Source organism: Niabella sp. ZPM-14, assembly GCF_055693045.2.
Window position 1 is genome coordinate 2070947 of the sequence record NZ_CM181148.1, and the last position, 922746, is coordinate 2993692.

The following is a 922746-nucleotide window of genomic DNA, read 5'->3' on the forward strand; positions in this document are numbered from 1 at the left end:
ACGCTCCGAATGGCCGGTCCGTATCGCGTGTATCCGAAAATCCCCCTACAATTAGTCCTGCAAGGTGCTCCAGCTTATTACTTCTTTTTAGCTGCACCATCATCCGATCTATCGCATATTTCTGCTCGCCGATGTCTTCAATAAAAAGAAGGCGGCCCTTCGTTTTGATCTCAGAAGGCGTACCAATACCGTGTACTAATAAGGCCAGGTTACCGCCTACCAATGCACCACTGGCCGTTCCTGTTCTGTTCAACTCATGGGCATCGCAGGTGTAGCTGGCAGGTTTTCCCTCTAATGCGTCTTTCAGGGAAAGGACATAGCTATTGGAGTATCCCTCATCATTGAACGCTGCAGCCATTGGCGCATGAAGGGAAGAAATAGAATAGTTTGAATGCAAATGCGTATGGAAAATGGTAATATCGCTGAACCCGATCACCCATTTAGGTTTCTTGCGAAACTTTTTAAAATTGAGCTCGTCAATGATGCGGCCCATTCCATAACCACCCCTGGCACAGAGCACTGCCTGAACGGTATCATCATCTAACATCTCCTGCAGATCCCTGAGCCGCTCTTCGTCCGTCCCGGAAAAGTAGGTCGGTGAAGAACCTCCCACCGTCGCTCCGATCTTTACTTTGTAGCCCCATACTTCTTCCAGCACCCGCACACACTCAGCCACTTTTTGAAAGTCCATGTAGCCGGCAGGGCATATCAGTCCTATAGTATCTCCGGGCTTTAGATAAGGTGGAATTTTAACAGACATAGGAATAGAAAAAATTAAAGCGATTCTTTTAAAGAAACCCCTGAGCTATTAACGACTAGCTCATGCCGGACGCCGCATTTCACCGCGAAATTATCGATCTGGTGTCCAACAGGAAAGTTAAAACAAACGGGATAGTTATACTCCCTGACTTTATTGAGCACGATATCATATACCGATTGTCCGAAGTATTCACCGGGGTCATCTTGCTTCACTTTCATTCCCCCAACGATCAGCCCTGCGAGCCTGGACAGTTTGGCGGTGCGCTTCAGGTTCCAAAACATCCGGTCGATACTATAAAGATATTCACCGGTGTCTTCGACGAAAAGCAGCTTTCCATCTGTGTTGATATCAGACGCCGATCCTGCAAGGCTCTCAAGCGTTTTCAGATTGCCCCCTATCAGTGGGGCAGTGGCACTGCCCATGCGGTTTTGAGCGTCGGCTATTGCCGTATATTGCATGCGCTGGCCGGTAAGCGCCTGGTGTATAGATTCAATCGTTTGCTTTTGCAAAGGATCTGCCGTTTCCCAAGCGTCCGGAAAGCTGTTACACATTTTGGAATGAATGGTAGCAACTCCCAGTGTTTTTTGAATATGGGAATGCAGCACCGTGATGTCGCTGAAGCCAATCACCCATTTCGGATGGCTTTTGAACTTGTCCCATCTCAGGCGGTCTACAATGCGCACGCTGCCATAACCGCCGCGGGCACACATGATCGCCTTTATCTGCGGATCGTCAAGCATCATCTGCAAGTCCTGCAACCGTTCGTCGTCAGTGCCGCCGAAAGTATGATCGCGCTTGCCTATGGTATACCCTACACGAATTTTAAAGCCCCATTGCTGGAGCAATGTGGCGGCAGGGATAATACCCTCACGGGTAATATATCCGGCGGGAGAAGTGATCCCGATCATATCACCGGGCTTTAAATAAGGAGGGATACTTTCCTTTTCCTCATCCGCTGGAAACATGCTGTCTGCCTTAGCTGATAAAAAGGGGCTAACGGCAAAAGCCGTTGTTGAAGCGATAAACTTCTTACGGTTCATGAGCGCTAAGATAAGCCAGGAACTTGTAAAAGATGTTAAGCACCGTTGAATATAAAGTTGCCATGCATACATATTGCCGCCACAGCGAATGCGACTTTTAGAAAAACAGTCAGGTAACGGATACCGGTAAAAGGATCATAAACTTAAGGGAAAAATTGACCAGTATCACTATTTTTGCATCTTATGGATATACCTGGTTATATTCCCTTACCGGAATGGTTTGTAAATGCCGACCGGTGGTTGTTTGAACTCATTAATATAAAGATGGCTAACACGCAGCTTGACAGTGTTTTGCCGTTTATGCGTAATTCTTTTGCCTGGGGACCTTTGTACTTGTTTATCGTAGCCTTTACAGTCATTAACTTTAAGAAGAACGGATGGTGGTGGTTTGCGTTGGTGTTAGCCACAACGGCCTGCACCGATCTGGTCGGCGCAAGGGTCTTTAAAGAAGGCTTTGAACGGCTCCGCCCTTGTTCTGATCCGGAAATGTTTGGTCATGTGAGAATGTTGCTGGGAAGATGCAGCGGCGGGTTTAGCTTTGTTTCCAATCATGCCATTAATCATTTTGGCATTTCGGCATTCTTCTTTATTACTTTTAAAAACATTTTCAGGTATTCATGGTTGCTATTTGTATGGGCCGCGATCATTGGGTTCGCACAAATATATGTAGGAGTCCACTATCCCTTTGATGTGCTGGCCGGCGCTTTGCTTGGCACGGGCATCGGTTTGTTTACCGGTAATATATTCAACAGAAAATTCGGATTTCCTATCTTCGATAAGCATTCAATAATAATTTAATGGAATTACTCATTATAGCCTTACTGATTTTACTGAACGGCCTCTTCTCTATGGCGGAAATCGCGTTGGTGTCTGCCAGAAAAGCGAGATTAGAGGCACAGGCAAATAAAGGGGATAAAAAAGCGAAAGATGCCTTGGCGCTGGCTAATCATCCGGATCATTTTCTTTCAACCGTACAAATCGGCATAACGCTGATAGGTATATTAACAGGTCTTTATTCAGGCGATAAAATTACGGGCGACATCGTTGCTTTTGTAGAGCGGTTTCCCGCGCTGGCGCCGTACAGCAAAGGAATTGCTACGACCGCTGTAGTAATACTAATCACGTATTTCTCTCTGGTGTTTGGTGAGTTGATCCCTAAACGTATCGGCTTGTCCTCTCCTGAGCGCATCGCTAAATTTGTAGCGGCGCCTATGCGGATTGTAAGCTGGATCACTTTCCCTTTCATTTGGTTATTGACAAAATCGACCGGTTTGATCACAAGATTATTTAAGATCAAAACCGATGATTCACAGGTTACCGAGGAAGAAATCAAGGCGATCATCAACGAGGGTACAGAACAAGGGACGCTCGAAGAAACCGAGCAGGAGATCATCGAACGGGTGTTTCATCTGAGCGACAGGAATATTACTTCACTGATGACGCACCGCAGCGATATCGTTTGGTTCAGCACAACCGACACTGAGGAAATGATCAAGGAGAAGATTTTGAAAGAGCCCCACTCTATATACCCCATTTGTGAAGGCGAGATCGATAATATTAAAGGGGTTATTTCGCTTAAAGATCTTTACACCAACCGGGATACCATCTTGTTCAAAGACCTGATGCGGCCGGCACTCTTCGTGCCTGAAAATAACACAGCTTTTAAGGTGATGGAAAAGTTCAAGGAATCACAGCTACACTCTTGTTTCATTGTGGATGAATATGGAAGCGTGTTGGGCATGATCACCATAAAAGACATACTGGAAGCGATTATAGGCGATATGCCTCAGCATGACGACGACGAGTACGAGGTAATACAAAGAGAAGATGGCAGCTTCCTGGTAGACGGGCAATTACCTTTTTATGACTTCCTTTCTTATTTCGACAAAGCAGATTGGATGAATGAAGGAGAACAGGAATTTGATACGATAGCCGGTTTTATCTTGCACAAGTTAAAACGTATACCAACCGCCTCTGAAAAATTAGAATGGAACGGCTTTGATTTTGAGATAATGGATATGGATGGTCACCGTATAGATAAGGTTTTGGTGAACATCAGCGATGCTATTAGAGAAGAAATGGATGACTAAATGTTTTAAAAGATTTACAACAGGTAAAGTTCTAGCTTAAATCGCATGGCAAGCCTTCGTGTGGCCAATGAAACATCAATATCCGCTACTAAAACACCAGACTTCCCATAAGGCTGGAAAGCAATGCAATTACCCTCTGGTCCAATCACTGACGACGCCGATTCCTGATATTTCACCGCATAATTGACACTCACGAAAAAGACTGTGTTTTCAGCCGCCCGCATAATCATCGCTTTTTCGTAATAAGGATTTGACGCAGCACCCCAGTCAGTAAGTGTATTTCCTTTTGCGTTACTACCCGTGAAATGCGGATGGAAAACAACGGATGCTCCCGAACAGCGGCCCACCTAACCGTTTCGGGATAGCGAAAACCTTCGTGGCAGATAGCAATGCCAATTTTGACACCGTCTAGCTCAAAAACGGCTCTGCTGTCTCCAGCATCCCATATACCATCTTCAGTGGGGTCTAGCTGGCATTTCGGTTGATAGTCCAACACAACACCTGCTCTGGATATCACAAAAGCGACATTCAAAAATCTGGCATCTTCATACCAGTCCATGGGTAAAATGGTAGCAACATTATTTTCTTTAGCCATCTTTACAACGCCTGCTAATGCATCTTGCAGGTTTTTTTGCTTACACGCGACGGCAATGAGTACCTTTTAGATGGATAGCCCGGCAAAACGACTCGGGAAAACAAATCACAGAAGCACCTTTAGCAGCAGCTTCCGAAGCATACATTTCAACCTGCTGCAAAGCATGCTGTATAGACTGAGGATATAAAGGAGAAGCTAAAGCGATTTTCACAGATTTATTTTTTTTATAATAAAAAAAGAGCCCTCCTCAAAGAGAAGGGCTCTGTATTTGTTATAGCAAAAAGTTATTAGTTTTTGCGAAGATTTGGATGTGGAGGAGCTACAGTGTTTGGACCATCTTCTCCTGGAGCAGCAGCACGGATGTCTACTACATCACAATCACCACCTTCCTGGCCAGAGCTGAAGATAAATCTGTCGCTGCTAACGCCTTCTTTTTCTACTAAGTGAGAAATCACTTTGTTAACGTGATCCCAGCTTAATTGCTGCTGACGTTTAGTTGCTGCGCAATATCCTACAACCACTACTTTACAGTTTGGATTAGCTTTCAATTTAGAAGCTACAGTTGATAAAGTAGCTGCTGCGTCATCAGAAAGATTGTTAGAGTTTGCAGCAAAGTGGATGCTTGGTAATGCTCCTAAAGAAGCAGCGCAATCACCTGCAACTGGACCGCAACCTTCTGGGCAAGGACATTTACCTACACCATCAGCGTCAACTGGCTGGCAGTATGTTGGAGTAACCAGTTCTTTATCTTTACAATCAGGCACACCGTCACCATCAGTATCGCGGCTAACACCGTGAGTATCAACTGGGCAACCAGCAGGAGTTTGTTCTTGGTCGAACTGATCAGTTACACCGTCACCATCAGCATCTGGAAGAATAATCTCAGGAACCCTGCGAAGTTCACCATATGCATAGTTAAGTGGGTTTAACCAGTAAAGAGGCTCAACTCTTTTAGATTTGCTACCCAGGTTGAAGTTAAGACCTAAGGTCAGGTAGTTAAACAGATCTTTATCAGGGCTTAATGTACGGCTTTCGTCAAAACGTACACCATCTAACATATCAGAACCAGTAAAGATAACGCGGTCTTCTAAAGCAAGGTTTACTCGAGAAGAAAGACGGAAAGCGATACCAGCACCAACTGTTGCAGAAGGAGTAATATAACCTGCGAAAGTTTTGCTCCATTTTTTAGAAGGATCAACTTCCGCCGAACTTTCGTAAGAATCATCTAAAAGGTCTTTCAGGTTGTCTAACATATCCCTGCGATTGTCATAAGTAGCATCACCGGAAGGGAAACTATACATAGAACCACCGTTCATAGCATTAACACTTGTTTTGAAAGTATTAACACCTAAACCAGCTAATGCATAAATAGTAGCACCAGTTTGGCCTTTATAGAAGCGGATATTACCTAAGTTAAATAAAGTTTGTAAAGACAGCTCCTGTGACTTTGTTTTGTAGTTATAATAAACCGGGCTTTCACCGTAGGCCGCCCATGGATTATCAGGTCCCTGAGCTACATGGCCTGTAGAAGCTCTCCAGTTTAAACCTTGTGCAACACCATATAAATATTCAAGTCTTAAAGACATTACATGTCCTAAAGATTTACGAACGTGTCCACCAAAACCGAAAGAATTAAACAATCTTGGATCAACATCACCAACAGGTACGGTGAAAGAACCACCTTTAATACCCAATTCCCACATATCTTTTGGTTTAGCGGGGTAGTCATAGTTACCAACCATGAACTCGTTGTGTTGAGCTAATTGTTTGTTGTTGTAGTAATTAGAATCTGTAACGGAAACTGTTCCATAAACCGGATGTGGTGCGGTGTATGGATGCGACGGACTCACTTGTGCGAAGCCTGTCGACGCAACCAGGCAACTAAGGCCTGCTAGTAATTGGTACTTTTTGCTTGTCATAACTAAGGATTAAGATTTAAAATGATTTTCTTAATAAGTTCAGCAAATTTAGAGCCATTTGTTAAAAAAACAAATTTTAACCTAAAAAATAATTAAAAATGCTGGTCATTCTAGGTAACAAATACTGTGCAAAAAATTAAATAATCGCAGAGATTTACCGTATTTTGCTTGATTATTATTATGAGTTTACCCGTTTTTTTAATAAAAAGTGAATTAGAAAGTTTTGAGGAGCGTTTTAAAACCGCCGTTAAGGGGCAAACCCCTCTTTTAAACAGCATTTTGCGGTACATTGTAAAAAGGAAGGGCAAACAATTGCGGCCGATGTTTGTTTTCCTCTCCGCTAAGCTGTTTGGAACACCTACCGAAGCTACTTATCGGGCCGCGTCACTGGTAGAAATTCTTCACACAGCTACGCTCGTGCACGACGACGTAGTCGACGACTCCCTGGAACGAAGAGGCTTTTTTTCCGTGTATGCGCTCTGGAAGAATAAAGCATCCGTGCTTGTAGGAGACTACCTTCTCGCAAAGGGCTTAATGTTATCACTTGAAAATCATGATTATCGCATTCTCCACATTCTGACTGATGCAGTTAAGAAGATGAGTGAGGGAGAGCTGCTCCAGCTGGAGAAAGCCAGAAGCCTCAACCTGAAGGAAGAGATCTATTATGAAATAATACAAAATAAAACTGCTTCGCTTCTCGCATCTGCCTGCAGCGCGGGCGCATGGTCTGCTTCTGAAAAAGATGACGATGCAGAGAAAATGAGGCTTTTTGGTGAAAAAACGGGCATTGCCTTTCAAATCAAGGATGATCTTTTCGATTATGCCAACGAAGACGTCGGGAAGCCGACGGGCAATGACATCAAAGAAAAGAAAATGACGCTTCCGTTGATATATACATTAAATAATACAGACAGGTCCACCAGACAGAAGGTCATCAATATCGTTAAGAACAATAATAACGATAAAAAGAAGGTTGCCTGGGTACTCGACGTAGTGAAGGCTACCGGCGGTATAACCTATGCCACCGAGAAAATGTATGCTTATAAAAAAGAAGCGCTGGACATTTTAATGCAATGTCCCGACAACGAGTACCGCAAGGGGCTCCAGGATCTCGTGGAATACGTCACGGAACGTAAATATTAAACAATTACCATTTTAGCGGGCGGGCCGATATTATTCTGGTCAGTCCTTTACCTGAGCTGCAGACTTTGCTTGTCACACATATTTTATGTAGCTCCTCCTTAAACATGAAACTTTGATCAGGCGCTGGAATATTTTAAAGACGGACACGGAAAAGATCTCGACGCTGCAGGCGGCGCTTAAAATCAATAGAGCGCTCTGCACTGTCTTAGTTCAGCGCGGCATTGAAACCTTCGATCAGGCCCGCGATTTTTTTCGCCCGCAACTTAGCCAACTGCATAGTCCCTGGTTAATGAAGGATATGGACAAAGCGGTTGACCGCATCACTGCTGCTTTTCAGCGTCAGGAAAAAATTTTGGTATTCGGAGACTATGACGTAGATGGCACGACGGCGGTAGCCAGTATGTATGCATTCCTTAAAACACTGCACCTCAACCTGGGCTTTTACATTCCGAACCGCTACCGGGAGGGCTACGGAGTCAGCAAGGCAGGAATCGACTTTGCAAAAGAAAACGGGTACACCTTAATTATTGCGTTGGATTGTGGTATAAAATCCGTGGCACTTGTGGATTATGCCAACGATTTGGGTATCGACTTTATTATCTGCGACCATCACCTTCCAGATGAAAAAATTCCGGCAGCAGTAGCTATTTTAAATGCGAAACAACAAGATTGCCCCTATCCTTTCAAAGAGTTGTGTGGCTGCAGTGTGGGATTCAAATTGATGTGCGCGCTTTGCGAGAAGCTGGGCCTTCCGATAGAGCACGCTTATAAACACCTCGATCTTGTGGCCACCGCCATTGCGGCAGATATCGTTCCCATCGTCGGTGAGAACCGGATCCTTGCCTTTTATGGACTGAAAAGAGCCAATGAACATCCGAATGCAGGCATTAAGGCGCTGGCTACCCTGAGCGGGGCGAAAATGCCTTTACATATCAACAATCTTGTATTCATGATCGCCCCGCGCGTCAACGCGGCAGGCCGGATGGATGACGCGGCCAAGGCTGTACAGTTATTTATTGCCGAAACCGATGAACAGGCACTTCACTATGCCGAGCTCCTACATAGTGACAATACAGACCGCAAAGAAGCTGATACCGGTATAACCGCCGAAGCGCTGGAATTAATCGCACAGAATCAACATTGGATCGAACGGACTTCGACGGTGGTGTATCAACCTCACTGGCATAAGGGCGTTGTAGGCATTGTCGCTTCCCGGCTGATCGAACATCATTACCGCCCTACGGTAGTGCTGACACAAAGCGGAGACTATGTAGCCGGAAGCGCCAGAAGTGTGCCCGGGTTTAATCTGTACGAGGCGATCCATGCCTGCAGAGAGTACCTGGTGGCTTATGGCGGGCATTTTGCCGCTGCTGGCCTGACGCTGGAAACGCACAATGTCGATATATTCAGGACCAAGTTTGAAGAAGTCGTATCCGCTTCCATAACAAAGGAGTTGCTGATACCTGAGATCATTATCGATGCGGAGATCTCGTTCAAAGACATCACGCCTTCGTTCTATAACATCTTACAGCAAATGGAGCCTTTTGGTCCGCAAAACATGGCTCCGGTTTTTCTCGTGCGTCGTGTTACTGACACCGGCTTCAGCAAAATCGTGAAGGAACAACATGTACGCCTGGTGGTTACTCAAGACCAGATTACATTCACAGGTATCGGATTTAACATGGCAGAAAAACTGGCCATCGTACAGCAACGCCGGCCATTCGACCTGGTTTTCAGAATTGAAGAGAACGAGTGGAACGGACAAAAATCACTACAACTGAAAGTACTGGATATGCGGCCTTCAGAGCCAACAGTGGCAGAACCATGACTGCGTACGGCCCGGTGTACACTTCCTGGCTAAGCCCCACACGCGATAAAGAAAGCAATAGTGCGGGCTAAGACTATTCGACTCTTCTCAGCTTAAGGTCCGTAACCGGAGCCACTACCAACGGGAACTTTTCCACGGTAACATTTGCCAGATCCAGTCCAAAATTCTTTTCTTCAGACAGAGAGATGTGCTTGATAATAAAGTGCAGCTTCATGATCATCTTCTCCATAAACGGCAGATCATTGTCCTGGCTCAGGTATTTTTCCATCACCATGAATTGGAAGTCGCCCACCGTATTACTGCTGGCCAAACTTTCATAACGGCTGATGATATTTACCTCTTTATTCTGCACCAGGTCTTCTACCACTTTCTTGAACAGAAGGTTGATGCGGGGCTGCATTCTGAAACCTAATCTGAAATCAATCCGGATAATATCATTGGGTATGATGTGGTCTACTTTGTATTCGCAGGTATAGGGATCGTCTACCGTATCCACATGAACGAACCAATAAATGTCTGCTCTTTTCGGCTTCCGGTTTAATATCGAGTAAATGATCTTATGCTCGATTTCTTTCGGATTATCCGCACTTGTCAGGTAAATAAGATGAGTTGCATATTTGGCTACAGTCTTATCATGGCTCAGCTCCTGGATCTTGGAAATATAGTTTTCCATGCGCACAAACTCCACGTACCGGTTTTTGATCTTTCTGGCACGGTACCAAACGTACATGACGAGGAACATGATACCACCGATCATCAAAGTAATATAACCGCCATGAGGGAATTTCTCCAACAGTGCGATCAAGTACGCAGTTTCGACGGTAAAGAACACCGCAAGGAAAAGATAGATATACACCTTTTTAATCCTTCTCAGCACCATATAATTAGCAAAAAGTATAGTGGTAGAGATCATCGTGACGATAATAGCCAAGCCATATGCAGCCTCCATGCGCGAAGACTTCTGAAAATACAATACGACAAACACGCAGCCTGTAAACAGGATCGTATTCACTGCCGGAATAAACAGTTGACCTTTGGCTTCTGACGGATAGTTAATGCGCAGTTTGGGCCATAAGTTCAGGCGGATCGCTTCGCTGATCAACGTGTAAGCACCGGATACCATGGCCTGGCTCGCAATAATAGCCGCAGTTGTTGCAATGATAACCCCCGGCACGATAAACCATTCCGGCATCAGGTTAAAGAACGCATTGATGCCGATGAATTCTTTCACGTCATCGGTCACCGTCAGTTTATTGTAGTGTGACAACAGGAAAGCGCCCTGTCCGAAATAGTTCAGCAACAGACATACTTTAACATACATCCATGAGTACCGGATATTCTCGCGGCCACAATGCCCAAGATCGCTATATAAAGCTTCCGCACCCGTGGTACAAAGGAACACAGCGCCTAACAGCCAAAATCCATGTGGGTAAGTAATCAGGAAGTCAATAGCATAGTGTGGGCTCAAAGCACGGAAGATCCTCAGATCATCCGTCAGGTGCAAGGCGCCAAACACAGCCAGCATGGTAAACCAGATAAGCATAACCGGCCCGAATACCTTACCGATCGAGGCGGTTCCAAACTGCTGTAGGAAAAAGAAAGCACTCAGGATACCTAACACGATCCACACAATGGTAGATGTTGGCATCTCTTTAAGAGCCGGAAGGATCTTCAAACCTTCAATTGCAGAAGTAATGGTCATTGGTGGTGTGATGATCCCGTCTGCGATCAGCGCCGCACCTCCTATCATTGCCGGAATCACCAGCCATCGCCTTCGTCGCCGGACCAATGCATACAAAGCAAACGTACCCCCTTCTCCCTTATTATCTGCTTTCAGAATCAGGATCACATATTTGATCGTCGTCTGCAATGTGAGCGTCCAGATAATACAAGACAACGAACCAACTATCAGTTGCTCCGTAATTTGCCGGTTGCCAATAATAGCATTGAATACATACAGGGGAGATGTACCGATATCACCGTAGATGATACCTAAAGCAATCAGCAGACCTGCGGCCGTTGCTTTATTAGTGTGAAATTTCACTAGTTGAGACCTGATTAATTAAAAAAATAAAATGCAAAGTTTATATAAAACAACGCAATAGCAAAAATCTTTATTTTTTATTTTTTTGTTATGTCATTTTGAAAAGAAAAGTTATATTTTGCGCGCCTCCCTCCCATTTTTAGCTGATACTCATCGTATTCGTAACTTTATAGCAGAAACCGGTTTAATTATGAAACGCTTACTTTTATCCGTATTCGCCTTTTCGCTTTTTGCCACTGGCTTGCTGGCACAAAACATCACCTATGCCGATGTCAATAAAAATGACGTGGAGCGCATGAATTTTGAGATCCTGGGGAAATCAGCCGACAACTATCTGGTTTATAAAGAAGTGAAAGGCAATCACCGAATTTCTGTCTATGACTATTCGATGGACCTCCGTGAAGAGATTCCCATCACGATGCTTCCTAAGCGAAATGACTTATTAGACATCACGTTTTTTAACACGGCCAATCACGATTATTTATTGTACCAATACCAGGAAGGAAACATAGTCTATCTCAAAGCGCTGACTATTGAAGCAAACGGAAGGATTTTGAGCGAACCGATGCTCCTGGATACCACGATGATTGCCTATAAGACAGACAATAAGATCTACAGCATTATCACCAGTAACGATGAAAGCAAACTCCTCGCATTTAAGATTAACAAAAAAGACAGGAGTCTTTTCCGCTTCACAACAAAATTGTTTGACGCGGAGCTTCAACCTCTTGGCGAGTCCCGCTTTGCGCTTCCCATGGAATATAAAGGGGATTATCTGACAGGATATTGTTTAGCGAATGATGGCAGCTACGCGTTTGTAAAATATCATCGTCATACCAATGGCAACATCGTTGAAGCATCTTTTATTGAGAAGCCCTCTTCATCCGACGAATACCGGCAACTGTCGCTGAAGACGGACGACCTGTTCCTCGACGATATTAAACTGATGGTAGATGAAATGAGCGGGCGTTACCTGCTGTCCTCTTTCTACAGCACGCAAAAACGCGGCAACATTGAAGGGTTATACGTTGCAGGAATTTCCAAAAATTCAGGCGCCATGGAGTTCGAAAAAACATCCGCTTTCAGTGACGACCTGAAGAAAAGAGCTAAAACCCGCGGCAATGCTAAAAGTGCGTTTGACAATTTTTTCATCAACAATATCATCGTTCATAGCAACGGCAGCTTCACCATCGGATCGGAGGCTTTATTCAATACCGATAACTGGGACCGGTGGGGCGCCTGGGGTGGTCCCTATTGGGGCGGCGGATTTGGATGGGGCGGGCCCGGATTCTGGGGCGGATGGGGTCCCGGATGGGGCTGGGGATGGGGCCGTTGGGGCGGTGGCTGGTGGCCATACTCTTATTATTCCCCCTTCTTTTACCGTAGCTACTGGTGGGGTGCCTGGGGACCCGGCTGGGGCGGGCCCGGATGGGGCGGCGGATCTCCACAGTTTAATGCGGGTAATGTAGCCGTTATTTCTTTTGATAGCGAAGGCAACAAGACCTGGGACAATGTGATCGTTAAATCGCAGCGGGAAAACAACACGGACGGAAGTATCTCCTATCAGGTCGTGCCCGGCGCAGGCGGCATGCAGTTTATGATCAACAATTCCGGAAAAATCTCAGAGCTGGAGATCATCCGTATCAATGATGACGGCACGATGCAAAAAAGCCAACCCATAAAGGCAAAGGACAAGAGGATTGATTTTATGCCCAAGTACGGAAAACAAACCGGTGAAAGAGAGATCATTATCCCTTATTCGTACAGGAGCAATATTTCCTTTGCCAAAGTGGAGCTTTAAGGGCAATAAAAAATAAATAAAGAAACAGGCACAAGTTTAACTTTGTGCCTGTTTTGTATTGGTGCTGATAGCCCTGTGATAACTGTTTACCAAAACCTGGAATAAGTCTTTACCCTAAACAAGTTAATCGGATTGAAAACCTTTCAATCGAACCCTTTTAACTATGAGGAAGTATTTACATGTAGCGCTTGCCGCAACCTTTATCACTGCCGCCCTCAATCTGGATGCTGCAGAGAATCCTCCTGCAAAAAATTTCAACCAGATCACGCGATTGCCGAAAGACCAACACATCAAAGAAGTGATTGATCTGCTTTATGCTCGCTATTATTTTACGGATGCTTTTGATAAGCAAATGGACCGCGATCTTGATTCTTTACAATCGCTGCAAACAGAGGAAACTGCTTCGCTCAGTTATTTAGCTCAATCGTTGGTCGTTCGCCGCAAGCAACAATTTTTCGAAGCAGAAAAATTATTGTTGAAAGCCATTGCATCGGTTCGGAAAGGAGCTGAACGCGGCTACCTACTGGCATCCCTTTATACTACACTGGCTTATGCTCAGACCGGAGGTGGAAATTCGCTCGGTGCTATTCATAGCTACCGCCTGGCTGCCCTCGAAGCCGAAACGCTAAAAGACAAACGGCGATTAATTATTGCCGAAATAGGGATCGCCGACATTTACAGAACACTTCAATTGTATAATCATGCATTACTCTATCTGAACCAGGCAGCCACCCGCTGCATGGAAGACACGAGCCGTTACTCGAAACTAATTGTTGCAATTTTAAATAACAAGATTGATGTATTCTTCGCTATGAAAAATGCAGACTCGGTTCGATATTATCATGACCAGGTCTACAAAAAGGGCATTGCCGCCCACGCGTCTCCTAAAGAGCTGATGCGGCAGCAATACTATATCCTGATGTTATCGGGCAGGTACAAAGAAGCAACTTCACTGATCCGCAAGATCATCGATCCGAACATAAAATACTTTCGTCATGTAGACCGACTGAATCTTGCAGATTGCTACTTCCAGCTAAACCAGCCGGATTCTGCAATAGCCATTATCCAACAGGTGATCACGGATTCGGTGCACACATATTCTTATATAAAAATACATTCCTACACCTTGCTGGCAGATATTGCCATTTCCAAGGGTGACTACCGCAATGCATTGGCCTATCAATCCCGTGCGCTGAAGGAATCAGACCAGAGCATACGCGAAATGACCCGCGTGAGTGATCTTACATCCCAGATCCGTGTCGACCAGATCGAAATTGCCTCCAAGACACAGGCGGCTATCTATAAAAAAGAACGGATCATTCTAATATTCGGACTTTTAGCAACCGCTTTGGGCGCCATCATTATTGGCTTGTTTTATAAAAACATCCGGCACCGGAGCAAGTATACAAAGCTGCTTTCGGACAGCAGGGACCGGGAATTGACCTTTGTAAACTCGCATAAAACCAGGAAACACCTGGCCAATGTGTTAGGCTTTTGTCACGTGGTCAAAGAAAGCAATCCCGACAAAGCTGAGCTGGTGAATTATTTTCAGCATGTAGAAAATGCAGCAATAGAGATGGACCAGTGGCTACAGGAAGTAGATAAGAAACTGGAGATCAAAAGCACCTGGGATCCGGCGCTGTCCTGAAAAAAATCACTTTAAAAACGGGATACTTACCTGTAGAGAATAAAGTTATTTTTGTAAAAAATACTGCTAATGACAGGTATATTCAGACAGAAAACACCCGGCAACATTATCCTGTTGCTACTGCTGGGCATTTTTTTAAAGCTACCTGCATTCTTTCATAGTTCGGGGCTGATCCTCAAGGATAGTGACGGCGATCTTTTCATCGAGCTCGTTACCTTCCTTAAAGGTCATTTCAATGCCGGCGCATTTTTCTTTGCCACACTCGCTTTTATACTCAACCTGATCATCACGTCGGTCCTGACCGGGATGGCCAACTCAGAAAGGCTGGTGCACAAACCCAATTTTCTTTCGGGTATGTCTTATATGCTGATCACGTCTTTTTTGCCTTCGTTCAACTTATTTTCTTCCATCCTGGTAGCATCGACATTGTTACTGGGCGCTTTTTCGCTTCTGCTTAAATCTTATCACACAAGAAACAATATTTTTAATGCGGCCCTCCTTATCGGGCTCGCTTCCCTGTTCTTTCTTCCTGCACTTTGCTTTGTGGTGCTGGCATTTTTATCATTAGCTGTACTGCGGCCTTTCAGACTGGCAGAATGGGCGGCGCTTATCTTGGGTGTTACGAGCCCGTACTATTTTTATGCCGCCTATCTGTTCCTGACAAATCAATGGGATATTCCCCATTATTTGTACGCCCAGTCGGTCTTTAATTCACAAGTCAGGTACTCGTTGTGGCATGCCGGCGCGTTATTTTTATTACTGGCACCGCTACTGGCCGGTATTTACTACATGCAGGCTAATGCCGGTAAAATGCTCTCCCATGTCAAAAAGGGGTGGTATCTTCTTTTTGCCTACCTCGTTGTGGCGATTGGCATTTCCTTTTTTAATGCCGGAGACTCCGCTGAAAATATGTTGATTACGCTGGTTCCCGTGGCGGCCTTTCATGGTTATGGTTATTTAAATGCGGAGTTGAGGCCCTATCCCAAAATTGCTTTTTGGGTGACGGTCATTTTTATCATTTCCAACCAGCTTTACGGCAACCTGTGGTAATTGAGTTAAATTATAAGGCGCCGTTATAGGATTTGTTGCTGATCTACCAAATCAGGATTACCTTTGTGCCTCGATTTAAAACAAAAAATATAATATTCGGATGAAATTTGGAGTAGTTGTTTTTCCCGGATCAAATTGTGACAGGGACATGCAGGATGCATTGGCAGACGACCTGGGCCAGGAAGTGGTGATGCTTTGGCATAAAAGTGAAGACCTGAGCGCATTTACGAAAGAAGACTGCATCGTATTACCCGGCGGTTTTTCTTACGGAGATTATCTCAGATGCGGGGCGATCGCTCGGTTTAGCCCGATAATGAAACAAATTATAGAATTTGCCAATACTGGCGGAAAGGTATTCGGTGTCTGCAACGGGTTCCAGGTGCTTTGCGAGTCCGGCCTGCTGCCTGGGGCGCTGTTACGCAATGACAGGCAAAAATTTGTTTGTAAAAACCTGTACCTCAAGCCTGAAGGCCTTTATAAAGACCAGATAAAAGACGAAGCGTCGGTTTACCAGGAGCGTTATAAAATACCGATCGCCCACGGCGAAGGAAGATATTATGCTGATGAGGCATTATTGAACCAACTGGAGAGCAATGGCCAGATCCTTTTCCGCTATTGCGACGCCAACGGGGAAGTCGTGGACGCAGCTAACCCTAACGGCTCTGTCAGGAATATTGCGGGAATCTGCAACGAAACACGCAATGTATTCGGCATGATGCCACATCCGGAAAGGGCCTGCAATCCGGTATTGGGAAACACAGACGGAAAGAAGATCCTGACCTCCCTTTTAATGGCCGTACAACCAGTTGGCTAAAAAATACATCTAAGTAACACGATCTGACTCATTAAAGCATATCGTTTTTATTTATTCAATGTAACATCATTATCATGAAGAAATTATTACTAGCATTGGTTTGCATATGTGCGTTCGGCTTGGCCCAGGCGCAAGTCAATCCTGTAAGCTGGAAATTTACCAGCAAAAAAATAGCGGAAAAAGTTTACGAAATCCACATGACGGCCGTAATATCCAATGGCTGGCATTTGTACTCACAATCACAGCCGGCAGACGCGATCGCCATTCCGACCAAGTTTTCTTTTGTGAACAACCCCTTGGTAAAGATCGACGGAAAAGTGGCCGAGAACGGGAAAATGGAAAAATTTCATGATGCCAGTGTAGACGTGAGCGCCAACCAATATTCCAAAACAGTGACTTTTGTTCAAAAAGTGACGCTGAAGGCGGCTGCAAAAACCAATATTTCCGGAACGGTAACCTATCAGGCCTGTAACGACCGGGAATGTCTGCCTCCAAAAAAGGTTCCTTTCAAAGTAAATTTAGGCTAATAAACAGGCTTAAAATAAAGTAACGAATTTAAAGAGCAAGATGTACTACGTTTTGCTCTTTTTCTTTTCGGCGTATTCCACCCCTATCACTGATCACCACCCCACCTGAAACTTTTAATATCAAACCCTGCCAGATCCAGGATCCTGTCTGTCACGGTGCCGACCAGCTCCTCAATAGTTTTGGGAACGCTGTAAAACGAAGGAGTCGCGGGGCAAATGATTCCACCTGCCAACGTGATCTGTTCCATATTTTTCAAATGCACCAGGTTGTAGGGCGTTTCGCGCGCTACGCAGATGAGCCTGCGACGCTCCTTTAGCACCACATCCGCCGCACGTGTGATCAGATCATTGGAAATACCATTGGCGATCCGTCCCAGGGCTCCCATGGAGCAGGGCGCGATGATCATGGTATCGTACTTTCCGCTGCCTGAAGCAAAAGGTGCGGAAAAGTCATTTTTATTATAATAGGTAATACCTTCTTTCTTTTCGAAGGGCGCCTCCATCTCCACGCGCCACACTTCCATCGCATTGTCGGTGGCCACAACAGACAAAGCCTCCCACTGATCTTTCATACGCAGCAGCTTTTCGATCAGCTGTGCAGGGTAAACCGACCCGCTCGCCCCGGTAATTGCAATAACCACTCTTTTACTCATACTTCTGTTTTTAACTCTCTACAACACCACCTGTGACAGTGTACTTCATCGCATCACCGGCCGTGAGATTTTCAATACTTCGCACCCGGTCCTTTGGTAAGATGTAAAGCTGTCCCGCGAAATTGTAGGCCTGAGGCACGTATACACCCACCATATCATGCCCCATATTAAACTTATCCATTTCCTCGTCCGTTAAAAAACCAACGATCCACACATCATTATTGAAGACGTTGGCCAGGACCGCTTTGGTAAATTTTTTCTTATCGCCGGCAAAGGCCTGAAAAAAGTCTTTGATGGATTTATAGATCAGTTTGATCCCCGGCGTTCGTTCCAGCCAGTGATCAAAAAAATTGATCATACTTTCCATAATAAAATAACTACTCAGCCACCCGATGAAAATGATAAAGGCGATGATCAGTATAAAACCCACTCCCGGTGTCACAAAAACCGGTCTCAGAAATCCATCGATCCAGCTGAACACCGCATACAGGATGTAGGCCGTGATAGCGATGGGCGCCAGGATGATGACGCCTTGTACAAAATACCTGAAAAGGGACTTCAATCCCGTTTGTTTGGGAGCCTGTGGAAGATATTTAGCCATTTGTACGCAAGATAATATATCTTTAAATCAAATGCCAAAAAGGACTCTTTGCAGTTCACCGTGAAAAATGTGCGGCTTGCCTAAAAAAATTTCTTGTCGATTTAAGGTATTTTAATTTTACGCCCGTTTACCCATGCAGGCGAAAAAATATTTTCGTCAGGAAACTCTCGGTCCGTGAAAAGTTTCCTTAGTTTCGCACTTCAAATGGTAATGATTGTAGATAACAAAGTTAGAATACGTGAAAAGGCCAGGGAGCTGTTTATGGAACTTGGCATGAGGCGGGTGAGTATGGACGACATAGCCAACTCGATCGGAATGAGTAAAAAAACGCTCTACCAGTACTACACGGATAAAGAGACACTGGTGGCCGACACGATCGAGCTGATGCTGGAACTCAACCGCGCGAATTGTGAAAATTGCCGGCAGCAGGCCAGGAACGCCATTGATGAAGGCTTTTTGGCGACTGCCTCGGTTTCGGAAATGATGAGGCGGATGAACCCGGTGTTGTTGTTTGATATGCAGAAATATTATCCGGCCGCCTACCGGAAGTTCTTAAAATTCAAGGAAGACTTTTTGTACAACTTTATCCGTTACAGCCTGGAATGGGGCGTTAAGGACGGCCTGTTCCGCGAGGATATAGATGTCAATTTTGTAAGCCGGCTCCGTTTGGAAAGCATTAACCTGCCGTTTCAGCGGGACTTTTATGACGCCATGGGCACTGACCTTGGCACACTTCAGAAAGAGATCTTCATTCTTTTTTTATATGGCATAGCCACGCCAAAAGGAACGAGGATGATCAATAAATACAGAAAAGAAAAAACCATTTACTGATGATAACAAATAGAATAGCAATAGTAGCGCTGCTGCTTGTTGCTTTTGCAAAACCAAACTTCGCTCAGCAAACACACCAGTTTTCTTTGCAACAGACATTGGAGTATGCTCAGAAAAATAACATGCAGGTTAAGAATGCCTTACTGGACATCCAGCTGCAAGAACAGGTAAACCGGGAGGTAACCGGTAGCGCGTACCCACAAATTAATGCCAGCGGTGAAATAGTAGACAACCTGAAACTTCCTATTTCAATTATTCCTGCGGGAACCGAGTTTGTTCCAGGCACACCTCCCACTACCGAAGATACGAGACTTGCCTTCGGTGTAAAATGGAGTAGCATGGGCGGCGTATCCTTAAACCAGATACTTTTTGACGGGCAGGTATTTACCGGCTTACAGGCGAGAAAGACATTGATCGACTACAAGGAAAAAGCTGCGGAAGTTACTGCTGAACAAATAAGAGCAACGGTCGCGAAAGTGTATTATCAACTTGTTTTGGGTAAAACCCGGTTAGCACTGATCGATTCCAACATGGCACTTTTGAGAAAGAATCAGCACGATACCAAAATCATGTATGATAACGGTTTCGTCGAAAAGCTGGAACTGGATAAACTGGAAGTGCAGGTAGCAAATACCCAGTCGCAAAGAATACAGGCAGTCAATTCTATTAACAATGGATACCTTGGCTTGAAGGTGCTTATCGGCATGCCGGTGCGGGACGAACTGATTCTAACCGATCAATTAACGGACGAGCAAATCAGAGACGGTGTCCTCGAAGAGTCGGCCAGCTTTGATTATACACAGCGCCGGGATTTCCAGGCAGCTGCATTGGGTCTTAAGTTAAACGAATATGATGTGCAGCGCTATAAAAGAAGTAAGCTTCCCACCTTGTCTTTAAATGGATATTGGAACCAGATGACCCAGGCCAACCGGTTCGCTAATATGTATAATTCTAACTCTTACTGGTTCCCAGTAAGTGCACTGACATTAAGGTTAAATATTCCAATATTCAACGGTTTCGCTACCAATTCCAGAATTCAACAGGCACGAATAAAATTACAACAAACCGAGAACCAGGTGGAGGCACTTAAGCTTTCAATTGATCAGCAAAGAGACTCCTCGGTCAATACCTTTAAAACAGCCATTGCTGATATGGATTATCAAAAAAGAAACATGACACTGGCGGAAAGTGTGTATCAGCAAACAAAGAAGAAGTATGAAGTAGGTACTGGCAGTCAACTCGAAATTGAGAATGCGCGCGTACAATTACAAAGTGCGCAGACTAATTATTTCAATTCGCTTTATAACGCTGTTATCGCTAAAATCGACTTCCTGAAAGCATCGGGAAAACTATAAACCATCAACCCCAAACTATAAATCAATTTATATGCAGTATATAATAAAACTAACCTCAATAGTAGCGTTTACGGCTATTCTGGCTTCTTGCGGCGAAGGCAAGAAAGAAAAAAACAGCGCGCTGAACGATAAAAAGGTGCAGCTGGAAAAATTGAAAACAGAACAGAAGAAAATTTCAGATCAGATCAACAAATTGAATGACGAGATCGCGGCCCTGGATCCGTCGTTTGTAAAAGCCAAGCTGGTGAGCGTAGAAAAGATCGGCAGCGGCTCTTTTGATCACTATATAGATCTCCAGGGAAAGATTGATGCGCGTAAGAATGCGTACGTAGCGCCAAGGAATGGCCAGGGCGGCATCGTGCGGGCTATTTATATAAAACAAGGCGACCGCGTTCGCAAGGGGCAAACCCTTTTGAAACTGGATGATGCGGTACCTCGTCAGCAATTAGCAGCAGCTCAACAGCAAGTTGCAAGCGTAAAAGCGCAGCTGGAGCTGGCAAAGACCACTTATCAGCGCCAGAAAAATCTGTGGGATGAAAATATCGGCACTGAAATGCAGGTGATACAGGCCAAAGCCAATGTAGAACAATTAACCGCCCAGTTGCGTGCCGCTGAAGCCAATGCAGGCACTGCCCGGGAGCAGGTGAACTTTTCTAACGTTACGGCAGATATCGACGGGACGATCGATCAGTTAAATGTACGAGTGGGCGAGGCTTTCACTGGTGTAACCGCAACCGGCCCTCAAATTTCAATCGTTAATACTTCTGCATTAAAATTGCTGGTGAACGTTCCCGAAAATTACCTGGATCGTGTTGACGTAGGAACGCCGATCACAGTGACTTTGCCTGAAGCGAATAACAAAGAGATCAAAACAAAAGCGTCAGTCGTGAGCAAGTTGATTGATCCGTCAACCAGGAGCTTCTATGTAGAGGCCAATGTTCCTTCCGATCCGGATATCCGCGCGAACCAGATCGCAAGAGTACAAATTGAAGATTACTCCAAACCTGAGGCGATCACGATTCCCGTGAACACTTTACAAACCGATCAGCAAGGCAAATTTGTATTGGTAGCGGTAAACGAAAACAATAAGCTCGTAGCACGTAAAAAGCGCGTGATTCCCGGCGAATTATATAATGACCGCCTGGAGATCAAATCGGGCCTGGCAGGGGGCGACCAATTGATCACTGAAGGTTTCCAAAGTGTCTACGACGGTCAGGTAATTACTACTACACCAGTGAAATAAGTTGACAGTTTTGAGATGACAGTTGACAGGAAAATCGCGTCAACCGTCATCTGTCAACCATCATTTGTCAACTTAAATACGAATCTTTAAACTCAAACTTATGAGTGCTTTAGAAAATTTTAATGCAAAATTCAAACAGTTTAAGCCTACTACCTGGTCGGTTAAGAACCGAACCACGGTGTACCTGCTTATTCTGTTTGTATCGATATTCGGGGTAACCACCTTTGTTACCCTTCCCAAAGAAAGCTTCCCGGATGTAGTAATACCCACTGTATATGTTTCGACGATCTACGTGGGTAACTCTCCCAAGGACATGGAGAACCTCGTTACCCAGCCGATTGAAAAGCAGATCAAAGGCATTACGGGCGTAAAGGTGTCGAAGGTGACGAGCACTTCAGTACAGGACTATTCTGCCATCCAGGTAGAGTTTGGAACGGATGTGAAAGTAGACGTGGCCGTGCAAAAGGTGAAGGACGCGATAGACAAGGCCAAGCAGGACCTTCCGACCGATCTGACCCAGGAGCCAACAGCGCTGGAGGTCAGCCTTTCGGAAATGCCGATCATGTATGTGAACCTGAGCGGAGATTATGATGGTGTGCGCCTGAAAGAATATGCCGACAAAATGCAGGACCGCCTGGAAGAGCTGCCCCAGATCACCAGGGTAGACATGGTGGGCGCCCCCGAGCGTGAGTTCCAGGTGAATGTTGACAACGCCCGCATGCAGGCAGCCGGCATTACTTTCGACGACATTTCGAATGCCATCAAATACGAGAATATGGACATCAGTGGAGGTTTGCTCGAAGTAGGCAACATGAAGCGCAACCTGCAATTGAAAGGCCAGTTTAAAACCGCTTATGATATTGAAAAAGTAATTCTCCGTAATAGCAGTGGCAACCCTGTTTACCTGAAGGATATTGCATCGATCAAGGATACGGTTAAAGAGACGGAAAGCTATGCGCGTTTGGATGGCAAGAACGTAGTTACGCTCAACATCGTGAAACGCTCCGGTGAAAACCTCATCGAAACAAGCGATGCGGTTAAAGCGATTGCGGCCGAGATGAAAACCAACGAGCTTCCGAAAGACCTGAACGTGGTGATCACGGGAGATCAGAGTATCTCTACCAGGACTTCTTTTAATGACCTCGTGAACTCTATCGTGATCGGGTTTATCCTGGTATTGATCATCCTGATGTTCTTTATGGGATTGACGAATGCCTTCTTCGTAGCGCTAAGTGTACCGCTGAGTATGTTCGTGGCCTTTATGTTTATTCCGCTTGGCGAGATCATCATCGGAGGAAGCATCACGCTGAACTTCATGGTGCTATTCGCCCTGCTCTTCGGCCTGGGTATTATCGTGGATGATGCGATCGTGGTAATTGAAAATACGCACCGCATCTTCGTTGAAGGGCGCGGAAAAATCAATTCGCAGAAAGCCGCTATGATGGCTGCGGGCGAAGTGTTTGTTCCCGTATTAGCCGGAACGTTAACGACGCTGGCGCCGTTCTTCCCGCTTCTTTTCTGGCCGGGGATCATCGGTAAATTCATGGTGTACCTGCCGCTGATGCTGATCTTCACACTGGCAGCGTCGCTGTTGGTAGCGTTTATCATGAACCCCGTGTTTGCGGTGGACTTCATGAACCATGAAGAAGATCATCACGAAAAAAGGAAATCAGATGTATTCAGATCACGGGCTTTCCTGGCGATGATCGTCATCGGTGTCCTGTTCAACATCTTTGGCTTTATGGCTAAAGCACCCGTGGCCACACCAGAAGAATTGTCGGTGGGTATCGAGCCTGGAACCGGGGCTAAAAGCCTGTTCCACTTCATCGGTAACCTGTCGCTTTGCATGGCCTTGTTGACCGTACTAAATACTTATTTCTTCTCAGGATGGATACACGGCTTCCAGAACAGGGTGTTGCCCTGGATCATGAGCCACTATGAGTCTTTATTGAAATGGGCGGTAGCAGGTTGGAGACCGGTGTGGTTATTGGTTAGTGCGTTTGGCTTATTGGTCGTTTCTGTTATCCTGTTTGGTATCTCTTCCGCTGCCGGCAGAACACAAGTAGTATTCTTCCCCAGCTCTGACCCCAACTTTATCTATGTTTATTTAAAACTTCCTACAGGTACCGATGTGGAATACACCGACTCGGTGACGAAATACCTGGAGACCAGGGTGAACCAGGCGTTGAACCACCATCCCCTGAAAGGCAAAAAGAATCCGATTGTAGAAAGTGTGATCGCCAACGTAGCAGTAGGTGCCGCCGACCCTAACAGTGGCGACAGAAGTACCAGAAGTGAATTAGGACGTGTGCAGGTATCATTCGTAGAATATGAAAAGCGACATGGAGAAGAAACGGGTCCTTACCTGGATAAGATCCGCGCGGCGATCAAAAATATTCCTGGTGCAGAAGTGTCTGTAGAGCAGGAACAAAACGGTCCGCCCACAGACCCTCCTGTCAATATTGAAGTGGCCAGTGAGCAGTTTGACGACATGATCAAAACCGCAGTAGATCTGAAGAACTTCCTGGATAGTGTGCAAGTACCCGGCGTAGAAGAGTTGAAGATGAACGTGGACCTGGCCAGCCCGGAGATTGCACTCACCGTCAATCGCGAACGTGCATTGAGAGAAGGTGTGTCTTCGGCCCAGATAGGGCAACAGTTACGCACATCACTGTTTGGTAATGAAGCCAGCAAAATAAAGGATGGAGAAGACGAGTATAAGATCTATGTGCGTAGCAGCGAATTACAACGCAAGAGCCTCACGGACCTCCTGAATATGAATATTCGCTTCAGAGATATGGCTACCGGGCAGGTAAAAAGTGTTCCGATCAGCTCGTTGGTAACGGTGGACTATTCCAATACACTCGGAAGTGTACAACGCAAAAATCAAAAGCGTGTGATCACTTTGAGAAGTAACGTGCTGTCCGGGTATACGCCAACAGCTGTAAACGCCGAGATCAAGAATGCGCTGGGCAGCTTCCGGAAGACCGGGGACGATGTGACGATCAAGCAAACGGGTGAAGGAGAGCAGCAAGCAGAGACCGGAGCTTTCTTAGGAAATGCGTTGGTGATCGCACTGGGACTGATCTTGTTGATATTGGTAGCCCAGTTTAACTCCATGAGTAAATCCATTATCATCCTAACTGAGATCGTATTCAGTATAATTGGTGTGTTGTTGGGCTTTACCCTGACGGGTATGACTGTTTCAGTAGTAATGACGGGTGTAGGTATCCTGGGTCTGGCGGGTATCGTAATCAAGAACGGTATCCTGGTGATCGAGTTCGCGGACGAGCTGAGATCGCGCGGCATGAAAACAAGAGAGGCTGTAATTGAAGCTGGTAAGACCCGTATTATTCCGGTACTGCTTACCGCGTTGGCGGCGATCCTTGCGCTGATTCCTCTGGCAGTGGGCTTTAATATCAACTTCGTAACATTGTTCGCTGAATTAAATCCGAGGATCTTCTTTGGTGGTGACAACGTTACTTTCTGGAAGCCGCTTTCATGGACCATCATCTTCGGTTTGTTATTCGCTTTCTTCATGACCCTGTTCATGGTACCAAGTATGTACCTGATTGCAGAAAGGCTGAAGCGCCCGATGCAGAAACAATATGGCGGTAAATGGGTATCATTTATGGGAATCCCACCAGCGATCTTCCTGTTCATCCCGCTGATGTTTATTACGATGTTCAGGCACAAGAGAAAAGTAGCAAGAAGAAGAAGAAGGCTCCAGGGCGATGCCTATAAAACCAATGAAGCCTTTGTCGGCAGCTGGTTATAATGACTACCATAAACCTTAGCATACTAAAGAGACCGCGATTGTGCGGTCTCTTTTTAGTTATGATCCTATCACCGCTTTGGGTTTACCCGTCAACGCTTTTGATTTTAACCACCGGGCAGGGTCATGTATCCATGTCGGAATATCCGTGCCTTGCGATGCGCTTCCACATTGAGGATATAATGATAAACGCTTTCTATTGATGAATGGGCATAAGAGCATGCACCATATCCTTCCCGCCAGGCTTTCCGTAACAGGCATTATCGTTCCCCGACCGCAAATACATACTGAATACAGACCTGCGGAAAAGTGCTGGTCATAGATGATGATAGCTGAGGCAATAATGTCCTAAGATAATTCTAATGCTTAATGCTTTTCCCAATCACCAGCAGTGAGATCCCCAAAGCCATCAGGTCTTTCAAAATGAAAAACTGTGTAGTAAGCACCCCATCAACCACTTTAAAAGAATCGGGTGTGGTAAACAGAAAGCTAAGCGTGCCCAGGAAGGTGACGCAGGACAATACACCGCCGAAGACGCCTGCTTTCGCCCACCAAAAATGAAGCAAGAGCAACACTCCGGTCACCACTTCCACTGCTCCGATAATATTCGACACGGTTTGTATCCCGGCCACAGCATACATCCAGCTCATCAAAAAGCTATTGCTTACCAAAGGCTCTATAGCCTTTGCCTCTGTAGGTGTAAACTTAAAAATCCCGATCCAAAGCAAGATAATGGCCACGCCGATAACGCTGATAACATACCCCAGACGTTCAATTGTTGATTTTCTCATGTCAGTCTTTTTGCGGCTTCCGGATGTCTTGAAGACAGTTCCAGCCTGGTTAAGAATTGTAGCAGTCAATCATTCAGACATTATTAAAAATAATAACTTTTATTTCAACATGACAGCGTGAACATAAAAATGCCCCGCTTCCGCGAGGCTTAAAAAATCAGTTTAGCCGACATCGTTTGACTTAGACACTGCAAATTCCGGAGATATATCATAATCCCAAACCTCTTCCTTTCCTTGGTGCTCAATGATAACAATTTTGTCCCAAACGATTTCTCCCAATGTTCCGATCCGCGCCTTTTGAAAGACACTTTGATCGAGCAGGCGATCCACGCCTTTTAAATGTTTATGTTGCTCTATTAATGGTTTAACATCAAGTATTTTCACTCGACCATCATTAACAGTAAACTGTATTTTATACGGTTCAATATGTAGTATCTTATTTACTCTCAACATTATTGCAAAGGTTTTACTTTATGAAACCTCTTGGTGTTCCACATTTCAAGAAGCTCATCTTTGTGAATTTCTGCCCAGGCTTGAACCAGTTTCAACTTGCTTATGGGTAGGTCACCATTCAGCAAAATCCCGCTCTCGATGATAACATTCGCCTCGAACTCCCCATATGTCACTTTAAAATGCGGCGGATTATGATCGTTGAAAAACATATAAATAATTATCCATAAAACCTGCTAATCTCTGGCATAATATAATTTATAACAAAAGTAACAAAAAAATGCCCCGCTTCCGCGAGGCATTAATCTTATCAAATCAGGAAAAGCATTAAGCTTGCTCTTTACCTTCTTCTTTTGTCTCTTCTGCAGCGGGAGCTGCTGCTTTAGTCTCTTCCACTGCAGGTGCAGCTTCTTCGACTTTAGCTTCTGTTGCAGCCGGAGATGTTGCTTCTGCAGTCTCTTCTGCTTTTTTCTTACCGCTTCCACCACGACGGCGTGTACGCTTGCCAGCAGCTTTTTCTTCACCAGCTACTTTACCGTAGATCTCGTTGTAATCTACCAGCTCGATCATTGCTTTTTCAGCGTTGTCACCAGGACGTGCGCCTAATTTAATGATACGGGTATAACCACCTGGGCGGCCGCCGATTTTACCAGCTACGTTATCAAATAATTCTTTGATAGCTTCTTTGTCTTGTAAATGGCTGAAAACAATACGACGCTGGTGCGTGGTATTCTCTTTGCTTTTAGTGATCAGTGGCTCAACATACACACGTAAAGCTTTAGCTTTAGCCAAAGTAGTTACAATACGCTTGTGCTGGATCAGTTGGCAGGATAAGTTAGCCAGTAACGCCTCTCTGTGCGCTTTTGTGCGGCTTAAATTTTTGATTTTGTCTCCGTGACGCATGACATTTGATTTGAAGATTTGATATCTGATGATTGCAGATTCAAACCGGTTAAAAAATTCGGCTATACCGTGTCAGGAATTATAGCCTACTGTTAGAAAGTAAATTAGTTAATCAGCTATGAAAGTTCGCAGCTGATTAACTAATAAAATTTTAATAATCGTCTTTATCGATACCCAATTTCTGAAGATCCATTCCGAAGCCAAGGCCTCTTTCGTTCAAAACCTGCTCGATTTCAGAAAGAGATTTCTGACCGAAGTTTCTGAACTTCATCAGGTCTTCCTGCTCGTACTGTACCAGCTCGCTCAAAGAATTGATCTTAGCCGCTTTCAGGCAGTTGAACGCACGTACGGAAAGATCCAGATCTTCTAATGGAGTTTTTAATACTTTACGTAATTGTAAAGTGTTCTCATCCACCAGGTCTTCTTTCTTCTCTTCTTTGTTATCGAAAGTGATGTTCTCGTCTGTGATGATCATCAGGTGTTGGATCAGGATGCGGCTGGCTTGTTTAACCGCATCTTCCGGATGGATCGTTCCGTCGGTAACAACTTCCATAACTAATTTTTCGTAGTCAGTGCGTTGTTCCACACGCGTATTTTCGATGCTGTATTTTACATTCTTGATCGGAGTGTAAATAGAATCGATAGGAATTAAACCAACCGGTGCATCTTTTACTGCATTTTCTTCAGCAGGCACATAACCGCGTCCTTTACCGATCGTTAATTCAATATCCAATTTGGCAGAAGCATCTAACGTACAGATCACCAGCTCTGGATTCATGATCTGGAAAGACTGCGTTCCATCTGCGATCATGCCGGCAGTGAATTGTGTATGATTCTTAACTGACAATGAAATTTTTTCGTTGGCCACTTCGTGATCAACAGTTTTCTTAAAGCGAACCTGCTTTAAGTTAAGGATGATCTCTACCAGGTCTTCGCTGATACCTTTGATGGTAGCGAATTCATGGTCAACACCATCTATTTTAATAGCCGAAATAGCGTATCCTTCCAAAGAGCTTAATAAAACCCTGCGAAGTGCGTTACCGATGGTAACACCGTAACCCGGCTCCAAAGGCGCAAATTCAAACTGGGCTTCAAAATCAGATGCTTTTTGTAAGATGATTTTGTCCGGCTGTTGAAAATTTAAGATTGCCATATTTATTTTAGGTTTTTTTATTGAAAGATGACAGTTGATAGTTGACGGATGACAGTAATTGGATCTGTCAACGGTCATCTGTCCGTCTGTCAACTAATTTCAAATTACTTGTTGTACAACTCAACAATCAACTGCATGTTGATGTTTTCAGGAACATTTTCCCTTTCAGGATAAGTAATGAAAGTACCTGTGAAAGTTGTCTCGTTAAAATCCACCCACGAGAATTTAGGATTCTTGGGGCTCACCACGCTAGTGATAGACGTGCGGGCTTTGCTTCCTTCTTTAATAGTGATAATGTCACCGGCTTTCAGTAAGTAGCTGGGAATGTTCACTATCTCGCCGTTTACTTCGATGTGCTTGTGGCTCACGAGCTGGCGGGCTGCAGGGCGGCTTGGAGCAATACCCATGCGGAATACAGTGTTGTCTAAACGAGATTCGAGTAATTTGATAAGGTTATCACCGGTAACACCTTTACGACGGTTAGCTTCTTCGTATGTTTTGCGGAATTGTTTCTCTAAAACACCGTAAGTATATTTAGCCTTTTGTTTTTCGCGCAACTGCAATGCGTATTCACCTAAAGTTTTACGCTTGCGTTTTTCACCATGTTGACCGGGAGGGTTACTGTTTTTACCCAACCATTTACCATTACCTAAAATAGGCTCTCCGAAAATACGGGAGATCTTGGTCTTAGGACCATTGTAACGTGCCATAATTATACTTTCATTTAAGCTTTTTTTGAAACCGGTACAGCAATCAGTAAAAAGCTTTGGAAAAAATGAATTGTGTACCCTTTTTAAAAATGAAGACCTCTCCAACCCTTCCTAAAAGAGGGGTTTGCTGAGACCATTTAATTTGGCGATAGAATCATTTGTTAAAGAATGTTGATTCTATTTTATGTAAAGAACTTTTGACAACTAAGTCCCCTTCAGGGGATTCAGGGGGTTAAACTCTTCTCTTTTTGGGAGGGCGGCATCCGTTGTGTGGAAGCGGCGTAACGTCTTTGATCGTAACGATCTCGATACCTGATTGAGACAGAGAGCGGATAGCACCTTCTCTTCCTGATCCGGGACCTTTTACGTAAACATCTACTCTTTTCAATCCTGCCTCTAATGCCACTTTCGCAGCGTCAGCAGCTGCCATCTGGGCCGCGTAAGGCGTGTTCTTTTTAGAACCACGGAAGCCCATTTTACCAGCACTGCTCCAGGAAATTACCTGGCCGGTTTTGTTGGTAAGACTGATGATAATGTTGTTGAACGTTGCTGAAATGTGCGCATCGCCGAAGGCATCAACTTTTACGATCCTTTTTTTTGCGGCGGCTTTTGCGCTTAATTGTGCTTTTGCCATGAGAAAACTGAGGTAATCTTTAAATTAAATAATAAAATTCTGCCTGTGGCAGAACCCCAAACCTATCCTCCTGCGGGCTTCATGCGCTATCCGGAACAAGTTCAGTATGATCAGAAGCCTTTGTTATGTTAAAAAGCCAATAAGTTGAAAAGTTTACAAGGCAGGGCTGGCCGACCTTATTAACCTGTCAACTTATTAACTTATTAATTACTTCTTAGCGGCTTTTTTCTTACCGGCAACAGTTTTACGTTTTCCTTTACGTGTGCGGCTATTGGTTTTAGTACGCTGACCACGAACAGGTAAACCTTTTCTGTGACGAAGACCACGGTAGCAAGCGATATCCAGTAAACGTTTGATGTTCATCTGAGTTTCGCTACGCAGTTGTCCTTCTACCTTTAACTCTTCAGTAATCGTAGAACGGATCGCGTTCAGATCTTCATCGTTCCAATCGTTTACTTTCTTGTTACGGTCGATATTATTCTTGTCCAGAATATATTTAGCCGTAGAAGGGCCAATACCGTAGATATAGGTCAAACCTATTTCGCCCCTTTTATTTTTTGGTAAGTCAACACCGGCAATACGAGCCATAGTTTAATTTTAAATTCTAAATTTTTAAATTCTGATTACAATTAACCCTGTCTTTGCTTAAAGCGAGGATTCTTTTTGTTAATGATGTACAGCTTTCCTTTACGGCGTACAATTTTGCAATCCGCGCTGCGCTTTTTTATTGATGCTCTAACTCTCATCTCTTTTGTTTTTAAGATTTGAAGCTTAATTTTTATACCTAAAATTGATGCGCCCGCGGGTTAAATCGTAAGGCGACATTTCTAATCCTACTTTGTCACCAGGTAAAATACGAATGTAATGCATCCTCATTTTTCCTGAAATGGTCGCTAAAATTTCATGCCCATTGTCCAGTTTTACCCTGAACATTGCGTTGGACAAGGCTTCCAAAATGACTCCGTCTTGCTTTATTAAGGGTTGTTTAGCCATAAAAATTTTAGGGGTGCAAAGATAGGGAGATTCTGTTAATAAAAAAAGTGTTCCCTTAAAATAGTCCGCAAAGATAAAAGTTGGCCAGCCAATAACAAAATGTTACCGGCTGGCCAACTTTACCTGTTTTATGATTTGCTAAGCCTTCTTTATGCCTCCAAAGGCACTTTAGTCATATCTAAATGAATATTTTGCAGGTGATGCACGGTGATCGAATGATCAAAAAACCTGCGATCTTCCCTGTACCAGGCTTCTACTTCGGAAAAATTGGTTTCGGATGGTACATGAACCCTGAAAGCTCCTTTTCCGTACTTGGCTCCGCCATCAGACTCGAGCTTCTCAAACCCCAGGTCAAGGAGGTGCTTTTCCGCCAATGGCAATGGCTTGATATTTTCTAACTCATACCAGAATTCCTGTATCCCGTTATTCACACACACTTTATTGTCTTCGTTGCTTACCCGCAAAACCGTTCCTTCCCGCTCTACCCCATTGTCATCCAATAGCACCCAGTCTCCGGGTTTTAGTTCAGATAGTTTCATAATCGATTAATTTTAAATTGAATTTAAATGACTTAACCTTGATAAGGTATTTAAATTTATGCCAAATAGTTAATCCGGGCAAACATTTTTTGTGCTGATCCGATCATTCAACCGGGCTTCACAACGTCCCCCAATGTTTCAATCCCTTCATATACTTGCCTGACAAATTGGATCAACCAACGCCATCACGAATCATTTACTAAACTTCTGCAAATTAACAATTTAGTCCGCGCCTCCTCGGACTTGTTCCCGGTAATTTGCATTTTTTAATATTAAAACAACGTTTATGAGAAAATTTCTGACAGCTATTGCAGCGCTATTTTTCGCGACCTTTGTCAACGCTCAAACCGGCACCGTATTGGTCGGCGGCAGCCTGGGCTTTAACAATTCTAAAAATACCGGGGTCGTGATCAATGACCGGTTTTACCCAAATAAGAAAAGGACCAGCTTTGAACTTAATCCTTTTGTTGGTTACCAGTTTGACAACCATTGGACTGCGGGAGTAACAGCATTTTTAAGCACCTCTAAGGAGAAATCTCTTTCAGATTACACCTCCAGATACACAGCCTATGGCGCCGGTCCTTTTCTTCGTTACACGCATCGGCTTTCTGATCTGTTCTCCTTGTTCGGGCAATTGCAAAGCCAATACAAGACCCTTGATGCCAGCGACCTGCGTGAATTTGACACTAAGCTATTCCCGGCGGTGTTTATTAACGTTAAAAACGGGTTTGGTTTAAATTTTGACTTCGGGGGAATCCAATATCAAACTTCGAATGATAAAGGAGCTCCGTCCAATCTTCGTGCGAGCAGCTTTGATATCAGTTTCGGCAAGACGATCAATATCGGAATTTCGAAAAACTTTTAATACCCTTTTCTTAACCTGGTCGGACCGGAGACGCCCGCCTGACGAAACGGCGAAGTCGGACCAGGTTAAGAAATCTTACTCCATGCTGTCTTTCCTTTTTGAGACTGGAGGAATATCTTCAGCGGTTCATTTTCGGGTTTGACAAGTTCGGGGTCGTCTGTCAGAATTTCTTCTGTGACCTTTTTGGCTACATCGACCATCGCCCGGTCGTTTACAATGTTTGCCAGTTTAAAATTAAGCACGCCGCTCTGGCGGGTGCCTTCGATATCGCCCGGTCCGCGTAGTTCCAGATCCTTTTCGGCTATCACAAAGCCATTATTGGTGGCCGTCATGATTTTCATTCGCTCGCGCGCTTCGTTTCCGAGTTTTCGACCGGTCAGTAAAATACAATAACTCTTTTCAGCGCCCCGGCCCACCCTTCCGCGCAACTGGTGCAATTGGGAAAGTCCAAACTTCTCGGCGCTTTCGATCACCATCACCGATGCGTTGGGCACGTTGACGCCCACCTCGATCACTGTCGTGGAAACCATGATCTGTGTATCATGCATCACGAAACGCTGCATGTTCAGCTCCTTCTGAGCGGCTGGTTGTTTACCATGCACCATGCTGATCCAATATTGCGGCTCGGGGAAATAAGTTTTAATCTCATCGTATCCCCGCATCAGGTTTTCATAATCCAGCTTATCGCTTTCTTCGATCAAAGGAAAAATAACGTAAACCTGCCGGCCCAGCGCTATTTCAGCTTTTAAAAAGTCCATCACCTGGCTTCGCTCATTCTCAAACCGGTGAACCGTCTTGATGGGCTGGCGGCCGGGCGGCAGTTCATCAATCACACTGTAATCGAGATCGCCGTAGGCCGTCATTGCCAGGGTCCGGGGAATGGGCGTGGCGGTCATCACCAACACATGTGGCGGAACGGTATTCTTTTCCCACAGCTTGGCGCGCTGGGCCACACCAAACCGGTGTTGCTCATCCACAATCACCAGCCCTAGATTATCAAATTGCACCGCATCTTCAATGACGGCATGTGTGCCGATCAACAAGTGAATCGTACCGTCGGCAACGCCCTGTAAAATACTTTTGCGCTCTTTGCCCTTTACCGAACCGGTGAGCAGCGCCACGCCGAGGTCCATTTGCTTTAACAATTCAGAGATGCCCTGAAAATGCTGGCGCGCCAGAATTTCAGTGGGCGCCATCAACACGGACTGATACCCGTTGTCTGCCGCAAGGAGCATGCACAAGAGCGCCACAATGGTTTTACCGCTGCCCACATCGCCCTGCAGCAGGCGATTCATTTGGCGTCCACGCGCTGTATCGTTGCGAATCTCTTTTAACACCCGCTTCTGCGCGCCTGTCAGCTCGAAAGGCAGGTATTGATTATAAAACGTATTGAAGTGTTCTCCTACCGTGTCAAATATGACTCCTTTGGAAAACCGGTGGCGCTGCGAGCGCAGCAGGTTCATGCGCATCTGGGCGAGGAAGATCTCTTCAAACTTCAATCGCCTTACCGCCGCCTCGTAATGCCTTGGCGTTTGGGGAAAATGAATCTGCTGGAAAGCGTCAAAACGTGACATTAACTTTAGGTCATCGAGCAATTTTTGCGGAAAGTTTTCCGGCAGGTCCTGCCGCCGCACATGTGGCAGCAGTATTTTGGTGAGCTTCCCGATTTGCCTGCCACCGAGATTTTTCGCTTTTAATTTTTCAGTGGACGGATAAACCGGTTCCAGGTAGGCCTTCCCCTCCAGCTTTTCGGGCGACCAGGCTTCTATTTCGGGGTGCACGATCTGCGGTTTGCTCAGGAACCAGGACAGCTTACCATAAACGATGTATGCTTGCCCGGGTTGTAACATTTTTTGCATCAGGCTGATGGCGCTGAACCAAACCAGCTCAACGGCACCGGTCTTGTCCCGCAGCTGCGCGACGAGGCGCCGGCCACGCCGTTCACCGATCATCTGGAATGGTTCCAGTACGCCCGCAAATTGAATATACTCTTCGTCCGGACTGGCATCGGCGATGGGCGTAATCCTGGTCTTATCTACATGCCGAAACGGGAAATGATGCAGCAGGTCGTTAAACGTAAAAATGCCCAGCTCTTTTTGCAAAAGCTCGGCGCGCTGCGGCCCCACGCCTTTTAAGTAGGCGATAGGACTGGAAAGTATTTCTGATGCCGGATGAATGATTGATGATTTGGTCAGACGTAAAGAAACGCAAAAAAAGACTAATATTTTTAGTTTTTGAGGTAAAAAGTTGATGTTAATGCTTGTCCATTGATTTTCCTGTCAGAAATTCGCCAGATGTTGTTAAACATAAAGCTGAAAGTAAAAGTCAGCATGAAAGTCACCCTCGACAAGAAAACCGCCGATGACACAGCCCGTGCCGGGCGGACAACAGTCTCGTTTATAACGTAGACGCCTCCGCTTCGCTCCGTTCGCAATGACGATGCTTTTCATCATCTTGCACTCCATTGAGTGCAGCAGCAGTTTTTAACTCCGGTATGACAGCTTCTGCATTGACCATTAAACACAAAGGCCTAAAACTTATATCAGAAAAACAACCTTGCGAATAGCGCAAAAAAAATCCCGCCTTTCGGGCGGGACTAAATGATTTTATTTAATACCTGTTGATCTGTTCTTTCAGAAGCTTCCGCGCAAAGTGTATGCGGCTTTTAATGGTCCCTAAAGGCTCGTTCAGGTATTCAGAAATCTCCTGGTATTTATACCCTTCAAAATATAGTTTGAAAGGCACTTTGAAGGTTTCAGGCAGTGCCTCTACCGCCGCTTCAATCTCTTTTTGTCGTAAGCTGCTTTCGGCCGCATTGGACACAGAGACCTGGCGCAAATTGATCAGGTAATCTTCAGGCGTACTATCAAACACCGTTCTGCGCTTTGCATTACGACGGTAGTCGTTAATGAATATGTTACGCATGATGGTGAACAACCACGCTTTAATATTCGTGCCCGAATTATATTTTTCTTTATTGGCCAGGGCCTTGTACAAGGTCTCCTGGTAAAGATCATTTGCCGTTTCGTTATTCTTTGTAAGATTGACTGCAAAAGGTTTGAGAAAGCCTGCGTTGTCAACCAGTAAATCGCTGAACTCTTTTTCTTTTTCCATGCTGCCCGGGGTTGTTTCTGTGAGAAAATGTGGTCAAAATTAACGCTTAAACATCAATCGTGGCCGATTGCGGAAAATATTACAAAAATTTTACCGATTGCAATAACCTGCCAATACTACATAATAAAGAAAAAATCCTGCCCTTTTTGGCAAGATTTCAATCTTTTTCTGACAAGGTATCCTGTGTTATTTGGAAGAAGCGAACTCTTTAGGCTGCTTGAACCACTCTTCCGGCGGCAACGATTTAAAGTATTCATACGTGGCGGCCAGGCCTTCATTTCTGCTGACCTTTGGCTCCCAGTTCAATAGCGCTTTTGCCTTAGTTATATCCGGTTTGCGTTGCTTGGGATCGTCGACAGGCAAAGGCTTGTAGATGATCTTTACGGTATTGCCTGTTAAAGACAACACTTCCTCCGCAAAATCTTTCAATGAAATTTCATCAGGGTTACCGATGTTGACCGGATGCACATAATCGCTTAATAATAAACGGTAAATACCTTCTATCAGATCATTGACGTAACAAAAACTGCGCGTTTGTGAGCCATCTCCGAACACGGTGATGTTTTCTCCACGAAGCGCCTGCCCGATGAATGCCGGCAATGCCCGTCCGTCATTGAGCCTCATACGTGGCCCATAGGTGTTGAAAATGCGCACAATGCGCGTCTCCACCTTATGAAATGTATGGTAAGCCATGGTAATAGACTCCATATATCTTTTGGCTTCGTCGTACACGCCGCGGGGACCCACAGGGTTTACATTGCCCCAATATTCCTCAGTTTGTGGATGAACCAGCGGATCTCCATACACCTCGCTGGTAGAGGCCACCAGGATGCGGGCGCCTTTAGCCTTGGCCAACCCCAGGCAATTGTGCGTACCCATCGCTCCCACCTTTAAGGTCTGAATAGGGATTTTCAGGTAATCGATGGGGCTTGCCGGGGAGGCGAAGTGCAGGATATAGTCTAAATTACCAGGGACATGAATATATTTGGTTACATCATGATGATAAAATTCGAACTCCGGGTTGGGGAACAAATGTTCCAGGTTTTTCAGGTCGCCTGTGATCAGGTTGTCCATCGCAATCACGTGATATTCTTCCTTAATGAACCTGTCGCAAAGATGGGAACCCAGAAAGCCTGCCGCACCGGTTATTAAAACTCGTTTCATTCGTTTATTTTTTGTTTACAGCTTTGCTGCGTTTTATTGATTGTTGTTGATGATTTTCCGACCGATGCTGTTGTAGTAGAACCCCAGCTCTTCCATTTTCTCGAGGCTGTAAACATTTCGGCCGTCAAATACTACCTTGTTTTTGAGATCATCGACCATGCGCTCAAAATCAGGATTTCTGAATTCGCTCCATTCTGTAACGATCAGCAAAGCGTCTGCATCCTTGAGACCCTCATACTGATCTTTTGCATAACTGATCTTATCGCCGAGCAGGTTCCGCACATTTTCCATGGCTTCAGGATCAAAGACTGTCACTTTGGCGCCGGCTTCCAGCAATTCATTGATCAGGTCCAGCGCCGGCGCGTCGCGAATGTCATCCGTTTCGGGTTTAAAAGCAAGTCCCCAAACGGCAAACTTCTTACCTTTCAGTCCATTTTTATAGTAACGTTTGATTTTCTTGAACAATACTGTTTTCTGCAGCTTGTTCACTTTCATCACCGTATCCAGTAACCTGAAATCGTATTTGTTTTGTTTTGATGTATGGTGAAGCGCCAGGACGTCCTTCGGAAAACAGCTACCACCATATCCAATACCAGGAAACAGGAAGCGCTTTCCGATACGGCTGTCGCTACCGATTCCAATTCGTACCAGGTCCACATTGGCCCCGGTCAGCTCACATAAATTGGCGACCTCATTCATATAAGAAATTCTCATCGCCAGGTAGGAATTCGCTACGTATTTGGTCATTTCCGAGCTGCGCTCATCCATGAAGTAGATCGGGTTGCCCTGTCGTACAAAAGGCTGGTAAAGCTCATTCATCATATCGCGCGCACGGTCAGAAGAAGTACCGATGACCACCCGATCAGGCTTCAGAAAATCGTCGACAGCAATCCCCTCCCGCAGGAACTCCGGATTGGATACCACGTCGAACAGGTCCTTGTCCAGCTTTTTAGCCAGAACCGCCGCTACTTTTTCGGCCGTTCCCACGGGCACGGTGCTTTTGTTTACGATCACGCGGTATTCGGTGATCAGGCCCGCCAGGTCTTCGGCTACCTGCAAGATGTACTTCAGATCTGCCGAACCGTCCTCTCCGGGAGGTGTCGGTAAGGCCAGGAAGATGATGTCTGATTTCTTTACTGCAGTTTTAAGATCGGTGCTGAAAACGATTCGCTTTTCTTTGATATTCCGCTGCAGCAGCACATCGAGGCCTGGTTCATAGATTGGACATTTGCCTTTCTTCAGCTTGGCTATTTTTTCTTGGTTGACGTCCACACAATGAACGATGTTCCCGGTTTCCGCAAAACAGGTTCCGGTAACCAAGCCTACGTAACCGGTACCAACTACAGCAATTTTCATTCGTAAAAGTTTTATTGATTTTTTTAGTCCAATGTATCCGTCATAATTCATCTGCACGGGCGAACCCCAAGGTGCTGATTATGTCGGTCTCATTCGTAATAGTTTATGCCACTCGCGATAAAATACCGGTCGGGCAGTTTTTTAATGGTCTATCTGGTGACTGATATGTTGACGCACCGTTAACCGCTTCTTTCTTTTCACCACATCATTTCCCTTTGTACCAGGTTCGTCGGCATCAGTTGTTCAAAAAGTAATAAAAAGGGCCAGAATTGAAATTTGGTTTGAATGTACGCAAATGTAGATAAACAACACAGATTTTGTGCTATTTGTCAGTGAAACCGAAGTAAATGGGACACCGGGCCTTCAACGATTCATCTTTACGGTTCGAAACGCCCGTTATCAGATACCTACAGCTTTTTCAGATAAGCGCCGTAGCCGCTTTTTATCAGTTCTTCTCCCAACGCATGCAGCTGCTCCTTGCTGATAAATCCATTGCGCCAGGCAATCTCTTCAATGCATCCTATTTTGGTACCCTGCCTTTTTTCTATCACACGCACAAACTCTGCAGCGTCTGTAAGCGAATCGAATGTACCCGTATCCAACCAGGCGGTACCCCTGTCCAGTACGGCGACGTGTAGCTTCTCCTGCTTCAAATAGATCTTGTTGACATCAGTTATCTCATATTCACCACGGGCAGAAGGCTCCAGCTGACGAGCAATATCTACCACACTATTGTCATAAAAATAAAGTCCGGGAACGGCGTAGCTGGACTTAGGATTTTCGGGCTTTTCCTCTATGGAAATGGCTTTCATCTCTTCATCAAATTCTACCACCCCATATCTTTCGGGATCACTTACCTGGTAGGCAAACACGTATCCACCGTCCACGTCTGTAAGCTTTTTCAGTTGAGTTCCGAGGCCGGTTCCATAAAAGATGTTATCGCCCAGTACCAGTGCCACTTTATCGTTGCCAATGAATTCCGCACCGATAACGAATGCCTGCGCCAGACCATTGGGCACTTCCTGAACGGCATATTCGAACCTGCAGCCTACACGTGATCCATCGCCCAACAGCCTTTTAAATCCTTCACTATCTTCGGGAGTGGTGATGATCAGCACTTCATTAATGCCCGCCATCATGAGCACCGACAAAGGATAATAGATCATCGGTTTGTCATAAATAGGCATCAACTGCTTACTTATTGCCTTTGTAATGGGATATAAACGTGTGCCGGAACCGCCGGCGAGGATAATACCTTTCATTTTTATTCTGATTTTGCCAATTATTGCGAATGATGCGAATTAATGTCGCTGATATGTGGGTTTAAAATTCGTTTATAAGCAAGTGATTTCTCACCAAAGTTTACCAATAACCCTAATTTCTTATCAGATGCTCTAAGATAATTTAATAGCTGCCGCTCAAAATCTTTTATCAGGAACCCTACTGCTTTGATCTCAAGTAAAATCTCCCCATAACAAACGAAATCGATCTTAAAATATTTGTCTAACCACATGTCGCCAAAAAGGACGCGCAGTTTCTTTTCTTTTTCAAACACAATGCCCGAACGTTCCAACTCCTTTCCTAAGGCCTCTGCATAAACCGATTCTAAGAATCCGGAGCCTAATGTTGAATGAACACGCATGCAGGCCCCGATTATAGCATAACTTTCTTCTTTATATATAATCTCAGAAGCCATTGGTGCAATTCGTTTAATTCGTTCTAATTCGCCTTAATTCGCGTATTGAGTCTCATAATACTTCTGGTAATCGCCGCTAGTCACATTATCCAGCCACTCTTTATTTTCTAAAAACCAATCAATCGTCTTTGAAAGGCCTTCTTCAAAGGTTACGGAAGGGGACCAACCCAGCTCTTTATTGATTTTAGTGGCATCGATAGCATAGCGCAGATCATGGCCCGGGCGATCTTTTACAAATGTGATCAGCTGCTCGCTGGTACCGCTTTCCCGACCGAGCTTTTCGTCCATTTGCTTACAGAGCAACTTTACCAGGTCAATATTCTTCCATTCATTGAAACCGCCTACATTATACTTTTCGGAATTTTTACCTTCATGAAAAACCAGGTCAATAGCTCGTGCATGATCAATAACGTATAACCAGTCGCGCGTGTATTTACCGTCTCCATACACAGGCAGCGGTTTATTATTGATGATATTGTGGATCATCAATGGAATGAGCTTTTCAGGAAAATGGTTCGGGCCATAGTTGTTGGAACAATTGGTCAAAACAACAGGCAATCCATAAGTGTCAGCATAAGCATACACAAAATGATCCGAAGACGCTTTTGATGCCGAATAAGGTGAGTGCGGATCATAAGCGGTTTCTTCAGTGAAAAAGCCAGTGTCCCCCAGCGCGCCATACACCTCGTCAGTGGACACATGATGAAATCTCTTGCCTTCATAGTTACCTTTCCATTGCTCTTTGGCAGCATTTAACAAATTCACTGTGCCTATCACATTGGTGTAAACAAAGTCCAGCGGGGAAGTGATGGACCGGTCAACGTGGCTTTCAGCCGCCAGGTGAATAACACCATCGGGCTGATGCTTGTTAAATACAGCTTTTACCGCATCGGCATCCACGATATTCACCTTTTCAAAAACATAATTGGGCTGATTTTCAATGTCTTTCAAATTCTCGAGGTTGCCTGCGTAGGTCAGTGCATCGAGGTTGACAATAGTGTAATCAGGATATTTGTTGACAAAAAGGCGAACGACATGGGAGCCGATAAACCCGGCGCCACCGGTGACGATGATGGTCTTTGTAGGCATGATCTAAAATGGTTTAGGTGCAAATATAATTGTATGCTACTGAACTGAAAATTCATATCACGATAAGGGTATCACGGTTTTTTAATTTTTTATGCCTTTTAACAAGGCTGCGCAAAGAATACACAAGTAAGGGAAGAAAAATATTATGCATCATACGATAACGTCAAACCTTATTATTGCGAATCTTGGTATATTTATACATCATCTTCCCGGAAAAGGAGCCCTTATAACCACTGCAAATGAAGTGATACTGGTGTGCGATTGATGAACCCTGATACCCGAGGATGAAATGCCCATGTAATTTTTTTCACAAGCGGGAATGAATGCAGGCGTTCGACCCGACAAAAGAATCGCAGCAAAGCTGCAAACAAAAAATATACGGATGAAAGTAAGATACCGGTCTTTGGATATATTCAGAGGTGCTACCGTGTGCCTGATGATTCTGGTGAATAACCCGGGGAGCTGGGGCCATATATTCGGCCCCTTAAAGCACGCGTCCTGGCATGGCCTCACCCCTACAGACCTGGTATTCCCGTTTTTCCTGTTTGCCGTAGGCAACGCCATGGCATTTGTTATACCCAAACTGAAAGAGGCCGGCGACGGCTTTTTCTGGAGGAAGGTGATTAAAAGAACGGTGTTGATTTTCGGGATCGGCCTTTTTCTCAATTGGTATCCTTTTGTCCGGTGGCACGAAGATGGGCTACAGTTCATTCACTGGGTCAACCAGCAAGATGCCGACAAAGGAGTACGTATTTTTGGCGTATTGCAGCGGATTGCCGTCTGCTACTTCTTCGCCTCCCTTATCGTTTATTTTCTCAAACCCCGAACGGCCTGGTTCTTTTCATTGCTCCTTCTTTTGTTGTATTGGGTGATCTGCGTCCTGGGTAACCCGGCTGACCCTTACAGCCTCAATGGGTTTATCGGAACTGACATAGACAAATTGATCCTGCACGTTCCACATATGTATAAAGGCGAAGGGGTGCCTTTTGACCCCGAAGGCCTTTTGAGTACGATTCCCGCAATTGTAGAGGTGGTCCTGGGCTACTTTGTCGGGACCTACATCAAGCATCATTCATTGATCACCGAACCGAATGCCATTTTCAAGCTGCTTACAGGTCTGTTTGTAACGGGTGTTACGCTCCTCATTGCAGGTCTCTGCTGGGACCTGGTCTTCCCGATCAATAAGAAGATCTGGACTAGTTCTTACACTATCTATACTGTTGGTCTCGCGATAATAACGCTGGGGATCATGATCTACGCGGTGGAAGTAAAAAACTATGGCGGTTTTCCCATGCGGTTTTTCGAGGTATTTGGTAAAAATCCTTTGTTCATCTTTGCGCTGAGCGCCTTTTTACCTAAAACCGCTGCACTATTCACTTCGAACGATGGCGTAAATTTCTGGAATTGGTTTTACAAGAAGGTTTACATCCATATTCCGGGAGACCCCCGCCTGGGTTCTTTAGCTTTTGCTTTCACCGTCATTGTTTTTATGTGGGCTATTTGCTGGTGGATGGACAAAAAGAAGATCTACATTAAAGTGTAGGTCATCACAAAGGAATCAGCATATTTTGAAACTCCAGCCGCTTCAGGATCTGCCAGCTACTAAAACCTTCTAATCTTTTCAGCAGCAACATTTCGCTGGTCACAAAAGTGGCAGAAAAGGATCGGGACTCATAGTTTTTCCAGCTTCTAACAAACTGGAATGGCTGCAGCCGCCTGGCAATGGTCACCCTGGGCAAAGGGTTAAAGACCGCTTCTCTTATGGGTGGTATATGCTCTCTCAACTGCGTTGTCAACTTCTGCAATATTGCCTGCTCTTCAACATGGATAAAGATTTCCCTTCCATCCAGCTGCCCAAAATTTTTAAGGTGCATTTTAAAAGGCATAAAACCCAGTGCGATCTTATACAGCGCATCTAGCGTACCGGTTTCTGCTGACTCTGTTTGGGCAAAGGATGCCAGGTATACAAAAGGCAATCCGCCTGCTACGACCATCCCTTTGTAATCTTCATCAAATTCGGTCTTGACGGCAGCCACCTTTTCTTTTACTACCTGAGGCAGATCAATGATCAGGCGGTAATCATTCAATGTATCCTGATGTTCGAAGAGATCGGTCATAGACGGCTTATATAAGACTGTCTAACAATACGTGTGCCACACCGCCGTTAAAAATTAGTAAAAACCATTCCTAAACCATTGGCAGGCTTATTTTTGCAGTATATATGTCCAATAAGAACAACAATTATGCAGCCGGCACCGGCGCTACTCTGGAATCTTCTGATCCATCCGCACGCCATTCTTATCAGAAACGAAATCGCGGGTATCGTCACTTGCTAGCCGTGACAATCGTTATAGCAGGCTTCGCGTCCTGTACCCAAAACAATGTAAAAGAAGATGACAGTCCGAAAAAATACTTCGACGAGCATCATCTGAATGGCTGTTTTGCACTTTACAATAATGGCACCGGCGTGTTCACCGTTTATAATCTGAAACGTTACCGGGACAGCGCCTACCTTCCGGCTTCGACCTTTAAGATCGTCAATTCGCTGATCGGTTTGCAAACCGGGAAAATTTCCAGTGACAGCATGGTAATCCCATGGGACGGCGTAAAGCGCTCTGTAGAAGCCTGGAATAAGGACCTCAACATGTACGAAGCCTTCCGCGTTTCAGCGGTTCCTTATTACCAGGAAGTGGCGAGGAGAATCGGCAAAGACACGATGCAGGTTTGGCTGGACTCGCTGAAATACGGTACCGATAAAAATAAAAAAGCTTATAAAATTTCAAGGATCGATAGTTTTTGGCTCGATAATTCTTTGAAGATAACACCGGATCAGAACCTCGGCGTTGTGAAGCAATTGTATTTTGATGAGCTGCCATTTTTTAAGGTGTACCAGCAAAAAGTGAAACATGCGATGCTTTTTGAAAATAATTCGAATTATAAACTGGCTTACAAAACCGGATGGGGATATACGGATAAAGGACATAGCCTCGGGTGGATCGTTGGATGGATTGAAGAAAACAAACACCCGTATTTCTTTGTGCTGAACGTAGAATCACCTGACCGGAACTATGACATGACGGATGTCCGGTTGAAGATGTTAAAGGACATTCTGAAAGAATACGGATTTTTTGAAGGCCGGATGTAATCAAGATCATCGTCAATAGTCCATGGTCTATGGATTAATAAATGTCCATCGATTAGAAACCTTCCGCTATGAATAATCTGCAATTTCAATACTCGTTTTTTATATGGCTGTTAGCAGCCATGATCCTTTTCGTGTTGCTGTTTCTGGGCATCAGAAGGTGGAAAAAGCGTGTTGCGAAAAGGATCGGCAATCCTTCGCTGGTGAAAGCCATGCTCCATCGATATAGCCCGCGACGGTTCACGTTGAAGTTTGTGTTGATCTGCCTGGCGTTCATCATGGGCGTACTCGCGGTCATGAACCTGCGTAAGCCCGGCGGGAGTGACGGCATCACGAGGGAAGGCATCGACGTAGTGTTTGCCCTTGACGTAAGCAGGAGCATGCTGGCGGAAGATATTGTCCCCAATCGCCTGGAACGGGCCAAACAACTGATCAGTAAATTAATGGACGCGCTGCCGGACAGCCGCGTAGGTCTTATCTTATTTGCAGGAAAGGCTTATGTGCAGATGCCACTCAGCGCGGACCACGGTGCTGCGCAAATGTTTGTCAACGAAGCCTCTCCCGATGCGGTTCCCATGAAAGGCACCGTCATCAGTGATGCATTGCAGGAAAGCCTCACCGCCTTCGGTGAGCGTGATACAAAATACCGGGCCGTGGTGTTGATTTCGGACGGAGAAGATCATGATGAGGAAGCGCTCGATCTGTCGAAAGAACTGGCGCAGCGCGGATTGATGGTCAACACGGTAGGAATCGGATCGCCTGCGGGAAGCTTTATTCCGGATGATTCTACGAGCGGACATAAGATCGACCAGGAAACAGGCGTGGAGATCATCTCTAAGTTAAATGAGCAGGAATTAAAACAGATTGCCTCTAATACCAACGGAGTATACATCCGGCTGGAAAACAGCGATGATGCGGTGAAACGGATCACTGCCAATCTTGCACAGATCGACAAGAAGGTCACGGGAGACAGCAGCCTCATGAGCTTTTCTTATTATTTCTGGGTGTTTGTAGCGATCATGATCATCCTGCTCGCGATCGAGCAGATCTTACCTGAGGGAAAAAGAACAGCGCCAAAGGCAACAGTGGCGGTGGGAAGATAATCGCGCTATCGGCTCATAAATCGAATACTTTATGCAAAGACTTTTACTTTTATGGATAGTCATAACCGGCGCCGCACCATTAATGGCGCAGGACCAGGAAACTTTTATTAAAGAAGGCAACGAATTCTTTAAAAAAGGCCAGCTGGCGCAAGCTGTTGCCAGCTATGATAAAGTAACCGACGAGTCATTGAAATATACCGCCTACATGAATAAAGGCACAGCGCTTTATAAACAAAAAAAGCTGGATGAAGCGCTGAAGGCATACCAACAGGTAAGCGCCGCACCTGATGCCGGCAAGCTACTGAAATCCGGCGCTTATTATAATGCCGGCGTCGTATTCAGCAATCAGGATAAAATAGCAGAAAGTATTGAAGCCTACAAAGCCGCACTGCGCCTGAATCCCGGCGATAATAATGCACGCGAAAACTTACAGAAGGCCTTATCTGAATTAAAAAGAAGCGGTGGCGGTGGTGGCGACAATAAGCCCCAACCATCGCAGTCATCCAAATTGAATAAAAACCAGGCAAGACAACAACTGGACCGGCTGGAAGAAAAAGAGAAAAGTACTCAAAATAAAGTAGCGAACAAAAAGACGCAATTCGGTGGGAGTGTTGGTAAAGACTGGTAGCCAACTATTCCCGAAGCCGCTTCGTCCATCCCTTTAAATCACTATAATGAAAACACAAGGCATTTGCTTGCGGGCATTATCATTCTCATTTTTGCTGATCTTATGTTCCTGCGCAAAAGAACGGTCCGATTTTCATGACCAACCTGGCCGCGATAGAGAAGAGACGGAAAACAACCCGGAAGTCAAAGACACTATCTATACCATCACCGACATCCGGTTTGACACCTTAGCCGGGTTTGAAGAAGAAGAGATCATAGAACCCCGACAAAGCCTGGTGTTTACCAATAAAACGAGCTTACCACAGAAAGTGATCATCCATCCAGACCCCTTTTTGGAAAGCACTCAGTTTGACACACCCGACGGCAGCTATAAGATCCGGCAGGACAGCCTGCTGTTTCGTGTTCCGCAATTTATTCAGGGAAAAAATATCTCGCTGGGAGAAAAGAAATGGATCTACTCGAACAGCCAGGTGAGTTCCCCTTCGGCCCTAAGCCTGAGAGATTCTTTGTATGTGCAGCCGGATAGGGAATTATCGATACGCTTGTCTGTTGTTTACCGGAAGATCCGGGCCAGGTATATCATGGACCTGCAGGACAAGACAACGAAGCATTCCCTGCAAGTAAAGGGGACTTGGACAGGCATTTATCCATCCAGGTCCATTGTGCAATCTGAAGAAAAAGATATTTAACCAAAAAAGCTACGAGCTGCTTCTAAGGCGGCTTACTGCGCCGGAGGCTTCATTGCCTGACGGGCCAGTAATACCCAGTTCTTACTCTGCTTTTGCCAAACCGTCATTACTTTCAGCGTTACATGGCCGGGCTTGTTGTTATCGTTGGTATCCGCATCAAACAGGTGACGGACAATCGCGGTGTTCCCGGTAACGTCGACCGTTTGATCGGTAATATGGATCTTAACGAAGTCCGACGCACCTGTTTCAAATGTTTTCAGGAACTGCTCTTTGTTCTCGATTTTCCCGCTGGAATGGCCATACGTCAGGCTGGATGCCGCGAGGCTATTTAACTTTTTAAGATCACTGCCTTCCAGTGCTTTTATGAATTCAGTTACGGTTTGCTCCACCTGTGCAGTTGCGCCCTGCTGTGCATGTAAGGCAATGCCTGTAAACAGGGCAATCATTAGCATGAAGTATTTCATCTTATCGTTTTTATTGACTGTTTGATCAGCTCGGCAGTGATTACCAATGCGCAATTTCTGTAATACCCCCTACCGCGATATCACCTATCTTCACTTTGATAGCGGCATTTAAAGGCAGCAGCAGGTCCACACGTGAGCCAAACTTGATAAATCCCATTTCACCCGCCTGGGTCGCCTGATCACCCACTGATAAATAATTGACGATCCGTTTGGCCAGGGCGCCCGCAATCTGCTTGGTCAACACTTCTTTCTCCCCCACCCTGTACACATTGGTATGACGTTCATTCTCGGTGGATGACTTGGGGTGCCAGGCCACCAGGTATTTACCTTTATGGTACTGACTATATACCACTTCACCGCTTACCGGGTTCCTGTTCACGTGTACATTTAACGGGCTCATGAAGATAGACACTTGTATGCGCCTGTCTTTAAAATACTCATCGGCCTCCACTTCTTCGATCACTACCACCTTGCCGTCACAGGGAGCAACGACCGCCTGGGGATTATTGGTATAGTTCCTGGCTGGTATCCGGAAAAAAGAAATAACCAGACCCAGGGTGACCAGGGTCACGATCAATACAAAATAAAAAATGATGGGGTATGATGGATATAAAAACTGGTAAGTAACAATATTGATCAGCAGGAATATAATAACTGCTATCATGATAGATCCTTTCCCTTCCCGGTGCAACGTCATGTATTAATTTTTTTGTGGTGCAAAATTACGACAATGCGGCGAATACGTGATTGGACTTTCATAATTGAGCATATAACATTTTCATGCTGCGCATGCTTTGTGAACAAACCGCTGCGCACTTTGCTGTAAAACTCAGCAAAAGAAAAATATTATGGCCCCTCACCCTACGCGTCGGGATCGACGGGAAGCGATATTATAATTATACGAGGCGAAGATTGCCTCGTATAACTGTTGTCTGCAAGCGTTCTACTCTACCACCCGGAAAGTGATCGGCTGCCTACGGTAAGCAGTTACTTTTTCCCCGTTCTGAATGGCGGGATCCCATCTACCTGATCGTTTGATAACGCGCATAGCTTCTTCTTCCATACCAAAGCCTTTGCTGGTTAGTGGTTTAATATTGCTGACATTACCCTGTTGATCAACAATGAAGTTGATCACAACCGTGTAAGTACCGGGAGGCGCTCCGTTGTCCACGGCCACCTCGCCGGAAAGATTCCGCTCCAGGAAGCGTTTCCAGTCGCCCCGATACGATGCTTCAATTTCTACTCTAGTGAAGGGAAGGTTTTCATCTACCTTTGTTTTCGTTGCCGTTACAAGGCCCCGTTTGTCGTCCAAAGATTCCGGAGGGACTACTATTCCCAGGTCCTTAACACCCTCTTGCGTAACATTGCTGATACGAGTGTCGATAAGCTCTGATTGAGTAGGCGGTGGGTCTACCACCGGCTCGCTGGTAACAACCGGTGTTACAAACTCAATCGTCTTCACCTTAGGCACTTCGACTTTGGCGGCTGGAGGCGGAGGTGGTGGCGGCGGAACTTCTTCTGCCGGCGGCTCAATGTCAACGATAGTCACCCCGTCAATAATTCTCATTTTGTCTATCGCCGCTTCTTTTCCAAAAACACTTTTCAGCCAGGCGCCCCCACCGATTGTCAGACAAATACCTGCTGTGATCAGCATGGCTTTTGTCATGCGCTGCCGATAATGTCTTCGAAGCTCGTAAGCGCCGTAGCTTTTGTTCTTTCCTTCGAACAGGATGTCGAGCACATCCGATTGTAAAATTGTTGCTGCTTCCATGATGGTTTCATTTAAATTTTGAGATTGATTGTTTCATTACTTTTTTGATTGAAGGATTGTTGTTTTATGGTGAGATTAACTATCACTATTTTCACCACCAGACATACCACTCCCACTACCCTCGCGGATCTGTTTTTTTGAACCATACATCTTGAGTGTTATTATATGCCGGGTCTACTTCAACTTATCCAGCGCGTCCAGGTCTGCAGGGTCCGGTTCCAATAAGGCATACCTGGCAATGCGGTTGATGGTCATTTCGTCGAGCAAAGCAACGATCGTCTTGTAATCCGCGCCGGACGTAGGTTTTATGAGGATCATCAGGTTTTTTTGCCGGCAATCGTTTACCTCCAGCTTGTTAGCAACGGCTTTTGCTTCGCAGGCCGGATCGGGTTGATACCGCGAGATAACTTCCTGCTTTTTCTTTATAATAATATTTCTTATGTCAGACATGGAGCTGGACTTTATATTGTCACCATTGGATGAAAGCTGTCCTTCATAATAATAGATAGATCCGGGCTTCCCTGCAATGATGGTTAGGGCTCCGGAGTTGGCCACCGGCATCAAAGCTCCATCCGTTTCCGGCATCAGGAGATCCATGGCCTTTGGCTCATTCATGGTTGAAGTAAAAATGAAAAAGGTGATCAGTAAAAATCCAAGATCGACCATAGGTGTCATGTCTATTCGCGTAGCTAACATTTTTCTCCTGGTCGAAAAGCCGCGATGCGAGCGGCCTGCAGTTGGGTTTATATCTATGCTTGCCATAGTTGTTTATTTGTTATTAAGAAGCAAAAAGAAGATTTTTCCACAAACGACTCATCTGTAGGTACATAAAAAAACCTGCCTCGATGTTAAGCTCAACACATGAGGCAGGTTTTGATTATTAAGTTGCCAAAAGATTATTTTACTATCATCCTACAAATCTTTCATTTCGTTTGATAGGTGATCCCCATTATTTGGTCCATACGTTATTCACGCGGTTCCAGTCGGGAAGTGCGTTATCCGGATCGATCTTCACTTCTTTGATCACGCTGGTAGAAGGTACGGTGAATGTGTAAACGCCGCCGCGCTGCCATATTTCAACAGGCAGTGTCACGCGTTGCTCTTTACCATTCGCTTCTTTAATAGCCACGGTCACAGGCATCGGCATTTGCTCTACGTTTTCAATCGTGATTGCCGCGCCATTAGCAGGCAGGTTATCTTTATAAGACACGCCTTTGACCGCCTGATCGATCTTCCAGGTGTTCAGCACCCATCCTCTCCAGAACCAGGCCAGGTCTTCGCCTCCTACATTTTCCATGGTACGGAAAAAGTCCCACGGAGAAGGATGTTTGAAGGCCCAGCGATTGATATATTCTTTGAAAGCAACGTCAAAACGTTCGGTGCCCAATACATTATTTCTTAAAGCATGCAACATTTGCGATGGCTTAAAATAAGCCGTTATGCCTAAGCTTCTTTGCTGTACCGCATCGGGAACAGTGTACAAGCCGTCTACTTTTTCACTGAAAGAGAACTTGCCGGCGTCAGGCCCTTCATTTTCGGAATAAAATTCTCCTTTGTTAAACGCTTTTGTAGAAAGATCATTGATGAAAGTGTTGAACCCTTCATCCATCCAGGCATACTTTCTTTCATTACTGCCCACGATCATGGGAAACCAGGTATGTCCAAACTCATGATCGGTCACGCCCCACAGGCCGCGGCCTTTGGCTTTGTATCCGCAAAACACGATGCCGGGATATTCCATACCACCTACAATACCCGCAACGTTGGTAGCGGCGGGGTAAGGAAACTCAAACCATTTGGAAGAATAATGCTCAATAGACGCCTTGGTAAATTCTGTGCTGCGCTCCCATCCGTCGGAACCAATCGATTCGACCGGGTAAGCACTTAAAGCCACACATTTTTTGCCGCTGGGTAAATTGATCTTTGCGCCGTCAAATACAAAAGCCTTGGAAGCAGCCCATGCCGCGTCGCGCGTATTTTGGATGCGGAACTTCCAGGTGTTGGTGGCTTTATTGGTTTTGATCTTGCCGTTTACATCTGCCTCGCTGCGAATCGTTACGGTCTTTTCGCTGTTCTTAGCCTCTGCATATTTTTTTGCCTCGGCCGGAGATAAACACTCCGTTGGATTCAACAATTCACCGGAGCCTACCACGATCATATCAGCAGGCGCCGTCACAGTGAAATCAATATCTCCGTATTCAAGATAAAACTCGCCCTGGCCTACATAGGGTAATACATTCCATCCCTGCAGATCATCATACACACACATGCGGGGGAACCATTGCGCGATTTCATACACCCACCCATTTTTCGTTTGCAGACGGCCCATCCGGTCTGTGCCGTATTCGGGCACGGTGAAAGACCATTCAATCATTATTTTGGCTTTGCCGGCATTCTTAAGCGCCTCCTGCAGCCAGACCTGCATGCGGGTATCGGTCACCGTATATTTCGGCGTGTATTTCTTTCCGTTCACTTCGATGGAAACAGACTTGATCACACTACCTTCGGTAAAACCCGTGTTAGCCCAGCGTCCGCCGGCAGCAGTTGTAGTGGCCGATCCGCGCGAATCCTTGCGGTAGATATTCTGATCCAGCTGCAGCCAGAGGAATTTGAGGTTGTCCGGGCTGTTATTGGTGTAGGTCAATTCTTCTGTGCCCGTCACAAGGTGATTAGCCGTGTCAATGGAACAGGCAATCTTATAATCGGCCCGGTTCTGCCAGTATTTAGGCCCGGGCTCGCCGGAAGCACTTCTGTATTCCGAGCCGGGGTAAGGATAAAACTGGGGATCGAATGCTTCCTTAGCGTTGTACTTTGAATCTGTAGTTTGTGCGAATGATGACAGTGCGAAAGCCATCAGCAACATTGAAAAGAGCGTTTTTTGCGTCATGTAAAAAATTTAAAGCGCTGAATTTACATCAAAAATTGAAACTGAATCGTTAACGCATCTAAAATGGCAGAGCAGATGGATTAAAATAATGCAGATTCGTCCCATTCAGATTTGAAAAAAGACTTGTTTTTAATAAGATTTGAGGCAGCAGATATTTCGCCGGAAACTCAAGCTTATTTTTGAATTAATTAATTGGATACCCCCAAGTTAAACCATAAAACGTCAGGGCGCGTGCACTTTTTCCAACTCTGGTACAAAAAGACCAGCATTGATAACATTCTAATTTTATTGCGTTTATCCAGGGTTGGAACGGCACGCTCTCATATCAATAAAAAAAATTTGTTATATTTGTCCTGACATAACCTATATTTTTACACCACTAAAAACACCCTTTTTTGCGAGGGCGCGCTATTGGCAATTCCACGATTTATCATAAGGTTTTATGTTAGCCGAAAGCTGTCTACCTGAAATAAAGCCCGCCTGTCCATCCCTTTTTAGTAAAAAAGTCTCTAACTTATGAAAAAACTAGTAATAGCCCTGCTGTTTTTCCCTGTTACATCATTTGCCCAGGTGCGCCCTGGTAACGTTGGTACCAACCTTCAACTTTGGCTTAAAGCTAATGACGGACCAACGTCATCGATCGACGGAGAATCGGTAAGTACATGGTCTGATCGATCGGGTGCCCGAACCAACGATCCCGTATCACGCTCAAGTGCTGCTTCACCTACTTACAGAAATCATGCTTCAGAAAATATTAATTATAACCCGGCAGTCGCCTTTGACGGCACTGATGACGGCCTCGATCTCGGAAATGATTTTATCTATTCGGCCGGCTCGGCGTCTGGTGAAAATGGGATGACCTGGTTGGCAGTGCTTCGGCCAGATGCCGCATCTACAAATAAAACGCGCCAATTTATATTTGATCTTGGTGAATACGCCCCAGCCGGTTACGGCATGCAATACGGGGCCAGCCATTATGGGATGTATACACCGGAACAGAACAACGATGACATTCCTCACTCTTTCGGTACAGCGCCCGTCATGACAAATTTTACTATTAATTTTGACCAGGCAAGCCAGACCTTTTCCGTGAACAGTGGAAACCCCTTGACTATAGGCGCTATAAGCGCTGCAAGTTTAACAGATTCCACCATTAATCAAAACGAAACCGACAGGCCCTTTCGTATCGGCCGCCAATCAAAAGCGACCGATCTGAATCAGGAAGGCGGTCGTCTTTTTGACGGCAGTATAGCCGAGTTGATTGGTTATAATAAAGTATTAACAGGGAGTGAGCTAAGAAGAGTCACATCTTACCTGGCATTAAAATACGGAATCACAAAAAGCAGCGCCGGGGGAGGCACCAATGGTGATTATTTTGCGTCTAATGACATCCCCGTTTGGGACGCAGACGATGGCAGCGCCTATCATAACCAGGTAATCGGTATCGCCCGCGATGCTAATAGTGGCCTGGTCCAAAAACAGTCCCATACTTTGGACGATACTACGCGCATTTACATCGGCAGCCTGGCAGCTACCAACGCAGCAAATACGGCCGGGGACTTTACAAGGGCCCGCTCTTATGTTTTAAGTGGAAATAACGGCGGAGCTATGATCGGCACCCAGGCAGCAGAGCAACCTTCGGGCATTGACAGCCGCATCGATCGTGAGTGGAAGGTGTCTAACGTGAATTATTCGGGCCGGTTTTCAATGGATTTTAAAATGAACCTTCAGAACACTCCTTCCTCGTTTTCAGCCTCTGACCTCCGGTTGCTCGTGGATGAAGATGGAGATTTCTCCAATGCAAGTATTCATCCAAACGGGTCTGATGGCATTACCATCAGCTATGATGATGCCAATAAAATCGTGACTGTATCTGGATTGGGTAGCGCGGTAATACCCGTTGGCGGATTCGCTCCGGCAACCAGATATATAACTATTGCATCTGCTTCCTCCAACACACCACTGCCTGATACGTTCCTGGATGTAGCCGCCTTCTTAAAATCCGGAACATTAACCGTAAACTGGACAACGGCCTGTGAAAACAACAATCAGTATTTTATTATAGAAGCTTCGAAAGACGCTAAACATTTCTTTAAAATCGGCGACGTGAAAAGCAAAGCTACCGAAGGCTGTGCTTCATCGCCCACCCGTTCTGACTTTACCACGGGTGTAGCCGGATCAGCCATGATGGGCATTACCTTGTTTGCAATCGCTTTGGGAGGCTTTCTCAAGGGCAGAAGACGCCTCGCTCTTCTTTGCAGTGCCTGCGCTATAGCAGCCACGTTTTACGCCTGCAACAAATCCGCCGATGCTTTGTCGGTTGCTGAAAATGAAGCGCTTTTTATAAGAATCGTACAAGTGGATAAAGACGGAAATAAAACTTACTCTAAAACTATAAAAGCGATTCTACAATAAGCTTTTGTGATACTCTTTAAAAATGCATTCCCGTCCGAAAGGACGCTCAGATAGCGAAAGGCCAATTACAAGAATAGCAGTAGCAGATCATAGTTTTTCATCTCAGATGAAAGCTATTGAGACGCTGCTGCTATAGGAGCCGGACCTGTTGCGCAGAATAAGTTGAAACAACGCGAAACACAACGCTATCACTGCATAGAGCACAACAACAGTGTTGTCTAAAACGACACCTGCACTTCCTTTTTGGGATATACGAGTTTGTTGCTCTGCCGTTTTCCGTTGTATAGAAAGTGAATAATGTTGACAAAATTCGTATATTTGAATAGTATAACCTATTTTATAACACAACGCTAAAAAACCTCTTAAGAAAGGCGATTATTGTAAACCAATAATACTTCAAGCTTTCTTGCTGCTCTAACCTAGTACAATCAGCCTGAAACAGACCCGCCTCTCCTATTTTTTAGCTGTAAAATTCCACAACTTATGAAAAGACTAGTAATGGCCTTATTATTATGTCCTGCTCTTTCTTATGCGCAGGTACTCCCCGGAGGCGTTGGCTCCCAAATTCAGCTTTGGCTGAAGGCCAATGACGGGCCAACATCATCCAACAACGGGGAACCGGTAACTGTATGGGAAGACCGGTCGGGCGTCAGAACCAATGATGCGGTATCTACCTCGGCTGAGACTTCCCCTGTCCACAGAAACAGTCCTTCAGAAAATATTAATTATAATCCCGCAGTCGGATTTGATGGCGTAAATGACGGCCTGAATTTTGGCGATGACCACATCTTTTCCCGCGGCGCTGCAGCCGGCCAAAATGGGATGACCTGGCTGGCAGTGCTCAAGCCGGATCCTGCACCTGCTACCAAACGACGTCAGTTTATATTTGATTTTGGTGAATATGGCCATTCCGGTTATGGAATGAAATACGGGTCAGAGATACATGCGATTTACACGCCGGGTCCTCAAAGAAGTCCCGATGCTACCCATTCCTTCGGCACCCAGCCTGTACTAACCAATTTCACCATCATGTTTGAACAAGGAACCCAGACCATGGCCATCAATAGTGGTGACCCTACTATAACACACCCTGTAACAGCGACAAGCCTGACGGAAACCAACATCACCGAATCATCCCCCTTCCGTGTTGGCCGGCAATCGAAAGAGGCTGCCCTGGCAAATGATGGCGGTCGTCTTTATGACGGCAGTATAGCCGAGCTAATTGGTTTTAGTACGGTTCTGACACCCGAAGAGCTTAACCGGGTAGAGTCGTACCTGGCAGTTAAATACGGTACGACACTGGATAATGTAGGAGGAGGCGTCAGTGGCGATTATGTCAACTCTAACAACGAGCTTGTCTGGGACGCAGACCAGGGCAGCGAATATCATAACCAGGTAATTGGTATAGCGCGAGATGATGCCAGTGGTCTGATGCAAAGGCAATCGCATACTCTGGACGATTCCACACGCATTTATATTGGTAACCTGGGGGCGGACAATGTCGCTAACACGGCTTCCTTCAGCAACCCTAATTCCTATGTATTAACCGGAAACAATGGTGAACCATTGATAGGCACCCGTAACACGGAGCGGCCTGCGGGCATCGACAGCCGCATCGATCGTGAGTGGAAGGTTTCAAATTTGAACTTTCCCGATACTTACTCCATGGATTTCGTGTTGAACCTCGACGACGTGCCATCCTCGTTCTCTACTTCTGACCTTCGGTTATTGGTGGATGAAGACGGTGATTTTTCTAATGCCACGGCTTATGCCGACGGTACGGACGGTATCAATATTAATTATGACGATGCTACTAAAACGGTGACGGTCTCAGGACTGAACAGCGCTTTGATCCCTGTTGGCCAAACAGCCCCCGAAACAAGATATCTTACCATCGCGTCCACCTCGGGCAATACACTGCTGCCGGTTACTTTTCTGGACTTGGCTGCGTTTCTAAAATCAGGCATGTTAACCGTAAACTGGACAACGGCCTGTGAAAACAACAATCAGTATTTTATTATAGAAGCTTCGAAAGACGCTAAACATTTCTTTAAAATCGGCGACGTGAAAAGCAAAGCTACCGAAGGCTGTGCTTCATCGCCCACCCGTTATGACTTTACCACGGGTGTAGCCGGATCAGCCATGATGGGCATTACCTTGTTTGCAATCGCTTTGGGAGGCTTTCTCAAGGGCAGAAGACGCCTCGCTCTTCTTTGCAGTGCCTGCGCTATAGCAGCTACGTTTTACGCCTGCAACAAATCCGCCGATGCTTTGTCGGTTGCTGAAAATGAAGCGCTTTTTATAAGAATCGTACAAGTGGATAAAGACGGAAATAAAACTTATTCTAAAACTATAAAAGCGATTCTACAATAAGCTTTTGTGATACTCTTTAAAAATGCATTCCCGTCCGAAAGGACGCTCAGATAGCGAGAGGCCAATTACAAGAATAGCAGTAGCAGATCATAGTTTTTCATCTCAGATGAAAGCTATTGAGACGCTGCTGCTGTTTTATAGGAGCCGGACCTGTCGCGCAGAATAAGCTGAAACAACGCGAAACACAACGCTATCACTGCATAGAGCACAATAACAGCGTTGTCTAGAACGATACCCGCACTTCCTTTTTGGGATATACGAGTTTGTTGCTCTGCCGTTTTCCGTTGTATAGAAAGTGAATAATGTTCACCTGGTCATCGAACAAATCGTACAAGACCGTCTTTTGAACGGCAATTTTATGCGGATCGAAAGAAGCCGCAGCAGCAACGGTATATACATAAACCGCTTCATGATCTATTTCCCAGCCGTACAACTGGAGCGGCAACTTTTTGCCGGCCGTGGTAATGCTCAGGTGGGTCGCTAAATATTTGCTGATCAGCTGTGTCATTTCAGGGCGAAGCTTTGGACTGGACAAATCGACCTTACGGCGATATAACTTGACCAGCACATTTTCAAAATCGTCTGTGAATATTTTGGTGCTGATCTCCACGCGTTTGGCGCGCGCATCGTATTCCATCTCTGTCGCACTTACGTGATAGGGATGTACATTTGATGCCAATAGCAACAAGTGAAGGAACCATTTATTGATCAATAATACCAGTGACATATTTTGCGAAAATACTATTATGACAAAATAGTAGCTTTATTCGTTGCGTGACGGATCCTTTTTCAACTTGTAAACATTTCAACCTGTCGACTTATCATGACCGATTTTAATTTTTATTTCATTGAGGGCTGGAAACATATTATCAGCAGCGATGCCCTGGATCACCAACTTTTTATTCTTGCGCTGGCGGTGGTGTATAGCTTCACCGACTGGAAAAAGGTACTGATCCTGGTGACTGCTTTTACCATCGGGCACTCATTGACACTGGCTTTAAGCGTATTGGACGTCATCAGAGTATCGTCCGACTGGGTGGAATTCCTCATCCCGGTTACCATCGCGCTTACCTGTTTGTGGAACATGATCAACGGCAAACCGGTGAAAAATGTCAATGCCAACTATTTCATGGCGCTGTTTTTCGGGTTGATTCACGGACTGGGCTTCGCTAACTCCATCCGGATGATGCTGGCGAGCGATCAGTCGCTGGGCTGGGGACTGTTTGGCTTCAATGTCGGTTTAGAAGCCGGTCAGATCGTGGTCGTGCTGATCATACTGCTGATCGGGAAATTATTGATCGATGTGGTTAAGATTCCTCAAAGAATTTATATTTTCGTGGTATCGCTGGCAGTATTTGCTTTTGCTGCGATGATGGCGATAGAGAGAATTCCGGGATAATCCGTTACTATTTTTTTAAGACTATCAGGTTGTACCAGGCCCGGACCGCTGTACTTTATTGAAAGGTGGCCGCAAGCGGCCGGTTCCTTTTTTTACTATTCTGAATTGAAAGAAATATAATAATACATATGTCAAAATTATCACTGTTGATTGCATGCTTAGGCATCACCGCTGTTTCCGTGGCGCAGGACATTCAAAACAATCCGACCAGTAACCACGGCAATAAGTTTGAGCAGTTGGCCACCATTCTGCCGACGCCCAATGAATACCGTACGGCAAGCGGTGCGCCCGGGCCCAAATACTGGCAACAACGCTGCGACTACAACATTCAGTGTCAGTTGGATGAAAAAAACAATGTACTGACCGGCTCAGAGACCCTGAATTATTTCAATAATTCTCCGGATGTGCTGACCTATATCTGGTTTCAGCTGGACGAGAATGAGCATAGCAATCTGAACAACGCTAATTACCAGAGCTCGTCAACCATGCCGCAGGGCCTTACTGACAACATGCTCGATAACCTGAAACAAGAGGCCAGCGGCCTGGATAACGGCAACGGCGTCAGGATCAAAAAACTGACAGACGCTAACGGAACTCCGTTGAAATATACCATCAACAAAACGATGATGCGGGTGGATCTGCCAACTCCCTTGAAACCCGGACAAAAATATATTCTGAAGATCGACTGGTCTTATCAGATCACCGACCGCATGACATTTGGCGGACGTGGCGGTTACGAACACTTCGAGGAGGATGGTAATAACTTATACACCATGGCCCAGTGGTATCCGCGCGTGTGCGTATACAGTGACTTCCAGGGCTGGCAGAATCACCAGTTTACCGGACGTGGTGAGTTTGCTTTAACCTTTGGGGATTTCGAAGTGGCGATGACCGTTCCGGCTGATCATATTGTAGGCGCCACCGGCGAATGTCAAAACTACGCACAGGTATTGAGCGCAGCCCAGATGAGCCGTTACAATGAGGCGAAGAACGCGAAAGAACCCGTTGAAATCGTAACCCTGGCCGAAGCGAAAGCCGCTGAAAAAAGCAAATCCACGAAAACAAAAACCTGGATTTTTAAAGCAGACAACGTGCGCGATTTTGCATGGACCTCATCAAGAAAGTTTGTCTGGGACGGTATGCCGCAGCTTATCAACGGAAAAAAGATCATGTGCATGAGCTTTTACGGCAAAGAGGCTTACGCGTTGTACAGGAAGTTTTCTACCCGCGCTGTAGCCCACACGATCAAAACCTATTCTGACTTCACTTTCCCTTACCCTTATCCTGTTGCTCAAAGTGTAGAGGCAGCCAACGGTATGGAATACCCCATGATCTGCTTCAACTATGGCAGAACGGAGAAAGACGGCACTTACAGCGAAAGCGTGAAGAACGGGATGCTGGGCGTAGTGATCCACGAAGTAGGTCACAACTTCTTCCCCATGATCGTGAACAGCGATGAGCGCCAGTGGACCTGGATGGACGAGGGGCTGAACAGCTTTGTAGAATACCTTACGGAAGAGTTGTGGGATAATAAATTCCCCACCAAAAAAGGATGGGCCGGCGCCATCGTTGATTATATGAAATTGCCTAAAGAGCAGCTGGAACCGGTGATGAGCAACTCTGAAAATATTATTGGTTTTGGCCCTAATGCCTACACCAAACCTGCTACAGCGTTGAACATCCTGCGCGAAACGATCATGGGACGTGAGTTGTTTGACTTCTCCTTTAAAGAATATGCCCGCCGCTGGGCTTTTAAACATCCGACACCGGCTGACCTTTTCCGCACAATGGAAGATGCAAGCGGTGAAGACCTGGATTGGTTCTGGAGAGGCTGGTTTTATGGTATACAGCCGGTTGATATCTCTCTGGATACAGTGAAGTATGCAAGGGCCGACCTGAACAGCGAACTTCCTAAGCCAAGAAAGATAGAAAGGAAAGTAGACGCCCCGGCTCAGAACCCTTACGACGATATTTCCAAGATCCGGAACAGGCAGGATAAAACGATTCATTTCTACACAGATGAACATCCTGAGGCAAGAGATTTTTACTGGAAATATGCGCGCAACCAGGTGAAGGTGGACACCACGAAATCCCTCACCATCGAAATGCCGATGACTATCACTGCGCTCACTCCAGAAGCAAAAGACAAATTTGCCAACAGCTATTTTTACGAGTTAAGCTTCAGTAACAAGGGGGGACTGGTGATGCCGATCATCATTGAATGGACCTTTAAAGATGGTTCAAAACAAACAGACCGCATTCCGGCCCAGATATGGAGATACAACGAGAACAAGGTGACGAAATTTTTTGTAAAAGATAAAGAAGTGGCATCTATCCAGTTGGACCCACTTCAGGAGACGGCGGACATCGACGTAACCAACAACAGCTGGGGAACGATAGCGGCACCGACCCGGTTCAAAGCGTTCTCTCAAAATAAAGAGGGCGGTCCCAGAAGAGGTCAAAGCGTTGGTAAAAATCCGATGCAAATGGCGAACTAGCGGATAAAGATCTACATTGAAAAGTTTATAGGTTGACAAGTTGAATCCCTTCAACAATGGATCAATCTATAAACTTTTTTCTTTTGTATACGGATAAAAAATTCAATAATCAACCGCCTCATGGAATAAAAATGGAACCCCTGCAAACATATAAATCACAAATTGATGAGCTGGGCTTTTCGGTACTACCGCCGATTTATGCAGCTGCTGAGATGGAAGAGATGATCGATCATATTGATCAGGCTGCAATGTCGGATAAAAACACTTTTCGAAAGTCGTCAGATCTGTTTGCAATCAGGCGGTTTCTGATAGAAGTGCCGCAGGTACAAGCCCTTGTTTTTAATGACCGCCTGAAGAAGATCATCAAAGCGCTTTTCGGAGCGGATCTTTTTGTTGTAAAAAGCATCTATTTTGATAAGCCGGAAACATCTAACTGGTACGTTTCTTATCACCAGGACCTGACCATCTCGGTAAATGAAAAAATAGAGACAAAAGGTTTCGGACCCTGGACCACCAGGCAAAACCAATTCGCGGTTCAACCTCCGATCAATATCTTAGAAAACAATTTCACGATCAGGATCCACCTGGATGATACGGACGAAAACAACGGGGCATTAAAGGTCATTCCTGGATCTCACCGGAAGGGGATCTACCGGCCGGAAACGATAGATTGGTCGGTGGAAACAGAAAACATCTGCGAGGTGCAAAGAGGAGGGGTGATGCTGATGAAACCATTGATATTGCACGGATCCAACCGGACGGTGAACCAACAGCGCCGCAGGGTCATTCATATCGAGTGCTCCAACGCGGAATTGCCGGGGGCGTTGAGATGGTCGGAAAGATTAGATTGGAACAACTGCTGAATAGCTGCCTTACTCAGGAAACATAGCCTCCGCGACGGCGACACTTTCAGGCTTGCCCACATCTACCCACCGGTCACTGCCATGTTCAAACCCCATAATCTTCTGCGTTTTGGCAAGATCCAGATACAGATCGATCAGGGAAAATTTACCACTCAACCGGATCAGGTCCAACACTTCATACTCAAAGACCACTACCGTGTCATACGCTTTCGCAACGGGATGCTGGCGGGGCACCGCAATGCGCTCTTCCCCCGTCGCGTTGTTGCGCCATCCGCAGAGCCGGTTGTTTTCATCAAACAACAGATTACGCGAGGTGCTCCTGTTACTAACGGTTAACGAAATGAGCGCCTGCTCCCGTTCATGAAACGCCAACAGCTGATTGATATCAAGGTCCGTCAATATATCCGCGTTGCAGGTAAGGAACCGCTGCCCGGGCTTAAACAAATGCCGGGCGTGGAGCAGGCCGCCGCCCGTTTCGAGGACTGCCTCCCGTTCGTCACTGATGGTCACGTTGCTCCCCCAGCCATTATTGTCGCGAATCGCTGTTTCGATCTGGTCTGCAAAATGATGCACATTGACGATAATATCCCGGATACCAAACTGCTGCAGGTACTCGATATTTCGCTGCAGCAACGGCTTCCCGTTTATTGGCGCCAGCGCCTTGGGATGCGCCTCTGTCCAGGGTTTGAAACGAGTACCCAGCCCGGCACAGAAGATGAGGCAAGACACACCCCCTGCCCCTAAAGGGGAGAGCTCTGCTGCCGTCTGGACTTCAAGTGAAGACTTCTCTGTATTTGTCATTATGTTATTCAGTATATATTTTTCAATTTCACCGATTACGTCTTCAAGTCGCTTCTCTACCGGAGTATTAGTAAATCGCAACACCTTTAAACCATCTGCTTCAAGCATTTTCTGTCGCATCAAATCATTTGCCTTAACATCCTCTCTTAAATGTACACTTCCATCTACTTCAATGACCAGCTTTAAAGCATGACAATAAAAATCGAGAATGTAAAGCGAATAAGGATGCTGTCTGCGAAACTTTACTCCGAAAGGTTTTGCTTTCAGGTAGCCCCAAAGTATTTGTTCTGCGTGAGTTTCCCGGTTACGCAATTCTCTGGCTCTTTGATACAACAGCCTGCTTGCTCCCGCATGCATTCTTTGTTTCATTGCTGTAATTATTCAATTAGTGAGACGTGCGCTGGTCTCCCCTTCAGGGGCCTGGGGGTGGGCGTTGTTCCAATTCTTCGCGTCCTGCACACAATGTTGCAGCTCGACCTTCACCTTGAATTTGTTCCGGAGGTGCCTGGCCAGGGCGTCGGCGGCGTAAACGCTGCGGTGCTGGCCGCCGGTGCAGCCGAAGCTGACGTATAAGCTGGTAAAACCGCGCTTGATGTAATCTTCCACACTGATGTCTACCACATCAAAAACACTATGCAGGAACACGGGCATCTTCGTTTGCTGCTCGAGATATTGAATCACTTCTTTATCACGCCCGGTCTGGCATTTCATACTTTCAACCCGTCCCGGGTTAAGTATGCCGCGACAGTCAAACACAAATCCGCCGCCGTTATCTTCATCCACGACAGGCAGGCCTTGTTTAAAAGAAAAGCTACAGATCTTTACGACTAAAGGCGTGTCTTCTGTCGCCTGTATAGGAGTGAACTGGGCTACAATCTCGTCGTCCACGCAAATGCGGAGTACTTTTTCGAATTCCGGCAATGCAATGCCCATGGGATGCGTTGCTACAAAAGCTCTCAAATTCTTCAGCGCCAGTGGTATGCTGGTGAGGAAGTGCGCTTTTCGCTCAAATAATCCCCGAAAGCCATAAGCGCCCAGCACCTGTAACAAACGGATCAGCACATACCCGTTGTACTGGCTGGAAAAACTGAGCCTGTTGAGAGGCTTGTCCAGCAAGGGTTCCAGGGCCATCATATAATCAGCCAGTAGTTGGTTCTTCCAGTCATCAGGCAATGCCGCACGCGCCTGCCATAGTAACGACGCTACATCGTATTGAGGCGCTCCGTTCATTCCGCCCTGGTAGTCTATAAAATGTACCGACCCATCCTTCATGACCTGTATATTCCGGCTCTGGAAATCGCGGAACATGAAGAACTTATGATCTGTATGCGTAAGGTAAGTGCTTAGTGCTTCGAAGTCATCGATCAGCTTTTGCTTGTCATATGGTTTACGAAGGGCATCCAGGAAATAGTACTTAAAATAGAGCAGATCCGCCATAATGGCTTGTTTGCCGAACTCACTGTTGGTAAGACATTTACTATAATCTAACCCTTTATGTCCTTCCACCTGCAGGCGGGCCAGCTCTTCGAGGCTTCGCTTATACAGGTTGTATACTTCAGGGGTATAGCCTTCCGCTTCAAGCCGGTTGATCAGCGACACATCGCCGAAGTCTTCCTGCAGATAATATTGGCGATCGTCGCTTATAGCGTATATACGAGCAGTGGGCAACTGCTTTTCTAAAAAATGTTCTGAAAAGTATAGAAAGGAGTTGTTCTCCGGTATATTGGCCCCGTAGGTTCCGATGACCGAACTGCCGTCGCGATCCCAGATCCTGAAATAGCGGCGCTCGCTGCCAGCTTGTTGTAGTACGTCGACCGAGGCGGGCTCTTTTCCGCTCCATTTTTTATATAATGCTTCGATAGCATCAATTTTTTCCTGCATCGGACAAATGTAATTAAATGTACGAATTGCAATGTAGGATCTATGGGTCAGGATTTACAAAATGTGTGTTAATATGGCAACCGAGGTTTGCAGATGTGCAGCCGGGTGCATAACATTTTTATCCCGGGCGCTGTTTAAACTTTTTTCATTCTGCGAAAGGGACGGAGCCGGATCATGTGTGCCAATAAGAGCGCTATTTCATGCCGGTCTTTGTGGCTTCAGCGGCCCCGCACTAATTCGTGGCGCTAGTAACGCTTTCTGATCCGATGATTTGCTTGGGGCTTGCGTATAGAAACGGTCAGACGGAGACCGTCAGACCGGGTTAGGTGGGATTTCTTCCCGTCCGTCCCGGCACGGGCGGGCGCTTCGGTTCGCTTTGAATGAGGATATTATTTTTAAATGTTCTGCTGAAAAATATTCAAAAGGTTAAACAACTTCCTACTCTGCGTGCTCTGCGAACAAATCTTTGCGCGCTTCGCGGTAAAAAATCACATAAAAAGAAAAAATGTTATGCACCCTGATAGCCGAAGTGACCTTTTGGCTGCTTTCGGTATCTTAGCCCAAACAATTCATCATGCCAGTAATATTACCTGTTGAAGGAAAAGAGCCGCAAATGGGGGCCGATTGTTTCATTGCACCCAATGCCACTATCGTTGGCGATGTGATCATGGGCGATCAGTGCAGCGTATGGTTCAACGCCGTGCTGCGCGGTGATGTGAATTCGATCCGGATGGGAAACAAGGTGAACGTCCAGGATGGCGCCTGTATTCATTGTACGTACCAGGGAGCGGCTACGGTCATCGGAAATAATGTATCCATCGGCCATAATGCCATCGTTCATGGCAGCACCCTTCATGATAATGTACTGGTCGGCATGGGGGCAATCGTTATGGACCATGCGGTGGTGAATAGCAACACTATCATTGCCGCCGGGGCGGTGGTACTGGAAAATACGATCTGCGAAGCTAACAGTATTTATGCAGGCGTGCCTGCGAAAAAAGTGAAAAGCATTTCTCCCGAACTGGTGAGCGGCCAGATTAACCGGATTGCTGATAATTACGTCAAATACAGCAGCTGGTTCAAATAGTACTATGTAACCTTTTTCAAGGCCTGCGCTTTGTGCACGGCCGTGCTGTCGCTTTTATCACTTTTAACTTCGTAATGCGGATCGTCTGCAGTAGCGCGATAGGTTTGACCCTTGAAGTCAAAGTCGCGTTTATGCACTTTAATGATCTTGCCTGACACGCTTCCCGACTGGTAATTCCAGCTAACGTGATCGCCTATTTTATATGTAGTAGCCATATGCGGCCCTACTGCAAATATTAATCCAGTCCCATCAGCGGTACATCAGCACTTCGATTTTTCCGTCGGCGGTGACCGCGCCGCGATACATCCCTTCTGTATTAAAAGGCATGTCCATCCGGCCGTTTTTATCCAGGATGATCAGGCCGCCGCTACCTCCCATTTTCGCAACTTTATCAAGTACGATTTTGCAAGCTTTATTGATCGACAAGCCCTGGTACTCAATAAGATCGCACACCGTTTTCGCTACCACGGTTCTCATGAAGAATTCGCCCCAGCCGGTGCAGGAGATGCCGGCTGTATTATTATCACAATAAATGCCTGAGCCGATGATGGGCGAATCCCCTACCCTTCCGTATTTTTTATTGGTCATGCCGCCGGTAGAAGTGCCGGCCGCCAGGTTACCGTCTTTGTCGAGCGCTACGCATCCGACGGTGCCAAACTTTTCATCCGCTTTTTTTGCTGCCTTCTTTTTGGGTGTTGGATCCGAATGATCCAATGCTGCCCGCGTGCTGTCGGCTGCCAGCGCCTTTTTCAATCCGTCCCACCGTGCCTCCGTCCGGAAGTAGGCCGGATCCACGATGGTCAGGCCTGACTCTTTGGCGAAACGCTCGGCGCCCTGGCCTATCATCATTACATGTTCTGATTGTTCCATAACGGCGCGCGCGGCACTAATGGGATTCCGGATAGTCGTGACACCGGCTACCGCACCCGCTTTCAAGGTCTTCCCTTCCATGATAGATGCATCCAGCTCGATGCGTCCGTCGTGTGTAAAAACGGCGCCTTTCCCGGCGTTGAACAAGGGGTTATCTTCCAGCACCCGGATGGTTGCCTCCACCGCATCGAGACTGGCGCCGCCTTTTTGAAGCACGCGGTAGCCCTCCTGCAAGGCCTGGGTCAACGCATCCGTGTAGGCTTTCTCCTTTTCGGGAGACATATTCTTCCGGAGAATGGTACCGGCACCGCCATGAACCACTAAAACGTATTTTTTGTTCTGGGCAATACTACTCATGGTGAGAAAGGTAAGCGCCGCGAAGAGCGTGTGTTTCAATAATGTTGACATAGCGGAACTAACGAATGGACTAAAAAATATCGGCTAATAAGTTTTATTTTCAATGCTATCCAGGATATTCACATAACTCACATACCGGTCTTCATAGATTTCCTGGTCGATGACTGCCTGCTTCACGGCACAGTCAGGTTCGTTAACATGCATGCAATTGTTGTATCGGCAATTATTGAGCCTTTCCCGCATTTCGGGGAAATAATGAGATAATTCTTCTTTTTCCAGGCCGGCCACCGCGAGCTCCCGTATGCCCGGGGTGTCGATGATCCTGCCGCCTTGCGGCAAGTCGTACATAGTAGCAAATGTGGTGGTATGCATACCCTTCCCGCTCCAACCACTTACATCCTGCGTTTTAATATCCTGGCCGGGCAACAGGTAGTTTACAAAAGTGGATTTGCCTACACCACTGTGGCCGCTCACCAATGTGGTCTTATCCTGCAGCAAACCTGCCAGTTCTTCCATTCCCACCTGGCCTTCAACACTAACCGCGTAGACACCGTAGCCGAGCGCCTGGTACATCTCTAAAAGCTCCTCCAGCCGCGCTACTTCTTTCTTTCGGTAAATATCGGTTTTATTGAAAATGATCTTAGCCGGCACATGATACATCTCGCAAACAACCAGGAAGCGGTCGATAAACCCCTGCGAGGTGCGCGGATCTTTGAGCGTAGCAATTAAAAGTGACTGATCAAGGTTGGCAGCAATAATATGCTGATGGTGTTTAACTCTCGGCGATTGCCGGTTGATATGATTCCTCCGGGGAAAAATTTCCGTGATCGTGGCAGTGGTTTCTACCTCGTTTTCCACTTCGATCTCGACTTCATCACCGACTGCAATCGGGTTGGTGCTGGTGATGTCATCCATCTTAAACACGCCCTTCATGCGCGCGTTGTGCACTTTGCCGGATTCGTCTTTAACGACATACCAGCTACCAGTGGATCTATATACAAGCGCTTTCAAATAGTCAATAATTAATGGTTAATAGTTCATAGTGTTGACAGTTCTGCGCCTCCAGCCATGAACTATCAACCATTTGCCAGAAACGGCTTTATACTGCTACATTGAAATCCCTTAACGCGTCGTTCAGGCTGGTTTTGAGATCGGTACTGGCTTTACGCTTCCCGATGATCAATGCGCAAGGCACCTGGTATTCGCCGGCAGGGAATTTTTTCGAATAAGTTCCGGGAATCACCACGCTGCGGGCGGGGATACGACCCTTGGTTTCAATAGCTACTTCTTTGCTCACATCAATGATGCGGGTGCTTTTGGTCAATACCACATTCGCGCCCAGCACAGCTTCTTTCTCTACCACCACTCCCTCTACGACGATCGAACGGCTGCCTAAAAAACATCCGTCTTCAATGATCACCGGGTTGGCCTGCAATGGCTCCAGCACACCTCCGATTCCAACGCCTCCGCTCAGATGAACTCCTTTACCGATCTGGGCACAGCTGCCTACGGTAGCCCAGGTATCGACCATGGTTCCTTCGTCTACATAGGCCCCGATATTGACGTAAGAAGGCATCAATACCACATTTCTGGCCAGGAACGCGCCGTAACGGGCAACCGCATGCGGCACCGCACGAACACCTTGTTTCTCATAATCTTTTTTCAACAACATCTTGTCATAAAACTCAAAGGGAGCTACATCCCAGGTTTGCATCGGCTGGATCGCGAAATACATTAAAATAGCCTGTTTCACCCACTCGTTCACTTCCCACTTCACTTCTTTCTTTTCGGCCACGCGTAACCTGCCTTTGTCTACCGCTTCAATTACTTCGCGAACGGCATCACTGTATTTCTTTTCTTTGAGAAGTTCCCTGTTTCCCCAGGCTTCTATGATCAAATCTTGCATAAAAAAATTTTGTGTCGGCAAAGATAGTGTTGAATGATGAATAGGCAATAGTTGATCGTGCTAACCGGCCGGCTTCTGAATTTTACGCTTGTAATAGCAGGACAACGACTGACAGTATTGGAGGTATAACGTGAGACGACGGTCTGTGGACCATGATCTGTGAACAAATGAACTAATAGCTATCTTTGCCGCATGAACATCGGTCTTGACGCGAAACGTGCTTACCATAACAGTACGGGATTGGGCTTTTTCAGTCGCGTCCTCATCAAATTGCTGGCTACTTATTTTCCACAGCACGAATATTACCTGTTCAACCCGAAACCCGGAACGTTATTTACGCCGCCCGCATCTCACGTAAAAGAAATATTACCGCAACATTTGGCCCATCAGCTATTCAGCAGCCTTTGGCGCAGCAAATGGGTGGTCAAAGACCTGAAGAAACTGAAGATCGATCTGTACCATGGCCCCAGCCAGGAAATCCCGGTGGGCTTGCCTCAGACCGGTATTGCGTCGGTCGTGACGATTCATGACCTTTTCCCTGAGCTTTATCCCGGTGATTTTAAACCGGTCGATGTAAAAATTTATCGGACGAAACTGCGCTATGCCTGTAAGCAGGCCAATAAGATCATGACGATCAGTGAAGAAACAAAGCGCCATATCATTGAACGATACCAAACCGATCCGGCTAAAATCGATGTCGCCTATCAAAGCTGCGATCCGATCTTTAACGTGATCGAGTCAGAAGCAACGAAAGAGCGGGTGCGTCACAAGTATGATCTTCCGCCCGAATTCTTTTTGCATGTCGGAACGATCATTGAAAGAAAGAACCTGCTGAATATCTGCCGGGCGATGAAACTGATCTCCAAAGAAATCCGCGTGCCGCTTGTGGTGGTAGGCAAAGGCGGCGCTTACAAGGAAAAGGTCCAACAATATCTTGCTGATCACGACATCACAGACCGGGTGATCTTTCTGTCTGACCGGTTAGCCGCATCTGGCAAAAAACCTTTCGTGGAAACGGAAGACTTTCCGGCGTTGTACCAGCTTTCTACGGCCATGATCTATCCCTCCTTTTACGAGGGGTTCGGCATGCCTTTGATAGAAGCCATGTCTGGCGGGGTTCCCGTCATCACTTCAAACACGTCCTGTCTGCCCGAAATAGGCGGAGACGCAGCCTTTTATGTAGACCCTGACAGCCCGGAGCAGATGGCCGAAGGGTTTCGCCGTTACTATGAAGATGCACCCTTTCGCGCGGATGCGCGTGCCAGGGGACTACTGAATGCACAGCGCTTTCGCCCCGAAGCTTATATCCAATCGGTAATGAATATTTACACATCAGCTTTTTAAATTATGATGAATTTTGAGGAGGATATCAAAAAATGTGTCGAAGTGCTGAACGCAGGCGGCACAATCCTTTACCCTACAGACACAGTTTGGGGTATCGGCTGTGATGCGACGAACGCCGCAGCTGTACAGAAAGTGTATGCCTTGAAGAAACGAGACGACAGTAAAGCGCTCATCGTGCTGGTAGCATCGGAACGCGATGTGATGCAATATACGGCAGCGCTGGATCTGAGCCTGTTCGATTACCTGGACACCGTAACCAAACCGACAACGGTCATTTATGAAAATGCCCTCGGCTTTGCCGATAATTTATTGGCGGCCGATGGCAGCATTGCTATCCGGATCTGCGATGAAGATTTTTGTAAGGCATTGATCAAAAGATTTGGAAAGCCGATTGTTTCAACCTCCGCCAATATTTCGGGAGCGCCTGCCGCACCTCAGTTTGCCGCGATCAGCGATGAAATACGGCAGGGTGTAGACTACGCTGTTCAGTACCGTCAAAACGATAACACACCCGCGCAGCCTTCTTCTATCATCAGGTGGAAGGACGGCCAGGTGGAGATCATCAGGCCCTGATGAAACCCTGTAACCCGATGCCTCCGAGCCGGCTGAGACGCCGTGTATCGCAGTAGGAACGGGTGCCTCGCAGGTCATTCGCAAACCCAAACTAATATATCTTTGTCCCGCATGGATATTGAATTAAACGAGCAGGAACAATATATCGTGGAGCGCATTGCGCGCGCCGCACAGGAACTGGAAGTGGAAAGCTACCTGGTGGGAGGCTTTGTGCGGGACAAGTTTTTGGACCGTCCTTCCAAGGACGCAGATATTGTTTGTGTGGGCGATGGTATCGAACTGGCCCACGCAGTGGCGCGGCAGTTTCATCCGCAGCCACAGGTGAATTTCTTTAAGAACTTTGGAACGGCTCATATCCATGTGACCCTACCCGATCACCAAAGCTCCTTTGATATTGAGTTTGTCGGCGCGCGTAAAGAGAGTTATCAGCGCGACAGCCGGAAACCCAAAGTGGAACCGGGAACATTGAAAGACGATCAGAAACGACGCGATTTTACCATCAACGCGCTGGCCATTTCTCTCAATCAGAACGATTATGGAAAACTGGTAGATCCTTTTGAGGGCGTGCGGCACCTGGAAGAAAAGATCATCATCACACCGCTGGAGCCGGAGCAAACTTTCAGCGACGACCCGCTTCGCATGATGCGTGCGATCCGCTTTGCCACACAGCTTCATTTCACGATCACACCGCCCACGCTGCTGGCGATCGCTGAACAGGCCGACCGCATCAGGATCATATCGCAGGAAAGAATTACGGATGAACTGAACAAGATCATCTTGTCGCCCAAACCTTCAATCGGCTTTGACCTGCTGTATAAAACCGGTCTACTGAAGCTTATATTTCCGAAAATGGTGGCGCTTGCAGGTGCTGAATACGTGGATGGATACGGGCATAAAGACAACTTTTATCATACGTTGCAGGTGCTCGATAATGTGGCGCAGCACTCAACAGACCTGTGGCTGCGGTGGGCCGCCATCCTGCACGATATCGCCAAACCCGCTACCAAAAAATTCGAAGAGGGACATGGCTGGACCTTTCACGGCCACGAAGTAGTGGGCGGCCGCATGGTTCCGAAAATTTTCAATGAACTGAAATTACCGTCGAATGAAAAAATGCGGTTTGTCAAAAAACTGGTGGAACTGCATTTGCGTCCGATCAGTCTGACCAAAGAAAACATTACGGATTCTGCCATCCGCCGCCTGCTGTTTGACGCGGGCGAGGACCTCGAATCTCTGATGACCTTATGCGAAGCGGATATCACCAGCAAGAACCGGCAGAAAGTACGACGCTACCTCGAAAACTTTAAGCTCGTTCGGGAACGCTGCAAGGAAGTGGAAGAAAAAGACCAGATCCGTACCTGGCAACCGCCCGTGGATGGCCTTGAGATCATGCAGCTGTTCAACCTCAGTCCATCAAAGGCCGTTGGCATACTGAAAGATAGCCTCAAAGATGCCATACTGGACGGCGAGGTGGACAATAACCGCGAGGCGGCTCTCATATTCCTCCAGGCCAAGGCTAAAGAAATCGGTGTAGCTTAGTGATCTGCGCCCAGCTTCTTGTGGCCCGACAGCTCCGCCATGTAATCATGTTTCAGGTAGTCATAAAATGAATGACGGTTGATGATGCGCGCAGCAATATTCGCGACAATCGCAGCCAGCATCAGGTGCAGGATGAGGCTATGCCTGTCCGTCATCTCCAACACGAGTATTGCGGAGGTGAAAGGCGCTCTGGTGATGCCTGTCAGAAAGGCCACCATGCCCGCCAGGATCATCACGTTGGTTTCCGTGGGTGTGAACCCAAACCAACCCGAGAACAGGCTGCCAATAGAAGCTCCGCCACTCAGGGCGGGAGCGAAAATACCACCCGCACCCCCGCTTGCAAAAGATAAAGCCGGGCCAATCATCCTGAGCACGGGGTCGTACCACTTGGCATGTTTTTGAGACGTAAACAGGTATTGTTCCATCAGCTCCTTTCCGGAACCTAAAACGTGCTCGCTTACAAAGAAGGCCAGCGTCGCAATGATCCATGCGCTGAATACCAGGAAAAGCAAATGCTTCCAGGTAGCGTTAAAACCGTTGCGCCAGCGTTGCAGCAACAAAATAATCTTACTCAGATAAGATGCCGCCGCACCAGCCAGAAGACCGAGCAACACAATAGCAGCCAACGCGCTGAAGGACACGGCAGTCGTTTTGGGGAAACCAAGATATAAATAGGTCCCGGCCAGTTGCTGAGCGGTGAGACCCGCGATGATCACCGCCGTGAACACCGCCGTCTTGAAATGGTTGAAGTGAATCTTGGTGAGTTCTTCAACTGCGAATACCACCCCACCCAAAGGTGTATTAAAGGCTGCTGATAAACCCGCTGCAGCGCCGGTCACGATCATACTTTTCCTGGAGATCCTCGGCCACCAACCCGGTAATATCTCATAGATCTTGTTGAAGATAGAACCGGATATCTGGATGGTAGGCCCCTCACGCCCGATGGCGCCCCCGCCCAGGACCAGGATAAAACTGGAAATCACTTTATAGATAATAATCTTGACGCTGAGCAACCGCTTTACCTTGTCGTAATCTTTGGGATTGGCAAATTCGATAGCCGCCATTACCTGCGGAATACCGCTGCCGCGCGAATACGGCGAGAAGCGTTTGACAATCCACCAGGCGGCCACGAATGCAACGGGCATGATGATGAACAGCAACCAGAGCCGGCCGTGAATCATTTTGATCAACAGGTTTTCTCCCAACAGGAACAATTGAGCATAAAACACAGCCACACAGCCTACTATCACAGATCCAACCCAGAAAGGGATGGCTGTAAGCAAATTGTTGCGCACGCGATCACTCTTGATATTGTCGAATATGCGCTTGCCTAATCGCCTGAAATAATCGAAAAAACCAGATTGAAAAATCTTCATTGTTGCCGAGTTAGCCGTTTGTACAGATGCTTCAAAGTAACAGCTTTTACGCAGGAAATGCAAAACTATTCACATACAAATAAATAAACATATGGCAAGACTCCCGTCTGGCATGGGTTTCAGGCCGTCATGCTCCCGACACCTTACCTGCCTGGTAGCTAAAATGATTGAGCAGTATCCTTATTTCATTATAATCGTAATGATCCGGCAGCGCATTTTTCCATGCTGTGACGGTTTTAAACTGAAACAAAAGATGATCAGATAAAGCAAATTTCCTATCCTAAAAAGTTTAGAAGGCACACTGAAACGGGAGTACTATTTATCCACATGGCATTTTTTAAAAATCAATTACTGGTTATCGCGAACAAGCACAAGGCGAGAAAAGCTGACCGCCATGCCGAGCCTATTGTTTTCACGTCTTTCCTATATTAAATATTTATTAGTATAAAGTGTACATAAACAAAAAGTAGCCGAATAAACTATCTTTGATGACCTCACTCGCATATCTTTTTGTTCTATGCAGCATATTGATAACTGGTATTGCAATTATAAAGGACGATTGTTGGCGATAGCCTGCCAGAAAGGGTATGGCTATGAAGAAGCGAAAGATGTAGTGCAGCAGTTTTTCCTGGAATTGCTGCAAAAAGATCTGAGTGATATCAGAAACCCTGAAGCTTTTTTACTAAAGGCATTTAAAAATAAGCTGATTGATTTACATCGGGTTAATAAAAATGCGCCCGTTGTTGAAGGCGACTATTTCGTTCCTTCAACGCTGGAGATTTTAGAAGAGTTAGAAACGAATAAAGAAAAAACAGCCAGAATATTTGAAGCCTATAAAAAATTGCCTGCCAGATACCGGCGAACTATTTATTTGAAATTCTATGTGGGTTTATCTACGGAGCAGATTATAGAAGAAACCGGCTTCACGCCTCAAACCATTTATAATAATGTGTCAAAAGGAATCAAGCTATTGAAACTGCACCTTGAAAAAAGACACCCTCTCTCTAAGATTGCAGGTATTTTTTTCTCCATTCTGCCCTAAAAAATAATCTTAAAAACCGATTAGGTTTCAAGAAGCCATTCGTCTATATATAAAAACAGGCTTTCTGATGGCTTATACGGTTGCTGAATTAATTGCTAATGATTCGTTTGTTGCGTATTGTACACAACAGGATTCTGAGCATATTGCCATTTGGGATAACTACTTATACAATCACCCGGAAGAGTTGGGCACCGTAGAAGAAGCGAGACACCTTTTACTGAGCCTGAAGTATATGCTTAAAGAAAAGCAGGAAGAACTGTCCGCGAGTGAAAGCTTTTTTAAAAAAGAGCTCTATGTCGTACCGAAGCAAACAGGAAAATTAGTTACCAGAAAAAATACATGGCGCTGGGTTGCAGCATCTGTTTTGATCGTTTTATTAAGTGTTTTGGCTTCGCGGACTTTGCTTAAACAAGCCTCTGAAGATAACCCGATAGCTCAGCTACAACCGCTCGGTTATAGTGAATCTGTAATATCCGGTAAAGGACAGATGAAAATAATCTGGTTACCGGATAGTACTAAAGTTACACTAAATGCGGGTTCTCACCTGGATGTGGCGGATGGATTTAACACGAAAAACCGAACTGTACGGCTCTCTGGTGAAGCATTGTTTGAAGTCGCTCATGCCCAACTGCCTTTTATTGTAGATGTATTAAGCTATAAGATAAAAGCCATCGGCACTAAGTTTAATGTAAAAGCATATCACAACGAAAAAGTCAGCGAAACAGCTTTGATTGAAGGGAAAGTGCAGATCCTTATGCCCAAAGGATTGCAGGACGATATCGTTAAAACTTTGGAAGTGAATCAGAAGTTTATACTAAAGAATTTTGAAGATATTGATTCTATCAGTTTGTCTAAAGAAGTTATCGTAGAGCCATTAAAAGCTACAGAACTGCCGGTACCAATAGAAACTGCATGGATAGATAACTACCTGGTTTTTGAGGACCAACCCCTTAGTGAAATAAAAAATGCCCTGGAGAGAAAATACGATGTGAACATTTCCATTACCGATCCTGACGTCGGCCGGTATAGATATACCGCCAATTTCCAAAATGAACCCATAGAAAAGGTTTTACGAGCATTACAAATCTCCTTTCCTTTTTCATTTACCAAAAACGGAAACTCAATTGTCATCAAAAAATAGCCATATGTAATTAGTACAAATTCCAGAAAAACGATTAAAAAAAGGAGAAATGGGATTGCGGCCCACTTCCCCTTAGAATGTACGGAAGCCTTACCGGCCTCCATTCTTTTAACTAACAACAAGAAAATTATGAAAAAAAACGCTTTCCAAAATGCGTCGTGGAAGGAATTTCTTAAAAAACTGCTCTTTATGAAATTAGGAATTGCTTTATTGTTTCTTAGTGCTACGCAGGTTGCAGCCACGCCACTAAAATCGCAGGAGACAATCAAAATTGATGTAAAGCATGCCAAACTCTCAACTGTCCTTCGATCGATTGAAAAAGAATCCAATTATCGCTTTGTATTTAGTAACGAAATCATTGGTAACAACACCATTGTCAGTTTAAGGGCTGAAAATGCGCGGATATCGGATTTACTACCAAAGGTATTGAAGGGTACAGGTTTAGAGTTCGAAAAACTGGACGAGCGACTGATTGTAATAAGAAAAAGCATCAATAAAAACCTGTTGGTAAAAGGAACCGTAACAGACAGCAACGGGGAAAAAATTATCGGCGCCACCGTACTTTCCAGCAAAGGGGGGTCAACTATAACAAACGATGAGGGAAACTACAGTATTGAAGTAGAAGAAGGTGCTTCTCTTACATTTAGCTACGTGGGTTATCAATCGCAAACCATTGAAGTTAATGGACAAACCGTTATCAATGTCGTTTTGCAAGACGCAGACAGAGCGATGGAAGAAGTAGTGGTGACGGCCTTAGGTATTAAGCGACAGGAGAAAGCCCTGGGCTACGCCACGCAGAAAGTAAGCGGGCAAACTTTGCAAACGGTGAAGGGGGTTGACCTTGGAACTTCACTCACAGGAAAGGTGGCCGGTCTTGTCGTGAAGAACTCCACTGAGTTTAACGGACGCCCCAGTCTTGAGATGCGCGGTGAATCGCCATTGATCATTATAGATGGAGTGCAGTATTCCAACGTCACCTTACGCGATATTCCGACTGACGATATCGAAAGCATAGATTTCCTGAAAGGCCCTACAGCCGCAGCTTTATATGGCGCAGGCGGAAAAAATGGCGCGGTAATGATTACGACTAAAAAAGGAAAAGGGAAAGGCGTTTCGGTAGAATTTAATACGAATAACATGTTTACCCTAGGTTATCTCGCTATACCAAAAGTACAAACATCTTATGGCCATGGAGAGAATGGCAAAATAACAGACGATTATGTATGGGGGCCTAAACTGGATATCGGGGACAGCGCTGTTCAATGGAACCCCATTACCAAGCAGGAAGAACTGATGCCCTTACTTTCAAGAGGAAAAAACAACCTGCGGAATTTCATGGAAATGGGCTTTGTCACCAATAATAATATTAGTGTTACACAAACTGGTGATAATGGTTATTTCCGCGCAGGTGTAAATCACATTTACAACAAAGGCCAGTTTCCTAATCAGAAATTAAATATCACCAATTTTACATTAGGCGGTGAAATGCACGTGGGTAGCAGGTTTTCTTTAGAAGCGCATATGGGATACACCCGAAAAGAGTCTCCCAATATTTGGGGTTCCGGTTATGGGGATCAGGGATATTTATACCAGATCCTGATGTGGACGGGACCGGAATATGATCTGACTCAATACAGGGACTACTGGCTTGTTAAGGATCAAAAACAAAACTGGCTATATAAAACATGGTATGACAACCCGTATTTCATGGCTTATGAAAAGCTCAAAGGATTCAATCAAAATTTGCTGAATGCGAGCTTTGTGGCCAATTACAAATTCACGCCTGATTTGAAGTTAATGCTTCGCAGCGGTTATGACTTCTATAAAAATGAAGACATACTAAGAAATTCAATCGGAGCTATTTCTACAAGAGGCGGATTTAACGCAAAAGGCGCTTATGGGCAAACTCAGACATGGGGTTTTACAACAACCAATGATGCGATATTGAGCTATCAAAAAACTTTAGGAAGGTTTGGCGTAGATGTATTAGCAGGCGGGTCTATTCGATATTTGGAAGATCGCACACAAGGCTCTCAAACAAGAAACGGATTAAGTGTACCCGGATGGTATTCTTTAGCTAATGCAATTCCATCGACAGTGGTTGGCCAGGATGCTATCATTACAAGCTATGGTTACAATCGCTCACAGGTGAATAGTTTATATGGTAAAGCAACCTTGTCATGGGACAATGCCATTTTTATTGATGTTACGGGCCGAAATGACTGGTTCTCCACGCAGCCGGAATCTCAGCGTTCTTACTTCTATCCGTCAGTAGCAGGTAGCTTCATTCTTTCAGAATACCTGAATTTGCCGCGTTGGGTGAACATGTGGAAAATGAGAGGTTCATGGACACTTTCAAAATATGCCGCAAGCATGTATGAAATTAACAGAACTTATTCAACAGGTTCTGTGATGGGTAATGTTTCTGCGTCTTACCCCAATAATTTATACCCACTCGATCTGCTACCTTCAGCCGAAAGGACATGGGAAATTGGCACGGCTGCATACATGCTGGGTCAGCGCCTGCGTTTAGACGTAGCTTACTTCAACAAACTGTATTTTGACAGGAAAATATCGCAGACCATTTCATCGGCTTCAGGTTTTGGAACGACCTTGATCAATACGCAGGAACAAATTGTTCGCAGAGGTATGGAAATTACACTGGATGGAACGGTGATCAAAACGCCCGACCTTACCTGGAACGCGCTTATCAACTGGTCTTTCCAGCACCGTTACTATAAAAAACTAGATCCTGTTTATTCTGCTGATGATGCATTCACAAAAGTGGGCAACCGGTTAGATATTTATAAAAGGGATATCCTGCTTAAAGATCCGAATGGCAATATCATTCATCAGAATGGTTATCCTCTGGAAAGCGACTATCAGTATCAAATTGGTTATGGCGATCCGGATTATTCATTTGGCTTCTCCAATACCGTGAATTGGAAAAACATCATTTTCGGTATTTCAATCGATGGGCGTATCGGAGGATTGATGTATAACTACATTTGGGATAAAATGTTTGATACGGGCGCTCATCCGGACACCGACAACCAATATCGCTATGATGAAGTCGTAAACGGACTCTCCAATTATATTGGCAAAGGTGTCAAAACCGTATCCGGAACAGTTGAATATGACAAGTATGGAAATATCACCAGCGACACACGCCAATATGCACCTAATGACGTCGCAGTCGGTTATCAGGGATATATACAGGATCTGTCGGGTAAAGGCGAACATGGCGTAATGAGTGAAAGCTTCGCAAAATTGAGAGAGATTTCTATTGGTTACCAATTACCAAAATCTTTTCTGGGCAATTCTAAAATAAAAAATGCTTCTATTTCTTTAACAGCACAAAACGTTGTGTTATTAACCGGGTTCAAATTTTCAGATCCGGACAGAGATACAGAAGATCTCAACGCCCCATCACAACGAATGGTAGGTTTTAATATCAAATTAGGACTTTAAACCACTTTAACTGAACTTAAAATAATAGATTATGTACGTTTTATCATATAAAAGGGTATTGTTGTGCTGCCTTGTGGCAGTGGCATTTACAGGGTGCAGTAAGTTTGATCAGATTAATACTAACCCGGACGCCACGAGCTCCTCCCGCTCTGAATGGCTGGCGACCAGTATGCTTGGATCGATCACTGTCAGCGATATTTCTACACAAAAATCTTTTGCGCAGCCATTTCTGCTGGGAAAATATACCATTTGGAAGGAAGGCGGACCGGAATCAATGCAATACAACCGGTTCGGCAGAATTGACTTTAACCGGCTGACCGTTTTGCGAAACGTTGATCCGATGATCCGCAACGCATCATCAGAAGATTTAAAAAAATCTTATACCGCTTTGGGGCATTTTATCCGGGCATGGCAATTTTTTCAAACCACGATGCGGGTTGGCGATATTCCTTATTCTGAAGCGATACAGGGCGAAGGCTCTGGGAATATCAAACCTAAATACGATGCGCAAAAAGATGTCTTCCTTGGTATTCTAAACGAATTGGACCAGGCGGATGAACTGTTTACAACCGGCGCTGATTTCGCAGGGGATTTTATTTACGGCGGCAAAACAGCCAAATGGAGAAAGCTGGTGAATTCTTTTCAATTGCACGTGCTTATTAATTTGTACAAAAAAGCAGATGACGCTGATCTAAATGTGAAGGGGCGGTTTCAGAAAATTGTTGCTGAGCGCCCTTTAATGGAAAGCTACGCGGACAACTTTGCGGTAACCTATCAAAATGCAGCCGGCAGCGCCTATCCCTGGTCAAATACAGCGCTTCAGACCAATCCGTTTATTATTTACTCTGCGCTTACAACAACTTTTATCAATCCGCTAAAAGCCAACCAGGACAGAAGATTGTTTTATGTGGCAGAGCCTGCAGCCAGTAAACTGAGTGCCAATATCCCTGCTACAAGCTTTGATGCTTACGTTGGCATCGAACCTTCAAATAAGATTGCAGATATTGTTACTGCCTATAATGCAGGAAACTTTTCAGGCTTTAATAAAAGATATATGGAACTGTTTAACGCCGAGCCTGTAGGATTGCTGTGCGCATGGGATGTAAAGTTTCTATTGGCGGAAGCCACTGTAAGAGGATGGATATCCGGCACTCCTGCGCAAACCTATTATGCTGCCGGTATTCAGGAGTCGATGAAGTTCCTGGCCAATTATACGCCGGACAATTATAACCACGGTGTTGCTATGGATAATAATTACATCAATAGTTATCCTTCAACACAAGGTATCGCGCTATCCGGAAGCGCCGAAAACCAAATTAAACAGATCATTACTCAGAAGTATTTAGCTGGATTTTTACAAAATTGTGATTACAACGCCTGGTATGAAAACCGCCGAACAGGCTATCCGGAATTTGTATTGAATCCTAATACCAACCTGAACACACCTACAGATCGATTCCCGTTAAGATGGCTGTACCCGTCTACTGAACTTACTAACAATAGCGACAACCTGGAAGCAGCGATTGAGCGCCAGTTTGGTGGCAACGACAACGTGAATGAGGTCATGTGGCTGCTGAAGTAAAAAACCAGCAAAAGGCAATGTCTCTAATGCTGTCTTTATCAAACGGCGATGGTCTTTAAGTATTCTGAATGGTTTCAGACCACTTCAACGCTGTAATAAAAAGCCTTACATTAATAAACTCAAATCATGTCGATTGATTTTTCAAGAAGAGATTTTATAAAAAATACAAGTTTGTTGGCTGGGGGCGCGGGAGTTTTTTCCGCGCTTCCGGCTTCTATTCGCAAAGCGCTTGCTATCAACCCTGCCAAAGGATCTACTTTTGAAGATGCAGAGCATATTGTATTACTAATGCAGGAAAACAGGTCGTTTGATCACTGCTTTGGTGCGCTCAAAGGGGTAAGAGGGTTCAATGACCGAAACATTTTAAGGCTGCCAAACGGCAATCCCGTATGGCTGCAAACAGACGAACATGGTAAATCTTACTTGCCTTTTCGTTTGGATATGCACAATACCAAAATCACATGGATGGGCGGTTTGCCACACTCATGGAAAGACCAGGTCGATGCACATAACAATGGCTCGTATGATAAATGGCTCATTGCAAAAAAAACCGGTTATAAAGGTTTTGAAATGCAGCCCATGACGTTGGGATATTATCATCGCAGTGATCTTTCATTTAACTATGCGCTTGCTGATGCATTTACAATTTGCGATCAACACTTCTGCTCGTCGCTAACAGGAACCACGCCCAATCGGTTATATTTTTGGTCGGGAGCGTTAAGAAAAGACGGATTGGCGAAAAACCCGGCATTGGTTCGAAATCATGAAGCAGATTATAGCGCAGAAGTAGACTGGAAAACGCTTCCTGAACTATTGCAGGAAAATGATATCACATGGAAAGTATATCAAAATGAGATCAGCCTTCCTTCAGGACTTGAAAGCGAAGACGATCCCTGGCTGGGAAATTTCACAGACAATGATCTGGAATGGTTTACTCAGTTTAAAGTACGCCGGTCAAAAAAATATGAAGCCTGGCTATTAAATAAATTACAAGAGTATGATAAAAGCCTTGGTGACCTGGAAGAAAAGACTGCGAAAGATCCGGACGACGAAAAATTAAAACGAGTGTTGAACGGACTACGGGACCGCAAAAAATATTATGTAAAAGAGCTCGACCGCTGTCGCAAAGAGTTGAATGAAAAATTGAGCGATTATGAGCAGCAGCTGCATGACCGTGCCTTTGTGACAAATGAATTTGATCCGGATTATCACAGTACAGAAGAGATCGAATACAGCGATCAGGGTGTGAAAAGAAAAATGCGTGTTCCCAAATCCGATGTTCTGGCCAATTTCAGAAAAGATGTCCGCGATGGGAATTTGCCCGCCGTTTCATGGCTTGTTGCGCCGCAATATTTCTCTGACCATCCTTCAGCTCCATGGTTTGGCGCCTGGTATGTGTCTGAAGTGCTGAATATTCTTACACATAACGAAGATGTTTGGAAGAAGACCATCTTCATTTTAACCTATGATGAAAACGATGGTTATTTTGATCATGTTCCGCCTTTTACAGCTCCGGATTGGCGCGATAAAAATACAGGAGCAGTTTCCGAAAGTATTAAAAACCTGGATAAGGAGTTTGTGACGATGGAAGATGAAGTGGAGCAAAAAGGTGTCACTCCGGCCAACGCCCGAGAACACGCGATCGGACTCGGTTATCGTGTTCCTTTCATTGTTGCCAGCCCCTGGTCACGCGGCGGATATGTCAATTCACAGGTTTTCGATCACACATCTGTGGTGCAGCTGATTGAAAATTTCGCTTCCCGAAAAACGGGCAAGAAATTGCAATCAAATAATATTTCAGAGTGGCGCCGGGCTGTTTGCGGCGATCTTTCATCTGTCTTTCGGCCCTACAACGGAGAGAAAATAACAAAGCCCGCTTTTCTTGAACGAGACGAATATATCAGAAGTATAGACGAAGCGCGGTACATGCCCATGCCGGGTATGGTAAGCCCTTTGTCTGAAAATATAATACAATCAATACAATCCGATTTTTCAAAAACGAAAGATTTTTTCACGCAGGAAAAAGGTGTGAAACCGGCAACGCCTTTACCTTACGAAATATATGCAGACGGGAATATGCTGGATGATAAAAAAACAATGCGGTTTCATTTTGAAGCATCAAAAAAACGCTTTAAAGAAAAATCAGCAGGATGTCCGTTTCTTGTTTATAGTTATCAACCTCATATCGGAGCAGATAGCAAAAGTATGAAGAACCGGAACTGGTCTTTCGCAGTTGCTGCAGGTGAACAATTGGAATATGATATTCCTTTAGATAATGCTGAATCGGAACAATATCATTTCGCCTTATTTGGCCCTAATGGATTTTACCGGGAATTAAAAGGCTCCGGCGCAACTGATGATTGGCGTATTGAATGTAGATATACAGAAGCAGCTTCCAAAGAGCGGCAACAATTGAAAGTCCGGTTATTCAACAAATCTTCCAGGCCAAAAACAGTTATCATAAAAGATAATGCTTATGGTCAAAAAACCATAAACAAAAGCATGGCCGCCAATACCGAAGCTTCAATATTGCTGAACGTGGACAAAAATTATGGCTGGTATGACTTTTCTGTTTTAGATCCCGAAAACGATTCTTTTGAAAGAAGGTATGCGGGAAAGATGGAGAATGGTGGCCGGTCGTTTACCGATCCTGCTATGGCATAAGCCGGTAGGTTTTTGAAATATCAATCGGAAACTAATTTGAAATACGTCAGTATGTCTGAGCGAAACATTATAGCCAGCAATTTTGAAAGTTAATTGACATGAGCTTTTTCTCTTTTAAAGTGGCCCCTGGTTTACTTTACCGCTTGGTAATTAAAATGATTGAGCAGTATCCGTATTTCATTATAATCGTAATGATCCGGCAACGCATTTTTCCACTCCGTAACGCTTTTAAACTGGTGTTTCCGGAACCGGTCTTCAAACAACCGGATATACTCTTCGGTAAACAACCGCCTGATATCAAGCACTCCGGCGGAAGCTATTTTTGCAAGATGTCCCAACACGGTTCCGACGGTAATGCCTCTCATTTCCGCGATCTCAGCGGGAGATTTTCCGTCCTCGAAAAGTTGATAGGTTGTGACATGGGTCGGTATCCTGGACACGGCTGCTGTCACCGGCGTAGCCGGTCCGTCATAGAGCGCGGTGTCCAGCAGTTTCGTCTGCTGTAAAGAAGTGAGATAGGCGGCGGTAGCATCAACCGCGTTCTTCAGCACCTCGTTATATCCTTTTAACCCTTTTTTACCTTTGGTTTCCGCGTAGCATTCCTTAACAACGGTGAAGACCTGGTCATTCACTTTCTGGAAAAAGAAGTTAACCGCCCCGCGGCTCTTATCAACTATTGGTTGCCATGCTTCCTGCTGCTGGGTGTATTGTTTCAGTTTAAATAGCAAGAACCCGGAAAACTTGTCAAATACTTCATGGAGTTCCTGTACCTGCTTCAAAGCTGCGGCGACGTTTTGCGTGACCTCATCCTTATCCAGCACAGCGCTTGCTTCCACCGCATCCTGCCAATCCTCCAGTTCGCCTAACAGCGCCTGTACACCCAGCTGCTGCAACAGCCTGTTGCCCGCGAAGTAGTATTGCTCTTCGGCCAGTATTGCCGATATCTGATCACCCGCATCCGTTTCCTGTTGAAACCGGTGAATGCGCTCATCGTTGATGATTGCATGTGCCGGTATTCTTGATTTCAGGATAATACCTTCCAAAGTGCGGCATCGGCTGAGCGCTACGTATACCTGACCGCTGGTGAAAGACCTGCCCGCGTCGATGATCACCCTGTCAAAAGTCAATCCCTGGCTTTTATGGATGGTCACGGCCCAGGCCAGCCTGAACGGGAACTGTTCATAACTGCCGATGACATCTTCAGCGACCTGGTTTTCCGTGTCGATATAATATTTCTTGTTTTCCCAGGTTTCCCGCCCGATCGTCAATTCGCGGGTTTCATCCTGTGGCAACACTTTTATTTCGTCGTCCTTCAGTTCAGTGATAGTGGCCAGCTTCCCGTTGTAGAATCGCTTTGTCTCGTCTTTATCGTTGCGGATGAACATGATCTGCGCGCCCTCTTTGAGCTCCAGCTCTTCCTCATTGGGGAATAAGTGGGGCTTGAAGTCTCCCTGGATATGAGCTTTATAATAATGGCTCTTGCCGGGGAGCGCCTTTAGCTGTCGCTTATTGATCGTGTCGGCCATGTGATTGTGCGACACCAAGTGCACATAAAACGATTTGGCCTCAAACTCAGTCTGGTAGCGGCTGTGGAGCAGATCAAAATCAATCCCGGCAACATCATTGTCGCGAATCGCGTTGAGCAGCTGCAAAAAGACCGGGTCTGTCTGGCGGTATACCTTACTAAGTGCAACGGTCAGAAGCGACAGATCGGTCAATGCTTTTGCTTCAAAGAAGAAGGGGGAATTGTAATAGTTGTAAAGCAGCGACTCATTCTCCGATTTGACTACGGGTGGTAACTGGTGCAGGTCCCCGATGAAAAGCAGCTGGAGCCCCCCAAAGCGTTGGGGTGATTTTCTCGCCGTTCTTAAAGCGAGATCCATCATGTCCAGTACGTCGCACCGCAACATGGACACCTCGTCAATGATCAGGATCTCAAGGGTCCTTAACAGCTTGAGTTTATCACGACGGTATTTGAAATGAGGCAACAGGTTCGGAATATTGATCGCTTCGTTACGGTCAATAAATTCGGCCGTGGGAACGAAAGTCGTGAGCGGCAGCCCAAACATAGAATGGATGGTAACGCCTCCCGCATTGATCGCAGCAATACCGGTGGGCGCAACGATAGCAAATTTCTTCGCTGTTTTCTGCACAAAGTTTTGCAGGAAAGTCGTCTTCCCCGTGCCCGCCCTGCCTGTGAGAAATATGCTCCTGTTGGTATACTCAATTAATTCGAAAAGATGCTGCAAGAGATCATTTTATGCGTAAAAAGAAAATGGGTTAGCCTTCCCTTAGCTGTTTCCAGCATTCGCAAAGGTGATAAAAAAAGGCCGATTTTCAATTACTTTAATCAGGCAGCCACATAAATGATAAAATGGATGACAAGCGGGTCAGAATTACGGACTTTCCGCGCTGTTACGCTTTCATTCACACAAAGGCAGTCTTATCGCCCCGGCAGTCGCAAAAATATACGCCATGATTGACACACATGAGGCACACTTTTACACTGCGCCAAAGCAAGGCTCCGCGTGCAGGCGAACCGTGGTTTTTTACTCGTGACGACGCCTTATTTTAAAACAGGGACCAACCGGCAATCTGCCTTGGCATATACGGGACCCGTGTATTGTACCTTGTCTTTCTCGGGCACATAGGCGGAATCACCTTTCATTTGTTCTTCTGCAATACCGGTGGTCAGCTCATCACCTTCTTTTTTGAAGAACAATTCCCGCACGCTGTGCATGCCTTCAGACTGGAAGCTGTACCATAAATGAACAATGTTTCCCTCTACTTCGCCTTCTACAAGTCCGTGGCTGCTATCTTTCTCATAATTTTTGTAAACAGCGGTACCTTTTACGGATTTGTCTACAAAATTGAGCTTGAGGGCATAGGTATCTTTAGCAGCGATAAACAAATAACATTGGTCTCCGGTGATAGCCTGGGGTTTGGCGCTTACATTTTCGAGCTTGGGCTCATTTTCTGCATCTTCCGGAGCCGGAGTGTTGCAGGAAATAATAGCGATCGATAAAAGGACTAATAATTGTCGCATGCTTGTAGGGTTTTCGTATAGTTGCGCAAATGCCTTGCCAAGAAAGTTAAGGGCAAAAAGAAGCCGCCTCAAAAAGAGACGGCTTTCTTGTATTTGTTATAGCAAAAAGTGACTAGTTTTTGCGAAGGTTGGGGTGCGGAGGAGCAACGGTGTTCGGACCGTCTTCTCCTGCAGCCGCAGCGCGGATGTCTACTACATCGCAATCGCCACCTTCCTGGCCTGAGCTGAAAATAAACCTGTCGCTGCCTACACCTTCTTTTTCTACCAGGTGAGCAATCACCTTATTAACGTGATCCCAGCTTAATTGCTGTTGACGTTTGGTGGCAGCGCAATAACCTACTACCACTACTTTACAGCTGGGATTGGCTTTCATTTTAGAAGCTACAATAGCCAAAGCTGCTGCCGCATCATCAGAAAGCTTGTTGGAGTTGGATGCAAAATGAATGCTTGGTAAAGCACCCAGTGCTGCAGCACATTCGCCAACTACGCCTTTGCAGCCATCAGGACAAGGACATTTGCCAACGCCATCGGTATCTACCGGCTGACAATAAGTAGGAGTTACCAGCTCTTTGTCTCTGCAATCAGGCACGCCGTCGCCATCTGTATCGAGGCTCACACCATGTGTGTCAACCGGGCAGCCTGCAGGTGTTTGTTCCTGGTCAAACTGGTCGGTTACGCCATCGCCGTCGGTATCGCGCACTAACACTTCAGGAGCCCTGCGAAGTTCTCCGTATGCATAGTTCATCGCGTTCAACCAGTAAAGAGGTTCCACCCTTCTGGCCTTGTTGCCGATATTGAAGTTCAGACCTACTGTGAGGTAGTTCATAAAATCTTTGTCAGGAGATAAAGTTCCTTTGTTATCCCAGCGCTGGCCATCTAACAGATCGGACCCTGTATAGATGATGCGATCTTCAATAGCCAGGTTGACCCTTGAACCCAGGCGAAACGCCAGGCCAAGACCTCCGGATACAGAAGGAGAGATCGCCCCTGCAAACATGTTAGACCACGGTCTGCTGCCGTCGCGTTCAATCGGCGTATCATATTCTTCGTTCTGAAGATCCTTTAATTGCTTCAGGACATCTTTGCGATTGGCATACACACCGTCGCTTTTGATCTTGCTGTAATCATATGCCGCGCTTTCCGCATCTCCGTCTACCTCATGCATCGCATCAACACGTCCCTTCCAGGTAGTAACGCCCAGGCCGGCTATACCATACAGGGTCACACCGGTTTGAGCCTTATAGAAGCGGATATTGTGGATATTAGCGATCAACTGTAAGCTCAAATCCTGCACTTCAGTTTTATAATTATAATATACGTTCGGATAATCGATAGGATTCCACACATCGCCACCAGGCAATACACTGTTTCTCGTGTAGCGGTAGAACCAGGGGTTGTCAGAACCTGCATATTTATATCCGATAGAAGGTTTCCAGTCCTGTCCACGTGCAATTCCATACATATATTCTAAACGAAGAGACAGCGTATGTCCTAAAGATTTGCGGATGTGCGCTCCAAAACCTTCACTCAACAACACGGAGGCGACATCGCCATTTACGGCAAATAATCCGCCTTTGATCCCTACTTCCCACATGTCTTTTGGCTTTGCGGGATGGTCATAGTTGCCCACCATGAATTCATGGTGTTGAGCGAGTTGCTTCTTATTGTAATAGGCGTCGTCAGTCACAGAAAAGGAACCATAGATCGGATGCGAAGCGGTATAAGGATGCGAGGTGCTCACCTGCGCATGCGCGGCCCCGACGCCCATAGATAGTCCCAGGATAAGGTTAATTGATTTTGAAATTTTCATGATAATTATATTTTGGTCTGTTACAACACCTGTTCTGTCTGATCAGAACACGAACACATAACAATCAGCAAATATATAATTTTATCATAAAATTAAGGTGGCGAACAAGGTCTTAAGACCGCCTTTTCGTCCTTCAAAATCAACTTTTTAGCCTCACTTTGGTGCTCTTAATGTAGTACTCGATTCCTTCCCAGATACCGGCCGAAAGAGGTTGCCGGGCAAAATAAATACTCCGCTTTCCTTTCAACACATCCAGCTCTTTACTGTAGTTGGCCACCACAATTCCTTTGGCCTGGCCCTGCAGCATGTCGATATCATTTCCTCCGTTGCCGGCCGTTATAAACTGCTCCACCGGCAACTTCCATTTGTAGCTCAGGTATCGTACCACATTGCCTTTACCCGCGCGGCGGGGTATGATGTCCAGATATTTGTTGTCCGTCAAAAGCACTTTTGCCGGCAGCTTATTGTCGTACAATCTTTTATTGATATTCGCCAGGTCATCGCTGGAAAAATCCTCGGTTGTGTAGTAGCTGATCTTGAAAGGCCACTGAGCACTGTCCTGCTGCGGCGTCACCTTGTTTACAGAGGACATCGCGTTGACAATTGCCTGGCGCTTCCATTGGTGGTTGATATGTTTTTCCCATCCCGTATCGGGTATAAAATTGCGGGTATAATACAGTTCGGTTCCCGCGGAACAGATCACGATGTCGGGGTCTACGAACGGATACTTTTCCAGCGCCTGTGTGAGCAACTCTTTGTTTCTTCCGCTCGAGATACCAAATACCACATTGGGATGCGACCTCAGCCAATCCATCAGGTGTTCCAGACCATTCGTATCGTCCCCTTCCACCAGTGTGCCGTCCAGGTCGCTGATGAAGAAAAGATCGGCGTCGGCGAGCTTGCGGCCAAAAGAAGACCGGCTCTTCAATGTTTTGGATTTTTCCTCGAAGATCTGATCCACTATTTCCATATAAGTTTCCGCATGCTTATTCCACGCATAATCCTCTGCACCCGCTCTGATCCCGTTGGTCGAATACTGATCCCACAGAGAACGGTTGGCGATGATCTTTTTAAGCGCCTCAGCGATGGCTTTCGTGTCTTCCACATCCACCAGCAGGCCGTTCTGCGCGTTGCCTACGATTTCTTTAGGTCCGCCGGTGGGTGAAGCGACGATCGGCAGTCCACAGGCCGCCGCTTCCACGATGGTCAACCCGAAATTTTCTCCGGGCGTGGCATTTACGAACACCCCTTTCTTCCTTGCCGCAATCCGGTAGATCTCGGGCACTTCTACGCCCGGATCATTCTTTTTGGGCAGAGCCATCTTTCCGTACAGATCATACTTGTCCATCAGCAAAAGCAGGTTGGTCAGTATCTCCTTTTCATCGTCGGGCATTTGCGAAATATCTTTGCGCACGCCGGCAAAGATGGCCAGGTTGGCCATGGCCTGCAGCTCCTCGTCCTGGCCATAACAGTTAATGATCGCTTCGAAATTTTTCCGCTTATCGGCGCGCCCTATTGAAAGGATCAGCGGCTTGTCGGCGTTGAACAGGAACCGCTCAATTTCAGAATTGATCTTGTACAGCGCCTGCTCCTGCTCGATCGTCATAGCGAAAGAAGGCATCTCGAGCCGGTAGTAAGGATAAAAAACTTCATTGTTGATACCGGGCGGAATAACCTTGAAGTTGGCTTTTGACAGATTCTCGTATCCGTCATACTGCGTCGCGATTTCATGTTTCGTACTAACGATCACCACGTCTGCATTGGCAATCACTCTCTCTTCTTCATCGATACGCCTTTGCATATTGAAGCGGTCATTCAGCCTCTTTTCATCCATGCCCTGGTTGAGCAACATGGTTTTTTTATTGCGGCCCAATGAGTGGCCGGTTGCTATGAAGGGCAGCGCAAAGATCTTACTCAGTTCGCATGCGATATAGTTGCCGTCGGCGTAGTGGCCGTGCAGGATGTCCGGATAATCATCTTCTTCCTCGTTGAAACGTATGGTGTTGTTGATAAATTCATCAAGGTGGTCCCACAACTGCTCCTTCTCTTTATACGATTGTCCGCCACAATCCACCCGGACGATCCGGGCTTTTTCATTCACGATTTCCAGGGGCTGGCTGTAAGAATCTGATACGCGCTTATCTGTAATGCGCCGGGTGAACAGATCCACTTTTCTGACCTGCGGGTGGTTGGCCAGTGCTTCCAGGAGTTCCAGGACGTATTTTACCTGTCCTCCCGTGTCTTTATCCCTCCCTATCTCCGCATTTTTAAATCTGATTAGTCCGTGCGGGCTAAACAACTGGATATAATACTTTTTCATTTTCAAGGCTTGGTTTTTGAGATATGCGAAATATAAGTATTTTTAGCGAGATGCAAACTTTACAAAGAAGATTCTACTCCGGTTCCGGCTTTAGCGACTGGGAGATAGGCGACGTAACTATTATATTACACAAGGGGATATATCACCTGTTCCACCTGATCATCCCTAACCATGATTATATCGCCCATGCAGTGTCAAAGGACTGTATTTCATGGAAGCGTGTTAAGAATGCCCTGTTTGTGGGCGATCCGGGAGAATGGGATGACGATATGTTGTGGACCATGCACGTCTGCAAAGTGGGTGACCGGTTCGAGATGTACTATACGGGCCTGCAGCGTAAACTGCGAGGCACTAACTCCCTGATCGGCCTCGCCGTTTCCTATGACCTCTACAGTTGGGAAAAAAAGAACGAATCCATATTTCCCATCGAGTCGAAAGGACCTTTCTATGAAAGCATGGAGGACAGTCCCCGAAAATGGCTCAGCTTCCGGGACCCTTTCCGCATTGATAAGGGAGATGATACCTATTATCTAATATGTGCACGGTCTGCCAGCGGGCCTGTATCGCGGCGAGGTTGCATCGGCCTGCTGAAACAGGAAAATGAAACGATCACTTATCTGCCACCGCTCCATTACCCAATGGTGTACGATGACCTCGAATGCCCCTGCGCGTTTGAGCTCAATGGCCGCCATTATACCATTGCTTCGATTCGTGAGGATGTGAAAGTGCGGTATTGGTTCAGCGATACGTTCCTGGGCGAGTACCACGCGTTTCATGCAAACGTGCTGCTGCCCCAGGGCAACTATGCCGCACGCGTGGTGGAGGGCACGAATGGCAAGCTGTTGATCTATGCGTTTTTCTACACATCAGGGCTGATCAATTCCCATCGCGTGTTTTTGCCCCCCAAGCAGCTGGACACGGATGACAAAGGCCGATTGTTGCTTAAAAGTTTTGACCACTGGGAAGAGGTAGCTTACGACCCCGTTGTACAAAATGACTTCAACCAGGTCCGGGGCCTGTTCAACAACCCTACGGCAAACCTGGAAATAGAAGACAATCGCTGGGTGATGAGCTCAAGGAGCGGATATGAGATGTTTTTGTTTGAAAAGCCGGCCGATGATTTCATCTGGGAAGGCGTACTGTCAGTCGAAGGCATGGGCAAACTGGGGCTTGTGACCGATATGGACGAAGAAGGGTCGGGCTATTATTATTCTTTCGACGTGGTGAACGGGCATGTGGAAGTGCGTGCCTGGGGCTTTAATGAGGCCGATACCCGCTCCAACTTTAAGTTTACCGTTCTGCAGGATAATATCTTCGCGATCAGCAAAGAATATAAATATCACTTTAAACTGATCCGCTTTGGTAACTATATTGAGCTGGCGATTGATGGCCTGGTTAAACTGACCCTTATTGATTATAGCTACAATAATAAATGGATCGGAATCTATTCTTCATCATCGGTAGTTTCTCTAAACAATAGCTTTATCAAAAAATTACCACCGCTGGAGGATGAATATTTCACAGAAGAAATGCAGCAATAAGTCCTCCATACAGCATTTTTAATAGATTATAACGACGTTTTAATCCCGTTCTAATGAGTTGAACGTCTTTTCGTCCTTTTAGGTCGGAAAACAGGCTCTTTTTGGCCTTTTTCTTGCCTATAATTTAAAAAAATGTTAAAGCGACCGTTTAACCGCATTTTCCGGTTTCATACGGCGTCAAACAGTTTAGAAGTACAATAACAAGTTTTTCTCATAAGCAGTTAGTTTTGGTTTAATCCCCACGTTTCCACGCGGGGATTTTTTATTTTCGGTGGTGATGATCAAAACATTGTCGATCCGGAGGTAATTTAGACCCCCGATTGCGGCTATCAAACGAAATATAACGGAGATGAAAATAACGACGCCCATGGCGCAAAACGTACTTTTCCTGGCTCTTTTCAGCCTGATCCTGAACAGCCTTGCTGCCCAAAACAATCGCGCTACCAAAGAATCGGACTGGAAAGGATTCAAGCGCATCCATTTTCAATTTCAAGACCGGGAGGCCCGGATCGTTATTCCCCAAAAAGCCGCCGCCGGCAATCCCTGGTTATGGCGGGCGCGCTTCCCGGACTGGCATACGGAAGCAGACAGCATCCTGGTCGCCCGTGGCTTCCACCTGGTATACATCAATACAGATGAGTTGCTGGGCAGTCCCGAAGCAATGAAAGTGTGGGATGCTTTTTATGATCAGATGCGTTCTCAATATGGACTCCATCCCAAAGTGTCATTGGCCGGGGTCAGTCGCGGCGGCCTGTACGTCTATAGTTGGGCGAAACTTCATCCGGACCGCGTAGCTTCTATTTACGGCGAAGCACCGGTCTGTGATATCAAAAGCTGGCCCGGTGGTTTGGGAAAAGGCCGCGGCAGCGAAGAGCAATGGACGCTCCTGAAAAAAGTCTACGGTTTTAAAAACGATGCTGCAGCGCGGCAATATGAAAACAATCCTATTGACCAGCTGGCACCCCTGGCTCAGGCGAAAGTTCCGATCCTGCATATGATAGGCTTGCAGGACAGCATCGTGCCTTATGCGGAGAACACCAAGGTATTAGTGGAACGATATGTGCAGCTCGGTGGCCCGGCCACGGTGGTGCCTTGTAATCAATATATACCGGGCCGCGGCGGGCATCATTTTGCCATCGAAACGCCGGAGCTGGTTGCCGACTTTATTACTTACCATGCTACTGATCGCAGCCAGCTTCCGTCCGAGCCATTTCACGTATTACGAGGTGATTTGAAAAATGCGCAAATCCAATTTCTCCGCAAGAAAACAGGCAACATCGCCTTCCTGGGCGGTTCGATCACTTTTAACCCCGGCTGGCGTGATAGCCTGATGCATTATTTCCGCAAGCGCTTTCCGGACACGCAATTTCAATTTATCAATGCCGGCATCCCGTCCATGGGAAGCACGCCAGGCGCCTTCCGGCTTGAGCAAGACCTGCTGTCGAAAGGCCCTATCGACCTGCTTTTCGTGGAGGCGGCGGTGAACGATGCGGTAAACGGCTTTGCCGATGTCGAGCAGATTCGCGGGATGGAAGGTATTATCCGTCATTTCAAACGAGCCAATCCTGAGGGAAACGTCGTGATGATGCACTTTGCAGACCCCGAGAAACTGGCTGACTATAATGCAGGCAAAATTCCGGCAGTCATCAGGAATCATAATGTAGTAGCCGAACGGTATCAGGTGTCTGTCATCGATCTTGCCAGGGAGGTGACGGAACGGATCGGACACGGCGAGTTTTCCTGGGAAAAAGATTTTGAAAACCTGCACCCGTCTCCTTTCGGACAAGGCATCTATGCCCGGTCCATGATCCGGTTTCTCGACCATGCGTTTTTACAATCAATTAACGACGACGATAAGACGGAGACCGGAACACTGCCTCAAATGATTGATCCGGCATCTTATGATCGGGGCTATCAGCTGGCCGTCACACCCCGGTCTGCCGTCAACCAGTGGATATATCAACCCTCCTGGCAACCCACAGACGGCGCTGGCACCCGACCCGATTATGCAGGTGTACCCATGCTGACTAGCTCCTACCCAGGCAGCCTGTTAACCTTCCCTTTTTCGGGCACCGCAGTGGGTATCGCGGTAGCTTCCGGACCGGATGCAGGTATCATTGAATACCGCATTGACGGGGGATCCTGGAGCCGGCTCAATTTATATACGAAGTGGAGCAACGCCCTCCATCTCCCCTGGTATTTTACATTGGCAGGGGATCTGGCAAAAGGCAAGCATCTGCTTGAAGTAAAAATGGCGGCGGACAAAGACCCAAGAAGCAAGGGCACTGCCTGCCGCATCCGCTATTTTTTTGTGAATGGTGAACGGCCATAGTTTATTGCTCCCACTTACAAAGGGTCTTATCTCTTTGTGCCACGTCTAGCGTGGTTTCTACGATACGGAAATTACAGTTGCTCAGCCCGCGGCAATCCTTGCTGAGGTGGTAGCGGACGGCGGCAGGACTGTCGCACACATACACGACCTGGTCTTCGCAAGAGACCTGGGACAGTAACAGGAATACCAATATCAGGAGACGCATATCAGCCGGTCCTTTTAGAGTTTAAAATAAGTTTTGGGTAGCAGGCATTTCCTTCTTACAGACGGAGATAGAAATCACGCTGCACGATCATTAAAGCTCGCAACAAAATTAAACATTGAAACAGGGCCTCTTTACGGAATTCCGTAAAGCAACCAACACCCTCAAGGCTCCGCATGCACGCGCCGGAAACATTATTTTAGGAAGACATTTATCGATCGGCCTTAAAATTTATTTTTTCATCCTGTTTATATATCGTAATATTGCGATATTAAAATAATGAAATGGGCGCATCAAAGACCGATCATTTTACACGGCAACAAAACCAGATAGCCGCTATTGCCAAGGCGCTGGGCCATCCGGCAAGAATAGCCATCATCGAATACCTTTTGAAGGTCAATGAATGTATCTGCGGAGATATCGTGGACAAGCTTCCTTTGGCCCAGCCTACCGTGTCGCAACATTTAAAGGAACTCAAGAACGCGGGCCTGATCAAAGGCAATATCGAAGGAAACTCCGTGTGCTACTGCATCGACGAAAAGATGTTTGGCGTTCTGAAAAATTATTTTGAAAAAGTAATTGATTCCGTCACCCGGAACCGATGCTGCCCGGAATAACGACGGGCCGCAACAGCGATATATTGCAATCCACCTTTACATCATTTTTATTATGAAATTATCAGCATTAAAAGAATTGTTACCTGCCTTGAACACCATTACGTTCCGGTTAGAGGACGGCAGTTTTGTACCGCCTCACTTCCACGTGACAGAAGTAGGGCAGGTTGAAAAACATTTTATCGACTGCGGCGGCGTGGTGCGAAAGGAAAGCGCCGTGAATTTCCAGTTGTGGAATGCAGACGATGAGGATCATCAGCTAAAGCCGGGCAAGCTGCTCAATATCATCCGGCTGTCAGAAAATAAATTGGGCCTCCGCGATGAAGAGATAGAAGTGGAATACCAGTCGGACACGATCGGAAGATATGACCTGGATTTTGATGGCACTACCTTTCTCCTAAAGAACAAACGCACGGCCTGCCTCGCCCAGGATGCCTGTGGTATCCCCGCGCAGCAAACCCAGGCTGAATCCGCACAGCAGACTACGGCTTCTTGCTGCTGCGCACCCGGTTCGAATGGCTGTTAATATAAAAAAAAACCATGTACGCTACACTTACCGATACTATCCGGCAATTATCATTGCAGTCTATCAGCTCCGACCGGCAAGGGGTTCTGCAGCCCCTGATCGACTTTGTGAAAAGGAAAGTGGCCGCAGGGCAACCTGTGAATATCAACTTTATCTGCACCCATAACTCGAGGCGTAGCCATTTGTCGCAGGTATGGGCACAGGCGGCCGCAGCTTACTATAATGTTCCCAATGTCTATTGCTATTCCGGCGGAACAGAAGTTACCGCCCTGTTTTCCAAAGTGGCCGCGACACTTTCTGATCAGGGTTTCCAGGTCTTTAAGATCCAGGAGGGTGTTAACCCGGTGTATGCGATCAAATGGGATGATAACACAATGCCCATCGCCGGGTTTTCTAAAAAATATGACAGCCCCTACAATCCCTCTTCTTTCGCAGCCGTGATGACCTGTTCGCAGGCAGACGAAGGCTGCCCGGTCATTGCCGGGGCAGAACAGCGTATTCCACTGAACTTTGAAGACCCGAAGAGCTCGGACGGAACGCCGCAGCAAACACAAGTGTATGCAGAGAGAAGTCTGCAAATCGCTGCAGAGCTGGTATACGTCTTTGCAACGGTGGCCGGCCGCTAAAACAGATCCGGTAGCCGTTATTAAAACTCTTTTTCTCCCATTTCGCTTTGCGGCAAGTTGATCTTCCGGTTTTTGCGAAGCAGGTTGAACCCGATGGAGAGTTGCAGCTGGTCAGGCTCGTAGATATAGTTTGTGGTAGTATAAAAATCACTGCCCCAGGTGGTGATCCGCTGCCGGTTCGAGATCTTCATTCCCGCATCAATATTCAGCCATTGCAATTGTACAAACCAGCGTTTATCGCGCGTCATTTTCTTCACCGTAAAATGAGGTGTAAAGAAAGCGCCATCCTCTCCTTGTGCGGTGGCGCGGAGCGACAGGTAATTGGCGCTTAGCTGCAACAACCAGTTGCGCGGCAGGTTGAAAGATTGTGTAGTATTCAGGCTGTAGACCCAGCTTTGATTACTGATGGGGATGTCGCCATTGAAAATACTGCCTTTGATGGCATATTTATAAACGTTCCCGCCAACGATGGACTGCCACACTTTGCTGACCTGAAGGTTGAGGTTGGTTTCTACACCCGTCTGCGTGGCGCGACCCGCATTGGTAAATACGCGGTTCAGGATCGTGTCAGCAAATACCTTATTCACTCGCTGAATAGGGTTTTGAATACGCTGGTGATAAAGGGTCACAAAGAAATTACCGCCTTTAAAGCCTTGCTCAATACCTGCTTCAAACGTGCCTGTCAGCTCCGGCAACAAATTAGGATCTCCCTGCTCCAGGGTCTCAGAGTGTTCTCTTTCCGGAAAAGGATTCAGCTCAAAATTGTTCGTCCGTTTGATCCGCCGGTTGTATCCGGCCTTGATGGTGCCTTTATCCCAGGCGGCATACCGCAGCATCACCGAAGGAAACAGGTTGGTCAGGCGTAACCGGCTCTCCGTAGTTTCCCCTGAAAATTGCACATCGCGATCGGAATGTTCCAATCGCAAGCCGGCCGCATAGGACAGCCTGGCGGCGCTTCCATTCCACTGCACATAACCCGCATGTATATAGTTGTTCACCTTCACCCCGCTGGAAAAGAGCGGATCGGTCTCAAAAGTTTCCGTGCCGTTGATCTTTACGAGATAGAGAAAATTCCCGTTTTGAATATCGTAGCGATATTGATACCCCGCCTGCAGCTCGCCGGCTCCCCACTTTTTAGAGTAGTCGGCCTTAGCCCGGTAAGCGTGTAGTGGATTGGTACTGGGGTTGCGGGTATACTGGATCGTGTCAGTCGTGTTAGGGTAATAGAGGTTCCTGTTTTGTGTCAGGCCCGACAAATCGGCTTTTTCGTACAAGCCAGATAACATGATGCGGGATTCATCGTGGAATCGATGGGTGTAATCAATATTGAATAAGGTGAACACGCCTTCCTTATCCTGGGTATTGGCATTGTAATAGATGAATTCAGATTGCTCACCGGTGGTCAGATCCTCACGCGAGTTGTTGTAAAGCAGATCCGCCTCACGACTCTGAAATTTTTTCCCGATATAAAACCCGGTATTAATTGAATTGGCCGCGTCAGGCTGATACCCGACGGACAACCTTGCCCCGTAATTGTAGCGTTTGAAACTCCTTTCACCAACAGAAGGGAAAGATGTTTTCACGTTGTCGATGATCGTATACACATCACCCTCGCGATAACCGGCTATATCATTTCTGAGGTAGTTGACACCCGTGTTGATGCTCCACTTGTTTTTATTATACCCCGCCGACAGGTCTGCACCATAGCGCTGGGGGTTGCTATACGTTTTATTGTCAAAATCGTTGATAGGCGGTGCGCCTCCCATAGCACTGGCCTGGATCATCCAACCGTCTTCCACCGCTGTCTTGGTAACAATATTAATCACGCCGCTTTTGCCATCAGCGTCGTAGGCCGCAGAAGGGCTGGTGATCACCTCGATATTCTCGATGGAGCTGGCAGACAACTGGCCCAGCACGAAGGCCGGATCTCCCTGGGTGGGCTTCCCGTTTAAAAGTACAAGGAAACTATTGGATCCCCGGAAAGAAATAGCACCCTGTCCGTCCACAGAAATGGAAGGCAGGTTGCGGATGGCGTCGATAGCGGTTCCGTTGGCGGCATTGCCAAACTGGGCGGCGTTATACACTTGCTTGTCGATCTTGAAAGACACAGGCGCCTTTTTGCCTTCCACCACAACGGCGGCTAAAGAGTAGCCGGCCGGCTGGAGCCCGATGCTCAGGACATTCCGTCCGGCGGCACTTTTATCGGACAGTCTGATCTCCTTCGGCAGATACCCCACATGGCTGATTTTCAGGATAGACAACGTATCATTTGTCGCAGCGAAAGTGAAATTGCCTCCGGCATCAGTCAGCCCCCTCTTCGCCAGTCTACCGGCGCCGCTCCATAGCTCCACACTTGCGCCCGGAAGCGCCTTCTGACTGACACTGTCGAATACCGTTCCTTTTACAGACAAATTTTGAGCGACAACCCATTGACCGGTCATCGCAATAACTGCCACCAGGGCCCAACGTAATATCATATGAATCGATTAATGAAAAATAGTCTTAGCTAATGCCGTGCAAAAATTGACTTTTTTATGATACCCAACATGGTATATTTGAAAAATTGATGGTATTCATCCATCTTTCCTGATGGACGAAGGCATAGCGCCTGTATGCCGTTTGAAATACTTGGTAAAATGAGAAGCATCCTTAAAGCCCAGCTGGTAAGCAATTCCCGATACCGGCAGCCGGGTATAACGCAGCAAACGCGACGCTTCAGATGTGATATGCCTGGCCAGTAAGGCCGAAGCCGCATCACCTGACTCGGCTTTGCAGGCGGCGTTGAGGTTCTGCGGCGTAGTATGCAGCAGCCGGGCGTAGTGAGACACGCTGTTGACCAGCTTTTCGGACGTTGACAACAGCTCGATCAACTTCACATACAAGCTGTTCTTTCCGGCAGTTTCAGGTTGATCATGGATGAGCAGTTTTGCAGCCAGTGCTTTCAGCAGGCTCAGCAAGATGATACCCGGCTTTTCGGAAGATTTTACTTCCCGGATCAACAGATCGAAAAGGATGTTGATCGCAGCCACCTGATCGGGCAAAAGGTCAAGCTTTGCAAGGGAGTTGATCCGGGCAAACAAGAACCTCAGTTCGTGATCAAAATAAGAATCGACAAATGATCTTTTCAGGATCAGCACATATCCTTCCGGTTCGGACCGGATGTCCCAGAAATGCAATTGGTTTTCCTTCACTACGAACAAGACCGGCGGCCGGATCGCAAAGGTCTGCATGTCGATCGTGTGCTCGCCCGTTCCGCCTGTCAGCAGGATCAGCTCGAGGTAGCTGTTATGCTTATGAGGATTGGTCTTCCTGACGTGCTTCCGGAAAGCATCTACCTTGATGCCGCTTGTATGCGCGGCCTTATCTTTTATTTCGATCTGTGCATGCATCGTTGAAGGGAGCTATGAATTTAAGGTGCAAAAGTAGTGCGCGGGAGCATAAGACAGGCCATGTTTTAGCGAGTGCATTCTTAATACGCGTGAGCAGGTCACTTTGCAATGTCAAGTTACAGGTATAAATCGGGTATCAACTATATCGTGATTGTGCTGTCTTGCTTAAAACATAGGATCAATCTATTGCAATATTACAAACCGGCGATTGATGCTGCTGCAAATCCACAATTTGAGTGCACCTGGTCATAATTTTAAGATAATTCCTAAAATTGCCGCGATTAATATAATTAAAGGTTCTGGTATTTTCTTCACATAAATCAGCGTCAGGATGGTGGCGACCGCAATTAAAGCAGTGGCAACGTCTAAAATACTTCTGGTTGCAATTACCGCGACGGCACCTACCAGCGCTCCGATTACAGCGGCGGTAATTCCATCGACGAACGATTTCACCGATCGGTTTTTTGCTATCCTGCTAAAATATGGAGCAGGAATTACGGTAAACAGATAGCAAGGTAAAAATGTTGCCAATGCTGCTACGCATGCTCCGGGGAAACCCGCAATCAAATAACCAATAAATCCAACGGTAATAACGACCGGACCAGGCGTGATCATTGCCACGGCTACTGCATCGACAAATTGTTGCTCTGTAAGCCAGTGATTTTCTTCTACCACACCCGCATGCAAGAAAGGTACGATTGCCAACCCGCTGCCAAAAACAAACGCTCCAGCCTTTGCAAAAAAAACGGCAATCTTCGGGAGGACGGGACCCTCGCCGGCAGCCAGACCGATTTGTAATAATACTAACGTATTTGTAGCCGATCTGCGGGTTGTCTTAGGCGGCGCTTTCACGAACATATATAAAACCCCTGCGGCCACCAATAAGAATATGTTCTCTTGCTTAGTGATGAAAGTTATAGTTGCGGCGATTATAAAAAATATCCATAATAACCAATTTTGTTTTGCAGACCGGGAATCGAACTTCCCTATCGATTTTGTTGTGAGTTTATACGAGCTCAGTGTGATGATGCCGATAACAGCCGCTCCCACACCATAAAACATTGCCTGCATCCAGGGAAGACCTCCATACAGCTGGTATGTTATGCCTAATAACACGACCATAACAAATGACGGCATAACAAAAGCAAGTCCCGCTAATGTAGCGCCTGTTATACGATAGTGTACGAAGCCCAGATAAATACCTAATTGGGCCGCCAAAGGCCCGGGGGCTAACTGCGCCAATGCCAAACCTTCTTTATATTCTTCTTCTGATATCCATTTTCGCTTCTCTACCAGGTCCTGGTACATGTATCCAACAAGCGCCACAGGCCCGCCAAATCCCGTGGTGCCTAACTTTAAAAAATATGTTACCAGTTGGGGGAGTGTATAAGTTGCTGTTTTATTCATAAAAACTAGAATGAGATGCCGATTTGAAGCCCGGCAGAAAAAGATGAGCGTTGATTATTACCAAACCTCAGGGGCATCGGCATGGCTATATAAAAAGCAGACGCTTTGTTCTTCCGGATCACCTTACTGAACACAGGTGTAATCCCGTATCTTCCTGATGTTTCGAACGCCAGCCTTCCTGCAAACCCGAAACCTTTTCCGAGAGCGATCAATACGCCCGGATGAATAAGCAGGTTGTTCACTTTACTGATTCCTTCCTCAGCTCTGATGCCGGGCGCCAACTCTATCGAAAAGCCCATCTTTTTTGACTTCCAGATATTGATACCGAATGGAAAAAAGACCTGGTAAAATCCGTCAAAATTCGTTGTTGTATTATCTTTATTGATAATCACAATGGGATGCAGGATGCTGGCATATCCTGTAATTTTAGGATAGGTTTCTGCGGATTGGGATAAAGCCTGATGCGACAATAGCATCAACAGAATGACCCCGATTCCGACCAGGTAGTTATTTATTTGCATGATGATACAAACCTAAACATCCTGCACGGCCATAAATAGAAGGCTATTTACCTTTTGGAATGCTGTTTACTTTTTTCAGATTTTTCCTGAATTGAGAAGGACTCTCTCCTGTAAATTTTTTGAAAATCCGGGTAAAATGACTTTGATCTGAGAATCCGGTTAGATAGGCTATTTCGGTAAGCGAGATTTTCGGATTCTTCATAAAATCTATGGCCTTTTCAATCCGCTTTTTTCTGACGTAATCGCCGAAATTCAGATCATCAAAATACTTGGAAAACTCCCGTGACAAATAGGATGGATTCAATTCTAATTCGGAAGACAGCTTTTTGATGTCTATGCTCATTTGTGCATCCACCTGGTCCTGTATCATTGCTCTTAATTCCATTACCCAATGAGGTTGCCGGGCGGCACTTTTGGATTTGAGGAATTTGAGATATACCTCATGTAAAAGGTTTTCGAACGGACTATTCTGCAAGTGTTTCTGGTTATATAAATGCGCTGCCCAGCTGTACAATGCGTCGTAGATCCTGAAACCCGTTTCGAGCAATTCATAGTCATCTGTGATGTTATAGGCCAACCCCGATGAAATGGCCGAAAGTCCGGCAGCTTCTTTCGCGATGTTATGACGATCGGTATCAGCTCCACGAACTATATCAGCTATTATATTTACGGCAGGATCCAGGATTTTGTGCTTCTTAATAATATAATCAAACGTGCATTGATCGCCGTAGTGTGTGTATTCTACATCTGGTATATCAAAAGGGATAGCATCCTGTTCTTGCGCGATGCGCAAAACCTCTTTAAACGGCGCATATATAAATTGAGCATCTGCATCTACGAATTTATGTATGAGCCAGGGGCAGGCTAATCTATCAATTTTAGGACGTTCCCTTGTTATCCATTTCATAGATTAAAGATAACTACGATGCCGTTGCAAAATACTGAGTGTCCCTGTCGAACTCTTTAACGACCGATACTACCAAACCTCTTTATGAAACTAAATTTGAGTAGGAGGTAATGACCCTTGGGCTTGAACGTTATTGAATCGCAATATGATCATTCAGTTAGGCTGTTTCCCGATGTTATAATATTTAATTGCAAAATATTCAGAAGCAATCTTGTATTTTTTGAAATCTGCTATCGGTCAATAAAAAAAGGCCAACCTTAGTTGACCTTTCCGCTCCCCCTGCTGGACTTGAACCAGCGACCCTCTGATTAACAGTCAGATGCTCTAACCAACTGAGCTAAGGAGGAATGTTTTTTCCTTGCGGAGCGCAAAAATAAGGGATTTACTTTTTTATTTCAAAGGGTTTGCAATTTTTTTTTAGCGATGGTCGGAATATTTATTTGCCGGGATCGTTTGCCTGACGGCTTCGCCGACCTGGTGGGTGTCTTTGAGGCGATACGCTGCCAACACACCTCCCAGCTGGGCAGCCGTACGGAAACCTATCACGGCACTGGCTACAGCAGGTTGATCCAAAACAAATTGCAGCGCCAGCGCACTATGGCCGGTTGCTCCCTGCCCCTCCTGGTCCAGCTCATCGGTAAGGGACTGTACCTCAGCCGCACTGTAACCCAGATACGCTTTTGCAGGCTTGTCCACCAGAAGCCCCTGCGCCAGCACACCCCGCGCCAGTACACTTTTACTATGTTCCTGCAAATAGGCGGTCATCTCTTCCTCCGGTCTCCGGTCCAGCAAGCTGTATTGCATCATAACACTCTGGATCGCCGAAGCACCCACAAATCGGCGGATAACATTGGGCCGGATACTGGAGATACCGTAGTACCGGATCTTGCCTTGATCCACCAGTTGCTCAAAAGCCGCAATCGTTTCCTCAAACGGATCTTCGATGGTACCACCATGAAGCTGGTACAGGTCGATATAATCCGTATTCAGCCGGCGCAGACTGTCTTCCACCGCCTGGATGATGTATTTCTTGGTCGGGTTCCAGTCCCAGCCACTGCCGTCTTCGCGCCATTGGTTGCCGACCTTGGTAGCGAGCACCACCCTGCTTCTAACCTGCTTTAGTAAGCCTCCCACCAGCGTTTCGTTGGCCCCTTTGTCGTACAGATCGGCAGTGTCAAAATAGTTGATGCCGGCATCCAAAGCAGCGTCTATAGCCCTTCCGGCCTCCTCTGAGGTTGATTTTGATAGCGACATGCAGCCGAAGCCAATTTCTGACACCCGCAGGGTCGATGTCCCAATGTTCCTGTAGTTCATTTGTTAAATTTAACAATCATTTTTTAGTGAGCCATTTAGCTGTTATTTTCGCTGATCATTTGATATGTAAAAATATAGATATATTTACCTGAAATGCAGTGCCTATGACCATTGAGGAAGAAATTAAGCAGCGCAAATTTTCTAATGCCCATCAGAAAATGGCCCTTAATTTAATTTATACGACACGCTGGCTGGAGGCTCATCTGAAGAAACGTTTTATGGCGTATGACCTCACCATGCAGCAATATAACATTCTGCGGATATTGAAAGGTAGCCAGCCGAAACCGTTGTCTACCCTACAGATCAGGGAACGCATGATCGACAAGATGAGCGATACCAGCCGCATTGTGGACCGGCTGATTGTAAAAAAACTGGTGACCAAAAAGACCAACATCGCTGATCAACGCATGGTAGAAGTGCGCATCACGGACAAGGGATTGGACCTGCTCATCCAACTCGAAGACACGGACGAGGAAATCGCCCGTTTTTTAAGTAATCTCACAAAAGACGAAGCAACGCTGGTGAGCGATCTGCTGGATAAATTGCATTCGCGGGACGACCATTAGTCCAAGTTGGCTATTTTTGCGCCTATGCGAAAATTAAAGCCCCTTTTTTTTGTTATCTGTTATTTATTAGTTACTACCACCTTCTTGCGTGCGCAGCCGCAGTATGAGTTTCGTGGTGTGTGGATCGCTACCGTAATGAATATTGACTGGCCACCGCAGAACGCCAGTGTGGAAGCGCAGAAAATGGACTTTATTCGCCAGCTGGACCTGCATCAGAGAAACGGGTTAAACGCCGTGATCGTGCAGGTGCGTCCTGCGGGAGACGCTTTTTATCCGTCGCCCTACGAGCCCTGGAGCCAGTGGCTGACGGGCGTGCAGGGTCGGGCTCCCAGCCCCTTCTACGATCCCCTTGCCTTTATGATCGCTGAAGCGCACAAACGCGGCATGGAATTTCACGCCTGGCTGAACCCCTACCGCGCAGAATTCACTGTAGGAAGATCTTCCATCGCGCCGGACCATATTATGCGCAAACATCCCGACTGGTTCCTGACCTACGGCACTACCAAATATTTTAACCCCTCCAATGTACAGGTGCAGGAGTTTGTTGTCAATGTTATTAAAGATATCGTGAGGCGTTATGATGTAGACGCCATTCATATGGATGATTATTTCTATCCTTATCCTATCGCGGGGAAAGTGTTCCCTGATGATTATGCCTACCAACGGTCCGGCACCTCCCTGAGCAAGGAAGACTGGCGGCGCAGCAATGTGGATTCGATCATTAAGAACATCAACATCGCGATCAAAGAAACCAAGCCTTACGTAAAATTCGGGATCAGCCCGTTCAGCGTTTGGCGCAATGGAAAGGATGACACACAGGGAAGTGATTCCAAAGCAGGACTTACCAATTATGATCATCTTTATGCTGATATTCTTTTATGGCTGCGCAAGGGCTGGATCGATTACGTAACGCCGCAGCTGTATCGTGAGATCAATGACCACCTCATTCCTTATGAAAGAATGGTGAGCTGGTGGGCCGCGCATAGCTTCGGTCGCCACGTTTATATTGGTCACGGCATCTACCGGGCATTGGAGAACAGTGCCAACTGGAAGAAGCCAACGCAGTTACCTGACCAGATCAAGATTGCACGGTTCACGCCCGGCATTGAAGGCAGCGTTTATTATAGCAGCCGCGTATTCAAAAGCAACCCTAATGGCTGGAACGATTCCTTAAGAAATAACTATTATCGCGTACCTGCGAAAGTGCCGGTAATGCCCTGGCTGCCGAAGCGCCCGGCCTGGAATTAGATCGGATCTATATAACTCATTGAAGCCGTCTTCCGTATTTATTAAAAGATAAGGAGGACGGTTTTTTATGGTGCCATACACCATTCATGCTTTTTCCAGCCGTCTTCAAATAAGACGGATGCAGTCTCTGTATATGTTTAGCCTTTCAAATTATCGCATCCGCAACCCTGAACAGATCCGCATCGAAGGCCATTTGCTTTAACAAGATCAATCCGCATTTTCCCTATGCAGACTTTTTATCGTATAACTACCCCATCAATTCTTTCATCAGCTTATCAAAGTCCGCTTTGAGCGCGGCCAGTTCCTGCTCCACAATGCTCAGGCGTTGTTCCAGCTCGCTATTGGATTGCGGCGCCGATGGAGCGGTGCTTTGATCAGTGCCATAGGTTTCGAGTATATTCTCATCGCCAAACAAATGCATATAACGGGCTTCTTTTTGTCCCGGCTGGCGCTCCAATTGCCGCACAAACGGCTGCTCCGCACCTGCCAGCTTTTCGAGCACCGTCTGCACTTCTGCCAGATCATCAAACTCATACAACCGTCCCGAGTTGCTGTTGATCTCGCCCGGCGTGAGCGGCCCTCTTAAGAAAAGCAGGCATAATACCGCCAGCTCATCGGGTGTCAGCTTGTAGTTGAGCGCGATGTTATGTTTGTACTTAACGACCCGGCTGCTGCCGCCGGTCACTGTGGCCGCGAGTCCGCGGCGCTTGAGCCTGTCCAGGCAAAGCGTCACCGTTTGCTCATCATAATTTACGACCGGGTGTCGCGAGGTCTTTTGATTACAGGCTGCGGTCAGTCCGTTTAAGGTCATGGGATAATATTCGGGTGTCGTTTTCGACTTTTCCATTAACGCACCCAATACGCGCAGTTCTTCGCTATCCAGCACCGGCAATGGCTTTTGTTCAGTTGATTCGGTATTCATATGTAGTCGTAAAAAATCTTGTTTAAAATCCTTAAATAGTACAAATAGACGGGATGATTGATTTCATGATCTATGATCGCGGTTCATCATACACTTCCGCATTTACCACCGTAGGTAAGCGTTCCCCGCGTAAACCTGCCATCACATTCTTTGCAGCCATGATGGCCATTCCGTTACGCGCCTCCTGCGTGGCAGAGCCGATATGCGGCAGCACACAAACATTGGGCATGAACAGCAGCGGATCGTTGGCGCTCATGGGTTCCGGGTTCGTCACATCCAGTCCGGCGCCCCAGATGACACCGCTTTCCAAAGCTTCCTTCAAAGCTTCTTCATCATGCAGTCCGCCCCGGCCGGTATTGATAAAAATGGCATTGGGCTTCATTTTGGAGAAGGCACCGGCATTGAAAATGCCTTTAGTCTCATCCGTAAGATTCGCATGAAGCGTTAACACATCACTTTCCGCAAGCAGCTCATCGAAGCTGACATAAGTGGCGTCTAAAGCGGCGGCCGTTTCCGGGTGTGGCTTTCGGTTGTGATAGATGATCCGCATATCGAATGCAGCCTTGCATTTTTTGGCCATTTCAAAGCCGATCTTACCGAGCCCAAAAACGCCAAGGGTCCTGCCATACAGCTCTTGCCCCAGATCGGCCACCGGCTCGAAACCCTGCCATTTGCCATCCAGTATTTTTCTGTAATTGAAAAATGCTTTGCGGCTCACGGCCAACATGAGCAGGAAGGCAATGTCTGAAGTGGCGCGGCTCAACACGTCCGGCGTATTGCCCACCGGTATCCCCGCCTTTGTCGCTGCATCCAGGTCGACGCTATCATAGCCCACAGAAAACAGCGAAACCACTTTGAGCTGCCTGCATGATTGGAAGAAATGATCATCGATCTTATTGAACCCGGCGCTCAATAACGCATCGTGTTGCTGACATTGTGCAATCAGCTCTTCCTGGGGCAACGGTTGAGTTTCGTCGTGAAGGGTCACTTCAAAACCCGCTTCGCGGATCATATCGACCCCGATCTGCGGGATCTGTCTGGTTACAAATACTTTCATGACTATCTTTTTATCCTGCAATGCCGCGGAGGTAAGTAAAACCGGGCGACGCAGGGCCTTAAAAGTAACGATTTACACCGGGGTAATGAAGACAACGGTAAACCGATTATTATACCTAAAATGTCGTAAAGGTCGGCCTCACCGGATGACACAGAAAATGATTCGAAACAGATTTGCAGACATCTATGTATCTCTTACGCGGATAGGAATCAGAGGAGAAATATCATAAGCTCAAAATGACGACAGCGCTTCGCCAAAAAATTGCCGTATATTTGCGGCTCACAAAAGCAATTATTATTTCCATGTAATACCGCATTTCTTTCTGATTGAATCATCACCGGCACTTGAACGCCGGTTGTATTGTTTAACCATTTAAAGAAAGAAATGATGCTTATTCTCCAAAACATTTCTTATACTCATCCTGATAAGGAAACCCTTTTTGACAATCTTCGTCTTACGGTCGACAGGCAGCAAAAAATCGCGTTGATCGGCAATAACGGCGCGGGGAAGTCCACTTTATTAAAACTCATTGCAGGCGAATTAATGCCTTCCGGCGGAACCATCGTCACCAGCTCCGGGCCTTACTACGTCCCCCAGGTTTTCGGGCAATACAATGATTTGTCGGTTGCCGAAGCACTGGGCATAGCGCCTAAGCTGAATGCCTTGCAAAATATCCTGAACGGTGACGTGAGCGAACAACATATGGACACATTGAACGATGACTGGACCATCGAGGAGCGCAGCATCGAAGCGCTGGCGCATTGGGGACTCTCGGGCATTGATCTTCGCCATCCGATGGCATCGCTCAGTGGAGGACAAAAAATGAAGGTCTTCCTGGCCGGTATCCAGGTGCATCAACCAGAGCTGATCCTGCTGGACGAGCCGGGCAATCACCTGGATGTGGACGGCCGTCATCAGTTATATGATTTTGTCAGTAACACCACCAGCACTTTGCTCGTCGTGAGCCACGACAGGACGCTATTGAATCTACTGGATACGGTGGCAGAGCTCAGCGGCAATGGCATCACTTTGTATGGCGGCAATTATGACTTTTACAAAGAGCAAAAGCAAATAGAACTAGGCGCCTTGCAGGATCATTTGCAAAGCAAGGAAAAGGCGCTGAGAAAGGCGAGGGAAAAAGAACGCGAGACCCTGGAACGCCAGCAGCGCCTGGACGCCCGCGGCAAAGCAAAACAGGAAAAAGCAGGTGTGGCCCGGATCATGATGAACACCTTGCGCAACAAAGCTGAGAACAGCACGTCTAAACTGAAAACAGCTCATTCAGAAAAGATCACCGGGTTGGCGCAGGAGCTGCAGGAGCTACGCACGGCACTGCCCGGCATTGATAAAATGAAGCTGGCCTTTGACCGTCCGGATCTGCATCATGGTAAGATACTTTTCAACGCTACAGCCATTAATTTCCGGTACGACAATCAATGGCTGTGGAAAGACCCCTTGAAGTTTGTCATGACCAGTGGTGAGCGGCTGGTCCTGAAGGGACGCAACGGGTCGGGCAAAACATCGCTGATCAAAATGATCCTCGGCGAGTTAGAACCGCAAACAGGAACATTGCGCCGGGCAGATTGCCGGTCCATGTATATCGACCAGGAATACTCGCTGCTCGATGGCGCACTTACCGTGTACGAACAGGCACAGCAGTATAACACAGGAGCGCTGGAAGAGCATGAAATAAAAATAAGGCTGACCTGGTTCTTGTTCGATAAGGATGACTGGAATAAGCCTTGCCGCGCCTTGAGCGGGGGTGAACGCATGCGTCTGCTGCTTTGTTGTCTCACGATCAGCGACAGTCCGCCAGACCTGATGGTGCTGGACGAACCCACGAATAACCTGGACATCATCAATACGGAAATATTAACTACGGCGGTAAACCAGTACCGCGGCACCCTCATCGTGGTATCGCACGACCAGCACTTCCTGAAGGCGATTGAGCCGCATCGGAGTATTGAGCTAGGATGAAAGCGGGTATTTTATCACGCGTTAGCCGGTGTAGTGTTCGATAGTTTGGTGATCTAAAGACGGCTTCATTTTTTGTTCACTCCGTTTACCGTTCGTTTTCCGTCATTCACCGACATTTTAATGCCACGCACAGTACTTTGTATTGCCCACTACCTACAAGTGCCTATATCTTTGTATTCCATTAACAACATAATGAATATCGAGAATACACAAAGCCAGATGCGGAAAGGAATATTGGAGTTTTGCATCCTTTCCATCATCAAACGCGGAGAAGCTTATCCCAGCGATATTGCAGAAGAAATGAAGGGCGCGGGTATGCAGATCCTCGAAGGAACGCTTTATCCCCTGTTGACGAGATTGAAGAACGCGGAAATGATCACGTACCGCTGGGAAGAAAGCACAGGCGGCCCTCCACGCAAATATTTTTCCCTGACTGAAAAAGGGAAACAGTTTTACCGGGAACTTCAGCAAACATGGGAAGAACTCTCCGGCGCTGTCAATACATTAACCGTCACCCCTAACTAAATCCAACTACCAACAAACTCAGATACATGAAACAGATCATCAACATAACACTCGGCGGCAGAAATATTGCGATTGAAGATACTGCTTACGAAAAAGTACAGGCATATATCAAAAGCCTTCAAGAGTATTTTCAAAATGAAGAAGGCCGCGACGAGATCGTTGCAGACATCGAAGCACGCTTTGCAGAACTGATGCATGATAAGATCCGAAAAGGCGCGGCGCATATCACAGAAGCAGACGTGGAAGATATGATCGCCACGATGGGACGCACAGAAGATTTTGCCGCACAGGACAGCACTACTAACCCGGGATACCAGCCAAACTTCACGATCAATGAAAAGCGCCGCTTGTATCGCGACGCAAATAATAAGATGCTGGGTGGTGTGTGTAGCGGTATCGCCAACTGGCTGAATATCGATCCGACAGTAGTGCGCGTGCTGTTTGCAATTGTGAGTTTTGGCGGCTTCGGAACGGGTATCCTGATCTACATCGCATTATGGATCTTCCTGCCGGCCCGGAATATTGAGTCTTACAAAGGCAAAAGAATGTTTCGTGATCCCGAAAACAAATGGTTTGGCGGTGTCGCCGGCGGCATCAGCGCTTATTTCAACTTTAATGTGAATACCATCCGGGGAATTATGGCCTTGCCGCTGATCATCAGCCTGCTAAGAGGCATCGATTTGTTTGGCGACGCACATTTTGGCTTTTTCCCGAACCTGATATTCAGCGGCCTTACCGGAACCTTTATATTCATCTACATTGTCCTGTGGATCGTATTACCCGAGGCGTTGACACCTTACCAGAAAATGGAAATGCGCGGACAAAACATCGATGTTAATACGATCAAACAGAACGTGCAGAACTCCATGGGTGATATCAATGAGCGCCTGCAAAACTGGGGGAAAGAGGTGAAAGAATCTGCAGAAAACCTGAGCAAAAAAGCAGGCGAGTGGAGCAAATCCAAAGGCAACATGGGAAGGCAGTTTACTTATGTTCCTCCCCGTCCGAGCCGCGGCCTGGGCTATGTCATCGCCATGATCTTTAAAGCCATCTTTGTGATCATCGGGGGTATCATTGCCGTATCGCTTTTAGCGGTGTTCATCACTTTCCTTTTCAGCGGATTTGCCTTTGCACCCGTCAATAATTTTTTATGGACCAGCGAAACACAACAGATGCTGGGTTGGGGCACATTGATTCTCTTCATTGGCGCTCCGATCGTGGGACTGGTAGTGTGGCTGGTAAGAAGAATTCTGAATGTACGCACGCCGGGCAATTACCTGAACTGGACCTTTGGCGGGTTATGGGCCATTGGATGGATCTGCCTGATGTTCTTCCTTGCCAGCTTATCCAACGATTTTAAAAGATATGAATCGGTTGAAGAACCGGCTGCAATACAACAACCATCCCAGGACAAAATGATCATCAGGGTAAGCGAACCCGAATTGATGTATGAAGGAAATTTCGGATGGATGAAAGATAACGACAATGATATGGATGGCTTCAACCTGACAGACGACACCCTCAAGCTTTCAGCCGTTACGCTGGACTTTGCAAAAAGCGCCGACAGCCTGTATCATGTGACAGTCATCAAACAATCAATGGGTAAAACGGACAGTGAGGCCCTGGCGCGTGCGAAGAAGATCGCGTACACCGTAAGTGCAATGGACAGCGTACTGGATCTGCCTGCGGGCTTCTCCGTAGACAAGAACAGTAAATACCGCGCCCAGAATGTACTGGTCCTGATCGAAGTGCCCGTGGGTAAAAAGATCAATATTGATCAAACAGTGTTCGAAAAGCTGAGTGATTTCAGTGTAGAATTTAACAATGGCGGTAGAAGAGTAAGAAATTCGCGGTCGGTTCATCACGACATCAACCGGTATAACTCAAACACTGATTACATCATGCAAAGCGACGGCAGCCTCGAAAGCGAAGACAGCGGCAAATCGATCGCTCCAGCCACTTCGGGCAACAGTGATTACCGGTGGAACGGGGATAGCAGCCAATCATTGAAAGCCGGCGTGCCTGCTCCTCCTCTGCCTCCGCTTCCGGCCGCTCCGGGCACCGGCGACTCTTCTGAAGTGTATCGCTACAACGAAAGTCCCTCTCAAAACAAAAGCAAGGCTGAAATAGCCAGAGAGCTGGAGCAAAAGCAAAAAGAGATTGAAGCATTGAAAAAGAAGTTGGAGCAGTAACAGCTGCTTCACACAACGGCACAACAAATATCAGGTTAACAAGGATTAAAGCGAAAACATCATCAGTAATGAAAAAAATAATTTTTGGTTTGATATCGCTGATTTCCTTTTCGCTTCAAGCACAGGAAGATCCATCTTCTGAACTTTTTCGAATTTTAAAAAACAGAGATAGTCTTCTATTCAATATTGGATTTAACGAATGTAACATGAGTCCTTATGATACGCTAATTAGTGAGGACCTGGAATTTTATCATGACAGAGGCGGCATTGAGAATGGGAAAGCAGTATTTATTGAAAGTGTAAAAACTAATATATGTGGGCTAAATGATAAAATGACGCGAGAGCTTGTAGATAGTACCGTACAGGTCTTTCCTATGTATAATAATGGCGTATTGTATGGTGCCATACAACAAGGCACACATAATTTTTATGTAAAAGAAAAAACGGCCGATCATAAGCACGTAGGCTCTGCCAGATTCATCCATCTTTGGACTATAGAAAAAAATCATTGGCAATTGAAAAGAGTTTTGAGCTTCGATCACCATTAATCGCATGCCTCGGAGAGTTAATACCCCCTTTGCTAACTGAAGTTAGCAACTAAAAACTTCCTGTGTCAAATATAAATGCCGCGAATACACGAATCGGAGCGATCCTGCTCCCATGCTTTCATGTATTCGCGGCATCTACATATGCGGAAGTTTGAGGCATATTGAGTTTTATTCCAGGAGGTAATAATTGTTGTCCGGATATTCACTAAAACCTGTAAGCCAGTCCCACACCGTTCCTGGCCGGCTGAACCAGTACACGTCCACTACCATATTTCCTCATCTTGTTGCTACCGATCACCCACATAGTGACGCCACCTCCGGTGGCCAGCGCGCCGAACACGATTCCTATTGCGCCTGCAACAATCTTGCCTTCGTCGCTGGTGACAGGATCATCATAATAATCGTAGGAAAAATCCTGGTTATGGGATCCATCATTACCGTCAGCCACCAGAAGCACACCGCCAGTGATCATGCCCGCGCCAATTGCGGTGAGTACAATCCCCGCTGTTCTCATTGTCTTAAACCGCCGGTATTTCCTATCATTATAGTTAATAGCGGTTTCCGGAGTGTTAAAAATTCCCGAAGGAATATCTTTCGCATCCGTGCGTGCAAAGTCGCGCTGGAACTGTGTTGTGTGGGATACGTTGTTGGCCGTCTGAGCTTGAGCCATGCAAGCCCATAAAATACCTGCAGCGAGCAAGAACAGTTGTTTTGTTTTCATTGATGTAATTTTTAATGTTAGTTGGATGCGTCAAAAATATTGGATTATATTGAAAGGTCACGCTGAACATCCTCATGTAAATGTAAAAATGAATCGCGCCTGCAGCACCTGATTAACAAATCGGATATTTTTAACTGTATCGCCGCACGGTTTGACACCACATGCGCACCTGCCGTTATTACCATCTAAATTGTTCTGCCCTGAAGGTTGCAGATGATCATTGATTTTGCGCATACGATTGTGCAGATTGATCACCTCCGCTACTCCATTGCCTACTTTTGCAGCTCCACGCTCATCAATGATTCTTTACTATGTTACATAACAGTTTTTCCAAAGCCCTTTGCTTGCTGCTTGCAGGAACATTGCCTTTACTATCTTTTGCGCAGGTATCTGCAAGAATCACATCAGCGAAAACGATCAATAACCATGTCGTTGAATTGACGCTAAGCGACAATAAGCATATGCTTATTGATTTTTATAGTGAGTCCATCTTCCGTTTATTGATAGACAGCACCCATAAGGGATTCCACGATCCGGAAGCGAAGCCTGAGGCACAGATCCTGGTCGATCAGCCGCGAAAACCGGTGGCTGCCATTACGCTTAAAGAAACCGCCGACAGCTGCCGGATCAGTTCTCAACAGGTTGAATTCGTTATCAGCAAATCCAACGGCCTGTTTCGCGTGCGCGATCGCAACAGCGGGAAAGTCGTTATAGAAGCTATGGAGCCGGCCCGGCTGGAAAAAGGCAAAACGGCTCTTACTTTGAAAGAAGCTGCGGATGAATACTTCTTCGGCGGCGGCGTCCAGAATGGCCGTTTCTCTCACAAGGGAAAGATGATCGCCATAGAAAACCAGAATAGCTGGACGGATGGCGGCGTTGCATCACCCAATCCATTTTATTGGAGCACTCATGGCTACGGTATGATGTGGTACACGTTTAAAAAGGGTAAATATGATTTTGGCGCTTCGCAAAAAGGCGAAGTGCGGCTGCTTCATGAGACGGATCATGCAGATCTCTTTTTCATGATCGATGAGGGTATGGTTGCATTGCTGAATGATTTCTATCAGCTAACCGGCCATCCAGTCCTATTGCCCAAGTTTGCGTTTTACCAGGGCCATCTGAACGCCTACAACCGTGATTACTGGAAGGAAGATACAAGCGGACATCTTTTTGAAGATGGAAAAAAATACAAAGAAAGCCAGAAGGACAATGGCGGTATTAAGGAATCGCTGAATGGCGAGCTTGCGAACAACTACGCTTTTTCAGCAAGAGCGGTAATTGACCGGTACAGCAACGTCGATATGCCCCTGGGATGGATATTACCTAATGATGGATACGGCGCAGGGTACGGACAAACCGGAACCCTGGACAGTAACGTGCTCAACCTGAAAAACTTTGGAGACTATGCCCGCAAGAAAGGCGTTGAAATCGGGCTATGGACACAAAGCGACCTCCACCCGAAAGAAGGCATTAGCCCTTTACTGCAGCGGGATATTGTGAAAGAGGTGCGCGACGCTGGTGTGCGGGTATTAAAAACCGACGTGGCCTGGGTGGGCGCGGGTTATTCATTTGGCTTGAACGGCGTGGCCGATGTCGCTAAGATCACCTCGAAATACGGCAATAACGCCAGACCCTTTATTATCTCCCTCGACGGATGGGCCGGAACGCAACGCTATGCGACGATCTGGACCGGCGACCAGACGGGCGGACAGTGGGAATATATTCGCTTTCATATTCCTACTTACATCGGCTCTGGACTTGGTGGTCAGCCTAATATCACGTCGGATATGGACGGCATCTTCGGCGGCAAAAATCTGCCGGTGAACATCCGCGACTTTCAATGGAAAACCTTCTCGCCAATGCAACTGAATATGGATGGATGGGGCTCGAACCCCAAGTATCCCCAAGCACTGGGCGAGCCGGCCACATCAATCAATCGTCATTATTTAAAACTGAAATCAGAGCTGCTGCCTTATTCCTACAGCATAGCGAAAACCGCAGTGGACGGGCTCCCTATGATCCGCGCCATGTTCCTCGCAACGCCGAATGCCTACACGTTAGGCACGGCCACTAAATATCAGTACATGTACGGGCCGTATTTCCTGGTGGCGCCGGTTTATCAAAATACAAAAGCAGATGATGCCGGCAATGATATCCGCAACAACATTTATTTGCCTCCGGGGCAATGGATCGATTATTTTACCGGTGCAACTTATGAAGGCGGCCGCATCCTTAATTATTTTGATGCACCTATCTGGAAACTACCTGTATTTGTGAAGCCAGGGGCCATCGTCCCCATGGTGAGCCCCAATAATAACGTGTCGCAGATCCGGAACAACCAACGGATCTATGAGCTATACCCTTCAGGGCAGTCTGAATTTATCGCTTATGACGATGATGGGGTAACAGAAAAGTATAAGACCGGCCAGGGAGCTCACACAAAGATCACATCATCAGTCGATCGGAAACAGCGCGTGCAGATCACCATCGCACCAACACAGGGTGGATTTGATGGTTTTGAAAAAGACAAAGCGACCATTTTAAAGATCAATGTTTCTCAACCGGCCGGAAAGATCACTGCACGAATTGGTGGCAAAAAAGTGAAGCTAGCTGAAGCGACATCTAAGGACGAATGGGAGAAGCAAAGCAATGTCTGGTATTATGATGCCCGTCCTGACCTGAATCGCTTTGCGACAGCAGAAAGCAGCTTTGCTCAACAAGCAATTCTAAAGAACCCGCAACTGCTCGTAAAATTAGCTTCCACCGATATCACTCGAAATGAGGTAACGGTGCTGGTAAAAGGATTCCAATTCAGCATTGCCAACCCGTATCTGCAAACGCAGGGCAACCTGATTGCGCCGGGTAACGCTACCGTGGCTGACACTAACGCTAAAGCGTTTACATTGACGCCGTCCTGGCAAAAGGTGGCCGGAGCAGACTTCTACGAGATCGAGTTCAACGATATGCTGTATACGCATATAAAAGACACTGCATTTTTGTTTGACGAATTGCAACCTGAAAAAGAATACGACTTCAAGCTAAGAGCGGCCAACAAGAGCGGCGTTTCGGACTGGGTCGCTATCCACGGGAAGACCAGCATTAATCCATTACAATTCGCGATCAAAGGTATCGTCGGCCGCACTACCGTTGCCTCACAAGGCGGAGAAGGCATCAAAAAATTATTTGACTTTGACGAGACGAACAACTGGCACACCCAATACGGCGTGAATGCCATTCCATTTGAATTGGTGCTGGATCTTAAAAGCGTGAATCAACTCGACAAGTTGCAATACGTGCCACGAAATAGTGGCAAAAACGGCATCTTCACCAAAGGCGAAGTGGCTTATAGTATGGACCAAAAAACCTGGACCACCGCAGGTAGCATTGACTGGAAAAATGATAATGATATCAAGGAACTGGTATTTACCGGCAAACCGGTAGCTAAATATATCAGGCTGAAGATCACGGCGGGCACCGGCAATTTCGGATCGGGCCGGGAAATGTATGTCTTTAAAGTGCCGGGCAGTTCGAGCTACATTCCCGGAGATATTAATAACGACGGGAAAATTGATGATAATGACCTTACTTCTTACACGAACTACACCGGCCTGAGAAAGGGAGATGGTGACTTTGAAGGTTATATCAGTAATGGAGATATCAATAAAAATAACCTGATCGACGCTTATGATATTTCCAACGTCACAACACAGCTGGACGGCGGGGTGCGCGAAGATTCGACAACGGCCCTTAGCGGGCAGTTGACCATCACGCCTGGCAAAACATCTTATAAAGCCGGCGAGACCATCGAAATAACTGTGAAAGGAAAGAGCCTGCAAAGTGTGAATGCGCTGAGCTTTGGCCTGCCCTATGACGCACAGGAATATGAATACCTGGGCGTTACACCGGTTCATATGCAGCAAATGGAAAACCTGACGTATGACAGGCTTCATACAGATGGGTCAAAAGTGTTGTATCCCACTTTCGTCAACACGGGTCATAAAGATGTACTGAACGGCGATCAGACTTTATTTATGATCCGCTTCAAAGCAAAAAAAGATGTAAAGTTCGCCCTTACGCCAACCAACGGACTACTGGTGGACAGACAACTGAATACTTTGACATTCTGATTTCTATTGTTTTGATTATTAAAGGCCGACACACTCAGATGCCGGCTTTTATTTTTCATGAGCCGAATATATTTTGTATTCGACTCAAAAAATGCGTAAATTTGAGCCGAATAAATTCATTAATCGGCTCACCATCATGTACAACTGGCAATATAAAAACTGGCCTTTTTTTATTTATAAGGAGGATATAATCGCCCGACAGGCATTACAATTTGCAGAGTTGGCCGGCGTTATGGAAGGTGCTATCAACAGCCTGAATGATGCAGCGCACCAGGAAACTTTGTTGAAATTAATGATTGAAGAGGCCTTAAAAACATCAGCCATCGAAGGTGAACTGTTTGACCCGAACGACGTGATGTCGTCTCTGAAAAACAAGCTGGGGCTGAATCAACGCCCTGAATTGGTTAAAGATAAAAAGGCCCAGGCAGTAGCCAACCTGATGATTGAGGTAAGAAAAAATTGGAATAAAAAGCTTACGACAGGATTAATAAAAGATTGGCATCAGGTGCTATTCAACAATGCCAGACACATCAATGTTGCAAAATGGCGTCGCGGGAAAGTGGCCATGCAAGTGGTGTCGGGAAGTATCGGAAGAGAAAGTGTTCACTTTGAAGCTCCGCCGTCCGGTCGTGTGCCTGGAGAAATGAGAGCCTTTGTGCAATGGTATAATGATTATAACACCGAAGGGAATATTCACCAGGCCATGCTCAAAACAGCCATTGCGCACCTTTACTTTGAAACCATCCATCCCTTTGAAGATGGTAATGGCAGGATCGGCCGGGCCATCGCCGAAAAGTGTTTGTCAGAGTCTCTAAAGCGGCCGGTCATGATGAGCCTTTCTTTTGCTATAGAAAAAGAACGTAAGGCCTATTACCAATCCCTGAAAGAAGCGCAGAGCAGCTTACATATCAATAATTGGTTGACCTATTTCGCTGACACGCTGGTCACTGCTCAACGATATGCTATCAGCATGGTTAACCTCACTATAAAAAAGTCTAAAATTTTGTCCCAACATCAGGCGGACCTGAATGACCGGCATTTAAAAGCATTACACAAAATGTTTGATACCGGAACGGAAGGATTTAAGGGAGGAATGACGGCAAAAAAATACGTTTCGATCACCAGGGCTTCGAAGGCCACGGCCACGCGTGACCTTCAGCACCTGACAGCCTTAGGTATTCTCACCGCAACAGGCGGCGGAAGAAGCGTCCGGTATGATCTGGCAAATTAACATTGTTATCATGCCAGGAATGCCTTTAGATCTAATGCATTCCAGGCGGCTTATACGACAGAAAAGATCTTTATACACGCGTCAGACCGGTACGGTCAGACGCGTGTATAAAGCTACAGAATGCACAAATAGCCACTAAATATCCTGCACCGGAAGTACATGGCCAATGCACCACAGAAACGTTGTTTGTATATGTAAGGGGCTGTAAATGCGTCAGACACTGTCCGTACCGGCACGGGCGGGCGGGGTCCGACGCGTTAATAAAGCCATAGGATGTACAAATAGCTAATAAATTTCCTGGTCCGAAAGCACATGGCCAATGCACTAAAAAAACATCATTTGTATAGGCAAGGCGCTGTAAATGCGTCAGACCGGGACGGTCAGACGCATTTACAGCTATTCCAGTCTTCGTTTCTTCGCCTTTGTTGTTGTTGCAACCCCGACGGGCAGGCTTGAAACAACTTTCTTGCAAAGCATTATTTATGCATTTGCGGCATTGTCCGATTTATCGCTTCACTTCAAAACTATAGCTCCCGGAACCCACATCCAGAATTACATATCCATCTTCACGACCGGAGATCCTGATGTCTTTTGAAGCGCTCAGCGCCTTCCCTGCTTCTTTTATTCTGGCTGCATCGGTAGCCGGAACATAGATCGTGGCCCTTGTGTTAGCAGGCACTTCGGTCTGCATTTTGAAACTGGTACTGTCCATCTGCCAGCCATTACTTACCGTACCATAATAGGTAGTAAGACCGGCCTTAGCATGAGCAAAACCGCCACCGGGATGAGGTTTTATCAGGATATGCTTGTAGCCCGGACCGTCTTCGTGGGTATCAACTCCAACCATTTTCCGATACATCCAGTCCCCGATGGCCCCGTAGGCATAATGGTTGAAAGAGTTCATGCCCGGCGTTTGAAAGGTGCTATCCGGCCTCATGCCATCCCATCTTTCCCAGATCGTGGTGGCGCCCATTTTTACCGGGTAGAGCCACGACGGATACGACTCCTGCAGCAACAGTTTATAGGCCAGGTCATTGTATCCGTAACGTGTCAGCACATGACACAGGTAAGGCGTGCCCAAAAATCCCGTGGTCAGATGATGGCCATAGCTTTTTACATTTTCTGCCAGCCTTTCTGCGGCTTGTTTGCGTAAAGACTCCGGTAACATGTCGAATTGCAGGGCCAATACATACGCGGTTTGCGTACCCGATACCAGGCGACCGGTACCGGTGACATACTCTTTATTAAATGCGGTCTTTATTTTTTCCAGAAGACCGGTATAGTGCTGCACATCCGCCTGGTTGCCCAGCACCCTGGCCGTATGGATCAGCAGATCTACGGAGTGCGCATAGAAACACTGTGCGATCAGGTGTTTATCGGTTACGGCACTGCGACCATCGTTATCATCGAACGGACGATAGAAGAGCCAGTCGCCGAAGTGTCCGCCAGTGTTCCATAAATCGTTTTTAGTCGTCCGGCAAACGCTTTCTACAAAAGCTTTCATGCTGCTGTACTGCGTACGCAATAGGTGCTTGTCGCCATAGGCCAGATACATGTTCCAGGGTACAATCGTGGCTACATCTGCCCAGCCGGCGCTGTTCCCGTCTTTACCCAATACATTTGGAATTACGTGAGGCACCAATCCCTCGAGCTGATCCGCTTCTACATCACGCATCCATTTAGCGAAGAAACTGTTCACATTCATGTTGAAGGAAGCGGTTCGGGAAAAAGCCTGTGCATCGCCCGTCCAGCCCAGTCTTTCATCGCGTTGCGGACAATCGGTAGGCACATCTAAAAAGTTTCCTTTCTGGCCCCATTCAATGTTGTGTTGTAATTGATTGATCAGCTCATTAGAAGTAGTAAAAGTTCCTGTCTCAGGCATGGCTGAATATAAAGCTACCGCTTCGAAGTTATCTGCTGTCAACGTGCCGGGGTATCCTTCCACTTTCACATACCTGAATCCCTGCCAGGTGAAATGAGGATGGAAGGTCTCTTCACCTGACCCCTTCAGGATATAGGTATTTTGTGCCTTAGCCGCGCGGAGATTTTCCGTATAAAAATTACCCTGCTTGTCTAATACTTCCGCATGCGATAACATAACCGAATCTCCGGCCTGCCCTTTGATTTTGACCTGTACCCATCCCACCAGGTTTTGACCGAAATCAATCACTTGTTCCCCAGCAGGCGTTTTGAATATTTTCACCGGTTTGAACGTTTCATGCTTTTTTACCAGCTCGTTGACAGTGGCTACTATATTATCGAGCGGATAACTTTTCACCACTACCGCAGTCCACGATGCATCATCATAGGCATTGTCTGCCCAGCCTTGCTTTTCTTTCCTGGCATCGATCACCTCTCCGTTGTAAATCTGCGAGTAGACGATAGAGCCTGTTTCCGACTTCCAGCTTCCGTCTGTGGCAATGATATCTTCTGTTCCATCCGTATAGGTTACATGCAGCTGCATGAGTAATCCCAATGTCTTCCCGTAGATATTGCCGTTGTTTTGCCAGCCCAGCACACTCCGGTACCACCCATTGCCCAGTTCAGCGCCAAGTGTATTCTTACCGTTACGGATCAGTGGCGTCACATCATAAGCCTGGTACTGTAAGCGCTTGTTGTAAGATGTCCATCCCGGCGTCAGCCAGGCCTCGCCTATACGCTTACCGTTGAGGTAGGCTTCATACATGCCATGCGCTGTGATATAGGCCGTTGCGGATGCTATTTTTTTAGAAGTATTGAATGTTTTCCTGAATAGCTGGCTGGGCCGGTACTGCTCCTCTTCCTGGATTCCCGATTCGATCCATGTTGCCTTCCAATCGTCCTGATTGAGTAATCCTGTCTGAAAGGATGCCGGTGCGCTCCAGGCGGAGGTTTTGCCATGATTGTCCCAAATCCTTACCTGCCATTGATACTTTTGATTACTGGATAAGGGACTGCCCTTGTACACTACATGAACCGAAGAGTCGCCGGACACTTTCCCGGAATTCCAGGCAATATTCTTCCCGTTGGTTACCTTGATCTCGTAGGCAGTCTGAAGCGTGCTGCGCTGTGCGTTTCGGATCTGCCAGCTGAAACGAGGCTGAGCGACCCCTAAGCCAATCGGATCGGGTCTGTTTTCGACGAGCAACGCCTGCACGGAGGATTGGGCATAGGCACAGGATAACACAGTCGTTAAGACAAATAATAAAACTATTTGCTTCATTGAATACTTTTTAGATGTTTATAATAAAGACTGGCTCTTCGGCAAAGAGGGAAGACAAGCAAACCTAAAGCACTAAGTTAATTTCATTTATGATTGAACTGTCCTGTACTGTCATGTAGTTATAGTTACATGGCCAGGAGGCTTCCTTGTCGTTGCAGATGAGATGGTTCCCCCACAAAATGCATCGACCTCACAGGTTTTAAAAACCTGTGGGGTCGATGTTACATATCTGATTGCAATAAGATGAAAATTACGCCTCGTCTTCCTTTGTATTAAGGGCTTTCCAAAGCGCATCTTTCAATTCGAGCAGGCCTTTTTGTGCCACTGAAGAAATAAAGTAATGAGGGATGTTGGATGGCATTTCTGCACTGATGGCCTGTTTCAGCTCATCGTCGAGCATATCGCTCTTGCTGATAGCGATCAGCATTTCCTTGTGCAGCAACTCTTCATTGTATTGTTCGAGCTCGTTTAATAATATATCGAATTCTTTTTTATGATCATTACTGTCGGCAGGGATCAGGAAGAGCAATACGGGGTTGCGCTCAATATGTCTCAGAAAACGATGTCCCAGCCCACGCCCTTCGGCTGCGCCCTCAATGATACCGGGCAGATCGGCGATACAAAAGCTTCGTCCGTCGCGGTAGGCGACAATACCGAGGTTGGGGGTAATAGTAGTGAAGGCATAATCAGCGATTTTTGGCTTTGCGGCGGTGATCACAGACAGCAAGGTCGACTTGCCCGCGTTGGGAAAGCCCACCAATCCTACATCGGCAAGCACTTTCAGCTCCAGCACTTTCCAACCTTCTACGCCCGGCAGTCCCGGCTGCGCATATTCAGGTGCCTGGTTGGTGGGTGTTGCGAAGTTATGATTGCCTAAGCCGCCCCTTCCGCCAGGCAGCCAAACTACTTCCTGTCCGTCTTCGAGAATTTCAGCTTCTATGGTTCCGGTTTCTTCATCCATCGCTACCGTTCCCAACGGCACTTCGAGGATAATATCCTTCCCGCTGCGGCCGGTACATTTGTTATGCCCGCCGCTTTCACCGTCTTCGGCTAACACATTTTTATGATAACGCAGGTGCAGCAGGGTCCAGAGGTTGCGGTTGCCTTTCAAAATGATATGCGCGCCACGACCTCCGTCACCGCCATCGGGTCCACCTTTGGCTGTGAACTTATCCCTTAAAAAATGCTTGATACCGGCACCGCCATGACCACTTCTGCAAAAAACACGTATCTGGTCTACAAAATTGCTTTTCTCCACGTTCTATAAAATTGATATGCTGCAAAGATAAGCCTAAGCCATAAAGAGGCGGATAAAAGGTGGAAGGCCATAGGGCGAATGCATAAGTGGTTATGCCACGAATACACAAATAGCTATTAATTTTCCTGATCCCAGGATGCATTGCCAGATGCAACAAAGAATCATTTTCCGTGCAGTCTCATTCATTTAGGGTGTAGGGCTTCGTCTGCGCCACACAAACGGCAACCGGATGCGGTTTGAACATATGGCAACTTTCTACAAGCTCGGATAGCTGATATGGAGCTGGGCAGATACCCGCCCGCGTCATCAACACCAGCATTCAGCACCAGGCCTATTTCTTTTCTGCAGCGTCCAGCTTGATATTGTCTCTGACCTGCTTCCAGTAGTCACGTCCGTAAGACACGAGTATTTCACTGCCCGCGGCAATATTGGTCTTCGCTCTCAGATACACCCGGTTATCTTCTTCGAAATATTCGGTATTGTTCTTCAGCCCGGGCACTTTTGTGAGGCCTGATGCATCGTTGGCATAGCGGCCATAAGACTTCAGGTCCCTGGAAGCATCAATGACGTGATCATCATCGATATAATAAATGTAGGGATTGTCTGCATCGTTTTCTACTTCCGGCCAGGTGGCTCGTCGGCCCACGTATTCGGTTATAATGGATCCCTTGGGAACATCAACTGTTACAAATAATCCCTTTCCGGATTGTGGGATGGTAGAGGTTTTGACCTTCAAATGTTTTGCTGGTAGACTCATGCAGCGATCTAATTTGGATGCGAATATATTGTAATTGCTATTCGCCGTAAAAAATAAGTTTATAGGGTTATAATGGAAAGCCGGAACATCGTATAGTGTTGTACGAACTGACCGACTTTTCAACTTTACAACGTACTTTTAAACCATGCATGCACAATTGATTATCACCCGCATCGAAACACATAAAATATCGGTTCCACTGAAAGAGCCGTTTGTCATATCCCTGGGTCCGATTTATAGCGCCGATAATGTGGTGGTGGTGATCCACACCGATCAGGGGCTTACCGGCTGGGGAGAGTGCAGCCCGTTCATGAGCATCAACGGCGAGACGGCAGACACCGGCCTGGTGGTAGCCAACTATTTTAAAGCCGCGTGGCAGGGAAAGGATGCCCTGCAAATCGAGGAACGTTTGAAAGAGCTGGATCAGCTGATCTACGGCAATAACAGCATTAAAAGCGCCTTTGATATGGCGCTGTATGACCTGGCCTCTCAACAAGCGGGCTTACCATTATACCAATACCTGGGCGGGAAAAAGAATAAGACCATCGCGACCGACTATACGGTAAGCGTAGGCGATGCAACAAAGATGGCGGCTGATGCGTTACAAATTAAAGAAAAGGGATTCCCTGTCATCAAAGTAAAGATCGGCAAAAACGGGGCGGAGGATGTTGCACGTATTGAAGCGATCAGAAAGGCGGTAGGGAAGGACATTCCTATCCGGGTGGACGCTAACCAGGGCTGGCAGTTTGACGAAGCGCTGGAAACGTTGAAGGCACTGGCGCCTTTGGGCATACAGCACTGCGAAGAGCCCTTACCCCGCTGGGCGTTCATGCAATTGCCGGAGATCAGGAAGCAAAGTCCGATCCCGATCATGAGTGACGAAACCTGCTGCGATCATCATGATGTCGAACGCCTGATCGACTTGCAGGCCTGCGACCTGATCAATATTAAATTGGGTAAGAGCGGCGGCATCTTCAAAGCGCTGAAGATGATCCGGCTTGCAGAGGCCGCAGGTATGAATATCCAGATCGGTGCTTTCCTGGAATCGCGTTTGGCGATGACCGCTTTTGCACACCTGGCTTTGTGCAGCGATCGTATTATTTACTTTGACTTTGATACGGCCCTGATGTTTAGTGAAGACCCCGTTGAAGGGGGCATTGCATACAAAGCCAACGGTGTCATTGAGGTGCCGGAAGTACCGGGCATAGGAGCGCGCTTGAAGGAGGTTGAATAGTTGTTGAATCATGGCTGAATATAGGTCAGTGGTTGTTGAATTAGTGTCAAGCCATCAACATTGTTAAACAACATTCAACCGGCTTAAACCAGTATTAGTTGTTGAATCATGGCTGAACATAGGTCATAGTTGTTGAATATGTACGCAACCCTTCAACATTGTTAAACCCTATTCAACCAGCTTAAACCAGTATTAGTTGTTGAATCATGGCTGAATATGGATTAATGGTTGTTGAATTAGTGTCAAGCCATCAACATTGTTAAACAACATTCAACCAGCTTAAACCAGTATTAGTGTTGAATCATGGCTGAATATGGGTTAATGGTTGTTGAATTAGTGTCAAGCCATCAACATTGTTAAACAACATTCAACCAGCTTAAACCAGTATTAGTTGTTGAATCATGGCTGAATATGGGTTAATGGCTGTTGAATTAGTGTCAAGCCATCAACATTGTTAAACAACATTCAACCAGCTTAAACCAAGCACAGTGGACTACATCAGAGAATATAAAAAATTTGTAAACAGTTATTATTTCAATGAGGCGATACGCATCACTATTGGAATTACCTTACCTGCTATTGCCTTCAGTTATTTTGACAAACTGGAAACAGGACTGATCCTGTCGATCGGCGCCATGGCTGTCAGCACTTCTGATATTCCGGGGCCTATTCATCAGCGGCGCAATGGCATGTTGGTATCCACGTTACTGATATTCCTGGTTTCCGTTATTACCGGCTTTATCAACCACCATGTGTTGCTGCTGGGAATCGGCATTGGCGTGTTCTGCTTTGCATTGAGCTTTATAGGAGCCTATGGCGCGCGTGTCAATTCTATTGGGTTTGCGGGCATACTGATCATGATACTAACCCTGGATATGCAGGGCGATGGCTGGAACGTACTTACGCATGGCGTATTCCTACTGATCGGTGGTTTGTGGTATATGACCCTCAGCCTGGCACTCTTCGGGGTGCGGCCATATAAGATTATTCAGCAGGCCCTGGGTGACAACATCATTGCTATTGCAGACTATTTTAATACCCGCGCCTTATTTTATAACAAGGGCGCTGATTATGACAAGATCTATAAGATGCTGATGGAGCAACAGCAGCAGATCCAGGATAAACAAACCCTGCTGCGTGAAATGTTGTTTAAAAGCCGCAATATTGTTAAAGAATCCACTGTTACCGGGCGAACGCTGCTGATCATCTTTGTAGAGTCGATTGACCTGTTTGAAAAGTCTTCTGCAACTTTTTACAACTATGAGTCAATGCACAAGCGCTTTGACGAAAGCGGCATCCTGTCTGCGTTTCAGCGCATGATCTATGTGATCGTGGATGAGCTGCACCAGATCGGATTATCGGTACAAAGCGGCCGTCCGCCCCGCGCTTCCCGGAAGCTGAATAACGAATTGAAAATACTGCAGACTGCGTACGAGGATTTTGTGAAAAAATACCGCACGCCGGAGACCTTTGATGCACTGGCTAATATGCGCAAGCTGCTGCAATCGGTAGAAGAGATCACCCTGAGGATTTATACGCTGCACCACTACACCCGCTATGACCGGAAGAAGGTTAAAGCTTATAAGTTGTCCGGAGACTATGAACGTTTTGTCACGAAAACGGACCTGGATATCGATATTCTGAAAGAAAACTTTTCGCTTAAATCGAATAGCTTCCGGCACGCACTGCGGGTAACACTGGCCTGTGTGCTAGGCTACACGATCGCGCACCTGCTGCAACTACAATACAGTTATTGGGTATTACTGACGATTATTGTGATCCTAAAACCTACTTACAGCATCACGCGGCAACGCAATTATCAAAGGTTGATCGGGACCTTTGTGGGCGCCCTGATCGGACTCGCGCTCCTGTTTTTGATCCCGACGCAAAACGGAAAATTTGTAGCGCTGATCTTGTTAATGATCATTACGTATAGTTTCATGCGCACCAAGTACCTGGTAAGTGTGATTTTCATGACGGCTTATATCATGATCTTTTTCTACCTGCTGAATAGTCATTCTTTTTACGAGATCTTTAAAAGCCGGCTGATTGATACCACGGTGGGCTCGATTATCGCGTTCGTGGCGGCCTATGTACTGGTTCCCTCCTGGGAAAAGACGCAGCTGAATACCTACATCACCAACGCGCTGAAAGCGTCGAAGCAATACTTTGAAACTGTAGCCACCACTTTCGCTACGCAAACGCTGAACGACCTTCAGTATAAACTGAGCCGCAAGGATGCTTTTATTGAACAGGCTAATTTGTCGGGCGGCTTTACGCGGATGATGAATGAACCAAAGAGTAAGCAAGGCGATATCAAGAAGATCCACCAGATGGTGGTACTGATCTATACGCTTAACTCGCACATTGTATCGCTGGCAGGGTTTGCCCGAAATTTCACAAACAAATATGGAGATGAAGACTTCCATGCCATCAAGGAAGACATTATCGGGGAACTGGAGGAAGCATTATTGCTGATCGCACACAAAGAGGTGACAGAAGTGACTCATCATGCGCCGATGGAACTGAAGGATGAGCTGAACGAACTGGTTTCAAAAAGACGGCACGAGCTGCAGCAGGGCCTTGTGGACACGGAAACACGGAATATGCTGGTGGAATTTAAACCGATCGTTGATCAGTTTCTCTTTATCAGTCGCATTGCCGGCGACATTAAAAAGCTGGCAAAGGACTTTTAAACCCTGGCGGTTGGATTTGGCGCTCCAGGCGAGTTTCAAGAAGAAAAAACAAACTTTCTGAAAGTGTGGAGATGGCTCAACTCCGCTTCGCTGCATTTGCAATGACGATATTTTAATGATGTCACCAATTAACTGGTATAGCAAGGCGCAAACCAACACGTCGTAATGGAGGCTCCCATTGAGCATTCAATGCCAAATTCAAAACCTAAGTTATCACTAATCCAATGTCAGCAAGCCGTGCTGGCTGGCGGTGAAGATATCCCGGAATACCCGGTTGATCTCAGAATGCTTACCCGTGGCGGCTAAACCACAGTAAGGATACAGGCTTGCCACTGCTGACCTGCAATCCCGGACCAACTGTCTGCTGATCTTCGCGATCTGCCGGGTGCTTTTCGCGGTCAGCTTTCCCTTAGCTACTAATTCATTCCAGGACACGGCTGTATGATCATATAGTGCCTGCGATAGCCGGTCGGTTTGGTCCTGTCGTGCCTTCAGTTCTTCACGGATGGCCTCATAGTTGCCATCTCCCAGCTTCGGCCGCCGGTCTTCCAGGATGCTGTCCATCAGTTCATAAAAGTGCCGGGTCATCCCGAGCGTATTGACCGCGATGGTTGCTTCTGCAAACGGCATGAAAGGATACTTATAAATATCAAGGTCTAATGTCGGATGTTGCTCGTCAATTATAAAACTGCGATCACGCTCCACCTCAAGATCCTTCACGCTGAAACTATGACCGGCAGTGGCTTTCAGGCCCATGGTGTCCCAATCCTCGTGAATGGTCACCTCTTCCTTTTTGAAGAAGAACGATCTGACCACGGGAGTTCCATCAGCATCGACGACAGGAACGCCGTTTTTTTCGATGCGGCAATTGGCTGTAAAATGGGTAAGATGAGGCGCCCCGGTGGCATATCTCCAATGGCCGGTCACCCGATAGCCCCTTTCAGTTTCCCGCGCAATGCCACTTACGGCGCCGCTTCCGCCAAAACAAACCTTCCGGGAAGAAAAGATCCTGGCACCTTTCTGCGCATTAATATATCCTGCAAAAAGATTGGCGCCTGCACACAGCGTTACTGTCCAACCCAGACTGCCGTCAATATACGCCAGCTCTTCCTCATATTTCAGCGCTTCGGGAAGATTAAGCCCGAGCCCACCCCAATCACGAGGCAGGAATAACTTAAACCATTTCTCGCGATATACTGTTTCGAGTAGCGCAGGAGTCAATGAGCCTCGTTGCTCAGATAATGAGCAACGCTTTCTGAACTCCTGTACCTGTTGCTTATTCAAAACTAAAGTCACTTATTGCTGTTTTTTGCTTAACAATTTTATTCCATTGGATATATCCCATTACAGCTATGATGAACAGGAATAAGGTCAGTATGGCATATAAAGGCAATCCTTTATAGATCAGCAGCGGGATCGCAAAGGCGTTGCTGACATTGAGGAGGATCCAATTCTCTATTTTTCTTTTGGCAAGCAGCCACATGCCTGCCCAGGCGGTGGCGCTTACCCAGGAATCAAACACGGGTACTGTTGAATCGGTAAAATTGACGAGGACGCCGTATAAAATGGTAAATGCGACAACGACAATACCAATCGTTTTCAGCCAGTCTGACCGGCTGGCGCGTGTGATCTCCGGCACTTCGTGATTTTTTCGCCTTTCCCACCACCACCATCCATAGATACTCATCACGAAATAATAAAGATTGAGCGCGCTTTCTGCATACAGCCCTGATTGAAAGAAGATATAGGTGGAGATAGTAACAGCAATGATCCCGCAGGGATACAACCAGATCTTATTGGCCTTTGCTAACAGCACTTCAGCTACCCCAAATCCAACGCCCAGCCACTCGAGAAGGGGTACAGCTTTCAACTGATTGATAAATGTCTGGGTCCACTCGCTCCAATTCATAATCGATACGTTTGATGAAGACCCACGGAGATGCAAAAAGTATTTGTCTGTTCCCTACGCCGGCATTACCCGGATCAGGTTATTGGGTATGATCTCAGCCTGTAATATTAAGGCACCCCATGAGTGAAGGCAAAGATAGCGTATTAAAATTTTCAGCCGGTATTTTTGCCTTTTAGCTATTTTCAACAACTATCACTACTGTGAAAATGCACGACACACCTGAACATATAAAAAAGCTACAGTTGAAAATATGGCTGCAAAAGCCGCCCGGAGAACGCTTGTACCAGGCGCTGAAAAGCAACGAGGAGATATTTTGGCCTGGAAGAAAGCGAAGGAGCAACGGCCGCCCAACTCAATGAACGAAAACGAAAAAGAGATTTAACATGCTAAGATCCGGATCATCCGTTGATTGGCACCTGGAAAATGTATGACATGAGAAGTAACAGAGGCGTTGCTGATCCCGCAGGATATTTCTTTTTACGGTTTAACGCTGACCGTTCCCGCTGCGGTCGACACCACATGGACGTACTACCGCAAAGTGAAGTAACAGGGGTTCAGACAATTCGCCTGCCGGTTTTCACGGCTACTTCGGAGCCTTCCGCAAGGATAACGGATACCGGGCTAGCTTCATTTAAAAACGAAAAGCGGTCACCATACAACAAGTTGAAATCAACGTCGATCGTATAGTTGAGTACATCATAGGCCATCCACCTGGGATGTTGCACTTCGTATGCTCCTGTCCTGGTTTTTCCTTTTTGTGTATATCCCCAGTAATGTTCGGTGATGAATTCGGCTTCGCTACCTGGTAATATCTGGGCGGCATTGGCTTCGGTTAATAATTCAATCCGGTGCCATCGGTTTTTCTTCCAGCTGTAAGAAACGCTTAAGCGCCCGTCTTCCGTGTCCAGCGAGTGTTTCATTGGTAATCTTTCATAGTGTTCACCATAAAAAGTATTGGCTACCCAGGCCAGCGCTGTCCTGGGCACCATCTCCCTGATAAAAACAACGCCGCGCTTCCATTCTGCACCATCTTTGTATTTCACGTAAAATCTCAGGTTGACCTCTTCAAAATTGACGTGTCCCGGAACCTTTATACCTGCCAGCCTGGTATTCAGAAACAGGAACCCCACCAGGCTCACATAGCAGGTATCTTCCCATATATCTAATTCGGTTTTGTATGGAAGATAGTCCTTCAATATTTCCGGATCTACAGCATAATTAGCCATCGCGAGCTTCCGCCATTCGGCGGTTAAAAAGGTAGACATAGATCTTTAAGTTTCTCTTTATCGCAATCAGCGCTTCCTGAGTGTGTTCATCGATCACTTCATGCCTTCCAGCTCTTTCTGCAGCCGGAACATTTCGTCACGCAGCCGGGCAGCTTCCATGAAATCCAGGTCACGCGCGGCTTTTTCCATCTCCTTTTTTGTCCTGGCGATAGCTTTTTCCATTTGAGGGATGGTCTTGTAAACCACCTCCTCTTCGGCTGCAACGGTCACCAGGTCCTCATCAAACCCGATTGCCAAAGGTTCTTTCTCATCAAAACCTTTAATATCTAAAACACTGGTCTGCTTGAATACATCTTCCTTGGATTTAGTCACCGTACGCGGCGTAATGCCATGTTCTATGTTATAGGCGATTTGTTTCTCGCGGCGTCGATTGGTTTCATCAATCGTACGCTGCATGCTGCCGGTCATCGTATCCGCATAAAATATCACCAGGCCATCGACATTCCGGGCTGCACGGCCCGCCGTCTGCGTCAGCGATTTTTCATTCCTTAAAAAGCCTTCTTTATCAGCATCAAGGATCGCTACCAGGCTCACTTCGGGCAGATCCAGGCCTTCCCTTAATAAGTTCACGCCTACCAACACATCGATCTCGCCTAACCGAAGCTGCCGCAGTATTTCTACACGCTCCAAGGTATCCACTTCGCTATGAATATACTTTGATTTGATATTGATGCGATGCAGGTATTTATCCATTTCTTCAGCCATACGTTTGGTCAGCGTAGTCACCAACACGCGATCACCTTTTTTGACACGTTTATCGATTTCGTCCAAAAGATCATCGATCTGGTTGATGCTGGGCCGCACTTCAATGGGCGGATCGAGCAGGCCTGTAGGCCTCACCACCTGTTCGGCAATTACGCCACCGGTTTTCTCCAGCTCGTAGGTGTCCGGTGTTGCCGACACATAAATGACCTGGTTTTGCAGGCTTTCAAATTCATGAAAATTCAGCGGGCGGTTGTCCAACGCAGAAGGAATGCGAAATCCATAATCTACCAGTATCAACTTACGGCTGCGGTCACCACCATACATCCCGCTGATCTGCGGCATTGTCTGGTGACTCTCATCAACGATCATCAAATAATCTTTAGGAAAATAATCTAACAGGCAGAATGGTCGCGTGCCGGGGCTTCTGCGGTCGAAGAACCTCGAGTAGTTCTCGATGCCGTTGCAATAGCCCAGCTCTTTGATCATTTCGATGTCATATTCCACCCGCTCTTTGATGCGCTGCGCCTCGATCAATTTACCCGTGCTGCTAAAGTATTCTACCTGCGCTGCCATCTCATCCTGGATCTCATAGATCACCTGTTGTATCATGTCCTTTGGCGCTACATACAGGTTAGCCGGGAAGATAGCAGCATTTTCAATCTTGCTGATCCGCTTGCCACTCGCTATTTCTATGTTTTCGATCTCTTCGATCTCATCTCCGAAAAAGGTAACCCGGTATCCGTGGTCTACATAAGGGAGATTGATATCTACCGTATCTCCTTTCACCCGGAAGGTGCCCCGGTTGAATTCAATGGTGGTCCGGGTGTACAGGGAATTGACCAATCCATGTAAAAAAGCCTGCCTGGAGATGGTCTGACCGCGATGGATGCGGATAATGCTGTTTTCGTAATCCGCCGGATTTCCCGCACCATAGATACAACTCACTGAAGCAACAACGATGATATCACGACGCCCGCTTAATAAACTGGTGATGGCACGTAACCTCAGCTTGTCCAGCTCTTCATTGATGGCCAGGTCCTTTTCTATGTACGTGTCACTAACCGGCAGGTAGGCTTCTGGCTGATAATAATCATAATAAGAAACAAAATATTCTACCGCATTATCGGGGAAAAACTGCCTGAACTCACCGTATAGCTGGGCCACCAGCGTTTTATTGTGTGTAATAATCAGGGTCGGCCTTTGCGTATTCTGGATCACATTGGCCATAGTAAAGGTTTTACCACTTCCGGTAACCCCTAACAAGGTCTGGTATTTTTCCCCGCCAAGCACCCCTTCGGTCAATTGCGCAATCGCTGTCGGCTGATCGCCGGCAGGAGCAAACGGAGTATGTAGTTTGAAAGGCATTTATTGTAAAATGAGTATTAAAAGGACAAATTAAAGAAAATAAATTTAGCGGGTCTACACGCAGCATCTTTATCACTTCTGCACAAGCAAACGTTCTAATCCGCCTTTTAATATTTCATTAAGAAAAAAATGACATCCGTTTGATTATCAACGTTGTTTTTAATGCGCTTTTAATCCGGAGCCCATTTTTTCTAATCTGATTCTAATTTGAGCTTTATACCGTTCTAATACCCCCGAGGTAGTTTTGCATTGTCACTGACCGTACTTTTTTTAAGTGACAAAAAAGGAGAATAACAATGAAAAATGTAATTATTATTATAGCCGTGGTGTTTGCGGTGTTAGGGTGCTTATCATTCACCATCAAGTCGTATCACAACCCGGAGGAAGCGATCCTTGGGAACTGGAAAGAAATCCATTGGGAATATGAGCGTGTTTATTATAGTGAACACGTGGGTCGTGCGAACGCTTCGACGCCGAATAAGATCAGGAAAATGTCTACGGCAGATTTGGGTATCGTAGAAGCTGAAAACTGGATCTTCCATCCCGACGGGACGTTAACGCTGAGCAGCAACAACGATAAAAAAGTGGCTAACTGGAAAATCAAGGGTCGCGGAAATATCCTGACCGTTACTTATCCTGATAACCGCGTAGAGCAGTATAATATTTCAAGGTTGACGGAAAACACACTGGAGTTAAATTTTGATACTGATAAAGGCATTCGTGGTATTGCCAAGGTGAGTTGTGTAAAAATCTAAAAACATGTTACGTAAATATAGCAATAGCAGATCTTTGGCAGACAATGTGAAACTGGGTGTTCTGACCGCATTGGTGGCGGGTATGGTGAACGTGGCGTCTCTTCTATTATTTCTTTCGTTTTCATCGAACGTTACCGGGTATTATGCCATTTTCGCTTCGGAACTGGCAGCGGGAAACCTGTACCAGATCGCACTCGTGGGTTCGTGGATCTTCCTTTATTTCTTCGGATGTTTTGTATCTAATTTCATCGTGATCAATCTTTCTGAAAAGAACAAGTACCTGGCGCATGCGATTCCTCTTTTGCTGGAATTGGGCTGCATCTTAGCCGTGGGAGTGTACGGTGATTATTGGTACAAAGGCACGTTGCAGGAGTCTGAGCTGATGCTGTCCTTCCTGTTGTTCGCAATGGGCTTACAGAACGGTCTTACAGCCAGCATCTCCAACTTTGCGGTAAAGACGACGCACCTTACCGGGGCTACTACGGACCTGGGCATATTGGCGGCGATGTTTACCAGCAGAAAATTCAGAAGGAAAAAAGAGATGCGCGATAAAGCGACGTTGATCGGTTCAATCGCTATCTCTTATGTGATCGGAGGTGTGGTGTTCGCCCTCTTTTACAAGACGCTTCACTTTAAGATGTTTTTTATTATCAGCGCTTTTCTGCTGGTGGTAATCCTCTATGATTCTTATAAACTTTGGATCGTTAAATTCAAGCGCTTCCGTATCAACAGGCGGCAGAACAAAGTATGGGCTCCTTCTTATACGAAGACGAGGTAATAAGAAACGGTATTCAGTGATCCATATTTCAAGAACGCTAATGCCCTGCACAATCTATTGTGCAGAAGTATAAAAAAAAATGCGCATTCAGATGTGCAATATCTCTTTTTGTCTAATACAATCCTACATACCACCCATCTTCCCGTTCCTCTACCGGGTAGGTTTTTAAAAAGTATCCTTCACCGCTGACGTTCCGGCCATTCTCGAGGCTGAACTTATATCTATGTAAAGGGCACACGATCTGGTGCTGAACATTCACATAACCACCAGATAATGGCACCGCAGCATGAGGACATTGAGCGGCACAGGCAAAGACCCGGTCATTGGCCCGGGAGATGCACAGCTTTTTGCCCGCTACTTTTATCTCCGCAAGCGCTTCGGCGTTGAATGGAAGTTCGTTAAGATGTAAGGCAAATAAATGCCAGGTGAGTTCTCTGTTCATGGGAAATTGACACCCGCCCGAACGTGCCCTTTCGGTACGGGCGGGGATGATAGGTAAAGGTAAATCAATGAAGCACCAACCGCGAACCGCCAGCGCTAATAAAACATGGTCTTATAAGGATAGCGTATCGAATACAATTCTTTCACTTTTTTCAAGATCGTCTCTCTCAAACCCTCTACGTTCATGCGCTCGGTGGCAGATACAAAGACTACATTCCCCTGGAGCTCATTTTGCCAGCGACTGTACAAGTCCCGCAGGATCTCTTCCTTGGTCTCATCAGACAGCCATTCATCAAAAGTTTGAGACTCGTACAGATCCATCTTGTTAAAAATGGTAACGGTCGGCTTTTCAAAGGCCTTTAACTCCTGCAGCGTTTTATTGACCACCGCCAGCTGATCTTCATAATTGGGATGGGAAATGTCTACCACATGTAATAGAATATCTGCCTCGCGCACCTCATCCAGCGTGCTTTTAAAGCTCTCTACGAGGTGATGCGGCAATTTGCGGATAAATCCAACCGTATCACTCAGCAGGAAGGGTGTGTTTTCAAACACTACCTTGCTTGTGGTTGTGTCCAGTGTGGCGAACAGTTTATTCTCGGCAAACACATCGCGCTTGCTCAGCAAATTCATGATGGTACTCTTGCCCACGTTGGTGTAACCCACCAGCGCGACGCGGATAAACTCACCCCGGTCTTTGCGCTGGGTGAATGATTGCTTATCGATCTCCGCCAGTTTCTTTCGCAGGAGCGTGATCTTGTCCCGCACGATACGGCGGTCCGTTTCGATTTCCGTTTCACCGGGTCCCCTGGAACCGATTCCACCACCCTGTCTTTCCAGGTGACTCCACATACCGCGAAGCCTCGGCAGGATGTATTGGTACTGCGCCAGCTCCACCTGGGTCCGCGCCTGCGCTGTCTTAGCGCGGCGGGCAAAAATGTCCAGGATCAGATCCGAGCGATCGATTACTTTGATCTTGATCTCTTTCTGGATATTGTTGATCTGCGCGCCACTCAGTTCGTCATCAAAAATGACCAGTTGAATATTGTTGCTGACCGCATATTGGCGGATCTCTTCCAGTTTGCCTTTTCCTACAAATGTACGTGAATCGGGATGCTGGAGCTTCTGGATGAAGCGCTTTTTGGTCTCCGCACCGGCTGTTTCTGCCAGGAAAGCCAATTCGTCCAGGTAGTCCTTTACCTGCTGTTCCGTCTGGTCTTTCTGCACGACACCGACGATAATGGCGGTTTCTTTGTCCTGTATAATATTTTTATTTTCTAACATATCTCTATACAAAGTTAGCAAAAATGCTGCCCGGTTAAAGGTTTCTGACAAACTGTACGTCATCTATATATCCGTTTCAGGCATCTTGATTTGCACCGTTCGGCCAGAAAGCAGCGAAATGATAAAGCTTTCCGCCTCTTTGTCATCGGTCAATTAGTAAATGGTTACCTTTGTGGGCTTTAAAATTTGAAATCAATTGAAAAAATTCAGGAGAATATTTAAGTATATCGGTTTGTACAAAGGCAAGATCGTCCTTTATGTTTCAATGACGGTATTGGCTTCTTCGCTATCGGTTATATCACTTGGTATGCTCGGACCACTAATGTCGATCATTTTTAAGGTGGAAGGGTTCGGTGGACAAAGCCTGTTGAATAAACTTCCGGGTGGTCAGTTCCTGGGCGCCGAACTTACAAGACTTGTTGGCAATGGTCAGCAAATGCAGGCTGTGGTGTTGTGCTGCTTGCTGGTGATTGGTTCTATTTTTTTAAAAAACCTGCTGCTTTATCTTTCATCGCTGGTATCCGTACCGGTAAGGAGTTCTATCATCATTCATCTGAAAAATGATATGTACTCCAAGGTGCTTTCGCTGCCGGTGGGTTACTTCTCCGAACAAAAAAAGGGAGATATCATGAGCCGGATGACTAACGACGCGGCTCTTATTGAAAGCTCGATCATCAACACGATGGAGGGCATGATCAAGGATCCTATCATGGTTATTAGTTACCTGGTAGCCATGGTGGCGTTAAGTCCTAGTCTTTCCATGTTCCTGCTGATTCTTTTGCCGGCTACCGCCTTTATTATCGGACGCATCAGCCGCACGTTAAAGAAACAAAGTAATGCCGCGGCTATGAGGGTGGGCGACACACTTTCGATCCTGGATGAAACTTTAAGCGGCATCAGGATTATAAAGGCATTCGGAGCAGAGAAGATCTTAAGAAATCGTTTTGTGACGCTGAATAATACTCTTTTAGGCATACACAAAAAAATGGCTGCCAGGAGAGATATGGCATCTCCGCTTACAGAGTTGTTAGGGGTCACCGTGCTATGCATTATCATTTACTTCGGCGCCAGTCTTATTATTAAGGGCGACTCTTTAACCGGTGGCGACCTTATCTCCTTCATTGCCATATTTGCGATGATGATCAACCCGGCAAAAGCCCTGTCCTCTTCGTTCTTCAATGTGCAGGCCGGTTCTGCCGCTATTGAGCGCATCGAAGAAATACTCAACACACCGGTGAATGTGGAAGATAACGGGACTGAAAAACTGGAATCATTTGAGCAAGGCATTGAATTCAGAAATGTGTCTTTCTCGTACAACGAAACGCCTATCCTAAAAAATATCAACCTCTTTATTCCGAAAGGGAAAACAGTGGCCCTGGTCGGCAGCAGTGGCGCCGGGAAAAGCACCCTGGCTGATCTGGTACCCCGCTTCCATGACGTATCGGATGGAGAGATCCTCGTGGACGGCAGGAACATCAAAGACTACAGCATCAGCTCGATCCGCGATAAGATCGGCATCGTAAGCCAGGAGCCTATCCTGTTTAATGATACCATTGGTAACAATATCACGCTGGCGCACCCTGAAGCCCCGCAGGAAGAGATTGAGAATGCGGCCAAAGTAGCCAACGCCTTCCGCTTTATCGAAGCAAAACCTGAGAAATTTGATACGAATATCGGCGACCGCGGCTCAAAGCTGAGCGGTGGTGAAAAGCAACGGCTTACGATCGCACGCGCCGTTTTGAAGAACCCGCCGATATTGATCCTCGACGAAGCGACTTCTTCTTTGGATACCGAAAGTGAAAGGCTCGTGCAGGACGCGATCAATAACATGACACAGAACAGGACTTCTCTCGTGATTGCCCACCGCCTGAGTACGGTTCGCAACGCCGATGAGATCATCGTGCTGAATAAGGGCGAGATCGCGGAACGCGGTAAACACCACGAGCTGATGCAAATTGAAGGCGGCATCTATCGCAAGCTGGTGGATATGCAGGAAATGTATTAGAACGACAGACTGTTATTTTGCAGACCTTATATGATATCACGCAGGTTCCCTCGTCGCGCTTTGCGAAGCGCATTAATGAACCTTATTATTACATCCTGATCTTTGAGGGAACGGCTTCCTTTTCCGTAAACTTTACGGCCTATACCTGTAGCGGCAAAACGTTTATCTTCCTGTCGCCCTACCAGGCATTTGAATGGAAAGATCCTGCTGATGTGCTCATTGACGTGCTGTCTTTCCACGGTGATTTTTATTGTATTGAATACCATAAAAAGGAAGTAGCCTGCAACGGTATCCTTTTTAATAATATCTACCGGCAACCCTACGTTTCAGTGCCTGCGCCGGTTTTCAAGGAAGTTCGCACCATCATTCAGAAGATGCAGCATTATGTGTCGTCACAGAATAGCTTTGATCATTCGATCCTCCGAACCTACCTGCAGTTGATACTGGCCTTAAGCAGTAAAGAAAAAGAAAAGCAAATCGATACAAGTGCGAATGCAGCACTTGACTTATCAGTCATCACCGATTTTCAAAGTATTCTCGAAGCCGGTTTTACCAGATCAAGAGAGGTATCTTATTATGCAGAAAAAGCGGGTTTATCCGTCAGCGCTTTTAGTAAAAAGATCAAGACCCGTTTTGGCAAGCCACCGTTGAAGCTGATACAGGAGCGGGTAGTACTGGAAGCAAAGAAACTGCTGCACCTGACTTATACACCCATCAAGGAAATTGCTACCCGGCTCAACTTTGAAGATGAGTTTTATTTCAGCCGGTATTTTAAAAAGGAAACGGGTGTATCGCCCAGCCAATTCAGGGAGAAGGTAGGCATCTCTATCGTGGCAAAACAATCTATGTAATTTCCCGTTCTATCCATTCTTCAGCCACATCCGTTGTTATAGGTTTGTACGATTGATAACCCTTCAAATCTTACTACATATGATCAGATGGATGGCATCGGGCCAGCGTTACTTTATTCATTTCTTGAGGATAGCCATATTTATCGTGATGGCCTGGATCGGCGGGCTGAAGGCCTTTCCATACGAAGCGGATGGCATTGTGCCCTTTGTGATTAATAGCCCGTTGATGAACTTCTTTTATCATAACAAGGGCCAAACGGCTTTTAATGAAAACGGAGACCCGGTGCCGGAATACACGCTGTATAAAAACCCTGAAGGGAAAACCGTTCAGAAAAACATCGACTGGCACCACGAAAACGGCACTTACCTGTTTTCTTACGGATTGGGAAGCGTTATTGTTATAATAGGTTTATTGGTTTTATCCGGCATATGGTTTCCGAAAGCAGGTTTGATTGGGGGCATGCTTACTTTCGGAATGAGCATTGTGACGCTCAGCTTTCTCATTACTACTCCCGAAACCTTTGTCCCTTACCTGGGTGGAGATTTCCCGACACCGCACTATGGATTTCCTTATTTATCGGGAGCGGGAAGATTAGTTTTGAAAGATATCATCATGATGGCAGGCGGGCTGATCATTGCTTCGGACTGTGCACAAAGCATATTGAAACGAACGTCATAAGCACCGATCAGGCGCTGGCGATGTGGCCATTGATTCTCTTTCGTTTAACAGTCTTTACAAAACCGGCGATAGAGCTGCTCATACTGCGGGATGATCTCATCCATATTATATTGCTGTGCGTGTGCAAAGGCCCGCTGGCGGAAATCATTGAGCGTTGCGTCGTCTTTCAGGATCTCAATGGCCTTTTCGCTCATCGTTCTCACATCTCCCACATCTGCGGTGAAGCCGGTTTCGCCATCGATGTTCACTTCCTTTAACCCACCGGCGTTGGAAGATATAACAGGCACTTTGGAAGCCATGGCTTCAAGCGCTGCCAGACCAAAGCTTTCGTATTCTGAAGGCAGTAAGAACAGGTCGGCAATAGCGAACACATCTTCGATCTGCTCTTGCTTTCCGACAAAGATCATTTTGTCGAATATATTCAGATTGTGCCCGCGTTCTTCAGCCGTCTGCCGCTCGGGCCCATCGCCCACGAACAGCAGCTTCGCGGGGATTTTTTTCTGTACTTCATAAAACACTTCTACCACATCCTGCACTCTTTTCACTTGTCTGAAGTTGGAAGCATGTAATAAGATCCGTTCGCCTTTCGGCGCCAGCACTTTTTTAAAAGCGTCAAGCGGTTTGCGATTGAATCGGGATACATCGATAAAATTGTAGACCACTTCAATCTCCTTTTTGATGTCGAATGTGGCATAGGTTTCTTCTCTCAGGTTATTCGAAACGGCAGTGATCACATCGCTTTTATTAATAGAGAAGGATACGACAGGTGCGTACATCTTATCCTTTCCTACCAGCGTAATATCGGTGCCGTGCAATGTGGTGATCACAGGGATGTTGTACCCTTCTTCCTGTAAGATTCTTTTAGCCATGTAGGCTGCTGACGCATGAGGTATGGCGTAGTGAACATGCAGCAGATCGAGATTGTGGTTCTTGATCACATTGACCATTGTGCTGGCCAGCGCGGTTTCGTAAGGAGGAAAATCAAATAACGGATAAGTAGGCACCTGCACTTCGTGGTAATAGATATTGGGAACAAAAGCGCTCAGCCTGACGGGTTGTTGGTACGTGATAAAATGTACCTGGTGGCCTTTCTGAGCCAAAGCCTTCCCCAATTCTGTGGCCAGAACGCCACTGCCACCGAACGTAGGGTAGCAAACAATACCTATTCGCATGTGTTAAAGATAACCGTTTCTGTATTTATAACCGGACGTTGCATGATCGCAACACATTATTTTATTAAAGGGTGAAATGAATATAAAGGGGATCTACTATCAGCCATAAACCATGGACGATCGTCTATCCCTGCTTATCTTTACTCAAATCACATACCATAACATTATGATCCGCAAATTGTTTTTATCCGGCTTTTTATTTTTTGGCATTGCTGCCTGGGGGCAATCGAAAGACGAGGCATTTATCCGCCAGATCGCAGATGAAATATTGGTGAACGGAAAAACCTATGATCATCTGCGCACGCTTACCAAAACAATCGGCGCGCGACTGGCCGGTTCACCGGGCATGTATAAGGCAGAAGCCTGGGGCTTTGATTTGCTGAAACAATCCGGCAGCTCCAACACATTTAAGCAACCTGTTATGGTGCCGCACTGGGTACGTGGCGGCAAAGACCGGGCGACCGCTGTTATAGCCGGGAAAAAGAAAGAGCTCAACGTCATTGCTTTGGGAAATGCCGTTGGCACTAAAGGCAGACCCCTCACCGCGGCGGTAATTATGATCCGGGATTTCGACGAACTGGAAAAGAAGAAGAACGAGCTGCGTGGAAAGATTGTTTTTTACAACTATAAATTTAACCCAAAATTCATCCGAACTTTTGAAGCCTATGGTGACGCGGTGAAATACCGGAGCCAGGGCCCGTCACGGGCCGCCAAATACGGCGCGATCGGCGTGATCGTGCGCAGCATGAGCCACAGTACCGATAACCTGCCACATACGGGCATGCTGGCCTACGATTCAGCTTATCCGAAAATCCCGGCGGTGGCTATCGGACTGCAAGACGCGGACTGGATGGCCGGCCAGCTGCAATCAGGCAACAATGTACGGGTGGAGCTTACGACCAACGGACATTCGCTGCCGGATGTGGAAGGACATAATATCGTTGGCGAATTAAAGGGAAGTAAGTACCCGGATGAATACATTACGATCGGCGGTCACTTAGACAGTTGGGATAATTGTGAAGGTGCGCACGATGATGGTGCGGGCATTACGCAAACGATAGAAGTATTACGGGCTTTTAAGGCTTTAGGTTATCAACCCAAACGAACAATCCGCTTTGTGTTATTTGCCAATGAGGAGAACGGCGCGCGCGGCGGAGCGAAATATGCAGAGCTGGCCAAATTGAATAAGGAGCAACACATCCTTGCCATCGAAAGTGATGCCGGCGGATTTACGCCTCGCGCCTTCAGCTTTAGCTGTGATGATGCTCAGTTCAAAAAGATGGAAACCTGGCTACCACTGATCGCGCCTTATGGCTGCAATGAATTCATCCGGGGCGGTGGCGGCACTGATATCGCACCGCTTAAAGCGGCGATAGGCACTCCCCTCTGCGGCTTCTTACCCGATTCGCAACGTTATTTCGACCTGCACCATGCTGCGAATGATGTGTTTGAAGCTGTTAACAAGAGAGAGCTGGATCTGGGCGCTGTGAATATGGCGGCACTGGTGTATCTCGTGGACCAGTACGGGCTTTAAGCCTTATCCATAATCAAACCTGCACAGATTCGGCACTCCGTGCAGGTTGCTCCCCGGAGATAAGCAATAAAATTTCGAATGCCAGCGATCATGAACCTGACAGTTATAATCCCGGAATGCACAGGAGGAGGTTGCCGCTTATCATTGCTCTTCCTCGATCTCTTCAGCATCTTCCAATCGATTAAATAAATAGTTATCCTTTACAAAATTACACCAATGGCAATCAGGCTTCCCGCAGCCTTTATAAAAGTCTTTGGCTTGTATCTTATCCCACACGGTTCTGATCTGCGTCTTTACGATCGCCACATCTTCGGGATCAATGATCACTTTCAACTTTTGAAACTTCTTGTTACTGTCAGGCTCTATAAAATCAAACTCCGTGCTGATCACCTTCCAGTCCTTCAACTCATAATTATCAAGTAGTATTTTGTAGAAGACCGCCTGGCGCCAGTAATCTCCGCCGTCCGGATTTTTGTCATCCGGCGCTTTTAGTTTGGGTAACGCCTTGTCAACATTCCCCGTTTTATAATCCACGACATTCACTTCTTTTCCCTGGAACTCGAGCTTGTCGAGCTTGCCCTTCAATGGCACGCCATCTACCACTACGCCCTTGATATTGGTTTCCACAGCGACTACTTTGTTCCAGCTATCAATGTATTTGTTATAATAAGCCGGAATAATAATAGACCCTTGCTCCATACGGCGTTCATACGCTTCTTTAGTGAAGTTCTGGCGGTGACGGATCATGTACCAATTGAAATCATCGAGCATCGATGTTACAGGCGGGAAGGCATCTGTTTCCCAAAGTTTACGAAACAATCGCTCCAGCGCAAAGTGAATAGCACTACCGAACTCTGTTGCTTCGTTTTTTCCCGAAGGAATCCGCAGCAGGTTCTGGTAATAAAATTTTAAAGGACAACTCAGGTAAGCACTTAAGGCAGTTACGTTCATGACAAACCTGGCCAGTAAACCATCAACAAAATCTTCTTCAAGACTATTGATCACCGGTTGCTGCCCACTGAATAACAGGTGTCTGAAGGCTACCATCTCTTCAGCGCTCATTTGTCGTTTTTCGATGGGAAGCTCATGCTGTTCCAGGATCTCCGCGATAAACATCGAAGGTTCGAGTTCCTTCCCGTCGGCATTAAGCTTGGCATAAGATATATATAAGTACTTTTCTGCCCGAGTCAGGGCCACATAAAACACCCTTCTCAACTCTTCTTCATCACTGGCACTGGCCTGCGAGGAAAAAATGGTGGAAGGCAGTTTATAACCCCGGTTCATTTTCCGTTTCTTCTCCCAGAAAGCCGCATTGCACCCCGCGAGAAAAACGTACTCGAACTCCAGCCCCTTGCTGCCGTGGGCCGTCAACAGGTTCACGCCCTTATCGTTACCCGTAGTGCGTACCAGCGGTAGCGGTATATTCTCGCGCTCCATCAGCATCAGCAACTGAACGAGCGCCTCGAGGTCGAGATTGGGATTGCGCCGGTTTTCTTCCTTAATGAAATCGTAGAAGGCGGTCAATGACCGCATCAGTTCCACTTTCTGATCACTGTTCATGATGTAGGTCAGGATACCGCCAATGCGGATGACCTGGTCGAGTAGCTGCTGGATGGTCAGGTTGCTGACGTCGGCAATCAATTGCTCTACCATTTTCGAGCTATGCCTGAGGCTTTCATTGAGCCCTTCATCAAACAAGGTTCGCGGAGGCGTGTTCGCTTTCTCGTGCAGGAGTTGTCTTAACGAAGCGCTTTCGCCCTTGAACTTTTTTTGATTGACCTCCACATTCAGTTTGGCGATCTCGATCGGTGGATTTTTATAAAAATCAAAATGAAGGATCTCAAATAACAACTCATCTCCCCCGAACGGCGTATCATGTTCGGCATCGAGATAGTATAAAATCGTAATGATCTTTTTTATAAAAGGGTACTGAAGCAGGTTGACACTGCGCTTGCTGTAGAACGGTATTTGTTTTTGTCTCAAATATTCTGACAGCTCTTCGCCGTATTTATTCTCTTTATAAATGACAGCGATCCGGCCGGGCGATGTACCCGCGTTTACCAACTCTTCAATTTTAAATACAATACCTGCCATTTCATCCGACATGGTGTTGTATTCAGTAACAGAAGGAGCATGCTGCAAGTGATTGATGGCGGCATTCGCCGCGATCAGCTCTTTACTCAGGCCGGATATTTGTTTGACCAGCCGCTCTTCATTGCGCGTAATTAAGGTCTTGGACACATCCAGGATCGGCTGTACACTCCGGTAATTATTGGTCAATACGACGGTGCGCAGGTCGTCGACATACTGGTTAGCGAAATCTAGCATGTTCTGCACATTGGCGCCCTGGAAGCGGTAAATGCTCTGGTCGTCATCACCCACGACAAAAACATTCGGCCGCTCCCAATAACTGATCAGCAACTGCACAATGCGGTTTTGCGTACCGCTCGTGTCCTGGAATTCATCAACGAGAATATATTGGAAACGTTCCTGGTAGTCGGCCAGCAGGTTTTGATTTTCCTCAAAAGCTTTGATCACCCAATTGATCATATCGTCGAAATCGTAGCGCTTATTATTCCTCATGATCTCCTGGTAATGATCAAATTCGTTGACGGCCGCACGCAGCTTGTCCATGCGTTTGAGCTCGTCGTCATAAGCCGGCTTGCGGTCTCCTTTCTGCCATTTGCCGGCGCGCGAGGTTTTATATACATACTTTTCGTCTTCGGCCAGCTCTTTCGTGTACAGATCGATCTTCTCCAGGATATATTCCGGCGTCCACCCTTCTCTCTTCATCGTAGAAAACAGGTTGCTTAAAGGGTCTGCTTCGTAATACACATCGCCGCGGTATCTTTTCAACGGATGATCTTTCGGAAACCGGTCGATCAGCAACTTATAATATTCTACCTTTTCCAGGTCTGAAACCGGGTCGAGCGAGGTCTTTTCAAACAGGGACAAATTGTCCTGTATCACATCGTTACAAAAAGCATGAAAGGTGTATATATTCACCTTATAAGCGTCTGCGCCTATAAACTGCTGCAATCTTTTGCGCATGGCGACGACGCCTGCATCTGTGTAGGTAAGGCAGAGAATGTTCTCCGGCAATGCATCTGTATCCAGCAGGATCTTCCCGATCCTGGCGGCCAATATCTGGGTTTTACCCGTTCCGGGCCCCGCAATGACCATCACCGGCCCTTCGAGCGTGTCTACGGCGACCTGCTGTTCGGGGTTCAAGTTCTTGTAAACGGCGGTAAACTGTGCTTCCAGTTTTTCTTTGATGATTGGCATAAAGGCAAGTTAGGGGAAAAGTATGAAGTCGGGAAGCGGAAGCGGTGGGAGGAGGTGGAAGATGTGTTTTTTTAATATGCAAACAGAGGAGGCATAATACTTTTTGCAGATCCGACAAGTATAAATATCCTGGAAGTGGCTGAAAAATTCTAACAAAAAATCATCCAAGCATGCAGGAAAGCGACGGATGCCATGCGACGGTCTAAAGTCCGCCTAAAAGATTTTAGCATTTAATGAAATACATTAAAATAAATATATATTTTAAACTTTGCGTATATTTATACTAGCAAAATCATTTGCCAGACGCCTGCACTTTAAGTTCAATACAGGACATGAAGCGCCTTACAAAATGACCTAAAAAGAAGCAGCACCCTGAAAAGATACTTTTGCTAATGGTGAAATTCTGACACAGCACCTAACCTGAAGGTAAGACTAACTTGAAAAATGTTTAATCATGAGAATTGTAAGCCAAATTTTACAACCTGTAAAAAAGTTTTCAAAAGGGATGCTTGCTCTTTTGACTTTAAATCTAATTGTTGTTGCTTGTGTATTCCTTCTTGACTCATGCAAAAAAGCAGCTTATGAAAAAAGCGAACCTAAAAAAGCGAACGAAAAATTTACTGCAGCTTTAGAGAAAAGTAAGAAAACTCTGGGGAATATAGGATTTTCGAAAAGAACGGGTAAAGGAACAGTTGCGCGAATTGCGGCTCCCCCATCTAATGAGTTGACCGTATATGTTCAATTTCCTGAAGAAGTTACGCAGGAAGATTACGCCTTATTTCAAAATACGACTTCAATACGAGCCATGGTTGATTTAATACATGAAACCGATGCCATCATTCAGTATAAAAAGACATCTGAAAACGTTGACTATCAGATCAACGTGCCAGTAGAAAAAATTATGTCTGGCTTAAACCCCTTAGTCCGGGAATCCAAACAGTATTTATACGCTAAAGGATTTACCGAACAAGATATTCAACAAATGATTGCTGAGGAAGATGCAGAGGAAATTGACTTAATCCCTCTTGTCATGGCTTTAACTCAAATAGAAAATACTCAACCTGTAGCTACCAATTATCCGAATTTTCTTCTTTCAGATGTTCATGTAAGAACAATTACTTGGAGTGATGCTGGCGCGTGTGCTGTGGCGGCTCTATTGGGAGACTTTGCAGGCTTTGCCTATGGATCAAGTGCAACTGTATGGAGCATCAGCGCAATGAAAGCTGCCTTTAAAACAATCGCTAAAAAGGCATTGGGGCCCGTAGGTGTTGCTATTGCTGTAGCAGAATTTGGAATTTGTCTCACCGGAGTTTATTTAAGCTAAATACAAAAGATTATGTTGGTAATATATTTCCTGATGATGCCAATTTTTTTATTCGCTCTATTTGGGCGAACCATGAAGTTGGTTTCGTCGATAAAAACAAAAGATACGGATCAAATAAAGATTAATGTAGTTTTCATTGGTGTGATCATTTTATTAGGGGCGCTGTGTGTTTTCGTGCTTGAAACATTGAGAGAATAGTATCAGAATATTAATTCTGCCAACAATACTGCATTGAGCGATGCGGCGGCTTGACATTAAATACTAAACAGATCTTATATGAAAAGAGACCCATGTTATTCGTGAATTTCAGCATATAGAACCCGTACTAAACAGCAAATTATTGAATGCACAGAAAAAGCGTTACAACAATTGCTAAAAGAATGTTGGGACCGATTGGAGTTGCAATAACAGCAGTATCATTTGGCGTATGTCTCGCCGACACATATTTAGCTGACTAAAAAAATAAAAATAATGAATAACGTTTATATACTATTGGCACCCCTATTTATATTTTTTATTTTCGAATAAAGGCATTAATCACTGCTGTTGTGAAGCACAACTCTGATCAAATAAAAATCAATGTATTTTTTTTAAGCATGACAATAATCACGGCGTTGATAATAGTGATAGCGAATGAATTGATTTGACTATTACTTCTTCCAACAGTGCATTGGCTATATGGCGGCTTGACTTCAAATGCTCAACAGTAGTAATTCTGTTGAGCATTTTTTCAAAACTCATCATTTGTAGTTTTATTTCCGCCACATCGCCAATGTTAGCCCGTTAGCGGCAAGCAATACTCAACCCTACAAAACATCGATATCACAACAACCGACAACAACTAAATTGAGAATAACAACGACGAATTGAAAACGATTAAAAAAGCTTTGCCGAAATAAAATTGACCTTTAATAGCGTGGACGCCGTCGGCAATAAAAGATATGTATTTAATATACGTGGAAATCGGTATCGGCTGGTAACAATTATTCTGTTCCAAATTCAGACCGTGTATATTAGATTTATCGGAACACATGCGGAGTATGACAAAATAGACGTGAAAAATATCCAAACAAGCCCCATGATAAAAGATAAGAAACAATATAAAGCGATTTCGAAACGGGTAGAGGAACTTTTACAAATAGTTTCGGACCGCACATCCAACACGGATCCTAAACTGATAGAGTTGGATCTGCTTTCTCAATGGATGGCGGAGTATGAGGAGCAACGCGCACCAGTTTCACCGCCAACATTACATGAAGTAATGAAATTGCGCATGTACGAAAAAAATCTTTCACAAACCAGCCTTTCAAAAACATTGGGCATTCACCCGTCCAGGATCAGCGAATACTTATCAGGGAAAAGTGAACCGACATTAAAAATAAGCAGAGCGCTTGATATTGAACCAGGAATCGTATTGGGTGTATGACTTTTAAATAGTATTCCTGTTCTTCAGTTCCAGGTATTTATTGATCGTGTTTACGGTGAGTTGCTCGGGTATGGTAAGGACGCTGAGGATACCATTTTGCTGTAACTCTTTCACCATGCGTTTCTTCTCAAAAACGAATTTCTCGGCGATGGTTTTCAAATAGACTTGCTCTAAGTCCTGCGCCTTATTTTCCACCAGGCCCTTGATGGAGGTGTTTTCGAAAAACACGACTAACAACAGATGGTAATGCGCAATCTTCCTGAACGCAGGCAACTCCCGCCTGAGGCTTTCTATAGATTCGAAGTTGGTAAACAGCAAGACCAGACCGCGATTGGTAACCCGGTTGCGGATCGTAGCGTATAACCTTTCATAATCGGGCTCGAGAAAATCTGTTTGTTGCTTATACAGAGATTCCAGGATGACATTCATCTGGCCCGGTTTTTTATCAGCCGCAAGAAACGTATCCGGCTTCTCGGCAAACGTGATCAGCCCGGCCTTGTCCTGCTTCGTGATCGCAATATTGGATAACACCAGCGACGCGTTGATCGCATAGTCCAGCAAGGTCATGCCGTTGAATGGCATTTTCATCACGCGCCCTTTGTTGATCACACAGTATACCTGCTGACTCTTCTCGTCTGCATAGCTGTTGGTCATCAGGCTTCCTTTTCGTCCGGTAGCTTTCCAGTTGATCGTCCGGTAATCGTCGCCCCTCACATACTCTTTGATCTGTTCAAACTCAGCACTGTGGCCTAACCTGCGAATGCGCTTAATGCCTGCCTCCTGTAATCGATTGGTAGCGGCCAGCAACTGGAAACGGCGCATCTGTATAAAAGACGGATACACTTTGACCGTATGCCTGGCATCGATCGTATATTTTCTTCTCGTCAACTTAAGCGGTCCGGCTACCATTACGTTGATCTGATCAAAAACATATTCGCCGCGCTGAAGCGGTGTAATGCTATATCCAATCGTTTCAGAAGCTGCGGGCGCTACTTTCAGTGAGCGCTCCCAATCCCGGATCTGCAACTGAACAGGCAGCTCATCAATGACGCGGCACCCAACCGCAAAGCTATACCTGTTGGAGATGAATAAAGAAACCGGATTTTCGTCTCCGATGCTGAACCGGTCGGGAAGCTGCCTTGTCGCCACAATGCCGCTTTTGCTGGAATACAGCAACAGGATGTCGATCACCACCAACACGAGTAACAGTACGAGAATGAGCGATGCGATGGAATACAAGGCAGGAAAAAAATAGCCAGCCATGTACATCACCGCGCAGGCACCGCCGATATAGTAAAGTGTATTATTGAAGTATAGTGATTTCAAAAGAATGACGATAGTGAATAATGATTGGTGAGTGATGTCGGATCGCCTCCGTGACTTACAGCCCGCTTACCTCGGTATTTCCAGTCCGTTGATGATCTGCCGGATCACTTCATTCTCGCTGATACCCTCCATTTCTTTTTCCGGCGACAAAATAATACGATGCCTTAACACCGGTGTTGCTACCCATATAATATCATCGGGCGTAACGAAATCGCGACCGTTGATAGCCGCTGTTGCTTTGGCAGCATTCATGATGGCCAGCGAGGCCCGTGGCGACGCACCCAGGTAAATAGATTTATGATTCCGGGTCTGATACACGAGCCGTGCAATAAATGCCAGCAACTTTTCTTCTATCACAATATCACGCACCTGTTGCCTTACCTGGTTGATCTGAGCGCCCGTAAGCGCTGCATTGATTTGCTCCAGCGCATTGTGATGCCCCATGTGGTGAAACAGCGACAGGATCTGCAGTTCCTCTTCCTCTTTTGGATAAGGCACTTCGATCTTAAACAAAAAACGGTCGAGTTGCGCCTCCGGAAGCCGGTAAGTTCCCTCCTGCTCCACCGGGTTTTGAGTAGCCAGCACCATGAACGGCGCATCCATCGGGTAGGTAACGCCATCAATAGATATCTGCCGCTCTTCCATAACTTCCAGTAACGCTGCCTGCGTTTTGGCGGGTGCGCGGTTCACCTCATCGACCAACACGATATTACCGAATACCGGTCCTTTCTTGAATTCAAAGCGCGCATCGCCCGGATTAAAGACTGGGGTACCGATTACATCAGAAGGCATAAGATCAGGCGTAAACTGGATACGCGTAAAAGTGGCGTCTACAGCCTTGGCTACCAGTTTCGCCGTCAGGGTCTTGGCCACACCGGGCACCCCTTCAATTAACACGTGCCCGTCTGCAAGCAGTGCCGTTATGATCAGCCGGATCATGTCATCCTGGCCAACGATCACTTTTTTTATTTCTCCGGTGATCCCTTCAACCGCCTGGTTGAGCTGTCGAAGATCTACACGGTTTTCAAAAATCGGTTCTTGCATATAAAAGGCTTTTATTCGTTTTTATAAAATTCATCGATATTATGTTGCAGCGCAATTAATTCCGTGTCAGTCGAAACACCCTCGTTAATGACCCGGCTGATCTGCGATGCAATTTCCCGGATCAGCGCCGGGTTGACACCGGATTTGTCACTAAGCTCCGTTACAAAATCAGCGTTCAGCTCTGTGGAGAAAATCCGGTAGCGACTCCGCACATGCTCCAGAAAATAGGTACTCATTTTTTGAGCAAGATTGACATGGTCTCCCCGTTCATAATACAGCAAGCCCATCGTCTTCACAAACTCCAGTGAATCATTAACAGGCCGGGGAATGATGGGAATCGCCCGTTGTTTGCGCCGCATCTCGGTCAGGACAAATATTAACAGGAACAATAACGCGGTAAGCACACCCGCTCTGAGGTACTGGTTTTTCATGATAGCACTGAACCAGCCACCCTGACTATCATTGTTGCTATGCCGTTGACTAAAATACTCATCCCATATGATCAGCGGCGTATCATCCGGGAACAAGGAAAAGATCTTTTCAAAGTACTCGATATTGTTACCATATAACAAAAAATAGTTACTAAAGGCTATCGGAGACAAATGGATGTATAAATTACCCGTGCCCTTTTTGAGATGGATAAAGTTGGGTTCACCCGTTTGCGCGTAACCCAGGACTTTCGAAATAGTCGTATCCGTGTTCGTAAAAACGCTTTCCATCAGGTAATCCGGGTACTTGTAACTGGCCAGTGCGGGAAAAGGCGGTACCGTCAGGTGCACCTGCATGGAATCTTCACCCTCCCGGATGTCATGCACAGAGAAAGAAGTTTTTCGTTGAGCAGAAGCGTTGATTAATCTGCTGACCAACGGGTTGCTGTAGAAGGTACTGATGAATACGTTATTGCCCCTGTCGATGAAAGTGATAAGGTCATTCATATCCTCCCGGGCCGGATCAAACTCATCCTGGAGAATCACATAAAGCTGGTGCGGCTTGTAATCGCCAAACATCTTATTGTCGCCGGGATTGGTGTAGCTGATCTTGAATGGCACTCCCGGAAAAAATCTTTTCAGGCTTTCATGAAAAACAAAAGCGCCGTAAGGATTTTTGTCGCGCTTGTCCAGTGATATATTCTGACTAAACGTTCGTTCACGTGGTGCACGACGCCCGAGGTAAGCAGCTAAAGCGATGATTGCAACCGCCCCTAAGATGTATGGTAACGCTCTTTTCACTTATCCGTTAATCTTTTTAAACAGGTTAGCAAATGCTTCTTCCATCTTCCCATACTGCTCTTTGTCAATGGGGAATAATCCATACCAACTATATTCATAATGCCGGGTTACATCGTGGAATTGATCATAATGAGGCGTGGACCGCGTTTGCTGCAGGTACTCGAAATTCGTTTTGTCGGGCTGGTATTTGATGACTTCCTTTTGTGAAAACGCTTTTAGCAGCTGCAGGTATTGCATCCGGACCGCCAGGCGGTAATCACCAGCTGCCACCGCTTCACGGATCGCGTTGGGGAAATTGATAGAAAAGAGGTCCTTCTGATCGGGATCCTGATGGCCCTGAGCAGACAAGCGGGCGGCCTTCTTCCTGAACAAGAGCAGATCATTATTTTTTAAATACCAGATCAGTATGACTACGAACAGTCCAATGACAATATATAAAAACAGATTGCCTGTATAGCCGTTTCGGGAGCCGCTCTTTTTTTTCTGCGGCTGCCGAAGCCCGTCTGTTACATAACTAAAGTCAGCGCTCTTTTTCAGCGTTTCCGTAAAGGCCCTGTCGCCCTTACGCCACTGAACCGGAGCCACGGTCAGGGTGTCTATCACATCTAATTTATTGGCCTCGTCCTGCTCCACAGACGCTTCATAGTTTTCGTCGACTTCGTACAACTCCTCCACGTCCTCAGGAGGTTCCGTAGCAGGAGCCGGCGGAGTGACCACTCCAATCGAATCATCCGTCTGCCCCTGCGCCATCCCCCTTGTTTGGAGCAGTAATGTGCTTATGCAGATGAGCCCATATAATAAGTGTCTACAACGGTGTGTCATGCCTTCACCTCCGGTTCTGCTATTTCCGTGGCGGGCGTCCTGGATAGCCTCGCGGGATAAATGATAAAATACCACACCACAAAGAGGGCTGACGCAACGGTGATCAGGGTGGTGAGCCAGGCCGCGTCATTGTACAGCCTTGTAATCAACCCTTCGAAAAATGCGGCTACCACGAAGACCGGTAAAATGCCGATCATTATTTTAACGCCATCTTTGGCGCCTTCCCTGAACGCCTCGATCCTTTTTTTGGTGCCGGGAAACAAGTAGCTTTTGCCAAGTATAAATCCGGCCGCACCGGCTATGATGATCGCAGTGATCTCGAGGGTGCCGTGGACGAATACCACTAACCAAAACTGCAGGCCGTACCCGTAGGAAGCAAAGAGCTCATCAAAAACGCCGACCATCGCGCCCGTTTCAGCCAGCTTGTACAGTGTGGGTATGCCACAAAAAATACCAGACACAAAGAATACAAATGCGACCTTGATATTGTTGATCATGATCCCCAACCAGCTCAGCAGCGGATTACCGCCTTCATAAATACCAAACGGGTTGCTGTTCTCAATGTTTTTGACGGTCTCGTTCACGTAGTCATTTCCAAAGAAATTGCGCGCCACTTCTACATCCTGGCGGGATACGAGAAAACCTAACAGGAAAAATACGATGAAGAGAAGGAATGAGAATAATACAGTCTTGCGATATTTATAAATGGTCAGGGGTAATTCATATTTCCAGAACGACGCAAACCGGCTGCTTTCCTCTTTCCGGTTCCGGTAAATATCAAGATACATTTTAGCGGCCTGCTTGTTCAGGTAGCCGGTTGTTTTGCTTCCTGCATAAAAAGTTTTCGCATAGGCCAGATCGTCGACTATCTGTGTAAAAGCGGTAGCCATTTCATCAGGTGAAGTGGGCGGCTCGGTTTCGTTTTTCAGCCAACGGTCTTTGTTCTTTTTAATAAATAACGCCTCTCTCAACTCAGTCTGTTTTGAACTAAAATACAAAATTTCTTGGGAAAAGACGGAAGTCCGAAGCCCGAGGTCCGGAGAAGAGAGTCGGAAGACGGAAGAGGGATGCAGAACGTCCGAAAGTCGGAGGACGGAAGACGGAGAAAGAAAGGCCGAAGTCGAAGGACGGGAGACCGAAGTTAAAGGCCGACGCCCGCACATCACCTCCGACCCCCCGTCCTCTGACTTCTGACCTCAGACTTTCGGACTTCTGACCTCAGACTTCTGACCTCTCCCGCCTGAAATAGTCCACACTTTCGGCAATAGCCATGTCAATATCCTGGTATTGCATATCCAGCGCGGCAACAGAAGTACGGTTATCGTAATAGTTATCGACACACAGGATCTGCATGTTATTCGAACACAGTTCGGTTTTGACATGGAGGCGCCGTAAAAGGTCTCCCAAGGCGCCTGCGACCTTGAGCAGGAAAGCAGGTAGCGGGATCAAAAGCGGCTTTCTTCCGGTGTGAGTGCTTAATTTCTGAAAGAATGCCTTGTAGCTCAGGTTGACGCCTGCCAGCAGGTAGCGACGCCCGTTCTGCCCCTTATGAAGACACCGCTCGATTGCAATAGCGACATCCCTTACGGCTACGAAATTTTTTCCGCCAGGCGGATAGAACAAGATACGATTCTTCATGCCCATCAGGATTATTCTCCCGCTGCTGGGTTTGCTATCGTGCGCCCCGATCATAAAGGTGGGATTTAATATATGCACCTGTATCTCGTCCTGGCGGGATAAAACATACGCCTCAGCGGCGGCCTTGCTCCTGGCGTAAAAAGATTTTGTAAAAGGCGGCGCCATCGGCTTTGCCTCCGGTGGATCAGCATCCGGGCTGATACCGTATCCGATCGTGTTAGCCGTGCTTACATATAAAAATTTAGGCACGCCTGCTTTTATTGTGGCAGTCAACAGGTTTTTCGTTCCGGTATAATTGACCTCATAATAATCTTCATAACGAATCCGGTTTTGCTGTGTCATGGCAGCCACATGCACCACTGCATCCACCTCTGATAGATATGGCGTAAGATCGGAAGTCAAATCTCCTGTGATCAGCTGTAACCGTTCATGCCGGTCGCCACGATAGCTGCTTTCATTACGCACGAGACCCCTGACCGTATACCCCTTTTCTAATAACCACAAAACAAGGTTGGTTCCGAGCAAACCGCTGATGCCTGTAACAAAGACGGTCATTGTATTTCCTTTTTGATATTATAGGTAAGCAAAGGTAGCTTTATCCAGATCGGAAGCAGGTACATCGCCAGCCAGCTCCAGGGATTGACCATAATGACGCGGTCTTTCTTGAACAATCGCCGGATGCAGCGGCCTGCTACCTTGTCGGGATTTAACAACGTCATTCGGCCCACAAGCCCGAGCTTTTTGATTCTCATACACACATCGGGATTGGTCGCCATGGCACCGGGATTAACAACGCTGACAATAACCCCTGTATTTTTAAGCTCTTCGCTCAAGCCCCTGGAAAAAGAATGGATAAAGGTTTTAGAAGCCGGATACACCGTTTTGTAACCGATCGGTGAAAAAGCTGCCATGCTGGAAACATTGAGTATGTAGGCCTGTTGCTGACGCAGCAGATTGGGCAACAACTGGTGGGTCAATAAGGAAGTGGCGACCACATTGAGCTGCATGATGCTGTCAATATATTGCACCGTTGCCTCCGTGAATTTCTTGGTACCCCCGACACCTGCGTTGTTGATAAGTATCTTAATGTCGAAGGAACTGTTGAGCCACTGGCACAAGGAAATGACGTTTTCTTTAACAGACAGATCCGTTTCGTAATAGCGGACGATCACACCATACTGCTCGGACAGTTGCACAGCCTGATCTGCAAGACCCTGACCGGGCAAGCTGACTAATATGATATGTTGCCCCTGTGCTGCCAATTGTCTGGCAAAAGCACTTCCCAGTCCCTGACTGGCCCCGGTGATCACTGCGTATGCAGAAGTCTCTTGTCGCATAGTATATCATTTATAATGATCCCATTACCGCACCGGCAGTGGCGGCCATTGCGGCTTTTCTCTTTTTGTACTTCCTGATGAAATAAAGCACGATACTGGCAATCAGCATAACAAGGTGTTTTAAATTTTATAATTTCCTGACATGCCCTGAACCGGATATGCTGGTCTGAATTGCCGGATTGCCGGTGTACCATACGTCACCGCTGCCTGAAATTTGTACGCTTAAGTTGTTTTCGGCCCAGATACGTGCTTCGCCGGATCCCGTCACCTTTACTTTAGCCTGTTCACTCCGGAGCGCCGACGAATGATAATCGCCGTTACCGGTGATAGCAATCTCTTGTTCTTGCACGGCGCCTCCATCAATCGTAATATCGCCGCTGCCGGTGATCTGCGCATCGAGCGTAGTAGCATTGAGGCGGGGCAGGAATATGTTGCCACTGCCGCTGACCCGCAGGGACACAGCCGGCGCTTCAATATCGCTCGTGACCTGGATGTTTCCGGAACCGGAAAGTGTTGCTCCGGAAAAAGCAGGGTTGGACACGTAGATCTTTACGCTTCCTCCTTTGATATTAACGTTGGGCTGGGTTTTCAAGACCAGCGTGTTTCCCGAAACGTCGGTGATGATATAGCGTTGCAGGTTTTGAGCTGCTTCCACTTCTACGCTTTTTGAGGGACCATTCGTGAATATCACATCGCCGCTGAAAGCGGCTTCTATCCTGGTAAAGTCGGACACGGTCCTGGCCTCCCTGACCGCCGGGCCATCGGGGAATACCTTTTTACAACTTTGAGCGGTGATGAGTAAGGTGATGATCCATGAGAAAAGAAATGCTTGTTTCATTTTACTAATTGTTTGTTCTTGATTTTTTAAGATTTAGTGTGGGTTACCCTGAGCTTGTTCAGGGACGATTCGCATACAGCTGCCATGTTCCCGAATGAAGCAGCATCAGAGGTACACCTGCAAACCCGCAAGCGCTCCGGCGGTCAGGGAAAAGGAAGATGCAGGAGCGTTGTGCCGCCAGATATACCCGTTGCCGAACAGTTTAGAGTCCGCATATCGATAGGTATTTATGGAAGGACCTGCGACGATCTCTAAAGCCGGTGTAATGCGGTAAGCCAGCAAGGCCCTTAAAGATTGCGTATGTTTGAATAAAGTGAAATCTGTCTTGCTCAATGCCACGGCTTCCGCATTCACGCGTAGTTGGGAGCTCAGCGGGATATGATATCCTATACCGGCCTCCATCTGCAGCAGGGTGCGCCGCTGGTCATTTCCGGCACCGATGCCGATAATGCCATAGGTCTTGCGACCGCCTGTGCGCAGCACTACGTTGACCGATGCGTCGTCATAGACCTGCACACCGATCTGTTGTTCGCCGCTCTTAATGAAATTGAGGATAGCAATCGGATAATCCGAACTGTCGGCAATATTGATCAAACCGGCAATCTGCACACCTTTGACGACACGGGCGCTATTGACCAATCCGGCTATTTGTGTGTGGACATATCCGCTGCTATTCACCAGTCCCGCGATCTGTAAGGATTCATAACGGCTGTCATTCAGAAGCCCGGCTATTTGTATAAATCCGTTGCCTGACTTATGGTTGTGGATACCGGCGATCTGGACGCCTCTGCCGTTAGCCGCACCGTTATGGATACCGGCGACGCTGACACCTTTGTCTGAACCTTTCACGCGGTTGACAATTCCACTAACGAGAACACCTTTGTTGTTGCCGTGCAGGCGACTGTATAAGCCGGCAATAGCCGCGCCGTTGTTATTGAAGTTAGTTCCCTGTAAGATCTGAAGAGAAAAGGAAGGGCTGATCTCACGCGCGTAGCGCCCCTGCGTGCTTACCGGCGTAAACACGCCTAAATGAATACGGTTCATGACCGGCTCCTGTGCCTGGCTTTTCAGGCTGAACAGATAAATGCCTGCAAATAGAAAATACTTTTTGAGTTGCATGTTGTTGATGTATACAGCTAATACACATTCAACGAACTTCACCCCTATGTTCTTTTAAAAAATATTGATGCCTGCGCTGAAACCGAGATGGATCGGGCCATTGGAACCGGGACTTAAAGGTATCATGTTGCGATGCATCCCTTGATAATAACTATTTGCATGACGATGGACGGGCAACTGGTATTCCAGGCGCGGCCCGGCAAATAACTGGATCTTAGGTTGTATCTGGTAGATCAACATGGGTTGCAAAGAAACGGTGCTATAATCTGTTTCAAACCGGTCAGCAGGTGTGTAATGCAGATTGATCAACTCACCCGCCAGGCCGAATCTTTTACCGAGCCGCCATTCCGTTCCCAGCCCATAGCCAAAAAAGTAATGCCGCCCGATATCCGGATGGATCGTGCCGACCTGCACAATATTGTATAATTGATAACTCCCCGATTTATAACTGATGTTGAACTGACCATTTTCCTGGGCAGACAGGGAAAGCGCATGTTTACCGTTCCGGCTATAATTGAATGGCCCGATGGCGATTCCATGGAGCGTGTCAGCCATATTGAAGGCGCCGAGTTGAAATCCTTTGATGTTGCCGGCATGATTCACCAGGCCCGATACCTGCGCTCCTTTGATCACACGCGTGCTGTTGAAGAGACCTGACAATTGAAAACCGCTTTGGAATGTTTCGGTACGACTGACCAGGCCGGCCAACTGTAACCCCCGGTCAAACTGGTCGGCATGATTGAGCAATCCGCCAATCTGGACACCGGAAGTTTGCCTGGTGCGATTGTACAGCCCTCCCACCTGGAAGCCTTGAATATTACTTTTATTGACATTGGCGAGGCCGCCGATCTGTACCCCTGTCACATTGCCGCCTACATCGTTATACAAGCCCGCTACCTGAACGCCATTCACAGTTCCGCCTACGACGTTAAACAGACCACCGACCTGCACAGAGCGCACATGCTTCTGCACGATATTGAACAAACCTCCGATCTCCAATGCATCTACCTGGGCTGCGTAGCCACCCAATACATTGAAAGAGATCTTGTTTTCCTGCTGCCCTTTGAGCGCGCTCTTGGTGCCGATGCCCGGCCAGAACCCCAGCTGAAATTTGCGTTCATAAAAATAGTTTTTCAGGTTAAGGCTGTTGACCTTCTGCCGCGTGCCGATTACAGTCCGCGCCAGCCAATGGCGCTCCACCGAACGGACAACCACACTGTCTTCTGTCCTGATATTGGGCGTGAGCCCTATTTTAACCGGTGCAGGAGGACGACCAGAGACGGTAAAGCTCGTGTCATAGTAGGATATGCGGTTCACCACGAGGCGCAGCTCTCGGTCGGCCGGTACTCTCAGCGAAAAATGACCCTGATCATCAGACAAGGTCCCGATCTTAAGATCAGGTTCGTATATGGTCACATATTCCAGCGGCTTTTGATCACTATTGTCAAAGAAATCTCCCTGGATCGTCATATACTCCTGTTCTTTTTTCCGGATCACGATCTTGTTGTTATTGGTCACGTAATAATAATCGCGATCCAGGATCATATCCAGGATCTCCTTGACTGTTTTTTGATGCGCGGTAAAGGACAGCTTTTTCTGGTTTTTGATGAACTGGTTATCATACGAAAAATAAAATCCGGCTTTGCGCTCTATCTGCATCAGCGCCTCGTACATAGTAATATTTCTGAAGTCTACAGAAATGCGCTGTTGTAACATCTTTTCCTGTGCCTGTATCCAACAGGAATATAGGAGCAGCAGCGAAAGTATAAAGGACTTTTTTAAAAGCATGTTTACGGAGTGATGATATACTGGTTATTCTCTTTGTGCCATGTGGCGCCGATGGTGACGGCAATGTTATCAATGATCTGTTCGGGCGTTTCAGAGCCGATAAGGTAGGTACTGGTCATCTTCTTTTCCTTCAGTTCGTCTGAAACGATCACTTCAATATTGTAAAGCGTCTCCATCACGCGGGCCAGGCTGTCGATGCGCATGTCCCTGACTTTCATGGTCTGGGTCTTCAGGATCTCGTTGATATCTGTTGTCATATCAGCCACTCTTAACTGACGGGTGACGCTGTCCCTGATAATTTTTTGCCTCGCGACAGCTGTCACGCACCGGCCCTCGAAAGAAGCCTTTACTTTTCCGCTATGCACAAAGACCGTCTGAAACCGGGGCTCCTGGCGGACAGTGAAGGAAGTACCCAACACCTGAACATCCACATCATGGCTGTGAATGATAAATGGTTTTTCGGGGTTTTTGGCGATATCGAAATAAGCATCTCCGTTCAACCTAACCGTCCTGCTGTCGCGGTTAAAATCTTTGGCCACGGACAGTCCGGCTCCGGGAAACAGCGTTACAGCGCTGCCGTCTTCCAGTTTAATGGTTTCCTGCACTTCGACTGCTACAAACTGTTGGGTCCCGGACTGATTCACCATTACGAAAAGCACGACGATCGCAGCAACGGAAGCAGCAACGGCGAGTGCGGACCGCCATCTGAACGAGCCTTGTCTTACCTTGCCCGGCTTGCGGGCAGACAGCTGTTGCTGCAATCTTTCCCAGGCCGCTTCTTTATTATATTGTTGATAGGGGTGTGTTGTTTTCGACTGCGTCCAAATAGTCACTGTATCCTCATACAGCTTTTTATTTTCCGGCGCAGCCTCCAGCCACTGCCGCACTTCTTCGTGCTCTGAAGCGCTCAGTGTCTGTTCGTAAAAAGCTATCAATTTATGCTCCATATATTATCAATTGATGAGGTGAATAATTAATAATGGCACGATGCTGACCAGGTATTCTGACAACCCGCTGCGCAGGAACTTTAAAGCTTTTGACATCTGGTTCTCTACTGTTTTGACAGAAATGTTCATTGTTGCTGCCACTTCTTTATAGCTAAGTCCTGCCTGCCGGCAGAGATAAAAAACAGCGCCGCATTTTTCCGGAAGCTGCTGAACCAGGTATTGTATTTTCTCATGTAATTCCTTTTGTTCTGAATGATGATCGTAGGCCGCATCGTCGCTCTTCAGGATGGAAGCCCGGGCATGCGCCGCCTGCACGCCTTTATGTTTGAGGTGATTGAGACATGCGTTTCTCACGGCCGTGTACAGGTAAGACTTGACCGTTTCTTCTTTGACCGCATCCCTGCCCTCCCAAAGTCTGATGAAAATATTCTGGATAATATCGTCCACATAGGTTTCTGCCTTTAAAATTGAACAGGCATACCCATATAACCCCTCGTAATGAAGGTCAAAAACGTTTTTATATTGAACATTGTCCAGCGCCATCTCCGAATCGCAAAAATAGCATCACTATATAGATTACAACCTGACATTTACCTTCCCCTACGTCCTCCTGAAAATAAATTTCAACTATCACTGATATTGAAGCTATGAAGCAACACACGAATCGGAGAATAATGCCTCTTGAAAAAATTTGGGAGTGGATGTAGAAGCAAAGAAATGAAGGCTTATTGGTATATCCGCGGCTTACCGATGGTTTCGCCTGCCGCCAGCCGGCCCGGTTCTTTGACATTTGCGCTAAACTTGCTATTTTACGGCAAACATCTGATATGCCTGTTGTAACGATACCGACAAGTTTCAATATCAGCCTGGAGTTTGATGCCCCGGGGTTAGGGAGGCGCATGGTCTCCCTGCTCATCGATATGGCTGTACAGTACTTATACCTGCTGCTGGCAAGCCGGTTGATGGCTTCCATCAGCCCGGGCATTTCTTCGTTTAATTCCTGGGCAATCTGGTTGATCCTGATGGTACCGGTATTTATTTATCACATTGTGATGGAAGCTACGACAAACGGGCAAAGCATCGGGAAAAAGATCATGAAACTGCGTGTGGTCAGCATCAACGGCGGTCGCGCCTCTTTAAGCCAGTTGCTGATCCGCTGGCTGCTGCGCGTTTCGGATATGTGGATCCTGATGCTGCTGTATCTTATCGTGTATGTGGCACTGGGAATCGGGACAGTCGAAACCGTACTGGTGGTGCTTTTCGGGTTTAGTTTTTTACTTACGGACATCATATTGGCGAGCCAATCGAAAAAAGCCCAACGCATCGGCGATATCCTGGCACAGACTATCGTGATCAAAACATCTGCGAAGGAAAGCCTGGACAATACCGTTTTTACAGAAGTAGCCGCCGACTATCAGCCGGCCTTCCCGCAGGTGATGCGCATCAGCGATAAGGACCTGAACGTCATTAAAACGATGCTGAGCAACCAAAAAAGCAGCCATCACCACGAAGATCTGGCGATCGCAGCAGAAAAAGTGAAGGCCTACCTGCAAATTGAAACAGACATGTACCCTTATGAATTCCTGGAAAAATTATTGAAAGATTATAATTATTTGTCGGCAAGATAAATGCTTAGCTGCCGAAGGCCGCGCCTAACATGCCTCCTAACAGGGACAACATAAAAATCACAATAACAAAGATCATAATGATGGCGCCTACTTTGAAATAGCCGGAAAGACTTTTTAACGCCACATTGAGTTTAGATTGATCCCGGTCCTTTAACGCGGTTCTGGCCAGCGTAGCAAAACGGAACAGGAAGTAAAAGAGCAACACACTTACCGCAGTAGAGACTAACGCACCGGCATAAACACTGCCTTTCGCTATTTGCAATGCCGTTGCTTCGTCAAATCCTTCTTTTGCAGGCGCTGCCACTTCAGGCAAGGGCTTGACCAGCAATCCAACGACGCCGACCAAGGTAGCCGAAATCGCCAACACTGCTGCGATACCCGCAAATTTTGCCGTAGCGAGTATGTTTCTAAACAAAGGGCTTTGACCCTCTTTCTGCACGTCGTATTCGGAAAACCAATCCATGTGCTATAACAAATTTGAAAGATTACCTAAAAGCTGAAGCGCGCTGAAGGCGATCATTACGATGAAAAAATTCCTGAGATAAATAAATGCCTGTGCGACATGGGCGCTGCTTTTCTGTTGAATGCCCTGGAGTAACAGCTGCGATGCTTTATGTATGTAAAACAATACCAGCGCTACTAAGAAGAACAAAATAAAGAACACAATGACCAGCGCTGAGTAAACGCCGCCAAAGCTGACAGGCATAGATGCGGCAAAACTTTTCAGGATCTCTGCCCCGCCCAATAACATGATTACCACGAGAAAAGAACCGATGGCGAAACCTGCCACAGAGATCATCCGCGTCCATTTGCTTAACTGTAATAAAGCAGCCTCGTCTTCGCCTGTAGGGTCACTATTGAAAATGCTTTCCTGTTGTTGTTCGTCCTGCATCATCCGGCAAAGATACTGCATTGAGCAACGGCAGACATATGCCCGGTCGTTTTATTCCGGGATATCATCAGCGACGGGATCGCAGGGGAAAATTACTGCTGGCCCAGGACAGCCTGGTGTATTTCGAGGACCTGGGGCAATACTTCTTTTCCTTCGGATAGATCGATCCAGTGAAAGCCGGGCTGAGCTTTGAACCAGGTCATTTGTCGTTTGGCATAGCGGCGGGTATTTTGCTGGATGAGCGCCACCGCTTCAGGCAAAGAAATCCGGCCGTCGAAATAATCAAACAGTTCTTTGTAACCGACAGTTTGCAAGGCATTCAGATCCCGGTACGGCAACAAAGCACGCGCCTCGGCCTCTAAGCCCGCTTCCATCATTTGTTCTACCCGCTGATTGATCCGTTCGTTTAACAAAGGCCGTGGTAACGACAGCCCAACGCGGATGATCTCGAACGGGCGTGGCTGCTTTCCGGTATCCCGGTAAGATAAAATGGAGCGCCCCGTGGCCATCACCACTTCCAGCGCGCGCATCGCCCGTTGCGGGTTTTGCACCTCGCCATTGGCAAAAAATAACGGATCTTGCCGTTTCAGGGCATCCTGCAGCCAGTCAAGTCCTTTTTCTTTATATTGATTGATGACGGTTTGCCGGATCTGCTCATCCACCTGGGGAATCAGATCGAGCCCTTCAGTAAGCGCTTTAATATACAGGCCGGTACCGCCGGTGAGCACGACCGTATCATGTGTTGTAAAAAGGTCACTCAGCAAGTCAAGCGCGTAGGTTTCATACCAGGCGGCATTGAGGGAGTCATGGATGCTGTGAGAGGCAATAAAATAGTGAGGCACCTGCGCCAGCTCCCAAGGACCTGGACGCGCTACGCCTATGTCGAGTTCGCGGTAACACTGGCGGCTGTCCGCGGAGACGACAACGGTCCCGAAATGTTGCGCTACGGAGATGGCGTGCCCTGTTTTCCCGACGGCTGTGGGACCCGCGATTACTATTAACGATTTGATAGCTATAATTGGATGGGTTTCGGAACGGTGATGCCTGAAGTGTAGACCCCGCCAGCGATGGATTAATCCTCGTCTTCGCGGTAGTCGTCGGCCGATTCTTCTATTCCCATGTCTTCACCTTCTTCATTCTTCTCATTGAATCCCTCGGCGCCACGGGTCAGATCGTATTTTTCTTCAATATCGGCAAATTTGTCGCCTAATAGGCCTTTTGTTCCATATTGTTTAGGCCCTATGCCCTCACTGCGTACCACGGAAGGGTATTCCTGCCGGCTATCGGCATCCTTGGCTACATTGATCAGCTCGATCAAAAAGTTCCATTGCTTGTGAAAGTCGTAGGTATACGTAAACCGTTGATTGGTATTTTTTATTTCAGAACCGACACTTGTTTCGCCCATGATCAAAGGGTCAACGCGGTATTTTTTGTCGTATTTCTCGAGGGAGATTTCGCGGCCCTGCTGCCAGTTGTCATTACTGCGGTAAAACGTAGCCTGATGTTTATTATCAAACTCGTAGGCTTTTAAAATTGCCTCATGCAATTGAAGAAAGGTCTGTGTATGTTTGATCACCACATCCCTGTAAATGCTATCGTCCTCCTCAAAATAGACCCTGAATTTAAAGATTGCCATAGGGCGAATTTACGGAAATGTGTGGAGATGGGCAGTTTGCAACGCCAGAAAAATTGCGTACGCATAGGTTGGTCAGTGTGCTCCCGATTCGCACAGGCTTCATCTTCTCTGAGCGCGAACATTCGCGGTGACACATCTGTTGGTGTATATATTATATATGCACTTTGTGTTGATCGAAGGCTGGCGCTTGTAAGATAGATTTAAAACAGAATTTTGATGGAAAACTGAACAGTATTAAATATATTTCCGCCCGTCGCTGATGCGGCATACGGCTGCGACAGAGGCGCGACGTAATCATAAACAAACTGTAAATTGTGTACCGGAATGAACCCTTTATATAAAAAGACGCCTATCGATAAATTTGTTCACCCGATTCAACGATTTATCCAGCTGGAAAAATCGGGGGGCATCGTGTTGGGCGCGAGCGTGATCATCGCCCTGATCCTCGCTAATTCTCCCTGGTCAGACATTTATCATCACTTCCTGGAATATAAGCTGGGCTTCCAGTGGAAAGGCGCTACGTATTTTGAATTTAACCTGCACCATTGGATCAATGACGGGTTGATGTCTATTTTCTTTTTTGTCGTGGGCCTGGAACTGAAGCGCGAACTGATAGCGGGCGAATTGTCTAACCCGCGGAATGCCCTGCTCCCTATCGGTGCGGCGCTGGGCGGGATGGTAGTTCCTGCCGTCATCTATTTTGTTTTCAACCCAACCGGTGAGGTGCAGAGTGGCTGGGGTATTCCGATGGCTACTGATATTGCTTTTGCCCTGGGGGTATTGCATTTGCTGGGCAATAAGATACCATTATCATTAAAAGTCTTTCTGACCGCCCTTGCCATTGTGGATGACCTGGGCGCTGTGCTGGTAATTGCTCTTTTCTACACATCCGACATTTCGATGCTGCACCTGGCCATCGGAAGTGCGGTGCTGCTGGCTATGTATGCCGGCAATAAACTCGGTGTAAGAAGTATTTTTTTCTACGCCGTGTTGGGAATTGGTGGCGTGTGGAGCACCTTTTTGTTATCAGGTGTGCACGCAACCATCGCTGCGGTGCTGGCTGCCTTTACGATCCCGGCCGATGTGAAAATAAAAGAGCAGCTGTTTATTGATAAGATCACCCATTACCTGGACCGCTTTAAAAATATTGACCCTACTGATTATGTACCGACATTAAAAAATGAACAACTGCATATCCTGGAAAAGATCCAGGCCGCGACCATTGCTGCCACACCGCCACTGCAACGCCTGGAACATGCCATGCATCCGCTGGTAACTTTTATCATCATTCCGATCTTTGCGTTGGCTAACGCCGGCATTTCGCTGGATATTGACATCGCCCATTTATTCAGCACGAATGTCGCCATCGGAGTAGCAGTCGGCTTGCTGGTAGGTAAACTTGCCGGTGTAGTATGCTTTACGCTGCTGCTCGTGAAACTGAAGGTGGCCCGGCTTCCGGAAGGCATGAATGTCACTAATTTGTTGGGTGCGGGACTTTTAGCAGGTATTGGATTCACGATGTCCCTGTTCATTACTTCACTCGCTTTTACCGATCCGGTTTATGTCGTGCAGGCTAAGATCGGCATCTTCGTGGCATCGATCATCGCGGGTGTTGCGGGTTATATTACTTTAAAAAGGACCGCCGAACACCACACTCACGGTTGACGGCTATGGGTTACGGAACGATCCTCCATTTTTCTCCGTCGAACTTTACCTGGTTCTTTGACAGGTACCAGGACCGGCCTTTGTCATTATTCCCCTGGAAAAATAAATAGTAGCGTCCATCCCTGGCCTTGAAAATATCAGGATGGCCCGATTCGCTTTCATTCCAGGAACCCGGTTTGCCGTTAGGTAAGAAAGGTACGCTGGACATACGCTCCCACTGAATACCGTCCCTGCTTTTAGCTACACCAATCTGCTGGGGTTCATTGTTGTAAGCGCCTGCATAAAACATGTAGAGCGTTTTTCCGATCTGCACGCAACTGGCTCCTTCCACGCACTGCTTTTCCCAATCCAAGGAAGGCTTTAAAATAGAACTGTCTGTAAGTTGAACCCACTCGCTCCGGTTGAAAGAGGTGTTTAAAGAAGCCGTGGCAGCAACACCCTGCATTTGTATGCGGAACGCGCTGTCTCTTGTAGCAAAATAGAGAAAATAGCGGTTGTTGAAGGCGACCACTTCAGCGTCAATGGCACGGCCGCAGGTCCACTCCCCTGTGGGCCGGAAGATGGGGTTGGTTGCGTTCCGTGTAAAGTGAATGCCGTCATTTGAGGTGGCGTGGCATATAGCATCATTCCTGCCATTTCCATAGGTCTGGTAAAATAAATGCACCTGGTCATTTTTTACCAGCGCGCCCGGTGCACAGAGTCCGTTCTTTTCATACGCTGCGGCGGGTGTGATCGTTCCGATCTTTTTCCAATGGGTCAGATCCTGGCTGGCGGCTATCCCGATACTCCAGCTTTGATTGTTATGCCCGGGCACGGAATAATACATCAGATACTGTCCTTTAAAAAACACTACTTTAGGATCTTTGGCTATCGGCCGGCCGATCACACCGGAGTCGCTGTAATACATGGCCGGCCGCTGCTGAGCGAAGGCCGCCGTGCTACAAAACATCAAAAGTAAACATACCGATCTCATATTTTTACACCGTTTAATCGTTAGTGCCCTGTTTGCCTGCGTTGCATCAGCATCTTCCGTTTTCAATCATCGCGAACATCGCTCTCCTGGCTTTCTTACCTATTGGCTATGACATTAACTGCTGAATGACATAGCGTATTGTTTCGGGCTTTGCCCAAACTTCTTCTTAAACTCGGCGCTAAAATGTTTTCTATCCTGATAACCCACTGCGTAACAAACTTCATACACGGCAAGGTTTTTTTGCTGTAATAACTCTGCAGCTTTTTGAAGCTTCACCGACTTAATAAAATCATTCACGGACAGGTTAGTGACCGCTTTCATTTTTTTGTATAGGACCGGCACACTCATTCCTATCTTTTGCGACAGGATCGTAACATTAAAAGAAGGATCGTCCAAATACTGATCAATGATGTGTAAGACCTCTTTTAAAAAGTCGTTGTCCAGCTCATGGATCGCAATAACAGGGCTTTCTTCGATGGCTTCCTGGATCGATCCGGCCTGTATTTGTTGCTGCAGGTATTCACGGCTTCTTTCCCGGGTAGACAGTAAATTTCTTACAGTAAGTTCCAGCACTTTCCTGTTGAATGGCTTGGTAAGATAAATATCTGCACCCCGGCCCAGGCCAGCAATATGATCCTGCTGGGTGGTCCTGGCGGTCAGCAAAACGACGGGGATATGGCAGGTCCTGGTATCCGATTTTAAACGGAAACAAAAACTCAATCCATCTTCCTGCGGCATCATGATATCGCTGATCACCAGATCCGGTATATGGTCGGTGGCATGCAGCCATCCGCTCTTTGCGTCTTCCCGGAGTACTACTTCGTAAGTATCCGCCAGTATCTCGCGGATAGCATTCCGTATGTCCGGGTTATCATCTACCACCAGCACTGATAATTTTTTACGATCGGTATAAAGATCCGGCAATTGATATTCACTTACCGGCTCATCCGCGAATGCTTCATTATTGTTTCGCGTTTGATCGATCACTACCACACGTGGCTTCACTTCTCCCAGTTGCTTTCGAAAATGTTCTTTCCCTTTTAACAACAGCACAGCGAAGGTGGTCCTTCGCTCCTCGTGGTCTGCTTCCGGCAGTACGCTGTCGACCTCTATTTTGGCACTGTGCAGGGCAGCGATCTTGCTGGAGAGCGCCAGGCCGATACCATATCCCTTATTCTGCGAGCCGCTGTCATTGACCTGAAAAAAATTATTGAACAGTTTGTCTTTGTATTCCGGCGCAATCCCCCGTCCGTTGTCCGACACAGCGACTTTCAGGTGATCTTCATGCTCTGATATATGCACACTGATCCTCCCTCCATCCGGTGTAAACTTAAACGCATTACTGATCAGATTGAAGAATACTTTCTCCATCTGTTCACGGTCAAAGTATAAAAGCGGTTTGGATACATCGTGAGTGAATGAGATCTTCATATCTCGCGACAGCGACAACTCCCTGAAGTGTTCATAGATATCTTTTACAAAAGCGACTAAATCATGCGCTGCAATCGTAAGCTTGAGATGTTCCGTTTCTACTTTACGGAAATCCATCAGCTCTTCTGACAAGCGCAACAGGTTGTCGGCATTTTTCCTGATATGCTGAAACTGCTGCTGTAAGTAATCGTCGTTCGCACGGTCATTGATCATCTTATCCACCGGCGACATGATCAGCGTCAGGTGCGTGCGGATCTCATGGGTAATATTGGTAAAGAAGTCCATCTTATGCTGATGCAGCGCTTCTTCTTTTTTTATCAGCTCTTTCAGATAAAAAAATCGAATGATGAAAAACAGGACGGTAGAAAAGATCATGATATAGATGAGGTAGGCCCACCAGGTGGCCCAGAATGGCGGCTGAACAACGATCTTCAGTTCTTTTGCATCGCTCCATTTACCATCGTTGTTAGCCCCTTTCACAGCCAGTGTATAAGTGCCCGGCTTCAGGTTCATGTAGGTGACAGAAGGGTTGTCGGTTTCCGTCCATTCTTTTTCAAATCCTTCTAACCGGTAAACATACCTGTTCTTTTCAGGCTTGATATAATTGAGCAGCGCGAAATCAATGGTAAACACATTCTGATCATAGCTCAGTTGAAGCGCCCGGCCGGGATCAATGGGTTCTGCCTTGTTCCTGCTCAGCGTTTTCAAATGCGTAAACTCAACAGGAACGGGCGTCGTATTGGATAAAAAAGACGCGGGATCAAAGCTGATAAAGCCGTTAAAGCCTCCAAAATAAAACGTGCCATCCCTGTCTTTAAAATAAGCGTTGTAATTAAAGCTGTTGGATGGCAGGCCATCTGCTTTGGTATAGATCTGATAGGCTCCGGAGCCGGGTTGCAGCTTGATCAGCCCGCTTGCCGTTGCCAGCCATATAAAGCCATTGTCATCTTCCAGTATTCCCAACACCGTGCTTTCCGTCCCATTTCTTTTGAATGAATAGCTGAACACTTTTTGTTTAGCGGGATCAAACTTTCTCAGGCCCTCATCTTCTATAGCGAACCAGATATTGCCACTCTTGTCTTCCTGGATGCTGGTGATGTGTAGCGCTCTACCCGCCGAGCCATTCAGGTCTGATCTTAACGGGAGTGCTTTTTTCAGTTGGTTATCAATCACGAACAGTCCGTCGGAAGTGGTGATCCACACTGTACCTTTTGAATCGGGGAAGATCCTCTTAATATTTTTATTTCGGAGCAGTGTCAGATTGAATTCATGACTGATATCGGTGAGCTCGATCCCGTTGCGCTGGTACACTTTTACATCCTGTATGCCTCCCTGAAAGCCGAGCCATAAATGCTGGTATTGATCTTCGGTGATGGCAGCAATTTCTGATTTTAAGAAGGCCGGACTTTCGGGATGATAGAAATAGGTTTTAAACCGTCCGTCCTGGTAAAGATTCAATCCACCGGCATGCGTTCCTACCCACAAATGTCCATCCCGGTCTTTGAACAGTGTTTTGATCAGATTGGACCCGATCCCGCTTGATCCCTGTGTATAATAAGTGAACCGGTTAGCGGCACGATCGTAATGATTCAAGCCACCGCCTTCAGTCCCTATCCACAGGTCACCTTCGTTGTCAGAAGCGATGGAGCTTACGACGTTATTACTCAGGCCGGTGTTGGAACCATTGCTCTGCCAGGATTTGAAATCAGAAGGAAATGGATTGACCAGATTAACGCCGCCAAAAAAAGTTCCGATCCACACATAATTATTATGGTCCAGGAAGACACTGTGCACCGAGTTTTGGCTCAGGCTGTTTTTATTGAGGGGATCATTTTTATAATTCGTGATCGTCTTGTTTTGCCAGTCCAGGCGGGAAATACCCTCCTGCGTTCCGATCCAGACTGCACCGGCGCTGTCGGCTTTGATCATCCTGATATGATCGTTAACAAGCGGGAGGTCGCGCGACGCTGACGTTAACCGGACAAAACGATCCGAATTTTTTGTAAGCAGATTGACGCCCCTGCTCGGCGTGCCTATCCAAAGATTGCCGTATTGATCCCCGGTGACAGAGGTAATGATATTGCTGCTCAGACTGTGTTCATTCAGCGGCTCATGCCTGAATGTTTTGTAGCGCCAGCCCCTGCGATGTGGCTTTATCTGAGTGAGCCCACCATTGGATCCTACCCAGACCGTCCCGTTATTTTCCCGGTACACACACTGAATACTATTTTGAGGAATAGCGTTGGAATGGTAAGCGCCGACCCGCTCAGGCACAAAGGGCTTGCGGCTTTTCATCCGGAAAAGTCCCTTGCTGGTGGCCAGCCAGATCTGCTGTTGCACATCTCTGAACATCCCGTACGTAACAAACGACTGCTTTTTGCCGTCCAGGTAAACCGGTTCAAAAGTTTGTTGATCCAGGTCGAAGTTGGCCAGGCCATTGCTTAAACCTACCCAAATGCTGCTTTTCCCGTCCAGGACCAGCGATGTGATTTCTGCGGGAGACCGAAGCGGCTCGAATGATGGCTGGAAGACCTGGAAGTTTTTTCCATCGAAACGGTTCAAGCCGTTCCTGGTGCCGAACCACATAAATCCATGCGCATCTTCGCAGATGGCATACACCGTGTTTTGTGACAGGCCCGACTCCGTAGTCCAACTATTGAAAGATAGCTTTTGTGCCCGGCAGCAGAGCGATACGAGCAGCAGCAAGCAAGAGCAAAGGGCAAAAATTTTAGTCAATTTGGAAGGCATGTTGAGAATGAAAGCTACAAATTCTTTATGATTTGATGGCACGATCGTATGCAGCATTCTAAAAACCAAACTTTTTATTATTGATTTACAACAACTTAATCTGGTTGTTATAATTCCCCCCTATTTTATTTAAAGCAGCCCCCCATGCTTTTTTTGATGCGCCGATAAATTCACATCGGCGATTGCATCATTCCATAATTGAAGTGCTCTTTATTGGATGAAACTGGCGAACGTTTAAGCACTTGCTCTCTTCAAAACGTTCGGGCCTCGACTTATCAAGAACACCAGGCAACTAAATATTCGGTAAACCAACTTAAACAAACGAATTTTATTATGAGTTTTTGTACTAAAGTCTTCGAAACCTGCCGGGCCAACTGCATCAGGCGCTTTCCTGTTTTCCTCTTTTTTCTTTTGATCCACACAAACAAAGCGATGTCAGCCAACAGCTCATGGCTTCAACAAAACCCGGTTATTAAAGGTACCGTCCTTGACTCTGCCTCGAATCAACCCCTTCAGGGCGTGACCGTCACAGAACTGGGCACCAATAATGCCACGGCCACTAACGAAAAAGGGCAATATGAACTCCGCCTTCAAAACAGCAACGCCACCATTGAAGTCCACTCGATTGGCTACCGGTCCGTGCAATTGCCTGTGAACGGCCAGGCGGTCATTGATATCTCCCTCACCACGGAGAACGCGGCGATGGATGAAGTAGTGGTGGTCGGGTTCGGAACTCAGAAGAAGCAATACCTGACAGGAACGATCACACAAATCGATTCGAAAAAACTGGAGAACCGTCCGGTGAACAATATTGGCCAGGCGCTGCAGGGGTTGGCTCCTAACCTCAATGTGACCATTGCCAATGGCTCTCCCAATACCACCCCTTCGCTCAATATCCGCGGAGGTACCTCGTTCAGCAAAAACTCAAGTGGTGTCATGCAGGTCAATAACGGCAGCCCTTACACCCTGGTAGATGGCGTTGAAATGGACATCAGCCTGCTGAATCCGGAAGATATTCAATCGATCTCTGTCTTGAGCGACGCTGCTTCTTCGGCGATCTATGGTGCCCGAGGCGCTTATGGTGTCATCCTGGTCACTACCAAAAAAGGAGCTAAAGGAGGTCGCACTAATGTCAGCTACTCAAACATGTTTCAATGGAACCGGCCCAGCGCGATCCCGGACCTGCTGGGTGCTGAAGAGATCCAGCGCGCCGTTGTTAACAGCTACGCACTGACCGGTCAGAACGAAGCGCCTCAAACCGCCATCGCTTTGCTGGACAGCATCGTGGCTTATAAAAACGATCCTGCCAGAAATCCCTATTATATGATCGGCAGCCAGATACAATGGATCGCCGATATCAATCCTTACGAACTGGCAGTGAGAGATTGGGCGCCCTCGCAAAAGCATAACCTGAACCTGTCAGGCGGCACAGGCAAAACCACCTACTATGCCTCCCTTGGGTATTTTGGACAGGAAGGTATGTATCGATTCAATACCGATAAATTCAAACGATACAATTTCATGCTCAACACTTCTACGACGGTTACAGACTGGTTCAAGGTAGATCTGAAAACCAATTATAACCGGTCGATTTACACCGAGCCTGTCAACCCATCCGGCAAAGGCGGCTGGTGGAGAGCTTTGTCGCAAGAGCCCGGCCGGAATGTGTTCATACCGCTGCGCACACCAGCGAACGCACCGGTACCGAATGCTTTCACGGACAATATCCTTTCGTTCATGGACTATGGCTCGTCTGATAAGAATGATGAGGACATTATGCTGATCACGGCCTCGCCCACGATCACACCGCTGAAAAACTGGAATATCAAAGCAGACTTTTCTTACCGCTCACAAAATATCAGGAATAAAACAGTGGTTCCCTACCAGGAGCGGATCGGCGGCAGCTGGACCGCAGTAGTAACGGACTATACCAATCCCAGTTATGTCTACAAAGATGTGACTGCTATCAATCACTTCGTTACGAATATTTATACAGACTATTCTTTGAAACTCAATGATCATAACATTTATGGCCTGGTGGGTTATAACCAGGAACTCAATAAAACCGATTACCTCTGGAGCAATAAGACCGAGCTGATCAACGCTCAAACGCCGACTATCGGCCTGGCTTCGGGGCAACTCACGGGCAGCGACCAGGAGCGGGAATGGGCCGTGAAAGGAGCTTTTTACCGGTTGACGTATGACTATAAAGGAAAATACCTGCTGGGATCGAATGGTCGCTACGACGGCAGCTCGCGGTTTGCGACCAGCACGCGGTTCAAGATGTTTCCCACGTTCTCCGCCGGTTGGCGCATTTCGGAGGAACGGTTTTTCTCGGGTCTGAAAGAAGTGGTGAGCGACCTGAAATTCAGGGGAAGCTACGGCAGCCTCGGCAACCAGAACGTGGGAACGGATATGTGGTTGCGCCTATACGGCAGAACCGACCAGGTGAATTATATTTTCGGCGGCGTGAGACCGCTGGGCATTACTCCGCCCGGGCTGATCGACCCCAACCTGACCTGGGAAACCGCTACCACACTGGATCTTGGCGTAGACGCTACACTTTTCAAAAAACTCAATATCAGCTTTTCCTGGTATGACCGGAAGACGACAGACATCCTGGTGGACGGCGCCAAATACCCCGCTGTGCTGGGCGCAGCACCGCCCACGACCAATTCGGGCGTGTTAGACACCAAAGGCTTCGACTTCCAGGCGAGTTATAATAACACTACGGCCGGAGGCTTCAATTATGACATTACTGCAACCCTGTCTAATTACAAGACGAAAGTGGTCAGCTTTAGCGGCAATCCTAATATGCTGCTGAGCACTTTGTACAACGGCCAGATCGTGGGTGATATCTGGGGATATGACACCTATGGCATTTTCCAGAGCGAGGAAGAGATCGCCAACGCGCCGCTGCATACCGGATCCAGAGCGCCGCACTCCGGCCTCCTATTCCCGGGCGATGTCAGGTTCAATGATCTGGATGGAAATGATTCCATCTATTCAGGCACCACCGTGCTGAACCCCGGCGACCTGAAGATCATTGGCAACTCTACGCCCAAATACGCATTCAGCCTGAATTCCTTCCTGAGCTGGAAAAGCTTTGACTGTAATATTTTCCTGCAGGGAATCGGAAAGCGCGACGTATACATCTCCGACAACTTATATTGGGGAGCGATCAATGGCGGCATCGGCACACGCGAAGTGTATAGTGACAGCTGGACACCCTCCAATACCGACGCCGAATTTCCTGCCTATAAAAGCCGTGCCTCCAACGTCACGACACAAACCCGTTTCCTGCAAAATGCGGCTTACCTGAGGGTGAAGAATCTTTCGCTGGGCTATACCTTACCCGCGCTGCTCGCGAAAAAAGTGGCGATGCAGAAATTGAGAATCAACGCATCGGCTTATAATATTTTTCAGATCTCCAGTGTACCTAAATACTTTGATCCGGAAGTGCTTTCCGCTAACTATCCCATGTTAAAATCAATTGCCTTCGGTATTCAAGCCACTTTCTAAAATGAATTTTATGACACGTACTAATATTCTATATAAACTGTTCTTACTTACCATTGCCACCGCGCTTCTTCAATCCTGTAAAAAGGATGATTTCACCACCCGCCTTCCGCTGGACCGGATCGGGGACGAAAACTTCTGGCGCTCGGAAAACGATCTCCGTTTATACAACAATGCTATTTACCCCCTCTACATCACCGGCTTCGGAACCGGCTTTGCCGACGGCACCTTACAACCCTGGGGAGTCAACGCTTCCAAGATCGTGTACGGAGATGTGATCACGGATAACCTGGTGCCGAACAGCTATTCACCGGTGGCGGCCAATCAATACACGGTGCCTACATCCAGCGGTTCCGGCGGATGGAATTTTTCAAACATCCGTGTGTTGAATGTGTTCCTGGACAATTACAATAAGGCAGCAGTTTCTGACGACATCAAGCACCTGTATCTTGCCGAAGTGTATTTTTTTAAAGCCTGGGATTATTTTGAAAAAGTAAAACTCTTTGGCGATGTTCCCTGGATCAACAAGGAATTGAATACCGATTCTGAGGAGTTGTATGCGCCGAGAACGCCTCGCGCAGTGGTCATGGACTCCGTTATGGATCTGCTTGACAAGGCCGTTAGCTGGCTACCGGCCAAGGGCAGCGAGGAGAACGGACGCATCAACAAAAACGTAGCGTTGCACTTGAAGGCGAAGATCGGCCTGCATGAAGGCACTTTTCGTAAATATCATCAACTCGCAGACGGACAGAAGTTCCTGAGATATGCAGCGGACGCCTGCGAGCAGATCATGGCGGCCGGTTATAGCATCTATAAATATCCCGACGTCAGCGACCCTTACAACAAGATGTTCGCACAATATAGTTATGCCAGTAACCCGGAGATCATCCTGTGGCGCCAGTACTCGGCAGACCTGACGTTAGGATCAGCCTTCAGTCGCTACTTTGCCCAGAACCTGAGACATCAAAGCGGCATCTCCAGGAACCTGGTTGATGAATATCTCTGCACAGATGGTTTGCCTATCAGCGTAAGTCCCTTGTTTAATGAAGAAGATCGCGGGCTGATCACTAAAGAGTTTGCCAACCGCGATCCGCGACTGTCGCAAACCGTGGCACAGTATGGTATGTATCAGAATGTCTCCGACGTAATGGGATCTAACAACGCGCCCAAACCTAATATTCCCGGCCTTTCAGGCAATAAATGTCCCACCGGTTACCGGATGGCTAAATGGTTCTTAAATGACCCGGCGGACTGGGCGAGGGTCGCGAATGGAATGCAGGCCACACCGGTATACCGGTTTGCAGAAACATTGCTCATCTATGCAGAGGCTAAGGCAGAATTGGGAGAATGCGATCAAACCGTTTTAGACCATACGATCAATAAAATAAGAGACCGTGTGGGCATGCCGCATTTAATGATCAACGCCCTGCCGCAAGATCCTGAACTGGACGCAGCTTATCAGCAATATTGTGATTATATGCCGTCTGCATTGCTTCGCGAAATCAGGAGGGAAAGAAGGATTGAGATGGCCGCTGAAGATGTAAGATGGGACGATCTCATGAGGTGGAAAGCCGGAGGTTTCCTGAACATACCCGTGCTGGGCATGAAGTTCGTTCAATCCGAATACCCCACATTAAAACCAGGACAAGGCATTTTCCTGAATGAAGAAGGATACATCGAACCTTATCAAAAAACGCTGCCGGGACGAAACCGCGTCTTCGATGACCGGCAGTATTATTTCCCCATTCCCCTGGAAGATCTGTTATTAAACCCCGCGTTAAAGCAAAATCCCGGATGGCCTGAAAACTAACAGACCTACCTTGTTCAACCTGTCACCAGTTATTTTTTACCAATAAAATCATCTCTTATGGCTAAACAAATGATCACTGTTCCTGGTCTCTGCGCGCTCCTGCTAATCGGAGCCAACGGTTGCAAAAAATATCAGGCACCGGACGCAGACACACCGGCACCAACATCGGCGAGAGCGGTAAACACCGCAGGATTCGTCACCAATCCGGTAAACCTCAACGTGGTTTACTTTATTCCTACGGACAATCCCGCTCCCAGCGACTACAAAACCCGTGTCAGCGAGTACCTGATCTACTTTCAGGATTGGGTTAAAGCAGAAATGGCGCGCAATGGCTTTGGCGAAAAGACCTTTGGGTTGCCGCTCGATTCTGCTACTAATAAGGTAAGACTGATCACGGTATATGCGCAGGAAGGACAGGCTGGATATCCGTATTCGGCTTCGGTATCTGCCAACAAGATCATCAATGAGATCAACGCGTATAAAGCTACACACCCTTCAGAATTCAGCAGTAACAATCACACGTTGATCCTGTTGCCTAAGCGCACCGATGTTTTTGACCAGCCCTATTATGGTTGGGGTAAAACCTGTTTTGCTGTAGACCACGCCGGTTTGAGTGTCGCCAACCTCGGCAATTCTTCGCAGGTATCTACGCTAATGGGCGGCATGCTGCACGAGCTGGGTCATGGACTTAACCTGCCACATGATGAAGAAAAGTTTACCAGTGAAAAGCCGGTACTGGGCACCAGCCTCATGGGCGCCGGCAACAGTACTTTTGGTTATTCCGCTACGTTCCTGAGCTATGGAGATTGTGCTATCCTCGATAAGAATGAAGTGTTTCAGCCTGCAGCCGCGGGTTCTTATTACACAAGCAGTACAGCGAACATTGTCCTGAAGTCCTTTGATGTAAGCACCTCTGCCAGTACGATCACGATCAGCGGTAAGTTTACCAGCTCTCACACGGCAGCACATGCGTTATTGTATTTTGATCCCGTCACCACCAATAATACCGATCATAATGCCATTCAATGGGCGGTGCCTACGATTAATAATGATAGCTTCCGGGTAGTTTGCAATATCAATGACTTCCGCATCAAAGGGACGATTGATTACAATCTTAATATCAGGTTGATCCTGGCAAATGGAAATCTACATGCCAAATCCTATGCTTTCAAATTTGTCAATGACATTCCAAAGATCGTTGACACGTTATCCGTTTATCAAAACTGTAGCTACGGCGGGTACAAGGTGTCGCTTCCTTTTGGGTCCTACACTACCTCAGAGCTGGTAGCAAAAGGTGTTACCGACAATGATGCGTCGTCCCTGGCACTTCCCATCGGAACGACTGCGATTCTTTTCGATGGTGATAATTTTTCAGGAACTACTGTCACGCTTTCAGATGGCAATTCAAGCTGCCTGCAATCCAACAGCTTTAATGACAAGCTTTCCTCTTTGATATTCATACCCACAAGATCTGCCAGCTCCGCAACAATCAACTTTTATAAGCATTGCTCTTATGGAGGATATAATGTGACGCTGGGAATCGGTGGATACACTACGGCGGACCTGGTCGCCGCAGGCATTACCAATAATGATATTTCGAGCCTGAAAATCCCGGCGGATCTGAAAGTTACCTTGTACGACGATGATCAATACCGCGGCGCCAGCTATACAGCAACGGGTGCGACAGATCTTTCTTGTCTTCCTTCCAGCTTTAACGACAAAACCAGTTCCCTGATCATTTCAAAAAAATAGGTATCAACAGAACCTGTCCGGATAAGTGAAGTTGCGATGGGGGTTTCGGAAAAATTCAGACAGGTTCTACCTATACATTTCACCTGAAAACCCACGACAAACATGAAAAAAAGTGGTACACTATATCGTTCAAATAGCTTAAGCGTTTTATGATGATGAAAAAATTTTTTGTGCTGGTATTTACCATTCTTGCGGGCCTATTTCAATCACGGGCCCACAACCCGGGCGCGCCGGACATGGCGCAGCTGATTGATGATAACTTTGCCTTTGCCGGTGCCCAGTACAAATACATGATGAAGCTGACTCCGGCCGATGAGATGCCTCAGTCCTATGACACCAAAAACAAAAAATTTATTTCTTATGAACGCACCTGGTGGTGTACGGGCTTTTATCCCGGCTCGTTATGGTATATTTATGAACAAACAAAAGATCCTGTGATCAAAAAGGAAGCGGAGCGCGCCTTGCAGGTCATTGAACCGAACAAAGCCTACACCGGCAATCACGACCTGGGCTTTATGATGTATTGCAGCTTTGGCAACGCCTACCGGATCACAAAGAATGAAGCTTATCAACCAATCCTACATGAAGCGGCCGCTTCTCTGGCAACCCGATACAGACCGGCAGCCGGGATCATTCAATCCTGGAACACCAATCAATATTTCAAATGCCCGGTGATCATCGACAACATGATGAACCTCGAGCTGTTGTATTGGGTAAGCAACGATGGTGGTGACCCGCGGTTCAAAGAGATTGCGATCAATCATTCGAACACTACTTTAAAAAATCAGTTCAGGAAAGATCATAGTTCATATCATGTCATCGACTATGATGTGCAAACGGGGCAGGTATTGCGGAAAGCCACCTGGCAGGGCGCTGCCGATTGTTCGTCCTGGTCGCGCGGACAAGGCTGGGGCTTGTATGGATACACCATGATGTACCGTTTCTCCCGTGATCCACGCTACCTGAAGCAGGCCTGTGACATCGCTGATTTTATTTTAAAGCACCCTAATTTGCCCGAGGATAAAATACCTTACTGGGATTTTGACGCACCGCAGATACCACACGCAAAGAGAGATGCATCGGCTGGCGCGCTGATTGCCTCCGCCTTGCTGGAATTGGGACAATATACTAAAGGCAGCGTCCGCGCCTTTTATGTAGACAATGCAAAGCAAATGATGGTTTCGCTTTCAGGCGAACGCTATAAATCAAAGCCGGGCGAAAACGGCGGTTTCCTGTTAAAACATAGCACAGGCGCGCTACCTTTAAATTCGGAAGTAGATGTGCCGTTAATCTATGCAGACTACTATTTTCTGGAAGCCATGAAGCGCTATAAAGATTGGTATTTATAATTTAGAGATTTTTAAAAAAATATAGATGATTCAAAAAATAAAAAGCTTACTGATACTGAGTACCGTTTTATTGAGCGGCATAAATATCACCCGTGCCCAGGACAGTGCAAAGCAAATCGAGCTCAGGCATGGCGCTCATCGAGTTGGCAAGCGTACCGATGCGGCTATGGCACGCTGGCGCGCTTACGGTCTGGGCCAATTCATTCACTGGGGCGCTTACTCCATTTTAGGAGGTAAATACAATGGCGAATATTACAAAGGCGCTGCTGAGTGGATCCGCGTGTGGGACAAAGTGCCCAATAATGTTTACGACAACCTGTACCAACAATTTGATCCGCAGCAATACCAGCCCGAAGCCTGGGCCGCCATGGCCAAACAAATGGGTGTGAAATATCTGACGTTTACCACCAAACATCATGATGGCTTTTGCCTGTGGCCTTCGAAGTATACCGATTACGACATCAGCAACACGCCCTACAAGAAGGATATCATACGACCACTGGTTGATGCCTACACCAGGGCCGGCATCGACGTCTATCTTTATTTCTCCATCATGGATTGGAGCCATCCCGACTGGCGCTATGATCTGAAAACGAAAGAAGATACGCTCGCCTTCAACCGGTTTAAAGCGTTCACTAAAAATCAGTTAACTGAATTATTGACGCTCTATCCTGAAACCAAAGGCCTCTGGTTTGACGGCACCTGGGATGCCAGCTGGAAAAAGAATGGCGCCTTTACCGATTCGCTGGAACAATACCTGAAAAAATTGCGACCCGGATTGATTATCGGAAGCCGCTTAAGAGCTGATGAATTTGGCAATCGGCACAATGACGCTAACGGCCTGTTGATGGGAGATTACGAACAAGGCTGGGAACGCAAGATCCCCAAGACCTATGCCGACGTTCATGGCAATGATTGGGACTGCGTTATGACGATCCCCGAAAATGGCTGGGGCTACCAGGAGCAATGGCTGGGGCATTGGAAGAAGCCGGTGGAGCTGATTGAAATGCTGGCGCAGTGCGTGTCGCTCGGCGGAAACCTGGTTGTGAACTTCGGACCCAAAGGTGACGGTTCGTTCAGGCCGGAAGAAATAGCCACTGCCAGAGAAATAGGCGATTGGATGAAAATCAACAAGGAAGCCATCTACAATTGCGAATACGCCGGTTGGGAAAAACAGGACTGGGGTTATTACACCCGGAAGCGAAACAGTGATAAGATATATATGATCGTATTCAACCTCCCGATATCGGGACAGTTGAAAGTCCAGCCTCCTAAAGGCTGGACGATAGCAAAGGCGGCGCTATTACAAAGCCGCGAAATACTTACTGCGCAATCGATTGACTACGGCGCTTACCATATTCAATTACCAAAAGTCATTAACTTTAAGCACCCCTTTGTTATTGAGCTTGAAACAAAGAAGGGGAACGCTGCCAACAAAGAGCAGAAGGCCAAAACTTAATTTTTATTAAACAATAAATAAAACACGTATGAAAACAAAACGATTGAGCTGGCTTCCTATGCATCTTTCTTTCCTGGTTACGTTGACAGCGCTGACGTGGTCTGCAACAGCCCAGACGCTGCCTACTCCCGCCTGGGCCAAAGAAAGCGCTGCGGCTAAAGAAAAACGGATGCAATGGTGGACTAATGATCGCTTTGGCATGTTCATACATTGGGGCTTGTATGCCCTGCCCGCCCGCCACGAATGGGTACAAAACAGGGAACGTATTACGCCAGCCGATTACAGAAAATATTTTGAAAACTTCAACCCGGATCTGTACGATCCCAAACAATGGGCGAAGGAAGCAAAAGCCGCGGGCATGAAATACGTGGTATTGACGGCCAAACATCATGAAGGTTTTTGTCTTTGGGACAGCAAATACACTGATTACAAAGTGACCAACACGCCTTATGGGAAAGACCTCCTGAAAGACTTTGCGGATGCCTTCCGCGCAGAGGGTTTGAAAGTCGGCTTTTACTATTCCCTGATCGACTGGCATCATCCTGAATTTGAAATGGACGGCAGTCACCCTCCTACTCCTGTTGATAAGGAAGCCAGGGCCAAGGCTAACGAAAGTCGTGATATGAAAAAGTATCAGCAGTATATGAAAGACCAGGTGACTGAATTGCTTACCAAATTCGGTAAGATCGATCAGCTGTTCTTTGACTTTTCCTACAATGGCAAAGAGTATAAAGAATGGGATTCTGAGAATCTGCTGAAACTGGTGCGCAAACTGCAGCCCGATATCATTGTCAACGACCGGTTGGGTTTCCCGGTAGAAGCCAGCTGGGGATGGGATTATAAAACACCTGAACAATTCATGCCCAAAGAATGGGTGAAAGTAAACGGTCAGAAAGTGCCCTGGGAAACCTGCCAGACCTTTTCAGGATCATGGGGATATTATCGCGATGAATATTCCTGGAAAAGCCCGGAACAACTGATCGTCATGCTCGTTGAAACGGTAAGCAAAGGCGGCAACCTTTTATTGAACGTAGGGCCGACAGCAAGAGGTTATTTCGACGAGCGCGCCTCTGACCGCTTAGCGGCCATGGGCAAGTGGATGAAATTCAACAGCCGGGCTATTTACGGTTGCACCGAAGCTCCGGAAAGTTTTAAAAAGCCGGCTAATTGTTTGCTTACTTACAACCCTGCCACAAAGCGTTTATATATCCATGCCATGCAATGGCCTTTCAAAACGCTCACTTTAGAAGGATATAAAGGTCGTTTCAAATATGCGCAAATACTGGAAGACGGATCTGAGATCCGGTTTTCCACCAATACCCAATCTGGCGGACATACCACAGAAACATCCGGCGAAAACGACGTGATGCTTCACCTGCCCGTTCAAAAGCCCGGCTCAACCATTCCTGTTATTGAACTTATTTTAGAATAATGTAAATTAAATTAAATGAACAACCGTAGACTTCTGCTTATTCTCGCCATCATTATGACCCAGGTGCATGCCCGCGCGCAGCAAGCATGTCCCATCATCCCGCAACCGCTTAAAGCGACAGCAGTATCGCAAACGTTCACACTTGGCAAAAACACGGCGGTTACCATCAGCCATGATTCCCTGCGCGCCGTCGCTTTGTATCTGCAACAGCAACTATTAATTCAAAGCGGTGTGCCGTTGGTATTTCAGAAGAAAGGACATCGGCCGTCCGTTAACATCGCCATTGAACGGAAAGGCAGAAAGGAAGAAGCCTATGCCATCTCTATGAATGCTGAAACAGTGCACATTACCGGCGAAACGCTCAAAGGTGCGTTTTACGGAGTAGTATCCCTGCTGCAGCTAGCCGCGCAAAGCGAAAGATCCGGAGAAAACAAGGTCCTGAATTGCTGGAACATTGAAGATGCACCGCGTTATGAATGGCGGGGTTTAATGTTGGATGAGTCGAGACATTTTTTCGGCGAAGCCAAAGTAAAGTCTATTCTCGACTGGATGGCTTTTTACAAGCTGAACCGCTTTCACTGGCATCTTACCGATGAGCCCGCATGGCGCCTTGAGATCAAACAATATCCCCGGCTTGCACTGATCGGCGGGATCGGTAACTACACGGACCCCGACGTGCCCGCACAGTTTTATACACAGCAACAAATCGCTGAAATAGTGGCCTATGCCGCTGAACGAAATATAACCGTGATCCCGGAAATAGACATGCCTGGACACGCGACCGCAGCTAATCGGGCCTACCCCGAATATAGCGGAGGCGGCAGCGAAAAGCACCCTGACTTCACCTTTCACCCGGCGAAGGAGGGTACTTATCAATACCTGACCAACATACTCCGTGAAGTGCAGGCCCTGTTCCCCTCCCGGATGTTGCATCTCGGGGGTGACGAAGTGAGCTTTGGCAATGACAAATGGATGGCAGATGCAGCCGTAAAAAAGCTGATGGCCGCCGAAAAGCTGAAGACGGTCACAGATGTGGAACGGTATTTCATGCAACGCATGGCTGATTCGGTCTTTAAAATGAACGCTAAACTGTTGGCCTGGGATGAAGTGGCGAACATGGATTTTCCCAAAAACAAAACCATTGTATTCTGGTGGCGTCACGATAAACCGGAACAACTGAAAACTGTTTTAACGAAAGGCTATTCAACCGTGCTTTGCCCGCGCCTGCCACTTTATTTTGACTTTGTGCAGGACAGCTCGCACACCGAAGGCCGTAAATGGTCCGGAGGTTTCAGCCCGTTACAAGATGTTTACAATTTTAACGCAGCTGATCTGCCCGGCGTTACGCCGGACAACCAGGATCAGATCCTGGGTATCCAGGCCAACCTGTGGACAGAGACCATGCGGCGCGTGGATCAGCTTGATTTTATGCTTTACCCAAGAATAGCCGCTTTATCGGAAGCTTCCTGGAAAGCATCCGGCACCCACCAATACGATCAGTTTACCAGCAATTTAAAGCAGCATTTCATGCTGTATAACAAAGAGGGAATCAATTTTTACCATCCCTTCAAAAAGTAGTGTGTTCTAGATATGCAAAGAAGAAATTTCCTGAAATGGTCCTCGCTGTTGAGTGTGGCAGGAGTAGCGCCATTTACCAATGCGTCTTGCGCAGCCGCAAAGACAGCATCCCCCGCCATTTCGGCCAAAACCGACCGCGCTTATTGGGTGTCCCTGCTTGATAAAATGTCAACCCCCGTCCTGGCAAATATGAGCCGCGGGGAATTACGCAAAAATATGCCGGTCGAGTACAGCCCGACCTGGGATGGCCGCAACAAACAGGTGGCCTATATGGAAGCCTTCGGCAGGCTGATCTCAGGAATCGCGCCTTTCCTGGCGCTTCCGGCTGACAACAGCGCTGAGGGGAAAGTGCGCGAACGATTGTTGCAACAAACACAACAAAGCCTCGCCCATGCCGTTGACCCTCAAAGCCCGGACTACCTGTTCTGGGGAGATGGAAAGACCGCGCAGCCACTGGTCGACGCAGCCTACATTGCCCAGGCGCTGCTATACGCGCCCGAAGTGTTGTGGAAGCCGCTAAGCGAAACCACCCAACAACAATTTATCCATGAGTTCAAAAAGATCCGGAGCATCAAACCGTTTAACAGCAACTGGCTTCTGTTCGCAGCAACGATAGAAAGCTTTTTATTAAGCATTGATGAGGAGATTGACGAAAAGCGAATCGATAACGCCATTGATAAGATCACCAGCTGGTACGTGGGCGACGGCTGGTACAGCGACGGAGAACTTTTCCATTTTGATCATTACAACGGTTATGTGATGCACCCCATGCTGGTTGATGTACTACGCGTCAATGTGGCGAAGGGCAGGAGGAAGCAGACGGAATATGACCAGGCTTATAAACGCATGCAGCGCTACGCCTCTTTCCAGGAACGATACATCTCGCCGGAGGGTACTTACCTGGTGGTAGGCCGCCCCTCCACTTACCGGGTGGGCGCTTTTCAGCCGCTGATGAAGGTGGCCCTGGAAAACGCACTGCCTAAAGAGATCAGCCCCGCGCAGGTGCGTAGCGCGCTGACAGCCGTCTTGAAGCGTATGTTCATTCCTTCTACGTTCAGGAAGGGCGACTGGCTCACGCTCGGGCTTGTGGGCGATCAGCAGGCGGATCTTTCCGATTATTATTCCAATACAGGCAGCATGTACATCACCTCGCTGGTCTTTTTATCGTTGGGTCTGCCGGCTGAGCATGAATTCTGGTCGGCTCCTTTTGCAGAATGGACCCAATTGAAAGCCTGGTCCGGAAAACCTTTCCCGAAAGATTACGCAGTCGACTATTAACATAACATATGGGAGTTTCTCCTGAAATTATTATTATTTTAGCGGCCTCGCTGTTTATGAGATTTATCCAGCATTCGTAAAATTATTTAACAATGGTAAATAATAAGAGTGCCCGTCCTAACCTTAGAAAATTGCTTGTAGAGGGTCTGAACGACCTGCCTGAAGGCCTTGGCCGCGGGCAACTTTTGCGTAGTATAGAAACGATCCTTTCGACCGGCGGTGTCGATTTCTGGTATGTCGTCAACCCGGATTGGGTGGCCTTTGTAGGCATCAACGATCCGGACCATTTCAATATCGGATCGGCAGTGGGCTATCGCCCGTTCAGCTGGCGCAATTACTCATTTTCGTTTATTGCCCAGAAAAATGACATTTCCGCGGAAGCGATCCCTTGTCTGCAGTTGCTGGACCTGATTTCTCTTTTCAGGAAAGTGCCGGAGGCTGCAGTTCCCGGTTTGATCCGGCGGCATGCCAAACTGCTACAGAATCTCTCCCGCAGCGAAAAAAGGCTATTAATGAAACTGTCGCGGAAATATACGCCGTACAACCGGACGCTCCTGGCTATTTCCCTGGACCTGATCGATGAGAAGCAGCTGTCTTACAAGATCATGGAAACGCTGAATCCGCTTACTTTTAAAAAATATAAGCAGAAATTTATGCTCGTCAGGTAACTGAAACCAGAGCGACCGAGCTGTGAATTTCATTACCGGACGGGCGATAACCGGCCGTAAAAAATTCATGATCAGCAACTTTCATTGGGCATGCTTTTTGAAAGTATTACGCCAACATACGGGGCAACCGGTCAAAAGAAACCTCTTGTGGCCGGCATTGCTCGGGTGTCCGGTCGTATCTATTATTAATATTGTTCCTGCGAATGAAATTTCATACGCAAAACTCAGATCGCTCGATTTAAACCAGTAAACATTTACGAATGAAACACATATTGATCGCCCTGCTTTTCGTTGTAACCGCCACGGTTGCATGTAAATCCAAATCAGCAGACACGGGAGCTGAACCGACAACAGCCAGTGAATATTACGAAAAAGTGACCAGTCTCGAAGAGACCATGTCAGAACCACTGCTGACCACAGAGGCAGCTATTAAAGCAAGAAGCGATAAAAAAGATTTTGAAGGCATTGCAAAGGCCGCCAAAGCGATGGAAGATACCATTGATACGCGAATCAATGCATTGAAAGAAATGGAGGCGGTCGGCAAAGGAGGCGAAGATTTTAAGCTGATGGCCACGCGCTATTTTGAATATATCAAAAGCATCTACTCCACTTATCGCAAAATAGGGGAAGCTGAAAATGAAGAAGAAAGGACCAAAGCGGCGGAAGAAATGGCTAAGATCATCAACAGCCAGGGCGCAGTAATGGCTAATTTGCAAACAGCCCAAACCAAGTTTGCAGCGGACAATCAGTTCACGATCAGTCCCCAACAATAGTATTTATTTAATCCATTGATACATCCAACCGTGCCCGGATCGTCGAGCGCCCCTGAGAGGCCCGATGATCCGGGCACACTTTTTTGACAAAATTTCCGTTTTTCGTAAATACCATCGTCGCGCACGGGTCTAATTTCGCCGGTAATTAAAAACCCTCTTCAGGCGATGATCAGAAAGGCTACATCTCAATCTAAAAAAAAGCGGCCGCGGAGCTTGTTTTACCGCATATCCGCCTGGCTACATTTGTGGCTGGGATTAATCACGGGCATTATTATGGTCGTTGTATGCCTTTGTGCCTGCATTTGGGTGTTTAATGAAGAGATCACCGGCTTCCTGGAGCCAGAAACCAGGGTAGCCAGGCAAGATCAGCCCGTCGTCCAACCTTCGCATTTGTTGAGGATCGCCGACTCACTTTACCCCGGCAAAAAGGCAGGATATGCCATTTACAAACAAGGCAGCTCCGTAACTCTTTCGCTGGGAGAAGGCCGCAAGGGCAATACCGTAATTAATGTTAATCCCTACACCGGCGCTGTCATCAAAGTGAAAGAGCACAAAGAGGGAGAAACTGATTTCTTCCGGTTTATTCTGAATGGTCACCGTTTTCTTTGGTTGCCCCCCGAAATAGGACGCCCCATTGTTAATTACAGCACGCTGATATTTGTGATCATACTGATCAGCGGTATGGTACTATGGTGGCCTAAAAAATGGACCAAAGCTGCTAAAAAGCAAGCATTCACCATTAATAGAAAAGCATCCTTTAAGCGGGTGAACTATGACCTGCACAACGTATTGGGCTTTTATGCTTTGCTCGTGCTCGCGGTAATGGCGCTCACGGGTATGGTGTATGGCATTAAATGGTACAGCAAAGGCTTATACTGGATAACTTCCGCGGGCGATACCTTGCCTGAGTTTAAAAGAGGCGGCACTTCCGACTCTACGCAGGTGGGTAAATTTTATACGCCTGCAGCCGTCATGGACAAGTGCTGGAACGAAGTGGCAGCCGCCCACCCGGAAGCAGAAGGATTTTATTACAGCTTTGCTGACCCTTCAAAGCCTGCCAGCGGCCTGAACATCACCATTTATCCTACGGCAGGCAAATATTATAACTCGCGCAGTTTTGCTTTTGATCAGCATACCGGCGAGCGATTAAAGAGCGACCATCCCGTTTACGATAAGAATTTTGAAGACGCCTCGGGCGCGGCGAAGCTCCGGCGTATGAACTACGATTTACACGTGGGCTCTATTCTCGGACTTCCCGGTAAAATACTGGCCTTTTTTGGTGCATTGATAGGCGCGAGTCTGCCCGTCACAGGTTTTATCCTCTGGTGGGGCAAACGCACGAAAAAGAAAAAGCCCGTATCGGCTGTAAAAAAGGCAACGGTACAGCAAATAAAAACGCTCGTACCAGAGCCGGTCGCACCCTGATCTTCGCGCAACCAAACCCATTTATAGCATGCGTCCGGATATCGCCGGACGCATTTTTTTATCATATGCTTAAAAAAAAATTATGTTCCCCGGCTGTTTGAATTTCCGCATTTCGTAAATGATTTGTCAGGGCGACATATAATTTCGCGCCAAATTTTTTAACTCATGATCAGGTATTTAGCCTTCTTTATTTTGACATTGTGCAGTACGAGTCTGTTCGCCAATGAACCCCTTTCAGTGATTAAAGGAACGGTGTACAGTTCAGACCGTCAACCGGTGTCCAATGCAACGGTACATGTGAAGAACACCAACCGTACCACCGTTACTGATAAAGACGGTGTGTTTTACTTTAGAAAACTGGATGCAGGCACTTACACGATAGAAGTATCTTTTGTAGGTTACGAGCCTGTTGAGCAATCTGTAGAAGTGGGAAACAATGAAACCGCAGATATTTCCATTATACTCAATGCTACGCTGGAAGACCTGGAAGAAGTGATCATTAAGGGATCGCGGAACAGGTATAAGGTTGATGAAGCCAGTAGTTCACTCAGGCTTAAAACACCTATTTTAAATTTACCGCAAAATATCCAGGTAGTGACTTCTGACGCCTTACTGGATCAGCAGGTGTTTGATATTGTAGATGGCATTACAAGAAACGTGAGCGGGGTTATCAGGCAAGGGCACTGGGATAATCAATACGCTAATATCAGGATGCGCGGATCAAAACTTCCGGCTTTCAGAAACGGGATGAACATTGAAGCCTCATGGGGTCCTACAGCGGAAGACGCGATTGTGATAGACCGGATCGAATTTGTAAAAGGTCCCGGTAGTTTTATGCTCGCAAGTGGTGAGCCGGGTGGATTCTACAATGTGGTTACTAAAAAGCCTACTGGACAAACGAAGGGCCTGGTTAACTTTTCAATGGGTAGTTTCAGCACCTATCGCGGCGGGCTTGACTTTGATGGCAAGCTAAGCAAGGATGGTAAGTTGCTTTACAGAATAGCAGCTTCAGCCCAGCAAAAAGATTTCTTTACCAAATACAATTACAGCAATCGTGTTGTAATAGCTCCTTCGTTGAAGTATTTAATCGACGACAAATCGTCCATCACATTAGAGTATAACTTTCAGGGATCGAAATATTTGTCGAACGGGAACTATACCTTTTCTCCCCGGCAATATGCTGACCCGGGCATCAGCAACAACTTCTTTTATGGTGATCCAGCCATGGAGCCGGGCAAGATAAGAGATCACAGCGCTTATTTATATTTTGATCACAAACTGAATGACCGTTGGGAAGCTCACGCGCAGGTAGCTTATTTTAACTTCAGGATGAAAGCGACCAGCACCTGGGCTAACTACCTTACTGCCGACGGAGGAATGAGCCGTTACTATAGCATGTCGGACGAAGCGGGAGAAAACCGCTTCGGTCAATTTTCATTCTCGGGGATTGAATATACGGGTCCCGTTAAACACACTATCCTGATCGGAGCTGACTTCGGAAATAAAAAATTCTGGGGCGACTTCCCAACCCTCAAAAGCGAATTGTATTTCCCGGACAGTGTATTATTCAATGTATACAATCCCAGATATGGATTGCCTGCAAATCAAATCCCAGTAGCAGACCGGTCAAAAAGCATTTATAACAGGGCTGCAGCAGGAAACTACATCAGTGTAAACACCTACGCATCTGCTTTTGTACATGACGAGATGGCCTTCTTCAAGGAAAAATTAAGGTTATCACTGGGTCTCCGGTTTACAGATATTAAAAGCGTGGGGAAAACGGGCGCGGCCGATCAAAAAGATGAAGTCTTCTCACCCAGAGTTGGTTTGAGCTATTCTATAGACAAGTCAACTTCTGTGTATGCCTTGTTTGACCAAACGTTTGTTCCGGCGCCAGGTGTGGATTTTTTCGGAAATGCCTTTAAGCCCATCCGCGGGAATGACATAGAAGGAGGAATTAAAAAAGAATGGTTTGGCGGCAGATGGATCTCTACTGTCAGCGTCTACAATATTAAACGCGTAAATGCGCTGGTTCCCGATCCCGATGCTTCGCATGTAATTGGTAACCAAACATTCAACATACAGGCAGGTGAAACAACATCAAAAGGTGTAGAGGTGGATATTGTTGGCGAAATTTTACCAGGCTTGAACCTCACAGCCAATTATGCTTATACCGACTCCAAGATCACGAAAGCATCGTCTACAACTGCTTCAGCAGCTACAGTGGGTAACCGGACCCCGTATGTTCCTTATAACGTCGCTAACGTGTGGTTGCAATACAGGCTTCAAAGCGGATTTTTAGAAGGATTTGGACTTTCAGGCGGTATTCAATCACAGACGGGAAGGTCGGTAGGCACCAGCAAACTCACTAATTTCCCTGACTATTTCCGGGCTGATGGCGGCGTCAGCTATCAGGCAGGCCGTTACGCTATTTCGCTTTTAGTAAATAACTTGTTGAACCATCAGCGCTTGCTTTCTGCAGGGTCCATGACGGCTGCCAACACGAATGTGGCAAGGGGTGGATCGCCACTAAGCGTACCTTATTACGCTTATATTGTCGAAGCAAGAAGGAATATGCGAATAGGCATCACTTACAGATTTTAAATAAGCACCATCACAACTAAGGTCAGAGGCGCACATGCGCCTCTTTGTTTTTATCAAGAATATATGCGGAGCGTAAGTCAACACCGCAACGACGGATGAAATACCGCCTATTTCACTTCGATCGGGAGGACGCATATCAGACCTGATTTGGATGAATAAAAGGCAGTGAGATTTTCGCAGACGGGTGCAAGAGCCATCTCCTTTTTGAAATGCTGTGTGAGGCGTCCTCGCCTCACACCCTTATGCTATTGCCTCCTGGCAATCAATAAAAAGTTTTAAAGGTGAATTTGCCATACACCTGCGGACCTAACCCGGCTTACCAGAATGATTTTTCTTTTATTCAGCAACAGAATACTTACTGATATCAAAGCCCGGGCTGGTAACGTACTGGCCCGCATCGGTGATCATCAGGCAGCGATAGGCCGGGAATTTTTTAAGCAGATCGAGGCCTTTCGTTTTCCCCAGGACCATGATGGAGGTGCTGAGCGCATTCGCTGTTTCGGCGCCGGGGCCGGTTACCGTCACGCTCGTCAGCCGGGTAGCGGGATATCCTGTAGCAGGGTTGATGATATGCGCATATCGCTTCCCGTTGATCATCGCATATTTTTCATAGCTGCCGGAAGTCGTGATCGCTCCGTCGAGCGGCAGTGCGGCGATCAGGGCGTCGTCCTTAAACGGGTCGTTGATGCCTATGCGCCAGGGCCGGCCATCCGGCCGCGTGCCCCAGGCTTGTATATCTCCCGTGGCATTGATGATGCCCGCGTTGATTCCTTTTGCCAACATCATCATCCGGCATTGATCCGCCGCGTATCCTTCTCCTAACGCACCGAATCCAATCTTCATCCCCTTGCGTTTTAAAAAAACAGTGGAATTGTTTTTATCGATGATGATATTACGATACCCCACTTTTTGCCGCGCTTTCCGCACGGCTCGTTTAGAAGGCATTTGGGTCATGCTGCCGTCAAAGCGCCATATCTTTTCCATCGCAGCAAAACTAATATCAAAAGCACCATGGGTGAGTTCGGAAATCCTGATGGCTCGTTCCGTCAGTTCCAGCACTTCCTTGTCGACCCTAACCGGCTGAATACCGGCGTTCCTGTTGATATCGGCAACTTGTGTGTTGGGCTTCCAATCAGAGATGAGGTATTCTATCCGGGAGATCTCTGCAATGACCGTATCGATATACCTTTCCGCCATTAACGAATCACCCGCAACAATAGTAATATCAAAACGGCCACCCATTAAATGGGCGCTTCTTGTGCGGCTCACCTGACCCTGCACCCATTGGCTCAACAGGATGAATAATATGAATAAGTAGAAACGCATCATTTGATAGAGTGCATAAAATTTTTTTCAGGTTCAAGGTAATTTTATCACGGGGATTACCGAGAAATTTACAAAGGGCGCAGAGATAAACAAAAGACCTTTCAACACTTTTTTAATAACAGTCCGTAAGGATCTGTCCGGCCCGGATGAATGTTTGCAACAGATCAGGCTGCTCTGCCCTGCATATTTCGTTCAGGACCGACATCACATCCTTTTGCATGGACAAAGATCCGCAAATCATTACAACACCGCCTTGCTTCAGCAGGTGCAAGAGTTGATCTCCCTCGCGCAGTAACCGGTGGCTGACATATTCCTTCTCTTTCTCACGCGAAAGCACCAAATGTATGCGAGTTATCTTGTTTTTGGCAAGCTGCTCTTCTAAAAAAGATTGATAAATATTGAACGAGGCCTGTCTTCTGAAACCGCAATACAGCTCGACCGGCACTTTCTTTTTGTTTTCATCGATCATTCCCAGGAACGGCGCAATCCCCGTTCCATTGGAGATCATCACAATGCGTGTCGCATGTCTGGGAAATCTGAAATGCTGGTTCTTGATCAACCTGGCCTTAAAAGATTGCTTTTGCTCCAACGCATACAAAAACCGTGACCCCAACCCCTGCTCATGTCGCTTTACACTTAACTGGATGTATTTGTTGATCTTACCGATAGAGTACAATCTTTCCTGGTGATCGTTATTAGGATAAATGGCCAGCAAGTCGCCGGACCTCGCATGCCGGAGCTTTCCGGATCTTAGACGGATCGTGAACGTCTGCTCTTCATCCACCGCCGTCCTCGATGCGACGGAGATTGTATGAAGCTCAATTTGATTGAGCCGCAATGACCGCTCCGGCAACTTCATGGGGAACCCTGTTTGTATAGCCCAATCTGTAAGCCATGCGTCAAAATCCTGCGGAGACCGGTCGTTTACCGTATACAAAGGAAGGAGCGGCTTTGCCCAAACGGTTTGGTTTAGCGCATCTTCAACATCATAAGCAAACCCGCAAAAATGGGTATAACTCCTCGAACCGAAACCGATGATTGAATAGGAAACAGGCTGAGGCTGCGGATGTTGCCGAAGCTTTTCTATGAACTTTCTGGCATTAGACGGCGCTTCTCCTTGTCCGTAAGTACTGGTCATAATAATTAGCTGTTTGGCTGCCGGAAACAACGTGTAGTTGCTCATATCCGTGACGAATACCTTCAGGCGCCGCTTTCTGAGCTGGTGATAGATCGCATCAGCAAAACGAAACGTGGTGCCGTTTTCAGATCCTACCAGGATAACCACTTCCGCGTCTCCGGCTTTGAATTTGTTTTTGGGCCGACCACGTCTTCGCTTCAACGTAATTGCGAATCCCGAATATATAAAAAATAAGATGTACGCTGATGTGATCGCTAAAATAAGCGCCCATATAGTTCCGGAGCGTCCCGTGTGCCACCTCAGACTGAAGCTGGCTAATTGATAGGTAGTGGTATAGCGCGTTTCAGCCAACAGATCGCCTGTAAACTGGTTCACGCATAGCTCGCGGTCGTTTAATTGCAGCGCATAGTAATCTTCCGGAAAATCAGAGAAGGGATACTGCAGCTTTTGAAGCTGTGACAGCCGGGTTTGTTGAAACACGGTAAAGTCTGACAGTCGCAGTTCCGGCTCTTCCCTTATCTGTGCTTCGTTTACTTTGGTAGCAGCTTTTATGGGTGGTGGCACAAAGCGGTATACCGCCATATAAGTTCCCGTGAGCGCAACCGCTAATATGAAAAATAGCGAGATACGACCGAATAGCACATGGTAGTATTGGGCGAAGCCCGTCTTTTCAATCGGAGCAAAAAAGTGCCGCCATCCGTTTTGACGCTGGACCACCAATGCGATGCCCGAAAGTGCAATCAGAATCAGCAGAAAAGCCGTAACGCCTACTGCAATACGACCGGTTTCATGCAGGAATAATGACCGGTGCAGGGTGGTCACCCATTGAAAAAAAGGAGATTTCTTTTGAGGCGTTCCCAATATGGTGCCGGTCGCAGGATCGACATAGTGCTGCTGATCCACGCCATCTTCCGTTGCATACTTGATGATCACAAAATCATTGTCATCGACAGAGAGTTCCTGGATCCCGGGAAATTTTTCTTTCAACAGCGGAACCGCCCGGGCCAGCGGGATCGTATCCAGATCCCGGACATTATAACGTGCCGATTGCTCTATCACCGGCTCAAAAGCAAGCGCTATCCCGGTTACAGAGGCTATCGTCAGTAATAAAAAAGAAGATATAGCCAACGCTAAATGGCTATATCTCCAGACAGATATGATCATTAGATGAGAAGCTGTTTATTGAAAACGCTGATGGTCAAAAGGTGAAGTATCCTTATCAATTTCCGCTAAACCGGACATATTTGATATAGCCCTTCCCTGCTGTCTTTGCCGCCAGTCCGGCGGTTGTCAGCGGCACTTCCGCGTCTTTTACATGATAAGCCTGGTCTTCAACAGCGCTTTCAAAGCGAAGGGTATACCCTGCATCGATCTTTGCCTTTTCAATTTCAAATGTCACCACCGCGCGATCGCCGCCGGCTACTGATGCCCGCGTGATCGCGTTGATATTGGTTGGCTTTTTCTTGTAAGCCTTATGCCATTCTTTCAGATCTGGATACCATTCTTTATCAGCACCCAGGACGTACAAGGTCTTTTCGTATCCATTGGACTTGTTAATGAGCGATACCACGATATAGGCGCCTTCGCCCATATAGCTATTCATTTGTATCATGCATTTATACTTCGCTGTTTGCGCACTAACCGTGGTAGTGACAAAGGCAAATAAGATCATCGCCAACAGGAATTTTATTGTCTTCTTCATTCGGATTATTTTAAAAACTCAACTGATATGTGGCTCTTGCTCAGGTATTCATTTTCTTTAGCGAGATCATAAGCGGTCTCGTCAAACTCGGTTATAATATTTTTATCGGCACCTTTTGCAATAAGATATTGCAAGACCGCATCGTCTTTGGAGATCATGGCGGCCTTATGTAAAGCGGTCACTCCTTCTTTGTTTTTGGCATTAATATCAGCTCCCAAATCTGAGATCCTTTTCAGCAGCGATAAACTACCGGTGCTTACAGCCAGGTGGTACATTGTATTGCCATCTTTCTGAGGACTAGAAAAGTCAACACCCTTTTCCTTTAGCAGATTGAGTTTAGCATCAAAGTTTTTTTCAGCCCTTGGACTATACGATTCCATGAGGTAACAGGCCAGGTTGTTGCCTTTGGCGTCGGAAAAAGAAAGGTTCGCTCCTTTGCTGATCAGGTATCCGACGACTTCCGCACTGTTGCCTCGCACGGCCATCGCCAGTGCGGTAACACCTGCTTTGTTCGCAGCATTAATATCTTTTACTGATGCCGCCAGTCCTTGAATTGTTTCCAAATCAGTATTGCCGGCTGCGGCATTCATAAACGGCGTATTGCCTTCTGCATTTACCTGATTTACATCAGCACCCTTATCCAGGAAATACTGAATCAGTTCATTATTTCCTGGCCGGCGCACCAGATAGTGAAGCGCATTATTTCCGTTATGATCCGAAGCAGAAGGTTGTATACCGTTGCTTTCGAGATAGCGGAACACGTCGATGCTATTGGCTCCCCGGTGGGTGCCCATGGCAGCCATGGCCATGGCATTATCCGTGGGCTTCACACCTTTCTCCTTCAGCTTTTTCATTACTTCGATATTACCCGCGCGTGCTGCATAATCGAAAGCCGTATTCCCATGCTCATCGGTACTGTGGATATCCAGCCCCTTGCTTTGAAAGTAGGTGGTCAGTTTCAGGTCATTGTCATTACCCACTGCGAGCAACAGTGCATTGGCACCATCGTGGTTGACGTCTTTTGTAAGGTCGGTTGCAGGAGTAATAAGCAGGTCGTATACCGCTGTATTCTTTTCTCCTGCGTTCGCTGCAAAATTGATGGGGGAATAACCGTGGCTATCCTGCAGATTGGTTTTAGCACCCTTGGACAGCACATATCTCATCACTGCTATGTTGCCTTTGTAAGCTGCCCAGAAGATATAGGTGCGGCTGTCGTGGGTGAGCCTGTTAACATTGTTGCCTCCCTGCTCAATCAGGTAAATGATCGACTCATCAGGTCCGTCTGATATAATACCCATTACTACCGGATCAAAGGCGTTGCTATTCATTTCCGTTGGACTATGCCCTTTGGCTATCGCTGCTTTAACCGCGTCCACGCCGGGTTTGGTTTGCCAGAAAGCGCGATTCAACATCATGTTGCTGTGTTGCGGCGCTTCTTCACCCCGCCCGCCAGGCTGGGCATAGGCACACACAGTTACGAGCAATAAGCAACTCGTGTATATTTTTTTCATCCGTATATTTTTGTTTTATCAGTTATCTGTTGATCTTACGTATGCCCATCTGTTCACTCGTCAGCTTTATGTAAACTGCAGCTAGCACTTAAAAAGGAAAGACGAAGTTAGAATTTACCGATGGCCGTCATTTACGATTTGCGGAAAATTACAATGACCTGCATCTGACAAATAAGAGAAGCCGCATGCTGAGCGGCTTCTCTATTTTAAAAGTCCTTTGTCATCTTTCCAATTATTGCTACCTCATCGGATGATATTTGAAATAATCACATGTCTACTTCGAGTATATGGATCTAATCCAATTTAATAAGCCCCGATAAAGAAGCTGCCGGACTGGTTCACCAGTTTCGCACCTTTTTTAATCTGTTTGGTTTTCCAATTGATCACGTAGACATTACCGTTCTTACCGTTCGGCGTCATAGGCACATATACATAATCGCCCGCCAGACCTATATTTTGAAACTGTTGAAATGTACCTGTAATATCCGACGTGCCTGAAAATCCGGCGTCGGCTTCGATATCTGTAGCCAGCTTGGTTGCGGTTTGGGCTTTCAGATCGATCAGCGCTATATAACCTCCGGGTGTTCCAGTCCTGGTATATAAAACCACACCCATATCATCTTTGATATATCTGAACGCCCTGATACCCGCATCGCTGATGCCCATTGCTGTGTTCAGGTTAAAATTGTAAGTGTCATCATACTCATTGGTCGCTTTACTGATACGGAGTATCTGATGCCCAACGCCAAAGCTGGTTGCGGCCTGGTAAACATGTCCGTCATCGCCTACATATTGCGTCATAGTACGATAAGAAAGGTTATCTGTCATAGCCTTTTTGGAGATAATGACCTTTGGATTTCTCAGCGAAGGGTAATCTACGACATAGGTTACCGTTCCCAGGTTTCTCTCGTCGGTACGAGGCCAGCTAAGCGAACCGTCCCTGTTAGTAACGAGTGCATTGTTGTTCAGGTCGTACCTGCGAACACCCAACCCTATAAAGATCTTGGTTTTTGCCTGGTTCAATACGGGTACATCGGCACGCCATACATGATATCCCTGCGCTTCCAAATCAGCGCCCAGGTCTACATTGATCGTACCGGTATTGGTAATGGCCGTATTGTTCAGATCAATAATAGCCATGCGGATGGTTCCTTTGGGGTGTTGAAACTGATGACTGGGCGGAGTACCGGTGTAGGATGGCCTGCTGTAGTCAAAATACACGCCTACGCCAATTCCCTCGGCGGCCTTTACCCAACGCGGTGCCGTACCCAAGATTACTGCTGTATTAAGCTCGCTACCCACTTCTTCATATTTGGTCCCGCCGGAGACTTTGTACTTATTGAATACACCTCCGTCATCTCCTGTATATTGAATGTTATAAAGGTATTCACCATCTTCCGAAGCCTGGACCCGCGCAGTGCGGCTGGATTTCAGAGAAAATCCGCCTACATAAGTACTTCCTGACTTCTTAAACATATCGATCTCGTAGTTAGGATCGGCCGCTTCTTCAGGCGTTACTGCAAAAGCCAAAGTACCTCCATTACCTGCTGTACCTTTTGCGTCAGGAAAAGCTGCTGTTAATGTAATCAATCTTTTGTCTTCCCCCTCCTTTGAACCCGGCCCCGGGGGTGTTCCTTCGGTCCCGTTGTTACCTTTCGTGCAACCGGTAAGCGTCAGACCGGCGATCACCGTGGCCAACAGCGTTACTGTAAACAATTTTTTCTTCATGGTATATCTATTTTTTTGGTTTATAAAAATTTACTGATCGTGTAATTGAGTTTGAGATAAATGCCCCTGCCCGGCTTTTGTACGGCGAAGTTGTCGTATAGCTCCGCGTTGAACAGATTCTTCACATCCACGCTGATAACCAGCTTTTCATTGGGAAGCCTGTAACTGGCACCAATGTCGTGCGCTATTTGCCGCGGTGTTTTAGACCATTCGGGCTGTCCCCATACGATATAATATTCGCCCACATAACCCAGGTTGTAATACAAGTTCAGTATGGAACGTTTCTGGATCACGTTGTTGAGCCTGTATTGAAGGTTGGTATTGATGGTGAAGAACGGCTCATTCGGAACCTGCTGATTGTAAAAACTGTGCGCATTACCGGCATCATCCGTTGCAAGCTTAAACAGGTTATTGAACTTTGAAAGGTTGAAAGCGGCGTTCAAACGGTTATTATAGACATATATGATCTCCCCTTCAAAGCCCCTGGCCTGGGTCTCACCCAGGTTAACATAGCGCGTCGTTTGTATATCAGCATCTTCTTCTTTTTGGATCTCACTTTCATCTACTACCTGGCGGGTAATCTTATCAAACCCATTTCGCCAAAAAGCATTGGCATAAAAAGAAATCCTGTGCCTGTCCCATTCCAAAGCGCCCCACCGGAAGCCGAGATTATAGTTCAGGTTTCTTTCAGGTTTCAACCTCAGGTTGGGAAGAATATTTGTTTCGGGGTCTCCATAAAGCTGCGTTTCATTGGGCATGATGAGCGCGTTTTCCATCGATGCAATCACGAAAAATTTAGGTGCCACGTTGTAAGACAGGGTCGCGCCGTAGCCGAAATTGCCGGCGTTACTGGCCGTATCTCTGCGGATAACTTTTGTTTCTCCGTTTTCAGAAATGAATTGCGGTTTACTTTGATCTGTCCTGTTGTGGGTATATTTTCCCAGCAGGTTGGTGCGTAATTTATTATTAAGCGTTTGCGCTTCGTAATTAAGCGCCAGGATATTTTTGGTAATAACACTTATCGTTGCAAAATTCTTTTTGGCCGGATCAAGCAGGTCGTTATCGTCCCGGTCGGTGGTTTCAAATTTGTGGTTCAAAGAAACGCGATGGCCGGGTGCCAGTGTGTATCCCAGATTGGAGCGTATATTGGTTATTTTCCTGTCGACGCGGATAATGGTTTTTTCCGCCTGTTGGCCACCCTGCGTCGTGCGAAGCGGTACTCTTTCGCCAAACTCTATCACTTCTCTCACCATCCCGTCCCAATTGTAAGCGAAGCCTACGGTGTCCTGCAAGTACGTGCTCCGGTAGCTACGCACTGCATTAATATTGAGCGCCAGCCCGTCTACAAAAAGGTTGCGTTTATTATAATTCAGGCTGAATACATTGGCATTCGTTTCCGTAAAGCGGCCCACGTAAGGCGTAGCCATAGTAATGCCGTGCGGAATTTCGTTATAGTTATCGGAAACATTATATCCCAGGAAGAAAAGGTCGGCCCACTTTACATCGGTAAAGCCTGCCTCAAAGCGACCGCCGCGCGACTTGTATGTATTATTGAATCGCTTCGCGCGGTAAGGCCGCGTGATCTGCTGCAAATGGTTAACGTAGGTCGTAGACCTTCCCCAGGTAGTATAGCTGTTATCCGTATACGTATAAAACCCGGAGCCTCTCGCAGAAAAACCCGTTTTTTGATCCCGGAAAGTAGCTCCGATATCGGTATTGAACGTATTGAAGGATCCGTAGGAAGCAGCCGCCGTCACATTGTTGCGGGAAGCATCTTTCTTTAACACCACATTGATCGCTCCCCCCACATAATCTCCGGTAAGATGGGAAGGCAATACCCCTTTGTAGACCTCGATACGCTCGATCATCGACGGAGGAATATTATTGAGGTTGAATGACTGGCCGTAGGTTGATATTTCAATGCCGTCAAGGAAAAGGCCAATGGTGCTTCCTGACAAGCCGTTTAAGTTGTATTCTACCTGCGAACCTACTCCACCGTTCTGACGTACCCTTACGCCCACAGCGCGGTCGAGCAATTCGTTAGTCGTTAAGTTGCGCAACGATGCCTCTTTCGTTTCGATAATGGCTACAGCAAAGCCTTGAGTCTCCAGGGTCCTTTTTTTGGACCATCCTTCAACGGTTACCTCTTCGAGATGTTCTTTATTGCCGTTTTTGAGCCTGAAATCTTTCACCAATGTATCTCCTGCGCTGATCTGAACAGCCGCATGTAAAGAATCATAGCCCGTCATAGTGACGAGCAACCGATGGGCACCGGAAGCAAGCTTCAATGAATAATATCCATCAGCGTCAGCGGTGGTGAACCGGCCGCTGGCCTCATTTCCAACGGTTGCATTTCTGGCTGCCTGTCCGCTGGCTGTGGTTACTCTGCCCTGAACCACTCCTTCATTCTGCCCCTGTGCGCTGTTAGAATAAAAAACTATGAACCCAAATGTCAACACCGTCAGAACTGCTTTACTGTACCTCATTCGTTGCTTAAAAAGTTTTGATGAAAAGCCGGCCGCTGTAGGACCGATTTTCAGGAAGTTTCGGCTAATGTCACCACAGGTCAGGAGCGTTTGCTTTTCAGGGTGCAAAGTTGGTACGATATAATGACTGAAAACGGAAAATGAATAACGCAATCCGGAAATTCCCGGTCCTTTTCGGGCCGGCCGGGCAAAAATTACGGATTTCGTAAATATGTTAGCTGAATATTAAGGATCTTTGGGCCACCAACTGCTTAAAGAGGAAAGAATGACAGATGCAAAACCATACATGAAGGACGGGCATCATGGGACGATGGTATTTCCGTATGCTGACTTGTTTCAATTGAAGGAGCATGAAGTGATCGAATCAGATCAGCACGGGATCTTTGATCCTTATGAATGCGACTCTTATGAATATCTCATAAAGGACTTACAGTTTATCCGGATGATGAGTGTTAACCGGCAGCACATGCGCTTTCATCTTAAAAGTGACCGACCGTATGTAAGCTTTGTTTTTCCGTTTAAATGCCGGGGACAATTTATTAATACGGTTACCGGTAAGAGATTTGCAGAAGTGGGCCACCAGGAAAGCGGCCTGATCTTTATGAATACTCAGACGCTTTATAATTCGTGGGATTGCGAGGGGGGCGGAGAGCTGTATATGATCCACATGACCGTGGAATATTTTAAGCGTTTGCTCGCAGACGATAACCCGCTGTTTGAAACCTTCCACAGCAGCTGGAAAGAAAACAATGCGGCCCTGCTGCACGAGCGGAACATGGAAGTCACCCCACCCATGAAGTCACTGTTACATGACATCTTTTTTTTCGAGGATAAGACCTATTTTAAAACATTGTACAGGCGGTCGAAACTGATCGAACTACTCATGTTGCAATTCAGAGCCTGCGAAGCGGCCTCACTGAGCGCGGAAGCGCCGGTCACTACGGATAACCTGGCGAAGATGTATGAAGTCAGACATATTATTGATGCCAACCTGGCGCGGCCTTGTACGTTGGTAGATCTTGCTCAGCAGGTAGGAACCAATGAATGCTATCTGAAGAAACATTTCAAACAGGTCTTCGGCACCACCGTCTACAGCTATCTTCATAAGCAGCGTATGGAACGGTCCAGGGAACTGCTATTGCATGAGGATAAAAAAATCGCAGAGGTCGCAAAAGTATCAGGCTACAAATACGCTTCTCATTTCACGAGCGCTTTTAAAAAATACTTTGGATACCTTCCCAACCAGGTAAAGCTTCTGGCATCTGTATGCCTGCATAACAGCGAAATCCCTTACCACCTCGCACCCGGTTGGCTGTAAGGGATTGCTGTCGCCTCTTGATCTTACAATGTAATATTCACTTCGTGCACACCTCCGTCGTCGTTTAAGGGCACGAATCTTTCAGGTATGGATTGACCATCTAAGACTACTTCAACGGTGCCATCTTTCCGTTGGTTGTGGATCCTGAGCTGATAGAGCGTGTTGCCGAAATTGTAGTTCACCTCGAAACCTGGCCAGTTGTCGGGGATACAAGGATCTACATGCAGCTCCTGACCTTTACGCTGCAATCCTAAGATATGTTCCAGCGCGAGCTGGTAGGTCCAGCCTGCGGAACCCGTATACCAGGTCCAGCCGCCCCTGCCCTCATGCGGTGCCACGCCATACACATCGGCGGCCATCACATAGGGCTCCACTTTATACTTTTGCGTTTCCCCGTTGTCGGTCGCATGGTTTACCGGATTCACCATCGAGAACAGTTCCCATACGCGCTCCCGGTCTTTGATCATCGCAAAGGCCATCATGGTCCAGATGGCGGCATGGGTATACTGACCCCCATTCTCCCGCACACCTGGCACATACCCTTTGATATAGCCAGGATACAGGTCGGATTTATCAAAGGCCGGTGTCAGCAGCTTGATGATACCATTTTCTCGGTCGATCAGGTGCTCATTGAGGGAAGCCATAGCTTTCCCTGTACGCTCTGGCGCTCCTGCGCCGGAGATCACGGACCAGCTCTGCGAAATGGAGTCAATGCGACACTCCTCATTTTGAGAGGAGCCTAGCGGAGTGCCGTCGTCAAAATACGCACGCCTGTACCACTCGCCGTCCCATGCATTCTTGTCGATATTTTCTTTGAGCTTTTCCGCTTCGCTGATGCACTTGATGTGAAACTCTTTATCCTCCTGCTGATCCGCTATCGCAGCGAATTTCATCAGCACATCATACAGGAAGAAGCCGAGCCACACACTTTCACCCTTGCCATGCTCACCCACTTTATCCATACCGTCATTCCAGTCACCGGAGCCTATCAGGGGCAGTCCGTGTTCGCCAAACTTCAGCCCGAATTCAATCGCGCGTTTACAGTGGTTGTAAACCGATTCCCAGTCGTTGAGGAAAACAGGCAGATCGTAATAACTTTCTTCATCCGGGCGCAACGGCCGACCCTGGATATAAGACACGTATTCTTCCAGCACTTCAGTATCGCCTGTTGCTTCAATGTATCGGGCAGTGACGTAAGGCAGCCACAGGTAATCATCAGAGCAGGTTGTGCGCACACCGCGCCCTGTAGGCGGATGCCACCAGTGCTGCACATCGCCTTCCTTGAATTGCCGCGAAGCGGCCAGCAGTATCTGCGCGCGGGTCACATCGGGGCGGGTATGCATCAGCGCGAGCACATCCTGCAACTGATCCCGGAAGCCGAAGGCGCCGCCGGATTGGTAGAACCCGCTTCTTCCCCACACCCGACAGGCAAGGGCCTGGTACACCAGCCACCCGTTGGCCAGCACATTGAAGGCCTGATCCGGAGTGTTTACATACACGCTACCAAGAATATGATTCCATTGATCATGCACCCTTGATTGTGCCTCATGTACCAGCTGGTCATTTTTATATTTCATCGCCAGTGCCTTTACCTCCTGTTCGGAGCGGGCGCTGCCCAGCCTGAACACGACTTCTTTCTCTTCATCGGCCGCCAGCTCTACACCAATTTGTATGGCTGTACAAGGATCGAGCGCGGCACCGTAACGATTGGACAACTTTTCGCGGGTCAGCGCTTCCGGAGCGGCCAGCGAGCCATTGCGTCCCAGAAACTCGGTGCGGTCGCAGGTATAAGATTTCACTGCTCCGTCGGCATCGAAGAAGGATACACGATCCGCAAACGTGCTGTTGTAATGATTGCGCGCGAAGATGACGCCTGTTTCCAGGTTCTTTTCAGTAACCACATGCATCCGCGTATTGGTCATGGTATCGCCTAATACCCATTCAGTATAGCCGGTCACTGACAGTCTCCTGGGCTTGGCGGTAAGGTTCTTCAGACGGACCACCGTAAACTTTATCGCGTCTTCAGTGTCGACAAAGACCCACATTTCAGATTTAACGCCATGAGCGATGTGCTCAAACACCGTATATCCAAAGCCATTCCTGGTGAGGTAGGGTTTGTTGCTGTTGCGGGGCAGCGGAGCAGGGGACCAGTATCTGCCGCTGATGTCGTCCCTGATATAATACGCTTCGCCGGTCTTGTCGGACACCGGATCATTCTTCCACGGGGAGAGGCGATAGGAGTGCGCATTCTCTGCCCAGCTGTACCCGGAACCACTCTCGGACACCATTGTACCAAACTCTGCGTTGGCAATGATGTTTACCCAGGGAGCCGGAGATTTCTTGTCTGGTGTGGTTAATATAAAATACTCTTTGCCATCAGGGGTGAACCCGCCGGTTTCATTATTGAAGACCAGGTTATCAGGCAGCTGCATCTTCATATCTGTATCAAATGCATTGCGGCCTGTTACTTTTAATGCCGGAGGCAAGGCTTTAGCCGGCCTTTGTTTGGCCATCTGTTCCTGCAGCGTACCGGCGTTGTCGTGAAAGATCAGTCGCGCGACTGTCTGGAACAGTACCCGGTCTTCTGTCGTCAGCTGATCACCCTGCCTGATAAAGATGCCGCCGGGCTGATCGACGATGGCGCCGCTGATCGCGGTGACAAAGCCCATGATCTGATCGTGCAGCAATTGCCTGTAAGTACCGAAATCATCGTTCCAGATAATCAGGTCTACCGCCAGGCCTTTCATGCGCCAGTAAGAATGCGCTTTGATCAACTGCCGCACCAGGGCGGTATTGTCGCTGTCCTGCACGCGAACCAATACAATAGGAAGGTCGCCGGAAATGGAATATCCCCAAAGCCCGGACTGTCCTTTCCTGTTGCTTGCAATAATATTAGGATCTGCACGATGCGTAGCGTTTGCGTACAGGATGTGTCCCGCCATCGTATTGAACAGCTGCGCCTCTGCTTCACTGGCATTGATCTGCCTGAGCAATACCTGGCTGTGCGTCCACGATAACTCAAACGCACGGTTTTTCAAATGCACATCGTGGTACTTATCAATGAGGTGGGTACACCTTTCTTCCGTTTCCGTAATACCGGTGATGATCTCGAAAGTGGCCGTCTGCCGCGGCTTGAGTGTGATCTTGTATTTGATCGCTGCCACCGGATCCAGCACGGATCCTGCCGTTCCAGATAAAGGCCCCTGCTTGTCTACCGCCAGCGGAGACGCCAGTGTCCTGGTACGGCCGATAAACCGCATCCGGTCACTTTCATAGGACACTTCTTCTTTTTCTGCGCCTGAAAGATCCATCATAAAAAACAGCCATGGTGGTTGTTCGTTCTTAGACCTTGCTCTTCGCGTGCAAAGGATGGCTTTGGCATCTTCGCTGATCTTTGTCTGCACAAACAGGTTGCTGAAAGCGGGGTGCGCTTCGTCGGCAGCCTGCGGCGCAATGACGATTTCCGTGTAGCCCGTCACCTCAAGTGTTTTAGTTACGCTGCTCCTGTTGGAAATCTTAATGCGCCGGATGGAAATGTCATCTTCAGGCGACACGACGATATCCGTTTTTGTTTCAAAGTCGTTGTTGACACGCCTGAACTCTACGTGCCCCTGGGAGAAGATGGTTTCATCTACCGCTTGTTTCTTTTGTACCGGCTGATAGGTGTTGGACCATAATTCTCCGGTCGACAGGTCTTTGATATAGCAAAACGTGCCCCAGTTGTCTTCTGTTATGTCTTCGCGCCAACGGGTCAATGCGATATTTTTCCACCGGTGATAACTACCACCGGCGTTGCTGATGGCCATGTGATAGCGCCCGTTGGACAATAGCTGCACCTGCGGTGTGCTGGTATTCGGTGTGCGGATGATTCGGATATGCGCTTCGTGCGTTGCTACCACTTTGCTGATCGCGCTATCGTCCTGCGTATAGTAGTTTGTCGCTTTCGGTGCGCGTTCTTTCAATAAGAGCAATGCTGATTGTAATTGCGGATCCCGCTCGAATCGCTGCTGCATTTTCTCACCGAGTAACAGGCGGGCCATCGACAGGAAGGCCATGCCCTGGTGGTGCGCCATAAAGGAGCGGATGATCACGTGTGATTTACCCCTGGGCATCCTGGCCGGCGTATAATCTATCGCTTCATAAAATCCGTACTTACCCTCGAAGCCGGCTTTGGACAACACTATTAAATTCTTTAAGGCGGTTTCAGGTTCTATCATCAACGCCAGCATGGTAGCATAAGGCGCAATAACCAGATCCTGTCCGAGTCCACGCTTCAATCCCAACCCGGGCACACCGAAGGCCTGGTACTGGTAGTTCAGATGTGCATCGACCAGGTTATATCCTGATTCAGATACGCCCCATGGAATGTCTTTTCTTTTTCCGTAGTCTACCTGGTTCTGGATCACACCCCTGGCGGTTTTTTCCAGTAACGTGTTCTCATAAGAAGGCATCACCAGGTCGGGCATCAGGTATTCGAACATCGAGCCGCTCCAGGAAAGCAGCACCGGCGCTGTTCCATCATTGGTAATCAACCTCCCCAGCGCGAACCAGCTATCCTGAGATACTTTTCCCTGCGCTATGGCCGTGTAAATGCCGAGCCGCGCTTCAGATGCGAGGATATCATAGTAGCTTTTATCTTTAACTTCTTCACTGACGTTGTAACCAATATGAAAAAGATGCTTGGAGGAATCGTATAAGAAATCATACTCAACATCAGCAAAACCGCTACACTCATTGGCCAACTTCTCTATCTTACTGAACTTTTCCAGCACATGCGTTTCTGCTGTTTGCAGCGCGTCGTTCAACTGTTTCAGCCATAAGCGTTCCTCCTCGTTCGCTGCCTGCGACATCAACTGTTCTGTAACGGGAAGTAAAGTGCTTGTCAGATCCCTGATCTCTGTCAGCGTCGGAATAGTCTCTAAAGGCTTCAAGGCCTCGTATGTGCCTTTCAATGGTAACAACTCCACCCAGGGCGTGAGTAATGAGAAGGATCGTAACGCGTCGGTAATTTGCAGGGACAGCTTCTCTACCCAGAATACGACTTCTGGTTTGGCGTTGATGTCTGCGTCGGCGGCCAGTTTCTGTACCTCCTGCTGCAGATCGAGCAGTCGTTGTTGGTTTTCATAAAGCGCATCAACCGGTGCGTCAGCAAACTGTTGCAATTTCTGTTCGATTGTTTTGAAGGCATAGCTTTGTTCACCGTCGCTGGCATGAGCCGCTAACATGGTGTGCCGCAAGCCCTCATAAAAATCATTTAAAAACACTTTATGATGCGGCAGCTCCAGCAAGCCTTGTCTCAGCACGATCATATTGGCCACAAAGTTTCCGCTATCCACTGCAGATACATATTTCGGATACAGCGGTTGCAGGTTGGTCGTGTCATACCAGTTATAAAAATGCCCTTTGTAGCGCTCCATATCATTCAGTGAATTGAATGTATTCTGGATCCTTTCAACAAGATTGCAAAGGGAAATGTAACCAAAGTCGTAAGCTGACAAGCTCACCAGGCAGGACAAGCCGATGTTGGTCGGTGAAGTGCGGTGGGCCGTGACTTCTACGGGCTTCTCCTGGTAGTTGTCCGGTGGCAGATAATTATCTTCCGGTCCGACGAAGTCTTCAAAGAAGGCCCATGTTTTCCGGTTGACGATCTGCAGGAAAGCTGCATCTGTATGAGAGAGCGAGAAGTCCTGTCTTACACGCTTACGGCTTACACGCCAGGCGAGAATGGGCGACAGTACCCACAATATTAAAAAGGGAATGGCGCTTAATAATGATTCAGGCCGGTAAGTAATGATAAGCGCGGTTACGATTGCCGGTAATACCAGGGCCGGCCACATCAGCCGGTAGGCACCAGCGACAGTCTTTTTGCCACTGGCCTTCTGAGCAGCGTAAGGAGTCCACTGAAGTAGTCGCTTTTTTGATATCAGCAGCCGCCAGTTGGCTAATATAATCGCATCGGCATTTTTATAAGCTTCGAAGGGCAACACGGCGATGTTATATACTACCTGTGCCACGTTCTTTTTGAAAGTATCGATCACGTCAGAAATATGCGAACTCGTATCCAGGTCTTCCGGCCTGCGCGCCAGTTGCACCAGCCCGGTGATCACGGGCATAAAGAACCAGAACACCAGGAAACCTGTGATCCACCAGCCCGGATCGGGCAGGAACAGCCACGCGAGCGCCAGAAGCACAAACATCGCGGGCGTCAGCAGGCTTCGTTTGATATTGTCCCAGATCTTCCACTTGGACAAAGATGAAATATAATTCCTGCGGAGCTTGTTGCTGGCATCAGGCGCGAACGGCAACCCCCATGAGGCGATCTGCCAGTCGCCGCGGATCCAGCGGTGACGGCGGCTCACATCGGTCCAATAGGTTTCCGGATAGTCCTCAAACAACTGTACATCGGTCAGCAACCCAGATCTTACATAAGATCCTTCGAGCAGATCATGGCTCAAAATACGGTTTTCAGGGAAGGTATTGCCCAACACTTCTTCAAACACATCGATATCGTAAATACCTTTCCCTACGAAAGAACCCTCTTCAAATAGATCCTGGTATACATCAGATACAAGCTGGGTGTAGGGATCAAGGCCGGAATCGTTGCTGTGCATGCGCGCATAAATCGAACTCGTTTTCCCGGGCAGATTGATGGCTGTCCGCGGCTGCAGAATACCATAGCCTTCGACCACCCTGTTCTTTTTCTTGTTGATCACAGGATGATTGAGCGGATGCGCCATGGTGGCGATCATTTTCCAGGCCGATTCGCGGGGCAGCAAAGTGTCTGCGTCCAGCGTAATCACATATTTGATATGGGTTAAAGCGGAGGTATCGCCCACAATAAGTGAGAAATCATCGTGACCGGTTTTCCTTAACAGACTGTTGAGCTCTCCCAGCTTTCCTCTCTTACGTTCATAGCTCATCCAGACCTTTTCTTTTTTGTTCCACTTGCGGGGACGATGCATCAGGAAGAACTTGTCCGGCTCCTGCTCTTTGTGATATTTGATATTCAGCAGCTCTATTTCTTCTTTGACCAATGCCAGCAGCTCATCATCCTGCGGCATCTTTTCTTGGGGCGCATCCGCGAAGTCGGTAAGAAGACAGTAAAAGAGATTTTGCTGCGGATTGGAAAGATAACGCACTTCCAGGTCGCTGACCAGTTCTTCGATACCGGACTTGCTGGTGATCAGGCAGGGCACTGCCACAACCGTACTGTATGCCTCAGGGATGCCCTTTGAGAAATCATACTTGGGAAGTGGACGCGGCTGTACCAATATGGTAGCAATCCAGTTGATGACGACTGTAGCAAAATGACCGATGATGACGAAACAAAGGACGCCGATAAGGAGCGCCAGCCACCAGGGTTGATCATTGTTGTTGAACAACTCCAGCCCTAACAACACACTTGCCAGCAGCGCAACAACAAATGTTGAGCCTGCATATGTCAGCAGCCGGTTATCGCGGAAAAAGAGCTTCAGCTGATCATTAAAGTCCAGCCTGGCTTCGGCGGCGCGCACCAGTTCGTTCCTGCCTTTGTCGATCAGAAAATAGCCGATATGGTGTTGCCGTTCAGGCTGGCCTTCGGCTTTCTTTTGCTTTGCAAGGTCGATCGCCAACCGGGCTATTTCATGCTCCGCTTTCCTGGATTTTTTACCAATCCATTCCACCACGTGGCGATAGCAGTCGCGGGTGGCGAAGTCGACCAACGGGTAAGTGCCGGTGATGTCTTCCCGGAATATTTTTTCGACAACGCTTACACTTTCTACGAAGTTTTTCCACTCGGTTGTTTTCAACAGGCGGATACTCTCGATGCTGTTGCGCATGGACACCTGGTCGGCGGCCTGGCTTTGGTTGTGGATATTAACCAATTCGGCCACAGAATGACCGGTGTCCGATAATTGCTGTTCGATCCAGGACAAAGGCATGGCGAGCCCTTGCCCCTTGCCCTGCATGCGACGGGTGAACTCAGCTACAAAGGCGCTGTTGAGCCGGACATCACTTTTGGCCATTTCAGCGGTAGCAATGATGATATCCTTGGAATTTTTCTGAGCGGTTTTGATAAACTCTTCTGCCCAGTAGATGGCGTCGTTTTTATCGAGCCGGTCAATGGCAATGCGGGAAGCAATGCGCCTGATATTCTCGATGATCGCAAACCTCAACATGATCGGGATGGCCCAGAGCTCCCCTATGGTGAGAATGCGTTTGCTCTGATACCCCTCGATAAAAGCTGTGAGGTTGGTGATATCGATCCGGCCATCGCTGTGCGAAATGATCTCAAGTGCAATGTCATACACCCTTGGCATACCGGCAGACTTCCCTTTTGCCAGGATCGGGAGGGTCTGGCTATATCCTTTTGGTAAGTGTTTGCGCGCAATGTCGATCTGCTCTTTAATAAGGTAGAGGTTATCCAAAAACCATTCGCTCGCCGGTGCGATGGCATTTTTTTCCTTGATCGTCTCGGCCAGCATCTGCTGCACTTTGACGATCACATCCTCATTATCATTGAGGCGCTTTAACACCTTGTCCGGCTGCCTGGTTTTCAAAATCTCGTGCTGGGTCGCCACACGTTCCCCCTGTGTTTTCATTTGAGAATCACTCAACAGGTCGAGCCGGAAAGGATCTTCGTTTTTAAAAGGATAGTTCGATTCGGAAGTAAAATACTCTCTCATCTTCGTTACCAGGTCATCAACGGGCATTGCTATCTTCATCCGTGTGTTTTATTTTAATTAGTTCTACTCTTGTTATGAATTGCGCCATGCTTTCCTCTGGCTGGCTGCTACTATCGATGCTGGTGCGCGAACGTTGTCATGTATAAACGCAGTTAACATTGATACAAGAAGTTCATCGCTGGTCATTCGCCATCCGGATTGCAGGAAACCTTTGCGTCAACATTACGATAAAAACTAATATAATGATGCGCTTTTTTATTTCTCGGTTTAGATATTTACAATTTTCAAGCCGATATTTAACAAGGTGACTATTAATCAATAAAATAGCCGCCCCAGTTTGTGAGGCGGCTACACTAACCCATCAAATAAAATATACCGGTACGGTTTTAAGCCTGTTTCAGCTCCGCAATTTTTTCCCTGATCTTGGTCTCGATTTCTCCGGCCAGTTCAGGATTATCGTTCAACAGATTTTTTACGGCATCGCGACCCTGACCCAGCTTGTCCGTATTATAGCTGTACCAGGAACCGCTTTTTTGAATAATATTCAGATCGACGCCCATATCGATGATCTCTCCTGTTTTAGAAATACCTTCTCCGAAGATGATATCGAATTCTGCGGCACGGAAAGGAGGGGCCACTTTGTTTTTCACCACTTTAACCTTGACACGGTTACCGATGGTCTCATCTCCGTCTTTGATCTGGGTCTGACGGCGGATGTCCAGCCTTACAGAGGCGTAGAATTTCAAAGCGTTACCCCCGGTTGTCGTCTCGGGGTTACCAAACATAACGCCGATCTTTTCACGAAGCTGGTTGATAAAAATACAAATGGTATTGGTTTTGGAAATGGTCGCCGTCAGCTTACGCAGCGCCTGGCTCATCAAACGGGCGTGTAAACCCATTTTGCTATCGCCCATTTCTCCTTCTAATTCACTTTTGGGCACCAGCGCCGCCACAGAGTCGATCACCACCACGTCGAGCGCTCCGGAAAGGATGAGGCGGTCAGCAATTTCCAGCGCCTGCTCGCCGTAGTCGGGCTGGCTGATCAGCAGGTTATCAACGTTTACGCCTAATTTCCGGGCATAAACACTGTCAAAAGCATGCTCGGCATCAATGATAGCGCACATGCCGCCTTTTTTTTGCGCCTGTGCGATCACGTGGGTCGCAACGGTCGTTTTACCGGACGATTCCGGACCATATATCTCGATCACCCGGCCACGCGGTAAACCGCCGATGCCTAAGGCCGTATCGAGGCCAATGGAGCCCGTTGATACCACCGGGTGGCTCTCAACTGCCTTTTCTCCCATCATCATTACGCTACCCTTACCATAATCTTTATCAAGCTTTTCCATGGTAAGTTTCAGCGCCTTAAATTTTTCGCTGTTTATATCTACTTCAGGTAATTTATCTGTCTTTGCCATAAATCAAAAATACAATTTAGCTATATCCTGTCTAAAATATTTATCAACAGCAAAACTAATATATTTAGTAATATCAAACTAATTTTTTTGTCATCCGAAAAGATTCTTTTCACCCAACCTCAGTAATCCATGCGCTCAGGCGTCTTGAAAATGGCCCGGTCCTTAGCACACCTGCCAGCCTCATTGGTATTGCCTATTGCCAGTTTCCAATTGTTCATTGCCCATTGTCATGTTCAATTGTAATACCAATGTCATAATACATTTTGAATACATCTTAATACACTTGTAATATAGACTTCCCTTCGCAGAGCGGCAATTTTGCTCTTGCCGAACTGCAGCAACTTGTTGATACTACTAAGAGCATTGATTCAACTGCAGTCCCGGAAAAAATCACCAGTATCGTTTAAACCATCATCTGATGAAACAGCTTAAAACAAATCTTTCTGAGAGGCGAAGACCCATCCGGCGGAGCGGCCAATATGAATGGATAAAAAAATGGCTCTTCATGTCGGTATTGAGCGCAGCCTGTGCGTTATGCATCACCTCCTGTTCTAAAAAAGACAGTATCGTTTCGCTCGAGGACGGCAAGAGCACGGTGATCTATGACCTGGCGGGCGACACAGGCGCATCAATGAGTGATGGCGTGGACGGAAAAGAAAAAAGAGCCTTCCATATTTTCCTGTTCCGGTTCAAAGATCAGAAACAAATATGGATCAGAAACGCGGCAGACTCGGCTGCTTATCTAAAAACGAAAGACTGGGACATTGCTTTCACCGGTCCCTACAACAGCGAAGTATTTGTCAACAATGCTTCTTATAAATATAATCCTGGCTTCCAGGGCGCCGCCACGAACACGGCAGTAGTGATGTACGACCAGCCTTACGACCAGGTAACGGAAGCTGCTTCCGACCTCGAGTTTAACAACAGTACTATTCAGAAAATAGGTTGGGCCTCATCAGAAAACTCGGTGGGCTGGTTTTTTTACGACTTGAATACCCACCTGGTGAAGCCGGTGCCGAATCGGACCTACGTGATCCGGCTACCCGATGGAAAATATGCGAAACTGCAGCTGATCAATGTTTACAAAGGCAACCCGCCTGCGGTTACCGATCTGAACTGGCCTGCGCCCTACTTTACTTTCAAGTATTACGTGCAGCAGGACGGGAGCCGGAACCTGAAAACCAAAGACTGATGATACCGCCTGTAAATGAATAGAGACAACAGTAACCCACAGGCTCCTTGCCTGAATACTAACTTCTAAATGATAAGATAACATGGTCAGATCAACCCAAAAAAGAAATATACATTTTGCCCGACTACTGATGTGGCTTTGGCTTCCCGCCTTGTTTACTGCATCCTGTACAAAAGACAACCCGCTTAAGCCCGATCCGGAACCGGAAGTAATCGCCCGCGCAGCAGACATGGTACCCTATTATAAGTTGCAGAGAGTGGAAAACCTGCCGGCGGAATCCAATGATGAAGACCCGACGGCACCGAAAGTTGAAATTTTATTTAGCCTGGATTATAAAAAGGTACAGCCCCGCAGCTATGCCAAAACCTCTCTTTGGGACCTTTCTTTCAGTAGCCTGTACAACGCCTCATTAGGAGGCAATAATGGTACTGATGGCAAAAACTTTGGAAAAGGAGGTCCTGGCAAAGGTGGTATTGCTATTGTAGAAAAGACCTTTGATGAAGTGACTGAAGTACCGCCTGCTAACAGCTTCAAAACAGGCAACGCTATTCTGGGTACTGACGATGCGGGTTCATTTGGAGAAGGAGTCGGCTGGTATCTCTATGATTTCGGAGGAACAACGGTAGGCGACGGCAGCGAAGAGAAGAAGCATGTGGCCTATGCCTTGGGCAATCCTATAAAAACGAACAAAGGCGAAAACATTGTAAGGACGGTCATCGTGAGACTGGCGAGCGGTGACTTTGCAAAGATCAGGATGATCAGTGTGTATAAAGATGTTTTTACACCGGACAAGATGTTCAGAAAAACGCCTCACATGTATTTCACTTTCGAATATGTGATTGTGCCCGCCTCGGCTTCCGGGTTTGAGATGAGGTAAAGTCGGAGGTCCGAGGTCGGAAGTCAAAAACAGGATGTGGGAGCTACGAGAGTTGTATACATCAAAGAAAAATATGAACCAATAATAAAATGAAATGAGCATAACCATTAGCAGGCTATACGATAGCCAAAGCGCTGATAATTGTTGTGCGAGTTCGATCTGACAAAAATTTATAAAAGCTATATAGATGAAAACCAGAAACCTTTATGCTGTATGTTTTACACTGCTTATTGTTTTTAGCGCCTGCAAAAAAACAATCGATTATGAGAAGCTGCCTGCAAACCGCATGCTTTCTTATAGGGTAACCAATATTACCGACGGGGAAATTTACGGTGCTATTGACCATAGCAAAAATTTGATCACAGTCTACCTGCCTTTCTACCTGGGCCTGGAGGTGATACAGCCAGAAATCAAGGTGGAAGAAGGTGCTACTTTAAGCACGAAGATATTACCCGTAGCGATAGATGACACTACTCAGAGCTACAGGGTGAAGGGGGCCGACGGAAGTATACGTGTTTATAAACTAAGCATTGTGCCACAAAATACCCCCGGGTTACAGATCGGGTGGAACCAGGATCAATTTGAAACCAATCCCGCTCAATACATGCCGCGTATTATTGGCAATTTTTTAAGTAAGGAAACAGGCACACTCGGCGTAGACCTGGTAAACCTGGCTACGAAAGCGACCATCACCCCGCACCTGCAAGATGCTCATTTAACAACCGATCATTCGGGCACCTATTCTCTCGCAGGTATTCTCATCCCGGAAACCGCCGATAGCGGGCGGTATGAAGTGACGTTGCGTTATTTAGGCCATACGGTTAAAATGGAAAAGCCATTGCATATCACTTATGCGGTACCTGAAATTGCACAGTCCTGGTATCCGATAGAAACCTCGCGCGGAGCAACCATCACTTTCAAGGCCACTGCTTTTACGGGGAGCAATACTGGCGGATTGTTTATCGATTTGAAATGGGTGAAGGTAGCCGTGGCCGGTAAAGACTACGACCTTATTATTGACCCCTCCAGCAACCGCCGCGAAGCACATCTGAAAATTCCAGATAGCTTGCCCAAAGGCGAACATGGGGTTTCCACTTTCACTTTCAAGTTTGGCGATTGGGATCCAATCACCCATACCGCTGAACTGATCATAAAGTAGCGCCGGAGGATCAATGTGTATCCGGTTTGAATTCGATCGTATAAATTCTTGAGAGAATCAGATGAGCGCTGTGCTTTAATCGGCGCCTAAAGAAGCTACGTGCCATCGGTTCCGCTCAGGCAGTAAATAAACAGTTCCATTCATTAAAAATTAAAACACATGAAAAAAAAATTTCAAAGTCTGTCCCGCACAGCATTAGCAGTAATAAGTCTCTCGTTAGTTATGGCTTCCTGTCAGAAAAACAGCGATGTAGCTCCGTTAAAGCTTGACAATACCACGGCCGCTGTACCATCTATCAGTTCGGTTACGATCTACGGAAACTATGGCAACCCGGCTTTGGGCCCGTCCGGCTTCGGTACCCGCTATGTAAATATCATCACCGGTGCGCAGGACGCGACAGGAGCCGTTGCAGAGAACCTTTTATTTACAGGTATCAATAACGGTACGGTGAGCCCTGCATCTGGCTATACCTATAAATACCTGGTCACCAGCAAATCTTTAAGTACTATTACAGAGGCTGATTATGATGCAGCGAACGCTGTAAGTACATTCGGCCGAAATACCGGCACGGCAAGCGCACCAAACGGATGGTGGAACTATAACCCCATCACCCACCAAGCTACACCGGTGAGCAACGTAGTGATGTTTATCAATGACGGTATCGATACCTATGCCTTCAAAGCTACCAATATCGACGGAGAAGGTAGTCCAGTCAATAACAGAGGTGTATACAAGTTCGATATCGGGTTGGTTGAATAATATCCGGAACAAAACACCATTGAATGCTTCATAAGCAACAGTGCGGTTGTCACAACCGCACTGTTCTTAATTTCTTAAATTATTGATACATCATGTCTACATTAAAATACCTGAACCATATTTCTCTGGTCTTTATAGGATGGGGCTTTCTTTTTTGTTCCTGCAAGAAAGAATATTTGAAAACGCCATATACCCATATCGAGACTTTTAGCGTGACGGATGATAAAGGCCACACGGCTAAAGGATCTGTTGCCAATGATACCATCATCATCTACTGGGCTCCTTTCCAAATCGTTCCCGAAACAGTGACTACTCAAATTGGCCTGGCACCTGGCGCTTCCATTAGCCCCGCATCAGGCGCGAAGGTGGATTTTAAAACCGGTACTACGTTCACGGTCACCGCTCAGGATGGCAGCACAAAAAAATATTATCTAAAAGCAGTCATTAATGAGCCGGCTCCCGAGTTTGAAGTAAGCGAGCAAAGAGAGCTGGGTACCAGCGTGGGATTATCGGGGCAATACTTTATACCGGATACTCTAAAAAGCAAATTTTACCTGGTGAATGCGGAAAATAAAGACATACCCGTATCAGTCGATACAACCAATGAGTTTTCAACAACAGGCGTTTCATTACTGATACCTTTCATCAAGGAGATAGACACGGGATATTACAAAGTAAAAATGGTGACTGCTAAACATACCATTGTTAAAGGATCTGTACATATCGTTCTTCCGCGTCTATTGCAACATGACAGTCCGGATGTTGGGAAAACCGTTAAAAGAGGCGAACAGCTTACTCTGACCCACCCCGAGGCCGCCACAAAATATTATATCCTGACAGATGGGGATATAGCCAGCTTTTCGACTTCGGGAGGAGCCTTTAAAGCGCCGATCGTGGTAGAGAAGGGGAGTACCATAAAAATTAGAATTCCGGATGACGCCCCCGCAGGAAACATTAGCAGAATTATCATTTCCAACAAAGAGAATGTTCGGGTTTCCTATTTTAAAATACCAACCGGGAAAACACTTACCATAGGGGAATAATTTTCAGCGTATCAATTGCGCTCAATGCTTTAGAAGATTTTTTATAGCATCTGGTAAAGCTTTGATTTTATAAAATCAGATACATGTCTTTCTCTTTTCGACTTTTAGCGATTAATCTGTCTTTGGTGATTTTGTCGGGAGCCTGCACCAAAAAGGCTCCTGACCTATTCGCCGGAGATATTGCTCCGCTCACAGGCAGCCGGACAGCGTTCACGATCGACAGTATCTATCTCTATGCAAGACAGGTATATCTATGGAACGAGGTCTTACCTCCCTATTCGGTATTCAAGCCACGGGAAAGGTATGGCGATATCGAGCCTGACGTTCACGCTTTCAGAACTGAGCTGTTTGACATTACTCAACTGAAAATCAATCCGGCGACTGCTCTTGCCTATGAATCATCCGTTAAGGGTAAAAGTCCAAAGTATTCTTATATAGACGACAGTCCGGGCACCGCCGCTCGTATGGCCGCCACTTCCGATGCCTCCAATGCGGTGCTTAACAGCGAGGTGATTGACATTGACGGGCATAAGATCCCTTATATCGCCATAGGCTCTTTCCCGGAGTTGAGCCAATGCCAGAGCCTGCTGGACAATAGTTTTACCGGATTTGAAGCGTTAGCACCCCGCCATATCATTATTGACCTGCGTGACAACCAGGGAGGATATGTGGCGACCGCGGAGTATGTGGCCAATCTTGTGGCGCCCTCTTTCGTGCACGGTAAAAAAATGTTTTCCGAACAATACAATGCACAAATGCAGAACGGCAAAGCGCCCATCCTGCGACACCAGGCCTATCTCGATGAGAACGGCAACCCCGTTCGCTATAAGGGGCGAAACGCTACAATGGCGGATGTAGACTATACCGAAGCCGGTAATACGTATCACTTCAGTAAAAAGGGAAACCTAAACAGCATCAGGAATATATATTTTATAGTGAGCAGCAACACCGCTTCCGCTGCGGAGATGCTGATCAGCATTTTAAAACCCTATTTAAATGTACAGCTCGTCGGACAAAGGACTTACGGCAAACCTGTTGGCTTTTTCCCTGTCCGCATCGACAAATACAACGTCTACCTGAGCAGTTTTCTCATCAAAAATGCAGACAGCTGGTATGATTATTTTGAAGGGATGACGCCCGATGTCGTGGTTGCAGACATGGAGGACGCTACAGACAGCACACTGCAACTCATCACTGGAAAAGCGCCCGCTCAAAAGCTATCTCTGATTCCCACGGTCGGAACATCTTTTAAACCCGGCGATGCCCCTCCTGGCTTGTTGGAGCACCGGCTGAAGCTATTGCCTCGTCCAAAATGATCTGGGTATTCCATTTTAAAAATAAGTACAAATATGATCTCACACTTTCGGGAACTATATGTCAATAAAGAGGAAGATGAAGTAGTTTACACTGAAGACGGTAACCGTATCGTTATCGGATTCAGAAGAATGCTGATGACGCTGAGCGAAGAAGAGTTCAAAACCTTGCTGCTTCGATTTGAGCATATCACCAACAATACTTCCATCTGGAAAAGCGGAGCCGTTAAATCGCTGATGATACAAATGCCTTTCAGCGGGCTGCAGCTATTGTTTACCCACGAGCAGGCGGAAGGTTTTTACAGCTTGCTGTTGAACGCGTTTGTCATGCTGTAATCAAAGGATCGATAAGTCCACGCTGTCCATCCTGATCAGACAATATCATTTCAAGTTTAGGCGATCACCGGCCGCCTGGACTTGTTAAACTGAGCTTCGGCCAGCCTGATGGATATGGCTGGCGGGCCACCCTCCGGCTCCTCGTGCCCTCTTGTAGCCGGACCTTATCGCAACCCTCTTCGTTCGCAGAAATTCCAAAAATCGTAAACAGCTTTTGCCAAAATCGTAAATGTGTTCATTTGCCGACCGTGTACCTTCGCTCCGAAACAAATTTAATTGTACCAAACCTGTAGAGACTTCGTCTTTCCGGCTAACCTATCATGCCTTTTGGGCCGCCGCATGTTACAGGTTTTTAAATAAATAGCATCCAATGGTTATCAAAACAAAATTGGAAAATTTGGATGGCTGGCTGATCGAAGCCGACGTTCCGGAAAGTTTTACGCCGGATTATAAGTTTTCCGAAAAAGAGGCCGGGTTCAATAATGATTACGGGTCCATTCAGACCCGCTATCTGACAACGGGCGGCTTGTTCGTTATGTACTCCGTTATCCAACTCAACAAGCCGCTTTCCATTCAAACGGTTGTGGAGGGGGAAACCATTACCAGTCAGTTTGTTTTCTACCGGAAAACAAACGCGTCCTCTAAAACGCAGGCGGAGCAAGGAAATCCGAGGCCTAATATTTTATATGGCCGCAGCCGGCACAACCTGCATTACATTCCATCTACACAAAAGATCTACACCTTGCAGGAAAATGTAGAGTACACTTACTTCCTGGTGGTCGTTAGTAAAGATTACTATTTTAATCTCGTAGACCGGCAATCGGTGTTGCACGAAGATTTTACCAACAATATCGCCGCCGGCCATTATACCAGCTTCAGCACAGAAGATTTCCAGGTGACTTATGAAATGCGCCGGGTCATTGAAAGCATGATCAACTGCAATTATCAGAATGAAATGAAAAGGATCCACACGGAGGCACATATACTGGAACTGCTGATGTACCAGCTGGAACAGCTGAAGAGCAATGACGAAAACTCGCCGTGCGTTACGATTTGCAGCGATGACCTGGACAAACTTGAATGTGCCCGCCAGATACTGGAACAGCGCTTTACGGATCCGCCCACCCAAAAGGAATTGTCCAGGCAAGCCTGCCTGAACGAATTCAAGCTCCGCCGCGGCTTCAAAGAATATTTTGGTACGACGATCTATGATTATGTTACCCGTCTCAGGATGGAGTATGCCCGTAAGCTATTGACGGGAGATGGAAAGAGTGTTTACGAAGTAGCCTTGCAAGTCGGCTTTTCACATCAGAATAATTTTAGTGCCGCCTTTAAAAAATATTACGGGGTGTCGCCTAGCGCACTGGCCTGAAATCAACGTCATTCAGATACACGGGTCGGGTAAAGACCTGTCGCCGCAAGGTTACCGGGTGGGCACAGACTTCTGCATCTACTGAAAAAACAGTGTAGATGTTTCGTGCAGTAAGCACTTCCTCGGGTGCGCCATCAAAGAACTTCCGTCCGTTTTTCAAAAGTAAGATCCTGTCTGCGTATTGGGCAGCCAGGTTCATGTCGTGCAATACGGATACGACAATACAGCCTTTCCGGCTCAACGCTTTCAAGATAGCTAGTGTGTGCTGCTGATGCTGAATGTCCATCGCCGCTGTCGGCTCATCCATCAGAATCAGTGCGTCTGTATTTCCCCAAACCTGGGCCAGAACCCGCGCCAGATGTGCCCTTTGCTGTTCACCGCCCGAGAGGGTGAGGATCGAACGATCCGCCAGATATTCCAACCCGCAAAGCAACAGTGCCTCCTCCACTATCCTGTGGTCATCACCAGACGCCTTGATCTGGTAATGCGGATAACGTCCCATGAGCACCACCTCTTTGACGGTAAAATCCATGGACATGGTTACTTGTTGCGACATCACGGCCCGCCTACGCGCCAGCTCCACCGCACCATATTGCTGCAAGGTGCGGCCACCTAAACTGACAAGTCCCTTGTCCGGACGGATCTCGCCGGAAAGCAGCCGGATCAATGTCGATTTCCCTGCACCATTGGCACCCAGAACAGCTACCAATTCCCCGGGGCGCGCGACAAAGCTGATGTTCTGAATCAGCTGGTGCTCTTTGATTGTATAAAAAATATGCTCGATCCGCAACATGCTACTATTTCTTTTACCGGGTATAAAGATTTTTTTTGTCCCTGATCAGTATATATAAAAATACCGGCGTGCCCAATAAAGCGGTTACAACACCGATGGGAAGTTCCAGCGGTGCCACGATGGTGCGCGCTACCAGGTCAGAAAGTGTCAACACCAACGCCCCCAGGATGGCAGATGCGGGTATCAGGAAGCGGTTGTCCGTTCCTGCTATAAGCCGTAACATGTGAGGCACCAGCAAGCCTACAAAACCGATGATGCCGGTAAAGGCAACGGACACACCGGTGGCCATTGTTGCCAGCAGCACTACTTTTGTTTTCACGCAGTTGGCCTGCATGCCCAGCAGGTTGGTTTGTGTTTCGCCCAGTGCAAAGGCATTGAGCGGCTTGGCAAGACGCGGCAGCCACAGCAGGCAAAGGAGCACAAAAGGAAGTGTTCCCCATACAGCCTTCCAGTTGGCACCGGCAAGGCTGCCCATGAGCCAGAAAGTGATGCTGCGCAGTTGTCGCTCGTCAGCAATAAAAGACATCAGTCCGGTGAGCGCCCCTGCCAGTGCATTGATCGCAATGCCTGCCAGCAACATCGTGGTCGTGTGCGGTATGCCATTGGCTCTGGAAAGCCGATACACTAAAAAAGCGGCTATTGCTCCGCCAATAAACGCCCCGCAAGCCAGCAGATAATGGCCTGAAAGATTTCCCAGGCTTATCAGGAACCAGGGCTCCATCGCAATGATAAAAGCCGCGGCCAGCGAAGCGCCTGACGAGATCCCTATTAATGCAGGCTCGGCCAACGGATTGCGAAACACGCTCTGCACAGCAGCGCCTGACATACCTAATGCCGCACCTGTCAGCACGCTAAGGATCGTGCGCGGCAACCGTATTTCACCAATGATACCGGCATAAGTAATATTTTCAGGAACGATGGCAGTCAGCCGCAATCGCTGTATAAAAAAAGAAGTAATATCCTTCAACGGTACGTGGACGGCGCCCATACTCAGCGAGAGAAGAACGGAAACCATGAGCGCCACAATCAATAGGATGTATAATATCTTCTTATTCATACGCCTCTTAACTACAACATCAGTGCTTTGTGGAGCGAAATAATGGCCTGCGGAAGCCGGCTGGCAAAGTTGGTCAGCAGATGCGCATCCATGGCCACCACTCTCCCGTTTTTACCGGCATTGGTTAGTGATACGCCGGGCATAGACAACACCGCGGCCTTGCCGCCAAGGCTGCTTAATCCCATGTCAAACATCAAAATAACATCGGGGTTGGCCTTCACCAAAGCTTCCGTACTATAAGGTTTGAAATCGCTGAATGCTTTAATAACATTGGTTCCGCCGGCCAGCCGGATCATCGCATCAATGCTGTTGTCCTTCCCCGCAACGCTCATCATGCCTACACCGCGTGCATACAGGAACAATACCCGGGGTTGAGGCCCCTGGTATTTTTTTACGTAAGCCACCGCCTTTGCAGTGGCGGTAACGGTTTGACTCGCGAGTTGCTCGCCCTTTTTTGCGACACCCAATCCTTCCGCAATCTGCCTGATGAATCTTACCATTCCCCTGACTGAAAACTCCTGTCGGGTCAGGACCAGCCGAACGCCTGAAGCCTTCAGCTGATGCTGAATCGTGAGGGGTATATCAGCAGCCTCAGCTACCACTACCTCTGGGCGATAGGATAAAATGCCTTCGGCAGATACCGAACGATTGGAACTAACCCGTGGCAATTTCTTAACATAGCCGGGATATTCGCTGGTCACATCGACCGCCACGATCTGCTTACCCAGCCCAAGCGCGTCGACCGTTTCGGTATGGGCACTGCTCAGCGTGACGATGCGCTGGGCGCTTGCCCACACGCCATGACAAATGAAGAAAGCCAGTAACCCTGCCCGGAACATGGGCACAAAAAAAAGATATCCTGGTTGATAAAATAGCTGGCCGATTTAAATAATACAGTTTTCATACAAAAGAATACAGATCGCATAGATAATGCCATTGGATTACATCCAAATTTGTAGCCTTATTTTAAAAACAAAAAGTATGGTATCGGTTCAAATAAGAGAAATAACCAAAACAGCACATCAGCAATTAGAAAAGCGGGTCGTTCAAAAAATAAAAACTATTGAATCTCCTGCAGACTATGCCCGATTTTTAAAGTACTTCTATGCCTACTTCAATGCAGTGGAAAGATCCATCGCGCCATTTATCACCATCATCCTGCCCGATTATGAACAGCGGCGTACCAGCTCCTTCCTGAAGGCAGACATTGAGGCGCTGAACGCTACCACAGAGCAATTGCCCCGGGCGGAGGCGCCGTTGATCCACAACGCAGCCGAAGCCATAGGCGCACTTTACGTGTTGGAAGGTTCTATTATGGGAGGCCCCTATATCATCCAGATGCTGCAAAAGCGCGGTATTACGAAAGGGTTTTCGTTCTTCTCGGGTTACGGATCGGATGCCGGCCGCATGTGGAAGATCTTCCAGGATGTCATGAATGAGATCGGCCGGGAAGAACCGACCCGGCAACAGATCATGCAAAAAGCAGCCGAAACCTTTGAACGCTTTGGTCAGGTGTTCGAAGTCGAAGCGCTGGCGAGTAACTAGCGCATAAGGCTTTCGCCGCTTCCATTCCTGACTACTTTATACCCGACTGTATTATTTCCCTGGCACAACCAACGACACCTTCAAAAGTGCGGGTTTGCCTGTTTATCTGTCAGTGGCTTTACACGTAAGAGCGGATAATACTCAATTCATATGAACCGGATGAATCATTGTGGCATCATACTATGGCTGCTGTTGACCTGCCAGGTCGCCAGCAGCCAGCATCCGTCTTTAACATTATCCGGCCGCATTTTGAACCAGGATCATCAACCGTTGTCATTGGCGACGGTAGTGCTCGAGCCCGGACACCTGGAAGCAGTCACTACTAAAGAAGGGCGGTTTGTATTCCGGTCCTTATACCCCGGAACGTACCAGATCCGCTGCACTTCGGTCGGTTATGACCCTTATGAGGGTGCTGTTGACATCAAAGCCGACAGTGCCAATGACGCTACTATTCAGCTGGTAAAATCAGCCAGGTTGCTTAAAGGCGTAGCAGTGGAAGCGGCTGCCAACCGGCCACCGCCAGACAACCTGATTCGCGCAGAAAACAGCGCCATGCCCGTAAAGATCATCAGCCGCCGTATGATCGAATTGATGGGAAGCCGGCGATTGGATGAAGTGCTGAAAGAACAAACAGGGGTGGCCATTGTCAATAACGTGGGCGGCGGCTCGCGGTCGGTGGGCGTGCAGATGCAGGGTTTTGGCAGCGACTATGTCATGATCCTGATTGACGGTCAACCCATGCTGGGCCGGAACAGCGGCAATTTCGATCTGTCGCGTATCAGCGTGGCGAATGTGGAGCGCATCGAAATTATCAAAGGCGCGTCGTCCTGCTTGTATGGCAGTGAAGCGCTGGGCGGCGCCATCAATATCATTACCCGGCATGGGGCTGTACGTCCGCAGGCCCTGGCCAGCCTGAGCTACGGAAGCTTAAATATCACCGATGCGACCATCGAAGGAGAAACACCGTTTTATCATCAACGGGGATCCGCTTCCATTTCAGCAAACTATTATCACACGGACGGCTTCAATACCAACGAGTATATTCAATCAGGAACGACAGCGCCGCCTTATGACAATTATAGCTTACAGGGACGCCTTCGCTACCAGCTGGCTAAGAAAAGCGTTGCCGGTATGAGCGGCCGCTACGGTTTGCGCCGTTCGATCATGTCGAAGGATTGGGGCGATGGCCAGATCAGCAAAGACCACCAGGATGAAAAAGACCTGAACCTTTCGGGCACTTTTGACCATACGTTTTCCGGCAACATCAGAGCATTGACCCGCTATTATTTCACGCGTTATACCACCAACGAAAACCTTCGCTGGACGGGACAGTCTGGCAACGTCGCAGAAAATATTTTCGTACAGAACCTTCATCGCCTGGAACAGCAGTTCGCAAAAAAATGGACCGACCGGATGGAGCTGACTGCAGGAGTGGGCCTGACATACGAACAGATCAACAGCAAAAGCACCGGCGGCAAACAACAGCAAAGCGCCTCCTTCGCCTACCTGCAGGGACGCTGGGACCCGGGTAAGCTGTTTCAAATAACAGGAGGCCTCAGATACGATCACACCCGGTATTATGGCGGCAAACTCAGCCCCAGCCTGGGCCTGCAATACCAGGTAGTACCTTCATTAAAATTAAAAGCAGGTGTCGGGCCCGGTTTTAAGGCTCCGGATTTCCGGATGCTGTACCAGGTGTTTTATAATCCTACCGCCAATTATCTCGTCATCGGTAATGAAAGATTATTACCTACCCTTCAGTCTATGCAGGAGCAGGGAGGTATCAGCGAGATCAGAAATTATATCGTTCAACAACTCAGCAAAGGACTTCAACCGGAACGCAGCACCTCGTGGAATGCGGGATGGCTGTGGCAACCCACATCCAAAATTAAATGGGAGACCAGCTTTTTTTATCATAAGATCTACAACCAGATCGACGCTGTGCTGGTTGCCACCGGAACGGAGATCAGTCAGCTATTTTCTTACCGGAACCTGCCCCGCGCCACCAATAAAGGCATTGAGACAAGCGTTTCCGTGACACCGTTCTCCAACCTCGATATCAACGCAGGCTATCAATATCTTATTGCTAAGGATCTCAGTGTGGAGGATAGTATCCGCGCAGGCAACTGGCCTTACAGCATCAACATACATGATGCTAAAACGGGCAACTCGTTTGCGCCTCAGCCCTCAGATTACTGGGGTATTGAGAACCGGTCCAGGCATATGTTGAATTTGAAAATCCTGTATACCTACAGACCCTGGGACCTGAGCGTGAATGCGCGCCTCAATTATCGTGGTAAATATCCGTTCGGAGATTACAATGGGAATCAGTTTATCGACCGGTTTGATACTTTTGTTCCGGCGCAATCCCTGGTCAATATCACTTTTGAAAAGAAACTGTTGCAGCAGCACCTTAGCGTGAGGCTGACTATAGACAATCTTTTAAATTTCACCAGCATCTATATTCCGGGCCAGCCGGGCCGTGTGATCCTGGGCGGGTTGACGTACAGGTTATTTTAGTGGTGCGCAATGAGCAGTTAGCAATGGACCGTGGACCATAAGCGCTGATCTACACTTTTCTCTTTGTGTTTCTCTGCGTATTTTTTTGCGGTCTCCCTGGTAAAAAACATAAACGTAAAAATCTTATACGCCCAATAAAAAAGGGCTGAAGCGTTTGGGGATTACTAAACGCTTCAGCCCTGATTATTTCCTTACCCTATTTATTTGAAATCTTCGTCAGATACGCCTTCGTTGATCTTATAGTTGCTCATGGTCATATCGAATGATTGTCCCATCACGCTTTGCGACATAGAACCGGGCATTTTTACACCTCCTACGGTTACATATTGACTAAAATCCATCGTCTGCTCAATTTCCTGGCCCGCGGTCTTCACTTTAGATTCCATCCTGGTGAGCAAGCCGGAGTTAACAGAATAGTATTCTGTGGCGCTTTGCCCGCTGGGTTTGGTCACCACAATTTTGTAAGTGTCTTCACCATTTACTTTTTCCACGGTGGGCGCTGACAGCTTGTAACCTTCGGTATTGTAAAATTGTTGCTCGAAAACTCCTTTGTTGTCAGAATAGTTGGCGAGCATATCTGCATCCATTTCTTTTTTCTGGCCCATTTGAGACTGGTATCCCGTTTTACCATCATACACCATTTTCATCACGGTCATTCCCTGCACGCCTATCTCCATAAGGAACTTATTAGGTTTCATTTTCTTCATGACACCGCTCAACGACTGACCACTTACATTCATAGTCACGTCGGCGCTCACGCTATTTACTTTTTCCAGCGCTTCTTTTCCGCCTATAGCCGAAATGTATTTGTCTATCACTGCCTGGGCTGTGATGTTTTTGTCTACAGCCGCTGATGGTTTTGTTGCTTCTTCGGACACTGGTGTCGCGTAGATATCATACATCTTTACGGGGTACCCGAGCTTTTCCAGACCAGGTTTCACCGCAGCCGCTTTGCCCACTACCACGATTCTCGTGTCGGCACTGTTGAAATACTTCTGCGCTACCCGTTTGATATCCGCAACGGTAACAGCATTCAGCTTTTGCAGAAACGTGCGGTAATAATCTTTGGACAGGCCGTTGATCAGGATAGTGGTTGCGTACGTAGCTGTTGTCTGCGGATTTTCCATGCGTAACGCGAATGCACCGTTGTACACGGCTTTCGCAGTAGCCAGCTCTTCTGCCGACACTTTGCCTGCTCTCATATTTTCGATCTCGTGGATGATTTCTGCAACAGCGCTGTCCACTTTATCATTGCGAACCGAGGCGCCCGCGCTGAACATTGTTTGATAACGTCCTGATCCCACGTTACTGTAGCTTCCGTAAGTGAAGCCGTGCTTTTCACGCAGGTTCATAAACAACTTGCTTTCTGCACCACCACCCAGGATATGGTTCGCCAATGCCAGGGCATGATAATCGGGATTGTTATAAGGATTAGCGATCAGGTTGGCCACTTTGATCTCGCTCTGAACCGCAGAAGGCACATCGATCAGGTCGATCTCCGTTTTAGACGGATTGGCCACCGGAACGTTTTTAGCAATCGGTATTTTTTTACCCTTCCAGGTACCAAACGCTTTAGTAGCATAGGCTTTGGCCTGCTCCGGAGTAATATCTCCCACGAAAGTAAGAATGCCGCTTGCCGGGCTTAAGTATTGTTTGTACGCATCTTTCACGTCATCGATCGTCAGTCCTTCAGTACTTTCTATGGTCTGAAACTCACCGCTGGCAGTTTCTTTACCAAAAGCGATCGCGTTCACGACACGCGACGAGATCGCTTTGGCGTTCTTTTCAGAAGCTTTAAGTCCGGTGATCGCTTGCGACTTCAGTTTTTCAAAGTTTTCCTTTTTGAAAGCGGGATTGCGCAGGGCATCCGCCATTAGCATCAGGCTCGGCTCGAAATAACGGTTCAGTGCCGATACAAAGCCCCCGCCGGAATTTAACGATACGGTTGCGCCCATCATGTCGACCTTTTCATCAAACTGTTCTTTGCTCAGGCTGGTGGTGCCTTCGTTAAGCATGTCGCCCATAATGCCTATCACACCCGCTTTATCGCCTTCAATGATCTGGCCGCGGTCAGTGATCAGGCTTGCTGAAATTTTTGGTAACTTATGATCCTCGACCACTAATACGGTCATGCCGTTAGGCAATACAAATTTGGCCGGATCGGCAATCTTGATAGCAGGCGCAGGGCCGGCCTCGGGTTTTTTGCTTCTATCTATTGTTTGTGCAAATGCCGCCGTGAAAAAAAGCAGGGCGGTAGATGCGAGTAATATTTTTTTCATCCTTATATTTTTTAGTTTGTAGGCATCCATTCATTTATCATGTCTGATGTATGATGTATGATGTGTGATGTCTGATTTGTGATTTATGAGTTTAAGATTATTTTGCCGCTTCTTTTTTGGGCAAATAATAAATCACGACACGTTGGTTCTTGTTCAGGTATTTTTTGGCCACATCCTGGATATCCTGGCGGGTGATCGACTTAATAATATCCAGCTCGGTGTTCAGATGATTGGTGTTACCATGAAAAGTATATCCATTGGCGAGGCTTTCAGCAATACCCATCATGGTATTGTTGCCGCTCACGAAATCGTTCTCCGCCTGGTTTTGCAGCTTCGTAAACTCATCTTCCGAAATCAAAGAAGACTGTAACTTGGCTACTTCTTCGTCCATATCTGCCAGAAGGCTGTCGAGGTTTTGCTGTCCGTTTGGCAACGCAAACGTCAGGTAGGCACCATAATCTTCCAGGGTGTAATTGAATGCGGCTACCTGCAATGCATTTTGCTTCTGATCCACCATCTTCTTATACATGCGACTGCTGGCACCACCACTCAGGATCTGGGAAGCCATGTCCAGGGCTACCGCTTCGCGCGATTTCATGCCCGGCGTACGGTAGGCCGCTACGATGGCCGGGATCTGAATGTTATCGTCGTATGCGGTATCTACGATCTCCCGGTTGATCGCTGTTTCGCGGGCATCCACTCTTTCAATGGCCGGACCTTTTGGTATCGGACCAAAGTAGGCCTCTACCAGCTTTCTGGTTTTAACCGGATCGATATCACCGGCTACTACCAGTACCGCGTTGTTGGGCGCATAATATTTTTTGTTGAAAGCGAGGAAGTCCGGCAGCTTTGTGTTGTCCAGGTCTTCCATGCTGCCGATCACCGCCCAGCGGTAAGGGTGTTTGGTAAACAGCCTGGAGAACACGGAAGAGATCAGGTTACCGTAGGGCTGGTTATCTATTCTTAATCTTTTTTCCTCTTTTACGACTTCGTTCTGTGTTTTCACGCCCACTTCATTAATGACCGGGTGCATCAGGCGTTCACTTTCCAGCCATAACCCGGTTTCCAGCTGATTACTGGGAAACACCTCATAATAGTAGGTTCGGTCCTGCGTGGTATTGGCGTTGTTCTGTCCGCCATTTTGAGAAACGATTTTCATAAACTCTCCTCTTTGGATATTCTTGGATCCTTCAAAAAGGAGATGCTCAAAAAAATGCGCCATACCTGTATGGCCGATTTCTTCGTCTTTACTTCCCACGTGATACATGACCGATGTAACCACGACGGGTGCCTTATGGTCTTCATGAAGCACCACGTGCATGCCGTTACTCAAATCGAATTCTGTAAACTTTACTTTCTGAGCTGTGGCGGGTAACACTCCCATAAGCAGCAGAAAGCCCATGTTAATTTTTTTCATCCGTATTTTTGTTTTATATCCAGATAAAACGCGCTCCGGTTAGCGATCATCTTCGGGGTACGAAAAGTCTCGGTTCAATTTTATCTGCGTTGTTAACAATTGATTGCTTAAATAACAGTTGTTTGTTAGTTGAAACGAAGCTACCAAAAAAGCGAAGGATTACCATTACCGGTCATGTAATATTTTTTCCGGTTAGCACAAAGCCGGCGACAAAGGTCGTCCCCCCCAATGGCAGGAAAACGTCAGGCTACTGTATTGGCGATCAGGACAGCCAGCGTTCCCACCGCTAATCCCAGGTAATATTCGCGGGGCGTGTGCTCGGCAAGCAGCAGTCGCGACACGCCGACGAGACCCGTGATCAATAAGGCCAGTGCCACAAAAACGGTGATATTGGCGGATGACGGATCGATGGCCAGTACACATAGGAAAGCCGTTGCAGTGCCGAGCGCGATCCCGTGCATGCTGATCTTCAGGTAGATGTTGGCCAAAAGTCCCAGTGAAGAAGCCAGGAAAACGCTCAATGAAAATACCACGAGGTAATGAGGTACACCGGGCAATTCTCTCCATACATACCAGATCCAGAAATACCAGATGTTGCAGATAATAAAAGGAATGATGCGATCCTTCCGCTCTTTAAGCCGGATGGAACTGATCAGACTCAAACCCTTTAGGAGTAAGACACTGATCAGGGGAAAAAAGGTATAGTTGATAAAAGCGCGGCCCAGTGTCAGTGCTTTTTCGGGAAAACCCGCCCCTACAAATAAAAATGGCTCTACAAACAGGATAAACGCGATTACATACAACGGCACAAAGACCGGGTGAAATAAGTAAGACAGGAAATCAGCCAGCACTTTCAGCACAGGATGGACGCGGCGTTCGCGGCTATCATTGGCCTTTTGCAATCCCTCGGGCGTTATATAATATTGGGTAGACATAATTATCCCGGCAAAGTAATGGAATTATTTTGAAGCGGGAGATAGTCGGTGGACTATGGTCCATTGTCGATAGTCCATAGTTGATGGTCAATTGTCCATAGTCAATTTGCTGATTGCCCATTGCCTATCCCATCCATCCTCCCCACCATCTCCCTGATAATTACTATTTTTATGGCCTGCTGATTATGAAGATAAAACTAATATTATGCTACGCAATACTGCTTCTGAGCCTAGCTTCATGTAGTGAAGATGAGGATATACAGGCATATATCAGCGCCTGGAAAAAATCGGGAACCAATCAAAGCTATGCCGCACAGGTGTTTTTTGATTCACTACGCATCTATAAAGACGATATACCCAAAAGAAAACTGTACTGGACGCATATCCGCAAGCTTCATGACTATATTGAAAAACATCCCGACAGGAGATTGAAGGTCCGGTTGATGATGTTTGAAATAATGGCTGCGCGCGAACATGGTTTCCCTGAAAAGTATTACAATGCGATAGAAAAAGCCATTAAGTTGGCTTACCCTTTGGGAGATGCACAGCTCAATGCGGAGTTGTATAGTATCAGGGCCGATATTCCGCCCTCTGCGGAAACGCATCTGCTCTATAACCTGAAGGCCCTTGAAGTGCAACGAAAAATAGGGTTTGAATATTTCCCTTATACGCAAAACCGGTTCTATGGCGTGAGCGGTTCGCTGTTCGGACAGGAAAACTACCGGCAATCCATTAATTACGGGCTGCAGTTTTTCGACGTATGGGATCAGGACACCATGCACCGCGATCCGCGGGTCTATATATATCAATGCGACTTGTTAGGCACTGCCTACCGCCGGCTGCATCAGTATGACAGCTCGCGCTGGTTTTATTCCCAGATTATTAAGGTGCTTCAAAAAGAAAAAGACCCGGACAGAGCGGCTCTTTGGAAGGGCATCGCGCTGGGCAATATCGGCATCACTTATGCCAGTGAGGGCGCTTTTGACAAAGCCCGTCCGTTACTTACCCATTATCTGCAGCAAAGCTCGGCCACGCGAGATGTCCTCAACATGGCGATGGCAGAGAATGCCTTGGCGTCTTTTTATTTCAGGCAAAACAAATATGAGTCCGCCTATCAGTCCGCATCCCGCGCATCGGCGATTGCCAACCAAAACAACCTGTATGGAGAAATTATTAATGCCTGCGAGGTGTTGGGCCAGTACCATCAAAAATACAACCACACCGATAGCGCGATCTATTATTTTCAACGTTATTCAGACTACAAGGATATATTAAAAGACAGTGCCCGGAAAAGCGAACTGTCGGTTATCAAAGCGCAGATCGCATTTGATAACGTGCAGCATTCACTGGGCCAGGCTTTGTCGCTTGCCGGCCGTGAAAAGAGCATCCGTAATTCCCTCCTGGCATGCGTGGTTTTGTTAACGATTATTGCCTTATTGCTCTACAGCCGCAAACGGACGCGTGATCGCAACCGATTAGAGGAAATGGAGCGGCAACACACCGCGGCTTTGCAAAAGATCATCGATTCGAGGGAAAAGATAGCGCTTATCACCGGCCACCTGAAAGAAAAAAGCGACCTGGTGAATACCCTGCAGCAGGAGCTCGATAAAAAGCAGTCGGCGGCTTCCCTGTCTGCAGAACAGCTGCTCACCGCCCCCCTTATTACCGAGGAAGGGTGGGAGCATTTCAGAAGCGAATTTTCCAACGCTTACCCTGCCTTCTTTAATGCGCTACATGCCGCATCGGATAATATAACCCCCGCTATGGAGCGCCTGGCCGCGCTTATTTTTCTCCAGCTCACCAATTACCAGATTGCAGGCAGCCTGGGTATCAGCAAAGAGAGTGTGTCCAGGAGCAAGCGCCGCCTCAAAGCATCCCTCTGCCTTGATGAAGAAACCCGCCTTGAGGATTTTATAGCGCAACTCAATACTTAAAGCGCTCCATTCCTCGGGACGTCCTCGCCTCGAACCAGGATGCTATCGCCTTCTGGCGATTTTTTCAGGACAAACTTAGCGGCCTTAATCTTCGAAGTACAGACAGACGGTCTCCTTTTCGAAAGAGGCCGTTCCTTGTCATCTTTGCCTGCCCGAATAGTACAGGCGGGCCTGCCCGAATGGTATAGGCGGGCCTGCCCAAATGTTCAGGCGGCCTGCCAGAGGCGTGAAACTAGTCATACACTATTTGCACACCCCTGGCACTTCTGCGCTCACACCCAAACATATTCAATTGATATTAAATATGTTATGTGCTTGTCCTCAAATTGTCCGCCCTGTTGTCCCTGCTTTGTCCGTCCCCAAAAAAGCATTGACCCTATTTTCCTGCCACCTTTATATCGTTGTGAAACCCTGCTTGTCGCCCGCCCCGTACGGATGGTTGAGGAGCTTATCCACAGAGACTCCGGAAGGTTCAGGCTGGCAGACACTTTTTAAATTAAAACCGAACTGAAATAAACTAAAACATATGCAACTCAATCACATTTTTCTGATTTTGATGTTCTCGCTGGGAGCGGCAGCCTGTAGCAAAAAAGATATCCGCGCGCTGCGCGACGAGCTCAATGATCTCAAAGGCCGGGTGGCCAATATTGAAGATAAGATCAGCACGATCAATACAGATATCACCTCGCTCCAACAGATCACCGAGGCCCTTCAGAAAAAAGTAAGCATTGTTTCCTACACCGCCACGGGTAGCGGCTATGAGCTGCTCATGAGCGATGGCTCCACGATCACGCTTACCAACGGACTGAACGGTCAAAATGGTCAGGATGGTAAAAACGGTGTGGATGCACCCAGGATCGGTGTGAAGCAGGATACAGATGGCCGTTACTACTGGACACTGGCAGGTGAATTTCTCCTACAGAACGGGCATAAGATACCCGTTACGGGCAACGATGGAAAAGACGGGAAAGACGGTGCCGACGGAAAAGATGGTGTCGATGGGAAAGATGGTGTTGACGGAGCCGACGGACAGGACGGGGCGGATGGCGTGAACGGCCAGAATGGCAAAGACGGTATCGATGGCGCCAACGGCGTTACCCCTGTTTTACAGGTCAACAGCAGCAACCAATGGATGATCAGCTACGATGGGGGCAACACCTGGGTATTGATCAAAGATGCAATGGGTAACCCTGTACCGGCAACCGGACCCGAGGGCAAACAAGGCGAAACAGGCCCACAGGGGCCGGAAGGCATGACCGGTTTTGAAATTACTGAATCGGGCGACTATGTTACCATTACCTATATGGGCTTAAGCTATACCCTGCCCAGGGCCAAATGGCAGGTTGTAGCGGGGTACTACTATACCCTGCTGCTGAGCCCCGGTGGTAACCTGTATGCAACAGGCCAGAACGACTTTGGCCAACTGGGTACAGGCGACAATAACAATCGAAACAGCTTTGTAAAAGTAGCCGAATACGTAACTGCTGTCGCTGCGGGCTATGATCACAGCCTGATTTTAAAGACCGATGGAAGTTTGTATGCAACAGGACTGAACAATGACGGCCAGTTCGGCACGGGCAATAAGAACAACAGCAATATTTTTATAAAAGTAACGGACCAGGTAACTGCCATTGCCGCGGGCGGCGGCCACAGCCTGATACTCAAAACCGATGGCAGCCTGTATGCAACCGGCAGAAATACGTCCGGCCAATTGGGTACTGGAAACAACAGTATGCTCCTCAGTTTTACAAAAATTACCGACCAGGTAAAGGCTATCTCCGCAGGCCTGGATCATAGCCTGGTAGTAAAAACAGACGGTAGTCTTTACGCTATGGGAAAGAATGAATACGGCCAGCTAGGTACTGGCGATAATAACGACCGCAATATTCCCGTGAAAATTACGGGCAATGTAGCTGCTATTGCAACAGGCAGACGCAGCAGTCTGATACTCAAAACAACCGGCGTTCTCTATGCAACAGGAGAAAATGGAACTGGCCAGCTTGGTGTTGGTCACTATAATCACCTGAATAGCCCGACAGAAGTTACCAATAACGTAACCGCTATCGACGCCGGTGTCTATCATAGCCTTATTATTAAAAAAACGGGCGAATTATATAGCACCGGCGCAAACGCCCAGGGTCAATTAGGCACCGGCAATTATAGGTATCGCAAAAGTTTCGAAAAAGTTTCAGGAAAAGTGGCCTCCATCGCAGCCGGCGGTTATTTTACAATGGTATTACGGCCGGACAATTCGCTGTATGCAGTAGGAAATAATAATTATGGTGAGCTGGGTACCGGCGATAATAACGATCGCCTGAATTTTACTAAAATAGATTTGCCGGAATAGAGGGAAGCAGGAAGTCCGAAGTTGGGAAGCCACAAATGCCTCTCGCTGTCAACCTGAGCTTGTCGAAAGGGGGGAGTAACGGATGATGGGGGGTCCGGAAGTCAGAAGTCCGGGGTCGGAGCTCAGGGGCTGAAAGGATCACTGCCCATTGTTTGCTGTGTTCTTCCGGCAGATTAGTTCGATGCTAGAAATATTTCACATTCATTAATTAATCATATAAATATTAAAACTATGGGAAAAAGTCCAGACTTACAGAAGTCCATGAAAAAAAACGAGGAGGCGCGAAAAGCGATTGCTGACTCAATTAACCTGGCAGAAAAAGATCTCGGTAACACAGAGCAAAAAGCTAAAGATTACATCAACAAACATACAGAAGGTATAATCCAAATACTGGCGACGAAAAACGACTCTTATTCGAAATATTCAGACGATTATAGCCTTAACGCGTTAGACAGTATCGTTGATGCTACCAGTAACACAGCAAAAGATCTTGTTAGTGCACAAGACAATAGCACCAAAGCTTCGAAAGCAATCGGAAATATTGGCGAAGTAGTGAAAGCAACGTTAGAGCTTTTCTCCACAAGCTCCAGTGTAAACCAAGAGGCGGAAGTTATCTTCAACCTACTTAGATCTGGAGATGACAATTTTGTCATCTACTTCTCTTGCAATTCAATGAACGTTAAATGTAAAACGGCTTATGGAAATAAAGAAATTGTTGTTGTGTCCAATATGTATCTTTTAGCAATGGTCAACTCAAACAGGAAAATTAGTGAGGCAGAAATACTTCAACACAATTTAGATACGTTAGTTAAACTGAATAAACGATTGGATGATATTATCTTAACCACTGAAACTCCAGAGGGCCTTGGGCAACTGTCACTGATACGAAGAAAAATTAAGATTATTCAAGATAATATAACAGCAGAGCTAAAGGAGCTTGAAGAAAAGCTATAGATACAAGCGATTCTCATTGCAGATGGATATATTTATTTTATTCTTGATGAAAAATCTTCTTAAAAATTCTCTTACTGAACCTCATTCAATGTTTCGATAACTAATTAAAACAAAACTTATGAGTATACAAATTAATGACGCCGATTTAGTGCTTTTTGGGCATGGCGGATACTTTGGAGGAAGCCTTAATACGGTACTTCCGTATAATATCAATTTATATATTTTGCCACCGTTGGGGTATATTTTGATGACAGAAGTGGCCGAGGCGCTAATAAAACAACAAAAAATTGATACATTAACCCTGCATCATGACAATAATCATGGTGATTCAACAATTATTCCACCATCGAAAATTTACGAAGGGGGTTTGGCTGCCCCTAATTTGAAACTGTATCCTCTCGGCGATCTAACGGGCTGGGGTATTGGAATTACAGGGGAAAAAAGAAATGTCGTTACCGTTGGAAACCCAACCTTCCTGTCCGAATTAATTAAAACTGATGAAAAAATAAGAGCAGCGTTAAATGAGCTCCCGAAGGACAAAAAGCTAAACCTATACTGGTCGGCCTGCGCTGCCCAAGTTAAGGGAAATTATTGCAGTCTATAAGCGTTGCATGCTGTTATGTCTGATTTGTGATCAGTTCAAAGGCAGCTTAACTATCAGAAAGTATGTCATTTGGTTTATACCACACGTCAGTTCAAGACTTATAGCAGTTAGAATTTACTTAAAAGCTTCTAATTCATAGCATTTGGACTTTTAGCTGCTTTGGTATAAACACCCTATAAAGACGCCACCTCACAGGTTTTGAAAACCTGTGAGGTTTTTTTAAAAAGCGCCTGATGTGTTCAACGAAAAATTACTCCGGGTCAAGAGCGAGTCACTTATACATCTGCCAGATATCCTGATTTTGTCCCTCTTTTGTCCAGAGTATTATTTGGAAATGCCTTCTTCTGTCGCCATATTACACTTGTGAAGCACTCTAATCATACCCAGATCATCTTCCTGATCCTGCTTGTTGCCCTGCTCCTGCTATGGGCTATCTGGTGCTATTTTGATCAGCGGCTGCCCGATTATTGAACGGGCTTACTTCATTAGTAATGTCAATCACCATATTTTACATATCCGCACCCACCTCCCACCTCCGTTCACGCAGCTTTTACCTTCGCCGGCGCAGGTTGCAGCTTCAACAGTGCAGGTTTTTGCTTGAACAACGCAGGATTCAGGTACCCTGACCTACCTACAAAGCTTCGCTGGCGAAGGTCTTTAGCTTCGCCGTCGAAGCATCAAAGGTACCTCCCCCCACCTGTGGGGGTACCCCTCCCCACCTATCGTGCTGAAACAACGCAGGATAAAGGCGGATCTACCCGGCTTTCAGGCGTGCGATCCCACCTTCCGACCAGAAGCGGCAGGAAAAAAAACACCGTTAACGGAGCTCCTGGCCCGCCTGAATGAGTTTTTCCGGGCAGGCGCAGTCAGAACAACGGCCACAAGACTGTTCGTTCGTTCCCTCGCATCCACCTCTCTCACCTTCATCATGAAATCGTACATCGTACATCCTGCATCGTACATCCCACATCAGACATCGTACATCCTACATCAGACATCATACATCTTATATCCTACACCCCACATCAGTCACCCTACCCGTGTTGTCCGGGTTTTGTCCGCCTGCTGTCCGCGCTTAGTCCCTGCCCATTTTTGGAAAGTAGCGGCGTAGTGGAGCAACTTTACGCAATGTGTGTGATCACCCTGCAACAGCGTCATGTCGTGCTTCTTGTGTGTGGTTGCTTTCATTGTCCCGCTGAGTTTATTAAAGGGTCGTTGGAATGGGCCTTGGCAGGCTCAGCCTGACAGGTATTAATTAACACACTCACCGCAAAGCCGCTGTGCTGAAGCACTGTTAATCTCATCTATCATCTTTAAAAATGCAGTAATGTTTTCAAAACTTGTTACGCTCACTCTTGCCCTTTTCCTGTGCGCCCCTTCGCTCTTTTCCCAGGTATTATATGTTAGCGGCGGGGCCACTGGCGCCAACGACGGCAGCAGCTGGCAAAATGCCTATACCAGCCTGAGCGCCGCGCTGGCCGCCGCCCAAACGAACACAGCTATCACACAGGTTTGGGTAGCCGAAGGAACCTATTACCCGTCGTCAACCAATAACAGGGACGACTTTTTCAATTTGAAAAGGAATAACCTCCGGTTTTATGGCGGCTTTGCGGGAAATGAAACAGCGCCGGAACAGCGTAATATAACTGCACACCCTACCATCCTGAGTGGCAATATCGGAAATGCCGCGTCCAATACGGATAACAGTTATCACATCATGGTGATCGAGATAGACCCGCAACAACCGGCAGCAATCGACAACACGCTGATGATTGATGGTTTCACTTTTTCTGACGGCAATGCCAATGCCGGGTCTGTTTTCAACAATCTGTATCCACGCTACTCCGGCAGTGCCATTTTTATTTCCTGTAGCTTCAACTCCATCAACATCACCCCCTTGATCAGGAACTGTTCCTTTATCAACAACCGGGGCTTCTCAAGCGGAGCCGTCGCTTATTTCGGCGTCTCTACAACCGGCAACACGTTTCGTTTGGAAGACTGCCTGTTCCAGAATAACTATGCAGGCTACAGCGGAGCAGCGATTGACGTGATGCAGCTGGCAGCGGCAGGCTACGGTGTTGATGGCGTTTTTGATGTAGCTGTTGAGGATTGCCGCTTTATCGGGAATGTGGTCGACAATTTCTCCCAGGGAGGCGCCAACGGCGGTGTGGGCGCAGGTATTCACACCTTCGGCGAAGGCAACTTATTCGTTAACCGGTCAGCATTTATTAATAACACCATCGGCAGCTTTACTTCGTTTGCCGGAGCTTATAAAGGGACGGCTATCGCCGTTCTAAACGGGGGCTACGCAGCTATCGTTAACACATTGGGCTATGCTGATAACAATTACGTTCCGTTATACAACCTGGAGTCGAACCTTAACCTGGTCAACAGCACTTTTTACAACCCCTCCGCTGCCGTACTGGATATGAATACCCCGGATGCTAACCATATCATCAACTCTATATTATGGACCGGCGATGAAAATGCCGATGTGATGACTGTGAGCGGAGGAACCGCCGCCATTAATGTTGTTTATTCTATTTTAAATGAGAACTACCAGGGGACGCCTACATTGATCGAGGCTTTGCATACAGGCCCGCTATTTACCAATCCGGCTGCAGGCAACTTCTCCTTACGGCAAGGTAGCCCCGCCATTAACAGTGGTAATAACGAGTTTTATACAGAAAGTGACATGGGCACAACCGACCAGGCCGGCAATGCCCGCCTGCGGAACACGACTATCGACAGGGGAGCATATGAATATGCAGGTGCCTTGCCGGTCTACTTCGGCTCTGTTCAAGCCTCGATCAACAATAACATGTTACATATTAACTGGACTACACAAATAGAAAGTAATAATGATCACTTTGAGATAGAGGTTTCAGGAGATGGGAAAAAATTTCACCGTATAGTAAAAATTTATTCAAAAGCAAAGGATGGAACTTCACTATTACCGCTGCAATACCAATACCAGGCGAGCCTGGGCGACGCCATGAGCGCATTGGGCATAACCAGCATGACATTCCTGTTCCTTTTATCATGGGCGGGCAGAAGAAGATGGCTTACCCTGCTGATCTTTTTTGCAGGAGCCCTACTCTTCAGTTGTTCCAAAAGGGATGCGTCTTTCAACAGCGCAGATCAATCAATATATCTCCGCATTGCCCAGGTGGATAAAGACGGAGGTAAAGAATATAGTAAGACGATAAAAGTCACCGCTGAATAAAGCGGAATGGTACACATCTGCTTTAGACAGTTTAATATTTATAGATCTCCAGAGGCTATAGTCCATCAGTACGAGGCAAAAGCGCGTAGCTCTGCAATATGGTCGTGTCGGGATGAACAGCACCGGATCGGATCCGTTCATCCCACTATCTCCCTATTTCCCTTTCAGGTATTTATCCAGGAATTGTTCCTGCTCCCACAGCAAATGAAGTATATTTTCCTTCGCTGCGTAACCGTGGCTCTCTTTGGGAAGGATCACCATTCTCGCTTTACCGCCCAGGCCCTTGATCGCCTGGAAATAGCGTTCCGTCTGCAAAGTGAACGTGCCCGGGTTATTGTCCGCTTCTCCATGGATCAGCAGGATAGGCTTTTTCATTTTCTGCGCATTCATGAACGGAGACATGGTGTTGTACACTTCGGGCACATCCCAGTAATTCCGCTGCTCACTCTGGAAGCCAAACGGCGTCAACGTTCGGTTGTAAGCGCCGCTGCGCGCGATGCCACAGGCAAAATCATCGGAATGCGTCAGCAGGTTCGCGGTCATGAACGCGCCATAAGAGTGTCCGCCCACTGCGACCTTCGTTCGGTCGATATAGCCGAGCTGATCGACCGCATCGATGGCTGCGCGGCCATTCGCTACCAACTGTTCGATAAAGGTATCGTTAGGCTCTTTGGTACCCTCGCCGATAATCGGGAAAGAAGCATCATCCAGCACCACATATCCTTTTGTCACCCAATACACAAACGATCCGTAATAAGGAAATGTAAACTCGTTAGGATTTTTATCATTCTGACCGGCGCTGTTTTTATCTTTAAACTCCTGTGGGTAGGCCCATATCAGCAAGGGCAGCTTTTCTTTTTTATTCTTATCATAACCCAACGGCAGGTACAGGGTTCCGGAAAGATCCACACCGTCTGCGCGTTTGTACCTGATCACTTCCTTATGCACCTCTTTGATCGCCTCGAACGGATTTTTATTGAAGGTCACCTGTTGCGGCGCCATCTTCTTTTTATAGTTTCTGAAATAATAATTCGGATACTCGCTGCTTGATTGTATCTGCACCAGCGCGACACCATTCTTAAAGTCTTCGATAGAAAAAATGTCTTCCTTTTTGTCTTTAAACGCGCTCTGGTAGAGGCGCTTCGTTTTCAACGTGTTCAGATCAAACGCATCAATAAAAGGATATTGGCCTTCTTTGGTAAATCCATCCCCAATCAAAAACAGGTTGCCGTTTTCGATGGCCAGCACCTGCCTCCCGTATTCATTTTCTTTGGTTTCAAATTGCCCCGGATCGCTGTAAATGTCCTGGTAGTTGCGGTTAAAGATCACTTTGGGATCCTGCTGTGGCGCTGACGGATTGATCAGGTAGGTCTTCAGGTTGCGCGTGTTGTACCAGTTGTCATAGACGATCGCTGTTGTGGCGTTTCCCCAGTCGATACCGCCATACCGTTGTTGGGTCCTGGCAATAGAAACCGGCGCCCCGGTAAATGGCGCTTCCCACACAAACACTTCATCACGGAAGTCCGCTTTGTTAGCGGGGTCGCCGCCATCGAGCGCCTCCACATAATAAATGGTAGCCGGTTGGTCTGCTCTCCATCCCACATTTCTTTTTCCGGTCGGCACGGCGCCAAATCCTTTGGGTATGATTTCTACCAATGGCGTTTCGTTCACTGTTTTGATGGCTTCGCCCTTCAGATCATATACGGTTTCTTTCTGAGGGAACCGATACAGGGGCACGATATATGAAAAAGGCTTGCTGATGGTCGTCAGCAATAGGTACCGGCCGTCTGGCGACACCGACTGATCGGAGTAAATATCGGCGGCCTTGTATAATTGTTTGGTTCCATCCAGGCTCACATTGTACAGCTCCGACGTGACCAATGTTTCAAAGTTTTGTTCGTCTGTTTTATTCTTCAGAAGATCCTGGTAGGTCCTGTTTTGCGACACTTGTCCCTCGGCCACCGAAACAATCGGCCCTTTGGGAAGATCTTTCTTTTCGTCGATCAACGCCTTGCGCCCAGCCGGGATCATCCGCACGAGCAGGGTTTTATTGTCTTTGTGCCAGCTGTAAGGCGATCCCATATTCGCATTCAGATTGTCTTCCGTAAGCTTAGTCGCCCGAGCGGTAGCCACATCGATCACCCATAGCTCCACTCCACGGCTGGTAGTGTTGGTGAAGGCGATCCTGGAATCATCTGGACTCCAGGATACGTAAGTGATCTTAGGGTTATCCGGCAATCCCGAAACCTGGGTGGGCTCGGTCCTGGTATCTTTTATTTTCCGGATCTTCAGGTTGTTGACGTAAGTAACGGTCGATGCGATGTTGGTTACCGGGTTAATGCGCAAGCCTGCGAGCCGCATCTCTTCCTGGTTCAGATCGTCCAGGGATTTATAAACATCCCGGTAGGATAATAACATATATACTTTCCTGGTATCCATCGATACGGATGGAGCCCGCTCGTAATCAGTCAATGCCAGGATAGGCGCTGATGGCTTTTGATACGTAAGATCTTCCTGCGCGACGAGAGAGAGGGCGAAGAAAAAACATAGTACAGCTGGAACATAATACTTGATACGGAACATTTGATACGTTTTATAATTAAACCAGATAGGATACATTTATTTTAACTGATCAGACAGGACTCTGAAACCTCGTTGATCCAGGTCCGCCCTCTTCATGATTATATGGAATAACCCAGACTTAGTTTACCGAAGCGAAACTCTTGGTGGACGGCGTTTAGCAGAGAATACTTCTGCATCCCGCGTTTAGTCAATCTCCCCTATTTTGGCAACCCTTTCAATTGGGTCATCTGAATCACAAATATAATTCAGCCACAATGAAAAGCGCTGTGATTTTTCATACACCCGCAAATGCTGACCGGACAGGCACCCGGATAAGAAATTGTCTTCTGCGGCCAACAAAAGAATATATATACAGACGAAAAGTGGCTCGATCCATTTAGACTAAGCGTATTGCCTTTATCTTTGTGACCAATAAAATATATATGGAATTAACAGCAAAATTAGTACAGGTATTACCGATGCAGCGTGGCACAGGTAAAACAGGGAACGAATGGCGTAAGCAGGAGATCATCGTTGAGACGAGCGGACAATATCCTAAAAAAGTATGCATCTCCATCTGGGGCGACAAAATCAATGAACAAGTATTACAGGTAGGCAATATGCTGAATGTTTCTTTTGACGTGGAAAGCCGGGAATATAATGGAAGATGGTACACGGACGTGAAAGCATGGAAGGTGGAAAAAGCCGGCGCCGCAGGCCCTGCCGGTAACAACAGCTATGCAGACGAAATGCCTCCGGACATCAACTACGACGACTCCAAAGACGATCTGCCGTTTTAGTTTTAAACCTTTGTTATCATTATAATCGCCGCAGACGTTTTAACTTTATTCAAAGAAACCTTATTGTTATGAAGAAGATTTTTGCCCTCCTGGTATTGAGCAGCACTTTTATTGTTGGTTGTAAAAACGGATGTAATAAAAGCGGTAGCGATCAGCCCGCCGAAGATTCTACCCATGTCAGCCTGGGTGAACTGGCCGATTCCATCAGGATCGCTAATGAGCGGGACTCTTTGAATAGCAATATGAGCAAAGATTCAGTATTGACCGGCCTCACAAAAGAAGTATTGACCATCTTCAAAGAAAAACAGTATGCCAGACTGGACTCGCTGATACACCCGGAAGAAGGTATTCGTTTTTCACCTTACGCAACCGTGCAGCCCGATGATCGCAAGTTTTCACGCGAAGCATTCAGGAAGCTGGTTACCACTAATAAAAACAAACCGGTCAACTGGGGCAGCTATGACGGCAGCGGAGATGTGATCATGCTTACACCGGCCGATTACTTTGAGAAATTTGTCTATGATGCAAATTTTCTTAAGCCTGAAAAATACAATATCAACGAGGTGATCAAAACCGGCAACTCCATCAATAATCTCAAAAGCGCTTACGAAAACAGTGATTTTACAGAAAGCTACCTTCCCGGCACCAAGAAAAACGGAGGGTTAGACTGGAAATCAGTACGGCTCGTATTTAAACAAGTTAACGGGAAGTACTACCTGGTGGGCGTGGTCCATGATCAATGGACGATCTAGCGGAGAATCGATGGTTTCGGTTGAAAATAATGTAAGGCATCCTGCATTCACTCAGGATGCTTTTTTTATGTTTCGATGTAAGACCCTGAAATAGACGCGTCTTGCAATAAACCGTTATTTAAATCAGTCGCTGGCGTTTCATCCCGATAAAGGCGATGCATTGAAACACCAGGATCATGGTGATGGTTGGGATGAGTGTGAAGAAAATATCCTTTAACCGTCCTCCTTCCAGGAACAGTCCATAAAAAGCCTCCAGGCACCAGTGCAGAGGCGATATTCTCATAATCGTTTGCATAGACTGCGGCATGGCAAAGGCCGGTACCAGCAAACCACCAACAGCGGCAAACAACACTATAATTACCGCGCCAACGCCGTTGCTCTGCTCCTGTGTCTTGGCAAACACGCCGATCATAATCGCAAAGCTGGCCGCACACCAACCACACAGGACGATCACTAACAAAAGGCTGGCAGTGTCTTTGGGAAAGTCGAGACCCGGAAGACCGATATGAGGAAAGATCCATTTTCCGATCGAGAAGATGATCAGCGCCTGTATCACTGTAATGGCGATATAAGTAATTTGTTTCGACGCCATGGCCAGGGTCAGCGACGTGGGCATGGTCTTTAAGCGCATAAAGCTACCACTATTCTTTTCGCGCACGATGCTTGCTCCCAGGGAAATCACGATGAAGAACATCGCAAACACGGTCCAGGCCGGAATATTGTGTTGGGTAGCGTTGACAAGGATATGATCTCCGTCTTTCGACACCGAAAACTGTTCGATAGGCGTCTGGTTGGTGAGAATCTCCTGCTCCAGGTCATTCGGCAGCGCGGCGGAGTCGTTAATGGAGCTATATAATTGACGGACAATATATTTACTCTGAACGATCTGTAGCACACTGTTCAACGCCCCGTCCATACCCTGCCGGAATGAGCTTTGTAGCACCGGGTGATAATAAAGGATGACCGATGCTGCTTTCCGGCGGTCGGCAGGCGGCGCTGCATCGAGGGCGATGGATTGTAAAGCCTGTCCGGCCACCTGCTCCGATTTAGCGAGCACATCGGCCGTATATTGTTCGGGGATGATCAGGGCCAGCAACGCCTCCTTATTTTGAAGCCTTTGCTTTAAAACAGTTTCTCCCTGCGCCGCGGCTACCTGCTTGACAGTAAACATACCACCTTTTTGCAAAGTTACTTCCAGCTCTTTTCCCGCTGCGCCCTGGTCTTTATTCAATAATAAAAGCGGAACCTTCTTGTTATTCACCAGTTCGAAAGTGCTGGTCTGCACCGTGGTGATCACAATCGCCAAAACAATCGGCATCAGGAACATCAGCGTCAGTCCCACCCCGTCGCGGGTCAATATGCGCCAGTCCTTTTTTATCGTTGCCCAGAGCTTGTACATACAAAATAAACAGTTTAGAGAAAACAGTTGACCATCTTTGGATTTGAATCACACCCCTACTCCTACTCCACGTTCCAGCTGATCGTGCCGTCTTTCTCATCTTTTAGAGAGATGCCAATCCTTGCAAGTTGGTTGCGGATCTTGTCAGAAGTAACAAAATCCTTTTTACTGCGCGCTTCTTTCCTGATGTCAATGATCAGGTTCATAACGTCTTTGAGCTTTTCGTTATCTGCCTCTGTTACGCTCTTCAGTCCGAAAATATCTTCAAGGAATACCTTGAATTGCGTTTGAAGCTTATGAAAGGTAGTTGCTGATAAAGATTGGATATCAACCACTTTGTCTTTTAATCCATTAATAACAGGCGCGAGTTCGAACATATTGGCCAGTACTTTCGCTGTGTTGATGTCGTCGTTCATAAACGCATCAAACTCGTCCAGCCATTTGTTGACCTTATCATCGAGTTCTTTGTCACCGGCTTCTTCACCCAGTTCGTCGCTGCGCGACTGTAATTTTTGTAAATTCTCATATGCTTCCCAAAGCCTTTTCAGTCCTTTTTCGGAGGCCTGCAGCGCTTCATTGCTAAAATCGAGCGTGCTTCGATACTGGCTTTGCAAGATAAAAAAGCGAATGACCATCGGATGAAACGCCTGGCTGAGCAACGGGTGCTCGCCACTGAAGAGTTCTGTAAGTTTAATAACGTTGTTATAACTTTTCCCCATCTTCCGGCCGTTGATGGTGATCATGTTGTTATGCATCCAGTACTTAACCGGTGCCCCATGATTGCAGATGGTACTTTGAGCGATTTCACTTTCATGATGGGGAAACATCAGGTCCATACCGCCGCCATGAATATCAAATTGCTTTCCCAGGTACTTGGTAGCCATTGCAGAACATTCAATATGCCATCCGGGAAAGCCTTCTCCCCACGGACTTTGCCAGCGCATGATGTGTTGCGGCGGCGCGGCTTTCCACAAGGCAAAGTCGGCCGGGTTTCTTTTCTCTCCTTGCCCTTCCAGCTCCCGCGTATTTTCTAAAAGGTCTTCGATCTTTCTGCCGCTGAGTTTTCCATAATCGTAATTCGCCGCATACTTTTTCACATCAAAATACACCGAACCATTGCTTTCATACGCATACCCGTCTGCTATCAGCTTTTTGATCATTTCGATTTGCTCAACGATATGCCCCGTGGCAGTGGGCTCGATCGACGGCGGAATGTTGTTGAACTGCAGCATGGCCCAATGGAAAAGATTCGTATACTTCTGCACCAGCTCCATCGGTTCCAGCTTTTCCAGCACGGCTTTAGAGGAGATCTTGTCTTCCGCTTCGCGGCCCTCCTCTTCAAAGTGCCCCGCATCGGTAATATTACGCACGTAACGGACTTTATACCCCAGGTGCGTCAGGTAGCGGTACAATACATCAAAAGTTACATAAGGCCTTGCATGCCCCAAATGGCTTTCTCCACTGACAGTCGGTCCGCACACATACATACCCACATAGCCCGGCGTTACCGGCTCGAAAACTTCCTTCTGTCTCGATAAGGAATTATAAACTTTTAGCTCACTCATTGTTCCTGCTTTTCTAAAAAGGAATGCAAAAATAACGGATATAAGAGGCAATAAAAAAACCGGTTCTGAACCGGTCCCGGCGGCACCCGGAAAGCTCCTGTGCGCCCACTCCCTATTGTTTGAAGAACACTTGACACTGGAAGCCCAGGGCCAGCCATTAGCCCGGTTGCTGTCGGGCTGCGCCAATGGTCATAATATCTGGCAGGATCAGGCTCTTAATACCTGTACAATGACGAAAAAGAGCAGCAGTAACAATGTGGTTCGTAATGATAGTACGTCTTTCATCCGTTTATTCCTTTATAGTTTTAGCTGTATCTGATAACTCCCGTAACGATCGGGCAAGTGCTCCAACAAGGATCATGATACGATGTGGCAAATAATAAGACCGCGTGGGGAACAGGGCGAGCACCTTGAATGTTATTAAATATAATAATATATAAGGCGTCTACTGAATTTTTTCGACGAATGGCAGTAAAAATTCGTTGAACCTGTGATTTATGGGTTGAGCTGGAGGTCGGCAACTACCATGTAGTGGTCCGAATAGCGGGTAGTGATGCGCTTGCATTGCAGCACTTCAAAGGCGTCGCTGGTAAAAATATAGTCAATACGCAAGGTAGGAGACAGTGAAGAATAGGTTCTGCCTACACCAAAGCCCTTTTTTAGAAAAGCATCCTGCATATCATCTTTGATGGTTCGATAGGTATAAGAATTAGGGACATCGTTCAGGTCTCCGCTGAAGATCACGGGGTGCGGGCTGTTGTTGATCACGCTGTTGACCATATCGGCCTGGATACTCCGATGGCGGATAGCCACAGACAGCTTAGAGAAGATATGCCGCGCATTGCCAATTACATTTCCTTTCGCCCCTTTCAGCTCTTCGATCTTCGAAAGATCTTCTTTTCTGAATTGATTGGATTGTAAGTGGGTGGTATAGACGCGAATCAGCCGCTTGCCCACTTTGATATCAGTAAACACCAACGCATCCGGCAAGGTGGGCCGTGGAAACCGCACCATACCAGTGTCAATGATGGGATACCGGCTGAAGATGACACTGCCATTGAATAGACCGTCGCCATCCAGATCATGAGAAAAATAATAGTAAGGATATTTCAGCCCCTTTCCTACCGCCACAATATTATTGTACCAGTCCGGATTGATCGACGATGAAAACTCCTGGAAACAAAGGATATCGGCATTCACACTTTTAATCTGCTTCAACATTTTGTAGCGCGTCTGGCTGCCCATATTGTTGTTCTTGATCATCTCGATAAAGCGTGCTACATTCCAGGTGGCCACCCTGATCGCTTTTTCCTTTTTAGGCTCTTTGAAAGAGGCATAAAACCTTAGGGCAAAAAAATTGGTGATCTCGCCGCCACCGAGCAGAAGCGCGATCCCGGACAATAAGGCCCATTTTCTGCGGACGAAGAGCCACCACACCATGAATACAATGACGAGCAGGAGCAGAAAGGGAAACGTAAGGCTGATCAGTGAAATAAGCGGCCAGCTTTGAGGATTGATATGCGGATTGAGGCAAGCCAGCAGAAAAGCGGCTACTACGATGCTGTTGATCACCAGCAACACCCGATTGCTTATTCTCGCAAATATCCCCATGACGTAGTTTCCAACCGGGAAGATAGAGAACTAAACCAAAAATTAAAACTTAAAAGTATAAAAATTACAGGGCAGTTCATTTCCCGCGAAGATCTTCATTGCTAACCCGCTTTAAAAATTCCTTTTCGTCGGTGGACAGCTGATCATACCCGTGCTGGTTGATCTTATCCAGGATCTCGTCTAATTTCTGTTGGGTCAGCTTGGGCGTCTTGGAAAAGGGCGCCCGTGCAGCATTGTAGAATAGCGTCGATTTGATCTGGTTTCTTTTTTGATCCGGTTTTTCGGGGTTGAAGAGATTGAGCACCCAATCGTACAGGTTATTCATCCAATCACTACCATCCAGTCCACGTCTCAGCAGGAAAATAAATAAAAATCCAGATAAACCACCGGCGAGATGGGCGATATGCAGCGCCGGGCTGCCGGCCGGAAGCGTTGCCAGGTCAATCGCCAGGTAAATGATGGATAATATCCATAAGGAAATGCCACCGCCGAGCATGGGAAAGATCTTGTAATTCGGGCAAATAGTGGTGGCAGCTGCGCAAACCGCAAGAACGGCCGGGCCACCGCCCAGGAAATAGGGCAATCCGCCGGTAGCCGTCGCCGGCATGGTCGAAGCGGCAATCAGGAAAGCAGCCGCTCCCGCCAATGTGCCATATAAAAAAACCGGGACGATCTTTTTGTAGCCGGTGAGGTCTATTAATATATAGCCGAAACTCCACAACCAGATGAGGCTGGCAAACAGCTGCCAGATGTTGACGTGAACAAACGAATAGGTTAAAACCGTCCAGGGTTTGGTCAGCGCTTCACCCAGGTTGCCGGACAAAGCAAACCAGCAGAGCACATTCTCATTGAAAACACCCGTCACGTCGCTGTTTTTGGGCAGCCGGAGGTAGGCCAACCCTTTGAAAAAGGTAAGGATCACGAAAATGATCATGGCGATGGCCAGCAAGATCACCAACGGATTCATTTTGTTTCCAAAAGAAAGCCTCGAGTCGTAATTTCTATCCGAAATCCCCATAACTATATTCCTGTTTTTACAGCACTGTTTTGTACCTGATGCGGGCTTCGCCAACCCGGTTTTCTAGTATAACGTTCTCCGGTTATTTTTGTTCCATATTTTCAGCAAAATAAAGCCTGTGAGCGCCCCGCCCAGGTGCGCAAAGTGAGCGATATTGTCTCCCGGCACCTGGTAAAATCCTCCAAACAAGTCCAGCGCCACTAATCCCAGCACTGCCCATTTGGCCTTGATAGGTATCGGGATGAGCATGATGTAGAGTTCGGTGTTGGGAAAGGTCATAGCAAAAGCGACCAATACGCCGAATACCGCGCCCGATGCGCCCACTGCCATCCCTGAACTGGTAATCAGGTGAGCTACAGCAGCGCCCAGACCACAGATCATGTAAAAAATCAAAAATCTTTTAGAACCCCATACGTTTTCGAGTATCCGTCCGAACATCCACAGTGCAAACATATTGAACAGGATATGAAAAAAAATAATCCCTCCGGTCGGCTCTCCAAAAACATTCGTGTTGTATGCTGCATGAGCAAACATGTGGGTTACCATTTGCCAGGGACGGAATTCGTCGGACCCTACCGGCCACAGTCCTATTTTTGCAGTCAGGTTATACCGTGGATCAAAAATCAGCTGCGCTACCCAAACAAGCACGTTAATCAAAATCAAATTCTTTACCGCTGGCGGAAATTTTTCTGCAGGTCTCTGATAAAAACTCATGCGGCAAAGATAGCCAATGGATAGCAAGACTGGCGGAGTTTACAGACCGAATATTCAGGGGCGATCGCCGGAAAGCGGCTGTGCCGGGTGTTTTTGACGTGCCGCCCTACCTCAGTTTCAGCTGCACCACATTTTCGATGTGCAGCGTATGAGGAAACATATCTACCGGCTGGATCCTGGTGACAGCGTATTTCTCATCAAGCAGGGCCAGGTCCCGTGCCTGGGTGGCCGGGTTGCAGCTCACATATACTACAGTGGGCGCTGCCATTTCGTTGATCTTTTGTACCAGTTTTTCGTGCATCCCTGCGCGTGGCGGATCGGTAATGATCACATCCGGCCGACCGTGCCTGGCAAAAAAATCATCATCGCAGATCTTGATTACATCACCTGCATAGAAATGGGTTTTGTCGAGGTGATTCAACGCCGCATTTTCTTTAGCATCTTCAATCGCCGCATCGATCACTTCCACGCCGACAATTTTTCCCGCGTTCCGGCTACAAAAGATGCCGATGCTACCCGTTCCGCAGTAGAGATCGTACAAGGTTTCGCTGCCGGTCAGCTCGGCAAAATCGCGTGTAATTTTATACAACTCTTCACCCTGCCGGGTATTCGTCTGGAAAAAAGACTTCGGTCCGATCTTAAACTGGTAGTCTTCCAACTTTTCGATCACATAGCCTTTGCCATGATAGGTCACCGGCTCCAGGTCGTGCAGGCTATCGTTTTGTTTGGTATTGATCGTGTAAAGCAGAGAAGTGATCTCCGGAAATTGTTGCAGGACAAAGTCCATCAGCTTTTTGATCTTGTCCATATCCGCCTCTCCCACCACAATATTGGCCATCCATTCTCCGGTCTCGCAGATACGTACCTGCATCGTACGCAGGAACCCGTGCTGCTCGCGGAGGTTGTAGAAACTCCAGCCGTTTTGAAGGGCAAACTTCTTGATTGCCAGGCGAAGATCATTGGTCGGTTCGCTTTGCAGGTGACAGGTTTCTATGTCCACCACTTTACTCCAAAATCCGCGACCATGAAACCCTGCAGCCCCGGGCTTTTTGTTTTTTTCGCCGGAGGGGCCATCTTCCTTTTGTTGAATAAGCGCTTCCTTGGTCAGGAACTCATCAGTTCCGAAAGTGTATTCCACTTTGTTACGGTAACGAGTGATATTTTTAGCCCCAAGGATTGGCTGAATTTCAGGCAGCTGCACTTTCCCGATCCGCTTCAGGTTATCCACCACCTGTTGCTGCTTATATTTCAATTGCAAGTCGTAAGGCAACATTTGCCATTGACAACCGCCACAGGTTCCAAAATGCTGGCAGAAAGGATCGACGCGCTTGTCGGAATAACTATGAAAATGAGAAGGAAATCCCTCGCCCCAGTCTTTCTTATTTTTAGTAAGCCGCACATCCACCACATCTCCGGGCACGACCTGTTCCACGAAATATACTTTCCCGTCCACGCGCGCCAGGGAGCGCCCTTCGGCGGCATAGTCTTCAATCAATATTTTTTCGAGCGTGATATTTTTTTTCTTTCGAGACAAAATGAATTACGATTTACGAGTTGTGATGTGCGCAACGGCACGACGCGGCAACCTGCGAAAGTGCTTCGCCGAAGACTATAACAATAGCTATTACATCCGGTTCACGACATTGGCCACAATGCCGGGTCTGCCCAGGGTGTAGTAATGAAGCCCCGGAACACCGTTTTTCTTCAGATCCCGGCTTTGTTCGAGCAGCCATTCCTCGCCCACTTTCTCTACGTCTTCGTTGTTCCTGCAGCGCGACACTTCGTTGGACAATTCCTGGGGCAGATCGATCGAGAATATTTTTGGCAACACGGTCAGTTGCTTCTTGTTATAGATCGGTTTAAGACCCGGCACGATCGGCACATTGATACCATTGGCGCGACAGGCCTCTACAAATGCATAATATTTAGCGTTATCGAAAAACATCTGGGTCACGATATAATCGGCGCCCGCGTCCACTTTAGCTTTCAAATATGCCAGGTCTGTCTGCATGTTCGGCGCTTCAAAATGTTTTTCAGGATATCCGGCTACGCCGATACAGAAGTCTGTCTTCCGGCTATTGATCAATTCTTCTTCAAGATAAACACCGTTATTGAGGTTGGCGACCTGTTTCAGCAGATCCACCGCGTACAGGTGACCGTCGGGCTGCGGGATGAAGGCCGTTTCGTTTTTTGCTGCATCACCGCGGAGAACCAGCACATTATCAATGCCCAGGTAATTCAGGTTGATCAGCGCATCTTCCGTTTCCATGATGCTGAATCCGCCGCAGATCAGGTGGGGGACCGTATCCACGTTGTATTTGTTCATGATAGCGGCACAAATACTTTCTGTGCCCGGACGCTTCCTGATCGTTACCTTTTTGAAACTGCCATCGGGATTCTTTCTGAATTCATGCTCACTCCTGTGGTAGGTAACGTTGATATAAGCAGGTTTAAACTCCATCAACGGATCGAGATGATCGTATAAGCCTTCGATCCCCTTGCCTTTCAGCGGTGGAAGTATTTCGAATGAGATCAATGTCTCATTCTTTTCGCGGGCTTTATTTATATGTTCAATTACCTTCATGCCTGTTTTTGTAGGGTGCAAAATTACGGCTACCTGCTCTAAAATGATCTATAATTTAATAATTCGTAAATTTGATAGATATTAATTATGGAAGAGATCATATTTATAGTAGAAGAAAGCGACGAAGGCGGTTTTGTAGCAAAAGGCCTTGGCGTAGCCGTTTTTACTCAGGCCGAATCATGGGAAGGATTGAAAAAAGAAGTCGTTGACGCCGTTCGTTGTCATTTTGATGATGATCAAAAGCGGCTGATCCGACTACATAGCGTAAAAGAAGAAGTAATCGCCGCATGAAAATACCCAGAGATATCAGTGGGAAAGATCTGATCAAACTGCTAAAGCCTTACGGTTACATTGTAACAAGGCAATCGGGCAGCCATACGAGACTAACTACCGAAAGAGAAGGCCAGCATCATATTACCATTCCGCACCACAATCCATTAAAGTTGGGAACGCTTTCTGCCATTCTTTCTTCTGTTGCATTGCATCTTGGTAAACAAAAAGAATTGCTCATCGACGAGCTCTTCAGCTAATTCACTTTTTTCACCATAAAAATCCCGGCTTCTTAAATCCCCTATCATGGCTATCTTTGCGCCCTATGCAGGATTTGTTACAAAAAATAGCGGCGTATAAGAGCGAGATCAGCGCCTTCACCGCAACTGACGAAAAGGAAGTGGAGGCATTCCGGATCAAATGGCTGGGAACCAAGGGCCTTGTCAAAGGCACGATGGCCGAAATGAAAAATGTTCCCAACGAACAAAAGCGGGAAGCAGGACAGCTCCTGAACGAATTCAAACAATTTGCTGAAGCGAAGTTCGAAGAGCTGAAAGAAGCTTTATCAGATACAACACAACAGACAACCGATATAGACCTGACATTGCCGGGTGATGAAACACCCCTGGGCAGCAGGCACCCGATTTCCCTGATGCGCAACCGCATCATTTCCATTTTTCAGAGACTGGGATTTGCGGTGGCCGAAGGACCAGAGATCGAAGATGACTGGCATAATTTCACCGCCCTGAACATGCCTGAGCATCATCCGGCGCGCGACATGCAGGATACATTTTACGTGGACGGCGGCACCAACGCAGCGGTGGATTGGCTACTACGTACGCATACCAGCAACACACAGATCAGGGAAATGGCCAAAGGCAAACTACCCATTCGTGTGATCTGCCCCGGGCGTGTTTACCGCAACGAGACGATCAGTGCGCGCAGTCATTGCTTTTTCCACCAGGTGGAAGGACTGTACATTGATGAGAACGTTTCCTTTGCCGACCTGAAACAAACCCTTTATTTTTTTGTGAAAGAAATGTACGGTCAGGATGTCCGCGTGCGGTTCCGGCCTTCCTACTTTCCTTTTACGGAGCCCAGCGCTGAAATGGACGTAAGCTGTTTTATTTGCGGCGGTAAGGGGTGCAATATTTGTAAAAAAACGGGCTGGGTAGAGATCCTGGGTTGCGGTATGGTGCACCCAAACGTATTGCAAAACTGCGGCATCAACCCGGAAAAGTACACGGGATTTGCCTTCGGGATGGGCGTCGAACGTCCGGCAATGTTGAAATATGGCATTAATGATATCCGCTTATTCAGCGAAAATGATGTGCGCTTCCTGAAACAGTTTACCAGCGCCACTTAGCTATACAAATCTATATGACGCGAGCAAATTCAATGACTTGCGATGACAACATTGACCCGGAGGCTCCATCGCCTCCGGTTTTTATTTTTGGCCTTAATGCCTTTTCCTAACAACACCCCTCGCATCAGGAAGTAAAAAAAACACGTAGTACCTTTGTACTCTAATGAAGCAGGTACGGGATATTGAAAACATTGATGACATTCAGCTACTCGTGAATACCTTCTACGGAAAGGTCCGGAATCATAAAGTTTTAGGGCCGGTGTTTAACGGCGTCATCCGGGACAAATGGCCCGAACACCTGGAAAAGATGTACCGCTTCTGGCAAACCGTACTGCTGGGGACACATAGTTATTTCGGAAGCCCTTTTCCTCCCCATGCCAGGCTACCGGTGAGCAAAACCCATTTCGACACCTGGCTCTGCCTTTGGCATGAAACGCTGGACGAGCATTTCGCCGGTGAAAAGGTAAAGGAAGCAAAATGGCGCAGCGAGAAGATGGCTGCCATGTTCCTGTCAAAAATCGAGTATTATCAAAATAACAAAAACACTACACCGCTTATTTAGACCGGCACAACGCAGCGTTTTGTGCGGTCCCGCATGATGGCAATGGCCTGCTCGCGGCTATCAAACATGCCGTTTATATTTACCAGGTTATCGGCCAGCTTATGATATTGCTTGGTCATGAGGTATACAAACACATGTAGGTAATGTATGCCATCGAAGACAATGGCTTTCCTGCTCGCAAACTCATCTTTACGCTTCAGGAACTCACTCGGCATCTCGGTATAATGCATGCCCGGGCGTAAATGGTGAATAATATGATATCCGTCATTCCAGCAAACATGATTGTATTTAGTGTTGATACAGTTGATCGAGTTGGTATAAATATTATCCGGGTTAGAACGATCGATAAAAGAATGTTGTGTCCAGTTCCCCAGCATCATCACGAAACGCGCGAAGATCAACGGTATCACAAACACGACAAGGGTTGCCTTCAGATTGACAAAACACATCCCGATACAAAATAAGATATACAACCACTCTCCCAACGTAAAGTTGGTGTACATCTTCTTTCTCTTCCTCGCATAGAGATACTCGAAGGTTTCTTTAAAGCCCAGCAGGATAAAATTCCCGAAGTAAGCCAGAAAGCTTTTAAAGCTGTCGCGCTGATAGAACATCGTACTGCTGGAATCTTCTTCCGTATTGTTTTCAACATGGTGCATGCCGAGATGGTGACTGAAATATCCTTCAGGCGCGTGTCCGAAAAGCGGGCAAACGATCCAGGTGATATAGAAGTGCACCTTGCTTTGATAAGCCGGCTTAAAGGTTTTACGATGACAAAGACAATGAAACATCAGACCAAATCTGCCTTTGAAATAAAACTGCGCGAGATAAAAGTATCCGGCGGCCACCAGCCACCAGGCCCAGCCTTGCAACACATTGGTGAAAAGCAAAATGGCTAACGGGAAAACGGTGATATGTATCAACAGGAGTAAATGTATAAAAGGAAGGTCCCGCTTGTCATTCATGAAACGCAGCCAGAACCGGTCAAATGGCGTCGGTCGGTAACTGGAATCATAAACGGGATCTGTAAGCTGCTGCAAAGACTTCATGAAAGAACTGTTTTTAAAAATTGAAGAGAAAGCAGCGCCTCATTACCCACACTGCCAATGGCTGTAATGTACGGTTTATTCCCCGCACCCGCGCGAATTATATGTTAAAGAATCGATTTATACCTGCCATTTATAAATTAAAGCCTACCTTTGCACCGTTAGTTTGAGTTATTGCTCAGTTGTAAACACCTTATTTCTTTCCTTCCTTGTTTACAATCTTGTCATTTCCTCGAATCTTTTTTCATCTTAATAATTACAACAATGAACATTTACGTGTCCAACCTTGGGTACAGCTTCAGCACAGAAGATCTTACCGAACTTTTTTCATCTTACGGATCGGTAGACTCTGCAAGAATCATTTCGGACAAATTCACCAAACAAAGCAGGGGCTTTGGTTTCGTGGAAATGCCTGACGAAAATGAAGCAGCTAAAGCAATCAAGGATCTCAACGGGACCATGCAGGACGGGCGTTCTATCAAAGTGGTAGAAGCCAGGCCGAAAGAGGAGAAATCCGGTTATTCAAACCGCTGGTAAGCATCACATGCCGGTTACTGTTTTTTTACACTAAAAAGTATAATTCTTTATGGATACATCATCAATAGAAAAGTTTCTGAACCTAAACGCATCAAAACCTAAAGTTGTTAATGTGCACTTCAAAGACAGGTCAACCGTAACCGGCATTTTTGTAGCCTTGCGCGACTTCGACGAATTAAAAGCAAAGAACTTCTGGCGCGTTGTAAATGTAAAGAACATTAAACAATGGGAAGAGAAGAAAGACATTGAGCTATCCCGCTTATTCAATGGAGCTTCATTCACCCGGCTCAGCGCCAACAATAAATAAGCAGTACTTGTCAAAGTGAGTGCTGCACTATATTTTTTCATCACTAAATTTTTTAAATGGGAGAAACCTGGAGTAAAAGAGAAAGAGAACAAAAGAAAAGAAATGCTAAAAAGCATAAAGAAGAAAAAAAATTAGAACGTAAGGAAAACGCATCCAAAGGTAAAAGCCTCGATGAGATGCTGGCCTACGTGGACGAATTCGGTAATCTTACTGAAACACCGCCAGACAAAGACAAGAAATCGAAAATCTCACATGCCATCCCTCCGGTAGTGGGCAATAGCAATGCATTGAACCCTGAAGATAATATTCGCAGGGGTACTGTGACTTACTTTGATCCCAACAAAGGTTACGGATTTATCAAAGACAGCCAGACACAGGAAAGCATTTTCGTGCATATCAACTCATCTTCTGTACAATTGAAGGAAAATCTGAAAGTCGCTTTTGAAATTCAGAAAGGACCCAGAGGTTTGGCAGCAGCCAACGTACAGTTGAGCGATTAACCCGATCATCATTCCCCGATATAAAAGTTATCAATTCCTTAAAGCCTTTCCCGGTTTGCCATTGAATGAGGCAAATTGAAGGAAAGCTTTTAAGGAATTCATTATTTGGCTAACCCACAGGCTTCCACGCTCCTACATATCTGGATTAACACACCGCCCAACTTATTCCTACTCATTCTTAAACCCTCTGTTTTATCACCATTAACTTTTTAATGGCCCATCGCTTCGTTGTTGGTATAGTTGTTGAAACCCTTATCGTAACAGCGCTTTACGAGACCCGCGCGGATCATATCGACGCTGACTAAATAAATTATTATACCTCAAAAACCACTTGTTATGAAAACGCACGAAGCATGTATTGATGTATTGAACGATCTTATTAAAATTAATAACGACCGGATCGAAGGCTATCAGAAAGCAGTAGACGAGCTGAAGGACGGTGAGGACTTTGATCTCAAAACTTTGTTCACAAGAATGATCATGGAGAGTGAACAATATAGAACTGAACTATCAGAGCTGGTCTTATCCTATGGAGGCGAAGTAGCAGAAGGGTCAATGGTGAGCGGAAAACTTTACCGCGCCTGGATGGATGTAAAAGCCTTCTTTACAGGCGGAAGCAGGGAAACAGTTCTCAACAATTGCGAAGCCGGCGAAGACGCTGCGCAGAAGGCCTACCAAATGGCGTTAGATGAAGAAGACGTTATGCCGGAGACCAAGCAGGTAATCGCCAGGCAGAAAAGCGCGTTGAAGCAATCGCACGATGAAATAAAAGCACTGCGCGACGCTGTAGCGCATTAAGATACTTATTGACTTAAGACAACACCATCTACAAACCGGACATCATGTTTGAAAAGACACGGATGTCCGGTCTATTTTTTACGTGAGCCGCTACGTGTTCAACCGCCTAAGCTCATCCTGCAGATTTTGCCGGGCCTGCTTTTCCAATTTTACGCGGAAATAACCCGTTGTATAGATGGCCGGACGACCTAAAAACCGCCGGATCACCTGTTTTCTTCCTTCATTAAAGACAGTATCCGGGAAAGCGCCATACTCCTTTCTTATTGCCTCGGTATATTGTTCATAAAGGTCAGCAGGGCTACCCAATATACTCAGGTCCGCATCAGTAAAAAGATTCGTGTCACGATTCGATGTCTCCGCATGTAAGCCTGTTGCCCGGATATGACTGACACAGGCTTCTGCAATCATTTTTGGTACAGCCAATTGCTGCAAACGCTGCTCCGCCAGCAATGCGCTTTGCTCTTCGTTATCCGTCCGCATGACGTCATAGACAATATCATGATAATACAAAGCGAATAACACACTATCAGGATTTTCCATCTGCGGCAGTAATGGTTCCAGCTCGACCAGCAGCGCCGCGAGGTGTGTAAGATTATGATAATATCTCTCTGGCTCAGCATGCCGGCATGCGATCTCCTGCCAGCAGGATGCTACCAAATCCGGGCGGCTCTGATATCTTGTTGCCAAAGTAAGGAAGCGCTGCTGCAAACCTGAACTCATTCCGTAAAGCTATTCATTCCGCGGCAATTCACTAATACAACGCGACTCAACTTGCTTTCACAGATATCAGAAGATCACAGCTCCAGTGACCGCAAAACTTTTCCCACCCGAAAAAAAATTATGTTACCGGTGTAACATTTTAAAGTTTCCAGCGAATTATATATGAGAGCAGCGGAACGGAGCCATGGTCGACGTGCATGCAATAGTTCCGGTCGCTGATTTCACCCCGCGAAAATGGTCATTCACCGGTTATTTCAGTACTGTTTGCCATTCTCCCTTTGACTCGAAGCATACACCGGGTGTATGTTTGTGAAACAATTAAAACGCGTCCGACCGAAGTTCGTCCGGACAACCAATAAAACAAAACATTTAAATCAAATGAAAAATTTAATTCTCTCCGCAGCCGTAATATTCACATTAGCCTTAAACGCTGTGGCAGCACCAGGCAAGCCCGTTAACGAAAAAGTTCAGCATACATTCAATACCGTATTTAAAGAAGCACGCAATGTGAGCTGGAGCGAAGCAAGTGACCGTTTTGAAGCATTCTTTACAGCTGACGGCATCAAAACCCGCGCTACACTGGATGCTAAAGGAAACCTGATCCAAACCATCCGTTATTACAGCGAAGATCAGCTTCCCGCCAACGTGATGTATGCCGTTAAAAAAGACTTTAAATCCAAAGAAGTATTCGGCGTGACTGAAGTAACCAATGAGCTGGGCGTGAACTACAGAATCGTTTTAAAAGATGATAAAAATTTCACCCACATCAACGCCAACAACTCCGGCGAAACTGAAGTGGTAGCAAAATATAAAAGAGGCGATAAATAAGCCTGTTCAACTTTTTCTCATGTAAAACAACGGAGGGGATATTCTTATCTTCTCCCTTTTTTTTGTAAGGCCGACTCAAACTTCAGTCATTTACAGCTCTTAGCGGATGTACATACATCCAACCCCAAAATCTCTGACCGAAAACCATCACCGCTCAAATTACTTTTTCCGTTCATACTATTTATCTTTATCCGCCAGGCGCATTATAGCTTCCGGGCAGCGCTATATCTTATGTCAGTTTAAAGAAAAAAGTATGAACCTTATTAAAAACGGGCTTTGTTCGATTACAGCCATTCTTTTGTTTGTCACCGGCTTTGCGCAAACGGCAAAACCAGCCAAACAAAAGCCCAATATTGTATATATCATGAGCGATGATCACGGCTACCAGGCCATCAGCGCCTATGGATACGGGCTGAACCGAACACCGCATATCGACCGGCTCGCCAGCGAGGGAATCCTTTTCACCAGGGCTTCGGTCACCAACTCACTCTGCGCCCCCAGCCGGGCCGTATTGCTGACGGGAAAGCACAGCTTTATCAACGGGAAGATCGACAATGAGGCACGCTTCAACTGGGAGCAGGATAATTTCGCCAAGCAATTGCAGCAACATGGCTACCAGACCGCGCTCATTGGGAAGATCCACATGGATGGGCTTCCGCAAGGATTTGATCATTCCGCAGTACTGATCGACCAGGGCGAATATTATAACCCCAATTTTATTGTGAATGGCACCAAGCAACAGGTTCAAGGTTATGTTACTGATCTGACAACAGATATGGCCATTGATTGGATCAAAAACAGGGACCAAAGCAAACCCTTCTGCCTGCTGTTTCACCAGAAAGCGCCTCACCGCGAGTGGCTGCCCGCACTGAGACATATCGAAGAATACACAAAAATGAAGTTTCCCGAACCTAAATCCCTGTTTGATGATTTTTCCAACCGTGGCACAGCCGCCAGAACGGCGGAGATGAACATCCTGAAACATATGAACTGGGCAGGCGATAATAAAGTGCCGCCGGCGTTGGAAGAGGAACTGGGCCTTAAAGGCTTTATGAGCTGGGATAAAGCGGCGTATAATAATAACCTCGGGAGGATGACCCCCGAAGAGCGCGCGGCCTGGGACAAAGTCTACGACCCGATCATGGCAGACTTTAAAAAGAACTACGCTTCCATGAACGAACAAGACCTGATGCGCTGGCGCTACCAGCGCTACATGCAGGACTACCTCGGAACCGTCGCCGCAGTGGATGACGGCGTGGGCCGTATGATGGATTTCCTGAAAGAAAACGGGCTAGACGAAAATACCATTGTCATTTATACCTCCGATCAGGGCTTTTACCTGGGCGAACATGGCTGGTTTGACAAGCGCTTTATGTATGAAGAATCCTTGCGCACCCCTTTGATCGTGCGCTATCCCGCGGAGATTGCGGCCGGACAAAAATCCGATGCATTGGTACAAAACCTGGACTTTGCGCCGACGTTGCTGCATTATGCAGGAGTGCCGGTTCCCAAAGATATGCAGGGAGCGTCTTTCAGAAACCTGGCATCAGGCAAAGACAAAAAATGGCGGGATGCTATTTATTATACTTATTACGAATATCCCTCGATCCACATGGCCAAGCGTCATTACGGGATCAGGACCGACCGGTATAAGCTGATCCATTTTTATTACGATGTGGATGAATGGGAATTGTACGATCTGCAAAAAGATCCGGAGGAAATGAAAAATGTTTACAATGATCCCGCTTATGCCTCAGTCCGTAAGACCATGCATAAAAAGCTGAAGCAACTCAGGAAACAGTATAAGGATTCGGATGAAAATAACCAGCGCTTCCTTCCCAGGAAGCGACTGCAGCATTAGTCCTTTTTGTCGTATTGGAAGAAACGTGCCTTGGGACTGCGCGCAGGCAGCAGCGATTCAATCGCCGCGGCGGCTTCTACCGGAAGATCCGACTCCAGGATATCAGCACCCATGGTAAATGTCTGGCGATAGGCTTCTGCGCGGTCAGCTGCTGACTCCAGCTTATCGTAGGTAGGCGCTGCCGATATCATGCACATCACACCGCGCTGGTGCAGCAGCTTCAATAAGCGCTCATTCTCCTTCTTGTTTTCAGGGCCGATATAGGCGATCATATTTTTCCAGGGAATTCCGGCGGCTTCATATTCTTTCAATGCCTGCTCTGTTTTTACGAACGCCGACATCATCCTGTTTTTATCTTTATCGTAGTAAAACCTTGCCTGTTCTGCATTGTGGACGGTTACCATCACAAAAGACCCGGCGTTGTTCTTTTCAATAATACTTTCTGTGAGCTCCATCGGAAGATCCTTCTTATCTAAATTAAGGATGGTTTTGCCGCGCGCCCATTCAATCGCTTCCTCCAATGTGGGAACGCGGTAATCCGTGATCCGGCCCTGCTTGTCTTTTAACCGCAACTTCTTTACTTCTTCCCAGGTATGATCTGATAATTTCCCCGTTCCGTTGGTGGTCCGGTCGAGCGTGGCATCATGCAGTAGTACGACCACACTGTCTTTGGTCAGGCGGGGATCGATCTCAAAGAAGGCAGGCGTATGTTGCAACACATATTCAAAAGCTTCGATAGAATTTTCGGGATAATCGGGGATGTGACAACCGCGATGCCCGCTGATCAGCGGCCGGTCCTTGCCGGTGTATTTAAAATAGGCCTGTAGCTCCTTTTCATTTTTGATGGCCAGCGTATGTAACGGTTTTTGGGCAAAGCCGCTGTTAACAAATAAAACTAAAACGGTAACCCATGATGACAATCGAAAAAAATACATACTATTTAAGTTTTGCGTTTAAGAACTCCAATGTGAAGACCCCCTCAGCGTCCAGGGTAAAACAGGTGACAGCAGAATTATGTTGCACGATCTGCCTGTAATTACGCAGCGGCATCCCCAGTTTGTAGGCCATATACAGCCGGTTCACGCCATTGTGGGCAGTGACCAGGAGGGTCTGTCCCAGGTGGCGCTGCAGCATCTCACTAAAAAAGGCATCCATCCGCGAAACGATCTCACCGCCGCTTTCACCCGTAAGACCGGCTTTCGCCGTTTCGGGATCTTTGTTCCAGGCGTCCCAGCTTTCGGGGTGTTCGGCCACAAATTCGGCCCTTGTCTTATTTTCCCAGATGCCGAAGTCGGCTTCTATCAACCTTTCATCGGTGACCACTGCTCGCCCCGACGCAATGGCAGCGGTAGTTCGGGCACGTGTCAAAGGAGAAGAATACACACCGTCGAGCGCAATGCCCTCCAGCTGGTCACGCACGGTGGTTGCCTGGCTCGTACCCAGGTCTGTGAGCGGAATATCCGTTCTGCCACAATACCTGTTATTGTCTGCATTCCATGCTGTCTGGCCGTGACGCAACAGGTATACTTTCATTACTTGATCATTCATTCGTAGATATTTAAATTCCTCCGGATCAACAACAGCCGGATGTTTTTATCAGGTGACTATTAAAGTATGGTTTCATGTATGTATCCCTTGTCTTTCAGCAGTTCAACAAACTGCTCATATCGTTCCTCATAGGGCCTCACTAAAGACTCATCCGGATACAGGGTCTTGTCTGCATGGATCATATATTCCGCTGCTTCGCCCACCTGATCAAAATGAGTTTTGGAAGCCGCTATGATGGCCGCGCCCGCCGCTCCTGACACGTGTTGCATCTTATTGACCGGCAGCTGCAATACTGCACTCCTGATCCGGAGCCAGGTGTCGCTGTTGCTGCCGCCACCAGCCGAAAATACCTTGGAAATCGTTTCACCCGAAATCTTTTTTATTCGTTCAAAAGCATATTTCTCAATGTAGGCAACCCCTTCCATACACGCTGTAAACCGCTCCTCAGTCGTCGCCTGTTCGGGAACAAAACCTCTTGCATTGGCCGATACAAATGGAAAGCGCTCGCCTTGCTGCATCAACGGCCAGGCCAACAGGTTACCCGGAATAACGGACTCGCTGGCTTCTGCTAATTGGTTCAGGTCATGACCCGGAAATAGTTTGCTAACCCAATCTGCACCCGTGTTACTCGCGCCGCCGGGCATCCAGTACCCCTGCGGATGGCGATGACAATAGATCGCCCCCGCCGGGTCCTGGATTTCCTTTCCGGACACCCCTTTTACAACGAGTGTGGTGCCGATGGTGGTGTTCCAATCACCTGTATTTACTGCCCCTGAAGCGATCTGCGAGGCACACCCATCCGTGATTCCGGCCGTGATAATCACCGTGCCCGGTAGACCCAGAGACTGCGCCCATTCGGCCCTTAAATGGCCTACAGGCGTTCCTGAAGGCACTACTTCCTGCAACCACTCCCTGCGGATACCGAGGCGCGACGTGATGTAGTCGGGCCAACGCAGGGCATGCAGATCATATCCCGACTTCAGGGCATTGGTATAATCCGTCGTATTGAAATTGCCGCTCAGCGTGCCCGTTATAAAATCTGACGCGTGGATAAACCTGCCGATCCGGTCGGTCTTGTGTCCGTAATGCTTCAGGAACCACAACATTTTGGGCAGGCCGCTGGAAGCATTAAACGCAGTGTAACCGGTCACTCCGGAACTGATCGCCCCCTCTCTGCAAAGGGCAGCTTCTTCTGAAGACCGGCCGTCGCTATACATGAGAGCCGGGTGTAAAGGTTTGTCACTTTTATTAACAGGAATGATCGTCCCGGATGTGGATGTGACCCCAATGGCTTTTACGGATTCCAGGCGGATTACCGCCGCCGCTTCCTTACACAACGAACCGAGCAACCGGTAGCAGCAACGCCACCACATCTCCGGATCCTGCTCCTGCCGCGATTGATCGGTCAATTCAAAAATGGTTTCTTTCGCCATCAATTGACGACCAGACTCGTCCATAAGGATCACACGCGCACCTTGTGTGCCGATATCTATTCCGATAAAACAAGCTACACTCATGGTTCTGTTGCGCTTAATTTTTTAAAATAAGACCTAGTATGGTTCCATTCTGCAAACAGCTTCCCGTACATAGCCTGCAACTCCGGTTGTGGCGCAACGATGTCGGTATCTGCATCCGCATCTATCGTTTCCATGCCCAATGCTTCGTTACAGATCATCGCGCCACCAACTGCCGAGGCTTGTTCGAAGCCGGTGCGCACCAATACTTTCTTGTTGATGATATTAGCGATCAGCTGCCTCAGGGAACGGCTTTGCAATCCGCCGCCGCAGGCCCACACGTAATCGCTTTGATGACCCGAAACCTGTTGCAGTACCTTGTAATTTTCAGAAATGGAGAAAGCAATATCAAGCAATGTTGCCCAAACGAAAGAGCTCCTGGAAAGTTCATGAGACACAGGAACGGGAAACACAAATCCGCCACTGATCACGGGCCGTTCCTCAGAGGCAACCAAAGAGCCCAGGGACGCATTGCAATGACGATGCGGGTTTTGAGCCAGCTCCTGCTCTATCACATCGTAACCCTCGTTGGGATAAAACACTTCCTTCAGCCGTTGATAATTCAATCCGGTCACACCTGCATTTGCTTCGAATAAAAACCGTCCCGGGTGTATATCCCGGCTGGTCCAGGTTCTTTCTTCCGGATCGGTGATGTATTCATCTACGATTTTAACGATGGGAGTCGTGGTGCCTGATACGATCACAATATCGTCTACCGATGGTCTTGTACTCTTGATCGCTAATTGGGTATCGCCACCACCCGTCACCACAACGGCGGAGCCTGGAAGGCCCCATGCGTGCGCCACTTCAGCCAGGACAGTTCCGCTGGTTTGGGCAGATGCAGTCACTGGCGGACATATGGCCGCATCCATACGAAACATTTGTTGCAGCTCTGGGCTCCATGTGCCGGCGTCAACGTCGTACAATAAGGTTTCAGAAGCCTGGGAGTGCTCGTATTTAGCGACACCGGACAGTTTATATTCGGCCCAGTCGCTGATACTTAGAAACGACTTTATTTCATTCCAGATCTCCGGCCTCTTTTGCCGGATCCCTTCGAGTTTGTAGGCGGAGAACAGAGAAGTCGGGTAACGTCCGGTCAATTGATATACCCGGCTCTTGTCCGGGATTGTATCTTCCCAGGCTCTGCCGCGGTGATCGATATTGGGCAAACCGATCAATGACCGGCCATCTTTTCCGATCAAGACAATGCCTTCACGCTGGCTCGTGGTGGTGATGGCCGCTATCTTTACGCCTCCCGCCTCATGTAGCGCTACCCTGGCCAGCTCCGTGATCTGCTCCCACAACTGATCTGGTTCAAAATAAATCGCATCGTCATACAGCTCATCCCTGGTATATTGTATATCGCCGCGCCCTACGCCCAGCACTTTACCTGCCGGATGCACCACTGCCACCCTCACGTTTCCTGTGCCAATATCGATCACCATATAGGCTGCTTCGTTTGGTATCGCCATCTGTTTAAATTTTAGAGGTAAGTACTTCTTTATTATAGATCTTTTCCGAGTTTTTGCGATCATGAATATACCACCCGATCAACGCTTCATTGAGTATTCTCACATGGTGATCTTCCACCTCGAAAGTGGCGCCTGCAATATGGGGCGTTGCCATCACGTTGGGCAGATCAATGATCTTGTAATCCAGCTCATCGGGGGGCTCATTGTCAAACACATCCAGGATCGCTCCCTTTATTTTTTGAGCGGAAAGCACATCATATAAATCATTCCGGTTGACTACCACGGCTCTTGCGGTATTGACAAAAATAGCATCGGGCTTCATGAGCCGGAACAGGGATTTATCAATCAGCTGTTGCGTCTCGGGTGTCACGGGCAAATGGACGGATACAATATCACTGGATGCAAAAACTTCCTCCAGCGACAACTGTTTGTAATCCGGGAAACGGGCGGCGTCGACATAAGGATCATAGTATTGGATCTGGCAGGGGTAATTTTCAACCAGCTTAGCGATCAGTTGCCCGATGGCACCAAACCCGATAAGACCAATCGTCTTTCCCGCGAGCTCGCCTCCTTTAAATTGGAGATAAGACGTATGAGCGCCTGCCTCCCATTTGCGCTCTTTCAACCAGTTCATGCCCGGGATGATGTGGCGCATGAACGTGATGGTGTTGGCGATAAACATCTCGACCACCGCCTGCGCATTTCTTGCCGGCGTATAAAACACCGGAATATTATGCCGCGTAGCTGCCGCCAGTGCTACGTTTGACGGCGTGCCGCGACATACACCGATAAATTGCAGGTGCGCATTTTCATTGATGACTTTTTCTGTGACATGGTCGTGCTCTGTAATCAATGCCTCTGCTTCTGTTTCGTATAAAAGATGCAGCAATTCTTCTTCATTATAAGCGCGGTCATTGGCTTTCCATGGTTTATAAATTATTTCTCCAAAGTTTAATTGAAGTTCTAACAAGCCTTGTTCGTGATAAGGTGCGGTTACTAAAATTTTCATTCGTATACTGTTTTATAATCTTTTAATGATCTTTTATCTGTTGGTGGCATGCGCGTCTATTTCCATTTGAGGGACTGCAACTTCCTGGCGAGCTCGGGCGGTATCTGGTTTTATGAATAACGTAAGTATCGCACTTAGAAAGTATAACCCGGCCAGGATCCAGATCACGCCTTCATTTCCGAAGGGCGCAATGAACAGCCCTACAATGGCTGGCCCTGCAAATACAGCCAGTCCGGCACCCAGATTTAATATCGCCATCGCAGCGCCTTTGTCTTTGGTCACGAGCGATGGCGTTAGGGCCGACAGCGGCACATATCCTGCGAGGCAGGCGCCCCAAAGGATACCGGCGGTCATTACGAGCCAGTAATTACCCGGCACTTGCTGCGGCAGGTAAAACAGCAATAAGGTGGTGAGGCCGCAACCAACACCGCCAAACCAGACGATGGTCTTTTGCCAGCCGAAGCGGTCGCCTACAAATCCAAATATCAGGTTGAATACGATATTGCTGGTGAAGATGGTTCCCCAGATATACAACCACTGCGTGGTGTCGAAACCATGTTGTGCCATGTAGGTCGGCAGAAATACCGGAAAAGCAAATTGGGCCGTCGTGTTAATGACCCTTACCATACCAGCGATCAACACTTTGGGCTCCTGCCTTACGATGGTCAACCCTTTCGACAGCTCGGCCCATTTGTTACCGGGATGCTCGTTGGTAGCAGGAAATGGCGCTTTATTAAAGACGAGCGCAAACAAAGCGCCGAGCAACACCCAGAACACAGCGCTCCACAAAGCCGGTATATGTCCGAGCTCGCGGATGGCCCAACTGGAATAAAAAGCGCCTAATACATTCAAGCCACCGGTAAACACAAACCAGAACCAACCGACTGCCCGCCCGAGCATGTCTTTGGGAGTCAGGTAAGAGATCCAGACCAGGAATGAATAGGCAAAGAGCGGGTAGCCAAAGCCTCTCAGTGCATAGGTGATCAGCATGGTGGGAAAATTCAGGGAATCCATCCCGATCCCGATAAAGCCGGCGGTGCCTATTAGATAAATGATCAGCCCGATAAGCATGGTTTTCTTCGCTGTGTACGTTTCAGCCAGTACGCCCGAAAACCAGGAAGCAATGGCGATGGTGACGCCGTAGGCCGTGAACAATGAGGCGGTTTGCTGCATGTTCATACCCCGCTCAATGAGATAAGGGCTCAGCCATCCTTGTTCCATTCCGTCTCCCATCATGAATAACATAATACCAAGGTATCCGCTGAGTAAAGGTTGGGGGATACCTAATTTTTGTGTGATCGTTGTGTCGTGTTTCATCGGGCAATTGTCGTTATGGCTTTTTCGGGTCGGAAAAAGCGGGTTAGAGAAGCATATTTTGGGTTTAGTCGAATTTTATCTTGAATTCATTGCGCGGATCTTTTTTCCACGCATAAGGTCGGGTGGTGGGAGATACGCCGAAAAGCGTGGAAAAGGTTTTGACCTTTACCGTCTTTCCATCAGGAAAAAACTCAAGGATGCGAAGCCAGCCATCGCCGCCGTTGCCATCGCGGTGCCCACCGCCCATGGATTGCGCATCAAACAGGATCTGGTGTACCGACTTACCGCCTTTGTTTTTATCGAGCCGGTATCCTTCACCGGAAATATGCCCGCATAAAACCATTTCGATGTTGGCAGAAGGCTGCACCAGCTTTTCCCAGATCTGCTGCCCATTGTTGGCGAATGGCATTTCAATCTTGTCAGATTTCCGGATCATGTTGTCCACATTGTAGGGCTCCCAAAACAACCAGTTGATCTTTCCGCCGGTATGTTCATCCTTTGTATTTAAATAGTTGTGCGTGATGAGCACGACACGGTGATCTTTGTATTGCGGCAGCGCAGCCACTTTCCCCGCCCAGGTGAGCACAGAATCGCGGGGACCATATTCAACAGTCATGAACAGGTAATCCTTGCCGTTCATATCTTTCATTTCGTAAGCTGCATTTTCAATCGTTGGCTGACCCGCCTCATTGCGGGTGTTTTGTACCAACATTTTTTTGTTGAGGTGATTTTTATCAGCGTTGAAATACGCATCGTAATGAGAACTGCGATGTCCCTGCCGGTCGATGCTGTAATCGTGGTTGCCGGTGGCCGCTATGTAAGGCACTTTACCATCCAGCACGGAAAAGGCTTTGGAAGCGGATTCCCATTGCTGTCGCGTGGATTGATTGCCATCGTAATCCGTGGTGATCTTTTCATTATTCTCTACCAGATCTCCCACACCCACGACCATTTTGATACTGAGGGTATCAATATTATCTTCGATCCAGGCCATCATCAGGTCGAGCAGGGGCTTGTTCTTTGACCATTTGACATAGTTCTGAATATCGGGAACCATGATCACCGACCAGGATTCTTTCTGCTCCAGGCGCGGCTTTTGGTAGGCGTCCTGTGCAAATCCGGAATGCGCCATTGACAGACACATGAAAAGGATGATATAAACACGTTTCATCTGTTTCGTTTTAAATGAGGGTAAAATCAGTACCGATGAAGAAATGATCGCTGGGAAATTTGCCGCCTATGTCCTCCTTGATGATCCTGCTCTGAGCCGGCTGTACTTTGCCGCGGTACCAGATATAATCGATCCTTCCTTTGGAAGCGCTCTTTTCGTAATGTGTGCCCTGGAACTCATGGCCGGTATGACCGGCCTCCTTTTGACCATGCAAGATCTCATAACTTTCTTTCCATTGAGCGGTTCTGAGAGAATGCATAACCGGGCTATCGAAGCGGCTGTTGAAGTCGCCGGCAATAACCTGCGGAAAGTCGGGCTGGTACTGCATGCTTTCGGTTACGACCATCCTGGCCTGCTGTATCTTGGCTTCATTGGATACATGATCTAAATGAAGCGATACGATTCTCATCTCTTTTTTCGTGCTCCTATCGCGCAATCGTACCCAGTTTGCGTGCCTGGCGCGTGCCGTATCCCAGGACTTACTTCCCGCTACGAGGGGCGTCTCTGAAAGCCAGTAAACACCCGCTGCCAGGAGCTCGTATCGCTCTTTCGAAAAAAGAATGGGGTTTTTGGCAATCCCGTGATAGCCTTCGGGATGCGCATCCATTTCGGGCCCGTCAAAACCCACGAGCTGAAAAGTGGGAAAAGCCTTGCGGATATCTTCCGCCTGCACTTTCAGTACTTCCTGGAAACAGACGATATCGGGCTGTTGTTTTTTAATGATCTGAAGGCAAATGTCTTTACGTTGATTCCAGCCCACGCCTTTCGCTTCATCTTCCGGCAATGCCACGCGGATGTTGCAGGACAGCACACGGTGTAAATTTTTTGCTCTTGCTGTTGACCAGTTTTCAGCACCGACCATCAAAGGCGCCATAGATACCGCCGCGGTACTGAATCCCAGGTGTTGTAAAAATTTTCTTCTTGAAGTTGACATCCTGATTGATTTATACCGCTACCGGCTCGCGCAGGTAAGCGCCTTTATCTGATAATTCTTTTTGCAGGCTTTTAACATCGATATCGGCAGGTTGCTTTCCTGTGGCGATCGCCATTTTAGCTGCACGCCCGGCTGCCTCTCCCATCGCCATGCAAGGCGCCATCACCCGTATGGCAGACATCGCTTCATGCGTCGTGGAGATCGCCCTTCCGGCCACCAGCAGGTTTTTTATTTTTTGGGGAACGAGCGAACGGTAGGGTATGTCGTAACAATCGCCGCACCACTCTAACGTGCAGCCCCCTCCGACCGGATGGTGAATATCAAGCGGGTAACTGGCGACGGCAATGGCATCATCAAAATGACGGCAGCTCATGATATCGTCGCGGTCCATGGTGTAGAGTCCGTTGATACGCCTGGTTTCCCGGATGCCCAGGAATGGCGCGGTCTTGAGGAAATAGGCATTTTCAAAACCCGGCACATACTCAATCAGGTAGCGCTGAATATCTTCGATCTGTTTTCTCCCTTCGATCTCGCCCTGGGTAAGGCTTCCGGGATCGGTTCCATTGACCCCATTGACCCGTGTCATATTCACCCATACTTCTCCTTTTCTTAAACCCGTGATCAGGATGGTACGTTCTGTAGGCAGCTGCAGGCCTTCTTCTTTTGCCTTGTTGATCAGGTTGCGCATTCCTACCAGTACAAACTGGTTGTTCTGGCCGAAGTATTCAGCAGGAATAAAATCAGTGAGATAGGTGCGCGGTTCTTCGGCAATGCTCAGGCGCAGCTTTTCGGTATCAACGCCGCCGAGGCAGAACATTAAGGTAGGCGGTTGCACGCCGCCTTGTTCGTTTCCATACTCACAGGGTACGCCTGCCTTGAAAGCGACATCGGCATCACCGCTGCAATCGATCACTACTTTCGACAGGATCGCTTCGCGTCCTGCTTTACTTTCAACGATCACTCCTTTTAATTCATCATCGTCTTTGATGACTTCGGCGCAGAATGCGTAAAACAGGATTTCTACCCCGGCTTCTACCAACATCTGCAATGCCACGGTTTTCACGGCTTCCGGCTCCACGAGTGTAAGGCTCATATGAAGCGGGCAGGGACGGTGTTCGCTGGATGCCTGCACCGCTTTTAGGCGATCGATCAATTGCTGTGGAAGCCCTTTGATGATCTGGTTGCCTTTCTGACCCAGGAAACCTAATATGGGCAGGCCGATGGTCATGTTGCCCCCCACAAAACTGCGGCTCTCGACCAGCATTACTTTGGCGCCGTCTTCTGCGGCAGCGAGGGCGGCCATGATACCGGAAGGGCCCCCGCCGATCACCAGCACATCGACCTGGGATCTAACCGGAATTTCTTTTGCTGCTTCTGTAATTGTATGCATCATATTATTGCTTTTGCTTGTTGACGATTGTTGTTGGGCTGTTCGCGTTTCACCATGGTCCAAAGCACTAATACGGCGATCGGATGTAAAACGGCCATGGCGATAAATATTTTTCCGGCACCGATCGTGCCCATGAAGGAACCGACGAAATAATTGAAGAGCACAGCGCCCAGCGCTCCGAATCCACCGGCAATGCCCAGTACACTTGCTACATTTTTCACAGGGAATGCTTCGGCGACAACGACACTGATGGTGAACAACCAGCTCAGGCAGGCGACCGCCACGATACTGAATACGGCGAGCGTGCTGGCTGCATTGGGAAGATAGGGCGCGAACACACACAGCGGAGCGAAACAAGCGACCGTTGTGAGCATCACCTTTCTTGCCCGCAGCGGCGCATATCCTTTGCGCACCAACCTGTCAGACCAGGCGGAGGTACCGATCGCGCCGAGATCGGCCACCAGGAAGGGGATCCAGCCAAACATGCCCACCTGTGCCAGCGAAAGCCCTGACTCTTCCTGCAAATAGCCGGGCAGCCAGAACAAACAGAAATACCACACAGGATCGCTTACAAACCTGATCAAAAGAATACCCCACAGACTTTTGGTCTTCCACAACGCCTTCCATGAAAAGCCAGTGGTGTCGGCAGCTTCCGGGGCATCTTCGAGCGCTTCCTGCATGACGCGGGGCGGCGGATCGCGGTACACCCATTTCCATAGAACGGCGATGAGCAGGCCGATTGCACCCAGAACGATAAAAGCGGTTTGCCAGTTGTAGCGGATGGCGAGCCAGGCCACGGTGGGCGGCGCTATGATGGCTCCGATAGAGCTTCCTGCCACACAAAGGCTATTGGCAGTCGCTCTTAATTTTCCGGGAAACCACACGGCAACTACTTTGAGCTGTGAAGGAAAATTCGTGGGTTCTGCAGCGCCCAGCAATCCACGAAAGAAGGCAAGCTGCCCCACACTGCGCGCAAACCCGCCACCAATGCAGGCTACGGACCAGGTCAACACCCCATAGAACATGACCAGCTTCGCCCCGAATTTGTCGACCATCCACCCGGTTACCGGATACATGAGCGCATAGCAAATGGTGAACACATTGATGATGACCGCATAGCCATTGTCATCCAGGTTGAACTCCATCTTTAACACGGGCTTCAGGATAGACACTACCTGCCGGTCCACATAATTAAAGACAATGGCGATGAAGATCACGGCTATGATGAACCATCTTCGGTTTTCGGGGCGAAACAATCTTGTCATTCTTTAAAATTAGTTGCTGTAGCGCTTCTTTGTCTCTTAATTTATTCCACACGGGCTTTGAACGCCGGACCTTTAATAGCCCGGGTTCTGCGTCAGTTTATCACTTGCATCCATCTCTGATTTGGGCACCGGCCACAACTCATCTTTGTTTTCACGGAACACCACTTCCTGCGTAGTGAAATATTTTTTGGCCTCAGCGGCGTTATAGATCGGTGTATAACTCTCATCAAAACCGGTAACGACCGCACTGGTCCAGGCCTTGGCATCACGGTTTAAATAGATCACTCCGTTCATCACTGTTTTCGCAATATCCCATCGACGCAGGTCATACCATCTCAATCCGTCATTGGCGAGTTCTATTTTCCGTTCATATCTTAATGCCTTTCTCAGTTGTGCCTGAGACAGACCGGTCGGCAGATCGGGCATCCTGGCCCTGCGGCGCACGCGGTTGATCGCTTCATACACAGTGTTGTCTAATTGATTGGCTTCTATTTTGGCTTCTGCATAGATCAGTAATAATTCAGCCAACCGGAAGATGCCGACGTTCATATCGGACACACCGCTCACGGAAGTGGAGTTGAAGTCTGCAATATCAATATGCTTGCGCCACAAATAACCACTGAATGACCGGTAGGCGTTGGTAGCATCCGTGTTGCTCACCGAACCGGGAGTAGTGGACTGGCCATTCAGCACAGGCCAATAATTATTGACCGTTTTGAAAGTCGTATTGGGCTCAAACTGGTAGCCTAAATAACGGGAGTTGGGTCTGACACAATACATATCGAGCCGGGGATCCCTGTTTTCAAAAGGCTTTGACGCATCATACAGCGGAGACTCCGTGATCGGCAACCCGTCCGTGCATTGAAAAGTGTTGATCAGATCTTGCGTAGGCCCCCAGTAACAAACTCCTTTACCCAGCCGGGAGGCTCCGTAATATTGCTGGTTGTGGGTATTACCGCTAATCGCTTTGTTATACTCGGCCACCCAGATCCATTCTTTGCTGCCGGTATAGCCCTCATGTCCAAAGATATTGGCGGGGTTGGGTTCGCCGACCGTATGATTCTTCCCGGCAAAATTGATCGTCTGATTAAATTCAGTCAGATTAAATACGCCTTCTGACAGATCAAGCGCCTGCCTGGCTGCTTCGGCTGCCATCGGAAATTTCCTGGAATACAGCGCCACTCTTGCTTTCAGCATGTAGGCAGCCACTTTGGAGGCCCTCACGTTACCGTAAGTCGCTTGTGAAACAGGGAGCCGCTCCGCGATCTCTGTCAGCTCATCCAGGATGAACTGCTCAATGGTCGCTTTGGGCGTGCGCTCCACATTAGAATTGCCCAGGCCCACCGCCTGCTTGATCAACGGCACCGCTCCGTATAATTCAATCAGCTGCGAATAACAATAAGCCCTGATGAAGCGAAGCTCGGCGTCTAACTGATTATAGGCAGTCTCACCGATCTCACTTTTGAGTCCGGGCAACTTGTCGAGCACCGCATGACAGCGTGCTATCGTTTTATAATGAAATTCCCACGGCTTCACGGCTAATGCATTGTCCGTCGTTAACGCACTGGTGATGGGTGATGTGTAGTTATTGCCGGGCCGCGCGTAGCCAATGTCTGTGATATTATCCATCACATGCCAGATCGGTGTGCTCGAGGCATCGAGCTGACTGATAGATTGATAGGCCGCAAACAATCCCATGGTCGCTTCCTTTTCGGACGCCGGGAACGTTTCTGTAGAGGGGCCGTTGAGAGGCAAACGGTCTAAATCGCAGGAAGGCAGCGCCATAGCTGAGAAGAGCAATGCAGCTATGAATGTTTTTGTTGTAAAAAGCTGTTTCATCCGTATTGTTTTTATATTTTATTGGTCGGATATTTTTTAATTCGCGGCTTTGCCGCCGATATTACAGAAGGCTTGTTCCGTTTTTAAAATTTTACATCGATACCAAATGTGAAGGTCTTCACCTGCGGATAGTAGTTGCCATCGCCCAGCGATACACCATCCGACACAGCCGCGTTGTAGTTAATCTCCGGATCATATCCTTCATAAAAATTGGTTTTCGTCAACAGGTTCTGACCGTTGACATACACGAAAACGTTCTTTAGCTTCATTTTATTCACGATGTGTTGCGGGATCTGGTAGCCCAGCTGAATATTTTTCAGGCGCAGATAGGAAGCGCTGCGCATCCACAAAGTGGAGTTTTGCGTGTTGTTGGTAGAAGTGATAGAAACCCGTGGCAGTGCGGCGTCCCGGTTGTCTTCGCTCCAATAGTCTAACTGCCACGGCTTGATGGCACTCGAATTGGCTGCAGGGATCACATAATGAGCGTTGAGATACCCATCCGCCTTGCCTACACCTTGTATTAAAGCCGTCAGGCTGATGCCTTTCCAGCCCAGATCGATATTGCCGCCATAAGTGTATCGGGGGATGGTGCTGCCGATGATGACTTTATCGAGATCGGTAATCTTTCCGTCGGGAATAGCATTACCGTTATCATCAAAGGCGCCGGCAATGTCTTTATATCTTACATCCCCCGGTTTCAAAGTTCCAAACTGCACCGGGCCGTTGTCAATTTCTTCCTGCGACTGATAGAACCCTTCAGCGATGTAACCGTAGATGGAGTTGATGGCGTATCCTTCCTGCTGACGCAGCAAGGCACCGGAGGTCTGACCCTTCATATCCACAATTCTATTTTTTACATCGGACAGATTGAATCCAACCCCTAAGCGGAAATCGCCCCACTGATCATCATAGCGCGTGGAAAACTCCCAGCCTTTGTTAGACACCAGCGCCGCGTTCTGGTAAGGTGAACCCAGACCCGTCAGCTGCGAGGTATTTAACTTTAAAAGGATGCCGTCGGTTTTCTTATCATACCATTCATAAGTAAAGGACCATTTTTTGAACAGGCTACCTTCGATGCCTACGCCCTTCATGGTCGTCTCTTCCCAACGCAGATCGGGATTGGACAAATTGGATTGTGCGATCATCTGGTAAATAATGCCTCCCATGGATACACTGCTGAGGTTAAGCGTTTCGGAGAATGGATAATAAGAGCTACCGATGTTCTGATTGCCGAGCTTACCCCAGGAACCACGTACTTTCAGGAAGTTGAGCACCGGCGTGATCCGCTCCATAAAAGGCTCTTTGGAAATGACCCAGCCTGCAGAGAAAGAAGGGAAAGCGGCCCAGCGGTTGGCCTTGATGAAACGTGAAGTACCGTCATAACGCATATTCGCTTCGAAAAGATACTTGCTTTTAAAATCGTAATTGAATCTGCCAAAGCCCGACACGAGCAACCACTGATCGCGGGATCCGTTGTTGTCTTTGGTTTCGTTGTCGGCGCCCGCGCCAATCACTTCGTAATCATCATAGACGAAGTCCCGGCGATAGGCCATCAGGTATTTTTCGTCATAAGTTTCCCTGGAAGCCCCGGCCATGAGGCTCAGGTTGTGCTCCCTGATGCTTTTTTGTGCCGTAGCAAAAAACTGGTACGTCCCATAGAGATACCGGTAAGAAGTTTCAGTAAGGTCCGTGAACGTGTTGGCCGCGCCGGCTTCGGAACCATCTTCGATATACGTCATCACGCTTTTGGTAAAGTTGTGAACATTGGTGGTTACGTAGCGCGGGGCCACCATACCTGTTAAAGACAACCAATCGGTAGGCTTGTAATTCAGGCTCAGGTTACCGTACAGCTCCAGGTTGTTGGACTGCCGGTTGCCGCCATCATCGATATAAGCCACGGGATTGATCTTCACCCAGCCGTCTGACCACAGATCGCCGTAGCGAATCGGGATATTGGTCGGCATACGCCCGAGATAATTCCAGATGGTTCCTTCGCTCGCTACCTGCCTGCGGTTCTTGTTGGTAACCGCGATGTCAAATTTGATATTGAATTTTTCATTGGGCGTGATGTCCATGTTGTTCCGGAACACATACCTTTTGAAATTGGTGTTCTTTATAATACCATTCTGATCGGCATAACTTAATGACGGGTTGACCCTTACAATGCCACTGTTGGCGGTCAGCGACACAAAATGATTTTGCATCAGTCCATTGCCTTGGAGGATGGCGTCCTGCCAATCGTAGTTAGCAGGGTTCTCATCATACCTGGCTTTGAAAGCAGCAATGTCTTCATCGCTGTAAATCCTGATCCCGTTGTCATTCATGCTGGCGTCGTTAAACACCCTCATATAAGTAAGGCCATCTGTCACTTCCGGAATCGCGGTGGGGCGCTGCTGGCCGATATAACCACGGTAGAGAACGGACATTTTGTCCTTCGCTCTTTTGGTAGTGATCAGGATCACACCATTGGCGGCCCTCGATCCATAGATAGCTGCTGAAGCGGCATCTTTCAATACAGATATGGATTCTATCAGGTTGGCGTCCACATCATCGATGGATCCGGCCACCCCATCAATGATCACCAGCGGCGCACTGTTGGAACCGCCGAAAGAGTTAATACCCCGTATGCGGATCTGTCCTGCATCTCCTCCCGGGGAACCGGTTTGCTGCGTTACGGTCACGCCCGGCGCCAATCCTTGCAATGCGGCCGAAGTGGACAGGTTGGGGCGGCGCTCTAATTGCTCACTGCTGATCTGGGACACCGATCCGGTCAGGTTGATCTTCTTCTGGGTCCCATAACCCACGACCACCACTTCGCCGAGATTGGCCACATCGCGCTCCAGGCTGATATTGATGGTTGCCTGGTTGCCGATGGCCACGTTTTTGGAAGCGTAGCCGACGCCGGTGAAATTGAGCTGCTGTGCATCTTGCGTAAAGGTCAATGAGTAAACACCGTCCTGGTTGGTAGTGGTTCCTACGGCCGAGCTATCGAGTGTGACACTGATACCGGCCACCGGCTGATTTTTTTCGTCGGTCACCTTACCGGTGATCGTCCGGGGTGCATTTTGCGCGGACGCGGCGAACCCTGCGAGCACGGCAAGAAATAACAAATAGAAACGTTTCAGGCCCCTGGGTTTGAAGCCGGCAGTGGTCTTAAAAAAAAGATTCATAAAAGCATCGTTCTGTATGATGGAAGAAAAGGCGGGATCGCCGGGTTCGTTATATAAACGGACGGCTGCGCGCAGCAGCCTTTGTTGGGGGAAGGGCTTACTCATCGTTTGATATTAAAGGGTGATCTTAAATTTTGTTTCATTTTTAGTATTAATAAATTTTAAAAAACAAAAAAATGAAACACATTTAAACAAATTGTTACCGGGCTGTAAACAAATTATGAGCACAAGAAGCAGGTTTCGTCGGAATTATTAATCGTTTTCTATGGCAAACACTCGTGCTTTTTGTATCACAGCAAGTACAATCTGAAACCAAATGTAATATTATTTAAGTAAATAAAAGTATTTTTAAATAAAAAAAATCTTTTGAAATGATTTTGACGGGATAAAACACGCTCAACATTAATTATTTCGAAAGTTTTATAAAGTTTTTGAAATTGTGATGAATTAATATCACTTTTGCTCAAACCAAATTCAATCAGTCCCAACGCAACCTGGGCGCTTCGCCATCGGCCCGTCAGACATAAGCAGCAGGTCGCGTGAAAACGGAACGGATCATCGCCGGCAACTATGATCAACCACTAAAAGCAAAAAACGCACAGGAATGAAATCAATTACAGAAAGACATCAGCTGATACTGCAGAAGCTCCAGGAGGACGGCAAGTTGAATATTCCCCAGCTGATCGAGGAAATGAATGTCAGCGGGGTAACAGTGAGAAAGGATCTGAAACTGCTGGAAGAAAAAAAACTATTGTTCCGCACCCGAGGCGGTGCGTCAATGCAAAATCCATACGCCATCGAACGGCCGATCAACGAGAAGGAGTTTATCAAGTCGGACGAAAAAAAGAAAATCGCCAGGGTCGCGCTGGGCATGATCGGGCAAAACGATTCGATCATGATCGGCTCGGGCACGACGGTCTATGAACTGGCACGCGCTTTATATCCAGAGAAAAAAGTAGTGGTGATCACGCCTGCATTAAAAGTAGCGCTGGAGTTGTGCAACCGGCCTAATGTAGAAGTGTTGCAACTAGGCGGGCTGGTGCACCAAAGTTCCTCTTCCACGGCCGGATCTTTTGCCGAAAAAATACTGGAAGAGCTTTCCTGCGGCGTCTTGTTTCTGGGTGTTGACGGGATTGACCTGGAACACGGGCTTACGATCACAAATATTATGGAGTCGAGCCTGAACCAGAAAATGATCGCGCTGGCACAGACGGTGGTGGTCCTGGCCGACAACAGCAAGTTTGACCGGCGCGGCCTCGGAAAGATCTGCAACCTGGACCAGATCGATTATATCATTACAGACAATGGCGTGAACCCATCAACTGTTTCAAAAATTGAAAAGACCGGCGTGAAGGTGATCGTGGCTGAATAGCCTCTCAAACCTCGATTCCGCGCAGTTTGCGGTACAGCTTGAGCGCATACACATCTGTCATCCCGGAAATAAAATCCAGTATCCGCATTACTTTTTCATAAGGAGTGCCCGTTTCATCAAAGACGAACTGCTGCGGCAGCAGGCCCAGCATCTTCTTTTGCTCTTTATCGCGCCTGTCGGCCGGCGTCAGCGCCGCGGTGACAAAGTCCTCAACCAGACCAGACATGATGCGAAAACCGGCGATCTCGAGCTCGATGACTTTTTTAGCATTATAGATCCGTTCCACGGACAAGCGGGCGATCTGTTGCAATGCTTCCTGCATATCCGGGATAGCATCGGTCAGGCTTTGGTTAAAATTTCCGGTCAGGATCTCTTCGCGATGCGACCAGAACACCTGGCTGCATTTATGGATCAACACGCCAATGGCCTTGGCCCGCAGGTAAGCAATGGCTTCATTGGGATCTTCTGATAAGTCTGCTGCAATCTGCCTTACCCGGTCGAGGTTGCTGGTCTGATGTTGTATGATAGCCAGAAAATGATCGTGCACTTCTTCGTAGGATAAAAGTCCCAGCCGATGGGCGTCTTCAAAGTCGATAATGTTGTAGCAGATATCATCGGCCGCTTCTACGATATATACAAAAGGATGACGCTTGTACACCACTTTCTCTTCGTTCTCCTCCTGCTCCATGTGCAGCTCCCGGGCGATATCTTCAAACACTTGCTGGTCGATGCTGAAGTAACCATATTTTTTCCGGTGCACCTGCCCCTTCACGCCTGAGGCCAGCGACTCGCAGGGATACTTAATGATAGAACCCAGCGTGCTGTAGGTAAGCCGGAAGCCGCCCCTGGCGCGGCCGTTCAGATGCATCGTCAATATGCGAAGCGCGTTGGCATTGCCTTCAAAAGTGGTCAGGTCTTTCCATTGAGCTGCGCTGAACAATTGTTTGAACGCGAGATCTTCTTCCTTATGCGTATCACGTCTTTTGAAATATTTGGAAATGGCATCTTCGCCTGAATGGCCGAAGGCGGGGTTGCCCAGGTCATGTGCCAGGCAGGCAGCCGCTACCACGTATTTCAGGTCGTTCTGATAAAATGTTGCTGCGTTGGCATCAGCCTGCACCTCGGGCAATGTTGCTATCTGCTCGCCTATCAGGCCGCCGAGCGATCGCCCCACGCTGGCTACTTCCAGTGAATGGGTAAGCCGGTTATGAACAAAGATTTCTTCGGGCAGGGGGAACACCTGCGTTTTATTTTGCAGTCTCCGGAAAGGACTGGAAAAGATGATCCGGTCCCAGTCCCGCTCAAAATCGCTTCTGGTATCCTGCGTTGTATTTTCAATCCCGTACCGTCTGGAGGAAAAACAATTGTTCCAGGTAATCGCCATGCTGAAAAATTTTGGGCAAAAGTACTTGATCATCTTTAACCATTGGCAGGAATTCAACCATGCGTGCTAGTGCTGCGTCACATCGATGCATATAGCCTATATATAAAAAGCATCGCCTTTTACAGCGATGCTTTTTCGTTCCACTCGACTCGTGTAGTTGGATAACGAGCCTTTATACAGATAAGCAGTTAGTTTTGGTCTGTATAATATTTTTTAAGGCATAAGTCTGGCAGTGGATCTTCAGGTGTGATAGGTAACAACACTTAAACAAGTATCAGATCATCCTCAGATAGGCATCCCAAACAGATTGTACTTTAGCTTTAGCAGATTCAATCGAGTCGAACCGGCCCAGTATCACATGCTCATTGATCCCGCGGATGATGAGCGCTGCTTCAAAAGAGTATTTATCAATTTTAAATAATCCGAGTGAATTTTTGGCTACTGCGATAAATTCATTTTCCTGCCATTCCAGCGGCTCAAAAATGAGTTGCTTCATTTCCTTCTCCTTGTTTTTTTCACCCGACATGTTATTCATATTTATGGCCCTATAAATTCCGGAATGCGATATCAAATTGTTCATGCTCACTTTTATTAATTGGGTGAATAATACAAATACCATGTTTAAAAAAAGAGGGGCAAACAATGGCCTGGAAAGGCCCCGTAGCCCACTCTTGCCCTCTAAACCATTGTAAAAATAAGCCGACTTTAGCTATGGATTGATTGCTATTCGACGAAACGAGGCTTTTAAAGGATGAATCCCTAATTTTTTTAGATAAAGCGTTTTCGGCCTGAGTTTGAAGCATTTAAATATGCGCTATTCGGGGACAAAGTGGACGTTTTGGATGACCAATGGGAACACAACAATGGACACCTGGCAAAAGGAAGGTGTCTCACAGCGTCCTGCCCCACCTGTCCGCAAGAGCTTCAGCCGCGCCGGCAACGGGGACAAAAAAGACGAAGAAACGGGGGCGGATTGTTCGCTCTATGCTTCGTATTCGTTGCGCTCTTAACCGGCCCGGAAGAATCCAGCCCGAAAGATCGCATCGGCGGGTGCGAAAGCTCCATGCTTTTGAGCCGGCGTCTTATATTGATTAAAAAGCAGGAGGCCTCCGGCTATGTTACATGTCCATGAAAAACTGCACCCAATCGGAAGTAAGCTTAAAGTCTTTCAACATTTTCGCTGTAGTGATATTGAACTCTTTGTTATTGGTGAGCGTGCTCTTGCCCTGCTGCGGCAACGGCCATTGAGCGGGATCAGTGTTGAAACCGGTAACCTTTGTTGCAAAAATGGTGATATGCTGGTGAGGGATGGCAATGCCTAAGATCATACCCGGCAATCCATTGAAAGATTCGGGACCACCCCTGGTGAGAATTTCATCTGTATAAAAAGCGACAACGTAGATCGAGTCGAAAAATAAAGCATTCGCCCGGTGGCATTGATAGCCGGCAATCTCCCTGGTCTCGTCGGTCAGTTTCCATTTGATCTTCTTGACAGAATCCTTTACGAAGAATACCTTTTCAAAGGCATGCTTCACGGTTTGCACTTCCTGCTTCTCGAAATTGCTATATACTTTATTCTTATAGGCCACAGGAATGGCGAAGGTCTTTGAGAAATCAATGTCGGGATTCACGGGTTGGTACAACGTATGCTGCTGATCAAACAGCAGGTCGAAGCTATCTGTCCAGAACTGCGGTGCCGTGTTGCGATAGTTCTGCATGAATGTTCCGATCTGGTCTTCCGGCACCTGCTTCGTTTCTCTCAGGAAGATGCCCATGGCAGCGAACGTATTGACTTTTCGCTCATACCGGATCTTGCCGGTTTCCAGGAATGCAGCATGCTGGCTAAAGCCAACCGCAGACAGCAATAAGCAGACGGTTAGTGATAGTACTGTTTTCATGTTTCTGATATATTGAAAGCGTATCATAGCTCTTATTTATTGCTTCAGGTTATTGAATTTTGTAAAGCTCCAGGTAGCACCGATCATGAAAAACCTCCTGATCGTGGTATACCGGTTCTCGGAAAAGAACGTGTTCGTCGCCGTTCTTGCGTATCCATTGTTCTGGTTTAAAATATCGTTGCAGGATATCTTCACGGTCAGCTGGTCATTTTTCAAGAAGTTCCTTCCGATCCATGCGTTCCATATCATGCGGTCAAAGTTGTCATTAAAGGCCTGCGTCTTTTGTTGCCATAAATAATTGGCATCGGTATGCAGTTGAAACTTCTTAAGAAAGTACACGTCTACAGAAGGATTCACCGTATAGAAAAAATAGTTGTTTTTCGCATCTGGCTGCAGCGACGAAGCATTAACGGTATAACCACCTTGCGCTACCAGGTAAATACTGTATTTCTTCATCTGGCTTTTAAAGGTCTCCAACGCCAGCGCATACGTATGGTAATCCAGCTTATTGACTTCATTGTTGATCGGGCTGTAAGTAGTACCACCATTGAAATTAGCTGACACACCGGTCTGCAGGTCAATACCCTTGATCTTTTTAGAGTAATACGTATTGAAATAATAATTGCTGTTATTATACCCCGGCATATTCACGTACTGATAAGTGTAGGTGCCTGACGGGCTCACCTGGATGGACTGTACGATTGGGTTGGATGTGATCGTATAACCCGCATTACCGCCATAATACACGCTGGTCAGGATCTTACTTTCATAAAAATATCCGTTGATATTATTGGTAAAACTGTTGCGCAAATCCAGGTTAGGGATAAACCGTACAACCTGCGTATTATTATAACTGAAAGGCAGGAGCTGCGTATACCCCGGGCTGTTGGCGGCTCCATTGTAATTGATGTTGATTGCCTTATAATTGCTGAATTTATAATTGAAGTTGGCATTAGGATTCAGGTTCGTAAAGCGCTTTTGCACATTGATATGGTTCAACCTGCTATCCAGATCCATATTGACCAACTTCACATTATTGCCTACTTTGACAACAAGCTTCTTGACGGTATAGTTGAGAGAAGCTCCGGCCTGGTTGCTGAAGATCGCTGTGTTCATGATAGTACTAAAAGACGAGTCAACACTGCCCGGCGACGCTGACAATAAATTGAAAGAGCGCTTGTCATCGTTCATGGCGTCATTATCAAAAGTATAGTTAACGATCAGCGAAAGGCGCGAAGACAGCGGTTCTGTGTAGTTGACATTTAAACTGGTGCTGCGCCAGTTGTCATTCATTTCCTTTCTCAGGTTCAGCGCCGTTGAACTGTCCAGATTGCTTTGTGCGTCGTAAAAATTACTCGTAAAACGGCTTTCACCTGAGGCGTTGTCGTCGGAAAAATTATTGGTAAGATAAAAAGAGAGCGTTCTTCCATACTTCTTCAATTTCTTTTCCCAGTTAACATTCAGGTCGTAAGTGTTAAGGTTGTAATCGTTAAAGCTATTGCTTTGATTATCGAGCAACAAAGATCTGTCGCCCCGGCGGTTCAACGTGCTGCTTACATTAGTCGTTTGAGTGTTGTGAAGCCGGCCATCTGCGTAGATGGTGAGCGTGCTCGTCGTGTCGAACTTGTGAATATACTTTGCGTTGGCGCGATGATCGGTATTCCTGTTATTGAAGCTCGCTTCCGTGTTGCTAAGGATCAGGCCGGTCGGAAGATTGTTTTGAGAGATCCTCGTCTCGTTGCCCGTCACGTCCAGGTTATTGAACTTATAATTTCCATTGATAGATGCTGTATCGCCTTTCCATTTTTTATCGTAATGCAGGCCCGCGGAGATCGACGTAGGCAAGCCTTTGCCGTCGTAGTTCTCATCGCCATCATCCCCGTCTCCGATCTTTTGCTTGTCAGCCGATCCCAGACCGATGCGCCCGATATTACTCGCGGTGGCAAAGGCAGACATTCTTCTCTTTCCTTTGAAAAAATTGGCGACGCCTTGCGCGTTGTACCGGTCATTGGTTCCCGCTCCTGCGTCTGCTTTGCCAAAAATACCGTGGTTCTTGTCCTCCTTGATCTTCAGGTTGATGGTCTTGTCGCGCACGCCGTCTTCGATTCCTGTAAATGCCGCCGCGTCAGACTTCTTGTCAAACACCTGCACTTTGTCGATCATATCCGCCCTCAGGTTGCGCGTCGCCAGCGTTGGATCATCACTAAAGAACTCTTCGCCGTCGACCAATACTTTTTTCACTTTCTGACCCTGCGCAGTGATATTCCCAAACTGGTCTACCTGCAGTCCGGGTAACTGTTTCAGAAGGTCCTCAACAGACGCATTGGGTTGCACCCTGAAACTGTCTGCCAGGTATTCGGTCGTATCGCCTTTGATCTTTATGGCTGCTACACGCGATTTAACGATTACCTCTTCGAGAAACTTCTCTCTTTGTATAAGAGATACTTTACCCATGTCAACAACGCCGCCTTTCCAGTCGTCCGGCGCGATGATATGCGCATAATCGACATAACGCGGATAACTGAAAAACAGAATATAATCGCCGTTGGCTGGCAGGTTGGTAAAAGAAAAGCGGCCATCTTTAGCCGCGCGGGTATCCTGCAGGATAAACGAATCCTTTGCCTGAAGCAATACCACCGAAGCATTGACCAGCGGCGCGTCGATGCTGCTATCGATCACATAACCGCTGATCGTGGCCTGCTGACTGTAAGACCGACCCAGGAATAACACAAAGCAAAGAAGATTCAGGAGTATACATTTTTTTCTCATATATAATTGGTATAGGCGGGGTTCATGCTTGACAGTATGTTTTCACACAGGTAAAGCGATCAATCCCGAAATCATTACATGGTTGCGTTTGTTTGTTGTAACCTGCTAATACGGACAGCCTCAAAAAAAGTTACAGCAGGATCGAAATTTATTTAAAACGTATATGACCCTTAGCAAAATCGGGTTGATTCATTATGACAAATGAATTAACAGATAGCCTGATATACTACCGAGCAATAAGATTAGCAAAGTGCTCACTTTCTTGAAAAACCAGCCAACTAACATACAACCTGCAAAAATAGCCGTTCCCTGCCATTGCCGGGTTGAAGTCGTGAGCAAATGAAATCCAACTACCGCTATGACCGAGATGGAGGCCGCACTGAGACCGTCCAGGAAGAAGCGCAGTCCGTTGCTTTTACGCGCTACCGTTACCAGTTTGTGCAGAAAGAGCGAGATAAAAAAAGAAGGAAGAAAGATCCCTATGGTCGCAAGCACGCCGCCCGCTGTGCCCCCGATAAGATAACCGGCAAAAGTGGCGCTCGACAGGATCGGGCCGGGCGTGATCTGCCCTACCGCGATGGAGTCCATTAATTGCTGGCGCGTCAGCCACTGGTTATTCCTGACAAGCGCTTCATCCATATAAGCGAATAACACATAACCGCTTCCATATAACACCGCCCCGATCTTCAGAAAAATGAAAAATAGTTTTTCATATGAAAAAGGAAGTTTGGCGGAAGGCAAGGCCGGCAGCCACAACAACCCGGTAATAGCCAATGACCTGTTCTTAAATTGATATACCAGGTAATAGATGATGCCCGCGCCCAGGATCAGCAAGACCTCATTGGCGCCATAAAGCGAGGCAAAGAACGTAATGATACATAGAGCAATCAGCAGCGGTTTGTTTTTTAAGGTCTTTTGCGACAGGCGCATCACCGTAATCACAATCAAAGCGGTGATGGCAGGACGAATACCGAAAATAAAATCCTGCACATCGGGCAAGGCGCTGTATCGCTTATAAAAAAAACCAAACAGCAGGCAGATCAGCATGGCGGGCAGAATATAACAGCATCCTGCTACCACCAAACCCACGCGCCCTCCCCGCTCCTTTCCGCAATGCATAACGACTTCCACCGCGTTAGGACCGGGGATGATGTAAGACGCACTCAATACGTCCATAAAATGCTGGTGGTCGATCCACTTTCTCCGGACTACCATCTCCTTCTCTATCGTGGCGACCATACCCGCGATACCACCAAACCCGGTGACGCCCAATTTCAGGCAGGATATTGCAATTTCCTTCAGGGGCTGATCTTTCTGTTCTGACTTTGTATGAAGCGGAGTTGACACGTAAGGAGTTTAAACAACTTGGCCAAAGGTAAGTGAAAGCAATATATCCGATTCAATCAGAGACGACACTAAACAGAGCAGCTGTTTTTAAAATCCGGTAAAGACAAGCAGGAGGAAAGGCTTCCTGAATTCAGATTCTTTAAGAGACAATACAACATCCTTCGGTTGATATTATTGCAATAAAAAGGCCTCCTGTAAAAACAAAAGGCCTCGTTTTAATCTCAAACTATCTAACAACAAAAATCTTTATCCCTGCTTTATCATCCCATGTGAATGGTTAATTCTTTCTGCAGCGCAGTTCTTTTTCTGACCAGCTCCGAACTGTTCATGTTACCCCCGCCTTGATCGGCAGGCAATAGGAAAATGTTTTTCTTCCGCGCATTCCCGCGGCGACTGAAAAGCGCTTTGACCTTTTTTGACAGGAATGAATAAACAGGAATCATAGACTATCGTTTGAATGATCAACTGGTAGGATTATGGAATACGCTTTGCATCTGCGTTTTATTTATCTGCAATATCTGAGTTAACGAAGCACTTGCCTCCTTGCGACTGTCTTGATATGTTGGATGATCATGCTGAAAATCAGATGCCCGTTTCCTGCCTGCGCGTGTTCTTTTTACTCAAGCTCACTACCAACAGCTCCATCAGTCCCACGATCATAAAGAACCAATACACATTGTTTTCTATGTCCAGTATCCATCGTGAAAACACCAGGAAGATCCCCGACAACAGGTCCAGCACCAGGTGAGCGCGGTAAGGCAGCAACGACCACAAAGAAAGTTCATAACGCGTGATAAGACTATACAGCAGCGTGGTACCACCCAACGCTACCGAAGCGATTGTTTCAATCTGCAATTCGGAGAAACCAAACAACCAGGGCGCAACGATCAACAGAAACCCGACCACGTAGTCGAGTAAGCCATGTATTCTTGTAGAAATCATAAAGGGATTTTTATTAAAGATTATTGTACATATATTAAGATTTATTGGAGCCGTTGGCTATCGCCTGTGTTCATACCGGTTTAACGGGCTAATGGTCTGCAAGCAATGATCACGGGTTGGCAACGGTACCATCAACATAAGGTGCTTTTCAGGACAGGGTTCAAAGCGGGTGCCACAAAGCCACTTTGGACATAACCCGCTAATTTCTAAATGCCCCCTCGCGGAGCCCGCAGGAAGCCGGGCGCCAGCCTGTAGACAAAGGGCCTAAATCTTCTACACTATGGGAAAAGAAATGCAGCCCTTTTCAGGGTGGACCAACCGTTGATGATTGGTTACCACTGATCGGCCTGTTGGCCGGCGGTCGGCACCATAATTGAAAACTTTCCCGCGACAGCATCACATTACACAATTAAAAAAAGAAACAATGAAAACATCATTATTTTTCCTGGGCTCCGTCCTTTTTTTCTTTTCCTTTTGCTCGAAAGACAGGGATGAACATCGGGACCTGTCTACGCAAGACACGACCTTTATGAACCACGCGACCTACATCAACCTGGGAGAGGTATCAGCTGGCCAGCTCGCATTGAATAAGGCAACGAACGCTGCAATTAAAGAATTTGGTCAGATGATGATCAATGATCACACTGCGGCGCAAAGCGACTTGTCCAACATCGCTGACCGGCTGAACTACGATCTGCCGCCGGACACGGACCAGGAACACAAAGCAAAAGCCGCCCAACTAATGGCGTTGAGCGGAAGGGCTTTCGATTCAACTTATATACACATGATGGTGGCAGGGCACGACAAAGCGATTGCGCTTCATGAACAGCAATCCAACCAGGGTTCTGATCAGAGTGTTACCGGGTATGCGAAAGCCAAATTGCCTGTGATACGGCACCATCGCATGATGGCCGACAGCCTAGCAAACGCACTGTTCCCCGTGACCGCGCCATAAGAAAATTATAGCGAAAAAGATTCGACATGAGAGAGAAAAATCCCAGAGGCAAATTGATTCCCATCGGGGGAAACGAAGCGAAGAAAGCGGGCGAAGGGAGGCATGCTCCCAATGATTCGTTTTTCGAAAATGGCGTTCTGGCCGAAGTATTGAAAGAGATCAAAGGAGATGATTCTCATATCGGGCTGATCACTACAGCCTCTTCGCATCCCGAGGAAAGTGCAGACACATACCTGCAAGCATTTAATCAACTTGGTTGCAGGAACATCGAAGTGATGCACCTCGATAAAAGGAATATGGATAGCCGTGCTCACCTGGACCTGTTGTCCCGCCTGGACGGCGTTTTCATGACGGGGGGAGACCCAAACAGGTTGAAAGAAAAAATGGAAGGCAGTCACTTCCTGAGGGTCATGAAACAACGATACCACGAGACCAACTTTGTAATCGCAGGAACAAGTGCGGGTGCGATGGCCATGTCTGAAGCCATGATCAGCGAAGGGACGGACAGCGAATCTCTTTTGAAAAGCATGGTTGATCTTAAACGAGGGTTTAAAATATTACCCAATGTGATCATCGATCCGCATTTCATGGTGCGGGGCCGTTTCGCGCGGCTGGTAGAAGCATTGCTGAAACATGAAGGAATGACGGCGATTGGCATTTGTGAGGATACTGCCTTGATCGTAACCGAAGGAAATATGCTGACGACGATCGGATCGGGCACCGTGCTGGTTATTGAAGGTTGTAATGTCAATGCCAGCAACTTTAAACGTGTAAGATCGGGCCAGGCGATCTACGTGGAAGGACTGCAGCTTCATGTGTTAGCCAAAGGTGCAAAATACCTGCTGAAAGAGCGGCTCTTTATCGCCGAGTGAGTAACAGGAGTCGATATAAAATTCAAAAGATGTGTTAAAGACGGAACGCCATCGGTAAGAGTGGTACAATATTGGCACTATAATGCAGTACAATACTTATTGTAGCAACTAATTTTTTAACCATCGAAAATATATCACTATGAGTACGTTTAATGACAAGGTGAAAGGCAATTGGAATACCGTAAAAGGCAACCTGAAACAGAAATGGGCACAATTAACAGATGACGATCTATTGTATGAAGAAGGAAAAGAAGATGAAGTCATTGGTCGCATCCAGAAAAAAACAGGCGAAACAAAAGAGAACGTCAATAAGTTTTTCGACGATTTGAAGTTCGATTAATAGTACGTGTAAGACACCATGGGAGCCATACCTGATTAACAGGTATGGCTTTTTTATTTTATCAGTTCAGCAATGAGGGCTAAACGAAAATGATGACCCCTGTAGAAACAGGGCTCGTTAAAAACCAAAACTAACTGTCGTTGTTTGCAAGTCTCTTCAGACCATTCGCTCAAAGATAGACAGAGCAACGGCCGGAATAGGAACGCCGAAAGATTCTAATCGGATTTTAATGGTGGGAATTAACATGGCCGAAGGAGGTATGCCGACAAGCCTGTCTGTTTTTAAACAAATTAAAGCTCAAGCCCGAAAGTGATTATCCTTTTTAAAATGTTGTATGATTTAAAGTATCAGGATTTGACTGAACGGCCCCGACTGCAGATGGTGAAAAGAAGTGGTGAAAGTTGGTATTATTTCGCACGTATCCAATAAAAAAAGCAGCTATGAAATTTTATTCACAACTGCTTGTCATTTGTGGTCCCACCTGGGCTCGAACCAGGGACCACCTGATTATGAGTCAGGTGCTCTAACCAACTGAGCTATAGGACCGGTGTCGTTGACCGACAAATATGTAAAGTAAGAACTGCCCGATTAAGGGAGAGCAAAAGTATAGAAAAAAAATAAATTTTACGGACTTTTCCGGAATCCGGATGCCGGACATTTTCAGATTTCTATGTTTTTTACCACATGCCTGAGAAAGTGATCCGCAAACATCCTTTAAATAACCGGCTCGCCCGGACATCCTAAAGCCCGGTAGATGGCATCCTGTATATTCTCCCGGATATGGTACAATCCCAGGCGGGGATTGTCGCGCGTGGGATACACCCGGTTGGAAAGAAAAATATATACAATATTATACTTGGGATCCACCCAGACACAGGTGCCCGTAAATCCGGTGTGGCCGTAAGTCTGCGGAGACGCTAATGAGCTCGGATAAGGGTTGGAGCGGGATGCGTTATCCCCGCCTGAAGCTCGGGCAGGTTTTTCCGGCTTGTCGAAACCGTAAGCCCGCCGGCTGATGGCGCTGCGATAGGCTGTAAAATCCTGTATGGTTTCCCATTTAAAAAAACGCCTGCCGTTCATCTCGCCGCCATTCAGCAGCATCTGGTAGAGTTTGCCCAGATCGTAGGCCGTTGAAAAAAGACCCGCATGTCCGGCCACGCCGCCGCCCAAGGCCGCTCCCTCATCATGTACCGTACCCTGTATCAGCTGGCTCCTGAAGCCATATTCTCTTTCTGTTGGCACCATCGCTTCGACAGGAAACCGATCCAGCGGGCGATAGCCGGCAGTGGGCATATGCAAGGGCAGGTAAAAACTGTCTCTCACATATTCCTCTAATGGCTTCCCCGAAATGCGTTCTACGATTTGTCCGAGAAACCAGAAATCATTATCACTGTAAACATATTTTCTGCCCTGCGGTACAACCGGGCTTTCGAGGATTCTCTTCCAGATGGTATCTTTCCAGTCATTTCTCAGGTACAGCCCGTTAGCTACCTGCGTGGTAAAGCCAGGTTCGGAGTAAGCGCGGTACAGCTCCGGCCGCGGGCGGCCTTCGGGATCAAGTGTTTCCCTATAAAAAGCGATAAAGGGCACCATGCCCGCCTGATGCAGGATAATATTCTCCAGGGTCAGGTTGGCCTTGTTAGTCCCCCTGGTAAAAGGCAGGTAATCCGATAATTTTTTTTTTAGATTGACCTTCCCCTGCTCCACCATTTTCATAATGGAGACGGTGACGGCGGAAGTCTTGGTGACTGAAGCCAGATCAAAAATGCTGTGCAGCGACATAGCCTGTGAGCTGTCATACTCGTAATTGCCAAAGGCCTTGTGATAAACGATCTTACCGTCTTTAGCGGCTAGTATAACACAACCGGGATAGGCTTTTTTTTTAATGCCGTCAAGCGCAATGGAATCCACTGCCGTGAAGCGCTCGTCACCGATAGGCTCTAACGCAGCCAAACCCGACGCGGCTACTACCTTACCATCGCCTGCCTTGAAATTGCAGACACTTACAGGCAGCGTTCCGGATGCAGAAAAATCTCCCCTGAGCCAGTCAGCCGCCACGTTCTGGAATACTGCATCATCTTCATAACAAACGGCCAGCGATTTGGCCTGGCAGAAATTGCTTAGCGTTAAAGGATTGCCGAAGACAAGCGTGATCGCGTTGGTTTTGTTGAGCGCATACCAGGTTTGAATGGCCGTGCGGGAGATCCCATAATTGGTGCTTCCTTTGCGGATGCCGATATCGTGGAAGCCGATGATCACATCGTCATATTTACCTTCCTCGATCGCTTTCACCACGGCCCCGCCCCTGCTGGCAGGATCGGAATATTTTATATTAAATACGGCGGCGCCAAAATCATCCCTCAACCGGTCTCCCAAAGGCTGCGAAGCGCCGTTTCCAAAACTTACATACGCTACTTTACGTTCTTTTTTCAGCGGCCAGGTAAAGTATTCATTTCTGAAGGTGGAGGGATTGGCCAGCTTCACCAATGTCAGCGCACCTTTCGCCACTTCGCTACGGATATCGTTGGTTCGCGCATTCAATTCAGCCAGCAGATTGTCCGTAGGTACCGGCTGCAACTGGGTCAGGCCCAGGTTATACTTGGCTAACAAGACTTTTTTGGTCTTGAGCTCAATATCTTTCCACGTAAGGCGTCCTTTCTTGATGGCATCTTTCACCGCTTTAATAGTACCGGGAACGCTTTCGGGCAGGCAGAGCATGTCATTGCCTGCGATCAGCGCTTCCGCCGCGATGGTGCCACCGGGAAAGTATTTCGCAACGCCTTTCATTTCCAGCGCATCGGTAAAGGTCAGCCCGTTAAAACCGAGGTCTTTCCTGAGCAGGCCATCCACCGCGTTTTTGGAGATTGAAGTGGCCCGGTTCTTTCCGTTATCGATGGATGGAACCGACAAGTGCCCCACCATCACACTTTGAACGCCCGCTTTGATCAACTCGCGGAAGGGATAGAGTTCCAGGTCCTCCAGTTGCGTGCGTGTTTTATTGATCACCGGCAAGTCGAGGTGTGAATCTACCGCCACATCTCCATGACCGGGAAAATGTTTGGCTGTGGCCATAATGCCCGCATCCTGCATCCCTTTCATAAAAGCAATACCATGTTTGGCGACCCGATATTTATCTTCTCCGAACGACCGGAAGCCGATCACCGGGTTATCCGGATTGTTATTGATGTCCACTACCGGCGCATAATCTACATGTACGCCCAGGCGTTTATGCTGTTCGCCGATGGCCTGCCCGGTTTTATAGATCACGGCTTCGTCCGAAACGGCGCCGAGGGTCATGGCATAAGGATATTTGGTAACGCTGTCCAGGCGCATGCCTAATCCGTACTCGCCGTCGATCGTAATCAAAATAGGGGTCTTGGCAAAGCTTTGATAATAGTTGGTCAGCTGCGCCTGCCGCACCGGCCCGCCTTGGAAAAAGCAGATTGAGCCTACGTTATACTTTTTGATATCGTTCAATACGTTGGATTCTACTCCCTTGTTTGAATAAGCGCGGATGATGATCAATTGTGCAATACGCTCATCAGGACTCAGTTTTTTGTACGTTTTTTCTACCCATTGCTGGGCTCCGGAATTTTGTGCCTGGGCGAAAAAGCCCGCCAATGAGCACAATAGCGAGAAGTAGATTTTTTTCATTCGTAATCTATATTATGATAATGTTTTGTTGTTGAAACTGATCACCGCCCAAATTCATGCCACGGTGAACCAGATTGAAGATCGTTTTCTTTACGACATCAGTTGTATGTTGTGCATCCATTCCCGACGCTGATGATACGGTGTAAAGAGAACTGCCGGATCCGGAAATGCACCGGATTCAATAAAAATAAAGAGAATCGGGAGAATAAGGACCAATAGTTCCTATAAGATTTTCATTTTCTTACCGGATACGCAGATAGCGCCAACTTTTCTGACTTTAAATCATGACAGGTGTTATTTCTTTGTCTCTTAGAAGCTCGGCCCCTGGTTTGATGCTGTTCTTTAAATACGTGCATCTAAAAAATACTTCCCAACATCTGAGGTTTCAGATCTCATAGATGCCGCCGGGTCAGCGCTGTGTAAGCGCATTTTCCTAATCTCTATTTTCATCGTACCTTTGCCCGTTCAAAAAAATTAAAAGCATTGCCGGATAAAATAGTTTTACTGCCAGACAATATTGCGAACCAGATCGCGGCAGGCGAGGTGATACAACGCCCAGCCAGCGCGGTAAAGGAGCTGTTGGAAAACGCAGTAGATGCGGGAGCCACAGAGATCAGACTGATTATCGTCGACGCGGGCAAAACATTGTTGCAGGTAATCGACAACGGCAGTGGTATGAGCGAAACCGACGCCCGCATGTGCTTTGAGCGGCATGCGACGTCCAAGATCAAAGAGATCGGCGACCTGTTCCACATCAAGACGATGGGGTTCAGGGGAGAAGCGCTGGCTTCTATCGCAGCCGTTGCGCAGGTGGAACTTAAAACGAAACGGGCAGAAGATGAGGCCGGCTCTTTGCTGGAAATAGAGAACAGCACCGTCATCCGGCAAGAGCCGGTGGCCGTGCCTGATGGCACAAGCATCGCGATGAAGAACCTGTTTTTCAACATCCCGGCAAGGCGCAACTTCTTAAAGAGCAACGCCGCAGAGATGCGCCATATTGTTGATGAGTTCACCCGCGTGGCCATGTCTTTCCCGGACATCTTATTCACGCTTACCTCGAACGGGCAGGAGTTGTTTCACCTGGAAAAAGGCACACTGAAACAGCGGGTGGTGCAGTTGCTGGGCAACAACTACAATGCTAAAATGGTGGCGGTCAAGGAAGAGACGGACTACATGAATATCTATGGCTTTACCGGCAAACCGGAAACTGCCAAGAAGACCCGGGGCGACCAGTATTTCTTTGTGAATAATCGCTTTATCCGAAGTGCTTACCTGAATCATGCGTTGATGAGCGCCTACCAGGAAATGATCCCTGCGGACAGTTTCCCGATGTACGTGCTTTTTATAGAAATAGATCCGGAGCAGATCGACGTGAACGTGCATCCCACCAAGCAGGAGATCAAATTTGAGGATGAAAAGATCGTGTATGCTTTTGTTCAGGCCGCGGTGAAACATGCACTGGCCCAGTTCAGCATTACACCTACGCTGGACTTTGATCTCGACGTGTCGATACAGCAATTGCCGTCGGTATCGAAACCATTTACGACTGCTCAACAGGAGGAAACAGCCGCTTCACCGCTGTATCGCGGTTTTACACAGAAGCACCAGGCTCATTTTATTGAACGCCCTTCTTCCTCCGAGCTGAAACACTGGAAAGAGTTTTACGAACCGGTTAAAAAGGAGGAGGCGCTGTTTGAGTATGAAAAGGCGCCGCCGCAGATCTTCTCCGCCCGCAAAAGCAATTCGGGCTTCACGATAGACGAGCATACCGATCTCGCCCAGGTACTGAATACTTATATTCTTTACCCGACAGAAAACAGTTTTTTGCTAATCAACCAGCAGGCAGCGCACGAGCGGGTGTTGTATGACCAGATGACGCAAGCCGTTAACGGCGTGCCTATTGCCACTCAAAGCAATATGTTTCCGCCCACGCTGGAACTTTCGCCTGCTGATGCGGTGTTGTTGACAGAATTGTTGCCTTATTTTAAGGTGCTCGGCTTCCTGATCGAACCTTTCGGTAATCATACTTTTCTGATACAGGGAACGCCGGCAGACCTGGAGAGCGGCAATGAAAAACAGATCATAGATTTTACCATCGAGCAGTACAAGCATTTCAACGCTGATATCAAGATATCGAGCCGGGAAAAACTGGTGCGGTCGCTGGCGCGCCAGAGGGCGATCAAAACGGGCACACGGCTTACGGAGCGGGAAATGCGCCAGCTTCTGACAGACCTGTTTAACTGCGAACCTTTCAATATTGCCCCCGATGGCAATCCTACTTACCTGGAATTCAAACAGGAACAGATCGAGCGTATGTTTGGCAAGTGATTCGTAAATTACCTCTAAATTTTAATGGATTTTTGGTTAAGAAAAATCTTTGATGTAATTTTTCGTTCCACCGTTGTGTAATTGACAATTTAAAATTTATAGAACGGTTTATCAGAAAAAATTAAAATATAACTGCTAATTATGGGGTCGATTTAGTAAAATCAATATATTAGCGGCGATAATATAAGTTTAGTAATGCAGTACGAGATAAAGCAACACGATAAATTTAGCTACATCGAAGAGGGTGAAGGAGAGCCACTCGTGTTGTTGCATGGGTTATTTGGAGCTTTGAGTAACTTCAAGCCGCTGATCGATTATTTTAAACAGTACAACAAAGTAATTGTACCCATGTTGCCTTTGCTGGACATGGATATATTACATACGAGTGTCAGCGGGTTAGCCAAATACCTGCACCGTTTCATTGAACTGCGCGACTATAAGAACATACACCTGCTGGGCAACTCGCTGGGTGGTCATGTAGGGTTGGTATACTTGCTAAAGAATGAGAGCAACCGGGTTAAAACGGTGACGCTGACAGGCAGTTCCGGCTTATTTGAAAGCGCAATGGGAGATAGTTATCCAAAGCGCGGCGACCGGGAATACATCCGCAAGAAAACAGAATATACTTTTTATGATCCTGCTATGGCAACGGACGAGCTGGTGGAAGAAGTGTTTTCTATCACCAACAATCGCCTGAAGGTGATCAAGATCATCGCGTTGGCCAAGAGTGCCATCAGAAACAACCTGGAAAAAGAATTACAAGAAATAAAGATTCCTGCGCTTTTGATTTGGGGTAAGAATGATAATATCACACCACCATTTGTCGCGGAAGAGTTTCACAAACTGCTTTCCAACAGCGAATTACATTTTATCGACAAATGCGGTCATGCGCCCATGATGGAGGTTCCCGAAGAATTCAATAAAATTTTGTTCAATTTCTTAAAAAAACATTCCGCTATTGCAACAGAAGCCTGAAGATGGGAGTCTTACTATAAATAAGGCATTATGTTAGTCATTAATTTACCCTTCGAGAACCTTCCCCAGATAAAACTGTCGGACAAGGTGTATTCTGTGCTGCGCCTGATGTACGACTATCACGTTCAGGAGCTGGCGGTGACCGATATGGGTGAATTCAGGGGAATTATAAAAGAAGAAACGCTGCTCAATGCGGATGAGCACTTACCGGTTAAAGAACTGCAGCATTATCTTTTAAAAGTTTCAGTGGGCGCCGGCGATCATTTGCTGAAAGCAGTGTCACTAGCCGTGGCGTCGCACCTTACCATCCTCCCTGTGGTGGATACAGACAATAAACTGACGGGCGTTATAGAGACCAAACACCTATTACAGGATATCGCTGATTTCCTGGAGCTGAACGAGCCGGGCGCATTGATCGTCCTGGAAGTAGACCTGCTGCAATACTCATTTTCAGAAATTGGCCGGATTGTTGAAAGCAATGATGCGCAGCTTACACAGCTGAACACATCCAAAAACATGGAAACGGGTAAAATGCAGGTAACACTCAAATTAAACAAACTGGAAGTCTCAGATATCGTAGCCACTTTCCAGCGCTACGAATACCACGTGAAGTATTACTTCGGTGAAGAGCTGTATACTAATGAGCTCAAAAGCAATTATGAAAATCTGATGAGCTATTTGAATGTTTAACCTTCCATGCCGTACACGGCGTATGCAGACTCCTTTGTAGATAAGAATGCCTTGCAAAAAGAAATATCTTTTATGGTTGCTGTTCGTAATCGGCGGCTACGCGTCTGCATTATCGCAAACAGATAGTGCAACACAGGCTGCTATTGACACCTCCAAGACTCCGTCGCCCACCGGACCCAACGATTTCCTGGAAGACAGTATCATACGGCTGTTCCCCGACAGCGTGGTGGTGATCCGCCATATTAATTTCGAAGGCAATAAAAAAACGCGTTCTGTGATCATGATGCGCGAGTTGCCTTTTAAAGAAGGCGACTCGGTAAAAATAAAAGACATACCGGGCTTGCTGGCACGGGGGAAAACACAGCTGCTGAACCTTTCACTCTTCCTCATCAAGGACTTTGATATCGTAGTAACCAGCAACCGGCAACCTTTTATCGATATCACCATCAAAGTGAAAGAACGTTGGTACCTCCTGCCCCTGCCGCACCTGAAGCCGATCGACCGGAATCTGAATGAGTGGTTGTTTGAAAGAGGGGCCAGCACTTCCCGCCTGGATTATGGTGTCAAATTACTGTACGACAATGCTACCGGGAACAACGATAAGTTGCGCTTTTACTTCGTTACAGGATATACCAAGCAATTATTACTGAGCTACAACCGGCCATATATCGACAAAAATCTTAAGTGGGGAATGAACCTGAGCCTTGCTCTGGGAAAAACCCATGAAGTCAATTATGCAACGGACAACGATGGCCGGCAACAGTTTTATTCGGACAAGGACAGTTATCCGCGCAATTTCTTTGATGGAACGGTCGAGCTTTTTTATCGTCCGCAATTCTTTACCCGTCACGTTTTCGGGCTGGGCTACAGTACCTTACGGGTGTCTGATTCGGTGCTGATCAAAAATCCTTATTACCTGAACCAGGGCGCCCTGAGCGTAAGATATCCTGAGATCTATTACAAACTCATCTATCAAAACCTTGATTATATTCCTTATCCAACAGAAGGGTATGCCGGCGAGATCGCCCTGTTCAAACAAGGCTTCAACAGCCAGATGAACGTGTGGCAGCTCGCGGTAAAAGGGCAGGGTAACTGGCACCTTGGACCTAAGACCTTTTATAATATCTCCGCAATCGGATCGATCAAAGTACCTTTTGATCAGCCTTTTTCCAACTCCCAGCTTCTGGGATACAGTGATATGAACCTCCGGGGCTATGAATCGTATGTAGTAGATGGCGTGGCGGGCGGATTGATCAATGCGACCCTGTTTAAACAGCTGGCCAATTTCAGCATCAACCTGCCGATACTGAAAAAATATACTTCCTCGCTGATCCCGCTAAAGATCTACGGAAAAGTATACGGCAACATGGGTTATGCCCACAATCCTCAGCCCTGGGCCAGCTCGCTCAGTAACCGCATGTTGTATGGCGGCGGATTCGGACTCGATATTTTCACAGACTACGACTTTACTTTGAAACTCGAGTTCTCCTTTAACCAGTTAGGCCAAAACGGACTATATTTACACAAGAAGACATTGTATTAAAATACTCGGCTCATGGGCAATGTGATGGAAGAATGATGAAGAATACGCCGGGAATTTGCATGTTTTGAAGAGTTAAAGTTGACAAGTTATACCGGACCATCCCATGTAAACTTGTCAACCTGTAAACTTGTCAACCATTAAGAAAATTACTGATGAAGGTAGCTGTATATAGCAGGGGGATCGATGCGGAGTCGTATGCCGACGTGAAGCGATTTTTTGAGGAATTAAAAAATTATCGTCTCAAATACATCGTGTACGGACCGCTGTTCGATAGCCTGAGACCGCATTTGAATCTTTCAGAATACACCCCCACCTTTAATACCGCAGAAGAGCTGGACCAGGATGTGGAGTTTATCATCGGCCTGGGCGGCGACGGCACTTTGCTGGACACGATCACGCTGATTAAAGACAAGCCCATTTCGATCATGGGTATCAACTTTGGAAGGCTGGGCTTCTTATCCAGTATCGGGCGCGACAATCTTACATTGGCGATCAAGGCGCTGGCGCTAAGGACCTACATCAGTGAAAAGCGATCGCTCGTCCACGTGGACGCGGACATGCCGCTTTTTGGGGATATGCCGTTCGGGTTGAATGAATTTGCGATCCACAAGCGCGATACCGCGTCGATGCTCAAGATACACACCTTTATCAATGGAGAGCTGCTCAATACTTACTGGGCCGACGGCCTCATCGTCTCCACTCCCACCGGGTCGACCGGCTATTCCCTCAGCTGTGGCGGACCGATCGTTTTCCCGGATTCAGAAAACTTCGTAATCACTCCTGTGGCGCCGCATCACCTGAATGTAAGGTCACTGGTCGTAAATGACAACAGCATCATTTCTTTTGAAATAGAAAGCCGGTCCGATGATATTATTTGCGCGCTCGACTCCCGCAAAGAGATCGTTTCTAAAAACGTGTCTCTTGCCGTACGAAAGGAAAAGTTCACCATCAACCTGCTGCGTCTCAGTGAAAATAATTTTCTGCACACGATTCAGACCAAACTCATCTGGGGTCTCGACCGGCGCAATAACTAATCTCAGCCGTTCAACCAACGAGGTCGGAAGATCTCAGTGGTTATAAAGGTTTTTTAAAGATAATCTCCGCTTCCTTATCCTCATACTTCTTTATCAGGCTTAATAAGTCTGATTTCAGCCGCTTTACGACGGCATCCGAAGATTTGTCAGCATAAAGATTATGAAGCTCTTCAGGATCCTTTTCCAGGTCAAACAATTCCCACGAATCTACCATGTCGTAAAACCGGATCAGCTTGTAACGATCGGTTTTAATACCGAAATGCGGAGACACCGAATGCTCTCCTTTCTCATAATAATGATAATACATTTGATCCCGGATGGACGTGCGATCGCCTTTTAGCAGTGACAGAAATGATGAACCGTGCATGTCCGCTTGTTTGGGTGCTTTGGCCAACTCCAACAACGTCGGAGCAATATCAATGTTCATTACATCGCCGCCGATCACAGCGCCCGGCTTGATAACGCCCGGAAAGCGCGCTACCATGGGCGTTCTGAACGAAGGCTCATACATAAACCTTTTGTCAAACCAGCCGTGCTCGCCCATATAAAACCCCTGGTCTGACACGTAGATCACAATCGTGTTATTGGTAAGGTTGTTTTTATCAAGATACGCTAATGTCCTGCCGATGTTGCGGTCCAGCGATGCGGCGGTGGCCATATAGTCTTTCATATAGCGCTGGAACTTCCATTCTGTCAGCGCTTTTCCTGTCAGCTTTTTAGCTTTGAATTCGTCGTTGATCTTTTTATAATAGGCATTCCAGCGACGGCGTTGTTCGGGGTTCATGCGGTTGGTAAATGCCGGTGGCTCTTTAGGGTCATATACTTTGAGGTCATAGGCCAGTCTCATGGTCTTTTCGATCGTCATATCCTGCACGGCCGCTGCCTCGCGCGTACTGTAATCGTCATAAAAAGTGGGTGGCAAAGGAAAGTCGAGGCTATCATAGCGGCCCAGATCTTCCAGCGCAGGCATCCAGGTCCGGTGTGTTGCCTTATGCCCGATAACCAGGCAGAAGGGTTGTTGCTTATTGCGTTTGTCCATCCAGTCTTCAGCCACATCTTCAATAACATTAGTCACGTAGCCTTCGTATCTTTTACGAACGTTGCCGGTCTGTAAAAAATCAGGATTGTAATATTGTCCCTGGCCGGGCAGGATGCTATAGTAATCAAAACCCTGCGGGATATTTTCACCCAGGTGCATTTTCCCGATCCACGCGGTCTGGTATCCCGCCTGTTGCAACACTTTAGCAAAACTATTTTGATCAAAATTGAAGGTCGAGCGATTATCTTTAAAACCGTTGGCATGGCTAAACTTCCCGGTCAGTATACAAGCCCGGCTGGGCCCGCAAATGGAGTTTGCTACGTACGCTTTTTTGAAAATAGCACCTTCCCTGGCTATCCGATCGATAGAAGGCGTCTGCACCATCCGGTTTCCATAAGCACTGATGGCCTGGTAGGCATGATCATCTGAAATGATCAGCACGATATTAGGCTGGGCAGAAAGGATCGTAGTTGTTAGCACTACAGCAAGCAAAGTCAACAAACAATTTCTCATAGCGTAAAAATAAAAAAACACCGGCAATTGGACCAGTGTTCTTTTGTTTATGTGGAACGCACTACCGATGCGGTGGCAACGGTGGATGCGGAGGCAATGGGGGGCGTTTAGGGGCCGGCGGGCGAGGCGGCAATGGTGGCCTTTTCGCCCGGCTCTTGGCATAATACTTTGTATGTTTAGGATGCTTAACGTATTGCTTCTTGGGCAGATGCTTTGAGGGATGAGGGGGCCTGGGCGGTAACGGCGGACGCGGCGGTGCCTGCGAAAAAGCGTCACTGCTGCTCAGTATAAAAAATGCCATAGCGAAAATCAAAACGAATTTTTTCATGCTGTTACTCTTTTGATCTACCTACACACCTTTCAAACGCTGTGCCATTCGCCTCAACGAACTGTTAATTTGATGTCTCGCAGAACCTTTCACGCCTGTTTAAAAAAATTCCCGGCGTGCACCGGGAACAGCGGACTATTCTTTATCTGATTTTTCCTTTTTCTTTTTAAATGGGTTGGGTGGTTTAGGTGGCCCATCATGCGCTCTTTGCTTTTTCGCTGCTGCGCTTTCAGGCTGCACTTCTGCTCCGTCGTTTTCTGCTTTCTTTTTCCTGAACGGATTGGGTGGTGGCGGCGGTTTTGGCGGACCGCTTCTCGCGGCTTTCTCACCATTTTCTGCGGCTTCCTTTTCAGCCACGCGTTTCTCATGTTCTCCTTTCCAGAAGTCTCGCTGGGCGCGGCCAAACCGTCGCATGTCTTCCTTCTTGCGCTCGTTGCGCTCTTCTGCTGTCTCTTTCTTTTTTTCAGGCTTCGCCTTATCTGTTTTTTCGCTGGTTTGTGCGGCCACGCTGCTGACTTGCAGGACAAAACCGGTCGCCAGGAGGAATAGAAGCTTTTTCATGTATATTAAGTATTAGTTTGAGAAGGATTGATTTTTTAGCTCGCGCGATAACAGGGCAACCGACACGCTTTGACTCATTCGGCACAGGCATCTGATCCGGCTCAAAATTACACAAATCGTCCGCATCTGTCACCGGGTACCATCAATTAGTGACGGACAGCTTATTCAAAGAAGCTCAGTTGCGGTGATGTTATTTTGAAGCTTTTGCGATGGTGAATACACAACCCGTGACTTTCAATCGCCGTCCGGTGTTCCAGCGTTCCATATCCTTTGTTAGCATGCCAGTTGTAGTGTGGAAAATCATCATGTAAACGCCGCATGTATGCATCGCGGTACGTCTTGGCGAGGATGCTGGCAGCAGCGATGTGGGCATATTGGCTGTCACCTTTAATAATGCACTGATGCGGCACATCCTGGTAAGGGATAAAATAATTACCGTCAACAGAAATAAACTGTGGTCTGACCTGTAAGCCGTCCAAGGCCAAGTGCATGGCTTTTTGCGAGGCTTTCAGGATATTGATGGTATCGATTTCTTCTACATCGACCATGGCAACGCAATAGGACAAAGCCTTTTGTTGAATATATACCTTTAAGATCTCCCGTATTTCGGGCGACACCTGTTTACTGTCGTTCAACAGCGGATGATGAAACCGGGCAGGCAACACCACCGCGGCGGCAAATACCGGCCCGGCATAACAGCCCCTCCCCGCCTCGTCACAGCCTGCATCGATCACACTGGGTTTATATCGGTTACGTAATTTAATTCCTTCGGTCATGAATAACTACTTTTCGGGTGTAAGCAACTTAAAACAGGTTGGTTCTACAATAATATGCAATTTTTTTTCTGTTTCCACCGGTTCCCCGTCAATGTGCAATGGAGCTTCGTCGTAATTACTGATCGATATCTCATTTGTCTGAAAGTAGATCACACTTTTATTTTCGTCAATATGCTCTTTTTTCTGCAGATCGTTGAGCCCTCCCACCTGGATCATCGTGTTGTATAACAACGTCAGTTTCGACTGATCGGTAACGATTACCACATCCACTTTTCCGTCGTTCAAACGGGCTTTCGGCGCGATGGTAAAGTTATTGCCAAATTGATTACTGTTGGCGATGCTGATAAAATACGCTTCTGTGGTAAACGTTTTCCCCTGCAGTTTTATTTTGAACCGGTAAGATCTGGCCGTAAAAAAATTGCTGAAAACCTTCTTTACGTAGGTGGCCAAACCTCGCTGTCCGGCTTTGGCAAAATCGTGCGCCACCTGCGCGTCGAAACCAATGCCACACAACATACAGGCGAAACGCTGATTGATGCGGAAGCCGTCCACCAGCTGAGCATGATTTTTATAAATGATTTCCAGCGCTTTCTTCGGTGCTTTGGGAATACCCGCCCCGAACGCCAATCCGTTTCCTGAGCCGCAGGGCACGATGCCGAACTGCACCGGCAGGGCGGACAGACTGTCAACAACCTGGCTTACCGTGCCGTCGCCGCCGACGATAACGATGTCGGTGATTTTTTCTGAAACGATCGTCGCTTCGAGGTAAGTATAATTGCCGTCTGCAACGGAGGGGAAAAACTGAAAGGGTATTCCCGACTTTAATGTTTCTGCGGCGATAATATTTTGCACACTATCCTTGGAGCTGGTGCCCGAAACAGGGTTAACGATATAAATAATTTTACGCCGCATATGCAAAAATATCTGTAAGACCGAAATATTAATTAATGTAAGTTAGAAGAGCGAAAAAATCATGATAAGATAATAATGTACTAATTTAGCTAACCATTAGCAGTTTATACTTTTAAATCAAACGCCAAATGAATTTTATTCTCAAAGTCCTGATAACCGGCCTTATCGCTTACCTGCTCCAAAATATTCTCGATGGTGTACATTTTCAGGATATGAAGACGGCGGCCCTTTTTGCATTGGTATTGGCTTTACTGAACGCGATCGTAAAACCCATCCTCGTCATCCTTACTATTCCGGTGACGGTGTTCACGCTGGGATTGTTTTTACTCGTTATTAATGCATTTATGGTTTTGCTGGCAGAAAGTTTTTTCCAGGGCGCGAGAGTAGACGGATTCTGGTGGGCATTGGCGTTCAGCATTTTATTATCGATCGGCTCGTCTATCCTGTATTCGCTGGTAGGCGGCAAGAAGGAATAACATTTTTTTAGGGTCGGAAACGGACAGTTTTTTTGGAGGTTTTCAAAAAAGCTTCTAATTTTGATCCCTAATCAAAACATTAATCAAAAGTCCTGTTGTTTCTACATCAGGGCTTTTTTTTGCGCCCTTCACGGCAGCTTTTGCAGATGCCTTTCGCTACCACTTCCAACTCGGCAAACTGGTATCCTTCGGGGAGCTGAATTTGCGGAGCGGCGACATTATCCAGGCAAAAAGTATTGTTGCATTTGTTGCATACAAAATGCACATGATGATCATGGTGATGACCTTCGGTACATTCCCCTTTACACAAGGCGTATTTAATAGAATTGTCTGAAGATGGGATGGTATGGATCAGACCTTTTTCTACAAACGCCTGCAGGGTGCGGTAGATCGTGACACGGTCGAGTTGATCCCCTGCATTTTTTTCAATGTCTGCATGAGCCAGTGCGCCGCCGCTTTTCAGAAACAGCTGCAGTATCCGCTGACGTCCTGCGGTGACGCTTAGATTGTTCTCCTTTAATATTGAAGCAATATTTTTCATCTGATGTACGTCCATGTGTTAATCTTTAGGTGGCGGGGGTCTTCAGTTCTTTTTCAATATCCTCGATCAGCCGGTTGATTTCCTTTTGCTTCAATCCGTCACAGATCTTGATCACTTCTCCCTTCCTGTTTACCAGCGCCCAATACTGCGTATGCAAAAAATCATCCTCCGGGTTGGTCAGATTGTTGGCCGGGTCGTCAATGGAATAGCTGAGCCGCGCCATGTTGTACAGGCTGTCTTTACGGCCTGTCAGAAATACCCATTGGTTGGTGTTCACCTGCATCGAATCAGCATACTGTTTCAACCGCGCCGCAGTATCAGTTTTGGGGTCGCAGGTGTAAGACAGGATGCGAAAGCCGGATTCGTCCTTAAACTTTGCGTAGACCTGTTTCATATTGTCATTCATCATCGGGCAGATGCCGGGGCAGGTCGTAAAAAAGAATTCCGCTACGTACACTTTTCCTTCCACGTCCTGGTTGGAAAACTTTTCACCATCCTGGTTCGTAAATTCAAAGGGAGCGACTTTGCTGATAGGCTCCAGCTTCCGGTCGTTATAACCCGGTATGAACCAGGAAATTATCCCGTAAAAAATGAGTGACAGTACACCGAAGAAGATGAGATAGTAAATGGTCTTTTTGCGCACGTTCGTGTTATTTTAAAAAAAACAAAATTACTCGATAGTTGTTTACCACCGGCCAACAAAGTTACTTTTAGACCGAATCGGTCTGCTTCGCCGGAGGCCCTGTTACAATGGCTTACATTTTGCATGTCCATCACGGGCCATAGCGGCTGTTGGCCAGCCGCTATTCATCCGCATTCGCAACGATCTCTCCAATCATCAGTATTCGAAAAGGAACGAGAATAAATGGACAGATTTGTAGTGAAGTTGTTATTTTTGAATCTTAAGCTTTTAAACAAGTAACATGGAAAAAGAAGCGCTGAAGCAGCAGGTCAAGGAGCAAATTGTAAAATTTTTAAACCTCAATACCGTTAACCCGGCCGACATCAAAGACGACGAACCGTTGTTCGGAGAAGGTCTTGGGTTGGACTCGATTGATTCTATCGAACTGATCGTAATGCTGTCAAGAGAATACGGCATTAACATCCAGGATCCGAAAGAAGGACGGAAAATTCTGACAAGTGTGAACACAATGGTTGACTACATTGAGGAGCATCGCACTAAATAAATCCGCTTGTGAATCGAATTGTAGTAACGGGCATAGGTATCATTACATCCATTGGAAAAACAGCTGATGAAAATCGTGATGCCCTTATACAAAACAAAAGCGGTATCGGCAAAGCTGAGTTTTTCAACAGCAAGTATTGCGCAAAGCTTCCCTTCGGAGAAATTAAAATGGCTACCGAAGATCTGGCACAAGACCTGCAGATAACCGACCCCGGAACTACCAGGACCGATCTCCTCGCATTGTATGCCGCCCGACAAGCCATTCTCGACGCCCAACTCTCCGACCAGGATCTGTATGACACCGGCACCGCATTGATCGGCGCCTCTACAGTGGGCGGTATGTGTCTCACCGACGAAATGTACGCTGACGCAAACGCTACCCATCATAACGGATCCACCTACCTGGCATCTTATTCCAACAGCGCTCATACCACTTTTCTCCAAAAAAAAATTCAGACAGGAGGCATTATCAATACGTTTAACACTGCCTGTTCGTCTTCAGCCAATGCCATCATGTATGGCGCCAGGCTGCTGAAAAATGGCCTCGCCAAGAGGGCTATCGTGGGCGGTGTTGACAGTTTGTCGAAGTACACGGTTAACGGATTCAACTCGCTCATGATCTTATCCGACGAGCCCTGCCGCCCTTTTGACGCACAACGAAAAGGCCTCAACCTGGGCGAGGGCGCAGCTTTTCTCATATTGGAAAAGGAATCTGATGCCCGCGGTAAAAAGATATATGCTGAAATAGCCGGGTATGGCAACAGCAATGATGCTTTTCATCCTTCTTCCACATCACCGGAAGGAGACGGTCCCTACCTAAGCATGAGCCGGGCACTTGAAAGCGCCCGGCTGGCACCTGCCGACATTGATTTCATTAATGCACATGGCACCGCTACGGAAAATAATGACGAAACGGAAAGCGTGGCCATGCTGCGGCTGTTTGATCAGCCCCCTGCTTTTGCCAGCACCAAATCGTACACCGGGCATACATTAGGCGCAGCCGGTTCGATCGAAGCCGTGTTTAGCATACTTGGATTGTTCCACCAGGAACTTTACCCCTCTCTGCATTTCAGCGAAGTCATCGCCAGTACCCGGCTGAAGCCGGTGACCGGATATGAACAGCGGCCGCTTCGTCATGTAATGTCCAACTCTTTTGGATTTGGAGGTAATTGCACTTCGCTGATCTTCTCCCAACTTCAATAAGAGCAGCTCCTTTCCGGATCTATAAAAACAGATTTATGTACATCCATCAATATACCTGCATTGCTCCCCAACCCACAGACGGCGGTCTGCAGGCCGAGCCACTGACGCCCTCAGTAGAAGGTAAATTGCATGCGATCGAGCCGGTGTTGGAGGGCGTGCCGCCGGGGATGGTACGCCGCATGAGCAAGGCCGTAAGACTGGGTATTGGCGCGGGTTTGCCGCTGTTGAAAACGCATGAAGTGGAAGGGATCGTCATCGGGACGGCCAACGGAGGGATGGAAGATTGCATAAAATTTTTGAACCAGATCATCGATTATGATGAGGGACTGCTAACCCCCGCCCATTTTGTGCAAAGCACACCGAATGCTATTGCGGGACAATTGAGCCTGATCACCCGGAACAGGACTTACAATGCGACACATGTTCACAACGGACTCGCCTTTGAAAATGCGCTGCTGGACGCACGCATGCTGGTTCGTGAGCATCCGGGATTATCCTACCTGGTGGGCGGTATAGACGAGATCTCTGCCTATAATTACAATATCGACCTGCTGACGGGCTGGTATGATCAAAATAAATCGAACACCACTTTATACAGCGACCAAACGGAAGCAACGATTGCCGGTGAGGGCGCGGCGCTCTTTATGGTGAACGACATCCGCGACGGGGCAATAGCGAAACTGAAAGCTATCGAAATATTTGAAAGCCCTGATAATGACGTGGTAGAAAAAAGATTTAGCGCCTTTCTCGAGCGGAACAGCGCGGACATCAGCCACACGCTGTTAATCAGCGGCGAAAACGGTGACCAGCGATCCTTGCGCGCTTACGCCACCTGCGAGTATGCGATCGGATCTTCGATCCCGGTCGTGCGTTATAAACACCTGACGGGCGACTACCCCACGGCGTCTGCCTTTGCTGTCTGGCTGGCCTGCGAAGCCATCCGCACGCAATTCCTACCGGATCATTTGTATAAAAATGAGCACAACGTGAACCAGATCGACCGGATCATTTTATACAATCAATACCAGGGGAATCAACATAGTTTTATGTTAGTCAGTAAAGCGGACCTCTAACAGTGACTTACCCTCAGGGCATCCAACGCCCTTACAAATCGGCGGGGCCTCCCTCGCGCAGCCTGCGTTTGCTTTTCAGGTACTTGTTATAAACGATCTCCTGCATCGGGCGGCCGGCTACTTTGCTTTCCAGCCACGAGATAATGTCGAGATAAGCCAGTGAGCGGGTTTCGAAGCGGTTGCCTTCCAGGTGTTTCACCTTTTCCAGGAAGTGTTCAAACTCGGGCTTCAGCTGTCGGTTGGTAAACTTGAAAGAATTTCTGAGGAAGCGGAACATTTCCTGTTCTATGACCGTCAGGTTTTTCATGCGGGACATGTACCGGAAAACAGATCTTGTCAGCGAATCCATCAGCTCCAGGTTGCCCAATTCGTAATGAGCCAGCAGGTGCATCAATCTTGAATAGCATTGAAGATCGGTGCGCAACTCGGAAGAATCGTGGATGATCTTTTGCAGGTAATCGATACAGGTGCTGTAATCACCGGCGAGGTAATACAGCAATGCGATCTTATAAGTGATCACCATGACGCGGTGCTTATCGAGAAAGAGGTCATATTCTGCCATCTTCTTTTCGATCTCCGGCAACTCTTTTAAACCTTCGTTGCAAAGGCCGGTGATATTGTAAAAGTTGATCTTCGCCCCGGCGATATAGACAAAGGATTGAACGGTGAAGTTCTCATTATCCTGCACCCGTTTGGTTTGAGAAAAGGCCTCAAACTCTTTTAATATCCGGCGCAGTTCCGAATAATTGCGCAGATCGAAATGAGCGTTCAACAGGCTGTGGTACCCTTTGATCAGGTGACCGGTTTCCACACGCATCATATTGGGCTTTTCCTTGAACAGGTCGACCCATTTTTGTGCATAGCGATAGTACATCAGGAAATCCTGCCGGATAAATGCGTACCAGGTGTAGGACTGATAATAATACAGGCGCTCATAAAAGCCTTCCTGTTGCGCAGAGCCGGACGGTAATGACTGACGGAAAAATTTCTTCACCTTGTCCTCCTCGTCTTCATTGCGCGCATGTCCATTGGCTATAAAAAACCCATACATCTGAAGCGAAAGATTGGAGAGCCGGGTGATCATGTCCAACTTGCGATTGGCTTCATTGGCCTCTTCCGACAATTCGTCGATGCGGTTTTTAAAAGTATCAGTAACGTTCAATGCCTCTATCCGCTTCTCCAGGGACAATAACAGCGGCATAAAAAAGAATTTCTGGTTGAGCTTGGCCACCTCCTTTGCCTTATCAATCGCCCGGAGGCTTTGAAAGAACAATCCCTTTTTGTAGAGGATATGCGCAGAGTCGAACAACTCGTTCAGCTGCAGGTCAAGGCTGTCATTGCTTTTCAGCAAACGCAGGCTGGCCAACAACTCTTTGTAGAGATGCGATTTCAGGTTAGAAAGCTGGGGCTTGGTCACTCCCTTCATTTTTTTGAGAAGCACCTTTTCATCATAACTGTCCATCTTGTCGAGCACATCAAAAAGCTTGATGATCTTCAGGTCTTCGTTGCCAGAGCTACGGGTGATGTACAGTTTGAAATGCCTTTTCTCCGCTTTTTCCAGTGAAAGAATAAGTTGGAACAATATGTCGCTCGGTTTTTTCGGCATTCAAACAAAAATAAATCTAATAATAAAAAAAACAAGAAATAATCTAAAAGATAACGTTACTATGGCCATAACGCGCCACTTTACTATTTTCTGTGCTCCATTTTGTTGCATATATTTTCTTTAATATATATACCGATCGTGATTATTTGACGATGTGTTTGATCTTTGAAGGAGTCAGCAAAGCAACTCAAGCGGTGGCTTGGGAGTGTGTTGAAGCGCTTCAGCGAGTCGGGAAACGCCCGAGAAACTGGGTCCTTTAGGTTTGGCATGTATTTGGTATGGTATTGCCTGAAGCAGATGATACATGCCTGTTAGGGGTATTGCTTCAGATGCGTGACAGATAATGAGGAGCTGGGAACCTGAATTTGATTTATTAAGATTTTCATATGGCAAGCAATCGTTAGAGGTCAATCCGTTTCTACGGAAGGGCCTTTTTTTTATGCCGGAGCCGCAGTTGTCCGCGTAATCCTATGCAAATTGCGTTCATACCATCTGTTATCGCGCTTTAAAAATATCGCACAAAAAAAATTGCACCAACCTGGCGGTTGATGCAATTGAAAATGTTGCTGAAAATTTTTATTTAGGATCCAACGCCTCTTTTATCCTGTCCTGCAAGTCCAACAGGTGATTTTTAGAAGCGCTATCGCGATAGCTGCCTGACGCAGCGCGGAGTTCAGCAGATAAAGTTCTGAGCTGTCCTTTCACTGCCGACATGATATCGCTGTTGGTAAGATTGATTTCAAGACCTCTCGACAGCGAAGCTGCATCCTGCCTGGAAGGATTAGCCAAGGTAATCAGCTTTTCCACCAGCGCTTTCTGCAGTTGCCTGCGATACACATCAATTGTTTTTCTTCCGGAAAGCTCTGAGAATACGGCTTTTCTTACAGAAGTCAGCATTTCAACGGGTGAATAAGCTTTCGACCCGGCTTCTGCTTCAAAACGAATGAGTTTGCTCAGTGTCGAAGCGCTGATCAACTCGTTCAAGGCGCGGTCCTGCAGTTTAGCTACGACAGACAACGGCTCCTGCCCGGTCAGGCCGGAATAATCGTTTTGTATGATCCAGGTAGGTGTGGTGAATACCTGGTCTTTCAGCCAGGCCATCGCATCCACCTGGGTCTGGCGGGAAGTAAATTCATATACAGGCCCGCTTTGCTCCACACGTTTAGGCGTTCTTTCAATACCACCGATGTTGCGCGCTACATGCCCGATATATCTTCCAAATTGTCCTACCACCTCGCTGTAAATGGTTTCCAGGTTGCTGAAATCCCTATTAGCCTGGCGGGTGTATTGAGGAAGGTTCACTACGATGCGCTTCAGATTTTTGACACCGTACGTGCTGGCCTTCATGGAATTGTCGGAAAGGTCTTCGGTTTGACTTCTCGGATCGTCCCTGTTGCCCTCGCCATCACCCCACCACAGACGCGGGTTTTTAAGACGGTCGATCGTGATCTTGTTTAACATTGGCACTTCAGCATCTGCAGAGGTAACCTCAGGATACCAGCGATACCCCCACTCAATCGCCCAGGTATCATAATCCCCGATACGTGGGAACAAGCCTTTTTCAGAAATATTATCTTCAGGCTGCGCCACATAATTGAAACGCGCATAGTCCATGATAGAAGGCGTGTGACCATTGGCTTCCACCCAGGCTTTATCTCTTAACTTTTCGGTAGGCACAGTTGATGAAGAACCGAAGTTGTGTCTCAGTCCCAAGGTATGTCCTACTTCATGGCTGCTCACAAAGCGGATCAGCTGGCCCATGAGCTCGTCGTCAAACTCCATTTTGCGGGCTTTCGGATCTACTGCTGCTGTCTGGATCATATACCAGTTACGCACCAGGCTCATAACATTGTGGTACCAGTTGATATGGCTTTCCATGATCTCTCCGCTGCGCGGATCGTGAACGTTCGGGCCACTTGCATTCGGAATATCAGAAGGCTTGTAGATTATCGCACTGTGGCGGGCATCTTCGAGGCTGAAGGTGCTGTCTTCTTCAGGCGTTGGTGCCAGCTTGCCGACAATGGCATTTTTAAAGCCCGCCTTTTCAAAGGCTACCTGCCAGTCGTTTACGCCCTGGATCAGATAAGGAACCCATTTTTTGGGCGTGGTAGGATCGATATAATACACGATCTGTTTCTTTGGTTCTACCAGTTCTCCTCTTTTATATTTTTCAACGTCTTCAGGTTTGGGTTCCAGCCTGTAGCGTGCAATGTACCGGTAGCGATCGATCCCCTGGGGGTTAACATCAAAGTCGGTGATGTTTTGTGTGGTGAAATAACCCACACGATCATCAAAGAACCTGGGTTGCATGGGCACTTTAGGAAGCAGTACCAGCGAAGTATTCAGCTCGAAGGTCAACGGCGTGCTTACTGCATAGGGATTGGGTGGTGTGCCCGGTTGGTTTACCGGTGTGTAGATGTAGGTCTTAACCGTTTTGATCTCCAGGTTGCCGGGATAGGTTTTTACCTGTTGCGTGTAGGAACGGTCGCTTTGTATCGCGCCGATACCCAACGCTTTTTTCACCACCGGGGAGAAAAAGAAATATTCATTGTCACCGTTGATATAATCTGTCACCTCGATCACCGCTCCTTTTTCGGGCGACCAGGCTTTCACTTCAAACGACGCGCCGATGGGCTGTATGTTGCTGTTCATCACATTGCGATACATCCCTTCTGTACTGTCTCTTCCCACTTCCTGGAACGACATGCGTTTCAGGTATACGCGGTTATTGGGGCCTTTTTCAAATCGAATGGTGTTAGAGTTGATCTGGTCACCGGCATAGCTGGCTCCGGTTCTGAAACCTGCAGCAGCCTTAGAAAGACGCGCCACCACCAGTATATCGCGCTCAAACAGCTCGTTGGGGATTTCAAAGTAATACTTGTTATCGAGCTTGTGCACGGCAAACATGCCTTTGCTGGTTTCGGCCTTGTCTGTAATAATTTCTTTGTAGGGTTTAGGCTGGCCGGGAGGACCTACTGTAGCCTTTTTAGTCGTGTCAGACCTGGACGTGGTCTGAGCTGCCTGGCTTTTCCTGTTCTTTTTAAGGGAGGCACAGCCGCTAATCTGCACACCCATTAAGACCAGGAAACTAATAGTCAAAATTCTTTGCATAAGTGAATTTGGTAAAAAATGATGAATAGAAAAGGCGAATGTAACGATCCGATGCCGTATTATAAATATTTTTGGATGAGCGGCAGGGAGGAAGTCCGGGGTCGGAAGTCAGAAGTCCGAGATTGGAAGACGCAGACCCGGAGTCGGGGGTCGGGAAGTCAGCGGATGGGGATTGACAGCTCGCGTTGACCAAAATTTGAAGCTGCTACTCCCGCGATCCCGTTTCTCTCCTCTCTTCCCGACCTTCGGACCCCTGACTTCTGTCTTCTGACTTCCGACCTCCGTCTTCGGACTTCCGACTTCCCGTCTTATCTTTGCCCACTTTAAAATAGTACAATGACCAGTAGTGAAATAAGACAGACATTTCTTGATTTCTTCAAAGGGAAAAATCACCAGATCGTGCCTTCGGCACCGATCGTCGTGAAAAACGATCCAACGCTGATGTTTACCAATGCCGGGATGAATCAGTTCAAAGATTTTTTCCTGGGCCATAAAAAAAGCGCGGCACCCCGCGTGGCGGATACACAGAAATGTCTTCGCGTAAGTGGCAAGCATAACGACCTGGAGGAAGTGGGCGTGGATACCTATCATCATACCATGTTTGAAATGCTGGGCAACTGGAGCTTCGGCGACTATTTTAAGAAGGAAGCTATCGAATGGAGCTGGGAATTGCTGACCAGTGTGTACCAGATTGAAAAAGACCGCCTGTATGTGACCGTGTTTGAGGGCGATGAAAAGGAAGGGTTGCCGTTTGACCAGGAGGCCTACGACCAGTGGGCGGCATGCCTGTCCCGATCGGGCATCGCAGAGGAGGAGATACCGAATCGCATCTTAAAAGGAAACAAAAAAGATAACTTCTGGGAAATGGGTGACACGGGTCCCTGCGGACCTTGCAGCGAAATACACGTGGATTGCCGACCTGACGCTGAGCGCCGGACAACCGACGGCAAAACACTGGTGAATGCTGATCATCCACAGGTAATAGAAATATGGAACAACGTATTCATCCAGTTCAACCGGAAAAAAGACGGAAGCCTGGAACCGCTGCCTGCGCGGCATGTGGACACGGGAATGGGGTTTGAGCGGCTGGTACGCGTGCTGCAAGGCAAAACCAGCAATTACGATACAGATGTGTTTACCGGCACGATCAGGGAAATTGAAACCATCACGGGCAAGGCCTACGACTTCAGCGACAGTAAAATGGCGGTGGCTTTCCGCGTACTGTCGGATCATATCCGGGCCATCAGCTTTACGATTGCAGATGGTCAGTTGCCTTCCAACACGGGCGCCGGCTACGTGATCCGCAGGATCCTGCGTCGTGCCGTGCGATATTATTACTCCTACCTGGATTACAAGCAACCGCTATTGTATCAGCTCGTTCCGGTCATAGCGGCGCAGTTTGAAACGGTGTTCCCCGAACTGAAGCAGCAGGAGGCTTTTGTTACCAAAGTGATCCGGGAGGAGGAAGACTCTTTCTTAAGAACTTTGGAGAAAGGGTTGAAAAGAATTGATGACATCATTGAGGCAAGGGACGGATCGGTTATTTCGGGTAAAGATGCATTTGAACTATACGACACCTATGGCTTCCCGGCAGATCTTACCCGGCTGATCGCCGCAGAAAATAACCTGACGGTAGACGAAGCGGGCTTTGAAGCAGAGATGCAGCAGCAGAAAAACCGCTCCCGCGCTGCCACTGCTATTGATACGGAAGACTGGCAGCAGGTGCATGAAGATGTGCCTTCGCGGTTTATCGGGTACAACGACCTGAATGTTACTACGCAGATCACGAAGTATCGCAAGGTTAAATCGAAGGGAAAAGAACAGTACCAGCTGGTACTGGAAACCACGCCCTTCTACGCCGAAAGCGGCGGGCAGGTGGGCGATAAAGGCTTGTTGCAACTGGGCGCAGAAAAGATCGAGATCACCAATACTAAAAAAGAGAACGACCTTATTATCCATTTCGCGGATCAGCTTCCTGAAAATATTTCTGAAGAAGTGACCGCCATAGTTGACTTTGAAAAAAGATTAAACACTACTTACAATCACACCGCGACGCATTTGCTCCATGCCGCGCTGCGCGAGGTACTGGGCACGCATGTAGCCCAGAAAGGATCGCTGGTTTCGCCGGATGTGCTGCGTTTTGATGTGTCGCATTTTTCGAAAATAACCGACGAAGAAATCCGCCAGGTAGAGATGATCGTCAACCAGAAAATACGCGAAAACATTCCGGTGGTCATTAAGGAAATGCCGAAGGAGGAGGCTTTGCAGCTGGGCGCGATGGCTTTGTTTGGAGAAAAATATGGAGACACCGTGCGCGTCGTAACGATCGATCCTGATTTTTCTGTAGAACTTTGCGGCGGTACCCACGTGTCGCACACCGGTATGATCGGCATGATGTTGATCACCTCAGAATCAGCGGTGGCCGCTGGTGTACGTCGTATCGAAGCCGTGACCGGGCCGGCTGCTTTCCGTTTTATGAGCGAGCGTATCGCAGAATACAAACAACTGGCGGAGCTGCTCAAAACAGGAAACCCGCTCAAAGCGATCGAAAAACTGATCACCGATAAATCCGCGCTGGAAAAGAAAGTGGAGCGATTGGAAGCGCGCGAACTGGTGGGTATCCGCAACAGCTTATTGCAAAAAGACGAAATCATCAACCAGGTCAACTTCATCGGAGACATCGTGGAAGTGAGCAACGCAGATGCGTTGAAAAAGCTTTGCGCTGATCTGAAAAATCATCTAAAGGATTTTGTAGTCGTGCTTTGCGCGAATATCGGCGGAAAACCCTTCGTAGCCGTAAGCATTGCCGAGAACGTGGTAGCCGCTAAGTCCCTGGATGCCGGACAACTGATCAAACAGCAGATCGCTCCCTTGATCAAAGGCGGCGGCGGCGGACAAAAGAGCCTGGCTACTGCCGGTGGTCAGGATGCCAGCAATCTTCAAAAAGTGATCGACACGATCAGAGAAATGCTTTAACCGCTTGTATTTCCGGGCTTCGTGAGCTTTTAGGCTTAAAAATTGCGTTGGGTAAGGAAAAGATTACCATGCCGGAAGGTCCTTCCTTACTTCTTTTAAAAAATAACCTGCAACCCTTCGTAGGGAAAGTGGTCAAAAAAGCAGGTGGATATTGCAAAATGCCGACCGAATGGCTGGAAGGGAAGAAACTGACCAATATCCGGTCCCACGGTAAATATCTCTATTTCGTCTTTCCCAATGGCGCGGTGCAGCTGCACCTGGGGCTTTTCGGAAGTATACTCGTCGATGAGCGGAAAAAGGTGAACCGGAAATTTTACCTGGAATTCGCTAAAGGCGCCATCAATGGCTATGTAGTCAGTGTCAGGAAAATAGAGAAAACGAACGAGCCTTTATTTGATCCGCGTATTGATATCCTCAGTCCGGACTTTGACAGCGCCTATGTCAAAAAGTTGGTAAAGGAAAAACCAGACAAAGACATCGGCGATGTGTTGATGGATCAGAAGATATTCGCGGGCGTTGGGAATATCATCAGGATAGAAGCTTTGTACCGCTCGGGGGTGCATCCGTTCAGCAAGGCAGGCAGCATTCCGCCGGCGGTGCTTACCCGGCTCATCCGTGCCGTCCGCAGTTATGCGCAACTGTTTTACAAGAATCTAAAGGAGAAGGGTCACAATAAAGACTTTACCATCTATCGAAAACAACACGATGCCGAGGGCAATGAAGTAACGATGAAGTACCTGTCAAAGACCCGGCGCAAGATCTATTTCAGCGACCGGAAGCAAAAGCTTTACAATTAATTCCCATATTTAGTATCTTAACCGCATGTCTATCTTTCGACTTATTCCGGATAAACACGATGTGCTGCAGGACCAAAACATACCTGAGGAGCAGCACAGGCTAAGAAGGAAACTGTATGTTATCATTTTTCAAAGCAATACGCGGGCGGGAAGAATATTCGACATTTCCCTGTTCATCCTCATATTGCTGAACATTATATTGCTCGTGCTGGAAAGCGTCGAGTCTATTGCCATCGCGTTTGACAAGCTCTTCCGCGTGCTGGACGTTTTTTTCATGATCGTATTTTCCATTGAATATGTCTTGCGGCTCTATTGTGTGCGCGAAGCCCGGCGGTATGCTAAAAGCTTTTACGGCGTGATCGACCTGTTAGCCGTGTTGCCCTCCTACCTGGAGTTCCTGTTGCCGAACTGGCATATGCTGATGATCATCCGCAGCTTCCGCCTGCTGCGCGTGTTTCGCATTTTCCGCATGGTTCGATTCCTGGATGAAAGCCGCTATATGGTTTTCGCACTGGTACGCAGCTTCAGCAAGATCATGGTGTTCCTCTTTTTCATTGTCTTGCTCACGGTCTTTTTAGGCTCAGTCATGTATGTACTCGAATATGAGCACAACCCCGGATTCCACAGCATCCCGCAAAGCATCTACTGGGCTATCGTAACGATTACCACCGTCGGCTACGGAGATGTGGCGCCAATGACGACGCTGGGCAAGATCATTGCCTCGTTCATCATGATCCTGGGTTATGCAATCATTGCGGTACCAACGGGAATCATGTCTGCCTCACTGGTTTCGCAATATAAGGACATGGATAATGACGACCGCATCTGCGATCATTGCGGCAATAAACACCACGCCGCCGATGCCCTGTTCTGCAAACAATGCGGCAAAGAGATCGGCGAGCGCCCTCTTCCCCGACAATCCAAATCTTAACATTTCCGAAGGTTTTCGTATTTTGATTTTTATCCTATCTTTGAAATACGAAGATTGACGTAGATCTTTCCGGGGAAGATTCCCCTACCAATATTGAAAATGAATAAACAATTCAAAATGAAGCACATTTTATTATTAACTGCACTGCTCGTCCCTGGTTTGATGTGGGCCCAGCAGGATGAAAAGGACGGACAGGAAGCGGAGCGCATTATCATCACAAAAAAAGGCGGTGAAGATCAAAAGCTCAACATTGTGGTGGACGGCGAAAAGATCACGGTCAACGGAAAACCTGTCGGGGAAAACGAAAAGGGCGACATCAGTGTAAAGCGTCTGAAAATAAAAGACCTGAATAACTGGGCACCCGAGGGACTGGCCGCCAGCGAAGGTCTCGCGAACCGGTTTCGCATCGCACGCATGCCTAATAAGGCCATGCTGGGCGTTACGACTGAAAAAGCCGAGGAAGGCGCCCGTATCGTGCAGGTAAACGACGAGACGGCGGCAAAGAAAGCGGGCCTCAGCGAAGGGGATATCATCATTTCCGTTGATTCAAAAAAGATCACAGCGCCCGACGAGCTCTCTGAAGCGCTAAAGGATAAAAAGCCTGGTGATAAAGTATCCATTACTTATCTGAGAGAAGGAAAGAAAGCGACCACCACCGCAGAGCTTACGCAATGGAATGCGCCGCAGATCATGACTTTCAGGGGCGATAATGGAAATATGAATTTTTCCGCGCCGGATATTAACCTGGAAGATATCATGTCACGCATACCGCGCAATTTCAATCAGGAAGGAGGACAAAACTTCCGGTTTTACGATTTCAGCAATCCGAAATCACCCAAAATGGGAATTAAGGTTCAGGACCTGGAAAACGGTTCGGGCGTGAAAGTGCTGGAAGTGGACGCCGGTTCGGAAGCGGAAAAAGCAGGTGTGAAGGAAGGAGATATTATCAAAGAAGCCAATGGTCAAACTATTGAAAATACAGACGACCTGTTGGCAGAAGCAAGGGACAATCGCCCAGGTGCTTCCATGAAACTGAAAGTGGATCGCGGCAGTAAGTCGCACGATATCAATATCCTTTTCAGCAAAAAGATAAAAACCGCCGAGTTGTAGGCGTAAACAAAAGTAGTGTTCTGATTGTTTTACTATAGTTTTTGTAGGTTGTAAGACGCCTGCAGGCGTTTTTTAAAAAAGTTTTGTGATTAGGATTGTAAAGCCGGCGGCGATAAGCTGCCGGCTTTTTATATGGCCCTGCCACAAGAAAGCCGCCGTGCGTATGACATCAGGGTTCCGCGCTGCGCGCTTTTGGGCACAGCTCTTTACGCACTTTGCAATAAAAATCAATAAAAAGAAAAAATGTTATGCATCTAAGCTGCCTGTCAGAAACCTCAAGTCGCAATTGATGCTTATTTTTACAGCCTTCAAATGAATACCAGTAACGACTCATACGAAATAGTAATCGGGCTTGAGGTACATGCTCAGTTACTCACGAACAGTAAATTATTTTGCGGAGACAGCATCGCTTTCGGTGCTGATCCTAATACGCATGTAAGCCCGGTCACGCTGGCACATCCCGGCAGCCTTCCCAAAATGAACCGCGAAGCCATTGGCCACGCCATTAAAATGGGTCTGGCCTGCCACTGCGATATCGAGAAGAAAAACTATTTCGCGCGGAAGAACTATTTCTATCCTGATCTTCCCAAGGGCTACCAGATCTCTCAGCACACCACCCCTATTTGCAAAAACGGTTATGTGACGATCAAAACAGAAGCCGGCGAAAAGAAAGTGAGGCTCAACCGCATCCATATGGAAGAGGACGCCGGCAAAAGCCTGCACGATGTGAATGCTGAAAATACAGCGGTCGACTACAACCGGGCAGGCACGCCGCTGGTTGAAATTGTGACAGAGCCCGATCTGCGCAGTAGCGATGAGGCCTTTGCCTATGTGAGCGAATTGCGCAAACTGGTGCGCTACCTGGGCGTGTGCGATGGCAATATGGAGGAAGGCAGCATGCGCTGCGATGCCAATATCTCCGTACGGAAAAAAGGAGATCAGCAACTCGGAACCAAGGTGGAAGTCAAGAACCTGAACTCCATCCGTAACGTTAAAAGGGCTATTGATTTTGAAGCAGACCGCCTGATCGGACTGCTGGAGCAGGGCCAAACCATCCGTCAGCAGACGCGCAGCTTCGATGCCAACAACGGAACAACTTTCGCCATCCGGGACAAAGAAGATGCGGAAGATTACCGCTATTTCCCCGACCCGGATCTGACCCCTTTTGATCTGAAAGACGAATATATCAACGAAATCAAATTATCTATACCGGCCTTGCCGGCGGAACGGATCGCTACCTACACTTCCCTATACGGATTGTCTGAATACGACGCCCAGGTGCTGACAGAAGAAAAAGAGACGGCAGACTACTTTGAGTCAGTCATAGCAGTGATCTTCCCGACGGCGCCATCTGCCCGGGAAGCAGGAGGACGCCCTAAGGCGGTGGCTAACTGGATGCTGGGACCCGTGAAAAGCTGGCTGAACGAGCAGGGCAAATCGATCACCGGTTTTCCGTTGCAGCCCGCCCAGATCGCCGCGTTGATTCAATGCGTTGACGATGGCAAACTGAGCTTCTCCACAGCGTCTACCAAATTATTCCCCTTGCTGCTCCAGCATCCGCAGGGTGACCCTGCCGCGCTGGCCGAGCAACACAACCTGATCCAGCAATCTGACTCATCGGCGCTGGAACCCGTCATAGATGCCGTGCTGGAACAATTGGCAGACAAAGTTGTTGCATATAAAAAAGGAAAGAAAGGCTTGCTGGCGCTGTTTGTGGGAGAAGTGATGAAAAGGACCAAAGGAAAAGCCGATCCTAAAAAAACCAATGAAATCATTTTAGAAAAATTGAAATAGTCCGCAGATCCTGATCGACGGACCATGGCAATTTGCTCATTATAAAACGCACAATGAAAAAAATATTGACATTAGGGGCAGCCTTCATTTGCCTGGCAGCTTGTAAATCGGGAGAGAAAAATGCTTTTGCGGTGTCCGGGAAGATCGCCAACACGACCGGTAAAATGATATATCTCGAAGAAGTGCCTATCGGCACGATGCGCCCGGTGATCATAGACTCTGCTGCGTTGGGTAAGGACGGCACTTTTTCTATCGAAACGGAAACCGGTGAATCGGCCATCTATAATCTCCGCATTGACCAGGGAACTTTCCCTGTTGCTTCTGTGATCAACGATGCTCCTTCGATTCAGCTCGATATTGAAATGAGCAAGGATAATAATCAGTTTGCAGAAAAATATGAAGTGAACGGCTCTCCTGCCAGCAAAAGCATGAAGGACTTTATGATGGCTTTCAATGGAAAGATGCAGGGCATGATAGCGCAGGCATCAAAGATTGACAGCCTGTATCAGCTCAAAACCGCGGATAGCGTGATTGCACCCCTGGTGCAGGAGCATACCGCCACGGCAGCCTCACTGAGACAATATACACTTGATGAGATCAGGAAATCCGGCAACCCTTCATTGTCTATGTTCATGTTGGGTTATTATCAGTCCTCTGCCAGCAATCCGGGCCTGCGCCTGGAACCGCTGAGCAACGAACAGGTAAGTGCCACGATCTCTGATGTCATCCAAAAGAATCCCGATCATTCTGGTATGATCGCTTTACAGAAAAGCCTTCAGGGGCAGCTCAACGATCCGGGTGCAACCGGCCTGGTAGGCAAAAGCGCGCCGGACTTTACGCTGCCTGATGTCAATGGCCAACCGGTAGCCCTCAGCTCATTTAAAGGTAAATATGTATTGCTCGATTTTTGGGCCAGCTGGTGCAAACCCTGCCGGATAGAGAACCCCAATGTAGTAGCGGCTTATCATAAGTTCAAAGACAAAAATTTCACCGTGGTGGGCGTTTCACTCGATCAGTCAAAAGATCCGTGGTTAAAAGCCATCAAAAATGACGAGCTTGTTTGGCCGCAGCTGAGCGATCTGCAGTTCTGGCAATCGCCGGTCGTGGCGTTATACGGCTTTGAAGGTATTCCTTACAATGTACTGATCGATCCAAACGGTAAAGTCATTGCGGAGAGCCTGCGCGGGCGCTTTTTAGAGAGCAAACTGGAAGAGGTGTTGAAATAACGGGTGAACTCCTCGTTTGCCGACATTTCTTGAACTATATTAAGCTCCCTTTAAAAACTATTCTCGTAAATTTGCGTTTCTTTTCCATTTATGAGCGATCCAATTAAACACGAGTGCGGATTGGCCTTTATCAGGCTTCGCAAAAGTTTTTCCCATTATTTAAAAGAATATGGAACCGTAATGTGGGGGCTGAACAAGCTGTACCTGCTTATGGAAAAACAACATAACCGCGGGCAGGATGGCGCCGGAGTGGCAGCCATTAAGCTGAACGTGGAGCCGGGGCATCCGTTTATGCACCGGATCAGGAATGCACAACCCCAGGCGATCGCCTCGTTGTTTCAGAGTATCGCTGAAGAAGTGAACGACCTCACGAAATACAACCCGGACATTGTGAACCACCCCGGATTGATGAAAGGCCATGTGAAATTTTTAGGCGAGTTGCTTTTAGGGCATCTGCGCTATGGCACCCAGGGAAAAAACAATGCAGAGTTTTGTCACCCCTTCCTTAAAAGACATACCATCACCACGAGGAACCTGGCTTTAGCCGGAAACTTCAATCTGGTTAATACAGAAGAGCTTTTCCAGAAGCTGGGTATTGAGCCAGGACCTTTTCAAAAACAAAGTGACCTGGCCGCCATGATGGAAATGGTGCACAAGCACCTCGTTGATGCCGATGAAGCCTCACCGGCAAAGCCCGACATTAAGCAGGTATTAAAAGAAGTGATTCCTCAGTTTGACGGCGGATTTGCAGTAGGTGGTGTCACCGGTGATGGCGTGGGTTTCGTCTTTCGTGATCCGCATGGCATCAGGCCTTGTTATTATTACGTCGACGGCGATGTGATCGTAGCGGCTTCTGAGCGGGCGGCGATCCGCACAGCATTCAATGTGGGCGAAAATGCAGTAAAAGAATTGATGCCCGGCAATGCGCTTATCGTTCACGAAGACGGCAGCTACGAAATAGAAGAAGTGGTTACTCCCAAAGAGCGGAAGGCCTGCAGCTTCGAACGTATTTACTTCTCCCGCGGAAGCGATGAAAAAATTTACAAGGAAAGAAAGGCTTTGGGCTTCAACCTGAGCGAACAGGTGCTGAATGCTATTGATTTCGACCTGAAGAATACCATATTTTCCTACATCCCGAATACAGCCGAAGTAGCCTTCCTGGGCTTACAGAAGGGTATGCAGATGTATCTGAACCAGATCAAGATCGACCGCATCCTGAGTTGGGGCAAAGACTACGACGAGGAGAAACTCAGCGAGATGATCAACCGCCGCATCCGAGTGGGCAAGATCGCCATCAAGGATGTGAAAATGCGTACGTTCATCACCGAAGATGCCAGCAGGAACGAGATGGTGCAACACGTTTACGATGTGACCTATGGCACCGTAAGACCGGGCGTTGATACGATCGTGGTGATCGATGATTCGATCGTAAGAGGCACAACGCTGAAGCAAAGTATTATCAAGATGCTGGCACGTCTGAAGCCTAAAAAGATATTGATCCTATCCTCTGCTCCGCAGATCCGTTACCCGGATTGTTATGGAATAGACATGAGCAAAATGGGCGATTTCATTGCCTTTAACGCCGCTGTGGAGATCCTGAAAGACCGTGGGAATGAAGGTTTGCTGCATGAGCTTTGGCAAAAATGTAAGGACCTGAAAGAAGAAGGATTACTTCACACTGAAAATGTTGTACAGCAAATTTACAAGAGCAGCACCAGCACGGAGATCTCTTATAAAATTGCAGAGATGATCACTCCTAAAAATCTGGGTATCCCCGTACGGGTGATCTTCCAGAGCATAGAAGACCTGCATAAAGCCTGTCCTAACAATTTAGGTGACTGGTACTTTACCGGCAACTATCCAACAGCCGGGGGTAACCGCGTCGTGAACCAGGCCTTTATGAATTATATGGAAGGAAAGAACGAAAGGGGTTATTAATAATCACGGAAGATTTCTTTAACTGCATAAATTCCCTCTGACACTTCATTCCAGACAGGCAGCTTCTCAAAGAAACCGTCATTGCGAACGAAACAAAGTGAAGCTGAGCAATCTATTCATTTGTTCCTGAAACTTAATAAAAAGTCCCGTAGCGTCTGACTACGGGACTTTCTTTTATTGAGGGCGAGAGTTTGTTAATACCCTTCGTTCTGTTTGAGTGCACCTCCGCTCCTGTCCAACTGTTCCTGCGGAATCGGGAAATAGGTATCTTTTTCTTCGAAAGTGATCGTCTGTGAAGAAGATACGTAGCTCTTCTCAAAGTTGTGATAGCTTTCTAATACCGATTTTGCCTGGCCCCATCTTACCAGGTCATAGAACCGATGGCCTTCCATGGCCAGCTCCAGCCTCCTTTCAAATCGCACGGCATTGCGGGCATAGTCCTGGCTGGGGAAAGAAGCGTAAGGCTTCACATTGTATGCGGCAGCAGGAGTTCCTCCAACAGTGATCACCGGCAAGGTCGCTGCCCGGGCCCTCACATTGTTTACACGGTCCCTCGCATACGTAAGATCATTGGTTTCCACCGCACATTCTGCAGCCATCAGGTATACATCGGCAAGCCGGATGATATTCACATTCAGACCGGTAATATTTGTTGTACCGGGTGAAGTATTGCCGCCGAAATCAGCTTTGTTGATCATTTGCTTAACAGCCACAAAAGGTCCGCCATACGCCGGGTCACGGATCCACGCATCGCCTGGCATCACGCCCCAATCCCTGTAAGGCACGCCTCTTCTGCCCACGGTGTAATCCAGCCGCGGATCCACTGCCAGGGTTTTATCTACCTGGTAGTTCTCTTTAGCCGCGCCGCTCAATCCCAGATCAGATTTGTAAGGATTCGTGCGGTAGGATCCATCCAGCATCGGGAGACCGCCCGCAGTAACCCTGTAAGCGTTAACCAGCTCTACTGAAGGTTGATAGAAGCCGCAGCAACTGATAGGCGCGGAGTTATACAAGCCCGCCAGCATATCGCCTACGTTTCCATTATCTCCACTTCCATCCGCATTGATAATATGCTGAGCCACCAGTATGCCTTCGGGCCCATTTTCTGTGGCCATATTAAAATTGTTCTGGAAGGGCATGCCTGTCAGCGCAGGCTTATTCGTGATCACGTTTTTAAACAGCACCAATGCCTGTGCATATTTCTTTTGATACAGATACAGCTTACCCAGATAAGCTTCCGCTGCGTATTTATCCACCCGTCCTACTTCGCCCAGCGGCTTTGCATAAGTAAGGTTATCTGCAGCAAATTTAAAATCCGCTTCGATCATAGGTTCCACATCGGTAGTAGTGTTGGGAACTTTTACGGCGTCTGCTGTGCTGGTGATCGATTCGTCCAGGTAAGGGATGTTGACAAACACGCGCTTCAGGAAGAAATAATAATGGCCTCTGAGCAATCTGGCTTCCGCTTCAATCTGCGTAGCCCGCTCATCGCTGAACCGGTCATTCGAGCTGCTCTCCTGCACGGCTTTTAATAACCTCAGCGTCGCGTTGCAGCGAATCACACCTTCATAATACACGCGCCACATCGTAGGCAGGTTGTCATTGGTAGGGCCTACCCTATGCAATTCGATATCATTCATAGGCGACTGGTCGCCGCTGTTGCTTCCTTTGTGCGCATTATCGGAAGCTACTTCACCATATAACCATTGACTGGGACCGCTGGAGTAGTTGCCCCAGGTACCGTTGATATTGCCATTCAAAATACCGTAAGCACCGATCAGCGAGGCTTCTACCGCCTTGGTGGTTTTGAGCTGTTCATCCACAATCACACCCTGCGGATCGGTTTCCAAGAACCCTTTCCCGCAAGAGTATATGAGGAACATTAAACTGACTGTGATGTATATATATGATTTCTTCATATAAGTAGATTTTAAAGTTATAGACACGGGTTAGAAGGTAACATTCAAGCCAACGATGAACTGCCTGGAAGCGGGGTACACACCCAGGTCCACACCGGGAGCCGTAAAGTCACTCGAGAATTGGGTAACTTCCGGGTCCAGGCCTGAATATTTGGTGATGGTAAACAGGTTGGAGCCGCTTACGTACACTCTCATGTTTTTGATCCGGTCTTTAAAAATCTTAGCTGCTGGCAGGGTATAGCCCAATTGCAGCAACTTCATTCTGAAATAGCTTCCGTCCTGTACATAATAACTATTCGCCTGTAACTCTAACGCCGGGCGGTTCCGGTAGGGAGAAGGGATCATGCTTCCCGTGTTGGAGGGGCTCCATGCATCCAGCATCCGGGTGCTTACCGCACCATCAAAGGCACTGAAATCAGTGTAGTAACGGGTTACATCAAATATGTCATTCCCCTGAGAACCGTTGAAGAACATGGAAAGGTCGAAATTATGATAAGAGGTATTGAAGCTTAAGGAATAGATAAAGTCAGGGTGCGGACTTCCGATTACCGTGCGGTCGTTGGCGTCGATGATGCCATCAGGCACACCGTCAGGTCCGGATATATCAGCATATACAGGGCCCCCAACTCTGGCATCAGCATAGGAAGGCCTGTTGGCTATATCGTCAGCACTCTGGTAAATGCCGGTGATCTGATAACCGAAAAAGGCACCGAATGGCTGGCCGGGCACGATGATAGAGGTCTGTAAACTTCTGATACCGCCGTATTGCTGCTGCTTCACCGTAGGCGCCAGTTCTGTCACCAGGTTCACGTTTCTTGAGATATTTCCGCCGATGTCAAACTTGAACGCATTAGCGCCTCCGTTGGCATTGTGATGATAATTCAGCGTGAGCTCCACACCTTTGTTGCTCATGGAACCAATGTTCACGTAGGGAGACGCACCTCCTCCAACGCCTTGTGCAGGCAAAGGAACGGGGTATAACATGTCGGTGGTCTTGCGGCTATACCAGTCAAACGAACCGTCGATCTTGTTTGAAGCAACCGCAAAGTCCAAACCGATGTTCCATGATTTCAGTTGTTCCCATTTTACATCAGGATTGTCGTAGTTGCTGGTCCAGATACCACTGGTCGCATCTTTCCCACCGATAGGATAGGAAGAAGAGTTGATGGCCGATTGATATCTTTTCAGGAACTGGAAGGAAGGAATACTTTGGTTACCGGTAGCACCATAACCTGCTCTTAATTTTAAATCATTGATCCAACCAACGCCTTTCATGAATTCTTCGTTAGATACCCTCCAGGCCGCGCTCGCCGCAGGGAAATTACCGTAACGATTGTTAGGGCCAAAGTTGGACGAACCATCACGACGGATGGTAGCCGATAATAAATATTTTTCGGAGAAGTTATAATCCGCTCTGGCAAACAGGGAAAATAAAGAAGATACATACCCGTTGCTTGAGCTGGAAAGGCCGGTGCTGGCGGCGCTCAGGTAGTAATAATTGATATCACCGAAGATGAAGAAGTTGTTACCGGTACCAGTCACCACGCGTCCTTTAGATTCAACGGCTTCCGTACCCGCCAGTAAGGTCAGGTCATGCTTTTCGTTGAATTTATTTTTGTAGGTCAGTGTGTTGGTCCATGTCCATTCTGTAGCAAATCCCTGTCCTTCATTCAAAGGATTGTTATCATAACTTCCTTCAGAACGTTCTGGATTAGGGTACCCGATGCTAATGTTAGTATAGTTGTCATACCGCACGCCATAAACCGTTTTCAGGTTCAGGCCTTTCACGATATTTAAGTCGGCAAAAGCGCTTCCAAAAAACTGGTTGTCTGTGTTCACGTTATCCTTGGAGCGATACAGTACGGCCAGCGGATTATCTGCATTTCCCAACATGCTACCCCGGCTACCTCCGAAGTTGCCCATGATATCATAGACAGGAATGATGGTTTGAATCCGGTAGGCCCATCCGATAGGCGAGCCCTCGCCCTGATAGCTCCCTGCCACATTAGGGTTAGTTGCAAAACCATATCCGCGGATATAGGAGTATTGCATGTTTTCACCGATCTCCAAACGATCACCCAGCGTTTTAAAGCTGGTGTTGGCTCTGATCGTATAGCGTTTGAACCCGGTATATTTGATCGTACCTTCCTGGTTGAAATAGCCACCGCTCAATGAATAAGTTGAGTTTTCGCCACCTCCTAAAACCGTCAACTGGTAGCTCTGCATAGGAGCAGGATTAGTGATCTCTTTAAACCAATTAGTGCCTGCCTGGTTGGCTCTGGTGATCTGGTAAAAAGTACCGCTGTTCTGCGTATACCTGTATTTGGAAGGGTCTGCATCCGCGGCAGTGATATCCTGTCCATTCTTGGATCCTGCAAGCAGGTATTCCGGCAATGTGGGATTATTGGGATCGTTGCCGTAATTAGGCCCCGTTGTTCCACCCTGTCCGGGAGTTTGGCCTGAATTTCTGAAAGCAGCATACAGGTTCTGCGCAAATTGCATAGGCGTCATATATTCAGGAAAGGTGTTCTGGTTGGGGCGCTGCGTGCCATAATACACATCCAGGTTGATCCTGGGCGGTCCTTTTCTTCCTTTCTTGGTCGTGATGATCACAACACCGTTATTGGCCCTGGATCCATAGATGGACGAGGCCGATGCATCTTTAAGTACCTGCATACTTTCAATGTCTTCCGCATTAAGCCAGCTTAATTTACCGGTATAAGGCATTCCATCAATTACAAACAAGGGATCGTTGTTATTGATGGTACTAAAACCCCTGATCCGGATCTGCGGTGTGGAACCGGGCGACCCGTCGTTAATGATCTGCACACCGGTGGCTTTACCTTGTAAAGCTTCTACCGGGCTGGACGACGGTTGCGACTTCAGCTCATTCATGTCGACCACCGCGACCGAGCCCGTCAGGTCCTTCTTTCGTTGGGTACCATAACCGATCACAACAACGTCTGTAAGGCCCGACACATCCGCTTTCAACTGGATGTTCATGCTTCCCGATGCGCTTACCGTCAGGCTTCCTGGCTGATAGCCGACGCTGGTAAACTCCAGCACATCTCCGGGGCTGGCGTTGATCGTGTATTGACCAGATTCATCTGTTGTCGTACCTGCGGAAGCTCCTTTGACGACCACCGAGACATTAGGAATAGGCAATTGTTGTTCATCTGTGACGGTCCCTGTTACGGGCCTGGATTGGGCGTGCGCATAATAGATTGAGAAGAGGGCACATAGGCACACGGCTATGCTTCTCATGCATTTTCTTTTCATATGACTGCAATTTGGTTTATAATGTAAGTCTACAGCAAGGCTATCTGAAGTTATACAATAAACTTCGAAAAAGAAAAATCATTTTTGTAGAAATTGATCGAACGCAAACAATCAAAAAATTTTTCAATCGAAAAGTATTGAATTAAATAATTTTGCCGACTATTTGAAAAGATAAAACGTTATGAAGACTTTGATCATCATTCGCCATGCGAAGGCCGAACAAGGGCATGGCACTGATAGTATGCGTAGACTAACTGACAGAGGCCATCAAAATGCAGAAATGATGGCTAACCGGCTGCTCGAGAAAGGCTATAAAATTGACAAGCTTTTCGTCAGCCCGGCTGAGCGAACCAAGGAAACGGCCGAATGGTTTGCCCGTGTGCATCATATAGAAGAAAAGGACATCAAATACTTTGATGATCTCTACCTGGGAGATACTTTGCAGATCATTGAAACCGTTAACTGGCTGAAAGAAGATGTGGCTACGTTGGCGGTGATCGCACACAACCCGGGTGTTACTAACTTTACCAACGATATTACCGGGTCTGCTATCGAATCGCTGCCGACCACAGGTATCGCCGTGATCAAGGTAGATTGTGACGACTGGCAGCAGTTTAATCAGGCAGAGAAAACACTGGTGGAAGTAGATTCGCCGAAAAACAGTTGACGGTGGACAGATGACTGATGACAGTCTTCTTCGCAATCTATATTATAATACAGGTTTACCGACGGTCATCTGTCAACAATCCACTGTCATCTTAAAGAGTATGGGACAAAAAAAATTAATCCGTTTCGCGGAGCTAAAAACATTTGATAACGTGCTGCAGTTCCCGGAGAATATGGCGGGCAACTGGCATCAGCATTTTAAGAATGATCATCCAATTGTTTTAGAGCTGGCCTGTGGAAAGGGCGAATATGCGTTCGGCCTGGGCAAATTGTATCCCAACCGCAATGCCATTGGCGTCGATATCAAAGGAAACCGTTTGTGGGTAGGCGCTAAGAAAGCCCTCCAGCAAGGACTTTCCAATGTGGCCTACCTGCGCGCCCAGATTGAGCAGCTCCATCAATATTTTGCGCCCGATGAAGTGGATGAAATATGGATTACTTTCCCCGATCCGCAATTGCGATATTCGAAAGCCAAAAAAAGACTGACACATCCGCGGTTCCTGAGGATCTATCAACAGGTGATCAAACCGGGCGGCAAGATCCACCTGAAAACAGACAGCCCGGATCTATACCGTTTTACCAAAGAGGTAATCACCATGTATGATTGTCCGTTGATTACGGATATCGACGATCTCTATCAACAGGAGGACCGGGCAGAAGAGCTGAAAATAAAAACGCATTACGAAGCGCTTGACATTGCGCAAAGCAGCCGGATCCATTATTTGTGTTTCACTTTGCCGTCAGAGCTGGCTGGTCCTGAAAAAGACCTGGAGCTCAAGGAGGCGATCCGGTATGAGCTGGATAAAGGAACTACCTCTTAATAAACGCGTGACTAGTCATGACCGATAAACAAAAACCAGGAGCCGGATCACAACGACTGAAAGCTGTTATTCCTTCCGGTCAGAAGGACCTTGATTTCTTCGAACAGGTTTTTGATATCGTGCGTCAGATACCGAAGGGTCGCGTCACTTCCTATGGAGCCATTGCGCGGTGCATTGGGACCGGCAAGTCGGCGCGGCTGGTGGGATGGGCGATGAATGGCTCCGGAAAGGTGAAACCTAAAGTGCCTGCGCATCGCGTGGTGAACAGCGCTGGTGTGCTTTCCGGCAAGCTCGCGTTCAAAACGCCGACGCTGATGGAAGCGCTGTTAAAAAAAGAAGGTATCCTGGTGAAGAACGATAAGGTCGTCGACTTCAAAAAAGTTTTCTGGGATCCGCTGGAAGACTTATAATTTAGCTTCCCTGATAAGGCAGATTCACAAAAATGAAACCTGGTCTGACCGTCCCGGTCTGACCAAAGGCAGGATATACTCCGATTGTGCAAAGCCTGCAGATGTTCCTCGAAACGGGTCCGCTTGTAATCTATGCGGCCTGTAGGAAATCCGTAATCATAAATCAATGCCGTGAATCCGCTGCGGCGAGATGCATGAACAAATAATATTCCTTTAGTGCATTTTACAATCAAAGAAATTACTAGCTATTTCTGGTTCTAACTGCGTCAGACCGGGACGCCCGCCTGATCCGGTCTTTCGGGTAGGGTCAGATGCGTATTTAAATCTTCCTTTTTATCTGGTATAACCCACCTGGAATAAATTTCGATCTAAAGGCATCTGTGGCATAAAACTTATGCGCCCACCCCAGCCAGAGATCGGGTGCATAACATTTATCCTGGGCGTTGTTTCAAATTTTTTCATGCTGCGAAAGGGATGGAGCCGGATCATATGTGCCCATAAGAGCGATATTTCATGCCGGTCTTTATGGCTTTAGCAGCCCGGCACTCATTCCTGGCGCCGGTAGCGCCTCTGATCCGATGATTGGATTGGTGCTTGCGCACGGAAACGGTCAGACGGAGACCGTCAGACCGGGTTAGCTGGGATTGCTTCGTTTCGCTTTGAATGAGGATATTATTTTGAAATGTTTTGCTGAATAATATTCAAAAGGTTCAACAACTTCCTGCTCTGCGTGCTTTGCCAACAAATGTTTGCGCACTCCTTTGCCGTAAAAAATCACATAAAAAGAAAAAATGTTATGCACCCAAGAGATCATTCTCTGACGCTCATTCAAAAATTTTAATGTACGTTTGCCGCCTTAAAAAATGTTGGCACTGACACATACCAAAAAGGCATTACGCTTCACACACTGGAGCCGTAAGTCGTATGCCGCTTTTTTAAGCATTGGCAAGCATGTCACCATCGGTAATCTTAAATTGATTGTGGCCGACACGCTCCTGGGCAAGCAACGAAACTCTGTTACTACTGCTGTCGAAATGCCGCTATCGAACAGCGAGGCAGTTGAAGCTGTGGATGACCCGCCGGAGGCGCTCGCAGATCCGGAACAGGCTTTATTGATGGCAGTACCTCAAACGATTCGTTGCGAAAAGGAATATTATTATTCACCTTTTAATACCTCATTAATGGCTGATAGCATTTGTTGCTATCGGCCATTTTTTATTGTAACCCTTAAAACAATTTTCAAAATGAAGAAAGGCTTTATCACCTGGATGGGCTTTGGAACATTAGCACTCACCACGCAGACTGCTACCGCACAAACCACTCTTGACCCCGTAACCGTCACCTCATCGCTTTCAGAAAAAAGGATATCAGAAACCGGGAGAAATATCACGATCGTAAAAGGAGAAGATATTCTGAAACTACCGGTTCACTCATTAGATGAGCTGCTCAAATATATTCCCGGCGTGGAAGTGCAAAGCCGCGGACCACAAGGCGCCCAAAGCGATATCAGCATTCGCGGAGGCACATACCAACAGGTATTGGTCATATTGGATGGTCTGAGGCTGAACGATCCTAACACCGGCCATTTTTCTGCATACATCCCGGTAACACCCGCACAGATTGACCGGATTGAAGTATTGAAAGGCGCGTCTGCAGCCATTTACGGCTCTGACGCAGTGGGCGGCGTGATCAACGTTATTACTAAATCTTACAACCCTGCTGATCAAAAAACTACAAGCAACATCAGCGGCCAAATCAGCGCCGGCGAATACAACCTGGTCAACACCAACGTGGGCGGCTTTATTCAAAGAGGCCGGCTCAGCGTAGATGCCGGGCTTTTGTCGAATCATTCGACAGGCGTGCAACAGCGGGGCACCCGCGGATTCTTTCATAATACTACGGCATCCGTGGGGATCAATTATAAGCTGAACGACTACTGGAACGTGTCAGCGCGGACGGCTTATGACAACAGGGACTTTGCCGCCCAAAACTTTTATACCACTTTCGCTTCAGACACTGCTTCAGAACAGGTGAAAAGCTGGTGGCATCAGGCCAGAGTAAGTTATGAAAAGCAGCGCACGAAGCTGAGCCTGGACGCCGGTTACAAGACACTGAAGGATGAATATGCTTTTAATAGCGCTTCAGTACCCAATCAGAATACTTCCAACATTTTCCAGACCTTACTCTTGTACCAACAGGGCCTTACAGACAATAGCGCCCTGATTGCCGGTTTCAATTATCAGAACAGGGCAATTGCTTCTAATGACCGGGGCAACCATACCTTAAACACAGCTGCGCCATTTATCAGCCTCTCACAAAAACTGGGGAGCTATCTCACCCTGTTACCGTCGGTGCGGGTCGAACTGATCGGTAACAACAAAGCAGAGTGGCTGCCACAACTGAGCACTTCCCTGCATTTTTCTAACTTACAATTCAGGGCAAGCGGCGGCAGGACGATCCGCGATGCTGACTTTACGGAGCGTTACAATAACTATAACAAAAGCATGGTCCTCGGCGGCAGTGTCGGTAATCCCTGGCTGATACCGGAAGTATCCTGGAATTATGAAGTTGGCGCCGATTGGTTTTATCAATCCGCCTTCCGGGTGTCATCGACTTTCTTTCAACGCTTCCATTCCAGGTTGATCGATTGGGTCGCGACGCGTTACGCAGACATGCCGCGACAGGTGAACCTGGATGAAAACGGCTCCTTCGCTCTGGCTAAAAATATCGCCGAGGTGAACACGACCGGATTCGAAACTGACCTGCAATACCTCTATGAGCCAGATAGCCGGCAAAAGCTGATCCTGAACGGAGGTCTTGTTTGGCTCTACAGCAAAAGCAGCGAGGTCAACCCTTCCTTTTATATATCCTCTCACGCAAGGTTCCTCTCAAATTTTAATGTGCAATATGAACTGCATAACTTGTCTCTGAGTCTCAGCGGGATTTATAAAACGCGCGCTCCTCAACAAGCCAGCCCGATTAACGCTTATGTGGGCAAAGATTACTTTTTGATGAATGGCCGCGTAGGTTATGGATTGCTTCAAAAAAGGCTGCGCCTGTTTGTGCAGGTAGATAATCTCTTCGATCGAACCTACAGTGATCTCCTGGGCGCGGCTATGCCGGGCAGGTGGCTGCAGGGTGGCATCAGCTTCAACTTAGGCCAATAAGATGCTTCAATAAAAAAAGCCGGCAAGTTGCCGGCTTTTTTTATATCTTAAATGATCTTAAAATCTTTTCTTTTTGAAATTGCTGTTACCGTTTCCGTTTCCATTACGGCGGTTATTATTATTATTGTTGTTGTTATTAGAACTGTTCCCATTGCGTTGTTGCTGGAACTTATTGCGCTTGCCAAAATTGCTCTTGGTATTCTCCTGCTGCATGCGGTAGGCTTTAACATACGGCGTGTTAGTAAATTCTAACTGGCCGTCTGTTATGCTGTTCAACTCGCTTTGGATAGCATCATCATGCACCACTTCCTTATGCCAGTTGTTATACGCCAACTTCATGTAATAAGCAATAGCGTTGGCAAAGCCCTGGCGCTTCTCGGGATCTTGCTCCGCCAGCGCTTTATCAATGATATCCTCCAGGTTTTTGCCCAGGTGAGAAAATCTCGAGGAACGCTTGGGATAAGGCAGCGGTTGAGGCTTGGCCTTAAGCGTCTCACGTGTGGGAACGGGATAAGGCGATTCCACATCGATCTTAAAATCGGCTATTAAATATAAATGGTCCCACAGCTTGTGCCTGAAATCTTCTACATTCTTTAAGTGCGGATTCAAAAAGCCCATCAGCTCAATCACAGCTTCTGTGTTCTTTTGACGGCGCTCAGGATCTTCGATCGTTAATATATGTTCCACCATTTTCTGTACATGTCGCCCATACTCGCGCATCGCCAGGTGGTTTCTTGTTGTATTATATTCCATAAAAACTTTTGGTAAATAATAGTATCTGCAATTTACTTCTTGTGTGGTGTTATACCTTTGAAGCTATTTAGCAAAGATATAGGAAAAACGCTTTATTTATACCAATGGCCATAATATTAGATGCAGGCACATATTCGCGAGAGACACTCCTGGGACACCTGGAAACAACGCTGTTTGCCCGCATAGCACGCAGCTTGCCAGAAAGCGAATTCCTGTATCCTGCCTCAACTTTACCCGGACATTCCCTCCCTGATAACCTTATTGCAACTGAATTTCCTACGGTGGGCGGACTTTTCGGCCGGTCAAAGACCGAAAAATGGTTAAAGGGGAAAAATGCTTCTGCCTGGATCAGCTTCCAAAGAGCCCTCAAAACCTCCATTCCCCTGCAGCAGGTGTTTGTTGTTCATAGCGCAGAAGGCCTTAAACGTCAGAAAGATATAGAGAAAGCCCAGGTGATCGGCCTTACCCCGGGCGGGCTACAGCAAAAACTTGCGGAGCGATATCCTGTAGCGATCCATAAAGTTATGCCCCTGGAAGGATTATTACTGAACACCGAAGCCCCCGCCCATCTGCAAAGCATCAAGCATGAACTGACCGATGATAAAGAATATTTTATTACCGCTGATTACCAGTTGACTACCAGCAAATTGACGACTTTGCTAAAAGGATTTTCAGGCTTTAAACGAATGCAGCAAAGCAATTGGAAACTCGTCATCGTCATCCGACCCGCAGACAGCGTCGCAAAAGCGGAGGCCGAAGCCCTTTTATCGAATTATAAGTACAGAAACGATGTAGTGATCACGGGCACGGATCAGCTGGAAGCTAAAATCTCTGATGCCTATGCCCTGGTGAGCTGTAGTGCAGAAGAGGTCTTTCCCGTAGCCATCGCCGAGGCCATACGATTGAAAACGCCTGTGATTGCTGTGAAAACGGATACGGTGAACGCCTTATTTGGCGATGCCGTAGTCTACGTCAAAGAAATGAACAGCGACTCTTTTGGGGAAATGCTGATGATGATTTACAAAGGCGAAACGTTCCGTAAGAACCTGGTAAAGCAAATGGAATCCGGCCGTTGGAAGGAGCTGGCGGCTACCGCATCGACCCGGATCCGGCAGCTTTTGCTTCAATAGACCTGCCACCTTCTCCGATCGCCTCTTTTAACAATCACGGAGCGCATTTGCATAAGTGCCTATCATTTTTATTTCGCTCTGCAGGGTTTACGAACAAATCTCTACACACTTTGCGATATAAATCAATAAAGGAAAAATGTTAAGCCCTTACACAAGACCGGCCCGGCTTCGAAGGTATAATTACTTACTTTTGCGGCGGAAACCGGTGATTTTTCTGGCTAAAACAGACCGATAAAAAGCCGGCATCCCGGAGCAGCAACGATCATGGAGTGGCGCTTGAAATTTTCGGGCCTCATGATATGGGTCTGTTAGACCGGTATCAACACTTGGGGTCAAATCAATTAAATATTTAAGATGAAAAAATCGACGATAACAATAGACGTACAAATGGATGAGAACCGCGTTCCCGATGCGATACATTGGAGCGCTACCGAAAGCACTGCCGACCGCGCGCAAAAAGCAAAAGCAATGATGGTGTCTTTCTGGGATGGGGCGGATAAAGCCGCGCTGCGCATCGATCTCTGGACCAAAGACATGATGATTGACGAGATGGCCGATTTTTTTTATCAGACGCTGATGACCATGGCAGACACTTACGGACGAGCGACCAAATACGCCGATCAGGTTACAGATATGAAAACCTTTGCTAAAGACTTTTATAAAAAATTCCAGGCCAAACAATTAGAGCAAAACAAAGCAGGATAACCTGAATGCTGTTGATGGTTGGTGGAATATCATTGAACAAGCGCCAACCATCCGACACAATCTGCATCGATGAAACTTAAAGACCTTATCATTTTTGAAAACGACAGCATCGTCGCGTTGAATAAACCGGCAGGCATGTTGTCGATCCCGGACCGTGAAGGAAAGGAAATCAGTCTGAAAGATCTCCTGAAGGAGCGATATCCGGACATCTTTACGGTGCATCGCCTGGATAAGGAAACCAGCGGGCTGATCATCTTTGCAAAAACAGCGGAGGCGCATAAGCATTATAGTCTCCAGTTCGAAGAACGAAAAACAGTAAAAATATATGTGGGTCTGGTCCTGGGCACTCCCGCCCGGACAGAGGGAAGCATTGATGCGCCCATTGCCGAAAATATGACCAAACGCGGCACCATGCTGATACACAAACGAGGCAAAACCGCGCTAACTGACTACAAGCTGCTAAAATCACTCAAAAGGTATAGCTGGATGCAGTTTCGCATCCACACCGGGCGAACACACCAGATACGGGTACACGCCAAAGAGATCGGGCATCCGTTGGTGGGTGACCCCATTTACGGAGATGGCAACCCGATTCTCCTTTCTGCATTTAAAAGTAAGTTTAAACTAAGCAAAGACGTGCTCGAAGAAAAGCCTTTGCTCGACCGGCTGGCCTTGCACGCCTACCAGTTAACCATCTCGGACGAAGACGGAAAACTGCTGGAGCTCGAAGCACCGCTACCAAAAGACCTGCGCGTGACCGTCTTGCAGCTGGAGAAATACAGCTAACTGATATCCTCGGACAAAAGCCTCTTTTTCAGAAAGATAAACACGATTTTCTGTGCGACAACATTTTACTGACCATCAAATTGTAACCTAATTTTGATGATCAAACTAAAATGCATGCACTATGAAAAACCGTTTCATCTGGGCTTTCTTGCCCATTATCCTGCTTTTTACTTCGTGTACAAAAAATATAAATGAATCTGATATCAGCGAAACATCGGAGACTGTGCCCAGATATGCAGGAGACAACCAATATGACTTGCTGGGATATGGATATGATGTTACCGGCCGTTTTGCTAATTCGGAGTCGGCCAAACTGCAGGTCGTCAACATTCAAAAATTTATCGCGCAAAATCCGGCTGACTATGATCTGAACACCAATGTTGAGCAATACTTCGACTACTACGTCGGTGGTAACGCTTTGGAGTATTCTTCCAGCCTGGCACAGAAATATAAACTGAATGCAAACGTCAAGAAATTCAAAGGCGAGCTTAATTTATCTTTCAATTCTTCAGATTCTTATTCGTCCAAATATGGTTATGCCAGCGGGTATATGAAGATCAAACAAAAGCGCCTGAGGATTTTTGCTTTGACCCAAAACCTGCGGGACAACTATCTCACGCCAACGTTTACCTCTGATATTAATACGCTCAACCCCGAACAGCTTATCAATAAATACGGCACGCATGTACTCACCAATATTACATTAGGCGCCAAATTAGAAATCAATTATCGCACAGAAACCGGCAAATTGGATAGAAAAAGGGCAGTCCAGGTGGGGCTTTCCGCAAACGGAGCGTTGAAGATATTCGGGATAGATATCGGTGCCGGCGTGTCGGGCGATGTCAATAGCGACCGTTCAGAAGCCAGTTCCAATTACAACCAGACCTTGTTTTATAGAACTGTTGGCGGCGATGGTACAAAAGGTCTTGTCGGCTCCATTAACCTGGATAATTCTCCTTCTCAGATTTCGATCAGCAACTGGCAGAGTTCATGCACGCGCGAGAACGCCGCATTAATAGAGATTGATCCGGATGGGCTGATCCCCTTGGAAGATCTGATCGCTGATGCTGTAAAAAAGGAGGCTGTAAGAGCCGCTATAGAACAATATCAAAAGAACAGAGAAGTTAAAGTATGGGACGAATCATCGCCCGTTCATGCGTACTATCACGCAGGAATGAATGTGTTCAGGTATGAATTTTATGCGCCCGGGGACTCCAAGCTTCCTTCTTTTTTGAAAGATGGAAGCTGGACTTATAAAGGCATTTATTTTAATGCTTTTAAATATAAAGCGCCGGGCACGGCGCCGATCTACGAGTATTGGGCGCCATCCACAAATGATTGCAGCTGGTGGCCGACATCAACTATGGCCGATAATTATTGGAAAGGGGGAGGCATCAAATGGTATGGCTTCGTTGGGAGCTGGCCCACCAACACAGTTCCCGTATACGGCTTTTACCACCATAAATCGAGGCGCTCTCATTTCCTGGGAACTAATATTAATAGTCCCGCACAGCCAAATGAATGGACAAACGAGGGGGTTGTTTTTTATGCGCCGAAGTAGGCGGAGATTAGTTGATAACTAAAAATGGCCATCTGATTGGCCGCTCCATCACCGCGTCTGACCGTCCCGGTCTGACGCATTTTTTAAATTACTCCCGCGATAATGTTTGTTGTGTCTACAAAAATGAATCGGGAATTAACACAACTGTTAAACGGTCCATCAATCGAGTGTTTCAATCTTAGATGCATTTGCGCCGGTTTAGCCAGGTGTATTTACAAGTTGTATCAATTCTTCCCACTGCTCAAAGATGCGGTCGGGATTGAAGGCCTGCATGTCTTTGTGCGCACAGGCACCCAAACGGCTCCTGGTGTTAGGCTCGCAAATCAGTTTTTCTAAATATCGAACCATGTCTGCTTGATCCCCGGCTAAAAGGCCGTTTTTCTGATGTTGTATAAGTTCATTGACTCCAGAACAATTTTCAAAGCCTAAAGCGGGCAGCCCTACAGACATAGCTTCCGTTAACGCTAACGGGAAGCCTTCAAATTTGCTCGGGAAAATAAATATATCTCCTTTTGCCAGCTCCTGCAATGGATGATCGGTAAAGCCCATCAGAAAAGCCCGTTGCTCCAGGCCTGAACGTTTAACCTGTTCTTGTAATAACTTATCATCCCGACCCACGCCCCAGAAGAATAAATCCCAGTCGCGGTACTTTTCAGCAAGTTCAGCAAAAGCTTCTATTGCGATATGTTGTTGCTTGCAATTCGTAACCAGGGAGCCGATATGGATAATCTTGTATCGCTCCTTTTTTTTGAGATGGTTGATGATCTGTTCTGTATCTGTTGCAGGAACGGGGTTAGAGATCACCCTAAACTTCCCGTGAAAGGTGTCTGGCAGAAAATCTATATAGCTTTCAAAAAGGACCTGTATGGCGGTTAACTGCTTATAAGCTTCTTTCAGGCATATCATGTCATGGACTTCTCGAAACCAAAGTATATCCGCGTAATCATAATCTGGTCGACCGTTGGTCGAATTAATAATCGGAACCGAATAGCTATTTTCATCGATATATCCAATAGTGAGCCAATAGACATCGTTATGATAACGTCCGGACGACATCTTTCAATGTATTGTTTCCAGCACTGCGAGCGATGCCTGAGATTATATTTATACAAGCCCTCCTTACCACCAGCCTGCCAATAAAGGAGCCTGTTGCACATTTTTACATATTTCTTTACAGCTTTGTGTTGCAGCCACGAAAAGGGATTTTTCCCTTTGTATATCTTGGGTATTTTAGCGTGCTTCTGAGGTGTGGTCGAACTATAGATATTGGTCACTTTCACTGCTTCTTCGAGCGGGAACACCGGCGCCCCTTGCACGTTTTCATTAGTAACAATTTCTACCTGGTGCCCGGCTCGCGAAAATCTGTTCGCCAGAAAAGTGCACACTTTCTCTGTACCGCCTGATCCATTAATAAAGCCAATAGTTTGTATGATCAGAATCTTCACTGTGGTAACTTTTCACGAATATGTTTTCTTAAGCGCTGTTTTATGGGATTAATGAATATCAGCTTGGTGATAAACATGTAACATTTTACTACTCTCTTTCTTCTTTTGGTCCAGTTGAAATAAAATGCATCAAATTCTGCGTGTGTATTTGATTTCAAAAGACTTCTGAAAAGTGGATGCAGTGTTTTTTCATCGCTGTCATTCAGATGAGGTGCCACGTGTTTTACCATGAACTTTCTAATAAGATCATACAAACGAGCCCTTTGACTGGCGTCTAACGGCATGGACCGGTACCGCAATTCAAATGGCTCATGTTCGATGAACAGTGCCAGGTGCCGCGCGTGTGACTGAAACAACTGATGCTTCGTATAAAACGCTTCCAATATCTCAAACCATCGAGGGATCTGACGCAACACAGCTTCTGTATTCTCGTTTATTTTGGTGTTATTTTGATCAGGATGTTTTCGATAATGATATACACCGTCGGGATTGATCGCTAACCGATCAGTTAACGCGAGTAACTGGTGCGAAAAAAGGCCATCCTCGCAGGGTTGAATACCCGCAGGAAACCTCACATCCGGACGCTGCCGCAGGAAGTCCATTTTTATCATTTGCGCACACGTAGGAAGCGACTGCACGTGTGGCAAACGGCGCATATAATACTCTCCGATAAGAGCGATGTCGGCATTAGCCGTTTTCATTGCATTATAAGAAGTACTTAAAAAGGCGCTATCGATCGTATCATCAGCGTCCATGAAAAACACATATGCTCCCCGGGCCTCAACCAGCCCGTTATTACGTGCTACCGATACACCGAAATTTTGCTGCGAGATGAACTTCACCCTGCTATCACGTTGTTGATAGGATTCGCAGATAGACGCGGAGTTGTCTGTACTCCCGTCGTCCACCAATATGATTTCGATATCAGTAAGGTCCTGGTCTAAAATGCTTTGTATAGTCTCTGGTAAAAAAGCCGCTGTGTTATAAACGGGAACAATCACAGAAACAGTGATCGGATCTGACGCAGTTGACATTAGGTTGTAAGCTTGTTTTGGTATATAAGAAATCAAATATATAATATTTTGCGATTATCGCGGGCGAATCAAAATGTCCACCTGAAATTTTTACCTTTCACGTCTCATTGTATGATTAGAATCGCTTGCGGCATTCATCCTACGAACCTCCGCCCATCTCGCGCTTAACGCTGATTGCTGAACGACTTTAGAAGTATTTTGACCTTCCAAACAATACTTATGTTGCCATAAACCTATAATTTCGTTACAGATGGACCTCTAAGAGTCGGTTAGATATATCATGCAGCGTTAGATGTGACAATCAAGAAGCTAAGAGGCATTAATACTTAATTATTTAAAGCCTTAGTGGTTTTAATAATAGATTAAGATGGACGAAGAGCGTTATCATCGGGCTGTTTCAACTTACTATCACTATTTATAAGACCATACTCAGTATGGAAGCAGATCAATAATGAATAAAAAGAAAATACTGTTCTTTATGCCAGATTCCCCCACACGGCGGGATCATGGCAACAGGACCCATGTAATGCAGATGCTGGAATATTTTAACAGCCGGCCTGAATTTTTTAAACTCGACTACATGGCTATGAAAGAATGGACATCGTGGACGGATGTTGATGAGAAAGCATTTCATGAAGCTTTCCCAAACTTTGGATTGATACTGGGCCGTAAGAGAATGTCCAAAGAGAATAAGCTGAAGTACCTTTTTGGATGTAAACTGCCCAACGTCATCCGAAAAAACAAACAGCCCTATAACCAACATCTTATCGATGACTATACAACTTTTCGGTTACAAAATGATTTCAACCGGCAGTTGCAGCAGGAGCAATATGACCTGATCATCATCAGCTATGTTATGTGGGCCCGACTGATAGAAAACAACCCACATGTGAAAAACGCCACACTGATAATAGATACACACGATTTTATGACCGGGCAATTTCAAAATCGTCCCGGTTTTCAATTGGGGAAAACCTTTGAAAGGGAAATACAGTTACTATCGCTCTTCGATGAAGTATGGTCACAATCTTACGATGAAAAGTATCTCTTTAGCCAATTCGTAAAGGGTAAACATAGAATTATACCCATCATGTATCCCGAAAATTACAAGGTAAAGACAAATACCGCTCCTCCAAAGTATGACATTATCTACGTCGGCAGCGACAATCTTCAAAATCAGAAATCAATGAAATGGTTTTTCGAAGAAGTGTACCCCCTGTTGTCTAAGGATATCAAAATATGTATCATAGGGCTTATCTGCAACTATGTCGCCGATTATCCCAATGTAGAAAAGCATCTTTTTATTTCCGATCTAAGCGACTCGTACAACAATGCAAAGGTGGCTATATGCCCCATGTTAGGCGGCACCGGTATAAAGGTCAAGGTCGTGGAAGCAATGTCTTTCGGACTACCCATCGTCTGCACTTTAAGAGGTTTGGACGGATTGCCGGTGAAAGAGGAATGTGGATGCGTCCTGGCTGAAGATGCCGGGCAGTTTGCCCATCAAATAAGCAAGCTGTTAACGGACGAAGGCCACCACAAAAAGACTTCCGATAATGCCATCGAAACCTTTAATAGATTTTTCACGAAAAAGAAATGTTATCAATACCTCGATAATATCTTCGGCGTCCCGCAGGAAGCAGCTTCGGTTTAAGTAAAGTGATGTCCAATTTTTGTTTAACAGACAAGAAGCCGTAAACGCCACAGTACCATCATTGCTCCGGCGTTTCTTCATAGAGCCAAAAAATTAATCAACACCTGAATGAAAGGACGTTTAATCATAGTCATCCCGTACCACTTTGAATTCTATAAATGCTTCAAAGAAAATATGGAGCAGGCCGGTTATGACTTGTCCTTAGTGTTCCTCACAGATACACCTTTCAAATACAAAAGTGTTTTTCAAAAAATATATAACCTCTTCCAAAAGACATTTTTCAAAAACAAGAAATATAAAGAAGCGCTTCGCGTAAAACATAGCAGTGACTTACTCATAAAGGAGCTGGCAACGATACAGGATACCGTAGATCATACACTGGTTATAAGAGCTGATTTTTTGAACGCAACAGCGATTACTCAATTGAGAAAAAAGAGTAAACAGCTTATTGCTTACCAATGGGACGGATATAAACGGTCAGCGGCTGCGGAAAATTTAATCCATCTGTTTGACCGCTTTTTCGTGTTCGATAGTGACGACTATCACCGCTACAGCAGGCGCTTTGCCAATATTTACTTTATTACAAACTTTTATCTGGATTATGAAGCAAAGAGCGATGTCAGCGATGGAACCGTTTTCTTTATCGGCAGATATCTGGAAGACCGGCAGAGCGCCATTACTGCCATAGCCCGGTTCTTTAAGGAGCACCATATCAAAACCAACATCAATATTGTTACCCATTCAAGAAGCATCAAAGAAAAAATTGCATCTGATGATATTCATGTTATCGGGCATGTCCTTCCCTACCGAGCCATGCTTTCGATGGTAAAGGCCGCCTCTTACATCCTGGATTTTGAAAACGCCGAGCAAAAAGGATTGACTTTTCGGGTATTTGAATCTTTGTATTTTGAAAAGAAATTAATCACCAATAATAAGTTGGTATATGATTACGATTTCTACCATCCCCATAACATTTTTGTCTGGAACGAAAATAATATCAATGACTTAGCCGCGTTCTTACATACTCCCTATCACAGAATAGACAACACCATTGTGAAAAAATACTCGATGACGAATTGGATGAAAAACATAACCGGCGATCGGCCCTACGTCGAAATACAAGACCCTCAAAATAGTTAACAATTCGTTATACTGATTACCGGCCTTCCCTCCGTTATAAAGTGATGTACCTTTTAGGGAGATCATCCGGACACCCGGCCGGACTTTTTCTTTAGACTGAGGCAAAAAGACCTATCCCGGAATTATTTTAAATCCCGAATGTTGCGGAGTTGATAATGTTCACGTTAACAATAGGGCAACACCAGAGAATAAGCAAAAAATAAGATATCCATGAGCAAACTAAAGATCTTGTATTTTATGCCGGAGCCCGCGACAAGAAGAAATCACGGCAACAGAACGCATACAATACAACTGCTCGAATATTTCAACAGCCGCTCAGCATCCTTCGACATAGATTATATGGCCCCAAAAGAATGGGAGCAGTGGGATGAAACAGATGAGGCTGACTTTCAAAAGTCCTTTCCCGCCTTTGGCCTGGTACTGGCGAGCCAGCAGGTTGTTAAAAAAAATAAGTTACAGTTCTTTTTAAATTGGAAACTGCCAAAGAAGCTCAGGAAAAACAACGATGTTTACGATCAGAACCTTATCGATGACTACACAACTGTCAAGCTGCAGTCAGATTTTAATAAATCGCTGCGGCGCAAGAAATATGACATAATAATAATCAGCTATGTGACATGGGCACGCCTGGTGGACAGTAATCCCAACGTTAAAAATGCCAGGTTAATCATTGACACCCATGATTTCATGACTGCCCAGTTCAAACATCGAAAAGGTTTTAAATTGGGACAGGTCTTCGAAAGAGAAATCCAGTTGTTGTCCCTCTTCGATGAAGTATGGTCCCAATCTTATGATGAACAATATTTGTTCAGTCAATTCGTTCCCGGAGCGCACCGCGTAATACCAATCATGTATGACAAGAATCACCAGGAAGTGCTCGAACGTTATCATACAGCACCATATGACCTTATCTATGTGGCAAGTGACAATCCCAACAATCAAAATTCCTGCAAATGGTTCTTTGAGCAGGTGTACCCCAATTTACCTGCAGACATCAGGATCTGTGTAGTGGGCCCCATCAGCCGTTACACACCTGACCTTCCCAATGTTGAAAAGCATATTTTCGTGCCGGATCTGCGTGATGTGTACAGTAAAGCCCGAGTAGCTATCTGCCCGATGTTGGAAGGAACTGGTATCAAGGTAAAAGTGGTAGAGGCGATCTCCTTCGGGCTGCCCATTGTATGTACTTTAAGAGGGCTGGATGGATTGCCTGTTAAAACAGATAATGGTTGTTTGTTGGGCAACACGCCGCAAGCTTTTACCGATCATATTTCACGGTTATTAGGAGATGAAGCTTACTACCGTAAAAATTCCAATGATGGGATCAGGATGTTTAGTAAGTTTTTTGAGAAGGAAAAATGTTACCAATACCTGGACGAAGTATTTGATATTAAAACCAACCAAGTCAAAGTCGGCCAAACTGAAGCAATGGCCGCAAGCACGTAAGACCACTTTTTTTATAATGACCTGAACCTCGATGACCTTTATAACAGCCCCTAAGTCATGAATGAAAACGCAGTAGTCGTCATACCAATATACAAACCACAGATCGATAAAGACGAACAAAGATCACTGAGACAGTGTTTCCGGATACTAGGCAAGCACCCCATCGTCTTTATTAAATCCGATCAGCTCGATATTTCTTTTTACGAACCTCTGATAGAAGGCCATCCTTTTCAGGTAGAATGTTTCGACGAGCAATTCTTTTCAGATATCAGGGGCTATAACAGGCTGATGCTGTCCCGGGAATTTTACAGCCGGTTCCTGAAGTACCGGTATTTGCTTATTTATCAATTGGATGCTTTTGTATTCAGCGATCAGCTGGATTATTGGTGCGCACAGGGATACGATTACATTGGGGCTCCGTGGATAGAGCCGTATAAGCTGGCGCGGCATATACAAGCTTTTGTTCATCATAAACTAAATCTAAAGCAAAAGGACAACATTTCTCCCAGCCCTTTACAATTTTATAACCGCGTAGGCAACGGTGGATTTTCGCTTCGTAAAGTGAAAAAATTGTTCGATATATGTGGCTCCCACAAAAAGACAATCGATTTTTACAACCAACACAACGAGAATCATTTCTTTAATGAAGATGTTTTTTGGTCGGCAGAAGTAAACAGGCGTCGGAAACATTTGGCCATTCCTGGTTACAAAACCGCGATCCGCTTCGCTATGGAACAGGAACCGGGGTTGGCGCTTTCTCTCACGAAGGGGCAGTTACCATTTGGCATGCATGCAGCCCATGTCTATCCCGATATTTGGAAGCCGATCTTAGAGAAAGAAACAGAACTTATATAAAGTTTTATCTTTATTTTTTTTATACATGATCTAATGAAGCATAGTATTGCAATAATTACGTTTTTATGTCCCTATCCGGTTTCGGATGGTGGCCGCTTTGGAGTGTTCAGCTTCGTTAACGATGTTCGCAACCTGTTTGATGTAACACTGATCTTTAAAGTTCCGCGAAGCGAAGAGCAGAATGTGGAAGCATTGAAAAAACTATGGCCTGATGTGGATGTGCAGCCCGTCTACACCAATAATTCCATAAAAAGCAACGCAGTACGGCAAAAAGAGCCGCTGCTTAAAAAGCTCTTCCTGCCTATCAGGATGGCGAAATATAAAAGAAGGGCGAAAAAAGAGCCCTTTCAAAAAAAGATCGTTCATGGCTTATACCCGTTCATTCCGGCAGAACGGGAGCTGCTCGATTTTTTAGACCGACTGTTTCGTCGTAAAAAATTTGACATCGTTCAGGTAGAGTATAGCGATCTGCTAAACCTGGTTCATATTATTCCCGAAGGAACCAAGAAAGTATTCTTTCAACATGAAAACCGGTATTCCATCCTGGAAGACTATTTTGCTCTAAATAAGGATGATGGGTTATATGCATCTTATATAGTTAACACAGCACGGTTTACCGAAGTCGGGCTGATGAATCAATACGATCGTATACTGATCCTGAACCGCAACGATCAGGCGCGATTGAGTAAGGACATTCCCCTGGAAAAATTGCAGGTAATGCCCACCTCGGTGCCGGATTCACTGATCCCTAAATGCACGCCCACGGCCAGTGCTGATAAGCTGGTCTTCATGGGTTCGCAGGAGCATCACCCGAATATGGATGCCATCAAGTGGTTCTCCGAGGAAATGCTGGATAAAACGATCAAACAGACCGGGCTTGAATTGTATGTGACGGGAAAATGGAAAGATATTTTCAGACACCAGCATCCGCGTGTTCATTTCACCGGCTTCGTGGATGATATTGCCGACGTATTGCAGGGCGGAATTTTGATAGCTCCTATCCGGCTGGGCGGTGGGGGCATCCGGATAAAAATATTGCAAGCTATGGCTTGTGGCGTTCCGGTTGTGGCCACCTCATTGATCACCAACGGGATGGAGGGTTTAGAACATGGTAAAAATATCTTTATTGCAGATACAGAGGAAGCGTTTATAGCAGCGATCAAAACGCTCGCCAAAAATAATGATGTCTATACTACAGTGAGCAAGAACGGCATGGCCCTGATCGATCAATATTATGGACAAAAAGCAGCGATTAAAACCAAAGAAAGGATCTTTGCCGAATTGCTGAATGAACAAGCGACAACCGCTTAGCGTCCTGTTTCTTTAAGAGTAGCCATTAACCACCTGAGCATGGAAACTTTTCTGATAAACTGAGGATAGGCCTTCATTAATTTTCGCAGATAGCCCGGATAGAAAAAAAGCGGGAAAAACCGGTAAACAGTATCCGGGCGTTTTAGGATGTCGGCGCCATTTTCGAGCGCGTACAAAATATAATTATCATCCAAAAATTCCGCTCTGTTATACTCGGTGTGAGCAAAGGATTGCAGCTTATATTTAATTTTCTCTACACCGCCCAGATATGAAAAGTGCCAGCCTGCGTTAGCAAGCGGCTCGTAAGTGTTCCGATTATCCCTGAGATGCTGACAGGAATGTTCATTAAAATATTTCCCTGACGCTACAACCGTCCCATTCCATAAGCGTTCGGCACCTACATTCCTGCAGTTCATAAAATAATAATGAAACTGCATAGACAGCGCTCTTGGCTGCGGTACGGCCCGTAGTGAATGCACCAGCGAAGGGTTCGGGATCTCATCAAGATCGCCGACAAAAACAAGATCATCTTCTTCCACCTTCATGGCACCCTTTATTGCATTGCGCTGTTGGTTCTCTAACACCCAGGATCCGTCATTGAGATCATGCACGGTGGTGTCTTTAAAGACCAGCCCTTCTACCATTTGTTCTAAAGGATAATAAATGATCTTATCACTCCACTTTTTAAAGCGATCCCTGGATTGAAGGAAATAATATGGTTTTGATTTGCCCGAATGCGATAGGTTAGACTCAACGATTACAAAATAGTCCATCACGTCGTCCAATAGCCTGAGTCGAAACTCCAAAAGGTCCAGTTCGTTAAAAAAAGTAAAGCAATCAAAGGTCCTCATAAAAGTAGTCTCATGTAAAATTCTCTACTAAAGTAGGGATATTTATCCGCACTGCCTATGATGTAATAACTTCATCGTATAAGCTCCAATATCTTTTCGCAGCGACATCCCAGTCAAATTGCCGGGCCCAGGAAATGAGTTCTTCACGGGCGGAGTGGTCAATATCGCGGTTGAGAAATTCGGTAGCTGTTTTCGTAACAGACTCAGGCTCCATGCCTTCAAAATAAAATGCATGGGGACCGCCTACTTCCGGTAGAGAGGTTGCCCGGGAAAGTATCACCGGTGTGCCCAATTGCATGGCTTCAATCACCGGCAGACCAAACCCTTCGGCTAATGAAGGGAAGCAAAAAGCAGCACAGTTTTTAAACAGCCAGTATTTCTCATCCTCGCTCACCGCGCCGATCATCTTTACCCGGTGCTCCACGCCCAACGAACGGGCTTCGCTCAGAATTTTATTGTGATAGGCCTGGCTCTGCGTGATGCCGGCAATGACCAGGTCATAATCATTGTCCACCAGCATGGCCGCCAATACATGGAAGTTCTTTTTATCGGTGATCGTACCGATGCTGAAAAAGAAAGGCCGGTCTCCGATGGCATCCGGCTTGACATAGTTCGGACATTTGGGAATATTGCGGCCGTTATAGATCACCTTGATCTCCTTGTCCCTCACATCCAGGTGCTCCAGTACCTGTTCTTTTACGAAATTGGAAATGGTCACCACCGCGTTGGACCGATCAACGAGGCGTTGCATTTTCTGCAGGTATTTGTCCTGCTTGCCTTTCGTTTTCCCCTGGTGCAGAAAATTGAGATCATGAATGGTAGATACCACTTTAACCTTGCTCCGGGCCGGAGGCAGATAGTTAGTGCCCTGGTAAGTACAATGCCAAAGATCGTAGTCGCTGACACGCTTGGGAAAAAATTTATGTAAATGATTTTGGATGATGTATTCCTGGTCTTCTCCAAAGATGCCCCGCTCCTTTTCAGGAACATAAAAAGAAATATGATGTTCTGTCTGCTGCCGGATCAAAGCAGTGCCCAGCTCTTTACAGAAGTAGTAAAGACCTGTATAAGCATACTTCATTCTTTCGCAATCAAAAATAATCTGTTTACTCACGTATTGGTTTAATGGTTTAAAAACGAACCGTACCTACGGGGCCGAAGCGGCCGACAAATATCGGGACCCTTCGGAAAAAATTAACCTTTAGGAAGACGCCGTATCTCTACAGAGTGCAACTCTTATTATGTTAAGATTCCCCCCACAGCAGCGTTAAACATATTTATCCATGCCATTCTCGGCTTTAACGATTTTACCGTTGATCACCTTGTCCAGACGGTTTCTGTTTCCCTCTTCAAAATCCCTGCTCACGAGGGAATGGTTGAGGTGATAGCAGATCCCGCCAAATTTTAAAAATCTTTTCCTGATGCCCGCATTCAGCAACCGTATCGCAATATCATTATCCTCGAGCCCCCAGCCCACAAAGCTTTCATCATAACCGTTGACCAACAGCAGGTCTTTCCTCCAGAATGCCATATTACAGCCCTTTACATAGTATTTATTTTTTCCACCGTTCTTATAATAGTGGGCAAACAAATGCTGCAACAAAGGCATACGTATGCCGTTTATCTTGTTGCTGTTTTGAATGGCTGTACGTAGGTCATGCGTATTATGTTGTTGTTGAATCAGGCTATCCGTCATCTTTTGAGAGAGCAACACTCGGCTGCCCGTGGCAAAATGCTTCGGCCGGGCAAACCGCACATGGTCTTTCACAAAGTCTTTATGAAGAATGACGTCCCCGTCAATCTGAATAATATAATCCTTATCCGTGCTTGCAATTCCCTTATTTCTGATCTTCGCCAGTTGGAAGCCATTGTCAGGTTGCCACACGTGCCGGATCGGGATCCTTATCCTTTTTGCCAGGTCATCCAGAAGGTTTTTGGTAGCTTCAGTCGATCCGTCGTCACAGACGATGATCTCTCCGGGTAAGACACTTTGATTACTCGCGCTTTGCACACATAAGTGCAAGGCCTCCGGCCAGTTGTAGGTTGATATTAAAAGCGCGGTAGTAAACATCCGGGTCTACATTGAAAGATTTTTTTAAAAATAGTCAGAAATCATCAACTACGGCCAAATAATTGTCTGGTAGTTAACAGCTTTTAACAGGGACTCCTGCCCCCAGTGTCGGCTCCTTGTAATAAATTTGTAGCTATGACCAATTTCATCCCGATATTTCCTTTACACATTGTCGTGTTTCCGGGCGAAGAACTTAATCTTCACATTTTCGAGCCAAGGTACAAGCAATTGATCACCGAATGTGTGGAGCAGAAAAAGCCATTTGGCATTCCTGCCGTCATCGATAATGATCTGAAAGAATATGGCTCCCTGATCTATGTTAGCAAGATCGCTCAGACCTATACCAACGGCGAGATGGATATCAACACCAGAGGCGAAAAAATTTTCCGGATACTCGAAGTGGTAAAAGATATTCCCGATAAATTATATTCGGGCGCTATCGTAAATTACCCGCACAACGAAATGAACGGCAACAAGCAGGTAATGCAATCACTGATCCGCAAAATGCAGGACCTGCATGCCAGCCTGGACGTAAAAAAGGACTTTCACAAACCAGATCCGGATCTGACCTCTTATGATATTGCACACCATTCCGGTCTTACCCTGCAACAGGAATATGAATTTCTGCAACTGACCCAGGAGCGGCAAAGGCAGGAATACCTCAAAAGGCATTTCGACGCCACATTACCGGCCCTGGAAGAGATGAAACAGCTGCGGCATAAGATCCAGATGAACGGCCATTTCAAAAACCTCGAAGGGTTCGATGTAAAGTGACATAAGCGTTTAAGGCCCTTGGTCAACCATTGATCGAAAAGCCCGCGGCGACGAACTATTAACTATCCGCTTTTTTCCAACTTTTCACTACTTTCACATCATGTCCGTAACATTATGCTTTGATTTTGGAAATACGCGTAAAAAAGCAGCAGTATTCAACAAGGGGGAAATCACCAGGGTACTAACACTGGAGGATGATGCACCGGCGACCGTCGAGTCCCTGGTGAGCACCTACAAACCCAAAAGGTCTATCTTGTCATCGGTTATTGATCACAACCAGGAGATTGAAGACGTATTGAAGAGAAATACGCGCTTTCACCTGCTGAATCATACTTCCAAATTGCCCATCACCACACCGGTCGGCAAACCGGAAACCATCGGGGCCGACCGGCTGGCTATCGCAGCTGGTGGCGTACACTTTTTCCCTGATAAAAATTTGTTGCTGATCGGACTCGGCACCTGCATTACCTTAAATTTTGTCAACAAGTATAAAGAATTCCTGGGCGGATCGATCTCTCCGGGCATTGAAATGAGGCTGAAATCGTTGCAACATTACACGGCAAAGCTTCCTTACACCCCCGCCAAGGCCGACGTACCACTGATCGGATACGACACGGATACCAATATATTATCGGGCGTGATCCTCGGAATGGCCTATGAAATTGATGGTTTTATAGATGCCTACCAGGCTAAATTTGACAACTTTAACGTGGTATTAACCGGCGGCGATACACAACATTTGGCATCACACATTAAAAACAGGATATTTGCCGACCCTGATTTAATATTTAAAGGTCTTTATGCGATTAGTGAAATTAACAATGCTTAGGAAGAGAGAACTAGCGGCTCCGTTAGCATTAACTATACCTTCTATCTTTTTATTCATCGGAGCATCAGCGCAGGATAATTCTCCCTACTCCCGCTATGGACTGGGCAATCAGGCACCTACCACCAATATCGCAAACAGGGGAATGGGGGGTGTCGCTGCGGCTTATAACGATCCTTACACGGTCAATTACGCCAACCCGGCGTCTTTTTCATTTTTCCCTTCATTCCAGGAACCCGGTTCGCGCAAACTGAATTCGGGACGCGTTGTTTTCAATATCGGAGCTGACGGGCAAGGCCGTACGCTGACAGATCAGTCTGCACAATCCAAGTTCACCTCTCCTAATTTACTGTTCAGCCACGTGATGGTGGGTCTTCCGCTCAGGAAGAACTGGGGCCTGGCGTTTGGCGTGAGACCACTGACGAGCATCAATTATAAGATACAATCAAACGGACCATTATACGATCCCAACAGCGGCAACCTGATCGATTCGGCGTCAACGCTGTATGAAGGGCAGGGCGGCGCCTACCTGGGATCTTTGGGAACAGCCGTAAAATTCAGAACCGGAAAATCCCAGTATTTAAGCCTGGGCGCAACTGCGGGGTATATGTTTGGTAGCCGCGATTACAATACGCGTTTGTCTTTATTCAACGATTCGACAAGATACGCCAGCGCTCACTACGAAGACAAGACCAACCTCGCGGATTTTTATTTTGATGCAGGATTGCAATATCATTTCAAAGCCAGCGAGAAGATCTACATGAGCATCGGCGCCTACGGTAACTGGCAGCAAACCATCAACACAAAAAGAAGCACCGTCGCACAAACATTTACCTACAGCCAGGAAACCGGATATTTCCCTATTGATACCGCTACTTATACCAGCGATACCAAAGGAAGCATTATCTACCCGGCAAGCATTACAGGAGGTTTCGCTATCCAGAAGATCGGCAACGCAGCACAGGATGAAGCCGGCTGGATGGTTGGCGCCGACTTTACGCGTAACAACTGGGACCAGTTTCGGGTAAACGGCATGCCCGATACCGCGGTGAGAAGCAACTGGCAAGCTAAAATTGGGGCAGAATTCCATCCGGCACCAAAAAACAATTATTTCAGCAGAACGTCTTACCGGATCGGATTTTTTACCGGCCCGGATTATATCTATACCCGCCAGACAAAGATCCCTGTCTTAGGTATCACCGCAGGATTGGGACTGCCTATTGCTAATTACAGCTTACAAAGCCGCAACCAGGCCAGCATGATCAACCTCAGTTTTGAATACATCAAGCGGGGCAATAACAGCAATATCATTCGTGAAAACCTGTACAGGCTGTCTGTTGGTTTTTCTCTTACCGACCTTTGGTTCGGCGGAAAAACCAAGTACTACGAAGATTAACACAGGCTATTGCTATCTTAGCGGTTCGATTGAATCTTTTTACTTTGAAGCACTTTTGGATTTTCATAACAGCAATCACCCTGCTCGCCTGCGAGAACAGCGAGAGTGAGATCAATGCATTTGGAAAACCAGCCGTGCAAAAAGACGTTGCAACAAAAGTAGAAAGCTTCTTATCCCAGGGAGGAAAAGTGAAAGCTAAACTGACTTCTCCTGTCATGGTCCGCGTTGTCAGACAACAGAATGTCGATACGCCCTATGTCGAGTTTCCGAAGACCCTGCATGTCGACTTTTACAATGATCAGAAAATTGTGGAAAGCAAGCTGGATGCGAAGTATGGAAAATATTTCGAATCGCTTGGAAAAGTATACCTGCGCGATAGTGTAAGAGTCGTTAGCATCAAGGGAGATACCTTAAACTGTGAAGACCTGTGGTGGGACCAGGAAAAAGAGTTGTTCTATACCGACAGGCCGGCTTTGCTTAAATCTCCTACCCGGCTAATTCCAGCTAAAAACGGGCTGGAGGCGACGCAGGATTTTAAGAAGATCACGTTTAGAGAAGCACAGCAGGGAAGGATTATTACAGAGGAAGGATTAGTTCCCGGCTCATCAGCACCGGCCGCCGCACCTGCAGACTCCACCCCTCCCGCTCAGTAATTAATTCCGCTCAAAAAAGTTTTGGTCAGGCTGAAATAGCACTAACTTAGCCTTGAGCGCTTTGCGCTGATCCGATTGCATCATCTGTTAACCCATCCATTATGTCTGTAACAAAAAAAACCGCTTTTATTACCGGCGCCAGTCGCGGCATCGGCAAGGCGATCGCTTTGCGCCTCGCCAGGGAAGGAGCGAATATTGTCGTGGCCGCAAAATCGGTCAGGGAAAATGAAAAGCTGGGAGGAACGATCTTTTCCGCGGCTGAAGAAATAGAAGCCGCCGGCGGTAAGGCATTGCCCATTCAGTGCGATGTAAGAGATGAAGAAATGATCCGCGCCGCAGTAGAGAAAGCAGTGGAAACCTTCGGTGGTATTGACATCGTGGTCAATAATGCTTCTGCGATTGCGCTTACCAAAACAGAAGAAACCAAAACCAGCCGGTTCGACCTGATGCATGACATTAACGTCAGGGGTACTTTCCTGGTTACAAAACACTGCCTGCCCTGGTTGTCCCGGTCTTCCCATGCGCACATACTCACTTTGTCGCCTCCGGTCAACCTGAATCCGCGCTGGCTGGGTGGTCATATCGCCTATACGATGAGCAAGTACAATATGACGATGATGGCCCTGGGCTGGGCTGAAGAATATAAAGACGTACCGATCGCATCCAACGCCTTGTGGCCCAAAACGACCATCGACACGGCCGCTGTAAGAAACCTGTTAGGCGGGGAAGCACTGGTAAACATGAGCCGGAAACCCGATATTATGGCCGATGCGGCTTTTCATATCCTGAAAGAATCACCAAAGGATTGCACCGGTCATGCCTTCCTGGATGAGGAAGTGCTTCAAAAAAATGGCATTTCCGACTTTAGCACCTATGCGGTGGTGCCGGGAGCAAAATTGTATACTGATCTGTTCCTCGATTAATGCATTTACATTTCCTTAAGAAAAACGGCCTGTTTTCAGAATAATTAGCTAAAGAAACGTCCATTTGTCGGTTTTGTATACTTTTTGTATATTATAAGAAAAACAAATCTTATGGATAAAATGGAAAAACTAGAGGCGATGAACAAGATTCTGAGAGAATTGGAAGACCTCAAAAACAGTGAAACTTCTGTTCTGAAAAAAGTGGCACAAATCGAAGCGGAAAATATCAACCTGGGAATCGGGCTCCTGGATAAGACTCTACCCGACATCCACGAATATTCCGATAAATCTGTGGAAGCGATCGATAGTTTACTAAATGAGTTTACGGAACACAGAGACAAGTTTGTAAAAGATAATAATCTAGCTCCGGCCGAAGACGAAGCCGGCTCATAATCATTTTACTAAGGATGAAGAAGTGCCCGCGACAATCGTTGCGGGCACTTCTTTTATTCGGATATGGGATTTTCTTCTTCCGCTTGCGTGCTGCTTCTGACCGCTTCTTCGTAGAGATAATCTTTACGCTTTAATTCAAAGTTCCGACCGAGGTACAGTTTCCTCACCTGCTCATTCGCCGCCAATTCTTCTGCAGTACCGTTTTCAAATATCTTCCCGTCGATCAGCAAATAAGCCCTGTCACAGATAGAAAGCGTTTCGTTAACATTATGGTCCGTGATCAGGATGCCGATGTTTTTAAATTTCAACTTCGCTACAATACCCTGAATATCTTCCACGGCGATAGGGTCAATCCCTGCAAAAGGTTCGTCCAGCAAAATAAACTTCGGATTCACCGCCAGCGCCCGCGCAATCTCTGTGCGACGCCGCTCGCCCCCGCTAAGCACGTCACCGTTGCTTTTCCGGACGTGACCCAATCGGAACTCCGCCAGTAGCGATTCCAGCTTAGCTTTTTGTTCTTCTTTATTGAGCTTGGTCATTTCCAGAACAGCAGAAATATTATCTTCCACGCTCAACTTCCTGAAAACGGAAGCCTCCTGCGGCAGATAGCCGATTCCCATCTGCGCCCGTTTGTACATCGGCAGCTTGGTAATGTCCTGGTCATTAAGAAATACATTTCCCTCATCTGGCTTAATCAGTCCTACCACCTGGTAGAATGACGTGGTTTTACCAGCTCCGTTGGGGCCCAACAGTCCGACAATCTCGCCCTGGTGCACCTCAAAAGAAACGTGGTTCACCACCGTGCGCTGCCCGTAACGTTTCACCAGGTTCTGTGTTGTGATCTTCATTTGCATGGTACGCAAAAGTAGTGTGCTATTCTGATAATAGCACTATGTATATCTGTTAAAAAAGAAAGGAAATCACCCGTGTTACTGCGCCTGCAGTATTTCTTCCACATATTTTCTTTCGTTGCTGAGGCGGGGCACTTTATGTTGACCACCCAGTTTTCCCCGCTGCTGGAGCCACTTGTGGAAGCTGCCCTTAGGCATATTATGAACGCGTGGCAGACTTAATGCTATGTTTTTATAACGTTTCGCCTCGTAGTCGCTGTTAATGCTTTGCAGCGCCGCATCCAGCGCTTCGGTGAATGCTTCGAGACTGTCTGGCTGTTTGTCAAATTCAATCAGCCATTCATGCGCGCCGTTTTCATGCTGCGAAAAATATATGGGCGCAGCCGTATAGTCCGCAACCACCGCACCTGTTTTCTGACAGGCAGCGCTAATCGCCCTGTCGCTGTTATCGACAATGACTTCTTCCCCGAACGCATTGATATAATGCTTAACGCGCCCGCTTACGAGTATTTTATAGGGATCTTTTGAAACAAAACGAATCGTATCGCCAAGCAGGTAGCGCCAAAGCCCGCCATTGGTGCTGATCACAAGCGCGTAGTTGGTATCCAGCTCCACATCCTTCAGGCCAATAGTTTGCGGATCGCTCTTGCCATACTCACCCATCGGCATGAACTCGAGGAAAATACCATGGTCTGTAAAGAGCAACATGCCGTCGTCGCCAGGTAGCGCATGCGCTGCAAAAAAACCTTCGCTGGCGTTGTACGTTTCCAGGTAGTTGATTGGCTTGCCAATGATCTGATGGAACTGTTCGCGGTAGGGCGTGAAGGAAACGCCACCATGCATGTACAGCTCCAGGTCGGGCCATATTTCAGCAATGGTCTGTTTACCCGTCAGCTCCAGCAGTCTTTTAAAAAGAATCAATGTCCAGGTAGGCACACCGCTGATGGAAGTGACGTTTTCGCGCACCGTTTGTAATGCCATTTTTTCCAGCTTGTCTTCCCACTTATCCATCAAAGCAATCTCCAGATCCGGGGTGCGGAGCCAGTGCCCCCAAAAAGGACTGTTCTGCAAAAGTACCGCACTCAAATCCCCATACTGCGCTTCATTGTTCACCGGGTTGATCGTATGGCTACCGCCCAGCACCAGCCCCTTCCCTGTAAGCATCGTGCTTTCCGGATTGTGGGTATAATACATGGTAAGCACATCTTTAGCCGCCTTATAATGGCAGTCTTCCAGGCTTTCTTCGCTGATCGGAATAAATTTGCTTTTATCGCTTGTGGTTCCGGAGCTTTTCGCAAACCAGTAAATCGGACTATTCCATAGCAGGTTCTGCTCCCCCGCCATCATTCGTTCGATGTAGGGTTTCAGGTCATCATATTCACAGATCGGAACCGCCTTTTTAAAATCGCGGATATTATAGATGTTGGTAAAGCTGTGCTTGCGGCCAAACTCTGTGTACTGAGCAGAGGTGACAAGATTTTGAATCACCTCCCTTTGGGAATCCAAAGGATGGCCTCGCCAGGCTTCAATTCGCCATTGACGCATGCGTGCTAACGATGATATGGCAGGACTTAATAAAGCCATTGTAACGATCACAATATTAATACAATTGGATCAGAAAGTGTTTACATGGTAAACACTGTTTACCATTAAATGACTTGGCCCTGCGAATTCCTCATGCATAACGTTGATTTTTCTCGTGCTTCGATATCCTTCACTACTGATTCGCCTGGTACAAACAAAACTTAACAATAATAAAACGTAAACACCCGAAATTATTCAATATTTATTTTTTGTTTTGTTTATTCGAATTAGTATTATATTTGATTTCACAATATTTCGTTTTATTAAAATCGAAACCTAGCGATGCAGAAAATATTTGACCGGGAAGCAGCATTGAACAGCATAAAACAACAACAGACCTGGGACGTCCTTGTCATTGGCGGCGGCGCTACAGGCCTCGGTGTTGCGCTAGACGCTGTATCCCGTGGATATAAAACCCTGTTGGTAGAACAAGCTGATTTTGCCAAGGGCACTTCCAGCCGCAGCACGAAGCTGGTGCATGGCGGCGTCAGATACCTGGCCCAGGGTGATATCAAGCTTGTAAGAGAAGCTTGTATCGAAAGGGGCTTATTACAAAAGAATGCACCCCACCTCGTGAAGAACCAAACCTTCATGATTCCCGTGTACAACTTCTGGGATAAGATCAAGTACACGGTCGGACTAAAGTTATATGACTGGATCGCCGGCAGGCTTTCACTGGGCAGGTCTGTTCTCGTTTCAAAGGAAGACGCGCTTCAACAGTTGCCCGGCATCAAAAGCAAGGGATTACTCGGTGGCGTACTCTATCACGACGGCCAGTTCGACGATTCAAGACTGGCGATCAACCTGGCCCAGACCATTGTCGAAAACGGGGGAACCGTACTCAACTATGCCGAAGTGATCTCTTTGCTCAAGAGCGCAAACGGTCAGCTCAATGGCGCCGTGATCAGAGACCAGGAAGACGGGACTGAACACAGGATTAGTGCCAAAGCTATCGTTAATGCTACCGGCGTATTTGTGGATAGCATTTTGAAAATGGACCAGGCGGACGCTGGACAAACAGTCGTGGCGAGCCAGGGGATCCACGTGGTGGTTGACAGAAGTTTTTTCGCGTCGCAACATGCACTTATGATCCCTGAAACCAGCGACGGCCGCGTACTCTTCGCAGTTCCCTGGCATAACGAAGTGGTCATCGGCACCACAGACACGCCGGTAGGCGAACCCAGCATGGAACCCAGGGCCTTGGAAAAAGAAATAGAATTTGTCCTGAAAACAGCTTCAGGCTATCTCGATAAAGCACCCACCCGGAAAGATGTGTTAAGTGTATTTGCAGGTCTCCGGCCGTTGGCGGCTCCAGAGAAAGGATCACAAAAAACAAAAGAAATATCGCGCAGCCATAAGATCATCACTTCACCTACCCACCTGTTTACCATTATCGGAGGCAAATGGACCACGTTCCGGAAGATGGGGGAAGACATGGTGGATGCCATTGAACAGCAATTGAACTGGCCTTCTAAAAAAACGCATACCGAAACTAAGCGGATACATGGCTTCAGCGAAGCGATCAACTGGGACGATCCGTTTTATTTCTATGGAAGCGATGCCCCGCTTCTACGGAAAAGGATCAACGGAACAGCTGAGCAATGGTTAAGTGAAAGTCTCCGCATCCATGAAATGCAGGTGCGGTGGGCGGTGCAGCACGAAATGGCGCGTACACCCGAAGATGTTCTTGCCCGTCGGACAAGGGCGTTGCTGCTTGATGCCCGCGAAAGCGTGAGGATCTGCCCGGAAGTGGCGCGTATTATGGCCGAAGAATTAAACAGAAACAACGATTGGATTCAACAACAGATCGACGATTATACTAAGCTTGCCCAACAATATCAGATTGCCTGAAAGTGCCGCCGGCGTTGACTTTTACAAAATCGGCATTGGATATTATTTTATCATTATCAATTTTTGAACAAATTATTACTATTCGTCTTGCCCGTGCATTTGAACAACTATTAACACTTCTTTTGCAAACCAAAAAATAAGCTTTCAATGGCCTCTTTAAACAAATTATTATCTTTTTGTAAAGGAAAATGGGTGCTTACTGCCGTTTTTCTTTTAAGTGCTATGTTCACGATGGCACAGCAACGAACCATCACCGGGACAGTCCGGAACGCTAAAGACAAAACCCCGATCGCACTGATCAGTGTCCAGGTGGAAGCCAGTTCCCGCGGCGCTATGACGAATGATCGGGGCGTGTACTCGATCGTTGCGAGTACGGGCGAGACCCTTACTTTTTCGGGCGTTGGTTTTTCCACCAAACAAATCATTCTTGACGACCGCTCTACCCTCGACGTAGAACTGGAGCAGGGCGAAGGAGAACTGGAAAATGTAGTAGTAACCGCGCTGGGTATCAAGAAAGATGAAAAAGCATTGGGATATGCTGCCACAACTTTAAAAAACGAAGCCCTCACAGATGCCGTTTCGGGCAACTGGACGGACGCTTTATCCGGTAAGGTAGCCGGCCTTAACCTCATCCGGTCTGGCGCTGGCCCGACAGGATCCAACAAGATCATCCTTCGCGGGGAGAACAACCTTACCGGGGAGAACGAAGCGTTGGTAGTAGTAGATGGCGTTGTGATCAACAACGGAAGCGCCAGGCGCACTGCAAACGGAAGTGAAGATATTTATGGCACGGGGAGTGACAACATGCCCGCGGATTATGGTAGTGGCTTAAATGATATCAACCCGGAAGACATCGAATCGGTGACTGTATTGAAAGGCCCGGGCGCCGCCGCATTATACGGTCAGCGCGGTGCCAATGGTGCCATCATTATCACTACGAAAGCTTCGAAGCGCAAAAAGAACGGGATGAGTATCACGCTCAATTCCAATTATAACCAGGAAAGTGTCAACAGGTGGCCCGATATGCAATTTGAATATGGCCAGGGGCTGGATGGAGCATCGCATTATTCCTACGGCGCTTCAGAAGATGGTCCCAACACAGGTAGTACCAGCTCGGCCTACGGTCCGCGCTTTGAAGGTCAATATTTCTATCAATACAACCCGGTGACGCAAATGGTAGATTCTGTCAGAACTCCGTGGGTGCCTTATACTAACAAACTGCGGAATTATTTCGAAACCGGTCATACGTATAACAACTCTATTTCGCTCGATGCGAAGGTGAACAAGACGAACATGAGGTTCTCTTATACCAACGTTCAAAATACCTGGATCACCCCTAATACCGGCTATCGACGCAACACCGCGGCCTTCTCATTGAATTCTAAGGTAACCGACAAACTTACGGTGGCGACCAAAATAAATTATACCAATAAATACAGTGATAACCTGCCGGGCGCCGGTTACGGAAACCAATCACTCATGTACTGGTTTATTTTCTGGCAGCCTAATGCTGACCTGGATTGGTTAAGGAACTACTGGTCTTACCGTAATGCGGCAGGAGAACCGGTTCCTCCTGGCTATGCCATCGAATACCCTTATAGTTCTTATCCTGAAAATCCGTATGCGATCGCTTACGAATTCTTAAACCGTTCGAACAGAAATGGTATCACGGGTAACGTACAAGCGACTTATGCTTTTTCAAAGAACTTAAGCCTCATGGTGCGTACTTCATTGGACTGGGCCGAAGAGCATCGCGCGCAAAAGCGCCCGTATGACGCGGGCTCCAAGTTCAGGACCGGAAGTTTCAGAACACAAGACATCAGTTCGCAGGAAGCCACTACAGACTTTTTGCTGAAGTATGATAAAACTGTGAATTCCAATTGGAGCATCTCGGCAACAGCAGGAGGAAGTACTTTAACGAACACTTACGATCGCGTTGAATTGAGAGCAGACTCGCTGAAAGTGCCTAATGGCTATTACTTTGATAACGCCCGTGGCGAGGTATTGAGAATTCCATGGAGAAGTAAATATGTGATCAATAGCTTTTATGGCGTATTGAACGCAGCCTATAAAGATTACCTGTTTTTTGATCTGTCTGCAAGGCAGGACTGGAACAGCGTACTGGCCTCTCCTTACAGAACCAGCGGCAGCGGCTTCTTCTACCCCGCGCTTAATACCAGCTTCGTTATTTCTGATGCATACAAGATGCCTCAGGCTATTGACTTTGCCAAGCTGAGATTATCACTGTCAAGCGTGGGTAGCGGCTCTACGACGCCCTATCGCACATCCTACAACTACGAGATAGCGAGTGTGATTTTTGACAGCGCTTATCAAAACCCTTCCACCCTGGCTAACCCGAACCTGAAGCCCCTGCGCACGCTGACCGCAGAGATTGGTGGTAATATTAAATTATTGAAGAACCGGATTGACCTGGACGTCGCCTACTATTACGGAACTACGAAGAACCAGATACTGGATCGCGTAGTGGATTATGCGTCCGGTTATGCACGCCAGGTGATCAACGCGGGAACGGTTAGAAACAGTGGCTTTGAGGTTTCTCTCAATACGACCAACGTAAAAGTGGGCGATTTCACCTGGAAATCGGGTATCATCTTCTCGACCAACAAGAATAAGATCATGAGCATGCCGGATACTTCTGTGGTACTGCAGGTAGGACGCGTAGGCGGTGGTCAGATCGTAGCCAAAGTAGGCGGCAGTATGGGCGACCTGTATGGCCGCGGCTATGTGAGATCTCCGGACGGACAAATCGTATACGACCCTGTTACCGGCTTTGCACAGATCACACAGGAGGTGGTATACATAGGCAACACGATCCCTAAAGGTAAAGTCGCATTCTCCAACACCTTTAGCTACAGAGGCTTCCGGTTCAGCGCTCTTTTCGACGCACAGTACGGTGCTAAGGCACACTCACTGATGCATTATAAAATGGCGGAGCAGGGCAAGCTTACCGTGACATTACCCGGAAGGTACAACGGTATCATCGGGAATGGCGTGGTGCAAAACCCTGACGGAAGCTATCGCCAGAATGATGTGCTTGCGACGGACATTGATGAATATTACCGCTCTCATTTCGGGATAGACAATGCGGAAGGCTCTACCTTCAGCACAGATTTCATTAAGTTCAGAGAAGCCCGCCTGGACTACTCCCTGCCCAAAAAGATCTTGTCCAAATGGGGCATTGAACAAGCGGTTATCGGGTTGTATGGAAGAGACCTTTTCATATGGAGTCCCTGGCCGATGTTTGATCCCGAGTTCGGCACACTGTCCGGAAGCGACATTGTCCGCGGTTTCGAAACGGCGCAGTTTCCTTCTACCCGCAGCATGGGCGTCAACCTCAAACTCGGTTTTTAACACGCTTAACCGTTCTACATTCAACATATAAAAATGAAAAGGATGCAAAAGATATTACACACGCTGATGTTCATCATTCCTCTGGTCACTATGTTGTCCTGCACCAGGAACTTTGATGAAATCAATACGAATCCCAACAATATTGATGTCGTGGCGCCGAAGCAATTATTGGCCCCGGCTATGGTAGGCATGATGTCTACTACCATGACGCGGAACCGGAACTTTAATAACGAGCTGATGCAGGTAACCGTGAACGTCAGCGATGCAGAAGGACAGGTTCACCGCTATGATTTCAGATCGAACTGGGCCGACTACATGTACAATAACCTGTACCTGTCGCTCACAGATATTAAGGACGTGTATCGCATTGCCGCCAGCGATTCGCTGGGATTCAGAAACGACAGCTATGCGGGCATTTCTTTGATCCTGCAATCAAGGATCTACTCCATTCTGACAGACACTTATGGCGACCTGCCCTTTTCCCAATCCAATAGCGGAAGGGCCGAATACGGCGATATCATCGAACCCGCATTTGAAGAGCAAAGAGATATTTATCAAGGTATTTTTGAAATGCTGGAAGAAGCCAACACGCGGCTGGCGAACGGTATTCCCATCGACGTGGAAGCAGATCCTGTTTACAACGGCAATGTGGACGGCTGGAGAAAATTCGGAAATTCTCTCTACCTGAGGCTGCTGATGAGAGTTTCCGGAAAACAGGAAGTAGCCGCCGCCACACAAGCTAAAATCAAAGAAATTGTTGAAAACCCTGACAAGTACCCGGTGATGACCAACAACGCGGAGTCGGCTATTTTAAGATGGACAGGTACCGGTGCTTATATCTCTCCTTTTGCCAATACCCGGGAACAGGATTTCAGGGCGCCTGGCATTGCTAATTTCTTTATTGATAATTTAACGGGCTGGAACGATCCGCGCATCAATACAACGGATTATGGAAGAAGCGGTATCAATCGATTTGCCATTGCCCCGTCGCAAGGCCAGTTTGCCGGAATGCCCAGCGGATATGCTCCCGGCACCAACCCGGTTAAAAGATCTTATTTCTATTCCAGCACTTCGGCATACAGTATGCAGACGGAGCCACTGACGGGGATGATGATGAACTATGGTGAGCTGCAGTTCATTCTGGCTGAAGCAGCCCTCAGAGGATGGATCACCGGAAGCCCGGAAGCCTATTATAATAAAGGCGTTGAAGCGAGCATTAAACTTTGGGTGCCCAACTGGAATGAGTCAGTAGTTAAATACCTGACCGATGCAGACATGAACTGGGTGGAGAGTCAGACTTTTGATGAAAAGATGGAGAAGATATTTCTTCATAAATATTATGCCCTCTTTGTTGTGGATCTACAGCAATGGTTTGAATACCGCCGTACAGGAAAACCCACGCTCACCATCGGCGAAGGCGTAAGAAACAACGGGGAAATGCCTGCAAGAATGACTTACCCGGTTTACGTGCAATCTACCAATCCGACCAATTACAAGATCGCGGTAGGCAGGCAGGGCGCTGATGTGATTTCAACTAAAGTATGGTGGCAGAAACCGTAACTGAAAACCCTCTGTTCATAAAGAAAACTTTGAGTTCGATTAAAATGAATAAAGCGCATGGATAAACAGGATGACAGCGTCCATGAATGAGCTTTACACGGATCGACAAAAAAATAGCGGCGAAGCCGCAAACTAAAAACATACACGATGAAACGTCTTTTTATTTACAGCCTGCTTGTTATAAGCATCTGCTATATTTCGTCCTGCCAAAAAGCAGTCGATGCGCTGCAAGGCGATTATGGAAATTATCCCGGCGGGACCATCAGTCCTTATATTTCGCTTTTTGATATAAGGAATCTATATAAGGGACAAGATGTGACGCTGAGCGAAGAAAACATGTTAGGATCCGCCAACATCGCGGCCCTGGTGGTTTCTGATCATTCGGGAAAAAACCTGCCTGAAGGATTGCTCGTCGTGCAGGATCGCCGAAGGCTGACACAGCTCCGCGGTATATCCATTGCCTTGGGCGCGGATGCAGCCTCCTATGCCCCCGGAGACTCTGTCATTATCGACGTTCGCGGCGGTGTGTTAAAAAGGATTGATGGTATCCTGCAACTGACAGGCATCACCAAGGACAAAATCACGAAGGTCTCTTCCGGAAATGCGATACCGCTCAACCGGGTAAGATCGAGCGAAATCCTGGCCGATCCCGACAAGTTCGAAAGTGTGTTTTCTGTCATTGTGAAGGGAGGCTTTGTGCCACTGCCTACTGAGGGAGAAATTTTAAGGGGAGATAAGGCATTGAATGATGGTTTTGGCAATATCACCTTACACACAGAAAACGATGCAACGTTTGCCAACATTGAGTTGCTGGGCCTGGCCAACTACTACGGGATCTCTTTCAACAGGCAGGTAACCGCAGATTCAGTAGCGCCGGAGTTTAGGGTCAGAAATGAAGATGATATCGTGTTGCTAAGCTCTACGGTTGTTATTACTCCGATTGTTATTGCCGGGTTTATGAGCGATGTAAAAGGCGGTGATGGTAACTATGAGTATATTCAATTGTTAGCCACCAGGGATATCGATTTCGCGGCAACGCCTTTTTCAGTGGTGGTTTGTAACAATGCCGGTACGGCACAGGCATCAAAAGGTTGGGCAACCGGGGTTGTTGGCACCGTGTACCGTTCATTCAAATTTAACCTCACTTCAGGCTTTGCTGCAAAGGGCACTTACTTTTATGTAGGGGGTGCCGGTAAACGAATTAACGGTGCGAACTCTACAAGCATGGCGTCTCTTAACTGGATCCGCAGCTTTAACTACACGACAACTGAGGGTGATGGTTTCGGACCCATGACCGGCGGGCTCTTTGCCAATAGTGGTAATGCGTCTGGTGTCGCTGTATTCAGAGGCACTGATGTAACGCTGGCTTCTGAGCCGATTGATGTGATCATGGTTGATGCAGGCGGTTCTGTGCTGGACGGCAGCAAGCCTCCTAAATGGGGCTACCGCCTTACGAATACAGACTGGTACGATAAAAAGAACCCTATCACACTGGAAGATCAGCCATTCTTCGATATGGGCACCAACAAGTTGAGCCTGTTGTACAATCCAAGTGATCAGGGCTATTACAATATTTTAGGAGGTGTTTATAATACGACTCTGGGACGCTGGACGACGGCAAGATCTCAGATCAATATGATCCTCGAAAAAACCTCTCCTGTTGATACCATTCAAGGAAGCCTCGCTACCCGCCTGGCTGAATGATAAATGTTTGATCAATGCGTCATTGGATCCTTCTTGCTTCTATAAGCTGTTGTGCAGTGAGCCTACCGGCTGCTGCACAACAGCATTTTGATACACAGGCTCACCGCGGCGGACGCGGATTAATGCCGGAAAACACGATACCCGCGATGATCGATGCGATCGATCGGGGTGTTACAACGCTGGAGATGGACCTGCAGCTGAGCAGGGATGGCAAAATCGTGGTTTCGCATGACCCCACATTCAACGCCAACTTTGTGACGAACCCGCAGGGAGATACGCTCACGAAAGCGGCAGCCAGGAAGATCATCCTTCACCAATTGGACTACGACTCCATTGCTACATACGATGTAGGGCTGAAGTTTAATCCGGAGTTTCCGCGCCAGAAAAAACTACAGGCGGTCAAGCCGTTGTTGTCTGTTTTGCTGGACAGCACAGAAGCCTACGCGAAGCAAACGGGGAAGTCAGTAGGATATAATATTGAGATCAAATCAAAGCCTTCAGGCGACGGCATTTTTTACCCCGACCTGGAAACTTTCATTGCACGCGCGATCGAGGTCATTGAACAAAAAAACATCAAGGCTAAAATAGTGATACAGAGCTTTGATCCCCGGGCATTGCAGGTGATGCACCAAACCTATCCTGGTTACGCGCTCTCTTACCTGATCGATGCCAAAGAAAAAAGAAGCGTTGCGGAATTAGTCGGATCGTTAGGCTTTACTCCTGAGATCCTGAGCCCGCAAAGCAACATAGTGACACAAAAGATGATCCGGGAATGCCACGGAAATCATATGAAAATTATTCCGTGGACCGTGAATGACCTGGGTGAGATGAGGAGATTGAAAAGCCTGGGAGTAGATGGTATCATTACCGATTATCCGGATTTGTTTTCTCAGCTGTAAGCTTTATCTTAGGCTGTTAAACGTCAGGCCTGAAGCGATAATAGCCCTGTAAATTCATTGCACCAGGCGAACGGTGCATGGTGACTGTTGAAAAATTATTTGTTTTATAAAATAGCCCGTTACAACAGGGCACTAAACGATTTGCTATGTCAAAGTATATCCTGTCATTTGATGCCGGCACCACCAGCTCCCGTGCGATTGTTTTTGATAAAAAAGGAAACATCATTGCTACGGCTCAAAAAGAATTCGAACAAATATTTCCCCAACCTGGCTGGGTAGAACACGATGCCAATGAAATATGGAGCACGCAGATCGGTGTGGCAGCCGAAGCAGTGATTAAAGCGGGTATTACAGCTGCTGACATTGCGGCTATCGGGATCACCAATCAACGCGAAACCGTAGTGATGTGGGACCGGAAAACATCGCAGCCTGTCGGCAACGCGATCGTCTGGCAGGACCGCCGTACCAGCGACTATTGTGACGAACTGAAAAAAGACGGGACGGCCGCGATCATTAAAGAAAAAACCGGTCTGGTTACCGATGCCTATTTCTCAGGCACGAAGATCAAATGGATATTGGATAACGTAGAAGGCGCCCGGCAAAAGGCAGAAAATGGCGAGCTGTGCTTTGGGACGGTGGATAGCTGGCTGGTTTGGAAACTGACCAACGGCAAAGTGCACGTGACCGACGTCAGCAACGCTTCGAGAACCATGCTCTTCAATATCCATAAGCTCGAATGGGACGACGAACTGCTGCAGAAAATGAATATTCCGAAAAGCATCCTGCCTGAAGTGCGCTCCAGCAGCGAGGTCTATGGCCATACACAGCATTTGCTTACTACTACAGAAATTCCTGTTGCCGGTATCGCCGGCGACCAGCAGGCTGCCCTGTTTGGACAGATGTGTACCCATGAAGGCATGGTCAAGAACACTTACGGAACCGGCTGCTTTATGTTGATGAATACGGGCACGAAGCCGGTGAGCTCTGAAAATAACCTGCTTACTACGATTGCATGGAAGATTAAGGGTGAAGTGCAGTATGCCCTCGAAGGAAGCGTATTCATCGCCGGAGCTGTTGTGCAATGGTTGCGGGACGGGTTGAAGGTGATCCAGAAATCAGGGGATGTCGAAGCGCTGACAGCAACAGAAAAAGACAACGGCGGCGTGTATATGGTGCCCGCTTTTACAGGTCTGGGAGCGCCTTACTGGAACCAGCATGCGCGGGGCATCATTGTAGGACTGACGAGAGGCTCCAGCGACGGCCATATTGCCAGAGCGGCCGTGGAAAGTATTGCTTACCAGACAATGGATGTTTTAAAAGCTATGGAAGCAGATGCAGGCATTACCATCAAGGAAGTACGGGTAGACGGCGGCGCCACGATCAACGATTACCTGATGCAGTTTCAGGCCAACCTGTTGGACACAGTGGTTGTCAGGCCTACGGTTACTGAAACAACCGCCCTTGGCGCGGCATACCTGGCAGGCATTGCGGTTGGATTCTGGAAAGACGTCGATGAAGTGCAGGCTTATTGGGCTAAAGAAAAATCTTTCGAGCCGTATATGAATGATGATGTGCGTGCTTCTTTACAAAAAGAATGGAAAAGAGCGGTTAAAGCTGCGCAGGCCTGGTCAGAAGAATAACTTCTTCAAATCCATTGTCGATGACCCTTGACCATCGACGATCATATTATAAACAATTTAAAATTCGTCAGCAATGAATATTTTCACAAGCGAGCTGGTAGGCACTGCTATCTTAATCCTCCTCGGCAATGGCGTAGTCGCCAATGTAGTGCTCAATAAAACGAAAGGCAATAATAGTGGATGGATCGTGATCACCTTCGGCTGGGCGATGGCCGTTTTCGTAGGCGTTTTCATCTCTTCAAAAGCAAGCGGCGCCCACCTCAATCCGGCGGTTACGGCTGCTCTGGCTTATTTAGGAAAAATTGAAATAAGCGTAATTCCCTCTTATATCGGCGGCCAGATGCTGGGCGCTATGCTCGGCTCCTTGCTGGTGTGGCTGAGTTACAAGCAGCATTATACGCAAACGGACGACACGGCAGCCAAACTGGCTACCTTCAGCACGGGGCCAGCGATCCGCAGCCCGTTTCACAACCTGGTCACTGAAGCTATCGGGACTTTTGTGTTGATATTTGCCGTTTTATTCATTATTGCCCCGGCCAGCAGCCTCGGTGCGCTGGATGCATTGCCGGTCGCTTTGATCGTGTTGGGAGTCGGCATCAGTCTGGGCGGGCCTACGGGCTATGCCATTAACCCTGCAAGAGACTTAGGTCCGCGGATCATGCACGCCATCCTGCCCATTGGCACCAAAGGCAGCAGTGACTGGTCTTACAGCTGGGTCCCCGTGGTGGGGCCTTTGGTCGGGGCTTTGTTAGCGGCGATGATCTTTAAACATTATATGATGTAGGGTCGGCCTCCATTTTATCAATAATGATCTTAAACCACGGCGTATATTTTTCGGGATGTTGACGCAGGTCTTCTTTCAGATCCTGCATTGAGATATACTTCCAATCGGCCACTTCGTTTGTATTGACCCGGGGGACACCGGAAAAGCGACCGACAAAGACATGGTCCAGCTCGTGCTCCGTCAATCCATTGTCAAAAGAAGCTTTGTAGATGAAGTCGAAAGATTTCTGTAGTGTTACTTCGATGCCCATTTCCTGCATCAGCCTTCTTTTGGCACCGGCAAGCAGGTCTTCATCAGGAAACGGATGGCTACAGCAGGTATTAGTCCAGAGGCCACCACAGTGGTATTTGTCCATGGCGCGCTGTTGCAACAGCCATTCGTTCTGATCGTTGAATAGCAAGACAGAAAATGCGCGATGTAATATTCCTTTCTGATGGGCTTCCATTTTTTCCATCGTACCGACCGGATGGTCTTTTTCATCAACCAGCAATACCATATCTGTGTTTAGAGCCATAAAGCGAAGATAAGGCATGATGAAACACGATAAAAAGTAAAAAGCCGGCTCAACGCCGGCTTCAATATGCTATATCAGAAATTTCAAATCAACCATCTTTTTATTTACTCAGGAACATGCTCCTGTCTTTATAAAGCTGCCTGAAATAAGGATCTTTCAGATCTTTAATAAAGCGGATCGCCTCTCCGGTACTCTTCATTTCCGGACCAAGCTCTTTATTTACATTGGGGAATTTGTTAAAGCTAAACACCGGCTCTTTGATAGCAAATCCGTCTAACTTCTTCTCGAATTTAAAATCCGTAAGTTTATTAGCGCCCAACATCACTTTGGTGGCAATGTTGAGGTAAGGGATTTGATATGCCTTTGCAATAAAAGGTGTGGTGCGCGACGCACGCGGGTTGGCTTCAATCACATAAACATTGCCGTCCTTGATCGCGAACTGGATATTGATCAGACCTTTAATGTTCAATGCCCTTGCGATCTTTTCAGCGTAATGCTCCATCGTTGTCACTTCCATCGGAGACAGGTTGAACGCCGGCAACACCGCGTTACTGTCACCACTGTGGATACCCGCCGGCTCTATATGCTCCATCACGCCCATCACGTGGAAGTTCTCTCCATCGAAGATGGCATCCACTTCAGCTTCCTGGCATCGGTCGAGGAAGTGATCGATCAATATCTTATTTCCGGGGATATGTTTTAACAGGCTCACTACCGCCTTTTCTACCTCTTCATCATTGATCACGATACGCATTCTTTGTCCGCCCAATACATAAGAAGGACGCACCAACACCGGGTAGCCTACACGGTTCGCTACTTCTATCGCTTCATCTACCGTCCACGCAGTTCCATAGTCAGGGTAAGGGATCTTGAGCTCCTTCAGCATGTCGCTGAAACGACCGCGATCTTCGGCAATATCCATGTTATCGAAAGACGTTCCGATGATCTCAACGCCCATATTTTTGATCTTCTCAGCAAGCTTCAAGGCCGTTTGTCCGCCTAACTGAACGATCACGCCTGCAGGCTTTTCATATTCGATCAATTCGCGCACGTGCTCCCAGTAAACCGGCTCAAAGTACAGCTTGTCGGCCATGTCGAAGTCTGTACTTACTGTTTCGGGGTTACAGTTCATCATGATCGCTTCGTAACCCGCTTCTTTAATCGCCAGTAATCCGTGTACACAGCAGTAGTCAAACTCGATACCTTGACCGATCCGGTTCGGGCCGCTTCCCAATACGACGATCTTCTTCTTGTCGGTGACTTTGGACTCATTATGAGTAAGACCATCTCCGCTTACTTTTAAGCTGGGACTGTCAAACGTACTGTAGAAATAAGGTGTTTTGGCTTCAAACTCTGCGCTACAGGTATCCACCATTTTATAGACGCGGTGAATGCCAAAGGATTTACGTTTAGCATATACATCATCTTCTTCTGCACCAACGAGCGTAGCAATCTGCGCGTCGCTAAAGCCATTCACTTTTGCATCGCGGATGATGTCAGCAGTCAGATCATCCAGGTTCAGTTCACTCAACTTCTTCTCGATCACGCACAATTTCTGTATCTCGGATAAGAACCACCTGTCAATCCCATTAGTAGCTTTGGAGATGGTGCTTACTGAAAGACCCGCCATTAAAGCATCTTTGATGCGGAATATCCTGTCCCATTTGGGTACTTTCAAGTATTCCTGTAGTTCCTCTGCGTGCATCAGGCTTTTGCCATAATAGCCCAGGCCGATCGCATTGTTTTCAAGGCTCTGACAAGCTTTCTGCACCGCTTCGTTGAAGCTGCGGCCGATGGCCATTACTTCACCTACACTTTTCATTTGAAGCCCGAGCGTGTCGTTGGCCCCTTTGAATTTATCAAAATTCCAGCGCGGAATCTTTACGATCACATAATCCAGCGCCGGTTCGAAATAAGCCGATGTGGTTTTTGTGATCTGGTTTTCCAGTTCGTCGAGATTGTACCCGATCGCCAGCTTGGCGGCAATCTTGGCAATAGGATAACCGGTTGCTTTAGACGCCAGCGCTGAAGAACGGCTCACGCGCGGGTTGATTTCAATCGCAATAATTTCTTCTGTCACAGGGTTCATGGAAAACTGTACGTTACAGCCCCCCGCAAAGTTGCCCAGGTCGCGCATCATCATGATCGCAGTGTTACGCATCAGCTGCATCCCTGTATCGCTCAGGGTCATAGCAGGAGCTACCGTAATACTGTCGCCGGTATGTACCCCCATCGGGTCAAAGTTTTCAACTGTACATATAATACATACGTTATCCGCATTGTCGCGTAATAACTCCAGCTCAAATTCTTTCCAGCCCAAAACCGCCTGTTCTACCAGCACCTCGTGTATCGGAGAAGCCTGCAAACCGCGATTCAGCGCTTCATCCAGCTCGTCTTTGTCGTGAACAAAACCACCGCCGGTTCCGCCGAGCGTAAATGAAGGGCGAATTACCAGCGGGAAACCGATTTCCTGGGCAAATTCTTTTCCTTCCAGGAAAGAGTTGGCCGTTTTAGCGGTTGCAACCGGAACGCCCAGCTGGATCATCCACTGGCGGAATTTTTCGCGGTCTTCCGCTTTATCGATGGCTTTAATATCAACACCGATGAGCCGCACATTGTATTGTTTCCAGATGCCCAGGTCCTCGGCTTCTTTGGCCAGGTTGAGCGCCGTTTGACCACCCATAGTGGGTAATACGGCATCAATATCGTTTTCCTGCAAGATCTGCTCGATACTTTCGGTCGTAAGCGGCAGCAGGTACACCTTATCCGCCATCATAGGATCGGTCATAATCGTGGCGGGGTTACTGTTGATCAGTATTACTTTAATACCTTCTTCGCGTAAACTGCGGGCAGCCTGGGTGCCAGAATAGTCAAATTCACAAGCTTGTCCGATAATAATGGGGCCGGAGCCGATAATCAAAACTGATTTTATGGAAGTATCCTTGGGCATTTTTTCCTTTTCTTTCTATGTAAAAAAAACAAATTGCGCAAAAGTAAGGCTTTGATGGGAAAAGGGAAAGGAAATTTAGCAACGAGTATATAATAATGGAATTTTAAGCATATATCTGGGGTTATTATCAAATAGAAAAAATTAAATTTGTGAAAAATAATCTTATAAGCACTGCAAAATCTCTGGATAGCGAAATAGCTCAATATGTATCACAACTCAACGAGAAACAAAAAAAACGGTGTTGACTGTCGTAAAAACTTTTATCTCGGAAAACCAGGATTGGTGGGACGAAATCGGAGAAGCGCAGCAGGTAGCTATCGAGAACGCGTTGGTTGAAGCGAAATCTGGCAAACTGGTGTCTCATGATTCAGTGATGTCCAAATACGAGAAATGGACCAGGAAGTAGCAATCGAAATTGCCTGGACGAAAAGCGCTCAAAATACATTTGATGATATTATCTAGTACTTACAAGCCGAATGGACAGAAAGGGAAATCCGCGCGTTCATTGACCAAACACTTAAATTGCTCGCCAATTTGAAAAGATATCCCGAGATGTGCAGACCATCGGTCAAAAGAAAAAATGTTCGTGTTGCAATTGTGAACAAACACACCAAAATGACATACTCATATGTACAAGGAACCCACCGCATTGAATTACTGCCTTTTTGGGGTATGAGGCAAGATCCTGCCAGACTGAAATATTGAATTGCGGTCCGGCGACGATCAATTTTCAATTCTTTATTTTTGGCACATGTCGAAAAAAGCCATCGCCGTAGTGATCCTGCTATTGACAGGATTTTCATCTTTTAGCCAATTATATCGAAAACCTGTGTATCCGAAGGGATATTTCAGATGGGTGACCAATCTGAAGCCGGATATCGTTGCCAATATGGGCGAGTTGCGCTCCAATCACTGGCATATGGGCCTGGACGTGCGCACAAACCAGGTGGTGAACCAGCGCGTGGTGGCTGCTGCAGACGGCTATATCGCTTTCGTGGGCATTGAGCCTTTCAGCTGGGGCCGTTGGATCATCATCAACCACCCCAATGGATTGTCTACCTTATACGGCCACCTGAACGACTTTCGCGACGACCTGGAAGCGTATGTTACAGACCAGCAATATAAAAATGAGTCTTGGGAAACGCACCTGGATATACCGGCAGGTCGATTTCCTGTGAAAAAAGGAGACTTCATTTCTTTCAGTGGCACCACCGGAGGCTCCGGCGGTCCGCACGTCCATTGGGAGGTGATCGATACGAAGTCTGGGCGTAGGCTGAATCCCACGCTGTTCGGCACACCGATTGTGGATGAGGTGGATCCGGTCGTGTCAAGGGTCGCCCTATACGACCGGTCGAATTCCGTATTTGACGGATATCCTAAAGTATACAGCTTATCGAAGGCCGGCGGAAAATATACCGTCTCCGGCGGCAACATCAGCACGGACCTGAAATCGCTCAGTTTCGCGGTCCAGGCCTACGATCGCCGGAATGGCACCACCAACCAGGACGGGATCTACAGTGCCCGCCTATTCGTTGACAACCAGGAAATCAGCAGCTTTTATATTGACAGCATCAGCTACAATGACACGCGCTATATGAACTGCCAGGTAGATTATAAAATGATCAGCACCGGCGGCTCGTGGATGCAACACGTCTCAAAGCTCCCGGGCGACAAGGGCGGCGTGTATTACGATCTGGGCAACAATGGCACCGTGCAGCTTTCTGCCAACCAGAGCAGGGAGGTCCGGATTGAAATAGCTGACGCAAACGGCAATACTTCGCTTATCGAATTCAATATTAAAAATAACGGCGAAGCCGCGCCCGTGATAAGACAATATGAATGGCTGCCCGGCAGACCCAACAAGATTTTCAAGCCGGCCTTTGAAGCGTATCTCTTTCCCGATGCTTTGTACGATAAAATGAACACCAATTACTCAAGCAAGCCTTCAGGCGCGTTAAATAGTGTATCTGCCATACATAACCTGGGCGAAAAATTTATACCGGTGCACAGTCATTTCGAAGTAAGGATCAAACCCAACCAATCGATCCCTGCCGAAAACCGGAACCATATCCTGATCAAGCGCGTGGGAAAAAATACTTCTCTGCAAAAAGCCAGCTGGAACGGCGAGTGGCTTGCAGCACAGTTCAGGGATTTCGGAACCTTTGAAGCACTCGTTGACCGCGTGCCTCCGACGATCAATGCGCCGGGCAGCGGAGAGGTAATCGATTTTAAAAGCGCCCGACATATTACGTTCACACCAAAGGACAATTATGGCATCGCCGACTTCCGCGCTGAAGTGGACGGGAAATGGCTTCGTTTTACGAATGACAAAGGACGCTCATGGATCTACAACTTTGACAACAAAGTTACCCCTGGGCAACATACATTGACCGTTACGGTGACAGACATAGCCGGTAATGTCACCCGGAGAAGCTGGAAATTCATCAGGTAGCGGCATAACCGTTGTCCGAAACAGACATACATCTCCTAAGTCAACAAAGAGCCGTTTACAACGTTAATCAAAACAGAAATAATTAATTACATGTCGACACATTTACAGGAAGGACAGAAAGCTCCGGCTTTTTCGGGGAAGGACCAGGATGGCAACGCCATTTCTTTAGCACAATTCAAGGGTCAGCGATTAGCATTATACTTTTACCCGCAGGATCTGACACCCACCTGCACCGTGCAGGCCTGCAATCTTCGCGATAATTTTTCGCTACTGAAAAAAGAAGGCATTAATATTGTCGGCGTTAGCCCGGACGATATGACAAAGCACCAACGGTTCATTGAGAGAAATACGTTACCGTTTCCGCTGATTGCAGATGTGAACCATAAGATCCTCGAAAAATATGGCGTATGGGGCGAAAAGCAGATGTTTGGTCACAAATATATGGGCGTGCATCGCACTACGTTTCTTATCGATGAAAAAGGGAAAATCAAAAAGATCTTCTTAAAACCGAAGAGCAAGCAGCATGCGGAAGAAATCATCCAGGGATTTTTAGCCGGATAATCCGGTCCCGTTGTAAATCTCACCGAGGCTGATGGCTACATCCAGCGCCTTTAGGTGTAGCACACTTTCCAGTGTTGTATATTCCTCCAGTTCCCAATGATCGCTGCTATTCAATCTGAACGCCTCGACATTTACGGACTCCGAATCAATAAGAAGATATTCTTTGAGCGAAGGGATGTCTCTATACAATTTAAATTTCCCGCCGCGATCATAATTTTTCGTCGAAGGGGATAATATCTCTATAAGTACGGTGGGTAGAATAGCGGTGTCGTCGTCCTCACTTGAAGGAGTGATATCACCGCAAATAACTGAAATATCAGGGTAGGTAAACAAAGTATTTTCAGGAATGTGGATACGCAGGTCGCTGCCGTAAGGCTGACAAGGTTGGCCATCTAAAGCCATAAAGAGCCGGCCTTGTACATTTTTTGAAAGTACATTATGTCTTTTTCCTGCACCCGCCATTGCAAACACTTCCCCCTTGAAGTATTCATGCTTTGTATCTGACGCCTTCTCCATCTCCAGGTATTCCGGGATGGTGTATCGGGCTTTCAGGTAAGCTGGTGCAGGCTCGTTAACGATATTGTCCATACCCACAATTTACGAATTTTTATAATTCCTTTGTAAATAAGAAGCCCGCCAGGGTTTTGACACCTTGGCGGGCTAAAAGCATCTAAAAATCTTTATACTAAATTATTCGCTACCAGGTACTCCGCAATCTGAACGGCGTTCGTTGCAGCTCCTTTACGGAGATTATCGCTAACGATCCACATGTTCAACGTTTTGGGCTGGGTTTCATCCCGGCGGATACGGCCCACAAACACCTCGTCTTTCTCATGCGCGTCCATGGGCATAGGATATTGCGCATTAGCCAAATCGTCTACCACCACTACGCCTGGTGCGTTCTCCAAAAGACCTCTTACTTCTGCAAGATCAAATTCATTTTCAAATTCGATGTTCACAGACTCGCTATGTCCACCCATAACCGGAATACGAACGGTAGTAGCGGTCACTTTGATGTTATCATCGCGCATGATCTTTTTGGTTTCATTCACCATTTTCATTTCCTCTTTGGTGTAACCATTATCGGTAAACACATCAATTTGAGGGATCACATTAAGATCGATTTGGTATTTATAAGCCATTGGATATTCTTCCGCTTTGTTGCGCTCCCCCATCAGTTGGTCCACCGCTTTCACGCCGGTTCCCGTTACGCTCTGATATGTAGAAACCACCACCCTTTTTATTTTGTATGCTTTGTGAAGCGGTTGCAGTGCCACCACCATCTGGATAGTAGAACAATTCGGATTGGCAATGATCTTGTCGTTAGTGGTCAATACATCGGCATTGATCTCCGGAACTACCAGCGGTTTTGCAGGATCCATTCTCCAGGCAGATGAGTTGTCTACCACGGTGATGCCCGCTGCTGCAAATTGAGGCGCCCATTCTGTTGAAGTGCTTCCGCCGGCTGAAAACAGCGCTACAGCAGGCTTTGCGGCAATAGCGTCAGACATGCTGACCACTTTATATTTTTTTCCTTTGAAGTCCACTTCTTTTCCCACGCTTCTTTCGGAAGCAACAGGAAGAAGTTCTGTAACCGGAAAATTTCTTTCGGCCAATACCTGCAACATTTTGGTACCAACAAGGCCGGTGGCACCCACTACTGCAACTTTCATTTTCTATTTCATTTTTAATGGCCCCTCGCTCCGCCCCAGGCGGCTTCGGGATTTTTGGTGATAAAAAAAGCCTTCCGCATTTACGGAAGGCCTGTTAAAAAAATTTATGTTTCTGCACACAAAAATTACAACCTTCCGTCGAGGATGCTCTTAATCTTTGTATGTTTCTTTATTGTCATTGGGACGCAAAGTTAGAGCGAGATTTTATTTCAGCAAAATATTTTTTGTAATACAAGCTTTTGTGCTGGTGGCATCGGTGTTGCGTCGCAATCACTTTATCTGGGGAATATGGGGCAGCAGATTTTTTTAATCACTTACCACCATAAAACCCGTTGTATAAAAACTGTCCGATGATTGCTTTTCCTTTCTGAATCTTTAATGCAACCCGGCTGCTGTTCGAATATAAAAACAAAGGCCCGCTTATGCAGCGAGCCTTTAACCATAAGAAAATAATTTTTATAATTCTGTCTGGTAGTTCGTTAGCTCTCTGAACTGTTGCACTCTCTGGTTGATATCTTCTTTCGTAATTTCCTTCAGGCGGGTAGTGCCAAACTTTTCCACGCAAAAGCTGGCCATAGCACTGCCCATGATGATAGCAGTTTTCATGTTTTCGAAGCTGATATCGCCCGTCTTTGCAAGATGACCTATAAAGCCGCCTGCAAAAGTGTCGCCGGCGCCCGTGGGGTCAAAAACTTCCTCCAGGGGAAGCGCAGGGGCAACGAACACCCTGTCCTCATGAAACAACAGTGCTCCATGTTCTCCTTTTTTAATGATCAGGTATTTAGGGCCCATGGTTAATATTTTCTTTGCCGCTTTTACTAATGAAAATTCTGCAGTAAGCTGGCGCGCTTCGCTGTCATTGACCAGTAACACATCGATCTTCCCGATCACTTCTTCCAGCTCGGGCAATGCCACGTCCATCCAGAAATTCATCGTATCCAGCACGATCAATTTAGGCCTTGTTTTTAGCTGGCTGATCACGCTGAGCTGCACCGCCGGCGCGAGGTTACCGAGCATCAGAAACTCTGCACCCTGGTAGCTTTCGGGGATCACAGGTTTAAAATCACCCAATACATTTAACTCTGTTACCAGCGTGTCCCGCGTATTCATATCCAGGTGATACTTACCGGCCCAAAAAAATGATTTTCTATCCGGCACTATTTCCACCGCTTCTGTGTCTACACCGCGCTGGCGCAGATCATTCAGCTCCTCTTCAGGAAAGTCATACCCTACCACCGACACCTGCTGAATCGGCTTGGTGAAGTTAGCAGCCGCGTAAGCGATATAAACGGCTGCGCCGCCTATGATTTTATCAGATTTTCCAAAAGGCGTTTCTATATCATCAAAGGCCATCGAGCCGACTACAATAACAGACATAATTTGTTTTGAAATTTATGATTGGAGATTTGTATCGGCGGCAAATGTAGGTTATTGAGCAGGAAGTTAAAATATTCCGGCTGAAAAGTTGTCGGGGCGTGTGGTTCAGATACCGGTCAGACCCGGGTGCCCGCCTGATCCGATCTTTTAGGCAGGTCGGACCCGGTTAGCCGAGTTCCAGGTTCAAAGTTCTAAGTTAGAAAAGCCGAAGAGACCATCTGTTGTCAACTTATCAGCCTTCAACCTCATCACACCAACTCTTTCCGTAACCTCGCTACCGGAATGTTCAGTTGTTCCCGGTATTTGGCTACAGTCCGGCGGGCAATATTGTATCCTTTTTCCTGTAACAATTCTGTCAGCTTTTCATCACTCAGGGGATGCTTTTTGCTTTCCGATTCAATCATGTCGCTGAGGATCTTTTTCACCTCCCGCGTGGATACTTCTTCGCCACTATCTGTGCTCAAAGATTCGCTGAAGAAAAATTTAAGCCGGTAGGTACCAAATTCTGTCTGAACAAATTTGCTATTGGCCACACGGCTTACGGTGGAAATATCAAGGTGTGTTTTTTCTGCGATATCTTTCAGGATCATGGGCTTCAGCGCCGTCTCATCACCGGTCAGGAAAAACTCTTCCTGGTGATTCATGATCGCGCTCATGGTGTCCAGGAGCGTGTGTTGCCGCTGCTTGATCGCATCAATAAACCATTTGGCAGCGTCGATCTTTTGCTTGATGAAGAGCACGGCTTCTTTCTGCTGCTTGTCTTTCTTCGTGCCGCGGCTGTATTCCTTCATCATGTCCCTGTATCCTTCGCTGATGCGGAGCTCGGGCGCGTTGCGGCTATTCAGGGTCAGCTCCAGCTTGCTGTTGTTGTTCAGGATAAAAAAGTCAGGAACTACATAGCTTTCTGCTTTATTCACTGATCCGATATTGCCGCCGGGTTTAGGGTTCAGCCTGATGATCTGCTGCATCACCTCTTTCAACGCTTCATCGGTAAGTCCCAGCCCTCTTTGTATTTTTTCGTAATGCTTTTTGGTAAACTCGTCGAAGTATTTTTCAATCGCCAGTATCGCGATATCCACCTCTTTGCCTTCCTGCTTCAATCTTCTCAGCTGCAGCAACAGGCACTCCGGCAGGTCCCGGGCACCAATGCCGGGCGGGTCAAACTGTTGAATTTTCGAGATGATATGATCTACTTCCTCAACCGTCGTTTCTATGTTTTGCCGGAATGCCAGGTCGTCCACCAACGCAGGCGTATCTCTACGCAGGTATCCGTCTTCATCAATACTTCCGATGATATGTTCGGCTATCCTTTTTTGCTTTTCATCCAAAGAGAGCAAGCCGAGCTGGCTTACCATCAGGTCGTAGAAAGAGGCTTCGGTTCTGATAGGCAGCTGGCGATTTTCGTCATCGTCGGAGTAATTATCTTCCCTGGTTCGGTAATCTGCAATTTCGCCATCGTCGTCATGCAGGTATTCGGTAACATCAATATTGTCGTAATCATCTGCACTGCCATCTTGCTCTTCGTAATTATCGGGCTCTTCCGCATTATTGCTAAACTCGTCAGCGTAAGGATCGTCGTCTTTGTGGGCCCCCTCATCCACTTCAAGTGCAGGATTAGCTTCCAACTCTTCTTTAATTCTTTCTTCTAAATTTGCTGTGGGAACCTGAAGCAGCTTCATGAGCTGAATTTGCTGGGGAGAGAGCTTCTGTAGAAGTTTTTGTTGTAGATATTGACCTAAAGCCACAGTTTTCAAAAAATTTTTGTTATCAAAAATCGAGCCTAACTTTACAAAGGTATTAATATTGACTGCATGAAATATTTTTTCTTATCGATTTATTGCTTTATATTTTTGGGTTTGTGCGATTTATCAGCACAAAAATCTCCTTCAAAAAGTAGACCCCAGGTGGAAAAGCCTGCACTTTATTATCGAATCTCTTTAGTGCCGCGGGCAAGTTTCCACACCAACTATTCCTTTACGACCCCGCTCAAATCAAGCGCTACAGCCGTTTCCATGCCCCAGGGTTTTATGTGTAAAGGAGAGTATAGACTGGAACAAGCCACAAAAATTCCGCTAAGATTACGATTAGGGAGCCTTGCCTACACCGATTGGATGGAGCAAAAACCTAACAGCTTCAATCAAAAAAAATTTTAGTAAAAATTTCACAACCTATATTAAAACACAACTACCTTTGACTCACGAATGTTCGTAAATGCCCACATTCTGTTAAACACTATTCTATTCAATTAAAATCGATCTCAATGAGATGCTTGCAATCCGGAGGTGGTTATCCTCCCAACAGAGGCACCAGGTGTCTGCGTGTGTTTGTTTCCCTTCTTACTTTCTTCTTCAGCACCGCTGCCTTCGCTCAAACCCCAGTAACAGGTAGTGTTATCAGTGAGACGGGCGCAGCTCTCCCGAATGTGTCGGTGCAGGTAAAAGGCACTAACATTGGCACTGCTACCGACTCGTCCGGGAACTTTTCAATCCAGGTACCTGATACCAGTGCGGTCCTGGTATTTTCTTCGATCGGATATACGGAAAAAGAGGAGACATTAAACGGTCGTACTGAATTGACCATTGTATTGACCACCTCCTCCCAAAGCCTGGAACAAGTAGTAGTCATCGGTTATGGAACCGCGAGAAGGCGGGACGTAACAGGGGCTGTGGCTTCGGTGAAAGGAGAAGAGCTTGCACAACAGCCGGTACAAACCGCCACCCAGGCATTGCAGGGTAAAGTGGCGGGCGTACAGATCATCGGGTCGGGCGAGCCAAACACCAACCCTAACGTGCGTCTTCGCGGAACCGGTTCGGTACTGGCAGGGGTTAACCCGCTGTATGTGGTAGATGGTGTACTCACCGATGATATCCGGAACATTAACAACGCCGACATCCTTACCATGGACATCCTGAAGGATGCCAGTGCCAGCGCGATTTACGGTGTGAGAGGCGCCAATGGTGTGATCATCATCACGACGAGAAAAGGACGTTCCGGCAAAACAACATTTAATTATTCGGGTAGCGTAGCAGTGAAAGAAGCCACCAACCTCGTAGACATGGCTGGTGAGCAGCAATATGCCGGCTACCTGAATGAAGCCAGTAATTATTATGGCAGTGGTGCCAACCTGATTGATCCTGCCAAGCTGGTGGGTAACAACACAGACTGGTATGATGCGATCTTACAAAAGGCTTATCAACAGTCGCACAATCTATCGATGTCCGGCGGCAATGAGCGCTTCCTGTTTTTCCTGAGTGGCGGTTACCTCGGAGATGAAGGTATTCAGAAAGGAAATAAATTTGAAAGATTCACCTTAAGATCGAACAACGAATACACACTTAACAAGTGGATCAAGTTGAATTCGCAATTGTCGTATACGAGAGGCGAAGCCGATGGCGCCGATTTCGATGCTTTCAGCAACGCCTATCGCGCCGCGCCATACGTAGCTTCAAAAGTCGGTGACAGATACGGCAACACGTCGCTGGCGGGCAACGTATCAAATCCGCTCTTATCTATCGATAAAACTTATAACAACGTTGTCACAAACAGGATCCAGGGAAATTTTGGCATCGACCTGAAACCTATTAAAGACCTGACCATACGGTCGGCACTGAACTTCGATCTGAATTATCTCAAGAGCACCAACTTTGCTTATCCCTTTTTAAGCGATACTTCAACCTTCATCGAAGGAGGCGGTAACCAGTCGAGAGCCGTAAGCACGCTCACGGTGGAAAGAAACGACTGGTCCACCCTGATCTGGGATAACACGGCCACTTATGCAAAAACATTCGACAAGCACCGGCTCTCTGTTTTAGCGGGGTTTGTGGCAGAAAAATTCAGACTGAATAATGTCAGAGGTGTAGCCCTGAATGTGCCGGAGAACAGCGATCAGTGGTATTTGAACGCGGGCGGTGCGGGAACACAAACCGTTGAGAACACCGGCGATCTCAGAACGCGGCTTTCCTACCTCGGCAGGGTGGAATACGGATTTGACAACCGATACCTGTTGACCGCGACTTTCCGCGCCGACGGGTCTTCCAAGTTTGGCAGCAACCAGCGTTATGGTTACTTCCCATCAGCCGCAATCGGTTGGAATATTACAGAAGAAGCTTTTATGGAAAATCAGCAGGCTTTCGACCTGCTGAAATTGCGTATCGGTTATGGTGCGAAGGGGAATGACAATATTGAGTCTTCCCAGTTTATACCCGTCGCTACGCAAAACCTACCTTATTATTTTCCTTCGGGAACTCCAGCCGTACAGGGCATTGCTTTTAACCAGACATTTGATCCGGACATCAGATGGGAAATCACCAAGGAAGTGAATATAGGATTGGATTTTGCCCTACTTCAAAACAAACTGGGCGGTACTATTGACCTGTACGATAAAAGGACCGATAACGCATTAATACAGATTCCACTTTCTGGGGTAGTATACGATTTCGATAATCAATATATTACCAATGCGACTACTATTTCGAACCGAGGTATCGAGTTAAGCCTAAACTGGAATGATAAGATCGGCAGCGACTGGACTTACAGCGTAAGCGGTAACGTGGCCTATAACAAGAACAATATTGAGAAACTAAATGGTGGCCAACCACTTTTGGGAGGAACAGCCGGCAACTACAATGTTACAAGAACTGATAACGGTCAACCGATCGCCAGTTACTATGTCTTGCAGGCGGCAGGTATTTTCCAGAACCAGGCACAAATTGATGCTTCGGCCCAGCCGGATGCGCGTGCGGGAGACCTCATCTACCTGGATCTTAGCGGGCCGAACGGTACGCCTGACGGCGTGATCAATGATTTCGACAGAGCGTTCTCCGGGTCTTATCAGCCCAAGGTTACTTACGGTATTAACGGCAACTTTTCGTACAAGTCCTTTGACCTGAGCTTTGGTTCTTTTGGTCTTGCAGGTGCCAAAATATATAATGGTAAGAAAGCTGCCCGCGGCACCAACCAGTTAACGGACAACGTTGAGGCTTCCGTAGCGAAAAACAGGTGGACGCCTAATAACCCGAATACCAATGTGCCGCGCGCGAACGCATCAGCGCTTCCGGCCTCAACTTATTTTATTGAAAGCGGTGATTTTTTCCGCCTGAATAATCTTACCATCGGATACACGCTGCAGTCGTCCTGGCTCGAAAGGGCAAAAGTTTCCAACTGCCGTCTTTATTTGTCAGCACAAAATCTCTTCACCATTACGCCCTATAGCGGCTTTACGCCTGAGATCCTGACGGTGAATTCGGATGCACGGGTAGCGTCCCTCGCCCAGGGTGTGGATCTGAACACATATCCTTCTGTACGCACTTATGTACTCGGCTTAAACTTAAGTTTCTAAAATCAAAAACAGAACAATGAAAACGCTTTTATATACCTTACTTCTCTCCCTGAGCATTGCGGTGTTTTCGGGATGTAAAAAGGGATTCCTGGATGTGCCGCCCCAGGGGCGATTAACGAGAGACCAGGCCCTGATAGACCCGGCCGTTGCAGACCTTCTAATTGCGGGTGTCTATAATACGCTTTATGCGCAGGGAACCGTAGGATTGAAATTTGTAATATTGGGAGATGTCACTTCTGATGACAGTGATAAAGGTTCCGTGGCTTCTGATCCTGGCTTTGATGGCATTTTTGTGGACAACTTCTCCCATACTTCTAACACCCCGATTTTTAATGATGTTTGGACCACCTACTACAACTCAATAGGAAGCATCAATGAAGCATTAAGCATATTAGAAGCGGGAACCTATGAAGAAGCGATAAAAAATAGGCTTATCGGGGAAGCGCGCTTCTTGCGGGGTTATTACTATTTCAACTTAGTGAGAATTTTTGGCGGTGTCCCTAAAATTGTCAAGGTGATCCCTCCTGCAGAACAGAACAATGATGAATTTCAGACGCGCGCTTCTGAAGATGAAATCTATGCGCAAATTATAGAGGACCTTTCTTTCGGCGTTAATAATCTCCCTGAAAAAGGCGAAACAGGCTCGATTGTCGGCCGCGCCACTAAAGGCGCTGCGCAGGCGCTTCTATCGAAAGTGTATCTCTACCAGGAGAATTGGCAGGAGGCATACAACCTGTCCCTGGCCGTAATCAATTCAGGTAAATATGATTTGGCCACTGATTATGCGAAGGTATTCCGCGAAAAAGCAACGTCTGCGGAGGAAGGAGGGATCAACAATATTGAATCCATTTTTGAAGTACAAACCGGTCCCAACAGGGCTGCTGCTGGCGATTGTAATGCGATCAGCAAAAATTACAGCAACTTCCAGGCCCCCCGCGGATCTTTTCCCAATCAAACCGTTAACGGGCAGTTGTGGACAGGTGGCGACCTTGGCTTTGGTTTAAATACGCCTTCTGCTAACCTGGCTGCGGCTTACGAAGCGGGAGACGTGCGCCGGGCGGGAACGATCATTTTCACAGGATCATCTCCGACCGTGCTTTGGGACGGCTTTACCATCCCCGCTCAACCCGCCGTTGTGAGCGACAGGTATAATTACAAGGCCTATCATAGTCCGTTTTTGGAAAGCCTGGCCTGTAACGGTTTGTTGACAGATAAAGACAACCGGCCTAAAAACATCCGGCTGATCCGGTATGCAGAAGTGCTGCTGATCAACGCCGAAGCTGCGGCCCGAATCGGTGGCGACGCCTTGACACCGCTGTCTCAGGTAAGGGCCAGGGCCGGACTGGAAACCACCTCGGCAACTATCCAAGATATCTGGCGCGAAAGGCGCGTAGAACTGGCTATGGAGGCAGACCGGTTTTTTGACCTGGTGCGTACCGGGCGCGCCGCAGCGGTGATGCAGGCAGTGGGGAAACCTTTTGTTGCGGGAAAACATGAACGCTTCCCCATACCGCAGGTACAGATCGATTTTAGCCAGGGAAGATTGAAGCAAAACCCGAATTATTAAAGACTTCCAACGGGTATAGATAACTATCGATCTTAAATGATCGTTATCAGGTCGAACAACAATCAGCAGCAGAGCTGCAAGCAAAAAAATACAAGAATGAAAACTCATTTTTTAAAAATATTCATAGCCGCTTTTATCGGGCTGTCGGTTCAGTCCTGCACCAAAGTCAATCTCGACGATGATTTTCCTCCCGGAGATGTGCCGCCAGTAGCAGGCGGGTACACCGCAGCCGGACAGGTGGCCGCCTCTAACCTGGTAGCCTATTGGAGCTTCAACGGTGACATGACCGACAGTGTGAGCGGTGTAGCGGGCACCAACCGTGGGATGTCTTTTTCAGAAGGACTCAAGGGACAGGCACTTACCGGCGCTGCACCGGCAAATAAAGCGTACGCAACTGCCGCATCCTCGGACGCTATCAAAAACCTGAAAGCTTATTCTATCAGTCTCTGGGTGAACACGGCACAAAATGTAGGAGCCACAGGTTTGGTAAGTATCGGTCATACGGCTGAATTCTGGGCTAACGTTAATATTTTTCTGGACAACGGTCCGGCCGGAGTAGCCCGATTTAAAACCATTTTCAGGAACAACAATAACACCCCGGCCAATTACCAGGCGGATAACGGCATTCAGGACGTATCCGGGGCTTTCAACAACTGGACGAATTATATTTTCACTTACGATGAGAATGGTGTAGCCAGGTCCTATGTAAACGGATCGTTGGCTAACACCAAAAGTGGTAATCCTGCTCCTACGCAAGCACAGTTTTCTAACGTTGGGCCTATTGTCTTTGGCGCGCTGCACTTCATGACGGTACCGAGCAGCACCACTGCTTCCGCCGGCGAAGGCTGGGCGGGCTATCTTTCAGGGAAACTGGATGAGGTGCGAATTTTCAACAAATCATTGACGCCAATTGAGGTTTCGGCCATCGCTATTCTGGAGCGACGTGGACAATAATCATGTCAGGTGATCATTTAAACGCTCTTTGTGAAGATTCTTATATACGCGTTGCCGCTGCTTTTATTGCCGGCCTGCAGCAAAAATAAAGACGACGGCAAACCCCTCCCTGGTGAAAACCCGGGAAACATTGTTTTAGTATCGACCATTATTAATGGCCGCGCTATTGAACCATTTTCCGGCATTAACCGATTGCCTGAGATAAGTATTAACTTTTCGATGCCGGTTGATAAAGCGGCTGCACAATCCAGCATCGGGATCTCTGACGGAAGCGGTAACCGGGTAGCAAGTACTTATAGGTTTCAAAGAAGCGACAGCACGGTGGTGATCACACCTCAGGCACCGTTGCAATATCTTTCCAGGTATCGCCTGGATGTATCAGCGGGATTGACTGCGGCTAACGGGGCGCTCCTCACTGCGCCCAAAAAGGTAACATTTGCCACATCGCTGGATTCCTCCCGTAAATTTCCACCCATTTCAAAGGAGCAATTGCTTGATAAAGTGCAGCGGCAGACCTTGAAATATTTCTGGGAGTTTGGCCACCCCGTGTCCGGCATGGCAAGGGAAAGAAATTCATCGGGTGATCTTGTAACGACCGGAGGTTCCGGCTTCGGGATCATGGCGCTCATCGCGGGTGCAGAAAGACAGTTTTTGCCGCGCCAGGACGTTATGGCCCGCATACAGAAGATCGTCACGTTTTTAAAAGAGAAAGTGCCGTCCTTTCATGGAGCCTTTCCTCATTGGCTTAATGGTAGCACGGGCGCCGTCATTCCTTTTAGCGCCAACGATAATGGCGCCGACCTGGTGGAAACTTCTTTCCTGATGATGGGCTTGCTCACAGCGCGACAATACTTTACCGGCAGCGACGGAGCTTCGGTGTCGCTTCGCGATGACATCAATGAGCTATGGAACGCGGTGGAATGGGATTGGTTTCGTCAAAACAACCAGGATGTATTGTATTGGCATTGGAGTCCTACCGTTAATTGGGCCATCAATCTTAAGGTGCAGGGCTGGAACGAGTCCCTGATCACTTATGTTTTAGCCGCTTCTTCTGCCACGCATCCCATCTCCAGGGAAGTCTATGACGCCGGATGGGCCCGAAACGGTGCGATGCAAAATGGAGCAACCTATTACAACTACCCGCTGCCGCTCGGTGAAAATGCCGGCGGCCCTTTATTTTTTTCTCACTACTCCTTCCTCGGTCTTAACCCCGGTGTTTTATCTGACCGCTATGCCGACTACAGTGTTCAGACAAGGAATCACACACTGATCAATTATACCTATTGCAAAACAAACCCCAAAAACTATTATGGGTATAGCGACTCTGTCTGGGGACTGACAGCAAGCGATATCAAAGGAGGATATGCAGCCAGTTCCCCCACGAACGATCTGGGCTTTATTGCCCCAACAGCAGCGTTGTCCTCGATGCCCTATACGCCGGACAAGTCTTTCGCCGCCCTGCATTTTTTTTATTACGTATTGGGCGACCGCCTGTTCAAAGAATATGGATTCGTCGACGCTTTTTCACTCGATGTACTGCAACACGATGGGCCCTGGTTCGCCCATTCTTTCCTGGCCATTGACCAGGGGCCTATCGTCGTGATGTTTGAAAATTACCGGAGCGGCCTGCTTTGGAATTTATTTATGAGTTGCCCCGAACTTCGCACCGGCCTGAAAAAGCTGGGGTTCAGTGCGCCGGGGTTGTAGGGTTTAACATCTCGTCGTTGACGCGACTTTGCGATGACAACCAAGCCCAGGAGGCCAAAAGGCCTTCAGACTTTCGGAATATATTGCGGATAATGAATGTGAAGCCCGGCAGCAACGATTTCCCGCTTTATCAACTTACGCCCTATTTTCGTAAAAATGTTTCATTCTTTCTTCAATAAGACCAGGCGCTGCCCGATTGACCGGGACACAGAAACATGGATGATACAGGCCTTTGATTGGTTGATCAACGAGTTCGGTGAAGATTATGTGAGATCTAAAAATGTTCTGACCCCAGATCAAAAAGACTTTCCCATAAGGTATGATGGCGCGACGTCGTCGTTGCGGGAGACGGCTTTCATCCTAGCCTCACAAATGGATATAGATATCAGAGAGATCAATCTACAAGTCTATGACGATAATATATATGAGGTAAGTCGTTCACTATGGACAAACGTTGACAAAGATCACTCCGAGGAATTGTCACAAGGTCTCTATTTTGGTAAAAATGAAAATGGCCTTTATGACATATTTGTGGAAAGATCGAACTTATCCTATCCCGAAAATCTTGTAGCGACGTTGGCTCATGAGTTTAGTCACATCAAAATTCAGGGAGAACAGAGACTAGAACTTAACGATGAAAGTCTAATCGATTTAACTACGGTCATTTTTGGTTTAGGCATTTTCAACGCCAACGCAGCGTTCAGGGAAGTGAAAACGATGGATGGTTTTGGTTATAAAAGTGCTGGTTATCTCAGTCAAAGAGAGTGGGGCTACGCTCTGGGTTTATACGCCAACTTCCGAGGTGAACCCGATCCAGACTGGACACAACACTTAAATAAAAACATCAAGTCCGATTTTAAGAAAAGCATCCGTTATATAGATGCTCAACGGGGACTAAACCCCTGTTAATGCTGCAATCGCAGGACACGAAAAAGGGTTGCCTTCTTGTCTAATAAGAGACGGTTTGATCTCGCTCTCATTAATAAAAAGAGCCCAACGCCGCGGTCGATAAATACATTACCATTTCAATTTCCCCCATAAGGTCATCCCCCTTACTAATCAAAATTTATAACAAAACCGCCCATTCAGTGTTATAACATTGGCTGAAAGCCTGCTCCGGCGCGCAAATTGATCGGCATCAAGCAACGATAAGCGCGGCAGGGACTTCTATACAGCAAGAAAGGCGATCATGTATGCGGAACTTTTTGCTTTGCGGCGTATACCGGATGATCACCCCGATCCTTGAGGTCAGCGGAATATGTTTTTATTTTAATTTTGTCTGACCAATTCGTTTTTTTAAACAGATTCTGCTTTATCATTAACAAACACACTATAGAATCAGAACTATCTTATCTCCAACAAGATATCTGTAATGGAGATGGAGCCGCGTTTTCGCGCTTGTACACCTTGTTTTTTAAGCGCTTGTACAATTTTTCGTTCTCGATTGTGCGGGTGCCGGAAACTGCCACAGAAGTCGTAGAGGATGTTTTGCTAAAGCTTTGGTTGAATAGAGACAATATTCTCTCTATTAATAATCTATCCGTTTACCTGTACGTTGCCGTTAAAAATCAGTCACTTAACCGCCTGGCGGCCAAAGCGCGTCAGTGGAACGAAGCAGCCTTCGACGAGCTGGTACCGGATATGGCAACTGTTGAAGAAGATCCGCTAAAGATCATGATCACCCGCGAAATGCTCGAAAAGGTTAATGCCGCCATCGAAGACCTGCCCCCGCGTTGTAAAATGATCTTTAAACTCATCCGCGAAGATGGGCTTCGATACAAGGAGGTTGCCGAAATACTTAACATCTCTGTAAACACCATCGACGTCCAGATGGCCACTGCAGTCAGGCGCATCTGCACCGCCTTAGGCATCACTAAGAAACGCCCGTCTCTTCCCTTTTTTAAAAAAAATAAAAAAATGTAGTTTCCGTATAGTAGATCGTCTTCTTTTTCCTGTCCTTATTGATAACGAAGGTTCTATACGAAATGACGATTGACGATGGTATATGGAAATTAATGTCCAGAGCACTCTTTGGAGAGGCCAGCGATGACGAATTGCAGCAATTACAACAACTATTGCAGGAAGATCCTTCCCTCCAACAGCAATTCGATATCGTAAACGAGCTTTTCAGCAAACAGAACGAAGCATCCGATCCCGTTAATCTCCACTACACATTAGAGGCGCAGCAACTGTTACAAAAAGCGGCTAACATAGAAGCAGCGGACCACAGCCTTCCAGTTAAACGTCGGCCACGGCTGGTCTACTGGTTAGCAGCGGCTTGCATTATTGGTTTCATTGCGGTGTTCACTTTCCTGGTCGACAATCCAGTTGGAGAAAAAACCGCCACCAGCAAGTTGGCCGCAGTGGCCCGTAACGGAGAGCGCAAGTCCCTGGTATTAGCAGACGGAACCAAAGTCTGGCTCAACGCCGGTTCGAAACTGTTTTACCTCAACGACTTTTCTAAAGGAACCCGGGAAGTGAGATTACAGGGAGAAGCTTTTTTTGACGTGGTAAAGGATAAAGCAAGGCCGTTTATTGTTCACTCCGGGGATATCCGGATCAAGGTGCTGGGCACGAGCTTCAATGTCAAGGCCTACGACGAAGATCAACATGTGACCACTTCCTTATATAGAGGACTGGTGAGCGTTACCAGGGTTTCGGACGATGAGCAGTCTCAGCCCATCCTGTTGTATCCTTATCAAAAGCTGATCATCCCCCACCAGGCAGTCGATGGCAAGAGCGGTGAGGCCGCAACAGATTACGCCGCCGATGCTGCCAAAATGGAATTCCTGGATAGTACAACGCAAGAACTGCAAAGGATAGAAACGTCCTGGATGTACAACCGTCTGGAATTTCGCGGAGATGACTTTACTACCCTTGCTTCTAAAATGCAACACTGGTATGACGTTACAATACATTTCCAGGACGAGAAAGTAAAGCAACTCCGCTTCAACGGGTCTTTCGAGAAAGAAACGATCGCACAAGCGTTGAACGCGCTGCAACTGGCAAACCCCTTCACTTATAAAATTGACAATCAAGATGTATTTATTTCATCAACCCCGTAAAACATGATTAAAAATGACAAAAGAATGTACCTGAGAATGCTTGCTTCCATTCGAAAAGAATGATTGCCCTGGTGGTAAAAATTAGTAAAAACAAACGAAAGCTTGAATCCCTTTTCCAATAAGGGCGCCAATCGTTAACAGAAAATATTTGATGAAACCCAACAGGGTGCATCTTCTCTCACAGATGATGTGTGTTGTTGAGTTAACCGGTCCGGACCGGAACGCCTGAAAGATTCGTTCAGACAGGTCTGCCAGAAAATTCATGCTGGCGGGCTCGTCGATCGATCGGGTCGGGCGATCATCTCACTTTTAAAACATAAAATATATACGGATGAAATGCTTGCTTAGAGATGTGATGCATCTGCCTAAAACAAGAGTGATACCGGTCATAAAACTGACCATGGTATTCTTATTGCTGCTTTCTTTTAACCTGAATGCCAGAAGCTTTGGCCAGGATCGGATTACATTGAACGTAAAAAAGACCCCGATCGCAGATATTCTGCGTGTGATAGAAAGCAAATCCAATTACCGGTTTTTATACAAAGAAAACCTGAGCGGATTAAAAGAAAAAGCTTCTATCAATTCGCAAAACGCAACGCTGGAGGAGATCCTTCCGGTGTTGCTGGCCGGTACCAGCATGAGCTGGCAAAAAATGGAGAATAATTTATTTGTTCTCAAAGAAGGGTCGCGTGTGAAAAAAGACATTACCGTAACCGGAACAGTGACCGACAGTTCGGGAGCGCCGCTTTCAGGCGTATCAGTTCAGGTACAGAATTCAAGCATTGGAACAGTAACGGATAATAACGGCTCCTTTTCTTTGACGGTGCCCGATAACACAACCGTACTAGTGTTTTCAAGAGTGGGGTATGAGAGCGTAGAACACAACTTGTCGGGAAGTACTGATATTACCATCGTGCTGAAAGCGTCGCAGGACGTGTTGGAACAAGTAGTAGTGGTGGGTTATGGTACGCAGCGAAAAAGAGACCTGACGGGCTCCATCGCCTCAGTAAGTGGGGAAGAGATCGCGCGGATGCCCAATACGAATCCGATTAGTTCGCTGCAGGGTAAAGTAGCCGGATTGACCATATCTAACTCTGGTACACCAGGCGCGGCTCCTACGGTCAGAATACGCGGGGTGAACAGTACTAACAGCGCCAGCCCGCTGTATGTGGTAGACGGCATCCTGCAGGATAATATTGATTATTTGAACCCTGCAGATATTGAAACGATCGACGTATTAAGAGACGCATCGTCCATAGCTATTTATGGTTTGAGAGGTGCTAACGGTGTCATCGCTATTACTACCAAAACTGCAGCGCGCGGTAAAACGGTCATCAATTTTCAAAGCTCCGTCGGCATCAACAAGGTTATCAATAAGATCGATGTTACCGATGCGGAAGGATTTAAAAAACTGTATAGCGCACAGGTGGCTAACTCCGGAGTTAGGCCTTTTGATTATACCAATTACACAGCAAATACTGACTGGCAGGATCTGATCCTAAGAACCGCCGTGCTCACGAACCAAAGCCTGAGCTTGTCTAACAGCAGCGAAAAATCATCGACCTACTTCAACCTGGGCTATAACAAACAGGAAGGTGTCGTGAAATATGGCGAATACGAACGCGTGGTAGCCCGGCTGAAACAGGAGTTAAGATTCAGCAAGAAGTTCAAGGTAGGTGCAGAGATCTCCGGTACTTATTGGAATACACAGCCAACCGGAGTGTCGTTTAATAATGCTTTATGGTCAGCGCCGATCGTACCCGTTCAGGCTGGAGATGATCTTTATTATAGCATGCCTTCATTCCAACGCGCACAGGTGGGTAATCCTATCGCGACCCTTAACCGCCAAAGAAATACAGAGATCAACCGTGGTTACCGTTTTGTAGGAAGCATGTTTGCAGAATGGAAAATTACCAATGATCTCACCTGGAAATCTACTGTGTATGCAGATTTAGGCTTCAACAATAACCGCAATTATACACCACTCCCCTATCGGTTTATCAACCTTGGAGAGTTTGGTGGAAGTACCGATACCGTATTTGATAATCGCCAGTTCACAAGCGTATCTCAAAGACAGGAGGAGTTCAGGAGATTCCAGCAGGACCACACACTTACCTGGGATAAAAATTTCGGAGGTGGTCATCGGTTAACTGCAATGGGAGGATTCACTACCGTGTATAACGATAATTCTAATGTGTCCGGTATGCGGAGAGATACAACTTTAAATATCCCTAACGATCCTAACTTCTGGTATTTGGGTATTGTCAACCAGGATAACAACCCGATTACCAACGCCGGTGGCGGGGCCCAGGAATCCATAGTGGGTGGCTTCGGAAGACTAACCTACGCTTTCAAAAATAAGTACCTGTTAAATGCTACCGTTCGCCGGGACGGAAGCTCCAAGTTTGCTCCGGCCAACCGATGGGGAACCTTTGGTAGCGTGGGTGCCGGCTGGGTCGTAAGTGACGAAGACTTCCTGAGAGAGATCAGGGACATCAACTTCCTGAAATTGAGAGCGGCCTGGGGTAAAGTAGGTAACTCTAACGGCGTAAGAAACCGAATCTTTGAACCCGGATTGAGTAATGCTTCAACAGCGGTATTTGGAGAAAACGTTTATACAGCTGTAAGAGCTGCTTATATCCCCGATCCTAATCTAAAATGGGAAGTCGTTCGTAGTATTGACCTCGGTCTGGATCTGAGAATGTTCGACAACCGTTGGAATGTAGAATTAAACGTATACGACCGCACTACTTCCGGGATTTTGACCAGCCTCGAAATACCCAATGATGGCCGTGGTTATTTCACCAACCTGGGTAAGATCACCAATAAGGGTATCGAAGTAAGCACGGGATGGAACGACGCGCTGGATAACGGCATCAGCTACGGATTTGGTGCAAACTTCAGCTACAATAAAAATATGGTGAATTCCATTGGTGATAACATCAACTTCCAGATCATTGGCAACGGAGGCGTTAACCTGACTGAAAGCGGAAAATCGATTGGGTATTTCTACGGATACCGGCAAACAGGCATCTATCAAACGCCTACGCAGATCGATAACCTTCCTTATTTCAACAATGCTTTGCCAGGAGACATCATTTTCGCAGATGTTAATGGCAACGACACCGTGAACACGGCTGACAGGACTTACCTCGGTACGCCTTTCCCTCCTTACAGTTTTGGTGCTTCTTTTAATATTGGTTACAAAGGATTCGACCTGATCGTGGAAGGACAGGGAGTTGCTGGCAACAAAATTTACACACAGCGTCGTAACGCCCGTTTTGCGGATCTGAACTACGAATCGAATCGCCTCAACGCCTGGACCGGCCCTGGTACTTCTAATATCGAGCCTATTCTGGACAAAAACCGGGAGAATAACTACCTGTTCAGTAGTTACTTCCTGGAGAACGGCGACTACTTCAGGCTAAGAACGGTTCAGTTAGGCTACTCTTTCAATACAAGTATTTTGGGTAACGGGCCAGTAAAGCAGGCAAGAGTTTATGTCAGCGGTCAGAACATCAAAACCTGGACTGGTGTAACCGGTTATTCTCCGGAAGCCCCTATTGGCAGTATCCTGGGTGGCGGTGCAGACAACGGCATATATCCGGTACCCGCTACTTATACCTTCGGCGTTAACCTTACTTTCTAATATCAAATATTGTAAAGAATGAAATTTCAAATGAAAAATATAAAGACACAGGCCTGCATCGCCATGGTACTCTTAATGAGTTTGGCAGGATGCAGCAAATTCCTGGATACGCCCAGCCAGGGCTCATATACAGCAGATAACTATCCGTATCCCGGAGGTTCGGGTCCTTACGACCAGTTTATCTTTGGTGCTTACGATGATCTGAGGAATTATTGGATTGCAGCCGATGGCCTTGTAACTACCACGAGCATCCGAAGCGATGACGCCGACAAAGGAGATGCACTGACGAGCGGTCCGATAGATATGGACGACTTTACCATGAATGCCGCCAGTGGACGATTTAATCTGATCTGGACTTCCTATTATGGTTTGATCAACAAATGTAATAGCGTATTGCTAACGATCGATTCGTTGAATACCATTACCGCATCAGAAGAGATCAAGCAACAATCAAGGGCGGAAGCACGTATATTACGTGGATACGCCTACTTCATGCTGGTTCGTTTATACGGAAAAGTGCCCATTATTGATACAATCTATGCAGATCCTACCGCGCAACAAGTCATTCCTCAAAGTCCGGTGGAGCAGGTATACAACTTCATCGAAGATGACCTGACATTTGCAGCACAGTATCTGCCTGCGACCTGGGATAAAAGCAAATTTGCAGGCAGGTTAACAAGCGGTGCAGCCAGAGGTCTGTTGGCAAAAGTATATCTCACCCAGAAAAAATGGGCACAGGCAGCAGCCGCAGCACAAGCAGTGATGAGCTCAGGGCATTATGACCTGAATACATCGTACAGCGATATTTTCAGCGAGCAGGGAGAAAATAGTTCGGAGTCTATCATAGAATTTCAGGCACACGCGACTCCTACTAATACGCAAGGCCTAGGCATACAATATGCCAGCATCCAGGGTTTACGCGGAACAAATAACTGGAACCTGGGCTGGGGTTGGAATGTACCCAGTGCACAGCTGGAAGCGGCGTATGAGGCGGGTGACCCAAGGAAGGCAAGAACCATTTTATATGCCAGCACCGATACCACAGACGGATTGACCATATACGGAGAGGTTACGCCAAAATACCCCTCAGTATTACCATATCCAAGGTATAACCATAAAGTTTTAGGCAATCCTTCCATGCGCAACTCGATTAGCCGCGGAAGCTGGTGGATGAATATCCGCATATTGCGCTACGCTGACGTGGTGCTGATGTATGCTGAAGCGCAGAATGAGATGGGAAATGCTCCCGAGGCTTTATCTGCATTGAACTCCGTAAGGGCACGTGCCAGAAAAAATGCCGCCGCCGGAGTCTTACCCGACAGGACAACCACCGATCAGGCAGAGTTACGTGAGTTTATCCGGCATGAAAGACGAATAGAGTTGGCCATGGAGCATGAGCGTTTCTTTGATTTGGTACGCTGGGGTATCGCCGCCCAGGTGTTACGGGCTGCCGGAAAGACCAACTTTGTCGCCGGAAAGCACGAACTGTTGCCTATTCCACAAACCCAGATTGACCTCAGTAAAGGCGTCTTGATTCAAAATCCAGGCTATTAAATCCAGTACAAAAACAATATTATGACACACTTAAATAAAAAACTATTTAGCTTATTCGTCGGGCTCATCACGGCCATGGTGCTTTTTGCCGCCTGCACAAAAGATGGGAATCCGAATCATTTACGCACCGATGTGCCCGAATCTGAATATGTAGGTGCGACCGGATCAGATGTGATAAAAATTCTCGCTATCGGCAACAGCTTTTCAGAGAACGCGATAGAGAGCAACTTGTATGAACTGGCCAAAGAGAGTGGCAAAACAGTGATTATAGGCAATATGTACATCGGCGGAGCTTCTTTAGAACAACATGTTCAGAATGCGCAAAGCAACGCTTCCATATATCAGTATAGAAAAATAAACACAGAAGGTGTTAAAAAAACTTATTCCAAGGTTTCAATTGAGACGGCGCTCGCGGATGAGAAATGGGATTATATCAGCTTTCAACAGGCCAGCCCACTTTCAGGGCTGCTGGACCCGACTCGTAAAGATCTGACAACCCTATTCAATTATGTAAAATCGAACGTCAACAACTCCAAAGTTAAATACATCTACCACCAGACCTGGGCTTATGCGGACAGTACTAAACATACGGGTTTTGCCAACTACAATAAAGACCAGATGACGATGTATAACGGCATTGTTAATGTTTCGGAAAATGTAAAGAGCATTGTACCAATTGATATCATCGTGCCGGCCGGCACAGCGATCCAGGATGCCAGGACCAGTTTGCTGAACGAGTTGGGCGAAACCTTTACAGTCGCTGATGGGTATCATTTAAATGAGCTTGGAAAATACACAGCAGCATGTACTTGGTTCCGAACACTTTTCGACAAGTCTCCGGTGGGTATGCAATACAGGCCAGCTGGTTTCTCTAACTTTGAAATTGCTGTTGCGCAAAATGCGGCCAATTTAGCGGTCTTAAAGCCTTTTGAAACAACTTTCATGGCCGACTTCCAGTCAGTAGGTCCCCTTAATTATCCGGTATTAATTGATTTTGGAAGTCCCAGCGCATCTCCCTCCTGGAACTGGGTTTCTTCTGTTACAGAAGGCACCAGAGTTACGCTCAATGACAGCTTAACCAACTTTGTTGGTTTAGCTCTTAAAATAACCGAGCGCTTCAATTCCATAAATAATGCGGGAGCAACAGGAACAAAGACCTTCTTAAATATGCCGGATAATGTGTCAAAGTACAATTTCTTTGGCAATGCGAGAGCATGGGGTACAAGCATTATCACACCCAAGAGCAGCTTTGTTATATCAGGTTTAGATAAAAACCTGACATATAACTTCTGCTTTTTTGGGTCAAGGTCGGCGGGAAATAACCGAGAAACCCAATACACAGTAATTGGTGAATCTCAGGGTTCAGCAAGTCTTAACGCAGCCTCAAATGCGACTGAAATTGCATGCATAAATAATGTGAGGCCAAATGGGCAGGGTCGGGTAACCGTCTCGGTAACTGCCGGACCAAACAACGCCACAGGCGAGGGCTTCTTTTATTTAAACGCCGCTAGAATCACCTCCAACAATAACAACTAAAAAAACAAAACTGACCTGGCTCTCAAAAGTCAGGTCAGTTTCTTTATAGGAAGCCCCATTGAAGTATCCTACTTTTGAATCATGTTAAAAAACTTATTTTTAGGGATCGCGCTTTTTGCTTCGATTATTTGCTTTGCTCAGAAAACGGTCGCCGGGAAAAGCCACTCCATTCCCTATTCCCTCAAAATAGATAAACACATTGCTGACTCTGCGCTGGTCGACCTCGTTCAGAAGCAGACGATCCGCTATTTCTGGGATTTCGCTCACCCGGTGAGCGGCCTGGCCAGGGAACGCAGCAATGAATCATTTCATTACGGACAGGAAGTAGTAACCACCGGCGGTACAGGCTTTGGAATCATGGCTATCATTGCCGGCGTCGATCGCGGCTGGATACAAAGAGATACTGCCGCGCGATTCCTGCTGAAAATGGTAAATTTTTTGTATAAAGCCGACGCCTATCACGGCGTGTTTCCGCATTGGCTGAATGGAACAACAGGCAAGACCATCCCTTTCAGCCGCAAAGACGATGGCGCCGACCTGGTGGAAAATGCATTTCTTTTTCAAGGCCTTCTGTGTGCAAGACAATACTTCAACGGGTCCAACGGCGTCGAAAGTCAATTGCGTGGCCGCATCAACGGACTCTGGAACGATATAGAATGGGATTGGTTTACACGCGACGGACAGGAAGTTTTGTATTGGCATTGGAGCCCCAACAATGGCTGGGCCATGAATTTCCCGCTGCGCGGATTTAATGAATGCCTCATCACATATGTATTAGCCGCCTCCTCAGAGCGCTACCCTGTAAGCAGCCGTGTCTATCACCGTGGATGGGCACAAAGTAATTTCTTCAAAAACGGAAAAACATTCTACAATTACGAATTGCCTTTAGGCTTCGATTACGGCGGGCCGTTGTTTTTCTCTCATTATTCTTTTCTCGGGCTTAGCCCGAAAGGCTTAAAAGATCAATATGCGGATTACTGGAAGCAGAATCAACATCACACTTTGATCAACTACTCCTATTGCGTCAATAATCCTAAAGCTTTCAAGGGCTATGGTGAGAATTGCTGGGGACTTACAGCCAGCGACACCTATAATGGCTATGACGCCCATTCGCCCACCAACGATCATGGCACCATCACCCCCACGGCAGCTTTATCCGCCTTTCCGTATACCCCCGCTCAATCCATGAAAGCTTTGAGGCATTTTTACGTGGATCTGGGTGATAAGATCTGGAGAGAGTATGGTTTCGTCGATGCCTTCAACGAAACAAAAGGCTGGTATGCCCAGTCACATCTGGCCATAGATCAGGGCCCGATTGTTGTGATGATAGAAAATTACAGGACCGGTCTCTTGTGGAACCTTTTCATGAGCTGTCCTGAAATTCAGAATGGATTAGCTAAGCTCGGATTTACAAGTTCGTATTACAAGTAGGATCATTTTGAAACAGAGCGAAAAGGAATCACTGTCAGACGATGCGCTGCTCGAATTAGTACAACGCCAGACATTCCGTTATTTCTGGGACTATGCCGAACCGGTGTCAGGGATGGCGCGCGAGCGGAACCGAGCAGACTTCAGCAACGTTGTGACCACCGGCGGCTCGGGATTTGGCGTAATGGCGATCATTGTGGCAACAGAGCGGAAATGGATCAAAAGAGCAGACGCAGTAACACGGTTGCTGCAGATACTGCATTTTCTGCGGAGAGCGGAAAAACATCAGGGCGCATTTCCGCATTGGATAGATGCCCGCACCGGTAAAAGCATTTCGTTCAGTAAAAAAGATGATGGCGCAGATATCGTGGAGACGGCCTTTCTTTTCCAGGGCCTGTTGACTGCCAGGCAATACTTTACCAAGCGAAATCATGAAGAAGAAGAAATAAGGACTGCCATTACTTCGCTTTGGCAGGAAGTACACTGGGACTGGTTTACACGCGGGAGAAAGGCGCTGTACTGGCACTGGAGCCCCAATCATCAATGGGCGATGAACCTGAAAATAGAGGGTTATAACGAAGCGCTTATTGCCTACGTCCTGGCGGCCGCTTCACCCGGCCATGATATTACCAAGGAGATCTATGATAATGGCTGGGCACGCAATGGTGACCTTAAAAATGGTAAAACATTTTTTGACATCACTTTGCCAGCCGGGCCGGATTACGGCGGGCCGTTGTTCTTTGCACATTTTGGCTTTGCGGGTCTGGATCCAAGAGGATTAAAAGATGATTACCTGGACTATGGCCAGCAAAATAAGGCGCATACCCTGATCAACTATAAGTACTGTGTGGAGAACCCTAAAGGCTTTGCAGGCTACGGCGAGCATGCCTGGGGTTTGTCGGCCTGCGATTATAAAAAGAGATATCACGAGCAGTCGCCGCTGAAAGACAATGGTACGATCTGTTGTGCTGCTTCGCTGGCCAGCATGCCCTATACACCGAAGGAGTCCATGCGGGCTTTGCGCTTCTTTTATGAGCAACTCGGAGATAAGCTTTTTGGCGAATATGGTTTTTATGACAGTTTCAATGCCACAAGGAAATGGTACGCCAACTCCTACCTGGCCATCAATCAGGGCATTACTCTTTTGATGATCGAGAACTACCGGACGGGTTTGCTTTGGAATTTATTCATGAGTGATAAAGATGTCCGCAAAGGGTTGCAACAATTGGGGTTTAAAAGCCCCTGGTTAAAATAGTTTTTATGATACCATCCTCAACAACACATCTCAACGGGATTGAACGCCCACATGAATGGTCGCAGAATGATTTGAAACGACGGACGTTTGGCCGGGCGACGCTCCGTTCAACAGCAGTGCTACTATTAAGCCTTATATGTTCATTCCATATATTACATGCACAAAGCCATTCCGGATCAGTTGCGGCTCAAAGGGACCTCAACGAATATATTCCCGCCTCCGGACGAGACGGTGCCTCCACCTACTGCAACCCGATCAATATCGATTATGGGTATACTCCCATCCCCAATTTCAGTACCTGGGGCCGCCACCGCGCCACCGCCGACCCGGTGATCGTCAATTATAAAGGCGACTATTATTTGTTCAGCACCAATCAATGGGGATATTGGTGGAGCAACGATATGTTGAATTGGAAATTCATTTCAAAGAAGTTCCTCCGCCCATGGAATGCAGGGATATATGATGAGCTGTGTGCTCCGGGCGTGGGCATTATCGGCGACACTATGATTGTCTTCGGTTCCACCTACAGCCGCAACTTCACGATCTGGATGAGCACGAATCCCAAGGAAAATCAATGGCAACCGCTGGTAGACTCATTCGATATCGGAGGCTGGGACCCTTCGTTCTTCACAGATGATGACGGAAGATTGTACATGTACAATGGCAGCAGCAACAAATTTCCCATGTATGGCGTCGAGCTGGATAGAAAAACCATGCAACCACAGGGTACCCGGAAAGAGATGTACCTGTTAGAGCCGTGGCGCTTTGGCTGGCAACGATTCGGAGAACACATGGATAACACATTTTTAGATCCCTTTATCGAAGGCAGTCATATGACCAAATATAACGGGAAGTACTACTTACAATATGGCGCTCCCGGCACGGAGTTCAGTGGGTATGCTGACGGACTGCTGATCGGCACCGGTCCGTTAGGGCCTTTTGAAGCACAGCCAGATCCATTGAGCATCAAGCTCGGGGGCTTCGTAAGGGGGGCCGGGCATGGCGCCACTTTCCAGGACAACTATAACAGGTACTGGCACGTGTCCACCACCGTCATTTCGGTAAAAAACACTTTCGAGAGAAGATTAGGCATCTGGCCTACCGGCTTTGATGAGGATGGTGCGATGTGGTGCAACACCACGCTGGGAGATTATCCCCATTACCTACCCGGCGATAAAAAAGCTGCGGGTTATGGTAAAAATGGCCTTTCGCCCTATTTCACAGGTTGGATGTTGCTCAATTACAACAAGCCGGTGCAGGTTTCCTCCACACTGGGTGGCCACCTTCCCAACAACGCTGTCGACGAATTGATCAAAACCTATTGGAGCGCTAAGAGCGGCAATAAGGGAGAGTGGATTCAAACAGATCTTGGCGAACTATCCACGGTGAACGCCGTACAGATTAATTATGCCGACCAGGATGTTGCCGCAGATCGCCTGGGTAAGTTTACCGATCAATATCATCAATATAAATTATCCTATTCACTGGATGGAAAAAGCTGGAAGATATTGATGGACAAAAGCAACAACAAAACAGATATTCCCCATGAGTATGTTGAGTTGCCAGCACCGGTGAAAGCGCGGTTCATCAGGTTGGAAAACATACACATGCCTACGGGGAAATTCGCCATCAGTGGCTTCCGGGTATTTGGTAAAGGCGCCGGCGCTCCGCCGGAAAAAGTTAAAGACTTCGTCGTGTTAAGAACACAGAAAGACAAAAGAAGCGCCTTTATTAAATGGCGGCCGGTAGACAATGCTTTTGCTTATAATATTTTTTACGGTACTCATCCGGACAAATTGTATACAAGCATCATGGTCCACAGCAACAACGAGTATTGGATGAAAGCGATGGATTTGCAAAAGACCTATTATTACAGCATACAGGCTGTAAATGAAAATGGAGTAAGCGAAAGAACCGACGTGATCAAAGTGGATTAATCACTGTTTGCCGAATGGTGTTATGAAGTGCTGTTCGAGGCGTCCTCGCAAAGAAGGTAATCGGGTGCTGTTCGAGGCGTCCTCGCCTCGAATGACTATGGTGTCGCCTCCGGGCGACCTCAAACAAATCCGCTTAAGACATTAAATATTGAAAGATGAGTTACGAATTTGCTGACGGTTTTAAAATAAGAGATCAAAAAGGGCTTTACTTTTTGACCTTCACAGTAGAAGGCTGGATAGACCTCTTTTCCCGAAAGCTGTATAAAGATATTGTTATTGAGAATATGAAGTATTGCCAGAAAAATAAAGGGCTATCGATGGGTGCGTTTGTCATTATGACTAATCATGTTCACGTTATCTGGCAGTCCGGCGATGGCAGGTTAAGCGATCTGCTTCGTGATTTCAAATCATATACCACCAAGAAATGTATGGATGCAATAAAGAGTGAACCGGAAAGCCGGCGTGATTGGCTGATGTATATGTTTGGATATTATGCACGCGGCAGTAATCAAAACAAGGAATATAAAATATGGACAAATAATAATCATCCGGAAGAAATTACCAGCGAATCATTTTTGAGAAGTAAGCTGCAGTATATTCATGACAATCCAGTTCGGGCTGGCATCGTGGAAAAAGCAGAGCATTACATTTACAGTAGTGCCTCTAATTATATAAAAGGAAAAGGAATACTGGACATAGATTATTTATATTGATGGTCGCCAAAGGCAACAGCATATAAATACGAGGCGAGGACGCCTCGTATAGTGAATAAAAAAAGCGGTGATCAAAGTGAATTAGCCTTGCTGTTCAAAGCGTCCTCGCTTCGAACCATGATATGGTTGCCTCGATACCGCCTTAACAACAAACTTTTAAAAAAATCATATGAGTAGATTGAAACTTACCTTGTTAGTATTTTGTGTAGCGCTGGCCGCGGCTATGCAGGCCCAGCAACCGTTTCCGTTTTACAATGAAGTGCAGCGATTCAAACAGGCAGACAGCACAGCCTTCCCTGAATCCGGTCAGATCTTGTTTATAGGCAGCTCTTCGTTCACCAAATGGACAGACGTCAATGATTATTTTCCGGGGTACCATATTTTAAATCGCGGCTTTGGAGGCTCTTCCCTGCCTGATCTCATCCGCTACCGGTATGACATCATCTATCCCTACGCGCCGAGGCAGATCGTTATGTATTGCGGAGAAAATGATTTTGCCGCTTCAGACGCACCTTCTGTTGAAACCGTGATGAATCGCTTTAAGGTCATTTACCAATACATCAGGGATAAGTATCCAACCGTTCCCTTCGCTTACGTGTCTATGAAACCCAGCCCCAGTCGTAAACATTTGTTATCAAAGTATACAGCGGCGAACTCGGCCATCAAAGCCTTCTTGAAAAAAGACAAACGGGCTGTGTTCATCGATGTGTATTCGGCGATGTTAAGCAAAGACGGCAGTATCATGAGCGATATCTTTGTAGCCGATAATCTGCACATGAACGCTAAAGGTTATACCATTTGGAAAAAAGTGATGCAGCCTTACCTGAAAAAATAACCGTGTCTCACTTGCAATAAAACGGAAGTTCATCGCTCCGAATCCACTTTAGAAATTTAAAAACCGATTGTATGATAAAATATATATGCTTTTCAGTTTCATTGTTGTTCTTAGTCACCACCGTATCGTGGGCACAGCGCACAGATCCGGCTATGAACAGCTTCATCACTTCATTGATGAACAAAATGACATTGGACGAAAAAATAGGACAATTAAATTTGCCCAGCGCCGGCGAATTCACCACCGGCACAGCTACTAATTCTGGTATTGGTGGGAACGTTAAAAAAGGCCTGGTAGGCGGCCTGTTCAATATCAAAGGCGTTGACAAGATCAAAGCTATACAAAAGGTAGCGGTCGAAGAAAGCCGTATGAAAATCCCGATGCTCTTTGGGATGGATGTGATACATGGCTACGAGACGACCTTCCCTATCCCACTGGGTTTGTCTTGTACCTGGGATATGAAAGCGGTCGAGCAATCCGCGCGCATAGCGGCCACGGAGGCCAGTGCAGATGGCATCGGCTGGACCTTTAGCCCCATGGTAGACATCAGCCGCGACCCGCGCTGGGGAAGGGTTTCAGAAGGTAACGGCGAAGATCCTTATCTGGGTTCTCAAATAGCCAGGGCCATGATCAAAGGATATCAGGGCGATCTGAAGGCTGACAATACCATACTGGCCTGTGTAAAACATTACGCGCTGTATGGCGCCGGTGAAGCCGGGCGCGATTACAATACAGTAGACATGAGCCGTATCCGCATGTACAATGAATATTTTCCGCCTTACAAAGCCGCTGTAGACGCAGGTGTCGGAAGTGTAATGGCATCCTTCAATGAAATTGACGGCATTCCCGCAACCGGCAATAAATGGTTGCTTACCGACGTGTTGCGCAAGCAGTGGGGCTTTAACGGCTTTGTTGTTACCGACTATACCGGTATCAACGAAATGATCGATCACGGTATGGGTGACCTCCAGACGGTATCAGCGCTCGCTTTAAAGGCGGGTGTAGATATGGATATGGTGGGAGAAGGGTTTCTCAAAACGCTGAAAAAATCACTGAAAGAAAATAAGATAACCGTTGCTGAAATCAACACGGCCTGCCGCCGGATGCTGGAAGCAAAATATAAATTGGGGCTGTTCAAGGACCCTTATAAATATTGTGACGAGCAGCGGGCGAAAACGGAAATCTTTACCGATGCCAACAGGAAAGTGGCCCGGCAAATAGCCGCACAAAGTTTTGTGTTACTCAAAAACGAAGGACGTGTTTTACCACTCAAAGAATCCGGTAAGATCGCGCTTATAGGGCCGCTGGCCGATGCGGCCAACAACATGGCCGGAACCTGGAGCGTAGCCACCAAGCAGGATCAATCTATTTCCGTACTGGCGGGCTTAAAAGAATTTTTAGGCAACAAAGCTGAAGTCATGTATGCCAAAGGCAGCAATCTTACGGCCGACGCGGCGATGGAAGAGCGGGCCACTATGTTTGGCAAAACATTGAACCGTGATGCACGCAGCGAAGAACAATTGGCGGAAGAAGCGCTGTCGGTTGCAGCCAAGGCGGACGTTATCGTAGCCGCCATGGGAGAGTCTGCCGAATTCAGCGGGGAGAGCAGCAGCCGTTCGGATATTAACATTCCGGAGATGCAGCAAAAATTGTTGAAACAATTATTGGCCACAGGCAAACCGGTTGTGCTAGTGTTATTCACAGGACGCCCATTAACACTGACCTGGGAGCATGAAAATGTGCCTGCCATTTTAAATGTTTGGTTTGGTGGAAGCGAAGCAGGTAGCGCCATTGCTGATGTGCTGTTTGGAAAAGTGAATCCCTCCGGCAAGCTGACGATGAGCTTTCCGCAAAAGGTGGGGCAGATTCCCATCTATTACGCCCACAAAAACACCGGTCGTCCTTTGGCTGAAGGAAAATGGTTTCAAAAATTCAGAAGTAATTACATTGATGTAAGTAACGATCCGTTATATCCGTTTGGCTTCGGATTGAGTTACACTGATTTTTCATACAGCGATATAAAGCTGAGCAACAACTCATTGAAAGGAAATCAAACCTTGAAAGCTAGCGTTACCATCACCAATTCCGGGAAGTACGATGGAGCCGAAGTGGTACAACTCTATATAAGAGACCTGGTGGGCAGCGTTACCCGTCCTGTAAAGGAGCTGAAAGGGTTTCAGAAAATCATGTTGAAAGCAGGCCAAAACCGGACGGTCAGCTTTGATATTACGCCGGAAGACCTGAAATTTTACAATAGCGATTTGAAGTTCGATTGGGAGTCCGGAGAATTTGAAATCATGATCGGAACCAACTCGAAGGATGTAAAACGTGCGAAAATGCGCTGGATGAAATAAGTTCCTAATAGTGGGTAGAAAGCAGTAGGATAATTTGTCGGCCCTACTCTCGCTTTCTACCCGCTATTTAACTATTTCTGTATCAACGAATACAAGCTATTGAAACCGATGACTGCGCCCACTGATCCCGATATCCGGCCATTGCCGCTCTGCTTCATTCAGTCCTGACCTTTCAACGCATCAGTCAACTCTGGCCCACGCATTCGACACGCTTGTCATCGAACACAGACCTTACTTCTACTCGGATGAATGATGGAAATACTTCTACTTCATTTGTACTTTTTTATTATTTTTTGGTTGGGAGTAACCTTCGATGTAATTTTTCAGTGCGCCCATGTGTAATTTGAAACTGACAATTACACGTTGGTCTGTTACTGACGTTTGCTTATGGGACTGGAACGCTTATATACTGAGGAAGACTCCTTCGAGTCATGGAAGCATCTTGTCGCTGCCGGAGATGAGCAGGCTTTTAGAGTCCTGTTCAATACCTATTCCGCGCGATTAGCAGCATTTGCATTTTCTATCACGAAGAACCGCGAAGCGTCGATTGAAATACTCGACGAGGTCTTTGTGAAGATTTGGCAACACAGAGAAAGGCTGCCCCATGTTTCCAACATCACGACATACTTGTACACGGCCATAAAAAATACGGCACTCAACTTTCTTTCGAAAAAGGCACGGGAACAGCGGACCGAGGCATTTGATTTTATCAATATAGAATTAAGGGATGACGCTCGTCCGGATCAGCAACTGATCTCTTCAGAGATATTGTCTAAAATAAAACGTGCGGTGGAAAATCTCCCGCCCAAATGTAAGGTCATCTTCAAATTAGTGCGCGAAGATGGCTTGAAGTACAGGGAAGTCGCCGAAATACTGAATATCTCTGAAAAGACCGTGGATGCACAACTCGTCATCGCTGTTAAGCGTATCGGCGATGCCGTTGGCAAACATTTTGACTACTTTCCTGCACGCTTTCAAAAAAAATAAATTTTTTTTTAGGGTGTTATTTGCTGCACGCTGTCTATTAAGATAAGCAATGCCATATGCAGGAAGAACTTGCCATATTATTATCCCGGAAACTTTCAGGAGAAGCTACTCCGCAGGAACTGGCTCAGCTTGAAGATTGGATCAGGCATCATCCTGAGGATCATTGCCTGATTGAAAATATACAAAACTACTGGAATAATCATTCGGAGCAGCCGTTTTTACACAATATTGATGGCGCTCATTTTGAACGTATTCTTGATAGGGTCGCGACACCAGCTATGTGAGGAATCTTTTTACTCAACGAAGAAAGAAGTTGATGGCAGTCTTGTCTTTTGTAATTAAAAGATTTTACATCGTTAAAAAAGAGAATAGCTTACTTCTTTATTCTCAAGGTCGCGCCTAGTTGCTTTTCGAAAAGCTTTAGCGCGAGCTACTTTACTGCACTTACAGTGGGCGAATTATTAAAAAGAGCGCTCATATTGCACATGTCTTATCGTTAGAACTTAATGATAGTTTTTATTTATATGAACAAGCAGCAGGAACCGGAGGTTATTTAGAGACATGACATTTGATCCCAATGTTTATCGAAGTAAAACACTTGATATGAAAAAAAAACCGCCAACTTAATAAGCTAAAAACATAATCGATCAAAGTTCTTAGATCAACGCCTTTTTCACATTTAAAAAATAGCTATGAAAAAAATATTTACAATAATACTGACGTTTGTCTTCTTTGCGATAAACTTCGGTTGTCAAAGAGAGCTTAAGCACGCCAAACATACAACAACCATGAATAATGAGATCATCCCTTTAAAAACACTTGTATATGACTATCCGGTAAAACCAGGAATGAAGGAATGGAAACAATTAAAGAATAATGAGGAAAAGGTTAATGCATGTCAAATTCCGGAAAGTATTCTCGACCGATTAACTACAAAAGACCTGTTAGACGTATGTTTAGCTTATCCATTGCTTACCGATATATATGCATTTAATAACGTAGAAGACGGTATAGATAAGCTTTTTGCAGACTTCAATGGTATAAGGGAGTTATCTAATCGCCCGGGAGCATTAAAAGACTTTACTACCGAGTATCTTAAAAACATTTCGAGAATAAATTCTCTTAACGATGGCTATACAGAGTATTCAAAAGGAAAATTTATTGTAACCCTATCAACAATAGAATTGCTTTCTACAAGAAAAGAAGTTCTGAACACAAGCAATGATCAATTGCATCAGTCCTTAATGAATGCTTTACTCAAAGGCTATGAGTCAAAAATGCTACATCCAGAAGAATTTAAAGGCATCGGGTTTCGAACAAATCTGTCATCCAGAACTTCAATGCTTTTTTTTAAAAAGAAAATATCTGAAACTGATAGAAATAAGCTCTTAAATCTTAGTGAAGAAGCAGTTAACAGGATCGATCTGGAATCAAAGAAAATGATAAACGGTATTCATTAAAACTACAAATCTATGATCATATGAAAAAGTATTTAATAACACTGGCAACGGTATTGTTTTTTTCGGCTTTATGCTTCGCTGATAATAGAGCGGACGTAAAGACCCCTAAGGGTAGCAATGTTGTTGCCTACATAACTAGCGAATCTTCAAGTTCTACAAGGGCATACTACGATTCGTATTTCAGTAACGCTTATCCCAATGCCCAACCAATGAAAACTTATGACAATTATAGCAGTAGCCGTAGATTTAACTGTCATGGTTATGCTTGGTACATGAGTACATTATCGGCCCCCTTAAGTTCTCCACGATGGATTGGCTATGCTCCTGGAAACATAGATGAGCACATATACTGGACTGATGGTAGCTATACACAAGTGAGCTCTGCTACTTATCCGGGAATGGTTTCCTGGGCATCGGGGGATCATTCTGCTATTACAACGAATCAACAAGGATGGTATATATCGAAGTGGAATGAATATCCGTTGATGAAACATCGCTGGGATGATACCCCGTATGGTACATCCAATTTAAAGTATTATGTACGAGCAGCACCTGTTGTTTACTCGAATTATGGCTATTATAATACCACATCGTATACTTATGGCGTGACGTTTACAAATATAGCCACAGGCAATACTTATAATTTAAATATAGGAGCCAATATTAATTTCTCAGATAAGGGCACTCCCATGCCAGCTGGCTCCTATAATGCATCTGTCTATTCGTATGGCGGCTTGATATTTAATTGTCAAGTTGGTAATCAGAAACAAGAAGCTGTCAATGGGGATTTATACTTCCAAAATATCAGTTTCCCAGGTGAATTTATGTTTGTAAGAATTACTGAATCCAGTAACAATTATTAGGGCGTACTATATCGTGTTTAGTCATTCGGTTAAACGTCTCTATTTTGAATTAAATAAGAGAATAAACTGACGCGAACAAGCCTCCGATCCCGCTGGCGGAGCTTGATAAAAATCCCCAGTTAGATCAGAACGAAGGCTATAATTAAAAATCGAAAGCTGTTTTCCAGGTGCTGTTTTAAAACCGTGCCTGGAAAATGGCTTTTTTATTCACGCCCGAAACCTAGGGTTTACTGTTTACTTATAAGCTTGGCAGCAATCACCCAACAAGCAACCCCTATAAAATGAAAAAGCTACTTTGTCTGGCTATTCTGATAGTCGTCGGGCAGCAGTGGACGAAGGCTCAAATTGCAGCACCTTTCAGGGTCAACCAATCCGAATACTTCTCGCAACATGATATTGTGTACCGCTCACCGCATTACGATGGGTTTGAGGGATTTCCTTTAGGTAATGGAGATTTGGGCGGCATGCTCTGGTGCACGCCCACCGGCATCAGGATACAGGTAAATAAGGCCGATCTTCTGGACACCGCGAACACCGCCGAATCGGCTGCGCTACTCCGATCGGGCGCGCAAATACATGTTGATCTTGGAGGACCGTTCCTCGACTGGATCTATTTAAAAGATTTTGATGCAAGGCTTTCTCTATATAAGGCCCAATCTACCATACAGGCCGCTACCCCATTTGGCAAGGTTAACATAGCTTCGATAGTGTCCGCTAATAAAAATGTTTGGATCATCCATTGCACCAAAACCTCGTCCGGCGATACCATTGGAGCAACATCAGCCACCATCGGCCTGGAGCGCTGGGGTAGCCGGGGCTTTGCTTATTGGTATTCCGGGTATGGAAAAGATCCGGCAATAGGACTTGGGCAAGCAGAAACGCAGTCAGACGGAAACGTGATGTATTTGCAGGATAATTTTTCCGGGCTTAAGATGGCTATGGCTTGTACTGTTATTGGCCAGCCGGCTAAGGCCCAGGCGACTTCAAAGAAAAGAGCAGAGCTGAAAACGGCAGCTTTTGAAGACGGTGAGTTCTGGGTGATGCTGGCCGTGGCAACATCTAATGAGGCCAAAGACCCTTTGGCACATTGCAAAAAGTTACTGCAGGAAAGTAAGGACACAGGCGTAGCGGCTCTGGAAAAAGACCATGCCGATTGGTGGCAGCAGTTCTGGGATCGTTCGTTTGTTCATATTCCTGATAACTATCTTGAAAATATTTATTACCTGAAACGATATATTCTGGCGGCTTCGTCAAGAGGTCGTTATCCGGTATATTTTAACGGCGGCATTTTTACCTGGAACCATGATGTCCGTAATTGGGTTACGCCTCACCATTGGAACCAGCAACAAATGTACTGGCAGATATTGCCTTCAGGTGACGGGGACTTATTAAAAACCTACATCGATGCCTATTACAGGCTGATGCCCATTGCCGAAAAGCATGCATTGCTGCGTGGCGCGAAAAATGCCATTTTATGGAGTGAAGCACATAATTATGACGGCACAATGGCATTTTGGCAACGGGGAGATATGCTGAATAACTTTACACCAGCATCGCAGATCGCTTTGTTCTTCTGGGATTATTATAGCTATACCGGGGATGCGCAGTTCTTAAAAGACAAGGCATATCCGTTTATGAAAAAAGCGGCGGAGTTTTATCTACAGAAGTTACAATGGAACCCCGAAGCAAAGCAGTATTTTCTGCATCCGACGCAGCCGTATGAAAGCCCGGAAGCAAACAACCTTAAAAATTCGATTACTGATCTGGGCATGATCCAGGCGGTCTTCCAAAAATGTTTAAAAGCCGCACTGCTGTTGAACGTAGATAAAGCGAAACAACAGCAATGGCAAAAAGTGCTGGATCATTTATGGGTACCTCCGATGGGAAAAATGGAAGACGGTGAAGAGTTCTTGAGCGCTTATCATACAGACGGAACCGTATACCCCAAACCCGAAAACCGGGACAGGTCTCGCTCAGCCCACTTTTCAGAAAACACTTCCCTGGTATTCCCTGCCAATCAGATCGGCATCAGCGATAAAGGGACGCGCTATTACCAGGCGGCTGCGCGTGTTATACAAAATCATCCTGCATATAAAAACTCCATCACGCCAGACCCGATTGTGGCGGCTCGTTTGGGTATGGGTGATAACAGTTACCGGATGATGCAAAACTCCATCCGTGCGCTTCAACATTTTCCGCAGGGCCTGTTTTACAATATTGATCATTGGCATAAAAACAGCCGGTATGTGGACTCACTAAAAGAACCCGAGTTTTCAGCACAGCGGGATTATATATACGATTCCAGAAGCCATTACAGCAAAAACGGACATTTCTCGGGTCTCCCCACCCGCCCCTTTGTACAAATGGGTCTTGAGCCCCTGGGCGTCATTGGTGCTGCCGTCAACGAAATGTTGTTGCAAAGCCATGAAGAAATCATCAGGCTCTTCCCCGCGCTGCCGGACGAATGGCAAAACAAGCCTGTTGCATTCACGCTTTGGGCAAGGAAGGGTTTTCGTGTTTCCGCGCACAAAGACAGCATAGGCCAGGTAGGACCCGTACAGGTGTACAGTGCGCTAGGCAACGATTGTGTACTACTTGCACCATGGGGTAACGACGCGTTTAACGTTTATGATGCAGCTGGGAAAATAGTCCGCTATAAAAATAGCAACGGAATAATACATTTCTCTACAAAAGCTCAGCAAACCTACACACTGGTTCCGCAGCATGGTCAAGCCTGGCCCACACGGGTGTTCACGGCTGAAAAGAACAAGAATATCAAAGAATACAGAGAAGCGATCCTGGGAAAGGTGCGTGACTTTTAACCGTAACACCAGTCAGATAAAGACATAATTAAATAATGCAGGTGATTAAACACCTGCTTTGCTAACCGATCGCACCAGCTTCTAATGATGAGCTTGTTAAAGCGCAGCTATCCTCCACTCGTTTGCACAAACGATTGCACACTCATTCATGCCATTTAATCTTTAACTTTAAGAATAGGTGTGTAAAAACTATTTGGCTAACGCTTTACCATAAATGCTCATTGAGCGCTTTTCAGTCGGAAAATAAACTTGAAATCTGTCAGTTGAACCTGAAACGACACATACGAGCGGGCGATCATGTTGCCTTCAAAGAATTCTATCATCTTTGGGTGGACAGGCTATTTTCTTTCTTCCAAAAGAAAGTAAATAATAACAGCGACGCAGAAGACCTGGTACAGCAAACTTTTATCAGGCTGTGGCAATACCGCAACACGCTTTCAGACCACCATCTGATGGAAACCATGCTGTTCCAGAATGCGCGGATGGTGCTCATCGACTGGCTTCGCACAAAAGCGCGTGAGCGCAAACGCCAACTGGCAGCAGCCAATTGCTACCAGGATACACTTGTCAGCGCACAACGAGATTATACCGAACTCCAGGCGGCTCTTAAGCGCCTGCCGCCCGCACGCCAAAACGCCATCCGGCTGAGCCACCTTGAGGGATACAGCTATAAAGAGATCGCCTCACAAATGAACATCTCTGTAAAAACCGTAGAGAATCACGTTCGCCTGGCTTTAATCCAACTGCGCAGAGTTTTAATTCCCGTCGTCATATTATTCTTTTAAAATTTTTTGCAACTGCTTGGGGGTTTTTTCAATTACTCGCGTAATACTAGATGATTTATGGACGAGCAAGTCACAACGTTGATGATTCAACGCTTCTTCAACAACGAATGTACTGAAGCAGAAGCCCGGCAGGTGGCTTCTTACCTGAAAGCACATCCGGACGTGTTGAAAGCCTGTCTGCCGGACGAAGCGCTGTATCAGGCCGAAGGGACGGAAGGATTGGCAGGCGTTGACAAAGATCGGTTGCTGGACAAGATCACGAGCCATGTTGACGCCCAAAGAAGGAGCATCTTTTTTAAACGGGTTGGAATTGCTGCAGCCTTGTTATGTGGAATATTGTTGCTCGGTCAATGGGCGTTTAGCGATTTCAGTGAAAAGAGCAGAACGGTTGCTTCTTCAGAAAACCTGCGGCTTAAGCAACGATTGGGCAACCCCACCGGCAAACCCAGAATAGTGCGGCTGCCAGATGGATCCAACGTTTCATTAATGCCGGGGGCCGTGATTGAGTTTGCTGAAAAGTTCAGGGAAGACCGGAACATCCATTTAACAGGAAAGGCTTTTTTCGAAGTCGCGCACGATCCGGAACATCCATTTACTGTCGCTGCTAATGGCATTCACACTACTGCTTTGGGTACGCAATTTTGGGTGGATGACAACAGACGGCAAAGCATAGTTGAAGTTAGCCTCGTACAAGGCCGTGTGGTGGTTGACACGAAAGAAGAAGTAAATATGAAAAAGGTTTTCCTGACACCAGGACAGCAGCTGCGCATTGACTTAAAAGCAGCAACAACGTTGCTTTCTTCACCGGCGCGTCAACAAAAGCCAGTCGCATCAGCGGATTCGAACAGTAACAAAAGGGCGATACCAAAGGATAGTGAAGGGAAGAAAGGCCAGGTTAAATGGACCGAAGTCGAATATGCGTTCTCTAATCAATCGTTGATGCACGTGTTCAGGCGCATTGAAAAGAGATATGGGGTAACGATTGCTTTCGCGGATCCTGAGATCGGAACATTCAGATTTACCGGAAAAATTATGTACGATGATTCGCTTGATCTGGTATTGAAACATCTCTGTCAGTTGTACGATCTGCAGTACACTCAGAAAGAGAACAATATCATGATCGAAAAAACATCCGGGAAATAAAATATAAATACACTTGTTATACCGCCCGCTGCTGCAACGCAATAGACGTCAGCAACGGCACCGCCGTATTTCTGTGTCGGACACCAAAAGACATTATCATTGTTCAACAATTAAACCTCGATTAAATGCAATCAAAGCCTAATTTTTTATTCTTGCTGTTGCTGCTATGTTGCACGATGCAAGCCATGTCGCAAACAGTGCAGGTCCCCGGGTTGGTACTTTCCAAATCAGGCGAGCCGCTCCGGGGCGCATCAGTAAGGATCGTAGACGTTCAAAGTAACGAAACTACTAATCTCATTACCGATGCAAACGGGGCGTTCAAGCCGACGATGAGAGAGGGTCGTCCCTACCATTTGTATTTCACTTTCATTGGCTACAACCCCGATTCGTTAATGAATTTTTCTGTCGGAGCCAATGAAAAAAGCAGTATTATGATGCGCCTGTCTGCGGCAGACGGACAAATGGATGAAGTCGTTGTTGTAGGTTATGGCACGCAAAAGAAATCTCAACTGATCGGCTCGGTGGCCCAGGTGGATGGCGAGCAGATCAATAACCGATCGGTGCCCCAGCTCTCCCAGGCGCTTACCGGACAGATGCCGGGTGTGACCATCATTCAGCGTTCCGGACAGCCCGGTAATAGCGGCGGGAATATCCGGGTGAGGGGTGTCGGCTCTTTTGGAAGCGACCCTTCTGCATTGATACTGGTAGATGGGATTCCGGCCAATTCGCTCGATGAGATCAATCCGAACGACGTCGAAGCGGTGTCCGTGTTGAAGGACGCATCCTCGGCCGCAATCTACGGAGCGCGTGCAGCCAATGGTGTTATCCTGGTTACCACAAAGACGGGCAGTGGCAATGGTAAACTCAATATCAATTACAGCGGTTATGTGGGCGTCCAACGTGCCACCGAATATCCCGAACAAGTCCCGTCCTGGGAGTATGCCACCCTGATCAACGAAGCGGAGCCGAATACTTACACACAGGAAGAAATTCAAAAGTTCCGCGACGGAAGTGATCCGGATAAATATGCAGATATCAATTACGTAGACCGACTGTTCCGCAAATCTTTTTCACAGACCGCCCACAATCTTTCTATCTCTAATAAAACAGCTAACACAAAGTACCAGCTTTCCTTTGGCTATTTGTACCAAAACGGGATCGTTGAAAAGAATAATTACAACCGGTACAACCTGCGCATGAACATGGTCAACACAATCGCGCGGAATATAAAACTGACTACAAGATTGGCAGGCATGCAGTTCATCGATAACCAACCAGCGCCGCCCGCCACGCTGGACTTTGATGACATGGTGACCCTGATCGGTCAGATCATCCGCTACCCGTCCTATTTCCCGGCTGAACTGTCTAACGGGGATTGGGGGCTCGGCAATGCCAATTCTGGTACACCGATATCTTTCCTCGCAAGTGAATCGTTCTATAAGAACAAGGGGCAAGAGCTGCTGGTCAACGTACGTGCCGATTGGGATATTATCAAAGACCTGAAATTTTCAGTGATCGGAGGCTATACTTACGCTGGAAATGCTTCGCAGCGGTTCCTGGCCAATCAAAAGCTGAATGCCAACCTGACCATTGGTCCGGGCAACCTCAGGCAGAACAACCTGGCCAACTATTACAAAACATTACAGCAATTACTGGAATACACAAAAAATCTGGGAGACCACGAGATCAGTGTGCTGGCCGGTCACTCCTTCGAAGAAAACCGATTGGAGACATCCGAAGCTTACCGCGGTGGTTTTGTCAACAACCAGCTCACTCAGTTAGACGCAGGAGATGCCGCTACCCAGACCAATAGGGGAACCGCCGGCGAATGGGCGCTGGACTCGTATTTCGGAAGACTGCGTTATAGCTTCAAAAATAAATACCTGGTAGAAGGGGTTTTACGGCATGACGGATCCTCCAGGTTTCCGCCAGACCTCAAGTATGCTACTTTCCCCGGTGTAGCCGTGGGTTGGCGCTTATCCAATGAATCATTCTTTAAAAAGGTACTGCCTTGGATCAATGACCTGAAGCTGAAAGCTTCCTACGGAACGCTCGGTAATCAAAACATCGGGAACTACCCTTATCAAAGCGTTCTGGCACCTGGTTTCAACTATCCGATCGGCAGCGGCATTCTTTCCGGTGCAGCACTTGATACACTTGTAGACAATACCATCCGCTGGGAATCGACCCGCACAAAGGACATCGGTATTGAATTGACCACGCTGAACAGGAAATTGTCCCTCAGCGCGAACTACTTCGACCGTTATACCTACGATATTCTTGTGAGTCCCGGAAGCAGTGTTTCGAGTGTATTAGGGTTTGGCGTGGGCGTTAGAAACTCCGGATCGCTGAGCAATAAAGGTTGGGAATTTACGGCGGCGTACAGAGATAATGTGGGCGAATTCAATTATCGCGCAGATGCAAACTTCTCCATCATTAATAATAAAGTGCTGAGCCTGGGTGTTGGAAATGTTAACCAACCCAATGGACTGGTGGGCAACGGTACTGACCTGTTTATCGGGTATCCTTCTAATGCCTATTACGGACTGGTTGCCGATGGCCTGTTTACGGACCAGGCTGATATCGATGCCTACGCAAAACAGACTTCCAGCATTAACCCGGCCGTACAGCCCGGCGATATCCGGTACAAGGACATATCAGGACCGAACGGCGTACCTGACGGCCAGGTGGACCTCACTTACGACCGGACCATCATCGGCAGCACCATTCCTAAATATACTTACGGCCTCAACCTCGGCGGCGGCTACAAAGGGCTTGATTTTTCAGTGTTATTGCAAGGCGTTGCCGGCGTGCAGGGCAGGTTGTCTAACTATGCAGGATATGCTTTTTACGTGAGCGGAACAATTCAACGCTACCAGGCGGATGGCCGCTGGACACCGGAGAATCCCGATAGAAACGCCACCTATCCGCGTCTTGAGATCATCAGCAACTCCGGCACCGCCAACACCCGGCTCTCTTCTTTCTGGATGCTAAACGCCAGCTACATGCGGGTTAAGGCCGTGCAGTTAGGATATAACCTGCCGAAGACCATGGTCAATAAGATCGGCCTGGAGGGTGTCAGACTGTATGCAAGCGGCGAAAACTTATTTACTATAAATAATTATCCTCAGGGTTGGGATCCCGAGATCAATTCGGCCGGAGCCTATTATCCGATTCTTAAGAACTACACGTTTGGGTTAAATGTCAATTTTTAACTTGTAAATCCTGAAAAATGAACTATTCTAAAACTTTATATACTTTATTATTTCCCTTGTTAATGGTTGCCTTGCTAACAACATCGGGCTGCCGTAAATACCTGGACAAGGAACCGCTCAGCGAGCTGTCAAACGAAACTTTCTGGACCAGCGAGGCCAATGCCCTGATCGCGCTTACAGGGATGTATCGCGGAAACATTCAAATGCAGAATGGAGCCGAGTTCAGTGCGACCGACTGGTGGTCTTACTATGGTCTGCTGTTTACAGAGTTCGCAACCGATAATGCATACGATCGCCGGGGCGACAACTCGGTCTTTAATTTATTAAGCAATGGTAAGCAGACCTCTTCTAATGTGATATTGGGGCAATACTGGCAAAGAAGCTACCAGCGCATTGCGCGCTGTAACTATTTTCTGGCGAACATCGACAAGACACCGATGGACGCGGCCAAAATAGAAAGGATGAGCGCTGAAGCCCGCTTTATTCGAGCCTGCCAATATTTTTACATGTCGCAATATTGGGGATCTGTACCGCTTGTGACCAAAGTGTTAACGCTTGAAGAGGCCAACACGGTGTCTAAGGCTTCCAAAGAAGAGATCGTACAATATGTCCGGGAAGAATTAACGGCTGTGGCCGCCATCTTACCCACCTGGAAGAATATTACCTCCAGCGAAACAGGAAGGGCATCACGGCAGGCCGCTTTGGCGTTCCTGGGGCGGTTGGAGTTGGCAGAAAAGAAGTACACTGCAGCAGCGGCGGCTTTCAAGGCGATTATCGACGCAGGAGACAATAATATCGATCCCAACTTTGAAAGTCTTTTCGACGGCACAAACGAGGGAAGCAGCGAGCTGATCTTTTCATCAAGATTTTTAAAGAACCTGGCACCCAATGGCGTTACGCAACATTGCCTGCCTCGCGCGCTGGGAGGATTTCATCTTCACAACCCTTTGGGCAGCCTGGTAGAGTCTTTCGAGTTTACTGATGGTTCGACCTTTTCGTATTCCGATCCGCGTTACAATCCCGGGGATGTGGGAGCTAACAGGGATCCACGTTTACGCTATACGGTCTTATACAATGGTAATACGTTTAAAGGTGTTGTGTATAAGAGTAACCCTGATGACAATAGTGCGCAGGACCGGCTTACAGCAGGTGCGCTACAGGCCACGCGCACAGGCTTCTGTATCAAAAAGTTCAATACCGGCTATACAGGTGATGTGGCCAATACAGATACAGATATTCCTGTGATCCGGTATGCAGAAGTGTTGCTTAGCTACCTGGAAGCCAAACTGGAAAACGGCGATGCGATCGATCAGGCGTTGTTAGATGCCACGATCAACAAAGTAAGAGGAAGAGCCTCAGTCAATATGCCACCGGTGACGGTGACCGATCCCTCCACGTTAAGAGTTATTATGAGACGCGAAAGAAGAAACGAGCTCGCTTTAGAAGGGATCAGGTACTGGGATATTTTACGGTGGGGCATTGGCGGGCAGGTCTTGAACGGGAAGTTTTATGGAGCGTCCTTTCCGGGCTCTGCCGCAGTTGCCACCAGGAACGGCACGGCCAACGCCGACCCGCTTAACCAAAGCAGGTGGTATGTCACCTCGAAGGCATTCCGTGTGGGTACAGATGAAAAGTGGCCCATACCACAAACGGAACAGGATATCAACCCCAACCTGAGATAACCCGCAATCAGTAAGATTAACAAAGATCCTCATGAGCTAAGAAACTCATGAGGATCTTTTATATAACAGACAATTATGTATAAGACTTAACCCCTTTGTAAAAATTCATCCCGTCAATGCATCAGGTCTGACAGTCGTTTTTCCTCCAAAACCATCCGGGATGGCTGATTGGTTTTATTTTGCCATTTGATCAGTCGGATAAATCCGTCCTCGATCTCTATGCCGGTGATATCCCCGTCCGAAAAACAACAGCAGCCCGTATTAAAATAAGTGGGTTTGATTTGGCTGTAATCTTCATTCAGTGTGTCAAATCGTTTCTTGTAAGTTTTGACTTCATCGTTGATCTTGGCGATCAACTGCTCGTCTTTATTGGTTTCAGCAAGTTTCATTTGCCTGTATAATCGCTCAATATGCGTAAGCGATTCAAAGACCGGCTGATGGGTGTGCCCCGTGATGAGTAACATATTCTTTTGCGTAGCGCTCCATTCGTACATGATCTCGTTGTGTACGGTCTTTTTATAAATATTATTGGAAGGTTCGTTGGGATTGATACGCAGATACGCCTGTAACGGCGCCCATATGCGGGCAATGAAAAACTTGGTGAACCAGTTACCATCGCTGTTAGCATCGCCCTGGTGTCCGTGCGTACAAAATATGCGAAGCGGTTTGCCCTTCACCTCGGTCGTGAGCACGGCACCTTCATATACTTTGATCTTTTGCTTATAAATATGCTCCAGCTCAAAAGATGCCAGCGGGTCATTAGCCCAGTAAAGATCGTGGTTGCCAAAGATTTTTATAAAGGCCTTTCTCGCCAGGAACCGGCCTTCCAGATCGAAAGTGTCGCGATAGGCTTTCTTCACCTGCCAGAACAGGTTCTCCCACAGCTCTTCGCAATCACCCAGGCCGACAAGACAGAAATCCTTTTTGTAATAATAATCAAGCGCCGCGAGGTAACTCGCTTCGGCAACCGTAAAGTCATCAGCGCCATTCCGATTGCCTTTGTGCTGATCAGAAAATATAATGAACCTCCCTCCGAACTCTTCGAAAGTCAACACAGGCCCTTTCTTTCCTGGCTCGGTGATGATATGCTCATACAGCCTTGTCAGCGCGTCGTAAATCTTGACCTTATCCGGTCGGGATGCAAACTTTTCCGACGCCCATAATATGGGACGTCGAAATAAGTATTGCAAAAATTTACGCATCGACTGCAAAAAAATTAAACCGCTTTGTTGGGAACAAGGCGACCCGAAATGGAAGGATTTTAATAAATGTAAGGTGTTAAGGGTGCTCTCCGAAAGATCAGCTTTAAGCGACAGTAATTAAATTACTGTTCTCACTAATACACAGGGCCATAACGCAATTTGTTGCGTTTAGAGGATCCATTGTTCGGATAAATAATATCATGCGCCACCTCATATCCTTCTTCTGCGGCCTGCAGCAATCTCCGCTGGGTTCTTTTATCGCGTAACTTGATCGCTACGGTCGTAGCCGCAGCGCCAAGCAACACCAATCCAATTAAGCCAAAAGTACACTTCTTCATTCTATAATCATTTTAACTAAATAAACTATCTTGATACGGCAAGTAATACAAATATTGTGTTTAAAACGGGCATTGATTTTAAGCAAATTATATACCGGTTTAGCTCTATAACAAATTTACTTAAAAAAGTTTTTAGGCACGCTTTAAAATAACCAATTTTTAAGGAGTTGAAAGAGCTGTTTATGGCCACTCACCGGAGGGCCCGCTCCTAGCGCTTCTGCGCAAATAACCAATCCATTAGACCGGGCTGAGCGAAGGTAGCGTCCCAGCTGTTGTGGTTCGCTTCGGGAAATAATGTAAACTTAACATTAACGCGATCCTTTTTCATGGCAGCAACCATTTCCTCCGAGTATTTGGGCAACACCACGTCGTCTTTTCCACCATGAAAAACCCACCATTTGGTGCCCCGGAGATTTTTCGCCGTAGCAGGATTAGCGCCGCCGCAGATGGGTATGGCTGCCGCAAAGGCACGAGGCATGCGGTTCACCAGCTCAAACGTGCCCATCCCTCCCATACTGAGCCCCATCACGTACATCTGGCTTTTACGGATCTTATATTGGCTGTGCAGGTCTTCGATCAACTCCATCACCATTTGCATAGGCACCGTCGGCGTACCGCCGTTAAGAAAATGAAACGCCCGGCCCTGACCAGTTTGTTTGATCTGCACATTGCTCCAAAAGGAACTTTTGCTGCATTGCGGAAAAACAACAATGGCGGGAAACCGGTGGCGGTTCTCCTTTTCAAGGAACAAGGCGCCGCCATGGGTTAATTGCTTTTCGTTGTCGTTGCCACGTTCCCCCGCACCGTGTAAAAATATCACCAACGGATAAGATTTAGATGCGTCATACCCTTCTGGCAGTAATAACCGGTAAGGCAGGGAATCGTTGTTCCTGATATAAGTATGCTTTTCATAAAGGTCTGTTTGCTGCGCCGTGAGTTGCGCCACAAAACCACTAAAGAAAAGAACAAGCAAAATTTTCAATCTCATAAAAATATTTTTAAAGTGACAAGGAGACTGTATTACAGGCTGTGACCGTTGCATGCGGATGGCTCGCCCGGCAATTTACAACGGGTTTGTTATAAAAAATCTTAATTTTTTTTTATGGGTGTTAGTCCCGGATTGGCGCTATCTTTACGGCCGGACCAATCCAACGATTGACTTATTTCATTTAGCTTAAAGAAAGATGCAAGTACAACTACCAAAAGTGATTTCAGGAACAACTTCGCTGGGCAACATTTATAAGGAAATGCCTTTTGCGGATAAAATGGCTATTGTAAAAGAATATATCGATGCCAGTCCGGACAGGCCGATGTTTGACAGCGCAGGAAAGTATGGTGCAGGCCTGGCATTGGAGGTTTTAGGCCAGTGTCTGAAAGAGCTGGGTATTCAAAAAGACCAGGTACTGATCAGTAATAAACTGGCCTGGGTACGAAAACCCCTGACCACGCCCGAACCTACATTCGAACCGGGCGTTTGGCACAATTTAAAGCACGATGCGGAACAAAAGATCAGTTATGAAGGTATTCTGCACTGCTTCGAAGACGGCAATGAATTGTTGGGTGATTACGATTCGCAATTCGCTTCCGTACACGATCCTGATGAATATTTAGCAGCGGCAAAAGATGACAGCGATTACAGGAAAAGATATGAAGATATCCTGGAAGCTTACCGCGCTTTGAATGAACTGAAAAGCAAGGGCGTGGTGGCCGGTGTGGGCATCGGTGCAAAGGATTGGCGCTCGATTGAAAAGATCTCGAAAGATGTATCGCTGGATTGGGTGATGATCGCCAACAGCTACACGATCTATAACCATCCTAAAGAACTGGTGGATTTCATTGCGACACTTCACCAGAAAAATATCACGATCATTAACTCGGCCGTGTTCCATGGCGGCTTCCTCATGGGCAGCGACTTTTTCAACTATACAGAGCTTAACAGAGAGAACCCCGAACACAAAAAATATTACGAATGGAGAGATGCTTTTAATCGCATCTGCGAGGAATACCAGGTGGAACCGCCCGCCGCGGCCATTTACTTCGGCTTGCACGTTCCGGGTATCACAAGTATAGCGTTGAATAGCAGCAATCCAAAAAGAGTCAGACATAATATTGAAATGGCCAATTCAGACATACCCGCAGCGTTCTGGCAGCGTATGAAGGAAGAAGGCCTGATTGATAAAGATTACCCTCATCTGTAGAACCCTTTTATCATTGAATGAGAACGTTAGTATGCGCCTCGCCCGGGCAGCTGGAGTATCAAGATATAGAAGCCCCCGTTCCGGAAAAAGATCACGCGCTGATAGAAGTAAAAAGAATCGGAATTTGTGGTACCGACCTTCACGCGTATGAAGGCACACAGCCTTTTTTCAACTACCCCCGTATCCTGGGACATGAATTGTCGGGAACATTGGTTGATGTTGATAACGCCCCCGGCGTTACTAAAGGTAACGCCGTTTCGATCATGCCCTATTTCAGCTGCGGCACCTGCATTGCCTGTCGCCGCGGAAAGCCCAACTGTTGCACGGACATCCAGGTTTTTGGTGTTCATATCGATGGCGGCATGAAAGAGTATATCAAGGTACCTTCCAAATATTTATTAGACGGAGCGGGCTTAAGTTTTGATGAACTGGCGCTTGTGGAGCCGCTCGCCATTGGAGCACATGGTGTTCGCCGCGCTGCGATAGATGATGGCGATTTTGTATTGGTCATCGGTGCCGGCCCCATTGGTTTGGGGACCATGGAGTTTGCCCGCATTGCCGGTGCCAAAGTGATTGCGCTGGATGTCAACCCGCAAAGGCTCCAGTTCTGCAAGGACCATCTGAATGTGCACGCGACGGTTAATGCCAAAGACAGCGATGTAGCGGATCAGATCCGGGAGATTACTCTGGGTGACATGCCCACTTCAGTGATTGACGCTACTGGAAACCTTGGCGCCATTAATAACGGAATCAACTATCTGGCGCATGGAGGCAACTATGTGCTGATCGGATTGCAAAAGCAGCCGTTTTCTTTCAGCCATCCGGAGTTTCACAAGCGCGAAACCACGCTGATGAGCAGCCGCAATGCCACCCGTGAGGATTTTGAACACGTGATCAATAGTATGAAGGCCGGACTGGTGAATCCGAAAACCTACATCACGCACACCGTGCCGTTTGATCAGGTTAAGGAACAATTCAAATCCTGGCTTGACCCCAAAACCGGCGTGATTAAGGCGATGGTACACCTGTAGGACAAACACCATGATGTTTATACAGATTATTATAAAAAAACATAGCTTTGACACATGAGTACGATGGCTCGCAAAAAATCTGCTAAAAAAGAACTCATTCTAAAAACAGCTGCTGCAATGTTTCGCGAGAAAGGGTTTGCCGCCAGTTCTATGCGCGACCTGGCTGAAAAGATCGGTATTGAAGCAGCCAGCCTTTACAATCATATTCAATCCAAAGCACAGATACTGGAAGAGATCATTGATGGTGTTTCTGATGAATGCCAGCTCCACCTGGACAACCTGGAAAAGTCTAAAAGCACATCGCTTGAAAAAATCGAATCGTTGATCCGCTTTCACACGAAAATGATGATGAACCGCTTCGAAGAATACTCGGTAATGGTGAGTCAGTGGATGCACCTGGAAGGCGATAAGTTGATCAGTTTTGCATCCAACCGGCGCGACTATGTTAAACGAATGGAGGCGATCGTGGAAGAAGGCGTTCTTAAAGGCGAGCTCAAATCCCTCATGCCCTACGTGGTAGTGTTAAACATCTTATCTTCTGTCCGCGGGCTGGAATTCTGGCAGCGAAGCGCTAAAAGCCATACAGCCCAGGAAATGGAAGATAATATGGTCGTGCACCTGATTGGCGGGATCAAGAAATAAGCTTGACATCAGGTCGCGTATCTCCTGTCAAGCCATAATTCATTTAGTGTTGCCAGTTAATGCGCAGATTGCGATTTCCGGTTAAAGGCGGTGGATCAATTAAACGCTTATTTCCCTTTCACCGCAAAGCTTGCCCTCATTTTCAGAAAAGTAGCGGTGGCTGATTTCAAAACGGCATTGCAATCAATCATATCATCTTTCTCGCTATAATCCAACACTACTGACAGCTCTTTCGTTTGTGTAGGGTCTACCATTTGCAGGAATTTACACTGGCTGGCTTCCGATAAGAATAATGTCTTGTGCGTCGCTTTTTCCAACAACTCCTTTACGATCTGTAGCTGGCAAACCCCCGGCAATACTGGCTGTCCGGGGAAGTGACCCTGAAAGATCGAATGCGCTTCGTTAATGACAATATCGGTGGTCAACCGGCCATCTGCCGTGTCCTGTTGCTTAATTGTGTATAGTTGATCCATCAGCATATGCCTGCAAATTTAATAGTTTATCGAGCGCCACTATCTGATAACCTTCTGCGCGCACCCATTCAATAAATTGGGGCATTACGGCTATCGTAATGGCCGCTGTATCATGAAACAGGTAAATGCTTCCGGGACTCAGGGATTTTTTTAGTTTGTCTAATAGCGCCTCTTCATCCTTCGCCACAGTGTCCATTGAACGCACATTCCAGCCGATAGAGGTATAGCCCATTTTCGCTGTTGCTCTTTTCAGATGGGGCGTTGTAACCCCGTAAGGCGGACGAAACCAGCTAATATCTGCGCCAATTTCTTTCTTAATGACCTGATGTGCTTTTTGCAGGTCTGCCAGCATCTTCTTTTCAGACATCAGATCAAACCAGAAACCATGAGAGTAACTATGGGATCCAAGCAGGTGGCCCTCCCTGTGCAATTGTTGTAACAGGTCGGGACGGCGTTCCGCATGCTTCCCAATACAGAAAAAGGTCGCATGTACGTCATATGCTTTTAATAGTTTCAGCAGTTCCGGAGTATACTGTTGCTGCGGACCATCGTCGAATGTAATAGAGATAAGCTTCTCATGAATATTTGCTTTGCAAATCGTCTTCATAAAAAACTGCGAATGCACAAAATAACTTCCGTAAAAAAGCAGGAGCAGGTACAACGCAGCGAGCAGCAGATAAGTATAAATCGGCCAGTCGTAAGTGAGGTCCAACGCAATCAATATCACCATTGCTATTGCAAAAACGATATTGGTGCTCCTGAAATTTAGCATGCCGAAAGTAAAAACAGCGAAGGGTATTGCAAGAGATAGTTGTTGTAGATCAGCAACCGTTGAACGGGCTTTTGATTAAACTGTCCGTTTTTTAAGATCTGGCTTCCCATCCATAAAGCGAACGCCACTGAAGTGGGATATTCCCCACAGTATTGCTTGTAGGTGGTATGAGGCACGTCTTTAAACAGGTCACCGACCAATGCGTTGTAATGTCCGTCTTCTCTGATGTCTCCGTTGTCTCCCGTGATCAGCAGATCCAGGTCATCAACAGACAAATGGTGCTTTTCCAAAAAAGGTCTTATCAGGTCGGCGGCATCCTTTTGAGGCTTATAAAAATTTTCATGTGCCGTCAGCTTCGCTATTGCATTGTCTCCATTGGAAGCTAATACAAAAAACGCAGCGCCTTCTCCCGCCATCGTGCCTTTGCTTTGACTCCGGATCAGAACGCGGCTTTCACCAGCCTTTTTATAAAGGCCGAAGCGTTTCAGCAGCTTATGGCTTTTGTCGGTAATTTCATCTGCTGCACCTAGTAAAACCTGATGCGCCTCGCCTTCTGCCAGCAAGGATCGGGCATCTGTCAAAGCGGCTTCAAAGGATGAGCCCCGATGTACATACGTGTTATTATAATGGTGACACTTGAGCATAAGCGCGATCTGCGCAGCAACAGTATTATGTGTTGATTGAATGAATGCAGTGGGTGACAGCAAGGTTTCTTTGAACTCGACCATGCGTGTCAAAAACTGATCCGTGTCGGTGAGACATCCGTAAGCCGTTCCGGTGATGATCGCATCCGGCATAGAGACACTCCCCTGGGCCAGTGCCTCAGAAGCAGCGGCTACGCCCATTTTTATGATGCGGCTCATCCTGCGTATTAACTTCGGATCTACATACTTGCTATAGTCGGGTTCTATGCATGCAAGTTGATCTCCCGTGTAGTTGGCCGGCGCAGTCATCATCTCATCGAAAGACCGTTGCGGCGACACAGCAGCTGCAGCTTTTATATAAACAGGATTATCGGATGTTGGCATCATATTACTTGCACAGAACTTAATGAATGATCTATGCGAATGTATATCAAAAAAACAAATCTTCTTTTCCAATTCTCCGGTAGCCGCAAAGCCTTTGCTTAGTATGCTTCAGCACGGCAATATGATCCTCCTCATCCGACAAAGCCAGTGATAAAAGCCGGTTCGCTTCCAACCTTTCCGCATGTTGTTTGTTGACATAAAAAAACAGAAAGCATGAACAAGCCCCTCTTATTAGTTCTTTTAATGATATCATTGTTTCGGGCCGAAGCTCAGACACAGAAAACAAGCAAAGAGGCTGAAGACAGTGTATATATTGAAGAAGTTGAAAAAGGGGAACAACCCGCAAAAGTATTGCATGCAGAACCGCTGTATATTGACCTGATCCGCGACCTCGGAGCGCGTAAAGGGGAAAAGGAATGGAACGTGGGACTGGGATTGACTGACAAGAACCATTATGATGAGTATGAAGCGCTGATCGAATATGAGTTTGCGCCGGTAGACCGCCTGGGCTTTGAAGTTGAATTGCCCTTTACGCTCTATTCAACCAATGCAGGAAACACCACTCCGGGCAATAAACTCAACAGCGTTAAACTGGCTACGCAATACACGTTCCTGGTATCAGAAAAATCGAGCACCAGCCTGGCACTGGGATATATTCACGAATTTGAACTGACCGATTTTAAGAACTACGGGAAAGAGCCTGTTTACAGCGGAAATGTGTTCAATCCGTTCTTTATCGCGGCAAAAAGATGGGGCAACAATTTTCATACGTTGTTATATACAGGCCCCGCCATAGCACGCCACTTCCACCATAGCGGGACGCTTACCAGCTGGCAGATCAATAGTAACTTTCATTACATGATCCCTGGCACGAGAAATTTTATCGGGCTTGAGCTCAATAAAAGCGTGGAGCAGGGAAACTTCGACATGACGCTTCGTCCGCAGATGAGGGTAAGTGTAGCTGACAACCTTATTGTGGGCATTGTTACAGGAATCCCTGTGAGTAAAAGTAACGAACGCCTTAGTTCTTTCTTAAGACTAATTTATGAGCCGGCCCATAAAAGGCAGGGAGGGTAATGGTCTTGTCTCGATCATGAAAAGCGCCCGAAAGCATATGGTTTTAAGCTCTTGTCTCATGCTTTTGCTCCTAAGATCAAACCTTACTAAAAACCAGTGAACTGCAGTTGCCTCCAAACCCGAAAGAGTTTGACATTACATGTCGAACCGGTGCACGTTTCAACTCCTTCACAGGAGTGAAAGGAAGTTCTTTCATAGGTGTCTCCAGGCGCAGGTTGGGAAAGATCAATTCCTCTTGTAATGATAAAAAAGAAAACACTGCTTCAATGCCTCCGCTGGCGCCCAACGTGTGGCCTGTAAAGGATTTTGTAGAGCTCATATCAGGGTAGTTCCCTTCGAACAAGGTTTTTATCGCCGTTCCCTCTGCAATATCATTATTGTTAGTGCCTGTTCCGTGAAGGTTGATATAGTCGATATCTGATGGCTGCAAGCCCGCTTTGTTCAAAGCGCCTTTCATGGCGAGCAGGTTCCCGGTTCCTTCGGGTGAAGAAGCGGTCTGATGATGTGCATCATTCGCGTTGCTCCATCCGCTCAGGACAACAGACGGCCTTGTTGCAAGCGTGGATGCTACTTGTTCCGACACCAGCACCACATACCCGGCGCCCTCTCCCAAATTTAGCCCCCGGCGGTTGTCGTCAAAGGGCTGGCAAAACTCGCTGTCTAAAATCATCAATGTATTGAACCCGTTCAATGTGAACCGGGCCAGCGCATCGGAGCCCCCTGCCACCACTACGTCTAACCGACCCTGACGGATCAGCCGAGCGCCCAAAAAGATGCTGTTGGAAGAAGAGGAACAGGCAGTACTGACGGTGGTGACAAAGTCTTTAATGCCCAGGGCATCTGCCGTTACTTCCGTTACGGCACCGCATTCGTGATGCACCACTTCCCGTAAATGCCCGCTGTTTTCGTTCTGTAAGAACGATTCGAAGAAATCCTCAGTCTTATCCATTCCTCCCACTGAGTTGGCGGATATAAACCCTGTACGCCAGTCACGCGGGTCAAGGCCTGCGCTTGCCAGCGCCTCTTTTGCGGCTACCGTGCTCAACAGCGCCGTCCTGCTGATAGTAGACGGAAGCCCCGTCACTTGTGCCAGTTGTTTATTGTCGAGCTTCACTTCAGCCACCGGCAATGTTCCCTGGTGCGTCGAATTCAGGCGGCGCATCACATCCATACCGGCTTGCCCGGACGTCAGCGCAGCGAGGTTCTCTGCCACGTTATTACCAATGGCTGATATCACACCGGCGCCTGCTATGTAAACGTTTGAAGGCATTAGTTAGCAGCTCCCGCTTGCTGTTCAAGAATATAATCCGCCATTGTAGTTACAGAACGGAAGATCGTCTGTCCTTCCTCTGCACTTTTTAGTTTAATGTTATACTCCTGCTGTAATAATACGATCAGTTCTAACGCATCAATAGAATCAAGCCCCAGCCCTTCTACAAAAAGCGGATCGTCATCTTTAATATCTTCAGGCTTTTTATCTCCCAGATTCAACTGCTTTATGATCTGTTGCTTCAATTGATATATCAACTCCTTCTTATCCATCAGAATTACATTTATTTTTATTGCGGACGAGCCATTAATTACCTGGAATGTCAGATCTCTTCTCTCCTGCCCGCAAATACTTATTTAAACTTATCGGCGACCTGCTTCAGGTGCTCCGCTGTAAAATTAACACCATTCTCCTTTTCTGTTTCAACTAAAAAAAGACATGCATCATAATTTTCATCTTTAACATCGACCCAACCACAAATGCAGGCCTTGATATTTTGGTGAACCATTAATTCCGTGACATAGAAATAGAGCCAGTCAGCATCGAAGGTCTCGCTTACAAAGAAAGCATTTTCTCCTTTGAAACCGTAGCGGATGCTGATCTCTCCGATCACGATATTTGGTAAGGTATACACAAAAAGAGAAGGACTGGGAAAGGTCTTAGACGACTCGAAATAATTAAGATCCGCTTCTATGCTTGCATTGGCATTGGACAAGACGATGCCCACCTCTTCCGGGGAATACGACTGCCTGTCAAAATGTTGCAGCAGCACATGTGTAGCCGCTATGCCCATTTTGCATAAGGCGTCCATTTTATAATACTTGGGATAATCGATCTCCAGCTGGTCATACAACACCTGAAAAAAATCCTCTGTTCCTGCCGCCTTTACCAGCACATCCTGGTTATGAGAGACCGTTCTGTCGTTGATGCAGGCACATCCCGTGATATATAAATCTTTCGCTTGCAAATTGTTCTATTCTGGATCTTTAAAGCCGTTGTTAATGTATTGTATGCTGTCCCTCAGATGAATGGTCTTAGCCAGCTTTCTCAATGCAGTATCATGATTTTTGACATACGGGTTGTCTGTATCCCAAACATACCCCGCCAGCACGGAGCAGATCATCCGCTTGATCTCAGCGTCCTGATCCTCAGCAAAAAAGATCGTATCCAATGTGCCTTCATACCAGGCCATCACATAACTGCGGAACGTGTTGACGCCCTGCATCATGATCTTCATGTATTCGTTGTCCCAATCTACGGCTTCGCCTTTTAATTTTTTTACCACGAGCTTGCCGGCCATTTGGCTGGATACGGTAGCCAGCGTAACACCTGAGGAAAACACCGGATCCAGAAATTCAGTCACATTGCCGGTCAATACAAAACCGTCTCCATAAAACTTGTCCGTTGTGGAAGACCACGACTGAAGCGTTCTTGGCTCAAAAACATATTCGGCATCCTTCATCCGCTCAGCAATATAAGGCTGCGAAGCGATCAGGGAACGCATGATCTCTTCCTGGGTTCCCTGGAACTGTTCAAAAAATCCGGGATCGGCCACAAAGCCGACGGAGGTAATGCCGGTAGAAAAAGGGATCACCCAGATCCACACCGCTTTTTCATGCACGATAATGGTGATACGGTCCGGTTCATCATCCATTGATCGTTTGGTGTCTACGACGTGCGTGAATACCGCTTTCCTTGCCGGAAGATTGGACGGGCGTTCCATGCCGAACAGCTTGGGAATGACGCGGCCATAACCACTGCCGTCAATGATGAAGCGGGCAAAAATTTCCCTGGTATTACCGTCCTTATCTTCGACGGTCGTCGTGGATGTACCATCCGGATGGAACACAATGCCGGTAACACCGGTTTCATATTCGACGGGCACGCCCTGGCTTTCAACCGTTTTAGCGAGCGTATGGTCAAAATCGGCACGCGGTACCTGCCAGGTCCAACCCCAGCCGTCGGTGAACTGGTCGTTGAAAAAATAGTTACAGATCTTCCCGTTTTTTTCAAACTTGGCGCCGTTCTTTTGCTGGTAGCCCCGGGCTTTGACGGCATCAAGAAACTTGGCCTCCTCAAGCGCTTCCATGCATCGGGGCAACAGGCTTTCGCCAATCACGAAACGCGGAAATTGCTGCTTCTCTACGATCTTCACTTTGTAACCAGCCTGGTTTACAATGGATGCAGCAACGGTACCCGCAGGTCCGGCGCCAATTACAAGGACATCTATTTTTTCGGCTTGCATAAAATGCGTGGGTTTAGTATTTAATGTTTATAGTACGGCTACGTTTATGGGTGGTTTATTTTCTTTTGCGGCATTTTAAAAGCGTGTGACTCAGTCCTATGCCATCAATCTGTTCCACGATATCGAAACCTGCTTTGTCAATGCATTTTTTAAACACCCGACTGTCATACATCTGGCTGTTACCGTTTGCTATCGCGGTAAAATAAATGGACAATTGCTGGATACAGAAAGCGGAGGTTTCAAAACGCTGTGTATCCCAGAAAGCTTCCAATATTAAAACTAAGCCATTCTCGTCAATGGCATCACCACATCTTTTCAAAATGGAAACGATCTCGTCTTCGGAAAAACAATCCAGGAACTGGCTCATCCAGATCGCATCAAACCCGCCACTATCGGGATCATCGGGCCGCGCGCGTGGAAAGGGCACACTTTCATCCAATATATTACACGGATAAAAAGATACCTTATCCGTCAGGCCCAGTTCAGCGATCCTCTGTCGCGCCATTTCGGCCTGTCCGGGAAGATCCATGATGGTCACATGAATATTTTCACTGTGAGTGGCTGAAGCAGATGCCCACTTACCCGTGTTGCCGCCGATATCGAGCAGATTCTTGATATTCTCGGCATACACTTGCCTGATCACTTCCGGAAAAGCGATATCTGAGAAGAAATGGTCATATTCAAACCAGCTTTTTTGTATGTGCGGCGGCAATTGGGAAAGCCCTTCATACACCGTATTCCAGTCGCCCAGCTCCCGCAAACCCGCCGGCTTCCCGGTTTCAATCGCTTCCTCCAGGTGGAAGATCCCCTTGTAACAAACGTCGTGGACAAAGTTCATGTTCACCTTAGTCAGAGGGTCATGAAGAATAAAATACCCGGTCTTCGTGATCGCGAATTTTTCATCTTCGGTATACTTGACAAGATGCATACCCAGACCGGCTTCCAATAACACACGAACGCCGTATTCACTTAGCTGTACTTTTTCACAAATTTCTTCAAGCGTAATACCAGCCGATTTAGCGGCCTCAACGGTCTCCAGGATACCCTTGTCCCGCAACACCTTGGCTACCTGGAACAGGATGGGCCCGTGGGCAATAATCTGCGCCATGTGCTTGGCTTCAATCGCGGTTTTTTGTTCCCGTTTGTAAAAGTCGATCATGTACGAATTATGTAGTTTTAGATGTATCTTTTTTGAAGCCGATCGAAGTCCTGTTTTTCCAGGCGTCTTCTTTTGCTTTTTTCTCCGCCTGGTCATCCAGCATATTTTCCAGCGCCTCATAGATCTGTCCAAGTTGTGCATCATGTATATCAATGCGCTGATGCAACTCGGATCGCACCTCTTCTAATCGCTGCATGACCCCTTTGTGGTCAAGCGACAATTGCTTTAAGGCAATGAAGGCACGGATGATATTGATATTCATATCGATCGCCTTATCAGAGTGAAGTACAGCGGCCAGCATCGCCACACCATGCTCGGTAAATGCAAAAGGCATGTATTTGGCGTGTTGACCTCTTCCCGATTTGTTTAAGGTCGCATTTTGCGTCCTTAAAGAATGATACTCCGATTTGGTAAGCTCAAACATGAAATCTCCGGGAAACCGGCTGATATTCCTGCGCACCGCCTCCTTTAAACGCTTCGTTTCAGTTTCATACAACACTGCTAAGTCAAAATCGAGCATCACACGAACACCGCGGATTTCATAAATCTTGTTTTGTATAACTGCTATACTCATTTGAAACAGTGTTGGAGTTGCTTGTATATTTTTCTTCAATGATTAAGCACCCCGTCTCCGACCTTAACGCTTCTCAAACACTACCGCCGCATTACAACCGCCGAAGCCGGAAGCCGTCTTCAAACAGGTCGTCATTGGCAGACGCTGCAAGGTACTGCAAACGTTTATATTTTCGGCAGTGCCTGCTTCTTCATATCCTTTTGTAGGGATCAGCATGTTTTCTTTTAAAGAATGGATACTGATCACACTTTCTACCAATCCGGCCGCGCCAAGCGTGTGCCCGAAATATCCTTTCAGGCTGTTAACCGGCACCGACTGCAAACCGGCCAGGTTCATCGCCTTGCTTTCCATGTCGTCATTGTAGCGGGTGGCCGTGCCATGAAGGGAGGCAAACGCGATCTGGTCTTTCGAAACCCCCGCTTCGCTCATCGCGCGGTCGATCGCCTGGAACAGTTCCTGCCCGGTCCGGGAAGGTCCTGAAATATGATTGGCATCATTGCTTACGGCACCACCGGTTAAAGCGACGATATCGCGTTCCGGCTTTTTGGTGGAAAGTATGATGGTAGCGGCTGCTTCACCGAGGTTGATCCCTTTTCTATGAGCGTCAAAAGGCCTGCAGGGCTCATCGCTTACCGCCTGGAAGGATTGAAAGCCTGATAATACGAAGCGGGTAATGATGTCGGCGCCCGCAATGATCATATGATCGTACAGGCCCGCCTGCAACATGCGTTTCGCCGTGATCAGCGCTACCAATCCGGAAATACATGCATGGGAAACAATGAGCGGACGCGCACGAAAGCCGAAATGGCCGGCTACTTTCTTGGCAGAAGAACCCAGGCTGATATCCTGTTTCAGCTCAGCCGAAATTTCATTCGTTTCAATCAGGCTGATGTTTCCTTTGGTGGAAGAGAGGATCAGGCCGGTCCGGCTGTCTTCCGGTTGGATGCTGGTTTGGCTGATCGCCTCTGTTATGGACAGCGCCAGCAATGTTTCAAACCGGGTGAAGCCGTCTATCTGGTGTTGTTGCCAAAAGCTTTCAGGAAAAAGCGAGCTGTAGAAGGCCTGGGCGCTTCTGTCACCTGCCTCATGCTGCCGGACGCCGGAGGCACCCTCTTTTAAAGCAGAGAAATTGTCGGCGGCCGTAGCCCCGAGCGGAGAAACGATATTATCAGCGATCACAAATATGCCTGTCCCGACTTTTTTCTCAACCTGTTGCAAGATGTTGCTTTTTCCACTCCAGAAAGAAAGGAGGATTGTTTAATAATAAAGTTTGAGCGTCCTTGTCTAAAAACACCTGTGTCGTCGTGCCGGTCGCCACCAGGCTCCGGTCTGACTTTTTGTACAGCTTGTAAGTAAAGATGATCTTTGCTGCCTCACAAGGATGATAGGTTGATTCTACAATGACACTATCTCCGAATTTAAGCGATTTTTTATAATTACATTCGGCATGAACGATCGGAACAACCACATTTTCATTAAAAAAATCCATATAGCCGATGCCATATTGTTTTCCGAATGCTTCTCTTCCGTCTTCGAAATAACGGATATAATGTCCGTGCCACACTATGCCCAGCGGATCGGCCTCATTGAAACGAATCAAAACTTCTATGGTATGGCTCAATGTGTTCATCTGTAAATATTTTAAGATCCTTACTAACCCGCCCGCCTGGCTATGTCCATCCCGCGTTACGGTTTCGATACCCACTCCTTATATTTCTTTTCTGCGATCTGATCAATGATTTTCTTTAATCCTCCGGCCCAATAGTTTCGAAAACTAAAAGCCATCCCTACTTCGCCTTCAAGGCGCTCGGTTAATAAGACCTTTTTTGATGGAATATCGAACAAAGTTACCCAAAGCGACAGCGCCTTTTTGTATTTGCTCATCCCATCCACTACAAACAATAAGCCGGTTCCTGACCTGTCTCCGCCATTGAACCCCTGGATCAATGACTGAATGTCTTTTTCTGACAAGTGGTGAAAATCTTCAGTATTTAAAGATATTATCTTATCCGGATCTATGCTTACATTTCGCTTTTCGACAAAGCTGAGATCACTTTCTAACCGTGTCCGGCGAAAGGCGCCCGCTACGTCATATTTTTTGGCTTCAGAAAGCATGAGGTTATTGATACCGGAGAACTGACGCGACACCATATCCTCGGTCTTCGCGTCGGGGTCTCCTATCAACCGGGCTTTAGTAAAGTCGATGCCATAATAAAATAAAGGAGCGTCAGCATTTTTTAAAACTTCGGACAACGATTGTGCGGAGAGTGACGCCTGAAGGACCAGGGCCATGAACAGCAGTGTAATTCTGGATAGCATGTGGAAGGGTTTTAATTAAGAAATAAAAATTTTCATTTCGCAGGAGGCTATGTACTCACTTCCTATAGATATAACACCTTCAATAATAGTTGCATTAAAGATCTGGTTCTTTACAGTGATCGCTGTGGTGAGCATTTCACCGGTCCTGGGAAGCCTGGTGATCTTTAAGTTTTGTACCGCCCCGATAAACCCTACAGGCACCGGCTGCTGCTGCTGCTGACAGATATATCCCATGCGGGCAGCGGCTGTTTGAGCCATATTCTCCACCAAAGCCGGCTCCAGCAGCTGGCCATCCTGGAAGAAAAAGTGATCTTCCCGGACCGTAAAATGCGTGGAAGCGCCTTGTTCATTACAGGTCTCAAGGGTATCGATCATGACAAACGGATCCCTTTGTGGAATGTAGGACAATATATTTTTTGTAATGCTCAATGGTCTGATTAAAGGCGTTAAAAATAAGAAAACTTCACGATTTTTTTTGGAAACGCCCCGGGGGTATCACATTTCTCTGTCATTGATTACAGGTCCCGTTGCCAACTTGTTTGGTGTGTTGAATACTCCCATCTATCCTACGGTTTTGCCCAGAAATCGTAATAGTTATACCATTGAGCCGGGTATTTCCGGACTTTTTCTTCCATACCTGCTCCAAAGGCAGCTAATACATCCTTTGGTGCGTATCCCTGTTCTTTAAAAATAATCCCCCGGGTCGCAAAAAAATGATAATGCAGGGCGGATTCTTTCATCGCGAAGACAAATGATACCGGCACGTTCAGCCTGGTGGCGAGCGCAAAAGGTCCTTGCGGGAATGTCGCCTCTCTTCCGAGAAATGGCACCGACAACGTTTTGTTGCCAGGCAGGAAGCGATCGGCGTGCATACACACCAATTCGTTATTGTTTAGCGCTTCCATGATCTCGTAAATATGCGATATGTCATTTTTGATGACGATGATATGAGCCTGCCTCTGACCGGCCGTATTTTCCAGGTATTGTTTCAATTGCTGATGCTCGCCATCAAACATGACGATGTTGATCTTCGTATCCAGGCGTTTCAGCAAGTGGCCCGCAATTTCCCAGTTGCCGATATGAGCGCTCAGCAGCAGGCCACCCTGGCCATTCCTGACCATGTCGCGGAGGTGCTGCTCGCCATCAAAGTCGAACGTAAAGTTGTTCCTGACGCCAGCGAGCATCACCAGGCGGTCAATGATCGCCTGACCAAACCAGTAGTAGTTGCGATAAAGTTTGATTAAAGAGACCACCCACGAAAAGCCGAGACGCTTCCTGAATAAATACCAGATGCTCCTGGACGAGCGCCAGCTGAACAAATAGTAATAAGCCGCTACGAAAACCAGCAACACATAAGCAGGCCACACTCCTCCTCTTTTCAGGATGGCGATAAAAATCCCGTACCCCGTTTTAGTGCCCTTTGATTTCCCATCCCAATCTGCCATGCTGCCTTTTTTGAACTGACAAAGTTATAGCTGTACTTACATACTTGCGTGAAACCAGATCGAAATACCCGCTATAGTGAGGCCACAATTTTTTCTTTCTTAAAATAACGTCCTGAGTGGTCCTTTGTGTAGTTTTGACAGGATCCTGAACGCCCGTGAAAACGTTCCGGATTGAATAAAGTTTTTACTAATGGAAGAGATCTTACAGCAGGTTATCTTGGATAATACGGTGCAGAGCTACCTGATCGTTGGCGTCATTATCCTTCTCGGCTTTTTGTTCAAGCGCTTTATAGCACACTATATCGCTGCCTTCTTTGCTATCTTGCTGAGAAGCCGCTACAAGGACCTGGACCCGTCTTACTTCACGAGGCTCGTGGCGAAACCATTGGGATTATTTATTGCTATTTTAATAACCGTGATAACCCTGGACCGTCTTCGTTTCCCGGAAGTGCTGGACATTACCATCTATAAACTGCGGCTGCAGGAATTATTACGCATGATCGGCTCTGCGCTGATCATCATCACCTTCTTTCGCTTCCTGATAAAATCGATGGACTTTGTTGTGCTGCTCATAAAAGATCGCTACATGCGCAATGGCGACCAGGGTAATCATCAGCTCGTGTTTTTCTTCAAGGATTTTATTAAAGTGCTCATCGGCATTGTAGGCGCCTTGCTCGTCCTGAAATATACTTTTAACTATGACATCAAAGGACTGGTAACCGGCCTGAGCATCGTGGGAGCCGCTATCGCGCTCGCGCTGAAAGAAAGCCTGGAAAACCTGATCGCCTCGTTCATCATTTTCTTTGATAAGCCTTTCGAAACAGGAGACGCGGTCAAAGTGAATAATTTCAGTGGCGTGGTGGAGCGGATCGGCTTGCGTAGCACGCGGATTCGTACCGATGCTAAAACCTATATCACTGTGCCGAACAAGCAAATGGTCGACAGTGTACTGGACAATCTCAGCAACCGCACCCAACGCAGAGGTGATATCCGGCTGGAAGTGGCCATTGACACGCCTCCCGCCAAAATCGACGAACTGCTGAGCGGTGTTAAAAACATTCTTGCCAAGCCTGAAATAGAGAACTATAATCTGTTCTTAACCGAATTAACGGCTAACGCTCTGATCATCACGGGAGACTATTACACCGAGCCGAAAGATATCCCGAGGTTTAACCAAGTGAAGCAACAAATCAACCTGGAAATCCTTCAATTGCTTGATAAGCTCGGCATCGTGGCCGCCGGCAAGGCTGCCAACATTACGATCATGAAAAAGGAAGACTAATTATAGCTTGCTCACAATACCCATGAGTTCTTCGTCGAACCGGCCGGAAGCGCCGTACTCCACAACGCGGCCCACCTCCTTACCGCTTTTAAGGATGATAATGGTTGGAACATGCAACACATTGAAGTTAGTGGCAAAATGGGCTGCATCTTTTTTCGTGCGATCAAGGGCAAACAGCGTGATCCGCTCTTTGGCAACGCCTGCCTGGTTCGCAATCTTATAGAACCTTGGGATGACATAATGCGAGTCCGGACACCAGGTACCAAAAAAGATCATGAAGGTGGCACTATCTTTCTTTTCGGTGAACGCTTTCACGACTGCGTCTGACGGCGTGTATACTTTTTCGTTGTCTATAAACCATTTGAAGGCGGTTGTATCAGCTTTTAAAACACTATCGGTGACAAAGCCTTTAAGCATTTTTCTGCCGGTCCGGTCTGTTGTTGTTTCAAAGCTTTGCGCCACGGCGTCCGCCTGTAGTGCTGCCAAAAATATCAGTGAAAATAAAAACTTCATTCGTTACCGTTTAATTAATATATCCTGAGCAAGAACGCTTGAAACCTGCACGGCAGCAGCCTTTAACTCAGGTGATGGTAAAAATAGTTGATTTGATGGAACAGCCGTCAGAGCCAACGCATAAACAACGAAATCGATGGCGCTGCTCAAACAAAATAACGGCCTAGAGCGTGGCCTTTAATTCCAGGAAAAATGACTTGATCTTTTCGAGGGATTGAATAGCCGTAAATTTTTCCTGGGCTTTCTTTTGATGTTTCAGATATTCCCTGGCACCTTCAATCGTGAACTTGCGCCGACGCAGCAGGTCGTAGATCAGGTAAAGATTCTTCACATCAACAGGACGGAAAAAGCGATCTCCTTTTCCGTTTTTCTTGGGCTTAAGAATATCAAATTCGCTTTCCCAGTACCGTATCAGTGAATGGTTCTCTCGGAACATCGTCGTCACGTCGCCCATGCTATAATATTGTTTCGAAAACAACACTTCATCATCCGGCATCTCCACCATACCCGCCGCAATGGAGTGCTCCTTTACAGACTTACGGCCGCGGGTATTACGCCTTTCCACCATTGTTTCTTCAGACGCATTTTCCGTAACCGGTTCTTCGGGTTCTTGTATGACTGCCTCTTGAACAGCAACAGCATCTTCAGCAGCCGCAACCGGTTGAGGCATTTCCGGCTCGGGATCAGGTGAATAATCTTCCAGACTGATTTCGGCCCCGGCGGTTTCAACCATCACCTCGCCCGAAGCAGGTGCTTCCTCTTGTAGGGGTTCGGCAGGCGCCGCAGCTTCCTTCTCTTCTTCCACTTCGATTTGAGCCGGAGGACGCAGCACGTGTTTCCGTGGTTTGGGTTGCGGATCGACCTTTTCGACCTCGTCGAAAAAGGAAAATGCTCCCTGTGATTGAGAATTGGTTTTAGCCATGGTACAAATCTACCAATATTACCATAATTCTTATTTACAAGAAAATGTTAATGAAGCGCTACTGCTCTCCGCCATCGAAAAAGGCCTTATAATCACGCATCGCCAGTCTTCTTCAATGCTTAATCAACCCTAAAAAGTACCTTGGGCATAATGTCTGAATCTGCGCGAAATGCAGGCCTGTAAAGAGCTTTTAGAAAATTTTAGCTATTTGAAAGAGGGATGAAGGAAATAAACTTGGTTTCATAGCGGCTCCTTCTATGCTTAACTTTGTGTAACAATAACACAAGCGGTTATTTTAGAGTGACAGAGAGAACAGCGGAGAGTGATACGAAATAGGTTTTTAAGTTTTTTTCATATGGCAAGCAATCGTTAGAGGTCAGTCCGTTTCCACGGAAGGACCTTTTTTGTTTTCGGTATGTTTGGAAAAAAATAAATCCGGGAAGAAACCCGGATCAACATTTTTAGGTAATTCAGGCAGCGCAATCGTTAGAGGCAATCAATTAGAGGTCACTTTTTTCAACACTCACCTACGTTTTAGACAAGTGCATCTTTATTTCAAATTTATGTTTGACATAAAGGTTCGCTAAGGTAGAACTAATTTTAATATCGATTAACTTTTTCTTAAAGTTTTTTTGAAAATCTGATAAAAAACCTCAAAAATTACTTGTTTTGAATCAACAATACGCTTCTGTCTGCCACCGTTGGACGTACGTATCGAAAAGCCGTGAAACGAAGCACTGATGAGGGTTTCAACGTTTTAGGGCCTATTTTGAGATGCAAAAATTAACATTAACTTATTACTGATATGTGGAGCGGGGGTGTATCTTTGTGTTCAGGAACGAAAGTTCTGAAGATATTAGAATATACATTTTTTTCATATGGCAAGCAATCGTTAGAGGTCAATCCGTTTCCACGGAAGGACCTTTTTCTTTTACAGACATTTGATGCTCCTTTAGCCAGTTGATAGCCTTGCTATTTTTGTATCATTTCCTAACACCAGTCAGCTATCATGATCTGAGCAAACTTTTTATCCGCTTCATTTGGGACATTTTCACAGTTGTTTTCGGCCTTGGAGATACGGCGACATTTCGCTATTAATTCAACCAAATCAATCAGTTATAAAATTTATCGGGGCCTGAAAAGAATATTTCCGCCGTTAAATTGGTTTCGTGAGCGCCCTTTTGCTCACTATCTTTGTGTAACAATAACACAAAGGGGTTGTTGGAAAGTGAGAAAGAAAAAGTGAAGAGTGAAGACAAAATAGATTTTTACGTTTTTTCATATGGCAAGCAATCGTTAGAGGTCAGTCCGTTTCCACGGAAGGACCTTTTTTCTTTTAGGGATGTTGAGCCTTGCTGTGATTGCTGAGGATTGCCAGATGTCGCGTCAACAGCGGACTACCACTTGATATTATTAATTATTAAGTTTCCAGAAACGGCCAAATACGCCGATATATTTTTCTGAGCTGGCGGCCGCCATCCGTTTTCCTTCAACCGCCATCGGGCTGAAATAGGTGACTGTGCCGTTAGAGTAGATGAGGTTGCTTTTATATTCAATGAGAGGTGGCGATTGGAGTTTAGTGGTAGCAGGTTGTAAAAATTGATAAAAATCAGCCTCCTTGGGATTCGTAAAAAACGCTACCAGGATGACTGCGATGATCAACAGCGATATTAATCGGCGAAATTTCATGTTTATCTTTTTATACAGGTCTATTGAGAATAAGCGGCACCTCCGGTTATGTCATAGTGTCCGGGCGGTTGAATCTCTCCCGCCCGGCAACCCGCATTATTTCTTTTACCGTATGGGTAAACGTTCTAACTAAACAAATACTCTACATCCTCTTTGGTAAGCGATTTGACAAAACCAGACTCATCCGATATCAGGTCCTTGGCCAATGCTCTTTTCTTTTCCTGCAGTTTCAGGATCTTGTCCTCAATTGTGTCCTTACAAATCATGCGGTAGGCAAAGATGTTCTTTGTCTGACCGATACGGTGGGTACGGTCGATCGCCTGTTGCTCCACCGCGGGGTTCCACCAGGGATCCACGATGTACACATAGTCGGCTGCAGTGAGGTTCAGACCAACGCCCCCCGCTTTCAGAGAAATCAGGAAGACGCGCACCTCATCATTGTTCTGGAAGTTCTGAATAGCTTTTTCCCGATCCGGAGCGGATGTGCTACCATCAAAATATTCGTATTTAACGCCTAATTCATCAAGCTTCTGGCGGATCAGCCCCAACATGCCGAGGAACTGGGAGAAAACCAGTGCCTTGTGGTCGCTCATATCTTCAGTGATCTCGCGCGCCAGCTCTTCAATTTTGATAGAATGATTTTCGAAAACGTCTTCTTCGTTGAGAATGGCCGGGGAGTCGCAGATCTGGCGCAGTTTCATTAACCCTTGCAGGATCGTCAGCTGAGATTTGCCCAGTCCCTGGTTGTCGATCGTTCCCAAAATTTTATCGCGGTAATCATTGCGATAAGCATCATAGATGCGGCGCTGTTCATCGCCCATTTCGCACCAAAGGATCATCTCTTGTTTTTCAGGCAGATCTTTTGCCACCTGCTCCTTGGTACGACGAAGAATAAAGGGATACAGGATCTTTCTCAAATGCTCCTTGCGATCGGCTTCGCCCAGTTTATCGATCGGTATGGCGAATTCCTGCCTGAAAAATTCTATGCTTCCCAGCATACCGGGATTCAGGAAGTTCATCTGCGCGTAAATATCAAATGTGTTGTTCTGAAGCGGCGTACCGCTCATACACAAGCGATGCTTGGCGTTGAGCAGTGAAGCGGCACGTGTTACTTTGCTCGCCGGGTTCTTGATAGCTTGGCTTTCATCCAGCACCAGGTAATCGAACTTGACGTTCAGGAATAATTTGATATCGCTCCTCAGCGTTCCGTAAGTGGTGATGGTGATATCGTACTTTAATATCTCTTCATAACTCCGCGTTCTTGTACTGCCATGATGGATATTATAAGTGATGCCCGGCGTGAACTTCTTGATCTCGTTTTCCCAGTTGTAGATCAGCGTGGTGGGACAAACCACTAATGCTTTCATCTGTGGGTTATTCGTTTTGTAATGCTGCAGGAAAGACAGGGCCTGAATGGTTTTACCCAAACCCATATCGTCTGCAAGAATACCGCCCCAGTTGATGTTCTGCAGGTAATTCAGCCATTGAAATCCTGCTACCTGGTAAGGACGCAGGATGGGCTGCAGATGCTCCGGCGCCGGAACTTCGTATATCTGTTCAAAATCTTTCAGGCGGCTGTATTTTTCCTCGAGCTCAAATTGAAGCTCTTCTTCGTTTTTGAGCTCAAACAGCTCATCAATCACGCTCTTATGGTATTGCGAAAGCTTCAGCTTGTTGCTGTTCCCCTCGCCTACTCGGAATAACAGCGCATATTTTTTAAGCCACTCATCGGGCAGAATACCCAGGGTCCCGTCATTCAGCTGCACATACTGTTGCTTGGCTGCCAGGGCCCGCTTCACTTCTGCGATCGACACTTTTTGTTCGCCGAACATGATATCGACCTTGGCATCGAACCAGTCGGTATTGCTGCTGATGAAGATCTTGGTTTGTGGCTTTGCTGTGTTGAAACGGAAGTTGCGCAAGGCCTCGTGTCCAAACACGGGCACCTGCATATCTTTCATGGCATCAACGAATAAGAAGAACCAGTTTTCCTTGAGGATTTCTGCGCCTTTGAGCGCGAGCGTACCGTCGTCTTCGTTGACAATAAAGTTGGAGTGAAGATTTTTAAGCCGTTGAATAAATGCCTCTTCCTTTTCTTTACTACGGTGGATCGCCAACACTTTTCCACCTTCAGGAATCAGCATTACATTTTTACCGGTTGCACTTGTTTCATGTCCTTTATAAGAAAAGACGGGCCGGAACACCAGGTAGTCGCCTTTTTCAGCCAGGAACAGTTTGACCTCGGGTTCGGCGCCTTTGATGGTTTGCAGCAACGAAGGGTCAAAATCAGTTTTATAATCCCTGGACAACGGCAGGATAAAATCATGTAATTGTATCGGCCACTCTTCGGGCGAGATTGCGATTCTACCGGTCTCTTTGAAACGCTGCACCAGGTTTACCGTATCAGCATCGGGCATCGCAAACAGTTGGTGATTGTATAAATAGATCAATGAGGTAGCCGCTTCGTTCTCTTCGATTCCATGTACCATTCCCCGCGTACGCACCAGGCATTCGCAGATAAAATGATCGTCTTCCTTATCGATGTAAAACTCGATGGAAACCGGCGTATCAATGGCATCAACATTCTGCAGATTCTGCGTGATGAACTTTTTTCCCGCAGGCAATATAAAGGCCAGGGGATTGTCGCCCGCATCGGCCAGTAATTTCTTGATCCGCGGAAGCAGGTATTCTGTAGCCAGCTTTTCTTCCTCTTCCGTCAGCTCTGCTGTAGGAACCGGCTCTTCCAATATTCCGGTAAATGGCGTATTCCGCGCGATGTATTTCCTCAGCTCTGAGTCCTGCAGCTTTCTAACATTGTTGAGCAAGGCTACGTCTTTCTCGTCGTAGTGGCTTACGTCTATGTATTTAGTTATATCGAGTAGTTCGACCTTTCCTGCAAATGCGTTTTGCTCTTCGTTGGCCTCTCCAATAACCGTGTCAATCGAAAAATAAGGGAAGGTCTTTTTGTTGAAGTTGAACACAAACCCGAGCCGCGTAGTAGACGCAGGGCTCGCTTCAACAGAGACATCAGCTTCGGCCACCACTTCCTGCTTTTGCTGGGCTGCAGCCGGCCGGGGCGTCAGCGCGCCAGGCGTATTCACGCGTTTGATGCTCGGATCTAAAACGCGCAGAAAAGGCTTTCCGTCTTTAAATACAAATTCAAATTTTCCTTTCAGATTGTCGGCAAGAGAATAACCATACGCTTCGAGCAACTTGTTCTTTTCTACATCGCGGTTGCGGATCGTGTCGAAGTAATCGGGACCATGCTGGCGAATCAGTTGCATGAACACAATCACCTTGGGCAGACACAATGGATACTCTGTGTCTTCGTAATCACAACTCGTGTCGAAACTCCTTTCGGCATTTTTCCTGATCACGACGGTATAGTCCTTATCCTGCAAGGTGAGCGTAGCTTTCACCGTCTCATCTTTGGCAGATACGATCTTGGCTTTTTTCTTTTGAAGAAATTTTTCGGCGTCATTAAAGCTTTCGGTACTGCAAAGAGATCTTAGCGACCGGAGGTCCAAATTACGCGGTTTTACTACGGTGTGGCGCTGGTCATAATATACTTCTTCATCACCCAGCTGTCCCTTATCGAGCAGTTCCTGCAGCTGGAAGAGCGATGCCACTTCATGTTTGCAGATGTCCCCCAGGTTGTATGGACAGGTGCACCTGAGCGCGATCTGCTTGGGATCGCTGTACTTTTGAATATAAACCTTATAAAAGCTGCTATACGTGTCGTCTTTCACACGGAACACAATATTCCCTGTGAGTTTATCAAATTCTACCAACTCTACAAAACCCAGGGCATGTGTTTTCTTCCCACGCCTGATCACTTCATCTGTTCCGTTGGTATAAACGTGCTTTAAAATATGTGGTAATGCCATAAATGCTTTCCCCTTTTTCTTTCCCCGAGTTCACCGGAAAAAATGGGCTTCAAGTTTTCTTAATTATCGTAAACTAAATCTTGTCTGTTTTTGCAAAGGACAATCGGCAAAAATAAAAGAAAGATTTCCGCTTTTCCGAATGTTTTGATGAATATTTTTCTTTCTATCCGAAGGTGAAAATAAAGTGGTACCTTTGTTGGCTTTTTTTTTATGAAAAAAGGGCGGGGATTACATCTTTAAGGAAAACAAATGATGATCAACACCCGTTTTGCAGCGGCTTCCGTTCTACTGATTTGTTGTATTTTCTTGTCGCGGATTTCATTGGCACAACAAGATAGCAGCATGGAGCGTTTCTCAAATATTATGGCGAGGAACTTCGATCCGCTGGCTTCCCATGAAATGATTCTACAATTTTTTCTCAATCATTATTGATTGCAAGGATTAACCAAAACCACGCCTGCGACAATTCAGATAGCGCGCCTGAGTGGCAACGGAATGAGCTTAAAAGATCATTGGCAGCAGGAAGTTGTCTTTATTCGACGACTATTCCCGGCGACATCAATATTCAGGACTTCTTATCTTCCCGATGATTATTAAAGCGGATAAGATCGAAAAAGCGATAGCACATCTTGATGTTTATCAATCTTACCTGCCCGTGTTTTCTAAAAATGGACAATTGTTAAGCGGACCCGTGACCTTCTTTCCACCACTGGTCATCTCCGTTTTTAAGGCCATTAAATGTTCCCGGTTGCCAGGCGGGTCTACGCTTTTACCAGCTTCCCCTCCTTATATAAAGCCAAAACGTTAGCTACATCTTCTGTCAGGCAAAATTCAATGTCATCAATGTAACCAAACCTGTTGACCAGGCGGTGATAGTGCGTCAGGTTTTCAGCAAATTGTAAAAGGTCTCCTTCGTGCTGCACATATAAATTCTCAGCCATAAAGGAGCTGTCACAATGAATGGTGAAGTGTTCTTTCACCCGGTTGATCACAGCGCCTGCAAATAAAGTATCTTCCATGTTAAAGCGGTCCTTCCACCCTGCACAGGCCAGTATCACATTTTTATTTTGCCTGATCAGGTAGTTGCAGATGGCCGTAAGATTGGGAAAAGAGCCCGTAACGATATCGTCAGCGCCGTTCACCAGCGCCATGTGCAGCAGCCTCGTGCCATTGGTTGTGGTGAGCACCAGTATCTTATCTTCAATAAAGTCTTTGGTGTATTCCAACGGTGAATTGCCATAACTTAAGCCTTCGGCCAGTTTGCCGTCGCGCTCGCCCGCGGCTATGCCGCCGACTTCCACACTGATCTCCACGGCTTTGGGCACCGCATCTACCGGGATCACACATTTTGCACCGTTGTATAAAGCCGACGCAATGGTGGATGTAGCACGGAACACATCGATAACAACAACAACAGTGTCTTTCACGTCGTACAAATGCAACAGGGCAGGCGACAAAGACGTGAAAAGAGTGGGTTTTTGAGACATTGTTTAAATAGCTGACAGATGAAAGATGACAGTTGGCAGAACTGTGCGAACAAAGTACGGTCGCGACAACACGTAATTCCTGATTCGCAATTTATAATTACGCTTTTTTACACAAACGGCATTTTTACTATTGTTGCCGCTAATTGCTTGTCGCGCACTTTGATAAAGATCGGGGCGCCTATACCGGCTTTTTCCTTTTTCACGTACCCCAGGCCGATAGCTTTTCCTAAAGTGGGTGATTGCGTGCCTGAAGTAACAACGCCGATGGCCTCCCCGGCAGCGTCAACAATTTCATAGCCCTGCCTGGGAATGCCTTTATCCGCCAGCTCGAAGCCCACCAGGCGCTTTTGTACGCCCTCGGCTTTTTGTTGCTGAAGGATGTCTTTTCCTATAAAATCTTTGGTGAATTTGGTTACCCAGCCCAGGCCGGCTTCAAGCGGCGTGGTGATATCGCTCAGGTCGTTTCCATAAAGGCAGTAACCCATTTCCAGACGCAAGGTATCCCTGGCGGCCAGTCCGATCGGCTTCAGCCCTTTGGGCGTTCCTTCCTGGAAAATGGCGTCCCAGATCTTATCTGCGGCGCCGTCCTTATCCTCAAAATAAATTTCTACGCCGCCCGCTCCGGTGTAACCTGTGGCGCTGACGAGCACGTTGTCGACACCTGCAAAAGTGCCTTTTTCGAAAGTATAATACTTCAGGTTGAGCAGATCAATGTCTGTGAGCGACTGCAAAATAGCCGTCGCCTGCGGGCCCTGGATGGCAAGCAGCGCAGTTTTGTCTGAAATGTTGTGCATCTCAACGGCTTCGCCTGCGCCTTCAGAAGGAAGTACGTTATGCTGGTAGATCCAGTTCCAGTCTTTTTCAATGTTGGCGGCGTTCACTACCAGCATGTATGTTTTATTTTCTTCGATACAATACACCAGCAAATCGTCCACGATACCTCCCTGTTCATTCGTCAGGGTGCTGTATTGCGCCTGCCCTTTTTTCAGCTTGGACGCATCGTTGGTCGTTACTTTTTGGATCAGCGCCAGCGCGTTATCCCCTTTTAAAATGAATTCGCCCATATGGCTTACGTCAAACACTCCGGCGGTTTTACGAACGGTATTGTGCTCTTCATTGATACCGATATAACTGATGGGCATATTGTATCCGGCAAATGCTGCCATTTTTGCGCCCAGCGCCAAGTGTTTTTGTGTAAAGGGGGTTTGTTTCATCCGTATTTTTTTATTTTTTGATAGCTCCTTTTTTGCGCGCCAAACGTACACAAAATTTTCCATCCGTCTTTTTTTTAGACCCGGGTAAAAGACCGTCGCTAGCCTGTTTTTTTGATCCGGGGAGAGGGCGGCTTTGTCTAAACGAAAAGTTGTGGCTGTATTTTATGAATATCTTTTGATACAATATCTGTCGGCTATTAAAAAAAGTCATTGTTATTGTGACCTATTTTTGGGTATTTTCGAAGAGGTTAAAAACTTACGAATGAAACCACTCGCCCTTTTTCTTTCATGCTCTTTATTGGTAACAAACGTGAACGCACAATTAAAAAACAGCAGTTGGCTCAGGCGGTTATTAACCAATGACGCTTCCCCGGCGTTGTCTCGTATTTTGTCGCAACCAGACAGTTTCAGATACCAGATTATTTACACTAAAATCGACCGGGATCGAAACAACCAGCCAAAACTTACGCATTATTATCTTAATGTGGACGAGGATCGCTATTTCTATCCGGCGTCTATGGTGAAACTGCCTACGGCTTTGGTGGCGCTGGAAAAGATCAACGCATTGCGGAGCAAAGGCATCGACAAATACACGGCGATGCTGACCGACAGCAGCTACGATGGCCAAACGGCTGTACGATCGGACCCTACGGCCTCCGACGGACTGCCTTCTATTCATCATTATATCAAGAAGATTTTCCTGGTGAGCGACAACGACGCTTATAACCGGCTGTACGAGTTTTGCGGTCAGCAATACCTGAATGAGACCCTGTGGAACAAAGGCTATTCAAACATGCGCATCACAAGGCGCTTCGTTAAAGCGACGCCGGAACAAAACCGGCATACAAACCGGATCCGGTTTGTGAAGGACGGACAAACGATATACACCCAGGCGCCGGCGGAAAGCTTCGCAAAATTTGATTTCAGTAAAAAGATCCTGCTGGGAAAGGCGCATCTCGACGGCGATGACCGCCTCGTGCCAGCGCCTTATGATTTCACAACACACAATAAGGCGACGTTGCCTGATCTTCAACAGATGATGCAATCGGTCTTGTTTCCTCAATCTGTGTCGCCTCAAAGAAGGTTTAACCTTACGGAGGATGATTATAAGATTTTATATCGATACATGTCTGAAAGGCCCTCTGAGAGCCGGTTTCCGAAATACGATACTGCTGAATTTTTTGACGGCTATACCAAATTTTTCCTTTTTAAAGACGGTAAGCGACCCATACCCCAACACCTTCGCAGCTTTAATAAAACAGGCTGGAGCCACGGGTTCCTGACAGATGTTTGCTATATCGTCGACTTTGAGCACAACGTTGAATTCATGCTGAGCGGCAGCATTTACGTCAATAGTGACGGCGTATTGAACGACGATAAATACGAGTATGTAGAAACAGGATACCCGTTCTTCCGGGAGGTGGGAGAAAAAATTTATGATTACGAACTGAAAAGAAAGCGGGCACATCAGCCGGACCTCAGCCAATGGAAACTGCAATACGACTAACGCTGATGCCGGATGAAATGTGCTTTTTTACTTTGGCCATAGCCTGAACCTGATCCCTTCTTCCATGCCGTTGGAAAACGGACCGGGAACAACTACTTTGCGAGGACGCTGAAAATAATCCTTGTCGATCGAGATGGGGCTTCCGTCAGGCTCCTCGTAAAACTGCTGAACCAGGTCTGTTTTACCCAGCACCCCGGTCGTGATGAGTTGTGCGCCATTTTCCCGAACGAAGTCTGAACCAAACGGAGGCACCGTCAAGGTCGCGGTCTCGCTGTCAAACGAAAGTTGTGGGTGGATCCCTTTCACGAAAACGTTTCCTTCGCGGATCATTTTAAAATCCGGCCCGTTGTAGGCCGAGAGGTCGGCGTTGATAAAAATATTATTTCGGAATTGCCAGTCGCCTTCTCCTGAAAAGGCCGCCAGCTTCATGTTTTTCGTGTCGTGTGGCTCAAAATAAGGCGTTTCTCTTTTATCGTGCAACCGGCCCTGCACCCTGCCGGCAATCAGGTTATGAACAAAGGCGGCGCCATGCGACCAGTTATCAATAGCCACTTTACCGAGCAAAACATTATTGTCCACGAGAAACGGACCGTGGTTTACTTCGAAATACAGGTCACGGTCGTTATCATGCAGCAGGTTGGCAGAAACCCGGGTACCTTGCGTCATCCAGTCGAGCCAGATGCCTAATACCGAATGGTGGATGTAATTGTTCCGGATCCGGGCGTCGATTGCTCCATGAAATTTTATGGCAGACATCTCAAAACCGCTAAACAAGCGGTCCCGGTGAATATGGTGAATGTGATTGTTTTCAATGGTGCTGTAGGCCGCTCCCAGGCTTCCTACTATTCCGGCCTGTTCGCAGTAGGACACCTCATTGTTCCGCACGATGTGATGGCCGATCTGCTCCCGGTTCCAGCCGGCTTTCAACGCGCGCTTTACTGTTTCGACATATCCTTCGGCAGCATCTTCGGATTGGTTGTCATACGCGTCGCCATATTTTCCCAGCGTAATGCCGGTGCAACGCGAATAGGTTACATGGTTGTTTTCAATGATCCAGCCCTTGCTCCAGTTGGTACCGATCGCTCCCTTTTGCTCCGCAGTGGGCGGCGCCCAGTTGGTGGCCGCGTGACTGACCGAAAAGCCATTGATCGTGATATAATTGATCCCTGTTTTTTCAGGATAAAAGACGGTTTGCCTGACGTTGATCTCTGTCAGGTTTTCATTTGGATCGTAACCGGGGAACTGGGCCCATATGTAGGTATTTGCTTCGTCTACAAACCCGAACCAAAGCGGATGCCTTCCGACAGGTTTAAACACCTCTTCCAGGCGAGCGGCCTCCAACAACCAGTGACCTTCGCGATAAACAGCGCCCGTGTGGTGAAACCGGTTCAGGGTGTGAAACCAATCCCCGGCAATGCGGTCGTTGTAAGGATTGAATGTGCCAAAATAGGAATTAGGTAAAGTAACCTTCCACACATCACCCTTGATTCTTGCCCAGTTGCTGATCTGCTCCGAACCTTTGATCTCCACTTTTCCATCACCGGCGGCGCGGTAAGTGATCCGCTTGTCATTGGACGATCCGCCACGAGGCGGATGAATCGATTCACGATAGGTTCCGGCGTGAACCAGGACTTCATCGCCAGGCATAGCCCGCTTCGCCGCCTCTGAAATGGTCCGCAACGGCATTGCTTCCGATCCGGAATGCTGGTCACTCCCGTTGGGCGATACGTGGAAGATTTGTTGCGCAGCGGCAACAGTTGTACAATACAGTAAAACAGCAGTTAATAGTCCTCTAACCATATTCTTAAAATGATGTGATCAGGCAGTTTTCAGTCGTTCTTAGTTTTGGCTGGAATATGATCCAGTGCCTTTATGACACAATATAAAAATATTATATAATGAAATGGTCTAAACTTATTCCAAAAAATACATAGAAGTTCAGTTTTAACATCCGAACAACAGATCTTTTCGGAATAAAAGAAACGATCGAAAACCGGTCTATGGGTTTCTGTGTATCCGCCGCGCGATCGCGAATGAAAAGAAAGTGTACGTCCCTCCTGTCTTCCACTATGTAATTCTTCGGAAAACGACATGAAGGCGACGGGATGGTTTTGCTAAACAAAATTTGATGTTCTCCTGTTAAAGATTTGCAGCTTTTGTCATTGCAGATTGATTCGTATCATTTTTGCAGACATTGATAGCCAATTAACAACATTAGAGCGCTATGCTCTCAGGCTTTTATCTTTTTGACGTATTTTTGACGCATGAAATTTGAAAAAATTCATAACAAGGGACAAGCAAGGCTCTTTAAGAATGATTACCTGGAAATGCTTACGAAAACGCACCCTCTCGTGATTTGGGGCATTTATATTCCTATCATTTCCTATCTCCTATATTATAGCGCTACAACGCTGCACTTTTCGGTGGCCTATGTGTTCCTGATCTTTTTTTGTGGGATGTTTTTCTGGTCGTTCTTCGAATACATTGCCCACCGCTTCATTTTCCATTGGGTGAGCGATAATCCTACAGCTAAAAAGATCGCTTACGTGATGCACGGCAATCACCACCATTATCCCCGCGACAGGCAGCGTCTTTTCATGCCCCCTGTTCCCAGTATCATCATTGCATCGGTATTGTTCAGCTTATTTTACCTTTTGCTGGGCCATCATGCATTTATGTTCTTTCCTGGCTTCATGCTTGGCTACCTGATGTATGGTACGATGCATTATGCTATCCACGCCTGGAACCCTCCATTTAAATGGATGAAAGGCTTGTGGAGAAACCATCACCTCCATCATTATAAAGATGAGCACAAGGGATTTGGTGTGAGCAGCACGATCTGGGACCATGTATTTGGAACCATGTTCGATCTGAAAAAAGAAAAAGAGGATAAAGAGAAGGTGAAGGAGCTAATGTTCGGGAAGAAATAGCAAATCCATTCCATTTTTTAAATCTTCAGGTAAGCGTAGCACCAGTGTTTTCAGCCCGCTTGAATCCTTAGCAGAAGTGGCGCGGGTTATTGGTCAGACCGGGGACGTCCGCCTGATCCGATCTTTCGGGCAGGGTCAGACCAGGTAATTAAAACTTTTCCACCACTCCCAGTCCGAATAAAGCAAAATCATACTTCACCGGATCGTCCGGATCGAGTTCCTTCAGGTGCTGTGTCAATTCGAGCGCGGCGAGCCAGTCGCTGTTGGGCCGCTGCAGTAGCCCGAGGTGTTTAGCGACCCGGCCGACATGCAGGTCTAAAGGGCAAATCAGCTGCGAGGGTTGTATCTTAGTCCATAAGCCAAAGTCCACTCCTTTCCGGCTGCTCCTGACCATCCATCGCAGGAACATATTCAGCCGCTTACAGGCTGATTTTTTGTAAGGACTTGCTATGTGCTTTTGCGTCCGCCGTGGATAATCGGGGAAAGTGTCTTCGTTGAAAAAGGTGTTATAAAAACCGATCAACGCCGGCTCAATGTCACGGCTGTCCCGTGGCAGGTGCTTCGAAAAAGCCGTTTCCAGCGACGTTTCTCCTTGCTGCCGGTAATGGTATTTTAAAAAGTCAAAAAAGTGGAACAGGTCCGTTGCGTTGAATGTCCGGTGTTTGAACCCCAGAAAGGGCTTTAGATCCTCTTCGGTAAAATTCAGTATGAAATCATAAGGGGCGTCGTCCATCCAGCCGAGCAGGCGTGTGCAGGAATTGATGATACTTTTACGGTTGCCCCAGGCCAGGATGGCCGCAAAAAAACCCGCGATCTCAATATCCTGCTTTTTGCTAAACCGATGCGGAATGCAAATGGGATCGTCCTTTATAAAGCCAGGCTGCTCATATTGCCGCGCCTTTTTATCTAAAAACTCTTTAAGACCTTCTTTCATCGGAGCTTTGCTCATCTTTTCTTAACTGGAATATCATAATGCTATTGCAACTGCTGTAACAGGGTTTCAAAAGCCGGGCCTTTTACAAAAGCATAGGTTTTCTTATTGATGTGATAGTATTGAAGCTGGTCCTTTTCGACCAGTGCTGTCAGGTCTGTTCTGGCCGTCTCTTTTGATACGCCGTAAACGGAGCGCAGCTCGCGGATGGTGACTACCTTGGCCGGGTCTTCTTTGAGCCAATGGATCACGGCTGTCTGGCGCTCGTTGAAGCCGGGGAGCTTCACAGCTGCTTTTTCTCCCTTTTCCCGGGAGATCCGGTGCACCAAATCCTTTAGCGATTTGTAAGCCATCTGCACGCATTGCACATAAAATTGGATGAAGTAGCCGATGTTATTATCGTCTGTCTGGGATTGAACGATCGCCTTGTGATAAGGAAGTTTGAATTTAGACACTACGTTCGATACCGACAGGAATTCTGCCACCCAGTAGTCTCTTTTCAGCAGGTACATCTGCGCAAGCAGCCGTCCCAGGCGGCCGTTACCATCCCTGAAAGGCCGGATATAGACGACCAGGTAGTGAATGATCGCAGCCTTTACGAGCGGGTGAATGAAAAACGGCTCGGTGTCGTTATTGTAAAGATGGAGGATCACCGGCACCAGCGCTCCCAATTCGCTGGCGTCCTGCGGCTTGTAGTTGGACGTGTTATCGATGGAGGAAGTGTCCACTTTATTGTTCGTGCGATAGTTGCCCACCCCCTTCAGCTTGATTGTATCTCTTGTAAGCAACTGGTGCAGCTGGAGTAACGAGGACTCCGTGAGGGGTTCTGTTGCTTTGGCGTACCCCGTTTGCAGCGCCTTGAAAATATTCATACAGATCTGCTCGTTCACATTTTCAGGAACCCTTTTTTTGAGCAGCATTTCTTTCGCGGCTTTTTTGCTCACTGCGGCACCAGCCAGCTGTGCAGAAGTGATGCTTTCATCCAGCAGCGCGCCGGTTTTATGCCTGTGGGTATGTTTGTTTTCCAGCAGCGCCTGCAGGTCGCGCCCGCCGGCCAAACCGATATCCAACCGGTGCAGCTGGGCTTCTAGGGCGTTGCTGATCCACCAGCTCAGCCGAATATTTTTGCTGTTCAGACTACGGGTGTATCCCTGCTGTCTTTCGTTGATGGTACGCTGCCAGATCTCGTCGCGATTACCATCAACCGGCAATTGCATATCGCGGAATTTCTCGCGATGAACATAATTATTATTAAGGTTCTGGATCAGTTGTCTTAATGGATCTTCCTGTATTGTTTTGGTGGCCGCTCCTTCCATTGGTGTTAAAATTGGCAAAAAAGGTCAAATTTAGTTGATTTGATTCATTTTCTGAACTGACTTTGTTCCGGTACGTCAGCGAAGCGGGCTTAGCCGATCGCAATCCGGAGGTCTTCGATCAAATCTTCGGCGTCTTCAATTCCGACGCTGAGCCGCATCAGGGAATCGCTGAGCCCGTTTTTCAATCGCTCGTCACGGGGCACGGAGGCGTGGGTCATGGTGGCCGGGTGGTTGATCAGTGATTCAACGCCACCCAGGCTTTCTGCGAGCGCGATTACTTTGGTTCCGGTCAACACTTTTTTGGCGGCTTCAGCCGATTCGTCCTTCAGTTCAAAACTCATCATTCCCCCAAAGTCATGCATTTGTTGCCGCGCAATATCGTGTCCTTTGTGATCTTCGAAGCCGCACCAGTGTACTTTTTTGATCTTTGGATGACCCGCCAGGAACGCGGCTACTTTCCGCCCGTTCTCGCAGTGTCGCTGCATGCGCACGTGCAGCGTTTTGATGCCGCGCAACACCAGGAAACAGTCGAACGGCCCGGGCACGGCGCCGGCACTTTTTTGAACAAAGAACAGCTTCTCTTTTAAGTCGTCGTCATTCATCATCAGGGCTCCCATGATCACGTCGCTGTGGCCACCCAGGTACTTGGTGGCGGAGTGCATCACAATATCGGCGCCCAGGTCCAACGGATTTTGCAAATAAGGTGAAGCGAAGGTATTATCAACCACCAGCAACGCACCGGCATCTTTCGCCATTGCGGCGGCGGCTTTGATGTCCGTTACATTCATCAGCGGGTTCGTGGGTGTTTCGATCCACATCATTTTAGTACGCTCTGTAAGCGCATCCTTTATTGCCTGCAGATCGGTAGTGTCAACATAATTAAATCCTATTCCGAAATCAGACCACAACCTGGAAAAAAGCCGATAGGTGCCTCCATACATATCTTTAGAGGCGATTACCTCATCCCCGGGTTTCAGCAACCGCATTACAGCATCGGTAGCCGCCACGCCGCTACTGAAAGCCAGACCATGCCGCGCGTTCTCCAGTTCCGCAAACGCTTTCTCCAGGGCGGTACGAGTAGGGTTACCTGCCCGGGAATAGTCATAGCCCTGGTGTTCGTTGGGTCCGCTTTGCACGTACGTTGAAGTTTGAAAAATGGGTGTCATGATCGCTCCGGTGGAGGGATCGGGTTCTGTGCCGGCATGAATAATTTTTGTATCGAGCTTCATAATCTTGTTTTTGTGCCCGGCTGGATCCGGGCTTGTTTTGGGGGTTTGCACGATTGTGGACACTTATTTGAGCTGGTTTGAACGGTTTTGTTCAAAATCTGGCCCGGTGTTTTGATGGTCCACCGCAATTTATGGCGAACTGATAGCTGCAAGGTAAAAAAAGTAAACCGACTTTCCGTCCCGCCCACGTCCTTCTTTCTGTATGATCTATCATCTGAAAAGTACGAAAAGCTTCTTAGTTTTTGCCGTTCGTCCCAAAGCGGCTCATTAACAGCGGTTTTAGCTGGCGCGGGCCTTACCGCTCATAGGCGTTTTCGGCCTTTCATTGAGAATTTCTATCGATTGCACTCATTCGTTAAAATAATTTAACACTCCGGCGCTTGCCGTTAGTCATTTTCTACTTGATTTTCAGTGTTTCAGCGAGATATCTTTACAAAGTCAGCAATTCAGAATATTGACCGGGATCAATTAAAACTGGCCGATTTCACAGCGAAAATTCTGCCATTCACCGGTTATTTACGTTGAGTAACCTGTTTGCAGTTGACCCGAAGGAGTGCCGGATCGTATGTTTGTGAAACAATTAAAAACAATAAAACAAAATTCATAAATCATTAAAAATTAACAAAATGAAAAACTTAATTCTATCAGCGGCCGTTATCTTTGTACTAACGTTTAACGCTGCCGCCGCGACAACAATAGCAGAACCTGTTAATGAGAAAGTGCTTAAAACGTTCAGCTTAATTTTTAAAGACGCGGATAATGTGAGCTGGACCAATACCGGAAGCTATTTTGAAGCATATTTTGTTTCTGACGACGTGAAAACACGTGCTTTATTAGATGCAAAAGGCAACCTTGTTCAAACGATCCGTTATTACAAGGAAGATGGATTGCCATCCAATATCCTGTATAACGTGAAAAAGGCCTACCAGGGCAAGGAGATCTGGGGTGTGACAGAAATATCCAATCACAATGGAGTGAACTACCGGATCGTATTAAAAGATGATAAAAGCTACACGCATGTCAACGTGAATGGCACGGGAGACTCGGAAGTAGTAAAAAAATATAAAAGAGGCGACAAGTAGTCTCAGCCGCGGACGCGGTGAAAACTTTAATTTTTTCTCATGTAAAACAACGGAGGGGGTATTCTTATCTTCTCCCTTTTTTTTGCGCTAATTTCCCAAACTATATTTTAACCGGCAGCTTCGCCAAGGCATCGTCCCAGGCCATGACGAGGTTGGCCCCGGTAGCTGTCTTTTCAAATACCATTGTAAAATATTCCATGACCGGGTTGTAATAGGTTACCGGCACTTCCACCCTCACTACGTCCAATGTTGAATCCTGCTTCAATCCCCAGAGATCGAGATCTTTGTTGACTGCGATCGTCCAGTAGCCTGCACGGGGTATAGCGTACAGGGAATAACGTCCCACGGGGATCTTCTTACCCCCGATGGTCACCGGTTGAAAGATATTGAGTTCCGTTGCTTCATTGGCCCCCAGCCTCCAGGTTTGACCATACTGAATGATGCTCTCAAACAGGCGGCGTCCCTGCAGATGTGGCCGGCTGTAAATGACCCGCATCACGGGCGGTGCTACGCCTGGATCGGCTATTTTATGCTGAGGATATTTCGGCGGAAAATAACTCATGTCCATGGGAGAAATATCCACGTCGGCATACAAATTATTGTCTTCCACGATCGGCTGGTTTTGCACGGCCGGATGGCCGCTCAAACTATCCTGCCCCACAGGACTTTCCGCCGCAGGCGTTTTCTTTTCCTTGCACGCGGCGAACAACAAAGCGGTCGCCAGCAGACAGCACGCACTTCTCTTATTGAATAAATACATCTTTGCTTTTAATAATTTAAAATGAAATGGGCAGCGCTGCAGACACTGAATCCCATCCGGCCACCAGGTCAACTCCGTTGCCGGACTTTTCCAGGTTGATCGTTAGTGCTTCAATGGGCTTTTCCAGCGTTTTAACTGTCGCATTGACCCTGCAAACATCTTTGCCCGGATCATATTTGAACGCGCCCCAGGTATCTGTTTCCTTATTCACGATGAAAGTCCAGGTCTTTTCGTTCACCAGGGCATAAAGCGTATAACGCCCGGCGGGCACTTTCCTGCCGCCAATCCTGGCTTCGGTAAATAACTGCAGCTCAGTCGCCTCGTTGGCGCCCAATCGCCATACTTTGCCATAGGGAACAATCTGCGACCCAAAAATATCGCGGTTGTTCTTGTTAGGCCTGCTATAAATGATACGCATCCTGAGCGGCTCTTTTGAGCCCTTCACTTTTAAGGAAGGATAACCGGCGGGATAATAGATCTGATCCAGGGGCGATTGATCGACCGGAGCCCATTGCTGAGCATGTAGAAGTGACCAGCCTGAAAAAATACAGATCAGGAGAAATAGACATCTTTTCATTGGAATACTCTATTTTTTAGTGATAGCATATGATTTTCGATGATCAAATGTTCAACGTTTTCTGATATGCGAACCCGGTGCTAACGGGATACGCCGACGGTCGGTTGTTCCCCCGATCTTTTTCGATTAAGCATCCGGAGATCTATCTTCCAGTATCTGAAGATAGGTGTTATAGGCAAAAAGTTTGAGATCTGGCCAAAAGGCATCAAAACAGTCCCTCAAAAAGTTATAATGCTGATCAAACACCTCGATCGCGGGAGCGCTTTCCTGCAAATATGCGGCTCTTTTCACCAATCCTCCAAAACTTTGATAAATGCCTTTCCTGGTCCGATAGCCATAGAGCCAATTGTGTGTCTCCATGTAATAAAACATTTGCGCGAACGGACGCGGCATGAGCTGTTGCTGCTCATTCAATTGTCGGTAGGTAGCGCGCGAGAACTCCAGTAAATGATGATCCTCATTAAATTCTTTCTCGTCCAGTGCAAGAAAGTGATCATACACCACATCGACGAGCGCGCCGCTGTACAGCCTGTAATCAGGCCTGAAGACGGTTTTCGCTTCCTGCGTCACCGGGTGGGTGTCTGTAAAATCGTCGATGGCGCGATGTAAAACGATTCCTTTGTGCACAGGTGGAGGATAGTCGAACTGCTTTTTCCCTTTTACAAAATCGCTGATCATATTACCCAGCAATATCTCTTTATCGTTGAAAGACAGATATGCATGGGCGAGGTAATTCATTTATCGTGCACTATGGTTTTGTATAATGGAAAGTAAGACAGACAGTCCCGTCTAAAATCAAACACGCATTCTCCTAAAATGAAATTGTTTTGCTTAATATTTTGGATTTTAATTTTCCACTTTTGCTTTCCTGTAAAACAAATTTTTTATCACTTAAATAATAGCTGATTACCTTTTTAGTAGCAGGATCAATAATAAAATATTCCTTGACGCCATAGGTTTCATACAAAGATTTCTTTACCTGTAGGTCATGTTTCTTATTACCGGAAGATAACGCTTCTATAATCAGGTCCGGAGGGCCTTTTATCCTACCGTCTTTAATGATGTTCAGATTTTCTCGTGCAATAAAAACAATATCGGGCTGCACAGCATTATTATCGCCAAGGTAAACATCCACCGGAGCAAACACACATTCGCCCAGATCGTTTTCTATAACATGAATGTTTATCATGGTATGCAGTTTACTTAGCAGGTGCTGGTGTTCATAAGTTGGCGCAGGTGACGTATAAAGTATATTGTTGATTACTTCCGCAAGCGTGCCTTCGGGAAGCATTTCAAATACTTCCATGGCTGTTTTCGGCGGCCGCCGGTATTTTCTTTCGGATAACCTGAGTCCCATAGAGGCAATTTACAAAATAATCCGCTAAGTGAATTTCACTGCTAAAAGCAACAGTTCGTCTGATCGCTTTACTCCTTGACAAAACCGGCGATTTCAGTAACCAATTCGGCAGCGATCGGCAACGACGGGTCGGTATAAGTGGCGCGGTTGGCCGCCAGGTCCTTCGCTGATTTTTTGAGCACGTGATTCATCTCCGGTATCAGAACCAGCTGACTTTTATTATTACAGGCGTGAAGCTCCTCTGCTTCGCTTTGCTGCACCTGGTAATCGTGGGTTCCCTGCAGGATCAGCGTCGGGGTCGTCATTTTTTTGATCTCTTCGCAGGGATTGTATTTCATCCACGAGATCATGTAAGGCTGAATACTGGGGCGAAACAAGGAAAACAATAGTGGCGGGACGGAGTCGATGGGCGCTCCTTTTTTCATCTGTTCAAAAAGCGCTTCGGCAGGAGCAGCCAGCGCCGGCGCCTGTTGCCTTAGCTGCCAGCTGATGATTTGATCGATTGGCTTGGCGGGACCAGAAATGGAAATATACTTATCTGCCTTTACCCGCTGCGCGGCTACCAGCGCGATCAAGGCGCCCTCGCTGTGACCGGCCAATACCAGCTTTTGGGTTCGCCGATCTTTTTTCAGGAGGGCGGCCCAGGCCTCCAGGTCTTTTATATAGTCGTCGAAAACGAGCTTGGACTCGTCTTTACCCGCCTCTTTGCTTTGGCCAATACCCCGCTTATCAATCAGTAGGGTTGCTATCTTATGTTCTGCCAGCGCATTGGCGAGCATGGAATAGCTGTTGGCATTGACGCCTAAAGGATTATTGCCCTTCCGGTCGGTAGGACCCGATCCCGGATGCAGGATAACGACATCGAACGTATCCTGACCTTCAGGCATCACCAGCGTACCGTACAAGCTTCCTGTTGATGTCGGCAAAGTGAACGCCTCCTCTACCTGCGCGGCAACTGCCGGACCCCAGAGTAGCCCTGTGATCAAAACCAGTAATCGGATCATAGTTGTTTCTTGATTAGATAGTTAAAATTTTCTGCGCGTTGCATCCCGAAGCCGCTGGTTCAGCGGTCACGGGTCTTCGATTTCTTAAAATACAGGAAGGAGCTGATCACAGGGATGACCACCAACAAGATTAAGATCACCATAAATACCACTACAGCTTCCTTCGCTGCCAGGATAAGGCTTGAAAGGATGATCATCAACCCTCCTGCTACCCAAAGCTTCCCCGCCAAACGATGGGTATATTTCCAGTTGTCCTCATTTTCTAACGTCCAGGGCACGCGGATGCCGAAAAAATAATTAGGCCGGGCGTTGTACATATAATTACCTAACATAGCAAATAGCAAGCCTATCCCTGCGAATACGAAATTGGGCTTCAATGTCTCTTCTGCCCTGAAGCTACTATAAACAATGTACATACACAGCATCGATAAAAAAGCGACTATGATAAAGGCCAGTCGCTTCATCTGTGTCAAATCCGTAGCTGCATATTTTCTCTTGGGGTCAAACCGGTGCACGTTGGTCAACGCAAAGTAGGTTCCCACATTCACCGCGGATAAAAGCAAAACGACCAGCCACAATTCGGACTTGTCGCCGTACCGGTCAACGGCTCCGTTGATGTCGTAATGCATGGGCACACGATCCGGTATCCTGTTCCATAGCAACGCCAAAAACACCGACGGTGCCAGAATCAAGCTGCCAATAACCAATTTGTAGATCTTTTTCATCCGTATAGTTTTTTAATCTTTTCAGTCAGGCGAGCACGCCTGAACAAATCTTTCCGTCAGAGGATCGCCTGGAATAACTTCTCGTTTTGGTATGACGGATTTTTACTTCGTTTTAGTTTTAGTCTTCAACTGCATCAGCCACTTCAACATCTCGTCCACTACCGTTGTGTTTAAGGAATATTGAACATACTGACCCGTCTTCTTTGCAGACACGAGGTCTGCCTGTTTCAACAGCTCGAGGTGATGCGAAATGCTGGGCCAGGAAATACTGAACTGTTCCGCAATTTCTCCGGCCGTCATATCCTTCTTTTTCAATAGCTCCAGGATGTCTCTCCTGGTGGCGTCGTTCATTGCCTTAAAAACAGACTGAAGATTCACGCTTATTTATATATTTAGACAAATATCTAAATATATATTCAGATTCCCAATTCTTTAGCGTGTACGGGCCTGTTTTTATCATAAACCAGTAATTTTGCAGCCGCATTGTCTCACAATTTTGTGATCCGAAGGCGAACAAAAATTTGTATGATGAACAAAGGACCTGTTTCCAATTTTATCCAGCACCATTACCGGCACTTTAATGCTGCGGCCCTGATGGACGCTGCAAAAGGATATGAAACACACCTGCTGGAAGGTGGTAAAATGATGGTAACGCTTGCCGGCGCCATGAGCACCGCCGAATTAGGTATTTCGCTGGCAGAAATGATTCGCCAGGATAAAATTCATATTATCAGTTGTACCGGCGCCAACCTGGAAGAAGATGTGATGAACCTGGTGGCCCACTCGCATTATAAAAGAGTTCCTAATTACCGCGACCTGACGCCACAGGAAGAATGGGACCTTCTTGAGAATCACTACAACCGGGTTACGGATACCTGCATTCCGGAGGAAGAGGCGTTTCGCCGCCTGCAGCAACATCTTGTAAAACAATGGAAGGACGCGGAAGCAAAGGGCGAAAGATATTTCCCGCACGAGTTCCTGTACAAAACAGTATTGAGCGGCGAACTGGAACAGTATTATGAGATCGATCCGAAAGATAGCTGGATCGTAGCCGCAGCGGAGAAAAATCTGCCCATCGTTTGCCCGGGCTGGGAAGACAGTACCACCGGAAACATCTTCGCAAGCTATGTGGTAAAAGGAGGATTGCAGGCATCTACCGTGAAAAGCGGTATTGAATACATGGTGTGGCTGACAGACTGGTATCGCAATAACTCGTCCGGTAAAGGCGTTGGCTTTTTCCAGATTGGCGGTGGTATTGCCGGTGATTTCCCGATTTGTGTGGTGCCGATGATGTATCAGGACCTGGAATGGCATGATGTTCCCTTCTGGAGTTATTTCTGCCAGATCAGCGACAGCACTACTTCTTACGGATCTTACAGTGGTGCGGTTCCTAACGAAAAGATAACCTGGGGAAAGCTGGATATTCACACACCGAAATTCATTGTCGAAAGCGATGCGACGATTGTCGCGCCGTTGATGTTTGCCTGGATACTCGGTTGGTAATAATCTTATCAGTTTATATTGCGTACAGAATGCCGGCTTATTTAGAGCCGGCATTTTTTTTAATAATCCCTCCGTTTTACTAAATGATCATAAAGCCGTAAACGACTATAAAAATTTTGTTGGAAGCTGCGCCCCGGGTAATTTTGTGGGACTCAACAAAGATCCCTTAAGAAGGGTTCAAGGAACGTTGATCTAAATACCAAAAAACACTGCTATGAAAAAACTCGCTGCAATTTGTATGTTATTCTCGTGCTGCTTCGCTGCTGCTCAAAACAGAGAACTGGAAGTAACTGCTGAACGAAAAACCGACAACTCGGTTGAATTTTCTTTTGAAAAGAACAGTCCTGGTTATTACACTGTTGTTTTTGATTTCACTACGTTGACCAATACCCGAACGCCTCAGTTGGTTCATTCGATAAACGGATATCACGGCCGGATCTTATCGTTGCCTCCCGAGAAAAAAGATCAGGGTATCGGCTATGGTTATAGCTATAGGTACATCAGAGGAAAACTCAATCCCAGGCTGAAAGACATTTGCTATTTGCTGCCTTATGCTCCGGGCACGAAGTGTACAGCCATGGAGGCCGGCTTTGTCAACGAGCGTTACTTCGGTGCAGAAAAACCCGCCGACTGGAAAAGCTATTTTTTCTATACAAAGAAAAGGGAAATGGTGACTGCCGTCCGCAAAGGCATTGTCGTAAGCATGAAAGATGAATATGGAGACAATTCGGATGCGGAGTTTACTACTCAGAAAAACGAAGTGATCATTGAGCATGAAGACGGAACGCTGGCGCGATATACGGTTCTTCAGAAGGGTACCTTTAAAGTCACGCCCGGCGATGTTGTCTTTCCAAATGATCCGCTAGCCATGAACGGGGCTTACAAAAAACTGTTTGGCGTGAGTGTTTTTATTTACTTTCTGAAGTCTGCCGATTTTAAAAGCCTCGAAGGTCGGAACCTGTCGAACCCTAAAAGTTTATACGGGATTATTACACCAAAGTTCGTGGTGAGCAGCGGCACTTGCGTGATCCTTGAAGACAGAAGCGAACTGGAAGCAATATTGGAGGAAGGCGTGATCACCCGAGAGATGAGCAAAAGAGAAGTGAAAAAATACAAAGCAATGAAGGCTTTAAGATAGCATAATAAAAGGGACACTTTCGCGTCCCTTTTTATAATTGGGTTTCGGTTTTCCGATCTTTATTTCGATATGAAAAAAGACCAACCGAAAGTTAGTGTTTTATTTTTATTGTGTCAATTTTAAATCTCTTTTCAACATGTCGTTCCTGTTGGCCATTTCCCAGGCGGTATAGAAGACCATCCGGGCTCTTTTATTCAAAAGGTCAAAATTGATCTTATCAACGGTATCTGTCGGCTGGTGATAGTCTGCTTTCAGCATGCCATCATAAAAGAACAAAATAGGCACTCCTTTGCGCGCGAAATTATAATGGTCGCTACGGTAGTAGATGCGATTGGGGTCGTTGGGATCATCGAACTTGTAATCCAGCACCAGTTTCGTGTATTTATCATTCATCCCTTCGTTGATCTTGGGAAGATCGGTGCTTAATTTATTGTGCCCGATCACGTACACATAGTTCAGCGTGTCGGCGCTCATTCTTTCTGTGTCTACCCTGCCGATCATATCTATGTTCAGATCTGCAGTTGTTTTATCCAGCGGGAAGATGGGATGTTCTGAATAATATTCAGAGCCCCACAATCCTTTTTCCTCACCGGCTACGGTCATGAAAACCACTGTTCTCCTTGGGCCTTTTCCTTCTTTTTTTGCTTTGGCAAAGGCTTCTGCCATTTCGATCACGGCTACTGTACCTGAGCCGTCATCATCAGCGCCGTAATAGATATTTCCTTTTTCGTCTTTTCCTACGTGGTCGTAGTGCGCCGTTACGAAGAGGTATTCATCTTTTTTATCGGAGCCTTCCACAATACCGATCACGTTGCTTACCGTTGCTGTCTTTTTGCCCGACTCGTATTTTAAGCTGCTGGCTATGGGCCGCGTAACAGGCTCGGCAGCCGCCGCACCTAATGAGTTCTTAATCTCTTTGATCGTGTGACCGGATTTAGACACTATATTGTCGTTGATCAGGAAGGCAGGGATCGCATCAGATTCTTCCTGCGTAGCCATGTCTGGCTTCGGCCGGTAGCTGTTCAGCATCTGCTGGGAAGGCAGCACATCAACCATCAGGATAACAGCCGCAGCTCCTTTCTTTTTAGCGTTTTCTATTTTATTGGCGGCAAATACCGGAGATTGGCGGCGTGGCTTGTCTGAAGTAAATCCTTCGGGAGCGCCGCTCAGCATGATCACCAGCTTACCCTTTACATCTGCAGATTTATAATCGTCTCTCTTTTCGTCTACGATCCCGTAGCCAACAAATACATAATCCGAAAAATCAAGCGCTACTTTGCTCGGCATGGTGATCCAGGGAGCAAAGTCTGTCCAGGGATTAAAGGCCTGTCCGTTCATACTTAAAGACAATTCGGAGGCACTGTCTTTTTCAAGCTGGAACTCCTGGCGGTAACTACCATTATTTCCCGGCTGCACGCCGAACGATTTGAATTGTGTTTCAATATATGCCGCAGCTTTATCAAGTCCGGGAGACGGTGTGTCACGTCCTTCCATTTCAGCACTGGCGATAATAGACAAATGTTTTTTAAGATCCGCGTTGGTAATGGTTTTACCGAACGGTTCCGGGTTGGCCGGCTTTTGAGCCTGCACCGCGGTGTAAGCCAGCGTACAGGCAACTAATAGTAAATGTTTTCCCATATAAAAATGCTTATTAAGTGGTAAATGTAGACAACAATAGTAAAAGTCGGGCTACCGTTTATCAAAATGATAGACACCTGCATTCAGCGACATGCATACCGCTGCAACCGAAGGCGTGAAAAAGAAATGAATCCCAAGCCTCAATGCTTGTAAACAATTTGTAGGTAGGTGGTCATTTTCCGTGAGCCATTAACACGATATCTTTTCTACCCTGTTGGCGTGCCGGCCACCTTCAAAGTCGGTGTTGATGAACACATCAACCATTTCTTCGGCGATGTCTTCGGATATGAACCGGGCAGGAATGCAGAGCACATTTGCATTGTTGTGCTTGCGCGCGAGCGCCGCTATTTCGTCATCCCAGCATAAAGCGGCCCGTATCTCCTGGTGTTTGTTCGCAGTGATGGCTACTCCGTTGCCGCTGCCACAAAGCAGGATACCGAACGCACATTCGCCGGAAGCTACGGCCTGCGCAACGGGATGCGCAAAATCAGGATAATCGACCGAATCCGCTGAATCCGGTCCGAAATCCCTGAAAGGAATATCTTTTCCTTCTATAAAGGAGATAACAAATTCTTTCATTTCAAAGCCGGCATGGTCACTGCCAATGGCAATAGGCTTTTTCAGATCAAATGTTGTTTCCATGATTGTCGTTTTTAACTCCATTCTTCCGCCTCTTTATCCGCATTTTTCCTTTCTCCTCTGGCAGCAAGTGCGATGCTGATCTCGAATAATATATAGAGCGGCGCTGCCACCACGGCTAAGCTGAATGGATCTGTCGTGGGTGTAATAATCGCTGCGGCAATCAAAATTACGACAAATGCATGACGCCTGAATTTGCGCAACATAGACGCGGTAACAATACCCGCCTTCGCCAATAACAGGATCAGTAGCGGTAACTGGAACAGCAAACCCACGCCCACTGTGGTGTAGATCACGTTTTCCAGGTAGTCAGAAAACACCGGCCGGATCACGATCATTTCACTCAACTTGTAGTTGAAATAAAAATTGACCATTAACGGCGTGAGGATAAAATAGCCAAACGCGACACCTATAAAAAACAACATCGAGACCCAAAATATGATGCCTCTCGATTGCCGCGTTTCTTTTTCTGACAGCGCCGGCTTTACAAAACGCCAGATCTCCCAAAAAATATATGGAAAGGCGAGGATAAACCCGCCTATAAATGCTACGGTGAAGGAGGCAATGAACTGGCCCGTCATCGTGGTTTCCTGGAACTCTACCTTCGTCTCTTTGAAACACAAAGACTCTCCAACCCCCACTTTCTGACCGATCCGGCACATCCAATCCACCGACACAAAATCTTTCTTGGTTGGACCAAAAACAATATCATCTACAAAAAAGTCGGTGAAAATAAAAACAATGATAGCACATACCGCCACAGCTATTACCGCCCGTATAATATGCCAACGCAATACCTCCAGGTGGTCAATGAAAGACATTTCATCTTCATTGCCCTGATTTCTCTTTTTGAAAAAGTCCATTATAGCCATGTACGTAAAATAAGTACGCAAAGATGCGTTTAAATTGCTGATTTGAGGGGGACGACAAGATTTTTTTTAGGACGGCCGACCTCTTTACGGGCAGTAATAAGGCGGGAGCCAGAGGCTTTTACAACACTATTTAAGTTTGCGCAGCTTCACCATTTCGATCCGGGTGTGTGTGACGCCCAGTACGTCAAACTCATAATCGCCGATAATAATCCGCTCTTTTTGTGCGGGAATGGTCTCGTGGTGATTGATGATATATCCTGAAAGCGTTTCTGTTTCGTGTCCTTCAAAATTCAGGTCATACTTCTTCTCAAGATAATCGAGTTCCAGGCGACCTGAGAAAATGTACTCGCCTTCAGCTATTTGCTTTTCGACAAATTTGTCCGTGTCATATTCATCCCAGATATCACCGAAAAGCTCTTCCAGCACATCTTCCATCGTGATGATCCCGGCAGTTCCGCCAAATTCATCCACTACCCAGGCGATGCTTTTGGCTTCACTGCTGAATTTATAGATCAGATCCACCGCATTCATACTTTGCGGCACCGCCATAATATTGATCAAAATGCTCCTGATGTCTTCTGGTCTTTTAAAGAGATCGAGCTGATGCACATACCCCAGGATATTATCGATCGTGTCTTCGTAAACAATGATCCGCGTCCTTTTGGTCTCGATAAACTTTTCCCAGAGATCATGGATCGGGGTCTTTACATCCACACCAATCACTTCCTTACGCGGCACCATGGATTGCCTGATCCGGATATTGGGCAACTCCTGTGCATTTTCGAGCAGCTGGGTGCTGGTGTCCGCCTTGAGATTATCCTTCAGTCCGTCAGAAAAAACAAAGCGTAGCTCATTCTTGCTGAGGGGCAACTTGTTTTTATCGATCCGTACGTTGAATACATATTTCAGGATCCAGTTGGACAGGAGGAACAACCCGTTGACAAAAGGAGAGAATAGCCAGAAGAAGAAGTTATACAGAAAAGAAAAGCCACTTAGCAGGGAATTACTTTTTGCTCTGAAAATAGCGCGGGGCAGGAACTCCGCGAAGATCAAAGCAACCAGCACATTGAATAAAATTTCAAGAAAGATCTGCACGCCGCGGGATGTGATCGCCACGCTTTTCCACACAGGGGCGGCTACCTCTGTGGTCAGCAACACAAATATGGTGAGCGCTATGATATAGCCCGTAATCGCCACGCCAAGGAAAACCGCGGGCGCGTCGATAAAGCGACCCAGCCGGTGGCCCGTCGCAGTGTCCTGTTTTCTTTTAAGTTCAATATTAAGTCTGCTGGCACTGTAGAAGGCCATTTCAATCCCTGCAAAAAACATCATGAACAACAGTGATGCAGACCACGCAATAATAGTGGTGTCCATATCCTAAAGATACAACTGGAAGAATTTATATGGAAGATTTTTATATAGGAAAATTTGCCGCGCCGGGAACTATCGTTCCAGGAAGGCGCCAATAAGTTTTTCAGCTTCTTCACAGGCCTCCTGCAGATCATCATTTACGATAAGGTGATCAAAATGGTGGCTGAACGACATTTCATATTCGGCTTTATTGACGCGGGTTTGCAAAGATTCTTCCGTTTCAGTTCCGCGGCTGGCCAGCCGTCGCGCCAGCTCCCTTACGGACGGCGGTTCTATAAATATAGATAATGAGCTTTGCGGAAATTGCTGCTGCACATGAATGGCGCCTTTGACATCAATATCGAGCAATGGACATTTCTTTTCTTTCCAGAGTCGCTCCATTTCAGATTTGAGCGTGCCGTAATATTTCCCTTCATACACCATCTCCCACTCTACAAATTCATTCTTTTGGATCTTGCTTTGAAAATCTTCCAGCTTCATGAAGTAGTAATCCCTTCCATCTACTTCATTTCCTCTCGGAGCGCGGGTTGCGGCCGAAATGGAAAAGGCCAGTTGCGGAAATTTTTGAAGCAGGTAATGAGTGATGGACGTCTTACCGGCGCCCGAAGGCGCTGTAATGATGATTATTTTTTTGTTTTGGGAAGCCATACACAAATTACGGCAATTGTGCCGGGAGAAAAAAATCTGAAGCACCTGTAAATGACGCTTTATACACGGCTTTTCCCTAATGGTAATTTTAATATATCCGTAATATATTGCCTGAATATGCGCCCACCTAGCTTTCTTTAAAACCTGGCTATAATGATTGATCGATGAAACGTTAGACAACGATCCGCCGGGTTCAGATCAGGATCATCTTAATTGATGAGTTCGTTTGCCACACCACTTTTGCGGAAGGATTAACGCATTTATCCTGATTTAAGGAGTCAAGACAACAAAGCCTCGCTTAAGCAAACTTTAAGCGAGGCTTTGTAATATAGTAGCGGTTGTCATTCACATATTACCGGATAGAGCTACCTTGCCATCGAGAAGAAACTATTACGGGGACCTTTCTTATAAGATCTCCTCGATACTTTTCCGGATATTTTCCGACATCTTATGCGTAGGTAAATCATTTTCATCACCACCAAACGGATCTTCGATCTCTTCGGCGATCAGCTCGAGGCTGGCCAACACATACGTGATGAAGACAACGACGGGCACCACCCAATACCCCAGCTGAAACACATATCCCCACGGCAACGTGAGGAGATAGATCAGGACAAATCGTTTGATGAAGACACCGTAAGAGGATGGTATCGGTGTGTTTTTGATGCGCTCGCAGGCACCGCAGATATCGGTAAACGACTGGAGTTCATTGTTCAGAAACAGCAACACTTCCCCGCTGATCGTCTGATTTCTGTATAGTTTCTTAACATGCTCATAGATCAGTCCCGCAACCTGGTTGGGCACATGCTTTTCGGCATCGATGGAAGAAAGAATTTTTTTAGTTTGATCGTTTTCATCAAAGAGCATGATCCGCGTGCGCTCTTTCAGCAGATGTTGGTGCAACGCCAGTGCATAGCCGGGGATAATTTTTCTGAAAAATTCTCTTTCTTCTTTTTGATCCTCTCGCAACACCACAGATAACTTCAGGGCCAGGTTGCGCGAGTTGTTTACCAAAGCGCCCCACAGCTTGCGCCCTTCCCACCAGCGATCGTAGGCGGTGTTGGTTCTGAACACCAATACCAGCGAGATCGCGAAACCCAGCAAGGAATGCAGGATCGGAAGATTCCGGATCACACTTTTTTCGGATAATTTCCAATACTCCAGTTCGAGAAAGGCGATCAGCGCAGAATAGGCCGCGATGATCAAAAGGATCCACCATAACCGGCGCAACACATCTGCCCTGGTTACGCGGAATAAAATATTGGCCCAGTCTTTTGTATTGTAGTAGCGCATGGTTTTAGTTGACAGTTTTAAAAATTGAAATGTTGACAAGGGGTTTGTTCTTTCTTTGTTAACATTTCAACGTGTTAACTATTCACTTCTCTTAATGTCGGCACCCAGCGCCTGCAGGCGCGCGTCGATATTCTGGTATCCCCTGTCGATCTGCTCGATATTCTGGATAATGCTTTTTCCTTCGGCGCTCAGCGCGGCGATCAGGAGTGCAACCCCGGCGCGGATGTCGGGGCTGCTCATCGTGATGCCACGCAACTTATGTTCTCTTTCCAAGCCGATCACTACGGCGCGGTGTGGGTCACAGAGAATGATCTGGGCGCCCATTTCAATAAGTTTATCTACAAAGAACAAGCGGCTTTCAAACATTTTCTGATGGATCAGCACGCTACCCTTGGCCTGGATGGCAGTAACTAATACAATGCTCAACAGGTCGGGTGTAAAGCCCGGCCACGGATGATCGTAAACGGTCAAGACCCCTCCATCAAGGTATTTCTGGATGGTGTAGCTTTCCTGGGACGGAATGAAAATATCATCTCCCTTGAATTCCATTTCGATTCCCAGTTGCCGGAATTTTTCCGGGATGATGCCGAGATCGTTAATGCCCGCATTTTTGATGGTTATTTCACCTTGCGTCATGGCGGCCATTCCGATGAAAGAACCCACTTCGATCATGTCGGGCAACATCGCGTGGGTAGTACCGCCCAGGTAGTCGACGCCCTCAATGATCAGCATGTTGCTGCCGATGCCGCTGATCTTCGCGCCCATGCGATTGAGCATTTTACAAAGCTGCTGCAGGTAAGGCTCGCACGCCGCATTGTAAATAGTCGTGGTACCCCTGGCCATCGTTGCGGCCATAACGATATTAGCGGTTCCGGTTACGGAAGGCTCGTCCAGTAACATATAGGTTCCTTTCAACTCCGTTGCGGTGAGATGGAAGAAACCGTCTTGGCGGCTGTAATCTAACTGAGTGCCTAGTTTCTGAAAACCGATCACATGGGTATCCAATCTCCTGCGCCCGATCTTATCGCCGCCCGGCTTAGGAATAAATGCTTTTTTAAATCGCGCGAGCATGGCTCCCGCCAGCATCACACTTCCCCTGAGGCGGCCACTTTTCTTTTTGAATTCAGGGCTATGTAAATAATCGATGTTGACATCATCTGCCTGGAACGTGCACGAACTCCGGCTGAGGCGATTGACCTTTACGTTCATTTCGGACAAAAGCTCTATCAGCAGGTTAACATCGAGTATATCAGGAATATTATTGATAGTGACTTCTTCAGGGGTCAGCATCACAGCGCTTATAATTTGCAACGCTTCATTTTTCGCGCCCTGAGGGACGATTTCTCCCTTCAAAGATTTTCCTCCGTGTACTTCAAATACGCTCATTCTTTACGGTAAGTTTTAATAAAACGAAGATAGGAGTAAAAAGCTTTTTTGAAATATAGATTGTTTGAAGAGTGCGCAGCATTTTTTCTTACTGGTAATACAGGTGTTTGCTGATCGGTTTCTGATCTCTGCGGCATCTGAGAGATGCTTGTTACAGCTGCTGGTTTTTTCACATTGAAAAATGGCATGCCCGTGCTTGCATGAATATCTTTATCGATGAGGCTCGCAAAAAACTTATAACGCTAAACGAAGCCATTAAATCAATCCTTAATACAACGAATGGGTAATCCATACGCAGACGGGATATTGCTTGTACCGGCAACTATTGATCGATCAAATGACAAGACATTCATGAATCTGCTTGATGGGCTTGACCAGTTAAAAGTAGTTTTGCCAATACTGTAAAAACCTCCATAAGCCCTATACCCGGTTGGTAAAGCAGTGAATCCGGAGCTATTTGTCGCCCCGGTATTTGGACTTAGCCAATTATTAGTGCCTCCTTCTTTTAATTTACCTCCTGCTTCATTAACTCCTCCTAAAAAAAGTAAAAGCTCTTTCCATTCATCATCATTTGGTATATGCCATCCGGTAGGACAAACTCCTCTTTCGTCAGCAACTGCATAATAGTTATATAGTCTGCCATAATTCGAGTTTCCAATCTCCTCATCATTTTTATAATTACAATAAGCTCCGGTTTTCGTTTGCTCCCATTCATAATCAGTAATCACCCTTGGTATCGGATCACCGTTTGCATAGTGCGTCGTTTTCAGGTTTTTCTTTAACCAAACTTGATTTCCAATTTTTATCGTTTCATATACGTTGCCATCTATATCAAGTGCGTTTGTCGTAAACTCGATAACTGATCCATATCCAGTACCCAAGGCATTGGTCGCGAATGCTCTTATAAAGTATGTGGTGCTGGTCTTAAGACCTTTTAGATCCTCTGTAAAGCTATTCCCTTCTCCTGTATGAATAATTTTTTTATCAAGAATCGTGGGATTTGTCGTTGTGTTCCAGCAGAGACCTTTTTCGATTAAAGGTAAATTTCCATCTGTTATTATTATGCCGCCGGAAATGGCCCCTGTTGTCGAAATTTTAGTTACAGCAGTTGTTGAAACGCGTGGTAAAGCCCTCTCCTCTTTTTTACATTTGCAGAACACAATAATGCAGCCAATACATATCAAAAAAAATCGGTGTAAGTTAATTCGTCTATTCATGCGTTAGTTTCTTGTGGTCAAAATAGTTGCATCAATGTTATGCACAGTTACATGATGCAGCATCTTCGCGAAGATAATTTTAGGAAAGATAAAATAAAGTCTATTCACTGATGTAAAATTAACTCCTAATAATAAGGGCTAATCATAATGTACACCAAAACTCCGGTAACGGCCACGTATAACCAAAGCGGCCAGGTGATCCTGGCGATCTTTCTGTGCTTCGCAAATTCACCGATCAGACCTCGATACGCGGTATATAAAATGAAGGGAAGAATGATACCGGCCAGGGGTATGTGCGTGAATAAGATGATGTAATAAAAGGTTTTGATAGCGCCGCTGCCTCCAAACCGGGTGTCGCCGGCAAACAGATGGTGACAGATATAACTGACCAGGAAAAGAATGGATAAGACCATGGCCACGAGCATGAGCTTTTTATGCAACTCGTACTTTCCTTTTTTGACTACCAGCAGCGCCGCTATCAATAATATTGACACCGCAGAGTTAATAAACGCATTGATCAAAGCGAAAATATGAACATCAAAACCGAGATCTACCTGCAGTTCTATACGGCCGAGCGCCGCTACTACTAAAAAGACGATTACGGAAAAAGTAATTATAAGCCAGTTCGCTTTTTTATCATTTTTCTTCCAGGTTGACCTCAACATTTTTGCTTTTTTTAAAGAGTATCATAAACAAGCCGACAGCGACCGCGGCAACGAGAAACGCAATGGCTAATACCTTTACAGGCAGTCCGCTTTTTTTACTGCGGTCTTTTTCCAGTGTCAGCAGGATAGCATCTCTTGACAGCTTTTTAATATCAGCTGAATCAAGGCCATGGTAATAACCACGGATGTGTCGCTTTCCATCGATCAGTACAAAATGATCGGTATGTATAAATGAGGTATCCACTCCTTTCCCGTCCACCAATCCCAGCCGCAGGTCGTTGATGGCCAGGTCATAAATGGTCTTCTTATTGCCTGTCAGCAAATCCCATTGTTCGGGATTGATCTGGAAGCGATCGGCCCATTTTTTTAACTGCGCCACAGAGTCTCTTTCAGGATCGACAGAAAATGACAGAAAATGAACATTATGATTGGTCTTGTCGCCCACCCGTTGTGCGTTGGTAATGGAAGTTTCGAGCGACTTCATATTGCTGGTCAATGCCGGGCAGATCGTGGGACAGTGCGTAAAAAAGAAGTCGGCAATGATGATCTTTCCTTCATAGTCGCTCAACCTGACGGAATCGCCTACCTGGTTGATCAGTTGAAAATCGGGGACCTGGTGCCAGGTCGTGTCTGCCACTTGTTTCCCATTTTCCAGGCGGGTTCTGATGCTGTCCGGCATATAATGACCGGGCATGGATAATGCTTCGTCGCTGTAGTGCCTGATAACAAAGTAGCAGATGAGCGGCAGCAACAAGGCCATCAGTACTGCATATAAACCTTTTTTATTCAATATTGGAATATGATTTAAAAAACAACTGTATTAACCGGGAAAAGTTGATTGGCCGGCTAAAATTTCCGCAAAATTCGCAAAATAAACCCATAGGCTGGCACGATTTATTCTTTTTTTATTTGCCAGCCATATTGAATGTATCGTTAGCTTTAGGCCATCAATCAAATATTTAAAAACTTTTCTTATGCTCTCCAGAAGACTATTACCGGTATTTGCAGCGGCAACTCTGTTTTGCTTTTATAGCTGTAGCTCCAGAGACAACCAGACGCCCGAGGCAGAACAGCCGGAACAACCCGCTCTGCCACCAGTTGAAACCAAAGATCCGAATACGAAATACAAGCCCGCTTTTGAAGGCCAGACCCGCGTAGCAGGCATGAAGACAACCACTCCGCTCGATGTAAAAGTCCTGACCGAAAATCTTGTCAACCCCTGGGGCATTGCAGTATTGCCAGACGGGCGGCTGCTGATCACGGAGAAAGGCGGCACCATGCGCATCGCAACCACCGCCGGTGAACTGTCTGCACCAATCATCGGTTTGCCTGCAGTGAACTCGAACGGACAGGGCGGTTTACTCGGAGTTACGATCGATCCTGACTTTGGCAGCAACAAGATGGTATATTGGACCTTCGCTGAAAACTTCGATGGAGGAACGCTGACGGCGGTCGCCAAAGGAAAACTGGCCGCTGATGAAAAAAGTATTGAAAACCCGGTGGTGATCTACCGCGCTACACCTGCGTTTGCGGGTACGCTTCACTACGGTGGTCGCATATTGTTTGATAAAGATGGCAACCTGTTTGTAAGCACCGGGGAAAGATCCGACCTGAAAACCAGGCCCAAAGCGCAGGACCTCAGCACCGGCCTTGGAAAAATAGTGCGGATCACCAAAGAGGGAAAACCTGTTGCAGGCAATCCGTTTACAGGCACCGCCGGAGCTATGGCTGAAAATTACAGCTACGGTCACCGCAATGTGCAAGGTCTGGCCCTTCACCCCGAAACCGGAGATCTGTGGGAAAATGAATTTGGTCCGTTTGGCGGAGACGAAGTGAACCGCGTGGAGGCCGGAAAAAATTATGGCTGGGCCGTGATCACCTACGGACTTGAATATAATAAAGACTCTATCAACAATGGTCTCACTCAGAAAGAAGGAATGGAACAGCCGGTTTATTATTGGGATCCGGTGGTTTCACCCAGTGGCATGACTTTTTATAGTGGCGACCTGATTCCCGAATGGAAAAACAATTTGTTCATCGGATGCCTGAGCGGCTCGCACATTGCACGGCTGAAAATTGAGAACAATAAAGTGGTGGGCGAAGAAAGACTGCTTGCGGATCAGCAACAACGCTTCCGCGATGTGGTACAAGGAAAAGATGGTGCCCTCTACGCCGTTTGTGACGGAGCGCATGGCCGCTTGTATCGCATCGGTAAAAAATAAGGATCAGCATAATTTGCAGCTATTAAAATAGTTATTACCACACGCCCCTCTTGGAGGGGCGTTTTTTGATACCTGCTCGTCAAATCTACATCGGAACGCGTTGAATTATAATTGTCCGAAAGGCAAATATTAAAAGATTTTTCTATATCATTTTTTTAACATACGTTTGCGGCCTACTATGTTTATTGTTTAAACATTGATATTATTTTACTTGTAAACCAATTTTTTGTATGTCTTCTATTTACCAACAAAAAGCTGTTGACTATTTAGGTTGATTCGCTGCATAGCGTTTTTATTCCGGTTATTTTATCCGTACCAAAGCGCAGAGAAAGCTGAGATGTTCTCATGACAATCGCTTTCCTGTTACCAGCAGATAACCCATTACTTTTCCGCTCTTCGCCAGGCCACGCGGCCTGTTGGACCAGGCTTTGCATGGCCTGGTCCGTGGGGAGCGGCCGGGTATCTGCTGATTATTTTCTTACTTCTAAATTTTTATTATGAAACTAAACTTGTTATCACGCACCATTTCGGTGCTGTGTGTCTTCACATTGCTATTGGCATCCTGTAAAAAAAATGCATACGAACCCTCTGCTGAAGGAACCGACCCTTTGCCCGCAAACGGCAGCGAGTCTTTCATGGTAGATGGAAATGCGATCACTATTAATAAAAAAGATGGTCATTATTACTTTTCAAACGACATCCTGCTTTCTGACAAGCAGTTTAATTTAATAAAGTCCTGGAGCAAGAATCCTTCTTCTATTCAGCGCAGCACCGTCGTGACCAACCTGGTGAAGCTCTGGCCGGATGGAGTGGTTTACTATACTATCGGCGACGCTGCCAAGCGGGCAACGATTCTCGATGCCATGTCGACCCTTTCCAAAGCAGTCCCTGCGCTGAAGTTTGTTGAACGAACCAATCAGAGTAATTACTGTTATTTCGCTTCTGCCAATGAAAACAGCTCTTATATTGGTATGATCGGAGGCCGCCAGCCGATTAATCTCTATAACAATGTTAAAGGCATTGTTATTCATGAGATCTGTCATGCCCTGGGGGTGAATCACGAACAAACGCGGCCCGACAGAGATAAGTATATCAGGCTCGATCTCAGGAATGCTCATCCCGGCGTAGATTTTAATTTCCAGGTTTCTCCCGGTTATATCGGCGTAGGCGAGTTTGACTTTAAGTCGATCATGATCTATGGGTCTTATGATTTCTCAGCCAATGGAAGACCCGTGATGACGCGTCTGGACGGATCCACTTTTTCACAAAATTCTACATTGAGTGAAGGCGATATTATGGGTTTAAAACATCTGTATGGCGATAAAACGACCGAGCCAGAACCCACTCCACCGCCTACACCTCCAACTCCCCCGACACCACCTGCTCCCCCGGTAACAAAAACAGGCGTCTTGCAGGATGGCGGTAAATACCTGATCATGGCCACGACCGACAACAAAGTGCTTGATATTCATCCTTCGTCACGTCATATTGTGCTGAATAAAAAAACCGGCCAGCCAAACGCCTCTCAACAGTGGATTGCCGCTGAGGTAGCCAAGGATGTCTGGGTCTTTGAATCAGCAGCTGACAAGAACCAGGTGCTCGAAATCTCTCGTCAGCGGTATTACTGGTATTACAATGTACTAACAGTAAGTAATTATGCGGGCCGCGGTCGCCAGCTGTTCTCTGTGACCACTCATCCGGATAAAACGATTACGCTCCATCCTTATTTCTATCCTTACTCCTCTATCTATGCGGTGGATGCACCGAACGGTTATCAGGGAGCGCCGGCGATCCTCTACAGAAATACAACGATGGATCATCAAAAATTCACTTTGGTAGCACAGCAATAACGAAATACACCGGGATAAATAAGCTATGTAGCATTTAATACAGGAAGGCGGTCCGGGAGGCCGTCTTTCTGCATTATTAGTATCCGGCGCAGGTTTCAGCAACCTGATGATGCATGAACATCAAAGCTGATGCTTACTATTTACAGCTTAAGAAAAGGAATCACGTATTTTCGCCCAAAAATCAGTTTATCGATCCGCGATCAACAATATTAATCACCGGCGGCACCGGCTTTGTGGGCGCTTATATTATTAAAGAGTTGCTGCAACAGGGGTTTTCTGTCAGGGCGATTAAGCGGCCTGCGGCGCAGCTTCCCGCGTTTATCGAGCCTTCTATTCTACAACAGGTGGAGTGGGTCGAGGGCGATATCCTGGATGTGGTGTCCCTGGCGGATGCTATGCAGGATGTGGAAACGGTCATTCATAGCGCGGCCATTGTCTCATTTCATAAAAAGGATCGCGCACGGATGTATAAAGTCAATCTGGAAGGAACGAAGAACGTGGTCAACACTGCGCTTGAAACTAAGGTGAAGCGGCTGGTATATATTAGTTCCGTCGCAGCTATCGGAAGAAAACTGGAAGGCGGGATGGTGAGTGAAAAGGCGCAGTGGGAAGAGAGTAAAGCCAACACACATTATGCGATCAGCAAGTTCAACGCAGAGCTGGAAGTATGGCGGGGCTTCGCGGAGGGTCTTGAAGGTGTGGTGCTCAACCCCGCAACGGTGTTGGGTTTTGGCAATTGGGACCAGGGCAGCAGCGGGCTTTTTAAAAATGCTTTCAATGAGTTTAAATGGTATACCAACGGCGTCAACGGGTTTACCGATGTTGAAGATGTTGCCCGCGCAACCGTAGCGTTGATGAAAACCGGTATCACGGAAGAACGATATATTGTTTGTAATGATAACTGGCCTTTCCGCAAGCTGTTTGACACCATGGCAGACGGCTTTGAAAAGAAGCGCCCGTCGAAAGAAGCAACACCTTTATTGTCGGGCATTGCCTGGCGCGTCGAAAAGCTGAAATCTTTGTTCTCAGGTAAGAAGCCGCTCTTAACAAAAGAGAGCGCGAAAGTAGCGAACAGTTTCACGGAGTTTGACAACCGCAAGCTGCTGGAAGCCTTGCCTGGCTTTGCTTTCACGCCGCTCGAAGTAACGATCCAGAAAGCCTGCAGACAATACCTGGCAGCACTCGGCTCAACAAAAGCTTAGTGGGAAACGACTTTGAGCCCGATGATGGAGGCAATCAATGTAACAATGAAAAAAACCCTCCAGAAATTCACCGGATCTTTGAAGAACAACATGCCCATTAAAGCGGTACCTACGGCACCGATTCCTGTCCAAACCGCATAAGCCGTTCCTATGGGCAACGTCTGGGTTGCCTTCACCAGCAACAGCATGCTGATGGTCAACGACACTAGAAACCCGCCGTACCAGGCATACATCGCGGCACCCGTACTCTCTTTCGCTTTTCCCAGGCAGGAGGCAAACGCCACTTCGAATAAACCTGCAATGATTAAAATGATCCAGTTCATGTTTTTTTAATTGTCCCGCAAATTTACTTCCAGCCTTGCATTAAGGAGCCTTTATTTAACAAGGCCAGACCAGATGATCCGTCTGTCATTTCAACATAAAAAAAGCGGCATCACTGCCGCTAAAAAAATAAGATGTGATGCGTCTTAAAGTCCTCCGAAGGTCAGACCTAAAGTGAAGGGCTTCAATTGTGGTCCCGCTCCGGCTTTCAGCAGGCTGGTAAACTGGTAGGTTCCAAATACAGTGAAATGACCCACCCCGATCCGCGCTGTACCAACGATGCGGGTAGTATTAAAATAATTTTTGCTCGATTCTTTCAACAGGTAATTGGGTAAGGAATTCGGTTCCGTGATACGGCTGCGTGTCCCGCCTTTCAACATAGTGCCCACTTTCACACCGATTGCTACTTTGAAGCTCTTGTCGCTTTGTTCCGGATTGGCCGTGTAGCGCAGCTCCACAGGCAGCTCGGCATACGCTGTGGCTACTTTAGTCTTTTTAATATCAACAACGGAGGTATCCAAGCCATTAAACCTCATTGTGGATGTTCTTCCTTTTACATCAGCAAATTGCTGATCGAGGAAGACGTGATCAGAACCTATACCCAACCCAACAGCAGCACTTAACTGCGGAGAGCTTTTGAAGGGAAAGTCCATCATGAAATAAGCGTTGATGCTGCGCGATAAGCCTTTGGTGCTAATACTATCGGGCGCGTCCATCCAGCTGGTATATCCCAACTGCAGCAGGAAATGGTCGTTAGCTCGATTTGTCAGGTTGTATTTTTTCTTCGGCTTTTTGGCCGGCTCGCTTACGACAAGCGCAGGGGAAACAACGGTGTCTACCTGTGCAAACACGCTTCCTGCAAGTAATAAGGCGCAAACGGCGAACAGCATTTTTTTCATTTGTGTATTTTTTTCTGTTTTATCTTTTAATGGTCTTATTCAACCTGCAGTGTATCGGCTTCGCAACCTCTATTTCTCATTGAAACAGTCAGGCACTGATCCTTGACCCCAGTGATAATAATACATTAAATCGGCGCAAATATATTTGTATTTCGGTTAAAAATAGGTTAATGAACCCAGGTTCCGGAAATTAGATCTATTTCTTTCAATTACCGGTTGAAGCCAACCACCATGAATCAAGGGCTATTTTATTTCGATAGATCCCGCGGGTAAGAGCTGTTCCCCGTTAAAACGCAGAAAGACCTGGGATAATGTGATCACGTCTTTCTGACAATAGGTAATGATCCGTTCGAGGTTTTTTTCTTCGTAATATACTTTGGCGACCATGCTGCCGTCGATATCATCCTTCGGTGTGGGGATGCCGAGGCTGCATGCCAGCAGGTTGAGGGAGGTATAACTTTTATAATCTCCGAACTTCCAAAGCTCCATGGTGTCGAGGTGATTGATCTCCCACGGCTTTTTACCCGCCATATTTAACAAAGCGGGGATAGGAAGTCCATTGATGATGAGTCTCCGGCAGATATAGGGAAAATCAAATTCCTTCCCGTTGTGGGCGCACAGAAATTTGGGTTCATAACTGCTCCATTTGGTGAGCATCTCTGTAAATCCGGATAATAATTTTTTTTCATCCGCATCTGCAAAAGATTTAATAACCAGCTTGCGATTGTTTTCACTTCCCTGCATCACGCCGCAACTGATGCAGATGATCTTTCCAAACTCTGCGTAAATACCCGCCCGTTCGTAAATGGACTCCGGAGTTTCCCCTTCGCGATTTCTGAGCAATACCATCGCTTTGGCCTGCCACAGATCTTTCCAGTCATCAGCGAGCTGGTCATAGCCCGGCTGTTGCGGTACCGTTTCGATATCGAGAAATAAGATGTTTTGTATGGGGTAGCTCAGAAACATGTTATGGTTACAGATATTTGTCGCCTTTGGTTCTTTTGATCTCTGACACGTAATCTTTGATCTCCTGCTCTTTCTCTTTTTTGCAGATCATCAACACATCGTCGGTATCTACTACAATATAATCTTCCAGACCCTGCACCAACACCAGCTTCTTATCTGAAGTATGTACCATGCAATTGTTGGTGTCGAATATCATTACATTTTTTCCTACCACCGCGTTGTCAAAATAATCCTTCTCCATGTTGTTATGGGCGCTGTTCCAGGTGCCTAGGTCGCTCCACGAGAAGGATGCGGGGATAATGTACACATTGCTGGCCTTTTCCATGATGCCGAAATCGATAGAGATACTCGGACACTGAGAATAAACCGACTCTATCGTCTTCTTTTCTTCCGGCGTATTGAGCAGTTCTTTTTCACTTTGAAACAACTCGTACACCTCGGGCAGGTGCTGCTCGAACGCCTGTATGATGGTTTTACATTTCCAGGTGAAAATGCCGCTGTTCCACAGGAAGTCTCCGCTGTCGATGAACGCCTGTGCCAGCTCCATATTCGGTTTTTCCGTAAAGGTTTTCACCTTGTATATTCCGGGCGCCACTTCTGCCGCTTCGTGCTGGATATACCCGTAACCCGTGTTAGGATGGGTCGGCATAATACCGACGGTGGTGATGGCGTTGATATGGCCCACAAAATCGAGCGCCTTTTTCATCACTTCCACAAATTTCTCCTCATCTGGAATATGGTTATCGGCAGGAGCCGCGATCATCACCGCCTCGGGATCTTTTTCGTGTATCTTGAATGCGATATAAGCGATACAAGGCGCAGTGTTCTTCCGGAAAGGTTCTGCCACGATATTTTCTTTTGGCAGATCCGGCAGTTGCTCATGCACAATGCTGGCGTAGTCTTCCGAAGTGACCACATAAATATTTTCCAGGGGCACCACTTTGCGGTAGCGGCTGAAAGTAGACTGAATCAGTGTTTTCCCTGTTCCCAGGATATCCAGGAACTGTTTGGGAAAATTAGTGCGGCTTTTTGGCCAAAACCGGCTCCCTATCCCACCTGCCATGATCGCAACGTATTGATTCTTGTTCATACTTTAAATTAACCCCTCTTTTAGTAAGTCATGAATATGTATAATGCCCTTGTACTTGCTTTTATTTGTAACGACCAGCTGTGTGATGGCGTTTTTACGCATCAGATCCAGCGCCGTGACCGCGAGTTCTTCTTCGGCAATGGTCTTCGGGCTGATGGTCATAATGTCGCCGGCCAATACGGTTTCAATATCCGACTTTTTTTCCAGCATGCGCCTTAAATCTCCATCTGTGATAATTCCTATCAGGTTGTCGGCCTCGTCTACCACGGCGGTCACACCCAGCCTTTTACGGGTGATTTCTACGATCACTTCTCTAAGCGACTGTCCTGCTAAGACCGACGGCCTTTCATTATGACTGAATACATCAGCGACCCTTAAATAAAGCTTCTTGCCCAGGGTTCCGCCGGGATGAAATTTAGCGAAGTCTCCGTCCCTGAATCCTTTTAACTCCATCAATGAGACCGCCAGAGCATCACCCATCACTAATTGCGCTGTAGTGCTCGTAGTAGGAGCCAGGTTGTTGGGACAAGCTTCCTGTGACACCGTTGTATCGAGAAAAATATCCGCCTGCTGGGCCAGCGTCGAGTGTTCGTTTCCGGATATAGCGATCAGCTTGTTACCGAAATTTTTGATCAGCGGGATCAATGCCTTGATCTCCGGACTGTTGCCGCTCTTACTGATGATGATAACGATATCGTTTTCCTGTACAATGCCCAGGTCGCCGTGAAGCGCATCTGCGGCATGCATAAAGATGGAAGGCGTTCCCGTCGAATTGAAGGTTGCGACGATCTTTTGCGCTATGATGGAGCTTTTGCCGATGCCTGTCAATACGACCCGGCCTTTACATTGTAACAATAAATCGACCGCCAGGTCAAATTGTTCGTTGATTAACCGGTTCAGATCGGCTATCGCGGCAGCCTCCATGGCTATAACTCTTTGGGCAATATGTTTAGGCGTTTGCTGCATAACCGGCGTAAAGGGCAAAAATATCAGTTCTGGTACAAAAACAAAAGCTTTTATTAATACATGCACCTGCCGGATAGACCATTAAGGAGCAGACTTATATGATATCAGACCCGCAAATATTGGGTAATTGATGACAAAAACGCCAATTTTTTATGATCTTAGTCTATTTTTTATTCTTTCCTCTTTTTTGAGACCAACAATTTTAATACTTGCACTAACTTAGCACGCCCTTTTATATGTTCCACCTTTTTTCGGTCATATAGAGTCATCACGCAACGGCCTAGTGCTGGTATTTGGATACCGGTAACAACCGGGGCGTCGTTTCAAATATTATTTTTTTATTAGAGATAAGTGGTGTATCTTTTTACACTTGTATTTCAAAACTTATGGAGTTTTAAGTAATGGGAGTTAAATCATCAAAAGCAGCTCCGAAAAAATCGAAGAAAGAGCCTGAGCAAAAACTGAAGTCCAGAATAAACCTGCAACAGGAATTGCAAAAAAATTTTGGTTTCAAACAATTTAAAGGAAAGCAGGATGCTATCATCGAATCCCTATTGGATGGTAATGACACTTTTGTGATCATGCCTACCGGTGGAGGTAAAAGCCTTTGCTATCAATTGCCGGCTGTTATTTCAAAAGGCGTAGCCATCATCGTTTCGCCCCTGATCGCGTTGATGAAAAACCAGGTAGACCTGGTACGTGGCTATAATAGTAACGACGAAATTGCTCACTTTCTCAACTCGACGTTAAATAAAAAGGAAATAAAAGAAGTTCATGATGATCTTCTGTCCGGCAAAACAAAGTTGCTCTACGTCGCGCCGGAAACACTTACGAAACAAGAAAACCTTTCGTTCTTCAGCGACCTGGATATTTCTTTCTTTGCTGTGGACGAGGCCCACTGTATCAGCGAATGGGGCCATGACTTCCGGCCGGAATATCGCCGGCTGCGTGAAATGATGGACCAGATCAGCTCGAAGATCCCGGTCATCGCTTTGACCGCAACCGCAACGCCTAAAGTGCAGAGCGATATTGTGAAAAATCTTGACCTGCGCAATCCCAACATTTTCATTTCTTCCTTCAACCGGGAAAATCTATATTATGAGATCGTTCCCAAGATCAAGAAGAGCCAGACCGATGAAAGCATTGTTCGCTTTATCAAAGGCATGAAAAATAAGAGCGGTATTATTTACACCCTTAACCGCAAGACGACAGAGGAGCTGGCCAGTATTTTAGAGGCAAATGGTATCAAAGCGGTCGCTTATCACGCCGGATTGGATGCAAAACTAAGAGCCAAGCGCCAGGATGATTTTCTGAATGAAGATGTGCAGGTGATCGTTGCCACCATCGCTTTTGGAATGGGCATTGACAAGCCGGATATCCGTTTCGTTATTCACTACAATATTCCGAAGTCTATTGAAAATTATTACCAGGAAACCGGTCGCGCCGGTCGTGATGGACTGGAAGGGAAATGTATCTTATATTATTCACATAAGGATGTGAGCAAGCTGGAACACCTCATGCGCGACAAGCCGTTGAGCGAACGTGAAGTGGGCGCCCAGCTGATCAACGAAACAGTGGCCTATGCTGAAAGCGGGGTGTGTAGAAGGAAAGTGATCTTAAGCTATTTTGGCGAACACTTTTTAGAGGAAAATTGCGGTAATTGTGATAACTGCAAACATCCCAAAGAAAAAATAGAAGCGAAGGCCGAAGTGTTGGTTGCCCTGAAAGCACTGAAAGAAGTGGATGAAAAATTTGCTACAGACTATGTGGTAAATATCATCAGCGGAAAGCCTACGCCGCAAGTAAAAATGTTCCGGCATGAAGGCCTGTCCAGCTTCGGTACAGGAAAAGATCATGACAGCCTGTTCTGGAACTCCCTGATCCGGCAAATGATCCTGGAGGGTTTGATCCGTAAGGATATTGAAGAATACGGCGTTTTAAAAATGACAGATAAGGGATCTGATTTTGTGAAAAAACCCAAATCATTCCCGATCGTGCTCAACAATAAATTTGAAAACGCTGTCGGCGATGATGATGAAGGCACAGAAAACAGTGCGGAAGGCGCTGCTACGGATGAGAAGCTTTTTGAAATGCTGAAAGAGCTTCGTCAGAAACAAGCTAAAAAAGTGGGCCTGGTGCCGTGGGTCATCTTCCTGGAAACTTCGTTGCAGGACATGGCGACCTTGTATCCAACGACTTTGCAGGAGCTGGAAAAATGCCAGGGCGTCAGTGCGCCGAAAGCAAGACGCTACGGTAAACCGTTTATCGACCTGATCGCCCAGTATGTCGAGGAAAATAACATTGAGAAGCCGGATGATTTTGTGATGAAGAGCGTGGTAAACAAAAGCGGCAGCAAGGTATATATCATCCAGCAGACCGATAAAAAAATCCCGCTGGAAACCATCGCTAAAAACAAGGGCTGGAAAATCTCTGAGCTCCTGGAAGAGATGGAAACGATCGCCGCCAGCGGTACTAAACTGAACCTGGGCTACGCGATCGACGAGATGCTGGATGAGACGGAGCAGGAAGAGATCATTGAATACTTTAAGACCTGCGAAACCTCATCATTGGATGTCGCGCAGCAGGAGCTGGCAGATTTTGATTTTAACTGGGAACAACTAAAGATCATGCGCATCCGGTTCCTGGCAGAATACGGAATGTAGCCGGCAACTTTTTTTATGAATTAATCACATTTGTTGTTAAAAACCACTATTTTTGCAACCCGCAAATACACTGGTGTATTTACATACCGGTAAAAAATGCTGATGGTGCGGTAGCTCAGTCGGTAGAGCAAAGGACTGAAAATCCTTGTGTCGCCGGTTCGATCCCGGCCCACACCACAGAAGCCTCTCAAATGGTTGAGAGGCTTTTTTATGCTAACTCCTTATATTTTATACGCCCATTATTTCGAAAAAACTTCCGTTCGCTCATCCCGAATTAATCACAAGTCAATATCCCCCGCTCAGAAGTAGCCGCTTTTTTCGGTGCATTTAATTGCTCAGGAGCCCACTGACCTAAAACACGCTAGTCCCTTTAACCCGTTGATCTCCGCTGTGAGCAAAAATTTCCAAGGTAATGTTACGGCCGGTAAATTGGGATTTCCATTCTATCTTTTATCGACGATTACCTATAACCACCCGATGAAAACAATAAAAAACCGACCATTACTTTGTATAATGGTCGGTTTCTAACAACTAAGTTGTATTTTATCTATCTCCCCATATAAACCATCAAGATCTGGATATCACTTGGATTGATGCCGGAAATTCGGCTTGCCTGACCTAATGTGCGAGGGCGAATCCGGTTGAGCTTCTCTTTGGCTTCGTTTCCTAACGATGCTAATTTGCTATAATCAAAACTGTCGGGAATAGTTAAGTTTTCCATTTCGCTCATCCTTGCAACAATCTCGCGTTCCTTCTCGATATAAGTATCATATTTCACCAGGATCGCGGCTTGTTCTAATTCTTCTTTTTTAAAAGATTGTAAAGCCTCGTTCAACTTGGGCACTGCAGCAGCAAGGTCTGCCAGTTCCAGGTTCGGTCTCAGCAGGATTTTACCTGCCTTTTGTTTCTCCGAAATTTTTGACGATCCGATAGATTCCAGGAAACCATTGATTTCGTCGGGTTGTATCACTATAGTTCTGAGCAATTCTTTTATTTGCGAGATATGCTCGTTCTTTAAGACTACTGCGGCCATTCGCTCATCCGTCGCCAGTCCAAGTTGATGACTCAAAGGCGTTAAGCGTGCATCTGCATTGTCTTGCCGCAACAGCGTGCGGTATTCTGCGCGAGAAGTAAACATGCGATACGGCTCTTCTGTCCCTTTATTAATAAGATCGTCGATCAATACACCTATATACCCCTCGCTCCTTTTTAAGACCAGCGCCTCTTGTTCCTTGACCTTCAGATGGGCATTCATCCCCGCCATCAGTCCCTGGCAGGCAGCTTCTTCATAGCCTGTCGTACCATTAATCTGACCGGCAAAAAATAAATTGGAAATGAGCTTGGTCTCAAGGGTATTACTCAATTGAGTAGGCGGAAAATAATCATACTCTATCGCATAGCCCGGCCGAAAAAAGCGGACATTCTCAAATCCGGGCACAGTGCGAAGGGCTTTGTATTGCACATCTTCCGGCAAAGAGGTTGAAAAGCCGTTTACATATATCTCCACGGTGTTCCACCCTTCAGGCTCAACAAAAAGCTGATGCCTGTCCCTGTCTGCAAAACGGTTGATCTTGTCTTCAATACTTGGACAATATCTCGGGCCTACTCCATCAATTCTTCCGGCAAACATAGGGCTGCGATCAAATCCGGTTCTAAGGATATCATGCACCTCCGGGCTGGTATAAGTGACCCAGCAACAACGCTGTTCAGACGCTTTGATCTTTGGGGTATCCATGTACGAAAATCCTACGATCTCTTCATCTCCCTCCTGCACCTCCATTTTGGTATAGTCCAGGCTCCGGCCGTCTACCCTGGGCGGTGTACCTGTTTTCAGGCGATCACTTTCAAAGCCGAGAGACACCAGTTGTTCGGTGATTCCGCTTGCCGCCTTCTCCGCTACCCGGCCCCCGCCAAATTGTTTTTCCCCGATATGAATAATCCCATTTAAAAATGTTCCATTGGTCAACACCACCGATTTCGCCGCTATTTCATGTCCTAGCCCAGTGATCACTCCCTCTACCCGGCCGTCTTTCACAATCAGCCCTTTTACCATATCCTGGTAAAAATCCAGGTTAGGGGTGTGCTCCAATAGCTCCCTCCATTTTGCTGCGAACTGCATACGATCACTTTGGGCGCGCGGGCTCCACATGGCGGGGCCCTTAGAGCGGTTTAGCATACGAAACTGGATCATAGAAGCGTCGGTGACGATCCCCGAATATCCACCCATGGCGTCTATCTCACGAACGATCTGCCCCTTGGCAATCCCTCCCATGGCCGGATTACAGCTCATCTGAGCTATGGTTTGCATGTTCATGGTAATTAATAAGGTCCGGGAACCCATATTAGCCGCTGCAGCCGCTGCCTCGCACCCGGCATGACCGGCTCCTACTACTATTACATCGTATTGTGGAAACATAAGTTGGCAAAGATAGCTCATTATCGAGAATGCCTATAATCTCCGGTGTCCGGTCGCGGAACGAAGTTTCGTAATGAATAATATCAAGTACTATTAATGGTAGCTGTAACCGAATTGGCCATCAACGAGGAGCCGGCTATTGTTTGGTTGAGGAAGAATGGTCAGGCCGGTGTCCTTGTTCCACGTGAAACCGCCTATTAGAAACTATCAATAGTTCCACGTGAAACAGTCATGGTTGATATTCGGCTAGCCACGTATTCTCCATAGCCCTCATTTTCGCCTGCTGCTTAGCAGTTTTGTCTTTATAGCCTAACAAGTGAAGCACTCCGTGGAAAATAACCCGGTGTAGCTCGATCCTGGTAGGGGTTTTATGTTGAGCCGCATTATCTTTCACACGTTCTACACTAATATATATGTCGGAAATAAGTTTAGCATCTTTGGGATCGGAAAGGTCGAAAGTGATAATGTCTGTGTAATAGTCATGATCAAGGTGTTGTCTGTTTATTTCCAACAACGCCTCGTCCGAGCAGAATACAAAGTTCAACTCAGCCTCTGATCTTCCGGAAACCTGTAGCTTTTGCGTAAGAAAGGTCCTTAAGCGGCGCTTTTGCGTGAGAGAAACGGATTGTTCCACGTGGAACTGTATGATTATTTCTTTAGCAGACATTTATCAAAATTCGCAAACAAAACACAAACAACAATGCGTAGTTTTGCTCCATGGTAAATGAATTGTTGTTATCCGATTTGCAGCCAGGCCAGGTAGGCACAATTGTGAAGTTCACAACCGAAGAAATCTTCCTTAAATTAATGGAAATGGGTTGTTTACCCGGCGAACAGATTGAAGTGGTTCAGAAAGCTTTGTTCAATGACCCCATGTCTATCTCTGTTGCTGGTTATCTGCTTAGTCTGAGGACAGAAGAGGCCAAACAAATCGTTGTAAACGTGTAGACATGAAGATCGGTCTCTATTTTGGGTCATTTAACCCCATCCACCACGCTCACCTCATCATTGCTAACCATATTCTCAATGAAAACCTGGTAGACAAGATCTGGTTTATCGTGTCACCACAGAACCCACTGAAGGAAACCGCCTCCTTGTTAGATGAAAATGACCGGTATCACCTTGTATCCATGGCCGTAGAAGCAGATGACCGATTAAAAGCCTCCAATATTGAGTTTTCCTTGCCCCGCCCCTCTTATACCGCCGTTACACTGGCACATCTGTCAGAAAAATATCCGCAATATGCATTTAACGTTATTATGGGAGGCGATAGTTTTCAGAACATACAACGCTGGAAGAACTATGAATTCATATTGAAGAACTACCCTATCCTGATCTATAATCGCCCTGGTTTCCTAATCCAGGACACATTCGGTGCTCATGCTACTATATTAAATGCGCCCCTCCTCGAGTTATCGGCTACAGCTATCCGCTCGCTGATCAAGGAAAAGAAGTCACTCAAGTATTTATTACCCGAAAATGTAATTGTGGAAATAGAAAAGGCCGGCTATTACAGAAAATAACCGAGCATGACGCAAAGCGCTACGATGACCGGAGCAGGAATTCTTGTAAAGATCAGGATCAACGCCGTCCCTAATACTACACCAATATTGATAAACCCAATACCAGTACCGTCAAATAATGTAATGTCTTTCAGGATATAAAAGGTAGAACCGACCATGATGCCAAGAACTGCAGCATTAATTCCTTCTAAGGATCTGTAAATAGCAGAATATTTCTTAAGCCGGTTCCAGATAGGGAAAAAGAAAAGCACCAGTAATGCACTGGGCAGGAAGATGCCGATCATCCCGATCACGCTTCCCAGGACCTGCATCCCGCCGCCCTCATTCTTCATAGCCAGCCCCCCGGTATAAGACGCGATAGAAAATACAGGACCAGGTACAGCTCTAACGATACCGATTCCTGTAAGCATTTCCTTCTTATCGATGTGAATCGCATTCGGATTTCTGCTTTTAACAGCTTCGGGCCTTACACTGAACTGTTCGTACATGATGGGCATCAGCACATTTCCGCCGCCGAAAACAAGGCTTCCCATCCGGTAAGAGTTTTCGAAAAGGTTTATAGGCTTTCGATTTTCCCAATCGTTCTTGCGCGCTACCTCACTGACAATACCGGCAATAATAAAAATGATCGCAAACAGCCAGATGTTCCACCAGCGGATCTTACCGGGCTTCACCTCTGTCTGGGGAATTCTTTTGCTGCTGAGGTTTGTCACGAATCCTCCCGCGACAATCAGCAACGGCACAAAGAAAGGCTTTCCGAAAAAGGCATAGGTTGCCCCAGCGGCTGCCAAAGCAATGACAGCCGTTACCAGATTTTTGACGGAATACGGAAGCGCCGCAATGCAGGCGAATATCAAAAAGCCTGTCGCCATAGGAACAATAAACTTAAAGCCATTGAACTGATTGGACGAACCTGCTACATATTCTACGAAAAACGAAAGGGCGCACATAATGGTACACGCCGGTAACACCCAGACTAACAAGGTCAATATCGCCAGAACCGGCCCGCCGCGTTTGAAACCAATCAGTGTTAAGGTTTGTGTCGACGAGGCTCCGGGAAGTAACTGGCAAAAGGCATTGTATTCCATCAGCTCCTGCTCGGTAACATATGGCGTCTTCTTGACGAATGTTTTCATCATCATAGCCAAATGGGCCTGCGGTCCGCCAAATGCAGTAAGACCGTGCAACAACACAAGCTTCAAAAACTGTAAGTGACGAAGCAGCATCAGCTGATAGAATTTGAGTTATCCTAAAGATAGAAGTTATCTTCCTAACGAACAGTAACGTGAAAACATTTCTCCCGGTACTCTTTGATAAAATAAAGCTTTCCTTGTTTCTGCATTTGTGTCAATACATCCTGCAAGATTTTTTCCAGCCTGGCATTAGGCGCTTTGTACCGGTTAAACCTAATATACGAAATGTCGAACGAGCAGCCAAAATTATGAGAGCTCAATTTGGTCGTCACTGCATTGCTATTAACCCTTGATAATCTCCTCTGATCGTAAATCGTGCGTGTGACGGAAGTTACAGTAAAGGTCTTTTTCTTGCTCCGTTTATAAAAGTTCGTACCAATCTCTTTCAATATGCGATACGACTCTGGATTCAGGTAGGGGCGGCTGTGTGTCAGTTTAGCGATCGTGTATCCTGTTTTTGGAAATATGACCACCAGCTTCTTCTTGCTCACCAAAGACGTAAGATGCGCCTGGTTCTTTATTGGTGGAATTCCCGTTGCCTTGGCTGCTTCAAGATGGACATCATATTTAGTTTGCCCAGAAGAGCCGATGGCCAGTGCAATAAAAAGGGATAGGAAAAGTATAGGTTTTAATACTTTCAAAATAGAAAGGCTTTTTCGGGCGACAAAAAATGTCTGTTTTAAGATAAAATTATATAATATATTGATTATCAATATATTAACTATATATTTAACCCTCCGCAAGCGCTAATAGTTTGCCCGGTGATATAACTACTCATATCAGACGCTAAAAACAACGTAACGTTGGCTATATCCTCAGCTTTTGCAAATCTATTTAAAGGAATATCAGCCAGGTATTTTTCGGCACCGGCATTATCGTTCAGATAGCTGGTCATATCTGTCTCCACAAAACCCGGCGCGATGGCGTTGCACCGGATGTTACGGCTTCCCAATTCTTTAGCCACGCTTTTGGTAAAACCAATGATCCCCGCCTTGCTGGCTGCATAACTTGCCTGCCCTGCATTTCCCATCATACCGATCACGGAACTCATATTGATAATGCTTCCGCTTTTAGCTTTCATCATAGGCCGGATCACCTGTTTTGTCATATAGAATACGCTGTTCAGGTTAATGTTCAACACATCGTTCCACTGTTCAGGCGTCATCCGGAGTAACAGGTTGTCTTTAGAGATCCCGGCGTTATTCACACATATGTCAATGCTTCCAAACTCTTTCAATACTTCGTTGACCAATGCTTCACACTGGGTCACATCACCGGCGTTGCTCTGATAGGCTTTTGCTTTCACTCCTAAACTAACGAGTTTTTCTTCCAGTGCTGTCGCGCGTTCTGCGCTGCTGTCACTCACATAGGTAAAAGCTACATTCGCTCCATGTTCAGCGAACTTAATAGCAATCGCTTCACCGATTCCCCTGGCAGCTCCTGTTACAATGGCTACTTTGTTGTCAAGAAGTTTCATTCGTAATGTTTTATTGATTTAGTCGATCTGATACGATCCGATAATGATTGGATCGTATCTCCCGGTGATTTGATACTGCCGCACTTCGTCTGACACCGGATAGGGCATCGCATGCTGCCCGGATTTTCTGTGGTTGCAAAGTAAAGTAATTATTGTTTTGAATGTTTGATTAATTACGATCAATTATACCATATGGCATTCTGCAAACGGAAAATCTCCTGATCAGTTGTATCATCTGTAAATAACAGCCAGCAGCTCTCTCTGTTTTCAAAATAAACCTATATTGCATCCCATGTCTATTATTGATTTTTTATCTGCCGTGAACGTCGTGGAAATCACCGGCGACGAAACGTACAAGCCCGGCCAACTTGGAAATACTATCGACATTTATCAGGAAGAATTTCCAGACATCGACCAAGCAGATATAGTGCTGGTGGGATGTGGAGAGCAGCGTGGGCGGGGCTTTCTCGGTCCGGCCAGTGATGCACCCGAACTCATCAGGAAACATTTTTACCAGCTTTTTTACTGGCATGATAAGATTCGCATAGCAGACGTTGGCAATGTAAAACAAGGAGCTACTTATATGGACACGATTGCGGCGCTGCAAACCGTGATCGAAGAATTGACGGAGCTCGGAAAAACGGTGGTGATCCTTGGCGGCTCTCACGATCTCACGCTTTCACAATATTATGCATCTAAAAATGCCAGGCAGCAAGTGGAAGTCACCGGCGTCGATGCGATCATCGACCTGGATATGGAGTCTCCTTTCCGCAGTGATAATTTTTTAATGGAGCTCTTCACCAGCGAACCTAATTTTATCAGGCATTATAATCATCTCGGTTTCCAAAGCTACCTGGTACATCCGGGCATGTTACAAACACTGGACAAACTGAAATTTGATTTCTTCCGTGTAGGACATGTGAAAGATGATATTGAAGAGATTGAACCCGCGATCAGGAACAGTCATATTTTTTCTTTCGACATTAATGCGATAGCCAATGCCTATGCCCCGGCGAATCAAATAACACCAAATGGTTTCAATGGCGAAGAAGCATGCATCCTGATGCAATATGCCGGCATGAGCAGTAACATGCAAACGATCGGTATTTATGGTTACAACCCGCAACAGGACAGAGATGAACTGACAGCTAAACAAATTGGTCACATGTTGTGGTACATGATAGACGGCCGTCACCGCAGGTTGAAAGAAGCACACTTTGATCAACTGGATCAGTTCAACGAATACCAGATGGCTTTTGCTGAAATTGAAAGTACTTTTTTACAGAGCAAAAAAACCCGGCGCTGGTGGATGCAGTTACCTGATAAATCTTTTATTCCCTGCAGCTACAAAGATTATATCCTTGCCAGTAACAATGAAATTCCTGAACGCTGGTTCCGGGCGCAACAGCGATAAGATCCCGCTACAGGAACGTTATACACTAAACAATCCTATTTATAAATCTATATAATCCTATACAACATGGCTTCAACAATTAAAACAGGTATTGCTTCTTATGGCATGAGCGGAAAGCTTTTTCACGCTCCTTTTATACAAGCTCATCCCAATTTTGAGTTGAGCGCCATTGTAGAGCGTCATAGAGAAGAGTCACGCACCAAATATCCTGATGCGAAATTGTATCGCTCTTTTGAAGCACTGATTGCTGATGATTCGTTGGATCTTATTGTGGTCAACACACCCGTACAAACTCACTTCGAATATGCGAAAGCCGCGCTGGAAGCTGGCAAACATATTATTGTGGAAAAGCCATTCACCGTTAACGCTGAAGAAGCCCAACAACTCGACGAACTGGCAAAAGCCAAAAACCTCCACCTGATCGTTTATCAAAACCGCCGATATGACGGTGATTTCAGGGCGATCAAAGAAGTAGTGGAACAAAACCTTTTAGGCACTTTGAAAGAAGCAGAGCTTAGGTATGATCGATACAGAACCGGCCACAGTGGAAAGGAACACAAAGAAGGTGACAAACCCGGAGCTGGCAACCTGCACGATCTGGGTGCCCACCTGATCGATCAGGCTATACAATTGTTTGGATTTCCTGAAGCCGTATTTGCAGATGTATTCGCCATGCGAAAAGACATGATCGCTAACGATTATTTTGAAGTGCTGCTGTATTATCCCCGCCCCTTCCGTGTGAGGATCAAAGGAACCGTGTTTGCGCGTGAATCTATTTATCCGTTTGTGATACAAGGGGAACACGGCACATTTATGCAACAGCGATCGGACCTGCAGGAAGCACGCCTGCTGGCTGATGTAGTTCCTTCTACCGAACCGTGGATTGAAACGCCTACGGAAAATGATGGCTTGTTACATACGATCATCGATGGAGCAGAGGTGAAAAAAGAGACCCGATCTGCTATGGGCAACTACATGGATTATTACACCGATGTATATAATACCCTGGCCAATGGTCAGCCTAACCCTGTGCCCGCCACCGATGCAATATTGACGATGCGCGTGATAGACGCGGCGCTGCAAAGCAGCCGTGAAAGGAAAGTTATATCCTTATAAGTTTACTTCTAAAAATTATAAGAAGCTTGTTTTCATCTTCAGGTTATAATTAATAGCCTGTGGCGAGGACAAGCTTTTTTCATGTCCGGCCCGGTTTTGTAAATATTAATTATCTTCCAAGCTTTGATATATTGTTGACCTAACAATTATTAGCCCTCTAACGACAAAAAACAAGTAATGAAACAATGCTTTGCTGCCCTCTTTCTTTTGGCCACGCTGTTTGTACATGGACAAGTAGATCTGAAAAATTATAAAAAGAACGGTGCTTCGGTTACCAGCCGCGACCAACAGATCACCGTGCAATGGCCCGGAGGCATCGGCCGTACTTCAAAGATGATCATTGATCTCAATCCTGATCAGCCATTGATCAGTGCTTTGTATACCGGTGCCAATGCTTCGCTTAAGCAAGTAGCATCTGATCTTGATCCGGCCTTTATATTAAGAGTAGGAAAAAGAAAACTCGATCCTTCCAGCGGTGGCTGGGATATCTTCTTCGATAAAGTGCATAATAAACCTTACACCACGCAGCTCATTCAATTCAATAAAAAAGAGGCCAGTGTTCATACACAAGGCGCCTCCACTGTTGTAAAGATCAATAACCTCCAGACCCCTGGATTTACGGGCCACCTGGAAATTACGTTTTACAATGGCAGTCCCCTGCTCAACATAGCAGCTGTGGTTTCAACAGAGAAAGATTCTACCGCCATCTTATACGATGCAGGTCTGGTCAGCAAAAAAGAATTGTGGAAAAATGTAGCCTGGTCCAACACCCGTGGCCAGATGGAGTTCACACATCCATCTGCAACCACACGAACGGTTCACAAAGATGTAAAGTACAGAACCATCATCGGACAGGGCGAAGCAGGCAGCCTGGCCTTATTCCCTGCACCCCATCAATATTTTTATCCACTGGACGAAGCTTTCAATCTGAAGTTTACCTGGTATGGACATGATTACCTCGATCTGATTCCCGGCTTTGGCATTGGCATTCGCCAGGATCCCAATGGAGACAACCGCTTTATTCCCTGGTTCAATGCGCCACCTCATACGGAGCAGCGACTGAATTTCTTTTGCCTGTTGAGTGACGGTCAGCCGGATGCTGCTTTGACCGCCGTTAAAAAGTTTACCAACAACGATGCTTATCAACCTTTGGCCGGATATAAAAGAATGGCTTCTCATTTCCACAATGAATTTATTTCTGATGTAGTACTCTCCGGCAAACCGGTTCCTGAAAAACCTGAATTTGTAAAAGTGTTGAAAGATGCAGGGCTGGACATTGTGAAGCTGGCAGAATTCCACGGGCCGGGACATCCCAAAGGACCCGACTCTATCCGGTTGCGGGAATTAAAAGCATTATTTGAACAAACACAACGCCTGTCTGATGACAGCTTCCTGTTACTGCCGGGTGAGGAAGCGAATAATTTTTATGGTGGTCACTGGCTCGCCTTCTTTCCCAAGCCCGTCTACTGGATCATGTCGCGCCAACCCAATGCACCCTTCAAGACTGAAGACCCCACATATGGCACGGTATACCGGGTGGGTGATAAAGACGAAATGCTGAAATTGCTGGAGCAGGAAAAAGGACTGGCCTGGGTGGCTCACGCCCGTACGAAAGCATCGACAGGCTATCCGGATAAATATAAGGATGAGGACTTTTTCAAATCCGACACTTATTTCGGTGCTGCCTGGAAATCCATACCCGCCGATCTTTCGTGGCCCAACCTGAGCCGCCGGGTGCTAAACCTGATGGACGATATGGCCAACTGGGGACATAAAAAATATGCGATCGCAGAATCAGACATATTTACCATCACTGAAGACAATGAAATGTATGCCCATTTAAATGTGACCTACCTGAAACTGAATAAACTACCCGATTATCAACAAGGCTGGCAACCCGTGTTAGACGCCATGCGCCAGGGAAAATTCTTTGTTTCTACAGGAGAAGTGTTAATCCCTGAATTCACGATCAACGGAAAAGAATCTGGTGACGTGCTCCAGGTAAAGGGAGATGGAAAAGCCTTTGTCAATGCTGAATTAAAATGGAACTTCCCGATGAACTTTGTGGAAATCGTTTCGGGCGACGGTAAAAATGTGTATCGTGAAAAGATCCATCTGAACCACACCACTGCCTTTGGACAACAAACTTTCAAATGGCCGGTAGATCTGACCAATAAAAAATGGATCCGTATAGAAGCCTGGGACATCGCTGCTAACGGTGCTTTTACCCCGATGATCTGGCTGGAATAAACGGGAGCTTATAATCCCGCCGCCTTACTGATCTCCAGCATCCGGTCGATAGGCTTCTTGGCCGCCAGTCTCAGTTCTTCATCCATGATGATGTCGGGTAGTTCGTATTTCATACACAGGTAAATCTTTTCCAGTGTATTACGTTTCATGTGAGGACAGTCATTGCAGGCGCATCCATTGTCGGGAGGTGCCGGAATAAACTTCTTGTGCGGACTGGCTTTTTCCATCTGGTGGAGAATGCCCGTCTCTGTAGCCACGATAAATTCAGTGGCTTCGTTTTCCATGGTGTATTTCAACAAGCCGGTTGTGGATCCGATAAAATCAGCCATTTTCAGGATTACGTCTTCACACTCCGGATGGGCTATAAACTTAGCGTTTGGATGCTGTTGTTGCAGCTTGGTGATCTTTTCCAGGCTGAATATCTCGTGGACCATGCAAGCGCCATTCCACAGCAGCATGTCGCGTCCTGTTACCTTGTTGATATAAGCGCCCAGGTTTTTATCCGGCGCAAAGATGATCTTTTGCTCTTTTGGAAAGCTATCCACAATGATCCGTGCATTGCTGCTGGTAACGATCACGTCGCTTAAGGCTTTGATACCGGCGCTGCAGTTGATATAACTCACCACCACGTGGTCTGGGTGCTGTTCTTTGAACTTCTGGAACAGTGGCGGCGGACAGCTGTCGCTCAGTGAACATCCGGCTTTGAAATCAGGGATCACCACTTTTTTGGTCGGGTTCAGGATCTTGGCTGTTTCCGCCATGAAATGCACACCGGCGAAAACGATCATGTCAGCATCCGTCTTTTCTGCTTCCTGCGCCAGGCCCAGGCTATCCCCGATATAATCGGCAATGTCCTGGATATCAGGCTCCTGGTAGTAATGCGCCAGGATCACGGCATTCTTTTCCTTCTTCAGCCGGTTGATCTCTTCGAACAGATCCAGCGTCGGATCCACTTCCATGTCGAGAAATCCGTTGGCGTCCAACTCCTGCTTTGCATTTTCCAAAACTGCTGTTTCCATGATCAAAAGGTTTAAATCCGGTGCAATGATACAATGCTGCCCGAAATTTTTTGAAACAATTTTTTCTGAAGCCCTTTATTATCCTAATAATAATTATATAATATTTTTTAAAATAAAACCTATTATTATTAGTAGTGTGAATTAGTGGATAACTCACAATTCACATTTATTACAAAATTAGAAGTTAATTGTTTTCCACACAAAATGAGGGATATTCACAACTCTGTTGCCATGCTGGGCCTGCGTCACGCGGGATATTCACAAACCTGTGGATTTCCACTTCTGAATAAAAAAAGGAGTCACCCGGAATTTACATTGTGTTAATATTCGTGGTATAATTTTCAGGGAACGCACGTTTCCACCCCCGGGATCGCATCCACCTGTTTTTATAATCCAATAACTCCATTTCATATAAACGTTTCACACAGGGATATCCACATTTTTCAACCTCCATTCACATATCTTTGGGGAGAAAAAAGTGGATATCCCGGACGATTTCGCTTGCTAAAGCTGACAAACAGCTATCGGCGCCTAACCGCCCGGATAAAAAAAATTTTTTCCGCTACGCGGATATTTTGATCGAAAAAAGGCCTGTATGAAGAAATTGATACTATTGTTATTCCCCGTTTTTATTTCTTTTTTAGCAAAAGCAGACGAAGGTATGTGGCTGCCTCAGCTGCTGGAAACGCTTAACGAGAAGAGAATGCAGTCGCTCGGAATGAAAATGAGCGCATCCGATATATATAATGTAAACAAAGGAAGTCTTAAGGATGCCATCGTGAGCTTTGGCGGTTTTTGCACCGGCGAGGTGATTTCAGACAAGGGATTAGTGCTCACCAATCACCATTGTGGATTTGATGCCATACAAAACCACTCCACCATCGACAAAAACTTTATAAGAGATGGCTTTTGGGCCCGGTCGAATGCCGAAGAATTACCGAATCCAGGCTTGTTTGTTACTTTCATTGTAAGGATCGACGACGTGACAGACCAGGTGTTGACAGGCGTTACCTATAATATGGCCGAAAACCTGCGGCAATCACAAATTGACCGCAATGCACGCAAACAGCTGGATGGTGTGAAAAAAGAAGCGTACCAAAGCGCTTTTATCCGCCCATTTTTTGAGGGTAATAAATATTACCTCTTTGTAACAGAAACCTACAATGATGTAAGGCTGGTGGGAGCACCGCCTTCGGCTATCGGCAACTTCGGAAAAGATACCGATAACTGGATGTGGCCCAGGCATACCGGCGACTTCAGCATGTTCAGGATATATGCAGGCAAAGACAACAAACCTGCTGCCTATTCTCCGGATAATGTGCCTTACCAACCCAAGAAGTCCTTATCTATTTCCATGAGCGGCATGGAAGAGGGCGACTTTACGATGGTCTTTGGATTCCCGGGGCGTACTACGGAATACCTCCCCAGCGAAGCGGTAGATCAGATCATGAAAGTGAACGACCCTGCCAAGATCCTGATCCGGGACAAAGCCCTGAAGGTGATTGATAAATATATGCGCGAAGACGAAGCCATTAAAATACAATATGCCTCAAAATATGCGGGTATTAGCAACGCCTGGAAAAAATGGCAGGGCGAAGTATTGGGGTTGACCAATACCAACGCGGTGCAAAAGAAACTGAAATATGAAGCGGATTTCGTGAAAAAGCTGAATACCCTTCCTGGTTTGAAAAAGCAGTATGGTACCGTGTTACAGGAATTAAATGACGCCTATAAACGATTGAAGCCGTTGGCATTGGCGCGTGATTATTATCTGGAAACCACCAGTAAAATAGAACTATTCACCATCGTCCAACGGATACGTGCATTGAACAGCAAAAGGGAAAAAGCCAATTATTCAGAAGCGCTCACCAAAGAAATTGAGTGGATGAGTGAATTTCTGAAAGAGCACAGCACCCGCGTGGACCAGGATGTCTTTGCCGCCATGATGCAGTTGTATATCGAAAACCAGCCACCAGCCTATGTTTCAGACTATGCCAAACAACAAAAGAAACCATTTGGCAATTACAAAGCATGGGCAACCGATCTGTATGGTAAAACTATTTTTGCAGACAAAGAGCGGATCATTGCCTTATTAAAGACAGGTCCATCTGTTCTATTTGATGCGTTAAAAACCGATCCGGCGGCCAGGCTGGTGCTTTCTATCTCCGACTTGTTTGACAACCAGGTGGCCCCCGGTTTGAACGGGCAGCAAACGGCGATCAATCAATTGCAAAGAGATTACATGAAGGCTCAAATGGAGGTGTTCAGCGAAAAGACTTTTTATCCGGATGCCAACAGCACACTGCGGGTGGCTTTCGGCAATGTCAATGGATATACATCTCCTCTCGGGAAAAAATATGAATTCTATACTTACCTTGACGGAGTGATGGCAAAATACAAGCCGGGGGACTACGAATTTGATGTTCCGGAAAAACTGCGCGAGCTGTATAAGAAAAAAGATTTTGGCCGTTATGCCGTCAATGGAAAGGTGCCGGTTTGTTTCATCGCCTCCAACCACACCACCGGTGGAAACAGCGGCAGTCCTGCGTTAGACGCATATGGCAACCTGGTAGGTCTCAATTTTGACCGGGTGTGGGAAGGTACCATGAGCGATGTGAATTATGATCCATCAATCTGCAGGAATATTATGGTAGATATCCGGTATGTCTTGTTTATTGTTGATAAATACGCCGGCGCTACACACCTGATCGATGAGATGAACCTGGTGTATCCGAAGAAAAAGTAGTGAGCGGAAGACAAACTTTCGGATTGATACGGGCGCGCACCGATCAGTTAAACCGGATCAAAGCAAGTTATTGGGATTAGGAATCAGCTTCAGGATTTTGTGTAGATTATCCTCGTAGTGTTTTTTGTCCAGCTTATAATAATAGGCGCCCTTCTTTGAGTTGCTTTTGTCTTTTTCCTTTTGTTTGATCAGTAGTTTTGTTGATAACATCTTGCGGCTAAAATTCCCTTTATCCAGCGTGGTATTGAATACATCTTCAAAAAGGCTTTGCAATAACGGCAAGGTGAATTTTTCCGGCAACAGCTCAAAAAGGATCGTGTGCGACGCAGCTTTATATTGAAGTTTCTTCTGTGCCAGCAGTACCATTTCGTTGTGATCAAAAATAAGAGGAGGAAATTCTTTTATCGGAAACCACTGCGCTTCAAAATCCGTGTTGATGGACTCCTGGTATTTATTAATATCGATAAGTGCAAAATAAGCGATCGAGATCGTTCGTTGTACCGGGTCGCGCTCGGGGGATGAGAAAGTGTGAAACTGTTCCAGGTAGATGCCTTCCAGACCGGTGAGTGTTTTCAGGATCCGGTTAGCCGCCGCATCCGCGCATTCTTCTTCGTTGACGAATCCGCCCATGAGGCTCCATTTACCCTTTTCCGGTTCCAGTCCCCGCTTTACCAGCAGTATTTTCAGTCGGGTACCGTCAAACCCAAAAACGATGCAGTCAACAGCGACAGTGAACTTCGTAATGCGCTGGTATCTTTTTTCCCTGGTCAAAATGTAGATCTAATATATTTAATAAAGTGGTTTCGGACTTATTATAGTAACCATGCAGCGCGCGAGAGGCTCAAGATCATGTACTGCTATTGTTACCGGATAGATAAGCTTTTTTGCTGAAACAGGCCGGTCATTGCCGTCTCAGGTAAAATAAATTATATATTTATTTTTCTTAAAGTTAACGAGTTCTGCTGTTATAACCAAGGTTTCAATAAGAAAAAGAAAGCTCATCGACGCAAGACCGACCAAAAATACAAAACAAATGATTTATTGTCAGCTCAACAATTAAAACCCTGTGCTGTACCAAAACCGCGAAGGGTCGGACCCAACCGGACCGGCCAATATTAGGGAATGTGCAGGATATTTGCTGCTTTGACTTTTTGAAATTTGGCTTTTGCAGCTATTTAAAGCAGTTTATGCTTGATTCGGGGTGAAATGAGCGGGGCATTTAATCGTTCGAATTAACATTTTTCCATCACCCTCAGCGCGCTTTTGGTATTTAAGCTTTCCTGTTTCGGTTTCCATTTTGATCTGGCCGCCCTGCTTATCCACGCTCCCATCCATCGGATTACTATAAATAAATTATATTGCACAAAATCTTTTTTATAGTAGCTTCGCTGCACCTGTAAACAGGCTGGTGGAAACTAAACTTTACTCGGTTGAAACGCCCCATTGACTGTATATCACGGAGTGGGCATACAAATAATAAAGGCGTTACATCGTACCAACTTAAAAAACAAAAGATAAAGGGATGAAATTTATAGCATCATCAAACGCTTTGCTTAAACAACTGCAAAATCTTTCGGGTGTGATCAATGCCAATACAGTGTTACCTATATTGGAAGACTTTCTATTTGAGATTGAAGCCAACAAGCTTACCATCGTTGCGACCGACCTGGAAACAGTGATGAGAACAGAAATGGAAATCGAAGCGAAAGACAATGGCCGCGTTTGTATACCCGGTAAGATCCTCATCGACTCCCTTAAAAATATTCCTGATCAGCCGTTGACATTTAATATCGATAAAAACTTCGGCGTTGAGATCACCAGCGATAGCGGAAAGTATAAAGTGATGGGCGAAAATCCCGACAATTTTCCGAAAGAGCCGGCTGCCGATGATACCACTTCTTTCACCATGACCTCTTCGGCATTGGTGACGGCCATCAACAAAACCTTGTTTGCTACCAGCACCGATGACCTGCGTCCGGCCATGACCGGCGTGTTCTTCGAGTTGGATAAAAACGGCATCCAATTCGTGGCAACAGATGCGCACCGTTTGGTTCGTTATAAAAGAAAAGATGCAGAAGCTACCGGTGGCGACAATTTTATTGTTCCCCGCAAGCCACTCAACTTATTAAAATCAGCACTGCCTGACAACGAAGATGAGATCACGCTGAATTATAACAGCAATCACTTTTTCGTGACACATGGCACCACCCGTCTCAGCTGTCGCCTGATCGATGCGCGGTTCCCGGATTATAAAGTGGTGATCCCATCGGAAAATCCGTACAGGCTTACCGTAAACAGGCAGGAGTTTCTGGGTGCATTACGCCGTGTAAGCGTATTTAGTAATAAGAGCACTTACCAGGTGGCACTAGACATCAGCGGTAGCGAACTGCAACTGGCGGCCCAGGATGTTGATTTCAGCTTCGAAGGTAACGAGCGCATGAAATGTCAGTACAATGGAGAAGATCTGCAAATCGCCTTCAACGCCAAGTTCCTCATCGAGATGCTGAACAGCACGCACAGTGAGGAGGTATATCTCGAACTGAGCACGCCCACCAAAGCAGGCCTTATTAAACCGGTAGACCAGGATGAAAATGAAGAGTTGCTGATGCTGGTAATGCCGCTTATGCTGAACCAATAATCGTTATTTACCCAACAAAAGTTGTTATGGCATCTTCGTTGCGTCGCAGTACGTTCATCGTCCCGATTCTGTCTGTATTGCTGGGTGCTGCCCTGTTACCATCCTGCGGAAGTTCCGGGAAGTCAACCGGAGCGCCAGCTCCATCCGTCCCGGCTAAGCAAGAGGCGAAAGTCGTGTTCCCATCTCAAACGACAGCCACACCCGCCGATATAAATTATGTGTACGACTACGAAGCGTTGTTCACGCCGGCGCAGGAAAAAAAGCTGGATTCATTGCTCCGCAATTTTGAAAAGAGCAACCTGATCCCTATTAAAATAACCACGGTTAAAGACCCGTCTATAACCGCTGACCGCTTCCAGGAGGCCAACAAAGCTGCATTAGCAGAATGGGCAGCTGTACACGGCAAAAGCGATAAATGCATTTCCATCAGCATCAGCAAAAACCTAAGCCGCGTGTCAGTTGATTATGGTGCTTTTGTCGCCCGGCTGTTGAGCGAAGCCGAAACATCCGGCATTATTGAAACACAGTTCCGCCCCGCATTTCAGAAAAATCGTTATTTCGATGGCACTTTAGACGGCGTTACATCGATCATGAATACGATCCGGAAAAACATTAAATTTTAAGAAGACAGGCACGAGCCATCCCTCGTTATTTTTGTTGCGTTCATTGAACGCTGTTACATCCCCAAAAGCCTGCGTCGGTAATCCAATATGTTATTGTTTCTTTCCAACAATAACAGGAAGAGTTAGAAGGCACTGAAGCACGGCCATATTGATTACAGATAACAACGAACCTACGGTTCTCCCCCATTCAGCGGATTGCTCTGGGCGCGGATGCTTAAACGCATTCCAATGTCCACACATTATTGGAGATCTCCTTTGCGCGAAAAATTTTTATTCCGCGAGGCGTAGTTATTCTTTAGCATGATTAAAGCCTGGTTAAAAGAAGGGTTATTCAGCAATACAACACCGCATCAATCCGCCTGAATGCGCGTCATCTCTGTGTTGTGGCATTCTTTTCTCTATTTAATCGTCTCCATTTCTTCACGAACACTTACCTTTGCGCCGCATTGGTTCAACACGTCCTTCCCGGACGCGGTTGATTAAAAGGGAATCAGGTGCAAATCCTGAACAGACCCGCTACTGTAAGTTCTGATCAATGCTTTGACACATCTTAGCCACTGTCCGCCCCCGCGGATGGGAAGGCCGCTCAAAGTGAGAACAAGTCAGGAGACCTGCCAAAGCAGCTATCTTTTAAGCTTTCGTGGACTGAAGCTTGAATGCAAAAAATGCTTTTAGTAGCAAACTATTTGTTTTCAATTGTTCGCAAAGCTGTTTGATTCTTTTAATCAAATAGTTAATGCAGTATGGTGTAGCGCGCCTTTGGCGGTGCGGGATTTTGTTGTCGTTATTATGTTGTGCAGGCAAGACGCTTGCGCAATCGGCCGACTCTTTGTGGGTAAAGGAACTGGAGCGGGTGGAGGTGAACAGTAGTAGAAAGAGGTTCATGTCTGCATCCGTCACGCCCGTGCAATCCTTATCCGGCACGGCTTTGCAGCGGCTCAATGCTTTTTCTGTTGCTGATGCAATCCGTTATTTCTCCGGCGTACAGTTAAAGGATTACGGCGGTATCGGTGGTTTAAAAACCATCAACGTGCGCAGCATGGGCACGCAACATGTCGGCGTATTCCTGGATGGTATCCCTGTGGGAAACGCACAAAACGGAACGGTGGATCTTGGTAAATATTCTTTGGATAATATCGAAGCCATCGAACTGTACAATGGCCAACGTCCGGAACTACTCCAACCCGCAAAGGCCCTGTTTGCCTCCACCGGTTTATATCTTCAGACGGCCCGGCCCGGCCTCGATGCGGCCCACTCTAAAAAGATTCGTGCTACCTTTAAAACCGGGTCTTTCGGATTGGCCAACCCATCTCTATTATGGCAGCAAAGGTTTAAACAAGATCTTGCTTTGTCAGCAAATGTGGAAGTCGTAACAGCGCATGGTAAATATAAGTTTCGCAAACACGAAGCTTTGTTTGACACGACGGCGATCCGTCAGAATGCAGATATAACGGCCCTTAGAGCAGAGGCCACCCTATTCAAAACTTTTCGTCAATCTGGAGAAGCTTTTATCAAAGCCTATTACTATCAATCCGACAGGGGGCTGCCAGGCGCCGTTGTCGAAAACAGGTTTTACAATCCGCAGCGATTGGGTGACCGCAATTGGTTTTTACATGGGTCCTATAAAACAATCGTTTCCGAAAAATACCAGCAGCTCTTTCATATCAAATACACGAGCGACGAGACCCGGTATGCCGATCCTGATTATATCACAACGACCGGGCCGCTAAACAATGTCTATCAGCAACGGGAATTATATGCATCACTGGCACAGCAATACCAACCCTATCCCTGGTGGCAAACCGCCCTGTCTGCAGATATCTCCTACCATACGCTGGAAGCAAACCTCTACCGTTTTGCTTATCCACGGCGGTACTCTTACCTCGGTTCTTTCAATAATCATTTCAAGTGGAAGCGCATGTGGGTACAGGCAGCATTGTTGTATGGCTATTTTGATGATAGGGTTAAATATTTTGAAGGGGCCTCCGACCGGAGCGTGCTGTCTCCAACATTTGCCGCTTCCTGGCAACCGCCAGGCACGAAAGATGTGACCATCCGTGGTTTTTATAAGGAAAGCCTGCGCATGCCCACCTTCAACGATCTCTATTACACGCTTGTCGGAAATACTTTTTTACAACCTGAATATACGAGGCAATACAATATCGGCTGCACGTGGATGAAGGACATAAAATTTGTTGTCGATCATATTTCGCTGCAGGCCGATGCTTACTATAATGAAGTAACCAACAAGATCGTTGCCGTTCCCTCGGCCAACCTCTTTCGCTGGATGATGTTAAACCTCGGGCGTGTTCATATTAAAGGACTCGAAGCCAATCTTTCTTTTACAAAGAGGCTCGGCGCGGGCCTGGTCTGGAACAATGGCCTTAACTACACCTGTCAAAAGGCGCTGAATAAAACACGCGGCCAATCTTCTTACAACCAACAGATTCCTTATATGCCCGAGCATAGCGGCACGATGCACGGATCGATGTTGTGGAAAACGGTGACACTGAATTACAGCTTCATTTATACAGGTGCACGATATGCCCTGCCGGAAAACACATCGGGCAACTATTTACAACCCTGGTATACAACCGACCTAGGCTGTGTATACGAACATAGTAAAACGCCGCGTGGCTGGAAAGCCGGCCTTGAGATCAATAATCTGTTCAATCAGTATTATGATGTGGTGCTCAACTTCCCGATGCCCGGCAGGAACTATCGCCTATCCTTCACCCTATATCTCTGAAACAAAAATGATCTTATCATGAAACAAAACCCTATAACTACCGCCACCGCTTTTTTTATTGTTTGTATATGCGTAATTAGTTCCTGCCGGAAAGAGACTTCCTTCAACGAAGGAACAGCCACGCCCCTTCCGCCGCAAGCGGACTCCGCCATCGCAGGCTTTTATCTTTTGAATGAAGGCAACTGGAATACCAATATGGCTGCGCTCGATTACTATGATTATGCCAGCGGCGTCTACAAAAGAAATATCTATACTCAGTCAAACCCTGATGCAACGCTGGGTCTGGGCGATGTGGGCAATGATATCGGAGCGTACGGAGCAAAATTATATGCCGTCATTAACGCGTCTGACAAAATCGAAGTCATGGACCTGGCAACGGCAAAACGCATCCGGACCATTACCCTCAAGAATTGCCGCTATATCACATTTGCAAACGGGAAAGCCTACGTCAGTGCCTATAATGGCGATATCGCGCTGGGATCTAATGCACCTAACGGGATCGTGGCTGAAGTAGACACTGCAAGCCTTGAGATAAGCCGCACGGTAGAAGTCGGCAGACAACCGGAGGAGATGGCTGTTGTGGCGAACACGCTGTATGTCGCCAACTCCGGCGGCTACAGTCCACCCGATTATGAAAGAACGGTATCTGCCATCGATCTGTCTTCTTTTAAAAAAATAAAAGATATCGATGTTGCCATCAATCTGCATCGCTTAAAAGCAGATAAAGACGGAGATTTATATGTCACTTCGCGCGGAGATTATTATGATATTCCATCCCGGCTCCTCGTATTAGATACAAAGACGGCTTCGATAAAGAAGACTTTTGATATCGCTGCTTCAAACCTGAGCCTGGCGGGCGATTCGGCGTATGTGATCGGTTCTTCTTTCAGTTATAAAACAGGAAAGTGGGAAAACACTTTTCACCTGATCAATACCCAAACAGAGACTTTGCTGAATGCCAGCTTTATCAGGGACGGCTCTGAAACAGCGATCGATAAACCCTACGGAATCACAGCAGACCCTGTAAGCCGCAACATTTATATCACGGACGCAAAGGACTATGTATCCTCTGGTGTATTGTACGGATACAATGCCAGCGGGCAAAAGCTGTTCAGCGTTAGCTCCGGGAATATTCCTGCCCACTTTGCTTTTGTATATAAAACGATCACTCCATAAAACCATCATCATCATGAAATCAAACAACCACTATGTATTATTAGCATTTGCCGGATGGCTGCTCCTGTTATATTCCTGTAAAAAGGAATCCATGGTAGCGCCGGTCGTCCGCTTCTCTGTTGAAGCGCCAACACTGTATGCTTCTGTAGGCGAAGTAGTAAAAATTGAAGCAGCTGTCAATGCTGGTCGGGAAGTACAACAGGTCTGGAAAATAAACGAACAAACAGTCGCCACGGGAAGCCTGTTTGAACATGCTTTTGACACGACTGCAACCTATACCCTGTCTTACACAGCCACCAACAGTGCTGGGTCTGTAAAGCGATCCTACACCGTAGAGGTAGCAGCACCTGTAAGGACCGGCGGTACTTCTGCTTATGTAGATACACTGTTTGAATATGTGCCCGCTCCCGGCCAGTTTATCAACAAAGCACCGGGCAACCTGGAAAGCGCTAAAAGCCTTATGGGTAAAACAGGCATGGTCAGCCTCGGCGCGTGGGGTGGTTACGTAGTTTATGGCTTTGACCACAGTGTGCCCGACAAAGAAGGTGCAGACATCGATATCGCCGGCAACGCGCTACCGGAATGGAGCGAGCCGGGCATTGTATACGTAATGGCGGACGATAATGGCAATGGACAGCCCGATGATACCTGGTATGAACTTGCCGGCAGCGAGTCCGGTAAGACTGGTGTTTACCTGCGGGATTATGAAGTGACCTATTTCCGGCCCGCTACGGAAGATGCCAACGTGGAATGGCGCGACAACAAAGGCAATACGGGCTTCGTGAAGAAAAACAGCTTTCACCGGCAGGCTTATTATCCCGGATGGATTACAGGCGACAGCTATACGCTGAAAGGCTCCTGGCTCAAAGGGCAACTTAATACCAGCAATCCCGGCTACATCACCAACCTGCCTTACGAGTGGGGCTATGCGGATAATCGCTCGGCAGCCAATGGCGGCAATGCCTTCGACATCGCCCATGCGGTCAATGCCAAAGGAGATCCGGCACATTTGAAAACCATTGATTTCATTAAGGTACAAACCGCTATGATGGGTGATGGAGGCTGGCTTGGCGAAGTGTCCACAGAAATTACCGGCATCAGGGATCTGCATTTCAATCAATAAGGAAGCATCAATAAAAATCAAATAAAAAAATATGTACAACAAACAATTATCAAAGCTGCTTGTCTTGATCGTAGCGATCACTTTCTTTTCCTGCTCTAAAAACAGCGAGGTTATACCGGAGCCGGTCGATCCCGAAAATCCAGCCGCGCCTTACGACAACGGATTTTTTATTATCACAGAAGGATCTTACGCCCAAACAGCCGGCACGATTCAATTTTATCATTACGGTGCGGATACCGTAGCAACCAAGGTATACGAGAAAGAGAATCCGGGTAAAACGCTTGCCAATACTACAAAGACCAGCACGCTTCAATTTGCCACATTGTTCGAAGAGAAATTATATCTCACCAGCAAGATGAATGGGCCCATCGTCAAGCTGGATGCGCATACTTTAAAAGAAGAGGCACGCTACAACCAGGAATCCAGTCATTGGAGGAGCCTCATCGGCGTGCGCCCGGGCGAAGGACTGGTAAGCACGGGTGACGGTGTATATGCCATCAACCTAAACACACTGCAGGTACAAAATAAATTGCTTTCCATTTCTTCTGTGAACACCGGTGACATGCTGAAGGCGGGAGCATACGTGTATATCCTGCAATCCAACGGAGCGAAGATTATCGCGGAGAACAATTATGCGCTCGTCAAAAGCTTTAGCGATATCAACCGTGGGTTTGTGACAACGCCCAATGGTAAAGTGTGGGCTGCTACGGGAAGCAGATTGATTGCGATCGATAAGAATTTAGATACGGCCGGCGTCGCGCTGCCTGCTACGATCGGTTCTTTCGGCCTTGATGCACCCACCCGCCTCACCGCATCAACGAAGGAGAACGCGGTGTTTTATCATGCAGGCAATCGTATCTATAAATATGTAGACGGTAACCCTGCATCATTAAGCCAACCTTTTATAACGATAGACGTCAACCCGTTCATGGTCTATGGAGTAGCGCGTTATGATAAGAATCAAGATCATATTATTGTCAATGGCATCGCTGGCTATGGCGCAGCTTCCGGTATCAACTATTTGCTGATCTATAATGCCGGCACGGGTGCCCTGGTAAAAAATATTCAATATGGCAGTGACGGATCTGTTGTTGATTTCAACCACATTTACTTCCCGGGGCTTGCAATATTTCATTAAGCATTCATTGAAGTTGTTTAACCTTTTGAATATTATTCATCAGAACATTTAAAAATAATATCCTCATTCAAAGCGAATCGAAGCGCCCGCCCGTGCCGGGACGGACGGGAAGAAATCCCGCCTAACCCGGTCTGACGGTCTCCGTCTGACCGTTTCTGTACGCAAGCGCCAATCCAATCATCGGATCAGAAAGTGCTACCGGTGCCAGCAATGAGTGCGGGGCCGCGGAAGCCACAAAGACCGGCATGAAATATCGTCCTTATTGGCACACATGATCCGGCTCCATCCCGTTCGCAGCATGAAAAAAGTTTAAACAACGCCATTTACCGATACGATTAAAATGCCGTCCTGAGACGGCATTTTTTATTGCCTGAAATTGCGCTAACTTTAATACATGAACTTTGTAGTAGCCGCCGTATTTGACGATTATATCAATGCCCATTTAACAATGGGTCGCTTGCAGGAAGCCAATATCAACTGTTGGCTGAAAGATGAAAACACGGTGGGTGTACATCCGGCTCTTACTTATGCGGTGGGCGGTATCAAACTAATGGTGGCTGAAGCCCAGCAGGAACGGGCGCTGGCGCTGATCAACGAAGATAAAGATGCCTATAAGAAGCAACATGCCTGTCCCAGATGCGGATCAGACAATATAGAGATGATCAGTGTGCCACGTCGAACAAACAATTGGTTTATGGCCATTAAAGATGCTATTTTAAAGAACGGCTCAGCTTCCTTGATGGACCAGGTGTATCATTGTTTTGATTGCGAAAATGAATACGAACTCAACAGCGAGCCGGAAAGCCGGTAGCCATGCATCTTCCCCGGAGGTGAGAGTGGTGGTTTATCTGGCTTGCCGGGTCTCCTCACATCATGGACAAAGTGATCACATATTTCTCAACGCTGGAACAGCGGCCCCTGGAGCGAATGGCCCTCCTGGTGGGTGGCTTGTTGTTTTTCTGGGTGATCGAAGGAGCGATTCCGCTTGTCCGGCTGCAATACCGCAAAAACAAATTCCGGCACGCACTGGTGAACTTTGGTTTTACTGTGATGCATCTGGTCATACACACCGCGCTGGCTGTCCTGATCGTGATGCTTAGCGACTGGTGTCGCAATGCCGACTTCGGCATGGTGTATTGGTTGCGGGCCAATGTGTGGGGTGCTATTTTGATCGGTGTGCTGACGCTGGATTTCAGTAGTTGGCTGGTCCATTGGGTGATGCATAAAAATCCTTATCTCTGGCGATACCATCTCATTCATCACAGCGACAACAAGGTAGACGTAACCACCGGCCTGCGGCATCATCCCGGCGACAGTTTGCTACGCGGTATTTTCTTTTTGTTACTGATCTTTATCAGTGGCGCGCCGATGTACAGCGTCATGATCTATCAAACCCTGGTCGTGATCACTACTGCTTTTACACATGCCAACATCAGCCTGCCGCCGCTATTGGATAAAACATTGAGCTATCTCTTTGTATCGCCCAACATGCACAAAGTGCACCACCATTGGATGCAGCCGTATACGGATAGTAACTATGGTGCGGTATTCTCCATCTGGGATCGCCTGTTCCACACATTCACCACGCTGCCACCGTCTCAAATCAAATATGGCTTAGACAAGTATTATCCTAATGAACGGGATGAAGATTTCTTCAACCTGTTGAAAGATCCGTTTGTGAAGAAAAAAAGATAATTGTGTTTGATTTGCAGCTGACCGCTGGGCTTGAAACGAGGCACCGGTCTTGTTTATATGAAATGGGTCTTGCCTAAGGCTCTTAATATTGGTAGATTTTATAACGACAGCCTTGGAAGACAGAAGCGAATCTTCGGGTGAAACCTGAGGTGCAAACTGCGGCGTATACGAAATCACCCCACGGGGATAGTGCTGTTATTTAATGGAGCTTGTTCCCAGATACGGGAACAAATATTCGTCGATTCGTGGCACCAACTTCAATCTTTATAAGCTCCTGTTCACATTATCGTTTCAAGAGAAAAGATTCATTTATTTTTGATATATGACTAAAGTGATAGCAATGATCCCGGCCCGATATGCCGCCACGCGTTTTCATGCAAAGCTGATGAAGATGCTCGGCGACAAACCGGTTATCACCCGCACGTATGAAGCAGCGCTGCAGAGTGACCTGTTTCAAGAGGTATATGTTATTACAGACAGTGATATTATTTATAAAGAAATCACCCATCGCGGAGGAAAAGCGATCATGAGCCTCACCGCCCACGAAAGCGGAACCGACCGCATCGCAGAAGCAGCGCGCAGCCTGGACGCAGACGTGATCGTAAACGTTCAGGGTGACGAACCTTTTATACAAAAGGAGCCGTTGGAAAAACTCGTTCGCCTGTTCGACCAGCCGGAAGTGCAGGTTGCCTCACTAATGCGGAAAATGGAAGACGCTCATGACATCAACAATCCGAACATGGTCAAGGTGGTCACTAATAAGCACAATAAGGCGCTGTATTTTAGCCGGAGCGTCATTCCCTATCAACGGGATGCAGACATCCCGGCGGATCACTTTTTGCATATTGGTGTGTATGCTTTTCGCAACGAGGCATTGCAGGCTTTCACGGCTTTGCCTCAAGCTCCGCCGGAGCAGATCGAAAAGCTGGAGCAACTACGGTTCTTATATAACGGCATTGATATTTACATGGCTGAAACCAGCTATAAAAATATAGCCATCGACACACCCGAAGACCTGGAAAAAGCATTGGCAATGATCAGTTGAGGGAATAAGCAACGCTGCTTTTTGCCGGAAGCAACGGATCGGTGTGGCACATCAAAAGATAACACGAATGAAACCCACAGGATTACAATTGAATCATTAAGGTAGATTTATTCGGCTACTGAAATAAACATTACGAATGAAAATGCGCCCGGAAAAATATTTGCGGTACCTGTTCCTGCCCAATTTACTGGAGCTGTTCGGGACCGAGCGAACCAAAGAGATCCTTACGGTAAATCCCACGATCATTCCTATCCGCGAAGAAGCGGCAACCGTAGTGATCACGGCATATGTTTATGATAAGTCAGAAATAAAGGAATACAAGGATATCGGGATTGAAGAGGCGCTTGCCCTGAAATGCAATAACCATATTGTGTGGATCAATATCGACGGGCTTAGAAAAGATGATGTCGATCTGATCGGCGATCAGTATGGTATCCACCCTTTGTTGCGGGAGGACATATTAAGCGTGAATCAGCGGCCCAAGGTGGATGAGATTGATGAGATCCTTTTCTGCCTGATGAATATTTTGTATTATAACGATGAAAGGAACTCCATCGGACAGGAGCAGATCAGCCTGGTGCTTGGTAAAAATTTTGTGATCACTTTCCAGGACGACCCTTCGCGGGATCTCTTTGATCCGCTGCGCGAAAGATTGAAATTGCCTACCAGTAAAACGCGGACCAAAGAAGCGGACTATCTCTATTACACGCTGATCGACACGATTGTTGATAACTACTTTATCGCGATGGAAAAGCTCGGCGATCGCATCGAAGATATCGAAGAAGAGATTATACGAGGCACCAACAAGCGCGCACTCGCTATGGTGAATGTGCTGCGAAAAGAATTGATCGTGTTGAAAAGAAGTATCTATCCGGTACGCGAAGTGGTGGGTGGTCTCATCAAGAGCGACAGCGATCTGCTCACCGAATTCAATGAGCGGTTTTATAAAGATGTTTATGACCACGTGGTCCAGGCCATCGATCTTGTGGATAACTATCGCGATATGATCATGGGCATGCAGGATCTCTACATCAGCAATGTCAACCTGAAGATGAATGAGGTCATGAAAGTGATGGCAATCGTGACCTGCGTGCTGGCGCCGGCGACAGTGATAGGTGGCATCTTCGGTATGAACTTCCAGGTGATCCCGCTGAGCGGGCAGCACTGGGGCTTTTGGATAGCGGTAGGTGCCATGCTCGTGATCCCTGTCTGGATGCTGATCATGTTTAAAAAGCGCGGCTGGTTTTAAGCGTACGATTGTAGAAGTCAACTTGTGTTGGAACGCAGTGGCACAGCCGCATGTTCCGGCGCTTATTGCTTGCGATTTTTTTAATCTATAAACAAAATAATGCTACAAAACATCATTACCAAAACAGGTGCAATCTTATTGATCTTATCGATATGGGCTTGTCATGCACCGCAGCAGGGGCAGACCCAATCACATGCAGCCGGCGACCGGGAACTCTGGTATCGCCAGCCAGCCGGGCAGTGGCTGGAAGCATTGCCTACGGGCAACGGGCGCCTGGGAGCTATGGTGTTTAGCCATCCCACGAAGGAGCATATTCAGCTGAATGAAAACAGCCTTTGGCCCGGAGAAAACAACTGGGGGCTTGCTCAAGGCAACGAAAAGGATCTCAGCGATATTCGCGAGCTGCTGAAGCAAGGAAAGAATAAAGAAGCCGATGCATTGTTTGTTGATAAATTTTTAACGAAGAGTATTATTCGGTCCCATCAGACGATGGGCGACCTTTGGATCGACTTTGGAGAACAGTCCTATTCAGATTATACCCGCAGGCTCAATCTCGATGAAGCAACGGTAAGATCCCGTTACAAGCTGGGCAACACACCTGTTGAGCAAACGGTCTTCAGCTCCTATCCCGACGAAGTGCTGGTGATACAATACAAAGCGGGTGCGGGAAATGGGCTCAACGCCACTCTGTCCATGACCAGGCCCAAAGACAATGGCCATGAAACCGTTACAACATTCACTGAAAACAACAGCCTTGTGATGCAGGGAGAGATCACGCAGCGGAAAGGAACGTTCAAAGGCCGCAAAGATCCCATTCTTTCCGGAGTAAAATTCGATACCCGCCTGAGCGTTGCGCACAAAGGCGGGTCAGTGGAAGTCGGTGCCAACACGATCAGCCTCAAAAATGTAAAAGAAGCGACTATTTACCTGGTCAGTAACACATCTTACTATCACGAGGATTACATTCAAAAAAGTAAAACGCATTTGCAGCAGGTAATGTCCAAAACTGCTGCAGAACTGCATCAGGCGCATGTGGCTGATTACCGGTCCCTTTCAGACAGGATGCAGCTGCAACTGGAACATCAGCCCATCGGTCTTCCCACCGACGAAAGGCTGGCGCTGGTCAAAAAAGGTGCGGTAGATGTGGGTCTGGAACAATTACTGTTCGACTACGGACGCTACTTGCTGATCAGTTCATCGAGGAACACCTTGCCGGCCAACCTGCAGGGGATCTGGACCAATGACATTGAGGCGCCCTGGAACGCGGACTATCATGTCAACATCAACCTGCAAATGAATTACTGGCCAGCCAACGTCACGAATATGGATGAGGTGAACCAGCCGTTGTTTGACCTGATCGACCGGTTGGTGGAAAACGGCAAAGAGGCCGCGCGAAAAAATTATGGGTGCGGGGGCAGTTTCATTCCACACGCCACGGATATCTGGGCCACGTCATTTTTAAGATCAAGTACCGCTTATTGGGGCGGATCTTTTGGCGCGGGTGGCTGGCTGATGCAGCACTACTGGAATCATTATCTATTCACCCGGGATGAAAATTTTTTAAGAACACGCGCATTTCCTGCAATGCAGGAAGTGGCCCGGTTTTACAGCGACTGGATCATCCGCGACCCTGTTACCGGCAAATGGGTTTCTGCACCCTCCTCCTCTCCCGAAAATAGTTTTATTAATGAGAAGGGCGACACCGCAGCGCTTTGCCTCGGCAGCGCAAAAGACCAGCAAGTGATCCGTGAACTGTTCACTAATTACCTGGAAGCCGCGGCCATACTCAATGTTCAGAACGCATCGGTAACAAAAATTAGGGGGCAACTGGATCACCTTCGAAGCGGCACCCAGATAGGCAGCGATGGCAGGCTGCTGGAGTGGGACCGCGAGTATAAAGAACCTGAACCCGGCCACCGGCATGTGTCTCATATTTATGCTTTTCATCCTGGCAATGAGATCACTCAGAGCGGTACACCGAAGCTGGTGGACGCGGTGAGAAAATCCCTGGACTACCGGTTGAAAAATGGCGGAGGTCACACGGGCTGGAGCCGTGCCTGGCTGATCAATCTGACTGCACGCCTCCTGGACGGCGAAGGGGCGCATGAGCATATTCGCAAGTTGTTCAGGATCTCGATCATCAGCAACCTGTTCGACATGCATCCGCCCTTCCAGATAGACGGGAACTTTGGTTACACTGCGGGTGTCGCTGAAATGCTGATCCAATCGCACGAGCGGGGGATCATCCGCGTATTGCCTGCTCTGCCGAAAGCCTGGAACAACGGGAGTGCCAAAGGATTGAAGGCGCGTGGTAATATTACGGCCGATATTACCTGGAAAAATGGGAAAGCTACTAAGTTGAGCCTAAGCACGCCTGTCCGTCAAACAATAAAGGTCCTGGTGAATGGCAGCGAGTTGACGGTCACCTTAGAACCCGGAAAAAGTATGTCGTTATTAGGATAGTACATCCGCAACCTTTGAGGGTTTAAAGCCTCGAGGCTGTGGGACTTAAAGAACTTCAATGGTCAGAAAAATTTTTAAAAACTGGAAAAGAATAACTGCGTTGATCATCGTAGGCTGGCTCCTGATGGCACAAAGCTGTATGAAGTTCCGGATCAGCGATAGCGAGGCCCGGCAACGGTTTGCGGCGGATAGTGTTACGCTCACAACGGCCGATTATACCACCAGAGGATATACACTTCATTATGCCAGGACCGGAAACGACACACTTCCTACGCTGGTGTTTATACATGGATCTCCCGGTGCATGGAATGCTTTTGAACGGTACATGCGCGATCCGGACCTCCTGCAAAAGTTCCGGATGATCGCCATCGACCGGCCGGGATTTGGCTACAGCCAGTTTGGTGATGCGCTCAACCTGGAAGACCAGGTAACGCTTATTACACCATTGATTCAGTCGCTCGACAATAACAAACCGGTTTATGGCGTAGGCCATTCTTTAGGCGGTCCGCTTGTAGCAGCACTGGAAATGCGAACACCGGACCTATTCTCAGGCATTGTGTTACTCGCGGCTTCCGTAGATCCGGCCGCTGAAAAAAAGGAATGGTGGCGCTATGTTTTAGACAGGCCGCCCCTCACTTATTTTTTGCCGGGCGCTTTCCGGCCAAGCAATACTGAACTGATCTATCTCAAAAAAGATCTCAGGCTGATGGAAAAATACTGGTATAAGATCACCTGTCCGGTGTGGATCGTTCACGGGGACAAGGATAGCTTTGTTCCTGTGGAGAACGCCTATTATGCCGACAAGAAATTATCATCCAGCGTCCAAAAGAAAATGGTGATCCTGAAAGGAGCCCGCCATTTTATTCCCTGGGAGCAATATGATGATATCAAGAAAGTGTTGATGGAGTTGGGTCCGGGCGCATAAGTCATCAGCATTAAAACAACAGGCCATGGCCAATGCGCTTTTTCAGGGCCTTCTCTTAAATACCGGAACCGTACTGCAGGGTTCGCCATACATCAGGCTTTTTACTACAGGCAGCAGCACGCGCGTGATTTCGGCGTAAGCAAATGCACCAATGGCAAGGTCACCGCAGCCCTTGATCACCACACGTTTATCCGTAAACAGAGAGCGATCGATCGCATTGATCTGGTTTAATAAAACCCGCTTTTTAATTTCTTCTTCATTGCCTTCGGCAACAAATTCGACTATGGGTTGCAGGTAAGAAATGATCAGCATATAGGCCCAGTGCGGAACAATAGCATCTGCAGAACAGGAAATGCCGACGATCTTACCACGATACGCTTCCCAGGGGTGCTGCTTTAATGCTTCGCGAAAATCTTTTTCCTTCAGGATCATTTCCATGAATAGAAAATCTTTGATATCGAAAACAACCACGTCGCCTTTCGGAAAAAAATTTTCAAGATCCAATGTGATAATACCGCTTTCGGCTACTTTATTTCTGATTACCTCTTCCATACTGTAAGTTAACAAAAACAACGGACTACTTGTTTAGTTGGAATGATGACCTCATACAAAAAATCCCGGCCTGAGCCGGGATGGTAGTGCATTATATTTTTAATGTCCGATTAATAGAACTTGCTGCGGTAATCCTTGATGGTAGCCGCTTCACGCAATGCCTGCAGCGACTGGAACTGAGACTGTTGTCTTGCCTGCATAGAGCGCATTTTCCGGAGCTCTTCCACATTGGCCGCCTGAACCGGTGTGCTCGACAGGTTGTCTACGCGAACTACATAAACCCCTTGCGTGCCCGGAATGGCTTCGTTCACCACTTTGTTCACATTCGCTTTGTTGAAAGCTGCACCAATTACTTTAGGTTCGAAACCTAGGCTCATGGAAGGCTGACCGGAGAAACGGAGGCTGTCTGCCACTTCCACTTGTTTTTTCAATACACCGGCTGCTGCTTCAAGCGTTGTGATCTTACCGATTTTTTTGGTGATGATCTCGGCTTTCTTTTGGTTCACCAGCAAAGGTTCTACCATCATACGCGCTTTAGAAGGGCTCATTGTTCCTTCCTCGTTCACCTCGGTCACCAGTGCTACCACATAATAGTCGCCCACGCGCTCAGGCTGTATCACATCGCCAAGATCTGCATTATAAATGCTTTTCACAAATGTGCGGGATGCGCCCACGCCCTGGATCATGGATCCGGTTGGCTGAATGTCCTGTGCTACTGATTTATAGATACCTTTTTCCTTTTGTAGTTTTTCTGCTGCAGCATCGAAAGATTTCTGATCTGTTGCGGATCCGGCAAACTTGGTAGCGGCGCTGTTGGCGGCCATGTCTGTCTCTGAGCTTGCCTCAATAGGTTTGTTCAGGTAAGCTATTTTATAACCGGTGGCGCTGCCTTTTTGAGAAAGGATCTCAATGTAGTGATAGCCGAAGTCGGTTTTAACCACTCCTTTAGACCCTACAGGATTGCCAAAGATAAAGTCGTTGAAAGCAGGCACCATTTGCCCGGAAGGAACATCGTCATAAACGCCGCCATTGCTCACGCTTCCCTGGTCGGTAGAAAACTTCACCACCAGTGAATCGAAATTTGCTCCGTTCCTGATGGCCACAGCGATACTGTCTGCCAGCTTCTTCGCGGTCGCCGTGTCCCTGATAGGAACCTGCTGACCGGTTTGCGGATCCATTTGTGCAGTACCCACTAATATGTGACGGATCTTTACGGTATCGGGGATACTTTTAGTAGCGATCACTTTCGCTAATACATAGTTTTCTCCGTCCACATAAGGTCCGTAGATATTGCCGGCGCCCACTCTGAAAATGGAATCTTTCATGGGCACCTGGATACGATTTCCGCTGATGTATCCGCCATAGTAATTATTAATGCCTTGTCTCATCAGGAAGCTCTCCACATTGCGGGCGCTGTCAAAGGCAGGTTTTAATGCCATAAGGCTCGCTTTGGCTTCGGCGCTGTCTGACGCGTTAGGCTGTGCATTGAAGGCAACGTAAGAGATGCTGCGGCTTTCTGTTTGTTTGAAATCTTTTTCATGAACGTCAATATACGCTTGTATATCCGCATCGGTCACTTTAACAGCTGAATCGGAAATGCTCGCGTACGGCTCTCTTACAAAAGAAATTTTTGAAATAAGTGCGTTTTGCGCGTTTTCTTTTTCGATCATCCATTTGGGGAAATTGATGCTGTTCGTAAGCAGTGCATCATACTTCTGTGCCATATGCTGGAACAGCATCTGATCCAGGAATGCATTCAACTGTGCTTTTTGCTCAGGCGTGCCTTTACTTTTGATCTGATTGATTTGCTGTTGAGCAACAGAAGGATCGTAAATGCCGGTTTGAGGATCCGTAAATGCCTGTTTCAGATCCGGAGGAGGATTTTGACCGAATAGCAAGTCGTTCAGTTCTTTTTTGCCCACTTCGATTCCCAGCTTTTCTGCTTCCTGCGTTAAAAGGACCCTGGCGATTTCCGTGTTCCAGGCGCCTTCATTGGCTTGCTGCGCCAGCATTTCACTGTTGCTGCCCATCCCACGCTGCTGCATCATCTGCGTTTGCTGGTCCACCATCTGGCGGAAGCTTTCATATTCAACAGCTTCCCCGTTGATTTTTCCTACCGTTGTTGTATCTCCTCTAAAAAGGCTGCCACCGTTCTCAAAAGCAAGCATTATTACAAATACCACTAACGCCAAAGCAATTATGATGGCCATCACTTTGCCGTACTTGTCCTGGATTTTCTGAATAACCGACATAATATATTAATACATTAAATAAAAGGACGGCAAAAATAGGGTATTTGAAAATATCAACAAATTGTGGAAAATTTCTTACAACTGAAGCGCAGGTTAAGTTGTAACGCTAACCGCTTGAAACAGACGATCCCATTATGACTTCCCTATGAATCGAGACCGATTTAAAAGAAGCCGGGAAGCGGTGTGAATGCCGCCGATTGGCGCGTTTTTTGTAATTTTGCTACCGAAACCAAACTAAATCAGTATGCTTATGAATCTGCATCTGGATAATATGTATAAAGTAGTGAAGGAGAAACTCGAGCGCTGGATCAATGCTGTTATCGATATTTTACCGAACCTGCTTTTAGCCATCGTCATTCTGGTGGTCGGGCTTTTTATTGCTAAATATCTGAAACGGCTTTTCGAAAAGGTCATTTCCCGTTTTGTACAATATAAAAACCTCAGCAATCTGTTGGTCTCGATCTTCTACCTGTTGCTCATAGGCATCGTTGTATTTTCTGCGCTCAACGTCTTAAAGCTGGACAATACGGTGAAGACCATCCTGGCCGGCGCGGGGGTACTTACGTTAGCCCTGGCATTTGCTTTCCAGGATATTGCTGCCAATTTTGTATCAGGGATTTTCATCACTTTCCAGCGCCCCTTCCGGGCGGGAGAGACCATAAAGAGCAAGGACCATTATGGTGTGGTGCAGATCGTTCACCTGAGACACACCGTGATCAAAAATTTCCAGGGGCAGATTGTAACCATTCCCAATAAAGACATCTTCCAAAACCCTTTGATCAACTATTCCGCGTTGGGCCGGCGCAGGCTGGACCTTAAAGTCGGTATTTCTTACGGAGATGACCTGGAGAAAGTGGAGCGCGTGACCTTAGAGGCCGTGAAGCAAATAAGTGTGTTAGCAGCAGACAAGGAACCCCGGTTATTCTTTGATGCGTTTGGCGATTCCTCCATTGAGTTCTCTGTGTTGATCTGGCTCCGTTCGGGTGATCAGCCCACGTTGTGGAAGGGCCAAAGCGAAGCGATCAAGCTGATCAAAAAAGCATATGACGAAAACCAGATCACCATTCCGTTCCCGATCCGGACGCTCGATTTTGGTATCAAAGGCGGGGAGAAATTGTCGGCCATGTTGTCCCAGCGTCCCGGCTCAAGCGTTATGCCGGTATAAGCTGATCGATCTGATCGGCCAGCTTGCGGTCTTTATCGGTAACGATATCACCGGCATCGTGCGTGCTCAGCCAGAATTCTACGGTGTTGTACACGTTTTTCCATTCGGGATGGTGGTTCATCTTTTCAGCCGCGATCGCTACCCGTGTCATGAAACCGAAGGCTTCGCTAAAGTTGCTGAACGCCACTTTCCGGTACAATTTATTATTGATTTCCTGCCACATACTGTTGCTTTTAAAAGATGAGGTATTCTTTATTCTTGATCTTTTCGTTAGTCAGCTCCGTGACCAGCTGAACGCCCGGAATATTGCGTAACATCAGTTTGATCTGTTCCAGGTAATCTTCCGTGACCGTATCGTTTTTCATGAGCCACAGGAAATCCAGGTTTTTAAATTCCGGCAAAAGAAACTCCCCGTCATGGAGATTATTATATAAATAGTGACACAAAGCGCTGTTGGGTTCATGATATTCATAAACAGAAAAGAAGTATTGTCTTTTCTTTCGCTTCAGGCTGATCTCGATATCGTGGTTGATCCTGAAGTTGATGCCCAGCATATTATTCAGATTCCAGCAAAAACGGTAATCTTTCACCGTGGTCACAATGCCCAACAGCCGCGTATCGTCAAAAAAATTGTCGATAATTTCCTGGGTGTCCAATTCCAATTTAAGAAGGGCCATACTGCTTCTTTATTCGTTCATAAAATAGGTTTCTTGTTACCTAAAGGTAAACAAAGATCGGGCGCAACTGTTTTAGGTGGAGATAAAACTCCGTAATTCGTAAACACTTTTATGACAAAGGCAGCTAATTTTGCTGTTTTACGTATTGAAAAATTCAATGTTACATATTGCTTTAGCAGGAAATCCCAACAGCGGAAAGACTTCATTGTTCAACACGCTCACGGGATTGAATCAAAAAGTAGGAAATTTCCCCGGTGTTACGGTCGATAAAAAGACCGGAACCACCAAAATTGGCCAATCTACCGCAAGGGTGATTGACTTACCGGGATCCTACAGCCTCTATCCCCGCCGGTTGGACGAAGAAGTGGCCTACAAGGTCATCTTAGACCAGGACAAGACGATATCGGCTGACGTGATCGTAGCCGTTGCCGATGCCAGCAGCCTGAAGCGGAACCTGCTGTTTTGCACCCAGATCATTGATCTCAAACGACCCATCGTGGTGGCGCTGACGATGATGGACATTGCACGGAAAAAAGGGATCCAGGTAGACGTGAATGAAATGGAGCGTGAACTGGGCGTTCCCGTGGTGGTCGTCAACCCCCGCAAGAACAAGGGTATCGACGCATTGAAAAAGGCCATCGAGCTGGTAGCCGGCAATCTTTACAAGCCTCCGGCGAGAAGTTTTATAGACGCAGCGGCCCTGGCGCCCGGGGCGATCAAACAGGCACAGCTGGCTGTGCCGCATATCGGCGATTATGAAGCAGTGCACTACCTGATCAATCATGAAACCTTCCCGCTGGCAGATGAGCTGCAGGAACAAATTGAGCAGGCAGAAATCGATCATCAATTCAACCCCGCCCGTACACAGGCAGAAGAAATCGTTCAGCGGTATAAAGGCATCAACCATATTCTCAATCAGGCGGTCTCCTTTCCCGACCCTCAGAAGAGATCCCGGCTCACGGAGCGGCTGGATAATGTGTTCCTGCACCGGTACTGGGGTTATGCTATTTTGTTAGCCGTGTTATTTCTCTTGTTCCAATGCGTGTTTCTCCTGGCCTCTTACCCGATGGACTGGATCGACGGGGGCACCGCGGCCTTCAGCGGCTGGCTGGCAGACATACTTCCTGAAAATAATCTTACCGACCTGCTGATTAACGGCCTGGTGGCCGGCCTGGGCGGGATCATCATATTTATCCCCCAGATCATGATCTTATTCGGGTTGATCACCCTGCTGGAAGATACCGGCTATATGGCGCGCATCAGCTTCCTGACCGACCGGGTGATGCGGACGGTAGGTTTAAATGGGAAAAGCGTAATGCCCATGATCAGCGGATTTGCCTGCGCGGTACCTGCCATCATGAGTGCCCGCAATATTGAAAACCGGAAAGAGCGGTTACTCACCATCCTTGTCACGCCGCTGATGAGCTGTTCGGCGAGGTTGCCTGTTTATATCATATTAACGGCGGTAGTGATCCCGGAGCAGTACCTGGCAGGATTCATCAGTGTGCAGGGTCTTGTAATGATGGGCCTCTATTTGATCGGTATCGTTTTTGCCATGGCCGTGTCCTATGTGGCCAAGTGGTTCATTAAAATAAAAGAAAAGAGCTTTTTTATATTGGAGCTTCCGGTTTATCGCGCGCCCCGGTGGAAAAATGCCGTGCAAACCATGATCGAAAAGGCCAGGATCTTTACGGTGCAGGCTGGTAAGATCATATTAATCATCAGCCTGGCGCTGTGGTTTCTCAGCTCTTTCGGACCGGGTCAGCGAATGGAGCTTGCACGCGTGGAGTATGAGCGGCAGCTGTCACAGCCCGGCGCAGATGTGGCCGCGATCGAAGAACAGTATGGAACCGCCAAGCTGGAAAACTCTTATGCCGGCATTATGGGCAAAGCCATTGAACCGGTGATAAGACCCCTGGGATACGACTGGAAGATCGGGATCGCGCTGATTACCTCTTTTGCTGCCAGGGAAGTATTTGTCGGCACCATGGCTACGCTATATAGTGTTGAAGACGATGGAGAGGAGAACATGGCTTTGCAGGACCGGATGCACCGCGCTACATTCAGCGACGGAACAAAGGTCTTTACGCTGGCTACCGGCGTTTCACTGATGCTGTTCTACGTCTTTGCCATGCAGTGCATGAGCACGCTGGCCATCGTAAAGCGCGAAACGGGAGGATGGAAATGGCCCATGATACAGCTGGCCTACATGACCTTTCTGGCCTATATCGTTAGCTTTGTAGCTTATCAGCTTTTAAAATAGTACGCTGGTCTGATTCATACAGATAAATGTAACCCTCATGCCACAAGCCGCCACTGATGTACAACTGAGAAGAACCGGGATAGCCGACCTCGAGGTGCTTTTTCAATTTCAAACAGACAAAGACGCTATTCACCTGGCGGCGTTCACGCCGAAAGATCCGACAGATAAGGCCGCATACATAACAAAATATACAAAGCTGCTGAGCGATCCCACCATAAATAACCAGACCATTTTAACGGATGCGGTAATTGTGGGAAGCATTGCCAAATTCGTGTTGGAGGGTCAAACCGAAATCACCTATTGGATAGACAAAAAATACTGGGGACGGGGCATTGCCACCAAAGCATTAAAAAAATTCCTTGATATAGAAACGGCGAGGCCGTTGTTTGCACGGGCTGCATTTGACAATATCGGATCGCAGAAAGTGCTGGAAAAATGTGGCTTTACCCCAATCGGATCAGATAAAGGCTTTGCAAATGCAAGACAAGAGATCATTGTAGAATTTATTTATAAGTTAGCGTAGCAACCCAAAGTAGATGGCAGTAAGCAAAGCCTGGGGCGACAGAGACGGCAAAACCCTTTTATCGGAGCCGGAGCTTAGCTATCCAAATGGCAGCCATTACACCAGAGGGCCCGATCGACCGGCTCCTGTATCTTTCGTACTTTTGCAAAAATTTAAACTATGCGTTTTATTTGTTTTCTCCTTTTGTCCGCTCTATTTTTAGCGTGTAACAACAGTTCAGAAAATGCGGAGCCGGCGCCGTCTTTGTCAGACAGCCTGCTTAAACAAGTGCTGGAAGGACATGATGTTGCCATGCCAAAGATGATGAAGCTGGAGCGACTTCAGAGAGAAGCGCAGGCGGAACTGGATTCTTTGAAAAAGCAATCACCGGCCCGGCATGCAGCGCGCATCACTGTGTTAGACAGCACCATCAAAAACCTGAGTTATGCTGATGTGACCATGCAAGAGTGGATGGAAGGGTTCCGCTATGACTCATTGAAAGGAAACGAACCAGCCCGGACCGAATACCTGAAAATGCAGCTGCAGTCCGTCAACGAAATGAAGGAAGTCGTCCTCTCCAGCATTGAAAAAGCAGATTCTGTATTAAAACAATAGACCGGAAATGTATTGACAACAAAAAAGCCGGTACTACCGGCTTTTTCTATGAATGTCTTTGGGTCGATCGTATTACTTACTGCTATTGTATTCATCAATAGCACCGGTCAGCCTTTCGAAGATCTCGTCGATAGAGCCTTCGCCAGGGATGGCCTTGAATTTATCGTCTTCCTTGTAGTGTTGAGCTACCGGCTCTGTATCACTGGTATACACCTGGAATCGCTTGCGGATCACTTCCTCGCTGGTATCGTCTGACCGGCCAGAGGTCTTGCCTCTTTCCAACAGCCTTCTAACCAGTTCTTCTTCATTTACCTGGAGCGCCAGTACCAGGTCGATCCGGGTCTTTTTAAGTTCCAATAGTTTGTCAAGCGCCTTTGCCTGGTTGATCGTGCGGGGAAAACCGTCAAATAAGAAGCCGTTCGCGTCTCCGTTTTTTTCGAGGCAATTGTCGATGATGCCGATCACCACTTCATCCGGAACCAATTGTCCGGCATCCATGATCTTTTTAGCTTCCAATCCAAGCGGTGTTTTACCGGCAATCTCGCTTCTGAGCAGATCGCCCGTAGAAAGGTGTACTAACTTATATTTTTCAATAAGATTAGTAGCCTGTGTGCCCTTTCCGCTACCGGGAGGGCCAAATAAAACTAAATTAAACATTTACGTAAATCGGTTTGATGTATATCAACAAATATATAATACCAGCGCTGAATTTTGGTTTTTTACGTATATTTTATTGAAAAAGGTGAAAATCCCCTCAGTAGAACAGAGGTATCAACCTTTTGCTGACCGTAATTGTTTTAAATAGTAGCTATGAAGTATTCCCTTTTAATATGGTTTAGTATTTGTTGTTTATTTCAGCAATGTCAATCCCAAACAACATCACCCGGCAAAAAAGACTCGACTCACATGGATAAAGAAAAAAACCCCGTTTATTCCCGGACGGATACATCGGATGTAAAGCTTAGTAATGAAGACTGGCAAAAAATATTGCCCGAAGAAGTGTATTACATCGCCCGTCAGAAAGGTACCGAACGCCCATGGACAAGTAAGTATGAAAAGTTCAAGGAAATCGGAACTTATTATTGCGCTGTTTGCGGAAATCCGCTATTTAAAAGCGACACCAAGTTTGACAGCGGCTGCGGATGGCCCAGCTTTTATGAGCCGATCAGCAAGAGCAGTATCATCTACCTGGAGGACAAAAGCCATGGCATGGTGAGAACGGAAGTTCAATGTGGCCGTTGCCAATCACATCTTGGCCACGTATTCAACGACGGCCCCCCTCCCACCGGGCTGCGCTATTGCATCAATGGCGTGGTGCTTGATTTCGAAAAAGCGAAAGAAGCAGAAAAAAAGTACAACGAGGACAAAAAATAAACACAGGAGTAGCGCCGCAACAATGCGGCGCTACTCTTTTTTACATCAGCCCCGACCCCGGTGATCGGGAATGGCGATTCGCCCTGATTCCGTTTTTTGTAACCGATTGCATTTGGTTTGTTTTAGTATATTTGATGTAAACAAATTACCAGCTATGCAATCAAGGAGACGATTTCTTGCCAGTTCATCAGCACTGGCGCTTGGCGGCTTTGCGCTTCAATCTTTCAATACAAAGAACTTTTCAAAAGTTATCACGGGAGCGAATGAAGAAATCCATGTCGGTGCCATTGGGATCAATGGCATGGGTTGGTCCAACACCCTATCCATACTGAAAATTCCGGGCGTAAGACTGACCGCTCTTTGTGATGTGGATCAAAATGTGCTGGACAAGCGCATAGCCGAGCTGAAGCAAAAGAATATTGACACTTCTAAGATCAAGACCTATAAAGATTACAGGGGACTGCTCGACAATAAAGATGTGGACGCCGTCATCATCGGAACGCCGGATCACTGGCATGCCCTGATCATGATCCATGCGGTCCAGGCGGGAAAAGACGTTTATGTAGAGAAGCCGGTGGGGAATTCTATCATGGAGTGCCGGGCCATGGTAGCGGCCCAGGAAAAATACAACAAAGTGGTGCAGGCCGGGCAGTGGCAGCGCAGTCAACAGCATTTCCGGGATGCGATCGACTTTGTGCACAGCGGCCAGCTTGGAAATATCAGAACGGTAAAAGTATGGTGTTACCAGGGATGGATGAAACCCGGACCTGTGGCGCCCGATAGCGCGCCGCCTGCCGGAGTGGATTATAAAATGTGGCTGGGGCCGGCCAAAACCAGGGCCTTCAACAGCAGCCGCTTTCATTTCACTTTTCGCTGGTTCTGGGACTATGCCGGTGGCTTAATGACCGACTGGGGGGTGCACCTGATGGATTATGCGATCTTCGGTATGAATGCTCCCGTGCCTAAAACGGTCTCTGCGCTTGGGGGCAAATTTGCCTATCCTGATCTTTACCAGGAAACGCCCGACACCTTAGCGGCACTGTATGAATTTGACAACTTCAATCTTATCTGGGACCATGCTATGGGTATCGATAATGGTAACTTTGGAAAGGATCATGGTATTGCATTTATAGGCAACAATGCGACGTTAGAGCTGGACAGAGGAGGATGGGAAGTGATCGAGGAAAAGAGAAGCGAGAGGAAAGTGAGCGTTGCGCGGAAAGCCCCTTCTGAAAACGGGCTGGATGCGCATACCCAAAACTTTGTAGATGTGATGCGCTCCCGGAAGATGAGCGATCTGAACTGTCCTATCCAGACCGGCGCTCATATCGCCACCGTCTGTCAGATGGGTAATATTGCTTACCGGAGCGGCGAAAAAGTAGTATGGGACAAAGCGGCCGCGAAATTTACTGATGGCCAGTTGAATAAAGAATACCTGATGGCGCCTTATCATAACGGTTATAGTTTGCCCAAAATATAATAAGAGATCGTTTCACCCTGCGTAGCGGGATAACTGATATGTGATGCTTTTTCAAACCAAAACAATTTCTATGTCGCGAAGTTTATTGTTCTTATTATCAGGCCTGCTATTCTTTTATATCACTGCGGAAGCGTAACATCCACATTTGGAACGCGCTAACGACAGCCGGGTGAATGCGTATATTCAAAAGAATTACCCGAAGTTGTGGAAAGAGCTGAAGAAAATAGAAAAGGAAGGCACGGAAATCGCGTTCTTCACATCCATGAAAGGCCCAGGCCGCGCCGCCAAAGGGCAGATTCAGTTGAACGAAGCTTATTTCACTCAGCCACGCCCGGCATATCCTGAAGACCGGCTGATCATTGTGGTATTGCACGAATATGGCCACGTGCTACATGCCGCAAAAATGAAAGGAACTGTAAAAAAGCGGAACTTTGAGAATGCGGTGCAAAACGAATACGAAGCTTTTAAATATTCGCTGGAGCAGGCGGTCCTCCGCGCAGAAGCTGGTGATAAAGGGCCGCTAAGACAAGTATTGAAAAACCTGAAACAACGCATCGAGGCCGCGAAGCAGGCTGAAAAGGACCCGCATATACCGGCGATTAACCGGTTGATGAAAGAAAAAATATGGAAAGATGCAGAAACAGTACTTGAAAAAGACTGATCACCGCATATGAGGGGTCACAACCCACCTTGATCAGGCAATTATGACTCTTGTCGGATAAAGATCAAAACGACGTTGGTTCTTTAATAATAAAGCAATGTGGGATAGCGAATTCCCGCTGTTAACAGGAAACGAGCGTACTTGGGTTTGAGTGAACCCCAAAATCTGAAAACCATAAATCCGCAATCCCGGTTATCTTTGCAGCTCATTTTTGAAAAATTGAATTAATGAGCGTACAACATCTATCAGAGCAGGAACAAATAAGAAGAGAGAAATTACAAAAAATAAAAGATGCGGGTGTGGATCCCTATCCCGCGGCGTTGTATCCGGTATCGCATTATTCGGCCGATATCAAAAGTCATTATTCTGAAGAGAACAAAGAGCAGTTTGCCGACGTCTGTGTGGCCGGCCGCATCATGAGCATTAACGACAAGGGCAAGGTCTTCTTTATCAAGATACAGGACAAACAGGGCATTTTTCAATTATATGTGAAGCGGGATGAGCTGTGCCCGGATGAAGATAAAAGCTTTTGGGACAACGTGGTAAAGAACGGACTGGACCTGGGGGATTTTATCGGCGCGACCGGTTACGTGTTTATCACCAAGACCGGCGAAACCTCTTTACATACCCAAACCCTGACCTTATTATCCAAATCGCTGAAACCATTGCCGGTAGTGAAACGAGATGAGGAAGGCAATGTGTTTGATGAAGTAACGGATCCCGAATTTAAGTATCGCCAACGCTATGCCGACCTGGTGATCAATCCATCGGTAAAAGAAACATTCGTTAAAAGAACGAAATTGATCAATTCTATCCGCGAGTTTTTGAACGAACGCGGCGCATTGGAAGTCGATACGCCGGTGTTGCAATCTATCCCCGGCGGCGCGGCAGCACGACCTTTTATTACGCATCACAATGCCCTGGATGTACCGTTCTATTTGCGTATTGCGAATGAGCTTTATCTCAAACGCCTGATCGTAGGTGGGTTTGACTGGGTGTACGAGTTTGCGCGCAACTTCAGAAACGAAGGGATGGACCGCACGCACAACCCGGAGTTTACCATCCTGGAGTTTTATACGGCGTATAAAGATTATTTCTGGATGATGGAAACGACCGAGCAGCTTTTGGAAAAGGCAGCGCGGGATGTATGTGGGGAAACGGAGGTGCCGGTGGGCGATAAAACGATCTCTTTCAAAGCGCCATTTGCGAGGGTTTCTATCTACGACGCGATTAAAGAACATACCGGTTTCGATGTAAGTGGAATGGACGAAGAAGGGCTGAAAAATGTATGTAAAGAGTTAGGCATCCATGTAGATAAAACCATGGGCAAAGGGAAGCTGGTGGATGAGATCTTTGGTGAAAAATGTGAGCATCATTACATACAACCTACTTTCATCATCGATTATCCGGTAGAGATGAGCCCGCTTACCAAGAAGCACCGCAGCAAACCCGGTCTGGTAGAGCGTTTTGAGCTGATGATCAACGGAAAGGAAATTGCCAATGCGTACAGCGAGCTTAACGATCCGATCGAGCAGCGGGAACGTTTTGAAGAGCAGGCCAAGCTTTTAGAGCGGGGCGACGAAGAAGCCATGTTCATCGATTATGATTTTCTTCGCGCGCTGGAATACGGCATGCCGCCCACATCGGGCATTGGCTTCGGTATTGACCGGCTTTGTATGTTACTGACTAACAAAGCTTCGATCCAGGACGTTTTACTCTTCCCGCAGATGCGGCCAGAGAAAATGGATTAAGCCGCTGATCGCTAAGTAGCAGATTACAGCAAACTATTATCACTACCTCAATAAGCCTGTGGTGTTGCAAGCAGCCACCTTCAGGAGCTATAAAAATTTATAAAGGGCTCAGAGAACAAGTCATTGTCTCTGCGCCTTTTAGTTGAAACTATTTAAATAAACTACTGCAGACGCTGAAAAACCATCCCTGAAGAATTTATGGAAGCATTATATTGCGGCATAATATGAGATGGTTGCCAAAAAGCTTCACAGGCGTTAAATTATCTGAAAGCACTGCGAATAGTCAACCTCACACATCTCGCAGCTTGCTAAATGCGCTTTCACCCGGAGGCTGCAGCTATCCATACGAATATAAAAGCACAAAAAAGAAGGAATTCATCGCTCATAACAACTGCGGGCGATGGCGCATCGGCCTTCCGGAAAAGTTTTAAAATAAAATACTGCATTGAATGAGAAATTTTATCAGATTACTACTTGCCTTTTTGACCCTCAGTTCTTTTACTAACAAGGAAATTGTTAAACCCGGAGAAGTTTTTCTGCAAGACGTCAAAGATCCGGAAGTCTTACTCAATGGACAATGGCAGATCTGTTTACAGCCTGAAGGCGCATTCTGGAAAACGCATGAAAACCTCTCCTGGAGCGAGGTGCAAGTCCCCGGCGAACTGATGATGCAGGGGTTCCCCATAAAAAATGACGAGCCCGTTCTGTATAAAAAACAGGTCCGCATTCCCGCTGATTACCGCGAAAAGAAGGTCTATCTGCAATTTGACGGCGTATATAGTTATGCCCGCCTGTGGGTGAACGGGCAATATATCAGGGATCATCATGGCGGCTTCACCAGATGGGATGCAGACATCACAAAGGCCGTTCAGCCGGGAGAAACCGCCGTCATCTTGCTGGAAGTGACAGACCGCTACGACGATATTTCTTATGCAAGCGGCTATGCCAAACATCCTATCGGCGGCATCTTAAGAAACGTTACATTGCTGGCTCTGCCCGACAACCCATTAGCAGAAGTGGTGATCAACACAGATTTTGACGCGGATTATCAACATGCGGATTTATCCGTATCCGGTAATTTGTTAAAGCCTTCGAAGACATTGCGGGTTCAGCTCGAACTTAAAGATGAGCAGGGCCATGTCGTTCCTTTGCAGCAGGGATCGGCCATTTTAAAAAACACGTCCGCATTTTCAGTGACCAATAAAATTTTAAATCCTGAGAAATGGGATGCCGAGCACCCCCATTTATATCAGTTAAAGATCTCTTTAATAGAAGGTAATAAGCTGGTGTGGTATCAAATCAAAAAAATCGGGTTCCGCGAAATAAAGATTGAAAAAAATAAGCTGCTTGTCAACGGAACCCCGGTGAAGCTTCGCGGTGCCTGCCGGCATGATATGCATCCGCTGCTGGGACGTGTGTCCACTCCTGAATATGAGCTGAAAGACGTTCAGCTGGCAAAAGAGGCCAATATGAATTTCATCAGGACGACGCACTACCCGCCTTCAGAAAACTTTTTAAAACTATGTGATGAGTATGGCATTTACGTTGAAGAGGAATCGGCGGTTTGCTTTGTCAACAAACACAGGATGGAAGGTTATGGCAAATACAAAGATTTGCAGGATAACGCTGCTTATAAAGACCGGTTCTTGTCTCAGCTTAAGGAAATGGTCGGCACTCACCGAAACCACCCTTCCGTTATTATCTGGTCTTTGGGCAATGAAAGTGAATATGGAAGGAATATTGGCCACTGTTATCAATGGATCAAAGCAGAAGATCCTACGCGCCCCGTCATGTTTAGCTGGCCCGGCCCTGTTCCAGACAACGTTTCCAAACCCTATGATCTATTGAGTATGCATTACCCTTCTTATAAGGGAACACTGAGCCAGCGGGGCTTTGAAATAAAGGGATTTGAACATCCAGACTGGCCGGTGTTGTTAGACGAATGGGCGCATGTAGCCTGCTATGCCAGTCCCACCATTGTGAAAGATCCCAATATCCGCGAATACTGGGGCGTGGGGCTCGACAGCATGTGGGCCAACACCTATCGCTCAGGCGGAGGACTGGGCGGTGCTATCTGGGGAATGATAGATGAATCTTTCATGTTGCCTGACACCCTCAAAGGCTTTAACGAATGGTGGGGATATCAGAAGGATAATACTGTGCTGCCTTATAAAGGGCACACTGTGGGTTATGGAGACTGGGGTTTCGTTGACGTGTGGCGAAGAAAAAAGCCGGAATTCTGGAGCGTTAAAAAAGCTTATTCGCCGGTGAAGCTGCAGCTATCAGGTGCTGAAGACAATGGTGATGGAACAATTATGTTGCCTGTGGTGAACAGATACCACCACACCAATTTGACGGAAATAAAAATGGTATGTTCTGTTGGCGACGGGCAAAGGGTTCTTCCCTTATCGGATGTAAAACCGGGAACGACGGGAAAAATCAAAGTTCCAAAAGGATGGAACACGCTGTCTTTTTATGACAAGAACAAAAACCTGATCGATATCTATCAGGCCCGCGCTTCCAACCCGCCGGCCCGAACAAAGACAACTCAAAGCGCTGCCGCACCTGTTATAAAGGAACAGCCGGGCCTTTTGCTCATCACAACTTCCGGCAGGAAATACACTTTCGACAAAACGAAAGGCCAGTTTCTCAGTGTGCAGAGCGGGCGTCAAACAACGAGCATGACCGGGCCGTTCCCGGTTATATATACCCGTGGCAAAAGCGTGGGTTATTTGATTTACAAGATGAACTTTTATGGGAGCGACTACCAGGCAAAGGAGGTGTCGTATAAAACCGAAGGCGGAAAAGCAGTGATTATAGTGAAAGGGAAAACTGGCGATATCGATATCCATTATGAAATAGCTATTGAAAACAACGGGCAAATCGCTGTAGCGTATCAATACGCCAATATACCTAAAGAGTATATTAACGAAGTGGGTGTACAATTCAGGCTTCAGGATGAATATGACGCCATTCAATGGGAGCGGGAAGGCTACTGGAGCACGTACCCCGAAAATCATATTTCAGCTAACAGTGGTACCGCAAAGCTTTATCCATCTTCATTAAAAAAACACAGGGCCGCGCCGGAAAAGGACTGGGGTTTTGATACCCAATCATTTTATTATGAGGGAACAGCTGATGAAACCGGCGATCAATTGACCCAGGTGGCCAAAGCATCGAAGGAGCATGTTTTTCAATATGCTTTACTAGCTGATGACCAAAAGCGGATTGAAGTGTCAGGCGATGGAAAGATATCCTGCAGGCTGGACAAGGAACAAGATACCATCCACCTGAATATTATTGGCATACTGGATTACCCGGATCTGGAATGGGGTAATTTTCAGAAGAATATCTTCCCGGCCAAGCAGACAGGCGGCACTGCTCGCTTAATCGTTTATTAAGTGCCATCATGCTTTTGAATCATATGGAATGAATAGATCAGATGCCTGATGCACACTTGACACTTCAGCCTTAAAATGTAGGCGCACTGCCTGACATTACTTATTTTTATTGATTGAAAATGAAACTTTGCTATGTTTAAAAAAATTACTCCGGTATTATGTGGTCTTGCCATTGCTTGCGCTGCGCAAGCTCAGATAAAAGGACCATTAACGCCTAAGAACACGTATCCGATACTGCCTGCCGATTCGAGAGAACAGATCATAATCAAAGCCGCCCATGTCGTTCCCACGCCCAACCAGTACGAAGCGTTGAAGAATGAATACATTGCTTTCGTACATTTTGGACCTAATACTTTCACTGCAAAAGAATGGGGAAGCGGCATGGAAGACCCCGCTGTTTTTGACCTCAAAACCCTGGACACCGACCAATGGTGCCGCGTCATGAAAGACGCGGGAATGAAGATGGTGATCATCACTGCCAAACATCACGATGGATTTGTTTTATGGCAAAGCCGCTACACCAAACATGGCATCATGAGCACCGGCTTCAAAGACGGAAAAGGTGATATAGTGAAAGAGCTTGCCGCTTCTTGTAAAAAATATGGCCTGAAGCTGGGCATCTATCTGTCGCCTGCCGACCTTTTTCAAATAGAAAGTCCGGACGGGCTTTATGGCAACCTCAGTAAATATTCTGAAAGAACGATTCCACGTAAGGTGCCGGGCAGACCATTCGCCAACAAGACGACCTTTCAATTCAAAGTGGATGATTACAATGAGTATTTTTTAAATCAACTGTTTGAATTGCTTACCGAGTATGGAGAGATCAGTGAAGTTTGGTTCGATGGTGCTCATCCCAAAACTAAGGGCGGACAGAAGTACAACTACCTGGCCTGGAAAAAGCTCATCAGGACGCTTGCGCCGAAGGCGGTTATTTTTGGAAAGAATGATATCCGCTGGGGCGGAAACGAAGCAGGAGCCACAAGGGATACAGAGTGGAACACCATTGCGTATCCTTTCAATCCTGACACCGCGAACTACTTTCCCGACATGACGAAGAAGTCGCTTGGCGGCAGGGAAGATCTATTGAAGGCAAAGTTCATTCACTATCAACCGGCAGAAACCAATACTTCTGTAAGAGCCGGATGGTTTTATCGGAATGATACAGAACAAAGCGTACGCAGCGCCGACGATATCTTTGATATCTACGAAAGAAGCGTGGGCGGCAATTCTATTTTTCTTTTGAATATTCCTCCCAACAGGGAAGGACGGTTTTCTGACAGAGACGTGAACGCACTGTTAGAAGCCGGAAAGCGGATCAAAGAAACCTATGGTAAGAATCTTTTCAGAAACGCAAAAGGCGAGCAAAAAGTGTTAGATGATAACGCCAAAAGCTATACGTTGCTGGGAAAAGATGGCGGCACGCTGGTTATATCCACGCCGTCCCCGGTTACGATCAATCGCATCATGCTGCAGGAAGCCATCAGCACGCATTCGGAAAGAGTGGAACAGCATGCTGTTGATGCGTGGATCGACGGGGCGTGGAAAGAAATAGCAGCGGCCACCAATATCGGGTCTAAAAGAATACTGCGTTTTCCGGAAGTGACTTCCAACCAGTTCCGGATTCGTTTTACGCAGGTGCGTTTCAACCCGGCTATTGCCACAGTGGCTGCCTTCTATTATCAAACCAGGCCGCCGCAATTGCAGGTAAGTTCTGATGTCAACGGATTGGTGTCTATCGGCATCAAGCCTGACGGCTTCAGCTGGCATTACTGGAAGTCCGGCGATAAAAGTATTGCAGCTCATCTGAACTCAGGCATCACTATTCATTATACAACGGACGGCAGCGAGCCCACTGAAAACGCGCCGGTTTATACGCAGCCTTTCGAGATGAAGAAGGGCGAGGTAAAAGCGGTTGCTTTCACCAGGTCCGGCAAAGGCAGTGTGACTTCGGCAACTATCGGTATTCCCAAAGCGGGCTGGAAGCTCGTTGGCGTTAGCAGCGAGTCAGACAAAAACAAAGCAGGACTTGCGTTTGATGCTGACGATGCCACATTCTGGGCAAGTGACACGACAGGCAGCAACCAGTTTATTACCCTGGATTTGGGCAGCAATTATACATTGACCGGGTTGGCGTACACACCTCAAACATCCAATGGCAAAGGCATGATGGAAAAAGGGGCCGTGTATGTCAGCAACGACGGACAAACCTGGCAACCAGTTGCTGATTTCGAATTTGGCAACCTGATCAATGATCCTACCAAACGGTCTCATCGTTTCAGCGCGCCTGTTGCTGCGCGGTATGTAAAAATTGAATCAAAGGTCATTGCAGGCGGCGGCAACTCGATGTCAGTAGCCGAGCTGGATTTCTTCGAGCAATAAATGCAGGGGAACCGTGAGCGCCTTTCGTTTACTATTGCGCATTGATACGATCTATCTGGTTATAATTTAATATCTCAATAATAAAAAAGCAGGAGCGCTCACTCCTGCTTTTTTTATGAATTCTATCTGAATTAATAATTGACTTTATAATCCTTAATGACAGGCTCACCGTTCCATGCTTTTTTGCTGGTCCAGTCTGCCGCTGGCGCCGACCAGAAAGCGTCCGTTTCAGGAAGGCCTAAGGGCAGGAAAGAAAGGGTCGCCATATACAAACTTCCTGTAGAGGTATAATAATCTGCTATGGCTGGTTGGTGACCGTTGAACCCCAGCACCAGCCATCCTTTCGGATCAAAATTCTGGTTGCCCTCATACATATTGTGATATACCTGGGTCAACGCGCTCCGCACCTGCGAGGGCAGGATGTGTTCAGGCAGCTTTTTCATCAATGCTGTTTGCGCCAGGGCCTGGAACACTGCGGTGCGATAGGTGATCGACCGGCCAAAGACAGGATAGGTGCCCTCCGGCGATATGCTCCTCTCCAGGAACTCTGAATAGCGCGCCATGCGTTGAACGGCGCTTTCATAAGCGCGGGCCACATTATAATTCTTTTGCTTGTGCGCGGTAGTAACCTTGCTACTTACCGAAGCTAACAGATCGACCAGCATGGGATGAATGACAAACGAATTATAGTAATCCATACTGAAGGCATCGCCGTCGCTAAACCAGCCATCGCCTACGTACCATTCATTCAATTTATTGATGGCAAAGTCAATACGTGCTGGATCAAACTCCTCACCAACCGAGCGAAGAAAGGCTTCTGACATGGCTGCAAATAGTAACCAGTTGTTATAAGCCCCGCTTCGGTTCCGCAAAGATTTAAATTCAGTAATCAACCGTTGTTTTGTCTTGTCGTCCAATGGCTCCCACAAGGCCTTTGGTGCGCGCAGAAAGGCATGTGCCAGGAACGCCGCATCAACAATAGGCTGCGCTTCTTCGCGAAAGCTGATGTAATCGGCGCTTTGAGGATCTGCAGCATATGCCAATCCTTTCACGATTGCCTGTTTATATTTTTTTCGCAAGGCGCCTTCCTTTGTGTTGTCGTCCGGCAGGGCCAGCCAGGGCGCCAACCCTGCAAGGGTGCGTCCAACCGCTTCGAGGTAGGTTACTTTTGTTGCCTTAAGCGCATAGTGCGGCGCCAGTTCCAGCGGCATGTTCTTTTTCAAATGGCCTTTGGCCAGGTTGCCGACAACCGGCCATGCTATCTTATCCAATGTTTCTACCCAAAAGGCTCTGTCCAGAGACCCTGATACAGCGGGCTTTTGGGCCGATACCGCACCGGTCATTACAAGAAATAGCGGAAGAAAAACTGTGTGTAGTAAAAACTTTTTCATTGTTATTAGTATAGTTCTGGTGATCATAATCGTGATGTCAAAAAAGCGGTTGGCCTTGTAACAGGCGTTGGTACCTTAACAGCGCTTCGATAAAATAATAGTCTGCATAGACCAGCGGTACGTCGATCTCATTGTTGTGTGGAATAGACCCTACGCTGTGCATGAGGATGAAGCCCCCGTTCTCCCCGGCCTTTGCCCGGTATGCGGGACTTCCGAGGCTGTGTAACATTTGCACGGCCGCTCTTTTATAAGAGGCCGCTTCTTCCCCGGAAGAATAGGTGCTCAGTTCGAGCAAAGCGGAAGCGGTGATCGCTGCCGACGAGGCATCCCGGTAAAGCACGGGTACATGCAATGCGTTAGAGTTTTTAGCGGGAGTATACCCTTCTTTCCACGCGTTGAAATCCCACACCGGGATCTGGTCTGACGGAAGATTTTTATGATGGATGAAATGTTTAGCCAGCCCCTTCGCCGTTTTCAGGAAACGGGGGTCGCGCGTTTCGCGGTAGGTCATCGTAAAACCATAGATCGCCCAGGCTTGTCCACGTGCCCAGGTAGAGTTGTCGGCATAGCCTTGCGCCGTTTCACGCGCCAACACTTTTCCCGAGATGGTATCGTAGCACACCACATGATACGAGCTGAAGTCGGGCCTGAAATGATTTTTCATCGTCGTCAGGGCGTGGGCCACTGCGATGTTTTTAAAGGACGGATCTCCCGAAACTTTGGAAGCAAAGAACAACATCTCGAGGTTCATCATATTATCAATGATAACCGGGAAGGAATAAGTTTTATCGCCATGAAACGACTTGAAACTGTTCCATGATTTAATGCAGCCCACCCGGGAGTTGAACCGCGTGCTCAATGCCTTTGCTGAATTAATGAGGATCTGCTTGTAGGCGGGGTTTTGCGTCAGGCGATAAGCGTTGCCGTAGCTGCAATACATCATAAAGCCCAGGTCGTGATGACCGGTAAATGTCTGCAGCGGCGCCAGCTTTTCAGTCCATTGTGTCGCAGCATCTTTCAGCTTTTGATCTTTGTTAAATTCATACCCATACCATAAACTCCCCGGAAAGAAGCCCGGCGTCCAGTCGTACATCGAGGTAGAAGTCATCTCCCCTGCCTTGTTAATAGTGCGCGGAAATTTCAGGTCGGGAATATCTTCTTTATGCAATACATGGTCTAATTGCTTCACGGCAAAGGAAAGATTGTCGTTGACAAATGCCTGCTCGGTCTGGCCTTGAGCCACAGTAAAAAAGCAGGTCGTTCCCAATAAGGCAACCGTTAATTTTTTCAGATTCATTAGCTTTTATTTAATTCAGAATAGATAGCGTCGACGTTCTCAATCTTTTCGGATGGTGTAGCGATAAGTGCCTTTTTTCACCGGCTTTTTCACGACCAGCACCACGCGATACAATGCCGCTCCCCAAACATGGGACAACCGCGGGTCGTCCTGTGGCACTGTTTCAACGATAGCATCGAAGATGTTGGGATCATAAAGTAAAGAAATTTTTGTATGATCTTTTTCTAAATGTAGCGTGCCGCTACCTGCCTTTTCTGGCTCAGCCCAGGTGAGAAAATGAACTCTCGATGCATCTTTCAATGCGGTTAACTCAAAAGCGTCTGTGATGTGCAGTTCCTTTCCCGATAATTGATACGAGCGTTGCCAGCTTTTTACGGCCGCGGCCTTGTTGTAAGCACCGGCGATATTCAGGCGGAATATTTTTTTCTTTTCGTCGGACATGACATCGGACGCTTTATAAGCGGCACCGTAAGACTGCTGCTGACCATTGATCTGCGGAAGGTTGTGATAATCGCTTTGCATGGTCCAGATGCTGTATCGTTCGTTACTGAAGGTCTGGCGGGTATAAGTGCCCACGCCCGCATCGACGAAAAATGGTATGGTGTCTACATACAAAGAGAAAGTGCCCACGTCATTATGGTTGTGGCTTTCATTGTTAAAACCTCCTTTCGCAGCAAAAAAGAAATGATCGTTCCGCATATAGCAAAATTCTGTCTGCGGATACCAGGTGTAAGCTTCAGCCGGAAGCGAGGGCGTTGTCATTCGCAACTCTTTGTCAAAGCTGATTTCCTGCAAAGAGCGGAAGAAGTCGCGGCTCAACGCCAGCGGCGCAGGCCCTTCTTCCTGTTGAGTGAGATAGGCCGCGAAACGCTGCATCTTTCCGCTTTTCACGGCCTTCCCGTAACGATAGATGAGGCCCGCATCTCCACCCCCTTTAGCCGAAGCGTCGGCGAAGTTCACTACCCAGCCGTTTCCCACGTAGCTATTGGCGATATACTCGCCCATGTGCCTGATGATGGGTTGATCAAAAATGGAAATCTTGCCGCCGGTGATATCGCTCAGGAGCTGCAGATAGTCGTACATTTTCCCGGCGGCATGGCCCCAGTAGGACGGTCCTTCTTCGCAGGCGCCGTCTTCTTTGTTGTAATTGATGAATTGATCTACCGAGCGCATTGATTTGTAAACTGCCTTTGCCAGCTGGTCCTGATCTTCTTCAAGTAATGCAAAGGTCTGTAACGCGTTGCTATTGCACCAGGGGTTCCAGTTGTTGACGATCTGCGATGGTCTTAGCTCGAACCCCATCCACCAAAAATCATTGCGCTGCATATAAGGCTCCAGGATGCGACGTTCCAGTTCCTGCCTGATGCGTGGCGCGATCATGGGATTTATCTTATCAAATTCGGCATGCAGGAAGTAATAGATCCAGGAGAACATGGAGCCCACATCGCCCGCCACAAGATCAATGATCTGCTGGTTGGCATCAGGGAATCCTTTGTTATTCTTTTGCAGGCTCAGGTGCGCCGACAAGGACCAGGTCGTCATCTCACAGGCTCCGTATAGGCCATTGATCAGTTGATCCATGAAGCGGCCCTTCCCTTCCGCCATTTCTGCAAAGAAGAGACTGGCAATAGCGGTCAGGTTTTGATTGTAAGGCGTCTCCATGATCACCCGCGATCCGCTTCGCGCATATTCCAGGTAGTCAGTAGCAGTGATCAGCTGCCATTTATAATTTAAATAGGATTCCCCGTTCTTAACATACCGCGCCTGGTCCGCGCTTAGGAAATCTGACCAGCCCTTCCGGTCTGTGTAATCAGGATACGGTATCCACGTTGCTTTAGAAACCAAGACGCTTTTGACAAAGGCCTCATTGCCCTCTTGCTGCAGCAGGTTTCTTGGAACGGCCGCGAAGCCGCAAGCGCAGGATAAAACGAAAAGGAGAAAAGCCGTAACATAGCGCGAGCACCTTTTTGTCATAAGCAAGAATTTGTGGTTAAGGTATACAATTAAGTCCTAAAAAAGGGGAGTTGGTCCTTCTCAAACGTTTGACTAATTTTAGGAACGCTTAAAAACAACGCCCATGTCCATCAAAAAAGAAGATATCAGCCAGGAAGTTTTTGACCTCTATGATGATTATGCCCATAATCGCATTCCCCGCCGGGATTTCGTGCAGCGCCTTTCGCTGTATGCCGTGGGCGGTTTGACCGTTTCCTCGCTGATGAGTTTTTTAATGCCTGATTATAAAGGTGGCGTCCAGGTGCCCGCTGATGATCCGCGCGTTCAATCGACTTATATTGAGTATCCGTCACCCAAAGGAGGCAAGGTGATAAAGGCGCTTCGCTGCGAGCCGGCAGATAACAAATTGAAGCTGGGCGGCATCGTTGTGGTGCACGAGAACCGGGGCTTAAATCCGCATATCGAAGATGTGGCGCGGCGGGCGGCGCTTGCTGGTTTTGTGTCACTCGCACCGGACGCATTATCGCCCTTGGGCGGCTATCCCGGTACCGACGATGCGGGCCGCGAATTGCAGGCAAAGCGGGATCGTAATGAAATGCTGGAAGATTTTATCGCCGCGTATGACCATTTAAAGGAGGACAAAAGCTGCAACGGGAAAGTAGGTGTGGTCGGTTTTTGTTTTGGCGGATGGATCGCCAATATGATGGCTGTGCGTATTCCCACGCTGCAGGCAGCCGTGCCTTTTTATGGCGGACAACCAGCTAAAGAAGATGTTGTTAAAATAAAAGCGCCTTTGCTGATCCATTATGCCGAGCTGGATACGCGCGTCAACGAAGGATGGCCGGCTTATGAGGCGGCGTTGAAGGAGCATCATAAAAAATACACCATGTACCTGTATCCCCAAGCCAATCATGGTTTTCATAATGATACCACGCCGCGCTATGACAAAGCCGCTGCGGAACTGGCGTGGAAAAGGGCCATTGATTTTTTTAAAGAGCATTTGGGTTAGCCCATGGTCGATCGACCATGGACCATGGACTAAAATTCCGCGCTCTTGGGCGTCCGCGGAAATGCGATGACATCGCGGATATTGCTCATGCCGGTTACAAACTGGATCATTCTCTCAAAACCTAAACCGAAGCCTGCGTGCGGTACCGTTCCAAAGCGGCGTGTGTCCACATACCACCACATTTCTTCCTCAGGAATGTTCATGGCTTTCATTTTTTCCAGCAACACATCGAGGCGCTCTTCTCTTTGCGAACCACCGACAATTTCGCCGATGCCCGGCGCCAGGATATCCATAGCAGCTACGGTTTTCCCGTCGTCGTTCAGACGCATGTAAAAGGACTTGATACCTGCGGGATAGTCAGTCAGGATCACCGGCTTTTTGAAATGCTTTTCTACCAGGTATCGTTCATGCTCGCTCTGCAGGTCCATTCCCCAGCCCGTGATCGGGTATTGAAATTTCTTTTTCTTGTTATGATTGCTGTTGGCCAGTATGTCGATCGCTTCGGTATACGTCAGCCTTTGGAACTCGTTATTCACGACAAATTCCAGCTTTTCAATCAGTCCCATTTCACTGCGTTTATCCTGCGGCAATTGTTTTTCTTCGTCTGCTAAACGGCTGGCCAGGAAGTCGAGGTCTTCCCGGTTGTGTTCCAGCACATACCGGATAATATATTTTATAAACTCTTCCGCCAGGTTCGCATTGTCCTCCAGGTCATAAAAAGCCATCTCTGGTTCGATCATCCAGAACTCGGCCAGGTGGCGTGCGGTGTTGCTGTTTTCCGCCCGGAAAGTGGGTCCGAAAGTATAGATCTCTCCGAAGGCCGTCGCGCCCAATTCGCCTTCCAATTGACCACTAACGGTCAGATTGGTCGATCTTCCGAAAAAATCTTCTTTAAAGTTAATGGAGCCATCTTCATTTTTAGGGGTATTCTCAAAAGGCAAGGTTGTTACCCGGAACATTTCCCCCGCACCTTCCGCGTCGCTGGCAGTGATGATGGGCGTGTGGAGGTACACAAATCCTTTTTCATTAAAGAACTGATGAACAGCGAACGCGAGTGCATGGCGCACCCGAAATACAGAACCGAATGTATTGGTACGAAAACGCAAATGCGCCTTTTCTCTTAAAAATTCGAGCGAATGCTTTTTAGGTTGAAGCGGATAGGCTTCCGGATCGCTATCTCCCAGGATCTCGATAGCATGGGCTTTTATTTCCATTTTCTGCCCTTTTCCGAGGGAGGGAACGACAGTGCCGGTCACCTTCAGAGACGCAGAAGTGGTGATCCTTTTCAAAAGCGCTTCATCAAACTTGCCCAGTTCTGCAACGATCTGCAGGTTGGTATTGGTGCTGCCATCGTTGAGGGCGATGAACTGGTTGTTACGAAACGTGCGTACCCAACCCATTACCGTTACTTCCTGCTCCTGCGCGTCCTGCGCCAGCAATTCTTTGATCTTGATCCGCTTGTTAAACATGCTCTATTATTTTGGGCGGCAAAGATAACTTTTTATTAGTGGATGCCGAATCGTTTGGCGGACGGAAAGTTCTGAGCGAAAACCCGGATCGAAGGGAGGCATCAATCCTGATTCTGGTAATAAAAAAAATATTGCTTAATCATCCGTCAGGTCCGGGATTTCGTCCAAACTGTAAAAAATTTTCAGCCCCAGCGTTTTGGCAATTCTCACATCTTCGTCGGCACCCTTGGATGCTCCCTCGAGACGAAGCACAGCGTCACATTTTTCCAGAAGTCTGTGGGCAACAGGATATTGAATTTCGTCCCATATATCGTCGCCTATTTTTTGGAAGCCCGCCAACTGCATCAGAGGCAACGCAACCCATTCCCCAATCATAGGAATATGACCTTTACGAAACAGCGGTAGTGCAACTGATTCAAGCTTGTCCAGATTTTTCTTTATCAGCGCCGGATCGTCGTTAGTCCCGCCCCGATATGGTCCAGCAATAAGAATCATCATAAGTTTTTAATTGTTGGGTTATAAAATATCTTTTAGTCTTATGTATTGAAGAAGCATGATTGTTTTACCATCCTTTATCTCTCCGTTTTCAATCATAGTCATTGCCTGATCAATATCAAGCTCTAACACCTCAATGTTTTCTTCTTCATGCTCTGCGCCGCCTCCATCGCCGACTTTCATTTCTTTGGAATACTCTGCAATGAAAAAATATAAGATCTCTGTCACCGAGCCGGGTGACATATAGGCTTCAAAAATTTTCCGGACATCGGTAATCATATAGCCCGTTTCTTCCTCGGTTTCTCGTCTGATACAATCTTCCGGGTTATCTTTATCCAGCAACCCGGCACAGGTCTCAATCAACATTCCCGATTCATTACCATTAACAAAAGTTGGAAGGCGAAACTGCCGGGTAAGAATTACTGTTTTTTGTTGTTTGTTGTAAAGCAGTATCGTCGCGCCGTTACCTCTGTCGTAAGCTTCTCTGCTCTGTGTAAGCCGGGTGCCGTCTTTTTTTGAATACTCGTATGTAATTTTTCGGAGGACGTACCAGTTATCCGAAAGAATTTCGGTGTCTAAAATTGTAATGTTGTTGATCATAATATACGGTATTTTGATTGACAGTTTCTTTAGTCGCAGTCAGTCGGGATCTGGTGTTTTAGAAATTTAAAAATCGTACTTTTCAATCAAATGAAAGCTTTTATTATGGTTGGGATTTGCATTTCACCAACAAATTTCTTCCAGAAAATATTCATCTTTATACGCGATGAAATCAATTAAAGCAATGCTTCTGCCACCATCTACATCTTCTAAATGTGGAAAAGGTTTCTCAACCGGTTCATCCAAGTTGTTTCGCTCTGATGCTGGCCCCACTGCATATTACCAGTTCATTCTGACGATCTGCCTGCCCGGCTGTCGCCGACCTGCAACCCTCGCGTTAAATCTTTCTAAAAACTTATCCACATCGAAATGATTTTTTTAAATTTAATCAAAACACACTATTTTCGCATCAGGAAATGACCCAAGGCTTGTGATCATCTCTGCTAATTATTGATTTTCATTTCAATAAAGATTCACCCAAAAACAATTTTCAATTTATTTTTTGTTAATCAGCATGCTAAAGCCAGTATTTGATTAATATAAGTTTACCCTTATGTATGATATTTTACAATTGAACGACATGCTCGTTCCGGAACTGTTGGACATTGCCGAGCAGTTGAACATACCCGACGCCAAAAAATTAGACAAACAATCTCTCGTTTACCAAATTTTAGACAATCAAGCCATTGCCGGATCGAAAAACGTTGCTACCGATGCTAAACCAAAAAGAAAACGCATTGTAAAAACAACCACCTCCACAGGAACGGAAGAAGCTTTTGTGGAAGACGATGGAGACGAAGACGACGTTAAAGAAGAGAAGAAAGCCAAAGCACCGGCTAAAAAAGCCAAAGCCGCAGCTAAGAAGAAGAAGGCTCCTGCCAAAAAAGAAGCAAAAGAGCCGGAAGAAGAGGAAGAAGTGGTGCTGAAAGAAGATAAAGGCGCGAAAAAAGCAAAAGAAGTAGCAACAGAAGCTGAGGAGGACGGCGACTTCGGCCTGGACCCTGCCACTGCATCTTTCATTGAACAAGCATTTAAGGCTACTGAAAAATATATCAATCCGATTCCTATCATTGAAGAGCCCATTGTTAAATCTTTCAATCCTAAAAAGGAAAAAGAAACAGCATTCAATGTGGAGTTTGACGGTGTGATCCTGAGCGAAGGTGTGCTGGAAATGATGCCCGACGGTTACGGATTTTTAAGATCTTCTGATTACAACTACCTGTCCAGCCCGGACGATGTATATGTATCTCCTTCGCAGATAAAACTATTTGGATTAAAAACCGGCGATACCGTACATGGTGCCGTGCGTCCGCCCCGTGAAGGTGAAAAATATTTCGCTTTATTGAAAGTGGACACGATTAATGGTAAGAGCCCGGATGAGGTACGCGACCGTGTACCATTCGATTACCTGACTCCGTTGTTCCCTTACGAAAAGCTCAACCTGTTTACCAGGCCTTCAGATCTTTCTACGCGGATCATCGACCTGTTCACCCCCATTGGTAAAGGACAGCGTGGCCTGATTGTTGCGCAGCCGAAAACCGGTAAGACCATGTTGTTAAAAGCAGTAGCCAATGCTATTGCCGAAAATCATCCTGAGTGCTACCTGATGGTCGTGCTGGTAGATGAGAGACCTGAAGAGGTGACCGATATGGAGCGCAGTGTAAAAGCAGAAGTGATCGCTTCTACTTTTGATGAGCCTGCTGAAAAGCACGTAAAAGTGTCTACTGTAGCGTTGCAGAAAGCAAAAAGACTGGTAGAGTGCGGACACGACGTGGTGATCCTGTTAGATTCAATCACGCGTTTAGCCCGGGCCCATAATACCGTTTCTCCGGCATCAGGTAAAGTACTGAGTGGTGGTGTGGAAGCCAATGCTATGCAGAAGCCCAAGCAGTTCTTCGGGGCTGCCCGTAAAATTGAAAACGGCGGATCTCTGACCATCTTAGCAACAGCGCTGATCGATACCGGATCGAAAATGGATGAGGTGATCTTCGAGGAATTCAAAGGAACCGGTAACATGGAGCTGCAGCTGGACAGAAGGCTTTCCAACAAAAGGATCTATCCTGCGATCGATCTTACGGCTTCATCCACACGACGTGACGACCTGCTGTTAGACAAGGAAGTGTTGCAAAGAATGAATTTATTACGTGTATACCTTGCAGACATGAAGACAGAGGAAGCAATGAATGAATTGCTGAAGCGCATGAAAGGAACCAAGAGCAATGAAGAGTTTCTGGCGAGTATGAACTCTTAATTATAACAACTTTATAATTAAAAGCCCGGTACCTTCAGTGTACCGGGCTTTTTTAATTGTATTATATCAGACAGAGATACGAATGAAAACACATGTGAACCGGTTTCTCCATCTTTACATAGATGCCTACCGGGGATTATCGACGCCGGCCTGGATGCTGGCACTGGTGATGCTCATAAACCGGACGGGCGCCATGGTGCTTCCTTTCCTGGCTATTTATATGCGCGACCACCTGCATTTTTCGCTGCAGGAGGCCGGCGTGGTATTAAGCTTTTTCGGGCTGGGATCTTTGCTGGGCAATATTGCCGGAGGTTGGCTCACCGACAGGTTTGGAAATTTTAAGGTGCAATGCCTGAGTTTATTCCTGGTGTCGCCGCTCTATCTCGTGGTAGGGCGCCTCGAAACAGTAGAGGCACTATCAGCGGGCATCTTTTCGATTTCATTCGTAGCAGATCTGTTCCGTCCGGCCAACTCTGCGGCAATCACCAGCTACGCCCGGCCGGAAAACATCACACGGGCGTTTTCGCTTAACCGCATGGCGATCAACCTGGGCTTTTCCTTTGGGCCTTTCCTGGGTGGTTTGCTGGCTTCCATATCCTACAGCTTTTTGTTTTGGGGAAATGCGCTGGCCAGCTTTGCAGCGGGTATCCTCTTTTTTCTGTATTTCAGCAAAATCAAAAAGCGGCCGGCTATCAAAAGCGAGGCGGTTGTATTCAATAACAACACACGACGCTCGGCCTACCGCGACGTACCTTATATCCTGTTCGCCTTTGCCTGCATGTTATATTTTATCCCGTTTTGCCAGATCCTGAATGGTATCCCGCTTTTCTTCGATGAAGAGGCACACCTGAGCACCGCTCAGATCGGCACTATCATGGGCTACAGCGGGTTTATTATTGTGCTGACTGAAATGATGATCGTCAGCTGGGCGCAAAAACGCTTTAGTGTGTACAACAGTATCCTGCTGGGCACCTTGTTTATAATTCCCGGATACCTTATCTATCTTATCACACCACAATTGTGGCTGCTGTATATATCCATCTCGCTGATCAGTCTGAGCGAGATGCTGGTAATGCCGTTTACATCAACGGTAGGCGCGCTGCGAGCCGGAGCGCATAACCGGGGGTCTTACATGGCGCTGAACGCCCTGGGCTTTTCCATGGCATTTATTATCACGCCTTATCTAACCACAAAAATCATATCCGCTTTTGGATATAATGGCCTTTGGATCACAGACGTGCTGATCATCCTGGTAGCCTTGGTGGGCTTCCTTATGATCAGGAAGATCATGCCGCTGCAAGAGCCCGCAGCTCAACCCACATCGGCCTCCTGAGTTCGATGTGCCTCAACCACAAGACTTTTTCAAAACCTTTTGTATCTTTCCTGCCACTCTATCAAAAACAGAATAGTATGCTTAACAAGCTCATTAGCCTTATAAAAGGGAAAAGCGATCCCGCCACTGAAAACCTGGGCATACCTTTCGGCCGATATTCCGATAACAATAAATCCGTCGCCAAAGGAAACCGGTGGACTGAAGCAGATAATCTTTTCAAGGATCAGAAATACCTGGATTCTATTTATGCTTTTTTTGATTATCTGAAAGATGATGAACAGGGAAATGTTTCCTTTTCGCGCAGCGATGATCATTTCGATTTTTCTTTTTTCCAGGGATCTAAAGTAGTGCGCGGAAGGCTGCGCAACGGTATGTTGTCTGCAGAAGTGAGACTTGCCAAGATGCCACAACCCTCAGTGCCGGTCATGCGACGCCTGCTGGAAATGAACTTCGGGCTCTATTACAGCCGGTATGCCCTGCAGAACAATGAGCTGTGCATGCGCTTTGATACGAATATTGAAACCGCTAACCCCAGTAAGCTTTACTATGGCCTGAAAGAGCTGGCGATCAAAAGTGACAAGCAGGACGATCTGCTGGTGCAGGATTTCTCTTTTTTAGAGCGATTGGATGAAGATCATATCGCCGAAATTCCCGAGGCCGAACGGCAGGTGAAGTATGACGCCATGATGAGCTGGATCAGGGAAACGCTGGAAAAGATTGAGTCCGTAGATGCCGATAAGTTTTCAGGAGGTGTTTGCTACCTGCTGCTCTCATTGGTGTATCGGATCGACTTTTTGATTGCGCCCGAAGGCAAGCTCTTGAATGAGCTTGAAAAAATATCAGGCATCTATTTCAAAAAGGATGACCGGCCAATGGTGGAGAAAAACAGGGACATGATCGAGGAGTTCAAAAAGTTAATGGCGAAGCCCAAAGAAGACGTTTATCAGAACCTGTTCCGGTCCAAGTACACCTTTTCTATTGTTACCCCGCAGCCATACAAGACCATTGCCGAAGGCGTTCACGAGGCGAACAATAATATGCAATGGTACAGGGACAACAACCATGAATATTTTGCCAATAAGATCATCGAATACGGGCTGACTTATTGCCAATACTCGTACAGCCTGCCGAAGCCGGTAACGCAGCTCGTGGAAATCTTTATGCAGGTCAACTATCCCGAGTATTTCAAATCCTTAGGATACACACACCCGCTCTATATGCCGGTTGCTAATAAGTTTGATCAGGACTCTATCATTTCCCGTATCCGGCAGATACAGCACCAGTGGAGGCAAAAATATCCGCTGATGAATTTCAATGTGAGCCTGCTGTCGTTCGCGAGTCTGCTCAAGTTCAATCACAGCTTCGCGCTGCAGATCGAGCTGTTAAATATGAATAATGAATAATCAGCCTTGCATAAGGCTTCTCGTGGGATCTGCGGGTTGAAAGCCTTCCGCCCGCGGCATATAAACTAATGAATTAAACATGAACTCTCAGGATATCATTAACCTGTATCAGAACGCGATCATCCAGATAGCGACGCAAACCGGCACGGGAACTGGCTTTTACGTGAAAAGTCACGGGCTGATCGTCACTAACAATCATGTTATCGGCAACAACCCGGAGGTCACTATCGCCGGTAAAACCTTTGATAAGACGCTGGCCCGCGTCTGGTATACGGATGCCCAGCACGACCTGGCCTTCCTGGAACCTCCTGCGGCCGTGGAGCTGCCCGAGCTGCAGCTCGGCGATTATGAAGCGATGAAGGATGGCGATCATGTTATCGCGATCGGGCATCCTTATGGGCTAAACTATTCCGCCACCCAGGGAGTGATCTCCAAAGTGGACCGGATCCGCGAGGGCGAAAAATATATTCAGATCGATGCGGCAATCAACCCGGGTAACAGCGGGGGACCGCTGGTCAATTATGACGGAGCAGTTATTGGTGTCAACTCGTTCATCATCAAAGGCGGCGATAATCTGGGCTTTGCGTTGCCTGTAAGCACATTAAAGGAAGCGCTTGATTTGTATCTCCCCCATCGCGGGAGCGCTGCTGCGAGGTGCTCCAACTGTGACTTCCTGGTTACGGCCGAAACAATCGACGCGGAAAAATATTGTCCCAGTTGCGGCTCTGAAGTGAAGCTTCCCCAGCTTCCCGAAAAGGAAGTGGAACCAATAGGCGTCGCCAAACTGGTAGAAGATATTTTACGTGAACTGGGTAAAGATGTACGCCTGGCGCGGGATGGCGCCAATATGTGGAGCGTAAAGGCCGGATCGGCAAAAGTGAAGATCAGCTACAATCCCGAAAACTATTTTGTTGCGGGCGATGCTTATCTCTGCCAGATGCCTTTAGACGCGCAGCAGATAAAGCCGCTTTATCAATACCTGCTCCAGGAAAATAATAAACCGCATGGACTTGTATTGAGCTGTGTTAAAAACAACATTGTTTTGAGCCGGTTGATATACGACCTGGACATGACGAAAGACAGTGGTGTGGCGGAGTTTAAGAACCTTTTCGAACAGGCGGATCATTACGACGACTACCTGAAAGACCAGTTTGGGTGTATCGCACGACTGGAGGAAGTCTGATCAACAGCTGCCTGTCAGGATCCGTCGGCTCTGTCCATTCCGAATTTTAGATATTAAATACATTCCAATATTGGCCCCCGCACATGGAATCTGAATTCAAATCAAATCGATCACTCACCAAAGAGCAGGCCTTGCAAAAGCTGCGACACTACTGTGCCTACGCAGAGCGCTGCCACAGCGATGTGGTGAGCAAGTTGTATGATCTCAACGTGTGGAAAAAGGAGCACGATGAGATCATTGCCACACTGATCGAAGAAAACTACCTGAATGAAGAACGCTTCGCGAAAGCCTTTGCAGGCGGGCATTTCAGAACCAAACAGTGGGGCAGGAACAAAATCGTTCAGGCGTTGAAGCTGAAAGGGATCAGTGCGTATTGTATCAAGGCGGGTCTCAAAGAGATTGATGAAGAGGGTTACCTGCAAACGCTGAATAAATTGTTTGAAGACAAATGGCAAAGTCTTAAGGGAATGACTAACCGGTTTGCCAAAATGAAGAAAACATCAGACTACCTGATTCGGAAAGGCTACGAACCACAACTGGTCCACACCTTATTCGACGCGTCGTCCTGATCTTATTGAAATGAAAGCAACACAGTATCATCAGTGTTGTAAAAGGAAAATCCACAAAGGACAGGTCACTGACGGTCGGTAATTAAATAAACAGTTAAGCATGAAAGATCAATTAACGTTTACGCTCGTTCAAACATCATTGTCCTGGGAAGACAAGGACCAAAATCTGCGGGAACTGGAGCAGAAAATAAAGAACCTGACTCAAAAAACGGAGATCGTCGTCCTTCCCGAAATGTTCTCAACGGGCTTTACCATGCGTGCGCAAGATCTGTCCGAAACCATGGAAGGTCCGACGGTGGCATGGATGCAGCGGGTGGCAGCAGAGAAGCGGATCGTGTTGACCGGAAGTGTAATTATAAAAGAAGAAGAGCCCGGAAGTGAGGCCTTTTATAATCGTTTGGTGTGGATGCTGCCCAACGGTCAGTATGGTGTGTATGACAAAAGGCATCTGTTTGCCTATGCGAATGAACATCAGCATTATACAGCCGGTCAAAAACGGCTGATCGCTTCTGTAAAAGGGTGGAAGATCAATCTGCAAATTTGTTATGACCTGCGTTTCCCGGTATGGGCGCGTCAGACCTCCTCTCAACCCCCTTCGAAGGAGGGGGAGCAGAGCCCTTGCACATACGATGTGCTGATCTATGTGGCGAACTGGCCCGCACGACGCAGCCATGCGTGGAAAACACTGCTACAGGCAAGGGCGATCGAAAATCAGTGTTATGTGATAGGCGTTAACCGCGTGGGCAAAGATGGGAATGATATCTGCTACAGCGGAGATAGCATGGTGATCGATCCGCTTGGAGAAATATTGTATCATAAAAAAGATGAAGAAGACCTGTTCACCATCACCCTGGACAAGCAGCACCTTGAAACCGTCAGACAAAAATTTCCATTCTGGAAGGATGCCGATGAGTTTAAGATATATTAATACATAAGATTCCTATGTATTGGTAAATGATGTATCTTTACTGAGTGAATAAAACGAGTTTATATAAGGGTTGTCTTGAGCCGATTATCCTCAAACTGCTGGGAGACCATGGCAGGATGTATGGCTATGAAATCACACAGAAGGTGAAAGAAGCCACTGTCGGCGAATTAAAGATCACTGAGGGTGCGTTATATCCGCTGTTGCACCGGCTAGAAGCAGAGGGCATCCTGGAGGTTGAAGTAGAACATATTGGTAACCGGATAAGAAAATACTATGCGCTTACCAAAGCCGGTAAAAAGGAAAAGTCCAAAGCGCTTGCTGAGCTGGAGCAATTTAAAAACACACTCCAGTTACTGTTGAATCCCAAACTTGCGTAACATGCTGACAAATGAACAAATACAACAGATAGATGCGCTATGCCAATCAGAAGGGGTAGGCTTTTATGATGTGCGGATGGAAATGGTAGATCATATCGGTGAGGCTATAGAACAGGAATGGCAAGCCAATCCTGGTAAAGACTTTGGCCAGACGTTGGAGCGTGTTGCCGGAAAATTGGAAGTATATGGCTTCCGGTACATTGCCGAACAAAAGGAAGACCAGGTCCGAAAAGCTGTGCGAGTTCAACAGCTCTCGCTGTTCATAGAATTTTTCAGCTGGCCAAAGATTGCAGTGGCTATAGCCCTATTTGTTCTGCTGCTGATGCCATACCGGTTTCTCAATATCAACAGTAAAACACATGTAGAGCTCAACAGCATTTTTCTGCTGTGCGTTCTGGGCTTTTGTTCCATATATCAGTACATACACCTTAAAAATTCAAGAGAACGTTTGCTGGCAATATCAATGGTGAATGACGCTCAAAGGATGTTCTATTTAGGGGTTCCTTTATTGAGTATATTTTCCTTGTTTGCCAATTATGAAGGCGATGGCTGGACCAATACTATCGGATTCATATGCCTCACTTCATTACTGACGACTGCTTTCGTTCTTTTTACCCTTGCCGAACTGTATGTTCACCGCAAGGCGTACCGTAAAGCAAAAGCAAACTACCCGCTGGCATTTGAAAAATAAAGCTTATGTTGACTAATCAGCAAATACAATTCTTGTACACATTCTGCGAAAAGAAAGGCGTTCGTTATTATGATCTGCAAACCGAAATGGTAGACACCTTTCCGAATCGATAGAAGAAAAGATGAAGCAAGATAAAGGGATCCGCTTTGATTTAGCTTTATCTGCCGTTTACAAGGAGTTCGGCATTTTTGGGTTTTCCCATGTAGTGCGCGACAGGGAGAATGCGTTGTTGAAAATGTCCTTAAAGGATAAATGGAGTAATTTCTTAGCCTTTTTTACCTGGCCCCAAATAACGATTACCATTTTATTTCTGCTGGTGCTAAACCTTCCGGTCTATATAGCCGATCCGGCCGGGCTTGAATTGTTCTACGAGGTCTTGGTGTTGTTATCTGCCCTTTTCGGACTTGGGCTGTTATTCTATGCACGAGCCATTTTGAAACGGCCGCGGAAACGGTTGGTCGGACTTAAACCATTTAATGGCGGTTTCAGTATATTGAGTGTCATGTTACAGGTTCCTAATTTTTATTATTTCATTTACAAAGGTCTTGATCTAAACGTTGAAGATGCTGTATGGCCGCATATCGTTATGTCAGTGCTTGCCGCGTTGTTGACGCTGACGAGCCTGGCCGAATACCAATCATACAGGAAAAGATATGACCGCTTAAAGAAACAATACCCGCTTGCATTCAGAGGGGCTTAATGAGGTATTCATCTATCCCTCTAATGTAACGGCTAACTGACAGCAGACTACCATATTTGCTGATTGAAACCTCCTCAAGCGGAGACGTGTCCGCGGCCGAAGCCGTCCGGCGGGCGGTGTGCCCGGAATGACGATGCACAGCGTTGATTATCAAAATCAAAGATCCCGGAACTTATCTTACAGAATAAAAAGTAATGATGATTTGTTGATTCGAAATTTCACCAATTTCCGAAGCGTGTTTCTTTGTGTGAAAATTTTTATAGCTACAAGCGGATAGTTGTTAAAAAATAAATATATGAAAACACTACCCCGGCCGCCAAATCCTATAACTTTACGCTCTTTACATTGCTTGAACCAAAACCGGATAGTATATATGGTTAGAAGAACGATACTCTTTTCAATAGTAGTAATGATTTGCATGCCCCTGTTCGGACAGGAAAAAGATCAGCTTCCGGATCTGGATCGGGCGACAATACACCTTCCTGCATTTTCTACGGCGGGCTTTTACCAAATGCCCCACACCGGGCGTGAAGTATTTTCCATGAACCCTGCATGGCGTTTTCACAAGGGAAAGCTGGAAGGTGCGGCTGCCGCTGACTACCCGGATACGGCCTGGCCGGTGGTTAATCTTCCGAATGGTATCGAGTACCTGCCGGAGGAAGCGAGCGGCGGAATTAATTACCAGGGCGAAGTATGGTACCGCAAACATTTCACTCCGGATCCTGCTTTGAAAGGCAAAAAATTGTTTTTGCATTTTGAAGCGATCATGGGCAAGTCCAGGATCTGGATCAACGGCACCCTGTTGACCGAACATCTTGGCGGTTACCTGCCTGCTATTGTCGATATCACCGAGCATATCCAATGGGGCAAAGACAATGTAGTAGCTGTGTGGGCGGATAATAGTAATGATCCGTCTTATCCCCCCGGGAAAGACCAGGAAGTGCTGGACTTCGCTTATTTCGGCGGTATCTACCGCGATTGCTGGTTGATTGCACACAACCCCGTGCACATCACCGATCCAAACTACGAAGATGAAGTGGCCGGCGGTGGCACATTGATCGCATTTAAAAAAGTTACTGAGAAAGAAGCAGATATTTTCGTGCAATTACACCTGCGCAATGAAACGGCTAAAAACTTCAGCGGAAATATTGTGTATCGCCTGATCAATGACAAGCATGATGTCGTTGCCACGAAAAAGACAGCGGTTCGCCTGAACGCCTCGTCGGCAAAATCGTTTGCTTCTTCCATTGAAGTCGATGATCCACACCTTTGGTCTCCGGATGATCCGTATTTATATCATCTCGAAATACTGGTTGAGGGAAATGATAAGCTAACGATCGATGGATATCAAAAGCGCATTGGTATCAGAAGTATTGAGTTTAAGGGACAAGACGGTTTTTGGCTCAATGGCAAACCCTATCCCAGCCCGCTTGTCGGTGCCAACCGGCACCAGGATTTCGCCGTGGTGGGCAACGCCCTGAGCAATAATATTCATTGGCGCGACGCCAAAAAGTTGAGAGATGCCGGACTTAAGGTGATCCGGAATGCCCATTACCCGCAGGATCCTGCCTTTATGGATGCCTGCGATGAGCTCGGGTTGTTTGTTATTGTAAACACTCCCGGTTGGCAGTTTTGGAATGATGATCCCCGGTTCGAGCAGTTGATCTATAAAGACATTCGCAATATGGTGAGGCGCGACAGAAATCGCCCGAGCGTGTGGCTTTGGGAGCCCATCCTGAATGAAACCCACTACCCGGACTATTTCGCGAAAAAGGCAAAGGAAACAGTGGAACAGGAATTTCCTTACCCCAACTCTTACACGGCTTGCGACGATATGGCCAGGGGTGCCGAATATTATTCCGTCCAGTTTGCGCACCCGGCCGTGGCCAATGGCGGCAAGGAGAAAAAAGCAGACCCGACCAAAACCTATTTCACACGGGAGTGGGGCGACAATGTGGACACCTGGAATTCGCATAACTCTTCGAGCCGGGTCCATCGCAGCTGGGGCGAAAGGCCGATGCTGATACAAGCGCAGCATTATGCCAACCCCTCCTACCCGTTTACCAGTTACGATGTGCTGTACAAAACCAGCAGACAACATGTAGGAGGCGCATTATGGCATTCCTTTGATCATCAGCGCGGATATCACCCTGATCCGTTCTATGGTGGCTTGATGGACGCCTACCGCCAGCCCAAATACGCTTATTATATGTTTAAAGCGCAACGCGCTGCCGCCAGAGAAAACCGGCCGTATGAAACAGGACCGGTACTGTTCATAGCCAATGAAATGACCCCTTTCTCCGGCGAAGACGTGGTGGTCTATTCCAACTGTGATGAGGTGCGGCTAACCGCTTTTAAAAACGGGAAGACACACGTGTATCAAAATCCGCACGCAAAGGGAATGCCTTCGCCGCCGATTATTTTTAAAGATGTGTACCATTTCATGGAGATCAAATCAAGAACGAGAGGCAACCGGCAAAGCGAAGTATACCTCGCTGCGGAAGGCTTTATCGATGGAAAGAAGGTCATCACTGATACGGTTTATCCTTCTTATCGGCCTGAAAAGATCCTGTTATGGACAGATAATGAAGGAACAGCCTTCAACGCCGATGGGTCAGACTTTATTACAGTTGTCGCCGCGGTAGCCGACAAAGACGGCACGATCAAACGGCTGAACAACAGCCAGATTTATTTTGAAGTGGAAGGGAACGGCGAGCTGATAGGAGATCACCCGCGACAGTCAGCCTTACAAAAACTGAACTGGGGAACCGCCCCGGTGCTGGTACGCTCCACCACTCAGGCGGGAACCATCACTATAAAAGCATATCTTGATAAAGAGGGAAGTAACCGTCCGTCAATGGCGAGTTTGACGCTTCGAACTTCCCCACCCAATAACCAGCTGATATTTTCGCAAAAAGAGCTCGACGCCTATTTTACACAAGACACCCGAAAAATCGACGCGCAATCGGGAACTGAACATCAATTGCAGAAAGAGCTCGATCAGCTAAAAAAGGAACTGAATCAATACAAACTAAGAGAAGTGGAAAAACAGCAGGAAGATTTTGGCGAGAAAAGAAAGAAATAATGCTTTCTAAAAGATTACCGTTTATTTGAAAGTCGATATCCAAAGACGGTTCTTTGTATGAAATGTTATCCAAAAGGCGGATCTTCATTTCAGAAAAAACATAAATGATTTACTCCTTTCCTGGCGAGCACCTGATCAATTGAATGGTATGCTTCATCTTATAATCTTCGCCGGCTCGGATGGCCTCTGCCGATGGACCGACAAATACATCCGGCTGCACGCCTTGCCCATCTTTAGGCAGCGTTTTGTTGGTCACGAAGCGAAACAAAGGCAGCCGGAAGCGGACCTTCGTATTGGGTAGGGTTACATCCGGTATCACCCATGCCGAGCCGCCGTAAGCAGCCCCGCCAGAAGGGTCACCCACGATCGTGACATTTTCCTGGCCGCGCAGCAAACCGAGCATCAGCGAACTGGCAGATGCCGTGAACCCGCTGCTCAGGATATAAATCTCCCCGTCAAAATGGTTCCTCCTTTTCGGTTGGTACACATGCCGTTCAAAATAGCGATAGTGGTATTTGTCGCCGCTCTTTTTAGTGTTCAACCACATCTGTAACCGTGTTAAGAAATATTTTTCAATATAACGGCCATACGCTGATGAGCGCGAAATAGCGTAGATAGAATCACACATGGTGTAGGGATGATCGATGAGATGGCGGTTGAGCAACACAAAATTGTTGAGACGGCCGCCCCCGTTCCGGCGGAGGTCAATGATGAGATGCTGCACCCGTTCCTTGTCTAATTTTTTAAAGGACTGACGGAAAAATTTTCTCAGCTTGAGTTTCTCGGAAAAGCTGTTCAATTCCATCAAAGCCACGCCCTCGCTGATTTCCAGGTGGCGTTGGCGTTCCAAGCGTTGCCGTTTAGAAATTTTTTCTTTTTTCCCGGGTTTAGGTTTTTTTGCTTTCTGGCTGGTATCTCTGAGAAGTGCTCCTCTTTCCAATACGGTCTGATGCCGGCCGCCGGACGAATCGAGGTAAGAGATCCGGTAATTCTTTTGCCATCCAAAAAGCCCGCTGTATAAAGAACCAAAATTCGAGCCGTAGCTGATGTACTGATTTTTAGCAACCTTGTTTCCGCCATCAGCCGAAATGTAGCGCTGCATGGTATCTAATAGATGACGGATAGACTTGCCATTAACGGCTTCAATCACATCGCCCCTTACCATGTCGCTGTTTTTGTCACGGGTAGCTATAAGAACGGCGGTATCTTCCCATGCTTTAACAGTAAAGGGAAAGCTTGACGTTGCGTCCGACCCTTCTATATGTTTTTCGTAGGGCTTAGACACCCGGACCGTCGTGTGCCCACATTTGATCAGTGCGACAACCGGCTGAAGGACCTTCCTGAAATCATATTCAGACAGGCTGTCATTCAGTTGCCTGCGTCCGGCCTCGAAGGCGCTATGCATCACGGTTTTGGGTGAGTACCAATACAATGAAGGGTGCTGCTCCTGCAGAACATTACGGAAAAGATCATAATCCTCCTGCAACTGTTGAGGGCTAAACTTTTTATGAGGATTGAACGCTTTGTTGGACGAGCCGCAGGAAGAAAAAACGATAACAAGGATCACCAGAAAAACAGGAAAGCGATTGCCAAACATATTTGTTACTACCGTCATTAAAGTATTAGCTTGATGGTGCACGCTATTTGTTTGTTAGCGTGCTTTATTTTAATGGGTTCCAGCCCTGTGCTGTAATGGCATGCCTGCTGCCGCCTTTGGTGATCAGGTGTGCTCCTTCCGACGCTTCTGTCATGTACCCGATGACGCTGATATTGGCGTTGGCCGATACTTTCTCATAGTCACTCTGTGACACCGTGAACAGCAATTCATAATCTTCGCCGCCGCTGAGCGCGCAGGCCGTGGGGTCTATTTCAAATTTGAAGGCGGCCATGCGGCTTTCTTCGGCTACGGGAATTTTATCTTCATATAACACACAACCCAGGTTACTCTGTTTGCAGATATGCAAGATCTCCGAGCTGAGTCCATCGCTTACATCCATCATTGCTGTAGGAAGCAGTTCCGTTTCGGCAAAAAATTCAACTATATCTTTCCTTGCTTCCGGCTTCAATAATCGCCCGATCACATAGGTCTCCTGCTCCAGGTCGGGTTGTACACCCGGACTTTCCAGGAATATTTTTTTCTCCCTTTCTAAAAAGAGCAACCCGATATAGGCAGCGCCCAGATCTCCTGAAACGCAAAGCAGATCGCCCTTTTGAGCACCACTGCGTTTTACAAATTTATCCGGCGTCACTTCACCGATGGCGGTTACAGAAATAACAAAGCCTTTTTGGGAAGTGGTGGTGTCGCCTCCCACCAGGTCAACGCCATAATGGTTGCAGGCGGTGTATACGCCGTCATAAAATTCATTCAAAGCTTCCAGGCTCACGCGGTTGCTGATGCCCAGGCTTACCGTGACCTGCGTGGGCACAGCGTTCATGGCATATACGTCGCTGAGGTTCACCACGATGCTTTTATAGCCGAGGTGTTTCAGCGGTGTGTACATCAGGTCAAAATGGACTCCTTCCAAAAGCAGGTCGGTGGTTACTACGGTTTGTTTACCAAAATGGTCAATCACGGCGGCGTCATCGCCCACGCCGAGCAGCGAAGAGGCATTTTGCAGCTCTATGTTTTTGGTGAGATGTTCTATCAGTCCAAACTCACCAAGATCGGATAATTCTGTGCGGTCGCTCATTTTCTATGTACGGTGTTTTATGTACAATGTACGTTACTGTTTAATATTGAGTTTATTCCTTAATGTAATTAATGTGGAAACAATTATTTTCAGTAAGGTTTCCCCTTCAGTATAAATACTATTTATTTTTTCTTTGAACGTGGGATTAATTCTAACAATAATTCTAAAAAATATAAACTTTCATCTAATTATTCTTCTACAATCTTAAGTTTATTGATATGATCTGCACTCGACTTAGCTCTTCTGCAAGCGCGATAATTGGCTCCTGTAGAACTTGACGATCGTACGATTTGATTGCAATAAGCATTGCTAATGCGATTCTCAGGAAGTAGCTGTGTTAGCCTCGCCACATTAATTGCAAACTGCTTTGTTCTTTGCTTTAACTCTTCGGCATTCATGATGTTTATTTTTTAAGGCTATCAATACGTACATCTAATGGTGTACATCATTGATCATCCCCAACAATTGCTCATGGATCAATCCATTCGTCGATACTACCCGCGGTTCATAGGGGTTGTAGCGGTTGCCTTCAAAATCAGTCACTTTACCCCCTGCCTCTTCCACGATCAAAAATCCCGCGGCGCTGTCCCAGGGTTGTAGTTTATGTTCATAGAACCCGTCCAAACGGCCCGCGGCCACCCAGCAAAGATCAATAGCCGCGGCCCCCAGCCTGCGCACCGGAACGCCTTCCCTGATAAATCGTTCAAACACTTCCAGTGGCCCGTTATGTTCCTGGATATAGGTATAAGGAAAGCCGGTAACCAGGCAGCTTTTCATCACATCGGTCTCACTGCTCACTTTGATGGGCTGGCCGTTCAGCGTAGCCCCTTCTCCTTTCTCAGCAAAGAACAGCTCGTTCATGTGGGGGTTGTAAACCATACCCAGGATCATTTCGCCTTTGTGCTCCACGCCGATTGAAATACAATTGAGCGGGATGCCGTGCGCAAAATTGATCGTGCCGTCAATAGGATCGATGATCCATTTGTACTCTGAATCCTGCGGCAGCGCTCCCGTTTCTTCGGTCAGGATGTAATGGTCCGGATAGGCTTTCTGGATCACTTCCAGGATGGCTTTTTCTGAGGCATGATCAGCGGCGGTAACAAGGTTGTTGCGTCCTTCTTTGTATTTGATTTCAAATGTCTGGTTGAAATATTTAGAGACCTGCTCCCCGCCGGCCATGATGGCTTCGTGTAAAACGGTTTTTAACATGGGACAAAGATAACGAAGCCCTCTTTAGCAGTGGTCCTTTATGCCATCGAATCAAGGTTTTCAAAAAACGGGGAAAATCCCGGTCAGCGGGAATGAAATAAATCCTTCCTTTGAGTGCTGCTAAACTACCAATAATGAAACGTATCCGCTTTCAAATATATCAGACAGGTGCGCGCTGGCTGCGTTCTCACCAGAATCGTGCCCGGTCGGCCGAAAGATCGAGGAAAAGTCAATTGCTAAAAGTAATCCGGACGAGAGCTGTTCTGCAACGCTCAATGATCAGCTTTCTAACCAACGAACCCCTGCCCGATCGCCTTCGGATCGCCATTACCGACCTGAAGCAACGGCAGCGGCAAGAGAGACGGGCCCGCCGCGATGCCAAACTGATCACCTTGGGGACCTTTTTCCTGAGCGCGCTGGCCTGCCTGGTAACCATCTGGCTGTATTTATTATAGGACCCCCAACCGTGCGCGGCGCAAAGAGCAAACACAGCTAAGCGTGAAAGACGGGCGTTATTATCAAAATACAGGCTTTGGATATTTCAAAAGCCTGAAAGGTGATATTCGCCCTCTTGGAGCTTCTTCAAGTGCCAACCCGGCACAATTACCTTTTTTCGGGATGGTCACGGTAAAACGACTGTCAAATAAATGCGGCTGCCGTGACCGTTCTGTGCGTATTCGTTTGCGGATGGAAACTTTCCTGTAAGTTTGCCGGGAACAGCACGCAGACAAATTAACAACTGCTTTGACAAAGATTCCCGCCAGGCGGCGACAACCGAAAGCGACTTTCAGCAACGCTGATCGCTACAGGACAGAATAGAAAACCCTTTTTTTCACAAAATCGTATCTTGCATCTTTGCTGCACCCCGCAGGTAGTAGTTTATGGCATCAATAATCGATCTTAAAATACCGAAAGCGATTGCGAGGGCGTTGGGCCTTCCGGCGACTGATGCCCGTAAGCAACAGCGGAAAGTGTTGAAAAAACTGCTCAAAAAGGCAAGATTCACCGAGTTTGGCCAAAAATTTCACTTTGACAAGGTGCTGCTCAGCAAGAACGTAGAAAAAGCCTTCCAGGAATCAGTCCCGATTCACGATTACAACAAGATCTACAATGATTGGTGGAAGCGAACGCTGGACGGGGTTCCTGACATTACCTGGCCGGGCAAAATTGAATATTTCGCCCTGAGCTCCGGCACTTCGGAGGCGGCCAGCAAGTACATTCCTGTCACTAAAGACCTCCTGCGCAGCAACACGATCAACTACGTCAAACAGTTGATCAGCGTTTTTTATTACCAGGAGGCCAACAAGAAAGCCTTGCGAAAAAGCTTTTTGATGATCGGGGGTACTACGGATCTTCAGCGAAGCGACATTGGCTGGTATGCCGGCGACCTGAGCGGGATCCTGGCTAAGAAACGTCCTTTCTGGTTTCAAACTTTTTACAAGCCCGGCGGACGCATTGCCGCGCTGAAAGACTGGAACGAGAAGCTGAATGAAATTGTGGAGCATGCGCGCGAATGGGATATCGGCTATATTGTCGGCGTGCCGGCCTGGTGCCAGATGTGCATGGAGATGGTGATAGAAAAGTATCAGGTCAATAATATCCACGAAATATGGCCCAATTTCGGAGTCTTCGTTCACGGTGGGGTGTCCTTCCAGCCCTATAAAAAGTCCTTCGAAAAGTTACTGGGAAAGCCCATTGTCTATGTTGAGAATTACCTGTCAAGCGAAGGATTCATCGGGTATAAAATGAAAGAGCATGCGTTGGGCATGCAGCTGATTACCAATAATAATATTTTCTTTGAATTTGTTCCGTTCGACGACAAGAACTTTGACGCGGAAGGAAATATCCGTCCCGAAGCGCAGGCTTTATTAATCGACGAAGTGGAATATGGGAAGGACTACGCGATATTGCTCAATACCAATGCAGGATCCTGGCGATACCTGATTGGCGACACCATCCGGTTTCTGAATGTAGAGAAATGTGAAGTGTTGATCACCGGGCGGACCAAGCATTTTTTAAGCCTGGTAGGCGAGCACCTGAGCGTGGATAACATGAACTGTGCTATTGAAAGTGCTAATAATCATTTCAATATCAGTATACCCGAATATACGGTCACCGGCTTTCCCTACAAGAATTACTTTGCGCATAAATGGTATATCGCGACGGATGACAACGTGGATCCGGACGAGCTGATCCGGTTTATAGACCATAAACTGAAAGAGATCAACGATGATTATGCCACAGAAAGAACCAGCGCATTGACAGATGTTTTCATCGAAATACTTCCGGAAGAAAAATTTCTCAGGTTTATGGAGCTCCGGGGAAAGCTCGGAAGCCAGAATAAATTTCCCCGTGTCATGAAAGGCAACATGCTCGAGAACTGGGACAAGTTTCTGGCCACGGGTAAAATTTAACTTCACGGTATGTTGACCGGGACCGATCTGATCATGATGCGATGTTACTTTTGCTGATCTGGTTTCATTTGTCACCTGGAAATTTGCATAAAGATTTTCATCGCGTTGTGTATGAATTTGCTCAAAAATTTTTATGGTCATTTCATACCTTAAAAAAAGTTCCTTAATCTTGTCGGCACTATGATTGAAGGCTTAATTAAAGGATTAACCTTAGGATTATTGTTAAGCATAGCGGTAGGGCCTGTTCTCTTCTCTATTATAAAACATAGTATCAACGTGGGGCACAAAGGCGGCTTCGCGTTTGTGGCGGGAGTGTCTGCCAGCGATATTACCATCGCGTTTGTGAGCAACGCTTTTTCCGCCCTGTTTGAAGTGATCAGCGAGTACAAGCAAGCCATTGGCATTACGGGGAGCGTCTTCCTGATGGCCATTGGTATCTATTTCCTGTTCTTCAAAAAGGTCAAGATCAACGAGCAGGGAGAAGCGGTACAGATCACTTTCAGAAAGCGGGATTACGCTACTATGTTTATATCCGGATACCTGATGAACACGCTCAACCCGTCTGTTTTTCTTTTCTGGCTTACTGCGTCCACCTCGTTTATCAATCACACCATTGAAGAGCGGATCCTGATCTTCTCGACCTGCCTGCTGGTCGTGCTGGCGGCGGATATCACCAAGGTAATGCTGGCGGGTAAAATACGCAACCGGCTTACGCCGCATAACATTCAACTGATCAACCGGATCAATGGTATTATACTTATTGGCTTTTCCATCGCGCTGATCATCGGGTTATTGTTCTATAAAGCGCATTAATTGATATTATTGAATCAGCCATAACACGACTTACAGTCGGATGAGCGTCGTGCACCTGGTCTGCCACATGAAGGTGCACGAACAACAAGAACATTCAACCATAACTTTATTCATCTTCAGACCTCCGACCCCGGACTTCCTGACCTCCGACTCCTGACTTCCTAACTTTTCAATATATTGCATATCATGAAAATATTTAGACGAATATGGCGGTTGATTAAGAGGACGATCATCTTTCTCTTTCTGGCTCATATCATCTATATTGTTGCGTTGAAATGGATCAATCCTCCTATTACTGTTACCCAGATCGCGAGCTTTTTAGACGGGTACGGCATGGAGAAAAAATATGCCGGGATGCCCGAGATTGCTGCCAATGCAAAGCTGGCTGTGATTGCCTCGGAAGATCAGTTGTTCCCTGACCATAATGGGTTCGACTGGAAGAGCATTCAAAAAGCGCTGGATTATAATCAGCGGAAACCCGGCCGCATCCGCGGGGGAAGCACCATCAGTCAGCAAACGGCAAAGAATGTGTTTCTGTGGCAGGGCCGGAGCTGGGTGAGAAAAGGCCTCGAAACCTATTTCACATTTATGATCGAAAAGATCTGGGGCAAAAAAAGGATCCTGGAGGTTTATCTCAATGTGGCCGAGATGGGCAAGGGTATCTTTGGCATAGAAGCGGCGTCTCAGAAATACTTTGGCAAATCGGCTCATCAGCTGTCCCAGTCGCAAGCGGCCGCTATTGCCGCAGCATTACCTAATCCGAAAAAATACACGGTCAAGCCGATGAGTCCCTATGTTGCCGCGCGAAGCCGGAAAATCATGCAGCAGATGAATTTTCTGAAACCGGACCGGGACATCCAGGCGATTATTAACGAAAAGTGAGCACATGAATTTTATTAAAAGAAACAGGCTCGTAATAGTGGGCACAATCGTCGGCGCTTTGGCGGGTTTTTTGTACTGGCATTTCGTCGGATGTGTTTCAGGAACCTGTACCATTACGTCGCGGCCGCTGAACAGCACGCTGTATGGCGCTTTGATGGGCGGTTTATTATTCTCATTATTTACCAAACAAAAAAAAGAGCATGACATTCCGGGAAATCATCAATCAGAATAAGCCGGTATTGGTGGACTTTTTCGCCGAGTGGTGCGGGCCTTGCAAAATGATGTCACCCATTTTAGAACAGCTGAAACAACGCATGGGCGACGAGGCTACCATCATTAAGATCGATATTGATAAAAGCCCCCAGGCCGCTAATGCCTACCAGGTTCAGGGCGTTCCGACGCTGATCCTGTTCAAAAACGGAAAGCAAGTGTGGAGACAGTCCGGCGTGCGGCCTCTCGCCGAGTTAGAGGGTGTATTAAAGTCTCATGCTGTTTAAGCAAATTGCCTGCTCAGTACTTCATACCTGAAGGAGAAGATCTGCTTTAGCTTTTTAGCGATAAGCTGACCGGCCACGGCTCTGCCCAAAAGTCCCAAAGGCAATTTATAGCTGACCATATCCCGCATTAAAACACCTCCTTCATGTTCTTCAAAGTGATGTTCATGGTGCCATAGTGCATAGGGCCCCTTTCTTTGTTCGTCTATAAAATATTGACGCGGTGCGACCTGCGTGATCTCTGTCACCCATTTATTTTTAATGAGCGGTAAAATACGGATCTGGTAGGTGATGATCTTACCCGGATAGATGCTTCCATCCGCTCCCGAAGTAATTTCAAAACCGACATCCTCTGGTGTGATCGCCTGCAGATTTTCAGGGGTGGCAAAGTAAGCCCACGCTGTATCCAGATCGCAATTCAGTTGCTGACGTGCACGGAGTATATAAATGCCGGAGTGGTAGGAGATATTAATGTCCATATAAAAGTTGATCTGTTGCGGCGATGGCGATTTCCAGCCGCTGTTCATTGTTACCTTTTATTTCGGTCCAGGGTGTTGACTGATTCACCAGGATGTCCTTGTACATCTTGAACAATCGTTCCCTGGTGGCCAGGTCGGGATACTCACGAAGCTCGTCCTTTGTCCAGGGAAGGTCCGTATTACACAACAGGTAAAGGTCATATTTACGTGATACAATTTCATCCAGGATAAAACGGTGGCAGTTGCCAAATACAAACTCACACCACACTTTCATGACGTACATGTCGGTGTCGAGGAAGAGGGGGGAAGGCCGAAGTCCGGGGTCAGAAAGTCGGAAGTCGGAGGTCAGGAGTCCAGAAGTTGACTTTTGGTCTTCCTCACTTTCGGTCTTTCTGATCTTCTCTAAAAAGGTTTCCTCCAGCTGCAATTGGCCCCTTGCGATGTCGGCCAGGTCTTCAAACGTATAATCAGTGCCGTTTTGCAGAAGGTACTGCCGCGCATACTCCGGGCACCACTCCGTTTCGTAATGTCGGGCCAGCTGTTCGCACAGCGTACTTTTTCCCGTGCTTTCCGGGCCGATGATCACAATTTTCTTAATCATGTATAACAGATTCGTGCTCTTTCGCCCGGCGTTGCCATGTTGCCAAACCGCCAATGGCCAGAAGAAGTAATATAAAGTAATAAACGCTTGTAAATACCAACCCTTTTACAAAATAGAGCGGCATTCCGCAAATATTCGTAAGCAGCCACCAGTACCAGCTTTCGACCTTCTTCTTTGCCATTAGCCACATACCTGTAAACGCGCTCGCCGCGGCCAGAGCATCTGCCCAGGGAATCGCGCCCGGCGCAAAGGCCTGCTTGAGGTATTTTAACGCAAAAAAGATGCTGACATAAACGCAGCCGAAAAATAATAGTTGCTGCACCCATTCGCGATGGGAAGAACGGGTGATATGTAAAATAACCTGGTCCCGTTCATCCTTCCTGGTCCACAGGTACCAGCCGTACATATTCATCACCGTGTAATAAAAGTTTACGGTGGCTTCGCCCAGGAGATGATATTGAAAACTCAGCCAGACGTAGATTACGGTGTTGATGAGGCCGGTTGGGTAGACAAGAATGTGCTCCATCCGGCTATACCACACGCTGGCAATGCCCGCCAGCACTGCGATAAATTCGATGGGCGTAGTGGCTTTTATGCCATTAACAAACTGATCTAAAAATTCCTGTACAGGCAAAAGATGTTTTTCCAAAAATACGGGCAAAGAAAAAGCCGTGCAATTAATAATACACGGCTTCGTCGTTATTGATAATCTTTAATACCGAATGGGTCTTATTCAGCTTCTGCTACTACTTCTTTCACCTCGGGGATCATGCGCTTCATCATGCCTTCAATACCTGCTTTCAGCGTGATCATGGAAGAAGGACAACCACTGCAGCTTCCCTGCATCATCAGGTTTACCACACCATCGTTGTAGCTTTTAAACTGGATTGCCCCGCCATCCATTTCCACGGCAGGTTTAACATAATTTTCAAGCAGTTCCTTGATCCTTTTCACCACATCGTCATCATCGGCCAATACTTCGTTGGTGCTTTCTTTCTTCACTTCAACAATTTCGTCTTCGTTAATTACCGGCTTTCCTTCTTCCAGGTAATCTTTCAGAAACTGGCGGATAGAAGGGGTCACATCCATCCACTCCGCATCAGGCGTCTTGGTCAACGTAACGAAATTGCTCGCAATAAATACCGCCTTAATAAACGGAAAACCAAACAGTTCAGTCGCTAACGGTGAAGGCTTGGCGCTTTCCGCATCGGGAAAATCGATGCTTTTACCCGGGTATAAAAGCTTGTTGGCCACAAACTTCATCGTTTCCGGATTGGGGGTCATTTCGGTATATATGCTAATAACGGGATTTCCTGTCTTGATCATAACTATGAAAATTAGTACGCAAAGATAACAAATCTTTTGAGTAAAGGTTGGACGGTTTTCGCAACAGAAAGGCGGATACCGGGTTGCGGCAAACACGAACAGCGATTATCAACCGGCCTGGTTTTATATTCAGGCAGCTCCTATCTTTGGGACCGCGCCGTCCATCCGAAAGCGAGGAGGATTGATGGTCATAAAAATTAAAACTATAAGATGAAAAAGATCTATTATCTCGGTCCTTGTACCACCTGTGCAGAGATCATGGAAAGTGCCGGTATCAGCGAGAAAACAGGCTTTGAGCTGCAGGATATCAGAACAGACAAGATCACTCCCGCGCAATTGGACGAGATGAAGCAATTGGCCGGAAGCTATGAGGCTTTGTTCAGCAGGCGGGCCCTTAAATACAAAGAGCTGGGACTGAAAGACAAAAAACTGGCTGACGAGGATTATAAAAACTACATCCTGGAGCACGACACTTTCTTAAAAAGGCCGGTGGTGATCATCGGTAAGGAGATATTTATCGGGAGCGAAAAGAAAAACGTAGCGGCTCTTAAAGCGGCTACAGGGAATAACCGTTAATGCATCTGGGCCGGCGTATTGTCTGCTTTTCCTTCGATGATAGCGGCCAGCGCCGGGTCGGCTTTTTTCTCTTTTTGCAATACCCGCCAGGCAATAAAAATACTGATCAGCATAAAGACCGCTGCCAGCAAAAAGGCGATGCCGGGGAAATGCACCGGTGCGACCGGCGACGTGAAATAATAAAACAGGTAGTTCATGAGCAGTGGACCGATAATGGTGGTGATGCTCATCAAACTGGTCAGCGCCCCCTGAAGTTCACCCTGCTCATTGGCTGGCACATGGCCGGCCAGGATGGCCTGCAACGAAGGGCTACAGATCCCTCCCAGGCAATAGGGGATCAGAAATGCAAACATCATCCAGGTCTCCGTTGCAAAAGCGAACAGCAGCAATCCGAGGGTATACAGCGACAGCCCGAGGTAAATACTTTTTTCATTACCCAACTTCGGATTGACGACGCGGGTAAGCCCCGCTTGCACCGAACCTACTAACAATCCCACTACGGCAAGAGAAATCCCCACCATTTTTTCCGTCCAGTTAAAACGATACATGGTAAAAAAGTTCCAGTTGCCCTGAACTGCCTGAGCGGCCAGGTAAATCAGGAAAAAGCACAAGGCGAGGCCCGAAATGGCCGGGTATTTTTTGAGGAACATCAGCGCTCCGAATGGATTGGCGCGCTTCCAGCTAAAAGGCCTGCGGTTTTCTTTAGATAAGGATTCCGGTAGTATAAAGTAGCCGTACAGGCAATTAAGCAGGCACAAAACAGCAGCGGCATAGAACGGTGCACGCACGCCCCAGCTTGCCAGCAAACCACCGAGCGCCGGCCCAATGACGAAGCCCAAACCGAAAGCGGCGCCGATGAGGCCAAAGTTTTTGGCCCTTGTTTCGGGCGTGCTCACGTCTGCAATGTAGGCAGAGGCCGTGGTGAAGCTGGCGCCGGTAATGCCTGCCACCACGCGCCCCAGGAAAAGCCATCCATAGGTGGGAGATATTGCCAGTATGATATAGTCGATACCAAAGCCCAACAGCGAAAACAAGAGCACGGGTCTCCTGCCATACCGGTCACTCAGGTTCCCGATCATTGGCGCAAAGGCGAATTGAGTGATCGCAAAAGCAGACAACAGCCAGGAGCCGTAGGCGCTGGCTTCGTTGATGGGAATGCCTTTCAATTGTGAGATCAGATCCGGCATCACGGGAATGATCAGTCCCCACCCCATCACATCAATCAGGAGGGTCACAAAGATGAAACCTATCGCGGCGTTGCCTGAGCTTTTCATTCGAGATATTTTATTGGTTTTAGCTGAATAGAACGTCGATCATCAAATGTTTAGCTACCCGGGAGCACAGGTAAGACTTTAATAATGTCGGTTTTCATGAGTTGTGTATCAGTTTAATGATGTCGTTTAGTGTGGGATCAATCCATCGGGCAACGGACGACCGCTAAAAATGCGACCGGCTTTTATGTCAGCATCGTTTACCGGCCTGCAAAGATGCAGCAAAAAAAGAAAGAATAAGACGGGTTTTATTTCAATTCTTCAAACACGCCGGTCTGCCTGTTTTTGCGGACATTGTCCCAGTGGAAATAGCGACCGTTCATAGCAACATACACCCCGTGCGGAAGCGTCTGCGCAAAGGCCAGGGCGCTTCCCAGGTTGAACAAGCCATCGGAACTGCCGAATTTTATCGGGATCATGGCGCCGGTGATAATGATGGTTTTATTTTTCACAGAGCCAGCCAGAACCTTAGCCGTTTGCGACATGGTGTCCGTGCCATGCGTAATAACGATCCGTTCTTCGTCACATTGCTCACACTGGTAGGCGATGAGTTCGCGATCTTCATCGGTCATTTCAAGGCTGTCGATCATCATCAATGTCCGGATCTCTACGGGTACGAGGTTGCGGCCTTTTTCCAGGAGCTCGTGCATATGCGTGTCTTTAAAATATAACTGGCCATTCAGCATATTATATTCCTTGTCGAAAGTGCCTCCTGTAATAAAGATCCGGATCTTCGTCATACGTGATGGTTTTAAGCGCGTCAAAAGTAGTGAACTTTGAAATCGTAGTGAAATCCTTTGGGGTGCATAACATTTTTTCTTTTTATGTGATTTTTTACGGCAAAGTGCGCAAAGATTTGTTCGCAGAGCACGCAGAGTAGGAAGTTGTTTAACCTTTTGAATATTGTTCAGCAGAACATTTCAAGCGAACCAAAGCGCCCGCCCGTGCCGGGACGGACGGGAAAAAATCCAACCTAACCCGGTCTGACGGTCTCCGTCTGACCGTTTCTGCACGCAAGCACCAGGCAAATCATCAGATCAGAAAGCGCTACCAGCGCCAGGAATTAGTGCGGGGCCGCTGAAGCCATAAAAACCGGCATGAAATATCGCTCTTATTGGCACACATGATCCGGCTCCGTCCCTTTCGAAGAATGAAAAAAGTTGAAACAGCGCCCAGGACGAAAATGTTATGCACCCATCCCTTGTTATGGCCGTCTTTCAGGAACGCGGTTCTACTCAAAAAAAGAACCGGGCATATACCCGGTTCCCATAAAGAAAATTCAACGAGAGTATTAATTCTTCAGGCTCGACATATCAATTACAAAACGGTAACGCACATCACTTTTCAACATCCGCTCGTAGGCGTTGTTGATGTCCTGCATATTGATCAGCTCAATTTCAGAAACAATATTGTGTTCGCCGCAGAAATCCAGCAGCTCCTGTGTTTCCGCAATGCCGCCGATCAGTGATCCTGAAATGGCTTTTCTGCCGAGCACCATGGGCGCCGTGTTCAGCACGGGTTCCAATGGCCCCAGGTAACCTACCAATACTAATGTTCCGCTGGAATGCAAAGTTGTGATGTAAGGATTAAGATCATGTACATAAGGAACGGTATCAATGATCACGTCAAATTTGCCCTTCACCGTGTCCATTTGTGCGGCATCGGTGGAGATGACCACATTGTCTGCGCCCAGCGACTTCGCTTCTTCTGTTTTGCCCGCGCTGCGGGAAAACAGCGTTACCTCCGCGCCCAGTGCGTGCGCCAGTTTCAGCGCCATATGTCCCAGTCCGCCTAAGCCCACTACAGCCACTTTGCTGCCCTTTGTTACGTTCCAATGCCGCAACGGCGACCACGTAGTGATCCCTGCGCAAAGGATCGGCGCCACGGCCGCCAGATCCAGGTTGTCTGGCACTTTCAACACAAAATGCTCGTCCACCACGATCTTTTCAGAGTAACCGCCAAAGGTTTGGTTTCCCGAATGTTTGTCATGACCATTATAAGTTCCGGTGAAGCCGTTGAGGCAAAACTGTTCCAGGTCCTGCCTACAGTTCTCACAGGTTTGACAGCTATCGACCATACAGCCTACTGCCGCCAGGTCGCCGGCTTTAAATTTGGTCACCTCGCTTCCGACGCGCACCACTTTTCCAACGATCTCGTGTCCGGGAACGGCAGGATATTTTGTGCCACCCCAGTCGTTCCGTGCAGTGTGCAGGTCGGAGTGGCAAACACCGCAGTATAAAATTTCGATCTCTACATCTTTGGCCGTAACGTCTCTGCGCGTAATATCCATAGGCTGGAGATCCGCCTCAGCCGCTTCCGTTCCGAAGGCCTTGACTTGTGAAGTTTGCATAGTTATATATTAATATGAATTAAAGTTTGTGTTTTCGAGCGAAAGTGGTGGAAAGTTAAGCATAAACTCGATAAACGTCAGCAGTAATGTACCAATTTTTAGGCCACTAATAAAAAACCAACACACCTTTGATATAGCAACAATCATGAGAGGTCCGAACCTGTCGTTGCCTTGAAAAATTTGCCTTATCATTAGTTGGTCGGCACTCCGGTTTTCCACCATTGGGTAAAGGTTTGCGTGGTGTCTTTTAAATGAACCACCTCTCCTATGATGGGTGTCAATAAATTGATGTCGCGCTCTTGCGCAACGCGGGAAATATTTTCCAGTGGCTCATACCAGGCATGCATCGCCAATGCGTATTTTGAATTATGCACTGTAAGTAACTGCTTCGGCTGCAAATCGTTTATCGCCTGGATAAGATCTTTGGGAGTCAGGTGGATGTATTTCCAGGAGTCATTATACTGGCCGTTTTCCAGGATGGCCAGGTCAATGGCACCAAATCGTTTTTTAATAGCGGCAAAGTGATCATCATAACCCGAGTCTCCGCCAATGTAAATATTTTTTGCGGCGGATTGCAACATGAATGAAGCCCACAACGATTGATTCCGCTTGAAGCCACGGCCGGAAAAATGCCTGGCAGGCAGAGCGGTAATGGTGAAGCCACCGTCCAAAGAAGCCTGGTCCTGCCAGTCGAGTTCGATAATCTGATCAGGAGCAAATCCCCAATATTCCAGATGCGCGCCTACGCCCAGGGGGCAAATTACTTTACCTACGCGATCCCTGATGCGACGGACGGTATTATAATCGAGATGATCCCAGTGATCATGTGTGATGACCAGGTAATCCACCGGGGGAAGGTCTTCCGGTTGATAGCCGGACGCGCCCCTGAAAGCTTTATTAAAGGCCGAAAGCGGAGAAGCCGATACCAGCGCGGGGTCAACGAGAAAACGTTTGCCGGAGACCTGAAGGAACAAGGCGGAGTGCCCCATCCATACTAACGCGTCTTCCGTACCCAACTGCGCCAGGTCGGTTTTAATCAGGGGGACATCGTTTGCCGGGCGCAGGTCTTTGACCTTTTTAAACAAGAAGTCGTAAAGAACGCCAAAGAAATTTTTGTCGGAACTGAAATTTGGTGTGACATGGGTATTTTGAAAAGCCCCGTCCCGGTATTGGGGCGATTTCCTGATGCGTTCCAGCCGTGCACCGGAAGCGTGCTTGCCAAAGCTTGGCTGATTGACAAATATAACCACCACTGCCACGAGGATGACAATGATCCAAAGCAAAGCCCACATTATTTTGCGTAGTTTATTTTTTAAAGAAATTTTCATGAACGTTGAGATACGCCTGCACGTAGTGTCGTTTAACAACAGAGACGTATGTCATAAAAAAATACTTTAAATGCTACGCACGTCCACCTGCCGCAGCGGGTAAGCGCTCCGGAGCGCCAGTCCGCCGCAGGAAGTTATTATTTTACGAAGATCATGTAGGTAGCTCCATTGAAGGTTTTTTTCACCTTCACGCCGTTTTTTTCTGTTGGATTTTCGTCGGTGTGAGAAAATTCTACCTGATAGCCGCCGGTCCACAGGGGCGTAAAGCTGATCTCCCCTGCCTCGTTGGTATAAAGGGTTTTGCTCCATCCGTTGGGCGCAAATACCTGCACTTCCTTTTTGGCCGCCGGCTGGCCATTCATTAACGCCACCACTTTAACCTCTTTGTTAGCCTGCGCGGTAGCCGCGTCTTTCGACATCAGGCTAAAAGCGTTTTTGTTGCGGGCCGCTTCATTTCCCGTTTTGCTATCGCCTACTTTAACCGTGGCGCTGCTAAAATAATTGATTTGAGTACCATGATACAGGTCTTTAACAGGATGCTGCAGGCTGATCGTGTAGACGCCCTCCTGTTTGGGGGTGAAGCTGGCTTTGTAATGATCGCCCGATGCTGTTTTGGCCAGCGTTTCGATCGAACCGTCGGGAGCAATGGCGATGATGGTAAAATCTTTCAGATCAGAAAACCATTTATCGGCGGCGGTAATGTCTTTATCAGCATATTCTCCAAAAAATACTTTTACTTCATGGGCTGCATTTTTTGCGCCTTTCGGTTTCGTTTCGATCCAAACAGCATGCGCTAGCGCAAGGTTGCTCACCAACGCCAGCAGCGACGCCAACATAAATTTTCTCATTTTCTTAAATTTTAATAGGCAAAATTACCCGGCATTATCAGTTGATTGTTTACTAAAAGCGGAAAAAATGGCCGGAAGAACGGGGGTTGTCAGTCAGACGGAAATTTATTTAATGATGATATCATATTTGGTAAGCAGACCGGCAAGCCCGTCATGAGAAAACCGGGCCTTTTTAAGTTGGTTCTGTTCCGGGTCGATCGTATAGTTGAAAGCAGTGGTAAAGTCGGCCTTTTCCAGCACCGTGTTTTCAAACCGGGCGCCTTTCAGATCGCAATCAGCAAAAGACGCTTCACTCAGATCTGCTTCCGTAAAGTCGGCCTCGTGGATGACAGCGTTCTGAAACCTCATCTTCCGCAGTTTCATTTTGTAAAAGCAGGAAAAGTTCAGGGTAGAATGGACGAAGGTTGCAGAAAAAAGGAAGTCGCTGCAGTTTTCAAAATGAAGACCGAGCATCTTGCAGTGCTCAAACCGCACATCGCGAAGCACCGTTTGGTTGAGCCGGGCATTACTCATATTGCAATGATTGAAAACGCAATCAATAAAAGTACTGTTGCTCAACGCCGTATCAGAAAACTGACAATGATTAAAAGTACAGGCTTCGTATTCGCCAACGGGTAGTGATGTTTCCGTGTAGTCAATGCTGTTGAATGTCTCATCAGAATAATAACGTTCCATGATGTCGATGTCGGGTTAAGTTGCAAAAGTCGGGAAATTACCGTTTGCAATGTTGCCCGCATCAGCCTTCGCGGCTTCTTAACCGGGCCTCTTCCAGGTCCAGCTCGCGCTCTTTCTCCCTGATCAGTTCTTCGTCAAACTGCCGTGTTTGCAGGTAACGGGCTAATTCTGTTCGCTTCACATCAATGAGTTCCAGCAACATTTTTTTGAGCCGGGGAGCGGCTTTGGGAGCGGGCTTGATAGCGCCTGATTTGATTCCTTCGAGTTTTTGCATGCTGATCTGTATGGCCCGCTCGTAGCGGTTTCGGACGGCTCTGAAGTGCTCGTCACTATCGAGGTCTTTCGCAAAATGGGAGTCAATATAGGTGAGGGAAGCCTGCGCCAGGCTCAGTTTGATCATTTGCTCATTCTGTTTCTTCTCGGCCACCGTTCTGTCTTCTATTTTCAGCCATTTCAGGAGCGGTGCCACGGTAAGCCCTGGAATCAGCAGCGTGATCAGTATCACCACAAAAGTGATGAACAGGATAAAAAACCGGAACGGGAACATTTCATCATCCCGGATGAAAAACGGAATGGACAGCGCTGCGGCCAGCGATACTACACCGCGCATGCCGCACCAGGAAATGAGAAAGGCTTCTTTATTGGTCAGTATTTCATCTTTTACGGCTTTCTTCCTGTTCATGAAGATGCGGAAATAGTTGATGCTGTACACCCAGACTACGCGGATCAGTATGACCGCCAGGCTGATGATGATCCCGTAAAACAGCGCTTCTTTAATCGTATTATGCGTGAAATAGCGGGACAGGTAGGGCAATTGCAGCCCAATCAGGATAAAGATAAAACCGTTAAGCAAAAAGGTGATGGTGTTCCAGACGCCATTAATGTTCAGGCGCGAACTGTAGGAAAGTATTTTATGAGAATGATAGCTGATAAACAATCCTCCGGAAACGACAGCCAGCACGCCCGAGAAATTCAGATGCTCCGCGATCAGGTACATCACAAAAGGAGAGATCAAGGTTAGCGCCGTGTCAATAGCCGTCGTGGTAGGGAAGAACCGGTGAATCAGATACAGCAGACCGCCCACGGCCAACCCTACAGCGGTTCCGCCAATGGCCATCAGGAAGAAGCTTTGTGTGGCATCCAGGATATCAAACTGCCCGGTCATCACCGCCAGCAAAGCGAATCGAAAAACGATCAGGCTCGAAGCATCGTTAACCAGGCTCTCTCCTTCCAGAAGGGTCACTACGTTGCGGGGCACGTTCAGCCGCCTTAATACAGAAGTAGCAGCTACGGCGTCGGGCGGGGAAATGATACCTCCCAGCACAAAGCCTAAGGCCAATGTGAACCCGGGGATCAATGCCTGCGATAAAAACGCGATGATGGTGGAGGTAAAAAACACCAGGCCGAAGCCGAAACGGGCGATCGGGCGGCGCAGTTTCCAGAAGTCGGCCCAGGGAATTTGCCAGGAGGCCGCAAAAAGAATAGGAGGTAAAAAAATATAAAATACAATATCCGGGCTGATGCGCAGGTCCGGAAGCTCGGGAACAAAACTGATGATGAGGCCGCCGATCACCAGGAAAATTGGATAGGCTACTTTAAGTTTATTACCCAGCATGGTGAGCAGCGTGATAATAAACAAAAGCGAAATGACCAGTAACAGGTTTTTCTCAAGCATATTCTAATTTAATAAAAAATTGCCGAAAACCTCGGTTCGATCCACGGCGAAGACATTAACCGCAAGCGAATGCCGCCGATAACTGGTCAGACCGGGACGGTCAGACCAGGTCCATTCGTGTATCCGGGGAATAGTGATACTTCGAGTCCTGCCGTCTGATCTGATTAAGCCGTGACGTTTTTGTCCTTGTCCTGCGGCCGGATGATCATCCGGAAAGACTGGTCCCTGCTGAAATAAGCAATTACCCAGTTGCCAAAAGTGCGCAGCCGGTTCTTCACCGTCAGCAAAGACATCACGTGGATGAACAACCATACGGCCCAGGCCAGGAAGCCGTTGAAATGGATGGAAGGTTTGGGAATGTCTGCAACAGCTTTATTACGGCCGATGATCGCCATCGATCCCTTGTCGTTGTATAAGAAAGGCTTTTGGTAACGTTCCTCTTTTGCCAGATTTTTGGCCAATAGCTTGCCCTGCTGTATCGCCACCTGCGCTACCTGTGGATGGCCTTTGGGAAAATGAACATCGGTCATTTGCAGGCAGGTGTCCCCGATCGCGTAAATATTATCCGTACCCTGCAGTTTATTGAAAGCGTCGACGATCATCCGTTTTCCGGGGCCAAAGCTTTCTACGGGGATGCCTTCAAAGGGAATAGCAGCCACACCGGCCGCCCAGATCAGGTTGCGGGTTTTGATGTGAAGCGTATCATGGTCCGTTAATGTCACCGTTTCTCCGTCGAAATCTTTCACGCGGGTATGCAACATTATTTTTACACCCATTTTCTCCAGCGATGCTTTCGAATAATGCTGGGACTTGACAGACATCGGGCTCAACACCGCATCGCCGCCGTCCACCAATATAATTTCGCTGAAACCTTTGCCCAGTTCCGGGTAATCTTTCCGGATAATGCTTTGCCGCATTTCTGCAAACATCCCGGAAACCTCCACCCCTGTGGGACCTGCGCCGGCCACCACGATGGTCAGCAGTTTTTTCTTTTCCTCGATATCCGTCACCCGGGTCGCTTCTTCCAGCCGGTTGAGCAATAAATTCCGCATCGCCAGGGCATCGCTCAGGGTTTTCATGGGAATGGCGTGTTGCTTCACATTTTCCATCCCGAAATAATTCGTGACGGCGCCTGTTGCCATCACCAATATATCATAGGTTAATTCTCCGTTGGAGAGGATCACTTTATTTTCGGCCGGGACTACCTGTTTCAGTTCCGCCATGCGAAACCGCACATTGTCCCGGTTGCGTAAAAATTTTCTGAAAGGATAGCTGATGCTTGATGGCTCGAGAAACCCGGTTGCCACCTGGTACAGGAGCGGCGGAAAGAAGTTATAGTTATTCAGATCAACGAGGGTAATCTCGAATGCTTCGTGTCTGGCCAGTTGTTTAACGAAATTGACACCGGCAAATCCACCACCGATAACGACTACTTTTCTTTTATTTGTATGCATAGGTCCGTTCTTTAAAATAAGATGTCAACCAATCGTTTATCGTTCCTGGCGCCATCGGGAATATTACTATCAACATTCTTGCCACGCTCTGCATGTGGAAGGTTGAAGATGGTACTACCCGTTTCTTCCCGGGATTACTTCCTGTGTCGTCGTCCTAATAATTCACTACCTGCTCTTCGATCGTTTCCGGTATCTCGCGCCACTGGTACAGCTGGTTGCGCAATTGCGGCTCAAAACCTGCTTCCTTAATGGCGTCCTGGATGGACTTATAGGTGAACCGGTGAGGCGCGCCGGCCGCGCTGACAACATTCTCTTCGATCATGATGCTTCCAAAGTCGTTGGCGCCTGCATGCAAACAAAGCTGTGCCGTTGGTTTACCCACGGTCAGCCAGCTGGCCTGAATATTTTTAACGTTGGGCAACATGATGCGGCTCAAAGCCACCATGCGGATATATTCTTCCGCGGTCGTCAGGTTGTGAACACCCCGGATGCGGGTAAGCAAGGTATCTACATCCTGGAAGGTCCAGGCGATAAAGGCCAGGAAGCCATTAGCGCTTTCCGGCTTGCGGCTTTGAACTTCCCTGATCTTCACAAGGTGTTCGAAGCGTTCTTCGATCGTTTCCACGTGTCCAAACATCATGGTTGCGGATGTTGTGATGTCCAGCTTGTGCGCTTCGTGCATGATATCGAGCCACTCCTGCGCGCCACATTTTCCTTTACTGATAAGCCGGCGTACCCGGTCGATCAGGATCTCGGCGCCGGCACCCGGCAGCGAATCCATTCCCGCTTCTTTCAAAGCTTTCAGCACTTCATGATGTGTACTTTTCTCAAGCTTGGTGATATGCGCCACCTCGGGTGGCCCTAAAGCGTGCAGCCGGATATCGGGAAACTCGGCTTTGATGGCACTGAAAGTATCAACGTAGAACTGCAGGCCCAGTCCGGGGTGGTGCCCGCCCTGCAGCAACAGCTGGTCGCCGCCATATTTGATCGTCTCCTCGATCTTCTTCCGGTACGTGTCCATATCAGTGATATAGGCTTCCGGGTGGCCGGGGATCCGGAAGAAATTGCAGAACTTACAGTTGGCAATGCACACGTTGGTCGTGTTGACGTTGCGGTCGATCTGCCAGGTCACTTTACCGTGCGGCACTTGTTTTTTCCGAAGCTCGTCGGCAATAAACATCAATTCACTGAGCGGGGCATTATGATAGAGGAACACACCTTCTTCGACAGTCAAAAATTCAAAGTCAGCTGCCTTTTTATAGAGATCACTTAAATCCATAGTCGGAACGAAATTATGCGCAAAGGTACGAAAAGGACTGTGCAACGAAAAGCCGGTTCTCTTTCATTCTTTTTCACAACCTGCGAAATGTAAAAAGGCAAATCTCTGCATGCTGATTAATAATCGCACGGACGCTTCCTGGGCCTTCCACATCCTATCTCCTGCAACCGGTCATTACCGTTCATACCAAAAAAAACATTTTAGGATGATTATGGTTTAACTTTAAGGAACGATTCTTTGGCGATGAAACGACGATGTTTAGTCATATTGTTGGCGTTCTTTTCCGGCGTGAGCATGGCGCAGGAGGAGTTTGTCGATCCGCCGAGTCGCCTGCTGACTACGGTGCATTTCAGGCAGTTCACAGGAGGCGTTATTGTTTTCAGAGCACTATTAGACAATTTTCAAGACTCCCTGACGTTTGTATTGGACACCGGCAGCGGAGGTATTTCGCTCGACTCGACCACCGTTGCTACGCTTGGCCTGAAGTCGCCCGATCCGGAGCGGATCATACGCGGCATCGGCGGCATCCGGAAAGTTGGCTTTCTGAAAGACCGCCGCCTGACGGTCAACGACCTGGTAATTGACAGCCTTGATTTTCATATCATCGATTATGAGATATTGTCGGCCTTATACGGCGAAAAGATCGATGGGATCGTGGGCTATGGCGTCCTGAGCCGGTTTATTCTTAAGATCAATTATGAAACACAGGAGATCAGTTTTTGGACTAATGGCTCTATAAAATATCCCAGGGGCGGTTATATTATCACGCCCAGGCTTACGACGATACCTTTCGCTGTCTCCGAAGTGAAGGACGCGAGTAAACACCGTTTCAGCTACTTATTCGATATCGGCGCCGGTCTCACCGTGTTATTTTCAGACGATTACCTGAATGAAACCAATTTTTTGAAACGCAAGCGAAAAAAATATCTCAAACAGGGAGAAGGCCTGGGCGGCAAAGTATCTTTTCAACTAAGTGTCATGAAGGAACTGAAGATCGGTCCGTTTAAGTTTAAGAATGTACCGATTAATATTTTTGATGACGAACATAATATCACCTCCTACCCTACCAACGGCGGATTGATCGGCAACGACATCTTCAGGCGGTTCAACTGCATCCTGAATTACAAATCCCGTCAGATCCACCTGGTGCCCAACAAGTTTTTCAGGGAGCCCTTCGATTATGCCTATTCCGGGCTGGAACTGTATTTCTTCGAAGGAAAAGCAATTGTCGGTGATATTCCCGTTGGCTCGCCGGCGGACAAAGCGGGGCTGATGGCTGGTGACGAAGTGCTGGCGGTCAATAAAAAGTTTGGAATGACGCTGACCGAACTGAAACATGCTTTGATGTCGACCTATGGCACCGTGCAGGTGATCGTTCAGCGAAAGGACGAATTGCTCGAGAAGAAAATGAAGGTCATCAATATATTAAACGGAAAATCCATACCGAACCAAACGATCCCCGACGATTTCAGAAACAGCTACAAGATCAATGTCCGTAAGGCGGGAGACGGTATTTATATGAACCCTCTTTAAAAGAAATCGGGCCAATTTTCTATCTTTTTCCGGAATTCGTAAACCCTTTTCAGGGCAGGCGCTTCACCTTTGCACCTCGAAAAAAAGAAGAGATATCATGATGAAGCCCACAGCAATTCTTTACAGTCTTTTGACTTTCCTGTTATTAGTGTGCCTGCTCCCCCATTCCGCGTATGCAAGAAACCCAAACGATGAAGTGGCGGGAACCATAAAAGGAACCGTTACTACCAGCGATGGCCAGCCCGCTTTCGGAGTAAATGTCGTGATAAAGAACAGCAAGAAAAGTGCATTTACCGACGAGCAGGGCAGTTTCTTAATCGGCGGACTTTCTGAAGGCGAACATCAGCTGGAGATCAGCCTCGTCGGCTATGAAACGAAAGTGGAAACCGTCGAAGTAGTCAACGGAAAAACCACCAGGGTGGATATTCAACTGGAAATATCCTACGATGAGCTGTCAGAGATCATTGTAAAAAGCACTACCAACGGTTATGCGAACAGAACGAGCGCACATGTGGCAAAGATGCCGCTGTTGAACCTCGAAAATCCACAGGTATACAATGTGGTGGGAAAAGAATTGATGAAGGAGCAAGTAGTGACTTCCTTCGACGACGCTTTGAAAAATGTACCTGGTGTGAATCGCTTATGGAGCTCTACGGGTCGTCCGAACGATGGTGCGGGCTATTTCTCCATGCGTGGTTTTAGCGTACAACCTACGATGATCAACGGTGTGCCGGGCCTTACCAACGGCGGTATCGATCCGGCCAATGTGGAGCGCATCGAGTCGATCAAAGGGCCTTCGGGTACTTTATATGGCAGCAGCCTGATCTCTTTCGGCGGCTTGCTGAATATCGTTACGAAAAGGCCTTATCAGAGCTTCGGTGGTGAGCTGGGCTACACCTTCGGCGGTTTTGGATTGAGCCGTATCACCGCCGATATCAATACACCTTTAAATAACGACCGGTCCGCTGCCTTTCGTTTGAACGCCGCTTATCACAGCGAGGGAAGTTTCCAGGATGCAGGTTTTAAGAAGTCTTTTTTCATTGCCCCTTCGCTTTCCTATCAGGTCAATGACCGGTTATCTTTTCTCTTAAATGCGGAAATCTACAACGCCGAAGCGACCAACGCGACCATGATCTTCCTGAACAGGTCAAGACCCCTGGTGGCAAAAACAGTGTATGACCTGAACATGGATTTTGACCGGTCGTATACGAGCAACGATATCACCTACAAAACGCCCACTTTCAACGTTTATGGTCAGATGAACTATAAATTGTCTGACAGCTGGACCTCTCAGACGAATATTTCCCGGAGCGTCCGTAAGAGTGACGGGTACTATTCCTACATCATGTTCCTGGATGGCAACCCCGGTACCAACCCGTTGTACACGGGGCCGACACTGCCTCCTAATGATACCATCATTTCCAGGTTTGTATATTATCAGAATACGACCAACTATACCACGGATCTGCAGCAAAACTTTATTGGCGATTTTAATATCGGGAAATTCCGGAACCGAATCATCGCGGGCATTGATGTGATGCACCTGCAGTCGGTGAACCAAAGTCCGTCCACCAATTTCTTTAATTATGTCAATGTTACAAGAAATGACGATCCGCGCTACGGCCTGCTGAACAGAGCCGCGGTGGATGCCAAAGCTGCCGCGGGCCCGGCGCCGGTCAGGAACCGCACCGACAGCTACACTTATAGCGCCTACGTGTCGGATGTGTTCAATATTACCGATAAGCTGATGGCTATGCTTAGCCTCCGGTTTGATCACTTTGATAACAAGCCGACGATCAACTATAATACCGGCGCCAAAACCGGGAAATACAACCAGAACTCCCTGTCGCCCAAGTTCGGGTTGGTGTACCAGGTGATAGAAAACAGGTTAGCCGTTTTTGCCAACTACATGAATGGTTTCAGGAACGTCGCGCCGGTTGCAGCCAACGCTCAGGCCGGGTACCCGGTGAACCTGGAGCCACAGCAAGCGGATCAAAAAGAGGGAGGGATCAAGCTGGACCTGTTCAACCACAAGCTGCTGTTCACGGCCAGCTACTACGACATCCTGGTAAAAAATATCACGCGCAGCATTACTGTCGACAATGGTAGCGGCACGCAGGTCAACGTGACCATACAGGACGGTCAGCAAAGATCTAAAGGGCTGGAATTTGACCTGAATGCCAATCCGCTGCCCGGTCTGAACATCATCGCCGGCTATGGCTACAACGACAGCAGGATAGAAAAAGCGGCCGAAGCTACCAATGGCAGGCGGCCTACCAGCGCGGGTCCTGCCAACCTGGCCAACTGGTGGATCAGCTATACCGCGATCGATGGTAAGCTGCAGGGCCTGGGCGCGGGCTTTGGCGGTAACTATGCCAGCAGAAACTTAATCACCAGCTCTTTGCCTACCGGTGATTTTTATCTCCCTGAATACACGGTGCTGAACGCGTCTGTTTTTTATGATGCGAAAAGATATCGACTGGCGCTAAAGGCGGACAACCTGGCGGATAAAGAATATTTCGGAGGCTGGACCACGATCGAAAAGCAGATGCCGCGCCGCTTTGCAGCCAGCATGACCTTTAAGTTTTAGTGGTCACTCTGTAAAGAGACAATAAAAATCCCCTTACTTTCGCAAAATGGTCCGTTTTGAAAAATTCGTGTTAGATAATGGGTTAAAGGTGATCGTTCACCAGGATAAGTCTACGCCGCTGGCGGTGATGAATATTTTGTATGATGTGGGCGCACGGGACGAAGATCCTGCACAGACCGGATTTGCACATTTGTTTGAACACCTGATGTTTGGCGGATCGGTAAACATACCGGACTACGATGAGCCGTTGCAGATGGCGGGGGGCGAGAACAATGCTTACACGACAAACGACCTGACCAATTATTATATCTCACTTCCTGCAGAAAACCTGGAAACGGCCTTTTGGCTGGAAAGCGACCGGATGTTGTCATTAGCCTTTGACGAAAAGAGCCTGGAGGTACAACGCAAGGTGGTTTGTGAAGAGTTCAAAGAACATTATATTGATAAACCATATGGCGACGCATGGTTCAAAATAAGAGAGCTGGCCTACAAAAATCATCCTTACAAATGGATGACGATTGGTAAAGAACTTTCTCATATTGAAAATGCCCGTTTAAGCGATGTGCGCAATTTCTTTTTCCGGCATTACCGGCCCAACAACGCTGTGATGGTCGTAGCTGGCAACGTGGAGACCGCGGAGGTGAAAGCGCTTGCAGAGAAATGGTTTGGAGAGATCCCATCCGGAGCAGCACAGGCACGCTCCCTTCCTATGGAAGCGCCGCAACACGAGGCGCGGAGGGAAGAAGTAAAAGCAGATGTGCCGCTGGACGCCTTTTACAAGACCTGGCATGTGGAAGGAAGGCTTCACCCGCAATACCACGCCATGGACCTGCTTACGGATATTTTGGGCGGCGGAGAATCTTCCCGGCTGTATGACCGGTTGGTAAAGAAACTACAACTGTTTGTCAATATTCAATGCTATCACTTTGGCAGCCTTGACCCCGGTCTTTTATGTATCGAAGGAAAACTGGTGAAGGGCGTAGATATGAAGGCGGCCGAGGCCGCGGTTGATGAAATCCTGGAAGAGCTCAAAACAGTGCCTGTTACGCCCGAAGAACTGGAAAAAGTAAAAAACAAAACAGAAAGCATGTTGGCCTTTGAAGACATGAGCGTCCTGAACCGCGCTACCAGCCTGGCTTTCTATGAATTGTTGGGAGACGCCAATATGATGAATACGGAACTGCAGAAATATGCAGAGGTAACGATTGAAGATATCAGCAAAGCGGCAAACGAGATCTTTACCAGCGCCAATAGCAGCACGCTGTATTATTTTTCAAAAAACTGATCCTTATAAAGCGTTGATTATTTCGGCATGAACTGATACGTATTCCCGATCGGTATTTCCACCAGATCGATAAACACGGCTTGCTTGTTATAACGGGTGACCTTATCATTTGCTACGATATAACTGCGATGTACCCGGGTGAATATGCTGTCCGGCAGTAATAATGAAATATCATTGATCGTGGACCGGGTCATCAGCTTTTGATGGCCGCGCAGAAAAATATTGAGGTAATTACCGGATGCTTCGATGTACAAGATCTCATCATACATCACTTTTACCTGCTCATAACCGTCTTTCAGAAAAATATAATCATCGTTTTTAACTGTGCCGTTTTTCAACGATAGCAGTTCATTGGCTTTTGTGCAGGCTTTCAAAAAGCGGGATAAAGAAAATGGTTTCAGCAGGTAATCGACCGCGTCTACTTCAAAGCCCTCCACGGCGTGCTCGCTGTAAGCAGTGGTGAAAATGACCATGGGCGGGGCCGGCAGCGATTTAAAAAACTCGATTCCGCTGATATCCGGCATCTTGATGTCGAGAAAAAGTAAATCGGTTTTATTTTTTTGTAAATAGTCTACTGCGTCAAAAGCATTGGTAAACGTGGCTTTCAGCTCGACAAAAGGCACTTTCGCTGCGTGGCTTTTGATTACTTCGAGCGCTATGGGTTCGTCGTCTATGGCTATCGCTGTCAAAATCTAGTTTTTATCAAACAGTTGAACAAATTCTTTTGTGCTGAAAACGGGCAGGCTTGCCAGCGCTGCTTTTTTAAGACTCACATCCTGGCTAATAAAGGCCTCCATTTTGTGATGAAGCGCGGTGTAATATTGTAAAGCAGCTTCGATGTCGTTCATTTTTGAATTTAAGGCCAATAAAGCAATTTCATGGGAAGCATCGATCGTTGTAACAAATGATAATAGCTTTTGCAAAATCAATTTCGCGTTTTCACTTCCATACGCCTTACAAAGCCAATGAGCGGTTATATTCAGTATAGATGGGGATATGAAAGCATTAAGCTGTCCGCTTTCGGCTTTTTTGAGCAAATTTTTTGATAACTCATAATTGCTCCGTTTTAATGTATAATCGAGCAAAACATTGGCATCAATAAACACCTTAGAAACCATATTTTTCTTTTTGGCTTTCGTAAAATGCTTCTTTGCTCTTGCTTTGTTTTACTACTTCTTGAGGAGGAGTTAACCCATCTATCAATTCAAAAAGCCCGCTCTTTTTTATGGGCTGTTTGCAAACAATTGCTGCAAAATGATCTTCAATAATCTGCGATATGCTGAGCTGATTTTTAGCAGCAAATACCTTCATTCTGCTTAACAGGCCGGCATCTATCGTTGTGTTTAATCTCACTTTCATTAGTTCGAATATACGCATAAATATTAGTGATGCGCATACGCATCCATTTACAACGGCCGGTAAGATTCAACCAGTTTCCAATCTCCGTTGTCATAGGTGAAAGATTTCACCAGCCGTTTCGCTCCGTTACTGTCGTAATAAATGCTGTCCAGTTGTTTGCTGGTGCGGTTTTGAGCGGTCGATTCCGTCAGGACAGACACGGGCAGCCTGTCGTGTTTTCGCAACTTCCGGGTGATGCTCACGCTCCATTTTTTCCCGTTGTTGTCCACTGTTCGTGTTTCCCGCTGTGTGATATAGTCGCTGTTACAGGAGCAGAACAAGATAGCGATCAGTAAGGCATTGCGATATTTATTGCGATGGGTGAAGGGGTTCATAGCATTTGATTTACCAGGATTATAATTGAATCGTGAGATGAACAAAAAACTCTTTAGCACTTTGCCGGATGATCAGCTCGTGTTTTTTAGGATACAATAATGCCAGCCGCTGTTTTACATTTTGGAGTCCGATACCGCTTTTCATTTTTTCGGGATCATATTCGTTTTTCAAATGAACGCTGTTGTTGACGTCAAAATACAGCACGTTTTCCTTGGTATGAAGAGACACGTTGATAAAAGACGGTTGCTGAAGGCTGAGGCCGTGTTTAAAGGCATTTTCAACAAAAGGGATCAGCAGCATCGGCGAGATGTCCAGGCGATTTAGCTGTTCTTCAATATTCGTTTGAATGGTGATGTTAAGCGAAGTGGCGGTGCGCAGCTTTTGCAGATCGATATAGTTATTCAGGTATTCCACTTCGCGTGCCAGCGAAATCTTGTCCTGTACGTTTTCATGCAGCATGAAGCGCATCATATCGCCCAGCTTCTGAATGCCCTCACTGGTGCGGTCTGCGTTTTCCTGCAGGGCCGTTCCGTATAAAGTGTTCAAAGCGTTGAAGAGAAAATGAGGGTTGATCTGTGACCTCAGGAAGCTGAGGTTGGCCTGTGAAGAACCCAGCGCTGTCTGCAACACTTCTTTCTCGCTCCTGTTACGGGAAATATATAAGATCAGCGGCAATGCTATGAAAATGGTCAGGAAAAAAAACAGGAAGAAAGGCGGCGCAAAATGGTTGCTGCCAATGATCCCCATACAAAGGACTGCTGCCAACGTGCTCAAAAGAAAGATGATCGGGAAGATGCGCACCAGGTAGGCTTTGCTTTTATAGGGCCTGCTACCGGCCAGCGGCAACAGCCAGCGATGATGGATCCATATCAGTATCGCCAGGTAAGGGATGCCGACGCCAAAAACAGCAACGCCTTCCTGCGAATGGTTGGAACCAAAAATGATCAGCAGCACCACCCAGCAAGCTACGGCTAACAGGCCGCCCCACAACTTCCGCTGATTAAGGCTTGCTTGTGAACGGCGGGCGAGCGCAGCCAGTAACAGTTCCTTTAGGATGTAATAGACGATGTATAAAATAAAGATGATCGCAACGGTTGTGAAGCTATCGATGAAGACATCATTATAGAAATCGTCTTTCGAAGCAAATTTACCGAGCTTCCATCCGTCCATGTAGGTGTTGCTCATCGCCACCAGCGTCGCCACGATCAGGAAAGTGCCGAAAAAGCTGCCCGCCTTGGCCCAGTCATCTTTCTTTTCATCCACGAACCTGGTCAGAAAAATAAAAGCGGAATAATAGATCAGGATCTGCGCCATGGCCGGCAAAAACAGGTGCTTGTAAAAGTTGTATTCAATGTGATATTCTTCAAACCAGAAAGACCCGTAATTTCCTGCCTGCTTGCTTTCGATCAAGAATGCCATTAAAAATGAGGCGGCCACGACCGTTATGATCCAGAACTCTATTTTAGCGTATATTTCTTTAGCTGTCATTTTGTATGTTTTGCTTTTGCAAAGATTATCAATTAACTCAGGCATTTTCCCGGCCCATGTGATGAAATGCGGTTAAAATGTGACGGAATAGGGTTCTGGTAAAATTTATTTCATCACACCGCAGGCAATAAGCGAAGAAACTAAGAATCATTTATAAGCTTACCTATACAAACATCATTGCTGTCCTTCTCTTGAGTAAAACAGGCCCGATTTCCGAACGGACCGTAACTATTTTCTGTTTTGACCCGCTCAAACTATGGTTCGGGTTATATTTGCGGCTTAAATTTTAGTTTCATGCTTGACAGAACGTTGGCCCCGAAAATCGTAGATGCAGTAAATTTTAACCTGAAACTTCAGCCTTATCAGAAATATGTTTTGAAGAATGGTGTGGAGGTGTACGCAATCGATGCAGGTGCTGAAGAAGTGCTGCAGATCGAATGGATTTTTGAGGCCGGCAACTGGTATGATGAAAAAAACCTGGAGGCGGCGCTCACCAATTTTCTGCTGAAAAATGGCACTACCTCCAAGACAGCATTCGATATCAATGAACATTTTGAATATTATGGCGCCTACCTGAATCGTCACTGCGGAGCTGAGTTTGCAAACGTCACGCTGCACTGTCTTTCCCGGCATACTTCCAAACTGCTGCCAGTAGTGCGCGAAATATTTTCTGAAGCGACTTTGTTGCAGACGGAAATGGACATCGCCGTTCAAAATATGAAACAGAAGCTCGATATCAATCTGAAAAAGAGCAACTTCATCGCTGGTCGGCTCATCGACTCCTACCTGTTCGGTGAGCGGCACCCTTACGGGCAGTTCAGCCGGCACGAGGATTTTGACGCGCTCACCAGGGAGGATCTTTTAGCGTTTTATGAGCGGTATTACAAAAACGGAACATTCAAGATCTTTGTGGCGGGTAAGTTACCTGCTGATATCTATCCATTGCTGGATCAATATTTCGGCGACCTGAACCATCAAAAGGGCGTTGAAAAAACACATGTGGTGCATCCGCACCTGCACAAAAAGCATCGCCTGGTAAACGATGAAAATAGTTCGCAAGGGTCGATCCGCATGGTGCGTCCCTTTGGCAACCGTCATCATCCCGATTTTTTAAGAGCACAGGTATTGAACGTGTTGTTCGGTGGATTTTTTGGCAGCCGGCTGATGGCCAACATCCGCGAAGAAAAAGGGTACACCTACGGTATTCACAGCTACCTCATGGGAAATAAAAATGAAAACGGGTGGATGATCACGACCGAAGCAGGACGCGACGTAAGCGAAGCCACGATTGAAGAAGTGTATAAAGAGATGGAGCTGCTGCGCAACGAACCGGTGGATGATGATGAGCTGATGCTGGTTAAGAACTTTATGATGGGCTCTATCTTGGGAGATCTTGACGGACCGTTCCAGATCATTGCGAGATGGAAGAATATTATTTTGAACGATCTGGGCGAAGACTTTTTCGACCGGTATATCAATAGCATTAAGACGATCACGCCCGGTGAGTTGCAGGAAACAGCTAACAAGTATCTGGTGCCTGAAGATTTCTATGAATTGATTGTGGTCTAGTTAACCAGGAAGCCCAGTCCTACTTTATTGATAATCTTCTTCGCAAAGCCGGTGATCTTAGGAATAGTTTTGCCCGCGTCAATCCGGCGCACATACATGAGCTTGTAATTATCATTGTAGTTCAGGTAGCGGCCATCTGTTTCTGTCGCTTTAAAAAACAGGCGGTTGGAAACATAGGAGGCTGCGATGCCCCATTTATCTGCGTTGTAGCCGATCGCTCCCTTTGCCTTGATATTGGGGTTGAAGCGCCAGTTGATGTCTAATTGGTCATTGCTGTTCCATTCTTTAATATAACTGAAATCTGCATTAAACGACGCCATCGCGGTGATAAAGAAATGTTCTTTGGCGACTAAAGTATATCCATAACCAACGCCAGGTCCAAACGTAATGAAGTCTATTTTTGAAACGTCGGCATGCGGATATCGATCCGCTAACATGGAGGGAATGAAAGCGCTATCCCCCTTGGCCGCGCCATAATAGAATTCAGCTCCGTATAAAACTGATCCTGCTGATTTCTTTTGGCGCGCATTCAGCATGAAAGGAGCCTGGGCAGTGAATCTTTTGCTGTTGTGAATCAACGTGACCGTAGTTCCATAAAGCCGGGTTTCAATATCTGGCCGAACGTAAAAATTACCGCCATTGAAAAGGGAGAAGTTCTCTGAGCTGGCATACAATCCCTTATATTTTTGGAAATAGATATCGGCTAATACTTTCCGGCCGGTCGTGCTTAGCTGGAGATTGAGCTGTTTGGTTTTGCCTTTTTCCTTCGCATAAGTCGGATCCAGTGCCCCAAGCCCTAAGGTGCCGGAAAGTGCCAGGAAATCATGGTCTAACGAAAAACCAAACCGCCCCGGGCTGTTCGACAAATACCGGAATGAATGTTCCGCATCAGGCGCATTCATCTTGAAAGCAGTATTCTTTTTCACAACAAGCGCCCCCATCGTGAGCAAATTTCGATAGGAAACGTAGTAACTGGTATCATAACGCTCAGCCTGGTATTGCGCGCTAAGCTCGGCGAATGTCACGATGGACAACAAAAACAGAATTAGTTTCTTCATATAGTGATACCACAAAATACAATAATTAGTCCGAAAGTATAAAAATCCCGCTTCGGTGGTAAAAAGGCTTTTATTATTCTTTATGCGCGAGGAATGGCTCGTTATAGTAGCACCTGATAAAAAAGGGCAGCTTTGAAGCCGCCCCTTTTTGCTGTATTTGAATCAGCGCGTCCGCCATATATAGTCACGCCGCTTTGCTGTTGTTTATTGAGTGACTGGTTGAGGATTTAAAACGGAGATAGCTTTTCTCACATTTGCATAGTTATTATTGTTATAATCATAATTGATCCCATAAGCGCCTACACCTCCTGCTCCTACTTCTTTACACCACTTTGCGTATTCCACGATGGTAGGGCCGTTGGGCCAGTAAGTGTTAGACGTCCACGCGCATCCTTTTTGACCATTGCTTAAGGCAAAGAAATTTTCGTTTCCGATCTTGCCTCCATAATATGCCATGATTTGATTTAAAGCCCCTGCATCACCCCACCATCTGTCACCGCTGCAGTTATAAGCCTGAAACCAAACGTAATCAAAGTAGGTATAGGTTTCTCCAAAGATTCTTCCAATAGTGCTGGAAGGCGACTGATCCGTTCCGAAAACCAATTTTAAGCCGGTATTTGACAAGGGGCCGAAGTATTTACTCAATGCAGCTAGCACTTTCTTCGTTTCAGTAGTACTGGTTGGTATAATACCAGGTTCCATGTCAATGTCTATACCATCCACGCCGTAAGCCACGTGGACGTTATATACCCTTACTGCATATTCTTCATAAGATGCAGGGTCATTGGGGTCGTAATAACGGGTACCATCGGGGTTTTTTGAGTCTTCAAACCCATCAATCCAAACGGTGTGAAGTACTGTGGTCCCTTTGCTCTGTAAAGCCTTGATGCGGTTTTTTACCGCTGTCGAATCTTCAGCTCTTCCAAAGTTCCCAAACAGGTTAATAATGTCGACGCTATCCGGACAATTGGCTGGGTCGAGGTAACCTGTTGGAGCAGTGCCTTGAAAGCCCCAGCTATAACCCACTACTTTTTGGTGTGGCGAAGCTTTATAGGCTCTTAACAAGGCCAGCGAATCGACCTCTTCTTCGTTCAGAGAGGGCACTGGAATGCTGGTTCGTTGGCAACCAACGATAACAAGCGTTGAGATTGCGCATAGCGCAACCAGGAAGTGTTTAATTTTCATAACGATTATTGTTTAGATGTTAGAACGCGGCGTGGGCGGACAAATAAAAATAATGATATTTTTTAATGTGATATTCTTTAATAGCAAGTTTTTTTTTACGCAGCAGCCCCGCTTATTTGCAATATTTACCTTGGGTGCCGGATTGCCTGACAGTGGATCTTGGCAAGGCTTATTTCTCCGTTTGAGCCGCTTGTCTTCATTTAAAAGCCCTACATTGCAATATGCTTTTCGATAGAAAAAATGGTTCCGATGCCCAGCTGCTTCAGATGTATCAAAGCCTGGTTTATCCCAGGCTGATCGAGGAGAAAATGCTGTTGCTGTTGCGACAGGGCAAGATAAGCAAGTGGTTTAGCGGCATTGGCCAGGAAGCGATCTCCGTGGGCGCTACGCTGGCGCTGCTCCAGGATGAATGGATCATGCCACTGCATCGTAACCTGGGCGTATTCACCACGCGACAAATGCCGCTGCATCAATTGTTTCATCAATGGCAAGGCCATCAGAATGGTTACAGCAAGGGGCGGGAACGCAGTTTTCATTTTGGCAGCAAAGCACATTACATCTGCGGGATGATCTCCCACCTCGGTCCGCAGTTAGCCATTGCGGATGGTGTGGCGCTGGCTCAAAAGCTGCAAGAAAGGGATCGGGTTACGCTGGCTTTCACAGGCGAGGGCGGTACCAGTGAAGGCGACTTTCACGAGGCGCTGAATGTTGCGGCGGTCTGGGATTTGCCAGTGATCTTTCTGGTTGAAAATAATGGTTATGCTTTAAGCACGCCGGTGAGCGAACAGTATCGCTGTATCAGCCTCGCAGACCGTGCCAGGGGTTATGGGATGGAAGGGGTTACTATCGACGGAAATAATATTTTGACTGTCTATGAAACGGTGAAAGGAATCAGGGAATACTGTATAAAAAACCAGAAGCCCTACCTCATAGAGTGCACCACATTCCGCATGCGCGGACACGAAGAGGCCAGTGGGACCAAGTATGTTCCCCGGGAATTGTTTGAACTATGGGAGCAAAAAGATCCCGTGCTGAATTTTGAGCGGTATTTGCAGGAACAGGGTGTGCTCAGTGAGGAGGAAGCTGAGCGCCTGCGCGATAATATCAGGATGCAGATAGAACAGGAGCTTACGAAGGCTGCAACAACGTCCGTTCCTGTCATCGTGGACGCTCAGGCAGAGACCAGCGATGTATATACTCCGCATCAGCAAAATGAACTGCTGATCAATGTCGACGAAAACAGCACAGTTGAAAAGCGGTTTATCGAAGCCATTAGCGACGGATTAGCGCAATGTTTAAAAGAACACAAGGACCTGATCATTATGGGACAGGACATCGCTGAATATGGCGGTGCCTTCAAAGTGACTGAAGGGTTGTCGGCGCTTTTTGGAAAACACCGGGTGCGTAATACACCGATTTGCGAGAGTGCGATTGTGGGTGCGGCATTGGGGCTGTCCCTGGCCGGATACAGGTCAGTAGTGGAAATGCAATTTGCAGATTTTGCTTCCATGGCATTTAACCAGATTGTAAACAACCTCGCGAAGATCCATTACCGGTGGGGAGCTACAGCCGGCGTGGTCATTCGTATGCCTACCGGCGGCACAGTAGGTGCCGGACCTTTTCACAGTCAAAGTACGGAAGCCTGGTTCGCTCATGTGCCGGGATTAAAGATCGTCTATCCTGCCACACCCCGCGATGCCAAAGGCTTGCTCGTCGCCGCCATCAACGATCCCAACCCGGTTTTATTTTTTGAGCACAAAGCGCTTTACCGAAGCCTGTCAGAGCCGGTGCCTTCGGGGCTTTTTGAAGTAGAAATAGGAAAGGCAAGGATCGTGCAGCGCGGCGAGGATCTCGCTGTGATCACCTATGGGATGGGTGTCATCTGGGCAACGGAATACGCCGCTGAACATCCGGAGATTTCCATGACCATTTTGGACCTGCGGACTTTGTTACCGCTGGACTACGAGGCTATTGAAGCTGCTGTCGAAAGCGCCGGGCGGGTATTGGTATTGCATGAGGATCATCTAACCGGGGGGATAGGCGCTGAAATAGCGGCCTGGATCGGGGAGCATTGCTTTAACGTGCTGGATGCGCCGGTGATGCGTTGCGCTTCGCTCGACACGCCCGTGCCGTTTAACAAGGAGCTTGAAGCCAACTTTATGGCCAACGCGCGCCTGCATGAAACCATTGAACAACTTTTAAATTTTTAATTAACTGTAGCGTATACGAGCGGGAAGGCGCTTTGTATTCAATTGTCTTTATTTTATAACCTTCAACTATTAACCATCAGCTATGAACCATGAACTTCTTGTACAAAGCATTGCCAACCGGGTGCCTATTGATGCCAATGAAACAAAACTGATTACTGCGCTGCTGAAAAGCAGGAAGCTGAAAAAGAAACACTTCCTTCATCAGGAAGGGGACATACAACAGCAAGTGGCATTTGTTACCAGCGGTTGCCTGAGAAGTTATTCCATTGATAAGAATGGGACGGAGCATATTCTACAGTTCGCTCCTGCTGGCTGGTGGATCGCCGATATGCAAAGCTTCATTTACGTGACGCCATCGGTGATCAGCATTGATGCTATTGAGGAGAGCGAAGTGCTCTTGCTAAGTCACAACGATGTGGAGGAGATGTATCAAGCTGTTCCCGTGATGGAGCGCTATTTCCGGATATTGGCGGAAAGGTCACTCGCCACTTTCCAGCAACGCCTGATCGATGCGCTCAGTCTCACCGCTGCCGAACGTTACACCAATTTCTGCAAGCGATATCCTTCGCTCATCCAAACCCTGCCGCAAAAATATATCGCCTCTTATATTGGTATTACGCCTGAGTTCATGAGCAAGATGTTGAGCCAGCCGATGAAAAGAGGGTGAGTTTCGGATTAAAATATATGATAACAAAAAACCCGGCAACTGCCGGGTTTTTTGTTTAACATCACCTGGAACTGTTACCAGCCAGGATTTTGAGTGACCGCTTTTTTTGACAATGAAATCTCATTGGTTGGCACAGGCCACAAGTAATGCTTATTCCCGTCAAACACCCTGTTTTCGGTAGCCTCTAAGATCAGGAATTTATTGGGATCTAAATTGTTAGGGACTGTCCCTCCCCCATTTTCATCCGGAAAATACTTACGCCCTTTTATTGCTTTGGGTAATACCGTTTCTGCAGTTTTCCAACGAAGCAGATCCCAGTAACGAAATCCCTCAAAGGCCAGTTCCACCGTCCTTTCCCGCCTGATCTCGGTACGCATATCCAAACCGTTCGCTGCTACAAAAGCATTAGTAAGCAGTGGAAGCTTTGATACATCATTACCCGTAGCGCGGTTTCTTAATGCGTTGATGGTAAGGTTCAGGTCCGCATCGCTGATAGATCCTTCTAATTCATATTTAGCCTCTGCATAGTTCAACAGGACCTCAGCGTAGCGTAGCGCATTATAATTGTAGAATGACGTTTGCTGGGCCCAAGCGCTTACAACGAACATTTTTTTGATTTTATAGACCAAGCCGGGGGGGAAAGGAACCAACCCCGATAGTTGCGGATAAAGTTGACCCGCTTCCCAGAAGCTGGCATTGAACCGGGGATCTCTGTTCCGAAAATCTGTATGCGTGCTGGTTTGATTAACAGAAGAATCCCAGGCAGATTTTCCTGCAGGCAACCCGTCCGAATACAGATACAGATCGACCAGGTTTTTCGTTCCGACAATTCCGCCTTGCTCCAGTCCTGATCTTGCAAAACTGTGGCTTGCAATATTATTGTTTATCGAAACACCATACAGTCTAACTAACAGATTTTCCTTATTGGTCGCATAAGTGTAATTTACCTGTGGTCCCACTGCTGCAGTAATAGGGTTACCCGAAGCGCCTCCGGCATACTGGAACTCATAAGAATAACTATCAGCGCCTTGTGCAGTGTAAAGGTTGTGTTTGGCTTCGTCAATTACGGTTTTTGCAGCATCTAATGCCACTTGCAGATTGCTGTTGGCTGTTGTAATGTTCCGGAACTTATCCCATGTCCCTTCAAATAGCGCAACTCTTGATTTAAACGCTAAAGCCGCGCTGCGAGTGATACGACCATAATCTGCCGCCGGCATCACATCCGGTTGTGGACAATTGGCTGCGGCAAAGTCGAGGTCCTCATAAATAATATTGATGACCTCCTGTCTGGGACGGCGCTTGGAAAAGAGCAGTGTGTCGTTGGCGTCAGAGATAGTTCTTAATGCTACCTGAACATCTCCCCAGCGCTTTACTAAATCAAAATATGCCCAGGCTCTGAAAAACCGTGCTTCCCCAACATATCGGTTCACTTCAGCGGCATCGCCTACGACACCCGCAGCCTTCTCGATAATATTGTTAGCGGCTCGTATAATCCTGTAATTACTGATCCATTCGCCCGACGTCGCAGTGACCTCGCGACTCCCGTTACTAATGCTATTGCCGGAAGAGGCATAAGCAATGTCGGAGTACAGATCTAGAAAAGGCTCTGAAAATCCGGGAACAAAAATATATAAGTAGTTGCTTCCTGTTCTCAGATCGTTAGGCGTTTTCCAAAAGCTGCCGTCTGATAGTTCAGTTTGTGGTACCTGCATCAGTTGCTTCTTACAGGAAATTAAAAATACTGCAAAAAACAGCGCTGCTATATAGTAGTTCTTCTTTTTAAATATATGTGACATAATAAGTTCTTTTTTGTTGTCGAGATGATTAAAATCTGATGTCTACCCCAAATGCGTACGTAGCTGTATATTGATAAGGATAATTAACGTTGGCTGGGCTTTCAGGGTCGAAAAACTTATACCACGCCTTGGAATAAGTCCATATATCTTGTCCGGAGAAATACAATCTTACACTTTGAGCTTTTACCTTTTTCACAAAGCCGCTGTTAAACGTATAGCCGATTTGGATGTTTTTTAGCCTCACATAAGCTCCATTTTGTAAATAGGTATCATTGTACTTTCTGTTAGTTGTTCCACCGTTTTGAACCGGTCTGGGATAGCGAATCCCCGTTTGACGCTCCGGTGTCCAGTAATTATCAATATAATCTGCCCAGGGATAGCGCCAGCTTTCCAAAAAGGGAACCATTTTTATGGGATCAATCGGGAAGGTTCGCTTTCCTACTCCCTGAAAGATAGCTGAGAAGTCTATGTTCTTCCAGGCGGCGCCCAGATTTATACCAAATAAGTAGCGGGGATCGGTGGTTCCGAAATTTACCAGGTCTCCGTGATCTTCAGGTGAGTTAGAGCCTGCATTAATTAAGCCGTCGCCATCGATATCTGCGTATTTGAGGTCTCCGGGCCCTTGAATAGTAGTAGCAAATTGTTTGGGGCTCGATGCCACATCAGCAGAATCTTTAAAATAACCTACCGATTGATAGCCCCACACCGTATTAATCGGATAACCAAGAAGTAATCTCCTTACGCCTTCGTCATATGTATTTACCTGGCTTGATGCAACTAGTTTATTGGTGTTGTCGCTGAAGTTTATGCCGACCTGGTATCTGAAGTTGGCGCCGATCTGATCATTCCAGTTAAGGCTAACACCCCATCCTTTTGTAACCAATTTTCCGTCGTTGCTGGTTGCGCCGTCAATTCCAATAATGCTGGGAAGTTGAACGGTCACAAGCATATTATCATTGGTTTTGGTGTAGTACTCGAAGGTTCCGTTTAACCGGTTATTTAGTAAAGCGAAGTCGATACCTATATTCTTCGTAGTAATCGTTTCCCAACCCAAAGCGCCTGAAGGCAAGGTTCCAAGGAACAAGCCATTGCTGGCAACCCCGTTGAAAGGATAAACCGATTGTGACAGTGTCGGATAAGCTAAATAATTCCGCACCCAGGGATATTCACTTAACTGAGCATTTCCCAGCTTACCCCATGATGCTTTAACTTTTAATTCATCAAATAAAGTGGTGTTGTTTTTGAAAAATCCTTCTTCAGAAATACGCCATGCGGCCGATACGCTGGGGTAGGTCTGTGATTGATATCCGGGAGCTAATTTCGAGCTCGCATCATTACGGGCATTGAACTCCACATAATATTTGTTCTTGTAATCGTAATTGAATCGTCCGAAGTAAGACACCAGTGTATTTGTTGCTATCCGATCACCTAAAAAATTATTTTGAGTGGTCGCATTACTGGTGTAATTAACAGTGGGTAGATCAGTATTGGACAAGTTGGACTGTGTCAGGCTTGTCCCGTCATAATTATAATACTGGTATTGAAAACCACCCAATACATGGAAGTGGTGATTCCCAAATGCTTTGGTGTAATCTGCTATCGCGTTATAGGTGTAAGACGTTTGGAGTATACGATTCTTTGTGATACGCGACCTCGTACCTCCCTCGGGTGTAGTGTTTTGTACCCAGTTCTCCGCTAAGTCCACAAGCTCCGTTTTAGTTCTGTCAATAGCGGGAGATGGACTCCAAAAATAAACCGGCTTGTCAAACTGATCTTCATTAATCTGCTGAACGCGCGGGCTAAACATAGAGCTAAGCACCAGCCCTTTTGCTAAATTTTTTGCGGTCAGGGTAAAAGTTCCGTCAAGTGCCTGGTCCACTTTTTTTTCATATCCTCCCTCTTTTAGAACCCCATAGGTCGGATTTCCATAGTAACGGTCGTCATAACCAGGAACGGTAACAGGGTAGTTGTTTCTTAAGTTATAAATATTGTATAGCAAACCGTAATTGTCACTGACGTTGCGCGTACCTCCCGCCGCCAGTGTCGTACCCCTGGTATAAGCAATCCTTGAGTCCAACGAAAAAATGTTGCTGAATTTAGTACTTAAGTTAAACCGCACGTTCTGCCTTTTATAACTGTCCGGTCCTACCTTAAGAATCCCATCGTTGTTAATGGCACCTAAGCCAATAAAATATTTTGTGTTTTCGTTTCCCCCGCTGACGCCCAGATTGTGCGATGTATTGGCATAATATTTCTGCAATAACAGATCTACGTAATCTGTATTAAAGAATAACTGATTATTATATTTTCCCGGGTTTAAAATATAGCCCGGACCGTCTTTCAATAAATTTAAGTATGTAGAATCAATGTCTGGGGCAGGACGGTTTTGTGCGTTAGCGATAGCCAATTGCTGTATGGACCATCCCTTCCAATAAGGAAGGATTTCGGGGACATTCAATGGGCGTTTTATCTGGTACATGCCACTATAATTGAGTTGCACCTTACCAGCCTTACCCGACTTTGTAGTGATCAAAATCACACCGTTAGCCGCTTTAGCTCCATAAATGGTAGCTGTGGCGGCATCTTTTAATATTGTGATTGTTTCTACATCTGAGGGATTCAGCTGATTAATGTCAGGATATTCTGTACCATCCACAATAACCAGCGGATTATTGGTACCGTTGATAGAAGACACCCCTCGTAACTGCATATTCCATCCTTCGTTGCCTGGCTGACCACTATTACGCGTGATAACTAAGTCCGAAGTAAGTCCCTGTAAGCCCTGCATCATATTGTTAATAGGCCGGCTTTCAAGCAGTTCTTTTGGGATGGTTGCAACAGATCCCGATACATCACGCTTCTTCTGGGTTCCGTATCCCACAACAATCACTTCTTCACCAGCAATTTCTTCCCTTTTCATTTTAATATCCAGTGGTGTACCGAACTCTGGCTTTACGGTTACTGTCTCATATCCCACCCGCGAAAAACTCAGGCGTTCCCCCGGCTTCACATCGATAGAAAAGCTACCGTTGCTGTTGGTGGTGGTTCCTTTGGTTGTGCCCTCTACCGCTACCGACACATCGGCCAGCGGATTACCTTCTTCATCGGTTACCGTACCCTTGACAGTCTCAAAAGCGGATTCAGGAATACTTAAATACCGTTCTTTCTCAAACCTCAACACGTTCTCAGGAATGGGCTTGATCACGATAGAGCGGTTCACAACGCTGTATTGAACCTGTTTGTCTTTCAACACTTCGTTGAGCACGTGATCGATCGAAGCATCCACGGCCTTCACTTTTATCTTCTCCTGCTTGTCCAGCGCCTCGGATTTATAAAAGATCTGGTAGCCGGTCTGTTTATGAATCAGCCGGAACAGCTCGTTGTAAGAAATGGCTTTTTCATCGATCGTTACCGTTTGCGAGAAGCCGCTGGCACCGACGTTAAGTGCTAAAGCCAATAAATAAATGCTTAAAAATTTCATAATCAAAAAGGCCTTTTTTGGCTTGAATTTCCCCGGGGGGAATGCGAAGTCAATTTTCACGTTCATAAATGGCAATGCCTGATCACCCCAGGCTGGGTTTGAGTTAAGCGATAATTGTATTGATGGTTTTGTTTTCCCGATGTTACGTCGCGGTGCGAACACGATAGTAACAGCTCATAATCTTATTGCAGCAACTCCTGCTTTTTTACAGGTGCTGCTACTAATAGTTTTTAAAAAATGATTTTATTATCAGCCAGTTCAATATTAACATCTCCCGACTGCAGCATGCTGATCGTTTCGTTCAGGCTGTTGTTTCGGTCGATAATGCCGGAAAAAGTTTCCTCCGGATTGGTTTTGTTAGCAAACTCGATTTTCACATTGTACCACCGGCCGAGCGTTTGCACAATTTCTTTAATCGGTGCGTTGTCAAAGTCAAAGACTTCGTGAGTCCAGGAGGCCACGGAATGAACGTTGGAGGCATCAATGATGCTCAGGCGGTCACCGATTCGTGCAGTCTGGCCCGGCGAAAGTGTTCTCGCATTGCCTGGCTTACCGTTTGATACGCGAACACTTCCTTTCAAAAGGGCGACCTCCACCTCTTCACTTCCTTCGTATGCTTTTACATTGAAAGAAGTCCCCAATACTTTGATCTCCACATTTTGTCTGCTCACAACAAATGGATGGTGTGTGTCACGAGCTACATCGAAATAAGCCTCTCCGGTCAATCTGACTCTTCGCTCTTTCCCGGAAAAAGTTACGGGGTAAGTAAGACTGCTGCCGCTGTTTAAAGAAATGGTAGACCCATCGCTTAGCTGAACCCGGATCGTGCGGCTGCCCGCCGGGTTTTCCAGGGTGTTGAACGCCTCCTCCGAGACGCCTTCATAAGCAATTAGACCGTTTTGCTGCTTCCGGATCTTGCTACTACCTATCTGAACCGGTTGGTCCGTGCCGATTTCTGACACTGCAATCTTCTCTCCATTACCTAATGTAATTATTGCTTTGACCTGGTCAGGTGCTTTAACTTCCGTTTTGGTCTCTGAAACAGCTACGTCCTTTTTTTTAAAGGGATAAAAAACATAAGCGGTCACAGATACAACCAGCGCGACCGATGCTGCAATAGCTGCAGCACGTAAAAACTTCAGTCTCCTGATCTTGCTTTTTGGATAAAGAATACGATCCAGCACGGTATGTATCCGCTGTTCCGGCATCTCCTGTTGCGGCAATTGCTGGTCATATAGCAGCTCTATGCGCGATCGTATGATGTCTGCGTGCTCTTTGTTAAGCAGCAAATGCATCAGCTCCTGCTCTTCAGCCGGACTGATCTTCCGGTGCAGATATAAATCAAAAAGATACTCGAACCGTTTAATACTCATATTCGTTACTGGCATGGCAAATAGCAAACAACCCTATTACTTCAGACACACGAACGAAAAAAAAGAGGGGGTCACGAAATAAAAAATAATACAATGGCCAGTTCAATCTGGAGTTCCAGGTGCGCTTTAACCGTCTTTTGCGCCGCCTTCAGGTATTCTTTGACGGTGTGGGTGGATATACCCAGCTCTTGTGCTATCTCTGAAACCTTTTTGCCATACAGCTTTTTCAGGCGAAACACCTTTTGTTGCTGCGGGGGAAGTTGCTGAATGGCGTTTTCCAAAACGCCGGCAGTTTCTTTGGCTTCCAGCAAGTCTTCAGTAGACCAGGTCATCTCGCCTGCCTGGTGGCGTAACTTAGATAGCGCCATTTTCTCCGAGGCCATTTTTCTCAGATGATTATAACAAACGTTTTTGGTGATGACGCGCAACCAGGAATTAAAAAACTGAACGTCGCCTATTTTTTTCCTGTTTTGCCACACCTTAATGAAGACATCCTGCACAATATCTTCGGCTGTCGTCTCTGACCGCGTCAGGTAAAGCCCCAAAGAATATATCTTCGAATGATATTCCTTGAACAAGGTGCTGAACGCTACTTTATCCCCCTCGGAGGCCAGGCGAAACGTTGCTTCATCGGTATGATCGATCGTAGTCAGGTTTTTACTATTAATACTAAAATAAGCAGTACCGCAAATATATCAAAATCTTATAAGTTGAGTTAAATTTGTATCGCCGCGTATGCGGCATTGGGTGAAGCAATAATTGTTTTGATGGTTTTGTTTTCCCAAACACGGACAGGGGGCAGTGCGAATGCCTCCTGTTTTTTTATATAAGGTCGGAGGACGGAAAGTCGGAGGCGCATAGCTTATAGACGAAAGACCAGGACTGGCAACCTAGAGCCTTTTCGCTCTTTTCTCTACTTGCTACTCCTCCAATCCCCATTAATCTACCTTAACTTTCTGCCTTAACCCTGTTTATTTCAAACGGATCCAACTTCATATAGCTTTGCTTTTAAAGGAGATAATAAAAATGAACAAAGTAATTGAAACAGTCATAAAAAAGCCGGTACAGCCCGGTATGGTAGGAGACGGTTTCCGGGTGTTTAATTATATACCCAGAGCAGGAATCACTCAACATCGTCTCAGCCCTTTCCTGATGCTGGACTTTGCTGCAGCATTTAATTTTTCGCCCACCGATAAGCCTCGTGGCGTCGACGTGCATCCGCACAAGGGATTTGAGACCGTGACCATCGCTTACAAAGGAAGCGTCGCGCACCACGACAGTGCTGGCAACAGCGGCGTGATCCATTCAGGCGACGTGCAATGGATGACCGCAGGCGCAGGTGTACTGCATAAGGAATACCACGAGGAAAAGTTTGCTGCAGCCGGCGGATTGTTCGAAATGGTACAGCTTTGGGTCAATCTTCCTAAAAAGGATAAGTCTGAAGCGCCACATTATCAGGCTTTAACCAAAGAAAATATCACAAAGCTGTTATTGCCCCATGATGGAGGAGAAGTGAATGTGATCGCCGGTGATTTTAACGGCACAAAAGGTGCTGCCACGACCTACACGCCGGTTAACCTGTTCGATATCAAACTGAAAGCCGGTGGTCAGGTGTCCACCACAGTGCCCGCCTCCCACAATACTGCTTTGCTGGTGATAGAAGGCGAGGCAACCGTCAACGGTACCCATGCACCCGAACACAGCTTTGTCTTGTTTAGAAATGAAGGGGAAGCCATTGATATATCCGCCGAAAAGGATGCCGTGTTATTGCTTCTGAGCGGCGAACCCATCGATGAACCTATTGCCAGCTATGGTCCTTTTGTGATGAACACGCAAGATGAAATTTACGAGGCGATACAAGAGTTCCAGGCCGGAAAATATGGCGTGCTCCATTAAGGGCGTCAGAGAGCAGAAGTTTAGATCGCAGCACATTTGTGCTGCGATTTTTTTATTTCTGTACCTTTGTCTTTCAGATTATGAGGCCGGATTACCCCTATAAAATCTTTAATGATAAACGCATCAACTACGTGTTGTTGATGGAAAGCCTCGCCATGATTCACTGCTAACCGGATCTCCGTCTTATCCTAACCCTTTTACTATTTATTTCATTTATGTATGCTATGTGGTGGCACAGCGCTGATGCTCGTTGCGGCGCCACTTAAAACTCATGATTATGATTGACAATCAAAAGCTCCGGGCGTTCTATGATAAATTGAGCGAAAAGTCCAAAACCTTTATCGGCTATCCCTGCGCTACTGACTACGACTACAGCGCGCTCTATCCGTTTCTGCAATACGCGGCCAACAATATCGGCGATCCGGTGCTGCCTTCCTCGTCTGATATGAACTCACACCAGTTTGAACAGGAGGTATTATCATTTTTTGCCGACCTGTTTCGTGCTCCTGAAAATAACTGGTGGGGCTACGTTACCAATGGAGGCTCAGAAGGTAATTTGTATGCTTTGTATCTCGCAAGGGAGTTGTATCCTGATGCGATGGTCTACTATTCAGAAGCTACCCATTACAGTGTTCAAAAGAATATCAGCCTGCTCAATATGCATAGCATTGTTATCCGCACCGACAACAAAGGTGAAATGGACTACGACGATCTGAAAGAAACTTTACAGCTCCACCGGCATCAACCCGCCATCATACTGGTGAATATCGGCACTACCATGACAGAAGCCAAGGATGACATTGCCGCTATCCAGGCGATCCTGAAGCGCTACGCGATCAAGAATGCTTACCTGCATTGCGATGCGGCATTGGCCGGCACCTATCTTTCGTTGCTGGGCGAGTCGCAATTTGATTTCAGCCACGGCTGTGATAGCATTGCGATCAGCGGGCACAAATTTATCGGAAGCCCCATTCCCTGTGGTGTGATACTGGTAAAAAAACATTACCGCGACCGGATCGGCCGGTCAGTGCCGTATATCGGAAGTATGGACACGACGATCAGCGGATCGCGCAATGCCATCACGCCTCTTTTCCTGTGGTACGCCATTGAGAAATACGGAAAAGAGGGCTTGCTGAAACGGGCACAGGAGAGCCTGGAAAATGCAGCCTATCTCACCCGCGCCCTGGTAGATATGGGCGTAGCCACCTGGCGTAACGACAATGCCATTACCGTTGTGTTGCCGAGGCCTTCTCAAAAGATCTGCCGCAAATGGAGCCTGGCTACGGACGGAGATATCGCACATGTGATTTGTATGCCTGGCGTAACACGAAGCATGCTGGAAGATTTTATTGCCGATATGCAAAAGGAAGTGAGCGCCATCGCATTGCCCGAATCTTCTGTTGGATAACGTCGATATCATAAAAGGCAATGATCACCGCGTCTGGTTATAATTATTGACCGGGTCGCCTGTAGATTACTTCATCATCGCCGGTGGCGCCCTCCAGCCACAAAGGGCTGGGCATCAGCCCGCTTTTAAAGCGGTCGTAAGAATCCTTGATATACTTGTGAAACGTATAATCGTTCGCAGTTGATGCAAAAAGGAAGGAGGGTTGATAAAGAATAATAAACTGACTGATCGTGCTGTCGCTGGTCGCGCCGGTGATACGCCGTATCAGCGCTTTGCTGAACCGGTGCCGTACGAAAGCCTCCTGCTCTTCGTTGATCAGGCGGTTTTGAAAAGCCGACATCCGCTTATTTTTCCTGAACTGGAAAGACTCAATAATAGAAGTGAGATCAAACCCGACGGTGCCGTCGCTTAGCGAACTTACTTTAAGACCTGGCCGCTCATAATCGAAGATCTTGGCATAATCGCGCCGGTTTTGGATCGAATCCCGTTTATAGTCTGGCACGCGCGCCTTTACTCCCGGCAACAGTTCGACGAAGGTCTGCAAGGAAATATTGAAAGCGTAAGGCGTTTTGATGGTGCGGACCGGGAATTTTCGCGTGGGTTTATTCAAATAGCTAAACCAGATCGAGTCGCTTTCTGCCACGCGGATGCTATAGTCTCCATTAGCATCGGTGGCCGTACCCGATCCGTTCGAAGCCAGCACAGAAACGCCCTGAACGGGATAGATGCCCGAGCTGTCAAACACGGTACCCTTGACCGTTATCTGGCCATACGAACGGGTAAAAACGGACGCGGCCATAAAAAATAATATAAAGAGGATCTTTTTCAATATCAATATAAGGACGGCAAAGCAAGCAAAGAAATTGCAAATGCAATGATAAAGTTGAAACGGATGGGCCGCGATGAATGGCGAGCCATCACGATCCGCCGGTAACTACCTGTTCGATGATTTTTGGAAAATGCTCATGCTCGAGCCGGTGTATTTTTTGAGCCAGTGTTTCGGGCGTGTCGCCGGCTTCGATGTCGCAGGTGGCCTGGAAGATGATATCTCCATGGTCATAGTGTTCATCCACGTAATGAATCGTGATCCCGCTTTGCTGTTCCCTGGCATCGATCACCGCCTGGTGGACGAAGCCGCCATACATCCCTTTGCCTCCATAAGCCGGCAACAAGGCGGGGTGGATATTGACAATTTTCCGGGGAAATGCATCGATCAGGGATTGAGGAATTTTCCACAAAAAACCGGCAAGAACGACGAAATCAATGCCTTTTTCAATCAAAAATGGAGCATATCCGTCGTTTTTGTATGCTTCGCGCTCTATCAACAGAGATTCAATATGCTCGTCGGCCGCGATCTTTAACACACCGGCCTGGGGCTTGTTGCAAACGATCAGTGTCACTTCGGCTACAGGGCTGTGTCTGAAATGGTCAATGATCTTTTGGGCGTTGCTACCGGCGCCGCTGGCGAATATGGCGATTTTTTGTTTCACTATTTCCTTTTTGCTTATCAAGTCAAGATTCAACTTCCCGGAGAAGAATTACGCCGGTATGTCTTCCGTAAATAAAGGCCGAAAATATAAAATTAGTTGGTTACAGGAGCGCAGGGAGCGCTGCGAGGCACAGAATCAACAATAAACGATGCCGGTCTTTTCCTGAGATCTTGCGGAATAATTGGGCCAGGTACCGCCGGAAGAACCGGAACTGCCCGAAGAAAACACTGACAAGGAGCACCATAACAGGCCATATCAGCGTGACAATTATGATATATAAAAAAATATACAGCGCCCTGTTGTCCGGAGCCAGAAGCGACATGACCCATTTCGCAGCGTAGCCGCTCAGGCTTCCGCCAATCGCAAAGGTACAGAGGATCAAAAGCAGCTGCAGCGGCCCTACGTTCCATTTTTGTCTTAATTTCTTAAACATCCGGAGATTGCAATATAATTTGATTTTAACAGTAAACCGCGCCAACCAGGAAAAAGAGGAGAGCTTGTGGTTGGAGCGGCAAACATATTAATTTTTGTTTATATTGGTGGTTGAATGCCTGACAGAACCGGGCAGGCCGTTCCGCCAATGGAAAGAAGCGTGCCGGTGACCCGCACACAGAAAATGACCAAAATTTGACAGAAGCGAAGAGATATTCACATGAAATCCGTCAAATTTCGAATGACTTTTTAATGACAATTAAAATTTCGAATTAAAAAAAAGCCGTAAAAAATCGGCTGAAATGCAGTCTGGTAGCGGGTTTAAAAAATTTAGAAATTGTTGCTGTTATGTTAACGCCGCGCCTTATTTTTGCAGTCGTTCAGAGGTTTTTATCCACATTTTAGATTTTATGCGTTTTATGAACAATCATAAGTATTTATTGAACCAACTAACCTTACTTATAATAGCGCTTTTTGTTTCTGCATTGCCGGTTTTTGCACAGGATGCTAATGTTAATGAGGGTAAGACCTTATTTGTTGGTAAATGTCAGAGCTGTCATGCACCCGACATGAAGTCCAACAGCACCGGTCCGGCGCTGGGTGGCGTACAAGGTCGCTGGGAAGACGCAGGTAAGCTGCATGAGTGGATAAGAAACAACCAGAAGTTGATCGCTTCAGGTTATCCAAAGGCGGTGGAAGTATCAAAAATCAGCCCTACGGCGATGTCTACCTTCCCCGATTTGACTGATCCTCAGATTGATGCGATCCTGGCTTATATTGACGCAAAAGCTTCCGGCAAACTGGATACGCCTAAAGAAGGTGCAGCAGGAGCGGGTGGCGCTGCAGGAGCTTCCAGCCAGAACAACATCATGTATGGTGTTATTTCTATGATCCTGGCGTTGGTAGCATTGGTATTGATCTATGTAAACTTTAACCTTCAGAAGGCAGCCCGCGATGCGGAAAACGTGAAAGCCGCTCCTTCTTTACCGGTTTATCGCAATAAAACTTATCTCGCCATTTTCGCGATCGTGCTGTTCATCGTTGGTGGTTACTTTACGACCAAAGGCATGATCAACGTGAACCGGCAGATCAACTACGAGCCCAAACAACCGATCTTTTATTCCCACAAAGTACACGCAGGCATCAACCAGATCAGCTGTTTGTATTGCCATGGCAACGCCTGGGAAAGCAAGGCCGCCGCGATACCTTCTGTAAACGTGTGTATGAACTGCCACAAAACCATACAGAAATATGGTGGTCCAGAGCTGAAAGACAAACATGGCAACGTGGTAGATGGTACCAAAGAGATCCAGAAATTATATGAATACGCAGGATTTGATCCCGCTAATCCTGACGCATGGGATGGTTCCAAAGCCAAACCAATCGAATGGGTTAAAATACACAACCTCCCTGACCACGTATACTTTAATCACAGCCAGCATATCAGAGTGGGCAATGTACAGTGTCAAACCTGTCATGGCGAAATCACCGGCATGGATGAAGTACACCAGTTCGCAGAACTGAGCATGGGATGGTGCGTAAACTGTCACAGGCAAACAAAAGTGAATTTCAATGTTGATTCTACAGGCGGCAACCAGTTTTACAGCATTTATGAGAAATTCCATAACGATATCAAGGCAGGCAAGATGGATAGCGTGACGGTAAATGATATAGGTGGCCTCGAGTGCCAAAAATGTCACTATTAATTAGCGAATTAGTCAATATGCTAATGAGGTAGTGAACAGCAGTAAGGTTGAGCAGAAATGTAATTTTCGCATTAGCAATTATCAAATTATCACATCAGATATAATATGAGTAAGAAGTACTGGCAAGGTTTCGGAGAAATAAATGACCCAGAAAATTTTCAAAAGAAAGTGAGCGATGAATTTCGCGAAGAGCTGCCTTTTGAAGATCTTGACAGCAAGGGTTTACTGGATGCAAAAGCCCCGCGCAGGGACTTTTTAAAATACCTGGGCTTTAGCACCGCCGCTGCTACATTGGCGGCTAGCTGTAAGACCAAAGTCCGCGAAGCCATTCCTTATGCCATTAAGCCCGAAAACATTGTTCCGGGTGAGGCTAAATTTTATGCAACAACATATGTACAGGGCGGAGAGGTAGTGCCTATCCTGGCGAAAGTGAGAGACGGACGTCCTATCAAAATAGAGGGCAACGACAGAGCCACCTTTACCAATGGCGGTACATCAGCAGCCGTTCAGGCTTCTGTGCTGGATCTGTACGACACGCATCGCCTCCGCTTTCCGCAAAGAAAAGCAGGTGATAAATTTGAAGAAACGACTTATGATTTTCTTGATAAAACGATTGGTGCTGAATTAGCCAGTGCAGGCCAGATCGTTTTCCTCTCCAACACGATCACTTCTCCTTCGACCTTAGATATCATTTCCAAATTCCCTAAAGTTCGCCTGGTTCAATACGAACCCGTTAGCTACAGCGGCATGCTGCTGGCCAACGAAGCTTCCGGATTTGGAAGGGTGTTGCCTACTTACAGGTTGGAAAATGCTGATGTGATCGTAAGCCTGGGCGCCGACTTCCTCGGAACCTGGCTGAACCCCATCGAGCAGGCTTCCGGTTATGCCAAAGGCCGTAAGATCGATGAGAAGAATCCCAAAATGAGCAAGCATTATCATTTTGAAGGTCATTTAAGTATGACGGGTTCCAATGCGGATGAGCGTTTCTCTCACCGCCCTTCTCAAACCGGCGCGGTAGCGCTGGCTTTATTAGCCGCAGTAGGCGGAGGTGGTACAGCCCCTGCTTTAGACGCAAAATTGAGTGCGGGTATCGCGAAGGCGGCGGCAGACCTGAAAGCAGCGGGAAGCCGTGGTGTAGTGGTTTCCGGCAGCAACGATGCGAACGTACAGGCGGTGGTAAATGCCATCAACGGTGCGATCGGCGCTTACGGATCCACGATCGATTTTTCAAGACCGTCCAATACTTCCAAAGCGATCGACAGAGAATTTGCAGATCTGTTGACACAAATGGAAGGAGGACAAGTGTCCGCCATCTTGATCCACGGCGCGAATCCCGTGTACGATTATTTTGACGGTGCGCGCTTTGCCAATGCATTGAAAAAAGTAAAGACCTCTGTTTCTTTCACCGAAAGAATGGATGAAACGACACAGTTGTGTAAATATATTCTGCCTACGCATCACTACCTCGAAAGCTGGGGCGATGCAGAACCTAAAGGCGGTATCATCAGCTTTATTCAGCCAACCATCAACCCGCTGTTCAAAACAAGACCTTACCAGGACTCTTTGTTGAAATGGAGCGGCAACCCGATGGAGTACCACGATTACCATAAAGAATTCTGGACAGCGCGTTTGGGTGGTGAAATGGCGTTTCTTGAAGCGCTCCAGGTGGGTGTTATCGAGAACGCAGCGGCCGCAGGAGGTTCTTATTCCGGTGCTGCAGCCAGCGCTGCCGCAGCGGCATTAGCTACGGCTCCGGCGGGTGGAAAGGACGAGTTGGTGGTTTACCGCAACGTTGGTGTGGGTACAGGTGTCGGAGCGACCAATCCCTGGCTGCAGGAATTACCAGATCCGGTGACCCGCGCCACATGGGGCAACTACGCGCTGATCTCTGTGTCAAAAGCAAAAGAACTGGGCATTGAGCTGGACAACGATTACGAATATTATCCTGACAAACCGGTAATCAAGATACAAAGCGGAAAGGCAAGCATCGAACTGCCGATCCTGGTGATGCCGGGCATGAACGCTAATACAATAGCCGTTCCAATGGGGTATGGTCGCGCAGAATTTACCGGTCGCACGGCGGCGGGTGTCGGACAAAACGCGTTTCCTTTCACTTCATTCAACGGCACAACGGTAAACTTTGAAAATCCCAATGTAACCGTAACAGATGCCGGCAGAAAAGAAAAGATCGCTCAAACACAGATCCACAACTCCTATGAAGGACGTGTGGAAGTATTGAGAGAAACGACACTGGCTACATTCAAGCAAAGACCCAACGAGATCAAAGAATGGAGAGAACACCTGGTGGAAAACTTTGCCAAAGCTTCAGGAGATTTCAGAAAAGAAGCGACATTATATGGAGTGCACGAGTCACCAGGCCTGAAATGGGGAATGAACGTGGATATGAACGCCTGCTTCGGTTGCGGTGCGTGTGTGGTGGCCTGTCATATAGAAAACAACGTACCTATCGTAGGTAAAAGCGAGGTGCTTCGTTACCACGATATGCACTGGCTGCGTATCGACCGCTATTTCATCAGCGATGAAGAAAATGCAGATGATCTGAAAGGCGTGGTATTCCAGCCGATGCTTTGTCAGCATTGCGATAACGCACCCTGCGAAAACGTTTGTCCGGTAGCCGCTACCAACCACAGCTCAGAAGGTATCAACCAGATGGCTTACAACCGTTGTATCGGTACCAGGTATTGCGCCAATAACTGTCCGTTCAAAGTACGTCGTTTCAACTGGTTGGATTATACCGGTGCTGACAGCTTCCCGGACAACCAGGACCAAACAGTAGTAGGTAAGTTCGATCCGGTAATATTCCAGATGAATGATCCTTTGACACGCATGGTGTTGAATCCTGACGTAACTGTGCGTTCAAGAGGTGTGATGGAAAAATGTTCTTTCTGCGTTCAGCGTACACAACACGCGAAACTGGAAGCGAAAAAACAAAACAGGCCATTGCGCGACGGCGAAGCGAAGACTGCTTGTATGCAGGCTTGTAACGCAGACGCGATCGTGTTTGGTAATGTGAATGACATCAACACACGCGTAAGCCAGGACAGGCTGAACAATACACAGCGCCTGTTCTACTCTCTGGAGCAATTACACGTATTGCCAAACGTGAGCTACCTGGCCAAGGTGAGAAATACAAATGAGATCATCAAAGGCGAGGAAGAGCACGACGGCGAAACCAACGGTCATGCAGCACCCGGTCACGCGGCTGAAGGCCAACACGAACCGGCGGCCGAGGGCGCTCATCACTAAGAGCGAACGAGACCGCTGACAGTAACAGAGAAGTGGGGCAAAAAATATTGATAAACAGATTTGACTTTTAGAATTTATAATAAATTATGTCATTACTCAGATACGAATCGCAGGCCAGGGCGCCATTGGTAGAAGGAAGTAAAACCTACCATGATGTAACGGAAGATATTTGTCGCCCCGTGGAGGCTAAGCCCAGCAAATTATGGTGGATCGGGTTTATAATATCGCTCGGCTTGTTGGGCTTTGGCGTGGTGTCCATCTACATGGACGTCGTGTACGGTACCGGCCAATGGAACCTGAACAAAACCATCGGATGGGGTTGGGACATTACCAACTTCGTATGGTGGGTAGGTATCGGTCACGCGGGAACGCTGATCTCTGCGATCTTATTGCTCTTCCGCCAGGGATGGCGTACCGGTGTAAACCGTGCGGCTGAGGCGATGACGATCTTCGCGGTAATGTGTGCGGGCCAGTTCCCGATCTGGCACATGGGTCGTGTGTGGAACGCTTTCTTTGTAATGCCTTATCCCAACACACGTGGTCCGCTGTGGGTGAACTTCAACTCTCCCCTGCTTTGGGACGTATTCGCGATCTCTACTTATTTTACCGTATCGTTGTTGTTCTGGTATTCAGGTCTTTTGCCTGACCTGGCAACACTTCGCGACAGAGCTAAATTGAAATGGAGCAAATTTTTCTACGGTCTCGCATCGTTTGGATGGACAGGAAGCACTAAACACTGGCAAAGGCACGAGGCATTGTCACTGGTATTAGCGGGCCTTTCTACGCCACTGGTACTTTCGGTTCACACGATCGTATCGTTTGACTTTGCGACATCAGTAATTCCTGGTTGGCACACGACCATCTTCCCTCCCTACTTCGTAGCGGGTGCGGTATTCAGCGGATTTGCAATGGTACAAACCCTGTTGTTGATCACGAGGAAAGTGCTGGCGCTGGAAGAATATATTACTATGGAGCATATCGACGTGATGAACAAGGTAATTGTATTGACCGGTTCTATCGTAGGTATTGCTTACCTGACCGAGTTGTTCATGTCCTGGTACAGTGCCTCTCCTTATGAGTGGTTCGCGTTCAAGGAAAACCGTTTGAACCTGAACAGTCCTTATGGATGGAGCTACTGGCTGATGATGGGTTGTAACGTATTATCCCCGCAGATCTTCTGGTTCCGCAATATGAGAAGGAATATCCTGGTGACATTCTTCATGAGTATCCTGGTAAATATCGGTATGTGGTTCGAGCGTTTCGTGATCATCGTAACCTCCATCTATCGGGATTACCTCCCTAGCTCCTGGAGTACTTACTACACGCCGACCATCTGGGAAATCGGATTTTACATGGGAACTTTTGGCTTGTTCTTTACCTGCTACTTCCTGTTCTCCAAATTCTTCCCTGTGATCGCGATTGCAGAGATCAAGCATATTCTTAAAAAGAATGGAGATAGCTTTAAAGCCAATATGGATCAGGTGGAAATGCAGGATTATACGGCATTTGAACATGAGCAAAGCCATCATCATTAAGCGTTGACAGTTGAAAGATGACGGTTGACTGAAGTTAGAAATTGAAAATAGTTGAAAGGTGGTTGAAACGTTGAAGATCGCAATGGTTATCAGAAACCGGCGAACTGAACCGGGAAACCAGTAACAAAATAAATATGAACGTCAAAAAATTTGTTGTAGGTAATTTTTACGATGAAGCGGTGTTGTTCCCTGCTGTAACGAAAGTGCGTCGCGCAGGCTATAAAATACACGATGTGTATACTCCGTTCCCTATCCACGGTTTGGATAAGGTGATGGGGTTGAAAGACACGGACCTTCATATCGCCGGCTTCATCTATGGTATTACCGGTACGTCAACCGCCATCGGATTTATCACCTGGATGCTGGCCTACGACTGGCCGATGAATATCGGTGGTAAACCTTATTTTTCTTTACCTGCGTGGATTCCTATCATGTTTGAGTTGACGGTATTATTCGCAGCGGTAGGGATGGTGCTTACGTTTTGCTGGTTATGTCAGCTGGCGCCATTTGTAAAGAAAGATCATTTCAACCTGCGCAGCACGGACGATACGTTTACCATGGCGATCGAGTGTACAGACAAAACCAATGAAGCAGAGGCGCTGGCGTTCCTGGAAAGTGTGGGCGCACAAGGTGTGGAAATTCAACACCGTGAAGCAGATTGGTGGATTGGTCGCTATGACAGGGAAACTGTACGATTTGGTAAAAAAGTACCACAGGTATAACTGGTCATCAACATCGGCCAACGCATCAAGAAAAGCAATAAACAAAGAATTAAGAATCGAGTATCAAGCATCGAAATCAATATGAATAAAAAATTATACATAGCAGTTGTGTTTCTCAGCGCGGTGATTGCGGGTTGTGGCGCGGGTGAAGATCCTGGTATCGCTTATATGCCAGACATGTATTACAGCAGGGCGTATGAAACATATGCTTCTACGGCAGCGCTTAAAGATTCAGATATACATTACAACCGGCTTCCGGTTGCAGGTACTGTTTCACGAGAAGATGACCTGGCTTTTCATTTCGACCTGAAACACGATTCTACAGGATATGCTATGTCAGAGAGTCTGAAAAATCCTCTGGACAGCGGAGCGGCGGTAAATCTGAAAGAGGCGGAAAGATTATACCTGGTGAATTGCGCCATCTGTCACGGCGACAAGCTGGATGGTAACGGACCTTTATTTAAAGGCGGCGACGGACCTTACACCGCAGCGCCCAAGAACTTTATGGATGCAGAAATGATCGCTATGCCAGAAGGTAAGATGTTTTTCTCGGTGACCTACGGTAAAGGACAAATGGGTAGCTACGCTTCTCAGCTTACACCGAAGCAACGTTGGGAGGTGATCAGCTATATTAAGTCTAAGCAAGCGAAAGGAGGAACTGCGGCGGCAGCGCCTGCAGCAGATAGCGCAGCAACAGCGCAGAACTAAAATTTATTTGAACTTATTTAATAAAGATCAGGAATGTCAACAGTAGAAAAATTTGTACCTACAAAAAAGTATAACACAATTGCATATGCGTTGATGGCAGTTGGGTTGATTGCGGCTATTGCACTGTATATATCGACACATGGTGCAGCAGCAAATGAAGAGGAGCTGCACAGAAACCATGCGCGCTTTTGGGCAAGCCTGTTACAAAACAGTGTTTACTTCCTGTTGGTAGTAAACGCAGCCATTTTCTTTATGTGCGCTACCACACTGGCATGGGGCGGATGGCAGATTGGCTTTTCGAGGGTTACGGAAGCTGTCTCTTCAGCAGTACCGGTAATTGGTGTTATCGCGGCCGTGATCTTACTCTCCATCGTTTTCGGCGGAAACCACGTAATCTATCACTGGACCGATACAGAGCATGTAGCACACGACAAAATTCTGAACTTTAAAAAAGGATTTCTGAATAAAGGGTTTTACACTGCAGTTACCCTGGGTACTGTGATCTTCTGGTCTTTCCTGGGTTGGAAGATGCGTCAGCGCTCCCGCAGCCTGGATACGAATCCTCCGGTGACGGTTGAAGCCCGCAAGAAATTTATCTGGGACAACACGGTGATGGCAGCTCTGTACATCGTGGTATTTGCCTTGACCATCATGTCTTCCCTGCCCTGGTTGTGGTTGATGAGTATCGATGCACACTGGTTCAGCACCATGTATAGCTGGTATACCTTCGCAAGCACATTTGTGGCGGGTATTGCATTGATCAGCTTATACGTTGTGTTTCTTAAAAACAACGGGCTGCTGCCTGCGGTAAACAAAGAGCACCTGCACGACTTAGGTAAATTCATGTTCGCGTTCTCTATATTCTGGACGTACCTGTGGTTCTCCCAGTTCATGCTGATCTGGTATAGTAACCAGCCTGAAGAAACTATTTATTTTGTGAACAGGATTGGTAACAGCGTCGTACAAAGTCCGTACGCCGGTATCTTCTGGTTCATGCTGATCATCAACTTCGTAGCACCGATCCTGATCTTTATGAGCCGCGATTCCAAACGTAATTATACTATTGTGACATTTGTAGCGATCCTGATCCTGTTTGGCCATTGGTTAGATTTTTATCAAATGGTGTTCCCGGCTGTATCGCCGGAAAAAGTGCCGTCGATTGCTTTCGACATGGGCATAGCGCTGTTCTTCGTTGGATTGATCATGATGTTGGTGGGCCGCACTTTAAGCAGATACCCGCTGACCGTGCAGAATCACCCGTTTGCAAAAGAGAGCGTTATTCACCACACTTAATAGTGAATCAGTTGAAAAGGGGTTAGCACATTGGATTCATGTTTACCGGCAAGGAGCAAGCTGGATCCGGTGACCCGAGACAATCGACAAAACATTTAGAAAGAAAACAATAACAGAACAATACATCGTATGCATACTTTTTTATTAATAGCGATTTTATTATTGGGATTCATTATCACCTTTCAGATTGCAAGGGCTACTGAATTTGTATCAATAATACAAGGAGAGGAAAGAACAAGAAAGCAATCAAACAGGATCAATGCATTCCTGTTGCTGTTGTTCCTTATTGTTGGTCTTTTTGGTGTGTATTGGGCGCACCACACGCTTGCTGATAAAACCTTAGGGTTTGGCACCTCCGCGTCTGATCATGGTATCAAGGTAGACAAAATGATCAAATACACCCTGATTGCTACAGGTATTGTATTTGTGATCACACAGGTATTATTATTCTGGTATTCTTTCAAATACCAGGAAAGAGAAGATAAAAAAGCGTACTACTTTCCCCACAATAACAAGCTGGAGATGATCTGGACTGTAGTGCCTGCAATCGTACTGACCGTTTTGATCACTTTCGGATTGGTATACTGGTACCAGATCACCGGCGCGGCTCCTGAAAACGCCGCCACTGTGGAGGTAACAGGAAGCCAGTTTAAATGGGAATTCCGCTATCCGGGTAAAGACGGTGTGTTAGGAAAAAAGAACTATAAATTCATTGATGAAGTCAACGACAACTCATTGGGTCTGATCTGGGATGATGCAGCCACGCACGATGATATTGTTTCGGGCGGTCCGTTGCACCTGGTGGTAAATAAGCCGGTAAAATTAATTATCGGCGCCAAGGATGTTATTCACAGCGTGGGTCTTCCTCATTTCCGTTTGAAAATGGATGCAGTACCGGGTACTCCTACTACCTTGTGGTTCACTCCTATCAAGACGACCAAAGAGATGATCAAGGAAACCGGCATGGAAAACTTCGTATACGAGATTGCCTGCGACCAGATGTGCGGAGCGGGTCATACCGGGATGAGAGGAGAGATCATCGTGGAAACACAAGAAGAATATGATCAGTGGATGGCGACACAGAAAGCTAAGTATCAGACGGCTGTGGTAGAAAAAGAAAGTGCACCTGCCGGAGCTGCAGCCGACTCAACCGGGGGCAAAGCTACAGACAGCACTGCAGCCGCTGCCGGCCAACCTGACTCTACGACAAAAAAATAATTTAATATACCTTTAGCTATATATAAAGAGGACATTTTTTATGAGCGATACTTTACATACCCATCAGGAAACAACAAGCCATGGCCATCATGCAGATGATCATCATCATGTGCATGCGCATCACAAAGAGACGTTTATTTCAAAGTATATCTTTAGCATGGATCACAAGATGATCGCAAAGCAGTTCCTCATCACAGGTATTGTTTGGGCGATTATTGGTGGTTTGTTTTCGGTGTTGTTCAGGCTTCAACTGGGTTTTCCGGATGAAACTTTCCCCATCCTTGAAACATTCTTCGGAAGATGGGCAGAAGGCGGAAGGATCAGACCGGAATTTTATTATGCGTTGACTACGATGCACGGTACCGTACTGGTATTCTTCGTATTGACGGCGGGATTGAGCGGAACCTTTGCCAACCTGTTGATTCCACTTCAGGTGGGTGCGAGAGATATGGCTTCTCCCATGATGAACATGCTTTCTTACTGGTTTTTCTTCGGAGGTAGCGTAGTAATGATCGCTTCTCTGTTTATCCAGACAGGACCGGCATCCGGCGGATGGACCATCTATCCTCCACTGAGCGCCTTAGGTCAGGCTTCTGAAGGATCCAAAGCAGGTATGGACTACTGGATCATTGCCATGGCATTATTTATCGTGTCGCAATTATTGGGTGGTTTGAACTATATCTCGACCATTTTAAATATGCGTACCAAAGGTATGAGCATGACGCGGGTGCCGCTGACCATCTGGGCCCTGTTGTTCACCGCTATATTAGGGGTACTTTCATTCCCGGTATTATTATCCGGTGTGGTATTATTATTATTCGATCGCCACCTGGGTACCAGCTTCTACCTGAGTGATATTTATATTGCCGGACAAGCTTTGTCCAATGAAGGCGGTAGCGCGATCCTGTTCCAGCACTTATTCTGGTTCCTGGGTCACCCCGAGGTGTATATCATCATCCTGCCGACGATGGGTCTGGTATCAGAGGTGATGTCCGTGAATGCAAGAAAGCCCATCTTTGGATATATGGCGATGGTATTCTCCATGTTTGCCATCTGTATCCTGGCCTTCCTGGTATGGGCGCACCACATGTTCGTCACGGGATTGAATCCGTTCCTCGGATCGGTGTTCGTACTCCTGACGCTCTTGATCGCGGTACCATCTGCCATCAAGGTGTTTAACTGGTTGACGACCCTGTGGCGCGGAAACATCCGCTTCACTCCGGCCATGTTATTTGCGATCGGTTTTGTGAGCTTATTCATTTCCGGTGGTCTGACCGGTATCTTCTTAGGAAACTCTACGATTGATATTCACCTGCATGATACTATGTTCGTGATCGCTCACTTCCACATTGTGATGGGGGTATCGGCCTTCTTCGGAATGTTCTGCGGTATCTATCACTGGTTCCCTAAGATGTATGGACGATACATGAATAATACCCTGGGATATATTCACTTCTGGGTAACGTTGATCGGAGCCTATCTGATCTTCTGGCCGATGCACTACCAGGGTTTTGCCGGTATGCCGCGGAGGTATCTGGATAAGAGTAGCTGGGTAAGCTTCAGCCAATTCCATGGCTTAGATGCGATGATCACGGTGGTAACCGTACTGGTGTTTGCCGTACAGTTAATGTTCGTGTTCAACTACATTTATTCGATCTATAAAGGCAGAAGGGTAAGATCCATGAACCCGTGGGGTGCGAATACATTAGAGTGGACCACTCCGATTCATCCGGGTCACGGTAACTGGGAAGGAGAAATTCCTGAAGTGCACCGCTGGGCTTACGACTATGGTAAAGACGGCAGGGATTTTATTCCTCAGACTGAACCTATAGGAGAGAAAGAAAGCGCGCATTAGAGAGTAGAACAGTCGATGGTCAATGGCCAATGGTCGATGGACTTTAGCCTATTTACCATGAACAATGAACCATGAACAATTTGAAACAGGAAAGAGCCGGCTTAAAAGATTATATTCAACTTACAAAGCCCTCTTTAAGTATAATGGTGGTGTTCAGCAGTATAATCAGTTATCTGCTGGTGCCCGAAGTGTTGATCGATTGGTGGCGGATTGTTTTGCTCTTTGCAGGTGGGATGTTGGTCACAGGAAGTGCCAATACCATCAATATGGTGGTGGAAAAAGACACAGACGCGCTCATGAAGCGTACGGCTAAAAGGCCGATCGCCAGCGGACGGATCACGGCCGAGCAGGGATGGGGTTTTGCAGTGCTGACGGGAGCGATAGGTGTATTCATCTTAGGCTACTATTTCAACTGGACGGCTGCATTTTTAGCGGCATTCAGCTTGTTCTTATACGCCTTTGTATATACACCTTTAAAAAAGGTCAATTCGATAGCTGTGTTGGTGGGAGCGGTACCCGGAGCGCTGCCTTGCCTGATCGGATGGGTTGCAGGGTTTGTACCGGGTCAGCAGATCGATTGGCTCGGCGGTGCTGTGATGTTCGGCATACAATTTTTATGGCAATTCCCCCATTTTTGGGCGATAGCCTGGGTAGCACATAAAGATTACAGTGAAGCCGGATTCAAGTTACTGCCAAGCGACCAGGGGCCAACTAAGTTTACTGCATTGCAAACGCTGGTCTATTCGCTGTTGCTGGTTCCGATAACGGTAGCGCCGTTTTTTACAGGCATCAGTTCAATAGTAGGAGGGAAAGGAATCGTAGCACTTAGCCTTGTAATATTGGCAAATATTTTTATGATCTGGCGTTGTGCTACGCTATACAGTAAGATGGATGTAAAGAGTGCGAGAAATGTGATGTTTGGCAGCTACATGTACTTACCGGTTATTTTGCTCGCTTTATTGCTGGCAAAGGCGTAGTTGAAGTTGACAGATGAAAGATGACGGTTGACAGGTTGAAAAGAAAATAGCAAGTAGTGAGTAGGGTTCATTGAACATTATTAATTCTATTAATCTTTCAATCCTATAAACCATGGTTCAGACAACTGGTGAAGACCCGATAGCTATCGGATAAATAGGATGACGTATATTCTGTGGTACAAGCGAGCGTGGCAAGACCGCTGATAGTAGCAAACAGATGACTAAATAAAAATAAGATGGACATAGTGAGTAACGAACAACATAAAAGATTACACCCACACAAGTTTACTTTGTGGGTGGCCATTGCCAGCATGGTGATGATGTTTGCGGGGCTGACCAGTGCTTTTATCGTAAAAAGTAATCTGACGGGCTGGAGAACAATCGTGTTGCCTCAGATCTTCTGGGTGTCAACCGGGATCATCTTGGTAAGCAGCTTGACCATGCAAATGGCGATCAAAGCTTTTAAGGGTCGGGAAATGAATCGTTACAGGGCCTTAATGGGCGTAACCTTTGTTTTAGGCCTGGCCTTTGTGATATGTCAGATATTTGGTTTCGGAGAGTTGTGGGATCAGAATATCAGGTTCAAAGGTTCTTCCGGAGCAGGTCAGTTCTTTTACGCAATTGCGGGCCTGCACGCCTTACACGTGATTGGTGGTATAGTAGCCCTGACGGTAATGGTGATCAGATCTTTGGCCGGAAAGGTGAAGCTTTACAGTGCAGTACCGGTCGAAGTGATGGGCATGTACTGGCATTTTGTAGACCTTTTGTGGTTGTATTTATTAATATTTTTTATAATTGTCGGATAAAATTTTTTCAAAGGAATGGCACACGAAGCAACAGTAAACACACATCGTACTAAATGGTGGAGCGGCGGTAAAAGTCCGTTTAATATAGAGTACGGAAAAGTGATGATGTGGTATTTTTTAATGAGCGATGCTTTCACTTTTGGCGCGTTCCTTATTTCTTACGGCACCATCAGGTTCAGCCAGAACTTCTGGCCCGATCCTAACGTGGTGTTCAACGCCTTACCAGGTGCGGGACACGCCAACCTGCCATTGGTGTTCGTTAGTATCATGACCTTTATCCTGATCATCAGCTCCGTAACAATGGTACTGGCGGTGCATGCAGGTCATAACAGGAACAAAGCTGAAGTGCAGAAATGGTTGTTATGGACCATTGTGGGTGGTATTGCATTCCTGAGCTGTCAGGCATTAGAGTGGCATCACCTGCTGACTTCGACCCATGCTACATTGGTAGACGGAAAGATCGAACTGCTGGCTCAAACCACTAAGCATAATCCATGGGGTCAACTTGTTCACGGACCTGAAGTAGCAGCTGCCTTTCAAAATTCTTCTGTCAACACGCTGGCGACATTGGTAAGCGAACACCATTTATCTACGGCCTCTCATGCAGAGCTGCTGAAAATGCCTAAAGATCAATTAGTGCAATTGCTGAACGGTGCGGAAATTCATGTTCGGGAGAAAGGGCCCGTGGCTTTCGGAGGCTTCTTCTACGGGATCACCGGTTTCCACGGTTTCCACGTATTCAGCGGGGTAGTGATCAATATCGTGATGCTACTGATGACAAGGGCCAATGTATTTGAAAACAAAGGACACTACCTGATGATCGAAAAAGCAGGTCTCTACTGGCACTTTGTTGATCTCGTTTGGGTATTTGTATTCCTGTGTTTCTATCTGATATAACCAACAGGCTCTTCATGGAGCTGAAAGAATTGCCAAAGGCAAAAAACAGAATTTAGTATTTAATATTTAGCTTATAATATGAGTAGTCATTACGATCCTACAAAAGATATTTCTCCATCAGCCGCGTATCCGGAGGTAAGTGTACATCACCATCATTCTGACGATGCAACATTCAAAAAGAAGGTGAAGAAGACCACTATTCTTTTATCTGTCATCACGATCATCGAGTTGGCGATCGGGTTTTTAATTTACTTTTTACACAAAGGAGAGCCCCCATATTTCTTTATATTGTTACTGAAGGGAATCGTGTGTATCCTGACCCTGGCGAAAGCCTATTACATCGTGTCCGTGTTCATGCACCTGGGCGATGAGATACGCAACTTCATTATGACGATCGTAGTTCCGCTGTCTTTATTCATCTGGTTCATCATCGCCTTCCTGGCGGATGGACAGTCTTATAAAAATCTACGTAACAGATACGACAAACATTTCCAGGAAACAACGACGCCTGCACCTCATGCAGCTCCCGCTGCAACAGATCCAGCAAAAGGAGAGGGGCACTAGTCATTTTCTGCAAGAATAATATTCCAACGGCCCGGGTGATCACCCGGGCCGTTACTTTTTGATATATGTCAAAAGAAGGAATGTAACGTGTCGTTATTTTCGATGGCATGAACCAACCGTCTAATAGTACCGAAAAGCTGGCTTTAGCTGCCGCTGTCTTTTGCTTTCTTTATGTCGCCTTTATGGCGGTATGCTTCCATTATCAGATCGATATCGGCGTATTAGGCGGGGCAATTGTCGAGCTCGTCACCATTCCCTCGATGGTGACAACGGTCGTTGTGCTGCTATACACGTTATACCAGATGCTTATCAGGCGCAGGGTAAATATCCGTCTTATCGCCGCAGGCTTTCTGACTGCAGCGATAGTTGTTTCAGTAATAATAGCCTTTTAGACTACCGGAGTCGGGGGCGCCGCCGGTGGTTCCTGCTTCCCGGTTGTTTTCATTTGTATCAGGTCTACCAGGAAAGAGAATCCCATGGCAAAGTAGATATAACCTTTCGGAATTTTTACTTCAAACCCTTCAGCCAGCAATGCCACACCAATTAACATGAGGAAACAAAGCGCCAGTACTTTGAAAGAAGGATGCCGGCTGATGAAGCTGCTGATTGGCTTGGAGGCCAGCAGCATGATGATCACCGTCACGACCACTGCGGTATACATGATCCACAACTCCTGCACCATCCCAACTGCGGTGATGATCGAATCGATAGAAAACACCAGGTCCAGCACAATGATCTCCGATAATAGTTTCCGGAAACTGCTCGTCTTGATGTTTGTAGGTTTATTAGGATTAGGAGCCTCTGTTTTGTGGTAAATCTCCTTGGTACTTTTGTACAATAAAAAGAGGCCGCCTACAATGAGGATCAACTCCTTGCCCGTGAAAGACATGCCGAACAGGTTGAATAACTCCTGGTCCAGCTTCAGGATCCAGGAAATAATGGCCAGCAATATCAGCCGCATCACCATCGCCAACCCAATACCCCAGATCCGCAGTTTATTACGTTGGTTTTCCGGCAGCTTATCAGCCAGGATCGAAATAAAAATGATATTGTCAATACCTAATACAACTTCCAGCGCAATCAGCGTCAACAGCGGGATAATAGATTCTGCCATGTAATCGTTTTTTTAAATCAAAGGTTAGAGGCTCATAAAGTCTAAGTTTTCAATCAATTCCTCTTTTTTTAATAAATGGATTTTCATGCCAAGTTTTTCAGCGTTGGGAAAATTCGTATAGGTGTCATCGATAAACAAAGTTTCTTCCGCACTAATTCCCGCGTCTTTGATGATATACTCGAATGCTTCTACCTGGGGCTTTCTCACGCCGATCTGATGAGAGTAATACGCTTTAGTAAAAAAATCGTCCAGCTCCTGATAATCCGTAGTTTCCATGAGCTGTGCTGTAAAATGTTCATAATGTATTTGATTGGTGTTGCTAAGGAGGAACAGGTTGAAATTCTTTTTTAACTCCACCAGGAGGTTCAAGCTCGGCTTCCGGAACCCCAGCAGCAAGGCATTCCAGGCGTCTTTGATCTGCTTCTCGTTCACCGGTTGCGGAGCCATCTCCTGGATGCGCTTGTAAAAAGCGGCCGGGGTCACCCTCCCTGTTTCCAGGTGCTGGAAGAGCGGGTCCGCGGTATACTGGGAAAACTGGTCTTCAAAGTTGTCGAAGCCTAGCGCTTCAAACGCTGCAAATGTCTTAGTAAAGTCCAGGTCATAAAGCACTCCGCCAAAGTCAAAGAGAATATTTTTTATCATAGATAACGAAGATAAAGCCTTAATCGATTGGGCTAACAACCTAATGCTTAACAAAAAAATAACATTGATAAATTTTATCAGCGAGTACCTAAATAACAAGCGAAAAGGTTTAGTTAAGTGTATATGCATGAATTTTATATGTGATATTTTTCGGGTATAAAAAATCGATTTTGCATTTTTATAACAAATTTTTAGGATTTTAAATGTTGCGTTAATATATTTGTCCGGACAAGCCTATTTTTAATAAACATTAAAAAAAATCTAAACCTATTGCTTATGACGACAAAATGTTCCCGTTTCAGGGAATGCCTTAAGCTATTTTCCTGGAGTTTCCTTTTTCTGATTTTTTGTTCTACATACTCCTGGGGTCAGTCAGACACCAGCGGAATGGTGTCCGGTTCTGTTATAGACGAGCAGGGCCGCCCGATCGAAGGTGCAACCGTGCACATCCTGAATTCGAGTGTCGCGGTTCAGACAAAAGAAGACGGGTCCTTTTCTATCCGTGCGAAAAAAGGTGATCAGATCGAATTTTCTTACATAGGCCGGGCCACCAAGGTTCAGGCCTACAACAACGAGCCCAGCCTGAGCGTGGTACTGTTCACAGACGATGCCTCCAGTATGGAAGAAGTCGTAACCACCGGTTATCAGAACGTACGCAAAAAGCTTTTTGCCGGTTCGAGCTCAACCCTGGCTGCCAAAGAAGTAGAGAGAGCCGGATTGCCCGACATCTCCAGAATGCTGGAAGGCCAGTTCGCCGGTGTGTCTTTACAAAATGTGTCGGGCACCTTCGGAGCCGCGCCCAAACTGCGTATCCGCGGTGCCACTTCCTTATCCGGAGACAATAAACCACTTTGGGTGATCGATGGGGTGATCGTGGAAGACGTGGTGAATATTTCCAACGAAGCCTTATCCACGGGTGATATGAACACGCTGCTCGGATCCTCTGTAGCCGGTGTGAATCCCGCCGATATTGAGGACATCACGATCCTCCGCGATGCCGCTGCCACAGCGCTCTACGGTGCCCGCGCCATGAACGGCGTGGTAGTAGTGACCACTAAAAAAGGACGGCAGGGTACCAAACCCATGGTCAATTATACCGGAAACTATTCCATGTATATAAAGCCCAGCTATGCCGACTTTGACATATTGAACTCCGCTGATCAGATGTCCATCACGATGGAAATGATCAATAAAGGCTATTTCCAGATGCCTTCCACCGTAAGCGGTGCCAATGCGGGGATCGTCAACAAGATGTACCAGCTGATCAACCTGTACGACTCTACCAATGGCGCTTACGGACTGCGCAACGACGCTGCCAGCAGGAATGCTTTCTTACAGCGTTATGCAAATGCCAATACAGATTGGTTCGATATCATATTTAAAAACTCATTGGTTCAGGAACATTCCGTAAGCGTTTCAAGCGGTACGGACAGATTTCAAACCTATGCATCAACTTCTTATCTGAAAGATAACGGGCAAACCATCGGTAACAGCGTAGAACGTTTCACAGGAAATTTCCGGATGAACTTCAAAATGAGCGACAAGATCCGTGGGGAGATCCTCTCTTCCGGATCGGTACGGAACCAGAGAGCGCCGGGCACTGAACTCCGCGTGTCTGAACCGGTGTACGGATCCTACATCAGAGGTTTCGACATCAACCCGTACAACTTCGTACTGAATACCAGCCGGATGATCACCCCGTACGATGAGAACGGGAATCTTGAATATTTCACTAACAATTTCGCTCCTTTCAATATCATCAATGAGCTCAATTCGAACTACATGAAAATGGGCTTGGTGGATTTCAAGGTGCAGGGTAGTGTTAAATACAAGATCATCCCGCAATTGGAATATACGGCTACCGGTGCTTACCGTTATGTAAAATCAGAGCAACAAACATATATATTGGAGAGCTCTAATAAGGCGCAGGCCTACAGAGCTGCTTATGATGCCACCACGATCGGCAGCAACGAAAATCTGTATAGCAACCCGGATTTCCCGAATTCCCTGCCCGTCGTTATCCTTCCTGAAGGTGGATTTTATAATATATCAGCAGACAATCTGAAATACTATTACCTCAGGCAAGACCTGGAATTTAACCGCACATTCAATGTAGACCATGCCGTAAGCGCTTTTGCTTCTATGGAAGCCCGCAGTACGGAAAGGCAGACGGAATACTTTGATGGTGTAGGCTATCAATTCGAAAACGGTGGTCTGGCCAATCCCTACTACCTGTATTTCAAGCGTGCGTCTGAACAGGGCCGTCCTTATTTTGGTATGCGTCCCGGTATTGACAGGTTCCTGGCGTATATGGCCACCGCAACCTACGGCTATAAAAACAAGTATGTATTTACGCCCACTTTCCGGTATGATGGTTCTAACAAAATGGGTATGGACAGAACCGCGAGATGGCTACCCACCTGGAACGTCGCAGCCAAATGGAATATCAACCAGGAAAGCTTCTGGCCGGAAAATGAGATTTTGTCCAACGCTGTGTTGAGAGGATCTTATGGCTTGACTGCAAACATCGGCTCTGCCACCAATTCAGCAGCCACGTTCTACAACCAGATCGCAAGAAGACCTTATATCAACGACCAGGAAACCCTGACCTACATTTCAGACCTGGAAAATTCTGAACTGACCTGGGAAAAATCTAAGGACTTGAACATCGGGGTGGACCTGGGCTTTTTTAAGAATCGCATCAACATGCAGGTAGATTACTATACCCGCAGGATGCACGACCTGATCGGCAGCATTGAAACCTCGGGCATCGGCGGCCAGGCAACCAAGACCGGTAACTACGGTACTATGTTTGGTCACGGTCTCGAAATAACTTTATCGGCAAGAGTCGTGTCTACCGAAGACTTTGACTGGAACTCAAGGTTCAACTATTCCTTTAATAAAAATGAGATCCGGTACCTGGAAACCACGCCCAGTATCTGGAATGGTGTATCGCAGGAAGGAGGCGCTGTTAGAGGGTATCCGCAGAGAGCGCTGTTTTCCGTTGAGTTTGCCGGTCTGGATCACAACTTTGGCTATCCCAAATTCATCGGCATCGGTGAAGACAGACCCGTAACCACGCAGATCAATTTGCAGGACGACGAGTTTCTCAACCTGGTGTACGAAGGCCCTGTTGATCCGATTACCACGGGCGGTTTCTATAACTCTTTCCGATACAGGAGTTTCACGCTATCGGGGCTGATCAAATTTGCCGCCGGTAACAAGCTGCGTTTAGCGCCGCGCATTTCAGCAGGATATTCTGACATGGCTTCTATGACCCAGGATATGCTCAACCGGTGGGTGATGCCAGGTGATGAAACCAGAACATCTATCCCCGCGATTATCGACGAGGTTACTGCTATCCAGATTGTAAATGCTTCAGGCAGCCAGGTGAGCGCGGTGTATCCTTACAACCTGTATAACTATTCAACAGAGCGTGTAGCAGACGGCGATTATATCAAATTGTCCAATATCTCCTTGAGTTATCTGTTACCCAGACGAATCAGTGAAAAATTAAAAATGACTTCCTCTTCCCTGTCATTAGTCGCCAATAACATTTGGGTGATCTATGCAGATGAGCGTTTAAACGGCCAGGATCCGGAGTTCTTCGCTTCGGGTGGTGTGGCGCTCCCTTCTGCACGCCAGGTAACCTTATCACTGAAACTAGGATTCTAAAACTCTATACAATATGTGTATGAAAAATAATAGAACATTATTACTGATCACTTCAACGATGCTGGTAATGCTGGCATCGTGTAAAAGATATCTCGACGTCAATCCTGACAACCGGACGGCTATTAATACGGTAGAAAAAGTGGCCCAGTTGGTAGGTACTGCCTACCCGCAACGCGATTATCTCACTTTCACAGAAGCCGCTTCTGACAACTCTGAAGATAAAGGCCCCGGCGTGGGAAGTGTCAATGACCTGATCACGAATTATTATACCTGGCTGGACGTAGTAGGCGACGAAACCAACAGCGCTGAGGCTTACTGGAACGGATGTTACCAGGCTATCGCTGCAGCCAACCAGGCGTTGGAAGCGATTGAAGAAAACGACTTTGGTGATGCGGTGCTGCCCTACAAAGGCGAAGCGCTTGTCTGCCGTGCCTACGCCCATCACATGCTCGCCATCTTTTTTGCAACGGCGTATGAGATCGGCGGAGCCAACAACGCTCCGGGTATTCCTTATGTTACGAAGCCCGAAACGGTGTTACAAGGTACTTACACGCGCGGTACGGTGCAGTCGACCTATGATAATATACAGGCAGATCTTGAAGAAGGCATTAAGCTGTTGAGTGCTTCGGCTTATAAGATCCCCAAGTATCATTTCACGCCCGCAGCCGCCCATGCTTTTGCCTCCCGCTTTTACTTATTCAAAGGTGAGTGGCAAAAAGTGATCGACCATGCCAACAAAACGGTGCCTTCAGGAGACTGGGTAAGCAATATGCGCGACATCGCCGGCACGATGAAGAACTGGAGCATCGCTGAGTTCAATACCAACTTCACTAAAAGCGATGTGAAGGCCACCTTACTGATGGCCAGCGCCTACTCCGGCTACCAGCGGATATATACCACACCTCGCTATGGATATGGTGCCAAGCTGGTAGAAATGTTTACAGCGCCCAATGTTACCGGCAAGATCGTTCAGAACAAAGTGTTGAACTATGGTCTGCCTCACTACACCACGTATAAATGGAGAGAGTACTTTTATTACGCCACGGCAAGCACCGGCTTTCCTTATCTCCCTTCCATTATGCTGACAGTAGATGAAACATTGATGAACAGGGCCGAGGCCTATGCAGAGTTAGATCAATATCAGAATGCTTTAAATGATATCAATGATTTCTATCGCGTTCGTGTATCCGGGTATAACCCGTCCACTGATGCCGTAACTCCTGCGAAGATCATGGCTTTCTTCTCGATTTCGGATACCAAAGAGGGCATTATCAAAACGATCCTGACCGCCAAGAAAGCAGAGTTCCTGCAGGAAGGCCTTCGCTGGATCGACCTGGTACGCCGTCATTTGCCGGTTACTAAAAATCTTTATTCTCCCATCGGAGAAGAGAGCACTATCACTTTGGAGCCGGGAGATCCACGGAGAATTTTCCAGATACCCTTGCAGGTGGTTCAGGCAGGTATAGAACAAAATCAGAGATAACATTAAAACCGAAAACAAATGACCTATAATAAAATAATTTTTAAATGTTTGGTGTGCTTCACGCTCGTCGCGCTTATGGCTTCCTGCCGTAAAGAAGACTTCACGCCGATCGATATTAACAGTTTAAACCCTGACGATCCGATCCTTAACGCAGAGCTGGATCAGTGGATCAAGGAAACCTTCCTGGACCCGTACAATGTAGATGTGATCTATCGCTACAACCGGTACAACCACGAGGCAGACCGCAACGTGGCGCCGCCGCGTCCCGAAACGGTAAGGCCCATGATGGAAACAGTCCTGAAAGGTTACGTGTGGCCTTACAAAAAAATTGCGGGAGACAATTTTGTAAAAAGAACCATCCCCAAACAATGGGTGCTTTACGGATCTACGTCCTACGATGCATCCAATGTAGGCTATGCAGGGACCGCCTCCGGTGGTGTCAGGGTCAACCTGTTTGGTCTCAACAGCTTCTCCAACACTCCTTCTTTTGTAACCGGAAGATTAGGAGTGATACACCACGAGTTTACGCATATTCTCAACCAGCTTGTGGTAATGCCTACAGATTTTCCGCTGATCACGGCGTCTACCTACAATGGTGCCTGGCAGTCAACACCTGCCGACTCGGCGCATAAATGGGGCTATGTTTCTTCTTATGCCAGCCAGAACGCTATGGAAGATTATGCAGAAACCAATACGGCCCTTTTGGTAAAGGGACAGTCCTGGTTTGACAACTGGGTAAGAACAACCGGCTCCGCGACGGGGTCAGCAGCGCTGCGTGCGAAGGAACAGAATGTGGTGGGATATTTCAACGCTTCGCTCAATATTGACTACCGCGCATTGCAAAAGGAGATCCAGTATTATATCAAGGATTCGTTGAAGGATAACTCCGTGACCTTCCCTTACTGGATGAACCAGGGGTTATACAAAACGATGACCATTAACCTCAATGACGGTCTTTATAATACTTATGGTATTTCTCCCGATTTCGCGGAAGCCTATCGCACATTCGCTGCTGCCGTGCTGGCTCTGAACAGTACTGCAAAGTATACGGTAGATTATATCCAATTGAGATTTGATACACCCACTTCCCTGGTAGTGCGCGCAGCCTTTACGGCGACAGGCGGCTCCTCGGCAGGCACCCAATACTTCGGCGATTACAGCTTTAGTATGGCGATTAACTCAAACACCGGCGAAACAACTTTTACCAAGATTGCCCAGGGCACCGGTACCACATTTAACAATGGTAACCTGTTCCTGGCCACTTTCACTACCACGATACAGGATTACCTGACATCCGGGACTTTCGTGGCAGACTGGATACCGGTAAACACACCGGCCTCCATGTTTACGAAAACTGCCGGCTTCACCCTGAAGACAGGTCCCACCAGTTATATATGGGGTAGCCTCGGGTTATAAATAGCGTAGTAGTTGTATAAAATATAATCGCAGCGAAAGCTGTATTAAATACTTACGAATGAAAAAGATACTATATACTCTCCTTTTTACAATGGTAGTTTTTCTCATGCATAGTTGTAAAAAGCAATCATATGTGGCAAAGTTTGACGAAACACCGCAGGAAAGAATATCAGAGCAGATTGCTTTGGTTAAAACAACCCTGACCAGCGCACCTGATGGTTGGGTGGGTGTGATGCCCACAGGCCTTGGCGGCGGCTATGGCTTTTATATGACGTTTGATGAAAACCAGGTAGTGACCATGTATGCCGATCTAAATGACAGCACGTCGAGCAAAGTGCGTCAGTCTCAATATCGTATCAGGCAGGACATGGGAACGGCCCTTACTTTTGACACCTACACCTATATTACCCTGTTGAACGACCCAACTCCTTCTGTCTTTGGTGGTAATATCCGGGAAGGGTTCAGAAGTGATATAGATTTCATCTTTGATTATGCAACCAGCGACAGCATTGTTTTTATCGGTAAAAGATACCGGCAGAAGCTGGCGCTCGCCAGAGCGACGGCTGCGCAAAAAGCGCAGTACACCACGGGCGGATACCTGGCACAAATCAATGCCTTCAAAAAGTTTTTTTCCGACAATCCGAATGCTTATATCGAAATGGATAACGGTGCTCAGAAAGTGGCGCTGGAACAAAACAGCTCTAACAATCTCTCTGCCGGTAAACGCGTCACAATTACCGCAATTAAAACCGACGGATCAGTTGTATCTGCCGTAGGAAAGTTTGCCTACACCGTAGACCAGATGGCACTTCTGGACAGCGGCATTCGTTTTAACGGCGTTCAGTTCACCAAACTGGAGCTGAAGAATGAAAGTACGTTAGCATTGTATGATGCTTCCGGCAAAGAATATCTCGTAAAAAACAATCCGACGCCGTTACTACCATTGTATAAATTATGGGGCAGTAAGTACACCGGAATGTTCTCTAACTTTAAAACGATCTATCCCGGAACATCACCGGCCGGTGCGGAGATCCTCAATTTCTTCCATTACAACCTGGACAACAGGTATACGGGTTATGTCTTCAATTTCGGTTCGATTTCGATGGATTGGAATATCATCAACAAAAGACTTACGCTGAACGGATTCTCCAGCCAGAACGGTGGATCCAGCGGATGGACGACATCTATTGTTTACAAATATGAAGTGAGTGAAACAGGTGAGTATGACTTCACCCACGAGAGCGGACCCAGCGGTGGTTATGTAAGTTCTATACTAACACAGCTGGACACGTTTATCAGGAACAACAACATTGTTTTTGATTATTACGTCGACGGCACAACGGTATACGCCAAAATGAGCAGCGTAACCAATCCTTCGATTGTCATGACGTTTGTATTAAGATAGCAGACGCTTTTTTTGGGAAAGGGCCGCCTAAGCGGCCCTTTTTTTTATGCGCATATAAACCTCAGAGCTGACCGTCTTTGCAGAGAATTATCAGGCGACAAGCGCTATCTTAAAGTATTGCATATGGCCTTCTTCAAATGAACACCTTTGATACCTCGCTTGACAAGGCGGAAGACCAACGCGCAATCGTTTTCAAGATCGATTTGAATACTTTTGGTTTTTTCAAGTAAGAGAGGCCATCCTTTTTGTAAATATGTCTGATAAAAATTGTAGGCCCTTAACAAGGCTTTTTGGATTTAAGAACGGAAACTTCTAATTTTGCCGTCGATAACCGAAATATCTGTATTTAGAACAATCAGCTATCTGTATTATACACCAGGTTACTTGACTACCGAGACTATGATGCGATTTATATTAAGTAACAGGCAGTAGAACCGCTATATAGTATCTAATACATCATCAGGTTGCAGAATATAAGCCCTCATGTAGGATGACTAAAGCCGGTGCTTAAAGATTTAAGCAAGGTTGTTTAGTATCGTTGCATGCAGGGCTATTTGTGTTTAATTATTAAGAAACTAACATTTACAGCTTATGATGAAGTTTGCGCTAAGAGTAAGGAACCACGCTGGCTATGCGGCACTTATTTTTTCCTTTTTGATTTGGCTGCCGCAGATATCTTTTGCTCAGCAAGGATCATTTAAGGCTACGGGAATGGTCATGGATGAGGCAGGCAAGCCGCTTTCGGGAGCTACCGTTACTAATCTGAGAACAAAAAGCGGTACAACGACAGATGCACTTGGTGCATTTTCTCTCAATGCAGAAAGCGGCGACAAATTGCAGGCGACCTATGTCGGATTTGAGCCATACACCATCACCTTTTCACAACAAAAGAGTTTAGAATTCCGGCTTAAAAGCGATGAAAAAGGAAAGCTGGAAGAAGTAACAGTTGTATCGACAGGATACCAGAATATTGACCGGCGATTATTTACCGGTGCCACTGCTAAAATCAATGCCGAAGAGGCCCAGAGAGCAGGTGTGCCAGATGCCTCCCGTATGTTAGAAGGCCAGGTAGCGGGCGTTTCAGTGCAAAACGTCTCGGGCTCTTTTGGCGCAGCGCCTAAAATCAGGATACGCGGAGCTACCTCTATTACGGGCGACAATAAACCGCTTTGGGTGATCGATGGTGTCGTGTTAGAAGACCAGGTGAATGTGTCAAACGACCAGCTCGCTTCCGGCGATGTGAACACACTTTTAGGTTCTTCAGTTGCGGGCCTCAATCCTGATGATATAGCTGAGTTCCAGATTTTAAAAGATGCTGCTGCTACCGCGTTATATGGGGCGAGAGCCATGAACGGTGTTATTGTCGTAAAAACAAAGAGTGGTAAAACGGGTCCGCCCAGAGTAAATTATACAGGCAACCTGACTTCGTACCTCAGGCCAACCTATAATGAGTTTGATATCATGAACTCTTACGATCAGATGTCTGTTATGGCAGAGCTGGAAAGAAAAGGCATTTTGGATTATGCATTGTTTAAGAATATGCCCAATGCAGGCCCTTACGGCAAACTGTCCAAAGCGCTGGTAACCTGGGTCGATGGAAGGCCGCTGGTCGAAAATACACCGGAAGCACGAAATGCCTTCCTGTCTAAATATGCTTATGCCAACACCGACTGGTTCAAAATACTGTTCAAAAATTCTTTCATGAATGAACACTCCCTTAATGTATCTGGTGGTGCAGACAAGGCGAGTTATTATTTTTCTACCAGCTATTTGAAGGATAATGGCTGGACGGTTGCAGATAAGGCTTCGCGATACACTTTCAATGCCAAAGGGTCTTTTAAAGTAAACGATAAGCTAACAATAGGGTTAAAAGGAAACGGTTCCATTCGCGATCAAAGAGCACCGGGCACGTTGAACCAGGTAAGCGAAGCCGTATTCGGTACGGTCTCAAGAGAGTTTGATATCAATCCGTTTTCTTATGTCATGAATACTTCCCGCGTGGTAAGAGCCCACGATGACAACGGGAACCTGGAGTACGTGACCAGGAACTATGCGCCTTTTAATATCCTGAACGAGCTGGAAAATAATTATATAGACCTCAAGTTGATTGATATCTCGGTGCAGGGAGAGCTTCAGTACAAACTGCCTTTTGGTATTGAATATAACTTCCTGGGGTCGTACCGGTATATGCTGTCCAATACAGAACATAAGGTGTTGGACAATTCAAATATGGCGGAAGCCTACAGAGCTGGTACCCGCTATGGTGTTAATGGCGAAAACAGCACCATAGCCGGGAGTAACCGGTTTCTGTATATTGATCCCGAAGATCCTGATGGTCTTCCCAAGTCTGTGTTGCCATATGGTGGGCTTTATATGAAGTCCAATGTCAATCTGAAAAGTTACTACTTCCGGAATAGCCTTACCTGGGATAAAACCTTCAATAAGCATTTTATTAAACTCTTAGGTACACAGGAGTTAAGATATTTAGATCGTATTACAGATGATTTCAGAGGATACGGGATTCAGTATTCCAGAGGGGGAGTTCCGTTTATTGACGCTGACGCAATAAAAAGAGAAGTGGAAGGCAGCCAAAACTACTACGGCGTAACGCCTTTCTTCGACAGGTTTGTTGCGTTTGCCGGAGCTACCAACTACTCTTTTGACAGGCGATACCAGGTAGCATTGAATGGAAGATTTGATGGCTCAAACCGTTTAGGCAATTCAAGCCGCACCAGGTGGTTACCTACATGGAGTGTATCGGGATCTTGGAATATAGATCAGGAAAGGTTTATGGAAAACAACAGCTTTTTCAATATACTTAGCCTGCGGGCTACTTATGGCCTTACCGCCAGTACGGGGGCTGCACAAAATGCAACGCTTTGGCTGGAATCTAATAACTCCAAACGCTTTGGAATTAACAATGTTGAACCGAACCTTGCCATTAAATATCTTGCTAATGAAGACCTGACATGGGAAAAGCAATACGAAACGAATATCGGGGTGGACGCCACTTTTTTAAACAGGCGGTTTACGGTTGCTGTTGATCTTTACGATCGTAATGGCTTTGACCTGATCAATGGCATCTATACCAGTGGTATCGATGGAGAGAATTACAAGTTTGCGAATCACGCGGACATGAATTCGAAAGGTGTCGAAGTGTTGCTTAGAGCGAACATTTTAAAATTGAACGATTTTAGCTGGACAACACAGTTAACCAACGCCTATACCAATTCGAAGATCACCAGGATGATCAACCAGCCTAATATCTGGAGCCTGGTTAGTGGCATCGGCGGTCCTAAATTAGGATACCCCTACCGTGGACTGTTTTCTATAAATTTTGAAAAACTGGATGAGCTGGTAGGATCCCCCAATTATATCAATCAGAAAGGAGCGCTGTCCAACGGCATCAATCTGCAGTCGATTGTCACCGATTACCTGATCTATGAAGGACCGGTTGATCCTACGTTTACAGGCGGCTTCTCCAATATGTTTAAATACAAAAACTTTGATCTCGCCGTTTTGGTCACATATAGTACCGGCAATAAAGTGAGATTAAACCCACGCTATAAGTTGGAGTACTCGGATCTTGACGCATACAGTTACGATTTCATTACCAGGTTTTTGTTGCCTTACGAATCTCTGGCGCCATCAGTTCCCGATGTAAGAACCAAAAACACATTGCCGAGAGAAACATACAATGCGTATAACTACTCAACCACAAGGGTTGCTGATGGAAGTTTTGTCAGACTAAAACAAGTGCGGCTGGGATATGCGATTCCCGACAAGGTGACTTCGAGAATTGGTCTTAAAAATGTTTCATTAAATCTCGCTGCAAACAACCCATTGTTAATTTATGCTGATAAGAAACTGAATGGACAGGATCCGGAGTTTTATGGAAGTGGTGGCGTGGCTTTACCGATTCCAAAGCAATATACGGTTTCCATTAAAGCGTCTTTATAAAGCGATAGGTACAGTTCCTGCCTGTCCGGCCATATTGGCGTCTGCCGGTGGGCGTTCAGGTTGTGATAAAAAGAGAAAATAAAATATTAACACATGAACAATAAAATAAAAATATTCCTCATACTATTGATCGCATCGGCCGGTTTGCTGGGATGTAAAAAATTCCTTTCCCAAAACCCTGATCTAAGACCTGATCCCGATACACCGGACAAAATAAGAGAACTATTAACCAATGCTTATGCAAAAGCCTCTTATGTTGCTTTTACCGAGTCGGCCTCCGATAATGCACAGGACAAGGGAATAGAACGCCCCGAAATATCTAAAAACGCTGATCCCTGGAAATTTCAAAAGGTGGTAGATGCTAAACAAGAAGATGGACCGGTTTATTTCTGGAATAGAACATACGAGGCTATTGCTTATGCCAATACTGCAATTGAAGCGTATCATAATTTGCCTGAAAGTGAAAAAGACCCCTCGCTTTTAGGAGAGGCATACATCACACGGGCGTTCAACCACTTTATGTTAGTAGCGTTATATGCCCCCGTTTATGATGAACATACGGCAGATACCGACCCTGGCATTCCATATGTGACAGAACCTGGAAAGAAAGTAATCACGAAATATGAAAGGAAAACAGTAGCCTATGTATACGACCAGATTGAAAAAGATATTATAGCCGGTCTGCCATTAATTGATGACTCCAAGTACCAGGTTCCTAAATATCATTTTACCAAAGCAGCCGCTAATGCTTTTGCAGCCCGGTTTTATATGTTTAAAAAAGACTACGCAAAAGCTGTGATGCATGCAAACGAGGTTTACGGGGAAAACCTGTTTCCATTTTTACGAAAACAAAATACGCTTGCCTGGAGGTCTTTGGAATATTACGACAAAGCTGTTTATTCCAGTTCGCCTGAAAACCCAACTAACCTTTTAGTCATTGAAGCCCGGTCTTTACTGGCCAGGGAGTATGCAGGGTTCCGGTATGGGCTTACTACTGCGCTAAATGCGGAACTGTTTTTTACAGGCAACGTAACCGGATCGGGCACGTATGGCTACATGTTGTATGGCAACGTGATATATTATAATCATCCAAAATGGTACGAACATTTTGTAAGGAGCGGTCTTCAGGCAAACTTTGGCTACGCTTATATTACCCATGTAGCACTTACCGTTGACGAGCTTTTACTAAACAGGGCAGAATGCTATGCTAATTTGGGAGACAATGAAAGTGCATTGAGAGATTTAAATCAATTTGCAAGGGCCAAGTTCATGACGGGAAATACTGCTGATTCGTATAAGGAAACTGAATTCAAAATAACGGAAGCTAAAGTAAAAAGCTTCTATAACACTAAGGATATAAAGGAAGGACTCATAAAAACCGTGCTGGATTTCAGAAGGCGGGAGTTTCTTTTTGAAGGACTAAGGTATTTTGACATTTTGAGACATAGGATACCGGTAGTGCATACAACTTACGACAATGCTGCTACCTACACGCTTGGTCCAGACGATCCTGACCGGCTATTCGAAATGCCTGAGGAGGTGGTGTTATCCGGAATTGAAGAAAACCCTAAAAATTAATCACGATGAGACTAAATAAACTAATAATAGGCGCCCTGTCTTTTCTGTTTTTTTTCAATAGCTGTAATAAGGAAGAGACTTTGCCAACAGAACCCATACTCGGCCTGGGGGGGCATCAATTTGAAAGAAACGAAATCGATCAATACATCTACGACAAATTCACCTACCCTTACAACGTGGAGGTGGAATACCGGTGGGATCCATCGAGAGTAAACTTTTCCAAATCCATTGTTCCTCCAAAAGCCGAGGCGGTGACGCCAATGCTCGATGTGATTTTAAAAGGTTGGATCGATGCATATAAGGCTGTTATCGGCGAAGATTTTCTTCGCGTATACAACTTCTCTAAATTTTATTTAGCGGGTTCCTGGGAGTACAATACCAACGGTACCATCACATTAGGTACGGCAGAGGGAGGTGTTAAAATTGTGATCCTGGGCGTGAACGACTTAAACACACGTGACAGCTCGAGCGTAACGGGTTATTTATATACCATCCATCATGAGTTTGGGCACATTATTCACCAAACTAAATTTTTCCCTCAGGAGTGGAGAACCATTCCGGGAAACTCACAATGGTATACCGCAACCTGGAATAACACGAGTACCCCGGATGCGCAGGCTCAGGGCTTTGTCAGAAACTACGCCAAGCAGGATCCTAATGAAGACTTTGTGGAGACCATCGCCTTCCTGCTGGTCAGAGGCCAGGGTGCGTTTGAAAAATTGATTACGGATAATCCCGGCGTAGCGGCAACCTTCCGTAAAAAAGAGGAAATAGTGGTCAAGTACTATAAAGATGTTTTGAAGATGGACTTTAGAGCATTGCAAGCAAAAGTCCAGGCGGCGATAACGGCGATTGTCAAAGCCTAATGCGGCGAGCGGACCGCTCTGCTTTGTCAGTAATATTCTGTAAAGCAGGCTAAAATAAATTGTTCCCCCGTCAGCGCCGCCACTCAATCAGTCAGGTAAGAGGGTGTAGTTAAAAATAAAAAACCAACACATGAAAAAACTTTCTGTTTTAATATATACAATTTTAATGTTCGCAGGCATTAGCTGCGACAAGAAGCTAGACTATAATTTCGACGAACGCCCGGATGCCCGCCTCGGTGCAACATTGGAAGAATATTACAACCTATTAACGTCAGCCGAAAACGGGTGGATCGGTTATCTGTATCCCGGCGGCGGCGGTGGCTTTACTTTCAAGTTTAAATTTGGAAAAGACTACTATGTGTCGACCTACGCTACGTTAAATAACGAGTCTGCAACCACTGCGCATAAAGCCATTTATTCGCTTAGAGCGCCGCAGGTACCCAGCCTCTACTTCGACACTTACTCTTACATCCATGAGCTGGCTGATCCTGCAGTTACGAAGTATGGCGGAACTTATTCGGTTGGTGCCGGCTCTGATTTTGAATTTTCATTTTTATCAGTTTCTAAAGATACGATCAAGCTACAGGGCAACTTCAGAAAAAGTGATCTGTTATTAGTGAGGGCAAAAGCAAATGAATCGGAGGACTATGTGAAACAAACTTATGACTATTTGAAGTCAGTTGAAGATATTGACCGGTTTCCCTACTATCACAAAAAGTTAAGTTTTAACGGCCAGGATTATGAAGTGAGTATCAGTGTTGAAAAAAGTACGATCAGCTTTACCTATCCCGACAGCGGCAAGGTTAAAAATTATGTCACTGAATTTGCACCATCGCCCAGCGGTATCATTTTAAGAAATCCTTTCGTACATAAAACCTTATCGCTTCAATCATTAAAAGACCTGAAGGTAGACATCGCCGGAGGTAAAGCCACGTTTAAAATTAACGGTGAGCAGGAGGCCGTAATAACCAACCAGGAAGAACCGGTTATTGTTGATCCCGGCGGGCCGATTAGCTTGTTTGGAAAATACACCAAAACCTACACTACCGGGAACTTTATACTTAACGGTGTAAAAGATTATAACCAAATATTAAAGGAGCCGAAACTATTGGGGCTTTATTATAAGCAGAGATATTTCATTGATAATTATGATGCGTTCTATATAGAGTATCTCAATGAGTCTGGCGAATCTACAAAATACATAAGAACATTCAGAGGTAATATTGCTACCTCCGGAGTTATTAAATACACCGAAAACTTCTCGGGGGGAACAAATCCAGGTGGGACATTAGCTGCAAAGGCCAGAGATATACACGCGAAGCTTTTAAGCCCCGAAGGCTTCTATGTCTATAAAACAGGAGACGGCTTTTACGATCTCGTTAGTAAGGCCGACAGTAAACTATGGATTAAATTCTATTAAACTAATGGAAATGAAAAAATTAGTATTTATACTATTGACGCCCCTGATCATAGCGGCTGGGTGTAGTAAAGACAAAGAAGCAGCTTATGAGGTGCAGCCTGCCTTTGCCGATGGAGATAAAGCAGCTCAAGAGTTATCTGAAGAGCTGATGGCTGCTGCCAATGGCTGGAGCTTTGTTATAAGTGAAAGTGTAATTAACAATATTGAAGAGGTAAAGGGGTATTGCCAATTTGATAAAGCCCGGTCACTTGGGTTTGCCTGCGACTATAGTGCCAAATATGCGGCTTATAGCACAGCCAACGAATATGAATTATATGCCGACAGGTACGTGCCTAAGTTAAAATTTAAAGCGATGAAGGGCGGCTCTATCACGAGGTACAGAGAGCTGCTTGCTGCACATACCAGACTCGACTCCGTATATTCCTTTAGGTATAATACCAATGACACATTGGTTTTTCTGGGAGATACATTCGGAAACACGATGAAACTTTTTCCGACAACAAAAGAGACAGCTGAAATTTATAAGCAAGACAAATTCAAGGAACTGATCGAAGTTAAAGAGCTAATCGACAATGGACCAAAGTTCTTTTATAACATGAATTATAAAGGAGTTGACCTTTTCTTTTACCTGGACCTTGACAACAATCTCGTCTTTCACTATCTTGATGGCTCGGAAGAAAAACTACATACAACAAGCTTTGAATACGGATTAACGGATATCAGGCTTGCTACTCCCTTAACAGTAAACGGAGTTTCAATTTCATCCCTAAGTAAGCCGAAGCTTAGTGATAGCGCCACAGCAATCTTTTCGGAAGGGAATATTCAAAACGCAGTAAAGCCCGTTTTCTATAAATCGGCTGTAAACGACTTTCTAAAGGTCAATACTGCGGATGTAAACGGTTTTGGCCTATGGTTGTCTGAATATGGTTGGAGCGCTCGCGGACAAAGAGATCTGTTAGGTATGAAAGCATTTAATTCCAGGCTTCAAAGCATTTTTGGGTACAGGAATTTAAACAACTCGGACTTTCATCGAATTGGCCTTGCTTATTTCCCGGGATGGTATTGGTATGCTGGAGATAAGCGTATAGCGCATAGTACGGATAATGGGCGTTTAAAATTTTCACATGTCGGCGACTTTCCAGCCGCAAGTAATTCTACTGTTGTCGCTATGCAAAATAATAACCTGGCTATTTATACAAACCCCGTCGGTTTGTATGTGCTGAAGACCATCAACAATCAGATCGTCCTGGTGCGGGCAGATAATGCTGAGAATTGGATATTTTTCAGGTAACTGCAGCAAGAAGGTATTGAATAGAAAGCCGCCTTAAAATAATTTGAGGCGGTTTCTTTTTTACAGGGATCGATATACGGGGGTAAAATTTGTTTGGTAACAGGTAACGGATTAACTTAACGATATAAACCAATGTTCCAATGCGATTCTTGCTAATAAACGTGTCACTTCTGCTGGCCCTGGCCGTCACTGCACAAACCCGGCATAAACAGTTAGTCTGGTCCGACGAATTCAGTTATTCCGGTGCGCCCGACAGTACCAAATGGGCTTACGACCTCGGGAATAACAAGGGCTGGGGAAATAACGAACAGCAATATTACACCCGGGACAGCAGTAACGTCCGGGTCAACAACGGGCATCTAATTCTAACAGCTAAAAAAGAAGAGCGGGACGGGCACCCTTACACCTCGGCCAAATTAGTGACAAGAGGAAAAGCGGCCTGGCAATATGGTACCATTGAAGTGAGAGCCAGGTTGCCCAAAGGACGTGGCTCCTGGCCTGCGATCTGGATGCTGGCGGAGAACATGAAGAAATGGCCGGACGATGGCGAGATTGATATTATGGAACATGTCGGCTATGATCAGGGCTGGGTACATGCTTCTGTTCATTGCAAAAAATACAACCATGTGATCGGTACACAAAAGACAGCTAAAGCTTTTATAGAAACAGCATCCTCGGCGTTTCATGTTTATAAATTGGAATGGAGCAAAGATGCTATTAAAGTGTTTACGGATAACAGCCTCATCTTTTCTTTTGCAAATGAGCATGACGGATACGGATCCTGGCCCTTTGATAATAAAATGTATCTCATACTGAACATCGCCGTTGGGGGCAACTGGGGCGGACAAAAGGGCATTGATGACAAGATCTTTCCGGCAAAGATGGAGATAGACTACGTGCGGGTTTATCAATAAGCTCCTCAAAACAAGCGAGATCTTTTTTCAACTGTTGCGATTTCATGACTCCCGACGTTCTCTTATTATAAAATGTTTGTTTATGAGAAAGATACCAATCTTGTTTGTTCTTTGCTTTACGCTGTTAGGCTTAATATCTTGTTCGAAAAGTGATGCCATTGACGAAAGCTCCGGCATATTAGTAGGCAGCTGGACGGCTACGGATTACCGTGACGAAGTCATCACTTATGAGAAAACATCAGGTCTTAAACCCGATCAGTATGGATATGTTCTTAAGGACGGAGGAAAACTGATTATCCGTGGAAGCGGCAGTTGGTGCGGTACGCCTATGACCTACGCTGACTACGATGGCTCCTGGAGTTTTGAGAACGATGTTCTGACGCTGAATGGGGCTTACTGGGGTGGGAGGACAATAGAAAAGTGGCAGATATTATCCTATTCTAATAAATCATTTTCCGCCAAAAGGTTGTCAGTAGAGCCTGTTGAGTAAAATACATGCAGATATTGGCATCGCGCTATTCAGCAATTACTTCCGTCAATAAATTTTTTGCTCTTACTGGTGCAAAAGGAACATAGTTTTTGTTTTTCTGTTCTGCAATTCTATCGGTAAACAACGTTCCGTATAAATGATCGGTTTCATGTTGGAAGATAATGGCAGTGAAATCTTCCAGCACCTCTATATGCTGTTTCCCGTCAATATCAGTATAAGACACCATAACGGAAAAATTCCTGACGACATCGCCGTGACCTTCAAAGGACAGGTCGCCTTCAGGTCCCTGGCACAATAGCGATGAGCGCCAGACGATCTTGGGGTTGATATAAAATTCAAAAGGCTGTTGGGGTTTATCAAAGCGTTGCACCCAGATCAGGTTTCGGTTGATGCCCACCTGTGGTGCCGCGATACCTACGCCCTGGTGGCTGCTGTCTAATACGGCGAGTAACATTCGCTTTTTCAGCAGCGGCAATAAAGGGTCATTAAACGCGATGTCTTTCGACTGGCTCCTGAGCGCCATCGCGCCTGCCGGTTCCGACAAGGGTATAACGCGCAACATGGTGGAAGTATCACCACTTCGGATGATCTTTCTTTCCGCGTCTGTAAAATTCTGCGCAACAATACTCTTTGATATAAAGAGAACCACTGCAAGGATAAAAGGTCTAACCATTTACTTTAAACTTAGCTGGGCAAAGTAAGGGTGTTCAGGGTTTACAATCAGCTCGCTTCTTTGCGGATGAATTAATACATCCCCGCCTGACCTGCTTCAACAATTTAAAAGAAGGAAGACGTGCAGGCATTTCTTCCATCGGAATAGCGCCAGGCAACGGTTCATTATTTCCCGGCAAAACAATTGCATTGCAAACAGCCTGCCTAATGTGGCGACGGGCCATTTCAATAGCCCCGGCATTTATTAATTCAATATTTGCATGAACTATTCCCATAGACCTAAAGACACAAAAACGTTAATATCTATGTGGTTTACAGAGACATGAGCCGGCTGATTACCAAGCCCTCGTTTTCCTAATGCGCCTCCAGCCAGTTCTCCCCTTCTCCGCATTCGGCAATCACCGGTACGCCAAAAGGCAGTGGCAGCGCCGCTTCCATATTTTCAAGGATCAATGGCTTCAACTCCTGTACTTCTTCCCTTACCGCATCAAAGATCAATTCATCATGCACCTGCAAGATCATTTTGCTTTTCATGCCGGCCTGCTTCATGGCGCCATGTACTTTCTGCATCGCCAGCTTGATCATATCCGCCGCGGTACCCTGGATAGGTGAGTTAATGGCGTTTCGTTCTGCAAAACCGCGCACCGTAAAGTTGCTGGAATTAATATCTTTCAGCCAGCGTTTGCGACCCATCAGCGTTTGTACGTAGCCATGTTCCCGGGCAAAATTGATCGTATCGTCCATGTATCGCTGGATGCCTGAAAATTCCTTTTTATAACTGTCGATGATCGCCTTCGCCTCTGTCCTCGAAATGCCCAGGTTATCGGCCAGGCCAAAAGCCCCTTGTCCGTAGATGATCCCGAAGTTGACGCTCTTCGCTTTATAGCGCATTTCTTTGGTCACTTCTTCCGGCGGCACATTAAACACCTGTGCGGCGGTAGCGGTGTGAATGTCAATACCGCTCTTGAAGGCTTTGACCATGTTTTCGTCTCCGCTGATACCCGCAACAATACGCAGTTCAATTTGTGAGTAGTCCGCCGAAAGCAGCACGTGGCCTGTATCGCGCGGGATAAAGGCCTTCCTGATCTCTTTTCCGCGATCCGTCCTTACGGGGATATTCTGCAGGTTGGGATTGTTGCTCGCCAGCCTTCCTGTCACGGCAACTGCCTGACCGTAAGTCGTGTGCACGCGACCGGTCTTCGGATTGATCAGTTGAGGTAATGCATCAACATAGGTTGATTTCAGTTTGGTCAGTTCGCGAAAAGTAATAATTTCTTCAGCAATACCATGTCCTTTCGCAGCTAATTTTTGTAACACATCTTCACCCGTCTGGTACTGACCGGTCTTTGTTTTCTTGGCCGAGGGATCCAGTTTTAATTTATCAAAAAGTACTTCCCCCAATTGCTTAGGCGATGCCAGGTTGAAGCGGACACCGGCAATTTCAAACACTTTTTTCTCTGCTTCAATTGCGTCCTTTTCCAGCTCCTGGGAATAGGCTTTCAGGAAGTGCTCATCAATCTTCACTCCTTCATACTCCATGTCAGTCAACACCTGCAACAAAGGGTTTTCCACTTCATCGAATACGCGCTGCACTTCTTTCTTTGCGAGTAGCGGGGTGAAGATACCTTTCAACTGCAGCGTGATGTCCGCGTCTTCTGCCGCATAGTCCGTGATCTTCTCCAGCTCCACATCGCGCATCGTGCCTTGCTGCTTTCCTTTTTTGCCGATCAGTTCATCGATCGGTATCGGTTCGTAGCCCAGGTATTTAGCGCTGAGCTGGTCCATGCTGCGTTTGCCATCCGGCTCGATCACATAGTGCGCCAGCATGGTATCAAACAATTTGCCTTTGATCTCGACGCCATACCATTTCATGACGAGGAGGTCATACTTCAGGTTTTGTCCGATCCAGGTCTTCGCGGGATCTTCAAAAAGCGGCGCAAAGGATGCCAGTATCTGATCGGTTTCTGCGCGATCGGCCGGACAGGGCACCCAGTAGGCGGTGCCTGGGGTCACTGAAAAGCTCATGCCGACCAACTCTGCCAGGTTCGCATCAATATTGGTCGTTTCTGTATCGAAGCAGATCTCATCGAAAGCCGATAATTGCTGGATGAGGTCTGTGATGGCCTGCGCACCCGTCACCGCCACATAATCATGCGGTACATCGTTCAGTTTTTTTAGCGTGCTGAACGAAGGGGTATCTTCCTCAGCTGCCGGGGCCGCTGCTGCAGGCGCTGCATCGCCGCCGATCACGTTGCCGAAAAGGTCGATCTGCAGCCCTTTGCCGGCGCCTTTCTTCTCGCCCGAGGCCGTTGCTCCCGCACCGGGCTCCGGTTCTTCGCCCAGCAATCGTTTACCGAGGGTGCGGAATTCCAGTTCGCCGAATATTTCTTTCAGCGCTTCTTTATTCCAATCTTTTACTTTGAATTCTTCTTCATGAAACTCAACCGGAACGTCCGTGATGATCGTTGCCAGCTTTTTGGACAGGATAGCGAGGTCCTTACCTTCCACGACTTTTTTACCCAGGGCGCCTTTGATGTTTTCGGGGTTGGCCACCACGTTCTCCAATGTTTCGTATTCCGCTAAAAGTTTAGCCGCCGTCTTTTCGCCCACACCTGCAATCCCGGGGATATTATCCACTGCGTCGCCCATCAGCCCCAACACATCAATCACCTGCGACACGTTTTTAATATTCCACTTGGCACACACTTCTTCCGGGCCGAGGATCTCCACGTCGCCGCCCTGGTAGCCGGGTTTATAGATCTTTATCTTATCGGACACCAATTGACCATAATCTTTATCCGGCGTCACCATGAACACGTCGTATCCTTCAGCGGCGGCCTTTTTTGCCAGCGTGCCGATCACATCATCTGCTTCGTAACCGTCCGTTTCAATACAGGGAATATTAAATCCTTTGATAATTCTTTTAATGTCCGGCACCGCGATCAGGATATCTTCGGGCGTTTCCTGGCGGTTCGCTTTATAGTCTGCATAATCCGTGTGGCGCTCGGTGGGTTCGTGTGTGTCAAAACAAACCGCCATATGGGTGGGCTTTTGTTTATTCAGCAATTCCACTAATGTATTGGTAAACCCAAACTGGGCGTTGGTATTTTTATTTTTACTGGTGATGCGCGGGCTACGGATCAATGCATAATAAGCCCGGAAAACAAGGGCATATGCATCTAACAGAAACAACTTTTTTTCCATAAGCGCTAAGGTAAGCGGTAAATATAAAATGATAAACTAAAAATGAACAGAGTGCAGCGCCTCAGTGATAGATGGCTCGTGCCTATGGCACTCAACATTGGATTACCTGTTAAGACTGCTGAAGTACGGTCGTATAATCAGAAAACAAGCGTACAGTTCTTACATTTCGAAACACGTCCGCCTCAAAGCGCCGTTTCACGCCGGCGGATACCTCAGTAAAAAAAAGAAGGCTGATTTATAGACAATTGTATACTTGACTTTCGCCACGCCCTTCATGTGAAGGACGGCCCTCTCCAGGTTTTCCTGGTACCAGTGGTAAGCGTTTGTATGAAGAGCGGTTTATTTGTGTCGCTGGCCTTTATTCTTGTAGTAACGTTTTTTATTACCACCACCACCACCGCCACTTCTCCGCGGCGCCATGTAGGCAGGCTGCTCACCCAAATGCTCCGGCACTTTCATCTTGTCGACATCTTTTCCAATCAGCTTTTCAATCGATTGAAACTTACGCTGGTCTTTCATATTTACAAGCGTAAAAGCACTGCCTTCCGCTGCCGCACGGGCAGTACGGCCGATCCGGTGTACATAATCTTCACCATCGTGCGGCACATCAAAGTTGATCACCAGGTCAATATTGTCAATGTCGATGCCGCGGCTCAGGATATCAGTTGCTACCAACACGGGCAGCCTTCCGCTTTTATATTGGATCAGCGTTTCTTCGCGTTCGCCCTGTTCCAGGTCGCTGTGGATCTCTCCTGCGCGGATACCTTTTCTTTTCAGGTCGCGGGTAAGCTGCTTCACGTTTAATTTGTTACTGCAAAAGATCAATACCGAGCGGTATTGCTTTTCCTTCAGCAAATGCAGGATCAGCGGGATCTTTTGCTCATCATAAACCAGGTAGGCTTGCTGCACTATTTTCTCCGGGGGTTTGCTCATCGCAATGCTCACCTCGATCGGTTGATGCAGGATCCTCTCCGCCAGCGTTTTTATTTTGGGCGGCATCGTGGCGCTAAACAACAGGTTTTGTCTTTTCTTAGGCAAGTGATTGATGATAAACATGATATCATCATAAAAGCCCATGTCCAGCATGCGATCTGCCTCGTCCAGCACCAGGTATTGCAGGGTGTCGAGCTTTACATAGCCCATTTTGATATGGACCATCATCTTTCCCGGTGTGCACACGACAAATTCGGCACCCATGGTCAACGCTCTTTTTTCCTGTACGAAGTTGTTGCCATCACCCCCTCCATAGATGGGAATCGAGCTTACGGAAGTAAAATAAGAAAGACCTTCCAGGTGCTGCGCAATCTGAACTGCCAGCTCCCGGGTCGGTACAATGATCATACATTTGATACCGTTGGTGCCGGTATCTTTACTAATTACGTTATTGATCAGCGGCAACAGAAAAGCTGCCGTTTTTCCTGTGCCTGTCTGGGCGAAAGCAATCACATCCTTTCCGTCTAAAATGTGCGGAATTACTTGCTCCTGGATTGGGGTTGCGTTTTGGTAGTTTGATGCTTCAATGCCTTCCAGCAGGCGCTCATCAAAATTAAAATCTGTAAATTTCAAGGGAACTATTTAAAAATATTTGGGCCTAAAGGTAGTTATAATTTAGAGATTGCAGGAACATAACTGGTGAAGCCCCCGGCATGAACGCATAAACCATGCATCAATGCCCGGCTGCAAGAGGATGCTCGTTTAGGAAATTTGAGCATGCAGGTAAGACCAAAGAAATGGAAGGAACGGTGTCAGACCGGGAGCGTCTTGCTTAGTAAAACCCCGGAAGCCCCTGAATACTATAAACCAGGTTTTGTTGATCAAATACCTAAACCTTGCTTATATTAGATGTCCGCTACGGAATGCTTGCGTATTCTCTTACCGGTAGCGGATGACCTTTAGACTATTGATGAGCCATCAATTCAGTACATACTATGTGATCACGGGCGGGCCGGGTGTCGGCAAGACTACGCTGGTGCTGCATTTGGCGGCGCTGGGGTTTGCGGTAATGCCGGAAGATGCCCGGAGGATCATCCGGGAACAGGTAGCGCTGGACGCAGACGGGGTGCCCTGGCGAAACAAGCAGCAATATGCCCGGCTGATGCTGGAAGCCTCTGTTCAAACCTATGACCGGGCTAACATGTTTGGTACCGACCTGGTATTTTTTGACCGGGGTATTCCGGATGCTGTTTGTTACATGAACATGGAACATATCCCGCTGACGGCGCCGATGCAGCAATGGGTACACCGCTGCCGCTACCATAAAAAAGTATTTATTCTTCCGCCATGGAAGGAGATCTACGAAGCCGATAGCGAAAGGAAACAAACATGGGAAGAAGCATTTGACACGTTTTCGAAGATGAAAGCTACTTATCAATCGCTCGGATATGATCCAGTGGAAGTGCCTACAGGTCCCGTTGAACTGCGTGCCCGGTTTGTACTGGATGTGATCAGAAAGAATAACGCTCAATGACCCGGCCCGTCCGTCACAGGTAACTCAGCCATTTTTTATGCTTGTTTTGAACCTTGTACCGACCGTACCGTTGGCATAGCGGATATAATAAAATAACGCTAACGATCCAGACGGCATATACACCTGGGAGGCTGAAGCCAAACCGGTCGGGCCGTCCGAAATTAAAGCCAAACACCATCTGGTCCGAAGTAAAGCCACTGAGAAAGATCACGATCATTAGCATGGAGTGGATCAGGTACCAGTGAACCAGGTAAAAAAAGAGGGGCACTTTTCCATACACCGTGAATATCCGCGTGAAGCGATTGTTGCTGTTGGTAAAGCCGGACAGCAATAAAAACATGATACCCAGAAATAAGAAGCTGTAAAGCAGTGACGGCGGGTACTTGGTGACGTTGAGGAACGACAGGACCGTTAACAGTTCATTTTTTTGTACTGACCACGGCGCAGGATCTCCATAAACGTTGATAAAACGAAGGAGAATAAAGCCTGCCAGTAATATAAGACCGGTCCTGGTACATAGCCGCCTGGTTTTGTTGTCTTCCCCCGTCAGCATCCGCGCTGCTCCATATCCGGAGAGCAGGATGCCCAGCCATGGAAGGGGTGGGTAGGCATAGAGCAGGTTTCTTCCTTCTCCTAACGGATAAAATCCTGGTGAAAACAGTAATTGTATGAAAGTCGATAAACCGCCTTCCGGAATAGGAAGCGATACCAGGAGGTTATGAAGAAGTGTTATGAGCAAGCCGATGTACAGGATCGGTCTGGCTCCCAGCCGCAACAGCAGGCCCAGCCCGATAAATCCCGCGCCGATGGCGTAGATCACCTGGAGCAGGATAATGCTGAAATGGATGTCAAACCAAATCCCGAAGTTCACGAGCGAGAGCTCTAAGAAGATCAGCCAGAGGCCTCGCGTTAATAAAAACCGTTGATGCGCGCCGACATCAGGCTTGTTCTGCTGAGCAAGATGGGCGGAGGTTCCTGATAAAAAAACAAAGACCGGTGCACAAAGATGCGTGACCCAACGGGTGAAAAACAATCCTGTGGTGGTGGTTGCCAGATCCGTGGGCTGTTGGGTGAGCGCGGTTTCATGAAAAAGATCGCGGACGTGGTCGAGCACCATGATCACCATAACAAGACCGCGCATGATATCAATACTTTGCACTCTTTTCATACAAAAAAAATTTTGAGGTATTTGGGGCGATCCATAAAGACAGTTGTTTCCTTGAATGGGTTCATCGGGCTGTTGAATCGTCAAGGTTTGCGTAATTTCGCCATTATTTTTAATATTTTAATCAGAAGGCGGTTAACAGGATAAAAAAAAGAACTGCCGGCGTATAAAAGATGTCAACCGGAGGGTTAGCTGACTAGGATGAGGCATCAGATTAAGCAAAAACAATGATCGATCCATCACAAAAGACAAATGCCTTGCAGCTGAGGCCTGCAAAGCAGGAAGAAGCGGGCGAAATCTGGGAGATTTTGCAGGAAGCCATTGAGCGGCGCAGATTAGATGGCAGCAGCCAGTGGCAGGACGGGTACCCCAATCCGACAACGATTCAAAAAGATATCACGAATCAAACGGGATATGTGTTGGCCGGCGAGCAGGGTATTGCTGCTTACGCGGCGCTGATATTCAATGATGAACCGGCTTATGATCATATCAATGGCGCCTGGCTCAGTAACGGCGACTTCCTGGTAGTGCACCGGGTCGCTGTTTCCAATAAGTTTCTGGGTCAGGGCATCGCTACCCTCTTGTTTCGCGAGCTGGAAGCATTCGCTACCGCTCGCGATGTTTTCAGCATTAAGGTAGATACCAATTTTGATAACGGAGCCATGTTACATATATTAAATAAATTAAATTATATATATTGCGGCGAAGTTATGTTGCGCGGTGCTCCAAGAAAGGCTTTCGAGAAGTTATTACGATGACGGCTCCCCTTTGTAAAGTCCGATAAATCATAACAACCTGGTTAACTGAAGATTTGAGTGTTCGATTCATGTCAGTGCGATATGCACAGTATCCTTCCGGCTAATCAAATAAATATATACATGAAAAAGGCCTTTATTTATGCAGTGTTGTGCGCCTTTGCCGCCAGCTGTTCAAGCGCATCGTCTAAAAATGAGCCTGAAGCACCTCCGGCGCTGTCAGGCCAGATAGAGACAGATCAGATCGATTACAAGATCGCCGGGAACTATTTCATCAAAAACAATGTAGATTCCGTTCCTCAACGGATTTACGATCAGGAAGCATTTGACCGGTATTTCGGCGCTGCCACCGTCATGGGGAACGACGGAAAGCCTACTGTTGTTGACTTTTCCAAAGAGTATGTCATTGCGGTGACACGTGAAGCATCCAACCAAAAAGTGAGCCTCCAGCCATTGACCCTAACGAAGGAAGGTGACAACGTGGTGCTCACCTATTTGGAAATGCTGGGAGCAGAACAAAGTTTCACGCAACGCCCCTTATTACTGTTGATTGCAGATAAGAAATACGACGGTCCACTGGTGTTGAAAAAGCAATAACCACCGGTGCAGGCCGGTAAAAGAAAAGGCCCGGTAAAGAACCGGGCCTGGATATTAGTTTTCTGGGCCATCTGTTAGTCCGCCTTGTAGGCCCTAACTGCTTCAGAGACAGATCTTGTATTGTCTTTATCTATCTGCACGATCCTTACAAAAATTTTTCCTTCGTAGCCTACATCAACCTGGCTGTCGTTCTTGCTGCAGGAAGCGATGGTAAGACTTGCTCCCATTACGAGCATCATGGAAAGGGCCATCCGGTTTTTGCGGGTTATCATCAGCATCACAAAAGCAAGCGATAAAAGCGAAATACCCATCACGGCCATCTTGCTGTCAACGGTTTTAGTGAAACTGTAATATAGGGGCTGATCAGAGCTGCCATCAGGCGCCTGGCTGTCTACAGTACCGATCCTGGTAAAGGTTTTCCCGTCGGTTGAGGCTTCTATTTCGAAGGCCTTATTGTTCGTTTCGCTAAGCGTGCTCCAGTTCACGATCAGTGATCCTCCCTGGATCCTGGCTTTGATATCGCCATATCTTACCGGAAGTACTGTTTGCGTTGGAAAGTAGCTGGTGGCCAGGTCGGCAATATTTCCGGCGTCCACACTATTGATCAATTCGGTAATCACCGCGTTGGTCCCGTCACGTCTTGTCAGGTAAATGCCCCCGTCAGGACCCTGAACCGATACGTAGAAGTTCCCGGACGATGCCATGGCGAAACCCGTTACCAGTCCGACGAAAGGATCGCCGTTTACATCTACGACGCTGAAGATATCGTCCATCTCTGTAGTGCCTCCCGCGGTAGTGGAAATAGCCGATGCCGGCGCATAGCAGATCGCGGCTTGTCCGCCGGAAAGATCCTGGTTCACCAGAGCATACAGGTTGCCGTCTCCATCAAAGGCGATATCTCCGTTCCGGAACTGCCCGCCCGGAGGAATACCATTTAAAGTGATGGTTCCCAGCGGCTGAAAGGTCCCGGCGATACCACCGCCTGCGGCCGGCGTAATTTTTCCCAGGTAAACTGTTCCGGTAGCTTCCTCTGTTGCAGTAATGTAAATATCGCCGTTGGGCGCAGTGGCCATGCGTCTGAAGAAGACATTATTCGTGTTGCCGGTACCATTAATATCGTAGTTGTTGATAACATCATTCGTGGTGGTTGGAGCTGTAGGGCCGGAGGTAGGCGTTGGAAATGCTTCTATCGAGCTCATGCTAAATAGTCCCTCGTTGTTGGTCGCTTCAATGAGGTAGTAAAGGTAGCCGTTGGAGGATAAGGCCATCCCTGCACTTGTCAGGTCGCCGTAGGGAGCCGAGGCGACGGAACCGGTGCCGGTGTTAGGGTCTACACCTGTAATTTGCCGGATGCCCGTGGGCGGGCCGAAGTTGTTGACTGTGTAAATGGTATCCGTTTGTGCTGTTACGCTTACAACCAGCGCCAACAGGCTTATCACACTAAGGATTTTTTTCATGTGGTAATGTTTAGTTTTTATTGTTTGGTCCGTGCGCGCTCCTGGATGATGCTTTCGGGCAGAAAGCCAGACGGGAGGGGCAGAGAGGGTTTATAAATGCAATAATTAATATTTTCCAGGACGGCGTCGGCGGCTACCTGGTCGCATGCCTGAAATGGATAAGGCCCACTGTCTCCAATAACCTTCGCAAGGGCCGTACAAGTGCGTCGCAAACCACACTTTTGAAAACCAGACCTGGGCAGCGACAAATAACAGGAAGAGGGCTACAATAAAGATCGCTGAAAATGTCTTGCCGAAATGAAAACCAAAGGGCGCAAATAAAAGACCACCCACGATGGACTGTAAAAGATAGTTGGTAAGACTCATGCGGCCGTAGGCCTTTAAAGAGGGCATATATTTGACGATAGTTTTTGGATAAATGGCTATAAAAACCAGAATATACAAGAAGGCGACGCACAAATTTATCCAATTAGAGAGAATTATACGCAATTTTTGTTCGGCAAAAGTGTCATATATGATCAAATATTCAATGCTGAAGCACACAATCGCGATGAAGATCGGTATGTAAGAATAGGACAGCGCGTTCATGCCGTCTGAAACCGTTTTGACCAACCAACCGCTTTTACCCAGGTAAAAACCGAGCATCATGAGTCCGATCGTTTGTGTGAACCGCCCCGATTCCAGCGACCAGATCAGGCTGGATAGCTGACCCTTCGTCAGGTTCATCCAAAGATTTTCACTGATGCTCCCGTGTCTCACCGTTTCCCGGATCTGTTGCTGAAGATCGGCCGAAGAGGTCACCAGAGAACTCACCTCGTTGTCAAATAAGGCCAGCACGATTTGTATCCACTCCAACGGCTGCGATAAGAAAAATAAAGATATGCCGAGCACCCACTTTAACGGCAGCTGCAAGGTGGTGAGGACGAGCAGGCCGCAAATAGCATATAAGCCTAAGATATCACCGCCAGGGAAAAATAGGGCGTTGACGCCTGCAAACAAGACCAGCACGAACATGCGGGCGGTCATGTAGCGCAGGGACCCTTTTTCCTGCCTGGATCGCCGCTGCAGAAAAAGAGAAAAACCGAACATAAACGCAAAAACGGCGTAGGCCTTGCCGAAGAGCAGGTGATAATCCAGGTACTCTATCGCTTTGTCAATGGTTGCCAGCACGTTATGGGAAGAATAGAGTTCGGGCCCGTAATTATATCTTGTCAGAAAATGACGGAATGTAATAGCCAGCAGCGCCACGCCTCTCAGGGCATCAAGGGCTTCAATTCTGTTGGTTATATTTGCTTTAGAGTGCTGCATTGAGTTTCGGGGAGCGCGGGCTGATGCGTCTCTGTGAAATCAGGGACGCTAAGTAAGGGTTTTTGTTTATAACAACCCTGATTTTTAGATAAATACCTGTATTTTTTCGATGAAATGGCCAAATTATTCGATAAACAAGATAAAATAATGATAAAACTGATCGCGATTGACCTGGATGGGTCTCTTTTAGATGATGCGAAAAACCTGCCGGAAGATTTTTGGGAGGTGGCTGAAACCTTATCCGGGAAAGGAATTAATGTGGTGATTGCCAGCGGACGCCCTTTTCATAATATAGCGTCGATATTTGAACCTATCAAAGACCAATTATATTTTGCCTGCGACAATGGCAGCTATGTGGTGCATGCGGAGGAAGAGTTGCTCGTCAACCAGCTCGATGCAGCTTCTATCAAAAGCTTTGTAGAGATTTCCCGGCCGATTCCCAATGTGTATCCCGTTTTGTGTAGCAAGCATCTGGCATACATAGAAAATTCGGAAGAGGCTTTTACGAGCCAGGCGTTAAAGTATTACCAGGAATACAAAACAGTGAGCGACCTTACGCAAGTGGACGATATCGTTCTTAAGATCTCCCTTTGCGATCTGGACGGCTCGGAAACCAACAGTTATCCGTTCTACAAACAGTTTGAAGAAAACTTTAAAGTGGCGGTAGCGGGCCAGATCTGGCTCGACATCACCAGTATAGACGGAAGTAAAGGAACGGCTATCCGGAAGATCCAGCAACGGCTGAATGTGCAGCCGGAGGAAACGCTGGTTTTCGGTGATTATTTAAACGACCTGGACATGATTCAAAATGCGGGGTACAGCTACGCGATGAAAAATGCGCATCCTGAGATCATAAAGGCCGCGAAATATGTTACCGAGCTGGACAATAACAATAGCGGAGTGACGCATACGATCCGGCAATTGCTGGAAATATAACAGCAATTTTTCGGTGACTATGTTCGTTGTGTTCCCGGCATGAAGCTTTTCGATGATATATCAACATCAATTGGAGAACAGCTTTTCCATTGCCTGCGGGATGCTTTTGCTATAATCAATTTGAACTGGTTGGTAATCATTGATCCAGCGCTCGAAGTCATGGGTGAAGTTTCCGTTGATCTTATCCAGGGTCATCACGCCCATTTCATTTAGGGCCGCGGCATTGCAACACTGTTCGTATTGTCCCCTGATGGGAACAGCCATGATCTTTTTCCCCAGGTGAATGGCTTCCGAAGGGGTCTCAAAGCCGCCGCCTGTAATGATGGCATGGCAATGAATGAGGCTTTGGTTGAACAGCGTCTTATCAACCGGCTTGAAAGTGATATTCCCGACGGCCCTGTCCTGGCTGCTCTGGCGGCTGAATATTTCAAAGCGATGGTCTTTAAATACGGAGAAGATCTCTACCAGCTGTGGCTCGCAATAGGAAGGCAGGTATACGGTGATATGTCCATTGTCTTTTGGATCAGCCTCCAGTATTTCTTGTTTGATCACAGGTGTGATGATGAAGTCGTCATAACTCTTAAAGTGCAGCCCGAGGTATTTGTCGGCCCTGGCATAGCGCTTCAGGAGCCATTCGCCGGTTTTGCTCTTTTGCGCCGGCCGCGGCACTTTCATCGACTGGAAGCTGGCCTGGTGGCCGAAATTGATAGAGCGGATCTTTTTGGCCGCACAAGCGGCAGCGGTGATATAATCATAGTCGTTGATCACCAGGTCATATCGCTCCACCGGTAATTGGCTGATTTCTTTTTTAAGGGCAATGGGGTTGATGGCTTTCGCGATCTTCCAATAGTCCAGCGAACCGTTGCAGGTGTAATATAAACTCAGCCCCTTGCTGCGGTAGGCGATGGGAGCGTCGAGCGTAAGATTGCTATTATCCCCGCTTAAGAAGATATCTACTTCGCCGTATTGCTTCAAATAAGGGAGAAGTTCCATGCTGCGGCTGATATGTCCGTTTCCTGTGGCTTGTACTGCGTAAAAGATTTTCACGTTTGAATTTTTATGGTCATTGCCTCTCTGGTCTATTCCTTTCCGGGTTGCTCTATTTGGCCAAAGAGTGCAGGTAAAAGGCGATCTCGTTGGTGAGCACCTCTGTTTGGAGTGTTTCTTTTACAGGTTTTTCAGCAACGGTTTCCTTTTCATTGTAGGTGTATAAATGCCACTCATCATCATAATATTCCAATGCGGTCATATGCTCCACCCAATCGCCTGAGTTGAGATAACAGACAGACCCGTTTTCATTGGTGATGATCCTTTTTTGTGGCTGGTGGATATGCCCGCAAATGACCGTGTTGAAGTTTTTCTCGATGGCGATCTCGGCGATCTTCTTTTCAAACTCATCGATCTTGATAAATCGTTTATTGAACTGCTGCATCACGGCTTTCGATAGTGATAGCTTTTCTTTTCCGAGAAGTTGCAGCACAAAGTTTACGGCCTTATTAAATCCCATCAGGATGGCATAACCGTTGCTGCCGAGCTTGCCCAGGAATTTGGCTTGCTGCGAAGAGGTATGGTCAAATACATCACCATGGAAGATCCAGGTTTTTTTGCCGTTGACCTCTATCGCTACTTTGTCGGTCAGTAAAAAGTTGCCGAGCTCCAGGTCAGAATATTTTCTGAAGGCATCGTCATGGTTACCAGTGATGTAAACGACCCGGGTGCCTTTGCTGAGCTTGCTGAAGATCTCTTTAATGGCGGCAATGTGGGCAGGCGGGAAATATCGTTTACTGAATTGCCATCCGTCGATGATGTCTCCGTTGAGCACGAGTAGCCGGGGTTCAATGCTTTTTAAATAGGCCGCAAATTCTTTTGCCCTTGATGCGTAGGTGCCCAGGTGCAGATCAGATATCACAACCACTTCAACCAGTCTTTTATTCATGGTTTTAGAGTTTATCAAAACTCCACCCTTCCTTTGAACTAATTGTTATGACAGTGTTATTTGATTGTTACGACTTGAAAAGCAGAGTTAGAATTGTTCAACCGGGGAAGCAACAGGAATTGAATAAATGGTTTTGCGAATGAATGCCACTAATTCACGAATAGTTGTAATGAACAGGTCATTATTCTAAGGCCACGATACAAATATCGTTAGCCTGTATTTTAGACAATAACTTGCAATGTTATCAAGCAAGATATTGAACGTCATCCGAGCATTCATGGTGCTATCACTGCGTCTGACCGTCCCGGTCTGACACCTGTTTATCTACGCAACCTGAGTCTGTTCTAAAAATATTCGCACATTCTCTTAGTTCTTTTCCAACACCGGAATAACAAACCTTTCCACCTCGGGGGTATGGTGTTCCCGCTTCATGATGTCTTCCATCTTTTTCACGATGTCCGGGTGCTGCGCCGCCACGTCGTTTTGTTCGCGGATATCTTTTGACAGATCGTATAATTCCGTTTTGATCGTTCCTTTCATGAGCTCCATACGGACGGCTTTCCAATTGCCCATGCGCAGGGCTTGCTGGCCGCCATATTCAGGATATTCAAAATATAGATAGTCATGCTTTTTCTGACGGGCGCTATTGCCTAATATTTCAGGCAACATACTGATGCCGTCGACTTTGGCGGGCGTGGGGATGTTAAAAAGCTCGCAGAATGTAGGCATCATATCGATGGTAGCAGAAACGTGATCCGAAGTAGAGCCGGCCGTTATCTTCCCGGGCCATTGCACAATGAAAGGCATCCGGATGCCTCCTTCTCTTAAAAAGCCTTTACCCCATCCATAAGTTTCCTTAAACGGCCCGGCGCTTTTGAAGAATACCGGATCTACACCCGCATTAAAGGCCGGTCCGTTGTCGCTGCAAAACATAATGATCGTGTTGTCATACAGCCCGTTCTTTTTAAGCTGCTGCACGATCTGCCCCACTTGTTCGTCCAACAACGAGATCATAGCTGCATAGGTCGCCCGCGGATAGCGAACGGGAAAATAAGAGCCGCCACGGAATGGTTGCTCGTCCCCAAACTTTTGATGATAATAGTCTACCAGCCGTTGCGGCGCCTGCAAAGAGACATGCGGCAAAGGTGTCGGGTAGTACAGAAAAAACGGCTTGTCTTTGTTTTTGTCTATAAAATTCAACGCCGCCTTCACCAGGAAATCGGGGCCATAATCTTTTTGCTGAAATGGTGCGTAGGTCTTCGGATCCATCAGGTCGGCTGTTTTAGGAAGCGTCGTATCCGGCGATATAATTTTATTGCTCAACGCCACCCGGTCCTCGTTTTCCCAAAGATGGCCATTGTAATAGGTATGATCCTGTCGCTGGCAGATATAGCCATAGAAATAATCAAAGCCCTGCCGGTTGGGAAGTCCGGACGTGAACGGCGCACCCAATCCCCATTTGCCGACAAGGCCGGTGGTATATCCCGCTCGCTTCAACACTTCGGCAATGGTCACGGTTGAATCAGGAATAGGGAACTGGCCTTCCAGAAACGGATTCTCTTCCATCGCTTTAAAATCCCAGACGGGACCGCGCTCGCCCCATTCGTGGTTGCCGCGGATATAAGCATGCCCCGAGTTGATGCCGGTCATCAGCAGATAACGAGACGGTGCACATACGGCAAAAGCATAATGCTGGGTAAACTTTTTACCATTCTTTGCCAGCGCGTCGATGTTCGGTGTCTCGATCTTTGTCTGCCCATAACAGCCGAGCTCTCCATAGCCCAGGTCATCAGCCAGGATATAAACGATATTTGGTTTGGTAGCTTTTTTTTGCTGCGCCTCGCTAACGCCGGGCACCAGCAGACTCATCAATAATACAATCGTCAGTTTTTGCATACTTATGATTTATAAGATCGGGCTTACCCTAAGCGGCTTTCACGTAAACGAACACAGCGACGGGCTTCTTCTTTCTTTTTCATCGTTATGAAAGCCGGTACTTACAGATAACCCTCGTTCTCATAAAAGTATCAAAGTTTAAACAGATTTTGTTGCGCAAACGATTGTGTTATTTATCGATCCGGAACCAGTCCACATCTATATACCCGGCATCATTTGTTTTAATATCGCTGGTAATAAACAAGCCGGCTTTAGCGCCGATCCATTTGCCCGGCGTAGCCTTGACGGTTCCGGCTACTGTAAACTGTTTCCCATCGAGGCTATAGCTGAACACGCAGGTAGTGTCTTGTTTGAACTGCATCCTGAAATACACTTCATTTTGATAAATGGCTGCTAATTGCTTTTCAACTTCTTTACCGTCCTTATCAGCCTTCTCACAGGTGGTGAATACAATATAGTTCCCGTCTTTTTTTCTTTTAACGGCGATACTTCCGTAATTCATGGCCATGGTCGTCAGCCCGGCTTTTTCGCCGATCCATTTTTCACTGAAAGCAAAAGACATCTTTGTGGTGGCCGTAAAGGCGTCATGCGGAAATTTTTGCAATAATACATGTGGTGTGTTCCATAAGGTCTGACCTTCTGCTACAGGATGAGCGAACAGTCGTAACGCACCTTTTTGTGTGTTCATGAAGCTCCAGGTGGCTTGCGGATTGGCCTGCCATTGCCATTGTAAGCCCAACCTGGATGTATTGAATTCATCCGACTCTACCGGGTTCACCACCGGGTACGATCGGCCTACATTGGGTTTCCTGTGCCGCAGCACCGGGTGGCCGGTGCCGTCGCCGTCCTGGTCTTCGCCGATCACCGGCCAGTCATTGATCCATTTCATGGGCTGCAGATGTACCACACGTCCAATGGTCTCCTTATCCTGGAAATGCAGAAACCAATCTTCTCCCGACCGGGTGTTCACCCAGGCGCCCTGGTGCGGGCCATTGACCGCGGTTTTCCCCTGGTCCATCACCACTTTACGCTCGTAGGGACCATAAATATTTTTACTTCTTAACACCAGTTGCCAGCCGGTTGCCACGCCGCCTGCAGGGGCAAACAAATAATAAAAGCCATTACGCTTATACATTTTAGGTCCTTCAATAGTGGGATCCAGCTCATGCCCATCATAAACCATCACACCGTTGCTGGTGGTTTTGGTTCCTTCCGCATTCATCTCTTTGATTACCAAAATGCTTTTGATACCGGCGCGACTCCCGGCGTAAGCATGCGACAGGTAAACCTTTCCATCATCATCCCAAAACGGGCAGGGATCAATGAGGCCGGCACCGCCTTCGACTAACACAGGATCGCTCCAGGGGCCCGTGATATGTTTAGCCTTGGTAACATATATGCCAAAATCTGGATCGGGATAGTAGATATAAAATTCGTCCTGGTGATAGCGAATGGCCGGTGCCCAAACACCGTTGCCATGCTGGTTTTTGTTGAACACTTTCAGCGGCACCTGCCGTTGCAACGCATGCCCGATCAGCTTCCAGTTTACCAGGTCTTTGGAATGTAAGATCGGCAAGCCCGGCACCGCATCGAAGCTGGAGGCGATCATGTAAAAGTCGTCTCCGACACGCACTGCATCGGGATCAGAGTAGTCTGCGTTAATAACGGGGTTGCTGTAGGTCCCGTCCCCGTTGTCAGGGCTCCAAACCCTGGATACATAAGGCGTTTGACCATAAAGGCCATTCGCTGCTAACAGCATCAAAATAATGACAAGCTTTTTATTCATGCGATACACTTTACTCAAAAGATATTTTATTGCTTCATGCGAAAACGGACGGCACAGGCAAACGGCTCGCAGCGCGATACACAAGTGGTTGCTCACGGTCAGCGCAGTACATCCCAGCCGTGGAGAATGTTGTGCAGGCTGTATTCAGCAGCCTGCGATTTCGTTAACTGACGGGACCAGGTGACGCGTTGGCCAGTGGCTGCACCTGTGCCTTTGTTATTGTATTCTGCATAAAATGCGGTCGCTTCGTTGGTCGTTTTACCCCAGTTGTGCCAGCCTTCCGGCTTTACAACAGCGCTCATATTACAATCTATGAAAACGGTCCTGGCATGAGGACGCCAGGGTCTGCCCAGATAAAAACTATTCTTTCCCGCGTCCCCGTCAACCGTACATTTCAGGAATACATATCCATACGCAGCGGTATCGGGCGTACTCGCTGCAGTAAAGTAGCCACCGCTCTTTCCGAAGATGTGGCATTCATCAAAGACCGCGGTCGATGATCCGAAAATAAAATCAACGGTGCCTTCGATATAACAATTTTTATAGTACTGGCGACTACTGCCACCATAACCCCAGGTGTACAGTGTGTCCTGGAAGCCGAGAAACCTGCAGTTGATAAACTTTACTTTATCCGCTGCCACACGCACCGCGACCGCCTGGCCCACGGGTCCCGCGCTGTTTTGAAATGTGATATGTTCGGCCGTGAAATCATCGCCGTGAATGAAGAACGAGGCGCTGCCGCTGGTGCCAATGGGCTCACCAAAGCGGTTCAATTTGGAAGCATAGTCGTCAAAAGTCAGGATGACGCTGTCCACCTGCTGGCCGATCAGCTTCACATTCTTTTTAGTGTCGGGCAGAACCAGCTTTTCTTTATACACGCCATTTTTGATATAGATAATGGTTTGCTTATTGCGCAGGTCGGGTACCGCGTTGATAGCATCCTGCACCGTGGTAAAATCGCCTGTACCATCTTTCGATACGACGAAATGAGGTTCAATCGCCAACGCATGAACCGCAATACTCAGACATAGAGCGAGTGTGAAAATTTTATAGATCATGTATTAAACCAAGAGATGATAAAAAGAAGTTATTGCCTGGCCGGCCACCGAAAAGGTGGTTGGGCGGCTTGTCTGAACCAGTCTTTCTCGCCGGGAAGACCGGGCTGGCAGGACGCAAAAATATGGTCCAATGTATAAGCCGCTGCTTCTTTATCGGAAAGCTGCCTGGCCCAGGACACGCGGCCTTTCGGAGCAGCACCGGGGCCTTTGCTTTTATATTCTGCATACAACACCGTCTTTTCATTTTCAGGATTGCTCCAGTTATTCCAACCTTCGGCAGCGATCTGTTCCGGCAAGCTGCAGCGTATGAAAACTGTTTTCGCATGTGCACGCCAGGGTCGTCCCAAATAGATCCTGGTGACTTCGGAAGCCGCCAGGATAGTGCAATCCAGGAACACGTACCCATATTTTTTACCCGGTGTAGTGCTCGCTGCGGTGATATAGGAGTTGCTTTTTTCTTTAATGGTACATCGTTGAAAAACGGCGGTGGACGGGCCAAAGATAAAATCGGTCGTTCCCTCAATATAGCAATTGAGGAATAGCTGTCTCGAGGTTTCGCCGGCACTGAAAATCGTGTCCTGGTCGCCCAGGAACTTACAGTTGTTGAAAACAGCTTTATCGGCATCAACATATAAAGCGACAGCCTGCCCCACACGCCCGGCATTGTTGGCAAACGTGATGTTGTGTGCCGTGAACCTGTTGCCTGAGATCTTTGCTGTAAATGAGGTGAAGGTCGTCAGCTTTCCTCTTCCTGAATAATCGTTGAACCGGATGATGGTGCTGTCTGCGTTTTCACCAATAAAAGTAACGTCGGTGTTGTTGGCCGGCAGCTCTATCTTTTCATTGTAGACTCCGTTCTTGATGTAAAGGGTGATCGGTGCCAGCGGATAAACGCGCATGGCATCGATAGCTTCCTGGATGTATGTATAATCGCCGGTTCCATCCTTTGCTACGGTGAACGTGTACTTATATTTTGACGGATTGGATGTCTGGGCTTTTACCACACCGGTTGTAATGATCAATAAAATCATTATGATGAACCCAGCGACAGTGCTACTATGCAGCGATCTTGCGTCGCACACTTCAACGGTTGTACATGGTTCAGCTTTTTTTTCATTCATACTTAATCGATGGTTTTAATTTTTTTCGACAAATCGGGTAGCAGCAGGCGTATGTCTTTCAACACCAACTGAGCGATCTTCCGCGCGCCCAGTTCGCTGAAATGCGTATTGTCTGTTTTACCCGATGGATAGTTGGGGTGTTCGCCCGGTTCCAGCTGGAGGAATAAAAGTTTCGATGCTTCCGCTCCTAACTGTTGATACAAGCGTTGTGCATGTTGATCGAGGTCGATCAACGGCACTTTTTCCAAAGCAGCCACATTTCGGACAATTGCTGAATACACTTCATGAGTGCCCACAACTTTACCGGTGCTGTCAAATTTTCTCCTCGCCACGGGTGTGATCAAAACAGGTTGGGCCTGTTTTAGTTTTGTGTCCCTGATATATTGCACCAGGTTATCCCGGAATTCAGTTTCGGTGGTATACGTTTTCTTGGTCGGCACTTCATCATTGTGACCAAACTGTATCAGCACATAATCTCCCGCTTTGCAATTGTTCATAATCTGGTCCCACCAACCTTCTTTTCTGAACGAAGAAGTGCTGCGGCCGTTTTTGGCAAGGTTGACCACTTCCACTGTACTATCCCAAAAGTAAACAAAGGGCATGCCCCAACCCGTTTCGGGATAGGCATTGACGGGCTTTATCGACATAGTCGAATCCCCGGCCATGAAAATGGTCGTTTTCTTCGGCGGCCACAGGAAGGCCATGAACGGTATGGCAAACAGTGCCAAAGTCCACCTGATGTTCATGGTCAGAACTTTATTTTTTTTAACCATTTCGGATAATTGTTCAATACTTTCTGAGGTGCATACGTGTACCAGGCATAACCATCGCGACGTTCTCTTTCCACCTCCGCCAGCGAATACACTACTTTACTGTCGCGGTTGCAAAACATCGGACGATGTGTGCCGAGTTCATAGTACCGGGTCCAGATCGGTGGCGCGCTGGTATCCGTTACCACCACACGGTCTGTTGTGGATGTGCGATAGGGCGTATCTAACGAATCAGCTTTCACCGTTTTCACCAGGGTGTTTTCAATCTTTGAATCGTTGAACCATTGGACGGCGGCCTGGACCGCACCGATGATCTTCGGACCGGGATCTTTAATGCTCATCAGGAATAAGACTACGTCTGCACTCTCGCCATTACAAATACTTGGCGGCTCAAACTTCCTTGCCCATACGGGTTGCAGGGTTTTCTCATCATGCTGCTGACACCAGGCTGTTAACTGACCGCGATCTTTGATCTGTGTTTTTAATATGCAATCAATCGACTTTTCATAGGCCATACAAAGACGCGACCGTAGTGGCGCATTTATAAAATCATATAAAGGCTTGTCTTCTATAATATCCTTCAGCAGGTTGACGATACCGATCATTCCGCCGTCGTTATAGGTGATGTACCGGCTGTAGTTGTTTTCGATGGGGTAATATTGCGGCCAGCCACCGTTTTTATATTGTGCTGCTAAAATGTATTCCAGTCCGCGGAGGGCTCCTTCCTCGTAGCGCTTGTCTTTCGTCACCGAAAAAGCAATGGCCAGCGCTCTTATTTGCGTGTAGCCGGTGCCATTGTCAAATGTCGTGTTCAGCACATTTTTCTTAGCAGCGATCTGTTTTTTCTGCTCCGGCGTAAGGATCGCGAACATGTCATAATTCTTGGGCCATCCGCCGTTGGATTTTTGGTACAGTAAAATATTATCCGCAATTTCTCTGACGTTTGACGGCTGGTACCGCGGCTTATCCGGCAATGCATTGACCATATTTGTTTTATCCGCGATGCCATACCAGTGATTAGAATTGTCTGCAAACGGCTTTGGGTCAATAACAGAAGGGATCGGTTCCTGTCCATTTGCTGCCATCGAAAATAAAAGCGGCAAAAGAAATGCGGAAGTCTTCAAAAAAGAGGTTGCCATTTTTTTTATCAGGTTAAAGAGGCCAATACAATCATTCATACTAATACTATAATGTTTGACGAGCGTTGCTAAATATCCATCCTGATTATCAATCAACCGTCCTGCGCTGTTAGCCTGCGCCGATTCAAATTTTTTGATCCTCAGTGATCTTGTTCACCAGGCTGTTGATGTACACTTCTATATTGTCGTATCCTGTGCTCAGGTCTCTGCCACCCGCATCGGCTTTTGAAGGATCCAGCTGATGGGCTTTTTCCCAGGTGTCGGGCATACCGTCTCCATCCGTATCCGGTGGAGGGGTGCCTGATTGTAGTTCGGGCCAGCCGCCGCCGTCCGCTTGTGTGTCGATGATACCGTTTTTACTGCCGTTGGAACCATTGGCTGTAAAGGCTTTGTTTTTGACATCCTGGATAATGCGCAGATCCACGGCATCGCGCACCAGAGAGGCTCCCACAAAGTTCACCACCTGCTGATACGCTTTTTCCGCCGGGTAGGTGACAACGTTCTCATCGATCGGAAGCGCATTGCTCAAGCGCATGGCCGTTTTATCAGCTTCGGGCACGGTGCCATAGCTTCCATGAAACTGGTTGTAAACACCATAAGTCCAGTTGTTGTTCGTCGCATTGCTATTTCCCTCCACGACATTGCCGTTGATAAAGAACTTGCCCCAGATATCATACACTTCGGTTCCGGCATTTTTATTTTTATCGATGGAAATAATACGTCCTTGCTTCGTAGCGCCGTTATTCGCTATAGTAGCGGGCCCCGGCTTGAAATAATTGTTGATCATATTGACATTCATGGCCTCGCCTCCGTAAAAGCTGTTGCTTCCCCAATTATAAATAACGTTGTTCCGGATATCGACAAGATCTGTCAATGCAAAGGCTTTTCCTGCCTCTTCACCCAATCTTGCATTGCGGCTATCATGGTGGGCCAGCAGGTTGTGATGGAAGCTGGCTTTCTTGCCGCCCCAGATGCCTCCATAGCCATGTGCGCCTTTATCATGTACGGAATTGCGCAGACTTTCAGCGATGAGGCACCACTGGATAGTCGTGTTTTCATTCGCATAAAAAGACACACACTCGTCGGTGCTCCAGCTCATGGAACAATGATCGATGATGATATTTTTTCTGAACCTTGCGCCGAGCGCGTCTCCTTCCTGCTGCGCCGCATCGCCCATGCGGAAACGGAGGAAGCGAATGATGACATTATCGGCGTCCACGTACACGGGGTAGTCGCGTAGCGTGATGCCGTCGCCGGGCGCTGTTTGTCCGGCAATGGTCAGGTCATTGTTTTTGATATTGAGGTTGGATTTCAGGGCGATCGTCCCCGATACTTCGAATACAATGAGGCGTTTGCCGGCAGTGTTAATTGCGGCACGCAGGCTGCCGCTTCCGGCGTCATCCAGGTTGGTCACTTTAATCACCTTACCGCCGCGTCCGCCCGTGATGTTCCTGGCAAAGCCTTCTGCTCCCGGAAAGGCAAGCGCTGTTTCTTTTACCGGATCGGGCGTAACAGGCGCTGGTTCTTGCGTTCCGCTGCTTTTGGCGCAGGCTGTCATGAACAGGAGCAGCGCCAGCGGCAGCCCGGGCTTTAGCGGGTATTTAGAATCAAACATATTACTTGTGTTTTTGCATTAAACGGAGTGAGCGTTAATGGGAAGCTCACTCCGTTTGAGGTGAATTATAATTTACTTCTCCACACCGGAGCGCCTGAATCGTATTTACCGGCAAAACCCGGATCGAGGAAATTGAATTTTCCGTTGTATGGGTCTGACCAAAGCTTGGCCGCCGTATTGTTGTAGGTCATCGCCGGAAGCCCGGGAATCTCAGATCCGGCGGCTACTTTCAGATCGGAGGTGCCCCAAACGTTGGTGATGGTAAAGTTGGTATTGGGCAACCCGCTTTTCATCGTTACGGTTGTATTTTCCGTGCCGGATTCGTCCCAGCCATGACCAAAGATGGAGTTCCTGATAGTGATTCCGTTGATCACATTGTTGCGGTCGTCGGCCCCGCGGAAGCGGAATACCTGAGCGCCGCCGGACGTGAACTCGTTAAACGTGCAGCTTTCGATTTCAAAACTTTGAAAATTCTGTCGCGTTTGTACCAGCGAATTGATCTTGTAAAAAGTAGAGTTGAGGAACTTTACATGATCGAAGGCCGCTTTGCCGGCGCCGTCCGTATCGGCTGTAAGAACGCTGTAGCCACCGATATGATGTACCACAGAATTGGATATAATATAGTTCCTGATAAATACATCGCTTCGGATCCTGATCACACCCCTCATATGATGCAGATCGCAGTTTTCGAAACGCAGCTCCTGTATTTGTGTGGTGCCGGTGTTATTGGGATTAAACACATAGTTGGAAGAGATATTGGCACCGTCGATTTCTATATCATCAAACACTACATGTGCGATATTGGCTCCGGTGGCGATATTCATGTTGCCGGCGGTATTTACCAAGGCGGCCTTGCTTTCCTCAAATCCATAAGCGCCTTTGAAGGTAACAGACTTGTTGAGACTGACAGTAGGAAGGTTATACCTGAAGCCCTTCTTCAAAAGAATGATCCCGCCTTCCTGAACGGAAGCCAATGCAGTCGTTACAGCATCAGGGTTTTCTGATTCGCTCAGGTCAATTACTTTCGGATCGTTCACATCGACGCCGGGAACCAGCGTTTTATAATCGATCCATCCTCTTAAAGTGGTGCCGCTGTAAATAGCGATCTGATAAGGCGTGTTTGGCGTTAAGCCCGTAACGATAAACTCACCGTTGGATTGTCCGGCGGGAGGAACATCGAATTCTTTCAACGGCGTTTTAAGGCGCAGGTCATCAGCACCGAACACTTTGACGCCGGTAACCGCAGAGCCCGAAACTTCCCAGGTCACTTTGGCTTTCGTGTCAGTGACATGGTTGCTCAATGGCGCTTTCAGCACGGAAGGGAACGGCGGTGTGCGGATCGCACCCAGGTCTGAAGGTCTGCTATTATATTCAGGGTTCGCCGCATTTGCAGTTGCCCTGAGCTGGTAGAGCGTATTATACAGCAGGCCTTCGCCTAATAAAGCCTCGTTCAGCACAATATAATTCGTGTCTGCCGTGACCGTATAGTCTACTACTTTAAAAGAGTCCCTGCTGATCTCGATCGTGTAGGAAGCCGCTTCGCGAATCTTGGCCAGGTTGACAACGATCACATTGCTGTCGGCTGTGAGACCATTGGTATTTAAGGCTGGCCTGAAAAGCCTTGTTGGTTCGGAGGTTGGCTCGTCTTTTTGGCAGGCCACTAACAGCGTGGCGATGATCGTTATGCCTGAAAAGAGCTGCGCTATACCAGAAATTTTATTCTTCATTACAAAAGATTTTAGAGTTGAAGCTTATTGAAACATATAGCCGTCGTTAGTGATTTTTCCTTTGCTGGCCGCGGCCGCCTCTTCGGGTATGGGAAAGATGTACCTGGCCACGCCGGGCTTGGGGCCGTTATAATAATTTGCCCAGTCTTTGGTAACCCATTCTTTGTAAGTGTTCTTGGTGCCGTCCCAAAGATCCAGCAGGAAATTAACGCGGTTCCAGCTGTTGTCCGGAACGGTTGTCACTTTCCGGTTGGGGTTCAAGACCATGAACTTGCCGGATGTATTTCTTTTCCAGTACATATAGTCAGGGTAGTTGGCATATTGACCTGCGCCGGTTACTGCGGAATTGGCCATGTCTTTTAAGGTTTCTACCGTCTCTTCCATTTTTTCTGCATACAGGTTCCATCGGATGAGTTCGTATTTGCGGATCATTTCGCCACCAAATTCCCAGGCCCGCTCATCAACGATCGCGTTGAAAAAACTTCCTTTACTGGCGGCCACTGAAGCCACGTAGGCGTCAACTTTAGTCGCCCAAAGACTTTCTGGAAACGCTCTTCTTCTTACCCTCGTAAGCGCCGCCTGTGCCGCAGCAGTAGGGCCTTCCAGCTCGTTCACCGCTTCGGCATGCATCAACAGGATGTCTGCATAACGCATCATCGGCCAGTTGATGCCGGTTCCCTTGGCAGAGTTCTGACCGGGCGGATTGTCTAAAAAGTAGCGACTCCATTTGCCCTGTGCGATATTGGTCGGTCCATTGACAAACACTTCTTCGAAAGCTGTGTTGACTTTATATAAGGCACAGGTAACATCCCTGCGGATATCCAGTGTATCAAAAGAAAAATAATAACTCGGCGGTATCGCCATATAGTTGCTTCCCGAGCCAAAGGCGTGGTTCGCGGTAGCGCCGCCATCTACGGTGATACCAATATTCCAGGCCACATCGCCATTGCCTAAAGCAAACGGCACTTCGAACAGGATTTCGCTGTTGACGGTGGTGATGAACTTATTCTGGTTCATAAAGATCTGGCGGTAATCCGTGGGCAGCGGCCGGTCTTTCAGGGTCATCAGCTTTTCGGTGTATTCTTTCGCGATCCTGTAATAGTCCTGGTAATCACTTTTCCGTTCCATGTTCAGTTCCGGTGTCAGGTAGTAGCCTCCTCTTTGCAGCGCCAACCTGGCGATCATCCCGATGGTGTATTCCCTGTTCACCTGTTCGGTACCATACGGACACTGATCGGCCCACATCATTTTATCTTCGATCTTTCTAAGGTCATCGATCACCTGTGTCAAGATAAGGTTGCGATCCTCCCTTGGTAAATAAAAGTCCATTCCTGCCTTGGGTGCTTCCCGCACATTGGGTACATCGCCAAAGTAGTAGATCAGCATACTATACCAATAAGCCCGCAGGGTGTATGCCTCGCCCAGCATGTGATACATTTTATTTTTGGTAGCTACGTCGGGCGATTGAAGTGCCGCGCTGGCTTCGATACCTTCTATGGCAATGTTGGAGTTCCGAATAGATGTGTAGGCGGAGTTCCAGAACTGGCGAAGGTCGCCGTTGGTCGATAAAGCATTCAGATCCCAGATCTGGTAGCGGTCGGAGCTGCTGCCCCAGCCGCTGCTGTGTTCAATGTCTGTATTGCCGGTCATGTTGTTGGACAATCGCGAGCGGAAGCCATCCGTGCCGAAAGCTTCATAAGCGGCGTTCACGCCTTTGCGGGTATCGTCTACGTTGGAGTATACATAACTGATATCGAAGGTGGAAATGGAATCCGGCTCAAGAAACTTTTGACAAGAACCCAAAACCAATGTCATTGCGAGGACCGGTATATATTGTAGTTTCATTTTTACGAGTTTTTTGGATTAAAAAGTGACGTTTAAACCGAACGTGAAGGAGCGGCTGCGTGGAAAACCGGAATAGTCTACGCCCGGAGTTAAGCCGCTTCCCTTGGTCGTTACCTCGGGATCATAGCCGGAATATTTGGTCCAGAGTTTCAGGTTATTGCCGGTAACGTACACCCGCAGCTGGCTCATTTTCAGGCGGGAGATCCATTTTTGAGGTAATGAATAACCGATATTGAGGTTGTTGAGCCGGATGAAAGATCCGTCTTCAATAGCCCAGGAATGGATCACCGCCTGCGCTACGCCGTAACTGGCGTGGGACCACGTGTTCTTATTGGCGTTCAGCTGTGCCAGCTGATCGAGGTCGGTAACAATACCACCGGGTGTGCCGGTGTAGCTTCCGTCTACATCCAGGTAAGAAAAGCGATTGTCGAGGCTCATGGAGGATAGCAGGTTGCCGTAGGTTACGCGTCTGAACTGGCTATACTGGATCTTTCCCGCATTGTATACATCGTTGCCATAGGTCCAGTCAAAGAAGATTGAAAAATCAAAACCTTTGTAAACGGCATCAAATCCAAAGCCACCCTGTGCTTTCGGCAGCGTATTCCCGATTACCTGGCGGTCGTCGCTATTGATGACGCCATCATTATTGAGATCCTTCAGTTTCAAAAACCCGGGACGCACATTGGCATTACCTACCGTTCCGCCGGAGTTGGGAACCCCTTCTTTCAACGTGTAACGACCCGATGTAGCATCATAACTCTCAAAGTCAGTGGTCTGGTAATATCCGTCTGTTACATATCCGTATACGTCACCTACACGACCACCGACTTCAAAATAAAAATCATCCCTGTCTTTCAGGTCCGTGCTGGCCCAGTTGGACTGAAAGAAGCGGGAGTCAGTGCCGTCCAGTGCTTCGATCCTGGCGATGTTGCGGCCGATGTTGAAGTTGAGATTGATCAGCAGGTCTTTTTTCTTGATGATCGATGCATTCAGGCCCAGTTCCACACCCTGGTTGGAGGTGCTGCCCACGTTGGCCCATTGGGTGGTAAACCCGGTATTGGACGGAATAGCTGAACGAAGCAGCAGGTCCCTGGTCGTGTTCTTATAAAAATCAAGAGAACCGGTTACATTGGATTTGAATAAGGTAAAGTCCAGACCCAGGTTGCGGTTGATCGTAGTTTCCCATTTAATATCGGGGTTGAATAAGGTTGTTCCGGATGGTGTGTAATAGGGATTGTCTATATTTCCGAAGCCCGGCCCGCGATTGGTAGAGCCCACAAACAGAAACTGTGCGGCAGTGGCATCGATACGGTCGTTACCCGTTTGTCCGTAACTGGCCCTCAGCTTCAGTTCTTTGATCCACGACACGTCGGCGAGAAATGATTCGTTAGACAGTTTCCAACCCAGGGCGACTGCCGGAAAAATCCCCAGGCGATTTGCCCTGGAAAACTTGCTGGACGCATCGGCTCTCATCGTTACAGTCGCCAGGTATTTATCAAGCAACTGATAATCGACGCGGCCAAACCCGGACACCCTGTTGGCGTTGGTATAATTCTCTGTTTCTAGGCGATCGGTCCTGCCAAAGGTCATGTTGGCAAACAGCTCTTCCGGTGTAATGGAAATGCGGAAATCTTCTGAACGGATGAATGCGCGGGTACCGCCCGATGAAAACATTTCATGCCCGAGAAGGATATCCAGGTTTTGATTTTTGAGATTGCGAAGGCGGTAATTCAATGTATTCAGCCAACGGTAAGAGAACAGTTCCGTGTTGGTCTTCTCGCCGAGGGGCAGGTTGCCGCCATTGTTGAATGACTCGCCGGTTAAGGGACCATAAAAACGCAGGTTATCGTCGAAGGTCTTTTCGGAAGTGTAGGTGGTTTTAAAGGTCAGGTTGGAAAGGATCTTATAATCCAGCGTGCCGCTCAGCACATAGTTGTTGGTAGTGCGTTTCCTCCAGTCCTGTTTCACTAATTCGTAGGGGCTCACCAGGCTTTGTATAAATTGAGCAAAGTCGTCGTTGGGGTCCACCGCGTTCAGGTCCAGCTCCAGCTCGTCGGCCAGTCCGTTGGTCGGCCGGGTCTGTATCGCGTCTTTGATGGACAATTGCGCATTGGCGGTACCGTTACCGTCGATCCCGGTTTTTGTGATACGCGTGGTAGCGCTGAAAGATAATTTTTCTGATATCTTCTGATCCAGTTTAAAATTGAGAGCGTCGCGCCTGTAGCCGTTATTGATCAACAGACCGGCATCTTTATTATTGGTAAGACTTAAACTCACTTTGGTCATGGCGGTTCCCCCGCTCAGGCTGACATTGTGATATTGAGAAGGTCTTGGATCTCCGAATAAGGCCTGTTGCCAGTCAGTGCCTGCTTTGCTTTTGTACAGCTCAAGATCATCATACACGCCGAAAAAGCGCTCAAAATTCCGGGTCGCCGCATCAGATTGGAGGCGATAATATTCATAGTTGGCCAACACAAATTCATACGGGTCCAGTACTTCCAGCTTCCTGTCTTCGGGCAGTTTTTTGATCTGATAAAAGCCGTTATAGGACACGGTGATCTTTCCTGCCCGCGGTCGCTTGGTAGTCACCACCACTACGCCATTCGCGGCTTGTGCTCCGTAAATGGCTGTGGCGGAGGCGTCTTTCAACACGTTGATCGATTCTATATCAGTTGGAGGAATGTCGCGGATGCTGTTAACGATAAAACCGTCTACGACGAAAAGCGGAGAATTGTCCTGCGTAATAGAACCGCCGCCCCGCACGCGTATGCTTACATCAGCATCCGGTGCGCCGTCTGCGGTAAGTACCTTCACGCCGGGCAAGCGCCCCGTCATGGCCTGTGCGGCATTGGCTACCGGTATTTTCGCGAGGTCCTTGCCCGACAGTGTCGCCACAGAACCCGTCATGTCCGACTTTTTGATCTGGCCATAACCGTAATCCACTACTACAATCACATCTTCCTCCGAGACAATGTTTCTTACCAGGGTGATCGTCATGCCATCGGTAGCGGCGGCTGCCTGGGTCTTGTAGCCCGTGAAAGAAAATTCCAGTTGGGCATTACCTTCCTCCGGCACGTTGATCGTAAACTTCCCGTTGGCGTCGGTCTGCGTAACCGTTTTCGAGTCTTGCAGGGTGACGGTGACGCCAAGCAGCGGCGCTTCCGTGTCATCCAGCACCGTGCCCGAAATCGCCTTTGTCTGGGAGTAGGCAGTCAGGCATAAACATGCCATCAGCATGGTCGACAATAATCTAATCATACGGCTTGTGTTTTAGTTTTAAGAAATTAAGCGGGGCATGCAAAAATTGCAATCGGTTGCATTCTATGGCCAGGCTTATTCAATCGTTAAACAATGCTACTCCATTTTTCGAACAAACAGGACAGCGCAGGATGCATTTATTTACGCAAACGTTGCCGGTATCGTGTGCATTATCGCTATCTTCGCAGGAAAGGTGCACCGCCCGTATGAAGTTTGAAGCAGCCACCATAAAAGATATTGCCAAAGCGCTGGGACTGTCTACCTCTACAGTGTCGAGGGCCTTACGCGACAGCTATGAGATCAGCGAAGCCACCAAGAAGAAAATACGGGATTATGCTGCTGAGATTAATTACCGGCCCAACCCCGTGGCCTTAAGCCTGAAGGAAAAAAGAACATTGTCGATCGGCGTCGTAGTGTCCGAAATTGCGAACACTTTTTTCAGCCAGGTCATCAACGGCATAGAATCCATTGCCTATAAAAGCGGCTACAATGTAATCATTACCCAAAGCAAAGAATCCGTTGAGCGCGAGCAAATGATCCTGGATTACCTGACGTCCCGTTCGATCGACGGGCTGATCATTTCTGTGTCGGCGGAATCGAATGATTTTACTAACCTGAAACATTTGCATGAAAAGGGACTGCCGATCGTATTTTTCGATCGCGTTGTAGAAGAAATTGAAACGCACAAGGTGGTGACGGACAACCAGGAGGGTGTTTACCGCGCCACGAAACACTTGCTGGACAATCAATCCAGGCGGATCGCGGTCATCGCGAATAATATTCACCTGTCTATCACAAAGGACCGGCTGGCGGGCTACAAGAAGGCTCTGGCAGAACATCAGCTACCGCTGGAGGACCGGCTGATCAAGTATTGTGACCATGGCGGACTGATCGTGGAAGAGGTGGAAGCAGCGGTGGACGAACTGTTGTCGATGAAGAAAAGGCCCGATGCGCTGGTGCTCCTGGCCGACAAGATCACCACCGAAACATTCAGCCTGCTTAAAAACAGAAATATCCGGATGCCCGAAGATATCGCCGTCATCGGCTTCAATAATTCCAAATACACATCGCTGTTCAGCCCCGCGCTGTCCGTGATCAGCCAGCCCGCTTTTGAGATGGGTGAGCAGGCCGCTTCGCTATTGCTGAACCTGATAGAAAGCAAGCGGGCCGTGACGGATTTCAGGCTGGAATGCCTGGCGCCCGAGCTAATCATCAGAGAAAGCAGTCAAAATTAGGACCCGGCAAAAAACGAAATCTTCATTATATTTGCAGCCCTTCCGGCAGCTGCCGGAAATGGCCCGGTAGTTCAATGGATAGAATAGGAGTTTCCTAAACTCTAGATACAAGTTCGATTCTTGTCCGGGCTACAACTACAATTAATTATCAAATAGATATAATTAATTTAACTTAACATACACACGTATTAACACACGTTTTATACTACTTTTGAAGTAAAGTTTATGCTTCGATAGAAAACAATAAAACTCGGTTAAAAACAGTGCAATTACACTTTTACCTGCTGTACTTTGCAGGAGTACTACTAGTAATACCGGCGACCTTCCAGATGTCTTTAACTGAAATAGCCTCTAGACCTTCTAATTCAATATGACTTGTAACCTTATTCTCACTAAATGCATACGTACTGTTAGCTTACGGACACTCCCCCTACTTCCGCGACAACTTCGACAAGCCAGATTGATATTTATCCCCCACAGGAATGATACTCTTTTCAATGCCGATTTTATTACCTTCAATAAAACTCACTTTGTCAGCATTGACAATATAGGAACGATGAATGCGTACAAATCGCTCGGGCAACTGCTCTTCAAAGCTCGACAAGCTTTGCAGTGTCATCACTTTTTCATTGGTAAATGAATACTGATATAGTCGCGCATCGCCTCAAGGTACAATACATCATCGTAAAAAATTTTCCTCAGGCGTGACCCCGTTTTTACAAAAAAATATCCGGGCTCATGTAAATCGTTGATCTGCGCCGGTTGGTTTTTGATATGGGAGGTAATTCGCTTACGGCATTTATTGATGGCGCCCAAAAAGCGCTCAAAACTGAATGGCTTCAGCAGATAGTCAACCACATCATATTCGTATCCCTTAAGTGCGTATTGCGGAAACGCGGTGGTTAATATGATTTCACATTTTCCCCGCAATAAATTTGCCACCTGAAACCCATCCAGTTCAGGCATCTGTATGTCGAGAAACAATATGTCGACCGGCTGTCGCTCCAGCAAGGCAATCAGCTCCACCGGATTTCGGGAAGCCATGACCAGGTTTAGCCCAGGTGTGCGGCCGATATAATCGCGCAACAATTCGATTGGCAACGGCTCGTCGTCTGCAATGGCGCAGTTTAATATGTGTGCTGCGGTATTCAAAGTACGATTGTCAAAGTAACGGAAAATTGCTGGTCGGATTCGCTTATCTGGCAGGTGTGCTTGTTTTCATACAGTAGCGCCAGCCGTCTTTTTATATTCTGAAGACCGATACCGCCATGCATCACCGGTTTATTTGCCTTTTTATTTTTTATATGGAAAACCAATGTGTTGTCATTGGTACTTGCCTTTATTGTCAACGGCGTACCGGGATCAGAAAAATCACCGTGCTTGAACGCATTCTCGGCCAGACTGATCAGCAAATGCGGGCAGATCAGCAGCGTATCGTCTATGTTTTCCACTTCCATGTTGATCGTCACTGCATCGTCGAACCGCAACCGCTGTAATTCGATATAGTCTTTGAGGTGATCGATCTCCGTTTCCAACACTACTTCAGTTTTTTCTTCATACAATGCATAACGCAGCAACGAGGAAAGCTTTTCCGTAGCGAAAAGTGCATTATCATCCTTTTTATAGATAAGTGTGCAAATGCTGTTCAATGTGTTGAATAAAAAATGCGGATTGATCTGTGATTTCAGAAAAGCCAGTTCTGATTCTTTCGCCGCAATAGCAAGTGAGGCCTGCCTGCGCTCTGAGACCCTGGTATAATGCACAAAAAAATACACCAGCCCGAAGCAGGAAAACAGTACAGCAAAATACAAGTTGTCCTGAAAATAATATTTTACCGAAACCGGGCTAAAGTAATTACCAAAGCCAAACAATTGCTGAGAAATTATTTCCTGTAACAGAAAGCGAAAGAAAATAATGAAGGGCAAACAAAGTATGCACAATAACAGAGCGCGACCGACCTTACCGGGAAGAGATTTTCCAAACCAGATACAGATTGATAATGGGTACAGGAAAAAAGAAAAAAAACTGGTTACCGTGAGTACAATAATTTTAAATGAAAAACTGTCTTCCGAAAAAACGGTCGGTTGCCAAAATAATCAATGGCAGCATCCCAGAACATGTAAAAGATAAAATAGTAAAATAGCAGATGCCAGAAACGAAGACGCATTTCCAAAAATATAAAACCATGGCTGATAAATTTACTGTCAATCTGCAAAACACTCCTTTCAATCTGCAAACGGTGGTTCAAAACTTTATGAAGAGCCATTTTGAGCGTTTGCAGATCGGGTCCATCGCGGAAATAAATGGCCCATAGTTTTGACTCATGAAAAAATTTAAATGTCTCCTACTCCACGCAATTACCTTGTTTGGCTGCGTAACCCTTACAGCACAGAAACCCGTCGATCCAGACAATATTCTCGTCGGCAACAGAAAGCAGCCCTCGGTTTTTCTGGTCGGCTCTTTTCATTTCGCCTATTATAATTTAGACGCTCATAAGACCGACAAAGACAAGCAGGTTGATATCAAAAGTAAAGAGAAGCAAAAAGAGTTGGCCGTATTGCTGGACTACATCGCAAGGTTTAAGCCTACCAAAATTGCGGTGGAAGGCGGTCGCAACAGCGGTTACCTGATGAATCGGTACCGGCAATACCGCGCCGGCACAAGAGAGCTCCGTGCGGAGGAAACAGAACAGATCGGTTTTCGGTTGATGGAGCGGTTCAACCTCGATACTATTTACGGTACAGATGATATTCCGTTTGTGTCCAGTCTCTCAAACTCAAAAGATTCAATGTTGTATCGCCCGTTGATTGATAGTATTTATCAGGATTGGGATTTCCGGAGTGATGATTCGCTTTCGCAGTTGTATAAAAAATTCTACGAATATAAAGACGAACTCGCCGTGAAAATGCCACTGCTCGACTATTTTAAATACATCAATTCCGAAAAAGTATTGAATCGCGGATACGGCGCTTATCTGGTTGGAGATTTTACGCTAGGCAATACCCGTGGCGCCGACGCATTGGCCATGCATTGGTATAATCGCAACCTGCGTATTTACCGGCATATTCAACAAATCACCACGTCACCTGACGACCGCATACTGGTCTTGTATGGTGCCGGACATATCCAGTTGTTGAATCAGTTGTTTGAATGCTCACCGGAGTATAATTATATCAAGTTTAATGAGCTGAAGAAGTAGGCAAAAGCGTTAAGTTGTATGTGAACAGTCCAGAATGGTAAAATTCATTGTTGGCTATACAGGTATAATAAAGCGATATATCTTAATTCCATCAAGAAAAGTTTCGAAAATTGTTCTGTCGAGGCTACAAGAATAATTAACAATCAATTCGTCACAAATTTTGTTGTCGCTTTGGTTGTTTTTTTTAATCGATAGACTAAGGCATATGAATATTCTTTATTTAAAACACCAGAATGACTAAAGCGTATAATTTCTATTGTGATAAAAGCTGTTTAGAAAATCACAAAAATCCGTTTATGCTGATAGGGTATATAAGTTCCGCACACAACTAGAGGTTAGTCTTCATCATGATAACATTCGCCAAATTAAAAAAAGGTTCAACCTGCACACAGAAGGTAAATGTACTTCGTTGTCAAAATCAAGTTACCCTTTGTATAGTGAATTAATTGACTATTGTTTTGCGACAGATTTACAATATCGAGCTATTGTGATTGATAAAGGCCAGTTTGAAGCGTAAGCGTATTACTAGGCATCTGCATCTATCATTATGTAAGTACCCCATATTTCAGACAGTTATTGGTTGGGCGTTTTTCTTTTCACCAGCCAATATTTTGTATTCAACAGGTGTAAGATTACCGAGTGATTCATGTGGCCTTTTATAATTATATTCTTCCATCCAACGCTGCGTTAGCTCCCTTACCTGGCCAAGATCAAAGAACAGGTAAGCATCCAATACCGCTTCGCGGTAAAGACGATTAAAACATTCTATATATCCGTTCTGCATAGGCCTTCCGGGCTGGATATATTGAATATGGATTCCCTTTTCTTTAGCCCATAATTGAAAGTCTTTTGAAGTAAACTCCGGACCATTATCCACCCTAATTACTTCTGGTGTTCCATTGATTTCAATAACCCTGTCCAATATGCGGATTACCCGTTTTGAAGATATGGAAGTGTCAACTTCAATCGCTAATACCTCCCTGCTACAGTCATCCATCACATTGAATGTTCTGAACCTACGATTGCCGGTCATGCTATCACTCATAAAATCCATACTCCATGTTTTATTCACTTCTGTCTGTTGCTGCAACGGCTGCTTTACACGTGCGGTTAAACGTCTTTTCCCTTTTCGTTTTTTGTTAAGCTTTAATAACTTATAAACACGGTACACTCGCTTATGATTCCAAGCCTTACCCGAGCGGCGCAAATAAGCAAAGAGCTTTCGAAATCCATACGATGGGTAGGCAAAGGCCAACTCCTGTAAGGCTTCTATTACGTCTGAATCATCCTTTACAGACGCATAATAATACTGAGAACGGGGTAATGAAACTATTTGCAGGCCCGGCTCACCGGTATTTTTCGCTCCCTCACAAGCTCCTCGCTTAATTGCCTTTTGGTGGCAGGGCCCAGCCTTTTTTTGTGAATAGATCCCTTAATATCTCGTTATCCATAGCCAGGTTAGCATACATGCGTTTTAACCGGGCATTCTCCTCTTCCAGTTCTTTCATACGCTTTACATCAGAAGCTTCCATCCCTCCATATTTACTCTTCCAATTGTAAAATGTCGCTTCTGATATACCCAACTCACGACAGAGCTCCTTAGTCGGAATACCGCCTTCCTGGCGTTTTAATGCGCAAACAATTTGCGTTTCTGTGAATCTTGTCTTTTTCATCTTTTACAGTTTAAAATTAATTAATCGCTCTTACTTTAAACTGTCTGTTTTTTAGGGACACTTACACGTCGGGAAAGCCCACTTTATAATGACTCATCCCTAGTTTTCTTATTCAGGGTCACACCTCACCGATAAGTTATTATTGCCTAATTATTGACTTTAATTCTAAGTTGTTGGGTACATTATACTTTTTGCGTGCCTCCTCAAATTCGGATTCGCTTAGAGGCCCCTTTATATTACTATAAACATAATATCCAGGAAACTCTTTATTTGAAAGATATTCTATTTCTTTCTTTTCAATTTTTTTAATTATAATCCAATATTTAACCGCTCCCAAGCTATTTTTTGATGAAGCGAGAATAAACTCACTATTAGATTCTATTGAAAGAACTTGGGAAGGTATTACGCTCAATCCAATTCCATCATACTTTTTTTTTGTTGTGTAAATTATTTGATCTGTATCTAAATAGTAACCGGAACCAAGATTTTTTATACCCAAAAACACGCTACAGGCATTAAACAAAACCGTTATAAACAAAATCAATAAATACTTCATGCTTTTTTATTTAGAGAGTTTCCCTGTTCCGTAAATGTATAATGGGAACCCATGACTATCATTAATTCCGGTTCTTTTCCTTTCTAAGTCAATTAATTTTTTCCGCATTGTATTGCCACCCCGATCCCAATTATATATATTATGTCTTCCATTAACTACTTGGACTGAACCATTCGCATCTAATAACTTTAGTTTTGTTCTTCCTAAAGCATACGTAGTAGCAACTGATGCAGAATTAGTAAGATCTGTTTTGTACAGTAGGTTTATATCGACAATCTTATCTAAACTCAAGTCTTCAGTTTTAACTGTTCCAAAATTCATTTTTTTTGCATCCAAATAAAGCCAATCATCAGGAGTAGCATTACCCATTCCGTTTGATTCAACACCGTCGTCATCTAAGTTTGGATGAGCTTTAGCCCAATCGACACCTTCACCAATTGTTACAAACCCATCATAATCTGGTCTATTTTTCAGATTAGCATAATGATTTCCGTATTTTTCCACTGCTGCTTTGCTTGCAAAACCGTAATTGCGTTGCCAACCTCTGAATTTTCGGCTTGATGCAGTTGATAAACATTGGTATGCTCATTTAGTGATTGTTCAAATTTGAAAGTTTAGTTTTGGCGTTGTAAGGTGATAACGTCAATTATCTCGGTTATCTATATTTTTAATAATTTGATAGTTGATTATAAGCTAAGCGATCCCAAGACGCTCTTGCAATCAAATGAAGTGTTATGTTTCCTTTATTCTGCAAGCCGTATAGCTTTTACGTGTTATTTTTTGCCGAAGGAACGTCATTCACGCCTTTCTTACAAGCATACTTCGTATCATTCGTTGACCAACCCGTTCCATATTTTTGAATATAAATTTCCAACTCTATGACTTTTTAAGATTTAGGAATCAATAGATTGTTGACGTCGCCCGTTGATTCGCGTCTCGTTTAAAGTAGGCCACCTTACGGCTACAGCTTAATAGATGCTCTACATGCCAATCTTAGTCAAAAAGCTATAGACATTTCAATCCATCTGGACCTTCTGTATTTGCTGTATTTGGAAAAAAAAGCCAATAGCTTTGAGCAGCGAAAAAGTCAAAAGAAGAAGTTGTCCTATCATTCAGGGAAACGCGTTAATCCCAGTAGTGAATCATTGACACTTCGAGAATAATACTCTTATGCGTTACTAAAAACTTGAAGCGGTAGAGAACTCTCAATACACAGGTCAGAAAAATTAGCAGCTACAGTTCAGTCACTTTCACAGAGCAATTAAAAAATGAAAATACAAAGTATGATAAACATAGACAAAAAATAAATTAATTTTAAAAAATTAATTTCCCTGCTTGGTGAAAATTTATTGAATAATAACATGAACTATAAGAAAAATCAGCTAACATTATAGTTGCTCAACAAAAACGCGCAAGCGGTTCGGCAAATCGAAAAAGTAAGGTGCATTGCATCTATCGATCGGCTTGCTTCCGCATAAAAACGGCTGTCGCGACCATGGGAGCGAGTGCCGTTTTCCCAATTTCTGCTAATGTTATTCCTAAATCGCTTTAGGAAAATTCAGCAAACGTTCTAAATCAATTAAAAATTGGTTCAAGTTTCCTTCTGGCAAGGCTACAAGAAAAAACTAACCTGTTCAAAAAGGGGTTGGTAAGCTGAATTCCTCTGCTTATAACGTTCGTCCCAGTAAACCATACCGCTCGGGAGGTCTTTATTTTCAAAATCAGGAATTCCATAATCATTTGCAGATAAATTGCCTATCTTGTAAAGCACCGCTTGTCAGCTGTTGCAAATGGATAAACGGAGGTGTTGACTATTGTCCTGACAAAGAATGGTGAATTATGCATAATTTAGCGACAGATGCAGTCAAAACCGGCCACAGGCACGTTCTTTTGAAGTGCTGATTTCAAGCAACCAAAAAATAGTAGACTGAATATGATATCTTTTCTACCCTACCACGAAAAAGCCGTTCAATATTTTCAAAATCAGAAAAAAGTATGGGATTTTTTTTCGGATGTTCAGCAAAAGGAAGAGCAACTTACAGAGCTACGCAAAGAGCTGCTAAAAAACACGTATAAATTTACCGAAGACTCCGATGCCTCACTATATAATAAAGTAACGATCGCCAAAGAAAAACTGGGACTTAACCTTCCCGTGACGCTTTAGCAGGCTCAGCATACGGAGGATATAAATGCCAGTGTGATGCTGATCCATAACGAAGCACACATCGTGTTTACCGGCAGATTGATCGAGATGCTGGAGGAAGAAGAGCTATTGGCGGTTATTGGTCATGAGTTAGCTCACGTCCAGCTTTATTCGCAGCACAAGGGAGACCTGGAAGTTACAGATCGGATTGTGCATGCCGTCGCCAATAACCTGGGAAGTACGTCTGCTCATTATGAGACCGCACGCCTTTTTAATCTGTACACGGAAGTCTTCTGCGACAGGGGCGCCTATCTCGTAACAGGAAGTTATATCCCGGTAATTACTTCCCTGGTAAAAATAGCCACAGGGCTAAAAACGGTTAATGCAGACAGCTATATCCGCCAGGCGGAAGAGATCTTTGCTTCAGATGGTCAAACCAAAACCACCGGACTTTCGCATCCTGAAAATTTTATCAGGGCAAGAGCCATATGGTTCTGGCACCAGAAAGGCAAGGAAGCCGACCCCGATATTGCCAGCATGATCGAAGGGAGCGTTAGCATCGAAGAACTGGATCTTTTCAGGCAGCAACAAATTGCAGATCTTACCAGGCAGGTGATACAAAAGATAATTGAACCATCCTGGATGCAGACGGCTCATATTGTCTCACTGGCAAAAGAGTTTGACGTCGGAGTTGCTGATAGCGCCACTGATACATCAGATCTTCCCGATCAAATAGAAAAGCTTCACCAAAGTGTAAAAGAATACCTCGGATACGTGCTATACGATTTCACCGTGGCTGATGCTCAGCTTGAAGACGTGCCATTAGGTTATTGTTTTCTTCTGGCTGATGAATGGCACCTCGGCACTGCCTTTTTAAACGCTGTGAAGAAAGAACAAAAGTTAACTGATAAGAAGGCGGGTTATCTTAAAAAACAGTCAGTAACATCTTTCCAGGCTCATCATTCGTCTGCCAACCTTTAATCTTGAAACCTTTTTCGTATGTCTGTAAACACTACTTTTCAGCAATACCTGCAAACAGCTTTTATCAACGGCCCTTTGTCAACAGACGAAGTAGTGGCACTGGTGCTCCCTTTGTTTGAAGAAGTGGCGAGCTTTCATGAAGCCGGCCTGGTAGGTTCTTTTGACCGGCCGGATACGCTGTTTCTCAATGAAGGGCGGCTGGACATCGACGAAAATTTCGCGCATTTGCCGGTGCTGCATTTACAGCGGGTGCAGCAGTTGCTCGACAAAGGACAGATCAGCGGTTATTCGATTACGGACCGGCTGATGGTGGACACAGACCTTTCGCAAGACCAATCCTCCATTAGCAGCCTGCAGGTGCAACTGGACGCGATTGCCGAGCTTTCGCATGCTGTATACCTCCGCGGATACCAATGCTATGAATTCAAATTGGGTCATCATGACGCACAAACGGATATCTTCTGTCTTGGTCTGATATTAGCCAGCGCAGTGATGGGACTCGATCTCTATGAGCCAGATGACCTGAACAAATTTTCCGCATTCAGAAATCAGCCTGCCGGAGTCAACCCCAGGATGCACCCGACGATATGCGCCCTGGTGACCGAAATGACAGAGCTCGATCGAAGCGCACGTTCCCGTGATCTGCATGAAGTAATTCAGAGGTTGAGATACTACCGTGATTATGACCCGCAGCGACAGGTTGATCTGTCCGCCATTGCCGCGTTTCAAACCAAAAAGGAAAGCGACCGAAAGACATTTATCCTGGACAGGCTACGCAACCGGTTGTTTGATACAAGCAGGCGCAACCGCCTGCTCTATTACAAGCCCAATGGACGGTTTTGTAATCTTACTGTGAGCAGCGTTCCGCTGGTGTTGCATTATCAAAGTATCAACCCCCAATGGTTATTTACCTGGAATGAAGATCTTTCCAGCCAGATCATCCGGATGAAGGACATTTCTTTAAATAAATACCTGCGTTTTGAAGATCATCTCTATCTCAACACACAATTAAACAGCATCAGGCAGCAATCAGAAAATGATAAAAAAGAATTTGGCTTTAGCCAGTTGAAGCTGGTGGTGGCATTCTTACATTGGCACAATCTGAAAGAAGATACGAACGAACGTATTCAAAGCCCGTTGCTTCTGCTGCCGGTAGAGATCGAAAGGCGGAAATCCCTGAAGGAAGAACGGTTTACGCTGCGTATCGTTGATAATGCCGCCCTGGTCAATCCAATACTTGCCAATTATCTGAAAGACCTTTACGGGATAGACTTACCTGAAAGTATTGACTTTGATGACGTGAGCATGCATCAGTTCTATGAACTGCTCCGGTCAAAGATAGAGGATGCCAAACAGGGCGTCAAGCTCAACTATATCGACAAACCCCGAATAAAGATTATACATAATACGGCGCGACAGACCATCAATAATTACAGGAAGCGCTTGAAGCTGAAAGGCAATTTATCATTGCATCAGGTTGATTACAGTTACAGCGCTGAGGACTTTAAACCACTGGGCCTGCAACTGTTTAAACAAAAAATAAAGCCCATGAAAAGTGGTCTCGAATTTTTGTTAAACAATGATGCCGCAACTACAGCTGTTTCGAACTTTGCCGCACCCGCTCAGGTAAGAAGCACTTTTGAACTGAGCGAAAGTGAAAACAATCCATATAGTTGGGATTTTGACGTGTGCAATGTTGTGCTCGGGAACTTCAATTACAAGAAGATGAGCCTGGTGGGCGACTATAATAAGATTACCGAACAGAAGATCGAACACCCGGTGTTCAACCGGTTGTTTAGCAACGAACCAAGACCTGCAGAGCCACCGGCTGTGCAGAATGATCCCTCCAAATGGTACCATGTAATAGGCGCAGACCCTACACAGGCAAAGGCCGTATCAAAAAGTCACGATGGCCACAGCTACGTTATCCAGGGCCCGCCCGGTACCGGGAAAAGCCAAACCATTACGAATCTCATTGCCGACTTTCTCGCCAATGATAAAACCGTTTTGTTCGTGTGCGAAAAACGGGCTGCGCTGGATGTGGTGTATCACCGTTTGCAGCAGAACCGGTTGGCCGAGCTTTGTTGTTACATTCATGACAGCCAGGGAGATAAAAAGGAATTTATCCGGGATCTTAAATCAGTGTATGATAATTTCCTGACTGACAAAATGGATCTGCAGGCGATCAGTGATCAAAGAAGACTGACGCTTGAACGTTTCATAGCACATATCGACCTGCTGAAGAAATACCACGAACAGCAAAAGTTTGTATCGAAGGAGGCAGGTGTTGCTACGCGGGACTTATACGATGTGCTAATGCGGCTTAAAGCCCAGGTGTCCGATGTTGATCATAAGAACGATACCGTCCCGCCTTATGTGGATTGGGTAGAATATGGCGAGGTGGTTGAACAGCTGGCGAGGGCATTAGATGAGAGTGGTGCAGAGCCAATACTTGCCCGTCACCCGTTTAAAAATCTGAGTATTGATCTGGTCCATGCGGAGAATCCGTTCAATTTAATGAACAGTATTGTGCTCCATGCCCAGGAATCTATTACCCGGCTTCAGCAGCTGGCAAATCAATACGAAATACCGGCGAAGCATGCCGCGCAGTTACAGCATCTTAAAAATCTTATTGAGGATGCGTTGATTCTGGAACCCCTTGCCAGAGCGGGTAACCTGAAATTAGTGAATGCAGAAAACAAGGAATCCCGGGAGTTTGAACAAGCCTATCAGGACTACCTGAAGTTAAAAAATGACTATCAACAGGTGCTCGCATCAAATACCAGGTGGCAGCGCCGTGTGGACCAAGAGGAACTTTCCCGCGCTATTGAGATAGCCGCAAAACATGAAAAATCATTTTTGGGTTTTCTGAATGGTGACTGGAGGCGACTTAAAAAGGTATTAAAACAATCCTACGATTTTAGTTCGCATCAGATCAAGCCTTCATACTCCGATGTGCTCCGGCAATTGCAACGTGAGTATGTCTCTAACGAAGCAGCTACAAAACAAAAGCAGTCCCTGGAACAGGAATACGGTATCCAGGAAATTGAAACGGTATACGCGGGTATCGAAACGTTGAGAGGAAAGCAGGGAGATGATGAGATCGACTTTTTACTTCAACATCCACAAGCCAATGACCTGGTGCTGAAGCTAAGCAAGTTGAATCATACATTGCAGGAGCTGGAACTACAATTAAAACAGTGCCTCTATGACTCAGCCGAGGGTAACTGCAATGAGCTTAAAGACGAGCTCGCGTCTATAAGCAGCAACAGTGACGCATTAAAAGAGTTGCTACCCGCTTTAAAGAAATTTTCTGCCTTACCGGAAGCCATGCAAACCTTCCTTCGCAAGATGCCGGTAACACCCGTCCAGGCTGAAGCTACAATGGCTAGCAAAACATTGCAAGTCTTCCTGGATCGTAACCCCCAATTCGCAGCCACCAGCGTAAATGTACTTCGGGAAATCACGCATCAGATCAGTGCCGATTATAAAAAACTGCTGAAGCTGAATGGAGACTATATACGGGCAAAAAGGAGAAGTACGTTCTTAAAAAATTATGAACTGAGCAATACAGCCGCATCCACACTTACGGCAGAAGATCGGGTTTTGAAAAAGGAATATGTTGAGGGGAGGAAGATTCTCGAACGTGAGATGGGCAAAACCATGCGATATAAAAGTATCAGGGAAATGGCTTCCAATGACAGCGGAAGAGTTTTAAAGGACATAAAGCCTGTATGGCTGATGAGCCCCCTTAGTGTGAGCGATAGCCTGCCTTTGGATACCGGATTTTTTGACGTCGTAATTTTTGATGAAGCCAGCCAGATCACGCTCGAAGAGGGAATACCCGCGCTATTTCGCGCACCGCAATGTATTATTGTGGGAGACGATAAGCAGATGCCTCCCAGTAATTTCTTTTCGGCAAAGGCGCAGGATCCGGAAGACCTCGAACTGTCCGAGGGTGAAACAGAAGACGAATTTCTCAGCACAGAATCAGACAGTCTGTTAGTGCAGGGGGCGCGAAAGTTGAGCAGCACCATGCTCAGCTGGCATTACAGGAGTCGATCCGAAACCTTGATCAGCTATTCTAACCATGCATTTTATCAATCCGGATTGCTCACGATCCCTGACCGGACCACGCATGCGGTTCAAAAGCCGTTACTGGAAGTACAAAAGCCGGAAGAAGGCGCTCAAAATGCCGCTTCGCTACTGACTGGCAGCATCAGTTTTCATTATTTACCCAACAGTATTTACGAGGCGCGCAGCAACGTCTATGAGGCCAGGTACATTGCTCACATGGTCCGGCGTCTTTTGCTGGATGAAATTCAGGATACCATTGGTATTGTGGCGTTCAGCCAGGAGCAGCAAGGTATTATAGAAGATGCCATTACGGCCCTTGCATCGGAAGACAAAAAATTGGAAGAGGCGCTTGAGAAAGCTTATAATCGGAAGGACGAAGGCCAGTTTACCGGGTTGTTTGTTAAAAACCTGGAAAACGTGCAGGGAGATGAGCGGGATATTATTATCATGAGTGTATGTTATGGACACGATCGTAACAAAAAGATGCTGATGAATTTTGGCCCCATCAACAAAAAAGGCGGTGAAAAAAGATTAAATGTAATTTTCAGCCGGGCGCGGAAACATATGGCTGTCGTCAGCAGCATCCGGCATTATCATATCACCAACGATTATAATGACGGCGCCAACTACTTCAAACGTTTTTTACACTATGCCGAAACCATAAGCACAGGTCATATGGAGCACGCCGTTACTATCTTGAAAACCTTGCATGCCGGTGATCAAAAAACAAATACTGATTCCGCAACAGGAGTTTCCACGATTGCTGCTGAAGTGAAAAAGGCGTTGAGCGGGAAAGGCTACGTGGTCGAAGAAAATATCGGGCACAGCGGTTTTAAGTGCTCGCTGGGTGTGAAGAAGAATGCTGACGACAGCTTGTATAGCCTGGGCATACTCGTTGATGATGAGGCGCATTATCAAAACAGCGATCTGGTGGAGCAATATTATCAACGTCCTGAAATACTCGAAAGTTTCGGATGGCAGATCTTCCAGGTGTACGCCAAAGATTGGTTGGAAGATAAAGCCCACATCCTGTCACAGATAGAAAAAGTATTAAGTGGTAAGGTGACACAGGAGGTAAATATGTCTCCCCTTCCCACGCCCGATCCGGCTCCCCAGGATACAGTTGCCGATCCGGAACCAGACTACACACGACTCCTGTCTCCGGATGGCGAAAGATTTTGGGAGATCAGGCTGGAAGGTGTCAGGCTGTTGGAGCGAACAGGAAAAACCGGTAGCCGGGGCCTGGTTCAGGTAAAATCTTTTGATACAGAAGCCGCCGCCGCCATCGCTCTTCAGGAATCCATCGCAACCTGGACGGCTAAAGGATATGTGGAAGGCGCCCTTTAATGCTCTGCCTGTATCCTGCTGAGCATCTGCTCCATTTGGGCAATTTCTTCCTCTTGTGACCGGATGATCTTTTGAGAAAGACGCTTGACTTCCGGGTCTTTAATAGCTGCGCGTTTACTGGTCATGATAGCCGAAGAGTGATGCGGGATCATAGCTTTCATGTATTGCACATCACTAATTGGTGTCTGTGATCGCAGTGCCCAGAGGGCTGCCGCAAAGATGACCGCCGACAGTACAATGATTCTCATGTTGAGCCCTTTTTTTGGATACATCTTCTTCATAAATACGACCATCAGGATGGCCATAGGCGCTACCATTAGGAGAGACATATAGATACGGGTGAGGCTTGTGTGGTAATGCGCCGCGCGGTCAACATTTAGAAACATGACACCATACATAATGATGAACGAAACGGAGAGGGTTAAAAAGAGTTTCTTGTACATAAATCTGACTTTTATTGATAACGCCTTTAACCTGCATCAATAATTACACCAGCTGCCAACAACGTGTGTATCAAATAGTGCAATGCCTTGAACTGCCCCTTCCGAAAAAATTTCTCCCGAATATTTGGCTGCATCATCCAAAACACTAACTTTGTACTTCAAAGTACTTTTCAATGAAAGAGGACCAGGATTACCTGAAACATATTACCGAGATGCGCTCCATGATGGAGCGCTCTACCAAGTTCCTGTCGCTGTCAGGACTGGCGGGCATTATGGCCGGCATCTACGCTTTGCTGGGCGCTTATATTGCTCACCAGTTGTTTCATTTCAATCCCACTTCCACGGGTGGTACAGACGGCGGTTCTTCACTGACAAATGTGATCCTGCTGGGCGTTGCCGTGCTGTTGCTTTCCATCGTTACGGCCATCGTGCTGTCGCTAAGGAATGCACGGAAGCGGAAGGAAAGCTTCTGGAACGTTCCTACGCGTCAGCTGGTCAGCTACATGTTGGTGCCGCTGGTCGCGGGTGGCTTCTTCATCCTGATCTGTATTTCAAAAGGACTACTGTATCTCATCATTCCTTCTACCTTACTATTTTACGGGCTTTCGTTATACATGGCGGGCAAGTTCACTTATAAGGAAGTGAAAAGCCTGGGGTTGATCCAGATCGTCCTGGGCCTGGCAAGCGCCTGTTTTGAGAGTTATGCATTGCTGTTGTGGGCGATGGGGTTTGGACTGTTACATATTGTTTATGGCATTTATATGCACTACCGATACGAGCGATGAAAATTTCGATAGACGGTTTACATAAGGCTTTTGAAAGCAGGGTGCGGCTGGGGATCATGTCGGTGTTGGCTGTTAACGAGAGCGTCGATTTTGTGGCACTGAAAGAGTTGCTCGACGTTACAGATGGCAACCTGGCCAGTCACCTGAAAGCGTTGGAAGGCGAAGGCTTTGTAGGGATGAACAAAACATTTGTAGGCCGGAAACCTAACACGCAGTACTTTATCACGGAGGCAGGGAAAAAAACATTTGAAGCCCATTTGAAAGCGCTGGAACAACTGATCAGATCTCAACAATAAATTTTTTTATCCATAAACTTTGAAATGCAAAGTACTTTTAAAACAAAAAATCATCTTTTATGACACTCCATCCACAAGCAAATCCATCCTTTTTGTCCGTTGCGCTTGCCAGAAGAATGGCGATTGGCGCCGTGATCGCGCTGATATTGATCGCGACTTTTGTAGCATCCGTAGAAAATCCCGATCCTTCCTGGCCGCGCCTGTGGGCGCTCCGGCCGCTGATCATCACGCCGATCGCCGGGGCAATGGGCGGCGCCTTTTATCATATCATGGACCATTTGCGCCGGATAGCAGGGTTGAATCATCTTCTTGCCATCCTCATCGGTTGTATCGGGTACATCGTCGCCCTGTGGCTGGGATCGGTACTGGGACTGGACGGTACTTTATGGAATTAATTCATGCTAAACAAAATCATCATGACACAAGAAATAATGACGCAGCTGAACAATCCTGTTCAACTGGAAAAGATGTACCGCACAGACAAAGCGGGTTTTAAAAAAGCATTCCAGGCCGTATATAGTCAGATCTCCGGCCATGCCGTGGCTGATTCCTGGCATGCACGATTACATTACGAGGGAGACGACCTGTCGTGGGGCAACTCCCGGGAATTGCTGTTTGCGATCCTGGCCGCCGTGATAGCGGGTTGTCTTTCCCGGTTGCCTTATATGCTACCCGTCAGCGAAGAATGGTTCTACACCAGGAATGCGGGCTTTATCATCTTCCCTGTTTTGTCCGGCTATTTTGCCTGGCGCAATCAGCTCGCTCTCCGTAAGATCCTGTTCATTGCCGGCACCACGCTGGCGGGTATTGTGTTCATCAATAGCCTGCCCGATGATCAGAAGAGCGATACGCTGATCCTTTCCTGTCTTCATATGGTGCTTTTCCTTTGGGCCATACTGGGATTTGCTTTCGCCGGAAGCCACAAGCGCGATGCTGAAAAGCGCATCGGGTTTTTGAAATATAACGGGGACCTGGTGGTGATCACCACGCTGGTGGTCATTGCCGGCGTACTGTTAACGGGCCTGACGATCGGATTGTTTTCGCTCATCGGCTTTAACATTGAAGAATTTTATATCGAGAATGTGGCGCTGTTCGCGCTTCCGGCCGCACCGGTGATCGGAACCTATCTTACACAGGTCAATCCATCGCTGGTCGGTAAAGTGTCTCCTGTCATTGCCAGGATCTTCAGCCCCCTGGTACTGGTAATGCTGGTGGCTTACCTCATTGCCATAGTTTATTCCGGAAAAGACCCTTACAATGATCGCGAGTTCTTGCTTATTTTTAACCTCTTGCTTGTAGGCGTTATGGCGATCATCTTCTTTTCTGTTGCCGGTACGGCGCCTGAAGCCACTCATCCGTTTCAGGTATGGGTGCTGTTTCTTTTATCAGTGATCACCATCCTCGTGAACGGCGTCGCCCTCTCCGCTATTTTATTTCGTATTTCAGAATGGGGCATTACGCCCAACCGCGCCGCTGTTTTAGGAAGTAATCTCCTGATACTGGGGAACCTGTTGCTGGTAACGGCCCGGCTATTAAGGATCCTGTTTAAAAAGGAAAGTCTTCAGCAGGTGGGCAATATCATCGCGTGGTACCTGCCCGTGTATTTTATCTGGGCTGTTGTGGTTACTTTTTTATTTCCCTTCCTGTTCGGGTTCAAATAGTCACATTACAAGTCTAAACCTCACAGGTTGAATCCTGTGGAGTTTTCTTTTGCCAAGGACCGGAAGTCCTTGTCAGTGGCGGCTCAATAACCATCATCCTGTTTGCGCCTGATCTTTTTCTCTTAAGAATATTTTAAACATAAGAACCACCTCAATCCGGAAATTAATTGGTATATTGATCGAAACCGATTTTGGTACAATCTTTTATATTATCCTACATAAATTAAACATATAACTTATGATTTTTCAAATCAACACAGACAATAACCTTTCGGTTAGTACAGATTATGCAGACAAAATAGAAGGAATGGTTGAAGGCGAAATTGATCATTTCATCGAACATCTTACACGCATAGAAATATACCTGTCAGATCAGAATGCAGACAAGGACACCGGGAATGACAAACGCTGTAATATCGAAGCGAAAATTAAGGGCCGCGACCCTATCGCGGTGACCGACGATGGTGAGACCTATGATCTTGCTATCAGTGGCGCTGCGGCCAAGCTCAGGACAACGCTGGAAACCATTATGGGTAAAATGAGAACGCATTAGGCGCTTTTACCTCATCTTATCGCCCTCTAAACCACTCCCTTTATGAACAATACTGCGGAAGCCATCTCCCAAGAGGAGCTGGACAGACTGGACGCCTACTGGCGCGCGGCTAATTACCTGTCGGTAGGCCAGATCTATCTGCGGGACAACCCGTTGTTGCGCAGACCATTGAGGCTGGAAGATGTCAAACAGGTGTTGCTGGGCCACTGGGGTACAACGCCCGGGCAGAATTTTATTTATACCCACCTGAACCGGATCATCAATAAGTACGACCTGGACATGATCTACATTTCCGGGCCGGGCCATGGTGGTCCCGCGTTGGTGGGAAATACCTACCTCGAAGGCACGTATAGCGATATCTATCCGGAGATCACACAGGATGAAGCCGGATTGCGCAGGCTGTTCAAGCAATTTTCTTTTCCCGGCGGTATTCCCAGTCACGTGTCTCCGGAGTGTCCGGGGTCCATGCATGAAGGAGGCGAGCTGGGCTATTCGCTGAGCCATGCATTTGGTGCTGCTTTCGACAACCCGGATCTTTGGGTCGCCTGTGTGATCGGAGACGGCGAGGCGGAAACCGGTCCTTTGGCTACGGCCTGGCATTCCAATAAATTCCTGCACCCTGTGAAAGACGGCGTCGTGTTGCCGATCCTTCACCTCAACGGTTATAAGATCGCCAATCCCACCATTTTTGCCCGTATCGAAAAGGAAGAGATGGATCAATTGATGAAGGGCTATGGCTGGAAACCTTATTGGGTAGACGGTTCAGATCCTGCCTACATGCATGGGCGCATGGTCAAGGTGCTGGACGAAGTCGTGGCAGATATCAGGAAGATCAGGGAAGAAGCGGCAAAAGGCGAACCGCTGCTACGTCCCATTTGGCCCATGATCATCTTAAAATCGCCCAAAGGCTGGACGGGTCCGAAGTACGTAGGCGGGCAGCCGGTCGAAGGTACATTCAGGTCGCACCAGGTGCCGCTTTCAGATCCGGCACACGATCCGGAACATCTGACGGCGCTGGAAGAATGGCTGAAAAGCTACCGGCCCGAAGAGCTTTTCGATGCTGAAGGACGCCTGTTGCCCGAACTAAAATCGCTGGCTCCCAAGGGTGACCGCCGCATGGGCGCCAATCCGCATACCAACGGCGGGCATGCTCTGCGGGATCTGCACCTGCCGGATTTCAGGGAATATGCTTTCGATGTGCCGACGAGAGGCGTTGTGGGGCCGGGGGACACCCGGATATTGGGCGCTTTAATCAGGGATGTGATTAAGTTCAACCTTGAATCCAGGAACTTCAGGATTTTCGGGCCTGATGAAACATTATCCAACCGGCTGAATGCCGTTTTTGACGCCACGCAGCGCCAATGGCTGGCCGATATTGAAGAGGAAGATGAGTTCCTGAAAAATGAAGGCAGGGTACTCGAGGTCCTGAGCGAACACCAGTGCGAAGGGTGGCTCGAAGGATATGTGCTGACGGGCAGACACGGCCTGTTCAATTGCTATGAAGCCTTTATCCATATCATCGACAGCATGTTCAACCAACACGCCAAATGGTTGAAAATGACCTCCGAGATCAGCTGGCGCAAAAAGCTGCCCTCGCTGAATATTTTGCTGGCTTCCCACGTGTGGCGGCAGGACCATAATGGGTTTACCCACCAGGATCCGGGCTTTATCGATCATGTGGTAAATAAAAAAGCATCTGTCGTGCGGGTATACCTGCCACCTGATGCCAATTGTCTGCTTTCAGTGGCGGACCACTGCTTGAAAAGCCGGCATTATGTAAATGTGATCATTGCCGGCAAACACCCGTCTCCGCAATGGTTATCTATGGACGAAGCAGTAACGCATTGCACAAAGGGAATCGGGATCTGGCAGTGGGCCGGTAATGATGAAGGCGTCACGCCCGACCTGGTAATGGCCTGCGCCGGCGACGTGCCTACGCTCGAGACGCTGGCCGCGGTATCCATCCTCCGGGAAAAATGCCCTGATCTTAAGATAAGAGTGGTCAATGTGGTAGACCTGATGAGGCTGCAGCCCGCATCAGAGCACCCGCATGGCCTGGGAGACGCTGACTTTGACGCGTTGTTTACCAAAGACAAGCCGGTCATCTTTGCCTTTCATGGCTATCCCTGGCTGATTCACCGCCTCACCTATCGCCGCACCAACCATCAGAACATCCATGTAAGAGGTTATAAGGAAGAAGGAACGATCACCACGCCTTTCGATATGACCGTGCTGAATCAAATGGATCGCTTTAGCCTGGTGCAGGATGCCCTGAACCGGCTGCCGCAACTGGGAGACACTGTGTCCTATATCAAAGAGGAAATGAAGAACAAGCATATTGCGCACAAGAATTACATCCGCGAGCAGGGAATTGATATGCCTGAGATCAGGGATTGGAAATGGTCGGAACAGCCGGATGCTGCACCGGAATAAAAACGGGCTTGACTTCGTTATTTCTTAGTGCCGATCGCATAGAGAATACCTCCTGCCAGGTGCTGTAAGAACAGCGGTTCGTCGTACGACTCATCCGTATGTCCCAAACCGGTGTAAAAAACGCGGCCGCCTTCAAAGTTGTGATACCAGGCCATCGGGTGAAAATCGCCGTTCTTGCCGCCTTCATAACTTTTCTCGTCAATGGTCAGGAGTACTTTGATATCGGGGTTGATGTTTTTAAAATTATACCATTCATCCTTTCTTTCCCAAACCTGGGGTAGTTGTTTTGTAGAAGGGTGTTTGCGGTCTTTCACGATGAGCCTGGCCGCCTGTTGTTTCGGGTGACTAAGGAACCAGGCCCCCACCATTTTATTGTACCAGGGCCAGTCATATTCTGTGTCCGCGGCAGCGTGAATACCCACGAAGCCATGGCCGGAGCGTACAAACTTTTGCAACGCCGCTTTCTGATCCTCATTCAGAATGGTACCGGTGGTACTCAGGAAGATCACAGCCGCGTACTGTTTCAGATTGCTATCCGTAAACAAGGTAGAGTCCTTAGTTTCCACCACTTCAAAGCCGTTTTCAGCGCCCAGTTTCTGCACCGCTTCGATCCCTTTGGGAATGGAAGAATGATAAAAGCCGTTGGTCTTTGTCATCAGCAGCACCTTGGGTTTTGCAGATTCAGTAAAAGCGGCAGCGACACAAGCGATAAGGAGCAGAGCGATGAAAGCAATCCGGTTTAACATGGCAGAATATTTTACGGGGATTAAAGAACTAATGTACTGCAAATTATCTTTACTATCCACATTTTTTGAACGCGCTGCGACGGGTAACCGGTTCCTTGTGAGAGTTTGGTTATATTTGCGGCTGCAAACTGCACATTTTTTCAAACAAATTAACGATGAAGTAGGGCCGCGTCTCATTGCCAATGCATGAGGCACGGGTGCGTTATATCAACAGTTCCTGCTCCATCAAGTATACTGCAAACAAGCTGGTGAAAGGAGTTTCATCAGAACTATAAAAAGAAATACTCATGAAAAAGATCACATTTACTTTACCTGCTGCCGCATTAGGAACCGCGACAGGAGCTGTTTTATTAGGCGATTTTAATGGATGGAATCCTGATAAAGCCGTCCAGTTAAGCGCGCAATCGGATGGTAGCTTTTCAGCGTCGGTAGACCTGGAAGCAGGTAAAACCTATGAATACCGCTTTTTGCTGAACAATGGCCAGTGGGTGAACGACTGGAACGCTCAACAATACACGTATAACCATGTATTTGGAGTGGACAATTCTGTGATCGTTGTGCCGACGGCAACGGAAGAAGCGGTGGTCAAAAAACCAAAAGCTGCGGCAAAACCAAAAAAAGAGAAAGCTACTCCCGTTAAGGCTAAAAAAGAAAAAGTCGTAGCCAAGGATGACCTGACCAAAGTGGAAGGTATTGGCGAGAAGATCGCTAAGCTGCTTGAAAAGGAAGGCATTGTAACGTACCCGGCTTTAGGAAAAGCATCTATCAAAAAACTGAAAGCGATCCTGGACGCAGCCGGACCTAAATTCCAGTTGCACGACCCGTCTTCCTGGCCCAAACAGGCGAAGTTAGCAGCTGCCGCAAAATGGGACGAGCTGGCGGCTCTGCAGCAAACCTTGCTGGCCGGAAAATAATCAGCTTGTAGCGGACCTACCGCCTTTTAGCACTGTAGAAATACGTGATCACCAGCGTGATCAATAAAAGAATGCCCACCAGTTGATGGGAGATGGCCAGCCATATTTTTGAAGGTGTGAGGTAGTTGACCAGCGTAAGCACGCCCAATAGCACCTGCACCAATGTAATGACCAATGGCAGGTTCCGCAGCTTGTAAATAGTGAGACCGCGTATCTGCCGGTGAAGCTGCACCGTATACACGATGACCAGCAAGGTGATCAGGTAAGCCAGTCCGCGATGGATAAACTGGATGGCCAGGAGATTGTGAAATATGCCGCCTTCGCTCATGTCGGGGATCAGCTGGCCGTTGATGCTGGGCCAGGTGACGGACGATTTGGCCGCGTGTGTGCCCGCCATAAACGCGCCGTAAATGAGTTGTATTGTCAGCAATACCAGTAGCAGGGCGGTGAAGTTCCTGACCGCCGGAACGCGCGCTTTTTTAAAGTCCGGCACTGATATTTTCAACGCAAACCATACGACATACACGAGCAGGATCAGCGCGGCAATAAAGTGGGCCGCCAGGCGGATATGACTGACGTACACCAGGTCGGTTCCTACGCCGCTGGCCACCATGATCCAGCCGATGGCTCCCTGAAGCGCCCCTAAAACAAACAGGATGATCATCGGCCACAGCATGCTGCGGTCGATCCTTCTTTTATAAACGAAGTAAGCAAAAGGAATGATGAATACCACACCCATGAACCGCGCCCAGTTGCGGTGCAGCCATTCCCAGAAATAAATAGATTTAAAGTCCTGCAGCGAGAAGTAATTATGGATGTATTTAAACTGCGCGATCTGCTTATATTTTTCAAACGCTGTATTCCAGTCCTGTTCGTTCATTGGGGGCAATGCGCCTAAGATCGGTTTCCATTCCGTGATGGATAACCCACTGCCGGTGAGGCGGGTGATGCCGCCCAGCAAAACCTGTATGATGATCATTGCGGCACCGATAAACAGCCAGATGGCCACGGGCCTGTTCTTCTTTAAATCCATAATCGGGTGCAAAATTATAGTATATCCCCCGTAAACACCGCGGCTTGTTTTTCCCGTTGCCGCCAGGCTTCACAAAGCCGCTACTCAACAGCTTGATGCTTTATTATCAAAACTTTAAATCACGGTGCTTCGCCGGGAATTAACGCATAATTAATCAGGTTCCTGTATTTTTGAAGGACCAGGTACTGACTTTTAATAAAGGCAACCCAACTGATTGTATACTATGAAGAAGCAAAAAACGTCCATTCTTTTTATTGATACACAGAGCCAATCGCGGAAACCTTTGCAGGTTCCTTCACATCTGATCCTTCATTGGCGTAAATATGTGATCTATGCGTCCGTCGCTTTCATCATCATGGGCCTGGTGATCGGATTTTTGATCTATCAGCAAACCAGTTCCTACTACGCTAAGAAGCTGACGTTTGTCCAACAGCTCAAAATGAAAGCGGATGTTTCCAAAGTGCAGCGCTCTTTTATTGAAATTAATGACTACCTGAACAAGATCAACCAGTTGCTCAAAACAAAAGGGCTGGAAGAGATCGCGATTCCGGACGTGGGTGGAGAACCGCTGGACATTACTGATGTGGACAATGCCACAGACCATTATTTGTCTCGGCTTAAAGAACTTGAGGAAACCGTCACAGCTGTTCCTGTCGGGAGGCCGCATGCCGGCCCTATCACCTCCCGGTTTGGTTACCGGGCCAACCCTTTTTCCGGGACCGGCGCCGAATTGCATGGCGGCATCGACTTTAAAGGTACCATGGGCGAGCCCGTAAAAACGACAGCCAGGGGCAAAGTGATCCACGCCGGCAGGAAAGGAGGCTACGGCAATTGCGTGATCATTGCTCACCCGCAGAATCTCAAGACGCTTTACGGACACCTTTCTGCCATAACGGTGTCGAAGGGAGACAAAGTGGTGCCGGGCACCGTCATCGGCAAACTGGGAAGCACGGGGCGCTCGACAGGGCCACACCTTCATTATGAAATTCACAGGAACAATAAGCGGATTGACCCGCTGGGGTATTTAAATTTCTAAAACAATTAGCAATGATCGGCAAGAAAAAACGCATGCACATTGAAGATGCTACAATTTTAAACCAGGAACCCATCAACAGTATGATCGGCAAAGACCTGCTGGTGAAGGGCGAACTGAAAGGGGAAGGTACGGTCAGGATCGATGGGCGGGTAGAAGGAAATATTGAGTTGCAGCGAGGACTGGTCATTGGTGAAGGCGCTTCCGTGACAGGCGATGTTACCACCGAAAACCTGATTGTGTACGGCACGCTCAACGGCAATATTTACTGCAAAAGCATCCAGCTCAAATCTACCGGGAACATCCGGGGAGATATTCATACCGAAACCATATTGATCGAAACCGGTGGTACCTACAACGGCCAGTTGCATATGACAGGCGATGTCAAAGCGATCGACAACCTGGCTCCTAAAACGTTGCCGGTGTCTGCGTAGGGATGACGGGTACGCAATAGGCAATAAGCAAAGGCAATGGGCAAGTCCATGGTAGGAAGCGCGGGGTAAAGAACTCCGGCACCCTGGTCAGACCGAGACGGTCAGACCAGTTTTCTTTTGAGTCGCGCCCTCTGCTCTGCTCCTGCATCCTTTCGTTATGGGTAAAACTCATAACCCGTATCTTTGCCACCCGAAATTTCAAAAGAACAGATGAACAAGGGATAAAAATTCATTTCCGTCCGCTAAGGGAGTGAGTATTTTATTTGCTGTTCCAGGTGATAAGAGCAATTCTATAAAAAAATACAAATGAAAGCATATACTTTTTTAATCCGATACAGGTTACCGATCGCCATTATTGTACTGCTGGCGGGCATATTCACCAATTTTGCGGCCAGCTTCTGGCCTGCATTCCCGTTATACCTGATCGCTGTCATTCTCATCTTCAGTCATTTCTTCTTTGGTCCGCTGAGGCTGATCCAGGAGTATATGGAAAACGGAGACATGGACGGTGCAGAAAAAGTATTGAATTCAATTAAATTTCCCAACCTGCTTTATAAGCCGATCCGCTCGGTATACTACACACTCAAAGGCAATATTGCTATGAGCAAACAGGATTTTGACGGTGCTGAAACGATGATGAAAAAAGGCCTGGACCTGGGTATGCCCATGAAGGAAGCAGAAGGCGCAAGCATGTTACAAATGGGCATGCTGGCCATGCAGAAAGGCAATATCAAACAAGGTGAAAGCTATATCCGCCAGGCGATCCGCAAAGGACTTCCTGATAAAGAAAATGAAGCGGCTGCTTACCTGCAGATGTGCAGCATCATGATGAATAAAAGGGAGTTTCGCGCTGCGAAAGATTTTTATCGTAAGGCAAAAGCCTGCAATCCCACCACACCTCAGATCGTTGACCAGGTGAAAGAGATCGGCAAGTACATTTCAAGAATGCCCGGGTAAGCTATTTCCGGCGTTTGTCCCATCAAAAAGATCGCGCAGGCACACAGGATCCTTCAAACATCCTGTCCTCTGTCAACTCCTAATGTATTATCTGGGTGGATTGAGCGGAAGTCCCCTGCCTCTTTTGATCTCGAAGTCTTCTATTCGTTCCGGCTTTACTACCAGTTTCCGGTCGATATCATTGATCAGCTCCGGTTGCCGGTGTTCGATGAAGAATTCACCAGGATCCCATTGCCCATTCTGATTCGTGTCGTACAGGATCTTCATGTCATACTCGCCGGGATTGTACAATTGCAGGTCAATGATCCGGTTGGCCGGGATGGGGAACGCGTCTTTCACTGTTTCGCCCTGCGTGATCAGCAACACGGGGTGGCGCTCCATCTCAATATCCACAAAGGTGATGCGCACCTGGCCATAATCCTCGCGGGCTTTCGTTTTAAACGTGATAGTATCTCTTTTAAAGATCTGGCGGTCCAGGCTGTCCGAAGCAAATTCCTTTTCCAACACCAGGTTGTACACTGTGTCCGGTATCCAGGGCATATTCATGGTGATTACCCGTGCCGTGCTGTCGAGGCTGAATCGCTGACCGGTAACCGGCCGGAAGCTGCTGTCGATGGTCAGGGTCATCTTCGTGGTGTCGAAGGTCTTCAGCGGGTGATCAAAGTGGATCTTGAAAGCGGAGAGCAGGTCTTGCTGACTGCCTTCCAGTGTGGTCTTATATTTTAACCGCTTTTCTTTTTCGTTCATGTCAAGTTCCTGATCCGAGTCCTCTTTACGGCCCTGCGGTTCATAAGCCCACAAACGAATGGGCGCGGGAGGTTCGGTCGCAATGGTCACCGCGGAATCTGCAAAAGCAAATACCTGCTGGCCATTGTACATATAGCTGCCGCTTTCGTCTTTCATGGCATACAAGCGATACTGGCCCGGGGCGAGAAACCTGAAAAAGAACGTACCGGTACTATCTACCCGGGTTACATATCTTGGTTTTTCTTTCACAACAGCGCTGTCATCGAGGTTGTTGTACAACATAACGGATAAAGTAGAATCTGCCTTGCCGGTTCTCGCCATACGCACGTTGCCACTGAGTTCCATCGAATCGATATAGGATCCGGTGGATACGACATATAAAAGGTCTTTTCCCTGGTTCCCTTCATTCAGGTCTTTGATCGCCTTGGCAAAATTGTAAACATAAGTGGTGTTTGGCTGCAGGGTGTCTTTGATCTTCACCGTAACGGTCCTTAGCTTTCGCGTTACTTCCGGCATGATCTTCGGAAAGGGCGATATCAGCAGGGTGCGGTAAATATCATTCAGCTCCACGTATTCATCAAATTCAATATTGATTTCCTTCGCTTTAAAATTCAGGGTCTGATTTTCGGGAACTACTGAAACGATAACCGGCGGTAAGGAATCTCTGGGCCCGCCGGAGGGCGGTACAATACTGGCACATCCGGTTTCGAACAACAGGACAGCGATGGCCGAAATTACCAGGAAACCCACAAACAGGATATTTTTAGCACGCATATAGAAAGCAAACATATAACGTTTTAGGCAAGAAGGCTCGCCGATTTTCAATTTTTAATTTTCTATTAGCAACCTCATTTTATCTTTGCAGGATGCAATTTTCATCCGCGCTGTTAGAAGCCGCTGTTAATGAATTTTCCCGCCTGCCTGGTATCGGTAAGAAAACAGCCCTCCGCCTGGTGTTGCATTTGCTGAAACAGGACGTGAGCCAGGTAAGCCAGTTTAGCGAGACCATCGCCAGGATGCGCAACGAGATCCGGTTTTGCAGACGTTGTTTCAATGTGGCCGACGGGGATCTGTGCGCGATTTGCAGTAACACCTACCGGCAGCAGCATATAATTTGCGTGGTAGAAAATATCCGCGACGTGATCGCTATTGAAAGTACGCAGCAATTTAACGGCACCTATCATGTGTTAGGCGGTGTTATTTCCCCCCTCGACGGCGTGGGGCCGGAACAACTGAATATCGATGCGCTGATCGAACGCGTCAAAGAAGAACAGACGGAAGAGCTGCTTTTCGCACTGAACCCTAATATCCAGGGAGATACCACCATTTATTATATACAAAAGAAGCTGAGCGGGATCGACCTGCGCATCACCACCATCGCACGTGGTATTGCCTTTGGCGGTGAGCTGGAATACGCCGATGAATTGACGCTGGGGCGCAGCTTACAGAATCGCCTCCCGGTGGAGAAGTATATGAACCGTTGATACGAAGCTGCTTAAATATGGCCGGGAAGGATTTGCACCCTATTTTTGTGAGATCCATCACAAATCAGCAGCCATATCTGACAATGCGACACCGGTTTTTGATTCCAGGTTTTTTGCTTTTGATCGCCGTTCCGGCGGTGTATGGTCAAACCACGCATCAGTTGTCGATCTTGTCTGAAAATGACAGTTATCTATCCATTAATAATGATGGCTATTATACCAATGGCCTGAAGCTATCCTATCAATGGACGGGTTCCACTCCAGGGCGACGGAAGACAGAACGCGTCCATCGGGTATATGCCGGTCATAGCATTTACAACGCCCGCTTTTCCGGAGAAATAAAAAAGGACAAGCTAGACCGCCCGATTACCGGTTATTTATATGCGGGCTATCAACAACTATTGTATAATAAAAAATCAGATCTGCTACGGCTGGGTCTAAGCGGTGGAGTGGTTGGCCCGCCGGCGCAGGGCGCAGAAGTGCAGCAATTTGTGCACCGGGTTATGCGGATCTATCCGCCAACCTACTGGGACCGTCAATTGAAGACCGCATGGGGTCTCAACGCTGATCTGGCGTGGTCTCCCGAGCTTTCCGGGCATCCGTCTCTGTCTAAATGGAATCTCAAGCCATTGGCCTCCGCTGCAGCGGGTTCTTTTTTTACCAACGCGGGAATTGGAGGTGCTTTGGTGTTTGGGAGACTGAATAAAAACAGCGCCTCCGCTTTTTGGGATAATCACCAGGAAGGCGAAGGGGCCGGACGGGAATTGTTCGTCTACCTGTTTCCGATGGTGTACTTCAAAGCATACGACGCCACAGTTCAGGGCGGTCTTTTTCAGCAAAGCGAAGCGGGTGCTATACCCGGAAGGATCAACCCGTTTTTCTTCCAGGCAAAGCTGGGCGCCACTTACGCGAGGAAAAAAATAACGATCGGAGCGAGCGCCATTTATGAAAGTAAACAGTCACTTACCCAATTCTCACCGCAGTACTATGGAAGCATCCAGTTGGGGTGGAGGTGGTAGGCCGTCGGAAGAGCGTAAAAATGTTTACAATTGATTAACAATGTTGTATTTATCTTCACAAGGCTAAAACGTCTAAACTTGAAAATTTATTTATTGCTGCTTATGTGTATGCTGGGCTCAGCTTCGTCTGATGCGCAGCCAACCAAGATCTATCTGAGCCCCAAGGCAGCGGGCGGTGCCAATCAATCTGTTTTTGTTGATTCCCTGAAGTTATACGGACTCGAGCAAAATAAGGATGTTGACTTCGGACGGTACTCTTACATAGCAGTAACGGATGATTATTTTCTGGCCTTCAATTACATCGAAAAAACCATCTGGGTTTTTTCCCGTAACGGGGCATTTTTAAAAACGATCTCCTACAAAAAACTGGGTGAAAATGCCAGCCCCAACTACGACGAAGCCAAAAAGCAATTGACATTTTTTTATACCAATAAGAATTATGTACTGACCGATAAAGACCGGATCCAGATCAAAGCTGATTTTTCGAACAAAAAGAACAGGAAGTATTTCAAAAAATATATTATCGACCTGACAGATACCAGTTTTGCATTTCAAAAAGCAGCGCCTACATCGTTCGACATTCTGAATGCATATAACCTGAAAGGCGATTATTACTGCACTTATGAAATAGCAGTCAATAAAAACTACGAGGACACAACCGATTATGAAGTTAAGATCTACAAAGATACCAAATTTCTCAAAGGCTATTTTCCTTACAATAAGCAAAACGAAATCCGGTATCTATATGCAAAGCATGTAGGTGCTGCAACGATGGAAGGCCCCAGACCCGGTGTGTTTTATATATTCCGCCCCTATGTCGATACCATCTACGCGCTTTCCAATGATGTTGTTACGCCGTTGTATCAGGTGGTGTTGCCCATGGAAAACAGCATTCCGAAGTCATTTTTTGAGAAGCCTTTTAAAAATGCTACAGACCGGGAAAACTTTGAAAGGAACAACGGCTGGTTACTGAGACAGATCTACCTGCCGCACGAGACGAACCGGTACATGCTTTTTAATATTTCCTTCTTCTCCAATTACGGCCAATACATCTATGATAAGAAATCCAATACGGCCTACAATATGTCGAAGATCAAGCCGGATAGTACCACTTATTATCTTCCGTTGCTGGAGCAATATAATTACGGACATCTGCATAATAAGAAGTTGTACAAACTGATCACTTCAGAACAATTGAAAAAGGTCTACGAACAGCAAAAGGGAAAGATGGATGAATTGCCCGCTGCGCTTCGCGAAGCCTTAAAAGACAGTACGCATCCTCAACCGCTTATCGCTGAATATACCATCAAAAAAGATTAACGAAAGATAGCTTTGAAACCGGTAACGCTGCATAAATTATGAACACACCCATCACTAACAAATTGACAACCGATAGCCCCAACCCCTCACGAATGAAAAATATTCTCTTTCTTTTTCTGACCCTTTTAATATTCAAAACAGGCGTCGCTCAGGAAGGCACGCTTAGCGGCGTAGTGAAAGATTCTGCCACCGGCGTATTTCTTGAATCCGCGACAGTTAGTGTCTTTTCAAAAGATTCGTCCCTGGTCAACTACCAGTTGACGGATGGCTACGGAGCTTTCCGCATCGACAGGCTGCCGATGAAAAAAGACCTGATCCTCAACGTAACTTATGTCGGCTTCAAGTCCGTATTCCAGCCGATTCATTTTGATTCTTTACCTTCTAAAACGCTGACGCTGCTGCTGAGCCCGGATTTCCACGACTCGTTAAACGTTACCGTTACGGCCCAGGTCCCGATAAGAATGAATGGCGATACGCTCGAGATCAATCCTGCAGCTTTTAAAATGGATCCCAACGCTGTGGTGGAAGACCTGCTGACACAGGTGCCGGGCATCACCGTTTGGTCCGACGGATCGATCACCATGAACGGGCGGAAGATACCGAGCGTGCTCGTGGATGGAAAGCCCTTCCTGGGTTCCGACGATGCCAGGCTGGCCACCCAAAACCTGCCGAAAGATGCTATCGATAAAATCCAGGTGTACCAGGAAGTAGACAGAAATTTAAAACCCGAAGAGCGAAAGCAGAAAGATTCTTTGCTTACGATGAACATCAAACTGAAGGAAGATAAGAAAACGGGATACTTTGGAAAGGCCGGCGTCGGATATGGAACTACTGACCGGTTTGAGACGGACCTGTCCTTTCAGATGTATAATAAAAGAACGTCGTTTGGTATCGGGGGTGGTTTCAATAATATTAATAAGAGTGTTGAAAACCTGAAAGACATGTTTCAGAACAATACTTACCGGAATTATAATCCCAATCTTTACAACGTCGGCAGCTTCAACACCGATGGGATCAATAAATACCATTCCATCGGCGGTGTATTCACGCATAACTTTATCGAAACCAGCAACAGCCGGCAAAACGACCGCATCACGGTGAATTATACCAAATCCGGCACCGACAAGTTCTTAACCGATCAGTCTTTGCAAAACCGGACCACGCTGGATAATCCGCAGTTCATAGAAGACAATGCCGTCACCAACAGCATCAACAACAACCATAACATTGGCGTCAATTATATCAAGACGAATAGCTATAATGACAATTTCAATGTGAACGGGAATGCCACTTTTTCCAACGGTGACAACAACGTGAGACGGACCACGGACATCAGGGATTCGGTAAATAGCCCGATCAGCAATAATATCAATGAAACAATGGAGCAGCGCAGATCCGACAACCAGTCTTTCGACCTCGACTATTCTAAATATGACCAGGAAAACCCGTTGAAGCAATTTGATTTTTCTATAAACGCCAATAACAACAACAATGTTTCTGACCGGTATGTGAGAAGCGTTTTCCGGTCTTTTGTTAACAGCGATGATGATACCGCCTATAACAGGCATTATAACACGAACAGCTCCATGTTCAGCGGCGGTGCCAATCTTTCCTACAACGGGTTTAAAAGGCTGATCTTCGGGCGGTACGCCTTCTTCGGGATCGATGTCAGCCTGAATCAGTGGTTCAATTATAGCCGCAACAAAAACGATCAGAACGTATTCGACTTTGACAGTCTCTCCGGGAATTATATCACCAACGCAAGGTTGACCAATACCAACCTGAATGAAAAGGTAGAGTATACGCCATCATTGCGCTTAAGCAAATCTTTCTTCAAGTGGAAAGATGTTTATTATCATAACTTTTATGCTCAGGTAGTGATATTAGAGGATTTCAAGAACGACAACAACATATCTTCTTTTGATATCAGGAACCTGTCCCGCTCCTTCGCATTTTTCCGATACGAAGGTTCTGTTTCCTACAATTACAACAAACGGGAAAAATATTCTTATTATTCCTCAGCAGGCTATCGGAAGAACTTCGGATATCCCGGCATTGATCAGCTCTACACGATCACCGATGACGTAGATGTTTTCAATGTGAGAATCGGTAACCCTAATCTCAGGAACCAGGTCAATCATACGTATTACCTGAACGGGAACTTCAACACGCAGAATCCCAAGTCGCTCTATTCGTTCAATGGAGGGATCAACGGGTCGCTGGTCAATTCGCTAAACCCGGTGACGGACAGCGTGATCAACGAAGAGTCGGGCAAGCGTTTTTACTATTATGTCAACGCCGGACAAAGCCGCAACTTCAACCTGAGCTATAATGTGAACATCAGTCGCAAGATCAAAAAAAGCAATATCCAGCTGATGTATAACGGGTCGTATAACAGCGGCGTCCGCCCCAATTATATTGATAATGTTTTCACGAAAACCAATACCACCGGCATTAATAACAACATCAACCTGCAGTTTTCGCTGCGCTCTATGCTTATTGTCAAAATAGGCAAAATGCTCAACCATTATCAATCTGAGCAATCCGGCGCGGGGCTTAATTCGTTTAAGAACTATACTGATGTGTCCCGCTTTGGGCTAACGCTCAACCTGCCCAAAAGCTACACGATCAGCAGTACGGTAGACCATACCAAAAATAGCGACCTGGACGAGCCGATCGTATTGTGGAATGCGTTTGCCACCTGCCGTTTATTAAAGAATCAGCAGGCGGAAGTTAAATTCTCCGCTATGGATATCTTAAAACAGTTCCGCAATATTTCCAATACTGCAGACCAATACGGAACCACAACCCGTATCACAAACGGGTTACAGCAGTTTTTTATGGTCACGCTTTCTTATTACCCCCGCAAGTTTGGTAAAGCCGAAGTCAAAAAAAGAGTCGTAGACCAGGTGTGGTAGGTTTATTCCTGCTTGGTTAGTTTTTCCGAGTTTTCCGCAAACTGTAAGGCGTCGATAAATTCCTGCAGCTCGCCATTCATGATGGCATCCAGGTTGTAAGCGGTCAGGTTGATCCGGTGATCCGTCACCCGGCCTTGCGGATAGTTGTAGGTCCTGATCTTCGCACTGCGGTCGCCCGAGCTGACCAGGCTTTTTCTATGACGGGAGATTTCCTCTTCCTGCTTACGTACCTGCTCTTCATATAATTTTGTCCGCAGCATCTGCATGGCTTTTTCGCGGTTGCCCAACTGCGTACGCTCGGTCTGGCAGATCACCACTGTTCCGGTAGGAAGGTGGGTCAGCATCACTTTGGTTTCCACCTTGTTTACGTTCTGTCCACCCGCACCACCGCTTCGCGAGGTTTCCATTTTCACATCCGCTTCGCGCAGTTCAAAGTCGATCTCTTCCGCTTCCGGCATTACCGCCACCGTTGCAGCAGAAGTATGTACCCGTCCCTGGGTTTCCGTGTCCGGGACCCGCTGAACGCGGTGCACACCGCTTTCAAATTTCAACGTACCGTACACATCATCGCCGGTCACTTCCAGTTGCACCTCTTTATATCCACCCACAGTTCCTTCGCTTTCGCTCAAAACAGCGGTTTTAAATCCATGTCTTTCGCAATATTTTACGTACATGCGCAGCAGGTCTCCTGCAAATATGCTGGCCTCATCGCCGCCGGTTCCGGCGCGGATCTCCATGATCACATTTTTCTCATCCTGCGGATCCTTAGGGATCAACAGCTGGCGAATAGCGGCTTCCATAGACTCTTTGCGCTCCTGCAGGTCGGCTGTTTCCAGCTTGGCCAGTTCCCGCAGCTCCTCATCGTCGCCGTTCAGCGCTTCCTTATTAAAGTCAATATCATCCAGCAGGCGCTTGTAGTCTTTGTACGCCACTACGATCTTTTCAAGGCCGCGGTATTCTTTGCTGGTGGCGGCAAACTTTTTATTATCGCTAACGATCTCCGGGTTGGTCAATGCCACACCCAATTGATCATATTTTGCTTTGATAGCTTCTAATTTGTCTAACATATTGATCGCTTCATTTTTAAGGCGGGGCTGATAATACCCGGTACCGATGCGCACGCCCGGCCAAAGCGGCTGCAAATCTACACAAAACTTTCAAGCTTCTTTCACAACATCATGTGAAGCGCTGGTTTGCACCCGTCGCGGATCGTATGAGCCGGGCTACGAATGGGGAAAGAGAATAATGCCACTAGTCCGCGAACGGTACTTTCTGAAAGCATTGGTCAATGACCTACAATGGCAAGCACCCCAGGTTCGTTGGCGGTTTTATAAGGCTGCGCTTTAGCACGGTTAAAAAGGCGTGCGATGAGTATTGAGTGCCATAGGTGCGATCCATTTTGCCGTTTTCACCGTTGACATGCCGCCGCCGGACATTACCTTTGACAGCTACAAGCATTTGGCTCCGGGCGACTTTCGGGTTTGCAGGGGCGAAACTCTAATATAATTCAGATGGGATTTATTACACTAAAGGCCGGCCAGATCTTCGACGGATACCAGGTTCATGAAAACAAGGTACTGGTAGTACAGGAGGATGGGACGGTGGAAGCGATACTGGATGAGGATCAGGCGGTAGGCGACATCCGGGAGGTCCATGGCATGCTGTCGCCCGGATTCATTAATTGTCACTGCCACCTTGAGTTGAGTCATCTCAAAGGCGACATTGAGGAAAATACAGGGTTAGCGGGCTTTGTAAGACAGGTGGTGCAAAAAAGAAGCAAGCCTGAGGCGGTCATTATGAATGCCATATCCGACGCCGACGCAGAGATGTGGGACAACGGAATTGTAGCCGTGGGAGATATCTGCAATACCCTCGACACGTTACCAACCAAAACAGAAAGCCTGATCCATTACCATCACTTTATTGAAGCGTTTGGCTTTAACCCGGAATGGGCAGAAAGGAATTTTGCCCTGTACGAGCAGGTCTACAATGGATTTGTGGCTCGTTTTGCGTCGCAACAGGTGTCGATCACTCCGCATGCCCCGTACTCCGTTTCCGAACCGCTCTGGAATAAGGTCCTGGCTCACAACCAGAACGGCCTGCTTTCTATCCATAACCAGGAAACTATGGATGAGACGCTGTGGTTTATGGAAAAAACCGGCGGCTTTGTCCAGATGTTCGAAGCCATGGGATTGAAGACCGATCATTTTGTTGCCTCAGGCAGAAGCAGCCTCCAAACCTATTTGCCCCGCTTTAACGTGGCCACCAACCTGCTGCTGGTGCACAATGTATTTACCACGAAAGAAGATGTGCTGTTTGGCCGCGAGACGGGCCAGTCGCTGTACTGGTGCCTTTGCCCGAACGCCAACCATTATATCAGCCGTCGCCTGCCCGATGTGCCGATGCTGGACCGGACAGGCTGCACGCTTGTGCTGGGCACGGATAGCCTGGCATCCAACCACCAGCTCAGCATCTGGCAGGAGGTGGTCACCCTCCAACAGGCATTCCCGCAAATACCATTGGCCAACCTGCTGCGTTGGGCAACCATCAATGGCGCCCGCGCGCTAAAGATCGATGATCGGTACGGCAGCTTTGAAAAAGGCAAACGGCCGGGCATCGTTCACATTGCTGAGGGGAACGCCAGACGCCTTTTGCTGTAACCGGCCGACAATTCTGACTCCTGATTTGGAGAAGCAACACGGATCACTCAACTTTGCAGACCCCAGGAATGCCCGAACAACCATGGTAAAAGCAAAAATCAAAAGAGGATATCGGATCGCCAGATATGTGGCGTATAAAGAAACACTGATCGACCGGAGAGAACATTTCTGGTCTTTTTTAGGCGCTTTTTTCGGCATCGGCATCATTGCTTTCTTTCAGACTAAACTTCCGGATACAGACAACCTGTTTTTGATCGGGTCTTTCGGCGCCTCGTCGGTGCTCATCTACGGACATATCCAAAGCCCGCTGGCCCAGCCGCGCAACCTGATTGGCGGACATGTCATTTCGGCGATCATCGGCGTAACGGTCTATAAACTCTGTCCGCCGATGCTGTGGTTTACAGCCCCGCTCGCGGTGGCTTTATCCATTATCGCGATGCAAATCACCAAGACCTTACATCCGCCCGGCGGGGCCACGGCGCTTATCGGCGTGATTGGTTCAGAAAAGATAAAAGCACTGGGTTACTGGTTCGTTCTCTCGCCCGTGTTTTCCGGAGCCCTGATCCTGCTGCTGGTTGCCCTCGTGTTCAACAATCTGACAACGAACCGTAAGTACCCGACGGATGGACGGTTTTCCAGAACGTTTAAGTGGGTAGTGAACCCCACCCGTAAAGTGGTGAAGGGCTGGAAGCAAAGAAGGCAAAAAGGCTGATCAACGCATGAGCTCTTTCAGCACCGGCAGGGTCCTCATTTTGCCGAAATCCTGGATATGCAGGCTATAATACACTTCCATGATGTCGAGGATCTTCCTGCGCCCTTCGGCATTGGCGTTGATCTCTGACAGCTCTTCCGGTTGGCGAACCTGCAGCAACTCGGCCAGGATAGCTGCCTGTTTTTTTTCGAGGTACAAATGATGAAATACCTGCCGGTTAGTGAATACGCCCTCTTCCACGTCAAAAACAAGATCCTCACTTTCCCACGCATCCGGGGATACCGCCTGGGGCAAAAAGCCGAAGAAATGACTGAGCTGAACCGCAAAAAATACCGGGAAATTGGCCATTACTTTATCATTACAGCCATCCAACGCGATAAAACAGTCTTCCGCAAAGGCAAAAAGGCCATAGTTGTTTTCGGGTTGTGTCAGGCATTTAGCCAGCAATTCCACCATGTAGGCGGCCACGCCGTTTTTTAACACGTCGGAAAAGAGGTGCTGATACAGGTGCGAGAACCGGTATTCTTTGACCCGGTTCAGTTGTTTGAATTCATTGTGATACACTTCCAGGTCGAGCAGGGCGGCCGGTTGAAAAAAGCCGATGCGCGAGCCGGATTTTTTCCCCGATGATCGGATCCCGTTCAATAAGTAAGACTGAAGGCCGAACAATTCCGTGTAAACAGAGGCTACGATGCTCGTTTCTCCGTATTTGATATTACGGAGCACAATGCCGCGGGTCTTATGGATTTTATCGCTCAATCGATGGAAGGATTTCCGGTCAAAATTACACAAAGGAAACCTGAAATCATTTGCGGGAAGATCCGGTCTTTACAGGGGTTAACGACGACTGTCGTTTAGGTGAGTAGAAAACTTATAGTCTTACTGCCGGGTTTACAACAGATTCGGTTGTTTTGCAGCCGCCCCTGCGGTAAAAAATTATGTGTTGGCACTGTTTTTTCTTTTCTTTGCCGCAATTGCTTAGGAAACTCTCGAAGCACTATTTCAACAATTCAATTATTAAACATCGTCTAAAAGATAAATAATCGTTTTATGTGGGAAAAGTTGGGCAAGGCCATCATTAAATACAGGTTTGTTCTTTTATTTTTACTCATTGGTGCCACCGCATTATTTGCCTATTGGGGTACAAAAGCGGAATTGGGATACGAGTTCACCAAAGCTATTCCGTCGGACCATCCGGTAAATATTGCCTATCAGAAATTCAAGAAGAAATACGGGCAAGACGGTAACCTGTTGGTGGCAGGCATACAGACTAATGAGTTCTTTACTGAAAAAATCTTCAATGAATATGTCACCCTTCAAAACCGTCTCAAAGGCGTTACCGGTGTGGTCGACATTATCAGCGTACCGGGTGCGGTTAACCTGGTAAAAGACTCAGCCACACAAAAACTGCAGGCACAACGAATATTTTCATCTACCGCGCTCAGCCAATCGCAGATCGACCAGGGCGCCCGCATCTTCCGCAACCTTCCTTTTTACCGCGACCTGTTGTACAACCCCGAGACCGGTGCTTACCTGATGGGCCTGAATATGGACGCGAATATTATCAATTCAGAAAAAAGAGATCAGGCGATCGACGCCATCCGCGCACAGATCGCCCAGTTCGAACAGGCAACCGGCCTGGAAGTCAAGCTCAGCGGGCTTCCTTATATCCGCACAATATTAGCAGCGCGGATCGCCAACGAAATGCGCTATTTCCTGACGGCTTCTATTGTACTTTCTGCGATTATACTGCTGCTGTTTTTCAGATCGGTCAGCTCCATGCTGTTATCGCTTGGCGTAGTGATCATCGGGGTTTTATTCAGCCTGGGAACCATTCATGTTTTTGGATATAATATCACTTTATTAACGGCCTTGATTCCGCCGCTGATCGTCGTGATTGGTATTCCCAACTGTATTTATTTCCTCAACAAATACCACACGAGCTGGCAGAAGCAGGCTGCATTGGGAGAGCAGATACCGGTACAGGTAAAAAAGAAAAATGCCATTGTGGATATGGTAAGCCGCATGGGTATCGTGACATTGTTCTGTAATGTTGCTGCGGCCATCGGCTTCGCGGTGTTTGCACTGACCAAAAGCGAGATTCTAAAAGAGTTCGGTGTAGTAGCGGGTATCAATATCATGCTGTTGTTCTTCATATCGCTGCTGCTGATTCCCATCGTACTCTTCTTTTTACCACCGCCCAAAGAAAAACATACGCGGTACCTGGACAATGCGAGATTGAACCGCTGGCTGGGGCGCCTGGAAGTATGGTCACTGTCTCATCGTAAATTGATATACATCGTCACTGCGATACTCGTAGTGATAGCTGCCGCCGGAACCCTTCGTTTACAAAGTAACGCCTACATGGTGGATGACGTGCCTAAGACCGATAAGATCTATACGGATCTGAAGTTCTTTGAAAAGAATTTTAAGGGAGTGATGCCGCTGGAGATCGTGATCGATACCAAAAAGAAGTATGGCGTAACGCGCAATTTCAAAAATCTGCTCAAGATCGATTCCTTTTCTCAATACCTGGCCACCATGCCGCAGATTGCCCGTCCCTTAAGCATTGTAGAAGGGTTGAAGTTTGCCAAGCAGGCGTTTTATGAGGGGGATAGCAGTAACTATTCGATGCCTTCAGAATTTGACCTGCCGGGACTGGCTCAATACCTGAATATGAATACGGGCAGTGCAGAAACCACGGCCAATGATAACTCTTTCACCAAGCTGGTGTCCCGGTTTATGGACAGCACCAAACAGGAAGCCCGGTTAAGTGTGAACATGGCCGATGTCGGTACCCATGCACTTCCCGGTTTGCTGGAAGGTATCCAGAAGCGGGCTGATGATATTTTCCCGAAGGAGGAATATAATGTGTCGTTGACCGGCAGCAGCATCGCATTCCTGGAAGGAGGGAGATTTATTATTAACGGATTAAAGGAAAGTATCTTCTGGGCATTCTTGCTGATCGCCCTGTGTATGCTGTATTTATTCCGTTCGTTCCGCATATTGCTGTGCTCCCTGATTCCGAATATTATTCCGTTGATCATCACGGCCGGGATCATGGGCTGGGCAGGGGTCCCGCTCAAACCCAGTACCGTACTGATCTTCAGCGTAGCATTGGGTATCGCCATTGATATCACGATCCGGTTCCTGGTCAACTACAAGCAGGAGCTGGGTTATCATAAAGATGATGTGCAGGAAACCGTGATACAAACCATTCACAGTACCGGCATCAGTATTATTTATACCTCCATGGTGTTAATCGCTGGTTTCGTGATCTTCTGTTTCAGCGGCTTCGGTGGTACTAAAGCGCTGGGTTGGCTGACTTCCGTGACGTTGATCACAGCGACGATAACTAACCTGGTATTGTTGCCTGCCTTGCTGATCAGCTTCTCCAGGAAGCGTCAGAAAAATAAATAAGAGCTTCACGATGAAAGCCGCGCATACACAGACAGTTGTATGCGCGGCTTTTATTTTTAAATCTGAAAGCGCAGCTTCGATCGGAGCCGGTACTATGTGATAATTGTTAGGAACTTAAGGAGCTTCAACCGTAATGCTTGCCTTTGGCTTTGGCTGCCTCATTTTTTTCCAGCAGGTAAGTAGAGATCCATTCACAACCGAAAATAAAGAATAAAAAAAGCCGCACGTCATGACGTGCGGCTTTTGTATCATCGTTAAAAGTTCGATTAGAATCCTTTGGTGCTTGTAGCCTGGTATTTTTGCAGGTTAGGACATTGCGCTGCGGCGTCCTTATCCACCAACACATAGAAACCGGGTATATTTTTCGCTAACCATTCGTCAAGAGCCTGGTTCTTTTTAGTCGCTAACGCCATATCCGCAATTTTGCTGTAGTCGTCTTGCAGGTTCATTTTATGCGGCTCGGTCCTCGATTTCAGATACACCAGTCTCACGCCTTTTTTACCTTGCTCATTGGTAAATTCCACTGGCTGTGAAATGTCTCCCACTTTCATGGTGGCTATCGTGGACACGGTTTCTTTATCCAGGCGGTCAATGGGAATAAAAGTAGAGCCATCATTGTTCAATATGAAGGGGCCGTTATTCTTCACGCTTTCATCTTCACTATACTTATAAGCGGCGTCTTTGAAATTGATCTTATTATCAGCAATTTCTTTCTTTACGGAATCCAGTTTTACTTTTGCGGCATCCAGTTCCGTCTGTGTTACCGGGGGAATTCTCAGGATCATTCTCACTTTGGCATTATCGCCTCTTCTGCTTTCACTCTGTATTAAAAAGTACCCGAACTTGTTCGACTTTACCGGCATGGATAATTCGCCTGATTTCAGTCTGAATGCAGTGGAAAGAAACACCGGATCCCACTGGTCTTTATCGTTGCGATTCACCTCATAGGCGCCGCCACGGTCGCGGCTTCCGGGATCTTCAGAATATTTTTTTGCAGCGTCAGCAAAGCTGATCTGTCCTGATTCTATCTGCTTGCGATAGTTCATCATCTCGTTGTAAATGTAGTCTTCCACTTCCTTGGCTGCTTTGGGATAGATATTGATCTGCCCGATCTCCAGTTCAGACTCCAGGAAAGGGACACTGTCCGTAGGCACGCGATCGAAATAAGCCTTCACTTCAGTTGGCGTAATGTGTACGTTTTCCACGATTTTTTGCTTCATTCGTTCTGAAAGCATCTGTTCTTTTATAAGGTGGCGGGAATCATCTTTTAACTGATAGATGGTTTTGCCGGCCACATCCTCCACCGCCTGCTCGCTACCAAATTGCATCACCCAACTCCGTACCCGCATATCCAGGTTGGCTTCTACCTCTTCATCGCTTACAGGCAAGGAATCTCTCTCCGCCTGTAAGGCTAATATTTTGGCAATAAGGGACTGCTCGAGGATCATGCAGGCCGCCCCATCGGGTAGTTGTTCCCCGCCGCGGGCCGCATCGGCAATCGCGTTCTGTATGTCAGACTGCAGGATGATCCTGTCACCCACAGCTCCTACAATTTTATCCACTACTACTTTCTGCGATTGACCTTGCGCCAACGCATGGGTGAAAAAGGAAATGAATAATAAACCAGTCAGAAAGTACTTCATTTTATATTTGGATTTTTACCTTCAGTAATGAGTTGTTTGCTGTTGCGTTGTAAGTTAAAAAAAATCAGCTAGTTACTGTTCAGATATGTTGCAAAATTACACTGACCCCGGCCAATAATGATTCCACGGGTAGTATTTAACAAAAGTTTGATGCGACGAAAATAGTAAATAGCAAGCAGGTAATAGAAACGGATGCTGTTGCAACGATTCTATCCGCTACTTGCTATTCGCTGATTGTTTGATGATTACAATGTTCTTTTGATCTCTTCCAGTTCGTAGGCTTCTACTACGTCGCCCACTTTCACGTCGCTGTAATTTTTGATGGTAAGACCACATTCCATACCCGCCAGTACTTCTTTCGCATCATCCTTAAAGCGTTTCAAAGATCCCAGTTCGGCCACTGCGTTTTCCCCGATCGGGTAGATCACGATACCGTCCCTGATCAAACGCACTTTGTTGTCTCTCTTCATCTTTCCATCCAACACAAAACATCCTGCAACGGTCGCTTTATCGAACTTGAATACTTCTCTCACCTCTACGTTCGCGGTAATTCTTTCTTTTACCGTTGGCTCCATCATACCTTCCATCGCGCTCTTCACTTCTTCGATCGCGTTGTAGATAATAGAGTACATCTTAATTTCTATACCTGCGTTATCTGCCAGCTTCGAAGCCTGGGAAGAAGGTCTCACGTTGAAGGCGATCACGATAGCGTCTGAAGCTTCTGCTAATACGATATCGCTTTCGTTGATCTGACCAACGCCTTTGTGGATGACATTGACCAGGATCTCTTCTGTAGAAAGTTTTTGCAACGAGTCGCTCAATGCCTCTACCGAACCATCCACGTCACCTTTGATGATGATATTGAGTTCTTTAAAGTTGCCCAATGCCAGACGACGTCCGATCTCATCCAGCGTGATATGCTTCTTGGTACGCATCCCCTGCTCGCGCAGGATCTGTGCCCGGCGGTTGGCAATATCTTTCGCCTCAGACTCATCCTGGTACACTTTAAATTTCTCACCAGCCTGGGGAGCTCCGTTAAGACCTAAGATCACCGCCGGTGCCGATGGCCCTGCGCTGTCCTGTCTTTTATTCCGTTCGTTGAACATGGCTTTGACACGGCCATAATACTGTCCGCTCACCACCAGGTCGCCTTGCTTCAAGGTACCGTTTTCCACCAGGAGGGTGGCCACGAAGCCTCTTCCTTTGTCGAGGGATGCTTCTATGATGGTACCGGTTCCTTCTCTTTCCGGATTGGCTTTCAGCTCTAACAGTTCTGCTTCCAGCAATATTTTCTCTAATAATTTATCGACATTCAGTCCCTGCTTGGCCGACAATTCCTGGCTTTGGAATTTACCGCCCCACTCTTCCACTAAAATGTTCATTTGTGATAATTGCTCGTAAATTTTAGTGGGGTTGGCTCCGTCTTTATCGATCTTGTTGATCGCGAAGATCATCGGTACACCGGCAGCTTGTGCGTGGCTGATGGCCTCTTTGGTCTGTGGCATCACCGCGTCATCTGCGGCCACCACGATCACTGCTATATCCGTCACTTTCGCACCACGGGCACGCATGGCCGTAAACGCTTCGTGACCCGGTGTATCAAGGAAAGTGATCTCCCTGCCTTCGCCTACCTGAACGCGATAGGCACCGATATGCTGCGTGATACCTCCGGCCTCACCGGCTACCACGTTGGCATTGCGGATATAGTCAAGCAATGAGGTCTTACCGTGATCGACGTGACCCATGATCGTTACGATCGGGCTGCGCGGCTGCAGGCTGTCTGCATCATCTTCCTCTTCGTCATCTTCCTCCATCTCCATTTGTTTCTCCATGTCGATGAATTCCACGTCGTAACCAAATTCGCTGGCTACCAGCTCGATCACCTCGGCGTCCAGTCTTTGGTTGATGGATACCATGATGCCAAGCCCCATACATTTACTGATCACATCAGCGAAGCTCACATCCATCAGGCTCGCAAGCTCGCTCACACTGATGAATTCCGTTACCTGCAGTTTGTTGTCGCCGGCATCTACATTCATCGCGTCTTCTGCCTCGTTTCTTTTATCGCGGCGTGCTTTGGCCCTCATGGCTTTTTGCTTGTTGCCACCGCCACCGCTTAACTTGGCTTGTGTCTCGCGGATCTTTTCCTGTATTTCTTTCTCGTCGATTTGCTTGTCTTCACGGTGCTGGTGATGCGGACGTCTGTCGCCTCTGAAGCCGCCGCCTTGTCCGTCCTTCCGTCCCTGGAATGGCTTTTTAGCCGCAGGATCGGGTTTTACCTCTTTCCGTTCGATAGGAATGCGCTTCCGTTTGCGTTTTTCATCACGCTTAGGACGGGTGTCGCTATCAACAGGAAGGTTGATCTTACCCAGGATCTTAGGCCCTTCAATGCGCTCTGCCTTGATCTTTGTGATTTCAGGCTCTTCAGCAGCCGGCTGCACGGGTTTGGCAGCGGGCACGGGCTCTTCTTTTTTAGGCGCTTCCGTGACAGGTGCTGCGGGAGGCGTCACCGGAGCAGGCGTTTCTTTTTTGGGCGCTTCAACCGGTTTAGGTTCCGCTGCCTTAGGAGCGACGGTCGCCTTTTTGGGGCGGGTCGATTTTTCCAAAGCAGACAGATCGATCTTATCTAAGATTTTCGGACCTTCTATTTCCGGAGCTCCGATCTTCACTACATTGAATGGCGGTGGCGTCTCTTCTTCTTTCTTCTCTTCCGGAGGGGCAACGGGTGTCGCAGGCTCCTCAACCACGGGTGGTTCCGGCTCGGGTTCTGGTTGAGGCTCCGGCTCGGGCGCTTCCTGGATTTCTTCTACAGGAGGCTCGGGCACGACAGGCTCTTCCACCACAGGCGGTTCCTTCACCGGCTCTTTCTTCTGCACGGGTTCTTCTTCTTCCTTGCGCTTTTTAGCTTCGCCGCCTACTCCTTTCGGCAGATCCACCTTGTCGCTTTTTAGTTTGGCAGCTTTATCACTTTGAAAGCCTTGTTGCAAAGCCTGATACATAGGTTCGCTCAACTTCGTAGACGGTTTTAAGTCGTCTTTCGAAAAGCCTTTGCCAACAAGGAAGTCAATGAGCGTATCTTGCCCAATGTTGAACTCTTTTGCTGCTTGTAATAATCTTGGAAGTTTGATTTCTGACATATATAAATTTCCCTTGTGTTTTTTTATTTAGTTCTATGGCCAAGGGTAACCTTTGATATCCGAACCTTATCGGATCCGGCCTGCTTCTTTTTTGGACCGGATATTCGTGTCGGTTTCTCTCCGATTGCCTCTGAAAGGCAATGTTTAATTTACCATTCCACACCTTATTGTACCATTCGCCATCGCTTATTCTCTTTCAAGTTCTTCTTGTAAAATTCTTCTTACATCTTCTACTGTTTCTTTTTCCAGGTCTGCTCTTTTTTCAAGCTCAGACGGTGTCATTCTCATCACGCTGCGCGCTGTATCGCAACCGATCTTCTTAAGCGCATCAATAACCCAGCTATCGATCTCATCGCTGAATTCTTCCAGGTCCACGTCAAATTCTTCTTCGTCATCTTCTGTGTCTCTGTATACATCCAGTTCGTAACCGGTCAGTTCGGAAGCCAGTTTAATGTTGGCGCCTCTTTTACCAATCGCCAGTGATACCTGATCAGGTTTCAGGAAGATGCTTGCATGTTTTCCTTCTGTATCCACGCTCATGCTGGTGATCTTCGCCGGAGTCAGCGATCTTTGAATCAACAGCTGCGTATTGCTGGTCCAGTTGATCACATCGATATTTTCATTTTTAAGCTCTCTCACGATACCGTGGATGCGGCTACCTTTCATACCTACGCAAGCGCCCACCGGATCGATCCTGTCATCATAAGATTCGACGGCCACTTTGGCTCTTTCTCCCGGTTCGCGCACTATTTTTTTGATGGTAATAAGGCCGTCAAAGATCTCCGGCACCTCAATTTCCAATAATTTGGCCAGAAAATCGGGAGATGTCCTGGATAAAATGATTACAGGATTATTATTTTTCAGATCTACACGGGTTACTACCGCGCGGATATTCTCTCCTTTCTTGAAGTAATCCTGGGGTATTTGTTCGCTTTTGGGAAGGATCAGTTCGTTTCCTTCTTCGTCCAGCAATAAAATTTCTTTTTTCCAAACCTGGTATACTTCAGCGCTGATGATCTCACCGATCCTGTCTTCGTATTTTTTTGCCAGCACATTTTTCTTCAGGTCACTGATGCGTCCGGCAAGTGTTTGTTTGGCGGCCAAAATCGCGCGGCGGCCAAAATCGATCAGGTCTATTTCTTCGTAAAGATCTTCCCCTACCTCATAGTCGGGCTCCAGCTTGATCGCCTCAGAATAGGCTACCTGGGCCAGTGGATCTTCTACCTCACCATCTTCAACAATGGTACGGTGGCGTACAATCTCAAGGTCTCCTTTTTCGGCGTTAACAATAACGTCAAAATTATCATCGCTTCCGTATTTTTTACGAAGTAATGTTTTAAAAACATCTTCCACCACCTTCATCATCGTGGGCCTGTCGATATTTTCAGCGTCCTTAAACTCCTGAAACGCTTCTATAAGATTAATACTTGCCATAGCAATTCATGTGTTTATTTTTATTTGTTGTATTTAAATAACCGGCTTCCGCAAACACATGATCCTGTGTGACACGAAAGGCGCAGGTTTTACATAATTTATTTAATGTGCATTTCTTATGAGTATAAGAACGCTTGTTTAAAATTTAATTTGAATTTCAGTTGATTTTATATCCTGGAACGGGATGGAATGACTTACGACTTCGGCTTTCTTTCCACGTCCTGCTCCGCTGTTGGGACGCGCTTTCCCTTTGGTCTCTTCTAACGTGATTTCCGAATCTGTCACGTCTAACAGTTGCCCTTCGATTTTCGTCCCGTCATTTTTTGTAACTTCTACAAACCGGGTCAGGTTTTTTCGGTATTGCCTATGCAGTTTGAGGGGTTCGCCTAAGCCGGGCGAAGACACTTCCAGTGAAAAATCTCCTTCAGGAAACATCGCTGATTCCTCCAAAACTTTGTACAAAGCCCGGTTATATTTTACCAGGTCATCGATACCCACTCCATTATCCCCATCAATAAACACCTTGATATTATTGGTGGGTTTAATTCTGATTTCAACTAAAAAATGTTCCCGATTGCCCGATAGCAGCTCGAGTATTTCCTTTTCAACCTTTTGAATAACAGCTTCCATATTGCCAATGCCGGTAAATAAATAAGGGAACGCCACCGTTCCCTTTTCTCAAAATCTTGCGCAAAGTTACAATTTTTACATTAAATATCTTGTTTTAACTTTAAATTATTATTGAAGCAGTAAAGGGATAAAACATTTTTGAAGTACATCCGTTTACAACAGTAGAAAGGTTATACTATGAGTGCAATTGGCGTTATACTATTGGCTATCGTGATCTGGTTTTTTTACAACCTGCTTGTGAAAGTGATCCTGCCTGTCTATAAAACAACAAGACAGATCAGGAAGCAGTTCAAAAATATGTCGGAACAAAGGCAAAATCAATCAGCGGAAAGTTACAATCCTCCTCCCCACCATGCTGCCGAAAAAGAGAAAGTGGGAGAATACATTGATTTTGAAGAAGTAAAGTAGCACCGGGCTACGCAATGGATCTGCTTAGCTGGAGTGGTCCTGTACGATCAACCATTGTTTGCCGATCTTCCGGATCAGTAAAGTGTAGTGCCCCTGCAGATCTCCTATGGTGCGTGTGAGGTACCATTTTCCAATGACATTGTAGACCGTGGGAGACAAAGCCTGTATGCGGATGATGTCGAACTTCAGGGTTCCCATAGCCGTTTTATCCGGATAATTCTTTTTGTAATTGTCCAGGGTGGCCTGCCAGCCATATGTAACGCCGTTCTTCCCGACAAACGCCAGCGAGTCGTTTTTCCAGTAGGTTTCCATAAACCGTTCTAGATTCCCTTCGTTCCAGGCCTCCGTTTGTTTAGTAAGCAAGGCACGAATTGCTGTTGCCGTGGTGGATTGTCCGCTGGAGCTGAGCCCGAGCAGGAGGAAGAAAAGGCAGGGTAATAGTAGCTTCATGTGGATCCTTTTTAAAATAATATAGTTCGTATGCAGATCGAGCCTGAATTTTTTGGAAAGATACGTGCTGAAGATTTAATAATGATCATGGTCGCAATCCGTGGCGTGTGCATGATTATGTGCCCGGCAATAACGATAATTCAGGATATGCGCGGCGACAATGCAGATGACGGCGGGAATCAGGAGCACTATGTGGAACTGCAGGAAAACCTGCTTGAGTACCAGGAAGATCATACCTGCGATGAACAGGCGCAACGGTGTTTTCCGGTGGTGGTGCCATTTGTAGCCGTGCCATAGTGCGTAAGAACCCACTACGAAAGCCAGCACGATCATGCCTATTTCGAAAGCCAGGTTATCAATGATATTTACCCCGAAAAGCGGCAGCGCTGCCAGGAATAATGGAAGGATCGCGCAATGAATGGCACACAGTATGGAAGTCGTGATCCCCAGGGCATCCCAGTTAAATTTAATTTTCATCCGGCTGCAAAAATAAAAAAAAGCAACGATGTTGCAAATTTATTTATTTAATCTGTACCTTGGTTATTATCCGCATATACAGCTTTGTCATCTTGTGAACGCGCTTTAAAATACTTTTTACGGCTCAAAGTTTGACCGGGGTCTTCTAGTCACGCTTTTTGAATCTTAGAAACTTTTCGGAATCTATTGGCCGAACAGTTAATATCATTTTCGTAAGATCATATATTTCATAGCAATAACTACGACCATCAGGATCTAGAAGTGTTAAATAACTGAATAACGTTCCCGTTGGCACTTCCTGTTCGCAAAGAGGCGATGTTGTTCTTACTCTATAGGTAAAAGTATTTTGTAATTCGCCGTCATAGAACTCTTCACATGTCTCAGGTCCAAAGGTCCATCTCCATAAGGAATCTTCTTCCGATATCCATGTGCCGGTTAACGTATCTTCTTCGCTATACATCATTAAGCTTATTGCTTGCCTGATATCGTTTTTAGTAGCCGGGCTTTCATTTGTTTTAACGCTATGGCGGTGCATCATAGCTAACATTGCGTATAAAGTTCCTCCAACAAACACCAGTATAATCGTAATAGGCTTTCTCATTTTATGAACACACTTTAAAAAACTTTTTACGGCTCAAAGTCCGACCAAGGTCTTTTGAAAATAAGAAACTCACCGGTACCAAATAGTCGCACAGTTAAAATTTCATCGCTTAAGCCACCTATCGCAAAACACATTTTATCATTTGGATTATCCACATTAGTCCATTCCATGTACCTGTTTTCGGGATCTGCCCCCGTCAGGTCAAAACCGCAGAGGTTTGTTTCGTCGGTGATCCTGTATTTATAAACACTAGCGTCTGACAAGGTATCAGCATAGTATAGATAACATATTTTATCCTTGTTAAATACCCATTTAGAAAGCGGATCATCTACTGCGATCCAGGTACCCAGTATCAAACTGTCTTCGTTTGGACAGCAATTAGGTGCAGTTGTCAGGTTATTTTTAGATGCAGGGACTTCAGGCGAAACGAAGGGTACCGTTGTGGTATTTTTCAACGATGTGTGTTGCTGCCTGAAAGTGCTATTCAGCATAGCGTATAGCCCCCCGAGGCCAACAACAAAGAATACGATGATTAAATAAATCTTTTTCATTTAATGAACGCATTTAAGAGTGCTCTCACGGTTCAAAGTTTGACCAGGGTCTTCTGAAAATAAGGAATTCGCCCCTTCCGAATAGGGTTACATTTAAAACTTCCTCCGTTAAGCTATATATAACGAAACACATTTTATCATTCGGATCATTTATATTGGTCCACTCCATATAGTCAACCAGTGTTCCTTTAGATACATCAATACCACATAACGGTGAATCGGAAGCTGAAAGTATCCTATATTGATGTGTATCTACATCTGACAAAGTATCTGCATAATATGTATAACATATTCCCCCTTTAGTGAATACCCATTTGGAAAGCGGGTCATCTACAGCGATCCAGGTTCCCAGTATTAAGCTGTCTTCTTTTGGACAGCAATTAGGTGCAGTTGTCAGGTTATTTTTAGATGCAGGGACTTCAGGCGAAACGAAGGGTACCGTTGTGGTATTTTTCAACGATGTGTGTTGCTGCCTGAAAGTGCTATTTAGCATAGCGCATAGACCGCCTAGGCCAACAACAATAAATACGATGATTAAATAAAACTTTTTCATCTGTCGGGTTATTTTATGTTTGATCAATATTGTTAACAATCTTTCATGGCCGTCTTTGCTTTTTTGAATAGCTGTTTTCGCTGCTCAATGCCATTTTTTTTAGGATTTATTTTGATGGTTACAGCATCGACAGATGTGTTATCGTTGATGTTTACTTTCTTAATAACCTGCTCGTTGAAGAACCACAACCCACTGATGATAGCCAGCTCAATATTACTGCCCACTAAGCCCGGTTGATTTACAAAATTGCTGGAGACATCTTTTTTATAGTTCTGGTAAAACTTAGTAAATTCTCCATAGTTGTACTTCCCGGTAAGGTGCATGCCGCCTCTGCCACGATATTTGTATCCATCACCTGGTTGGTCATTTCCGAGAAGATTGCCTGAATATCCATAAACATAATTCAGTAACTTCTCCTGGCTGGCCCAGACAGAATCGCCTCCCGGCTCGCGAAAATCGTACGGATTGGCCTTTTTAGGGTTGGCCGTAGGATCTGAGGCAGGGTTAAATAAGCTGGACCAGGTCACATTCAGTCGCTTCACCCGGAATTTTTTATTTTCCTCAAACCGCGTAAAGTTTTCCGTTTCATGGCCCATCTGCGCGATCAGGTGGTTGAGCTTGGCTTTGGAGTTGATATTGAAATCCTTGGCATAACCCTTTATATTATCGATGATTTTCTGCAACTGGGCCTCTGGCGTGTTCGGAAAAATCTTTTTAAGATTCTCCAGCGTTAAACAATCCTTTATCGGGTCTTTTGAGGACGTATTGGCACCTCCACCTCCGCCCTGACCATAAACCGGGTCGCGGCCCGGACAGATTGCGCCTGTGGAATAACATTGGCCGGTGTTGTACCAGGAGCCACAGGTGGATCCCCGGTAGGTATACTGATTGCCTGCATAATTCCACCAATCTGTGCAATCCTGTTGATACACGCATACTTCTGCAGGACCACATCCTGCTTTAGAGCCCGGAGCCACCCTTCGTGGTGCCGTGTTAGCTTCATCCTGCAAGGCAATCTCTTTGTAATACACCAACACTTTATTGCTTAACTCTTTGCTTTGGATCAAGTCACCGGAAGTCCGGTACTTCAACATGATATTGCCGGTGAACCCACTCTCAATATCATGCGCTATGTCAAAATTTTTACCTTTAAGATAATTGATTTCGGGAACATACTGCGCCTCCTTCACGTCGATGGTACCATCAGCGTTCTTACTGAACACGATGTGGGTAATTGCAGCCTGGGCTATCTGTTTGATCTCTTCCTCGGTCTGTCCTTGGGTTTTTACAATGGTCACTTTGGGTTTCTGCTTCAGCAAGGGGAAGGTCATGTACTCCACATCTCCGACCTTTCTGTAGGTGCCTGCCTCCCATACCGGCCGTTCTTCACCTTCAGCAAGATCACGGGAGGCAATCCACTCGGGCGAGTTTTTGAATACTTCATTATACCATTTTTGCACCGAAGCTGCATCAAAACGGTTTTGTGTGCCCATCACCTCTAACTTGCTACACGCTATGAACACAACGGAAAGCAGCATAAAAATGCTAAATAGCCCGGTTATCGTTTTCCTCATGGTTATATATTTGGAGTGTAAGAAAAACAGCATAATAACTGACCTCAATCGTAGCAGCGGCAACAAGCACTTTAAGTGCGCAGGAAACACAGGTTAGTTCACGATCTTTTGGGGTTCATCGTTTCTTCTCTGTCAGCAGTATAAAGGTAAAGAGGCGAAACAAATAATAATAAAAAATATATGTTTTTCGCCGAAAAACAGGTCTTGTTTCCCGAAATCGAAAGTTTGAGTGCTTAAAGTTTATGGGCAGCCCCGTTTTTTATGGCAACTTATCAAAGTCAATCACCGGCGCCTGGCTATTGGACGGGCGGTTGAAGGAAGTACCAATAGGCGTATAGTGGTTAAAAAAGCCAAAAGCGCGCAGGTAGAAGCTCTTGTCCACAGCGCCGCCCTGGTAGTCCTTCCGGTAGCCGATCCGGGCGGTGTTGTCGGCGGTGAAGCGGGCCTGCGTCAGCTCATGCCAGCGGCCTTTTGTGTCTTTGATCCACTGGTTAGAAAATAATACTTTGCGGTCGATGTTACCCTGCGTGGGTTGAAAGTTTTCCAGGAAAGAGTGAAGGCGTGTCAGGTAGGTGGCCTTGGTGGGACGTCTGAAGCTCGCGATCAGCCGCCAGTTGCCGGCAACGATATCAAAAAAATAAGCAGTATAAATCGTGTGTGTTGCTCCGTCGGGTACTCCATGCAGCAGGAATTTTTGTGTTTCACCCGCTTTCCAGGGGTATCGTAAAAAGCTTTGTCCGCCTGAACCTTCGCCACCGAATTCGCCGGTATTAACGTCCGTGCCTTTTTTTAACAGCTGTATCTTTTGATCTTCCGGGATCTCTTTGGGATTATCGGTGGTAAACGGGCTCCACACCGAAAATAAGATCCTTCTTTCCGTGGGTGAATTGACCTGCATTCCAAAATAGCCTTCGCCAAATCCGTTCGCCATGAAATAGGACCCGAGAATATCGTTGCCTTCAGGGACGGTCACTTCATTATAAAACCATTCCGCTTCGACTCCTTCGGGTATAGGATAATTTAAGTGCGTCGAAGGACCCCTGCGGCCCCAATAGAAAAAGTTGCCTTCATTGTTTTTCACAAAGGATGTTTGTTCGTTGATGGCAGTGCCTGATAATTCCAGGCTGCTGATCTCGGGGAAGTTGTTGCCTGTCTTACTGATAGCGGAAAAAGAAAAGGCAATATAGCCGGTATCCTTTACCAGCCATTCACCTGCGGGATAGACCTTCGCATCTTTACCGATGGTAACATTTTTCTTTTTGGATAAAGCGCTGACGCCAATGGTTGCTGTACCCGATGGCGATGCCGCCTTCAGGCCCGCTTTCAGAATTCCGGGTCGGGTCACGCGGATATAGGTGGTGAAGGTCCGGGCAGGGTTGGTCCAGGAACTGATTCCTGTTGTCGCGAGGCTCCGGTTTTCATCGCCGGACGTCCAGGTATTGCCTGCAATCGGCACTGTTACCGTTTGTCCGCTGATTACGGCGCTATTAAAAAGGAGGAAAAAAAAGAACGGGAGTTTGACGGAACGCATCATATGAACATTTGAAAGTTTAATAGGGGTGGAAGGTCGTTGCCAGGTTTTATCCGCCGGCCAGCTCTTCCAGGAGTGTTTTAAACTCCTCTATTTGCAACGGCTTTTTCAGCAGCTTGACAATATTCTTATTGGATTCGGCGCGTGTAAGATCGCCCAGGTCATCTGTCGAGGAAAGCATGATGATATGGCTCTTCATCTTAATGGCCGAAGGAAATTTTTCGTACTGCATTACGAATTCGAATCCGTCTAACCCGGGCATTTGAATATCTAACAATATGATCTGGGGATAGACATCGGGGTTGTGGATGTTGTCTACCAGATAGTCCAGGGCTTCTTCTGCTGAAACAAAGGATATAATGTTTTTAAATAAATTGGTGTGTCCCGCGATGATCGTATTGATCTTCCTGTCGAAAGAACTATCATCAATGATGATTAGGGTATTGAACTTGTATGCATTGAAAAGCATTTCAGGACACCTCGAGAGAGTTATAGTTTTAATTTTTAATATACGCAAAGTAAGGCCAGAACGCGATTTTACCAAATCAAGTTTGGCGGTCAATACCACCCTTCAGCGTCTAGCCCGAAGTATACAGCTCCGTAACAATTTCCTTGAGCTCTTCAATCTGCAAAGGCTTCTTTAACAACCGGTACACATTCTTATCCAAATCCGTCTTGGTAATATCATGCAGATCGTCGGTAGACGATAACATCACCACTGCGCTTTGCCTTTTGAACGTCTCCGGAAATTTATTATACCGCTTTAAAAAATCAAAGCCATCCATATCCGGCATTTGGATATCCAATAAGATCAGGTGTGGATATACTTCCGGGTTGTTCAGGTTATCTACGAGAAAGTCCAGTGCTTGTTCTGCCGAAGAAAAACAGCGAATATCCTGAAACTGGTTGATATGAGTCGCAATGCCCGAATTGATTCTCAGGTCGAACGTACTGTCGTCGATGATAATTAATAAATTAGGTGTGTTGGGGTTCGATGGCATTATAAGTTTTTCTTGGAAATTTATATTGTTGCCGGACATGAGAAACGATACATCTGATTTCCTCCGCCTCACTCACTCTTTCCTCACTATCGATAGCCCATGTAAGCTTTGAAACGCCTGTCAAATAAAGGGTCTACAATTCATTGGGGATACGCAACGTAAATTTGGTGCCTGAATTGACCACTGACTCCACGGAGATCTTTCCGTCCAGCTTCGCCAGCGCTTCCCGTACGATGAACAATCCCAACCCGGTGCCTTTCTGGTTGTGCACCCGGAAGAACTGGTTAAATATCTTGTTTAAATGATCGTTCAAGATCCCGAGCCCGTTATCAACAATGGTGATCACAGCATCCAGGAGATTGACTTTCACATCAATCTGTATCAGCTTGTTTTCTTCATCAGGTTTCTGATACTTGATGGCATTGGAGATCAGGTTGCCCAGGATGATTTCAATCCTGAATACATCGCCCAGGAATTTTTCAGTCTGGTCAACATTCACTTCAAAACGGATCTTATCGTCTACGTTGTTGGCCAGTTTATGAATGACGATCAGGTCCTGTATCAGCTTGTCGAAGTTGACTTCCTCCTTCACGGTGCTGTAGCGGCTGTTCTTGTAATACTGTAAGGTGCTGGTGATATTATAATCGAGGCGGTTGCAGCACTCTTCGATGAGATTCCAGTATTCATGCCCTTTTTCAGATTCCGTATAAATATTATCGAGCTTGGCCAGGTTGATCACGCCGAGCGCAGAAGCCAGTGGCGCGCGCAACTCGTGTGAAATACTATAGATAAAGCGATTGAGCTCGTCATTTGTTTTCTGAAGCTCCGCTAACTTTTCTTTGAGCTCGCGCCGGGTCCTGAACATTTCATAGGCATTCTGGATCCCGTTGTTGAGCTCTATATCATTCCATGGTTTTGTGATATACCGGTAGATATCGCCGTCATTGATGGCGTCTGCCAGGGCTTCGATATCGGTGTAACCGGTAAGCAGGATTCTGATCGGTTCGGGATAAAGCCGCTTTATTTTTTTGAACAGCTCCACACCGGTCATGCCTGGCATCCGCTGGTCAGATATCACTACGTGTACTTCGGTTTGCGATAAAATATCAAGGGCGGCTTCCCCTGAAGTGGCGGTGTAGATCTCATATAACCTTCTGAAGTTAGCTTTGAAGGAGCTGAGGTTATTCTCTTCATCGTCGACGTATAAAACTTTTATTATGGTCATACAGGAAAATTGAAGGCACTCAGTTTAAATAATTTACAGGTAAAGTTATGATAAATTCGGCACCATCTCCAAAATTAGAAACGACTTCAATGGTGCCTTTATGGCTGTCAATAATGCCTTTCACAATGGACATACCCAACCCGGTTCCCTGGCCCACAGGCTTGGTCGTATAGAAAGGTTCGAATATTTTTTCTCTCACGCTTTCTTTGATGCCCGTACCATTGTCCTTGATCGAAATCTTTACGTGTCCGTTTTGTTCAATCGTTCTGATGGTCAGTATACCTGTTCCAGGCTGCTTGGTTTGTCGCTCTGCAATAGACTGCAGTGCGTTAGTGATGATGTTCATGAAGACTTGGTTGATCTTACCGGCGGTGCATTCCACATTAGGAATGTTGCCCAGATCTTTTTCCAGAACAAAGTCTTTGGGGAATGAGTTCTTGACCAGCATCAAGGTCGATTCAATACCGGCATTAAGATCGGCAAATTTTACATTGGCTTCGTCTACACGCGCAAAGTTTTTAAGATTGCTGACGATCTCTGCCGTGCGATGAGCCCCGTCCTTAATACCACTAAGCAGGGTGGTGATCTCTTCACTGATATAATCAATATCAATTTGCTTCTTGTAGGATTCGATGTCTGAGAGCTGATCGTCGACATTCTGTGTGGTGTCGATCTGCTCATATTTCTTGATCACGCTGAAGAGGTCGGTGATGTCCAGCTCCAGCGGCTTCACGTTGGACGTTACAAAGTTGATCGGGTTGTTGATCTCGTGGGCAATCCCGGCTGTCAGCTGACCGAGGGACACCATCTTCTCCGATTCGACCAGCTTGCTTTGAGCGCTTTTCAATTGAGACAGCGTATTGTTCAGGTTCTCATTTGCATTTTCGAGATCCTTTGTTCTTTGCTGAACCTGCTTTTCAAGCAGTATGTTCTGATCTCTTACGAGACGTTCATTGTCTAATGACACTTTCAACGCTTCTTTCCGGGCCAGCTCCTGCTCTCTCCGGTAAGTGTTGATCTTATCTGCCAACGCCAGCGACAGCAATACCGCTTCTGCTGCCGATCCGATCTGCAAAGCATAGAAGGTAAGATCATTGTAAGGCAGTATGCCTACATTGCGTAACACGAAAACAATGACGCTGCACAGGAAGATCGACCATGCAATCAACAGGGTCTTTGCTCCGTGAATCCCTTTATATGTCAGGAAAAAGCAGATGCCTAATACATAGAATGCGGCAAAGAAAGCCGCAGATTGTACAAAAACCTGGGCAATGCCAAACAGGCCCATGATCCCGAACACCAGGGAAATGCTGTAGAACCCTTCAAACCAGAAGATGCTATTGTTTAGCCGCCGGGAGACACTTTTAAGGTTTAGGAAATTTCGGATGAACTCGAGCGCTGTTATTCCGTTCAAAAAAGGGATCAGGATGGCAGCATAGTTGTTCAGGGCCGGCGCGTCGGGCCAAAGGAAGCGGAAGGCATACCCTTGCAGCATGGCCTGTGTGATGCCCACGAACATCATGTACAATACATAATAAAAATAGCTTTGCTCTTTGGTGGAGAAGAAAAGAAACATATTGTACAGGACCATGACGACGATCAGTCCTATATACAATCCGAATATCAGGTCTTTGGTGGCCAGCGTTTCAAGCGTTTCTTCAACATGGCCCACGGTGATGGGGACCAGGAGCTGCTCAGACGCTTTAACCTTCAGGAAAAAAGTCTTTTGTGTGCCCTGCCTGATCTTTGCATCAAACATGTAGGTCTGATAATTATATTTCCGGTCGCCGAAAGGCACCGTTTCCGTCAACAGGGTAGAATCAAAACCGCCCGAGCTTTCATCCTGATAGTACAAAACAGCGCTGTCGATAGTGGCGTGTTCGAGATTGATGATGAGGGCTGAATCAGCGGTCTCATTACGGACGGTGAACTTGACCCAATAAGAAGACGAAGAGATGAAGAAGCCCGGGACGTCGGAAGTTGTTTTGGAAAACGGGAGCGTCGCTATCTCGTGGATGGACAGGCTGCTGTTTTTATCCTCCAGGTATTGGATATGATCCCTGACGACTTTGTAGAGCGATTCATCCTGGGTGATCCTGACCGGCGCCTGGCCATATAACATTCCACAGCTGTGCAAAATGCCAAGAAGAAGTAAATAAATACGCATCGGGATGTTATACTTTTAATAAATAGTCCACTAAAAGTTCCCCTTTAGGGCCGGTTTCTATGGCGCGCTGGTTAGGGTTCTCGAAAAGGTCAAAAATTCTCTTTCGTTCTTTCTCATTTGCGTGAACAAGTGTTCTGGGGTCGTTGATCGTCATGGCCGTTGCCACGAAATCATCTTTGGGATAAAAGAAATCACCGTTATTTCCCAATGTGGTCTCGATGATACCGCCGATCCTCTTTCCGATCCGGACTGTCACGGGGGCACAAAGGAAAAATATTTTTTCTACGTTCAGCTGCATGGCCAGGACTACGCCAACACGGGCCATGAAGATGCTGCCAATACCCATTCCGGCCACTTCCATCGAATTCCACAATCCACAAATTTCCGAAGTACCGGCCCCGGCCTGTTCATGAATAGTGGGATCATACTTACCGATAGCAGTTTCTATGGGCAGCGGCAATTCGCCGTCAGCAACCTGCACGCGCACACCTCCGTAGATCTTTGTGCGGTCCATACTTTCGGCCACCACCACATACGTATTCTCATGATACATCCAGCTGGGATTGCTCGATGTAATTTTCGCGAAGCCAAAATGAATTTCTAGAAGCCGCCTGTGTCCATCAATAAATTTAATGCATGTTTCTTCATCCATTTTGGCTTTAAAGGCTCTGATAGCTATTTCCACCCACCACTTTATTTAATTATTTCACTAAAATCTACATAATATCTTCCGGAGCTGGTTGTTTCTGATAACAATATTCGCCTGCAGGTATCCGTTACCATCGCGCCTCCAAGCATTACTGAGGAAGCCAGCTGGGGCCAGGTCGTAATACTCTTTCCTAATTCACTCAGCGAATATTTCATTCGGTCAGAAACGGCCGAGAGGTTTACCATTGCATCTAGGATAGGCAATTTTTCGCTATTCGTTAAGTCTTTCAATCTCGTCAGATCAATGTCCTCGTTTAAATTTCCATGAAATAAAGGTCGTTCCGGCTCCAGGTCAAAACGCTCCACATCGAGCATGCCGCGGTCGTTGGTATCCATCACTACCGGGATTTTCTTTTCGCGTGCTTTTAACCTGCTTAGTATTTTGACGTCAATACCGTCGCATTCCTCCACCAAAATATCCAGTTTTGTGTTGTCATCGCCTAAAAAGGCGTCGATATTGTCTTCTGTAATGCCGTCAGGGAAGCAGGTCACCTTCAGGTAGGGGTCGAGCTCGGCAATACGCTGAGCCGTTGTAATGGCTTTAGAGGCACCGAGGTTGTATACGTTACAGTTGCTCAGCCGGTTCATATTCCCCAGCTCCACGGTGTCAAAGTCGGCCAGGCGCAGCTCACTGCAAATTCTTTCTGTAGCAATGGTCATAGCGATTGACTGGCCTACCGATAATCCGATGATGCCGATCTTTTTGGTTCTCAGGGTCTGAAACTCATCGGGAGTGATCTTATAAATATTCCTGCTGGTTCTTACCTGGATAAAATCTTCTTCGTCCAGCAAATGGACCAGCTTTTGCGCCCAGGGATAATACACCCAGACACCCACTTCGTCTATATCACCGCCTTCACAATACTGCTCGATAAAGCTCTGGGTTTCACTCGCTGTAAGGGGCTTTACGGGATTTTTTATTTTTGCTAATTCTGATAACTGACTTTCAATTGTATCGTATATTTGTATAGAGGGCGTTTGAGATATAAGGTTTTTAAGCGCTTCTTCCTGATCCTTCAATCTGAAAAAAATTGGCTTATAATCCTGACTGGGGGTCTTTGCTACATTGAAACCTAATCTCATCAGTTATCTTTGTTAATTAATAATTTGTAGGATAAATATAAAACAGAATTTAACAACATTCGTGTTTATGGGCGAAGAAAATATTTATAAGAATATTCTTTACGTAGACGATGAAATTCATAACCTCAATTCGTTTAAGGCTGTTTTCCGCAGGTCATACAATATTTTCACGGCTTCCTCTGCGGAAGAGGGAAGAAAAATTCTAAAGGAAAACAACATTCATCTTATTATCACGGACCAGCGGATGCCGGAGACGACCGGCATCGAATTCCTGGAATCTATCATTAAGGATTTCCCGGCGGTTCCGCGTATCCTGCTAACCGGGTATACAGACATTAACGCGGTTATTGACGCGATCAACAAGGGATCTGTCTACAAGTATGTACAGAAGCCCTGGTCCGAAGAGGAACTGAGGTCGACTATCGAGAATGCTTTGAAGCTATATACTAACAGCAAAAACCAGGAAGAGCTTACCGAGAAACTGATCACTACCAATGAACAGCTGGAGTTTTTATTACGTCAGAATCTTCTTTCCTGATGCACTCAGCAGGCAATTGACTCCTTTTTCAAAATTTTTAACAGGATGGGCTCCACTTTTGAAAGGGCATCATCTGCGTCAACGTCTATTTTTCTGACGTAGTTGGTCAGCCGCGTGTCTTCATACATAGCAAGAATGAGAGGATGCACGTAATGGGATTTGCAAACGGTTCTGGTGTTTCCCAGGGTCTTAGCCACGCAGTCCAGCGCTTCTATGACGTTTTTTTTCATTTGGGCCTTGGTCTCAAAGCCGCCGATCTTTGTAAAATTCAGAATACATTCTACCGTGCCGGCCCAGGTGCGGAAATCTTTGCTGGTAAAAGCTCCGCCCGATATCTCTTTGATGTAATCATTGACATCTCCACTGGTGATCGAGTGCCGGTTGCCATCGGAGTCCAGGTATTGAAACAATTCCTTGCCGGGAATTTCCTTGCACTGCTTGATGATACGTGCCAGCCGCGCACTACGCATCGAAATGTTGTGATACACGCCTTTCTTTCCCCTAAAGCTGAAAGAGACTTTGTTCCCGTTGATCTTAATGTGCTGGTCTTTCAGTGTAGACAACCCGTAGGATCCGTATAATTTTTCATACATGCTGTTGCCTACCCGGATACCGGTTTTATCCATCGTACTCACGACAGCCGCTAGCACCTTCTGTTTGCTCAGTGCGCGCTCTGATAAGTGATCGGACAATTTTTCTCTTAACTGTTTTAATGCTTCGCCAAACTGGAGCAGCCGGTAAAACTTGGTTTCTTTTCGTAAGGCGGTCCATAACGGGTGATAGCGATACTGCTTGCGGCCCATCACATCTATACCGGTGCACTGCAGGTGCCCGTTGTCCAGGGGGCAGATCCACACGTTGCGCCAGGCCGGCGGTATGACAAGGCTTTTGATGCGGGCCAGCGTCTTTTTATCGCTAACTTTCCGGGAAGCTTTTTTATAAGAAAAGGATTTGCCCGCTTTGACGCGCAGAATGCCCTCGTCGCTATCGGTAACATAGACGAGCTTTACAATCCGGGCACTTTGCTCGGGGTCGTTCAGGGCTTTGACCAGTTTTTCGGGCGAAACGTTGATCACGGTATCGGCAGCTTCTATTTGCATTAAAAGGGACTATGAAAAAAAGATGCCAATAAATAGCCCCTCGCCAGGCAACGGATATATACCATTTCCATCCCGCTCTGCATGATTGGTAAAAACTATAGAGAAAGAAAAAAACGATGCGCCTCAGGCAACAGCCAGCTTATTGTATTTATTTTTATATTCGATGGGTGTCAGCCCCGTGATCTTCTTGAAAGTGCTGCGGAAGGCCTTGGTGTCGGTGTAGCCAACATCATACATTACTTCATTGATATTTTTCCGGCTGCTCTCGAAGCTTTTTTTAGCGGCTTCGATCTTCACCCGCTGAATATATTCCAGTACTGAATTGTTGGTCGCTTGTTTAAAGCGTCGCTCCAGGCTGCGGCGTCCCAGGGCTACGTAGGCGGCGATATCGTCGATCGTGAGCCGGTCTTCGATGTTTTTCTCGATGTATTCCTGCGCTTTCCTTACCGCCTCGTCGTTATGATTTTTCTGGGCGGTGAACATGGCGAAAGCCGATTGGCTGCTGCGGTCAATATCAATAGCAAAATATTTGGACACGAGAATAGCAATCTGACGGTCTGTATACTTTTCTACGAGGTGTAGCAGCAGGTTCCAGTAAGAAGTCGCGCCGCCGCTGGTATAGATCCGGTTCTGTTCGGTGACGATACTTCCATCCTGTATGATCACTTCGGGAAACATTTCCCGGAACGTATTGATATATCCCCAATGGGTACTGCATTTTTTCCCGTTCAGCAAGCCGGTTGACGCCAGTAAAAAAGCGCCGACACAAAGAGAAGCGATCTCCGCACCTTCCTTGTATTGCCAAACCAGCCACTCGGCTATTTTGGCATTGACGCCTACAGCCTTTTCCATGTCACCAAACAACGCCGGCACGATCACCAGGTCGGCCACGCCGGTTTCTTCCAGCAACTTATCGACTGTGACCGTGAACTGGTTGCCGCTAAACCTGACGTCTCTGCGGGCGCCCACTACCTGGATGTCGAAGAGCGGTTCTCGTCCGCTGACCTGTAAAAATTCGTTGACGGTATTGAAACAATATTGAGGATCGGCAACGGCCTGCATAACGGCATGCTCGGGCGCCAGGATATAGATCGTTTTCATCAGCATGTTTTACTTTGTTCAGACCTGTTGGTATGGAAGGGGTTCAGATGGCGTCCACACAACAGTAACAGGCCGGAATGGAAAATTAATACTAATTCGCGTTGTTTTTATCTCCTGCTTTTAAAAATTTCCCGATGACGGGCAACCTTGCAAACTCTTTTCGCTCAATCCGCGCAATTAAAAGAAAATAAAGCACAAATAACACCGTGGCAATACTATAATTCAACCATATATTATCCAGCGCTCTTGAAGAAAAATAATGAATGGTGTACACGAGCACGGCTATGATGATGTAGGCCAGGAGCTTACTGGTCGCATAGGGTATCCGGTAATTTTTTTGTCCCCAGATATACGAGATCACCATCATCATACCATAGCAGGCAAACGTAGCCCACGCGCAGGCGACATAGCCATAACGCGGTATGAACAGGTAATTGATCAGCAAGGTAACTGCCGCCCCGATAATGGTGATATAAGCACCGGAGATCGTTTTATTCCCCAGCTTGTACCAAATGCTCAGGTTATAATAGATGCCTAAGAACATATTTGCCAGTAAGAGAACAGGAACTACCTTCAGGCCTGTCCACATTTCAGGGTTGCGTATAAAATGTTTCCATATATCCAGGTAGAGCACGACAAATAAGAACATCAGGCAAACGGTGATCACAAAAAATTTCATGACGCGGGCGTAAGTGCGTGGCGCATTTTCTGTAGTGGACTGTTTGAAGAAGAAAGGCTCGGCTCCCATTTTGAAAGCCTGCACGCCCAGGGAGATCAGTATGGATAGTTTGTAGCAGGCAGAATAAATTCCGACTGCAGAATCTGCGTCTTTACCGCCGGCTTCCGGTGTCCACCATTTTAAAAGCATGATCCGGTCTGCCGTTTCGTTGATCATGCCGCCCAACCCGGCGATGATCAGCGGAAGGCTATACACGAGCATTTCTCTCCAGAGCGCCTTGTCGAATTTGAACCTGAAGCCCCAAAATTCTTTAGACAGAATCAGGAACACGATAATGTTCTGAATAAGGTTCGCTAATAACACATAACCCACGACCCAGTTCTCATTGTAAAAATGACTTAACACATGGTCCGGTTCTTTTTCAATAAGCTCGGGACAAATGCTCAGAAAGAAGTAGGTAGCGGCCACATTGATCAGGATACCGGTCAGTTTCGTAAAGGCAAACTTGCGAGGCCTTCCATCCTGCCTTAGTTTGGCAAAAGGGATCGTGGTAAGCGCATCAAGCCCAATGATGGCGGCAGCCAGCATCAGGTACTCCGGCTTATCCGCCACCGACAGCAAAGCTGATAGCGGTTTGCTAAACGCAATTAAACATAACGCAAGGATCAGTGTGGAATAAATCAGCGACAGGCTGGTCGTACTGTATACTTTGTCTTTATCGCTGTTCTGGGAAAACCTGAAAAAACCGGTTTCCATTCCATAGGTAAAAATGACATTCATGAAAGGAATGAAAGCATACAAGACACTCATCTCGCCATACTCACCTGTAGTGAATTTGAACGTCAGATAAGGAGTCAGCAAGTAGTTGATAAACCTCGCTGCGATCGAACTTACGCCATACCAAATAGTTTGTCCTGCCAGTTTCTTAATGCCACTCAAAGTAAAAAAATTGTTCGTGCAAATTTAAAGTACTTAAAATAAAACGTAGCGTTAATATACCTTTGCGGATAAGACGGGTTGAATGATAGTTGAATGTAGCTGAAACCGGTTTACCAGATTCAACTGCCTTCAACGACTTTAAACTATAATCAACTACACTAAATATAACTTTTATGATCAGACAATTGGCAGTTTTCGTTGGATTGGCATTAGTAACGGGCAACGCGTCCGCCCAGGCATTTGAAGGCAAAGTAAAATATGGGAAATCTGAAGAGCCCGCCATCGTGATGGTGTACGATTATCCGGAGGAAATTGTAGAAAATGCTTTCCTTGCAAAGTTTGCGGATAAGCAATATCAGGCGACTCGTAGCAAAGGCTTTACGGTGTACTCCAATGCTGTAATGTCTGAAGTGAGTAAAAGCAAGCTGGATTATTATTTTAAACTGGATGAAAATGGCAGACGAGGCCAGGAAAAGACAACGGTGTACATGATCATGCATGGTGCGGGCAACATTGACGGGGCCACATCGCTCGGCAGCCGGGGTAAGTCTTTTTTAGAAAAAATGGCGGCTAACGTAGAACGCAGCGGCAATATTGCTGAAATTAAAAAGCAGGAAGGGGTGCTGGTGGATGAGGAAAAATCCTTAGCCGATCTGCAGCAAATACAAAAGGAGCTGGAGGAAAAGCTGGCAGAAAACAAGGCAAAACAAGAAACGCAACAAAAAATCATTGCATCTCAGAAAATGATGCTCGACGATCTGAAGGCTAAAGTGATCAATTAATTAACGGCTTTCAGCGAACCGTTCAAAAATTTCAAGTAGTACAGCTTTTTATTTTCGTAGTGGCTTATTTTACCGTTTTGATAATCCGGCTGAATATCCATATCAAAGAAAGCGCGGAACTCGCTGCCCCCTAATTTAGTATTGATGTCTCTGCCATAGCGGTTGAGCAGCTGCCCGAACCGGTAGGTCAAGCCGTAAGCCCTGAAAACGAGATCGCTGGGACGTGCAAACATCTTTTTATTGTAATAACTGGTGATCGACCTGCTGGCAGCATCTGTCCTGGCATTGTAAAAAGGAGTGCTGTAAATCACCTCTACGCCCTTATAATCTGCGTCGGTCAGATCGATATTTTCCCAGGTGGGCATGCCGATCAGCGTCAGAGAAGCGTAATTTTTGCTGCTTTCTGCAAACTGCTTCAGCACCCGGCTTCCAAAGTCGGTATCCAGGGAGCCTACGATGTACAGTCCGTCCTGCGTGGGCTGGGTGGTAGTGCCCAGCGCTTTAAGCGCAATATCATCATTTACTTCGCGGAAAGTCAGATTAACTGCATCTTTATAATGTTTATTCAGGGTCTCCAGAACAGAGCGAATATATTTTTCAGAAGCGCTTTTCCGGGTGATGACCGTGATCGGTTTGCCACTGTATTTCGTCTTTACATAATTATATAAACCTTCCAGCTGTGTCTGTATCGTCGGGTTCATCACCACGAAATAAGGATTGTCGGAGGTGTTGGCGTCATTGGGCACGGTGGCGTTCATCACGGTGATCTTTTTATCTGCCCCAAGCCTGGCCAGCGTGGTCAATTCTGATAAAGAACAGTTGGCAATGATCAGCTCCACTCCATCGGCGGCACACTTGCTAAACTGCTGCTCAAGGGTTTCGCGCTTTGACTTGGAATCGTAAATATACACATCCAGCGGAAGGTTCATTTTGTTCAGCGAGTCCACTGCCAGGGAAGCGCCGTGGTAGAATTCAAGACCACTGATCGATTGCTTTGGAAAATTTTTGCCGGAATACTTATAGCTTCCTGCGTTGTCAAATGCCTCGTCGATATAGAGCGGTGTAAAAATGGCCATCTTATGCCTTCCCCCAAAACGCTGAGCCTGAACCAACGGGGAACAACAAACAACAAGAATTAACAACAAAAAAAATTGCTTCATTGGATGGTATTTTAAAATCAATAGTCCATTGCCGGTGGACGATGGACTATTAAGCAAATTTTATTCCTAAACGCGCTTCATGCTCTATGTAAGGAGGTTATTCCCATTCGATGGTAGCCGGCGGTTTACTGCTGATATCATAAACCACTCGGTTGATGCCTCTTACATTGTTGATGATCTCGTTACTCACATCTGCTAAAAAGTCGTAAGGCAGGTGCGCCCAATCCGCTGTCATCCCGTCAACGCTGGTCACAGCCCGAAGGGCAACAGTGAATTCATATGTGCGTTCATCACCCATAACGCCAACGCTTTTCACCGGTAATAAGATTGTACCAGCCTGCCAAACCGTTGCATAAAGCCCGGTTTCTTTTAAAGCGTTGGTATAAATATGATCGGCTTCCTGTAACAGTTTTACCTTTTCTTCGGTAACCTCTCCTAATATCCTGATAGCCAGGCCTGGTCCGGGGAAGGGATGGCGGTCGATCAGGTTGGAGGGGATGCCCAGCTCGCGGCCTACTTTTCTTACTTCATCTTTGAAAAGATAACGCAGCGGTTCTACGAGGTCCATTTTCATGGTGGCAGGCAAACCGCCTACATTGTGATGCGACTTGATGGTCACTGACGGACCGTGAACCGATACGCTCTCAATAACATCAGGATAAATAGTGCCTTGTCCGAGTAACTCTATATTTTCCAGTTTACCTGCTTCCTGTTGAAATACTTCGATAAAAAGACGGCCGATGATCTTACGCTTGGCCTCCGGGTCCGGGTTGTCTTTCAGTTCGTCATAAAACATCTGGCTGGCATCGACACCGGTAACGTTGAGGCCCAGCTGCTGGTAGGTTTCCAATACTTCCTCAAATTCGTTTTTACGCAGCACGCCGTTGTCTACAAAAATTCCGTGAAGCCGGTCGCCGATTGCCCGGTGAATCAATGTGGCCGCTACAGTACTGTCCACTCCTCCGCTCAATGCCATGATCACCTGGCGGTCGCCGATCTGCTCTTTTAAGGCATTTACGGTATCCGTGATAAAATGGGCCGGTGTCCAGTCTTGTGCACAGCCGCAAATGTTGACTAAGAAGTTCTTTAGAATTTGTTTGCCCTCTGTACTGTGATATACTTCGGGGTGAAACTGCAAACCGTATAGCGGGTGAGCATCGCTCTTATTCCTGAAAGCCGCTACGGGTATGCTTTCTGTAGTGGCCAGGATCTCAAATCCTTCGGGTAGTTCCAGGATACTATCGCCATGGCTCATCCACACCTGGCTTTTTACGCTAACGCCGTGCATTAAGACGTCGGTTTCATCTTTAACAGACATCGAAGCCCGTCCGTATTCCCGCTTGCTGCTTTTCTCTACGCGGCCGCCGTAATTTTTGGCAGTGAGCTGCGCGCCATAGCAAATACCCAAAACCGGCAGATCTTTTACGATATCTTTTATGCCGATCACGGGCGCATTTTGGTCATTTACCGAAAACGGTGAGCCGGAGAGAATAATTCCTTTTAAATTGCTATCGATTTCGAAAGGTTTGGAGTAAGGGATGATTTCGCAGTAAACGTTGGCTTCTCTTACCGCGCGTGCGATTAACTGGGTATATTGAGAGCCAAAATCGAGAATAAGTATTCTTTCGGTCATAATGTGGCGAAGGTAACATTATTTGAGATTTCTGATTTAGGATTTCTGGCAGGAATCTGTTCTAACAGAAAGATTCTAAAAGGTTCCGTGATCTTCCGGTGCCGGCTTTGAGAGATAAAGCGAGACCGCTTATAATTTAACAGACGACAAAATATTAAAAAAATGAAATACTTAAGTTTATGGATCGTTGCAGTAGTTGCTTTTAGTTCCTGCAATATCATCGACCATCAGCGTATAAAAGGAAATGGGAACGTAATCTCCAAAAATTATGATCTGAAAGATTTTTCCCAGATAGACATCGGCGAAAGCATGGAAATATATATTACCCAGTCGGCCGATTACAGTGTAAAGGTGGAAACTGACGAGAACCTGTTTAAATACATCAATGTGGTGGTGGGCGATAATCAGACTTTGGAAATAGAATCGAAAAACGACACGGATCTGGACCCTACAGGCGAGGTGAAAGTATACCTTTCCGCACCATCACTGGATAAGATCTCCGTTTCCGGTGCATCACAGGTAAAGACAAAAGGCAAGTTCAGCCAGGATAAAAAGATCAATATCGATGTTTCAGGAGCTTCGAGCGGCACTATGTCGCTGCGTGCACCGGAGATCGATCTGGAATCTTCGGGCGCGAGCACATTGACTGTTGATGGCGAATGCCGCGATGTGAGAGCGCATGCTTCAGGCGCGGCAACAATCAATGCGTTTAACCTGAAAGCCGAAAACGGCGACGCGGATGCCAGCGGCGCCAGCACAGTGCGCTTGTTCAGCAGCGTTTCGCTAAAAGCCGAAGCCAGCGGCGCCAGTGGTGTTAAATACAAAGGCAATCCCCAGGTAACCTCTAATGTGAGCGGCGCCAGCAGCGTCAATAAAAGTGAATAGACTATTCACTATGATCTGGTAGCAGCATTAACCTTTAGTTGGACATTAATCGTAATGAAACCGGCATTGCAGAATATAACATTTTGGGTCTATCCCCTTTTTCCCGTCTATTTTATAGACGAGTCTGTGTTCCCCGGTAATTTTTCTTGACCAGAAGCCTTTCAGGTCATATTTCAATGGCTCCGGTTTACCCAGGCCATGAAAAGGTGTTCTTTTAATCTCTTTAAGCAGATCTTTGATTTTGTCAACCATATCAGCGCCGTGCTCTATCCAATACTCAAAGTCTTCCCACGCGTGTTCTGTGAACTCGAAATGCATTTATTTTTATAAATTGAATTTGCGGGTCTTTTTTTCTTTTAACTGATCAATAGATGCTCCTAATCTTTTCCTGTTCGCTTCAGTAGATAACAAATGTCCCGTTTCTACTAATGAATTGTATTCCTTAATGGATAACAATACCACTGCGTCTTCTGATGAAGTTCTTGGAACAATGATCGTTTCTGAAGACTTTGTTACATCGTCCAGGTATCGCTTTATATTGGATCTTAATTCTGAAATGGAAACAGCTTGCATGACTATATAATTTGTACGCTCAATATGTACAAAATTTTGTCCAATTCTATTTTTTGAGCTTAGCTATTTATCCGAATGTCCCAGACTCATTTCCGGGTTTATCTCATCACGAATGAGCTGTTTCAATGCTTTTATTTCTTTGAATCCCCCGTTTTCCTTCCGGTCAAAAATGACTTTATCGTTTACCGATATGGTAAATATGCCGCTTACGGCTCCGGGCTTTAGCGACACCATCTCAATATGATCTGAAAAAGTGGTGAGAAATTCCTGCGCCATATAGGCGGCACGAAGCATCCAGCCACATCTCGGGCAATATTCTATGGTGATGATTGGTTTCATTAGTGTAGTAACTAAACGAAAATAGCTGACAGATAATGCCCATAAAGCGATTACCTGTCAGCTATCCACTCAGCGATCTATTTTCTGCTGTAATTAGGCGCTTCCCTGGTAACGATCACATCATGCGGATGGCTTTCGTTCATACCGGCATTGGTGATCTTTACAAACTGGGCATTTTTCAGTTCGGCAATGTTCCTGGCGCCGCAGTAACCCATTCCGGCGCGCAGACCGCCTACATATTGATAAATCACTTCTTTCAAAGACCCTTTGTAAGCCACGCGACCTTCGATTCCTTCTGGAACGAATTTCTTGATATCATCTTCCGGATCCTGGAAATAACGGTCGCTACTGCCGGTAGCCATCGCTCCCAACGAGCCCATGCCGCGATAAGCCTTAAATTTACGGCCTTCGAAGATAATCGTCTCGCCAGGGCTTTCCTCCGTGCCGGCGAACACACTTCCCATCATCACGCAGTCGGCCCCCGCAGCTAAAGCTTTCACCATATCACCGGTATACCGGATGCCACCATCAGCGATCAGCGGAATGCCTTTTTTAGAAAGCGATCTGGAGGCTTCCATGATAGCAGACAGTTGCGGCATGCCGGCTCCTGCTACAATGCGGGTTGTACAGATAGAACCCGGTCCGATACCCACTTTTACGGCATCTGCACCCGCTTCCGCGAGGGCCAGGGCTCCGGCGGCAGTACCCACGTTTCCTGCTATTACGTTCAGTTTTTTAAAATTCTTTTTGACTTTTTTCAGGGTATCAATCACTCCTTTGGTATGACCATGTGCGCTGTCAAGCACTACCAGGTCCACCCCCACATGCTGCAGCGCGCTGATACGATCCAGCACATCGGCCGTGATCCCGATGCCAGCGCCTACCAGCAATCGTCCGAACGAATCTTTGATAGCGTTGGGGAAGCTGGTTACCTGTAAAATATCGCGATAAGTGATCAGCCCCACCAGTTTACCTTGTTTATCGACAACAGGGAGTTTTTCGATCTTGTGCCTGCGAAGAATTGTTTCAGCTTTTTTCAGATCTGTTCCTGCCGGTGCCGTTACCAGGTTTTCGCTGGTCATCACTTCCTTTACCAGCCTACTGGCGTCATGTTCAAAACGCAAGTCCCGGTTGGTTAAGATCCCTGTCAGCTTTTTGTCCTTGTCAATAATAGGAATGCCCCCGATCTTGTTCTCCTTCATTAGCCTGAGCGCGTCGCCGATCGTTTCATCTTCAAAAAGGGTCAGGGGGTCGAGGATAAGACCGCTTTCGCTTCTCTTTACCTTACGCACGTGAGCTGCCTGTTGCTCGATGCCCATGTTTTTATGTAAAATGCCGAGGCCTCCTTCGCGCGCCATGGCGATGGCGAGTGCCGCTTCGGTGACCGTGTCCATTGCTGCCGATAAAATCGGGATGTTCAGCGTAATATCTTTGGTAAGCCGGGTACGGATCTCGACATCTCTTGGTAACACTTCGCTATAGGCTGGTACCAACAGTACGTCGTCAAACGTTAAACCTTCTAATGAAATTTTTGGGGAATTTGCAGATGCTGCGGGGATATTTCTTGTTGCCATGTGCAAAATTAAGGGAATGGGAATAAACTGGAAAATTTGAAACAACAACATTCAGCGCGACGCGAAAGATGCTACAACCCCATCCATCCTGCAATACCACAATCTGACTTTAAATTGTCAAACATCTGACCTACATTTGCGAAGCAACAAATTATAAATACTCTTGTAAAAGAGCAAACATAGACATGCAAAAAGAATCAGATACAAAGAAGCCCAATGCCACGATCCTGTTCATCTTCGGGGGCAGCGGCGATTTGAACCAGCGTAAACTTACTCCAGCTTTATTTAATTTATCAATAGATGGCCTGATGCCCGAAAAGTTTGCAATCATCGGCACCGGGCGTACCGACTACAGCGACGATAAATTCAGAAGCCATCTTTTTGAGGGCATCGAGGAATTCTCCAGGAGGAAAGACAACCCGCCGGGGAGCTGGGAAGATTTTTCGCAACATATCTCTTACCTGCGGATGGACGTAGATAAGCCCGCTTCTTACGAACCGATCAAGAAGATCATTTCAAAACATGAATCAGAGTGGGACGTAAAGGCAGATATCATTTTTTACCTGGCAGTGGCCCCGCAACTGGTGCCGGAGATCACCACCAACCTGCACGATCTGAAGCTCCACAAGCCCAAGGAGAAGCTGCGCATTGTGGTGGAGAAGCCTTTTGGACATGACCTGAAAAGCGCGCAGGAACTGAATAAGCTCCTTACAAACATGTTTGATGAATGCCAGATATATCGCATTGATCATTACCTCGGAAAAGATACCGTTCAGAATATTCTGGCACTGCGCTTTGCGAATGCATTGTTTGAGCCGCTATGGAATGGTAATTATATAGACCATGTTCAGATCACTGCATCTGAGACCGTGGGTGTGGAAGACCGGGGCGGATATTATGAACGTTCCGGAGCGCTCCGCGACATGGTGCAAAATCACATCTTACAACTGTTGTGTATGGTGGCCATGGAAGCGCCGGTATCTTTTGATGCCGATGAGATCCGCAACAAAAAATCGGATGTGCTCAATGCGCTTCGCAAGATCAAGAAAGAAGATGTTCAGAAATATGCGGTACGCGGGCAATACTCTGCCGGATGGATGCAGGGAAAAGAGGAGAAGGCTTACCGCGAGGAAAAAGGGGTGGATCCCAATTCCGCAGTGGAAACCTTTGCTGCCGTGAAGTTTTATGTAGACAACTGGCGCTGGCAGGGCGTTCCATTCTATATCCGTACCGGAAAATTTTTGAAAGAGAAGACCACGCTGATCACTATTCAATTTAAAGAAGGTCCGAAATACGCTTTTCCGCCGGAGGCTTCAGAAACCTGGCGATCGAACCGGCTTACCATCAGCATTCAGCCGGAAATGGACATCCGCCTGCGCTTCCAGGCAAAGCGCCCGGGACAAACGATGTCGTTGAACCCGGTGAATATGGTGTTCAGCTACCAGGACACCTTCCACGAGCCGCAACCCGAAGCCTACGAAACCTTATTGCTGGATGCCATGATGGGCAATCCTACCCAATACATGCGCAGCGACCAGGTGGAGATCGCCTGGAGAGTGATGGAGCCTATTCTGGATGCCTGGGAAAAACGTCCGCCGGATAATTTCCCGAACTACGCACCCGGCAGCTGGGGACCTGAAGATGCAGAAGCCCTGATCGCGAAAGACGGCAGAACGTGGATTACGTTGCCGCCGAACGGGAAACAGCATTAGATTTATTAAAAAGTGGCAGCCTGGTTTTGAGCTGCCACTTTTGCAGGAGTGTATACCTTTTTAGGTTGATTATGTTTTTACCACAGAGGCCTCAGAGAGAAATACAAGAAGAAGCACAGAGAGAAAAATAAAAGGATGTCCTTTTGTATTTAAAGTCTAATGCCGGCGCCGAAGCCGAACCATACTAATTTGCCTATATTCCGCCTTCGCCGCTCAAATGCGTCACTCGTGGTAAGCAGTGGCGTCCATAACGCATTCAGCATTATTCCGCTTTTACTTACGTATCTGTAACCAAGGTTAGCCCTTGTTCTAAAATTTCCATGCCGACTGAAATAGTTGTCTGCCACAGCTATCAGTCCGATTTCGGCGAAACTTTTATTATTGCCAATTAAATAATTGATACCAAGAGGAACGCTTAAAGTTGGATTATCAAGGTCGCTCATATCACTTCCCACACCAACGCGATAGCCCAAACCATTTTTTCGAGAAGCGAAACGGGAATCATAATTTACCGATATGTGGCTTCCGTTTCCCCAAAGCTCGAGCGTTAAAAATTTTGATCGCTCCTGAGCATATCCTTTACAACAAAAAGTCGATGTAATCGTTAGATAAAATATTATTCTCCAATTTTTCATGCTGAGGTTTTAATTCAATAAAGATTCTGTTCCCTTTTCAATTGAGTGATAATATATAGCTTCCCAATAATTATCATATTTAGCATAGGTTCCTATGCTCACTTCTCTTACCTGTTGCCGCCAATGAGGTTGGAATTTATCTCCCCCGTTCTGTAGTTCCATAAAAGAAATTACAATTTTATCAGTATTAAAAGCACTGACTCTTTTGTTATGCATCCGATATTCAATAAAATCGTTTAGTCCTGAATTATATGAAGTCGGTTGTGTAACTAAGGTGTCATATATTCTAACTGTTAATCCATCAAAATTATCTCCCACTTTGTTTTATTGGGCTATACTATAGTATTGATTTTTTTGAAACTTACTAGTCCCAAATTTTTTATCATGCCAACCACCTACAGAGCCATTATGGTCTTCGGTATAGCGAAACCAGTTTACATCTATTGCAAGCTCCTGTGCTTTGGTCTTACCCCAAATTCCAAAAAGTCCTTTCTTTTGAAACACAAGTTCAAGCTGCATAGTTGTATTAAATAGCAAATTATAATCATTAAAATTAGCCCGCATCCGCCTTTTACTACTAAAGTCGTTAAAGACTTTGCTGCATTTTGCCCAACAGTTCGTTCAGCGATTGTTTAGTAGAAAAAGCGAGTCGTGCGGTTTTGCCTTTTTTTAACGCCAACGCTTTTTCCATATTGGTTGACGGGTGCTCAACAACAGGTTCTGGCAATTGTTGTTTGGTGCAGGAAAAGAAAAGTACTCCAGAAACGATGATTAAAAAAAGCAGTTTGGTGCTTTGTGTTTGGTGTTTAATGTTCATAAAATTGTTTTGGTGTTTGTAATGTATGAACAATACAAATATACGTTTTGGCGTGAAAAAAAATTTTTTTTAGAATGAGGATAATCAGTCTTATATACTGTATGGGCATTTAACTTTTTCCTTTAAGAGAATAATCGCAAGTTTGTTTTCTATCAAACTGACTACTTTATGAAAACTCTTGTCACTGCTGTCGCCATCGTCCTTTCTTTTACGACATCGAACGCAGCGAGGATCAGCGGATCGATCACCACCGAAAGTGGAGCGCCGCTGGCATACGCCTCTGTAACGGTTAAAGGAACGCAAATGGGTACCACTGCTAACAGCCAAGGATTTTATGCGCTTGATGTAAGGGAGGGACGGCATACACTGGTTTTTGAATACGTCGGTTTCACCGCGGTCGAAAAAACTATTGAGGTAACGGGCAATGACCAGCGGCTCGATATTATTTTATCAGCCCATCAAAAGACAATGAGCGAGGTCGTCGTGAAAGTACGTGGCGAAGACCCTGCTTATCGCATCATCCGCGAAGCGATCAAAAAGAAAAGCTATTATCAGCGCCAGACGGACTCCGTTTCCGTCAATATTTATCTGAAAGGCCTGATCAAGACTAAAGAAATCCCTGACAGGGTGTTGGGACAGAAAGTGGAACGCGATCCTTCGGATGGCCTCGACTCTATGGGAAAAGGCGTACTGATGCTGTCCGAATCCAATTTACTGCTGGAGGAAGTGCCGCCTTCGCAATCAAAAATAACGGTGCTGTCCAGTTTTTCAAAAGGTAGTAATATGGGCCTGGTATTCTCCAGGGTCACGTCATTTTATACCAACATCGTCACTATTTTTGATGTCAACAATGCTTCCCGCGGTTATATTTCGCCCATTGCTGATGCCGCGCTTCATTATTACCGGTACAAACTGTTGAATACCTACGAACGCGATGGCGTCACAGTAAAAACGATCCGGGTAATTCCGAAAAGAAGAAACGAACCATTGTTTTCAGGCAATATTGAGATCACCGATAAAAGCTGGCGCATCTACAGCCTTGATCTTTTACTTACAAAAGAATATCAGCTGGAGCTGATCGATACGCTGCGTATCACACAGCTACATAGCCCGGTTGCGAACGGCGTATGGAGAACAAAAAACCAGATCATATCTATTGCCTTCGACAAGCTGGGTTTTAAAGGCGTCGGCAGCTTTGTAAATGTGTATAGCAATTATAACTTCCGTCCTGATTTTGGAGAAGGCTATTTCAATAATGTGGTGATGAAATATGATTCCGGTTATTACCAAAGAGATACTAACTATTGGAAGCAAAGCCGCCCGATAACATTGGAGGAAGACGAAAAACGCTACTACACGATCCGCGACAGCATCGCGGAGGCCAACAAGAACCGGCCTAAAACGTATTATGACTCGCTTCGCAAGCGTCAGAAAGTAACGGTCTTCAACGTACTCTGGAACAACCAGACTTATCGATGGTATGCAAAGGATCAGACGGCCTATTACCGGTTGCGCGGCCTCATAAAAGGCTTTGAGTACAACACTGTTGAAGGATTGGCGCTAAAGGTAGACCAGCGATTTAACTACACGCCCGAGAAAGGTAAGTATAACTACTATTTTTTTTGGAACATGCGCTACGGATTCAAAAATCAGCACTTCAACACTTACGGGACGTTGCGTTTCATGCCTAAAGCGTTGCCTTACCGTCAGAGATATTTGTCGTTGTCCGGAGGTAAACGCGTGAGCCAACTGAATAACGATGGGCCCATTGATCCGCTTACGAACAGTTTTTACACCCTGGTGTTCAGACAAAACTATATGAAGCTATATGAGAACTGGTTTGGCAGTGTTGCTTATAATAACAGGTTTGATAATGGTCTTACACTCCGGTTGAATCTCAGGTACGAAGACCGGTTACCGTTGCAAAATACGACAGACTATGCTTTCTCCGGAAATAACCGTGCGTTTACGCCGAATCATCCCGAAGCGCTGGCAAATGTTCCTTTTACACGTCACCAGGCGATGGTTGCCGGGGTTTCCTTTCGCTACCAGGCCGGGCAAAAATATGTTCAGTATCCCACTCATAAAATGCCCATCGGGTCGAACCAACCTTTGTTTATGGCAGATTTTACAACCGGTGTGCCGTCGTTGCTTGGAAGCGATGTGAATTTTAATAAATGGAAGGTGGGTGTCTCGGACGATCAAGATCTGAAGCTGGCCGGCCTTCTGAAGTACCGGATCAGTATGGGTGGTTTTATCAATGCAGATCACTATGGCATCCCGGACATGACACATTTTAACGGGAATCGCACTTTTTACAACTTAAATTACCTGAATAGCTTTCAGCTGGCTCCCTACTATGCTTATAGCAACGTGGCAAAATGGTATGGCCAGGTCAATGTAGAGCATCATCTGAACGGTTTGCTTACGAACAAGATTCCTTTGTTCAACCGGCTAAAATGGAACCTGGTGGTCGGTAGTAACGCTTTTTATGTTAATCAGCAGCAGCACTACGCCGAAGCTTTTGCCGGACTGGAGAATATTTTCAAGATCTTCAGGGTCGATTTCGTGGCGGGTTATCAACCACTGTTGCGAACACAATTTGGCGTACGCGTGGGCCTGGGCGGTCTTTTGGGAGGTGCAATTCAGTTTTCTAATGATGATTAAGTGAATTTCTGCGGGTATTACTTTAAAAAGGCCCGCTGTCATCAGCGAGCCTTTAAATCGATTAGGGCAGATAATGATTAATCTCTTCGACCGCCCATGTAGATCATAATATACTGTATCAGGGTCACCACGGCTGCCAATGCAGCAACAACGTAAGTGGTAGCGGCCCATTTCAACGCGTCTTTCGCCTGGGGGTATTCGTTGCTATTGGTTACATTAGTATGTTGTAACCAGGCCAGTGCTCGCTTACTGGCGTCAAACTCCACGGGCAGCGTGATAAGGCTGAATAAAACGGTCACGGCCATCAAAATAATACCGATCAGCAATAAAGTGGTATTGCCGGAAGCCGCCATCACCACCCCGATCAATAACACCCAATTCACGATCATTGAACTGAATTGAACAGCGGGAACCAGTTTGCTGCGCATTTGAAGTGGTCCATACGCTGTCGCATGTTGCACCGCGTGTCCACATTCGTGCGCTGCCACAGCCGCCGCTGAAATGCTGCGGCCTTCATATACATCAGGGCTCAAATTCACCGTTTTCTTTGCAGGATCGTAGTGATCGCTCAAAAAGCCAGGCGTAGAAACCACCTGAACGTCGTAAATCCCGTTCTCACGCAGCATTTTTTGTGCTACTTCGCTGCCGCTCATACCATTAGCCAAAGGAACCTGAGCGTATTTCTTGAACTTACTTTTCAAAATCATCGACACCAGCATACTAATGCCGACGAAAATGATTGAAACTAAAAAAATTGACGGAGTCATGTATTAAAAAATTGTTTTATAGCCGTAACCACGCAAATTAGGAACCATCTGCAATTTAGTACAAAAATTGCGACTTTTTGTCATGTAGAAAACTATTTGACTAATTTTTAACGGCGATGTGGTTGAGATTTTAATATTGATAATCAATTGTTTATGAAAAATTAATCTAAATCTTATCTCAGCGTTTATAATTTATTAATCCTGTCCCTGCATAATTTCATTTTTTAATATTAAATCGTATTTGTACCTTAGTAGCAGAATTTAATGGGTTAGTAAGTAAAAGGGCCAAGCGCAAGCGAGGCCTTTTTGCTTTTTGTACCTTTCGTTTCTGAAAAAAAATGAGCAAGTAAACCTAACCGTTTCATTATTCTTTTCATGACGGTTCATTATGTGAAAGTGAATAAGAATCCGAAGCCATTTCATTCTATCTCTGAACCAAAACTGTTGCGCCAGCGCCATCCATATCGGACAATCTCTATATTCTTCACTTAAAAAATTTTTATTTCAAAAGGCGGATCGTCTTTATCCGTCGCAAACTCTTTGCCAGCATCATAAAATCACTTCTGCTATGTTCATGCTTCTGCTACAAGTTTCAAAAGCGTTCAACTTCCTGATGCAACTATTCACTACTTTTATGGCATGAGTAAAGTGAAGAAGTCTTTTTTCTGTCAGAACTGCGGATATGAAAGCGTGAAATGGCTGGGTCAATGCCCGGCTTGTGGCCAGTGGAATAGCTTTGTGGAAGAAGTAATCGAAAAGACAAACGGAAAACAAAACTGGAATGAATATGCAGGGCAACAGAAGCGCGCTACAAAGGCTGTGACGCTTTCGGAAGTAAAGAGTAGCAACGAAAGAAGGATTGTCACTGCCGATCCTGAGTTGAACCGCGTATTAGGAGGCGGTATCGTTTCGGGCAGTATCGTGCTGGTCGCGGGTGAGCCGGGTATCGGGAAAAGCACCTTGTTTCTTCAGGAAGGATTGCAGCTCACCGATCACAAAGTGTTATACATAAGCGGTGAGGAGAGTGAACAACAAATTAAGATGAGGGCCGATCGGCTGCAGCATGAAGGTGCTATTGACAATGACCAGTTCTTTCTGCTGACAGAAACATCAACGCAAACGATCTTCCAGGAAATAAAAAAACTAAAACCGGATGTGGTCATCGTAGATTCTGTGCAGACCTTACAATCCAATTTGATAGACGCATCGCAGGGGAGTATTTCGCAGATAAAAGAATGTGCGGGAGAATTTCAGCGCTATGCCAAGGAAACCAATACGCCGGTGTTCCTGATCGGACATATTACCAAAGAGGGGGGCATTGCCGGTCCTAAAATACTGGAACATATGGTAGATGTGGTGCTGCAATTTGAAGGCGACCGGCATTATGCTTATCGCATATTGCGAACGCTTAAAAACCGGTTTGGCAGTACCAGCGAGCTGGGTATTTATGAAATGACCGACAAGGGCATGCGGGGTGTGTCCAATCCGAGCGAGATCCTGATCACGCAAAAAGAAGAACAACTGAGCGGTATTGCGATCGCCGCTACGCTCGAAGGAATAAGGCCGTTACTGATTGAAGTACAATCATTAGTGACCCAATCCGTTTATGGAACGCCTCAGAGAACCGTGAGCGGGTTTGACCTCCGGCGACTGCAGTTATTACTGGCGGTGCTGGAAAAGCGCGGAGGGTTTCACTTTGGGGTGAAGGATGTGTTTTTAAATATCGCCGGCGGCATCAAAGTAGAAGATCCATCCATTGATCTGGCCGTGCTTTGTGCCTTGCTGTCTTCTTATGAAGATGTGCCGTTGCCTCAGAACATTTGTTTTGCCGGTGAGATCGGGTTAAGCGGTGAGATCCGTGCGGTCAATAAAATTGACCAGCGTATCGCCGAGGCGGAAAAGTTAGGGTTTGAAAAGATCATTGTTTCCAAATACAACCAATCGCTGCGCCAGAGCCGCCAAAAGTTCAACATAGAAGTAGTAGCGATGGCCAGGGTCGAGGAAGTGTACCAGTATTTGTTTTAATTTTAGGGTTCATAGTGCGTAGCTGATGGTTCACGAATGTTCCATAAGCTATTATGAACCATAAGCTATTTACTATGAACCATAAACTATCTGCCTATGAACACCATCAAACTTCTTAAGGATTCTTTGGTGCATCTCTTTTACCCGCAGGTTTGCGCCGGTTGCGGATCAGATGCTTTACCTGCCGGCAGCCAGCTATGCATCCGATGCAATCATGAACTTCCATGGACTGGTTTTGAATGCCAGGTCAATAATCCTGTCGAACAAAAGTTGGCGGGAAGAATTCATTTACAGGCAGCGACCGCCCAGCTTCATTTTACCAAACACTTCCTGGTCCGCAATGTGATCCATCAGCTCAAGTACAAAGGAGATAAAGAGCTGGGACTTCAATTGGGGCAAATGATGGGCAGCCAGTTATTAGAAAGCGGACGTTTTAACAACGTGCAGGTGCTGATCCCGATGCCTCTTCATGCGAGCAGGCAGCGCGCGCGCGGATACAATCAGTCGGAGATTCTTTGCGAGGGAATGGCAAAAGTGCTACACCTTCCTGTTGTAACGAATGCGATTCAAAGATCTATGGCTACTGAAACGCAAACCCGTAAAAGCAGCATCGACCGCTGGCAAAACATGGAAGGGAAATTTGTGGCAGATCAGCCTGCAACAATTGAAAATAAACAAGTACTTTTAGTGGACGATGTGATGACAACAGGAGCTACGCTGGAGGCTTGCGCCACAGCAATGACTGAAATAAGCGGTGTTCAAATAAGTATCGCGACGTTGGGCTACACATCTAATACCTGATTCAATACATCTCAAATATCATTACAATGAAAACTTTATTACTTACCGTATTATTATCATCTACGTTGTTCATCGCCAGCCCGATTTATAAATTTAAGGTGGATGGCCTCAGTGGCGGCACGATCAATTTTGCAGATTTCAAAGGAAAGAAGATACTGATCGTTAACACGGCCAGCAAATGCGGCTACACGCCACAATACGAAGAGCTGGAAGCACTGTATAAAAAATATGGCAATAAGATCGTGGTGGTGGGATTCCCGGCCAACAACTTCAAAGAGCAGGAGGCTGGCTCCAATGAAGAGATTGCTGCCTTCTGTCAAAAAAATTACGGGGTAACTTTCCCGATGGCGAAGAAGATCTCTGTCAAGGGGGATGATATCGCACCGATCTATAAATACCTCGTGGCAGAAGCAAAAAAGAAAGGTATAGAAGACCCTGTGAAATGGAACTTCACTAAATTTTTAGTAGACGAAAAAGGTCAGCTGATTACCGTGTTTCCTTCTAAAGTAAAGCCAATGAGCGACGATATCCTGAAATATCTGAACTAAGATATCCCATTAATCATATAAAAACGCCGCTCAGTTATTCAATTGAGCGGCGTTTCTTTTTATCAATTAGTGTAGTTACACATCGTAAGAGGTGGAAGAAGTATCGCCTCCTCGGCCGGTCCAATTGGTATGGAAAAATTTTCCACGAGGCTGGTCCATTCTTTCGTAGGTATGAGCGCCGAAATAATCACGCTGCGCCTGTAACAGGTTGGCCGGAAGCCTTTCTGTGCGATAGCCATCGTAATAATTGATACCTGCACTCAGGCAAGGAACCGGGATGCCGTTCAGCATAGCGGTTGCGGTAACTTTTCTAAGCCCTTCCTGGCAGGCCTGGATCTTTTCAGCGAAATAAGGATCCAATAGCAGGTTGGTCAGATCCGGGTTGTTATCAAAAGCTTCTTTGATATTTCCTAAAAAGCGTGACCTGATGATACAGCCGCCTCTCCACATCAAAGCGATATTCCCGTAATTCAACTCCCATCCATATTCTTTTGCAGCAGCGCGCATCATCTGGTAGCCCTGTGCGTAAGAGATCACTTTAGCAGCATATAAGGCATCGCGCAGCTGATCGATAAATTGTTTTTTATCTCCGTCAAAAGCGGCTTTCGGACCAGCGGTTAACACTTTGGATGCAGCCACACGTTCGTCTTTTAAAGCAGATAAACATCTCGCAAAAACCGATTCTGTAATCAGCGTGAGCGGAATGCCTAACTCCAGCGCTACGGTTCCGGTCCATTTGCCGGTACCCTTTTGTCCCGCTGTATCCAGGATCTTATCGATGATCGGCGTGCCATCTTCTTTATATGCCAGGATATCGCGGGTAATTTCGATCAGGTAGCTATCCAGCTCTCCCTCGTTCCATTCTTTAAATACTTCATGCATTTCATCGGCGCTCATGCCCAACACGTCTTTCATGAGTTGATATACTTCGCAGATCAGCTGCATATCACCATATTCGATGCCATTGTGTACCATCTTTACAAAATGCCCGGCGCCGCCATCGCCTACCCAGTCGCAGCACGGAGATCCGTCATCCACTTTGGCAGCAATGCCTTGAAAAATAGGTTTCACTTCCGGCCAGGCATCTTTGGATCCGCCAGGCATAATTGAAGGGCCCAGCAGCGCGCCTTCTTCTCCACCTGAAACACCGGTGCCGATATAACGCAGGCCTTTGCTCTCGACGTATTTTACTCTTCTTTCGGTATCCGGAAAATGGGAGTTACCTCCGTCGATAATGATATCGCCTTTCTCTAAATGAGGGATCAGTAATTCAATAAAATCATCCACAGGCTTACCTGCCTTTACCATCAACATCACCTTGCGTGGCGATTTGAGAGAACCTATCAGCTCTTCAATCGTATGTGCTCCGGTAATATTTTTTCCTTTGGCTCTGCCATTTACAAAATGATCGACCTTATCGACTGTCCGGTTAAACGCCGTTACATGAAAACCCTTGCTTTCCATATTCAAAATGAGATTTTCACCCATCACCGCAAGGCCGATTACGCCGATATCTGATATAGCTGCCATAACAAAAAATTAAAAGTGATTTTTATCGTTTAAATAAGAACGTCAAATTTAATCTCCTGTACGTACAAAACCAATTAAATCTGTAGCGTATTTATCGGACGACAAAGGAACGTGATGTTCATATAACCATTGAGCCAACATTACTCTGCTCTCTTTAATAAAACGATATAGGTAGGGAAGTGATCGCTGTAGCCACCGCGATACACGTCGCCATTGTAAGAGCGCATGGGATATCCCTTGTACCGACCTGCAGTTTCAATCAGATAATCTGCTTTGAACACCTGGTGCCTGTAATAAAAAAAGCCGGCCTGTTTCTTATTAAGAAAAGAACAGGAGAAGATGATCTGGTCAAACAAGCTCCAGGCATCCTGGTAAGCCAATGTGCCGTTGCCGCTTTTATACAGGCCGGTCCAGGGATTGTACAGGTCTTCCGGGCTAACCGAATGGGTGTTCCCTGTGGCTTTAAGGCCTTTGATGATGCTATTGTTGATAGGGTCGTCATTCAGGTCGCCCATCACGATCATTTTGGCTTCGGGTTCTATAATGAGGAGCGAGTCGATACATCTGCGCACCGTTTCTGCAGCGGCCATACGTGCAGGCTCTGAACGTTTTTCGCCTCCTGCGCGGCTGGGCCAGTGATTGACAAACACGTGTATCCGCTCACCATCCAGCAACCCCTTCACCCATAAAATATCCCGTGTAAAAGCCGCGTCTTTCGCTCCCGAAGGCAGCTTCACAAAAATGGGTCGGCTTCTTTCGACCTTAAAATACCTGGGGTTGTAAACGAGCCCAACATCAACACCCCTGAGATCTTTCGAGTTATAGTGCACGTACTTGTAACCGCGAGCAGCTATGAGCGGATGTCGTAATAAGGTGTCTAACACGAATTGATTCTCGATCTCGGCGATACCCAGCACCGCCGGTCCATCCGGATTCGCGTCAGTTCCGAGCTGTGCAATCACTTGGGCCAGCTTGCCCAGTTTATCGTGAAACACCTCGCTCGTATATGCTTTTGATCCGTGAGGCGTGAAGTTGACATCGTCGTTGCTGCCGTGGAAGATCGTATCATAAAAGTTCTCGAGATTATAAAAGCCAATAACAGCCGTTTTATAAGCGGCTTGTCCCCTGGCGAATGCGGCGGAAAAGACCAGTAGCAGGGTAATGGTGCGTGTTTTCATATGCAATAAGTTGATTAGTAAATTTAATTGATTGATCTGGTTATCAAATGTGAATTCATTTAATATTTTCTATATATTTATGTCGCCGCTAACAAGTCATATGAGAAACACAGCTATCCTATTCACCCTTATTCTGGGCTTTGGCATTGATGCCTGTGCCCAGCAATCAGCCTTAGCGCAGGACACAGTCCCTGATCAGCGCATTCTTTCAGACGAAGCAAGAAGTAGTCTCCCGACGGTCGTCATCAACGATGATGAGTTGGAGGATGAGGGCTACAGCGTTGTTTCTTCGATCTTAACGGCCGGGCGCGATCCCTTCCTCTCGGCAGCGGCGTTTAGTTTCAGTCCGCTCAGGTTCCGGCTCAGAGGCTATGAATCGCAGGGCAACGCGGTTTATATTAACGGCATTGATTTCACGGGCCTTGATAACGGCTTTACGCCTTTCGGTTTGTGGGGCGGCCTGAATAACGCCATGCGCTCGCGACAGGTCGTGTATGGCTTGCAGCCCGGCGACTTCAGCTTTGGATCGATCGGGCTCAATACCAACATAGATATGAGGGCCGGCGCACAGTGGGCACAGACTCAATTAAGCTACGCTATCTCTAACAGAAATTACCGGCATCGCATTGCATTAAATAAAGGATCGGGGTTCAGCAAGAAGGGGTGGGCTTATAGCCTGGCGTTTACAGGTCGCTATGCGCGGGAAGGCTATGTGCCAGGGACTTACTATGAGGGAGCGAGCTATTATGCTGCCGTGGATAAAAAGATCAAAGGCAAAAATGTGTTGTCGCTGATCGCTTTTGGTGCACCTACCGAAAGTGGCCGCCAGGGCGCTTCTGTGCAGGAGGCGCGGGATCTGGCCGGGTCTAATTTTTATAATCCTTCCTGGGGCTATCAAAACGGCAAAAAGAGGAATGCCAATGTGTTGGAGACTTTTCAGCCGGTATTTATGGGGATATATGAATACAAACCCCAGGAAAACAGCACGCTTGTGACAACGGTGGCATACACGTTTGGAAAGCGGAAAAATTCAGCATTGGACTGGTACAATGTTTCCGATCCCCGGCCTGACTATTACAAATATCTGCCAGGCTTTTATCTCAATAGCAATCCGGCAATTCATCAGTTGCTGAAAGAGGATTATGTGGCCAACCCCGAAAAGTTGCAGATACAATGGGATCAGTTTTATACAACCAATCAAAGTAATCATCGTTCGGTCAATAATGCCGATGGGATAGCAGGGAACACGGTTACCGGCAACCAGTCACTCTACATTTTGTCAAATCGCGTCAACGATACGAAGAGGTTCTTTGTGAACAGCGTGTATAATGGAAAACTGAATAAGACCATGACGCTTACTATCGGCGGAAATTATCAACAGCAAATCAATCATTACTACCAGGAAGTGAAAGACCTGTTGGGCGGCGATTTCTGGGTCAACATCAATCAATTTGCCGAGCGGGATTTTCCAGATGATAACAGCGCCATCCAGCATGACCTAAACCAGCCGAATCGCATCATTACCAAAGGAGAGCAGTACGGTTATAATTACACGATCACTACTAATAAAGCGGCAGGTTGGGCGCAGCTGGTTTTTCAATTAAAGCGTTTTGACCTGTTTGTTACGGGTGAGCTATCCAATACCAATTTTTTCAGAACGGGAAAGAACCGGAACGGTTTGTTTAAAGACTTGTCGTATGGCAGGTCTGTCACACAGAGCTTCATCAACCGCGGTGCAAAAGCGGGGATCACTTATAAAGTCAATGGCCGCAATTATTTCTTTGCGAATGGCTCTTACCGGACAGCGCCGCCGCTGTTTGAAAACGCTTATATCTCCCAGCGAACGCGCAGCACTTTAATTGACGGACTTACCAGCGAAGCAATCATTTCAGGCGAGGCCGGTTATAAGCTGAACGCACCGCGGACGAGACTCAGCATTACCGGTTATTACACCAGGACCACAGGCGCGGTGGATGTGTTGACCTTTTATCACGATCAGTTTCAGAATTTCGTTAACTATGCTTTGAGCGGTATCGACAAAGTATTTTTTGGTGCTGAACTGGGCGCTGAGATCAAACTCACGTCCACACTGAGTTTTAACGGAGCCGCATCGGTCGGCCGTTTCTATTATGACAGCCGGCAGCACGCTATTATTACCGTCGACAATAGTGCAGAGATCCTGGCCAAACAGACCATTTATCTCCGGAACTATCGCATTCCTTCCACACCGCAGAATGCTTACAGCGCGGGCCTGTTTTATCGTTCGCCTAAATTTTGGTATGTCAGTGTTACCGGAAATTATTTTGACAATATGTGGCTAAGCCCCAATCCGCTGAGAAGAACTTCAGATGCGATCACCGACGCTGATGCTGTGGCTCCTGTAACCGAAGAGGTAAAGCAGCGTGTGTTGGAGCAGGAGAAATTCAAAGAGCAGTTTACGCTTGATTTTTTTGGCGGATGGAGCAAGCTTTTACCGCGCAGGCACTATATCAATGGCCGACGCACGTATGTCTTGTTCAATCTAGGGATCAACAATCTGCTGAACAGCAACGACATCCGGTCGGGCGGATTTGAGCAACTGCGTTTTGATTTTGAAAGAAAGGATGTTAATAAGTTTCCTCCTAAATACTATTATGCTTATGGGCTCAACTTCTTTGGCAGCATAGGGCTTCGGTTTTAATTCAGGTAGAAGCAGAACATTCAGGTAACGGCTTGATCTTATTCAGATAAAATACATTCATATGAAAAACTCCTTTTTCAACAGCGCCATCTTTCTTCTTTGGATAGTGCTTATACCCGGGTCCTGCAACCGTCAGTTTGATGAACCACCGCAGAATGCCGATCCGGAAATTGATGTCACGCTGTCCATTAGGGACCTGAAAGCCCGCTATGAAAAGAAGGGTGATTTCAAGCGGATCGATGATGAGCAGGTCATTTCCGGTGTCGTGATCGCTGATGACCGTTCGGGGAACTTTTATAAACAGATCATCATACAAGATGAGTCGGGCGGTATTCCTGTATTGCTCGATGCTAATAATGTTTACGCCCAGTATCCTGTTGGGAGGAGGATCTTTATTAAACTGAAAGGATTAATGTTAGGTGATTATGGGGGCACGATCCAGTTGGGTCTGGACTCTTCGCGATCCAGCGACGGCCGTTTTTTAAATATGGATGGCATTCCTCAACCGATGTTTGATGAGTTTATCGTCAAAGGCTCCTTGAACAACCTGGTCACACCTCAACAGGTGCAACCATCCGATATTTCCAATAACATTCAGGACCCGCTCATCAGCACTTTAGTACAGATCGATAATGCTGAGTTCAGAGACGCGGATATTACCAAGACCTACGCAGATGCTTCAGGAAATGTGAGCGCAGTGAATTACACCGTGAATACCTGCGCGGCGGAGCGTATAATTTTGCGTAACAGCAGCTACGCGCGATTCGCCGGATTAGACCTGCCCGACGGAAATGGCGTGTTGACGGGCGTTGCAGCCCTGTTCAACGATAAAGTACAACTATCCATCCGGGATACCGCTGATGTACAATTTTACAACGCGCGCTGTAACGGACAAATACCCGTGACTGAGCTGAAATCTATAGAAGCATTGAAAGCTTATGCCACCGGAGATTCATCCATTCCTGCGGGGGTGTTTATCAAGGGCGTCGTTGTATCCGAAGCAAAAAACGAGGCGAGCGGTAATTATCGCTTGCAGGATGCTACAGCCGGGATACAGTTGCGCTTCAAAAATAATCCGAATGCGGCTCCCGGAGACTCTTTAACCGTTACAGTCGGGGGGCTAAGTTTAAGCACCTTCAATGGCGGATTGCAGGTCAATAACGTCGAAAAGGGTACGCGTTCGGGAACAGGTCAGGTTACGCCGCGTGCCGCTACCATCGCTGAGATCATCAACAATAACCGTTTATGGGAATCTACTGTAGTGACGATTGGAAATGTGTCGATATCTACCGACTATTCCACCTCCAGCGGAGTGAATTATATTTTAAGCGATGCTACGGGGCAGCTGCGCAGCTTTGTAAGAAATGCCTCGGGGATAGTTATGCCTTCAAAATCGGCAAGTGTGACCGGTTATGTTTCAATATATCAATCGTCAACAAAGGGCGCACCACTTGAAACACAACTGACCTTGCGGAGCCAGGGCGATGTTGTGGGAGGCTTTGGCGGGCCCTTTTCAGTTATCTATGAGTTTACCGATGTAAAAAATTCAACCGGAACCACCGACCCCACTCCGCCGCCGACTGCAGAGGGGATAACCTTTGGAAAGTTTAATGCTGTAGGTGTGAGCGCCAACTCTTCAGCCTCCGGCAGGTTTTCGTTCAAGTCCTGGCCTGGAGGTGCAAAAGACGGAAGCGACGAATTCACAGGAACCATCGATCTGACAAAATACTATGAAGTAACGATTACGCCTGTATCGGGGACGACGATAGACCTTTCAAAAATCACATTCACCCTGCAGCGATCGAGCACCGGTGTACGACAGGTAAGTGTCCGGTCCGGCAAGGATGCTTACGCCGCTAATCTCCCTGCGATGGTCAGCGAAGACAATCAAAATATTTCAGTTATAGCTGATCATATTTTTCAATTCAAAGATGCCAGTACCACTGCGCAGGATGGCTGTAGCATTGAGCTGGGAGCGGCCTACAAGGGTGTCAGCAGCGCCGTTACTTTCCGAATCTACGGGTTCAATGCAGAAGGCGATGGAGGTTCTTTTAGCCTCGACGATGTGCGGTTTGAGGGGGTGGTGAAATGAAGCTCAAAGACTCCGCCTATGTTCATTTAAAAGACTAGTTTATGATTGAAAACATCATGTATACGTTTGACAAAAACTTCTTACGCTTGAACAACCTGGTTAGCTTATACAAAACGCTGTCAACCGGGAAAGGCCGAAAGGCCACAAACTCATTAGATATGTTGAGAGCAACCACAGTGTTGGCTCATGCTACACTTGAAGAGTATTTAAGGAATTTGTTAAGCTGGAAGCTTCCCCTGCAGGAGAAAGAAAAGATAAGTCATATTCCGTTGGCAGGAACGTCAGATATAGGTCGGGCGACAAAGTTTACCTTGGGGGATCTTGTCGCTTTTAGGGGGAAGAATATTGATTGGGTCATTACCTCTTCGGTTGAAGAATATTTGGGCACGGTTAGCTTTAACAATACTTCTGATATTGCGTCTGCTTTAAAAGGTATTTGCCTGACAGTGACATCTCCCATGCAAGAACTCTTTCCTGTTTTAAACGAAATGATTGCCAGAAGACACAATATTGTTCACAGAGCCGACAGGGATAGGAATATAGGTAGCGGGTATCACGCTATAAAATCAATCAGTGTGCAGAGAATTGAGCATTGGAAAAAAGCGATAGACAAGTTGGTATTTGAAATCAATAAAAACTTTATTAATTAAATTTGCGTATGGGAAAGTTTATCATCTTAAAACGTCCTAATGGTCATTATCATTTCAAATTGACAGCTGCCAACGGACAGATCATACTGAATAGTGAGAGCTATACAACGAAAGCAGCATGTAAGGAAGGTATTCAGTCGGTGATGAAAACTGCCCTTGAAGATTCAAATTTCATTCGCAAGACATCTCCAAAAGGGGGTCATTATTTTTATTTAAAAGAGCCAAACGGGCGCATTATTGGCGCAAGTGAGGCCTACGCAAGCGAATCCGGCAGGGAGAGCGGTATCTACTCTGTAAAGCTTAACGCCGGCACAGAAGTAGTCGAATCTATATGATGGAGGAGGGTATAAAAACAAACCTTTTCTCGATTAAATTCAATTCAAGTTCACCCTCTCTAAATGCAAAACAAACAATCCTGGCTCATTACCGGCCTTATTTTCGCCATCCTCTGGCCTTCCGCATCGACAGCAACTAAAATGGCCCTGACAGTTGCGCAGCCGCTGGTGGTAGCGGTATGCCGCTTTGGTATCGGTGCGGGTATCATGCTGTTTATATCGCATGTCCTTTTGCGAAAAAGAGTACCTAAAGGCAAAGAGTGGAAGCAGCTGGCCATTTACGGATTGCTGAACATCAGTATTTACCTGGGTATGTATGTCATTGCCATGAAAGAAGTAACGGCAAGTGTTGGAGCTTTGACCGTGGCTGCCAGTCCCGTTTTTATCAGTTTTTTATCGTTCTTCCTTTTAAAGAAACCTTTGAGTGTTCCCATCCTCCTGGCATTACTGGTATGTATTGCCGGCTTTGTCGTGGTGGCCTGGCCGTTGATCGGCGAGGCGACGGTAACCGTGAGGGGACTGGTCTTGCTGATCGTGAGCATGTTTTCCTATTCCATCGGCACGATCTATTTTTCTTCCAAACAATGGAACGATTTACACCTGCTCACTATTAACGGCTGGCAAACGCTGTTGGGAGGCTTGTTTTTGTTGCCTTTCATGTTAATAACCTATAAGCGTAGCGCTAATCATTTCGATCATAACTTCTGGATTGGCACCGCCTGGCTGGCCATACCCGTCTCCATTGTCGCGGTTTTATTATGGTTGAAGCTGATCAGGCAAGATGCCGTAAAGGCAGGCCTGTGGCTTTTCCTGTGTCCTATATTCGGAATCATCATCGCGGCGATACTTATGAAAGATACCATCAGTGTTTACACGATCGCAGGGGTCTTGCTGGTATTGACGGGGCTCGGAATCAGCCACTACGGCAAAAGAAAATTCAGGATGCCTTTCAGGCGTTATATTTTCCGCGACTAAACAAGGGGACAATCCTTTAATTTTACGGTTTACAATTTTATTATTTGGACAGCAGGAAGAACATATATTTTTTGTCAGACTTTCACCTGGGCGTGCCGTCGCATGAAGCAAGCCTGATTCGCGAGCAGCTGATCATCCGGTTCCTGAGCGAGATTGAATCGAAGGCGGCCGAGATCTTTATTGTGGGCGATATGTTTGACTTCTGGTATGAGTACAAATATGTGGTTCCCAAAGGCTATGTACGCCTGTTAGGCAAGCTGGCGGCCCTTTCTGACAGCGGAATCAAGCTTCATTTTTTTGTGGGCAATCATGACATGTGGATGAATGATTACCTGCAGCAGGAATTGAACATGCGCGTGTATTTCGAACCCCGGGAATTTGAATGGAATGGTAAAAAGTTTTTGGTAGGCCATGGTGATGGATTGGGACCCGGAGACAAAGGATACAAACGGTTGAAGAAAGTATTTCGCAACCCGGTATGCCAGTGGGCTTTTGGCGTTTTACCGCCCCAGATCGGGATGGGGGTTGCCAATTACATGAGCCGGCGCAGCCGTGCCAAGACGGGCACTTCCGAAGAAACCTTTTTGGGTGAGGATCGTGAGTGGCTGATTCAGTATTGCAAAGAACAACTGGAAAAGAAATATTTTGACTTTTTTATATTTGGACATAGACATTTGCCTATCGATTTTCGTCTGACTCCTGACAGCAGGTATATTAACCTGGGCGATTGGATCAGTTTTTATACCTATGCGGTATTTGACAGCACGGATGTGCAACTGCGGTCTTATGCTAATAATGAACATAAAATTATCCGGAACCATTGAAACTTCTCATAACCATACTTGCGCTGCTTTGCTACGGCGTTGCGCCCAAGGCCCAGGAACTGGTGCTGGGTCAGAAGCTCATGACCATTCCCGGTACTTATGCGTCTTTCTCCGTTGATAACCTCGACAATATTTATTTGCTGAATGCCACCAATCAGTTGAAGAAATTAAATGCTAGCGGCGACTCTGTTTCTGTGTTTAATAATGTAAAGAAATACGGGGAGGCAACGCTGGTGGATGTCTCTAACCCGGTAAAGATCTTGTTATACTACAAAGGATTTTCTACTGTAGCCGTACTGGATGGCATGCTGAATTTAAAGAACACCATCGATTTAAGAAGAAAAGGAATGTTCAATGTCACGGCGGTGGGCTTGTCTTACGACGGCAAGATGTGGCTCTACGACGATATGGATAACGTGTTGAAGAAGCTGGACGACGAAGGCAATGTTATTTTTAAGACGGCCGATTTTCGTCAGCTATTCGATCAGGCTTTGGCCCCTTCGAAAATATTTGACCAGAGCCAATATGTGTACCTGTACGACAGTTTACAGGGTATTTTCGTGTTTGATTATTATGGTACCTATAAAAACAGAATTGATATTAAAAAGTGGAAAGACTTGAGTGTGAGAGATGAGTTCATTTACGGCGAAGGAGATAGAAAAATTTACCGATACCATATTCCTTCGCTGAAGCTGGAAACGCTGTCTGTTCCTGCTGTCCTGGGAGATTACCGGCAGGTTTTTTTGAAAGAGAATAAACTCTATGTTTTAGGTAAAGATGGGTTAGAGATATATGGTGTAGGCGGGAAGTAGCATGTTTTGAGTTGAGACCTATGGACTGAGTGTCAGGTAAAAGCACTGTTTGTTACATCAGAAAGTTATATGCCCTTTCCAGCAATTTAGGGGCGTTTAGTTTTTTTTTAATAGAATAAATGGGTGCATAACATTTTAATCCTGGGCGTTGTTTACACTTTTTTCATGCTGCGAAAGGGACGGAGCCGGATCATGTGTGCCAATAAGAGCGATATGTCAAGCCGGTCTTTGTGGCTTCAGCGGCCCCGCACTAATTCCCGGCGCTGGTAGCACTTTCTGATCGGATGATTTGATTGGCGCTTGCATACAGAAACGGTCAGACGGAGACCGTCAGACCGGGTTAGGTAGGATTTCTTCCCGTCCGTCCCGGCACGGGCGGGCGCTTCGGTTCGCTTGAAATGTTCTGCTGAATAATATTCAAAAGGTTAAACAACTTCCTACTCTGCGTGCTCTGCGAACAAATCTTTGCGCGCTTCGCGGTAAAAAATCACATAAAAAGAAAAAATGTTATGCACCCGAATAAATCAATAGCATGCAGATATGGTTTCTTATCTTTTTTGCGTAATGCTGCGCCATCTTCCAGAAAAATTTGCTCCCTGTCCAGGTGGCATTTGACCCATGTTTAAATGTTAGGGATTTACTTATTTAGTGATTTTTATTATTAATTGGAGATTATAAATATCTTTGGGATCTGGATTCTAAGGACTTAAAAAATGATTCTATCCTTTCTGGATAAAACCTTCCCTGGACTCTGGATTTTCGCTACCAACAAACGAATAAGGCTTTTACTGAATAAGAAAAAGTCACCAACACAAACTGTTTACTTAACTAAAAACAACTACTTATGAGAAGGATGGTTTATCTACTGGCATTGTTAACTGTCATATTGCAATCTTGCGGCCCAACGGCTTCTATTTCATCAAATAAACGTGCAGACTACCAGAAGCAGCCTGATAAAATATATATAATGGCTACTATTCAGGAAGAAGCAAAAATGTTTGGCGGAAAATTTACTTCAGACCTTGCCACAGCGTTGAAGAAAAAGGGAATAGAGACTGTATATAGTATAAGAAATCCTTTGGCGTTGGAAACGGACGAAGAAGTGGAGGCTAAAATCTCTGCATATGATCCTGCTGCTCTTATTGTACTTAGACAAACCCGTGTTAATAGTGTTAACAATGCTATTAGCGGAGGTCTATTTGAAGTCTCAATAATTGAAAAGGGAGATACTAAGGTTGTTTGGAAAGGCGTTTTAGATATTTATTATGGGCCATTTCAGGACGAATTGGGAGCTGCCCGTAAGGGTGTCGAGGCGTTACTGAAGCGATTGGTAAGCGATGGTATTGTATCCGCAGCGTGCGTGTTTTGTTAATTAGTAAGGTCATAGATCTACTTTCATATACGGGTCATTGATCTAAAGCCGGTACTCCAGGTGTCAACCTAGTTGCTAGATGTGTTCTATCTGTTCCCCAGGCGAGTAGCATTGAAGTTATTTCTTTGGATGTCTGCAATATTCTTTATCTAAAAAAACAATACCTATCGTGTTGTAAAAAAGGCCGTATTCGACGCAACGCTGCTTCAAATACGGCCTTTTACTTTATTATCACGCACCTATTTCTTTACATCAAACCGATCCAGGTTCATCACCTTATCCCACGCTGCCACGAAATCCGTTACAAATTTTTCTTTTGCATCTTCACTGGCATACACTTCAGCAATGGCGCGGAGTTCGGCATTGGAACCAAAGACGAGATCCGCACGTGTTGCAGTCCACTTAGGCTGACCGGTTGCGCGGTCTTTCCCCAGATAAAGCTCCCGGTCTTCACTTGTCGCCGCCCACGCTGTATTCATGTCCAGTAAATTCACAAAGAAATCATTGGTCAGATGGCCAGGACGTTGGGTAAACACACCGTGCGCTGCCCCGTCAAAGTTGATGTTCAGCATACGCAGCCCTCCTATCAGTACGGTTAACTCCGGAGCGGTTAACGTCAGCAACTGCGCCTTGTCTATCAATAATGCTTCGGTTGAAGCGCCTGCAGTGGACTTGCGATAGTTGCGGAATCCATCTGCCAACGGTTCCATATGTACAAATGATTCCACATCCGTCTGGTCTTGCGAAGCATCTGTACGACCTGGCGTGAAAGGAACACGGATATCATGTCCGGCTTCTTTTGCTGCCTTTTCCACCGCGGCACAACCACCCAGGACAATCAGATCAGCCAAAGACACTTTTTTACCGCCGGTTTGCGCAGCGTTAAATTCTTCTTTTATCTTTTCTAATGTGGTCAACACTTTTTGAAGTTGCCCAGGATTGTTAACTTCCCAATCTTTCTGAGGTGTTAAGCGGATACGCGCACCATTGGCACCACCGCGCTTATCACCGCCACGGAAGGTGGAAGCAGAAGCCCAGGCTGTTGCGGCGAGTTGAGACACTATTAAACCGGAAGCAAGGATCTTCTCTTTCAAAGTGTCAACATCTGCTTCGTCCACTAACACATGATCTACTTCGGGTACAGGATCCTGCCAGATCAATACTTCTTCTGGCACTTCAGGTCCTAAATAACGGGCACGCGGTCCCATATCGCGGTGTGTCAGCTTGAACCAGGCTCTGGCAAAAGCGTCCGCAAAGGCATCGGGGTTTTCCAGGAACCTGCGGGAGATCTTTTCGTATTCCGGATCAAATCTCAGCGAAAGGTCCGTTGTTAACATGGTGGGTAAGTGTTTCTTATTGCTGTCAAATGCATCGGGGATGATCGCCTCCGCATTTTTTGCCACCCACTGGTGGGCGCCACCCGGGCTTTTGGTGAGTTCCCATTCAAAAGCGAAAAGGTTTTCAAAGAAGTTGTTGCTCCATTGTGTCGGGGTTTTGGTCCAGGTAACTTCCAACCCGCTGGTAATGGTGTCCGCTCCTTTTCCGCTGCCAAAGCTATTGCTCCAGCCAAAACCTTGATGCTCGATGCCTGCGGCTTCCGGTTCTTTACCCACGTAATCATCAGCCGGGGCGGCGCCGTGCGTTTTACCAAATGTGTGCCCACCGGCAATCAACGCTACTGTTTCCTCATCGTTCATCGCCATGCGTCCAAAAGTCTCGCGGATATCTTTTGCAGCTGCGATCGGATCAGGGTTCCCGTCGGGACCTTCAGGGTTTACATAGATCAATCCCATGTGCGCAGCAGCCAGCGGCTCTTCCAGTGTTCGCGAGTGGATCTTTCCTTTAGGGTCTTCGTCAGAAGATACTACGCCATGTCCTGCTACACCCGGCACACCACTGGCATACCGCTCTTCGTTGCCTAACCAGGTCTTTTCTGAACCCCAATAAACATCTTCGCTAGGCTCCCACACGTCTTCACGGCCGCCTCCAAAACCGAAGGTTTTAAAGCCCATCGATTCCAGTGCCACGTTGCCGGTAAGAATCATCAGATCCGCCCAGGATATCTTTTTACCGTACTTCTGTTTGATTGGCCATAACAGTCTTCTTGCTTTATCCAGGCTCACATTGTCCGGCCAGCTGTTTAACGGAGCAAAACGCTGCTGCCCCTGTCCTGCACCGCCACGTCCGTCATGCACCCGGTAGGTTCCTGCGCTATGCCAGGCCATCCGTATGAACAGACCACCATAATGCCCGAAGTCTGCCGGCCACCAGTCTTGCGAATCGGTCATTAATGCTTGCAGGTCTTTTTTTACTGCCTCCAGATCCAGGCTGTTGAAAGCTTCCGCGTAATTAAAATCCTTGTCCATGGGGTCGGACAAAGAAGAGTGTTGGCGTAAGATATGCACCTTTAACTGATCGGGCCACCAATCGCGGTTCTTCGTTCCCCCGCCACCGGCGCTCTGCTTCATGCTTCCGTTATGAAAAGGACATTTACTAATGTCACCAGAATGTTTTTCCATTTTTACAGTTTTAGAGATTTAAAGTAATATGTTTATATATAGTGAATCGCTGTAACACGACAAAACTATGACATATTAATTATAATGAAAATTGATTAAATCTATGTTTTGATAGTTTCTAACTATAGCTTTCAACTACAAATAAAAACCCGGCAACATTGAGCCGGGTTTTATTTGATTTTAATTAAATGACCTTAATCTTTCAACGCCTTCACGGTCTCTGAGTAGGACTTCTTGCCGTCCTTATCTACCTGTGCGACCCTGATAAACAGCGACTGATCGCCGCCTGGATCCAGTCCGTTATCTTTCTTGCTGCATGAAGTAAATAAAGCGATACCAAAGGTTATACAAAGAACACCTAACCCTACAACTCGCCTGTTTCTTCTTTTAAACCAGAAAGAACCGGCCAGGAGCAACAGGGATCCCACACTCATCAGGGCGCCCGCTCCGGCGGCCTCCATGCTGAATTCGTATTGCAGTGGCTGCGAAGAATTGCCATCAACGGCTTTTGAAGCAACTGTTCCGATCTTAGTGAATTTTTTGCCATCGGCAGAAGCTTCAATTTCGAAATGATCATTATTGGTTTCAGTAAGTGACTGCCAGTTGACGGTCAGGATGTTGTTCTGCACCCTCGCCGACAGGCTGCCAAATTTCACGGGAAGTGCTACGTTAAATGCTTCGTAAGCACCCATATTCACAATGCTGTTTTGTACGCGGGGGCTTCCGGAAACATCGGTAGTACCGTAATTGCTGGAATAGGCATTAGAGCCCGCATCGTTTGCCGGACTGCTGGGCCCTTGCAGGCTATAATTGCCTTCTGTAGTAGGTCCCGCAGTAGTGGCCGGCACCAGCGCGACGAACTGTGGATCAGCGTCGATGTTGTTTCCTCCATTGGTACCAAAGCCGGTTGCCCAGGCAGCGCTGCCTCCGCTACCCTGTACCAAAGAGCTGGTGAAGGTCATGCTGGACGAATTGATCACATTCGGGCCTGTAGTAGCATTGTTGCCATACACAATGGTGTTCCTGATCTGGGGTTGAAAGGTTGCAACACTTGTTCCGTTATAGATACCACCGCCGCTTGTTGCAGCATAGTTACCGGCGATGGTGGTATTGGTAAGTGTAAGGCTTCCGCCTGAATTGCTGGTCGTAACGTAAATACCACCCCCAGTTCTTGCGCTGTAATTTCCACTGATCACCACGTTATTCAAGGTGGGGTAGGCATTGTCCCTGTTGGAAATACCGCCTCCTTCCGAAGCCGATCTGTTGCCGCTGACAAAGACACGGTTTAAAGTAGGGCGAGCCGAATGATTCATGATACCGCCGCCACCATAACCGACGGTTGCGTCTGTTGCTGTGTTTCCAATAACTCTAACATCATTTAAGACAGGGTTAGCATTCAGGTAGTTATATAAACCGCCCCCTCTTCCGGCTGTATTGCCTTCAAAAAGCACACTGTTTAAAGTGGGGCTGGTGCTGTTATTGTAGATACCGCCCCCCGCGACAGCCGTGTTATTTCTGAAAATAACGTTAGTGAGAATAGGGTCTGAAGGACCTGCGCCACCCTGGTTAAACATAGCGCCACCATTTGCCGAACTGGAATTATTTTCAAAAGTGACGTTGTTTAAAGTGGGACTTGATGCGTTAATGTTATACATCGCTCCACCGTTGCTGGTAGCAACATTATTTCTGAATACCACATTGGCGAAGGTCGGGCTGCTATAGGCGTTATAATACCGGCACCGGTAGCTCCTCTTCCGTTAGCGATGATCAGGTTACTGAAGCTGGCATCACCATGAACAGAAGTGGCACCACCCAGATTGTTTTCTATGTTTCTGGCAGTAGTATTCGTCAGAAAAAACCCGTCCAGTACAGCAGCTGTTGATAACGTAGTGTTATTGCTGATCGTCGGGCTGCCGTTGCCGTTCAGGCGACTACTGTCGGCGGCGGCCGTTCCGATGACGCGCTGACTCAAAGAAGTTTCAGTGCCCTGGAAACTTCCATAGATTTTTACGCCTTCCTTCATACGCAGGAGAAAGGTTCCCGACGTGCGGGTGTAAGTGCCTTTTGCTACAAAGATGGAATCTCCCGCAGCGGATGCGGTGATCATCGTTTGTATACTGGCAGAGGCATTAGCCCAGGAGGAACCATCACCCGTGCCGGATGCGGTAGGAGCTACATAACGTTTGGTCTGCGCATTGGCAGCTAGGGTGCTCAGCATAAGGATGGAAAGGGCGAGCGGCTTGGCTTTGTCCACGATGGACAAGAGGCAATCACGGTACATGATTTAGGATTTAAAGTTTAAAAGGGCAATAAAAACACACGGTTAACTTCGGGCTTTCATTGATTTCAATCTAAAATTAAATCCAAAATCTGTAAAATCCTGTTAAAGGGGCAAAAAAAGTTTGGAGCGCTGGGATATAATGACTATACCGTCGTTTTTTTAGAGATCTGCGCCTGGATATAATCATAGAAATCCTGGAAAGTTACCAGGGGCAGGAAGTCGCCGGGCTGCACCTTAAAATGAAAGTTGCTTTCCAGGGCCACCACCAGGTCAATATAGTCAAGGCTATCAAGATCAAGGACTTCTTTAAGGCTAGCTTCGGGGACGATTAATGAAGCGTCTGCCTCAAATTCTTCAACCAAAAATGAGTTAGTTTTTTCTATGATTTCCTGCATTGTCATATTTGCCACATTTTAGTCCGGTCAGAATCAAAAGCTTCTGCCGACAACATTCCCTGGTACTGCAATCCCTGCCCAGACTGCTAAGGGAATCGTTTCACAATTAGGGTAGAATTAGTTCCACCGAATCCGAAAGAATTGGACAAAAATACGTTTATATTTTTTTCTGTGGTTTTTTTTATGATGTTCAGATGCTGTGTTTCCTCGTCAGGTTGCTCAAAGTTGATGTTGGGTGCGATAAAATTTTGTTGCATCATCAGCGACGAATAGACAATCTCGCTGGCACCCGCCATCCAGCATTCATGACCGGTCATTGATTTTGTGGAACTTACAGGAGTGTTGCAGTTTTGAAACACTTCATGAATCGCTTGCGCTTCACTGGCGTCACCTGCGGGGGTGCTGGTAGCGTGCGCGTTGATATAATCGATCGCTTCCGGAGGCAGGCCCGCATCGTTCAGCGCCATGCGTAAAGACTTTGCCGGGCCGGCGATGGTCGGATTACTGATATGCTCTCCGTTGGAAGAAAATCCATAACCAATGATCTCTCCGATGATGGGCGCGCCACGCTTTTGCGCGCTTTCGAGGCTCTCGATTACGACAGTGGCTGCGCCGCCGCTCGGGATCAAACCGTCCCGGTTCTTATCAAAAGGCCGGCTGGCTTTTTCCGGTTCGCCTTCGTTTACTGAAAACGCACCCAGGGCGTCAAAAGTCCCCATGGATAAATGGTTGATTTCCTGGGCTCCGCCGGCAATGATACAATTTTGCAATCCCATTTTGATCAGAACATAGGCGAGGCCGATCGCGTGAGAACCACTGGCACAGGCCGCACTTACGGTCAGATTGATCCCCTTCAATTTGAAGATAGTAGCCAGGTTCATAGTGACCGTAGAATTCAACGTCTGAAACACAGCGGCCGAACCTACGAGCATCGTGTCTTTCTTCTCTCGTATAAGATCTGTTGACTCAACAACGGCTTTTGCAGAGCTGTCATTACCATATAAAATACCGGGCTGTGCCTGGCTGATGAAAGCTTCGTCAATACCGGCGTTTTTAAGCGCTTCCGTGGTCGCCATATATGCGTATTCGCCTTCCTCCGGAAGCATGATCCGGGATCGGCGGTCCAGCAAACCTTTCAACGAGGGGCGTTCTACCCAGCCTGTTAACGCTGACCGGTAGCCAAACTCTTTACGGACAGGATCGAAGATGATACCCGACTTGCCGGCTTTCAGCGAGGCGGTCACTTCGTCCAGATTTTTACCGATGCAGGAGTAAATGCCCATGCCTGTAATCACTACTCTGTTCATGTATGCAAAAGTAATCCCATTTCTTATTTCTGATCCGAGGTTTCTATCGGATCAGGACGATTTATTGATGCGCTGCCACACTTCCGCTTCTTTTCCCGTCTCTGTGAGTGCGAATAGCTATTTATTGACACGACGGCGAGCGACAGGCAATGTTGCTCAAAAAGCCCGGAGAGTTGCATGAACTTTAGAGTTTGATCAATAATTAACTCAAACCGCCTTAAAGCCTAAAGTTTTGTAAACAGCTGTGTAATTTATTTTTTAACCTCATCCTAAAGGAAATTTTAGACAATTAAATCTTATTCAAATGAAGAAACTTTTAACAGCAGTCGCCATTTTATTTTCAGTGAGCGCTTTCGCGCAGATTGGCGAAAAGAATTTTATTGACAAGAACTATATCGAGGTGACAGGTAAATCTGAAATGGAGTTTACACCTGATAAGATCTATATTCAGGTGTTGCTAAACGAGAAAGACAGTAAGAACAAGAATGCTATTCCTGAACAGGAAAAACAAATGCTGCAGAAATTGCAGTCCCTGGGTATCGATACCAAGAAAGATGTAATGATTAAGGACCTGGCGAGCAATCTCAAAAACGGATTTTTATCAAAAGAGGTGTTGCTGAGCAAACAATACCAGATCATCGTTCATGACGGCAGAACCGCAGGGCGCGTGTTCCTGGCTTTGGAAGAAATAGGTATTTCTAACGCAAGCATTGAAAAACTGGAGAGCAGCAAAATTGAAGAGTATCGCGAGGAAGTGAAGATCAAGGCGATCAAAGCAGCGAAGGAAAAGGCCGCTTTACTTTGTGAAAGTATCGGGCAAAAGGCCGGTAAAGCCTTATACATCCAGGAGCAAAATGTTTTCGCAAGACCTGTATATGCCAATACCGTGATGTTTGAAGCGAAAGCCAGGGAAGCAGGCGATGCGGCGGACCTGAATTTTGAAAACCTTAAAGTAGAGGCCACTGTGATGTGCCGGTTTGAGATCTTATAGATTGGCTCAAAATAAAAAGGGCTGGAGGATTTTAACGCCTTCCAGCCCTTTTTATATATTGAAAGGACTTATTGAGCCGCTTCAAATTTCTCAGCTACTTTATCCCAGTTGATCACACTCCAGATTGCTTTTAGGTAATCAGGTCTTTTGTTTTGATACTTCAGGTAGTAAGCATGCTCCCATACATCAATCCCCAGGATCGGGGTGCCTTTTACTTCAGCCACGTCCATTAAAGGATTGTCCTGGTTCGGCGTAGAAGTCACCTCCAGCTTGCCATCTTTTACGATGATCCATGCCCAGCCGCTTCCGAAGCGGGTAGCGCCGGCCGTGTTTACTTTCTCTTTCAGCGCGCCCAGGGAGCCAAAAGCCTCGTTAATAGCCGTAGCTAATGCACCTGAGGGTTCAGTAGCGCCGCCGGGCGTTAACAGTTCCCAGAAAAAAGTGTGGTTCCAATGGCCACCGCCGTTATTGCGAACCGCGGGAGAAATGCTTCCGGCGTTCTTCACCAGATCATCCAAAGACTTCTCTGCGTGCTCCGTTCCATCAATCGCTTTATTCAAATTATCAACATAGGCCTGATGGTGCTTATCGTGATGTATTTCCATTGTCTGAGCATCAATATGCGGTTCCAAAGCTTCTTTAGCATAAGGAAGGGCAGGTAGACTAAATGCCATGATCTTAAAATTTTTTATAATGATTAAATAATGAAAAGTTTGCTTGGCAATATAACGAATTTAAAACGAGATAGTTGACTTCGCCACCTTAATGGCTCAAATACTATTCCAAAAAGGAGGATGCTAAGTTTACATTTTTATAACTTATATTTAACACATCCTTAAGACTACTAAAATCTGCCTTTATGAAGGAAAAAGCCCTCCTTTTCTTTTTAGCCCTCTTGTGCTTATGTCCGATCGTACTTCTCGCCCAAACCCGGCAAATCACGGGCACGGTCAAAAACGCCAGTGCGGAAGCGATTCCCAATGCCACCGTCCGGCAAGTCAACACCAACAATACCACCATCGCGGGTGCTGACGGAACCTTCAGTCTGGAGGTAAGCGGTGACAACATTACGTTGGAAGTATCCGCTGTCAACTACGCCACCGCCCGTGTTGATGTAGGACAGCAGTTGACATTAGCAATTGTTCTTAACCAAAGCGCTACCGCTGATCTGGATGAAGTCTTCGTTGTAGCTTACGGCACTGCGAAGAAAAGCACTTATACCGGTGCGGCGGCTGTCGTGGACGCTTCTAAAATTAAAGATGTCCCCACGACGTCTTTTGAAAATGCGCTGAATGGCCGCGTGGCAGGTCTGCAGGTCACGCAAAGCTCCGGGCAGGCGGGTTCTACGCCGTCCGTCAGGATTCGCGGCATTGGTTCCATGAGCGCTTCGCCGGATCCGCTCTATGTAGTGGACGGCGTTCCGGTCGTTTCCGGATCGGCCGGTCAGTCAGGTGATTATATTTATACCAGTAATAATATTCTCAGCAGCATTAATCCCGATGATATTGAATCCGTTACCGTGCTCAAAGACGCTGCCGCTGCTTCCTTATACGGCTCCAGGGCCGCCAATGGCGTTGTGATTGTTACAACCAAAAAAGGAAAGATAGGTGCTCCGACAGTGAGCTTTAAGACTTCGTACGGGTTTACACCTTCGTGGGCAACCGACAATTACGAAGCGGCAGACGTGCAGGCACAAGTGAATATGCTGTACCAGGTTTTTTACGATTATAATATCACCGGAGGTAGAACAGAAGCATACGCTAACAGCAATTCATTGAGTCGCCTGAATACGAAATTCAATAAACACGGGTACTATTTTGAAACCAGTGGCACAGGACGATACGAAAATGTATCGATCAAAGGGATGACCGATGGCCTGGTAAACCGCGAGGGTCAATACTTTAACTGGGATGATGTGTTGTTCCGCACCGGTTATTTTACAACCAACGATTTGTCTGTCAGTGGCGGAACAGATAAGACCCGGTATTACTCTTCCATATCCTACACCAAGGATCAAAGCCGCATCGCCGTCAACGATTTTGAAAGAATTTCCGGCCGGTTAAACGTGAGCCAGAAAATCGGGAAGCTGCTGGAGCTTTCAAGCAATGTAGGGATCAGCAAAGACGATAAGTCAGGTTTCAATGACACGCGAAACTCAGGCGGCAACTATTTGTATCAATCGAGAAACCTGTTGTGGCCTCTATATTGGCCAACCGATTATAAGACCGGCCTTCCTTTTACCGCCCGCTATGGCAGCCTGGCGCAGAACAATGTGTATTATGACAACGAATGGGAGAATACATCGGGTAAGCTGAATGTGTCTGCCGTTGAAGCGTTAACGTTAAATATCATGGACGGACTTTTTGCAAAGACGATCTTTTCTTACAACAACTCTCAGGTCAAGGAACATATTTATTTCAGTGCTAAACACTTCAACGGGCAAAATACCAATGGCGCAGTCCACGAGCTAACGACTAATTATAACAAGCTTGTTTCTTCCACTACGCTGAACTATAATAAGACATTTGGCATGCACAACGTAAACGTGCTCGCGGGTTACGAGGCGGAAAAGAATGTGACTGATTTCATGCGCTCGTCTGGTACTGACCTTCCGTCCAGCGCTTTGCACACAGTGGTGACTGCCGGTCAAACCAATGCCAGCGCGTACAGTTGGGGATACAACATGCAATCAGTGTTGTCAAGAGCCGAGTACAATTATGATCAACGGTATTTCTTGTCTGCCTCCGTCCGGCGCGATGGTAACTCACGCCTGGGCCCGGCGAATCGCTGGCAGAACTTCTGGTCACTCGGCGGCGCCTGGAATATTTACAATGAAAAGTTCCTGAGCGAAAACAGCTTCATCAGCAACCTGAGACTCAGGGGGTCTTACGGCACAAACGCCACTTTCCCCTCTGTTGATTTCGGATGGAGGACGCTCACTGGCTTCACCGATAAATATATGGAGCAGGCCGGCGGAAGTGTGATCTCCATTGCAGATGCCAACCTGAACTGGGAAACGAGTTACAGCGCCAATATCGCGGCAGAGTTCGGATTCTTGCAGGAACGCATCACCGGTTCGGTAGAATATTTCAACCGTATCTCCAAAGATCTGCTACAGGACGTACCTATATCCATGGTGACCGGCTTTGGTTCAACGCTCAGGAACGTGGGGGAAATAAAGAACAGCGGTGTCGAAATCAATCTTGGCGTTGATATCATACGTAAAAAAGATCTGCGCTGGAACCTGGGTTTGAACGCCACCTTATTGCGATCGGAGGTCACCCGGCTTTACCGGCAGGCAGGCGCTGCGGCGGGCCAGGATATCATCTGGAATGATCCCACCGGCGGAGATGCCCGGGCGCAGTTTATCTATCGCGAAGGCGAATCGACCTTGTCTTTTTACGGGTACGAATGGGCCGGAGTTAACCCTGAAAACGGGCGGAACGTCTGGTATGTAAATGATGCTTCAGATCCGATGGCAGGTGAATTTGAATTCAACGGCCGCGGCGCTACTTACGCTTACAGCGATGCCAACAGGAAGATTATTGGTGATGGCATACCCGATGTGTATGGCGGTATCAACAGCGATTTGGAGTGGAAAGGGGTGTCGCTGAATCTGAATCTGATCTATAAGCTGGGCGGGCAACTGTATGATGGCGCTTACAAGGATGTTGCAGATGACGGGTATTATTGGGAGCGGATCAGATCAGCCGATTACTATGAGAATATGTGGACCGATGACAACCCGTCCGGTACGCTTCCCAAACTAAGCGGCAGTGATCTTACCGATCCGATACAATACAGTACCCGTCAGTTGCACGATGCTACCTTCCTGCGTTTAAAAAATACGACGCTGGCCTATCGCTTGCCGCGTACGCTGTTGAGCAGGGTGGGGCTGAGCACCTCGCGTGTATTCTTTAATGCGACCAACCTTCTGACCTTTTCCAGATACAAACTCGCAGATCCCGAAGTCAACCAGTATGCAACAAGAGGCTGGGAAGTGCCTTTTGCTAAAACATTCACCTTCGGCATTGAGGTGAGTTTTTAGTATCAATCAGATGACATACAGCATTCTGAAAAGTAACCATTCAAAAAATTTACTGATGAAACAATCGATTATACAACGCTTCCTGATAATGACCTCCGCTATCACGCTGTGCTCCTGTGGCAAGGGCTTTCTTGACGTGAAGCCTTCCAATTCGACAGACGCCACCACTTCTGTTCAAACCGCAGCAGATGCTAAAGTGATGGTCAATGGGATCATGCGCAATATGACCAGCGTCAACTACTACGGCCGCAACATGTTTATGTACGGTGACGCAAAAGGTGGAGACCTGACATTGTATTCACAAGGCAGGGGCTCTGATGCACTATACACCTTCAATCATACCGCCAACTCCAACAGTTTTTCCGGCTTCTGGTCAACGATCTATAATAACATTTTGCAGGCGAACAGCCTGATCAAAAGCATCGAAAATCTTGAAAGTGCAGGATCCATCGAGGATTTCGATACGTACAAAGGACAGGCCCTGACCGCGCGGGCATTGATGTATTTCGACCTGGTTCGGATCTACGGGAGGTCTTATACCGATGACCGGTCTTCCTTTGGCGTGCCTAATATTCTCACACCTTTAGACGCCGCGGCGCAGCCGCTGCGAGCCTCGGTAGAAGAAAACTATACGCAGATATTGAAAGATCTGAACGATGCAGCACCATTACTGGCGAAAACAAAAACCAATGGCTATCTCAATTATTATGGCAACCGCGCCATACAGGCAAGAGTGTACCTGACTATGGGCAATGGCGCGGCGGCGCTTGACGCAGCTGAAGACGTCATCCAGAATGGAGGATATACTTTATATACCAATGCGAACTGGGTCGATTCCTGGGCAAGCCAATTCGGCTCTGAATCGATCTTTGAACTGGGTGTCTTTCCCAATGAAGGTGACCTGGGTGTTGCATCGCTTGGATTCTATTTAAGAAGAAAGGAACATGGGAACAGCAGCGCTTTGGGTTGGTTTGGTGCGAGCGATTATTTCCTGGACCGCCTTGGTCAGGATCCGGCGGATGTAAGATGGGGTATTATGGACGATGATGAAATATCCACCACGGCCAATCCGCGTTTAGGCGCCTGCTATAAATATAGCGGCAGTGTCGACCTGTCGGGGGATGGGAAAGCTACGGCTACGGCCGTCAATATCAAAGTGATCCGGCTTTCCGAGATCTATCTCATCGCTGCAGAAGCCGCATTGCCGACCGATAAGGTGAAAGCTACAGGATATCTGAATGCCATCAGGAAGAGAGCCCCGGGGCTTGCGCCCGCTACGGCCGCCAATATTACATTAGATATGATCCTGGAGGAGAAAAGTAAGGAGCTGTTCGCGGAGGGTGTTCGCTATTTTGATATGCTCCGTCTGAACAGGTCGATTACTTTCAATGATGAAATATTAGGGATTACTGTGCCGACCCGGCCTAAAACCATTACGCGGACCTTTGAAAAGGCGATCCTGCCTATCCCGGTGGATGAGATCAATGCCAACCCTAAGATTGGTGACCAGCAGAATGAAGGCTATTGATTGGCTTCGGAAACATTACTTCCGCTTCGATTTGAAGAATTCTTTCATCAGGTTCGCGCATTCAAATGCTAAAATACCAGTCGTGATGCTGGTCTTCGGATGAAAAGGCGGCCACCCTACGCCTGATGTTTGATTCTCTGCAAGCGGTGCAAAATGTTTGCGGTGGCCGTTCTTGGGATCGGAGGCGCCCCAAACCACGCGGCTGATCTTGCTCCAGTACAAAGCACCGGAACACATGACGCAGGGCTCCACCGTTACATACAGTGTAGCGTCTGGCAGGTACTTGGATCCGACGTTATTAAACGCCGACGTCAGTGCAATGATCTCCGCGTGCGCCGTGGTATCATTCAGCTTTTCCGTCATGTTGTATCCCCTGGCCAACACTTTATTATTTTGCACAACGACCGCGCCGATCGGTATTTCATCTTCTTCAAAAGCCTGCATCGCTTCTTTCAACGCCAGTTGCATAAAGTATTCGTCCGTGTACATGATGGTCTTTTAATGGGTCGGTGATAAAACTCTTCTTCGGGGCTGTTAAAATCTGGTGATAAAACATCATACATCTAAAGATGTATACCCCGGATCTTTTGATCCGTCATTCAAATCTTTTCTATCTTCAGACAAAAATAGGTAAAGCCGGTTGACTGGTGATGGTTCATGGGCTTTACATTTTCTTCATTCTCTTTGAGGAGTCTGTGATAAAAAACATAATAAATTTAAAATTTTCTGCACCCTGCTTCATTAGCAGGATTGCTCCGGGATCAGAATAGTCACATGGCTAATTTTCCCTGATGTATAGCTAAAATAATTGGTCATGACCCATATTCCTTCACTCGATATGATGCGGGACTTTTTTTTGAGCGGCGCCACTCAACCGATCCCATTCAGGAAAGCGCAGTTAAAAAAACTGATGGGCGTCATTAAAAAATATGAAACAGGGCTGAATGATGCGCTGTATAAGGATTTGCGGAAAAGCAAGGAAGAAGTGTGGGTCACCGAGACGGGCCTTGTCTTGTCAGAGATTAGCTTCTTTCTTAAACACCTCGATCGACTGGCGAAGCCGCGCAAAGTAAGTACTAACTTGGTGAATTTGCCCGGCAAAAGCTATATCATGCCTGAACCTTTGGGTGTGGTGCTGATCATTGCTCCCTGGAATTATCCTTTCCAGTTATTGTTTGTTCCACTGATTGGCGCCATTGCCGCAGGTAACTGTGTGGTATTAAAGCCGAGCGAAGTAGCTTCAGCAACGGAGGCGGTCATGCATAAGATCATTGCTGAAGCCTTTGATCTGAAATATGTTTCATATGCCATCGGTGAAGGATCCGTTGTAATTCCTGAAATGACGAGTGGGTTTCGCTTCGATCATATTTTTTACACAGGTGGAACGGCGGTCGGTAAGGTGATCTACCAATTGGCGGCAAAACAGTTGGTCCCGGTAACACTGGAACTGGGAGGCAAAAGTCCCTGCGTGGTGGCGGCTGATGCGGATCTGGACCTGGCCGCAAGAAGGATTGTAATGGCTAAGTTCTCCAATGCAGGCCAGATGTGCATTACACCCGATTATGTCCTGGTACATGAGTCCGTAAAGGCAGCCTTTATCAAAGCGGTTGAGCAAACGATCGCCCGGTTTTACGGAGAGCAGCCGGAGCAGAGCTACGACTACGGCCGCATCATCAATAAAAAACAATTCGACCGGTTAACAGGCTATCTGCAATCGGCCGACATACTGGTGGGTGGAACCTACGACGAATCCAGTCGTTACATCGCCCCTACCCTGGTCGACGAGCCGGATCCTGATGCCGCTATCATGCAGGAAGAAATATTCGGGCCTATACTACCCGTATTGGCCTACACTGATGACGCGAACGCGTTAGCCGTCATCCGTAACCATCCTGATCCGCTCGCTTTTTATGTTTTCACGCGCAACAGCAAAGAAGCCGATGCCTGGCTGAAAAGGGTTCCCAGCGGAGGTGCCTGTGTCAATGCCGTAGCCATGCACTATCTCAACAAGAACCTGCCTTTCGGCGGCCGCGGCAATAGTGGCCTGGGACGCTATCATGGCCCGTTCTCTATGGAAACGTTCAGCCATCAGAAAGCAGTGTTAAAGGCGGCCACCTGGCCCGATCTGGCAATTGCCTATCCGTCTTTTAAAGGGAAATTGGGTATCCTGAAAAAACTGATTCGCTAAAATGCGGATTATTTGTGCTGATCTTTTTGACGGGCGATTTCATTACCTTTAATACATAAAGCCATTCTATGCACCGCAGAAACTTTCTCTCCAAAACCATGCTGGCAGCAGCAAGTGCGGGCCCTTTATCGTCGTGGGCGTCCGGGCACTCCGATATATTTACTCCGCCCGACGAGCTGATGGTCATCGGCCCGAAAGAAGGCTACACGGCGCAGGTCGGCACTTTGGTGTCCATGCTCAATTATAACCGGAGCACCATCATCGGCGTGACGAAGGGCATGACCATGAAAGACCTGGATTACCTTCATGATCCGCAAGCCAATACCATCGGCGCTTTGTTGATGCACCTGGGTGCTACCGAGGTTTTTTACCAGGCCAATACTTTCGAGGGACGCCAGGACTTTAACGAGGAAGAAAAGAAGATCTGGAATGAGGCTATGAACCTGGGCGATGCCGGCCGCCGGCATATTAAAGGGAAGGAACTATCCTATTATATCGACCTGATAACAGAAGTCCGTGAAAAAACCCTGACAATACTAAAAACGAAAGATGATCGATGGCTGATGGAGATCGACAAGAAATGGTCCAACGAAAAGCGTTCGGTAAATACGTATTGGAAATGGTTTCATGTATGTGAACATGAATCGAATCATAGGGGGCAAATCACCTGGTTGAAAAGCCGGTTGCCGGGCGCAAAACCAGGCGGCGAGTGACTATTAAAACCGGAACGCAATCAGCACTCCTGTTCTGATTCCCGCCCAGGGACCGCTGATATCCATTCTTGCGCCGTTGGCATTAACGGTAATCGATTCTTTTGCAAAGGGTATATTAACATCCTGGAGGTAATCGCGCAGTTCATCCTGGGCCTCTGCAGGCAAGGTTTGATTGGACACGCCGGTGATATCGCCTGAAGCCCCGCCAATGCCGGGTCCTGCGATCCAAAGATCAATGCTGAATGACTTACTGAGCGGCAGCTGAGCACCCACCAGCAGGCCTGCTGTGTTGGTACTAAGGTCTCCCGAGACCGTCAAATCATACCGCTGATCGTTCTGCACTTCGTAAGACAATGTGGTCGAACGCATTTTATAGGAGGCATACCGGTAGTAAGGGCCTACATAAAACCCCTGGCCATAACCTTTTTTGCCCAGGTAAATGCGCATTTCCGGTGTAAGCGCGAAGTTGCTGAAGTTTACCTGGTTGATGATGTCAGTCACCAGCTGGTTGTCATCGGCAATGACCTCCCTTTTGATCCACCCTTTAAAAGGTATAGAAGTGGCGGGCATGATGCGCGCAGCCAAAGCCACGGATATCCGCTTGTTAATGATCCTTTCGTATTGCAACGAATAATTTTTCAGAATAGGGGATGTGACGTTGAACTTTATAAGGTTGGCGGAGGCGCCGGGCGATATGGCTTCCACGGTCGTAGATTGAGCATTAGTGAAAAGCGAAACGCTCATCACCAAAACGGAAAGAATGAAGGCTTTCATGTGTGATAACCGGTTTGTGATTCTTCCTCAAGATACTGGTTTTGAAGGAAAGTTGGAGGTCGGAAGTCCGAAGTGAGGAGGTTGAGTGGGTTGAAGCTACTGTATCATGGTTGAAGTAACTGCGATTCCGGTTGGGGCAACTGCAACTTTGGTTGAAGCAGCTGCAGCCCCCGGTTAAACCAGCCTGCAGCCCCGTGCAGGAAGCTGTAGCCAGATGGACGGCACAAACGCTCAAAAAATAATAAAAGCCCTTTGATCACCAGCCTCGAACCTCTGACCTCCGACTTCTGACTTCGGCCTTATCGCATCAAATAATTCCCATCTTATTCATCAGGTAGCTGGCGCTAAGCGTATTGCATACGCCATCTTTAAGCTTGTAATCAAACAGCAGCTCCTCCCCGATGATTGTTGATTCAAAGGCTTTGTTGGCAATGAAGTCAGGATATTCTTTGATCAGATCGGCGACTACCACATCGTGTGTCGCGATGATGCCAAATGTGTTAAACCCTGCCATTTTCCGGATCAGGCCGATCGTGCCATTTCTTTTATCATTGCTGTTGGTGCCGCGCAGGATCTCGTCGAGAATGATAAAGGATTGACCTCCGTTTTCCAGGCTTTTTATAATGGCGTGCAGCCGCTTCAGCTCGGCATAAAACAATGACTCATCGTCCTGCAGCGAATCGGTGATGCGCATACTCACAAAAATGTCGAAAGGATAGCACCGGAAGGAGGCGGCACATACGGCAGCACCCGCTTTGGCCAGCATGAGATTGGAGCCCAGGGTTCTTAAGAATGTACTTTTACCGCTCATATTGGAGCCGGTAAGGATCACAAATTTTTGTTGATCGAAAGAAACATCGTTGCACACTCTTTTGGCCGGCTTCACCAGGATATGTCCCATCTGATTGGCCTTAAAGGCCGGACTGTCCGTTATTTCAGGAAAGCAGAAGGAAAGGTTGTTGAAGGACAGGTTGGCCAGGCTGCTTAAAGATTCAAAGCGACCGATCAGTTGCAGCCATTCTTTGATCTTGTGTGCATGTTGCTTTTTCCAGTGACCCAGCCGGAACAAAATATGTACGTGAAAGAGAAACAAGCCGTTTAAGAATATACTGACCACCAGGTTGACCACTGTTTCGAGATAATTGAAGAGCGATGCCAATTGATGGATGAGCGTTGAAGCGGAGATGCCGGATTTTTTCAGTTCCTTTTGCCAGGCATTTAACAAAGGCGCGCTAAAGCTGGTCTTTTCGATCAGTTGAAGCTGGTTGCGATAGTTTTGCAGAATCTTGGTCACGGAAGAAGATACCGACAGTTGCGAAGTGATTTTCTTGCTGAAGGTGACGGCAATGATCAGGTTGACCACAAACAGTCTCATGAAGAGCGATAGCGCAAATTCATTCTCGGTGAAACAATAATATCCCAGGCTGCCTATGGTGGCGATGGGAAAGATCATTAGTACATAATACAAGGCGCTATTGATCAGCCGGGTATCGCCATCTATCCAGTGTATCAATCGCTCGAGATCTTTCTTTTTAGTTTGATGGAGACTTCCGTGTGCATACAATTGCTGGCGAAAGTCTAAGTTCCCTGATAGTTCTTTAACGGCCTGCTGCTTTTGGGGGATCAGAGAAACATCGGGTTGCAGCAGATCCTGCGCCAGCCGCTCTTTTCCGAAAGAAGTGCTACACCGGTTGAGGTAAGAGAATAACCCTCCTTCACTGAACAGGTCTAAGTCATAAGAATAAGGATGGTGGGGGTCTTCGTATGCTTCGCCCGTATCGTAAGGTGATATATTGGTTCTTATAAACTCCAGTTCCCGCTGATTCCATGCAGCCAGCGCGTTATAGTACTGTTGCTGTTGCTGTAGTTTCCCATACTGCTTTACAAGGATCAGGAACGCGGCAAAGAGCAGGATGGCGCTGATAATGGTGATAGCCGTGCCGGTCTGGGTTGATAGATAAACCAGGTAGATGGAAAGCAGGAAGCACAAGAGCCTGATGAAGCTCAACCAGCTGAGCCGGGTTTTCAGTTTTTCTGCTTCTGAATGAAAGGTCTCGTACCTGCTTTTATAAATATCCATGGTCTTTTATGAAAAATTTCGTTTAAAAATAAAGGAATATCGCTTAGAATGTTTGTATTTTCGACCCTTCATATAACTGGTGTGGTCATAGCATCGGCATATATGGTTAAATATTTTTTTTATTTGCTTAAGTAGGGCGTTCGTTTTTCTTTACATCCGATGACAGGTTTGACAATAGCAGGCTTTTTAATCCAGCCCTTGAAACCGACGGTAAAAATCAACGTATATATACTGGCGGTTTAAATATTTTTGATGGCAATTTTAATTTTCTTTTTAGCGCATTGGTTCCTCTCCCTTTTTTGTCAGACATTCTTTTTGCACCGGTATGCTTCTCATAAAATGTTTAGCATGAGTCCGTTTTGGGAGCGGTTCTTTTATGGCTTTACCATTCTGGTTCAGGGTTCTTCCTTCTTAAATCCAAGAGCTTACGCGATTATGCACCGGATGCACCATGCTTACAGCGACACGGAAAAGGATCCGCATTCACCTCACTTTTTCAAAGACGTTTGGCAAATGACCATGCGTACGAAAGATATTTACCTGAATTATGCCAAGTACAAGGTAGAGCCGGAAAAAGCATTCCAGGGTAAATATCCCGAATGGCCGTTAATGGACAGGATCAGCAACATGTGGAGTATCCGCATTTTGTTTGGAATCGGCTACCTGTTATTTTATATCGCTTTTGCTACGCATTGGTGGATGTACCTGTTATTACCCATTCATTTTTTTATGGGACCTGTACACGGTGCGATCGTGAACTGGTGCGGGCATAAGTATGGCTATTCAAATTATGATAACCACGATCATAGCAAAAATTCACTTCCGCTCGATTTCTTGCTGATGGGTGAGTTGATGCAGAATAATCACCACAAAAGCCCGAACAGCGTCAATTTTGCCAAAAAATGGTTTGAGTTTGATCCTACCTATCCGGTAATTATCGTGCTGCATAAATTACGGGTAATTCGCCTGAGAAGGCAGTAGGAGTTGATTTCAGTAGGATGGGCTGTGCCGTATTTTGATGAAATCTTTATATACAACAGTGAAGGGGAAATACAGCTCGTTCGGATAAATACTGTCAGCCTTTAAACTGGATGCCGCAAGCGCCAACGCAGCTTGAATGTCTTCCTTAGTAACCTGAGGGTGGGATTGTATGATGTCATCAAAACTTTCACCGTTAGACAACTTCTCCAAGATTAGCTCTACAGTTATGCGCGTTCCTCTGACAACGGGTTTCCCCATCATTATACGTGGATTGATTTCAATATGAGATGATATACTCATATTAATAGCTACTCAAATTTACGGAATTAAATCTCAATGGAGTGCATAGCATTATGAAGGTGCAACGTTTCCTTAAAAATAAAGAACTGTTGAAATTACCTACCCACACTTCTCATGATAATTGATTAGCTCAATAGGGGTTGCTTCAATTTCATAGCCGGAGTAGCGAACGATGATCTCGTCTAATATCGACTCTATTTCGTCCGGATTATTCAAAACGACCAGCTTGCTGCGATACTCTTTAATGTTGGGAAGACCCTTCAGGTAATTGGCATAATGGCGGCGCATTTCATTGATGCCCACGATCGGACCCTTCCATTCCAGGCTCTTCCGCAGGTGTTTGCGCACCACACCCACCCGCTCTTCAACGGTAGGAGGCGCCATCAATTCGCCGGTCTGTACAAAGTGCTTGATCTCTCTGAAGATCCAGGGATAACCGATCGCTGCGCGACCGATCATCACACCATCCACGCCGTATCGATTTTTATATTCCACGGCCTTTTGCGGGCTGTCGATATCTCCATTGCCGAAAATCGGGATTTTCATTCGTGGGTTGTTTTTAACTTTCCCGATGAGCGTCCAGTCGGCTTCGCCCTTGTACATCTGGCAACGCGTGCGGCCATGAATGGCCAGCGCTTTGATCCCCACATCCTGCAGCCTTTCGGCCACTTCTTCAATGTTGAGCATGCTGTCATCCCAACCCAGGCGGGTCTTTACTGTAACGGGCAGCGAAGTGCTTTTGACTACGGCTTCGGTCAACCGCACCATCAGATCCACATCTTTCAATACCCCGGCACCGGCGCCCTTCAGGGCTACTTTTTTTACAGGGCATCCAAAGTTGATGTCCAGCAGATCCGGTTGTGTCACGTCAACGATCTTTGCGGCCAGGGATAGACTTTCTTCATCGCCGCCGAAGATTTGTATACCAACAGGGCGTTCGTAATCGAAGATATCCAGCTTGCGCCGGCTCTTGATCGCATCGCGGATCAATCCTTCGCTGCTGATAAACTCCGTGTACATCAGATCTGCGCCGTTGTCTTTGCACACCGCGCGAAACGGTGGATCGCTTACGTCTTCCATCGGGGCGAGAAGCAAAGGAAATGCGGGCAGCGATATATCTTTTGAGCTTCCTGAAGGAGAAGGAATGATGACCCTGTCTGTGGTAATTGCTGATGCCATATAATCGGAACGAGGATAAAGAGGTGATCCGCCATCAGGCAGACCGGCTGCAATTCGGATGATTTGCCCTGTTGAAGCCGACTCTATTAATTAATAAATCAAAAGCAAGAAAACATTTAATCTTATTTTTGAGCCTGCAAAAATACACAACTTATTTTAAAATAAATTATGACAAGGGTAAGCGAGAAGGGCGTTTCGTACTTAGCTGGTTTTTTTATGTTGGTGGCTTTCAGCGTAGCAGGGAACATTTTAGGGGGATTGATAGGCCTGCCCATCGTTGCGGCTATGAGCGGAGCAGATGTGATGTTTGTAGTGGAGCATTCGCAGGAATTGTTGGGCGACCCTCAATTTTTGAGAGGTATGCAGGTCCTGCAGACGACTACCACGGTGTTCGGTTTTCTGCTTCCCACCCTATTTGTTGCTTCGCGGCTTAGCCGAGACCCGCTCCAATTAACTGGCTTTAAGGGAACTATACCGGGTAAGCAATTATTATTAACCGTATTTATTATCGCGGCAGGACTGGCTTTGAGCGGCTCGCTTGGCTATTTCACTTACAAGCTTCCTTTCCCGGTAGACTGGCGCATTAAATTTGACCGGTTGGAAAATACTTACGCGGATGCAGCAGCAGGGCTTATTAACCTGGACTCGATACCGGAACTGCTGATCTCTATTTTTATACTCGCTGTCGTGCCTGCGGTTTGCGAAGAGACATTCTTTCGCGGCGGGCTTCAGAATTATCTTTCGAGGGCTACAGGAAAAATGTGGCTAAGCGTGATCGTTGTGAGCCTGATCTTCAGTGCAGTTCACTTTTCCGTGTATGGCTTTTTATCAAGACTGGCTTTAGGCATCGTTCTGGGGCTGCTGTATCACTATTCCGGCAGACTGTGGCTGAGCATACTAGCACACTTTATCAACAATGCTACAGCCGTGATCGTAATGTATGTGGCAAAGGCCGACGGCAAATCCATGCAGGAAGTGCTAAGCGATAAAGAAGGCAGCTACCTGGGTTTTATCGCCATACCTATTATTATATTTCTGTTTGTGCAATATCGCCGGAATAGTCGTATGTCTTTAATCGAACCTGATGGCGTTTAACTGGTCAACTTTCTGGACAAGGGCTTTTACCGCTTTGATATTTGTGGCGGTGATGATGTTTGGTCTTTTGTATAACGAATGGAGCTTGTTCTTCCTTCTGTCTGCTATTTATTTCGGATGCTGGTGGGAATACAGTCAGCTGATAGAAAAGATCAGCTCCTCCCAATTACATGTTTACACCAGGCTGGGCGGCGGCTTGATCGGCTATCACTTATTTTTATTATTAGCCAATACCGATCTGTCTGTATCAGGGTATAACGTTCAAAAAAGTTTTAGTCTTCCTTTTTTGATAGCGGGTCTGATTTTATTGGTATGGGGCATTTTTAAAATGAGCATCGTGTCAAAGCCTTTGCTGCTAAGGCTTTTAGGCGGCTTGTTATATGTAGCCGTTCCGCTGGGCTTGCTTGAAAACCTTTCTTTTCCCAATTATGACATGCATGTGCACGACACCTTTTACATGATACCTGGGAAAGATGTTGTTCTATTTCTTTTCGGTAGCATCTGGATCAACGACACCATGGCTTATTTATGCGGATCCATTTATGGGCGAACCCCATTGACTAAGATATCCCCTAAAAAAACATGGGAAGGAACGGTTAGCGGAATTCTGTTCAGCGCGGCGCTAACCTGGCTCCTGTTCTCGCTTATTTTCTTCAAACAATTAGATTGGCGATTGGCCATTCCCGGCGTAGTGATCAGCTTTTTAACAGCCATAGGCGGTACGTTTGGCGATCTGTTTGAATCTAAGCTGAAACGACAGGCCGGTGTAAAGGACAGTGGTCGCATCATGCCCGGGCATGGCGGCTTCCTGGACCGTTTTGATTCGATCCTGTTCGCAGCCCCGCTGGTCTGGATCTTCATTTATGTTTTGCGCCTGGTTAGCCCGGCGTAGATCCTGACAGAGCCATCACCGGAAAATTATATCCCGGACAAAGTTTCACGCCTGCCGGAAATCCTATAAATTAGTGTTGCTAACTTGCTTATGGATTCAAAACTTTTATACCAGGTCGCACTGACACTTATACCAGGCATCGGCTGTGTACAGGCCCGTAATTTGCTGACTCATTTCGAGCCGGAAGAAATATTTAAGGCGTCCGAACGCCTGCTTAAAACGATTGACGGCCTGGGCGATATCCGGATTAAGTCTATCAGGACTTTTACCGATTTTGCTGCTGCTGAAAAGGAAGTCGCCTTCATCGAAAGATATAAGATACAACCCTTGTTCATCAAGGACGCTGATTACCCAAAAAGACTGCTGCATTGTTACGACGCACCGATCCTGCTTTACTACCGCGGGAACGCTGATCTCAATCACTCAAAGATCGTTGCGGTGGTGGGGAGCCGTATGCATACAGAGTACGGGCGCATCAACACCGAGCGGCTGGTGTCAGAATTGGCCAATGAAGAGGTGCTCGTCGTAAGCGGCCTTGCGTATGGGATCGATACCGTTGCGCACCGGGCCTGCGTGAAGCATCATATTCCAACGGTCGGTGTGCTGGCACATGGGCTCGACCAGATATATCCGCCCAGTCACGCTGATATCGCCAGGCAAATGGTGGAAAATGGCGGACTGTTGACGGAGTTCGGGAGTCACACAGATCCCGGACGTCATAACTTCCCCAGTCGCAATCGCGTTGTGGCGGGCATGAGCGATGCGGTAGTCGTTGTTGAGACGGATATCAAAGGAGGCAGCATGATCACGGCAGAGCTGGCCAATGGTTATAATAAAGACGTATTTGCTTTTCCCGGCAGAACCACCGATAAGAAGAGCCGGGGCTGTAATGACCTGATCCGCGAGCAACAAGCAATCTTGCTGACAGATGCCAATCAATTGCTGGAGACGCTGGGCTGGAAAAACAAAAAGATTGCACCCAGGACGAATGCACGGGAACTATTTCTAAACCTAAGCGCGGAAGAGACGATCATTGTTGATCTGATCCAGGAGAAAGGGCAGGTTAGCATTGATGAGATCCACTTGTACAGCGGGTTGAGCAGCAGCTCTATTGCGGCAGGGATATTAAATCTTGAAATGCAGCATATCCTGCAACGACTACCGGGGAAGCTGTATCGCCTGATATGAAAAAAGCTGCTCCGTTGGGAACAGCCTCTTCAATCATATAAGGTTTAATAGTTAAGTTCTTGCTAAATAGCTTCTGAGCGGATATTTTCCGCTTTCATATTTGCGTAGTCTTCAATTTCGTCTGCTGAATGTTCAAACTTTCCGGCTACGCTATCAATAAAATCTGCAAATTGGTTTTTTAAGTCATTGCCTTTATCACTGATTCTTCTACGCGTATAAGTTCCTTTATCCGGAGCGTAAAGAACACCTACAATCAAACCCAATGCAAATCCTGTAAGTAGTTTATTCATATGTTTTGTTTTTTATAGTATTAAAGATCAAATATAAAGACACAAATTTGCTGCCAAAAAGACCAATTACTAAAGTTTATTTAAAATAAAAGGTTAATCCCTGTAGGCCCGGCCGGTAAGCTCGAGAAACAAGCCTTCAAGACCATCCTGCTGATGTTCAGCCAGTAAATTTGCTAAAGAATCCCGCGCGATGATGGTGCCCTGATCAAACAAGGCTACGCTGTTGCAGAGGTCTTCTGCTTCGTTCAACTGATGGGAGGTGTATACCAGCGTCGTCCCTTTTTGGTTAATGTCTTTCAGAAAAGAAATGATAGCATTTCTTGATTGTACGTCTACGCCCACGGTCGGCTCATCCAGAAACAGGATCTTCGGTTCGTGCATGACGCCGATCGCCAGGTTCACCCGCCGTTTCATCCCGCCGGAAAAAGTTTTGACGGGTCTTTCTGCTACTTGTTGCAGGCCCATAATTTCAAGCAGCTCCTGCGTTCTTTGTGCGGTCCTTCTTTTTGTGAGGCCATACCAGGCGCCAAAGAATTCCATATTTTCTGTTGGGCTCAGGTCTTCATAAAAAGAAAAGTCCTGTGGTACCAGGCCGATGATGGGATTGACCGCCGCTTTATTCGTTCCTACGTCGTGACCGAAGATCTTAACGCTGCCATTCTTGTAAGGTAGCAATCCCGTCAACAGGCTCATAAGCGTGGTCTTCCCTGCGCCATTAGGTCCGAAAATACCGAAGCGTTCACCGGCTTCTATGGTAAGGTCCAGCTGGCTGATCAGGGAAGCCTGATCCTTATAATGAAACGAGAGTTGTGTGACGTTGACTGCCTGCATGTACAGCGAAAGTATTAAAAATCGGTGTTACCTGGATAAAGCATATACAGCAAAAGAGGCCAGCCAATGCTCGCCACCGTAGCCACCGCTGAAAATCTTTGGTAGCGACTCATTTAAAAACTGTTTTGATGTAGTGGCAAAAAGTTCTTTGTAAGGGTGACCCGCAGGCAACTTCCTTGCGATACCTGACATGCACCAGGCGCGGCTGAAGCTGAGCCCGTCCAGGTGTACGATCTGGTAATCGTTACGGTCGCTCACCGTAGGTGCCTGGCAGATGCGTTTGACGCCCGCTTCCGTATAATAATCATTCAGCCAGCTGGCAAATCGGGGTCCGGGCAGGATGCGCTGCATCAGGTCCGCTGCCATCAGGCTGGGAGAGAAGAAGTCAGATCCGTCCGGTTCCAGGTGCGCAGGGATCTCTTTATTCGAAAGATAAAAATCAGTAGCCCGATCAATGATCAGGCGTTCGAAGGCCGTGTCTTTTTTGGCCCTGGCCCAATCCAAGGCGAAACAAAGTCCAAAGGCCGTGTTACCGTGTATGCCGCTGCGGTTGGGATAGGTTTGTTTTGGCAGGAATGCTTTCCAAAGCCCTTCTATCTTGTTGGTCAGCGGCCGCAGCGCTTCATGCCATTTCTTTCCGAGCGGATCGTTCCAGGTGAGCAATTCCTCATCCAGCTTCAACAGCCACGCCCAGCCGTAAGTGCGTTCATAATTTTCAGATGCAGTGTACTTCCCAAAATAGGCCGCTTCCTGTTCCATTTTTTCACGTTGAAAAGACTGATCCAGGACGGCAATGATGCTATCCCTGTTTGGCAGCTCTTTAAATTGCTTAAGCAACCTGATCAGCATCCTATGCCCGTGAACACTGCTATGCCAGTCCAGGCAACCGTAAAAAACCGGGTGCAGCTCATGCGGTAACAGCCTGGCATCTTCAGGTCCGTCGCTTAGGTGCGAGGTCTTGTTGGGAAATTCGGTCGGGATACAATGCAGTGGCATGCGGCTCAACCTCAGGGCTACGTCTTGGGTCAGCGTTGTTTGTGCGGCGCCATTAAGAATGCAGCCAATGCATAGGAGCAACAATAATTTTTTCATCTGTTTATTTATTTACGTTTCTACAAGGTGCATCAACGTTATAGCTACCGTTGAGTCAAACCGGTAAAGGAACTACTTGCTGATAGGAAGGGTGAACGATTGATTCCTATTCAGGAAACTATTGCTGGGGAGTTGCCATAGGCGCTTTTCCTACGTCCAGCGTGGGGACCAGGCCCTTTGAAGGAAGATAGATGATCTGTGGCAGGCTGCCGCGGTCCGCCAGCTTTTCCAGTGTGCGTATGAAAAGGTACTGATTGTAGGTTTCATTCAATGTACCATTCTCTAATTTCATCGCTTCTGACATCCCTTTTGCGCGTTCAATCTCCGCCTGGGCATTAAGTTTCTCTGCCTCCAGCCGGGCTTTCGCTTCTTCTACCAGGATCCGGCGGTTTTGTTCCGCCTTTGCCATTTCTGCCTTTCCGGCCATTTCTTGCTGCCATACATTGTACTTTGGCAGTCCAAACATTAAAGTAGCGATAAGAGCAGCGACGACAATAATTGCGATGATGATTAATGCAGGAAGTTTGTTGTTCATTATTTGCTGTTTTTTAGCAAAGACAAATATACACTCCCTGATCTTAATGGCTCTGTAGTTAGTACAAATTAAAATAAATACATTCGTATCTACTAAAGCAGCGCTCCTGTATGGTAAAGCAAAGTCTTCTATTCCTTCTTTTTCAATTAACCATTTTTACCAGCTTTGGCCAGTTTCGGGTAGAAACCGTTCCCGATCCCAAAAGCCAGGGGCAGGACTATTATGTAAGTGACCCTGACGGGATTTTAGGTGGAGCTATTGACAGCCTGAACCGCATCTGTGCTGCCATCTATCAGCAAAGCTCAGCGGAAATAGCCATTGTGGCGCTCGATGATTTTGAGGGAGACGATGATTTTGACTTTGCCTATCAACTGTTCAATCGCTGGGGCATCGGTCAATCCGAAAACGACAACGGGCTGCTTCTTTTTATAGCTAAGAATCGAAGGGAGTATCAATTCATCACCGGTTATGGAATGGAGGGCGTTTTGCCAGATGTGACGCTTGGGGCAGTCGGCGACAAGTACCTGGTGCCCAAATTTAAAGAAGGGGATTACGGAGGGGGCACCATCGATGCCCTGAATGCAATCAGCCATATCCTGCAAAATCCTGATGCCGTTAAAGAGTTAAAGGCAGAGGTCCGGCAACGCTCTTTCTGGGAGCGGCATCAGAACGCTTTGACGCCTGCTACTGTATTGTTGTTGTTGACTATTGTCGCGTATCTGTGGATGGGGGCGGTATTCAGGAAGATGAATCTGCAAGAGAAAAACCCCGCGGCGCCTTTTATTACGGCGTTCGGTTGTTTATTTTTTATAGGATTTGCCGGTGTATTCGTTGTCGCTTTTTTGGGTAGGAAAGCCAGCGATGTGCTGACGTTGGAAACACTTCCCTGGTGGGTGGCTCTTGTGGCGAATATCCTCTTGTTTGCTAAATACGGACAAGGAAGATCTGCTATTCTCCAGTCGTATAAAGATGAAAAAAACATTGTCGATCGATTATCTGAATACCACCGGCGCATGGCGATTCCCATGCTAATGACGCCGTTAAGCTTTTTGCTGCTGATCGGGTTTTTCAAAAGAAAGCATGAGTTGAAGCGCAGGCTGCAGCCACCGGACGATTCGGGCAAATGGACAAGGCTCGACCGGGATCAGCTCCGTGGCATATCGGCTTATTTAAACGAAGGCCAGCAAGCCGAAGAAAAGCTCCATGCGATGGGTTATGAAATATGGCAACATGCTGACAACGCGGACATCCGGTTAGTGAAATGGCCGGGCCGGAAGTTTGGCAAATATGAAGACTGTCCTAAATGTCAGTTTCACACACTCAATAAATTATATGTCAAGACTGTGAAAGCCGCTACCTATACCGCTTCCGGCGTTGGTGAAAAGATGCAGGATTGTCATCATTGCGATTATGAACAATCTTTTGGTACGGTGGTATTACCCAAAAAAGTGAGGAGCAGTTCGTCTGGCAGCTCAGGGCGCTCTTCAGGAAGCTCCTCCGGTGGTGGTAGCTGGGGCGGCGGACGAAGTGGCGGAGGCGGCGCGGGCGGCCGCTGGTAAGTAACAGCGATGGCGAAGAAAAAGGAAACATTGTCCGCGTTTTCGCCTGATCACGTGTCCATACCCCGTTATCTGATCGACTCCTACTTCGTTCGTTTCACCGCTTCGCGCAGATCTTTAAATGCCTTTTTTTCTAATGCTGATATTTCGATCAGTTGATCACCCATCTGGTTATAGTCTGCCTGGGTGCCAAGCCGGCCTTTATAAATACCTGATGCCTGGATGGCTGCATCGCGCCATTTATCGCCTGCGGCAGTTATTTGCCGGGACACATCCAGCAACCCGTCGATGGGTAAATAAGCATGGGCCTGCTGTAAAAAGGCTCCATAAATAAAGCGGAATCCACCGCCACCGGTTCCTATTTCTTCCTGCATGCGCACCAGTTGGGCCAAGTAGCCACGCGCTTTTTCATCGCCCAGCTTCGTCTTCCATTTTTTGATTTGACGGCCGGTATAGGCGATGCCTTTCGTACCGGCAAAGGAGCCGGGGATCATCAGCATATCGCGGCAGTTTCTTTTTATTCCTGAGAGGATGCCTCTGCGGATTTGCTCGTCCGTTGCTTCGGTCAGGTGATCGCCGGGATAGTACATCTGACCGCGGGGGGCAAAGGCGCCTTTGGCAAAGCGCACGCGCTGCAGCTCGTAGCTGTTCATAGTCACCAGGGTTTCCATGATGGGGTCACTGATGGTATAATCGTCTCCCCGCTTATCTACCACGATCAGGTTGTGTGCGTTAAAGTGAAAACGATACTCTTTAGGGAAGTAGGTCAGGTAAAACACCCCTACCTGGCAGGCGGTAGGCTTGCCGGCGGTCAGGCGCTCGTCCAGCTCCTGCATGGCTTTTTGTGGCGATCCATATTTTTTGCGGGTAACCGGTATGTCCAGGGCCTTGCAGGTCCTTTTGAAAATCAAACCCGGCATGGTGCGGAACGAAATGGCCGGTCCGCCATTGACCTTCATAAAAGGCAGCTGTATATAGAACAGCCCCGAACCAATGCCAAAAGCTAAAGGCTCTGTCAGTTTATGAACACCGTAGTGCTTTAACAGGGCAGTGGTGACGCCATTTTCGCAATGTGCGGCTTGAAGGTGGTGAAAACTGTTTCCGGTTGTTGATTGATTTGCCTGGTCCAATGTATTATTTATGATTTGAGATGTCTGATAGATGATTTTACGGGCAATAAGAGATGCTACCTGTTAAAACGGCTTTTTTAATTCCTCGATGCTCACTTCGAAAAGTTCGGCATACTTTTTTAACTTTTCATCGGAAAGGCGTTTAAAAACCGAAGGTTTCAGATGTCGTTTAATGGTCCACTTCCAGGAGCCGGTGTAGGCCGATAAGATCGAAAGGTCCATAATCCTTTTTTCCATAAAATACAAAATAGGACTTGCTTCGCCATTCAATACTTTTTGTTTGGCCGACGCTACTTTCCGCTCCACCTCGCTCCAGGCCACATCAAGCGCCTCGGTTTTCACCTGCCATCCGCTGCTTTGCGCCGTTTCATATTGGCCGTCTTCACCTACGACATAGGTCACTTCCTTCGCAATCCGGCCCAGAACGCCATCGTCTTGTGGAATCTCGTCTTTTTTCATCCGTATATTTTTTGTTTTGCAGCTTCGCTGCGATTCTTTTTGGTCGAATGCCCGCCCCGGCGACCGGTTGGGACGGGGAACGCCTTATACATCCCCCGTGTGCGAAAAGTCTTACATGGGCGTTTCATTGTTTAAATTCTATCAAACGTACATTAAATTTTTTATCCATAAAATTACACAAAGGATGGATGAAAAATGTAACGGGAGCCCCTGTTGGCCTAAAAACAATAAAAAATAAACAAGAGATATTTACGATTTTTTACCCCGAGCATTGCCGGGCTGTGCGTAATAAAAAAGTGAAAAGCTTCCACTTCTCACTTCCAAATATTTACAGCGCTCAGCATTTTCAGTCAGCTACTACACTGCTGTCAGCAGCGCGTACATGTAGCTAAACCGCGAACTTTCCGGTACCAATAAAAAGATCTTATCGCCTTTTTTCAATTTGCCGCTGTTCAGCAGCTCGTCTACCATGAAATACACAGAAGCGGCACCCACATTGCCCACATAGCTCAGGTTCACGAACCACTTTTCGTAAGGAATATGGTGACCCAGCTTTAGGTGCTCCTCGTATATCTTGTCTTTAAAAAAGTTACTGCTCATGTGCGGGCAATACCAGGTAATATCATCCGGGTTCAATCCTCTTCTTTCAAAAAGCTCAGGAAGGGGGCGCCCGCCCAAAGGCACGATATTCGGACTCAGCAACTTCACGTCCTGCTTGATGCTCATAATGGATTTCTCATTGAGCTCTTCGTGCGTAAACTCCAGATAGCTTTTCAGCGTGCCGTCTTCCTGTTTTTCAGCGCCGCAATACATGCAGCTTTCCATATCATCCGCGTAGGAAACACCTTCCATCCACTCTATCTTCAGGCTCAATCCCTCCGGGTTCGGCTGATTGCTTAATAAAAAGGCTGATGCACCATCAGAAAGCATCCAGCGCAAAAATTCCTTATCGAAGCTGATATAAGGGTTTTCCTCCAGGGCTTCCAGCTTGTGTACCTCATCTTCAAACTGGTTGGCTACCAGCGAGGCAGAGAAGCGCTCCGAACCTGCGGCCACTGCCGTGTCCGCGTCACCGGTCTTAACCGCCATATAAGCATACTTTAAAGCATGCATACCGGCGCAACACACTCCGCTGGGTGATACCACTTCCAGTTTGCCCAGCTCCGGTATCCAGCCATGCACCATTACCGCATGCGACGGCATGATCTGATCAGGCGAAGAAGTACCGCAGGAAAGCACATCCACATTTTTAAGCCCTTCAGCATCGTTTTTAAACAATTCCCTGATGGCTTCAGCCGTCAGTTGTGCATTGGTGTGCGTCGCTTTCCCACCTTTCGCCAGGGCATAATAACGGTTCGTAATACCATTGTTCCTCAACACGATCCTGCGAGATTTCGATGGTTTCCCGTTAATGTAACCCAAATACTCTTCCATCTCATCATTACCAACCGGATCGTTAGGAAAATAATGCGAAGAGCGATTAATATAAACTTCGTTTAGAGACATAATTTATCAAATCATTATTTTTTACCCGGGCCTAAAAACGAGGCCTTTCTAATTTACAGGCGCTCATTGCCTGATTCAAGAGCGGTTCCACTTTTGGTCCCGGTTTTACCCTTGTCGATATCATCATTTATATCAAATAAACACGAAAATAGCAGTTAAATCTTTTCCCGGTACTCGACGCCCCGGTAGTACTGCATTTGCCGGTTAATTTTCTTTCGCGTAAAAGGCCTGAACAACACCATATCCACTGCCAGTATAGCGGGCGAAGCCACCAGCAATGCAATAGCAAGATAATACTTATATGCAACAAGTATCTGTTTCCTTTTATCAGGAAACTTGTTGATGATATCTACCCACTTCTGAAATATTTTCCCCGCCTTTCTTTCAATGAACATCAGCGAATATTTTACAGGTGCGGCGCCTTGTTTTACCAGGTCGGCCTGGAGGCCGCTCCAGTTACCGGTCCTGAGATAGTCCCTCACGGTCGACCCGAATTTAGAAGCGCCGGCGATATCTTTTTCAGAAACACCGGGTTTAGGAAACACGCCCCACTTGCGGTCTTTCCTGCCGGTTCCCAGCCAGTGAAAGATCGTGAAGTAGCTCAAATGATTCGGATTGCGGTCTACCAATGCAATGTTACCAACGAGTGCTGCTCCCGCTGCTGCTAACAGCTTTTTATTTTTTTCCTGGGCATTGAGCCACATATTCCGGCAGCCACTGATCGTGATGACCGGGGTTCCTTTCAAGATACCTTTGAACTTTTCGTCCTGTAATATCGAGTTGAAGGGAATACTGGGCGACAAATTCCAGGGCTGCCAGCCCAGCACGATGAGGTCATATCGTTCATCATTCGTGGTCCAGGGCTGCAAAGGCGTTGGGATCACTTCCACCGATTCGGGCACCGTGTCAAAAAACACGGGGATCGTCCAGGGAAAGGGAAATTCACGGACAGGCCGGATTTGCAGGTATTCGACATCGTTACCATCGGCCGCTATCGGGCGCAGGAACTGATCCACGATGGCCTTGGTCTGGCCGGATTGCGAAAAATAAACTGCTAATACTTTCTTTTTCATCCGTATATTATTTTATTGGCATCCTTGCTGCAATTTTTATCACCGATGCCCGCCTGAATGAGTCACTCAGGAAGGCCCGCCCGGGTGTCTGGTTCCGGCAGGAAATGACGCCTATTCCTCCCCTGCGTGAAAATTTACCATGCTTCGTTTAATAGTTTTTATTGCAATCCAGCCAGGGCTTTGGATGTTTTGCTATACGCCAGGACGGCCTTTTGAACAACAGCCTCCAGGGATTTATATCCTGATCTTATTACCCTCGCGTCTTCCGAAAGGTTTTTATTATATCCCACGATCTTGGGAGCATTTTCCTGTATCATGAGCCTTAAAAATTTGTACTCGATATTTCCAGGCTCGGCATGGATCGCTTTCTCCAGCAGGGCATGGCCTTTCTTAAACATCGATAATTTTTGCGCAGGCGCCTTTTGTGTGGCCGACTTGCGCATCAGCAAAGCTCCCTGGTAGGCATTTTTATCGCTGCCGGGGAAATTTTTTACCAATTCGAGTTGCTGGTTCCACGACGCAACGCTTCCTGAAGCCATGGCGGCGTAAACCGCCTGTTTGCCAGCGGCTTTTTGAGCACTGGCTGGGCTACAAATCAGCATCAAACCCATAAGGATACATGCTGTGAAGATGGTCATACACTTCATAAGGTGTGCAAATTTAATCATTCTAAATCTTTTCTCAGGTTTAAAGTATGGTGAAAAAATATAATGTATAAATGGTACTATCTTTGTCTCTAACATTTTATTAACTAATCCTCTAAATAACTTCACTTTTTGCCGTTGAAGCCGTTTAGACTAAACTACTATAAGATGAAAAAAATTATCTTATGCGTTGCCTCTCTATGCAGCCAATTTTTCGTTAACGCACAAAGCGATTATAAAAGTGCGATTGGTATCAGGGTTACTTCCCACTTTACTTTTGACATGGTAGCCCTGTCATACAAAACGTTTTTGTCGGACCATAATGCCATTGAGATCAATGCAGGCTTTGGTGGCAAGGAAGTGTTCGTGCCTATGACAGGCGGGCGGATGGATTATTCCCCCGGGATCAGCCTCTCCGGATCCTACCAGTACCATGAAGACATTTACACCGAGTCTGATCAGCATCTGCGCTGGTTTGCAGGAGGGGGGCTTAACCTGTTCAACACTTTTTCCGATAATGAGGCTTACAGTGGCTTCGGAACGGCCATTTTCGGAACGGCCGGTCTCGACTACAAGTTTAAGGCAGCTCCTGTCAACCTCTCTTTCGACTGGCGTCCGTCGATCTATATCATTTCTCCATCGGAATTTCTTCCGCTGCAGATCGGTACGCTGGGCCTTTCCGCGCGGTATACCTTCTAACGATGGGTTAAAATCTCCGGCATCCTCTCAATTAGAATGCTGATCTGGGCATTTCGTGCTTATTTTTGACGCCGGTGATCGTAAAGCAGAACATACCCGGGGATATAAGCCAGACTTTTAATGATTTAAAAGTTTGTGTATTGATTCCCACTTACAATAATGCGGGAACTCTTGCCCGGGTGATTGAAGATGTATCAATCTACACTTCCAATATCATCGTGGTCAATGACGGCTCAACAGACCCAACTGCTTCCGTGATACAGACTTATCCGCATCTGACCGTCATCTCTTACACGTCCAACAAAGGAAAGGGATACGCTTTGCGCCAGGGTTTTAAAAAAGCCATGGAGCTTGGCTACGAATATACGATCACCATCGATTCTGATGGCCAGCATTTTGCCAGTGATCTTCCGGTATTTATCGACCGCCTGCAATCGGAAGGGCCTGCGCTCATCATGGGAGCAAGAAATATGGACACGGCCGATAACGTGCCTGGAAAAAGCAGCTTTGGACACAAGTTCAGTAATTTCTGGTTTAAAGTAGAAACTGGTATTGAGCTGCCGGATACGCAGACCGGCTACCGGTTATACCCGCTGCAGCCGCTGCGCCGGATGAAGTTCTTTACCCGTAAATATGAGTTCGAGATCGAGGTTATTGTTCGGCTTGCCTGGGCAGGCGTAAAGGTCACCAGTGTCCCGATCACCGTTTATTATCCACCTGCGGGTGAACGAATCAGCCACTTCCGGCCTTTTAAAGACTTTACAAGGATCAGCATCGTCAACACGGTATTGGTCACGATTTGCTTTTTCTATATCTGGCCGCGCAATTTTTTCAGACGGTTTTACAAGAATAAGAACTGGAAGCAGGAGCTGAAACAAATGCTGCTGAAGCCGGGAGAGTCTGATATCGCGAAAGCGAATGCCATCGGTTTCGGTGGCTTTATGGGTATTGTGCCCATCTGGGGCTTCCAGCTGCTAGTGGGTGTCTTCCTGTCTCACCTGATGAAGTTGAACAAAGCGCTTTTTGTGCTGGCGGCCCATATCAGCATTGCACCGATGATCCCGCTGATCGTTTTCCTGAGTTATAAGATGGGCAAGCCTTTCATGGGCGATAAAGCGGTGGACATATCGCTGGATAAAAAACTGACGCTGGCCAGGATCGGTCAAAACCTGGAACAATATATTTATGGAAGCCTGTTGCTGGCAGTGATCGTAGGGGCGTCCTTCTGGCTGCTCACTTTGTTATTTTTGAAATGGCGTAAAAGCAGCAAACGATAATTTTGAGCGGGATGCAAAAATTGTTCACAGCCATATATGATTTTTTTCGAAGCAACAGGATGGCCTGCTACCTCATCTTTTTCTGTTCTTTGGCGCTGTTTGTATTTTTTTCTTTTCGCGTCCGGTTCATAGAAGACATTTACGCGATCATCCCGAAGGATAACAAAACCGAAAAGCTTACCCAGGTTTTTGAAAATTCAAAATTCGCTGATAAGCTGGTGGTGATGATTTCTCTGAAAGATTCCAACGCCGCAAAGCCGGACCAACTGGTCACTTACACGGATGTGTTTGCGGAAAAGCTGCAACAGCGCGCCGCTCCCTATATCAAAAATATCCGTTACAAAATCGACGAAGCGTTCACTTATGCGCTGTTTGAAACCGTTCAAAATCATCTGCCGGTATTCTTAACAGACGAAGATTATGATAAGATCGATACGCTGCTGCAGCCGGAAGAGCTTGCCAAATCTTTGAGCCGGAGCAGCTCGATACTGGGTATCCCGGCCGCGAACCCGATTAAGAACGTAGTGCTCAATGATCCGTCCGGTATTTCTTTCCTGGCATTGAAAAAGTTGCAGCAGCTGCAATATGAAGACAACTTTACACTCTACCAGAATCATTTCGTTACAAAAGATAAAAAGACAGCGCTCCTTTTTATAACACCCGCTTTCACGGCAGGCAACACCCGGCAGAATGCCCGGTTGTTTAACACAATGGACCGGCTCACCGACTCGCTCAGCCGGAAATATCCGTCGGTAGCTTGCCAATATTTTGGTGGCGCCGTTGTGTCAGAAAATAATGCCAGCCAACTAAGAACGGACACTTTGTTCACACAGGGGATCACGGTGCTTTTCCTGGTGGTCTTCCTCGGGTTATATTTCAGGAAGAAGAGAGCGCCACTGCTCGTGCTGGTGCCGGTGATATATGGTGCAGCTTTCGCACTCACAGCTATTTATTTTATCAAAGGAAGTATTTCGGTGATCGCGCTGGGCACCGGTTCCATCGTGTTGGGAATCGCGGTTAATTATTCGTTGCACGTGTTTAATCATTACCGGCACGTAGGGCATGCGCGGACCGTAATTCAGGATCTTTCTTTCCCGTTGACCATCGGCAGCATGACCACCATTTTAGGCTTTTTCAGTTTGCAGTATGCTGCTTCAGATATGCTGAAAGACCTGGGTTTGTTTGCCGGTTTTAGTCTGATAGGTGCTGCGTTGTGCTCTCTCATTTTTTTACCGCAACTGATACCGGCGCAGCAGCCCTCCACCCGCGTTCGCCACTCCTGGATCGATAGGCTCTCGGCAGTAAGACTGGAGGGCAATAAATGGATTGTAGCCGCCATTATCCTGGTCACGATTGTGTTGTATCCGCAAGCTCGAAAAGTAGGATTTGAACCGGACATGATGGGGCTGAATTATATGTCGCCCCGTTTGAAAGCAGCCGAGGCAAAGATGAACCAAATCAGCGGGGCTGCTGTGAAATCGATCTACGTGGTAACGGAAGGGGAAAACCTGGACGCGGCTTTGCGTGGCAATGAGCAGCTTCAACATACGGTAGATGCGCTTAAAGCAAAAGGGAAGATCCAAACCAGCTCGGGTGTGTTCAACTTGCTGATGTCAGACAGTCTGCAGGAAGCGAGGATCAGGAAGTGGAATGCTTACTGGAACGGCAACCGAAAGCAACAGGTGATGGTGAGCATGGCAGCGCTGGCACCTTCTACCGGCTTCACCAGTGCTGGCCTGGAAAACTTTTCAGCGCTCCTGCACCGGAGTTATGCTCCTGTGCCGTTAAGCAGCCTTCAACCGCTGCGCACTTCCTTCCTGGACGATTATATTACAGAGAAGGCCAATGAGTCATCGGTAGTGACATTGGTTAAGGTGCCTGAATCTTTTAAAGGCGAGGTGATCCAGTCGTTAGAAAGCCAACGAGGAGCCACGGTGCTGGACCGTCAATATATGACCATGCGGCTGACGCAAATGGTCAACGAAGATTTCAATCGTATCGCATGGACCATTTCCGTCATCGTAGCAGTTGTATTGCTGCTGACGTATGGCAGGATCGAGTTGATGCTTATTTCCTTTGTGCCCATGCTGCTTAGCTGGATATGGATACTGGGCATCATGGCGCTGTTTGGCATTCCGTTCAATATTGTAAACATTATTATTTCCGCATTGATCTTCGGATTGGGGGATGATTACAGTTTGTTCGTGATGGATGGTTTATTGAATGAATACAGGACCGGCAAAAAGAACCTTGCGTCCTACAAGTCGTCTATCCTTTTATCTGCTATCACGACCATCGCAGGATTGGGGGTGCTGATCTTTGCCAGGCACCCCGCGTTAAGATCTATTGCTTTTATTTCTGTGACCGGCATTCTTTGTGTCGTGATCATGTCGCAGATCCTGATCCCTTTTTTCTTTTCGTTGGTGATCAGAAACCGCATTGATAAAGGGTTACATCCCTGGACGCTTTGGAGTTGGAGCCGTTCCGTTTTTTCTTTTTTGTATTTCGGAACCGTGAGTGTGCTGCTTACGATCATCGGGTTCTTTCTTATCAAACTGAAAATCATTGGCCGAAAAAAAGGCAAGTATGTTTATCATTATCTGTTATCCAGGTTCTGCATGTCGGTGCTTTACATCATGGGCAATTTTAAGAAGCGGCAGATCAATCCTGACAATGAAAATTTTGAACGACCTGCTGTTGTGATTGCCAATCATCAATCCTTCTTAGATATTTTGCAAATGGCGATGCTCAACCCGCGGTTGATACTGCTCACCAACCGGTGGGTATGGCGGTCGCCCGTATTCGGCTGGGCCATCAAGATGGCTGATTTTTATCCAGTGGCCAATGGAGTCGAAAACAGTGTGGACCTTTTAAAAGGCCAGGTAGACAAAGGATATTCTATTGCTGTATTTCCCGAAGGCACGCGTACCTCACAGGGCCCGATGAAGCGTTTTCATAAAGGGGCGTTCTACCTGGCTGAACAGCTGCACCTGGATATCGTGCCTGTCCTTTTTCATGGCCTGGGCTACACCATGAGCAAGGGTGATTTCCTGTTGAAGAACGGACCCATTACCGCCAGCTATCTGCCGCGTATCAAAGCCGATGATCTCCGCTGGGGCGCGACCTACCAGGAAAGAACCAAATCGATATCGAAATATTTTAAAGAGCAGCATCAGGCGCTGACAAAGCAGTTGGAACAGCCTGCTTACTTTAAGGAACATTTATTCTTCAATTACATTTATAAAGGACCGGTGTTAGAATGGTACCTCAAGATCAAGCTCAGGCTTGAAAATTACTATCAGCCTTTTCATGAGTTGTTGCCGGAACGGGGAAACTTCCTGGATCTTGGCTGTGGTTACGGGTTTATGAGCTACATGCTGCATTGGTCCAGCCAGGGACAGCGCCGCTTTACCGGCGTCGATTATGATGAAGAAAAAGTGTTAACGGCTCAGCATTGTTTCAGCCGAACGGAGGCGCTGCATTTTATTTGTGAGGATGTTGCTGCCTTTTCATTAGACCGATATGACGGCGTGATCATCAGTGATGTGTTGCATTACCTGGAACCTGCGCAACAGCAAAGTCTTATCGCACGTGCCATTGACAGCCTGTTACCGGGAGGCGTATTGATCATTCGTGACGGCGACGCTGATCTTAAACAAAAACATAAAGGAACTGCATTAACTGAAATCTTTTCTACCAAGATATTTTCATTCAATAAGACCCAAAACGAATTGCATTTTCTTTCCGGCCGTATGGTTGAAAGTATTGCGCATGACAAAGCTGCTCATTGCCGCCGGATCGATCACACCCGGTACACGTCCAACGTGATGTGGGTAATTACCAAAACCTGAACCTTGAATAGCAAACCCGCCCGAAATGGTCCTCTAAGGGCCTGTATTTCAATGTATATAACGATCATATCCATGCACTTATCGAATATAATCATATTCTGATCGAATTTAATATGATCTGCCCCGGCTCCCGAAATACATTTGCGCCACACAAAATCTAACTAAAATGAAAAGGATACTTTTATTGGTAGTCCTGGCCATCGTTGCCCGCCATAGCAGGGCACAGGACAGTTGTACAGACGTGCACACACTAGACACTGACTTGAAAGTAATATCGGCACAACGTACAAGAAATTTCCAGAAAGATGATGTTATTCTCAAAGAAAAAGCCGTTACCATCAACGGTGTATCTTATGATGCGATCTTCACCATTATCCGAAAACGATTAAGCGGTGGCGGTAGAGTATCGTTATCAGAAACGAATGGCACCCCTCATTTCAAACTGTCAGGAACACATGCTGAAAACAACCCTTATGTCATGTACAATCTCAGGTTGGTGCAGCAGGGAAGCGCAACGGCGACGAATCCTTCAGGAGTTTCTGTTGCTTTAAGTGATATCGATCTGTATCTTCCCGATGTAGATGGAACCATTAACGACAGCCGGTGGTATGTAGACATCGTGGGCTACAAAGCTACCGGTGGTATTGCGCCAACAGTAACATCGGGCAGCGGACTTTCCAGGCAGGATTTTTTTAACAACACATCAACGGGTGCTCAAAAGACCATCTCGGAGACGTCGGGGTTTATAAAATATAGATCCGAGGTGCCGACTGAGGACTATTCAGACAATTTTCTCGAGTTCAGGTCTGAAGAAGACCCGTCAGCCACCAGCTATGCGGTAAGCCTGAATTTCAAAGAATTTCCGATCACGGGAATTGATCTGTTGTTTGGCGTCACTTCAGATCCCGATAAGGCAAAAGACGGGGTGACGCAAGGGCTTGCCAACCGCACTTTCTTTCACGGTTTTACTATTACTGAATGTACAGCAAACACGACCTCTCTTGACGCTATTTTTGGTAATCTGACAGCTATCCTGAAAAATAATGAGTTGAATGTTAAATGGAAGACCTTAAAGGAAAGCAATAGTGATCACTTCATTGTTGAAGTATCCAAAGACGGGAAAGCCTTTACCCGCCTGGCTTCTGTCGCATCGCAGGCAGTGAATGGATCTTCTGATAGTGAGATGCATTACCATTTTTCAACCAGTTGGAAAACGGTGGCTTTGGGCGCCTTATTTCCTGCACTGCTGTTGTTAGCCTTTCCTGTTGGTGGCAGAAAGGCAAGGTGCTTGTCCCTTTGCGGTGTGATGTTGATCATCGCTGCTTTTTATTCCTGCAATAAAAAAGAGATGGGATCACTGACCCATCATGAAACCGTATTTGTAAGGATCGGTCAGGTAGATAAAGACGGAGCAGTACATTATTCGAAGGTGGTAAAGATCTTTAAATAACCAAGCCGCAGAGAAAGGGTTCTATCAAAAACTACGGGAAATAAGAAGCCCTGCCAGCAATAAGCGACAGGGCTTCTTGTTATATAAAATGCACTATTTCTTTGATGTTGCTGTTTTGCTTCTATCGTACTGGCAGCAAGCTGGAAGCTTTTTATAGCTCTTGTCATTAGCTTTCGCTCCAGAATTATCATATCCCGCGTCTGCGATCTTTTTCTGGATCTTTGAAAGATCGGTTTTCTGATCTTCAAATTTTACGGTCATCTTTTTGGTGTCTTTATTCCACTCGGCAAAAGCGGCGCCGGCATCCATAGCCGCTTTTTCAATGGTCTTTTTACACATGCCGCAGTTGCCGGACACTTCAAACTGTTCCGTTTTTTCGGTTTGTCCCCAGGCAGTACCAGAGATAATAGTGAATAAAGAAGCGAATAAAAATAGTTGTAAGCTTTTCATTTTGTATAATTTTTTTGTGTGTTGAATTCATGGCGATCTGAAGATCTTCCATGTTTGATTTGAGTAAATACAGGGGCAGCATACGACGCAACGCGAAGCATTGCATGTTAACCGTTTCTGCAATAAAAGAAGGGAATGCCTGATGGGTACTATATTCTGAACACCTCGTTCTTAATGTAAATGGCGGTATCAGCCAATGGTGGCGGCCGGTCCATATGATCGAAACGGTAAACGCCGTTTTGGAGTTTAGTTAACAGGAAGTCGGTTATTAAGTAAGGGAGACCGGTGGCAATAGACACATGATAGGAAAGCGCCGGCACCTTGTTGTGATCAGACGAAACTTTCAGCAATGTTTCCTTGTCTTCGCAACAGCCGTTCTTTTCTTTCTTCATGCCGCACTTCCCGCATTTCTTTTCAGCAGCAGTGAAAAGCGATACGGAAGCCAGCCGATCCATACAATAATGGGAAACAGCTACTACACCCGTTGTCATCAACAGGTAGCAACATAGAACAAGATATGCAGCCGTTTTCTTCATGTGCGTCACAAAAATAGTGAGAATCCTTTTTGGGTTTTGTTAAAATACGATCATTTCCGCGAATTTTGCCATGATCAATGGTCCCCGATTCCAGATATGACGTTGTAATAATAGGTAGCGGCCTTGGCGGTCTTCTATGCGCCAATTTACTGGCGATGAAAGGCATGAGCGTATGTGTGTTAGAAAAGAACAAACAGGTCGGAGGCAATCTGCAGACCTTCTCTCGCGAGAAGCTGGTCTTTGACACGGGGGTGCATTATATCGGCGGACTGGAAAAGGGTCAAACGCTTTACCAGATCTTTAAGTATGTGCATCTTATGGATCAGTTGAAGCTCGAGCGAATGGATACCTGCTTTGACAAAGTGCTGATCGAAGGCGATGAGGCCGCCTACTGCCAGGCCCAGGGTTACGACGCGTTTATTCATTATCTTTCTGCATCCTTTCCCGGAGAGCATCAAAACATCGTTGATTATTGTCAGCGAGTGAAAGATGTATGCGCTTCGTTTCCATTGTATAACCTGAACAGTAATTCGCAGTCAGGATCGAACTACCAGGGAAATGACCAGAGCGCTGCGGAAGTGATTGCTTCCTTCACGGAGAATAAAAAGTTACAGGCAGTGCTGGCAGGCAATAACCTGTTGTATGCAGGACAAGCGAGTGTGACGCCCTTCCACGTACATGCACTGATCACCAATAGTTATATCGAAAGCAGCTGGAAATGCGTCGGTGGCGGATCGCAGATAGCTAAAATATTAGCGGCACGGATTCGTCAATATGGCGGAGCGATCTTCCGCAACTGCGAAGTGACCGCTATTGAAGGAGAGAATGGAAGCATCACGGCTGTAACCACAGCAGGCGGGCAACCATTTCATGGAACTTATTATATCTCTGACATACATCCCACTGCGACGCTGTCGATGACGCGTTCTTCACTTATGGGTAAGTTGTACAAGAAGCGCATCCGGGAACTGAAACAGACCGTCGGCTCTTTCTCTCTCCACATCGTGTTGGAACAGGGAATGGTTCGATACGAGAAATGTAATTATTATTACCACAAGCAGGAAGACGTCTGGCATCAGAGTGATTATGATGATGATAACTGGCCGTTGGGCTATGGGTTATATTTTACAGAAGACAAGAAACGTCCGGGCTTTGCATCTGCTGTTTCCATACTCACAACGATGAAATATGCAGACGTGGCCCCATGGGCTACGACCTACAATCGCGTAGGAAAGGAACAGGACCGGGGCGCCGCTTACAATCAGTTCAAGGAACGGAAAGCCGTTACTCTGATCAGGTTGCTGGAGCAACGGTTTCCGCATATTGTACAGCATATCAAGAGCTATTATGCCTCAACTCCGCTGACGAACCGCGACTATATCGGCGATATCGAAGGAAGCATGTATGGTATTCAGAAAGATTATCGTAATCCGCTGTTGACGATGATCAGCCCCAGGACAAAAATTCCTAACCTGTTCTTAACCGGGCAAAATTTAAATTTGCACGGAATATTGGGCACCTCTTTAAGTGCTGTGTTGACCTGCATGATGTTGACAGGAGATGAGGGGCTGATAGAACAGATCCGGAAGGCATAACTTCTGAGTGCCGGAAATTCAGGTGCGCGGGTCGCATCAAGTATAAAAAGATAACAATGAGCAAAAGATTTTGGAGAAGACTGTTACGGGTTCTGGGAGTGATCGTATTGCTCTTTGGATTGCTGTTTGCTTACCTTGCCTGGGTGTCCCGGATGGACCCGCCCAAGGTGAAAGATGCATCCGCCCTCGATTGGAGAAGGGTGGAGCAGGATACAGGTCTGTACACTATCCATAACAATTGGTTCCGGAAAAGCAACTCCGGTCTTTATGAAATGTATGTGGAAGGCACGGCTTTTGAAAGAGGCGCGATCAATGGTAAGCTGAGCGAAGAGCTGGTGAAAAAACAGGAAGATTATTTTAGCGAGCAGATCAATAAAATGATTCCCTCGCGCTTCTACCTGCATTTCCTGAAGTATTTTATCGGGTGGTTTAACCGGAACTTACCGGACCATGTCACAGACGAATATAAGCAGGAGATCTACGGTGTGTCTCGATCTGCTTCAGAAGGATATAAATATATCGGCACCAAATACTCGCGGATCCTGAATTATCATGCGGCGCATGATATCGGCCATGCCCTGCAAAATATGATGCTTGTGGGATGTACGTCTTTCGGCACCTGGGGAAGCGCATCGGCTGACAGTACGATGATCATCGGGCGGAACTTTGATTTCTGGGTGGGAGATAATTTTGCCAAAAACAAGATCGTTGAATTCGTCAACCCTTCCAGCGGTTATAAATTCATGAGCGTGACCTGGGGTGGTTTTATTGGTGTCGTATCGGGCATGAATGAAAAGGGAATCACAGTGACGATCAATGCAGCCAAAAGCAGCATCCCTTCCGGGTCCGCCACGCCGGTGTCTTTGGTAGCGCGCGAGATCGTTCAGTATGCAAAGAACATTGAGGAAGCTGTGGCCATTGCGCGGAAGCGGAAAATGTTTGTCAGCGAATCGTTCCTGGTGGGATCGGCAGCGGATAATAAAGCGGTGATCATTGAGAAGACGCCCGACTCGCTGGCGGTGTACGACCCGAACCAGAATGCGATCTTATGTACCAATCATTTTCAAAGCAAATCATTCTGGAACAGTGAGTCCAATATAGAGCAACGGGAGAACAGTGCTTCCGTATACCGCTATCAGCGCCTGACCGAGCTGTTGCAACAGAATGGCAAGAATACCGTCGAGAAGACCATCAATATACTGAGGGATTACAAGGGCCTGAAAGGCACAGATATTGGCCTGGGTAATGAGAAGGCCGTCAACCAGTTCATCGCACACCACGCGATTGTGTTTGAGCCGCAAAAGCTTCGTGTGTGGGTCTCTACAGCCCCCTGGCAAATGGGACAGTTTGTTTGTTATGATCTCAATAAGGTGTTTGCCCTGCAGGGGCTTAAGGAAAACAAAGAGATCTATGAATCCGAGCTGAATGTGGCTGCCGATCCATTTATTTACACTCCTGACTTTAAACGGTTCGAACAATTCCGCACGAATAAGCAAACGGCCATGGACGGTTCGGATATAGTGCCGGATAGTATCGTAGCGCATAACCCGGGCTATTATAACAGCTATGTCATCGCCGGAGATTATTGTTACCGGAAAAAGGACTACGCAAAGGCGTTGGCCTATTATCGCAAGGCACTGAAGCTGGAAGTCGCTACCGTTGCAGAAAGAAAACACATTGAAGAACGGATCGAAGAAATTCAGCGGCTATAAAAAACCCGGCATTAGAACCGGGTCTTGAAGAAGTGTATGTAAAAGTGTTAAGGATAGACGGCAGCGATAAAACTTTTGTCTGTTTCAGATAACCCGGTATTCCAACCTACCGAATAGTTGCCGGTGGTGAGCTCTTCGGGAACAGGATAGTGCATGATGGACTCTCTGTCATATGAACTATAATTCGTTTGCCGGGAGCTATATTTATCAAACAAATTTCTATTAACATCGCTTTTCGACCATCCATAATTATCTTCATAATATTGATACACGGCGGGTTTGTCCCAGGGAATATTTGCCAGCGGCTGTAAATGTTCGTGAATCATACCCAACGCATGACCGAATTCATGGATGGTGGTGCGGCTAAACTCTGCATCGCTTGTATTGTCATCGAACCAACCAAAGTTCATCGTTGGCGTTCCGCTTTGAATATAATTGGCATCGGTGCCGATGTAGGACCAGGAACCGCCAGGCGAAAAGCTTACTCTGATGTCTGCCTGGTCGTCATTGGTAACAAAATTGAATTGGATATTCGCATAGTTCTCCCACACGCTGGAAAAAGCGATTACCTTATTGCGCACGAACTCCGTGCTCCCATCCAGGCTGACCGTTAATGTAGATCCTGTACTCCATTGCTTAGAGGCAACGGTGGCGCCACGGGCCTTAGTACCTTCGGGATAGCGTTGAGTACAAAATTTTAAATGGGTCGCCCCTTCCGATGAAATAACGTTCTTGGGTTTGTCAGTCAAGACTGCAGGCTCGTCAATGCTGCTTTTATTGCAAGCCGTCATAGTTGCTGCTGTCAGTAGAATGAAACTGGCCATCGTTAGATTTTTCATAATTGATACGTTTTAGTTAAAAAAGGGATTTACAAGTAAGCAAGCGATCTACGCTTATCGATAGTACGGTCCGAGGATGTCAGATGTAAAGTACGGTACTGGTCTAAAGAAAGCGATGTTGCACACAAGTTAAGAAAAATTAATATGTTTTATAGCTTATTTGTGAAAACTTGATTACGGTAAAGTTTTTGCATCACCTAACAAAAAATATAATTCATGAGTAACAACATCAAGCTGGCGCAAACCGAGTTCGATATTTTAGAGGTAATTAAACAACGTTGGAGCCCACGCGCTTTCGACGAGCAACGTGCGATCAGTGAACAAGACATGCACGCCATCTTAGAAGCGGGTTCCTGGGCGGCAAGCTCCAACAAAGAACAGCCATGGAAATATGTGTATGCTATGAAGGGCACAACCGGCTTTGATCAGTTGTGGAACTGCCTTGCCGAAGGCAATCAGAGCTGGAACAAACGTGCGGCCGTGTTGATGGTAGCAATAGCCCGAACGAAGTTTGCCAGGAATGGCAAAGACAATCCGCATGCGGTACATGATTTAGGGATGTGCAATGCCCACATGTTCCTGCAGGCTGTTTCAATGGGTATCTATCCCCATCCAATGGCGGGATTTTCAGCAGATAAGGTGAGGGAATTATTACAGCTCGAAGATGAGGAGCGGCCTGTTTGTATGATCAGCTGGGGATACCCCGGAGACCCTTCCCTGCTGGATGAAAAGAACCGGCAAAGTGAAACAAAGCCACGTAGCCGGAAGCACTTTTCGGAATTTTCTAAAATGATGTAGCGATGGAGAGGCTGTTACTTCTTTCCAGGCCAACCGTTTGTTGGAAATGAAGTTGAGTGAGAGGAATGTCATTGGAGACTACTCTGAATATTTATACCCTACGCCTCTTACAGAATGAAAGAACTTGGGATTGCGGCTGTCTTTTTCAAAGTATTTTCTAAAGTTCAGGATGAAGTTATCAATGGTGCGGGTAGTAGGATAAACGTTATAACCCCAGACATATTGCAGGATCTTTTCGCGGGTCACTACTTCGTTCTTGTTTTCGATCAGCAGCTTTAACAACATCGCTTCTTTCTTGCTCAGCTGCACTTTGCCGGCATATTTGGTGTTTGCCTCCTGTGCTTTAAAGTCGATAATGTTGCCGCCAAAAGTGTAGGAATTACCCAGCGTGCTTTTGTCCTGCAGACGAAGATTTTTTTCGATCAGCTTATGAACCCTGATCAATAGCTCTTCCAGGTTAAAAGGTTTGGTGATGTAATCATCAGCGCCTTTCTTCAATCCCAACACCTTGTCGGCACTGGTGTTCTTGGCGCTCAGCATTAAGATCGGAACTTCGTTATTACTGATCCGGATGGTTTCTGCAACGGCGATACCGTCCACTTCAGGCAGCATTACATCGAGAATGATCAGGTCGAAGTACTCGTTCTTCACGGCTTTGATCGCCTCGGTGCCGTCATAGGCCGAGGTGATCTGGTATCCTTCCAGTTCAAGGTTTAACTTTAATGCTTCATGAAGATTTTCTTCATCTTCTACCAATAAAATATTTACAGGTCTTTCTTCCATTCTAATACAGGCTTCGTCAAAGTTTTATATATCAGAGATAAAACCTGACGGCAAAAATACTTCCCTTTGTATTGTTATTTGTCATTAAAATGTCTGCATTATGGTCTTTTGCGATCTTGCGGCACAGGTATAAACCGAGGCCTGTTCCCTTCTTTTTGCGGGTCGCTTCATTGCCGATGCGGTAAAATTTAGAATAGATCTTCTTCCGTTCTTCTTCCGGTATGCCGGGCCCTTCATCGATCACCTGCATCAGTACTTCGTCTTCGCTTTTATGCAGGGCCACACGCACGGCTTCGTTCTTTTCCGAATATTTAAGCGCGTTTTCGATCAGGTTGTTGATAAGGATCTCCAATAACAGCGGGTCTCCTTCAATGTCTATTCCTTTCTCAATGTCACTATCGATGGTCCTTTCAGGAAAGCGGTGTGAAAATTCATTGACGCGATAGTTCAGCAGATTGGACAGATCAATGTCTTCTTTGTTCAGCTTGTACCATTTCCCTTCCAGCTGGGACGATACGAGTATATTGTTAGTGAGAAAGTCTAATCGCTTGGCCTCTTCCAGCGAAGCCTGGATCAGCTTTTTCTGTTTTTGTTCATCCAGGTTCTTATGCTTCAGTAATGTTTCCAGGTTCAGTTTAGAAACGGCAATGGGTGTTTTAAGCTCATGGGTGACCGCCATCATAAAATTTTGTTGCTGCTCCTGCACCTGCTTTTGCTGCCGCATGGAACTGTATACAAAGGCTGCTCCCAGAATGATCAGACCGAGAAACACGATGCCTTCTCCGCCATACTTCAACGTGTCGCTGTGATAGCCTTCCTTTATCTGTTTCAGCTCTGCCTGGTACTTCACCGGGTCTTTTTCTTTGCTGACGGTAGTGTTCAAATGATTGAGCTGGTAGGCATACATTTCACTGCTCTGACGTTGCAGGGAGATGAACCACCATACCAACGCAGCGATAATATAAATGAGCAGCAGCCAAAACTTAACCGTGGTTCTTTTTAAACGCGCTTTGAGCTTTTGTTCCATGCTGAAAAATTAAGTGACGTGACTTTACCTGTCGAGGGCAATGCCGACATTTAAAATATCCCGGAGCGTTTTTTCTTTCATCTGATGTTGCAATACAAACCGGTACCGGCCCGGAGGCAGCCATACCGGCGGGTTGATCCGTACCCGGCTATAATAGAGGTCATCCATCGCGGTGCCGTTCCATTCGCCCCGGCGATCCGTTAAAGGCGCGCTGAACTGCATCGCTTTTACTGTTCGCCTTGCGCTATCCTGGATCAACAATTTGACTAACAGTTTATTAAACGGAAAACGCTGCGTGTGCCGCACCACAAAAAATAAAGAATGGGAAGCGCTGTCGGTTAATGTAAAGGGAATTACCGCGCGTTGGTTGCTTCGCCATTCATGCGCGGGCAGGTCCACCTGCTTTTCATACACCTCAATATGTTTGCAGGATATCGCGGTTGTGACAACCATACTTAAAAGTAGAAGTAGACGCACGTTTGCTTTTTGGTGCAAAAGTAAGTGAACTTACAGTGAGTTTTACAGCACGTTCAGGACCTGTTCTTTCGCCTTCTCCAGCTCATCCTTCATCATCACTACCAGCTTTTGTATAGCAGCGTCGTAAGCTTTGGAACCTGTTGTGTTGATCTCACGGCCCACTTCCTGCAGGATAAAAGAGAGCTTCTTGCCTTTGGAGTCGCCGTTTTCGTGAAGTATTTCTTTGAAATAGTTGCAGTGATTATCGAGCCGCACCATCTCTTCTGTAATATCGATCTTTTCGATGTAATAGATCAGCTCCTGTTCCAAACGATTGACATCATAATTTTCTTTGCCCACTTTTTCTTCCAGCAACTTCACCAGGCCTTCACGCATTTGCTCCTGGCGAACGAGGTCCAGCGGTTTGATCTCTTTCTGAAGGCGGACGATATTGTCAATGCGCTTCTCCAGCTCATCCCTCAATATTTTCCCCTCATCCTCACGGTGCTTATTCAGGTCGTGCATGGCTTCTCCGATCAATACTTTCAATTCTTCCCAATCGCTGTCTGAAAGCGACTCGCTGCTGGGCGTGATCACCTCGGGCAGCTTGATCAGTGCATTCAGAATATTGGAAGTATCGATACCCAGCTCGTTTGAAAGGCCTGCAAGAGAATGATAATAGGCTTTGGCAAGATCGGTGTTGATGACAACAGGCTTTGCATCGCCCGTGTCTTTAAGGCTGATGGTACAATCTACGCTACCGCGGTTTAATCCTTCCGCCAAAACTTTCCTGATGTCAAATTCAAAGGGTTTCACAATCACCGGTAATCTGAGAGACAGGTCAAACTGCTTGCCATTCAAAGATTTTATATCAATCAGAAAAGTCTTTTGGCCGATCACTTTCTCTGCTCTGCCAAAGCCGGTCATTGATTTAAGCATACTCGTGTTTTATGTAAAGATAATGTTTGCAAGCTGCTGTCCGGCATATTTTTAAAGGTCAGAAAATATCAATATTGAATCTTGGTGCAGAGGTTTATGCATCTGCCATCATTATGCAGCAAAGAAAAAAGCAACTTCCGGAAACAAAAAATCCCTTCGTTTGAAGAAGGGATATTTTATAAAGATGGGTTAGTAAGTACGGGAAATAAATTTCCCAACACAATATTAATTATTATTTTAACGATATAAAAATTATTTATTGAAAATTTTATTAACAAATACAAAAATGACCTGTGGATATCGATGTCGTTTTTAAAGGGGGTTGCCGCTACGATATAGAAAACGGATCTAAGTCGGGATGAACCCATTTATAACACGATCCGCTGAAACTACCATGAATAAAGAGTTTGCGGACATTGGCCATTAAAGAGGCCATGCGCCTGATCAAAACAGAACCGACAAAAAGGTACGGGCTTTTACAATGAAACGGGCTAATAAAAAAGAGGATCACTTCTTTGATTCTGCGAGCGATTTCCGGATCAAAAATTTCTTGTACGTTTGATAAAAAAGTTTTTATGAAGTTTGATCAACCAGTGCCTCTGACCGATATTGCTGCATTAATCAATGCTACCCTCATCGGCAATAAAGAGGCGAGTGCTACCGGCATCAATGAAATTCACGTAGTAGAAGAAGGAGACCTTGCATTTGTAGATCATCCCAAATATTATGACAAGTGCATTCATTCGGCGGCCAGCTTTATCATCATTAATAAAGAGACTGATTTTCCCGAAGGCAAAGCGCTGCTGATCGTGGATGAGCCTTTTGAGGCCTATGTAAAAATTGTGCAAACCTACCGGCCTTTCCAGCCTTCCATGGATATGGTATCGTCATCGGCAACAGTAGGAGAAGGCTCTGTTGTAATGCCCAATGCTTACCTGGGCAACAACGTTCGCGTAGGAAAAAACAGTATCATTTTCCCGAATGTAACGGTGATGGATCATTGCATTATCGGTGATAACGTCGTGATACAAAGTGGCACTATAATTGGCAGTGATGCTTTTTATTACAATAAGAAAAACGATCGCGCTATTCATTATAAAAAGATGGTGAGCTGTGGCCGCGTGGTCATTAAAGACTTTGTTGAAATTGGTGCAGGATGTACGATTGACAGGGGTGTTACAGGAGATACGATCATTGGCGAAGGAACCAAGATGGACAACCAGGTGCATATCGGTCATGACACGCATATCGGACGAAATTGTCTGCTGGCGGCACAGGTAGGCATAGCCGGGGCTGCCGTTATCGAAGACGAAGTGACGCTATGGGGCCAGGTGGGGATCAGTAAGACGCTGACCATCGGCCGTGGGGCCGTGATCAACGCTAAAAGCGGGGTGCCTTCTTCCTTAGCCGGTGGAAAGATCTACTTCGGGTATCCTGTAGGCGAAGCCAGGGAAAAACTAAAAGAAGTCGCATGGATCAAGCGGCTGCCCGAGATCTGGGAAAAAGTAAAAACCATTAAATAGTTTGTTATGAAATTCGGACAAGTAGCTGACCCTTCGGGTATTCATTTCAAATTGCCAAAGGACGCTGCGGCAACCAAAGACATCCTCGCGAAAGCCAAAGGAAAAAAAATTGAAGCGTATGTTGGTTGCGCAAAGTGGAACAAGTCGGACCTGAAAGGGTTTTATCCCAAAGGGACCAAAGATGAGCTGGAGTATTATTCGACGCAGTTCAACTCAATCGAGTTGAACGCCACTTTCTACCACATGCCCACGCCGGCCCAGGTGTCGAAGTGGGCGGAAAAAACACCGGCCTCTTTCAGGTTTTTTCCAAAGATCACCAACTCCATCAGTCATTATAAAAGATTAACGCCGGAAAGCTTACCGCTGGCCGAAACGTTTTGTAATGCCATTTCCAATTTTGAATCCAGGCTGGGAATGGCCTTCCTTCAGTTGCACGACAAATTCTCTCCCAACGAATTTGAAAAACTAACGCATTTCATTGAACACTTTCCAAAGGGCGTTCCCCTTGCTGTGGAAGTCAGGAACGAAGCGTGGTTTTCAGACCCTTTACAATGGGGTGCTTTTTGCAATCTGCTGGAGAAACATAAGATGGCCAATATCATTGTGGATACAGCCGGCCGCCGCGATATGGTGCACATGCGGCTCACCACACCCGTGGCCTTTATCCGGTTTGTCGGATGCAATGATGACGCGATAGATAAAAAGCGGCTCGATGACTGGCTGAAACGGATAGAGAAATGGCATGGAGAAGGATTGAAGCAACTCTATTTCTTCGTGCATCAGAACGTGGAGTTATCATCTCCCTTATTATCGGCGTATTTTACAGAGAAGCTGAATCGTGCTCTAAAGCTGGATGTAACAGTGCCGCAAACGCCGGGTGACGCAAGCGGACAACGAAAACTGTTTTAAATTTTAGTGTCTCTTGATACCTGCTCTTTAAAAGATCTGCTCTAATTCTTTCAGGTGACGGATTGTATAAGTTGGTGTAAAACCGGCAGCAGAACTATCATGGACCGCATTGATGTGATTGACAAACACCTGGTCCATGCCCGCTTTATATGCGCCCTTGATATCGGCTTCCATATCATCGCCCAGCATGATGCTTTCGCGTATGTCAGCTTTCGTTAGCTGTAATGCATAATCAAAGATCTCCTTGTTAGGCTTCAGGCTGTTACAGCCTTCCGACGTGATGACGCGGTCAAAGAAATGATTGATCTTACAATTGTTGATCTTGAGATGCTGTATTTCTTCAAATCCGTTGGTGATCAGGTGTAATTTATAGTTTTTATTGAGCAGGTATTCCAGGATCTCTGTAGTATGTGGAAAGAGCGTATTGCGTGTGGGCAACATTTCAAGAAAACGCACGCTCATATCTTCAGCCAGCTTATCATCAGCGATTTTAAAATCGAGCAAGGCGAGGCGCATTCTTTTCACGCGCAGTTCTGCCTGCCTGATAAAACCGTTGCGGTACCTGGCCCAGAGTTTCAGGTTGTGTGCTAGATAATTTCTGTAAAAAAGTTCAAAATCATTCACGCCCCGCGCTTCCAGGTTCAGTTGAGTGTACAGATCCAGCAAAGTAATGCGCGCATTGGCGTCGAAATCCCAGAGCGTATGATCGAGGTCGAAGAATAAATGTTTATACTTCATGATGTGGTAAAAATAAAGGACAAATTTTAAAGCAAGGTTAAATGAATCGAGAACATTTTTTCACTTTCACTTTGTGTTGCCTGTGTCTTCTTTGCGGGTTCTGCGGTAAAGCATCATAAAACTAAAAATGTTATGCACCCGGTTAAAACCTCAAGAACAAGGTGATCAATCGAAAAGGTAACAAGCCCCTGTCTTTTCCGGTTGTCAGGTAGCATCATCGTTTATATAAAAATGTCAGTGGCCTGAGGTACTTATTGCCTGACCCAAACATATATCCGAACTTCGTGCGGTATGTTTATTGCTGATAAAGAAAAGATAATAATATGAACGAGGTAATCATTACAGGGGCTTCAAGAGGTATCGGCTATGCCATTGCCGAAGTTTATGCCAGGAACGGATATGATCTTCTGATCACGTCGCGGAGCGATATAAAGCTTTATAAAGCAATGGAAACGTTGCAGACAAAATACGGCAACATCTCCGTCAGGGCGAAGGCATTTGATCTTTCTGATAAAGAAAGCGCACGGCAGTTTGGAGCATGGTGTCTGTCGCAGGGCGATCCGGAAATCCTGGTGAATAATGCCGGTCTCTTTGAACCGGGCAGTATCGGAACGGAAGCGGACGGCGCGCTGGAACGGCAGATCGCGACGAACCTCTTCAGTGCATATCATGTGACGCGGGCTTTATTGCCTCATCTGCAGCAACGCGGAGCGGGGCATATCTTCAATATCTGTTCTATCGCTTCTCTCCAGGCCTATCCAAACGGCGGCTCTTATAGCATCAGCAAGTACGCGCTGCACGGCTTTAGCGCCAACCTGCGCCACGAACTGAAGCCTTACGGAATCAAAGTAACTTCTGTTTTTCCCGGTGCTGTCCTGACCGACTCCTGGGACGGGTTCGACAATAGTGAAAAAAGGATCATGGAAGCGGATGATGTGGCTGAGATGGTCTTCGCCACGTCCCGGTTGTCAATGGCGGCCTGCGTTGAAGATATTGTTTTAAGGCCCCAACTGGGTGACCTGTAGTTTCCTGTTTCAGATAAAAAAAGATGCAATGAAATGTTTTCTGTTCCTCTTTTTCACATTCGCCTGCTTCGGTCTGCATGCCCAGGATGGAGGGGAAGTATCGCTGGAAGACCGGCTCAAAAGCAACATATTTTTAAAAGTGACGGCCAGCAGCACCGATTGTTTCGTGGGCGAACCCATCGTGGTTACGTACAAACTGTACAGTGCCATGGCTTCCGAGTCCCATATTGAGAGGCAACCTTCTTTCAGAGGCTTTGATGTAAAAGACCTGAAATCCGGATCTGATGGCATTGCATCTAGAGAAACGATTGATGGTATCCGGTTCGATGTTCATACCATTTTGAAATTGCAGCTGACGCCTTACCAGGAGGGAACGCTTTCATTAGGCCCGCTGGTCATGCGCAACCGCGTGCGGTTGATCGACGGCAATGGACGAAAAGATCCTGTTCTTTCCGGCGTTACCGACGGGTATTCACTAGACAATGGCTACTTCAACCTCACCATCAGCTCTGTGCCTATACCGGTGATTGTCACTGCGCTACCGGAGAAGAACCGTCCATCAGCTTCAAAGTTTGAAGGGATCGTGGGCGATTTTAAAATGGATGTGCGGTTATCCGACAAGATACTGTCACCAGGCCAACCCGCAACGCTGACTATTACCCTGACGGGAAAAGGAGACTTTGATAAGGTTCAACAGCCCGAAGTACAGTGGCCCGAAGCGGCGGAGGTCTTTGATGCCAAGGTCGATGCCGATAAAAAGCCGTCGGCAGACGGAAGCGGTTACAAATCGTTCGAGATTCCTTTCACGATCAATGAGGCGGGTACCTACACCATTCCTTCTATCCGGTTTTCCTTTTTCGATGCGGTGCATTATCAATATAAAACGATTACTAATATTCCACTGGAATTCAGTGTAGTCAATGAGCAGGGTGGCACCGCTGCATCTCAAACGGAAGAAGAAGCTGCTGACAATTGGATCATAGCGGTGGTTGCGGGTGTAGTGGCGGTATTGTTACTGGTCTTCTGGATCGCCCGGAAGAACCGGAAAAAAATCATTAAAGCAGCCCCTGGGGCTACACGCAGGCAGGTGTCCGCGCCACCGCCTGTTGCGCCTGCGCGCCCTGATGATTTTCTGCAGCCGGCTGCAGCGGCAATCGATCAACCGGGCAATTCATTTAGCGTGCAACTGAAGCAATCCGTGATCGGCTTTCTCGAACAAAAATTAGGGTTGTCAAAAGGTTCTTTCAATCAAAATCATCTATCGAAGTACCTGTCCGATCGCGGCGTGATGGCTGAGAAGCAAAAGTCACTTCAGGCTTTGTTCAGTGAAATAGATACGGGGATTTATAGTGGCGGTATTGCGCGGGAAGACAGGGTCGCTCTGTTGCAGAAAACGAGATCGGTGTTGGAAGGGTTGTAGAAGAGGACCATGGACCATAGACAATGGACAATAAGCCAGAAGCAATGCAATGCGTTTAGGGAGCCACAACCTCGGGATATTCTTTTTTGAGGCGGGCATCAAGCACGAATGTGCCGAAAGGCAACAATGATGCGATAAACGCGCCCAGGGCTTTCCAAAAGCTCCATTTGAAGCCGATCCAAACCTTTAAGAGGTAGAGACAAAACAGAACGAACAATACGCCATGTGCCCAGCCTACATACTTCACACCCTCGGGAATATCCGCAAAGTATTTGAGCGGCATAGCGATCAGTAACAACAAAAGGTAGGAAATACCTTCCAGGAAGGCAATACGCATAAATATTCTGAGATCCTTAACCGGCCGCTTCATGCTGCAATTATTTTATCAACACAACACATAAAGCGGTAAAAGGTTGACGATTGCTTTTTATTTCTTAGGAGCACCTGAATCATACAAAATCCATCACGTTATAATTTCCCTGCAATATCTTTCCGTCGTCCGCGTTGAGCCAGTTCCGTAACACGGTAGCATAAACATCTTTAAAATCTATCTTGTATTTGAGGTCGCCTTCGTTCAGATCGGAAAGATCGGGTAAAGCATTCAGCAGGCCTTTTTGCTTAAGTCCGCCGCTGATCAAAAACATGTTATTTGCCGTTCCGTGATCGGTGCCATTGCTGGCATTCTGCGCAACACGGCGCCCGAATTCGGAAAAGGTGAACAACAAAACATCATTCAGGCGCCCGTTCTTTTTAAGATCATCTGTAAAGGCTTTTATGGCATCGTTCATTTGCGTAAACAGCCTGTTCTGCTGGGCTTCCTGGCCCACATGGGTGTCGAAGCTACCCAGAGAAATATAATACACTTTGGTATTGATTTCAGAATAGATCAGGGAAGCAATGGTCTTAAACCCGTTTCCCAGCTCCGTACTCGGATAGGTGGCTCCGGTGGGGTGAAGCCGGCTTTGCCTGAAAATATAATCTGCCGAAGAAAGGGTTTGCGCCATGGTCTTGTAGAGATAAGCCACCGGCTCTTCTTCATGGTGATCCGCATGGTGGTTCTTTACCACATCTTTAAAAAACTGTTCATTCGAAGTGCCATATAAACGCCGCGGATCTTTGACCGCTATAGCATTGGTGTGTGCGCCTTTTAAAGCCAGGCTTAGCACGTCGTCTACTTCAAGTGCCTGCGTGGGCTTATCACATCCTCCCGATGCGCCGTTGGGCAGGGGCGGACATTGCGCATCGAGATAACGTCCGATCCAGCCGGTGTTCCAGTAATCCTTGCTGGAGCTGGCTGAATGCCAGATGTCCATGCTCCGGAAGTGAGAGCGGTCAGGATTGGGGTAACCTACATTGTTCAGAATGGCCATGTGGCCTTCATCATACAGTTCTTTCAAAGCGGTAAGCGCCGGGTGCAGGCTGACCTCGTCGGTCAGGCGTGCCGCCTGGTTCATTTTGATGCCCAGGCTTGGGCGGAGTTGATAATAGATATCATTCCTCACGGGGATCACCGTGTTCAATCCGTCGTTGCCACCACTGAGTTGCAAAACCACTACCACTTTATTGCCCGGCGGTACCAGGGCTTTCGATTCAAATGCTTTTAAAAATTGAGGCATCATCATGGATGCCGTCGCCAGCGAACCAATCTGCAGGAATTCTTTTCTTTTTATGAGCATAACGGCCATTTGAGTTTTTAGAATCTATATATGTTCTGCTTCAGTGCATCAACATAGCTGGTATTCGGGCGTACTCATCAGTTGTACGGTAGCTGATTTGATATAAGTTTCGCGCGATGAGCTGTCGATGCTTTTGTCAATAGCCGACTGGATCTTTGCGGCATCAAGCTGGAAGAGATGGCGCCTGATCGTGGGCAACAGGTCAGGCTTTTTGATATGTTCATACCGGCTGATGTATTGCGGCCAATCCATACGGGCATCTACTGAACCGTATCTTTTTTTTTGTTGGGCGCCCTTTGCGGGAACGTTCGCACTGCCATCCGCTTCGCGGCCCATCATCACATCGTCGTCCTGTTTCGGGGCAATATTCAATTCGTCCTTATCATTAAACATTTGCGGGATGCGCAGGCGCATCATCAACGTGCTGCTGTCGATCCAGGCTCTGCCGCCTGCCCAGCCTGCAACATTAGGCGGATACAATAATTGCTGACCTAGTATTTTCTGCATATTCAGCAATGCATAGTCATTGTCCAGTTGCATAGGAACCATGCGCTGGATGCCCACCAACAGCTCCACCGGAGATTTGATCCTTGTGCCGATATGCCGGGCATTATAAAACCAATCGCTGGTGAAAATGGTTTTCATCAGTGCGGCTATATCATATTGACTGTCATAAAATTGATCAGCCAAAGTATTGATGATCGCTTCATCGCGTTGCTCATTGACAAAGAAGGTATATATCTTGCCCGCAATGAATCGGGCCGTTTGCTTCTGCTCTAAAATGATATTCAACACATCATCTCCATTAAAGCGCCCGGTTTTACCCAACACCGTTTTGCTGCCATCATCGTGATAATTTTCCCGGAATACAAATTCTCCCCTGGTTGTCGCAGTCCATCCCGTAAAAGCCCGCGCCGCTTCTTTGATATCCTGCTCTGTGTAATGTCCGCGGCCCATCGTGAAGAGCTCCATTACTTCCCGTGCAAAATTTTCGTTCGGTCGGCCTTTGCGGTTTTGCTGGTTGTTCAAAAAATAAAGCATCGAAGCCGAGCGCGAAACTTCTTTCAACAGCGTACCGAAGTTGTCCATGCCATGCTTTCTGAACACATGCAATAGAAGCTGATTGTAGAAAAGGTTGTTGTTCCTGCTTGCAAAATGTCCATGCCAGAAGAAGGCCATCTTTTCGCGGAGCTGGGCCGGGGTGGTCACCATTTCTTTGAGCCAATAAAGGTTGAGATTCCTTACAGCCGCCTGTTGCATCCGGTTGATTTCCCGGCGCTTCATTTCGTCAAAGTTTTTTCTTTTGCCGGCATCCTGGAGTTGATCATAGAGATCGATCAGTGTGTCGTCTGCAACATTGATATACTGCGGTGTCTTTTCAGAAGCCTTTACCAACGCGTTGAAGTATTCCGCAGGCGTAAACTGTTCCAATTCATTCAGCTGTTCCACCGCAGGTCCAAAGCCCGCCCGCCACAGCAGATGCTGGTTTTTCAATTGATTTGATAGCTGCATGCCAACTGTTTCCGGATATGACCTAAGGCCGGGTGAAAGGTTTAAGCATGTGCGGGCAGTTAACAAGATGTTATATTAACGTAATATCGGGTAAGCTAAATCGTATGAAATCCGATCTTTTGAATAATGGGGGCGCGGCGGTGTTTATTGTAAATCCAGTTACCCCGTTAAGAAAAAAAAGAAGCTGTCCCCAGGCGTGTAGCGTGTGAGACAGCTTCTTTGGGATACCCGGATCAGCCAGGTTTAAGATTTTGCGTTCGCTTTTACATAAGCCATCAGGTCCAGTGTTTCCTGTTCTGTCAGTTTTGCCTTTTTCGCCATATTTTGCATCAGTATCTCCTGTTCTGCAAAAGTGTGCTTAGGTACATGCCCCGATTCGTCGTTGTGACATTTGGTACACTTGCCTGAGCTGATGATCTGTGCGCCAGCTTCTGCAGAACCGGTTGCCGCGGTAGCTACAGGCGTTGCAGGGGGTGGCGGAGGCGGCGTTTTGGGAACCTTGGGCGAACAGGCCACGATGACGCCTGTCAGCATAGTTAAAGCGACGATAGTTTTCTTCATTGCTCAAATTTATTTAGTGATAGCATCCTTTCCGAAATATGAATGTAGCACTTTTGGTAATTTTATTTCCCGCTCTGTCTGATTATTCTCTAAAATGCAGGCCACAATTCTCGGAAGCGCCAGCGAGCTTCCGTTTAAAGAGTGAAGGAATTGCGTCTTCCCGGTTTCATCTTTAAAACGGATCTTCATCCGGTGAGTCTGGTAGCTCTCAAAGTTGGAAGTAGAGCTCACTTCCAGCCAGCGTTCCTGGGCAGCACTATATACTTCAAAGTCGTAAGTCAGCGCAGAAGTGAACGACATATCCCCGCCGCACAATCTTAATATGCGATAAGGCAATTCCAGGGAACTTAATAGCTGCTCCACATGAGCCACCATTTCATCCAACGCTTCATAGCTTTTGGCGGGATGTACCAGCTGTACGATCTCCACTTTTTCAAACTGGTGTACCCGGTTCAACCCGCGTACATCTTTACCGAAGCTTCCCGCTTCCCTTCTGAAGCACGGAGAATAAGCCGTCATTTTGATCGGAAGTTGTTCGGCTTTAATGATCTCATCACGATAGATATTGGTAACAGGCACTTCTGAAGTGGGAATCATATAAAACCCGTCAGCCTGCATGTGATACATCTGTCCCTCTTTATCAGGCAACTGGCCGGTGCCATAGGCAGAGGCTTCATTGACCATAAACGGCGGGAGGTATTCTGTATAACCCGCATTGGTGTTATAGTCCAGGAAATATTGAACCAATGCCCGTTGCAGTTTGGCGCCCGCGCCTTTGTATAAAGGAAAGCCGCTGCCTGTTATTTTAGCCCCGGTTTCAAAATCAACAATGTCATACTCCCTGATCAGGTCCCAATGCGGTTTTGCGCCCGCATGGAGCGCCGGTTTGGCGCCCTGTTCGCGCACCACTTCATTGTCTTCCGCGCTATTGCCGGCAGGTACCAGGAAAGAGGGCAGGTTGGGTAATTGCACCAACGCCTGTTGCAATTCCGTTTCTGTCGCTGCCAGTTGCTCGCTGATCGGCTGTAGCTGGCTTTTCAATGCCGCTACTTCTTTCTTTTTTGCATCTGCTGCTTCTTTGTCACCCTTTGCCATAAGGCTGCCTATTTCCTTCGACGCACTGTTTACCGATGCCTGGGTGGTATCAAATTCAAGCTGCAGCTTTTTACGCTGATCATCCAGCGCGATTACCGAATCCACGAGTTCGGTGTTTTTAAAATTCTTTACTGCCAGGCGGTCTTTCACTTCCTGCACATTTTGCCTTATCACATTTACTTGTAACATTATGAATCAGTTTTGTGCAAAAATATAATCAATTGATGGAGTGAACCTGTTTTTTTTAACATGACAGAGCATCATTCACAGGCGATACGCAGGACTGTGATTCTATAAGGCTGATGAGAGAGGTGTAAGATATTATACTCTGCCGCTCAATGAGTGGTTAAACAGCAGTGGAGCTGATCTCATCGTATGCCACCTGCCTGATGAGTGCAGCAGCAGGAAGGGTCAGCATAAAAGTAGTGCCTTCATCCTTGTTGCTTTGGAAAGTAAGGGTTCCTTCCATGATGGCCGTAAATTCCTTGCAAAGCGTCAAGCCCAGGCCTGTACCTTTTTCTGACGCGGTACCGCGCCGCGACCCCGATTCAATGGAAAAAATGCGGGATTGCAACGAAACGGGAATGCCGATGCCATTGTCTTTCACCGTGATCACGCAATGCTTATGATCACGCGAGGCGGACAGGCGCACGTTACCTCCTGAAGGGGTGAACTTAATGGCGTTCATCAGCAGGTTGCGAACCACCAGCTCCAGCATCTGCGGATCTGCGGTTACTGATATCTCCGGCGAGATGTCTGCCGACAAAGTGATTTGCTTTCTGTGACTGACATTATGGGCCAACTCAATAACATGGTTCAACGTGTCTTCCACAAACAGTGGCTGCAGGTTGGCTTTAAAGTTGTGCCCCTGGCTTTTGGTCCATGATAAAATATTGGAAAGCATGAGGGAGGTGTTCTTCGTCATGACCAGCAGCTGGTTGTTCATGGCTTTTTTCTCCTCTTCGTCCAGGTCAAATTCGGCCAGCAGCTCGAGGTAACCCTGTAAAGAAGCTAAAGGTTCTTTCAGATCATGGCCCAGGATGGAAAGGAGCTTGTTCTTCGTTTGATTGGCCTTTTCCAAAGCGGCCGATTGTGCGATCAGCTCTTCACGTTGCTTGTGATAAGCCTTGCGCACATAACCCGCAATCAGGAAAGCAAATGCGGCAATGGCACAGTAAGAAAACAGTAAGTCGACATACTGGCTGATGTCGTCGGTATAAGACATTTCAATCGTTCCCGGCCTGAAAAATTCGATGGTCATCAACGTCGTGATCAGTAAGATATTGACCGGAAGCCATACATAATACTGGCGTGGAGGGATGATCACTACAGAAACCAGGAAGGACAACAGGAACATGGCATAGGTGGGCCCTTTGATGCCGGAATTGAAATAGTAATTGCCAACGAGTGCAAGACATACGAACACCTGGAAGATAGCTACGCAGGTTTTGTAATGTCCTTTAAACCTTGACATGTAATACAGCAGCGCCGTTGCTAATACTACTACGAACAACAGGATACAGAGCTCCGGCATCTGCAGGAAGTAGTTGATGGGTATGCTGATCGAGAGGCAGAATATAACGGCCAGACAAATGGCGTGAAAAATGCGTGCTTCAAGAGTGAAAGAATCTTTTTGACCGATTAGCCAATTCCAATGAAGACCCATACGATTTGTTTAAGGACTTAGGGCAGTTGATAAAGAAATGCAATACCGTGCCGGCAACACCTCATGTTCCATTTCAATTTTGCGGCGATAAAGATATTCTATTTTCCGCTGATTACCAGTAGTATAACAGGTTCTGATTTTTATGTATTTATAAAGAATCGTAAATCAGTACTTAACCCAGGTTAAGTATTTGCTGCCATCAATGTGGTACATTCGTTTTCGGATCGCGAAGCGCGAGGTTAAGCGCTCCGGATAAAATTGGATCACCTATCCGGACGTATATCAGGGTTTTTCATCGGATGGCGATCCTGATTAACAATCAATAAAAGTTCACGAAATGAAACCGACATGATCAAAATTTTCATTTATATAAGAGGAAAAGAAAATTTGGATCATCAAAGGCACCATTCGACAAAAATTAATAAAAGTTTACGAAATGAAAACATTAAAAGCATACGCCATTGTAAGTGCAGATTCCGATCTGAGCATTTTCAGGAATATCGCTGCATCGATCGACCGGCTCTCTGTAACATTTGAGAGTGATGTTGAAGCGGCTATCACAGCGCTCAACAGCGATCACTTTGACTTACTGGTCATAGACAAAGCGCTGTCTCATGCTGATTATAATAAACTGCACAAGATGGCGGATATTCTGCATCCCGATGCGGCATTGATCGCTTTTGTGATGACGGACGAAGAGTTCATCAGATATAAAATGGCCGGGCTGATGGCGAAATGGATGGATGCGAACAGCGAAGCAACCACCCGGTTTATCGATAATCCTAAAATGTAATGAATAATATGAAGCCTGAATTTGAGCAGCTACCCCTTCACATTAATGAAGAGAAGCAACGATTTGAATTGGAAGTGAACGGCCATGTGGCCTTTATAGAATATGAGATCGATGAAGATGGCATTATGGCGCTTACGCACACCGAGGCTCCGGAAGCGCTTGAGGGTACGGGCGCTGCCGCAGCGCTGGTGGAAAAAACCTTCAGCCACCTGGAGGAACAAAAGCAACAAATACAACCGTTTTGTCCGTATCTGTATACTTTTATTAAAAGACACCCTGAATGGAAACGCATTGTCTACAAGGGTTTCCGGGGATATCATCGGTTATAACTTAAAAAAAGCAAACATGTCTAACATTGGTATGATACTCGAAGAAAAGGCGGCCAACATTGGCAATTTCCTTGTCGGCCGCCTGCTGCCTTTTCGCGAAAAGCGATCCGTAGGTCCGTTCGTGTTCATCGATCATATGGGACCGGTGTACATGAAAGATTATCAGAATTTTGATGTGCCGCCCCACCCCCATATCGGCTTATCGACGCTGACCTACCTTTTCGAAGGATCTATCTTCCACCGTGATAGTATCGGGAGCGCCATAGAAATTAAGCCGGGGGCGGTGAACTGGATGACAGCGGGCAAGGGCGTTGTGCATTCTGAGCGCACGCCCGAGTATCTGCGACATACGGATAAGAGTTTACATGGCTTTCAGATATGGGTAGGGCTTCCCAGGGAACTGGAGCAATCGGAACCATCGTTCCATCACACAGAGGCGTCAGAGCTGCCCACCTGGCAGGACGGGCCGTTGTCTTATAAACTGATCGCAGGCGAAGTATTCGGAAAACGGTCTCCGGTACCTGTGCACAGCCAATTGTTTTTTATAGAGATCAAAAGCACGCAAACTGAGAAGATCAGCATAGGCAATGAGCTGTTTGGAGAAGCCGCTATGTATGTGCTCGACGGTACAGTAGAGATAGAAGGTAACACGTACGGGTCGAAACAATTGCTGATCGCCAAAGATGCGTCGCTATGTGAATTCACCATTACAGCAAATAGCACCGTATATCTTTTTGGCGGCATTCCTTTTGAAGAACCGCGTTATATCTATTGGAACTTTGTCAGCTCTGATAAAGACAAGATTGAAGCAGCAAAAGAGAACTGGTACAACCAGGATGCGAATGCATTTCCAAAAGTGCCGGGCGATGAGGATGACTTTGTGCCATTGCCACAATATAACAAAGGCGCTTAGACCCATGTAATACTGACCACTGGCCGGAAGTCCGATCAATCAATGAATCCTGAGGATCGCGCTCGTATGCGAGCGGCAATTTAATGTTGCCCTTGCGGTGGTCGTCCAAACTTTTGAATGTATTACTTTTGGAAAAACTTCCCATGGATAAAGCCCCTGTCAAAAAAACAAATGACCACCTGGCCAATGAACGTACCTTTCTGGCCTGGATACGCACGGCTATCGGTGTGATGGGCTTTGGTTTTGTGGTGGTGAAGTTTTCGATGTTTGTACGCCAGGTGTCCATCATGCTGGGCCGCGAAACGGTCGTTCAGTCAAAGGGCCATTCGGCGGCGATCGGCGTGGTACTTGTGGCAATCGGGGCGCTCACATCGCTGCTCGCTTTTATCAATTACAACAAGGTGAAGCGGCAGATAGAAAGCGATGTTTACAATGGTTCAGCACCATTGATACCTGTGCTGACCGGAGGCATCATTGTCATCAGTGCCGTGTTGATCTGGTATCTCATTCAAAGTATTCAATAATTATTCTTACGATGTCGGCTATGGCAGGAAGCACAGCCTTGCGCTTAAAAATTTAACCTCATGCACATGAAAAGAATATTTCCTTTATTATACCCATTGTTTTCTCTTTGTTTTTTTGGTTGCGCCAACGGGCAGACCGAAAAGACGCAACTTGACGCGGCAAGTTTCCAGGAAAAGATCAAATCCACACCGGATGCGGTCGTTCTCGATGTCCGTACTCCCGAAGAGTTTGCCAAAGGCCATTTGCCGGAAGCCATCAATTATGACTGGAATGGCAAAAATTTTAAGGATCAGGTAAAAGGACTGGATCCATCAAAACCTTTGATGGTCTATTGCCTGAGTGGCGGCAGAAGTGCAGAAGCAGCGGCTGAGCTTCGCCGGCAGGGATTTAAAAAAGTCTATGAACTGGATGGCGGCATTTTAAAATGGCGGGCGGCAGGGCTGCCTGAAGAAAAAGCGGCTGCGCCCCTTGCCGCAGGGATGACCCGCTCCCAGTTCGACGCGATGATCGCTTCTGACGAACCGGTCCTCGTGGACTTTTATGCGCCATGGTGTAAACCCTGTAAGAAGATGGAGCCCTATCTGAAAGAAATAGGGCAAGACATGAAAGGCCGGCTGAACGTGGTTCGGATTGATATTGATGCCAACCCGCAGCTAAGTAAAGAGCTGGGCATTGCAGCGCTGCCGGTGCTGCATCTTTACCAGGGAGGGAAACAGACCTGGTCCTACCAGGGATATATCGGGAAGGACGCCGTTCTGGCGCAGCTAACCAAAGCTGGGATCCGGTAGCGCATAGGGTCGCACTTCTTTCAGTATTTGTCCGGACTCTAAGATCGTGGTGCCGCTATGATGCTTCTTCGCATAGGCCAGCATCAGCCTGGCCAAATGACTTACCGGCAATGGCGCCAGTCTTTTCAACATCCCCAGGCGATTGAAGAAGTGTAGTATGGATTCGCTTATTTTTTCACCGGTCCGGTCGGTTCCCGGCCTCGACAAAAGTCCCGGCCTGAAAATGGTCAATGACTCAAAGCCTAAATGCTGGATAGCACGCTCCAATTGACCTTTCATACGTGAATAAAAAACGGGAGAATGACTATTGGCCATTCCGGCTGAGATCAGAAGAAACTGAGGTACTCCATTTTCGCGGGCTGCTTGCGCAAAGGTATGCTGGTATTCATAATCCACTTGGTGTTGCGCCTCCTTGCTGCCCGCTGCTTTCAAAGTCGTGCCCAGGCAGGAAAATGCGGCATCGCCGGTAACCAGCTGTTTCCATGACTCGGGCCGGTCAAAATTGATGATCTTTACGGAAAGCTTGTTGTGCGCGGCTTTCAGAGGTTTCCGGGTCAGTGCGGTCACCTCGGTGATGCTTTCGTCAAGCAACAGCCATTTCAACAATTCACTTCCCGTAGCGCCTGTAGCCCCGATTAAAACTGCTTTCATGATAAATGAATTAAAACTGATTTAATAATTCTTGACCTTTATTAGTCTCAGCATACAATTTAAGTACCGCATTTCGCTTTTTTAGAAATGCCTTGAGATAAAATGTGAGAAAAAGGTGCTCCGCGATGGTTCCCAGGATGCCTAAAGGAGCTCTGAAATTAAAAACGTCTTTCATCTCGGTCCCCTGCGGCGTGCTCTTAAAAAAATGATCATGCACGAGGAATTTAAATATCCCTTTAACCTGTTCGTCCCTGAAATGGTGTGGCCGGTCAAAAGCGGTGATTTGGGAGGTCAGCCTCTGGCGAATGCCCAGATGCGTGGCTTCCCAGGTTACCGTCTCATTCATGTCCATCAATCCTGAAGTCTTCCCTGCAATCGCTTTCTCTTTTGTTTTTTCAGTAGATATCATATGGATCTCCGGACTTCGAGATAAGTCAAAACAGGTTTCTATATCCGCTTCAATCCATGTGGTTAAGGTAATAACGGGCATAGGATCAACATATAAGGTTGTTTACAAATTATTCCCGCGCGAAGTGAATGCATTCATCAACACCATTGTATCCACGCCTGCAGCTCCGGGGCAGGGGTTCTCCCCGCGGTCCAAAAAATAATCAACCACTTTCCCGATCATTGGCTGTTGTACATGCTGCATCGCGCCAAAATCTGTTGCCTCGGGAATGCCGTTCCTGGTAAGTGTAGCTGTATTGCCAAAAAAGCCAAACTGTATGTTGCCTTCGGATCCGAAAATCGTGCAGGTATCTGTTGCGTCTGTGTCAGCTACGTTAAAGCACCAGGTGCCGTTAAAAACGATGTCAGGAGCAAATGTGATCATGCCCGTCACCAGGTCGTCCGCAGCAGTGGCGCCACGCTGATTGGCAGCAAATCCTGTGTATTGCTTGGCAGGCCCAAACCAGTGTAACAAGATATCCAGCTGATGAGGAGCCAGATCATGAAATAATCCTCCTCCGGACACGGCGGGATCCGTGCGCCAGTTTTTTTCACTGGCGGCTATAAGTCCGGCAGAAGCGCCTTGCAGCAGCTGAAGCTGGATAAAAGAGATATCGCCAATCACCTTTGCTTCCAGCCATTCCCGGATCTGCAGGAACATCGGCAGCTGGCGCCGGTAATGCGCCAATGAGAGCTTGACGCCCTTCTTTGAAGCGTAGGACGCCATTTCGCGCGCCTCGGCGACATTCAGGGCCATGGGCTTTTCGACATAAACAGGTTTCCCCGCATCAATGGCCTCCAATGCATATTTCAAATGGCTGGAGGGAGGAGTGGCTATGTAAATGGCATTGACGTCCGGATCATGGATCAGCTTCGATGCATCGTCATACCATTTTTCAACGCCATGCCGCATGGCATAATCCTTCGCTTTGGCGGCATCTCTTCTCATGACAGCCACCAGGCCGGACCCCGGCACTTTGTTAAAGGCCGGGCCGCTTTTCACCTCGGTGACGTTGCCACAACCAATGATCCCCCATTTTACCTGTTCCATATGATTGCTGTTTGTTGATAGTTGATAGTCCATGGTGGATGGACTATAGACCACAGACCTTTTATGCGGTAAAATACGCCATTTATAAAAACATGGCGGCATATGTGTAACATTCCAGTCAACTTTACGATTACTGATTATGCTTAACACACCAAACCGTTTGTGGAAATATCTGCGTGCCCTCAGTTTGATAAGCGCCCTTGCACTGCCGTTCTCTGAAGCTATGGCCCAGGGCTCCGTCAGGGGAAAATTATTAGAAGCCGGCTCCGACAAGCCGCTCTATATGGCCACTGTAACGCTTTTTAAGGCAGCAGACACGGCCATGGTCACTTACCGGCTGAGTGCTGAAGACGGCAGTTTCCGGCTCCCGGGTATTGCGACCGATGTGCCTTACCGGCTTATTGTTTCTTTTTCGGGGTATGCCGTGCACCGGCAGGAGCTGCAGCTGTCTGCAGACAGCATGGATATCGACCTCGGAACGATATCCATGGAGCCATCGGCGACTGCGCTCGATGAGGTGCTGGTGATCGCAGAGCGCCCGCCAATGGTGATCCGCAAAGACACCGTAGAGTTCAATGCCAACGCCTTTAAAACCTTGCCGAATGCGCTGGTGGAAGACCTGTTGAAGAAGCTGCCCGGCGTGCAGGTCGATAAACAGGGAAATATCATGGTCAATGGCAAGCGGGTCAACAGGATCCTGGTGGATGGTAAAAACTTTTTCGGCAGCGACCCTAAAATGGCCTCGCGAAACCTGCCTTCTAACGTCATTGATAAGATCCAGGTTACGGATGATAAAGATGAGCTGCTGGAACGGGGCGATGATAACCTCAATAATGTGGGCAAGGTGATCAATCTGACCTTTAAAAAAGGCGTGAAGAAGGGTTTGTTCGGCAAGGCATATGGCGGTGGTGGTAATGGCATCAACGGCACGCGCTTTGAAGCTGGAGCCATTGCCAATATGTTCCGCGATACGCTCCAGGTAAGCGCTTTGGGCTATACCAATAACCTCAACCGTCCGGGCTTTGGCTGGTCTGACCTGATGCAGACCGGCGGGTTACAAAGGAACAGGGACGTCAGCGGTGGCGGCAATAACAGTTCCAACAATTCTAACTTCGGCTCTAATATTTCTATTAACGGGATCAACTTTGGAGGCATGTCGCGCCTGGGTGGCGTCACGACAAGCAACGGCGTTGGTCTCAATCTCAACCACTCTCCGAATAATAAGAAAGCGTTCTTCGCGCAATATTACCTGGGCCGCGTCCACACGGACCTGGAAACGAATAATACCACAAAAATATTCAACGGGGACACGGTCATCACCAATGAGTCTTTATACGACGCAGTGGTAAAGGGGATTACGCACACTTTCGGAGCGGGCGTCAACCTGAAGCCCGACACGCTCACGACGATCACGGCCATGGCCAATTACATACTGGCCAACGAAAAGACGAGCAGCGTCAACAACCAGAGCGGGATCAATAATTTTCTTGGCAACCTGAATGACGGAACGGTTACGATCAATGGCAAGACCGGCAATAATATCCTGAGGCAGAATTTTTCGTTGACGCGACTATCCAGGACCAAGTCGGGCAGACGCATTTCTTTTTCGCAGGGTCTGAACTGGAACAGCCGGTCCGTAGATAACTTCACGGACGCCGAGATCCGCTACCGGTATCCTGCCGCTTTTGACAGCTCAACGCACCAGTTGCGCCGGGAAAGCATCCCGACCTGGTACGCCTTTGCCGGTGCCAATTATCGCGAGCCCCTGAGCAAGAGCCTCTTCCTGCGCGCGGGTGCCCGGTATGAGTACGAAAATCTGAAAAACGACATTACGACCTTCGACAGAAGCGGCACGGAATACAACCAGTTTAATGAAGACCTGAGCAGCGGCTTTGCACGCAACAGCAACCGCTTTTTTGTAAGTACCGGGCTGGAATTAAAGTTCAAAGACCTGGCGATCACACCGGGCGTCCGTTACCAGTACCAGCAATTTGATAATCAACTTTCTTTTTTGTCTACGCCGGTCATTCAAAAACTGAATAATATCCTTCCCCAGCTGGAGATCACATATAAGAAATTAACTGTTAACTATTCAAGAGATATTGTACTTCCGGATTATGTGTACATGATACCCGTGCGCAACAATACCAATCCTTACGTAGTCACGCTTGGTAACACCAACCTGCTGCCTGCGGTGATGGACCGTGTCAATGTCAATCTCAATACGTTCAATCCCAAGAACAACCTGAATGTCTGGAGCTGGGCGGAAGCCTGGATCGCTAACGATGACGTGATCCAGAGCATCACCATGGATGAAAGTGGTCTGCAAACCATCGAACCGATCAATGCAGACGGCAGCAAGCGCATTGCTGCTAATTTTGGGCTGAACCAGGACATCAAATATAAAAACAGCTTCACGTTTTCATGGAATGTAGGGACCTGGACCGAATACCGCCAGAACCCGTTTCTGTATAATGCGGCGCCCAGTACCCAAAAAAGACTGATCAGTAATATCTGGAGCAACCTCGGTTTCAACTGGGATGATAAATTGGAACTCGGCCCTGCCTATTCATTTTCTTACATGAACGTGAAAAACAGCAATCCGCTGTTTTCGCCCCAAAGCAGTTTTGAGCAAACGATGGGAATGGAAGCTATCATGCGCTGGATCAAACACGTCATCTTTGATACGGAACTGCGTTACATCAACAACAATGCTTTTACCAACCCTGAATACCGGAAAATGTTTATGTGGAATGCAGGCGTCAACTTCACGTTCTTCAAGGACGAGAGAGCCGTGTTGCGGATCTTCGCGAATGACCTGCTGAACCAAACGCGGAATACAGATATTATCCCGAACCAGAATACGATCCGCACCACTTATTCCAATATTATCGGGCAATACTTCATGGCCACTTTCACTTACAACCTTCGTCCATCCGGAGCCAAAGGAAAAGTGGGCGGCGGCTGGTCGCTTTGGTAGATTAGACAGCTTTGACAGATTCTCTGGCGGGAAGCGTTGTCCGGCACAGTTTTGTATTGTCCATTGGTATGAGGTATTGGCCCATCTTCCTACTGGCAGGTTTCCTGGTATCGTGTAAGCAGCTTCGCCCTTTAATTGCTAAAACTGCGCGCGACAAATACGAAAGCAGTTTTAGTAAGAAAGACAGCTTATTCATTGCCTGGAAGGAGGCGCATGAACGGGCGATGGCGCGACCGTTGTCGGTGAATCTGCCATTTGTAATGAATTTCCAGGCCCAGGAAGTGAATGCTTCTGCGGTATCCTATATCACCGGAATAAAAGGCGGCCATACCATCATTGTTGAAATACAAAAGCCGGATAGTTCGCTGTTTTTCCTGGAAGTTTTTAATGGCCGCGGGATAGGGAATGAAGAGTTGCGTGCAGAACTGACGAATAGTGATAGCCTGGTATCCTGGGTGGCCAAGGAAGATGATAGTATCCGTATCAGCCTGCAGCCGGCACTTGAAGACACGGGTCTTTTCCAGGTAAGGATCTACACGCAGCCGGCCTACCTGTTTCCCGTGGCAGGAAGAGGCAACAGTGCCATGCAAAGCTTTTGGGGCGCAGCGCGCGATGGTGGCGGACGGTCGCATGAGGGGATAGATATTTTTGCACCAAGGGGCACGCCGGTGGTTGCGGTGGCGGATGGAAGAGTAAGCTTCACGGGAGAGAAAGGGATCGGTGGCAAGCAGGTTTGGCTGCGGGAGAACCGCGCAGGATATAGTGTTTATTATGCACACCTGGACAGCGTGTCCGCCGTATCGGGAAGCGCTGTCGCAGCCGGTGACACGCTGGGGTTTGTTGGCAATACCGGTAATGCCGCAGGAGGCGCTACCCACCTGCATTTCGGTGTGTATACCAACAGGGGCGCTATAGATCCGCTGCATTTCATTAAAAAACAACCCATCCCGGATTTTAAACGATTCTCTAAAAAAAATAGTTTGACCCTTTCCCGGGACACGCCGTTGCGCAGTGGTCCGGGCAATAAATACCCCACCATTACCCGGCTGGAAAAGAATGAAAAATTACAGGTGCAGGCAAGCACAGAGAACTCGTTGCATGTATTCGTAAGGGATAGCCTGTCAGGATTTGTTCAACAATGATTTTAGAATTGCAGCGGGAAAAATTGTAATGGTGTTCAAATAAAGAAACCGTCCTTGCTCAAAAGGACGGTTTTTCTTTAACGGGTTAGTTAAAGAGGATTATGCATGTACGCCTTCTTTAATCTCTTCCACCATCTTTTTATTAAATGCGGGCAGATCTTCGGGTGTACGGCTGGTTACCAATCCTTCGTCCACTACGACTTCTTCATCCACCCAATCTACCCCGGCGTTGATCAGATCTTTACTGATGGCCTTTACCGAAGTCATTTTCCTTCCGGTCACCACATCAGCATCGATCAGGGTTTGAGGGCCATGACAGATCGCGGCAACGGGTTTAGACTGACTGAAAAAATCTTTCACAAAGCTGAGTGCTTGATCATTGGTACGGAGTTTATCGGGGTTAAGTACGCCACCGGGCAACACGAGCGCGTCGTAATCATCAGCGTTCGCTTCGTCCAATGTCTTATCGACAGTATATTCCGGACCCCAGTCCTTGTCGGACCAGGCTTTGATACTGCCAGGCTCTATACTTACGATATGTGTTTCCCAACCTTGTTGTTCCAGATGCTCTTTGGGTGATTTCAATTCACTTTCTTCAAATCCATGTGTAGCAAGTATGGCTATTTTCTTACTCATGACTGTACGGTTTTTAGAGGTTAATTATTCGTTGATCAACAGAAGAGGCCCAAAAACCAGACCTGAAAAAACAAATCTTTCCGCTGCATTGTTAAATAAATTTAAAAGAACCGGGAAAGAAGGAAAACCGCTGGTGCGGGATCAGGCAATTCCTATATTCGTGACCTACCAGTTAAAATGACGTATGGAAATGATCATATACTTATCGGCAGGACTTATTCTCGGAGGCTTTATTGGATGGCTGATTGGTAAAAGCCGCGTCCCTGCTGCCGTTCAGCAAGTGAAGGATGAAGAACGAGCGCTCCGGGCTGCGCTGGAAAAGGAGCTGATCGAGCTGAAGGCCGTTCACGCCTCAAGAGTGGAAGCTGCTCAACTTTCTTTTGCAGAAAAGCAACAGGAGCTGAACCTGTTGAATGAACGCATGGCCGCAACACATCACGAGCTGGACACAGCCCGGCAGCAGTATGCTTCGGTGAAGGCCGCTTACGACACGTCACGTCAAAGCCTGATCGAGAAGAACAACGAATGGTTGCGGGCCCGCAGCCAGGCAGAGCAGCTGTCGAAAGAGCAGGCCACACTTCAGCAGCAGTTAGCCACTGCGCTTGCAAATAATACGGCGCTGGATGAGAAGCTGGCTACCCAGAAAACGGAAATGGAGGCATTGGGCAAAAAGTTCAATACGGAGTTTGAAAATATTGCCAACAAAATATTAGAAACCAAAACCGGCACCTTCACCGAATTGAATAAGGCGAATATGAAGACCCTGCTTGAACCCCTGGGCGAGAACATCAGGGAGTTTAAAAAACAGGTGCAGGACGCCTATGGCAAAGAAAGCAATGAGCGGTTTTCCCTGCAGAACGAGGTGAAGAACCTGGTATTGCTGAACCAGCAGTTGAGCAAGGAAGCACAGAACCTGACCCGCGCATTGAAAAGCGAATCGAAAACCCAGGGCCGCTGGGGCGAGATCATCCTCGAGAAGATCCTGGATAAATCCGGTTTGCGTAAAAACGAAGAATTTTTCATGGAGCACCAGTTGTTCGGGCCGGATGGCAAGCCGTTGCTGAACGCGGTGAATGGTAAAAAGATGCGGCCGGATGCACTGATCGTCTATCCCGATAACCGGCATGTGATTGTGGATGCAAAAGTGTCGCTGACGGCTTTCGTCCGGTATGCAGAGGCCGAAGACGAAGCCCTGCAGGAAGCGGAATTGCTTGCGCACGTCAGGTCGGTAAAAGGACATATCGATGAACTGCATGTCAGAGCCTACGATGATTACGACAAGTCGATGGACTTTGTGATGATGTTTATTCCCAACGAGGCCGCTTATTTCGCAGCGTTGAAAGGCGATGCGCATTTATGGGAGTATGCTTACGACCGGCGTATCTTACTGATCAGTCCCACTAACCTGATAGCGGCATTGAAACTACTTGCGGATCTCTGGAAGCGGGAGCGCAATGAAAGGAATAGCGCCGACATCGCGCACCGCGCCCTGAAAATGTATGAAAAGCTGGTGAGCTTTGTGGAGAACCTCGACGCCATGGGAAAGCACCTCGATAATGCGCGGTCTAAATATGATGATGCCGTTAAGCAACTGCATACCGGAAAAGACAATTTCTTTTCCCAGGCAGGAAAGATGAAGCAATTGCTCAATTATAACCGGCCCAAGGATTTTCAGCAATCGAAGCTGGACCTGGGCCTGGATAATGACTTTGAAACCACAACCGGTCAGGAAGAAAATAACACCTTAACAAATTCATAAAAACTAATGCTTTTTTTGAAGCGTCATCTATTTATTATCTAAATTTGATCTTAATAGAAGTTATTTTTATGTCAGAAAATTTGATTGAAAAAGAGGAGTTAACGAACTATACCATTCTGCCCGCTGCAGAAGATAGATCTGATTTCTGGAAGGAAAAGCTGGAGTACGCAGTGAGGTTGGGTAACCAGTTTAAGAGTAAAACAAGCATTACATTCAATACCAGCGAAGGGCCCCGAACCGTAGTCACTACCGTATGGTCGCTCACTGAAAATTACCTGGTGTTAAAGGCGGGGATGTTGATCCCTTTAAACAGTATCATCGACGTTCACTATTAATAGCAGTAACAAAGGCTTCAGGATCCTGCCGGCGCTGCTTCCAGCAGCTCATCGATCGTTTTCCTGATCCAGTGAAACAATTGTCGCGGAGATCCTACAGAATGGAAATAGACTTTTCCATTGGGATCAGCAATCACATGTGTTGGGTATTGGCTGACTCCGTACCGGTGAGCAGCTGACCTGCCGTCTGCTACGATCTGGTAACGAAAAGGCAATTTCTCCAGAAAGCTTTTGATCGAAGACCTGTCGTCCAGGCCGATCGCTATGAATTTCACTTGATCCACATCTTTATACGCTTCCACAATTTCGTTCAGCTCAGGCATTTCCATCCGGCAGGGACGGCAGCCGATGAACCAATAGTTAATCACAAGAATAGAACCTTTCAGATCCTTCGATCGCAAACGGTTCCCGTCAATATCGGTCTCATTGATGGTAAACTCTTGCCCGGTCTTGAAGCATTTACTGGGCTTGGGTTTCGGGTCTTTGGATACTAACCGGTTAAAGTAATCATCACTCATCCTGTAAATAAGAAAAGTGTTGTTGTTGACGCGGTCCTCTTTCAGCGTATACCGGCTGTTGTATGACAGATTTTTCCATATTTCTGTAGCTACCACATCTCCGTTCCAACTAATCACTTTTGATTTTTCGTCCGGCCATCGTTGAGCGTGATGCTCGTCAAACATATGTGCAACGTAACGGCTGCCGTCGTCCTTGTATTTATAGCGCACTAAATAAAGCGGCATGTCTTCATAATACATTGCGGAATCAATGATCCTGCCGGTGCTGTCCCAATGTATGTTAACCCCATGCAGCATGTCATTACTGTAATGAGCCACCTCAGCTATCTTTTTATTTGCGTGATAGGTAGAGCGCAAACCCTTCAAATGACTTAACGTTGAATCCTCGAAGTGGCTGATCAAAAAAAGATGATTGTTGCTGACCTTATAAAACTGCACTAAGAACAGGGAGTCCCTCCGGGTTCCTTTTCCTATGATACTGGCTTCCTGCTTTGGCACCGTTTGCATCTGGTCGTTCAGGTAATAAATGTATTGTTTGTCCTGGGTGAATCCGGTCAGGCCCGTCAAAAAGAAGAAAAGAATAAATACTGATTGAAGCGTGGCTGTTTTCATAAGCTGATTGGTTTGAAGTAAAAAATCAATAGCGGGCCAGTTGGGCCAGCCTTGTAAAATTAAACATTACCAGGCTGGTAAACAAGCTTCTGCGGGTAAAAATGACGCGGCACGATGCACCCGCTTGCAAGCTGGCATAGATTCCCGGCATTACCTGTTACATGAGTCCTTCCGGTTGTGCGCCTCAATTGCCTGGCGCGGTGAGCTAAAACCAGCTCTTCTTTCTCCTGCGGCTGCCACCGCTGATGCCAATCGCGCCCAGCAGCGAACGCATGATCGTATTGCCGGCCGTGCGCGCTACACTTTTTACAATAGGGTTATCAAAAAATCCTTTCTCCTGCTTTTGAGGTCGCGCGGCTTCTTTGGTTTCCTCTGCCGCTTGTTTTTGTTGCGCTGCTTCTTCCAGCTTTTGATTTAATATTTCATAAGCGCTTTTGTTATCGATCGCCTCGTTGTAGTGGGCGGCAATTTTCGAACGGCTCACGATATCGCTTAGCTCTGTATCGGTCAGCACATCCATCCGGCTGCGCGGCGCGCGCAGCATACAATGCACCAAAGGCGTGGGAATGCCCTTCTCATTCAGCAGCGTGACCAGCGCTTCGCCGATCCCTACCTGTGTGAGCAACTCATCCGTTTTATAAAAGGTACTTTCCGGGTAGTTCTCTGCGGTTTGCCGGATCACTTTACGGTCGGCCGCAGTGAAGGCGCGCAACGCATGCTGTACCTTGAGCCCCAGCTGCGATAATACCGGCGCCGGGATATCCATCGGGTTTTGCGTACAGAAAAAGATCCCGATGCCCTTGGACCGGATCAGTTTCACAATGGTTTCCATCTGATCCAATAAAGCTTCACTCGCCTCGTTGAAGATCAAATGTGCTTCGTCGATAAACAGCACCAGCTTGGGCTGATCCATATCGCCTTCTTCCGGACAAGAGGCATATAATTCTGCCAGCAGCTGCAGCATGAAAGTAGAGAATAATTTAGGACGATCTTGCAGATCAGTGACACGCACCACGGAGATCATGCCACGGCCGTCATCACTGATACGCATCAGGTCTTCTACGTCAAAACTTCTTTCACCAAAGAACAGGTCGGCGCCTTGTTGCTGCAGCTCGATCACTTTTCTCAGGATCGTACCGGTCGAGGTGGTGGATACTTTTCCATAATCCTTTTCCAGTTCGGCCTTCCCTTCATTGCTCACAAATTGCAATACTTTGATAAAGTCTTTCAGGTCCAGCAGTGGTAATTGATTGTCGTCACAATATTTAAATATCATCGACACGAGGCCGCCCTGCGTATCGTTCAGGTTCAGGATCTTGGAGAGGAGTATCGGACCAAATTCACTGACCGTAGCGCGCATCCGCGTGCCTTTCTCGTTGCTGATGGTTAAAAGTTCAAGCGGGTAAGCTGCGGGCTGGAACTCAATGCCCAATTGTTGCGATCGGGATTGGATCTTTTCATTGGTGGTGCCGGCGGCTCCGATACCGCTCAGGTCGCCCTTGATATCCATCAGGACCACGGGAATGCTGGCGTCGCTCAGTCCTTCAGCCAGGACCTGCAGTGTTTTGGTCTTACCCGTGCCCGTGGCGCCGGCAATCAACCCATGCCGGTTGAGGGTTTTGAAGGGAATCGACACGTCGGCGCCTTCAATCACTTGTCCGTCCAACATCGCCCGGCCAATCTTGTAGCTATCTCCTTTAAAAGTGTATCCGCTTTGGACCGCTTCCCGGAACTTTGATACATCTGCCATAGTCAATTTTTTTTGAATATACTATCGTTCCCGGAATCATGAATAAAAATCTTCGTTTTATTTTGACTGGCGGGTCGAATGGCAGGGTCATTTGCGGCCATTCGCCATCCCAGGATCGATGCCCGGATTACGAAGGCTTTCTGGCATAATATTTCGTCTATCTGTGTGGCAAACAATTTTTTGTGACAATCAGCTTTAACAAAAAATTCAGTAGCCGAATCGTTATATAATAAAAGCATTAACTTTATTTGTTTATTAGAAATCATTAAATATTAATCCAATGGAACCAAATAAACCCCACATCTTACTGTGCGAAGACGATCCTAATCTCGGCAATGTGTTGAAAAACTATTTAGAGCTGAACGATTATGACGTGACGCTGGAAAGAGACGGAAGGCTTGGCCTTGCTGCTTTTCAAAGAGAGAAATTTGACCTTTGCCTGCTGGACGTGATGATGCCGCACATGGATGGGTTTACCCTGGCTGAAGAGATCCGTGATATTGACGCCGACGTGCCGCTGTTCTTTTTGAGTGCCAAAACCATGAAGGAGGATATCATCCAGGGGTATAAGCTGGGTGCTGATGATTATATCACCAAACCGTTTGACAGTGAAGTGCTGTTGCTCAAAATAAAAGCGATCCTGAAACGCAATGAAGAGCTGAATAAAGAGACTGAAAATAAAGAGTACCACCTGGCGAGCTATCATTTTAATCCCAAGCTTCGTCAGCTGATCCACGACGGAAACACACAGACGCTTTCTCCAAAAGAGAATGAGTTGCTTAAAATGCTGGCCGAGCACCTGAATGATTTGTTACCGCGCGAGCAGGCATTGAAAAAGATCTGGGGCAGCGATACTTATTTCAACGGACGTAGTATGGACGTATATATTGCCAAACTGCGCAAGTATCTTAAAGAGGATGATAAGATTGAAATTGTGAATATTCATGGAAATGGCTTCAGGCTGGTAGTGCAGTCGTAAATGTCCCGGAGAAAGAACCTGACCTACGCAAACGCGTAGGTTTTTTTTGAGGTTGTCTAAACTGATTTAAAACCATTCCAACCGACATTTTCGTGAACATACAATGGGTCAATCGGCCATTATCAGGAGGTGAGAACACGATTTGCTGCTTATCTCAGAACCCCAGATCCATTAGCTGGCCACCGCCGCGATTCGGCTTCTTTCCTAAATGTTCATAGGCTTTAAAAGTGACTTCGCGACCTCTCGGTGTACGTTGCAAAAAGCCTTCCTGTATGAGGAACGGTTCGTACACTTCTTCAATGGTTCCGGCTTCTTCGCCCACTGCAGTGGCGATGGTGGTAATGCCCACTGGTCCGCCTTTAAATTTCTCGATAATCGCCAGCAATATGCGGTTATCCATTTCGTCCAGTCCGTATTCATCCACATTCAGGGCTTTCAATGCATGTTGCGTGATGCCCAGGTCGATATTGCCGTCGTTCAGCACCTGTGCAAAATCTCTGACACGGCGGAGCAAGCCGTTGGCGATACGCGGTGTAGCGCGGCTGCGTGCGGCAATTTCTTTTGCCGCGTCTTTTTCAATATCGACCTTCAAAATGCTTGCTGAGCGCAACACGATCTTGGTTAATGTTTCGGCTGTATAATATTCCAGTCGTGATTTTATGGCAAACCGCGACAAAAGCGGGGCGGTGAGTAAGCCGCTTCGGGTAGTGGCGCCGATCAAAGTAAAAGGGTTCAATGAAAGCTGGATACTACGGGCGTTGGGTCCGGTATCGATCAGAATATCGAGGCGATAATCTTCCATCGCTGCATAAAGATATTCTTCCACCACCGTGCTTAACCGGTGGATCTCGTCGATAAACAAGACATCGTTGGCTTCCAGGGAAGTCAGCAATCCCGCAAGGTCGCCAGGCTTCTCGATGACCGGGCCACTGGTTTCTTTGATATTTACGCCCAGCTCATTGGCTACAATGCGCGACAGGGTGGTCTTTCCGAGGCCGGGCGGGCCGTGAAATAAGATATGATCAAGCGCTTCGCCACGGATCTTGGCCGCTTTAATAAAAATGATCAGGTTTTCGATCAGCTGCGGTTGTCCTGCAAACTCTTTGATCTGCCCGGGCCGGATCGTGTTCTCGAACTCACGATCGGCCGCATTCAGGCCCTCCTTTTCTCTGTTCAAATTGGGATTGCTCATCAGGTTCCAAAGATAGTTATCAATCGTGGCAGTTGCGTGCAGGCCGGCGTTTGCTGTTAAAGTTTTTGTGAGGATTCAATACGCAAGACAATTAACAGGGACGTATTCAGAAAGCCTCCTTCGAAATCCCAACATATTTTGTTCTGAAAGCTGAAGGCTCCGTAATTTCGTATTTGTATTTGTCCCGCAAAAAAAAGCCGGTACGCTGAACCACATCCAGTAAAAGAATCATGATGAAAAGCGCAATTGCAGGAGTGCTCCTGGCCAGTTTTTTAATGACCGGCTGCACTAAAGAAACAAGTATCGCTTACCCGGAGGAAGATCCTTTGGTGGAGTATCTTAAAGTCAGCGGGTTCAGCGAAACCACCATACCTGTCATCAATTCCGGTGACTATGAATTTGGCGTGAAGTTCACCCCGAAAGTCAACGGTGTGATCAAAGCTTTTACGGTCAAAATACCAGATGATACTCCGGGAATCCGGGTTACGTTTTGGGATTCAAAAGATCAAAGTGTTATCCGGACAGAGATGGTGCGCAACATTGAAGCCGGGGTTAAAGCGGTCCAGGCCATACGGCCTATCGTGCTGCAAAAAGATCGGTCTTACGTGGTTACTTTTAACTCAGACGACTGGTATATCAGGAAACGCGTGGATGACACGCCCGCGATATACCCGGTAATGGTTGGAAATATCCGGATCGACAGCTATGGTTCAGCAGGCGGCGATATGCAGACTTTTCCCACGTTGACCAGTATAGGGTATTATGCCGGTGACCTGGGCTTCATCTTCCAGCAAACTCATTAAGCATAGGCAGCGCTATTTAGTAGCCAACTTGAGGTCGACCCTGCGATTTTGCGCTTTACATTCAGGTGTATCGTTTGGCGGGCAAACCGGGAATTCCTGTCCATATCCTACCGCTTCCACAATTTGTTTTTTATTGATACCGGCTGCAATTAATCTTTTTGCTACCGATTCGGCGCGTTCTCCGGACAGCTTTTTATTAATAGCCGCGTCGCCCGTGTTATCGGTATAACCGCCCACTTTTATGGATGCATTGGGAAAGTTGTTCAGGATAGCTGCAATATTTTTTACCTGCTTTTCTGACTCCGGGGTCAATGCTGCTACGCCTGTTTCGAAATACACGCGATCCATTACCACCCAGTTAGCTGTCTTATCTGCGGTATCTACTGCGAAGTTGTCATCGCTCAGCATCTGGTAAAGTTTTGCTTCGGTGCTGTTTTCTCCGACGGTTAGTACAGTGCCATCGGCCAGTTGTATTTCTTTATCAGTGCCGACGTCATAAATATAGTTTCCAGAGGTACTATCCAATGCACCCGACACTACGGCGCCTGTCGTGTTGATCATGCTGTCGACAGGTTCCGTGGCCACGGTATCCGATCCCATTGCGGTGGTGTCGGAGCTGCAACCTCTTCCCATCAACCACCACAACAAGAATGCTGCAGCCGCGAGCAATAATAGCGGTAACAGCCACCGGATGCCGCCACCAGGTCTTTCGACTTGTTGTTCCACGACAGGCGTAGGTGCTTCCGCGGGCTGGGTGGATGCAAAACCTGTAGATGCAGACCCGGATAATGGAGTGATACCAGCAAGGACGGGCGGCATGGCGGCGATAATATGTGGCCGTTGCTCATTAAGGTTGGCCGCGAAACTATCGGCGTCCAGATTTTGAACAGCGGCTTCCTCGCCTAACAGCCCCATAATCACCGGGGCTATCATACCTGCAAGAGGCAGCACCGACGCAGTTTTCAATCCCGAGTGAGCGGAAACTACATTGGCAATGCTATCGAGGCGATCTCCAAAAATTTGTTGTAATCCGGCCGTGCCCTCCGCCGGGGAAAGATGAGCCTCTTCAGAAATTTCGGATCCTGTGGTGATGGTTGCCTTTGCACTGTCCAGCAGTTCCTGGCTGTCGGCAGTTGACCGACCAGCTTTAGCTGCTACGCTTCCTAAAATAGCGGGGATCAATCCGGAGACAGCTCTTGAAACATCCGGTTCATTTTCACCAAGCGAAGCACTGGCCTTGATGATAAAATCCTGCGAAATGCGGCTTTGCGCCAGTTCTACGATATTATTTGACATGGTAGTAGTTTTTATATTACATATTTATTCCGGCTATTGGGCCAGCGATTTGCAAATCAGATCGGCAATGATTGATTTAAAAAGTATAGGCAATTCTCATTTGTAAAACCTTCGTTCAATCAAAGCAAAAAGCATTCCCAAACGGCCTGGAAACCGGCAAACAGAGATGTTAAAGTTAGTTAACAGTTTAGTTTTCCATCCGTTATATATAGTAAATTAAACCTTTAATTTTATAAAACAAAAAAATAACTATTATCAAAAGATCGGCATTAGAATGGGCGCCTCTCTTGCTTGTGGCCCTCTTGATCTTCTGCGCTTACTTTCTCACAAGGCCTGCTTATGACAACGCATCATTGGTAGGGATGTGGGAATTAGAAACATCGGGCGGACAACCCAGCGGGTTTATCAAGAGCCTGGGCAGCGACGGAACGATTTCGAATATATTACCTACTGAAAATGGATATGCCATTTCCATGAATGGCACATTCGAGGTGACGTCTGACAGCACCTTTACCGAAAAGATTGATCAAAGCTTTTACCCTGCGCTGAATGGCACCTCTAACAAGATCAGCTTTAAAAAGAAAGATGATCAGACGCTGTTGCTCAGCTTTTACGTTGACGGACGGGAGTATAAAGAAACCTATCGCAAACTGACTTTCCTTCAAAAATAATGGTAGTAAATGCTAATAAACATCGTTGTATAGCAGCGCTACACGACGATGTTTACCATTTTATTTTTGACGTAAATGATCTTCTTAGGGGTCTTGCCTTCGACCCATTTCTGAACAATTTCATTGTTGAGCACCAGCTGTTCCACTTCGGATTGTGCCGCGTCTAACGCAATGACCATTGTGGTACGCATTTTACCGTTGATCGATATCGGGTATTCTTTGCTGGTTTCCACCAGGTACTTCTCTTCCAGTTTGGGATAGGCCGCATCTACAACAGATGTGGTATTGCCCAGTGCCTGCCAAAGCTCTTCAGCAATATGCGGTGCATAAGGCGCCAGCATAATCAACAAGGCTTGCAATACTTCCTGCTTGTGGCATTTCAGATCAGTAAGTTCATTAACGAGGATCATGAAGGCGCTTACACCGGTATTAAAACTGAAGCGTTCTGTGTCGTCCTCTATTTTTTTAATAGCGCGATGCAACACTTTCAGCTCTGCATCATTGGGTGCATCCGTTGTTACCTGCCAGATCGACTCGCCGCTATTCGTTTCTTTATAAAATAAACGCCAAAGCTTTTTCAGGAAACGATGCACGCCCTCAATACCTTTAGTATCCCAGGGTTTGCTGAGCTCTACCGGTCCGAGGAACATCTCATACATACGGAAGGTATCGGCACCATATTTTTCCACCAGGTCATCGGGATTTACGGTATTGTACTTGGTTTTGGACATCTTTTCTGTCTCTGTACCGCAAATGTATTTTCCGTTTTCCAGGATAAACGTTGCATCGCCAAACTCCGCATTCTTCCATTGTTTAAAGGCCTCTGTATTCAGCTCAACACCGTCCACAAAATTGACGTTTACATGGATCTTGTCCAGCAGCTTTCCTTCGTATTCTGTTTCGTTGGTAGTTAAACCGTGCGATACGAATTGGCTTGTGCCGTTGATCCGGTATACAAACCTGGAGGATCCCTGGATCATTCCCTGGTTGACCAGTTTTTTGAATGGCTCATCAAAGCCGATATACCCCAGGTCGAACAAGGCTTTCGTCCACATGCGGCTGTACAGCAGATGTCCTACTGCATGCTCCGTGCCGCCAATGTACAGATCTACCTGGTTCCAGTAGTCCGTCGCTTTGCGACCGGCGAATTCCTGTTCGTTGTGCGGATCCATATAGCGCAGGAAATACCAGGAGGATCCTGCATAGCCGGGCATGGTATTCGTCTCCAGTTGTTGCGACGTCCATTCAGGAATGTTGGCCAAAGGTCCTTCTCCTTCGGGTCCCGGACTGTAGGAGTCTACTTCCGGAAGTGTTAAAGGCAATTCTTTTTCGTCAAGCGCATAGGCTGTGCTATTGATCCACTTAACAGGAAACGGTTCGCCCCAATAGCGTTGACGGCTGAAGGCGGCGTCGCGCATTTTATAATTCACTTTTCGAGTGCCGATGCCTTGCTCTTCAATCGCTTTGATAGCGGCTTCCATTGCCTCGCGCATCACCATGCCATTGAGGAAGCCTGAATTTTGCAACACCGCATCCTTGGTTGGATTGGCTTCTTCACCGTTGAAATGATCGCCGATAATATTGGTGATCGGGATATTGAAATGCTTCGCGAATTTATAATCTCTTTCATCGCCGCAAGGCACGGCCATGATGGCGCCGGTGCCGTAACCGGCCAACACATATTCAGAAATCCAGATAGGAATCTCTTTGCCGTCAAACGGATTCAGGGCATAAGCCCCGGTAAATACACCGGTGATCTTTTTCTCGGCCATGCGCTCACGTTCGCTGCGGCTTTTTACATAAGCCAGGTATTCTTCTACTGCTGCTTTCTGATCGGAGGAAACAATATCCGACACATAATCCAGTTCCGGCGCGATCACGCAAAAGTCCACACCGAAAATAGTATCCGGACGCGTGGTGTAAGCGGTAAAGCGATCGACGGTTCCTTTTTCACTTTTGATCTTGAAATGGATCTCTGCACCGGACGATTTGCCGATCCAGTTGGATTGCATTTCTTTCATTGCCTCGCTGAAATCCACAGTCTGTAAGCCTTGCAGCAAGCGATCGGCATACTCCGTAATGCGGAGATACCACTGGCGTAATTTCTTTTTGATCACAGGATGACCGCCCCGTTCACTCACACCGTTGACTACTTCGTCATTTGCCAACACCGTTCCGAGCGCCTCGCACCAGTTCACTTCGCCATAACCGCAATAAGCCAGGCGATATTCCATCAGGATGGCCTGTTGGGTAGCTTCATCAAAGCCTTTCCATTCAGCCGCACTGAATTGCGTATTCGGGATCAGTGCAAACTTGTCATTCGGTATGGGATGCTGCACATTTCCTTCCTGCTCAAAAGCCGCTATTAAAGCTGCAATCGGTTCTGCTTTTTGTTGTTGACGGTTGAAGAAGGAATTGAACAATTGTAAAAAGATCCATTGTGTCCACTTGTAATATTTAGGATCGCTGGTCCGCACTTCGCGGCTCCAGTCGTAACAAAAGCCAATATTGTCCAGCTGTTTACGAAAGGTAGCAATATTCTTTTCCGTAGACACGGCAGGATGCACCCCGTGCTCGATAGCGTACTGTTCGGCCGGTAAACCAAAGGCGTCGTACCCCATCGGATGCAGCACGTTGAACCCCTTCAATCTTTTATAGCGGGCATAAATATCGCTGGCAATATATCCCAGGGGGTGTCCCACGTGAAGGCCGGCGCCGCTGGGATAAGGAAACATATCGAGCACATAAAACTTAGATTTCGTGCTATCATTGCTCACTTTGTAGGTGTGCTGCTCTTTCCACTGCTGCTGCCATTTTTTCTCTATCGAATTAAAATTATAGTCCATTGGCCCCTCCTGAGATATCCGCCGGATGGCGGAAGGAATTTTTTGAAATTGATTTTTAAATGTCCGGCCGGTCCAACCTGCTGTCCGTTAAAAATCAACGGTTATTCAATTTTTTTTATGTGGCGGCAAATTTAAGCATTGTAGACGGGATACACTAAATTTGCGAAGCCTGATTGCGGGCAAATTCTATAATTATGGCGGAAAGAAAAAAGGTGGTAAAGCGGGGTAAAGCTTCGTATTTTATGAGTATACTGGGCGTTACCCTGGTGCTTTTTTTATTGGGCATTATCGGCTGGCTGGTGATCAATACAAGGACACTGGGACAGCATTTTAAAGAAGAGGTGGAAGTAAATGTTTACCTCCGCGAGCCCCTGGCAGCGGCGGATAGCACAGCTTTGGTGCAATATATTGCCGGTAAACCGTATATCAAGGAATATGTGTTTACCACCAAGGAAATGGCCAAGGCCAAATACCTGGCAGATGGAAACGAAAGCTGGGACGAGATCCTGACAGAAAACCCGCTGCCGCAAAGCATTGATTTCAAACTGAAATCGGAATACCTGAACGTAGACACGCTGGCGAATATCAAAACAGACCTGGAAAAGCAGACATATGTCACCGAAGTCATTTATCCTGAGTTGCTCGTAGGCGGATTGGACACCAACATCAAGATCGTAAACTGGGTGTTGCTCGGTGTATCGTTGCTGTTGCTGCTGGCGGCCATTGTCCTGATCGACAATACGATAAGGCTGGCAATGTTCAGCAACCGTTTTACGATCAAGACCATGCAGATGGTAGGCGCCACGCGCTGGTTCATTGCGAAGCCGCTGGATTTGAGGGCCATCCTGAACGGGGCCATCAGCGGCGCGATTGCGATCCTTGCCGTGCTGCTCGTGATCCGGTGGGCCAAAAGAATGCTACCAGAGCTGGAGGCGATACAAGACAATTCTCAGTTGGCGTTGTTATTTGTGGGCATGCTGATACTCGGCATCCTGATCACCCTGATCAGCACGCATACCAGCGTTTTAAAATACCTGAAGAAAAAACTGGATGATCTGTATTGATAATCGTGTTCTATGCGCAGGCTGCGGTAAAAAGTTTCATAAATTAAGAGCGTGTTATCCGCACGATGCTAATTAACGCTTATTTTAAAAAAACAATATTAATATTGCATCTCTAAATAGTTACACTATGACTGAAAATACAGTTCCTGCATCAACGACCAACCCGGTACTTTTTGGGAAAAGCAATTATATGTGGATGCTGGCCGGTCTTATCGTCATTGCATTGGGTATGTTCCTGATGGCAGGCGGCAAGAGCGACAATCCTGCTGAATTTAATCCGGAGGAAGTGTACAGCACTACGCGCATTACAGTAGCTCCTATACTGATCTTTATTGGTTTAGCTATCGAGTGTTTTGCCATTTTCAAGAAATCGAAATAGCAGATATCTGTTGACATAAGTACAGGCGATGCAGGCAGTATCGCCTTTTTTTATAAATCTTATATATGAGTATTATTGAAGCGATCATCATCGCTATTGTTGAAGGTATCACGGAGTACCTTCCTGTTTCCTCTACCGGCCACATGATCATTGCCAGTTCTTTTATGGGTATTGAAAAAGCGGAATTTACCAAGCTGTTCGAAGTGGCGATCCAGCTGGGTGCGATCCTGGCGGTTGTGGTGCTGTATTGGAAGAAATTTTTCCCGCCAAAGTCGCTGGGTGGCATTCGATGGTCATTTTATATCAAGCTTATTGTAGGCGTCATCCCGGCCTTACTGTTGGGCTTCCTGTTTTCTGATAAGATCGACGAACTGCTTGAAAGCCCGACAACGGTAGCGGTGTCCCTGTTGCTGGGAGGCATTGTATTATTGTTTATTGATAAAGCGTTTCAGCGTCCCGTGATCCATTCAGAAAAGGAAATTACTTATGGAAAGTCCTTTATGACCGGTCTGTGGCAATGTATCGCCATGATCCCGGGTGTGAGCCGAAGCGCGGCTTCTATTATCGGTGGTATGCAGCAAGGGCTGACCCGCAGCGCGGCTGCTGAATTTTCTTTCTTTTTAGCGGTTCCAACGATGGCCGCTGCGACGCTCTATTCATTGTTCCTCAAGAACTGGGACGTGGCAGGAGCAGAGCAGAAAGGATATGAATTAATCACTCAGTCTTCGGACAATATGATTGCTTTTGTGATCGGCAACGTAGTAGCTTTTATCGTAGCGGTTATCGCAATAAAGTTTTTTATCAACTACCTGAAAAAATACGGCTTCAGGATCTTTGGCTGGTACCGGATCGTTGTAGGTATTATCTTATTGCTGCTGATACAGCAAGGATTCATCGGGTAATGAAATTAATCTGACCGCGATTTCTCGGCGACGAAACATTTTTTACGGCATATTTGTTTTCTATTTAAATTGGAACTTTTTATTTATATTTATTACTAATTAGAAAGGTTAATTTTATTCTCATGACGTGCATAAACAGCTCTGAAAAAATAAGAAGAATTTATCGTCATTATCGTCGCTCCACTTTTAGAAGTGGTATGGCTTCGCTTTTTGATCTTTATAATGTCAGAAATTGTCAAAACCTGCATTTTTCAGATGTAGATGATTTTAAATTAATATCGAGTGACTTTAAGGCTGTAGGCTTTGACATAGATAAATCATTAAAGAAATTTTCTGCCTTGAAAAAGACCTTTAAGTAATTAAAGATTGAACTAAAGCGATATGTTATCAGACAAAGAAAATGTCGATAAAGAATCGACAAGACAACTGCAAAAAAGTCAAGATAATTCTGAAATTCCAGAACATGAAATAGAGGAAGTCGTTGAAGAATTCAAAAAGAAGCCGGAGCTAAAAGATTTGACAGAAACTCAGCTTAAAAAAATTGCTGAAGTTTCTCTTATTGAGGTCAGACAAGAAAGTGTATTTGAAGGACCATTACCTCATCCGGAAATTCTAAGAGGGTATGAAAAAATTTTGCCGGGCGCTGCAGATAGAGTTCTTAAAATGGCTGAACAAAACTCATCAAACAGACACGAGCTTAATCACAAAATAGTTGATTCAGACAACAAACGATCGAACCGAGGCCAAGTTTTGGGCTTTATACTTTCGATCTTGTTTATTGCAGCAGCAATTTTATGTGCATATCTTAATCAGCCATTTCCCGCGAGTATCTTAGGCATTGGAGGCTTCTCTTCAATTATTTCAATTTTTGTACTTGGTAGAAAATAACGTTTTGAATTTGTAATAAAGAATATCCCGTAATTGACTTACAATTTTATATCCGGATGCAGTTATTTCTTGTATGCGATGTTTAAAGGCATAGCAAGTCATTTCTATTGTACCATAATAACATGACGCAACAAACCGCCTCCAAAAAGATTACCAACGGCTGGGCCATGTACGATTGGGCCAACAGTGTATACAACCTGGTGATCACGACCACCTTTTTTCCTATTTACTTCCTGGCAGTGACGGACAACGGCGTGGATCACCATGTACATTTCCTGGGGCGGGACTTTATTAATTCTTCTTTGTATGATTATATTCTGGCAGCGGCTTATTTGCTGGTGGCCGTCTCCTACCCGGTTTTGACTTCTATTGCCGACACCCGCGGTAATAAAAAGAACTTCATGCGCTTCTTTTGTTACATGGGTGCTATCGGCTGTAGCTCTTTATTCTTTTTTAAATCGGAAACATTGGGCTTGGGCGTCATTGCTTTTATGCTGGCAGCCATGGGATATGTAGGCAGTCTCGTATTTTATAATGCCTACCTGCCTGAAATTGCGGCGCCGAAAGACCAGGACCGGATCAGCGCCCGCGGCTATTCTTATGGATATATCGGCAGCGTGATCATGCAGGTGGTGGGTTTTGTGCTGGTCATGTTCTTACCCGACCAGGGATTGGCTACACGCATCACATTTTTAGTGGTTGGGATCTGGTGGTTTTCGTTTGCACAAATAACTTTTGCGCGACTTCCTGACTCGACCTCGAAGGGCAAGAAAGGCGGCAATATATTTCAGGACGGCTTTGTGGAGATAAAAAAAGTGTATAACGAAGTGAAAGGTATGCCGGTCTTAAAGCGTTTTTTAAGAGGCTTCTTTTTTTACAGCATGGGTGTGCAGACCGTCATGCTGGCCGCAACGATCTTCGGAAGTAAACTATTAAAACTGCCCGATACAAACCTGATCGTTACAGTCGTTATTATTCAGTTGGTAGCTATATTGGGCGCCTGGAGTATGTCGCGTCTTTCGGGGCGGTTCGGTAATCTGAAGGTGCTGATGGGCGTCATTTTATTTTGGATCGTCATTTGTGTGCTGGCTTTTTATACGGCAGAGATAGCGGAAAGTGGTGCCAGCGCGGAATATTATTTTTACGGATTGGCTGTATTAGTGGGGCTGGTTATGGGCGGCATCCAGGCGTTGAGCCGTTCTACCTATTCCAAACTGATGCCGCCGACAAAAGACACCGCGTCCTTTTTCAGCTATTACGACTTTACTGAAAAGATCGCTATCGTGATCGGCATTTTCACCTTTGGCTATATTGAGGAGTTGACCGGCAGCATGAAAAATTCAGTATTGTCGCTCATTGTCTTTTTCGCAATTGGCTTGCTTTGGCTGTATGCGGCATTACATAAGGCGCGGGCCGATCAAAAGTAATTTTTGTAATTTTAAACGAGGATGCGATTATTGTAAAACCTAAGAATAAAGAAGCGTTTGAGTTGGCGAGCCAGCTGATGAAGTGCATGGACTTGATAAGGAACTACAACAACTTTCTAAAGAATATCTTTTTTTTAAAGGGAAGTGTTAATCGGCTTGTCACAAATTAAACTGAATAGCAACGCGGGCGTTCCTTCGGGAACGATTGTTACAAAATAAGGCTTGCTATCCAAATCAAAAGGAGAAAAAGCGGCGGTGCCTGTTTCATCACCTGTGTCAAAATCGTTCGGTCTTCCGTACTTATTAAGTATATGTGATATCGGGATTCGATAACCTATCTAATGCCCGGCTTCAACAACATTTAAATGAAATAGCTCAACAATTGTGAATTTATACACTATCAATCACGGACATTTTAAGCTGGATGGCGGCGCCATGTTTGGCGTAGTGCCTAAAAGTATCTGGAATACATTAAACCCGGCCGACGAGAATAACATGTGCAGCTGGGCTTTGCGCTCACTTTTGATTGAGGAGGGAAATCGCCTGATCCTCGTAGATACCGGCATGGGCGATAAGCAAAGCGAAAAGTTTTTCGGTTATTACTACCTGCATGGAGAGGATAGCCTTGATAAAGGTCTTGCCCATCACGGCTTTCACCGGGATGACATCACTGATGTATTCCTCACCCACATGCATTTTGACCATGTAGGCGGCGCTATAAAAAGGGAAAACGATCAGCTCGTTCCAGCATTTAAGAATGCCGTCTTCTGGAGCAACGCTCATCATTGGCAATGGGCTACTGAACCTAACCCGCGGGAAAAAGCATCTTTTCTAAAGGAGAATATCCTCCCCTTGCAGGAGAGCGGAAGACTTCAATTTATTAAAGAAAGAGAAAAGCGCGGGAGCCTCGATAGCGCGCCGTTTATGGATGGGATGCAGATCCGTTTCGCCGACGGACATACAGACGCCATGATGTTGCCTCAGCTGGTTTACAAAGGCCGGACCATTGTTTACATGGCTGATCTGTTGCCGTCTGTAGGTCATATACCACTTCCTTACGTGATGTCTTATGATACCAGGCCGCTCATCACCATGTCAGAGAAAGAGGCGTTTTTAAAGGAGGCTTTGGAAAACGATTATGTGTTATTTTTTGAACATGATCCTGTAAACGAATGCTGTACACTGCAACAAACCGACAAGGGAATCAGGGTGAAGGATCTGTTCAAGCTTACGGATATATAAAAAGCCGCCCCAGAGAGGCGGCCTTTTTATATAATGCCTTGTTCTTATTTTACCATGAAGCTAACTTTATTGTCGCCCCAAAGCAGGGTTACTTCACCACTGTCGTTGGCAGTGATATTTAATTTCTCTGAAAAAGAAGGCGCTTTTACAGAAGTAACGTTAATGCGAAGCGCATCCTCGGCCTCCTTGTATTTAAAAGCACCCCAGGTATCCCAGGTCTTATTAAATATGATGGTCCATGTCTTTCCGTCCACTAATGTAAACAGCGCATATTTACCAGCTGTTAAAGCCTTTCCATCCACAGTAACGTCTTTACTTACTTCAAAAACGGTAGCCTTGTTAGCACCTGTGCGCCAAACTTGTCCGGGCAGCGGCTCGAGGTCTTTACCGATGGTCCTTCCTTTTACCGAAGGCTGGCTGTAACTGATGGTAACCACCGCACCACTGGCCAGTTCGGCCTTGGTAGTAGCCGGCGGGCTTTTAGGAGATTGTTTGTCTTGCGCTTGCACCATAAGAATGGCGAAAAGGCTTAACGATAAGAGTAATAATTTCTTCATGTTTATATCTTTTAATGTATGACGTAACTTCTGCCTGACAGGTAGCATTTGTGCAAATAACCTGCCAATTAGGAACGAAAATACAGTGCTTTTATTATACGCTGCCGGTCAGAATTATTTGGACGCCGTAATCGTAAAGCTGATGTTTACTTCAGGACGGATAAATTTATCGCCTAAAGACTGATCATTACCATATAACAATCCCCAGTCAGTACGATTGATATTGAAGTTGGCGCGGGCAGTAACTGTTGTAGGTGTAATGGTCACTGCGGCCGGGAAAGACACGTTTTTAGTAACACCTTTCAATGTCAGGTTGCCTTTGATGGTATTGGTAGCGCCGTCCAGGACGATCTTGTTCGTGCTGTCGGGGACATACTCTTCTACAGAAGTAACTTCAAAGGTGGCGGTGGGGTGATTGGCGGCGTCAAAGAAATCAGGAGACAGCAGGTGCCCTTTCAGTTTGTAAGCGCCTGAAGTGTCCTTATCAGTTATTTTAAGACTGTTGATATCGAAAGTGAGTTTACCGCCTGTTAAAACGGATTCGTTCTTTACGAAAAACTCTCCTTCAGTAACGTTGAATGTTCCCTGGTGCTGCCCTACTGGTTTCGTTCCGATAAACTGGGCTACCTGCGTAGAATCTACTTTGTACGCTTCTCCTTCAGTAGCAGCCACTTCTTTTTGATCTTCTGTTTTGGCTTCGTCCGCCTTAGGCGCTGAATTGCAGGAAATAAGGAATAATGCTGCAGCTAATGATAGTGACAGTATTTGTTTCATAAATAATCTGATTTAAGTAGTTTTAAGATTGTAGGTTACAACAAAGCACTTAGAAAAAAGTTTATTAAGAGCCTCAAATTTTAAGCCGGAATTGACATCAAAACTCCCTTATTGATTTTCATGGATCGCAAAAATCAATAAGGGAGTTCAATTTTTTATCGGGGATAGGGGGCAGTAAATCGATGTCCGGCGACGCGCGGGCAATTGTGGTTCGCCTACACCTTGTCCATTTCTTCCTTCACAAACTCCATCAAACCTTTAATATGCGCTGGAGACAGGTCAAACTTCAATCCGGCTGCTTCAAACAGTTGGGGCAAAGTGCGCGTACCACCCAGGCTTAGTGCCTTCGTATAATTGTTCAGCGCTGCCTCCTTATCCCGTTGAAACTGCTGCCACAGACCAATGGCTCCTAATTGAGCAATGCCGTATTCGATATAATAGAACGGAACTTCAAATAAATGCAACTGCCGCTGCCAGCTGTAATTGCGATAGGCGTCCAATCCGGAAATATCGAGCGTCGCCGGCGTAAACTCGTCAGAGATCCGGCGCCAGTTTTGCAAGCGCTCTTCATGCGTATGTGTAGGGTTTTCGTACACCCAATGCTGAAATTTATCAATGGTGGCAATCCAGGGAAATATCGTGAGCACTCTTTCCAGTTGCAGCTCCTTTGCACGCCTCAGTTCTTCTTCGTTTTCAAAAAATACGCCCCATTCGTTCATGCTGAACAGTTCCATGCTCATGCTCGCCACTTCTGCAAACTCTGTGGGATATTCTTTAAAGCCGGTCAAAGGCAATGGGTGAGATAAAAAGGAATGAATCGCATGGCCGCTTTCGTGAACCATGGTAATCACATCGTTCAATGTTCCTGCCGCGTTCATGAAAATAAATGGTGCGCCCGTTTCCGCTAAAGGACAATTATAACCGCCGGGTGCCTTGCCTTTCCGGCTTTCCAGGTCCAGCCGTTTCATTTGGTTCATCTTTTCAATGCAGGCAGCAAAAAACGGGTTCAGTTGGTTGAGACAGGCTACCGTTTTTTGCAGCAGGTCTCCGCCTGTTTTAAAAGGCTTCAATGGTGCTACCCCCGCAGGTTCTGCATCTACATCCCAGGGCCGGAACTGATCAACACCCAATCGTTCCTTTTTCTTTTGATAAATACTATCTACAATAGGTAATACATATTGCTTTACAGCTTCCTGAAACTGGAAAGAATCTTCCTTGGTGTAGTCGAAGCGTCCCAGTTCTGTAAACCGGTAGTCGCGGTAATTTTCGTATCCCGCATTAAGCGCCACCTGGTGGCGCTTTTGCAACAGGCCGTCGTACAATTGGTTCAAGGTTTCTTTGTCTTCTAAACGGCGTTCAGCGATCTTACGGTAGACCGTCTCGCGAACGTTTCTGTCGGCATCTTCCAGGAATTTGGCTGCCTGCTGCAGCGTGTATTCTTTGCCGTCAACCTCCACGCTCATCTTCCCGCTGATCACGCCAAATTGTTGTGCTTCCACCGCCAGCTCAGATTGCAGCGGAATATTTTGCTCCCTGAACAGGTCAATATTCTTTTGTACATTTCTGAGATAGGTGAAGTAGGCCGGGTCTTCGAGCTGCTTCGCAAACGGATTTTCCAGCAGCTTCCGGTTCAGCTGATCTGAATAGGGCTGAATTTTCGGCTGGATCTCCATCATGAAATAATTAAATGATTCCACGAGCGCGGCGTTTTCCGTATCACAGGTCATTTTGATCTGTCGCCAGCAGGCGTCTTCGCTCACCACTGCTTCCAGCTCGCTGAGATCTTTCAGCCACTGTTCTAACTGCTGTGGCGAGTTAATATCTCTTTGCAACAGTTCTTTGAAATACGGTTCTAACGTGTTCCAATCGGTCACTTCAAAATCGGCGGGCAGGAATTGCCGCGGGTTGGCTGTAATATCTGCAGTCATTGCTATAAGTTGAGAAGGCCGAAAGTCCGCAGGCCCGAAAGATAATGCACCACATTAGCTCCCTGACTTACGGACTTCCTTGCCCTGGTCTATTAATAATAAATTATTCCGCTTTCTTCTTGGCAGCAGCCTTCTTCTTAGCGGCTGCTTTTTTAGGGGCCGCTTTAGGCTTTTCTTCAGCAGCCTCTTCGTTTGCAGCACCTTCCTCTTTTTCCGCTGCTTTCTTTTTAGCAGGCGCCTTCTTCTTTTCAGCAGGCGCTTCTTCTTTAGGCGCTTCTGCTGCCGCTTCTTCCGGAGTTTCTTCAGCTGCTTCAGGCTCTGACAATTTCAACTCGACCTCATTTTTCTTTAAGATATCGAACCATTTCACGATCTTCTTCATATCGCTGTTGTACACGCGATCGAAGTCCATATCGGGATACACTTTCTGAAAATAAGCCTTCACCGCCTTGTCGTCCTTGGCGTCCGGAAGCGTGGTGTCATCTTTGTCCATTGCATTAAAAACTTCTACCAGGTTCACATTTTCCCCGGTGGTATAAATTTCAATACTTTCCAGGTGTGAAAACTGATGAATACGGGTTGACGCAAATTTGGTCGACTTGTCCTGTAAGGAACGCACAATAGCACCATCCTTTTTACTGCTTACCAATTCATAAAGGCCAGGTAAACCTGTAACCGCAACTAATTTATAATACTCCATAACAAAAATGTTGAGTGGCGCAAGATAAATATTCTGACTCATTTCTTCGGAATATTTAATTTTTTTTCGATGAAGGATAACAAATTGCGTATGAAGCTGCGCCTGATCTTTCGCAACTCGACAGGCGGTCGCCTGCTAAAAGCAGGACTTTTTCATCGGGAAAAGTCAAAAATTGAACCTGAATATGCCGAACTGATTGTATTTAAGATTCTTTTAATTTCTTTTTTAGCGAAGGATTACAATTTTTTGGGCGTCCAACAAGGCTAACAGGAAATTTTTATGAAGGTAGCTGGATTTATTTCTTTATTTCTCTTTTTAGGGATCGTGAGTCAGGGACAAACCATCAGGGGAACGTTGATGGATCCGATTGAAGGCATAGCTGTAAAAGGCGCTACGGTTCAGCTACTCAACCCGGCAGATAGCAGCACGCTGCGTTCTACGGTTTCAGACTCATCAGGAACTTTCCTGTTTTCGAATCTTTCGATGGGAGACTATGTCCTGAGGAGCACGTCCATCGGCTTCGAGATGTTATTAAGAGCCGTTTCTTTAAACGACTCTATGCCTTCGATAGACCTCGATGACGTATATATTCCCAAAAAGACGACGACTTTGGAAGGGGTGGTGATCGTGGCCTCCGCACCGGCAGTTTCGCAAAAAGGAGACACCACGCAGTTCAGTGCCGGTCAATACAAAGTCAATCCCGATGCCACAGTAGAAGATCTCATCAAAAAGATGCCGGGTATTACGGTAGACCGCAGCGGAACCGTGACCGCGCAGGGAGAGCAGGTGAGAAAAGTAACCGTGGATGGTAAAGATTTTTTCGGGGACGACGCCACGATGGCGCTAAAAAACCTGCCTTCAGAAGTCGTTGATAAAATACAGGTTTTCGATCGTTTGAGCGATCAGGCCCAGCTGACCGGTTTTGATGATGGTAACTCGGTGAAGGCCATCAATATTGTTACTAAAACGCAGGTCAACAATGGCCAGTTCGGCCGTGTGTACGCAGGCTATGGTACCGATGAGCGCTACCAGGCCGGCGGCAACATCAGTTTTTTTAACGGAGACCGGCGTATATCTTTCGTTGGAAATTTCAACAATGTCAACCAGCAAAACTTCGCGTCACAGGATCTGCTTGGCCTCACCAGCAGCGGTGGGCGCGGCGGCGGTTACCGGGGCGGTGGCTATGGCGGCGGTTCTGACAACTTCACGGTGGGCATGCAGCCGGGTATCAGCAAAACCAATGCTTTCGGCGTAAACTTCAGTGATAAGTGGGGCAAGAAAAAGAATGTGGACGTAGCCGCCAGCTACTTCTTCAACAACTCGAACACGACGAACGAAACGGAAACCTTTACTCAACGTACACTGAACCCTGATACAATTTTATACAGCGGACAAAATTTCCTCAACACATCCAGGAATAATAATCACCGCTTCAACCTAAGAATGGAGTATAAGATCGATTCCAATAACACCTTATATATTATTCCTTCGGTGAGTTTCCAGGATAACAGAACTGACTATTTGAATAATTCGAGCTATTCCTACTACAACAATTCCGACTCCATCAATAGTGCCGCCGGCAACTCAAGCGCGCAGCGCAACGGGTACAACATCAATAACAATATTATGTATCGTCACTCGTTTGCAAAACGAGGGCGTACCCTTTCTTTGGGCTTTCAGACCGCATGGAATAAGAACGACGGCGATTCATACAACTACAATATGCTGAAGTATTATAAGCCGGAAGTGTTGGATTCCCTGCTGGATCAGTACAAATACAATAACACCAACGGCTTCCGGTACTCCGGGCGGATCAATTATTCCGAACCATTGGGTAAGGAAGGACAAATCGAGATTGAATACGAAAGAGAGGTGCAGAAAAATACGGCTGATCAGCGCACTTTTGATTCTGACGGGATGGAATACACCATTTTCCGGCCCGAGTTTTCTAATGAATTTGACAATACGATCACGACGAACACGGCTGAGCTTGACTATCGCCTGGGTCGCAGCCGCGATAACCAGTTCTCGGTGGGTGTAGACTTTCAGAACTCCAGGCTGGAAAGTGAGCGGTACTTCCCCACAACGGCCTATGTGAACCAACATTTCAACGCGATTTTGCCCAACCTGCGCTGGTCCAAAAAAATCGGGCTGAACAGCAACTTCAGGCTGTACTATCGTGCGCGGACTGAATTTCCTTCTATTTCAGACCTGCAGGATGTGCTCGATATCAGCAATCCGCTCAATGTAAGAAGCGGTAACCCGGCCCTGAAACAATCTTACACCAATTTCGGATCGGCCAGGTATTCATTTGTCAACCGTAAAACAGGGACCAGCTTTTTCGCCAATATCTTTGGACAACTTACCAATAATTATATTACGACCGCCACGTATATCGCGCGGAGCGCCGACTCCACGATCCAGAACGGATATGTGTTGAAAGAGGGGTCACAGTTTTCACAACCGATCAACCTGAATGGTTACAAGCAATTGAATTCTTATTTCGTATACAGTTTCCCACTCAAAGCCCTTAAATCAAACATCAACCTGAACGCCGGTTTTAATTTCACCGAAAGGCCAGGTCTGATCAATTACCTGAGAACGAAAACGACATCGACGGCTTATTCCGGCGGTGTCGTTTGGGGAAGCAACATCAGCGAGTACGTAGATTTCAACCTCTCGTACAACGCTGCTTTCAATAATTCGGTAAGTACAGCAGACAACAGGAATAACAAGTATGTCAACCAGCAGGCGGGCATCTTTGTCAACCTGCTCAGTAAAAATGGCTGGTTCATTCAAAATGATGTGACCAACCAGACTTACAGCGGTCTGAGCCAGGGGCTGAACCAGTCTTACTGGTTGTGGAACGCTGCGCTTGGAAAGAAATTTCTCAAGAACAAGGCGGGAGAGTTAAAGCTTTCGGTATTTGACCTGCTGAAACAGAATCAGAGCATCTCGAGAACGATTGAGCCCAATATTATACAAGACACCAGGAGCCGCGTGCTGCAGCAGTACTTCATGCTGACATTCACCTACAGTCTCCGCAATTTCGGGAAAGGCAAACCTGCTGCTTCCGAGGACGGTGACAGGAGGGAATGGCGGGGCGGACCGCCTCCCGGTGGTGGCCGGCCGGGAGGTCCCATGTTCTAGCCGGGGTTAGAAGGTTAAAAAAAAATGTAGTAATATCGCTGCCTGAATTTTAGCAACAAACTAAACTCTTGGTTAGCGAGGAAATACTTGTAGAGCAGTTAAAGCAGGGGGACGAAGCCGCCTTTAAGCATATTGTAGACACATATCAGAATATGGTGTACAATACGTGTCTGGGCATTGTCAAAAGCGAAGAGGATGCTGAAGATCTGGCGCAGGAGGTATTTGTTCAGGTATATCAGTCCATCCATTCGTTTAAAGGGGAATCTAAATTCTCCACCTGGCTCTACCGCATCGCGACTACCAAATCGCTCGATCACGAGCGGAAGAAAAAAAGGAAGAAGCGTTTTGGATTTGTCAAAAGCATTTTCGGCGACGATGCGCAGGTAGAAGTGAACCCACCCGATTTTAACCACCCCGGTGTAGTGCTCGATCAAAAGGAAAATGCAGCCATATTGTTCCGCGCCGTAGAAAAGTTGCCGGAAAATCAAAAGATTGCGTTCATTCTAAATAAGATAGAGGGGCTTAGCTACCAGGAGATCAGTGAGATCATGCAGACAACCGTATCGGCCATCGAGTCGTTGCTGCACCGTGCAAAGAACAATTTGAAAAAAATATTGGAGGGGTAAAAAGGCTATTTTACAAGTAAAAGCAAAAAAGAACGTCTAATCAGAAAGGAAACGTGAGAGAAGCATCCTGGCGGATGCTAACGGATGGATTGCCAGATCTTTATAAATCGGCTGTTCTGCAACAGGCACTGGAAAGGATGAATAAAAAATAAGAAATCCTGATTTTTTTGAGGATATTAAAAAAATAACTTATTTTTTTGCGGGTCCGGTAATGCCGGTTGCATGTGGACTCAGCATAAACAACAAGCACATGAAAAGATCCCAAACGGAAATTGAAAATATTTTAAACAGCCTCGATGGCATCTCACGTGCCGAAGCCAGGCCTTTTATGCATACACGCGTCATGGCCAGGATCAGGGAGGAAAATGGTTTCTGGTCCAGGGCGGTGAAGTGGGTAGCCCGTCCGGCTATCGCATTTGCCTGTCTTTCCGCGATCGTTTTGGCCAATATCGTCACTGTTGCCAGCTCTGATTATGACGAGCAGCAGGAAATCAGTTCCTTTGCTTCTAACAGTGTTACCGATGTGATTCAAAACGAAAACTATATACTGGCCGTTAACGACGTTAATCAATAGATACTAATGACCCGAAGTCGATCTACTAATAAATTCCTGGTTTTTATCATTTTTCTTTTGCTGCTGACCAACATCCTCGTGTTGGGCTATTTCCTGTATTTCTGTAAAAAGCCGCAAACGGAAAGGGGTAAAGACAGCTTCGCTGCCATTTTACAAAAAGAAGTGGGCTTTGATGATGCCCAGGTAGCGCGGTTTAACGAACTTAAAAAATCACATTGGGCACAGGCAAAGGCCCGGATGGATGATATCATCCGTGTTAAAAATGCCATCTTCGCGCTGACGCGCCAGAAGAATGTGCCCGACTCGGTGTTGGAAAACCTGGCTGACTCAGCAGGACGCTTACAAAAACGATTGGAAATCAGTGCGTACAGGCATTTTGTGGAAACCAGGAAAATGTGTACGCCCGAACAGGAAGCTGCTTATGATTCCCTGATGGTCAAAATCATTAACAAAGGAAAACCAAGAAAACCTGGTCCGCCCCCGGCAGACGATTAAATCCTTTGCAACTTTTACGGAAATTTAGCCTCTTATAATAAAGTCTTATTAAATGAAACGCTCGTTCAATGAATCGGTGAATGACTGGCGTAGCGTTCCGTCCGACTGAATTCAATAAATAAAAATTTACGGATGAAAACCAAAGCATTTATTTTATTGGTAGCTATCACGCTCCTGGGTTTCGGTGTGACCCGGGCTCAGAAAGCATCTGATAAGGAGGTAAAAGCTAAAGTGGCACTCGCCATGGAACGGCTGGATGAAGCCTTTAAACCCGAAAAAGAAAAACGAAGCACGCTCGAGGAGATCTTCAACGAATTTTATACCGAGCAGCAAAAGCTTAAAAATAATATCCAGCGCCCGGCATCCGGCCTGACACAAGGCCTGGTCAGCCAGGATTTTCAGAGCGTCCGGAAAAGAAATGAGGCGCTGATCGCGACGCGTGAAAAGCGACTCAAAGAAGAGCTGACCGAAGAGCAGTACAAAAAATGGAAGGGAGAGATTGAGCCGGCCCTGCACAAGAGAAAATAACGCTACCGTATTTCGTAAATCAGCATTTCGTCGGTGCCCTTGTATTGCTCATGGTCCTGCACCAACACCAGGCGGTTACCATCCGGGCTCCACACTACCGCATGAACTTCTTTCTGCGGCCGGTCTATTTTTGTCTTTTCAAGCGTAGCCACATTTATAATAAATGCTTCAGATGCGGCAGTGATATATATTAAATATTTACCGCCAGGGCCTAGATAGGCTTTGTTGTACGTTACATTCAACGGCTTTTTTGTGATCAGTTGATCGCCCTTATAGGTGACAATAAAGTTAGTATCCTCCGGCAGGTAATGCTGATCATCGAGATAGAGCAACTGCTTTTTGTTATCGAAAGCGAATTTGTAGGTAAGATTGGTAAACTGGCGCACGCCGAAATGATGTAGCGTGTCTCCCCCGCTCATCAGCAGGTGCTGGTATTCATTCGCCATGCCGGTTCCGGAGTCTGCAGGACTGTAAACCACATAGGCCAGTTGATTATCCAGCAGGTAGGTTTCGCCCACGAGCTGGTACATCCGGTATTTGATAGCGGCCTGCTGCACGAGCCTGGATCGCCGGGTTTTAAGGTTCACCTGGCTGATTGAAATCGCCGCTCCGTAGGGACCGTTCACGCGGTCGCCCGCTTTGTACACGAGGGTGAGCGAGTCCATAAAAAACGGGTCCAGCAAATAATTGCCCAGCGGTTTCGCCACTTCTTCAATTTTTTGAGTCGATTTGTTAAAGATCTTGACCGTATTGCCCTTGTACGAATCGGCGTAGAGCTTGTCCTGTTTCTCCAACGGGCGCAACTGAAACGCGTAAGCAATCCGGTTGTCATTCGTAGAAAAAGCCGGTGACCAGCCGTAATCCAGTAGCGAAAGCTGCTTTTTGGGGATATTAAAGAGGCTGACCACGGGATCGTTCTGGCGCGTGCCGGAAGTGGATTCAGGTAAAAAATTGCGGTTTACATCTTTCAAAAAATCTTCCGGGGAAACCCCGCTGTCTTTGCCGCTCAATTGGCGCACAAAGGCAATATCCTCATTATTCCTGGCCAGGGCCGGGTTCAGTATATAATAACCCCGCTGGGACCAACCCGCCGTTTTTTTAACGACCGGAGCCTGGCTCCACAGCAAATTACTTATGAAAATCAAAAGAGTAGTAAGCGTAACGCACATGCACTTTATCATGATCCGATATCTGTCAATTTGTAGTAAAACGAATTTTTTCCTTAAATATTATATGATAAGACGCAATGCTCCCCGAAAGGTTCGATAGGTCAAACCCAGACCTTCCTGAAAATTTAATATTAAATAATTGTTATGTTTTGTAACTTTAAACGACACGATGAAACAATGGGCGATCATAGGACTGTTTCTTTTTCTGTCTCCGGTGCTATTTGCGGGCACAACGAAATCGGTTTCCTTTAATTTTTATGGGGAAATGATATCGTTCAGCTACGACAAAGCGCAACTGCCGGATTTCAGCGAGGAAGGTTTGTCAGACGCGTCCATCAACCAGTTCTATGAAAACGTGCGCCGGACCAACCTGGAACAAGTGCTGGCCGCGATGGAGAACTACCGCGACCAGCACCAGGCAGACGACTGGCTCTATTACCAGCTGGTCAGGAAAACGGCGCAGCAAATCAGTCCTAAGGGAGATAATTACCTGCGCTATACCTTGTACAAATGGTATTTCATGATCCGCTCGGGATATGGTACGCTGCTCAGCCAGAATAAAGGCCGGCTACTATTTTACATTCAATGCGATGAAAATATTTACAATATTCCTTACCGGCTGAAAGAAGGCCGGCAATATGTATGTCTCAACTATCATGATTATGGAAGCAATATCAATTTTGAGCAGGAGCCTTTTACTCCTGTGAGCATTGAGACGCCTGCTTTTACGAGAACATTTTCGTACAAAATAGAAAAGCTGCCGGATTTCAATGAAAGTGATTATGTGGACAAGAACCTGAGGTTTACCTACAACACAAACGATTATAATTTTAAGATCAAGATCAACCCTGAGATCAAAAATCTTTTCAATAATTACCCGGTAGTAGATTACAAGGACTATATCAATATCCCGCTCAGCAATACTACTTATCAGTCGCTTATTTCACTGCTCAAAAAACAGGTGAAAGGATTGAACCCCAAAAGCGGTGTTGATTACCTGATGCATTTTACCCGGTACGCTTTTCCTTTTGATGCGGATACGGAAGCGTTTGGTGCGGAAAAGAGATTGTCGCCGGAACAGACACTTTTGTCACCTTACAGCGATTGTGACGACCGCGTAGGACTGTTCTTCTTTCTCGTGAAAGAGATCTATAATTTACCCATGATCGTTTTGGCCTATCCCAAACATGTGACGATTGCGGTGAAATTTGATAAGCCGGTCGGCAGCACTATCGAGTATAATGGAGACAAATATTCTGTATGCGAACCTACACCCCAAAGCAGGGACCTGAAGCTGGGAGAGTTGATGCCTGAATTAAGAAAGGAAACCTACGAAGTCGCGTATGTATATCATCCGTAATGGATTCAGAAGAAAAAAGGAGCTTCGGAAGAAGCGCCTTTTTATCCTAAAGTAATTCCTTACAATTAAAATTTATAACTCACGCCTACGCCGAAAGCGCTGCCGGGGCTGTAAGATTCGAAGGGCTGATCTGCTGCTTCGTAAGATTTATATACCTTTTGCATTTTAGCGTTCAATATGTTTGAAGCCTTGACATCAACTGCAAAGTGGTCGCCGAGTCTTTTTCCAAAAGTAAAGTTCAGGCTGTTGAACGGCTTTTGGTACACGTCAGGGAAGATGCTGCCGCCCACGATCCAGAGTACAGGGCCTTTCACGTTGTAGAATAAACCTGCATCTATTCCCTTATCGGGGTTGTTATAACCAATACCTGCGTTGATCACGTAAGGCGCCTGACCGGCCATGGGACGGTAGTTGTTCAGTGTCTCGCCTTCTTTCTGATATCTTTGACGGGCCTTGTATTCAACGTCAGTCATATCGATCCTGGACATTACATAAGTGAAGTTACCATTGATGCTGAACGGCTGAAGGCTTTCAGCAATAAAGTCCAGTGTTTTGCGGAACTCAATCTCACCACCCACCAGTAAACCTTTACCCACATTGCGCGCCTGGTATTCTGTGCTGGTTTGTTGCTCATAAATTCTTACCAGCTCGATCGGGTTGTTGAAGGTCTTTGCAAAGGCGCTCACAGAAAATATCTGTGCCGAAGGCATAAACTTTTCCCAACGAAGATCGAAGTTGTTGATATCCGTCTCAACCAGTTGACCGTTCCAGGTCACTTCGCCCGTTTCAGGATCGTTGTAAGGCAACATACTACCGTTGAAGAACCGGTTGGTAAGCGGATCTAATATCTGCGCAAAAGACATCTCTTTAAAAGAAGGTCGGGCGATCGTGCGTGCATAAGACGCTCTCAGGTTTTGACTGGGTGTGATAGCGTAGATCAGGTTCACACTTGGGAAAAAGTTCAGTGTGTTCAATACCTTGTCATTATTCAGGCTGCGTATACCCTGGTTGTCTCTTCCGGTATGCCTTTGCGTATACTGCTCAGCACGGATACCGAGGATGGCCTTGAATTGATCTGTTACCGGCAGCTCATTTGAAATGTAAGCACCGGTATTCATTACGTTCGATTGGTATTCGTTAGCATTGGGCGTGTTGTTGCCCGATACAAAATAAGCGCCGTTAGGGTTATTCGGATAAATATTTTCAGGGTTCAGCACCTGGTTGGGGTCATAGTTGATGCCGCTCCAATCCTGAGGATTGAAGAACTGGAGATTGAAGGCAAGGATTTCGTAATCCCTGTTTTTATACAGGTTGCTCAATCCGAATTTCAGTTTCGCCGCGCGATCCTGGAAGGTATAGCGTTTGGTAAGATCAATCTTAGATGCTACGTTCACCTCGTTCAGGTAGCGCCAGATGCGCGAAGGGTTACCACCTGCACCAGCTGCAAACCAGGTCACAGTAGGATCATAAGTGAAGGCCGTCTTGCGAATGTCCGGATCGTTTGAAATCGAATAAGTCGGTGAAATGCGCCAGTCTAATTCCCAATCAGGGTTTTTGAAGCGATGATCTCCATTCAGCAATATGTTGGTTAATGAACGCTGGTTGTACTCAATGTTATCGGACTTTGCAAAATAACCCGACTGACCCACTGCTTCTCCGTCGTTCTGGATATCGAACTTACCGGCGCGGCTGGTACCGCTTTGCAGGTGCGTCGCGGTCAGGCGATACTTACTTAAGTTCGTTTTATAAGCAAGGCCTGCCAGTACACCCAGCAGTGTATTTCTTTCACCCAGCTGTCCGTTTTGAAGCGTTGCATACCTGAGTTCTTTTTCTGCAGGGTCGGTATATTTTTGGTATTCTCCATATACCAGGTCATTGTAGTAAGTGTAAGTGGTTTTGTAAGAAACCGAGAACACATAACCCAGCTTAGGAGACTTTCTGCCTTTCAGGGCAAACTGGTTGCCGGCTGATAAGGAAAAGTCATAGTCGAAAAGACTGGTAGCCCTGGTGGCGCCCAGGTTAGGGTTGAAGCTTTTAATAAACTTAGACACTTCCTGCGGGTTCTGACCACTGGTCGGAGAAGGGATATTCCTTCTTCTTGCTCCGTCGGGTAAAGCCCGTGTTCCATCGTCAAAGCCCAGGAAGTCTGTTTTGCCTCCCTGATCCTTGAGATAATTGGAGTTAAAATGCATGGAAGGATTCACTGAAACACCCAGGGACACGTCCAGGGTTTTACGTTGCGGAAAATCTTTTATTTCGATATTCATGGCGCCGCCTGTAAAATCGGCGGGCATCTCGGCTACAAAGTTTTTGCTCACCATGATGTTATCGATCAATCCCGAAGGGAAAATATCCATCTGCAGGCTGTTCCTGTCAGGGTCAAGGCCGGGGATATCCATACCGTTCAGGGTAGTTTTGGAGTAGCGGTCACCCAAGCCTCTTATGTATACATACTTACCTTCCTCAACAGATACGCCAGTTACTCTCTTCGCTGCGGCACCTGCTGTAGCATCGCCTGCAAGGCGGATCTTGTCTGCAGATATACCATCCATCATGGCGGGAGACCGGCGTTTAACGGTATACAAGGCCGCTTCGGAGGTTCTCACCTGTCTTGCGGTTACCACTACTTCCTCGATCTGCTTTGCTGCCGGTTGCATACGCAGGTTGTTCAACAGCGCCACTTCTTTACTGGTCACATGAACTTCCCGGATCTCCAGGTTTTGATACGAAACGATGGATAACTCTAATGATACGAGACCGGTGTCCACAGAAAAAGAGAAACTTCCATCCAGGTCTGTGGTAGTGCTAACCGGGGTTCCCTTCACCGTCACGGTAACACCTCTAAGCGATTCACCGGAAACATCATCGAAAACAGTACCGCGGATAATGCCTTTTTGGGCATCCGCAAAAAGGGAAGATAAGAGTAAGAATACTAAGACTAGTTGCTTGCGCATTATAATAGAAATTTTAAGTAAGAAAAGGCTCGCATATGAGATATATACGAGCCTCTGTATATACAAAGTAAGTTGGGGTTAAGCCATGTTCTTAGAGCTTGTCCGCCTTGGCAGCCCATGTCCAGCTCAGGTTGGCAGCTGCAAATGTAGAGGCCGTTCCTTTCACGATACCTACAGGGAGAGGGCTTACAATCACATTCGCGTTGTTTTTAATGTAGTCAGTGATAGCGCCTGAAGGTGTATCTAAGTTGATACCTGAATAAGTCACTACGTTTGCCGCTGTTGCATTATGTCTTATTACCTGGCTGGCAGTGAAACCAGTGATCAGGATGTTCTGAAGATTCACATAAGTATTGTTGTCTGTATTGATCAGGTCGGCAGAACCAGTAGCCACTACATACCCATTTTTAATCGTGTGAGGACCGTAGTTCGCAGCGCCTTCAGGACCATCCAGTTCAAAGCAGTGGCCACCGGGTGTAATAACAGCAAAGTTGTCCAGTGTGCCATTCCATGATTGATCAGTGTCGATACCATCGTCGCCTACATTCCAGGTTACTACGTTCTTAACGTTAACAGTACCACCAAACCATTCGATACCATCATCCTGATTGGCTACTATTTCAATGTTCTCAACCACAGTACCTGAACCAACACCACCCAGCGTAAGACCATTGATTTCGTTGCCGGCTCCGATATCAGTACCGCCATGACGGATAGATACATATTTAATCACGCCTGAGTTATCAGTAGCGTTAGTTCCGCCATACAGACCGTTTTGATCTGAAGTAGGGATACCTTCGATCTGCACAGAAGCTGCAGAAGCAGAGATCGGTGCGTTTCCTAAGATGATCACGCCACCCCAGAGACCGTTCACTGTTGGAGCCAGGTTAGGGCTTTCAAAATTTCCGGCAGCGATATCAGAAGGCATGATCTCGTCTGCTACAGATGTGAAGATGATAGGAGTAGCAGCTGTTCCTTCTGCCATCAGTTTACCTCCTCTGGCAACCAGCAAAGCCGTAGCGTTGGTTCCTGCGCCAGCTCTTCCTTTAATAACAGTACCTGCTTCAATAGTTAAGGTAGCGCCGCTGGTAACAGTGATACGACCGTCTAATTCGTATACGTTGTTTTTGGTCCACCTTGTATTGGCAGTGATATTAGATGTTACTATGACGTTTGCAGAGCTGTCATCATCATCTATTGGATCGTTGTCTTTAGAACAGGCTGACATCCAAACTGCCAGTGGTAATAATAAAGCAGCGATACTTTTTTTAGAGGTTCTCATTGTTTGGGATTTTTTATTTTAAAAATGTTTTAATAGTGAGCCCTTTATTCGCTGCAAAGGTGAATCCGTAGTGTTACCAGATGATTACGGATATGTTACCAAATTGTAAGGCTAATGTTACGCCAACATTAATAATCCCTATTTTTGTTGATAACAACCGGTTGATTATAAAAGAAACGTGAATGGAAAGCTTTGGGTCTGAGCCATCCAATATTAAGGAATTATTAAATCCTCTGATTTTAGGTAATACAAGCATCTAACAAAATACTTTTGCCACCACTTTAAAACAATTTGTTATGGGTCTTAACTCAATACTCAAAATTTTTACGCCGGCGAATACGGTCTTTTTCGAGCTCTTTGAAAAGATCGCGGAGAACGTAGCCAGGTCAGGCGATCTTTTAAAACAGCTGGTGTTTGAACCTGACTATGACAGGAGAAGTGCTTTGGTACAGACCCTGACAGATGTAGAGCACGCCAGCGACGAGCTGACCCATAATGTGTTTACCGAACTGAGCAGGAACTTTATTACCCCTTTCGACCGCGAAGACATCCACTACCTGGCTGCAGCGTTGGACGATATTGTGGATTATACCTATTCCGCAGGAAAGAAGATCAACTTCTACCGCATCAACCCCAACGAAACGGGCTTTCAAAAAATGGCAGAACTGATCGAGCAGGGCGGCCAGCATGTAAAAACCGCGGTGGCAGAGCTCAGGGATATGAAGAAGATCAGGAACATCACAGAAGCGCTGGTAAAGATCAACAGCATTGAAAACCAGGCTGACGATGTATTTGATATGAGCATTGAAAAGTTGTTCAATAGTGATATCGACGCTAAAGAACTGATCAAAAGAAGAGATATTTACCAGGTGATGGAGCTGGTTACAGACAAATGCGAAGACGCAGGCAATGTAATCGAGTCTATTATTATTAAATATGCTTAAACAGCTTATGGTCCATGGCGTGGTTCATAGTCAGTTGATCCATGAGCCATTGCCCGTTAACTATTAACTATCATGTTCACCTACCTCGTTATTATAATAGCATTAGCGCTCATTTTTGATTATATCAATGGGTTTCATGATGCAGCCAACTCCATCGCAACGGTAGTATCCACGAAAGTGTTAACGCCTTTCCAGGCAGTACTATGGGCGGCGCTCTTCAACTTCGTTGCTTATTTTATTTTTAAAGATCATGGCGTAGCCAACACGATCGCTAAAACGGTTAAAGAGCAGTATATTGATCTAAACGTTATTTTCTCGGGTCTGATCGCGGCCATAGCCTGGAACCTGTTCACCTGGTGGCGCGGTATTCCTTCCTCTTCATCCCATACGCTGATCGGCGGCTTTGCGGGCGCTGCAATTGCGCACTCGCAGACATTGGCTTCCGTGAACTCTGCGGTGGTCCTGAAAATTGCATCATTTATTTTCCTGGCGCCTTTGCTCGGTCTGATCATGGCGTTCTTATTATCCATCTGGTTTATGAATTCTTTCAGGAAAGGATGGGGTATGAGAATTTTTTCCATTGCCGTGATCCTCGGTATCATCGCGTTCTGGTATTTTACCATAGAGACGGATCCGGCCCTGCTTAAATCTCATTATGAATCTTATTTTTTGAAGGTCATTTTTTACTCCAAGAACTTTAAATTCCTGTTGTTTGGACTGATTGTGATCATCATGGCCATTTTTTCGCTGTTTCTCAGTTCGCTCAATGCCTACCGCGCTACAGTATGGTTCAAGCGTTTACAACTGGTATCATCTGCCATCTTCAGTATTGGTCATGGTGGTAACGATGCCCAGAAAGTAATGGGGATCATCATGGCGGCGCTGGTAGCTTACGATCCTAACGCTTATAGCCTGGACCACATGGTATTTTGGGTGCCACTGGCGTGTTATTCAGCGATTGCATTAGGAACCATGAGCGGTGGCTGGAAGATTGTAAAGACCATGGGTACGAAGATCACTAAAGTAACGCCTTTTGAAGGGGTCGCGGCCGAAACGGCGGGTGCTCTTACCTTATTTATCACAGAAGAATTAAAAATACCTGTAAGTACTACGCATACCATCACGGGGTCGATCATGGGTGTGGGTGCCACCAAGCGCCTGTCAGCAGTGCGTTGGGGTGTAACGATCAATTTGCTTTGGGCCTGGATCCTCACGATTCCCATCAGCGCGATCCTCGCGGGGGTGGTTTATTTTATCGTGCGGCTGATTGCGAATTAAAAAACGGAGGACACATGATCTTTGCGGATCAATGCCTCGAATGCTTGAATAATGTTCCCTTGGCGATTGAACAATGCATTTCACGGTCACAAAAATTAATAGCTGTATACAGGTACTCGTGGCTTTATCAACGCGTCTGACCGTCCCGGTCTGACGCGTTGATAGATCTCATTCCTTTGCTCTAAGCCGCTTGGAGTGCGTTCGGTCTAACGGTATTAGTGACATAACAACTAACCCGTCCGCCATGCCGATTAAAACTTCTCATTGATTTTTAAGTAAAAAACGCTCACCTTTGCGCCGGTAATAAACGCAAAGTTGTTTTTTTATAGTACCGACAGAAGGGATGCCTCCCTCAGGAAATTCCTTCTAAAATACAAAACCGGCATGATAGCGCTTGTTACCACGATTGATTACATTTTAGAAAACCAATATCTTCTATGGCAAAAATTTTAGTTACCGGTGGCTGCGGATATATCGGATCTCACACCGTTGTCGATCTTATTCAAAACGGGTATGGTGTTATTTCCATCGACAATAACAGCAGGTCCAATCCTGAAGTGTTGCAAGGCATTCAAACCATCACGGGCAAGGCCGTTAAAAATTACAAAGTAGACCTTTGCAATTTTGATGATACTTATGCGGTATTCCAGGAAAATACCGATATCGTGGGCATTATCCATTTTGCGGCATACAAAGCCGTGGGAGAATCAGTGGAGCAACCATTGATGTACTATGAAAATAACCTGAACTCGCTGGTAAATATCCTGCGTTGTGTGCGTGATTTCAAAGTGCCCTACTTTGTATTCTCTTCATCCTGCACGGTGTATGGCAATCCCGATGCAATACCGGTGACAGAAAAAACACCGACCAAGCCGGCGGAGAGCCCGTACGGAGCCACTAAACAAATGGGCGAGCAGATATTGACCGATTTTGCCAAAATAGCCAAAGAGACCAATATTATTTCTTTGAGATACTTCAACCCCGTGGGTGCACATCCTTCCATCGAGATCGGCGAATTGCCGATCGGCCGGCCACAAAACCTGTTCCCGGCGATCACGCAAACGGCCATTGGCAAACTGCCTAAGATGACCGTTTATGGTGATGATTATGATACACGCGATGGAAGCTGTCTGCGCGATTTTATCCATGTAAGCGATATTGCACATGCACATACGCTGGCCATCCAGTTTGTTGAAAGCCAAAAGAACGCTTCAAATTATGAAATTTTCAACCTTGGCACCGGAAATGGTGTTACTGTTCTGGAAGCAATCCACGCATTCGAGCGGGTAAGTGGTGAAAAGTTAAATTATGAGATAGGACCTCGCCGCGCAGGTGATGTGATCGCGATCTATGCTAATAATGATTATGCCGTGAAGAGCCTGGGATGGGATATCCAATATGGCATTGACGAGATGATGAGTACCGCCTGGCAGTGGGAACAAAAGTTAAAAAAGCAGGCTGATGCTGCAAGCTGATAGTCTGATTCAGATTAACAAAGCCCGCATCATTTGCGGGCTTTGTTATTATAACTTATTTTTATAAAAAGTTGATCAGAAGACCTCTGACTATGTTGTAGAAATGGTGCTGTTCGAAACCGACCAACCGGTAGTCTGAAAAGATCTGTGAAACCATACAGACGAAGCCAACCGGATAGCGGCGCTCTCTGACCTTATAAACAAAAGAATACGGATGAAAATATTGCTGATAGAAGATGAGCCGAGTGTGGCAAGCATTATCAATAAAGGGCTTACAGAAGGAGGCTACAGTATCTCCATAGCGCCGGACGGAACGACAGGCCTGGACCTTGCATTGACAAATGATTTTGACGTGATCATCCTCGATATCATGCTGCCGGGAATCAATGGTATGCAGCTTTGCAAAACCATACGCGACCATAAGATCGATACACCAATCTTATTTCTCACAGCTTTGGGAACCACTGAAAATATTGTCGCCGGACTGAACGCGGGCGGCGACGATTACCTGGTCAAGCCCTTCAAATTTGCCGAGCTGGAAGCCCGGATCCGCTCGCTGAGCAGGAGGCGTGGACCTTCCATCGAGATGGAGGATAGTTTCAGAGCCGGCGATCTTCATGTCAACCGGTCTTCCAAGATCGTCACACTGAAAGACAAACCGGTTAACCTTACGGCAACGGAATTCAGGTTGCTGGACTTCCTGGTAAGAAATAAAAATAAAGTGGTATCCCGTATTGAAATACTCGAACATGTCTGGGGTATCAACTTCAACATGGGGACAAACGTAGTAGATGTATATATCAATTATTTGCGTAAGAAAATTGACACAGATGTCAATCACAAGCTGATCCAGACCGTAATTGGTATGGGCTATATGTTTAAGGTTCAGTAAACCCGGCGCCAGACTTATGACGATACAATCCAAAACAACGATTCTCTTTACGTTTCTCACAGCAACGGTATTTACGATTCTGGCCATTGTTGTCTATTATTTCTCCAATAAATTTGCCTACGCCGATTTTTATAAAAGATTAGAGCTGCGGGTCCATATCGCGTCTAAGTACAAGTTCGAAGAAGATCATAACACCACCGAGTCATTCAAGATCATCCAGAGGCAATACCTGGAGCGGCTTCCGGACGAACAGTCCCATATTGTTCCGCTGGATTCGCTCGGCGATCCGGTGCCGCCCTTTCCACCAAACTTGCCTAAATCCTATCTCAGAAGAATTCGAAAAGCCGGAGGTGCCACCGTATTTTACCAGCACCGGCTCGAGCATTATGCGGGGATCTTTTACAAAGACGAGACCGGCGATTTCCTCGTGATCGAATCTGCCGTAAACACCTATGGTGGACAAATCATCCGGCAGCTGGGTTATATATTAGTCATTACACTGGTAGCCTCCGTCATTATTATTTATAGTGTGGGATTGTATTTCTCCAAACGGGCTTTCAAACCCTTCCGTTATATCACCGAGCGGGTAAACGCGATCAGTGAAGGAAATCTTCACCTGAGATTGAAGCAGCAAGCGGGTAACGATGAGCTGGCGATACTCGTGGATACGTTCAATAACATGTTGGATAAGCTATCTACGGCATTTGAAGCGCAGAATAACTTTGTCAGCCATGCTTCCCACGAATTTCGTACACCGCTTACGTCGATCATTGCAGAGGCGGACTTCGCCTTATCGCGCGAGCGAACTATCGACGATTACAAGCAGAGTCTCAACAATATCGTGCAGCAGTCCGAAAAGCTGCAGCGCTTAACCAAGGGTTTGCTGGCCCTGGCGCAGTCCGGGTTCGATGGCAAAACGCAGCGGTGGGAAAAGATCAGGCTTGATGAGCTGTTGTTCCGCATCAAAGAAAATGTGACCGACGTGGAACCCGAGAACCAGGTATCCATCTTCCTGCCCGATCTGCCTGAACATGAGGACGATATCAGTGTTTTTGGAAATGAGGAACTGTTGAAGATCGCCCTGGATAACATTGTATTAAACGCCTGCAAGTATTCAGGCAATGCGCCGGTGAGGATAGAGCTGACGCTCGAAGAGCATAAGGCACTCATCATGGTCCGCGACAAGGGAATCGGCATTCCTTCTAATGAAGTCAAGTATATTTATGACCCTTTTTTCAGGGCTTCTAATACTTCCCGGTTTGAAGGCTATGGGATAGGTATGCCACTTACGCGGAATATTATCCGGATGCACCGCGGATCTATACAAGTAGAAACGGCTGAGAACGAAGGAACTACGATCCGGATCTTGCTTCCCTTAATATCTCAGAAGGCATAATATTAGAATGATATTAAAGAAATGGAAGCGTTTTAATGTCGTTCTAATCTGATTCTAACTGCAATCTAACTTTACTCTTAAGAGCTTCTAATACCCGGACCGCAGTTTTGCTGTATCAATTAAAACAGCAAACTATGGTTAATATTTTAATCCCTACCGACTTTTCCCAGGCCTCTTTTCGCCTGGCCGAACAAGCCATCAAGACCTTAGACAAAGAAGTCAACATCATTCTTTTTCATATTTACGAAATGCCCAATGGCATTAATGATTTGCTGCGAAGAGAACCACCGTATGCACAAATGATGAACGACTCTTTCAGGCAGAATTGTAAATATCTCAAATACAAGTATCCCGACCTGATCAAAAAGATCTGTTTCAAATACTTAACCGGTAACACTCAGGCGGTATTCAACAATTTTATCGAGGCCAATGAGATCGATATGATCGTATGCCCTGAAAATTATGTGTTTACCAGGAAACATAAAGCCAGTCTTAACCCTGTTCCGTTCTTCAAAAAAAGCAAAGTGTCCATATTAGAACACTTTACGGCTAAAGCCGATCACACTCCCGAAAAGATGGAGCGTACCGAAGTGCCCATCAAACCTGCGCTGGCCAGCGCCTGATAAGAGGGAGGGCCAGACCGGATAGGAACGGATTGCTGCTTGTTTAATCTTAAAAAAGCAACTATGTTATTAAAGAAAAATATTCCCTTTAAATATGTTTTCGGAAAGATCAAGTACGAAATCATTGCAATAGCCATCTATGCTACTGTTATAGCCATCTTATATAGCTATTCTCATCTCACGAAGATCACTATTCCTTTGGCCGTCCCCGCGGTGTTAGGTACTGTAATATCGCTGCTGTTGGGTTTCCGGAGTAACCAGGCCTACGACCGGTGGTGGGAAGCCAGGCACGTTTGGGGCGCGGTGGTAAACGATTCCAGGAGCCTGGCCAGGCAAATAATGAGTTTCACGTACGATAATTATCATACAGAAGAAATCGAAAAATTCAGGCAAAGGATCATCCGCCGACAGATCGGCTGGTGCTACGCGCTGGGCAGGCATCTTAGGAAACAGGATGCGCTCAAGGGATTGGATCGATACATTGATCCTGAAGAGTTTGAGGCGATCCGGGACATTGAAAACATACCCACGGCACTGCTGGACAATATGGGCTCCGACCTGCATCTGGCGCTGGACAAAGGCTGGATCAACAGCTATCAGCAGGTAGAACTGGACCGTACCCTTACCAAGCTCACCGATTCGATGGGTAAATGTGAGCGGATAAAAAACACCGTGTTTCCTCACACGTATAGCTTGTATATCCACCTTTCGCTGATGTTGTTTATTGGTCTGTTGCCTTTTGGCGTTATTGAATATTTCGGGTATGTGGAAGTGCCATTGGTGGTAGCTATTTCAGCCGCTTTCCTGCTGATTGAAAAGATGGCGATCCACCTGCAGGACCCGTTTGAAAATAAGCCAACCGATACGCCGATGACTACCATCGCGAGGAGCATCGAAAAGAACCTGACCCAGTTGTATGAAAAAGGAACGGCTCATAAACAATACCGGAATGCCGCTCCTGAAACCGTCGGTCAACTCTTACCTGTGATGCAGGGCAACGAGCAAGAGGAGCTTGAAGAAGTGCCGGTTGATTATGTCACCAACAGAAAATACTTTGTGATGTAAGAGCAAGGCGTTTGCCGGATAAATGCCGGGCGGGACCATGTGTCCCGCTTTTTTATTGGCGGACAATAAAAAAGCATCGTGTTTGCCACCTTTCCGCCGGTTTCCCGGTTCGGATCGGCTTTAAACCCGATGCTTTAAATAGCTTTTGCATTGTCATGTAGCGTAGATGTCAGTCGGTTAAGTCGATACGTGACGTATCAAGTTAAAAAACTATCGACCTACAGAACAATTGGCAAGGCATCCGCCAAATTTGCCGGCTTAGGTTAGAAAGGTGATTCGCTGCGGCGTTATAACTCATTGATGTATGTTACATCCTGATTATTATAACCATCGCTCGCTGGCCTTATCTGCCGGACGTTTGTCCCATCCCTGTTCGTCGCAATAACGCGTGATGTCTGAATCTCAATATTTATCGAAAGTCAGTTCACCAACAACATACCTGCTCGTCAAAGAATGGTTATGTTTGCAACGGTTTACCAGCTCACCGGCCTTCTTTTTCAGTCGCCCGGCATCTGCTTCAACCGTGCATCATGAAATTACTATTTCAAGAGTGCTGTTTCCAAATTTCTGGCCTTATTGATACGCACCAGTTCTGAACAGGTTTATGCACAGAACGCCCGCATGGAATTCACACTATTTGGTGACTATGCACAGGTTTGTGCACATTACGGCGAACTCGCTATTGTCCGCAGCGCAGGATCAGTTGAAACCGGCCCGGAATTCCAGCGGACTTTGGTCTGTCTTCATCTTAAAAAGTTTGCTGAAGGATTGGGAATGTTCAAACCCCAGATTGTAGGCGATTTCGCTAACGGTAAGACCGGTGGTGGACAATTGTTCCTTTGCTTTTTCAATCACCTTCTCATGGATATGTTGCTGCGCGGTTAGTCCCGTCAGTTGTTTCAGCAGACTGCTCAGGTACTTATTTGAAAGATGGAGCGAGTCAGCCAGGTATTGTACAGACGGCAAACCTTTTCCGATCAGCTCTTCCTGGTTAAAGTAGTCGTCCAGCAAGGCTTCCACCCGGTCGAGTACTTGGTGGCTGCTTTTCTTGCGGGTGAGAAACTGCCGCTGATAAAATCGCTCGGAGTAGTTCAGTAAAGTCTCCACATGAGAGAGGATGATATCCTGGCTGAACCGGTCGATATTGGACCGGTACTCGTGCCGGATATTTTCAATGATCCCGTTGATGATGGACTGCTCCTTTTCCGAGAGGAACAAGGCTTCGTTCACGGCATAATCGAAGAACTCATACTTTTTAATATGCTTAGCAAGCGGAGCGCCCCACAAGAGGTCGGGATGAAGCAGCAGGATCCAGCCCGAAAGGTCATCGCCCGGTTCCGGGCCCGCACCGCGAAGCACCTGGTGGGGCGCAACAAAATACATCATGCCCTCATCAAAGTCATAGGTCTGCTGTCCATAAAATAATTTGTTGCTGAAGCCTTTCTTCATCGAGATATAGTAGAAATCAAACAGGGCGCTCACTTCGCCTTCCATATCCGGCGGCTTCAGATCGGCGTAATTAACTACACTGATCAGAGGATGTTCCGGGCCTGGTAAGCCCAACAGGCGATGCGCTTCTGTAATGGTGGCGATCTTTATCGGAGTTTTCATGAGGCCGTTGTTTTGATAAATGGATACTTCAGCCAGATCATGACCAGCGGTATCACCAGGAACGGGATTTCCATCAGCACCATCTTAAAATGGCCAGCTCTCACTGCGAGCGCCATGATCACCAAAATGGAAATGGCATTGAGCAGATTGCCCAGGAAAAAAGTTTTGGGGATCAGCAGCAGGATACCGATCAGGAAAGTGATCACGCCGAAAGCGGGAACGAGCGATTCGCTGATGCCCAGCGCTGACATCATCTTCATGGACTCAGGATGATTCTTATAATGAAACGTGTCCCAACCGTGTTTAAATGCCAGGTAAACGGAAACCAGCAATAGGAGTAATGACAGGATACTTTTTAGCATAAAGTTGTTTTTAGCATGGTAATTCAAATGTATTGAACCTCGTCCGGATTTTGAAGCGATTTATTGACGCCGCATTGACATGTGATTTTGTTACTGATTGACATTTTGCAGGGATTTGAATTTGACAAATTCTCTGTGCCCCATTTTCATCAGGAATCCCGGCGCGATCCGGCTCATCGTTTTGATCACTTTGATCAGGAAGGGTTTTATTTCCAATGTATCGTTCAGCAAGCCTCTCACCGCAATTTCGACCATTTTGTCGACCTCCATCATCTGCCTGGGATTAGGCGCGAGCTTCCAGTCGTTTTGCAGGTTGGTATTAACTCCCGGGGGGATGACTTCAAATACTTTGACGCTGGTTTGTTGCAGCTGCATGCGCAAGGCCAGGGTATAAGCGTGCACGCCGGCTTTCGCTGCGCTATAAACAGGTGCTGACGAGTACGTCATGAGTGCGATGCCCGATGACACGTTCACAATAGCGGAAGACGGCTGCTTCATCAGGTGAGGCAGAAACTGGTGGACCATCTGGATCGTGCCGCTCAGGTTGGTATTGATCTCGCGCGTTACATCGTCCAGGCCGATAGAAGTGTCAAGCACATCGATCAGGCGCATCAGGCCGGCGTTGTTGATGATCATATTCAGGTCGGGAAACTGGCGGGTAACGACTTCGTACAGCTGCTTAATATCTTCAGCGCTGCTGACGTCACTTTGAAATGTGTGCACACCAGGATACTGTGCTTTTGTTTTGCGTAAGGCATCCGCATTACGTCCCGTGATGATGATCTTTGCGCCCTGTGCGGTCAGTTGTTTGACCAATTCCAACCCGATGCCGCTCGTTCCGCCGGTGATCAGGATGGTACTGTTTTTTAAATTCATGAGTATTTTTATTTTGATAGGACAAAGTTCTGCAGCCGCTATCTAACCCATGTAGCCGAAAGTCGTGATCTTGTAGCTGAAAGTCGGGACGGCATACCCCAGGTTGGTGCTAATTCGTGCCTGCCTGCTGGGTGCTGCAACAATGTTGCTGTAGGTTCAGCATTCGAAAAAACATAAAGTTGGTAAGAGTGGATCAAATGCGAGCGTGGAAAAGTCGCTTTATAGAAAGCGACTTATGTATTAATTTTAGGAAAGAAGGATTTACTTTCCAATGCAAAACTTCCCAAATATCGTCCCCAATATATCCCGGTCCACTTCCACTTGTCCGGTGATCTCGCCGAGGTAGTGCAGTGCCCGGCGGATGTCAATTGTCAACAGGTCACCACTCAGGTTGGCTGCCATGCCCTGCTCAATGGCCTCGATGCTTTCGGCGATTTTATGAAGGGATTCCTGGTGGCGGGCATTCGTCACGATGGTCGCTTCTGTATTGATCGTTGTGCCGATGGCCTTGTCGTACATGCGCGTCTTCAACAAATCGATATTGGATTTTTCTTTCGCTGAAAGGCGGAGGTAGTCTGCAACATCCGTTCCGTTGTCCGGCAGTTTAAAGTGAGGGGCGATATCTGTTTTGTTGACGACCGTAATCGTTTTCGGTTCATATTTTTTCAGCCAGTCAAAGTGTTGCTCCTCGTTGTCAGTGGCATCGATCAGGTGGATGATGATGTCTGCTCTCTCAGCATTTTGTTTGCTGCGTTCGATGCCCAAGTTTTCGATCCGGTCTGTGCTGTGTTCGCGGATTCCCGCAGTATCAATAAGCCGGAATAATACGCCGTTGATATTCAGCGTTTCTTCGATCGTGTCGCGGGTGGTTCCGGCAATCTCGCTGACGATGGCGCGTTCCTCATTCAGCAGGGCATTGAGCAAGGTGCTCTTCCCGGCATTCGGCTTGCCAATGATGGCTACACTAATGCCGTTCTTAATGGCATTGCCCAGTTGGAAAGAACGGGTAAGCGCGGATATCTGGGTTTTGAGGCTCGATAAGAGCGCTGCAAATTGACTGCGGTCTGCAAACTCCACATCCTCATCGCTGAAATCCAGCTCCAGCTCTATCAAGGCTGCAAACTGTATCAGTTCATCGCGCAACAATTTCAGGTCGCTCGAAAACCCACCTCTTAACTGGTTCAGTGCTGTTTGCTGAGCGGCTTTGCTGTTAGCGGCGATCAGGTCGGCCACCGCTTCGGCCTGCGCCAGGTCCAGCTTGCCATTCAGAAAAGCGCGTTGGGTAAATTCTCCGGGCTTCGCCAGCCGTGCCCCGGCGGCAATGGCAGCTTCAATGATCTTTCCCAGGATATAAGGTGATCCATGGCCGCTGATCTCCACTGTATTTTCTCCGGTATAACTTTTAGATCCGAGAAACAGAGACACCACCACTTCATCAATGATTTCTTGCTCCGTTCTCATCTGGAGAGGGGTGGGGGGTGAAATTATGTGCCCGAAATGGATGGTGTGAGATTTTTGTAGAAGCAGGTCTTTGCCTTTAAAGAGCTTGTTCGCAATGACCAGCGCTTCCTTACCGCTCAGCCTGATCACGCCAATGGCACCTACGCCCGGTGCGGTTGCCAATGCTACAATGGTATCCTGCAAATCTCCCAGCCTGTTCATTTGCCAAAAGTAACTTTTTACAACCAACATTTTTCCGATCGGAAGCCAGATAAATTGCGCCGAGCCCTGGCCCCAAAGGCCGTTGCCGGTTATGGACATGGTGCCTGGTCTGACGGTCCCCGTCTGACCAGGTACCATTATTATCTTTGATCTAAACAGCGTCTCCGGGTACCAAATGGGCATTAATCGCGGCATTGATCTCATTGTTTAGGCGTCATTGCTGGTCTACATAAGTTGCCCGCTGTTGCTAAGATATAGATGTTTGCTGGTGGAGCACAAGCGGCGAATGGCTGGTGTCTGGTCAGACGGGGACCGTCAGACCAGACGCCAGCGAATCCTCACAAAAAACGGTATTTTTGTGCATCAGATCCGTGACCGGCCAATCATCCTGGCCAGGTAATGAGCGTGAGTGGACTACCGGGTCCTGTCAACAACCAAAAGAAAAAATAAACATGAGGCAGCTTTTAATCATATTATTCTTCACCATGTGTGGAAAAGCATCGTTTTCGCAGGAGAGCACCCTGATAAAAACAGGAGATCGGGTTCCTTCTTTCTCCTTTGAAATTGAGAAGGGCAAAACCGCCGCCATTTCAGATTACAAGGGAAAGCTGGTGCTGATCAACCTCTTTGCCACCTGGTGCCCTCCCTGTCGCGCAGAGCTGCCCAAAATGCAGAAAGACATCTGGGAAAAGCATCAGAGCGATTCCGGTTTCGCCCTGTTGGTCTTCGGTCGTGAAGAAGGATGGGATGTGTTGCTGCCATTTAAAAAGAAGTATCAATACACATTCCCTATTTTGCCGGATGAGAAAAGAGCCGTGTTTAGCCAATTTGCTACAGAATCCATTCCGAGAAATATCTTAATTGACGAAACGGGAACCATCATTTATCAATCCGTCGGCTATGAGGAAAAAGAGTTTAAAAAACTGGCGGCGTTGATCGATGAAAAGTTGAAGTAATCATTCGGGGCTTTCTATTTGATCTTATGAACAACTAATCCCAATTTAAATAAATACCGCGCAATCGTGCTAATAAAAAAAACCGGTTTACTTTTGCCGGATGACTTTTTATTATTGTTACGATGCCCAATGTGGCTGGTGCTTCGGCTTCAGCAAAGTGATTACGCAATTCTTCCATCTCTATAAAGAAACATTTCATTTTGAAGTATTGAGCGGGGGCATGATCCCGAAGGAACATGCCCGTCCGGTTAAGGCAATGGCTTCCTATATCGGCGAGGCTTATAAAAGAGTAGAAGACCTGGCGGGTGTTCAGTTTGGCGCGGACTATCTCTGGCATATCCAGCATCCGGAAGAAAGTGATTGGGTGCCCGAATCGCTGACCCCGGCAGTGGCGCTTTGTATTTTTAAAGAATATCAACCGGATCGGCAGGTGGAAATAGCTGCTGATCTTCAGAAAGCTTTGTTTGAAGAAGGGCGCGATCTTAGTGATGGAGAGGCTTACAGGCATCTGCTGGAAAAATATGATGTTCCTGTTGATGCATTTTATCAGAAACTCTCTGACGAACAATATGTCGACAAAGCGAAATATGAGTTTGCCCTTTGCCAGCAATTGCAGGTGACCGGCTTTCCCAAATTATTACTACAGGTAAGCGATACCAAATTTTACCTGGTGGCAGAAGGATTCACACCGCTCGAAACATTGAATACCCGACTTGAAAATATTGTAAAGGAACTGAAGGAAAAAGCATAACATGACGATAGCTGATTTACAACATATCGATTTCGCTGAAGGCGCCGCATTGCTGATTGATAAGCCGCTTGAATGGACTTCATTTGATGCGGTTAGGAAGATCCGCAATCTGATCAAAATTAAAAAGGTGGGGCATGCCGGTACCCTGGATCCGCTGGCTACCGGGCTCCTGATCGTCTGCACCGGCAAATTTACGAAGAAGATCAACGAATACATGGCGCAGGAAAAAGAGTACACCGGCACGTTTACGCTGGGCGCCACCACTCCTACCTATGACCTGGAAAGTGAGCCTGAACAATTCAAAACAATAGAACATCTTTCGGCGGAAGACATTCAACAGGCAACGATTCCATTTATCGGTGAGATCGACCAGGTGCCGCCCATCCATTCGGCCATTAAAAAGGACGGCAAGCGGGTGTACGAGCTGGCGCGAAAAGGTGTGGACGTGAAGCTCGAGCCCCGCAAGATCACCATCAAAGAATTTACGGTCGATACCACTCAGCTGCCGGTCGTGTCATTCAAAGTGGTTTGTTCCACAGGTACATATATCCGAAGCCTTGCCCATGATTTCGGAGCAGTACTCGGTTGCGGCGCCTATCTCAGCAGCCTGCGGCGCACGCGCATCGGCAATTTTAATGTCGATGATGCTTTCTCTCTTGCCCATTTTGAAGCCGCTATCCGCGAGCGAAGGGCAAACACAGCTGCGGACTCGCCACAATGATCTAGCCCGGCCAACGTTTTATAAATCCAAACACTCGATATATGCTTGATCTGTTCAAGGCCCATTTACAAAAGTTTACAGACGTTGACGATGCCGAGTGGCAGACGATAGCTGCCTTCTTCCGCACAGAGCACATCCGGAAAAAGCAAAACCTTTTGCACGAAGGACAGGTTTGCCGTTCCAATTATTTTGTGCTCCGGGGTTGTCTGCGGAAATTCTTTGTGAACGAAAAGGGCATCGAGCAAACCACAGAATTCGCGATTGAAAACTGGTGGCTGACGGATCACATCTCCTTTGAACACCGCTCGCCAAGCGAATTTTTTATCCAGGCTGTTGAGCATACCGATTTATTGGTGATCAGCCGGGAAGCCCAGGAGCAGCTGTTGCAGGCGCATCCTAAAGTAGAGCGATATTTCCGGTTCATTTACCAGCGTGCCTATGCTGCAGCGCAGATGCGGATGAAGTATATTTTTGGTCTTTCAAAGGAAGCCTTTTATGACCACCTGAATGAAAAATATCCTGAATTCGTGCAGCGGGTTCCCCAATATCTGATTGCGTCCTATCTCGGTTTTACGCCCGAATATTTAAGTGAAATAAGAGCCAGGAAGATTTCTTAAACCAGTTTAAGAATTTCCTTCTGCGCGAAATCCAATTTTGTCTTGTCAAACAATGATCAGTTAAACTAAAAAAAAGCAAGATGGAAAAAAGACCTAATATTTACGAGACCGAACCGGCCGGGTATAAAGCGATGATGGGTTTGGAAGAATACCTCGCCGCATCGCAGCTGACAAAAGCGCACAAGGAGTTGATCAAAATAAGAGCGTCACAGATCAATGGCTGTGCGTATTGCATTGATATGCACACCAAAGATGCGTTGAAGCATGGCTTCACCAACCAGCGCATCTTCCTGTTGAACGCATGGCGCGAAACCAATTTGTTTTCAAAAGAAGAAAAGGCCATCCTGGCTATTACCGAGGAAGTCACATTGATCCACCAGCACGGGTTGTCAGACGCCACGTACCAGGAAGCGCGTGCTTTCTTTGATAGAAATTATATCGCTCAGATCATTATCGCCGTCGCGACGATCAATGCCTGGAACCGTATTGCGATCAGTACACAACTGGAAGTAGGAGCCTGACGCCTTTATCCCATTGCAGACTTTCTAAAAATGTTATTTCACACAAACGATACAACGTGTCCGCTGTGTGAATTTTTTTTGCATAGCCGGCGAACAGGTCTTGCCCGGAAAGTTCATACATGATCTCCAGGAAAAATTCATCCCTTTTTCAGGCTAGCCGCGTTGTTTTATCAGCATTACTTGTTACATTCATATTCAACTGTCGTCTAAAAATAAGTTCACTGCTAAACTTCTGCACATTATGATATTAAAGAAACAGGCCTTTTTTTTATTGATTACTTTTATCGCCTTATCGTGTTTACAAAAAACAAGCGCACAAATGGAACAAGTGAAATGGCCGGACCTGGAGCCGCCGGTAATAACGAAAAAGGCACATATCAGGGACATACATGGTGACAAAGTGAAGGACGATTATTATTGGATGATCGATTTTTTCAAGAAGGGACCCGACAGCAATGCAGTAGTGCAGCACCTGGAAGCGGAGAACAAATACCTTGAAGAAATGATGGCCGATACAAAGGCGCTTCAGGACACCTTATACAAAGAAATGCGCGGGCGTATTAAAGAAAAAGATGAGAATGTTCCCTACTTCCGCAATGGATATTATTATTACAGCAGAAGCGAGGAAGGTCAGCAATACTATAAGCTATGCCGCAAAAAAGGTTCCCTGGATGCGCCGGAAGAAATCATATTGGATGTAGACGCCATGGCCGAGGGGCATGCGTATTATAGTGTAAGTGGTGTATCGGTCAGTCCCGATAACCGGTTTATCGTGTTTGGAGAGGACACCGTTAGCCGCAGGCAATACAATGTGATGGTTAAGGATCTGCAAACCGGAAAAGTCACCGATCAGGGAATTTTTAATACCAGCGCGGGTTATGTATGGGCCGCTGATAGCCGGACTTTCTTTTATACTTCTAACAACCCGGTGACCCTTTTGTCGGAAAAAGTATGGAGGCATGTAGCAGGAAGCCCGGTGGAGGAAGACGTGATGGTCTATCACGAAAAGGACCAGAGTAACTATATCGGCATTTCAAAAACAAAAGCCGAAAATTATATCCTCATTGAATCGGCAAACTTTACAAATTCAGAAGTACGCTATATACCCGCCGATCAGCCAACCAGCGCCTTTGCCGTGTTTCAGCCGAGGATGGACAGCGTCTTGTACAGCGTAGATGCCGATAAGGAGCGCTTTTACATCACCCATAATAAAGAAGCACTCAACTTTAAAATATCGGTAGCGCCATTCAGCAGCACACCCGTAGCGCACTGGACTGATTTTGTTCCGCACCGGAAGGATGTGCTTGTCGAAAGCCTTCTATTGCTGAAGGATTATGTGGTAGTGAAAGGAAGAAGCAATGGACTCGATCAGCTGGAATACCTGAACAAAGAAGGAAAGCATAACCGCCTGGTTCCTTTTGAAGACGCCGTATATATGGCATCCTTTAGCACCAACGCTGATTACAACGCGACCCAATTGCGCTACAATTATAGCTCGCCGGTGACGCCCAGCAGCGTATATGATTATGACCTCAATACGGGCAAGACAACGTTATTGAAGCAACGGGAGATTCCGAGCGGTTACAATAAGGATGACTACGACGTGGAGCGCGTGTTTGCTACAGCTGCAGACGGCACTAAAGTGCCTGTTTCTATTGCTTATAAAAAGGGTTTTAAGAAAGACGGGCAACAGCCGTTCTTGCTCATCGGGTATGGCAGCTATGGTTTTTCTTATCCCACGTATTTCAACTCCAACCTCATCAGTTTGATGGATCGCGGGTTTGCTTACGGCATTGCACATATCCGGGGTGGTCAGGAGATGGGACGGCAGTGGTATGATGATGGTAAGATGATGAATAAGAAAAATACTTTTTCCGATTTCATCGCCTGCGCGGAATACCTCGTAAAAGAAAAATACACATCTCCTCAACATCTGTATGCCAATGGCGGGAGCGCCGGAGGGCTTTTGATGGGCGTGGCGGCCAACATGGGCAACACCTTGTTCAATGGGATCATCGCCGATGTGCCTTTTGTGGATGTAGTCAACACTATGCTCGATCCAACTATCCCGCTGACCACCAACGAATATGATCAATGGGGTAACCCTGAAACCAGCAAGGACGCCTATTTCTACATGAAATCCTATTCCCCTTACGAGAACATAGAGAAAAAACCCTATCCTCATATTCTGGCGACAACAGGGCTGCATGACAGCCAGGTACAATATTTCGAACCGGAAAAATGGGTCGCTAAGTTGCGCGATTATAAAACGAATGATAACGTGGTATTACTCCGGACCAACATGAAGTTCGGACACGGTGGCGCTTCCGGGCGATTCGATTACCTGAAAGAAGATGCCCTGCGTTATGCGTTTCTGCTCAAGCTGGAAGGAAGGAAATAGTCCATCGTCGATAGTTCATGGACCATGGACTATCGACTCACTAAACTACCTGCTCTACCACAAAATATTTATTGAGCTCTTCCACCAATTCATGTTTGGTGATGGGAATACCCATGATTTTGTGATATCCTTTCGCGTCTACCAGGAACTGGTCGCGGATGATCTTGATTAATTGTCCGTTATTGATCTCGGGAATGACTACATGTTCAAAATTGTGGATAATATCGCCCAGGTTTTTAGGAAATGGCCGTAAGTGGCGCAGGTGTGCATGACTCACGCTTTTACCTTCCGCCTGCAGCTGTGCTACGGCTGATTTGATGGCTCCATAGGTCGAGCCCCATCCGAGCACCAATACTTTTCCCTTTTCTTCACCGCTGTCGATCTTTTGTTCCGGGATATGGTCGGCGATTTTATCGACTTTTTCCTGCCGGATCTTTACCATCAGCTGGTGATTTTCCGGATCGTAGCTGATATTTCCTGTAATGTTTTGCTTTTCAATGCCACCGATACGGTGTTCCAGGCCGGGAGTACCGGGGATGGCCCACGGACGTACCAGGTTCTCATCTCTCAGGTAAGGCTGAAACTTTTCTTCGTGGTGGCCCAGTTCCTTTTTGAAGTGCACGTGGATCGGTGCCAGAGATTCTTCGTTCGGGAAACGCCAGGGTTCTGCACCATTCGCGATATAACCGTCGCTCAGGAAGATCACGGGTGTCATGTGCTGCACGCTGATCTTTACTGCTTCATATACGGCATCAAAACAATCGGCAGGTGAACTGGCCGCGATCACAGGCATAGGACATTCACCATTCCGGCCGTAATAAGCCTGTAACAGGTCAGATTGTTCCGTCTTCGTAGGCAACCCTGTAGAGGGTCCGCCTCTTTGTACGTTGATGATCACCAACGGAATTTCCAGCATTACTGCCAGGCCCATCGCTTCGGTCTTTAACGCCATACCCGGGCCCGATGTGGTGGTAACGCCCAGAGCGCCTCCATAAGAAGCGCCAATGGCCGATGTAATACCGGCAATCTCATCTTCCGCCTGGAAGGTGCGGATACCGAAATTTTTATGACGGCTCAGCTCGTGCAAAATATCACTTGCCGGTGTAATAGGATAAGTGCCGAGGAACATCGGCAGACCACTTTTAACGGAAGCCGCCACAAGACCCATCGCCAGGGATTGGTTACCCATAATAGAGCGATAAGTGCCTGCTTCAATCTTCGCTTTTTCAACCGTATAAGTGGTAGTAAATGTTTCGGTGGTATCACCGTAGTTGTAACCGGCCTTTAATGCCTTGATATTGCTGTTTAATATGTCCGGCTTTTTGGAAAACTTTTCAGTAAGAAAGTTGATCGTGTTCTGCATGTCACGATTGTACATCCAGTATAAAAATCCCAGGATGAACATGTTCTTCGCGCGATCTTTTTCTTTTGTGCCGAGTGTGAACTCTTTCAACGCTTCACGCGTCAGTTTGGTCACATCTATTTTGATCAGTTCAAATCCTTCCAGGCTGTTGTTCTCGATCGGGTTAACGCCGTCGGGATAATTCGCCAGGCGAAGATTTTTTGGATCAAATCCGTCGGTATTGGCAATGATGCGCCCCCCTTTTTTAAGACTCTTCAGATTGGCTTTCAACGCGGCAGCATTCATTGCTACCAGCACATCACACTCATCACCGGGTGTGTAGATATGATCTGAAGAAAAGCGCAATTGAAACCCGCTCACGCCAGGGATCGTCCCTTGCGGCGCTCGGATTTCTGCCGGGTAATCCGGGAAGGTCGAGAGGTCGGCGCCCAGAAGGGCGGTATTATTGGTAAATTGGGTACCGGTAAGCTGCATTCCATCTCCACTATCCCCTGCAAATTTTATTACTACGTCTTTTAAAACTTCCTGTGTTTTGTTCATTCCATCAAAAATTGGGGCACAAAGGTACGGAAGTCCCTGCTTGAGTGGCTATATTTTACGCTGCGCTGACAAATGGAACGTAGGCGATGGACAATAGTCTATAACTCATGGACCGCCACCTACTTCACTGCGATCATACTGATCTCCACGTTCACAAATTTGGGCAATGCCGACACCTGTACCGTTTCTCTGGCCGGGTAGTCTCCTGAGAAATATTGTCCGTAGACCTCGTTCACCTCTGCAAACCGCTTCATATCAGTGAGAAATATGGTAGATTTCACCACATTGGCAAAGCTTAAGCCTGCTGTTTCCAGGATCGCCTTCAGGTTTTTCATACATTGATGAGCTTCATCCTGTAAGGAAGCATTTACCAGGTCGCCGGTTGCCGGGTCGATGGCAACCTGCCCCGAAATGTACAGCGTGTCACCGGCAAAGACTGCCTGGTTGTACGGTCCAATAGGAGCCGGCGCGTCAGAGGTAGTGATGATCTTTTTTTCCATGATATAAGTTGTTGTTTGCAAGAGTACAAAAGATCAGGAATAAAACAAACTCTATTGTTTTTTCTCAAGTTTTTGAAAATTTTGAAACGATCAGATCATATTTCAATAAATATTTATTTCATTTGCATAATGCTCCTGTTAAATATTGATACGGCGATTAACAAAGGTTCCTTTTGTATCAGCGATGATATGGAAGTGGTCGCGTTTGAGGCACACGACAACCGCAACGAGCAGGCGGGTTGGTTGCACGAGACGATCAAAAATGCTTTCAAAAGAACCGGTATTGATATGCGGAGTCTCGATGCCGTGGCCGTTAGCAATGGTCCCGGTTCCTATACCGGCCTGCGCATTGGCCTTGCCAGTGCGAAAGGTGTGTGTTATGCTTTACAGAAGCCATTGATATGTTTAAATACGTTACAGATAATGGCTGATGCCATTCGGGATCAGGCGGAAGACCTTATTTGTCCCATGATCGATGCCCGGCGCATGGAAGTGTTTACCGCTTTTTTCACCAAAGATTTGGAATATTTCAAAGAGCCTTTTGCGGCTACCCTGGACGCAGAGCGCTTCGCGGATCTCCTTGATGAACATCAGATCTTGTTTACAGGAAATGGCAGTCAAAAATTTTCTGACCTCATCCACCCGAGGCCCAATGCCCGTTTCGTGGCCTCCGAGGTGGACGCAAGGCACATGATTCAACTATCTGTCCAACACTTTAAAGAAAAAAAGTTTGCAGATGTTGCATATTGTGAGCCATATTACGTTAAAGATGTATATATATCGGCTCGAAAAGGCATATAGGTAATATTTGCATTAAAACTATTTAAGTCGTATTTTTAAACCCTCTAAACCCTTTATTCATAATGAGTAATTACCAAATTTCTTTTGCCCAAAAAGAAAATCCGGCCGAAGAATTAACGTTAGATACATTGGCTATCAAAAAAGCAGCGTTGATCTTACGAGCATTTAATCACAAATTGCGGCAACAAATATTAAAACTTATCGACAACCAGGAAAAAGTAACCGTTACTGAAATTTATGTAAAATTAAGAATTGAACAGTCGGTCGCTTCCCAACACCTCGCTATCTTGCGGAAAGCTGATTTCGTAAAAACAGAAAGAGAGGGAAAATTTATTTATTACACGATCAATACGCAGCGGATGAGAGACCTTAATGAATTTGTAGGTCAGCTGTTAGCGTAAATTTTTTGGATATGAAGGCTCTTAGTGCAGAAGAATTTGAAACATGTTTAGGACAGGAGGCTTCCGTCATCGACACCCGGGAGGCCGGGGAGTTCGCCAGGGGATTCATTCCTCAAAGTGTGAGCATACCCGCTTCCAGCAGGCTATTGGAATATGCCCCGCTTTTCTTTAAGAAGGACGAGGGACTGCTGTTGGTTACCGATGATGGTAATGAACAGGCAGTTGCCGACGAACTGTCAAAGGCGGGCTTCAGCAATATCAAAGGTTTTTTGAAAGGTGGTTATCCCGCCTGGCAGGAAGCCGGGCACACGATCGACCTCTTGATCGACGTGGAGCCGGATGAGTTGATGATGGATATTCCGTTTGATGAAAACCTCGTGGTAGTTGATGTGCGCAGGCCGATTGACTTCGCCGGAGGGCATCTGAAGGGAGCCGTCAATATTCCGCTGGAAGAAATGTCTGACGTGGTCAACCTGGCCCAGATTGAGGAGACCGACAACCTGTATCTGCATTGTTATGTAGGCGTACGAAGTGTTATCGCTGCCTCTGTTTTAAAAAAGCAGGGCATCCACAATCTGAGAAATGTAACCGGCGGCTGGGACAAAATAAAAGACGAGCCGAAAGCCGAGATCGTGAAGGAACCGGGTATGTTAAATTAATCGATTGTCAGTGACCTGAATCGGATAATTTATTACCCGGACCATTAATATTTTAAGTAATTTCGTTGCCCGCTTCCACGCGGGCAATTTTATTTACAAGAGGCGAGTGCGCCACAAAAATTCACTGATGGATTTATTTGATGTTTATCCCCTTAACAACGTTACTATCACCAAGGCCAAGGGGTCTTATGTTTGGGATAGTGAGGGCGACCAGTATTTAGACCTTTATGGCGGCCATGCTGTGATCAGCATTGGTCACACCCACCCTCATTGGGTACGACGCATCGAAGAGCAACTGGAAAAAATTGCCTTTTATTCCAACTCGATTCAGAATCCATTGCAGAAAGAGCTGGCCAAAAAGCTGGGAGAAGTTTCAGGAAAGGAAGACTATAGCCTTTTTCTTTGCAACTCCGGTGCTGAAGCCAATGAGAACGCGCTCAAAATGGCTTCGTTTCATACGGGACGAAAAAAGATTGTCGCTTTCAGCAAGGCATTTCACGGGCGTACCTCGCTGGCGGTAGCCGCCACGGATAACCGGAACTACCTGGCGCCAGTGAACGAAACAGACCACGTGGATTTTCTTCCTTTCAATGATGAAGACGCTTTAGAAGCGCATTTCGCACAACACGGAAAAGAAATAGCTGCAGTTATCATCGAAGGTATACAAGGTGTAGGCGGTATCAATGTAGCAAGCGAAGGTTTCCTCAAGCTGATCAGGGCTTTGTGCGATAAATATGGTGCGGTTTATATTGCGGATGCCGTGCAGTGCGGGTATGGCAGAAGCGGAAAATTCTTCAGCCATGATTTTGCCGGTGTCAATGCAGACATCTACTCCATGGCCAAAGGCATGGGCAATGGCTTTCCTGTTGGTGGCATCATCATTGCGCCTCATATCCAGCCCAAACACTTTCAGTTAGGTACCACTTTTGGCGGCAACCACCTGGCCTGCGCCGCAGCATTGGCCGTATTGGAAGTGATGAAAGAAGAAAAGCTGATGGGCAATGCCGTAATGATCGGTAAGTATTTGAGAGACGAGCTGAATACCATTCCCGAATTGCAGAACGTGCGCGGCCGTGGGCTGATGATCGGTTTTGACGTGCCACAGGAACTGGCCGCTTTGAAAAAGAATTTGCTGGCAAACCAGAAAATTTTTACCGGCGAAGCAAAACCCAATGTGATCAGGCTGTTACCTTCACTGGCTTTGAAGAAGAAAGATGCAGAACATTTTATCGAAGCGGTAAAAGAAGAAATAGCCGCATTCAGTGTGGTCGCGGAATAATTTTTATGGGCCCGGCCCGGTGTTTGCGAGATCGGTCTTGCCACGCCTGTCTGGATAAAAGTCGGGCAGGATCGGTTGATCGTCCGGATTAGATCCTGGCAAAATCGGGGCAGTTTTTTCTGAGTTTATCGAAGGAACATCCCGTCTATCTTAAGTGCAACTATCAACAATTATTTGGTTCGTGGAGGCACGAACCATTTTTTTATAAAACCATTTTGTAACAATGTCACTTCTAAAAGGCAATACATTTATCAGCGCGGCCGATGTATCAGACATCAATGCGCTCGCAGCAAAAGCGCTACAGTACAAAGCGCAACCATTTTTGGACAAGGAATTGGGAGCGGGCAAACGCATTGGTTGCTTATTCTTAAATCCCAGCATGCGCACGCGTTTAAGCACGCAGATAGCCGCCCAGAACCTGGGCATGGAAGCGATTGTGTTCAATGTAGGCAGCGAAGGGTGGCAACTGGAATTCGAAGAAGAAGCCATCATGAGCGGTAAAACCGTCGAGCACGTAAAAGATGCAGCCCCGATTTTCGGTAAATATTTCGACATCCTGGCGATCCGCACGTTTCCTTCTTTAGTCAACAAAGAAGATGATTACAGCGAGTTATACATCAACCAGTTTATCAAATATTCCGGTCTGCCGGTGGTGAGCCTGGAGAGTGCGACGCTTCACCCGTTGCAGAGTCTTACAGATGTTATTACGATCAAAGAAACCTTTAAGGAAACGCGCAAACCGAAAGTGGTATTGAGCTGGGCACCGCATGTAAAGCCGCTGCCGCAATGTGTGGCCAACAGCTTCGCGCAATGGATGACGACCTGGGGCGAAGTTGATTTCGTCGTGACCCATCCTGAAGACTACGAGCTGGATAAAAAATTCACCGGCAACGCGCCGATTGTATACGACCAGGATGAGGCGCTGAAAGATGCAGACTATGTATATGTCAAGAACTGGAGTACTTATCACGATTACGGAAAGATCTACAGCAACGAACCGGAGTGGATGCTGACACAGGAAAAGCTGAAACTAACCAACAATGCTAAAGTAATGCATTGCTTACCGGTACGCCGTAATGTGGAATTGAGTGACGAGATCTTAGACAGCGAGAACAGCATCGTTACGCAAGAAGCGGGCAACCGTGTTTGGGCAGCACAAGCGGTGTTGAGCGAGTTACTCAGAAAGTAAGCGCGATGAAAAACTTTACACAACTTATTAAAGCAGTCGAATCCACACACCGCCAGCTACAATCCAATGCGGCTGGTGCAGTGAATCGTGCATTGACCATAAGAAATATCATTATAGGATATTACATTGTAGAGTTTGAACAAAAAGGTAAAGGGCGGGCCACTTATGGAAAAGGCCTTATCGAAAAAATGGCTGCAAGGCTTAACATAAAAGGACTTTCAGCTCCCGAATTATCCCGCTGCCGGCAGTTCTATTTGACGTATCCTCAAATTCTTGGGACGCTGTCCCAAAAATCTCAATTGTTGCCCGAAAACATTCTTGGGACACTGTCCCAAGAATTGAAACCAGCATCAAAAAAGCGAAAGAATAAAGATGCTTTGCAAATACCTATAGAAAAGCTATTGTCAAATCTCTCTTTTTCACACATCGTGGAGTTAATTAAAATAGACGACCCGGAAAAGCGTGCATTCTATGAAATGGAATCAATAAAGGGTACCTGGGGTGTGCGTGAATTAAAAAGACAGATCAATAGTTTATATTTTGAAAGAAGTGGGTTATCGTCAAACCCAAAAAAACTTTCTACCAATATTCAAAAGAAGGTTAAGCCGCATGCACCAGCCGATATTGTCAAAAATATATACGCGTTCGAGTTCTTAGAGATCGCAGCGAGTGTTGTAGAAGAGTCTGATCTCGAGGCAGCTCTTTTAGACAACCTTCAGGCGTTTATTTTAGAAATGGGCAATGGCTTTTGTCTTGAAGGAAGACAAAAAAGAATATTGATCGGCGATGCCTATTATTTTATAGATTTAGTTTTTTACCATCGCATTTTAAAATGTCATGTATTGTTAGAACTGAAGATAGGGGCTTTTGAACACGGTGATATTGGACAGCTAAATACTTATCTCAATTATTTCAAGCAGGAGGTGTGTGAGAAAAATGATAATCCTCCTGTTGGTATTTTATTGGTTGCAGAAAAAGATCAGGCACTTGTAAAATACGCTACAGCTGGAATGGACGATAATTTGTTTGTTCAAAAATATATGCTTCAGCTGCCCAAAAAGCAAAAGCTGAAAAAGTATATGGAAAAGGAAATTTTAAGATTAAAGTGATTTATCTTATCAATTCTTGGGACACTGTCCCAAGAATTGAAGACTTAAAAAAAATTACGTTGAATAAAGAAGAAACAAGCCATTTATTTGTAATAAAGGTCGGCGGCAACATCATCGATCACCCCGAATCCTTAACCTCTTTTTTAAAAGATGTTGCAGCGATCAAAGGGCCTAAGATTTTGATACATGGAGGCGGCAAGATCGCTACCAAAATGGGGGAGCAACTGGGCGTGCAATCCAGATATATTAATGGCCGCAGAATTACGGACGATGACACTATTGATATCGTAACCATGGTGTATGGCGGATTGGTAAATAAAAAAGTGGTGGCGCAGCTGCAATCGCTGCAATGCAATGCTATCGGGCTTTCCGGAGCAGATGCGAATATCATTCCGGCAAAAAAGCGTCCGCTTAAAGAGATCAACGGACAGCAGGTGGATTTTGGCTGGGTCGGGGATGTGGATCAGTTGAATGCTGAACCGTTGCGGCTTTTGATCGAAGCCGGGCTTACTCCTGTTTTTGCGCCGCTAACACACGATGGTCAAGGGCACATGCTCAATACCAATGCCGATACGATTGCTTCGGCTTTAGCAGTAGCGTTGTCTGCTGCGTATCAGGTGAGGCTGATCTACTGTTTCGAAAAGAAAGGCGTTTTAGAAGATGTGAATAACGACGACTCGGTGATCAGGAATATCGACAGGAAAAAGTATCAGCAGCTGCTTAGCGAAAACAGGCTATTTGAAGGTATCTTGCCTAAAATAGACAACGCTTTTGCGGCGATTGATGCAGGTGTAAAAGAAGTGCTGATCGGCGATGCAAAAGATCTGGTTAAAAATACGACGAACGATACTGAAGGAACCTTAATTACCCGTTAATGATTACTGTAAAAGAACGCTATCATCAGGCGCTGCAATTACTGAAAGATTTGATCCGGACTCCCAGCCTGAGCCGGGAGGAAGAGCAGACGGCCTCGGTCATTAAAGCGTTCCTGGAACAGCAGGGAGTCGAAGCCGAATTGCTGGGTTATAACGTGCTGGCCAGGAGCAAGCATTTTGATGCGGGCAAGCCGACCATCTTGCTCAACTCCCATCATGACACGGTAAAGCCTAATCCGAATTACACATTAAATCCCTTCGAAGCCATAGAGAAAGACGGCAGGTTGTACGGGCTGGGAAGTAATGATGCCGGCGGCTGCCTGGTGTCGCTTATTGCTACCTTCCTGTATTTCTATGACCGAACAGATCTTAAATATAATTTTATGCTTGTTGCCAGCGCTGAAGAAGAGATCTCTGGCTATAATGGCATTGAGGCAGTGGTGAAAGTATTGCCAGCCATAGATTTCGCCATCGTTGGTGAACCGACGCTGATGCAAATGGCCGTGGCCGAAAGGGGATTGTTGGTGCTGGATGCCGCAGCACAGGGAAAGGCGGGGCATGCAGCGCGCAACGAAGGAGACAACGCTATTGTCAAAGCATTGAAAGATATTGAATGGTTTCACACCCATCAATTTGAAAAAGTATCTCCTTTATTGGGCGCCAATAAAATGACGGTAACCGTTATCGAAACGGAAAACAAAGCGCACAACGTGGTGCCGGCCATTTGTAAATATGTGGTCGATGTGCGCGTCAATGAGCTATATGCTTTTGAGGAGGTGCTTGCAGAAATAAAGGCGCATGTTCAAAGCGAGATCACGCCGAGGTCTACACGCCTGCGCTCCACTTCTATTGCAACCGGGCATCCGGTGGTGCAGGCCGGTCTGTCGATGAACAAGACGATGTATGGTTCTCCGACGACTTCCGATAAAGCGCTGATGCCGTTTCCCGCACTGAAAATGGGTCCGGGCGACAGTGCCCGAAGCCATACCGCAGATGAATTTATTTATCTGGAAGAAATTGAAAACGGGATAAAAGAATATGTGGAAATGTTAGAAAAGATAGTGAGGTGAGGAAATGTACGAATGCTGATTTACTCAGGTAAACAAGGCGTATACTTCAATCAGATATCAGGCCCTGTATATGGAGGATCCCGAAATTAAATGACGAATAATTAGTAACTCATAACCAAAAATTCAACATGAAGCTCTGGCAAAAAGATACAACCGCATTAAAAGAGGTGGAAACATTCACTGTGGGTAAAGACCGGGAAATGGATCTGTACCTGGCACCTTTTGATGTGCTGGGTTCTCTGGCGCATATTGAAATGCTCGAGTCCGTTGGGTTGTTGGAAAAAAGTGAGCTTGAGGCATTGCAAGCTGCATTAAAAACCATCTACCAACAAATCCAGGCTGGCGAATTCAAACTGCAGGACAATGTAGAAGACATTCACTCGCAGGTAGAACTATTGCTTACCCAGAAGCTGGGCGACGCAGGTAAAAAGATCCACAGCGCCCGCAGCCGCAATGATCAGGTCCTGGTTGACTTAAAGCTGTTTCTGCGCAGTGAGATCGAAAGTATGGTACAAACTATTCTTCCATTTTTCGAGTTGCTGCAGACGCAAAGTGAAAAATATAAAAAGGACATGCTGCCGGGCTATACGCATTTGCAACTGGCCATGCCATCCTCCTTCGGGCTGTGGTTTGGCGCTTATGCCGAAAGCCTGGTAGACGACGTCATTACTTTGAAATCAGCATTTGATATCGTTAATAAAAATCCTTTGGGCTCTGCCGCGGGTTATGGCTCCTCGTTTCCCATCAACAGGCAGATGACCACTGATTTGTTAGGTTTCTCCAGCCTTAATTATAACGTGGTATACGCACAAATGGGTCGTGGAAAGGCAGAGCGGATCGTGGCGCAGGCATTGGCCAACATCGCGGACACGCTGGCCAAAATGAGCATGGATGCTTGCTTGTACCTGAACCAGAATTTTGCATTCATTAGTTTCCCTGCGGAGTTAACAACCGGTAGCAGCATTATGCCGCACAAAAAAAATCCCGATGTATTTGAGCTGATCCGTTCGCATTGCAACCGCATAAAGGCACTGCCTAACGAAATATCGATGATGACGACAAACCTTCCTTCGGGGTATCACCGCGATCTGCAGTTGCTGAAGGAACATTTGTTTCCGGCATTTAAAACATTAAAAGACTGCATTGAAATGGCGGGCCTGATGCTTTCTAATATCGAAGTGAAGAAAGATATCCTGGCCGACGAAAAATACAAATACCTGTTCACAGTTGATCTGGTTAACCAGTTGGTCATGCAGGGTGTTCCGTTCAGGGACGCGTATATACAGGTGGGCCGGTCGGTAGAAGACGGCTCTTATGCTCCGCCCAGCCCGTCCTTTAACGGATCGGAGGCAAGGGCGCATGAAGGCTCCATTCAAAACCTCTGCACGGAGGATATAAAATCTCTGATGGACAAGGTGGTCGCCGGGTTTGAGTTTGAGAAGATACACGCGGCTATTAACAAGCTGGTAAGCTAAGGTCTTTCGGAAAGAGATAACCTGTCATCTTTCGGTGAGGCTGATTAAGTCCATAACATTTTATTCCGATTGGCGTACTTTGTGAACAAATCGCTGAGCACTTTGCGGTAAAAGTCACTATTTCAGCAACAGGTGCAGGAGCGACGGATTATAAACCTAAACAATATTCCAAAACTATGTTGTTACTTAAAAGGCTGTCTTTCGTTGTACTGCTGTTTACAACGCTTTCAGTTGCGGCGTCAGATACGTTGCATGTCATTCCTTACAAAGGGGAAACAGTTGTTACAGATCCTGCCAACGGATTTAATTTATACAAAAGATGGGGCGTGTTTCCTGCTTCTGACATTCCGATCAGGAAGATCGTGCTGCATGTAAAGTTTGAATGTCCGGACAACATGCGTTGTGCCGATTGGGATTATCTTGACTTTATCAAAATAAAGAGAATGGGCGGCGTCAATGGCGTCGACAAAGATTTCGAGATCGCGCGCATGCTGACGCCTTATGGCGGAGCCTTTAACAAAGATTGGAATTTTGATTGGGAGCTGGATGTAACGGATTTCAGTTTGTTGCTGCGCGACAGTGTAGAGATCGAATACAATCACACAGGCTACGAGCCCAATAAAGACAGGGGTTGGAAGCTAACGCTCGATTTTGAGATCATCAAGGGCACACCTGCCGTCATCCCGGTAAGTATTCAGAAAATTTATAGCCAGTCATTTGTTTATGGCGATAGCGCTGTTTCCATCGAAGAGCAGTTAAAGCCGGTTTCTTTTACAAAAGAAGCGGGCGCCGATTTTGCAAAGTTCAGGATCTATCAAACAGGACATGGTGCTAATGAAGGAGATTACTGCGGAGAGTTTTGCAGCAAAAAACGGATGATCGTTTACAACGACCAATTGATTGACACGCGGCCGATGTGGCGGGAGTGCGGCGACAATCCTTTGTACCCGCAGGCCGGAACATGGATTTACGACAGGGCCAACTGGTGCCCCGGCTATTTACAGATCCCTGACATCTATTACCTGCCTTTGCAATCAACCAACAGCATCGATGTAAATATGGAAGCTTATCGCGTCAACAAAACGCAGGCGGTAGAAAATATAACAGCGTATATCATCCAATATAAAAAAGCCGCAACAGCTTATGATGTGGCTGTTACAGACATCAAACGCCCGACAGATAAGTTAGTCTATGGCCGGGAAAATCCGGCAGTCTTTAAACCCATCGTGGTGCTCAGGAATAATGGCGCTCAAACGCTCACTTCTGTCAGTATCCGCTATGGAACGGTTGGGTTCAAGCAGAAGACATTTGCCTGGAAGGGGCATCTTTCCCACGGCATGGAGACAGAGGTGGAGTTGCCCGGACTTATCGATGCGGCAGAAGGGGAAAATTATTTTACCGTGTCGCTGTCAAAACCCAACAACAAAAAAGATGCGTACGGAATGGACAATGCCATGTCTGCCAGGTTCACAGCGGCGCCGGTTCATGCTGAACAATTGGTGTTCGTTCTTAAAACCAACAACGAACCCGAACAAAACAGTTATACCATTACCGACATTAACGGGAAGATCCTCTTCGAGCGCATGTTAGACAGCACGATGAAAAACAAAACGTTCAAAGACACGGTGCTGCTATCCCGGGGAGCTTACCATCTGCTGGTGAAAGACAGCGCCAACGATGGACTGGAATTCTGGGCCAACCGCCGGGGTGGCAGCGGATACATGAGAATAGAGGATGCCAAAGGCAACCTCGTAAAGCAGTTCATTGGCGACTTTGGAAGCTTTATCAGTTATCATTTTACGACTACAGAAGACAGTACCCGTTGGGCAGCCATGAACAAGGAAATTGCTGTGACGCTGTATCCTACCAGTACGTCCGGTCCCACTACATTGAACTATTTCAGCGGTACCGCTAAAGACGTAACCGTTCAGATCATAACAGACGAAGGCGCAGTATTGGTCCAGGAACATCATTATAAAAATCTGAAAGAAGCGTCGTTGACTTACGATATGTCTTATCGGCCTGCACAACGTTATTATATAAAAGTCTTTGTCGACGGACAACTGCAATTCAATAAGCGCCTGCGCGTGGTAGAAGCGAGACAATAATTGAATGAACGGGTTGCGTTGAAATAAATGGATCAAACTTATCACAATATCGCCCGGAGGCGATAGCATAGTCGTACGAGGCGAAGACGCCTCATACAGCGCAATTTTCTGAAACAGCGCCTGCAGGTCCATTGCCGCGCACTAACTGATTCCTTCTGCTATGCTGATATAAAACCAAAATAAACATATGAAACACATATTGCTTTTGCCTTTTTTAGTGCTTCTTGCTACCATCTCCTCAGCGCAAAATCCAATTGCCCCACCCGGTGTATATATTGCCGATCCTGAGGCAAAGGTGTTTAGAGACGGCCGTTTGTATGTGTATGGTTCGCGCGATGAAAGCGATGCCTATTGGTGTTCCTACACGCACCACGTGTTATCAACCGATGATATGCTTCATTGGAAATTGGATGAAAATATATTTACATCAAAGGGACGCTACGACGCCATTAAGGCTTCCGATGCGTTGCTGTTTGCACCGGACTGTATAGAGCACAATGGTAAATATTACCTGTACTACTGCACGCCGGAGCCAACCCATGCGGAAGGCGTGGCTGTCAGCGATCATCCTGTAGGACCCTTCGTTAACGGTACGCAGATCCCGGGCGCTTACGAGATAGACCCGGCCGCGTTTGTAGATAAGGATGGCCAGGGTTATTTATATTGGGGACAAGCCAAACCCAAAGTGGCTAAGCTGTCTAAAGACCTGTTGTCCATTGACACAACGACCATTGTTGAGCCTTTGAAGGAGGGTAAAAAGGTATTTCATGAAGGCTCTTCCATCCGTCGCATTGGAGATTGGTATTACCTGGTCTTTGCTGATGAAAGCCGTAACAAAAGGCCCACCTGTCTTGGATATGCCATGAGTAAGTCGCCTATGGGTCCTTTTATTTACAAGGGTGTTATAATCGATAATAATGGTTGTGATCCGGCTGTTTGGAACAATCACGGGTCTATACAACAATACAAAGGACAGTGGTATGTATTTTATCACCGTGCGACCAATAACTCGCAAAAGTTTCGTAAAGCTTGTGTAGAGCCAATTACGATTGCCAGGGACGGAACAATTAAAGAAGTGGAAATGACCTCTCAGGGAGCCGGTGCGGCTCTAAGTGCTTTTGATCCGATCGATGCGGCACGCGCCTGCCTGATGAAGGGAAATGTGCGCATCAGCCCATTACCGGCAACAGATATCCCCAACGAGGGCCTTACAAAAATGAAGAACCATGATTGGGCAGCGTTTAAATACATCGATTTTAAAAACGGGGCCGGGTCTTTCCAGGTAAAAACTATGGGAGCGGGTCAAGGCGTTATTGAAATTGTATTAGACAAGCCCGATGGAACCGTCATTGGCGCCTGCGAAATCAATTCAACAGCAACTCAGGCCGCATTTCATATATCTGAAACAAAAATCAAAACCGTCAAAGGGGTACATGCAGTATACCTGCGTTTCAAATCCGCTCAGGATGCAATACCTGACGTAGACTGGTTTTCATTTGGGGGAAGGGCGACAGATAATAAATGACAGTCAATGCTGACGGCTATCATCTGTCAACCGTAAACTGTCAACTGTCAGCTCCCATCGCTGCTTCATCCAGCATCCAGATCACATTCCCTTTTTTCAGGCTTACTTCCTGAACCGGGTAGATTGATCGGGCATTTTTAGAAAATAGATGTTTCACCACAGGCGCTTTTGCGGCGCCGGCTACCAGGAACATGGCTTCTTTGCTGCTGTTGACCAGGCGATAGGTGGAGCTTAAGCGGAAAGTTTGCTTGCTTTCGACCCATACCTCTTTGATAAATTTTTTCTTTTCCTGAAGTACATCAGTTCCGGGGAATAAAGAAGAAGTATGTCCGTCATCACCCAGACCCAGGAATGTCAGATCGATCTGCATTTTGCTGCCGAGCGCCTCTGTCATCATCTTTTGATACTGTGTCGCGCAGGTAGCTGCGTCGCCTTTAGTAGGCATCGCAAAAATATTTTTCCGCGGAATCTTAACATGATCCAGCAAGGCCTCTTTGACCATTTTATAATTGCTGTCTTCGTGGGTATGCGGCACAAACCTTTCATCGCCCCAGAACAGCTGAACTTTCTTCCAATCAATGTTTCTCGAAAAAGCAGGTGTAGCAAGCAATTGATACAATCGCTTCGGCGTGCTGCCTCCCGATAACGATACGGTAAAGTTTCCTTTGGCGGCAATATGGTTGTTACATCTTTCTACAAAATAGTGGGCTGCGGCCAGGCTTAGGGCTTCTGCATTTTCCCAGATCAATTTGATTTGTTGCATTATATCTTTTTTAATTTTATCGTTTTAGGTTTCTTCTGTTCCGATAGCAGCAGCCATTTGGTTGTGCCTTCGGTGATCAGTTTTTCCGCTTCCCTGGGTCCCCAGCTACCGGCTTTATATTTCTTCAGGTCTTTGGAACTTTTTGCCCACGCGTCCAGGATCGGCATTACAATTTTCCAGGCGGTTTCGACCTGGTCTGCACGGATGAACAGCGTGGCATCGCCTTCGAGCGCATCCAGTAATAGCGCTTCGTACGCTTCAGGTGCGGCTTCTTCAAAGGAGTTTTTGTAGGTGAAGTCCATTTCCAGTGGCCGCAGCTTCATTTTGAGTCCGGGCACTTTTCCTTCAAACATCAAACTGATTTCCCGTTCGGGCTGGATGCTGATGATGAGGCGATTGGGTTCTATATCATCCTTGAAGATCTTGTGCGGGCCGTCTTTGAACTGGATCATAATCTCAGATGATTGATGTTCCATACATTTGCCGGTGCGCAAATAAAACGGAACGTCTTTCCACCGGCCATTGTCTATAAAGAGTTTCAAAGCCACATAAGTTTCGGTTTGAGATCTGGGGGACACATCTGCTTCCGAGCGATAAGCGGCCTGCGGCTGCCCGTCAATGCTTCCCGCCGTGTACTGCGCCCTTACTACGTTTTGGGCCACAGATATCGAATTGAATGGCCGTACTTTCTTAAGGACCTTTACTTTTGCTTTCCTGATATCTTCCGCATCGTAATTAGTGGGGCAATCCATTGCGATCAGGGATAGCAATTGCAGCAAATGATTCTGTACCATATCTCTCAGAGCGCCACTTTTGTCGTAATAGCCGCCACGCGTACCAACACTCACCGACTCAGCTACTGTGATCTGGATCTGGTCGATAAACTTGTTGCTCCAAAGCGGTTCGAAAATATGATTGGCAAACCGGAATGCTAAGATATTCTGCACCACTTCCTTGCCCAGGTAATGATCGATCCGGTAGATCTGGTCTTCATAAAAATGATTGCTCAGTAAAGTATTGAGCTTTTGTGCCGACTCCAGGTCGGTTCCAAACGGTTTTTCTACAATGATCCGGTCTTTTTTACGGTCTTCAGCAATACGGTGTTCCGAAATTTTGGTGGATATCACCTCAATGAAGCGTGGTGCTACGGAATAATAGAAAAGCCTGGTGCCGCGGGTTTTAAGGCCCTTGTCATTTTCTTCAAGGGTATCATTCAGGCGAAGGTACAGGTCGTCTGCGGTAAAATCGCCCTGTATAAAACGCAGATGCTGCGAGAAGGCTTTCCACTCTGCCGCTTTAGCCTTGCCACTCCTGGAAAAATTGTTGATGCCTTTTAGAATATGCTTTTTATATGCCGCTTCGGTCAGGTTTTGAAAATCGATACCGAAGATGGTAAACTGATCCGGAAGGTAGCCGTAAATAAATAAATTGTAGAAAGCCGGGATCAATTTACGCCAGGACAAATCGCCACCACCACCAAAGATGATAATATTTGCCGGAGTCGTTTTAAAGTTCATGTTTAAAAAAGTTGATTGTACATAGTTAATAGTTCACTGCTTGTGTCAGCCCTATTGCAATATTTAGCGTATGCTCCACGGTGGATTTTTTCTGTTATCACCCGCGAAATATAAGATAATTACATTGTTGTCTAAATCTCTGAGTCTGGCTTCGCGCCAAAGCCAGGGTTGATCTTTCGGTAGTTCCTCAAATGTGATTCCTGCTTGTTGAAGATGGGCGACATCATTATCTAAATCTTCACTTTCAAAATAAATCCATGTTTTATTAAACGAATCCACCTCATTGCATTGATGAAGAGAAAATGTGGTATCACCTTTTAAACACTCAAACCTTGCATATTTTGGTAACGACTTAACAATTAACCTCAATTGCAGTGTTTCATAAAACCGGATAGATTGCTCAACATCGGTTACCTGTATGGTTATCTGGTTTAAATTTAGTTTCATTGATAAAAGAGATTCTTTTAAAGAAGTTCATGAATCTGCTATGAACTATCAACAATGAACTATTTCCCCGCTCCCCACTCTGTATGAAAACTGCCTTCCTGGTCAATACGTTCATAAGTATGTGCACCAAAGAAATCTCTTTGCGCCTGTATCAGGTTGGCCGGTAACCGCTCCTGTGTGTATGCGTCGAAATAACTAAGCGCCGTAGAGAAGGTTAATGCCGGTATACCCGCATCCATAGCGGTTTTCAGGAAATTCACCAGGCCATGCCTTTTTTCTTTGAGGATAGGGATGAACACGGGAGACCCGATGATATTCTTCAAGCCGGGCTCGTTGCTGAAGGCTTCGTACAGATCGTTCAACAATAAAGACCTGATAATGCATCCTGCACGCCATACTTTAATGACCGTTGGAATCGGGATATTGTATTGGTAAGTCCTTGAAGCTTCCTCCAGTAGTTCCAGGCCCTGGCCATAGGCCATCATGAACCCGAAATGCAGGGTGTCGCGGCAATCTTTTTTAAGCGCTTCTACGTCAACACCGGTTTTCTTATTTTGGTGGACATAGGATTTTGACAGTTGGGCGCGTTCCTCTTTCAAGGCAGACAGGTAGCGCATACTGACAGACGTATCAATGGTTGGAATAGGAACGTTAAGCTCCAGTGCACTTTGGGATGTCCAGAGACCGGTGCCTTTTTGTTTCGCCTTGTCCAGGATCAGGTCGATCAGGTCCTTGCCGGTTTGCGGATCTTTTGTGTCGAATATCTCCGCAGTGATTTCAACGAGAAAGGATTGAAGTTCCGATTTATTCCAGCTATCAAAGAGCTCATGAAGCTCGGCATTGCTCAGGCCTTCGTTTTTCAACAGGCCATATACTTCGCTGATCATCTGCATTACCGCATATTCAATTCCATTATGCACCATTTTCACATAGTGGCCTGCAGCGCTGTTGCCCATAAAAGCCACGCAGGGTTCGCCGTCGGCCTTCGCGGCAATGGCTTCAAAGATCTCCCGGACGAGTTCATAACTTTCTTCATTGCCTCCCGGCATCATGCTCGGTCCGCGGCGGGCGCCTTCCTCTCCTCCCGACACACCCATGCCGATAAAGTGAACGCCGGAATTTTGCAGGGTGACATAACGCCGTTCGGTATCTACGAAATGGGAGTTACCGCCATCGATCAGGATATCGCCCCGCTCAAGGTTAGGCAGTAATTCTTCGATCACATTGTCAACGATCTTTCCCGCAGGCACAAGGAACATGATCACACGCGGGGCCTTCAGGCTTTTGATCAACTCGATGGACGAGGACACAGTGGTGACGGGCCTTTCCTGCGCTTCTTCCAGCATGCGGTTGCGTTGTTCTTCACTTCTGTCGTACCCGCATACCGCAAAACCGCGGTCGGCTATATTCAATACAAGATTGCGGCCCATCGTACCCAATCCGATCATTCCAAAATGTGCATTCATATTATTTATTTTAAAGATAGGTAGCTTTTTATAAAACAGGGCGGTACACGAACACAAATTATACCGTTTAATAAAACCTTAAATATTCTTTTCCCGGGTCACAATTTTATCACCTTCTTCAGGTTTTACGATGAATTTCGTTATTTTCACATTAAGAACGGATATATATTAAGACCATTTTTAGAAAAAAGAATAGTATTTGCAATGTTTATCAAAAAAACATTACCGGCCTTCGCTTTGTTCGTATTATGCGCCTGCGGTGATAACTTACCCAAAAAGACAAATGTATTAAACAGAAACCCACCGCCCAAAAAACCGGTCGTAAAACAAGATCCTTCCACTACTCCGCAACAAAATCAGACCGTCTTCACGCGCCCGGAACAGATTACCCGCAACGACAGAAAGGAGGAGACTCCTGAACCTGCTAAAAGAACGGAACGGCCGCGCGAAGTGTACAAGCCTCCCGTTAGCAGCGCCAGTAATTCAGGCCAACTGGCCTACAGGTCCGCAGAATATTACCGCCACATTACAGACAGTATTCAATCCTTTGCAAAGACCACATACGAAAAGACCATTGATGAGATCATTAACCAGGTGTCGAAGAATCCGTCTCAGAAAAGGAATCCTGCTGTTAATTCTCAATGGTATGCATCGGTAAACTTCAATGTGCGGAAACCCAATTTCGTGGTGCTGCATCATACCGCACAGAACTCGGCCGAACAAACCTTATTTACCTTTTCCATTTCGAGAACGCAAACCAGCGCGCACTACGTTGTAGGCCGCGACGGTGTGGTGTACCAGATGCTGAACGATTATGTGAGAGCCTGGCACGCCGGAAACAGCAAATGGGGCAGCATCACGGATATGAACTCCTGTAGCCTGGGTATCGAGATCGATAACAATGGCAGCGAGCCTTTTTCCGACGCGCAGGTTACAGCGCTGATCAAATTACTGGACTACCTGAAAGATGAGTACGGTATTCCGCAAGCCAATTTTATCGCGCACTCAGACATTGCGCCATCGCGAAAAAGTGATCCCAGCAAATATTTTCCCTGGAAAAGGTTAGCAGATGCCGGTTTTGGTTATTGGTACGATACTTACAATTTGCAAACTCCTCCTTCAGACTTTAATGCCCTGTTGGCATTGCGCGTCATGGGATATGACATCAGCAACCAGTCTTCTGCAATTAAGGCATTTAAATTGCATTATATCCAGAATGATGTATCCGGTACTTTGACCGAATACGACAAAAAAGTATTGTACAATTTGTACCGGAAGTTCTGAGCGCAATAGATTCGTTACTGTAAACTGTGTATAATCTACACATATTTGGCATCAATCTCTATATTTGTAAACTACTAAAACTCGGGCAGTTTACCGGTATTGCCTTGATAACTGGCAAAACTACTGCGCGCGATCCCGGTTAAATATAAAGATAGATGACAGAAGAACATAAGAGACTCAGAGAAAATGCGACTAAAGCGATACCCCTGGAAAAATGGGGGCCCTACGTGAGTGAAAGACAATGGGGCACCGTTCGCGAAGATTACAGTGAATACGGAGACAGTTGGGGCTATTTCCCGTTTGATCATGCTCACTGCCGCTCCTACTTCTGGGGAGAGGACGGACTGGCGGGCATTTCCGACTACTTTCAAAACCTGTGTTTTGCCATTGCGCTGTGGAACGGCAAAGACCGTATCCTGAAAGAGCGCTTATTCGGCTTGGGAAACTACGAAGGCAATCACGGGGAAGATGTGAAAGAGCTGTATTATTACCTGGATAATGTGCCAACGCATTATTACATGGAATACCTCTATAAATATCCACAGGAAGAATTTCCCTACGATCAGTTAAAAGAAGAAGGCGGTAAGCGGTCCAAGCTCGAGCCTGAATACGAGATACTTGATACCGACGCATTTAAAGATAACCGGTACTTTGATGTGCGCATTAAATATGCGAAAACCAACAGCACCGATATCGGGATTCGAATAGAAGTAACCAACCGGTATAAAAAGGCCGCTTCAATTACAGTGTTGCCGACCTTGTGGTTTTATAACCGATGGACCAAACACGGCAGCTTAAAAACCAAGCCCAATTTTTCACCGGCAGGATCCAACACCATATTTGCCGAGCATCCGAGATTGGGCAATTACCATTTTTATTACCAGGAGGCAGACGACGCGCTGTACACGGACAATGAAACAAATACGGAAATTGTTACCGGGCAGCCTAATGCCAGTATTTTCACCAAGGATGCTTTTCATCAGGCCATTATTCACAAGAAGAACGTGAATGAACTGAGAGAGCGGAAGGCAGGCACTAAATTTTCGCCTGTATATAATTATACCATTCCGCCCGGGGAAACGATCACCATTCATTGCCGCTTAACGGAGGAATCGCTGAAAGAACCTTTTGATAGTGACTTTGAACAGCTTTTTGGAAAAAGAAAAAAAGAAGCGGACGAATTTTACGCAAAAATATTTCCCAAAGGAGTAAGCAAAGCGCTGGCAAAAGTACAGCGGCAAGCGCTGGCGGGCTTGCTTTGGAGCAAACAATACTATCATTACGATATTGAAAAGTGGCTCTCCAATTCGGATGGAATCACGCCCAACTCTGACCGGCGTAAATATGGCCGGAACAGTGAATGGAAACATTTAAAGAACCAGGACGTCATCTCGATGCCAGATAAATGGGAGTATCCCTGGTACGCCGCATGGGATCAGAGCTTTCAGTGTATATCAATGGCTGTGGTCGATCCGATGTTTGCGAAAAACCAGTTGTTGCTGTTGATGCGTGAGTGGTACATGAAGCCCGATGGACAGTTGCCTTCTTATGAATGGAATTTCAGTGATGTGAATCCGCCCGTTCAGGCTTGGGCCGCTATGGAGATCTTTACCATTGAAAAGAAAACCAGGGGTAAAGGAGATATTGATTTTCTGAAAAAAGTCTTTCATAAACTCCTGATCAACTTTACCTGGTGGATCAACCGTAAAGATCTGAAGGGGGATAATATTTTTGAAGGCGGGTTCCTGGGTTTGGATAACATTGGTGTGTTTAACCGGAGCTTTCATGATAAAGGAGAGATTCAACTGGAGCAGGCAGACGGCACCAGCTGGATGGGCGTCTACGCTTTAAGCATGATGGACATAGCCCTCGAAATTGCCATGGTCGACAACAGCTTTGAAGACGCCGCCACCAAATTCTTTGAACACTTCATTCTTATTGCAGAAGCGCTTAATGAGCATGTGCTTTGGAATGAAGAAGATCAGTTCTTCTATGATGTATTGTGTATGCGCGATGCGCCCCCGCAGCCGTTGCGGATACAGTCGATAGTAGGCCTCACCTCGCTTTATGCCGTCGCCACCATACGAAAAGAAGTATTTGAAAAGCTTCCGGATTTTGCCAAGCGATTTGAATGGTATAAAAATTACCGACTGAAGAACAACCGCTACTGGCCCAAAGAAGAGCACAGCGACGGGGAAGAACTGTTGCTTTCGCTGGTGCAGACGGACAAGTTGAAGGCCATGCTCAAGCGACTGCTGGATGAGAATGAATTCTTGTCAAAAGGCGGTATCCGGGCATTATCCAAGTACCACGAGCAACATCCGTATTCGGTAACGATCAATGGCGAAGTTCACACAATACAATACGATCCGGGTGATTCCACATCCGATATGTTTGGCGGGAACTCCAATTGGCGCGGCCCGGTGTGGATTCCCATCAATTTCATCATCATACAGTCCATCAGAAGGCTGGGTAAATTCTACCATGACAGCCTGATGGTCGAATATCCAACCGGCTCAGGTCAACAAGTCAACTTATACAACGCGTCCACCCAACTTGCTAAACGGGTGATCAGCCTGTTTGAACGCGACAAGAACGGCGACCGGCCAATATATGGTCCTTACAACTGGTTTTATAAGCAACCGGGTAATGAGGATCTGATTTTATTTTTCGAGTATTTTCATGGAGACACGGGAAGAGGATTGGGAGCCAATCATCAGACCGGCTGGAGCGCGCTGGTTGCGGAATTGATCAGCGAGCTGGCGGAGAAAGAGTGATGTTCGGAAGGTCTCTGTCTCTCATCCATAAACAGCTTCATTACCGCTGATTTGCGCAAACGTTTGCGTAAATGATGGTCACGTCGACAAGTTCCTTTATTTTTAAGGCTATTTTATATTAATTTTTCTACTACATGAACGCTGCTGCATCTACAATCGAAAGAAAAAGTTCTCTTGGGCCGATCATTATCATCGGTATACTGTTTTTCATTTTTGGTTTCGTGACTTGGGTCAACAGTACCCTGATACCTTATTTGAAGATCGCTTGTGAGCTGACCACTTCCGAGGCGGTGTTAGTGACGTTTGCATTTTACATCTCTTATGCCGTGATGGCCTTTCCTTCATCGTGGGTATTGAAAAAGACCGGCTTTAAGAAAGGGATGATGGTGGGCTTGCTGGTAATGGCTGTGGGTGCGCTCATGTTTATTCCCGCCGCCAGGTCGCGCAATTACGATCTGTTCCTTTTAGGCCTTTTCGTGATCGGTACCGGACTGGCGTTGCTGCAGACAGCTTCTAATCCCTACATCACGATTCTCGGTCCGATTGAAAGCGCTGCGAAGCGCATCAGTATCATGGGTATCTGTAACAAGGGTGCAGGCGCCCTGGCCCCATTGATCCTGGGCGCTATCGTATTGAAAGATTCATCCGGGTTGGAAGAGGCGCTTTTGACCATGAGTGCGGATGAAAAGGCTGCTACGCTGACTGAATTAGCCTCCCGCGTGATCATGCCTTACGTCGTGATCGCCGCGGTGCTGATATTGCTCTCCATATTCATTTATTTTTCAGCATTGCCCGAGGTGAAAGCCGAAGGCGAAGATGAAACGATTGAATCCCCTGGTAAAGTGGTGAATCGGGAAAGTATCTTCAAATATCCTTATCTCTGGCTGGGTTTCATTACTCTGTTCCTGTATGTGGGTGTAGAAGTAATGGCGGGCGATATCATCCAGATCTATGGCAACTCCATCGGCATCAGCCTTGATGAGGCCAAACACTTCACGTCGTACACAATGATCGGTATGCTGGTAGGCTATATTGTAGGCATCCTGACGATTCCTAGATACATGTCACAAGCCACTGCGTTGCGCGCCTCAGCCATTTTAGGTATCCTTTTTAGCCTGGGGGCTATTTTTACGACAGGATATACTTCTGTACTTTGCATTGCACTGCTGGGACTCGCGAATGCGCTGGTATGGCCGGCCATCTGGCCATTGGCTATTGAAGGCCTGGGTAAATATACCAAGCTGGGTTCTGCGTTACTGGTGATCGGTATTGCCGGGGGTGCTGTGATTCCCAAGTTATGGGCTTCTTTAGGAGAAAACATTGGCATGCAGCAAGCCTTTTGGATCATGGTGCCTTGCTACGCGTTCATCCTGTTCTTTGCGATGAAAGGAAACAAGATTGGAAAGACCGTTTAAGTTTTGCTATATAAAGGATCAACCTGTTGTTTCAGGCCCGGAAGGGTTTGAAACAGCAGCTGATAAAGATCAAAGAAGATTATCTTAACAGTAACTCACAGGGCTTCAGCCCTGTTTGTTTTTTAAAGGCGGTGCTGAAATGCGAAATAGAGGAATAGCCCAGCATCATAGACACGTCAGTAACGTTGAGGCCTTTTTCATAAAGGAGGTATTTGGCGTGTTCCATCCGCTGATTCTGATAGAAATCGAAGATCGTGGTACCAAACATTTCTTTAAAACCTTTTTTAAGGTAACATTCGTTCATGGCCACTTTCCGGCTCAGCTCTTTAATGGTGATGGGCTGCCCGATATTCTGGATCAGGATATCCCGCGCCAGCGTGATCTTTTCACGGTCTACATCGCTGTTCAGGAAGCGGCAGGCCAGGATTTCTTCTTTATCAGAAACCCAATCCATACTATATAATAACAGCATCTGGAGCTGGGCATTTACATAAATATTTTCCAGGCTTCCGGTATATTTATGGTTCACGAGGGATTCAATCACCCCACGGGTCTTGCAGCAGAGCGGTATATTTTTCTGAAAAGAATCTTCCTTGTTAAAGCGCAGCAACACATCGGCGCTGGCGGTAGTTAATGTTTTCCCGTTTACAAACTGTGCGAGCTGGGGTGCCGAATAATCGACCGATACCATGTCGTAGCTGGGAACGCTTTGAGCGCAACTTTTGGCATTACCAACCGTACATTTCTGGCAGCTTTCAGCAGCACAATACATATTGCCGGCAACACAAAACCTTAATTTTAAGCTATTTTGATCGTTGCTGCGGCCCTTGTAATCATAATTAACAATGCCCACATCGTCAGCGGGATCTTCTTCATCGCGCATGAATCGCTTGATAGAATAATGCACCGATCCGGGAATCTGCCGTTCTTTACAACTGATCGGCTTTAAGCCCTTGACGGCCTGCATCCATTTACCTGTCACCGCTTCTATTTCTTGTTGCTTGCTCATGGGAATAGTTGCAAAAATAATATTGTTAGCCAAATTAATCAACTAACAGTTATTAGTTATAAATTTGATGGCTATATCTGGTTAAAATGCGTTCCGGATATTATCAAATATTTAAATTTGCACGCCGCTCACTTAAAAATATTCTAACTCGATGGTTTTGCGGGGCTTTCGAAACTTATAAAGCTTTTAATGATACATTTCAATTCATACATCCATCCCGATGCCAAAGTTGCTACCAACGTAAAAATTGATCCCTTCACTGTTATTCATCCCAATGTGGAGATCGGGGAGGGCACCTGGATCGGATCGAATGTAACTATCCAGGAAGGCACAAAAATCGGTAAGAACTGTAAAATTTTTCCCGGAACGGTAATTGGTTCAGAACCGCAGGACAAGAAATACGCGGGTGAAAAGACTACGGTCGAGATCGGGGACAACTGCGTGATCCGCGAGTTTGTGACCATCCACCGCGGTACGGCCGATCGCTGGAAGACCGTGGTAGGTAACGGATGCTGGATATTGGCCTACAGCCATATCGGTCACGATTGTATCATTGGCAACAATTGCACGCTCAGCAACAGCACGCAGATCGCCGGACACGTGGTCCTCGGCGATTATGTGGGATTTGGAGGAGTGGTAGCCGTGCACCAGTTTGTAAAGATCGGCTCTCACTCGTTTATCAGCGGGGGATCCCTCGTAAGTAAAGATGTACCTCCCTTTATCAAAGCCGCCAGGCAACCGTTAAGCTATGCCGGCGTCAATTCTGTAGGATTGAAAAGAAGAGGCTACAGCATCGAAAAAATAAATCATATCCTGGACATCTACCGGATACTTTACAATAAAGGTCTTAACGTAACGCAGGCAGTGCAGATCCTCGAAGAAGAGTTTGCTGTTACCGAAGAGCGCGATGAGATACTGACGTTTATACAGGAAAGTACCCGTGGTATCATCAAGCGATACAGTAAAGGAGGCAACGGCGATGACGATTCAATTGCATAACGCCGCCAAACGCTATAACCGCGATTGGATCTTCCGTGATGTTACTTACACATTTCAAGCAGGCAACTGGTATGCCATAACAGGCCCTAACGGCAGTGGCAAAAGCACGCTGCTACAGGTGTTGAGCGGTGCCGTATCGCTTAACGATGGTTCCTGTGCACATGCGTTGGATGATGTTCCTGTGCCGCCTGAAAAGGTCTATAAGCATATTTCCCTTTGTGCACCTTATTTAGAGTTGATTGAAGAGTTTACGTTTGCAGAGCTGTTGACCTTTCACCAATCCTTTAAGCCCTTTCTCCGGCAGGCAAAGGTCGATTTTATTGCGAAGGAAGTGAACCTCGAAAAAGCGATGCATAAGAAGATCAACGAGTTCAGCAGCGGTATGAAACAGCGCGTAAAGCTGGCCCAATGTGTTTTTTCCGATACGCCCGTAGTGCTGCTCGATGAACCCTGCACCAATCTTGATGTTGCGGGCATTGAACTTTACAAGGAACTTATTCATAAATATTGCAGCAATCGCCTCGTGATTGTCAGCAGTAATGATCTGCAGGAATATGGCTTTTGCAAAGAGGTCGTTGATATTACTGCATACAAATAGCGCGACTTCCGATCTGCACAGCATATTCTTTACACCCAATAAACCTGCGCCACCTCAGTCTTCCGTCCTCTGACTTCGGACCTCCGACTTCCCGACCCTCAGTCTTCCGACTTCCGTCTTCTGACTTCCGACCTCTTTCTAAATCTCCGGCAACATCAATCTTCTTCTTTTCGAATAGATCCTGATAGCTACGACCAACAATACGCAGATCGTCAGGTCCACATTTTTAGTAGTCACAAGGTATTTATTGATCAGAATAAATACCAGGCCGCCGGCTGCGCAGGCAGTGGCATATAATTCACCTCTTCTCAAAAGTAAAGGCGGGTAGCCACAAAAAATATCTGCGATCAATCCGCCGAAAGTAGCCGTTACCACTCCCATCACCAGGGCGTAGGTCGTGTTGGTGTCGTTACGCAATGCCACTTCTATGCCCGCAGCAGTGAATAGTCCCAGGCCGATCGCATCCGTAAAGAAGATGGTGCGCCGGAAATTGT

The 922746-nt window shown here is 46.8% G+C and carries 762 protein-coding genes, 4 tRNA genes, 2 pseudogenes and 2 riboswitches (2 of these 770 only partly in view); of the genes and pseudogenes, 389 read left to right on the forward strand and 379 right to left on the reverse strand.

All coding sequences use genetic code 11. From position 1 onward, the window contains the following. Together ACU37H_RS08835 and ACU37H_RS08840 are read right to left on the reverse strand one after the other, a co-directional pair. On the reverse strand, positions 1-760 hold the 5' portion of the coding sequence (locus ACU37H_RS08835; RefSeq protein WP_472701890.1) for a S66 peptidase family protein. The gene continues 155 nt to the left of window position 1, outside the view; the window shows 760 of its 915 coding nt (coding positions 1-760); the start codon lies at positions 758-760; its stop codon lies beyond the left edge, outside the window. A gap of 14 nt (positions 761-774) precedes the next feature. Next, positions 775-1800, reverse strand: a complete 1026-nt coding sequence (locus ACU37H_RS08840) for a S66 peptidase family protein (protein ID WP_472701889.1) — start codon at positions 1798-1800, stop codon at positions 775-777. 183 nt (positions 1801-1983) lie between these two features. Here ACU37H_RS08840 and ACU37H_RS08845 point away from each other — a divergent pair, with 183 nt between their 5' ends. Together ACU37H_RS08845 and ACU37H_RS08850 are read left to right on the forward strand one after the other, a co-directional pair. Beyond that, on the forward strand, positions 1984-2598 hold the full coding sequence (locus tag ACU37H_RS08845; RefSeq protein WP_472701888.1) for a phosphatase PAP2 family protein: 615 nt from the start codon (positions 1984-1986) through the stop codon (positions 2596-2598). Next, entirely contained in the window at positions 2598-3890 is a 1293-nt protein-coding gene (locus ACU37H_RS08850) for a hemolysin family protein (RefSeq protein WP_472701887.1), read from the forward strand. The genes ACU37H_RS08845 and ACU37H_RS08850 overlap by 1 nt, the downstream gene beginning before the upstream one ends. Before the next feature lie 14 nt (positions 3891-3904). Here the strand turns inward: ACU37H_RS08850 and ACU37H_RS08855 are convergent, their stop codons facing one another. The 4 genes from ACU37H_RS08855 to ACU37H_RS08870 all read right to left on the reverse strand — a co-directional run bounded on the left by ACU37H_RS08855 (position 3905) and on the right by ACU37H_RS08870 (position 6404). Next, on the reverse strand, positions 3905-4120 hold the full coding sequence (locus ACU37H_RS08855) for a hypothetical protein (protein WP_494407599.1): 216 nt from the start codon (positions 4118-4120) through the stop codon (positions 3905-3907). Beyond that, entirely contained in the window at positions 4117-4485 is a 369-nt protein-coding gene (locus ACU37H_RS08860; protein WP_472701885.1) for a carbon-nitrogen hydrolase family protein, read from the reverse strand. The genes ACU37H_RS08855 and ACU37H_RS08860 overlap by 4 nt, the downstream gene beginning before the upstream one ends. Before the next feature lie 40 nt (positions 4486-4525). Next, positions 4526-4696, reverse strand: coding sequence for a hypothetical protein (locus tag ACU37H_RS08865; protein ID WP_472701884.1), 171 nt, complete (start codon positions 4694-4696; stop codon positions 4526-4528). A 76-nt stretch (positions 4697-4772) separates the two neighbouring features. Further along, positions 4773-6404, reverse strand: coding sequence for an OmpA family protein (locus tag ACU37H_RS08870; RefSeq protein WP_472701883.1), 1632 nt, complete (start codon positions 6402-6404; stop codon positions 4773-4775). Positions 6405-6725: 321 nt separating this feature from the next. On the opposite strand from ACU37H_RS08870, the gene ACU37H_RS08875 reads away from it, so the two are divergent. Together ACU37H_RS08875 and recJ are read left to right on the forward strand one after the other, a co-directional pair. Continuing rightward, positions 6726-7547, forward strand: coding sequence for a polyprenyl synthetase family protein (locus tag ACU37H_RS08875; RefSeq protein WP_494407600.1), 822 nt, complete (start codon positions 6726-6728; stop codon positions 7545-7547). A gap of 112 nt (positions 7548-7659) precedes the next feature. Continuing rightward, positions 7660-9375: a single-stranded-DNA-specific exonuclease RecJ gene (recJ, locus tag ACU37H_RS08880; RefSeq protein WP_472701881.1), complete on the forward strand. Its 1716-nt coding sequence runs from the start codon at positions 7660-7662 to the stop codon at positions 9373-9375. 73 nt (positions 9376-9448) lie between these two features. On the opposite strand, the gene ACU37H_RS08885 is transcribed toward recJ, so the two are convergent. Then, positions 9449-11419 carry a KUP/HAK/KT family potassium transporter gene (locus ACU37H_RS08885; protein WP_472701880.1) on the reverse strand — a complete coding sequence of 657 codons (1971 nt, stop codon included), beginning with the start codon at positions 11417-11419 and terminating at the stop codon, positions 9449-9451. A 190-nt stretch (positions 11420-11609) separates the two neighbouring features. Here ACU37H_RS08885 and ACU37H_RS08890 point away from each other — a divergent pair, with 190 nt between their 5' ends. From ACU37H_RS08890 to ACU37H_RS08910, 5 genes are all read left to right on the forward strand, one after another. Continuing rightward, on the forward strand, positions 11610-13220 hold the full coding sequence (locus ACU37H_RS08890; RefSeq protein WP_472701879.1) for a hypothetical protein: 1611 nt from the start codon (positions 11610-11612) through the stop codon (positions 13218-13220). Positions 13221-13383: 163 nt separating this feature from the next. Beyond that, a complete protein-coding gene (locus ACU37H_RS08895) occupies positions 13384-14868 on the forward strand; it encodes a tetratricopeptide repeat protein (RefSeq protein ID WP_472701878.1) in 1485 nt (494 codons plus the stop codon). A 69-nt stretch (positions 14869-14937) separates the two neighbouring features. Next, complete coding sequence (locus tag ACU37H_RS08900; RefSeq protein WP_472701877.1) at positions 14938-15918, forward strand: hypothetical protein; 981 nt, start codon at positions 14938-14940, stop codon at positions 15916-15918. A 100-nt stretch (positions 15919-16018) separates the two neighbouring features. Further along, a complete protein-coding gene (purQ, locus tag ACU37H_RS08905; RefSeq protein ID WP_472701876.1) occupies positions 16019-16732 on the forward strand; it encodes a phosphoribosylformylglycinamidine synthase subunit PurQ in 714 nt (237 codons plus the stop codon). Positions 16733-16806: 74 nt separating this feature from the next. Further along, entirely contained in the window at positions 16807-17259 is a 453-nt protein-coding gene (locus ACU37H_RS08910; protein ID WP_472701875.1) for a protein-disulfide reductase DsbD domain-containing protein, read from the forward strand. Between the two features lie 86 nt (positions 17260-17345). Here the strand turns inward: ACU37H_RS08910 and ACU37H_RS08915 are convergent, their stop codons facing one another. Together ACU37H_RS08915 and ACU37H_RS08920 are read right to left on the reverse strand one after the other, a co-directional pair. Beyond that, positions 17346-17912 carry a UbiX family flavin prenyltransferase gene (locus tag ACU37H_RS08915; protein WP_472701874.1) on the reverse strand — a complete coding sequence of 189 codons (567 nt, stop codon included), beginning with the start codon at positions 17910-17912 and terminating at the stop codon, positions 17346-17348. Positions 17913-17922: 10 nt separating this feature from the next. Further along, complete coding sequence (locus ACU37H_RS08920) at positions 17923-18513, reverse strand: DUF502 domain-containing protein (RefSeq protein ID WP_472701873.1); 591 nt, start codon at positions 18511-18513, stop codon at positions 17923-17925. 174 nt (positions 18514-18687) lie between these two features. Between ACU37H_RS08920 and ACU37H_RS08925 the strand changes: the two genes are divergently transcribed. From ACU37H_RS08925 to ACU37H_RS08940, 4 genes are all read left to right on the forward strand, one after another. Continuing rightward, positions 18688-19344 carry a TetR/AcrR family transcriptional regulator gene (locus ACU37H_RS08925; RefSeq protein WP_472701872.1) on the forward strand — a complete coding sequence of 219 codons (657 nt, stop codon included), beginning with the start codon at positions 18688-18690 and terminating at the stop codon, positions 19342-19344. Further along, positions 19344-20699: a TolC family protein gene (locus ACU37H_RS08930; RefSeq protein ID WP_472701871.1), complete on the forward strand. Its 1356-nt coding sequence runs from the start codon at positions 19344-19346 to the stop codon at positions 20697-20699. Before ACU37H_RS08925 ends, ACU37H_RS08930 begins: the two co-directional genes overlap by 1 nt. A 31-nt stretch (positions 20700-20730) precedes the next feature. Continuing rightward, positions 20731-21942 carry an efflux RND transporter periplasmic adaptor subunit gene (locus ACU37H_RS08935; protein WP_472701870.1) on the forward strand — a complete coding sequence of 404 codons (1212 nt, stop codon included), beginning with the start codon at positions 20731-20733 and terminating at the stop codon, positions 21940-21942. Positions 21943-22042: 100 nt separating this feature from the next. Beyond that, the gene (locus ACU37H_RS08940; RefSeq protein WP_472701869.1) at positions 22043-25720 is read left to right on the forward strand and encodes an efflux RND transporter permease subunit; all 3678 of its coding nucleotides are present in this window, start codon (positions 22043-22045) and stop codon (positions 25718-25720) included. A gap of 356 nt (positions 25721-26076) precedes the next feature. Here ACU37H_RS08940 and ACU37H_RS08945 read toward each other — a convergent pair whose 3' ends face one another. The 11 genes from ACU37H_RS08945 to ACU37H_RS08995 form a co-directional block, all read right to left on the reverse strand. Then, positions 26077-26508, reverse strand: a complete 432-nt coding sequence (locus ACU37H_RS08945) for a DUF417 family protein (RefSeq protein ID WP_472701868.1) — start codon at positions 26506-26508, stop codon at positions 26077-26079. Positions 26509-26670: 162 nt separating this feature from the next. Continuing rightward, positions 26671-26961: a hypothetical protein gene (locus ACU37H_RS08950; protein WP_472701867.1), complete on the reverse strand. Its 291-nt coding sequence runs from the start codon at positions 26959-26961 to the stop codon at positions 26671-26673. Beyond that, positions 26961-27170, reverse strand: a complete 210-nt coding sequence (locus ACU37H_RS08955; protein WP_472701866.1) for a DUF4160 domain-containing protein — start codon at positions 27168-27170, stop codon at positions 26961-26963. The genes ACU37H_RS08950 and ACU37H_RS08955 overlap by 1 nt, the downstream gene beginning before the upstream one ends. 115 nt (positions 27171-27285) lie before the next feature. Beyond that, complete coding sequence (gene rplQ, locus ACU37H_RS08960; RefSeq protein ID WP_472701865.1) at positions 27286-27861, reverse strand: 50S ribosomal protein L17; 576 nt, start codon at positions 27859-27861, stop codon at positions 27286-27288. A 151-nt stretch (positions 27862-28012) separates the two neighbouring features. Beyond that, the gene (locus ACU37H_RS08965; RefSeq protein WP_472701864.1) at positions 28013-29014 is read right to left on the reverse strand and encodes a DNA-directed RNA polymerase subunit alpha; all 1002 of its coding nucleotides are present in this window, start codon (positions 29012-29014) and stop codon (positions 28013-28015) included. Positions 29015-29118: 104 nt separating this feature from the next. Further along, a complete protein-coding gene (gene rpsD / locus ACU37H_RS08970; RefSeq protein WP_472701863.1) occupies positions 29119-29724 on the reverse strand; it encodes a 30S ribosomal protein S4 in 606 nt (201 codons plus the stop codon). 232 nt (positions 29725-29956) lie between these two features. Further along, positions 29957-30358 (reverse strand): 30S ribosomal protein S11, encoded by a 402-nt coding sequence (rpsK, locus tag ACU37H_RS08975; protein WP_472701862.1) that lies wholly within the window; start codon positions 30356-30358, stop codon positions 29957-29959. Between the two features lie 207 nt (positions 30359-30565). Next, the gene (gene rpsM / locus ACU37H_RS08980; protein WP_472701861.1) at positions 30566-30946 is read right to left on the reverse strand and encodes a 30S ribosomal protein S13; all 381 of its coding nucleotides are present in this window, start codon (positions 30944-30946) and stop codon (positions 30566-30568) included. Positions 30947-30987: 41 nt separating this feature from the next. Continuing rightward, positions 30988-31104, reverse strand: coding sequence for a type B 50S ribosomal protein L36 (gene ykgO, locus ACU37H_RS08985; RefSeq protein WP_071609307.1), 117 nt, complete (start codon positions 31102-31104; stop codon positions 30988-30990). Positions 31105-31129: 25 nt separating this feature from the next. Further along, positions 31130-31351 carry a translation initiation factor IF-1 gene (gene infA / locus ACU37H_RS08990; protein WP_240847439.1) on the reverse strand — a complete coding sequence of 74 codons (222 nt, stop codon included), beginning with the start codon at positions 31349-31351 and terminating at the stop codon, positions 31130-31132. Between the two features lie 149 nt (positions 31352-31500). Continuing rightward, entirely contained in the window at positions 31501-31890 is a 390-nt protein-coding gene (locus ACU37H_RS08995) for a hypothetical protein (protein ID WP_472701860.1), read from the reverse strand. Positions 31891-32176: 286 nt separating this feature from the next. Between ACU37H_RS08995 and ACU37H_RS09000 the strand changes: the two genes are divergently transcribed. Further along, complete coding sequence (locus ACU37H_RS09000) at positions 32177-32755, forward strand: outer membrane beta-barrel protein (RefSeq protein WP_472701859.1); 579 nt, start codon at positions 32177-32179, stop codon at positions 32753-32755. 65 nt (positions 32756-32820) lie between these two features. On the opposite strand, the gene recG is transcribed toward ACU37H_RS09000, so the two are convergent. The 7 genes from recG to rfbB all read right to left on the reverse strand — a co-directional run bounded on the left by recG (position 32821) and on the right by rfbB (position 41174). Beyond that, complete coding sequence (gene recG, locus ACU37H_RS09005; protein ID WP_494407601.1) at positions 32821-34881, reverse strand: ATP-dependent DNA helicase RecG; 2061 nt, start codon at positions 34879-34881, stop codon at positions 32821-32823. Between the two features lie 484 nt (positions 34882-35365). Beyond that, positions 35366-35869: an RNA polymerase sigma factor gene (locus ACU37H_RS09010; protein WP_472701858.1), complete on the reverse strand. Its 504-nt coding sequence runs from the start codon at positions 35867-35869 to the stop codon at positions 35366-35368. 186 nt (positions 35870-36055) lie between these two features. Beyond that, complete coding sequence (locus ACU37H_RS09015; RefSeq protein WP_472701857.1) at positions 36056-37033, reverse strand: UDP-glucuronic acid decarboxylase family protein; 978 nt, start codon at positions 37031-37033, stop codon at positions 36056-36058. A 33-nt stretch (positions 37034-37066) separates the two neighbouring features. Then, complete coding sequence (locus ACU37H_RS09020) at positions 37067-38389, reverse strand: UDP-glucose dehydrogenase family protein (RefSeq protein ID WP_472701856.1); 1323 nt, start codon at positions 38387-38389, stop codon at positions 37067-37069. A gap of 407 nt (positions 38390-38796) precedes the next feature. Continuing rightward, positions 38797-39651, reverse strand: coding sequence for a glucose-1-phosphate thymidylyltransferase RfbA (gene rfbA / locus ACU37H_RS09025; RefSeq protein WP_472701855.1), 855 nt, complete (start codon positions 39649-39651; stop codon positions 38797-38799). Positions 39652-39671: 20 nt separating this feature from the next. Beyond that, the gene (locus tag ACU37H_RS09030; RefSeq protein WP_472701854.1) at positions 39672-40085 is read right to left on the reverse strand and encodes a GxxExxY protein; all 414 of its coding nucleotides are present in this window, start codon (positions 40083-40085) and stop codon (positions 39672-39674) included. Between the two features lie 33 nt (positions 40086-40118). Then, positions 40119-41174, reverse strand: a complete 1056-nt coding sequence (gene rfbB / locus ACU37H_RS09035) for a dTDP-glucose 4,6-dehydratase (RefSeq protein ID WP_472701853.1) — start codon at positions 41172-41174, stop codon at positions 40119-40121. A 382-nt stretch (positions 41175-41556) separates the two neighbouring features. Here rfbB and ACU37H_RS09040 point away from each other — a divergent pair, with 382 nt between their 5' ends. Then, positions 41557-42717: an acyltransferase family protein gene (locus tag ACU37H_RS09040; protein ID WP_472701852.1), complete on the forward strand. Its 1161-nt coding sequence runs from the start codon at positions 41557-41559 to the stop codon at positions 42715-42717. Between the two features lie 4 nt (positions 42718-42721). On the opposite strand, the gene ACU37H_RS09045 is transcribed toward ACU37H_RS09040, so the two are convergent. After that, a complete protein-coding gene (locus ACU37H_RS09045) occupies positions 42722-43291 on the reverse strand; it encodes a 2'-5' RNA ligase family protein (protein ID WP_472701851.1) in 570 nt (189 codons plus the stop codon). Positions 43292-43395: 104 nt separating this feature from the next. Between ACU37H_RS09045 and ACU37H_RS09050 the strand changes: the two genes are divergently transcribed. The 4 genes from ACU37H_RS09050 (at position 43396) to ACU37H_RS09065 (ending at position 46735) form a co-directional block, all read left to right on the forward strand. Continuing rightward, on the forward strand, positions 43396-44319 hold the full coding sequence (locus ACU37H_RS09050) for a penicillin-binding transpeptidase domain-containing protein (protein WP_472701850.1): 924 nt from the start codon (positions 43396-43398) through the stop codon (positions 44317-44319). Positions 44320-44387: 68 nt separating this feature from the next. Then, positions 44388-45419 (forward strand): VWA domain-containing protein, encoded by a 1032-nt coding sequence (locus ACU37H_RS09055; protein ID WP_472701849.1) that lies wholly within the window; start codon positions 44388-44390, stop codon positions 45417-45419. Positions 45420-45450: 31 nt separating this feature from the next. Next, positions 45451-46047 (forward strand): tetratricopeptide repeat protein, encoded by a 597-nt coding sequence (locus ACU37H_RS09060; RefSeq protein ID WP_472701848.1) that lies wholly within the window; start codon positions 45451-45453, stop codon positions 46045-46047. A 46-nt stretch (positions 46048-46093) separates the two neighbouring features. Continuing rightward, the gene (locus tag ACU37H_RS09065; protein WP_472701847.1) at positions 46094-46735 is read left to right on the forward strand and encodes a hypothetical protein; all 642 of its coding nucleotides are present in this window, start codon (positions 46094-46096) and stop codon (positions 46733-46735) included. A 32-nt stretch (positions 46736-46767) separates the two neighbouring features. On the opposite strand, the gene ACU37H_RS09070 is transcribed toward ACU37H_RS09065, so the two are convergent. From ACU37H_RS09070 to ACU37H_RS09090, 5 genes are all read right to left on the reverse strand, one after another. Continuing rightward, positions 46768-47199, reverse strand: coding sequence for a nuclear transport factor 2 family protein (locus ACU37H_RS09070; RefSeq protein WP_472701846.1), 432 nt, complete (start codon positions 47197-47199; stop codon positions 46768-46770). 40 nt (positions 47200-47239) lie between these two features. Next, positions 47240-47896: a phosphatidylserine decarboxylase family protein gene (locus ACU37H_RS09075; protein ID WP_472701845.1), complete on the reverse strand. Its 657-nt coding sequence runs from the start codon at positions 47894-47896 to the stop codon at positions 47240-47242. Between the two features lie 246 nt (positions 47897-48142). Then, positions 48143-48970: an energy transducer TonB gene (locus tag ACU37H_RS09080; RefSeq protein WP_472701844.1), complete on the reverse strand. Its 828-nt coding sequence runs from the start codon at positions 48968-48970 to the stop codon at positions 48143-48145. Positions 48971-49144: 174 nt separating this feature from the next. Further along, entirely contained in the window at positions 49145-49732 is a 588-nt protein-coding gene (locus tag ACU37H_RS09085) for an ExbD/TolR family protein (protein ID WP_472701843.1), read from the reverse strand. Between the two features lie 187 nt (positions 49733-49919). Further along, positions 49920-51857, reverse strand: coding sequence for a M1 family metallopeptidase (locus ACU37H_RS09090; protein WP_472701842.1), 1938 nt, complete (start codon positions 51855-51857; stop codon positions 49920-49922). 516 nt (positions 51858-52373) lie between these two features. Here ACU37H_RS09090 and ACU37H_RS09095 point away from each other — a divergent pair. Both ACU37H_RS09095 and ACU37H_RS09100 read left to right on the forward strand, forming a co-directional pair. Continuing rightward, complete coding sequence (locus ACU37H_RS09095; RefSeq protein ID WP_472701841.1) at positions 52374-54272, forward strand: DUF8202 domain-containing protein; 1899 nt, start codon at positions 52374-52376, stop codon at positions 54270-54272. 483 nt (positions 54273-54755) lie between these two features. Beyond that, positions 54756-56645, forward strand: coding sequence for a DUF8202 domain-containing protein (locus tag ACU37H_RS09100; protein ID WP_472701840.1), 1890 nt, complete (start codon positions 54756-54758; stop codon positions 56643-56645). Positions 56646-56868: 223 nt separating this feature from the next. Here the strand turns inward: ACU37H_RS09100 and ACU37H_RS09105 are convergent, their stop codons facing one another. Further along, positions 56869-57372, reverse strand: a complete 504-nt coding sequence (locus ACU37H_RS09105; RefSeq protein ID WP_472701839.1) for a DUF6702 family protein — start codon at positions 57370-57372, stop codon at positions 56869-56871. 96 nt (positions 57373-57468) lie between these two features. Between ACU37H_RS09105 and ACU37H_RS09110 the strand changes: the two genes are divergently transcribed. The 3 genes from ACU37H_RS09110 (at position 57469) to ACU37H_RS09120 (ending at position 61405) form a co-directional block, all read left to right on the forward strand. Next, positions 57469-58044 (forward strand): HupE/UreJ family protein, encoded by a 576-nt coding sequence (locus ACU37H_RS09110; protein ID WP_472701838.1) that lies wholly within the window; start codon positions 57469-57471, stop codon positions 58042-58044. A 128-nt stretch (positions 58045-58172) separates the two neighbouring features. Beyond that, entirely contained in the window at positions 58173-60542 is a 2370-nt protein-coding gene (locus ACU37H_RS09115; protein ID WP_472701837.1) for a M1 family metallopeptidase, read from the forward strand. A gap of 56 nt (positions 60543-60598) precedes the next feature. Beyond that, the gene (locus tag ACU37H_RS09120) at positions 60599-61405 is read left to right on the forward strand and encodes a phytanoyl-CoA dioxygenase family protein (RefSeq protein ID WP_494407602.1); all 807 of its coding nucleotides are present in this window, start codon (positions 60599-60601) and stop codon (positions 61403-61405) included. Positions 61406-61414: 9 nt separating this feature from the next. Here ACU37H_RS09120 and ACU37H_RS09125 read toward each other — a convergent pair whose 3' ends face one another. Beyond that, positions 61415-62575: a DUF559 domain-containing protein gene (locus tag ACU37H_RS09125; protein WP_472701835.1), complete on the reverse strand. Its 1161-nt coding sequence runs from the start codon at positions 62573-62575 to the stop codon at positions 61415-61417. A gap of 12 nt (positions 62576-62587) precedes the next feature. Next, positions 62588-64087 (reverse strand): RapZ C-terminal domain-containing protein, encoded by a 1500-nt coding sequence (locus ACU37H_RS09130; RefSeq protein ID WP_472701834.1) that lies wholly within the window; start codon positions 64085-64087, stop codon positions 62588-62590. A gap of 574 nt (positions 64088-64661) precedes the next feature. Between ACU37H_RS09130 and ACU37H_RS09135 the strand changes: the two genes are divergently transcribed. Further along, positions 64662-65174 (forward strand): gamma carbonic anhydrase family protein, encoded by a 513-nt coding sequence (locus ACU37H_RS09135; RefSeq protein ID WP_472701833.1) that lies wholly within the window; start codon positions 64662-64664, stop codon positions 65172-65174. A 2-nt stretch (positions 65175-65176) separates the two neighbouring features. Here ACU37H_RS09135 and ACU37H_RS09140 read toward each other — a convergent pair whose 3' ends face one another. The 4 genes from ACU37H_RS09140 to ACU37H_RS09155 form a co-directional block, all read right to left on the reverse strand. Further along, complete coding sequence (locus tag ACU37H_RS09140) at positions 65177-65389, reverse strand: hypervirulence associated TUDOR domain-containing protein (RefSeq protein ID WP_472701832.1); 213 nt, start codon at positions 65387-65389, stop codon at positions 65177-65179. A gap of 34 nt (positions 65390-65423) precedes the next feature. Beyond that, positions 65424-66452, reverse strand: a complete 1029-nt coding sequence (locus tag ACU37H_RS09145; protein ID WP_472701831.1) for an isoaspartyl peptidase/L-asparaginase family protein — start codon at positions 66450-66452, stop codon at positions 65424-65426. A 33-nt stretch (positions 66453-66485) separates the two neighbouring features. Beyond that, positions 66486-67412 (reverse strand): ribosome small subunit-dependent GTPase A, encoded by a 927-nt coding sequence (rsgA, locus tag ACU37H_RS09150; RefSeq protein ID WP_472701830.1) that lies wholly within the window; start codon positions 67410-67412, stop codon positions 66486-66488. 88 nt (positions 67413-67500) lie between these two features. After that, on the reverse strand, positions 67501-68307 hold the full coding sequence (locus tag ACU37H_RS09155; protein ID WP_472701829.1) for a 2,3,4,5-tetrahydropyridine-2,6-dicarboxylate N-succinyltransferase: 807 nt from the start codon (positions 68305-68307) through the stop codon (positions 67501-67503). Positions 68308-68499: 192 nt separating this feature from the next. On the opposite strand from ACU37H_RS09155, the gene ACU37H_RS09160 reads away from it, so the two are divergent. The 3 genes from ACU37H_RS09160 to ACU37H_RS09170 all read left to right on the forward strand — a co-directional run bounded on the left by ACU37H_RS09160 (position 68500) and on the right by ACU37H_RS09170 (position 71763). After that, positions 68500-69651 carry a glycosyltransferase family 4 protein gene (locus ACU37H_RS09160; protein ID WP_472701828.1) on the forward strand — a complete coding sequence of 384 codons (1152 nt, stop codon included), beginning with the start codon at positions 68500-68502 and terminating at the stop codon, positions 69649-69651. Positions 69652-69654: 3 nt separating this feature from the next. After that, a complete protein-coding gene (locus ACU37H_RS09165) occupies positions 69655-70224 on the forward strand; it encodes an L-threonylcarbamoyladenylate synthase (RefSeq protein WP_472701827.1) in 570 nt (189 codons plus the stop codon). Positions 70225-70335: 111 nt separating this feature from the next. Then, positions 70336-71763: a CCA tRNA nucleotidyltransferase gene (locus ACU37H_RS09170; RefSeq protein ID WP_472701826.1), complete on the forward strand. Its 1428-nt coding sequence runs from the start codon at positions 70336-70338 to the stop codon at positions 71761-71763. Here ACU37H_RS09170 and ACU37H_RS09175 read toward each other — a convergent pair. After that, positions 71760-73139: a chloride channel protein gene (locus ACU37H_RS09175; protein WP_472701825.1), complete on the reverse strand. Its 1380-nt coding sequence runs from the start codon at positions 73137-73139 to the stop codon at positions 71760-71762. The two genes, ACU37H_RS09170 and ACU37H_RS09175, sit on opposite strands and share 4 nt — an antisense overlap. 517 nt (positions 73140-73656) lie before the next feature. On the opposite strand from ACU37H_RS09175, the gene ACU37H_RS09180 reads away from it, so the two are divergent. From ACU37H_RS09180 to ACU37H_RS09200, 5 genes are all read left to right on the forward strand, one after another. Beyond that, positions 73657-74181, forward strand: a complete 525-nt coding sequence (locus ACU37H_RS09180) for an RNA polymerase sigma factor (protein ID WP_472701824.1) — start codon at positions 73657-73659, stop codon at positions 74179-74181. A gap of 67 nt (positions 74182-74248) precedes the next feature. Next, positions 74249-75322: a FecR family protein gene (locus ACU37H_RS09185; RefSeq protein WP_472701823.1), complete on the forward strand. Its 1074-nt coding sequence runs from the start codon at positions 74249-74251 to the stop codon at positions 75320-75322. 189 nt (positions 75323-75511) lie between these two features. Then, positions 75512-78793 carry a SusC/RagA family TonB-linked outer membrane protein gene (locus tag ACU37H_RS09190; RefSeq protein ID WP_472701822.1) on the forward strand — a complete coding sequence of 1094 codons (3282 nt, stop codon included), beginning with the start codon at positions 75512-75514 and terminating at the stop codon, positions 78791-78793. A 31-nt stretch (positions 78794-78824) separates the two neighbouring features. Next, positions 78825-80375, forward strand: a complete 1551-nt coding sequence (locus ACU37H_RS09195) for a SusD/RagB family nutrient-binding outer membrane lipoprotein (protein WP_472701821.1) — start codon at positions 78825-78827, stop codon at positions 80373-80375. Between the two features lie 126 nt (positions 80376-80501). Next, a complete protein-coding gene (locus ACU37H_RS09200) occupies positions 80502-83039 on the forward strand; it encodes a phosphocholine-specific phospholipase C (protein ID WP_472701820.1) in 2538 nt (845 codons plus the stop codon). 131 nt (positions 83040-83170) lie between these two features. Here the strand turns inward: ACU37H_RS09200 and ACU37H_RS09205 are convergent, their stop codons facing one another. The 4 genes from ACU37H_RS09205 to ACU37H_RS09220 all read right to left on the reverse strand — a co-directional run bounded on the left by ACU37H_RS09205 (position 83171) and on the right by ACU37H_RS09220 (position 90215). After that, complete coding sequence (locus ACU37H_RS09205; protein WP_472701819.1) at positions 83171-85288, reverse strand: helix-turn-helix domain-containing protein; 2118 nt, start codon at positions 85286-85288, stop codon at positions 83171-83173. Positions 85289-85605: 317 nt separating this feature from the next. After that, on the reverse strand, positions 85606-86085 hold the full coding sequence (locus ACU37H_RS09210) for a hypothetical protein (protein ID WP_472701818.1): 480 nt from the start codon (positions 86083-86085) through the stop codon (positions 85606-85608). A gap of 112 nt (positions 86086-86197) precedes the next feature. Further along, positions 86198-87895, reverse strand: a complete 1698-nt coding sequence (locus ACU37H_RS09215; protein ID WP_472701817.1) for an OmpA family protein — start codon at positions 87893-87895, stop codon at positions 86198-86200. A gap of 139 nt (positions 87896-88034) precedes the next feature. Then, positions 88035-90215, reverse strand: coding sequence for an HAD family hydrolase (locus ACU37H_RS09220; RefSeq protein WP_472701816.1), 2181 nt, complete (start codon positions 90213-90215; stop codon positions 88035-88037). Between the two features lie 50 nt (positions 90216-90265). On the opposite strand from ACU37H_RS09220, the gene ACU37H_RS09225 reads away from it, so the two are divergent. After that, positions 90266-91756, forward strand: a complete 1491-nt coding sequence (locus ACU37H_RS09225) for a glycoside hydrolase family protein (protein ID WP_472701815.1) — start codon at positions 90266-90268, stop codon at positions 91754-91756. A 349-nt stretch (positions 91757-92105) separates the two neighbouring features. Beyond that, positions 92106-94088: an SGNH/GDSL hydrolase family protein gene (locus tag ACU37H_RS09230; protein WP_472701814.1), complete on the forward strand. Its 1983-nt coding sequence runs from the start codon at positions 92106-92108 to the stop codon at positions 94086-94088. A gap of 1 nt (position 94089) precedes the next feature. Here the strand turns inward: ACU37H_RS09230 and ACU37H_RS09235 are convergent, their stop codons facing one another. Next, positions 94090-94293: a hypothetical protein gene (locus ACU37H_RS09235; RefSeq protein WP_472701813.1), complete on the reverse strand. Its 204-nt coding sequence runs from the start codon at positions 94291-94293 to the stop codon at positions 94090-94092. 281 nt (positions 94294-94574) lie between these two features. Between ACU37H_RS09235 and ACU37H_RS09240 the strand changes: the two genes are divergently transcribed. The 3 genes from ACU37H_RS09240 to ACU37H_RS09250 are packed head-to-tail and all read left to right on the forward strand — an operon-like array spanning position 94575 to position 96056. Continuing rightward, positions 94575-94907, forward strand: a complete 333-nt coding sequence (locus tag ACU37H_RS09240) for an ArsR/SmtB family transcription factor (protein WP_472701812.1) — start codon at positions 94575-94577, stop codon at positions 94905-94907. 52 nt (positions 94908-94959) lie between these two features. Continuing rightward, a complete protein-coding gene (locus ACU37H_RS09245) occupies positions 94960-95430 on the forward strand; it encodes a DUF6428 family protein (protein ID WP_472701811.1) in 471 nt (156 codons plus the stop codon). Between the two features lie 14 nt (positions 95431-95444). Continuing rightward, positions 95445-96056: a low molecular weight phosphatase family protein gene (locus tag ACU37H_RS09250; RefSeq protein ID WP_472701810.1), complete on the forward strand. Its 612-nt coding sequence runs from the start codon at positions 95445-95447 to the stop codon at positions 96054-96056. Positions 96057-96076: 20 nt separating this feature from the next. Here the strand turns inward: ACU37H_RS09250 and ACU37H_RS09255 are convergent, their stop codons facing one another. From ACU37H_RS09255 to ACU37H_RS09285, 7 genes are all read right to left on the reverse strand, one after another. After that, positions 96077-98533, reverse strand: coding sequence for a TonB-dependent receptor domain-containing protein (locus tag ACU37H_RS09255; protein WP_472701809.1), 2457 nt, complete (start codon positions 98531-98533; stop codon positions 96077-96079). Between the two features lie 96 nt (positions 98534-98629). Continuing rightward, positions 98630-99445, reverse strand: coding sequence for a helix-turn-helix domain-containing protein (locus tag ACU37H_RS09260; RefSeq protein ID WP_472701808.1), 816 nt, complete (start codon positions 99443-99445; stop codon positions 98630-98632). A gap of 246 nt (positions 99446-99691) precedes the next feature. Continuing rightward, positions 99692-100852, reverse strand: a complete 1161-nt coding sequence (locus ACU37H_RS09265) for a chromate transporter (RefSeq protein ID WP_472701807.1) — start codon at positions 100850-100852, stop codon at positions 99692-99694. Between the two features lie 5 nt (positions 100853-100857). After that, positions 100858-101373: a hypothetical protein gene (locus tag ACU37H_RS09270; protein ID WP_472701806.1), complete on the reverse strand. Its 516-nt coding sequence runs from the start codon at positions 101371-101373 to the stop codon at positions 100858-100860. Positions 101374-101416: 43 nt separating this feature from the next. Further along, a complete protein-coding gene (locus tag ACU37H_RS09275; protein WP_472701805.1) occupies positions 101417-102280 on the reverse strand; it encodes a chromate resistance protein ChrB domain-containing protein in 864 nt (287 codons plus the stop codon). A 273-nt stretch (positions 102281-102553) separates the two neighbouring features. Beyond that, positions 102554-102627, reverse strand: a tRNA-Asn gene (locus ACU37H_RS09280). Between the two features lie 70 nt (positions 102628-102697). Further along, positions 102698-103594 (reverse strand): aldo/keto reductase, encoded by an 897-nt coding sequence (locus ACU37H_RS09285; RefSeq protein WP_472701804.1) that lies wholly within the window; start codon positions 103592-103594, stop codon positions 102698-102700. Positions 103595-103698: 104 nt separating this feature from the next. On the opposite strand from ACU37H_RS09285, the gene ACU37H_RS09290 reads away from it, so the two are divergent. Together ACU37H_RS09290 and ACU37H_RS09295 are read left to right on the forward strand one after the other, a co-directional pair. After that, positions 103699-104160, forward strand: coding sequence for a MarR family winged helix-turn-helix transcriptional regulator (locus tag ACU37H_RS09290; protein ID WP_472701803.1), 462 nt, complete (start codon positions 103699-103701; stop codon positions 104158-104160). Between the two features lie 24 nt (positions 104161-104184). Continuing rightward, entirely contained in the window at positions 104185-105408 is a 1224-nt protein-coding gene (locus tag ACU37H_RS09295; RefSeq protein ID WP_472701802.1) for a glycoside hydrolase family 10-like protein, read from the forward strand. 247 nt (positions 105409-105655) lie between these two features. Here the strand turns inward: ACU37H_RS09295 and ACU37H_RS09300 are convergent, their stop codons facing one another. Further along, positions 105656-106330, reverse strand: a complete 675-nt coding sequence (locus ACU37H_RS09300) for a YceH family protein (protein ID WP_472701801.1) — start codon at positions 106328-106330, stop codon at positions 105656-105658. A 70-nt stretch (positions 106331-106400) separates the two neighbouring features. Continuing rightward, positions 106401-107387, reverse strand: coding sequence for a 2-hydroxyacid dehydrogenase (locus ACU37H_RS09305; RefSeq protein WP_472701800.1), 987 nt, complete (start codon positions 107385-107387; stop codon positions 106401-106403). A gap of 384 nt (positions 107388-107771) precedes the next feature. Here ACU37H_RS09305 and ACU37H_RS09310 point away from each other — a divergent pair, with 384 nt between their 5' ends. From ACU37H_RS09310 to ACU37H_RS09325, 4 genes are all read left to right on the forward strand, one after another. Beyond that, the gene (locus ACU37H_RS09310) at positions 107772-109364 is read left to right on the forward strand and encodes an ABC-F family ATP-binding cassette domain-containing protein (protein WP_472701799.1); all 1593 of its coding nucleotides are present in this window, start codon (positions 107772-107774) and stop codon (positions 109362-109364) included. Between the two features lie 192 nt (positions 109365-109556). Then, positions 109557-109889, forward strand: a complete 333-nt coding sequence (locus ACU37H_RS09315; protein ID WP_472701798.1) for a PadR family transcriptional regulator — start codon at positions 109557-109559, stop codon at positions 109887-109889. A gap of 26 nt (positions 109890-109915) precedes the next feature. Further along, the gene (locus tag ACU37H_RS09320) at positions 109916-112081 is read left to right on the forward strand and encodes a PspC domain-containing protein (RefSeq protein ID WP_472701797.1); all 2166 of its coding nucleotides are present in this window, start codon (positions 109916-109918) and stop codon (positions 112079-112081) included. Positions 112082-112149: 68 nt separating this feature from the next. After that, on the forward strand, positions 112150-112629 hold the full coding sequence (locus ACU37H_RS09325) for a nuclear transport factor 2 family protein (RefSeq protein WP_472701796.1): 480 nt from the start codon (positions 112150-112152) through the stop codon (positions 112627-112629). A gap of 205 nt (positions 112630-112834) precedes the next feature. On the opposite strand, the gene ACU37H_RS09330 is transcribed toward ACU37H_RS09325, so the two are convergent. Continuing rightward, complete coding sequence (locus tag ACU37H_RS09330; RefSeq protein ID WP_472701795.1) at positions 112835-113350, reverse strand: hypothetical protein; 516 nt, start codon at positions 113348-113350, stop codon at positions 112835-112837. Between the two features lie 311 nt (positions 113351-113661). Between ACU37H_RS09330 and ACU37H_RS09335 the strand changes: the two genes are divergently transcribed. Beyond that, a complete protein-coding gene (locus ACU37H_RS09335) occupies positions 113662-117477 on the forward strand; it encodes a TIM-barrel domain-containing protein (RefSeq protein WP_472701794.1) in 3816 nt (1271 codons plus the stop codon). Between the two features lie 91 nt (positions 117478-117568). Further along, positions 117569-118708 (forward strand): Fic family protein, encoded by a 1140-nt coding sequence (locus ACU37H_RS09340; protein WP_472701793.1) that lies wholly within the window; start codon positions 117569-117571, stop codon positions 118706-118708. Positions 118709-119213: 505 nt separating this feature from the next. On the opposite strand, the gene ACU37H_RS09345 is transcribed toward ACU37H_RS09340, so the two are convergent. The 3 genes from ACU37H_RS09345 to ACU37H_RS09355 form a co-directional block, all read right to left on the reverse strand. After that, entirely contained in the window at positions 119214-121910 is a 2697-nt protein-coding gene (locus ACU37H_RS09345; protein WP_472701792.1) for a family 78 glycoside hydrolase catalytic domain, read from the reverse strand. Between the two features lie 250 nt (positions 121911-122160). Continuing rightward, the gene (gene obgE, locus ACU37H_RS09350) at positions 122161-123168 is read right to left on the reverse strand and encodes a GTPase ObgE (RefSeq protein WP_472701791.1); all 1008 of its coding nucleotides are present in this window, start codon (positions 123166-123168) and stop codon (positions 122161-122163) included. Between the two features lie 331 nt (positions 123169-123499). Then, positions 123500-123925 carry an SET domain-containing protein gene (locus ACU37H_RS09355; RefSeq protein WP_472701790.1) on the reverse strand — a complete coding sequence of 142 codons (426 nt, stop codon included), beginning with the start codon at positions 123923-123925 and terminating at the stop codon, positions 123500-123502. A gap of 145 nt (positions 123926-124070) precedes the next feature. Between ACU37H_RS09355 and ACU37H_RS09360 the strand changes: the two genes are divergently transcribed. Together ACU37H_RS09360 and ACU37H_RS09365 are read left to right on the forward strand one after the other, a co-directional pair. Then, complete coding sequence (locus tag ACU37H_RS09360) at positions 124071-125159, forward strand: mandelate racemase/muconate lactonizing enzyme family protein (RefSeq protein ID WP_472701789.1); 1089 nt, start codon at positions 124071-124073, stop codon at positions 125157-125159. Between the two features lie 488 nt (positions 125160-125647). Next, entirely contained in the window at positions 125648-127855 is a 2208-nt protein-coding gene (locus ACU37H_RS09365; RefSeq protein WP_472701788.1) for an FUSC family protein, read from the forward strand. A 216-nt stretch (positions 127856-128071) separates the two neighbouring features. Here ACU37H_RS09365 and ACU37H_RS09370 read toward each other — a convergent pair whose 3' ends face one another. Together ACU37H_RS09370 and pnuC (ACU37H_RS09375) are read right to left on the reverse strand one after the other, a co-directional pair. Then, positions 128072-129151 (reverse strand): acyl-CoA dehydrogenase family protein, encoded by a 1080-nt coding sequence (locus ACU37H_RS09370; protein ID WP_472701787.1) that lies wholly within the window; start codon positions 129149-129151, stop codon positions 128072-128074. After that, the gene (gene pnuC, locus ACU37H_RS09375; RefSeq protein ID WP_472701786.1) at positions 129132-129764 is read right to left on the reverse strand and encodes a nicotinamide riboside transporter PnuC; all 633 of its coding nucleotides are present in this window, start codon (positions 129762-129764) and stop codon (positions 129132-129134) included. Before pnuC (ACU37H_RS09375) ends, ACU37H_RS09370 begins: the two co-directional genes overlap by 20 nt. Before the next feature lie 34 nt (positions 129765-129798). After that, positions 129799-129894: riboswitch (TPP riboswitch) on the reverse strand. 120 nt (positions 129895-130014) lie between these two features. On the opposite strand from pnuC (ACU37H_RS09375), the gene ACU37H_RS09380 reads away from it, so the two are divergent. After that, positions 130015-130146, forward strand: a complete 132-nt coding sequence (locus ACU37H_RS09380) for a hypothetical protein (protein WP_472701785.1) — start codon at positions 130015-130017, stop codon at positions 130144-130146. 172 nt (positions 130147-130318) lie between these two features. Here ACU37H_RS09380 and ACU37H_RS09385 read toward each other — a convergent pair whose 3' ends face one another. Together ACU37H_RS09385 and uvrB are read right to left on the reverse strand one after the other, a co-directional pair. Beyond that, positions 130319-131029, reverse strand: coding sequence for a YqjF family protein (locus ACU37H_RS09385; protein ID WP_472701784.1), 711 nt, complete (start codon positions 131027-131029; stop codon positions 130319-130321). Between the two features lie 54 nt (positions 131030-131083). After that, positions 131084-133120: an excinuclease ABC subunit UvrB gene (gene uvrB / locus ACU37H_RS09390; protein ID WP_472701783.1), complete on the reverse strand. Its 2037-nt coding sequence runs from the start codon at positions 133118-133120 to the stop codon at positions 131084-131086. Between the two features lie 296 nt (positions 133121-133416). Here uvrB and ACU37H_RS09395 point away from each other — a divergent pair, with 296 nt between their 5' ends. Next, on the forward strand, positions 133417-133875 hold the full coding sequence (locus ACU37H_RS09395) for a lipocalin family protein (protein WP_472701782.1): 459 nt from the start codon (positions 133417-133419) through the stop codon (positions 133873-133875). A gap of 4 nt (positions 133876-133879) precedes the next feature. Further along, the gene (locus ACU37H_RS09400) at positions 133880-134653 is read left to right on the forward strand and encodes a YoaK family protein (protein ID WP_472701781.1); all 774 of its coding nucleotides are present in this window, start codon (positions 133880-133882) and stop codon (positions 134651-134653) included. A 112-nt stretch (positions 134654-134765) separates the two neighbouring features. On the opposite strand, the gene ACU37H_RS09405 is transcribed toward ACU37H_RS09400, so the two are convergent. Both ACU37H_RS09405 and hflX read right to left on the reverse strand, forming a co-directional pair. Next, positions 134766-135095: a Rieske (2Fe-2S) protein gene (locus ACU37H_RS09405; RefSeq protein WP_472701780.1), complete on the reverse strand. Its 330-nt coding sequence runs from the start codon at positions 135093-135095 to the stop codon at positions 134766-134768. A 95-nt stretch (positions 135096-135190) separates the two neighbouring features. Next, the gene (gene hflX, locus ACU37H_RS09410) at positions 135191-136378 is read right to left on the reverse strand and encodes a GTPase HflX (protein WP_472701779.1); all 1188 of its coding nucleotides are present in this window, start codon (positions 136376-136378) and stop codon (positions 135191-135193) included. 196 nt (positions 136379-136574) lie between these two features. On the opposite strand from hflX, the gene ACU37H_RS09415 reads away from it, so the two are divergent. The 3 genes from ACU37H_RS09415 to ACU37H_RS09425 all read left to right on the forward strand — a co-directional run bounded on the left by ACU37H_RS09415 (position 136575) and on the right by ACU37H_RS09425 (position 139913). Then, a complete protein-coding gene (locus tag ACU37H_RS09415; protein ID WP_472701778.1) occupies positions 136575-138383 on the forward strand; it encodes an ABC transporter ATP-binding protein in 1809 nt (602 codons plus the stop codon). 17 nt (positions 138384-138400) lie between these two features. Further along, the gene (locus ACU37H_RS09420) at positions 138401-139234 is read left to right on the forward strand and encodes an AraC family transcriptional regulator (RefSeq protein ID WP_472701777.1); all 834 of its coding nucleotides are present in this window, start codon (positions 138401-138403) and stop codon (positions 139232-139234) included. 79 nt (positions 139235-139313) lie between these two features. Continuing rightward, on the forward strand, positions 139314-139913 hold the full coding sequence (locus ACU37H_RS09425) for a DUF417 family protein (RefSeq protein ID WP_472701776.1): 600 nt from the start codon (positions 139314-139316) through the stop codon (positions 139911-139913). Between the two features lie 44 nt (positions 139914-139957). Here the strand turns inward: ACU37H_RS09425 and bshA are convergent, their stop codons facing one another. Continuing rightward, a complete protein-coding gene (gene bshA / locus ACU37H_RS09430) occupies positions 139958-141085 on the reverse strand; it encodes an N-acetyl-alpha-D-glucosaminyl L-malate synthase BshA (RefSeq protein ID WP_472701775.1) in 1128 nt (375 codons plus the stop codon). 166 nt (positions 141086-141251) lie between these two features. Between bshA and ACU37H_RS09435 the strand changes: the two genes are divergently transcribed. Next, on the forward strand, positions 141252-142619 hold the full coding sequence (locus ACU37H_RS09435; protein WP_472701774.1) for a M20/M25/M40 family metallo-hydrolase: 1368 nt from the start codon (positions 141252-141254) through the stop codon (positions 142617-142619). 141 nt (positions 142620-142760) lie between these two features. Here the strand turns inward: ACU37H_RS09435 and ACU37H_RS09440 are convergent, their stop codons facing one another. Then, entirely contained in the window at positions 142761-145904 is a 3144-nt protein-coding gene (locus ACU37H_RS09440) for an ATP-dependent helicase (RefSeq protein WP_472701773.1), read from the reverse strand. Between the two features lie 454 nt (positions 145905-146358). On the opposite strand from ACU37H_RS09440, the gene ACU37H_RS09445 reads away from it, so the two are divergent. The 3 genes and pseudogenes from ACU37H_RS09445 to ACU37H_RS09455 all read left to right on the forward strand — a co-directional run bounded on the left by ACU37H_RS09445 (position 146359) and on the right by ACU37H_RS09455 (position 148654). Then, positions 146359-147228 carry a hypothetical protein gene (locus tag ACU37H_RS09445; RefSeq protein ID WP_472701772.1) on the forward strand — a complete coding sequence of 290 codons (870 nt, stop codon included), beginning with the start codon at positions 146359-146361 and terminating at the stop codon, positions 147226-147228. 916 nt (positions 147229-148144) lie between these two features. Continuing rightward, positions 148145-148219: pseudogene (locus ACU37H_RS09450) on the forward strand (type II toxin-antitoxin system HigB family toxin); the annotation flags it as partial. Between the two features lie 87 nt (positions 148220-148306). Further along, positions 148307-148654, forward strand: a complete 348-nt coding sequence (locus tag ACU37H_RS09455) for a helix-turn-helix domain-containing protein (protein WP_472701771.1) — start codon at positions 148307-148309, stop codon at positions 148652-148654. A 3-nt stretch (positions 148655-148657) separates the two neighbouring features. Here ACU37H_RS09455 and ACU37H_RS09460 read toward each other — a convergent pair whose 3' ends face one another. The 12 genes from ACU37H_RS09460 to ACU37H_RS09515 form a co-directional block, all read right to left on the reverse strand. Beyond that, the gene (locus ACU37H_RS09460; RefSeq protein ID WP_472701770.1) at positions 148658-149980 is read right to left on the reverse strand and encodes a DUF58 domain-containing protein; all 1323 of its coding nucleotides are present in this window, start codon (positions 149978-149980) and stop codon (positions 148658-148660) included. 66 nt (positions 149981-150046) lie between these two features. Continuing rightward, on the reverse strand, positions 150047-151024 hold the full coding sequence (locus tag ACU37H_RS09465) for an AAA family ATPase (RefSeq protein ID WP_472701769.1): 978 nt from the start codon (positions 151022-151024) through the stop codon (positions 150047-150049). 11 nt (positions 151025-151035) lie between these two features. Continuing rightward, positions 151036-152253 carry a DUF4350 family protein gene (locus tag ACU37H_RS09470; protein WP_472701768.1) on the reverse strand — a complete coding sequence of 406 codons (1218 nt, stop codon included), beginning with the start codon at positions 152251-152253 and terminating at the stop codon, positions 151036-151038. Beyond that, complete coding sequence (locus ACU37H_RS09475; protein ID WP_472701767.1) at positions 152254-153003, reverse strand: DUF4129 domain-containing protein; 750 nt, start codon at positions 153001-153003, stop codon at positions 152254-152256. A 68-nt stretch (positions 153004-153071) separates the two neighbouring features. Then, on the reverse strand, positions 153072-154046 hold the full coding sequence (locus ACU37H_RS09480; RefSeq protein ID WP_472701766.1) for a stage II sporulation protein M: 975 nt from the start codon (positions 154044-154046) through the stop codon (positions 153072-153074). Positions 154047-154293: 247 nt separating this feature from the next. Continuing rightward, entirely contained in the window at positions 154294-155268 is a 975-nt protein-coding gene (locus ACU37H_RS09485; protein ID WP_472701765.1) for an NAD-dependent epimerase/dehydratase family protein, read from the reverse strand. Next, positions 155265-156050, reverse strand: a complete 786-nt coding sequence (locus ACU37H_RS09490) for an SDR family NAD(P)-dependent oxidoreductase (protein ID WP_472701764.1) — start codon at positions 156048-156050, stop codon at positions 155265-155267. The genes ACU37H_RS09485 and ACU37H_RS09490 overlap by 4 nt, the downstream gene beginning before the upstream one ends. Positions 156051-156177: 127 nt before the next feature. Further along, entirely contained in the window at positions 156178-156888 is a 711-nt protein-coding gene (locus ACU37H_RS09495; protein ID WP_472701763.1) for a head GIN domain-containing protein, read from the reverse strand. A 105-nt stretch (positions 156889-156993) separates the two neighbouring features. Continuing rightward, positions 156994-158007 (reverse strand): hypothetical protein, encoded by a 1014-nt coding sequence (locus ACU37H_RS09500; protein WP_494407603.1) that lies wholly within the window; start codon positions 158005-158007, stop codon positions 156994-156996. Positions 158008-158061: 54 nt separating this feature from the next. Further along, positions 158062-159795 (reverse strand): STN and carboxypeptidase regulatory-like domain-containing protein, encoded by a 1734-nt coding sequence (locus ACU37H_RS09505; protein WP_472701761.1) that lies wholly within the window; start codon positions 159793-159795, stop codon positions 158062-158064. 2 nt (positions 159796-159797) lie between these two features. After that, positions 159798-160742 carry a FecR family protein gene (locus ACU37H_RS09510; protein WP_472701760.1) on the reverse strand — a complete coding sequence of 315 codons (945 nt, stop codon included), beginning with the start codon at positions 160740-160742 and terminating at the stop codon, positions 159798-159800. A gap of 6 nt (positions 160743-160748) precedes the next feature. Next, complete coding sequence (locus tag ACU37H_RS09515; RefSeq protein ID WP_472701759.1) at positions 160749-161285, reverse strand: RNA polymerase sigma-70 factor; 537 nt, start codon at positions 161283-161285, stop codon at positions 160749-160751. Between the two features lie 284 nt (positions 161286-161569). On the opposite strand from ACU37H_RS09515, the gene ACU37H_RS09520 reads away from it, so the two are divergent. Continuing rightward, the gene (locus ACU37H_RS09520) at positions 161570-162370 is read left to right on the forward strand and encodes a DUF8484 domain-containing protein (protein ID WP_472701758.1); all 801 of its coding nucleotides are present in this window, start codon (positions 161570-161572) and stop codon (positions 162368-162370) included. Positions 162371-162374: 4 nt separating this feature from the next. On the opposite strand, the gene ACU37H_RS09525 is transcribed toward ACU37H_RS09520, so the two are convergent. From ACU37H_RS09525 to ACU37H_RS09540, 4 genes are all read right to left on the reverse strand, one after another. Beyond that, positions 162375-162833 carry a hypothetical protein gene (locus tag ACU37H_RS09525; protein ID WP_472701757.1) on the reverse strand — a complete coding sequence of 153 codons (459 nt, stop codon included), beginning with the start codon at positions 162831-162833 and terminating at the stop codon, positions 162375-162377. 3 nt (positions 162834-162836) lie between these two features. After that, positions 162837-163265 (reverse strand): hypothetical protein, encoded by a 429-nt coding sequence (locus tag ACU37H_RS09530; RefSeq protein WP_494407604.1) that lies wholly within the window; start codon positions 163263-163265, stop codon positions 162837-162839. A gap of 89 nt (positions 163266-163354) precedes the next feature. Continuing rightward, a complete protein-coding gene (gene miaA, locus ACU37H_RS09535) occupies positions 163355-164281 on the reverse strand; it encodes a tRNA (adenosine(37)-N6)-dimethylallyltransferase MiaA (RefSeq protein ID WP_494407608.1) in 927 nt (308 codons plus the stop codon). Between the two features lie 53 nt (positions 164282-164334). Next, a complete protein-coding gene (locus tag ACU37H_RS09540) occupies positions 164335-164898 on the reverse strand; it encodes an IS1096 element passenger TnpR family protein (protein ID WP_472701755.1) in 564 nt (187 codons plus the stop codon). Between the two features lie 324 nt (positions 164899-165222). Here ACU37H_RS09540 and nhaA point away from each other — a divergent pair, with 324 nt between their 5' ends. Next, positions 165223-166563 carry a Na+/H+ antiporter NhaA gene (gene nhaA, locus ACU37H_RS09545; RefSeq protein ID WP_472701754.1) on the forward strand — a complete coding sequence of 447 codons (1341 nt, stop codon included), beginning with the start codon at positions 165223-165225 and terminating at the stop codon, positions 166561-166563. 10 nt (positions 166564-166573) lie between these two features. On the opposite strand, the gene ACU37H_RS09550 is transcribed toward nhaA, so the two are convergent. Then, on the reverse strand, positions 166574-167536 hold the full coding sequence (locus tag ACU37H_RS09550; protein ID WP_472701753.1) for a family 43 glycosylhydrolase: 963 nt from the start codon (positions 167534-167536) through the stop codon (positions 166574-166576). Between the two features lie 114 nt (positions 167537-167650). Continuing rightward, positions 167651-171772, reverse strand: a complete 4122-nt coding sequence (locus ACU37H_RS09555; protein WP_472701752.1) for a hybrid sensor histidine kinase/response regulator transcription factor — start codon at positions 171770-171772, stop codon at positions 167651-167653. Positions 171773-172048: 276 nt separating this feature from the next. On the opposite strand from ACU37H_RS09555, the gene ACU37H_RS09560 reads away from it, so the two are divergent. The 12 genes from ACU37H_RS09560 (at position 172049) to ACU37H_RS09615 (ending at position 191362) form a co-directional block, all read left to right on the forward strand. Continuing rightward, on the forward strand, positions 172049-175237 hold the full coding sequence (locus tag ACU37H_RS09560; RefSeq protein ID WP_472701751.1) for a SusC/RagA family TonB-linked outer membrane protein: 3189 nt from the start codon (positions 172049-172051) through the stop codon (positions 175235-175237). 10 nt (positions 175238-175247) lie between these two features. Next, positions 175248-177044: a RagB/SusD family nutrient uptake outer membrane protein gene (locus ACU37H_RS09565; protein ID WP_472701750.1), complete on the forward strand. Its 1797-nt coding sequence runs from the start codon at positions 175248-175250 to the stop codon at positions 177042-177044. A 57-nt stretch (positions 177045-177101) separates the two neighbouring features. Then, positions 177102-178796, forward strand: a complete 1695-nt coding sequence (locus ACU37H_RS09570; RefSeq protein ID WP_472701749.1) for a hypothetical protein — start codon at positions 177102-177104, stop codon at positions 178794-178796. A gap of 149 nt (positions 178797-178945) precedes the next feature. Beyond that, on the forward strand, positions 178946-180145 hold the full coding sequence (locus ACU37H_RS09575) for a glycoside hydrolase family 88 protein (protein ID WP_472701748.1): 1200 nt from the start codon (positions 178946-178948) through the stop codon (positions 180143-180145). 25 nt (positions 180146-180170) lie between these two features. Further along, positions 180171-181604 carry an alpha-L-fucosidase gene (locus ACU37H_RS09580; protein WP_472701747.1) on the forward strand — a complete coding sequence of 478 codons (1434 nt, stop codon included), beginning with the start codon at positions 180171-180173 and terminating at the stop codon, positions 181602-181604. Positions 181605-181632: 28 nt separating this feature from the next. Continuing rightward, positions 181633-183036, forward strand: a complete 1404-nt coding sequence (locus ACU37H_RS09585) for an alpha-L-fucosidase (protein WP_472701746.1) — start codon at positions 181633-181635, stop codon at positions 183034-183036. 15 nt (positions 183037-183051) lie between these two features. Then, on the forward strand, positions 183052-184614 hold the full coding sequence (locus ACU37H_RS09590; protein WP_472701745.1) for a beta-N-acetylhexosaminidase: 1563 nt from the start codon (positions 183052-183054) through the stop codon (positions 184612-184614). Positions 184615-184626: 12 nt separating this feature from the next. Next, positions 184627-185892: a DUF2264 domain-containing protein gene (locus tag ACU37H_RS09595; RefSeq protein ID WP_472701744.1), complete on the forward strand. Its 1266-nt coding sequence runs from the start codon at positions 184627-184629 to the stop codon at positions 185890-185892. Positions 185893-185984: 92 nt separating this feature from the next. Beyond that, on the forward strand, positions 185985-186560 hold the full coding sequence (locus ACU37H_RS09600) for a hypothetical protein (RefSeq protein WP_472701743.1): 576 nt from the start codon (positions 185985-185987) through the stop codon (positions 186558-186560). 260 nt (positions 186561-186820) lie between these two features. Further along, on the forward strand, positions 186821-187333 hold the full coding sequence (locus ACU37H_RS09605) for a hypothetical protein (protein WP_472701742.1): 513 nt from the start codon (positions 186821-186823) through the stop codon (positions 187331-187333). A 165-nt stretch (positions 187334-187498) separates the two neighbouring features. After that, on the forward strand, positions 187499-188758 hold the full coding sequence (locus tag ACU37H_RS09610) for a PepSY-associated TM helix domain-containing protein (protein ID WP_472701741.1): 1260 nt from the start codon (positions 187499-187501) through the stop codon (positions 188756-188758). A 165-nt stretch (positions 188759-188923) separates the two neighbouring features. After that, positions 188924-191362, forward strand: a complete 2439-nt coding sequence (locus tag ACU37H_RS09615) for a TonB-dependent siderophore receptor (RefSeq protein WP_472701740.1) — start codon at positions 188924-188926, stop codon at positions 191360-191362. Between the two features lie 336 nt (positions 191363-191698). On the opposite strand, the gene ACU37H_RS09620 is transcribed toward ACU37H_RS09615, so the two are convergent. The 6 genes from ACU37H_RS09620 to ACU37H_RS09645 form a co-directional block, all read right to left on the reverse strand. Continuing rightward, on the reverse strand, positions 191699-192691 hold the full coding sequence (locus tag ACU37H_RS09620) for an FAD:protein FMN transferase (protein ID WP_472701739.1): 993 nt from the start codon (positions 192689-192691) through the stop codon (positions 191699-191701). Positions 192692-192800: 109 nt separating this feature from the next. Further along, on the reverse strand, positions 192801-194990 hold the full coding sequence (locus tag ACU37H_RS09625; RefSeq protein WP_472701737.1) for a PepSY domain-containing protein: 2190 nt from the start codon (positions 194988-194990) through the stop codon (positions 192801-192803). A gap of 55 nt (positions 194991-195045) precedes the next feature. Next, the gene (locus ACU37H_RS09630) at positions 195046-195528 is read right to left on the reverse strand and encodes a DUF2271 domain-containing protein (protein ID WP_472701736.1); all 483 of its coding nucleotides are present in this window, start codon (positions 195526-195528) and stop codon (positions 195046-195048) included. A 5-nt stretch (positions 195529-195533) separates the two neighbouring features. Continuing rightward, positions 195534-197039, reverse strand: a complete 1506-nt coding sequence (locus ACU37H_RS09635; protein WP_472701735.1) for an ankyrin repeat domain-containing protein — start codon at positions 197037-197039, stop codon at positions 195534-195536. A 303-nt stretch (positions 197040-197342) separates the two neighbouring features. After that, positions 197343-198767 (reverse strand): DUF4374 domain-containing protein, encoded by a 1425-nt coding sequence (locus ACU37H_RS09640; protein ID WP_472701734.1) that lies wholly within the window; start codon positions 198765-198767, stop codon positions 197343-197345. Between the two features lie 20 nt (positions 198768-198787). Continuing rightward, positions 198788-201253, reverse strand: coding sequence for a TonB-dependent receptor (locus tag ACU37H_RS09645; protein ID WP_472701733.1), 2466 nt, complete (start codon positions 201251-201253; stop codon positions 198788-198790). A gap of 265 nt (positions 201254-201518) precedes the next feature. On the opposite strand from ACU37H_RS09645, the gene ACU37H_RS09650 reads away from it, so the two are divergent. After that, a complete protein-coding gene (locus ACU37H_RS09650; protein WP_472701732.1) occupies positions 201519-202571 on the forward strand; it encodes a helix-turn-helix transcriptional regulator in 1053 nt (350 codons plus the stop codon). Positions 202572-202594: 23 nt separating this feature from the next. Here the strand turns inward: ACU37H_RS09650 and ACU37H_RS09655 are convergent, their stop codons facing one another. Together ACU37H_RS09655 and recA are read right to left on the reverse strand one after the other, a co-directional pair. After that, positions 202595-211276, reverse strand: coding sequence for a glycoside hydrolase family 94 protein (locus ACU37H_RS09655; RefSeq protein WP_472701731.1), 8682 nt, complete (start codon positions 211274-211276; stop codon positions 202595-202597). Between the two features lie 347 nt (positions 211277-211623). After that, a complete protein-coding gene (gene recA / locus ACU37H_RS09660) occupies positions 211624-212655 on the reverse strand; it encodes a recombinase RecA (protein WP_472701730.1) in 1032 nt (343 codons plus the stop codon). Positions 212656-213073: 418 nt separating this feature from the next. Between recA and ACU37H_RS09665 the strand changes: the two genes are divergently transcribed. The 8 genes from ACU37H_RS09665 (at position 213074) to ACU37H_RS09700 (ending at position 220706) form a co-directional block, all read left to right on the forward strand. Further along, positions 213074-213847, forward strand: a complete 774-nt coding sequence (locus tag ACU37H_RS09665; RefSeq protein WP_472701729.1) for an HmuY family protein — start codon at positions 213074-213076, stop codon at positions 213845-213847. An 82-nt stretch (positions 213848-213929) separates the two neighbouring features. Next, complete coding sequence (locus ACU37H_RS09670; protein ID WP_472701727.1) at positions 213930-214724, forward strand: hypothetical protein; 795 nt, start codon at positions 213930-213932, stop codon at positions 214722-214724. A 187-nt stretch (positions 214725-214911) separates the two neighbouring features. Further along, on the forward strand, positions 214912-215883 hold the full coding sequence (locus tag ACU37H_RS09675) for a hypothetical protein (protein ID WP_472701726.1): 972 nt from the start codon (positions 214912-214914) through the stop codon (positions 215881-215883). Between the two features lie 159 nt (positions 215884-216042). Then, a complete protein-coding gene (locus ACU37H_RS09680) occupies positions 216043-216642 on the forward strand; it encodes a hypothetical protein (RefSeq protein WP_472701725.1) in 600 nt (199 codons plus the stop codon). Between the two features lie 92 nt (positions 216643-216734). Then, the gene (locus ACU37H_RS09685) at positions 216735-217685 is read left to right on the forward strand and encodes an SGBP N-terminal domain-containing protein (RefSeq protein WP_472701724.1); all 951 of its coding nucleotides are present in this window, start codon (positions 216735-216737) and stop codon (positions 217683-217685) included. Positions 217686-217768: 83 nt separating this feature from the next. Then, on the forward strand, positions 217769-219001 hold the full coding sequence (locus tag ACU37H_RS09690; RefSeq protein ID WP_472701723.1) for a S41 family peptidase: 1233 nt from the start codon (positions 217769-217771) through the stop codon (positions 218999-219001). Between the two features lie 33 nt (positions 219002-219034). After that, positions 219035-219334 (forward strand): hypothetical protein, encoded by a 300-nt coding sequence (locus tag ACU37H_RS09695; protein WP_472701722.1) that lies wholly within the window; start codon positions 219035-219037, stop codon positions 219332-219334. Positions 219335-219704: 370 nt separating this feature from the next. Beyond that, positions 219705-220706: an AraC family transcriptional regulator gene (locus ACU37H_RS09700; protein ID WP_472701721.1), complete on the forward strand. Its 1002-nt coding sequence runs from the start codon at positions 219705-219707 to the stop codon at positions 220704-220706. On the opposite strand, the gene ACU37H_RS09705 is transcribed toward ACU37H_RS09700, so the two are convergent. The 3 genes from ACU37H_RS09705 to ACU37H_RS09715 are packed head-to-tail and all read right to left on the reverse strand — an operon-like array spanning position 220690 to position 223395. After that, positions 220690-221499 (reverse strand): heme ABC transporter ATP-binding protein, encoded by an 810-nt coding sequence (locus ACU37H_RS09705; RefSeq protein ID WP_472701720.1) that lies wholly within the window; start codon positions 221497-221499, stop codon positions 220690-220692. The two genes, ACU37H_RS09700 and ACU37H_RS09705, sit on opposite strands and share 17 nt — an antisense overlap. A 13-nt stretch (positions 221500-221512) precedes the next feature. Further along, positions 221513-222556 carry a FecCD family ABC transporter permease gene (locus tag ACU37H_RS09710; RefSeq protein ID WP_472701719.1) on the reverse strand — a complete coding sequence of 348 codons (1044 nt, stop codon included), beginning with the start codon at positions 222554-222556 and terminating at the stop codon, positions 221513-221515. 11 nt (positions 222557-222567) lie between these two features. Next, positions 222568-223395: a heme/hemin ABC transporter substrate-binding protein gene (locus ACU37H_RS09715; protein ID WP_472701718.1), complete on the reverse strand. Its 828-nt coding sequence runs from the start codon at positions 223393-223395 to the stop codon at positions 222568-222570. Between the two features lie 142 nt (positions 223396-223537). On the opposite strand from ACU37H_RS09715, the gene ACU37H_RS09720 reads away from it, so the two are divergent. Together ACU37H_RS09720 and ACU37H_RS09725 are read left to right on the forward strand one after the other, a co-directional pair. Next, positions 223538-224101, forward strand: coding sequence for a biliverdin-producing heme oxygenase (locus ACU37H_RS09720; RefSeq protein WP_472701717.1), 564 nt, complete (start codon positions 223538-223540; stop codon positions 224099-224101). 150 nt (positions 224102-224251) lie between these two features. Further along, positions 224252-226621: a TonB-dependent receptor gene (locus ACU37H_RS09725; RefSeq protein ID WP_472701716.1), complete on the forward strand. Its 2370-nt coding sequence runs from the start codon at positions 224252-224254 to the stop codon at positions 226619-226621. Between the two features lie 200 nt (positions 226622-226821). Here ACU37H_RS09725 and ACU37H_RS09730 read toward each other — a convergent pair whose 3' ends face one another. The 3 genes from ACU37H_RS09730 to ACU37H_RS09740 form a co-directional block, all read right to left on the reverse strand. After that, positions 226822-228900, reverse strand: coding sequence for an insulinase family protein (locus tag ACU37H_RS09730; protein WP_472701715.1), 2079 nt, complete (start codon positions 228898-228900; stop codon positions 226822-226824). Positions 228901-228997: 97 nt separating this feature from the next. Continuing rightward, the gene (locus tag ACU37H_RS09735; protein ID WP_472701714.1) at positions 228998-230317 is read right to left on the reverse strand and encodes a M16 family metallopeptidase; all 1320 of its coding nucleotides are present in this window, start codon (positions 230315-230317) and stop codon (positions 228998-229000) included. Positions 230318-230559: 242 nt separating this feature from the next. Continuing rightward, the gene (locus tag ACU37H_RS09740; protein ID WP_472701713.1) at positions 230560-231252 is read right to left on the reverse strand and encodes a hypothetical protein; all 693 of its coding nucleotides are present in this window, start codon (positions 231250-231252) and stop codon (positions 230560-230562) included. A gap of 185 nt (positions 231253-231437) precedes the next feature. On the opposite strand from ACU37H_RS09740, the gene ACU37H_RS09745 reads away from it, so the two are divergent. The 4 genes from ACU37H_RS09745 to ACU37H_RS09760 all read left to right on the forward strand — a co-directional run bounded on the left by ACU37H_RS09745 (position 231438) and on the right by ACU37H_RS09760 (position 237091). Next, positions 231438-233186 (forward strand): tetratricopeptide repeat protein, encoded by a 1749-nt coding sequence (locus tag ACU37H_RS09745; protein WP_472701712.1) that lies wholly within the window; start codon positions 231438-231440, stop codon positions 233184-233186. Positions 233187-233712: 526 nt separating this feature from the next. After that, positions 233713-235533 (forward strand): RCC1 domain-containing protein, encoded by a 1821-nt coding sequence (locus ACU37H_RS09750; RefSeq protein WP_472701711.1) that lies wholly within the window; start codon positions 233713-233715, stop codon positions 235531-235533. A 231-nt stretch (positions 235534-235764) separates the two neighbouring features. Beyond that, positions 235765-236487, forward strand: a complete 723-nt coding sequence (locus tag ACU37H_RS09755; RefSeq protein ID WP_472701710.1) for a hypothetical protein — start codon at positions 235765-235767, stop codon at positions 236485-236487. A gap of 118 nt (positions 236488-236605) precedes the next feature. Then, entirely contained in the window at positions 236606-237091 is a 486-nt protein-coding gene (locus tag ACU37H_RS09760) for a putative adhesin (RefSeq protein WP_472701709.1), read from the forward strand. 1029 nt (positions 237092-238120) lie between these two features. Here the strand turns inward: ACU37H_RS09760 and ACU37H_RS09765 are convergent. After that, positions 238121-238279, reverse strand: coding sequence for a hypothetical protein (locus ACU37H_RS09765; RefSeq protein WP_472701708.1), 159 nt, complete (start codon positions 238277-238279; stop codon positions 238121-238123). A 139-nt stretch (positions 238280-238418) separates the two neighbouring features. Between ACU37H_RS09765 and ACU37H_RS09770 the strand changes: the two genes are divergently transcribed. After that, the gene (locus ACU37H_RS09770) at positions 238419-240317 is read left to right on the forward strand and encodes a choice-of-anchor Q domain-containing protein (RefSeq protein ID WP_472701707.1); all 1899 of its coding nucleotides are present in this window, start codon (positions 238419-238421) and stop codon (positions 240315-240317) included. Between the two features lie 153 nt (positions 240318-240470). Here the strand turns inward: ACU37H_RS09770 and ACU37H_RS09775 are convergent, their stop codons facing one another. Then, on the reverse strand, positions 240471-242900 hold the full coding sequence (locus ACU37H_RS09775) for a S9 family peptidase (protein WP_472701706.1): 2430 nt from the start codon (positions 242898-242900) through the stop codon (positions 240471-240473). 422 nt (positions 242901-243322) lie between these two features. Here ACU37H_RS09775 and ACU37H_RS09780 point away from each other — a divergent pair, with 422 nt between their 5' ends. Next, on the forward strand, positions 243323-243679 hold the full coding sequence (locus ACU37H_RS09780) for a DUF3127 domain-containing protein (RefSeq protein ID WP_472701705.1): 357 nt from the start codon (positions 243323-243325) through the stop codon (positions 243677-243679). Between the two features lie 68 nt (positions 243680-243747). Further along, a complete protein-coding gene (locus ACU37H_RS09785; protein ID WP_472701704.1) occupies positions 243748-244431 on the forward strand; it encodes a hypothetical protein in 684 nt (227 codons plus the stop codon). A 118-nt stretch (positions 244432-244549) separates the two neighbouring features. Here the strand turns inward: ACU37H_RS09785 and ACU37H_RS09790 are convergent, their stop codons facing one another. The 7 genes from ACU37H_RS09790 to metF form a co-directional block, all read right to left on the reverse strand. After that, positions 244550-245830 (reverse strand): ABC transporter permease, encoded by a 1281-nt coding sequence (locus ACU37H_RS09790; RefSeq protein ID WP_472701703.1) that lies wholly within the window; start codon positions 245828-245830, stop codon positions 244550-244552. A gap of 62 nt (positions 245831-245892) precedes the next feature. After that, entirely contained in the window at positions 245893-247395 is a 1503-nt protein-coding gene (gene cysS, locus ACU37H_RS09795; RefSeq protein WP_472701702.1) for a cysteine--tRNA ligase, read from the reverse strand. 495 nt (positions 247396-247890) lie between these two features. Continuing rightward, complete coding sequence (locus tag ACU37H_RS09800) at positions 247891-249006, reverse strand: endonuclease/exonuclease/phosphatase family protein (protein ID WP_472701701.1); 1116 nt, start codon at positions 249004-249006, stop codon at positions 247891-247893. A gap of 76 nt (positions 249007-249082) precedes the next feature. Continuing rightward, positions 249083-250024, reverse strand: a complete 942-nt coding sequence (locus ACU37H_RS09805; protein ID WP_472701700.1) for a rhomboid family intramembrane serine protease — start codon at positions 250022-250024, stop codon at positions 249083-249085. 63 nt (positions 250025-250087) lie between these two features. Then, entirely contained in the window at positions 250088-250672 is a 585-nt protein-coding gene (locus tag ACU37H_RS09810; RefSeq protein ID WP_472702361.1) for a rhomboid family intramembrane serine protease, read from the reverse strand. Between the two features lie 172 nt (positions 250673-250844). Continuing rightward, positions 250845-252272 carry a 23S rRNA (uracil(1939)-C(5))-methyltransferase RlmD gene (gene rlmD, locus ACU37H_RS09815; protein ID WP_472701699.1) on the reverse strand — a complete coding sequence of 476 codons (1428 nt, stop codon included), beginning with the start codon at positions 252270-252272 and terminating at the stop codon, positions 250845-250847. Positions 252273-252362: 90 nt separating this feature from the next. After that, entirely contained in the window at positions 252363-253322 is a 960-nt protein-coding gene (gene metF, locus ACU37H_RS09820) for a methylenetetrahydrofolate reductase [NAD(P)H] (RefSeq protein ID WP_472701698.1), read from the reverse strand. An 87-nt stretch (positions 253323-253409) separates the two neighbouring features. On the opposite strand from metF, the gene ACU37H_RS09825 reads away from it, so the two are divergent. The 4 genes from ACU37H_RS09825 (at position 253410) to ACU37H_RS09840 (ending at position 255520) form a co-directional block, all read left to right on the forward strand. Next, positions 253410-253613, forward strand: a complete 204-nt coding sequence (locus tag ACU37H_RS09825; protein ID WP_472701697.1) for a hypothetical protein — start codon at positions 253410-253412, stop codon at positions 253611-253613. Then, positions 253610-253852 (forward strand): type II toxin-antitoxin system HicA family toxin, encoded by a 243-nt coding sequence (locus ACU37H_RS09830; protein WP_472701696.1) that lies wholly within the window; start codon positions 253610-253612, stop codon positions 253850-253852. Before ACU37H_RS09825 ends, ACU37H_RS09830 begins: the two co-directional genes overlap by 4 nt. A gap of 65 nt (positions 253853-253917) precedes the next feature. Next, positions 253918-254958 carry a phenylalanine--tRNA ligase subunit alpha gene (gene pheS, locus ACU37H_RS09835; protein WP_472701695.1) on the forward strand — a complete coding sequence of 347 codons (1041 nt, stop codon included), beginning with the start codon at positions 253918-253920 and terminating at the stop codon, positions 254956-254958. Between the two features lie 163 nt (positions 254959-255121). Further along, complete coding sequence (locus ACU37H_RS09840; RefSeq protein WP_472701694.1) at positions 255122-255520, forward strand: group III truncated hemoglobin; 399 nt, start codon at positions 255122-255124, stop codon at positions 255518-255520. Here the strand turns inward: ACU37H_RS09840 and ACU37H_RS09845 are convergent. Continuing rightward, positions 255517-256569, reverse strand: coding sequence for a fatty acid desaturase family protein (locus tag ACU37H_RS09845; RefSeq protein ID WP_472701693.1), 1053 nt, complete (start codon positions 256567-256569; stop codon positions 255517-255519). The genes ACU37H_RS09840 and ACU37H_RS09845 overlap by 4 nt on opposite strands. Positions 256570-256830: 261 nt before the next feature. Here ACU37H_RS09845 and rbp point away from each other — a divergent pair, with 261 nt between their 5' ends. The 4 genes from rbp (at position 256831) to ACU37H_RS09865 (ending at position 258708) form a co-directional block, all read left to right on the forward strand. Further along, on the forward strand, positions 256831-257103 hold the full coding sequence (gene rbp, locus ACU37H_RS09850; protein ID WP_472701692.1) for an RNA-binding regulator: 273 nt from the start codon (positions 256831-256833) through the stop codon (positions 257101-257103). Between the two features lie 49 nt (positions 257104-257152). Next, positions 257153-257410 (forward strand): short-chain dehydrogenase, encoded by a 258-nt coding sequence (locus tag ACU37H_RS09855; protein WP_472701691.1) that lies wholly within the window; start codon positions 257153-257155, stop codon positions 257408-257410. Positions 257411-257466: 56 nt separating this feature from the next. Continuing rightward, the gene (locus ACU37H_RS09860) at positions 257467-257910 is read left to right on the forward strand and encodes a cold-shock protein (RefSeq protein WP_472701690.1); all 444 of its coding nucleotides are present in this window, start codon (positions 257467-257469) and stop codon (positions 257908-257910) included. Positions 257911-258246: 336 nt separating this feature from the next. Then, entirely contained in the window at positions 258247-258708 is a 462-nt protein-coding gene (locus tag ACU37H_RS09865) for a PA2169 family four-helix-bundle protein (RefSeq protein ID WP_472701689.1), read from the forward strand. A 90-nt stretch (positions 258709-258798) separates the two neighbouring features. On the opposite strand, the gene ACU37H_RS09870 is transcribed toward ACU37H_RS09865, so the two are convergent. After that, entirely contained in the window at positions 258799-259428 is a 630-nt protein-coding gene (locus tag ACU37H_RS09870; protein ID WP_472701688.1) for an HD domain-containing protein, read from the reverse strand. 378 nt (positions 259429-259806) lie between these two features. On the opposite strand from ACU37H_RS09870, the gene ACU37H_RS09875 reads away from it, so the two are divergent. Further along, positions 259807-260256, forward strand: coding sequence for a hypothetical protein (locus ACU37H_RS09875; protein ID WP_472701687.1), 450 nt, complete (start codon positions 259807-259809; stop codon positions 260254-260256). A 253-nt stretch (positions 260257-260509) separates the two neighbouring features. Continuing rightward, positions 260510-262117, forward strand: a complete 1608-nt coding sequence (locus ACU37H_RS09880) for a sulfatase family protein (RefSeq protein WP_472701686.1) — start codon at positions 260510-260512, stop codon at positions 262115-262117. Here the strand turns inward: ACU37H_RS09880 and ACU37H_RS09885 are convergent. The 12 genes from ACU37H_RS09885 to ACU37H_RS09940 form a co-directional block, all read right to left on the reverse strand. Continuing rightward, on the reverse strand, positions 262114-263052 hold the full coding sequence (locus ACU37H_RS09885) for a glycerophosphodiester phosphodiesterase family protein (protein WP_472701685.1): 939 nt from the start codon (positions 263050-263052) through the stop codon (positions 262114-262116). The genes ACU37H_RS09880 and ACU37H_RS09885 overlap by 4 nt on opposite strands. 1 nt (position 263053) lies before the next feature. Continuing rightward, the gene (locus ACU37H_RS09890) at positions 263054-263665 is read right to left on the reverse strand and encodes a histidine phosphatase family protein (RefSeq protein ID WP_472701684.1); all 612 of its coding nucleotides are present in this window, start codon (positions 263663-263665) and stop codon (positions 263054-263056) included. Between the two features lie 59 nt (positions 263666-263724). Beyond that, entirely contained in the window at positions 263725-265182 is a 1458-nt protein-coding gene (locus ACU37H_RS09895; protein WP_472701683.1) for an FGGY-family carbohydrate kinase, read from the reverse strand. Continuing rightward, a complete protein-coding gene (locus ACU37H_RS09900) occupies positions 265179-266651 on the reverse strand; it encodes an FGGY-family carbohydrate kinase (RefSeq protein ID WP_472701682.1) in 1473 nt (490 codons plus the stop codon). Before ACU37H_RS09900 ends, ACU37H_RS09895 begins: the two co-directional genes overlap by 4 nt. A gap of 4 nt (positions 266652-266655) precedes the next feature. Beyond that, positions 266656-267660: a 2-hydroxyacid dehydrogenase gene (locus tag ACU37H_RS09905; protein ID WP_472701681.1), complete on the reverse strand. Its 1005-nt coding sequence runs from the start codon at positions 267658-267660 to the stop codon at positions 266656-266658. A 33-nt stretch (positions 267661-267693) separates the two neighbouring features. Then, the gene (locus ACU37H_RS09910; RefSeq protein WP_472701680.1) at positions 267694-268977 is read right to left on the reverse strand and encodes an MFS transporter; all 1284 of its coding nucleotides are present in this window, start codon (positions 268975-268977) and stop codon (positions 267694-267696) included. 64 nt (positions 268978-269041) lie between these two features. Further along, positions 269042-270148 carry a metallophosphoesterase family protein gene (locus ACU37H_RS09915; protein WP_472701679.1) on the reverse strand — a complete coding sequence of 369 codons (1107 nt, stop codon included), beginning with the start codon at positions 270146-270148 and terminating at the stop codon, positions 269042-269044. A 10-nt stretch (positions 270149-270158) separates the two neighbouring features. Then, entirely contained in the window at positions 270159-271082 is a 924-nt protein-coding gene (locus ACU37H_RS09920) for an endonuclease/exonuclease/phosphatase family protein (protein ID WP_472701678.1), read from the reverse strand. Positions 271083-271092: 10 nt separating this feature from the next. Continuing rightward, the gene (locus ACU37H_RS09925) at positions 271093-272475 is read right to left on the reverse strand and encodes an FAD-dependent oxidoreductase (protein WP_472701677.1); all 1383 of its coding nucleotides are present in this window, start codon (positions 272473-272475) and stop codon (positions 271093-271095) included. Continuing rightward, a complete protein-coding gene (locus ACU37H_RS09930; protein WP_472701676.1) occupies positions 272472-273737 on the reverse strand; it encodes an MFS transporter in 1266 nt (421 codons plus the stop codon). Before ACU37H_RS09930 ends, ACU37H_RS09925 begins: the two co-directional genes overlap by 4 nt. 72 nt (positions 273738-273809) lie before the next feature. Further along, a complete protein-coding gene (locus ACU37H_RS09935; RefSeq protein WP_472701675.1) occupies positions 273810-275576 on the reverse strand; it encodes a RagB/SusD family nutrient uptake outer membrane protein in 1767 nt (588 codons plus the stop codon). A gap of 83 nt (positions 275577-275659) precedes the next feature. Then, entirely contained in the window at positions 275660-278851 is a 3192-nt protein-coding gene (locus tag ACU37H_RS09940; protein ID WP_472701674.1) for a SusC/RagA family TonB-linked outer membrane protein, read from the reverse strand. 499 nt (positions 278852-279350) lie between these two features. Here ACU37H_RS09940 and ACU37H_RS09945 point away from each other — a divergent pair, with 499 nt between their 5' ends. Next, the gene (locus tag ACU37H_RS09945; protein WP_472701673.1) at positions 279351-280118 is read left to right on the forward strand and encodes a DeoR/GlpR family DNA-binding transcription regulator; all 768 of its coding nucleotides are present in this window, start codon (positions 279351-279353) and stop codon (positions 280116-280118) included. A gap of 4 nt (positions 280119-280122) precedes the next feature. Here the strand turns inward: ACU37H_RS09945 and ACU37H_RS09950 are convergent, their stop codons facing one another. From ACU37H_RS09950 to ACU37H_RS09975, 6 genes are all read right to left on the reverse strand, one after another. Continuing rightward, positions 280123-281502 (reverse strand): deoxyguanosinetriphosphate triphosphohydrolase, encoded by a 1380-nt coding sequence (locus tag ACU37H_RS09950; RefSeq protein WP_472701672.1) that lies wholly within the window; start codon positions 281500-281502, stop codon positions 280123-280125. A gap of 274 nt (positions 281503-281776) precedes the next feature. Further along, a complete protein-coding gene (locus ACU37H_RS09955) occupies positions 281777-282028 on the reverse strand; it encodes a hypothetical protein (RefSeq protein ID WP_472701671.1) in 252 nt (83 codons plus the stop codon). Positions 282029-282620: 592 nt separating this feature from the next. Next, positions 282621-283400 (reverse strand): GLPGLI family protein, encoded by a 780-nt coding sequence (locus ACU37H_RS09960; protein WP_472701670.1) that lies wholly within the window; start codon positions 283398-283400, stop codon positions 282621-282623. A gap of 36 nt (positions 283401-283436) precedes the next feature. After that, a complete protein-coding gene (locus ACU37H_RS09965; protein WP_472701669.1) occupies positions 283437-286169 on the reverse strand; it encodes an outer membrane beta-barrel protein in 2733 nt (910 codons plus the stop codon). Positions 286170-286361: 192 nt separating this feature from the next. Then, entirely contained in the window at positions 286362-287516 is a 1155-nt protein-coding gene (chrA, locus tag ACU37H_RS09970) for a chromate efflux transporter (RefSeq protein ID WP_472701668.1), read from the reverse strand. Positions 287517-288098: 582 nt separating this feature from the next. Further along, positions 288099-288458 (reverse strand): SPW repeat domain-containing protein, encoded by a 360-nt coding sequence (locus ACU37H_RS09975; RefSeq protein WP_472701667.1) that lies wholly within the window; start codon positions 288456-288458, stop codon positions 288099-288101. A 424-nt stretch (positions 288459-288882) separates the two neighbouring features. Between ACU37H_RS09975 and ACU37H_RS09980 the strand changes: the two genes are divergently transcribed. The 3 genes from ACU37H_RS09980 to ACU37H_RS09990 all read left to right on the forward strand — a co-directional run bounded on the left by ACU37H_RS09980 (position 288883) and on the right by ACU37H_RS09990 (position 290625). Next, positions 288883-289413: a DUF4142 domain-containing protein gene (locus ACU37H_RS09980; protein WP_472701666.1), complete on the forward strand. Its 531-nt coding sequence runs from the start codon at positions 288883-288885 to the stop codon at positions 289411-289413. Positions 289414-289439: 26 nt separating this feature from the next. Next, on the forward strand, positions 289440-290285 hold the full coding sequence (locus tag ACU37H_RS09985; protein WP_472701665.1) for a cyanophycinase: 846 nt from the start codon (positions 289440-289442) through the stop codon (positions 290283-290285). A gap of 139 nt (positions 290286-290424) precedes the next feature. After that, positions 290425-290625, forward strand: a complete 201-nt coding sequence (locus tag ACU37H_RS09990) for a CsbD family protein (RefSeq protein WP_472701664.1) — start codon at positions 290425-290427, stop codon at positions 290623-290625. A gap of 472 nt (positions 290626-291097) precedes the next feature. Here the strand turns inward: ACU37H_RS09990 and ACU37H_RS09995 are convergent. Both ACU37H_RS09995 and ACU37H_RS10000 read right to left on the reverse strand, forming a co-directional pair. Further along, positions 291098-291171, reverse strand: a tRNA-Ile gene (locus ACU37H_RS09995). Between the two features lie 168 nt (positions 291172-291339). Continuing rightward, complete coding sequence (locus ACU37H_RS10000) at positions 291340-294279, reverse strand: serine hydrolase domain-containing protein (protein ID WP_472701663.1); 2940 nt, start codon at positions 294277-294279, stop codon at positions 291340-291342. A gap of 483 nt (positions 294280-294762) precedes the next feature. Between ACU37H_RS10000 and mutL the strand changes: the two genes are divergently transcribed. From mutL to ACU37H_RS10025, 5 genes are all read left to right on the forward strand, one after another. Continuing rightward, positions 294763-296607, forward strand: coding sequence for a DNA mismatch repair endonuclease MutL (gene mutL / locus ACU37H_RS10005; protein ID WP_472701662.1), 1845 nt, complete (start codon positions 294763-294765; stop codon positions 296605-296607). Between the two features lie 195 nt (positions 296608-296802). Continuing rightward, positions 296803-297582 carry an alpha/beta fold hydrolase gene (locus ACU37H_RS10010; protein ID WP_472701661.1) on the forward strand — a complete coding sequence of 260 codons (780 nt, stop codon included), beginning with the start codon at positions 296803-296805 and terminating at the stop codon, positions 297580-297582. A 30-nt stretch (positions 297583-297612) separates the two neighbouring features. After that, complete coding sequence (locus ACU37H_RS10015; protein WP_472701660.1) at positions 297613-298272, forward strand: CBS domain-containing protein; 660 nt, start codon at positions 297613-297615, stop codon at positions 298270-298272. A gap of 46 nt (positions 298273-298318) precedes the next feature. Continuing rightward, complete coding sequence (locus tag ACU37H_RS10020; RefSeq protein ID WP_494407534.1) at positions 298319-299815, forward strand: POTRA domain-containing protein; 1497 nt, start codon at positions 298319-298321, stop codon at positions 299813-299815. Between the two features lie 152 nt (positions 299816-299967). After that, positions 299968-300849, forward strand: coding sequence for an NAD kinase (locus tag ACU37H_RS10025; RefSeq protein WP_472701658.1), 882 nt, complete (start codon positions 299968-299970; stop codon positions 300847-300849). 40 nt (positions 300850-300889) lie between these two features. On the opposite strand, the gene ACU37H_RS10030 is transcribed toward ACU37H_RS10025, so the two are convergent. From ACU37H_RS10030 to ACU37H_RS10045, 4 genes are all read right to left on the reverse strand, one after another. Continuing rightward, entirely contained in the window at positions 300890-302401 is a 1512-nt protein-coding gene (locus ACU37H_RS10030) for a sulfatase family protein (protein WP_472701657.1), read from the reverse strand. Between the two features lie 463 nt (positions 302402-302864). Next, positions 302865-303290, reverse strand: a complete 426-nt coding sequence (locus ACU37H_RS10035) for a hypothetical protein (RefSeq protein WP_472701656.1) — start codon at positions 303288-303290, stop codon at positions 302865-302867. 161 nt (positions 303291-303451) lie between these two features. Continuing rightward, positions 303452-304066, reverse strand: coding sequence for a ribonuclease HII (rnhB, locus tag ACU37H_RS10040; protein ID WP_472701655.1), 615 nt, complete (start codon positions 304064-304066; stop codon positions 303452-303454). A 6-nt stretch (positions 304067-304072) separates the two neighbouring features. Beyond that, the gene (locus tag ACU37H_RS10045; RefSeq protein ID WP_472701654.1) at positions 304073-304978 is read right to left on the reverse strand and encodes a diacylglycerol/lipid kinase family protein; all 906 of its coding nucleotides are present in this window, start codon (positions 304976-304978) and stop codon (positions 304073-304075) included. A 128-nt stretch (positions 304979-305106) separates the two neighbouring features. Between ACU37H_RS10045 and ACU37H_RS10050 the strand changes: the two genes are divergently transcribed. Beyond that, entirely contained in the window at positions 305107-305454 is a 348-nt protein-coding gene (locus tag ACU37H_RS10050) for a phage holin family protein (protein WP_472701653.1), read from the forward strand. Between the two features lie 106 nt (positions 305455-305560). On the opposite strand, the gene ACU37H_RS10055 is transcribed toward ACU37H_RS10050, so the two are convergent. Continuing rightward, positions 305561-306010 carry a Fur family transcriptional regulator gene (locus tag ACU37H_RS10055; RefSeq protein WP_472701652.1) on the reverse strand — a complete coding sequence of 150 codons (450 nt, stop codon included), beginning with the start codon at positions 306008-306010 and terminating at the stop codon, positions 305561-305563. 10 nt (positions 306011-306020) lie between these two features. After that, positions 306021-306638, reverse strand: a complete 618-nt coding sequence (locus tag ACU37H_RS10060) for an SCO family protein (protein WP_472701651.1) — start codon at positions 306636-306638, stop codon at positions 306021-306023. A 280-nt stretch (positions 306639-306918) separates the two neighbouring features. On the opposite strand from ACU37H_RS10060, the gene ACU37H_RS10065 reads away from it, so the two are divergent. The 3 genes from ACU37H_RS10065 to ACU37H_RS10075 are packed head-to-tail and all read left to right on the forward strand — an operon-like array spanning position 306919 to position 309457. Continuing rightward, on the forward strand, positions 306919-307182 hold the full coding sequence (locus tag ACU37H_RS10065) for a phosphopantetheine-binding protein (RefSeq protein WP_346235931.1): 264 nt from the start codon (positions 306919-306921) through the stop codon (positions 307180-307182). Between the two features lie 8 nt (positions 307183-307190). Further along, on the forward strand, positions 307191-308384 hold the full coding sequence (locus tag ACU37H_RS10070) for a beta-ketoacyl-[acyl-carrier-protein] synthase family protein (protein WP_472701650.1): 1194 nt from the start codon (positions 307191-307193) through the stop codon (positions 308382-308384). Between the two features lie 35 nt (positions 308385-308419). Beyond that, entirely contained in the window at positions 308420-309457 is a 1038-nt protein-coding gene (locus ACU37H_RS10075) for a beta-ketoacyl synthase chain length factor (protein ID WP_472701649.1), read from the forward strand. Positions 309458-309488: 31 nt separating this feature from the next. Here the strand turns inward: ACU37H_RS10075 and ACU37H_RS10080 are convergent, their stop codons facing one another. Beyond that, positions 309489-311063 (reverse strand): hypothetical protein, encoded by a 1575-nt coding sequence (locus ACU37H_RS10080; protein WP_472701648.1) that lies wholly within the window; start codon positions 311061-311063, stop codon positions 309489-309491. A gap of 576 nt (positions 311064-311639) precedes the next feature. Beyond that, positions 311640-314174 carry a zinc-dependent metalloprotease gene (locus ACU37H_RS10085; protein ID WP_472701647.1) on the reverse strand — a complete coding sequence of 845 codons (2535 nt, stop codon included), beginning with the start codon at positions 314172-314174 and terminating at the stop codon, positions 311640-311642. Positions 314175-314510: 336 nt separating this feature from the next. Here ACU37H_RS10085 and alaS point away from each other — a divergent pair, with 336 nt between their 5' ends. The 7 genes from alaS (at position 314511) to ACU37H_RS10120 (ending at position 324946) form a co-directional block, all read left to right on the forward strand. Beyond that, the gene (gene alaS, locus ACU37H_RS10090) at positions 314511-317150 is read left to right on the forward strand and encodes an alanine--tRNA ligase (RefSeq protein ID WP_472701646.1); all 2640 of its coding nucleotides are present in this window, start codon (positions 314511-314513) and stop codon (positions 317148-317150) included. A gap of 47 nt (positions 317151-317197) precedes the next feature. Continuing rightward, entirely contained in the window at positions 317198-317947 is a 750-nt protein-coding gene (locus tag ACU37H_RS10095; protein WP_472701645.1) for a DNA-formamidopyrimidine glycosylase family protein, read from the forward strand. Positions 317948-317972: 25 nt separating this feature from the next. Further along, a complete protein-coding gene (locus tag ACU37H_RS10100) occupies positions 317973-318878 on the forward strand; it encodes an ion transporter (protein WP_472701644.1) in 906 nt (301 codons plus the stop codon). A 117-nt stretch (positions 318879-318995) separates the two neighbouring features. Continuing rightward, a complete protein-coding gene (locus ACU37H_RS10105) occupies positions 318996-319988 on the forward strand; it encodes a PDZ domain-containing protein (RefSeq protein ID WP_472701643.1) in 993 nt (330 codons plus the stop codon). A 312-nt stretch (positions 319989-320300) separates the two neighbouring features. Next, the gene (gene gatB / locus ACU37H_RS10110; RefSeq protein ID WP_472701642.1) at positions 320301-321782 is read left to right on the forward strand and encodes an Asp-tRNA(Asn)/Glu-tRNA(Gln) amidotransferase subunit GatB; all 1482 of its coding nucleotides are present in this window, start codon (positions 320301-320303) and stop codon (positions 321780-321782) included. 53 nt (positions 321783-321835) lie between these two features. Beyond that, positions 321836-323008 (forward strand): redoxin domain-containing protein, encoded by a 1173-nt coding sequence (locus ACU37H_RS10115; RefSeq protein WP_472701641.1) that lies wholly within the window; start codon positions 321836-321838, stop codon positions 323006-323008. A 90-nt stretch (positions 323009-323098) separates the two neighbouring features. Next, complete coding sequence (locus ACU37H_RS10120; protein ID WP_472701640.1) at positions 323099-324946, forward strand: amidophosphoribosyltransferase; 1848 nt, start codon at positions 323099-323101, stop codon at positions 324944-324946. A 194-nt stretch (positions 324947-325140) separates the two neighbouring features. On the opposite strand, the gene ACU37H_RS10125 is transcribed toward ACU37H_RS10120, so the two are convergent. After that, positions 325141-326865 (reverse strand): RagB/SusD family nutrient uptake outer membrane protein, encoded by a 1725-nt coding sequence (locus ACU37H_RS10125; RefSeq protein WP_472701639.1) that lies wholly within the window; start codon positions 326863-326865, stop codon positions 325141-325143. Between the two features lie 30 nt (positions 326866-326895). Continuing rightward, positions 326896-330144 (reverse strand): SusC/RagA family TonB-linked outer membrane protein, encoded by a 3249-nt coding sequence (locus tag ACU37H_RS10130; RefSeq protein ID WP_472701638.1) that lies wholly within the window; start codon positions 330142-330144, stop codon positions 326896-326898. A gap of 181 nt (positions 330145-330325) precedes the next feature. On the opposite strand from ACU37H_RS10130, the gene ACU37H_RS10135 reads away from it, so the two are divergent. From ACU37H_RS10135 to ACU37H_RS10150, 4 genes are all read left to right on the forward strand, one after another. Beyond that, positions 330326-330811: a SixA phosphatase family protein gene (locus ACU37H_RS10135; protein ID WP_472701637.1), complete on the forward strand. Its 486-nt coding sequence runs from the start codon at positions 330326-330328 to the stop codon at positions 330809-330811. A 100-nt stretch (positions 330812-330911) separates the two neighbouring features. Next, positions 330912-331631: a tRNA (guanosine(46)-N7)-methyltransferase TrmB gene (gene trmB / locus ACU37H_RS10140; RefSeq protein ID WP_472701636.1), complete on the forward strand. Its 720-nt coding sequence runs from the start codon at positions 330912-330914 to the stop codon at positions 331629-331631. Between the two features lie 17 nt (positions 331632-331648). After that, positions 331649-332041: an MGMT family protein gene (locus ACU37H_RS10145; protein ID WP_472701635.1), complete on the forward strand. Its 393-nt coding sequence runs from the start codon at positions 331649-331651 to the stop codon at positions 332039-332041. 863 nt (positions 332042-332904) lie between these two features. Then, positions 332905-335208, forward strand: a complete 2304-nt coding sequence (locus ACU37H_RS10150) for a TonB-dependent receptor plug domain-containing protein (RefSeq protein WP_472701634.1) — start codon at positions 332905-332907, stop codon at positions 335206-335208. A 57-nt stretch (positions 335209-335265) separates the two neighbouring features. Here the strand turns inward: ACU37H_RS10150 and ACU37H_RS10155 are convergent, their stop codons facing one another. Beyond that, the gene (locus ACU37H_RS10155; protein ID WP_472701633.1) at positions 335266-335961 is read right to left on the reverse strand and encodes a DUF4290 domain-containing protein; all 696 of its coding nucleotides are present in this window, start codon (positions 335959-335961) and stop codon (positions 335266-335268) included. A gap of 104 nt (positions 335962-336065) precedes the next feature. Between ACU37H_RS10155 and ACU37H_RS10160 the strand changes: the two genes are divergently transcribed. From ACU37H_RS10160 to ACU37H_RS10175, 4 genes are all read left to right on the forward strand, one after another. Beyond that, entirely contained in the window at positions 336066-337091 is a 1026-nt protein-coding gene (locus ACU37H_RS10160; protein ID WP_472701632.1) for a glycosyltransferase, read from the forward strand. Positions 337092-337445: 354 nt separating this feature from the next. Then, complete coding sequence (gldC, locus tag ACU37H_RS10165) at positions 337446-337796, forward strand: gliding motility protein GldC (RefSeq protein WP_472701631.1); 351 nt, start codon at positions 337446-337448, stop codon at positions 337794-337796. A 69-nt stretch (positions 337797-337865) separates the two neighbouring features. Next, on the forward strand, positions 337866-338582 hold the full coding sequence (locus tag ACU37H_RS10170) for an RluA family pseudouridine synthase (protein ID WP_494407535.1): 717 nt from the start codon (positions 337866-337868) through the stop codon (positions 338580-338582). 121 nt (positions 338583-338703) lie between these two features. Then, positions 338704-340143: an MAC/perforin domain-containing protein gene (locus ACU37H_RS10175; protein WP_472701630.1), complete on the forward strand. Its 1440-nt coding sequence runs from the start codon at positions 338704-338706 to the stop codon at positions 340141-340143. A gap of 198 nt (positions 340144-340341) precedes the next feature. Here ACU37H_RS10175 and ACU37H_RS10180 read toward each other — a convergent pair whose 3' ends face one another. Further along, entirely contained in the window at positions 340342-341199 is an 858-nt protein-coding gene (locus ACU37H_RS10180) for a glycosyltransferase (protein ID WP_472701629.1), read from the reverse strand. A gap of 385 nt (positions 341200-341584) precedes the next feature. Beyond that, positions 341585-342622: a glycosyltransferase family 2 protein gene (locus ACU37H_RS10185; protein ID WP_472701628.1), complete on the reverse strand. Its 1038-nt coding sequence runs from the start codon at positions 342620-342622 to the stop codon at positions 341585-341587. Positions 342623-343100: 478 nt separating this feature from the next. Between ACU37H_RS10185 and ACU37H_RS10190 the strand changes: the two genes are divergently transcribed. From ACU37H_RS10190 to ACU37H_RS10210, 5 genes are all read left to right on the forward strand, one after another. After that, on the forward strand, positions 343101-344276 hold the full coding sequence (locus ACU37H_RS10190) for a glycosyltransferase (RefSeq protein ID WP_472701627.1): 1176 nt from the start codon (positions 343101-343103) through the stop codon (positions 344274-344276). Between the two features lie 108 nt (positions 344277-344384). After that, positions 344385-345416, forward strand: coding sequence for a WaaS/CpsH family glycosyltransferase (locus tag ACU37H_RS10195; protein WP_472701626.1), 1032 nt, complete (start codon positions 344385-344387; stop codon positions 345414-345416). Between the two features lie 210 nt (positions 345417-345626). Beyond that, complete coding sequence (locus ACU37H_RS10200; protein ID WP_472701625.1) at positions 345627-346862, forward strand: glycosyltransferase; 1236 nt, start codon at positions 345627-345629, stop codon at positions 346860-346862. A gap of 57 nt (positions 346863-346919) precedes the next feature. After that, a complete protein-coding gene (locus ACU37H_RS10205; RefSeq protein WP_472701624.1) occupies positions 346920-347717 on the forward strand; it encodes a DUF5672 family protein in 798 nt (265 codons plus the stop codon). A 33-nt stretch (positions 347718-347750) separates the two neighbouring features. Further along, positions 347751-349028: a glycosyltransferase gene (locus ACU37H_RS10210; protein WP_472701623.1), complete on the forward strand. Its 1278-nt coding sequence runs from the start codon at positions 347751-347753 to the stop codon at positions 349026-349028. Here ACU37H_RS10210 and ACU37H_RS10215 read toward each other — a convergent pair. The 3 genes from ACU37H_RS10215 to ACU37H_RS10225 all read right to left on the reverse strand — a co-directional run bounded on the left by ACU37H_RS10215 (position 349025) and on the right by ACU37H_RS10225 (position 351950). Next, positions 349025-349879 (reverse strand): glycosyltransferase family 17 protein, encoded by an 855-nt coding sequence (locus tag ACU37H_RS10215; RefSeq protein ID WP_472701622.1) that lies wholly within the window; start codon positions 349877-349879, stop codon positions 349025-349027. The genes ACU37H_RS10210 and ACU37H_RS10215 overlap by 4 nt on opposite strands. Positions 349880-349934: 55 nt before the next feature. After that, on the reverse strand, positions 349935-350993 hold the full coding sequence (locus tag ACU37H_RS10220; RefSeq protein WP_472701621.1) for a glycosyltransferase family 4 protein: 1059 nt from the start codon (positions 350991-350993) through the stop codon (positions 349935-349937). A 153-nt stretch (positions 350994-351146) separates the two neighbouring features. After that, positions 351147-351950 (reverse strand): glycosyltransferase family 2 protein, encoded by an 804-nt coding sequence (locus ACU37H_RS10225; RefSeq protein WP_472701620.1) that lies wholly within the window; start codon positions 351948-351950, stop codon positions 351147-351149. A 135-nt stretch (positions 351951-352085) separates the two neighbouring features. Here ACU37H_RS10225 and ACU37H_RS10230 point away from each other — a divergent pair, with 135 nt between their 5' ends. From ACU37H_RS10230 to ACU37H_RS10255, 6 genes are all read left to right on the forward strand, one after another. Next, positions 352086-352724 carry an LON peptidase substrate-binding domain-containing protein gene (locus ACU37H_RS10230; protein WP_472701619.1) on the forward strand — a complete coding sequence of 213 codons (639 nt, stop codon included), beginning with the start codon at positions 352086-352088 and terminating at the stop codon, positions 352722-352724. 100 nt (positions 352725-352824) lie between these two features. After that, on the forward strand, positions 352825-353553 hold the full coding sequence (locus tag ACU37H_RS10235) for a type III pantothenate kinase (protein WP_472701618.1): 729 nt from the start codon (positions 352825-352827) through the stop codon (positions 353551-353553). Beyond that, on the forward strand, positions 353546-354946 hold the full coding sequence (gene bamG / locus ACU37H_RS10240) for a BamG family beta-barrel-assembly machinery protein (RefSeq protein WP_472701617.1): 1401 nt from the start codon (positions 353546-353548) through the stop codon (positions 354944-354946). The genes ACU37H_RS10235 and bamG overlap by 8 nt, the downstream gene beginning before the upstream one ends. Before the next feature lie 44 nt (positions 354947-354990). Further along, the gene (gene lptC, locus ACU37H_RS10245; RefSeq protein ID WP_472701616.1) at positions 354991-355599 is read left to right on the forward strand and encodes an LPS export ABC transporter periplasmic protein LptC; all 609 of its coding nucleotides are present in this window, start codon (positions 354991-354993) and stop codon (positions 355597-355599) included. A gap of 101 nt (positions 355600-355700) precedes the next feature. Next, positions 355701-356522, forward strand: a complete 822-nt coding sequence (locus ACU37H_RS10250; protein ID WP_472701615.1) for an SDR family oxidoreductase — start codon at positions 355701-355703, stop codon at positions 356520-356522. A gap of 138 nt (positions 356523-356660) precedes the next feature. Then, positions 356661-356915 (forward strand): hypothetical protein, encoded by a 255-nt coding sequence (locus ACU37H_RS10255; protein ID WP_472701614.1) that lies wholly within the window; start codon positions 356661-356663, stop codon positions 356913-356915. Between the two features lie 53 nt (positions 356916-356968). Here ACU37H_RS10255 and lptB read toward each other — a convergent pair whose 3' ends face one another. After that, the gene (lptB, locus tag ACU37H_RS10260; protein WP_472701613.1) at positions 356969-357763 is read right to left on the reverse strand and encodes an LPS export ABC transporter ATP-binding protein; all 795 of its coding nucleotides are present in this window, start codon (positions 357761-357763) and stop codon (positions 356969-356971) included. 81 nt (positions 357764-357844) lie between these two features. Continuing rightward, on the reverse strand, positions 357845-359350 hold the full coding sequence (locus ACU37H_RS10265; protein ID WP_472701612.1) for a GH3 auxin-responsive promoter family protein: 1506 nt from the start codon (positions 359348-359350) through the stop codon (positions 357845-357847). A 282-nt stretch (positions 359351-359632) separates the two neighbouring features. Between ACU37H_RS10265 and ACU37H_RS10270 the strand changes: the two genes are divergently transcribed. The 7 genes from ACU37H_RS10270 (at position 359633) to ACU37H_RS10300 (ending at position 371160) form a co-directional block, all read left to right on the forward strand. Next, a complete protein-coding gene (locus ACU37H_RS10270; protein WP_472701611.1) occupies positions 359633-361201 on the forward strand; it encodes a glycerol-3-phosphate dehydrogenase/oxidase in 1569 nt (522 codons plus the stop codon). 147 nt (positions 361202-361348) lie between these two features. Next, the gene (locus ACU37H_RS10275) at positions 361349-364573 is read left to right on the forward strand and encodes a SusC/RagA family TonB-linked outer membrane protein (RefSeq protein WP_472701610.1); all 3225 of its coding nucleotides are present in this window, start codon (positions 361349-361351) and stop codon (positions 364571-364573) included. Positions 364574-364615: 42 nt separating this feature from the next. Continuing rightward, positions 364616-366133, forward strand: coding sequence for a SusD/RagB family nutrient-binding outer membrane lipoprotein (locus ACU37H_RS10280; protein ID WP_472701609.1), 1518 nt, complete (start codon positions 364616-364618; stop codon positions 366131-366133). A 147-nt stretch (positions 366134-366280) separates the two neighbouring features. After that, entirely contained in the window at positions 366281-367837 is a 1557-nt protein-coding gene (locus tag ACU37H_RS10285) for a DUF5689 domain-containing protein (protein ID WP_472701608.1), read from the forward strand. Positions 367838-367851: 14 nt separating this feature from the next. Beyond that, positions 367852-368736: a glycerophosphodiester phosphodiesterase family protein gene (locus ACU37H_RS10290; RefSeq protein WP_472701607.1), complete on the forward strand. Its 885-nt coding sequence runs from the start codon at positions 367852-367854 to the stop codon at positions 368734-368736. Between the two features lie 146 nt (positions 368737-368882). Beyond that, positions 368883-370376 (forward strand): glycerol kinase GlpK, encoded by a 1494-nt coding sequence (gene glpK, locus ACU37H_RS10295; protein ID WP_472701606.1) that lies wholly within the window; start codon positions 368883-368885, stop codon positions 370374-370376. A 73-nt stretch (positions 370377-370449) separates the two neighbouring features. Further along, positions 370450-371160 (forward strand): MIP/aquaporin family protein, encoded by a 711-nt coding sequence (locus ACU37H_RS10300; RefSeq protein ID WP_472701605.1) that lies wholly within the window; start codon positions 370450-370452, stop codon positions 371158-371160. Here the strand turns inward: ACU37H_RS10300 and idi are convergent. Together idi and carB are read right to left on the reverse strand one after the other, a co-directional pair. Continuing rightward, a complete protein-coding gene (idi, locus tag ACU37H_RS10305; RefSeq protein WP_472701604.1) occupies positions 371141-371674 on the reverse strand; it encodes an isopentenyl-diphosphate Delta-isomerase in 534 nt (177 codons plus the stop codon). The genes ACU37H_RS10300 and idi overlap by 20 nt on opposite strands. 100 nt (positions 371675-371774) lie before the next feature. Then, complete coding sequence (gene carB, locus ACU37H_RS10310) at positions 371775-374624, reverse strand: carbamoyl-phosphate synthase large subunit (protein WP_472701602.1); 2850 nt, start codon at positions 374622-374624, stop codon at positions 371775-371777. A 241-nt stretch (positions 374625-374865) separates the two neighbouring features. On the opposite strand from carB, the gene ACU37H_RS10315 reads away from it, so the two are divergent. The 3 genes from ACU37H_RS10315 to bcp all read left to right on the forward strand — a co-directional run bounded on the left by ACU37H_RS10315 (position 374866) and on the right by bcp (position 377637). Beyond that, positions 374866-375030: a hypothetical protein gene (locus tag ACU37H_RS10315; protein WP_472701600.1), complete on the forward strand. Its 165-nt coding sequence runs from the start codon at positions 374866-374868 to the stop codon at positions 375028-375030. Between the two features lie 345 nt (positions 375031-375375). After that, positions 375376-377076, forward strand: coding sequence for a peptidoglycan DD-metalloendopeptidase family protein (locus ACU37H_RS10320; protein WP_472701599.1), 1701 nt, complete (start codon positions 375376-375378; stop codon positions 377074-377076). A gap of 90 nt (positions 377077-377166) precedes the next feature. After that, positions 377167-377637: a thioredoxin-dependent thiol peroxidase gene (bcp, locus tag ACU37H_RS10325; protein ID WP_472701598.1), complete on the forward strand. Its 471-nt coding sequence runs from the start codon at positions 377167-377169 to the stop codon at positions 377635-377637. On the opposite strand, the gene ACU37H_RS10330 is transcribed toward bcp, so the two are convergent. From ACU37H_RS10330 to rpoN, 4 genes are all read right to left on the reverse strand, one after another. Continuing rightward, the gene (locus tag ACU37H_RS10330) at positions 377626-378225 is read right to left on the reverse strand and encodes a Uma2 family endonuclease (RefSeq protein ID WP_472701597.1); all 600 of its coding nucleotides are present in this window, start codon (positions 378223-378225) and stop codon (positions 377626-377628) included. The genes bcp and ACU37H_RS10330 overlap by 12 nt on opposite strands. 92 nt (positions 378226-378317) lie before the next feature. After that, positions 378318-379310, reverse strand: a complete 993-nt coding sequence (locus ACU37H_RS10335) for an aspartate-semialdehyde dehydrogenase (protein WP_472701596.1) — start codon at positions 379308-379310, stop codon at positions 378318-378320. A 456-nt stretch (positions 379311-379766) separates the two neighbouring features. Further along, a complete protein-coding gene (locus tag ACU37H_RS10340; RefSeq protein ID WP_472701595.1) occupies positions 379767-380687 on the reverse strand; it encodes a PfkB family carbohydrate kinase in 921 nt (306 codons plus the stop codon). A 248-nt stretch (positions 380688-380935) separates the two neighbouring features. Further along, complete coding sequence (rpoN, locus tag ACU37H_RS10345) at positions 380936-382366, reverse strand: RNA polymerase factor sigma-54 (protein WP_494407536.1); 1431 nt, start codon at positions 382364-382366, stop codon at positions 380936-380938. Between the two features lie 132 nt (positions 382367-382498). Between rpoN and ACU37H_RS10350 the strand changes: the two genes are divergently transcribed. The 26 genes from ACU37H_RS10350 (at position 382499) to ACU37H_RS10475 (ending at position 421536) form a co-directional block, all read left to right on the forward strand. Further along, the gene (locus ACU37H_RS10350; protein WP_472701593.1) at positions 382499-382840 is read left to right on the forward strand and encodes a hypothetical protein; all 342 of its coding nucleotides are present in this window, start codon (positions 382499-382501) and stop codon (positions 382838-382840) included. Positions 382841-382947: 107 nt separating this feature from the next. Further along, the gene (locus tag ACU37H_RS10355; RefSeq protein WP_472701592.1) at positions 382948-386025 is read left to right on the forward strand and encodes a SusC/RagA family TonB-linked outer membrane protein; all 3078 of its coding nucleotides are present in this window, start codon (positions 382948-382950) and stop codon (positions 386023-386025) included. Between the two features lie 16 nt (positions 386026-386041). After that, the gene (locus tag ACU37H_RS10360) at positions 386042-387592 is read left to right on the forward strand and encodes a RagB/SusD family nutrient uptake outer membrane protein (protein WP_472701591.1); all 1551 of its coding nucleotides are present in this window, start codon (positions 386042-386044) and stop codon (positions 387590-387592) included. A gap of 96 nt (positions 387593-387688) precedes the next feature. Further along, positions 387689-388546, forward strand: coding sequence for a LamG-like jellyroll fold domain-containing protein (locus ACU37H_RS10365; RefSeq protein WP_472701590.1), 858 nt, complete (start codon positions 387689-387691; stop codon positions 388544-388546). 30 nt (positions 388547-388576) lie between these two features. Further along, on the forward strand, positions 388577-390253 hold the full coding sequence (locus tag ACU37H_RS10370; RefSeq protein WP_472701589.1) for a glucoamylase family protein: 1677 nt from the start codon (positions 388577-388579) through the stop codon (positions 390251-390253). A 156-nt stretch (positions 390254-390409) separates the two neighbouring features. Continuing rightward, positions 390410-391162: a hypothetical protein gene (locus tag ACU37H_RS10375; RefSeq protein ID WP_472701588.1), complete on the forward strand. Its 753-nt coding sequence runs from the start codon at positions 390410-390412 to the stop codon at positions 391160-391162. 537 nt (positions 391163-391699) lie between these two features. After that, entirely contained in the window at positions 391700-392176 is a 477-nt protein-coding gene (locus ACU37H_RS10380; protein ID WP_494407609.1) for a sigma-70 family RNA polymerase sigma factor, read from the forward strand. A gap of 92 nt (positions 392177-392268) precedes the next feature. Beyond that, entirely contained in the window at positions 392269-393318 is a 1050-nt protein-coding gene (locus ACU37H_RS10385; RefSeq protein ID WP_472701586.1) for a FecR family protein, read from the forward strand. Positions 393319-393649: 331 nt separating this feature from the next. After that, positions 393650-396967: a TonB-dependent receptor gene (locus tag ACU37H_RS10390; protein ID WP_472701585.1), complete on the forward strand. Its 3318-nt coding sequence runs from the start codon at positions 393650-393652 to the stop codon at positions 396965-396967. Between the two features lie 30 nt (positions 396968-396997). Continuing rightward, positions 396998-398521, forward strand: a complete 1524-nt coding sequence (locus tag ACU37H_RS10395; protein WP_494407537.1) for a RagB/SusD family nutrient uptake outer membrane protein — start codon at positions 396998-397000, stop codon at positions 398519-398521. A gap of 21 nt (positions 398522-398542) precedes the next feature. Next, positions 398543-400057 carry a DUF4886 domain-containing protein gene (locus ACU37H_RS10400; protein WP_472701583.1) on the forward strand — a complete coding sequence of 505 codons (1515 nt, stop codon included), beginning with the start codon at positions 398543-398545 and terminating at the stop codon, positions 400055-400057. An 81-nt stretch (positions 400058-400138) separates the two neighbouring features. Then, the gene (locus ACU37H_RS10405) at positions 400139-401488 is read left to right on the forward strand and encodes a glucoamylase family protein (protein ID WP_472701582.1); all 1350 of its coding nucleotides are present in this window, start codon (positions 400139-400141) and stop codon (positions 401486-401488) included. Positions 401489-401495: 7 nt separating this feature from the next. Continuing rightward, positions 401496-402740: a glucoamylase family protein gene (locus tag ACU37H_RS10410; RefSeq protein ID WP_472701581.1), complete on the forward strand. Its 1245-nt coding sequence runs from the start codon at positions 401496-401498 to the stop codon at positions 402738-402740. Between the two features lie 5 nt (positions 402741-402745). After that, positions 402746-404677, forward strand: coding sequence for a family 43 glycosylhydrolase (locus ACU37H_RS10415; protein WP_472701579.1), 1932 nt, complete (start codon positions 402746-402748; stop codon positions 404675-404677). Between the two features lie 155 nt (positions 404678-404832). Continuing rightward, complete coding sequence (locus ACU37H_RS10420; protein ID WP_472701578.1) at positions 404833-405390, forward strand: REP-associated tyrosine transposase; 558 nt, start codon at positions 404833-404835, stop codon at positions 405388-405390. A gap of 169 nt (positions 405391-405559) precedes the next feature. Then, complete coding sequence (locus ACU37H_RS10425) at positions 405560-406225, forward strand: GDSL-type esterase/lipase family protein (protein WP_472701577.1); 666 nt, start codon at positions 405560-405562, stop codon at positions 406223-406225. A gap of 71 nt (positions 406226-406296) precedes the next feature. Next, the gene (bglX, locus tag ACU37H_RS10430) at positions 406297-408579 is read left to right on the forward strand and encodes a beta-glucosidase BglX (RefSeq protein ID WP_472701576.1); all 2283 of its coding nucleotides are present in this window, start codon (positions 406297-406299) and stop codon (positions 408577-408579) included. A gap of 387 nt (positions 408580-408966) precedes the next feature. Next, positions 408967-409566, forward strand: a complete 600-nt coding sequence (locus ACU37H_RS10435) for an RNA polymerase sigma-70 factor (RefSeq protein WP_472701575.1) — start codon at positions 408967-408969, stop codon at positions 409564-409566. A 56-nt stretch (positions 409567-409622) separates the two neighbouring features. Continuing rightward, entirely contained in the window at positions 409623-409850 is a 228-nt protein-coding gene (locus ACU37H_RS10440) for a hypothetical protein (RefSeq protein ID WP_472701574.1), read from the forward strand. Positions 409851-410258: 408 nt separating this feature from the next. Beyond that, positions 410259-411026: a hypothetical protein gene (locus ACU37H_RS10445; protein ID WP_472701573.1), complete on the forward strand. Its 768-nt coding sequence runs from the start codon at positions 410259-410261 to the stop codon at positions 411024-411026. 20 nt (positions 411027-411046) lie between these two features. Next, entirely contained in the window at positions 411047-411889 is an 843-nt protein-coding gene (locus tag ACU37H_RS10450; RefSeq protein WP_472701572.1) for a hypothetical protein, read from the forward strand. A gap of 281 nt (positions 411890-412170) precedes the next feature. Further along, positions 412171-414711, forward strand: coding sequence for a glycosyl hydrolase family 95 catalytic domain-containing protein (locus ACU37H_RS10455; protein WP_472701571.1), 2541 nt, complete (start codon positions 412171-412173; stop codon positions 414709-414711). A gap of 263 nt (positions 414712-414974) precedes the next feature. After that, positions 414975-415496: an RNA polymerase sigma factor gene (locus ACU37H_RS10460; RefSeq protein ID WP_472701570.1), complete on the forward strand. Its 522-nt coding sequence runs from the start codon at positions 414975-414977 to the stop codon at positions 415494-415496. Between the two features lie 57 nt (positions 415497-415553). Continuing rightward, positions 415554-416639, forward strand: a complete 1086-nt coding sequence (locus tag ACU37H_RS10465; RefSeq protein WP_472701569.1) for a FecR family protein — start codon at positions 415554-415556, stop codon at positions 416637-416639. Between the two features lie 125 nt (positions 416640-416764). Beyond that, a complete protein-coding gene (locus tag ACU37H_RS10470) occupies positions 416765-419854 on the forward strand; it encodes a SusC/RagA family TonB-linked outer membrane protein (protein ID WP_472701568.1) in 3090 nt (1029 codons plus the stop codon). Positions 419855-419871: 17 nt separating this feature from the next. After that, positions 419872-421536: a RagB/SusD family nutrient uptake outer membrane protein gene (locus ACU37H_RS10475; RefSeq protein WP_472701567.1), complete on the forward strand. Its 1665-nt coding sequence runs from the start codon at positions 419872-419874 to the stop codon at positions 421534-421536. Positions 421537-421649: 113 nt separating this feature from the next. Here the strand turns inward: ACU37H_RS10475 and ACU37H_RS10480 are convergent, their stop codons facing one another. The 3 genes from ACU37H_RS10480 to ACU37H_RS10490 all read right to left on the reverse strand — a co-directional run bounded on the left by ACU37H_RS10480 (position 421650) and on the right by ACU37H_RS10490 (position 424064). After that, a complete protein-coding gene (locus ACU37H_RS10480; protein WP_472701566.1) occupies positions 421650-422738 on the reverse strand; it encodes a metallophosphoesterase in 1089 nt (362 codons plus the stop codon). 134 nt (positions 422739-422872) lie between these two features. Next, entirely contained in the window at positions 422873-423076 is a 204-nt protein-coding gene (locus ACU37H_RS10485; RefSeq protein ID WP_472701565.1) for a hypothetical protein, read from the reverse strand. A gap of 208 nt (positions 423077-423284) precedes the next feature. Next, positions 423285-424064: a carboxylesterase family protein gene (locus ACU37H_RS10490; RefSeq protein WP_472701564.1), complete on the reverse strand. Its 780-nt coding sequence runs from the start codon at positions 424062-424064 to the stop codon at positions 423285-423287. 196 nt (positions 424065-424260) lie between these two features. On the opposite strand from ACU37H_RS10490, the gene ACU37H_RS10495 reads away from it, so the two are divergent. From ACU37H_RS10495 to ACU37H_RS10505, 3 genes are all read left to right on the forward strand, one after another. Next, a complete protein-coding gene (locus tag ACU37H_RS10495; protein ID WP_472701563.1) occupies positions 424261-425274 on the forward strand; it encodes an aldo/keto reductase in 1014 nt (337 codons plus the stop codon). Between the two features lie 17 nt (positions 425275-425291). After that, positions 425292-426305: a zinc-binding alcohol dehydrogenase family protein gene (locus tag ACU37H_RS10500; RefSeq protein ID WP_472701562.1), complete on the forward strand. Its 1014-nt coding sequence runs from the start codon at positions 425292-425294 to the stop codon at positions 426303-426305. 63 nt (positions 426306-426368) lie between these two features. Next, entirely contained in the window at positions 426369-426947 is a 579-nt protein-coding gene (locus ACU37H_RS10505; protein WP_494407538.1) for a TetR/AcrR family transcriptional regulator, read from the forward strand. 107 nt (positions 426948-427054) lie between these two features. Here the strand turns inward: ACU37H_RS10505 and ACU37H_RS10510 are convergent, their stop codons facing one another. From ACU37H_RS10510 to ACU37H_RS10520, 3 genes are read right to left on the reverse strand one after another with little or no spacing between them, the layout of a single operon-like run. Continuing rightward, positions 427055-427420: an ApeI family dehydratase gene (locus ACU37H_RS10510; RefSeq protein ID WP_472701560.1), complete on the reverse strand. Its 366-nt coding sequence runs from the start codon at positions 427418-427420 to the stop codon at positions 427055-427057. Then, a complete protein-coding gene (locus tag ACU37H_RS10515; RefSeq protein WP_472701559.1) occupies positions 427398-428192 on the reverse strand; it encodes a polysaccharide deacetylase family protein in 795 nt (264 codons plus the stop codon). The genes ACU37H_RS10510 and ACU37H_RS10515 overlap by 23 nt, the downstream gene beginning before the upstream one ends. Beyond that, positions 428186-429223: a beta-ketoacyl synthase chain length factor gene (locus tag ACU37H_RS10520; protein WP_472701558.1), complete on the reverse strand. Its 1038-nt coding sequence runs from the start codon at positions 429221-429223 to the stop codon at positions 428186-428188. Before ACU37H_RS10520 ends, ACU37H_RS10515 begins: the two co-directional genes overlap by 7 nt. A gap of 210 nt (positions 429224-429433) precedes the next feature. Here ACU37H_RS10520 and ACU37H_RS10525 point away from each other — a divergent pair, with 210 nt between their 5' ends. Further along, positions 429434-430297 (forward strand): HAEPLYID family protein, encoded by an 864-nt coding sequence (locus ACU37H_RS10525; protein WP_472701557.1) that lies wholly within the window; start codon positions 429434-429436, stop codon positions 430295-430297. A gap of 76 nt (positions 430298-430373) precedes the next feature. On the opposite strand, the gene ACU37H_RS10530 is transcribed toward ACU37H_RS10525, so the two are convergent. The 11 genes from ACU37H_RS10530 to ACU37H_RS10580 form a co-directional block, all read right to left on the reverse strand. Continuing rightward, positions 430374-431567: a beta-ketoacyl-[acyl-carrier-protein] synthase family protein gene (locus tag ACU37H_RS10530; protein ID WP_472701555.1), complete on the reverse strand. Its 1194-nt coding sequence runs from the start codon at positions 431565-431567 to the stop codon at positions 430374-430376. Continuing rightward, on the reverse strand, positions 431567-431839 hold the full coding sequence (locus ACU37H_RS10535; protein ID WP_472701554.1) for a phosphopantetheine-binding protein: 273 nt from the start codon (positions 431837-431839) through the stop codon (positions 431567-431569). Before ACU37H_RS10535 ends, ACU37H_RS10530 begins: the two co-directional genes overlap by 1 nt. A gap of 80 nt (positions 431840-431919) precedes the next feature. After that, on the reverse strand, positions 431920-432534 hold the full coding sequence (locus ACU37H_RS10540) for a beta-ketoacyl-[acyl-carrier-protein] synthase family protein (RefSeq protein WP_472701553.1): 615 nt from the start codon (positions 432532-432534) through the stop codon (positions 431920-431922). A 6-nt stretch (positions 432535-432540) separates the two neighbouring features. Then, entirely contained in the window at positions 432541-433812 is a 1272-nt protein-coding gene (locus ACU37H_RS10545) for an NAD(P)/FAD-dependent oxidoreductase (protein WP_472701552.1), read from the reverse strand. A 55-nt stretch (positions 433813-433867) separates the two neighbouring features. Then, positions 433868-434971: a methyltransferase gene (locus ACU37H_RS10550; RefSeq protein WP_472701551.1), complete on the reverse strand. Its 1104-nt coding sequence runs from the start codon at positions 434969-434971 to the stop codon at positions 433868-433870. A gap of 7 nt (positions 434972-434978) precedes the next feature. Continuing rightward, the gene (locus tag ACU37H_RS10555; RefSeq protein WP_472701550.1) at positions 434979-435545 is read right to left on the reverse strand and encodes an ORF6N domain-containing protein; all 567 of its coding nucleotides are present in this window, start codon (positions 435543-435545) and stop codon (positions 434979-434981) included. A gap of 63 nt (positions 435546-435608) precedes the next feature. Beyond that, on the reverse strand, positions 435609-436763 hold the full coding sequence (locus ACU37H_RS10560) for a beta-ketoacyl synthase N-terminal-like domain-containing protein (protein WP_472701549.1): 1155 nt from the start codon (positions 436761-436763) through the stop codon (positions 435609-435611). Further along, on the reverse strand, positions 436750-437250 hold the full coding sequence (locus ACU37H_RS10565; protein WP_494407539.1) for an acyl-CoA thioesterase: 501 nt from the start codon (positions 437248-437250) through the stop codon (positions 436750-436752). The genes ACU37H_RS10560 and ACU37H_RS10565 overlap by 14 nt, the downstream gene beginning before the upstream one ends. Then, positions 437232-437864 (reverse strand): hypothetical protein, encoded by a 633-nt coding sequence (locus ACU37H_RS10570; protein ID WP_472701547.1) that lies wholly within the window; start codon positions 437862-437864, stop codon positions 437232-437234. Before ACU37H_RS10570 ends, ACU37H_RS10565 begins: the two co-directional genes overlap by 19 nt. 15 nt (positions 437865-437879) lie before the next feature. Next, on the reverse strand, positions 437880-438293 hold the full coding sequence (locus ACU37H_RS10575; protein ID WP_472701546.1) for a hotdog family protein: 414 nt from the start codon (positions 438291-438293) through the stop codon (positions 437880-437882). A gap of 137 nt (positions 438294-438430) precedes the next feature. Further along, complete coding sequence (locus ACU37H_RS10580; protein WP_472701545.1) at positions 438431-439309, reverse strand: lysophospholipid acyltransferase family protein; 879 nt, start codon at positions 439307-439309, stop codon at positions 438431-438433. A gap of 190 nt (positions 439310-439499) precedes the next feature. Here ACU37H_RS10580 and ACU37H_RS10585 point away from each other — a divergent pair, with 190 nt between their 5' ends. Next, positions 439500-440591, forward strand: a complete 1092-nt coding sequence (locus ACU37H_RS10585) for a mechanosensitive ion channel family protein (RefSeq protein ID WP_472701544.1) — start codon at positions 439500-439502, stop codon at positions 440589-440591. On the opposite strand, the gene ACU37H_RS10590 is transcribed toward ACU37H_RS10585, so the two are convergent. From ACU37H_RS10590 to gcvT, 6 genes are all read right to left on the reverse strand, one after another. After that, a complete protein-coding gene (locus ACU37H_RS10590) occupies positions 440592-441104 on the reverse strand; it encodes a thioredoxin family protein (RefSeq protein ID WP_472701543.1) in 513 nt (170 codons plus the stop codon). It abuts the gene before it with no gap. 163 nt (positions 441105-441267) lie between these two features. Next, complete coding sequence (locus ACU37H_RS10595; RefSeq protein ID WP_472701542.1) at positions 441268-442026, reverse strand: MerR family transcriptional regulator; 759 nt, start codon at positions 442024-442026, stop codon at positions 441268-441270. 1413 nt (positions 442027-443439) lie between these two features. Next, positions 443440-443715 carry a hypothetical protein gene (locus ACU37H_RS10600; RefSeq protein WP_472701541.1) on the reverse strand — a complete coding sequence of 92 codons (276 nt, stop codon included), beginning with the start codon at positions 443713-443715 and terminating at the stop codon, positions 443440-443442. A 125-nt stretch (positions 443716-443840) separates the two neighbouring features. Next, positions 443841-447602 (reverse strand): DEAD/DEAH box helicase, encoded by a 3762-nt coding sequence (locus ACU37H_RS10605; protein ID WP_472701540.1) that lies wholly within the window; start codon positions 447600-447602, stop codon positions 443841-443843. A 761-nt stretch (positions 447603-448363) separates the two neighbouring features. Continuing rightward, positions 448364-449089 (reverse strand): 2-phosphosulfolactate phosphatase, encoded by a 726-nt coding sequence (locus ACU37H_RS10610; RefSeq protein WP_472701539.1) that lies wholly within the window; start codon positions 449087-449089, stop codon positions 448364-448366. A 107-nt stretch (positions 449090-449196) separates the two neighbouring features. Then, positions 449197-450303 carry a glycine cleavage system aminomethyltransferase GcvT gene (gene gcvT / locus ACU37H_RS10615; protein ID WP_472701538.1) on the reverse strand — a complete coding sequence of 369 codons (1107 nt, stop codon included), beginning with the start codon at positions 450301-450303 and terminating at the stop codon, positions 449197-449199. Positions 450304-450565: 262 nt separating this feature from the next. Between gcvT and ACU37H_RS10620 the strand changes: the two genes are divergently transcribed. After that, positions 450566-451810 carry a serine hydrolase gene (locus tag ACU37H_RS10620; RefSeq protein WP_472701537.1) on the forward strand — a complete coding sequence of 415 codons (1245 nt, stop codon included), beginning with the start codon at positions 450566-450568 and terminating at the stop codon, positions 451808-451810. A 27-nt stretch (positions 451811-451837) separates the two neighbouring features. On the opposite strand, the gene ACU37H_RS10625 is transcribed toward ACU37H_RS10620, so the two are convergent. Then, positions 451838-453610 carry a right-handed parallel beta-helix repeat-containing protein gene (locus ACU37H_RS10625; protein ID WP_472701536.1) on the reverse strand — a complete coding sequence of 591 codons (1773 nt, stop codon included), beginning with the start codon at positions 453608-453610 and terminating at the stop codon, positions 451838-451840. A gap of 464 nt (positions 453611-454074) precedes the next feature. On the opposite strand from ACU37H_RS10625, the gene ACU37H_RS10630 reads away from it, so the two are divergent. Continuing rightward, on the forward strand, positions 454075-454740 hold the full coding sequence (locus tag ACU37H_RS10630) for a sterol desaturase family protein (protein ID WP_472701535.1): 666 nt from the start codon (positions 454075-454077) through the stop codon (positions 454738-454740). A gap of 148 nt (positions 454741-454888) precedes the next feature. On the opposite strand, the gene ACU37H_RS10635 is transcribed toward ACU37H_RS10630, so the two are convergent. From ACU37H_RS10635 to ACU37H_RS10645, 3 genes are all read right to left on the reverse strand, one after another. Then, positions 454889-455689, reverse strand: a complete 801-nt coding sequence (locus tag ACU37H_RS10635) for a TIGR02757 family protein (RefSeq protein WP_472701534.1) — start codon at positions 455687-455689, stop codon at positions 454889-454891. Between the two features lie 26 nt (positions 455690-455715). Next, the gene (locus tag ACU37H_RS10640; RefSeq protein ID WP_472701533.1) at positions 455716-457005 is read right to left on the reverse strand and encodes a Fic family protein; all 1290 of its coding nucleotides are present in this window, start codon (positions 457003-457005) and stop codon (positions 455716-455718) included. 71 nt (positions 457006-457076) lie between these two features. Beyond that, on the reverse strand, positions 457077-458216 hold the full coding sequence (locus ACU37H_RS10645; protein ID WP_472701532.1) for a cystathionine gamma-synthase: 1140 nt from the start codon (positions 458214-458216) through the stop codon (positions 457077-457079). Positions 458217-458842: 626 nt separating this feature from the next. Between ACU37H_RS10645 and ACU37H_RS10650 the strand changes: the two genes are divergently transcribed. Beyond that, positions 458843-459298, forward strand: a complete 456-nt coding sequence (locus ACU37H_RS10650; RefSeq protein WP_472701531.1) for a hypothetical protein — start codon at positions 458843-458845, stop codon at positions 459296-459298. Between the two features lie 100 nt (positions 459299-459398). Here the strand turns inward: ACU37H_RS10650 and ACU37H_RS10655 are convergent, their stop codons facing one another. The 7 genes from ACU37H_RS10655 to ACU37H_RS10685 all read right to left on the reverse strand — a co-directional run bounded on the left by ACU37H_RS10655 (position 459399) and on the right by ACU37H_RS10685 (position 464099). Continuing rightward, positions 459399-460058: a DUF2911 domain-containing protein gene (locus ACU37H_RS10655; protein WP_472701530.1), complete on the reverse strand. Its 660-nt coding sequence runs from the start codon at positions 460056-460058 to the stop codon at positions 459399-459401. 16 nt (positions 460059-460074) lie between these two features. Beyond that, positions 460075-460635, reverse strand: a complete 561-nt coding sequence (locus ACU37H_RS10660; RefSeq protein WP_472701529.1) for a DUF2911 domain-containing protein — start codon at positions 460633-460635, stop codon at positions 460075-460077. A 126-nt stretch (positions 460636-460761) separates the two neighbouring features. After that, on the reverse strand, positions 460762-461373 hold the full coding sequence (locus tag ACU37H_RS10665) for an acyl carrier protein phosphodiesterase (protein ID WP_472701528.1): 612 nt from the start codon (positions 461371-461373) through the stop codon (positions 460762-460764). Positions 461374-461446: 73 nt separating this feature from the next. After that, the gene (locus tag ACU37H_RS10670) at positions 461447-461941 is read right to left on the reverse strand and encodes a Uma2 family endonuclease (protein ID WP_472701527.1); all 495 of its coding nucleotides are present in this window, start codon (positions 461939-461941) and stop codon (positions 461447-461449) included. A 119-nt stretch (positions 461942-462060) separates the two neighbouring features. Beyond that, positions 462061-462996, reverse strand: a complete 936-nt coding sequence (locus ACU37H_RS10675) for an alpha/beta hydrolase (protein ID WP_472701526.1) — start codon at positions 462994-462996, stop codon at positions 462061-462063. 59 nt (positions 462997-463055) lie between these two features. Further along, positions 463056-463721: an SdpI family protein gene (locus ACU37H_RS10680; protein ID WP_472701525.1), complete on the reverse strand. Its 666-nt coding sequence runs from the start codon at positions 463719-463721 to the stop codon at positions 463056-463058. 102 nt (positions 463722-463823) lie between these two features. Beyond that, positions 463824-464099 carry an autorepressor SdpR family transcription factor gene (locus ACU37H_RS10685; protein WP_472701524.1) on the reverse strand — a complete coding sequence of 92 codons (276 nt, stop codon included), beginning with the start codon at positions 464097-464099 and terminating at the stop codon, positions 463824-463826. Positions 464100-464246: 147 nt separating this feature from the next. On the opposite strand from ACU37H_RS10685, the gene ACU37H_RS10690 reads away from it, so the two are divergent. Together ACU37H_RS10690 and ACU37H_RS10695 are read left to right on the forward strand one after the other, a co-directional pair. Next, entirely contained in the window at positions 464247-465224 is a 978-nt protein-coding gene (locus ACU37H_RS10690) for a deoxyhypusine synthase family protein (RefSeq protein WP_494407540.1), read from the forward strand. Positions 465225-465438: 214 nt separating this feature from the next. Then, the gene (locus tag ACU37H_RS10695; protein ID WP_472701522.1) at positions 465439-466362 is read left to right on the forward strand and encodes a hypothetical protein; all 924 of its coding nucleotides are present in this window, start codon (positions 465439-465441) and stop codon (positions 466360-466362) included. A gap of 105 nt (positions 466363-466467) precedes the next feature. Here ACU37H_RS10695 and ACU37H_RS10700 read toward each other — a convergent pair whose 3' ends face one another. The 10 genes from ACU37H_RS10700 to ACU37H_RS10745 form a co-directional block, all read right to left on the reverse strand. After that, entirely contained in the window at positions 466468-468000 is a 1533-nt protein-coding gene (locus ACU37H_RS10700) for a M28 family peptidase (RefSeq protein WP_472701520.1), read from the reverse strand. 189 nt (positions 468001-468189) lie between these two features. Then, positions 468190-468642, reverse strand: coding sequence for a ribose 5-phosphate isomerase B (gene rpiB / locus ACU37H_RS10705; RefSeq protein ID WP_472701519.1), 453 nt, complete (start codon positions 468640-468642; stop codon positions 468190-468192). Between the two features lie 11 nt (positions 468643-468653). Next, complete coding sequence (gene tatC, locus ACU37H_RS10710) at positions 468654-469511, reverse strand: twin-arginine translocase subunit TatC (RefSeq protein WP_472701518.1); 858 nt, start codon at positions 469509-469511, stop codon at positions 468654-468656. A 126-nt stretch (positions 469512-469637) separates the two neighbouring features. Further along, on the reverse strand, positions 469638-470885 hold the full coding sequence (locus ACU37H_RS10715) for a hemolysin family protein (RefSeq protein ID WP_472701517.1): 1248 nt from the start codon (positions 470883-470885) through the stop codon (positions 469638-469640). Between the two features lie 69 nt (positions 470886-470954). Then, positions 470955-471530: a guanylate kinase gene (gene gmk, locus ACU37H_RS10720; protein ID WP_472701516.1), complete on the reverse strand. Its 576-nt coding sequence runs from the start codon at positions 471528-471530 to the stop codon at positions 470955-470957. Between the two features lie 405 nt (positions 471531-471935). Further along, positions 471936-472862, reverse strand: coding sequence for a bestrophin family protein (locus ACU37H_RS10725; RefSeq protein WP_494407541.1), 927 nt, complete (start codon positions 472860-472862; stop codon positions 471936-471938). Positions 472863-472901: 39 nt separating this feature from the next. Further along, the gene (gene murA / locus ACU37H_RS10730; RefSeq protein ID WP_472701514.1) at positions 472902-474209 is read right to left on the reverse strand and encodes a UDP-N-acetylglucosamine 1-carboxyvinyltransferase; all 1308 of its coding nucleotides are present in this window, start codon (positions 474207-474209) and stop codon (positions 472902-472904) included. A gap of 260 nt (positions 474210-474469) precedes the next feature. Further along, positions 474470-475426 (reverse strand): fibrobacter succinogenes major paralogous domain-containing protein, encoded by a 957-nt coding sequence (locus ACU37H_RS10735; RefSeq protein ID WP_472701513.1) that lies wholly within the window; start codon positions 475424-475426, stop codon positions 474470-474472. A gap of 125 nt (positions 475427-475551) precedes the next feature. After that, positions 475552-476091 carry a DUF420 domain-containing protein gene (locus tag ACU37H_RS10740; protein ID WP_472701512.1) on the reverse strand — a complete coding sequence of 180 codons (540 nt, stop codon included), beginning with the start codon at positions 476089-476091 and terminating at the stop codon, positions 475552-475554. Then, positions 476063-476881, reverse strand: a complete 819-nt coding sequence (locus tag ACU37H_RS10745; protein WP_472701511.1) for an SCO family protein — start codon at positions 476879-476881, stop codon at positions 476063-476065. The genes ACU37H_RS10740 and ACU37H_RS10745 overlap by 29 nt, the downstream gene beginning before the upstream one ends. Positions 476882-477065: 184 nt before the next feature. Here ACU37H_RS10745 and ACU37H_RS10750 point away from each other — a divergent pair, with 184 nt between their 5' ends. The 3 genes from ACU37H_RS10750 to ACU37H_RS10760 all read left to right on the forward strand — a co-directional run bounded on the left by ACU37H_RS10750 (position 477066) and on the right by ACU37H_RS10760 (position 481365). Then, positions 477066-478313: a PQQ-dependent sugar dehydrogenase gene (locus ACU37H_RS10750; protein WP_472701510.1), complete on the forward strand. Its 1248-nt coding sequence runs from the start codon at positions 477066-477068 to the stop codon at positions 478311-478313. A gap of 497 nt (positions 478314-478810) precedes the next feature. Continuing rightward, on the forward strand, positions 478811-480163 hold the full coding sequence (locus tag ACU37H_RS10755) for a M12 family metallopeptidase (RefSeq protein WP_472701509.1): 1353 nt from the start codon (positions 478811-478813) through the stop codon (positions 480161-480163). Positions 480164-480276: 113 nt separating this feature from the next. Continuing rightward, a complete protein-coding gene (locus ACU37H_RS10760) occupies positions 480277-481365 on the forward strand; it encodes an NAD-dependent epimerase/dehydratase family protein (protein WP_472701508.1) in 1089 nt (362 codons plus the stop codon). Here the strand turns inward: ACU37H_RS10760 and ACU37H_RS10765 are convergent. The 5 genes from ACU37H_RS10765 to ACU37H_RS10785 form a co-directional block, all read right to left on the reverse strand. Beyond that, on the reverse strand, positions 481362-481688 hold the full coding sequence (locus ACU37H_RS10765) for a DMT family transporter (RefSeq protein WP_472701507.1): 327 nt from the start codon (positions 481686-481688) through the stop codon (positions 481362-481364). The two genes, ACU37H_RS10760 and ACU37H_RS10765, sit on opposite strands and share 4 nt — an antisense overlap. 144 nt (positions 481689-481832) lie before the next feature. After that, the gene (locus tag ACU37H_RS10770; protein WP_472701506.1) at positions 481833-482585 is read right to left on the reverse strand and encodes an outer membrane beta-barrel protein; all 753 of its coding nucleotides are present in this window, start codon (positions 482583-482585) and stop codon (positions 481833-481835) included. Between the two features lie 243 nt (positions 482586-482828). Further along, positions 482829-483551, reverse strand: a complete 723-nt coding sequence (locus tag ACU37H_RS10775) for a 3'-5' exonuclease (RefSeq protein WP_472701505.1) — start codon at positions 483549-483551, stop codon at positions 482829-482831. Between the two features lie 7 nt (positions 483552-483558). Next, positions 483559-484641 (reverse strand): mannose-1-phosphate guanylyltransferase, encoded by a 1083-nt coding sequence (locus ACU37H_RS10780; RefSeq protein ID WP_472701504.1) that lies wholly within the window; start codon positions 484639-484641, stop codon positions 483559-483561. A 3-nt stretch (positions 484642-484644) separates the two neighbouring features. Then, positions 484645-485607 carry a KpsF/GutQ family sugar-phosphate isomerase gene (locus ACU37H_RS10785; RefSeq protein ID WP_472701503.1) on the reverse strand — a complete coding sequence of 321 codons (963 nt, stop codon included), beginning with the start codon at positions 485605-485607 and terminating at the stop codon, positions 484645-484647. Positions 485608-486008: 401 nt separating this feature from the next. Between ACU37H_RS10785 and recQ the strand changes: the two genes are divergently transcribed. Both recQ and ACU37H_RS10795 read left to right on the forward strand, forming a co-directional pair. Next, positions 486009-488270 carry a DNA helicase RecQ gene (gene recQ, locus ACU37H_RS10790; protein WP_494407542.1) on the forward strand — a complete coding sequence of 754 codons (2262 nt, stop codon included), beginning with the start codon at positions 486009-486011 and terminating at the stop codon, positions 488268-488270. A gap of 104 nt (positions 488271-488374) precedes the next feature. Further along, positions 488375-488447: transfer RNA gene (locus tag ACU37H_RS10795), tRNA-Phe, on the forward strand. A 370-nt stretch (positions 488448-488817) separates the two neighbouring features. On the opposite strand, the gene mnmG is transcribed toward ACU37H_RS10795, so the two are convergent. Both mnmG and ybeY read right to left on the reverse strand, forming a co-directional pair. Next, positions 488818-490686 carry a tRNA uridine-5-carboxymethylaminomethyl(34) synthesis enzyme MnmG gene (mnmG, locus tag ACU37H_RS10800; protein WP_472701501.1) on the reverse strand — a complete coding sequence of 623 codons (1869 nt, stop codon included), beginning with the start codon at positions 490684-490686 and terminating at the stop codon, positions 488818-488820. A gap of 229 nt (positions 490687-490915) precedes the next feature. Further along, positions 490916-491353, reverse strand: coding sequence for an rRNA maturation RNase YbeY (ybeY, locus tag ACU37H_RS10805; RefSeq protein WP_472701500.1), 438 nt, complete (start codon positions 491351-491353; stop codon positions 490916-490918). Positions 491354-491403: 50 nt separating this feature from the next. Between ybeY and ACU37H_RS10810 the strand changes: the two genes are divergently transcribed. Then, entirely contained in the window at positions 491404-491634 is a 231-nt protein-coding gene (locus ACU37H_RS10810) for a FeoA family protein (protein ID WP_472701499.1), read from the forward strand. Between the two features lie 2 nt (positions 491635-491636). After that, complete coding sequence (gene nadD / locus ACU37H_RS10815; protein WP_472701498.1) at positions 491637-492209, forward strand: nicotinate (nicotinamide) nucleotide adenylyltransferase; 573 nt, start codon at positions 491637-491639, stop codon at positions 492207-492209. On the opposite strand, the gene ACU37H_RS10820 is transcribed toward nadD, so the two are convergent. The 3 genes from ACU37H_RS10820 to fabG form a co-directional block, all read right to left on the reverse strand. Further along, a complete protein-coding gene (locus tag ACU37H_RS10820) occupies positions 492197-493435 on the reverse strand; it encodes a chromate transporter (RefSeq protein ID WP_472701497.1) in 1239 nt (412 codons plus the stop codon). The two genes, nadD and ACU37H_RS10820, sit on opposite strands and share 13 nt — an antisense overlap. 44 nt (positions 493436-493479) lie before the next feature. Next, positions 493480-494043: a DUF5715 family protein gene (locus ACU37H_RS10825; protein ID WP_472701496.1), complete on the reverse strand. Its 564-nt coding sequence runs from the start codon at positions 494041-494043 to the stop codon at positions 493480-493482. A gap of 80 nt (positions 494044-494123) precedes the next feature. Continuing rightward, positions 494124-494879: a 3-oxoacyl-[acyl-carrier-protein] reductase gene (fabG, locus tag ACU37H_RS10830; RefSeq protein WP_472701495.1), complete on the reverse strand. Its 756-nt coding sequence runs from the start codon at positions 494877-494879 to the stop codon at positions 494124-494126. 292 nt (positions 494880-495171) lie between these two features. Here fabG and ACU37H_RS10835 point away from each other — a divergent pair, with 292 nt between their 5' ends. The 3 genes from ACU37H_RS10835 (at position 495172) to ACU37H_RS10845 (ending at position 499659) form a co-directional block, all read left to right on the forward strand. Next, on the forward strand, positions 495172-496293 hold the full coding sequence (locus tag ACU37H_RS10835) for a formimidoylglutamase (RefSeq protein ID WP_472701494.1): 1122 nt from the start codon (positions 495172-495174) through the stop codon (positions 496291-496293). A 66-nt stretch (positions 496294-496359) separates the two neighbouring features. Then, positions 496360-497409, forward strand: coding sequence for a Gfo/Idh/MocA family oxidoreductase (locus ACU37H_RS10840; RefSeq protein ID WP_472701493.1), 1050 nt, complete (start codon positions 496360-496362; stop codon positions 497407-497409). 177 nt (positions 497410-497586) lie between these two features. Then, a complete protein-coding gene (locus ACU37H_RS10845) occupies positions 497587-499659 on the forward strand; it encodes a CehA/McbA family metallohydrolase domain-containing protein (RefSeq protein WP_472701492.1) in 2073 nt (690 codons plus the stop codon). A gap of 8 nt (positions 499660-499667) precedes the next feature. On the opposite strand, the gene nadA is transcribed toward ACU37H_RS10845, so the two are convergent. After that, complete coding sequence (gene nadA, locus ACU37H_RS10850) at positions 499668-500678, reverse strand: quinolinate synthase NadA (protein ID WP_472701491.1); 1011 nt, start codon at positions 500676-500678, stop codon at positions 499668-499670. A gap of 595 nt (positions 500679-501273) precedes the next feature. Between nadA and ACU37H_RS10855 the strand changes: the two genes are divergently transcribed. Next, positions 501274-503424, forward strand: a complete 2151-nt coding sequence (locus tag ACU37H_RS10855; RefSeq protein WP_472701490.1) for a S46 family peptidase — start codon at positions 501274-501276, stop codon at positions 503422-503424. 57 nt (positions 503425-503481) lie between these two features. Here ACU37H_RS10855 and ACU37H_RS10860 read toward each other — a convergent pair whose 3' ends face one another. Then, the gene (locus ACU37H_RS10860; protein WP_472701489.1) at positions 503482-504195 is read right to left on the reverse strand and encodes an NUDIX hydrolase; all 714 of its coding nucleotides are present in this window, start codon (positions 504193-504195) and stop codon (positions 503482-503484) included. Between the two features lie 751 nt (positions 504196-504946). Between ACU37H_RS10860 and dnaN the strand changes: the two genes are divergently transcribed. The 12 genes from dnaN (at position 504947) to ACU37H_RS10920 (ending at position 520248) form a co-directional block, all read left to right on the forward strand. Then, positions 504947-506062 (forward strand): DNA polymerase III subunit beta, encoded by a 1116-nt coding sequence (gene dnaN / locus ACU37H_RS10865; protein WP_472701488.1) that lies wholly within the window; start codon positions 504947-504949, stop codon positions 506060-506062. Between the two features lie 26 nt (positions 506063-506088). Beyond that, complete coding sequence (locus ACU37H_RS10870) at positions 506089-506685, forward strand: TPM domain-containing protein (protein WP_472701487.1); 597 nt, start codon at positions 506089-506091, stop codon at positions 506683-506685. A gap of 430 nt (positions 506686-507115) precedes the next feature. Then, positions 507116-507318: riboswitch (cobalamin riboswitch) on the forward strand. A 103-nt stretch (positions 507319-507421) separates the two neighbouring features. Continuing rightward, on the forward strand, positions 507422-509434 hold the full coding sequence (locus tag ACU37H_RS10875) for a TonB-dependent receptor plug domain-containing protein (RefSeq protein WP_472701486.1): 2013 nt from the start codon (positions 507422-507424) through the stop codon (positions 509432-509434). Positions 509435-509452: 18 nt separating this feature from the next. Next, on the forward strand, positions 509453-510610 hold the full coding sequence (locus tag ACU37H_RS10880; RefSeq protein WP_472701485.1) for a YncE family protein: 1158 nt from the start codon (positions 509453-509455) through the stop codon (positions 510608-510610). Between the two features lie 13 nt (positions 510611-510623). Beyond that, positions 510624-511733: a PKD domain-containing protein gene (locus ACU37H_RS10885; protein WP_472701484.1), complete on the forward strand. Its 1110-nt coding sequence runs from the start codon at positions 510624-510626 to the stop codon at positions 511731-511733. Between the two features lie 31 nt (positions 511734-511764). Next, a complete protein-coding gene (locus ACU37H_RS10890) occupies positions 511765-512871 on the forward strand; it encodes a DUF5074 domain-containing protein (RefSeq protein WP_472701483.1) in 1107 nt (368 codons plus the stop codon). A gap of 394 nt (positions 512872-513265) precedes the next feature. Next, positions 513266-513682 (forward strand): putative signal transducing protein, encoded by a 417-nt coding sequence (locus ACU37H_RS10895; protein ID WP_472701482.1) that lies wholly within the window; start codon positions 513266-513268, stop codon positions 513680-513682. A 62-nt stretch (positions 513683-513744) separates the two neighbouring features. Next, the gene (locus ACU37H_RS10900; RefSeq protein ID WP_472701481.1) at positions 513745-514566 is read left to right on the forward strand and encodes a sterol desaturase family protein; all 822 of its coding nucleotides are present in this window, start codon (positions 513745-513747) and stop codon (positions 514564-514566) included. Between the two features lie 322 nt (positions 514567-514888). Beyond that, on the forward strand, positions 514889-515611 hold the full coding sequence (kdsB, locus tag ACU37H_RS10905) for a 3-deoxy-manno-octulosonate cytidylyltransferase (RefSeq protein WP_472701480.1): 723 nt from the start codon (positions 514889-514891) through the stop codon (positions 515609-515611). A 136-nt stretch (positions 515612-515747) separates the two neighbouring features. Further along, positions 515748-516860, forward strand: a complete 1113-nt coding sequence (gene corA, locus ACU37H_RS10910; RefSeq protein ID WP_472701479.1) for a magnesium/cobalt transporter CorA — start codon at positions 515748-515750, stop codon at positions 516858-516860. Between the two features lie 99 nt (positions 516861-516959). Beyond that, on the forward strand, positions 516960-519323 hold the full coding sequence (locus ACU37H_RS10915; protein WP_472701478.1) for a glycoside hydrolase family 95 protein: 2364 nt from the start codon (positions 516960-516962) through the stop codon (positions 519321-519323). Between the two features lie 58 nt (positions 519324-519381). Then, positions 519382-520248: an alpha/beta fold hydrolase gene (locus ACU37H_RS10920; RefSeq protein ID WP_472701477.1), complete on the forward strand. Its 867-nt coding sequence runs from the start codon at positions 519382-519384 to the stop codon at positions 520246-520248. A 42-nt stretch (positions 520249-520290) separates the two neighbouring features. Here ACU37H_RS10920 and ACU37H_RS10925 read toward each other — a convergent pair whose 3' ends face one another. Next, entirely contained in the window at positions 520291-520800 is a 510-nt protein-coding gene (locus tag ACU37H_RS10925; RefSeq protein WP_472701476.1) for a DUF2480 family protein, read from the reverse strand. Between the two features lie 110 nt (positions 520801-520910). Continuing rightward, positions 520911-523052 (reverse strand): peptidylprolyl isomerase, encoded by a 2142-nt coding sequence (locus ACU37H_RS10930; RefSeq protein ID WP_472701475.1) that lies wholly within the window; start codon positions 523050-523052, stop codon positions 520911-520913. 250 nt (positions 523053-523302) lie between these two features. On the opposite strand from ACU37H_RS10930, the gene ACU37H_RS10935 reads away from it, so the two are divergent. Next, entirely contained in the window at positions 523303-524217 is a 915-nt protein-coding gene (locus ACU37H_RS10935; protein WP_472701474.1) for a mechanosensitive ion channel family protein, read from the forward strand. Here the strand turns inward: ACU37H_RS10935 and ACU37H_RS10940 are convergent. Together ACU37H_RS10940 and ACU37H_RS10945 are read right to left on the reverse strand one after the other, a co-directional pair. Then, the gene (locus ACU37H_RS10940; RefSeq protein WP_472701473.1) at positions 524204-524440 is read right to left on the reverse strand and encodes a 4a-hydroxytetrahydrobiopterin dehydratase; all 237 of its coding nucleotides are present in this window, start codon (positions 524438-524440) and stop codon (positions 524204-524206) included. The genes ACU37H_RS10935 and ACU37H_RS10940 overlap by 14 nt on opposite strands. A 10-nt stretch (positions 524441-524450) precedes the next feature. After that, positions 524451-524894 carry an IPExxxVDY family protein gene (locus tag ACU37H_RS10945; RefSeq protein ID WP_472701472.1) on the reverse strand — a complete coding sequence of 148 codons (444 nt, stop codon included), beginning with the start codon at positions 524892-524894 and terminating at the stop codon, positions 524451-524453. A 157-nt stretch (positions 524895-525051) separates the two neighbouring features. On the opposite strand from ACU37H_RS10945, the gene feoB reads away from it, so the two are divergent. From feoB to ACU37H_RS10960, 3 genes are all read left to right on the forward strand, one after another. Then, the gene (gene feoB, locus ACU37H_RS10950) at positions 525052-527157 is read left to right on the forward strand and encodes a ferrous iron transport protein B (protein ID WP_472701471.1); all 2106 of its coding nucleotides are present in this window, start codon (positions 525052-525054) and stop codon (positions 527155-527157) included. A 37-nt stretch (positions 527158-527194) separates the two neighbouring features. After that, positions 527195-527680 (forward strand): GNAT family N-acetyltransferase, encoded by a 486-nt coding sequence (locus ACU37H_RS10955; protein WP_472701470.1) that lies wholly within the window; start codon positions 527195-527197, stop codon positions 527678-527680. Positions 527681-527839: 159 nt separating this feature from the next. Continuing rightward, complete coding sequence (locus tag ACU37H_RS10960; RefSeq protein ID WP_472701469.1) at positions 527840-528274, forward strand: viral A-type inclusion protein; 435 nt, start codon at positions 527840-527842, stop codon at positions 528272-528274. Positions 528275-528346: 72 nt separating this feature from the next. Here ACU37H_RS10960 and ACU37H_RS10965 read toward each other — a convergent pair whose 3' ends face one another. Then, positions 528347-528931 carry an adenylate kinase gene (locus tag ACU37H_RS10965; RefSeq protein ID WP_472701468.1) on the reverse strand — a complete coding sequence of 195 codons (585 nt, stop codon included), beginning with the start codon at positions 528929-528931 and terminating at the stop codon, positions 528347-528349. A 249-nt stretch (positions 528932-529180) separates the two neighbouring features. Between ACU37H_RS10965 and msrB the strand changes: the two genes are divergently transcribed. From msrB to ACU37H_RS10995, 6 genes are all read left to right on the forward strand, one after another. Then, complete coding sequence (gene msrB, locus ACU37H_RS10970; RefSeq protein WP_472701467.1) at positions 529181-529648, forward strand: peptide-methionine (R)-S-oxide reductase MsrB; 468 nt, start codon at positions 529181-529183, stop codon at positions 529646-529648. A gap of 154 nt (positions 529649-529802) precedes the next feature. Further along, positions 529803-531128, forward strand: a complete 1326-nt coding sequence (locus ACU37H_RS10975; RefSeq protein ID WP_472701466.1) for a Gfo/Idh/MocA family protein — start codon at positions 529803-529805, stop codon at positions 531126-531128. 145 nt (positions 531129-531273) lie between these two features. Further along, positions 531274-531789: a zinc metalloprotease gene (locus ACU37H_RS10980; protein WP_472701465.1), complete on the forward strand. Its 516-nt coding sequence runs from the start codon at positions 531274-531276 to the stop codon at positions 531787-531789. 227 nt (positions 531790-532016) lie between these two features. After that, positions 532017-533540 carry a lysine--tRNA ligase gene (gene lysS / locus ACU37H_RS10985; protein ID WP_472701464.1) on the forward strand — a complete coding sequence of 508 codons (1524 nt, stop codon included), beginning with the start codon at positions 532017-532019 and terminating at the stop codon, positions 533538-533540. 449 nt (positions 533541-533989) lie between these two features. Next, on the forward strand, positions 533990-536941 hold the full coding sequence (locus tag ACU37H_RS10990; protein WP_472701463.1) for a glycoside hydrolase family 2 TIM barrel-domain containing protein: 2952 nt from the start codon (positions 533990-533992) through the stop codon (positions 536939-536941). Positions 536942-537073: 132 nt separating this feature from the next. After that, positions 537074-539320, forward strand: a complete 2247-nt coding sequence (locus ACU37H_RS10995; protein ID WP_472701462.1) for an alpha-L-fucosidase — start codon at positions 537074-537076, stop codon at positions 539318-539320. Positions 539321-539451: 131 nt separating this feature from the next. Here ACU37H_RS10995 and ACU37H_RS11000 read toward each other — a convergent pair whose 3' ends face one another. From ACU37H_RS11000 to ACU37H_RS11010, 3 genes are read right to left on the reverse strand one after another with little or no spacing between them, the layout of a single operon-like run. Further along, a complete protein-coding gene (locus tag ACU37H_RS11000) occupies positions 539452-540711 on the reverse strand; it encodes a DUF2264 domain-containing protein (protein ID WP_472701461.1) in 1260 nt (419 codons plus the stop codon). Positions 540712-540748: 37 nt separating this feature from the next. After that, the gene (locus ACU37H_RS11005; RefSeq protein ID WP_472701460.1) at positions 540749-542008 is read right to left on the reverse strand and encodes a glycoside hydrolase family 88 protein; all 1260 of its coding nucleotides are present in this window, start codon (positions 542006-542008) and stop codon (positions 540749-540751) included. Between the two features lie 39 nt (positions 542009-542047). Then, a complete protein-coding gene (locus ACU37H_RS11010; protein ID WP_472701459.1) occupies positions 542048-543982 on the reverse strand; it encodes a heparinase II/III domain-containing protein in 1935 nt (644 codons plus the stop codon). A 103-nt stretch (positions 543983-544085) separates the two neighbouring features. Here ACU37H_RS11010 and ACU37H_RS11015 point away from each other — a divergent pair, with 103 nt between their 5' ends. After that, complete coding sequence (locus ACU37H_RS11015) at positions 544086-544970, forward strand: dienelactone hydrolase family protein (RefSeq protein ID WP_472701458.1); 885 nt, start codon at positions 544086-544088, stop codon at positions 544968-544970. Positions 544971-544999: 29 nt separating this feature from the next. Here the strand turns inward: ACU37H_RS11015 and asnS are convergent, their stop codons facing one another. The 3 genes from asnS to nudK form a co-directional block, all read right to left on the reverse strand. Beyond that, positions 545000-546439 (reverse strand): asparagine--tRNA ligase, encoded by a 1440-nt coding sequence (asnS, locus tag ACU37H_RS11020; RefSeq protein ID WP_472701457.1) that lies wholly within the window; start codon positions 546437-546439, stop codon positions 545000-545002. Between the two features lie 135 nt (positions 546440-546574). After that, the gene (locus ACU37H_RS11025; RefSeq protein WP_472701456.1) at positions 546575-546937 is read right to left on the reverse strand and encodes a hypothetical protein; all 363 of its coding nucleotides are present in this window, start codon (positions 546935-546937) and stop codon (positions 546575-546577) included. Positions 546938-546955: 18 nt separating this feature from the next. Next, positions 546956-547534, reverse strand: a complete 579-nt coding sequence (nudK, locus tag ACU37H_RS11030; RefSeq protein ID WP_472701455.1) for a GDP-mannose pyrophosphatase NudK — start codon at positions 547532-547534, stop codon at positions 546956-546958. A gap of 553 nt (positions 547535-548087) precedes the next feature. On the opposite strand from nudK, the gene rho reads away from it, so the two are divergent. The 10 genes from rho to ACU37H_RS11080 all read left to right on the forward strand — a co-directional run bounded on the left by rho (position 548088) and on the right by ACU37H_RS11080 (position 560054). After that, entirely contained in the window at positions 548088-549785 is a 1698-nt protein-coding gene (rho, locus tag ACU37H_RS11035; protein ID WP_472701454.1) for a transcription termination factor Rho, read from the forward strand. Between the two features lie 82 nt (positions 549786-549867). Further along, positions 549868-551118 (forward strand): MFS transporter, encoded by a 1251-nt coding sequence (locus ACU37H_RS11040; protein WP_472701453.1) that lies wholly within the window; start codon positions 549868-549870, stop codon positions 551116-551118. A 77-nt stretch (positions 551119-551195) separates the two neighbouring features. Then, positions 551196-552521, forward strand: coding sequence for a type III secretion system chaperone family protein (locus tag ACU37H_RS11045; RefSeq protein WP_472701452.1), 1326 nt, complete (start codon positions 551196-551198; stop codon positions 552519-552521). A 79-nt stretch (positions 552522-552600) separates the two neighbouring features. Continuing rightward, on the forward strand, positions 552601-553704 hold the full coding sequence (locus ACU37H_RS11050) for a trypsin-like peptidase domain-containing protein (RefSeq protein WP_472701451.1): 1104 nt from the start codon (positions 552601-552603) through the stop codon (positions 553702-553704). Positions 553705-553787: 83 nt separating this feature from the next. Continuing rightward, on the forward strand, positions 553788-554273 hold the full coding sequence (locus ACU37H_RS11055; protein WP_472701449.1) for a regulatory protein RecX: 486 nt from the start codon (positions 553788-553790) through the stop codon (positions 554271-554273). A gap of 100 nt (positions 554274-554373) precedes the next feature. Beyond that, positions 554374-555201: an amidohydrolase gene (locus ACU37H_RS11060; RefSeq protein ID WP_472701448.1), complete on the forward strand. Its 828-nt coding sequence runs from the start codon at positions 554374-554376 to the stop codon at positions 555199-555201. 44 nt (positions 555202-555245) lie between these two features. Next, a complete protein-coding gene (locus tag ACU37H_RS11065) occupies positions 555246-555578 on the forward strand; it encodes a PadR family transcriptional regulator (protein WP_472701447.1) in 333 nt (110 codons plus the stop codon). Position 555579: 1 nt separating this feature from the next. Then, a complete protein-coding gene (locus ACU37H_RS11070; RefSeq protein WP_472701446.1) occupies positions 555580-556269 on the forward strand; it encodes a hypothetical protein in 690 nt (229 codons plus the stop codon). A 121-nt stretch (positions 556270-556390) separates the two neighbouring features. Beyond that, complete coding sequence (locus ACU37H_RS11075) at positions 556391-556969, forward strand: hypothetical protein (RefSeq protein ID WP_472701445.1); 579 nt, start codon at positions 556391-556393, stop codon at positions 556967-556969. Between the two features lie 373 nt (positions 556970-557342). Continuing rightward, positions 557343-560054 (forward strand): glycoside hydrolase family 2 TIM barrel-domain containing protein, encoded by a 2712-nt coding sequence (locus ACU37H_RS11080; RefSeq protein ID WP_472701444.1) that lies wholly within the window; start codon positions 557343-557345, stop codon positions 560052-560054. Positions 560055-560163: 109 nt separating this feature from the next. Here ACU37H_RS11080 and ACU37H_RS11085 read toward each other — a convergent pair whose 3' ends face one another. The 4 genes from ACU37H_RS11085 to ACU37H_RS11100 all read right to left on the reverse strand — a co-directional run bounded on the left by ACU37H_RS11085 (position 560164) and on the right by ACU37H_RS11100 (position 563953). Then, positions 560164-561669 (reverse strand): S41 family peptidase, encoded by a 1506-nt coding sequence (locus tag ACU37H_RS11085; protein ID WP_472701443.1) that lies wholly within the window; start codon positions 561667-561669, stop codon positions 560164-560166. 46 nt (positions 561670-561715) lie between these two features. After that, positions 561716-562744: a thiamine-phosphate kinase gene (gene thiL / locus ACU37H_RS11090; protein ID WP_472701442.1), complete on the reverse strand. Its 1029-nt coding sequence runs from the start codon at positions 562742-562744 to the stop codon at positions 561716-561718. Positions 562745-562932: 188 nt separating this feature from the next. Further along, positions 562933-563142, reverse strand: coding sequence for a four helix bundle protein (locus tag ACU37H_RS11095; RefSeq protein ID WP_472701441.1), 210 nt, complete (start codon positions 563140-563142; stop codon positions 562933-562935). Positions 563143-563176: 34 nt separating this feature from the next. Further along, the gene (locus ACU37H_RS11100; protein WP_472701440.1) at positions 563177-563953 is read right to left on the reverse strand and encodes an inositol monophosphatase family protein; all 777 of its coding nucleotides are present in this window, start codon (positions 563951-563953) and stop codon (positions 563177-563179) included. Positions 563954-564087: 134 nt separating this feature from the next. Here ACU37H_RS11100 and ACU37H_RS11105 point away from each other — a divergent pair, with 134 nt between their 5' ends. The 7 genes from ACU37H_RS11105 (at position 564088) to trxA (ending at position 568559) form a co-directional block, all read left to right on the forward strand. Further along, positions 564088-564408 (forward strand): hypothetical protein, encoded by a 321-nt coding sequence (locus tag ACU37H_RS11105; RefSeq protein WP_472701439.1) that lies wholly within the window; start codon positions 564088-564090, stop codon positions 564406-564408. A gap of 43 nt (positions 564409-564451) precedes the next feature. After that, positions 564452-564658 (forward strand): hypothetical protein, encoded by a 207-nt coding sequence (locus ACU37H_RS11110; RefSeq protein WP_472701438.1) that lies wholly within the window; start codon positions 564452-564454, stop codon positions 564656-564658. A 176-nt stretch (positions 564659-564834) separates the two neighbouring features. Next, on the forward strand, positions 564835-566367 hold the full coding sequence (locus ACU37H_RS11115; protein WP_472701437.1) for a GH3 family acyl-acid amido synthetase: 1533 nt from the start codon (positions 564835-564837) through the stop codon (positions 566365-566367). A 180-nt stretch (positions 566368-566547) separates the two neighbouring features. After that, positions 566548-567180 (forward strand): LysE family translocator, encoded by a 633-nt coding sequence (locus ACU37H_RS11120; RefSeq protein ID WP_472701436.1) that lies wholly within the window; start codon positions 566548-566550, stop codon positions 567178-567180. A 186-nt stretch (positions 567181-567366) separates the two neighbouring features. Continuing rightward, positions 567367-568062, forward strand: a complete 696-nt coding sequence (gene mtgA, locus ACU37H_RS11125) for a monofunctional biosynthetic peptidoglycan transglycosylase (protein WP_472701435.1) — start codon at positions 567367-567369, stop codon at positions 568060-568062. A 4-nt stretch (positions 568063-568066) separates the two neighbouring features. Next, complete coding sequence (locus tag ACU37H_RS11130; RefSeq protein WP_472701434.1) at positions 568067-568294, forward strand: DUF6132 family protein; 228 nt, start codon at positions 568067-568069, stop codon at positions 568292-568294. Further along, positions 568263-568559, forward strand: coding sequence for a thioredoxin (gene trxA, locus ACU37H_RS11135; RefSeq protein ID WP_472701433.1), 297 nt, complete (start codon positions 568263-568265; stop codon positions 568557-568559). The genes ACU37H_RS11130 and trxA overlap by 32 nt, the downstream gene beginning before the upstream one ends. Here the strand turns inward: trxA and ACU37H_RS11140 are convergent. From ACU37H_RS11140 to ACU37H_RS11155, 4 genes are all read right to left on the reverse strand, one after another. Continuing rightward, positions 568556-569035: an SRPBCC family protein gene (locus ACU37H_RS11140; RefSeq protein WP_472701432.1), complete on the reverse strand. Its 480-nt coding sequence runs from the start codon at positions 569033-569035 to the stop codon at positions 568556-568558. The two genes, trxA and ACU37H_RS11140, sit on opposite strands and share 4 nt — an antisense overlap. After that, complete coding sequence (locus ACU37H_RS11145) at positions 569025-569636, reverse strand: AAA family ATPase (protein ID WP_472701431.1); 612 nt, start codon at positions 569634-569636, stop codon at positions 569025-569027. The genes ACU37H_RS11140 and ACU37H_RS11145 overlap by 11 nt, the downstream gene beginning before the upstream one ends. Then, the gene (gene pnuC, locus ACU37H_RS11150) at positions 569629-570270 is read right to left on the reverse strand and encodes a nicotinamide riboside transporter PnuC (protein ID WP_472701430.1); all 642 of its coding nucleotides are present in this window, start codon (positions 570268-570270) and stop codon (positions 569629-569631) included. The genes ACU37H_RS11145 and pnuC (ACU37H_RS11150) overlap by 8 nt, the downstream gene beginning before the upstream one ends. 95 nt (positions 570271-570365) lie before the next feature. Then, on the reverse strand, positions 570366-570920 hold the full coding sequence (locus tag ACU37H_RS11155) for a NifU family protein (RefSeq protein WP_472701429.1): 555 nt from the start codon (positions 570918-570920) through the stop codon (positions 570366-570368). A 252-nt stretch (positions 570921-571172) separates the two neighbouring features. Here ACU37H_RS11155 and ACU37H_RS11160 point away from each other — a divergent pair, with 252 nt between their 5' ends. Continuing rightward, complete coding sequence (locus ACU37H_RS11160) at positions 571173-571538, forward strand: arsenate reductase family protein (protein ID WP_472701428.1); 366 nt, start codon at positions 571173-571175, stop codon at positions 571536-571538. Here ACU37H_RS11160 and ACU37H_RS11165 read toward each other — a convergent pair. The 9 genes from ACU37H_RS11165 to mqnC all read right to left on the reverse strand — a co-directional run bounded on the left by ACU37H_RS11165 (position 571535) and on the right by mqnC (position 582418). Beyond that, on the reverse strand, positions 571535-572812 hold the full coding sequence (locus tag ACU37H_RS11165) for a TCR/Tet family MFS transporter (RefSeq protein WP_472701427.1): 1278 nt from the start codon (positions 572810-572812) through the stop codon (positions 571535-571537). The genes ACU37H_RS11160 and ACU37H_RS11165 overlap by 4 nt on opposite strands. A 245-nt stretch (positions 572813-573057) precedes the next feature. Then, on the reverse strand, positions 573058-573549 hold the full coding sequence (locus ACU37H_RS11170) for an asparaginase domain-containing protein (RefSeq protein ID WP_472701426.1): 492 nt from the start codon (positions 573547-573549) through the stop codon (positions 573058-573060). 551 nt (positions 573550-574100) lie between these two features. Continuing rightward, positions 574101-575159 (reverse strand): NAD(P)-dependent alcohol dehydrogenase, encoded by a 1059-nt coding sequence (locus ACU37H_RS11175; protein ID WP_472701425.1) that lies wholly within the window; start codon positions 575157-575159, stop codon positions 574101-574103. A gap of 191 nt (positions 575160-575350) precedes the next feature. Next, complete coding sequence (locus tag ACU37H_RS11180) at positions 575351-576451, reverse strand: MBL fold metallo-hydrolase (protein WP_472701424.1); 1101 nt, start codon at positions 576449-576451, stop codon at positions 575351-575353. A gap of 173 nt (positions 576452-576624) precedes the next feature. Next, a complete protein-coding gene (locus tag ACU37H_RS11185) occupies positions 576625-577335 on the reverse strand; it encodes a DUF4198 domain-containing protein (RefSeq protein WP_472701423.1) in 711 nt (236 codons plus the stop codon). Between the two features lie 105 nt (positions 577336-577440). Beyond that, positions 577441-578010: a pentapeptide repeat-containing protein gene (locus ACU37H_RS11190; RefSeq protein ID WP_472701422.1), complete on the reverse strand. Its 570-nt coding sequence runs from the start codon at positions 578008-578010 to the stop codon at positions 577441-577443. A gap of 61 nt (positions 578011-578071) precedes the next feature. After that, complete coding sequence (locus ACU37H_RS11195; RefSeq protein ID WP_472701421.1) at positions 578072-579685, reverse strand: Na+/H+ antiporter; 1614 nt, start codon at positions 579683-579685, stop codon at positions 578072-578074. 164 nt (positions 579686-579849) lie between these two features. Then, on the reverse strand, positions 579850-581139 hold the full coding sequence (locus ACU37H_RS11200) for an NAD(P)/FAD-dependent oxidoreductase (RefSeq protein ID WP_472701420.1): 1290 nt from the start codon (positions 581137-581139) through the stop codon (positions 579850-579852). Between the two features lie 154 nt (positions 581140-581293). Beyond that, a complete protein-coding gene (gene mqnC / locus ACU37H_RS11205; RefSeq protein ID WP_472701419.1) occupies positions 581294-582418 on the reverse strand; it encodes a cyclic dehypoxanthinyl futalosine synthase in 1125 nt (374 codons plus the stop codon). A gap of 243 nt (positions 582419-582661) precedes the next feature. On the opposite strand from mqnC, the gene ACU37H_RS11210 reads away from it, so the two are divergent. The 3 genes from ACU37H_RS11210 (at position 582662) to ACU37H_RS11220 (ending at position 587826) form a co-directional block, all read left to right on the forward strand. Then, positions 582662-583951 carry a pepsin/retropepsin-like aspartic protease family protein gene (locus ACU37H_RS11210; protein WP_472701418.1) on the forward strand — a complete coding sequence of 430 codons (1290 nt, stop codon included), beginning with the start codon at positions 582662-582664 and terminating at the stop codon, positions 583949-583951. 97 nt (positions 583952-584048) lie between these two features. After that, the gene (locus ACU37H_RS11215; RefSeq protein WP_472701417.1) at positions 584049-586541 is read left to right on the forward strand and encodes a TonB-dependent siderophore receptor; all 2493 of its coding nucleotides are present in this window, start codon (positions 584049-584051) and stop codon (positions 586539-586541) included. Between the two features lie 46 nt (positions 586542-586587). Next, positions 586588-587826 carry a M16 family metallopeptidase gene (locus ACU37H_RS11220; RefSeq protein WP_472701416.1) on the forward strand — a complete coding sequence of 413 codons (1239 nt, stop codon included), beginning with the start codon at positions 586588-586590 and terminating at the stop codon, positions 587824-587826. A gap of 17 nt (positions 587827-587843) precedes the next feature. Here the strand turns inward: ACU37H_RS11220 and ACU37H_RS11225 are convergent, their stop codons facing one another. The 5 genes from ACU37H_RS11225 to ACU37H_RS11245 are packed head-to-tail and all read right to left on the reverse strand — an operon-like array spanning position 587844 to position 591048. After that, positions 587844-588515 carry a LytR/AlgR family response regulator transcription factor gene (locus ACU37H_RS11225; RefSeq protein WP_472701415.1) on the reverse strand — a complete coding sequence of 224 codons (672 nt, stop codon included), beginning with the start codon at positions 588513-588515 and terminating at the stop codon, positions 587844-587846. A 3-nt stretch (positions 588516-588518) separates the two neighbouring features. Then, positions 588519-588944, reverse strand: coding sequence for a type II toxin-antitoxin system VapC family toxin (locus ACU37H_RS11230; RefSeq protein WP_472701414.1), 426 nt, complete (start codon positions 588942-588944; stop codon positions 588519-588521). Continuing rightward, positions 588934-589185 (reverse strand): DUF6364 family protein, encoded by a 252-nt coding sequence (locus ACU37H_RS11235; protein WP_472701413.1) that lies wholly within the window; start codon positions 589183-589185, stop codon positions 588934-588936. The genes ACU37H_RS11230 and ACU37H_RS11235 overlap by 11 nt, the downstream gene beginning before the upstream one ends. A gap of 47 nt (positions 589186-589232) precedes the next feature. Continuing rightward, positions 589233-589559, reverse strand: a complete 327-nt coding sequence (locus ACU37H_RS11240) for a hypothetical protein (protein WP_472701412.1) — start codon at positions 589557-589559, stop codon at positions 589233-589235. A gap of 19 nt (positions 589560-589578) precedes the next feature. Further along, positions 589579-591048 carry a sensor histidine kinase gene (locus ACU37H_RS11245; RefSeq protein ID WP_472701411.1) on the reverse strand — a complete coding sequence of 490 codons (1470 nt, stop codon included), beginning with the start codon at positions 591046-591048 and terminating at the stop codon, positions 589579-589581. A 294-nt stretch (positions 591049-591342) separates the two neighbouring features. Between ACU37H_RS11245 and ACU37H_RS11250 the strand changes: the two genes are divergently transcribed. Further along, complete coding sequence (locus ACU37H_RS11250; RefSeq protein ID WP_472701410.1) at positions 591343-592617, forward strand: M16 family metallopeptidase; 1275 nt, start codon at positions 591343-591345, stop codon at positions 592615-592617. On the opposite strand, the gene ACU37H_RS11255 is transcribed toward ACU37H_RS11250, so the two are convergent. Together ACU37H_RS11255 and ACU37H_RS11260 are read right to left on the reverse strand one after the other, a co-directional pair. Further along, entirely contained in the window at positions 592614-593675 is a 1062-nt protein-coding gene (locus ACU37H_RS11255) for a DUF4421 family protein (protein WP_472701409.1), read from the reverse strand. The two genes, ACU37H_RS11250 and ACU37H_RS11255, sit on opposite strands and share 4 nt — an antisense overlap. Positions 593676-593879: 204 nt before the next feature. Next, entirely contained in the window at positions 593880-594860 is a 981-nt protein-coding gene (locus ACU37H_RS11260; protein WP_472701408.1) for a glycoside hydrolase family 18, read from the reverse strand. A 221-nt stretch (positions 594861-595081) separates the two neighbouring features. Here ACU37H_RS11260 and ACU37H_RS11265 point away from each other — a divergent pair, with 221 nt between their 5' ends. Together ACU37H_RS11265 and ACU37H_RS11270 are read left to right on the forward strand one after the other, a co-directional pair. Beyond that, on the forward strand, positions 595082-597070 hold the full coding sequence (locus tag ACU37H_RS11265) for an alpha-ketoacid dehydrogenase subunit alpha/beta (protein ID WP_472701407.1): 1989 nt from the start codon (positions 595082-595084) through the stop codon (positions 597068-597070). A gap of 82 nt (positions 597071-597152) precedes the next feature. After that, on the forward strand, positions 597153-597737 hold the full coding sequence (locus ACU37H_RS11270) for a Crp/Fnr family transcriptional regulator (RefSeq protein WP_472701406.1): 585 nt from the start codon (positions 597153-597155) through the stop codon (positions 597735-597737). Positions 597738-597811: 74 nt separating this feature from the next. Here ACU37H_RS11270 and ACU37H_RS11275 read toward each other — a convergent pair whose 3' ends face one another. The 4 genes from ACU37H_RS11275 to ACU37H_RS11290 all read right to left on the reverse strand — a co-directional run bounded on the left by ACU37H_RS11275 (position 597812) and on the right by ACU37H_RS11290 (position 604965). Further along, positions 597812-599533: a RagB/SusD family nutrient uptake outer membrane protein gene (locus tag ACU37H_RS11275; RefSeq protein WP_472701405.1), complete on the reverse strand. Its 1722-nt coding sequence runs from the start codon at positions 599531-599533 to the stop codon at positions 597812-597814. A gap of 28 nt (positions 599534-599561) precedes the next feature. Beyond that, entirely contained in the window at positions 599562-603014 is a 3453-nt protein-coding gene (locus tag ACU37H_RS11280; RefSeq protein ID WP_472701404.1) for a TonB-dependent receptor, read from the reverse strand. Positions 603015-603244: 230 nt separating this feature from the next. Next, on the reverse strand, positions 603245-604402 hold the full coding sequence (locus ACU37H_RS11285; protein WP_494407543.1) for a FecR family protein: 1158 nt from the start codon (positions 604400-604402) through the stop codon (positions 603245-603247). A gap of 56 nt (positions 604403-604458) precedes the next feature. Beyond that, the gene (locus ACU37H_RS11290) at positions 604459-604965 is read right to left on the reverse strand and encodes an RNA polymerase sigma factor (protein WP_494407544.1); all 507 of its coding nucleotides are present in this window, start codon (positions 604963-604965) and stop codon (positions 604459-604461) included. A gap of 448 nt (positions 604966-605413) precedes the next feature. Between ACU37H_RS11290 and ACU37H_RS11295 the strand changes: the two genes are divergently transcribed. Both ACU37H_RS11295 and ACU37H_RS11300 read left to right on the forward strand, forming a co-directional pair. Then, positions 605414-606283, forward strand: a complete 870-nt coding sequence (locus tag ACU37H_RS11295) for a pirin family protein (RefSeq protein WP_472701402.1) — start codon at positions 605414-605416, stop codon at positions 606281-606283. Positions 606284-606560: 277 nt separating this feature from the next. Next, positions 606561-607691: a histidine decarboxylase gene (locus ACU37H_RS11300; protein WP_472701401.1), complete on the forward strand. Its 1131-nt coding sequence runs from the start codon at positions 606561-606563 to the stop codon at positions 607689-607691. Positions 607692-607734: 43 nt separating this feature from the next. Here ACU37H_RS11300 and ACU37H_RS11305 read toward each other — a convergent pair whose 3' ends face one another. From ACU37H_RS11305 to ACU37H_RS11315, 3 genes are all read right to left on the reverse strand, one after another. Continuing rightward, positions 607735-608490: a carboxypeptidase-like regulatory domain-containing protein gene (locus tag ACU37H_RS11305; RefSeq protein WP_472701400.1), complete on the reverse strand. Its 756-nt coding sequence runs from the start codon at positions 608488-608490 to the stop codon at positions 607735-607737. A 118-nt stretch (positions 608491-608608) separates the two neighbouring features. After that, entirely contained in the window at positions 608609-609181 is a 573-nt protein-coding gene (gene purN / locus ACU37H_RS11310; protein ID WP_472701399.1) for a phosphoribosylglycinamide formyltransferase, read from the reverse strand. A 100-nt stretch (positions 609182-609281) separates the two neighbouring features. Further along, positions 609282-609614: a DUF6787 family protein gene (locus ACU37H_RS11315; protein WP_472701398.1), complete on the reverse strand. Its 333-nt coding sequence runs from the start codon at positions 609612-609614 to the stop codon at positions 609282-609284. Positions 609615-610032: 418 nt separating this feature from the next. Between ACU37H_RS11315 and ACU37H_RS11320 the strand changes: the two genes are divergently transcribed. The 13 genes from ACU37H_RS11320 (at position 610033) to ACU37H_RS11380 (ending at position 625553) form a co-directional block, all read left to right on the forward strand. Further along, positions 610033-611319, forward strand: coding sequence for a c-type cytochrome (locus tag ACU37H_RS11320; protein ID WP_472701397.1), 1287 nt, complete (start codon positions 610033-610035; stop codon positions 611317-611319). Positions 611320-611424: 105 nt separating this feature from the next. Next, positions 611425-614586: a TAT-variant-translocated molybdopterin oxidoreductase gene (locus ACU37H_RS11325; protein WP_472701396.1), complete on the forward strand. Its 3162-nt coding sequence runs from the start codon at positions 611425-611427 to the stop codon at positions 614584-614586. 86 nt (positions 614587-614672) lie between these two features. Continuing rightward, positions 614673-616121, forward strand: a complete 1449-nt coding sequence (gene nrfD, locus ACU37H_RS11330) for an NrfD/PsrC family molybdoenzyme membrane anchor subunit (RefSeq protein ID WP_472701395.1) — start codon at positions 614673-614675, stop codon at positions 616119-616121. A gap of 134 nt (positions 616122-616255) precedes the next feature. Next, positions 616256-616843, forward strand: coding sequence for a DUF3341 domain-containing protein (locus ACU37H_RS11335; RefSeq protein ID WP_472701394.1), 588 nt, complete (start codon positions 616256-616258; stop codon positions 616841-616843). A gap of 81 nt (positions 616844-616924) precedes the next feature. Next, entirely contained in the window at positions 616925-617551 is a 627-nt protein-coding gene (locus ACU37H_RS11340) for a c-type cytochrome (RefSeq protein WP_472701393.1), read from the forward strand. 33 nt (positions 617552-617584) lie between these two features. Then, a complete protein-coding gene (locus tag ACU37H_RS11345) occupies positions 617585-618844 on the forward strand; it encodes a quinol:cytochrome C oxidoreductase (RefSeq protein ID WP_472701392.1) in 1260 nt (419 codons plus the stop codon). Between the two features lie 129 nt (positions 618845-618973). Continuing rightward, on the forward strand, positions 618974-620062 hold the full coding sequence (locus ACU37H_RS11350; RefSeq protein ID WP_472701391.1) for a cytochrome c oxidase subunit II: 1089 nt from the start codon (positions 618974-618976) through the stop codon (positions 620060-620062). Between the two features lie 40 nt (positions 620063-620102). Further along, the gene (locus tag ACU37H_RS11355) at positions 620103-621917 is read left to right on the forward strand and encodes a cytochrome c oxidase subunit I (RefSeq protein WP_472701390.1); all 1815 of its coding nucleotides are present in this window, start codon (positions 620103-620105) and stop codon (positions 621915-621917) included. Between the two features lie 71 nt (positions 621918-621988). Next, positions 621989-622894: a heme o synthase gene (cyoE, locus tag ACU37H_RS11360; RefSeq protein ID WP_472701389.1), complete on the forward strand. Its 906-nt coding sequence runs from the start codon at positions 621989-621991 to the stop codon at positions 622892-622894. 236 nt (positions 622895-623130) lie between these two features. Then, positions 623131-623700, forward strand: coding sequence for a cytochrome c oxidase subunit 3 (locus tag ACU37H_RS11365; protein ID WP_472701388.1), 570 nt, complete (start codon positions 623131-623133; stop codon positions 623698-623700). 15 nt (positions 623701-623715) lie between these two features. Beyond that, a complete protein-coding gene (locus ACU37H_RS11370) occupies positions 623716-624597 on the forward strand; it encodes a cytochrome c oxidase subunit 3 (protein WP_472701387.1) in 882 nt (293 codons plus the stop codon). 78 nt (positions 624598-624675) lie between these two features. Next, positions 624676-625161, forward strand: a complete 486-nt coding sequence (locus ACU37H_RS11375) for a cytochrome C oxidase subunit IV family protein (RefSeq protein WP_472701386.1) — start codon at positions 624676-624678, stop codon at positions 625159-625161. Positions 625162-625268: 107 nt separating this feature from the next. Then, positions 625269-625553, forward strand: a complete 285-nt coding sequence (locus ACU37H_RS11380) for a hypothetical protein (RefSeq protein WP_472701385.1) — start codon at positions 625269-625271, stop codon at positions 625551-625553. Here the strand turns inward: ACU37H_RS11380 and ACU37H_RS11385 are convergent. Beyond that, positions 625550-626275 (reverse strand): TerC family protein, encoded by a 726-nt coding sequence (locus tag ACU37H_RS11385; protein WP_472701384.1) that lies wholly within the window; start codon positions 626273-626275, stop codon positions 625550-625552. The genes ACU37H_RS11380 and ACU37H_RS11385 overlap by 4 nt on opposite strands. Positions 626276-626299: 24 nt before the next feature. After that, complete coding sequence (locus ACU37H_RS11390) at positions 626300-626917, reverse strand: HAD family hydrolase (RefSeq protein WP_472701383.1); 618 nt, start codon at positions 626915-626917, stop codon at positions 626300-626302. A gap of 276 nt (positions 626918-627193) precedes the next feature. Between ACU37H_RS11390 and ACU37H_RS11395 the strand changes: the two genes are divergently transcribed. The 11 genes from ACU37H_RS11395 (at position 627194) to ACU37H_RS11445 (ending at position 645415) form a co-directional block, all read left to right on the forward strand. Next, positions 627194-630592 (forward strand): SusC/RagA family TonB-linked outer membrane protein, encoded by a 3399-nt coding sequence (locus ACU37H_RS11395; protein WP_472701382.1) that lies wholly within the window; start codon positions 627194-627196, stop codon positions 630590-630592. A gap of 19 nt (positions 630593-630611) precedes the next feature. Further along, a complete protein-coding gene (locus ACU37H_RS11400; RefSeq protein WP_472701381.1) occupies positions 630612-632075 on the forward strand; it encodes a RagB/SusD family nutrient uptake outer membrane protein in 1464 nt (487 codons plus the stop codon). 18 nt (positions 632076-632093) lie between these two features. Beyond that, the gene (locus tag ACU37H_RS11405) at positions 632094-633491 is read left to right on the forward strand and encodes a substrate import-associated zinc metallohydrolase lipoprotein (protein WP_472701380.1); all 1398 of its coding nucleotides are present in this window, start codon (positions 632094-632096) and stop codon (positions 633489-633491) included. A 58-nt stretch (positions 633492-633549) separates the two neighbouring features. Then, positions 633550-634896, forward strand: coding sequence for a DUF4302 domain-containing protein (locus ACU37H_RS11410; RefSeq protein ID WP_472701379.1), 1347 nt, complete (start codon positions 633550-633552; stop codon positions 634894-634896). A gap of 591 nt (positions 634897-635487) precedes the next feature. After that, positions 635488-638856 carry a SusC/RagA family TonB-linked outer membrane protein gene (locus tag ACU37H_RS11415; RefSeq protein ID WP_472701378.1) on the forward strand — a complete coding sequence of 1123 codons (3369 nt, stop codon included), beginning with the start codon at positions 635488-635490 and terminating at the stop codon, positions 638854-638856. A 93-nt stretch (positions 638857-638949) separates the two neighbouring features. Next, positions 638950-640434, forward strand: a complete 1485-nt coding sequence (locus ACU37H_RS11420; protein ID WP_472701377.1) for a RagB/SusD family nutrient uptake outer membrane protein — start codon at positions 638950-638952, stop codon at positions 640432-640434. A gap of 5 nt (positions 640435-640439) precedes the next feature. Next, positions 640440-641300, forward strand: a complete 861-nt coding sequence (locus ACU37H_RS11425) for a substrate import-associated zinc metallohydrolase lipoprotein (protein WP_472701376.1) — start codon at positions 640440-640442, stop codon at positions 641298-641300. A gap of 130 nt (positions 641301-641430) precedes the next feature. After that, on the forward strand, positions 641431-642720 hold the full coding sequence (locus tag ACU37H_RS11430; protein WP_472701375.1) for a DUF4302 domain-containing protein: 1290 nt from the start codon (positions 641431-641433) through the stop codon (positions 642718-642720). A gap of 4 nt (positions 642721-642724) precedes the next feature. Next, on the forward strand, positions 642725-644011 hold the full coding sequence (locus tag ACU37H_RS11435; RefSeq protein WP_472701374.1) for a DUF4302 domain-containing protein: 1287 nt from the start codon (positions 642725-642727) through the stop codon (positions 644009-644011). 140 nt (positions 644012-644151) lie between these two features. Then, a complete protein-coding gene (locus tag ACU37H_RS11440) occupies positions 644152-644925 on the forward strand; it encodes a glycoside hydrolase family 16 protein (protein ID WP_472701373.1) in 774 nt (257 codons plus the stop codon). Positions 644926-645007: 82 nt separating this feature from the next. Then, positions 645008-645415 (forward strand): hypothetical protein, encoded by a 408-nt coding sequence (locus tag ACU37H_RS11445; RefSeq protein WP_472701372.1) that lies wholly within the window; start codon positions 645008-645010, stop codon positions 645413-645415. Positions 645416-645440: 25 nt separating this feature from the next. On the opposite strand, the gene ACU37H_RS11450 is transcribed toward ACU37H_RS11445, so the two are convergent. From ACU37H_RS11450 to ACU37H_RS11460, 3 genes are all read right to left on the reverse strand, one after another. Then, positions 645441-646088, reverse strand: coding sequence for a peptide deformylase (locus tag ACU37H_RS11450; RefSeq protein WP_472701371.1), 648 nt, complete (start codon positions 646086-646088; stop codon positions 645441-645443). A 353-nt stretch (positions 646089-646441) separates the two neighbouring features. Beyond that, entirely contained in the window at positions 646442-649291 is a 2850-nt protein-coding gene (gene polA / locus ACU37H_RS11455) for a DNA polymerase I (protein ID WP_472701370.1), read from the reverse strand. 339 nt (positions 649292-649630) lie between these two features. Further along, entirely contained in the window at positions 649631-650857 is a 1227-nt protein-coding gene (locus tag ACU37H_RS11460; protein ID WP_472701369.1) for a DEAD/DEAH box helicase, read from the reverse strand. 319 nt (positions 650858-651176) lie between these two features. Between ACU37H_RS11460 and ACU37H_RS11465 the strand changes: the two genes are divergently transcribed. Continuing rightward, a complete protein-coding gene (locus ACU37H_RS11465; protein WP_472701368.1) occupies positions 651177-651758 on the forward strand; it encodes an AAA family ATPase in 582 nt (193 codons plus the stop codon). Positions 651759-651771: 13 nt separating this feature from the next. On the opposite strand, the gene ACU37H_RS11470 is transcribed toward ACU37H_RS11465, so the two are convergent. Then, the gene (locus ACU37H_RS11470) at positions 651772-652926 is read right to left on the reverse strand and encodes an acetyltransferase domain-containing protein (RefSeq protein WP_472701367.1); all 1155 of its coding nucleotides are present in this window, start codon (positions 652924-652926) and stop codon (positions 651772-651774) included. A 224-nt stretch (positions 652927-653150) separates the two neighbouring features. On the opposite strand from ACU37H_RS11470, the gene ACU37H_RS11475 reads away from it, so the two are divergent. Beyond that, positions 653151-653681, forward strand: a complete 531-nt coding sequence (locus ACU37H_RS11475; RefSeq protein ID WP_472701366.1) for a GNAT family N-acetyltransferase — start codon at positions 653151-653153, stop codon at positions 653679-653681. Between the two features lie 120 nt (positions 653682-653801). Then, a complete protein-coding gene (locus ACU37H_RS11480) occupies positions 653802-654275 on the forward strand; it encodes a hypothetical protein (protein WP_472701365.1) in 474 nt (157 codons plus the stop codon). Between the two features lie 74 nt (positions 654276-654349). Here ACU37H_RS11480 and ACU37H_RS11485 read toward each other — a convergent pair whose 3' ends face one another. Both ACU37H_RS11485 and ACU37H_RS11490 read right to left on the reverse strand, forming a co-directional pair. After that, on the reverse strand, positions 654350-655732 hold the full coding sequence (locus tag ACU37H_RS11485) for a PQQ-dependent sugar dehydrogenase family protein (protein WP_472701364.1): 1383 nt from the start codon (positions 655730-655732) through the stop codon (positions 654350-654352). 105 nt (positions 655733-655837) lie between these two features. Further along, a complete protein-coding gene (locus ACU37H_RS11490; protein ID WP_472701363.1) occupies positions 655838-657040 on the reverse strand; it encodes a DUF418 domain-containing protein in 1203 nt (400 codons plus the stop codon). Positions 657041-657187: 147 nt separating this feature from the next. Between ACU37H_RS11490 and ACU37H_RS11495 the strand changes: the two genes are divergently transcribed. Further along, positions 657188-657976 (forward strand): HAD family hydrolase, encoded by a 789-nt coding sequence (locus tag ACU37H_RS11495; RefSeq protein ID WP_472701362.1) that lies wholly within the window; start codon positions 657188-657190, stop codon positions 657974-657976. A 66-nt stretch (positions 657977-658042) separates the two neighbouring features. Here ACU37H_RS11495 and ACU37H_RS11500 read toward each other — a convergent pair whose 3' ends face one another. From ACU37H_RS11500 to ACU37H_RS11555, 12 genes are all read right to left on the reverse strand, one after another. After that, positions 658043-659023, reverse strand: a complete 981-nt coding sequence (locus ACU37H_RS11500) for a glycosyltransferase family protein (protein ID WP_472701361.1) — start codon at positions 659021-659023, stop codon at positions 658043-658045. 52 nt (positions 659024-659075) lie between these two features. Then, the gene (locus ACU37H_RS11505) at positions 659076-659912 is read right to left on the reverse strand and encodes a UDP-2,3-diacylglucosamine diphosphatase (protein ID WP_472701360.1); all 837 of its coding nucleotides are present in this window, start codon (positions 659910-659912) and stop codon (positions 659076-659078) included. A gap of 366 nt (positions 659913-660278) precedes the next feature. Further along, positions 660279-661808 carry an arylsulfatase gene (locus ACU37H_RS11510; protein WP_472701359.1) on the reverse strand — a complete coding sequence of 510 codons (1530 nt, stop codon included), beginning with the start codon at positions 661806-661808 and terminating at the stop codon, positions 660279-660281. A gap of 169 nt (positions 661809-661977) precedes the next feature. Continuing rightward, positions 661978-663594, reverse strand: coding sequence for a glycoside hydrolase family 43 protein (locus ACU37H_RS11515; RefSeq protein WP_472701358.1), 1617 nt, complete (start codon positions 663592-663594; stop codon positions 661978-661980). Between the two features lie 98 nt (positions 663595-663692). After that, on the reverse strand, positions 663693-664652 hold the full coding sequence (locus ACU37H_RS11520) for a pectinesterase family protein (RefSeq protein WP_472701357.1): 960 nt from the start codon (positions 664650-664652) through the stop codon (positions 663693-663695). Positions 664653-664681: 29 nt separating this feature from the next. After that, positions 664682-665683 (reverse strand): pectinesterase family protein, encoded by a 1002-nt coding sequence (locus ACU37H_RS11525; protein WP_472702359.1) that lies wholly within the window; start codon positions 665681-665683, stop codon positions 664682-664684. A 92-nt stretch (positions 665684-665775) separates the two neighbouring features. Then, positions 665776-666519, reverse strand: a complete 744-nt coding sequence (locus tag ACU37H_RS11530) for a rhamnogalacturonan acetylesterase (protein ID WP_472701356.1) — start codon at positions 666517-666519, stop codon at positions 665776-665778. 2 nt (positions 666520-666521) lie between these two features. Further along, on the reverse strand, positions 666522-667682 hold the full coding sequence (pelA, locus tag ACU37H_RS11535; RefSeq protein WP_472701355.1) for a pectate lyase: 1161 nt from the start codon (positions 667680-667682) through the stop codon (positions 666522-666524). A gap of 124 nt (positions 667683-667806) precedes the next feature. Then, complete coding sequence (locus tag ACU37H_RS11540) at positions 667807-669297, reverse strand: pectate lyase (RefSeq protein WP_472701354.1); 1491 nt, start codon at positions 669295-669297, stop codon at positions 667807-667809. A 65-nt stretch (positions 669298-669362) separates the two neighbouring features. After that, on the reverse strand, positions 669363-671024 hold the full coding sequence (locus tag ACU37H_RS11545) for a DUF4957 domain-containing protein (RefSeq protein ID WP_472701353.1): 1662 nt from the start codon (positions 671022-671024) through the stop codon (positions 669363-669365). A gap of 24 nt (positions 671025-671048) precedes the next feature. Beyond that, positions 671049-672869: a RagB/SusD family nutrient uptake outer membrane protein gene (locus ACU37H_RS11550; RefSeq protein WP_472701352.1), complete on the reverse strand. Its 1821-nt coding sequence runs from the start codon at positions 672867-672869 to the stop codon at positions 671049-671051. 18 nt (positions 672870-672887) lie between these two features. Further along, a complete protein-coding gene (locus ACU37H_RS11555; protein WP_472701351.1) occupies positions 672888-676127 on the reverse strand; it encodes a SusC/RagA family TonB-linked outer membrane protein in 3240 nt (1079 codons plus the stop codon). A gap of 65 nt (positions 676128-676192) precedes the next feature. On the opposite strand from ACU37H_RS11555, the gene ACU37H_RS11560 reads away from it, so the two are divergent. Beyond that, positions 676193-677362, forward strand: coding sequence for a LacI family DNA-binding transcriptional regulator (locus ACU37H_RS11560; protein WP_472701350.1), 1170 nt, complete (start codon positions 676193-676195; stop codon positions 677360-677362). A gap of 60 nt (positions 677363-677422) precedes the next feature. Beyond that, a tRNA-Arg gene (locus ACU37H_RS11565) sits at positions 677423-677494 on the forward strand. A gap of 298 nt (positions 677495-677792) precedes the next feature. Here ACU37H_RS11565 and ACU37H_RS11570 read toward each other — a convergent pair. The 3 genes from ACU37H_RS11570 to ACU37H_RS11580 are packed head-to-tail and all read right to left on the reverse strand — an operon-like array spanning position 677793 to position 679287. Further along, positions 677793-677981, reverse strand: a complete 189-nt coding sequence (locus ACU37H_RS11570) for a LytTR family transcriptional regulator DNA-binding domain-containing protein (RefSeq protein ID WP_472701349.1) — start codon at positions 677979-677981, stop codon at positions 677793-677795. Continuing rightward, a complete protein-coding gene (locus ACU37H_RS11575) occupies positions 677981-678514 on the reverse strand; it encodes a LytR/AlgR family response regulator transcription factor (protein ID WP_472701348.1) in 534 nt (177 codons plus the stop codon). The genes ACU37H_RS11570 and ACU37H_RS11575 overlap by 1 nt, the downstream gene beginning before the upstream one ends. After that, positions 678511-679287 carry a sensor histidine kinase gene (locus ACU37H_RS11580; RefSeq protein ID WP_472701347.1) on the reverse strand — a complete coding sequence of 259 codons (777 nt, stop codon included), beginning with the start codon at positions 679285-679287 and terminating at the stop codon, positions 678511-678513. Before ACU37H_RS11580 ends, ACU37H_RS11575 begins: the two co-directional genes overlap by 4 nt. A 260-nt stretch (positions 679288-679547) precedes the next feature. On the opposite strand from ACU37H_RS11580, the gene ACU37H_RS11585 reads away from it, so the two are divergent. Both ACU37H_RS11585 and ACU37H_RS11590 read left to right on the forward strand, forming a co-directional pair. Beyond that, positions 679548-679676, forward strand: a complete 129-nt coding sequence (locus ACU37H_RS11585; RefSeq protein ID WP_472701346.1) for a hypothetical protein — start codon at positions 679548-679550, stop codon at positions 679674-679676. A 9-nt stretch (positions 679677-679685) separates the two neighbouring features. After that, complete coding sequence (locus tag ACU37H_RS11590; RefSeq protein WP_472701345.1) at positions 679686-680561, forward strand: DUF5694 domain-containing protein; 876 nt, start codon at positions 679686-679688, stop codon at positions 680559-680561. A gap of 565 nt (positions 680562-681126) precedes the next feature. On the opposite strand, the pseudogene ACU37H_RS11595 reads toward ACU37H_RS11590, so the two are convergent. The 3 genes and pseudogenes from ACU37H_RS11595 to ACU37H_RS11605 form a co-directional block, all read right to left on the reverse strand. Next, a pseudogene (locus tag ACU37H_RS11595) lies at positions 681127-682234 on the reverse strand (IS3 family transposase). Positions 682235-682373: 139 nt separating this feature from the next. Beyond that, a complete protein-coding gene (locus ACU37H_RS11600) occupies positions 682374-682790 on the reverse strand; it encodes a DUF3997 domain-containing protein (protein ID WP_472704289.1) in 417 nt (138 codons plus the stop codon). 6 nt (positions 682791-682796) lie between these two features. Then, positions 682797-683294, reverse strand: a complete 498-nt coding sequence (locus ACU37H_RS11605) for a hypothetical protein (RefSeq protein ID WP_472704287.1) — start codon at positions 683292-683294, stop codon at positions 682797-682799. A 1429-nt stretch (positions 683295-684723) separates the two neighbouring features. Between ACU37H_RS11605 and ACU37H_RS11610 the strand changes: the two genes are divergently transcribed. The 3 genes from ACU37H_RS11610 to ACU37H_RS11620 are packed head-to-tail and all read left to right on the forward strand — an operon-like array spanning position 684724 to position 691338. After that, a complete protein-coding gene (locus ACU37H_RS11610; RefSeq protein ID WP_472704285.1) occupies positions 684724-684954 on the forward strand; it encodes a hypothetical protein in 231 nt (76 codons plus the stop codon). Positions 684955-684990: 36 nt separating this feature from the next. After that, positions 684991-685914, forward strand: coding sequence for a M48 family metalloprotease (locus tag ACU37H_RS11615; protein ID WP_494407545.1), 924 nt, complete (start codon positions 684991-684993; stop codon positions 685912-685914). An 18-nt stretch (positions 685915-685932) separates the two neighbouring features. Next, positions 685933-691338 (forward strand): AAA domain-containing protein, encoded by a 5406-nt coding sequence (locus ACU37H_RS11620; protein WP_472704283.1) that lies wholly within the window; start codon positions 685933-685935, stop codon positions 691336-691338. On the opposite strand, the gene ACU37H_RS11625 is transcribed toward ACU37H_RS11620, so the two are convergent. Continuing rightward, on the reverse strand, positions 691335-691781 hold the full coding sequence (locus tag ACU37H_RS11625; protein WP_472704281.1) for a DUF305 domain-containing protein: 447 nt from the start codon (positions 691779-691781) through the stop codon (positions 691335-691337). The two genes, ACU37H_RS11620 and ACU37H_RS11625, sit on opposite strands and share 4 nt — an antisense overlap. 173 nt (positions 691782-691954) lie before the next feature. On the opposite strand from ACU37H_RS11625, the gene ACU37H_RS11630 reads away from it, so the two are divergent. The 6 genes from ACU37H_RS11630 to ACU37H_RS11655 all read left to right on the forward strand — a co-directional run bounded on the left by ACU37H_RS11630 (position 691955) and on the right by ACU37H_RS11655 (position 697509). Continuing rightward, positions 691955-692566 carry a hypothetical protein gene (locus tag ACU37H_RS11630; protein WP_472704279.1) on the forward strand — a complete coding sequence of 204 codons (612 nt, stop codon included), beginning with the start codon at positions 691955-691957 and terminating at the stop codon, positions 692564-692566. Then, positions 692563-692862, forward strand: a complete 300-nt coding sequence (locus ACU37H_RS11635) for a winged helix-turn-helix domain-containing protein (protein WP_472704277.1) — start codon at positions 692563-692565, stop codon at positions 692860-692862. Before ACU37H_RS11630 ends, ACU37H_RS11635 begins: the two co-directional genes overlap by 4 nt. Before the next feature lie 59 nt (positions 692863-692921). After that, entirely contained in the window at positions 692922-693257 is a 336-nt protein-coding gene (locus tag ACU37H_RS11640; protein WP_472704276.1) for a hypothetical protein, read from the forward strand. Positions 693258-693278: 21 nt separating this feature from the next. After that, positions 693279-694523: a hypothetical protein gene (locus ACU37H_RS11645; RefSeq protein WP_472704275.1), complete on the forward strand. Its 1245-nt coding sequence runs from the start codon at positions 693279-693281 to the stop codon at positions 694521-694523. Positions 694524-694761: 238 nt separating this feature from the next. After that, a complete protein-coding gene (locus tag ACU37H_RS11650) occupies positions 694762-695076 on the forward strand; it encodes an HPF/RaiA family ribosome-associated protein (protein ID WP_472704273.1) in 315 nt (104 codons plus the stop codon). A gap of 42 nt (positions 695077-695118) precedes the next feature. Further along, positions 695119-697509 (forward strand): phosphoketolase family protein, encoded by a 2391-nt coding sequence (locus ACU37H_RS11655; RefSeq protein ID WP_472704271.1) that lies wholly within the window; start codon positions 695119-695121, stop codon positions 697507-697509. A 17-nt stretch (positions 697510-697526) separates the two neighbouring features. Here ACU37H_RS11655 and ACU37H_RS11660 read toward each other — a convergent pair whose 3' ends face one another. After that, positions 697527-698255, reverse strand: a complete 729-nt coding sequence (locus ACU37H_RS11660; protein WP_472704269.1) for a ThuA domain-containing protein — start codon at positions 698253-698255, stop codon at positions 697527-697529. Between the two features lie 287 nt (positions 698256-698542). On the opposite strand from ACU37H_RS11660, the gene ACU37H_RS11665 reads away from it, so the two are divergent. Then, positions 698543-699169, forward strand: a complete 627-nt coding sequence (locus ACU37H_RS11665) for a helix-hairpin-helix domain-containing protein (protein WP_472704267.1) — start codon at positions 698543-698545, stop codon at positions 699167-699169. Positions 699170-699185: 16 nt separating this feature from the next. On the opposite strand, the gene ACU37H_RS11670 is transcribed toward ACU37H_RS11665, so the two are convergent. After that, a complete protein-coding gene (locus tag ACU37H_RS11670) occupies positions 699186-700202 on the reverse strand; it encodes a COX15/CtaA family protein (protein WP_472704265.1) in 1017 nt (338 codons plus the stop codon). Between the two features lie 223 nt (positions 700203-700425). On the opposite strand from ACU37H_RS11670, the gene ACU37H_RS11675 reads away from it, so the two are divergent. The 3 genes from ACU37H_RS11675 (at position 700426) to ACU37H_RS11685 (ending at position 702626) form a co-directional block, all read left to right on the forward strand. Then, positions 700426-701238 (forward strand): peptidoglycan DD-metalloendopeptidase family protein, encoded by an 813-nt coding sequence (locus ACU37H_RS11675; protein WP_472704263.1) that lies wholly within the window; start codon positions 700426-700428, stop codon positions 701236-701238. Positions 701239-701249: 11 nt separating this feature from the next. Next, positions 701250-701669 (forward strand): bactofilin family protein, encoded by a 420-nt coding sequence (locus ACU37H_RS11680; protein ID WP_472704261.1) that lies wholly within the window; start codon positions 701250-701252, stop codon positions 701667-701669. 306 nt (positions 701670-701975) lie between these two features. After that, the gene (locus ACU37H_RS11685; RefSeq protein WP_472704259.1) at positions 701976-702626 is read left to right on the forward strand and encodes a tetratricopeptide repeat protein; all 651 of its coding nucleotides are present in this window, start codon (positions 701976-701978) and stop codon (positions 702624-702626) included. A gap of 87 nt (positions 702627-702713) precedes the next feature. Here ACU37H_RS11685 and ACU37H_RS11690 read toward each other — a convergent pair whose 3' ends face one another. After that, positions 702714-704162 carry an Ig-like domain-containing protein gene (locus tag ACU37H_RS11690; RefSeq protein WP_472704257.1) on the reverse strand — a complete coding sequence of 483 codons (1449 nt, stop codon included), beginning with the start codon at positions 704160-704162 and terminating at the stop codon, positions 702714-702716. 77 nt (positions 704163-704239) lie between these two features. Here ACU37H_RS11690 and recR point away from each other — a divergent pair, with 77 nt between their 5' ends. The 4 genes from recR (at position 704240) to ACU37H_RS11710 (ending at position 710114) form a co-directional block, all read left to right on the forward strand. Next, entirely contained in the window at positions 704240-704857 is a 618-nt protein-coding gene (gene recR / locus ACU37H_RS11695) for a recombination mediator RecR (RefSeq protein WP_472704255.1), read from the forward strand. 98 nt (positions 704858-704955) lie between these two features. Further along, positions 704956-705876 (forward strand): lipid A-modifier LpxR family protein, encoded by a 921-nt coding sequence (locus tag ACU37H_RS11700; RefSeq protein WP_494407546.1) that lies wholly within the window; start codon positions 704956-704958, stop codon positions 705874-705876. Between the two features lie 78 nt (positions 705877-705954). Then, positions 705955-707196: a hypothetical protein gene (locus ACU37H_RS11705; RefSeq protein WP_472704251.1), complete on the forward strand. Its 1242-nt coding sequence runs from the start codon at positions 705955-705957 to the stop codon at positions 707194-707196. A gap of 92 nt (positions 707197-707288) precedes the next feature. Next, positions 707289-710114, forward strand: a complete 2826-nt coding sequence (locus ACU37H_RS11710) for a carboxypeptidase regulatory-like domain-containing protein (protein ID WP_472704249.1) — start codon at positions 707289-707291, stop codon at positions 710112-710114. Positions 710115-710116: 2 nt separating this feature from the next. On the opposite strand, the gene prfA is transcribed toward ACU37H_RS11710, so the two are convergent. Then, positions 710117-711256, reverse strand: a complete 1140-nt coding sequence (prfA, locus tag ACU37H_RS11715; RefSeq protein ID WP_494407547.1) for a peptide chain release factor 1 — start codon at positions 711254-711256, stop codon at positions 710117-710119. A gap of 369 nt (positions 711257-711625) precedes the next feature. Here prfA and ACU37H_RS11720 point away from each other — a divergent pair, with 369 nt between their 5' ends. Further along, the gene (locus ACU37H_RS11720; RefSeq protein WP_472704245.1) at positions 711626-712774 is read left to right on the forward strand and encodes an amidohydrolase family protein; all 1149 of its coding nucleotides are present in this window, start codon (positions 711626-711628) and stop codon (positions 712772-712774) included. A 25-nt stretch (positions 712775-712799) separates the two neighbouring features. Then, positions 712800-713486, forward strand: a complete 687-nt coding sequence (locus ACU37H_RS11725; protein ID WP_472704243.1) for an HPP family protein — start codon at positions 712800-712802, stop codon at positions 713484-713486. Here ACU37H_RS11725 and recO read toward each other — a convergent pair whose 3' ends face one another. Beyond that, on the reverse strand, positions 713487-714245 hold the full coding sequence (recO, locus tag ACU37H_RS11730) for a DNA repair protein RecO (protein WP_472704241.1): 759 nt from the start codon (positions 714243-714245) through the stop codon (positions 713487-713489). 291 nt (positions 714246-714536) lie between these two features. Here recO and ACU37H_RS11735 point away from each other — a divergent pair, with 291 nt between their 5' ends. Continuing rightward, the gene (locus ACU37H_RS11735) at positions 714537-716906 is read left to right on the forward strand and encodes an efflux RND transporter permease subunit (RefSeq protein ID WP_472704239.1); all 2370 of its coding nucleotides are present in this window, start codon (positions 714537-714539) and stop codon (positions 716904-716906) included. 266 nt (positions 716907-717172) lie between these two features. Here ACU37H_RS11735 and ACU37H_RS11740 read toward each other — a convergent pair whose 3' ends face one another. From ACU37H_RS11740 to rimP, 4 genes are all read right to left on the reverse strand, one after another. Next, on the reverse strand, positions 717173-718549 hold the full coding sequence (locus tag ACU37H_RS11740) for a peptidylprolyl isomerase (RefSeq protein WP_472704237.1): 1377 nt from the start codon (positions 718547-718549) through the stop codon (positions 717173-717175). Positions 718550-718794: 245 nt separating this feature from the next. Beyond that, positions 718795-721686 (reverse strand): translation initiation factor IF-2, encoded by a 2892-nt coding sequence (gene infB, locus ACU37H_RS11745; RefSeq protein WP_472704235.1) that lies wholly within the window; start codon positions 721684-721686, stop codon positions 718795-718797. A 186-nt stretch (positions 721687-721872) separates the two neighbouring features. Continuing rightward, complete coding sequence (nusA, locus tag ACU37H_RS11750; RefSeq protein WP_472704233.1) at positions 721873-723120, reverse strand: transcription termination factor NusA; 1248 nt, start codon at positions 723118-723120, stop codon at positions 721873-721875. Positions 723121-723258: 138 nt separating this feature from the next. Further along, positions 723259-723750 carry a ribosome assembly cofactor RimP gene (gene rimP, locus ACU37H_RS11755; RefSeq protein WP_472704231.1) on the reverse strand — a complete coding sequence of 164 codons (492 nt, stop codon included), beginning with the start codon at positions 723748-723750 and terminating at the stop codon, positions 723259-723261. A 177-nt stretch (positions 723751-723927) separates the two neighbouring features. Between rimP and ACU37H_RS11760 the strand changes: the two genes are divergently transcribed. Beyond that, positions 723928-724158 carry a hypothetical protein gene (locus ACU37H_RS11760; protein ID WP_472704230.1) on the forward strand — a complete coding sequence of 77 codons (231 nt, stop codon included), beginning with the start codon at positions 723928-723930 and terminating at the stop codon, positions 724156-724158. 24 nt (positions 724159-724182) lie between these two features. Here ACU37H_RS11760 and ACU37H_RS11765 read toward each other — a convergent pair whose 3' ends face one another. The 13 genes from ACU37H_RS11765 to ACU37H_RS11825 form a co-directional block, all read right to left on the reverse strand. Further along, complete coding sequence (locus ACU37H_RS11765) at positions 724183-724608, reverse strand: YybH family protein (RefSeq protein ID WP_472704228.1); 426 nt, start codon at positions 724606-724608, stop codon at positions 724183-724185. A gap of 75 nt (positions 724609-724683) precedes the next feature. Then, complete coding sequence (locus ACU37H_RS11770; protein WP_472704226.1) at positions 724684-725085, reverse strand: MerC domain-containing protein; 402 nt, start codon at positions 725083-725085, stop codon at positions 724684-724686. Between the two features lie 145 nt (positions 725086-725230). Continuing rightward, positions 725231-725686: a hypothetical protein gene (locus tag ACU37H_RS11775; RefSeq protein WP_472704224.1), complete on the reverse strand. Its 456-nt coding sequence runs from the start codon at positions 725684-725686 to the stop codon at positions 725231-725233. A gap of 26 nt (positions 725687-725712) precedes the next feature. Then, positions 725713-726237: a hypothetical protein gene (locus tag ACU37H_RS11780; protein ID WP_472704222.1), complete on the reverse strand. Its 525-nt coding sequence runs from the start codon at positions 726235-726237 to the stop codon at positions 725713-725715. A gap of 25 nt (positions 726238-726262) precedes the next feature. Next, complete coding sequence (locus tag ACU37H_RS11785) at positions 726263-726790, reverse strand: hypothetical protein (protein WP_472704220.1); 528 nt, start codon at positions 726788-726790, stop codon at positions 726263-726265. Between the two features lie 32 nt (positions 726791-726822). Continuing rightward, positions 726823-728364: a glycoside hydrolase family 19 protein gene (locus ACU37H_RS11790; protein WP_472704218.1), complete on the reverse strand. Its 1542-nt coding sequence runs from the start codon at positions 728362-728364 to the stop codon at positions 726823-726825. 259 nt (positions 728365-728623) lie between these two features. Continuing rightward, complete coding sequence (locus ACU37H_RS11795; protein WP_472704216.1) at positions 728624-729898, reverse strand: DUF3472 domain-containing protein; 1275 nt, start codon at positions 729896-729898, stop codon at positions 728624-728626. Between the two features lie 46 nt (positions 729899-729944). Further along, positions 729945-730364: a response regulator gene (locus tag ACU37H_RS11800; protein WP_472704214.1), complete on the reverse strand. Its 420-nt coding sequence runs from the start codon at positions 730362-730364 to the stop codon at positions 729945-729947. 109 nt (positions 730365-730473) lie between these two features. Then, positions 730474-730896, reverse strand: coding sequence for a response regulator (locus ACU37H_RS11805; RefSeq protein WP_472704212.1), 423 nt, complete (start codon positions 730894-730896; stop codon positions 730474-730476). A 133-nt stretch (positions 730897-731029) separates the two neighbouring features. Further along, complete coding sequence (locus tag ACU37H_RS11810) at positions 731030-732121, reverse strand: hybrid sensor histidine kinase/response regulator (RefSeq protein ID WP_472704210.1); 1092 nt, start codon at positions 732119-732121, stop codon at positions 731030-731032. Between the two features lie 19 nt (positions 732122-732140). Further along, positions 732141-734288 carry a sensor histidine kinase gene (locus ACU37H_RS11815; RefSeq protein ID WP_472704208.1) on the reverse strand — a complete coding sequence of 716 codons (2148 nt, stop codon included), beginning with the start codon at positions 734286-734288 and terminating at the stop codon, positions 732141-732143. A 7-nt stretch (positions 734289-734295) separates the two neighbouring features. Further along, positions 734296-734973, reverse strand: a complete 678-nt coding sequence (locus ACU37H_RS11820; RefSeq protein ID WP_472704206.1) for a hypothetical protein — start codon at positions 734971-734973, stop codon at positions 734296-734298. Between the two features lie 8 nt (positions 734974-734981). Beyond that, positions 734982-736016: a ThiF family adenylyltransferase gene (locus ACU37H_RS11825; protein ID WP_472704204.1), complete on the reverse strand. Its 1035-nt coding sequence runs from the start codon at positions 736014-736016 to the stop codon at positions 734982-734984. A gap of 130 nt (positions 736017-736146) precedes the next feature. On the opposite strand from ACU37H_RS11825, the gene ACU37H_RS11830 reads away from it, so the two are divergent. Next, on the forward strand, positions 736147-736617 hold the full coding sequence (locus ACU37H_RS11830) for a response regulator (RefSeq protein ID WP_472704202.1): 471 nt from the start codon (positions 736147-736149) through the stop codon (positions 736615-736617). Positions 736618-736622: 5 nt separating this feature from the next. Here the strand turns inward: ACU37H_RS11830 and ACU37H_RS11835 are convergent, their stop codons facing one another. From ACU37H_RS11835 to ACU37H_RS11845, 3 genes are all read right to left on the reverse strand, one after another. After that, a complete protein-coding gene (locus tag ACU37H_RS11835; protein WP_472704200.1) occupies positions 736623-737717 on the reverse strand; it encodes a DNA topoisomerase IB in 1095 nt (364 codons plus the stop codon). A 123-nt stretch (positions 737718-737840) separates the two neighbouring features. After that, positions 737841-738818: a GlxA family transcriptional regulator gene (locus tag ACU37H_RS11840; RefSeq protein WP_472704198.1), complete on the reverse strand. Its 978-nt coding sequence runs from the start codon at positions 738816-738818 to the stop codon at positions 737841-737843. A gap of 91 nt (positions 738819-738909) precedes the next feature. Further along, positions 738910-740436, reverse strand: coding sequence for an oligosaccharide flippase family protein (locus ACU37H_RS11845; RefSeq protein WP_472704196.1), 1527 nt, complete (start codon positions 740434-740436; stop codon positions 738910-738912). 173 nt (positions 740437-740609) lie between these two features. Between ACU37H_RS11845 and ACU37H_RS11850 the strand changes: the two genes are divergently transcribed. Then, on the forward strand, positions 740610-741218 hold the full coding sequence (locus ACU37H_RS11850; RefSeq protein WP_472704194.1) for a hypothetical protein: 609 nt from the start codon (positions 740610-740612) through the stop codon (positions 741216-741218). On the opposite strand, the gene ACU37H_RS11855 is transcribed toward ACU37H_RS11850, so the two are convergent. Continuing rightward, positions 741215-742378: an ABC transporter substrate-binding protein gene (locus ACU37H_RS11855; RefSeq protein WP_472704192.1), complete on the reverse strand. Its 1164-nt coding sequence runs from the start codon at positions 742376-742378 to the stop codon at positions 741215-741217. The two genes, ACU37H_RS11850 and ACU37H_RS11855, sit on opposite strands and share 4 nt — an antisense overlap. 97 nt (positions 742379-742475) lie before the next feature. Further along, on the reverse strand, positions 742476-744011 hold the full coding sequence (gene guaA, locus ACU37H_RS11860) for a glutamine-hydrolyzing GMP synthase (RefSeq protein ID WP_472704190.1): 1536 nt from the start codon (positions 744009-744011) through the stop codon (positions 742476-742478). A 162-nt stretch (positions 744012-744173) separates the two neighbouring features. Here guaA and ACU37H_RS11865 point away from each other — a divergent pair, with 162 nt between their 5' ends. Next, on the forward strand, positions 744174-744896 hold the full coding sequence (locus ACU37H_RS11865) for a head GIN domain-containing protein (protein WP_472704189.1): 723 nt from the start codon (positions 744174-744176) through the stop codon (positions 744894-744896). A 45-nt stretch (positions 744897-744941) separates the two neighbouring features. Here ACU37H_RS11865 and ACU37H_RS11870 read toward each other — a convergent pair whose 3' ends face one another. The 4 genes from ACU37H_RS11870 to guaB form a co-directional block, all read right to left on the reverse strand. After that, a complete protein-coding gene (locus ACU37H_RS11870) occupies positions 744942-745214 on the reverse strand; it encodes a Txe/YoeB family addiction module toxin (RefSeq protein WP_472704187.1) in 273 nt (90 codons plus the stop codon). A 6-nt stretch (positions 745215-745220) separates the two neighbouring features. Continuing rightward, a complete protein-coding gene (locus ACU37H_RS11875) occupies positions 745221-745469 on the reverse strand; it encodes a type II toxin-antitoxin system Phd/YefM family antitoxin (RefSeq protein WP_472704186.1) in 249 nt (82 codons plus the stop codon). A gap of 63 nt (positions 745470-745532) precedes the next feature. After that, positions 745533-745808: an Rdx family protein gene (locus tag ACU37H_RS11880; RefSeq protein ID WP_472704184.1), complete on the reverse strand. Its 276-nt coding sequence runs from the start codon at positions 745806-745808 to the stop codon at positions 745533-745535. 77 nt (positions 745809-745885) lie between these two features. Beyond that, positions 745886-747382: an IMP dehydrogenase gene (guaB, locus tag ACU37H_RS11885; RefSeq protein ID WP_472704182.1), complete on the reverse strand. Its 1497-nt coding sequence runs from the start codon at positions 747380-747382 to the stop codon at positions 745886-745888. Between the two features lie 185 nt (positions 747383-747567). Between guaB and zwf (ACU37H_RS11890) the strand changes: the two genes are divergently transcribed. Beyond that, positions 747568-749094: a glucose-6-phosphate dehydrogenase gene (gene zwf, locus ACU37H_RS11890; RefSeq protein ID WP_472704180.1), complete on the forward strand. Its 1527-nt coding sequence runs from the start codon at positions 747568-747570 to the stop codon at positions 749092-749094. A 149-nt stretch (positions 749095-749243) separates the two neighbouring features. Here zwf (ACU37H_RS11890) and ACU37H_RS11895 read toward each other — a convergent pair whose 3' ends face one another. The 4 genes from ACU37H_RS11895 to ACU37H_RS11910 all read right to left on the reverse strand — a co-directional run bounded on the left by ACU37H_RS11895 (position 749244) and on the right by ACU37H_RS11910 (position 750546). Further along, positions 749244-749729: a hypothetical protein gene (locus ACU37H_RS11895; protein ID WP_472704178.1), complete on the reverse strand. Its 486-nt coding sequence runs from the start codon at positions 749727-749729 to the stop codon at positions 749244-749246. A gap of 9 nt (positions 749730-749738) precedes the next feature. After that, entirely contained in the window at positions 749739-750047 is a 309-nt protein-coding gene (locus tag ACU37H_RS11900) for a hypothetical protein (protein ID WP_472704176.1), read from the reverse strand. A 6-nt stretch (positions 750048-750053) separates the two neighbouring features. Next, complete coding sequence (locus ACU37H_RS11905; RefSeq protein WP_472704174.1) at positions 750054-750248, reverse strand: hypothetical protein; 195 nt, start codon at positions 750246-750248, stop codon at positions 750054-750056. 67 nt (positions 750249-750315) lie between these two features. Continuing rightward, on the reverse strand, positions 750316-750546 hold the full coding sequence (locus ACU37H_RS11910; RefSeq protein ID WP_472704172.1) for a hypothetical protein: 231 nt from the start codon (positions 750544-750546) through the stop codon (positions 750316-750318). Positions 750547-750714: 168 nt separating this feature from the next. Between ACU37H_RS11910 and ACU37H_RS11915 the strand changes: the two genes are divergently transcribed. Continuing rightward, positions 750715-753213 (forward strand): DUF5686 and carboxypeptidase regulatory-like domain-containing protein, encoded by a 2499-nt coding sequence (locus ACU37H_RS11915; RefSeq protein ID WP_472704170.1) that lies wholly within the window; start codon positions 750715-750717, stop codon positions 753211-753213. Positions 753214-753290: 77 nt separating this feature from the next. Here the strand turns inward: ACU37H_RS11915 and ACU37H_RS11920 are convergent, their stop codons facing one another. Further along, entirely contained in the window at positions 753291-753980 is a 690-nt protein-coding gene (locus ACU37H_RS11920; RefSeq protein WP_472704168.1) for a zinc metallopeptidase, read from the reverse strand. 639 nt (positions 753981-754619) lie between these two features. Here ACU37H_RS11920 and radA point away from each other — a divergent pair. The 3 genes from radA to ACU37H_RS11935 all read left to right on the forward strand — a co-directional run bounded on the left by radA (position 754620) and on the right by ACU37H_RS11935 (position 757354). Continuing rightward, complete coding sequence (radA, locus tag ACU37H_RS11925) at positions 754620-756005, forward strand: DNA repair protein RadA (RefSeq protein WP_472704166.1); 1386 nt, start codon at positions 754620-754622, stop codon at positions 756003-756005. Between the two features lie 96 nt (positions 756006-756101). Beyond that, positions 756102-756806 carry a ComF family protein gene (locus ACU37H_RS11930; protein WP_472704164.1) on the forward strand — a complete coding sequence of 235 codons (705 nt, stop codon included), beginning with the start codon at positions 756102-756104 and terminating at the stop codon, positions 756804-756806. A gap of 26 nt (positions 756807-756832) precedes the next feature. Further along, positions 756833-757354, forward strand: a complete 522-nt coding sequence (locus ACU37H_RS11935) for a glutathione peroxidase (protein WP_472704162.1) — start codon at positions 756833-756835, stop codon at positions 757352-757354. Between the two features lie 75 nt (positions 757355-757429). Here the strand turns inward: ACU37H_RS11935 and gnd (ACU37H_RS11940) are convergent, their stop codons facing one another. Both gnd (ACU37H_RS11940) and ACU37H_RS11945 read right to left on the reverse strand, forming a co-directional pair. Beyond that, on the reverse strand, positions 757430-758884 hold the full coding sequence (gene gnd / locus ACU37H_RS11940) for a decarboxylating NADP(+)-dependent phosphogluconate dehydrogenase (RefSeq protein WP_472704160.1): 1455 nt from the start codon (positions 758882-758884) through the stop codon (positions 757430-757432). Positions 758885-759024: 140 nt separating this feature from the next. Beyond that, positions 759025-760062, reverse strand: coding sequence for an endonuclease/exonuclease/phosphatase family protein (locus ACU37H_RS11945; protein ID WP_472704158.1), 1038 nt, complete (start codon positions 760060-760062; stop codon positions 759025-759027). A 100-nt stretch (positions 760063-760162) separates the two neighbouring features. Here ACU37H_RS11945 and ACU37H_RS11950 point away from each other — a divergent pair, with 100 nt between their 5' ends. The 8 genes from ACU37H_RS11950 to ACU37H_RS11985 all read left to right on the forward strand — a co-directional run bounded on the left by ACU37H_RS11950 (position 760163) and on the right by ACU37H_RS11985 (position 769802). Continuing rightward, complete coding sequence (locus ACU37H_RS11950) at positions 760163-762742, forward strand: TonB-dependent receptor (RefSeq protein WP_472704156.1); 2580 nt, start codon at positions 760163-760165, stop codon at positions 762740-762742. 61 nt (positions 762743-762803) lie between these two features. After that, positions 762804-764834, forward strand: coding sequence for a DUF5689 domain-containing protein (locus ACU37H_RS11955; protein WP_472704154.1), 2031 nt, complete (start codon positions 762804-762806; stop codon positions 764832-764834). Between the two features lie 41 nt (positions 764835-764875). Next, positions 764876-765484 (forward strand): hypothetical protein, encoded by a 609-nt coding sequence (locus ACU37H_RS11960; RefSeq protein WP_472704152.1) that lies wholly within the window; start codon positions 764876-764878, stop codon positions 765482-765484. An 8-nt stretch (positions 765485-765492) separates the two neighbouring features. Continuing rightward, positions 765493-765819 carry a YegP family protein gene (locus tag ACU37H_RS11965; protein WP_472704150.1) on the forward strand — a complete coding sequence of 109 codons (327 nt, stop codon included), beginning with the start codon at positions 765493-765495 and terminating at the stop codon, positions 765817-765819. A gap of 63 nt (positions 765820-765882) precedes the next feature. Beyond that, positions 765883-766794 carry a DMT family transporter gene (locus ACU37H_RS11970; protein ID WP_472704149.1) on the forward strand — a complete coding sequence of 304 codons (912 nt, stop codon included), beginning with the start codon at positions 765883-765885 and terminating at the stop codon, positions 766792-766794. Between the two features lie 71 nt (positions 766795-766865). After that, the gene (locus ACU37H_RS11975; protein WP_472704147.1) at positions 766866-767618 is read left to right on the forward strand and encodes a UDP-2,3-diacylglucosamine diphosphatase; all 753 of its coding nucleotides are present in this window, start codon (positions 766866-766868) and stop codon (positions 767616-767618) included. Continuing rightward, on the forward strand, positions 767615-768430 hold the full coding sequence (locus ACU37H_RS11980; RefSeq protein ID WP_472704145.1) for a hypothetical protein: 816 nt from the start codon (positions 767615-767617) through the stop codon (positions 768428-768430). The genes ACU37H_RS11975 and ACU37H_RS11980 overlap by 4 nt, the downstream gene beginning before the upstream one ends. A gap of 844 nt (positions 768431-769274) precedes the next feature. After that, entirely contained in the window at positions 769275-769802 is a 528-nt protein-coding gene (locus ACU37H_RS11985) for a hypothetical protein (RefSeq protein WP_472704143.1), read from the forward strand. A gap of 239 nt (positions 769803-770041) precedes the next feature. Here the strand turns inward: ACU37H_RS11985 and katG are convergent, their stop codons facing one another. The 5 genes from katG to ACU37H_RS12010 all read right to left on the reverse strand — a co-directional run bounded on the left by katG (position 770042) and on the right by ACU37H_RS12010 (position 776304). Further along, positions 770042-772321: a catalase/peroxidase HPI gene (gene katG / locus ACU37H_RS11990; protein WP_472704142.1), complete on the reverse strand. Its 2280-nt coding sequence runs from the start codon at positions 772319-772321 to the stop codon at positions 770042-770044. A gap of 194 nt (positions 772322-772515) precedes the next feature. After that, positions 772516-773976 (reverse strand): choice-of-anchor Q domain-containing protein, encoded by a 1461-nt coding sequence (locus tag ACU37H_RS11995; protein ID WP_472704140.1) that lies wholly within the window; start codon positions 773974-773976, stop codon positions 772516-772518. Beyond that, positions 773943-774602, reverse strand: coding sequence for a DUF1565 domain-containing protein (locus tag ACU37H_RS12000; protein ID WP_472704138.1), 660 nt, complete (start codon positions 774600-774602; stop codon positions 773943-773945). Before ACU37H_RS12000 ends, ACU37H_RS11995 begins: the two co-directional genes overlap by 34 nt. Before the next feature lie 143 nt (positions 774603-774745). Next, positions 774746-775003 carry a phosphopantetheine-binding protein gene (locus tag ACU37H_RS12005; protein ID WP_472704136.1) on the reverse strand — a complete coding sequence of 86 codons (258 nt, stop codon included), beginning with the start codon at positions 775001-775003 and terminating at the stop codon, positions 774746-774748. 80 nt (positions 775004-775083) lie between these two features. After that, the gene (locus ACU37H_RS12010) at positions 775084-776304 is read right to left on the reverse strand and encodes a beta-ketoacyl-[acyl-carrier-protein] synthase family protein (protein ID WP_472704134.1); all 1221 of its coding nucleotides are present in this window, start codon (positions 776302-776304) and stop codon (positions 775084-775086) included. A 304-nt stretch (positions 776305-776608) separates the two neighbouring features. On the opposite strand from ACU37H_RS12010, the gene ACU37H_RS12015 reads away from it, so the two are divergent. Then, positions 776609-777295: an SIMPL domain-containing protein gene (locus ACU37H_RS12015; protein ID WP_472704132.1), complete on the forward strand. Its 687-nt coding sequence runs from the start codon at positions 776609-776611 to the stop codon at positions 777293-777295. A 68-nt stretch (positions 777296-777363) separates the two neighbouring features. Here the strand turns inward: ACU37H_RS12015 and ACU37H_RS12020 are convergent, their stop codons facing one another. Further along, positions 777364-777969, reverse strand: a complete 606-nt coding sequence (locus tag ACU37H_RS12020; RefSeq protein WP_472704130.1) for a superoxide dismutase — start codon at positions 777967-777969, stop codon at positions 777364-777366. 185 nt (positions 777970-778154) lie between these two features. Here ACU37H_RS12020 and ACU37H_RS12025 point away from each other — a divergent pair, with 185 nt between their 5' ends. Both ACU37H_RS12025 and ACU37H_RS12030 read left to right on the forward strand, forming a co-directional pair. After that, the gene (locus ACU37H_RS12025; protein WP_472704128.1) at positions 778155-781343 is read left to right on the forward strand and encodes a SusC/RagA family TonB-linked outer membrane protein; all 3189 of its coding nucleotides are present in this window, start codon (positions 778155-778157) and stop codon (positions 781341-781343) included. A gap of 55 nt (positions 781344-781398) precedes the next feature. After that, on the forward strand, positions 781399-782871 hold the full coding sequence (locus ACU37H_RS12030; protein ID WP_472704126.1) for a RagB/SusD family nutrient uptake outer membrane protein: 1473 nt from the start codon (positions 781399-781401) through the stop codon (positions 782869-782871). Positions 782872-782886: 15 nt separating this feature from the next. Here the strand turns inward: ACU37H_RS12030 and ACU37H_RS12035 are convergent, their stop codons facing one another. After that, complete coding sequence (locus tag ACU37H_RS12035; RefSeq protein WP_472704124.1) at positions 782887-783360, reverse strand: nucleoside deaminase; 474 nt, start codon at positions 783358-783360, stop codon at positions 782887-782889. A 325-nt stretch (positions 783361-783685) separates the two neighbouring features. Here ACU37H_RS12035 and ACU37H_RS12040 point away from each other — a divergent pair, with 325 nt between their 5' ends. Continuing rightward, the gene (locus tag ACU37H_RS12040; protein WP_472704122.1) at positions 783686-785059 is read left to right on the forward strand and encodes an aldehyde dehydrogenase family protein; all 1374 of its coding nucleotides are present in this window, start codon (positions 783686-783688) and stop codon (positions 785057-785059) included. Positions 785060-785127: 68 nt separating this feature from the next. Beyond that, positions 785128-785772, forward strand: coding sequence for a DinB family protein (locus ACU37H_RS12045; RefSeq protein WP_472704120.1), 645 nt, complete (start codon positions 785128-785130; stop codon positions 785770-785772). Positions 785773-785775: 3 nt separating this feature from the next. Here the strand turns inward: ACU37H_RS12045 and ACU37H_RS12050 are convergent, their stop codons facing one another. Both ACU37H_RS12050 and ACU37H_RS12055 read right to left on the reverse strand, forming a co-directional pair. Beyond that, positions 785776-786546 (reverse strand): DUF3575 domain-containing protein, encoded by a 771-nt coding sequence (locus ACU37H_RS12050; RefSeq protein WP_472704118.1) that lies wholly within the window; start codon positions 786544-786546, stop codon positions 785776-785778. A 307-nt stretch (positions 786547-786853) separates the two neighbouring features. After that, positions 786854-788626, reverse strand: coding sequence for a MutS-related protein (locus tag ACU37H_RS12055; RefSeq protein WP_472704116.1), 1773 nt, complete (start codon positions 788624-788626; stop codon positions 786854-786856). 252 nt (positions 788627-788878) lie between these two features. On the opposite strand from ACU37H_RS12055, the gene ACU37H_RS12060 reads away from it, so the two are divergent. Continuing rightward, entirely contained in the window at positions 788879-789607 is a 729-nt protein-coding gene (locus tag ACU37H_RS12060; RefSeq protein ID WP_472704114.1) for an acyl-CoA desaturase, read from the forward strand. Positions 789608-789616: 9 nt separating this feature from the next. Here ACU37H_RS12060 and ACU37H_RS12065 read toward each other — a convergent pair whose 3' ends face one another. Together ACU37H_RS12065 and dusB are read right to left on the reverse strand one after the other, a co-directional pair. After that, the gene (locus ACU37H_RS12065; RefSeq protein ID WP_472704112.1) at positions 789617-789907 is read right to left on the reverse strand and encodes a DUF433 domain-containing protein; all 291 of its coding nucleotides are present in this window, start codon (positions 789905-789907) and stop codon (positions 789617-789619) included. A gap of 99 nt (positions 789908-790006) precedes the next feature. After that, positions 790007-791086, reverse strand: a complete 1080-nt coding sequence (gene dusB / locus ACU37H_RS12070; RefSeq protein ID WP_472704110.1) for a tRNA dihydrouridine synthase DusB — start codon at positions 791084-791086, stop codon at positions 790007-790009. Between the two features lie 168 nt (positions 791087-791254). Here dusB and ACU37H_RS12075 point away from each other — a divergent pair, with 168 nt between their 5' ends. The 3 genes from ACU37H_RS12075 (at position 791255) to dprA (ending at position 794261) form a co-directional block, all read left to right on the forward strand. Further along, positions 791255-792181 carry a CPBP family glutamic-type intramembrane protease gene (locus ACU37H_RS12075; protein WP_472704108.1) on the forward strand — a complete coding sequence of 309 codons (927 nt, stop codon included), beginning with the start codon at positions 791255-791257 and terminating at the stop codon, positions 792179-792181. Further along, complete coding sequence (locus tag ACU37H_RS12080) at positions 792171-793073, forward strand: phosphatidate cytidylyltransferase (RefSeq protein ID WP_472704106.1); 903 nt, start codon at positions 792171-792173, stop codon at positions 793071-793073. Before ACU37H_RS12075 ends, ACU37H_RS12080 begins: the two co-directional genes overlap by 11 nt. Positions 793074-793163: 90 nt before the next feature. Next, positions 793164-794261 (forward strand): DNA-processing protein DprA, encoded by a 1098-nt coding sequence (gene dprA / locus ACU37H_RS12085; RefSeq protein WP_472704104.1) that lies wholly within the window; start codon positions 793164-793166, stop codon positions 794259-794261. Between the two features lie 62 nt (positions 794262-794323). On the opposite strand, the gene ACU37H_RS12090 is transcribed toward dprA, so the two are convergent. The 4 genes from ACU37H_RS12090 to ACU37H_RS12105 form a co-directional block, all read right to left on the reverse strand. Further along, positions 794324-794551, reverse strand: coding sequence for a YtxH domain-containing protein (locus ACU37H_RS12090; RefSeq protein WP_472704102.1), 228 nt, complete (start codon positions 794549-794551; stop codon positions 794324-794326). Positions 794552-794644: 93 nt separating this feature from the next. Continuing rightward, the gene (locus ACU37H_RS12095) at positions 794645-795382 is read right to left on the reverse strand and encodes an ABC transporter ATP-binding protein (protein WP_472704100.1); all 738 of its coding nucleotides are present in this window, start codon (positions 795380-795382) and stop codon (positions 794645-794647) included. 27 nt (positions 795383-795409) lie between these two features. Next, positions 795410-796474: a DUF2891 domain-containing protein gene (locus tag ACU37H_RS12100; protein WP_472704098.1), complete on the reverse strand. Its 1065-nt coding sequence runs from the start codon at positions 796472-796474 to the stop codon at positions 795410-795412. A gap of 118 nt (positions 796475-796592) precedes the next feature. Continuing rightward, positions 796593-797009 carry an SPFH domain-containing protein gene (locus ACU37H_RS12105; protein WP_472704096.1) on the reverse strand — a complete coding sequence of 139 codons (417 nt, stop codon included), beginning with the start codon at positions 797007-797009 and terminating at the stop codon, positions 796593-796595. Between the two features lie 110 nt (positions 797010-797119). Here ACU37H_RS12105 and ACU37H_RS12110 point away from each other — a divergent pair, with 110 nt between their 5' ends. After that, entirely contained in the window at positions 797120-798568 is a 1449-nt protein-coding gene (locus ACU37H_RS12110) for a TPM domain-containing protein (protein WP_472704094.1), read from the forward strand. 83 nt (positions 798569-798651) lie between these two features. On the opposite strand, the gene darH is transcribed toward ACU37H_RS12110, so the two are convergent. The 5 genes from darH to ACU37H_RS12135 form a co-directional block, all read right to left on the reverse strand. Next, on the reverse strand, positions 798652-799698 hold the full coding sequence (darH, locus tag ACU37H_RS12115; protein ID WP_472704093.1) for a BtrH-related acyltransferase DarH: 1047 nt from the start codon (positions 799696-799698) through the stop codon (positions 798652-798654). A gap of 63 nt (positions 799699-799761) precedes the next feature. Beyond that, positions 799762-800157, reverse strand: coding sequence for a flexirubin biosynthesis protein DarG (DarG, locus tag ACU37H_RS12120; protein ID WP_472704091.1), 396 nt, complete (start codon positions 800155-800157; stop codon positions 799762-799764). A gap of 357 nt (positions 800158-800514) precedes the next feature. Further along, positions 800515-801663: a dialkylresorcinol biosynthesis protein DarB gene (gene darB, locus ACU37H_RS12125; RefSeq protein ID WP_472704089.1), complete on the reverse strand. Its 1149-nt coding sequence runs from the start codon at positions 801661-801663 to the stop codon at positions 800515-800517. Positions 801664-801818: 155 nt separating this feature from the next. Beyond that, positions 801819-802736, reverse strand: a complete 918-nt coding sequence (locus ACU37H_RS12130) for a hypothetical protein (RefSeq protein WP_472704087.1) — start codon at positions 802734-802736, stop codon at positions 801819-801821. Positions 802737-802894: 158 nt separating this feature from the next. Then, positions 802895-803383 (reverse strand): hypothetical protein, encoded by a 489-nt coding sequence (locus ACU37H_RS12135; protein ID WP_472704085.1) that lies wholly within the window; start codon positions 803381-803383, stop codon positions 802895-802897. A gap of 165 nt (positions 803384-803548) precedes the next feature. Here ACU37H_RS12135 and ACU37H_RS12140 point away from each other — a divergent pair, with 165 nt between their 5' ends. The 4 genes from ACU37H_RS12140 to ACU37H_RS12155 all read left to right on the forward strand — a co-directional run bounded on the left by ACU37H_RS12140 (position 803549) and on the right by ACU37H_RS12155 (position 810657). Continuing rightward, positions 803549-804079 (forward strand): hypothetical protein, encoded by a 531-nt coding sequence (locus ACU37H_RS12140; RefSeq protein ID WP_472704084.1) that lies wholly within the window; start codon positions 803549-803551, stop codon positions 804077-804079. A 140-nt stretch (positions 804080-804219) separates the two neighbouring features. Beyond that, complete coding sequence (locus tag ACU37H_RS12145; protein WP_472704082.1) at positions 804220-805356, forward strand: DUF2062 domain-containing protein; 1137 nt, start codon at positions 804220-804222, stop codon at positions 805354-805356. An 11-nt stretch (positions 805357-805367) separates the two neighbouring features. Then, positions 805368-809207 (forward strand): 1-acyl-sn-glycerol-3-phosphate acyltransferase, encoded by a 3840-nt coding sequence (locus ACU37H_RS12150; protein WP_472704081.1) that lies wholly within the window; start codon positions 805368-805370, stop codon positions 809205-809207. Positions 809208-809373: 166 nt separating this feature from the next. Then, positions 809374-810657 (forward strand): hypothetical protein, encoded by a 1284-nt coding sequence (locus ACU37H_RS12155; RefSeq protein ID WP_472704079.1) that lies wholly within the window; start codon positions 809374-809376, stop codon positions 810655-810657. A gap of 93 nt (positions 810658-810750) precedes the next feature. On the opposite strand, the gene ACU37H_RS12160 is transcribed toward ACU37H_RS12155, so the two are convergent. Then, the gene (locus tag ACU37H_RS12160) at positions 810751-811107 is read right to left on the reverse strand and encodes a heavy-metal-associated domain-containing protein (protein WP_472704077.1); all 357 of its coding nucleotides are present in this window, start codon (positions 811105-811107) and stop codon (positions 810751-810753) included. A gap of 149 nt (positions 811108-811256) precedes the next feature. Further along, positions 811257-811643 (reverse strand): HYC_CC_PP family protein, encoded by a 387-nt coding sequence (locus tag ACU37H_RS12165; RefSeq protein WP_472704075.1) that lies wholly within the window; start codon positions 811641-811643, stop codon positions 811257-811259. Between the two features lie 77 nt (positions 811644-811720). On the opposite strand from ACU37H_RS12165, the gene ACU37H_RS12170 reads away from it, so the two are divergent. Further along, positions 811721-813238 (forward strand): phytoene desaturase family protein, encoded by a 1518-nt coding sequence (locus ACU37H_RS12170; RefSeq protein WP_472704074.1) that lies wholly within the window; start codon positions 811721-811723, stop codon positions 813236-813238. A 56-nt stretch (positions 813239-813294) separates the two neighbouring features. Then, positions 813295-814950, forward strand: coding sequence for a C45 family autoproteolytic acyltransferase/hydrolase (locus ACU37H_RS12175; protein WP_472704072.1), 1656 nt, complete (start codon positions 813295-813297; stop codon positions 814948-814950). 47 nt (positions 814951-814997) lie between these two features. Here the strand turns inward: ACU37H_RS12175 and ACU37H_RS12180 are convergent, their stop codons facing one another. After that, positions 814998-815789, reverse strand: coding sequence for a M12 family metallopeptidase (locus tag ACU37H_RS12180; RefSeq protein WP_472704071.1), 792 nt, complete (start codon positions 815787-815789; stop codon positions 814998-815000). Positions 815790-816005: 216 nt separating this feature from the next. On the opposite strand from ACU37H_RS12180, the gene ACU37H_RS12185 reads away from it, so the two are divergent. Then, positions 816006-816587: a nitroreductase family protein gene (locus ACU37H_RS12185; protein ID WP_472704069.1), complete on the forward strand. Its 582-nt coding sequence runs from the start codon at positions 816006-816008 to the stop codon at positions 816585-816587. A 78-nt stretch (positions 816588-816665) separates the two neighbouring features. Here the strand turns inward: ACU37H_RS12185 and ACU37H_RS12190 are convergent, their stop codons facing one another. From ACU37H_RS12190 to ACU37H_RS12205, 4 genes are all read right to left on the reverse strand, one after another. Next, entirely contained in the window at positions 816666-817370 is a 705-nt protein-coding gene (locus ACU37H_RS12190; protein ID WP_472704068.1) for a response regulator transcription factor, read from the reverse strand. Between the two features lie 31 nt (positions 817371-817401). Beyond that, complete coding sequence (locus ACU37H_RS12195; RefSeq protein WP_472704066.1) at positions 817402-818397, reverse strand: sensor histidine kinase; 996 nt, start codon at positions 818395-818397, stop codon at positions 817402-817404. Between the two features lie 24 nt (positions 818398-818421). After that, the gene (locus ACU37H_RS12200; protein ID WP_494407548.1) at positions 818422-818850 is read right to left on the reverse strand and encodes a gliding motility lipoprotein GldH; all 429 of its coding nucleotides are present in this window, start codon (positions 818848-818850) and stop codon (positions 818422-818424) included. Between the two features lie 66 nt (positions 818851-818916). Then, on the reverse strand, positions 818917-819792 hold the full coding sequence (locus ACU37H_RS12205) for a YicC/YloC family endoribonuclease (RefSeq protein ID WP_472704062.1): 876 nt from the start codon (positions 819790-819792) through the stop codon (positions 818917-818919). Between the two features lie 575 nt (positions 819793-820367). Here ACU37H_RS12205 and ACU37H_RS12210 point away from each other — a divergent pair. Together ACU37H_RS12210 and ACU37H_RS12215 are read left to right on the forward strand one after the other, a co-directional pair. Beyond that, positions 820368-821315 carry a UDP-3-O-(3-hydroxymyristoyl)glucosamine N-acyltransferase gene (locus ACU37H_RS12210; protein WP_472704060.1) on the forward strand — a complete coding sequence of 316 codons (948 nt, stop codon included), beginning with the start codon at positions 820368-820370 and terminating at the stop codon, positions 821313-821315. A 6-nt stretch (positions 821316-821321) separates the two neighbouring features. After that, on the forward strand, positions 821322-822224 hold the full coding sequence (locus tag ACU37H_RS12215; protein ID WP_472704058.1) for a DUF72 domain-containing protein: 903 nt from the start codon (positions 821322-821324) through the stop codon (positions 822222-822224). A 27-nt stretch (positions 822225-822251) separates the two neighbouring features. On the opposite strand, the gene ACU37H_RS12220 is transcribed toward ACU37H_RS12215, so the two are convergent. Further along, complete coding sequence (locus ACU37H_RS12220) at positions 822252-822962, reverse strand: YjjG family noncanonical pyrimidine nucleotidase (protein WP_472704056.1); 711 nt, start codon at positions 822960-822962, stop codon at positions 822252-822254. Positions 822963-823285: 323 nt separating this feature from the next. On the opposite strand from ACU37H_RS12220, the gene ACU37H_RS12225 reads away from it, so the two are divergent. Then, entirely contained in the window at positions 823286-823987 is a 702-nt protein-coding gene (locus ACU37H_RS12225) for an SDR family oxidoreductase (RefSeq protein ID WP_472704054.1), read from the forward strand. 28 nt (positions 823988-824015) lie between these two features. Continuing rightward, positions 824016-825407 carry a BatD family protein gene (locus ACU37H_RS12230; protein ID WP_472704052.1) on the forward strand — a complete coding sequence of 464 codons (1392 nt, stop codon included), beginning with the start codon at positions 824016-824018 and terminating at the stop codon, positions 825405-825407. Positions 825408-825462: 55 nt separating this feature from the next. Here the strand turns inward: ACU37H_RS12230 and ACU37H_RS12235 are convergent, their stop codons facing one another. From ACU37H_RS12235 to ACU37H_RS12260, 6 genes are all read right to left on the reverse strand, one after another. Continuing rightward, positions 825463-825777: a DUF3817 domain-containing protein gene (locus tag ACU37H_RS12235; RefSeq protein ID WP_472704050.1), complete on the reverse strand. Its 315-nt coding sequence runs from the start codon at positions 825775-825777 to the stop codon at positions 825463-825465. Positions 825778-825856: 79 nt separating this feature from the next. Continuing rightward, positions 825857-827083 carry a DUF1501 domain-containing protein gene (locus tag ACU37H_RS12240; RefSeq protein ID WP_472704048.1) on the reverse strand — a complete coding sequence of 409 codons (1227 nt, stop codon included), beginning with the start codon at positions 827081-827083 and terminating at the stop codon, positions 825857-825859. A gap of 48 nt (positions 827084-827131) precedes the next feature. After that, on the reverse strand, positions 827132-828595 hold the full coding sequence (locus ACU37H_RS12245) for a DUF1800 domain-containing protein (protein WP_472704046.1): 1464 nt from the start codon (positions 828593-828595) through the stop codon (positions 827132-827134). A 243-nt stretch (positions 828596-828838) separates the two neighbouring features. Then, entirely contained in the window at positions 828839-829156 is a 318-nt protein-coding gene (locus ACU37H_RS12250) for a hypothetical protein (RefSeq protein ID WP_472704044.1), read from the reverse strand. A 9-nt stretch (positions 829157-829165) separates the two neighbouring features. Then, positions 829166-830440: a serine--tRNA ligase gene (gene serS / locus ACU37H_RS12255; protein WP_472704042.1), complete on the reverse strand. Its 1275-nt coding sequence runs from the start codon at positions 830438-830440 to the stop codon at positions 829166-829168. Between the two features lie 157 nt (positions 830441-830597). Then, the gene (locus ACU37H_RS12260; RefSeq protein WP_472704040.1) at positions 830598-831917 is read right to left on the reverse strand and encodes a sensor histidine kinase; all 1320 of its coding nucleotides are present in this window, start codon (positions 831915-831917) and stop codon (positions 830598-830600) included. 436 nt (positions 831918-832353) lie between these two features. Here ACU37H_RS12260 and ACU37H_RS12265 point away from each other — a divergent pair, with 436 nt between their 5' ends. The 5 genes from ACU37H_RS12265 to ACU37H_RS12285 all read left to right on the forward strand — a co-directional run bounded on the left by ACU37H_RS12265 (position 832354) and on the right by ACU37H_RS12285 (position 835265). Next, positions 832354-832710 (forward strand): hypothetical protein, encoded by a 357-nt coding sequence (locus tag ACU37H_RS12265; protein WP_472704038.1) that lies wholly within the window; start codon positions 832354-832356, stop codon positions 832708-832710. 8 nt (positions 832711-832718) lie between these two features. Beyond that, positions 832719-833039: a GNAT family N-acetyltransferase gene (locus ACU37H_RS12270; RefSeq protein WP_472704036.1), complete on the forward strand. Its 321-nt coding sequence runs from the start codon at positions 832719-832721 to the stop codon at positions 833037-833039. A 16-nt stretch (positions 833040-833055) separates the two neighbouring features. Continuing rightward, positions 833056-833952, forward strand: a complete 897-nt coding sequence (locus ACU37H_RS12275) for a pirin family protein (RefSeq protein ID WP_472704034.1) — start codon at positions 833056-833058, stop codon at positions 833950-833952. A 143-nt stretch (positions 833953-834095) separates the two neighbouring features. Next, complete coding sequence (locus ACU37H_RS12280; RefSeq protein WP_472704033.1) at positions 834096-834476, forward strand: YidH family protein; 381 nt, start codon at positions 834096-834098, stop codon at positions 834474-834476. Positions 834477-834542: 66 nt separating this feature from the next. Further along, positions 834543-835265, forward strand: a complete 723-nt coding sequence (locus tag ACU37H_RS12285; protein WP_472704031.1) for a thioredoxin domain-containing protein — start codon at positions 834543-834545, stop codon at positions 835263-835265. On the opposite strand, the gene ACU37H_RS12290 is transcribed toward ACU37H_RS12285, so the two are convergent. The 3 genes from ACU37H_RS12290 to ACU37H_RS12300 form a co-directional block, all read right to left on the reverse strand. Further along, positions 835242-835916, reverse strand: coding sequence for an NAD(P)H-binding protein (locus ACU37H_RS12290; protein WP_472704029.1), 675 nt, complete (start codon positions 835914-835916; stop codon positions 835242-835244). The genes ACU37H_RS12285 and ACU37H_RS12290 overlap by 24 nt on opposite strands. Before the next feature lie 10 nt (positions 835917-835926). Next, positions 835927-836325, reverse strand: a complete 399-nt coding sequence (locus tag ACU37H_RS12295; protein ID WP_472704027.1) for an SRPBCC family protein — start codon at positions 836323-836325, stop codon at positions 835927-835929. A 102-nt stretch (positions 836326-836427) separates the two neighbouring features. Then, complete coding sequence (locus ACU37H_RS12300) at positions 836428-837414, reverse strand: Gfo/Idh/MocA family protein (protein ID WP_472704025.1); 987 nt, start codon at positions 837412-837414, stop codon at positions 836428-836430. Positions 837415-837553: 139 nt separating this feature from the next. Here ACU37H_RS12300 and ACU37H_RS12305 point away from each other — a divergent pair, with 139 nt between their 5' ends. Further along, on the forward strand, positions 837554-840394 hold the full coding sequence (locus ACU37H_RS12305; protein WP_472704023.1) for an outer membrane beta-barrel protein: 2841 nt from the start codon (positions 837554-837556) through the stop codon (positions 840392-840394). A gap of 11 nt (positions 840395-840405) precedes the next feature. Further along, positions 840406-841536, forward strand: a complete 1131-nt coding sequence (locus ACU37H_RS12310) for a peptidoglycan DD-metalloendopeptidase family protein (protein WP_472704021.1) — start codon at positions 840406-840408, stop codon at positions 841534-841536. 99 nt (positions 841537-841635) lie between these two features. Here ACU37H_RS12310 and ACU37H_RS12315 read toward each other — a convergent pair whose 3' ends face one another. After that, complete coding sequence (locus ACU37H_RS12315; protein WP_472704019.1) at positions 841636-842172, reverse strand: type 1 glutamine amidotransferase domain-containing protein; 537 nt, start codon at positions 842170-842172, stop codon at positions 841636-841638. A 190-nt stretch (positions 842173-842362) separates the two neighbouring features. Here ACU37H_RS12315 and ACU37H_RS12320 point away from each other — a divergent pair, with 190 nt between their 5' ends. Both ACU37H_RS12320 and ACU37H_RS12325 read left to right on the forward strand, forming a co-directional pair. Next, positions 842363-843931 (forward strand): DNA recombination protein RmuC, encoded by a 1569-nt coding sequence (locus ACU37H_RS12320; RefSeq protein ID WP_472704017.1) that lies wholly within the window; start codon positions 842363-842365, stop codon positions 843929-843931. 68 nt (positions 843932-843999) lie between these two features. Next, positions 844000-844266 carry a hypothetical protein gene (locus tag ACU37H_RS12325; protein WP_472704015.1) on the forward strand — a complete coding sequence of 89 codons (267 nt, stop codon included), beginning with the start codon at positions 844000-844002 and terminating at the stop codon, positions 844264-844266. Between the two features lie 17 nt (positions 844267-844283). Here the strand turns inward: ACU37H_RS12325 and ACU37H_RS12330 are convergent, their stop codons facing one another. Both ACU37H_RS12330 and ACU37H_RS12335 read right to left on the reverse strand, forming a co-directional pair. Then, on the reverse strand, positions 844284-845396 hold the full coding sequence (locus ACU37H_RS12330) for a redoxin domain-containing protein (RefSeq protein WP_472704013.1): 1113 nt from the start codon (positions 845394-845396) through the stop codon (positions 844284-844286). 205 nt (positions 845397-845601) lie between these two features. After that, positions 845602-847146: a helicase HerA-like domain-containing protein gene (locus tag ACU37H_RS12335; RefSeq protein ID WP_472704011.1), complete on the reverse strand. Its 1545-nt coding sequence runs from the start codon at positions 847144-847146 to the stop codon at positions 845602-845604. Between the two features lie 280 nt (positions 847147-847426). Between ACU37H_RS12335 and ACU37H_RS12340 the strand changes: the two genes are divergently transcribed. Next, entirely contained in the window at positions 847427-848125 is a 699-nt protein-coding gene (locus ACU37H_RS12340) for a response regulator transcription factor (protein ID WP_472704009.1), read from the forward strand. Positions 848126-848279: 154 nt separating this feature from the next. On the opposite strand, the gene ruvB is transcribed toward ACU37H_RS12340, so the two are convergent. Then, positions 848280-849317: a Holliday junction branch migration DNA helicase RuvB gene (ruvB, locus tag ACU37H_RS12345; protein WP_472704007.1), complete on the reverse strand. Its 1038-nt coding sequence runs from the start codon at positions 849315-849317 to the stop codon at positions 848280-848282. A gap of 230 nt (positions 849318-849547) precedes the next feature. On the opposite strand from ruvB, the gene ACU37H_RS12350 reads away from it, so the two are divergent. Next, positions 849548-850120: a DUF4082 domain-containing protein gene (locus tag ACU37H_RS12350; RefSeq protein WP_494407549.1), complete on the forward strand. Its 573-nt coding sequence runs from the start codon at positions 849548-849550 to the stop codon at positions 850118-850120. 12 nt (positions 850121-850132) lie between these two features. Here the strand turns inward: ACU37H_RS12350 and ACU37H_RS12355 are convergent, their stop codons facing one another. Further along, on the reverse strand, positions 850133-851416 hold the full coding sequence (locus tag ACU37H_RS12355) for an OmpA family protein (RefSeq protein WP_472704003.1): 1284 nt from the start codon (positions 851414-851416) through the stop codon (positions 850133-850135). A 293-nt stretch (positions 851417-851709) separates the two neighbouring features. Here ACU37H_RS12355 and ACU37H_RS12360 point away from each other — a divergent pair, with 293 nt between their 5' ends. After that, on the forward strand, positions 851710-852087 hold the full coding sequence (locus tag ACU37H_RS12360) for a DUF4488 domain-containing protein (RefSeq protein ID WP_472704303.1): 378 nt from the start codon (positions 851710-851712) through the stop codon (positions 852085-852087). Positions 852088-852125: 38 nt separating this feature from the next. On the opposite strand, the gene leuS is transcribed toward ACU37H_RS12360, so the two are convergent. After that, a complete protein-coding gene (leuS, locus tag ACU37H_RS12365) occupies positions 852126-854933 on the reverse strand; it encodes a leucine--tRNA ligase (RefSeq protein ID WP_472704001.1) in 2808 nt (935 codons plus the stop codon). Between the two features lie 194 nt (positions 854934-855127). Here leuS and ACU37H_RS12370 point away from each other — a divergent pair, with 194 nt between their 5' ends. The 6 genes from ACU37H_RS12370 (at position 855128) to ACU37H_RS12395 (ending at position 860835) form a co-directional block, all read left to right on the forward strand. Continuing rightward, entirely contained in the window at positions 855128-855997 is an 870-nt protein-coding gene (locus ACU37H_RS12370; protein ID WP_472703999.1) for a cell division protein FtsX, read from the forward strand. Positions 855998-856124: 127 nt separating this feature from the next. Next, positions 856125-856376 carry a DUF3098 domain-containing protein gene (locus ACU37H_RS12375; RefSeq protein WP_472703997.1) on the forward strand — a complete coding sequence of 84 codons (252 nt, stop codon included), beginning with the start codon at positions 856125-856127 and terminating at the stop codon, positions 856374-856376. Positions 856377-856441: 65 nt separating this feature from the next. Further along, positions 856442-857278: an undecaprenyl-diphosphate phosphatase gene (locus ACU37H_RS12380; protein ID WP_472703995.1), complete on the forward strand. Its 837-nt coding sequence runs from the start codon at positions 856442-856444 to the stop codon at positions 857276-857278. A 381-nt stretch (positions 857279-857659) separates the two neighbouring features. Further along, entirely contained in the window at positions 857660-858166 is a 507-nt protein-coding gene (locus tag ACU37H_RS12385; RefSeq protein ID WP_472703993.1) for a DUF2335 domain-containing protein, read from the forward strand. 122 nt (positions 858167-858288) lie between these two features. After that, positions 858289-859593, forward strand: coding sequence for an MFS transporter (locus ACU37H_RS12390; protein WP_472703991.1), 1305 nt, complete (start codon positions 858289-858291; stop codon positions 859591-859593). 384 nt (positions 859594-859977) lie between these two features. Continuing rightward, complete coding sequence (locus ACU37H_RS12395; protein ID WP_472703990.1) at positions 859978-860835, forward strand: MBL fold metallo-hydrolase; 858 nt, start codon at positions 859978-859980, stop codon at positions 860833-860835. 44 nt (positions 860836-860879) lie between these two features. Here ACU37H_RS12395 and ACU37H_RS12400 read toward each other — a convergent pair whose 3' ends face one another. From ACU37H_RS12400 to ACU37H_RS12415, 4 genes are all read right to left on the reverse strand, one after another. Further along, positions 860880-861392, reverse strand: a complete 513-nt coding sequence (locus ACU37H_RS12400) for a DUF2911 domain-containing protein (RefSeq protein WP_472703988.1) — start codon at positions 861390-861392, stop codon at positions 860880-860882. 114 nt (positions 861393-861506) lie between these two features. Continuing rightward, positions 861507-862166 carry a YceI family protein gene (locus ACU37H_RS12405; protein WP_472703986.1) on the reverse strand — a complete coding sequence of 220 codons (660 nt, stop codon included), beginning with the start codon at positions 862164-862166 and terminating at the stop codon, positions 861507-861509. Between the two features lie 215 nt (positions 862167-862381). Beyond that, entirely contained in the window at positions 862382-864094 is a 1713-nt protein-coding gene (locus tag ACU37H_RS12410; RefSeq protein WP_472703985.1) for a M3 family oligoendopeptidase, read from the reverse strand. A gap of 103 nt (positions 864095-864197) precedes the next feature. Next, positions 864198-864836, reverse strand: a complete 639-nt coding sequence (locus tag ACU37H_RS12415) for a DUF5606 family protein (RefSeq protein ID WP_472703983.1) — start codon at positions 864834-864836, stop codon at positions 864198-864200. Positions 864837-864863: 27 nt separating this feature from the next. Here ACU37H_RS12415 and ACU37H_RS12420 point away from each other — a divergent pair, with 27 nt between their 5' ends. From ACU37H_RS12420 to ACU37H_RS12445, 6 genes are all read left to right on the forward strand, one after another. Then, on the forward strand, positions 864864-865061 hold the full coding sequence (locus tag ACU37H_RS12420; RefSeq protein WP_472703981.1) for a hypothetical protein: 198 nt from the start codon (positions 864864-864866) through the stop codon (positions 865059-865061). Between the two features lie 12 nt (positions 865062-865073). Beyond that, on the forward strand, positions 865074-867944 hold the full coding sequence (locus ACU37H_RS12425) for an outer membrane beta-barrel protein (RefSeq protein ID WP_472703979.1): 2871 nt from the start codon (positions 865074-865076) through the stop codon (positions 867942-867944). 68 nt (positions 867945-868012) lie between these two features. Then, complete coding sequence (locus ACU37H_RS12430) at positions 868013-868570, forward strand: RNA polymerase sigma factor (RefSeq protein WP_472703977.1); 558 nt, start codon at positions 868013-868015, stop codon at positions 868568-868570. A gap of 250 nt (positions 868571-868820) precedes the next feature. Beyond that, complete coding sequence (locus ACU37H_RS12435) at positions 868821-869144, forward strand: hypothetical protein (RefSeq protein WP_472703975.1); 324 nt, start codon at positions 868821-868823, stop codon at positions 869142-869144. Positions 869145-869150: 6 nt separating this feature from the next. Continuing rightward, positions 869151-869639 (forward strand): hypothetical protein, encoded by a 489-nt coding sequence (locus tag ACU37H_RS12440; RefSeq protein ID WP_472703973.1) that lies wholly within the window; start codon positions 869151-869153, stop codon positions 869637-869639. A 132-nt stretch (positions 869640-869771) separates the two neighbouring features. After that, on the forward strand, positions 869772-870167 hold the full coding sequence (locus ACU37H_RS12445) for a hypothetical protein (protein WP_472703971.1): 396 nt from the start codon (positions 869772-869774) through the stop codon (positions 870165-870167). 2 nt (positions 870168-870169) lie between these two features. On the opposite strand, the gene ACU37H_RS12450 is transcribed toward ACU37H_RS12445, so the two are convergent. Beyond that, on the reverse strand, positions 870170-871348 hold the full coding sequence (locus tag ACU37H_RS12450; RefSeq protein ID WP_472703969.1) for a hypothetical protein: 1179 nt from the start codon (positions 871346-871348) through the stop codon (positions 870170-870172). 157 nt (positions 871349-871505) lie between these two features. Between ACU37H_RS12450 and ACU37H_RS12455 the strand changes: the two genes are divergently transcribed. After that, positions 871506-872696, forward strand: a complete 1191-nt coding sequence (locus ACU37H_RS12455) for a hypothetical protein (protein ID WP_472703967.1) — start codon at positions 871506-871508, stop codon at positions 872694-872696. A gap of 65 nt (positions 872697-872761) precedes the next feature. Here ACU37H_RS12455 and ACU37H_RS12460 read toward each other — a convergent pair whose 3' ends face one another. Together ACU37H_RS12460 and ACU37H_RS12465 are read right to left on the reverse strand one after the other, a co-directional pair. Next, on the reverse strand, positions 872762-875650 hold the full coding sequence (locus ACU37H_RS12460) for a TonB-dependent receptor (protein ID WP_472703965.1): 2889 nt from the start codon (positions 875648-875650) through the stop codon (positions 872762-872764). A gap of 91 nt (positions 875651-875741) precedes the next feature. After that, the gene (locus ACU37H_RS12465) at positions 875742-876932 is read right to left on the reverse strand and encodes a beta-helix domain-containing protein (RefSeq protein ID WP_472703963.1); all 1191 of its coding nucleotides are present in this window, start codon (positions 876930-876932) and stop codon (positions 875742-875744) included. Positions 876933-877228: 296 nt separating this feature from the next. On the opposite strand from ACU37H_RS12465, the gene ACU37H_RS12470 reads away from it, so the two are divergent. The 7 genes from ACU37H_RS12470 to ACU37H_RS12500 all read left to right on the forward strand — a co-directional run bounded on the left by ACU37H_RS12470 (position 877229) and on the right by ACU37H_RS12500 (position 884605). After that, positions 877229-877876 carry a DUF47 domain-containing protein gene (locus tag ACU37H_RS12470; protein ID WP_472703961.1) on the forward strand — a complete coding sequence of 216 codons (648 nt, stop codon included), beginning with the start codon at positions 877229-877231 and terminating at the stop codon, positions 877874-877876. A 72-nt stretch (positions 877877-877948) separates the two neighbouring features. Beyond that, positions 877949-879154: an inorganic phosphate transporter gene (locus ACU37H_RS12475; protein ID WP_472703960.1), complete on the forward strand. Its 1206-nt coding sequence runs from the start codon at positions 877949-877951 to the stop codon at positions 879152-879154. A 437-nt stretch (positions 879155-879591) separates the two neighbouring features. Next, positions 879592-880629 carry a UDP-glucose 4-epimerase GalE gene (galE, locus tag ACU37H_RS12480; protein WP_472703958.1) on the forward strand — a complete coding sequence of 346 codons (1038 nt, stop codon included), beginning with the start codon at positions 879592-879594 and terminating at the stop codon, positions 880627-880629. Positions 880630-880843: 214 nt separating this feature from the next. After that, on the forward strand, positions 880844-881521 hold the full coding sequence (locus ACU37H_RS12485; RefSeq protein ID WP_472703956.1) for a response regulator transcription factor: 678 nt from the start codon (positions 880844-880846) through the stop codon (positions 881519-881521). Positions 881522-881537: 16 nt separating this feature from the next. After that, a complete protein-coding gene (locus ACU37H_RS12490) occupies positions 881538-882917 on the forward strand; it encodes a HAMP domain-containing sensor histidine kinase (protein ID WP_472703954.1) in 1380 nt (459 codons plus the stop codon). A gap of 134 nt (positions 882918-883051) precedes the next feature. Next, complete coding sequence (locus ACU37H_RS12495) at positions 883052-883540, forward strand: universal stress protein (RefSeq protein ID WP_472703952.1); 489 nt, start codon at positions 883052-883054, stop codon at positions 883538-883540. A gap of 63 nt (positions 883541-883603) precedes the next feature. Beyond that, positions 883604-884605 carry a bestrophin family protein gene (locus ACU37H_RS12500; RefSeq protein WP_472703950.1) on the forward strand — a complete coding sequence of 334 codons (1002 nt, stop codon included), beginning with the start codon at positions 883604-883606 and terminating at the stop codon, positions 884603-884605. Between the two features lie 699 nt (positions 884606-885304). Here the strand turns inward: ACU37H_RS12500 and ACU37H_RS12505 are convergent. The 4 genes from ACU37H_RS12505 to mnmE all read right to left on the reverse strand — a co-directional run bounded on the left by ACU37H_RS12505 (position 885305) and on the right by mnmE (position 889254). Continuing rightward, on the reverse strand, positions 885305-886216 hold the full coding sequence (locus ACU37H_RS12505) for a helix-turn-helix domain-containing protein (protein WP_472703948.1): 912 nt from the start codon (positions 886214-886216) through the stop codon (positions 885305-885307). Further along, on the reverse strand, positions 886213-886578 hold the full coding sequence (locus tag ACU37H_RS12510) for a hypothetical protein (protein ID WP_472703946.1): 366 nt from the start codon (positions 886576-886578) through the stop codon (positions 886213-886215). The genes ACU37H_RS12505 and ACU37H_RS12510 overlap by 4 nt, the downstream gene beginning before the upstream one ends. Before the next feature lie 90 nt (positions 886579-886668). Beyond that, a complete protein-coding gene (locus ACU37H_RS12515; protein WP_472703944.1) occupies positions 886669-887454 on the reverse strand; it encodes an SDR family oxidoreductase in 786 nt (261 codons plus the stop codon). A gap of 261 nt (positions 887455-887715) precedes the next feature. After that, positions 887716-889254 (reverse strand): tRNA uridine-5-carboxymethylaminomethyl(34) synthesis GTPase MnmE, encoded by a 1539-nt coding sequence (gene mnmE / locus ACU37H_RS12520; RefSeq protein ID WP_472703942.1) that lies wholly within the window; start codon positions 889252-889254, stop codon positions 887716-887718. Between the two features lie 314 nt (positions 889255-889568). Between mnmE and ACU37H_RS12525 the strand changes: the two genes are divergently transcribed. The 6 genes from ACU37H_RS12525 (at position 889569) to ACU37H_RS12550 (ending at position 895083) form a co-directional block, all read left to right on the forward strand. Further along, the gene (locus tag ACU37H_RS12525; RefSeq protein ID WP_472703940.1) at positions 889569-890072 is read left to right on the forward strand and encodes a TlpA family protein disulfide reductase; all 504 of its coding nucleotides are present in this window, start codon (positions 889569-889571) and stop codon (positions 890070-890072) included. Between the two features lie 100 nt (positions 890073-890172). Then, the gene (locus ACU37H_RS12530) at positions 890173-890823 is read left to right on the forward strand and encodes a DsbA family protein (RefSeq protein WP_472703938.1); all 651 of its coding nucleotides are present in this window, start codon (positions 890173-890175) and stop codon (positions 890821-890823) included. A gap of 1 nt (position 890824) precedes the next feature. After that, on the forward strand, positions 890825-891544 hold the full coding sequence (truB, locus tag ACU37H_RS12535; protein ID WP_472703936.1) for a tRNA pseudouridine(55) synthase TruB: 720 nt from the start codon (positions 890825-890827) through the stop codon (positions 891542-891544). A gap of 41 nt (positions 891545-891585) precedes the next feature. Beyond that, positions 891586-892161 (forward strand): Crp/Fnr family transcriptional regulator, encoded by a 576-nt coding sequence (locus ACU37H_RS12540; protein WP_472703934.1) that lies wholly within the window; start codon positions 891586-891588, stop codon positions 892159-892161. An 80-nt stretch (positions 892162-892241) separates the two neighbouring features. Beyond that, entirely contained in the window at positions 892242-892682 is a 441-nt protein-coding gene (locus ACU37H_RS12545) for a carboxymuconolactone decarboxylase family protein (RefSeq protein WP_472703932.1), read from the forward strand. 319 nt (positions 892683-893001) lie between these two features. After that, positions 893002-895083 carry a S9 family peptidase gene (locus ACU37H_RS12550; RefSeq protein ID WP_472703930.1) on the forward strand — a complete coding sequence of 694 codons (2082 nt, stop codon included), beginning with the start codon at positions 893002-893004 and terminating at the stop codon, positions 895081-895083. A 40-nt stretch (positions 895084-895123) separates the two neighbouring features. Here ACU37H_RS12550 and ACU37H_RS12555 read toward each other — a convergent pair whose 3' ends face one another. After that, positions 895124-896986 (reverse strand): 2-oxoacid:acceptor oxidoreductase subunit alpha, encoded by a 1863-nt coding sequence (locus ACU37H_RS12555; RefSeq protein ID WP_472703928.1) that lies wholly within the window; start codon positions 896984-896986, stop codon positions 895124-895126. Between the two features lie 119 nt (positions 896987-897105). Continuing rightward, entirely contained in the window at positions 897106-897486 is a 381-nt protein-coding gene (locus ACU37H_RS12560; RefSeq protein ID WP_472703926.1) for a RidA family protein, read from the reverse strand. A gap of 129 nt (positions 897487-897615) precedes the next feature. On the opposite strand from ACU37H_RS12560, the gene tsaB reads away from it, so the two are divergent. The 11 genes from tsaB (at position 897616) to ACU37H_RS12615 (ending at position 909977) form a co-directional block, all read left to right on the forward strand. After that, positions 897616-898287: a tRNA (adenosine(37)-N6)-threonylcarbamoyltransferase complex dimerization subunit type 1 TsaB gene (gene tsaB / locus ACU37H_RS12565; RefSeq protein WP_472703924.1), complete on the forward strand. Its 672-nt coding sequence runs from the start codon at positions 897616-897618 to the stop codon at positions 898285-898287. Positions 898288-898349: 62 nt separating this feature from the next. Next, positions 898350-898688 (forward strand): ArsR/SmtB family transcription factor, encoded by a 339-nt coding sequence (locus ACU37H_RS12570; protein ID WP_472703922.1) that lies wholly within the window; start codon positions 898350-898352, stop codon positions 898686-898688. Positions 898689-898699: 11 nt separating this feature from the next. Beyond that, positions 898700-899347 (forward strand): rhodanese-like domain-containing protein, encoded by a 648-nt coding sequence (locus ACU37H_RS12575; protein WP_472703920.1) that lies wholly within the window; start codon positions 898700-898702, stop codon positions 899345-899347. Positions 899348-899474: 127 nt separating this feature from the next. Next, positions 899475-900626, forward strand: coding sequence for an aspartate aminotransferase family protein (locus tag ACU37H_RS12580; RefSeq protein WP_472703918.1), 1152 nt, complete (start codon positions 899475-899477; stop codon positions 900624-900626). 223 nt (positions 900627-900849) lie between these two features. Further along, complete coding sequence (locus tag ACU37H_RS12585; protein ID WP_472703916.1) at positions 900850-901815, forward strand: Rossmann-fold NAD(P)-binding domain-containing protein; 966 nt, start codon at positions 900850-900852, stop codon at positions 901813-901815. Positions 901816-901820: 5 nt separating this feature from the next. Further along, on the forward strand, positions 901821-902924 hold the full coding sequence (locus ACU37H_RS12590) for a PDDEXK nuclease domain-containing protein (RefSeq protein ID WP_472703914.1): 1104 nt from the start codon (positions 901821-901823) through the stop codon (positions 902922-902924). A 59-nt stretch (positions 902925-902983) separates the two neighbouring features. Then, the gene (gene argB / locus ACU37H_RS12595; RefSeq protein ID WP_472703912.1) at positions 902984-903799 is read left to right on the forward strand and encodes an acetylglutamate kinase; all 816 of its coding nucleotides are present in this window, start codon (positions 902984-902986) and stop codon (positions 903797-903799) included. Further along, entirely contained in the window at positions 903799-904869 is a 1071-nt protein-coding gene (locus tag ACU37H_RS12600) for a M20 family metallo-hydrolase (protein ID WP_472703910.1), read from the forward strand. Before argB ends, ACU37H_RS12600 begins: the two co-directional genes overlap by 1 nt. A 128-nt stretch (positions 904870-904997) precedes the next feature. Then, positions 904998-906344, forward strand: a complete 1347-nt coding sequence (gene argH / locus ACU37H_RS12605) for an argininosuccinate lyase (protein WP_472703908.1) — start codon at positions 904998-905000, stop codon at positions 906342-906344. Positions 906345-906520: 176 nt separating this feature from the next. Continuing rightward, positions 906521-908452 carry a peptide-N-glycosidase F-related protein gene (locus ACU37H_RS12610; protein ID WP_472703906.1) on the forward strand — a complete coding sequence of 644 codons (1932 nt, stop codon included), beginning with the start codon at positions 906521-906523 and terminating at the stop codon, positions 908450-908452. A gap of 187 nt (positions 908453-908639) precedes the next feature. Continuing rightward, a complete protein-coding gene (locus ACU37H_RS12615) occupies positions 908640-909977 on the forward strand; it encodes a family 43 glycosylhydrolase (RefSeq protein WP_472703904.1) in 1338 nt (445 codons plus the stop codon). 40 nt (positions 909978-910017) lie between these two features. Here the strand turns inward: ACU37H_RS12615 and pgl are convergent, their stop codons facing one another. From pgl to gnd (ACU37H_RS12635), 4 genes are all read right to left on the reverse strand, one after another. Beyond that, complete coding sequence (gene pgl / locus ACU37H_RS12620; protein ID WP_472703902.1) at positions 910018-910740, reverse strand: 6-phosphogluconolactonase; 723 nt, start codon at positions 910738-910740, stop codon at positions 910018-910020. Next, positions 910740-912257 (reverse strand): glucose-6-phosphate dehydrogenase, encoded by a 1518-nt coding sequence (zwf, locus tag ACU37H_RS12625; RefSeq protein WP_472703900.1) that lies wholly within the window; start codon positions 912255-912257, stop codon positions 910740-910742. Before zwf (ACU37H_RS12625) ends, pgl begins: the two co-directional genes overlap by 1 nt. 63 nt (positions 912258-912320) lie before the next feature. Beyond that, positions 912321-912704: a VOC family protein gene (locus tag ACU37H_RS12630; RefSeq protein ID WP_472703898.1), complete on the reverse strand. Its 384-nt coding sequence runs from the start codon at positions 912702-912704 to the stop codon at positions 912321-912323. Positions 912705-912763: 59 nt separating this feature from the next. Further along, entirely contained in the window at positions 912764-914170 is a 1407-nt protein-coding gene (gene gnd, locus ACU37H_RS12635) for an NADP-dependent phosphogluconate dehydrogenase (RefSeq protein WP_472703896.1), read from the reverse strand. A 204-nt stretch (positions 914171-914374) separates the two neighbouring features. On the opposite strand from gnd (ACU37H_RS12635), the gene ACU37H_RS12640 reads away from it, so the two are divergent. The 3 genes from ACU37H_RS12640 (at position 914375) to ACU37H_RS12650 (ending at position 919646) form a co-directional block, all read left to right on the forward strand. Beyond that, positions 914375-915454 (forward strand): N-acetylmuramoyl-L-alanine amidase, encoded by a 1080-nt coding sequence (locus ACU37H_RS12640; protein ID WP_472703894.1) that lies wholly within the window; start codon positions 914375-914377, stop codon positions 915452-915454. A 155-nt stretch (positions 915455-915609) separates the two neighbouring features. Next, the gene (locus ACU37H_RS12645) at positions 915610-918231 is read left to right on the forward strand and encodes an MGH1-like glycoside hydrolase domain-containing protein (RefSeq protein WP_472703892.1); all 2622 of its coding nucleotides are present in this window, start codon (positions 915610-915612) and stop codon (positions 918229-918231) included. 134 nt (positions 918232-918365) lie between these two features. Then, the gene (locus ACU37H_RS12650; RefSeq protein WP_472703890.1) at positions 918366-919646 is read left to right on the forward strand and encodes a sugar MFS transporter; all 1281 of its coding nucleotides are present in this window, start codon (positions 918366-918368) and stop codon (positions 919644-919646) included. A gap of 79 nt (positions 919647-919725) precedes the next feature. Here the strand turns inward: ACU37H_RS12650 and ACU37H_RS12655 are convergent, their stop codons facing one another. Beyond that, positions 919726-920655, reverse strand: coding sequence for a helix-turn-helix domain-containing protein (locus ACU37H_RS12655; protein ID WP_472703888.1), 930 nt, complete (start codon positions 920653-920655; stop codon positions 919726-919728). A gap of 189 nt (positions 920656-920844) precedes the next feature. Between ACU37H_RS12655 and lpxA the strand changes: the two genes are divergently transcribed. Beyond that, positions 920845-921654: an acyl-ACP--UDP-N-acetylglucosamine O-acyltransferase gene (lpxA, locus tag ACU37H_RS12660; protein ID WP_472703886.1), complete on the forward strand. Its 810-nt coding sequence runs from the start codon at positions 920845-920847 to the stop codon at positions 921652-921654. Next, complete coding sequence (locus tag ACU37H_RS12665) at positions 921635-922252, forward strand: ABC transporter ATP-binding protein (protein WP_472703884.1); 618 nt, start codon at positions 921635-921637, stop codon at positions 922250-922252. Before lpxA ends, ACU37H_RS12665 begins: the two co-directional genes overlap by 20 nt. Positions 922253-922390: 138 nt before the next feature. On the opposite strand, the gene ACU37H_RS12670 is transcribed toward ACU37H_RS12665, so the two are convergent. Beyond that, on the reverse strand, positions 922391-922746 hold the 3' portion of the coding sequence (locus tag ACU37H_RS12670) for a trimeric intracellular cation channel family protein (RefSeq protein ID WP_472703882.1). It continues 250 nt past the right edge of the window; only the last 356 of its 606 coding nucleotides appear in the window; its start codon lies beyond the right edge, outside the window — the gene reads right to left on this strand; it ends in the stop codon at positions 922391-922393.

Bases quoted from the DNA above. Each gene is read 5' to 3' on its own strand.
- ACU37H_RS08840 (WP_472701889.1), bottom strand. From the start codon at position 1,800: ATGAACCGTAAGAAGTTTATCGCTTCAACAACGGCTTTTGCCGTTAGC.
- ACU37H_RS08845 (WP_472701888.1), top strand. From the start codon at position 1,984: ATGGATATACCTGGTTATATTCCCTTACCGGAATGGTTTGTAAATGCC.
- ACU37H_RS08850 (WP_472701887.1), top strand. From the start codon at position 2,598: ATGGAATTACTCATTATAGCCTTACTGATTTTACTGAACGGCCTCTTC.
- ACU37H_RS08855 (WP_494407599.1), bottom strand. From the start codon at position 4,120: ATGATTATGCGGGCGGCTGAAAACACAGTCTTTTTCGTGAGTGTCAAT.
- ACU37H_RS08860 (WP_472701885.1), bottom strand. From the start codon at position 4,485: ATGGCTAAAGAAAATAATGTTGCTACCATTTTACCCATGGACTGGTAT.
- ACU37H_RS08870 (WP_472701883.1), bottom strand. From the start codon at position 6,404: ATGACAAGCAAAAAGTACCAATTACTAGCAGGCCTTAGTTGCCTGGTT.
- ACU37H_RS08875 (WP_494407600.1), top strand. From the start codon at position 6,726: ATGTTTGTTTTCCTCTCCGCTAAGCTGTTTGGAACACCTACCGAAGCT.
- ACU37H_RS08890 (WP_472701879.1), top strand. From the start codon at position 11,610: ATGAAACGCTTACTTTTATCCGTATTCGCCTTTTCGCTTTTTGCCACT.
- ACU37H_RS08895 (WP_472701878.1), top strand. From the start codon at position 13,384: ATGAGGAAGTATTTACATGTAGCGCTTGCCGCAACCTTTATCACTGCC.
- ACU37H_RS08900 (WP_472701877.1), top strand. From the start codon at position 14,938: ATGACAGGTATATTCAGACAGAAAACACCCGGCAACATTATCCTGTTG.
- purQ (WP_472701876.1), top strand. From the start codon at position 16,019: ATGAAATTTGGAGTAGTTGTTTTTCCCGGATCAAATTGTGACAGGGAC.
- ACU37H_RS08910 (WP_472701875.1), top strand. From the start codon at position 16,807: ATGAAGAAATTATTACTAGCATTGGTTTGCATATGTGCGTTCGGCTTG.
- ACU37H_RS08915 (WP_472701874.1), bottom strand. From the start codon at position 17,912: ATGAGTAAAAGAGTGGTTATTGCAATTACCGGGGCGAGCGGGTCGGTT.
- ACU37H_RS08920 (WP_472701873.1), bottom strand. From the start codon at position 18,513: ATGGCTAAATATCTTCCACAGGCTCCCAAACAAACGGGATTGAAGTCC.
- ACU37H_RS08930 (WP_472701871.1), top strand. From the start codon at position 19,344: ATGATAACAAATAGAATAGCAATAGTAGCGCTGCTGCTTGTTGCTTTT.
- ACU37H_RS08935 (WP_472701870.1), top strand. From the start codon at position 20,731: ATGCAGTATATAATAAAACTAACCTCAATAGTAGCGTTTACGGCTATT.
- ACU37H_RS08940 (WP_472701869.1), top strand. From the start codon at position 22,043: ATGAGTGCTTTAGAAAATTTTAATGCAAAATTCAAACAGTTTAAGCCT.
- ACU37H_RS08945 (WP_472701868.1), bottom strand. From the start codon at position 26,508: ATGAGAAAATCAACAATTGAACGTCTGGGGTATGTTATCAGCGTTATC.
- ACU37H_RS08950 (WP_472701867.1), bottom strand. From the start codon at position 26,961: ATGTTGAGAGTAAATAAGATACTACATATTGAACCGTATAAAATACAG.
- ACU37H_RS08955 (WP_472701866.1), bottom strand. From the start codon at position 27,170: ATGTTTTTCAACGATCATAATCCGCCGCATTTTAAAGTGACATATGGG.
- rplQ (WP_472701865.1), bottom strand. From the start codon at position 27,861: ATGCGTCACGGAGACAAAATCAAAAATTTAAGCCGCACAAAAGCGCAC.
- ACU37H_RS08965 (WP_472701864.1), bottom strand. From the start codon at position 29,014: ATGGCAATCTTAAATTTTCAACAGCCGGACAAAATCATCTTACAAAAA.
- rpsD (WP_472701863.1), bottom strand. From the start codon at position 29,724: ATGGCACGTTACAATGGTCCTAAGACCAAGATCTCCCGTATTTTCGGA.
- rpsK (WP_472701862.1), bottom strand. From the start codon at position 30,358: ATGGCAAAAGCACAATTAAGCGCAAAAGCCGCCGCAAAAAAAAGGATC.
- rpsM (WP_472701861.1), bottom strand. From the start codon at position 30,946: ATGGCTCGTATTGCCGGTGTTGACTTACCAAAAAATAAAAGGGGCGAA.
- ykgO (WP_071609307.1), bottom strand. From the start codon at position 31,104: ATGAGAGTTAGAGCATCAATAAAAAAGCGCAGCGCGGATTGCAAAATT.
- infA (WP_240847439.1), bottom strand. From the start codon at position 31,351: ATGGCTAAACAACCCTTAATAAAGCAAGACGGAGTCATTTTGGAAGCC.
- ACU37H_RS08995 (WP_472701860.1), bottom strand. From the start codon at position 31,890: ATGAAACTATCTGAACTAAAACCCGGAGACTGGGTGCTATTGGATGAC.
- ACU37H_RS09000 (WP_472701859.1), top strand. From the start codon at position 32,177: ATGAGAAAATTTCTGACAGCTATTGCAGCGCTATTTTTCGCGACCTTT.
- ACU37H_RS09010 (WP_472701858.1), bottom strand. From the start codon at position 35,869: ATGGAAAAAGAAAAAGAGTTCAGCGATTTACTGGTTGACAACGCAGGC.
- ACU37H_RS09015 (WP_472701857.1), bottom strand. From the start codon at position 37,033: ATGAAACGAGTTTTAATAACCGGTGCGGCAGGCTTTCTGGGTTCCCAT.
- ACU37H_RS09020 (WP_472701856.1), bottom strand. From the start codon at position 38,389: ATGAAAATTGCTGTAGTTGGTACCGGTTACGTAGGCTTGGTTACCGGA.
- rfbA (WP_472701855.1), bottom strand. From the start codon at position 39,651: ATGAAAGGTATTATCCTCGCCGGCGGTTCCGGCACACGTTTATATCCC.
- ACU37H_RS09030 (WP_472701854.1), bottom strand. From the start codon at position 40,085: ATGGCTTCTGAGATTATATATAAAGAAGAAAGTTATGCTATAATCGGG.
- rfbB (WP_472701853.1), bottom strand. From the start codon at position 41,174: ATGCCTACAAAGACCATCATCGTCACCGGTGGCGCCGGGTTTATCGGC.
- ACU37H_RS09040 (WP_472701852.1), top strand. From the start codon at position 41,557: ATGAAAGTAAGATACCGGTCTTTGGATATATTCAGAGGTGCTACCGTG.
- ACU37H_RS09045 (WP_472701851.1), bottom strand. From the start codon at position 43,291: ATGACCGATCTCTTCGAACATCAGGATACATTGAATGATTACCGCCTG.
- ACU37H_RS09050 (WP_472701850.1), top strand. From the start codon at position 43,396: ATGTCCAATAAGAACAACAATTATGCAGCCGGCACCGGCGCTACTCTG.
- ACU37H_RS09055 (WP_472701849.1), top strand. From the start codon at position 44,388: ATGAATAATCTGCAATTTCAATACTCGTTTTTTATATGGCTGTTAGCA.
- ACU37H_RS09060 (WP_472701848.1), top strand. From the start codon at position 45,451: ATGCAAAGACTTTTACTTTTATGGATAGTCATAACCGGCGCCGCACCA.
- ACU37H_RS09065 (WP_472701847.1), top strand. From the start codon at position 46,094: ATGAAAACACAAGGCATTTGCTTGCGGGCATTATCATTCTCATTTTTG.
- ACU37H_RS09070 (WP_472701846.1), bottom strand. From the start codon at position 47,199: ATGAAATACTTCATGCTAATGATTGCCCTGTTTACAGGCATTGCCTTA.
- ACU37H_RS09075 (WP_472701845.1), bottom strand. From the start codon at position 47,896: ATGACGTTGCACCGGGAAGGGAAAGGATCTATCATGATAGCAGTTATT.
- ACU37H_RS09080 (WP_472701844.1), bottom strand. From the start codon at position 48,970: ATGGAAGCAGCAACAATTTTACAATCGGATGTGCTCGACATCCTGTTC.
- ACU37H_RS09085 (WP_472701843.1), bottom strand. From the start codon at position 49,732: ATGGCAAGCATAGATATAAACCCAACTGCAGGCCGCTCGCATCGCGGC.
- ACU37H_RS09090 (WP_472701842.1), bottom strand. From the start codon at position 51,857: ATGACGCAAAAAACGCTCTTTTCAATGTTGCTGATGGCTTTCGCACTG.
- ACU37H_RS09095 (WP_472701841.1), top strand. From the start codon at position 52,374: ATGAAAAAACTAGTAATAGCCCTGCTGTTTTTCCCTGTTACATCATTT.
- ACU37H_RS09100 (WP_472701840.1), top strand. From the start codon at position 54,756: ATGAAAAGACTAGTAATGGCCTTATTATTATGTCCTGCTCTTTCTTAT.
- ACU37H_RS09105 (WP_472701839.1), bottom strand. From the start codon at position 57,372: ATGTCACTGGTATTATTGATCAATAAATGGTTCCTTCACTTGTTGCTA.
- ACU37H_RS09110 (WP_472701838.1), top strand. From the start codon at position 57,469: ATGACCGATTTTAATTTTTATTTCATTGAGGGCTGGAAACATATTATC.
- ACU37H_RS09115 (WP_472701837.1), top strand. From the start codon at position 58,173: ATGTCAAAATTATCACTGTTGATTGCATGCTTAGGCATCACCGCTGTT.
- ACU37H_RS09120 (WP_494407602.1), top strand. From the start codon at position 60,599: ATGGATCAATCTATAAACTTTTTTCTTTTGTATACGGATAAAAAATTC.
- ACU37H_RS09125 (WP_472701835.1), bottom strand. From the start codon at position 62,575: ATGAAACAAAGAATGCATGCGGGAGCAAGCAGGCTGTTGTATCAAAGA.
- ACU37H_RS09130 (WP_472701834.1), bottom strand. From the start codon at position 64,087: ATGCAGGAAAAAATTGATGCTATCGAAGCATTATATAAAAAATGGAGC.
- ACU37H_RS09135 (WP_472701833.1), top strand. From the start codon at position 64,662: ATGCCAGTAATATTACCTGTTGAAGGAAAAGAGCCGCAAATGGGGGCC.
- ACU37H_RS09140 (WP_472701832.1), bottom strand. From the start codon at position 65,389: ATGGCTACTACATATAAAATAGGCGATCACGTTAGCTGGAATTACCAG.
- ACU37H_RS09145 (WP_472701831.1), bottom strand. From the start codon at position 66,452: ATGTCAACATTATTGAAACACACGCTCTTCGCGGCGCTTACCTTTCTC.
- ACU37H_RS09155 (WP_472701829.1), bottom strand. From the start codon at position 68,307: ATGCAAGATTTGATCATAGAAGCCTGGGGAAACAGGGAACTTCTCAAA.
- ACU37H_RS09160 (WP_472701828.1), top strand. From the start codon at position 68,500: ATGAACATCGGTCTTGACGCGAAACGTGCTTACCATAACAGTACGGGA.
- ACU37H_RS09165 (WP_472701827.1), top strand. From the start codon at position 69,655: ATGATGAATTTTGAGGAGGATATCAAAAAATGTGTCGAAGTGCTGAAC.
- ACU37H_RS09170 (WP_472701826.1), top strand. From the start codon at position 70,336: ATGGATATTGAATTAAACGAGCAGGAACAATATATCGTGGAGCGCATT.
- ACU37H_RS09175 (WP_472701825.1), bottom strand. From the start codon at position 73,139: ATGAAGATTTTTCAATCTGGTTTTTTCGATTATTTCAGGCGATTAGGC.
- ACU37H_RS09180 (WP_472701824.1), top strand. From the start codon at position 73,657: ATGCAGCATATTGATAACTGGTATTGCAATTATAAAGGACGATTGTTG.
- ACU37H_RS09185 (WP_472701823.1), top strand. From the start codon at position 74,249: ATGGCTTATACGGTTGCTGAATTAATTGCTAATGATTCGTTTGTTGCG.
- ACU37H_RS09190 (WP_472701822.1), top strand. From the start codon at position 75,512: ATGAAATTAGGAATTGCTTTATTGTTTCTTAGTGCTACGCAGGTTGCA.
- ACU37H_RS09195 (WP_472701821.1), top strand. From the start codon at position 78,825: ATGTACGTTTTATCATATAAAAGGGTATTGTTGTGCTGCCTTGTGGCA.
- ACU37H_RS09200 (WP_472701820.1), top strand. From the start codon at position 80,502: ATGTCGATTGATTTTTCAAGAAGAGATTTTATAAAAAATACAAGTTTG.
- ACU37H_RS09210 (WP_472701818.1), bottom strand. From the start codon at position 86,085: ATGCGACAATTATTAGTCCTTTTATCGATCGCTATTATTTCCTGCAAC.
- ACU37H_RS09215 (WP_472701817.1), bottom strand. From the start codon at position 87,895: ATGAAAATTTCAAAATCAATTAACCTTATCCTGGGACTATCTATGGGC.
- ACU37H_RS09220 (WP_472701816.1), bottom strand. From the start codon at position 90,215: ATGAAAAAGTATTATATCCAGTTGTTTAGCCCGCACGGACTAATCAGA.
- ACU37H_RS09225 (WP_472701815.1), top strand. From the start codon at position 90,266: ATGCAAACTTTACAAAGAAGATTCTACTCCGGTTCCGGCTTTAGCGAC.
- ACU37H_RS09230 (WP_472701814.1), top strand. From the start codon at position 92,106: ATGAAAATAACGACGCCCATGGCGCAAAACGTACTTTTCCTGGCTCTT.
- ACU37H_RS09235 (WP_472701813.1), bottom strand. From the start codon at position 94,293: ATGCGTCTCCTGATATTGGTATTCCTGTTACTGTCCCAGGTCTCTTGC.
- ACU37H_RS09240 (WP_472701812.1), top strand. From the start codon at position 94,575: ATGGGCGCATCAAAGACCGATCATTTTACACGGCAACAAAACCAGATA.
- ACU37H_RS09245 (WP_472701811.1), top strand. From the start codon at position 94,960: ATGAAATTATCAGCATTAAAAGAATTGTTACCTGCCTTGAACACCATT.
- ACU37H_RS09250 (WP_472701810.1), top strand. From the start codon at position 95,445: ATGTACGCTACACTTACCGATACTATCCGGCAATTATCATTGCAGTCT.
- ACU37H_RS09255 (WP_472701809.1), bottom strand. From the start codon at position 98,533: ATGATATTACGTTGGGCCCTGGTGGCAGTTATTGCGATGACCGGTCAA.
- ACU37H_RS09260 (WP_472701808.1), bottom strand. From the start codon at position 99,445: ATGCATGCACAGATCGAAATAAAAGATAAGGCCGCGCATACAAGCGGC.
- ACU37H_RS09265 (WP_472701807.1), bottom strand. From the start codon at position 100,852: ATGAATAAAACAGCAACTTATACACTCCCCCAACTGGTAACATATTTT.
- ACU37H_RS09270 (WP_472701806.1), bottom strand. From the start codon at position 101,373: ATGCAAATAAATAACTACCTGGTCGGAATCGGGGTCATTCTGTTGATG.
- ACU37H_RS09275 (WP_472701805.1), bottom strand. From the start codon at position 102,280: ATGAAATGGATAACAAGGGAACGTCCTAAAATTGATAGATTAGCCTGC.
- ACU37H_RS09285 (WP_472701804.1), bottom strand. From the start codon at position 103,594: ATGAACTACAGGAACATTGGGACATCGACCCTGCGGGTGTCAGAAATT.
- ACU37H_RS09290 (WP_472701803.1), top strand. From the start codon at position 103,699: ATGACCATTGAGGAAGAAATTAAGCAGCGCAAATTTTCTAATGCCCAT.
- ACU37H_RS09295 (WP_472701802.1), top strand. From the start codon at position 104,185: ATGCGAAAATTAAAGCCCCTTTTTTTTGTTATCTGTTATTTATTAGTT.
- ACU37H_RS09300 (WP_472701801.1), bottom strand. From the start codon at position 106,330: ATGAATACCGAATCAACTGAACAAAAGCCATTGCCGGTGCTGGATAGC.
- ACU37H_RS09305 (WP_472701800.1), bottom strand. From the start codon at position 107,387: ATGAAAGTATTTGTAACCAGACAGATCCCGCAGATCGGGGTCGATATG.
- ACU37H_RS09310 (WP_472701799.1), top strand. From the start codon at position 107,772: ATGATGCTTATTCTCCAAAACATTTCTTATACTCATCCTGATAAGGAA.
- ACU37H_RS09315 (WP_472701798.1), top strand. From the start codon at position 109,557: ATGAATATCGAGAATACACAAAGCCAGATGCGGAAAGGAATATTGGAG.
- ACU37H_RS09320 (WP_472701797.1), top strand. From the start codon at position 109,916: ATGAAACAGATCATCAACATAACACTCGGCGGCAGAAATATTGCGATT.
- ACU37H_RS09325 (WP_472701796.1), top strand. From the start codon at position 112,150: ATGAAAAAAATAATTTTTGGTTTGATATCGCTGATTTCCTTTTCGCTT.
- ACU37H_RS09330 (WP_472701795.1), bottom strand. From the start codon at position 113,350: ATGAAAACAAAACAACTGTTCTTGCTCGCTGCAGGTATTTTATGGGCT.
- ACU37H_RS09335 (WP_472701794.1), top strand. From the start codon at position 113,662: ATGTTACATAACAGTTTTTCCAAAGCCCTTTGCTTGCTGCTTGCAGGA.
- ACU37H_RS09340 (WP_472701793.1), top strand. From the start codon at position 117,569: ATGCGTAAATTTGAGCCGAATAAATTCATTAATCGGCTCACCATCATG.
- ACU37H_RS09345 (WP_472701792.1), bottom strand. From the start codon at position 121,910: ATGAAGCAAATAGTTTTATTATTTGTCTTAACGACTGTGTTATCCTGT.
- ACU37H_RS09355 (WP_472701790.1), bottom strand. From the start codon at position 123,925: ATGAGTCTACCAGCAAAACATTTGAAGGTCAAAACCTCTACCATCCCA.
- ACU37H_RS09360 (WP_472701789.1), top strand. From the start codon at position 124,071: ATGCATGCACAATTGATTATCACCCGCATCGAAACACATAAAATATCG.
- pnuC (WP_472701786.1), bottom strand. From the start codon at position 129,764: ATGAATTGGAGCGAGTGGACCCAGACATTTATCAATCAGTTGAAAGCT.
- ACU37H_RS09380 (WP_472701785.1), top strand. From the start codon at position 130,015: ATGGCTGCAAAAGCCGCCCGGAGAACGCTTGTACCAGGCGCTGAAAAG.
- ACU37H_RS09385 (WP_472701784.1), bottom strand. From the start codon at position 131,029: ATGTCTACCTTTTTAACCGCCGAATGGCGGAAGCTCGCGATGGCTAAT.
- uvrB (WP_472701783.1), bottom strand. From the start codon at position 133,120: ATGCCTTTCAAACTACATACTCCGTTTGCTCCTGCCGGCGATCAGCCG.
- ACU37H_RS09395 (WP_472701782.1), top strand. From the start codon at position 133,417: ATGAAAAATGTAATTATTATTATAGCCGTGGTGTTTGCGGTGTTAGGG.
- ACU37H_RS09400 (WP_472701781.1), top strand. From the start codon at position 133,880: ATGTTACGTAAATATAGCAATAGCAGATCTTTGGCAGACAATGTGAAA.
- ACU37H_RS09405 (WP_472701780.1), bottom strand. From the start codon at position 135,095: ATGAACAGAGAACTCACCTGGCATTTATTTGCCTTACATCTTAACGAA.
- hflX (WP_472701779.1), bottom strand. From the start codon at position 136,378: ATGTTAGAAAATAAAAATATTATACAGGACAAAGAAACCGCCATTATC.
- ACU37H_RS09425 (WP_472701776.1), top strand. From the start codon at position 139,314: ATGATCAGATGGATGGCATCGGGCCAGCGTTACTTTATTCATTTCTTG.
- bshA (WP_472701775.1), bottom strand. From the start codon at position 141,085: ATGCGAATAGGTATTGTTTGCTACCCTACGTTCGGTGGCAGTGGCGTT.
- ACU37H_RS09435 (WP_472701774.1), top strand. From the start codon at position 141,252: ATGATCCGCAAATTGTTTTTATCCGGCTTTTTATTTTTTGGCATTGCT.
- ACU37H_RS09440 (WP_472701773.1), bottom strand. From the start codon at position 145,904: ATGCCAATCATCAAAGAAAAACTGGAAGCACAGTTTACCGCCGTTTAC.
- ACU37H_RS09445 (WP_472701772.1), top strand. From the start codon at position 146,359: ATGAGAATTGTAAGCCAAATTTTACAACCTGTAAAAAAGTTTTCAAAA.
- ACU37H_RS09455 (WP_472701771.1), top strand. From the start codon at position 148,307: ATGATAAAAGATAAGAAACAATATAAAGCGATTTCGAAACGGGTAGAG.
- ACU37H_RS09465 (WP_472701769.1), bottom strand. From the start codon at position 151,024: ATGCAAGAACCGATTTTTGAAAACCGTGTAGATCTTCGACAGCTCAAC.
- ACU37H_RS09475 (WP_472701767.1), bottom strand. From the start codon at position 153,003: ATGGCGCAGGGGCAGACGGATGATTCGATTGGAGTGGTCACTCCGCCG.
- ACU37H_RS09485 (WP_472701765.1), bottom strand. From the start codon at position 155,268: ATGACCGTCTTTGTTACAGGCATCAGCGGTTTGCTCGGAACCAACCTT.
- ACU37H_RS09490 (WP_472701764.1), bottom strand. From the start codon at position 156,050: ATGCGACAAGAGACTTCTGCATACGCAGTGATCACCGGGGCCAGTCAG.
- ACU37H_RS09495 (WP_472701763.1), bottom strand. From the start codon at position 156,888: ATGAAACAAGCATTTCTTTTCTCATGGATCATCACCTTACTCATCACC.
- ACU37H_RS09500 (WP_494407603.1), bottom strand. From the start codon at position 158,007: ATGCAACTCAAAAAGTATTTTCTATTTGCAGGCATTTATCTGTTCAGC.
- ACU37H_RS09505 (WP_472701761.1), bottom strand. From the start codon at position 159,795: ATGCTTTTAAAAAAGTCCTTTATACTTTCGCTGCTGCTCCTATATTCC.
- ACU37H_RS09510 (WP_472701760.1), bottom strand. From the start codon at position 160,742: ATGGAGCATAAATTGATAGCTTTTTACGAACAGACACTGAGCGCTTCA.
- ACU37H_RS09515 (WP_472701759.1), bottom strand. From the start codon at position 161,285: ATGGCGCTGGACAATGTTCAATATAAAAACGTTTTTGACCTTCATTAC.
- ACU37H_RS09520 (WP_472701758.1), top strand. From the start codon at position 161,570: ATGCCTGTTGTAACGATACCGACAAGTTTCAATATCAGCCTGGAGTTT.
- ACU37H_RS09525 (WP_472701757.1), bottom strand. From the start codon at position 162,833: ATGGATTGGTTTTCCGAATACGACGTGCAGAAAGAGGGTCAAAGCCCT.
- ACU37H_RS09530 (WP_494407604.1), bottom strand. From the start codon at position 163,265: ATGATGCAGGACGAACAACAACAGGAAAGCATTTTCAATAGTGACCCT.
- ACU37H_RS09540 (WP_472701755.1), bottom strand. From the start codon at position 164,898: ATGGCAATCTTTAAATTCAGGGTCTATTTTGAGGAGGACGATAGCATT.
- nhaA (WP_472701754.1), top strand. From the start codon at position 165,223: ATGAACCCTTTATATAAAAAGACGCCTATCGATAAATTTGTTCACCCG.
- ACU37H_RS09550 (WP_472701753.1), bottom strand. From the start codon at position 167,536: ATGAGATCGGTATGTTTACTTTTGATGTTTTGTAGCACGGCGGCCTTC.
- ACU37H_RS09555 (WP_472701752.1), bottom strand. From the start codon at position 171,772: ATGCTGCATACGATCGTGCCATCAAATCATAAAGAATTTGTAGCTTTC.
- ACU37H_RS09560 (WP_472701751.1), top strand. From the start codon at position 172,049: ATGAGTTTTTGTACTAAAGTCTTCGAAACCTGCCGGGCCAACTGCATC.
- ACU37H_RS09565 (WP_472701750.1), top strand. From the start codon at position 175,248: ATGACACGTACTAATATTCTATATAAACTGTTCTTACTTACCATTGCC.
- ACU37H_RS09570 (WP_472701749.1), top strand. From the start codon at position 177,102: ATGGCTAAACAAATGATCACTGTTCCTGGTCTCTGCGCGCTCCTGCTA.
- ACU37H_RS09575 (WP_472701748.1), top strand. From the start codon at position 178,946: ATGATGATGAAAAAATTTTTTGTGCTGGTATTTACCATTCTTGCGGGC.
- ACU37H_RS09580 (WP_472701747.1), top strand. From the start codon at position 180,171: ATGATTCAAAAAATAAAAAGCTTACTGATACTGAGTACCGTTTTATTG.
- ACU37H_RS09585 (WP_472701746.1), top strand. From the start codon at position 181,633: ATGAAAACAAAACGATTGAGCTGGCTTCCTATGCATCTTTCTTTCCTG.
- ACU37H_RS09590 (WP_472701745.1), top strand. From the start codon at position 183,052: ATGAACAACCGTAGACTTCTGCTTATTCTCGCCATCATTATGACCCAG.
- ACU37H_RS09595 (WP_472701744.1), top strand. From the start codon at position 184,627: ATGCAAAGAAGAAATTTCCTGAAATGGTCCTCGCTGTTGAGTGTGGCA.
- ACU37H_RS09600 (WP_472701743.1), top strand. From the start codon at position 185,985: ATGGTAAATAATAAGAGTGCCCGTCCTAACCTTAGAAAATTGCTTGTA.
- ACU37H_RS09605 (WP_472701742.1), top strand. From the start codon at position 186,821: ATGAAACACATATTGATCGCCCTGCTTTTCGTTGTAACCGCCACGGTT.
- ACU37H_RS09610 (WP_472701741.1), top strand. From the start codon at position 187,499: ATGATCAGAAAGGCTACATCTCAATCTAAAAAAAAGCGGCCGCGGAGC.
- ACU37H_RS09615 (WP_472701740.1), top strand. From the start codon at position 188,924: ATGATCAGGTATTTAGCCTTCTTTATTTTGACATTGTGCAGTACGAGT.
- ACU37H_RS09620 (WP_472701739.1), bottom strand. From the start codon at position 192,691: ATGATGCGTTTCTACTTATTCATATTATTCATCCTGTTGAGCCAATGG.
- ACU37H_RS09625 (WP_472701737.1), bottom strand. From the start codon at position 194,990: ATGATCATATCTGTCTGGAGATATAGCCATTTAGCGTTGGCTATATCT.
- ACU37H_RS09630 (WP_472701736.1), bottom strand. From the start codon at position 195,528: ATGAAGAAGACAATAAAATTCCTGTTGGCGATGATCTTATTTGCCTTT.
- ACU37H_RS09635 (WP_472701735.1), bottom strand. From the start codon at position 197,039: ATGAAAAAAATATACACGAGTTGCTTATTGCTCGTAACTGTGTGTGCC.
- ACU37H_RS09640 (WP_472701734.1), bottom strand. From the start codon at position 198,767: ATGAAGAAAAAATTGTTTACAGTAACGCTGTTGGCCACGGTGATCGCC.
- ACU37H_RS09645 (WP_472701733.1), bottom strand. From the start codon at position 201,253: ATGAGGTACAGTAAAGCAGTTCTGACGGTGTTGACATTTGGGTTCATA.
- ACU37H_RS09650 (WP_472701732.1), top strand. From the start codon at position 201,519: ATGACAGATGCAAAACCATACATGAAGGACGGGCATCATGGGACGATG.
- ACU37H_RS09655 (WP_472701731.1), bottom strand. From the start codon at position 211,276: ATGAAGATAGCAATGCCCGTTGATGACCTGGTAACGAAGATGAGAGAG.
- recA (WP_472701730.1), bottom strand. From the start codon at position 212,655: ATGGCAAAGACAGATAAATTACCTGAAGTAGATATAAACAGCGAAAAA.
- ACU37H_RS09665 (WP_472701729.1), top strand. From the start codon at position 213,074: ATGAAACAGCTTAAAACAAATCTTTCTGAGAGGCGAAGACCCATCCGG.
- ACU37H_RS09670 (WP_472701727.1), top strand. From the start codon at position 213,930: ATGGTCAGATCAACCCAAAAAAGAAATATACATTTTGCCCGACTACTG.
- ACU37H_RS09675 (WP_472701726.1), top strand. From the start codon at position 214,912: ATGAAAACCAGAAACCTTTATGCTGTATGTTTTACACTGCTTATTGTT.
- ACU37H_RS09680 (WP_472701725.1), top strand. From the start codon at position 216,043: ATGAAAAAAAAATTTCAAAGTCTGTCCCGCACAGCATTAGCAGTAATA.
- ACU37H_RS09685 (WP_472701724.1), top strand. From the start codon at position 216,735: ATGTCTACATTAAAATACCTGAACCATATTTCTCTGGTCTTTATAGGA.
- ACU37H_RS09690 (WP_472701723.1), top strand. From the start codon at position 217,769: ATGTCTTTCTCTTTTCGACTTTTAGCGATTAATCTGTCTTTGGTGATT.
- ACU37H_RS09695 (WP_472701722.1), top strand. From the start codon at position 219,035: ATGATCTCACACTTTCGGGAACTATATGTCAATAAAGAGGAAGATGAA.
- ACU37H_RS09700 (WP_472701721.1), top strand. From the start codon at position 219,705: ATGGTTATCAAAACAAAATTGGAAAATTTGGATGGCTGGCTGATCGAA.
- ACU37H_RS09705 (WP_472701720.1), bottom strand. From the start codon at position 221,499: ATGTTGCGGATCGAGCATATTTTTTATACAATCAAAGAGCACCAGCTG.
- ACU37H_RS09710 (WP_472701719.1), bottom strand. From the start codon at position 222,556: ATGAATAAGAAGATATTATACATCCTATTGATTGTGGCGCTCATGGTT.
- ACU37H_RS09715 (WP_472701718.1), bottom strand. From the start codon at position 223,395: ATGTTCCGGGCAGGGTTACTGGCTTTCTTCATTTGTCATGGCGTGTGG.
- ACU37H_RS09720 (WP_472701717.1), top strand. From the start codon at position 223,538: ATGGTATCGGTTCAAATAAGAGAAATAACCAAAACAGCACATCAGCAA.
- ACU37H_RS09725 (WP_472701716.1), top strand. From the start codon at position 224,252: ATGAACCGGATGAATCATTGTGGCATCATACTATGGCTGCTGTTGACC.
- ACU37H_RS09730 (WP_472701715.1), bottom strand. From the start codon at position 228,900: ATGAAAAAAATATTACTCGCATCTACCGCCCTGCTTTTTTTCACGGCG.
- ACU37H_RS09735 (WP_472701714.1), bottom strand. From the start codon at position 230,317: ATGAAAAAAATTAACATGGGCTTTCTGCTGCTTATGGGAGTGTTACCC.
- ACU37H_RS09740 (WP_472701713.1), bottom strand. From the start codon at position 231,252: ATGTCTACCCAATATTATATAACGCCCGAGGGATTGCAAAAGGCCAAT.
- ACU37H_RS09745 (WP_472701712.1), top strand. From the start codon at position 231,438: ATGAAGATAAAACTAATATTATGCTACGCAATACTGCTTCTGAGCCTA.
- ACU37H_RS09750 (WP_472701711.1), top strand. From the start codon at position 233,713: ATGCAACTCAATCACATTTTTCTGATTTTGATGTTCTCGCTGGGAGCG.
- ACU37H_RS09755 (WP_472701710.1), top strand. From the start codon at position 235,765: ATGGGAAAAAGTCCAGACTTACAGAAGTCCATGAAAAAAAACGAGGAG.
- ACU37H_RS09760 (WP_472701709.1), top strand. From the start codon at position 236,606: ATGAGTATACAAATTAATGACGCCGATTTAGTGCTTTTTGGGCATGGC.
- ACU37H_RS09765 (WP_472701708.1), bottom strand. From the start codon at position 238,279: ATGAAAGCAACCACACACAAGAAGCACGACATGACGCTGTTGCAGGGT.
- ACU37H_RS09770 (WP_472701707.1), top strand. From the start codon at position 238,419: ATGTTTTCAAAACTTGTTACGCTCACTCTTGCCCTTTTCCTGTGCGCC.
- ACU37H_RS09775 (WP_472701706.1), bottom strand. From the start codon at position 242,900: ATGTTCCGTATCAAGTATTATGTTCCAGCTGTACTATGTTTTTTCTTC.
- ACU37H_RS09780 (WP_472701705.1), top strand. From the start codon at position 243,323: ATGGAATTAACAGCAAAATTAGTACAGGTATTACCGATGCAGCGTGGC.
- ACU37H_RS09785 (WP_472701704.1), top strand. From the start codon at position 243,748: ATGAAGAAGATTTTTGCCCTCCTGGTATTGAGCAGCACTTTTATTGTT.
- ACU37H_RS09790 (WP_472701703.1), bottom strand. From the start codon at position 245,830: ATGTACAAGCTCTGGGCAACGATAAAAAAGGACTGGCGCATATTGACC.
- cysS (WP_472701702.1), bottom strand. From the start codon at position 247,395: ATGAGTGAGCTAAAAGTTTATAATTCCTTATCGAGACAGAAGGAAGTT.
- ACU37H_RS09800 (WP_472701701.1), bottom strand. From the start codon at position 249,006: ATGGGGATATTTGCGAGAATAAGCAATCGGGTGTTGCTGGTGATCAAC.
- ACU37H_RS09805 (WP_472701700.1), bottom strand. From the start codon at position 250,024: ATGGGGATTTCGGATAGAAATTACGACTCGAGGCTTTCTTTTGGAAAC.
- metF (WP_472701698.1), bottom strand. From the start codon at position 253,322: ATGAAGGTAATTGAACATATAAATAAAGCCCGCGAAAAGAATGAGACA.
- ACU37H_RS09825 (WP_472701697.1), top strand. From the start codon at position 253,410: ATGGAAGAGATCATATTTATAGTAGAAGAAAGCGACGAAGGCGGTTTT.
- ACU37H_RS09830 (WP_472701696.1), top strand. From the start codon at position 253,610: ATGAAAATACCCAGAGATATCAGTGGGAAAGATCTGATCAAACTGCTA.
- pheS (WP_472701695.1), top strand. From the start codon at position 253,918: ATGCAGGATTTGTTACAAAAAATAGCGGCGTATAAGAGCGAGATCAGC.
- ACU37H_RS09840 (WP_472701694.1), top strand. From the start codon at position 255,122: ATGAAGCAGGTACGGGATATTGAAAACATTGATGACATTCAGCTACTC.
- ACU37H_RS09845 (WP_472701693.1), bottom strand. From the start codon at position 256,569: ATGAAGTCTTTGCAGCAGCTTACAGATCCCGTTTATGATTCCAGTTAC.
- rbp (WP_472701692.1), top strand. From the start codon at position 256,831: ATGAACATTTACGTGTCCAACCTTGGGTACAGCTTCAGCACAGAAGAT.
- ACU37H_RS09855 (WP_472701691.1), top strand. From the start codon at position 257,153: ATGGATACATCATCAATAGAAAAGTTTCTGAACCTAAACGCATCAAAA.
- ACU37H_RS09860 (WP_472701690.1), top strand. From the start codon at position 257,467: ATGGGAGAAACCTGGAGTAAAAGAGAAAGAGAACAAAAGAAAAGAAAT.
- ACU37H_RS09865 (WP_472701689.1), top strand. From the start codon at position 258,247: ATGAAAACGCACGAAGCATGTATTGATGTATTGAACGATCTTATTAAA.
- ACU37H_RS09870 (WP_472701688.1), bottom strand. From the start codon at position 259,428: ATGAGTTCAGGTTTGCAGCAGCGCTTCCTTACTTTGGCAACAAGATAT.
- ACU37H_RS09875 (WP_472701687.1), top strand. From the start codon at position 259,807: ATGAAAAATTTAATTCTCTCCGCAGCCGTAATATTCACATTAGCCTTA.
- ACU37H_RS09880 (WP_472701686.1), top strand. From the start codon at position 260,510: ATGAACCTTATTAAAAACGGGCTTTGTTCGATTACAGCCATTCTTTTG.
- ACU37H_RS09885 (WP_472701685.1), bottom strand. From the start codon at position 263,052: ATGTATTTTTTTCGATTGTCATCATGGGTTACCGTTTTAGTTTTATTT.
- ACU37H_RS09890 (WP_472701684.1), bottom strand. From the start codon at position 263,665: ATGAATGATCAAGTAATGAAAGTATACCTGTTGCGTCACGGCCAGACA.
- ACU37H_RS09895 (WP_472701683.1), bottom strand. From the start codon at position 265,182: ATGAGTGTAGCTTGTTTTATCGGAATAGATATCGGCACACAAGGTGCG.
- ACU37H_RS09900 (WP_472701682.1), bottom strand. From the start codon at position 266,651: ATGGCGATACCAAACGAAGCAGCCTATATGGTGATCGATATTGGCACA.
- ACU37H_RS09905 (WP_472701681.1), bottom strand. From the start codon at position 267,660: ATGAAAATTTTAGTAACCGCACCTTATCACGAACAAGGCTTGTTAGAA.
- ACU37H_RS09910 (WP_472701680.1), bottom strand. From the start codon at position 268,977: ATGAAACACGACACAACGATCACACAAAAATTAGGTATCCCCCAACCT.
- ACU37H_RS09915 (WP_472701679.1), bottom strand. From the start codon at position 270,148: ATGAAACGTGTTTATATCATCCTTTTCATGTGTCTGTCAATGGCGCAT.
- ACU37H_RS09920 (WP_472701678.1), bottom strand. From the start codon at position 271,082: ATGTCAACTTCAAGAAGAAAATTTTTACAACACCTGGGATTCAGTACC.
- ACU37H_RS09925 (WP_472701677.1), bottom strand. From the start codon at position 272,475: ATGATGCATACAATTACAGAAGCAGCAAAAGAAATTCCGGTTAGATCC.
- ACU37H_RS09930 (WP_472701676.1), bottom strand. From the start codon at position 273,737: ATGACAAGATTGTTTCGCCCCGAAAACCGAAGATGGTTCATCATAGCC.
- ACU37H_RS09935 (WP_472701675.1), bottom strand. From the start codon at position 275,576: ATGAAACAGCTTTTTACAACAAAAACATTCATAGCTGCATTGCTCTTC.
- ACU37H_RS09940 (WP_472701674.1), bottom strand. From the start codon at position 278,851: ATGAGTAAGCCCTTCCCCCAACAAAGGCTGCTGCGCGCAGCCGTCCGT.
- ACU37H_RS09945 (WP_472701673.1), top strand. From the start codon at position 279,351: ATGAAATCAATTACAGAAAGACATCAGCTGATACTGCAGAAGCTCCAG.
- ACU37H_RS09950 (WP_472701672.1), bottom strand. From the start codon at position 281,502: ATGGCGATTACCTGGAACAATTGTTTTTCCTCCAGACGGTACGGGATT.
- ACU37H_RS09955 (WP_472701671.1), bottom strand. From the start codon at position 282,028: ATGTCGGGTGAAAAAAACAAGGAGAAGGAAATGAAGCAACTCATTTTT.
- ACU37H_RS09960 (WP_472701670.1), bottom strand. From the start codon at position 283,400: ATGAAAACAGTACTATCACTAACCGTCTGCTTATTGCTGTCTGCGGTT.
- ACU37H_RS09965 (WP_472701669.1), bottom strand. From the start codon at position 286,169: ATGAGAAAAAAATGTATACTCCTGAATCTTCTTTGCTTTGTGTTATTC.
- ACU37H_RS09975 (WP_472701667.1), bottom strand. From the start codon at position 288,458: ATGATTTCTACAAGAATACATGGCTTACTCGACTACGTGGTCGGGTTT.
- ACU37H_RS09980 (WP_472701666.1), top strand. From the start codon at position 288,883: ATGAAAACATCATTATTTTTCCTGGGCTCCGTCCTTTTTTTCTTTTCC.
- ACU37H_RS09985 (WP_472701665.1), top strand. From the start codon at position 289,440: ATGAGAGAGAAAAATCCCAGAGGCAAATTGATTCCCATCGGGGGAAAC.
- ACU37H_RS09990 (WP_472701664.1), top strand. From the start codon at position 290,425: ATGAGTACGTTTAATGACAAGGTGAAAGGCAATTGGAATACCGTAAAA.
- ACU37H_RS10000 (WP_472701663.1), bottom strand. From the start codon at position 294,279: ATGAAAAAAATCTACTTCTCGCTATTGTGCTCATTGGCGGGCTTTTTC.
- ACU37H_RS10010 (WP_472701661.1), top strand. From the start codon at position 296,803: ATGCAGTACGAGATAAAGCAACACGATAAATTTAGCTACATCGAAGAG.
- ACU37H_RS10015 (WP_472701660.1), top strand. From the start codon at position 297,613: ATGTTAGTCATTAATTTACCCTTCGAGAACCTTCCCCAGATAAAACTG.
- ACU37H_RS10020 (WP_494407534.1), top strand. From the start codon at position 298,319: ATGCCTTGCAAAAAGAAATATCTTTTATGGTTGCTGTTCGTAATCGGC.
- ACU37H_RS10025 (WP_472701658.1), top strand. From the start codon at position 299,968: ATGAAGGTAGCTGTATATAGCAGGGGGATCGATGCGGAGTCGTATGCC.
- ACU37H_RS10030 (WP_472701657.1), bottom strand. From the start codon at position 302,401: ATGAGAAATTGTTTGTTGACTTTGCTTGCTGTAGTGCTAACAACTACG.
- ACU37H_RS10035 (WP_472701656.1), bottom strand. From the start codon at position 303,290: ATGAAAAAGCTTCTATTCCTCCTGGCGACCGGTTTTGTCCTGCAAGTC.
- rnhB (WP_472701655.1), bottom strand. From the start codon at position 304,066: ATGACCGAAGGAATTAAATTACGTAACCGATATAAACCCAGTGTGATC.
- ACU37H_RS10045 (WP_472701654.1), bottom strand. From the start codon at position 304,978: ATGCGGCGTAAAATTATTTATATCGTTAACCCTGTTTCGGGCACCAGC.
- ACU37H_RS10050 (WP_472701653.1), top strand. From the start codon at position 305,107: ATGAATTTTATTCTCAAAGTCCTGATAACCGGCCTTATCGCTTACCTG.
- ACU37H_RS10055 (WP_472701652.1), bottom strand. From the start codon at position 306,010: ATGGACGTACATCAGATGAAAAATATTGCTTCAATATTAAAGGAGAAC.
- ACU37H_RS10065 (WP_346235931.1), top strand. From the start codon at position 306,919: ATGGAAAAAGAAGCGCTGAAGCAGCAGGTCAAGGAGCAAATTGTAAAA.
- ACU37H_RS10075 (WP_472701649.1), top strand. From the start codon at position 308,420: ATGTACATCCATCAATATACCTGCATTGCTCCCCAACCCACAGACGGC.
- ACU37H_RS10080 (WP_472701648.1), bottom strand. From the start codon at position 311,063: ATGCCGAAAAAACCGAGCGACATATTGTTCCAACTTATTCTTTCACTG.
- ACU37H_RS10085 (WP_472701647.1), bottom strand. From the start codon at position 314,174: ATGCAAAGAATTTTGACTATTAGTTTCCTGGTCTTAATGGGTGTGCAG.
- alaS (WP_472701646.1), top strand. From the start codon at position 314,511: ATGACCAGTAGTGAAATAAGACAGACATTTCTTGATTTCTTCAAAGGG.
- ACU37H_RS10100 (WP_472701644.1), top strand. From the start codon at position 317,973: ATGTCTATCTTTCGACTTATTCCGGATAAACACGATGTGCTGCAGGAC.
- ACU37H_RS10105 (WP_472701643.1), top strand. From the start codon at position 318,996: ATGAAGCACATTTTATTATTAACTGCACTGCTCGTCCCTGGTTTGATG.
- gatB (WP_472701642.1), top strand. From the start codon at position 320,301: ATGAATACCAGTAACGACTCATACGAAATAGTAATCGGGCTTGAGGTA.
- ACU37H_RS10115 (WP_472701641.1), top strand. From the start codon at position 321,836: ATGAAAAAAATATTGACATTAGGGGCAGCCTTCATTTGCCTGGCAGCT.
- ACU37H_RS10120 (WP_472701640.1), top strand. From the start codon at position 323,099: ATGAGCGATCCAATTAAACACGAGTGCGGATTGGCCTTTATCAGGCTT.
- ACU37H_RS10125 (WP_472701639.1), bottom strand. From the start codon at position 326,865: ATGAAGAAATCATATATATACATCACAGTCAGTTTAATGTTCCTCATA.
- ACU37H_RS10130 (WP_472701638.1), bottom strand. From the start codon at position 330,144: ATGAAAAGAAAATGCATGAGAAGCATAGCCGTGTGCCTATGTGCCCTC.
- ACU37H_RS10135 (WP_472701637.1), top strand. From the start codon at position 330,326: ATGAAGACTTTGATCATCATTCGCCATGCGAAGGCCGAACAAGGGCAT.
- trmB (WP_472701636.1), top strand. From the start codon at position 330,912: ATGGGACAAAAAAAATTAATCCGTTTCGCGGAGCTAAAAACATTTGAT.
- ACU37H_RS10145 (WP_472701635.1), top strand. From the start codon at position 331,649: ATGACCGATAAACAAAAACCAGGAGCCGGATCACAACGACTGAAAGCT.
- ACU37H_RS10150 (WP_472701634.1), top strand. From the start codon at position 332,905: ATGTTGGCACTGACACATACCAAAAAGGCATTACGCTTCACACACTGG.
- ACU37H_RS10155 (WP_472701633.1), bottom strand. From the start codon at position 335,961: ATGGAATATAATACAACAAGAAACCACCTGGCGATGCGCGAGTATGGG.
- ACU37H_RS10160 (WP_472701632.1), top strand. From the start codon at position 336,066: ATGGCCATAATATTAGATGCAGGCACATATTCGCGAGAGACACTCCTG.
- gldC (WP_472701631.1), top strand. From the start codon at position 337,446: ATGAAAAAATCGACGATAACAATAGACGTACAAATGGATGAGAACCGC.
- ACU37H_RS10170 (WP_494407535.1), top strand. From the start codon at position 337,866: ATGAAACTTAAAGACCTTATCATTTTTGAAAACGACAGCATCGTCGCG.
- ACU37H_RS10175 (WP_472701630.1), top strand. From the start codon at position 338,704: ATGAAAAACCGTTTCATCTGGGCTTTCTTGCCCATTATCCTGCTTTTT.
- ACU37H_RS10180 (WP_472701629.1), bottom strand. From the start codon at position 341,199: ATGTCGTCCGGACGTTATCATAACGATGTCTATTGGCTCACTATTGGA.
- ACU37H_RS10185 (WP_472701628.1), bottom strand. From the start codon at position 342,622: ATGTCAACTGCGTCAGATCCGATCACTGTTTCTGTGATTGTTCCCGTT.
- ACU37H_RS10190 (WP_472701627.1), top strand. From the start codon at position 343,101: ATGCCAGATTCCCCCACACGGCGGGATCATGGCAACAGGACCCATGTA.
- ACU37H_RS10195 (WP_472701626.1), top strand. From the start codon at position 344,385: ATGAAAGGACGTTTAATCATAGTCATCCCGTACCACTTTGAATTCTAT.
- ACU37H_RS10200 (WP_472701625.1), top strand. From the start codon at position 345,627: ATGAGCAAACTAAAGATCTTGTATTTTATGCCGGAGCCCGCGACAAGA.
- ACU37H_RS10205 (WP_472701624.1), top strand. From the start codon at position 346,920: ATGAATGAAAACGCAGTAGTCGTCATACCAATATACAAACCACAGATC.
- ACU37H_RS10210 (WP_472701623.1), top strand. From the start codon at position 347,751: ATGAAGCATAGTATTGCAATAATTACGTTTTTATGTCCCTATCCGGTT.
- ACU37H_RS10215 (WP_472701622.1), bottom strand. From the start codon at position 349,879: ATGAGGACCTTTGATTGCTTTACTTTTTTTAACGAACTGGACCTTTTG.
- ACU37H_RS10225 (WP_472701620.1), bottom strand. From the start codon at position 351,950: ATGTTTACTACCGCGCTTTTAATATCAACCTACAACTGGCCGGAGGCC.
- ACU37H_RS10230 (WP_472701619.1), top strand. From the start codon at position 352,086: ATGACCAATTTCATCCCGATATTTCCTTTACACATTGTCGTGTTTCCG.
- ACU37H_RS10235 (WP_472701618.1), top strand. From the start codon at position 352,825: ATGTCCGTAACATTATGCTTTGATTTTGGAAATACGCGTAAAAAAGCA.
- bamG (WP_472701617.1), top strand. From the start codon at position 353,546: ATGCTTAGGAAGAGAGAACTAGCGGCTCCGTTAGCATTAACTATACCT.
- ACU37H_RS10250 (WP_472701615.1), top strand. From the start codon at position 355,701: ATGTCTGTAACAAAAAAAACCGCTTTTATTACCGGCGCCAGTCGCGGC.
- ACU37H_RS10255 (WP_472701614.1), top strand. From the start codon at position 356,661: ATGAACAAGATTCTGAGAGAATTGGAAGACCTCAAAAACAGTGAAACT.
- lptB (WP_472701613.1), bottom strand. From the start codon at position 357,763: ATGAAGATCACAACACAGAACCTGGTGAAACGTTACGGGCAGCGCACG.
- ACU37H_RS10265 (WP_472701612.1), bottom strand. From the start codon at position 359,350: ATGGCTTTATTAAGTCCTGCCATATCATCGTTAGCACGCATGCGTCAA.
- ACU37H_RS10270 (WP_472701611.1), top strand. From the start codon at position 359,633: ATGCAGAAAATATTTGACCGGGAAGCAGCATTGAACAGCATAAAACAA.
- ACU37H_RS10275 (WP_472701610.1), top strand. From the start codon at position 361,349: ATGGCCTCTTTAAACAAATTATTATCTTTTTGTAAAGGAAAATGGGTG.
- ACU37H_RS10280 (WP_472701609.1), top strand. From the start codon at position 364,616: ATGCAAAAGATATTACACACGCTGATGTTCATCATTCCTCTGGTCACT.
- ACU37H_RS10285 (WP_472701608.1), top strand. From the start codon at position 366,281: ATGAAACGTCTTTTTATTTACAGCCTGCTTGTTATAAGCATCTGCTAT.
- ACU37H_RS10290 (WP_472701607.1), top strand. From the start codon at position 367,852: ATGCGTCATTGGATCCTTCTTGCTTCTATAAGCTGTTGTGCAGTGAGC.
- glpK (WP_472701606.1), top strand. From the start codon at position 368,883: ATGTCAAAGTATATCCTGTCATTTGATGCCGGCACCACCAGCTCCCGT.
- ACU37H_RS10300 (WP_472701605.1), top strand. From the start codon at position 370,450: ATGAATATTTTCACAAGCGAGCTGGTAGGCACTGCTATCTTAATCCTC.
- idi (WP_472701604.1), bottom strand. From the start codon at position 371,674: ATGGCTCTAAACACAGATATGGTATTGCTGGTTGATGAAAAAGACCAT.
- carB (WP_472701602.1), bottom strand. From the start codon at position 374,624: ATGCCCAAGGATACTTCCATAAAATCAGTTTTGATTATCGGCTCCGGC.
- ACU37H_RS10320 (WP_472701599.1), top strand. From the start codon at position 375,376: ATGTCGAAAAAAGCCATCGCCGTAGTGATCCTGCTATTGACAGGATTT.
- bcp (WP_472701598.1), top strand. From the start codon at position 377,167: ATGTCGACACATTTACAGGAAGGACAGAAAGCTCCGGCTTTTTCGGGG.
- ACU37H_RS10330 (WP_472701597.1), bottom strand. From the start codon at position 378,225: ATGGACAATATCGTTAACGAGCCTGCACCAGCTTACCTGAAAGCCCGA.
- ACU37H_RS10335 (WP_472701596.1), bottom strand. From the start codon at position 379,310: ATGAAAGTTGCAGTAGTGGGTGCCACCGGCCTTGTTGGTACCAAAATG.
- ACU37H_RS10340 (WP_472701595.1), bottom strand. From the start codon at position 380,687: ATGTCTGTTATTGTAGTCGGCTCGATGGCCTTTGATGATATAGAAACG.
- rpoN (WP_494407536.1), bottom strand. From the start codon at position 382,366: ATGAAGCTGCTTCAGGTTCCCACAGCAAATTTAGAAGAAAGAATTAAA.
- ACU37H_RS10350 (WP_472701593.1), top strand. From the start codon at position 382,499: ATGAAATATTTTTTCTTATCGATTTATTGCTTTATATTTTTGGGTTTG.
- ACU37H_RS10355 (WP_472701592.1), top strand. From the start codon at position 382,948: ATGAGATGCTTGCAATCCGGAGGTGGTTATCCTCCCAACAGAGGCACC.
- ACU37H_RS10360 (WP_472701591.1), top strand. From the start codon at position 386,042: ATGAAAACGCTTTTATATACCTTACTTCTCTCCCTGAGCATTGCGGTG.
- ACU37H_RS10365 (WP_472701590.1), top strand. From the start codon at position 387,689: ATGAAAACTCATTTTTTAAAAATATTCATAGCCGCTTTTATCGGGCTG.
- ACU37H_RS10375 (WP_472701588.1), top strand. From the start codon at position 390,410: ATGTTTCATTCTTTCTTCAATAAGACCAGGCGCTGCCCGATTGACCGG.
- ACU37H_RS10385 (WP_472701586.1), top strand. From the start codon at position 392,269: ATGTCCAGAGCACTCTTTGGAGAGGCCAGCGATGACGAATTGCAGCAA.
- ACU37H_RS10390 (WP_472701585.1), top strand. From the start codon at position 393,650: ATGAAATGCTTGCTTAGAGATGTGATGCATCTGCCTAAAACAAGAGTG.
- ACU37H_RS10395 (WP_494407537.1), top strand. From the start codon at position 396,998: ATGAAAAATATAAAGACACAGGCCTGCATCGCCATGGTACTCTTAATG.
- ACU37H_RS10400 (WP_472701583.1), top strand. From the start codon at position 398,543: ATGACACACTTAAATAAAAAACTATTTAGCTTATTCGTCGGGCTCATC.
- ACU37H_RS10405 (WP_472701582.1), top strand. From the start codon at position 400,139: ATGTTAAAAAACTTATTTTTAGGGATCGCGCTTTTTGCTTCGATTATT.
- ACU37H_RS10415 (WP_472701579.1), top strand. From the start codon at position 402,746: ATGATACCATCCTCAACAACACATCTCAACGGGATTGAACGCCCACAT.
- ACU37H_RS10420 (WP_472701578.1), top strand. From the start codon at position 404,833: ATGAGTTACGAATTTGCTGACGGTTTTAAAATAAGAGATCAAAAAGGG.
- ACU37H_RS10425 (WP_472701577.1), top strand. From the start codon at position 405,560: ATGAGTAGATTGAAACTTACCTTGTTAGTATTTTGTGTAGCGCTGGCC.
- bglX (WP_472701576.1), top strand. From the start codon at position 406,297: ATGATAAAATATATATGCTTTTCAGTTTCATTGTTGTTCTTAGTCACC.
- ACU37H_RS10435 (WP_472701575.1), top strand. From the start codon at position 408,967: ATGGGACTGGAACGCTTATATACTGAGGAAGACTCCTTCGAGTCATGG.
- ACU37H_RS10440 (WP_472701574.1), top strand. From the start codon at position 409,623: ATGCAGGAAGAACTTGCCATATTATTATCCCGGAAACTTTCAGGAGAA.
- ACU37H_RS10445 (WP_472701573.1), top strand. From the start codon at position 410,259: ATGAAAAAAATATTTACAATAATACTGACGTTTGTCTTCTTTGCGATA.
- ACU37H_RS10450 (WP_472701572.1), top strand. From the start codon at position 411,047: ATGAAAAAGTATTTAATAACACTGGCAACGGTATTGTTTTTTTCGGCT.
- ACU37H_RS10455 (WP_472701571.1), top strand. From the start codon at position 412,171: ATGAAAAAGCTACTTTGTCTGGCTATTCTGATAGTCGTCGGGCAGCAG.
- ACU37H_RS10465 (WP_472701569.1), top strand. From the start codon at position 415,554: ATGGACGAGCAAGTCACAACGTTGATGATTCAACGCTTCTTCAACAAC.
- ACU37H_RS10470 (WP_472701568.1), top strand. From the start codon at position 416,765: ATGCAATCAAAGCCTAATTTTTTATTCTTGCTGTTGCTGCTATGTTGC.
- ACU37H_RS10475 (WP_472701567.1), top strand. From the start codon at position 419,872: ATGAACTATTCTAAAACTTTATATACTTTATTATTTCCCTTGTTAATG.
- ACU37H_RS10480 (WP_472701566.1), bottom strand. From the start codon at position 422,738: ATGCGTAAATTTTTGCAATACTTATTTCGACGTCCCATATTATGGGCG.
- ACU37H_RS10485 (WP_472701565.1), bottom strand. From the start codon at position 423,076: ATGAAGAAGTGTACTTTTGGCTTAATTGGATTGGTGTTGCTTGGCGCT.
- ACU37H_RS10490 (WP_472701564.1), bottom strand. From the start codon at position 424,064: ATGAGATTGAAAATTTTGCTTGTTCTTTTCTTTAGTGGTTTTGTGGCG.
- ACU37H_RS10495 (WP_472701563.1), top strand. From the start codon at position 424,261: ATGCAAGTACAACTACCAAAAGTGATTTCAGGAACAACTTCGCTGGGC.
- ACU37H_RS10500 (WP_472701562.1), top strand. From the start codon at position 425,292: ATGAGAACGTTAGTATGCGCCTCGCCCGGGCAGCTGGAGTATCAAGAT.
- ACU37H_RS10505 (WP_494407538.1), top strand. From the start codon at position 426,369: ATGGCTCGCAAAAAATCTGCTAAAAAAGAACTCATTCTAAAAACAGCT.
- ACU37H_RS10510 (WP_472701560.1), bottom strand. From the start codon at position 427,420: ATGGATCAACTATACACAATTAAGCAACAGGACACGGCAGATGGCCGG.
- ACU37H_RS10515 (WP_472701559.1), bottom strand. From the start codon at position 428,192: ATGCTAAATTTCAGGAGCACCAATATCGTTTTTGCAATAGCAATGGTG.
- ACU37H_RS10520 (WP_472701558.1), bottom strand. From the start codon at position 429,223: ATGATGCCAACATCCGATAATCCTGTTTATATAAAAGCTGCAGCTGCT.
- ACU37H_RS10525 (WP_472701557.1), top strand. From the start codon at position 429,434: ATGAACAAGCCCCTCTTATTAGTTCTTTTAATGATATCATTGTTTCGG.
- ACU37H_RS10530 (WP_472701555.1), bottom strand. From the start codon at position 431,567: ATGCCTTCAAACGTTTACATAGCAGGCGCCGGTGTGATATCAGCCATT.
- ACU37H_RS10535 (WP_472701554.1), bottom strand. From the start codon at position 431,839: ATGGATAAGAAGGAGTTGATATATCAATTGAAGCAACAGATCATAAAG.
- ACU37H_RS10545 (WP_472701552.1), bottom strand. From the start codon at position 433,812: ATGCAAGCCGAAAAAATAGATGTCCTTGTAATTGGCGCCGGACCTGCG.
- ACU37H_RS10550 (WP_472701551.1), bottom strand. From the start codon at position 434,971: ATGATCGACTTTTACAAACGGGAACAAAAAACCGCGATTGAAGCCAAG.
- ACU37H_RS10555 (WP_472701550.1), bottom strand. From the start codon at position 435,545: ATGAGTATAGCAGTTATACAAAACAAGATTTATGAAATCCGCGGTGTT.
- ACU37H_RS10570 (WP_472701547.1), bottom strand. From the start codon at position 437,864: ATGCTATCCAGAATTACACTGCTGTTCATGGCCCTGGTCCTTCAGGCG.
- ACU37H_RS10580 (WP_472701545.1), bottom strand. From the start codon at position 439,309: ATGGCAGATTGGGATGGGAAATCAAAGGGCACTAAAACGGGGTACGGG.
- ACU37H_RS10585 (WP_472701544.1), top strand. From the start codon at position 439,500: ATGGAAGAGATCTTACAGCAGGTTATCTTGGATAATACGGTGCAGAGC.
- ACU37H_RS10590 (WP_472701543.1), bottom strand. From the start codon at position 441,104: ATGAAGTTTTTATTTTCACTGATATTTTTGGCAGCACTACAGGCGGAC.
- ACU37H_RS10595 (WP_472701542.1), bottom strand. From the start codon at position 442,026: ATGGCTAAAACCAATTCTCAATCACAGGGAGCATTTTCCTTTTTCGAC.
- ACU37H_RS10600 (WP_472701541.1), bottom strand. From the start codon at position 443,715: ATGAAATTTCGCCGATTAATATCGCTGTTGATCATCGCAGTCATCCTG.
- ACU37H_RS10605 (WP_472701540.1), bottom strand. From the start codon at position 447,602: ATGGCATTACCACATATTTTAAAGCACGTTTATACCAACGGAACAGAT.
- ACU37H_RS10610 (WP_472701539.1), bottom strand. From the start codon at position 449,089: ATGTCTCAAAAACCCACTCTTTTCACGTCTTTGTCGCCTGCCCTGTTG.
- gcvT (WP_472701538.1), bottom strand. From the start codon at position 450,303: ATGAAACAAACCCCCTTTACACAAAAACACTTGGCGCTGGGCGCAAAA.
- ACU37H_RS10620 (WP_472701537.1), top strand. From the start codon at position 450,566: ATGAAACCACTCGCCCTTTTTCTTTCATGCTCTTTATTGGTAACAAAC.
- ACU37H_RS10625 (WP_472701536.1), bottom strand. From the start codon at position 453,610: ATGGTTAGAGGACTATTAACTGCTGTTTTACTGTATTGTACAACTGTT.
- ACU37H_RS10630 (WP_472701535.1), top strand. From the start codon at position 454,075: ATGAAATTTGAAAAAATTCATAACAAGGGACAAGCAAGGCTCTTTAAG.
- ACU37H_RS10635 (WP_472701534.1), bottom strand. From the start codon at position 455,689: ATGAGCAAAGCTCCGATGAAAGAAGGTCTTAAAGAGTTTTTAGATAAA.
- ACU37H_RS10645 (WP_472701532.1), bottom strand. From the start codon at position 458,216: ATGAAGCTCGATACAAAAATTATTCATGCCGGCACAGAACCCGATCCC.
- ACU37H_RS10650 (WP_472701531.1), top strand. From the start codon at position 458,843: ATGAAAAACTTAATTCTATCAGCGGCCGTTATCTTTGTACTAACGTTT.
- ACU37H_RS10655 (WP_472701530.1), bottom strand. From the start codon at position 460,058: ATGTATTTATTCAATAAGAGAAGTGCGTGCTGTCTGCTGGCGACCGCT.
- ACU37H_RS10660 (WP_472701529.1), bottom strand. From the start codon at position 460,635: ATGAAAAGATGTCTATTTCTCCTGATCTGTATTTTTTCAGGCTGGTCA.
- ACU37H_RS10665 (WP_472701528.1), bottom strand. From the start codon at position 461,373: ATGAATTACCTCGCCCATGCATATCTGTCTTTCAACGATAAAGAGATA.
- ACU37H_RS10670 (WP_472701527.1), bottom strand. From the start codon at position 461,941: ATGGAAGTATTTGAAATGCTTCCCGAAGGCACGCTTGCGGAAGTAATC.
- ACU37H_RS10675 (WP_472701526.1), bottom strand. From the start codon at position 462,996: ATGATCCGATTACTGGTTTTGATCACAGGGCTACTCTGGGGTCCGGCA.
- ACU37H_RS10680 (WP_472701525.1), bottom strand. From the start codon at position 463,721: ATGAAAAAGATCTACAAATTGGTTATTGGCAGCTTGATTCTGGCACCG.
- ACU37H_RS10690 (WP_494407540.1), top strand. From the start codon at position 464,247: ATGATGAACAAAGGACCTGTTTCCAATTTTATCCAGCACCATTACCGG.
- ACU37H_RS10695 (WP_472701522.1), top strand. From the start codon at position 465,439: ATGAAAAAACTCGCTGCAATTTGTATGTTATTCTCGTGCTGCTTCGCT.
- ACU37H_RS10700 (WP_472701520.1), bottom strand. From the start codon at position 468,000: ATGGGAAAACATTTACTATTAGTTGCCTGTACGCTGGCTTACACCGCG.
- rpiB (WP_472701519.1), bottom strand. From the start codon at position 468,642: ATGGAAACAACATTTGATCTGAAAAAGCCTATTGCCATTGGCAGTGAC.
- tatC (WP_472701518.1), bottom strand. From the start codon at position 469,511: ATGGCTATAATGGACTTTTTCAAAAAGAGAAATCAGGGCAATGAAGAT.
- ACU37H_RS10715 (WP_472701517.1), bottom strand. From the start codon at position 470,885: ATGGACACCACTATTATTGCGTGGTCTGCATCACTGTTGTTCATGATG.
- gmk (WP_472701516.1), bottom strand. From the start codon at position 471,530: ATGGCTTCCCAAAACAAAAAAATAATCATCATTACAGCGCCTTCGGGC.
- murA (WP_472701514.1), bottom strand. From the start codon at position 474,209: ATGAGCGTATTTGAAGTACACGGAGGAAAATCTTTGAAGGGAGAAATC.
- ACU37H_RS10735 (WP_472701513.1), bottom strand. From the start codon at position 475,426: ATGAATAGACGAATTAACTTACACCGATTTTTTTTGATATGTATTGGC.
- ACU37H_RS10740 (WP_472701512.1), bottom strand. From the start codon at position 476,091: ATGTTGAGGTCAACCTGGAAGAAAAATGATAAAAAAGCGAACTGGCTT.
- ACU37H_RS10750 (WP_472701510.1), top strand. From the start codon at position 477,066: ATGCTCTCCAGAAGACTATTACCGGTATTTGCAGCGGCAACTCTGTTT.
- ACU37H_RS10755 (WP_472701509.1), top strand. From the start codon at position 478,811: ATGAAACTAAACTTGTTATCACGCACCATTTCGGTGCTGTGTGTCTTC.
- ACU37H_RS10760 (WP_472701508.1), top strand. From the start codon at position 480,277: ATGAACATCAAAGCTGATGCTTACTATTTACAGCTTAAGAAAAGGAAT.
- ACU37H_RS10765 (WP_472701507.1), bottom strand. From the start codon at position 481,688: ATGAACTGGATCATTTTAATCATTGCAGGTTTATTCGAAGTGGCGTTT.
- ACU37H_RS10770 (WP_472701506.1), bottom strand. From the start codon at position 482,585: ATGAAAAAAATGCTGTTCGCCGTTTGCGCCTTATTACTTGCAGGAAGC.
- ACU37H_RS10775 (WP_472701505.1), bottom strand. From the start codon at position 483,551: ATGTTTCTGAGCTACCCCATACAAAACATCTTATTTCTCGATATCGAA.
- ACU37H_RS10780 (WP_472701504.1), bottom strand. From the start codon at position 484,641: ATGAACAAGAATCAATACGTTGCGATCATGGCAGGTGGGATAGGGAGC.
- ACU37H_RS10785 (WP_472701503.1), bottom strand. From the start codon at position 485,607: ATGCAGCAAACGCCTAAACATATTGCCCAAAGAGTTATAGCCATGGAG.
- recQ (WP_494407542.1), top strand. From the start codon at position 486,009: ATGGGAGTTAAATCATCAAAAGCAGCTCCGAAAAAATCGAAGAAAGAG.
- mnmG (WP_472701501.1), bottom strand. From the start codon at position 490,686: ATGTTTCCACAATACGATGTAATAGTAGTAGGAGCCGGTCATGCCGGG.
- ybeY (WP_472701500.1), bottom strand. From the start codon at position 491,353: ATGTCTGCTAAAGAAATAATCATACAGTTCCACGTGGAACAATCCGTT.
- ACU37H_RS10810 (WP_472701499.1), top strand. From the start codon at position 491,404: ATGGTAAATGAATTGTTGTTATCCGATTTGCAGCCAGGCCAGGTAGGC.
- nadD (WP_472701498.1), top strand. From the start codon at position 491,637: ATGAAGATCGGTCTCTATTTTGGGTCATTTAACCCCATCCACCACGCT.
- ACU37H_RS10820 (WP_472701497.1), bottom strand. From the start codon at position 493,435: ATGCTGCTTCGTCACTTACAGTTTTTGAAGCTTGTGTTGTTGCACGGT.
- fabG (WP_472701495.1), bottom strand. From the start codon at position 494,879: ATGAAACTTCTTGACAACAAAGTAGCCATTGTAACAGGAGCTGCCAGG.
- ACU37H_RS10835 (WP_472701494.1), top strand. From the start codon at position 495,172: ATGTCTATTATTGATTTTTTATCTGCCGTGAACGTCGTGGAAATCACC.
- ACU37H_RS10840 (WP_472701493.1), top strand. From the start codon at position 496,360: ATGGCTTCAACAATTAAAACAGGTATTGCTTCTTATGGCATGAGCGGA.
- ACU37H_RS10845 (WP_472701492.1), top strand. From the start codon at position 497,587: ATGAAACAATGCTTTGCTGCCCTCTTTCTTTTGGCCACGCTGTTTGTA.
- nadA (WP_472701491.1), bottom strand. From the start codon at position 500,678: ATGGAAACAGCAGTTTTGGAAAATGCAAAGCAGGAGTTGGACGCCAAC.
- ACU37H_RS10855 (WP_472701490.1), top strand. From the start codon at position 501,274: ATGAAGAAATTGATACTATTGTTATTCCCCGTTTTTATTTCTTTTTTA.
- dnaN (WP_472701488.1), top strand. From the start codon at position 504,947: ATGAAATTTATAGCATCATCAAACGCTTTGCTTAAACAACTGCAAAAT.
- ACU37H_RS10870 (WP_472701487.1), top strand. From the start codon at position 506,089: ATGGCATCTTCGTTGCGTCGCAGTACGTTCATCGTCCCGATTCTGTCT.
- ACU37H_RS10875 (WP_472701486.1), top strand. From the start codon at position 507,422: ATGCAGTATGGTGTAGCGCGCCTTTGGCGGTGCGGGATTTTGTTGTCG.
- ACU37H_RS10880 (WP_472701485.1), top strand. From the start codon at position 509,453: ATGAAACAAAACCCTATAACTACCGCCACCGCTTTTTTTATTGTTTGT.
- ACU37H_RS10885 (WP_472701484.1), top strand. From the start codon at position 510,624: ATGAAATCAAACAACCACTATGTATTATTAGCATTTGCCGGATGGCTG.
- ACU37H_RS10890 (WP_472701483.1), top strand. From the start codon at position 511,765: ATGTACAACAAACAATTATCAAAGCTGCTTGTCTTGATCGTAGCGATC.
- ACU37H_RS10895 (WP_472701482.1), top strand. From the start codon at position 513,266: ATGAACTTTGTAGTAGCCGCCGTATTTGACGATTATATCAATGCCCAT.
- ACU37H_RS10900 (WP_472701481.1), top strand. From the start codon at position 513,745: ATGGACAAAGTGATCACATATTTCTCAACGCTGGAACAGCGGCCCCTG.
- kdsB (WP_472701480.1), top strand. From the start codon at position 514,889: ATGACTAAAGTGATAGCAATGATCCCGGCCCGATATGCCGCCACGCGT.
- corA (WP_472701479.1), top strand. From the start codon at position 515,748: ATGAAAATGCGCCCGGAAAAATATTTGCGGTACCTGTTCCTGCCCAAT.
- ACU37H_RS10915 (WP_472701478.1), top strand. From the start codon at position 516,960: ATGCTACAAAACATCATTACCAAAACAGGTGCAATCTTATTGATCTTA.
- ACU37H_RS10920 (WP_472701477.1), top strand. From the start codon at position 519,382: ATGGTCAGAAAAATTTTTAAAAACTGGAAAAGAATAACTGCGTTGATC.
- ACU37H_RS10925 (WP_472701476.1), bottom strand. From the start codon at position 520,800: ATGGAAGAGGTAATCAGAAATAAAGTAGCCGAAAGCGGTATTATCACA.
- ACU37H_RS10930 (WP_472701475.1), bottom strand. From the start codon at position 523,052: ATGTCGGTTATTCAGAAAATCCAGGACAAGTACGGCAAAGTGATGGCC.
- ACU37H_RS10935 (WP_472701474.1), top strand. From the start codon at position 523,303: ATGAATCTGCATCTGGATAATATGTATAAAGTAGTGAAGGAGAAACTC.
- ACU37H_RS10940 (WP_472701473.1), bottom strand. From the start codon at position 524,440: ATGTGGCAGGAAATCAATAATAAATTGTACCGGAAAGTGGCGTTCAGC.
- ACU37H_RS10945 (WP_472701472.1), bottom strand. From the start codon at position 524,894: ATGGCCCTTCTTAAATTGGAATTGGACACCCAGGAAATTATCGACAAT.
- feoB (WP_472701471.1), top strand. From the start codon at position 525,052: ATGTTACATATTGCTTTAGCAGGAAATCCCAACAGCGGAAAGACTTCA.
- ACU37H_RS10955 (WP_472701470.1), top strand. From the start codon at position 527,195: ATGCCACAAGCCGCCACTGATGTACAACTGAGAAGAACCGGGATAGCC.
- ACU37H_RS10960 (WP_472701469.1), top strand. From the start codon at position 527,840: ATGCGTTTTATTTGTTTTCTCCTTTTGTCCGCTCTATTTTTAGCGTGT.
- ACU37H_RS10965 (WP_472701468.1), bottom strand. From the start codon at position 528,931: ATGTTTAATTTAGTTTTATTTGGCCCTCCCGGTAGCGGAAAGGGCACA.
- msrB (WP_472701467.1), top strand. From the start codon at position 529,181: ATGGATAAAGAAAAAAACCCCGTTTATTCCCGGACGGATACATCGGAT.
- ACU37H_RS10975 (WP_472701466.1), top strand. From the start codon at position 529,803: ATGCAATCAAGGAGACGATTTCTTGCCAGTTCATCAGCACTGGCGCTT.
- lysS (WP_472701464.1), top strand. From the start codon at position 532,017: ATGAGCGTACAACATCTATCAGAGCAGGAACAAATAAGAAGAGAGAAA.
- ACU37H_RS10990 (WP_472701463.1), top strand. From the start codon at position 533,990: ATGAGAAATTTTATCAGATTACTACTTGCCTTTTTGACCCTCAGTTCT.
- ACU37H_RS10995 (WP_472701462.1), top strand. From the start codon at position 537,074: ATGTTTAAAAAAATTACTCCGGTATTATGTGGTCTTGCCATTGCTTGC.
- ACU37H_RS11000 (WP_472701461.1), bottom strand. From the start codon at position 540,711: ATGAAAAAGTTTTTACTACACACAGTTTTTCTTCCGCTATTTCTTGTA.
- ACU37H_RS11005 (WP_472701460.1), bottom strand. From the start codon at position 542,008: ATGAATCTGAAAAAATTAACGGTTGCCTTATTGGGAACGACCTGCTTT.
- ACU37H_RS11010 (WP_472701459.1), bottom strand. From the start codon at position 543,982: ATGACAAAAAGGTGCTCGCGCTATGTTACGGCTTTTCTCCTTTTCGTT.
- ACU37H_RS11015 (WP_472701458.1), top strand. From the start codon at position 544,086: ATGTCCATCAAAAAAGAAGATATCAGCCAGGAAGTTTTTGACCTCTAT.
- asnS (WP_472701457.1), bottom strand. From the start codon at position 546,439: ATGTTTAACAAGCGGATCAAGATCAAAGAATTGCTGGCGCAGGACGCG.
- ACU37H_RS11025 (WP_472701456.1), bottom strand. From the start codon at position 546,937: ATGATGATTCTTATTGCTGGACCATATCGGGGCGGGACTAACGACGAT.
- nudK (WP_472701455.1), bottom strand. From the start codon at position 547,534: ATGATCAACAACATTACAATTTTAGACACCGAAATTCTTTCGGATAAC.
- rho (WP_472701454.1), top strand. From the start codon at position 548,088: ATGTATGATATTTTACAATTGAACGACATGCTCGTTCCGGAACTGTTG.
- ACU37H_RS11040 (WP_472701453.1), top strand. From the start codon at position 549,868: ATGAAAACACATGTGAACCGGTTTCTCCATCTTTACATAGATGCCTAC.
- ACU37H_RS11045 (WP_472701452.1), top strand. From the start codon at position 551,196: ATGCTTAACAAGCTCATTAGCCTTATAAAAGGGAAAAGCGATCCCGCC.
- ACU37H_RS11050 (WP_472701451.1), top strand. From the start codon at position 552,601: ATGAACTCTCAGGATATCATTAACCTGTATCAGAACGCGATCATCCAG.
- ACU37H_RS11055 (WP_472701449.1), top strand. From the start codon at position 553,788: ATGGAATCTGAATTCAAATCAAATCGATCACTCACCAAAGAGCAGGCC.
- ACU37H_RS11060 (WP_472701448.1), top strand. From the start codon at position 554,374: ATGAAAGATCAATTAACGTTTACGCTCGTTCAAACATCATTGTCCTGG.
- ACU37H_RS11070 (WP_472701446.1), top strand. From the start codon at position 555,580: ATGCTGACAAATGAACAAATACAACAGATAGATGCGCTATGCCAATCA.
- ACU37H_RS11075 (WP_472701445.1), top strand. From the start codon at position 556,391: ATGAAGCAAGATAAAGGGATCCGCTTTGATTTAGCTTTATCTGCCGTT.
- ACU37H_RS11080 (WP_472701444.1), top strand. From the start codon at position 557,343: ATGGTTAGAAGAACGATACTCTTTTCAATAGTAGTAATGATTTGCATG.
- ACU37H_RS11085 (WP_472701443.1), bottom strand. From the start codon at position 561,669: ATGACGGTAGTAACAAATATGTTTGGCAATCGCTTTCCTGTTTTTCTG.
- thiL (WP_472701442.1), bottom strand. From the start codon at position 562,744: ATGAGCGACCGCACAGAATTATCCGATCTTGGTGAGTTTGGACTGATA.
- ACU37H_RS11095 (WP_472701441.1), bottom strand. From the start codon at position 563,142: ATGAATGCCGAAGAGTTAAAGCAAAGAACAAAGCAGTTTGCAATTAAT.
- ACU37H_RS11100 (WP_472701440.1), bottom strand. From the start codon at position 563,953: ATGTTAAAAACCGTTTTACACGAAGCCATCATGGCCGGCGGGGAGCAG.
- ACU37H_RS11105 (WP_472701439.1), top strand. From the start codon at position 564,088: ATGAAACGTATCCGCTTTCAAATATATCAGACAGGTGCGCGCTGGCTG.
- ACU37H_RS11115 (WP_472701437.1), top strand. From the start codon at position 564,835: ATGGCATCAATAATCGATCTTAAAATACCGAAAGCGATTGCGAGGGCG.
- ACU37H_RS11120 (WP_472701436.1), top strand. From the start codon at position 566,548: ATGATTGAAGGCTTAATTAAAGGATTAACCTTAGGATTATTGTTAAGC.
- mtgA (WP_472701435.1), top strand. From the start codon at position 567,367: ATGAAAATATTTAGACGAATATGGCGGTTGATTAAGAGGACGATCATC.
- ACU37H_RS11130 (WP_472701434.1), top strand. From the start codon at position 568,067: ATGAATTTTATTAAAAGAAACAGGCTCGTAATAGTGGGCACAATCGTC.
- trxA (WP_472701433.1), top strand. From the start codon at position 568,263: ATGACATTCCGGGAAATCATCAATCAGAATAAGCCGGTATTGGTGGAC.
- ACU37H_RS11140 (WP_472701432.1), bottom strand. From the start codon at position 569,035: ATGGACATTAATATCTCCTACCACTCCGGCATTTATATACTCCGTGCA.
- ACU37H_RS11145 (WP_472701431.1), bottom strand. From the start codon at position 569,636: ATGATTAAGAAAATTGTGATCATCGGCCCGGAAAGCACGGGAAAAAGT.
- ACU37H_RS11155 (WP_472701429.1), bottom strand. From the start codon at position 570,920: ATGACCCCCAATCCGGAAACGATGAAGTTTGTGGCCAACAAGCTTTTA.
- ACU37H_RS11160 (WP_472701428.1), top strand. From the start codon at position 571,173: ATGAAAAAGATCTATTATCTCGGTCCTTGTACCACCTGTGCAGAGATC.
- ACU37H_RS11165 (WP_472701427.1), bottom strand. From the start codon at position 572,812: ATGAAAAGCTCAGGCAACGCCGCGATAGGTTTCATCTTTGTGACCCTC.
- ACU37H_RS11170 (WP_472701426.1), bottom strand. From the start codon at position 573,549: ATGACGAAGATCCGGATCTTTATTACAGGAGGCACTTTCGACAAGGAA.
- ACU37H_RS11175 (WP_472701425.1), bottom strand. From the start codon at position 575,159: ATGCAAACTTCACAAGTCAAGGCCTTCGGAACGGAAGCGGCTGAGGCG.
- ACU37H_RS11180 (WP_472701424.1), bottom strand. From the start codon at position 576,451: ATGTGGGCTTTGCTTTGGATCATTGTCATCCTCGTGGCAGTGGTGGTT.
- ACU37H_RS11185 (WP_472701423.1), bottom strand. From the start codon at position 577,335: ATGAGAAAATTTATGTTGGCGTCGCTGCTGGCGTTGGTGAGCAACCTT.
- ACU37H_RS11190 (WP_472701422.1), bottom strand. From the start codon at position 578,010: ATGGAACGTTATTATTCTGATGAGACATTCAACAGCATTGACTACACG.
- ACU37H_RS11195 (WP_472701421.1), bottom strand. From the start codon at position 579,685: ATGCTTGAGAAAAACCTGTTACTGGTCATTTCGCTTTTGTTTATTATC.
- ACU37H_RS11200 (WP_472701420.1), bottom strand. From the start codon at position 581,139: ATGCATACAAATAAAAGAAAAGTAGTCGTTATCGGTGGTGGATTTGCC.
- mqnC (WP_472701419.1), bottom strand. From the start codon at position 582,418: ATGGATTTAAGTGATCTCTATAAAAAGGCAGCTGACTTTGAATTTTTG.
- ACU37H_RS11210 (WP_472701418.1), top strand. From the start codon at position 582,662: ATGAAACGACGATGTTTAGTCATATTGTTGGCGTTCTTTTCCGGCGTG.
- ACU37H_RS11215 (WP_472701417.1), top strand. From the start codon at position 584,049: ATGATGAAGCCCACAGCAATTCTTTACAGTCTTTTGACTTTCCTGTTA.
- ACU37H_RS11220 (WP_472701416.1), top strand. From the start codon at position 586,588: ATGGTCCGTTTTGAAAAATTCGTGTTAGATAATGGGTTAAAGGTGATC.
- ACU37H_RS11230 (WP_472701414.1), bottom strand. From the start codon at position 588,944: ATGGTTTCTAAGGTGTTTATTGATGCCAATGTTTTGCTCGATTATACA.
- ACU37H_RS11235 (WP_472701413.1), bottom strand. From the start codon at position 589,185: ATGAAAGTGAGATTAAACACAACGATAGATGCCGGCCTGTTAAGCAGA.
- ACU37H_RS11240 (WP_472701412.1), bottom strand. From the start codon at position 589,559: ATGAACCCCTTCACCCATCGCAATAAATATCGCAATGCCTTACTGATC.
- ACU37H_RS11245 (WP_472701411.1), bottom strand. From the start codon at position 591,048: ATGACAGCTAAAGAAATATACGCTAAAATAGAGTTCTGGATCATAACG.
- ACU37H_RS11250 (WP_472701410.1), top strand. From the start codon at position 591,343: ATGCTTGACAGAACGTTGGCCCCGAAAATCGTAGATGCAGTAAATTTT.
- ACU37H_RS11255 (WP_472701409.1), bottom strand. From the start codon at position 593,675: ATGAAGAAACTAATTCTGTTTTTGTTGTCCATCGTGACATTCGCCGAG.
- ACU37H_RS11260 (WP_472701408.1), bottom strand. From the start codon at position 594,860: ATGAAAATTAAACACTTCCTGGTTGCGCTATGCGCAATCTCAACGCTT.
- ACU37H_RS11265 (WP_472701407.1), top strand. From the start codon at position 595,082: ATGCTTTTCGATAGAAAAAATGGTTCCGATGCCCAGCTGCTTCAGATG.
- ACU37H_RS11270 (WP_472701406.1), top strand. From the start codon at position 597,153: ATGAACCATGAACTTCTTGTACAAAGCATTGCCAACCGGGTGCCTATT.
- ACU37H_RS11275 (WP_472701405.1), bottom strand. From the start codon at position 599,533: ATGTCACATATATTTAAAAAGAAGAACTACTATATAGCAGCGCTGTTT.
- ACU37H_RS11280 (WP_472701404.1), bottom strand. From the start codon at position 603,014: ATGAAATTTTTAAGCATTTATTTATTGGCTTTAGCACTTAACGTCGGT.
- ACU37H_RS11285 (WP_494407543.1), bottom strand. From the start codon at position 604,402: ATGCCAGTAACGAATATGAGTATTAAACGGTTCGAGTATCTTTTTGAT.
- ACU37H_RS11295 (WP_472701402.1), top strand. From the start codon at position 605,414: ATGAACAAAGTAATTGAAACAGTCATAAAAAAGCCGGTACAGCCCGGT.
- ACU37H_RS11300 (WP_472701401.1), top strand. From the start codon at position 606,561: ATGATTGACAATCAAAAGCTCCGGGCGTTCTATGATAAATTGAGCGAA.
- ACU37H_RS11305 (WP_472701400.1), bottom strand. From the start codon at position 608,490: ATGGCCGCGTCCGTTTTTACCCGTTCGTATGGCCAGATAACGGTCAAG.
- ACU37H_RS11315 (WP_472701398.1), bottom strand. From the start codon at position 609,614: ATGTTTAAGAAATTAAGACAAAAATGGAACGTAGGGCCGCTGCAGCTG.
- ACU37H_RS11320 (WP_472701397.1), top strand. From the start codon at position 610,033: ATGAACAATCATAAGTATTTATTGAACCAACTAACCTTACTTATAATA.
- ACU37H_RS11325 (WP_472701396.1), top strand. From the start codon at position 611,425: ATGAGTAAGAAGTACTGGCAAGGTTTCGGAGAAATAAATGACCCAGAA.
- nrfD (WP_472701395.1), top strand. From the start codon at position 614,673: ATGTCATTACTCAGATACGAATCGCAGGCCAGGGCGCCATTGGTAGAA.
- ACU37H_RS11335 (WP_472701394.1), top strand. From the start codon at position 616,256: ATGAACGTCAAAAAATTTGTTGTAGGTAATTTTTACGATGAAGCGGTG.
- ACU37H_RS11340 (WP_472701393.1), top strand. From the start codon at position 616,925: ATGAATAAAAAATTATACATAGCAGTTGTGTTTCTCAGCGCGGTGATT.
- ACU37H_RS11345 (WP_472701392.1), top strand. From the start codon at position 617,585: ATGTCAACAGTAGAAAAATTTGTACCTACAAAAAAGTATAACACAATT.
- ACU37H_RS11350 (WP_472701391.1), top strand. From the start codon at position 618,974: ATGCATACTTTTTTATTAATAGCGATTTTATTATTGGGATTCATTATC.
- ACU37H_RS11355 (WP_472701390.1), top strand. From the start codon at position 620,103: ATGAGCGATACTTTACATACCCATCAGGAAACAACAAGCCATGGCCAT.
- cyoE (WP_472701389.1), top strand. From the start codon at position 621,989: ATGAACAATTTGAAACAGGAAAGAGCCGGCTTAAAAGATTATATTCAA.
- ACU37H_RS11365 (WP_472701388.1), top strand. From the start codon at position 623,131: ATGGACATAGTGAGTAACGAACAACATAAAAGATTACACCCACACAAG.
- ACU37H_RS11370 (WP_472701387.1), top strand. From the start codon at position 623,716: ATGGCACACGAAGCAACAGTAAACACACATCGTACTAAATGGTGGAGC.
- ACU37H_RS11375 (WP_472701386.1), top strand. From the start codon at position 624,676: ATGAGTAGTCATTACGATCCTACAAAAGATATTTCTCCATCAGCCGCG.
- ACU37H_RS11380 (WP_472701385.1), top strand. From the start codon at position 625,269: ATGAACCAACCGTCTAATAGTACCGAAAAGCTGGCTTTAGCTGCCGCT.
- ACU37H_RS11385 (WP_472701384.1), bottom strand. From the start codon at position 626,275: ATGGCAGAATCTATTATCCCGCTGTTGACGCTGATTGCGCTGGAAGTT.
- ACU37H_RS11390 (WP_472701383.1), bottom strand. From the start codon at position 626,917: ATGATAAAAAATATTCTCTTTGACTTTGGCGGAGTGCTTTATGACCTG.
- ACU37H_RS11395 (WP_472701382.1), top strand. From the start codon at position 627,194: ATGACGACAAAATGTTCCCGTTTCAGGGAATGCCTTAAGCTATTTTCC.
- ACU37H_RS11400 (WP_472701381.1), top strand. From the start codon at position 630,612: ATGAAAAATAATAGAACATTATTACTGATCACTTCAACGATGCTGGTA.
- ACU37H_RS11405 (WP_472701380.1), top strand. From the start codon at position 632,094: ATGACCTATAATAAAATAATTTTTAAATGTTTGGTGTGCTTCACGCTC.
- ACU37H_RS11410 (WP_472701379.1), top strand. From the start codon at position 633,550: ATGAAAAAGATACTATATACTCTCCTTTTTACAATGGTAGTTTTTCTC.
- ACU37H_RS11415 (WP_472701378.1), top strand. From the start codon at position 635,488: ATGATGAAGTTTGCGCTAAGAGTAAGGAACCACGCTGGCTATGCGGCA.
- ACU37H_RS11420 (WP_472701377.1), top strand. From the start codon at position 638,950: ATGAACAATAAAATAAAAATATTCCTCATACTATTGATCGCATCGGCC.
- ACU37H_RS11425 (WP_472701376.1), top strand. From the start codon at position 640,440: ATGAGACTAAATAAACTAATAATAGGCGCCCTGTCTTTTCTGTTTTTT.
- ACU37H_RS11430 (WP_472701375.1), top strand. From the start codon at position 641,431: ATGAAAAAACTTTCTGTTTTAATATATACAATTTTAATGTTCGCAGGC.
- ACU37H_RS11435 (WP_472701374.1), top strand. From the start codon at position 642,725: ATGGAAATGAAAAAATTAGTATTTATACTATTGACGCCCCTGATCATA.
- ACU37H_RS11440 (WP_472701373.1), top strand. From the start codon at position 644,152: ATGCGATTCTTGCTAATAAACGTGTCACTTCTGCTGGCCCTGGCCGTC.
- ACU37H_RS11445 (WP_472701372.1), top strand. From the start codon at position 645,008: ATGAGAAAGATACCAATCTTGTTTGTTCTTTGCTTTACGCTGTTAGGC.
- ACU37H_RS11450 (WP_472701371.1), bottom strand. From the start codon at position 646,088: ATGGTTAGACCTTTTATCCTTGCAGTGGTTCTCTTTATATCAAAGAGT.
- polA (WP_472701370.1), bottom strand. From the start codon at position 649,291: ATGGAAAAAAAGTTGTTTCTGTTAGATGCATATGCCCTTGTTTTCCGG.
- ACU37H_RS11465 (WP_472701368.1), top strand. From the start codon at position 651,177: ATGACCTTTAGACTATTGATGAGCCATCAATTCAGTACATACTATGTG.
- ACU37H_RS11470 (WP_472701367.1), bottom strand. From the start codon at position 652,926: ATGAAAAGAGTGCAAAGTATTGATATCATGCGCGGTCTTGTTATGGTG.
- ACU37H_RS11475 (WP_472701366.1), top strand. From the start codon at position 653,151: ATGATCGATCCATCACAAAAGACAAATGCCTTGCAGCTGAGGCCTGCA.
- ACU37H_RS11480 (WP_472701365.1), top strand. From the start codon at position 653,802: ATGAAAAAGGCCTTTATTTATGCAGTGTTGTGCGCCTTTGCCGCCAGC.
- ACU37H_RS11485 (WP_472701364.1), bottom strand. From the start codon at position 655,732: ATGAAAAAAATCCTTAGTGTGATAAGCCTGTTGGCGCTGGTTGTAAGC.
- ACU37H_RS11490 (WP_472701363.1), bottom strand. From the start codon at position 657,040: ATGCAGCACTCTAAAGCAAATATAACCAACAGAATTGAAGCCCTTGAT.
- ACU37H_RS11495 (WP_472701362.1), top strand. From the start codon at position 657,188: ATGATAAAACTGATCGCGATTGACCTGGATGGGTCTCTTTTAGATGAT.
- ACU37H_RS11505 (WP_472701360.1), bottom strand. From the start codon at position 659,912: ATGAATAAAAGACTGGTTGAAGTGGTTGTGATATCTGATCTGCACCTG.
- ACU37H_RS11510 (WP_472701359.1), bottom strand. From the start codon at position 661,808: ATGCAAAAACTGACGATTGTATTATTGATGAGTCTGCTGGTGCCCGGC.
- ACU37H_RS11515 (WP_472701358.1), bottom strand. From the start codon at position 663,594: ATGAATAAAAAGCTTGTCATTATTTTGATGCTGTTAGCAGCGAATGGC.
- ACU37H_RS11520 (WP_472701357.1), bottom strand. From the start codon at position 664,652: ATGATCTATAAAATTTTCACACTCGCTCTATGTCTGAGTATTGCGGTT.
- ACU37H_RS11525 (WP_472702359.1), bottom strand. From the start codon at position 665,683: ATGATTTTATTGATCATTACAACCGGTGTGGTAAAAGCCCAGACATCC.
- ACU37H_RS11530 (WP_472701356.1), bottom strand. From the start codon at position 666,519: ATGAACATCAGGTGGACTTTGGCACTGTTTGCCATACCGTTCATGGCC.
- pelA (WP_472701355.1), bottom strand. From the start codon at position 667,682: ATGGCAACCTCTTTTTTGAAGACTTCCGCATTTCTTTTGCCGCTTTTA.
- ACU37H_RS11540 (WP_472701354.1), bottom strand. From the start codon at position 669,297: ATGTTTGATTCTAAATACCCGCTAAAGCCCGGGCTGCCGCTGGCGCTG.
- ACU37H_RS11545 (WP_472701353.1), bottom strand. From the start codon at position 671,024: ATGAAGAATAAAATTTCTGGTATAGCGCAGCTCTTTTCAGGCATAACG.
- ACU37H_RS11550 (WP_472701352.1), bottom strand. From the start codon at position 672,869: ATGAAACTACAATATATACCGGTCCTCGCAATGACATTGGTTTTGGGT.
- ACU37H_RS11555 (WP_472701351.1), bottom strand. From the start codon at position 676,127: ATGATTAGATTATTGTCGACCATGCTGATGGCATGTTTATGCCTGACT.
- ACU37H_RS11560 (WP_472701350.1), top strand. From the start codon at position 676,193: ATGGCCAGGCTTATTCAATCGTTAAACAATGCTACTCCATTTTTCGAA.
- ACU37H_RS11570 (WP_472701349.1), bottom strand. From the start codon at position 677,981: ATGACACTGCAAAGCTTGTCGAGCTTTGAAGAGCAGTTGCCCGAGCGA.
- ACU37H_RS11585 (WP_472701346.1), top strand. From the start codon at position 679,548: ATGGCTGATAAATTTACTGTCAATCTGCAAAACACTCCTTTCAATCTG.
- ACU37H_RS11590 (WP_472701345.1), top strand. From the start codon at position 679,686: ATGAAAAAATTTAAATGTCTCCTACTCCACGCAATTACCTTGTTTGGC.
- ACU37H_RS11600 (WP_472704289.1), bottom strand. From the start codon at position 682,790: ATGAAGTATTTATTGATTTTGTTTATAACGGTTTTGTTTAATGCCTGT.
- ACU37H_RS11610 (WP_472704285.1), top strand. From the start codon at position 684,724: ATGATATCTTTTCTACCCTACCACGAAAAAGCCGTTCAATATTTTCAA.
- ACU37H_RS11615 (WP_494407545.1), top strand. From the start codon at position 684,991: ATGCTGATCCATAACGAAGCACACATCGTGTTTACCGGCAGATTGATC.
- ACU37H_RS11620 (WP_472704283.1), top strand. From the start codon at position 685,933: ATGTCTGTAAACACTACTTTTCAGCAATACCTGCAAACAGCTTTTATC.
- ACU37H_RS11625 (WP_472704281.1), bottom strand. From the start codon at position 691,781: ATGTACAAGAAACTCTTTTTAACCCTCTCCGTTTCGTTCATCATTATG.
- ACU37H_RS11630 (WP_472704279.1), top strand. From the start codon at position 691,955: ATGAAAGAGGACCAGGATTACCTGAAACATATTACCGAGATGCGCTCC.
- ACU37H_RS11635 (WP_472704277.1), top strand. From the start codon at position 692,563: ATGAAAATTTCGATAGACGGTTTACATAAGGCTTTTGAAAGCAGGGTG.
- ACU37H_RS11640 (WP_472704276.1), top strand. From the start codon at position 692,922: ATGACACTCCATCCACAAGCAAATCCATCCTTTTTGTCCGTTGCGCTT.
- ACU37H_RS11645 (WP_472704275.1), top strand. From the start codon at position 693,279: ATGACACAAGAAATAATGACGCAGCTGAACAATCCTGTTCAACTGGAA.
- ACU37H_RS11650 (WP_472704273.1), top strand. From the start codon at position 694,762: ATGATTTTTCAAATCAACACAGACAATAACCTTTCGGTTAGTACAGAT.
- ACU37H_RS11655 (WP_472704271.1), top strand. From the start codon at position 695,119: ATGAACAATACTGCGGAAGCCATCTCCCAAGAGGAGCTGGACAGACTG.
- ACU37H_RS11660 (WP_472704269.1), bottom strand. From the start codon at position 698,255: ATGTTAAACCGGATTGCTTTCATCGCTCTGCTCCTTATCGCTTGTGTC.
- ACU37H_RS11665 (WP_472704267.1), top strand. From the start codon at position 698,543: ATGAAAAAGATCACATTTACTTTACCTGCTGCCGCATTAGGAACCGCG.
- ACU37H_RS11670 (WP_472704265.1), bottom strand. From the start codon at position 700,202: ATGGATTTAAAGAAGAACAGGCCCGTGGCCATCTGGCTGTTTATCGGT.
- ACU37H_RS11675 (WP_472704263.1), top strand. From the start codon at position 700,426: ATGAAGAAGCAAAAAACGTCCATTCTTTTTATTGATACACAGAGCCAA.
- ACU37H_RS11680 (WP_472704261.1), top strand. From the start codon at position 701,250: ATGATCGGCAAGAAAAAACGCATGCACATTGAAGATGCTACAATTTTA.
- ACU37H_RS11685 (WP_472704259.1), top strand. From the start codon at position 701,976: ATGAAAGCATATACTTTTTTAATCCGATACAGGTTACCGATCGCCATT.
- ACU37H_RS11690 (WP_472704257.1), bottom strand. From the start codon at position 704,162: ATGTTTGCTTTCTATATGCGTGCTAAAAATATCCTGTTTGTGGGTTTC.
- recR (WP_472704255.1), top strand. From the start codon at position 704,240: ATGCAATTTTCATCCGCGCTGTTAGAAGCCGCTGTTAATGAATTTTCC.
- ACU37H_RS11710 (WP_472704249.1), top strand. From the start codon at position 707,289: ATGAAAAATATTCTCTTTCTTTTTCTGACCCTTTTAATATTCAAAACA.
- ACU37H_RS11720 (WP_472704245.1), top strand. From the start codon at position 711,626: ATGGGATTTATTACACTAAAGGCCGGCCAGATCTTCGACGGATACCAG.
- ACU37H_RS11735 (WP_472704239.1), top strand. From the start codon at position 714,537: ATGTGGGAAAAGTTGGGCAAGGCCATCATTAAATACAGGTTTGTTCTT.
- ACU37H_RS11740 (WP_472704237.1), bottom strand. From the start codon at position 718,549: ATGAAGTACTTTCTGACTGGTTTATTATTCATTTCCTTTTTCACCCAT.
- infB (WP_472704235.1), bottom strand. From the start codon at position 721,686: ATGTCAGAAATCAAACTTCCAAGATTATTACAAGCAGCAAAAGAGTTC.
- nusA (WP_472704233.1), bottom strand. From the start codon at position 723,120: ATGGCAAGTATTAATCTTATAGAAGCGTTTCAGGAGTTTAAGGACGCT.
- rimP (WP_472704231.1), bottom strand. From the start codon at position 723,750: ATGGAAGCTGTTATTCAAAAGGTTGAAAAGGAAATACTCGAGCTGCTA.
- ACU37H_RS11760 (WP_472704230.1), top strand. From the start codon at position 723,928: ATGAGTGCAATTGGCGTTATACTATTGGCTATCGTGATCTGGTTTTTT.
- ACU37H_RS11765 (WP_472704228.1), bottom strand. From the start codon at position 724,608: ATGAAGCTACTATTACCCTGCCTTTTCTTCCTCCTGCTCGGGCTCAGC.
- ACU37H_RS11770 (WP_472704226.1), bottom strand. From the start codon at position 725,085: ATGAAAATTAAATTTAACTGGGATGCCCTGGGGATCACGACTTCCATA.
- ACU37H_RS11775 (WP_472704224.1), bottom strand. From the start codon at position 725,686: ATGAGAAAGCCTATTACGATTATACTGGTGTTTGTTGGAGGAACTTTA.
- ACU37H_RS11780 (WP_472704222.1), bottom strand. From the start codon at position 726,237: ATGAAAAAGATTTATTTAATCATCGTATTCTTTGTTGTTGGCCTCGGG.
- ACU37H_RS11785 (WP_472704220.1), bottom strand. From the start codon at position 726,790: ATGAAAAAGTTTTATTTAATCATCGTATTTATTGTTGTTGGCCTAGGC.
- ACU37H_RS11790 (WP_472704218.1), bottom strand. From the start codon at position 728,364: ATGAGGAAAACGATAACCGGGCTATTTAGCATTTTTATGCTGCTTTCC.
- ACU37H_RS11795 (WP_472704216.1), bottom strand. From the start codon at position 729,898: ATGATGCGTTCCGTCAAACTCCCGTTCTTTTTTTTCCTCCTTTTTAAT.
- ACU37H_RS11800 (WP_472704214.1), bottom strand. From the start codon at position 730,364: ATGCTTTTCAATGCATACAAGTTCAATACCCTAATCATCATTGATGAT.
- ACU37H_RS11805 (WP_472704212.1), bottom strand. From the start codon at position 730,896: ATGCCATCGAACCCCAACACACCTAATTTATTAATTATCATCGACGAC.
- ACU37H_RS11810 (WP_472704210.1), bottom strand. From the start codon at position 732,121: ATGACCATAATAAAAGTTTTATACGTCGACGATGAAGAGAATAACCTC.
- ACU37H_RS11815 (WP_472704208.1), bottom strand. From the start codon at position 734,288: ATGCGTATTTATTTACTTCTTCTTGGCATTTTGCACAGCTGTGGAATG.
- ACU37H_RS11830 (WP_472704202.1), top strand. From the start codon at position 736,147: ATGGGCGAAGAAAATATTTATAAGAATATTCTTTACGTAGACGATGAA.
- ACU37H_RS11835 (WP_472704200.1), bottom strand. From the start codon at position 737,717: ATGCAAATAGAAGCTGCCGATACCGTGATCAACGTTTCGCCCGAAAAA.
- ACU37H_RS11840 (WP_472704198.1), bottom strand. From the start codon at position 738,818: ATGAAAACGATCTATATCCTGGCGCCCGAGCATGCCGTTATGCAGGCC.
- ACU37H_RS11850 (WP_472704194.1), top strand. From the start codon at position 740,610: ATGATCAGACAATTGGCAGTTTTCGTTGGATTGGCATTAGTAACGGGC.
- ACU37H_RS11855 (WP_472704192.1), bottom strand. From the start codon at position 742,378: ATGAAGCAATTTTTTTTGTTGTTAATTCTTGTTGTTTGTTGTTCCCCG.
- guaA (WP_472704190.1), bottom strand. From the start codon at position 744,011: ATGACCGAAAGAATACTTATTCTCGATTTTGGCTCTCAATATACCCAG.
- ACU37H_RS11865 (WP_472704189.1), top strand. From the start codon at position 744,174: ATGAAATACTTAAGTTTATGGATCGTTGCAGTAGTTGCTTTTAGTTCC.
- ACU37H_RS11870 (WP_472704187.1), bottom strand. From the start codon at position 745,214: ATGCATTTCGAGTTCACAGAACACGCGTGGGAAGACTTTGAGTATTGG.
- ACU37H_RS11875 (WP_472704186.1), bottom strand. From the start codon at position 745,469: ATGCAAGCTGTTTCCATTTCAGAATTAAGATCCAATATAAAGCGATAC.
- ACU37H_RS11880 (WP_472704184.1), bottom strand. From the start codon at position 745,808: ATGAAACCAATCATCACCATAGAATATTGCCCGAGATGTGGCTGGATG.
- guaB (WP_472704182.1), bottom strand. From the start codon at position 747,382: ATGGCAACAAGAAATATCCCCGCAGCATCTGCAAATTCCCCAAAAATT.
- zwf (WP_472704180.1), top strand. From the start codon at position 747,568: ATGCAAAAAGAATCAGATACAAAGAAGCCCAATGCCACGATCCTGTTC.
- ACU37H_RS11895 (WP_472704178.1), bottom strand. From the start codon at position 749,729: ATGAAAAATTGGAGAATAATATTTTATCTAACGATTACATCGACTTTT.
- ACU37H_RS11905 (WP_472704174.1), bottom strand. From the start codon at position 750,248: ATGCAGCTTGAACTTGTGTTTCAAAAGAAAGGACTTTTTGGAATTTGG.
- ACU37H_RS11910 (WP_472704172.1), bottom strand. From the start codon at position 750,546: ATGAACATTAAACACCAAACACAAAGCACCAAACTGCTTTTTTTAATC.
- ACU37H_RS11915 (WP_472704170.1), top strand. From the start codon at position 750,715: ATGAAAACTCTTGTCACTGCTGTCGCCATCGTCCTTTCTTTTACGACA.
- ACU37H_RS11920 (WP_472704168.1), bottom strand. From the start codon at position 753,980: ATGACTCCGTCAATTTTTTTAGTTTCAATCATTTTCGTCGGCATTAGT.
- radA (WP_472704166.1), top strand. From the start codon at position 754,620: ATGAGTAAAGTGAAGAAGTCTTTTTTCTGTCAGAACTGCGGATATGAA.
- ACU37H_RS11930 (WP_472704164.1), top strand. From the start codon at position 756,102: ATGAACACCATCAAACTTCTTAAGGATTCTTTGGTGCATCTCTTTTAC.
- ACU37H_RS11935 (WP_472704162.1), top strand. From the start codon at position 756,833: ATGAAAACTTTATTACTTACCGTATTATTATCATCTACGTTGTTCATC.
- gnd (WP_472704160.1), bottom strand. From the start codon at position 758,884: ATGGCAGCTATATCAGATATCGGCGTAATCGGCCTTGCGGTGATGGGT.
- ACU37H_RS11945 (WP_472704158.1), bottom strand. From the start codon at position 760,062: ATGAAAACACGCACCATTACCCTGCTACTGGTCTTTTCCGCCGCATTC.
- ACU37H_RS11950 (WP_472704156.1), top strand. From the start codon at position 760,163: ATGAGAAACACAGCTATCCTATTCACCCTTATTCTGGGCTTTGGCATT.
- ACU37H_RS11955 (WP_472704154.1), top strand. From the start codon at position 762,804: ATGAAAAACTCCTTTTTCAACAGCGCCATCTTTCTTCTTTGGATAGTG.
- ACU37H_RS11960 (WP_472704152.1), top strand. From the start codon at position 764,876: ATGATTGAAAACATCATGTATACGTTTGACAAAAACTTCTTACGCTTG.
- ACU37H_RS11965 (WP_472704150.1), top strand. From the start codon at position 765,493: ATGGGAAAGTTTATCATCTTAAAACGTCCTAATGGTCATTATCATTTC.
- ACU37H_RS11970 (WP_472704149.1), top strand. From the start codon at position 765,883: ATGCAAAACAAACAATCCTGGCTCATTACCGGCCTTATTTTCGCCATC.
- ACU37H_RS11985 (WP_472704143.1), top strand. From the start codon at position 769,275: ATGAGAAGGATGGTTTATCTACTGGCATTGTTAACTGTCATATTGCAA.
- katG (WP_472704142.1), bottom strand. From the start codon at position 772,321: ATGGAAAAACATTCTGGTGACATTAGTAAATGTCCTTTTCATAACGGA.
- ACU37H_RS11995 (WP_472704140.1), bottom strand. From the start codon at position 773,976: ATGTATAACATTAACGCATCAAGTCCCACTTTAAACAACGTCACTTTT.
- ACU37H_RS12000 (WP_472704138.1), bottom strand. From the start codon at position 774,602: ATGTACCGTGATTGCCTCTTGTCCATCGTGGACAAAGCCAAGCCGCTC.
- ACU37H_RS12005 (WP_472704136.1), bottom strand. From the start codon at position 775,003: ATGACAATGCAGGAAATCATAGAAAAAACTAACTCATTTTTGGTTGAA.
- ACU37H_RS12010 (WP_472704134.1), bottom strand. From the start codon at position 776,304: ATGAACAGAGTAGTGATTACAGGCATGGGCATTTACTCCTGCATCGGT.
- ACU37H_RS12015 (WP_472704132.1), top strand. From the start codon at position 776,609: ATGAAGAAACTTTTAACAGCAGTCGCCATTTTATTTTCAGTGAGCGCT.
- ACU37H_RS12020 (WP_472704130.1), bottom strand. From the start codon at position 777,969: ATGGCATTTAGTCTACCTGCCCTTCCTTATGCTAAAGAAGCTTTGGAA.
- ACU37H_RS12025 (WP_472704128.1), top strand. From the start codon at position 778,155: ATGAAGGAAAAAGCCCTCCTTTTCTTTTTAGCCCTCTTGTGCTTATGT.
- ACU37H_RS12030 (WP_472704126.1), top strand. From the start codon at position 781,399: ATGAAACAATCGATTATACAACGCTTCCTGATAATGACCTCCGCTATC.
- ACU37H_RS12035 (WP_472704124.1), bottom strand. From the start codon at position 783,360: ATGTACACGGACGAATACTTTATGCAACTGGCGTTGAAAGAAGCGATG.
- ACU37H_RS12040 (WP_472704122.1), top strand. From the start codon at position 783,686: ATGACCCATATTCCTTCACTCGATATGATGCGGGACTTTTTTTTGAGC.
- ACU37H_RS12045 (WP_472704120.1), top strand. From the start codon at position 785,128: ATGCACCGCAGAAACTTTCTCTCCAAAACCATGCTGGCAGCAGCAAGT.
- ACU37H_RS12050 (WP_472704118.1), bottom strand. From the start codon at position 786,546: ATGAAAGCCTTCATTCTTTCCGTTTTGGTGATGAGCGTTTCGCTTTTC.
- ACU37H_RS12055 (WP_472704116.1), bottom strand. From the start codon at position 788,626: ATGGATATTTATAAAAGCAGGTACGAGACCTTTCATTCAGAAGCAGAA.
- ACU37H_RS12060 (WP_472704114.1), top strand. From the start codon at position 788,879: ATGGCAATTTTAATTTTCTTTTTAGCGCATTGGTTCCTCTCCCTTTTT.
- ACU37H_RS12065 (WP_472704112.1), bottom strand. From the start codon at position 789,907: ATGAGTATATCATCTCATATTGAAATCAATCCACGTATAATGATGGGG.
- dusB (WP_472704110.1), bottom strand. From the start codon at position 791,086: ATGGCATCAGCAATTACCACAGACAGGGTCATCATTCCTTCTCCTTCA.
- ACU37H_RS12075 (WP_472704108.1), top strand. From the start codon at position 791,255: ATGACAAGGGTAAGCGAGAAGGGCGTTTCGTACTTAGCTGGTTTTTTT.
- ACU37H_RS12080 (WP_472704106.1), top strand. From the start codon at position 792,171: ATGGCGTTTAACTGGTCAACTTTCTGGACAAGGGCTTTTACCGCTTTG.
- dprA (WP_472704104.1), top strand. From the start codon at position 793,164: ATGGATTCAAAACTTTTATACCAGGTCGCACTGACACTTATACCAGGC.
- ACU37H_RS12090 (WP_472704102.1), bottom strand. From the start codon at position 794,551: ATGAATAAACTACTTACAGGATTTGCATTGGGTTTGATTGTAGGTGTT.
- ACU37H_RS12095 (WP_472704100.1), bottom strand. From the start codon at position 795,382: ATGCAGGCAGTCAACGTCACACAACTCTCGTTTCATTATAAGGATCAG.
- ACU37H_RS12100 (WP_472704098.1), bottom strand. From the start codon at position 796,474: ATGAAAAAATTATTGTTGCTCCTATGCATTGGCTGCATTCTTAATGGC.
- ACU37H_RS12105 (WP_472704096.1), bottom strand. From the start codon at position 797,009: ATGAACAACAAACTTCCTGCATTAATCATCATCGCAATTATTGTCGTC.
- ACU37H_RS12110 (WP_472704094.1), top strand. From the start codon at position 797,120: ATGGTAAAGCAAAGTCTTCTATTCCTTCTTTTTCAATTAACCATTTTT.
- DarG (WP_472704091.1), bottom strand. From the start codon at position 800,157: ATGAAAAAAGACGAGATTCCACAAGACGATGGCGTTCTGGGCCGGATT.
- darB (WP_472704089.1), bottom strand. From the start codon at position 801,663: ATGTCTCTAAACGAAGTTTATATTAATCGCTCTTCGCATTATTTTCCT.
- ACU37H_RS12130 (WP_472704087.1), bottom strand. From the start codon at position 802,736: ATGAAAAAGAAAGTATTAGCAGTTTATTTTTCGCAATCCGGCCAGACC.
- ACU37H_RS12135 (WP_472704085.1), bottom strand. From the start codon at position 803,383: ATGAAGTGTATGACCATCTTCACAGCATGTATCCTTATGGGTTTGATG.
- ACU37H_RS12140 (WP_472704084.1), top strand. From the start codon at position 803,549: ATGAAAAAAATTATCTTATGCGTTGCCTCTCTATGCAGCCAATTTTTC.
- ACU37H_RS12150 (WP_472704081.1), top strand. From the start codon at position 805,368: ATGCAAAAATTGTTCACAGCCATATATGATTTTTTTCGAAGCAACAGG.
- ACU37H_RS12155 (WP_472704079.1), top strand. From the start codon at position 809,374: ATGAAAAGGATACTTTTATTGGTAGTCCTGGCCATCGTTGCCCGCCAT.
- ACU37H_RS12160 (WP_472704077.1), bottom strand. From the start codon at position 811,107: ATGAAAAGCTTACAACTATTTTTATTCGCTTCTTTATTCACTATTATC.
- ACU37H_RS12165 (WP_472704075.1), bottom strand. From the start codon at position 811,643: ATGAAGAAAACGGCTGCATATCTTGTTCTATGTTGCTACCTGTTGATG.
- ACU37H_RS12170 (WP_472704074.1), top strand. From the start codon at position 811,721: ATGGTCCCCGATTCCAGATATGACGTTGTAATAATAGGTAGCGGCCTT.
- ACU37H_RS12175 (WP_472704072.1), top strand. From the start codon at position 813,295: ATGAGCAAAAGATTTTGGAGAAGACTGTTACGGGTTCTGGGAGTGATC.
- ACU37H_RS12180 (WP_472704071.1), bottom strand. From the start codon at position 815,789: ATGAAAAATCTAACGATGGCCAGTTTCATTCTACTGACAGCAGCAACT.
- ACU37H_RS12185 (WP_472704069.1), top strand. From the start codon at position 816,006: ATGAGTAACAACATCAAGCTGGCGCAAACCGAGTTCGATATTTTAGAG.
- ACU37H_RS12190 (WP_472704068.1), bottom strand. From the start codon at position 817,370: ATGGAAGAAAGACCTGTAAATATTTTATTGGTAGAAGATGAAGAAAAT.
- ACU37H_RS12195 (WP_472704066.1), bottom strand. From the start codon at position 818,397: ATGGAACAAAAGCTCAAAGCGCGTTTAAAAAGAACCACGGTTAAGTTT.
- ACU37H_RS12200 (WP_494407548.1), bottom strand. From the start codon at position 818,850: ATGGTTGTCACAACCGCGATATCCTGCAAACATATTGAGGTGTATGAA.
- ACU37H_RS12205 (WP_472704062.1), bottom strand. From the start codon at position 819,792: ATGCTTAAATCAATGACCGGCTTTGGCAGAGCAGAGAAAGTGATCGGC.
- ACU37H_RS12210 (WP_472704060.1), top strand. From the start codon at position 820,368: ATGAAGTTTGATCAACCAGTGCCTCTGACCGATATTGCTGCATTAATC.
- ACU37H_RS12215 (WP_472704058.1), top strand. From the start codon at position 821,322: ATGAAATTCGGACAAGTAGCTGACCCTTCGGGTATTCATTTCAAATTG.
- ACU37H_RS12220 (WP_472704056.1), bottom strand. From the start codon at position 822,962: ATGAAGTATAAACATTTATTCTTCGACCTCGATCATACGCTCTGGGAT.
- ACU37H_RS12225 (WP_472704054.1), top strand. From the start codon at position 823,286: ATGAACGAGGTAATCATTACAGGGGCTTCAAGAGGTATCGGCTATGCC.
- ACU37H_RS12230 (WP_472704052.1), top strand. From the start codon at position 824,016: ATGAAATGTTTTCTGTTCCTCTTTTTCACATTCGCCTGCTTCGGTCTG.
- ACU37H_RS12235 (WP_472704050.1), bottom strand. From the start codon at position 825,777: ATGAAGCGGCCGGTTAAGGATCTCAGAATATTTATGCGTATTGCCTTC.
- ACU37H_RS12240 (WP_472704048.1), bottom strand. From the start codon at position 827,083: ATGCTCATAAAAAGAAAAGAATTCCTGCAGATTGGTTCGCTGGCGACG.
- ACU37H_RS12245 (WP_472704046.1), bottom strand. From the start codon at position 828,595: ATGCAGCTATCAAATCAATTGAAAAACCAGCATCTGCTGTGGCGGGCG.
- ACU37H_RS12250 (WP_472704044.1), bottom strand. From the start codon at position 829,156: ATGAAGAAAACTATCGTCGCTTTAACTATGCTGACAGGCGTCATCGTG.
- serS (WP_472704042.1), bottom strand. From the start codon at position 830,440: ATGTTACAAGTAAATGTGATAAGGCAAAATGTGCAGGAAGTGAAAGAC.
- ACU37H_RS12260 (WP_472704040.1), bottom strand. From the start codon at position 831,917: ATGGGTCTTCATTGGAATTGGCTAATCGGTCAAAAAGATTCTTTCACT.
- ACU37H_RS12265 (WP_472704038.1), top strand. From the start codon at position 832,354: ATGAAAACATTAAAAGCATACGCCATTGTAAGTGCAGATTCCGATCTG.
- ACU37H_RS12270 (WP_472704036.1), top strand. From the start codon at position 832,719: ATGAAGCCTGAATTTGAGCAGCTACCCCTTCACATTAATGAAGAGAAG.
- ACU37H_RS12275 (WP_472704034.1), top strand. From the start codon at position 833,056: ATGTCTAACATTGGTATGATACTCGAAGAAAAGGCGGCCAACATTGGC.
- ACU37H_RS12280 (WP_472704033.1), top strand. From the start codon at position 834,096: ATGGATAAAGCCCCTGTCAAAAAAACAAATGACCACCTGGCCAATGAA.
- ACU37H_RS12285 (WP_472704031.1), top strand. From the start codon at position 834,543: ATGAAAAGAATATTTCCTTTATTATACCCATTGTTTTCTCTTTGTTTT.
- ACU37H_RS12290 (WP_472704029.1), bottom strand. From the start codon at position 835,916: ATGAAAGCAGTTTTAATCGGGGCTACAGGCGCTACGGGAAGTGAATTG.
- ACU37H_RS12295 (WP_472704027.1), bottom strand. From the start codon at position 836,325: ATGATATCTACTGAAAAAACAAAAGAGAAAGCGATTGCAGGGAAGACT.
- ACU37H_RS12300 (WP_472704025.1), bottom strand. From the start codon at position 837,414: ATGGAACAGGTAAAATGGGGGATCATTGGTTGTGGCAACGTCACCGAG.
- ACU37H_RS12305 (WP_472704023.1), top strand. From the start codon at position 837,554: ATGCTTAACACACCAAACCGTTTGTGGAAATATCTGCGTGCCCTCAGT.
- ACU37H_RS12315 (WP_472704019.1), bottom strand. From the start codon at position 842,172: ATGAGTAAGAAAATAGCCATACTTGCTACACATGGATTTGAAGAAAGT.
- ACU37H_RS12320 (WP_472704017.1), top strand. From the start codon at position 842,363: ATGATCATATACTTATCGGCAGGACTTATTCTCGGAGGCTTTATTGGA.
- ACU37H_RS12325 (WP_472704015.1), top strand. From the start codon at position 844,000: ATGTCAGAAAATTTGATTGAAAAAGAGGAGTTAACGAACTATACCATT.
- ACU37H_RS12330 (WP_472704013.1), bottom strand. From the start codon at position 845,396: ATGAAAACAGCCACGCTTCAATCAGTATTTATTCTTTTCTTCTTTTTG.
- ACU37H_RS12335 (WP_472704011.1), bottom strand. From the start codon at position 847,146: ATGGCAGATGTATCAAAGTTCCGGGAAGCGGTCCAAAGCGGATACACT.
- ACU37H_RS12340 (WP_472704009.1), top strand. From the start codon at position 847,427: ATGGAACCAAATAAACCCCACATCTTACTGTGCGAAGACGATCCTAAT.
- ruvB (WP_472704007.1), bottom strand. From the start codon at position 849,317: ATGAGCAATCCCAATTTGAACAGAGAAAAGGAGGGCCTGAATGCGGCC.
- ACU37H_RS12350 (WP_494407549.1), top strand. From the start codon at position 849,548: ATGATGAAAAGCGCAATTGCAGGAGTGCTCCTGGCCAGTTTTTTAATG.
- ACU37H_RS12355 (WP_472704003.1), bottom strand. From the start codon at position 851,416: ATGTCAAATAATATCGTAGAACTGGCGCAAAGCCGCATTTCGCAGGAT.
- leuS (WP_472704001.1), bottom strand. From the start codon at position 854,933: ATGGACTATAATTTTAATTCGATAGAGAAAAAATGGCAGCAGCAGTGG.
- ACU37H_RS12370 (WP_472703999.1), top strand. From the start codon at position 855,128: ATGGCGGAAAGAAAAAAGGTGGTAAAGCGGGGTAAAGCTTCGTATTTT.
- ACU37H_RS12375 (WP_472703997.1), top strand. From the start codon at position 856,125: ATGACTGAAAATACAGTTCCTGCATCAACGACCAACCCGGTACTTTTT.
- ACU37H_RS12380 (WP_472703995.1), top strand. From the start codon at position 856,442: ATGAGTATTATTGAAGCGATCATCATCGCTATTGTTGAAGGTATCACG.
- ACU37H_RS12385 (WP_472703993.1), top strand. From the start codon at position 857,660: ATGTTATCAGACAAAGAAAATGTCGATAAAGAATCGACAAGACAACTG.
- ACU37H_RS12390 (WP_472703991.1), top strand. From the start codon at position 858,289: ATGACGCAACAAACCGCCTCCAAAAAGATTACCAACGGCTGGGCCATG.
- ACU37H_RS12400 (WP_472703988.1), bottom strand. From the start codon at position 861,392: ATGAAGAAATTATTACTCTTATCGTTAAGCCTTTTCGCCATTCTTATG.
- ACU37H_RS12405 (WP_472703986.1), bottom strand. From the start codon at position 862,166: ATGAAACAAATACTGTCACTATCATTAGCTGCAGCATTATTCCTTATT.
- ACU37H_RS12410 (WP_472703985.1), bottom strand. From the start codon at position 864,094: ATGACTGCAGATATTACAGCCAACCCGCGGCAATTCCTGCCCGCCGAT.
- ACU37H_RS12415 (WP_472703983.1), bottom strand. From the start codon at position 864,836: ATGAGTCAGAATATTTATCTTGCGCCACTCAACATTTTTGTTATGGAG.
- ACU37H_RS12420 (WP_472703981.1), top strand. From the start codon at position 864,864: ATGAAGGATAACAAATTGCGTATGAAGCTGCGCCTGATCTTTCGCAAC.
- ACU37H_RS12425 (WP_472703979.1), top strand. From the start codon at position 865,074: ATGAAGGTAGCTGGATTTATTTCTTTATTTCTCTTTTTAGGGATCGTG.
- ACU37H_RS12435 (WP_472703975.1), top strand. From the start codon at position 868,821: ATGAAAAGATCCCAAACGGAAATTGAAAATATTTTAAACAGCCTCGAT.
- ACU37H_RS12440 (WP_472703973.1), top strand. From the start codon at position 869,151: ATGACCCGAAGTCGATCTACTAATAAATTCCTGGTTTTTATCATTTTT.
- ACU37H_RS12445 (WP_472703971.1), top strand. From the start codon at position 869,772: ATGAAAACCAAAGCATTTATTTTATTGGTAGCTATCACGCTCCTGGGT.
- ACU37H_RS12450 (WP_472703969.1), bottom strand. From the start codon at position 871,348: ATGATAAAGTGCATGTGCGTTACGCTTACTACTCTTTTGATTTTCATA.
- ACU37H_RS12455 (WP_472703967.1), top strand. From the start codon at position 871,506: ATGAAACAATGGGCGATCATAGGACTGTTTCTTTTTCTGTCTCCGGTG.
- ACU37H_RS12460 (WP_472703965.1), bottom strand. From the start codon at position 875,650: ATGCGCAAGCAACTAGTCTTAGTATTCTTACTCTTATCTTCCCTTTTT.
- ACU37H_RS12465 (WP_472703963.1), bottom strand. From the start codon at position 876,932: ATGAGAACCTCTAAAAAAAGTATCGCTGCTTTATTATTACCACTGGCA.
- ACU37H_RS12470 (WP_472703961.1), top strand. From the start codon at position 877,229: ATGGGTCTTAACTCAATACTCAAAATTTTTACGCCGGCGAATACGGTC.
- ACU37H_RS12475 (WP_472703960.1), top strand. From the start codon at position 877,949: ATGTTCACCTACCTCGTTATTATAATAGCATTAGCGCTCATTTTTGAT.
- galE (WP_472703958.1), top strand. From the start codon at position 879,592: ATGGCAAAAATTTTAGTTACCGGTGGCTGCGGATATATCGGATCTCAC.
- ACU37H_RS12485 (WP_472703956.1), top strand. From the start codon at position 880,844: ATGAAAATATTGCTGATAGAAGATGAGCCGAGTGTGGCAAGCATTATC.
- ACU37H_RS12490 (WP_472703954.1), top strand. From the start codon at position 881,538: ATGACGATACAATCCAAAACAACGATTCTCTTTACGTTTCTCACAGCA.
- ACU37H_RS12495 (WP_472703952.1), top strand. From the start codon at position 883,052: ATGGTTAATATTTTAATCCCTACCGACTTTTCCCAGGCCTCTTTTCGC.
- ACU37H_RS12500 (WP_472703950.1), top strand. From the start codon at position 883,604: ATGTTATTAAAGAAAAATATTCCCTTTAAATATGTTTTCGGAAAGATC.
- ACU37H_RS12505 (WP_472703948.1), bottom strand. From the start codon at position 886,216: ATGAAAACTCCGATAAAGATCGCCACCATTACAGAAGCGCATCGCCTG.
- ACU37H_RS12510 (WP_472703946.1), bottom strand. From the start codon at position 886,578: ATGCTAAAAAGTATCCTGTCATTACTCCTATTGCTGGTTTCCGTTTAC.
- ACU37H_RS12515 (WP_472703944.1), bottom strand. From the start codon at position 887,454: ATGAATTTAAAAAACAGTACCATCCTGATCACCGGCGGAACGAGCGGC.
- mnmE (WP_472703942.1), bottom strand. From the start codon at position 889,254: ATGGTACCTGGTCAGACGGGGACCGTCAGACCAGGCACCATGTCCATA.
- ACU37H_RS12525 (WP_472703940.1), top strand. From the start codon at position 889,569: ATGAGGCAGCTTTTAATCATATTATTCTTCACCATGTGTGGAAAAGCA.
- ACU37H_RS12530 (WP_472703938.1), top strand. From the start codon at position 890,173: ATGACTTTTTATTATTGTTACGATGCCCAATGTGGCTGGTGCTTCGGC.
- truB (WP_472703936.1), top strand. From the start codon at position 890,825: ATGACGATAGCTGATTTACAACATATCGATTTCGCTGAAGGCGCCGCA.
- ACU37H_RS12540 (WP_472703934.1), top strand. From the start codon at position 891,586: ATGCTTGATCTGTTCAAGGCCCATTTACAAAAGTTTACAGACGTTGAC.
- ACU37H_RS12545 (WP_472703932.1), top strand. From the start codon at position 892,242: ATGGAAAAAAGACCTAATATTTACGAGACCGAACCGGCCGGGTATAAA.
- ACU37H_RS12550 (WP_472703930.1), top strand. From the start codon at position 893,002: ATGGAACAAGTGAAATGGCCGGACCTGGAGCCGCCGGTAATAACGAAA.
- ACU37H_RS12555 (WP_472703928.1), bottom strand. From the start codon at position 896,986: ATGAACAAAACACAGGAAGTTTTAAAAGACGTAGTAATAAAATTTGCA.
- ACU37H_RS12560 (WP_472703926.1), bottom strand. From the start codon at position 897,486: ATGGAAAAAAAGATCATCACTACCTCTGACGCGCCGGCTCCTATTGGA.
- tsaB (WP_472703924.1), top strand. From the start codon at position 897,616: ATGCTCCTGTTAAATATTGATACGGCGATTAACAAAGGTTCCTTTTGT.
- ACU37H_RS12570 (WP_472703922.1), top strand. From the start codon at position 898,350: ATGAGTAATTACCAAATTTCTTTTGCCCAAAAAGAAAATCCGGCCGAA.
- ACU37H_RS12575 (WP_472703920.1), top strand. From the start codon at position 898,700: ATGAAGGCTCTTAGTGCAGAAGAATTTGAAACATGTTTAGGACAGGAG.
- ACU37H_RS12580 (WP_472703918.1), top strand. From the start codon at position 899,475: ATGGATTTATTTGATGTTTATCCCCTTAACAACGTTACTATCACCAAG.
- ACU37H_RS12585 (WP_472703916.1), top strand. From the start codon at position 900,850: ATGTCACTTCTAAAAGGCAATACATTTATCAGCGCGGCCGATGTATCA.
- ACU37H_RS12590 (WP_472703914.1), top strand. From the start codon at position 901,821: ATGAAAAACTTTACACAACTTATTAAAGCAGTCGAATCCACACACCGC.
- ACU37H_RS12600 (WP_472703910.1), top strand. From the start codon at position 903,799: ATGATTACTGTAAAAGAACGCTATCATCAGGCGCTGCAATTACTGAAA.
- argH (WP_472703908.1), top strand. From the start codon at position 904,998: ATGAAGCTCTGGCAAAAAGATACAACCGCATTAAAAGAGGTGGAAACA.
- ACU37H_RS12610 (WP_472703906.1), top strand. From the start codon at position 906,521: ATGTTGTTACTTAAAAGGCTGTCTTTCGTTGTACTGCTGTTTACAACG.
- ACU37H_RS12615 (WP_472703904.1), top strand. From the start codon at position 908,640: ATGAAACACATATTGCTTTTGCCTTTTTTAGTGCTTCTTGCTACCATC.
- pgl (WP_472703902.1), bottom strand. From the start codon at position 910,740: ATGCAACAAATCAAATTGATCTGGGAAAATGCAGAAGCCCTAAGCCTG.
- zwf (WP_472703900.1), bottom strand. From the start codon at position 912,257: ATGAACTTTAAAACGACTCCGGCAAATATTATCATCTTTGGTGGTGGT.
- ACU37H_RS12630 (WP_472703898.1), bottom strand. From the start codon at position 912,704: ATGAAACTAAATTTAAACCAGATAACCATACAGGTAACCGATGTTGAG.
- gnd (WP_472703896.1), bottom strand. From the start codon at position 914,170: ATGAATGCACATTTTGGAATGATCGGATTGGGTACGATGGGCCGCAAT.
- ACU37H_RS12640 (WP_472703894.1), top strand. From the start codon at position 914,375: ATGTTTATCAAAAAAACATTACCGGCCTTCGCTTTGTTCGTATTATGC.
- ACU37H_RS12645 (WP_472703892.1), top strand. From the start codon at position 915,610: ATGACAGAAGAACATAAGAGACTCAGAGAAAATGCGACTAAAGCGATA.
- ACU37H_RS12650 (WP_472703890.1), top strand. From the start codon at position 918,366: ATGAACGCTGCTGCATCTACAATCGAAAGAAAAAGTTCTCTTGGGCCG.
- ACU37H_RS12655 (WP_472703888.1), bottom strand. From the start codon at position 920,655: ATGAGCAAGCAACAAGAAATAGAAGCGGTGACAGGTAAATGGATGCAG.
- lpxA (WP_472703886.1), top strand. From the start codon at position 920,845: ATGATACATTTCAATTCATACATCCATCCCGATGCCAAAGTTGCTACC.
- ACU37H_RS12665 (WP_472703884.1), top strand. From the start codon at position 921,635: ATGACGATTCAATTGCATAACGCCGCCAAACGCTATAACCGCGATTGG.